This is a genomic window from Gimesia benthica, from assembly GCF_009720525.1.
Lineage (GTDB): Bacteria > Planctomycetota > Planctomycetia > Planctomycetales > Planctomycetaceae > Gimesia > Gimesia benthica.
The window spans coordinates 3,399,214-4,321,959 of sequence record NZ_CP043930.1; the positions used below are offsets into that span (position 1 = coordinate 3,399,214).

At 53.0% G+C, this 922,746-nt stretch carries 775 protein-coding genes, 8 tRNA genes, 1 other RNA gene and 6 pseudogenes (2 of these 790 cut by a window edge); 429 read left to right on the top strand and 361 right to left on the bottom strand.

Translation table 11 applies throughout. The features are described from left to right. From F1728_RS12815 to F1728_RS12825, 3 genes are all read left to right on the top strand, one after another. A protein-coding gene (locus F1728_RS12815) for a hypothetical protein (RefSeq protein WP_155364434.1) crosses the window boundary here: on the top strand, window positions 1-197 show its final stretch. It extends 496 nt beyond the left edge of the window; 197 of the gene's 693 nt are visible here — the last part of the coding sequence; its start codon lies beyond the left edge, outside the window; the stop codon is at window positions 195-197. Window positions 198-410: 213 nt separating this feature from the next. Then, window positions 411-3,128 carry a flagellar filament capping protein FliD gene (fliD, locus tag F1728_RS12820; RefSeq protein WP_155364435.1) on the top strand — a complete coding sequence of 906 codons (2,718 nt, stop codon included), beginning with the start codon at window positions 411-413 and terminating at the stop codon, window positions 3,126-3,128. A gap of 52 nt (window positions 3,129-3,180) precedes the next feature. Then, window positions 3,181-3,654: a flagellar export chaperone FliS gene (locus F1728_RS12825; protein ID WP_155364436.1), complete on the top strand. Its 474-nt coding sequence runs from the start codon at window positions 3,181-3,183 to the stop codon at window positions 3,652-3,654. A 137-nt stretch (window positions 3,655-3,791) separates the two neighbouring features. Here the strand turns inward: F1728_RS12825 and F1728_RS12830 are convergent, their stop codons facing one another. Both F1728_RS12830 and F1728_RS12835 read right to left on the bottom strand, forming a co-directional pair. Beyond that, window positions 3,792-4,112, bottom strand: a complete 321-nt coding sequence (locus F1728_RS12830) for a branched-chain amino acid aminotransferase (protein WP_155364437.1) — start codon at window positions 4,110-4,112, stop codon at window positions 3,792-3,794. A 136-nt stretch (window positions 4,113-4,248) separates the two neighbouring features. Beyond that, window positions 4,249-4,527 (bottom strand): Flp family type IVb pilin, encoded by a 279-nt coding sequence (locus F1728_RS12835; protein ID WP_145180130.1) that lies wholly within the window; start codon window positions 4,525-4,527, stop codon window positions 4,249-4,251. 483 nt (window positions 4,528-5,010) lie between these two features. Between F1728_RS12835 and F1728_RS12840 the strand changes: the two genes are divergently transcribed. Together F1728_RS12840 and F1728_RS12845 are read left to right on the top strand one after the other, a co-directional pair. Continuing rightward, a complete protein-coding gene (locus F1728_RS12840) occupies window positions 5,011-5,205 on the top strand; it encodes a hypothetical protein (protein ID WP_145180128.1) in 195 nt (64 codons plus the stop codon). Between the two features lie 239 nt (window positions 5,206-5,444). Next, window positions 5,445-5,807, top strand: coding sequence for a hypothetical protein (locus F1728_RS12845; RefSeq protein WP_155364438.1), 363 nt, complete (start codon window positions 5,445-5,447; stop codon window positions 5,805-5,807). Here the strand turns inward: F1728_RS12845 and F1728_RS12850 are convergent, their stop codons facing one another. The 6 genes from F1728_RS12850 to F1728_RS12875 all read right to left on the bottom strand — a co-directional run bounded on the left by F1728_RS12850 (window position 5,808) and on the right by F1728_RS12875 (window position 12,768). Next, on the bottom strand, window positions 5,808-6,584 hold the full coding sequence (locus tag F1728_RS12850; protein ID WP_155364439.1) for a TRASH domain-containing protein: 777 nt from the start codon (window positions 6,582-6,584) through the stop codon (window positions 5,808-5,810). It lies immediately after the preceding gene. 138 nt (window positions 6,585-6,722) lie between these two features. Continuing rightward, complete coding sequence (gene ilvE, locus F1728_RS12855; RefSeq protein WP_155364440.1) at window positions 6,723-7,580, bottom strand: branched-chain-amino-acid transaminase; 858 nt, start codon at window positions 7,578-7,580, stop codon at window positions 6,723-6,725. Between the two features lie 185 nt (window positions 7,581-7,765). Then, complete coding sequence (locus F1728_RS12860; RefSeq protein WP_197993760.1) at window positions 7,766-8,512, bottom strand: ABC transporter ATP-binding protein; 747 nt, start codon at window positions 8,510-8,512, stop codon at window positions 7,766-7,768. A 78-nt stretch (window positions 8,513-8,590) separates the two neighbouring features. Continuing rightward, a complete protein-coding gene (locus F1728_RS12865) occupies window positions 8,591-10,195 on the bottom strand; it encodes an ABC transporter permease (RefSeq protein ID WP_155364441.1) in 1,605 nt (534 codons plus the stop codon). Window positions 10,196-10,259: 64 nt separating this feature from the next. Next, complete coding sequence (gene lysS, locus F1728_RS12870; protein WP_155364442.1) at window positions 10,260-11,741, bottom strand: lysine--tRNA ligase; 1,482 nt, start codon at window positions 11,739-11,741, stop codon at window positions 10,260-10,262. Between the two features lie 208 nt (window positions 11,742-11,949). Beyond that, window positions 11,950-12,768: a Nif3-like dinuclear metal center hexameric protein gene (locus F1728_RS12875; RefSeq protein ID WP_155364443.1), complete on the bottom strand. Its 819-nt coding sequence runs from the start codon at window positions 12,766-12,768 to the stop codon at window positions 11,950-11,952. A 172-nt stretch (window positions 12,769-12,940) separates the two neighbouring features. Here F1728_RS12875 and F1728_RS12880 point away from each other — a divergent pair, with 172 nt between their 5' ends. From F1728_RS12880 to F1728_RS12900, 5 genes are all read left to right on the top strand, one after another. Further along, window positions 12,941-13,132: a hypothetical protein gene (locus tag F1728_RS12880; protein WP_145035781.1), complete on the top strand. Its 192-nt coding sequence runs from the start codon at window positions 12,941-12,943 to the stop codon at window positions 13,130-13,132. Between the two features lie 155 nt (window positions 13,133-13,287). Then, a complete protein-coding gene (locus F1728_RS31230; RefSeq protein WP_194242798.1) occupies window positions 13,288-14,202 on the top strand; it encodes a DUF1559 family PulG-like putative transporter in 915 nt (304 codons plus the stop codon). After that, entirely contained in the window at window positions 14,202-14,540 is a 339-nt protein-coding gene (locus F1728_RS12890; RefSeq protein ID WP_155364444.1) for a hypothetical protein, read from the top strand. Before F1728_RS31230 ends, F1728_RS12890 begins: the two co-directional genes overlap by 1 nt. A 19-nt stretch (window positions 14,541-14,559) precedes the next feature. Then, window positions 14,560-15,666: an NHL domain-containing protein gene (locus tag F1728_RS12895; protein WP_155364445.1), complete on the top strand. Its 1,107-nt coding sequence runs from the start codon at window positions 14,560-14,562 to the stop codon at window positions 15,664-15,666. Then, window positions 15,666-16,883, top strand: a complete 1,218-nt coding sequence (locus F1728_RS12900) for an FG-GAP repeat domain-containing protein (RefSeq protein WP_155364446.1) — start codon at window positions 15,666-15,668, stop codon at window positions 16,881-16,883. Before F1728_RS12895 ends, F1728_RS12900 begins: the two co-directional genes overlap by 1 nt. Window positions 16,884-16,890: 7 nt before the next feature. Here the strand turns inward: F1728_RS12900 and F1728_RS12905 are convergent, their stop codons facing one another. Continuing rightward, the gene (locus F1728_RS12905; protein WP_155364447.1) at window positions 16,891-18,060 is read right to left on the bottom strand and encodes a glycosyltransferase family 4 protein; all 1,170 of its coding nucleotides are present in this window, start codon (window positions 18,058-18,060) and stop codon (window positions 16,891-16,893) included. An 89-nt stretch (window positions 18,061-18,149) separates the two neighbouring features. Further along, entirely contained in the window at window positions 18,150-19,259 is a 1,110-nt protein-coding gene (locus F1728_RS12910) for an SPFH domain-containing protein (RefSeq protein WP_155364448.1), read from the bottom strand. Window positions 19,260-19,842: 583 nt separating this feature from the next. Between F1728_RS12910 and F1728_RS12915 the strand changes: the two genes are divergently transcribed. Together F1728_RS12915 and F1728_RS12920 are read left to right on the top strand one after the other, a co-directional pair. After that, window positions 19,843-20,943 (top strand): peptidylprolyl isomerase, encoded by a 1,101-nt coding sequence (locus tag F1728_RS12915; protein WP_145180102.1) that lies wholly within the window; start codon window positions 19,843-19,845, stop codon window positions 20,941-20,943. Between the two features lie 265 nt (window positions 20,944-21,208). Beyond that, the gene (locus F1728_RS12920) at window positions 21,209-22,447 is read left to right on the top strand and encodes an aminotransferase class I/II-fold pyridoxal phosphate-dependent enzyme (protein ID WP_145180100.1); all 1,239 of its coding nucleotides are present in this window, start codon (window positions 21,209-21,211) and stop codon (window positions 22,445-22,447) included. Window positions 22,448-22,489: 42 nt separating this feature from the next. On the opposite strand, the gene F1728_RS12925 is transcribed toward F1728_RS12920, so the two are convergent. Both F1728_RS12925 and F1728_RS12930 read right to left on the bottom strand, forming a co-directional pair. Beyond that, window positions 22,490-23,836, bottom strand: a complete 1,347-nt coding sequence (locus F1728_RS12925) for a right-handed parallel beta-helix repeat-containing protein (protein ID WP_155364449.1) — start codon at window positions 23,834-23,836, stop codon at window positions 22,490-22,492. A 171-nt stretch (window positions 23,837-24,007) separates the two neighbouring features. After that, window positions 24,008-25,174: a sialidase family protein gene (locus F1728_RS12930; RefSeq protein WP_155364450.1), complete on the bottom strand. Its 1,167-nt coding sequence runs from the start codon at window positions 25,172-25,174 to the stop codon at window positions 24,008-24,010. Window positions 25,175-25,880: 706 nt separating this feature from the next. Here F1728_RS12930 and F1728_RS12935 point away from each other — a divergent pair. Both F1728_RS12935 and F1728_RS12940 read left to right on the top strand, forming a co-directional pair. After that, entirely contained in the window at window positions 25,881-26,828 is a 948-nt protein-coding gene (locus tag F1728_RS12935) for a DUF1559 domain-containing protein (RefSeq protein WP_155364451.1), read from the top strand. Between the two features lie 206 nt (window positions 26,829-27,034). Continuing rightward, a complete protein-coding gene (locus F1728_RS12940; RefSeq protein WP_155364452.1) occupies window positions 27,035-27,562 on the top strand; it encodes a transthyretin-like family protein in 528 nt (175 codons plus the stop codon). A gap of 591 nt (window positions 27,563-28,153) precedes the next feature. On the opposite strand, the gene F1728_RS12945 is transcribed toward F1728_RS12940, so the two are convergent. From F1728_RS12945 to F1728_RS12975, 8 genes are all read right to left on the bottom strand, one after another. After that, window positions 28,154-28,600 (bottom strand): hypothetical protein, encoded by a 447-nt coding sequence (locus F1728_RS12945; protein WP_155364453.1) that lies wholly within the window; start codon window positions 28,598-28,600, stop codon window positions 28,154-28,156. A gap of 138 nt (window positions 28,601-28,738) precedes the next feature. Further along, window positions 28,739-29,743 (bottom strand): DUF1559 domain-containing protein, encoded by a 1,005-nt coding sequence (locus F1728_RS12950; protein WP_155364454.1) that lies wholly within the window; start codon window positions 29,741-29,743, stop codon window positions 28,739-28,741. Between the two features lie 573 nt (window positions 29,744-30,316). Then, on the bottom strand, window positions 30,317-30,775 hold the full coding sequence (locus F1728_RS12955; protein WP_155364455.1) for a carboxypeptidase-like regulatory domain-containing protein: 459 nt from the start codon (window positions 30,773-30,775) through the stop codon (window positions 30,317-30,319). A 171-nt stretch (window positions 30,776-30,946) separates the two neighbouring features. Next, window positions 30,947-31,924: a DUF1559 domain-containing protein gene (locus F1728_RS12960; RefSeq protein WP_155364456.1), complete on the bottom strand. Its 978-nt coding sequence runs from the start codon at window positions 31,922-31,924 to the stop codon at window positions 30,947-30,949. Window positions 31,925-32,264: 340 nt separating this feature from the next. Beyond that, on the bottom strand, window positions 32,265-32,675 hold the full coding sequence (locus F1728_RS32180; RefSeq protein ID WP_194242799.1) for a DUF1559 family PulG-like putative transporter: 411 nt from the start codon (window positions 32,673-32,675) through the stop codon (window positions 32,265-32,267). Beyond that, window positions 32,672-33,247 (bottom strand): DUF1559 family PulG-like putative transporter, encoded by a 576-nt coding sequence (locus tag F1728_RS32185; protein WP_194242800.1) that lies wholly within the window; start codon window positions 33,245-33,247, stop codon window positions 32,672-32,674. The genes F1728_RS32180 and F1728_RS32185 overlap by 4 nt, the downstream gene beginning before the upstream one ends. A gap of 634 nt (window positions 33,248-33,881) precedes the next feature. Continuing rightward, window positions 33,882-34,052, bottom strand: a complete 171-nt coding sequence (locus tag F1728_RS12970) for a hypothetical protein (protein WP_155364457.1) — start codon at window positions 34,050-34,052, stop codon at window positions 33,882-33,884. A gap of 47 nt (window positions 34,053-34,099) precedes the next feature. Then, window positions 34,100-35,158 carry a DUF1559 domain-containing protein gene (locus tag F1728_RS12975; protein WP_149345068.1) on the bottom strand — a complete coding sequence of 353 codons (1,059 nt, stop codon included), beginning with the start codon at window positions 35,156-35,158 and terminating at the stop codon, window positions 34,100-34,102. Between the two features lie 516 nt (window positions 35,159-35,674). Between F1728_RS12975 and hisF the strand changes: the two genes are divergently transcribed. Both hisF and F1728_RS12985 read left to right on the top strand, forming a co-directional pair. Next, window positions 35,675-36,469, top strand: coding sequence for an imidazole glycerol phosphate synthase subunit HisF (gene hisF / locus F1728_RS12980; RefSeq protein WP_155364458.1), 795 nt, complete (start codon window positions 35,675-35,677; stop codon window positions 36,467-36,469). Between the two features lie 240 nt (window positions 36,470-36,709). Beyond that, window positions 36,710-37,864, top strand: a complete 1,155-nt coding sequence (locus F1728_RS12985; protein ID WP_145035742.1) for a type IV pilus twitching motility protein PilT — start codon at window positions 36,710-36,712, stop codon at window positions 37,862-37,864. A gap of 75 nt (window positions 37,865-37,939) precedes the next feature. Here the strand turns inward: F1728_RS12985 and F1728_RS12990 are convergent, their stop codons facing one another. After that, complete coding sequence (locus F1728_RS12990; RefSeq protein WP_155364459.1) at window positions 37,940-38,866, bottom strand: SMP-30/gluconolactonase/LRE family protein; 927 nt, start codon at window positions 38,864-38,866, stop codon at window positions 37,940-37,942. Window positions 38,867-39,155: 289 nt separating this feature from the next. Between F1728_RS12990 and F1728_RS12995 the strand changes: the two genes are divergently transcribed. Both F1728_RS12995 and F1728_RS13000 read left to right on the top strand, forming a co-directional pair. Then, entirely contained in the window at window positions 39,156-42,158 is a 3,003-nt protein-coding gene (locus tag F1728_RS12995) for a PVC-type heme-binding CxxCH protein (RefSeq protein WP_155364460.1), read from the top strand. A 139-nt stretch (window positions 42,159-42,297) separates the two neighbouring features. Next, on the top strand, window positions 42,298-43,722 hold the full coding sequence (locus tag F1728_RS13000; protein ID WP_155364461.1) for a class II fumarate hydratase: 1,425 nt from the start codon (window positions 42,298-42,300) through the stop codon (window positions 43,720-43,722). Between the two features lie 4 nt (window positions 43,723-43,726). Here the strand turns inward: F1728_RS13000 and F1728_RS13005 are convergent, their stop codons facing one another. After that, window positions 43,727-44,440 (bottom strand): metallophosphoesterase family protein, encoded by a 714-nt coding sequence (locus tag F1728_RS13005; RefSeq protein ID WP_149344860.1) that lies wholly within the window; start codon window positions 44,438-44,440, stop codon window positions 43,727-43,729. Window positions 44,441-44,808: 368 nt separating this feature from the next. Here F1728_RS13005 and F1728_RS13010 point away from each other — a divergent pair, with 368 nt between their 5' ends. Together F1728_RS13010 and rdgB are read left to right on the top strand one after the other, a co-directional pair. Further along, window positions 44,809-45,879, top strand: coding sequence for a hypothetical protein (locus F1728_RS13010; protein WP_155364462.1), 1,071 nt, complete (start codon window positions 44,809-44,811; stop codon window positions 45,877-45,879). Between the two features lie 173 nt (window positions 45,880-46,052). Then, the gene (gene rdgB, locus F1728_RS13015; RefSeq protein WP_155364463.1) at window positions 46,053-46,673 is read left to right on the top strand and encodes an RdgB/HAM1 family non-canonical purine NTP pyrophosphatase; all 621 of its coding nucleotides are present in this window, start codon (window positions 46,053-46,055) and stop codon (window positions 46,671-46,673) included. Between the two features lie 43 nt (window positions 46,674-46,716). Here the strand turns inward: rdgB and F1728_RS13020 are convergent, their stop codons facing one another. The 4 genes from F1728_RS13020 to F1728_RS31640 all read right to left on the bottom strand — a co-directional run bounded on the left by F1728_RS13020 (window position 46,717) and on the right by F1728_RS31640 (window position 53,610). Next, window positions 46,717-47,376: a CvpA family protein gene (locus F1728_RS13020; RefSeq protein WP_155364464.1), complete on the bottom strand. Its 660-nt coding sequence runs from the start codon at window positions 47,374-47,376 to the stop codon at window positions 46,717-46,719. Window positions 47,377-47,451: 75 nt separating this feature from the next. Further along, window positions 47,452-49,266, bottom strand: a complete 1,815-nt coding sequence (locus F1728_RS13025; protein ID WP_228030719.1) for a GspE/PulE family protein — start codon at window positions 49,264-49,266, stop codon at window positions 47,452-47,454. Between the two features lie 487 nt (window positions 49,267-49,753). Beyond that, entirely contained in the window at window positions 49,754-52,450 is a 2,697-nt protein-coding gene (locus F1728_RS13030; protein ID WP_228030721.1) for a PVC-type heme-binding CxxCH protein, read from the bottom strand. Then, window positions 52,429-53,610 (bottom strand): SGNH/GDSL hydrolase family protein, encoded by a 1,182-nt coding sequence (locus F1728_RS31640; protein WP_228030723.1) that lies wholly within the window; start codon window positions 53,608-53,610, stop codon window positions 52,429-52,431. The genes F1728_RS13030 and F1728_RS31640 overlap by 22 nt, the downstream gene beginning before the upstream one ends. A 1,210-nt stretch (window positions 53,611-54,820) precedes the next feature. Between F1728_RS31640 and F1728_RS13035 the strand changes: the two genes are divergently transcribed. Further along, window positions 54,821-55,051, top strand: coding sequence for a hypothetical protein (locus F1728_RS13035; protein WP_155364465.1), 231 nt, complete (start codon window positions 54,821-54,823; stop codon window positions 55,049-55,051). A 294-nt stretch (window positions 55,052-55,345) separates the two neighbouring features. Here the strand turns inward: F1728_RS13035 and F1728_RS13040 are convergent, their stop codons facing one another. From F1728_RS13040 to F1728_RS13050, 3 genes are all read right to left on the bottom strand, one after another. Then, entirely contained in the window at window positions 55,346-55,582 is a 237-nt protein-coding gene (locus F1728_RS13040; RefSeq protein ID WP_155364466.1) for a hypothetical protein, read from the bottom strand. Next, entirely contained in the window at window positions 55,583-55,900 is a 318-nt protein-coding gene (locus F1728_RS13045; RefSeq protein WP_155364467.1) for a DMT family transporter, read from the bottom strand. Window positions 55,901-56,074: 174 nt separating this feature from the next. Further along, complete coding sequence (locus F1728_RS13050; protein ID WP_155364468.1) at window positions 56,075-56,614, bottom strand: hypothetical protein; 540 nt, start codon at window positions 56,612-56,614, stop codon at window positions 56,075-56,077. Window positions 56,615-57,080: 466 nt separating this feature from the next. Between F1728_RS13050 and F1728_RS13055 the strand changes: the two genes are divergently transcribed. Continuing rightward, window positions 57,081-57,542: a nuclear transport factor 2 family protein gene (locus F1728_RS13055; protein ID WP_145438359.1), complete on the top strand. Its 462-nt coding sequence runs from the start codon at window positions 57,081-57,083 to the stop codon at window positions 57,540-57,542. A gap of 11 nt (window positions 57,543-57,553) precedes the next feature. Here F1728_RS13055 and F1728_RS13060 read toward each other — a convergent pair whose 3' ends face one another. From F1728_RS13060 to F1728_RS13085, 6 genes are all read right to left on the bottom strand, one after another. Then, window positions 57,554-58,339 carry a phosphatase PAP2 family protein gene (locus F1728_RS13060; RefSeq protein ID WP_155364469.1) on the bottom strand — a complete coding sequence of 262 codons (786 nt, stop codon included), beginning with the start codon at window positions 58,337-58,339 and terminating at the stop codon, window positions 57,554-57,556. An 84-nt stretch (window positions 58,340-58,423) separates the two neighbouring features. Continuing rightward, a complete protein-coding gene (locus F1728_RS13065) occupies window positions 58,424-59,008 on the bottom strand; it encodes a sigma-70 family RNA polymerase sigma factor (protein ID WP_155364470.1) in 585 nt (194 codons plus the stop codon). A gap of 146 nt (window positions 59,009-59,154) precedes the next feature. Beyond that, window positions 59,155-59,970: an RDD family protein gene (locus F1728_RS13070; protein ID WP_155364471.1), complete on the bottom strand. Its 816-nt coding sequence runs from the start codon at window positions 59,968-59,970 to the stop codon at window positions 59,155-59,157. Between the two features lie 270 nt (window positions 59,971-60,240). After that, window positions 60,241-61,188 carry a DUF1559 family PulG-like putative transporter gene (locus F1728_RS13075; protein ID WP_155364472.1) on the bottom strand — a complete coding sequence of 316 codons (948 nt, stop codon included), beginning with the start codon at window positions 61,186-61,188 and terminating at the stop codon, window positions 60,241-60,243. A gap of 109 nt (window positions 61,189-61,297) precedes the next feature. Then, the gene (locus tag F1728_RS13080; protein WP_155364473.1) at window positions 61,298-62,020 is read right to left on the bottom strand and encodes a DUF434 domain-containing protein; all 723 of its coding nucleotides are present in this window, start codon (window positions 62,018-62,020) and stop codon (window positions 61,298-61,300) included. A 95-nt stretch (window positions 62,021-62,115) separates the two neighbouring features. Next, entirely contained in the window at window positions 62,116-62,490 is a 375-nt protein-coding gene (locus F1728_RS13085) for a hypothetical protein (protein WP_155364474.1), read from the bottom strand. A 352-nt stretch (window positions 62,491-62,842) separates the two neighbouring features. Between F1728_RS13085 and F1728_RS13090 the strand changes: the two genes are divergently transcribed. Next, on the top strand, window positions 62,843-64,177 hold the full coding sequence (locus tag F1728_RS13090; RefSeq protein WP_155364475.1) for a hypothetical protein: 1,335 nt from the start codon (window positions 62,843-62,845) through the stop codon (window positions 64,175-64,177). Here the strand turns inward: F1728_RS13090 and F1728_RS13095 are convergent. From F1728_RS13095 to F1728_RS13110, 4 genes are all read right to left on the bottom strand, one after another. Beyond that, window positions 64,160-66,448, bottom strand: a complete 2,289-nt coding sequence (locus F1728_RS13095) for an MSCRAMM family protein (RefSeq protein ID WP_155364476.1) — start codon at window positions 66,446-66,448, stop codon at window positions 64,160-64,162. The two genes, F1728_RS13090 and F1728_RS13095, sit on opposite strands and share 18 nt — an antisense overlap. 2 nt (window positions 66,449-66,450) lie before the next feature. Beyond that, window positions 66,451-67,857: a M56 family metallopeptidase gene (locus tag F1728_RS13100; protein WP_194242801.1), complete on the bottom strand. Its 1,407-nt coding sequence runs from the start codon at window positions 67,855-67,857 to the stop codon at window positions 66,451-66,453. Between the two features lie 14 nt (window positions 67,858-67,871). Then, on the bottom strand, window positions 67,872-68,234 hold the full coding sequence (locus tag F1728_RS13105) for a BlaI/MecI/CopY family transcriptional regulator (protein WP_145035689.1): 363 nt from the start codon (window positions 68,232-68,234) through the stop codon (window positions 67,872-67,874). 145 nt (window positions 68,235-68,379) lie between these two features. After that, window positions 68,380-68,985 (bottom strand): hypothetical protein, encoded by a 606-nt coding sequence (locus F1728_RS13110; protein WP_155364478.1) that lies wholly within the window; start codon window positions 68,983-68,985, stop codon window positions 68,380-68,382. A gap of 278 nt (window positions 68,986-69,263) precedes the next feature. On the opposite strand from F1728_RS13110, the gene F1728_RS13115 reads away from it, so the two are divergent. The 4 genes from F1728_RS13115 to F1728_RS13130 are packed head-to-tail and all read left to right on the top strand — an operon-like array spanning window position 69,264 to window position 75,705. Next, window positions 69,264-69,656: a BlaI/MecI/CopY family transcriptional regulator gene (locus F1728_RS13115; protein ID WP_194242802.1), complete on the top strand. Its 393-nt coding sequence runs from the start codon at window positions 69,264-69,266 to the stop codon at window positions 69,654-69,656. After that, on the top strand, window positions 69,653-71,950 hold the full coding sequence (locus F1728_RS13120) for a M56 family metallopeptidase (RefSeq protein WP_155364480.1): 2,298 nt from the start codon (window positions 69,653-69,655) through the stop codon (window positions 71,948-71,950). Before F1728_RS13115 ends, F1728_RS13120 begins: the two co-directional genes overlap by 4 nt. Window positions 71,951-71,964: 14 nt before the next feature. Continuing rightward, window positions 71,965-74,382, top strand: coding sequence for a DUF1549 and DUF1553 domain-containing protein (locus tag F1728_RS13125; protein ID WP_155364481.1), 2,418 nt, complete (start codon window positions 71,965-71,967; stop codon window positions 74,380-74,382). A 33-nt stretch (window positions 74,383-74,415) separates the two neighbouring features. Then, window positions 74,416-75,705: a DUF1501 domain-containing protein gene (locus F1728_RS13130; protein ID WP_155364482.1), complete on the top strand. Its 1,290-nt coding sequence runs from the start codon at window positions 74,416-74,418 to the stop codon at window positions 75,703-75,705. A 171-nt stretch (window positions 75,706-75,876) separates the two neighbouring features. Here F1728_RS13130 and F1728_RS13135 read toward each other — a convergent pair whose 3' ends face one another. From F1728_RS13135 to F1728_RS13150, 4 genes are all read right to left on the bottom strand, one after another. Continuing rightward, window positions 75,877-76,170: a hypothetical protein gene (locus F1728_RS13135; RefSeq protein WP_155364483.1), complete on the bottom strand. Its 294-nt coding sequence runs from the start codon at window positions 76,168-76,170 to the stop codon at window positions 75,877-75,879. An 86-nt stretch (window positions 76,171-76,256) separates the two neighbouring features. Further along, the gene (locus tag F1728_RS13140) at window positions 76,257-76,601 is read right to left on the bottom strand and encodes a hypothetical protein (RefSeq protein ID WP_155364484.1); all 345 of its coding nucleotides are present in this window, start codon (window positions 76,599-76,601) and stop codon (window positions 76,257-76,259) included. Between the two features lie 191 nt (window positions 76,602-76,792). Further along, window positions 76,793-78,403, bottom strand: coding sequence for a TROVE domain-containing protein (locus F1728_RS13145; RefSeq protein WP_155364485.1), 1,611 nt, complete (start codon window positions 78,401-78,403; stop codon window positions 76,793-76,795). A gap of 894 nt (window positions 78,404-79,297) precedes the next feature. Next, a tRNA-Cys gene (locus F1728_RS13150) sits at window positions 79,298-79,369 on the bottom strand. Between the two features lie 388 nt (window positions 79,370-79,757). Between F1728_RS13150 and F1728_RS13155 the strand changes: the two genes are divergently transcribed. The 12 genes from F1728_RS13155 (at window position 79,758) to F1728_RS13210 (ending at window position 99,715) form a co-directional block, all read left to right on the top strand. Further along, window positions 79,758-80,519 (top strand): hypothetical protein, encoded by a 762-nt coding sequence (locus F1728_RS13155; protein WP_155364486.1) that lies wholly within the window; start codon window positions 79,758-79,760, stop codon window positions 80,517-80,519. 717 nt (window positions 80,520-81,236) lie between these two features. Next, window positions 81,237-82,088, top strand: a complete 852-nt coding sequence (locus tag F1728_RS13160) for a DUF692 domain-containing protein (protein ID WP_155364487.1) — start codon at window positions 81,237-81,239, stop codon at window positions 82,086-82,088. Further along, window positions 82,066-82,611: a hypothetical protein gene (locus F1728_RS13165; RefSeq protein WP_155364488.1), complete on the top strand. Its 546-nt coding sequence runs from the start codon at window positions 82,066-82,068 to the stop codon at window positions 82,609-82,611. The genes F1728_RS13160 and F1728_RS13165 overlap by 23 nt, the downstream gene beginning before the upstream one ends. A 128-nt stretch (window positions 82,612-82,739) precedes the next feature. Beyond that, window positions 82,740-83,468: an SGNH/GDSL hydrolase family protein gene (locus tag F1728_RS13170; RefSeq protein ID WP_155364489.1), complete on the top strand. Its 729-nt coding sequence runs from the start codon at window positions 82,740-82,742 to the stop codon at window positions 83,466-83,468. 81 nt (window positions 83,469-83,549) lie between these two features. Next, window positions 83,550-85,442: a dienelactone hydrolase family protein gene (locus tag F1728_RS13175; protein WP_155364490.1), complete on the top strand. Its 1,893-nt coding sequence runs from the start codon at window positions 83,550-83,552 to the stop codon at window positions 85,440-85,442. A gap of 127 nt (window positions 85,443-85,569) precedes the next feature. Further along, on the top strand, window positions 85,570-88,374 hold the full coding sequence (locus tag F1728_RS13180) for a heparinase II/III family protein (protein WP_194242803.1): 2,805 nt from the start codon (window positions 85,570-85,572) through the stop codon (window positions 88,372-88,374). A gap of 163 nt (window positions 88,375-88,537) precedes the next feature. Beyond that, window positions 88,538-90,037: a Gfo/Idh/MocA family protein gene (locus F1728_RS13185; RefSeq protein ID WP_228030727.1), complete on the top strand. Its 1,500-nt coding sequence runs from the start codon at window positions 88,538-88,540 to the stop codon at window positions 90,035-90,037. A 78-nt stretch (window positions 90,038-90,115) separates the two neighbouring features. Further along, the gene (locus tag F1728_RS31645) at window positions 90,116-91,450 is read left to right on the top strand and encodes a 3-keto-disaccharide hydrolase (protein ID WP_228030729.1); all 1,335 of its coding nucleotides are present in this window, start codon (window positions 90,116-90,118) and stop codon (window positions 91,448-91,450) included. A gap of 41 nt (window positions 91,451-91,491) precedes the next feature. Next, window positions 91,492-93,327 (top strand): family 10 glycosylhydrolase, encoded by a 1,836-nt coding sequence (locus F1728_RS13195; protein ID WP_155367383.1) that lies wholly within the window; start codon window positions 91,492-91,494, stop codon window positions 93,325-93,327. Window positions 93,328-93,446: 119 nt separating this feature from the next. Further along, a complete protein-coding gene (locus tag F1728_RS13200; RefSeq protein ID WP_155364492.1) occupies window positions 93,447-95,108 on the top strand; it encodes a sulfatase family protein in 1,662 nt (553 codons plus the stop codon). Between the two features lie 570 nt (window positions 95,109-95,678). Next, window positions 95,679-98,288, top strand: a complete 2,610-nt coding sequence (locus tag F1728_RS13205; RefSeq protein WP_155364493.1) for a PSD1 and planctomycete cytochrome C domain-containing protein — start codon at window positions 95,679-95,681, stop codon at window positions 98,286-98,288. A gap of 2 nt (window positions 98,289-98,290) precedes the next feature. Beyond that, complete coding sequence (locus F1728_RS13210; RefSeq protein ID WP_155364494.1) at window positions 98,291-99,715, top strand: DUF1501 domain-containing protein; 1,425 nt, start codon at window positions 98,291-98,293, stop codon at window positions 99,713-99,715. Window positions 99,716-99,736: 21 nt separating this feature from the next. Here F1728_RS13210 and nrdR read toward each other — a convergent pair. The 3 genes and pseudogenes from nrdR to F1728_RS13225 all read right to left on the bottom strand — a co-directional run bounded on the left by nrdR (window position 99,737) and on the right by F1728_RS13225 (window position 102,127). After that, window positions 99,737-100,191, bottom strand: a pseudogene (gene nrdR, locus F1728_RS32580) (transcriptional regulator NrdR). Window positions 100,192-100,372: 181 nt separating this feature from the next. Further along, complete coding sequence (locus F1728_RS13220; protein WP_155364495.1) at window positions 100,373-100,555, bottom strand: hypothetical protein; 183 nt, start codon at window positions 100,553-100,555, stop codon at window positions 100,373-100,375. A gap of 18 nt (window positions 100,556-100,573) precedes the next feature. After that, window positions 100,574-102,127: a sodium:solute symporter family protein gene (locus F1728_RS13225; protein ID WP_194242804.1), complete on the bottom strand. Its 1,554-nt coding sequence runs from the start codon at window positions 102,125-102,127 to the stop codon at window positions 100,574-100,576. A 275-nt stretch (window positions 102,128-102,402) separates the two neighbouring features. Between F1728_RS13225 and F1728_RS13230 the strand changes: the two genes are divergently transcribed. Continuing rightward, window positions 102,403-102,606: a small basic protein gene (locus F1728_RS13230; RefSeq protein ID WP_145179948.1), complete on the top strand. Its 204-nt coding sequence runs from the start codon at window positions 102,403-102,405 to the stop codon at window positions 102,604-102,606. 103 nt (window positions 102,607-102,709) lie between these two features. Continuing rightward, the gene (locus F1728_RS13235; RefSeq protein ID WP_155364497.1) at window positions 102,710-104,398 is read left to right on the top strand and encodes a GH3 auxin-responsive promoter family protein; all 1,689 of its coding nucleotides are present in this window, start codon (window positions 102,710-102,712) and stop codon (window positions 104,396-104,398) included. A gap of 24 nt (window positions 104,399-104,422) precedes the next feature. On the opposite strand, the gene F1728_RS13240 is transcribed toward F1728_RS13235, so the two are convergent. Beyond that, the gene (locus F1728_RS13240) at window positions 104,423-107,944 is read right to left on the bottom strand and encodes a PVC-type heme-binding CxxCH protein (protein WP_228030731.1); all 3,522 of its coding nucleotides are present in this window, start codon (window positions 107,942-107,944) and stop codon (window positions 104,423-104,425) included. Window positions 107,945-108,180: 236 nt separating this feature from the next. Here F1728_RS13240 and F1728_RS13245 point away from each other — a divergent pair, with 236 nt between their 5' ends. Further along, entirely contained in the window at window positions 108,181-108,726 is a 546-nt protein-coding gene (locus F1728_RS13245) for a GNAT family N-acetyltransferase (RefSeq protein ID WP_155364499.1), read from the top strand. Window positions 108,727-108,729: 3 nt separating this feature from the next. Here the strand turns inward: F1728_RS13245 and F1728_RS13250 are convergent, their stop codons facing one another. Together F1728_RS13250 and F1728_RS13255 are read right to left on the bottom strand one after the other, a co-directional pair. After that, window positions 108,730-110,157, bottom strand: coding sequence for a N,N-dimethylformamidase beta subunit family domain-containing protein (locus F1728_RS13250; protein WP_155364500.1), 1,428 nt, complete (start codon window positions 110,155-110,157; stop codon window positions 108,730-108,732). Window positions 110,158-110,291: 134 nt separating this feature from the next. After that, window positions 110,292-111,458 (bottom strand): AraC family transcriptional regulator, encoded by a 1,167-nt coding sequence (locus tag F1728_RS13255; RefSeq protein WP_194242805.1) that lies wholly within the window; start codon window positions 111,456-111,458, stop codon window positions 110,292-110,294. A 307-nt stretch (window positions 111,459-111,765) separates the two neighbouring features. Between F1728_RS13255 and F1728_RS13260 the strand changes: the two genes are divergently transcribed. From F1728_RS13260 to F1728_RS13285, 6 genes are all read left to right on the top strand, one after another. Then, window positions 111,766-112,923 carry a TIGR03364 family FAD-dependent oxidoreductase gene (locus tag F1728_RS13260; RefSeq protein WP_155364502.1) on the top strand — a complete coding sequence of 386 codons (1,158 nt, stop codon included), beginning with the start codon at window positions 111,766-111,768 and terminating at the stop codon, window positions 112,921-112,923. Window positions 112,924-112,936: 13 nt separating this feature from the next. Beyond that, complete coding sequence (locus tag F1728_RS13265; RefSeq protein ID WP_155364503.1) at window positions 112,937-114,295, top strand: MFS transporter; 1,359 nt, start codon at window positions 112,937-112,939, stop codon at window positions 114,293-114,295. Next, a complete protein-coding gene (locus F1728_RS13270; RefSeq protein ID WP_155364504.1) occupies window positions 114,279-114,860 on the top strand; it encodes a phosphonate degradation HD-domain oxygenase in 582 nt (193 codons plus the stop codon). Before F1728_RS13265 ends, F1728_RS13270 begins: the two co-directional genes overlap by 17 nt. A 12-nt stretch (window positions 114,861-114,872) precedes the next feature. Further along, window positions 114,873-115,679, top strand: a complete 807-nt coding sequence (phnX, locus tag F1728_RS13275; RefSeq protein WP_228030733.1) for a phosphonoacetaldehyde hydrolase — start codon at window positions 114,873-114,875, stop codon at window positions 115,677-115,679. Then, the gene (phnW, locus tag F1728_RS13280; RefSeq protein WP_155364506.1) at window positions 115,669-116,799 is read left to right on the top strand and encodes a 2-aminoethylphosphonate--pyruvate transaminase; all 1,131 of its coding nucleotides are present in this window, start codon (window positions 115,669-115,671) and stop codon (window positions 116,797-116,799) included. Before phnX ends, phnW begins: the two co-directional genes overlap by 11 nt. Window positions 116,800-116,967: 168 nt before the next feature. After that, on the top strand, window positions 116,968-118,068 hold the full coding sequence (locus F1728_RS13285) for a zinc-binding dehydrogenase (protein WP_155364507.1): 1,101 nt from the start codon (window positions 116,968-116,970) through the stop codon (window positions 118,066-118,068). Between the two features lie 55 nt (window positions 118,069-118,123). Here the strand turns inward: F1728_RS13285 and F1728_RS13290 are convergent, their stop codons facing one another. The 3 genes from F1728_RS13290 to obgE form a co-directional block, all read right to left on the bottom strand. Continuing rightward, window positions 118,124-119,335 carry a hypothetical protein gene (locus F1728_RS13290; RefSeq protein ID WP_155364508.1) on the bottom strand — a complete coding sequence of 404 codons (1,212 nt, stop codon included), beginning with the start codon at window positions 119,333-119,335 and terminating at the stop codon, window positions 118,124-118,126. A gap of 420 nt (window positions 119,336-119,755) precedes the next feature. Further along, window positions 119,756-120,034 (bottom strand): hypothetical protein, encoded by a 279-nt coding sequence (locus tag F1728_RS13295; protein WP_155364509.1) that lies wholly within the window; start codon window positions 120,032-120,034, stop codon window positions 119,756-119,758. Window positions 120,035-120,039: 5 nt separating this feature from the next. Next, complete coding sequence (gene obgE, locus F1728_RS13300) at window positions 120,040-121,041, bottom strand: GTPase ObgE (protein ID WP_155364510.1); 1,002 nt, start codon at window positions 121,039-121,041, stop codon at window positions 120,040-120,042. A 36-nt stretch (window positions 121,042-121,077) separates the two neighbouring features. Between obgE and F1728_RS32195 the strand changes: the two genes are divergently transcribed. The 9 genes from F1728_RS32195 to F1728_RS13340 all read left to right on the top strand — a co-directional run bounded on the left by F1728_RS32195 (window position 121,078) and on the right by F1728_RS13340 (window position 134,892). Beyond that, window positions 121,078-121,212, top strand: a complete 135-nt coding sequence (locus tag F1728_RS32195; RefSeq protein WP_261344530.1) for a hypothetical protein — start codon at window positions 121,078-121,080, stop codon at window positions 121,210-121,212. A gap of 292 nt (window positions 121,213-121,504) precedes the next feature. Continuing rightward, a complete protein-coding gene (locus tag F1728_RS13305) occupies window positions 121,505-122,542 on the top strand; it encodes a KpsF/GutQ family sugar-phosphate isomerase (protein WP_155364511.1) in 1,038 nt (345 codons plus the stop codon). A gap of 68 nt (window positions 122,543-122,610) precedes the next feature. Beyond that, entirely contained in the window at window positions 122,611-125,700 is a 3,090-nt protein-coding gene (locus F1728_RS13310; RefSeq protein WP_155364512.1) for a hypothetical protein, read from the top strand. A 109-nt stretch (window positions 125,701-125,809) separates the two neighbouring features. Next, a complete protein-coding gene (locus F1728_RS13315; protein WP_155364513.1) occupies window positions 125,810-127,423 on the top strand; it encodes a DUF1570 domain-containing protein in 1,614 nt (537 codons plus the stop codon). A 283-nt stretch (window positions 127,424-127,706) separates the two neighbouring features. Then, entirely contained in the window at window positions 127,707-128,645 is a 939-nt protein-coding gene (locus F1728_RS13320; RefSeq protein WP_155364514.1) for a DUF1559 domain-containing protein, read from the top strand. Then, window positions 128,645-129,070 (top strand): carboxypeptidase-like regulatory domain-containing protein, encoded by a 426-nt coding sequence (locus tag F1728_RS13325; protein WP_155364515.1) that lies wholly within the window; start codon window positions 128,645-128,647, stop codon window positions 129,068-129,070. Before F1728_RS13320 ends, F1728_RS13325 begins: the two co-directional genes overlap by 1 nt. A 197-nt stretch (window positions 129,071-129,267) precedes the next feature. Continuing rightward, window positions 129,268-130,785: an SGNH/GDSL hydrolase family protein gene (locus tag F1728_RS13330; protein ID WP_155364516.1), complete on the top strand. Its 1,518-nt coding sequence runs from the start codon at window positions 129,268-129,270 to the stop codon at window positions 130,783-130,785. A gap of 130 nt (window positions 130,786-130,915) precedes the next feature. Beyond that, window positions 130,916-133,336: a cytochrome oxidase gene (locus F1728_RS13335; RefSeq protein WP_155364517.1), complete on the top strand. Its 2,421-nt coding sequence runs from the start codon at window positions 130,916-130,918 to the stop codon at window positions 133,334-133,336. Then, on the top strand, window positions 133,330-134,892 hold the full coding sequence (locus F1728_RS13340) for a DUF7133 domain-containing protein (RefSeq protein WP_155364518.1): 1,563 nt from the start codon (window positions 133,330-133,332) through the stop codon (window positions 134,890-134,892). The genes F1728_RS13335 and F1728_RS13340 overlap by 7 nt, the downstream gene beginning before the upstream one ends. Window positions 134,893-135,157: 265 nt before the next feature. Here F1728_RS13340 and F1728_RS13345 read toward each other — a convergent pair whose 3' ends face one another. Together F1728_RS13345 and F1728_RS13350 are read right to left on the bottom strand one after the other, a co-directional pair. Beyond that, the gene (locus F1728_RS13345) at window positions 135,158-135,691 is read right to left on the bottom strand and encodes a hypothetical protein (RefSeq protein ID WP_145035597.1); all 534 of its coding nucleotides are present in this window, start codon (window positions 135,689-135,691) and stop codon (window positions 135,158-135,160) included. 59 nt (window positions 135,692-135,750) lie between these two features. Beyond that, window positions 135,751-136,830 (bottom strand): peptidase, encoded by a 1,080-nt coding sequence (locus F1728_RS13350; protein WP_155364519.1) that lies wholly within the window; start codon window positions 136,828-136,830, stop codon window positions 135,751-135,753. A 325-nt stretch (window positions 136,831-137,155) separates the two neighbouring features. Here F1728_RS13350 and F1728_RS13355 point away from each other — a divergent pair, with 325 nt between their 5' ends. The 10 genes from F1728_RS13355 (at window position 137,156) to F1728_RS13400 (ending at window position 152,060) form a co-directional block, all read left to right on the top strand. Next, window positions 137,156-138,058: an efflux RND transporter periplasmic adaptor subunit gene (locus F1728_RS13355; RefSeq protein WP_194242806.1), complete on the top strand. Its 903-nt coding sequence runs from the start codon at window positions 137,156-137,158 to the stop codon at window positions 138,056-138,058. Between the two features lie 31 nt (window positions 138,059-138,089). Next, a complete protein-coding gene (locus tag F1728_RS13360; protein WP_155364521.1) occupies window positions 138,090-140,303 on the top strand; it encodes a site-2 protease family protein in 2,214 nt (737 codons plus the stop codon). Window positions 140,304-140,473: 170 nt separating this feature from the next. Beyond that, window positions 140,474-141,436, top strand: a complete 963-nt coding sequence (locus tag F1728_RS13365) for a D-alanine--D-alanine ligase family protein (RefSeq protein WP_155364522.1) — start codon at window positions 140,474-140,476, stop codon at window positions 141,434-141,436. A 157-nt stretch (window positions 141,437-141,593) separates the two neighbouring features. Beyond that, on the top strand, window positions 141,594-142,589 hold the full coding sequence (locus tag F1728_RS13370) for a cell division protein FtsQ/DivIB (RefSeq protein ID WP_155364523.1): 996 nt from the start codon (window positions 141,594-141,596) through the stop codon (window positions 142,587-142,589). Window positions 142,590-142,792: 203 nt separating this feature from the next. Beyond that, complete coding sequence (locus F1728_RS13375; protein WP_155364524.1) at window positions 142,793-143,524, top strand: phytanoyl-CoA dioxygenase family protein; 732 nt, start codon at window positions 142,793-142,795, stop codon at window positions 143,522-143,524. Between the two features lie 399 nt (window positions 143,525-143,923). Next, a complete protein-coding gene (gene acs / locus F1728_RS13380; RefSeq protein ID WP_155364525.1) occupies window positions 143,924-145,879 on the top strand; it encodes an acetate--CoA ligase in 1,956 nt (651 codons plus the stop codon). Window positions 145,880-146,014: 135 nt separating this feature from the next. After that, window positions 146,015-146,803 carry a nickel pincer cofactor biosynthesis protein LarB gene (gene larB / locus F1728_RS13385; RefSeq protein ID WP_145179876.1) on the top strand — a complete coding sequence of 263 codons (789 nt, stop codon included), beginning with the start codon at window positions 146,015-146,017 and terminating at the stop codon, window positions 146,801-146,803. A gap of 23 nt (window positions 146,804-146,826) precedes the next feature. After that, window positions 146,827-148,326, top strand: a complete 1,500-nt coding sequence (locus tag F1728_RS13390; RefSeq protein ID WP_155364526.1) for a PKD domain-containing protein — start codon at window positions 146,827-146,829, stop codon at window positions 148,324-148,326. 346 nt (window positions 148,327-148,672) lie between these two features. Beyond that, window positions 148,673-150,526 (top strand): glycoside hydrolase family 88 protein, encoded by a 1,854-nt coding sequence (locus F1728_RS13395; protein ID WP_155364527.1) that lies wholly within the window; start codon window positions 148,673-148,675, stop codon window positions 150,524-150,526. Between the two features lie 97 nt (window positions 150,527-150,623). Next, window positions 150,624-152,060 carry a neutral/alkaline non-lysosomal ceramidase N-terminal domain-containing protein gene (locus tag F1728_RS13400; protein WP_155364528.1) on the top strand — a complete coding sequence of 479 codons (1,437 nt, stop codon included), beginning with the start codon at window positions 150,624-150,626 and terminating at the stop codon, window positions 152,058-152,060. 10 nt (window positions 152,061-152,070) lie between these two features. Here F1728_RS13400 and F1728_RS13405 read toward each other — a convergent pair whose 3' ends face one another. Next, complete coding sequence (locus F1728_RS13405; protein WP_155364529.1) at window positions 152,071-153,033, bottom strand: PDZ domain-containing protein; 963 nt, start codon at window positions 153,031-153,033, stop codon at window positions 152,071-152,073. Window positions 153,034-153,147: 114 nt separating this feature from the next. Further along, window positions 153,148-153,924, bottom strand: a complete 777-nt coding sequence (locus tag F1728_RS13410; protein ID WP_194242807.1) for a glycerophosphodiester phosphodiesterase — start codon at window positions 153,922-153,924, stop codon at window positions 153,148-153,150. Between the two features lie 374 nt (window positions 153,925-154,298). On the opposite strand from F1728_RS13410, the gene thiS reads away from it, so the two are divergent. Then, the gene (gene thiS / locus F1728_RS13415; RefSeq protein WP_145045928.1) at window positions 154,299-154,499 is read left to right on the top strand and encodes a sulfur carrier protein ThiS; all 201 of its coding nucleotides are present in this window, start codon (window positions 154,299-154,301) and stop codon (window positions 154,497-154,499) included. Between the two features lie 5 nt (window positions 154,500-154,504). Continuing rightward, window positions 154,505-155,338: a thiazole synthase gene (locus tag F1728_RS13420; RefSeq protein ID WP_145035564.1), complete on the top strand. Its 834-nt coding sequence runs from the start codon at window positions 154,505-154,507 to the stop codon at window positions 155,336-155,338. Here the strand turns inward: F1728_RS13420 and F1728_RS13425 are convergent. Further along, a complete protein-coding gene (locus F1728_RS13425; protein WP_155364531.1) occupies window positions 155,319-156,059 on the bottom strand; it encodes a hypothetical protein in 741 nt (246 codons plus the stop codon). The two genes, F1728_RS13420 and F1728_RS13425, sit on opposite strands and share 20 nt — an antisense overlap. A gap of 153 nt (window positions 156,060-156,212) precedes the next feature. Beyond that, a complete protein-coding gene (locus F1728_RS13430; RefSeq protein WP_155364532.1) occupies window positions 156,213-156,836 on the bottom strand; it encodes a ClpP family protease in 624 nt (207 codons plus the stop codon). Window positions 156,837-157,062: 226 nt separating this feature from the next. Here F1728_RS13430 and F1728_RS13435 point away from each other — a divergent pair, with 226 nt between their 5' ends. The 3 genes from F1728_RS13435 to F1728_RS13445 all read left to right on the top strand — a co-directional run bounded on the left by F1728_RS13435 (window position 157,063) and on the right by F1728_RS13445 (window position 161,683). Beyond that, window positions 157,063-158,193 carry a DUF6807 domain-containing protein gene (locus F1728_RS13435; protein WP_155364533.1) on the top strand — a complete coding sequence of 377 codons (1,131 nt, stop codon included), beginning with the start codon at window positions 157,063-157,065 and terminating at the stop codon, window positions 158,191-158,193. Between the two features lie 334 nt (window positions 158,194-158,527). Next, window positions 158,528-160,291 carry an aspartate--tRNA ligase gene (gene aspS / locus F1728_RS13440; protein WP_155364534.1) on the top strand — a complete coding sequence of 588 codons (1,764 nt, stop codon included), beginning with the start codon at window positions 158,528-158,530 and terminating at the stop codon, window positions 160,289-160,291. A gap of 45 nt (window positions 160,292-160,336) precedes the next feature. Continuing rightward, window positions 160,337-161,683, top strand: a complete 1,347-nt coding sequence (locus F1728_RS13445) for an outer membrane protein assembly factor BamB family protein (protein ID WP_155364535.1) — start codon at window positions 160,337-160,339, stop codon at window positions 161,681-161,683. A gap of 44 nt (window positions 161,684-161,727) precedes the next feature. Here the strand turns inward: F1728_RS13445 and F1728_RS13450 are convergent, their stop codons facing one another. Next, the gene (locus F1728_RS13450; RefSeq protein ID WP_155364536.1) at window positions 161,728-162,300 is read right to left on the bottom strand and encodes a protoglobin family protein; all 573 of its coding nucleotides are present in this window, start codon (window positions 162,298-162,300) and stop codon (window positions 161,728-161,730) included. Window positions 162,301-162,436: 136 nt separating this feature from the next. Here F1728_RS13450 and F1728_RS13455 point away from each other — a divergent pair, with 136 nt between their 5' ends. Then, window positions 162,437-162,910, top strand: a complete 474-nt coding sequence (locus F1728_RS13455; protein ID WP_145438243.1) for an RrF2 family transcriptional regulator — start codon at window positions 162,437-162,439, stop codon at window positions 162,908-162,910. Between the two features lies 1 nt (window position 162,911). Here F1728_RS13455 and F1728_RS13460 read toward each other — a convergent pair whose 3' ends face one another. From F1728_RS13460 to F1728_RS13470, 3 genes are all read right to left on the bottom strand, one after another. Beyond that, complete coding sequence (locus F1728_RS13460; protein ID WP_155364537.1) at window positions 162,912-163,880, bottom strand: hypothetical protein; 969 nt, start codon at window positions 163,878-163,880, stop codon at window positions 162,912-162,914. Window positions 163,881-163,986: 106 nt separating this feature from the next. After that, the gene (locus F1728_RS13465) at window positions 163,987-164,547 is read right to left on the bottom strand and encodes a DUF3592 domain-containing protein (protein WP_155364538.1); all 561 of its coding nucleotides are present in this window, start codon (window positions 164,545-164,547) and stop codon (window positions 163,987-163,989) included. Between the two features lie 71 nt (window positions 164,548-164,618). Further along, window positions 164,619-165,413 (bottom strand): TIGR00266 family protein, encoded by a 795-nt coding sequence (locus F1728_RS13470; protein ID WP_187782129.1) that lies wholly within the window; start codon window positions 165,411-165,413, stop codon window positions 164,619-164,621. Window positions 165,414-165,681: 268 nt separating this feature from the next. Here F1728_RS13470 and F1728_RS13475 point away from each other — a divergent pair, with 268 nt between their 5' ends. From F1728_RS13475 to F1728_RS13495, 5 genes are all read left to right on the top strand, one after another. Continuing rightward, window positions 165,682-165,993: a hypothetical protein gene (locus F1728_RS13475; RefSeq protein WP_155364539.1), complete on the top strand. Its 312-nt coding sequence runs from the start codon at window positions 165,682-165,684 to the stop codon at window positions 165,991-165,993. Then, window positions 165,990-166,586 (top strand): FliM/FliN family flagellar motor switch protein, encoded by a 597-nt coding sequence (locus F1728_RS13480; protein WP_194242808.1) that lies wholly within the window; start codon window positions 165,990-165,992, stop codon window positions 166,584-166,586. Before F1728_RS13475 ends, F1728_RS13480 begins: the two co-directional genes overlap by 4 nt. A 506-nt stretch (window positions 166,587-167,092) precedes the next feature. Further along, window positions 167,093-170,056 (top strand): serine/threonine-protein kinase, encoded by a 2,964-nt coding sequence (locus tag F1728_RS13485; protein ID WP_155364541.1) that lies wholly within the window; start codon window positions 167,093-167,095, stop codon window positions 170,054-170,056. Window positions 170,057-170,193: 137 nt separating this feature from the next. Continuing rightward, window positions 170,194-172,821 carry a tetratricopeptide repeat protein gene (locus F1728_RS13490; RefSeq protein WP_155364542.1) on the top strand — a complete coding sequence of 876 codons (2,628 nt, stop codon included), beginning with the start codon at window positions 170,194-170,196 and terminating at the stop codon, window positions 172,819-172,821. Further along, complete coding sequence (locus tag F1728_RS13495; protein WP_155364543.1) at window positions 172,818-173,534, top strand: class I SAM-dependent methyltransferase; 717 nt, start codon at window positions 172,818-172,820, stop codon at window positions 173,532-173,534. Before F1728_RS13490 ends, F1728_RS13495 begins: the two co-directional genes overlap by 4 nt. Here the strand turns inward: F1728_RS13495 and F1728_RS13500 are convergent. Genes F1728_RS13500 through F1728_RS13535 form a run of 8 tightly spaced genes read right to left on the bottom strand, consistent with a single transcriptional unit; the run spans window position 173,531 to window position 181,254 of the window. Further along, complete coding sequence (locus F1728_RS13500) at window positions 173,531-174,220, bottom strand: metallophosphoesterase family protein (RefSeq protein ID WP_155364544.1); 690 nt, start codon at window positions 174,218-174,220, stop codon at window positions 173,531-173,533. The two genes, F1728_RS13495 and F1728_RS13500, sit on opposite strands and share 4 nt — an antisense overlap. A 9-nt stretch (window positions 174,221-174,229) precedes the next feature. Beyond that, entirely contained in the window at window positions 174,230-174,898 is a 669-nt protein-coding gene (locus tag F1728_RS13505) for a hypothetical protein (protein ID WP_155364545.1), read from the bottom strand. An 18-nt stretch (window positions 174,899-174,916) separates the two neighbouring features. After that, complete coding sequence (locus F1728_RS13510; protein ID WP_155364546.1) at window positions 174,917-176,029, bottom strand: DUF1559 domain-containing protein; 1,113 nt, start codon at window positions 176,027-176,029, stop codon at window positions 174,917-174,919. Next, complete coding sequence (locus tag F1728_RS13515; RefSeq protein ID WP_155364547.1) at window positions 176,019-177,212, bottom strand: DUF1559 domain-containing protein; 1,194 nt, start codon at window positions 177,210-177,212, stop codon at window positions 176,019-176,021. The genes F1728_RS13510 and F1728_RS13515 overlap by 11 nt, the downstream gene beginning before the upstream one ends. A gap of 3 nt (window positions 177,213-177,215) precedes the next feature. Then, window positions 177,216-178,346 carry a DUF1559 domain-containing protein gene (locus F1728_RS13520; protein ID WP_155364548.1) on the bottom strand — a complete coding sequence of 377 codons (1,131 nt, stop codon included), beginning with the start codon at window positions 178,344-178,346 and terminating at the stop codon, window positions 177,216-177,218. Next, window positions 178,343-179,467, bottom strand: a complete 1,125-nt coding sequence (locus tag F1728_RS13525) for a DUF1559 family PulG-like putative transporter (RefSeq protein ID WP_194242809.1) — start codon at window positions 179,465-179,467, stop codon at window positions 178,343-178,345. The genes F1728_RS13520 and F1728_RS13525 overlap by 4 nt, the downstream gene beginning before the upstream one ends. Window positions 179,468-179,471: 4 nt before the next feature. Beyond that, window positions 179,472-180,560, bottom strand: a complete 1,089-nt coding sequence (locus F1728_RS13530) for a DUF1559 domain-containing protein (RefSeq protein WP_194242810.1) — start codon at window positions 180,558-180,560, stop codon at window positions 179,472-179,474. After that, window positions 180,550-181,254, bottom strand: coding sequence for a hypothetical protein (locus F1728_RS13535; RefSeq protein ID WP_155364551.1), 705 nt, complete (start codon window positions 181,252-181,254; stop codon window positions 180,550-180,552). The genes F1728_RS13530 and F1728_RS13535 overlap by 11 nt, the downstream gene beginning before the upstream one ends. 256 nt (window positions 181,255-181,510) lie before the next feature. Here F1728_RS13535 and F1728_RS13540 point away from each other — a divergent pair, with 256 nt between their 5' ends. From F1728_RS13540 to F1728_RS13560, 5 genes are all read left to right on the top strand, one after another. Continuing rightward, the gene (locus tag F1728_RS13540; RefSeq protein WP_155367384.1) at window positions 181,511-182,884 is read left to right on the top strand and encodes an FG-GAP repeat domain-containing protein; all 1,374 of its coding nucleotides are present in this window, start codon (window positions 181,511-181,513) and stop codon (window positions 182,882-182,884) included. Further along, the gene (locus tag F1728_RS13545; RefSeq protein ID WP_155364552.1) at window positions 182,884-184,263 is read left to right on the top strand and encodes a tetratricopeptide repeat protein; all 1,380 of its coding nucleotides are present in this window, start codon (window positions 182,884-182,886) and stop codon (window positions 184,261-184,263) included. The genes F1728_RS13540 and F1728_RS13545 overlap by 1 nt, the downstream gene beginning before the upstream one ends. A 239-nt stretch (window positions 184,264-184,502) precedes the next feature. Next, window positions 184,503-185,438 carry a DUF1559 domain-containing protein gene (locus F1728_RS13550; RefSeq protein WP_155364553.1) on the top strand — a complete coding sequence of 312 codons (936 nt, stop codon included), beginning with the start codon at window positions 184,503-184,505 and terminating at the stop codon, window positions 185,436-185,438. Between the two features lie 160 nt (window positions 185,439-185,598). Next, window positions 185,599-186,009, top strand: a complete 411-nt coding sequence (locus tag F1728_RS13555) for a carboxypeptidase-like regulatory domain-containing protein (RefSeq protein ID WP_155364554.1) — start codon at window positions 185,599-185,601, stop codon at window positions 186,007-186,009. 99 nt (window positions 186,010-186,108) lie between these two features. Further along, a complete protein-coding gene (locus F1728_RS13560; RefSeq protein ID WP_155364555.1) occupies window positions 186,109-186,507 on the top strand; it encodes a hypothetical protein in 399 nt (132 codons plus the stop codon). Window positions 186,508-186,516: 9 nt separating this feature from the next. On the opposite strand, the gene F1728_RS13565 is transcribed toward F1728_RS13560, so the two are convergent. Next, a complete protein-coding gene (locus F1728_RS13565; RefSeq protein ID WP_155364556.1) occupies window positions 186,517-186,918 on the bottom strand; it encodes a hypothetical protein in 402 nt (133 codons plus the stop codon). Between the two features lie 265 nt (window positions 186,919-187,183). Between F1728_RS13565 and F1728_RS13570 the strand changes: the two genes are divergently transcribed. Next, the gene (locus tag F1728_RS13570; RefSeq protein ID WP_155364557.1) at window positions 187,184-188,767 is read left to right on the top strand and encodes a DUF4159 domain-containing protein; all 1,584 of its coding nucleotides are present in this window, start codon (window positions 187,184-187,186) and stop codon (window positions 188,765-188,767) included. 89 nt (window positions 188,768-188,856) lie between these two features. Further along, window positions 188,857-189,585: a DUF4159 domain-containing protein gene (locus tag F1728_RS13575; RefSeq protein WP_194242811.1), complete on the top strand. Its 729-nt coding sequence runs from the start codon at window positions 188,857-188,859 to the stop codon at window positions 189,583-189,585. A 78-nt stretch (window positions 189,586-189,663) separates the two neighbouring features. Here the strand turns inward: F1728_RS13575 and F1728_RS13580 are convergent, their stop codons facing one another. The 7 genes from F1728_RS13580 to F1728_RS13610 all read right to left on the bottom strand — a co-directional run bounded on the left by F1728_RS13580 (window position 189,664) and on the right by F1728_RS13610 (window position 199,187). After that, window positions 189,664-190,080, bottom strand: a complete 417-nt coding sequence (locus F1728_RS13580; protein ID WP_155364559.1) for a hypothetical protein — start codon at window positions 190,078-190,080, stop codon at window positions 189,664-189,666. An 86-nt stretch (window positions 190,081-190,166) separates the two neighbouring features. Next, window positions 190,167-191,519 (bottom strand): right-handed parallel beta-helix repeat-containing protein, encoded by a 1,353-nt coding sequence (locus tag F1728_RS13585; protein ID WP_228030736.1) that lies wholly within the window; start codon window positions 191,517-191,519, stop codon window positions 190,167-190,169. A 139-nt stretch (window positions 191,520-191,658) separates the two neighbouring features. Beyond that, window positions 191,659-194,694, bottom strand: coding sequence for a carboxypeptidase-like regulatory domain-containing protein (locus F1728_RS13590; protein ID WP_155364560.1), 3,036 nt, complete (start codon window positions 194,692-194,694; stop codon window positions 191,659-191,661). A 409-nt stretch (window positions 194,695-195,103) separates the two neighbouring features. Next, complete coding sequence (locus F1728_RS13595) at window positions 195,104-196,093, bottom strand: carboxypeptidase-like regulatory domain-containing protein (RefSeq protein WP_194242812.1); 990 nt, start codon at window positions 196,091-196,093, stop codon at window positions 195,104-195,106. 979 nt (window positions 196,094-197,072) lie between these two features. After that, window positions 197,073-197,762, bottom strand: a complete 690-nt coding sequence (locus tag F1728_RS13600; RefSeq protein ID WP_155364562.1) for a hypothetical protein — start codon at window positions 197,760-197,762, stop codon at window positions 197,073-197,075. A gap of 41 nt (window positions 197,763-197,803) precedes the next feature. Next, window positions 197,804-198,337 carry a hypothetical protein gene (locus F1728_RS13605; protein ID WP_155364563.1) on the bottom strand — a complete coding sequence of 178 codons (534 nt, stop codon included), beginning with the start codon at window positions 198,335-198,337 and terminating at the stop codon, window positions 197,804-197,806. Between the two features lie 85 nt (window positions 198,338-198,422). After that, window positions 198,423-199,187, bottom strand: coding sequence for a hypothetical protein (locus F1728_RS13610; protein WP_155364564.1), 765 nt, complete (start codon window positions 199,185-199,187; stop codon window positions 198,423-198,425). A gap of 557 nt (window positions 199,188-199,744) precedes the next feature. Here F1728_RS13610 and F1728_RS13615 point away from each other — a divergent pair. Further along, window positions 199,745-202,159, top strand: a complete 2,415-nt coding sequence (locus tag F1728_RS13615; RefSeq protein ID WP_149342859.1) for a DNA gyrase/topoisomerase IV subunit A — start codon at window positions 199,745-199,747, stop codon at window positions 202,157-202,159. Window positions 202,160-202,242: 83 nt separating this feature from the next. After that, window positions 202,243-204,174 carry a DNA gyrase/topoisomerase IV subunit B gene (locus F1728_RS13620; protein ID WP_155364565.1) on the top strand — a complete coding sequence of 644 codons (1,932 nt, stop codon included), beginning with the start codon at window positions 202,243-202,245 and terminating at the stop codon, window positions 204,172-204,174. A gap of 180 nt (window positions 204,175-204,354) precedes the next feature. On the opposite strand, the gene F1728_RS13625 is transcribed toward F1728_RS13620, so the two are convergent. After that, the gene (locus tag F1728_RS13625) at window positions 204,355-206,607 is read right to left on the bottom strand and encodes a coiled-coil domain-containing protein (RefSeq protein WP_155364566.1); all 2,253 of its coding nucleotides are present in this window, start codon (window positions 206,605-206,607) and stop codon (window positions 204,355-204,357) included. 658 nt (window positions 206,608-207,265) lie between these two features. Between F1728_RS13625 and F1728_RS13630 the strand changes: the two genes are divergently transcribed. Together F1728_RS13630 and xerD are read left to right on the top strand one after the other, a co-directional pair. After that, window positions 207,266-209,533: an ATP-dependent helicase gene (locus tag F1728_RS13630; RefSeq protein ID WP_155364567.1), complete on the top strand. Its 2,268-nt coding sequence runs from the start codon at window positions 207,266-207,268 to the stop codon at window positions 209,531-209,533. 140 nt (window positions 209,534-209,673) lie between these two features. Beyond that, on the top strand, window positions 209,674-210,624 hold the full coding sequence (gene xerD / locus F1728_RS13635; protein WP_155364568.1) for a site-specific tyrosine recombinase XerD: 951 nt from the start codon (window positions 209,674-209,676) through the stop codon (window positions 210,622-210,624). Window positions 210,625-210,635: 11 nt separating this feature from the next. On the opposite strand, the gene F1728_RS13640 is transcribed toward xerD, so the two are convergent. From F1728_RS13640 to F1728_RS13685, 10 genes are all read right to left on the bottom strand, one after another. Next, entirely contained in the window at window positions 210,636-211,577 is a 942-nt protein-coding gene (locus tag F1728_RS13640) for a DUF1559 domain-containing protein (protein ID WP_155364569.1), read from the bottom strand. A 79-nt stretch (window positions 211,578-211,656) separates the two neighbouring features. Further along, window positions 211,657-212,070 (bottom strand): hypothetical protein, encoded by a 414-nt coding sequence (locus F1728_RS13645; protein WP_155364570.1) that lies wholly within the window; start codon window positions 212,068-212,070, stop codon window positions 211,657-211,659. 12 nt (window positions 212,071-212,082) lie between these two features. After that, complete coding sequence (locus F1728_RS13650) at window positions 212,083-212,700, bottom strand: PulJ/GspJ family protein (RefSeq protein WP_155364571.1); 618 nt, start codon at window positions 212,698-212,700, stop codon at window positions 212,083-212,085. After that, window positions 212,700-213,155 carry a type IV pilus modification PilV family protein gene (locus tag F1728_RS13655; protein WP_194242813.1) on the bottom strand — a complete coding sequence of 152 codons (456 nt, stop codon included), beginning with the start codon at window positions 213,153-213,155 and terminating at the stop codon, window positions 212,700-212,702. The genes F1728_RS13650 and F1728_RS13655 overlap by 1 nt, the downstream gene beginning before the upstream one ends. A gap of 22 nt (window positions 213,156-213,177) precedes the next feature. Continuing rightward, on the bottom strand, window positions 213,178-214,290 hold the full coding sequence (locus F1728_RS13660) for a type II secretion system F family protein (RefSeq protein ID WP_155364573.1): 1,113 nt from the start codon (window positions 214,288-214,290) through the stop codon (window positions 213,178-213,180). Between the two features lie 71 nt (window positions 214,291-214,361). After that, the gene (locus tag F1728_RS13665; protein WP_155364574.1) at window positions 214,362-215,600 is read right to left on the bottom strand and encodes a type II secretion system F family protein; all 1,239 of its coding nucleotides are present in this window, start codon (window positions 215,598-215,600) and stop codon (window positions 214,362-214,364) included. Window positions 215,601-215,684: 84 nt separating this feature from the next. Then, complete coding sequence (locus F1728_RS13670; protein ID WP_145438175.1) at window positions 215,685-216,773, bottom strand: type II secretion system F family protein; 1,089 nt, start codon at window positions 216,771-216,773, stop codon at window positions 215,685-215,687. A 67-nt stretch (window positions 216,774-216,840) separates the two neighbouring features. After that, on the bottom strand, window positions 216,841-218,046 hold the full coding sequence (locus tag F1728_RS13675; protein WP_228030738.1) for a GspE/PulE family protein: 1,206 nt from the start codon (window positions 218,044-218,046) through the stop codon (window positions 216,841-216,843). An 11-nt stretch (window positions 218,047-218,057) separates the two neighbouring features. After that, window positions 218,058-218,504 (bottom strand): hypothetical protein, encoded by a 447-nt coding sequence (locus tag F1728_RS13680; protein ID WP_155364576.1) that lies wholly within the window; start codon window positions 218,502-218,504, stop codon window positions 218,058-218,060. Continuing rightward, on the bottom strand, window positions 218,497-218,994 hold the full coding sequence (locus F1728_RS13685; protein ID WP_228030740.1) for an RNA polymerase sigma factor: 498 nt from the start codon (window positions 218,992-218,994) through the stop codon (window positions 218,497-218,499). Before F1728_RS13685 ends, F1728_RS13680 begins: the two co-directional genes overlap by 8 nt. Window positions 218,995-219,458: 464 nt before the next feature. On the opposite strand from F1728_RS13685, the gene F1728_RS13690 reads away from it, so the two are divergent. From F1728_RS13690 to F1728_RS13700, 3 genes are all read left to right on the top strand, one after another. Beyond that, entirely contained in the window at window positions 219,459-219,980 is a 522-nt protein-coding gene (locus F1728_RS13690) for a shikimate kinase (RefSeq protein WP_145035460.1), read from the top strand. A 58-nt stretch (window positions 219,981-220,038) separates the two neighbouring features. After that, complete coding sequence (locus F1728_RS13695; RefSeq protein WP_155364577.1) at window positions 220,039-221,082, top strand: 3-deoxy-7-phosphoheptulonate synthase; 1,044 nt, start codon at window positions 220,039-220,041, stop codon at window positions 221,080-221,082. 176 nt (window positions 221,083-221,258) lie between these two features. Further along, window positions 221,259-221,693 carry a secondary thiamine-phosphate synthase enzyme YjbQ gene (locus tag F1728_RS13700; protein ID WP_155364578.1) on the top strand — a complete coding sequence of 145 codons (435 nt, stop codon included), beginning with the start codon at window positions 221,259-221,261 and terminating at the stop codon, window positions 221,691-221,693. A 91-nt stretch (window positions 221,694-221,784) separates the two neighbouring features. Here F1728_RS13700 and F1728_RS13705 read toward each other — a convergent pair whose 3' ends face one another. After that, window positions 221,785-224,979: a serine/threonine-protein kinase gene (locus F1728_RS13705; RefSeq protein ID WP_155364579.1), complete on the bottom strand. Its 3,195-nt coding sequence runs from the start codon at window positions 224,977-224,979 to the stop codon at window positions 221,785-221,787. A gap of 1 nt (window position 224,980) precedes the next feature. Continuing rightward, window positions 224,981-225,598: an ECF-type sigma factor gene (locus tag F1728_RS13710; protein ID WP_155364580.1), complete on the bottom strand. Its 618-nt coding sequence runs from the start codon at window positions 225,596-225,598 to the stop codon at window positions 224,981-224,983. A 307-nt stretch (window positions 225,599-225,905) separates the two neighbouring features. Here F1728_RS13710 and F1728_RS13715 point away from each other — a divergent pair, with 307 nt between their 5' ends. The 9 genes from F1728_RS13715 (at window position 225,906) to F1728_RS13755 (ending at window position 236,716) form a co-directional block, all read left to right on the top strand. Beyond that, on the top strand, window positions 225,906-227,423 hold the full coding sequence (locus F1728_RS13715) for a hypothetical protein (protein ID WP_155364581.1): 1,518 nt from the start codon (window positions 225,906-225,908) through the stop codon (window positions 227,421-227,423). A gap of 80 nt (window positions 227,424-227,503) precedes the next feature. Continuing rightward, window positions 227,504-228,127: a hypothetical protein gene (locus F1728_RS13720; protein WP_155364582.1), complete on the top strand. Its 624-nt coding sequence runs from the start codon at window positions 227,504-227,506 to the stop codon at window positions 228,125-228,127. A 520-nt stretch (window positions 228,128-228,647) separates the two neighbouring features. Continuing rightward, complete coding sequence (locus F1728_RS13725; protein ID WP_155364583.1) at window positions 228,648-228,875, top strand: hypothetical protein; 228 nt, start codon at window positions 228,648-228,650, stop codon at window positions 228,873-228,875. A gap of 224 nt (window positions 228,876-229,099) precedes the next feature. Continuing rightward, window positions 229,100-229,567, top strand: coding sequence for a DUF6314 family protein (locus tag F1728_RS13730; protein ID WP_155364584.1), 468 nt, complete (start codon window positions 229,100-229,102; stop codon window positions 229,565-229,567). A 173-nt stretch (window positions 229,568-229,740) separates the two neighbouring features. Continuing rightward, window positions 229,741-230,871, top strand: a complete 1,131-nt coding sequence (locus F1728_RS13735) for an endonuclease/exonuclease/phosphatase family protein (protein ID WP_228030742.1) — start codon at window positions 229,741-229,743, stop codon at window positions 230,869-230,871. Between the two features lie 263 nt (window positions 230,872-231,134). Continuing rightward, complete coding sequence (locus F1728_RS13740) at window positions 231,135-232,331, top strand: AI-2E family transporter (RefSeq protein ID WP_155364585.1); 1,197 nt, start codon at window positions 231,135-231,137, stop codon at window positions 232,329-232,331. Between the two features lie 262 nt (window positions 232,332-232,593). Further along, window positions 232,594-234,342, top strand: a complete 1,749-nt coding sequence (locus tag F1728_RS13745) for an Hsp70 family protein (protein WP_155364586.1) — start codon at window positions 232,594-232,596, stop codon at window positions 234,340-234,342. Beyond that, complete coding sequence (locus F1728_RS13750; RefSeq protein ID WP_155364587.1) at window positions 234,339-235,034, top strand: hypothetical protein; 696 nt, start codon at window positions 234,339-234,341, stop codon at window positions 235,032-235,034. Before F1728_RS13745 ends, F1728_RS13750 begins: the two co-directional genes overlap by 4 nt. Window positions 235,035-235,048: 14 nt before the next feature. Continuing rightward, on the top strand, window positions 235,049-236,716 hold the full coding sequence (locus tag F1728_RS13755; RefSeq protein WP_155364588.1) for a J domain-containing protein: 1,668 nt from the start codon (window positions 235,049-235,051) through the stop codon (window positions 236,714-236,716). 18 nt (window positions 236,717-236,734) lie between these two features. Here the strand turns inward: F1728_RS13755 and F1728_RS13760 are convergent, their stop codons facing one another. After that, window positions 236,735-237,235: a 3-hydroxyacyl-ACP dehydratase FabZ family protein gene (locus F1728_RS13760; protein ID WP_155364589.1), complete on the bottom strand. Its 501-nt coding sequence runs from the start codon at window positions 237,233-237,235 to the stop codon at window positions 236,735-236,737. A 223-nt stretch (window positions 237,236-237,458) separates the two neighbouring features. On the opposite strand from F1728_RS13760, the gene F1728_RS13765 reads away from it, so the two are divergent. Further along, complete coding sequence (locus tag F1728_RS13765; protein ID WP_155364590.1) at window positions 237,459-237,944, top strand: DUF4177 domain-containing protein; 486 nt, start codon at window positions 237,459-237,461, stop codon at window positions 237,942-237,944. Between the two features lie 50 nt (window positions 237,945-237,994). After that, entirely contained in the window at window positions 237,995-239,134 is a 1,140-nt protein-coding gene (locus F1728_RS13770; RefSeq protein WP_155364591.1) for an FAD-dependent oxidoreductase, read from the top strand. Between the two features lie 15 nt (window positions 239,135-239,149). On the opposite strand, the gene F1728_RS13775 is transcribed toward F1728_RS13770, so the two are convergent. After that, entirely contained in the window at window positions 239,150-240,673 is a 1,524-nt protein-coding gene (locus F1728_RS13775) for a neutral/alkaline non-lysosomal ceramidase N-terminal domain-containing protein (RefSeq protein ID WP_155364592.1), read from the bottom strand. Window positions 240,674-240,700: 27 nt separating this feature from the next. Next, entirely contained in the window at window positions 240,701-241,543 is an 843-nt protein-coding gene (locus F1728_RS13780; protein ID WP_155364593.1) for an SGNH/GDSL hydrolase family protein, read from the bottom strand. Between the two features lie 394 nt (window positions 241,544-241,937). On the opposite strand from F1728_RS13780, the gene F1728_RS13785 reads away from it, so the two are divergent. The 5 genes from F1728_RS13785 (at window position 241,938) to F1728_RS13805 (ending at window position 245,295) form a co-directional block, all read left to right on the top strand. Then, window positions 241,938-243,464, top strand: coding sequence for a BON domain-containing protein (locus tag F1728_RS13785; RefSeq protein ID WP_194242814.1), 1,527 nt, complete (start codon window positions 241,938-241,940; stop codon window positions 243,462-243,464). Window positions 243,465-243,558: 94 nt separating this feature from the next. After that, window positions 243,559-243,900, top strand: a complete 342-nt coding sequence (locus F1728_RS13790; protein ID WP_145179700.1) for a cupin domain-containing protein — start codon at window positions 243,559-243,561, stop codon at window positions 243,898-243,900. 128 nt (window positions 243,901-244,028) lie between these two features. Continuing rightward, on the top strand, window positions 244,029-244,175 hold the full coding sequence (locus F1728_RS13795) for a DUF2256 domain-containing protein (protein WP_155364595.1): 147 nt from the start codon (window positions 244,029-244,031) through the stop codon (window positions 244,173-244,175). Beyond that, window positions 244,172-244,660 carry a metallophosphoesterase family protein gene (locus F1728_RS13800; protein WP_155364596.1) on the top strand — a complete coding sequence of 163 codons (489 nt, stop codon included), beginning with the start codon at window positions 244,172-244,174 and terminating at the stop codon, window positions 244,658-244,660. Before F1728_RS13795 ends, F1728_RS13800 begins: the two co-directional genes overlap by 4 nt. Further along, the gene (locus F1728_RS13805; RefSeq protein WP_155364597.1) at window positions 244,657-245,295 is read left to right on the top strand and encodes a HEAT repeat domain-containing protein; all 639 of its coding nucleotides are present in this window, start codon (window positions 244,657-244,659) and stop codon (window positions 245,293-245,295) included. The genes F1728_RS13800 and F1728_RS13805 overlap by 4 nt, the downstream gene beginning before the upstream one ends. Before the next feature lie 71 nt (window positions 245,296-245,366). On the opposite strand, the gene F1728_RS13810 is transcribed toward F1728_RS13805, so the two are convergent. Beyond that, window positions 245,367-245,654 carry a ribonuclease toxin immunity protein CdiI gene (locus F1728_RS13810; protein ID WP_155364598.1) on the bottom strand — a complete coding sequence of 96 codons (288 nt, stop codon included), beginning with the start codon at window positions 245,652-245,654 and terminating at the stop codon, window positions 245,367-245,369. A 36-nt stretch (window positions 245,655-245,690) separates the two neighbouring features. Next, entirely contained in the window at window positions 245,691-246,770 is a 1,080-nt protein-coding gene (locus F1728_RS13815; RefSeq protein WP_155364599.1) for a formylglycine-generating enzyme family protein, read from the bottom strand. 279 nt (window positions 246,771-247,049) lie between these two features. Between F1728_RS13815 and F1728_RS13820 the strand changes: the two genes are divergently transcribed. Together F1728_RS13820 and F1728_RS13825 are read left to right on the top strand one after the other, a co-directional pair. After that, complete coding sequence (locus F1728_RS13820) at window positions 247,050-247,379, top strand: hypothetical protein (protein ID WP_155364600.1); 330 nt, start codon at window positions 247,050-247,052, stop codon at window positions 247,377-247,379. Between the two features lie 136 nt (window positions 247,380-247,515). After that, window positions 247,516-249,723: a right-handed parallel beta-helix repeat-containing protein gene (locus F1728_RS13825; protein ID WP_155364601.1), complete on the top strand. Its 2,208-nt coding sequence runs from the start codon at window positions 247,516-247,518 to the stop codon at window positions 249,721-249,723. 23 nt (window positions 249,724-249,746) lie between these two features. Here F1728_RS13825 and F1728_RS13830 read toward each other — a convergent pair whose 3' ends face one another. Beyond that, window positions 249,747-251,063 (bottom strand): glycosyltransferase family 87 protein, encoded by a 1,317-nt coding sequence (locus F1728_RS13830; protein ID WP_194242815.1) that lies wholly within the window; start codon window positions 251,061-251,063, stop codon window positions 249,747-249,749. A 543-nt stretch (window positions 251,064-251,606) separates the two neighbouring features. Between F1728_RS13830 and F1728_RS13835 the strand changes: the two genes are divergently transcribed. Further along, window positions 251,607-251,942, top strand: coding sequence for a hypothetical protein (locus F1728_RS13835; protein WP_155364603.1), 336 nt, complete (start codon window positions 251,607-251,609; stop codon window positions 251,940-251,942). Between the two features lie 144 nt (window positions 251,943-252,086). On the opposite strand, the gene F1728_RS13840 is transcribed toward F1728_RS13835, so the two are convergent. Next, a complete protein-coding gene (locus tag F1728_RS13840; protein WP_155364604.1) occupies window positions 252,087-252,371 on the bottom strand; it encodes an antibiotic biosynthesis monooxygenase family protein in 285 nt (94 codons plus the stop codon). Between the two features lie 325 nt (window positions 252,372-252,696). On the opposite strand from F1728_RS13840, the gene F1728_RS13845 reads away from it, so the two are divergent. After that, window positions 252,697-254,607: a hybrid sensor histidine kinase/response regulator gene (locus F1728_RS13845; protein ID WP_155364605.1), complete on the top strand. Its 1,911-nt coding sequence runs from the start codon at window positions 252,697-252,699 to the stop codon at window positions 254,605-254,607. 93 nt (window positions 254,608-254,700) lie between these two features. Here F1728_RS13845 and F1728_RS13850 read toward each other — a convergent pair whose 3' ends face one another. Next, a complete protein-coding gene (locus F1728_RS13850; RefSeq protein ID WP_155364606.1) occupies window positions 254,701-256,095 on the bottom strand; it encodes a DUF1501 domain-containing protein in 1,395 nt (464 codons plus the stop codon). Window positions 256,096-256,300: 205 nt separating this feature from the next. Between F1728_RS13850 and F1728_RS13855 the strand changes: the two genes are divergently transcribed. Both F1728_RS13855 and F1728_RS13860 read left to right on the top strand, forming a co-directional pair. After that, the gene (locus F1728_RS13855; protein ID WP_155364607.1) at window positions 256,301-257,761 is read left to right on the top strand and encodes a sulfatase; all 1,461 of its coding nucleotides are present in this window, start codon (window positions 256,301-256,303) and stop codon (window positions 257,759-257,761) included. Window positions 257,762-258,987: 1,226 nt separating this feature from the next. After that, window positions 258,988-259,404: a response regulator transcription factor gene (locus F1728_RS13860; RefSeq protein WP_155364608.1), complete on the top strand. Its 417-nt coding sequence runs from the start codon at window positions 258,988-258,990 to the stop codon at window positions 259,402-259,404. Between the two features lie 11 nt (window positions 259,405-259,415). On the opposite strand, the gene F1728_RS13865 is transcribed toward F1728_RS13860, so the two are convergent. After that, a complete protein-coding gene (locus F1728_RS13865; protein WP_155364609.1) occupies window positions 259,416-261,410 on the bottom strand; it encodes a DUF1573 domain-containing protein in 1,995 nt (664 codons plus the stop codon). Between the two features lie 353 nt (window positions 261,411-261,763). Continuing rightward, complete coding sequence (locus F1728_RS13870; RefSeq protein ID WP_155364610.1) at window positions 261,764-261,952, bottom strand: hypothetical protein; 189 nt, start codon at window positions 261,950-261,952, stop codon at window positions 261,764-261,766. 297 nt (window positions 261,953-262,249) lie between these two features. Here F1728_RS13870 and F1728_RS13875 point away from each other — a divergent pair, with 297 nt between their 5' ends. The 5 genes from F1728_RS13875 (at window position 262,250) to F1728_RS13895 (ending at window position 267,135) form a co-directional block, all read left to right on the top strand. Continuing rightward, on the top strand, window positions 262,250-263,419 hold the full coding sequence (locus tag F1728_RS13875; protein WP_228030744.1) for a sialidase family protein: 1,170 nt from the start codon (window positions 262,250-262,252) through the stop codon (window positions 263,417-263,419). A 188-nt stretch (window positions 263,420-263,607) separates the two neighbouring features. Next, window positions 263,608-264,093, top strand: a complete 486-nt coding sequence (locus tag F1728_RS13880; RefSeq protein ID WP_155364612.1) for a DinB family protein — start codon at window positions 263,608-263,610, stop codon at window positions 264,091-264,093. Window positions 264,094-264,400: 307 nt separating this feature from the next. Then, window positions 264,401-265,150 (top strand): SGNH/GDSL hydrolase family protein, encoded by a 750-nt coding sequence (locus F1728_RS13885; RefSeq protein ID WP_155364613.1) that lies wholly within the window; start codon window positions 264,401-264,403, stop codon window positions 265,148-265,150. 156 nt (window positions 265,151-265,306) lie between these two features. Continuing rightward, a complete protein-coding gene (locus tag F1728_RS13890; RefSeq protein ID WP_155364614.1) occupies window positions 265,307-266,908 on the top strand; it encodes an SLC5 family protein in 1,602 nt (533 codons plus the stop codon). Next, window positions 266,905-267,135 carry a hypothetical protein gene (locus tag F1728_RS13895; RefSeq protein WP_155364615.1) on the top strand — a complete coding sequence of 77 codons (231 nt, stop codon included), beginning with the start codon at window positions 266,905-266,907 and terminating at the stop codon, window positions 267,133-267,135. Before F1728_RS13890 ends, F1728_RS13895 begins: the two co-directional genes overlap by 4 nt. A gap of 363 nt (window positions 267,136-267,498) precedes the next feature. Here the strand turns inward: F1728_RS13895 and F1728_RS13900 are convergent, their stop codons facing one another. Further along, entirely contained in the window at window positions 267,499-268,569 is a 1,071-nt protein-coding gene (locus F1728_RS13900) for a hypothetical protein (RefSeq protein ID WP_155364616.1), read from the bottom strand. Window positions 268,570-268,788: 219 nt separating this feature from the next. Beyond that, a complete protein-coding gene (locus F1728_RS13905) occupies window positions 268,789-270,153 on the bottom strand; it encodes a DUF1501 domain-containing protein (protein WP_155364617.1) in 1,365 nt (454 codons plus the stop codon). 188 nt (window positions 270,154-270,341) lie between these two features. On the opposite strand from F1728_RS13905, the gene F1728_RS13910 reads away from it, so the two are divergent. Next, on the top strand, window positions 270,342-271,244 hold the full coding sequence (locus tag F1728_RS13910) for a prolyl oligopeptidase family serine peptidase (protein WP_155364618.1): 903 nt from the start codon (window positions 270,342-270,344) through the stop codon (window positions 271,242-271,244). A 164-nt stretch (window positions 271,245-271,408) separates the two neighbouring features. Then, window positions 271,409-272,332: a hypothetical protein gene (locus F1728_RS13915; RefSeq protein ID WP_155364619.1), complete on the top strand. Its 924-nt coding sequence runs from the start codon at window positions 271,409-271,411 to the stop codon at window positions 272,330-272,332. A 315-nt stretch (window positions 272,333-272,647) separates the two neighbouring features. Here the strand turns inward: F1728_RS13915 and F1728_RS32205 are convergent, their stop codons facing one another. The 5 genes from F1728_RS32205 to floA form a co-directional block, all read right to left on the bottom strand. Further along, window positions 272,648-273,052: an alginate export family protein gene (locus F1728_RS32205; RefSeq protein WP_261344553.1), complete on the bottom strand. Its 405-nt coding sequence runs from the start codon at window positions 273,050-273,052 to the stop codon at window positions 272,648-272,650. Beyond that, window positions 272,952-274,292, bottom strand: a complete 1,341-nt coding sequence (locus F1728_RS32210) for an alginate export family protein (protein WP_194242816.1) — start codon at window positions 274,290-274,292, stop codon at window positions 272,952-272,954. The genes F1728_RS32205 and F1728_RS32210 overlap by 101 nt, the downstream gene beginning before the upstream one ends. A 343-nt stretch (window positions 274,293-274,635) precedes the next feature. Continuing rightward, window positions 274,636-275,682 carry a 3-oxoacyl-ACP synthase III gene (locus F1728_RS13930; protein ID WP_155364622.1) on the bottom strand — a complete coding sequence of 349 codons (1,047 nt, stop codon included), beginning with the start codon at window positions 275,680-275,682 and terminating at the stop codon, window positions 274,636-274,638. Between the two features lie 139 nt (window positions 275,683-275,821). After that, window positions 275,822-276,079, bottom strand: a complete 258-nt coding sequence (locus F1728_RS13935) for a hypothetical protein (RefSeq protein WP_145035323.1) — start codon at window positions 276,077-276,079, stop codon at window positions 275,822-275,824. A 211-nt stretch (window positions 276,080-276,290) separates the two neighbouring features. Beyond that, window positions 276,291-277,226, bottom strand: coding sequence for a flotillin-like protein FloA (floA, locus tag F1728_RS13940; RefSeq protein ID WP_145179620.1), 936 nt, complete (start codon window positions 277,224-277,226; stop codon window positions 276,291-276,293). A gap of 311 nt (window positions 277,227-277,537) precedes the next feature. Here floA and F1728_RS13945 point away from each other — a divergent pair, with 311 nt between their 5' ends. The 9 genes from F1728_RS13945 (at window position 277,538) to hpt (ending at window position 286,618) form a co-directional block, all read left to right on the top strand. Next, complete coding sequence (locus F1728_RS13945) at window positions 277,538-278,017, top strand: RidA family protein (RefSeq protein WP_155364623.1); 480 nt, start codon at window positions 277,538-277,540, stop codon at window positions 278,015-278,017. A gap of 171 nt (window positions 278,018-278,188) precedes the next feature. Then, window positions 278,189-279,436 (top strand): FAD-dependent oxidoreductase, encoded by a 1,248-nt coding sequence (locus F1728_RS13950; protein WP_155364624.1) that lies wholly within the window; start codon window positions 278,189-278,191, stop codon window positions 279,434-279,436. Between the two features lie 19 nt (window positions 279,437-279,455). Further along, window positions 279,456-280,232: an aldo/keto reductase gene (locus F1728_RS13955; RefSeq protein ID WP_155364625.1), complete on the top strand. Its 777-nt coding sequence runs from the start codon at window positions 279,456-279,458 to the stop codon at window positions 280,230-280,232. 209 nt (window positions 280,233-280,441) lie between these two features. Beyond that, on the top strand, window positions 280,442-281,188 hold the full coding sequence (locus F1728_RS13960; protein ID WP_155364626.1) for a (Fe-S)-binding protein: 747 nt from the start codon (window positions 280,442-280,444) through the stop codon (window positions 281,186-281,188). Window position 281,189: 1 nt separating this feature from the next. Next, on the top strand, window positions 281,190-282,560 hold the full coding sequence (locus F1728_RS13965) for a LutB/LldF family L-lactate oxidation iron-sulfur protein (protein WP_145179612.1): 1,371 nt from the start codon (window positions 281,190-281,192) through the stop codon (window positions 282,558-282,560). Next, window positions 282,547-283,173, top strand: coding sequence for a LutC/YkgG family protein (locus tag F1728_RS13970; RefSeq protein ID WP_155364627.1), 627 nt, complete (start codon window positions 282,547-282,549; stop codon window positions 283,171-283,173). The genes F1728_RS13965 and F1728_RS13970 overlap by 14 nt, the downstream gene beginning before the upstream one ends. Before the next feature lie 147 nt (window positions 283,174-283,320). After that, window positions 283,321-284,997: a hypothetical protein gene (locus tag F1728_RS13975; protein WP_155364628.1), complete on the top strand. Its 1,677-nt coding sequence runs from the start codon at window positions 283,321-283,323 to the stop codon at window positions 284,995-284,997. A gap of 13 nt (window positions 284,998-285,010) precedes the next feature. Continuing rightward, on the top strand, window positions 285,011-286,081 hold the full coding sequence (truD, locus tag F1728_RS13980) for a tRNA pseudouridine(13) synthase TruD (RefSeq protein WP_155364629.1): 1,071 nt from the start codon (window positions 285,011-285,013) through the stop codon (window positions 286,079-286,081). Between the two features lie 15 nt (window positions 286,082-286,096). Next, on the top strand, window positions 286,097-286,618 hold the full coding sequence (gene hpt / locus F1728_RS13985) for a hypoxanthine phosphoribosyltransferase (protein ID WP_155364630.1): 522 nt from the start codon (window positions 286,097-286,099) through the stop codon (window positions 286,616-286,618). 24 nt (window positions 286,619-286,642) lie between these two features. On the opposite strand, the gene F1728_RS13990 is transcribed toward hpt, so the two are convergent. The 6 genes from F1728_RS13990 to F1728_RS14015 form a co-directional block, all read right to left on the bottom strand. Continuing rightward, window positions 286,643-289,132: a DNA gyrase subunit B gene (locus F1728_RS13990; RefSeq protein ID WP_155364631.1), complete on the bottom strand. Its 2,490-nt coding sequence runs from the start codon at window positions 289,130-289,132 to the stop codon at window positions 286,643-286,645. 95 nt (window positions 289,133-289,227) lie between these two features. After that, entirely contained in the window at window positions 289,228-289,587 is a 360-nt protein-coding gene (locus F1728_RS13995; protein ID WP_145035297.1) for a DUF721 domain-containing protein, read from the bottom strand. 3 nt (window positions 289,588-289,590) lie between these two features. Next, complete coding sequence (gene dnaN / locus F1728_RS14000) at window positions 289,591-290,721, bottom strand: DNA polymerase III subunit beta (RefSeq protein WP_155364632.1); 1,131 nt, start codon at window positions 290,719-290,721, stop codon at window positions 289,591-289,593. A gap of 539 nt (window positions 290,722-291,260) precedes the next feature. Further along, the gene (locus tag F1728_RS32585; protein WP_155364633.1) at window positions 291,261-291,872 is read right to left on the bottom strand and encodes a helix-turn-helix domain-containing protein; all 612 of its coding nucleotides are present in this window, start codon (window positions 291,870-291,872) and stop codon (window positions 291,261-291,263) included. Further along, a complete protein-coding gene (locus F1728_RS14010; RefSeq protein WP_155364634.1) occupies window positions 291,830-292,297 on the bottom strand; it encodes a DnaA ATPase domain-containing protein in 468 nt (155 codons plus the stop codon). Before F1728_RS14010 ends, F1728_RS32585 begins: the two co-directional genes overlap by 43 nt. Before the next feature lie 41 nt (window positions 292,298-292,338). Beyond that, the gene (locus tag F1728_RS14015) at window positions 292,339-292,914 is read right to left on the bottom strand and encodes a glycine cleavage system protein R (RefSeq protein ID WP_194242817.1); all 576 of its coding nucleotides are present in this window, start codon (window positions 292,912-292,914) and stop codon (window positions 292,339-292,341) included. Window positions 292,915-293,190: 276 nt separating this feature from the next. Between F1728_RS14015 and F1728_RS14020 the strand changes: the two genes are divergently transcribed. Then, the gene (locus tag F1728_RS14020; protein ID WP_155364636.1) at window positions 293,191-294,540 is read left to right on the top strand and encodes an AI-2E family transporter; all 1,350 of its coding nucleotides are present in this window, start codon (window positions 293,191-293,193) and stop codon (window positions 294,538-294,540) included. Here the strand turns inward: F1728_RS14020 and F1728_RS14025 are convergent. From F1728_RS14025 to F1728_RS14110, 18 genes are all read right to left on the bottom strand, one after another. After that, a complete protein-coding gene (locus F1728_RS14025; RefSeq protein WP_155364637.1) occupies window positions 294,537-295,742 on the bottom strand; it encodes a type II secretion system F family protein in 1,206 nt (401 codons plus the stop codon). The two genes, F1728_RS14020 and F1728_RS14025, sit on opposite strands and share 4 nt — an antisense overlap. Window positions 295,743-295,769: 27 nt before the next feature. Beyond that, window positions 295,770-296,843: a type IV pilus twitching motility protein PilT gene (locus F1728_RS14030; RefSeq protein WP_155364638.1), complete on the bottom strand. Its 1,074-nt coding sequence runs from the start codon at window positions 296,841-296,843 to the stop codon at window positions 295,770-295,772. Window positions 296,844-296,878: 35 nt separating this feature from the next. Further along, a complete protein-coding gene (locus F1728_RS14035) occupies window positions 296,879-298,636 on the bottom strand; it encodes a GspE/PulE family protein (protein WP_155364639.1) in 1,758 nt (585 codons plus the stop codon). A 17-nt stretch (window positions 298,637-298,653) separates the two neighbouring features. Beyond that, on the bottom strand, window positions 298,654-298,989 hold the full coding sequence (locus F1728_RS14040; RefSeq protein WP_155364640.1) for an STAS domain-containing protein: 336 nt from the start codon (window positions 298,987-298,989) through the stop codon (window positions 298,654-298,656). Between the two features lie 11 nt (window positions 298,990-299,000). Continuing rightward, window positions 299,001-300,509 carry a GGDEF domain-containing protein gene (locus F1728_RS14045; protein WP_155364641.1) on the bottom strand — a complete coding sequence of 503 codons (1,509 nt, stop codon included), beginning with the start codon at window positions 300,507-300,509 and terminating at the stop codon, window positions 299,001-299,003. A gap of 33 nt (window positions 300,510-300,542) precedes the next feature. Then, window positions 300,543-300,854 (bottom strand): response regulator, encoded by a 312-nt coding sequence (locus F1728_RS14050; RefSeq protein WP_155364642.1) that lies wholly within the window; start codon window positions 300,852-300,854, stop codon window positions 300,543-300,545. 142 nt (window positions 300,855-300,996) lie between these two features. Then, window positions 300,997-302,463, bottom strand: a complete 1,467-nt coding sequence (locus tag F1728_RS14055; RefSeq protein WP_155364643.1) for a sensor histidine kinase — start codon at window positions 302,461-302,463, stop codon at window positions 300,997-300,999. Between the two features lie 215 nt (window positions 302,464-302,678). Further along, complete coding sequence (locus tag F1728_RS14060; protein ID WP_155364644.1) at window positions 302,679-303,740, bottom strand: tetratricopeptide repeat protein; 1,062 nt, start codon at window positions 303,738-303,740, stop codon at window positions 302,679-302,681. Window positions 303,741-303,742: 2 nt separating this feature from the next. Beyond that, window positions 303,743-306,157, bottom strand: a complete 2,415-nt coding sequence (locus F1728_RS14065) for a hypothetical protein (RefSeq protein WP_155364645.1) — start codon at window positions 306,155-306,157, stop codon at window positions 303,743-303,745. Window positions 306,158-306,222: 65 nt separating this feature from the next. Beyond that, the gene (locus F1728_RS14070; RefSeq protein WP_155364646.1) at window positions 306,223-306,822 is read right to left on the bottom strand and encodes a hypothetical protein; all 600 of its coding nucleotides are present in this window, start codon (window positions 306,820-306,822) and stop codon (window positions 306,223-306,225) included. 183 nt (window positions 306,823-307,005) lie between these two features. Next, window positions 307,006-307,614 (bottom strand): type IV pilus inner membrane component PilO, encoded by a 609-nt coding sequence (pilO, locus tag F1728_RS14075; RefSeq protein ID WP_194242818.1) that lies wholly within the window; start codon window positions 307,612-307,614, stop codon window positions 307,006-307,008. Beyond that, window positions 307,607-308,341, bottom strand: coding sequence for a PilN domain-containing protein (locus F1728_RS14080; RefSeq protein WP_155364648.1), 735 nt, complete (start codon window positions 308,339-308,341; stop codon window positions 307,607-307,609). Before F1728_RS14080 ends, pilO begins: the two co-directional genes overlap by 8 nt. 101 nt (window positions 308,342-308,442) lie before the next feature. After that, a complete protein-coding gene (pilM, locus tag F1728_RS14085) occupies window positions 308,443-309,516 on the bottom strand; it encodes a pilus assembly protein PilM (RefSeq protein WP_155364649.1) in 1,074 nt (357 codons plus the stop codon). 39 nt (window positions 309,517-309,555) lie between these two features. Beyond that, on the bottom strand, window positions 309,556-310,149 hold the full coding sequence (locus F1728_RS14090; protein WP_194242819.1) for a pilus assembly FimT family protein: 594 nt from the start codon (window positions 310,147-310,149) through the stop codon (window positions 309,556-309,558). 65 nt (window positions 310,150-310,214) lie between these two features. Beyond that, on the bottom strand, window positions 310,215-312,182 hold the full coding sequence (locus F1728_RS14095) for a hypothetical protein (protein WP_155364651.1): 1,968 nt from the start codon (window positions 312,180-312,182) through the stop codon (window positions 310,215-310,217). Further along, window positions 312,166-313,080: a prepilin-type N-terminal cleavage/methylation domain-containing protein gene (locus tag F1728_RS14100; protein ID WP_155364652.1), complete on the bottom strand. Its 915-nt coding sequence runs from the start codon at window positions 313,078-313,080 to the stop codon at window positions 312,166-312,168. Before F1728_RS14100 ends, F1728_RS14095 begins: the two co-directional genes overlap by 17 nt. Next, a complete protein-coding gene (locus F1728_RS14105) occupies window positions 313,061-313,657 on the bottom strand; it encodes a type IV pilus modification PilV family protein (protein ID WP_155364653.1) in 597 nt (198 codons plus the stop codon). The genes F1728_RS14100 and F1728_RS14105 overlap by 20 nt, the downstream gene beginning before the upstream one ends. A 447-nt stretch (window positions 313,658-314,104) precedes the next feature. Then, on the bottom strand, window positions 314,105-314,932 hold the full coding sequence (locus tag F1728_RS14110) for a HEAT repeat domain-containing protein (protein ID WP_155364654.1): 828 nt from the start codon (window positions 314,930-314,932) through the stop codon (window positions 314,105-314,107). A 217-nt stretch (window positions 314,933-315,149) separates the two neighbouring features. On the opposite strand from F1728_RS14110, the gene F1728_RS14115 reads away from it, so the two are divergent. The 7 genes from F1728_RS14115 to F1728_RS14145 all read left to right on the top strand — a co-directional run bounded on the left by F1728_RS14115 (window position 315,150) and on the right by F1728_RS14145 (window position 324,084). After that, entirely contained in the window at window positions 315,150-316,373 is a 1,224-nt protein-coding gene (locus F1728_RS14115; RefSeq protein WP_155364655.1) for a protein-L-isoaspartate(D-aspartate) O-methyltransferase, read from the top strand. A gap of 294 nt (window positions 316,374-316,667) precedes the next feature. Continuing rightward, window positions 316,668-317,738: a CAF17-like 4Fe-4S cluster assembly/insertion protein YgfZ gene (gene ygfZ / locus F1728_RS14120; RefSeq protein WP_155364656.1), complete on the top strand. Its 1,071-nt coding sequence runs from the start codon at window positions 316,668-316,670 to the stop codon at window positions 317,736-317,738. Window positions 317,739-317,825: 87 nt separating this feature from the next. Then, the gene (locus F1728_RS14125; protein ID WP_155364657.1) at window positions 317,826-319,166 is read left to right on the top strand and encodes a hypothetical protein; all 1,341 of its coding nucleotides are present in this window, start codon (window positions 317,826-317,828) and stop codon (window positions 319,164-319,166) included. 153 nt (window positions 319,167-319,319) lie between these two features. Continuing rightward, complete coding sequence (locus tag F1728_RS14130; protein ID WP_155364658.1) at window positions 319,320-320,552, top strand: LL-diaminopimelate aminotransferase; 1,233 nt, start codon at window positions 319,320-319,322, stop codon at window positions 320,550-320,552. Window positions 320,553-320,811: 259 nt separating this feature from the next. After that, window positions 320,812-321,513, top strand: a complete 702-nt coding sequence (locus F1728_RS14135; protein WP_145193577.1) for an FKBP-type peptidyl-prolyl cis-trans isomerase — start codon at window positions 320,812-320,814, stop codon at window positions 321,511-321,513. A 282-nt stretch (window positions 321,514-321,795) separates the two neighbouring features. After that, entirely contained in the window at window positions 321,796-322,875 is a 1,080-nt protein-coding gene (locus tag F1728_RS14140; protein ID WP_155364659.1) for a hypothetical protein, read from the top strand. 168 nt (window positions 322,876-323,043) lie between these two features. Then, window positions 323,044-324,084 (top strand): ThiF family adenylyltransferase, encoded by a 1,041-nt coding sequence (locus F1728_RS14145; RefSeq protein ID WP_145193573.1) that lies wholly within the window; start codon window positions 323,044-323,046, stop codon window positions 324,082-324,084. Window positions 324,085-324,096: 12 nt separating this feature from the next. Here F1728_RS14145 and F1728_RS14150 read toward each other — a convergent pair whose 3' ends face one another. Then, window positions 324,097-325,641 carry an alpha/beta hydrolase-fold protein gene (locus F1728_RS14150; RefSeq protein ID WP_155364660.1) on the bottom strand — a complete coding sequence of 515 codons (1,545 nt, stop codon included), beginning with the start codon at window positions 325,639-325,641 and terminating at the stop codon, window positions 324,097-324,099. Between the two features lie 113 nt (window positions 325,642-325,754). On the opposite strand from F1728_RS14150, the gene F1728_RS14155 reads away from it, so the two are divergent. From F1728_RS14155 to F1728_RS14165, 3 genes are all read left to right on the top strand, one after another. Beyond that, complete coding sequence (locus tag F1728_RS14155) at window positions 325,755-325,988, top strand: SlyX family protein (protein WP_155364661.1); 234 nt, start codon at window positions 325,755-325,757, stop codon at window positions 325,986-325,988. A gap of 135 nt (window positions 325,989-326,123) precedes the next feature. Beyond that, entirely contained in the window at window positions 326,124-327,608 is a 1,485-nt protein-coding gene (locus tag F1728_RS14160) for a sulfatase family protein (protein WP_194242821.1), read from the top strand. A 322-nt stretch (window positions 327,609-327,930) separates the two neighbouring features. Continuing rightward, on the top strand, window positions 327,931-328,977 hold the full coding sequence (locus F1728_RS14165; RefSeq protein ID WP_145045854.1) for a fatty acid desaturase family protein: 1,047 nt from the start codon (window positions 327,931-327,933) through the stop codon (window positions 328,975-328,977). 81 nt (window positions 328,978-329,058) lie between these two features. Here F1728_RS14165 and F1728_RS14170 read toward each other — a convergent pair whose 3' ends face one another. The 3 genes from F1728_RS14170 to F1728_RS14180 all read right to left on the bottom strand — a co-directional run bounded on the left by F1728_RS14170 (window position 329,059) and on the right by F1728_RS14180 (window position 332,041). Then, window positions 329,059-330,081 (bottom strand): sugar phosphate isomerase/epimerase family protein, encoded by a 1,023-nt coding sequence (locus F1728_RS14170; RefSeq protein WP_155364663.1) that lies wholly within the window; start codon window positions 330,079-330,081, stop codon window positions 329,059-329,061. Window positions 330,082-330,312: 231 nt separating this feature from the next. Further along, on the bottom strand, window positions 330,313-331,644 hold the full coding sequence (gene ahcY, locus F1728_RS14175) for an adenosylhomocysteinase (protein WP_155364664.1): 1,332 nt from the start codon (window positions 331,642-331,644) through the stop codon (window positions 330,313-330,315). A 163-nt stretch (window positions 331,645-331,807) separates the two neighbouring features. Beyond that, window positions 331,808-332,041, bottom strand: a complete 234-nt coding sequence (locus tag F1728_RS14180; protein WP_155364665.1) for a hypothetical protein — start codon at window positions 332,039-332,041, stop codon at window positions 331,808-331,810. A 71-nt stretch (window positions 332,042-332,112) separates the two neighbouring features. Between F1728_RS14180 and metF the strand changes: the two genes are divergently transcribed. The 12 genes from metF (at window position 332,113) to F1728_RS32215 (ending at window position 339,526) form a co-directional block, all read left to right on the top strand. Then, a complete protein-coding gene (metF, locus tag F1728_RS14185; protein WP_155364666.1) occupies window positions 332,113-332,994 on the top strand; it encodes a methylenetetrahydrofolate reductase [NAD(P)H] in 882 nt (293 codons plus the stop codon). Between the two features lie 52 nt (window positions 332,995-333,046). Further along, a complete protein-coding gene (gene aroE, locus F1728_RS14190) occupies window positions 333,047-333,904 on the top strand; it encodes a shikimate dehydrogenase (RefSeq protein WP_155364667.1) in 858 nt (285 codons plus the stop codon). A gap of 273 nt (window positions 333,905-334,177) precedes the next feature. Beyond that, the gene (locus tag F1728_RS14195; protein WP_155364668.1) at window positions 334,178-334,615 is read left to right on the top strand and encodes an SMI1/KNR4 family protein; all 438 of its coding nucleotides are present in this window, start codon (window positions 334,178-334,180) and stop codon (window positions 334,613-334,615) included. Window positions 334,616-334,709: 94 nt separating this feature from the next. After that, entirely contained in the window at window positions 334,710-335,531 is an 822-nt protein-coding gene (locus tag F1728_RS14200) for an ADP-ribosylglycohydrolase family protein (protein ID WP_155364669.1), read from the top strand. Then, window positions 335,512-335,961, top strand: a complete 450-nt coding sequence (locus tag F1728_RS31250; protein ID WP_194242822.1) for a hypothetical protein — start codon at window positions 335,512-335,514, stop codon at window positions 335,959-335,961. Before F1728_RS14200 ends, F1728_RS31250 begins: the two co-directional genes overlap by 20 nt. Next, on the top strand, window positions 335,958-336,398 hold the full coding sequence (locus F1728_RS14210) for a DUF6188 family protein (protein ID WP_155364670.1): 441 nt from the start codon (window positions 335,958-335,960) through the stop codon (window positions 336,396-336,398). Before F1728_RS31250 ends, F1728_RS14210 begins: the two co-directional genes overlap by 4 nt. A gap of 44 nt (window positions 336,399-336,442) precedes the next feature. After that, window positions 336,443-336,874 carry an NUDIX hydrolase gene (locus F1728_RS14215; RefSeq protein ID WP_155364671.1) on the top strand — a complete coding sequence of 144 codons (432 nt, stop codon included), beginning with the start codon at window positions 336,443-336,445 and terminating at the stop codon, window positions 336,872-336,874. A 94-nt stretch (window positions 336,875-336,968) separates the two neighbouring features. Beyond that, window positions 336,969-337,277 (top strand): hypothetical protein, encoded by a 309-nt coding sequence (locus F1728_RS14220; protein WP_155364672.1) that lies wholly within the window; start codon window positions 336,969-336,971, stop codon window positions 337,275-337,277. Window positions 337,278-337,337: 60 nt separating this feature from the next. Continuing rightward, window positions 337,338-337,823, top strand: a complete 486-nt coding sequence (locus F1728_RS14225; RefSeq protein WP_155364673.1) for a macro domain-containing protein — start codon at window positions 337,338-337,340, stop codon at window positions 337,821-337,823. Between the two features lie 196 nt (window positions 337,824-338,019). After that, entirely contained in the window at window positions 338,020-338,256 is a 237-nt protein-coding gene (locus F1728_RS14230) for a hypothetical protein (RefSeq protein ID WP_155364674.1), read from the top strand. 90 nt (window positions 338,257-338,346) lie between these two features. Beyond that, entirely contained in the window at window positions 338,347-338,997 is a 651-nt protein-coding gene (locus F1728_RS14235) for an SIMPL domain-containing protein (protein WP_194242823.1), read from the top strand. 406 nt (window positions 338,998-339,403) lie between these two features. Beyond that, a complete protein-coding gene (locus F1728_RS32215) occupies window positions 339,404-339,526 on the top strand; it encodes a hypothetical protein (protein ID WP_261344532.1) in 123 nt (40 codons plus the stop codon). Window positions 339,527-339,641: 115 nt separating this feature from the next. Here F1728_RS32215 and scpB read toward each other — a convergent pair whose 3' ends face one another. The 4 genes from scpB to F1728_RS14255 form a co-directional block, all read right to left on the bottom strand. After that, window positions 339,642-340,406 carry an SMC-Scp complex subunit ScpB gene (gene scpB / locus F1728_RS14240; protein WP_155364676.1) on the bottom strand — a complete coding sequence of 255 codons (765 nt, stop codon included), beginning with the start codon at window positions 340,404-340,406 and terminating at the stop codon, window positions 339,642-339,644. Window positions 340,407-340,444: 38 nt separating this feature from the next. Continuing rightward, complete coding sequence (locus F1728_RS14245) at window positions 340,445-340,921, bottom strand: zf-HC2 domain-containing protein (protein WP_145193527.1); 477 nt, start codon at window positions 340,919-340,921, stop codon at window positions 340,445-340,447. Between the two features lie 158 nt (window positions 340,922-341,079). After that, entirely contained in the window at window positions 341,080-341,835 is a 756-nt protein-coding gene (locus F1728_RS14250; RefSeq protein WP_145045822.1) for a Crp/Fnr family transcriptional regulator, read from the bottom strand. 212 nt (window positions 341,836-342,047) lie between these two features. Further along, a complete protein-coding gene (locus F1728_RS14255) occupies window positions 342,048-342,731 on the bottom strand; it encodes an NAD(P)H-hydrate epimerase (protein ID WP_155364677.1) in 684 nt (227 codons plus the stop codon). Between the two features lie 208 nt (window positions 342,732-342,939). Here F1728_RS14255 and F1728_RS14260 point away from each other — a divergent pair, with 208 nt between their 5' ends. The 3 genes from F1728_RS14260 to rpsR all read left to right on the top strand — a co-directional run bounded on the left by F1728_RS14260 (window position 342,940) and on the right by rpsR (window position 344,574). Next, a complete protein-coding gene (locus F1728_RS14260) occupies window positions 342,940-343,746 on the top strand; it encodes an SDR family NAD(P)-dependent oxidoreductase (protein WP_228030747.1) in 807 nt (268 codons plus the stop codon). Window positions 343,747-343,912: 166 nt separating this feature from the next. Continuing rightward, on the top strand, window positions 343,913-344,182 hold the full coding sequence (rpsN, locus tag F1728_RS14265; protein WP_145193520.1) for a 30S ribosomal protein S14: 270 nt from the start codon (window positions 343,913-343,915) through the stop codon (window positions 344,180-344,182). Between the two features lie 110 nt (window positions 344,183-344,292). Then, window positions 344,293-344,574 carry a 30S ribosomal protein S18 gene (gene rpsR, locus F1728_RS14270; protein WP_044236819.1) on the top strand — a complete coding sequence of 94 codons (282 nt, stop codon included), beginning with the start codon at window positions 344,293-344,295 and terminating at the stop codon, window positions 344,572-344,574. 98 nt (window positions 344,575-344,672) lie between these two features. Here the strand turns inward: rpsR and F1728_RS14275 are convergent, their stop codons facing one another. The 6 genes from F1728_RS14275 to F1728_RS14300 form a co-directional block, all read right to left on the bottom strand. Next, window positions 344,673-345,173, bottom strand: a complete 501-nt coding sequence (locus tag F1728_RS14275; protein WP_145193518.1) for a 6-pyruvoyl trahydropterin synthase family protein — start codon at window positions 345,171-345,173, stop codon at window positions 344,673-344,675. A 52-nt stretch (window positions 345,174-345,225) separates the two neighbouring features. After that, complete coding sequence (locus F1728_RS14280) at window positions 345,226-346,629, bottom strand: hypothetical protein (RefSeq protein ID WP_155364678.1); 1,404 nt, start codon at window positions 346,627-346,629, stop codon at window positions 345,226-345,228. A gap of 27 nt (window positions 346,630-346,656) precedes the next feature. After that, on the bottom strand, window positions 346,657-347,142 hold the full coding sequence (gene hisI, locus F1728_RS14285; protein WP_145045806.1) for a phosphoribosyl-AMP cyclohydrolase: 486 nt from the start codon (window positions 347,140-347,142) through the stop codon (window positions 346,657-346,659). Between the two features lie 435 nt (window positions 347,143-347,577). Then, a complete protein-coding gene (locus F1728_RS14290; RefSeq protein ID WP_155364679.1) occupies window positions 347,578-348,552 on the bottom strand; it encodes a helix-turn-helix transcriptional regulator in 975 nt (324 codons plus the stop codon). 351 nt (window positions 348,553-348,903) lie between these two features. Continuing rightward, window positions 348,904-351,240, bottom strand: a complete 2,337-nt coding sequence (locus F1728_RS14295; protein WP_155364680.1) for a TolC family protein — start codon at window positions 351,238-351,240, stop codon at window positions 348,904-348,906. A gap of 193 nt (window positions 351,241-351,433) precedes the next feature. After that, window positions 351,434-351,751 carry a DUF962 domain-containing protein gene (locus F1728_RS14300; protein WP_155364681.1) on the bottom strand — a complete coding sequence of 106 codons (318 nt, stop codon included), beginning with the start codon at window positions 351,749-351,751 and terminating at the stop codon, window positions 351,434-351,436. Window positions 351,752-351,970: 219 nt separating this feature from the next. Between F1728_RS14300 and F1728_RS14305 the strand changes: the two genes are divergently transcribed. Beyond that, window positions 351,971-353,143 carry an isocitrate/isopropylmalate dehydrogenase family protein gene (locus F1728_RS14305; protein WP_145193508.1) on the top strand — a complete coding sequence of 391 codons (1,173 nt, stop codon included), beginning with the start codon at window positions 351,971-351,973 and terminating at the stop codon, window positions 353,141-353,143. 103 nt (window positions 353,144-353,246) lie between these two features. Here F1728_RS14305 and F1728_RS14310 read toward each other — a convergent pair whose 3' ends face one another. After that, a complete protein-coding gene (locus F1728_RS14310; protein WP_155364682.1) occupies window positions 353,247-353,561 on the bottom strand; it encodes a hypothetical protein in 315 nt (104 codons plus the stop codon). 502 nt (window positions 353,562-354,063) lie between these two features. Between F1728_RS14310 and F1728_RS14315 the strand changes: the two genes are divergently transcribed. Next, a complete protein-coding gene (locus F1728_RS14315) occupies window positions 354,064-355,395 on the top strand; it encodes an outer membrane protein assembly factor BamB family protein (protein ID WP_155364683.1) in 1,332 nt (443 codons plus the stop codon). Window positions 355,396-355,490: 95 nt separating this feature from the next. On the opposite strand, the gene F1728_RS14320 is transcribed toward F1728_RS14315, so the two are convergent. The 4 genes from F1728_RS14320 to F1728_RS14335 all read right to left on the bottom strand — a co-directional run bounded on the left by F1728_RS14320 (window position 355,491) and on the right by F1728_RS14335 (window position 358,041). Next, the gene (locus F1728_RS14320) at window positions 355,491-355,889 is read right to left on the bottom strand and encodes a rhodanese-like domain-containing protein (RefSeq protein WP_155364684.1); all 399 of its coding nucleotides are present in this window, start codon (window positions 355,887-355,889) and stop codon (window positions 355,491-355,493) included. Window positions 355,890-355,917: 28 nt separating this feature from the next. Beyond that, window positions 355,918-356,277: an ArsR/SmtB family transcription factor gene (locus F1728_RS14325; RefSeq protein ID WP_197996904.1), complete on the bottom strand. Its 360-nt coding sequence runs from the start codon at window positions 356,275-356,277 to the stop codon at window positions 355,918-355,920. A 98-nt stretch (window positions 356,278-356,375) separates the two neighbouring features. After that, window positions 356,376-357,527 (bottom strand): hypothetical protein, encoded by a 1,152-nt coding sequence (locus tag F1728_RS14330; protein WP_155364685.1) that lies wholly within the window; start codon window positions 357,525-357,527, stop codon window positions 356,376-356,378. After that, window positions 357,517-358,041: an RNA polymerase sigma factor gene (locus F1728_RS14335; RefSeq protein WP_155364686.1), complete on the bottom strand. Its 525-nt coding sequence runs from the start codon at window positions 358,039-358,041 to the stop codon at window positions 357,517-357,519. The genes F1728_RS14330 and F1728_RS14335 overlap by 11 nt, the downstream gene beginning before the upstream one ends. Before the next feature lie 268 nt (window positions 358,042-358,309). On the opposite strand from F1728_RS14335, the gene F1728_RS14340 reads away from it, so the two are divergent. From F1728_RS14340 to F1728_RS14350, 3 genes are all read left to right on the top strand, one after another. Further along, on the top strand, window positions 358,310-359,641 hold the full coding sequence (locus tag F1728_RS14340) for a PQQ-binding-like beta-propeller repeat protein (protein WP_155364687.1): 1,332 nt from the start codon (window positions 358,310-358,312) through the stop codon (window positions 359,639-359,641). A gap of 220 nt (window positions 359,642-359,861) precedes the next feature. Beyond that, a complete protein-coding gene (locus F1728_RS14345) occupies window positions 359,862-360,329 on the top strand; it encodes a hypothetical protein (protein WP_155364688.1) in 468 nt (155 codons plus the stop codon). Window positions 360,330-360,419: 90 nt separating this feature from the next. Beyond that, window positions 360,420-361,448: a phosphotransferase enzyme family protein gene (locus F1728_RS14350; protein ID WP_194242824.1), complete on the top strand. Its 1,029-nt coding sequence runs from the start codon at window positions 360,420-360,422 to the stop codon at window positions 361,446-361,448. Here the strand turns inward: F1728_RS14350 and F1728_RS14355 are convergent, their stop codons facing one another. After that, the gene (locus tag F1728_RS14355; protein ID WP_155364690.1) at window positions 361,449-362,132 is read right to left on the bottom strand and encodes a trimeric intracellular cation channel family protein; all 684 of its coding nucleotides are present in this window, start codon (window positions 362,130-362,132) and stop codon (window positions 361,449-361,451) included. It abuts the gene before it with no gap. 20 nt (window positions 362,133-362,152) lie between these two features. Beyond that, the gene (locus tag F1728_RS14360) at window positions 362,153-362,491 is read right to left on the bottom strand and encodes a zinc ribbon domain-containing protein YjdM (protein ID WP_155364691.1); all 339 of its coding nucleotides are present in this window, start codon (window positions 362,489-362,491) and stop codon (window positions 362,153-362,155) included. Window positions 362,492-362,793: 302 nt separating this feature from the next. Here F1728_RS14360 and F1728_RS14365 point away from each other — a divergent pair, with 302 nt between their 5' ends. Further along, window positions 362,794-364,209: a sulfatase family protein gene (locus tag F1728_RS14365; RefSeq protein WP_155364692.1), complete on the top strand. Its 1,416-nt coding sequence runs from the start codon at window positions 362,794-362,796 to the stop codon at window positions 364,207-364,209. A gap of 211 nt (window positions 364,210-364,420) precedes the next feature. Here the strand turns inward: F1728_RS14365 and F1728_RS14370 are convergent, their stop codons facing one another. Next, window positions 364,421-366,088 (bottom strand): transglutaminase-like domain-containing protein, encoded by a 1,668-nt coding sequence (locus F1728_RS14370; RefSeq protein WP_155364693.1) that lies wholly within the window; start codon window positions 366,086-366,088, stop codon window positions 364,421-364,423. 218 nt (window positions 366,089-366,306) lie between these two features. On the opposite strand from F1728_RS14370, the gene F1728_RS14375 reads away from it, so the two are divergent. From F1728_RS14375 to F1728_RS14405, 7 genes are all read left to right on the top strand, one after another. Further along, entirely contained in the window at window positions 366,307-367,341 is a 1,035-nt protein-coding gene (locus F1728_RS14375; RefSeq protein ID WP_390644241.1) for an alpha/beta hydrolase, read from the top strand. A 225-nt stretch (window positions 367,342-367,566) separates the two neighbouring features. Further along, on the top strand, window positions 367,567-368,184 hold the full coding sequence (locus F1728_RS14380; protein WP_155364695.1) for an SMI1/KNR4 family protein: 618 nt from the start codon (window positions 367,567-367,569) through the stop codon (window positions 368,182-368,184). 125 nt (window positions 368,185-368,309) lie between these two features. Beyond that, the gene (locus F1728_RS14385) at window positions 368,310-368,870 is read left to right on the top strand and encodes a hypothetical protein (protein ID WP_155364696.1); all 561 of its coding nucleotides are present in this window, start codon (window positions 368,310-368,312) and stop codon (window positions 368,868-368,870) included. Between the two features lie 91 nt (window positions 368,871-368,961). Beyond that, window positions 368,962-369,852 (top strand): hypothetical protein, encoded by an 891-nt coding sequence (locus tag F1728_RS14390; protein WP_155364697.1) that lies wholly within the window; start codon window positions 368,962-368,964, stop codon window positions 369,850-369,852. 57 nt (window positions 369,853-369,909) lie between these two features. Beyond that, the gene (locus F1728_RS14395; RefSeq protein ID WP_149342546.1) at window positions 369,910-370,254 is read left to right on the top strand and encodes a hypothetical protein; all 345 of its coding nucleotides are present in this window, start codon (window positions 369,910-369,912) and stop codon (window positions 370,252-370,254) included. 5 nt (window positions 370,255-370,259) lie between these two features. Further along, window positions 370,260-371,009: a hypothetical protein gene (locus tag F1728_RS14400; protein ID WP_155364698.1), complete on the top strand. Its 750-nt coding sequence runs from the start codon at window positions 370,260-370,262 to the stop codon at window positions 371,007-371,009. Next, window positions 371,006-371,830, top strand: a complete 825-nt coding sequence (locus F1728_RS14405) for an SUMF1/EgtB/PvdO family nonheme iron enzyme (protein ID WP_155364699.1) — start codon at window positions 371,006-371,008, stop codon at window positions 371,828-371,830. Before F1728_RS14400 ends, F1728_RS14405 begins: the two co-directional genes overlap by 4 nt. A gap of 9 nt (window positions 371,831-371,839) precedes the next feature. On the opposite strand, the gene F1728_RS14410 is transcribed toward F1728_RS14405, so the two are convergent. Then, entirely contained in the window at window positions 371,840-372,325 is a 486-nt protein-coding gene (locus tag F1728_RS14410; protein ID WP_155364700.1) for a hypothetical protein, read from the bottom strand. Window positions 372,326-372,682: 357 nt separating this feature from the next. On the opposite strand from F1728_RS14410, the gene F1728_RS14415 reads away from it, so the two are divergent. From F1728_RS14415 to F1728_RS14430, 4 genes are all read left to right on the top strand, one after another. Beyond that, window positions 372,683-373,282: an SMI1/KNR4 family protein gene (locus F1728_RS14415; RefSeq protein WP_155364701.1), complete on the top strand. Its 600-nt coding sequence runs from the start codon at window positions 372,683-372,685 to the stop codon at window positions 373,280-373,282. Between the two features lie 117 nt (window positions 373,283-373,399). Beyond that, window positions 373,400-374,266: a cyclase family protein gene (locus F1728_RS14420; protein WP_155364702.1), complete on the top strand. Its 867-nt coding sequence runs from the start codon at window positions 373,400-373,402 to the stop codon at window positions 374,264-374,266. Between the two features lie 139 nt (window positions 374,267-374,405). After that, entirely contained in the window at window positions 374,406-375,767 is a 1,362-nt protein-coding gene (locus F1728_RS14425; protein WP_155364703.1) for a sulfatase, read from the top strand. Next, entirely contained in the window at window positions 375,733-377,166 is a 1,434-nt protein-coding gene (locus tag F1728_RS14430) for an arylsulfatase (protein ID WP_155364704.1), read from the top strand. The genes F1728_RS14425 and F1728_RS14430 overlap by 35 nt, the downstream gene beginning before the upstream one ends. A 35-nt stretch (window positions 377,167-377,201) precedes the next feature. Here the strand turns inward: F1728_RS14430 and F1728_RS14435 are convergent, their stop codons facing one another. From F1728_RS14435 to F1728_RS14450, 4 genes are all read right to left on the bottom strand, one after another. Beyond that, window positions 377,202-379,673, bottom strand: coding sequence for a DUF1588 domain-containing protein (locus F1728_RS14435; protein WP_155364705.1), 2,472 nt, complete (start codon window positions 379,671-379,673; stop codon window positions 377,202-377,204). Continuing rightward, window positions 379,670-380,989: a DUF1552 domain-containing protein gene (locus F1728_RS14440; RefSeq protein WP_155364706.1), complete on the bottom strand. Its 1,320-nt coding sequence runs from the start codon at window positions 380,987-380,989 to the stop codon at window positions 379,670-379,672. The genes F1728_RS14435 and F1728_RS14440 overlap by 4 nt, the downstream gene beginning before the upstream one ends. A gap of 402 nt (window positions 380,990-381,391) precedes the next feature. Further along, window positions 381,392-382,165 carry an SdiA-regulated domain-containing protein gene (locus tag F1728_RS14445; RefSeq protein WP_155364707.1) on the bottom strand — a complete coding sequence of 258 codons (774 nt, stop codon included), beginning with the start codon at window positions 382,163-382,165 and terminating at the stop codon, window positions 381,392-381,394. A 603-nt stretch (window positions 382,166-382,768) separates the two neighbouring features. Then, window positions 382,769-383,176, bottom strand: coding sequence for a hypothetical protein (locus tag F1728_RS14450; RefSeq protein WP_155364708.1), 408 nt, complete (start codon window positions 383,174-383,176; stop codon window positions 382,769-382,771). A 335-nt stretch (window positions 383,177-383,511) separates the two neighbouring features. Between F1728_RS14450 and F1728_RS14455 the strand changes: the two genes are divergently transcribed. Both F1728_RS14455 and F1728_RS14460 read left to right on the top strand, forming a co-directional pair. Further along, window positions 383,512-384,879: a PQQ-binding-like beta-propeller repeat protein gene (locus F1728_RS14455; RefSeq protein WP_155364709.1), complete on the top strand. Its 1,368-nt coding sequence runs from the start codon at window positions 383,512-383,514 to the stop codon at window positions 384,877-384,879. Between the two features lie 341 nt (window positions 384,880-385,220). Then, complete coding sequence (locus F1728_RS14460) at window positions 385,221-386,321, top strand: hypothetical protein (RefSeq protein ID WP_155364710.1); 1,101 nt, start codon at window positions 385,221-385,223, stop codon at window positions 386,319-386,321. Between the two features lie 128 nt (window positions 386,322-386,449). On the opposite strand, the gene F1728_RS14465 is transcribed toward F1728_RS14460, so the two are convergent. After that, the gene (locus tag F1728_RS14465) at window positions 386,450-386,986 is read right to left on the bottom strand and encodes a hypothetical protein (RefSeq protein WP_155364711.1); all 537 of its coding nucleotides are present in this window, start codon (window positions 386,984-386,986) and stop codon (window positions 386,450-386,452) included. A gap of 414 nt (window positions 386,987-387,400) precedes the next feature. Between F1728_RS14465 and F1728_RS14470 the strand changes: the two genes are divergently transcribed. The 3 genes from F1728_RS14470 to F1728_RS14480 all read left to right on the top strand — a co-directional run bounded on the left by F1728_RS14470 (window position 387,401) and on the right by F1728_RS14480 (window position 390,152). Further along, window positions 387,401-388,210, top strand: a complete 810-nt coding sequence (locus F1728_RS14470; protein WP_155364712.1) for a hypothetical protein — start codon at window positions 387,401-387,403, stop codon at window positions 388,208-388,210. Window positions 388,211-388,239: 29 nt separating this feature from the next. Next, a complete protein-coding gene (locus tag F1728_RS14475; RefSeq protein WP_155364713.1) occupies window positions 388,240-388,767 on the top strand; it encodes a hypothetical protein in 528 nt (175 codons plus the stop codon). Window positions 388,768-388,937: 170 nt separating this feature from the next. Next, window positions 388,938-390,152, top strand: coding sequence for a cofactor-independent phosphoglycerate mutase (locus F1728_RS14480; RefSeq protein WP_155364714.1), 1,215 nt, complete (start codon window positions 388,938-388,940; stop codon window positions 390,150-390,152). 76 nt (window positions 390,153-390,228) lie between these two features. Here the strand turns inward: F1728_RS14480 and F1728_RS14485 are convergent, their stop codons facing one another. Continuing rightward, window positions 390,229-390,654 carry a ferritin-like domain-containing protein gene (locus tag F1728_RS14485; RefSeq protein WP_155364715.1) on the bottom strand — a complete coding sequence of 142 codons (426 nt, stop codon included), beginning with the start codon at window positions 390,652-390,654 and terminating at the stop codon, window positions 390,229-390,231. Between the two features lie 410 nt (window positions 390,655-391,064). On the opposite strand from F1728_RS14485, the gene F1728_RS14490 reads away from it, so the two are divergent. Beyond that, entirely contained in the window at window positions 391,065-391,424 is a 360-nt protein-coding gene (locus F1728_RS14490; protein WP_145193397.1) for a co-chaperone GroES, read from the top strand. Between the two features lie 37 nt (window positions 391,425-391,461). Here F1728_RS14490 and F1728_RS14495 read toward each other — a convergent pair whose 3' ends face one another. From F1728_RS14495 to eboE, 3 genes are read right to left on the bottom strand one after another with little or no spacing between them, the layout of a single operon-like run. Next, complete coding sequence (locus F1728_RS14495; protein ID WP_228030749.1) at window positions 391,462-392,397, bottom strand: XdhC family protein; 936 nt, start codon at window positions 392,395-392,397, stop codon at window positions 391,462-391,464. Further along, window positions 392,334-392,558 (bottom strand): XdhC family protein, encoded by a 225-nt coding sequence (locus F1728_RS31655; RefSeq protein ID WP_228030752.1) that lies wholly within the window; start codon window positions 392,556-392,558, stop codon window positions 392,334-392,336. Before F1728_RS31655 ends, F1728_RS14495 begins: the two co-directional genes overlap by 64 nt. 19 nt (window positions 392,559-392,577) lie before the next feature. Further along, window positions 392,578-393,744 (bottom strand): metabolite traffic protein EboE, encoded by a 1,167-nt coding sequence (gene eboE, locus F1728_RS14500; protein WP_155364716.1) that lies wholly within the window; start codon window positions 393,742-393,744, stop codon window positions 392,578-392,580. Window positions 393,745-394,092: 348 nt separating this feature from the next. Between eboE and F1728_RS14505 the strand changes: the two genes are divergently transcribed. The 6 genes from F1728_RS14505 (at window position 394,093) to F1728_RS14530 (ending at window position 401,039) form a co-directional block, all read left to right on the top strand. Further along, complete coding sequence (locus F1728_RS14505; protein WP_228030754.1) at window positions 394,093-394,692, top strand: RNA polymerase sigma factor; 600 nt, start codon at window positions 394,093-394,095, stop codon at window positions 394,690-394,692. 8 nt (window positions 394,693-394,700) lie between these two features. Continuing rightward, a complete protein-coding gene (locus F1728_RS14510; RefSeq protein ID WP_155364717.1) occupies window positions 394,701-395,222 on the top strand; it encodes an anti-sigma factor family protein in 522 nt (173 codons plus the stop codon). Continuing rightward, complete coding sequence (locus tag F1728_RS14515; protein WP_155364718.1) at window positions 395,203-396,570, top strand: hypothetical protein; 1,368 nt, start codon at window positions 395,203-395,205, stop codon at window positions 396,568-396,570. Before F1728_RS14510 ends, F1728_RS14515 begins: the two co-directional genes overlap by 20 nt. 129 nt (window positions 396,571-396,699) lie before the next feature. Continuing rightward, window positions 396,700-397,434, top strand: a complete 735-nt coding sequence (locus F1728_RS14520; protein ID WP_155364719.1) for a hypothetical protein — start codon at window positions 396,700-396,702, stop codon at window positions 397,432-397,434. A 74-nt stretch (window positions 397,435-397,508) separates the two neighbouring features. Beyond that, window positions 397,509-399,872 carry an alpha/beta hydrolase family protein gene (locus tag F1728_RS14525; protein WP_155364720.1) on the top strand — a complete coding sequence of 788 codons (2,364 nt, stop codon included), beginning with the start codon at window positions 397,509-397,511 and terminating at the stop codon, window positions 399,870-399,872. A 237-nt stretch (window positions 399,873-400,109) separates the two neighbouring features. Beyond that, window positions 400,110-401,039, top strand: a complete 930-nt coding sequence (locus tag F1728_RS14530) for a leucine-rich repeat domain-containing protein (protein ID WP_155364721.1) — start codon at window positions 400,110-400,112, stop codon at window positions 401,037-401,039. A gap of 6 nt (window positions 401,040-401,045) precedes the next feature. Here the strand turns inward: F1728_RS14530 and F1728_RS14535 are convergent, their stop codons facing one another. Genes F1728_RS14535 through F1728_RS14545 form a run of 3 tightly spaced genes read right to left on the bottom strand, consistent with a single transcriptional unit; the run spans window position 401,046 to window position 404,076 of the window. Next, entirely contained in the window at window positions 401,046-401,813 is a 768-nt protein-coding gene (locus tag F1728_RS14535; RefSeq protein ID WP_155364722.1) for an NAD-dependent epimerase/dehydratase family protein, read from the bottom strand. A gap of 37 nt (window positions 401,814-401,850) precedes the next feature. Then, the gene (locus tag F1728_RS14540) at window positions 401,851-403,185 is read right to left on the bottom strand and encodes a dipeptidase (RefSeq protein ID WP_194242825.1); all 1,335 of its coding nucleotides are present in this window, start codon (window positions 403,183-403,185) and stop codon (window positions 401,851-401,853) included. Between the two features lie 57 nt (window positions 403,186-403,242). Then, a complete protein-coding gene (locus F1728_RS14545; protein ID WP_155364724.1) occupies window positions 403,243-404,076 on the bottom strand; it encodes a Rieske 2Fe-2S domain-containing protein in 834 nt (277 codons plus the stop codon). Window positions 404,077-404,197: 121 nt separating this feature from the next. Between F1728_RS14545 and F1728_RS14550 the strand changes: the two genes are divergently transcribed. The 4 genes from F1728_RS14550 to F1728_RS14565 all read left to right on the top strand — a co-directional run bounded on the left by F1728_RS14550 (window position 404,198) and on the right by F1728_RS14565 (window position 410,636). Continuing rightward, window positions 404,198-404,740 (top strand): 5' nucleotidase, NT5C type, encoded by a 543-nt coding sequence (locus tag F1728_RS14550; protein ID WP_155364725.1) that lies wholly within the window; start codon window positions 404,198-404,200, stop codon window positions 404,738-404,740. Between the two features lie 319 nt (window positions 404,741-405,059). Then, entirely contained in the window at window positions 405,060-407,516 is a 2,457-nt protein-coding gene (locus F1728_RS14555; RefSeq protein ID WP_155364726.1) for a DUF1549 domain-containing protein, read from the top strand. 54 nt (window positions 407,517-407,570) lie between these two features. After that, window positions 407,571-408,908, top strand: coding sequence for a DUF1501 domain-containing protein (locus F1728_RS14560; protein ID WP_194242826.1), 1,338 nt, complete (start codon window positions 407,571-407,573; stop codon window positions 408,906-408,908). Between the two features lie 36 nt (window positions 408,909-408,944). Further along, window positions 408,945-410,636 carry a PPC domain-containing protein gene (locus F1728_RS14565; RefSeq protein ID WP_194242827.1) on the top strand — a complete coding sequence of 564 codons (1,692 nt, stop codon included), beginning with the start codon at window positions 408,945-408,947 and terminating at the stop codon, window positions 410,634-410,636. Between the two features lie 314 nt (window positions 410,637-410,950). Here the strand turns inward: F1728_RS14565 and F1728_RS14570 are convergent, their stop codons facing one another. Then, a complete protein-coding gene (locus tag F1728_RS14570; protein WP_228030756.1) occupies window positions 410,951-412,492 on the bottom strand; it encodes a hypothetical protein in 1,542 nt (513 codons plus the stop codon). Between the two features lie 174 nt (window positions 412,493-412,666). Further along, window positions 412,667-413,683, bottom strand: a complete 1,017-nt coding sequence (locus F1728_RS14575) for an alpha/beta hydrolase (RefSeq protein WP_155364728.1) — start codon at window positions 413,681-413,683, stop codon at window positions 412,667-412,669. A 174-nt stretch (window positions 413,684-413,857) separates the two neighbouring features. Here F1728_RS14575 and F1728_RS14580 point away from each other — a divergent pair, with 174 nt between their 5' ends. Then, window positions 413,858-414,607: a metallopeptidase gene (locus F1728_RS14580; RefSeq protein WP_194242828.1), complete on the top strand. Its 750-nt coding sequence runs from the start codon at window positions 413,858-413,860 to the stop codon at window positions 414,605-414,607. Between the two features lie 448 nt (window positions 414,608-415,055). Here F1728_RS14580 and F1728_RS14585 read toward each other — a convergent pair whose 3' ends face one another. From F1728_RS14585 to F1728_RS14595, 3 genes are all read right to left on the bottom strand, one after another. Next, a complete protein-coding gene (locus tag F1728_RS14585; protein WP_155364729.1) occupies window positions 415,056-416,366 on the bottom strand; it encodes an EDR1-related protein in 1,311 nt (436 codons plus the stop codon). A gap of 199 nt (window positions 416,367-416,565) precedes the next feature. Then, window positions 416,566-417,120: a hypothetical protein gene (locus F1728_RS14590; protein WP_228030758.1), complete on the bottom strand. Its 555-nt coding sequence runs from the start codon at window positions 417,118-417,120 to the stop codon at window positions 416,566-416,568. After that, entirely contained in the window at window positions 417,120-417,668 is a 549-nt protein-coding gene (locus F1728_RS14595) for a pyridoxamine 5'-phosphate oxidase family protein (protein WP_155367392.1), read from the bottom strand. The genes F1728_RS14590 and F1728_RS14595 overlap by 1 nt, the downstream gene beginning before the upstream one ends. A 300-nt stretch (window positions 417,669-417,968) precedes the next feature. Here F1728_RS14595 and F1728_RS14600 point away from each other — a divergent pair, with 300 nt between their 5' ends. The 3 genes from F1728_RS14600 (at window position 417,969) to F1728_RS14610 (ending at window position 424,092) form a co-directional block, all read left to right on the top strand. Further along, the gene (locus F1728_RS14600; RefSeq protein WP_145443318.1) at window positions 417,969-419,261 is read left to right on the top strand and encodes a Gfo/Idh/MocA family protein; all 1,293 of its coding nucleotides are present in this window, start codon (window positions 417,969-417,971) and stop codon (window positions 419,259-419,261) included. 75 nt (window positions 419,262-419,336) lie between these two features. After that, window positions 419,337-421,880 (top strand): family 16 glycoside hydrolase, encoded by a 2,544-nt coding sequence (locus F1728_RS14605; protein ID WP_155364730.1) that lies wholly within the window; start codon window positions 419,337-419,339, stop codon window positions 421,878-421,880. A 130-nt stretch (window positions 421,881-422,010) separates the two neighbouring features. Beyond that, window positions 422,011-424,092, top strand: a complete 2,082-nt coding sequence (locus F1728_RS14610) for an ATP-dependent helicase (RefSeq protein WP_155364731.1) — start codon at window positions 422,011-422,013, stop codon at window positions 424,090-424,092. A gap of 2 nt (window positions 424,093-424,094) precedes the next feature. Here the strand turns inward: F1728_RS14610 and F1728_RS14615 are convergent, their stop codons facing one another. Further along, on the bottom strand, window positions 424,095-425,330 hold the full coding sequence (locus F1728_RS14615; protein ID WP_155364732.1) for a THUMP domain-containing class I SAM-dependent RNA methyltransferase: 1,236 nt from the start codon (window positions 425,328-425,330) through the stop codon (window positions 424,095-424,097). Between the two features lie 134 nt (window positions 425,331-425,464). On the opposite strand from F1728_RS14615, the gene F1728_RS14620 reads away from it, so the two are divergent. From F1728_RS14620 to F1728_RS14640, 5 genes are all read left to right on the top strand, one after another. Continuing rightward, window positions 425,465-426,460, top strand: a complete 996-nt coding sequence (locus F1728_RS14620; RefSeq protein WP_155364733.1) for a TIM barrel protein — start codon at window positions 425,465-425,467, stop codon at window positions 426,458-426,460. 130 nt (window positions 426,461-426,590) lie between these two features. Further along, window positions 426,591-427,010, top strand: a complete 420-nt coding sequence (locus F1728_RS14625; protein WP_228030760.1) for a vWA domain-containing protein — start codon at window positions 426,591-426,593, stop codon at window positions 427,008-427,010. A 149-nt stretch (window positions 427,011-427,159) separates the two neighbouring features. Next, window positions 427,160-428,581: a sulfatase family protein gene (locus tag F1728_RS14630; protein ID WP_155364734.1), complete on the top strand. Its 1,422-nt coding sequence runs from the start codon at window positions 427,160-427,162 to the stop codon at window positions 428,579-428,581. Window positions 428,582-428,591: 10 nt separating this feature from the next. After that, window positions 428,592-430,214: an arylsulfatase gene (locus tag F1728_RS14635; protein WP_155364735.1), complete on the top strand. Its 1,623-nt coding sequence runs from the start codon at window positions 428,592-428,594 to the stop codon at window positions 430,212-430,214. Between the two features lie 127 nt (window positions 430,215-430,341). Continuing rightward, window positions 430,342-431,208 carry a formylglycine-generating enzyme family protein gene (locus F1728_RS14640; RefSeq protein ID WP_155364736.1) on the top strand — a complete coding sequence of 289 codons (867 nt, stop codon included), beginning with the start codon at window positions 430,342-430,344 and terminating at the stop codon, window positions 431,206-431,208. Between the two features lie 302 nt (window positions 431,209-431,510). Here the strand turns inward: F1728_RS14640 and F1728_RS14645 are convergent, their stop codons facing one another. The 3 genes from F1728_RS14645 to F1728_RS14655 all read right to left on the bottom strand — a co-directional run bounded on the left by F1728_RS14645 (window position 431,511) and on the right by F1728_RS14655 (window position 436,305). Further along, window positions 431,511-431,786: a hypothetical protein gene (locus F1728_RS14645; protein ID WP_155364737.1), complete on the bottom strand. Its 276-nt coding sequence runs from the start codon at window positions 431,784-431,786 to the stop codon at window positions 431,511-431,513. 943 nt (window positions 431,787-432,729) lie between these two features. Continuing rightward, entirely contained in the window at window positions 432,730-433,866 is a 1,137-nt protein-coding gene (locus F1728_RS14650; protein WP_155364738.1) for a hypothetical protein, read from the bottom strand. A 264-nt stretch (window positions 433,867-434,130) separates the two neighbouring features. Further along, window positions 434,131-436,305 (bottom strand): cation:dicarboxylate symporter family transporter, encoded by a 2,175-nt coding sequence (locus F1728_RS14655; RefSeq protein WP_155364739.1) that lies wholly within the window; start codon window positions 436,303-436,305, stop codon window positions 434,131-434,133. Between the two features lie 205 nt (window positions 436,306-436,510). Here F1728_RS14655 and F1728_RS14660 point away from each other — a divergent pair, with 205 nt between their 5' ends. Then, a complete protein-coding gene (locus F1728_RS14660; protein WP_155364740.1) occupies window positions 436,511-437,086 on the top strand; it encodes a class I SAM-dependent methyltransferase in 576 nt (191 codons plus the stop codon). A gap of 64 nt (window positions 437,087-437,150) precedes the next feature. Here F1728_RS14660 and carB read toward each other — a convergent pair whose 3' ends face one another. After that, complete coding sequence (gene carB / locus F1728_RS14665; protein ID WP_155364741.1) at window positions 437,151-440,405, bottom strand: carbamoyl-phosphate synthase large subunit; 3,255 nt, start codon at window positions 440,403-440,405, stop codon at window positions 437,151-437,153. 814 nt (window positions 440,406-441,219) lie between these two features. On the opposite strand from carB, the pseudogene amt (F1728_RS31660) reads away from it, so the two are divergent. Together amt (F1728_RS31660) and F1728_RS31665 are read left to right on the top strand one after the other, a co-directional pair. After that, window positions 441,220-442,802, top strand: a pseudogene (amt, locus tag F1728_RS31660) (ammonium transporter); the annotation flags it as partial. Window positions 442,803-442,877: 75 nt separating this feature from the next. Continuing rightward, window positions 442,878-443,816, top strand: coding sequence for an ATP-binding protein (locus tag F1728_RS31665; RefSeq protein ID WP_228030848.1), 939 nt, complete (start codon window positions 442,878-442,880; stop codon window positions 443,814-443,816). Here the strand turns inward: F1728_RS31665 and F1728_RS14680 are convergent, their stop codons facing one another. The 6 genes from F1728_RS14680 to F1728_RS14705 all read right to left on the bottom strand — a co-directional run bounded on the left by F1728_RS14680 (window position 443,817) and on the right by F1728_RS14705 (window position 451,048). Beyond that, window positions 443,817-444,290: a DTW domain-containing protein gene (locus F1728_RS14680; protein WP_155364744.1), complete on the bottom strand. Its 474-nt coding sequence runs from the start codon at window positions 444,288-444,290 to the stop codon at window positions 443,817-443,819. A gap of 45 nt (window positions 444,291-444,335) precedes the next feature. Further along, on the bottom strand, window positions 444,336-444,515 hold the full coding sequence (locus F1728_RS14685; RefSeq protein ID WP_145045622.1) for a hypothetical protein: 180 nt from the start codon (window positions 444,513-444,515) through the stop codon (window positions 444,336-444,338). A gap of 95 nt (window positions 444,516-444,610) precedes the next feature. After that, entirely contained in the window at window positions 444,611-446,860 is a 2,250-nt protein-coding gene (locus F1728_RS14690; protein WP_155364745.1) for a VWA domain-containing protein, read from the bottom strand. 21 nt (window positions 446,861-446,881) lie between these two features. Further along, window positions 446,882-447,787: a DUF58 domain-containing protein gene (locus F1728_RS14695; protein ID WP_155364746.1), complete on the bottom strand. Its 906-nt coding sequence runs from the start codon at window positions 447,785-447,787 to the stop codon at window positions 446,882-446,884. Then, window positions 447,744-448,814: an AAA family ATPase gene (locus tag F1728_RS14700; RefSeq protein WP_155367394.1), complete on the bottom strand. Its 1,071-nt coding sequence runs from the start codon at window positions 448,812-448,814 to the stop codon at window positions 447,744-447,746. Before F1728_RS14700 ends, F1728_RS14695 begins: the two co-directional genes overlap by 44 nt. 125 nt (window positions 448,815-448,939) lie before the next feature. Beyond that, on the bottom strand, window positions 448,940-451,048 hold the full coding sequence (locus tag F1728_RS14705; RefSeq protein WP_155364747.1) for an alpha/beta hydrolase family protein: 2,109 nt from the start codon (window positions 451,046-451,048) through the stop codon (window positions 448,940-448,942). A gap of 325 nt (window positions 451,049-451,373) precedes the next feature. Here F1728_RS14705 and F1728_RS14710 point away from each other — a divergent pair, with 325 nt between their 5' ends. The 8 genes from F1728_RS14710 to F1728_RS14745 all read left to right on the top strand — a co-directional run bounded on the left by F1728_RS14710 (window position 451,374) and on the right by F1728_RS14745 (window position 463,249). After that, window positions 451,374-452,327 (top strand): AAA family ATPase, encoded by a 954-nt coding sequence (locus F1728_RS14710; RefSeq protein WP_145193309.1) that lies wholly within the window; start codon window positions 451,374-451,376, stop codon window positions 452,325-452,327. Between the two features lie 290 nt (window positions 452,328-452,617). Next, window positions 452,618-455,143: a DUF255 domain-containing protein gene (locus F1728_RS14715; protein ID WP_194242829.1), complete on the top strand. Its 2,526-nt coding sequence runs from the start codon at window positions 452,618-452,620 to the stop codon at window positions 455,141-455,143. Window positions 455,144-455,215: 72 nt separating this feature from the next. Next, window positions 455,216-456,682 carry a pyruvate kinase gene (pyk, locus tag F1728_RS14720; protein ID WP_155364749.1) on the top strand — a complete coding sequence of 489 codons (1,467 nt, stop codon included), beginning with the start codon at window positions 455,216-455,218 and terminating at the stop codon, window positions 456,680-456,682. A gap of 29 nt (window positions 456,683-456,711) precedes the next feature. After that, a complete protein-coding gene (locus F1728_RS14725; protein WP_155364750.1) occupies window positions 456,712-458,034 on the top strand; it encodes a PQQ-binding-like beta-propeller repeat protein in 1,323 nt (440 codons plus the stop codon). A gap of 185 nt (window positions 458,035-458,219) precedes the next feature. Next, entirely contained in the window at window positions 458,220-459,290 is a 1,071-nt protein-coding gene (locus tag F1728_RS14730; protein ID WP_155364751.1) for an Ldh family oxidoreductase, read from the top strand. A gap of 45 nt (window positions 459,291-459,335) precedes the next feature. Beyond that, a complete protein-coding gene (locus tag F1728_RS14735) occupies window positions 459,336-459,974 on the top strand; it encodes a thioredoxin family protein (protein WP_155364752.1) in 639 nt (212 codons plus the stop codon). Between the two features lie 31 nt (window positions 459,975-460,005). Next, entirely contained in the window at window positions 460,006-460,953 is a 948-nt protein-coding gene (locus tag F1728_RS14740; protein WP_155364753.1) for a DNA-methyltransferase, read from the top strand. A gap of 166 nt (window positions 460,954-461,119) precedes the next feature. Further along, window positions 461,120-463,249 carry a preprotein translocase subunit SecA gene (locus F1728_RS14745; RefSeq protein WP_155364754.1) on the top strand — a complete coding sequence of 710 codons (2,130 nt, stop codon included), beginning with the start codon at window positions 461,120-461,122 and terminating at the stop codon, window positions 463,247-463,249. Window positions 463,250-463,265: 16 nt separating this feature from the next. Here the strand turns inward: F1728_RS14745 and F1728_RS14750 are convergent, their stop codons facing one another. The 5 genes from F1728_RS14750 to F1728_RS14770 form a co-directional block, all read right to left on the bottom strand. Next, entirely contained in the window at window positions 463,266-465,605 is a 2,340-nt protein-coding gene (locus F1728_RS14750) for an efflux RND transporter permease subunit (RefSeq protein WP_155364755.1), read from the bottom strand. Window positions 465,606-465,776: 171 nt separating this feature from the next. Next, window positions 465,777-466,727 (bottom strand): ABC transporter permease, encoded by a 951-nt coding sequence (locus tag F1728_RS14755; RefSeq protein ID WP_228030762.1) that lies wholly within the window; start codon window positions 466,725-466,727, stop codon window positions 465,777-465,779. Then, window positions 466,724-468,229: a sugar ABC transporter ATP-binding protein gene (locus F1728_RS14760; protein ID WP_155364756.1), complete on the bottom strand. Its 1,506-nt coding sequence runs from the start codon at window positions 468,227-468,229 to the stop codon at window positions 466,724-466,726. Before F1728_RS14760 ends, F1728_RS14755 begins: the two co-directional genes overlap by 4 nt. Before the next feature lie 3 nt (window positions 468,230-468,232). Continuing rightward, window positions 468,233-469,222, bottom strand: a complete 990-nt coding sequence (locus F1728_RS14765) for a sugar ABC transporter substrate-binding protein (protein WP_155364757.1) — start codon at window positions 469,220-469,222, stop codon at window positions 468,233-468,235. 145 nt (window positions 469,223-469,367) lie between these two features. Then, the gene (locus F1728_RS14770; protein WP_155364758.1) at window positions 469,368-471,284 is read right to left on the bottom strand and encodes a polysaccharide biosynthesis protein; all 1,917 of its coding nucleotides are present in this window, start codon (window positions 471,282-471,284) and stop codon (window positions 469,368-469,370) included. Window positions 471,285-471,647: 363 nt separating this feature from the next. Here F1728_RS14770 and F1728_RS14775 point away from each other — a divergent pair, with 363 nt between their 5' ends. The 5 genes from F1728_RS14775 to F1728_RS14790 all read left to right on the top strand — a co-directional run bounded on the left by F1728_RS14775 (window position 471,648) and on the right by F1728_RS14790 (window position 477,411). Beyond that, window positions 471,648-472,253: an anthranilate synthase component II gene (locus F1728_RS14775; RefSeq protein WP_155364759.1), complete on the top strand. Its 606-nt coding sequence runs from the start codon at window positions 471,648-471,650 to the stop codon at window positions 472,251-472,253. A gap of 22 nt (window positions 472,254-472,275) precedes the next feature. After that, window positions 472,276-473,490, top strand: a complete 1,215-nt coding sequence (locus F1728_RS14780; protein WP_155364760.1) for a molybdopterin molybdotransferase MoeA — start codon at window positions 472,276-472,278, stop codon at window positions 473,488-473,490. Window positions 473,491-473,715: 225 nt separating this feature from the next. Then, entirely contained in the window at window positions 473,716-474,831 is a 1,116-nt protein-coding gene (locus F1728_RS31255; protein ID WP_194242830.1) for an apolipoprotein N-acyltransferase, read from the top strand. 5 nt (window positions 474,832-474,836) lie between these two features. Further along, window positions 474,837-475,604, top strand: coding sequence for an apolipoprotein N-acyltransferase (lnt, locus tag F1728_RS14785; RefSeq protein WP_194242831.1), 768 nt, complete (start codon window positions 474,837-474,839; stop codon window positions 475,602-475,604). Window positions 475,605-475,890: 286 nt separating this feature from the next. Further along, the gene (locus F1728_RS14790; RefSeq protein ID WP_194242832.1) at window positions 475,891-477,411 is read left to right on the top strand and encodes a DUF4339 domain-containing protein; all 1,521 of its coding nucleotides are present in this window, start codon (window positions 475,891-475,893) and stop codon (window positions 477,409-477,411) included. A gap of 80 nt (window positions 477,412-477,491) precedes the next feature. Here the strand turns inward: F1728_RS14790 and F1728_RS14795 are convergent, their stop codons facing one another. Together F1728_RS14795 and F1728_RS14800 are read right to left on the bottom strand one after the other, a co-directional pair. Then, the gene (locus F1728_RS14795) at window positions 477,492-477,941 is read right to left on the bottom strand and encodes a hypothetical protein (RefSeq protein ID WP_155364763.1); all 450 of its coding nucleotides are present in this window, start codon (window positions 477,939-477,941) and stop codon (window positions 477,492-477,494) included. Between the two features lie 103 nt (window positions 477,942-478,044). Next, window positions 478,045-479,232: a ribonuclease D gene (locus tag F1728_RS14800; protein ID WP_145443283.1), complete on the bottom strand. Its 1,188-nt coding sequence runs from the start codon at window positions 479,230-479,232 to the stop codon at window positions 478,045-478,047. 342 nt (window positions 479,233-479,574) lie between these two features. On the opposite strand from F1728_RS14800, the gene F1728_RS31260 reads away from it, so the two are divergent. Continuing rightward, window positions 479,575-480,291, top strand: a complete 717-nt coding sequence (locus tag F1728_RS31260; protein ID WP_194242833.1) for an OmpA/MotB family protein — start codon at window positions 479,575-479,577, stop codon at window positions 480,289-480,291. Window positions 480,292-480,331: 40 nt separating this feature from the next. On the opposite strand, the gene F1728_RS14810 is transcribed toward F1728_RS31260, so the two are convergent. The 3 genes from F1728_RS14810 to eno form a co-directional block, all read right to left on the bottom strand. Then, window positions 480,332-480,664, bottom strand: coding sequence for a hypothetical protein (locus F1728_RS14810; RefSeq protein WP_145193267.1), 333 nt, complete (start codon window positions 480,662-480,664; stop codon window positions 480,332-480,334). Window positions 480,665-480,917: 253 nt separating this feature from the next. Continuing rightward, window positions 480,918-481,505 (bottom strand): FtsB/FtsL family cell division protein, encoded by a 588-nt coding sequence (locus F1728_RS14815; RefSeq protein ID WP_155364764.1) that lies wholly within the window; start codon window positions 481,503-481,505, stop codon window positions 480,918-480,920. A gap of 278 nt (window positions 481,506-481,783) precedes the next feature. After that, window positions 481,784-483,058, bottom strand: a complete 1,275-nt coding sequence (eno, locus tag F1728_RS14820; RefSeq protein ID WP_145193263.1) for a phosphopyruvate hydratase — start codon at window positions 483,056-483,058, stop codon at window positions 481,784-481,786. A gap of 483 nt (window positions 483,059-483,541) precedes the next feature. Between eno and F1728_RS14825 the strand changes: the two genes are divergently transcribed. The 7 genes from F1728_RS14825 to F1728_RS14855 all read left to right on the top strand — a co-directional run bounded on the left by F1728_RS14825 (window position 483,542) and on the right by F1728_RS14855 (window position 490,363). Further along, on the top strand, window positions 483,542-484,591 hold the full coding sequence (locus tag F1728_RS14825; RefSeq protein ID WP_228030766.1) for a phosphatidylserine decarboxylase: 1,050 nt from the start codon (window positions 483,542-483,544) through the stop codon (window positions 484,589-484,591). Next, a complete protein-coding gene (gene pssA / locus F1728_RS14830) occupies window positions 484,578-485,459 on the top strand; it encodes a CDP-diacylglycerol--serine O-phosphatidyltransferase (RefSeq protein WP_155364765.1) in 882 nt (293 codons plus the stop codon). The genes F1728_RS14825 and pssA overlap by 14 nt, the downstream gene beginning before the upstream one ends. A 54-nt stretch (window positions 485,460-485,513) precedes the next feature. Then, window positions 485,514-486,131, top strand: a complete 618-nt coding sequence (locus tag F1728_RS14835) for a riboflavin synthase (protein ID WP_145443278.1) — start codon at window positions 485,514-485,516, stop codon at window positions 486,129-486,131. After that, window positions 486,118-487,038, top strand: coding sequence for a 16S rRNA (adenine(1518)-N(6)/adenine(1519)-N(6))-dimethyltransferase RsmA (gene rsmA / locus F1728_RS14840; RefSeq protein WP_155364766.1), 921 nt, complete (start codon window positions 486,118-486,120; stop codon window positions 487,036-487,038). Before F1728_RS14835 ends, rsmA begins: the two co-directional genes overlap by 14 nt. A gap of 112 nt (window positions 487,039-487,150) precedes the next feature. After that, window positions 487,151-488,635: an IMP dehydrogenase gene (gene guaB / locus F1728_RS14845; protein ID WP_155364767.1), complete on the top strand. Its 1,485-nt coding sequence runs from the start codon at window positions 487,151-487,153 to the stop codon at window positions 488,633-488,635. Next, a complete protein-coding gene (locus tag F1728_RS14850) occupies window positions 488,574-489,806 on the top strand; it encodes a hypothetical protein (protein WP_155364768.1) in 1,233 nt (410 codons plus the stop codon). Before guaB ends, F1728_RS14850 begins: the two co-directional genes overlap by 62 nt. A 152-nt stretch (window positions 489,807-489,958) precedes the next feature. Next, a complete protein-coding gene (locus F1728_RS14855) occupies window positions 489,959-490,363 on the top strand; it encodes a hypothetical protein (RefSeq protein ID WP_145045561.1) in 405 nt (134 codons plus the stop codon). A gap of 10 nt (window positions 490,364-490,373) precedes the next feature. Here the strand turns inward: F1728_RS14855 and F1728_RS14860 are convergent, their stop codons facing one another. The 3 genes from F1728_RS14860 to F1728_RS14870 all read right to left on the bottom strand — a co-directional run bounded on the left by F1728_RS14860 (window position 490,374) and on the right by F1728_RS14870 (window position 494,040). Further along, window positions 490,374-491,495: a glycosyltransferase family 4 protein gene (locus tag F1728_RS14860; protein WP_155364769.1), complete on the bottom strand. Its 1,122-nt coding sequence runs from the start codon at window positions 491,493-491,495 to the stop codon at window positions 490,374-490,376. 3 nt (window positions 491,496-491,498) lie between these two features. Continuing rightward, on the bottom strand, window positions 491,499-492,473 hold the full coding sequence (locus tag F1728_RS14865; protein ID WP_155364770.1) for a sugar phosphate isomerase/epimerase family protein: 975 nt from the start codon (window positions 492,471-492,473) through the stop codon (window positions 491,499-491,501). A 70-nt stretch (window positions 492,474-492,543) separates the two neighbouring features. After that, the gene (locus F1728_RS14870; protein WP_155364771.1) at window positions 492,544-494,040 is read right to left on the bottom strand and encodes a hypothetical protein; all 1,497 of its coding nucleotides are present in this window, start codon (window positions 494,038-494,040) and stop codon (window positions 492,544-492,546) included. A 344-nt stretch (window positions 494,041-494,384) separates the two neighbouring features. On the opposite strand from F1728_RS14870, the gene F1728_RS14875 reads away from it, so the two are divergent. Together F1728_RS14875 and metG are read left to right on the top strand one after the other, a co-directional pair. Then, on the top strand, window positions 494,385-495,389 hold the full coding sequence (locus F1728_RS14875) for a CNNM domain-containing protein (protein WP_194242834.1): 1,005 nt from the start codon (window positions 494,385-494,387) through the stop codon (window positions 495,387-495,389). 218 nt (window positions 495,390-495,607) lie between these two features. Beyond that, window positions 495,608-497,653: a methionine--tRNA ligase gene (gene metG, locus F1728_RS14880; protein ID WP_155364773.1), complete on the top strand. Its 2,046-nt coding sequence runs from the start codon at window positions 495,608-495,610 to the stop codon at window positions 497,651-497,653. Window positions 497,654-497,718: 65 nt separating this feature from the next. Here the strand turns inward: metG and F1728_RS14885 are convergent, their stop codons facing one another. After that, window positions 497,719-498,714: a glycoside hydrolase family protein gene (locus F1728_RS14885; RefSeq protein ID WP_155364774.1), complete on the bottom strand. Its 996-nt coding sequence runs from the start codon at window positions 498,712-498,714 to the stop codon at window positions 497,719-497,721. 637 nt (window positions 498,715-499,351) lie between these two features. Between F1728_RS14885 and F1728_RS14890 the strand changes: the two genes are divergently transcribed. Both F1728_RS14890 and F1728_RS14895 read left to right on the top strand, forming a co-directional pair. After that, on the top strand, window positions 499,352-499,873 hold the full coding sequence (locus tag F1728_RS14890) for a type II secretion system protein (RefSeq protein WP_155364775.1): 522 nt from the start codon (window positions 499,352-499,354) through the stop codon (window positions 499,871-499,873). Window positions 499,874-500,095: 222 nt separating this feature from the next. Further along, window positions 500,096-501,586 (top strand): sulfatase-like hydrolase/transferase, encoded by a 1,491-nt coding sequence (locus F1728_RS14895; protein ID WP_155364776.1) that lies wholly within the window; start codon window positions 500,096-500,098, stop codon window positions 501,584-501,586. A 326-nt stretch (window positions 501,587-501,912) separates the two neighbouring features. Here F1728_RS14895 and F1728_RS14900 read toward each other — a convergent pair whose 3' ends face one another. Then, complete coding sequence (locus tag F1728_RS14900) at window positions 501,913-504,393, bottom strand: DUF1549 and DUF1553 domain-containing protein (RefSeq protein ID WP_228030769.1); 2,481 nt, start codon at window positions 504,391-504,393, stop codon at window positions 501,913-501,915. A 540-nt stretch (window positions 504,394-504,933) separates the two neighbouring features. On the opposite strand from F1728_RS14900, the gene F1728_RS14905 reads away from it, so the two are divergent. The 4 genes from F1728_RS14905 to F1728_RS14920 all read left to right on the top strand — a co-directional run bounded on the left by F1728_RS14905 (window position 504,934) and on the right by F1728_RS14920 (window position 511,254). Continuing rightward, a complete protein-coding gene (locus F1728_RS14905; RefSeq protein WP_155364778.1) occupies window positions 504,934-506,280 on the top strand; it encodes a DUF1501 domain-containing protein in 1,347 nt (448 codons plus the stop codon). Window positions 506,281-506,391: 111 nt separating this feature from the next. Further along, on the top strand, window positions 506,392-508,572 hold the full coding sequence (locus F1728_RS14910) for a COG1470 family protein (RefSeq protein ID WP_155364779.1): 2,181 nt from the start codon (window positions 506,392-506,394) through the stop codon (window positions 508,570-508,572). A gap of 68 nt (window positions 508,573-508,640) precedes the next feature. Continuing rightward, window positions 508,641-509,870: a DUF1570 domain-containing protein gene (locus F1728_RS14915; protein ID WP_155364780.1), complete on the top strand. Its 1,230-nt coding sequence runs from the start codon at window positions 508,641-508,643 to the stop codon at window positions 509,868-509,870. A gap of 136 nt (window positions 509,871-510,006) precedes the next feature. Next, window positions 510,007-511,254 carry an AI-2E family transporter gene (locus F1728_RS14920; RefSeq protein WP_155364781.1) on the top strand — a complete coding sequence of 416 codons (1,248 nt, stop codon included), beginning with the start codon at window positions 510,007-510,009 and terminating at the stop codon, window positions 511,252-511,254. Between the two features lie 47 nt (window positions 511,255-511,301). On the opposite strand, the gene F1728_RS14925 is transcribed toward F1728_RS14920, so the two are convergent. The 3 genes from F1728_RS14925 to F1728_RS14935 form a co-directional block, all read right to left on the bottom strand. Next, window positions 511,302-512,747 (bottom strand): right-handed parallel beta-helix repeat-containing protein, encoded by a 1,446-nt coding sequence (locus F1728_RS14925; protein WP_228030771.1) that lies wholly within the window; start codon window positions 512,745-512,747, stop codon window positions 511,302-511,304. A 173-nt stretch (window positions 512,748-512,920) separates the two neighbouring features. Further along, window positions 512,921-514,135 carry a ribosome small subunit-dependent GTPase A gene (rsgA, locus tag F1728_RS14930; RefSeq protein WP_228030773.1) on the bottom strand — a complete coding sequence of 405 codons (1,215 nt, stop codon included), beginning with the start codon at window positions 514,133-514,135 and terminating at the stop codon, window positions 512,921-512,923. Continuing rightward, window positions 514,110-514,616 (bottom strand): FHA domain-containing protein, encoded by a 507-nt coding sequence (locus F1728_RS14935; RefSeq protein ID WP_145193218.1) that lies wholly within the window; start codon window positions 514,614-514,616, stop codon window positions 514,110-514,112. Before F1728_RS14935 ends, rsgA begins: the two co-directional genes overlap by 26 nt. A 173-nt stretch (window positions 514,617-514,789) precedes the next feature. Between F1728_RS14935 and rnpB the strand changes: the two genes are divergently transcribed. Together rnpB and F1728_RS14945 are read left to right on the top strand one after the other, a co-directional pair. Continuing rightward, window positions 514,790-515,165, top strand: an RNA gene (gene rnpB / locus F1728_RS14940) — RNase P RNA component class A. Between the two features lie 264 nt (window positions 515,166-515,429). After that, window positions 515,430-515,879 carry a hypothetical protein gene (locus tag F1728_RS14945; RefSeq protein WP_155364783.1) on the top strand — a complete coding sequence of 150 codons (450 nt, stop codon included), beginning with the start codon at window positions 515,430-515,432 and terminating at the stop codon, window positions 515,877-515,879. A gap of 186 nt (window positions 515,880-516,065) precedes the next feature. Here F1728_RS14945 and F1728_RS14950 read toward each other — a convergent pair whose 3' ends face one another. The 5 genes from F1728_RS14950 to F1728_RS14970 form a co-directional block, all read right to left on the bottom strand. Beyond that, window positions 516,066-517,037: a DUF1559 domain-containing protein gene (locus F1728_RS14950; protein ID WP_145443263.1), complete on the bottom strand. Its 972-nt coding sequence runs from the start codon at window positions 517,035-517,037 to the stop codon at window positions 516,066-516,068. A 346-nt stretch (window positions 517,038-517,383) separates the two neighbouring features. Beyond that, window positions 517,384-517,468, bottom strand: a tRNA-Leu gene (locus F1728_RS14955). A 185-nt stretch (window positions 517,469-517,653) separates the two neighbouring features. After that, the gene (locus F1728_RS14960; RefSeq protein WP_228030776.1) at window positions 517,654-518,397 is read right to left on the bottom strand and encodes a DUF6891 domain-containing protein; all 744 of its coding nucleotides are present in this window, start codon (window positions 518,395-518,397) and stop codon (window positions 517,654-517,656) included. A 27-nt stretch (window positions 518,398-518,424) separates the two neighbouring features. Further along, the gene (locus F1728_RS14965; protein ID WP_155364785.1) at window positions 518,425-519,099 is read right to left on the bottom strand and encodes a DUF6304 family protein; all 675 of its coding nucleotides are present in this window, start codon (window positions 519,097-519,099) and stop codon (window positions 518,425-518,427) included. Then, window positions 519,096-519,353 carry a hypothetical protein gene (locus F1728_RS14970; protein ID WP_155364786.1) on the bottom strand — a complete coding sequence of 86 codons (258 nt, stop codon included), beginning with the start codon at window positions 519,351-519,353 and terminating at the stop codon, window positions 519,096-519,098. The genes F1728_RS14965 and F1728_RS14970 overlap by 4 nt, the downstream gene beginning before the upstream one ends. Before the next feature lie 269 nt (window positions 519,354-519,622). Here F1728_RS14970 and F1728_RS14975 point away from each other — a divergent pair, with 269 nt between their 5' ends. Continuing rightward, window positions 519,623-519,871: a hypothetical protein gene (locus tag F1728_RS14975; protein ID WP_155364787.1), complete on the top strand. Its 249-nt coding sequence runs from the start codon at window positions 519,623-519,625 to the stop codon at window positions 519,869-519,871. 189 nt (window positions 519,872-520,060) lie between these two features. Here the strand turns inward: F1728_RS14975 and F1728_RS14980 are convergent, their stop codons facing one another. Together F1728_RS14980 and F1728_RS14985 are read right to left on the bottom strand one after the other, a co-directional pair. Then, window positions 520,061-521,026 (bottom strand): trypsin-like serine peptidase, encoded by a 966-nt coding sequence (locus F1728_RS14980; RefSeq protein WP_155364788.1) that lies wholly within the window; start codon window positions 521,024-521,026, stop codon window positions 520,061-520,063. Window positions 521,027-521,166: 140 nt separating this feature from the next. Further along, window positions 521,167-522,642, bottom strand: a complete 1,476-nt coding sequence (locus tag F1728_RS14985; RefSeq protein WP_194242835.1) for a trypsin-like serine peptidase — start codon at window positions 522,640-522,642, stop codon at window positions 521,167-521,169. Window positions 522,643-523,180: 538 nt separating this feature from the next. On the opposite strand from F1728_RS14985, the gene F1728_RS14990 reads away from it, so the two are divergent. The 5 genes from F1728_RS14990 (at window position 523,181) to F1728_RS15010 (ending at window position 530,255) form a co-directional block, all read left to right on the top strand. Then, window positions 523,181-523,462 (top strand): hypothetical protein, encoded by a 282-nt coding sequence (locus F1728_RS14990; protein ID WP_155364790.1) that lies wholly within the window; start codon window positions 523,181-523,183, stop codon window positions 523,460-523,462. 95 nt (window positions 523,463-523,557) lie between these two features. Then, the gene (gene clcA, locus F1728_RS14995; protein ID WP_155364791.1) at window positions 523,558-524,940 is read left to right on the top strand and encodes a H(+)/Cl(-) exchange transporter ClcA; all 1,383 of its coding nucleotides are present in this window, start codon (window positions 523,558-523,560) and stop codon (window positions 524,938-524,940) included. 100 nt (window positions 524,941-525,040) lie between these two features. Continuing rightward, the gene (locus F1728_RS15000; protein ID WP_155364792.1) at window positions 525,041-527,842 is read left to right on the top strand and encodes a PAS domain S-box protein; all 2,802 of its coding nucleotides are present in this window, start codon (window positions 525,041-525,043) and stop codon (window positions 527,840-527,842) included. 135 nt (window positions 527,843-527,977) lie between these two features. Beyond that, window positions 527,978-529,030, top strand: a complete 1,053-nt coding sequence (locus F1728_RS15005) for a PA0069 family radical SAM protein (protein WP_155364793.1) — start codon at window positions 527,978-527,980, stop codon at window positions 529,028-529,030. A gap of 13 nt (window positions 529,031-529,043) precedes the next feature. Further along, a complete protein-coding gene (locus F1728_RS15010; RefSeq protein WP_194242836.1) occupies window positions 529,044-530,255 on the top strand; it encodes a leucine-rich repeat domain-containing protein in 1,212 nt (403 codons plus the stop codon). 16 nt (window positions 530,256-530,271) lie between these two features. On the opposite strand, the pseudogene F1728_RS15015 reads toward F1728_RS15010, so the two are convergent. Then, window positions 530,272-531,388: pseudogene (locus F1728_RS15015) on the bottom strand (WD40/YVTN/BNR-like repeat-containing protein). Window positions 531,389-531,438: 50 nt separating this feature from the next. Further along, on the bottom strand, window positions 531,439-531,708 hold the full coding sequence (locus tag F1728_RS15020; RefSeq protein ID WP_155364795.1) for a MoaD/ThiS family protein: 270 nt from the start codon (window positions 531,706-531,708) through the stop codon (window positions 531,439-531,441). A gap of 217 nt (window positions 531,709-531,925) precedes the next feature. On the opposite strand from F1728_RS15020, the gene F1728_RS15025 reads away from it, so the two are divergent. After that, window positions 531,926-534,403: a peroxiredoxin family protein gene (locus F1728_RS15025; RefSeq protein ID WP_155364796.1), complete on the top strand. Its 2,478-nt coding sequence runs from the start codon at window positions 531,926-531,928 to the stop codon at window positions 534,401-534,403. A 328-nt stretch (window positions 534,404-534,731) separates the two neighbouring features. On the opposite strand, the gene F1728_RS15030 is transcribed toward F1728_RS15025, so the two are convergent. Next, window positions 534,732-538,475 carry a P-loop NTPase fold protein gene (locus F1728_RS15030; protein WP_194242838.1) on the bottom strand — a complete coding sequence of 1,248 codons (3,744 nt, stop codon included), beginning with the start codon at window positions 538,473-538,475 and terminating at the stop codon, window positions 534,732-534,734. A 233-nt stretch (window positions 538,476-538,708) separates the two neighbouring features. Then, window positions 538,709-542,542 carry an AsmA family protein gene (locus tag F1728_RS15035; RefSeq protein WP_155364798.1) on the bottom strand — a complete coding sequence of 1,278 codons (3,834 nt, stop codon included), beginning with the start codon at window positions 542,540-542,542 and terminating at the stop codon, window positions 538,709-538,711. A gap of 295 nt (window positions 542,543-542,837) precedes the next feature. On the opposite strand from F1728_RS15035, the gene F1728_RS15040 reads away from it, so the two are divergent. Then, complete coding sequence (locus tag F1728_RS15040) at window positions 542,838-543,443, top strand: nitroreductase family protein (RefSeq protein WP_145045457.1); 606 nt, start codon at window positions 542,838-542,840, stop codon at window positions 543,441-543,443. A gap of 93 nt (window positions 543,444-543,536) precedes the next feature. Next, the gene (locus F1728_RS15045) at window positions 543,537-544,820 is read left to right on the top strand and encodes an Nramp family divalent metal transporter (protein WP_155364799.1); all 1,284 of its coding nucleotides are present in this window, start codon (window positions 543,537-543,539) and stop codon (window positions 544,818-544,820) included. A gap of 26 nt (window positions 544,821-544,846) precedes the next feature. On the opposite strand, the gene F1728_RS15050 is transcribed toward F1728_RS15045, so the two are convergent. The 4 genes from F1728_RS15050 to F1728_RS15065 form a co-directional block, all read right to left on the bottom strand. Further along, entirely contained in the window at window positions 544,847-546,472 is a 1,626-nt protein-coding gene (locus tag F1728_RS15050; protein ID WP_155364800.1) for a glycoside hydrolase family protein, read from the bottom strand. 157 nt (window positions 546,473-546,629) lie between these two features. After that, window positions 546,630-547,889 (bottom strand): glycosyltransferase, encoded by a 1,260-nt coding sequence (locus F1728_RS15055; RefSeq protein ID WP_155364801.1) that lies wholly within the window; start codon window positions 547,887-547,889, stop codon window positions 546,630-546,632. A 263-nt stretch (window positions 547,890-548,152) separates the two neighbouring features. Next, complete coding sequence (locus tag F1728_RS15060) at window positions 548,153-548,542, bottom strand: hypothetical protein (protein WP_155364802.1); 390 nt, start codon at window positions 548,540-548,542, stop codon at window positions 548,153-548,155. A gap of 79 nt (window positions 548,543-548,621) precedes the next feature. After that, window positions 548,622-550,106: a DUF6896 domain-containing protein gene (locus F1728_RS15065; RefSeq protein WP_155364803.1), complete on the bottom strand. Its 1,485-nt coding sequence runs from the start codon at window positions 550,104-550,106 to the stop codon at window positions 548,622-548,624. Between the two features lie 125 nt (window positions 550,107-550,231). On the opposite strand from F1728_RS15065, the gene F1728_RS15070 reads away from it, so the two are divergent. From F1728_RS15070 to F1728_RS15095, 6 genes are all read left to right on the top strand, one after another. Beyond that, window positions 550,232-551,002 carry a metallophosphoesterase family protein gene (locus F1728_RS15070; RefSeq protein ID WP_194242839.1) on the top strand — a complete coding sequence of 257 codons (771 nt, stop codon included), beginning with the start codon at window positions 550,232-550,234 and terminating at the stop codon, window positions 551,000-551,002. A 234-nt stretch (window positions 551,003-551,236) separates the two neighbouring features. Beyond that, window positions 551,237-551,647 carry a hypothetical protein gene (locus F1728_RS15075; RefSeq protein WP_155364805.1) on the top strand — a complete coding sequence of 137 codons (411 nt, stop codon included), beginning with the start codon at window positions 551,237-551,239 and terminating at the stop codon, window positions 551,645-551,647. Next, window positions 551,647-552,621, top strand: a complete 975-nt coding sequence (locus F1728_RS15080) for an ADP-ribosylglycohydrolase family protein (RefSeq protein ID WP_228030778.1) — start codon at window positions 551,647-551,649, stop codon at window positions 552,619-552,621. Before F1728_RS15075 ends, F1728_RS15080 begins: the two co-directional genes overlap by 1 nt. 255 nt (window positions 552,622-552,876) lie before the next feature. Then, complete coding sequence (locus F1728_RS15085) at window positions 552,877-553,497, top strand: hypothetical protein (RefSeq protein ID WP_155364806.1); 621 nt, start codon at window positions 552,877-552,879, stop codon at window positions 553,495-553,497. 16 nt (window positions 553,498-553,513) lie between these two features. Continuing rightward, window positions 553,514-554,179: a hypothetical protein gene (locus tag F1728_RS15090; protein WP_155364807.1), complete on the top strand. Its 666-nt coding sequence runs from the start codon at window positions 553,514-553,516 to the stop codon at window positions 554,177-554,179. A gap of 22 nt (window positions 554,180-554,201) precedes the next feature. Beyond that, window positions 554,202-554,351 carry a hypothetical protein gene (locus F1728_RS15095; protein WP_155364808.1) on the top strand — a complete coding sequence of 50 codons (150 nt, stop codon included), beginning with the start codon at window positions 554,202-554,204 and terminating at the stop codon, window positions 554,349-554,351. Between the two features lie 20 nt (window positions 554,352-554,371). On the opposite strand, the gene F1728_RS15100 is transcribed toward F1728_RS15095, so the two are convergent. Next, window positions 554,372-554,977: a hypothetical protein gene (locus F1728_RS15100; protein WP_155364809.1), complete on the bottom strand. Its 606-nt coding sequence runs from the start codon at window positions 554,975-554,977 to the stop codon at window positions 554,372-554,374. Between the two features lie 169 nt (window positions 554,978-555,146). Between F1728_RS15100 and F1728_RS15105 the strand changes: the two genes are divergently transcribed. Both F1728_RS15105 and F1728_RS15110 read left to right on the top strand, forming a co-directional pair. Beyond that, window positions 555,147-555,914, top strand: coding sequence for an HpcH/HpaI aldolase family protein (locus F1728_RS15105; RefSeq protein ID WP_155364810.1), 768 nt, complete (start codon window positions 555,147-555,149; stop codon window positions 555,912-555,914). A gap of 317 nt (window positions 555,915-556,231) precedes the next feature. Then, entirely contained in the window at window positions 556,232-556,717 is a 486-nt protein-coding gene (locus F1728_RS15110; protein ID WP_194242840.1) for a transposase, read from the top strand. A 1,066-nt stretch (window positions 556,718-557,783) separates the two neighbouring features. Here the strand turns inward: F1728_RS15110 and F1728_RS15115 are convergent. Continuing rightward, window positions 557,784-559,679: a carbon starvation CstA family protein gene (locus F1728_RS15115; RefSeq protein ID WP_155364812.1), complete on the bottom strand. Its 1,896-nt coding sequence runs from the start codon at window positions 559,677-559,679 to the stop codon at window positions 557,784-557,786. A gap of 629 nt (window positions 559,680-560,308) precedes the next feature. Between F1728_RS15115 and csrA the strand changes: the two genes are divergently transcribed. Continuing rightward, window positions 560,309-560,539, top strand: a complete 231-nt coding sequence (gene csrA / locus F1728_RS15120; RefSeq protein ID WP_145045449.1) for a carbon storage regulator CsrA — start codon at window positions 560,309-560,311, stop codon at window positions 560,537-560,539. A gap of 112 nt (window positions 560,540-560,651) precedes the next feature. On the opposite strand, the gene F1728_RS15125 is transcribed toward csrA, so the two are convergent. After that, window positions 560,652-561,338 (bottom strand): class I SAM-dependent methyltransferase, encoded by a 687-nt coding sequence (locus F1728_RS15125; RefSeq protein ID WP_155364813.1) that lies wholly within the window; start codon window positions 561,336-561,338, stop codon window positions 560,652-560,654. A gap of 101 nt (window positions 561,339-561,439) precedes the next feature. Next, window positions 561,440-563,977 carry an ATP-dependent Clp protease ATP-binding subunit gene (locus F1728_RS15130; protein WP_155364814.1) on the bottom strand — a complete coding sequence of 846 codons (2,538 nt, stop codon included), beginning with the start codon at window positions 563,975-563,977 and terminating at the stop codon, window positions 561,440-561,442. Between the two features lie 608 nt (window positions 563,978-564,585). Here F1728_RS15130 and F1728_RS15135 point away from each other — a divergent pair. From F1728_RS15135 to amt (F1728_RS15145), 3 genes are all read left to right on the top strand, one after another. Beyond that, window positions 564,586-566,148, top strand: a complete 1,563-nt coding sequence (locus tag F1728_RS15135; RefSeq protein ID WP_155364815.1) for a thiamine phosphate synthase — start codon at window positions 564,586-564,588, stop codon at window positions 566,146-566,148. A 27-nt stretch (window positions 566,149-566,175) separates the two neighbouring features. Next, window positions 566,176-567,264, top strand: coding sequence for a tRNA dihydrouridine synthase (locus F1728_RS15140; protein WP_155364816.1), 1,089 nt, complete (start codon window positions 566,176-566,178; stop codon window positions 567,262-567,264). Window positions 567,265-567,547: 283 nt separating this feature from the next. Next, entirely contained in the window at window positions 567,548-570,514 is a 2,967-nt protein-coding gene (gene amt / locus F1728_RS15145; protein ID WP_155364817.1) for an ammonium transporter, read from the top strand. A 3-nt stretch (window positions 570,515-570,517) separates the two neighbouring features. Here the strand turns inward: amt (F1728_RS15145) and F1728_RS15150 are convergent. Next, window positions 570,518-571,408 (bottom strand): annotated as a pseudogene (locus F1728_RS15150) (YifB family Mg chelatase-like AAA ATPase); the annotation flags it as partial. A gap of 61 nt (window positions 571,409-571,469) precedes the next feature. Here F1728_RS15150 and F1728_RS15155 point away from each other — a divergent pair. Continuing rightward, window positions 571,470-573,371 carry a recombinase family protein gene (locus tag F1728_RS15155; protein WP_155364818.1) on the top strand — a complete coding sequence of 634 codons (1,902 nt, stop codon included), beginning with the start codon at window positions 571,470-571,472 and terminating at the stop codon, window positions 573,369-573,371. A 159-nt stretch (window positions 573,372-573,530) separates the two neighbouring features. Here F1728_RS15155 and F1728_RS15160 read toward each other — a convergent pair whose 3' ends face one another. Then, window positions 573,531-573,839, bottom strand: coding sequence for a hypothetical protein (locus F1728_RS15160; RefSeq protein WP_155364819.1), 309 nt, complete (start codon window positions 573,837-573,839; stop codon window positions 573,531-573,533). A gap of 215 nt (window positions 573,840-574,054) precedes the next feature. Continuing rightward, on the bottom strand, window positions 574,055-576,127 hold the full coding sequence (locus tag F1728_RS15165; protein ID WP_155364820.1) for a hypothetical protein: 2,073 nt from the start codon (window positions 576,125-576,127) through the stop codon (window positions 574,055-574,057). 773 nt (window positions 576,128-576,900) lie between these two features. Between F1728_RS15165 and F1728_RS15170 the strand changes: the two genes are divergently transcribed. From F1728_RS15170 to F1728_RS15180, 3 genes are all read left to right on the top strand, one after another. After that, on the top strand, window positions 576,901-577,686 hold the full coding sequence (locus F1728_RS15170) for a hypothetical protein (RefSeq protein ID WP_155364821.1): 786 nt from the start codon (window positions 576,901-576,903) through the stop codon (window positions 577,684-577,686). Between the two features lie 41 nt (window positions 577,687-577,727). Continuing rightward, window positions 577,728-577,892: a hypothetical protein gene (locus F1728_RS15175; protein WP_155364822.1), complete on the top strand. Its 165-nt coding sequence runs from the start codon at window positions 577,728-577,730 to the stop codon at window positions 577,890-577,892. 267 nt (window positions 577,893-578,159) lie between these two features. Next, a complete protein-coding gene (locus F1728_RS15180) occupies window positions 578,160-579,056 on the top strand; it encodes a hypothetical protein (RefSeq protein ID WP_155364823.1) in 897 nt (298 codons plus the stop codon). Between the two features lie 576 nt (window positions 579,057-579,632). Here the strand turns inward: F1728_RS15180 and F1728_RS15185 are convergent. From F1728_RS15185 to F1728_RS15195, 3 genes are all read right to left on the bottom strand, one after another. Continuing rightward, window positions 579,633-580,040 (bottom strand): hypothetical protein, encoded by a 408-nt coding sequence (locus F1728_RS15185; RefSeq protein ID WP_155364824.1) that lies wholly within the window; start codon window positions 580,038-580,040, stop codon window positions 579,633-579,635. Between the two features lie 414 nt (window positions 580,041-580,454). Then, window positions 580,455-581,279, bottom strand: a complete 825-nt coding sequence (locus F1728_RS15190) for an HNH endonuclease signature motif containing protein (RefSeq protein ID WP_155364825.1) — start codon at window positions 581,277-581,279, stop codon at window positions 580,455-580,457. A gap of 18 nt (window positions 581,280-581,297) precedes the next feature. Continuing rightward, window positions 581,298-582,722: an HNH endonuclease gene (locus F1728_RS15195; protein WP_155364826.1), complete on the bottom strand. Its 1,425-nt coding sequence runs from the start codon at window positions 582,720-582,722 to the stop codon at window positions 581,298-581,300. Window positions 582,723-583,126: 404 nt separating this feature from the next. On the opposite strand from F1728_RS15195, the gene F1728_RS15200 reads away from it, so the two are divergent. Beyond that, complete coding sequence (locus F1728_RS15200) at window positions 583,127-583,819, top strand: helix-turn-helix domain-containing protein (RefSeq protein WP_155364827.1); 693 nt, start codon at window positions 583,127-583,129, stop codon at window positions 583,817-583,819. A 49-nt stretch (window positions 583,820-583,868) separates the two neighbouring features. Then, window positions 583,869-584,498, top strand: a complete 630-nt coding sequence (locus tag F1728_RS15205; RefSeq protein WP_155364828.1) for a DsbA family oxidoreductase — start codon at window positions 583,869-583,871, stop codon at window positions 584,496-584,498. 112 nt (window positions 584,499-584,610) lie between these two features. Here F1728_RS15205 and F1728_RS15210 read toward each other — a convergent pair whose 3' ends face one another. From F1728_RS15210 to F1728_RS15255, 10 genes are all read right to left on the bottom strand, one after another. Continuing rightward, window positions 584,611-585,471 carry a hypothetical protein gene (locus F1728_RS15210; RefSeq protein ID WP_155364829.1) on the bottom strand — a complete coding sequence of 287 codons (861 nt, stop codon included), beginning with the start codon at window positions 585,469-585,471 and terminating at the stop codon, window positions 584,611-584,613. Further along, window positions 585,471-586,277, bottom strand: coding sequence for a hypothetical protein (locus tag F1728_RS15215; protein ID WP_155364830.1), 807 nt, complete (start codon window positions 586,275-586,277; stop codon window positions 585,471-585,473). The genes F1728_RS15210 and F1728_RS15215 overlap by 1 nt, the downstream gene beginning before the upstream one ends. A 56-nt stretch (window positions 586,278-586,333) precedes the next feature. Next, window positions 586,334-586,993: a hypothetical protein gene (locus F1728_RS15220; RefSeq protein ID WP_155364831.1), complete on the bottom strand. Its 660-nt coding sequence runs from the start codon at window positions 586,991-586,993 to the stop codon at window positions 586,334-586,336. A gap of 121 nt (window positions 586,994-587,114) precedes the next feature. Then, window positions 587,115-588,323 carry a diadenylate cyclase gene (locus tag F1728_RS15225; protein WP_155364832.1) on the bottom strand — a complete coding sequence of 403 codons (1,209 nt, stop codon included), beginning with the start codon at window positions 588,321-588,323 and terminating at the stop codon, window positions 587,115-587,117. A gap of 64 nt (window positions 588,324-588,387) precedes the next feature. Continuing rightward, on the bottom strand, window positions 588,388-589,083 hold the full coding sequence (locus F1728_RS15230; RefSeq protein WP_155364833.1) for a M48 family metallopeptidase: 696 nt from the start codon (window positions 589,081-589,083) through the stop codon (window positions 588,388-588,390). Beyond that, on the bottom strand, window positions 589,080-592,331 hold the full coding sequence (locus F1728_RS15235) for a type I restriction endonuclease subunit R (protein WP_155364834.1): 3,252 nt from the start codon (window positions 592,329-592,331) through the stop codon (window positions 589,080-589,082). Before F1728_RS15235 ends, F1728_RS15230 begins: the two co-directional genes overlap by 4 nt. After that, on the bottom strand, window positions 592,324-593,568 hold the full coding sequence (locus F1728_RS15240) for a DUF429 domain-containing protein (RefSeq protein ID WP_155364835.1): 1,245 nt from the start codon (window positions 593,566-593,568) through the stop codon (window positions 592,324-592,326). The genes F1728_RS15235 and F1728_RS15240 overlap by 8 nt, the downstream gene beginning before the upstream one ends. Window positions 593,569-593,678: 110 nt before the next feature. After that, window positions 593,679-594,557, bottom strand: a complete 879-nt coding sequence (locus F1728_RS15245; RefSeq protein ID WP_155364836.1) for a GIY-YIG nuclease family protein — start codon at window positions 594,555-594,557, stop codon at window positions 593,679-593,681. After that, a complete protein-coding gene (locus F1728_RS15250) occupies window positions 594,550-595,872 on the bottom strand; it encodes a restriction endonuclease subunit S (protein ID WP_155364837.1) in 1,323 nt (440 codons plus the stop codon). The genes F1728_RS15245 and F1728_RS15250 overlap by 8 nt, the downstream gene beginning before the upstream one ends. Beyond that, on the bottom strand, window positions 595,865-598,432 hold the full coding sequence (locus tag F1728_RS15255) for an HsdM family class I SAM-dependent methyltransferase (protein ID WP_155364838.1): 2,568 nt from the start codon (window positions 598,430-598,432) through the stop codon (window positions 595,865-595,867). The genes F1728_RS15250 and F1728_RS15255 overlap by 8 nt, the downstream gene beginning before the upstream one ends. Window positions 598,433-598,597: 165 nt before the next feature. Here F1728_RS15255 and F1728_RS15260 point away from each other — a divergent pair, with 165 nt between their 5' ends. Next, entirely contained in the window at window positions 598,598-599,506 is a 909-nt protein-coding gene (locus F1728_RS15260; protein WP_155364839.1) for a nuclease-related domain-containing protein, read from the top strand. Between the two features lie 215 nt (window positions 599,507-599,721). Here F1728_RS15260 and F1728_RS15265 read toward each other — a convergent pair whose 3' ends face one another. The 9 genes from F1728_RS15265 to F1728_RS15305 form a co-directional block, all read right to left on the bottom strand. Next, window positions 599,722-600,426 carry an ABC transporter ATP-binding protein gene (locus tag F1728_RS15265; protein WP_155364840.1) on the bottom strand — a complete coding sequence of 235 codons (705 nt, stop codon included), beginning with the start codon at window positions 600,424-600,426 and terminating at the stop codon, window positions 599,722-599,724. Then, the gene (locus tag F1728_RS15270) at window positions 600,423-601,634 is read right to left on the bottom strand and encodes an ABC transporter permease (RefSeq protein ID WP_155364841.1); all 1,212 of its coding nucleotides are present in this window, start codon (window positions 601,632-601,634) and stop codon (window positions 600,423-600,425) included. Before F1728_RS15270 ends, F1728_RS15265 begins: the two co-directional genes overlap by 4 nt. After that, a complete protein-coding gene (locus tag F1728_RS15275; protein WP_155364842.1) occupies window positions 601,631-602,803 on the bottom strand; it encodes an efflux RND transporter periplasmic adaptor subunit in 1,173 nt (390 codons plus the stop codon). Before F1728_RS15275 ends, F1728_RS15270 begins: the two co-directional genes overlap by 4 nt. Next, entirely contained in the window at window positions 602,800-603,201 is a 402-nt protein-coding gene (locus F1728_RS15280) for a cupin domain-containing protein (protein ID WP_228030783.1), read from the bottom strand. Before F1728_RS15280 ends, F1728_RS15275 begins: the two co-directional genes overlap by 4 nt. Window positions 603,202-603,312: 111 nt before the next feature. Then, window positions 603,313-605,541 carry a nitric-oxide reductase large subunit gene (locus F1728_RS15285; RefSeq protein WP_155364843.1) on the bottom strand — a complete coding sequence of 743 codons (2,229 nt, stop codon included), beginning with the start codon at window positions 605,539-605,541 and terminating at the stop codon, window positions 603,313-603,315. Window positions 605,542-605,563: 22 nt separating this feature from the next. Then, window positions 605,564-605,989 carry a heavy metal-responsive transcriptional regulator gene (locus F1728_RS15290; RefSeq protein WP_155364844.1) on the bottom strand — a complete coding sequence of 142 codons (426 nt, stop codon included), beginning with the start codon at window positions 605,987-605,989 and terminating at the stop codon, window positions 605,564-605,566. A gap of 273 nt (window positions 605,990-606,262) precedes the next feature. Further along, complete coding sequence (locus F1728_RS31670) at window positions 606,263-607,072, bottom strand: GIY-YIG nuclease family protein (RefSeq protein ID WP_228030785.1); 810 nt, start codon at window positions 607,070-607,072, stop codon at window positions 606,263-606,265. Window positions 607,073-607,207: 135 nt separating this feature from the next. Beyond that, window positions 607,208-607,405: a cold-shock protein gene (locus F1728_RS15300; RefSeq protein ID WP_155364845.1), complete on the bottom strand. Its 198-nt coding sequence runs from the start codon at window positions 607,403-607,405 to the stop codon at window positions 607,208-607,210. Window positions 607,406-607,641: 236 nt separating this feature from the next. Continuing rightward, window positions 607,642-608,148, bottom strand: a complete 507-nt coding sequence (locus F1728_RS15305; RefSeq protein ID WP_155364846.1) for a hypothetical protein — start codon at window positions 608,146-608,148, stop codon at window positions 607,642-607,644. A gap of 711 nt (window positions 608,149-608,859) precedes the next feature. Between F1728_RS15305 and F1728_RS15310 the strand changes: the two genes are divergently transcribed. The 11 genes from F1728_RS15310 to F1728_RS15360 all read left to right on the top strand — a co-directional run bounded on the left by F1728_RS15310 (window position 608,860) and on the right by F1728_RS15360 (window position 616,052). Continuing rightward, window positions 608,860-609,492 (top strand): hypothetical protein, encoded by a 633-nt coding sequence (locus F1728_RS15310; RefSeq protein WP_155364847.1) that lies wholly within the window; start codon window positions 608,860-608,862, stop codon window positions 609,490-609,492. Window positions 609,493-609,495: 3 nt separating this feature from the next. Continuing rightward, window positions 609,496-609,972, top strand: a complete 477-nt coding sequence (locus tag F1728_RS15315; RefSeq protein ID WP_155364848.1) for an ankyrin repeat domain-containing protein — start codon at window positions 609,496-609,498, stop codon at window positions 609,970-609,972. Window positions 609,973-610,069: 97 nt separating this feature from the next. Beyond that, window positions 610,070-610,504 (top strand): hypothetical protein, encoded by a 435-nt coding sequence (locus F1728_RS15320; protein WP_155364849.1) that lies wholly within the window; start codon window positions 610,070-610,072, stop codon window positions 610,502-610,504. A gap of 89 nt (window positions 610,505-610,593) precedes the next feature. Then, on the top strand, window positions 610,594-611,076 hold the full coding sequence (locus tag F1728_RS15325) for a S1 RNA-binding domain-containing protein (protein ID WP_155364850.1): 483 nt from the start codon (window positions 610,594-610,596) through the stop codon (window positions 611,074-611,076). Window positions 611,077-611,089: 13 nt separating this feature from the next. Next, window positions 611,090-611,329 (top strand): hypothetical protein, encoded by a 240-nt coding sequence (locus F1728_RS15330; RefSeq protein WP_155364851.1) that lies wholly within the window; start codon window positions 611,090-611,092, stop codon window positions 611,327-611,329. 96 nt (window positions 611,330-611,425) lie between these two features. Next, complete coding sequence (locus tag F1728_RS15335; protein ID WP_155364852.1) at window positions 611,426-612,349, top strand: leucine-rich repeat domain-containing protein; 924 nt, start codon at window positions 611,426-611,428, stop codon at window positions 612,347-612,349. A gap of 321 nt (window positions 612,350-612,670) precedes the next feature. Next, the gene (locus F1728_RS15340) at window positions 612,671-613,168 is read left to right on the top strand and encodes a hypothetical protein (protein WP_155364853.1); all 498 of its coding nucleotides are present in this window, start codon (window positions 612,671-612,673) and stop codon (window positions 613,166-613,168) included. Window positions 613,169-613,305: 137 nt separating this feature from the next. Continuing rightward, window positions 613,306-614,007, top strand: a complete 702-nt coding sequence (locus F1728_RS15345; RefSeq protein WP_155364854.1) for a hypothetical protein — start codon at window positions 613,306-613,308, stop codon at window positions 614,005-614,007. Window positions 614,008-614,109: 102 nt separating this feature from the next. Beyond that, a complete protein-coding gene (locus F1728_RS15350) occupies window positions 614,110-614,802 on the top strand; it encodes a tetratricopeptide repeat protein (protein WP_155364855.1) in 693 nt (230 codons plus the stop codon). A 171-nt stretch (window positions 614,803-614,973) separates the two neighbouring features. Beyond that, on the top strand, window positions 614,974-615,513 hold the full coding sequence (locus F1728_RS15355) for a hypothetical protein (protein WP_155364856.1): 540 nt from the start codon (window positions 614,974-614,976) through the stop codon (window positions 615,511-615,513). Window positions 615,514-615,578: 65 nt separating this feature from the next. Next, a complete protein-coding gene (locus F1728_RS15360; RefSeq protein WP_155364857.1) occupies window positions 615,579-616,052 on the top strand; it encodes a hypothetical protein in 474 nt (157 codons plus the stop codon). 444 nt (window positions 616,053-616,496) lie between these two features. Here F1728_RS15360 and F1728_RS15365 read toward each other — a convergent pair whose 3' ends face one another. The 4 genes and pseudogenes from F1728_RS15365 to F1728_RS15380 form a co-directional block, all read right to left on the bottom strand. Continuing rightward, window positions 616,497-617,543 (bottom strand): IS3 family transposase, encoded by a 1,047-nt coding sequence (locus F1728_RS15365; protein ID WP_155364858.1) that lies wholly within the window; start codon window positions 617,541-617,543, stop codon window positions 616,497-616,499. Beyond that, window positions 617,459-617,695: pseudogene (locus tag F1728_RS15370) on the bottom strand (transposase); the annotation flags it as partial. The pseudogene F1728_RS15370 and the gene F1728_RS15365, both read right to left, overlap by 85 nt. Before the next feature lie 32 nt (window positions 617,696-617,727). Further along, window positions 617,728-618,111: a hypothetical protein gene (locus F1728_RS15375; protein ID WP_155364860.1), complete on the bottom strand. Its 384-nt coding sequence runs from the start codon at window positions 618,109-618,111 to the stop codon at window positions 617,728-617,730. 76 nt (window positions 618,112-618,187) lie between these two features. Beyond that, complete coding sequence (locus F1728_RS15380; protein WP_155364861.1) at window positions 618,188-619,099, bottom strand: hypothetical protein; 912 nt, start codon at window positions 619,097-619,099, stop codon at window positions 618,188-618,190. Between the two features lie 1,088 nt (window positions 619,100-620,187). On the opposite strand from F1728_RS15380, the gene F1728_RS15385 reads away from it, so the two are divergent. The 6 genes from F1728_RS15385 to F1728_RS15410 all read left to right on the top strand — a co-directional run bounded on the left by F1728_RS15385 (window position 620,188) and on the right by F1728_RS15410 (window position 624,303). Then, on the top strand, window positions 620,188-620,604 hold the full coding sequence (locus tag F1728_RS15385; protein ID WP_228030194.1) for a hypothetical protein: 417 nt from the start codon (window positions 620,188-620,190) through the stop codon (window positions 620,602-620,604). Window positions 620,605-620,819: 215 nt separating this feature from the next. Further along, entirely contained in the window at window positions 620,820-621,773 is a 954-nt protein-coding gene (locus tag F1728_RS15390; protein ID WP_155364862.1) for a Holliday junction DNA helicase RuvB C-terminal domain-containing protein, read from the top strand. A gap of 4 nt (window positions 621,774-621,777) precedes the next feature. Next, window positions 621,778-622,251: a hypothetical protein gene (locus F1728_RS15395; protein WP_155364863.1), complete on the top strand. Its 474-nt coding sequence runs from the start codon at window positions 621,778-621,780 to the stop codon at window positions 622,249-622,251. 139 nt (window positions 622,252-622,390) lie between these two features. Next, window positions 622,391-623,263 (top strand): tyrosine-type recombinase/integrase, encoded by an 873-nt coding sequence (locus F1728_RS15400; RefSeq protein WP_228030195.1) that lies wholly within the window; start codon window positions 622,391-622,393, stop codon window positions 623,261-623,263. Window positions 623,264-623,275: 12 nt separating this feature from the next. Beyond that, window positions 623,276-623,650, top strand: coding sequence for a hypothetical protein (locus F1728_RS15405; RefSeq protein WP_155364865.1), 375 nt, complete (start codon window positions 623,276-623,278; stop codon window positions 623,648-623,650). A gap of 107 nt (window positions 623,651-623,757) precedes the next feature. Next, window positions 623,758-624,303 (top strand): GNAT family N-acetyltransferase, encoded by a 546-nt coding sequence (locus F1728_RS15410; RefSeq protein WP_155364866.1) that lies wholly within the window; start codon window positions 623,758-623,760, stop codon window positions 624,301-624,303. A gap of 28 nt (window positions 624,304-624,331) precedes the next feature. On the opposite strand, the gene F1728_RS15415 is transcribed toward F1728_RS15410, so the two are convergent. Together F1728_RS15415 and F1728_RS15420 are read right to left on the bottom strand one after the other, a co-directional pair. Continuing rightward, on the bottom strand, window positions 624,332-624,637 hold the full coding sequence (locus tag F1728_RS15415) for a hypothetical protein (RefSeq protein ID WP_155364867.1): 306 nt from the start codon (window positions 624,635-624,637) through the stop codon (window positions 624,332-624,334). A gap of 323 nt (window positions 624,638-624,960) precedes the next feature. Next, window positions 624,961-625,518, bottom strand: a complete 558-nt coding sequence (locus tag F1728_RS15420) for a hypothetical protein (RefSeq protein ID WP_155364868.1) — start codon at window positions 625,516-625,518, stop codon at window positions 624,961-624,963. 164 nt (window positions 625,519-625,682) lie between these two features. Here F1728_RS15420 and F1728_RS15425 point away from each other — a divergent pair, with 164 nt between their 5' ends. After that, a complete protein-coding gene (locus F1728_RS15425) occupies window positions 625,683-626,483 on the top strand; it encodes a hypothetical protein (protein WP_155364869.1) in 801 nt (266 codons plus the stop codon). Between the two features lie 8 nt (window positions 626,484-626,491). Here F1728_RS15425 and F1728_RS15430 read toward each other — a convergent pair whose 3' ends face one another. From F1728_RS15430 to F1728_RS15440, 3 genes and pseudogenes are all read right to left on the bottom strand, one after another. After that, on the bottom strand, window positions 626,492-626,842 hold the full coding sequence (locus F1728_RS15430) for a hypothetical protein (RefSeq protein ID WP_155364870.1): 351 nt from the start codon (window positions 626,840-626,842) through the stop codon (window positions 626,492-626,494). 39 nt (window positions 626,843-626,881) lie between these two features. After that, window positions 626,882-628,036, bottom strand: coding sequence for an IS256 family transposase (locus F1728_RS15435; RefSeq protein ID WP_155363077.1), 1,155 nt, complete (start codon window positions 628,034-628,036; stop codon window positions 626,882-626,884). A 383-nt stretch (window positions 628,037-628,419) separates the two neighbouring features. Further along, window positions 628,420-629,076: pseudogene (locus tag F1728_RS15440) on the bottom strand (magnesium chelatase domain-containing protein); the annotation flags it as partial. Between the two features lie 387 nt (window positions 629,077-629,463). Here F1728_RS15440 and F1728_RS15445 point away from each other — a divergent pair. Together F1728_RS15445 and F1728_RS32590 are read left to right on the top strand one after the other, a co-directional pair. Next, the gene (locus F1728_RS15445; RefSeq protein ID WP_155364871.1) at window positions 629,464-629,862 is read left to right on the top strand and encodes a hypothetical protein; all 399 of its coding nucleotides are present in this window, start codon (window positions 629,464-629,466) and stop codon (window positions 629,860-629,862) included. Window positions 629,863-630,467: 605 nt separating this feature from the next. Then, window positions 630,468-630,566 carry a 50S ribosomal protein bL37 gene (locus F1728_RS32590; protein WP_002645378.1) on the top strand — a complete coding sequence of 33 codons (99 nt, stop codon included), beginning with the start codon at window positions 630,468-630,470 and terminating at the stop codon, window positions 630,564-630,566. A gap of 92 nt (window positions 630,567-630,658) precedes the next feature. Here F1728_RS32590 and F1728_RS15450 read toward each other — a convergent pair whose 3' ends face one another. From F1728_RS15450 to F1728_RS31265, 11 genes are all read right to left on the bottom strand, one after another. After that, a complete protein-coding gene (locus F1728_RS15450; protein ID WP_155364872.1) occupies window positions 630,659-631,303 on the bottom strand; it encodes an RNA polymerase sigma factor in 645 nt (214 codons plus the stop codon). 57 nt (window positions 631,304-631,360) lie between these two features. After that, window positions 631,361-632,158 carry a hypothetical protein gene (locus F1728_RS15455; protein ID WP_155364873.1) on the bottom strand — a complete coding sequence of 266 codons (798 nt, stop codon included), beginning with the start codon at window positions 632,156-632,158 and terminating at the stop codon, window positions 631,361-631,363. Next, window positions 632,155-634,143: a serine/threonine protein kinase gene (locus F1728_RS15460; RefSeq protein WP_194242386.1), complete on the bottom strand. Its 1,989-nt coding sequence runs from the start codon at window positions 634,141-634,143 to the stop codon at window positions 632,155-632,157. Before F1728_RS15460 ends, F1728_RS15455 begins: the two co-directional genes overlap by 4 nt. A gap of 108 nt (window positions 634,144-634,251) precedes the next feature. Continuing rightward, on the bottom strand, window positions 634,252-634,476 hold the full coding sequence (locus tag F1728_RS15465) for a PLDc N-terminal domain-containing protein (protein ID WP_149338776.1): 225 nt from the start codon (window positions 634,474-634,476) through the stop codon (window positions 634,252-634,254). Between the two features lie 56 nt (window positions 634,477-634,532). Then, window positions 634,533-635,201, bottom strand: coding sequence for an FHA domain-containing protein (locus F1728_RS15470; protein WP_155364875.1), 669 nt, complete (start codon window positions 635,199-635,201; stop codon window positions 634,533-634,535). Between the two features lie 217 nt (window positions 635,202-635,418). Further along, window positions 635,419-636,225 carry a hypothetical protein gene (locus tag F1728_RS15475; protein ID WP_145045424.1) on the bottom strand — a complete coding sequence of 269 codons (807 nt, stop codon included), beginning with the start codon at window positions 636,223-636,225 and terminating at the stop codon, window positions 635,419-635,421. Between the two features lie 202 nt (window positions 636,226-636,427). Next, complete coding sequence (locus tag F1728_RS15480; protein WP_155364876.1) at window positions 636,428-637,510, bottom strand: dipeptidase; 1,083 nt, start codon at window positions 637,508-637,510, stop codon at window positions 636,428-636,430. A gap of 77 nt (window positions 637,511-637,587) precedes the next feature. Beyond that, entirely contained in the window at window positions 637,588-638,073 is a 486-nt protein-coding gene (locus F1728_RS15485; RefSeq protein WP_155364877.1) for a DUF423 domain-containing protein, read from the bottom strand. A 51-nt stretch (window positions 638,074-638,124) separates the two neighbouring features. Continuing rightward, on the bottom strand, window positions 638,125-638,706 hold the full coding sequence (locus F1728_RS15490) for a DJ-1/PfpI family protein (protein WP_145192907.1): 582 nt from the start codon (window positions 638,704-638,706) through the stop codon (window positions 638,125-638,127). Window positions 638,707-638,808: 102 nt separating this feature from the next. Next, window positions 638,809-639,687 carry a sulfite exporter TauE/SafE family protein gene (locus F1728_RS15495; protein ID WP_155364878.1) on the bottom strand — a complete coding sequence of 293 codons (879 nt, stop codon included), beginning with the start codon at window positions 639,685-639,687 and terminating at the stop codon, window positions 638,809-638,811. A 12-nt stretch (window positions 639,688-639,699) separates the two neighbouring features. Further along, window positions 639,700-639,846, bottom strand: a complete 147-nt coding sequence (locus F1728_RS31265; protein WP_187781903.1) for a hypothetical protein — start codon at window positions 639,844-639,846, stop codon at window positions 639,700-639,702. Window positions 639,847-640,039: 193 nt separating this feature from the next. Between F1728_RS31265 and dprA the strand changes: the two genes are divergently transcribed. The 4 genes from dprA to F1728_RS15515 are packed head-to-tail and all read left to right on the top strand — an operon-like array spanning window position 640,040 to window position 643,484. Next, the gene (gene dprA, locus F1728_RS15500) at window positions 640,040-641,170 is read left to right on the top strand and encodes a DNA-processing protein DprA (RefSeq protein ID WP_155364879.1); all 1,131 of its coding nucleotides are present in this window, start codon (window positions 640,040-640,042) and stop codon (window positions 641,168-641,170) included. A 35-nt stretch (window positions 641,171-641,205) separates the two neighbouring features. Continuing rightward, window positions 641,206-641,877 (top strand): class I SAM-dependent methyltransferase, encoded by a 672-nt coding sequence (locus F1728_RS15505; RefSeq protein ID WP_155364880.1) that lies wholly within the window; start codon window positions 641,206-641,208, stop codon window positions 641,875-641,877. Between the two features lie 11 nt (window positions 641,878-641,888). After that, window positions 641,889-642,713, top strand: coding sequence for a ferritin-like domain-containing protein (locus tag F1728_RS15510; RefSeq protein WP_155364881.1), 825 nt, complete (start codon window positions 641,889-641,891; stop codon window positions 642,711-642,713). Window positions 642,714-642,737: 24 nt separating this feature from the next. Next, window positions 642,738-643,484, top strand: a complete 747-nt coding sequence (locus F1728_RS15515; RefSeq protein WP_155364882.1) for an HAD family hydrolase — start codon at window positions 642,738-642,740, stop codon at window positions 643,482-643,484. Between the two features lie 38 nt (window positions 643,485-643,522). On the opposite strand, the gene F1728_RS15520 is transcribed toward F1728_RS15515, so the two are convergent. After that, window positions 643,523-645,037 carry a sulfatase family protein gene (locus F1728_RS15520; protein WP_155364883.1) on the bottom strand — a complete coding sequence of 505 codons (1,515 nt, stop codon included), beginning with the start codon at window positions 645,035-645,037 and terminating at the stop codon, window positions 643,523-643,525. Window positions 645,038-645,086: 49 nt separating this feature from the next. Further along, on the bottom strand, window positions 645,087-648,212 hold the full coding sequence (locus F1728_RS15525) for a PVC-type heme-binding CxxCH protein (RefSeq protein ID WP_155364884.1): 3,126 nt from the start codon (window positions 648,210-648,212) through the stop codon (window positions 645,087-645,089). Window positions 648,213-648,622: 410 nt separating this feature from the next. On the opposite strand from F1728_RS15525, the gene F1728_RS15530 reads away from it, so the two are divergent. From F1728_RS15530 to F1728_RS15560, 7 genes are all read left to right on the top strand, one after another. Next, window positions 648,623-649,006 (top strand): LexA family protein, encoded by a 384-nt coding sequence (locus tag F1728_RS15530; protein WP_155364885.1) that lies wholly within the window; start codon window positions 648,623-648,625, stop codon window positions 649,004-649,006. Between the two features lie 170 nt (window positions 649,007-649,176). Further along, entirely contained in the window at window positions 649,177-649,776 is a 600-nt protein-coding gene (locus F1728_RS15535; protein ID WP_155364886.1) for a hypothetical protein, read from the top strand. Window positions 649,777-649,842: 66 nt separating this feature from the next. Beyond that, on the top strand, window positions 649,843-650,946 hold the full coding sequence (locus tag F1728_RS15540) for a hypothetical protein (RefSeq protein ID WP_155364887.1): 1,104 nt from the start codon (window positions 649,843-649,845) through the stop codon (window positions 650,944-650,946). A 173-nt stretch (window positions 650,947-651,119) separates the two neighbouring features. After that, window positions 651,120-652,451, top strand: coding sequence for a Gfo/Idh/MocA family protein (locus F1728_RS15545; protein WP_187781902.1), 1,332 nt, complete (start codon window positions 651,120-651,122; stop codon window positions 652,449-652,451). Window positions 652,452-652,459: 8 nt separating this feature from the next. Beyond that, window positions 652,460-652,987, top strand: a complete 528-nt coding sequence (locus F1728_RS15550) for a 2OG-Fe(II) oxygenase (RefSeq protein ID WP_155364888.1) — start codon at window positions 652,460-652,462, stop codon at window positions 652,985-652,987. A gap of 312 nt (window positions 652,988-653,299) precedes the next feature. Beyond that, complete coding sequence (locus F1728_RS15555; RefSeq protein ID WP_155364889.1) at window positions 653,300-653,674, top strand: hypothetical protein; 375 nt, start codon at window positions 653,300-653,302, stop codon at window positions 653,672-653,674. Between the two features lie 228 nt (window positions 653,675-653,902). Continuing rightward, window positions 653,903-654,562: a hypothetical protein gene (locus tag F1728_RS15560; RefSeq protein WP_155364890.1), complete on the top strand. Its 660-nt coding sequence runs from the start codon at window positions 653,903-653,905 to the stop codon at window positions 654,560-654,562. A gap of 32 nt (window positions 654,563-654,594) precedes the next feature. Here F1728_RS15560 and F1728_RS15565 read toward each other — a convergent pair whose 3' ends face one another. The 18 genes from F1728_RS15565 to F1728_RS15645 form a co-directional block, all read right to left on the bottom strand. After that, entirely contained in the window at window positions 654,595-655,278 is a 684-nt protein-coding gene (locus F1728_RS15565) for a class I SAM-dependent methyltransferase (protein WP_155364891.1), read from the bottom strand. After that, window positions 655,275-656,924 carry a glycosyltransferase gene (locus F1728_RS15570; protein WP_194242387.1) on the bottom strand — a complete coding sequence of 550 codons (1,650 nt, stop codon included), beginning with the start codon at window positions 656,922-656,924 and terminating at the stop codon, window positions 655,275-655,277. The genes F1728_RS15565 and F1728_RS15570 overlap by 4 nt, the downstream gene beginning before the upstream one ends. 37 nt (window positions 656,925-656,961) lie before the next feature. Further along, on the bottom strand, window positions 656,962-657,096 hold the full coding sequence (locus F1728_RS32220) for a hypothetical protein (protein WP_261344438.1): 135 nt from the start codon (window positions 657,094-657,096) through the stop codon (window positions 656,962-656,964). A 159-nt stretch (window positions 657,097-657,255) separates the two neighbouring features. Then, the gene (locus F1728_RS15575) at window positions 657,256-659,049 is read right to left on the bottom strand and encodes a hypothetical protein (RefSeq protein ID WP_155364893.1); all 1,794 of its coding nucleotides are present in this window, start codon (window positions 659,047-659,049) and stop codon (window positions 657,256-657,258) included. Between the two features lie 2 nt (window positions 659,050-659,051). Beyond that, window positions 659,052-661,187: a hypothetical protein gene (locus F1728_RS15580; protein WP_155364894.1), complete on the bottom strand. Its 2,136-nt coding sequence runs from the start codon at window positions 661,185-661,187 to the stop codon at window positions 659,052-659,054. Between the two features lie 8 nt (window positions 661,188-661,195). Then, on the bottom strand, window positions 661,196-664,117 hold the full coding sequence (locus F1728_RS15585) for a LamG-like jellyroll fold domain-containing protein (protein ID WP_155364895.1): 2,922 nt from the start codon (window positions 664,115-664,117) through the stop codon (window positions 661,196-661,198). A 15-nt stretch (window positions 664,118-664,132) separates the two neighbouring features. Then, window positions 664,133-664,861: a hypothetical protein gene (locus F1728_RS15590; RefSeq protein WP_155364896.1), complete on the bottom strand. Its 729-nt coding sequence runs from the start codon at window positions 664,859-664,861 to the stop codon at window positions 664,133-664,135. Beyond that, complete coding sequence (locus F1728_RS15595; protein ID WP_155364897.1) at window positions 664,858-666,810, bottom strand: hypothetical protein; 1,953 nt, start codon at window positions 666,808-666,810, stop codon at window positions 664,858-664,860. The genes F1728_RS15590 and F1728_RS15595 overlap by 4 nt, the downstream gene beginning before the upstream one ends. Window positions 666,811-667,522: 712 nt before the next feature. Further along, window positions 667,523-667,975: a hypothetical protein gene (locus F1728_RS15600; RefSeq protein WP_155364898.1), complete on the bottom strand. Its 453-nt coding sequence runs from the start codon at window positions 667,973-667,975 to the stop codon at window positions 667,523-667,525. Between the two features lie 57 nt (window positions 667,976-668,032). After that, entirely contained in the window at window positions 668,033-668,926 is an 894-nt protein-coding gene (locus F1728_RS15605; RefSeq protein ID WP_155364899.1) for a phage tail tube protein, read from the bottom strand. A 17-nt stretch (window positions 668,927-668,943) separates the two neighbouring features. Then, window positions 668,944-669,396: a phage virion morphogenesis protein gene (locus F1728_RS15610; RefSeq protein ID WP_155364900.1), complete on the bottom strand. Its 453-nt coding sequence runs from the start codon at window positions 669,394-669,396 to the stop codon at window positions 668,944-668,946. Then, a complete protein-coding gene (locus tag F1728_RS31270; RefSeq protein ID WP_194242388.1) occupies window positions 669,333-669,602 on the bottom strand; it encodes a hypothetical protein in 270 nt (89 codons plus the stop codon). Before F1728_RS31270 ends, F1728_RS15610 begins: the two co-directional genes overlap by 64 nt. Then, complete coding sequence (locus F1728_RS15615; RefSeq protein WP_155364901.1) at window positions 669,599-670,051, bottom strand: hypothetical protein; 453 nt, start codon at window positions 670,049-670,051, stop codon at window positions 669,599-669,601. Before F1728_RS15615 ends, F1728_RS31270 begins: the two co-directional genes overlap by 4 nt. Before the next feature lie 337 nt (window positions 670,052-670,388). Further along, complete coding sequence (locus F1728_RS15620) at window positions 670,389-671,051, bottom strand: hypothetical protein (RefSeq protein WP_155364902.1); 663 nt, start codon at window positions 671,049-671,051, stop codon at window positions 670,389-670,391. Window positions 671,052-671,394: 343 nt separating this feature from the next. Next, on the bottom strand, window positions 671,395-671,907 hold the full coding sequence (locus tag F1728_RS15625) for a hypothetical protein (protein ID WP_155364903.1): 513 nt from the start codon (window positions 671,905-671,907) through the stop codon (window positions 671,395-671,397). 59 nt (window positions 671,908-671,966) lie between these two features. Continuing rightward, a complete protein-coding gene (locus F1728_RS15630; RefSeq protein ID WP_155364904.1) occupies window positions 671,967-673,241 on the bottom strand; it encodes a phage major capsid protein in 1,275 nt (424 codons plus the stop codon). Window positions 673,242-673,329: 88 nt separating this feature from the next. Beyond that, entirely contained in the window at window positions 673,330-674,550 is a 1,221-nt protein-coding gene (locus tag F1728_RS15635) for a hypothetical protein (RefSeq protein ID WP_155364905.1), read from the bottom strand. Between the two features lie 1,488 nt (window positions 674,551-676,038). Further along, entirely contained in the window at window positions 676,039-677,262 is a 1,224-nt protein-coding gene (locus F1728_RS15645; protein WP_155364907.1) for an aminotransferase-like domain-containing protein, read from the bottom strand. Window positions 677,263-677,625: 363 nt separating this feature from the next. On the opposite strand from F1728_RS15645, the gene F1728_RS15650 reads away from it, so the two are divergent. Continuing rightward, window positions 677,626-679,137 (top strand): sodium:solute symporter family transporter, encoded by a 1,512-nt coding sequence (locus F1728_RS15650; protein ID WP_155367403.1) that lies wholly within the window; start codon window positions 677,626-677,628, stop codon window positions 679,135-679,137. Here F1728_RS15650 and F1728_RS15655 read toward each other — a convergent pair. Together F1728_RS15655 and F1728_RS15660 are read right to left on the bottom strand one after the other, a co-directional pair. After that, window positions 679,134-680,588 carry a phage portal protein gene (locus F1728_RS15655; RefSeq protein WP_155364908.1) on the bottom strand — a complete coding sequence of 485 codons (1,455 nt, stop codon included), beginning with the start codon at window positions 680,586-680,588 and terminating at the stop codon, window positions 679,134-679,136. The two genes, F1728_RS15650 and F1728_RS15655, sit on opposite strands and share 4 nt — an antisense overlap. 56 nt (window positions 680,589-680,644) lie before the next feature. Beyond that, entirely contained in the window at window positions 680,645-682,261 is a 1,617-nt protein-coding gene (locus tag F1728_RS15660; protein WP_155364909.1) for a hypothetical protein, read from the bottom strand. Window positions 682,262-682,648: 387 nt separating this feature from the next. On the opposite strand from F1728_RS15660, the gene F1728_RS15665 reads away from it, so the two are divergent. Next, a complete protein-coding gene (locus tag F1728_RS15665) occupies window positions 682,649-683,512 on the top strand; it encodes an alpha/beta hydrolase family protein (protein ID WP_155364910.1) in 864 nt (287 codons plus the stop codon). Between the two features lie 10 nt (window positions 683,513-683,522). Here the strand turns inward: F1728_RS15665 and asnS are convergent, their stop codons facing one another. Beyond that, window positions 683,523-684,914 (bottom strand): asparagine--tRNA ligase, encoded by a 1,392-nt coding sequence (gene asnS / locus F1728_RS15670; RefSeq protein WP_155364911.1) that lies wholly within the window; start codon window positions 684,912-684,914, stop codon window positions 683,523-683,525. Window positions 684,915-685,211: 297 nt separating this feature from the next. Here asnS and F1728_RS15675 point away from each other — a divergent pair, with 297 nt between their 5' ends. From F1728_RS15675 to F1728_RS15720, 10 genes are all read left to right on the top strand, one after another. Next, the gene (locus F1728_RS15675) at window positions 685,212-686,420 is read left to right on the top strand and encodes a type II secretion system F family protein (RefSeq protein ID WP_155364912.1); all 1,209 of its coding nucleotides are present in this window, start codon (window positions 685,212-685,214) and stop codon (window positions 686,418-686,420) included. Further along, the gene (locus F1728_RS15680; RefSeq protein WP_194242389.1) at window positions 686,420-687,688 is read left to right on the top strand and encodes a type II secretion system F family protein; all 1,269 of its coding nucleotides are present in this window, start codon (window positions 686,420-686,422) and stop codon (window positions 687,686-687,688) included. Before F1728_RS15675 ends, F1728_RS15680 begins: the two co-directional genes overlap by 1 nt. A 23-nt stretch (window positions 687,689-687,711) precedes the next feature. After that, entirely contained in the window at window positions 687,712-689,238 is a 1,527-nt protein-coding gene (locus F1728_RS15685) for a type II secretion system F family protein (RefSeq protein ID WP_155364914.1), read from the top strand. 12 nt (window positions 689,239-689,250) lie between these two features. Continuing rightward, window positions 689,251-689,691 (top strand): pilus assembly FimT family protein, encoded by a 441-nt coding sequence (locus F1728_RS15690; protein ID WP_155364915.1) that lies wholly within the window; start codon window positions 689,251-689,253, stop codon window positions 689,689-689,691. A 7-nt stretch (window positions 689,692-689,698) separates the two neighbouring features. Then, window positions 689,699-690,280, top strand: coding sequence for a PulJ/GspJ family protein (locus F1728_RS15695; protein ID WP_228030197.1), 582 nt, complete (start codon window positions 689,699-689,701; stop codon window positions 690,278-690,280). Between the two features lie 66 nt (window positions 690,281-690,346). After that, window positions 690,347-690,742, top strand: coding sequence for a hypothetical protein (locus F1728_RS15700; protein WP_155364917.1), 396 nt, complete (start codon window positions 690,347-690,349; stop codon window positions 690,740-690,742). Window positions 690,743-690,786: 44 nt separating this feature from the next. After that, window positions 690,787-691,689, top strand: a complete 903-nt coding sequence (locus F1728_RS15705) for a DUF1559 domain-containing protein (protein ID WP_155364918.1) — start codon at window positions 690,787-690,789, stop codon at window positions 691,687-691,689. A 115-nt stretch (window positions 691,690-691,804) separates the two neighbouring features. Further along, entirely contained in the window at window positions 691,805-692,725 is a 921-nt protein-coding gene (locus F1728_RS15710) for a DUF1559 domain-containing protein (protein WP_228030852.1), read from the top strand. Between the two features lie 54 nt (window positions 692,726-692,779). Next, the gene (locus F1728_RS15715; RefSeq protein WP_155364920.1) at window positions 692,780-694,594 is read left to right on the top strand and encodes a hypothetical protein; all 1,815 of its coding nucleotides are present in this window, start codon (window positions 692,780-692,782) and stop codon (window positions 694,592-694,594) included. Window positions 694,595-694,604: 10 nt separating this feature from the next. Beyond that, window positions 694,605-696,179: an ABC transporter permease gene (locus F1728_RS15720; protein WP_155364921.1), complete on the top strand. Its 1,575-nt coding sequence runs from the start codon at window positions 694,605-694,607 to the stop codon at window positions 696,177-696,179. A gap of 18 nt (window positions 696,180-696,197) precedes the next feature. Here F1728_RS15720 and F1728_RS15725 read toward each other — a convergent pair whose 3' ends face one another. After that, window positions 696,198-697,142: an alpha/beta hydrolase gene (locus F1728_RS15725; RefSeq protein WP_155364922.1), complete on the bottom strand. Its 945-nt coding sequence runs from the start codon at window positions 697,140-697,142 to the stop codon at window positions 696,198-696,200. Window positions 697,143-697,415: 273 nt separating this feature from the next. Between F1728_RS15725 and F1728_RS15730 the strand changes: the two genes are divergently transcribed. Both F1728_RS15730 and F1728_RS15735 read left to right on the top strand, forming a co-directional pair. Further along, a complete protein-coding gene (locus tag F1728_RS15730) occupies window positions 697,416-698,516 on the top strand; it encodes a protein-glutamate methylesterase/protein-glutamine glutaminase (protein WP_155364923.1) in 1,101 nt (366 codons plus the stop codon). A gap of 751 nt (window positions 698,517-699,267) precedes the next feature. After that, on the top strand, window positions 699,268-701,625 hold the full coding sequence (locus F1728_RS15735) for an ATP-binding protein (RefSeq protein ID WP_155364924.1): 2,358 nt from the start codon (window positions 699,268-699,270) through the stop codon (window positions 701,623-701,625). 1 nt (window position 701,626) lies between these two features. On the opposite strand, the gene F1728_RS15740 is transcribed toward F1728_RS15735, so the two are convergent. The 3 genes from F1728_RS15740 to F1728_RS15750 all read right to left on the bottom strand — a co-directional run bounded on the left by F1728_RS15740 (window position 701,627) and on the right by F1728_RS15750 (window position 705,168). Further along, window positions 701,627-702,601, bottom strand: a complete 975-nt coding sequence (locus F1728_RS15740) for an L-threonylcarbamoyladenylate synthase (RefSeq protein ID WP_155364925.1) — start codon at window positions 702,599-702,601, stop codon at window positions 701,627-701,629. A gap of 199 nt (window positions 702,602-702,800) precedes the next feature. Next, the gene (locus F1728_RS15745; RefSeq protein ID WP_194242391.1) at window positions 702,801-704,495 is read right to left on the bottom strand and encodes a S41 family peptidase; all 1,695 of its coding nucleotides are present in this window, start codon (window positions 704,493-704,495) and stop codon (window positions 702,801-702,803) included. A 448-nt stretch (window positions 704,496-704,943) separates the two neighbouring features. Continuing rightward, a complete protein-coding gene (locus F1728_RS15750) occupies window positions 704,944-705,168 on the bottom strand; it encodes a carbon storage regulator (protein ID WP_155364927.1) in 225 nt (74 codons plus the stop codon). 703 nt (window positions 705,169-705,871) lie between these two features. On the opposite strand from F1728_RS15750, the gene F1728_RS15755 reads away from it, so the two are divergent. Next, window positions 705,872-707,521 (top strand): hypothetical protein, encoded by a 1,650-nt coding sequence (locus F1728_RS15755; RefSeq protein ID WP_155364928.1) that lies wholly within the window; start codon window positions 705,872-705,874, stop codon window positions 707,519-707,521. Window positions 707,522-707,640: 119 nt separating this feature from the next. Then, window positions 707,641-708,474 carry a hypothetical protein gene (locus tag F1728_RS15760; protein ID WP_155364929.1) on the top strand — a complete coding sequence of 278 codons (834 nt, stop codon included), beginning with the start codon at window positions 707,641-707,643 and terminating at the stop codon, window positions 708,472-708,474. A gap of 18 nt (window positions 708,475-708,492) precedes the next feature. Here F1728_RS15760 and F1728_RS31275 read toward each other — a convergent pair whose 3' ends face one another. Both F1728_RS31275 and F1728_RS31280 read right to left on the bottom strand, forming a co-directional pair. Then, window positions 708,493-709,014, bottom strand: a complete 522-nt coding sequence (locus tag F1728_RS31275) for a class I SAM-dependent methyltransferase (protein ID WP_194242392.1) — start codon at window positions 709,012-709,014, stop codon at window positions 708,493-708,495. Window positions 709,015-709,130: 116 nt separating this feature from the next. Beyond that, entirely contained in the window at window positions 709,131-709,946 is an 816-nt protein-coding gene (locus F1728_RS31280) for a hypothetical protein (RefSeq protein WP_194242393.1), read from the bottom strand. Window positions 709,947-710,340: 394 nt separating this feature from the next. Here F1728_RS31280 and F1728_RS15770 point away from each other — a divergent pair, with 394 nt between their 5' ends. The 6 genes from F1728_RS15770 to F1728_RS15795 all read left to right on the top strand — a co-directional run bounded on the left by F1728_RS15770 (window position 710,341) and on the right by F1728_RS15795 (window position 716,616). Continuing rightward, the gene (locus F1728_RS15770; RefSeq protein ID WP_145443172.1) at window positions 710,341-710,763 is read left to right on the top strand and encodes an ExbD/TolR family protein; all 423 of its coding nucleotides are present in this window, start codon (window positions 710,341-710,343) and stop codon (window positions 710,761-710,763) included. After that, the gene (locus tag F1728_RS15775) at window positions 710,760-713,054 is read left to right on the top strand and encodes a prenyltransferase/squalene oxidase repeat-containing protein (protein ID WP_155364931.1); all 2,295 of its coding nucleotides are present in this window, start codon (window positions 710,760-710,762) and stop codon (window positions 713,052-713,054) included. The genes F1728_RS15770 and F1728_RS15775 overlap by 4 nt, the downstream gene beginning before the upstream one ends. A 102-nt stretch (window positions 713,055-713,156) precedes the next feature. Continuing rightward, window positions 713,157-714,671 carry a carboxypeptidase M32 gene (locus F1728_RS15780; protein WP_155364932.1) on the top strand — a complete coding sequence of 505 codons (1,515 nt, stop codon included), beginning with the start codon at window positions 713,157-713,159 and terminating at the stop codon, window positions 714,669-714,671. A 32-nt stretch (window positions 714,672-714,703) separates the two neighbouring features. Further along, a complete protein-coding gene (locus tag F1728_RS15785; RefSeq protein WP_145045324.1) occupies window positions 714,704-715,270 on the top strand; it encodes a TlpA family protein disulfide reductase in 567 nt (188 codons plus the stop codon). Window positions 715,271-715,330: 60 nt separating this feature from the next. After that, window positions 715,331-716,140, top strand: a complete 810-nt coding sequence (locus F1728_RS15790) for an alpha/beta fold hydrolase (RefSeq protein ID WP_155364933.1) — start codon at window positions 715,331-715,333, stop codon at window positions 716,138-716,140. Window positions 716,141-716,235: 95 nt separating this feature from the next. After that, complete coding sequence (locus F1728_RS15795; protein WP_145193965.1) at window positions 716,236-716,616, top strand: rhodanese-like domain-containing protein; 381 nt, start codon at window positions 716,236-716,238, stop codon at window positions 716,614-716,616. A 95-nt stretch (window positions 716,617-716,711) separates the two neighbouring features. Here the strand turns inward: F1728_RS15795 and F1728_RS31285 are convergent, their stop codons facing one another. The 3 genes from F1728_RS31285 to F1728_RS15805 form a co-directional block, all read right to left on the bottom strand. Then, window positions 716,712-716,873 carry a hypothetical protein gene (locus tag F1728_RS31285; RefSeq protein ID WP_187781897.1) on the bottom strand — a complete coding sequence of 54 codons (162 nt, stop codon included), beginning with the start codon at window positions 716,871-716,873 and terminating at the stop codon, window positions 716,712-716,714. Beyond that, window positions 716,854-717,726, bottom strand: coding sequence for a hypothetical protein (locus F1728_RS15800; RefSeq protein WP_155364934.1), 873 nt, complete (start codon window positions 717,724-717,726; stop codon window positions 716,854-716,856). Before F1728_RS15800 ends, F1728_RS31285 begins: the two co-directional genes overlap by 20 nt. Window positions 717,727-717,808: 82 nt before the next feature. Continuing rightward, entirely contained in the window at window positions 717,809-718,486 is a 678-nt protein-coding gene (locus F1728_RS15805) for a hypothetical protein (protein WP_145045315.1), read from the bottom strand. A 741-nt stretch (window positions 718,487-719,227) separates the two neighbouring features. On the opposite strand from F1728_RS15805, the gene F1728_RS15810 reads away from it, so the two are divergent. From F1728_RS15810 to F1728_RS15820, 3 genes are all read left to right on the top strand, one after another. Beyond that, window positions 719,228-719,878: an STAS domain-containing protein gene (locus tag F1728_RS15810; RefSeq protein WP_155364935.1), complete on the top strand. Its 651-nt coding sequence runs from the start codon at window positions 719,228-719,230 to the stop codon at window positions 719,876-719,878. 75 nt (window positions 719,879-719,953) lie between these two features. After that, on the top strand, window positions 719,954-721,195 hold the full coding sequence (locus tag F1728_RS15815; protein WP_155364936.1) for a GspE/PulE family protein: 1,242 nt from the start codon (window positions 719,954-719,956) through the stop codon (window positions 721,193-721,195). A 340-nt stretch (window positions 721,196-721,535) separates the two neighbouring features. Further along, on the top strand, window positions 721,536-722,423 hold the full coding sequence (locus F1728_RS15820; RefSeq protein WP_155364937.1) for a hypothetical protein: 888 nt from the start codon (window positions 721,536-721,538) through the stop codon (window positions 722,421-722,423). Window positions 722,424-722,443: 20 nt separating this feature from the next. Here F1728_RS15820 and F1728_RS15825 read toward each other — a convergent pair whose 3' ends face one another. The 4 genes from F1728_RS15825 to F1728_RS15840 form a co-directional block, all read right to left on the bottom strand. Then, a complete protein-coding gene (locus F1728_RS15825) occupies window positions 722,444-722,716 on the bottom strand; it encodes a hypothetical protein (protein WP_155364938.1) in 273 nt (90 codons plus the stop codon). Window positions 722,717-722,743: 27 nt separating this feature from the next. Further along, a complete protein-coding gene (locus F1728_RS15830; RefSeq protein WP_155364939.1) occupies window positions 722,744-723,502 on the bottom strand; it encodes a hypothetical protein in 759 nt (252 codons plus the stop codon). A gap of 26 nt (window positions 723,503-723,528) precedes the next feature. Beyond that, complete coding sequence (locus F1728_RS15835; protein WP_155364940.1) at window positions 723,529-724,914, bottom strand: sulfatase family protein; 1,386 nt, start codon at window positions 724,912-724,914, stop codon at window positions 723,529-723,531. Window positions 724,915-724,976: 62 nt separating this feature from the next. Beyond that, on the bottom strand, window positions 724,977-725,639 hold the full coding sequence (locus F1728_RS15840) for a transaldolase family protein (protein ID WP_155364941.1): 663 nt from the start codon (window positions 725,637-725,639) through the stop codon (window positions 724,977-724,979). A 209-nt stretch (window positions 725,640-725,848) separates the two neighbouring features. On the opposite strand from F1728_RS15840, the gene F1728_RS15845 reads away from it, so the two are divergent. Both F1728_RS15845 and F1728_RS15850 read left to right on the top strand, forming a co-directional pair. Next, complete coding sequence (locus F1728_RS15845; protein WP_155364942.1) at window positions 725,849-726,697, top strand: sugar phosphate isomerase family; 849 nt, start codon at window positions 725,849-725,851, stop codon at window positions 726,695-726,697. 34 nt (window positions 726,698-726,731) lie between these two features. Continuing rightward, a complete protein-coding gene (locus tag F1728_RS15850; RefSeq protein ID WP_155364943.1) occupies window positions 726,732-727,442 on the top strand; it encodes a PIG-L deacetylase family protein in 711 nt (236 codons plus the stop codon). Window positions 727,443-727,456: 14 nt separating this feature from the next. On the opposite strand, the gene F1728_RS15855 is transcribed toward F1728_RS15850, so the two are convergent. The 12 genes from F1728_RS15855 to F1728_RS15905 all read right to left on the bottom strand — a co-directional run bounded on the left by F1728_RS15855 (window position 727,457) and on the right by F1728_RS15905 (window position 733,761). Then, window positions 727,457-728,461, bottom strand: a complete 1,005-nt coding sequence (locus tag F1728_RS15855; RefSeq protein ID WP_228030198.1) for a GNAT family N-acetyltransferase — start codon at window positions 728,459-728,461, stop codon at window positions 727,457-727,459. A gap of 92 nt (window positions 728,462-728,553) precedes the next feature. After that, window positions 728,554-729,111 carry a ParB N-terminal domain-containing protein gene (locus F1728_RS15860; protein WP_155364945.1) on the bottom strand — a complete coding sequence of 186 codons (558 nt, stop codon included), beginning with the start codon at window positions 729,109-729,111 and terminating at the stop codon, window positions 728,554-728,556. Between the two features lie 20 nt (window positions 729,112-729,131). Next, window positions 729,132-729,392: a hypothetical protein gene (locus tag F1728_RS15865; protein WP_155364946.1), complete on the bottom strand. Its 261-nt coding sequence runs from the start codon at window positions 729,390-729,392 to the stop codon at window positions 729,132-729,134. Window positions 729,393-729,522: 130 nt separating this feature from the next. Beyond that, window positions 729,523-729,915: a hypothetical protein gene (locus tag F1728_RS15870; protein ID WP_194242394.1), complete on the bottom strand. Its 393-nt coding sequence runs from the start codon at window positions 729,913-729,915 to the stop codon at window positions 729,523-729,525. Further along, a complete protein-coding gene (locus tag F1728_RS31290) occupies window positions 729,842-730,093 on the bottom strand; it encodes a hypothetical protein (protein ID WP_194242395.1) in 252 nt (83 codons plus the stop codon). The genes F1728_RS15870 and F1728_RS31290 overlap by 74 nt, the downstream gene beginning before the upstream one ends. Further along, window positions 730,093-730,305: a hypothetical protein gene (locus tag F1728_RS15875; RefSeq protein ID WP_145045290.1), complete on the bottom strand. Its 213-nt coding sequence runs from the start codon at window positions 730,303-730,305 to the stop codon at window positions 730,093-730,095. The genes F1728_RS31290 and F1728_RS15875 overlap by 1 nt, the downstream gene beginning before the upstream one ends. 69 nt (window positions 730,306-730,374) lie before the next feature. Continuing rightward, window positions 730,375-731,220 carry a trypsin-like serine peptidase gene (locus F1728_RS15880; protein WP_155364948.1) on the bottom strand — a complete coding sequence of 282 codons (846 nt, stop codon included), beginning with the start codon at window positions 731,218-731,220 and terminating at the stop codon, window positions 730,375-730,377. After that, window positions 731,214-731,588, bottom strand: coding sequence for a hypothetical protein (locus F1728_RS15885; protein WP_145192795.1), 375 nt, complete (start codon window positions 731,586-731,588; stop codon window positions 731,214-731,216). The genes F1728_RS15880 and F1728_RS15885 overlap by 7 nt, the downstream gene beginning before the upstream one ends. Next, window positions 731,588-731,833 (bottom strand): hypothetical protein, encoded by a 246-nt coding sequence (locus F1728_RS15890; RefSeq protein ID WP_155364949.1) that lies wholly within the window; start codon window positions 731,831-731,833, stop codon window positions 731,588-731,590. The genes F1728_RS15885 and F1728_RS15890 overlap by 1 nt, the downstream gene beginning before the upstream one ends. A 190-nt stretch (window positions 731,834-732,023) precedes the next feature. Beyond that, window positions 732,024-732,377: a hypothetical protein gene (locus F1728_RS15895; protein ID WP_155364950.1), complete on the bottom strand. Its 354-nt coding sequence runs from the start codon at window positions 732,375-732,377 to the stop codon at window positions 732,024-732,026. Between the two features lie 117 nt (window positions 732,378-732,494). Continuing rightward, complete coding sequence (locus F1728_RS15900) at window positions 732,495-733,073, bottom strand: response regulator (protein WP_155364951.1); 579 nt, start codon at window positions 733,071-733,073, stop codon at window positions 732,495-732,497. Window positions 733,074-733,506: 433 nt separating this feature from the next. Continuing rightward, a complete protein-coding gene (locus tag F1728_RS15905; protein ID WP_145192789.1) occupies window positions 733,507-733,761 on the bottom strand; it encodes a hypothetical protein in 255 nt (84 codons plus the stop codon). A gap of 467 nt (window positions 733,762-734,228) precedes the next feature. Between F1728_RS15905 and F1728_RS15910 the strand changes: the two genes are divergently transcribed. The 8 genes from F1728_RS15910 to ribD all read left to right on the top strand — a co-directional run bounded on the left by F1728_RS15910 (window position 734,229) and on the right by ribD (window position 745,971). Continuing rightward, complete coding sequence (locus F1728_RS15910) at window positions 734,229-735,248, top strand: polysaccharide deacetylase family protein (RefSeq protein ID WP_155364952.1); 1,020 nt, start codon at window positions 734,229-734,231, stop codon at window positions 735,246-735,248. A gap of 25 nt (window positions 735,249-735,273) precedes the next feature. Beyond that, complete coding sequence (locus tag F1728_RS15915; RefSeq protein ID WP_228030199.1) at window positions 735,274-736,335, top strand: isochorismatase family protein; 1,062 nt, start codon at window positions 735,274-735,276, stop codon at window positions 736,333-736,335. Window positions 736,336-736,467: 132 nt separating this feature from the next. Continuing rightward, entirely contained in the window at window positions 736,468-738,210 is a 1,743-nt protein-coding gene (locus F1728_RS15920) for an Nramp family divalent metal transporter (protein ID WP_155364953.1), read from the top strand. Window positions 738,211-738,349: 139 nt separating this feature from the next. Further along, entirely contained in the window at window positions 738,350-739,705 is a 1,356-nt protein-coding gene (locus tag F1728_RS15925; protein ID WP_155364954.1) for a right-handed parallel beta-helix repeat-containing protein, read from the top strand. A 258-nt stretch (window positions 739,706-739,963) separates the two neighbouring features. Next, the gene (cysK, locus tag F1728_RS15930; protein WP_155364955.1) at window positions 739,964-740,893 is read left to right on the top strand and encodes a cysteine synthase A; all 930 of its coding nucleotides are present in this window, start codon (window positions 739,964-739,966) and stop codon (window positions 740,891-740,893) included. 259 nt (window positions 740,894-741,152) lie between these two features. Continuing rightward, entirely contained in the window at window positions 741,153-742,298 is a 1,146-nt protein-coding gene (locus F1728_RS15935; RefSeq protein WP_145045269.1) for a trans-sulfuration enzyme family protein, read from the top strand. A gap of 250 nt (window positions 742,299-742,548) precedes the next feature. Next, window positions 742,549-744,738 carry an SEC-C domain-containing protein gene (locus tag F1728_RS15940; RefSeq protein ID WP_194242396.1) on the top strand — a complete coding sequence of 730 codons (2,190 nt, stop codon included), beginning with the start codon at window positions 742,549-742,551 and terminating at the stop codon, window positions 744,736-744,738. Window positions 744,739-744,807: 69 nt separating this feature from the next. Beyond that, window positions 744,808-745,971 (top strand): bifunctional diaminohydroxyphosphoribosylaminopyrimidine deaminase/5-amino-6-(5-phosphoribosylamino)uracil reductase RibD, encoded by a 1,164-nt coding sequence (ribD, locus tag F1728_RS15945; RefSeq protein WP_155364957.1) that lies wholly within the window; start codon window positions 744,808-744,810, stop codon window positions 745,969-745,971. On the opposite strand, the gene F1728_RS15950 is transcribed toward ribD, so the two are convergent. Continuing rightward, a complete protein-coding gene (locus F1728_RS15950; RefSeq protein WP_145045263.1) occupies window positions 745,963-746,457 on the bottom strand; it encodes a hypothetical protein in 495 nt (164 codons plus the stop codon). The two genes, ribD and F1728_RS15950, sit on opposite strands and share 9 nt — an antisense overlap. Window positions 746,458-746,579: 122 nt before the next feature. After that, on the bottom strand, window positions 746,580-747,989 hold the full coding sequence (thrC, locus tag F1728_RS15955) for a threonine synthase (RefSeq protein ID WP_155364958.1): 1,410 nt from the start codon (window positions 747,987-747,989) through the stop codon (window positions 746,580-746,582). Between the two features lie 279 nt (window positions 747,990-748,268). Between thrC and F1728_RS15960 the strand changes: the two genes are divergently transcribed. Continuing rightward, the gene (locus tag F1728_RS15960) at window positions 748,269-749,459 is read left to right on the top strand and encodes a M24 family metallopeptidase (protein WP_155364959.1); all 1,191 of its coding nucleotides are present in this window, start codon (window positions 748,269-748,271) and stop codon (window positions 749,457-749,459) included. Window positions 749,460-749,484: 25 nt separating this feature from the next. Here the strand turns inward: F1728_RS15960 and F1728_RS15965 are convergent, their stop codons facing one another. Together F1728_RS15965 and F1728_RS15970 are read right to left on the bottom strand one after the other, a co-directional pair. Beyond that, window positions 749,485-749,664, bottom strand: coding sequence for a hypothetical protein (locus F1728_RS15965; RefSeq protein ID WP_145192766.1), 180 nt, complete (start codon window positions 749,662-749,664; stop codon window positions 749,485-749,487). Window positions 749,665-750,005: 341 nt separating this feature from the next. Further along, on the bottom strand, window positions 750,006-751,148 hold the full coding sequence (locus F1728_RS15970) for an HlyD family secretion protein (RefSeq protein ID WP_155364960.1): 1,143 nt from the start codon (window positions 751,146-751,148) through the stop codon (window positions 750,006-750,008). A 433-nt stretch (window positions 751,149-751,581) separates the two neighbouring features. Here F1728_RS15970 and F1728_RS15975 point away from each other — a divergent pair, with 433 nt between their 5' ends. From F1728_RS15975 to F1728_RS15990, 4 genes are all read left to right on the top strand, one after another. After that, window positions 751,582-752,289: an orotidine 5'-phosphate decarboxylase / HUMPS family protein gene (locus F1728_RS15975; RefSeq protein WP_145192762.1), complete on the top strand. Its 708-nt coding sequence runs from the start codon at window positions 751,582-751,584 to the stop codon at window positions 752,287-752,289. Between the two features lie 14 nt (window positions 752,290-752,303). Beyond that, window positions 752,304-753,326 carry a zinc-binding dehydrogenase gene (locus F1728_RS15980; protein WP_155364961.1) on the top strand — a complete coding sequence of 341 codons (1,023 nt, stop codon included), beginning with the start codon at window positions 752,304-752,306 and terminating at the stop codon, window positions 753,324-753,326. A 63-nt stretch (window positions 753,327-753,389) separates the two neighbouring features. Further along, on the top strand, window positions 753,390-754,271 hold the full coding sequence (locus F1728_RS15985) for a sugar phosphate isomerase/epimerase family protein (protein WP_155364962.1): 882 nt from the start codon (window positions 753,390-753,392) through the stop codon (window positions 754,269-754,271). Window positions 754,272-754,781: 510 nt separating this feature from the next. Next, window positions 754,782-755,939, top strand: a complete 1,158-nt coding sequence (locus F1728_RS15990; protein ID WP_194242397.1) for a HEAT repeat domain-containing protein — start codon at window positions 754,782-754,784, stop codon at window positions 755,937-755,939. A gap of 20 nt (window positions 755,940-755,959) precedes the next feature. Here the strand turns inward: F1728_RS15990 and ggt are convergent, their stop codons facing one another. Then, window positions 755,960-757,735, bottom strand: a complete 1,776-nt coding sequence (gene ggt, locus F1728_RS15995; RefSeq protein WP_155364964.1) for a gamma-glutamyltransferase — start codon at window positions 757,733-757,735, stop codon at window positions 755,960-755,962. 275 nt (window positions 757,736-758,010) lie between these two features. On the opposite strand from ggt, the gene mtaB reads away from it, so the two are divergent. From mtaB to F1728_RS16010, 3 genes are all read left to right on the top strand, one after another. Next, window positions 758,011-759,315, top strand: a complete 1,305-nt coding sequence (gene mtaB, locus F1728_RS16000) for a tRNA (N(6)-L-threonylcarbamoyladenosine(37)-C(2))-methylthiotransferase MtaB (RefSeq protein ID WP_155364965.1) — start codon at window positions 758,011-758,013, stop codon at window positions 759,313-759,315. Window positions 759,316-759,401: 86 nt separating this feature from the next. After that, the gene (locus tag F1728_RS16005) at window positions 759,402-760,076 is read left to right on the top strand and encodes a nucleoside/nucleotide kinase family protein (RefSeq protein ID WP_155364966.1); all 675 of its coding nucleotides are present in this window, start codon (window positions 759,402-759,404) and stop codon (window positions 760,074-760,076) included. A 154-nt stretch (window positions 760,077-760,230) separates the two neighbouring features. Continuing rightward, window positions 760,231-760,530 carry a hypothetical protein gene (locus F1728_RS16010; protein ID WP_155364967.1) on the top strand — a complete coding sequence of 100 codons (300 nt, stop codon included), beginning with the start codon at window positions 760,231-760,233 and terminating at the stop codon, window positions 760,528-760,530. 6 nt (window positions 760,531-760,536) lie between these two features. Here the strand turns inward: F1728_RS16010 and F1728_RS16015 are convergent, their stop codons facing one another. The 9 genes from F1728_RS16015 to trpC form a co-directional block, all read right to left on the bottom strand. Beyond that, a complete protein-coding gene (locus F1728_RS16015; RefSeq protein WP_155364968.1) occupies window positions 760,537-762,147 on the bottom strand; it encodes an NAD(P)/FAD-dependent oxidoreductase in 1,611 nt (536 codons plus the stop codon). Between the two features lie 173 nt (window positions 762,148-762,320). Continuing rightward, window positions 762,321-762,974 (bottom strand): lysophospholipid acyltransferase family protein, encoded by a 654-nt coding sequence (locus F1728_RS16020; RefSeq protein ID WP_194242398.1) that lies wholly within the window; start codon window positions 762,972-762,974, stop codon window positions 762,321-762,323. A gap of 223 nt (window positions 762,975-763,197) precedes the next feature. Continuing rightward, window positions 763,198-764,577 carry a sigma 54-interacting transcriptional regulator gene (locus tag F1728_RS16025; protein WP_155364970.1) on the bottom strand — a complete coding sequence of 460 codons (1,380 nt, stop codon included), beginning with the start codon at window positions 764,575-764,577 and terminating at the stop codon, window positions 763,198-763,200. A gap of 44 nt (window positions 764,578-764,621) precedes the next feature. Beyond that, on the bottom strand, window positions 764,622-765,728 hold the full coding sequence (locus tag F1728_RS16030; protein WP_155364971.1) for a sugar kinase: 1,107 nt from the start codon (window positions 765,726-765,728) through the stop codon (window positions 764,622-764,624). A gap of 609 nt (window positions 765,729-766,337) precedes the next feature. After that, entirely contained in the window at window positions 766,338-767,531 is a 1,194-nt protein-coding gene (locus F1728_RS16035; RefSeq protein WP_155364972.1) for a hypothetical protein, read from the bottom strand. A 125-nt stretch (window positions 767,532-767,656) separates the two neighbouring features. Next, window positions 767,657-768,688 carry a zinc-dependent alcohol dehydrogenase family protein gene (locus tag F1728_RS16040; RefSeq protein WP_155364973.1) on the bottom strand — a complete coding sequence of 344 codons (1,032 nt, stop codon included), beginning with the start codon at window positions 768,686-768,688 and terminating at the stop codon, window positions 767,657-767,659. Between the two features lie 196 nt (window positions 768,689-768,884). Further along, window positions 768,885-769,556: a type III secretion system chaperone gene (locus F1728_RS16045; protein WP_149338588.1), complete on the bottom strand. Its 672-nt coding sequence runs from the start codon at window positions 769,554-769,556 to the stop codon at window positions 768,885-768,887. 171 nt (window positions 769,557-769,727) lie between these two features. Continuing rightward, window positions 769,728-770,339 (bottom strand): phosphoesterase, encoded by a 612-nt coding sequence (locus F1728_RS16050; RefSeq protein ID WP_145045223.1) that lies wholly within the window; start codon window positions 770,337-770,339, stop codon window positions 769,728-769,730. Between the two features lie 55 nt (window positions 770,340-770,394). Beyond that, the gene (trpC, locus tag F1728_RS16055; protein ID WP_155364974.1) at window positions 770,395-771,186 is read right to left on the bottom strand and encodes an indole-3-glycerol phosphate synthase TrpC; all 792 of its coding nucleotides are present in this window, start codon (window positions 771,184-771,186) and stop codon (window positions 770,395-770,397) included. A 197-nt stretch (window positions 771,187-771,383) separates the two neighbouring features. Between trpC and F1728_RS16060 the strand changes: the two genes are divergently transcribed. The 4 genes from F1728_RS16060 (at window position 771,384) to F1728_RS16075 (ending at window position 778,048) form a co-directional block, all read left to right on the top strand. Next, the gene (locus F1728_RS16060; RefSeq protein WP_155364975.1) at window positions 771,384-772,172 is read left to right on the top strand and encodes a CPBP family intramembrane glutamic endopeptidase; all 789 of its coding nucleotides are present in this window, start codon (window positions 771,384-771,386) and stop codon (window positions 772,170-772,172) included. 208 nt (window positions 772,173-772,380) lie between these two features. Next, a complete protein-coding gene (locus tag F1728_RS16065; RefSeq protein ID WP_194242399.1) occupies window positions 772,381-773,505 on the top strand; it encodes an alpha/beta hydrolase in 1,125 nt (374 codons plus the stop codon). A 96-nt stretch (window positions 773,506-773,601) separates the two neighbouring features. Next, the gene (locus F1728_RS16070; protein WP_155364977.1) at window positions 773,602-774,363 is read left to right on the top strand and encodes a class I SAM-dependent methyltransferase; all 762 of its coding nucleotides are present in this window, start codon (window positions 773,602-773,604) and stop codon (window positions 774,361-774,363) included. 589 nt (window positions 774,364-774,952) lie between these two features. After that, entirely contained in the window at window positions 774,953-778,048 is a 3,096-nt protein-coding gene (locus F1728_RS16075; protein WP_155364978.1) for a sigma 54-interacting transcriptional regulator, read from the top strand. Between the two features lie 264 nt (window positions 778,049-778,312). On the opposite strand, the gene F1728_RS16080 is transcribed toward F1728_RS16075, so the two are convergent. Next, window positions 778,313-779,134 carry a hypothetical protein gene (locus tag F1728_RS16080; protein ID WP_155364979.1) on the bottom strand — a complete coding sequence of 274 codons (822 nt, stop codon included), beginning with the start codon at window positions 779,132-779,134 and terminating at the stop codon, window positions 778,313-778,315. A 310-nt stretch (window positions 779,135-779,444) separates the two neighbouring features. Here F1728_RS16080 and F1728_RS16085 point away from each other — a divergent pair, with 310 nt between their 5' ends. Next, window positions 779,445-780,749, top strand: coding sequence for a polysaccharide pyruvyl transferase family protein (locus tag F1728_RS16085; protein ID WP_155364980.1), 1,305 nt, complete (start codon window positions 779,445-779,447; stop codon window positions 780,747-780,749). A gap of 34 nt (window positions 780,750-780,783) precedes the next feature. Here the strand turns inward: F1728_RS16085 and F1728_RS16090 are convergent, their stop codons facing one another. Next, window positions 780,784-781,569 carry an SGNH/GDSL hydrolase family protein gene (locus F1728_RS16090; protein ID WP_155364981.1) on the bottom strand — a complete coding sequence of 262 codons (786 nt, stop codon included), beginning with the start codon at window positions 781,567-781,569 and terminating at the stop codon, window positions 780,784-780,786. 228 nt (window positions 781,570-781,797) lie between these two features. On the opposite strand from F1728_RS16090, the gene F1728_RS16095 reads away from it, so the two are divergent. Beyond that, on the top strand, window positions 781,798-783,372 hold the full coding sequence (locus F1728_RS16095; RefSeq protein WP_228030201.1) for an alkaline phosphatase D family protein: 1,575 nt from the start codon (window positions 781,798-781,800) through the stop codon (window positions 783,370-783,372). Window positions 783,373-783,377: 5 nt separating this feature from the next. Here the strand turns inward: F1728_RS16095 and F1728_RS16100 are convergent, their stop codons facing one another. After that, window positions 783,378-784,160 carry a 3-keto-disaccharide hydrolase gene (locus F1728_RS16100; protein WP_155364982.1) on the bottom strand — a complete coding sequence of 261 codons (783 nt, stop codon included), beginning with the start codon at window positions 784,158-784,160 and terminating at the stop codon, window positions 783,378-783,380. Between the two features lie 643 nt (window positions 784,161-784,803). Between F1728_RS16100 and F1728_RS16105 the strand changes: the two genes are divergently transcribed. Beyond that, on the top strand, window positions 784,804-785,823 hold the full coding sequence (locus F1728_RS16105) for a DUF1559 domain-containing protein (protein WP_149338563.1): 1,020 nt from the start codon (window positions 784,804-784,806) through the stop codon (window positions 785,821-785,823). A gap of 123 nt (window positions 785,824-785,946) precedes the next feature. Beyond that, window positions 785,947-786,357 (top strand): hypothetical protein, encoded by a 411-nt coding sequence (locus F1728_RS16110; protein WP_155364983.1) that lies wholly within the window; start codon window positions 785,947-785,949, stop codon window positions 786,355-786,357. 20 nt (window positions 786,358-786,377) lie between these two features. Here F1728_RS16110 and F1728_RS16115 read toward each other — a convergent pair whose 3' ends face one another. The 4 genes from F1728_RS16115 to ilvB form a co-directional block, all read right to left on the bottom strand. Then, window positions 786,378-787,766, bottom strand: coding sequence for a glutamate decarboxylase (locus F1728_RS16115; protein WP_155364984.1), 1,389 nt, complete (start codon window positions 787,764-787,766; stop codon window positions 786,378-786,380). A 114-nt stretch (window positions 787,767-787,880) separates the two neighbouring features. Beyond that, the gene (locus F1728_RS16120; protein WP_155364985.1) at window positions 787,881-789,314 is read right to left on the bottom strand and encodes a hypothetical protein; all 1,434 of its coding nucleotides are present in this window, start codon (window positions 789,312-789,314) and stop codon (window positions 787,881-787,883) included. Between the two features lie 98 nt (window positions 789,315-789,412). Continuing rightward, on the bottom strand, window positions 789,413-789,607 hold the full coding sequence (locus F1728_RS16125) for a hypothetical protein (RefSeq protein WP_155364986.1): 195 nt from the start codon (window positions 789,605-789,607) through the stop codon (window positions 789,413-789,415). 69 nt (window positions 789,608-789,676) lie between these two features. Next, on the bottom strand, window positions 789,677-791,458 hold the full coding sequence (ilvB, locus tag F1728_RS16130; RefSeq protein ID WP_145443124.1) for a biosynthetic-type acetolactate synthase large subunit: 1,782 nt from the start codon (window positions 791,456-791,458) through the stop codon (window positions 789,677-789,679). A 616-nt stretch (window positions 791,459-792,074) separates the two neighbouring features. Between ilvB and F1728_RS16135 the strand changes: the two genes are divergently transcribed. After that, window positions 792,075-793,451: a DUF1501 domain-containing protein gene (locus tag F1728_RS16135; protein WP_155364987.1), complete on the top strand. Its 1,377-nt coding sequence runs from the start codon at window positions 792,075-792,077 to the stop codon at window positions 793,449-793,451. 1,577 nt (window positions 793,452-795,028) lie between these two features. On the opposite strand, the gene F1728_RS16140 is transcribed toward F1728_RS16135, so the two are convergent. After that, the gene (locus F1728_RS16140; protein WP_155364988.1) at window positions 795,029-795,439 is read right to left on the bottom strand and encodes a glyoxalase superfamily protein; all 411 of its coding nucleotides are present in this window, start codon (window positions 795,437-795,439) and stop codon (window positions 795,029-795,031) included. A gap of 137 nt (window positions 795,440-795,576) precedes the next feature. Beyond that, a complete protein-coding gene (locus F1728_RS16145; RefSeq protein ID WP_155364989.1) occupies window positions 795,577-797,046 on the bottom strand; it encodes a sulfatase in 1,470 nt (489 codons plus the stop codon). 181 nt (window positions 797,047-797,227) lie between these two features. Between F1728_RS16145 and F1728_RS16150 the strand changes: the two genes are divergently transcribed. The 7 genes from F1728_RS16150 to F1728_RS16180 all read left to right on the top strand — a co-directional run bounded on the left by F1728_RS16150 (window position 797,228) and on the right by F1728_RS16180 (window position 805,191). Then, window positions 797,228-797,629 (top strand): GntR family transcriptional regulator, encoded by a 402-nt coding sequence (locus F1728_RS16150; protein ID WP_145192695.1) that lies wholly within the window; start codon window positions 797,228-797,230, stop codon window positions 797,627-797,629. Next, on the top strand, window positions 797,626-798,531 hold the full coding sequence (locus F1728_RS16155; protein WP_145443120.1) for an ABC transporter ATP-binding protein: 906 nt from the start codon (window positions 797,626-797,628) through the stop codon (window positions 798,529-798,531). Before F1728_RS16150 ends, F1728_RS16155 begins: the two co-directional genes overlap by 4 nt. 5 nt (window positions 798,532-798,536) lie before the next feature. Further along, window positions 798,537-800,204, top strand: coding sequence for a hypothetical protein (locus F1728_RS16160; RefSeq protein WP_155364990.1), 1,668 nt, complete (start codon window positions 798,537-798,539; stop codon window positions 800,202-800,204). Window positions 800,205-800,261: 57 nt separating this feature from the next. Next, window positions 800,262-801,956, top strand: coding sequence for a hypothetical protein (locus F1728_RS16165; protein WP_155364991.1), 1,695 nt, complete (start codon window positions 800,262-800,264; stop codon window positions 801,954-801,956). A 261-nt stretch (window positions 801,957-802,217) separates the two neighbouring features. Beyond that, on the top strand, window positions 802,218-803,258 hold the full coding sequence (locus F1728_RS16170) for a cytochrome-c peroxidase (RefSeq protein ID WP_155364992.1): 1,041 nt from the start codon (window positions 802,218-802,220) through the stop codon (window positions 803,256-803,258). A gap of 82 nt (window positions 803,259-803,340) precedes the next feature. After that, window positions 803,341-804,561 (top strand): YncE family protein, encoded by a 1,221-nt coding sequence (locus F1728_RS16175; RefSeq protein WP_155364993.1) that lies wholly within the window; start codon window positions 803,341-803,343, stop codon window positions 804,559-804,561. Between the two features lie 102 nt (window positions 804,562-804,663). Next, on the top strand, window positions 804,664-805,191 hold the full coding sequence (locus F1728_RS16180) for a peroxiredoxin (RefSeq protein WP_155364994.1): 528 nt from the start codon (window positions 804,664-804,666) through the stop codon (window positions 805,189-805,191). Window positions 805,192-805,498: 307 nt separating this feature from the next. On the opposite strand, the gene F1728_RS16185 is transcribed toward F1728_RS16180, so the two are convergent. Further along, the gene (locus tag F1728_RS16185) at window positions 805,499-806,245 is read right to left on the bottom strand and encodes an SDR family oxidoreductase (protein WP_155364995.1); all 747 of its coding nucleotides are present in this window, start codon (window positions 806,243-806,245) and stop codon (window positions 805,499-805,501) included. A 309-nt stretch (window positions 806,246-806,554) separates the two neighbouring features. Here F1728_RS16185 and F1728_RS16190 point away from each other — a divergent pair, with 309 nt between their 5' ends. Beyond that, a complete protein-coding gene (locus F1728_RS16190) occupies window positions 806,555-807,568 on the top strand; it encodes a ThuA domain-containing protein (protein WP_228030202.1) in 1,014 nt (337 codons plus the stop codon). Between the two features lie 48 nt (window positions 807,569-807,616). Here the strand turns inward: F1728_RS16190 and F1728_RS16195 are convergent, their stop codons facing one another. Beyond that, window positions 807,617-808,378: a TerC family protein gene (locus F1728_RS16195; RefSeq protein WP_155364996.1), complete on the bottom strand. Its 762-nt coding sequence runs from the start codon at window positions 808,376-808,378 to the stop codon at window positions 807,617-807,619. A 362-nt stretch (window positions 808,379-808,740) separates the two neighbouring features. Here F1728_RS16195 and F1728_RS16200 point away from each other — a divergent pair, with 362 nt between their 5' ends. The 3 genes from F1728_RS16200 to F1728_RS16210 all read left to right on the top strand — a co-directional run bounded on the left by F1728_RS16200 (window position 808,741) and on the right by F1728_RS16210 (window position 819,858). Beyond that, a complete protein-coding gene (locus F1728_RS16200; RefSeq protein ID WP_194242400.1) occupies window positions 808,741-817,197 on the top strand; it encodes a choice-of-anchor Q domain-containing protein in 8,457 nt (2,818 codons plus the stop codon). A 119-nt stretch (window positions 817,198-817,316) separates the two neighbouring features. Further along, complete coding sequence (locus tag F1728_RS16205; protein ID WP_155364998.1) at window positions 817,317-818,309, top strand: beta-propeller domain-containing protein; 993 nt, start codon at window positions 817,317-817,319, stop codon at window positions 818,307-818,309. Window positions 818,310-818,328: 19 nt separating this feature from the next. Beyond that, window positions 818,329-819,858 (top strand): sulfatase, encoded by a 1,530-nt coding sequence (locus F1728_RS16210; protein ID WP_155364999.1) that lies wholly within the window; start codon window positions 818,329-818,331, stop codon window positions 819,856-819,858. 307 nt (window positions 819,859-820,165) lie between these two features. Here F1728_RS16210 and F1728_RS16215 read toward each other — a convergent pair whose 3' ends face one another. Beyond that, window positions 820,166-820,525 (bottom strand): hypothetical protein, encoded by a 360-nt coding sequence (locus F1728_RS16215; RefSeq protein WP_155365000.1) that lies wholly within the window; start codon window positions 820,523-820,525, stop codon window positions 820,166-820,168. Window positions 820,526-820,624: 99 nt separating this feature from the next. Here F1728_RS16215 and F1728_RS16220 point away from each other — a divergent pair, with 99 nt between their 5' ends. Next, complete coding sequence (locus tag F1728_RS16220; protein WP_155365001.1) at window positions 820,625-821,278, top strand: hypothetical protein; 654 nt, start codon at window positions 820,625-820,627, stop codon at window positions 821,276-821,278. A gap of 166 nt (window positions 821,279-821,444) precedes the next feature. Here F1728_RS16220 and F1728_RS16225 read toward each other — a convergent pair whose 3' ends face one another. Further along, complete coding sequence (locus tag F1728_RS16225; RefSeq protein ID WP_155365002.1) at window positions 821,445-822,665, bottom strand: right-handed parallel beta-helix repeat-containing protein; 1,221 nt, start codon at window positions 822,663-822,665, stop codon at window positions 821,445-821,447. Between the two features lie 429 nt (window positions 822,666-823,094). On the opposite strand from F1728_RS16225, the gene F1728_RS16230 reads away from it, so the two are divergent. Then, window positions 823,095-823,586, top strand: coding sequence for a hypothetical protein (locus F1728_RS16230; protein WP_155365003.1), 492 nt, complete (start codon window positions 823,095-823,097; stop codon window positions 823,584-823,586). A gap of 189 nt (window positions 823,587-823,775) precedes the next feature. On the opposite strand, the gene F1728_RS16235 is transcribed toward F1728_RS16230, so the two are convergent. Both F1728_RS16235 and F1728_RS16240 read right to left on the bottom strand, forming a co-directional pair. Further along, a tRNA-Met gene (locus F1728_RS16235) sits at window positions 823,776-823,849 on the bottom strand. Between the two features lie 229 nt (window positions 823,850-824,078). Next, entirely contained in the window at window positions 824,079-825,554 is a 1,476-nt protein-coding gene (locus tag F1728_RS16240) for a sulfatase family protein (RefSeq protein ID WP_155365004.1), read from the bottom strand. Window positions 825,555-825,821: 267 nt separating this feature from the next. Here F1728_RS16240 and F1728_RS16245 point away from each other — a divergent pair, with 267 nt between their 5' ends. From F1728_RS16245 to F1728_RS16255, 3 genes are all read left to right on the top strand, one after another. Further along, entirely contained in the window at window positions 825,822-826,523 is a 702-nt protein-coding gene (locus F1728_RS16245; protein ID WP_145193957.1) for a 3-keto-disaccharide hydrolase, read from the top strand. Between the two features lie 101 nt (window positions 826,524-826,624). Next, on the top strand, window positions 826,625-827,530 hold the full coding sequence (locus tag F1728_RS16250; protein WP_228030203.1) for a DUF58 domain-containing protein: 906 nt from the start codon (window positions 826,625-826,627) through the stop codon (window positions 827,528-827,530). Window positions 827,531-827,541: 11 nt separating this feature from the next. Continuing rightward, the gene (locus F1728_RS16255; RefSeq protein ID WP_155365005.1) at window positions 827,542-827,904 is read left to right on the top strand and encodes a hypothetical protein; all 363 of its coding nucleotides are present in this window, start codon (window positions 827,542-827,544) and stop codon (window positions 827,902-827,904) included. Between the two features lie 21 nt (window positions 827,905-827,925). Here the strand turns inward: F1728_RS16255 and F1728_RS16260 are convergent, their stop codons facing one another. Both F1728_RS16260 and F1728_RS16265 read right to left on the bottom strand, forming a co-directional pair. After that, window positions 827,926-829,038 carry a hypothetical protein gene (locus tag F1728_RS16260; RefSeq protein ID WP_155365006.1) on the bottom strand — a complete coding sequence of 371 codons (1,113 nt, stop codon included), beginning with the start codon at window positions 829,036-829,038 and terminating at the stop codon, window positions 827,926-827,928. Window positions 829,039-829,118: 80 nt separating this feature from the next. Then, window positions 829,119-829,559 carry a hypothetical protein gene (locus F1728_RS16265; RefSeq protein ID WP_145443096.1) on the bottom strand — a complete coding sequence of 147 codons (441 nt, stop codon included), beginning with the start codon at window positions 829,557-829,559 and terminating at the stop codon, window positions 829,119-829,121. Between the two features lie 363 nt (window positions 829,560-829,922). Between F1728_RS16265 and F1728_RS16270 the strand changes: the two genes are divergently transcribed. After that, entirely contained in the window at window positions 829,923-831,173 is a 1,251-nt protein-coding gene (locus F1728_RS16270; protein ID WP_194242401.1) for an FG-GAP repeat domain-containing protein, read from the top strand. Window positions 831,174-831,183: 10 nt separating this feature from the next. On the opposite strand, the gene F1728_RS16275 is transcribed toward F1728_RS16270, so the two are convergent. Next, window positions 831,184-833,247, bottom strand: a complete 2,064-nt coding sequence (locus tag F1728_RS16275; protein WP_155365008.1) for an efflux RND transporter periplasmic adaptor subunit — start codon at window positions 833,245-833,247, stop codon at window positions 831,184-831,186. A 401-nt stretch (window positions 833,248-833,648) separates the two neighbouring features. Here F1728_RS16275 and F1728_RS16280 point away from each other — a divergent pair, with 401 nt between their 5' ends. Continuing rightward, window positions 833,649-836,180 (top strand): TolC family protein, encoded by a 2,532-nt coding sequence (locus F1728_RS16280; protein WP_228030204.1) that lies wholly within the window; start codon window positions 833,649-833,651, stop codon window positions 836,178-836,180. Window positions 836,181-836,492: 312 nt separating this feature from the next. Next, window positions 836,493-836,999, top strand: a complete 507-nt coding sequence (infC, locus tag F1728_RS16285) for a translation initiation factor IF-3 (RefSeq protein WP_155367408.1) — start codon at window positions 836,493-836,495, stop codon at window positions 836,997-836,999. A gap of 142 nt (window positions 837,000-837,141) precedes the next feature. Here the strand turns inward: infC and F1728_RS16290 are convergent, their stop codons facing one another. Next, window positions 837,142-838,134 (bottom strand): Gfo/Idh/MocA family protein, encoded by a 993-nt coding sequence (locus F1728_RS16290; protein WP_155365009.1) that lies wholly within the window; start codon window positions 838,132-838,134, stop codon window positions 837,142-837,144. 625 nt (window positions 838,135-838,759) lie between these two features. On the opposite strand from F1728_RS16290, the gene F1728_RS16295 reads away from it, so the two are divergent. The 15 genes from F1728_RS16295 (at window position 838,760) to lptB (ending at window position 858,235) form a co-directional block, all read left to right on the top strand. After that, window positions 838,760-839,443 (top strand): cytochrome c3 family protein, encoded by a 684-nt coding sequence (locus F1728_RS16295; RefSeq protein ID WP_155365010.1) that lies wholly within the window; start codon window positions 838,760-838,762, stop codon window positions 839,441-839,443. A gap of 11 nt (window positions 839,444-839,454) precedes the next feature. Beyond that, complete coding sequence (locus tag F1728_RS16300) at window positions 839,455-842,547, top strand: TAT-variant-translocated molybdopterin oxidoreductase (protein WP_155365011.1); 3,093 nt, start codon at window positions 839,455-839,457, stop codon at window positions 842,545-842,547. A gap of 90 nt (window positions 842,548-842,637) precedes the next feature. Continuing rightward, entirely contained in the window at window positions 842,638-844,050 is a 1,413-nt protein-coding gene (nrfD, locus tag F1728_RS16305) for an NrfD/PsrC family molybdoenzyme membrane anchor subunit (RefSeq protein WP_149338470.1), read from the top strand. A 47-nt stretch (window positions 844,051-844,097) separates the two neighbouring features. Beyond that, entirely contained in the window at window positions 844,098-845,495 is a 1,398-nt protein-coding gene (locus tag F1728_RS16310; RefSeq protein WP_155365012.1) for a quinol:electron acceptor oxidoreductase subunit ActD, read from the top strand. Between the two features lie 57 nt (window positions 845,496-845,552). Then, window positions 845,553-846,794, top strand: a complete 1,242-nt coding sequence (locus tag F1728_RS16315) for a quinol:cytochrome C oxidoreductase (RefSeq protein WP_155365013.1) — start codon at window positions 845,553-845,555, stop codon at window positions 846,792-846,794. Between the two features lie 50 nt (window positions 846,795-846,844). Further along, on the top strand, window positions 846,845-847,174 hold the full coding sequence (locus tag F1728_RS16320; protein ID WP_155365014.1) for a hypothetical protein: 330 nt from the start codon (window positions 846,845-846,847) through the stop codon (window positions 847,172-847,174). Then, window positions 847,171-848,052, top strand: a complete 882-nt coding sequence (locus F1728_RS16325) for an SCO family protein (protein WP_155365015.1) — start codon at window positions 847,171-847,173, stop codon at window positions 848,050-848,052. Before F1728_RS16320 ends, F1728_RS16325 begins: the two co-directional genes overlap by 4 nt. Before the next feature lie 75 nt (window positions 848,053-848,127). Then, a complete protein-coding gene (gene coxB / locus F1728_RS16330) occupies window positions 848,128-849,096 on the top strand; it encodes a cytochrome c oxidase subunit II (RefSeq protein ID WP_228030206.1) in 969 nt (322 codons plus the stop codon). A 111-nt stretch (window positions 849,097-849,207) separates the two neighbouring features. After that, the gene (locus tag F1728_RS16335; protein WP_155365017.1) at window positions 849,208-850,926 is read left to right on the top strand and encodes a cytochrome c oxidase subunit I; all 1,719 of its coding nucleotides are present in this window, start codon (window positions 849,208-849,210) and stop codon (window positions 850,924-850,926) included. After that, window positions 850,926-852,029, top strand: a complete 1,104-nt coding sequence (locus F1728_RS31675; protein WP_228030207.1) for a cytochrome c oxidase subunit 3 — start codon at window positions 850,926-850,928, stop codon at window positions 852,027-852,029. Before F1728_RS16335 ends, F1728_RS31675 begins: the two co-directional genes overlap by 1 nt. A gap of 82 nt (window positions 852,030-852,111) precedes the next feature. After that, window positions 852,112-852,648: a cytochrome C oxidase subunit IV family protein gene (locus tag F1728_RS16350; RefSeq protein WP_155365018.1), complete on the top strand. Its 537-nt coding sequence runs from the start codon at window positions 852,112-852,114 to the stop codon at window positions 852,646-852,648. A gap of 148 nt (window positions 852,649-852,796) precedes the next feature. Then, the gene (locus F1728_RS16355) at window positions 852,797-853,399 is read left to right on the top strand and encodes a cytochrome c oxidase subunit 3 (RefSeq protein WP_155365019.1); all 603 of its coding nucleotides are present in this window, start codon (window positions 852,797-852,799) and stop codon (window positions 853,397-853,399) included. Window positions 853,400-853,627: 228 nt separating this feature from the next. Then, complete coding sequence (gene lepB / locus F1728_RS16360; protein ID WP_155365020.1) at window positions 853,628-855,334, top strand: signal peptidase I; 1,707 nt, start codon at window positions 853,628-853,630, stop codon at window positions 855,332-855,334. 142 nt (window positions 855,335-855,476) lie between these two features. Beyond that, window positions 855,477-857,345, top strand: coding sequence for a signal peptidase I (lepB, locus tag F1728_RS16365; RefSeq protein ID WP_155365021.1), 1,869 nt, complete (start codon window positions 855,477-855,479; stop codon window positions 857,343-857,345). A 107-nt stretch (window positions 857,346-857,452) separates the two neighbouring features. Beyond that, complete coding sequence (lptB, locus tag F1728_RS16370) at window positions 857,453-858,235, top strand: LPS export ABC transporter ATP-binding protein (protein ID WP_145192600.1); 783 nt, start codon at window positions 857,453-857,455, stop codon at window positions 858,233-858,235. An 18-nt stretch (window positions 858,236-858,253) separates the two neighbouring features. On the opposite strand, the gene F1728_RS16375 is transcribed toward lptB, so the two are convergent. From F1728_RS16375 to F1728_RS16395, 5 genes are all read right to left on the bottom strand, one after another. Next, window positions 858,254-859,357 (bottom strand): beta-ketoacyl-[acyl-carrier-protein] synthase family protein, encoded by a 1,104-nt coding sequence (locus tag F1728_RS16375; RefSeq protein WP_155365022.1) that lies wholly within the window; start codon window positions 859,355-859,357, stop codon window positions 858,254-858,256. A gap of 180 nt (window positions 859,358-859,537) precedes the next feature. Then, on the bottom strand, window positions 859,538-859,744 hold the full coding sequence (locus F1728_RS16380; RefSeq protein WP_145115004.1) for a hypothetical protein: 207 nt from the start codon (window positions 859,742-859,744) through the stop codon (window positions 859,538-859,540). Between the two features lie 56 nt (window positions 859,745-859,800). Then, on the bottom strand, window positions 859,801-860,691 hold the full coding sequence (locus tag F1728_RS16385) for a DUF6677 family protein (protein ID WP_155365023.1): 891 nt from the start codon (window positions 860,689-860,691) through the stop codon (window positions 859,801-859,803). Between the two features lie 253 nt (window positions 860,692-860,944). Then, window positions 860,945-861,727 (bottom strand): SDR family NAD(P)-dependent oxidoreductase, encoded by a 783-nt coding sequence (locus tag F1728_RS16390; protein WP_155365024.1) that lies wholly within the window; start codon window positions 861,725-861,727, stop codon window positions 860,945-860,947. Between the two features lie 335 nt (window positions 861,728-862,062). Further along, a complete protein-coding gene (locus tag F1728_RS16395) occupies window positions 862,063-862,401 on the bottom strand; it encodes a HesB/IscA family protein (RefSeq protein WP_155365025.1) in 339 nt (112 codons plus the stop codon). 426 nt (window positions 862,402-862,827) lie between these two features. Between F1728_RS16395 and F1728_RS16400 the strand changes: the two genes are divergently transcribed. The 6 genes from F1728_RS16400 to F1728_RS16425 all read left to right on the top strand — a co-directional run bounded on the left by F1728_RS16400 (window position 862,828) and on the right by F1728_RS16425 (window position 867,369). Further along, on the top strand, window positions 862,828-863,847 hold the full coding sequence (locus tag F1728_RS16400; protein WP_155365026.1) for a 3'-5' exoribonuclease YhaM family protein: 1,020 nt from the start codon (window positions 862,828-862,830) through the stop codon (window positions 863,845-863,847). Between the two features lie 71 nt (window positions 863,848-863,918). Continuing rightward, complete coding sequence (gene dapF / locus F1728_RS16405; RefSeq protein WP_155365027.1) at window positions 863,919-864,758, top strand: diaminopimelate epimerase; 840 nt, start codon at window positions 863,919-863,921, stop codon at window positions 864,756-864,758. A 143-nt stretch (window positions 864,759-864,901) separates the two neighbouring features. Further along, window positions 864,902-865,345, top strand: a complete 444-nt coding sequence (locus F1728_RS16410; RefSeq protein ID WP_194242402.1) for a DUF2752 domain-containing protein — start codon at window positions 864,902-864,904, stop codon at window positions 865,343-865,345. A 91-nt stretch (window positions 865,346-865,436) separates the two neighbouring features. Continuing rightward, window positions 865,437-866,135 (top strand): hypothetical protein, encoded by a 699-nt coding sequence (locus F1728_RS16415; protein WP_155365029.1) that lies wholly within the window; start codon window positions 865,437-865,439, stop codon window positions 866,133-866,135. A 68-nt stretch (window positions 866,136-866,203) separates the two neighbouring features. Continuing rightward, window positions 866,204-866,899: a hypothetical protein gene (locus F1728_RS16420; RefSeq protein ID WP_145045058.1), complete on the top strand. Its 696-nt coding sequence runs from the start codon at window positions 866,204-866,206 to the stop codon at window positions 866,897-866,899. Between the two features lie 119 nt (window positions 866,900-867,018). Continuing rightward, a complete protein-coding gene (locus F1728_RS16425) occupies window positions 867,019-867,369 on the top strand; it encodes an amidohydrolase (protein ID WP_155365030.1) in 351 nt (116 codons plus the stop codon). 15 nt (window positions 867,370-867,384) lie between these two features. Here the strand turns inward: F1728_RS16425 and lepA are convergent, their stop codons facing one another. Beyond that, window positions 867,385-869,193: a translation elongation factor 4 gene (gene lepA / locus F1728_RS16430; protein WP_145192571.1), complete on the bottom strand. Its 1,809-nt coding sequence runs from the start codon at window positions 869,191-869,193 to the stop codon at window positions 867,385-867,387. Window positions 869,194-869,258: 65 nt separating this feature from the next. Beyond that, complete coding sequence (locus F1728_RS16435) at window positions 869,259-870,272, bottom strand: ROK family protein (RefSeq protein WP_155365031.1); 1,014 nt, start codon at window positions 870,270-870,272, stop codon at window positions 869,259-869,261. Between the two features lie 380 nt (window positions 870,273-870,652). On the opposite strand from F1728_RS16435, the gene F1728_RS16440 reads away from it, so the two are divergent. The 11 genes from F1728_RS16440 (at window position 870,653) to F1728_RS16490 (ending at window position 882,746) form a co-directional block, all read left to right on the top strand. After that, window positions 870,653-872,128, top strand: a complete 1,476-nt coding sequence (locus F1728_RS16440; protein WP_155365032.1) for a sulfatase family protein — start codon at window positions 870,653-870,655, stop codon at window positions 872,126-872,128. Between the two features lie 200 nt (window positions 872,129-872,328). Beyond that, window positions 872,329-874,011 (top strand): family 16 glycoside hydrolase, encoded by a 1,683-nt coding sequence (locus F1728_RS31295; RefSeq protein WP_194242403.1) that lies wholly within the window; start codon window positions 872,329-872,331, stop codon window positions 874,009-874,011. A gap of 467 nt (window positions 874,012-874,478) precedes the next feature. After that, window positions 874,479-875,825, top strand: coding sequence for a Na(+)-translocating NADH-quinone reductase subunit A (locus F1728_RS16450; RefSeq protein WP_155365033.1), 1,347 nt, complete (start codon window positions 874,479-874,481; stop codon window positions 875,823-875,825). A 219-nt stretch (window positions 875,826-876,044) separates the two neighbouring features. After that, window positions 876,045-877,289: an NADH:ubiquinone reductase (Na(+)-transporting) subunit B gene (locus F1728_RS16455; protein ID WP_155365034.1), complete on the top strand. Its 1,245-nt coding sequence runs from the start codon at window positions 876,045-876,047 to the stop codon at window positions 877,287-877,289. Then, on the top strand, window positions 877,279-878,082 hold the full coding sequence (locus F1728_RS16460) for a Na(+)-translocating NADH-quinone reductase subunit C (protein ID WP_155365035.1): 804 nt from the start codon (window positions 877,279-877,281) through the stop codon (window positions 878,080-878,082). The genes F1728_RS16455 and F1728_RS16460 overlap by 11 nt, the downstream gene beginning before the upstream one ends. 1 nt (window position 878,083) lies before the next feature. Further along, window positions 878,084-878,707 (top strand): NADH:ubiquinone reductase (Na(+)-transporting) subunit D, encoded by a 624-nt coding sequence (locus F1728_RS16465; protein ID WP_155365036.1) that lies wholly within the window; start codon window positions 878,084-878,086, stop codon window positions 878,705-878,707. Window position 878,708: 1 nt separating this feature from the next. Beyond that, window positions 878,709-879,320 (top strand): NADH:ubiquinone reductase (Na(+)-transporting) subunit E, encoded by a 612-nt coding sequence (nqrE, locus tag F1728_RS16470; RefSeq protein ID WP_145045036.1) that lies wholly within the window; start codon window positions 878,709-878,711, stop codon window positions 879,318-879,320. 43 nt (window positions 879,321-879,363) lie between these two features. Further along, window positions 879,364-880,587 carry an NADH:ubiquinone reductase (Na(+)-transporting) subunit F gene (gene nqrF, locus F1728_RS16475; protein ID WP_155365037.1) on the top strand — a complete coding sequence of 408 codons (1,224 nt, stop codon included), beginning with the start codon at window positions 879,364-879,366 and terminating at the stop codon, window positions 880,585-880,587. Further along, the gene (locus F1728_RS16480; RefSeq protein WP_228030208.1) at window positions 880,574-881,644 is read left to right on the top strand and encodes an FAD:protein FMN transferase; all 1,071 of its coding nucleotides are present in this window, start codon (window positions 880,574-880,576) and stop codon (window positions 881,642-881,644) included. The genes nqrF and F1728_RS16480 overlap by 14 nt, the downstream gene beginning before the upstream one ends. Window positions 881,645-881,646: 2 nt before the next feature. After that, window positions 881,647-881,898 (top strand): (Na+)-NQR maturation NqrM, encoded by a 252-nt coding sequence (locus F1728_RS16485; RefSeq protein ID WP_155365038.1) that lies wholly within the window; start codon window positions 881,647-881,649, stop codon window positions 881,896-881,898. A 209-nt stretch (window positions 881,899-882,107) separates the two neighbouring features. After that, entirely contained in the window at window positions 882,108-882,746 is a 639-nt protein-coding gene (locus tag F1728_RS16490) for an Hsp20/alpha crystallin family protein (RefSeq protein WP_155365039.1), read from the top strand. Window positions 882,747-882,751: 5 nt separating this feature from the next. Here the strand turns inward: F1728_RS16490 and F1728_RS16495 are convergent, their stop codons facing one another. The 8 genes from F1728_RS16495 to F1728_RS16530 form a co-directional block, all read right to left on the bottom strand. Then, on the bottom strand, window positions 882,752-884,131 hold the full coding sequence (locus F1728_RS16495; RefSeq protein ID WP_155365040.1) for an efflux RND transporter periplasmic adaptor subunit: 1,380 nt from the start codon (window positions 884,129-884,131) through the stop codon (window positions 882,752-882,754). A gap of 2 nt (window positions 884,132-884,133) precedes the next feature. Next, on the bottom strand, window positions 884,134-886,518 hold the full coding sequence (locus tag F1728_RS16500) for an ABC transporter permease (RefSeq protein ID WP_155365041.1): 2,385 nt from the start codon (window positions 886,516-886,518) through the stop codon (window positions 884,134-884,136). Next, entirely contained in the window at window positions 886,518-887,267 is a 750-nt protein-coding gene (locus F1728_RS16505) for an ABC transporter ATP-binding protein (RefSeq protein ID WP_155365042.1), read from the bottom strand. Before F1728_RS16505 ends, F1728_RS16500 begins: the two co-directional genes overlap by 1 nt. Window positions 887,268-887,302: 35 nt before the next feature. Beyond that, a complete protein-coding gene (locus F1728_RS16510; protein WP_155365043.1) occupies window positions 887,303-887,602 on the bottom strand; it encodes a (2Fe-2S)-binding protein in 300 nt (99 codons plus the stop codon). Window positions 887,603-887,685: 83 nt separating this feature from the next. Further along, on the bottom strand, window positions 887,686-888,552 hold the full coding sequence (locus F1728_RS16515) for a hypothetical protein (RefSeq protein ID WP_155365044.1): 867 nt from the start codon (window positions 888,550-888,552) through the stop codon (window positions 887,686-887,688). Window positions 888,553-888,587: 35 nt separating this feature from the next. Beyond that, on the bottom strand, window positions 888,588-890,657 hold the full coding sequence (locus F1728_RS16520) for a zinc ribbon domain-containing protein (RefSeq protein WP_155365045.1): 2,070 nt from the start codon (window positions 890,655-890,657) through the stop codon (window positions 888,588-888,590). A gap of 256 nt (window positions 890,658-890,913) precedes the next feature. Then, window positions 890,914-892,197 (bottom strand): DUF1501 domain-containing protein, encoded by a 1,284-nt coding sequence (locus F1728_RS16525; protein ID WP_155365046.1) that lies wholly within the window; start codon window positions 892,195-892,197, stop codon window positions 890,914-890,916. A gap of 24 nt (window positions 892,198-892,221) precedes the next feature. Next, window positions 892,222-893,844 (bottom strand): DUF1549 domain-containing protein, encoded by a 1,623-nt coding sequence (locus F1728_RS16530; RefSeq protein WP_155365047.1) that lies wholly within the window; start codon window positions 893,842-893,844, stop codon window positions 892,222-892,224. 687 nt (window positions 893,845-894,531) lie between these two features. Between F1728_RS16530 and F1728_RS16535 the strand changes: the two genes are divergently transcribed. The 35 genes from F1728_RS16535 to rplF all read left to right on the top strand — a co-directional run. After that, window positions 894,532-896,202 (top strand): sigma-70 family RNA polymerase sigma factor, encoded by a 1,671-nt coding sequence (locus F1728_RS16535; RefSeq protein ID WP_145443067.1) that lies wholly within the window; start codon window positions 894,532-894,534, stop codon window positions 896,200-896,202. A 447-nt stretch (window positions 896,203-896,649) separates the two neighbouring features. Then, window positions 896,650-896,722: transfer RNA gene (locus F1728_RS16540), tRNA-Thr, on the top strand. Window positions 896,723-896,806: 84 nt separating this feature from the next. Further along, a tRNA-Tyr gene (locus F1728_RS16545) sits at window positions 896,807-896,888 on the top strand. Window positions 896,889-896,929: 41 nt separating this feature from the next. Beyond that, a tRNA-Gly gene (locus F1728_RS16550) sits at window positions 896,930-897,000 on the top strand. Window positions 897,001-897,039: 39 nt separating this feature from the next. Then, a tRNA-Thr gene (locus F1728_RS16555) sits at window positions 897,040-897,112 on the top strand. A gap of 146 nt (window positions 897,113-897,258) precedes the next feature. Further along, the gene (tuf, locus tag F1728_RS16560; RefSeq protein WP_155365048.1) at window positions 897,259-898,455 is read left to right on the top strand and encodes an elongation factor Tu; all 1,197 of its coding nucleotides are present in this window, start codon (window positions 897,259-897,261) and stop codon (window positions 898,453-898,455) included. A 115-nt stretch (window positions 898,456-898,570) separates the two neighbouring features. After that, window positions 898,571-898,726 carry a 50S ribosomal protein L33 gene (rpmG, locus tag F1728_RS16565; protein WP_144980952.1) on the top strand — a complete coding sequence of 52 codons (156 nt, stop codon included), beginning with the start codon at window positions 898,571-898,573 and terminating at the stop codon, window positions 898,724-898,726. A gap of 89 nt (window positions 898,727-898,815) precedes the next feature. Then, window positions 898,816-898,888, top strand: a tRNA-Trp gene (locus F1728_RS16570). Window positions 898,889-899,097: 209 nt separating this feature from the next. Beyond that, a complete protein-coding gene (gene secE, locus F1728_RS16575; protein ID WP_228030209.1) occupies window positions 899,098-899,448 on the top strand; it encodes a preprotein translocase subunit SecE in 351 nt (116 codons plus the stop codon). 175 nt (window positions 899,449-899,623) lie between these two features. After that, window positions 899,624-900,208 carry a transcription termination/antitermination protein NusG gene (nusG, locus tag F1728_RS16580; RefSeq protein WP_145045005.1) on the top strand — a complete coding sequence of 195 codons (585 nt, stop codon included), beginning with the start codon at window positions 899,624-899,626 and terminating at the stop codon, window positions 900,206-900,208. Window positions 900,209-900,282: 74 nt separating this feature from the next. Next, window positions 900,283-900,708 carry a 50S ribosomal protein L11 gene (rplK, locus tag F1728_RS16585; RefSeq protein ID WP_145192507.1) on the top strand — a complete coding sequence of 142 codons (426 nt, stop codon included), beginning with the start codon at window positions 900,283-900,285 and terminating at the stop codon, window positions 900,706-900,708. Between the two features lie 80 nt (window positions 900,709-900,788). Beyond that, entirely contained in the window at window positions 900,789-901,493 is a 705-nt protein-coding gene (rplA, locus tag F1728_RS16590) for a 50S ribosomal protein L1 (protein ID WP_145192504.1), read from the top strand. 81 nt (window positions 901,494-901,574) lie between these two features. After that, window positions 901,575-902,093 carry a 50S ribosomal protein L10 gene (gene rplJ / locus F1728_RS16595; RefSeq protein WP_155365050.1) on the top strand — a complete coding sequence of 173 codons (519 nt, stop codon included), beginning with the start codon at window positions 901,575-901,577 and terminating at the stop codon, window positions 902,091-902,093. A 132-nt stretch (window positions 902,094-902,225) separates the two neighbouring features. Continuing rightward, on the top strand, window positions 902,226-902,642 hold the full coding sequence (gene rplL, locus F1728_RS16600) for a 50S ribosomal protein L7/L12 (RefSeq protein ID WP_145443066.1): 417 nt from the start codon (window positions 902,226-902,228) through the stop codon (window positions 902,640-902,642). Window positions 902,643-903,179: 537 nt separating this feature from the next. After that, window positions 903,180-906,893, top strand: coding sequence for a DNA-directed RNA polymerase subunit beta (rpoB, locus tag F1728_RS16605; RefSeq protein WP_155365051.1), 3,714 nt, complete (start codon window positions 903,180-903,182; stop codon window positions 906,891-906,893). Between the two features lie 95 nt (window positions 906,894-906,988). Continuing rightward, a complete protein-coding gene (gene rpoC, locus F1728_RS16610) occupies window positions 906,989-911,356 on the top strand; it encodes a DNA-directed RNA polymerase subunit beta' (protein ID WP_145443064.1) in 4,368 nt (1,455 codons plus the stop codon). Between the two features lie 231 nt (window positions 911,357-911,587). After that, complete coding sequence (gene rpsL, locus F1728_RS16615; protein WP_002649821.1) at window positions 911,588-911,959, top strand: 30S ribosomal protein S12; 372 nt, start codon at window positions 911,588-911,590, stop codon at window positions 911,957-911,959. A gap of 96 nt (window positions 911,960-912,055) precedes the next feature. Then, on the top strand, window positions 912,056-912,535 hold the full coding sequence (gene rpsG / locus F1728_RS16620) for a 30S ribosomal protein S7 (protein WP_145192489.1): 480 nt from the start codon (window positions 912,056-912,058) through the stop codon (window positions 912,533-912,535). A gap of 178 nt (window positions 912,536-912,713) precedes the next feature. Next, complete coding sequence (gene fusA, locus F1728_RS16625; RefSeq protein WP_155365052.1) at window positions 912,714-914,813, top strand: elongation factor G; 2,100 nt, start codon at window positions 912,714-912,716, stop codon at window positions 914,811-914,813. Between the two features lie 272 nt (window positions 914,814-915,085). Beyond that, window positions 915,086-915,418 carry a 30S ribosomal protein S10 gene (gene rpsJ / locus F1728_RS16630; RefSeq protein WP_145044987.1) on the top strand — a complete coding sequence of 111 codons (333 nt, stop codon included), beginning with the start codon at window positions 915,086-915,088 and terminating at the stop codon, window positions 915,416-915,418. A gap of 166 nt (window positions 915,419-915,584) precedes the next feature. After that, complete coding sequence (rplC, locus tag F1728_RS16635; RefSeq protein WP_145192483.1) at window positions 915,585-916,274, top strand: 50S ribosomal protein L3; 690 nt, start codon at window positions 915,585-915,587, stop codon at window positions 916,272-916,274. A gap of 51 nt (window positions 916,275-916,325) precedes the next feature. After that, window positions 916,326-916,955, top strand: a complete 630-nt coding sequence (rplD, locus tag F1728_RS16640) for a 50S ribosomal protein L4 (RefSeq protein WP_155365053.1) — start codon at window positions 916,326-916,328, stop codon at window positions 916,953-916,955. Window positions 916,956-917,008: 53 nt separating this feature from the next. Beyond that, a complete protein-coding gene (rplW, locus tag F1728_RS16645) occupies window positions 917,009-917,317 on the top strand; it encodes a 50S ribosomal protein L23 (protein ID WP_145044982.1) in 309 nt (102 codons plus the stop codon). A gap of 75 nt (window positions 917,318-917,392) precedes the next feature. Continuing rightward, a complete protein-coding gene (gene rplB, locus F1728_RS16650; protein WP_145044980.1) occupies window positions 917,393-918,250 on the top strand; it encodes a 50S ribosomal protein L2 in 858 nt (285 codons plus the stop codon). Window positions 918,251-918,311: 61 nt separating this feature from the next. Further along, window positions 918,312-918,578 (top strand): 30S ribosomal protein S19, encoded by a 267-nt coding sequence (gene rpsS / locus F1728_RS16655; protein WP_145044978.1) that lies wholly within the window; start codon window positions 918,312-918,314, stop codon window positions 918,576-918,578. 81 nt (window positions 918,579-918,659) lie between these two features. After that, complete coding sequence (gene rplV / locus F1728_RS16660; RefSeq protein WP_145192477.1) at window positions 918,660-919,004, top strand: 50S ribosomal protein L22; 345 nt, start codon at window positions 918,660-918,662, stop codon at window positions 919,002-919,004. A gap of 68 nt (window positions 919,005-919,072) precedes the next feature. Continuing rightward, complete coding sequence (gene rpsC, locus F1728_RS16665; protein WP_155365054.1) at window positions 919,073-919,774, top strand: 30S ribosomal protein S3; 702 nt, start codon at window positions 919,073-919,075, stop codon at window positions 919,772-919,774. Further along, window positions 919,713-920,132 (top strand): 50S ribosomal protein L16, encoded by a 420-nt coding sequence (gene rplP / locus F1728_RS16670; protein WP_145192471.1) that lies wholly within the window; start codon window positions 919,713-919,715, stop codon window positions 920,130-920,132. The genes rpsC and rplP overlap by 62 nt, the downstream gene beginning before the upstream one ends. A gap of 90 nt (window positions 920,133-920,222) precedes the next feature. Further along, entirely contained in the window at window positions 920,223-920,432 is a 210-nt protein-coding gene (rpmC, locus tag F1728_RS16675) for a 50S ribosomal protein L29 (protein ID WP_002649721.1), read from the top strand. 27 nt (window positions 920,433-920,459) lie between these two features. Beyond that, window positions 920,460-920,705 carry a 30S ribosomal protein S17 gene (gene rpsQ, locus F1728_RS16680; protein WP_145044969.1) on the top strand — a complete coding sequence of 82 codons (246 nt, stop codon included), beginning with the start codon at window positions 920,460-920,462 and terminating at the stop codon, window positions 920,703-920,705. Between the two features lie 94 nt (window positions 920,706-920,799). Then, the gene (gene rplN, locus F1728_RS16685) at window positions 920,800-921,168 is read left to right on the top strand and encodes a 50S ribosomal protein L14 (RefSeq protein WP_145192468.1); all 369 of its coding nucleotides are present in this window, start codon (window positions 920,800-920,802) and stop codon (window positions 921,166-921,168) included. A 1-nt stretch (window position 921,169) separates the two neighbouring features. After that, the gene (rplX, locus tag F1728_RS16690) at window positions 921,170-921,523 is read left to right on the top strand and encodes a 50S ribosomal protein L24 (protein WP_155365055.1); all 354 of its coding nucleotides are present in this window, start codon (window positions 921,170-921,172) and stop codon (window positions 921,521-921,523) included. Window positions 921,524-921,586: 63 nt separating this feature from the next. Then, window positions 921,587-922,132 (top strand): 50S ribosomal protein L5, encoded by a 546-nt coding sequence (gene rplE / locus F1728_RS16695; protein WP_197993706.1) that lies wholly within the window; start codon window positions 921,587-921,589, stop codon window positions 922,130-922,132. 80 nt (window positions 922,133-922,212) lie between these two features. Beyond that, on the top strand, window positions 922,213-922,608 hold the full coding sequence (gene rpsH, locus F1728_RS16700; protein WP_149338395.1) for a 30S ribosomal protein S8: 396 nt from the start codon (window positions 922,213-922,215) through the stop codon (window positions 922,606-922,608). Window positions 922,609-922,675: 67 nt separating this feature from the next. Beyond that, window positions 922,676-922,746, top strand: the beginning of a protein-coding gene (gene rplF, locus F1728_RS16705) for a 50S ribosomal protein L6 (protein ID WP_145044961.1). Its footprint extends 475 nt past the window's final position; only the first 71 of its 546 coding nucleotides appear in the window; its start codon is at window positions 922,676-922,678; its stop codon lies beyond the right edge, outside the window.

Consider the following 922,746-nt stretch of genomic DNA (forward strand, 5'->3'; position numbering starts at 1 on the left):
TACAACCAGCCTCATCTGAATCGGATGAACCGAAAGTGGGACAGACGGTCCGCATCGACCAGGAACATACCGCGGACACTTCGGTCGTACAACCACTGCAGATCGGGAAATGGCGCGATGAACTTTCTCAATCAGAACAGGCCATGGTGAACCGGTTCTTTAAACCTCTGGTAACACAGTTTGGTTACCCGGAATAAGCTGTGCTTTACATCGCTTCAGCATTTTCAGCCAGTACAGCCGACACAATCCCTCAACTCAACCTGAGATCAAGTTCCACAGGCTGAGATAAAACAGGCCGACTCAAGCAGCAGGTTTTAACTAACCGATAAATATTGTGAGTCTGTAGTACTCCCTGCGCGGACAGATTTTGGAAATGACGAACCTCAGTAGAATCAGATCGATTTACTAACATGTCAGGCATCAGTTCCGGTGTCGGTCTGGCAACCGGATTAAACATCAATGAGATTGTAGATGCGATCATCGGCGTGCAGAAAAATGCGCTGGTGAAGTTGTCCAGCCGTGCGCAGGCTTTCGAAGCGACGGAAGGGGGCATTAAAACCCTTGAAGCCAACCTGCTGACTCTCAAGACCGCGACTCAGAAACTGAATCTGAAAAGCACCTTCGAAACCCTGAAGGCCACCAGCTCCGATACCCAGCAGTTCAGCGTCGCTGCCAACAGTACCGCCACCGCAGCCACTTACCAGTTACAGGGGCTGCAGACCGCTACCAACCATCAGGTTATTTCCGACGGTTTTCCCGACACCGACACCACACCCATCGGCACCGCGACCACGATTACGATTTCCAACGGCGGGGAATTGAATCAGCCCAGATTGCTGGAAGAACTCAATAATGGCGCAGGAGTGCAGCGCGGCAGCATTCGGATCACTGACCGCGACGGACAAACCGAAATCGTCGATCTTTCCAAAACGCTGACCATCGACGATGTCGTAAATCAAATCAACCAGTCAGCCACATCGGTGGTTGCCAGCATCCAGAATGATCACCTGGTCATCAGCGATACCAGCTCCGGTTCGGGGACTCTGAAAATCAGTGAAGTGAGCGGCGGAAAAACAGCAGCCGACCTGGGAATTCTGAAATCCGTCGTTGGTCCCTCTTTTGACGGTGATTCTGTCTACCGCATCACCGAAGAATTCAAACTGTCACAAATCAACGACGGTAACGGTATCACAACTGTCAGCGGACTGGATGATTTTCAAATTCTCGCTTCGGACGGCAGTACCTTTGATGTCAACCTGGATACTGCCCAGTCGGTCGGCGATGTGGTCGATCTGATCAATAATCATGCTTCCAACGGTGGTAATGTTACCGCAGCCGTCTCCAATAACGGACAACTGACTCTGACCGACAACACCGGTGGGGCAGGCTCCTTCACCGTCAGTGCTCTGAATGGATCACTGGCGGCCCGGGAACTGGATATCGAAACGACGGGTACAGGCGGCGTCATCACGGGCACACTCAGCGGCGGGCTGAATTCAGTCCTGCTCAGAAATCTGAATGGGGGAGTCCAGTCCGGGGGACCGGTTTTAAATGCCGGGTCGGTATACATCGAAGATGGGGCGGGAGGAAATGCCACCATCGATTTCTCTTCCGCAAAAACGCTGGACGAGGTAATCGATCTCATCAATGGCAACGGCAGTATTCAGATTGAAGCCAGTCTGAATCAGGCGGGAACCGGTATTTCCATCAAGGATACTTCCGCCGCCTCGGGCACATCGATTGAAATTCAGGACGTCAGTGGCAACCTCGCGAGCACACTCAAAATCGACACGCTGCTGGCAGATAACAAACACACGGTCGACTCCGGCTCGCTCGACCTGCGATACGTCAATCAGAATACATCACTGGAAACCTACGGAAAAAACGGGACCGAGATCCCTTCGGGTAGTATCCGCATTATCGACCGTGATGGTACCAGCTTCGTAGTTGACCTGTCCGATACAGAGACCACTAAAACCATCGGCGATGTCCTCACGAAGATCAACGATGCCGCAGGGACCGCGGGCGCCCAGATCAATGCCCGCCTGAACGACACCGGCGACGGCTTCATCGTGGAAAGCACGGGGGGCAGCTCATTTGATGTAAAGATCGAAGAAGTTTCAGGAGGTTCGGTCGCAGCCAGCCTGGGTATTCTGGGTTCCGGAACTACCGGTGTTACCAGTCGACAGACCACGGAAATTTCCATCGAAGCAACCGACACTCTGGCAGACATCGCCGAGAAGTTCAATGCCTCTGGAGTAGCCTCCGCTACGATCATCGACGATGGAACCGCCTTTAATTCATCACGGTTGTCGATTACATCCTCACGCAGTGGTGCAGGCGGCGAGTTGATTCTGGAAAGCGACTATGATTTCGGGTTTTCGACCTCCGTCGAAGCCAAAGACGCGTTGATCCGCATCGGCAGTAACCCCCAGACATCCTTCCTGCTGACTTCATCGACCAACAGTTTCGATGATGCCATCACCGGACTGGAAATCGATCTGCTCTCGGTCGGAGACGCACCGTCCACAATCAATGTGGCCCGCGATACATCCGGTATCAAGACCACGATAAAAAGCTTTGTGAACTCCTACAACAGTTTTGTCGATGCGACTGATAGCCTGACAGGCTTTGATCCAGAGACAAACCAGCGCGGGGTTCTCAACGGGAACAGCCTGATCTTTAACATCACTTCCCGACTGGAAGGTCTGCTGACGAAAAAACTTTCCGTCAGCAACAACTCGATCAAGAGCCTGTCCGAGTTGGGGATTGTGTTCAACAGCAGCGGCAAACTGCAACTCAAAGAAAGCACGCTGGATCAGAAGCTGGCAGATGATCCCACTGCGATCACGGAATTCTTCCAACAGGAAGATCATGGCTTTGCGGTGGTGATGGATGAAGTCATCACCTCAATGACTGACCCGTTCACCGGCACATTGAAAGCACAAACAGATTCACTCCAGGCTTCTGCCCTGTCACTCAACACCCGGGTTGCGGAACTGAACGAGATTCTGGAAGCACGACGACAACGCCTGATTGAGCAGTTCACTCTGCAGGAAACGATAGTGAATCAGCTGAACTCTCAGCAAACCGCTTTGAACAGGCTTAATGCATCATCCGATAAGTAATACGAATAATTAAAAACGACTGAAGAACTAAATAACGAAGGGCCAACAGGAGATGAATGGTAATGACTACCTGGAGAATCAGGTTCTAACCGCGAAACCCCACCAGTTGCATCTGATGGTTGTAGACGGCGCACTGCGTTTTGCTCGAAAAGCCCTGGAGGCTGCAGAATCGAGACAGTATGAACAGGCTCACTTTGCCCTGGACCGCAGTCGCGATCTGGTTGCTGAACTGATCGGGGGACTCGATCCCGGTCAACAACCCGAAATGATTGAACAGCTCAAGGCGTTGTTCGTGTTCGTGTACGAAAACCTGAATCATGCCGATGTGAAACAGGAAGCCAGCTATATCAATAACGCTATCAAGGTCCTCGAAATTCACCGGAAATCCTGGTACGAGCTGATGGAACGTCTGCTGGAAAGCACACCCCAGGAGCCCCGTCAGCCACAGTCGGGTCCGATCGTGCATCCGCCGCATCAAATCGAGCAGTCAGCTCAGCCTCATCAGAGCCGCTCCTGGATCACCTGATCTCTACCGCGCATAAAAAAGCACCCTGACCAGATTCGCTGATCAGGGTGCCTGAGGTGGAGACCTCCGCCTCGATGCATGCCTGCTTCCCGTTGAGGAAACATTATCTTTGAGCAGAACTGCTGTTCCGCGATAGTTTAATTGTAGTAGCCGTTCCCTTCGCTGCGGGGCGGACGATCACAGACGATGTCATTCTCGCCGTCACAGAAGTCCGCCTGATCGCGGAAACTGCTGCCGTCCGTGCAGGCCTTATGACCATGCGCCCCTGCGACATAGAAACTCTGATTGATGCGGCCAAACGCCGAGCCGACGTCTTCCAGTTCCTGGTTAATGCCATGGGCGACTTCACTGAGCCCCACGATCATCGCCAGAACGGCGATCGTTGAGATCAGTACCAGTTCGGCAGAGACAATAAAGCCCGCCTCCTCGTTCATGAAACGGATCAGCACAGTATTCATGTTCACAGACTCCAGAGATTAAGAGATTTTGGTTTTGTTTCGGGTGACCGGATGCCTGCAGAGGTGGTGAATCCCTGCAGGCGGTCGTCTTCGGAAAAAAGCAGTTTCGGGTAGAGTTGTTTTCAGAGCGTCAGGCTTAGTAGATGTCCCACTGACCTGAGCAGAAGTCGGGGCAGTCACGGAAATTGCTGCCACTGAGTTCCCCTTTGTGACCTGAGACTTCACAGAGGTTGTAAGTCTGGTTGATGCTGGAGAAAGCGGATCCGACATCTTCCAGTTCCTGGTTGACGTTATTGGCGACTTCAGACAGTCCGACGATCATGGCCAGTACGGCGATCGAGGAAATCAGAACCAGTTCTGCAGAAACAATGAAACCGGCTTCGTCGTTGATCAGTTGGTTGAGGATGTTTTTCATAGTTGTGGTCTCCAAAGTTGTTTGATTTAAAGTTGTTTGCATCGAGTCAACGTTTCAAAGTTGATACTGGGATGTAAAGCAAGCTGAATACCAAACGTGCCGGAGCGTAAATAAATTTTTACAAACTGTTCACAGCAGTGATCACAACCTGTTGAAATATAAGGAGATAAAAATAGTCCGCCCGTTGAAATAAATCTTGCGGCACGCGGCACACGGCCTGAGCGGACTGTGGTGAAAAATCAACACGCTCTGAGGGGCGAGGAGCAGAGAGGCCTTAACCCGCTGTTATCAGGTCAGTTAGCGCGATGTTGTTTCAAAGCAACACGTGGCGAATCGGCAACAGGGACCAAAAGCAGTCGAAAAGTGTGTGTCGAAAAAGGTGAGGAGATGAAATCCCTCTTCACACAAGACCAGATTCCTGCTATGAAACGCGCCCGAATTACCTGGGGTTATTGTTTCTAATTGACTGGGAAAGGAATCCCAATGCGTAGACAATTACACCTGACAACATGTTGCCTGCTGTTGAGCGGCCTGACCTGGACAGGCTGTCAGATGGGCTCGGATGGCCCGATCACCAGCACGCTCGGCTTTCGTGATGTGCCCAAACAGAGCGAACCTCCCGTAGAAACGGCTGAGGAAATCGAAAGTCGACTGGCAAAAGAAGCCGATCAGGAATAAATCTGTAAACTGCTGAGTCTGGATGACTTCGCAGGAACTATTTTCTCCCGGAAAACATCGATCTGGGGAAAATATCAAATCTGAAGGCCTCCGACAGCCGATGACGATACAGGCTGGTATTGCGCTGAGCGTAATCTCCGGAGTCAGATAAAATCAGAATTGACTTGGACAAGGATGGAATAAGTCAAGCAATGAATGGGCTGCGATTACTGGGAGTTCTCTGTATCAGTGGACTCCTCATGAGTACACAGACGGGCTGCCAGGGTCTGGGAAACAAGGTTTTCCAGATGGACAGCAACGGGCGATCTCCATTCTTTGGACTGGAGTTTTACACCCAGAAAGACAAACATCCAGCGAAAATCCAGACTGTCTCTCAGGACCAGCCTGTGGAACTGGAACCTGCCATTCTGCAGACCAAATCGGAAGAGCCCTCTCGCTTCTCCCGGCTCCCGAAATGGCTGAACCCGATGTCCAAATCAGCGGAACAGGGTGAACGTATTCCCCTGCCCCGTACGGATCTGGAAGAAAACGAGGTCGTCCTCGAAGAACCAGCTGAAGATTCTGCCCCCACCGAACTGGGCTCATCGCTGGAAAACTTCTAATCAGCGAGACTGCGACTGCTTCCGGCGTTCTTCCGCTTTCTGCTTCGCTTCTGCGATAAAGGTCTCGGGATCGTCCTCAAACGCCTGCTTACAGCCACTGCAGCAGACATAGTAGGTCTTGCCTTTGTGGCTGACCGCAATCGTGCCGGCACCACCGGTGACGATGCACTCCGGACCACCGCTCCCCGAAGCTGCCAGTCGCGTACCGGCCCGGGTATATCCGACTTCCGCCAGTCGATAATAGAATGACTGCCCCTGGTTCCGCTGTTCAAACAGAACCAGAGTCCGTTTTTCATTCAGCTTGCGGATCGAGATCCGATAGACGGCCCCCTCTGCATCTGGCTGGGATTCAAGTACCAGTGTGTCCTTCTGCAGCGCGCCTGTATAATCGCGTTTCGTACCGTCGGGGAGGATGGTCGCCAGTTGATAGGTCTTCTGTTCTGGATCGTACGACAACAGGGCCGACTTCAGAAATTTGCCATCCTCAACTTCATATGCGATGCCTGACTGCTTCGGGTCAAATTTCCAGACCCATTCCGCCTTCTCTGACCAGGCCCCTTTCCGGGAATTGCGTTTGATCATTCCCACACCCCGCCAGCCACCAATCAACGAGTTGAACTCAGACAGAGCCTGCTTGATCTCCGGTGGGAGGGATGCGGATTTTTTCACCCCGGCTGTGGACGCGGATTTCTCTGGCTCTCCCTGCACGCTGCTGAGGGACCAGAACAACAGAGAGACACACAACAGGCCGACAACGGTCTGGCAGCATTTTCGCATCAGATCGGTTCCTGACAGGACAGACGGGTAGAAAAGTCGCTTCTTAGATGAAACACCACTCCCCGGCAATCCGACCGTAGAGAGTGGTATTTTCTTATCCTACCAGACCCGTTACCGTCTGCAAGAACCTTCTCCAGTTCAGGAGCGTGTCAGCTGTTTGAACTTTTCATTCAGATCTTTGGTGATCGGTCCTGGCTTGCCTGTCCCGATCTCGCGGCCGTCCAGCGCCACCACCGGGATGACTTCCGCTGCAGAACCGGTCAGGAAGCATTCGTCTGCGACAAAAATGTCATGCCGCGTGAAGGGGGACTGCTCGACCTTGATTCCCGATTCCTCGGCGAGTTTGATTACCGCGTTGCGGGTGATCCCTTCCAGAATGCCGGCATCCACGGGCGGCGTTTTGAGCACGCCGTTCTTGATGATGAAAATATTATCGCCGGTACACTCCGCCACTTCCCCTTTGTGATTGAGCATCAAAGCTTCGATGCAGCCGGCGTCAGTCCCTTCAATCTTGGCGAGGATATTATTCAGGTAGTTCAGCGACTTCACGCGTGAGGAAAGCGCTGCCGGATGGTTGCGGATCGTCGCTGCGGTGATGATCTTCAAACCGTCGACATACAGCTGCGGATCGTACAGGGAAATATTGTCGGCGATGATAATCACCTGCGGGTTGCTGGTACGGCGTATGTCGAGACCTAGAGAACCCGCGCCGCGTGTGATTACCAGACGCACGTAACCATCTTCAATGCCGTTGGCGGCCACAGTCTCATTGACGGCTTTGATCATCTCTTCCTTGGAGAGCGGAATCTCCAGGCGGATCGCCAGTGCGCTCTCATAGAGACGGTCGATGTGCTCCTGCATCAGGAAGACTTTTTTACCGTAAACCCGAATCCCCTCAAAGACACCGTCGCCGTAGAGCAGACCATGATCGAAGACACTGATTTTCGCCTCTTCCTTGGGAAGCAGTTTTCCGTCAATATAAACTTGGAGCGACATGTGACTCAGGTACCATTCTCAAACTGGGCCAGAACGCAGCTGGCAGGTTTTGGCGGACTTTCCATCCTGTGTGGGGAATTGGCGAAATCCATTTCAGACAGAAGCATCATACGCTGTGCGTATGCCATAGACACTACGCAGGCGACAGCGGTTCAACCCGAACAGCAGATACTGACCGTTTGTATCTAGGCTGATGCCGAGGTGGGATGAGATTTGCCCAGGACCTCGATCTGGCCTTCCGTCAGACGAACTGTTCGATGCGCCTGAGCGGCGATCGCGTTGTCGTGCGTAACCATGATAATAGTGAGCTGATCCTGCTCATTCAAGCTGGTGAGCAGGTCCATAATTTCTTTGCCGGTGCTGCTGTCCAGATTTCCCGTCGGTTCATCGGCCAGCAGGATCTGGGGCTTGGCAATCAGGGCCCGGGCAATCGCAGCCCGCTGCATTTCCCCGCCCGACATTTCCGAGGGACGGTGCTTGATCCGGTGCGAGAGACCGACCTTTTCGATGATCTCCAGCGCATCCTGTTTGAACTGTTTTTTCTGCTTCCAGTATTCCCAGGTGGAATAGCGGATCATCAGCGGCGAGAGCACATTTTCCAGCAGATTGAGCTCGGGCAGCAGATGATAAAACTGGAAAATGAAGCCGAAAACGCGGTTACGGATCTGGTCGCGGGCGTGATCGGGCAGATCGTCAATCCGCTGACCTTCGAGGTGAATTTCCCCGATATCCGGGGAATCAAGCAGACCGAACAGATGCATCAGGGTACTTTTACCGGAACCGGACTGCCCCACGATCGACAGGAACTCGGCCTTCTGCACGTCGACATCGATGCCCCGCAACACAGGCACTTTATGCTTGTCTTTCCGGTATGCTTTTTCGATGGCGATTGCTGATAACTGTGGATGAGGCATGGAAATCGTCTCGGTCATGAGTTCATACTCGATTAAAACGGATTAGTAACTCTGGTTCAGAACCTGTCGCGGGCTAAAGGGGAAGTAAACCATCGGCTATTCGTAACGCAACGACTCGACCGGATGGAAGCGGGCCGCTTTGCGGGCCGGCAGGATACTTGCCAGAACCGCGATTACCATCGCCCCGATCGCCACCCAGAAGACCATCATCGGCTCGACGTGCGTCGAAATTTCCGGGAAGTAATAGATCCGCTGATCGAAGACCTTTCTCCCGGTGAGCCACGTGATAAACCCTTCTATCTCATTGATATATTCCACAAACAGCAGCCCCACGATCACACCGACACCACTGCCCACCAGACCTAACGCCAGGCCGTAAGACAGAAAGATTGACATGATACCGTTCGAGCTGGCACCCAGCGCTTTGAGAATGCCGATATCCCGAGTCTTCTCAATCGTGATCATGAAGAAGATCGCCAGGATGCCGAAACCGGCAACGGCAATAATCAGGAACAGCAGCACATTCAGAATCGCCGATTCCACTTCTACAGCGGCCAGCAGTGGTCCCTGCTTGTCTTCCCAGGTGCGTATCCTGAACTGACTGGCAGGCAGGGCTTCTTCCAGCTTGCTGACGACCATCGCCGCATCGTCCTGGTTTTTCAGCTTGATCTGAATCGATGTAATCGACCGTTCGCCGCTCTCAGGAGAAATCATCCCGCGAGCTTCCTGCAGGTATTCCAGGTTACAGAACACCAGACTGCTGTCGTGCTCGCTCATGTCACTCTTAAACAGGTCGACCACGGTCGCATTAAAGTGTGTTGGCTCAGGTGGATGTCCGGCAGTGACGGTACTGATTTTGATATCATCACCCGGCTTGACGATCTGAAACATTTTCGTTTCGCCGGTCTCTGGATCTTCGTAAGGGAAACTCACCAGACCGTAACCAATATAAACGCGGGCCTTCAAAGGTTCGCTCGGATCCCGATCTTCTTTTTTATCGAACTGGCTGAAAGGATTGATGGCTTTCCCCTGCTGCTCCGCAAACTGGGGTGCACTGCCCTTTGGCTCAGCAGCCGCATCGAAGGGGGACTCTCCGGAATCCTGGGCAAACTTCGGTTCCGGCTCCGGCTCGAGGGGGACGGACTCCTCGAAGGAGACCTGCTCGTTGCCCTCATCTGCTTCTTCCAGTGGTGGGGGATTGTGATTCCAGCGATCGACCATCCACTGGGCCCGGGTGGTCCACTCTTTACGGTAGGCCATCGCCTCGGGAGACAGATTCCAGTCAGGTACCGTCCCCTCTTTGGTATGCATCAGGTATTTGGCCAGCGGACCGACCGTGGCTTTCGTCGCCGGGTCGATGCCGATCAGGGTGACCGGCTTACTCTGCCACTGGGAACCGTACTGCACGCTGAGCATAGCGTAAATTTCCACCGTGGCTGTCATGCCTTCGATGTCGTTACCCACCGCGCGTTGAATGCGGTCTTTAAGCTCCTGCGTGTTCTCTTCGCCATCAAGCGAGTTGGTTTCCACGATGACATCCGCCAGGATCCCCCGTAAGCGGGTTCGCATGTCGGTGCTGAAACCATCCATGACGCTGTTGACGACAATCATCGTCGCGACACCAAGCGTCATACTGATGATGCTGGCCAGCGCAATGTAGCGCGTTTTCAAATATCGCAGGCAAAGTAATGATTTATACATCGGGCCAATCCTTTGGCTGGTTCTCGCCGGCACTCAATCCGCTGGTGCCGGTCACATCCCTGGTTTACTCTTTCGGTGCCGGCTGTCCTTCGGGTCGGAGCAGCGGGAAGTAGATCACATCGCGAATGCTGTGACTGTTGGTCAACAGCATAACGAGGCGATCAATGCCTATTCCCAATCCTCCGGCCGGCGGCATACCGACTTTCAACGCCTTAATAAAATCTGTATCCATTTTCGCCATCGAGTCTTCTTCGGAAAGTCCCGACAGCTGTGTCTTAAACAGTTCTTCCTGCAGCAGGGGATCGTTGAGCTCGGTATAAGCGTTGGCCAGTTCCATACCGTGGACAAACAGCTCAAACCGCTCTGCGATCTCCGGGTTGTCCTTCTGCCGCTTGGTCAGCGGACAAATGGAAGCCGGGTAGTCGATCACGAAAACCGGACCGGTCAGATGTTCTTCGCAGGTTGCTTCAAACACTTCATTGAGCACCACATCCGGGTGCACGTTCTCTGTATCAATGCCATGCTGCTTCGCAACCGCTGCTACAGCAGCCGGATCGTGGGGATCACAGCCTGCATGCTCGCGAACCAGGTCGTGGTATTTTTTCCGTTCCCAGGGACCACTGAAGTCGATGGTCTTGTCTTCGCCCCAGGGCAGTACCATGGTATCGCTGATCGTTTTGACGGCGTCGGTGACGATGGCCTCGGTCAGATCCATCATCGTTTCATAGTTACCGTAGGCCTGGTAAATTTCGATCATGGTGAATTCGGGATTATGAGTGGCGTCAATCCCTTCATTGCGGAACACCCGCCCGATTTCATACACACGTTCTACGCCACCGACCATCAGTCGCTTGAGATGCAGCTCGAGGGCGATCCGCATGTAAAGCTCGATGTCCAGCGTATTATGATGTGTAATGAAGGGCCGTGCCGCTGCACCACCGGCAACTGCGTGCAGCACCGGTGTTTCCACTTCATGAAACTTATGACTGCGAAGTGTCTGACGGACGGAATCGATGATCTGACTCCGCTTCAGCATCTTTTCCAGCACGCCTTCGGTATAGATCAGATCGAGCGAACGCTGTCTCAGCAGCAGTTCAACGTCTTTGACACTGTGATGTTTTTCCGGAGGCTGCGCCAGCGATTTACAGAGCACCGTCAGCTCTTTAACGAACACGGAGATTTCTCCGGTCTCGGTCCGACGCAGACAGCCATCGACGCCGATCAGGTCGCCCAGGTCGAGCTGGCCCATCAGCTCCCACTGTTCTTCGCTCAGGTCACCCCGCGAGAACAGCAGCTGAATTTTTCCAGTCCAGTCTTTGATATCGTAAAACCGCAGTTTACCGGCTTTGCGCCGCAGCATGATCCGCCCGGCGATCCGCACGTCTTCGCCATCGACACCCGATTCCGCGGGAGCCTGATCGCGAGCGTCTGCAATCGGAATGTGACCGTCAAACCGCTGCCCCCAGGGATCGAGTCCCAGGGATTGAATTTTCTCTAATTTTTTGATCCGTTCTGCTTCAAAACGGTTGGTTTTCTCTTTGGACATTGAAATTAAATTACTTGGGTCTATGTAAGCGAGTTTTACTGATATCAGGACACACGCGAGCGGTTTTCCGTTCATCAAGTGTGTCAAATAAGAGAATTTATACGACAGAGAGAGGTGGGATAATGGCGAAATCTGCCGATCAGGTCAATGGCAACCCACTCCGAATATACAAACCACCACCAGGAACAACCAAAATCAAGTACTTCTGTCAGGCCGACTCTCCGTCGCAGTCCCAGCCAAGTGGATCCGATTCCACTTCACTGGCCCAGATTTTTAGATCCCCGAACTGCGCCTGCAGGAGTTCGGCCATCTGCTCCATCGCGGGACGTTCAGTGGCGTAATGCCCCGGCAGAATCAGAGCCATCCCACGGGAACGGGCCTCCAGGCAGGCATGAAACCGGGCTTCTCCTGTTAACAGCGCCTGGCATTCATGTTTGTGTGCATCTTTGAGGAACTCGGCGGCCGCACCACAGGCAATTCCCAGTCGGCTGACCCGCATCTCGGGATCTCCGACAAACTGCAGATTCTCAACCTTCAAAGCCTGTTTGATCAACTGATTGAGCTGGGCCAGCGAGAATTCGGCAGGCAAATCACCAAACCGCCCTGCTCCCTGCGCTTCTGCTGCTGGTTCCGGGCCGGGTTGTGGTCTCAGAATCCCGATCTGTTCCAGCCCCAGCAGACTGGCCAGTTGCCAGTTGATGCCCCGCTCTGCGCTGTCGTAGCAGGTATGCGGGCTGTAAACCGAGATTCGTGCCTGGATCAGATCGAGCAGCATTTTTCCCTCGACAGTCGCCGCGGTGATCTGCTGCACGGGACGAAACAGAATCGGGTGGTGGCTGACAATCAGATTCGCTCCAGTTGAAATCGCTTCGGCAGCGACATCGGGTGTGAGTGTCAGACAGGTCAGGATTTTCTCGACCTTGAAAGTGGGATCGCCCGTCAGCAATCCGACGTTATCCCAGCTTTCGCCCAGTTCTGGTGGTGCCAGATTGATCAAATAATCCTGAATGTCCGCGACGCTGGTCATGTGCTCCTGCTCCCAAACGATAGGGTAATCCCCGTTCCGAACCCGACTGCGTTCAGCAAAGTTCCATGTTTTGCTTATCAAATCTGAATTGATCAATGTATCATACAGCACTATACTTAACCAGAACCAAAGCCACGCGTTTCCATTCTGCGAATTTAAGCAAGGTTGGACTATGTCACTGCTTCATCGATTAATCGCTCTTTTCGTGATCGCCTTCGGAGCCTGTATTGTTCTGAACGGGCCTGACATTCTGGTCTACCTGATCGCTCAGGCCGCCATCTCGGGTACTTTCATCTTTATGTGCCTCAAGAAAGAGCGCGAAATCATCGCGAAACAGAACCAGACCGACGCCGGAACGGAATAATTCCCGCCCCTCGCTCTGCGTAATCCCGAAAAAATCGGTTTCCTGCGCCTGAAGTCTGCCCACAGACAAGACTTTTACGGCCCGTGTCGGTTAGAATGTGGGTGAATGTTTTGAACGATTCTCACTTTCACTCCAACCAAAAAGTAACCGAACGAATGCTGTTTCCCCAATCCCGCTCACCTTACTCACCGCAAACTTCTCAATCTGCGCTGCACGTACACAAACGCGGCTTTACTCTGATTGAACTCCTGGTCGTGATTGCCATCATCGCTGTTCTGGTGGCCCTGCTCCTGCCCGCTGTCCAGCAGGCGCGCGAAGCGGCCCGTATGGCCCAGTGTAAAAACAATCTGCGTCAGATCGTGCTGGCCTGCCATATGTACGCAGATTCCAACGGCGGTTACTGGCCCCGAGCAGCCCCCGATCAACATGTCGGCTTTGGTGGTAAAAAACGCTGGCACGGCGAACGGACAACAACAGACGCCACATCTAAATTCCAAGCACATCTCGGACCATTAGCTCCATTCCTTGAACAGAATGCAGAAATCAAAAAATGTCCCACCTTCGGGAACTTTGCTGCTCACGGAACCGTTTCCAATGCCTTCGAAGGGGGCACCGGAGGTTATGGTTATAACCAGGCTTATCTGGGAGGAACATCCTGGAAATATACTTATCCCACCTGCAATATGATCGCCACCAACATGCGGGAAATCGGTAGTCTAGCCCGCACAGTCGCCTTCGCCGACTCTGCACTGGCCCAGGGATTCCCGGATCTGCATATCATCGAATACAGTTTCATCGAACCGCCGTACTTCATTGATAACTGGACCCCGACTTTCGAAGAAGCTCCCTGGCGGCCCGATCCTTCAATTCATTTCCGACATACGGGAACCGTTGCCAACATCGGCTGGGCCGATGGCCGCGTGACCTCAGCTGTCATGTCGGGTACCGGTACCTCTGCCTACGGCGGCGATCCGAAAAAATTCCAGATCGGCTGGTTCGGTCCCATGGACAGTAACGTGCTGTTTACCAATAAAGATAAGCTGGAGGCAGACATGGGAGGCGTCCAGTAATGCGTATCCCGCGTCGCCTGTTTTCACTGCTGGCACTCTGCCTGCTCATCACCGGTTGTGCAGAAGAGCGTCCCTTTGTGCCTCAACCTTCTGCAGAGTACGTGGTCATTGTGGACCCGGCGGGGAAACCGGACAATATGCTGATGGAACAGTTCTTTAAAAAGGGAGAGCATCCTGAAGGCACTAAAGTTGTGGTCGTGGATAAACAGACTCGGCAGCAGGCCCTGATCCCGCCAGCCGAGTTGTTAAAACAGAACCCCAATGCCGGTCGGTATCTTGTTTTCAAACACGATGACCCGGAGCGTCCGTTTGATGACCTGCCGGGCGCTTCAAATTAAACATCCAGGAAACGACACCATGAAACGATTGCACCTCATTCCGCTGCTCGTGCTGTTCTGCATCGCCGCAGCACCGCTGTCTGCTCAGACCATCAAAACCATCGCCGGAACCGGCAAGCTCGGACACTCGGGCGATGGTGGCCCCGCAGTCAAAGCACAGGTGGGAGAACCTTACGGACTGACGCTTGGTCCGGACGGAGCACTCTACGTCTGTGAAATCAAAGGTCATGTCATCCGTCGCATCGACGAAGAGACAGGCAAGATCTCAACGGTCGCCGGCTCGACCAAGAAAGGCTACAGCGGAGACGGCGGCCCCGCCCTGGAAGCTGAACTGAATGAGCCCTATGAAGTGCGTTTTGACAAAGCGGGCAACATGTACTTTGTGGAAATGGTCAACAACATCGTTCGCCGCGTTGATGCAAAAACCGGAAACATCTCGACCGTCGCAGGCACAGGTGAAAAAGGTTTCTCAGGCGATGGAGGCCCTGCCACCAAAGCCACTTTCTCCCGCCCCCACTCGATCGCCCTGGATAACGATGACAACCTGTATATCTGCGACATCGGCAATCATCGCATTCGCCGCGTCGATCTGAAGACAGGCATTGTGTCCACGTTCTCCGGAACGGGAGCACGCAAGCCGACTCCCGATGGAGCACCCGTCTCAGGCACACCGCTGAATGGTCCTCGTGCACTGGACTTTTTTGCAGACGGGAAAGGCAAAGGTTCACTGTATCTCGCGTTGCGGGAAGGGAATATGGTTTACCGCATCGATCTGGACAATGGGACTTTACATCACATTGCAGGCACTGGTAAAAAAGGATATACGGGACACGGCGGACCGGCGAAAAAAGCCACGCTCTCCGGTCCCAAAGGAATTTCTGTCGCCCCCAATGGAGACATCTACCTGGCGGATACAGAGAGTCACACCATCCGCGTCATTCGTAAAAAAGATGGAACAATTGAAACCGCTGCCGGCGACGGCAAACGGGGAGATGGTCCTGATGGAGATCCCGCCAACTGCCGCATGGCGCGTCCACACGGCGTTTATGTCGGCCCTCAAGGCAATGTCTATATTGGTGACAGTGAAACTTATCGCGTTCGCAAGTTAACAACGGGAAAACAATAATGCACATGCTTCAGCCAGTCTATCGTCATTGGAATTACTTTTCTGTCGCCGCTCTGCTGGTCATGTTGACGGGCACGACCGGTCTGTCAGCCGGGGAAACCTGGCAGCGTCAGGAACTCGATGCGGCATTCCGTTCGGAAGGCTCTGCCGCGGCTGACGTCAACAAAGACGGTAAGATGGATGTCATCGCCGGTGATGTCTGGTATGAAGCCCCCGACTGGAAAATGCATGAAGTCCGCAAGCCCGGGAAATTCGTAGCGGGCGTCGGCTACAGCGACAGCTTTTGCAACTTCGCCTATGACATCAACCAGGATGGCTGGACCGACTTCATCTACGTCAGCTTTCCCGGCAAGGAGTTCTACTGGTACGAAAACCCGAAGAACAAACCCGGTCACTGGAAAGAACACCTGATCTGGCACAGCATCTGTAATGAAACCCCCAAGTTTGCCGACCTCACAGGTGATGGAAAACCTGAACTCATCTTCGGTTCACAGCCCGAAAAACAGATGGGCTACATTGAGATTCCCTCCCCTGACCAGGCGACCAAGAAGTGGGATTTCATTCCGATCAGCAAACCCGGCGACCCGATGGTCAACGGAACTTTCAAATACTACCACGGTCTGGGTGTCGGTGATTTCAACAACGATGGTCGCCAGGATGTGCTTATCCCCCACGGCTGGTGGGAAGCCCCGAAAACTCTGGGCGAAGGCCTCTGGGAATTCCATCCCTTCAATCTCACCGCGACCGGAGAAGCTCCGGAAAAGATGGCTGACCTGTACGTGCAAGACCTCGACATGGATGGCGACAACGACATCATCGGCAGCTCTGCCCATGCGTTCGGCGTCTGGTGGTTCGAAAACCTGGACGGTGGTGACTCGCCCAAGTTCAAGGCGCACCTGATCGACAAAAGCTATTCGCAGACCCACGCCATGCATTTCATCGACATGAACGGTGATGGCCAGAACGACATGGTGACCGGGAAACGCTTCTTCGCACACAACGGCAAAGATCCGGGTGGTAAGGAGCCGGTCGTAATGTACTGGTATGAGATCAAGCGTGAAAAGAACAAAGCTCCTCAGTTCATTCCGCACAAAATTGAAGCCGGAAATGACACGGGAGTCGGCACCCAGTTCTCAATGTCCGACCTGAACGGCGACGGACGGCCCGATATCGTGCTGTCCAATAAAAAGGGTGTCAACGTGCTGATTCAGAAGTAGTCGCCAACTACTTCTTTTGCTCACGATCATCGAGGACCCGCTGATAGATTTCACGCAATCGGCGGGTCATCGTCTCGTGACGGAACTGATCCGTGAATCGCTCACGTCCCGTCTGTCCGAAGCGGGCACGTTTCTCAGGATCTGCAGCCAGTTCCGTTAACGCCTGGGCCAGCGGCTCAATCGATTCTGCAGGCAACAGGTAACCGGTCTGTTCCGGAATCACGACTTCCCGCGCCCCGTCCACGTCATAAGAGACCACCGGCTTACCGGCTATCAGTCCCTGGGGCAGCACCCGCGCCAGTCCTTCCCAGACACTGGTATGCACCACGATATCCATCGCATGGATCAGTTCGGGGACCCGTTCCGGGGGAACCAGACCGGCGAAGATAAAGTTCTCGGTCAGCCCCAATTCGGCGATGCGCTGCTCGAATTCTGATCGTAAGATTCCATCCCCGACCAATAGAAACCGAACCTGCGGCTGTGCATCAACCACCTGCCGGGCTGCTTCGATCAGGTACTTGTGCCCCTTTAAATGAAACAGCCGCGCGACCTTGCCAATCACAATATGCTCGGGTTCAATTCCCAGTTCCCGCCTGACCTCTTCCGGTGGACGCAGGGGTGTGAGAAACGGTTCGACTTCCATCCCACTGTAAACGGTATCGCATAGTTCAGGGGTCGTAATGCCTGCGGCGACATACTGGTCGGTCATCGCATCACAAACGCTGATCAATCGATCGCAGCGGCGAGCCGCCCACTTCTCTGCGGCAATGTAAGCGTGATAATTTAAAGGAGACTGACCGAAATGAAAGGCGGCACCGTGAATCGTATGCACGCAGGGCAGCTTAAGATGCCAGGCGGCAGCGCGTCCCAGGATGCCCGCTTTCGAACTGTGAGTATGAACCAGGTCCGGCTGATAGTCACGCAAAGCGGCGATCATTTCCCGATAAGCCCGCCAGTCATTCAGCGGACTGATGCTGCGCAGGAGATGCGGGATGATCTGTAAGTCAAAGCCCCCCTGCTCGGCCCGGGGGATCAGTGTGCCTTCCGGACCGGTAGTCGGTCCGGTGATCAGCGAAACCTCGTCGCCATAATCCCGATACTGATCTTCCACTGTGTAAAGCGTATTCTGCTGCGCACCGCCGATGATCATTCGCGTGATAATATGTGCTACTCTCACGCGAACATCCGCCTCCGGTCTCGCGGCTCGGAATCATTCCCGTGCCTGTGGGATCTACAATACATGGCCTGCTGACTGCACCTTCTCTACTAACTGGCTGGCGGCGGTGGAGGAGGTGTGGCTGCCTGGAAGAGTGCCGCCAGCTGGGGAACCTGTCCCGCCGGTAACCAGCCCGACATGCCGGCTGACCAGACCTGGGTATTGGCGGTAATCTGCCCCTTGGCGATACCGTCCGAAATGATTTCCAGCGCAAATGGACCTTGCGACTGCCCGTTCGCAGCGATGTGCCAGGCTGCCGGCGGTGGAGGGGGTGGCGACATTGGTCCGGGGACGCCCGCTGCTCCGGGCTGCATCATCCGATTGGCCATCGCGAAGCCCATGCCCAGCCCCATACCGTCTGCAGCGCCGCCTCCGGCGGGGTTCTCAGCCGCAGAGAGCATCGCCTGCCCCATCTGGTACTGCTGGAACTGGTTCATATCGCCGATGACTCCCATGCTGGTTCTCGTATCGAGCGCCTTCTCGACACTTTCGGGCAGGGAGATATTCACGATCATCATCTGGGGCACTTCCAGCCCGTATTCATCGTCGATGCGTTCGTTGACCAGCTTTTTCAACTCGAGCGAAATTTCGGTGTATTTGGAAGCCAGATCCAGGGCCGCGTATTTTGATTCTCCCAGGAGATCAGCGAAGGAACTGATGATGATCGACCGCAGGAGCTCATTGATTTCGTTGGAATGAAACTCGGAATCGGTGCCCACCAGTTCCTTGACCAGAATCCGGGGATCGTTGGCCTTGAGCGAATAATTCCCGAATGCCCGCAGGCGGATGGGGCCGAATTCCGGATCACGCAGCATGATCGGGTTGGGAGTTCCCCACTTCAGGTCTGTGATCTGCGTCGTGTTGACGAAGTAGACTTCGGATCGAAACGGGCTGTTGAAACCATGTTTCCAGCCCTGCAGCGTTGCCAGAATCGGCAGGTTGTCTGTTGTGAGCTGGTAATGGCCAGGCTCGAAGACATCGGCTACCTGTCCACGATGGACAAACAGGGCCATCTGCCCCGGTCGTACGATCAACTCGGCTCCATTTTTGATTTCATTCTGATACCGGGGAAAACGCCAGGTCAGGGTATGCTTGGAATCATCGATCCACTCGATGATATCGACCAGCTCTCCCCGTAATTTATCCATCCAGAATCCCATATTGATCTCCCCTGTCTGTTCTCTCGCTGTTTACTTTATCTGATCGGTTGAAAGGTCAATGAGAATCGCGGGCCACGAATGTGCCGCTCAACTGATTGTACCCCTCTGTCAACTTGGCCCGCAATCAAAGAAATCGCTGACCGACTGAATATTCTCGAATCAGGCGCCTCACAGAGCAAAAATCCTGCCCGATGTTGTTCTCGCCCTGATTATGCAACTGGAATCGACTCTACCAGTGCCTGTGCAGAAAAACGCAAACCGATGACTTTTGGCTCAAAAAACAGCGATATTTCTGGTGAAAAAGGCGAAAAAACACCTGCTTTTCCGCTCCAATAAATTGCTGTTGACCTGTTTCGTTGAAAGTTTTACATTTCCGCCGCGCTCTTATGGTAGAGCTTGAGACAAGGAAGTTTCGTAAATCTTCTGACGAATCAGTATCAACGTGATTGATGACTCCGCAAACGTTTCCTCGCGATCCGCAGACCCAAAGGATCCTGGAACCCGGCCAGGAGAGCCGGTGGGGGTGAACTCAGGCAATCACATGATCCACTCGCGTCGGATACAAAAATGGAGATTTTAAGCAATGGGCGAACCAACCCCAAACCCGCATGCGACCCAGACCAAGACTAAATCAAAACGGAAAATCATCTTTTTCGCAGCCGGTACCGGACTGGTTCTTCTCGCTGGCGTCCTCTTTTTTCAGACCTTCAACGCCAAAACCGGTTCTGCCGGAGAAGACAAATCCGCTGGCAAAGTACGCCTCTCAGGTAACCAGCCCGCCGTTCGCAGCCAGCCCGTTGCGAAAGTCGGCAGTGTGGTTATCACCGAAGATGAACTGGCCCGCGAATGTATCGCCCTTTACGGTCCGGAAGTTCTGGAAAACGTAATTAACCGTGCCGTCATCGAACAGGCTTGTCAAAAAGCCGGCGTGACTGTTGAACAGGCTGAAGTCCACGCTGAAGTCGAAAAAATCGCCAAGCGTTTCAACCTGGATACCAAAACCTGGTACGACATGCTGCAGGCAGAACGGAAAATGAATCCCAGTCAGTATCGTCGCAATGTTATCTGGCCGATGCTGGCCCTGCGGAAACTGGCTGGACAGCAGACTCACCTGACACAGGCTGAAGTCCAGAAAGCCTTCGTTCGCGATTACGGCCCCCGGGTCAAAGCCCGCATGATCATGATGGACAACCTGCACCGCGCACAGAAAGTCTGGGATGACGTGAAACGGAACCCCGCCGACTTCGAACGCAAAGCCCGCGATTTCTCCATCGAACCTAACAGCCGTGCCCTGGGTGGTGCTATCCAGCCGATCCCACAGTACTCTGACAATGAAAGTCTCTGGAAAGCAGCCTTCAAACTGAAAGAAGGCGAAATCTCCGGAATCATTCAGATCGGTCCCAGCCGGTATGCCATCCTGATGTGTGAAGGTCACACCGATCCGGTCGTTACCAACATCGAGGAAGTCAAAAGCCAGCTGATCGAACAGCTGACCGAAGAACAGACTCAGGAAGCAGTTGCCCGGGTCTTCGCCAAGCTGAAAGAAGAAACCCGTGTCGACAACTACATCACCAACACCGTGACCGGTGGTGTTTCCCAGACATCGGGGACCAACTTCGGACAGAATCCGGTACAGCAGGCCATTCCCAGCCCCACACAGGGACTGAACCGTCCGACTCGCTAAGAGTGGATTCGGCCTGAATATTCTCCTGTAAGAGAACCAGTTCACCCCGGCGCGTGTCAGTCCTGCCTTACTGACACGCGTTTTTTCGTGTCCTGCTGCGTTCTGTGAAAAATTACTCATATTCCGCAGGCGCATTTTTCAGGACAATCGCGTAAAATGGCAGAGGTCAGGCCAGGGCCATCGCCTCCGGTGGAAGCGAATGGAACAGACGCCCCCTGGATGACAGTAGACAAATATTCCATGTATTACAGGTAGTGTTTTCATTATGCGTGGCGAATCCGAAGTTCCCTCTTCAGATGACGGTTTTACCATCCCGGTTGCTGAACGAGTAAAGCGTTTACCCCCATACCTTTTCGGAAAAATTAACAAGCTGAAATACCAGAAACGGGTGGCGGGAATCGATGTCATCGATCTGGGTATGGGGAACCCCACAGACCCGCCGGATCCGCTGATCGTTGAGAAAATGTCCGAAGCACTCGCTGATCCGCGGAACCACCGCTATTCAGTTGCGAACGGGATTGCCAACCTGAGAAAAGAAGTAACGGCCCGTTATTGGAAAAAATATGGTGTCCGACTCGATCCCGACTCCGAAGTCGTGACCTGTATCGGATCTAAAGAGGGCTTCAGCCACATGTGCCTGGCACTGATGGGCCCCGGGGACACTGCCATCGTGCCGTCCCCCTCGTTCCCGGTCCACGTCTATGCCGTGATGCTGGCTGCAGGCAACGTGATTGAACTCGACGTCCGCGAGCCGGATCAGTTCCTCTCGAACATCGCTTACACTTGCGAACACCTGTATCCCAAACCCAAGGTCGTTGTGGTCAACTTCCCCCACAATCCGAGCGCGACCGTCATTGAACAGGATTTCTATGTCGAGCTGGTTCGCCTGGCCCGCAAGTACTCGTTCATGGTGATCAGCGACTTCGCCTACGCCGACATCTGCTTCGACGGTTATAAGGCTCCCAGCTTCCTCGCTACTCCCGGTGCCACAGACGTCGGCGTCGAATTCACAACCATGAGTAAAGGCTTCAGCATGGCCGGCTGGCGTATCGGCTTCTGCTCAGGCAACTCGGAAATGGTGCGGGCACTTTCCACCATTAAAGGCTACTACGACTATGGCCTGTTTCAGCCGGTTCAGATTGCAGCCATCGTCGCCATGCGGCACTGTGAAGCCGCCGTCGACAGTATCGCCGCCGAGTACCAGCAGCGACGGGATGTCTTCTGTGATGGCCTGGAACGCCTGGGTTGGGAAATTGAACGTCCCAAGGCCGGTATGTTCATCTGGGCCAAGATTCCAGAACCCTGGGCACAGATGGGCTCAATCGACTTCGCCATGAAACTGCTGGACGAAGGAGGCGTCGCTGTCAGCCCCGGACGTGGATTCGGTGAAGACGGCGAAGGCTACCTGCGGATGGCCATCGTCGAGAATTCTCAGCGACTGCGACAGGCCGTCAAGCAGATCGGCAAAGTCATGAAGTCGGAAGAAATCGCCGCCAACAAGTAAACAACGGGTCGCGCACTCTGATTCCAACGGGGATCAGAGTGCTCAGGTCGCCTGACGTTGATCGTCAATCGACTTCATGAAGCCTTCAATCTTGTTGTCAGCCAGCTCAATCTTGCCTGCGTCCGGACCAATGCGAATCCCGGTCCGCTGCATTGGCTGGCGTTGTTCGCTGATCAGATTTTCTTTGATGACCAGATCTGAAGTCCGGCCCGTAATATCGATGGCCACTCCGTTCGCGGCACCGCTGTTGAGGATCTGATTTTTGACCACGGTATTCCGGTTCGCCCAGAAGTTTTTGCCGCGGGCGTCGTTGCGGAACAGAATTCCCACCTGCTTGCTGTCGGCGACAATATTCTCACGCATCACATTGTCGGTATCGTTGTGACCGATTGAGATGCCGATATCATTTCCCGTCAGTTGGTTCTTTTCGGCCAACCCGTACTTCACACCCCAGCACCAGAACAGTCCAATATGATTGTTCTCCAAGCGGTTCTTCTGAATCAGGGGGCGTTGTGAACCGGAGCCCGGGTGCACGCCCAGTCCCTCGTGATCATGACTGTGGCAGTTTTCGACTTTCACATCGTGACAGATCTGGAAGCTGATGCCGTCCCCGTTGTAGTTGCGCGCGGTGACATTACGGACTGTGTAGCGATTGCAATCCTGCAGAAAGATGCAACCCCCGTAGTTGCCGTTGAGGTTGGTATTGTTTTTCCGATTGCCGTCCAGCGTCAGATTTTCGATCACAACATCGCGGGTATATTCACTCGTCAACAAAGGGAACAGTGAAGCAACCGTCGGCTTCCCGGAAAGCCAGACATTTTTCCGCAGCCCATCATTCAACTTGAAACGATTTCCCGAGCGTGCCACGAGTGTGCGTCTTATAACGTCCTGTCCGCCGGTACTCGGATTCTTTGTCACCAGCACGACACCATCGCCTACCTGGAAACCGGCTGACTTCTCCAGTGTGATCTCCTGATCATACCAGTCCGAGTCTTCAGAAATCGCCACCGTTTCGGAAGGACCTTTGGTGATGATCGTCTCGGGGCCACTTCCCAGCAGGCGGATATGAGAAGGCAGATGCAGGGCATTACGCAATGTGAACGTACCGGGCAGGATCTGAACCGTGCCACCTCCTTTGCCGGCGATATAGTCGATGGCGGCCTGCAATGCTTTATCGCTGCTGCCTACGATGTCCCCTTTGTCGGTTCCCACAGAGATCGACAGTCGCTCGTCCCAGTTCGGTTCAAACCGTTGATCGCCATCGGTGGCCCGCGGATCGTTTACCGCTGGCTTCTGACCTGCGGCCAGCTTTCCAGTCGCAGCTGACCCCAGTCCAGTAGCGAGTGCGGCTCCGAGAAACTGACGGCGGGATACGGACGATGCAGGCATGTTGAACTCCGAAACGATAAAGGGAATTAATAAACACTCTTAAACAATCAGTCTCCCGTAAGCAGCCTGTCAGTTCAAGAGAAATTCCACCTAAATCAGGAATCGCCTGAGTGTGCTTGCGCTATCGGCCAGCTGCCTGTCACTTTCAGACAACCGGCCCACTTAGCACCGTTAGTCTTTTCCGTAAATCGCCGAGAGGGGAATCAAGGTAATCTGTGATTCTGCCAGACCATTGTTCTTTGTTCGGTCTCCGGCACAATGTCCGAGCAGCACGCCATCCTTTGTAAATTCAATCGCGGTATAGCAGTACCACCCGTTCGGATTGTCTTCCACATTCTGGACGAGTTCCCAGGTCTGCCCCTCATCCTTTGAGATCGCAATCGTCAGGGGAGTACGTTTCCCGCGCAATGCCGGTTGAATGTCCTGATGGTTGTTCCAGACCAGCAACAGATCGCCTGTGGAGGGAATACGCTCAATCGACGCGGGTGAAACGGGAGAGATGATCTGCGAGGGTTTGAGTGTGGAAAATGTTTTACCACCATCTTTCGATGTGGCCACATACTGGCTACCACCATTCGTGCGGCAGAACCCCATAACCGTTCCGTCTTTAAGCTGAACGATTCCCGGTTCCTGCATGTAAGGTTGTTTCTTGCCGGGTTGCGTCTCGACCTCAGCTGCCTGACCCCGGTGCCAGCTCTTTCCCAGGTCATCAGAATAGTAACAGAGAAAACGGGCATTGGGATTGAAGCGGTTCGAACCAGGCAGATTCTGGTGCAAGGCTAAAGGCAGTACGAGTCGACCATTCTTTAACTGAATCACCCGATCATTATTCATGACATAGTAACCGACTTCTGATACAGGAATGATTTCGGTCGCTTCACTCCAGGTAGCTCCTTCATCACGGCTGATCCGCATCACCGGTCGGAGATCATGAATGGAGTTCTTGCGCAGATAGAACAGCGCGATCGCACCATCCTGCAGACGCAACAGTGAAACAGACATAATGTTCTGCTGCGCGTCGTTCGGCATGATCGTTTCATCTTCTGCGGTCCAGGTTTTACCGCCATCAGAGGAGTAACGTCCGGCCAGGAAAGCGGAAGAGTGATCGGCGGCCCCATCGGTAAAATGGGTATAGACAAACAGGATGCGACCATCTTTGAGGGTAATGAAGTCCCCTTCACTGTTGCGGGGATTATCCTTAGCAGGAGGCAGCTGCAGCGCACGTGTGGCTTTGCCTTGCTTCACCAGCGAATCAGCTGATTGCTCAGCAGCACTCAGAAATGAGATCGGTAACAGACCTGCTATTACAAACTTCCAGATCACTGTGCGACTACTCATAGATGTCCCTGCTTTCTAATCCTTGTTTATTTTTTCGGCCAGCCATTATTCAATGTTGTTAATTTTTTACCGGCGTCTGTTTTACTATCTTCGATTGGACTCGAAGCAGATCGCCTGTTCAAGCGGAGTGCTTTTGAATTTGCAGTTTTCCAGACAAATGAATGATCGATCAATAAATGTTCAATTCTGGAGTGACTTCTGTGTTCTCAACAGATCGTACTCTGTGTTTGCTTTGAATGTTGATAATAAGTCTGTCATACGAAATGCAATCTGGTGCATGCTTAACGATGAGGAGAAAACCTCAAAAAAAACGTTGATTTATAAACGCATGTAATCACATAAGATAGCGGTCTCAATATGGAATGAACGTTTTTGAATTTTCAAAAAATTGTTGACAAATTTTGATAATGGTTTTATATGAAAATCTAGTCTATTCTATCAGGGCATTCGACCCTTCAAAGCGAGTCTATTTCTGTCGATTCTGGCAGTTAATGTGGCGTAATATATTATTCTTTACTCTTGTCTGAACTCCATAGTCGCTCTTAATTCCTGTCTGAAAATTGCGTTCGCATAGGTCGATCTCCTTTCTTTCGTATACCGCGTTGTGTGCGCTGATTTTCGCTTCACTCTGAGACTGGATGAGCTCCAGATGAGAGTAAGAGAAGTTCTATATTTCTCTTAATCCACTTAATCTCTGGAGGTGAAGATGAAACGGCTCACAAAACAAAGACGAGGTTTTACCCTGATTGAATTGCTGGTTGTGATCGCGATTATCGCAATCCTGATCGCTCTGCTACTACCAGCAGTACAACAGGCCCGCGAAGCTGCCCGGCGCTCGACCTGCAAAAATAATCTGAAGCAGATCGGCCTGGCATTACATAACTATCACGACACACACCGAACTTTCCCTCAAATGGAAGTTGAAAGCAGACGAACCGCTGCTGACGACATTCCCACCGAAAGCTATCTTGCCTGGAGCACTATGATCCTGCCCTTTATGGATCAGACTCCGCTTTATAACAAAATCAACATGGATGCTCCCTGGCGGCTGCCTACTGGTGGAAACCCATTACAGCTCGCAATCGCCAAAACAGTACTTCCGGCCTTCAACTGTCCTTCCGATCCCATGGAGGGCATCAACTCGAACATTGGTTCCTGGGGCAAGTCAAATTACCCTGCGATTCACTCACCCTGTGACATCAACCCTGCAAATGGACGAGGCCGCTGTTATTCCTCAGCCTGGAATCACCACACGGCAAAACGCCTACGTGACATCACTGACGGTGCCAGCAATACCATCTTGATTGGTGAAAGAACCACCGAAGGTCGTCATTCCGGTGCACTCTGGATTGGCGCACATTCTTATGTCCATGCAACGGCAGGAAATATTGGCAACTGGCCTTATCACACTGCGTTAATGCGTACCTGGCAAGGTGCTACAGCCACACCAACTCCTTCCACCATCTACTTGATTAATGGGATTAACCAAAACGATGGGCTGGCCTATGCATGGTCATTGAGCAGCTCACATGAAGGTGGCTGTCACTTTGTCCTCGGCGACGGCAGTGTTCGGTTTGTCAGTGAGAACACTGATGGAAATACACTGGTGTACCTGGCTGCCATCAACGATAAAAATGTACTCGGTGAGTGGTAAGCATAGACCCGAATCGCTTCGAGTAGTTAAACACTTAATTTCCCGGTTCTACCAGTCTCTGATAGAACCGGGGATTCTTTTTTTTGTGGGCCTGTTTCAAGCTTGGCGCATGATGCCGGTTCGAGATGGCCTACCTTTTAAATTGAAATGTAGACCACAGAAACAGAGTCATCAACTTAAGATCTAACTTAAACAGGAACGGTTGAATGAAACGTGTTTATGGATTGCCTTCACACATCCTTCTGACACTACTCACAGTAAGCTGTTGTGTGGGATGTGGGGGCGGAGACAAGGTAGACCTTGGCGCTGTCAGCGGGGTTGTCACCATGGATGGAGAACCACTGTCAAATGTGATCGTCGTATTTAGCCCTGAAGATGGAAATCCGTCCTCCGGGCTGACAGATTCTGAGGGCAAATACTCACTCAGCTATCTGGGCAAATCCGACGGGGCTATCATTGGAAAGCATAAAGTAAGCATCACTACGGCAGATCTTTCAATGAATGAAACAGAACTGGATTCAGGAGACGCCGATTTAGCCAATGCTGATTTATTAGATACCACAAACATCTCTAGTCCTCCTCCTGAAGATGGGGATGTGACCAAGCGACAACCACGGATCAAAGTCAAAATTATGAAAGAACCCATTCCATCGAAATATAATGCAAAATCTACACTTACAGCGGACGTACAATCAGGTGAGAATACCTTCGATTTTCAACTGGATTCCAATTAATTCTTGAGGTCTTGAGAAGACATGAGTCACTTGATTTAGAATCCTGAAATTCCTCTCACCGATCACGGCTGATTTTCTCTCCCTGGAGTTTTCTAAATGAACTCCGGGGATTTTTCTTTGGTATGAATTCACTTGTTCTCCACACGGGGAGTTCCAGCGGCAAAACTGTATTCTACGATAGACAGCAACAGTTGGATTGTTACCTACGTTGTTATCGAAAGTGATAGAGCCCCATGCTCAGGTAGCTGCGGGATCCATGGGCTTGATATTAAGCCAGTCAAGAATACGGAGCCCCAGTCCTTGCCGTCTTGATTTAATCTTATACGGTGCCGGGAATAATAAGCCCTCTGAATGTGGGATGTCTGGAACACTGAAAGTCGACGATTATCAGCAGAAGAGAACTATGGCTCCATCGATTCCGCCGAGGTTAGCCACTTAAACTGGGGAATCTGGCTACACAACAGTCCTACATCACGAGATGTATTCAACAAAAAACAGGGCAATCCCCAACGGGACTGCCCTGTTCATAGTAGGGACCAGTGCGTTTTTTTTGCAGACAGTTATTGCAGTCTGCTAAATGGGTAAGCTTTCTTATTTTTTACCCTTGATTTCAAATTTGAATGGTTCGTTGGTCTGTCCAACGGTCGCCGTGAGAGGTGACCCTTTGGGATCGTTGTAAACCTCGGGTAGTTGATTGACAGCACCCACGTCGGCTGCCATCTCTTCGCCACCAATGGGGCTGCCATCCGGCTTGACCAGGCGTGTCAGCAGGACGCGATAAGTGCCCTCGGCAACGCCATCACGTTGATCCCGGTCTTTCAGTGTAAACTGACCGGAAGCATCTGTCGCCCCGAAACCACCATTGCCTTTGGTCGTCCCTTCCGGGAAAAATGTGACCGAGACACCCTGCATGGCTTCTCCATCAACGGTAACTGTTCCGCTGACCGGGTAGACTTCCAGCGTGTTTTCGCTGCCGCCTCCACCGCAGCCCACCAGACCGAGAAATAAACAACACAAAAGTATTCGATTGTAACGCATTGACTTGAGATCCTGTCCTGTCAGTAAATCAAAAGAATGAAAGATCGGTGAAAGCAGACGTGAAGAGACAGACCACGGGCGACATCACCTCACCCGTGGTCTTGCAGTTATGCCAGCAGCGCATCGGCGCTGCAGAGATTAGAATTCCCCGATCGGGTTACCGTCAGAGATGTAAGCCAGGTTATTGCGGGTTGTGGCGTCGATGTTTTCGCTGATGAAACGAACGGCTCCATCACCCATCAGCACATGAGCACCACCGGTGTGCAGACTGCCCACGGTAGACCAGTCACCCAGACGACCAGGTCCGGTAGGACGAGCGAATGGGGGAGAGTCCCAGGAGCAGCAGGGCCACCAGTTAATTCCACGTGAGTAAGTCAGGTCGACCCCGTGGCCCACCCATTTCGCGTGACCCCAGGTCTGAGAAACACCGTTGTAGGTCCAGCGCAGAGTCTCAGCAACGGCCACAGTGTTACTCATACCGTCTTTGACATCACGAATCTGACTACAGGCGTTGATACCAAACATCCGGCGGGTCGTACGACCTTCCAGCAGCCAGTTGCTGGCGGAACTGGATGTACGAGTCGTGCTGAAATCGTAGTTCGTGTACGCGCCATACTCGCTGGAGCTACCAGGAGCGATTGCGTAGTGCGGACTGGTCGTAGAACGGTAGTGCGTGTCATTGTCATCGGAAGGACACATGAATGCAGGAATGATCTTCGAGATCACCTGATCGTTCGCATTACCGGCTGCCCCAGGCAGAAGATTACCAGGCACAGGCTTCGCGGACGGAGCCCCGGTACTGGCTGCCAGGCTGAAGTTAAACTGGTTGTAGAGGTTTGCCTGATCAATGTAAGGCAACAGCATCAACCATCCACGGTGATTCAGGCCAAATGGAGTACTGGCGGATCCTGATGTAATACTATGCGCATGCGACACAGAATAAGGAAATACCTTGTGTGCATCGTGATAGTTGTGCAGGGCCAGTCCAATCTGCTTCAGATTGTTTTTACAAGTCGAGCGACGGGCTGCTTCACGGGCCTGCTGAACGGCAGGTAACAAGAGAGCGATCAGAATTGCGATAATCGCGATGACGACCAGCAATTCGATCAGTGTGAACGCACGCCTTTTTTTGAGCTGCAGCATTTTCCACCTCCGGAAAAAAGAAAAGAAATGAGGTATAAATACGCTTAAGTGCGGGCTCAAACAGATTTTAAAATGCGCAATTGTCTAACTGATTCTGGACATGAAATAGAAGCTGAAAAGAACAATGAATCAACAATCACACAGCATGAAATTGTATGTGCCGACACTAAGAACTTAGTGAATACTGAAACAACACAAAACGAATTTATGATTAGACGATTTTAAAGTCAGAAGGGAATTACATCTCTGAAACTAGATATGAAGAGATGATTAATAATTCTTATTATGTTATTGGGGCTTTCAATATGTCAATCATTTTTCTGAGGTTCGTTAACTTTTTCGACATTTCGTTGACAGAAGTGTGAAACGCATCCCTCCGGACTCAAAGTCAACCAGCCTTACCTGCTCACGTATAGAACAACCAGTACCCCAGGCGACAACGCCTGCTGGTGAATAGGAATTATTCTCTAAAGCCATAAAAAATGGGAGGTTGGAACCAACCTCCCTGAAATTCCATGTTGATGTAAACTTGCTCCAGACCGTTCGGGACTGAAGCATTTCTGATTGCGAACTTTATTTTGATTTAATTTCGTAATCCAGAGTTGCGGAGGGCGCTTTCACCGTGGCGATGGTCAGATTCATCTCACGGTTGGGATTGGTGTACTGCTCAGGCAGCAACTGCACTGCACCTACATCGGCCGCATCTTTCCCTTCAGGAATGGGACTTCCGTCTGGCAGACCCATCATAGAGAAAGTGACAACATACTCTCCCGGTTCCACGCCAGGCTGATTGCTGCGGTGAGTCAGCGTGTACTTACCATCTTTATCAGTCACACCATACCCACCCGTTCCGGAGGTCTTCTTTCCCGGGTTGAAGATAACCGTAATGTTCGCCTTCGGCGCACCATCCAGTTTCACGGTACCTGTAACAGGAACAAGGTCATCGGGGACTTCTGAAGTGTGACCACCACAACCACTCAGTAAGCCGACAGTCATCAGCAGAACGGCAATCTGTCTATTCATTTTCAACATGCATCTTTCTTTCAATCTTGTCAGATGGGAATTCGACGTTGGTTACTCTCAGTCACATCGCTTCAGATCCTGCTCATCTAGTTTCGCCCCGGAAAGGGTGAATAAGACAGTCCTCCTTCGTCCGGTTGCGGGACGAAGGAGAACAACCAGATCTGACTCTGGAATTTATAATTAGAACTCTCCCAGAACGTTTCCGTCAGAGATATTCGCCAGATTATTACGGGTTGTCGTGTCGATGTTTTCGCTGACGAATCGAACAGCACCGTCGCCCATCAACACATGCAACCCACCCACATGGGTACTACCAGGATCGCCCCATTCACCGAGTCGGCCAGGCTGAAACTGTTGCATGGGTGGAGTTCGCCAGGTGCAGCAACGGAATTCATTAATACCCCGGCTCGACTTGAAATTCGTTCCCAGACCTACGTGCGACGCAGCGGCCCAGGACTGGCATTCACCATCATCAACATCCAGTGTGGTTTCTACGACAGCGACTGTGTTACTGGTACCATCTTTGACATCACGAACCTGACAGTTTGAGCTGATCCCGAACATGGCACGTGAGGTTTTGCCTTCCAGAGTCCAGAGATTACAGCCCCCCGTGTCGTGGGCATTCGTCACACTGAAGCCATAGCTGGTGCGTGCGGAATTGGCGACCCCAGTTCCGTAGGCCGTGCTGGCAGGAGCATACTGGGCCCCGCCATCATCAGAAGGGCAGATCAAAATAGGAATGACATTCGTACCAAGAACCGCATTCCCGCTGGCAATCGCGCCTCCACCTGCCAGAGTCCCGCCGACATCGTTTCGTGATCCTGTGGCAGCACTGAAATTGTACTGGTTATACAGGTTTGCCTGGTCCATGAAAGGCAGCAGATAAAGCCAGCCGGTATGGTTCGTGATTGTGGCTCCACCAGCGGTTGTACAAGTCCCCGGATTGGCAGTGGCATAGGGGAATACGCGATGGGTGTCATGGTAGTTGTGCAGTGCCAGACCGATCTGTTTCAGGTTGTTTTTGCAGGTTGATCTGCGGGCTGCTTCACGCGCCTGTTGTACCGCCGGCAAGAGCAGAGCAATCAGGATCGCAATGATGGCAATTACCACCAGCAGTTCAATCAAGGTAAAGCCCCGCTTGAATAATTTCTGTCGCATTGGGTGTCTCCAGTTAAAAAAAGAGAAAGGAACGAAAAAAAAACGACTAAATGAGATGACTACAATTCGGAGTCGAATTGAATAAGACAACTAAATAAACACTCGTTAGATGTTGATGTAACGATCAAAAATAAAGGAGACTTAAAAAATCTCAATTAATTACCCGTAAGGGAATCACCTTTAAATATTTAACTTTAATAATTATTGAGTTTGGGAGAATTCCCTGTCAACCAGAATTGTGGGACCCGCGTCCGAAATGCGAACACATGCAAATTGGCCTATGCATCACGACGGGCCGGATTTGAATCAATCGGCCCGTCGAAATCAGCCTAAATCACTCTTAAAATTCTCCCAGGGGATTCCCATCGGAGATATTGGCCAGATTGAGGCGCGTGTTGGTATCGATATTTTCGCTGATAAACCGAACTGCGCCATCCGCCAGCAGAACGTGCATTCCACCGGTATGAGTACTGCCCGGCTCTCCCCATTCTCCCAGGCGTCCTGGTTGAAACTGAGCATTGGGAGGAGTTCGCCAGGTACAGCAGCGGAATTCATTGATGCCCCGACTTGCTTTCAGCATGACCCCCATCCCCACATGTGAAGAGGCAGCCCAGATCTGACACTCGCCATCATCGACATCCAGGGTTGTCTCAGCAACGGCGACAGTGTTGCTGGTTCCATCTTTGATATCGCGGATTTTGCACTTCGAATTCGCACCAAACATGGTGCGGTTGGTTTTGCTTTCATTCACCCAGTAGGTACAGCTGCCCCCCAGTACTCACCAGTGGTCACACTGAACCCGTAACTGGTGCGGGCCGAGTTGGCTACGCCGGTGCCGTAATTCGTATCGGCTCCCGGGTAGGCTGAGCCGCCATCGTCAGAGGGACAAAGCAGAATCGGAATGACATTCGTTCCCAGCTGGGCATTCCCGGTAGTGATAGAGCTACCGCCGGCCAGCGTATTTGAGGTTTTGTTATGCTGCCCGGTCGCTGCACTGAAATTGAACTGGTTGTAGAGGTTTGCCTGATCCATGAAAGGGAGCAGGTAGAGCCAGCCGGTATGATTGGTGATCGTGGCATTCGGGTCTGCTGGGATACAGTTACCGGGGTTCGCGGTTGCATACGGGAAGAGCTGATGTGTGTCGTGATAGTTATGGAGAGCCAGTCCGATCTGCTTCAGATTATTTTTACACGTAGAGCGACGGGCTGCTTCACGGGCCTGCTGAACAGCGGGGAGTAACAAGGCAATTAGAATCGCAATGATGGCAATCACCACCAGAAGTTCAATCAGAGTAAAACCGCGCAAAGTTGTGCGATGTTTCATGTCGGTCTCCAGTCTCGGATCTATCAAGAAATAGTATGAAGTCGCAGCCAGACAATGATCAAGACTTTGCCTGGAGCGTCATGCAGCATAAGGTGACTCGTTTCTGGGTCGTTCAGTGCAGGCATTTCCTTTCAGCGCAGGGGAAAAGCATGCAATGCGTAGTGGAGGAATCAGTAGTCAGGGCATCAGTCCTGTGTTATGTGGAAACGACAGTTCAGGAGCGCCCCGAAGGTGGGTTATGGATGATCTTCGAATCAATAATTCACCAGTCATCTGAGATTCGAATTACTTTCAGGTTACCCTGAATGGAAAGGGAGTCAATCCCGATCAGCGCATTATCTTGCTAATTAGAATGGAATACTAATTAACGCTGACCACTGCGCGGTCGACCTGGCATGAAAAAACACCTGATCGCTGCAGACAGAAAAGTTTGTCTGCGGTTGGCGAATAGGGACGACAAGTGGAGATTGTGTGGCGAATGACATCACCAGCATGGAGGTCAGAGAGTTTGTGATGTAAAGCAGCGGGGAGAGTGAAATGATCATCTCACTCTCCCCGACAAATCGTCATAATAACTGTAGGAGCCATTCCGGAATCTGCTGCAAAACGGAAACGCTCCGCAGACCGAAGCCTGCTATTTGCCCCCCTGATCCATCTGGGCGCTGGACTCTTCAGCATTCAGTCCGGGATCAGGCTGGGTGTATTCGGCAGTCGTTTTGTCAGCACACGCTGAAAGCGACAGACAGAGACAGAACAGACTCAGGGGAATCAGATTCCAGCTGCGCTTGATTTTTTTCAGATGCATGGTTTCTCCTTTCGAAACAGGTACTCCTCGTTTTAGTCAGTTCCTGATTAAAAATCGCCGAGGGTCAATCCATCATTTCTGTGATGCAGCCGCTGATAGATGCCAAAGTGATTACCGAGATAAGCTTTGTCATTCCAGCCCCCCGGAGCACCTGGCGCGCAAGCGTTGGCGTCATTACTCCATTCACAGCCACAGTTATTCGTGGCACAGGTAGAAGCACTACGGGTGGAAACGATGTGCTGAATGTTTTCGGAAATGAACCGGACGGCTCCATCAGCCATCAGGAAATGCGCGCCGCCCGTATGCACACTGCCATACCGCCAGTTCGGGCTACCCAGACCGGGAGTGAGCTGGTTGGTCATCGGATAGATCCCCGCTCCCAGGTACCAGTCCTGGCAGCAGGCGGTATCATTCCCCGGGCTGGAAGTCTGATAGGTATTGTGTTGCACGCCCAGCCACGAGCCACCGGTCCAGACCTGGTAAGACTTCTCTCCCACAGCAATGGTGTTCGAGGTCCCATCGCTGATGGAGGCGATCTTGGTGGGGCGTGCCCGATCATAGGTGAAAAAGCCACCGGAAAGCCGGGGATCTGTACTGTCTCCGTTCTGGAAACCGCCGATGCTGCCGAAATAACTGGTGCTCGGGATTGAGCTCATATAGTTGGGCGTACTCGAAGAGTGAATACTGCGTGTCGGAGCCCGGTCGGTGTCACTGGGACAGAGCACGATACTCAAACCAGAAACGGCGTTGATCGCGGTTTTGTTGGTTCCCTCATAAATTCCAATGTTGAAATTGAGTTTGTTATACAGCGGTGCCTGATCCATGTAGGGAAGAATCAAGGCCCCCCAGGAAGCACCACTTCCCAGTTCGACAGTACCATTCCAGCCGCGAATCTGTCCCGGAGGAAAACAACCAAAGGCTTCATGATAATTATGAAGTGCCAGGCCCATCTGCTTCAGATTGTTTTTACAGGTGCTTCTGCGTGCCGCCTCGCGCGCCTGCTGGACTGCCGGTAGCAACAGGGCAATCAGGATCGCGATGATGGCAATCACCACCAGCAACTCAATCAGGGTAAAACCTCGTCTTTGCCATTGATGACGTCTCATGTCTTTGCTCCTTTTTTAGATAAAGAAAATGAAAGGACGGTCGAACAACTGAGACCTGATTGAATTCACCAGGCCCCGGCTTCGGATCGAAAGATCTCATGAAAGGAAGTCGCGGGGGCATACTGCCGCAGCGCCGAACGACAACATCAATCATCAGTACATTAATATACAAATGATTAATTAGGTTTAGTTTAGACACCGTGAACTTAGCCTGTCAATCTCTTAGTCTATACAAATTCAGACAACATTCGTTTGTATAGTATGTTTAGAAAATCTCCTGTGTTCGTGGCGTGAAACAGTGATTCCCCGAAAGCGGACGAGTGGGAAAAAGGCAGAGAATCAGCACCACCAGTAACATTGAAACGACAGTTTCGGAAAGAACTGATACTGGTGAGTCAGTGGCTTATTCGCTTCTGCAGGCTACCGAAACGGGGCACAGTCGTTTAATCTACAATGCAAAGGGAACAAAACCTGTCAGTTCCCACCTCAACTGTCTGAACCATTCCAGGTAATTTCATGCTGGCTAAACGCATTATTCCGTGTCTCGATGTGCATGCGGGACGGGTCGTCAAAGGGGTCAACTTCGTTAATCTGCAGGACGCCGGCGATCCGGTCGAGGTTGCTGCCCGCTACGAAGAACAGGGAGCCGACGAGCTGGTCTTCCTGGATATTACCGCCAGCCACGAAGAACGTGACATCATCCTGGATATCGTGCGTCGCACGTCCGAAGTCATCTTCATGCCACTCACCGTCGGTGGGGGCATCCGCACGCTGGAAGACATTCGCGCCCTGCTGAATGCGGGCTGTGATAAGGTATCCATCAATTCTTCGGCTGTGAAAAATCCGGACCTGATCCGCGAGGCGGCCCTGCGGTTCGGCAGCCAGTGTATCGTGGTGAATATCGATCCCAAGCGGGTACAGAAAGACGGAAAGGAATTCTGGGAAGTACACGTTAACGGCGGACGGGTTCCCACCGGACTGGAAGCGATCGAGTGGGCCAGACGAGTTGAAGAGCTGGGTGCGGGGGAAATCGTCCTCACATCCATGGACGCAGATGGTACGAAAGACGGCTACGATTTACCGATGACCAAGGCCGTTGCGGAAGCGGTTTCCATCCCGGTGGTCGCCAGTGGTGGTGCCGGCTGCCCTGAACACTTATATCAAATCTTAACCGAAGGGAAAGCCAGTGCAGCGCTGGCCGCCAGTATTTTCCATTATGGCACCCACCCTGTTGACGAAACCAAACACTACCTGGCCGAGCGGGGAATTCCGATCCGTTTCAAAAGCGAAGTTTCACTCACGCGGTCGTAACCGACAGCCGTTCCAGATCAACCGGTGGCCTTATCAGAGTGACAAATTTACCGGTATCACGATAAAAGGAGCTTGCATGTTCCTTGAGAGTCTTCAAAATAGTAATAGCGGCTTCTGCTGCAGCCACTGATTTTGGCCCGTTGGCCCGAAATCGTGACCACATGTCAGAACAGTCATTCCTGTCAACAATGCTGCAGGCTCTTGCAGTGAAATCGAATATGAGATTAGTGGAGTTTGTTAATGGCGACAACCGTTCCTGCGAAAGCAAAAGAGATCTCCCCGATCACCGGGCGTGCTGAAAATGAAGTTGATAAAGTCTTCCGCCAGCTGATCAAGCACGGCGGTTCCGACTTGCACATGCAGGTTGGTAAAGCGCCCATCCTGCGTGTGAAGGGTACTCTCCGCGAACTGCAGATGGATCCGATCGACCGTGATCAGATGATGGCGTTGTTTGATCCAATGATGGATGAACGCAATAAGAAAATCTTCCACGACGAAGGGGGAGCCGACTTCTCCTACGTCGTCGAGCATGAAGGCGAAGCCTGGCGTTTCCGTGTGAACCTGTTTATTCAGCTCGGCTTTCCCGGCATGGTCTCCCGTAAAATTGAACGCTCGATTCCCAACTTCGAAGGGCTGTATCTGCCCCCCGTGATGGAGTCGCTGTGTAAGTTCGACCAGGGCATGGTTCTGCTGGCCGGGGTGACGGGTAGTGGTAAAAGTACGACGATCGCCTCCATGCTGAACTGGGTCAACGACCACTACCGCAAACACATCCTGACGATCGAAGACCCGATCGAATTCGTGTATACGCAGAATAAGTGTCTGATCAACCAGCGTGAAGTCGGGATCGATGTGAAGGACTTCGAAATCGCGATGAAACACGCCGTGCGTCAGGACCCCGACATCATGCTGGTGGGGGAAATGCGTGACATGGAAACATTCTCGACAGCGATCCACGCTGCGGAAACGGGGCACCTTGTCTTTGGAACAATTCACGCATCCAACGCTCCTTCCTGCATCGGTCGTATTCTCGACCTCTTCCCGCAGGACATGCACAAAGCACTCCGCGGCTCGCTGGCCTTCAACATGCGTGCCATCGTGGCCCAGAAACTTTTGAAAACCATCGTCGATAAACCGGGTCGTGTGCCGATTGTGGAAATCATGACCTTCAACCCGACCGTGCGTAAGCTGGTACTGGAAGAGCAGGACGAAAAGCTGGCCGCCGCCATCCGGATCGGTAAAGACGAAGGGATGCAGCAGTTCAACGACAGCCTCAAAGGCTTCATCGACCGCGAGTTCATCAGTCGTGCCGACGCGTTCGAAATTTCACCGAACGTGGAAGAGCTGAAGATGACCCTCAAAGGGATCGACGTCAAAGGCGCCGCGATTCTGTAATCGCTGGCCGCATCATAAATCAGACCAGACTACAGGGTGCTGTCTCACCAGGCAGCACCCTGTGTTGTTTTGGACTCAGCGGTACTGGCCACCCGGGACTTTCATTTTCAGGCTGTAAACCTTATTGGAACAGGTCAGCAGCAAAGTCTTGCCATCCACGCCGCCGAAGCTGACGTTCGAACAGAAGACAGGCACGGGAATCAGTCCCAGCGATTTCCCCTCAGGGCTCGCCACCCAGACACCGCCCCGCCCTGACAAATACAGATTCCCCTCGGCATCGATGCTCATCCCATCGGGCGAATCCTGACGTGCGGTCTCCGGCTTGAAAAAGACCTTGCCCTCACCAACAGTGCCGTCTTCCAGAATGGGGTAGCTCCGCCACAGTTTCTCATGACTGTCGCCGACATACAAAGTCTTGCCGTCATTCGACGCGATAATTCCGTTCGGCACCGGCATCTCGGTAATGATTTTCTTCACGGCACCATCGGTAGTCCTGACGTAGACAGCGCTCGTTTTCCGGTTCTTGAAATCCGGGTCGGTAAAATAGATATTTCCATTCGGAGTCTGACAGACATCATTGGGCTGATTCCATTTCGGGTTCGCGGCAATCACGGTTGTCTCACTCGGCCCCGATTCACCAAAGCCGTAGCTCATCACATGCTGACCGTAGGCCTGCGCTCCCAGCATGTTCCCCTCGTTGGAGAGATAGGTACCATTGATGCCTTTAGTTTTATCCAGCCAGATGCTCGCCTGCCCTTCCCCGTCCAGACGGAGGATCTTGGTGTCTTTGTCCACAAACGAAGTGAAGTACCACTTCTTCCCCACGGGATCCCAGACGGGGCCCTCAAAGAAGGCTTTCGCAGCATACTCTTCCTCTAACTCGGCCCCGGGAGCCACAGTCCGGGGGACCGGGTGCGCTTCTTTCGGCTCTGCTCCAGATAGTGGGAGCGTGTCACAGACGAGCAGGCACAACAGCAGTATCGATGTAACAGATTTCAGCATGGCAGCAGGTTCCTGGTGCGAATGATTTTCAAAAAAGAACAGACCGTGATTCAACAAACAGGGAGATTCGTCGTAATGAAAGTATGACGACCGGCGTTCCCCTGTGAGAATCAGAGAATCCCCGGGGAATCACCATGGTTTACTTGATTTTGGACTGTTCTCCCCTCAGACTGATAGTCAGATTCTGAATTTCCTTTAAAAATCCCGGAATCTTCTCACCTGAACTCCTGCCCTGTTCATTCCCTGTGAATCAGGATCCGCGAAATTTGTAATCAAAGGAACGGGAACAATGAAACTGCGATTGTTCTTACTGCTCACCATCCTCGCCTCCGGTTCTCTCTACGTCGTCAGCCAGGCGGCTCCTCCGACACCGCCACCCAATAATACGGGAGGCGAATTTTTCAGCCCCGCCGACTCGCTGAAACAGTTCACCGTTCCGGACGATCTCAAACTCGAACAGGTGCTGGCGGAACCGCTAGTCAAACAGCCGATCTTCCTCAACTTTGATGAACGGGGGCGGATGTGGGTCATCAACTATCTGCAGTACCCTTACCCTGAAGGGCTGCGAATCCTCAGTAAGGATAAACATCACCGGGCCGTCTACGACAAAGTCCCCCTGCCTCCCCCGCACGGCGACAAGGGAGACGACCAGATCACCATTCACGAAGATACCGACGGTGACGGCAAGTACGACAAACATTCCGTCTTCCTCGACGATTTGAACATCGCCTCTTCGTTCGTCAAAGGACGGGGCGGCGTCTGGGTATTGAACCCGCCTTACCTGCTGTTCTATCCGGATAAAAACAACGACGATGTACCGGACGGCGATCCCGTTGTGCACCTCGAAGGTTTCGGCCTGGAAGATACCCACTCGGTCGTCAACAGTCTCCGCTGGGGACCGGACGGCTGGCTCTATTCCTCTCAGGGGAGTACCGTCTCCGGTAAAGTGAAAAAGCCGGGACAGAAAGACAGCGAAGCCATCCAGACACTCGGCCAGTTGATCTGGCGTTATCATCCCGAAAAGAAAATCTACGAGATCTTCGCGGAAGGGGGCGGCAATGCGTTCGGCGTCGAGATTGACGATAAGGGACGTCTTTACTCCGGTCATAACGGCGGTAACACACGCGGCTTCCACTACACCCAGGGAAGCTACTACCAGAAAGGGTTCGGCAAGCACGGCCCCCTCTCGAATCCTTACGCCTTCGGCTACTTTCAGGCCATGAAGCACGCCAAGGTTCCCCGCTTCACGCACAACTTCATTATCTACGAAGCCGAGACACTGCCCCAAAAGTACTGGGGGCACCTGTTTGGCATCGAACCTCTGCAGGGCCGCGTGGTAGAAAGCGCAGTCACTGCCGACGGTTCATCCTACCAGACCGAAGACCTGCAACGTCCGGTCGCGACCACAGACAAACGCTTCCGCCCCGTCGACATTAAGCTCGGCCCGGACGGTGCGATCTATTTCTGCGATATGTACGAACATCAGATTGCCCACGGACAACATTACTCGGGGCAGGTCGAAAAAGGGGATGGCCGCATTTATCGGCTGACAGCGAAAGATGCCAAGCCGCTGGCCCCGTTTGACCTGGGCAAGAAGTCGTCTCAAGAACTGATCGCGGTGCTCGATCACCCCAACCGCTGGTTCCGTCAACAGGCACTGCGGCTGTTCGGCGACCGCAAGGATGCCTCGGTGATCCCCGCCTTGAAACAGAAGCTGTTCGAAACCGACGGCCAGTCTGCGCTGGAAGCACTCTGGGCGTTGAACCTCAGTGGCGGCTTTGATGAAGCGGTCGCAGCGAAGTCACTCAAACACGCAGATCCCTTCGTCCGGGCCTGGACGATTCGCCTGCTCTGCGATGACCACCGGGTCTCTCCCGAAATCGGACAACAGTTGATCGCCCTGGCACTGACCGAGCCTCACGTTCAGGTTCGCAGTCAGCTGGCCAGTTCATCGAAACGGCTTCCAGCCGATCCGGGACTGCCGATCGCCTTTAACCTGCTCACTCGCTCTGAAGATCTGGACGACGTGCATATCCCGCTGATCCTCTGGTGGTCGCTGGAAAAACGGGTCAATGAAGACCGGGACGCCCTGCTGGCTTATTTCGCCAAACCGGAAGTCTGGCAGTCGCCACTCGTGGAGAAATACATCCTGGAGCGGATCATGCGTCGCTTCGCTGCAACCGGCTCGCGTAACGATCTATTGGTCTGTGCGAAACTGCTCGAGCTGGCTCCCGAAAAATCACACGCCGAAATCCTGATGTCCGGCTTCGAAACCGCCATGAAGGGACGTTCCACAGCCAGCTTCCCCAAAGAACTGGTCGCCGCCATGTCGAAGTACGGCGGACAGTCGATCTCCCTGGGTCTGCGACAGGGTGACAAAGAGGCCATCCAGAAAGCGCTGAAGATCGTCGCGGATTCCAAAGCAGACAACCAGAAGCGACTCGACCTGATTCAGATCTTTGGTGAAGTCAAAGTTCCTGCCTGCGTCCCCGTGCTGCTGGATATCATTTCCAACTCAAGTGACCTGCAGATGCAGATCGCTGCCATCAGTGCCCTGCAGCAGTACCCGGATGACGCCATCGGCAAAACGGTAACCGCCCTCTATCCCAGCATGTCGGACGATCTGCGGAGTGCCGCCCAGACCCTGCTTACGATTCGGAAAGCATGGGCGAAGGATTTCCTGCAGGCCATTGATGCCGGCAAGATTAATAAGACAACAGTCCCCGTCGAAACCGCCCGCAAGATGACCGTCTTTAGCGATGATGACATCAGCAATCTGATCCAGAAGCACTTCGGCTCGATCGCGGGTGCGACAACCGAACAGATGCAGCAACAGATCGCAGCGCATCAGAAGATGCTGCTCGCCAGCCAGGCAGAGCCCGATCGCTACGCCGGTGAGAAACTCTTCCAGAAGCACTGTGGTAAATGCCATAAACTGTTCGGCGATGGCGGTGAGATCGGCCCCGACTTGACGTCCTTCAAACGGGACGACGTGGGCCGCATGCTGGTCAACATTGTCAATCCGTCCAATGAAATCCGGGAAGGTTTCGAAACGTATCTGGTTGTCACTGATGACGGACGGGTAGTGAACGGCTTCCTGGCGGACCAGGACAACAATGTGATCGTCATCCGCAGTGCGGACGGCCAGAGCATCACCGTTGAACGCGACAACATCGACGAAATGCTGCCGCAGAAAAAATCGCTGATGCCCGAGGGGCTGCTCGACAAGCTCTCGGATCAGGAAATTCAGGACCTGTTCAGCTACCTCCGCAGCTCCCAGCCGCTGCCGTAAGCAAATTCCCGCCCAGGTGGCGGGGCAATTGAGAAAACGGCACAACTTGCTAAAATTGAGGCCGGTGTTCTGCTGACAGATCACCGGCTTTTTTACATGAAGACAATATTTACACTCTCTTAGTGACAGGAAACAAACCATGTCGGGGTTTCGAACCGAACGTGATTCAATGGGCGAAGTGCAGGTTCCCGCAGAAGCGTATTATGGCGCACAGACGCAGCGGGCCGTTGAGAATTTTCAGATCTCCGGGAACACATTGCCCCCCAGCCTGATCCACGCCATGGGCAAGGTCAAGCTGGCCGCCGCACATGCGAATCGCGATCTGGGAAAACTCTCAGGCACGGGCAAGAATCCCCTCAATGACGAACAGATCAAGGCCCTGGTCTCAGCTGCCACCGAAGTCTTCGAAGGCAAATACGACGATCAGTTCCCGATCGACGTCTACCAGACCGGCTCGGGAACCTCGAGTAACATGAACGTCAACGAAGTGATCAGCAACCGGGCGATTGAAATTCTGGGGGAAGACCGCTTCGCCGCAGACAAATCCGTGCATCCCAACGATCATGTGAATATGGGACAGAGCACCAACGACACTTTCCCGACCGCCATTCACGTCGCTGTCGCGACCAGTATTCACGAACAACTGATCCCCGGTCTGGAAAAGATGGCTGCCAGCCTGAAAGAAAAAGCGAAAGCCTGGGACCAGATCATCAAGATCGGACGGACTCACCTGGCAGACGCCACACCTCTGCGACTCGGTCAGGAATTTGGCGGCTTCGCCCGTCAGCTGGAACTGAGTATCGGGCGAGCCAAACGAGCTGCGGAAGCAGTCTATGAACTGCCCGTCGGTGGAACGGCGGTTGGTTCCGGAATCAACACGCACCCCGAATTCGGCAAACGGGTCAGCGAAGAACTGGCGAAGCTGACTGGAATCGCTTTCGTCGAAGCTGTCGACCACTTCGAAGGCAACGCCCAGCGCGACGGTCTGGTTGAGTGCCACGCCGAACTGAAAACCATCGCCACCACTCTGTTCAACGTCTCCAACAACATTCGCTGGCTCGGCTCGGGTCCGCGCTGCGGATTCTATGAAGTCAAGATCCCCGACCTGCAACCGGGCAGCTCCATCATGCCGGGCAAGGTTAACCCGGTTATGTGCGAAAGCATGATGCAGGCCACCACCCGCGTGATCGGCAACGACCAGACCATCACCATGTCGGGAGCCGCCGGTGGCCAGTTCCAGTTGAATATCATGATGCCCGTCATGGGCTTCACGGCTCTGGAAAGCGTGCATCTGCTGGCGAACTCCTGCAACGAATTCGTGAAGCTCTGTCTGGAAAACATGGAAGCCAACGAAGAGGCCTGCAACGCGGCCGTGGAAAACAGCCTGTCGATGGTGACCAGCCTGAATCCACATATCGGCTACGAGAAAGCGTCTGCGCTCGCCAAGGAAGCGTTCAAGTCAGGCAAGACAATTCGCGAGCTCTGCACCGAGCAGGAAATCCTGCCCGCAGAGACTCTGAATGAAGCCCTTGACCCCATGAGCATGACCGAGCCTCAGGCTTAAGTGGTCACTCTTTCTGACTTGCTTCTGCAGTCATTCGTCCATTCCGGAGAACGCTGGCGCCCAGCTCCAGTGATTCTCCGGAAAGGCCGGCTGCTTCCATCTGACGAATCGCGGCCTCGATATCATATTCCTGCCGCTTGAGAGTTACCTGCCCGTCCTCTATGATCGCATAGGAACAACGCGGGTCCCCGTCGCGAGGCTGTCCCACGCTGCCCGGGTTGATCACCTGCTTGTCTCCCAGGTCGAGATGGAACGGAAGATGGGTATGTCCCACGCAGACAAAGTTCGCATTGATTCCCTGCAGACGTGACCTCCAGCCCGCTTCGTTTTCACCCAGATATTCATCCAGGGGATCGCGGGGGGTTCCGTGTACCAGGTAGAAGGTCACCCCTTCAATTGTGATCTGCTGTGAGATCGGCAGCCGCGCCAGGTATTTCATACGTACCCGATCCAGCAGGTCCCAGTGCAGCGGGCGCGTGAAACAGGCCAGCTTTCGAAATCCGGTCGAACCCTTGGCTTCCACTCGTTGGGCGACGGCGTGATCGTGGTTCCCCCGCACACAGGCGGTCGCATGCTGCTTCACCCATTCGATGCACGGCACCGGGTCGGTGCCATAGTCCACAAGATCGCCGATACAGAGACAATAATCGAATTCTTCCTGAAGCGAAGACAGAGCCGCCCAGTTGGAATGAATGTCCGAAATCACGAGTACACGCATGTCTGCTTTCCTGCTAAGACGCCGCCACAGTGAGGCTCTGTGCCCCTTACCCTCTACCTTATCTTATTATCTTGTTTACACTTAGATTATATGTCTCTTCGAGCAGGCAGGGGAATCTTTTTCTGACTTTGTGAGTGAAATCCCGCTGATTCTCTCAAGAACCAGCCCCCTGAAAGACGAGAGAAATCAGCTCTGGACTCAATTTTGCAGAACTGCTAGACTCCCCCGCACATGTCTGAGTCATCTCAACATCTTCACGACCAAAGTCTGTAACACGGGTACCGATTCGCGCTCAGGATGCAGTGGAATCTCCGCCCGCTAGCCTTAAAATTCCAACCGGTTCGGACGCTTTCAGAAGGGATACTGATATGCGGACCACGCAACTGCTTTGCAAAAGCCTGATCATTTTACTCACCGCCATTGTCTGTTCGACAGCCATCATGCCGGAAGCGCACGCCCGGATTGAAGCTGAGAAAGGCAAGAAGTACAAGCTCACCAAACGGCACGGGCCCTGGATGATCATGGTCGCCAGCCTGCGTGATATTCCTGAGAGCAGGCGTTCCAAAGGTTTGTCCGCCCAGGAAGCAGCCGACGAACTGGTCTTCGAACTGCGTAAACGGGGCATTCCCGCTTATACCTTCAGCCAGGAAGCCGTTATTCAGCGTTTCAATACACTGGATCGTCTCGGCCGGGAAGAACGCCGCAGCTACGCTGCCCAGAGAGCAATGATCTCCGTGATCGCTGGTAACTATTCCGACAGCGAAGACGATGTCGCTCAGAAAACTCTGAAGTACATCAAGAACTTCCATCCTAAAGTCATCACCGAAAACGGCGTTTATAAAAAGACTCCCGGCCAGCCCGGACCGTTAAGCGGTGCGTTCCTCACGATCAATCCGCTGCTCTCTCCACAGGAAGTTGCGCAGCGGAAACAGGATCCACTGATCGCCAAACTGAACTCAGGTATCGAATACTCGCTGCTGAAGAATCAGGGTAAATATTCGCTGGTCGTAGCTTCGTTCTACGGAAACTCCGTCACCCAGACCGCGACTTCCCGCTTTCAAAATGCGAACGAAACTTTGAAAGTCAGCAACGCCCTGGACCGGGCTGCTGAAAATGCCTGGTCACTGGCCAAAGCATTACGTAACGCGAAAAGTTATAACTTCCCTGCGGGTGCCCCGCGGAATATCGATGCCTACGTTTTACACGAAAAGTACCGTTCCATTGTGACCGTCGGTTCGTTTGACTCTGCCGATGATCCCCGGATCAAGGAATACGCCAAACTCTTCGGCTCTAAAATGAAGCCGCACCCGGAAACCGGTGTGGAGACCATGACCGCGGAATACTTCGTGATTCCCGGCAGCACCCCCTCTGCACCTCCATCAGCTTCCTGGGTCTTCGATCCCAAACCGATGCTGATGCAGAATCCCAAGTCCCGCTAATAACACCGCGGACAATCGATTCATTCTGTTGCCTTCCCTCTGTCCGTCAGGCCTGCTAAAGTGCCAGACATCGGGAAGGCTTCTTTTTTGCGCAGAGGTTCCCAGGAACCGCAGGCAGAATGAGCCGGACAACGTTTTCTTCTTCCGTTTCAGCAGTGAAATCCAGCTCATTCATGTCTCACTACCCACGCATCGTGCTCGCCAGTCGTAACCAGAAAAAAGCAGGCGAAATCGCCGAGCTGCTTAAACCACACGGCATCGAAGTTCAGAGTGTCGCCGACTTCCCCCAGGCAAAAGAGGTCGTTGAAGACGGCCAGTCCTTCGCAGAGAACGCTGCCAAGAAAGCTTACGAGACGGCACAGGCAATCTCTGAATGGACCATCGGCGAAGACAGTGGCCTGATGATCGACGCGTTAGACGGAGCTCCCGGAATCTATTCGGCCCGCTACAGTGGTGAGAATGCGACCGACGAAAAAAACAACGCTAAAATGCTGGAGGAACTCAAAGACGTTCCCCTGCCAGAACGGACCGCCGCCTACATCTGTAACGTGGCCCTCTCCAATCCGCAGGGGGAGATCTGCCTGCAGGTCGAAGCCCGTTGTCGGGGACGAATGACGGACGAAGCACGCGGCGAGAACGGCTTCGGCTATGATCCTTATTTCGAGATCATCGAGCTGCACAAAACGTTCGGCGAGCTGGCCCCTATCGTCAAGCAACACCTCAGCCACCGTGCAAGAGCCTTTGAACGCTTCATCCCGCAGCTGGTCGACCTCTTCCACGAGCTGGATGATTAAGACCCTGCACCGTTCAGATCACGCCCAGCCCGTAAGCCTCCGGCTAGAACGAGCGATCTGCTTTGTCTTTGGAGACCGGCGGTGGCGCAACAGCCCCTGTCCCACTGGCCCGGCGTGAAGCGTAGCGAATCGGAAATGAAGGCCAGACCCGATTCTGATGATTCGGCAGCGGGTACTCGGGACCATCGAAGATGTGCCCCAGGGCACCGTTCCGCATCGATTTCTCAGACACGTACTGCGTGAAACCCAGCCACTGGCGGTCGGGGGCAACCACTCCAAACAGGTTCTGACGTTCTGGAGTAAAACCGATAAATTCTCGCGGCAATGCCGTAGTATGCAGGGCAGTCAACAGGAACGCCATCGTGATGTAACCGGTGAGTGCAGCAAAACCCCAGCGACCAATCTCGTGCACCAGGGGATGGACCTGCATGTACGCGGGCGCAATCCGTACGGTCACCTCGCGGAACAGAAAGACGAAACCGACAAACAACCCAATCAGCGCAATACTGTCCCACCGCTGCTGCCAGGCACCAGAGCCAATCACATTGCCGGACATGAACGTGGCCAGCGGTTCAAAGAAATTCATTGCCAGCAGCCCGGATAACAGCACGGAGACAAAAATGAAACCCGCTCCCCAGGCGCCTTCGCTGGCAACACACCAGGTTACAATTCCCAGAATCGCCAGCAAGAGAATATCAATCATGGTTATAAATCCAAACTGAACTGAATCGCGTTTCAACGGGTTCTCAACCCGGAATCAACCTCTGCCCGTCGAAGATCACTTCACGACACGCAGTAATTCATCAATCGAGGTAATGCCTTTGACTACCAGCCGCAGGCCTTCTTCTTTCATATACAGCATCCCGTTCTTACGGGCCTGTGCTTTCAACTGGGACATGCCGGCGTCGTCGCGAATCATATCCCGCATCCGCTCATTGAATTCCAGCAGCTCCACCACGCTGATACGTCCGAAGTAGCCCAGTCCACCGCAGGTCGGACAGACAATCTCCGGATTTTTCGGCTGACGATAAAAACTTTTCACCTTGTCCGGCGGCAGATTTGCCTTTTTCAGGAACTCCGGATTGGGCTGATACGCCTCTTTACAGTCCGGACACAGACGTCGCGCCAGACGCTGAGCCAACAGTGCCGACAGCGAACTGGCCAGCATGAACGGCTCGACTTCCAGGTCGATCAGACGGTACAAAGCAGTAAAGGTATCGTTGGCGTGAACCGTGGAGAACACCATGTGACCGGTATTCGCGGCCTGACAGGCAATCCGCGCGGTTTCGGCATCTCGAATTTCGCCGATCATGACCACGTCCGGGTCCTGACGCAGAATACTCCGCAGCGACTCGGCAAAGGTCTGGCCGGCTTTCTGGTTGATTTCAATCTGCGAAACATTCTCAATCCGGTACTCCACCGGATCTTCAATCGTAATGATATTTCGCTGGTAAGGGTCAATTTCGTGCAAAGCGGCATACAGGGTCGTCGATTTACCGGCACCGGTAGGACCACAGCAGAGGAACAGGCCGTGCGGCTGCTTGACAATTGAGCTCATCTTGTCGACGATCTGTTTCCGCAGCCCCAGTTCCGAAAGTGAAGCGATCGAGTTCGTCTGGTCCAGAATACGCAGACTCATCTTTTCGCCGTAACGGGTCCCCTGGCTGGCAAGACGAAAATCGATCTCCCGGTCCGGCATGATCGCACGGAAACTACCATCCTGGGGACGACGTTTCTCCGTGATGTCCATGGCACCAAGCACTTTGAAAATATTCAGCACCGCTTCGCCGATCGAACGGTCAAAGCCTTCGGTGGGATACATCACCCCGTCGATACGCAGGCGAACGCCGTATTCATCCTCTTTCGGCTCCAGGTGCACGTCGGTGGCGCGACGCATGATCGCATCGTGAATCAGCTCTTTCGCTGCCAGGAACCCACGCGAATTTTCCACCCGACGCGAACTGCTGGGATCGTCACCCCGCCCCGTCGCTGATTTCCCGATGAAACGGATATCGGGCCCCATCGCGGCTTCCTGTGTCTTCTTGCCCCCCACGCGGATTCCCATCCGTGCCAGGTAACGCAAAGTCAGTTTCTGAATATGATCGGGCGTCATCACCTTGCTGGAAGCGGGCACTTTGGCGTTCCGCTCATTGATATAGAACCCCAGCGGCGCCGCATAGGCGGCTGCCAGGACCAGAAAACCGACAATGAAATTCGGCATGCAGAACACCAGCAGAAATCCGAGCGCACCAGCTACCAGAATCAGCGAACTCCAGAATTCCGTGTTGCACTTCAACGCCCTGCTGTCATCGTCCACCCAGTAAGATGTTTTTGCCCACAGCAGAAACAGCAGGCAGACGAACAGCATCTTCCAGAAGTTAAAATAGAAACCCTGAGAGGAGGTCGCAGGCCCGTTGCCCCTGAAGAACCGGATCGGCACCGGGGGGTACTTTCCCACCTGCCCTGTATTCGCAGGTGTCCGCGCTGCAGAATCGTTCCCGTTATCGCCCTCGACAACGGGTTGAGCCTGCAGCTCTGCCGAGACGCATAAGACGCTCAACAGAATCAATAAATATGCCCAGAAAGATTTCACGCTGCTGCACCTCAAAACCGGGACTGATCCTGCGACAGGAAAGGCCCGAATATCTGGCCTGAAATAATGCTAAAATGAGATACGATAGGGACTTGAATTTAGTCAAAAAGTAATGCGGAAGGAACAACATTCTCCACTTTTTAACAGTGAGATCCGTTTTTTCCCTGCTTTACCGTCAGATGTGCCTGTTTTTCGCCTCCATGCAATACAAGTATATACCACACATAGTAACGGCAGTCACCCGAAAAAGAAAAGGTAAAAACAGGATGCACAGCGCCCAAATTCTACAAACTCAGACAATCAGTGGAACGATCTTTCGCTAAGCGACCCTTTCTCGCGAACGAATCGACCAGACAGCCGGTTCATCGCAATCTTCATAAAACCCGTCAATCCAATAAAAACCCCTGATCTGAAGACCCAGATCAGGGGAGAAATCATCTAATTATATTGAGCACCACAGCGGCAGAAAAGTTCCGCCTTTTCAGCCTTATCGACCGAAAATTGCGCCTTGGTGCAGGTGGAGCGTCCCTTCCCCTTCCAGGCCCACGCGGACGAATTTCGCACGCGTCCCTTCGGGCAGCTCGATGGTCCACTCGGGCTGCACTTTTTCAGCCGTCCAGACCTTCTCGAAATTCGTCCCGTCAGAAGAGATCCACACCGTCAGACCTGCGGCCCGCTCCTGCAGTCCCTTCCGATTCTTCAACCAGATCGCACGGATTTCAGAATAATCCTTCAGCCGAATCGTGACATAAGGCGACTCGGAATCCAGATCGGAATGGAACGCGAAATCAAACCGCTCCGCAGGAACGTCGGTCAGAAACAGATACGCGTCCTTGTTCCAGGTCTTGTTCCCGAACTTACCGCCAAACTTGAGAGCAGCATCGCGGGAGATCTCCTTGAAGCCGTTCTTCTTCCGCAGCTTGACCGTTTTCTGCTTCGCACTGATCCAGCCCTCCTGATCCTCTACTGCGGCGATCTGCCGCTGCCGGGAAAGATAGGCCACCAGGTCCAGAAACTCGATCGGGGCAATCGTCTTGATCAATCCTTCGGGCATCGAACTCGACTTCATCGGCTTACGCAGTTCGATGTCGTCTTTGAGAATGTCGATCTTCTTCCCCTTCGCCAGACCGAGCGAAATCATTTTCTCGTCTTCGGCCAGGATGAAGCCGGTATGCACTTCACCTTCGATCGTCACAATCGCGACTGTCTCGAAACCTTTGGAGATTTTATCATTGGGCATCAGGATCGAAGTCATCATTTCGATTTTGTTCACCCGCTGACCAATGTCGCTCAGGTCCGGACCGAACTTCTTGCCAAGGTCGCCCACCATATGACAGGCAGAGCAGACCTGCTTGAATACACCTTCGCCCCGCTCGTAATTACCGCCACTCATTTTGGCCAGTTCACGAATCGCAGCTTTACGTTTGCTTTCCGAGGCTTCCTCGGAACCGGCAATCTCCAGCGGTTTCACAGCCGCCCCACCCGGTCCGGTCATCTTTTTATAACGGTCGAGGTATTTCTTCGCGGCCGTGGATGAACCCTCCAGGAAATCGGGCTTCGATTCCGCTACTTCCCAGGCCGGCTTCAACGCATGCAGCGTGTGTTCCAGCGTGTAATCGACCCAGTAGTCCATCTCATGATTGGCAGCCTGCAGTGCCAGTTGAGTCGCTTCCACGGTTCCGAAGAAGCTCAGACCACGGACGGCTTCCAGTCGTACCCGCGGGTTCGGGTCGTTAACGGCTTTCGCCAGGTATTCTTTCAACTGCGGCTGACGATCCTTTTCATTGACCAGCGTATGAATCGCGGCAGCACGTGCCTGGTAGACATCGCTCGCCAGAATCCGATCGACCAGCTTGGTATCCACGGCCCGGAAGCTCTCCTGCAGCCACATCGCTTCGCAGAGCTGCTTCGGATCATCCACACCTTCAACCCACTTGTTCACAGCCGCCAGGACCTGGTCCCGATCCCGGTCCCACAATTCGCGACGGGCACGATAACGGGTCCTCAGTTCGTAGGCGTTCAACTGCTCCAGCAGTTCTTCAATCGACTTGTCGGCCTGTGTCACTGGCTTGAGCAGCGGTTTCTTTGTATTGACCAGACGATAAACGCGGCCATGTTTGTGATCGCGGTTGGGGTCACGCTGTGAGTACTGCATGTGACCAATCAACGCGTTACACCAGTCACCAAACCAGACCGCGCCATCAGGACCGATCTTCGGATCGACGGGACGGAAAATCATGTCGGTCGAAGACAGCAGGTCTTCCACACGTTCCCCTTCGAAACCGGAACCATCTTTCTGATCACGAAGATTGAATCGCGGCATACCATGCATGTTGATCACACAGGCGTAGATAAACTGGCCCTGCACGTCTTCAGGCAGATGGCGCGAAATCAGGAATTCGTTCCCCACCGCGGGACGCATTCCCTGGTTATCGAAGTTGGGTTCCAGCGTACGCCGCGTGTTGACTTCCAGACCGGAAAGCGGACTCGTCCAGTGCTGCTTGGCGTTGGTTCCATCACCAACCATCCCGTTACCCCACTGATCGAACACCAGGCACCACGGGTTTCCGTAGCCAGGCGTGCGGAAGTGACGGAATTTCAGCGATCGAGGATCCAACGTATAACAGCCTGCGGTGTCCTTGTTGCGGAATGCGCCGTAGGGTGTTTCCAGCGTTGTCGACAGCGAAACCCCTTCCAGCATGTGTAACAGACCGCCGTTCGAATACTCCCAGGCACCCACCGTATGGTGCGTGTCATCGGTCGCGATCCCGTCGACAATCTGCTGGACCACATCGGCCTTGTCGTCGCCATCGGTGTCTTTCAGGAACAGGATCCGCGGCTCATCAACCACCAGTACGCCGCCGTTCCAGAATTCAAATCCGGTCGGGCAGATCAGTTTGTCGTAGAACGTAATACAATTATCGGCTTTACCGTCGCCGTTGGTATCTTCAAAAATCAGCAGGCGGTCGCTGGGTCTCCCTGCACCGGGCATCCACTGCGGATAGTTCGCCATGCAGGAAACCCACAGACGGCCCTTGTTATCGAAGGCAATCTGGTTCGGATTCGCCAGTTCGGGATACTCCCGCTCGGACGCGAACAGCTCGACCTTGAACCCTTCGGGAACAGTCATCATCTCGATCGACTCTTCCGGCGTCGGATACTTCAGCTCTTTCGGCTCGCGCATTTCGCGGAAGCGTTCATCGCGGCTGCCGAACATCGTTTCGGGAATGAATACTTCACCCGTCTTCGAATCGTCCGGCTGATCGGGTACTTCGCCCCCGCAGCCATCTCCCAGATATAGCGGTCACGCACGGCGACCATCTTCCGAATCTTCTGATATTCGCCCGGGAAGGTTTCCATGTCCCAGGTACGGCGGCCCCCATAGACATACCAGCCATTCAGCATCCGGTAGTCCTGTGCGTGGAACCACGATTTGTCATTCACCCACTTGAGGATCTCATTGAACTTCGACGTCCCCATCCCCAGCGGATGCTCTGACACGAACAGGCTGCCGTCCAGCAGCTGACCAATGACCCGGTAACCCTGCTCATTCGCATGCGCTCCGTTAACCGTATACTGGTTACCCGGCTTGGCACCAAATTTGGCTTTCGTTTCCGTAAACAGATCGACGAAACGGTGACCGTCTTCTTCCGCCAGCTCTTTGATGGCAGCCGTATAAGCGGCCAGGTTCTTGTTCTCTTCTTCTCCGGAAGGCTGCAGCGGATCGCCCGTCGATTCAAAGGCAATCGGGCTGATCAGTACAAACCGCGGCTGTTTGCCATCTTTGGTGAAACGCTTGGTCTGTTCGGCGATGTAGTTCCGGTAGTTCTGCTTGAAGGCGTCCAGGCTCTCTTTCGAGTCCCCGGCGAACGACTCATTGAAACCGAAAAAACAGAAAAACGTTTCCGGTCCGAAGACTTCCAGTGGATCATCGATCGTGGTGTAGTTACTCGGACGCTGCTGAATCCCCACTTCATCCGCAGGCCAGCCGAAATTCCGGAAGATGATTTCCTTCTCGGGGTACCGGGTCTGCATCAGGGTCTCGAACTGCCCGAACAGGTTCATCCGTTCTGCCAACGAGTTTCCGACCGCCACGATGCGTTCGTTTTTCTTGAGTTCAAAAGGTTTGTCGGCCCTTACTGTCGAATGCAGATTGCACAGAATCAGAGCGGCAATTACCAGACAAAGTCGCATTCCATCTTCCTTTTCAGTTTGATTAGCTTCGTGGGGAGTGGTACCGTTTTTACTACGATACGAGGCGGGAAATCGTTTCCGATATTTCAGAAACTTTGTAGTAGAGCGAGTACGCCAGACGCGGAGCGGTGGTCGCCCGCGTCTCAACATCCAGGCGTTTTCTCCCACAATAGCGAGCCCTGCAGGGGACCGTCAATTGAGTCTCTGCCCTTGTTCTAATCTGAAACCCAGAAACGAGTTGGGGCCGATTATACTCCCCTGAACCCCCTGGTCTGTCATTCATCTCTACTAACATCCTGTAATCAAGATACTTATGTCATATATATACAAACTTAAGAAAATCGGTCGTCTCGCCGGGAACTCACTCCGGATTTTTTTGAGATAATTTTCCCGGACTCCGTCAGCCATCATGAGACAGGTCGCCTCCCACGTCCATCATCACTGGTGTGCTTTGTGCACGACTGACCATCACCTGTTTTCACTGAAAAGATTGCCCTTGATCGGTGTCTCCCGAATCATAAATTGTCGCAATTGTGCTTTGCGCGCGAGGCGGATGATGCGAGCACTGGAACACCGCCCACCAGTGACCCAGCAGCACCTGAATCGCCGTCGATTTCCCCCGGTTTTCACCGACACAAACTGAACCGGTTCCACATGTCCCGTATAATTTCAAATCATTTCGGAGCACTCTCACAGCATTTGAGAGACCGCTCACCCCCATCTCAAAGGAACTCGCAACAAACTCAAAGCTCGAATCCCCCTTGACCCCCACATGCCCTTCAACAAAATCCAACATCACTACCCCCAATAAAAATAAGCAGCAAGGCACCAGCCACACGTATCTGTACTTAAAATTTCAGTCACCCATTGCTAAACAGCGTCAAAGCAGGAAAAGAAATGAGCCGCAGGGCATTAGCCCCGGTTGAAACGAGTTTGGTATAAAACATCCGAATGAAGAAACATATTCTATGATATTCCACGAACAGAATCGGGTGAGCCCGAATGCAATTCAAGCCGAGCGCAGCGAGCAGGAGGTCACAACGTACGCCCCAGTCACAGCAACAACTCTTCATGAACAACAAACCGAACCAAGCACAGCGCATCACCAGCCAGCCACCACACAACGACCTCCTGTCGCCTGCAGCACTACCAGGTTTCATCCACTCCCCCTGGTATTCGAATTTCCCACGCACCTCTTTCGTGTTTTTCGTGTCTTTCGTGGTAGATCAACCCGGCGTCTTCCGAGAATACCAATCCCCCATTTTACAAAAAAGAAACTCACCCCCGTAGCTGAAAATCGTTAAGCTGTAGGAAAGCGCACCGCTACGCTCATCCTCAGTTTTTCACTCAGGAGAACCCCATGGTCTTTCAGGCATTCGACCCCGACGACGAGGAATCGTTCGACAAAATGCGCGATCTCTTCAGCCCGACGCAGGTAGACCAGTCCGTCCGCCAGGCACTGATGTTCTGCTGGATGATGCTCCCTGATGACAAACTCAACATCGACGAACTGGAACAGCAGTTCCGCCGCATCGTCGACCGCGCACTGCAAAACCTCCGCGAAGACGGCCAGGCGTTTGGAAGTAAATGATCTCGAAGAAAAACGAGGGCCGGCCCCGATTGAAGTTAGGCTCGCGATGGGTGCCACTGTTGGCTTGTAGTATTTAGACCGGACACCAACACCAACTGAGCGGCAAGGCGCTAGCCGCCGGTAATATTCTCCAGCGCGGATCCCAATTACCGGTGGCCAGAGCCATTCCACTCAAATTAACCGGGTAACCCCGAATGCAATTCGGGGTGAGCGCAGCGAACAGGAGGTCGCAGGGCACTCTTGCGAACATCAGAATGAACACAACACCGCAAAACCGAAAGCCAATCAGCGTTTTCAACACGATTCCAGCTCTGAAACGATTGCATCGATATCAAGGGGCATTACCCGGCCTTCTCTCTCGGCTTCCAGGGACTGCTGAATCTGCTGCTTCAGCTCGGCGTGTCTCTGCTTCAACTCCCGAAAGACCTCCAGCGCTTCTGTAACCAGGGCCCTTTCATCTTCATAATGAACGCTGGCCATTTCTTCTTCGATGAACTTGAGAATCTCTGCATGCAGGATACCAGCCGCCACTCACGAAGCCGAAAGCTTCAACCCCAGCACGCCACCCACGATCAGCACCAGACAGAGCCCGCGCCAGATCGTGACCGGTTCACCAAACAGGAAGGCGCTCAGCACCGCCGTCCCCAATGCGCCGATCCCCGTCCAGACCGCGTAACCGGTGCCCACCGGAATCGTGCGGACCGCCAGGGCCAGCAGGAACATGCTCGCCGCCATCATGCCAATGGTCAGCACGCTGGGCCATAACCTGGTGAAACCGTCCGTGTATTTCATGCCGACCGCCCAGCCGATCTCCAGCACCGCCGCCACCAAAAGAATCACCCATGCCATAACGCACCTGTCACTGCTGTGGCAGGGTCGTCCCCGCCGACGGGAAATACATGCAGGTCGTCCTGCAATGGGACTGTTCCCGGCATTATACGCCCCACATCCGCCGGGACAAGCGGCCTAATGCCCGGCTTGCTCAGGAATGATAAAGCTGAACACCGGTCATCAACCAGAGCTTTATTGATCGGCAGGAAAGAAAATTCGATCGAGACGCGTGACTAAACTTTCATCGTACCGCAGCAGAATCATCGGCCACAATCTCTCTTTTGAATCAACGTGCACCTCCGAGATATCGGCAGTCATGGCCAGATTCATCTTTTCTCGATCATGGAAAATAACAATCGCGTCGTAGCAGGGAGGCGCGAACTGGGGGAGCGTCCCAGGCAGGAACCTTTGAGACTCTTCATTTTCGCTAAGACGCGCGGACCGCACATGGGTCCACAACTGATTGGCCAGCTTTCCATCAATCTCGATCCACTGACGATTCGCCCTGAGGGGATTTTCTCTGGTGCTCATTAATATGGTTTCAATCTGAGGCTGCTTGAATTCAGAGGGCAGCGCATGAAAGCCGGCTTCCTCTTCCTCAGACTGCTCCGCCGCTGCCTTGACGGGTTCCTGGGCGGAATGCTCTCCCCAAAACAGGGCAGCAACACAAATAAATAAGATTGAGAACCCTGAAATATATCGATTCCGGTAGCGTCCATAACTCAGCAACATCGTTCCTCCTTGAGAACACGCTGTGATTTTTCTTTCATCCAGAAACCGGAGCAAGGCGAGCATTCTACGGGCGCAACAGGGTTCAGGTCCATATGAATCGATACCAGGACTGATAACCCCCTGTTTACACTTCACATCACACCGCAGCAAACCAGCAGAACAGAATCATAATCCCAATGAGCAGGACTCCACGAAAATAAACTCCACAGGAAACCCGGATTCACCCCTTGACAGAATTAGACAGACCTGTATGCTTCGATTGTTCAGACACGCGACAACTGCAAAGAAGAACCAGCCGCAATGCATTCGCCCGCTCAGGTGTCTTTGCTGATAATCGTACTAAATACGAACTAACTGGTACCAGAGTCACACGCTATCGAATGAGGTCCGCCTCGTTCTCTTTTTTTGGATATATTATACAGACCTGTCTGTTTACTACAGCTTCAACCCAACACAGGAGACACACATGACTGCCATCAAACCCCCGTTCAATTTCGCCACCGCCACCGCCAAAGTCCGTGCTGCGGAAGATGCCTGGAACAGCCGCGACCCTGAAACGGTCTCCCTGGCCTACTCCCCGGATTCCGAGTGGCGGAACCGCGATCAGTTTCTGCAGGGACGCGATCAGATCCGGGAATTCCTCGCCGGTAAATGGGAGCGGGAACTCGATTACCGGCTCGTCAAATCGCTGTGGAGCTATTCGGAAAACCGCATCGGCGTTCGCTTTCAGTACGAGTACCACGATGCAGACGGGCAATGGTTCCGCGCCTACGGAAATGAACTCTGGGAGTTTGACGAAGCTGGGCTCATGCGCCGCCGCGAAGCCAGCATCAACGATGTCCCCATCCCCGCAGACCAGCGCCGCTTTCACTGGCCCACCTCCGGTCCCCGGCCACTGATGCACGCAGGCATTCCGGATGTCGCCTGATCGATGGACAGTCAGATCTCGGAGTCGGCAGCAGCAGATTCCGAGGTCGGGCTGGCATCTTCAATCCGGTGCCGCTGCTGTAACCAACGCGCAAGGATCCAGCAGAACAGCGCCCACGCCAGACCCGCGGTCCAGCCGGCAATCACATCGGTCGGGTAATGCACGCCGAGGTAGATCCGACTGAGCCCAATCAACAGCGTCAGCAGCAGTGCCACACAAAGCACGTAAATCTTCACCCGCGTCCGCTGAATCACCGACGCCAGCAGTGCCCCCAGCGTGAGATAGATCACCGCCGAAAGCATCGAGTGGCCACTGGGGAAGCTGCTGGTATAAACATACGAGAGATGCGGCACCACATCCGGGCGGGGTCGGCTGATGAAATGCTTGAGCGCAGAACTGAGCAGCAGCCCACCGAGGGAAGCGAACAGCAATAACAGGATCACCCGTTTTTTCCCTTCGATCCAGAGATAGCCTGCCACGACCGTCGTAAAGAAGACCAGCGTCGCCACGCCCCCCAGCGCGGTCAGATCGCGGCCCATCTCCTGCGCCCAGGGTGGCCCGATGGGAACCGACGGATCATCGGCCCGTCGCATCGAACGAATCACCCACTTGTCGAATGCCTGGGTCTCCTGTTCCAGCACCTCGTCGGTGAGTTCAATGAACGCCCAGGTAGCCCCGGCCAGGATCAGAAAAAAGACCAGCACCAGCGGTTCACGACCTTTGAGCCAGTTCACCGCAAACTCGATCCATTTCAGCAGCCGCCGAGAGAACAATTTCAGCCATCCGGTTTCAGACATGATTTCAGTCTAGCAGAAAACACGGCGAAAACTCTATCCTCACTCCCCTTCAATCGACGTCAGAGGATCGATTCTCACGCTGACTCAGGCATCACCGTTGAGTCGTTTGCGTAAATTTTCGAGTCCGCGTTTGATCAGGGAGGCCACCGCCGTTTCCGAACGACCAAAGTGTTGCTCCAGATCCGCCAGCGACCAGCCTTCGATGTGCCTTAACCGCACCGCTTCCCCCTGGTCTGCAGGAATCGACGCCAGCACTTCCGCCAGCCGCACTGCATCCTCGGCCTGCATCACCCTTTGTGAGGGACTCAGAGTTTCCAGGTGAAACAGCCCCTCCAGACGCGAGCCCGCGACTTCATTACCTACGGCCCGCTTCTCTGCGCCCGCGTGTCGGCGTATCGTATCCTGAATATTCCGTTCATGGATTTTCTGCAACCAGGCAACAAACTGCGCCTCTTCTTTCCCGTCGAACTGCTGAAAGTTTCGCAGGGCCGACAGACAGGTCTGCTGCACGATATCCGAATCATCCACGCGAGCCTGCAGACGACCGTCCAGCGCCCGTTGCGTGATGAACTTCAAATAGGGCCGGTGGCGATCCAGCAATTGCCCGATCGCCTCCTGGTTGCCCTGCAGCGATTCGTTGAGAAGTCGCTGGTATTCCGAGTTGCGCATGCGCGTATCCTGAGAGAACTCGATCGGTAGACAGAATTAGAAGAGTCTCTCTCATTATGCACATCTGCACCCCGGAATAAAACTGATTCTCAACGATTTCTTAACCAGACTGAATCGGCAGCAGTCAACAGGCGACGGGCTGCCTGCTATTCACTGACCAGTCTGACCTTGGGAACGGTTTTGATCGAAGTATCACCCAGCAAATCGCCGATCCGTCTTCCTGTAACGAGCAACATGATCACCTCAGTCAGCACCACCAGAATAGCGATCGGCACGCCAATTACGAATCCGATTATCGGAATACAAAACAGGAACGGCCCGATACACAACGGAATGTTTCGCAAGATCCGCGGCCCGACCCTTGCAGGGTCGGCACTGTTATTTGACACCTGTAATCCCAGCAGCAGTTTCCCGGGGCTGGCGCCTGCCGCATCGCGGAACAGCCAGTAGCAGCACAGCATCAGGCCGATGAGAATCTGCCCCAGGATCGGAATCAACACCAGCGGCCCCAGGATCAGCGTCAGCAACGCATCGATCACATAAGCGATCGCCCGCATCAGAACCGGAGCCGTCTCGGATTCCGGCAGACCGGCAACCACTTCGGGCTGCTTCGACTCTGGCTCAGTGCTGGTCCGGGCTGGAAACGCGGTGCTCTCAACCGGCTTTTCAGCGGGGGCAGGTTTCGTTGACGCGGTCTGCTCAACAACCCGTGGTTTCTCAGATGAAGTAGGTTTGGGGGGCGTTGTTGAATCGCGAGTCGGTGTTCTGCTTTGGATCTTTGTCGCATTTTTCTTTCCAGCCGCAGACCGCCGCGTCTCTACAAAATGCTGCAGCCGCTGAATCTCCCGGGGCGTAAAGGTCCTCTGGATATCATCGGCGGCCGCAATCTTCAGGTGCTGGCAGATTTTGCGAAACTGCGATTCCGAAACGCGCAACCTCTGACATAAATCACTGGAATTCATAGAGATACCTCATTATTCAAACTGCAAAACCATGTGTCAGGCAAAGACGAAAGGGGGAATACTGACGTCAGTTGACGAACAGTGCTCAACCTCTCAAGCGTCAGCGCAGCGCAAACTTGGCGGCGGAAATTCACAATTCTGAAAAATCAGGCGAGACCAGCACCAGCGATTATCGAACAGGCATTCGTAACAGCGTTGAAACAAAAAGAGGCAGGTCTCATTAAGTTGAGACCTGCCTTTTTCTTCTCTTACTGGTTGTCTGACGTTCGCTCAAAATTCACCGATGGCTTCACCACCGTTGGGGGTACTCATCGCCTTTAACACATCCGGATCAATATTCTCCGAAACAAATCGCACCGCTCCGTCGGAGAGCAGCACATGATTGCCCCCCACCATCGACGTCTTCCTCCCCTCTCGCATCACATTGGCAGGATGATCGATATTGGTCGGATCGCCCCACGGCTTAAAACCCTCTCCCGATTCAATCGCCATGATCGTAGTCGAGGCGCCATCAGTGATGTCACGAAACCGAGTGTTCCCATTGGTCTCCAGCAATAGTTCGTTCCCGATGTAATGCGACAGCGCCAACCCGTCTGGAGAAACGGTTTCCTCAACGGAAGGATGCAGGTAGTCAGGAATGACCTGGGTGAAATGCTTGCGATTTTCCGGCGTCGTCCAGGGTTGATCCATGTCAATCCGATTGTACAACACCGCCTGATCCATAAAGGGCAGAATGAACGTCTGCCAGCTGTGGTTCGGCTTGCCTTCCACGTTGGTCGTCCCCCCCGGGGTAAACACTCCGAACGTGTCATGATAATTATGCATCGCCAGGCCGATCTGCTTCAGATGATTTTTGGATGTCGACCGCCGGGCTGCTTCGCGGGCCTGCTCAACGGCAGGTAGCAGCAGAGCCACCAGCACCATGACCACGAGAATGCCCCCGCCCCCCAGAATCGCGAGGACCAGGATCAGTGTTGTGTTGTTTTTCTTCGGGCCAGAGGAAGTGGAACTCGTCTGTTCAAAGTCGGAGCCCCCACTGCTGACTGTCTCCGCTGGCAAGAGTCCCGGTATCTGGCCCGCAGGTCGGAATTCACCCGCCTCTCCTTCTCTCACCAGATCCGACTCCTGTACTTTGCCCTGCGCCGCCAGTTCAATCAGCCGTTCCCGGGTCAAGGGGCCTGCTGTCTGGTCACCACGTTTCACATACCAGTTGGCCATGATGGTCTCTTTCTCGCTGGAGACTCTGGGACAGAGTCAGGTCAAAAACTCAGCAGTAGAAGTACGAACACCAGTCTAACAGATCCGCATCCGACCCGATACGAAAAAATCAGCAACCCGAAAGATCCACCACCCACGCTTCGGGCACCCGCTCTTCGACAGCGGTCCGCGCCAGGTTGAACCACCGCCCGGCCTGGTTGAGAATCTGGCTGTCCGCGGAAGCCACGATCTGGTCGGCGGCGCTCAGCACAGGGTCGGGGTCAGGCACGAGGTCGATCTCCCAGTTCCAGCCCCGCTCCTCACTGAGTTCCCGCAGCATCGTCTTCAGACGACCACTGTTGGAGACCGGCTGATCCAGCAACCAGCGACAACCGGCCACCTGCCACTCCGCCAGCAGTTCGCCCAGGATCTGAATCGCGGGGATCGTCTCGGCTACCTTACGATAACTGCCATGCATACTGGCCATGTCCCGAAAACAGCCATCGTGGGCCAGTAGAATGACCCCGCCCGACAGCGCCGCCTCCAGCGACGTCAACACGTTATACCCGTCAATCCACAGCTCCGCCCCCACAAGGTCCGGCGTCTCGACCTGATGCATCTGCCGCCGGTTCGCGTCTTCCTCACTACAGGCACAGCGGCCCACCGCCAGCCGTTGTCGCGCGTTCAACGCATAACGATCCCCCACCAGCTTGAGTGCAGAGACCGACGCATACCCACGGGTCAACAGCCAGTTCAGATCAGAAGTCGCCCGGCACAGATCAGGCTCCGCATCGCGCGCAAACAGCAACCGATCCTGGGGATGAGCGCCCCGATGATTCCGCCGGTCAGGCATGAACTTTCCTCCTGGCTGCTGTGATGATTAAGATTGACTGTGGTAGATTGCAAGGTGAAAGGTGACTCTGCAGGAGCTGATAATCAGGAAAAACCTCACTCTATCAGACCATCCGCCTGCATCTGTTGGTTTCGGATTTCCGCATCCTGCTCGAAGTACTCCTCCGCAAAGTAGGTTGGCAGCGGCTCTGGTTCCTCATGCAGACGTAAAATTCCTTCCTCGATCAAGGTGCCCATGATTTCGTGAATCTGCTCCCGCAGCCCCGCCGGTTCCCCCGCTTCGTACTGGGCAGCCATTTGTATCACAAAGTCATCGACCGTATGTTCGCCATCGGCAGACATGAATACCACCGCATACCAGGGTTCCATCGTGATCATCCGCGGCGCATGCTCACTGAAGCTGTCGTGTACCACCAGTTGCCCCTCCATCGTATGCCAGCACGCCTTACGGGAAAAATACTTCTCATCCATGGTCGACCTCGTTTCAGTCTGGAATCAAATCGGCTTTAAAGGAGACGCATAGAACACACGCAACCACATAGTGTATTTACGTTTATTTTTCGTCGCTTTTCAAGTAAGTACCTGCGTTTCCTCGCGAAAGCACCTCGGCCCACCGCCACCCCACTGGTTCGTCTTGACAGATTTCGGGGTCACGAGTTAGAGTGCCGCGAATCTGGTAGTAGACAATTGTCAGCAAACGCAACTGCCCACCCCGGCTGACAGCGCCCCATGCGGGCCCCGAAATTGTCGCCGCATCGAGCAGATGAGGAACGGAATCAATCGCCTCGCCCCGGGGCCGCGCTCTCGCGAAAGGAATCGAACCATGCGATATCAATTAACGCTGCCCCTGCTGACACTCCTGTTAATCCAAGGCTTTGTCCTCGCCGACGATCCTGCAGAGCAGCCGCAGGACAAGCCGATCAAACAGGCATCCTTCGCGGCACCGCCACAGGCTTTGAATCCACCAGCGAATGCCACTCCCTCCGAATTAACGATCCGGAAGGCACTCAAAAAGTCCGTTACACTGAAGGCCGAAAAGAAACCGCTGGCCGACGTGCTGCTTACGCTCTCCCGGGATCTCGGCATTAACGTTTTCGTCGATACTCGGGGCCTGAACGAAGTCGGCATAACCCCTGAGAATCTCATCACCATCGAAGTCGAAGGCATCCAGTTAAAGAGTGTGCTCAACCTGATGCTGTTGCCACTGGATCTCGCGTATACCGTCAAAGATGAAGTTCTCGTCGTTACCAGTAAGACGCGGGCCCAGGGTGAGCGCACCACACGCACCTATCCCGTCGCCGATTTAGTGATCCCCATTCCCATGACCGGTCCGGTTTCCGCTGATGAACCAATTCCGGTCGTCAACAGAAACTCGGTCGACTTCAACTCGCTGATCGAAGTCATTGAAGCCTCGGTGCAACCTGTCGATTGGGAGCGACTCGGTGGCACAGGTTCGATTCGCGCGTTTGATCCCACGATGTGCCTCGTCATCCGGCAGTCGAAAGAGGCGCACCAGGAAATCGAAACCTTACTCACAGAACTCCGCCGGCAGCGGGATTTTCACGTTTCCGTAGAAACCCGCATCCTGGAAAACCTGCCGGACAAAGCCTGGGAACGTCTGGGCTTCGATCTGGATGCCAACAGTCTGATGGCCCGCACTCAGCAGAACAAAGGTCCGCTGGGGGGAGTCCTGCTCAACGACGAAGAGGTCAAGTCGCTCCTGGAAGCAGCACAAAACCACAGCCGGACCAATCTGATCCAGCCGCCTGAAGTTGCGTTGTTAAACGGCTACACCGCCCATGTGACAGAGTATACGGCGGGAGGTAAGCCGCACCCGTTGCTGCGTCCCTTCTATCTGCAGCCGGTCATTTCCGCAGATCGTCGTGAAGTCCGCCTTAACCTGCGGGTCAGCGATCCACAGTCCGAGCCTCAGCAACTGCAGACCTATGTCACGACCGTCCCCGATGGCAAAGCCGTCCTCATCGAACTCGTCGCGCAGAAGACCAACCAGACAGGAGTCCCCGTTTCAGACAAAGTGGCCGACGCGAAAGTCTTCAAGAAGACCACCGCCGATCAGACGCGCACCTTCCTGCTGCTCCGCCCGAAAATCATCGTTCAGCAAGAAGAGGAAGAACCGGTCTCACCTCCCGCGGAATAAATTCGCTCCCGTCACCAGCCGATTGAGTCCAAACCGACGTCCTTTCCGGAAGGCAACCGGGTTCAACTCATTGTCCCCGGTCGAAACACCGCCCGACTTCAGACTGTCGTCCTGGACTTCGATCCCCACATACAGAATCCCCGGCGTTCCTTCACGCGTGATGTAGAAGAATGTGACGGTATCCAGCGGTCTGGCTTGGTTGGTCTCCGGATCGAAGCTCACCAGCAGATCCTGTTTGTTGGCCCGCCCTTCCGCCTGCAGTGCGTCGATGGAAGTCTGGCTCAAGGATTCTTTCCACCGCGACTTGGGTAACTCCCACGTGCGAAGACCGATGGGCCGCAGAACAAACTGAGTCTGCCCCTCTTCTCCCTTGATTTCGTCCCCCAGCATATCGTAACCCTGCCCGGCCGCCCATTCCTGGATTTCCTTAAACCGGTCCTCTGAAATTTCTTTCTCCCTCCAGCGCTCGGGAAGTGGCGCAGCCCGACCCGTATCGAGATCATAAAACACGAGCCCCTCCGGTGCGCTACGAATCGACTGCAGCACCCAGCCGCTCGTGCCACTCTTCGTCTTCAACAGCGCAGAGGACGGAATGGAATCAGTCGCTGCCGGAGCAGACAACGGCGGCAGGTTCACTTGATAAAATGCGGGGTCATCGGTGAGTTCCCGTCCGTGATTCTCCCACCACTCTGCCCAACGTGCGGCAACCTGGTGGAACAGAGCCGCCTTGGCCTGTTTCTGACTGGGGAAATCGTACTCATTCAGAAAAATGTGATACAGCTGCTGGTCACCAAAATTCTGACCGGTCAGCGACTCCAGGGCACCAAAGATTTCGCGGACAGGCCGACCAAATCCATACTCATTGTCTCTGTGTTTCGGCTGCAGGTCATGCTGTTGCATGAATTTGAGAGGTGCGACATCGGTTCCCCGAATCCGCAATCCCATGTCGGAACTGGGGCGAATTAACGTTTTGGGAATTCCCCGGATCAGGCCGGGAACCGCGCGTTTGTCGCCAATCCCACGCAAGATAAAACCGAGACAGCGGAGCATCATATCATCCGATGTCTGATCCAGTTCCGCGACCAGTTCCGGCACCACCTCAGGTCCCAGGGCTGCGATCTTCCACAGCTGATTGGCCCACTCATCACTGAACCGGTCCGACCCTGAGTTCATCTCCTTAAGTTCCGCCAGTAGTTTTCCAACAGATTCTTTGGGAGGCAACGCTGCCTTTTTCTCCTCGGTTTCAGCAGGTGGGGACTGTTTTCGATTATCAAACATCGCGGCGCTCATTAACTTCTGCCGTAACATCAGGTCCGGGTCAGGAACAAGTGGCTTCTCCGCCAGCTCACCGATGACAATATCACGGTGCACGGTCTGACCATCGCCGACTTTCAGATAACCCGGGGTAGAGCTCCCGTTCATCAGGTAAATGTAGTTACGTCCCGGCGCCACGTGCAGACGATAGGTTCCATCGGCCTGCACTCTGGTGCTAGTGACTGCGGCCCCGGTCATCGGTCGCGCCGGACCGTGATGGGCCACTTGCATCTTCCGTTTGTCACCATCAATGGGTTGGTCCGTCGCCGGATCTATCACTTTCCCGGTCACATAGCCACCCCGGGCCATCGGGATATCCCGCCCCGTCTGCCGCTGTCCCTCCGTCACTTTCAGGGCTTTGATCGCCAGGGGCATCCGCTCCGGTGCGACGGCCCAGATATTGTAATAATCGTTCGTCATGCGGAGTTTGTAGTTTCCGTTGGCATCCGTCCTGGTTGTGAAACCACCATGCCGGGCGATCCCTTGCGCATGAACCTCAACATCGGCCAGCGGTTCTCCCGTCACCAGATCAACCACCTGCCCTTCCACAATCGCCGGGGGATGCAATGTAACATCAACAGTTTGTGGAAGCTGTGAATACGAGCCGATCGTGATCGGATAATCTGCGTGATGTACCCGGAACAAGCATCGCGAAGCCGTGTACCCTTTTTTACTCGACGGGGACTTTGTGTTCGACTTATCTGAATTCCAGGCATTCAGGTCCTTAATGGTGTACCGCCCCTGGCTGTCGGTTTTGGCCATCAGGAATCCCGGTATCGGATACTGATCTGGCTGCAGGGTGACCACCGCATCAGCAACCGGGTTTCCGTTCTCATCGGTAATCGTACCGCTCAAGGCAGCCGTGTCTGATTTCATACGCAGAGATATTTTAGATCGGCGGTACTCTGGCCACATCGACCACATCGCCGAAGTAAAACCAGCCTTGGTGGCAACCATGGTCAGGCGGCCCCCTCACCAGGCAGCTGCACATCTTTAAATGTAAAGTGACCATTGTCGTCAATGGTTGTCTTCCCCTGGAAGACAGGCTTGGTATGCCTTTCGGGATAACGATAAAGCTTCACTGTCGCCCCCGGTTCGCCGGTTCCGGAGAGCGTCTCTTTGACGCCCTGAGCCTGCTTACTCTCCTGGACCTGTACTGCCTGTGGCTGGTCTTCAGCCTCCGTCGGCTGTTCCTGGGCGCGACTGATGCGCACCACTCCCAGGAGAACCACCATCGCGACTGCCGTCGTCAGCATGCTGCCCGCCTGCCAGCGGTTCAATCCCCTGCTGGCCCGGTTGCGACTCACGGCTTCAATTCGTTTGCGCACCTGTGATCGACGGGCCATCGCCAGGGCACTGCTCCTGTTTCGCTCTGCCACGCGTAACGCCAGCCCCGCCAGCAGACGCCCATACAATTTGTCATCCCCCAGATAGCCGGCGGCTTTTAAATCACATAGTTCATCGCAGGCGTCCGCATGCACGACGCGGGTTCTCCACATCAGCGGATGGAACCAGAGCAGAATCTGTAACAGCGTGAAAAGATGATGCCAGCGCAGGTCATTCCCCCGGCAGTGGGCGATCTCATGTGCCAAAGACGCCTGTAATTCCTGGCGTTCCGCAGCAGCGCATTGTTGCACCGGTATCAACACACCAGGTCGCCATGCCCCTACGATAAAGGGCGTCGGCACTTCCCCACTGCAACGGACATCAATCGATTTCAGATATCCCAGTTGCGCAGCAATCGCCTCAGCCTGATCCTGAATTGCGGCAGGCACCGGTATCGCACGTCGATAGAGTGCCACGAGTCTGAGCACGCCGCCCAACCAGCTCAATGTGAGCAGCGCCACACCGAGGCCCCAGATAACGCAGGCATAACCCGACAAACCAGTGGGAAACCAACTTGCTGTCCATGCCGTCTCCTGCGTCCCCGCATTCTCAAGAATAGATGCCTGCGTGGCGGCGGTGTCCTCGAGCGGCGGCCGTTCATTCAGCGGTATTAATCCTCTGTCAGAGAGTTCAACCTCCCGGGATAAGGGACCACTCAAAGGCACAGTCAACTCTATGGCAGCAGACGTTTCATTCAGATCCGGAGGTTCGACGACCTCATCCACTTCCACAACAGGGGATGCGGCAGGCAGCAGTGCCAGTTGCAGTCGGTAGGGAAGCAGACTCAAGACCGTCACGAAGATTAGACTGACCGCCATCATCCGCCAGAGTAAAATTCGCAGCCGGGGATTCCAGCGGCTGCAGGCACAGTGACAGAGCCAGGCCACCATCAGAATCAGCGTCAATCGAATCAGAATCAGCAGGGCACTATTTGATAAATCTTCACTGCTGCCCATCAACCAGTTCAAGGTGGATGACATCTTCGCCTCCCGAATCATTTTTGCTGGGGATCATCTGCCAGCCGTTTGAGTTCCAGTAACTCGTCCTGGCTCAGCTTCTCTGCGCGAATCAGATCTAGAATGAGTTTCCTGGCGGAACCTTCGCAGTAAGCATCGACAATCTGACGAATCGTCGAACGAAACGCCGCCTTGCGACGCGTGATCGCCTTATAATAGTAAGCCTTACCGACCTTGCGTCGTGAGATGTGCCCCTTCTCGACGAGGATCGCAAGGTAGGAACGCAGCGCCGGATTTTTAATCGGCTCCGGAAAAAGTTCCTGCAACTCACTTGGCTTCAGCTCACCCTGCTCCCACAGGATCTGCATCACAGCAAGTTCGCCTGGTGTAAAACGCGACATCGGACTTCCTCCTCTAATGTGCAGATAATACTGCACATTGATCAGACTGCAAGCTTTTTTTCTAGAGAATACTGAGGCAGGCCTTCAACCTGGACGTAAAGGATGCAGCATTCCCGCTTTCCACTCGTTCAGAAAAACCACGATCTCAACCAGTTGCGGGCCCCGTATCATCGGCTCGCATAAACTCCAGCAGTTCTCCCCTCGACAGTACGTAGTCGTCCGACACGGACTGACCATTGACCAGGGTAACGAGCGGACCGGCGATCAACTCATCATCCTCCAGCATGTTCCTGACAAATCCCACCGTCTTGCCCACGAGATCATCGGCGTAACGCTGATAGCTGCCACTCGGGATCAGAACTTTCACCGCCGATCGTTCGGTCGCATAGTGATGAGGATGCGGGGCGTGCTCTTCCTGCACCTGGGTCTGGTGACAATACCGGCAGCGATAGATGACATTGAAATGGTCGAACGGGAACTTGGCATTCCCATGTAGAAAGACGCGATTGTATTCCTGCAGCGCCCGCCACTTGCCACACTCTCTGCAGCGACGACCGGCCAGTGACCGGGGGCCACGTACGCCGATGTTGAGTAGCACTCCTACCAGCATGATAAGTGAGATGATCAAGAGAGGCACCGCCACAACCAGGGCAACCACAATCCAGCGAACGAAAGGGAACAGCACGCAACCGGCAATCACTGCCAGCACGCCAATCGCAGTCAGCACAAGATTCAGCCTGTCTCTGTTCATCGCCGGGAAATCCGCGTCTACTGGATGAGGAAACAAACTGAAATCTTACCACGCCCGGGAGCGGAATCAATCAGCGTGTACGCTGCCAAACAACTATCAACGTGACCGACTTCCCCTCCCTTCTGCCCTCACATCCACTCCTGATGTACGTGAGACAACCGGTTGAAAAGCCCCATAGAAAAAATCATTCAACCGGCAATTTTCTGCTTGACCTCTCATCTACAATTTGTAGTATTACACTTGTAGATTTTGTGGTAGACCTGATTGAGGAGCATTCCGTGAAACTGGGTGGACGGCAATTAGCCATTATGCGTGTGTTGTGGGATCGTGGCGAAGCCACGGTCATGGACGTTCAGGAATCACTGGATCTGGAACGGCCGCTGGCCTATTCCACCGTGGCGACAGTACTCTCTCGGATGGAACAGAAAGGGCTGGTCAGGCATCGGGCCCAGGGGCGCGTGTTCTACTATCAGCCGGCAATCACCGAAGATGGCATCGGCACTTCGCTCGTCGATGAACTCGTCGATCGCATCTTTGGTGGCAGTCCCTCTGCACTGGTCAGCCATCTGCTGGAAAGCGATCAGGTCGATCCCGATGAACTCGACCGCATTAAACGGCTGGTCTCTCAACATGAGCAAGCGAGACCCAAAAAGAAAGGGGATCGCTCATGACAGAATTCCTGACCGCCACCAACGGGCTGTTCTCGTTCCTGGTCACATACCTGATTCATTCCACCATCCTAGGCCTGCTGGTTTTACTCGCCTTCATGTACGGGCCGCGCATCAGAACGGAAACCCGCGTCACGTTCCTGAAAGTCGCCCTGCTCGGTCCCCTGCTTTCCAGCCTGATCGTCACACTCGACTACTTACCCCACTTCGGCTGGCAATGGTCGGTCACCTCTGTAACGGAAGCATCCAGCTCACCAGCCGAGACCGATCATCAGCGGGACAGGGATGACTTATTAAACTCAGCTTTGATGCCTGAATATCAGGGGAAATATGCCAGGAGCACCCGCGATAACGCGACCGCTGCCCCCTCACTCGCAGCAGTGCATGCGACAACCGAGGATTTGTCAAGCAGACAGTCCACTTCGGGTCCCGCCCATGGCTGGATCATCCGCTCGGTCTGCTGTCTCATCTTCCTGACAGCATGTATCTCGGGGGGAATTCTGATTCTGTATCAACTCCGCCAGTTGCGGCGTTTACGGTTGGAAGGACAACCTGTTACAACATCAGACACGCGATCGCTCGTGAAGCGACTGTCTCGCCAGGCGGGGCTCCGGGAACCGGTCAGTGTACTCGAATCTCAACAGATCCGCAGTCCCTTCACCGCGGGTATCATCCGCCCGTTCATTTTAATCCCGGCGCGTTTTCTCGGCTTGCTGAATGCACAGGAAAAGGCAGCCCTGCTGGCCCATGAAATCGTGCATGTCGCCCGCAGGGACAGCCTCTGGAAATTAGTGGGAGAACTGCTGTGTCGCGGCTTCTTCTTTCAACCGCTGAATCGCTGCCTGTTCCGGAAACTGGAAATCGAAATGGAGTTCGTCGCCGATGCCCACGCCGCACAACTGCTGGATGAACGCACGGGACTGGCACGCTGTCTGACAAAACTCTGTGAGTGGATCCTGACGGCTGATGCTTCACGGCGGGAACCACAGCTCAGTGTTGGAATGGCCGCCTTCCGTTCTACCCTGGGCCATCGTATTGAATGTCTGCTGGAAGACAGACCGCTCCCTCCCAGGCGGTTTATGCGAACGACAATGCTGGGATCTGTTCTGGTACTCCTGATCTTACTGGTTGCAGTCGCGCCACGTGCCGCTGCGACTCCGCGGAACCCTGTCATAGAAGAGGAACCTTCAATGAAACAATCACTGACGACCCTGGCCGTTCTCGCCAGCCTGACGCTACCCGCCGCCGCGGAAGACAAACAGTCCGAGCAGGCACGCCCCGCGGTAACCAGCACACAACCCGATGCCATTCCCGAGGGGGCTATGAATCTCAACGGAATGTTAGTCGGTCAGCTGCTGAAAAAAGATGTGGAACGGGGAACCTTCGTTGTCAAAGTGGATGCCATCCCTCGCGTCTGGAAGAACAGCAAGGCGAAGAATCCCAAGAGCCTGGTTGGCAAGAATATTGAAGTCAACGGCGTATTCGGAAAGTGGCTGGATGTGCTGCTGCTGGTCAAACCGGGTGAAACGCTGGAATTTGAAGCACGCCATGATCGCGGTACCCAACTTACGTTTCCCGGAGAACTCCTCCGCAAAGTAGCCCCCTACAAAGCGGAAGACTACCCCGTACTTCCGGAGGAGTTCCGCGGATTTCGCGGTGCTGTGACGGGCAAGGTCCTCAAAAAAGATCCCGATACCTTTGAGCTCATCGTGCAGGTCGACAAGGTAACGGACACCTGGAAAAAGAGTGAAGCCGAAAACCCCAAAAGCATTGAAGGCAAAAAAATGATGCTCGCCGGGTTCTGGCGTCGCAAAGAAGCCTACTACAAACTGAATGCAGGCGACCGCATTGAAGTCGGCCTGCAACATATCGGCCGCCAGAGTGACCATCTCTCGGTAGCCGAATTCGTCCGCAAAACCGATGAGAAACCCGACCGCGAATCTGCCCCCGATCGCGAATCGGCCCCCGATCGGGAGCAGCAGTCAGAAGAATCCAGCGGTTTTCCTGCCGGCATGCGCGGCTTTCGCGGCATCTTAATCGGAACACTCGTCAGCAAAGATGTCGAAAAAGGTGAGTTCGTCTTCACCGCGGATAAAGTCAAGCGGGTCTGGAAAAAGAACGGGGCCAAAGACACCAAAAGTTGTGAAGGTCGTCAGTTTACCGTGCAGGGTGTCTCCGGAAAGTGGCTGGATGTGCTGCTCGTACTGAAACCCGGTGATCGCCTGGAATGCGAAGCCTTCCACAACCGCGGCGACCAGCTCGACTTCCCCAGCGAACTCCTGAAAAAAATTGACTGACAGAAAGGTGCCCCATGCGTGCTTTCTTCAGTTGTTTCTCGCTACTCCTCATGGCGGTCCCTGCATTCGCAGAACAGGCCGCCACAAAAATCCTGCCCCCCGTCAGTCAGCGATTTGCACCCGCTGACTCCGGGGAGCAGCCTGATTTCCAGAAACATGTCATCCCACTGCTGGGTCGGCTGGGTTGCAATGGCCGCGCCTGTCATGGATCGTTCCAGGGACGAGGTGGATTTCAACTCTCGCTGTTTGGCTACGATTTCCAGATGGACCACGCGGCGCTCCACGGGAAAGCTGGCTCGACTGCCGGCCCCCGGATCAACGTCAAGCAACCGGAACAAAGCCTGATTCTCCGGAAAGCCATGGAGCAGGTTGACCACGAGGGAGGCGAGCGGTTTGCATCCGGTTCCTGGGAACATCATCTCTTCCAGCGCTGGATTGAAACCGGGGCTCGGGGAACGCAGACACCGCGTCAGCTGAAAGAGTTACAGATCGAACCAGCTGAAGTCATCTTCCACAAGGACTCCCGTCCCCTGCAACTACAGGTCGTCGCCGTCTGGCAGGATGGAAGTCGTGAAGACGTCACCCCGCTCTGCCGGTTTCGCTCCAACGATGATACGGTGGTCAGCGTCAGCGAAAACGGGGAATTGAAAACGGAGGGTCCGGGCGACACACATCTCATCGCCTTCTACGACAACGGCGTCGCGGCACTGCCCGTGATGCGTGCCCTCTCTGAGCAGGGTCAGAAACACACTCCCCCAAAACCCGCACGCACGAAAATTGATGAGTTTATTGAAGCCAAATTAAACAAGCTGGGAATCCAGCCTTCACCGGTCTGCACCGATGCCGAGTTTCTCCGCCGGGTGAGTATCGATCTCACAGGCACCTTGCCCGCACCGCAGGAGATTGAAGCATTTCTCGCTGATCCATCCCCCGGTAAACGCGATGACAAAATCGACGAATTACTCCAGCGTCCCGCTTACGCCGCCTGGTGGGCCAACCGGCTGTGCGATTTCACGGGCTGCAATCCCAACCAGCAGGCGGAACTTGGACAGGACCTGTCCGTGCAATGGTACACCTGGATCTTTCAGCGCCTGCAGGAAAATCTGCCCTATGATCAGCTGATCGAGCGAATCGTACTTTCCCGCAGTCGCGAAGAGGACCAGTCCTTTCTCGAATACAGCCAGAGTGTCTCGGCTTATTTTCGGGATCACGCGCCTGCCGAATTTGCGAACCGACGTACGATGCCTCATTACTGGACGCGTCGGACCATGGAAAAGCCAGAAGACAAAGCGCTCGCCTTCGCGCATAGCTTCCTCGGCATTCGCCTGCAATGTGCCCAGTGCCACAAACATCCCTTCGCCCCCTGGACACAAACCGACTTCCAGCAGTTCTCCGCGTTTTTTAAGCAGGTCGAGTTTGGTGTGCAGCCGGATGCAGAAAAAGAATACCGCGAGCTCGCCCAAAAAGTCGGATTAAACGTGCGCGGCAAACAGGGTGCCCCCATTCGCCCGGCTGTCCTCAAACACGCACAGGCAGGACGCGTGATCCCCTGGCGGGAGTTGTACATCGCCCCGCAATCCAAGCCCGCCCGCCTGAGTCTGCTGCGGAGTGGCACCGTAGAAATTTCCCCCGGCGACGACCCGCGCAGCGCCATCATGAACTGGATGAAGAATCCCGACAATCCCTGGTTTGCACGGGCCTTTGTGAACCGTGTCTGGGCCGGATATTTTCACGCGGGAATCATCGACCCGCCCGATGAACTCAACGCGGCGAACCCGCCCAGCCATCCACAGCTTCTGGACTGGTTGAGCAGCGAATTCATTGCGCATGACTATGACATGCAGTGGCTGCATCGGCAAATCGTTTCCAGCGACGCTTACCAGCGCAGCAGGACACCCAACGCCACAAACAGCGCTGACCGCCGAAACTTCAGCCGGGCCATCCCCCGACGACTGCCCGCGGAAATCGTGTACGATGGCATTAAGCAGGCCGTCGCTGCCTCGAATGAAATGGACTCCGTCAGAACGGATCTCACCCGGCGGGCAATCGGCCACCTGTCGATGCGGCTCGCAGGCACCTATGCCATGCATGTCTTCGGCAAACCGGAGCGGGCGGTCAATTGTGACTGCGAACGCGTCAACCAGCCCACGCTGCTGCAATCCATTTTCATGCAGAACGATCCCCTCGTTGAACAACGCCTCGCCGGCAGCGGATGGATTGAGGAAATCGACACCCTCGAACAGGCCGGCAATTCCCCCGATCGTGCCACACTCATTCAAACTGCCTGGTTGCGTACTGTCGGACGAAGGCCGAACCGGCAGGAAATCGAACGGGCGGAACAACACCTGGCCCAATGCACGACAACCGCAGAAGGCATCTCTGACTTACTCTGGGCCCTGCTCAACACCAAAGAATTCATGCTAAACCACTAAGCGTCTTCTGTTCTTTCGCGAAGGAATCGTTCGATGTTAAACTCGCTCACACAACTGACGCGTCGGCAAATGCTGAAAGTGGGTGTCCTGGGTTCGGGTCTCTCGCTGAGCCAGCATCTCAGACTGAATGCGGAAACAGGTCAGACAGACACACAGCGTTCCGCCATTCTGATTTTTCTGGGCGGCGGCCCTTCGCATCAGGACACCTTCGATCTCAAACCAGACGCACCGAAAGAATACCGGGGACAGTTTGACCCGATTTCCACATCCGCGTCAGGGGTTCAGATCTGTGAGCACCTGCCGCGCCTGGCCCGCCAGGCCGACCGCTATGCTGTGCTGCGGGGCATCACCCACAATCTTGCCGCCCACGGCTTAGGCACACGTTACCTGATGACCGGCAACCGCCCCACGCCAGTCGTGAAATACCCCATGTATGGCAGCGTCGTCAGCCGGGAGTTTCCCGCCGCCCACGATCTCCCTTCATTTGTTTCTATTGATCGCCCCGTCGAAGGTCCCGGCTATCTGGGACCGGAATATGGGCCGCTGTCAACCGGGGAAAAGCCACGCTACGGACAACCCTTTCGAGTGCGGGGCATCACACTCGGCGATGGCATGACCGTGGACAAATACCGTTCCCGACGAGAACTGCTTGCCGATCTGGATACGGCCTTTCAAGGCTTTGAAAAACAGGACGACACGGTCCGCGGTCTGGATCGGTTTTCGGAAAAGGCCTATCGCATCATCAGCTCTCCCCGGGCACGCAGTGCCTTTGATCTCTCCCTCGAATCCGACCGGGAAATTGATCGCTTCGGTCGCCACGACTATGGGCAAAGCGTCTTACTCACCACCCGGCTCATTGAAGCCGGTGTGCGGTTTGTGACGGTCCTGCTCGAAGGCTGGGACACGCATCAGGACAACTTCAATACCCTCGGGCGCAAACTGCTGCCGCAACTCGATCAGTCACTCGCAGCCCTCTTCGACCGCCTGGAATCCAAAGGCCTGCTCCAGTCGACGTCGATTCTGGTCACCGGGGAATTTGGCCGCACTCCTAAAATCAACGGCAATGCCGGACGCGATCATTGGGCACGCGCCATGTGCGCCCTGATGGCCGGCGGCGCAGTCCAAGGGGGACAGGTCCTGGGTGCAACCGATGACAAGGCACAAGCCCCCATCGATCAAGGCTTCACACCCGACGATCTCGCCGCCAGCTTTTTCCAAAACATAGGCATCGACCCCAAAACGGAATACAGCGCCAACGTCGGCCGACCTATCACCCTCATCCGCAACGGCGCCCCCATCCCCGGCCTGTTGTCGGGGACTTAGGGCTTGATCGAATAGCCACTCAATACTCCCGGCTGCTTCCACCCCGCTGGTTGCCACCGTTGCGGGTCAGCGATTCCGCGACAGGCCATGCGTTTTGATTTTCAGCGCAGCAATAACACGCTGGATACGCTGCGGAGATCTATGCTAACGGGAATGTCGGACCAGCGACCTTTACTCATCGCACAGCACAAACGTAATTCTGGAATGCGTATCGTCTTCGGGATTTTGCCACTCACTCACCCGCAGCAGGTATCCTGCATTTTCCAGCGCCTCAAGATCTGAGAATGGCATGCTGTCCAGTATCTCGCTTGGTAAATGCTGGCCACCCGCAGCCAGCCAGTGATATTGTCCATACGGCAGATAGCCCAGGTACTCTGTTTCATAAGTGAATTCCTGCGCCGCCTGACCGGCGAGTGCTGACTGCAGTCGCTCCAGTAAATCGAGTTGTGATCGGGTTAATTCCATAGGATGCAATCAGTCAGATTGGAACAATAGGGTTCGATCAAAGAGAAACCCATTCCGCTGTACCCATCATTCAAACGAGTAATGTGTCAGGCTGGTGGTGGAAGTTCAGAAACGATATCACTCCCTGACAGATAAAATGCAGGCAGGTCATCTCTAGTCGGTTGCCACCCCTGTTCAAGTGCTGTCAGAATGAGTTTCCGAATGATTGATGGTTTCACGGCATGAGGTACTGGTTGGTACCACCATCCACCAGATTTGACCGGGATCATATTATGAGGCTTTGCAAAACCGGACAGTAAAGTCTGCCCTGGTGATTCCATATGCTGGATAGAAATCCTAAGTTCCATGTCATCTCTATCTGGCCTGATTCGATAGCGATATTGAGTTTTCTCCACAGTAATGATGCGAGTTCCCTTTTGCCGCAAAGTCACGGTTTTCTCCATTACAATTTAGTAGTCAAATTCGTAAAAAGAACAGATAGAAAAAGTAATCAGGAATCTTCGTTTGATGCGGAATACAACAATAGACATCCTCATCATAGCTGCTATTCTCACCAGATCCCAAAACACCCCTGATCCGATTTCTCAGACAAGGGGTATCCCAGTTAAACCAAACGAGCCGATCAGACTTCGATCGACTCGACCTCGGCGACGAACCGGCCGGCGTCGTTGCCCAGGAACGACGCCACCACGTTGAACACCGCGTCATTGAAGCCGCCCATGTTCAGGATGTCGTCGCGCTCCGGGGCCTGTGACGAACCGTAAGGCTGGATGTCGATGCATACCAGCTTCGGATCCGTCACGCCCAGTCGCCGCTGGTTCTCTATGAACCGCTGCCACTCAGTCATCACGCCGGTCGAACCGTAACGGCCCTGCCGCACCCAGCTCTCGTTGTCGCTCACCAGCACGCAGCCGGCGAACGCACGCTTGCTGAGCTTCGTGTTGGCCACGTTCAGCGGGATCGAACAGTCGGTACCACCGCCGCCGTACTTCGCCAGCCGTGCCGACAGACTCAGAATCGAGTCCGACGGATCCAGGCGGGCCTGGTAAGGCCGGGTATCGAATGGAATCACCACGCTGTCCGGGTTACGTCGTAGCACAGCCGCCGCAAACAGAGCCGCAGCATCCACACACGTCATCCGACTTGTAGCACCACGACGCTGCCAACCGGTAACCGGACACTGCATCGAACCGGACGTATCCAGACCGATCACCACCGGACCTGGCAGTTCCGGCACGTTACCGCAGGCGAGCTCAGCCGCCTGGTGCAGCGCCGTCTGAATCTTGCGAGGCACTTCGGCACTCACATTCAGATAAGCCGCCAGGAACTGGTACGGAAACTGTCGCGACTGACGGATTGCCTCCGCGTCCGCCAGACGGTCCGCCACATAGTCCACCAGCGCCGCATCCTGGAATACGTCATGCCGCAGCAGCGTATTCAGGTTCATACGCAGCGCCTGTGGTCCCATCTGTCGGGCCAGCGCCTTCCAGACCAGCGGACTCTTGGCCGCATCCGCCAGCAGATCCCAACGCACGGACAGATTCTCAACGATCTCTGCCTGCGCCTGGTCAGTCTCTGCCTGACGATAAGCGATCAGCTGTCGCACCTGCCGTGGCAGATCCGCTGCGGTCGCCGGTGCCCACTTGGCAGGCTCCTTATCCGTCAGCCAGCCGAACAGCGCACGTCGCTCGTTGTCGACAGGCGTTGGTCGTGCCAGTCGCAGTACGTCGCGCAGGCTCGGATCGTGACCGATCGAAGCCGACAGCAGTCGACCCACCGAGGCCTCGTTCAGCCAGCGCTGAAACGCCCGCTGCAGACTCGATGACAGACCGGTCCGACCAAACTGACCCGAACGGATCATCTGGAACAGCGTCCGCAGTACACGGCCGTTGTCAACCACGCGATCAAACACACGGTGCATCAGCTCGGTATCCCGCGTTGACAGTGTCGCCAGCAGCGCTGCCGGCATGTCCTTCATGCAGGCCCGCTCCCGCGCATACACGGCCAGCTGTGCCAGGTAGCGGTCATCGTCCACCTGGTCAATCAGCGTCCGCAGAGTATCCAGCTGTGTCTGCGCACCGACGTAGAACACGTTGTTGAACGTGCCGGTTGCCGCCAGCTGCGCGAGCGCATGCTTCGGCTCGAATTTATAAGCGCGACCGCCGGCCTCGTTACGCGAGTCCGCACGTGGATACTGATTCTGGCGATTTGAAAATAGAGTCTTGTTGGCCATCATAGCCTCCTTTAAAAAACGGGTCCGGCGAAAGACGCATCAGTCCCCACTGACGGCAGCCGGATCCTGTAAAAAGCACTCGACGAGGTATTCGAGCAGAGTCCCACCCTGCCTCTCCGCGCGCACGCGGAGTCCAGGGTCCGGCCCAAATTTAAATATTCAGTGGGCCGGGCAGGAGTTGAACCAGCGAAACCATGTACTCCACTCCAGCAGTCGAGTGAGTCGCTTAAGAAAGACCGACGAAGTTGTGGAACGAGAAAACGTCTGATGCTCTGCCAGTTAAGCTACAGCACCCGATTCAGGATGCTGGTGGGACTCGAACCCACATCGATCAGATTAACATGTACTCCCATTCGGCAGTCGGTCCTGTTTGCATGTGACGCTATTTGCGTCTCGGCTTGTCGACGATCAAAGTTTCGGTCTCCTTGAATGCATGCGATCCGTCTGCTGACAGATCGTCTTTCGACAGTAAATACAACCGACGAAGTGGTGAACCAGAGTTTCTACGGTGCTCTACCATTGAGCTACGGCGCGACTCGCTTTGCGAATGAGCGCCGGTGGGACTCGAACCCACAACCCCCGGGTCGTAAGCCATGTACTCCAGATCGGCAGTCGGTCATGTCTTTTTTAAAACCCAACGAGGTGGAAGTCGAGATAGCCGCTCTTATCGGCCGCATGTGAGACCGACAGTGGGCACACGCCAGACCATCTCGAGGAGACGCTGTGCGCTCACCTTCCCCGGATCACTCCGGGTTGGCTACCTTAGGACCGTCTTAGTTACGATGTAATCCCGACAGGCAGTTGGATTCAACAAACCGGCCAACGAAGGAATGACACAGACATCGGTTCTTAATCAGAGAATGATGTAGTCCGCATCGGCAGTTGGCTGGTTTAAGACGCCGGTGGGAGTCGAACCCACTTAGAACTGCTTTGCAGGCAGTCGCCTGGCCATCTGGCTCCAGCGTCAGTTTTACTTAAGTACCCCGCCAGGGAATCGAACCCCGTCTAATGGTTCCGAAGACCATCGTGCATCCATCACACCCGCAAGGCAGATCAATTCGTTCACAGACAAAACACCATTCGTCTGTTGCCGATAAAAGACAGCCGTCCGCATCCACTGGTTCGCACGATTTGCACAGAACTAACTTTTTTTCTGCGATTGTAATGCCACCTCTGTCAGAATTCTGCCGGGCCTGATGAACCCACCCGTCAACTGGATCAATACAGTAGCTGCCACGCAGTGAGATTCGAAATCTGCTAAAAATTAAACTTAATGAAGTTTTATTTGAGCTGTAAACATGGAATACTCGTTGTCTAATCGACGGTTCGTGTTTTTCAATCTAAAGGTAATCTCATGAAGTTCTTTACCAGGCAACGCCCTCATGACTCCGCACAGATTGTGAAAATGCTCCATGTATTGCGGGACGCTCTTACCGCTGAACTGGGTAATGAACTGAGATCCCTGATCGTTTTTGGCGATTTGATTAAAGCAAAGCAGTTTGACGCGACACATAGTAAAGTCAATCTGATGATCGTCTTGATCCAGATTGACTGTGACTTACTGGATCGGATTGCTGACTCCATTTCTCAATTCGAAAAGCAAATTCCATTGGCGACTATGATTTTGACTCACGAAGATATCACCTCGTCCTGTGATGTCTTTCCTGTCAAATTTCATAACATCAAAGAGTATCACACACTGCTGCACGGAGAAGACGTGGTCTCGGACCTGGTCATTTCGGATGAACATTTACGTTTAAGGTGCGAACAGGAGCTGAAAAATATCATGATCCGGCTTCGTACCTTTTATCTGCACCGGCGTCAGCATCCAGAGCAGTTAGTGCAAACGCTGCTGGAAACCGCAACCGCGTTCCTGAACAATGTAAATGCCTGCCTGCTGGTCAAGACAGGTCTCGTCCCGGAAGAAGACAGTGAGGCCCTGAATGAATTTAGCGATGAATTCCACATCGATGTTGCGGTCGTCCGTAAGATTCTTGAATTTCGCACTTTGCCACAGCCACCTGCCTCTGCGGAATTAAAGCAGGTCTATAATGATTTCATGTCTCTGATTCATGAAACCACACAGGTGGTCGACCAGATGGAGGCAACGCAATGAGCAAAACAACTTCGAGCAAGTTCAGGGTAACCTGCAAGTGTGGAAAAAAATACCTCGTTCGTTCTGACCTGGAAGGCCGGAAAGTCAGATGTCGTAATTGCAACGAAGAATTAGAGCTCAAACGCCGGGTCGCAAAAAAAGAGCCAATATGGTGTCCCGTCTGTTTTTCGAAATTGGACCGAAAAGATCCCGTTTGTAAATCCTGTAACCGGAAGAATGAAGAATATGGCCCCGCGCCAAAAATACCCGAAAAAACGCCGGGCACACTCAGCCTCATCGCAGCTTCTCTCATCAATCTCTTACCACAAAATCCAGTACAGCGAAGCTGGATCATAGTTTGCTCTCTGATCGTAATCGTAATAAGTATTCTGCAAATATGGTGCAGCGGACCGGTTTTCATTCTGTTATTCTTTTGTCTGGGGGTCGGATTGGCCATCACATGTATCTGTGCACGAATGACCTCACAATTCACTACGGGCCGAGCCCTGATCGGCATCCTGACATATGAAGCAGTCGGTTTGATTCGTCTTGCGTATGGGTTTACCCACGATATGCATCGATTTGGGTTACTGGTCATGATGATGTTTTTGGGTCCGTTAATCCTGCTTTGCGTCGCTTCTATCGGATCAGGTGGTTCCGCTGACTGGTCGAGCAACTATCACAGCTGCAGCAGTTGCGGGAGCAGTTGCGGGAGCAGTTGCGGGGGAGGCTGTGGTGGTGGCGGCTGCGGAGGGTGTGGCGGTGACTGACCATCAGGAAATGATCGAAGTCCCCCTGCTGGGGATTGGCATGCGCCAGCCGCTGGCAAACTGGGTCCTGTCGCATCCACCAGAACTGGATTGCGTGGAAGTCACTGCCGAGCATTTTTTTGATTCTGGCACTGCAGTACTGACGCAACTGGCCGATCATTACCAGGTTTCCGTACACGGTCTGGGGCTTTCCCTGGGAACACCCGGACCGCTCGATGAATCCACGTTGCGCCAGTTTCAACGGGTGGCAGATCTAACCAACGCCAGGTGGATCACCGAACATATCGCGTTTACGAAGACGGACGACGTCGACCTGGGACATCTCAATCCACTGCCGATGACAGCAGGTTCTTTAACCACCCTGGCCGACCATGCGCGGGAAGTCATGGATCGCTGTCAGCGCCCGCTGCTCCTGGAGAACATCACTTCGTACCTGCGCATCCCCGGAGAGTTTACGGAACCGGAATTTCTAAATCGCTTGTGTGAGCGTGCCGGAATCGGCCTCCTGCTGGATGTCACAAACCTGTTTATCAACAGTCAGAACCATGACTTTGATCCGCTCGACTGGTTGCATGAAGTTGAGGCGGACTTCATTCGCCAGGTGCATATTGTCGGCTATTCGATCCGGGAGGGTGTCTATCACGATCGACACAGTGAACCAGTTCAAGACAACCTCTACGAGTTGCTCAAGGAAGTCGTCAGTTATGCACCAGTGGAAGCGGTCATTTTGGAACGGGATGTTGATATTCCAGCAGTCGACGAACTGGCCAGGGAATTGCAGCGGCTGGAGGCAACTTGTGAACTCGCCCGACACGGTTAGAATGCTCGCACTTCTCTTGCACAACCAGAGCCTGCGCGACCAGCTCCGGTCGTGTCCCGCGACCTTCATCACCACACAGGGACTTTCGGAAGAAGCAGCGCAGGTCATCGCCTCACTCGACTGCGATCAACTGGACCGTCAGGCAGAGGCACTGCTCAGCAAACGACGGTTTCAGGTCGCCCAACTCATTCCACAGACCTGGCACAGCCTGGGTTCCAGTGCATCAGAGCAGTTTCAAAACTATGCGGAACAGACAACGTGGCCTGAAACTCACCAGAAACACGAACGGGATGCACTGCGTTTCTGTCAATATTTACAGCAGCAGCGCATCCCCGGATATTTAAAGTCAGAGCACAACTGGCTGAACTTTCATCTGCACAAACACTGGTTCCGAATCCACTGGGTAACAGACCTCATCATCGACCAGCAGCGCTTTAGTGGAATCCAGGTTTTCAGCAGGAATCCCTCAGGAGCCCCGTTGAAACGGGTCTTCTTTCTATGGCGGGTGAATGTAGTTCCCTAGTCATCGTTCGCCCTTCGTTTCACTTCAACATAAATGCTTCTTGATAAGTCCTGCTTGACCCAAATCTGCGACTTCCTGATACTGAATAGAATGGTATTCGAATTTCATACCCATCAGGAACCAAGAACATGTCCCGACTACGCGCCTACGTCCGTCTGCTGATCGCCTGCCTCATGATTCTGTGTCTGGCTTCAGTCACACACGCACAACAAAAAAAGACTCAGAAGCAGAGCCCGAAAGCAGATCCCGACCTGCCCCGCGTGCTGATTATCGGCGACTCGATTTCCATCGGTTACACCAAACCCACCATCGAATTGCTGAAAGGGGTCGCGAACGTCGAACGCGTCAAAGCCAACTGCGGCGATACGAAACGGGGCCTCAAAAATCTCCAGCGCTGGCTGGGCAAAACTGACTGGGACGTGATCCATTTCAACTGGGGCCTGCACGACCTCTGCTATCGGCACCCCGACTCCAAAACCCAGGGACACCGTGACAAAGTCAACGGCACCATCTCGGTCCCCCTCGCACAGTACGAGAAAAATCTGGAAACACTAGTCAGTCAACTGGAGCAGACGAACGCCACGCTCATCTGGGCCACCACAACTCCGGTTCCGGAAGGCGAAGCGGGGCGCGTTGTCGGCGACGATTTGAAATACAACGAGGTCGCGAAAAAGATCATGCAGAAACACAACATCAAAATCAACGACCTGCACCAGCTCGCTTCAGACTTCGAAGCGCCCCTCTGGGCCGGACCGGGCAACGTCCACTTCAAACCCGCCGGCTCCCAAAAACTGGCACAACAGGTCGCTCGCGAAATCAAAGCCGCGTTAAAAAAGAAGCCGCAAGACAGGAACTGAACCTGCCTGTCAGCTTTGTGCGAGAGTAAGTGAACCGATCGTCGTCTAAATGACTTTTAACTTCCAAGGCGGGTCTTCCACATGAAACACGGCACATTTCTCTGGATTCTGATTCTATTCTCGTCCTCTGTTGTTTTCGGGCAGAACCCCGAGACGCTGCCCCCTTTGCAGGACGGCGCCGCGCCTCAAAATTTCGAAGCGATGTGGGCCGGTTTTGATCCGCATAAAGAACCGCTTGAAACCGAAGTTCTCAAAGAATGGGAAGAAGAGGGCGTGATGCTCAGTGTGGTGCGATTTCGCATCGGCGTCTTCAAAGGACAGACCGCGAGACTCGCAGCAATTTTTGGTTTCCCCAAAAGCGCCAGCGGAAGCAGGAAAACACTTCCGGGACTCGTACAGATTCATGGCGGCGGACAATACGCCGATCACCAGGCGTGCCTCATGAATGGCAAACGCGGGTATGCCACCGTCTCCATTGCCTGGGCAGGACGAATCAGTGCCCCGGACTACCGGGTGACTCCGGCTGAAGTGAAGCTGTTCTGGGAGGGTAAGACCGACGATCCGAACTACAAAGTAACCACCGACTGGGGCGCACTCGACGGATATCATGCCCCGGGAAAGCATCCTGGCAATGTCTTTCCCAGTGCCATGCCCGCCGCCTGGACTCTCGATGAAGTTGAGTCGCCGCGCAACAGCGGCTGGTTTCTCGCCGCGCTCGCGGCACGTCGTGCACTCACATTTCTGGAAGCGCAGCCGATGGTCGACCCCGATCGACTGGGCGTCTATGGACATTCCATGGGCGGCAAGCTCACCGTCTTGACTGCTCCCGACGCGCGTGTCAAAGCGGCTGCCCCTTCCTGTGGCGGTATCAGCGATCGATATAATCGGAGCCCGCTGTTTTGCGCGACCCTGGGTGATGATGTCAGCCTGAAGCAGATTTCCTGTCCCATCATCTTCCTCAGTCCCGCCAACGATTTTCACGGACGTCTGGGCAACCTGCCCGATGCGATCAACGAAATCCGCAGCAAGGAATGGCGCGTGACCTGCTCGCCACACCACAATCATCAGGACACGCCCGATTTTGAAGCCGCGACGATGCTGTGGATGGACCAGCATTTAAAATCAGCATTCACATTTCCTGAGACACCGAAAACGAAGCTGATTCTCAAGACCAGCGATCACATCCCCCGTTTCCAGGTACAACCAGATCATACCCGGCCCATTCTTTCGGTCGATATCTTTTATACCCAGCAGGGTAAACAAGACGAGCGTCCCGAAGATCGACTGCAGACGATGCACCGCTTCTGGCATCATGCATCGGCGACCGAAACCGACGGCACCTGGACGGCACCGCTGCCTTTGGGAAGTGTTGATCAGCCACTCTGGGTTTACGCGAATGTACGGTATTCTCTCGACAAACCCGTTTCCGGAGCAGGCTATTACTACCGGCCATATTTGACTAAGTCATTTAATCTCTCGTCACTACTGACTCAGGTTACTCCCACACAACTTCAACATGCAGGAACGCGTAACACACTTGAACCGACATTACTGATCGAAGACTTTCAAGGTGACTGGCAAAAGGAATGGTTTAATTATCGACCGGATGAATGGACGCTGATCACGCATAAACTCAACGACACAACATGGAAAGCACCACAGCAGGCGGAGCTCGCATTGAAAGTTCACGCAGCAGAATCCAATCGGCTGGTGCTCGTGATTGACGACTTCGCTGCAGAGGTTGAGCTCACAGGGGGCAGCGACTGGCAGAACATCCAGCTGAAATCAGAAGATTTTCAGAACTGGAACGGTGATCCATTACCAGGCTGGGATGGGATCCGTCAGCTGAAGATTACCCCTGCCGAAAGACTTCAGCCCGCGCGCAGAGGTAAAGGAAAATCACGAATCGTCGGCAAAAACTGGCGCGGCCCTGCACCGGAGTTCCGCGAACTACGCTGGAAAAACATCCCGTAATACCATGCAGGATCTACACCTGTGTAGACCACCATGGCGTGTTGATGGATTTGAGCTCGGGCTCGCTTCGGGATATAATTTTTTCTGCGTCTGGATCAACCAAATCTTCAGCGAGGGGGATGGTACAGTGAAAGCGTTTTATGGTGTAGTGACCGTTGTCATCATCTCCCTGATGCTTCACAGCAGGCATGAGTGCGCAGCAGAATCGTCCGGTGAATCTGTGACGAAACTCACCACTCAGGCAGCGACGTCGACGCGACAGCAAAGCCTGATCCTCGACAGCAGACAACCGGATTTCGAAACGTTTCTGATTGAAGCGCACATTGATCCCACACAACACACCGCCGGTGATCTCCAGGCGATTGCTGGTTTGACGTTTGGCCTCAAAACCCCTGAAGAGGACCCCTTCTCCAAAACGGAACAGATTCGTTTCGAGTTACGTGAAGGAGCGCACCGCGGTTTCTGGGACATCTGGATCGACGGAATCAACGAGCCACGCCGCGAACCGTCTCCTAAACTACCGGGCTGGATTGATCATCGAGAATACCAGCGTCCCTGGGAGTTCACCCCCCACCCGGGAAGCTACCAACTCCGCATTCTCTGTTCGCCCGTCAAAGAGGGAACCAGACTGCGCTTTTACTTCGAGCACATGGACCGTCCCGTTTTTGAGTTTACGAAGAAAGGCAAAGTAGTCCCCGGCTATATCGGCTTCTATGCCGTAACGGGAGGCACGACCCCGCGTCAGAATACAGCGACTTTCAGCAAATTGAATGTCAGGGAGATCCAGGATCTTGAGTCAGTCATTCACCCCGCCCCGCGGGACATTGTTCTCGATGCACTCGATCTGACACACCCATCGTTGACGAAAGTCGCTGCAGCGATCGAGCAGCAGGATCGAGCTCGCGCCGGCCAACTGCTGCTGGAACATCTGCGGACCCGGACCACACCGAAAGGCCCCGGGTTCCAGCCGGTATACTGTGGTACGAATTACCGTGAAGTTGCCGATGCCGTTCTGGAAGATCGTTATGGCACTCGCGGTCCCTTCCTCAGTTTCTCAAAGACCTATGTCGACGGAGCGGGAAACACGCAGCACTTTGTCGATCAGAACGGCACCATCCGCTGGGATTTATGCAACGGTCACCTGACGCGACATTTCCACTGGGTCTCGCTGGCAAAAACATACGCGGAAACCGGAGACAAACGTTACGTCGACCGCTTCGCACGCGAAGTCCAGGACTGGGTGGCACGGGAACCCTTTTTACATCCCCGGAATCCGGATATCGGCAAGTTAAACTGGATGGATGGGACTACGTTTGAGCCGGGATATCTCAACACCAGCAACATCGGTCGACGCTGTGAGATGACCTGGTGGCCCGCCTACGATGAATTCCGCAAATCAGCAGATTTCTCAGACGCAGCCCACTTCCACATGCTGCTGGGTTTCATCCGACAGGCGCGGCTGATCATGAACCCCAGCAGCTTCGCCGCCCATGATGACGGCGGAGCTCACATCTGCGTCGCACTCCTGCAAACCGCATTAATGCTCCCGGAACTGGCTGAGTCAAAGCGTTGGGAACAGGAGGCCGTTCGACGCTGGGAGGAAGTCCTTCGGGTACAGTTCCATGCTGACGGAAGTCACGTCAGCTTGAGTACCGGCTATAACTGGGCTTCGCTGATGGCGCTCGAGAACATGATCGCCCTTTATCGCAGAGTCGGGCGAGACGTCCCGCAGCAGTTTCTGGATACGCTCGAACTGGCGTATCGGCATCCCATCGCTCTCTCCCGCCCCGACCAGGGACAGATTGACATGAACGATGGGGGCTGGGGCATGATCGACGACCACATGCAACGCGCCCACAAGCTCTTCCCTCACCGCGACGATTTTCTCTGGATGGCGACCAGAGGCACACAGGGGCAACCGCCGGCGTATCAGTCCATCTACTTTCCCAATGCCGGACACTTTGTAATGCGGACCGGCTGGGGACCGCAACACCGCTACCTGTTCATGGATGCCGGACCGGTCGGCGCCAGTCACGGTAAAGAAGATAAGCTCAACATCTATGTGGATTACGGAGGTCATCAGTTACTGGCCAGCGGCGGACGGGGCTCATACTCCGGTGGCCCTTATGCGGCTTACACAGGATCAACACGCGGTTACAACACGCTGCTGGTCGATGGCGGTGTCCAGGCCAGAACGTATCCCAGATACGAAATCGAGGGACACCTCCCCGAAAAAAGACGCTGGCAGACCACCGATCACTTTGACTACGCAGAAGGCTTCCATACCCATGGATGGTTCGCCCCGGAGAAACGGATCGAGGGAAAACAGACGCGGCAGATCATCTTCATCAAAGGCGACAACCCTCCCACGACATCGTACTGGGTCGTGATCGATACCGTCGAACCAGCCGACCAGGGACTGCATGCATACGAGGCGCTGTTCCATTCACGTCGAAACCATGCTGGCATTGTCGACGATCAATCTAAAATGGTTCACTGCTGGGACGCTGGTGCTGCACTCCGCATCATCCCCGTGGTCACCGAAGGGCTGGACATTGCACTGATTCACGGACAGACCGAACCACACATTCAGGGCTGGCATGTCGTCGGAGATGCGCATGCCCCCATGTGGACTCCCGTCTTCAAATGGAAAGCGTCTGGAACAACGACACGCGCATGGATCCTCGTGCCGGCCGGTCCTGACCAGAAATGGTGTCTAGATCGTGTCGAACTGAAACAGGCTGACGAAGCCGCATTGATTTTTCGCTGTATCCGACCGGATGGCAGTAGCGAAATCGTCTATCGCCGCCAGGGGAATGAACCGGCGACATTCTCTGCAGAGGGAATTCAGGTTCGGGGCGATATTGGTGTTGTCTCCCTGGATTCTGCCGGCGAGATCAAACAGCGATTCGCCATAGTGCCTCAGCCGTGATATCAGCTGCCAGAATACCCGAACAGTGCTTCCCTGCACGTATTACTTGACCCAGAGGTCCGGTTGCCTGATACTGAAAGCATTCATATCGACGTTGATTTATATTCAGCATCGCCCCCGTTTTCATCCATGGTCAGCAACAGCGGACTGGCTCAACCGTAGTTTGGAGAAACGAGTAATGACGCAACCAACGGAATCAAACGTATCACGCCGTGAGTTCATCAAGACCAGCGCCACAACCGGTGCCGCCGCGAGCCTGCTGGCGGCAGCCACAAAGACCCGCGCAGCCGATGCGAACAGTCGTTTGCGGATCGGCGTGATCGGCGCGGGGAATCGCGGCTTCAATACACTCACGAAGAAACTCGTCAAACTCCGTGAGCTGGGTCACAACATCGATCTCGTTTCTGTCGCCGATGTCTACTCGGTGCATCGCCAGCGGTTTGTCGACTACATCAAGGAACAGACCGGCGTCACGCCAACCACGCACGTCGATCATCGCGAGTTGCTGGGCGATAAAGACATCGACGCCGTCGTGATTGGCACCCCCGATCACTGGCACGCCAGAATCACGCTGGATGCCCTGGCCGCTGGCAAACACGTTTATTGCGAAAAACCGATGACGCACACGGTCGAAGAGGCCGCCGAAGTCGTCGCCGCCTGGAAAGCCAGCGATCGCGTGATGCAGGTCGGCGTGCAGTCGACCAGTGCCCCTGTCTGGGACATGGCTCGCGAGAAAATCGACGCCGGCCTGCTGGGTAAGGTCGTCCAGTTCCAGACCGAGTGTGCCCGTAACGGCAAGTTCGGCATGTCGCGGCACAACCTGATCACGAAAGAAATGACGCCACAAACGGTCGACTTCCGTCGCTTCCTCGGCGTGGAGGAAGGCTTTCATCCCGACGTGCCTTTCGACCGAGAGATCTTCGGACAGTGGCGCTGCTACTGGGCCTTCGGTTATGGCATGTTCTCCGATCTGTTCGTGCATCGGGTGACCGGCATGCTGAAAGCCACGGGGCTCCGCAAGCCCGGTCGCGTGGTCGGTGGCGGCGGGATCTTTTTTGAATACGACGATCGCGAAGTCACCGACGTAGCCTCGATCATCGCCGACTTCCACGAAGGGGTACAGGGGCTGGTCAGCAGCACCATGGTCAGCGAAGAACGCAAACTGGATCACATCATCCGCGGCCACAACGGACTGCTGCTGTTCGACAAGAGCTGTTCAGGCAACAGCGGCAAGTGTTCGTTCGAATTTGTCCCCGAACGACCGCAGGTCACGCTCAACAGCGATCTCAAACCCGAGACATTCCACGTGCAAACGGATCTCGACATCGTGTCGACGCACTGCGCGAACTGGCTCGACGCCATCCGCTCGGGCAAACCCACTTCCGTCAATAACGATCCGGAACTGGGTGCCGCCGCCGTCATGCTCGTCAATCTGGCCGTACGCAGCTACCGCGAAGGTAAGGTGTTCCACGTCGACCGCGACGGACAGGTCAGCGACGGCAACAGCAGCTGGGCGGACGGCTGGGAGAAACTCTCCAAGGCCAAAGCCAAACCCCGCCACGTGCCCGGTTGGCACGCGGGCGACACCGGCAGCGTCATGTACCCGCCCGAATATCAGAAGCTCGCCGGCCCCTGGATCGATGGCAAGCCGCCGCAATCATAAAGAACATCGCCTTCAAGGCAATCGCTGACCGTTGCTGACACCCACCAGGCTTGAGTGAGAATAAAGGACGAGGAACGCATGAAGTGCAACGTACGTATCAACGCCGGAGTGAAGCTGCTGGTCCTCTGCTTTGTCTCGCTTTGTCTGCTTCACGCTCCGTTACCGGCTGCTGAAACAGAACTGTTCAACGGTCGGGATCTCACCGGCTGGGTCAACGTCAACGGAGCGCCCGACACCTGGCAGGTGCGAGACGCCGCAATCGTCTGCACGGGCGAACCCCGTTGTTTCCTGCGCACCGATCGGATGTATGAAAACTATGTACTGGAAATGGAGTGCCTGCACGTGAAACCGGGCGGCAATTCCGGTCTGTTCTTCCACGCCGATGCACTGCCGCAGATCGGGGCCCCCTATCCGCGTGCCATCGAAGCTCAGTTGCTCGACGAAGATCATGGCAGTCTGTTTGGAATCCGTGGTGCCTCGCTTGTGCCGCTGACCGACCCCGATAAGAAGGGAACCACTGCGAGAGCCCGTCCCCTCGAAAAACGCTGTCAACCTGCGGGAAACTGGAACAAATATGTTCTCACAACCAAAGACGGCACGGTGGAACTGGCCGTCAACGGGAAGGTGGTCACGCGTGCGAAACAGACGAGCCTCGTCAAAGGCTTTATCGGCCTGCAGGCGGAACACACCGAAGTGCATTTCCGCAACATCCGCATTCGCGAATTACCCTCGAGCAACCCGCCGCCGGAAAAAGTCGCTCAGGCTGACGCAGGCTTTAAGTCGCTGTTCGACGGACTCACCTTTGCCGGCTGGAACCATCGGCCGGGACACAAGGGGCACTGGGTCGCCCACGATGGCGAAATTCACTACGACGGCAAGGCCGAGTCTAAAAAACGGGCGGACCGCGACCTCTGGACGAAGGACGAATTCGCAGACTTTGTCCTGATTGTCGACTGGCGTCTGTCAGCTGAACCGGAAATGAAGCCGCACCCCATCGTGCTGTTTAACGGCGATTTCCTGATGGAGGCAGACAATCCCCGCCAACGCGTCACTCGCCCGCATCTCGATGCCGGCGACAGCGGCATTTATCTCCGCGGCAGTTCCAAAGCTCAGCTCAACGTCTGGAGCCAGGTCCTCGGTTCCGGCGAAATCAACGGCTACCGCACCGACAAGACGATGCCGCCCGAAGTCCGCCGCGCCTGCATCCCCATCAAAAACGCGGACCGTCCGCTCGGCCAGTGGAACCGCTTCGAGATCACCATGCGCGGCGATCGCGTATCAGTGGTCCTCAACGGCACCACCGTCATCGAAGGCGCACAGCTCCCGGGTATTCCGGCAAAAGGCCCCATCGCCCTCCAGCACCACAACGACCCCGTCGAGTTCCGCAATCTGTTTATCAAACCGTTGAAGTAACAGCCCCCGCATACAGGCTGTTCACAGACAGGATACCTGCTATGAGTGACAACACTTCCTGGTACCTCAGGTTCGCGCTGCTATTTAGTCTCCTCTCGACATCAGCAACATACCTGGCTGCTGCGGAACCGACGTCTGCTCAACAACAGCTGCCGCGGCCCCACTCTGAGCAGTGGCAGAACTTCAAGCAGGCGGAACGCATCACAGACCTGACTCGCTGCCTCCCGGCCGACGCACTTTCTGATCGGCGCCAGCATAACAAATGGAAAGTGTTTGAATATGAAACGGCTGACTTCTCGGGAAAATGTATTTCGGTCGGACGTGAGTCCTCGGCACCGGACCTGACCTTAAAGCTCAACAAACAAGGCTGGCACGCCGTCTATATCGGGCTGAGTTCGATCACCGATCTCGTGCGCCCTGCAAAAAATAATGTGGAGGTCAAATTCACCAGCGCCCCGGCTTACACCCGGCTGAGCAATCGACTCGACCTGGGTCCCCAACGCCGGGATGTGTTGGAAGAAGTATTTCTGGGCACCGCAGACCTGACCAATAACGACTTACAGTTCTCTACCGTGTATCACATGCCGGCGCGGATTCATTACGTCAAAACCATTTCGCTGACCGACGAGGAAGTCGCTCGGTTGATTGCCGATCGGACTCAACAGAAAACCAAAACCGCAGTCGCCACGTTTGACGGCTACACCTGGATTCACCCGTTCCGTCCTCAGAATCGCGCCGATCTCGCGGCGACATTTTCCGCTTACCGTGAAAGTGATTTCAAGACCTGGTGGTTTCAGGTGGGAGGCGCGGATCTCGTCCATCATCCGAGTCAGGTGGGAAACCTGATGGGGGCGCAGCTGGATACGTTCCCGCGGGAAGTCGATCGCGAGTATGTCGAATCGGTTCGCCATCTGCATCAGCAGGGAATTGACCCTCTGAAAGTGGCTGTGGAAGAAGCGCACCGTCAGCAGGCGGAAATCCTCATCTGCCTTCGTGCTGCCGGCTGGAAAGCGGCACCGCCGTGGGAGGAGTTCTTCATGAGTGAATTTTATGAAGCCCATCCGGAATGGCGCTGCATCGATTACGACGGAACGCCCACCATGCATCTCAGCTACGCCGCAGAGGAAGTTCAGGATCATCTGATCAAAGTCTACCGCGAAGCACTGCAGCGAGGCGCAGACGGGGCCGGCTTTCTCTTTCATCGCGGCATGCCCATGATTTTATGGGAAGAACCGTTCTGTCAGCGATTCATCAAAGAATACGGAAACGATCCCCGCCAGCTGGCCGAAGACGACCCACGCGTGCTCAAGTTACGGGCGACGATTGTCACGGAGTTCATGCGCAAAATCCGCAAGCTGCTGGATGAGGTTGCGACTCAACGCGGCACCCCCAGTCGCCGTCTTAAACTGGCCGTTTCCACTTTTTCCACCCCCGCAGACAATCGGAAGTTCGGACTGGATGTGGAGCGCTGGATTGATGAAAAACTGATCGACCAGATCGGCATCGCCTGGTTCGCGTATTATACCAGCGGGCTGAAATCCAGATCAGGAGACACGGCTTACTACGCCCGCATCACCGAGGGAACCGATGTGAAAATCTTCCCTTTCTACATCGGCTGGAAAATGGAAAGTGCGGACAGCCTGCTGAAGGCGGTCGCGCGGGACTATGAACAAGGCGCCGACGGAATCGCGGTCTGGGATCCGAACCAGTTCCTCACCTGGCAAAAAGGGCGCAGTCCTTACTGGCCGCTCGTTTCAAAACTCGGTCATCGCCAGCAAATCAGCGCCGGCTCACTCATTTTCAAACCCACTGCCATCCCCCTGACCAGACTGGGCGAAAATTATTACAGCCGCTGGTACCCGAATACCGGGTTTTAAAGACTTGCTCGCTTCTCCAGTCGCATAGCCGATTCACAGCACGATTTGCTTGACCCTGCGGTCCCGTTGGTTGATACTGAAGAAAATACAACAGACTAACATTTCTCAGAGGACTCACCATGCCGTCAGCCAACGTTGCGCTCGCTTTATCTGCCAGAACCCGCACAACGCGTTTTCTGTTTCTCTCTATAGTCTTCACGCTTACATGCTGGGTGGCCACGCTCTGCTGCACTGCATCTGCCGTCGCCGCGGAAAAATCAAACGATCCCAACATTATCTACATCCTCGCCGATGACATGGGCTATGGAGATATCAAGGCGCTCAACCCGGAATGTAAAATCGCGACCCCGCACCTGGATCAACTCGCCAAAGGGGGGATGATTTTTACCGACGCCCATTCCAGTTCCTCCGTCTGCACACCCACCCGTTACGGCGTGCTCACCGGTCGCTATAACTGGCGCTCCCGCCTGAAGAGCGGCGTGCTCTGGGGACTCTCGCGGCGGCTGATTGAACAGCATCGCATGACAGTCCCTTCCATGCTCAAGCAGCATGGCTACTATACCGCCGCAGTCGGGAAGTGGCACCTGGGCATGGACTGGACACTCAAAGACGGCGGCATCGCCACTGAGAAGTCGTATAACAAAAAAACCAATCCCGGCTGGGACGTCGATTACTCGAAACCGATTCAGAACGGCCCCAACAGTGTCGGCTTCGATTACTTCTTCGGCATCAGTGCCTCACTCGACATGCCCCCCTATGTCTATATTGAAAACAACAAGAGCCAGGGTATCCCCACTGTCACCAAGGCCTTCTTCCGGGATGGCCCTGCCCACAAAGATTTCGAAGCCATCGACGTGCTGCCCCGCATCACTGAGAAAACCGTCCAGATCATCGACGAACACGCGGCCGCTTCTAAAAAAGGGAAGCCGTTCTTCATCTACTTCCCCCTCAACGCACCACACACCCCGATCCTGCCCACACCCGAATGGCAGGGCAAGAGCGGCATCAACGAGTATTGCGATTTCGTCATGCAGGTCGATGACACCGTGGGCCAGGTGATGCAGGCACTCAAGAAGCAGGGCATCCATGAAAATACGCTCGTCATCTTCACCGCAGACAACGGCTGCTCCCCCGCAGCCAACTTCAAAGAGATGGCCGACAAAGATCATCAACCCAGCTACCGCTTCCGGGGCCACAAGGCCGACATCTACGAAGGCGGACATCGCGTCCCCTTCATTGCCAACTGGCCGGCCCGCGTCAAAGCCGGCACGCACTCCGATCAGCTGACCTGCCTGACCGATCTGATGGCCACCGCCGCGGATATCGTCGGTGCGAAACTGCCCGATAACGCAGGCGAAGACAGCGTCAGCATCCTGCCGGCACTGGAAGGCAAAGACACGCAGCCCCTCCGCGAAGCCGCCGTCCATCATTCGATTCGCGGTGCCTTCTCGATCCGGAAAGATCATTGGAAGCTCGAACTCTGTCCGGGATCGGGAGGCTGGAGTCACCCTCGGCCGGGCAAAGACGATCTCAGTCAGCTCCCCCCCATCCAGCTCTATGATCTGAATGCGGATCTGAATGAACAGAAAAATCTGCAGTCCGAATACCCCGAAGTCGTCAAAGAATTGACCGACCTGCTGCAGAGCTACGTGGACCGGGGACGCTCGACTCCGGGAGCCCCCCAGGAAAACAACGGCGACGTCGATATCTTCGAAGCAGGCAAGTCGGCTCAGAAAATGAAACGACCACAGAAAAAGAAACCGGCCAAATCCAAGTCGTGATGGTTGTAAACAAACAGCTCGCATATCATCCCACAAAATTGATGGGTGGGCCCGAATGCAATTCGGGCTGAGCGCAGCGAGCAGGAAACTGACGGTGGGGCCTCACCTGTTCAGAACACAACAGCGTTGCTGGAATCAATCCGACTCGAATCCCACTTAACGACTCTCAGATTTACTCTGACAGTTTCCTGTTGCCTGCGGCAATCCCGGATTCCATCCGGGACCACCCGGGGCTCAAAGAAGTGGGCCACAATGCTACAAGTCCAGCATTTATCTACCTTTTACAAAATGACTTACGACCAGCCGCCCCTGTCTCAGACCCCCTGCAATCCGGGAAAAAACTTGAATTCCGGCCTCGGTCGGGTTATCTTAAAAGCTTGATTTTCTCTCCGAGAAACAACAACACATTCCCCTGATAACACATTCAGCCCGTCAGGCAGTGGTGTCTGACTACCGTCCCTCCGATATCGGCGGTTCTGACGGACCGGCATTACTTTCAATCTTCTCATCAGGTCACTTTCCAGGTCGCCAACAGCCTTGGAAGTACCGCCTGTCAGGAATTGAACGCGTATGTATGGTTCTCAAGTTCCACGAGCGCTCTACGCAGGTCTCTCACTGATCAGTGCACTCACGCTGAGCGCCTGGTCTGCCAGCGCAGCACCAGCGCCCGCAGACAAACCGGCTGCCGGCGCCAAGATTGATTTTGAAAAATCGATCCGGCCGCTCTTCGTCAAACATTGTCAGGACTGTCACGGTCCCGATGCCCGCGAAGGGGGACTGCGGCTGACCAGTCGTAAAAATCTGCTGCTCCGTAACGATTCCGGCGAGCCCGCCATCATCTCGGGTAAAAGCGACCAGAGCGTGCTCATGCATCGTGTCGCGTCAAAAGACGACAGCGAACAGATGCCTCCCGCAGATGCAGGCGAGCGTCTCACCGCACAGGAAATCGCCACACTCAAACAGTGGATCGATCAGGGAGCCGACTGGCCCACCGAATCGGAAGAACCGAAACACTGGGCCTACGTGCCCCCGGTGAAACAACCACTGCCGAAAGTCAAAGGCACGCCGCGCGTCAACAACGCCATCGATGCCTTCGTGGTCAAAAAACTGCAGCAGCAGAAACCTGCGTTGCAACAGGCGCAGCTGGCCGAACCCGCCCGGCTGCTGCGTCGCGTTTCCCTGGATCTGATCGGCCTGCCTCCCACTCCGGAACAGGTGGCTGCCTTCGAAAAAGATCCTTCACCGGCCGCCTATGAAAAGTATGTCGACAGCCTGCTCAAGTCCCCCCGCTACGGCGAGAAGTGGGCCCGCCAGTGGCTCGACCTGGCCCGCTATGCGGACTCGAACGGCTTCCAGGCAGATCAGCTCCGCGAGATGTGGCTCTACCGGGACTGGGTCATCAACGCCCTCAACCGGGACATGCCCTTCAATCAGTTTACCATTCAACAGATCGCCGGCGACCTGATGCCCGACGCGAGTCTCGATCAGAAAATCGCCACCGGCTTTCATCGCTGCACCACCTGTAACGTGGAAGCGGGCGTCGATCCCGAAGAGAACCGCGTTAATCAGATCTTTGACCGGGTCAACACCACCGGCTTGGTCTGGCTCGGCACCACCTTCGAATGTGCACAATGCCACAACCACAAGTATGACCCGTTCACACAACAGGACTATTACCAGATCTTCGCTTTCTTCAATAACACACCGCTGGAAGTGAAGCAGGTAGGTAAAAGTGTGACTTTTGATGTCACCGGCCCCAAACTGATGGTGCCCCTCAGTAAAACAGCTCAACAACAGAAAGATCAACTGACCAAAGAGCGCCTGGCCCTGCAGAAGCAACTCAATCAGCGACAGAAGGAACTCGAAACCGGGTATCCAGCCTGGGAAGAAGCAACGCTTGCTCTGCTGGAAAACTCTGAAGAGGGGAGCAAGGTTCCCGACAAGATCCGCAAAATCCTGAATACGAAAACCGACAAACGGACTGCCAAACAGACCAAAGCACTGAACGCCTACCAGCGGGAACAGGATCCGGATTTCGCCGCTCTGACCGAACAGTTGAACGAGGTTCGCCAGCAGCTAAATGCTCTTGAGCCGGACACATCGCTGGTGATGGTCGAAATGGACAAGCCCCGGATGAACAACATCTTCAAGCGGGGCAACTTCCTCGACAAAGGCGCCCAGGTCAAACCGCAGACACCCGAGTCCCTGCATCCACTCCAGGCAGAAGACACGCCCAACCGGCTCGCCTTCGCGAAGTGGCTTGTCGCTCCGGAGAATCCGCTGGTCGCCCGTGTGACCGTGAATCGCTGGTGGTCGCAGTTCTTCGGACAGGGGATCGTCGCCACCCAGGAAGATTTCGGCAGTCAGGGTGATCCTCCCACGCATCCCGCACTGCTCGACTGGCTGGCCGTCGAGTTCATGGAACACAACTGGTCGATGAAACACGTGCATAAACTGATCGTGATGTCCGCCACGTATCAGCAGTCATCGAAGATCACCCCCGCACTGCTTGAAGCCGATCCCTATAACAAACTGCTGACCCGCGGACCCCGCCTGCGTCTCTCGGCGGAAACCATTCGCGACAACGCACTGGCCATCAGCGGCCTGCTCTCTACCAAAATGGGAGGGCCGCCCATCTATCCGCCGCAACCCCAGGGACTCTGGCGGCACGTGGGGCGCAATGCTCCGAAATACAATACTTCCACTGAAGAAGATCGCTTCCGCCGCGGCGTGTATGTGATCTGGCGGCGCAGTGCCCCCTACCCGAGTTTCACGAACTTTGATGCTCCCGACCGGGGTGCCTGCACGATCAATCGCTCGCGGACCAACACGCCCCTTCAGGCGCTGACCCTGCTCAATGACCCGGCGTATATTGAGATCGCCACCGGCCTGGCCCGACGACTGGCGACACACGGTATGAACGATGGCATGACCGACCGGGAACGAATCGCATACGCCTTCCGCCTTTGTGTAGCCCGTCAACCTCAGGATGTGGAAGTCGATCACCTCACAAAAGTCTTCGAACAGGAATTAAAACATTTCGAGGACCATCCCCAGGCAGCCCAGAAACTGATCTCTGCGAAAGACCGCCCCGAAGGTGTCGGTGCATCCCGCATGGCGGCCTGGCTGTATGTTGCCAACATCCTGCTCAACCTCGACGAAACAATCACCAAGGGATAATCATGAACGAGCACATGCAACAACTGTTGAATTATACCCGTCGTGAATTCTTTCAACGGGCCGGCATGGGTGTCGGAGGAGCGGCTTTAACCACACTGCTCGCCAATGACCTGCTGGGAAACATCCCCACTGCCGTAAATCCGATGGCAGCCCGCGAATCGCATTTTACGCCCAAAGCAAAGAATGTGATCTTCCTGCACATGGTCGGTGCCCCTTCGCATCTCGATTTATACGACGCGAAACCGAAACTGCAGGAACTGGACGGCGAACTCGTTCCCGACAAACTCTGGGAAGGCCTGCGACTGGCGTTCATCCGCGAACAACCCAAACTGATGGGCAGCCCGTTTGCCTATCAGCGACAGGGAGAAGCAGGCATCCCCATCTCCGAGCTGATGCCCCATCTCGGGTCGGTCTCGGATGAACTCTGCATGATCCACTCACTCAAGACCGATCATTTCAATCATGCCCCCGCACAACTCTTCTTCCAGACCGGCTTCTCCCGCTTTGGACGGCCTTCACTGGGTTCGTGGGTCAACTACGGTCTCGGTTCGGAAAACAGTAATCTCCCCGGCTTTGTCGTACTGATCACCGGCAATGTCGCCGGTGCCGGCAACAGCCTGTGGGGCAGCGGCTTTCTGCCCAGCATTTACCAGGGGGTCGAATTCCGCTCTCAGGGGGACCCGGTGCTGTTCCTCTCGAATCCCAAAGGGATGACCGGTGAGGACCGCAAGCGGATCATCGACAGTGTGAACCATTTGAATAAAGTCCAGCTGGCGGATGTCGGCGATCCCGAAATCGCTACCCGCATCAACCAGTATGAAATGGCGTATCGCATGCAGACCGCGGTGCCTGAGCTGATGGATATTTCCAACGAACCCAAACACATCCACGAACAGTACGGCACCCAGCCCGGCAAAGCGAGCTTCGCCAACAACTGTCTGCTGGCAAGACGACTGGTGGAACGAGGCGTGCGGTTCGTGCAGTTGTTCGACCAGGGCTGGGACCATCACGGTAACCTGGTCAACGGGCTCAAGAATAAATGTAAGCAGGTCGATCAACCGATCGCGGCTCTGATTAAAGACCTCAAGCAGCGAGGCCTTCTCGATGACACGCTGGTCGTCTGGGGCGCGGAGTTCGGCCGCACTCCCATGGTTCAGGGAGATCGCAAGTCACCCGGTCGCGACCATCACAAGGATGCCTATACCGTCTGGATGGCAGGCGGCGGCGTCAAACGCGGATTCGCTTACGGCAAGACCGATGACATCGGCTTCAACGTGGCCGAAAAACCGATGCACGTGAATGATTTTCACGCAACCCTGCTGCATCTGCTGGGCATGGATCACGAACGGCTGACGTTCAAATTCCAGGGACTCGACATGCGGATCACCGGTGTAGCCGGCAACGTGGTTCCCGAAATCATCGCTTAGGCACCTAGGCCTGAAGCGAGCCTAATCGTCGGTTCGCAGCATGGGCTGGATTTCGGTCACGAAATCGTTGGCGTCGGTAAAGTTCCGATAGACTGAAGCAAAACGGACGAAAGCCACCTGGTCGACGTTCTTCAATTCCGTGGAGACCCGCTCGCCGATGAACCGCGAGGGGACTTCGCGATCGAAGTTCTCATAGATTTCGGCTTCGATCTGGGCCACAATCGATTCGATCTGATCGGGACTGACCGGGCGTTTGTAGCAGGCCGTCTCAATCCCCTTGACCATTTTCATCCGATCGAAGGGGACACGAGCCCCATCTTTCTTGACGACTTTGAGGGGGATTCTTCAATCTTTTCATAGGTCGTGAAGCGTTTGCCGCAGGCCAGACATTCACGCCTGCGGCGTACACTGAAAGGTTGACTCAAGCGCGAATCAATGACTTTCGTCTCACCATCACGACAAAAAGGGCACATCATGAGCGACGCGACTCCCAGCAGGAAACAGCAACAGCCCGTCTATTCAGCCATAAAAGCTCTACGGGTCTAGTTTAAAAAATAGCAGGATCGTAACTGATTCACCAGTCAATTGTTCAGAAAACCCGAATTTTTAGCCGTTTATAAACCGTGTCCTGGGTGTGGTTTCGCAGCACAAAGCGACTTATTCGATGGGACGATCCAGAATTTCTTCGTGCGCCTGTGATTCATTCACATCGGCCCGCAGGTCATTGAGTGTCGCTTTCAGTTCCGCTTTGACGCCACTCACGACGTAAACCAGTACGACCAGAAACGCGAGCCCACTGGTCAAGAGCAAGGCAGTCCAGATACTCATCCACAGGTACATAATCGTTTCTCTCTCAGTTTAAGCCGGATTGACGGAGACATTCGGACTGGTTTCAGCATGTCGATCGGGAATCAACAGTGAAAATACGATGTATGCCACGCTCGAAAACACAAACGTCAGCAGCGTCAGGTGTGTGCCATTTAAGCTGGTCGCAAAAAGTTTGTTGATCAGAACCACGCAGGGCCCCATCGCCAACAATCCTGACAGACCTCCCAGAATCGCCGCCAGTGCGCCGGCCCGGCTGCCCCGTTTCCAGTACAAACCACCGACCACCGTGGGAATCGCCCCCGACAGATACACGGCTCCCGTGACGGCCAGATAACCCCAGAGATCGCTGCTGACTTCGTACCAGAGCCCCCAGGTCAGAAGCATCGCCCCGATCACGAAGATCGAAATCCGTGTTGTCAGAATCCGGGAACGCTGGCTCATCGGCCCGGCGATGGGAGCAATAATATCCTGGGTAATCACGCCACTCCAGCAGAGCAGATAGCTGTCGTGGGTCGACATGAAGGCGGCAATCATGCCTGCTGTCACCAGCCCTAATAAGCCGGTCGGCACCACTTTCGCCAGAAACAGAGGCATCGCAGACAGCGAGGTAATCGAGGCGTTGGTTTCCACGGCCTGATGAAATTCCTGGAACAGTTCCGGCTGGGAAGCGAAAAATGCAAACGTCCCGATCCCCCAGAACACAGGCAGGGCACGTCGTGCCAGAAAGGAGATGGAACTCAGCGAATAGAGTTTCTGAGCGACTTCCGCACTCTGACAGGAGAGCGTACGGGCCGCGCTGGTTGGCCAGAGCAGAGCGGCCGAACCGATGACAATTGCCATCTGCACGATCTGCAGCCAACCGATGGGATTCCCGTTCCCCGAGTTATTCTCAGGATGGAAGGGGTCATAATAACCGTTCTGCTCGGTAACAATCGCCGAGAGTCCGTCCCAGCCGATCGACCAGAAGACTACACCAGTCACAATTACCATGCCGGTCCCCAGGATCAGGAACTGGATCAGGTCGGTGATCACCACCGAAACCATTCCCCCCAGCACCGTATAGAACAGCACCAGCAGCAACAGCCCCGTCATGATCAGTTTGAGGTACATCTCATCCTGCAGTCCGGAAACCGCGGTCAGAAACTGCGAGCCCGCTTTAAGGAACAGCCCCATGTTCAAGACGCCCGAGACGACCATCACCGTCGCCCCGACCACCCGCACCGACTGCGAGTACCGTTGTTCGTAATATTCGGGGATCGTCATGATCGAGGATTGTCGGAGCCGATAGACAACAAAGCCGGTCAGACCTATCAACAACACCGCTCCCGCCTCCAGAAAAGCGAGATACAGGGAGGCGTACTGCTGGGTAAAGCCGAGTTCGGCCATGTACATCACGGTTACGAGACCCAGTTCGGTCCCCGTCATCGTCGCCAGGGCCAGTCGAAGCCGTAATTTGCGGCCGGCAACCAGATAATCGGAGAGGTTTCCGACGTAACGATTGGCCCACAAACCAATTACGATTGATGAGAGCAGGTAACAGACGACGATGGACCAGTCCAACAAGGTGAAATTTGTATCGTACAAAGAAATGGTCTGGTCTCCCTCGATCCCGGTTTCAGGGCGAAATTTCAGAATTTCGCGAAAAACAGCTGAAAGGTTTCATTTAGCAGCGGTTGCAATCGTTGACATTTCCTTTTACCATATGTCGCTTCGCAAATCGTCGCGGGCAAATGTCCGTTTGACCAGCATGCTGCTAGAGCGCTTCTTGCGAATAAGACACCACTATGCCAGTTTTGACGGTCAATTTCCATAGTAAATGACCGTCTTCGAAATAACATCTATTCAGAGGGGATGACACCGTGTCACTCGACAAAAGTTTGAAGAGCAAAAGCTCGCTGACCCGTGCCCGCAACGTTTTGAAGCGTGCTGAACGTATTGAGAAATTGAAGTTCGAAGACCGCTGGGCCGATGGCCAGGGCGCCTTGGGTCTGCCCAAAGTCCGCGTCGAGAAAATCTCGATCGGCAAAAAGAAGAAAAAGAAGAAAGACGACGACGAAGATTAATCGTCCGGTTCCATCTGGCAGGAGGAGAGTTCTCTCTTCAGGCAGACTCTCCTCCACGTGGACCCTTTTCTGAGCGCAGAACATTTCGTCCGGGGAGCAAGGAATGCATGCCCTGTATGTGCTACGGGCTTTCGGGGGAACCTTCGTGCGACGACGCTATCGTCGTGCCGCTCATGAATTCCTCGCCTGCACCTCTGACTGTCGCTCGGTTCAACAGGCGACGCTGCAGCGCATTCTGCAGTTAAACGCTGCCAGCGATTTGAGCCGCCAGTACAACCTGGACGGTTCCTGCACGATTGCAGAGTTTCAATCCCGCTTCCCGGTTTCCGAATACGAATTCTTTCGCCCCTACATTGAACGCGTCAAACAGGGGGAAACCGCTGCGCTGCTGGGGCCAGAGAATCGCCTGCTGATGTTTACGCTCAGCAGCGGCACCACCACCGATTCCAAGTTCATCCCGATCACCGCCCCGTTCCTCAAAGACTATCGCCAGGGCTGGCAGAACTGGGGCATTCTGACCTATGACGATTTCGCGCCGCTGAAGTATCAGAACATCGTGCAGCTCACCAGCAACTTTGACAAGTTCCGCACACCTGGTGGCACTCCCTGCGGCAATATCAGCGGCCTGGTCGCAGCGATGCAGAGTCCCGTCGTGCAGTCGATGTATACCGTCCCCGGAGACGTGTCACGCATCGACGACCCGCAACTGAAATATTACACCGCCCTGCGACTCGCACTCGCCGACCGGCATGTGGGCATGCTTACCACCGCCAACCCCAGCACCCTGCTCCACCTGGCCCAGTTTGCTGACCAGGAAAAAGAATCGCTGGTACGCGATATTGCCGAGGGACGCCTGACGGGTGCCGCTCAGATGGACCTGCAGATCCTGGGCAAACTCAAACGTCGGCTGCAGCGAAAGAACCGAGGCCGCGCGCGGGAACTGGAACAGATCATCGAACGCACCGGACACCTTTATCCCCGCGATTTTTGGCCCGGACTCTCCGTGCTCGCAGTCTGGACGGGGGGCAGCGCCGGTGCTTACCTGTCACAGCTTAAACCGTACTATGGCGATCTGCCGGTCCGCGATCATGGTCTCTCGGCCAGCGAAGGACGCATGACGATTCCGCTCGACTCAGGCACCTCGAGCGGCGTTCTGGACATCACGTCGCACTTCTTCGAGTTCGTCCCCGAAGCGGAAGACCCGTTGAAGACCTCGCACATCCTGACTGCGGATCAACTGGAAGAGGGGCAGAACTATTATATCCTGCTGACCACCCCCTCGGGTCTCTATCGTTACCATATCTGTGACGTCGTGCGTTGCACCGGCTTTTATCAGTCCACTCCCCTGCTCGCGTTCCTTCACAAAGGCGCACACATCTCGAACCTGACCGGTGAAAAGATCACCGAGTCACAGGTCGTCGACGCCGTCCGTAGCGCAACACAGCAACATGCGCTGGAACTGGGACAATTCGCGGTGATTCCACAATGGGGCGAGCCCCCCTGTTATCAGCTCTTATTCGAAGCATCACCGATGCTCACGGATGAAACGCTCACGCGACTGCTCGCCGACTTCGATCAACGTCTGCAGGAAACCAACTGTGAATACGCCGAGAAGCGTCAGTCCGGACGACTGGCACCGCCGGTCCCCTGCCCGCTCAAGCCAGGCACCTGGCAGCGTTTCGCGACTGAACGTCAGCAGAAACCGGGAGGCAGCTTCGAACAGTACAAGCATCCCTGCCTGATTCCCCAGCTCGATTACGCGAGTGAACTCATCGCCCGGTTCTCTCCCTGAGGACTTCTGATCCGGACAGCTCGCTTATTTGAAAACCGGCTGACTGCTTCGCAGGAATCCGAACAGGTCCCGCAGTTCCTGGTCACTGAGTTTATCGAGCAGACCTTCGGGCATCAGGGACTTGGGCTGCTTGATCATCTCATCGATGTTCTCCCGCTTGATGGTTACGTTCTGACCATCGGCCCCGCGGATCACGACAATCTGTTTGTCCTGATCGTAGAGGAAGCCGGAAACCACCAGACCATCGTCGGTGATCACCAGGTACGTTTCAAAACCCTCGCGAATTTCCGCACTCGGATTCACCACGTGCATCAGCATCCGCAGGGAATCGTCGCGTTTGTACTGCGTCAACTCCGGTCCCACGCGTTTGCCTTCCCCGAACAGCATGTGACACTTGGCACAGTTCTGCTGGTACAGTTCCTTACCGCGATAAACGTCGCTGCTGCCCTGCTCCAGCACGCCTGAGATACGGGCAATGCTGGCCTGCATCTGCTGGTTCGATGCGCCCTGGATCTCTTTCCAGTGCCGACCTACGAGTTCTGTGATCTGCGGATCCTGGTGAATCGTCATCTTGCGAACCAGGTCTTCAGGAATCGCCTGCGCGTCCAGCTGTCCTGCTTCCACCGCAGCCAGCAAGTCGCGAGTCCATTCCTTCCGACTGACGAGCGTACTCAACGCGACTTCGCGGACGGATTCAGAAAAGTCCGGATAGCGTTTGAGAATCACCGCCGCGATGTCCGGCTGCTGATATTTCTGCAGCGCGACCAGCAATCCGGTCTGCAAATCGCTGTTTTTGGTACTGCTCAATAAAGACTGCATCACGGGCCGGGCCTGCGGTTCCTGCAGTTCACCCAGCACTTGAATATAGTCCAGCAGCTCAGCCTGATTCTTGCCTGGTGTTTTCAACGCGTCCAGTGCCGTCTGAATCGCGGCCTGATTTCCCAGCCGCATCTGCAGCGTCGTCGATCCGCCCCCCGCATCCGCCAGAGCTTTAACCAGTGCTTCAGGCAGCCCGGCCAGCGAACGACCCTTGAACGAGTTCTCGAAGCCGGTCATCAGCAGTTGGCGTGACTTCGCATCGGGAGCCAGCTCGAACAGTTTCGCACAGGTGACCAGATCCGTTCGGCTGCCTGCGGTCGCGTAGCGACGAATCAGTCGTTCCAGCAGTGCCGACTGCACCAGGGGACGCTCCCAGAACTGTTTGTCTTTAAACAAGGCGAGTACCTGTTCACGATCGGAAACCGACTTGGATTCCAGCGCCCACCAGAGCATCAGCGGCTGATGCGGATCGTCCACGTCTGCCTCATAACGGCTCAAGGCTTCGACCAGGGGCAGACAGATATCCGCAGGCAGGCGTCGAGCGGTTGCCGCCAGCTGACCACGGACTTCCGCATTCGGTTCGTTCCGCGCGGCCTCGATCAGTTGCTCACCAATGTGACTGGAGACCACTTTGTCGTCCCCCAGCAGACGCACCGTCCAGAAGCGGACCATGGGATAAGGATGTTTCAATGTCTCTTCTGCGACGGCATCGTCAAAGCCCTGCGAGAGATTCAACGCCCAGAATGCCTCCAGGGCAAGGTGTCCGTCGTTCTCTTTGATCCATTGTTTGAGTGTAGGAATCACGGACGCATCTTTACGGTCGCCCAGCAGTCGCAGCGCAGTGCGGCGGTGCCATTCGTTGGGATGTTTGAGCAGATCCAGCAGTTCCCGCGAACTCTTTTGACTCAAGTCCTCAATCTTACGGGGCGCCGCATCCTTACCGCGGAGGCGATAGACGCGGCCCGAATTGGGATCGATCTGTCCCTGGTAGTGCTGACCATGCGCGATGAATTCTTCGTAAAAGTCAGCGATGTAAACACCTCCGTCAGGTCCCGTGTAGATCGCCACCGGACGGAATCCCAGGTCGGTACTCTTTAATGGAAAGCCCACGTCTTCAGTCTGAAAGGAAGACCCCAGTTGATTCACTTGAGTGAGGACCAGATACTGGTGCAGCGGATCGACGGAAATCAACTTCCCTTTGAAACGCTCGGGGAGCGTGTCCCCCTCGTATTTCACCAGAGCGTGACTGAAGCGGGGCGTAGCGGCATGCTTCATGAAAGGCAGCAGACCAAAGGCATACGGGTTACTCACATCGCCATACTTCCGCTCGGTCCCCTTTTCGTAATAACCTCCCTGGACATAATAGAACCCGCGGGTGCCTCCGCCGTTATGGCCGGAATAAACACGGCCGTCGGCATCGACTTCCAGCCCGAAGGCATTACCGCCCCCTTCAGCGAAAAGTTCGTAACGCCCTGTTTCGGGATGATAGCGCCAGACCCCGGGTCCCTCACAGTAAATCGATTTCGCATCCGGCTTATCAGTATTCTTCAAATGCGAAACGAGGTTACTCCCCTGCACCATGTAGAGCCAGCCGTCTGGTCCCCACTGCAGACTGTTGGGCGCCGAGTGTGTATCGGACAGACCAAAGCCCCACAGGCGAACTTCCGGATCGCCATCGGGAATGTCGTCGTTGTCTTTGTCGGGATAAAACAGGAGGTAAGGTGGATTGAGGACCCAGATCCCGCCACGCCCTTTGACAACCGACGTCGCAATATTGAGATCGCCGGCAAAGACCTTGTGTGCATCGTACTTGCCGTCACCGTTGGTATCTTCATGAATTGTAATCCGGTCGTTACCCGGGAAGTGGTTGGGAGGCGGCGGGGAGACCCGGTCGAATTCCATTCGGTAATATTTATTCCGGCTCAACACCTTGAGTCCCGCGGGATAAGGATACTGGCGATACTGTACGACCCACATCCGCCCTCGTTCATCGAAACTCATAAACAATGGCTGCCCTACCAGAGGTTCGGTGAGCAACTGATCCACGGCCACATCGTCATCGGTTTCGAAAAGTGTCATCGACTTCTCGGGGGAGAGGCGTCGCCCCGGAGAAAGTTTGGCGGAGCGTTTGAGTGTCGAGGTGGCCGGGGTGAACTCATCGAAAGCGGCCTGAGCCGGCTTCTGCTCGCGGGCAGTCAGAGCCCATTTCACATCATCGCCCGGCAGGAATTCCCATTCCCCTTTGAGCACGCATTCCAGAAAGTAACCGGCCAGGATCGGAGGTGCGCCCCGGAAACCTCCCGGGCCTGCTTCGTTATAAACGCGGACCGAGATCGTATTGTACTTCCCCAGCTTGAGCGTTCCCGGCGGAACCTTGTAGCGCTGATAACTGTCGAAGCCACTTTCGAAGTTCGGAGGGAACTTTCCAATCTGACCGATGCGCGTCCCGTTGATATAGACTTCGTGAGCATCCGCCAGTTTTTCGATGGAGAGTGTCACCGAATCCCGCCAGAGGGGACGGGCATTCATGTCGGCCCAGTTGTTGGGAACTTTGACGTAGCAGCGATACCAGGCGAACCCGTCCAGGTCTGCATATTTCCCTGCCTGCTGGTCTTCCCAGGCTCCCGGAACCTTAATCAGAGAAGTTTCTCCATTAGATTCTTCCGCCGGAAGACAATTAGTACTGTAGAGGGTTAAAGTTACGAACATTGCCCCAAAAACAGACATTTTCATCTCTATGTACTCCAAGCGGAATGTGAGCCCTTGAGAGAGCGTGGCGATATTTAAATGATATTTATTTATTTGAACAGAAGGACGAGCGACTTTCAATATCGATAAAAAACGCACCCTGTTTTTGAAATAAAAGGGAATTGCCGGATATTTCTCCGTTACAAACCGGGTGTCTGCGTAGAGAGAGTACTACACGACTGAAACAACTTGATGAACTTGCAGGAACCAGAACAGTGGAAACGACTCGGCTGATTTTACGACGGTGGTGCGAGGATGATATCGCACCTTTCGTCGAGCTCAATAAAGACCCACGCGTCATGCAGTATTATCCGTCCACGCTGACTTCCGAGCAGAGCGTGCAGATGGTGGAAGAAATCCGAAAGCACTTCGAAGAGTACGGCTTCGGCTTATGGGCCGTCGAGATTAAAGACCAGACTTCCTTCGCCGGATTCATCGGCCTGACGGTTCCCCAGTTCACCGCGTTTTTTACGCCCTGCATCGAAATTCTCTGGCGACTGGCAACCCCCTACTGGAACCAGGGATACGCTACGGAAGGCGCACACGCCGTTCTCGACTTTGGCTTTGATGAATGCAACCTGAAACAGATCGTCTCATTCACGGTCCCCTCCAACATCGCTTCCCGCCGCGTGATGGAAAAAATCGGCATGTCGTATATCGACAACTTCGATCATCCCGGACTACCCGAGAACGATCCGCTGCAGCGGCATGTGCTCTACAGTATCACCCGTTCGGAACGGGATGGACTCCTGCCGAACTAATCATCACTTAGACAACCGGTCGAGGACGTTCCTGGTGATCTGCTGGACGATTGGATCTTTCCCGCGCAGGCCGTGTGCCCAGTCGGTGCTCCCCACCGTCAGCACGGTCCCGCCGTTGGTATACATACCCAGCACTGCGGCACCGACCCGGTCTTTCTCGAAGCGATCGTACCACAGGCTGTCACCGGGAGCCCATTTCGCCGGACAGGTCGCCAGGATCTGAAAGGTCTTCGGAGTGCCATCTTTATGGGTCGGCACAGGCAGACCGTCCTGCATCACAAACTGACAGCCGTCGCATTCGTAACCGACTATCGTATCTTTGCCCCCGAATTCGTCACCCTGCTTGATCCCCGTTTTCTCAAAGATCCAGTGCTCGGGACGATGCACGCGATAGGCAGCAGAACCATCCATGAACTGACCGTGGCTCTTATGATAGCCGCCGTACAGAAAGCCCACGCCTGTCAGTTGATTTTCCGGCCGGTTGACCAGGTGATGACTCCAGAGCGTGGTCAAGGTGCTATGATCGTCCGTCGGGAAAACAGGATCCTGGTTGTACCACTGTTTCCAGCAAGTCAGGGCGCGTCCGTCATCTTCACTCCGCACCTGCCAGCAGACCGAATTTCCACTGAAGAACGCGACATTGCCTCCCTGCTTAATGTACTGCTCCAGGTGATCGCGCATCGGCGCAGACCAGTATTCATCATGGCCCACACTGAGAACCAGTTTGTAATGCTGCAAAATTTCGGGATGAAATTCCAGATCGCTGTTGGCGGCGTAGTCCAGCTGGTACCCATTCTGTTCGGCCCAGGCGATGAACGGGTATTCCCAGTTCGAAAACTGACCGGCCAGCGGACGATCAAACGAGACGCGGTGCCCCTGCAGATGATCGCGACCATGGTAGCTATACAGGCTCGAGCCTCCCCAGTTGTTGTAAGCATTGTATGTGTTGGTCGAGAGTTGAATCAGGATTTTGGTTTGAGAGCCGGGCTGCTGGGGGCGGATAATGAAAAACAGGCTCGACTCAGCCGAACGGGAATTCCGCTGAATAAATTTACCACCCCCGTCGCGTACTGCCAGACGCACACTGTAATAACCACTGGCCCAGGAATCGGGAACCGTCAGCTCAAACGCCGCCGGCCAGTGACAGCCGTTCGACGAAGCATCTTCAGGCACGGGATGAGCGGCTCCGTTCTGACGCGTCTCTTTATAAACGGTTTTGTTCTCAGCTCCCAGGCGGGTGATCTCAATCGAATACTGCGGTTCGGAACTGTTGAGGTGAAACTGAATCTTCTCGCCGGGCTGATAGCTCAACTGATTCGTATAGCCTTCGATAAAAATCGAACCGGCATCGTCTTCCGCAGCAGTTACAGGCACCGCGAGCAGAGTGGTAAAAACCAGCAGCAGCCACACACGTGAGAACGTTGAAATCATGGTGATCTTCCTCAGACAGAACAGCGGGTATAAAACAGAGTTGTTGCTCTTCTTTGATCGTACCATCGGCGGTTCCCCATCGCCATCAAACCAGTGGTCAGATTCGCAAGGAATTGCCGACCGTCCGGAAACACTCAGCGCAGCGTATGACTCGACTGTCGATATTCCCGGGGCGACATGCCCATCTCGCGACCGAACATGCGAATCATCGCTTCCTGATGCTGAAAGCCACAGCGTTCCGCGATCTGCGAAATCGTCAGGTTGGTCTCCCTCAGCAGACGGGTAATCCGGTTCAACTTTGCCTGACGGATTTCACTGGCCGGCGAGCGATGCAGGGCCTTCTGAAAACGATGTTCCAGAATGCGACGCGAGACATTCAGCCGCTGCGTGAGATCGGTGACCTGCAGGGGAAGATGTGCCTGCTGACGAATCAGCTGGATCGCCTCGCGAACCAGATCGTCATCGGCGAACAGCGTATCCGTGGAAGCCCGCTCTTCGATGGACAGAGGAGGAATCAGCACCGGCGTCCTCGGCGCGGGCTGCCCCTGGATCATCTGATCCAGCAACTGTGCCGCGGCATGACCGACGACATGCGGCCCCTGGTTGATACAGGACAACGGAACCGGCGACAGCGCCGACATCAGCGGGTCGTGTTCGATGCTGAGGATCGCCACCTGGTCCGGGATTTCCAGATGATGATTCACGCAGACCGTTGCCACTTCGCGTCCCACCTTGCTCGACCAGACCAGCAACGCCACCGGCTTGGGCAGCTCCCGCAACCATTCTTTCAGTCGATGCTGCTGCTGTTCGTAGTCCGCTTCCTTCGTCAGTTCGTAATAAGGGAAGTCATAACAGACGCCCCCCGACTCGCTGACCGCCGATTCAAAATCGTGCTGAATAGTGGGAGGGTATTTCAAATTAGGGTCGGCACCAATATAGCCAAACGAACGAAAGCCCTTGTTAAGGAAGAAGTCCGCCGCCATGCGGGCACAGGCCCGTTCGTCTGAAACGACTTTCGGAATGCGGGTTGAATGCGTTCCCAGCCAGGAGACGTTCACCGCAGGCAGACGCCGACCGATGATCGACTGACGAATTCGTGCGTCCGTCAATCGACAGATGGTGCCGTGCCCGTGCCAGGAGGCGGGAATCTGCAACTGTTCTTTGAGTCCCCGGAATTCAATCCAGAAGTCCCAGCCCCCCTGCTCGAAAGCATAGTCAGCGATGCCCTGAATGATCTGGCGGCTCCAGTCGCTGGAGGTCTGGATCAGGAGTGCGATTTTTCGACGTTCAGGAAATCTCATCTTACGACTTCTACAGCAAACAGGGATTGGCGTTACCAGCGTTCTACGAACCGACACTCTGTCAGCTAATGTTAAAGAACCCGTGAAGCCCATGTAAATATTATCAATTTAACTGCGTATATTATCATTGTATTCTGCACTCTGATCCCGATACTTGGCAATACTTAACTTTAAGTTTGGCACACTGAAGTTTGACAGTGCCTGGTGGATAGAGTTCCTGTCTGCCCGCCAGGCCGCGAGCTTCCTGACCCTCACCCGATGGGAAACTCAAGCGACTCTCTCGTTCGGGCTTCACTGATAGCAAACCATGTCGACTCAGACTTACCAGCGAAAATATGATGTCATCGTCATCGGCGGTGGCGTACTTGGTGCGTTTCATGCGTACTTTGCCATGCAGCGGGGCTGGAAAACCCTGCTCATAGAACGGGACATCTTTCCCCAGCAGGCATCCGTCCGTAATTTTGGCCTCATCATTCCCAGTGCCATGCCTCCCGGAATCTGGCGTGATCGTGCCCTGGCTTCTTCGGAAATTTACGAAGAGCTGACCCGCCAGCTAGGGATCCCCCTGCGACAGGCGGGCACACAGTACCTGGCACACACGGAAGCGGAAGCCGATTTCCTGAAACAACTGGCAGACACGCAACAGGACACTCTCTGTCCCGCGAAGTTCCTCAACGCCGAGGAGACCATCCGTTCGAGCTGCTGTCTGAATCCCGAATTCTGCACGGGCAGCCTCTTCTTCCCCCAGGATCTGCAACTCGACCCTGGCCAGTTTTTTCGCGAACTCATCAACTGGATTGCCTGTACCTCGGACTGCGATTACCTGCCGAAAACCACGGCGGTCTCGGTGCGGGAAAGGAGCAGTCACTGCCAGGTCAAAATCGCAGACGGCAGAACCTTTGATGCACAACAGGTGATTGTCTGCTCCGGCGCTGATCTGCAGACCCTGTTTCCCGAAGCATATATCGAACGCAACGTGCAGTACTGCAAGCTGCAGATGCTCAAAATCTCCAATCCGGAAAATCGCACACTGGGCACCAGCATCGCCTCGCCGATCGCACTGACCAGGTATCCGGCATTCCTGAACGCTCAGTTTTTGCAGGGTATCAACCTGGCAGGACCCGAACCCACGCTGCAGGAACATGGCATTCAGATCTGGATGACACAGAACCAGGACAACGAATTCATCCTCGGCGATTCGCATGCGTACTCGGTCGATCCCCCTCCCGAACGTATGTCGGCTGAGGTGGAAGAACTCATCATAAATTATGCGCGAAAGATGTTCGTGAAACTGGATTTTCAGGTCACAGACCGCTGGTGCGGCATTTATACTGAGGAGAAGTCTGCAGGCCTGTTCCACAAACAGCAGGGCGAGCGCATTCAGCTTCTCACCGGCATCGGCGGCAAAGGAATGACGACGGGACCAGGTCTGGCAAAAGAAAATATCGGTCAACTCTCTCTTTGAAAAGCAGCACCTGATGTCCAACAACCCCAATCGCAACTGGCAGCTCATGACTCTGACGAGCCTGTTTCTCGGCTACGTCGGATACTACATCTGCCGGTCTAACCTGGCCGTCGCCACGCCACTGCTGCTGGATGAAGAAACCGGTCTGGGCATCACTAAAATTCAGATCGGCACCGTCGCCTCGGTCGGCGTCATGCTGTATGCCTTTGGAAAAATCATTAACGGCTACCTGGCCGACTTCCTAGGCGGTCGCCAGATGTTTTTGACAGGCATGCTCTGTTCGATTCTGTTTTCCGTTTTCTTCGGGCTGGCAGGCGGGCTGACCCTGTTCATCGTCATCTGGGCCGGCAACCGATTTGTGCAGTCCATGGGCTGGGTCGCGCTGGTCAAAACCGCGTCGCGCTGGTTCCCCGTACAATGGCATGCAACGGTGATGGCCATTCTTTCGCTCTCGTTTCTGTTTGGCGATGCCTTCGCTCGTGTCTACCTGGGCAGCCTGATCATGCTCGGAGAGAAATATAGTTCACTCAGTTTTATGGCCAACTGGCGCACCGTCTTCTTTGTCGCCGCAGGGACGTTAACGGCGATCGCGGTCTTTGTTTACTTCACCCTGAAGTCGAGCCCCATCGATGTCGGCCTGGAAGAACCGGAAGCCAACCCGCTTAACGTCTTTGGTGCAGAAGGAAACCACGCGCAGCGGATTTCGATCAAAGAGGTGCTCAAGCCCCTGGTCGCCAGTCCGCTGTTCTGGCTGATCTGCGTCATGAACTTCAGCCTGACGCTGGTCCGCGAAACCTTTAATTTCTGGACACCGACTTTTTTAAATGAAGTGGCTCAGTTCGATATCGGATCGGCGGCGGTGGGCAGCATGCTGTTTCCGCTGGTAGGCGGTTGTTCGGCCCTGCTCGCCGGCATCCTCTCGGATCGACTGCGGGGCCGCCACGGTCGGGTCGTATTACCCAGCCTGATTCTGCTCGTACTCTCGCTGACCCTGCTGAGCACCGTCGATGTGACCGGCAAACCTTACCTGGCATTAACGCTGTTGTCGCTGGTCGCATTTTTCCTGATGGCTCCCTACTCCTTCCTGTCCGGCGTGATGGCCATTGACCTGGGAGGCAAACGGGGCTGTTCGACCGTGGCGGGACTCGTCGATTCCGCCGGCTACCTGGGTGCCATCCTGTCCGGACATACGGTCGGCATGATTGCCCAGTACTACGGCTGGAAGATGGCCTTCGGCGGACTGGCCGGCATCTGCTGTACCGCCATCATTGCCGGCGTCATTTACTGGATGATCCAGGAACGTGAAATGAACCTGGCGCAAACCCTGTCCGAAATCAATCCCCCGGAGGCAAACGATGTCACCCCTGGTTGAGACGCGTGAAATTCTGGATGAGATCCGTACGCTCTTCGCTGAGAAGGGCAACGACATGTATGCCGGCGAACCGGTTTCACAGACGGAACACGCTCTGCAGGCAGCCTCCGCTGCCGAGCAGGAACAGGCATCACCAGAACTGATCACCGCAACCCTGCTGCACGATGTGGGTCATCTGCTGCACAAGCACTCCGAAGACTGTGCCATACAGGGCATTGATGACCTGCATGAACGCATTGGCGCCGCCTGGCTGAAGCAGCACTTTCCGGAAGCGGTCACCGAACCCATCCGCCTGCACGTGGATGCCAAACGTTACCGTTGTGCCACCGACGAAGAATACCTGTCCCGCCTGTCCCCCGCTTCCGTTTTGAGCCTGGAACTGCAGGGCGGTCCCTTCGATGCACGCGAACAGAAACAGTTTGAAAACAATCCCTGGTGCGAGGAAGCGCTCCGCCTGCGGACCTGGGATGAAGCGGCCAAAATTCCCGGCTTGGCAACGCCGGATCTGGAATATTTTTTAACCTTTGTCCAACGGGTGCTGGAGCATCCCGTGGACCTCAACTGATTGAAAGTCAGCATGCAACCGACACAGATTAAACTAGTGATTTTTGACTGGGCCGGCACAACCATCGACCATGGCTGTTTCGCCCCGATCTCCGCTTTCATCAAAGCCTTCAAGGCCTGTGGTGTCGAGGTCACCCCGGAACAGGCACGCGGACCGATGGGCCTGCATAAACAGGATCATATCCGCAGTCTGTTCCAGCTCGACGAAATCGCCAGCCAGTGGGAAGCACTCCACCAGCGTCCCTGGTCTGAAGACGATGTGAAACAGATCTACGAAACGTTCATGCCGCTGCAGATCGAGGAAGCGAAACTCTATACCGAACTGGTCCCCGGCCTGTGTGCGTCACTCGCGCCACTCAAGGAACGGGGAATTAAAATCGGTTCCACGACCGGCTATCCGCGCGTGGTGGCCGACCCGATTCTCGTGTCCGCACGCGAGCAGGGTTACTGTCCTGACTTTTCCATGTGTGCCGACGAGGTCCCCGCAGGCCGTCCTGCTCCCTGGATGATCTACCGCAATATGGAAACGCTCGGCGTCTATCCCCCGCGCGCAGTGATCAAAGTCGGCGACACCGTGCCTGATATTGAAGCGGGCCTGAATGCAGGCACCTGGACGGTCGGTCTGACCCAGACCGGCAGCGAAGTCGGACTGAGCGTCTCCGACCTGGAGGCTCTCACTCCGGAAGAGAAACAGCAGCGCTTACAGGCTGCCGAAACCAAACTCAAAAACGCAGGCGCTCACTTTGTCATCCCGACACTCGAGGGGCTGTCCGCCATCATTGACCAGATTGAAGCAGGTAGTGTGCCCTATGGATGCTGATATTCCTTACTTACTGTTGACCCCCGGTCCCCTGACGACAACCAGAACCGTCCGCGAAGCGATGCTGGCCGACTACTCAACGTGGGATGTGGACTACAATCAGCGCGTGGTGGAAATCCGCGAACGACTCGTGCAACTGGCGACAACCGAACCCGGATATACGTCGGTCCTGATGCAGGGGAGCGGAACGTTTGCCGTCGAAGCGACCATCGGCTCGGTCATTCCCCCCGATGGGAAACTGCTGCTGATTTCCAACGGTGCCTACGGTGATCGCATTGGCCAGATCGCCGACTGCCTGAAGATGCCACGCGTCACCCTTTCCTGCCCGGAAACCGAGAGCCCCGATCTGGATCAGATCCGCCAGACCCTGGCCGACGACGCCTCGATCACGCATGTGGCGCTGGTACACTGTGAAACAACGACTGGCATGCTGAACCCGGCCCGGGAAGTGGGTCAGATCGTCGCGGACGCAGGTCGCGATTATATCCTGGATGCGATGTCCTCCTTCGGCGGCATCCCGCTGACGATGGAAGAGTTTCACATCGACTTCCTGATTTCGTCCGCCAATAAATGTATTCAGGGAGTCCCCGGATTCGGATTCGTGATTGCCCGTCAGCACAAGCTGGAACAGACGAAAGGCTATGCCCGCTCGCTGAGCCTGGATCTGTATGATCAATGGAACGAAATGGAACAGAAGGGGGGCAAATGGCGCTATACTTCCCCGACGCATGTGGTGAATGCGTTTCTGCAGGCATTGAACGAACTGGACGCTGAAGGGGGCGTCACCGCCCGGCATGCCCGCTTCGTCGAAAACCAGACGACGCTCGTCCAGGAAATGGAACAGCGGGGACTGCGCACCCTGCTGCCCCGGGAGTTGCAGTCACCCATCATCACTTCTTTCTACTATCCTGAATTCGACGGCTTCTCTTTTAACAGTTTCTACGATGAACTCAAACGCCGCCGGTATGTGATTTATCCCGGTAAAATCAGTCAGGCTGAGACGTTCCGCATCGGTAACATCGGCCATGTTTTCCCCGAGGACATGGAGCAACTGGTCGCTCAGATCGAACTGGTCCTGGCTGAAATGCAGGTTACATCTGGACAGACCACATCAGGTTAAGATCAGTTGAAAAGAAAATCGGTACACTTTCCGATTTCATGCGGGCCGTTTATAAAAAAATAACTTTTCTAATTAAGAGAGTTCTTCTCGTCTCCGGATAAATTTCAGAGCCCGTCCGAAACTGCGACCGATTCTGACGGCTTTTAGATAAACGTAATTGACAGCATTATGAGCGATCCCTGCGTCTCGATCATCCTGACAGGTGATACACCTGCCTTGCAGCGTACTGAAGTCAAACGCCCCCGGCTCCAGCCTGGCGAAGTCCTGGTTGAGATCTTGTGCTGCACGATCTGCGGCAGTGATCTGCATACCTACGAAGGCACGCGTTCCACTCCCTGCCCGACCATCCTGGGACATGAAATGGTCGGACGCGTTGTCGACCTGCATCCGGAACATCTGACCGTCGATTTTCTCAACCGGCCGGTCAACATTGGAGATCGCATCACCTGGTCGGTGGCGGTCGCCTGTCAGAAATGTGAGTACTGCCGCCGGGGATTGACCCAGAAATGCACGAGCCTGTTCAAGTACGGTCACCAGAAACTGACTGACGAGAACTACCTGAGTGGCGGCCTGGCCAGCCATTGTCACCTGGTCAAAGGAACCACGATCTTCAAAGTTCCCGCATCGCTCCCCGATCAGATTGCGAGCCCGGCCAACTGTGCCACCGCGACGGTGATGGCCGCCTTTCGGCTGGCGGGTGAAATCAAAGATCGAAGCGTTCTGATTCTGGGAGCGGGTATGCTGGGTATTACGGCAACCGCCGTGGCGAAGTCCAGAGGTGCTGCATCTGTCATCGTCTCCGACATCAACCCACAACGGGTGCAGCGTGGACTGGAATTCGGTGCGACCCATTCGATCCTCGTCAAAAAAGATCAACCGCTGCACTCAGAAGTTCATCATCTGACCCAGGGGCGGGGCGTGGACTTCGTCTTCGACATGACCGGCGTTCCCGATGTGATCGAAAGTGGTCTGGAAGCACTGGACATTGGCGGAACAATGATTCTGGTCGGCTCGGTCTATCCGGCCCGTCCGCTGCAAGTCTCCGCGGAGCAGGTTGTCCGCAGGCTGCTGAAGATCGAAGGCATTCACAATTATATCGATCTCGATCTGGCCAATGCCCTGAATTTCCTCGAACGCTACCAGCACACATATCCGTTTCAGAAACTCTGCGATCAGAGCTATTCGCTGGAAGAAGTCACACAGGCGTTCGAAGCTTCCGGCGAGCATCACTCTTACCGGGTAGCGGTTCTACCACAAAAAAAATCCTGAACGAGTTGCTTGCTTTGAGCGACACCGTTCAGGATTGATTCAAACCGGTCGGTTATCAGAAGTCGATTTCGGCGGACTGACCGAGATCGATTCCGCGTCCCGGGCTCTGTTCACGCTGATAACGGGGGTTTGCTGCTGGACGCTGAGGTCTGCTGTTGTTCGCAGGCCGCTGAGGTTGAGCAGCGTAACGTGCTGGCTGCTGCTGTGATTCCTGGTGCAGCGAGGTCCGGGGACGACGCTGGTTTTCCTGAACCAGAGCGATGCCTTCCGCAGGCTGACTGCCGGCTGCAGGACGGCCACTGAAGGGAACCCGGGAATCGATGGGCAGCGGCCGCGATCTACGGGAATTCTCTTCGGAAGCCATCTGGTCCAGAGGCAGTGCATTGTTCTGATCTGCGGCAGCAAAATCAGTTTCGTTCTGGAGTGGTCCTTCCTGATCAGGACTTTGCGACCGGATGACCAGGTCTTTGTTTTCGGTAGCAGGCTCAGGCTGATTGCTGGCCAGCTGCTGACCGGCGGGCTGATTCAGATCCGGGCTGCCGGCGATGATCCAGCTGCCCCAGTTCTGTTCCAGCTCATCCACGTTTTTGAACTGATACATTTTGGCGACGGCTTCATCCCAGCCGTTCTTATGGGCATCCTGCAGGAACATCAGGTAGCGTTTACGACCACCACGCTGCAGCAGGAAGTCTGCCAGGGAGTAACCTTCGGCATACAACGTCAGGACCTGCTGCATCTCTTCGGGGTATTCGGTCATGGAGAGCAGCTGACGCAGCGGGATGCGTTTGTTGGTGCCCATCACCTGGCGGTTCAGCAGTCGCTGACGACGTTTTTCAGATTCGTGTTCCACAATCGTCGCAGCCCCTTCATCGGCCCAGCGGGGAAGCGGACGACGGAAGTGACAGGCGAAGATGGTGTGATTGACTTCGTGAGGCAGCACGGAATCGAGGATGCGTTCCAGCGTGCCCTGGATCTGCATATCCCAGCCAAACACGTGACCACGATCGAACGAGAAGGTGGTCGCACCGCCGGCACCATAGTTACCAACTTTGACTTTAATAGGACAGGGGGCATACCATTTGGGGAGTTCGTGTCCCAGCCAGGCAATCGCGAGTTCTTTGCGATACACCTCGGCGGCCTCACCCACCTGTTTGGCAATTTCGGGAGTCGGTGCGTGGGTCACAAAATTGGGGGTTTTGTATGAGGCACCCAGCGAGAAAAAAGCAGCCAGCAATAGTACGCAACAGCGATAGAGTTGAGCTTCCATGCCCTCTAGTTCCTTTTGGTTGCAGTCGTCGGCGGGATGACGACTGACAAACTCTCGGTTGTTGGTTACGGGATAGTTTTGGGTCGATCACTCGAATTGGGGATTGAGATTTGATCGGGGGTCCTGTAACTGATATCGGTGAATTCCATTCAGACCGATGCGGTTCGTGACAGGCAGAGGATCTTATTGCAAAGAAAAGACCAATGGCAAGCTGAGTTTAGAAACCCAACAGAATGTGTCCGAGTTCGTACTCGCTAAAATGCTGTCAGAATACAGCTTACGCATTTCCCAGAAAATTCGAAACACGCTGGCACGTGCCGACGATGTTCACCAGAAATGCTTGTAGATATTGCAAATCCGTCTGACGCGCTGCGGGAAATGCAAAAATTACAATCGCCTCAGCAGGGGCAAAAATGCGGTTTAAAAGCGAAGCCGGGCGAAGACCCAGCCCGCGATAAAACCGGCCAGCATGATCAGCCCCAACTCAGTAATACGCTGCGTTTCACTGCCCGTCACATGAAAAAATGCCTGGAACATAAAGCAGAGGACCATCATCACTCCCGCCCCATACAGGCCGAACCGGACGCGAACTTCGCCCGGCGTGGGCAGATCCTCATTCGGCTGGGGAGCCCCGGTTTCCGGTTTCGATGTTTCGGTTTCGGGCTCGGGCGTTTCGGACGGGGGCTGTTCGGCAGTCACGTCTGCTAAACCTCGTCTTCCAGGTCCTGAAGTGTATTGACGATCTTTCTGACCAGTTGATCCAGGCTCTCTCCGGTGGCAGAGGAGATCTGCAACACCGGCTGTCCCAGTTCTTCAGACAGCAGCTCGGTGACCGCTTCCGCATCGGGAAGTTCACATTTGGTGACAACCACGATTTCCGGACGATCCATCAGCGTAGCATCATAGAGCCGCATTTCTTCCCGAATCTGACGGTAATTCTCGATCGGGTCGGTCTGATCCATGGGAGCTGGCTCGACCAGATGCACCAGCACCCGTGTCCGCTCGACGTGCCGCAGGAATTCGTGTCCCAGCCCGATCCCCGCGTGGGCACCTTCAATCAGCCCGGGAATATCAGCCATCACGAACTGATGATCGAAGCCGACCCGGACCAGACCCAGGTTCGGGTATTTGGTCGTAAACGGATAGTCGGCGATTTCCGGATGGGCCTTGGAGAGTCGGCTGAGCAGCGTCGATTTCCCGGCATTCGGTTTCCCGACCAGCCCGACGTCTGCAATCAGCTTTAATTCGAGGGAAATATCGCGATGTTCTCCCGGCCCCCCCTTCTCGAATTCACGGGGCGTCTGGTGAGTGGCAGTAGCAAAATGACGATTGCCACGGCCTCCTTTGCCCCCTTTAGCGACAACCACCCGGTCGCCGCTCTCTTTCATATCACGCAGCAGGTGCCCGCGTTTGGTGTCGAGCACCAGTGTCCCGGGAGGAACCATGATCACAATGTCTTCCCCGTTACGACCGGTTTTCAGACTCCCCTGACCATGACCGCCGCGTTCGGCGTTCCAGTGCTTGTGACCAATGATATTCGCCAGGCTGTTGACGTTTTCATCCGCCAGCACCACGACATCGCCCCCCTTGCCGCCATCGCCACCATTCGGGCCGCCCCGCGGAACGTGGGCCTCTCTTCGGAAACTGGCACAACCATCTCCGCCGTCTCCGGCTTTACAATAAATGTCAACGCGATCAACAAACATGGGTTTCGTCTACTACTATCAGTCAGCTAACAGGTGATGAAATCAAGGGTTACAACGCATCAGCGGCAGCCCCGCAAAGCGATCCGCCGCCTCTATCTTCCCCGGTTCGGCGTAAAAATCAATGCCGTCTCAGCTCAGGGAGCCCTCTATCTGGACACCCGAACTGGATGAGAAGATCCCGGGGGATGTGTGCGGCATCGAACCAGATATTGTAGATGTTTAAGCGGAAAATACGAGGTCCTCTGATATCAATCTGCAACAAAGCCCGTTGATCGCAGCACTTCGCCAGGGATTTTGAAATTAGCGACTGTAGTCCCGCGGAATCTTTTCATCATAAACCGCTGCAGGCTGGTCACTTACAACCCCACTACCCGAATAAAAACGGATTGACCCGTTTTTCGCAGCGCCTTATACTCCCGCTCCCCCACACATGCCCGCAAGGATGCGATAAAGGAATGGCGTGATGAGTTCCCTGCCTGCAAGGTCGGTCATTGAGTTTTCCCAGTTTGATCAATTACGAGATGCGCGCGAAATTATTTTCAGCGAAGCCGCGGCATTGCGCCAGATGGGCAGCGCGCTGGGTACCGAACTCTGTGACGCCGTCGATCTGATCCTCTCCCGACCGGGAGCCGTCATCTTGACCGGCATGGGCAAAGCGGGACTGATCGCTCAGAAAATCTGCGCCACCCTCTCGTCGACGGGAACCCGTTCCCATTTTCTGCATCCCGCGGAAGCGATTCACGGCGACCTCGGTTGCCTGCACCAGGACGACACCGTACTGGCGTTGTCCAACAGTGGAGAGACGGAAGAACTCCGTCGGCTCCTGCCGATCATTCAGAAAATGGATCTCCCCATCATTGGAATTACCGCCCGCGAGACCAGCACCCTCGGTCGTGCTTCCCGGGTGGTACTCTGCCTGGGTGATCTCAAAGAGGCGGGCCCGCATCAGCTGGCGCCCTCCACCACCACCACCGCGATGCTGGCGATGGGCGATGCCCTTTCACTGGTGATCAGTAAGGCCCGCGGTTTCACGCCGCTGCAGTTTGCCACCTTTCATCCCGGCGGCAGCCTGGGCAGACAGCTGACACAAATCAACGAAGTGATGCGCCCCCGCGCCGAAGTGCGGGTGACACAGGAATCAACGTCTATTCGCGATGCCTTCGTCCGACTGAGTTCTCCCGGCCGCCGGAGTGGTGCCGTGATCATCGTCGATGAATCCGATCGCGTTACCGGCATCTTCACAGACAGTGACCTGGCCCGTCTGCTGGAAGAGCGACGCGATGATCAGCTCGATCGCCCCATCTGCGAAGTGATGACGCTTAAGCCCACAACCATTCAGGCCGATGCTTCACTGCAGGCCGCCGTCGATCTCCTCAAGGCACGCAAGCTGAGCGAGCTGCCTGTGGTCGATCGTCAGAATCATCTGGCCGGTCTGATTGACATCACTGATGTCATCGGCTGGCAACCCGAAGCCGCCTCGGTTGATCGCCAGGCGGGATAACACCTTATCAGTTCATTTCCCTTTCGACTGTTCATCTCACTTAAGTAAGAAACGATTCCCTTTCATACATGACCGCAACCATTCGATATAACAGGAATGGATTGTTCGATCGCCTGATCGCCAACCGGACGCTGCTGACCTGGGTGACTATGCTGTCACTGACGGGGGCGTACCTGGTCTACGCGCAGGTCCTGCGGCAGGTCATTAATAGCACGGTCGTGCGGCAGGAGTTTCCCGAAGAGGTCTTTCAGTCTCCCGAATACGCGTCTGCCAATAACGAGCACGCCAAAACGTATCTGCCGGAAATCCCCTGGGCAGCCGACGCCCGCTACCAGTTCAAGGATGAAAACGTCTTCATCTACACCGAACGCTGGCAGCAGGAAGAGGAGAAACGGGCCGCCCGTCTGAAACCGTTCGCAATGCTGATGTTCGATCCCAAGAAAAAGGATTCAGAAAAGCCCTTCGCTCTGATGAGTGAGGAAGCACTGATCCGCTTCGAGCAGCCGTTCGGTATCAAACAGACCGACCCGGGTCATATGATCGCGGGCTCGCTGGAGGGCTTTGTAAAAATTACAGGACCCAACGGCCTGATCATTTACGGACGTAACTTCTTCTACGATGAATCGTCCATGAATATCTGGAGTGACAGTGAAGTCCGCTTCGCCTACGAAGAACACCGCGGTCGCGCGCGGGGTATTGAGATGAAGCTCATCCCCGCAGCCGTGAAACCCAAAGAACTCAAACCCGCGGCCGACGGGATTCGCGAAATCGTGCTGCGACGTGATGTCTACATGGAGCTGGCGCTGAAGCAGGACAAAGAGCACGAATCAAAAAACCGCAGCCGGTTCGCCAAAGTCAAAAGCGCGGGAAGCTTTACTTTCAACCTGGAAACCAACCAGGGGACATTCCATAAAGATGTCCGCGTCTACCATCCCACTGGTCCTCAGCATGCGGATACCCTGGACTGCGATCAGCTGCAGCTCCAGTTTGTCAGAAAAGAAGACCCCGATAATCCGACACCGGAGGCAGATCAGCAACCGGGCCACGCTTCCGGGAAGCTGCAGTTCCAGGAGCTCGTCGCTACAGGGGAAAATGTTGCGCTGGTCTCACAGGAAAACCAGTTCTCAGGCCGCATGACGCGTCTCTCATATAACGAAGCAACAAAAACGATCGTGCTTACCGATGAACGCTCGGTCGAAATATATCAACAGGCGTCGAAACTCGAGTGTCCCAAGATCACCATCCACCAGGATGAAGAGGGACGCGTGGAGACCGTGCTCTGTGAAGGTGCCGGCAAGGTGGATTACGTGGATCCGAGTACGGGCCAGTTAAGCGTTGCCGCCCAGTGGGCAAAGCTGATGAAGAAGTCACGTGATCCCGAGACGCAACTCGATATGGTGGAACTGGAACAGCAGTGTATCATCCGGCAGCCGGCTGAGGAATTCGCGCTGGCCGCACAGCAGATTCGTCTCTGGCTCAAAGGGGATCTGGGCGCACTGAAACAGAAAGACATGCTGCAGGAGGATCGTCAGCAGAGTGCGAATAAGACCGCTCAGAAAGTCGATCCACACAAGATGATCGCCACCCAGGACGTCGCCATCTACAGTCCCCAGCTCCGCGGTAAAACGAAGCGACTCGAAGTCTGGTTCGATGAAGCCACCGTGCCGACATCTGCTCCTAATGCCCCCGTCAGCAAATCGGTCGCGCCACAGAATTCTGCGATCCAGCCGGCGGCATTTGCCGTCGATGACACACCGGCTGGCCAGCAGGGCGGCAGGACTGCGCTGGGCCCGGAAAAGAAAGAACCTGAGCCGGTAATGGTCGTCTCCGACCTGATCAAACTACGCATGCAGAAAGACGAAGCAGGCAAAGCCGAAGTTTCTGAAGTCTGGACTGAAGGCAATGTCTCCGTCAAACAGCTGAATGAAACGCAGAAGCAGCCGATGCACATCACCGGCAACCAGATGCACATCCAGAACAAAGGCGAAAACGACCAGGTGCTGCACGTGATGGGCACTCCGGCGAAAATCAATGGCGGTGACTCCCAGATCGAAGGGGATGACATCTTCCTGTATCGACTCGCCAACCGGGCGGAAGTCCAGGGGAAAGGACTGCTGCTGCTCCCGGTCAAAGGGGGCAAGAAGTCCGCGGCCGGCCTGCTCTCGGGCGCAGATGGAATCACCCAGGAACGTGGTCTGACCGGTGAGGTCCAGGAACAGGGTAATGACCAGGAGAACCTGCTCGAAATTCACTGGGATCAGGAAATGGTCTTTGATGGCATCACCGCGAACTTCTTTGGTAAGGTTCGTACCAATATGGGCGACAATCGCCTGCGGTGCCAGGAAATGGAAGTCGTCCTCTCCGACCGGGTCTCATTCACCGAGAAACAACCCGAAGGTCAGAAACCGACGGTGCATTTCATTACCTGTCGGGACGGCGTGGAAGTAGAAAGTAACGAATACCAGGACAACCGGCTGATCGGTATCCGCCGCGCCAGCTTCTGGCAGATGAACGTGGATCAGAAAACCGGTAACGCAGAAGCCCGCGGTCCCGGCTGGCTGATTCTCTGGCGACGTGAAAATTCCAAGGAGTCCAATCCCGAATCCCGGGTCTCGCAGGCCAACCTGCCACAGAAAACAGATACCGACAGCTGGAATTACACCCGCATTGACTTCAACGGCAAGATGTCCGGCAATGTCTCGCAGCGGAGCACCACCTTCGACGATCGCGTGCAGATCACCTACGGGGGCGTCAAACGTCCGCTGGATACGATCAACCCCGATCAACTGCCTCCCAATGCAGGCTGGATGCGGAGCAACAGTCTGAAACTGATTCAACATGAAATTGAAGGACAGAAGAAGAAATTCATCTCGATGCTGGCCAAGGGGAACGCCGAACTCGAAGGCAATGCCCTGGTCAAAAATAAGAAGACACCGACCAACCAGTCGTTCATTGCCCGCGCGGATACGATCAGCTATGACGAATCCAAAGACCTCTACATGATGCGTTCGTTCGGCAACCGGAAAGCCACGATCCGCCGCTATTCGCGTACCGGCAAAACTCCCAGTGCGCCCAACCAGGCCCAGCAGATTGAATTCGCCCCCTCTTACGATCGCGTCACATTACACGGCGTAACCGGGTTACAGGGACTTCCCTGATCGGTTCCCACCTCAAATTGCCGATAAATTCCTTTTTTCCTCTGCCTGACTCGCCTAAAATCGTATTAAGAGAGCCTGTTAAACTGTCCCCTAAGGAACACCGAAGACCATGCCTGATGTGAATCGACAATCTGCTGCAATCCCTTCAGGGGAGTTTCCCCGTCAGTGCCGGCAGACTGTCTTTTCCCTGCGAACTGCGGTCAATGGGCTGCTGCTGTGTTGCGCTCTGCTTGTACTGGCCCCCGGCGCCGGATGGGCACAGAATGCTCGGGCACTGGAAGTCTACCACAAGCAGTACAATGCACTGCGGGATCAGTTCCAGGATCAACTCAAACAACTGGCAGCCAGTTGTCGGCAGAATCAGCAGCCCGAAGGCACTGAGGCCATCGCGACGCTCATCCAGGAGTGGAGCGAATTTGATCCCGACTCCTACACGCTGCCCCGCGAAGTTCAGCCAGACCTGCCGGCCAGTCTGCCTGCAGGGGAACGTATGTGGCGACTCAAATTAAAGAACCTGCAGGAAGATCAGGCCAACGATCTGTTCGTCTTCTCCCGCAAAGTGCTGTATGCCGGCTTCCCCAGTTTTGCCTACGACCTGATTCGGGAAACCGCTTACCACAATCCGGATCACCGTTCGGTCAGACAGATCCTGGGATACGTGCGGAACGGCGATGAATGGATGACGCCTTTCGAAAAGGAGATGCAGGATCACAGACAGAAATGGCATCCTCAGTTCGGCTGGCTCCCCACGACGCATATCGCCCGTTATGAACGTGGGGAACGCTATGTCAACGGACGCTGGATGTCAGCCGCCCAGGAAGCCGAGATCCGCCGCGATTTCCGCAACGCCTGGGAAATCAAAACCGAACACTTCCTGATCAAAACGAATCACAGCCTGGAAATGGGTGTGAAGCTCGCAACGGAAATGGAAGAATTCTATCGCTACTTCCATCAGACCTTCGCCGGGTTTTTCAACACTCCCGAACAGCTGCGAAGAATGTTTCAAGGCTCGCGCAATCCGTTTCGCCGCCAGAATCAACAACAGCATGTGATGCACTATTACAGCACCCGTCAGGAATACCTGCAGCGACTGCAGAAAGAGATTCCCCAGATCGCTCTCACCCACGGCATCTACCTGTTCGGCGATCGCATCTCCCACTTCTATTATAATCCGGAAGCGGAGGGAGACCTGGGAACGCTGTATCACGAAGCCACCCATCAGTTGTTCTATGAAACCGGCAACAGTCGTGGCAGCCGACAGGTCGGTGAAAAGAATCATTTCTGGGCCATCGAAGGCATCGCCTGCTACATGGAATCATTCGAGAAAAAGGGCAAGAAGTTCAAAGCCGGAAATCCCAATCATATCCGCTTCAATGCGGCCCGCTATCGGCTGCTGGAAGACCAGTATTACGTTCCCCTGGAAAAATTCGCCGCCATGGGACGCACCGCCTTTCAGGGCAGTCCGAATATCAGCCCCAACTACAGCCAGGCGTCGGGGCTCTCGCATTTCTTCATGCACGCCAACCAGGGAGAATATCGGGACGCGTTCATTCAACAGATGACGCAGCTCTACAGCGAAAACTCGCGGCTTCGCAACAACGCGCAGAGCCTTCCGGAACTGACGGGCCTCTCCTACGATGAGCTGGATCGCAAGTACCTGGCCTACTCGATGACGCTACAGAAAGCGCTCGACGAACAGGCGCTCAACCTGCAATCCCGGTAATGCTCGGCTTCCGCAGCCTTGAGTGATACCCCTCCTCTCGCCGAATCTTTCTCTGGTAACTACTGGAGAACGAGGCGTTTACCTCTCTTCTATACGAAGCCTCCGTTTGGCTTTTCCTTTCTTTTGGGCCCGTCTCAGATAAGAAATCCCTTATCCATATTGGATTTACGGCAGAATGTTCTTGCCAGGATGACTGAGTGCTGCTTAGAATAATTAATGCGCTTAAATATTAGCTTAATTTGTTACTAATCATTTCTTAATTTCTATAAGGAAATTCTGAACCATGGCACTCGAGTTCAAGAAGTATTCTAAACGAGGTTTTACCCTCATCGAGTTACTGGTGGTGATCGCAATCATCGCGATTCTGATCGCGCTGCTGTTACCTGCAGTTCAACAGGCACGCGAAGCCGCCCGTCGGTCGACCTGTAAAAACAATCTCAAACAATTGGGACTGGCGATGCACAACTACCATGATTCCCATCGGATCTTCCCACCGGGTGATGTCAATGGTGGGGGTTACAGCTGTAGTTCGCTGGGTACGCAGGAAACCCGTAATCATACAGCTTACCTCTATATCCTGCCCTTCATCGAACAGACGACGATGTACAACCAGATTAATTTCTCGATGGCGACAGGAGCTTCAGACGGTAACGGGGCATGTACTGGACCTTCCCTGGGGATTCAGACTGCAGCAACGTCGCACCCGATCGCGGTATTTCAGTGTCCTTCCGATTCTTACAATCCCGGTCCTTACTCCTACAGTTCAAACACGGCTTATGCCACAACCAGAGATTATCGCACGAGCTATAGTGTGATCTATATCGCCTACGATTCAACGATCACTTATGGCGCTGCGACGGGAGTCAACACGGCCTTCGGTCGTAACGGCGCAGCCCGCGTTCGTGACTTCAAAGATGGTATGAGTAACTCCATGCTGCTCAGCGAAACCCCGATGGAGAAGGACTCATCAATTCGTGGTCCTTTCGTTGCAGCATATGTTACCACTGGTGCCGTGATTGCAGCCCCTTATCGCAAAATCAACCAGCCGACCAGTGCCACGAATGCCCTGACTGTCTGGGGATCTCCAGGCAGCGAACATACCGGAGGCTGTCATGCACTGCTGGCAGATGGAGCTGTGCGATTTCTCAGTGAGAACATTGACATCAACCTGCTACGAGGCATTCAAACCATCAATGGCAGCGAAATTTTAGGTGAATTCTAATGCGAGGATTAATCAACCTGAAACCGAAAACCGTTTGTACTCTGGCAACATGGAGCCTGCTCCTTGCTGCAATCACTGGTTGTGGCGGAGGCGGAGCGGACACTCCGGAACTGGGAGAAGTAACTGGAACAATCACACTGGATGGCAGTCCTCTTCCTGATGCAGAAGTCGTCTTCGAACCTGCCGCAGGTGCTCCCTCTGTCGGCAAAACAGACGAAGCCGGACAATACGAGCTTGCTTACAACCAGGATGCCAACGGTGCCGTACCAGGACAGCATACCGTGCGAATTTCCAAGTTCGGAGAACCCGGCTCTCCCAATGATACGGAAAACCAGATCCCGGCGAAATTCAATGCCAACTCCAAACTGACCGCTGAAGTCAAAGCGGGTGACAATACTGTGAACTTCGATCTGGAAACCAAGTAGAGACATCCCGGTTTCCCGAAGTCGTTTCACTGCAACATCACAGGCGATGCTCCCCCCGGGGGCATCGCTTTTTTTGTGCGCCGGAAAGGATTCCCCTGCCCACATTCGTTCTGGACCCACGGTTTGTCGTCGGGTAGGATGAGGGAACTCTCTGCTTTTCTGCGTCCCTGCATCATCTGCCGCTCAAGAACACTCCGATGAACCAGACAGGCGATCCACAACCCGAACCGCGTCCCGCGCAGCCAAAGTCTCGGCACCCCGTGCTGTTTCGCACGCTGGCAGTGCTATTGGGGCTCATCTTCATCGGTCTGCTGGAAGGGGGGCTCCGCCTGGGTGGCGTTCAGCCACTGCCGCACAGCCAGGATCCTTTCATTTCATTCAGCGAAGACTCCACCCTGTTTGTCAAAAACGCTGATGGGACGACATACCAGACCTCCGCCGACCGCAGCGATTTCTTCCGTCCGCAGCAGTTCCCGGTCAACAAAGGGAAAAACACCTACCGCGTGTTCGTCCTCGGCGGATCGACTGTGCAGGGACGTCCGTATGCCGTCGAGACCTCATTTACCAACTGGTTGAAAATTAATCTGCAGGCCGCGGACCCCGCGCGGAATTTTGAAGTCGTGAACTGTGGTGGCGTCTCGTATGCCAGCTATCGCCTGGTGCCCATCCTGCGGGAAGCGTTGCGCTACGAACCCGATCTGTTCATCGTCTACAGCGGACACAATGAATTTCTGGAAGACCGTTCTTACTCCCGCCTGAAACATCAGCCCGAACTGCTGCTGCAGACCGAGAGTGCCCTGCTGGACCTGCGCCTGGCATCGGTGATTCAAAGCCTGCTTCCCGACTCACATCAGAGAACGCAGACAACGGAAAAATCAGAAAACGTGCTCGAAACCGATGTCAACGCGCTGCTCGACTTTCAGCAGGGACTGGAACAGTACCACCGCGATCCGGAACATCGCCGGGCCATCATGGCCCACTATGAATTCAACATGCGTCAGATGATTCTGCTGGCGCATCAGGCCGACGTTCCGCTGCTGCTGGTCAATCCGGTGAGCAATCTGAAAAACTGCATTCCCTTTAAAAGCGAATTTGCTTCCCGCCTCACCGCAGCTGAGCGCGATGAGGTGAATGCCCTCTGGAAGTCCGCCGACGAATGCAGCTGGGACGAGGCAGAGCAGAAAATGAGCTACTGGCAACAGGCTCTGAGTATAGACGACACACACGCCAGCCTGGTGTATAGCGTGGGAAAAACCTGTGAATACCTGAAACGGTACGACGACGCACGCAGCTGGTTCATCAAGGCCAAAGAGGAAGACATCTGCCCGCTCCGCATGCTCGAACCGATGCACGAGACTCTCTTCCGACTGGCGCAACAGTACGATGTCCCCATCATCGATGCCCGCAAATTGTTCGAACAGAAAAGTCCAGACGGTATTCCCGGCAGCGAACTGCTCGTCGATCATGTACATCCCAGTATCGAAGGCCACCAGCTGATCGCCGACGCGATCTATGAAACCATGTGCGCCCTGCAGTTCCTCTCCTCCCCTCCCGACTGGCGGACCACGCGTGACCGGTTGCGACAGGAACAACTGGAGTCACTCAACCAGGAATATTTTCTGCGTGGCGCGAAGCGACTCAGTCGTCTACAGGGCTGGGCCCGCGGCCAAAGCACGCTCGCTCCGCCCGGCACGACGCAAACCCATACAAAATGAACGTGTTCTCTGATTGCTTCCGGTCTGCCGCTGCTTTATGATCGAAGTACCTGCCTGAATTACAGTTGCGATTCGCGCATCCCATTGAGAACCGGCCCCGACTGCAGCCCACAGAGAAAGAGACCGTTCAATGAATCAACGAAGGACCTGCCTGGTGACAGGACTTTTGTGCCTGATCATGGGCCATTCCCTGCTTGCCGCTCCCGATCCGGCCCCCTTTGTTTCCGGCTTCGACCGCTTCGGACGCCATGAGGAACTTCCGAAGGGGACTGCAGGCCGACTGTTGATCAGCGAACTGAGCTGCGCCGCCTGTCATCCCACAACACAGTCTGCCCTGCAGCCCAAGGGCGGCCCCCGACTCGATGGCGTCGGCAATCGTCTGCAGCGGAAGTGGGTTACAGAATTCCTGTCCGCCCCGCATGTCACCAAGGCGGGCACCACGATGCCCGACGTCCTGCACGGTCTGCCTGCGAACGAAAAAGCATCCACCATCCAGGCCCTGACCGCGTTTCTGATGTCCCAACAGAAACCGTTTCCCACAATCAAAGCCACCGGCGCCAATCCGGTCCCCTACGAATTCTGGAACAAAGGGAATGTGGCGCGGGGCCGCGAACTCTATCACAAAATCGGCTGCGTCGCCTGTCATGAAACCGATGAAGACTACGAACCGGGTGAAACCAAATTTTCGCCCAACGACAAACTGCTGGCCCAGCTCGATCCGGAAGACATCAAAGAGCTCGGACTGGCGGCGGCTGTCCGTCCGGTGAATTCGGTTCCGCACCCGGATCTCACTGCGAAGTACACGCCACAGGCTCTGACCTTCTTCCTGCTCAATCCGGAACAGACACGTCCCGCCGGTCGCATGCCCCAGTTGAAACTCGCCGCTGTGGAAGCAGCAGACATCGCCGCCTACCTGCTCCGAAATCAGCAACCCGGGGCCGCGACAGCTGCTACCAGCAGTGACTCTGCAGAACTGATCACCGCCGGCAAGAAACAGTTCGTCGAACTCAGATGCGTGAACTGCCATCAGGTCGACCAGTTAAAACCGACGTTCTCTGCCCGGCCTCTGAACCAGTTACAGACGACCGCCGCTGCCAGCTGTTTTCACAATCCCCAACGGAAGATGCCCGCCTATCCTCTGGATGAACTCCAGCAGACGGCGATCAAAGAATCTCTCGCCGCTCTGAAGCAAAATGAAAATCCATCTGTTGCAAACCAGCTGGCCTTTCAGCTCCTGCAGTTCAACTGCTACGCCTGCCACGAGCGTGACAAACAGGGGGGTGTCGGCTTTAACCGGAAACCGTATTTTGAAACCGCAGGTCATGTCGACCTGGGTGATGAAGGTCGGATTCCCCCCACGCTGACAGGCATCGGTTTCAAGCTGCAGAAGGGTTGGCTGTCGAAGGTTCTCAAAGGCAAAGGGGATATTCGCCCACACATGCACGCCCGCATGCCGATCTTCCCTGGTAAGGAAATTGCAGCGCTACCCAATCAGTTTGAGAAAGTCGATCGTCCACAAAAGCGATCTGAAACAGACGTCTTCCCTCAACATGCGCAGCTGGCCCCCGCCGGTCGCAGCATGCTGGAGACCGGCTGTATTCAGTGTCATCCGATCCGGGGGGAAAGTATGCCGGGTGTGGTTGGTACGGACCTCGGCGAGGTCACCAGTCGCGTGCATGCCCAGTGGTTTCACGACTTCCTGCTCGATCCCGCATCTCTCAAAGAGCGCACCCGCATGCCGACCTTCTTCCCTGATGGCAAGAGCCAGAACAAGGACGTACTCAAAGGGGATGTAGAACAACAGATCGCCGCGATCTGGGCGTACCTCAAAGCGGGAGACAAACAGCCGCTACCGGAAAAGATTCTCGCCGCCAAGTCGAAGAATTACGAACTGGTGCCCGACAAAAAGCCGATCATCCTGCGAACCTTTATGGAAGAGGCAGGCACACATGCGATTGCCGTGGGCTTCCCGCAGAAAGTCCATGTTGCCTTTGACGCCGAACAGGTTCGCCCTGCCCTGGCCTGGAAAGGACGCTTCCTCGACGCACAGGGAACCTGGTTCATCCGCTTTGCCCCACCGGCAGATCCGCTGGGTGATGCACTGATGCAGTTTCCTTCAGGGCCACCGGTCGCGTTCCTCAAACAGACAGAAGAGGTCTGGCCTGAATCCAAACCGGGAACGGATTCGCTGCAGTTCCGAGGCTATCGCATCGACAAGCAGGGCGTGCCCACGTTTCTTTACCGCTACCAGGGAATCGACATCGAAGACCGCCTGGAAGCGACTGCCAGGCAGACACTGAAACGACGACTGACCATCAAAGCGGTCTCGCAACCAAAGACTGTCGGCACGCTCTGGTTCCGCGGACTGACGGGGAAGAACCTGAAAACCGTTGATCCGACCACGCGACAAAACGAAGACGGCCTGCGTGTCTCCGTTGCAGAAGCCTTCGCCAAAGCAGGTCAAGAACGAACCCGGGACAAGCTCAGCGAATGGCTGATCCCCGTGCCCCTGACAGAAGACACCACGATTGAGGTGACATACCAATGGTAAAATACATTTTCACCCTGCTCACGCTGCTCTGTCTGACCAGCGTCCTGACGGCAAACAACGCGTATGCGGAGAGTGAAGACGATTATTACCGCATCGTCTCCATCATGACCCCCAAAGCGCAGACCGAGTCGCGTTCACAGAACTGGAAGCCGGCCCCCGGTGATCTGGTGCTGGAAGTCAGCGGCATCGCGGTCCTCGACGATCAGCGTATCGCGGTCGTCATCCGCAAGGGGGAGATCTGGATTCTGGACGGCGTCTATGACGAGCCACCGAAAAACGTGACCTACAAACGGTTCGCCACCGCCCTGCATGAGCCATTGGGACTGATCTGGAAAGACGGTGCGTTCTATACGGTGCAGCGGAGCGAGCTGACGCGGATTCGCGATACCGACGGCGATGGAACCGCCGATGAATATCTGACCGTCGCCAAAGGCTGGGGCGTCACCGGGCACTACCACGAATATGCTTACGGACCGAAGCTCGATCACGAGGGCAACCTGTGGCTGACACTCAATATCGGACTGGGACTGAAAAAAGAACACAAGGCCCGGGCCGTCAAAGATCCAACGCTCGGCTTTGCCCAGGGACGCTGGCGCGGGTGGGGGATGAAAGTCACACCCGACGGAGAACTGGTTCCCGTCTGTGCCGGCATGCGTTCGCCTGCGGGGATCGGCGTGAACCGGGCCGGCGATGTGTTCTACACCGATCAACAGGGGAACTGGGTCGCCACGAATACGCTGCATCACATGCGCAAAGGGGCCTTCTTTCATCACGTGGAAGCACTCGCCTCGATGGGACTCCCGGGCTCACCCATTCAGGGTGTGAAAGAGATTCCTAACGGCCTCCCCTTCCCCGAGGCGATCAAACAAATGCCGCAACTCAAACCACCGGCGGTCTGGTTTCCTTACAAAAAAGCGGGGCAGTCCACAACCGACGTGATGCTCGATAACAGTGGCGGCAAGTTTGGCCCGTTCGACGGTCAGTTTTTTGTCGGCGAATTCACTCAGGCCGCCATCAATCGCGTCTTCCTGGAACAGGTCGACGGAGAATACCAGGGCGCCTGCTTCCCCTTCCGGGAAGGCTTCGCTTCTGCGGTCCTGCGTCTGGCACAGGGAACCGATGGCAGCGTGTTTGTCGGTCTGACCAACCGGGGCTGGAGCAGTCTCGGGACGGCGTCCTATGGTTTACAGCGTCTGGTCTGGACGGGTAAGACGCCCTTTGAGATCAAAGAGATGCGGGCGAAACCCGATGGTTTTGAGCTGGTCTTCACGCAACCCGTCGATCTGAAAACCGCGATGGATCCCCGGTCGTATCTGATGAAAAGTTACACCTACACTTACCATTCATCCTACGGCAGCGATGAGATTCTGAACCGGGAACTCCCCATTGAACAGATCACGGTCTCGGAGGATGGCACCCGGGTCCACCTCAAAGTGAACGGCCTGCGGGAGCTGTATGTGCACGAACTGGTTGCCGCTGGTGTGAAGAACAAAGCCGGTCAGTCACTGCTGCATCCACAGGCTTACTATACGCTCAATAAGATTCCGAAAAAGTAAAAGAGATCCTGGAACTACTCGTGTGCGTCGACCCTGGCAGCTTCCTGTTGCCTGCAGCAGTATGTTCTATCACGTAGGGGTAGCCCTGTGTGGCTACCCGTAGAGCGAGTCTGTCTGCGTTTGGTAGTACGAATATTTGAGAACGCTGCCTTCGTTGCCTGCATAACGGTCAAAATTCACCAGGCGGGCGGACACACAGGTACCGCCCCTACGTCTGATTCCATCACGAGAAGTGCAACCCACATTCAAAATGACAACGATCCCGCTAATTCAGAAAGCCGCGTTCGCGTAATTCCTGAATGTTGCCCGGGGCACTTTCCCAGACCCGTTCGGCGGCGTAACGCATGATGGCGATGCCTCCCATGCCGGGCGGTGCACTGAGGATCGCGGTGTGCTCTTCCTCTTCGTCGTCCAGTTGTTTATTCAGTTTGTCGACTGCTTCCTCGACGCTGTCGCTGACAATCCGCTCGGGTCCGCTGGTGTTGGAGAACTTCAGATTGGAGAAACCCGCAGTCCGCGAGAGCAGGAACGCAGCCAGGTCCGCCTCTTCCTGCTCTTCAAAGAAGTTACGAAACTCGGGCTCCATCGAATCGGGCGTGATGATCATCGCCCGCGTGATCAGGACTTCCCCTTTGCGGACCTTGACCGTCGCCCCGGGTTCGGGTGCGCCGGTCACCAGATAATAAGGAAGCTGCTGATCTCCAAACGTAAACAGGGAGAAATTCACGGGACGCTCAATCCGTACTGCAGTCCAGATTTCGAAGAAGCGCTGCTCATCGAACTCGTGAGAAAAATTCATCAGGTTCCAACCGGGGTGAAGAGATTAAAGCGAGTGTGAACTTCAGGATCAAAGTCGTGTCAGCTGACTTTCTTGAGTTTGCTGATACGGCCCGTCGAGACCCATTCGGTGACAAAAATGTTACCCGCCTGATCGAAGCAGGCATCGTGAGGATGCACGAAGCGACCGGCTTCCCACTGCTCGGGCTGCGTGCGAATCTTAAAACCATCCAGCACGCGGTTCGTCCAGTCCTGATCGTAGCCCAGGTGAGTGATTACCTGGTTCTGTTTATCGAACAGGGTCACCCGGGCATGCAGATCGGAGACCAGCATGATGTCTCCCTGGATGTCGATGTCTGCAGGGAAACTGACCGTGTTGACAAAGCCCAGGTGTTTACCATCCAGGCTGAAATACTGGAGTCGGTGATTGGCCCGGTCACAGACGGCGATCTTAGGTGTGCCATCGCGGGTGTCGAGCCACATGCCGTGCGGCGTTTTCATTTTGCCCGCTTCGGTCCCGCTGCCTCCCCAGAAAAACTCGGGCTTCCCGTCGCTCGTGTATTTGTGAATATAGTGGGAGCCGTAACCATCGCCGACATAAAATCCCCCATCGGGGGCGAAGGCAATGTTGGTGGGACTGTAGCGTTGTTTGGCGTCCTGATAATGCGCGGGCGCAGCGGGTCGTCCAATCTTCCAGACAACTTCCCCTGTGAGACTGGTTTTGGCGACGATGCCGTGCTTCACATCGGAGAGATACAGGAATTCCTCGTTGCCTTCCTTACGGACATCAATGCCGTGACCGCCGCCGTGATATTCCTTTCCGAAAGAGCGGACGAATTTCCCATCGGCGTCAAACACCACGATGGCATCCAGGGGCGTCTTCGCGCGGGAGCGATGTTTGATATAAATCAGACCGGCCTCGTCGACACAGACGCCGTGCGTCTCACCCCACTTGATGTGCTTGGGCGTTCCGCCCCACCCGTGCGTGACTTCATACTGAAACGCGTCTTCTCCGACAAGCGGCGGCTTAGTGCCTGCTTTGTCGTCAGCCCCCAGAATCGCGGGAGCAAAAAAACTGCCGGCAACCGCGGCCCCTGCGGTTTTCAAAAATGTGCGGCGGGAATCAATGTGAGTAGAACAAGCGGTGGAACGTTGAGTCATGAGCAGACGACCTGAATCGAGAAAGATTTCTGGCAAAATACGTGAGGTTCACGTAAGACAAGGAGGGCCCATCCACCTGATCTTAACGGACGGAATGCGGTCACCTCAATTGTGGATCGGAAAAAATAGGGTATTCTGACAATGTTCTCCACGCCAGGCTGCTCAGTTTACCGTCAGTCGGGCGGTCCGCCCCCGATTAAGATGGTCTTTGAGCAGTGAATGTGATATGAGACATTTCCGCCGGAAAACGTGTGTTTTCGGTGCTCTGGCTCACGTTAGCAGAATTCAAGCTCACTGCTGTCCTGATAAAAGGAAGAGAATCACCATGAACCGGTTGTGTGCCTCAATCTGTTTGTTCACCACCCTGGCTGGTCTGCAGATCGCCACGCCGCTGGCTCTGTCGGCGGATGAGCGTGCAGCGTCGGACGCACCCCTGCGCATCGACTCGGTGCTGGTGACCGTCATCGAGCAGGTCGAAGTCCCCGCGCGGGAAGTCGGGCAGTTGACCAACCTCAGAGTCCGGGAAGGCATGACCATCGAACGGGGCGCCCTGCTGGCCCAGATTGAAGACTCCGAAGCCCGGCTGCTGCTCAAGCAGGCACAACTGGAATATGAAACCGCGCGGCTCAAAGCGGAGAATGACGTCGATCTCCGGTTCGCCCGTAAATCGCATGAAGTGGCGAACGCGGAACTGCAGCGAGCCAAAGATTCAATCCAGAAATACCCGAAGAGTATCTCTAAAACCGAACTGGACCGTCTGCAGTTGACCGCAGAGAAAGCGGAGCTGGAAATCGAACAGGCAACCGAAGAGGCGAAGACCGCCCAACTGGAAGCAAAACTGAAACAGAATGCAGAAGAGATCGCGGCTTTAGCTGTGGAGAAACGGAAAGTGGTTTCCCCGATTGACGGGATGGTGGTGCAGATCATGACCCGGACCGGAGAATGGGTGCGTCCGGGTGAGACGGTGATGCGGTTACTGAAACTCGATCGTCTGCGGGCTGAAGGCTTGATCAACGTGTCACTGCTGCAGGAGCGGGATCTAAAAGACCGTCCCGTGGTGCTGCTGGTCAACCCGGGTACGAAACAAGAGCAGAAGTTCCAGGGCAAAATTTCATTCGTCAGTCCCGAGATCAATGCGGTCAATAACCAGACCCGTGTCTGGGCCGACATTGAAAACCCGGACCTCAAACTGAAACCGGGCATGCGTGCCTCGCTGATCATTCAATAAACTTCCGCGACTGAGAAGGCGGTCCTCCCTCATGTCTATCGGCGCCCAGAACTATTCGAACCAGCCACTGCATCTGCGGATGCGGGCCGACCTGCAGGTGCAGCCGCTTCAGTTTGGTGGTAAGACGTACTGGGGCATCAAGGATCCGTTTTCGCTCCAGTACTATCAGCTCAGGGACGAGGAATACTTCATCCTGAAACAGCTGGACGGCGTGGCTTCATTCGAAAGTATCCGCAGGCAGTACGAAAAAAAGTTCCTGCCTCAGAAACTGGAAGCCTCACACCTGCAGGGCTTTTTATCGCGACTGCACGAAGCGGGACTGATTCTGGCCGATGCCCTCGGCCAGGGTGAAATTCTGCTGGAACGTCAGACTCAGAAACAGCAACAGGCCCGGCGGGCCCGCTGGATGAATCCGCTGGCCATTCGCTTCCGGGGCGTTGACCCACATCGACTGCTGACCTGGCTGCAGCCGGTCGCGGCACTCTGTTTTACTCCCTGGTTTCTGCTGGCGACGCTGCTGCTGTTGCTCTCAGCGGTAACGCTCGTCTTCACACACTTCGATGCTGTAGTCGCCCAACTGCCCGAGTTCACCACCTTTTTTGAGGCGAAGAACCTGGTTCTGCTCGGGGTCAGTCTGGCGCTGGTCAAGATCCTGCACGAACTGGGTCACGCGCTCGCCTGCCGTCACTTTGGTGGGGAGTGTCGCGAAATGGGCGTCATGCTGCTGGCCTTCATCCCCTGCCTGTACGTCAACGTCAGCGATGCGTGGACGATGCCGCAGAAGTGGCACCGGATCATCGTAAGCTCGGCGGGCATCCTCGTAGAACTGATTATCTCGTCGCTCTGTGTCTTTCTCTGGTGGTTTACGTATCCCGGCCTGTTTCATTCGCTCTGCCTGAATATTGTCTTCGTCTGCTCGGTGAGCACGCTGCTACTCAACGGTAATCCGCTGCTCCGCTACGATGGCTACTACATCCTGCTGGACCTGGTCGAAGTTCCGAACCTGAGACAGCGGGCTCAGACCATTGTTTCCAACCGCGTGCATCATTTTTTCTTCGGACACAAAGCTGACACCCTGCTCCGCGAACCCCGTCGGCTGCGGCGTTTTCTGTTTGCCTACGGCGTCGCCTCGGCGATTTACCGCTGGCTGGTTGTGTTTCTGATTGTGACCGTCTGTTATTATGTACTGGAACCCTACGGCCTGGAGATCATCGCGCAGGTCCTGGGAGCCTTTGTCTTTTTGGGAATGCTGATCGTGCCCGTCAAATCCGGAATCAAGGAAATTCAGACTTACGCGAACGCAGGCCGCATCGACGGTGGTCGCTTTGTCCGGCGTGGGGCACTGGTCATCCTGATCCTGATGGGGCTGCTGCTGATTCCCTTCCCGCACCGCATCTCCGCTCCGGCGCTGATTGAACTACAGGACGCAAAGCACGTCTATGTCACGTCCCCGGGGTTTGTCGCTTCCATCGCCAGCCCTCAAACCGTGGTTGAACCGGGGGCCCTCATTGCCCGCCTGCAGAACGATCAGATCAATCTGGAAATTCTCAAGCTCAAAGGACAGATCAGCGAACAGCAGATTCGCATCACCACGCTCAAGACGCGCCAGGTCGACGATCCCGAGGCCGCCCGCGAACTGCCCACCGCCGAGGAACAGCTGACCGATCTCAAGGACCAGCTCGCACAACGGCTGACCGATCAACGTCGGCTCACCCTGACTGCCCCCGTGGGAGGGACCTTGATTCCCGCGCCGCGTACACCCGCACCTGCCGATGCAGCAGAGTTGCCTGAATGGGTCGGCTCTCCCTTCGATGCGGATAACCAGCACTGCTTTCTGAAGCGGGGGACCTGGCTCTGTTCGCTGGGAAATCCCCGGGCGCTGCAGGCCAGCCTGATTGTGGATCAGGAGGACGTCGAGTATGTGCAGGCGGGGCAGACCGTGCGAATCCTGCTCGACGAATATCCGGATCAGGTCATCACAGGCACGATCGACGACATCGCGGAGATCGACCTCGAAGATCTGCACCCCAACCTGATTCACCGGGAAGAGGTGATTACTGAAGTCGATGCCGAGGGCAAGCGGCGGCTCAGCAGCACTTCCTACCTGGTGCGGGTCAAACTGGATGTGACAGACGAACAACCCGTGATTCACGCTTCCGGACAGGCCAAAATCGTGGTTGCCCCGGAATCCCTGGGAAAAAAAACTTATCGCGGTCTGCGCAAGACCTTTCGGTTACTGCAATAAAGCACACCCCAGCACACCTTCTTTGCCTGATTTAACATTCACTATTCTGACAAGATCACCATTTGCAGATTGGTGACCAACTGCTAGAATCCCCCGAATCTTTGAAGATCTCAGAATTTCAACGTTGAAAATCCAAGCGATATTGTGGCCGGAAGCAAGGAGGCGACCCGATGAGCCATTCACCAGCACAACCCTCGACCCCTTTAAACATTGTGGTACTTGCCGGCGGGGAATCTGCCGAAAGTGACATCAGCCTGAAGAGTGGCGAGAACGTGTCGCGCGCGTTGACTGCGCGAGGACATCAGGTGGTGACGGTCGATCCTTCCCTGGTCGATCTGGAAACGTATGACTGGTCAACCTGCGACGTCGTGTTCCTGGCATTGCACGGAACCTACGGCGAAGACGGCACCATCCAGGCCACACTCGAACGCTTAGGTGTTCCGTACTCGGGTTGCGATGCTCCCACTTCCAAGCTGGCCTTCAGCAAGTCGGCCTCCAAGGAACGTTTCATTCAGCAGAATGTGAGCACGCCTTCCTACGTATTGATTCACGAATCAGACGATGCCCAGCGAATCGAACAGCATGCCCGCAGCATGGGTTATCCACTGGTGGTCAAGCCGGACGCTCAAGGGTCGAGCCTCGGGGTGACGATTGTCAAATCGCCCGAAGAACTGCCGCAGGCACTGACCCGTTGTTTTCATTATGACTCCTTCGGCATTCTGGAGTCAGCGATCGCGGGTACGGAATGGACCGTCAGCCTCGTGGATGACGATGTGCTGCCTTTGATTCAGATCGAAACGCCGCACGAATTCTTCGACTACGAAGCCAAGTATCTGGAAGACTCGACTCAGTATCACTTCGAGTTCCAGCAGCCCACGAACGTGATTCAGTCGATCATTAAAACGGGCGTCGGTGCCTGCCAGGCACTGGGAACGAGCGGCATCGTACGGGTCGATATCCTGCTGGATCGCTTTCAGCAGCCCTGGGTACTGGAAGTGAATACCATTCCCGGCTTCACCGACCATTCGCTGGTCCCCAAAGCGGCCGCTCAGGCGGGTCTCGACTTTGGCGAATTGTGCGAACGGGTCCTGCTCAGCCGCCTGGCGAAAGCCACTACCCGCCCGCAAAACTGATAAAGTTTACCCAGACGGCCTGTGCCCAGCGGGAATTATGACTTTTCTGTGGTGTGCCACAACTCGCGCTGCTTGAGATTGCGATAATGTTAATGCAGGGGACGGTGCGCTGAGGCTGCGTCGCGCGCACCAGAATGGAACACATCAATCAGAGCTCATGAGTCGCAAAGCATCTAAAAAGAAGCCGACGAAGAAAAAAGTCCCGGCTAAAAAACAGATCGCAGAGATCGAAGAAGAAGAGGACGTGCTGGACGAAGAACGGTCTGCGCTGAGCCCCGCGCGACTGGTCCGCCTGCTGTTTCGTCCTAAGGTGCTTTTGATTCTGGCGGTGGGAATTACCGTCTGGTTCTTTTCGCAGAAGCTCAAGGATCAGCTCCCCGATCTGGCAGAACAGGAACAGTACCAGATTGAAACCCGCAGTCTGTCGCTGATTCCCGCCCCTCCCCACTACGTCCCCATTGATCTGGTCGATCAGGTAATCAAGCGCAACCAGCTGCCTGAGAAGGTCTCGCTGCTCGATCGGGATCTGGTCATCAAGGTCGCAGAAGCATTCCAGAAACATCCTTGGGTAGAAAAAGTGGTCTCGGTTCGGAAGACGAGCACGGTCGAAGTCGAGCTGCAGTTCCGTAAGCCGGCAGCGATGGTGGCATTCAAACAGCGACTGTTACCCGTCGACAACGCGGGCGTCCTGCTGCCTCCGGAAGACTTTTCGGTCTCCGATGCCCGCCGCTACCCGGTGATTACCGGCGTTGAATCGGTTCCCGCCGGACCTCCTGGAAATGCCTGGGGCGATGTCACCGTCACTGGTGCTGCCCAGCTGGCCGAAGCACTTTCGCCGCACTGGAAGGAACTGGAGATCGTCGCGATCGCCGCGCCTCCCCGCCTGAGCGAAGCGAGTACGCTGGACGATCTGATCTTCCGGCTGATCACCGCAGGCGGTTCGGAGATTGTCTGGGGTCGCTCCCCCAAGAGCCAGCGGCGGGGAGAGCTCCGCGTCGATCAGAAGATCGGCAAGCTGGAAAAATACCATCGGGATTACGGCGGGTTTGATCGGCCACACGGTCCATATGAAATCGACATCCGCCACTGGCAGGAAATATCCCGCCGCCCGCTTCGCCAGCAGAGTCAGCGGCGGACTTTGATGCGCCGCTGAATCTCAGCTGACTTACAGTGTCTGGCGCTCTCTCCCCTTCTGACAGCAGCGATTCGCATATCGATCTCCCAGCGCCGGTTTCCTGTTATATTAAAGAATCTGGGAAAAAATCGTGGAAAACCGTTTTCAACTGATTAGATTGATAGGGATCTGCATCTTGCAAGCGCGCTGATTTTGACCAGGCTGCCTATGAGGAGAAAGCCATGACTGAAGACGCCATCGTTCAGGAATACCGGGAACAGGGGTTTGTGCACATTCCCGAATTCTACTCTGCCGAACAGCTGGCCCAGATCCGTGCTGCGGTCGATCGCTATAATCGGGAAGTCGTTCCCGGGGTGCCTGAGAACGATGTGGTCTTTGAAGCGGATGGCACCGCGATTCGCAACTGCTGGCGGATGCAGATCCACGATCCGTTCTTCGCAGAGCTTCCGCAGGCAGCACAGCTGCAGCCCCTGATCGCTGCCCTGGTCAACGGCACGCCCCTCTGTATGGGAGTCGAGACGTTTAACAAGCCCGCAAAAGTCGGCTCGGGTGTACCGCCGCATCAGGATAATGCCTACTTCTGCCAGGAACCACCGGACGTGCTTACGGTCTGGGTTGCCCTGGATGAGGTCACGCCGGAAAACGGTCCGGTACAATACGTGGGTGGCTCGCATCAGGCAGGACTAAAGGTACATACGCCATCAGGCGTGAAAGGGAATTCCTTCGGTCTGGCAGAAGAAGTTGATGCCGCCACAGCGACGCCGGCACTGCTGAAAGCGGGCGATGTGCTGATCCATCACTGTCAGACCATTCATTTCAGCGATCCCAATGTCAGTGATCATCCGCGGCTCGGTCTGTTGATGGTCTTTCGAGGTGAACACACACAGGATTCGCCTGAAATGAAAGCCGCTTACCAGAAGGCACGGGCCCTGATGGAGTCGCAGGCAAGCTGATCCGGCTGTATTTCCCGCTCCCGGCCTCCTGGCAGGTGTTCAAATTGTCGCCAGTGGTCGGTTCTGCGTCAAAAGAGACCGATTCGGGAAGAATTCGGGAATCTGCGTTACTTTCCGGTGATTTAAAGTGACTTCCGTACCCCGTTCTGCTTGATTTTCCCTGTTTTGACGCTTAGATAAGTGGTTACCTTTCATAATTCCGTTCTGAGAGGAAGCGATTGGCCGTTTGTTGACTTCAAAAAAACAGCACCCTAAAATCGCTAACTTAGCATTGTTTAATAATTCGACTTCAAGACACAGGGAGAGAATCGAATCTACGCTCCTGAAAATTCAGGTCGTTGATTAGCATTTTTCGGTTCTTATTTCGCTCGCCAAATAACGCAAAGGGGAATGACAACGATGAGTGACCAGGCTAACGAAAACATTGAAAGTGTTCTTCAGGAAACTCGATCATTTCCGCCGCCAGCCGAGTTCGTCGAACAGGCCAATATTTCGAGCAAAGAACAGTACGAAGAGCTCTGGAACCGGGCCAAAGACGATCCGGCCGGTTTCTGGGGCGATCTGGCTCAGGGACTCGAATGGTCTCAGCCTTATGATCAGGTCCTCGAAGGCGAGATGCCCGAGACCAAATGGTTCACGGGTGGCAAGATCAACGCTTCGGTCAACTGCATCGACCGTCACCTCGACAGCTGGCGGAAAAACAAGGCCGCTATCGTCTGGGAAGGCGAGCCGGGCGATACCCGCGTACTGCGTTACCAGGACCTGTACCGCGAAGTCTGCAAGTTCGCGAACTGCCTGAAGAAGCTGGGCGTTGAGACCGGCGACCGCGTCACCCTGTATATGCCCATGGTTCCCGAACTGGCCATCGCCATGCTGGCCTGCTCACGCATCGGGGCGACTCACTCGATCATCTTCGGCGGTTTCAGTGCCGATGCCATCGCCGACCGCAACAATGACGCCCAGGCCAAACTGGTCATCACCGCCGATGGCGGCTGGCGTCGCGGTAAAAATATTCCGCTCAAAGAAGCCGTCGACCAGAGCCTGGAAAAATCACCCAGCGTCGAAAAGGTAGTTGTCTACCGTCGTACCGGCTGTGAAGTCGATATGGTTCCCGATCGTGATTACTGGTGGCACGATCTGATGGAAGACGTCTCCGCAGAATGCGATCCGGTCGAACTCGACAGCGAACACCCGCTGTTCATCCTCTATACTTCCGGAAGTACCGGTAAGCCCAAGGGTGTGCAGCACTCCACCGGCGGTTACCTGCTGGGAACGATGATGACCTCCAAGTGGGTCTTCGACCTCAAAGAAGACGACACCTACTGGTGTACCGCCGACATCGGCTGGATCACCGGTCATAGCTACATTGTCTACGGTCCCCTGGCCAACGGAGCGACCACCGTGATGTACGAAGGGGCTCCCAACTGGCCCGATGAAGGTCGCTTCTGGGAGATCATCGAGAAGTACCAGGTCAACATCTTCTACACGGCCCCGACCGCGATTCGTGCCTTCATCAAGTGGGGCGACGAATGGCCCAACAAGTACGATCTCTCCAGCCTGCGTCTGCTGGGAACCGTGGGTGAGCCGATCAACCCCGAAGCCTGGATGTGGTACCACACCGTCATCGGACAGGAACGCTGCCCGATCGTCGATACCTGGTGGCAGACCGAAACCGGCGGCATCATGATGAGCCCGCTGCCCGGCGTGACCGCCACCAAGCCCGGCAGTTGTACGACTCCCCTGCCCGGTGTTGTGCCTGATATCGTCACCGCAGAAGGCGAAAGCCTGGGCGACAACCAGGGCGGTCTGCTCGTGATGCGTCAACCCTGGCCACACATGCTGCGAACCCTGTACGGCGACCACGAGCGGTTCAAAGACGTCTACTTCAGCACCATTGAAGGTTGTTACCTGGCCGGCGACAGTGCCCGCCGCGATGAAGACGGTTACTACTGGATCATGGGTCGTATCGACGACGTGATCAACGTTTCCGGTCACCGTCTGAGCACGATGGAAGTTGAAAGCGCCCTGGTGGCACATCCCAAAGTTGCCGAAGCAGCCGTGGTTGGTTTCCCCCATGAAATCAAAGGGGAAGGCATCTGCTGTTTCGTCACCCTGACGACAGAAGATGGCAGCGATGAGTTGAAGAACGAACTCAAGCAGCACGTGCGAACTCAGATCGGCGTGGTCGCGACACCGGATGAAATCCGCTTTGCCGCCGCTCTGCCGAAAACCCGCAGTGGTAAAATCATGCGACGTCTGCTGCGTGACATCGCCGCCGGTCGGGAAAGCACGGGCGATACCACGACGCTGGAAGACTTCAACGTCATCGCGAATCTGAAACAGAAAGAGGACTAAGACTCGCGGACTCAGGTCCCCGTTATCTATAATGTGCCCTGCGGCACAAAACCGATTTTGCAGGATGGTCGCTTTCGGCCATCCTGCTCTTTCTTTATACACTGACTTTTTTTCACTGGAAATAGAGGCACTCTGATGGCGGATGATCAACTTTCTCAACTGTTTGAACTGGTAAAACAGGGAACGCTCTCTGTGGAACAGGCGGTCGAGCAGGCGGAGAGCCAGGGACATCACAAATCGGGAATGCTCTCTTCCGCGAACATCGACCTCGATCGCAGTTCCCGCTGCGGTTATCCCGAAGTCATCTACTGCGAAGGCAAGACATCCACCGCGCTGGTTGAAATCTTCACGCTGCTGCTCGAATCAAAACAGCGCTGCCTGGGCACACGGATTTCCGAAGAGCAGGCCGAGACCGTACTCAAGCAGTTTCCACAGGCGATCTACAATCAGGTGGCGCGGACGATTCGCATCCCGGAAAAAGATGCTGCTTTCGACGAAGAGTTGACCAAAGGCAAAATCACGGTGCTGACCGCAGGCACCAGTGATCGTCCCGTCGCGGAAGAGGCAATGGAAACACTGATCTGGATGGGCTACGAGCCGGACCTGATCGTGGATGTGGGCGTCGCAGGGCCACATCGCCTGATCGAACAGTTACCCCGCATTCAGAATGTTTCGGCCATCATCGTGGCTGCCGGCATGGAAGGGGCGCTCCCCTCGGTGGTCGGTGGCTGGGTCTCCTGCCCGGTGATCGCAGTGCCGACGAGCGTCGGTTACGGCGCGAGCCTGGGCGGCCTGACGGCGCTGCTCGGCATGCTCAACAGTTGTGCCGCGAATGTGACCGTGGTTAATATCAATGCAGGCTTCAAAGCCGGTTTCATCGCCGGCCTGATCGCCGACCAGCAGCGTTCCTCCTCCGAAAGTTGACCCCATAACAAGAGACTCCCGCCATGCTGAATCTGTCCCCCCGTACTCTGCTCTGCGTTCTGCTTATCCTCATCGGCAGCGGTCTGTCAGGATCTCCAACACACGCGGCAGAAGAGCAACCGGCCCTGGATCCGATCGTGCGGGTTGTCGATCTGAACGTGGGTGAAACGACGACGGTCACGCTCAGCAATGGAGAACAGGTCAAAGTTAAACTCTGTGATCTCAAGGAGACCCGCGATCCGATTCGCAATGCAGTGCGCAGTGCTGTCGTCACCGTGGAAGTGGACGGCGATACCATCGAACTCGAATCGGGCATGTATAATCTGCCGGTAGGCATGGGCAAGGCGCAGATCGATTGTTCCATCACCAGTGGCTACAACTCCAACGGCACGCCGTCATTCTGGGGGCTCGACAAGGATGCCCGGCTCCGCCTGTGGCCGAATGGTTCGCCGCTGCTCAAACCAGGTTCATTTATTTATCCCGTCGATCAACGCTGGTTTGCGACGCGCACCTGGTACGACAATGAACCGGTAGACGGCGGCCACGAGATCCTGCCAAAAATTTACTATCACAGCGGTCTGGATATCGGTGGTGCCGAAAAACTGACGCGGGTCATCGCGGCCACCGATGCGATTGTGGTCTCTTCCGGAACGGACGTGCTGAACGGCCATGAAAAAGATACACCCGTCGCGAAGCGGTATGATGTCGTCTATCTGCTGGATGCCCGGGGCTGGTATTACCGTTACAGCCACCTGCACAAAATCAACGATCGCATCCGCCCGGGACGACTGATCAAACAGGGCGAAGAGATCGGTATCCTCGGAAAGAAAGGGGCCAGCGGCGGCTGGTCGCATCTGCACTTTGAAATCAAGAGCCGCCAACCATCGGGCAAGTGGGGCACCCAGGCAGGCTACGCATTCATCTGGGAAGCATACCGTAATCAATACCAGCCCAAACTGGTCGCGAACACCCGCCGCAAACACATGGTCCTGCCAGGTAACACGGTCACCCTGAGCGGAGTACAGTCCTACAGTGTTAATCACAGCATTGTTGATTACGAATGGATCTTCAGTGACGGCACGACCACCCGGGGCCCGGCGATCGAACGCAAATATGACTCTCCCGGCATCTATTGTGAAACGCTTAAGGTCACCGACGAAGCGGGGAACGTCGATTATGATTTCGCGGAAGTCATGGTCCTCGATCCCAAAGACCGGGAACATTACGTGCCCCGGATCCATGCGAGTTACTGGCCTTCGCTCAAGAACAGAGTAGGCGAACCGATCACTTTCAAGGTCCGGTCATTCAATAATACATTCGGCGAAGAGGTCTGGGACTTCGGTGATGGCACACCTGAAGTCCGGGTTAAATCAGACGGTAATGTGAACCCGCTGAATGAAGATGGTTACGCGATCACAAAACACACGTATCAGAAACCCGGCGATTACCTGGTGAAGGTGGAACGCAGCCGCGAGGATGATGTGAAAGCAGAGACACGCTTACATGTGCGGGTGGAACCGTAATTCGATCGCTTCAGATAGCCATGTGGGTGGTCCCGGATAAAATCCGGGATTGCCGCAGGCAACAGGAAACTGTCAGAGCACGCTGGCAATTGAGAAAACAGTCGCCGACCTCGTTTCATTTCAGCAACGAAGTGGCTCACCAAACTCGTTAGCACACACAGTCTGTTTACTGCTCGCTCCGCTCGGCACGAATTGCATTCGTGCCCACCCTTTCGCTTATCAGCAAACCAGAGCCGGCAATCGCATTCCCTGCTGGCAATTGACTCCCTGCAGATTTACAATGTGAGGGAACTGCATCAAACACGGACTCATTCCTTCAAACATACCTGCCGGGAACCTGCCTGCCATGAACGCGCACCTGCTGACCCTGTGTCTCAGCCTGTTAACCCTGATCTCCCTACCCGCTGCTGTTGTCTCTGCTGCCGATGAGAAAACGGAACCGTCGACCGTCGATTTCAAAGGCAAGGTCGCGCAACAACTGGCGTCTCTGAGGAAAGAGCAGGCACTGATTCACTCTGCTCTCGGTGTCACTCGCCGGGAAACGCCGATTCCCTGCGTGTTCTCTGCCGATGATCTGAACTTTGAAACTGACAAGACGCGCGTCCTGTTGATCGGGGGAATGGACGGTTCACAGACATCCGTTGATGCGGTGATCGATGCCGTCAACTGGTTTTATGGATCGGAAGCAGCAGCACCGCTGCGGAAACAGTTCTCACTTTCAGCAGCCCCGATTGCCAATCCGGATGGCTGGGCACTGCAACAGGGACCGAAAAATGCATCAGGCGGCGATCCGACCACAGGTTACCCGCCACAGGGCCCCGCCTATCACGATGCTCAGAAACCGGAAGTTCAATACCTGTGGCGGTGGATCGGCATGCATGCCCCGGATCTGGTGGTTGATGTCCGCGCGGGTCAGCAGCCACAGTGGTTCATCCCGAAAACCGCTCGCAAAGAAGTGCGCGGACTGCAGTCGCAGTTGTCACCCGTGCAAACCGCGAACGCAGGCTGGGAACTGGCTGCCGCTTTGAATACCGAGTCCCCATCTCTGATCGGACCGATCCCTGCCTTGGGTCTGGAGGTCTCAACTCAAGATAAGTCTGCGTTCCTCTCCACACTGCTGAAGGCGTTAAAGGAGACATCGTTTCCGGCGCCCTCTCCCGCACGTGAGGAACTGATTCAGCGTCAACAGCGGACGCCGATCCAGGTCGCTACGCAGCTCTCGAAAGTGTACGGCAACGATCTGGGTCGGCTCTCGTATCTGCCCGTGCTTTCACTCATCAGCCAGATTCGACTGGGACAACTGACGAACGATCAGAGTCGTCTGCCTCACGTCGAGAAAATCACACAGGAGTATTTGAAGAAGAACCCCCAGCCCCTCGAAAACAAAGGGGGCGGATCAGTCATCGCCGGTCACTTGCTCTTTTCCGAGCTGACCAAAGCAACCGGCAACCGGGATTACCTCAAGTACGCTCAACAGGCGGCGGACCTGGGTTTTGACGCGCAAGGCAAGATGAAAGAGTCGATGCCGCACCATGTCGAAATGAGCGATGCGGTTTTCATGTCGTGCCCGATTCTCGCGGTCGTAGGTCGGCTGACCGGGGACTCGAAATACTACGACATGGCGATGAAACACTGGCGCTTCATCCAGAAGCTGGACCAGCGACCGGACGGCATCTATCGTAATTCTCCCCTCAGCGATGCCGCCTGGGGTCGTGGAAATGGTTTCCCCGCGCTGGGACTCGCACTGGTCCTGAGCGAGTTGCCCGTGCATTCGCCGTTGCGGGAACAGTTCGTAGAGGGACATCGTCAGCACCTGGAGGCGCTCAGCAAACATCAGGATCCGACGGGCATGTGGCACCAGGTGATTGATCATCCGGAAAGCTACCGCGAAATGACGTCCACCTGCATGATTACCTTTGCCATGATTCGTGGCGTGCGGGAAGGCTGGCTGGACGAAAGCGTCTATACGCCTCTCATCGAGAAAGCCTGGGAAGGGATCAAAACCCGGGTCGCGCCGAACGGAACCCTGGTCGATGTCTGCACGGGTACCGGCAAACAGAAGAACCTCCGCGGTTATCTCGATCGCATGGCGATTCTCGGTAATGACGCTCGTGGCGGGGCGATGGCCTTCATCGTCTCTAACGAAATGGCACAGTGGCTCAATGAACGGGCCAACGCCGCTCAGCAGAAACAGGATTAAATGTTCTCTGCTGATGGTGATACTTTGAAAATCAACCTGGAATGTGCACTACAGGAATGATCAAACAAGACCTCTGAGCTCCTCGGAAAGGACTGTCATGATTTCGCGATTCTCTGTTCTGCTGTTATTTGTGCCTGCACTCGTGATGCTTTCGCTCAGTGTGACTGAAGTTTACGCGGAACAGGCGGCGCTGCGTGCCGGGGCCGCGATGATCGACATTACCCCCGAGCCCGGCGTTTCACTGGACGGCGTTATTTCCAAGAACGGCCCCGTCACAGGAGTGCATGACCGGATCTATTCCCGTGCCCTGGTCCTCGACGATGGAAACACGCGGGTTGCGATCTGCGTGAACGACCTCTGCATGGTCGAGCGGAGTTACTTCGATCGGGCCAAGCAGATCGTATTTGAGAAGACCGGACTGCCCGCGAATCGGATGCTGATGACCAGCACGCACACACATGCGGCGCCCCGCGTTCCCTATGGTCGCGCGAGCGAGCAGGACGATGTCTACTATCAGGCGCTGATCCAGAAGATGGCCGAGGCGATCATTACTGCCGAGCAGAATCTCGCACCGGCCCAGATTGCCTGGGGGTCCTTCGACGCCGGTCGCTATGCCGCGTGTCGGCGTTTCCTCGCAGAGAAAGGGAGCGTCTCGCTGAATCCGTTTGGTGTCGCGGGAGAGCAGATCAAATCGGTATCAGGGCGCAGCAAACAGATCATTCAACCCGCGGCTGACATTGATCCCCAGTGCTCGATTCTCTCCGTGCAACACGCCGACGGTACTCCGCTGGCAGTACTGGGGAACATGAGCATTCATTATTGTGGTGGTTACAGGAAGGGAGAAATCAGCGCGGATTACTTTGGTGCGTATGCGAAATATCTCGCGGAGAAACTGAAGTCGAGCGGTTCCCATCCCCCGTTTGTGGGCATGCTCTCCAACGGCACCAGCGGGAATGTGGGCGCGGTGATGAAACAGGACAAACGGAAGTATCAGCCGTTCGAATGGATTGACGAATCGGGAAAGCAGTTCGCCGAACAGACCATCAAGGTCCTGGCACAGTTGCAGTACCAGCGCAAGGTTCCGGTGGAGATGGTCGAGCGCGAAATTGAACTGGCGATCCGTAAGCCGGATGAGGAACGCCTGGCCTGGGCACAGGAGATCCTGGCGAATCCGAAACAGAAAACCTTGCATCCCTGGTCGAAGATTTACGCGACCGAAGCGGTCGAACTCAACAAGTACCCGGCGACGGAAACCATCAAGCTGCAGGCCATTCGCATCGGCGATCTGGGTATTGTCGGTCTGCCTTGTGAAGTCTTTACCGAAACCGGGCTGGCGATCAAAGCGGGCAGCCCTTTCGGTGCCACCTTCTCCATGGAACTGGCTAACGGATCGAGTGGTTATCTGCCCACACCCACACAGCATGCGTTAGGCGGTTACGAAACCTGGCCCGCCCGGAGCAGTTACCTGGAGATCGAAGCGGAGACCAAAATCCGGCAGACGGCCCTGGAGCTGCTGCGTGAGTTACACAACTGAGTTCTGACGCTTAGCGGTCGAGCCAGCTGCTGAGGGTGACGGGCAGTTTCTTGATCATCCCGTCGCGAAGCAGTTCGACTTGTACCACATCGCCGGCTGATTTCCCCCCGATCAGTTTCACGAGGGCATCGAAGTTCTCAACCGGCTTGTCGTCGAACTTGAGGATGAAGTCTCCCGAGCGGATCCCGGCCTTCTGAGCGGCCAGACCATCGGAGACTTCGCCGACCAGGCAGCCCCCCTGGTCCCGGATGCCGGTCATGTGGGTGATGCCCAGCATGGCATCACTGTCGCGGGTCTGGAACTGAGTCGCGGGGAGTGCCCGCATCAGATCTTCCAGTGCAAGATCCGGAAGAGGATGTCCTTTGATCAGATACAGCACCGGAAACTTTCGGACCCGCTTGATGAACCGCAGGCCGTCTTCGCCTCCGGTCCACTTGGAGCCCAGGGCCACATAGCGTACCTGTCCGGGCTCCACACTGCCGCCCGGTGCTGTTCTGGCGATGTCTTCAGGCGTCCAGAGTTTGACCGTGCCGCCCATTTTTTTGATTTCGCGGACGGCCCGTTTTTCCCGAATGTCGGCGTGCCGGTCGATGGCTTCTTCGGCGCGAATGGCAACCGAGGGATTCTTCGCCTTCGTGAGTTTCTCGAGTGCGTCTTCGGCAGGTCCAACCGAATTGGCTTTCCCCAGAATGTAGACCTGTTCGATCACGAGAATCGCGCGGACCGCGGCTTCGAGACTGTCCCCCTGGGTTACCTTGAGCAGTGGCGGAACAACCTGTTCGCCAAACTTAGGCAGTTCCTGGGTCGCTTTCTGGCGGGCCTGATAGTCATCGCTCTGGAGATCGAGAATGTAGTCAACGGCCTGTTGCGGCAGCGCTGCTGTTTCTTTTTCCTGTGAGTACGCAGGATAACCGGTCGTGAGCAATGACAGGGCCAGTGCTCCCGCGAACAGGGTTGCGAAACATGATTTCATCTGGTTTGTACCTCTGGAATTAAGTGCGTCTTTTCAAGGGCGACTTCATTCCATTTTCGAACAAACCAGAGTGGAAATCAATACGAGACTTTATCAGAGCACCCGGAACAGGCGTTATTCTGCCTGTTTGAGTGTTTCCATCATCAGGCCGGGGCGATCGGTGGTGATACCGGTAATCCCCATCTCTACCAGCTTTTTCGCATCTTTGACGTCGTTGATCGTCCAGACGAAGACAGGCAGGCCGGCCGCTTCCGATTTCTGAATAAAATCGGCGGTGAGGAACCCGTTATAGCCGACATCCAGGCCATCCAGGTTCGCTTCTTTGGCTTTGCGGATGTAATAGTCTGCGTTGTGTTCCCAGCGACGGGTGACCTTGTTCTGTTTGACTTTGAAGACCCAATAGGCTTTGAGCTCGGGCATTAATTGCTTGGCCTTACGCATCGTGTCGTAATCGAAACCAATCAGTGCCGTCTGGTCAGCTGCTTTGCCCGACGCTTGCAGATCGGCCTTGAGCTGCGGCAGAACTTCGGGGCCGCATTTGATTTCGATGAACAGCCGCTTGCCTGCGGGGATCGTTTTCAGGATCTGCGGGAGGGTCGGAATCCGCTCGTTGTGGTATTGAGCATTCTTCCAGGCACCGACGTCCAGGGTCTGGAGTTCTGCCAGCGTCTGTTCTGCCACATCCTTATTGCGTCCGCCGATCCGCTTGGTGGTCTTGTCGTGGAAGGCGACGATCTTACCATCGCTGGTGAGATAGATGTCGATTTCGACGGCATCCGCGTTGCGTTCCCAGGCCAGGTTCACAGAGGAGAGTGTGTTCTCCGGGGCATCAAATGAGGCACCACGGTGTCCCACAATTTCGACGGCTGAGAGGGGATTTGCGGCTGACACGAGAGTTAATCCTGCACAGAAAACGAGAAAACACACGGAACGCATCGACGACATCTGATCTGATCTCCACGAAAATAAGCAAACAGCGGTAAGGGGTTTTGATCCATCGTCAGTTATATAGAAGCATATTAACGACTTGTAAAGAAACGATGAAAACCGGAAAGTGACCGCGGGAGGCCGCCGTGGTAGCTTCTGTTCAGAAGCGAATCCCGCTGCTAAGCGAAATAACGGCTGACAGATTCGGGCCATTCCTTGACGACTGGCAGTATCACTTCTAAACTCGCTTTTTGCAAACAATCTTTGAGAAAGATCAGATTTCCCGCGATCTCTCGTTTGCTTCGTCTGATATGAAATTCTTCCAGGGAGCTGCACAGGTGCAAATTCAGGTCAACGGTGAACCCCGTGAGGTTCCCGATGCTTTTACAGTGGCTGAACTGCTGGCCCAGCTCGAACTGCAGCCCCGCTATCTGGCTGTTGAACGAAACCTGATCCTGATTCCCCGTGAAGAACATGCCAACTGTCAGCTGGAGGCCGGGGATCGTCTGGAAATCGTAACGCTGGTAGGCGGTGGATAACTATTATGGCAACAATTGGCGATACCGAATCGGCCCTGGTACTGGGCACACATCATCTGAACTCCCGACTGATCGTCGGCACGGGTAAATACACCACGTACGAACTGATGCAGGAAAGCCTGGAAATCAGCGGTTCGGAAGTGATTACCGTCGCCGTGCGTCGTGAGCGATTGATCGACGCCGACGGCCGGAATATTCTAGACTTCATCGACCTCGACAAATACACGATCCTGCCGAACACCGCCGGCTGCTTCTCTGCAGACGATGCCGTACGTGTCGCGCGGATGGGACGCGAAATTCTGCGGGGCCTCGAAAATCCGGGAGCCGACTGGGTCAAAATTGAAGTTCTGGGTGATACGAAAACCCTGCTCCCCGACCCGGTCGCCACACTCGAAGCGACGAAACAACTGGTCGACGAAGGCTTTTCGGTGCTCTGCTATTCCACCGACGATCCGATCACCGCGAAGCGTCTGAAGGACGCGGGGGCAACCTCGGTCATGCCGGCGGGCAGCCCGATCGGCAGTGGTCAGGGAATTCTGAACCCGAACAATATCCGCATCTGTCTGGAGTACCTCAAAGAGGACGACCCGGACTATCCGGTGATTGTCGATGCGGGCGTAGGAACCGCCAGCGATGTGACGATCGCCATGGAACTGGGTTGCGACGGCGTATTACTCAATACGGGTATCGCCGGCGCGCAGGACCCCGTCCGCATGGCCCGGGCCATGAAAAACGCAATTGAAGCCGGCCGCGACGCTTACCTGGCGGGACGCATTCCCCGCAAGCTCTACGCCACGGCCTCCAGTCCCGAAACCGGGATTATTGCGCCAAAGGCTTAATTTCCCTGGTCGATTGATTCTTCCCGACCGGTTTGATTTTGCGGTCCTGCTTGCGGGACTGCTCTTTCTGCCAGGGGGGCTGACGTTCGGCTGAGATCACGACCTTGATCTGATTCAAACCGGCGATTCCACCCGTCTGGCCTGAGGTGCGGACGACTTTCCAGCTGGAAGTCGCATCCATCACGCCCCCTTCACCCAGTGCGCGATTGAGTTTTGCCAGCGCGGTTGAGAGGGCTTCTTCAAACGAGCCTTTCGAAGAGACGCCGGTAAACGTTCTGCGAATCGGCTCCATTTCGTGCCCCTGGTCAAAGTGGATGACTTTGACACCCTGGTTCTTACCGTGCACGCGAACTCCTTTGACCCAGGCGGGCAGATCGGTCCAGACATCCGAGGCTTTGACTTCCGAGATGACTGTAATCGCGATGCCGGTCGGTGGTTTGGCCTTGAGATAATAATCCTGAATGCCGTCTTCGGGAGGTTTGGCATAGACGGCTCGATCGAGATGCACGTCGGTGTAACCGCCTGTAGGAACCTCACCCACCACATCCAGGATCAGCGTGGGCGGTTTGGATTTCTGCAGCTGGTGTGAGACACTCAGAATTTTCTCGACGGTAATGGCTTCAGACTTCGATTTTTTCTTGTCTGCCTGTACCAGCGAAGTGCTGGCCCAGACGCAGGCGACTGCCAGCAGAACGATTTTCAGTTGCTTCGTAGACTTCATCGGACTCCCTCCAGGTTAGAAATGGTCAAGGGAACAATCAGAGCGACTGAATTCCCTGCGACCCGCAGTCTGTTTGACGCAGGTCACGCCGCTCCTGTTCCCAGAGATCGAACAATCTCCCTTCAGCCCTGCTGTCTGCCTGCTACAGATTCGCTATCTTGCCTCGATGACCTTCCACTGGTCTTCGGTGGAAAAAGGATCGATGAGTTGTGCCAACCCTGCATCGGCCAGTTCCTGTCCGGAGACGAAGCGTCCGGGGCGCGTCCAGCGATCGAGAACGCTCTGTCGGCAACCAAACAGCTGTGCCTGGAGACGATCGAAATCGGTTTCCAGTACTTTAAAATGTCGTGCCCACTCTGCGGCTTCTTCGAGGCGAACCTCGTCTTCGCTCTGCCAGCGAATCGGATGAAACAGCAGCGTGGTGTATATGGTAACGAAGCGATGCTTACAGGCGGCAAACGGCAGGATGGCAGCGGAAGAGCATTCACCCAAAGCCACGCCAGCCACGTTAAGCTGCCTCAATCGGATCAGGCTGGCCAGTGTCAGACCGGCATAGACTGAACCACCGGGGGAGTCGAAATAAATTGTGCCCCGACTGCCACGCGGGACGTCAACCAGTCTGGCCACCAGATCGGATTCCTTGTCTCCCAGATCTCCCGAGAGTGAAATTTCCCAGTCCGGCTCTTTATCCTGAGGCACAAAACTGCGCAGTGAACGTGCTTTCTCGGGATAGGATTTCAGATTGGATTCTGTACTTGTCCGTCTTCGTTTCGTCATTGTTTCTAAAAAGTCTTCAAGCTGAGAGCCCACAAATTCAACATGTCGCAAGTTATCTAGAATAACAGATTAAAAGTGTGATTCGCAAACTGTGTTTCCCCTCAGTTCGAGAAAAAACCGCTGAAATTGCCCCTGCGACTTGGCGCAGTCACACCGTTGAGGACACAATAACTGACAGTAATTAACAAACCGTTCAGGAATGACTGTTTTTTGAGGAAATTTCGCTGTGAAAACCGTGTTAAGCATACTCTGTCTGTTTGTCGGCCTCTCGACCGCTGTGGGTGCCGCAGAAGGTACCGTCGACATCAAGAAAAATGGAAGCAAGTTCAGTGTGACCATCGATGGGAAACCGTTTGCGACCTATAACACCAGTGCTGACCTGCCTAAGCCCTTCTTCTCACCGGTCCGCGCTGCTGACGGCACCGTGATTACCCGTTCGCTCGTCGATCCCGAAGATCACCCGCACCACAAAGGGGTCTGGGTGGCCGTCGATGAAGTCAACACCGTCGACTTCTGGGCCGAGAAAGGCAAAATCAAAAACACCGGCGTGAAAATCGTCAAAGCCTCAGGTAATCCGGCTGTGATGAAAGTCACCAACGAATGGCTCGGTGAAGATAACAAGCCGATCATTACCGAAAATACCCTGATCTCGATCTACGCTAATCGTCTGATGACATACAACATCACCTTTACCGCAGGTGCAAAACCAGTTGTCTTTGAAGACACCAAAGAAGGCCTGTTCGGAATTCGTCTGCCCAACGGCATGCGGGAAAAAGAAGATGGTTCGGTCGTCAACAGCAAAGGCGTCAAAGGGACCAAAGACACCTGGGGTAAGCCCACCGAATGGATCGATTACTACGGTCCGCTGAACGGAAAAGTTTACGGCGTTACCCTGATGGATTCTCCTCAGAACTACAAGCAGTCCCGTTACCACGTACGTAACTACGGTCTGTTTACCATCAGCCCGTTCGGCGATCACGCTTATACCAACAAGAAACAGCCCGCCGACCACAAGCACCTCAAAGCGGGTGAAAAGATGAACCTGAAATACGGTCTCTACATTCACTCCGGAGATACCAGGCAGGGTCACGTGGCTGACGCTTATCAGCAGTTTCTGGACGTCACTAAAAAAAAAGCGACTAAGAAAAAAGTGACACAGCAGAAACCGGCTGCGAAACCCGCCAAGAAAGTCGCCGCCGCGCCTCAAAAGCCGGCAGCACCTGCCAAGACTGCTGAACCCCAGATGAAACCGGTTCCGGAAACGGAAGCAGTTCCTGCAAATAACTGTGAATGTCAACCCGCTCAGCAGCCGCAACCACGTCGCGGTCTGTTCGGTCGTCTGCGATTTCGCCGATAACTGCACATAACATCACCCGCCGGAGCTTTTTCCCTGTAATCGAGTCTGAATAATCGGACAATCCGGAAAAAGATACCGGCGGGGTAAGGTGTATCAGCCTGCTGTTCATTGCGGGCGGTGGTCTGCTCTAATAAGATCAGCGTCATTGATTTCAGCCCGGCGCACCAGTTGCGCGAACCCGGCCCACCCAGCGTGGATCAGAACCGGGAACGTGCATCAGACTGCCGGCCGGAACTGACTTTGTCAGCCAGTTCCCGATATATATCCGGAGCCTGCTGCTCCCCGACACAACTTTTTTTGAGAACGAACGTTTTCTAACCAAGGACTTAGTACGGTGTTACGAACACATACCTGTGGCGAACTGAGAACAGACCATGTTGGACAGACTGTGACTCTGGCGGGTTGGGTCATCCGTGGTCGCGATCATGGGGGCCTGGCCTTCATCGACCTCCGCGACCGCTACGGGGTCACCCAGATTGTGTTCAATCCGGATCGTGATGCCGAGATGCACGAGCTGGCGCGTACCCTGCGTGCCGAGGATGTGATCCAGGTCAGCGGTGAAGTCGTGCTGCGGGACGACCGCGAAAACGAGAAGCTGGCGACCGGGAAGATCGAAGTCCGGGCGCATGAACTCAAAGTACTCAACAAAAGTAAAACACCGCCATTCGAACCGGGTACGTCCGAACTGCCCAACGAAGAGTTGCGGCTCACCTACCGCTTCCTCGATCTGCGGAGCGAACGTCTGCAGCACGCGATGCTGGTACGTCATCGCCTGATGAAACTGACCCGCGACTATTTTGACAACCTGCAGTTCCTGGAAATCGAAACCCCCATCCTGGGACGCAGCACACCGGAAGGAGCCCGCGATTACCTGGTGCCCAGCCGCGTACACGAAGGTGCGTTCTACGCCCTGCCTCAGTCACCACAGATCTACAAACAGATCCTGATGATCTCAGGCTACGACCGCTACTTCCAGATCGCCCGCTGCTTCCGTGACGAAGACCTGCGTGCCGACCGTCAGCCGGAGTTCACCCAGATCGATATCGAGATGGCGTTCGTCGAACAGGAAGACATCCTGACGCTGATCGACGGACTGATGGCGACCTTCCTGAAAGAGCTGCGGGGCGAAGAAATGGCCCTGCCTCTGCCACGGTATGACTATGCCCACGTGATGGAAAAATACGGCTCGGACAAACCGGACCTCCGCTTCGGCCTGGAACTGGTCGACATCGGAGAGATCGCAAGCAACTGTGACTTCGCCGTATTCAAAAAGACCATGGAATCAGGCGGTCGCGTACGTGGCCTGAACGCCAAAGGTGCCGCCGACAACTACAGCCGCAAAGACATCGACGGTCTGACCGAGTATGTGGGCGAATACGGAGCCAAAGGCCTGGCGTTCTTCAAAGTGACTGACGAAGGTCTGCACTCCCCGATCGCCAAGTTCTTCTCGGATGAAGACAAACAGAAGATCATGGACGCCATGGGAGCCGAAGTCGGCGACCTGCTGTTCTTCGTCGCCGACCAGTGTTCGGTTACCTCCGCTGCCCTCGCGGCACTTCGCAACCGCCTGGGTAAAGAACTCAAGCTGTACGATCCGAGTGACTTCAAATGCTGCTGGGTCGTCAACTTCCCGCTGCTCAACTACAACGAAGACGAACAGCGGTGGGACGCCGAGCATCACCCGTTCTGTCAGCCTGTTGATGAAGACGTGCAGTACTTTGAAAGTGATCCTGCCAAGGTGCGTGCCCAGTCGTACGACCTGGTCATCAACGGATACGAAGCAGCCAGCGGTAGCGTCCGTGTGCACGATCAGAAAGTCCAGCAGACCGTCTTCGACCTGCTGGGGATCTCAGCTGACGAAGCGGAAGAACGTTTCGGCTTCCTGCTGCAGGCACTGCGTTACGGGGCACCACCGCACGCCGGGGCTGCTTTAGGCCTGGACCGACTGGTGATGCTGCTCTGCGGTAACGACAACATCCGCGACGTCATCGCGTTCCCCAAGACCCAGAAAGCGGCCGACCTGCTCAGCGGTGCACCTTCGGAAGTGGATCCGCACCAGCTGCGTGATCTGCGGATCAAAGTTGACATTCCCCAATAAGTCGATCCCGTGCATAATGGGGTGACTCGCATCAAGGAGAAACCCATGAAGTCAGTCACCCCGTTTCTGTTCTGTCTGGCAGGCCTGAGCCTGTGGGCGTGCAGTGAAGCGACATCCGAATCGATGACGCAGCGCGCAGACGCGGCGCAGAACTCCTCGGCAGAAACACTTCCCGAGGTGATCACGGAGATTTCGTTTAAGGACGCCCAGACCAAGGCGACTCCCCAGGTTGGTTTCTGGCCTCACTGGCTGGGCCCCAACTATGACGGCATCTCCCCAGAGACCAACTGGCGCGCCGACTGGTCCAAAGAGCCGCCGAACGTGTCCTGGCGAAAAAATGTGGGTATCGGCTACAGCTCAATTTCCGCAGCGAATGGCCGCATCTACACGATGGGGCACAAAGAGGGCAACGAAACCGTTTACTGCCTGAATGCCGACACGGGCGAAATCATCTGGCAGCAATCGTATCCCGCGGAACTGATCGACAACCTGAATGCAGGCGGTCCGGGTGCGACCCCCACCATCGATGGCGCGTTCCTGTATACCAACAGCCGCGACGGACGACTGATCTGCTTTGAAATTGAAACCGGTAAGAAAGTCTGGGAGAAAATCCTGCCGAAAGTGTATGACATGGAGATCCCCGAGTGGGGCTTTACCTGTTCGCCGCTGATCCGTGGAGATCGCCTGTATGTCGAAGCAGGACGTCTGGTCGCGCTGGAGAAACAGACGGGTAAGGAAATCTGGAAATCGAAAGCCTACATGCCGGGCTATGGCACGCCGGCCGCGTTTGAGAATGCAGGCACCCGTTACCTGGCAATTCTGAATAACGATTGCCTGTCAATCGCCCGTGAAGAGGACGGTAAAGAAGTCGCTTCGTTTGCCTGGCCTTCTCCCTTCGATACGAATTCCACCACCCCCATCATCGATGGCAAGACCATCTTTATCTCTTCCGGTTATGGCAAAGGCTGTGCGCTGCTTGACTTCGAAAATGAAACGCTGAAGTCGCGGTACACGAATCGGGATCTGAAGAACCATTTCAACAACAGTGTGCTCTACCAGGGACACTTATACGGCATGGACGGCAACTCGAACCTGGGACGCATCGTACGCCTGACCTGCATGGATCATCAGACCGGGAAAGTTAAATGGCGGGAGGCGGGCTTCGGCTGCGGTTCCCTGCTGATCGCCGCTGGCAAGCTGATTATCCTCTCGGATAAAGGGATGCTGGTGACCGCGGAAGCCACCCCCGAAGCGTTTAAGGAAATCTCCCGCTTCAAGGTGCTCGACCATCAATGCTGGACGGTCCCCGTGCTGAGTGACGGCCGACTCTATTGCCGGGACTCAGCCGGAAACCTGGCCTGTGTGGACCTGCGGAATAAGCCCACCCGCTAGATCTTTCGCGAGATGGGTGTCCTTCCGCGATATCACTACCTTCCCTACGCCTGGTAATGGCGGGTGATCAGATCGTTCTGTACCCAGAGCAGCTTATTGAACGCGACCAGGGTTTTGACTTCGGTTTCACGATCCAGATTCAGACCGAGAATCGTGCTGATCAGCGCGGTTGAGACGAATCCCATCAGTGCGTTCATCTGCACCAAAGGCACATCCAGATCTTTGCTGCCAGCCTTGGGAGTGTGGATTTTGCCGACCATGTCCAGGTATTCCACCATTTTTGCGTCGTAAGGCCGGGTGACCAGCGATTCCAGGTAGCGGGCCAGATGCTGTTTGCGAAACTGGATCATTTCGTGGTCCAGGGTCAGGGTTTCGAGGCTTTCGGGAATTTCCCCCTCATACCCGGATTGGCGTGGCACGAAATGTCGTTTTGTGCAATCATATGTGAAGAGTTGATCATATACGGCATCAACCAGGGCCGGTACCAGAGGTGCCAGAATGCCCGCCGCACCATGAACTGCCCCCAGATCGTCTTCCGTAATCCCAATGAATTCCTCGAGATACTGGAACCGGTAAGACAGATCAACTTCCAGTTTTTCTTCATCAATGTGTTTCATGCAGGTTTCCTCTGTGAAGAGACGCCTATAATAAACTGACAAGAACTCTGAATATTATCAGAATTTGATTGAAACTGAGTCTATCAGACCCGATAATAGACATCAATGTCCAATTATCAGCTATAAGGACTTTCCTATGTTTTCGCAGACTGTTGAATATGCACTTCGAGCAATTGTTCACCTGGCGGATCAGGCTCCGAACCCCTGCACCACCGAGCAAATCGCCAAGGCAACCAAGGTTCCCCAGGCGTATCTTTCGAAAGTGCTGCAAAGCTTAAGGCAGTCCAGTGTCGTGCATTCTCAGCGTGGCATCGGGGGTGGCATTTCGCTGGTAAAGCGCCCCGATGAACTCAGCCTGCTGGAAGTCGTGAACGCCGTGGATCCGATCTGCCGCATTACCACCTGCCCGCTGGGGCTGAAAGGCCACGGTGCGAATTTATGCCCGCTGCACCGCAAACTGGATGACGCCATGAAGGAAACGGAAACGGCTTTCGGCGATACCACACTGGCCGATATTCTGAATTCCTCGACCAGCAGTTATCCGCTCTGCAATGAACCGGTTGAGCGTCTGACTCAACTGGGCGGCCCCACCATCGTGCCTTCCAACTGATTCACGGTCCTCCGACCTGTTGAATCTCTCCCTGATCTGAACTCCCCTCCGCTGCGGCGGAGGAGGCCGGTTCTTCCCAGTGTACCTGCTGAATCTCTGACGTGACTCGCTTGCGCGCCAGTGCTTCCTGCTGGACTTCGCGCGCCTTCCAGCGTCCGACCAGATGCCCGGGAATCACAGCACCGGCTTTAATGATCAGATCACTATAGGGCATAAAGGGAGTCGCAGCCCCGGCGATGTAAGTCGCATACGCCGGGTAGAGGACTTCGTAGGCATCCGCTTCTCCGGAGTAGTTCTGTTCCGCTTCCAGGTAACTCAAGGCATCGCTGGTGGCGATCGCTTCGGGCCAGAGTGAGACGCCGGGGATGGCCGTCACCACAGCGTAAGTACCCTTCCATTTACGGGTACCAAAATCTTTGGAGTGTCCCCCTTCATGCAGGGCGACGGCGGGGTGATCCGAATAGAGGCTGATCGTGTTCGTGAAAGGGTTGTAATTATCACCGCCGATGATGCGACCGGGCAGGAGAGTGTAAGACAGCGCGGTTAAGGTTCCTGCAGTATACCGCCAGCCCCAGCCGACAGCCTTGTTTCTGCGGAGCCGCCTCCATTCGCCAAGCGGATCGTATTCATTGAGGCGTACCTTGACCTGATCGAGGCCGTTTTTCTCCAGGTAGTCCGCGATGGCCGCTTCCGTTTCGGGGGAGATCTTGTGATTATCGATCCGGCGATCCCAGAGCAGAACTTTCCCGGGGATGCCGACGACCCAGCCGATGCCATCAATCACGGGCCGTGGTTTGCCGCGGACAATCTGGGGCTCTTCCTCAGCGAAATCCAGTTCCGGGCTTGTGATCAGCGGCGGCTGGTAGACATAGGGAGTCGTTGCGCAGCCGGTAGCACAGGTCAGCAGCAGGCTGGCCAGAAATCCCCAAAACCGGGGGCGCAGGTTCAGCGGAGAATCAGAGAACGACATGTTCAGGATCTGCCTGGGAGAATGAAAGGGAGAGAGGAGGACGCGATATATCTCAGTCCCCGCATTCAAGCAAGACCAGATTTCCACCTGCCGCCTGAATTGCCCGTTAACCGGCAGACTCTGCCGATGTCTGCATATTTGCCCCGCCTCGAAACAGGCGTATCAGGGAACGGAACAGAATGCTGCTGGCCATCAGGATTCCCAGGCCGAGGAACAGCCAGCCAAACAGGTAAAAGAAATACGTGGTTTTGAAAACCCCGGGTTCCAGCACCGCGATCGCATGATCCGCGGGGTCGTAATAGACGGTTATGTTTTGCTTGACCGGATACTTGCGGATCGTCTCTTCCGACATGGAGCGGTCGGACGTCGAGACATCGTTCCCGAACCAGACGGTCTCCCCTTCAAAGTCTTTACCTTCCACCTGGTAGCGATAGACGACGTGGGGAGAGTAAGTCGACGAACTGGAGTTGCTGCTACGATGTGACTCGACCCGCGATTCCAGAACGACCCCTTCCACGGTCGGCCAGGTTTTGCTGGCTTTGGCGCGATCCAGCAGCGGAAGGCCCTTCTCGTAAGCTAAAATGTAACCCACGAAGATAAAAAGAAATCCGAGGAACATCACCAGCTTGCGGCCGACATTGGTCATTCGGTTATGCCTGCGATTCATGCCACCTTTCCTTTCCCCTGATTCCGTGTTTCAGTCTGCCGTGAAAGTTCCAAACGTCTGTAAAGACAGGCTCAGCTGTCACCAAACATATCACCCAGGCCTCCCAGGACAGAGCCCTCCCCGCGGGATGAACCGCCGGCGGAAGGCGCATGTGCGAGCACTCGATCTGCCAGCCGTGAGAAAGGCAGACTCTGCAGCAGCACGGTACCATGTCCCGAAAGTGTCGCCAGAAACAGGCCTTCGCCGCCGAGTACCATTGATTTCAGGTTCCCTGCTTTCTCGATGCTGTAATCGATGTCCCCCGTGAAGGCGACGATGCAACCCGTATCCACGCGGAGCGTCTCCCCCTGGAGTTTCTTTTTGATGACCGTTCCACCAGCGTGCACAAACGCCATCCCGTCACCGCTGAGTCGCTGCAGAATAAAACCTTCCCCGCCGAAAAAGCCGGAGCCCAGGCGTTTGTTAAACGCCATCGTGACTTCCGTACCCAGTGCCGCACACAGGAAGGAGTCTTTCTGACAGGTAATCGTGCCGCCGATCTTACTCATATCAATGGCGATGATCTTCCCGGGATACGGGGCGGCGAATGCGACCCGTTTCTGTCCCCGACCATCATTGGTGAAATGAGTCATGAAGAGCGATTCACCGGAAAGCATCCGTTTGCCCGCTTTAAACAGTTTACCCAGAAACCCATCGTCTGGGCGTGAACCATCGCCCATTCGGGCTTCAAAGCGAATCCCGTCTTCCATGTAATTCATGCTGCCCGCCTCGGCGACCACCGATTCCCCCGGATCGAGGATGATTTCCACAATCTGCAGGTCGGAACCAAAAATCTCGTAGTCAACTTCGTGGCATTGCATGCTGATATCCTTAAATAGTGCCAGCGTCTGGCATTATTGATGTTGAAGGGCAGGTTCAGGAACGTTGAGCGGGGCTGCGCAGATCAAATAATCTGTTCTCCGGGGCTCAAAAGGTGTCAATCTTTTCCGAATGAGCGAGGTTTGCCGATTTTGAGTGAAGAACTGAATTTTAAGTAGTCGATTGTATGATCTAAGGAATCCTGATTCCTGAAAATCATCAACGTGTCTGAGTTGATGAACAAGTTATCAATTTAAAGGACTTTGTAAAGCAGAAATGTCGGGCTTCAGCCAGGAGAATGTCGAAGCCATCTTCGCCCAGGCGGGTGAAAGCATGGCCGCGATTTCCGATTCTCTCAATCAGTGTTTCGATACCAGCTATCGAATCGAGCTGGGTGAGTCGGGCATGTGGTCTCCCGAAGAGCTGGACGACACATTTCGCGGTCCGGGCCTGGCTGTCTTGTTTCGCATCGGCGACGAGGCAATGCTGGGCCTGATCCCGGAAGGACTGCCTTTACCAGACTGGTACACGTCCCGGGAGAGTCGCAGTCTTCACGATTGCAGACGCTGTCGATGGAATGGTCCATGAACCTGATCCCGCTGGATGCAGGTGAAGCTGAAGAGTTTAGAGCTTACGCGGTTGAGAGTTTATTAAATGAAGTCATGCAGGGTGCTCCCGCCGATTGGGCAGCATTACTGCGCTTGAATGTGTTTCCGGGTGAATCGGAAACCGAAGCAGAAGAGAGTGACGGCCAGAGCCCGAGTGCTGTGATCCCTGTAATTTGGCCCCTGACGAACGTGCCAGTTGCAGAAACCGCATCCGCGGAACCCGATCCGGCGCCTGAACCGGCCGCCACTCAGTCTGCTGAGAAATCCGCGTCCTCGGCTGCTCCCGCGGCAGCGATGTCCAGTGGTCATAACCCGTTAAACCGCATCACCAAATTGCCCGTGCAGGCGATCGTGAAACTGGCATCCAAAAAAATCGAGATGAACCAGCTGCTCTCTATCTGCCCGGGCTCGCTGATCACCTTCGACAAAGCTTGCGAAGATCCCCTGGAAATGTATATCAACAACCAGGTCTACTGCCTGGGTGAAGCGGTCAAAATTGGGGAAAACTTCGGCCTCAAGATCGACAAGGTTGGCTTTCAAAAGGAATACAAAACGAAGATTATTGAATTCTGATCGCGGTATCAGACGGGCCAGCCAACTTCGCCGTTATCGGCGTCTGCTTTGAGAGTCTTCGCATTGTTCAGCGGGAGAACGTCTCAACACTGCAAGTTCTGCTGCTCCCCGTCTGCTGCGGGAACTGAGACCGCCCCCTGAGAATTTGGTTGAAAAATCGCCGAAATCTGATTTTTCTCAGAACGAATTGAGCCTCAAACACGTAAGATAGAAGCAGCTCTTATTTTTTATTCATTTCCTAACTAATACCAGTCTGAGTCTGATACGAGCTGAATCGAGTCCGAATACGACTTAAAGCGCTTAACCACATATCTTGAAACAGGTTAAGTTTATTTTGCATGAACAGACGCAATTTGTGATTGAGCAGGTGCCGTCAGAGGCGCTCTGAGCAGGCATTCTTTTCCAACAATCATTGTGAATTTGGATAACGCAGTTGCCTGGTCGGCAAAGCCTTCGATATCATCTCAAACGTTGAATTTAAGCTATTTTTAAGTGAACCTTAGATCATGAGTTCCGACTCTCAATCAGAACGATCCATGACGAGCCAGGAATCGCTGCCCGAGTTCTTCGCGCGACCGGTTCCTGAGGGGGACGGTCCGGAGACCATCATCAGTCCACTGGAACCGATCCCGGCTCCCGATGCGAATCGTCCGCAATCAGGTTCACAGGCCAACATGGCCCGCTCTTCCATCTGGAACCGCCTGTTTCCTCCCACCACGGATGATCCCGAAGTGGAAGTCGAAACAACCAGTCCGTCCGGCATGGAGCTGGAGCATTTTGTCATTCGTGAGCGCATCGGCAGGGGAGGCATGGGGGCTGTATTCCGCGCGATCGATACCCGCCTGGATCGCGTGGTGGCACTCAAGGTGCTCAGCCCCGGTCAGTCCAGGGATGCAGGTTCGGTTAAACGTTTTCAAAACGAAGCCAAAGCAGCGGCCCGGCTGGACCATGAAAATATTTCGCGCGTGTTTTACATCGGTGAAGATCAGGGTCTGAACTTCATCGCCTTCGAATACGTGAAGGGAACCAACGTCCGCGAGATCATTCAATCACGCGGAATCCTGCCGGCTGCGGAAGCGGTCAACTACGCCCTGCAGATCGCTTCAGCGCTGAAGCACATCAACAAGGCCGGCGTGGTCCACCGTGATATTAAACCATCCAACATCATCATTACGCCCGGCGGCCGCGCCAAACTGGTGGACCTCGGTCTGGCCCGTAAGGACAGCGACAACGCTTCCGCGGACCTCACCACCGCAGGCACCACGCTGGGAACCTTCGACTACATCTCGCCAGAGCAGGCCAAGGATCCCCGGAACGTGGATGTGCGGAGCGATATTTATTCGCTGGGCTGCACACTGTACCACATGCTGACCGGTGAACCTCCCTACGGCGAAGGGACCGTGTTGCAGAAGCTGCTCGATCACTCGGGCAAGAACGTTCCCGACCCGGCGACCATCAACAAACAGATTCCACGCGAACTCTCGCTCATCGTACAGAAGATGATGGCCAGTGATCCGGACGAACGGTTCCAGACTCCCGAAGAGTTGATGTATCACCTGATGCAGGTTGCCGGCCAGTTGGATCTCCGCGGCGTGAACCCCGAAGGTCTGGTCTGGACTTCCCCCACGAATTCGCGACTCAGCTTCCTGGAAAAACATGTCGGCTGGATCGCAACCGCGGCTGTGCTGTTGATCGTGGTGATCCTGCTCGACCGCTATCCATCACTCGATCCCGGTTCCGTGACGGTGACACAAAACCCGGCTCCCCAGACAGGCGACAAAGGCACGACGACAGACAACGGATCAGACGTGATCAGTCCCGAAGCCAGTCAACCTCTGCCCGAACCCGACACGCCGATGGTCGGCTCGCTGACTGAGAATTCGGCGGTCGCTTCGACGACATCAACCGACGCCGGCAAAGAGAAACAGCCGGCCGGCACCAGTTCGAACAACAAAAACAACAGTGCGGCTGACAACAGCAGCGAAACTCCACTGGCTCAGATGAATCTGGATGAACCCGGCGGTAAGGAACTGAGCGGCATTTTCGACATGCCCCTGCTCTCTTCTCCCGATTCCATCAAGGATCTGATCGAAACTGAAAAACCCGTGACGAACAAGGTCCTGCTGGAGAACAAGCCCGAGAATCAACTGGCCATGTCCAACACTCCGGAACCCAGGAAGACCATGATTCCGCTGGCGCCCGCCCCCGAGGTGAAACCCGAGACCGAACCGGATCCGTTCCCCCGGAAAGACGCGAATGAATTCCGGAAGATCGAGATTCCAGCTATCACGATCATCAATCCGGATGGAACCGCCGGCCAGGATTTCAAAACACTCGACGCCGCCTGTGCCGCTGCCGAAGATGGCAGCATCATCGAACTGGGATTCACGGGCGTCCGCAAAGAAGCCCCGATTCACATCAACAACAAACGGGTCCGCATCCGGGCTGCGAAAGACCGCAAGCCGGTTCTCCAGTTTGAATCTGTTGAAGAACCTGCAGAAGGTTATCAGACACACATGATTCACATCGCCAACGGTTCTTTAGAACTGTTTGATGTGAGCATTGTGGTCGACGTGAAAGATTTGAATACCGATTCCTGGGCCATCTTCTCGCTCAAAAATGCACACGACATTCGCCTGCATCAGGTGACGGTTACCTGTGCCAACAACACGAGTCAGCAGGTTGCCATCTTCGAAATGAATGAGCCCATCAACCAGGGCCTCGACGATGATTCCATGATGGGCAAACGCCCGGTCAAAGAATCGACGTTCATCGAAATCATCAACTCCGTACTCCGTTGCGACGGGCAGGCCTTCTCGGTTCGCGAGACAGCTCCCACCCGCCTGGAAATTACGAACTCGGCCCTGATGATTGGTCAGTCACTGATCGACCTGGTCGGCTGCAGCAACAAACCGATGGAAGGGGATCACCTGGAGCTGGTGCTGAATCACTCCACGTTTCTGCTGGGTCGCGGTCTGGCAGTGATGGACAGCGGCTCGATTCCCCGCGAACTGATTCCGCTCCATGTTTCTTCCCGCAATAATATCTTCTTCTCACGCAGCGATGCCCCATTCGTGCTGATGAAGGGGAACACCAACGAGAACGATTTCCGTCAGAAGCTGCTGACCTGGCGTGGTTCGAATAATTACTTTGACCGCTTCGAAACCTACTGGACGATTCAGTCTCAGCAGGGAACCACCGGCGCACTGTCACTCGATGCGCTGGACTGGAAAGACATCTGGGGACTCTCTTCCGATGTCAACAATCTGCAGATGCGAATCCCCTGGCTCGCCGATCGTGAGAAACTGATCAAGTCACCCTGTGCCGAGCTGCAGACCGCACAACTTCAGTTCACGCAACCCACTGATGGCAGCCCGACGATCACCGCCGTGGACCGGACCAATGCCGGTGCCGACCTGATTACTCTGCCGGAACTGCCGCGGAATACCAAAGTCCCGAAAATCGATTAAGCAGCCACTGTTCGAGGAGGTCTGCTGCAGAAAATCAGCTCTGGGAGAACTGGAGCATTCCGTATATGATGACCTGTAGAAGGAACACCTTCGCCGGTCCTCTCGTCTGATTTCCCTGTTCTAATTCGATTGAGTTCATGCCGCAGCGATCACCATATGCCACCCGCTCTGCCTATACACCGCGCAGAACCGGTGCGCTCTGCAGATGGCTCTGCGGGATCGTGCTGGTCTGTACGCTCAATAGTCTCTGCCAGGCTGAGGATCCGACGCGCACCTATTTTGAAGGACTCAGATCCCGCCACCTGTTTGGCATCGCAGAAGGCTTCTGTCTGAACGAACTGTCCCGGCAGCGTCTCTCTGATCCGGAGCGGGCCCGTTATTCCCTCGAGCTCATCCGCACGCTGGCCGCCCACGCCAGTGCTGCCACTCCCTCCGAACAACCCGAACTCTGGAAACGGGCCGAGGAGACCATTGCGCAGATCGAACGCGATTATCCCCGCTGGTCGGACCTGCCTGTGTTTCGGGCCGAGCGCGCGCGGATTACCTTCCTGCAGGCATCGCTGCTCTACTGGCAGTCACAGGCGATACCACAGAATGCATCGCTTCGCGACAGCGCCATCGACGCGCTGGATCGGGCCGTCAGTCAGCTGACACTCTCCGAACAGCAGATTCAGAAACTGCTCAACAAAGCGGGCGCCAAACAGGATTTTACAGTACTCTCGGTCGCCACGGTGCGGGACAGCCTGCTTGAGTATCAGCTGCTGATCGCACGGGCCGACATGCTGCTGGCGGGCCTGTATCACCCCGAGAGTCCCAAACGGAAAATGAGTCTCTCAGCGGCCCGGACCTGGCTGGAACCGCTGTCCCGCCGCGCGACGACTCTCAAGATCACCTGGGATAGCAGACTGGCGCTCATCGAATGCGAACGACTGGAAGGCGATGCTGACGCCGCCGAACGTGCGATTCAGGGATTGATCAAGGACCAGCACCCGCCCTATCTGGATGAGCCGGTGTTCCTCGAATCGATGCGGATTCTGCTCGCCCAGAATAAGCCCCAGCAGGCAGCCACCCAGATCATCCAGCACCGACAGAAACAGGGCCGCTACTCCAGTGAGCTCGGCTTCCTGGAAATCGATGCCCTGCTGAAACTGCACCACCTCGCCGCCGATCAGCAACAGAAGGAACTCGCCGACGAGCTCTGGCGACAGATTCAACAAAGGTCGGCACAACTCGCCGAAGCCCACCCGGGTTACTGGTCACAACGGGCGAAGCTGCTGGTCAGTCGCCAGGAGCAGATCCAGGAGTATGGCAGCCGATTGTCAGACAGTCTGCAACGCGCACAGTTGCTCTATGCGGAAGGCAAAATTCCCGAAGCGATTACCGCTTACGACAAAACCGCGAAGCAGGCGGCCGAAGAAGGCAAAACCGATCTCGCGTTCGAGCTGGGTTTCACCAGTGCCTCGCTGCAGCTCAATCAAAAAGAGTATGCGAAAGCGGCAGAGCAGTTCCAGTCGCTGGCACAACGATTCAGCGGGGTTGCGAAAGCCTCTGATGCGAGCCTGCTTTCCGCGTGGTGCCTGGGTCAGCTCTATTCGCAGAACCGCACCAAGTCGCGTCGCCTGGCTTATACCGACGCGCTGGAAAATGTCCGCAAGATGTTTTCGATGGACAAGGCCTATTACGAAGCCGGCTGGATGCTGGCCCGGCTGGAGGAGTCCCGCCTGCAGTACTCCAAGGCGCTCGTCCTCTATTCAGAAATTCCAGAGAATCATCCCAAAGCAGCCGACGCACACCTGGGTGTCGCCCGCTGTTACGAACAGATTCTGCTCAGACTCGCAGCCCTCGATAAACCGACGCGTGCCTGGCGACAGGAGGCAATGGACGTGCTGGAAAAATACCTGGCACGCTATCCCCAGGAAAGCGATGACGCCATTCTGCTGTCGCAGTCCGAAATCGCACTTCGGCTGACGCGGATCTATCTCAATGACTCGCCTCCCGAATACGACAAAGCACATCGCCTGCTGGATCTGCTCATCCACACCGCGGAGACCAAGCCGGAAGAACTGAAGCGGAACAGCGAACAATCGCCCGAGAGCGTAGCCCAGACGACCCGGGCCATCCAGGGCTGGAATCGGATTTCCAGCCAGGCACTCCGGCTGCAGATCATCGCGCTGGCCGGTCAGGGAAAACCGTCTGAAGCACGTTCGCTGGTGGCCAGCCTGGAGAACGCGGGGACGAGCGAACTGCTCTCCGTGTTGAACGGGGTTTCGCAGATTGACCTGGATCTCAGCCCGTCGGTCCGCAGGGAACTGGGCATGCTGCAACTGCAGTCGGCCGAGAAGCTGGCCAATCGTCGCGATGAACTCACGCCGCAACAGGCACGACAGCTCGACCTCTGCCTGGCGGAAGCCTATCTCGCCGTCGATCGACCGATCCGCGCCCTGGAGTATTACCAGACCCTGTTGAAACAGTCGCCCCGCGACACCGCGCTGATCAGGCAGGTCGCGCTGCTGCTCGAACGGTGTGGCACCAAGGAATGTCTGCGACAGGCGATTCCCAAATGGCGCGATCTGGAAGCAGCCGAGAAAGCGGGTACCGTCCCCTGGCTCGACGCACGCCTGCATGTAATTCGCTCCCTGTATGAATCGGGGGACACGGACGCCGCAAAAAAACTGATCGGCGTGACCCGCCTGCTCTATCCCGAACTCGGTAATGTCGATCTGAAAAAAGAGTATCGTGAACTCGAAGCACAGATTAAGAAATGACCGCTGAGAAAAAACGCAGCCTGCTGTCAGATGAAGAACTTGAATGGTCGGACGTGGCTGCGAACTGCCGCATGAATCGCGAACGCGAAATCACCGGGACCAACAGCTACACCGCCGACCTGAAACTCAATCCCCTCGAATTTCTGACAGAGAAAATCCAAACAGGACAGACCGTGCGCTGGCTGGATCTCTGCTGTGGATCGGGACGGGCCTTGATTCAGGCTTACGAACATTTCCAACAAGCGGGACTGTCCACACAGGTTCAGATTCGAGGCATCGATCTGGTAAATCTGTTTCTGCCAGCCCCTGACGCAGGGAATGCACTTCGTCTGCAGACCGCCTCCCTGCATGACTGGGATACGGACGAACGGTTCGATCTGATTACCTGCGTGCATGGTCTGCATTATGTGGGCGATAAACTTTCGCTACTGGCCCGCGCCGCGGGCTGGCTCTCTTCCGAAGGCCAGTTCCTGGCTCATCTGGATCTGGAGAATCTGCAAACCGTGGAAGGGACATGGACGACTGCAGACAAACGGGAATTTCTGAGGCGACGATTCTTTCAATACCATTTGCGGACACACCTGGTGACCTGCGCGGGACAGCAAGACATTCGCTTTCCCTGTCGTTACGCGGGTGCTTCGGATCAGGCGGGGCCCAATTTTACCGGGCAGCCGGCAGTTAATTCATTCTACCAGCTGCGGGAAACCGTTTAATCTTCCACGATTGTGTTCATGTCGAGCATCCGGTACTCTCCCGCTTCGCTGGTCTGGTGTGCAACTTCACCTGTGACATCGAGACAGGTCAGCCAGCCGCCACGACAGGCGTTGGTGTCGATGCAGATGGAATGCTGCAGATTCAGGGGGAGACCTGACTTCTGCGAGGTATGGCCACAGATTACCTGCTTTCCGGAAATGTGCGGGCGAACGTCTTCAAATTTGCGCCAGCGGAATTCATTCGTGTCCTGTTCAGTCAGTGGGAGATCCGGATCGACCATGCCATGCACGAAGATCTCATGTTCTGTCTCATAATAGTCCGGAAAACTTTCAATGAATTCCCAATGCGTCTCCAGCACGTTCTCGATGCGGGCCTCTGCGTATTCAGGATCGTAAGAGAGCAGCGTCTCTTCACCGCCGAAGTAAAGCCAGCTGCCACAGGCGATGTCATCATCACGGGCATCGAGCATGAACTCTTCGTGATTTCCCATCAGGCAGAGCAGGGGCACGCGGGTCTGCAGTTCCATCAGGAGTTCGATGCAGCCTCGCGTATCCAGGCCGCGGGAGACAATGTCGCCCAGGACGATCACCTGGTCCCTGGAAGTCGGCTGCACTTTCTCTAGCAGCAGTTCCAGCGCGGTCAGACAACCGTGAATATCACCAATGGCCAGCAGACGATCTACCACAGTCTTGTATCACCTTTCTGAATTGTTCCCGTCCTGATTTAACGATTCACAGACCGTGGGCTCCAGTGAGCCAAACCCGTGATCGCCGCCATGCTCATGAATGAATTCGTCTTCTACGAAATCCACGAAATCGACCTCATCCCCGGCGGTCTTGATCTCCAGAATGGTTCTGGTATGCGGGGCTCTCAGCAGCGTGACTTCACTGCGGGGAAAGGCATCTTCTTCAAAATCATCCAGTCGTTGATCAAACAGATAGAACCACTCACCTTCGCGGGTATGGATTAAAAAACCGGCCGCAGGCTCGTAGGATGTGACCGACCAGTACTGGTAGATATTGCGGATCGTCACCTGTTCCGCCACGCTATCCGCGGCATCCCGCTGGCGACTTTCCTGCCTGGTTTTCCAGCGCTGCAGGTCCTCGGCACGGAGTTTGAGCAGATACCAGAATCCCGCTACCAGACCCAGGCCGGCGGCACCAAGCAGTACCAGCCGATTTAGTAACAGATTTTCCTCCCCGGTCCAGCGTTCGCACACATAGAGTAGAGGCAGAACCGGAACCATGCAGAGCATCGGCAAGCCGATCAGCAGGACGACGATAAAGATGAAGTATCCCTCGAAACGGTAGTTCTCTTCCGAGCGCGGCGGATACGTATACGAGATGCGGACGATTTCAATCATGTCTGTTCTGCCTGCCTGTCACCGGTTTCCCTCCATCCATTCCTCGCAGGTCACTTCCCCACCTGCAGGCGTACTCAGCCTTTTGAGTACTTCGGGATCGATGTCATCAGAAACGAATCGCACCGATCCATCACCGAACAGCATTTGCGCCCCGGTTTTGCTGTCCACAATGAAATGGCTGCCGAAGCTGTCTGGCTGCTGATTGATCCCCCGTGCGGGATCACGATAGTTGAGAGGGCTTCCCCAGGCACGAATCCCCTCTCTGACTTCCCCTCCGAAAATGGTATTGGAAGTGCCATCGGTGATATCGCGCAGACTCATCCTGGAATTGATACCCAGCACACGGCTGTTGGCGGCGTAGTGGGCGGGCGGATAACGATCATTGTCTGCGCGAGGTACTTCCTGCTGAATAAAATCAGACATCATCCCCGGGCTCACCATCATAGGCAATCTGGTTTCGTAAGCTTTACGGTTGACTTCGTCCGTCCAGGGCTGGTGAAAATCGATCTGCTGGTACAGGTCCTGTTGATCCAGGTAAGGCAGTATTTGTGCCACCCAGCCATGCTGAGGCTGGCCCGTTTCACTGAAAGTACCTCCGTCGGGTAAATGGTCATGCGCGTCCTGGTAATGATGCAGACCCAATCCGATCTGCCTGAGATTATTTTTGGAAAACGAGCGACGGGCGGCGGTCATGCCTCCCTGATATAACAGCCTGTCTTTTCCGGTCGCCATCCACCAGAGTTGATGCGAAACGCCGATCAGACAGATGCCACTGGTTACCAGGACCAGCAGCAGTGCTACCAGTGAGAACGACCAGCGCAGTTGCCAGCTGCGGTTCTCCTCTGCGGCCGCGGTTTCCTGTTTTCCACGATAGACGCCCCGGCAGGCCAGGTGCAGTCCGGTTACGAAGAGGGCCATACAGAACAGAAACCATATCACGCCGGAAGCTGAAACGGTCAGCGTGGGCAGGGTTTGTTTCAGATAGGGAATCCAGCCGGTTGCCAGCTGAAACAGTGTCTGAACGAGAAAAGCCATTCCCGCGCACGAGACCAGAAAAAGGAACGTCACCAGTGCCATGGCAGAGAGGAAGGCGCGCTGTACTTTGGTAGATGGTTCTGATTCAGTGCTCACGCTGCCCTCCTTTCGTGTTTCCTGACGGAGATGGATTTTCCTCCAGCACTTCCCGACCGTCAGGTGTGCTCAGCGCCTTGAGCACAGCCGGATCGATGTCTTCAGAAAGGAAGCGAACACTGCCATCCGCGATTAAGACATTGGCTCCGGGTCCAAAGGGCCCTGCGAACGTTCCAGGTCCCTGGTTGATGCCCCGCGCGGGGTCGCGGATATTCAGGGGATTTCCCCAGGCTCGAATGCCCGCTTTGACTTCCCCTCCCATGATCGTATGTGATGTGCCATCCTTGATGTCGCGGATTCTCAGACCGCCATTGAGGCCCAGCAGTCGTTGATTGGCCGCGTAATGCGCCGGCCTGTAACGAGAGCGGTCAGTCTGTTGAATGTCTCCTGGTTTGAAGTCGTAGCTCAAGCCCGGATTCTCCAATACACGAAGCGGCTTTTCGAAAACCTGACGATTCTCCTCGGCCGTCCAGGGCTGATTGAAGTCGATCTGCTGGAACAGATCCGGCTGGTCCAGATAGGGTAAGATCCGCGCCACCCAGCCGTGGTGTGGATTGCCGGTGGCATCGACGGTTGCCCCTATCGGTAACTGGTCATGCTCCCCATGATAATTGTGCATTCCCAGGCCGATCTGCTTGAGGTGGCTGAGAGAAGCCCGGCGTCTCTGACCTTCGATGAAAGCAACCGGATAAAACAGGGAGAGGGGACGCTCTCTGAGTAGAGCCCTCTGATCTCCAGCAGCCATCCACCACAGCTGATGCGAGATTCCAATCAGACTGATGCCGCTGGTGATCAGAACCAGCAACAGGCTGACCAGGGTCGCCGTCCAGCGCAGTCTCCACCGCGAAACGCGCTTCGTTGACTCAATCCGCTTCACGGTGTCCGGCGTTCCTCGAAACAGTTTTCGGCCCACCAGATGGACTCCGATCAGGAACAGACTCAGGGTGCAGAGGAACCAGAGTGTCCCTGAAATTGAAAGGGTCAACGTGGGCACGACGCGCCAGAGGTAACTGATCCAGCCGAGCGTCAGTGTGTAAACTGTCTGCGGCAGAAAGAACAGTCCCAGGAAGAGAGTCAGACCGAGCAACAACAGGACGACCACCAGTCCGATCCAGAACCGCTCTACGGTAATCAACGGCTGCGGTTCTGTTTCCGTTGTGCTGGTGGCGTTGTTTTCCTGCATCGCTTAATACTCCCCCACTGGTTCACCACCGTCGGGTGTTGCCAGTGCTTTGAGGACTGCCGGATCGATGTTTTCATTGATGAAACGGACGGAGCCGTCTCCCAGTAGAAAATAGGCGCCGCCTGTCGAAGGGCTGCCGAATCCTTGAGGGTCGGCGTTGATACCACGTGTGGGATCGCGGAAGTTGGTCGGATCACCCCAGGCTTTGATTTGGGAATTCACCTCGCCTGCCAGCAGAGTGTTCGCAGTGCCGTCTCTGATCTCCTGAATCTTCGGTGCCGAATTCACATTGAATACCTGGGAATTCGCAGCATAATGTGCCGGCTTGAGGCGGTGCGCATCGTCTCGACTGAGATCGCCTGGCTGATAATCATAGTTTAACTTCGGGTTTTGCAGGACAGGTAACCTGTTCTCGAAATGCGGACGATTGTCCGTTGCAGTCCAGGGTTGCTCGAAATTGATCTGGTTATACAGGTAGGCCTGATCCAGAAAGGGCAGCAGTTGTGTGATCCAGCTGTGCTGCGGCTGGCCGGCACGATCAAAAATTCCGCCGGGAGGGAAACGGGACATCGTCTCGTGATAGTTGTGCATCGCGAGGCCCAACTGCTTGAGATGGTAGCGGGTTTCATTGCGACGGTACCTGCCCCTTCCCTTGTGAACCAGCAGCAGTCGCTCGTTTGTGGTCACCAGTTCCTGAACCGTCTGTTTCAGTCCCAGCAGCGCAAAGCTGAAACCCGCGAGACTCAGAACCAGTACCAGGAGTGAGACCGTCCAGCGTTTCTTCCAGTTTGTTGTCACGGAAGTCTGTAAATGATCAACTCGGGTAGACTGGATCCGGTGGTAGAGACCGTTCAGCAAAAGATGAGCGACGAGTGCCACCGCCAGCAGCAGACCACAACACCAGAGGAACTGCGGCACCGTAAAGGTCCAGAGGGAGAGGAACCGCCAGAGGTAAACGGCCCAACCCGTCAGGAACAGGAACCCGAGGAGCAGTGGAAACATGATTTGGAAAAATCCCAGCACGGCAATCAGGATCAGTAACAGACCCAACGTTTCCAGCCGCGTCAGACGATAGCCCCAGGTGATCTCCGTTTCTGCAACATCCCGCCCGGTTTTGTGGAAGTCATCTGTCATGGTGCCACACTCCCCTCCCCCACCGGTTCACCACCATTGGGTGTTGCAAGGGCTTTGAGGATGGCGGGATCGATGTCTTCATTGATGAAACGGACGGAGCCGTCGACCATCAAAAACTGGGCACCGCCCTGAAAGGGACCGCCAAAACCATGCGGGTCGGCGTTGATGCCCCGCGTTGGATCGCGGAAGTTGGTTGGATCACCCCAGGCCTTGAACTGCGCGTTCACTTCTCCTGCGAGCAGCGTATTCGAACTGCCGTCACTGATCTCCTGAAAACCCGGCGCCGCATTCGCATTCATGACATGCGAATTGGCCGCGTATTGCGCGGGCTGGTAGCCTGCAGAAGTCGGTTCGCCCTCGGTTCCCCCGCGGTAGGTCTCCCGCAGACCGGGATTCAGGCAGTAGTACAAGGGCTGTTGAAAAGGGCTACGGTTGGCGTCGGCTGACCAGGGCTGGTCGAGGTCGATCTGACGATAGAGCTGCTCTTCCCCCAGGAAGGGGAGCAGGTGTGTGAGCCAGCTGTGCTGGGGCTGACCGGTTTGATCGAAGGTGCCCCCTGCCGGAAAGTGCCCATAGACATCCTGGTGACTGTGCAGCGCCAGCCCGAGTTCTGCGAGTTGATCGCCGGACTGCTCACGCTTCCAGCCGCCTTGACTGTCAAACGCGAATGAGATTCGTTCCTGACTGGTGGCCAGCGCCCAGACCTGTTGCGTCAGCTCGGTCACTGCAAAGCTGCTGCCCAACAGCAGCAGCAACAACGCCAGGATGGCACAGGTCCACCGTGGTTGCCAGACTGCCGGTGAATTCTCTGACTGAAATCGCAGGCGATAGCCTCGTTTTAATAACAGATGTAGAACTGCGCCCATGAGAACGATCATGATGACACACCAGACGACCTGTGTAGGAGAACTACTTAAACTGTTCCCCACGCGCTGCAGATACAGATACCAGCCGGCCAGCAGGTGATACCCGACACGGAAGGGATAGACGACTCCCAACAGCAGCAGGAAGAAACAGTAAACCAGCAGCGCAAACAGGATCATCAGGCAGCCAGCCGCAATCAGCAGTTTGAAGCCCAGGCCGCGGGCAGGACGGGGAACGGTTTTCGTTTCGTTCGACATGGCTTTACCAGTCCTCCTGAAAACGGTCCATGTCTTCGCCGCCGTTGGGTGTCGCAAGTGCTTTAAGCACGGCCGGATCGATGTTTTCAGAAATGAAACGCACAGATCCATCTCCCAGCAAAAAATGGACACCGCCTTTGAACGGACTGCCAAAACCGCGCGGGTGGGCGTTGATTCCCAGTGCCGGATCGCGAAGATTGAGTGGATTCCCCCAGGGCTTGAAGTCGGAATGGACCTCGCCCGCCAGAATTGTATGTGATGTGCCGTCTTCGATCATCTGGTACGACAGACCGGAGTTGATACTCAGCACTCGTGCATTGGCAGCGTAATGAGAGGGCTGATATCGGCCCGACGCCGGTATGCTCTCGCGGGCTGATCTGACTCCTGGATTGCGAAAGCAGGACAGCGACACCTGAAACGGTTCGCGATTCACTTCCGCGTTCCAGGGCTGGTGAAAGTCAATCTGATTATACAAAGGGACCTGATCCAGAAAAGGAAGCAGCCGCGTCGCCCAGCTGTGATGGGGGCGTCCCGTTTGATCGAAAGAGGCTCCAAGAGGTAATTGAGAAAACGTCTCATGGTAATTGTGCAGCGCCAGGCTGATCTGTTTCAGATTATTCCTTGACTCAATACGATGGGATATTTCATTTCCGGACCACCGAATCTGAGCTTGCTCTGTTGTGACGATCCAACTGGTCTGCCGGGCGATTCCGACGACCGCAAAACCCCCGACAAACGAGAGGACCAGAAAGACGACCATGATGATCGTCCAGCGAAACCGCCAGTATGGTACTTTGCTCTTCGTACTCTGTCTGTTGAAATACCGCATCGCCGCGCGCCCCAGCATCTGAATGATGCCTGCCAGCAGGACTACCAGCACCAGCGATGTAACCAGTCCCGCTGTGGAGGGAGTCATCTGCGGAAGGATACTCTTTAAAAAACTGTACCAGCCCAGCGAGAGATAGATCATGATCTGAATCGGGAAAACCATCCCGGAGCAGATCATCATTAATGACAGCATCAGGAAGATCATGAAAACAACACCGATCTCAGTCTTTGTTGGTCCTTTCGATTTCTTTGCTTCATTTTCCATTGAGCACATCCTGAGCTTTGGTGGTGGGAAGCACCTTAATGGCCCCGTCGGTGAACAGGATCAGCTGCTGGTCGTCGCCGTAGATGGCCTGCTCGAAGGCGAGGGGCTCTGAAGGGTCTGCTTGCTTGTCGCCCGCGACATAGCCGTACCGGGCCTGCAGCGGGCCGGGCTGCAGCCAGAACTCTTTGGCGAAGGTGGTCTCGTCTGCTTTGCCGGGGAATTTGCCCTGGTGGGTGGCGACATGCATGAAAAGTGCCGACCGCAGTTCACCCAGCTTGCGACGTCGCTCGTCGAGTGTGGTCTCTGCTGCCAGGGAGGCGTCGTCCGGTTGTTTGTCTTCCACGAGTCGATACGTGCGTCCGCTCTTTTCCCAGGCACCGGGGGTCAGCAGTTCGCGTGCGCCCGAGATCATCGTCAACACGAACAGGAACATCAGCCCCCAGAGCACCGAAACTCCGAGCGCGCCCTTATAGGAGATGCGGGGCAGTTTCGGGAAATCTTTCGCCAGCAGATTCCAGCAGAGTTTGAGAATCAGGGCGCTCAGCAGCAGCACCATCAGGAAGAAGGAGATGGACTGCAGACGCAGCTGGGCGATGTCAGTCAGGTCGAGTGAGACGCTGGGCATCCCGGCCTGGACGGGTCCGGTCCAGAAAAAACTGACGCAGCCGGCGAGCAGAACAGTGCGAACCATCATGGAAATCAACTCCGCAGAAGTGCAATGAGAAAGGGTCTATTTCCATCATACATAAGTCCACATGATACGCGAGTCTATTCTTTTCACAGTCTGGCAAATTCGCGGCGGAACGCAATTTCGGGCTTGCCGGGCGCGGGACCGCCTGTTGACACTCCCCGGCGCGCGGACTAGCATTGATCCATGATTGCGACTGCAGCGCTGTGCAGTCGCGATATTAGACTCATATTATTCCTTCCGCGTTGACCTGCCCGAGCTTATGTCTGCCGTCGAGAACAGCCCTCCTCCCGAAACGAACCCAGAGCCGAACATTCCGGACCGCACGGGTTTGACGCTACTGATGCTGGTGGCCGTCATTCTGCTGCCTCTGGCGACCTGGTTTGTCTTACCCCTGGTTCCACCGCTGGGGAGTCTGCCCGAACTCTACACGGGAGGCACTTCGTATCCGGCATCCCCCCTGCACTTCGATCGTAGCGGGAGTCTGCAGACCGCGAGTGCGGAGGGTTCATCAAAAGAACTGCCTTTGATTACCAACGTGCAGATTCTCGATTTTGACGGCGACGGAAAAAACGAGATTCTCGCCTGCGATGCCGGCTATAACCGGGTGCTGCTGATCTCGATCAACGAAGAGGGAGTCCAGACGACGCGCACGCTGATTGAGGATGTCGCTGCGCCCGCGCATGCGACCGCCGTGGATATAGACGCCGACGGCGATCTGGATCTGGTGATTTCGGTGCTGGGCAACATTCAACCCGATGATGGAGTCGTGGGCAAAGTCGAGCTGTTTGAACAGACGAAAGACGGTTTTGTCAGGCATGTGATTCTGGATGACGTCCGCCGCGTTGCCGATGTGCAACCGGGCGACTTCGACCAGGATGGCGACCTCGATCTGGCGGTGGCCGTCTTCGGTTACAACCGCGGGGAAGTCCTCTGGCTGGAGAACCAGGGCAACTTTCAATTTGTGGATCATCTGCTGCATCGGGCGCCGGGGACGATTCATGTTCCCGTGGCGGACTTCGACGGGGACGGCGATCTGGATATCGCGACGATCGTCTCGCAGGAAGAAGAAGAGCTGGTGGCCTTTGAAAATCTGGGCCAGGGAAAATTTAAAACCCGGTCCCTGTGGATGACGCCCAATATGGACCTGGGCAGTGCGGGTCTGATTCACGCCGACCTCGACCAGGATGGCGATCAGGATCTGATTCTCCCCGCGGGCGACAACCTTGAAGACTTCGATGCGTACCCGCAGCCTTACCACGGATGTTACTGGTTTGAGAACACGGGCGACTGGAAGTTTAAGCAGCACCGCATCTCGAATCTGGGAGGCACGTATGCCGGGGATGTGACCGACCTGGACGGCGACGGCGACCTGGATGTTGTGCTGGTGAGTATGACGAACGACTGGTATACGCCGGGGAATGCGAGCCTGGTCTGGCTGGAAAATGACGGTCAGCAGAACTTCAAAAGCTGGCAGATCGACAGTGAGCCGATCCATCTCGTCACGGTTGCGACGGGTGACCTGAACCAGGATGGCCGGCCCGACATTGCCGCTGGTGCGTTGAATATGCGGAAACCCTTTGATCGCATCGGACAGGTTTCGGCCTGGCTGCAACGTGCGGAAGGGGGTCGCTGATGTTGTTTCGCGCGTTGATGCTGCTATTGATCATTGAAGGCGCCTGGTGCGGATATCTGTTCTACCAGCGGGCTGCACGACCGGAACCGATGCTGCCCGAAGCGCGGCTGATGGATCCTTTATTTGTAGAAGATGTCGAACCGCTGGTCACGCAGGTTCAGAAAGACAATGCGCCTTACGACTGGATGCAGCTGGGTGAAGCACTACTGGGCCAGGGATATTACAGTCATGCGGCACTCTGTTTCGAACAGGTTGCCCGGCTGATGCCCGCGAGCCGACTGGCCGAAAGCCGCATCGCATATTGCCTGGAACGGACCGGGCGAACCTCGGAGAGTACCGACAAGTACCTGAGCCTGCTGGAGACTGCAGAGGAAGGACGCGAAGGCGATCGCGAGCGGATGCAGATCCGCTATGAAATCGGTCGCAATTATCTGCGCGAGGAACAGACTGATAAAGCGGAAGCCATCTTCCGTGAGAACCTTGGTTTCCTGCCGGCCCGTTATCAGCTGGCCAAACTGTTGATCCGCTCGGACCGCATTGAGGAAGCGCTGCCTCTGATTCAGGAATCGTTACAGCGGGTGCCCCAGTCACTCAAATTCCGGGAACTGGAACTGCAGGCATATCGCAGACAAGGTGACATGGACGCGGTCAACCGGAGTGCCCTTGCACTGGCGCGGGCCCAGCACTCGGTGCCTTTGCATCCGGGTTCCGATTTCATCGAGCCCTATCGAATGCAGTATGGCATCGATCGACGGGTGGAAGAGTTCAATCAGCGGATCTCGGGAGGCACACTGGATGAGTTGGCGAGCGAACTGGAACAACTGATCGCGCTGCTCGATAACCGCCCCACAACGCATTATCCGATCTTTCTGATGCGACTGGCGGAAGTGAATCTGCAACGAAAACGTCCCGAGCAGATCGGCAAGACGATTCAGCAGTTGAACGACCTGCAGATCCACAACGCCGAGACCCTGCTCTACCAGGCGCAGTCTCTGGAGATGCAGGACGAGTGGGATCAGGCTGCAGAACTGGCTCAGCGGGCGGGGCTGCTGACCAAAGATCCGGACCTGCATCAGCAGATTGCGGACATCCTGGAACAGGCGGGGCAGGCGGAGGCAAGTATGGCAGCTCACGCACGGGCCTTGCGGCTCAAAGGGATGCTGGCTTACCGCGAGAATCAGCTCGCAGAGGCGGAAGCCCTGCTCGATCAGTCACTCTCCCTGAACCCCGCAGATCCCCAGGCATGGTATGATCGGGGTCTGATTCGGCTCGCGTTGGGAAAAACCGAGGCGGCCCGGTCTGACTTTCAAGCCTGCCTGGATCGGGAGCCCCGACACGGTCGTGCGCGGCGTCAGCTCACGCCGACCAAGAATAAATAAACGTAACCTTATTTATAATAAGACTTACGTTACTTGGATCTACCTGCGGAATGCTGAAGCGGTAAACAAGGCCCCATTCTCACGACAGGTAAATACCTCCTACAGTAAACACATTTATCTTAGGAAACACTTTCTTTCTTAACTATATTATTGAATTTCTAGAGTGAGTGTGGCTAACATAAGAGAGCGACTCAAATATTTTCAATTACATTTCTATTAAAATTTGAGGTCATGTCTTTATGAAGAGGAACAGTAGTGTGATCTGCGGCGTTCGCTGGCGTGGATTCACCTTGATCGAGCTTCTGGTTGTTATCGCCATCATTGCTATCTTAATTGCCCTTTTGCTGCCAGCTGTACAACAGGCGCGCGAAGCTGCCCGCCGCAGTACCTGTAAAAATAACCTGAAGCAGATGGGCGTTGCCTTTCACAATTACCACGACACACACCGCACCTTCCCTCCCGGCTGGATCGACGGCGATCAGACGCTGGGTGACGCATCCGAAACTGCCAACAAGAATGGTCTGGGCTGGGGCACAATGATTCTGCCTTTCATGGATCAGACTCCGCTGTATAACCTGATTGGAACTGAGACCAACGGTTTCACCATGAACTGGCACATCGGCTATACCGGTTCGACCTCCATCCCTTCCGCCAAAACCATTATTCCCGTGTATAACTGCCCGTCTGATCCGATGGGTGGCATCAATACCGACAAGGGAGGCTTTGGTAAATCCAACTATGCGACGGAACGCATCGTGATGGGCGTCAACAAGAAGCTGCAGATTCGTGATTTCCGCGACGGAACTACCAATACGATTCTGGTCGGCGAAGTAAGAACCCAGGACGAGACCGGAACAACCGGCAGCTGTGGTGGTGCCGCCTGTGATGAATTCATGGGTAAACTCTGGATCGGTGCCCGGACGGCTTCCTGGGGTTGGGAACGGGGTCTTCAGGCCGAAGACGTCTACTTCATCGGTTACAACGCACCGGATGACTTCATCAACGGTGGTGCCCGCACTGTGGCAGACCGGTTCGCTCTGTCAAGCCCTCACGTAGGCGGCGTGCATATTATGCTGGCCGACGGTTCTGTTCGTTTCCTGTCGGAAAACATCGACGTGAACACCTACGAATGGTTGAATGACGAGAGTGATGGAAACGTACTGGGCGAGTTCTAAGCACGCCTCCCTCGACGACTACTCGTCACCAATTTCGTGAAATCTACATTCTTGAGCACAACGGTTCTCAACTGAGAGCCGTTGTGCCTCTTTTGCTGCAGACCGAGAAGGACTGCAGCCATTCCCTAATTTCTCTATCTCAATCCAGAGTATTTTTAAGATGACAAAACACACGCTGCTGCTGATGTTTAGTTTGACACTTTCCCTGTTGCTGACCGCCTGTGGTGGCGCCCCCGATGACCAGCCCGAACTGGGTACGGTTTCCGGAGTGGTAACCATGGACGGCGCGCCGCTGCCGAATGCGAATGTGCGGTTCTATCCGGATGCGGGACGGGCGTCCGCTGCCAAAACGGATGACTCGGGTCATTACGAACTGATTTACATTCGCGACGAAATGGGAGCCGTTCCCGGCAAACACAGCGTCAAGATTACGACTCTTGACGAAGACGAAGACCCCTTCGGCACCCAGGGAAGTGAAACCGTTCCCGACAAATACAACAAGAAAACCACCCTGGAAGCCACCGTCGAACCCGGCAAGAACACAATCAACTTCGACCTGGAATCGAAGTAAGCGTTTTCGACTGAAGGTCGACCGTGATCTCCTGTGGATCTGAAGACAAAAGCCCGCTATCATGATGACAGCGGGCTTACTTCATTTCGGGTGCGAATTATGCAGACTCAGCTGGCTCAAAAAGCGTTTTCTCTGGAGCATCTCGTCGTACTCGGCAGAAAAATCCGCGCGGTGCTGCTGCATCCCCAGACTCTGTTACGCGGTCTGATCTATCTGCAGTGTCTGTTGACCCTGTTTCTATTCTGCCTGTTTCACGGCGGGCTGCGATTCCTGGGTCCTTATGAAACGATGCGACCTCTACTGCCTGCTCTGGATACCTGTATTTCGCTGGTTCCCATGCTGTGTGTCTGTTTTGGCTTTGCTTTTCTGATATTGTTCGGTTCGATTCAATATCCGGAGGGTCAAGCACGACTCTGCCTGATTTCTTACGCGGTCAACTTTGCTGCGGCGATCTTCTTCTGGTATTTCCTGTACGCCAGCCGAATTCCTGTGCTGTGAGTTCGCGGCTTACTCTCCGCTGTGGCCTGCGGAATCGAAGACCATCCATTTGGGAAGCGGGATGGAAGGACTGCGGGCGATGAGCAGCAGGCAGCCGATGACGATCACCAGGATCGGGATTTCGATATTGAAGGTGACGTAGCCGATCTGTCTCAGGACGGAGAGGGTGCTGGCGATGAGGAAGAAGGGGCCGATCAGGACGGAGGACTTGTCGATTCCGCTGACGGCGAAGGAGGTCAGGCCGGTGATCGCCAGGCCGAGAATCCAGATCCAGTTGAGTCCGGGCACGATGTTGAGTGTCGTCAGTAACCAGCCGGTGCCGATAGCGATGATGAGCAGCGGAATGACCAGTGTTTTGCGGTTCGAGGCGGCGATTTCAGCAGCAGGCTGGGTGACTGGCGTATTCATCATTCTGACATCCTGTTCTAAAAGGTTGAAAGTGGCTTGATATCATTCAGGCGGTGTCCCGTCTGGAATCTCACGCGGTTTCGGGAAAAAATCTGAGATTTTCAGGGAAACGGCGTTCCGCGTCGATTTGAGGCTCTATTTCAGGGAGGAAACGCACATTGACGCTCCCCCTGACTCAGAATTAGGATAGTACTTAGCATATCCGTCCTGACTTCCCCTCTTCTGCCGGACCAGCTGTCGCCAGTTACCTTTCACGTGGTTCGAATTGATGCCTGATCGCTTTACCGCTGTTCGCTTTTTTGTTCTGTTGTTGTGCGTCTGCCTGATGGCGGGGGGATCGTTGTCTGTCCCGGTTCGGGCTGCGGAACCGGTCACGCGGGACGCGGTCCTGAACTCGATCGAACAGGCGCGCCACTATTTATTGAAACAACAGCAGACCGACGGCAGCTGGCAACTCGCAGCGCGTCCGCAACAGACGCTGGTACTGACGAGCTTCACGCTGCACGCTCTGCTCCACGCTGGGATGACGCCCGAAGCACCGGAAATTCAGCGGGGGTTAAAGTGGCTCCGTCAGCAGGATCCCGTCAAGACGCATGAAATCGCCTTGATGCTGGAGACGCTGGCCACCGCGGGTGAACCGCAGGACCTCGTGTTGCTGAAGCGTTTCACGGAGAAACTGGAGTCCGGTCAATCCGAGGGTACCAACGACGGTGCCTGGAGCTTTGGGAACTCAGAGAAGAACTACGCACACTACGCCGCACTGGGTCTCTATGAAGCGGCGCAGCAGGGAGTGGCCGTGCAGTCCGCGACCTGGCAGCGGGCCCGTGAACACTGGTTAAAGCGACAGCGTGCCGATGGGGGCTGGGGTTCTCAGAACAGTCAATATAGCCGGGGTGGAATCACTGCAGCGGGAATCGCGTACCTGGTTTCGACTCAACATCAGCTCCGCGCCGCGCAGGCCGATCTGAATGCAGCAGGCAAGCCGGACTGCTGTGGTCTGCCGTTCCGCGATGAAGCAGTTGAAGCGGGTTGTCGCTGGCTGGGCGATCATTTCACGGTGACACACAATCCCAGTGCCGACCCACTGGCCGATGGTTCGGTCGGCTACCTCTATTATCTTTACTGCCTGGAACGGGTGGGTCGGCTCACAGGCCGTCGTTATTTCATCAGCAGTACCGGACAACGGCACGACTGGTATTCCGAGGGGGCTGCGTATCTGGTCGCACATCAGAATCCGATCACGGGTGCCTGGAAAGGGGCACCAGTTCTGCTGGAAGACTGTGAGATCCTGGCGACCAGTTATGCCCTGCATTTTCTCGCGCGGGGTCTGACGCCGATTCTCGTCGGTCGGCTGGAATGGGGTACGGGAACCGGAGCGGATCAGGCCGACCTTCCGGGGTCGGCACATGACACGCCGGCGGCGGCCTGGAACCTGGCACAATTTACCAGTCGTCTCAAGGGCTGGCCGAAACGATTGACGTGGCAGTCGATCGACATGCAACGAGCCGGGCCTGAGGACCTCGGACTGGCGCCGGTTGTGGTGCTCGATGTTGCGGACGCTGGTCTGTTGACCGAACCACAGACGCGTCTGTTGCGGGACTATCTGCAGCAGGGCGGATTTCTGTTTGCCGTCGGAGGCTGCCGAAGTCCTTCACCGGACCTGGCGATGCAGTCACTGGTCGCGAGGCTTTATCCCGAAGGTGAAACGCAGTTACGGAAGCTGGAAGGTTCGCACCCCGTCTATCGCAGCGAATTTCCGTTGAGTGATCGCCAGAGTGGTGCACCGCTGGTGGAACTCTGGGGGCCGAGACCGGCTGCCGAACCGCGATTATCTATGCCCCAGAAGACCTGACCTGTCTCTGGGAAAAATGGTCGCCGGTAACGCGAGCAGATCGACCTGCGCCGTTCGAGAAGTACCTCACACGTGCGCTGCAGACGGGTGTGAATGTCTGCGCCCTGACGGCGGGACGGACGTTGATCCGCGAGCTGCCGCGCACCGCATCCGAGCGGAAGCAGACCGACGCGGAGCGGATTGAACATCGGCTGCTGAACATCGCCCGCATCCGCCATTCCGGTGAATGGGATGCTGCCCCGCAGGCTCTACAGAAATTGCTGCAGGCGATGAACCAGGTGTCTGCGGTGCAGGTCGCGACGAAACCGCGACTGCTGTCATTGACCGACGAGCGACTGTTTGCCCACCCCCTGCTCTATCTGCATGGCCGATATGGATTCGCCCTCGATCAGGGTGAACAGCAGAAGCTGCGCACTTACCTCAAACAGGGGGGCGTGCTGTTTGCGGATGCCTGTTGTGGAGCAGACGAATTCGATCAGAGTTTCCGACGACTGGCCGAACAGCTGTTTCCGGGAAAACGTCTGAAGCGGATTCCCGTCGACCACGAACTCTTTTCGCGTAACACCGGATTTGAACTGCGGGAAGTTCGTTTCCGTCACCCGATTGATCTGCAGACGAAAACCAATGAGGAACGGGTGACCCGCATCGCTCCTGAAATCGAGGGGATCGAAATCGATGGTCGACTGGCGGTGCTCTACAGCAGCTACGACCTGAGCTGCGCTATCGAACACGGAGACCGCATCGCCTGCCCGGGCTATGTCGCTGAAGACGCCGTGAAACTGGGATTGAACATTGTCTGGTATTCTCTGCTACAGTGAGACACTGTGGCGTTTTAATGGTGCCAGAGGTTTGAGAAGCGGAAGCGGGGTTTGACATTTGCGTGTGGTGGCGGCATGTCATTCATGGGTGGAGTCCGTCATGAGTGAGGGCAGTCTGCGATGTCTGAACGGTAGACGTGCTTTGTCAAAGGCGGTGGTCCAGGTTTTCTCCCAGGCGGGGTCGGTGCAGTCGGCATCGATCTGATTGTCCCTGTATAAGAGGATTCCCCCCGATTTACTGCCGACGCTGTATAACACCAGATCCAGTACTCCCGAGGTTCGCTTCCAGACCAGTAAGGAGACGGCCAGTTGGACCAGATGCTTCCGACCGAGGCCGTGATCTTTGCGTTCTTCGACTTCACACCAGAGAATGACGTTCGGATCGATACCATACTTATGTTGAACTGCGAGTCTGTGTTTTTCATTGCGGGGAAGCACCGTACACAACAGCCCCGGCTTTCCCGCCGAATCGGGAAGTTCTGAGGAACGATACATCGATTGCTGCTCGATCAGCCACTGCAACAGTTCCCTTGGAGTGCAGTCAATGTTCAGGGAGAATGCGTAAATGCGGGTCAGACTGTCTATGGCTTCAACTCCACATTGCTGATGCCTTCGCGGCCCGGGTCGAAGATGTTGTTGGAGAGATGAATGCCGGTCGCTTTGCGGGCGATGCGGATGGCGTAAACGTAGCGCGGTCCCTGCTCTGTTTTGTCCGGGTGGAAGCGACCCGAATTCTGGACGATGTTTCCCTGGATGACAACGTCGGACAGAGGCGGGTTGTCTGGTTTCTGACCTTCGTCGAGCAGGATCGGATTTCCCTGACTGCCCCAGATCCAGTGGGCGTTGCCGAAGCCGAACTGGGAGATAATATTGTTCGCGATGATCGAACCGCCATCGCTGTTATCGACGCAGGCCGACTCTGATGGTGATTCCTGGCGGGCCGCGTGAGAGGCGGCGCCCGGCATCAGGCCGATACTCCAGAGATCGTTTTTGATGAACTGGTTGCCGATGATGGTGACGTTGCGGGAGCCGTGCATCGCTTTCATGCCAACGAAGCAGTTGGAGACGATATTCTGGGCGACGATGACATGGTCGGAGTGCAGGTCGATGCCCTGCGCACCGTTTTCGATTGTGTTGCCCAGGATCTGCGTACGATCGCTGGCGGTGGGCGAAGTGACGATGATGGCCGATCCCTGGTGCCAGTTTTTGACCGATTCGCGTTCCCAGGTCTCCTGGCTGGTGAGTGTCCCTTTGGTCGCGTTCTTTTTGACGAACTGGCCGAGCTGGTGTTGCTGCTGGACTGCGGGTGTGGGCAGCAGTTCGGTTTCGGTGATACGATTGCCCTGGATCAGGGTGCCTGTGCTGGCGTTGACGACGATGCCGGTGCCGTCGATGCAGTAAAAGGCGTAGCCCCAGTCGGGAGACGCGGTACGGTCGTCGACGGCGATCCGCATGTAATTCGTGATCGTGCAGTTGCGGATGGTGGCGTTGCGACAGTTGAGCAGATAGAAGACGCCGGACCGGGTGCGATGATTCAGTACCGTAACGTTGTCGAGGACCAGATCCTGACAGTCGCGCAGGTTAATGGCTTCGATGGCGGTCGTCTGTTTATCCTCCGGTCGAGTGAGAACGAGGTCACGAAACCGGACTCCCTTTCGATGTTCGACTTCGATGAACGGGGCTGCGGGGTTCGTCTGAATAATGCGTCCCGGACCAAACAGGCCGCTGCCATCACTGCGGATGACCAGTTTTTCCGAGATCTCATAATCGCCGGCGGGGAGGAAGAGCATCCGCCCCGGCTGGGCATCGAGGGCCGCCTGAATCGATTGGCCGGTGGTGACCATTGGAAAGGGCTGGTTGTTTTGTGCCCGGCTGGAGGTGGCGGAGACGAGAAGGCTGAAGCAAAGAAGCGTCGGCATGGTGAGTGAGCGCATGGGAGATCCTGTTTTTAATTCGAGCGCAGACACGGTCTGTTTCCTGCTCGCTGCGCTCGGCCCGAATTGCATTCGGGCCCACCGTGGTTTTTGAAACGATGGATTCGATTATACCTGTCATGCGCGTCGCAGGCGACGATCAGTCGTCTTTCTGTTTCAGGGCATCGACGAGTTCGTTGATTTCGGTATCGTTCAAGCGAATGGCGGTTTTCTCCAGCATTTTCCGGTAATGTTCCCGGCCGCTGGTTGAGCTGGGGAAGCCGATGTTCTGGTCTTCGTCTTGATCGTTGTTGCTCGTAACGAGAATTTTGCCGTCGGCATCCAGAATCGCCCACCAGGGAATTCCACCCGGGGCATCGTTGCGGAGTTTCTTCATGATCTCATGCGTGCCGCTCCAGCGGTGATCCAGCTTGATCCAGATATAGTCACGCTCCCAGATTTTGCGTTCGCGATCAAGGTAGAGTGAAAGCAACCGACAGGGACCACACCAGGTGGCCGTTTCCTGCACGATGACGCGTTTGTTCTGTTCCTTGGCCTGCTTGAGCGCGGTTTCGAGTAATTCTCTGGCATCGCGGGTCGGGTACGGATTGGCTTTGAGAAACTTGAGCAGCTTCTCTTTACTGACTTTGCCGTCGGCTGAGAGGTTGGCAAAGCTGATTTCTGCTTGTTGTTTGCTCTGCGCATCGAAGATGAATAGACCTGGCTGCGGTGCAGCTGATTCCAACCCCAGATTTTTCTGGATCTCCCGGGCTTTTTCGGACAGAGTGTTCGCTTCTCCCTCCTCGCTGACCAGAAGCTGGAAACTGGGCATGAGATCGCGAATTTCTTTGTCGTTATATCGCAGCGTCATGAATTGCCGCACGGCTTCTGAAGAGCGATCGCCATACAGGATCAGCAGGTACTGATTCGTGAGGCGCGCTATTTTTGCAGCGCTTGCGTAACGTTCTTCAGGTGTCCCCTTGGTGTCATAGGCGGCAGCGATGCGTTCCTCGATGGTGGGTGGGACATATGGTTTGGGGGCCGGCTGGACTTCGACTTCACCCAGGTCGACCGGCTGGCTGTCTTTCACCTTCACTTCACCGGCGGTACGCCAGGAGATATTGGCGGGATTCTTGTCCCGGCGGATGACCAGGGAGAGATTGTACTTCTGCCCGACGACCAGGTCCTTTAGCTCAAAGCGTCCCACATCATCGGTGGTCACTTTGCCCCCATACGCGGTTCGGAAGGCAGAGAAACGATCTTTGCCCAGATAGACTCTGACTCCGTATTGTAGTTCGCGGCCTTTCAAGGGTTCCCCACTGGCGCCATCAATCAGAGTGCCGAAGGCTGATCCTGAGGGTTGGAGGGGGATGGTCACGGTTTTGTCGTCCGGTCCGATCTCCACGACGCCTGTCAGTGTCTTATCCTTGTTGCGGGCATAGATGACCACCTTGTGGAGTTCACGTTCGACTTCGAACTTCCCTGCTTTGTTGGTCGTGGCCTGCATATCACGACCGGCGAGACCGTGGCGATAAATGCCGGAGATCGAAGCATCGGGTACGGGCTGGGCTGGATTGCCTGCAACGACTGTGCCGTTCAGGATGCCTTTCTCCGGACGGACGGTATGGAAATTGAATTCTTTTTCGGTCTCTGTCGTTATATCAAACTTCTCGATCTTGTTTTGTAACGGGCCGCGCAGATCGAACTTGCCGGAGCCTACGAACAGTTCGAAGTCGCCGTTTTTATCTGTCGTCGTGCGCCGAACGATCATGGGGCGCACCGATTTCCGGCTCTTCTCCGGGTTCGGCAGATAGACGTCTTTCATATTGTGGGCGGCCTGACCGTACTGGTAGGAGTAGATCGTCTGTCCCTCGACCGGCTGATTGTCTTTGCCGGTCGTGACGCAACCAAAGAGACGGGTGGCGGGGCGGAGCTTGAAATCGAGACTGGTACGGGGCTGGTCTGGCCGGAGGGCGAAGCCGGTTTGGGGCGCTGCGGCCCATTTCTCATTTCCGGCGGTCACGAGGTAAACCATGTTGGGGGCAGCTTCAATGGTATAGTGTCCCTGGTCATCGGTGGTTGTCGTGCCGCGGAAGGAATCGATCATATAGCCTTCTCCGGATGCAGAAATCGGAATGCCTGCCGCCGGGGATCCATCGGGAAGGGAGACCTTGCCTGAGAGGGGGACAAGTTTCTGCAGGCGCATGGTCAGCTTGCCTTTGTCTTTCTCCGGGTCATACATGGTGCGGAGGTGCGCGTATCCTTTCTCGCGGGGCCACATGGTAATGGGCGTCTGCTGCCAGTGCGGAATCCAGTCGAAGTTGACCGTGCCTGACTGATCGGTTTCCGCCTGAATCAGTTTATAGAAAAACGAGAGATTGACATCGCGGGGCTGACCTTCTTTTTTGAGATACCAGGGAGCGACGTTGACGCCGGGCAGCGGCTTACCGGCGGTGTCGACGACTTTGATCGACAGTGGTTGTGTGCCATCCAGGGTCAGGCGAATGGGATGGTTGGGGACCTCCGGACGTTTGGCCTGCTGATCGCCGTATTGTTCGCGCGAGAGTTCATAGGACCGGTAGTCGAGACCGTGCCCGTCGCTGAAGGCGAAGATGGTTTGAATATCGAGATCCTGAGGAATAAGGTAGGTTGCTTTACCGGTCTGATCGGCCTGTTGCGAACCCCAGCCCCGGTAATTCGCGAGCAAGGCTGTCGTAGCTCCGGGCAGGGGTTTTCCGTCACCATCCACCACTTCCAGGACCAGACGCCGCGGCGGTTTGAGCTGCAGGCGCAGTTTGTCGAGAGAGGGATCCACTTCGATGGTCTGCCAGGGGAGACGAAAATGTGCCATCTGCTGATCGGGGCCGCTTACCTGGATGGTCTGACCGCGCAAGCGAGCGGACTTGCCTTTGAAGGTGAACCGGCCCCGGGCGTCGGTCTGCGTCTCAATATTGGAGTTGTCGGAAAAGCTCTGGGCTGAAAAATCGATCAAGACCTGCGCGTTGGCGACGGGCTTGTCCTGTGCATCAACGACGGTACCCTTAATGGTCAGTTCGGTCTCCTCAGCAGGCTCCGCGGCGTGTAACACGACGGGTGCCAGCAGTGTTGATAACAGCAACAGGGAGCAGAGGAACCTGAGGGCGCGATTTTGTGAACGATTGAATGTGCAACGACTGAGCAGCGTTGAATGGACCATGGCAACAGAACTCGCGAGAGAGGAGTAGAGAATGGTTTCTCAGTTCACAATCCCCGGGTGTGCCTGAGCCCGGCTGGTGTGCTGGTCGGCGTGAGTGGTGTCACTGACCGGGGGAATCTGAGACGCTACCCGCGGTTCGTTGCCGACACTTTTGATGATAGCGAATGGGATACAGGGGTTCAAATCTTTTCTGGTGGTTTCGATTTGCTACCACGAAAAGGGCGAAAATGAACCGGTTACGATGAAACCGGTGAGCATCACTTTGTCGTACTTAGAATCCTGAAAACTGAAAGGGTGCTGTTTCCTGTTGTCTGTGACGACTACCGATTACGTGCGTGGTAACCAGGTTGATTTTTTGCTACCACGAAAAGCACGAAAGACACGAAAATGGCCTGGTGGCAGACCTGGGTCAGGGTTTGCGGTCTTGTTCTGGTGCAGGTGGTTTGGGGGTGAGTTGGACAGTTAAGGTGCCCTTGTCTTTGCTGGGCTCGTAAGCGATTCGGTGGGGGATGTATTCCCTGTTTTTGACCCAAAAGTAGATTCGCTGTTTCTGCCAGTGGGGAAGCCAGGCGAAGACAGTCGTGCCTGCGTTATCCGTGGTCTGTTCGAGCTGCCGGGTTACGTAGAACATGAGTGGCAGCGGCATGGGCAAAGGCTGGTCTGGCTTCCACACAGACTGCGGCTCAAGACCGATACCAGACAGCGGTTTGCCCTCGGCTGACTCAAGTTTGATTTTGAGGGGTTGGGCGCCTGCGAGCGTTAACCGCAGTGGATGATCGGGAAACTTCGCTGGTTTGGCACCTGGTTTGTATTTGTCTTCCAGTTTCAGACGGTAAGCTCGATAGTCGGCCCCGTAGCCATCGCGGAGGGCGACGGCATATTTCAGATCGACATCCGGGGGGATCTGAAACGTAATTTTTCCTGCACTGTCGGTCTTGCCGATCCCCCAGGTTTTCGTGAGGGCCATGATGCCCGTGAGGGCTGCGGGAACCGGTTTGCCTTTCGCGTCGACGACTTCCAGCTCGATGCGCTTCGGTGGTGTCAGCTGTAGACGGAGGTCGTTCAATTCAAGCAGTTTCGGTTCCCTTAATGAAGGGCCGGGCAGAGAGAGTTGTGCCATCCTGTTTTGCGAGTCTCTGGCCTGCAGGGTCTGTCCCTGAATGTGCCAGAGGTCGTCGGTTAACTTGAAGCGTCCCTGGGCATCGGTGGTGGTTTCGAGGTTGGGCAGGTCTAACTCGAACCAGTCACGCGACTCGATGAAGACCCTGGCCCCGGCGACGGGTTGATTCTGTTGATCGACCACGGTGCCCTGGATTGTCTGCTGGAGGGGAGTTCGCGGGTTGTCGGCGCGACTCTGTAAGGGCGCCAGCAGAGTGAGTGACAGGAGGAGTAAGTGCATTGCGAAAGGCGATCTGCCGACGCGGTTCGAGGCACGCAGAAAAACGGTAATGAGCTGAGACATGATGTGTGACGTTTTTAAAAGATGGAACGATGTTTTCATTTCGCCATTTCGGGTGTGCCTGAGCCCGGAGCGATGAGGTGCCGGTATGAGTAGTGTTTATTGGGCAGCGGTCTGGTGTGATGCTGCGGGTTGTTCATCTCCGGTCTGTGTGATGATATCGGGTAGAATGCGGGTGTGCAATTTTTTACGTCTTGTCGTGGGGAAAGTTCTGTTGTGATGATGAGGGGTGCTGTTTTGATTGATTGCCTGTGGGTCGAGACTGGAATATCGTCCGTCTCAGCTGACACATATTACCTGTGGTCAGGGCGTGTTTCATAATTCGAACGGTTCAGAGCAAAATCGTTTCAACCGGGGCTAACGCCCTGCGGCTAATTTGGCTTTTCTGTTGTTGAAGTCTTGAAAACAAAAGTAACAACACACCTTCAACCAAGGTGATTATGACATAGCTAATGCTATAGATCTCATTATCACGATGGGGAAGAGAGGAGGCTGTCTGATGTTGTTGAATCATCGTGAAGGGGACGGGGGAGTCAAGACAGAATTTTGTCCTGGTGTGGCCGGATTTTGTCCTGATTGGTCCGGGATTTTGTCCAGGTGTGTCCCGGTTCTGTCTCGAATTGCCCTGAACATTGAGGCGTTTATTCACTGTAGAGAGAAAAGCAGTGCGAGATGTTCCCGTGAAGAGAGGGTGAAAATGGAGGGTGATTCCGGTGGTGATGTGTCACTGGTGCGACGTGTTCCGGTGATCGCTGACCTGCCTCGCGCGCGAGCCAGAAGGGGAAGAGGATACGTGGTGGCGGGGTGTGGTCAAGAGCAGGTTTGCACCCCAGGTAAACAGCCAGAGCCACTGCCTGAAGTTCAGGAGTGGCTCTGGTGTCTGATGTTGACGAAATCGTTTCTGAATTGGGGTTCAGAATTACTTCTCGTAAGAAGCCTGGTTCAGCTTGGAAGGCTCTGGCGGTACATCAGGAGTTTCTTCCTGCTGTTGAGGAGCGGCTTCCGGCTGAGCTTCGACGGGGGCACCGGTGGAGTAGTAAACCGGTCCCTGTCCGTAGTAGTTATGACCTCGACAGTGTTTGCAGCCATGTCCGCGGCAGGCACGACAGTCACGTGTGTGGTACATGCTTGGATCTGGTGGCGGTGGAATCATGCCGGCCCGTGGTTGCCAGGTCGGTACACTCTGGTAGTAGAAACCGAGCTGGGTGGTATCGGTGGGCATGTAGATCTGCGGATAGTTCGCCGGTCCGGTGGGGCCGGGCTGTCCCATGTACTGGTTCGAGTAGTACCGCTGATACTGCACGGGGGTGCGTTGAATCATTTGAGCGGAAGGAGGACACCAGCCATGACCGGGTGAAGTATGACATTTTCTCAGGAAGGCCCAGCCTTCGCGTGAGTTGTAATTGCGATAGACGCCGTCCCCGTCAAAGCGGTCGGAATAGCCGGGGGGGCAGTTATAGCCGTAGCCACCACCTCGCACGTGATGACCGACCTGCTGGATCTGTCCCGCGCCGGCGGTTGTTTTCTCTTCAGCACTTGCTGTCACAGTATGGAGCATGACGCCGGTTACTGCCAGAATCGCAAGGCTTTGCACGCTTAAGATTTTCATGTGAATCTTCCTGGACCCGATAAAGGCTACTGGGTTTTAAATTACTGAACGATGCGAGAAATGGGAGTAATGCGGCTGGAGGGAACGCCCCATCCGTAGTTGTAAGTCTGACGTACGGTCGGAGCCAGAGGCACAGCCACAGGAACGCCATAGCCCTGAGCACCATACAGCTGTCCGTCGCGACCATCGAAGTAGTAAGGATCGACGGCGTATGTCATTTTGTAGTGTCCGATAGGAGCACAGCCTTTACCACCGCAGCCGGTGGGAATGAAATAACCGAATTTGCAACGGAAGAATTCGCGAAGCGATCCGCGTTTTCCGATGCCGGCTGAAGTCCGACAGTGCGGACAGTCACCACCACCCGAGTACGTAGCACCGTTCGAGTAGGAGTAGACATGGTTGTGTTTGCAACCACATTTATCATTGAGGTAGCCCACCTGCTGGATGGGAGCAGCCTGTTTCTGATTCAGTTTCAGGCCGCCAGGCTCACCTGCATGCAGGCCCTGAGCAGAGAGAACCGTCATAATGCCGGCGACTGCGACGAGCCCTGCGATTTTATAAGTTAACTTGTGCATTTTATAACTTCCTGATCGTATCTCTGAGTGAATGGCTCAGCGTGATAAACGTTTTCCGGTTGCAACAACGCTCCGTGAGAGGCCGTTATCTCACCATAGGAGGAATGAACTTGGGGAAAAATCCGAAATCTGATTTGTACTTCACGTTGACGCGGGTACCTTCGAGTTCCCAACGTTCGTGGGAACGCATACCGAAGGGAGTCCAGATCCAGCCCCCTTTAACGTTGTAGAAGTAAGGGCCATACATGGCGTTGTACTCATGCGGATAGAGCATCTCATGCGGAGAGAACGCCTGGTTGGTGATAATGGTCCGTCCCACGTAATCGGGAATCCCCGGTTTGGGACTGGGATACATGGGAGCTCCCAGCTGCGGGTATCCGGGCAGGACGTTCATACCAGCCATCGATGGCATGGGCTGAGCGGCTTTGTAATGTTTATGGTCTTTGAAGTGTCCGTGGCTGATGGGTCGTGCCTGGACAGCATTGTCGAAGGGAGCCGGTGTGGAGGTAATGATCCGCGGCTGATTGCTGACCTGCTGGATCGGACCGTATCCCGAGGAACGCCGACCGAGAGTAGGACGCTTGACGAACACTTTCTGGCTGGACTGCTGGGGAGCTGCCTGCTGTTCGTGAGCGACCTGCTTGACGTCAGCCGACTGATCCTTGGAGCGGCTGAATGTTCTTTTGAACCAGCTGACCGGATTATATTTGGACGTACTCGACTGGACTTCCTGCTGCACAACGGCATTATTGACCGCACCTGGCTCAGCAGCATGTAGTGCCGGCGCCATCAGAATAAACGCCGGTAACAGTCCTGTGAGCAGGGTTACCTTCAGACTCGTCTGAGCCATAACAATCCCTCCCTGGATTTTATTGTGGTTAATCCACCAATGAGACTGCGGCGAAGGCTCGTCGGACCTCCGTCAGTCAATTATAATGTTCAAATGTCTTGTGTCTGAACCGGTACTGGTTCCCCGTTGTGGCTGAGTCATGTCACAAAGACCGCAGCGAGCCCCGAAATAGATGAATTTTCACTTTTCAGAGTTCCGGTCAATTTTGTATGTTTCAATCGCCAGATTGCGACCCTCTCGAAAAGAAAGCCACTAGTCCAAATTTCGGCTGGCAGGAATCGTCGGAATGAGTCATTTTGTAACTACGATGACGATTCGTCCTATTTTCCCGAATTATTGTCTATTTAACGGGTTACGAGTGGCCTTATCTGTTCAATAATCGTCTTAACAGATACAATCCTCAATGTTTTCACAAACAGAAAATTCGACACATTTTTCTTAAACTACCAGCGGGAATGACCCGAATTCTGAATAATAAGCCCGCCTGAGATCGATATACTGATGGTCGTCTGCTGACCTTCAGTCAGGACGGGTAATCGAAGTTTTTGGAGAGACTCTTGGCGAAACGAAAATCAGCCAGTAACGGCGCAGAGAATGGCACCAACGGAAACGCCAGCGTTGAAACGGACCGTATTGAATATGTTCCCATCAGTGAGGTCACGCGACGTCGCTATCTGAACTACGCGATGTCAGTCATCACTTCCCGGGCGTTGCCTGATGTCCGGGACGGTCTGAAGCCGGTACAACGCCGCATTTTGTATGTCATGTACCACGACTTGCGTCTGGTGGCCAATGCGAAGCCCCGTAAGTGTGCCAAAATCTGTGGTGATACCACGGGTAACTACCATCCTCACGGTGACGCTTCCGTGTACGATGCCCTGGTCCGTCTGGCCCAGGACTTCAACCTGAGGAACCCTCTGGTCAATGGTCAGGGGAACTTCGGTTCGATTATGGGTCTGCCGGCCGCTGCTGCCCGTTATACGGAAGCCCGTCTGACCGGCATCGCAGAGCATCTGATGAATGAGCTGCGATACCAGACCGTCGAAATGCGTCCCAACTATGATGGTACCCGCAATGAGCCGGTCGTGCTGCCGGCCCGCTTCCCTAACCTGCTGGTTAACGGAGTACACGGGATTGCCGTCGGGATGGCGACGAACATTCCACCTCACAATCTGGGTGAAGTAGTCAAAGCCTGCACGCACCTGATCCATCATCCCGATGCGACCGTGGCCCAATTAATGAAATACATTAAAGGTCCCGACTTCCCGCTGGGAGGCCGGATCGTCACGGACAAACGCTCTCTCACCAATGTCTATAAGGATGGCCGCGGACCGATCAAAATCCGGGGCGAGTGGAAGATCGATACAGACAAAAAAGCCAGTTCGAAAAATGCCCAGCGGCTGATCGTTTATTCGGTACCTTATGCCGTCGAAACCGGATCTCTGCTGTCGGAAATCGGGGGTATTGTCGAATCGCGGAAGCTGCCCCAGCTGCTGGATGTCGCGGACGAAACGGACGACAAGAACGGTCTGAAGATCGTCCTGGAGATCAAGCCGGATGCCGACCCTGAAACGGTAATGGCCTTCCTGTACAAGCACACGCACCTGGAACAGAACTTCGCCGTCAACCTGACCTGCCTGGTTCCCGATGATTCAGACGTGCTGATCCCCCACCGTTGCGATCTGCGGGAGATGTTACAGTACTTCCTGGACTTCCGTTTCATTACGGTCCGCCGCCGCTTCGAATATCAGCTGGAACAGCTGGAACGCCGGATCCATATCCTGGAAGGTTTCGAAATCATCTTCAACGGGCTGGATAAAGCCCTGAAACTGATTCGTGCCAGTAACGGGAAACAGGATGCCGCTCAGAAGCTGATGGCCGAATTTCCGCTGGATGAAATCCAGACCATGGCCATTCTGGAACTGCAGCTGTACCGCATCTCGAAACTGGAAATCAATACGATTCGCGAGGAGCTGGAAGAGAAACGGGCCGAAGCGGACCGGATTCGCAAGATCCTGGCTTCCGACAAACGACTCTGGAAGGTCGTTGAAACCGAACTGAAGGAACTGGGCGAGGAATTCCCCGAGAAACGCCAGACGAAGCTGGGTTCTTCGGACGAAATTACCGAGTTCGATCCGCAGGCGTATATCGTCAAAGAAAACACGAACGTGGTGGTCACCCGCGAGGGATGGATCAAACGTGTCGGACGGCTGCAGACCAAAGGCGATACCCGAGAACTCGCCAAAACGCGTGTCCGCGAGGGAGACAGCGTGCTGGATGTCGCACCGGGAAGCACCCTGGATCATGTGGTGTTCTTCTCCAGCGATGGCGTCGCCTATACGCTGCCGATCGAGCAGGTTCCGGTCTCCTCGGGTTACGGTGAGCCGCTTTCGAAACATGCCCGCATGGGTGACGGGGCGAGCCTGGTCGCTGCGATTACGACAGACGCCCGGTTCACACCAGAAGATAAAGCGACGAAGAAAGAGCCGATTCCTACGCCGCACCTGCTGATCGTCACCGAAAAGGGGCAGATCATGCGGATTTCGTTCAGCCTGTTCCGCCAGGCATCGACGAAAGCGGGCCGTAAATTCTGTCGGCTCGGAAAAGACGACCGGGTGGTCTATGCCGGCCTGGTGGATGAGGCGGAAACGATGTTTATCGCAACCAAAGATGCCCGTGTGTTACACTGTGAGATCGAAGAAGCAGCCCTGCTCTCGAATCCCGGTAAAGGGGTTAAAGGGATCAAGCTGGAAAAAGGGGACTCCGTCATGGGTGCCCTGCAGCTCACACGACCCAGCGACTGTCTGCGGGTCATCAATACCAGTGGCAAGAAAATGACGTTCGGGCAGATGAAGTACGGCGTCACGTCTCGCGGTGGTAAAGGGGTCAAAACCAGCCAGCGGAGCGGATTCGCCGAGATCCTCTATCCGCCCATTGAAGTGGTGGACTGGGACGAGATCGAACAGGAATAAGCCTGCAGCGGGGCGATGTTCCCATCGCGAGCAGACAAACAATTCAGTTACAAGTTCATTGAGAAAAGACGACCAGTAAAATTATGGCAACGGCAGCAAAATCATCTGACGCTAAAAAATACTCCGCTGATGACATCGAAGTTCTGGAGGGGCTCGAAGCGGTCCGCAGACGGCCTTCGATGTATATCGGGGGTGTCGACATTCGCGGACTGCATCACCTGCTCTGGGAAATCGTGGACAACTCGGTCGACGAATACCTGGCCAATGAAGCGGACACGATTGTGGTCACGCTGCATAAAGATGGTGCGTCGTGCAGTGTCAAAGACAACGGTCGTGGTATTCCGGTCGACAAGCACTCCAAGACCAAGAAGTCGGCCCTGGAACTGATTCTGACGACCCTGCATGCCGGGGGGAAATTCTCGGACAAGAACTACGCCCGCAGCGGTGGTCTGCACGGCGTGGGTTCATCAGTGGTCAACGCACTGTCATCAGAGATGGTAGCGACCGTCTACCGGGACGGGCACCAGTATGTGCAGCGTTACAAGAAGGGCAAGCCGACGACACCGGTAAAGAAGGTTAAGCCATTCCGCGGGCACGGAACAGAAATCCATTTCCGCCCGGACGATAGCATTTTCCGTCGCGTACACTTCAACGCCGATACGATCCGCCAGCACCTGGAAGACATCGCCTTCATTCATGGCGGGCTGAAAATTACGTTCCGGGATGAAGTCAAAAAAGAGACACACGAACTGTCACATCCGGAAGGGATTCGTGGTTACCTGGACAAGCTGGCAACCGAACAGCAGAAGAAGCCGGTTCACGAACAGCTGTTTTACGCGGAAAAAGAAGACGAACATATTCGCGTGGAACTGGCCCTGAGATGGACCGACGCAACTGATGAGCAGATTCGCAGCTATGTGAACGGTATCCGCACCCACGCCGGGGGAACACACGAAAGCGGCCTGCGCTCGGGGATCGCCAAGGCGGTCAAGAACTACATGGACGTGCATAACATCAAGCACAAGGGCCTCCAGATTTCGACTGACGACATCCGCGAAGGCGTGCTCTGTCTGATCTCGGTGTTCCATAACGATCCAATGTTCCAGGGGCAGACCAAAGAGAAGCTGAATAACCCAGAGGTCAGCGGCTTCGTCGAAGGGATCGTCCGCCCGCTTCTGGAAACCTGGTTGAACAACAACCCTTCAATCGCCGACGCGGTTGTGGGACGCATCGTTCTGGCGGCCCGGGCCCGGATGGCCAGCCGCGATGCCCAGAAAGAAGTCAGACGCAAGACACCTTCCAACCGCAAGTCGACCCTGCCGGGCAAGCTGCTGGACTGCCGGTCCAATAAGCCGGAAGAGTCGGAACTGTTTCTGGTCGAAGGTCTGTCCGCCGGTGGTACCGCAGCGATGGGGCGTGACAGCCGCATTCAGGCCGTGCTTCCTTTACGCGGTAAGGTGCTGAATACCGAATCGCTGGCCGTCTCCAAAATTATGGGGAACCAGGAAATCAAAGACCTGGTCGAAACGCTGGGAACCGGCATCGGTGCGAACTTCGATATTCGCAATCTGCGTTACAACCGCATCATTCTCTTGATGGATGCTGACAGCGACGGTTACCACATCAGCACACTGCTGCTGACTTTCTTCTTCCGGCACATGATGGAATTGATCCGACAGGGCAAACTGTTCCTGGCTCAGCCGCCGTTGTACTGCATCAGTGTGGGGAACGAAAAATATTACGCCCAGGATGATGTGCAGAAAGAAGAGATCATCGAGTCTCTGCCGGCGAATCGTAAATACGAAATCGGCCGCTTCAAGGGTCTGGGTGAGATGACTGCGAAGGAGCTGAAAGAGACGACCCTGGATCCCAAGAAGCGGGTGCTCCTGAAAGTCGACATCGACAGCCAGCTGGATGCCGACGCAACGTTCTCCCAGCTGTTCGGTAAAGACGCCAGCCAGCGGTATGATCTGATCATGGAAGAGGCGATCGAAGCCGACGACATCGATTATTGATCGAAAGTCCGCAATCCGGTCTTGATCGCTTCGCGCCCCTGCCGATACTACTGGTCGGTCTCAAGAGGATTTGTCTTCCCGGTTCAGCAGTTGTGCATTGAGCATCGCGCACAAAAAACGGGAGGCGAACCAGATGATTCGCCTCCCGGCTTAAATTCAACTCAGTGGAAAACCGAGGGTTTATTTAACCGAAGCGGTTTTCTCAACTGGTGGTGGCAGTTCTGTCTCGTTTTTCTCCACGGTCAGATCGTTACCGATGGTCAGGGTTAACCAGCCATCGTTGGCAACAATGTCTTTGATGTGCAGATAGACGGTCCGGTTTTCCAGTTTGGCTTTAACCTGGGCGTCTTCAACGCGATCCGGAAATGCCTTTTCCATTTTGTTGCGAACCACGCCAGAGCGGGCGATCTGAGAAGCAACGCTCTTGGGCCGCTCAACAGGAGACGATTTGATGGTTCCCCGTGTAATGGAAATCTTGTTGCCTTCAACTTTGAAGCTGAGAGGCACAGTGATTTCCTGAGTCGGAACGGCGGTTTCGCCTTTCTGCTCAAATCCACAGCGTAAAATCAGGTTGAGTGTGTTATCACTGATCTTAACCCGGATCGGATCATGATCATCGAATGCCAAGATATTGGGACCTTTGTCAGGATCAACGGGTGGACGCTGCAGCTTGACCTTGCGGCCCAGAACATCGGCGATCGATTTTTCAAACTCGGTGATCAGATCCTGATCGGAGATTTTACGGCCTTCCAGGTTCATCCGAGAGAGGCTGTTGTTCATCAGCGATTCGTGCATCTGCAGGACAACGCTCTCGTCGGCAGAGATCGAGAGTGGCGGCGAGTTAGCGGCCAGTTCTCCGGTATCCATCAGACGGGTGCGGACATAAAGGTGAGTATCGGTAGAAGCATAGCTGCGGGCAGACGGGAACAGGCCGTTGTCACGCAGACGCTTGTTGAACTTCTGACCGACTTCCTCGTTGGCTTTGGTGATGCGTTCGTCAACTTCTTCATCGAAGCGGGGACGAACCCGATCGCGAACACGCTGAGCGGCGATGGCTTCAGCTTCAGGACGCAGTTCTTCGGTGCGGCGGTATGCCATTTTGCGTCCCAGGCCAGCCAGCAGCGGGATGCCATCCAGCTTGGTGGAAGCACCAACGGTGGTGTTATTGGCCTGCACATCAACCCAGGCGGGCTGTGTGGTGAACAGGTCGCCGTTGAAGTTAATTTCTTTTGCACCCCAGATCTGGTGGTGACCAGAGGTGTAAATTGTAGCCTGGCTGGTCTGACCGGAGGTTTCACTGTTGGTGACACCGTTCAGAGTCAGAGCGAACCGCAAAGTCGCATCGCTGGGTTGGAAGTCGACACCAACTTCGGTGGTCGTCGCCTGGTTTCCGGTAACATAAGCACCGAGGATACAGTCAACAACAGGACCGGTTTCACAGGTACTGTCTTTAATCAGACGGTTCATAAAGTCTTCAGCGACCATAACCCGCAGGTTGTAGTTGAAGTAGTTATTCCGCAGAGCAGTCGTCAGCGGCTCCAGACCACCTTCCAGCTCTTCACGCAGCAGAGCGTATGCTTTACGGGCTTCGAAAGCATACTTGCTGTTCTGGGTGACTTCGTATTCTTCCAGGTTTTCAACCAGGGCAGCGAGTTGTTCGCGAATCTTGCCTTTGTTGATCTGGTTTTTGCCTGGCTTGGCTTCTGCCAGGAAAGCGTTGATCGATTTTTCCAGGTCTTTGAATTGAGCACGGTTGAAGAACTTCCGCTGTTCGGCATCTTCAAGAGCTCCCCGGTTCTGGAATTTGGTTTTCAGAGCCTTGAGCAGATCCATCAGTTCGACTTCGGAATAGCTGTTTTTCAGCTCTTTCTGCAACTGGTTCAGCTGCAGGTAGTCAACCCAGCCATTTCCATTCTGCAGGGTACCCAGGTATTTTTTGAGTGCTGTAGCAGCTGCTGCAACCTGGTTCTGCTTGGCTTTCATCTGGGCTGCTTTGATCGTTCCGATGTTGACGTTCAAAGTTTTCAGAGCGGCATCAGCGATATCAACGCGACGCTGCAGGCTGCTGGCGTATTCGGCCAGGGCCGGCTGACCCTTGGCTTCGTCGATCTTCGCCTGCAGGCTCTTCAGAGTTGCCTGCTGCTGTGCAACGGGCATGTCCGATTCGTAGAGTTTTACAAGCAGGTCAGAAACCTGTGTGCTCCACTTGGCCCATTTTCCCTCGAGACCTTCGGGGGCCTCGGAAATTCCTTCAGGAACTTCGGCTGGCAAGATGCCTTGCAGTCCGACATCCGCTTTTTCTGGCTTCTTATCTTCAACAGCCAGAGTGGTTGTGACAACCAGCGCGAGGCTGGCGATACCCAGTACAGCAAAACTGACCATACCATAATAAAGCGAGCTTTTTCTGGCTGGCTTGAATTCCTTGAGAAGCATGTCTGATCGCACTCCATCGGCAAAAGGACTCGAATCACGGAGGCCACCGTTAAACGGAAACAGGGCCTGTCAGGCCCGCGTTCTCTCGTGTGGTGGTGGAAACTACCGTTGTAAAATAAATTATCGTCATTTACCGGTCGGGAGTGTGTTGAATTCCTACATCCCAACCGGCATTCAACTAATCCAGCTTCATAACCTGCAAAACCCTGTCTGGAAGCAATTTCCAGAAATAGAATGTTCCACAGATCGAAATCTGGCGTTTTTTATTGGAGCGAATTTGAGCTGAAAACTCCGAGCAAATCTCCCAGACCCTGAAATCGATAGAGTCTGAGGTTGATTCTGCTTTAACTCTGGAGAGATCCAGATCATCATTCCATCTTAGCGCAGTCTAGTAGACCCGCAAATATTGTGCAATCAACCAAAGCACCTTGAACTCACAACATTAACAAAACGTACGAAAGTTCACTATTATTTCTAAATCTGGTCTGATTTCTCAAGCCTTTTTTGCATTAGATGTCAAATTGCTCTCGAAACAGACTCTTTCTCAGTGTGAAAACCGGGAATCACTCACGGTTCGATTTGGAATTTGAGCCCCCTGCCCTTACATTGATGATTTCAGAAACGGAACCATTCAGCTTCGCTTGGAAAGGATTTTGACTTGGATTTTCAGCAGGTCCTCACACCGGAACAATACGCTGCCGTCAGCCATCACCAGGGACCACTGCTGGTACTGGCCGGACCCGGTTCGGGAAAGACGCGCGTCATTACTCACCGGATTGCCTCGCTGATCCAGGCAGGCGTGCCCGCGAATCAGATACTGGGGATTACCTTTACCAATAAAGCCTCGGATGAAATGGGCGAACGGGTCCAGCAGCTGATCCCCGGCATCCGCGTGGAAATCTCGACCTTCCATAAATTCTGCGTCCGCATTCTGAGACGCTACGGCAGAGCCGTGGGCCTCGACAGTAACTTCTCGATTTTTGATACGAGCGATCAGCAACAGCTAATTCGTTACGTGCTCAATGAACTGGACATCGACACGGTTGCCTACAATCCCTCGACGATGGCAGGCATGATCAGCCGTGCGAAGAATGACCTGATCACCGCAGAGCGATATGCGGAAGCGTTTCAGGAATCGATCGGCGATCACCTGCAGGCGGTGGCCGCACGAGTCTACCCCGTCTACCAGCGACTGCTGCTCGAATCGAACGCCGTCGACTTTGATGATCTGCTGCTACACGTTGCCAGCCTGCTCAAGGGGTCTCCCGAACTGCGGGCCACCCTCGATGAACGTTATCAATATATTCTGGTAGACGAGTACCAAGACACCAACCTGGCACAATACCAGATCGTGATGGGACTCTCACTCAACACCCGCAATCTGTGCGTCACCGGCGATCCGGATCAGTCCATCTATGGCTGGCGTGGTGCTAAGATCGAAAACATTCTGCAGTTCGAACGCGACTTCCCGGACTGCCAGACGATCCGACTCGAACAGAACTTTCGCAGTACGAAAGAAATTCTGCGCGTCGCCGACAGCCTGATTGTGCACAACCAGCGACGAAAAGCCAAAACGCTGTTCACCGAGAACCCGGAGGGAACACCGGTCGAACTGCTCACCTATAATGACGAGCGACAGGAGGCGGAAGAGATCGCCCTGCATATCCGCCGCGCCGTCGACCGGGGTGAATATGACTATACCGACTTCGCCATCTTTTACCGCGTGAACTCGCTCTCCCGCGAACTGGAACTGGCGCTGGCGCGACATAAAATTCCTTACCAGCTCGCAGGCAGTGTCGCGTTTTACGAACGGACGGAAGTCAAAGACCTGCTGGCGTACCTCAAGCTGATTAACAATCCGGATGACCGCGTGGCGTTTGGCCGGATCGTGAATAAGCCGCTGCGGGGGATCGGTAAAACCACACAAAGAAAACTCATCCGCTGGGCAGACGAAAAAGGAATCAGTCTGCTCGAAGCCGCGCACCAGGCCGCAGACTGTTCGACGCTGTCCAAGCGGGCCGCGACGATGGTTGCCCGATTCGCCAAAATGATCTCCGGATTTTCACTGGCCGACACCGGGTCTGTGGCCCAGCTGATGGAAGTGGTCATCGACAGCACACGTATGATCGACAGCTGGAAAGAGAGTCCGGATGAAGACGATCAACAGCGGATCGCCAACGTGAACGAGCTGGTCTCCACCGCCCGGAAGTACGACCAGATCTTTGGTGACGAGACGACTCTGGAGGGGTTCCTTGAAGTCAGCACCCTCGCCAGCGCCACCGATCAACTGGATGCGGAATCGGGTCAGGTGACACTGATGACGCTGCACGCCGCGAAGGGGCTGGAGTATCCGGTCGTCTTTATTATCGGCGTCGAACAGAATCTGATCCCTCACGAACGGGTGCTCCGCGAAGAGCTCCGTGATGGTCTGGAAGAGGAACGACGGCTGTTCTTTGTAGGTATCACCCGGGCCGAACAGTGTCTGTACCTGACACAGACACGCGAACGCTCTCTGCGCGGGCGTCCCTGGCGGACGATCACCAGTGACTTCCTGAAAGAGATCGATGTCGAAGTCAAAGACATGACCGATTTCCTGGGAGAGCACCGCTCGCATTTCGATGATTTCGTCGAGTCCGTTAAACGGGGTGAGGTCGACACCGAGGCACTGAAGGCGGCGACTCCCCAGAAAAAACCCCTGCTGATGACCGGGGCTGACCTGCTGAAGCAAACCCCCGAAGCAGCCGAACTCCCGCAGGGTTTCTCGGTGGGCATGCGGGTACGTCACCCGCGATACGGAGTCGGTACCGTCATGGGCATCAGCGGTTTTGCCCGCAAACGCATGGTGACAGTGCTCTTCGACGAAATGGAAGAGGGGCAGACCTTTGTCGCCGCCCATTGTCCGCTACAACCGTTGGGACTGCGCTAACCGGCCCCGCGTTCATGGCATCTGACGCATCCTTCCGATAAAGCCTCTGGTCCCCGCTGCGCCGTCTGTTAAACATGAAGTAGCAGACAGTGACATCTGCGCAGCAGCGACGTTGGACTCATCTGAAGCGAAGGACTTGCATGCCTCCCCGAAAGCGACCGCCGGCAAATTCAAAATTCCAGGTTCGCAAACCGGCCGATCCCGGCGTGCATCTGGAACCGTTCCTGAATTACCTGGAAGCCGAATGTGGAATGGCGGCCAACACCGTCTCTGCCTATCGCTCCGATATCACACAGTTTCTGGACTGGTACCGCAGTCAGCCCTCCTGCCCCTTGAGCCAGGTCGATCTGAAGTTTCTGAGCGGGTATCTGCAACACCTCAATAAACGCCGACTGGCCGCGACGACTGTTTCACGACACCTGGTGACGATCAAGCTGTTTTTCCGCTACCTCGTCCTGGAAGGAATTCTCGCGGAGAGCGTCGCCGATCTCTTGAATTCCCCCAAGCTCTGGAAGTATCTGCCGAAGGTCCTGAGCCCTGAGAAAGTCAACGAACTGTTGATGGCTCCCTGCAATGCCGATCGGTATCCGCTCCGCGACCGAGCGATTCTGGCGATGATGTATGCCACCGGCTGTCGAGTGAGTGAGATCGTGAATCTCCCGCTGGACTCTGTCAAACTGGCGGAAGGCTATGCACGCTGTGTAGGTAAAGGGAACAAGGAACGCATGGTTTCACTGAACCCCGTTGCGGTGGCGGCCGTGGAAGCCTACCTCAAGTATGAGCGTCCCGACCTCACCCGACGCAACCCGGCAGAGCAGGCGCTGTTCCTGGGTCGAGGCGGTAAACAGCTCTCCCGGATCATGGTCTGGAACATCGTCAAGAAAAACGCGGCCCGCGTCGGCTGCAGTAAAGAGGTCAGCCCGCATACGCTCCGGCACAGTTTCGCGACCCACATGATGGCCGGCGGTGCCGAGATCCGCGCGCTGCAGGAACTGCTGGGACACGCGAATATCCGTACAACCCAGATTTATACCCACGTGGATCACAGCCGCCTGAAAGCGGTACACCAGATGTATCATCCCCGCGGCTGATGCGCGGCGGGTTAAAACGCTTTTTTCATCAGCTTTCCATCCGCGCGGTTCCCCAGCTGATGCAACAGCGGCGCGTCGATACTCTCTGAAATGAACTGCACCCTGCCATCTCCAAAGCCGAAATGGGCGCCCCCCACATGATAGCTGCCGAAGCCCCCCATCTTCAGTAGTACGTCACCCTTGTTTTTCTCAGAATCAGCATCCGAATCCGGCTCCAGCCCGGGAGGTTGAGTGTACCTGTTGTCTCTCCCCGGTTTGTCCCGATTGATAGAGCTTGTATTCCGCAATGTTGCAGAGGTGCCGGATAACCACCCCAGATTGTCTTTGGTATAGAAGTGTTCGCCGACAAAAATCGTGTTAGAACTGCCGTCTGTAATCTGGTCATAACGGATGCTGCTGTTGAGAAACATCACGCCGTTATTCGCGCTGTCCAGCGGTGCTTCAGTACCGTTATAACAGGCACCGTAATTAGTCTGATACAGTTGGACGCCTTCTTCAGAACTCGCGTAAGTGTAACTGTTCATCGGGTCGGAGGGACAATGCAAAACGACCATCTGCACTTCGCGGACGTCCTTGTTGGCGGGTGCATACACGCTCTGCTTGAAGTCGATGTGCTCGAACACAGACGGCTGATCCAGATACGGCATCAGCCCCGACAGCCAGTTCATGTGATACCCCTTGGGTTCATTCTTGATGGGACCGGTATCGTTATAGACACCCGCCGGCAGCATTTCGTACGCCATCTCGTAATTCTGCAGCGCCAGGCTGATCTGGACGAGGTTGTTCTTGCAGGTAACCCGTCGCGCTGCTTCACGGGCCTGCTGAACCGCAGGCAGGAGCAGTGCGATTAAAATCGCGATAATGGCGATGACCACCAGCAGCTCAATCAAGGTGAAGCCAGGTCGTCGCCGTTCACAGGCACTGCGAAATCGGAAAGGAACTTCGTTCTTCATTTCAATTCCCCGGACTGTAGTTTCAATGATGTTTTATAAAGCATGATCTATGACATTCGATTCAAAATAAAAGTAACACTTATAATATGATTTTCCGGGTCCGGGTGACGCTGAACGTTTCGTCTTCCGGATAGCGAATGCGGGCTTCAATCGACAGCCGATCTGTTTTCTTCGCCGGCTTGAGCTGAATCACAGCAGAAGCAGCATAGCGGGTCCCCAGATCTTCCGGCCTGATTTCCCAGACCTCGCCTTTATAGTTCGGGTTTTTCAATCGCTGTTCGACGGCCCGCTCCAGTGCTGACTCAGCCAGCCATTCTGCCTGAACGCGTAGCTGCTCCCGGATGACCTGCCGACGTTGCATCAGGGCTGACTTTAATAAGGAAGCCAGCAGCATGGTGACGATCAGCAGACAAACCATCACCAGAATCAGGACCGCGCCACGACGGGTCGCCTGCCGGTTCTGGGGAGTCTGTCGATTGACTATATTCTGCATGGGTTTGACCTGTCAGTTCGTCTGGTTTGTTTCTTTTTCCGATTGCTCGAAAGAAATTTGTGTCAGCCGATAATTACGGCCAATTGTGGAGAGCACGGCAAGTTCGTGAGCCGCTCGGGGGCGACTCTCCGGCGTGTTCCCACTCTCCTTGTCCGGCAGGACCAGGGAACCGGGCTCCCGAATGCTGATGCCTGCCTGATTCAACCGCTGCTGCTGGATAAAATGTGCCTCGCTTCCTGCGGGAACATAGAACATATCTTCGTGTAGAACTTTCCCTTCCCGGCTGACTACGCGATCGATGCGGAACTCCTCGATCCGCCAGGTAATCTGTTCCCCGCCCGGCTTCAGGATAACCAGTGTTTTCGGGTTGGCCACTTTCTCCGGTTCCAGCTGCACTGATTCTGCAGCATGAATGTCATCACGGAACAGTCTTGAGAAACGCTGGAAAGAGGCCCCCAGCCAGACCGCCTCACTCGATTCCCGCTCGGCCCGCATGATGGTGTGCAGCGTGGTCATGCTGAGGCCCATCAGCACCGTCGCAATCGCCATGGCCACGACGACTTCCACCAGAGATATTCCGGGCGGAATGCCGTGCTGCCTGATCGAGATCATAAATCCACGTCGTCGCATTACTGCTTACCCTTTGGGGAGACCCAGGAAGTTAAGCGTACCGGCTGCTGGATGAGACCACGCTGATCTCGCCAGCCCAGCTGAATCTGAATTTTTTTCATCAGTGGTAGATCTTTCGTCTCCTGGATGCGAATCTTCAGGTCAGCGTCAGGGAGTTGCTTCAAGGCACTCTCCGAGAGTGCGAACTTGTCGACCGTTGCCTGCGTCATCTCCGGAAATGGCAGGGCTACGGTCCGTTCCATCAGGTTTTCCACTTCGACCAGCGCGACCTGTCTCTGCTCGGACTGTCTCTGTTCGCGATGGACCCAGTAAATCGAAGGCACCACAATCATGAAGACGGTCGTCAGCAGAACTCCCGAGACCATCATTTCAATCAATGTGAATCCCAGACGTCTACGCAGCTTTGGCCGAGTAACCGCTGAGAAATCCTGTTTCTGTCGATACTGTATTCGCACTATGCAACCCATGCCCGTGGGATTATGCCAGGTGATGAACCAGGCTGATCAATGGTAAAAACAAACCAATCACAATAATTCCAACCAGGGCTCCCAGCCCTACAATAAACGCTGGTTCCAGATATTCGCGTACCAGCATCATCCGATAATTTATCCGCCGTTCGATGCTTTTCGCGATCGCCTTCAATGCCCAGCTCAGGTTCCCCGCCCGCTGGGCTGACTGCAGCAGCCGCACCTCACTGGGTGTTAACAGACTAAAATCATGCAGGGCCGTCCAGCAGTCGTTTCCTTTGTGAACATCCTGCAGAATTGCTTCAAAGCGTTCTGCCAGCAGTCGGTTATTCGAAGTATGTGCCAGGGTCTCGAATGCCCCCATTAATGGGCGCCCCGATTCGGTCGTGACATGCAGGAACCGAAGTACATCCGGCGCCCTGCCCCGCGGATAGAGCAGGCCATAGACAAACGCAGGGCGCCAGCCGTTCTCCAGGAAGCCGCGGCGCGTCAGTATTTTCTGCATGATCCACAACAGTAAAATCGCAACCGGCAGAACATAGAAATATTCAATGACAAAATCATTGGCTTCAATAATATTCAGCGTCAGGCCCGGCAGTTCTACTTCGAAATCATGGAAGATCTTTTTGAACTTTGGGATGATCCAATAGCCGATAAATAACAGGTTCAGCGCGACAACCAGGAAGACCGCCAGAATATAAAGCAGAACGCCTGCACGGCTCCGCACCTGCTCAGTCCGTTCCGCCATGCAGACTTCCGAAGCCAGCGAAAGCGCCGAGGGCAGCGTGCCCGATTCTGCTCCTGCTTTCACCAGGAAAAACGCATTCGCTGGCAGCAGATCCGGCACCTTATCGATGGCATCCGCCAGGGGAACTCCACTGCGGAGCAAATCCACGAGACGGGAAATCTGCAGTCTCCAGCGGCCATGCACGTCTTTTTCGAAGGTCTCAAGCACGTCGATCAACGACAGCTGTTTCTCCGTAGCCACTGCCAGAATTCTCAAGAGCGCCATCTGCTGTGAATGGGTGACACGTCCCGGAAGCCAGCGTGGTCCACGCAGGAGCGGACGATTGCCCCAGCGCCACAACTGATTCAGAGAATTAAAACGGGACGGCTTATTCATCAACGGGAAGTCGCTTGTTAACAGAAATGAATCTCAGGAAAACGGATTGAAATGCAATGATGCATGACCACTCAGGACAGCATCGTCAGCAGTTTAAACAACGGAGCCAGCAGGGATAAAAACAGGAAACCCATCGTGATCGCACAGACAATGATGATCATCGGCTCCACAACAGTCGCGAAAAACGTGATCCGCACGCGGGTCTGGCCATTCAGCATATCCGCCAGTGCATTCAGAATTTCAACCGAGTAACGGGGACTGTTCTGATTCGAATTGCCTGACTGCGTCGCCAGTGTCTGCAGAAACGTGGCGGGAAATAACTTCAACGAGGTCAACGCTTCGATCTGCATCTCCCCGGAGGAGACGGATTCCGAAAATTTGCGACAGGCCTTGCGAATCTGATAGTTGTTCGAACTCTCCCCAGTCAGCTTGAGCGCTTCCAGAAACGGAACATCATTATCGACGAGCAGTGCCAGCAGGTGAGAGAAACGGGAGACGGAAATACCACTCAACAGCCCCCCCAGCAGGGGAAGTCGAAACAGGATGCGCTGCCCCAGCGCCTGGCCTCTCTCTGTACGGAACAGTGCGACAGAGCCCAGCAGTAGAAGCAGCGTACCGGGCAGATACCACCACCACTGCATTCGGATAAACACGGAGACCTCAAACATGAAATCGGTTACCCAGGGGAGCTCGATTCCAAAGTCCACGAAGATCGATTCAAACGAAGGAATGATCCAGAGCATGATCGCCAGGAACATTAACGAGGCGAAAAACATCAGAATCAGCGGATAGCAGAGGGCCATCAGTAACTGGCTTTTCATCTCGGAGAGCTGACGGGTATGTGCCACATAGTCGGCCAGAATCTCACTCATCTTGCCCGAACGGCTGCCGGCATGCACCAGGGCACAGAGCTCGCGCGGCGCCCTGGAATTGGCCAGCACCGTTTCCAGGTCATCGCCTGATTCCAGCTGGGTCGCCAGATCCTGCACCGCAGTCCGCAGACGTGTGTTCTCAATTTCATAAGAGACCGCTTCCAGCCCCGACGAGAGTGGGAGCCGGGCACGTGTCAAATCGGACAGATGATCGGTGATGAGTTCAAAATCACGGGAGGAGAGCCTGGTCGTCGCGCCGGAGGCCGGTGCTTCCCGGGCGGCAAACGCCAGTTCACCTTCCTCTTCCAGCTCGATCCGTTCAATTTTGATCCCCTGATCCTGCAGCTGGCTGGCAACTTCATCCCGGTCGGCGGCGTGAATCCGCCCCTTGATGAGCTTGCCTTCTGAATTAACGCCCTGATAGCGATACCAGTTCATTGGAGAATCATCCCGTCACTCAAATCATCATAATCATTGTGTCCAGCTGTCTGCAGCATCTGATCACTGTCTCAGTCAAGACCCTCAAGGGTTACCTAATTGTTTAAGCATGTCGGTAAACGGGAGAAATAATACCAGGCAATAACATAAAACCGTGCCACCACCGATAATCGCTCCCGTGAAGATCGGAAAGATCACGCGGAACCAGCGGGTATAGTGGGCCGCCTTCCGCCGATACATATCGGCAGCATTTTTCAGCGCGAGGCTTAATTCTCCCTCGTGATTCTTGGTCGTTAATAACCAGGTCAGTAACGGAGGCCAGCCATAGAATTTCGCCGATTCCCCCGATTCCAGCTGCGAGCGGGCATGTCGATCCGCCATCAGCTCAGCCGATTGAACCAACTGGTCATCGCCGGTCGCTTCTGCCGCCAGCACGATTGACTCGGAAAACGGGATCTGTTGCTGAATCAACAGTGCCATCAGCTCGGCGAAGTTTCCGTAACGATAATAACTGGCAATCCGCTTCACGCCGGGAATCCAGCCGATCAGCCGACTGGTGCCTTTAAAATTCAATAACTGTGAACTGCGGGTCCGCATCCAGACCAGGGCAAACACAAACAGGACCAGCGGCGGGACCAGCGCCCAGTAGATCATCGTCGATTCCAGAAAGTTCAATGCCTGCAGTGGGCGGGTCTCACCCAGACGGAAAACTTCGTACGCGGAATTGAACCGTGCCAGCATTTCAAACAGGAAGACCAGAAACAGACCATAGGCCAGGCTGAAGACAATCAAAGGATAGATCAGCGCCATGCCGATCTGTCGTCTCAGATGAAAGAGTTCCCAGGCATAGTTGGACATCTCCTCCAGTGCCACGGTCAGCTTACCCGATTTGACCCCCGCTTCTACGATCACCCGATACACGCGGGGAAAGCGTGAGCCTTCGGATTCCATCGCTTCAGCCAGCGTACTGCCCCGCTCCATCTTCACCGCCAGGTCCGAACTGATCTTTCCCAGCCGGTCGGGAAGTTCGTTGCCCATCTCCCGCAGACCCAGTTCCAGCGGAATCCCGGCCTGCACGAGTGAAATAATTTCCTCGTTCAAGGCGATCAGCTCATCCAGCTCGAAGCGGGTTTCCCGTGTCGGTAAGGCGTCGGAATCGTCTCTTGCGTTCATGTTCACACTCTCTTCAGACAGAAACGATTTCAGTCAATGTCTCCATGTCAGTGCTACCTGTGCACCCTTAAGTTTCACTCCGCGAGATGCCCAGTATACGGCGGACTTCCGCGGGACTGGTCAATCCTTCGTTTACGGCCCGCAGCGCACGATCCCACTGTGTCCGTAGTCCGGACTCAACTGCCAGCCGGTGCAACTCGGTCGCATCAGCCTGGTCCAGAATCGCCTGACCCACGGCCCCCTGATCGGGCAGCAGCATTTCGGTCAGAACCAGGCGGCCCTGATAGCCGGTCTGTCCGCAGTCTGCACAACCCGTTGCGGTTTTCCATTGTTCGACAGGCAGCCCCAGTCGATCTTCTTCCGCCTGTGATGGTTGAGCGCAACTGCAAAGTCGACGCAACAACCGTTGACTCAATATCGCCAGCAGACCACTCCGCAGCAAATACGGTTCGATTCCCATATCCGACAGGCGGCTGACCGCTTCGGTCGCGCTGCCCGCATGAAACGTGGTGATCACCAGATGCCCGGACAGCGAAGCCTGAAAGACCGTCTCGGCGGTTTCGCGATCGCGGATTTCTCCCACCATGATCACTTCCGGATCCTGCCGTAACAGGGACCGCAGACCCAGTGCCATATCAAAACCCGCTGCCGGATTGACCTGCGACTGCGCCACGGTGGGCACCACGACTTCAATCGGATCTTCCAGGGAGGCCAGACTGCGGGCGCCGCGTGACTCGCGAATGATCTCCCGCAGACAGGCGTAAATCGTCGTCGTTTTGCCGCTTCCCGCAGGACCGGTCATCAGCACCACGCCGCCGGTCTGTCGTAACAGACCTCGCATTTCGCTCAGAATCTCTTCCGGCAGATTCAGGTTTTCCAGATGTTTGTATTGTCCCGAACCGACGAATAGCCGCACGACGACCTTTTCGCCATACAGGGTCGGAAAGGTGCTGATGCGGGTCTCGACCACCTGCTCTCCATCCCGGTGAATCCGCCCTTCCTGGGGGACATCGGTTCGATAGGTGAGCAGTTGCGAGAGCACTTTGAGCCGGGCTGTGATCCGGGGTGCCAGCACCTGGGAAAAGTCAGCGACATGGTGCAGTACGCCGTCAATTCGCCAGTCCATCCGCATCCGGTTTTCGGTGGGCAGCAGATGGATGTCGCTGGCATTGATGGCCTGCGCCTGACCCAGGATTACATCGACCAGCTCCGTCACATACTCGGGATGATTTTCCGCTTTGTCAGGCAGTTGATCCTGAAACTGTTGGGACAAGGTCTCCTGCATCAATCGCCTCGAGTAAAGATCTGCTCGATCGTTCCGGCCCGTTCATTCCGAAAACGAACGACGGCGTCAACCAGTCCCCATTCGCCGGACTGTTTGAGAGTGGCCTGCACGGAATTCCAATCGGTTTGAACTTTCTTCTCTCCGGGTGTGGCGGCCGAGATTCCCAGCACACGACTCCCTTTGGAATAGAGTGCACGGGACCAGCCGGATTCCGTATCGGAGGCGACACGCAGATCGGCTCCTGAATCCCGGGTCAGAAATAACAGTGTGAATGTCAGAAACAAAGTGCAGCAGACTAGCAGCGTTTTGCGCTGCACCTTGCGATTTTCCGCATGGCGGGCAGCAGCCAGTACCCGCTGGCGATGATCGCTGTGCGCGGGGACCGCCCCCTGGCCGGCCTTGAGTATCTGCTCTTCGAGAAAATGGTGATCTTCAAATTCAAACATTGAAATCCTCACGCGCCACGGGACGCAGGTAATTATCTAATTTCTGGAGCGCATAACGGTAACGACTGGCCACGGTGTTCGGCGATTCATCCAGCACACTGGCAATCTCCGCAAACGTCATATCCTCCCAGATCTTCAGCACCACCACTTCAGACTGGTTCGTCGGCAGCCGCTTTAATGCCTGCCGAATCACCTGGGCCTGATCATTCTCTTCCACGATTTCTTCATCTCGCGACCAGAGCTGTCTGCACTGGGCGAAGATCTGCAGCGGCTTCCGCTTCTGCAGAATCCGCAGGGCTTCGTTCCGGGCCACCCGTAACAGGTAGGCCCACGGCTGCTGAGCGGTCGCCAGAATTTTGGGTCGCATGGCAATCCGTACCATGGTCGCCTGAATCGCATCCTCCGCATCGGGAGTGTTGCGGGTCACTGTCACCGCATAACGCAGCAATCGCTCCGATGTCAAATCGTACAGCGGACCCAGGCGGTCCACCCCATGATCCTGCAGATCATTGGCACAGCATCTTATCTGCGCTGCAAATTTGGCTGGCGACAGTTTATCCACGTTCCGATTCGATTCTTCTGGCGTTTGAAAACACTCAGCTTATCGCTAAAGAGCTTAACGATACTGTACTGACAGAACTGCCCGGATCTTTGACAAGTAAAATTCCTGTGAAATTCACACAAACATCTGTTCCATGCTTGTGTTACCCTTCAGGGGAAAATCACAATTTAATTCTCACCTGAATTGTCACATAGTTCCTATTAGACCTGATTTGAGATATGATTTGTTTTCCTTTTCCCTGGATTTTAAAACTTTTCCAGGCTCCGGGGAAGGAAGCGAACCGAAGTCTTTGAAATGTATACAGATACGACTTTTTATATTTTGCCATTCGTTGCCCCTGTCCGCAGGAAATCACTCTGGAGAGTGCACCTTTTTCTCCCGGGAGTGCCCGCATGACCGCCGACAGCGAACCTGTCAAAACCGGAGTCGTTCTGACAGGTATGCCGGGCTCCGGAAAATCGACGGTGGGCAGACTACTGTCTGAACAGACAGGCCTTCCCTTTCTGGATACCGACGCATTAATAGAAGCTGGCGAATCCAAACGGCTGGCCGAGATTATTGCTCAGCATTCCCCGGAAGGGTTCCGCGCGATTGAAGCGGCCTACATCCAATCGATTCAATCAGCAGGATCCGTTATTTCTACCGGAGGAAGTGTCTGTTACAGCAGTGAAGCCATGCATCATCTGGCCGGTCTTGGTACGATAGTCTGGCTGGATGTAAAGCCGGATATCCTGGAGCAGCGGTTTGTCGATGCCTTCGATCGGGGCGTGCTGATCGAACCGGGTTCCAGCCTCGCCGACCTGTATGACAGCCGGTATCCACTGTATGAACAATATGCACAATTGAAAATCGAGGCCTCGCCGCTGACGGCTGAAGAAGTCGTCTCACTGATCCGACAGCAGCTGGCCCTGTAATTGAAACTGATACAAAACTGAATCTTCTCCCCCAGTAAACGAAAACGATTTAAACACGATGCTACCCATTCAAAACGTCAACATCATCGATTCGGTTCGCCTGGTTGCTCCTCAGGAACTGAAAGAGACAATCAAACGCACTGACAAAGTGACGGAAACCGTCGGCGAATCACGGGAACAGATCAAGCATATCCTCTCGGGTGAAGATTCACGGCTGATCGTCGTTGTCGGCCCCTGCTCCATTCACGATCCCAAGGCTGCCATCGAGTATGCCAAACGCCTGAAAGAACTTTCCGAGAAAGTCAAAGACCGCATGTTCCTGGTGATGCGGGTCTACTTCGAAAAACCGCGGACGACCGTCGGCTGGAAAGGTCTGATCAACGACCCTCACATGGACGGCACCTTCGATGTTGCCTCAGGTCTCAAAATCGCCCGCCAGCTGCTGCTGCAGATCGGTGAACTGGGACTGCCGGCCGCCACTGAGATGCTGGAGCCGATCACTCCGCAGTACATCGCGGATGCAATTTCCATCGCCTCCATCGGCGCCCGCACGACCGAATCTCCGACGCACCGCCAGATGGCCAGCGGACTTTCGATGCCCGTCGGTTACAAAAACGGAACCGACGGTAGCCTGGACGTCGCGCTCAATGCGATGCTCGCCGCGCAGAGTCCCCACAGTTTCCTGGGAATCGATGCCGAAGGGCAGACCTGCGTGGTCAACACCACAGGCAACCCCTGGGGTCACCTCATCCTGCGTGGCGGTCGCTCCGGCCCGAACTACCAGCAGGAACACCTCGAAGCAGCTGCAAAGAGCCTGGAAGCCGCCGGCCTCTCTCCCCGCTTCATGGTTGACTGCAGTCACGCGAATTCCAATAAGGATTATCGCAACCAGGGCAAAGTCTGGAACGAAGTCATCGATCAACGCGTCGCCGGCAACAAAACGATCATCGGCCTGATGCTGGAAAGCAATCTGCATGCCGGCAATCAGAGCCTGCCCGAAGATCTCACTCAACTCCAGTACGGCGTCTCCGTCACAGACGAATGCATCGACTGGGACGAAACCGAACAGCTGATTCTCTCAGCACACGAGAAACTGGGCTAAGCCTTTTATCTGCATAAGCATCTCTCAAGCATGCCCCTGCTTCAGCAAACCGCTGACAGCCTCTTTCTGCTGCGCTGCACACGATTTCCACTTTAAGATTCAGAAACCGCTCCCGATTCTGTAAGATGAACCTCTCTACGACTTCAACTCTCATCAATCAATAACAGAGCGGTAATATGAAAACACTGACTAAAGAACTCTGGATGGAAATCCCCCATCGTCGGCAGATCGTTTCAATCCATAAAAACGTCGAACAACTGGTCACAGAAAGCGGCGTCCAGGACGGCCTGTGCCTGGTCAACGCCATGCACATCACCGCGTCCGTCTTCATCAACGATAACGAATCAGGCCTGCATGAAGACTACGATCGCTGGCTGGAGCAACTGGCCCCCTTCAATCCAGGCGGCGACCCCAATTCCGGCGGCTATCTGCACAACCGGACGGGCGAAGACAACGCCGATGCCCATCACAAACGCCAGATCATGGGCCGCGAAGTCGTCGTCGCCATCACCGACGGCCAGCTCCACCTGGGACCGTGGGAACACATTTTTTATTACGAGTTCGACGGCCGCAGGCGGAAACGGATTCTGGTGAAGATTATTGGGGAGTGAGTTTGAGTTAAATGCCTGGTTTCCATTGCTGAAATTCAATATGTTGCATCACTGATTTCAACCACTTTTGTGATCCACTTTGTAAGTTCGGTTAGTTTTCTGATTTATATTCCGGAAGACCTGTCCAAGGTACGTGTTCCAGCGACTCATGGAACACGACACACTCAGGCAAAGCGGATTGTAGTCTTTTCGCACCATCGGCAGTGATTTTCGTATTGTAGATTTTTAATACTCGCAAGCCTTTCATTTTTTTCAGATGAGAGATTGCAGAATCATCGATTTGCGTCTCATTGAGATCTAGAAATCGCAACCTTGGTAGCGAAACCAGGTGCCCTATTCCGGCGCTGCTAATTTCTTTACAGGAATCAAGCAGCAATTCTTGAAGTCCTAAGACTTGACCAACATGTTTTAAGCCCAGATCCGTAAGCGGGGTTTGACCTAAAACAAGCGATGTAAGCTGAGTCAGTCCCGATAAATGTTGCAGGGCATTGTCAGATACGTTCCAGCAAGCTTTCAAATGAAGTCCTTCCAGCTGCTTCAGCCTCTTTATCTTTTCAAGACCGGAAAATGATACGTCCGAATATGAAAGAACTAAGTAGCGAAGTGTTGATAAGTCACTAATTTTAGCAAGCCCGTCATCCGAGGACTTCATTTTCATCAAAACTAAACTCTCCAGACTTCGAAGTTGATTGAGTTCAGTACTATTTAGATTCATGCCATCAGTGCCTACAACGTCGATGGATTCTAAAGAGAAAGATTTCTCTTTGGGTAGATGCCTAAATTTCTGATAAGATGAACCATGTAAGCTAAATGTTCCCTTGTTATCAACGACCCATTGTGCCACTTTCTGGTCTGCGACATATGCTGGGGAAGAAGAATGGATAATGGAGCAATCAGGTAATAATTCTTGTAATCGAGCGATCTCTGTTTCACTCCAATCCGGACTGTTCAGATGGAGACTTCTGAGTGAATTCAGTTTTCCAAGTTTTTTTACGAGTTCCTGATCGTAAGGTGCATTGTGAAGTGAAAGTGATTTGAGTGACTTAAATAACTGAAGTGAATTTAGATCTTCAATAGAAATCCCTTTTCCCAGGCCGATGCTCAGAAAGTAGAGATTGGGTAGCACTGTCAGTTTCTTTAATCCCTCGCCCGCAATTCCTGTAGCGTTGATATCCAGTTCACGAAGCGAAGCTATTTTTGCTAGTGAATCGCAGGCGACATCAGTGACATCCAGATTTGAATAGAGAGTAAATGTGTGAAGATCTGGGTATTTTGATATCGAGAGAATTTCTCTGTCCGATAACTGAGCTTTGCTGAGATGAAGACGTCTTATTCCCTTTAGTTGCTCTAAAATTGCGACTGGCACTGGTGTGTTAGACACAAGTTTTTCTAAAGAAGAAACTCGTCCCAGAGCTTTCCATTCAAAATTCGATTTTATCTGATTCCAATCTATCATTATCTGACAAACAGCGATCCTCTCCTGTGGCAGTTGTTTCAGCTCACTACCAGGACCAAAAAATATATTCTCGTTAGATGTCCAAAAGACATCGGTAACTTCATTTTGAATCCCGAATTCTGCCAGTCGTTTTTGAGGGTCGGTTAATGATTGCGGTATTCTCTGGGGAGTGTGCGCAGTTGTCACATTTTCATTTTTCTCAGTTTTTTGTCCTACAGGGGAAAATACCCCCGCACTCCATGACAGACCTGAAATCCCCACTAGACAAATAAGTGATGTAAGTATCATTCTTTTACGGAAGGACAACTTCTGTTGTTCTGCTGTCTCAGAATTATTCGTTCCCTGAATGATTTCTCCAGCCACACTCCCAAATTGAGTATTTTGGTCCCCTGCAACAAAATGATTGGGAGATTTATGAGTTGCATCAAATACCTCGCCTGCCTGCTGCCCGTCGAAAAGTTTATCACTGGAAGCATCACTACCCGCATCGGAAGATAATTTATGGTGAGATGGTGACTCCACGCATCCACAAGCTTCCAGTTCATGAATCACCTGCGACATGCTCTGTTGCCTGTCCTCGGGATCTTTCGCTACCATTTTCTGGAAGACTGTATCCAGAGAAACTGGAATATCAGGATGTGTTGCTGTCAGGGAAGGAGCGATCGTTTCTCGATGAGCGAAAATTTTCTTGAGTATAGTGTCTCCGTCGTAAATCACTTTTCCCGTCAGCAAATAGTGTAATAGGCACCCCAAACTGTAAATATCACTTCGAGCGTCAGCCAGCTTACTATCCAATGCCTGCTCGGGGGCCATATAATCAATGGTCCCCATCACCATCCCCGTAGATGTGAGATCTGTTCTGGTCTTGCCGGCATCTGTAGAATCCATGCGGGCCAAACCCATATCCAGTATTTTGATCGTTCCTTTTTCGTCCAGAATCAAGTTGGCCGGTTTGATGTCTCGATGGATTATTCCTTCTCCATGAGCATATTCCAGCGCTTTGGCAGCCTGTAATACATAATTCACAGCCTGAGCAACAGGCAATTTGCCATGTTGCTTGACATGCTTAGAGAGATCGATTCCATCTACCCATTCCATAACAAGATAATGCAGGTTATCGGACTCCCCTGCGTCATGTGCTGTGACAATATTGGGATGCAATAGTTTGGCAGCGGCACGGACTTCGCGTTCAAAGCGTAAAACTGATTGACTATCTTGAGCAATCGCATCGGGGAGCGTCTTGAGAGCGACCCGTCGGTTCATACGCCGATGCTCCGCGAGATAAACCTGTCCCATCCCACCAGCACCAATCACATCCAGAACCAGATAGTCACCCAGTACCAGCCCCTTGATTGTCCCCTCACTGATTTGCCGGGCTTGATAGGCCGTCAACTTATTATGCTGGATTAGAACTTCAATCAGTTCCTGCACAGTGGTTGGTCTGTTTGTCACTGGAATCGATTTGAGGATCAGCTGCATCTCTTCTAGCGAGAGCAAGCTGGTATCGGAGATCTGCTGTATGCCCGCTTGGAATGATGATGCCCGCTTATTAAAAAACTCCTGGATCATATCCAGGTCATCTGCTAATAGCAGTTCATACTCTGCTTGCGACAATTTTTGTTTTTTGATCCAACGCCAGTGGGAATCGATGGAGAGCAGTTCAAATAATAATTCACTTCGATCAGAACGCTCTGAGTCGTCCAGATATTTCTTTATTTCGGGGGGACTCCCATGATTCCACTCATCCTCAAACTGTTCGCATACAGCATTAATACGGAGTTGCTTGTTTAAACCAGGGGCGTAGTTCTGATTCTCTTCAGGTGAAGTCACGTTAAGGCTCCACCGTTTTGCCAACCTCTTTGGCGATCTTCATATTACGTTCTATTGTACTGACAGAGACACCAAGGACTTCGGCAATTTCCTGGTGGGTATGACCTTCGAGATGAAGGCTTACGATCCTGGCCAGCTTCTCTCCCCCCGGTAACTGGGTCAGTTTATCCAGTAAACCTTTACGATCTTCTTCGAGCTGCTGAAAGAATTGCTGGCGAATATCAATGCTTTCGTTGATCCCAAATCCACAACTGGTCGCCTCCGGATTGTAGAGATCCACTTCATTTTTTACATCACCACTTCCACGCTTTTCTGTGAGTTGTCTGCGTTGTTCTCTGGCAACCCGTTTTGCCGTGATGTCAAAGAGAACACGCCAGAGATTCCCACTATCCACAACACCGGAGAATTCATTTTTGCCCACACGGCGAACGAATGTATCAATCGCTGACAATGCTACATCTTCGCCATCTCGATCGCTGGCGGGCATAGATTTTAATCTACGCTGAGCATAGCTTGAAAGCTTCTCAAAACATTGCCCCCAAATCGCATCAACGGCATCGGGATCGCCACACTGCAGGCGATCGAGCCAAAGTGTGAGTGGCATGTCATCATCGCTCATGGATATTTCTTCTGTTCAGGATGATGCGGTTGATTTGAAACAGCAATGACGACTGGAGGCTGTATTTCGTAACCTCTTAATTCTAAGCATCTTAGAAACGTTCTGCAAGAATTTTCTGTTTTTTGAAATTCAGTCTGCTCCTGGTGAAGGTTTTCCGGTGCTGAGCGCAATTTACTGAGTGAGGGGCACATGCGAAATACTTGATCTTGATTATGCAGAAGAAACGCCAGCCGCGGCTTTTTTACCCTCAAAAAAATCTTTTTTAATTACAAATCGTCTTTCATTCATCGAACATGAGGGCTATTCAATGTTGAAATCTATCTCATCCTTTCAAATCAACCGCAGAGTGATTCTGTTTGTTTTGTGTATTGCTGCAATATTCACTTCAACCAGTACGATTCAGGCACAAAAACTTGTCTTTGATCAGGGAAGTGCGGATATGATTGCCTCCGACTGGCTGGAGGACACTATCACAAAGAAATACGTTTCACCCTGGACTTCATTCACCGGGTATGCCAGCAACATTGAATTCAGATTCACTCGTAAACGAGACCTGGATGGACTGGACTACTACCACTATTACTTTCGAAATACCGGTCCAAACCTGACTACATTCTCGTTTAAACTACCGTGGAAGACAGCTGCGGGTACCACACGGGAGGAATCTGGTACATTAAAAATCAAGCCTCACAGCAACGCAAACAATATCGGGCAATTTTTCATCGGGGCTCGAGGCCAGGAACTCATACCTGAGTTGGTGATTGAGGAAACAGTAGACAGCAACAAGCCTGTGATAGAGACTGACAGTTGGTTTGATTCACCAGCAACTCCCGGGGGAAGACAGTCAGCGATCAAATTCAAGTCAATACAAGCTTTCTCAAATAAGCTCTTGCTCAACTTCGACTACGAGGGGCTGGCCAAAGGTTCTATCACCGCCTCTGTTACATTTAGAGCTGCTGGTGGGGGCAGGGTAATTGGACATGCATCTAAAACTCTGCTGCCGAAACATGTGACCGGCCGATTCACGAACGTCAGCATCCCTTACTCTATGAAGAGTTTCAACTTACCTCCCGGAACCCACTCAATCGAATTCACAGTGACTTTGACACAAAATCGAAGCAATTCAGTGTTAGGGAGATCTCAGGCTCGCTCAATGACCTGTTCGATTAAGAAAGCAGGCCCGACCGCTACTTTCGAAGATCTTGAGATTAATTCGAGTGCGATTAAAGCTTCTTTCCGGCATGCTGGATTCCAGTCCCAGCAAGCTCGACTTCGGGTACATTTCAATGATCAGAAGAAGAACATCAAGTACCCAACACTGAGCACTTCATTTAAGCCTGCACACGATCCTGGAAAATATAACCAGATGCAGGTCCAAATCCCGGGACAGCATTTTGGTTCGGGTTATCACGACCTGACGTACTACGCCACAATTGAGATCAATGGACAGGTCATCGCAAAATCTAGAACGCGAAATATGTGGTGGTGTACCGGGCAGAACCTGGGATCGCTTCGCACGAAGTCCAACAGCGTGACCATCGAGTGTCGAGACCATGGATCTGTTGATGGTGACGCAGTTGCAATCTACCGGAACGGCCAAGTTGTCAAGTCTCGTATTCTGCTCAAATGCAACAACACCTACACTCAAATTAACTTGGAAAAAGGGAACAACGTCATTTCTTTTCGCGCTCTGAATGAAGGGACGTCCAGCCCTAATACAGCCGAGTTTCGTGTTGCCGATTCCAAGGGGAACTACCTCACCCCGGCTAAAGAATGGAGTGTCTCAACAGGAAAATTAGCGAGGATCGTCGTGATCCGCGAATGAAATAAATGGAATGCCATTATCAAACACTCCCAAGTAATGCACCTCGAGTTAACTCAAACACCGATATAGGAGAATAAACAGTGACTGAAGGTGGAAAGTTAGGATGTGCAATCTCATTCATGGTTTTTGCAATCGTCCTAGGGATTATGGGCCTGTTGGATACCACTCAAACCGAATGGCACGGTGATCGATGGGTTATTGGTAAAACATATACACGCGAGCTCAGTCTGGACAAATCGGTGGGAGGACATTTTGAGATTCTCAAAGTGGAAGCTTTTTTTGAGAGAGACTCACAATCATTTCCCATTGTCAGCTTGAACAAGAAGCCCTGGGACAGTTCGATCTCTTTTACTGTGGTGAAAGTGAAGGGAGTTCCTGTAATCACTGGTCGCAAGAAAATCAAAGCTCAGTTTGCCGTGAGCGTTCCAGGTGATTCCAATCTGATTGGCCGTCGGGGAGACCTGACGATCCGTGGGGTGATGCGTTACCCATTTATGGATCTGGCTGATGCTGTAGGGCCAGGTAGCAAAAAGTATCAAGATCGTGAAGTTCCGTTTGAGAAACGAATCTCAGACATTCAAATTGTAGCAGATAAGTCAGTAGAGATTGACGGACCGAGTGGGTGGGAAAGTCTGCTTGGCCTGTTGCTACTGGGTTCCATCTTGGGTGGCTTATGCTCGCTGGGAATGCGAGCCGATGCTTGAAAATAATCAATTCGACAAAACAACTGATCAGAGAAAAGGTAACAACTTGTGCTACATGTTAATCATCCCATTCTCTGCAGAGGTGACAGCCCCCCATTTCTGTACCAGTTGTGATGAGAGTATTGGGGTCTCAGGAGTGTGCTTCTGGAAGGTGGACAAGGCCTGTCTGACGGAGGCATTCCTTACTAGGTTCCGATTGATGATATACCGTTTGACCTTCGATTGCCTTATCGTTTGACCTTCGATTGCCTTATTAGGAGTTCATCCCGATCATAAACCCCACAAATGATCAAATCACTGGTGGCGAACGTTAGATTACCAAATTTCCAGTACTACCAGTAACAACAAAAGCCAGTGTGTGACACAATGTACCTGGGGAATGCCATGCACATCAAGGCCTCCGTATTCATCAACGATAACGAATCAGGGATGTCCAAGGAATAAGAACGCTGACTGGAACAACTGTTGGAGTTTAATTAAAACGAGAGCGAACCCTGGTGAAGATAATCGGGGAGTGAGAATGCCTGAAGAGAAGCAGAAGAGTTCTGACTGCCAGTATCAGCTGGAACTTGGAGACGAGGTTGTCGCCGCTATCGTGGCCATTGGTTATGAATTTCCATGGACGTATGGGAGACTCATTAATTTCCCAGAATTTGAACGATTTCGGACATACTTTACCGATGATAATGACTGGCCAGAGGACGACGTCGACCTGGAAGCACTGTGCGGCGAGATTCACACAAGGTGATTTTGTGATCCGGGACTTGTCATCGGGTGTGGTCTATCAAGGGGTTGGCCTGAATCATGACGGGGAAGATGGAGTATGCTTCCCCTACGATGATCCTGTTTAATTTGACAGATGCTTTGTTCTACAAGACTGTCTTTTCAAGTGCGATCTGTAACAGGTACCCGACTTCCTGATCGACTCATAACCGCCACCATCCCTTGATCCAGCTGAGGATTTTATTCCCAATGCCTGCCGACCTCAACCTGTCAGAACTCTGGAGTCGTCTGTCATCGATTAATTCGCTGACATTCACGGCTCAATCCTTTGGTTCCGGTAGTGGCTGGAATGGTACGGGGGTTGGCACGGTGGAAGTTGAATCAATCGATGACCAGACGCTGCTCTTTCACGAATCTGGAAACTGGTCACCGCCGGAAGGAAAGTCTCTGCGTTTTACAAATGTCTATCGCTGGTGTGCCTATCCGGAACAGAAACAGTTGCGGCTGGAGCACTTGCGTTTTGGAAATGCGAATCCGGTGTATCTGTTTGATCTGCAACAGACCGCAGGAGATCGCTGGGATTCCATCGAACCGCATGTCTGCAGCGAAGACCTCTACTCGGCCACACTGCACTTCGAAAACGAATCGCTGCACCTGGACTGGACCGTCAAAGGAAAGACAAAGAACGAACGGATTTCCTATGTCTATGAACAGTGAATCCAACTGACCTCTGAATGGCAGTCAAATCCTTTTGGCACGCAATCTGCTTACCTTGAATCACAGATTCGCATTTCCATCTCGTATACGTCGATGTGAATCCTCGAGGGTATAACCGCTGTATCGAAATCCGAGTACGCATAATTGTCTTCCAGCAACAGGGAGATCAAAAATTGGTCCCAACCGAAACAACAAGTGAAGCGCCCTCTGGCAGCACACCGGAATCGCCCGTTCGCAAGTGGGTTTACCGGTGCGTCATCCTGTTGGCCTGTGTCGCGGTGTTAACCGCGTTGCTTCCCTTGCTGCCCGTTGACTGGTGGTGGGTCCGCATTGGTGATTTTCCCCGCGTTCAACTGCTGTTTGCTTATGTCGTCATCCTGCTGGCACTCTTCCCCTTCTGGCATAAAACTGCTGCAAAAACAGGGATATTCCTACTGACAATCAGCTGCAGCATTCAATTATTCTGGATCTTTCCCTACCTGCCTTTCGCTCCGCATGAAGTGGAGTGGGCAGAGTCTGCTGACCCGCAAACCCGTCTGCGGATTCTGACAGCGAACGTCTATCAGGAAAACCAGAATGCCGAGGCGGTGCTGTCTCTGATCGAGCAGGAGCGACCGGATATTGTCGTGCTGTGTGAAGTCAATGCGCGCTGGATTCGCGACCTGAAGCCCCTCGAAAAATCCTATGGCTGGCAGCTGAAACATCCACTCGAAAATACCTACGGTATCGCCGTGTATTCCCGGCTTCCCCTCGAGGGTGCCCGCATCCGGGCTATGATCAAGCAGGAGATCCCCTCGATCGATGCCCGCGTCAAACTTCCCTCGGGACAGATCGTACGCCTGTTTGCCGTACATCCCAATCCGCCCCGTCCTGGTGAGGATACAACCAAACGCGATGCCGAACTCGTACTGGTTGGACGCGAAGTGTGCGACAGTCCCAGCGCCATCGTGCTGGGTGATTTAAATGATGTCGGGTGGTCACGCACGACAAACCTGTTTCAGGAAGTCAGCGGCCTGCTTGATCCCCGCAAAGGACGTGGACTTTATCCGACATATGACGCCACCTCTTCAATCTGGCGTTATCCACTGGACTATCTGTTTCATTCGGATGATTTTCGCATTGTGAAACTTGGTACGCTGCCTTCTATCGGTTCCGACCATTTTCCCCTGCTGGTGGAATTAAGTCATGAATCTGAAGCCGCAGTCACCCAGGAAGGCCCGCACCTGGATGGCGGTGATCAGGAAGACGCGAGCGATGCAGTAGATTCGGCGCGACAGTTGAAAGAGACCCCTGAAGGGAGCTGAGATTTCGGTTTTCCAAGATCCAGCTGGCTCCTCAGCGTTCACGCCGCGCGTTCAGACACCATTTTCAACCGACTGCTACTGACGTGAAACGGCTTTTGCCTCATCCAGGTGCAGAAAAACGAGGCAGGGACACAGTCTCTCAAGCCGGCCTATTTTGGCATACCGTTTGCAAATCTTTGAGAAGAATACTTTTCCGAAGCTGGAGTCTTCTATTTCCTGTAAGTCAATAACCCAGCCTCCAGCGGTACCTGATAGACTGTTCCATGAAAGAACCCGCAGAACCTTCATCGACAACCGGAATGCTCAGCAGAACCATCACCACACTGGTGGTGGTCGTTATTCTGGCCGCTGCGCTGGTCATCACCTGGGAAATCATCTTAACGCTATTCCTGGCAGTAATGTTCGCCGTCTTTCTGACCTTTGCCAGTGCTGGCCTGAGCCGGGTTTTGCCGTTGCCTTACCACGGCAGTCTGTCATTACTCGTGACAACCCTGATTCTGGTTTCTGCAGGATCCATTGCCCTGTTCTTCGTGCAAATCGAGCATCAGGTGCAGGAGGCCAGTCAACAGATCGAACGCGGTACAGAGAAAATTCAGGACTGGGCTGAAGAGTACACGACGGTCAAATCCGTGATTCAGTCGACCCCGTATTTATCCCAGTCACTGTTACCTGCATCCGATTCACAAAAGAAGAAACACGATTCCAGTCCATCCGAGGAATCGAAATCCCCTGAGCAGACAGACGACTCCCCCCAAAAGAAATCCGAAAAATCACAACAGACCGATCTGAATTCACTGGCACAACCAGCGAAACAGGCGGCTTCCTTTGTCGGCCAGATGTTCCGTACGACATTTGGACTCGTAGTCAATTCGGTGTTGATTCTGTTTGTCGGTCTCTTTCTGGCGACAGCACCTGCGAGCTATCGAGACGGAGTAGTGATTCTGTTCGCACCGGAACGTCGCGAGCGGATCCGGCAAGTCATGAACCAACTGGGAGACACTCTCTGGCACTGGCTGATCGGCCGCTTCGGTTCGATGCTGGTAACCGGTCTGGGCGCCTGGCTGGTCCTGCTGCTGATCGGCGTTCCCATGGCGGGTACACTGGGGTTCCTCACTGGACTGTTGACGTTCATTCCTAATATTGGTGCCGCGATCTCCTTTATTCTGGCAATCCTCGTGGCGCTCCCACAAGGCACCACTACGGCAGCACTCGTGATCCCCGCCTATATTGGACTGCAGCTGCTGGAGAGTTACATGATCACCCCCTTGATTCAAAAGCAGCAGGTCTCGCTACCCCCGGCGCTGTTGATCTCGTTCCAGGCCATTATGGGCGTCCTGTTCGGTTTTCTGGGAGCCATCATCGCCTCTCCCTTCCTGGCAGCAGTCAAAGTCATCGTCCAGGAACTCTATGTGAAAGATTATCTGGAAGGGAACGCCGACCAGAACGGCAATGGAGTATGAGGTCAGCATCGAAGCTTACCGCGGACCTATGCTTCGTGTAACAAAATTGAAACGGGCCTGTAGAACCTCTACCACTCGAACTGTGTCAGTCCATTCAATCTATTTAACCCAACCCATTACAGAAGATTGAACCGGTCTCTTAAGTTGCCCGAATTGAGTGTGGAAACAGCCTGAACGGAAGATTACAATCTGTTAATCAGTGATCCTGTTTCCAACATCCACATGCAGCCTCCAGCACGCTATCGAGATAGATTCTTTTGCAATGACACATATGATTGGTATCGACCTGGGAACCTCCAATTCCCTGTGCGCCGTCTTTGAAGATGGTCAGCCCAGGCTCATCCCTAATGCCCTTAACTCGTTTCTGACGCCCTCCGTCATCAGTGTTTCGGAGGACAATCGCGTGCTCGTGGGCGCTGCAGCAAAGGAAATGCGGGTCACGCAACCGGAACGCTGCGCCTGGGTTTTTAAACGACTCATGGGGACCGAGCAGAGTGTGAAAATCGGCACGCATACCTTCACCGCGCCGGAGATGTCGAGCCTGGTTCTGCAGTCACTCAAACAGGATGCGGAAGCCTACCTGGGAGCCCCGGTGGAGGATGCCATCATCACGGTTCCCGCTTATTTCAACGATCATCAGCGGAATGCCACCAAGCTGGCGGGAGAGCTGGCCGGTCTGAATGTCAGGCGTATCATCAATGAACCGACGGCGGCGGCCCTCACATATGGTTTTCATGATCGAGGGGCCGACAAGCGACTGATTGTCATCGACCTCGGCGGCGGTACCTTCGATGTCACCGCGATGGAAGTCTTCGAAGGAACCCTGGAAATCATCTCCACCGCAGGCGAGAGCATGCTGGGTGGCGAAGACTTTACCGATCGCATTCTGGCCTGGACACTCAGCACACAGAAAATGCAACTGGAAGTGGCTGAAATGAAAGCCCCCCTGCTCGTCGCACGACTCAAGCAGGAATGCGAGGCTGCCAAACACGCCTTCTCGACAGCTTCGGAAGCCAGAATTCGTTTCCCTGATGCGCAAGGCGAAATTACCGAGCAGTCTCCGGTCATTACGATTTCACAGGATCAGTTCCAGAAACTGAGCGAACCATTAATCAAACGGCTCTCGCGGCCCATCGCCCGGGCCGTTCGGGATTCGCGGATTCCGCCTCAAGAATTCACAGACGTGATCCTGGTCGGCGGTGCCACCCGCATGGAGGTCGTCCGCTCGTTTGTGCGTTCCTTCTTCGAGACCGAGCCGCTCTGTTCTTATAACCCGGACGAAGTTGTGGCGCTCGGCGCCGCGGTGCAGGCAGCGTTGATCCAGGATGACCAGGCCGTCGACGACATGGTGATGACCGACATCTGTCCCTTCACGCTGGGAACGGAGGTCATCAAGGAATTTGGCCAGCGTAAGGTGGACGGCTATTTCCTGCCCGTGATTCATCGCAACACCACCATTCCGGTCTCCCGCGAAGAAGTGGTGTATACCGTCTCACCCAATCAGCGTCACGTGGCTGTCGGTGTCTACCAGGGAGAATCGCGCAAAGTCGAGGACAATCTCTTCCTGGGCAAACTGGAGGTCAAAGGGATTCCCCCCGGACCAGCGGGCAAACCCGTGCATCTAAGGTTCACCTATGACTTAAACGGCATTCTGGAAGTCGAAGCCTACGTCCCGGAAACCGGTAAGAAATCAACGCTCATACTCACTCAACACGCCCGGCTCTCCTCCAGTAAAGAGATCAAGTCGGCCGTGAAGAAGTTGCAGGCCCTCAAATTTTACCCGCGGGACGATGTACGTAATCAGCATCTGCTCTCCTTTGCGGAGCGGGTCATCGGCGAAGTCAGCCCGTATCAGCGCGAAGATCTGGAATCCATGATCGATCAGTTCGAGCATGCGATGTCTTCGGGCGATCGCGAATATTTCGACTCCGTACGTCAGAATCTGTTAACCTCCCTGGCAGCCCTGGGATTCCACTACGATGAAGAGGAAGGCCGGGAACGCGAATCATGACAACAGCGCGCGAGAGCGAACAGGACTATCTCAGCCGTCTGTTGCAGATGAACCCCCTGGGTTGTACCGAAGAAATTCTGGCACGGCGGCACCACTATCTGAATTCCCATTCGGCGGAACACCCATTCCTGGCTGATGTGGATCTGAATTTTATTGATCGCAAGCAACGGGCACGGCAAAAGTTAGAGACCATCCGCAGAAATTTCTGGCAGGTCAATGCGCAATCACTGCTGGCACAGCTCGACAAACTGGACGTCCACGAATTTCCCGAACTGGGTTTTTCCGTCAGTCGCCTGCAACAGGTCGCCCGGCTCAAAGGCGAATTCGCACGTCTGCAACAGCACCATGCCTGCTTTGAAAATTTTTACGAACAGTTCACGCAACTGGTGGTCGCACCTCCGGAAGAGGCAGAAAGGCTCCGCACTCGTAATGGGGAGTCCACCAGCATAGAGCTGGCCGATCTTGATCTGAATACACCACGCGATTACCAGCGCATCGCTGAAGTCGTTCAGAAACAATTTCCCGAACTCTATGAACTGGAAAAATACTGGTTGAATCAGGTCGCCGTTTCGGGCAGGGAACGGTCTTCTATCAATCGTACGGTTAATGTCCTGTATGCCTTGATCATCGCCTCCATCGGTCTGGTCCTGCTGCTGGCGCTGTTCTATCTTCCTGAAACTCTCACTGGCTGATTCCGGAGACTGGCATGAGCGAATCTGACGAACCACGGTGGGACCTGTTACCGGATGACCCCGAACAGTTTTTCTCTCTGTCCGGCGACTACGATGTGCGCGACCTGAAACGCAGCTACAACGCGCTGATCAAACGCTTTAAGCCGGAGAAATGCCCCGAAGAATTCCAGCGGATCCGGGCAGCTTACGAACGACTGAACGACGCGCTCCGCTATGGAGAAACGCTGAATCCGGGCAGCTTACCACCCCAGGCGCAGTTTGACTGGTCAGCCCCGCCCGCACCCGGCAACCAGGCTCAGGAGCCTTCCGATGAACAGACCATCCTGCCTCACTCAGACATCGATCACGAGGAATCGGAATCCGCACCGCTGCTTGAATTCCCCGAGCTCTACGAACGCGTCCAGCAGGAACCGCTGCCGGAGGTCTACGAGGAACTCAAGTCCCTGCCGCACAAAACCCCCTACGATTATTATGCACTCGCGCTGATTTCGGACCTGATTTCTGACGAAGAGTTTTCATTCCCGTTCTGGCTGCTGAAAGGGCTGAAAGCCCATCCGGAAGAGCCGGCCCTGTTTGAACTGCTGCACCAGTATTTTCTGACCGACCAGACCATAAAGGGGCTGGGCAAGCTGCTGGTCGAGACGGCGCGGGTCATTCGTAACGACCGTTTCTATTATCTCACGGAAAATGCCTGGGACCGTCTGCTCAGGGAAGTTCCCTTCCAGCAGTTTCGCCAGGTGCTGGAGGCCTGTGAAGCGAACCTGCTCGATCACGAAGTCGATCACATGCTGGTGTTCTACGTGCATCTGCTCAAAGCGGGTCTCTGGAAAGCGGACCCCGACTGGATCCGCATGATCCTCGCCCAGATCGACGAATACCACGAGCGGATGTCGTACTGGCTCGAACTCGAATACGAATTTCTGTTTCTGATTCGCAGCTACCGGGAACAGCGCGAGGAGTTTTTAAAAGGTGGACCGATCAGAAAACTGATCGATCAAACGATCATCGACTACTGCACCCAGAGCGAACAGGTGGCGGACCGCCGATTTCTGGAATGTCAGCAGACGCTGGTCTCTCAACGCGATGAACTGCTGAAAGAATTCGATGTGCCCAGCCGGGGTTGCCAAGATGTGATCTACCTCTGGGAGACGATCGCCGCGGACGTCTCCGAACGCATCGACACCGAATGGTCCCCCGATGATCCGGCGACGTTACCGGAACAGACGCACCGTCTGGCCGGCCAACTGTTTGCCGAAACGGAAGGCGCCGAGTATCGCAAAGCGGTGAAGATCCCCACGCTGGCTTTCGTGCTGATCTTCCTGGTCTCGATTATCATCGGTCTGCTCTTTGCGTTGAATAAATCGGACTCGATCTCCGCTATTCTGCTGATCGCAGGCTGCCTGCTGCTCTTTAACGGCGTGACGTTCATCATCAGTTACCTGGTCGCAGACGTGGTCACCCAGGAATTCTACCTCTCCTGGTGGCGACGACAGCTGTTAACCTTCTACCAGTCACACTGGTTTCCGCTCCCCTTTCTGGCGGCAGAGTTAAAGCGGCTGAACGGGACCCAGGTCGGCAAGGAAAAGTTCCGCGGCATGAGCGAAGTAGCCCACATGGTCCGCAACGATGCCGGTCTCTGGTTTTACTCCACCGCCCAGCGCCTGCTGGCGGCCTGTCGTTGAGAGGATATACTCAGTCTGCTACACCCCCACCGGACCGGTCAACACGCTCGATTCGATGTTCGTCAGCTGAAAGCGGTTCCGCATGATGATCTTTTCCCCGACAGCAATGGTCGCCCGGAAATCGAAGATCCCACTCAGCCGTTCGTTCAGATTCACTCGGATTTCCAGCTGATCCCCGGGGCGGGCGAAACCTTTGAAGCGGGCCTGTTCCACTTTGACCAGCACACCCAGGGCATACTCATTAAAATGCGGATCGTGTGTGTTATATTCCGGCATGGGATTATAACGGGCGGCGATGAGAATCCCCGCGGATTGCGTGGTCATTTCCTGCATCATCGCTCCCGGCACCACTGGCGCCCCCGGAAAGTGCCCCTGCAGAAAATACTCTTCACCTGTGACTCGTCGGAAGGTGACAATCTCACTGTCCGAAATCGACTGGATGCCATCGACCATCAGGTAAGGAGCCCGGTGGTGCAGGTAGTCTTCAACGGACGAAAATTCGTGGCGGTAGGTTTGCATACTGCGGACTTTCTGAGGAGAGGTAAGATCTTAACGTACTATTTCTACTCAGCTTGTTGATTTTGGGAAGCCCTTAATTCGTGGAGAAAAGAGGCAGGAGGGAAACGAATGTCATTGGAATGGATATCCACATCAGCAGACCAAAGTGCTTGATCACTTGTGCACATATAACTAAACTGAAACTCATAACCACATAAGAGTTTCAGATCAAAGAGGAATCCTGATGGCTATTTTTATCTGCTCCGAATGCGGACATACCGAAGAAACACCCGAAGAATATATTGGTAAAAAAGCTCGCTGCCTTAGCTGCCAGACGATGGGAACGGTCCAGGCCAAACCACCGGCCCCTCCTCGGCAGTCTCCCCAACCCGTGGTGAAGGAGTCGAGTGCCGCTCCACCTCCTCAGGATTTTGTGAAAGAGGAGACGCCTGTCCCCCAAGCACCAGCGTCTGCCTCCAGGTCAAATTCACTTACATTTGTGCTGATTGGACTGGTGGCTGCTATACTTGTCATTCAATTGCTGAGTATCCAGCTCAACATGCCTGCGTCAGTCCAGTGGGAATATAAGATTGTTTCCCCGAAAGACTCCGTCATCATTGAGGAACTCGATGACCTGGGTGAACAAGGCTGGGAAGTTGTGACAGCCAGACGCGCTTCAGGCTACAATGACTCGTACTCATATGAAATGATTTTGAAGCGGGCTAAATAGGTCGGTTTCAATCACCGGCCGATTCCTCTCTCTTTCGGAGCAGTTAATCCATGCGAATACTCATCGTCGGAGCCGGTATCGGGGGGATGACGCTGGCGGCGCTGCTCAAACAGCGGGGCTTTCATCCCACGCTCATCGAGCGCGCCCCAGATTTTGAACACGCCGGCTATATGCTGGGTCTCTGGCCCCTCGGCTATCGGGTGCTGCATGGTCTGGGTCTCTATGAGCAGTTCGCCGCCGAGACTCTCGAATGCAGACATTACGAAGTCCGCGATAATCATGGCGAACTCGTCAAGCACTGGTCGATGGCACCGATCTCGGATCGCTTTGGCCCCAACCTGAGTTGCACGCGTCCCCAGCTGATCAAGCTCCTGCATTCGGCCATCGACGATCTCGATCTCCGTTTCAATACCACCCTGGATACGCTTTACGATGACGGCGAGACGGCAACCGTTGCATTCAGCGATGGCCGGACTGAGACATTCGATCTCGTCGTCGGTGCCGACGGCATTCATTCGAAGGTGCGACAGATGATCTTCGGCGATCAACCTTATTACCACACTAACTGGGGTGGCTGGGTCTGGTGGGTCGGCCTGGATCAAGTGCCGCAGGAAACCTTCATCGAACACTGGGGTGCCGGCCGCTTCTTCGGGATCTACCCCACAACTCAAGGCGCGGGCGTTTATGCCGGCGCGCCGGTGACCGACGACTTCAGTCAGCCGGGACCGGGGCGCAATCAGAGAATTCGAGACCGGTTCGCCGGGATGGGAGAACTGGTCGAGACCTGCCTGGAGTCGCTTCCCGATGACCATTCCGATCTCTTCTTCTGGAAACTCTCCGACGTGCGAGCCAAAGAGTGGACCCGCGGCCGCGTGGTGCTGCTGGGTGATGCGGCAGCCGGCTTCCTCCCCACCGCCGGTATTGGAGCTTCAATGGCAATGGAGTCTGCAGCAGTTCTGGCCGATGAACTCTCCCGCACCAATACGCAGTTCCTGGAACATGCCCTCGCGCTGTATGTCAAACGCCGCCAGCATCGCGTGGAGAGCACCCAGAACGACTCGCGCCACCTGGCAAAGATGATGTTCATCAAATCCGCCACCGTCTCGCACATCCGCGACGTCGCCACGAAATTCTATTCCCTCGAACAACTGGCCGGTTCGATCGCGAAAGCGTTTGACGAACCAATCTGAGGGGCGGCGGATACATCACTCCCCGCGATTCACTCGGTTATTATCTTCTGCGCGGGCCTTCTTGATCGCCGTGCGTTGCTGGTCATTGTAGAAATCGGTTGTTAACGGCTTACGTTTTTCACCCGACAGGGTTTCCATCAACTGCAGCAGTTTGTCGACGATCTGCGGCTCCGCCTGAACTTCCAGGCCGGCGGTGCGGGCGGGCCAGGTGGTGTAGCCTCCCAGGTAATGCTGTTCGGGAGGCGGAATGTAACCCGCGGCGCCGTTGGCCAGCCCCATGTTGAAGGTCTGCTTGAACGGACTCTGTGCTTTGAGCTTGAGCCCGGTAATCCCGTAGACTTCGTTCGGAATCGCCGTGATCCCCAGGTCGCCGATCCGAATCACCTGCAGCACGATCTGCTCCTGTGGATGCTCGTGAATCCACTGTGCCTGTTCCGCATAAACTTCTTCTTTCGATTTCGGACGACGTTCGCCCCGCGCCTGGTTGTACTTGTCTGCCCAGGCCAACCGCTCCTTGTTCGGCAGCCGGCGCTTGATAAGCAGCGACGATTCCGCCATCTTCAACTGTGACTCGGAACTTTCGTACTCGATCTGTTGATACGCTTTCCAGGCGATGTCGGCCAGTTCGCGGGCATACTGGTCGATCGAGTAATCGGTGCGACGGGGCGCTCCATAATTCATCCACTGCAGATCACCGGAAGTTCCCTGGGACATGGCGGCCACGAACGGCTTCTCTCCTTTTGTACCGATTTTCTGTTCCAGCTCGTTACAGAACCGGCCGTAGTAATCAGACGAGAATCCACCCCGCGCGCCGAAATAGTGCATCGAGTAATTGGCCAGCAGACCAATGGGTCGTTTGCCATCCGCAGACTGAATACTGAGCAGAGACAGTTCCGTATCTGCGGGACCGGCGGGGCCGATGAAGGCGGGATTCTGATAGCCCGGATGCATGATTGCCCGGACCGTTTTGTCGCCGAAAGGATCGACACCGTACTGCTCGGGGTCATGTAACCAGCGCCGGCAGTGCGTATGCTCGGGTGCATCAATACTGGTATAGCCGACGCGTGCCGGCTCCAGGTTGGCGAATGCCTGTGCGATCCCTTGCGCCAGTTTCGGAGGCAGGAAACGCTCGTAACTGGGATCACTGCGGGTGCCCAGGCAAAAGTTCATCACACTGGGAGCAGAGTGCGTATGCGTGGAGGCGATCAGCATCCGATGAATGGGAATGCCGGTCTGTTTGCTGGCCAGCACTTTGGCCCGTTCGCAGACATCGCGGGGAATCATACAGGAATCGACGACGACGATGGCAATCGCCGCCCGGTCATTCTGCAGGACAAAACAGCGGGCTTTGAGTCGATCCAGGACTTTGTCCTGATTCTGTTCCAGAAACAACCCGTTCTGAATCGCCGGCAACGTAGGCGGCGTCACATCGACCGTGGCTGCTCCCGCGGAGAGCCCGCACTCACCGGATGTCGTCATGACAAACAGTGCCGCAAGCAGAATCAGGCTGGCTAAAACAGGTGGCATTGAAATTCGCATCGTCGGTTTCCTCTGATCCTCGGTGAATTACTGTTTTGATTCCTGCGCCGGTTTGCGGGCTCGCAGTTTGGGTGCGAGATATTTCGCGGTTTCGTCAGCGATCACATTATAACCTGCCAGGTTCGGGTGCCGGTCCGAATACCAGCCGGGCAGATGTCCCAGGATCGGATCCAGCTCATTAGCCATCACGACCACCCGGCCTCCCGAGATAAAGGGTTTGACCAGAGCCTGATATTTTTCGGGAACCTTTTCCACAGGATATCGGCGGTAGTTGAGCATGTTAAAGCCCTGTTTGAGCTCAGCAGCATACCGTGGATAAATGTCAAACACTTCCAGCCCCTCTGCTTTCGCAACGCCAAAGATCAGATCGTTGATCTCTTTGCTCACCTCTTCATTGGCGAACGGAATCACTGTCATGGGAATCAGCACCGCCTGGGGATGGTCTTTGCGCAGACGGTCCAGCAGGGCATGGAAGTCTTTGGGGAAATTCTCCGTGAAGTTTTCCCGTTTCGCCCGGTCATTCAGCCCATAGCGGATGAAGATATAATCCACGCCCGGCAGCTTGGCCGCATCCCGATCGTAGCGGCCCGAGTCAAAGAGCCGCTTGATGTATTCGCCGCTCAAGCTGGAGTTGCTTACATGACAGGCCGGCAGATCACCTTCCGCGGCCAGCAGTTGTTCAATGACCGATTCCAGATGCGGTCCTTCCGGTTTCAACCGGCGGGGAATGCTGCCCTCTGTTGTGCTGTCGCCCAGCAGCAGGATTTGAATCTTGCCCTCATGCTCAGCCCGGGCAGAAGTCACAAGCAGCAAGAGCAGGCAGCACAGTGGCAATAGAAATTTCAGGGAACGAATGCGGGGTGGGTTCATCAGTGGAGTCCTGTACGGTGGGTCATTCTGAGCGGGAAGGTAAAAAACGTTTGTCTGGTTGATTCATTATGCTCTACGGGGACGGGAAGATCAATTTACAGATCGGTGGCTCTCCGCGCAAACCGGGGGCTGAGCATCCAGATGCGACGGTGTCTCATAGAAAACACACATTTTTCTACCTGCCTGACTGCCAACACTTTGACGCAAACGCTGCCCTGCTCTGCACATCACTGGCATAGGTTTTGCGTAACTTAATTATTTACAAATGCGGGCACCTCACCCGAATCATACTCAGGTAGATTCACTTGCCTCAGATATCACCGCTGACACCGCCTGAGATATTCCTCACCAGAATCAATGAAACGAATTAACTCTCATGAAAAAGGAGGCAGCAATGGTTTTACTTACCTCTCAATGTCGAAGAACCTGGCTCTGTGTTCTGACGACGCTAGTGCTACTCTTGGGATGTATTCCTCATCGCGAGGTCCAGGCAGAGCCCGAAATGACCAACCAGACCATCAGTGACAAAATCAGTGATGAAATGCTACTCGACCCGGGTGTGGTCTCGACCAGGCTCGACATCCAGACCGAAGATGGCATCGTCACGCTCTCCGGTCAGGTCAATAACATCCTGGCCAAAGAGCGAGCAGTGCGGATTGCTGAAACCGTCAAAGGGGTTCGGGCCGTGGTCAATCGGATTGAAGTCAAACCCTCGCCGCTGCGGACGGATGACGCAATCAAAAAAGATATCAAGACAGCGCTGCGTACCGATCCAGCAACGGAAGCCCGGGAGATTGATGTCCGCGTGAATGAAGGCGCTGTAAAGCTGACGGGCAAAGTGGAATCGTATCAGGAACTGGATCTGGTTAGGAAGGTGGCCCAGGGAGTACGCGGTGTTGTTGATCTGCAGGAAGAGATTCACGTCTTTTACAAGGATGAACGTCCAGACCAGGAAATTGAAGAAGAAGTGCAGGAAACCCTCCGCTGGGATTCACAGATTAATGACCACATGATTACGGTCACCGTCGATCAGGGTCAGGTAAAGCTCGCAGGGGTCGTCGGTAGCGCTGCGGAAGTGCGGATGGCGAAAGCCGATGCCTGGGTCGCAGGCGTGGACGACGTGGATACAGAGCACCTGGAAGTTGATCCCTGGATACGTGAAGAAAAACTGCGCGGCGATAAGTTTGTGAGTAAAACAGAAGAAGAAATCAGCAGCGCAGTGCAGGATGCTTTACTGAGAGATCCGCGTGTGAAATTCTTCAACGTCGATGTCGAGGTAACAGGCCGAACAGTCACCCTGCGGGGAACGGTCGACAACCTCAAAGCCCGTCGTGCAGCCGCCCGCGATGCGAAAAATACGGTGGGCGTCAGCTATGTGGAAAATCGGCTGAAAACGAGATTCAATCAGAACCGTGAAGACTCGGCTATCGCCGCGGACGTCCGCGACGCCTTCTATCGCGATCCCTATATCGAACGTTTCGACATTACTGTCACCGTCCTGAATGACACCGCTTACCTGTATGGGAAGGTCGACTCGCAGTATGAGAAGGACCGCGCCGACGATCTGGCGTCACGGGTTCCCGGCGTCGTCGATGTCAGGAACTTCCTGAGTGTCGCGGAACAGCGGCCCTACGTTTCCGATCCCTACATTGATGATCTCTTCATCGATCAGGATGCTCTCGTACGATATGACCGCAGGTCACCTTACCAGTCGGATAAGGAAATCAAAAACGAAATTGAAGATGAACTCTGGTGGAGCCCGTTCGTCAGTTCCGAGAAGATTAAGGTCTCCGTGGACGACGGTATCGCGACACTCAAAGGGCAGGTCAGTTCCTGGAGCGAAAGAAGAGCTTCCACCGAAAATGCTTACGAAGGAGGCGCCCTGCTCGTTGATAACGAACTGGTAGTGAATAGCGACTAATTTCAGAGCCACTTTACAATACCGTTTCACTTTCAGTGAGCCGCGTCAGCATCTGGCGTGGCTCACACCCATTTCAGCAGAAAGGAATTCAGAAATGAATGATACCACTGTCAAAAAAGTAGACTCAGCCCATTCACCCGAAGGAACGATGGGACAGAAATACCTGGCTTCCGGAGTTTCGGTTTCGATGCGACTCTGGGAAGAATCACCTGGATCGGTCGACCCGCAACCGATGAGCCGGGATTATGAAGTCGTCGGATTCGTCATCAAAGGGACGGCTGAACTGGAACTGGAAGATCAGAAGCTGCTGCTCAATCCGGGCGAAAGCTGGCTGGTGCCGAAACATGCGGTTCACCGCTATCGGATCCTGGAACCGTTCGTCGCAGTCGAGGCCACAGCTCCACCGGCTCATGTGCATGATCGTGACAGTAAATAGCCTCTGTACGATAGCAGTCTGAATTCGACTGCGATGATGGCCCCGTCTGATATTTCGACTGGTCTGAACATGGGGTGCACCCTAGAATCCAGTAAGATCATCAATTCTGGAAACGGGGGCCTTTACCCATGACACACCGCAAGTCAGAGCTGCCACAAAAGCGCTGCGCCGCCTGCGGGCGGCCTTTTACCTGGCGTAAAAAGTGGGCCCGTGTCTGGGAGGAAGTCAAGTACTGCAGCACGCGCTGTCGACGTGACCGAGGACAGACAGAGTGAAAATCGGCATCCTCTCAGACTCACACAATCACCTGGAGCGGACCGAACGCGCCGTCGCGCTGCTGCAGGAAGCGGGTGCCGAGGCGCTGTTTCATTGTGGCGACCTGGCGACACCCGAAATCGTCTCTGCCTGTGCGGTGCTCCCCTTCTATTTCACCTTTGGCAATCACGACGCCGACTCTGTCCCTCAACTCGAACAAGCGGCACAGGGACAGGACATTCATTGTCTGCGCTGGGGCGGCGAAGTCAAACTGGCAAAAAGACGCATTGCCCTGGTGCACGGTCATATCAGCCGTGATCTGAAACCTCTGCTGGCTGCCGAGCCCGATTACCTGCTCACCGGCCATTCGCACCAGAATCACGACTTCCATGAAGGCACCACTCGCCGCATCAACCCCGGCGCCCTGTTCCGGGCGAAAGTCTTCACCGTCGCCACACTCGATCTGGCAACCGACGATCTGCAGTGGATCGAGGTACCCCGATGAAACCATCAAAATTCTACCTCAAATATAATCGCAGCGGACTGGGTTGCCTGCTGTTGATCATCGGTACCCCTGTGGCATTGTTTCTGTTCTGGCATCTGGCACCCTCCAGTTGGATTCTGCGACTTGAACTACAGAATCAATTGGAAAGAATGGCCTATGATACGAGTTGCTCAGCAGGCCCAGAGGCGATTCCGTTACTACAGGAATACCTGGCTCATCAAAATGCCAACACCCGATTTATCACCGTCAGTGCAACTGGTGCCTATATTGGTTCTCACCAGGAAAGCAGTCAGCCACTGATTACCGCAATTTGTAACCTGGCGCTCCATGACAAAAGCCTCAAGGTACGACTACACGCAATAAGCACACTCCGGCAGGTCTTTAATACTTCAACTGAGGTCGATCACACCGTGCTGGAACTGATGAACCACCAGAGCGAAGCCATCCGCTTTGAAGCCAGAGAGTTGCTGCTGATTCGCATTGGCCGCGGAATTGAGGTCTCAACAGAGCTTTGCACGATCCGTGAGCAGTTGAAGCCTGCACTCGAAACAGCAGAAATAGCAGACCCTGATAATTGCGCTGTGAAAAATCTCAAAACGTTTCTGGAGAAGTGTGACATGGCTCAGGAGCAGTAAGGGCAGCGTGGTTTCTATGACCTTAATCGTCAAGTCTTATCAGGAACAAAATACGCTTGATACAAATCAACCTAATCGGGAAACCGACAGACCTGAATGGTGGCCAGCTTCTGAAGCAGCTTTTCGAATTCTGCTTCTGTGATAATGACCTCTTCCTCATAGATGCAGAAACGCACACCTTCGAAAGGCTCTTCATCAAATTCCAGAGACTCAGGAAATTCACAGAAACAAACATCCAAACCATAACTGACCCGGTTCTTGAGACCATGAATTATGTCCCAGAATTCATGGTCACCGATCGCATTAAAAAATGTCTGGACAGGAAACAGCGGATCCTGTAACTGAATTCTTATAGGCATCCTCTGCTCCTATCCAGCAAATGGCAGGTAGATAACTCAGCCCCGGGGTACGCCCAGGCAGATACGAAAGCCGTCGCGGGAATCGGAATAATAATCGCTCTTGAGTCCCAGGCGGACGGCGCAGCGGGCATTGCCGGGCACGTCGTAGTAATTCCCACCCCGGCAGACCGGGCGGCGATTCTGGTCCACTAAATAAACTTCTTCATGGCCTCCCGTGGGATCGAAATGATCGAGGACGATTTCCCAGACGCCGCCACACATGTCGGCCAGTCCGAAACCGTTGCGTCCCATCTCGCCATAATGGTCGACGGGAGAGACAAACGCGAAGCCATCACTCCACGGGGCATTCGCCAGCGGCCAGATTTTGTTGCGTCCGGGTAGAAAATCGACGGCGGAGATATTCAGGCGACCTTCGCCATCCCGCAGATCATCGCCCCACCAGAAATAGTGACTCTCGGTGCTTCCCCCCCGACAGGCATATGCCCACTCGGCTTCGGTGGGCAGGCGGTACTCCAGACCTTCCGGCAGGCGGCCCGCTTTACGTTCTCGCTCGGTCAGCCATTTGCAGAACGCACGGCCGTCGTTCCAGCTCACACAGACGACCGGATAGCAGTCGCGCAGTGGAAATCCGAAACCCGGGTCACGCCAGCTTTTGCCTTTTACCGAAATCCAGGGGTGCGGCGGCGCTTTAGCCGTAATCTTCCAGTTGGGATCAAAGACCTGCGTTTCTCCATCCGGCTTCTCGGCATCGGTCACGTAGCCACTCTCTTCGACAAAGCGTTTGAACTGGCCGACGCTGACCTCGGTCCGTCCCATCCAGAAACCGTCTTTGACCTGCATCGGACGTGGCTTTTCTCCTTCGTAGGACTCGCGCACGGTGCCCGGTGTCGCACCCCCTTCAATCCCTGTTGCCCAGGCTTTTTCCTCCGGAGTACTGCCCATCATGAACTTGCCCGGCGGAATATACAGGACCTCCAGTGAAACGTCTGCTCCCAGATCAATCTGTTTTGAATTGCCCTGCGCTGGTGGATCAGCGGCGGATGATTTCGCGGGCAGAACGACATTGAAAATGACTCCAGATAACAACAGCAGACGCAGCACATTTGTGATTCTCATCAGGCGGGTTCCTTGTTAAGGTAGGCTAAGCGAGCAGGCAGGAAATCTCCGATCATTTACCATAAGGAATCGCAACCGGCAGATCAACAATATTTTTTTGGCCGATCTCCCGATTCGATGAAAGTGATGCCAATGAGTCTTCAGAAAAAACAGGATGGTTACTGGTACGGCGACGATGTGATACCCGGTTTGACAGATCCACTCTGTGTAGTACCATGAGTGGCTGTCTCATCCTGCCAGGATGATTGGTCTGTTGATGTGATCGCGACCGGAGGTTTTATGGGGTATCGAGCTTTCTATTGCTGTTATAAAACCAATGAGACACTCAGCGCGGAAGAAGCCTGTGAGATGGATCTGTCTGTCGCCGCCGATCGGATCCTGGAACTCCTGCAGGGTGACGAGGATTTCTTCGGTCTGATCGACGATCACAATACCACACTGCAATTCCTCCGCAACGGCGATACGATCTGGATGGAAATTCCGATTCCAGACAAGCAGGGAAGTTACGGAAAATACATCCCGCTCAGTGAAGTGAGCGCGCTGGTCGCTGACTTACCCACCCAGATCGATCTGAATGATTTCTCAGAAATGCAGTTTCAACCCTGGTGATCCGACAGGCTGTCTGTACCTATTCCATGGTTAATTGACGCTGGTCGGGCCGCTTCCTATATTCGAGGCAGGTCGTGCTGTGCTAACGCAGTCACGCAAACTACCTTCCCACTTGTTACCAACCTCAGGTTCCTCAATGAACGTGTTTCGATTCTTTCTCACCAGTCTGATGGTCTGTTGTCTGACTTGCCGGACGCAGGCAGATCTCAATTTGTATGTCAAAGCCGATGCTGGTCCCGGGGGCGATGGCAGTCAAGCAAAGCCGTTTCGTCAGATCGAGCAGGCACGCGATGCGATCCGCCGGTCTCGTCAGAATGGTCAGCTGAAAGTGGGAGCCGGTGCAACAGTCCATATTCAGCCCGGTGTTTATCAAATCACTAAATCGTTGGAATTCAATAAGACAGATAGCGGCACCGCCGAGGCACCGATTGTCTTTCGTGCGACTCACCAGGGCCAGACACTGATCCAGGGGGGCGTCAGTCTCGATCCCGCATCGTTTCAGCCGGTCACCGACGCTGCCATTCTAAAACGGCTGCCTGCTTCCGCCCGCGACAAAGTCCGGGTCTGTGATCTATCGTCTATCGCTGCCGGTTCGTTCGCGGAACTCAAACGTTCCTACCGGGGTGTCCCCGTCGGTCCCTGGCTGTATGTGAACGGCGCACCGATGACGCTCGCCCGCTGGCCGAATGCCGCTGCGGACCATGGTGGCTGGGCTTCCTTTTCCAAAGTCGTTGACAAAGGGCTGCCCGACCCCAAAGCCGAGGATCCGGAACAACGCAAACTGCACCCCGGTGCGTTCATCTTTGATGATCCCCGGCCCGCCCGCTGGAACCTGAAGGATGGCGTCTGGCTGCTCGGTTACTGGACTCATGACTGGAGCGACGAAGTCATCCGGATCGCCGACTATGATGCAAAGCAGAAAACAATCCGTCTGGCAGCCCCTCATAATTACGGCATCATGGGTGGCACGTGGGGATCCAAATCACGTCGCTTCTTCGCGCTTAACGTTCTGGAGGAACTGGACGCACCCGGCGAATGGTATCTCGATCGCAGGCAGAAGCAGCTTTATTTCTATCCTGAGCAAAATCAGCAAGCGACCTCGATCGTCCTGGCGACGTTGACACAGCCCCTGCTCAAACTGCAGGACACGCAGCACGTCCGCTTTGAGAACCTGAACCTGGAGTACGGTCATTCGGAAGGGGTCTCGCTGAAGAACACCACCGGCATTGAACTGGCCGGGTGTGTGGTCGCGAACCTGGCCAGTGGCGGTATCTCCGTGAATGGTAAGCAGAATACGATCCGCAGCTGCGATCTGTATCACCTGGGAACACGCGGCATCGCCTTGTATGGAGGCGACCGTAAACAGCTCACACGCGCCGACAATCGCGCGATCAATAACCACATCCATCATTACGGACTCTTCCAGCGAACCTATGCCCCGGGCATCTATGCGAATGGTTGCGGGCAGATCGTTCAGAACAACTGTATTCACGATGCCCCTCATAACGCGGTCCTGTATGGCGGTAATGAGAACCTGTTCGAACGGAATGAAATCTACCGCGTCGTCATGGAGACGGGTGACTCGGGCGCCTTTTATACCGGTCGCGACTGGACCAGCCAGGGAAACATCCTGCGACACAACTTCATCCACCACCTCGGAGGCGGCGACGCAGAGCATGTCAACACGATGGGCGTCTACCTGGATGATTGCGACAGCGGCGACAGGGTGGAAGGCAACGTGTTCTACCAGACCGGCCGGGCCATCATGATTGGCGGTGGTCGCGATAACCCCATTCTGAATAACCTGATCCTCGACTGTCCTATCGGCCTGCACGTCGATTCCCGTGGCATGACCTGGAAACAGTGGAACAATCCCAATGAACCAAGCTGGCAGCTCGAAAAGAAGGCGGAAGCAATGAACTACCAGAGCCCTCCCTGGAGCGAACGCTATCCCCACCTCGCTAAAATCATGCAGGACTCACCTCGTGAACCGCTCTATAATCCGATCCTTCGGAATGTGTTCGTGGACTGCTCAAAGGAAGTCGCACATCTGGACGGTAACGTAAAGAAGCTGCTTGACAAGTTCGACATGGAAAATAATCTCGCCGTGAATACGCGTGGCACATCACGGGGTATCGCCATGACCAACGATCTCAAAGGCTTCACCAACCTGAGCGGGACCCCTGACAAACCCATTCCACTGGGCCTGACAGAAAATTCACAAGGCAAATGGGAACTGCACCAGGATCCCTCCCTGCTGACGAAAGAGATCGGTTTTGAGCCGATTCCCTTTGACAAAATCGGGCTTTATCTGGATGACTATCGACGCAAACTGCCAGAGTAAGACCTCTCCCGATACATAAATGTTCAAGCGGTAACCGGTTCATTCTCTTGCGCCGGTTGCAGCGCGGCTTCTGCTGTTTTCTCCCGGGTCACACGAAAATGGCGACTAAGCAGAAAACCGATGATGCCGAGAAACAGAAACGTAGAGGTATGGTAAGTTCCCAGCAGCTCACTATAGAACTTGCCGATAAATGCGCGGTTCAAAATCAGCACCAGGAACACAAAAAGCCCGATGCCGACCTTGAGCGGCTTTGTAAAATGCTCCTGACTCATGGAAGAGCGGATCAGCAAATAGACACCCGGAAATATCCCCACGCAATGCTGTCCCCAGGTGACCGGCGAATATAACAGGATCAGGATCGACAGTACCGCACATTCCCAGAGAATGCGTTCATCCGAACGGTCGTCGTAATGCCTGCGGAACAGCCAGGCAATAAAAATCAGAAACACCAGCATACTCAGCGAGATGATCCGTCCTGCCGTCACCGGAGGCAGATTCAGAAAGTCCACATACAATGGCGTTTTCATCCGCCCTTCATGCTCTTTGGGGAAATGCATCAGGTAACGGGCAAGCGTGATTCGCAAAGACATATTCGCGATTGGAACCGGGCCGGCAATTCCTTTGGAAGGATCTTTTTCCTTAACACCGTGCATCACGTTAAATACCCAGTGCCGCACTGTGCGATCGTATTCGGCATACCCCAGTTTGAGCATGGGAGATAATGTAAAGCAGGCCGCTGCCAGGAAAGTCAACCCGGCCATCTTCCATTCCCGCTTGAGAATGAACCAGACCCAGAATAAGGAAGGCGTACATTTCAGCGCCATCGCGAATCCCAGAATCAAGCTCCCCTGCAGCTCCTTCTTTTCACGCCAGAGATAAACGGCCAGCCAGGCAGCAGCCACCAGTGCCAGATTCACACCGCATTCCAGCATGTCTCGAATCAGGTACCGGCTCGAGAGCAGAATCGCGACTGTGACCAACCAGAACAGTTCGTTTTTCCCCAACGGAAAATGCACTTCGCTCAAACGGTTCAAAACGCGAACGAGTACATACAGCGCTACAAAGAACAGGGGGTAGACCAGCAGGTACGCGGTCTCCATCGGAATCCATGCCAGTGTGGAATGGACGAAACCCCAGAACGGGGGATACGGGTAATTGATGTTGCGGGTATAAAGGAACTGACCAGTGGCGATGAAATGTCCCGAAGTCCAATGCAAGGGAAAATCACCGGGAGGGCGACGGGCAATTCGCAGGAACTGAATGACGGAGACAATCACAGCCAGTACGATAAACGCGGCACGCCAGATTTTGTTATGTCTGTCAAACAGATCTCTGATCAAATTCACCTCCTTGTTGAAGAATCGTCTTGCCCTGATCGAGTGATTTATATACTAATGCCCTTCCTCTCAGATAGAGGAGAAAATCGAATCTGCACAATGAGGAATTAGCCTCGTCGTTGCGATAAAAATCAGCTGACGGGTGTTCCCTATCAGGTGCAGAAATGAGCGACACTGAATATTTCCGATATTTTTAGCGCAATCAAATAAAAAGTTTGCATTAAAAATCACAGATTATAAACTGAGTGGAACATAACACCCTTCATTTATATTTCGAGTCAACATTTCTAAGAGGCAGATCATTTCAGTACATCTTTGATTCGCTCATCTCTCTGATGAGGGCATCAGTACGTCGTTCTGTCCTCGAACCTTTTCGATTCAGTGTGTACCGCTTCAAAATCACCCTCTTTTGTAGCGCATGCGCATGCAGTTTTGGAGATTCAATTCATAGCTGAGGCACGATTTAGCAGCTAAAAACGACAAACAATCCGACGACATTTCATACAGATATTCATACTTTATTCGGTTTTTTATGGAGAAATCGTCATGAAGAAGCTGGTGTCGATGTTTCATTCGTTGCTGATCGGTCCTGTTACCTTTTGTGTCGGAATGCTGGTCATTCTGTTCGCTTCTCTGATCGGAATTAACCGTCTGGTGGAGGTAGATGCCTCAGGCAGACCGCTGGTCAAGAGAAAGTGCGTGGCAGATCGGCATCCCATCACAACGGAAATGATCGAGCTCACTAAGGACCTGGGTTGGGATGAAAATCCCGCTAACCTTTCCAAGCTCAATCAACTGACCGATTTTCATAGGAGAATGGCTACCGAAACCGTCACCGAGACGGATTCGCTGTCACTCATCAAAAAAGTCGATTTCGATTAGTTTGACAGTTCTACGCACACATCATTTCATTTGCATCTCTTAGATGTACCAAATCAAATTACAGGCACTCTCTGCAGTTGAGTACTCTCAACCTGCGAGCCCGGTCCAGCTCAATCTCTCACGGGCATTCAGTGGGACCGGGGCTCAGTGTTTGTAAATTTTATGACGCGGACGATCTGACAGAATCTCTTCCTTACCCCAGTCGGTAACCGCACGAAAAGCATCGCTGTGGATAAAATCCTGGAATGCCTGTTCGTCGGACCATTCACTGGTAATCATGTAGGAAGCGTTGTCGCTCACATCCTGCCACAAGTGGGATGAGGTATGTCCCTCAGCCTGTTGCAGCGCCTGCTGAACACCGGCAAACTTCGCTTCGAACTCAGCCTGCTTACCATCAATCACCTGGTAGTTCATTCCCACTGTAATCATCGTTTCCTCCTGGTTTTGAATTGCGATTTTCTTTACATCGTATGGCAGGAGTCGTGGTACTACAACTGCGATTCAGTTGTTCCCAGAGACATCCGCACACAGCCATTCTGTGCTCTGATCAAGTTATCAGACTTCGTCTTGTAAACAGATCTTTTCTTTACAGAGACCTGAAATATAGATTCCTTTTAAAACAACTCTGACTAGAATAGCTCGTTGGATATACTTCACAAAACCTGCCAGACATTCAGGGAAGAGTTTCACTTCTGACTTCTGTCATTTCTCATTTCCTGAACTGCATCATTGCAGTCAAATAAGGGTCCGCTGAATGAGTCGCTTGAACTGGCATCAGGCCGTCTTGCAGAACATGATTGATGCCGTGATCGCTGTTGACCGTGATCAGCGAATCATGCTGCTCAACCCCGCTGCGGAACGACTGCTCGGACATGCGCTCCAGCAGATTCTGGGACAGAATTTCTTCGAAACATTTGCGTTCACAACCGCAGAATCCCGAGCTGAAATCCAAAACACTCTCGAAATGGTCCTGGTGACAGGCGAACACGCCGTAATTGCCAGCCAGGCTCCCCTCACCACAAAAGCAGGTTCCCCTCTGCAAATCAGTGGCAACATCAGTCCGATCTATGAGCATCCCGGCAGGATCATGGGAGCACTGCTGGTCCTGTACGATCCCGCCGCCGAAATGGAGCAGCACCTTTGTTCCGAAGACCTGCTCAGTTTTATTGAAAATGCGCCAATCGCAGTTGCCCTGTTCGACAATAGCATGCGCTATCTGGCTGCCAGTCGCCGCTGGATCGACGATTACAAACTCGATTGTGAAAGTCTCCTGGGCCGTTTGCATTATGAAGTCTTTCCCGAGACTCCCACTCATTGGAGAATTGCCCATCAGCAGGGGCTCTCCGGAGCAACACTCCGCGACGAAGAACTCTTCCTGCGGCATGATGGATCCGTGAAGTGGGATCGATGGATCCTCCTGCCCTGGTACGAGTCGCGAGATTCCATCGGCGGTATTATCGTCCTCACGGAAGACATCACCGACCGCAAACATCTGGAGCAGGAAAATCAGGATCTGCTCGAACAACTGGTGGCAGCACAGAAGATCGAATCCCTCGGCAGGCTCGCCGGTGGCATCGCCCACGACTTCAACAACATGCTGAGCGTAATCCAGGGCCACGTCGGACTGGCGCTGCTCGACATCGATTCGGACCACCCCATCCATCATCACCTGACAGAAATTCGCGATGCTGCAGAGCGTTCCACCGAATTGACTCAGCAACTTTTGAGCTTCAGCAGTCGCGAGGAATCCGAACCCCGGCTGATTGAACTCAATCAGTCGATTGAAGGTATGTTGCGCATATTGAAGCGCCTGATTGCTGAGGAAATCGAATTTGTCTGGGAACCGGAAGCGGACGGCTGTATCGTCAAAATGGATCCCTCCCAGATCGATCAGATCCTCGCAAACCTCTGCGTGAATGCCAGTGACGCCATTTCCGGAATTGGCACCATCACCCTGAAAACGGAGAACAGGGAATTCGATCACGAATTCTGTAAAGCACATCCGGACTACCTTCCCGGTCATTTTGTGATGCTTTCGGTATCCGATACCGGGCCCGGCATAGACCCGGCCACACAGGCTCGCATTTTTGAACCCTTCTTCACCACAAAGCCACAGGGAAAAGGAACCGGGCTCGGCCTGTCTACCGTCGCAGGAATTGTGAAACAGAACCAGGGCTTCGTCCGCGTGGAAAATCAGCCCGGCAGTGGCTCGACGTTTGAAATATTCCTCCCCTGTCGTCGCGATGGAAAACCGCTCCCTCTCCTCGAACGCGCTGTACGTGCTCCCGTCGGTACGAACGAAATGATCCTGTTGATCGATGACGAACCGATGCTCGCCAAAATCAGCCGGGAAATCCTGCTCTCGCTTGGCTATCGCGTGATCATCGCCACCAGTCCCCGGGACGCCATCCAGATGATGCTTGATTTTAAGGGAACTGTGAATCTGCTGATCACCGATGTGGTCATGCCCGAAATGAACGGCCAGGAACTTTATCACGCGTTGCAGAAACTCCAGCCGAATCTCAACGTACTGTATATGTCCGGCTACACCTTGCACATCATGGCCGAACAAGGCATCACCAGCGAAGAAAACTCCTTCCTCAAAAAACCATTCTCGCGCAACGAACTGGCCGTCAAAGTCAGACAGGTACTGCAAGGGGGCTGAGCGTAGCTGGAGTGATGTAACTCACACCGCATGCCTGAAATCAGAACAGCTTATGCAGACGCTTCGCGGCGTCAACCTCGATCTCAGCGTCATTCAGAACAGTCCAGGAATCACATTACCGGCCGTCGCGACCTGCACCACTTCGTTGGGCACACCCCGCGTAATCCGCAGTTCGCCCAGGTCGAACAGTGTGTGCATGATGCTGGTCACCAGGTCTTTCCGCTCAATCGGCTCGGTCTGCGGACCGCCGGCGTGTCGGTCTGACTGACCAATCACCTGCCCCATCTTGAGCCCGCCGCCACTCAGCATCAAAGGCGACAGGTTCCCCCAGTGATCGCGACCGCCGCGGCTGTTGAGTTTGGGAGTCCGTCCCATTTCGCCCGTGCAGACCAGCAGAATGTCATCGCTCAGGCCCCGCTCGTGCACGTCTTCCAGAAACGCAGAGACCGCGTGATCGAAGGGGACGCCCATGTAGTCCATCCCCTCAGCCACACCTGCATTGTTATTGTCCGCGTGCATATCCCACACAAAATTCGTGGTGATCGTCACGAACCCGCAACCCGCTTCGCACAGACGTCGCGCCATCAGTAGCAGTTTTCCTAATGACTGTGCGTTATCGATGTACCGCTGATAGTTCTTCCAGCGCTTGCTGATCGCTTCAGGACGAACCAGCGGCGCCGTATCGTAGCGGGCCACAACTCTTGGGTCTTCCTCTGACAAATCGAAGGCTTTGGAAACGCCCCCCAGGATCACATCAAACGCCTGTTGCTGCAACTCCGACGAAGCGGCAAACGTGTCACTCTTCTCAGCCGCCCAGCGGGCGCGATCCAGTTTCGCTAACAGCACGCGTCGATCGTCCAGGCGATTCTGCGGAATCGACAGCGTCATGTTCGACTGCATGTCTCCCCCGGCTCCGGGAACAAACGGTGCATACGCACTTCCCATCTGCCCGGGGGAATCGAATTTGCCGAACTTGGTAATCGCCGGCATCATCTTTTCATCAATAGCACGCGGATACAGCACCGCACTCGTGGGCATTCCGTTATCAGGATGATTCGCCCCCACCACACGGGAGTAAAGCGCACCCAGGTTGGCATCGAGCGTATCTTTATGCACGATCGGTTTGATGTCATGTCGACTGTCCCCCGAACGGTAAGAGCGGACAATCGACATCCGGTCGGCCTGTTGCGCCAGTTTCGGAAACGTCCCTCCGAACGTCACGCCGGGAATCTTCGTCGCCACCTCACCTGTCACGCTGTGAATGCCAGACGGCGCGGTCATCTTGGGGTCGAACGTCTCAATCTGGCTCGGACCGCCGTGCATGAACAGGAAGATCACCGACTTGTTCTTCAGCAGCGTTCCCGACCCCGCCGCCTGCGCCTGCAGCGACAGCAGACCAGGCAGGGTCAACCCACCCAGCGCCAGACCGCCCACGCGCAGGAATTCCCGCCGACCGTTTCGATGATTGTGATCACAGAATGAAAGCATGATTTTACCCGAGCCTAAGAAAATCGCCTGTTCTGAATATCGTCCAATATATCGACAAGCGTTGATGTAATCCAGACGAAAACCGGTCTGAAGCAAAATCGGGACTGTTAATCTGATCCCCGGTTTTCTTTCGGTTCCTCTGCCGGTTATGATGGGAAGGCTTCATACGTTTTGATTCTGAAAGTCTTATCGAAAGGGACCCCGGATGCGCTTGCTCCTGATGATCGCTCTTCTCTGTCTCGTCTCCACACCGCTCCAGGCGGCTCAGAAACCGAATATTCTGTTCATCGCCATCGACGATCAGAACGACTGGATCGGCTGCCTCAAAGGTCACCCCCAGATCAAGACCCCCAACATCGACAAAGTCGCCTCCCGCGGAACTCTGTTTACCAACGCCCACTGCCAGTCCCCCCTCTGTAATCCTTCGCGGACCAGCCTGATGACCGGCCTGCGACCCACGACCACCGGCATCTATGGACTGGCCCCCTGGTTCCGCAACGTCGATCGTTTCAAAGATCGCGTGTCGCTCCCCCAGTATCTGGAGCAAAACGGTTATAAAACTTACAGCACCGGCAAAATTTACCACGGCGGCTACGGTCGCAAGAAAACCGATAAAGAATTCAACGTCATCGGCCCCCCTGCCGGGGTCGGCGTGAAGCCTCCCAAAAAACTGGTCAACACCCCCAACCCGCATCCTCTCGTCGACTGGGGCACTTTCCCACACAAGGATGAAGACAAAGGCGACTGGAAGGTTGCCAGCTGGGCCGTGGATCAGTTGAACAAAAAACCGACCGAACCCTTCTTCCTCTCGGTTGGCTTCTTTCTGCCGCACGTCCCCTGCTACGCCACGCAGAAGTGGTTCGACCTCTACCCCGCGGACACTGTCCAGCTGCCTCCCGTGCTGGATGTCGACCGCAACGACACACCCCGCTTCTCCTGGTACCTGCACTGGAAACTTCCCGAGCCCCGGCTCAAGTTTCTCAAGGAAGCCAACGAGTGGCACAACCTGGTGCGGTCTTACCTCGCCTGCACCAGTTTCGTCGACAGCCAGGTCGGACGCGTCGTTGACGCACTCGAGAAAAACAACCTGGCCGAAAATACGATCATCGTGATCTGGTCCGATCACGGCTGGCACCTGGGTGAGAAACTGATCACTGGCAAGAACACGCTCTGGGAACGTTCGACCCGCGTCCCCCTCATCTTCGCCGGTCCGGGCATCACCGAAGGCGCCGTCTGCAGTAAGCCGGCCGAACTCCTGGATATCTATCCCACGCTGGTCGAACTCAGCAGCCTGCCTCCCCGTACCGACCTCGAGGGGCACTCGCTCGTCCCCCAGCTCAAGGACGCCAACACGCCCCGCAAGTGGCCCGCCATCACGTCCCATAACCGCAACAACACCACGGTCCGCACGGAAAATTATCGCTATATTCACTACGCTGACGGATCGGAAGAGTTTTATGACATGCAGCAGGATCCCGCGGAATGGAAAAATCTCATCGGCGATCCCAATTATGCAAAATTGATTGAAGAACATCGCACCTGGCTGCCCACGGTCAACGAAAAGCCCGCGCCCGGCAGCAAGCATCGCATCCTGCGGTACGAAAACGGTCAGGCAAACTGGGAAGAAGAAGACATCAAAAACGATGATCCGATTCCTGAGTTGTAAGCAGTTTTTCACAGCCGAAATTCATCCTGAATTTGTACAAATGATCGCAGACAATTTGAAACAGTTTTAACTTTCACTCATGTCCTGCCGGTTACAATTTCACTCAAAAAAATCTGCCATTTTTTTGGGCACCACCATTCAAGTTCTGTCTGAAAACTTGCCGAAGTATCCGTGTATAACAACGAACCTGGAAGTAAGTTGCCGGCGATGAACCCAAGACAGTTCGCAAGAACTGAGTAGTCGTCAGTGATGCTTATGACCAGACTAAGTGTTACCTAAACACAGGAGAAATCCTCAGGGGACTGGAAGCTTGGGCTTTCCAGTCCTCTTTTTTTATGCGCCGCCAACAGAGCCACATCACGCCACTCCTCCCTTCCACAAATCTTTCTCCTCCTGCATCCGACCAGGGAAACTTTTTCACCTGATCAAACTGAAAAGATTGAACTTGATCGACGGTTCGCAAAGCATAAAGTATTGCAATTGTGCTTCGCGCGCGAGGCGGACGATGCGTGCACTGGAACACCGCGAACCAGTGACACAGCAGCACCTGAATCGACGTCGAATTTTCCACCTTTTCACCGAAACATCCGGAACAGGTTCTGCATGTTCCGTAACATTTCAAATCATTTCGCAGCACACTCAGAGCATTTCGGAGCAAATTCAACATCAACTCACCCTCTTTCAAAGCGGAAGCACAGCACATTTCCTCTTGACCCCCTCACGCCGTTCTACAAAATGCATCCACATGACACACATTCAAATACATTGATTCAAGCGGCACGGTTTTAACCGTTGATGATGGCCATCTTATTTCCGTCGTAGGGGCGACCCTATGTGGTCGCCCGCCTGGCAGGTCACGAACCACTCACACGATTTCCCTGGCCTCTGAGAAAACTCTCAATACACCGGGTACGCCCACATGTAATTTGATCTGAGCACAGCGAGCCGGAAACGGTCAGTGTTGCGTTCAAAAAAAGAACATCACTCGAATCGAACAAGAAATTCGTTTCCTCGTCGACCCATTATCCACATCGGCACCAGTCAGGAGAGCTGAATCGACGGCAGCTGTCCGCAAAAGATCAGTGAGCGGACATCGATATACATAAACACTAACACAGTCATAGGTTCAGTCAAATCGGACAAAAACATCAGTTTACAAGTCTGAACTGAAAAGACTATAAATCCTGTCTCACAGGTTGGACTGTTAAACGGATTAAAATTCACCGATGCAACGACTGCAGAAACTGCCAGAGTATTACCAGCCGCGCGTCTATATCGTCGAGGATGACGAGGCGGTCAGGGACTCCTGCGCCATGCTGATCCAGAGCAGCGGATTGAGTGTGGAAGCCTTTTCCTCCGCCGAGGAGTTCTTGCGCAGCACCGCCGCCGATTCCTGTGGCTGCCTGCTCACCGATCTCCAGCTGACCGGCTGTAACGGACTGGATCTGTTAAAACAGATGAAGTCCGCCGGCTACCGTCTGCCCGCGATTCTGGTTTCAGGCTCCCTGGATCCAACCACCACCGGCTGCGCCGTCGAAGAAGGCGCGTTCGCAATCCTGGAGAAACCGTACCCGGTGCAATCACTGCAGGAAGCCGTGATCACCGCCATCGAAAATGATTCCCAACAGCGCACCTGTAAGTAAGCGACACAACCTCAGCGGGCAAACTCGCCCTTCACCGCAAACGCCAGCTGCCCATATTTCCCCTTGTCGTCGGTTTGCAGGTGCACCCATTCGGAAAACCGGCTCCGTTTCCCCTGCTGAATATCCGCGTCTTTCTGAACGGTCACAGTCACCTTGTACTGCCGCCCCTCTTCGACCGGTTCGATTTTCACTGATACATGCTTGCCGCTCGTTTCCGATCCTACAATCTGAAACGGCGCGTCTTTCCTGGTCGTCACCATAACAGTACCTACCGCCGCCTCTCCCTCAGTTTTGGGAATCACCAGCGGATGCGGATCGGTCGCAATCAGAGGCACCGCCTCACCGGTCACCTGCAGCTGCAACTCTCGCCGCTGCGGATCGTTCGTCTCGACGGTTACCGTATATGCATGCTGGCCTCGCTGCGAACCCAGCTTGTATTCAAACTCCAGCACCGTCGATTCGCCCGGCTGCAGCACCTGCTTTTCCACCTCCGGATAAATCTCATTCCGCGATGCCGTCAGCTTGCCCAGCCTGAGCGGCCCCTCCCCCCGGTTAGTCAGCTCAAATTGTGGATGAATCGTCGAGAACAGGTTTACGGTCCCAAAGTCGAAGGTCGCCGGTTTCACACTGACCTCCGGCGGATGGGCCAGCGTCTCTGCATCCAGGGGGGGCAGCCCGCTCTTCTCTTCCGCAGCCGCGGTTTGTGGACCTTCACTGGCATCATAGCTCAAAAAGGCAATCGCCGTCATTCCCGCAAACAGCGCCAGCATTATACTGAACGCCATCCGCACGGGCCGTTTCATCAGCCTGCCGCGGGACTCTGTCTGTTCCACCGCCGGCGTCGCCCTCGTTTCGGATTTCACCTCCAGCAACGTGTTCAGCGCCACAGCCAGCCAGTTGCATGCAACCTGGTGCTCAACTCCATAAGCACTGTCATTGACGGGAATCGTCTCCGCATCACGGGTCACCAGTACCACCTGCCAGTAGCTTCCCAGCACACCAAAGCGGGCATCAGCGTCATCGGCATGTTCCTGCACACGCACTTCGACAATCTCGTCAAACTCATACCGCCGCCGCGACCAGCTGAAAAAACCGATGTGCCCCGTGCGAACTTCCCGCCGTCGTGTATCGATGAAGATCCGATCCCACAGACCGATCGTCGCGAAAAGAAACACGCCCCCCGCCAGGCAGACCGGAACAATGGTCATTGCCAGAAACGCGAGGACGATCTGCAGCACATGGAACCCACCCACGCCCTGTTGAAAAGTCCCCCAGTACGCGGGCACATCACACAACAGTTGATACAGCAGAAACAACAGCGTCGCCACAGCCACAAGTACCACGGCATGAAACCGGTTCAAACAGTAAACCCCGGGGGACGTTTCAGACAACCCCGCGCGTTGCAGCACCTGTTGCGGATCATCCGTCGGTGGTAATGCACTCCCCTCCGCCGGAGGTTTCCCCTCCGGCCAGATTGCCGCCCGGGCCTCCTGGATCAGCTCCCGATACTGAGTCAGCTCTTTCGCATCGACCCTGGTTTCTCCCTTAGACAGATCCAGAAACTGTCCCTCTACGCAGAGCAGCACTTTACAGTGATAGCGGTCGCGGGAACGGGTTCCCAGGGCCTGACCACTTTCCACGAACAGATCCGTCACCGACGACAACGGAAACGTGAGTGACTTTCTGCCGAGCACCGAAATCCGTTTCCACCGCACCTCGCCGGCGGACAAATCGAACACCACGCTTGTGTAAGTTCCCACCCAGGCGAACGCGTACGCCAGCAGACTCATCGCAGCGAAAAAGAGCACCGTATCCTGGTAAGGCGACCAGTCGACCAGGTCTCTACTGGATTTTTTAATGAAATCCGCGGGCAGCAGCCAATCGTCGCTCAGTTGGAAAAACATCGCCCCCATGAAACCGATCACAGCCAGCGACACCAGCAGCGCGAGAGGAGAAAAATCGGTAATTCGGATTCGCTCGTTCGATTGTGAAACCTTGATCGACACAGAACTGCTCACAGACGGGAGTGCATAAAGTTGCTAAGTAACCAGCGCCCGGGCGAGAAGAAAGCAGACGTCCGAACCTGGTAACGGCTCTCTGCAGTATATCAACCCAACGGAGCCCCGCCAAAAAAGGATCACGCGAAGTCGCGCTATCTTCGTTTTCGAAAAAGAAAAATCGCAACACCCAAAAAACTCCAGAAGACACTGGGTGCCACCTGTCGGCTTGTTATTTAGACCGGACACATGGCACCCGGCAGTGCTGATCCCCCCAAAGGAATCATACCAGGAACTCCCGCATGGAATTCGGGGTGAACGCAGTGTACTGGAAACCGTCGGAGCAACGGCAGGCAAAATCTCTACCGCATCCGACTCGCCTGGTACAACTGCTTATGCCCCCGCGCTTCAAACTCCGCCACCATCTGCCGCGCCGCCGCTTCACTGAGCCCCTCAGCCATCACAAACCGGTTCCCATCATCCCCCTGCCGCCACACCGACCATTGGCCTGTGTCTAAAGCATCTCTGTTCTCTGTTTGATCGTCGTTCATTCTGGTCTTCTTAATTACAATGTTCGGTTATAGCCTGCAGCTATCTCCCAGCCCATCAGCGAGAACTTCTCTTCCACCTTTATGACACAGCAGAACCGATTCAGGATCCATTGTAATTTCCAGAGGAACTATTTTAGACTCATCATAGCCTGTCACACTTCAATTAATTTTCGTGTATTTCGTGCCTTTCGTGGTTCATCATTCCATCCATTCTCACCCTCACCTCCCGACCATGTTATAATCGAAACTGAATTCATCTACGCAAACTCATTCTCACACTCACACAAGGCACACCACATGAAGCTGCTCACTCTGGTTGTGGCGACCCTCCTTGCTCTGCCACCGCTCCACGCGGACGAACCTGCCCTTTACCCGCTCTGGGACGACACCCGGCCCCTGCCCGCCGCTGCAGATATTCCGGAACTCAAGAACGTCCGCTTTGAAGTCATCAAGAAATGGGACCAGCCCCGCGACGGCTACACCTTTCTGCACGGCGTCGGACTCTGCTGGCACAAGGGAAAACTCTACGCCTCCTTCGGACACAATAAAGGGAAAGAAAACACCGTCGGCGAAGAGGCCCAGTACCGCGTCAGCAGCGACGATGGTAAGACCTGGAGTGACCTCCAGCTGATCGACGCCGGCGACGAAGAGAACCTGGCGGTCAGTCACGGCGTCTTCCACTCACACCAGGGTAAGCTCTGGGCTTTTCAGGGCGCCTACTACAATCACATGCAGAAGATTCACACCCGCGCCTATTCGCTGGATGAAAAAACGGGCACCTGGAAAAAGCACGGTACGATCATCCAGAACGGATTCTGGCCCATGAATCAGCCAGTCCGGTTGCAGAACGGCAACTGGATCATGCCCGGCCTGACCGGCGGCCCCTACGCAGGGGATCGCGTCTTCCCCGCCGCCGTCGCCATCAGTCACGGTGACAACTTCACGAAATGGGACTACGTGCAGATCCCCGCTGCCAAAAACATCACCCGCATGTGGGGCGAATGTGCGCTCTGGCTCGATGGCCAGCGCGTGTTCAATCTCGCCCGCTACGGCGGTGGCACCCAGGCCCTGCTCGCCATCAGCGAAGACCAGGGACAGACCTGGTCCCCGTCCCGCGTGAGCAATCTGTCGATGGCCCCCTCCAAACCGGTCACCGGCGTCCTGAGTAACGGTCAACGCTACCTGGTCAGCAACAGTGCCCAAGGCATCGGCGGTCGGCGGTCCCCCCTGACCATCGCCGTCTCCCGTCCGGATGAAAACGTCTTCTCGAAAATCTACGTCATCCGGAGGTCGCTGCACCCCGATCAGCCCGGAGAATCCGCCAAACGACTGAGCCTTTCCTACCCCTGCGCCCTGGAACACAACGGCAAGCTGTATGTCGGCTACTCCAACAACGGCGGCCGCCGCGGCAACCTCAACAGCGCCGAACTCGCCGTGATTCCCATCGCAGAACTAACCACGGACTGACAGAACCTTTCGTGCATTTCGTGCATTTCGTGTCTTTCGTGGTTCTTCATTAATCAAGCATTGAATCACCCGATCAGTGTAACAAACCCGGAATATCCTCTCATTATTGACGACCCGCGTCCCGCAGACTACTTTATTAATAGTGTTAATGCTTCTCTCACCCGAAAAACCCCGGAGTGCAATACGCCATGTTCGAAAATGAAATCGCTCTCAACCAGCTGCAGATGAAACAATTCGAAACGATCATGGCCGATCTCCCGGAAGAGACGCTCTTCATGCCCGGACAGGGGCACGGCCATCCCCCCGCCTGGATCCTCGGCCACCTGGCCATCGTCGGGGAAATGGGACAGACCTTTCTCGGCGGCAAACTGACACACACTTTCTGGGTGCAGGCATTTGGCCCCGGCTCCACCGATGAAGTCCAGCCCGACGAAGGACTCAAACGAGACTCGCTGATCGCAGCCGTCCTCAGTGCCTACGAAACCCTCCGTTCGCTCGCCTCCCAGGCATCGCCCGCCGATCTCGAAAAGCCACACGGCATCGAACTCTTCGATGGCACTCCGGTCCAGACGGTCGGCCACGCGGTCGCGCTGCTCCTCACCAGCCACTTCGGCTTCCACCTCGCCCAGCTCTCCAGCTGTCGACGGGACCTCGGTCAGGGATATCTGTTCTAAATCCACAGCGAACGCAATTCCATTCTGCTCGACCTGGAATGTACGGGGACCCATGTTGAACGGTGGCCCTTGTTATCGAAACAGTGGTTACATAAAGAAAATTAGCCGCTGGGCGTTAGCCCCGGTTGAAACGACTTTGGTATTATCCCTCAGAATAATGCAACGCTACCTGCGCGAGAAATACGTTCTTTACACTTCGGAATTGCATGCCTCCCCGGCATAGTTTAGTCTGAAGGCACGCGCTGACACTCAGCTTCCCCCGCGGAGCAACATCATTCACACCGCATCCGAAACAGGGCTATCCACCATGATTCACCGCGCTGCTACCTTACTGCTGACTTGCGCACTGCTGACAGGCATGCACTGCACCACAGACAGCCTCTCTGCTGCAGAGCCGGCGACCATCGTCACCTTCGGCGATTCCACCACCGCCACCCGTGGTCCGCTGGTCGTTTATTCCATGATCCTCGCCAAGGAACTGCCGCAGCAGGGGCTTCCCGTCAAAGTGATCAATGCGGGCATCGGCGGCAACACCACGCAGAACGCCATCGCCCGGTTCGAGAAAGATGTGCTGGCTAAACAGCCCGATCTGGTCGTCATTCAGTTTGGCATCAACGATTCCGCCGTCGATGTCTGGAAAGATCCCCCCGCGAAAGCCTCGCGCGTTTCACAGAAACAGTACGAGGCCAACCTCCGTTCCCTCATCGATCAGTTGCAGCAACGTGATATCAAGGTCATTCTCATGACCTCGAATTCACTCCGCTGGATCCCGCGTATCAAAAAACTGTATGGCAAGCCGCCCTACGATCCCGATGATCCCCAGGGCTTCAACCTGTTTCTGAAAGACTACGCCCAGTCAGTCCGTGAGATCGCCCGCGAGAAACAGGTCCCGCTGGTTGACATCTACGCCGCCTTTGAAGAGTTCGACAAGCAACCCGATCAGTCGACCGACGACCTGCTGCTCGACGGCATGCATCCCAATACCGCCGGCCAGCGGAAAGTCGCCGATCTGCTGATTCCCCAGATCAAAAAAATACTCGCAGCACCGCAGAAATAATCACCCGCCGGGCTCTCTTATGAAATCCCCTGTGTTGAGTCGATTTTTTCTGCAAGACGCTGTATGGTAGAAACCACCAGGCCCCAACGCTCGTGAATGCCTGCAGTATAAACCTATCTTCTTCCCAGGCCACAATGCTACCAGGGTGAGATCCTTATGCAGACACTGTCGTTCCTCGATTACGCCGTCATCTTCGCCTATCTGATCGGAACGCTGGGGCTGGGACTCTACATCGGCTCCAAGATTAAAACCGGTTCAGATTACTTTCTCGCCGGTCGTCGCCTCCCCTGGTGGGCTATCGGCATGTCACTTGTCGCGACCGACATCGGTGCCGTCGACATCATCGGCACCGGAGGCGCTGCCTTCTCGCATGGCCTGGCTGTCGGTAACTTCGAATGGATCGGCTGCGTTCCCGCAATGATCATCGGGGCATTCGTGTTCATTCCCTTTTTCTGGCGGAGCGGCGTAACCACGATTCCCGAATACATGGAGCGGCGGTTTAACGTCTCCGTCCGTTCCGCGCTGGCCCTCTGCTGGATCATCTTCATGGCCTGCAATCTGGGCATCATGCTCCTCGCCTCTGCGAAAATGATGAGCCTGCACCTGGGCATGAGCGTTAACGCCTGCATCTATCTCACCGCGGTCCTCGTCGGCATCTATACCATCTCCGGCGGACTCGCCGCCGTGGTCTACACCGACATGATTCAGTGCATCATCATGATCGGCGGTTGCCTGCTGGTCCTGGTGATCGGCATCATCGATGTCGGCGGTATCGACGAATTTCAGGCCAAGATCAGAGAACGGGAACTCGCCCAGAAAATGGAACCCGTGGATGGCGCGGCAAGGGAACAGGCTCCTGAAACAGAAGAGGAGGACCTGCTGCACACCTCGCTGATCCTGCCCGCCGATGCAGACACCCCCTTCCCCTGGACCGGGATCTTCTTCGGCCTGGCTCTGATTCTGAGCCCCGCTTACTGGATCGGTAACCAGGCCATCGTGCAGCGTTCGTTAGGGGCGGCCAGTGAATTCGAAGCCAAGGCCGCGTATGTCTGGGGAGCCCTGCTTAAAAACCTGGTCCCCGTGGTCGTCGCGGTGCCCGGCCTGATCGCCTTTATCAAATTCCCCGAACTGACCGATGGAGACCAGGCCTTCCCCGAACTGATTTCGCATCTGCTGCCCGTCGGTCTCAAAGGGCTGTTCCTCGCCGCGTTCCTGGCGGCGCTGATGTCCAGCATCGACTCGTATCTCAACTCTGCCTCGACCATCGTCTCCAACGACTTTTACAAACGCTTTTATCGCCGGGACGCCAGCGATGTCTCCCTGCTCATGGTAGGTCGCGTGGTCACGTTTCTGCTCGTGATCTGGGCCGTCGGCTTTTCCTTCTTCCTGATGAATCGCAGCGAAGGCATCTACACCATTTTCCAGACGCTGATGGCCTTCTTCCAGGGACCCGCGTTCGCCCTGCTGATCACCGGCCTGCTCTGGAGACGGGCGACCGGCGTCGCCGCCCTGACCGGATTCCTCGTCGGCGTCTGCTTCTCGATCACTCTGTTCGCCCTGAATCAGCCCGACGTCTACACCGCCCTGGGCCTCGAGCCCCTGTTCCAGATCTCCGAACCGTTCCTCTACTTTTCGATCTGGGCGTTTGTCGTTTCATTCTCGCTGATTGTAATCATCAGCCTGTGTACCAAACCCGAGCCCAAAGAAAAAATCGACGGCCTGGTCTTCAGTCTCCAGCCCCGCAGAGGTGAAGCATGACCCCACTGCATCACATTGGAAATTTCGTCCGCGATCTTGTCGTCCAGATTCCCCTCTGGTGCGTACGGGCCCTCTTTGTCGGCACATTGATCGCCGTCCTGGTCTGGGTCCTGAGTCTCCCCCGCGAAAACACAACCCCGGAAAACGCCACCCACTGGTACCAGAACCTCAAAGTCTGGGCCGGCCTTGCATTGACGATTCAAATCGTGATCTACAGTTTGTTCTGATAGAGTCACGAACTGTGATCGAGAGGTAGGGGCGAACCCATGTGTTCGCCCGCCTGGCGGAGAACAAACTCATTCACGCTCACAAGGGATCCAGATACATCCCTAAAAAACAAGGGGTGGGCCCGAATAAAATTCGGGCCGAGCGCAGCGAGCAGGAAACTGACAGTCTTGCGTTTATTAAACCAGAAACCTGTCTTAGCACTCAGCTCAAACTTATTTAGGAACGATGAAAATCACTTTACACGTTTGAACTGTCTATTTCCTGTTGTCTTCGACAATCCCGAATTACATTCGGGACCACCCAGGGATAGCTAATCATACGTAAGGGGTCACACACGGTTTGAGAACAACACGCAACCCCGATTACTCCACACGAGCCTGTCGCCGGGAATACAACAGAAAGCTGATCAAGGGCACCACGATCAGCAGAGCCAGCACGATCAGCTTGGAAATGATCCAGTGAGAACCATCCATCAGTTTTTCAAATGCCGTCTGCTTGACGTAATAGTTTTCTTCCACCAGCAGATCTGAAACATGGTAACCGACCGGAATATCCAGGACGAAGATCGCTTCATCGATCCCCCCCTGTGATACCTCGGTGACGTTGATCTCCAGACCCAGTTTCACCAGGCCCTGCTTGTCTGGATCGTCAGCTGGTCCGTAATAATCCTTGCGCCGAATCCGTTGCGGAATCCAGAAGTCTGTGGAGGGATCCACGAGGCGATAGCTGAGTACCCGCGTTTCCACGGGGTGCGGCTCACCCGGACCAGACGTCATCTCACGTTTGTGAACGTATTCACCATGGTCCAACGAAATCCAGATATCATCGCCCGGCTTCTGCAGATGCACGCATCGCTCACCGTCAATCTCTTCGATTCCCACGACGTGGTAGTCTCCCCTCGCAAAGCACTCCGGAACGGTCGGCTCCTGTGTGAATGGCACTCCATCACGATAGAACTGGTGTCCCTCAGCCATGTGGAGATACTTGTAATAGTCTGAATGGCCAGACGAAAAGAAGAATCGCGCCGGGTAGATGGTCGCTTTTTGACTCTGCTGATCCAGGGCAACGGTCCGGTGATGCAGGAAATCGTAAACGGATGTCCGATGAAAAAGCGAACCGTCTTCCACGTTCACGCCCGTCACATCGATATACAGTTCAGGCCACCTGATGACATTGCAGATCGTGGCGTTCCCGGACAATCCAAATTCGAACTCCGGATTTGCAAAGGCACCCAACGTATACGTCAGCGAAAGCCCCTGCGAATCCCGCAGCAGCCTGTCCTTCGTATCCTGAATCCGCCGGGTGATCGAATCAATCGTGAGCGCTTCTGTCTCTCCTCTTTCATCACACCAGCCCCGACTGACGCTGCAGAGAAAAACCACCACGAAACACAGACCCCGCTTCACAAATTTCGAGCAACCACGATAAAACATTCTCTTCCGCTTCCTGTTACAGGAATCTCAAGTAGGGGCGACCCTGTGTGGTCGCCAGCCTGGCAGTACGCAAATCCAACTCACTCTCACAACGGGCAAGGCAAACATCATCGAATCAGAGGGTGGGCCCGAATAAAATTCGGGCCGAGCGCAGCGAGCAGGAGGTCTCAGCTCACGCTGACATTCCACAACAGAGCATCGAACCAATGTCTAACAAGCTCACCCCCGCAAAATCGAACCAATCGGCGTTGCCCCATGGTCAGCCAATGGAATCGGGCGGCCGATGTTCGACATGTTCTGCTTCTCCGGATCGAGGCCCAGTGCTTTACAGATCGTGGCCATCAGATCGGGAACAGTGACTGGCTGATCGGTCACTTTCATCCCATCCTCGCTGGTCTTGCCGACCACCTGTCCGCCGCGAATCCCACCACCGCCGATCACTGTCGACCAGGCTGCGGGAAAATGATCGCGACCCGTGTTCTGGTTAATCTTCGGCGTACGACCGAATTCACCCATCCACACTACCAGCGTCGAATCCAAGAGCCCCCGTTGTTCCAGGTCACTCATTAACGTTCCCCAGCCCGGGTCGAGCACTTCGCTCAGACTCTTGACGGCTTCGAAATTATCCTGATGCGTGTCCCAGCCGAACGCGTTCGAACCCTGCACCCCGTTGAGCGAAACCTCGACAAAGGGAACTCCCTGTTCGACGAGCCGCCGGGCGAGCAGACATCCCTGGCCAAACCGGTTCCGACCGTAGGCGTCCCGCAACGCGTCCGGCTCCTGGTCCAGTTGAAACGCTTCGATCGCCTTGGAACGCATCATTCGCACTGCCGCGGCATACGCACTCCGATGACTGCTGGTCGGCACTCCCGGGTGGGTTGCCTGAAAGTCGTCTTCCAGGTCTTTGAGAATCGAGAGCCGGGCATCCGCCTGCTTCCGGTTGATTCCCTGCGGCAGTTCCAGATTTTTCACTTTCAGAGCCGCATCCAGATTCATCTCATCGTTCTGCACGAAGCCCGCCCCTTCACCGACGACCAGCGGCGCATACTGGGGCCCGAGAAAACCGGGTCCGTACGCGTTGGGGCTCAACGTTTTGTTCGGGGCGATACTCACAAAGTTCGGCAGCTCGGATTCATCACGCCCCAGCTCTTTACTCAACAGCGAACCGATGGCCGGATAACTCAGCGGACCCGAGGGTAGATAACCGGTGCGTAATAAATATGTCGCCCGCGAATGATCGCCCTCTTTGGTACTCATGGAGCGAATCGGAACCAGGTGCTGCATCGCCTTCGCCAGCTGAGGCAGATGCTCCGAAATCTGAATCCCGGGGACAGAAGTGTCGATCGGTTTGAACGGACCGCCGTTCTCATGGTCCGGCTTCAGATCGAAAGTATCACACTGACTGGGCCCGCCCGACATCCAGAGCAGAATACACGAACGTTTGCGCTGCGGATTCTGCGCCGTCTCTGCTGCCAACCGTCTCATCCAGCCGGACATTCCGGTCCCCAGCACACCCAGGGCCGAGAGACGCATGAAATCGCGCCGGGAGATGCTGCCGAATCGCTGTCTGTCTTTACCTGTCATGCGCGCAACCTCTGATAATTTCGTGTTCCACTTCATTTTAGCCGTTTTTCTGAAACAAATGCGAGACTTTTCCGGTAAGAACCGGCAGCCCCCCGGTTCGTTTTTTTGTTTCGAAACACTGCCCCTGTCTGGTAAGATTCGTGAAACGGTTCTTTTTATTTATCAATTCCGCGATCAGGTCCGATTTTATGTCGATGGTTTCCAGCGTGCGAACTCTGTCTCTCTGTGCTTTACTGCTCTTAGTCCCTGTCAGCAAACCGGTTAACGCTGCTGAAAAGCCCGTGGCACTCTATCAGCAACAGAAAAATGTCGTCTACGCGGAATTGCACGGCGTGGGACTGTTGATGGATATCTTCACCCCCACCGGCAAGTCCAACGGCCTGGCGATTGTCGATGTGGTTTCCGGCGCGTATCACTCAGACCGGGGCAAACTCCGCGATCACGAGCGGGCGCAGATGTTCGACATCTTCTGTAGTCGTGGCTACACCATTTTCGCCATCCGACCTGGATCCATCGACAAATTCAACGGACCCGAAATGCTCGAGAATGTGAACCGCGGCATCCTCTGGGTCAAAGCCCATGCCGGCGAATATAAGATCGACCCGGATCGCCTGGCCCTGCTGGGTGCTTCCGCGGGTGGCCACCTCGCCTGCATGGCGGCCGTCTCCGCTGCCGAGCCCACTGCCAAAACCCGCGTCAAAGCCGTCGCCGTCTTCTTTCCCCCCACCGACCTGATGAATTACGGCGGTCTGAAACTCGACATCACCGGCAGCGATCGCCTCTCGCAAGCCATCCGCCAACTGATCACCCCCAAAGGAGCGGAGACCATCGACGAACAGAAGCTGGACGAGCTCCGCACCTCGTTCTCCCCCGCCCGCCTGGTTCAGCCCGGCCTGCCTCCGTTCCTGCTGATTCACGGCACCGCCGACTTCACCGTTCCCATCCAACAGTCACGCACCATGGTCGCAGCACTGGAAAAAGCGAACGTCCCCGTCACGCTGATCGTCAAACAGGGAGGCGGCCACCCCTGGCCCACCATCCACGAAGAAGTCGCCAAAATGGCCGACTGGATTGACGGGCAGTTGCAGTAATTATTTCCAATATTTGAAGGGAACCTTTTCTGCAGAATGATTGTCATAAAAAAACGTCGATATGATTTCAACCAATTATATTTTTAGGACGTTCATCTTGTTGAGAGATGTCTAACTGAATTGTGTCATTGATCACGTATATCAGACCTAACCAGGATAATTAGATGAGTATTTTACACAATGCAATTCAAGCAATGGAGTGTGGAATTGAAGACTACGGAGTAGGTACTGATTCCCGCCTTAAGTCAGCTATTAGAAATGTACATGCCGGTGTTTTGCTACTTTTCAAAGAAAAATTATCTCGGTTATCCCCTGAAGGAACTGACGATGTATTACTTAAACAACATGTCCGACCAGCATTTGATGGAAACAAGATAATTTGGAAAGGTCGAGGCAAAAAAACCGTTGACTTCCAATCCATCAAAAATCGATTTAAAGATTTAAATATTCTCGTTGACTGGACTAATTTTGATTCTATCAACTCGATCAGGAATGAAATCGAACATTACTATACAACTGCAAACAAGCATACTATCGAAGAAGCAATTGTAAAGTCATTTGTTCTTGCTTCAGATTTTTTAGAGAAACATTTAGGCCTTGATGCAAAGTCTCACTTTTCACAGGACACATGGAATGTTTTTATTGAAGTCAAAGCTGTTTATGACAAAGAGAAGGAGAGATGTATTCACTCACATGCTAATCTTGAAACATCATCTAATTTCATTTGTGAATTTGTAGATACCTTTTCTTGTGACAACTGCGGTTCAGATCTGATATGCATTACTGAATATAGCTCAGGAGAATGTCGAGCATGTAGTAAATCTTGGAATCGTGAAGATTTGATTGTCAGAATTGCTGAGAAAGGCTCATGGATCACAAGCACAATTGGTGATGAAAATGATCCTACAGTTATCAATTGTCCAAATTGCGGAGAGTTTGCTTTTTCTACCGATGAGATGATTTGTGGATGCTGTGGTGATAGTCAACAACCGGACTGCGAACGTTGTGGTACAAGAATTCCTGTAGAAGAATTAGATGGTTCTCAATATTGTGGATATTGCAACTATCAAATGTCCAAATATGAATAAATAGAACGAGCTGAGCGCAGCGAGCAGGAAACTGACTGTGTTGCCTTCATTCGAGAACACGTCTGTCTTTGCTCTTCTCTCATCACAAACTAAAATCGCAATGAGCAATATCACTTCGCGCGTTTGACCTGTCAGTTTCCTGTTGCCTGCGGCAATCCCGAATTACATTCGGGACCACCCGGAGATTGCTCGTTTGAAATAAAAATATTCCATCTGGAAACAGTTTTGTGTGCCATCTGTCGTCTTGCCCGACAGTGTGAGATACGGGCATCTACCAACCACCCGGCGGAATGCTGAGCTGATCTCGTTACGGAATCAGAACCGCAGCGTCGTCTGCACGTAGAACTGAGTTGCGGTATTCCGTGGCGGAATGTTGGTCCCGACGAAGTCGCCATACCAGAACCAGGAGTAGCCGGCCTGAATATTGAAGTTCGGGTTGAACTTGTAGATGGCGATCAGGTCAAGTTCCTGTCCGATGTCGCGGCTGCCTCCCAGCGTTCCCACCGGGGCACCGGCGACGTTATACAGGTAGTCGTTGCTGGTGGCCTTTTCGAACCAGTGGAACGCACTGACCAGGCTTACCTTCTTCGCCGGCTTCGCATTCAGTTGCAGACTCCAGTCAAACAGGTTCTGACCGGACAGGTTGTCGATGATCCCCCCAGTAGGCGTGGCCGAGCGGGTAGAGCGTGTTGAACGTATTGTTCGTGCTTCCGTTGGGATCGTGGTTCCCTGAACCGTAGTAGAACAGACCACTCAAACGGGGCTGCCAGGGAACCGTGGTCCAGGTGTGACCCAGTACGGCGGTCCAGAACCCTGCCGATACACGCTTGCTGTCATCATTCCCGAACTGATAAGCACCTTCGGTTTCAAAGTCCCAGATGCGGGTAACCTGGCAGCATTCGTTCTGAACTTCCCAGGAGTTTTTATAACGTCCCCCCAGGGTATGACGTGAACCATCGGGACGGTTCGGCGTGTTGGTTTCATCACGCAGCCAGAGATAATACAGGTCGATCAGCTCAGGACCTGCGTCCAGAAATGTCATGTAGATACCGCTGAACGTCACCGAGGTATCCGGCTTATCCCGGCCGTTATCATAACGGGAAAGCGGTCGATTACCGGCTGCTGCGTTAACGGGGTTGGTGATGAAGGCATCGAAGTGTACCGAATCGGTATGGTGAAAGTATTTGAAGCCTTCAAAGTTCCGGCGGGTATTCGACCAGTCCAGTGGTGAGATCAGGTGCTGTGAACCGTACAACATTTCCTGTCGACCATAGCGGAACCAGCCAGGCGCCCCATCCCATTCATGCAGTTTGACATCAACAAACGCGTTCTGCACATTCCAGCGGTTAATATCAATCGGCGTAGGAGGCAGATCGTTATCGAAGATCGAAGCATCAATGCCTTCAAAATAGACGCGGACAAAATCGCTGATATGCAGATCGAAATACTGACGCCAGCGCCACAGATTATAATCGGTATTGATGGGTCCGCCGGGACGCAGTCGGTTTTGTTCGTGCATCCAGCGGTGCCGTAGTTCGCCACCCACCGACAGAGTGTAAGGCGAACATTCATCGCCCAGCGGCATCTCCTTCAACCGCTCTCCCAACAGCCAGGGATGGTTGGGATTACTGAGGTAGCTGCCAAACGTATTGTCGTAGAACAGAGGCTTATACGGATCGGCGGGCGGTTTTACCGGTGAGGGATCGTCGAAGATGATCTGGTCTTCCGACTCCTCAGTTTCATTCAGGGTCTCCGGTTGCGGATTCTGTTCTGACTCAATTGGGTCTGCGCCAGGCTGAAACACTTCCGCGACGGGTGTCAGTTGAGCCTCTTCACCTGCAGTCTCAGACTGTGCTGCAGGCGCGGGGGGAACAATGGATCCCAGATTTTCCGCTTTGAGTTCGGCAGCCGTCAAAGAGGAGAGTACACAACCAACTGATAAGAGAGAGCGTAAACGCATCTGGCGGATCCTGTCTGTGACATCCCTGAAAGTGACTGAGAGCGCGCTGAATAAAAACCAGCCCCGGAAGAACTTCATGTACCGCGAGCTTCGATCTTGTACGTCAAGACCGGTAGCTGACTTAGCTACTGGCAAACATCGGAACATATCAGGTAATCCAGACATGCCGAGCGTTCCGATTTTCAGTAATAACCGGAACTTAGTGTCCAAACGGACTCAGGGCAGGCACGATCCCCCGGAACGGTAAATCACCAAAAATCCCGCCAGGCAATACAACCGCTACAGACAACCGGGATTCCGGATTCGGAAAGAAGACTGAATTATTCGCGCGGAGACGCGAGTCTTACCACTGGACACCCAGCATGAGAGAATTCAGACCACTGCCGATTCCCAGCAGGGCAATTTTGGCGTCGTCCTGCAGAATCTGATCCTGAATCCCGAGCGCCCATGCCATGGGGAGGGCTGCGGCTCCAGTGTTACCCAGCCGTTCAACAGTCGGGTAATCCAAAGCGGGATCGAGGCCCAGCTTGTCCAGCAGCAGTTTCCGGTGGGCTTTACCGACCTGATGTGTGAACACCTGGTTCACATCCTCGTTTTCCCAACCCAGCGTGGTTTTGGTCGCTTCCCAGGTCGGAATCGCCAGGTTAACTCCTGCTACCAGCAGGGATTCGGAATCGGTCTGCATCCGCGGACGGTGATCGCCGTGCTTCTGGGCTTCGACACCCCCGGCACAGAGCTCGTGGCTGGACGTGTCAGTCTGGAAACTCCCCCCCAGCAGACGATGACCGGTTTTACTTAACTTACGGTCACAAAGCAGGATCGCTGCAGAACCACTGCCAATCGTCAGGGAGGCGAAATGATTTTTGATTGATTTGCGGGTCAACGTGCTGTCTTCCAGCAGATCATCGATGGTCCCTTCCACCAGATCGCGTCCGACTTCGGTTCCCACCACAATCCCGGCACGAATCTGACCCATTTCGATCATATTGGCCAGGAAAACCATACCGTTTAACAGACCCAGGCAGGCATTACTGACGTCCAGAACGAGGGAGCTCTGGGGAAGTTGTGTGGCATGATGCACACCACTGGCGGTCGCCGGTTCCAGCTGATCGCGACAGACGGAGCCATGAATCAGGCCGCCGATATGTTTGCGGTCGAATCCACTTTCGTCGAGCATTTGATTTACGGTCTGCGCACTGATCGAACCGGGGAGCGTTCCGGGATCAAAAAAGCGGCGTTCCTGGATACCCGTCATCAGCTCAAGTCGGCCTGCAGGCAGACCTAATCGATCGTAAACCGGGGCCAGACGCGCTTCGAGTTCATCCGAAGTGACAACGTGGGGGGGAAGCGTACAACTGACAGCTTCGACGCAGACATGCTCATAACGCATAGGAGGTAAAATATTCCCATCTCATCAGATCATAACAAACACGGTACGCTGCGCGGCGGGACTGGGCCAATGCGCGCAACGCGAACCGTCCTATTGAATTGAATCTGGGAACTAAACTCAACCTAAGCGCTGGTAATTCTCAAACCTGAGCAGCACTTTCCTGGCGCGGTGAAGAATTCAGAGTCTTTTCGAGAGCGGTAATTTCTTCCAGCTTCTCGGTCCGGCTACGGACGTATTCAGGTGTGGGATCTTCCACTCGCAGCTTTTCCGCACTTTTAACGTAGCGCAAACCTGACAAAAGGAGGTCCAGTTGTTTTTCCGTAATATTGATATTTGCGATTTCTGCCATAGGTAAACAAAAACTCTCTCGAGGTGATCCGGAGAATTCAGTCCACAACAACCTCCTGCTGCTGTTACTGACACCATATTAGTCAATCACCAGACTAAATTTCAACCAGTTTTTACAAAAACACATCCTGTCTGGCTGCTTTAATTCATCGACCTCTCAATCAAGTCCGCTTTGAAACCATTTCTGGTGCTGTTGAATCCCTTACAGCCGGACTGATTGTATTGATCGACAACGTCTTATTTACTGATCATTACATCAGTCAAACTGCCCGTAAATTACCATGTGAGAAGGCTTCGGCCATCGCCAGAGGTACTTCTGCTTCCGCCAGGACGACTTTCGCCTGGTTTTCCTGAGTTCGGGCTACCATCTCCTGTTCGGAGGCAACCGCCTCAGCACGGCGTTCTTCTGCCCGGGCCTGGGCAATTCGTACGTCCGCTTCTGCCTGGTCTGCCCGCAGGCGGGCGCCAATATTCTCGCCCACATCAATGTCGGCGATATCAATTGAAACAATCGAAAACGCAGTCTGGGAATCCAGGCCCCGGTCCAGCACGTTGCGGGCAATCACGGACGGATTCGCCAGAACTTCTTTATGACTTTCACAGGAACCGATGGCGGAGACGATCCCCTCGCCGACACGAGCGATAACCGTATCTTCCGTAGCGCCTCCCACCAGCTGGTTCAGGTTGGTTCGCACCGTGACGCGAGCACGGGCTTTCAGCTGAATGCCGTCTTTCGCGACGCCATCCAGAGTCGGCCGACCACTCTTCTTTGGATCGGGACAGTCGATGACTTTGGGATCCACGCTGGTTTCCACCGCGCTGATGATGTTTCGTCCTGCCAGGTCGATCGCACAGGCGGTATCCCAGTCGAGTTCGATCCGGGCCCGGTGTGCAACAATCAGGGCATGCACCACACGATGCACATTGCCCCCCGCCAGGTAATGGGCTTCATAGGACTGCGTGGGAATATCTGTCAGCCCCGCCTGGACCGCCATGATTTTGGTGTCCACGATCACCGAAGGTTTTACCTTCCGGAGCGACATGAAGACCAGAGCTAACGGGCCGATCTTCGCACGGGAAAAGAAGGCCTGGATCCAGAGCTTGAAATACCGGGCGAACAACGCCAGAAAGACGATGCCCAGGATGATACAAAATCCCCCGAGCAGAAATCCCGCGATTTGCCAAAGATTATCCATAGTCTGCTTAACTCCCTGCAAGTAGTTGATTTCGAGAGGTCTCTCTCCCGCGTATCATAACGGTCTGATAGTCAGTTCCGAAAGGATTTTTGCACGCTTTTTCTATTTTTCCACACCTACCCGTATTGGATACGGAATTGGACTTCTCCCGGATCATTCTGTTTTTGAAAAGAGTTTTCGTCGGGCGATTGGAAATCAGCAGGGCTCGTTTTATTCTGGAATGGAGTCGGCACCCCTCGCCCGCCCGGGAATCGGCTGCCTGAAATGACACTTTCCGATCGAATCGAACTTTTTAAACACAGGAACCGAAAATGAGCATCGAGGCAAAAATTCAGGAACTGAATCTGGAACTCCCTGAAGCCCCCAAACCAGGTGGAATCTATAACCCCGTCGTCCAGGTGGAAGACATGCTGTATATCTCCGGTCATGGCCCCGTCAAAACGGATGGCTCTATGCACAAAGGACGGGTTGGTGAAGAAATCACCGAAGAACAGGGTGTTGAAGCAGCCCGCGCTGTTGGTCTGACCATGCTGGCGACCCTCAAACAGTACCTGGGTGACCTGAATCGCATCGATCGCTTCGTCAAAGTGCTCGGCATGGTCAATGCCGCCCCCGATTTCAAACATCATCCGCAGGTCATCAACGGCTTCAGCGATCTGATGGTGCAGATTTTCGGCGAAAATGGTCGCGCCGCCCGCAGTGCCGTCGGCATGGGTTCACTGCCCGGAAATATCTCTGTCGAAGTCGAAGCCATCGTGCTGCTCAAGAAAGAAGCCCGGCCCTCCATCTAATCTGGATGCTCCGAACGCTCCTTTTTCTCTGAAACTGATATTCTGAACACGCATTTTACCCCGATTCACCTTCCCGAATCGGGGTAAAATGATTAAAAACAGCTTCAACTCCGTTCAAATTGACGTTTTACGGGAAGGGACACCTTCTCACTGTGAGAAAGGATTCTCATCGTGCCTGCGGCAGATCTGATTATCTTCGGAGGAGGCATTGCCGGCCTCTGGACCCTGAGCGAAGCCACGCGGCGGGGATACCGGTGTCTTCTGCTCGAAGCCTTCGAACTGGGCAGCGGCCAGACCATTGCCTCCCAGGGCATCATTCACGGCGGATTGAAATACACGCTGCAGGGCATGATGACCGGATCCGCACGCGGAATTCGCGAGATGCCACTGATCTGGCGGAAATCCCTCACCGGCGAACAGACCCCCGATCTCTCGCAGACCGAAGTCCGCTCACCCCACTGTTATCTCTGGCGAACCGAATCCCTCTCCTCACGGCTGGGAATGTTCGGTGCCAAAATGGGTCTCCGCGTCGCACCTCGAAGTCTGACCGCTGACGAAACACCATCGGTCCTCGCCGGCTGCCCCGGTTCCATCGGCGTCATGGAAGAACAGGTGATCTCCCCCTTCAGCCTGATCAGCAATCTGGCACAAACGCACGCCGACCAGATTTTTAAATATGATCCCGCACAGCTGACCTTTCAAACAGACACACACGGAAACATCACCGCAATTCAACTGCAGACCACCGAGGGCGATCCACTTACGATCAACCCTCGTTCTGTTCTGCTGACTGCCGGCAGCGGTAACGAATCGCTTCGCACCCAGGCACGCCCGGATGCCGTTTCTCAGACCGCCCCCTTCATGCAACGACGCCCCCTGCACATGGTTCTCGTGCGGGGTAAACTGCCACCGTTCAACGGGCACTGTGTCGACGGCGCTAAAACGCGGGTGACGATCACTTCGGATACCGACTCTCAGGGACGCACGGTCTGGCAACTGGGAGGACAAATCGCCGAACAGGGCGTAGGTCAGTCACGACAGGAACTCGTCGCTCACGCTGCCCGGGAGCTAAAGGCTGTCATGCCCGGGATCAACGTCGCTGGCCTGGAATGGACTTCGTACCAGGTTGATCGCGCCGAAGGAGCCACGAAGTCAGGCCTGCGACCCGAAACACCTCAACTGGTTGTTGAAGGGAATCTGATCACCGCCTGGCCTACCAAACTGGCTTTGGCACCACAGCTGGCAGAAGATGTGTTCGACTGCCTCAAGAAACAGGGAATCTCGCCTGCGTCTGGCGAGAACTCCGATCTCACGGCACTCCAGAAATTAGCCCGCCCCACAGTCGCGCTGCCTCCCTGGGAGACAGCATCGGAGTGGCTGACGCTGGAAGAGAACGACGCACGTAACACCGCCGCCTGAAGCAGAAAGACTTATCCGCATGCAATATCGTCCCCTGGGAAATACGGGTGCTTCCATCAGTGCTCTTGGCTTTGGTGCGTTCAAAATCGGCCGCAATCAGCAGATCAAATACAGTCAGGCTTACGACCTGCCCGCTGACGACACCACCGAAACGCTACTCAACTCGATTCTCGATCTGGGTATCAATCACATCGATACGGCACCCGCGTATGGCATCAGCGAGGAACGTATCGGCCGCTTTCTGTCACACCGCCGCGCTGAGTTTCTGCTGTCGACCAAAATCGGTGAGACCTTCGAAAACGGACAATCAAACTACGACTATTCTCGCGCGAGTCTGACCGCCAGCCTGGAACGGAGTCTGCAACGCCTCAAGACCGATGTGCTCGACATGGTCCTGATTCACTCCAACGGAGACGATCAGAAAATTCTTAACGAGAGCGATGCCGTCGAGGTCCTGCAGTCGTTTCAACAGGCGGGCAAGATTCGCTGGATCGGTCTCTCAGGAAAAACCGTGGCAGGTGGCACTGCAGCTCTGAAGTGGGCTGATCTCTTGATGGTCGAATATCACCTCGAAGATCCTTCCCACGCAGAACTGATTCAACGTGCTGCGGACCAGGGTGTCGGCATTCTGGTCAAAAAAGGGCTCGCTTCCGGACATCTCCCCCCCGCGGAAGCGATTGCGTTTGTTCTGGAAAATCCGGGAGTCAGTAATCTCGTTGTGGGTGGCTTGAATCTCGCACACATCAAAAATAACTGGCAAACCGCGGGTGCGGTTTCTCTGCGACCAGCTGCGTAAGTACGCTTAATCCTCTATGAAAAGGGGACGCGGGAATTACGCAGGAAGATTTAATATTGCGCGATTCCTTGGCTTCTGATTGCATTGACCGTGATTTCTCGCTGAACGTCCGCATTCTCAACTCGTGGTCGGCTTGGCATTCATGACCCGGAGGGCTATAAAAGAGATTGTATTGAGAACCCTTCGAAACCCCTGATGAGTTTCCTGCCATGCCGCCCAAAGTTGGCCTGTTTATCCCCTGTTATGTTGATCAGCTGTTCCCGCAGGTGGGGATTGCCACTCTGAAAATCCTCGAGCATTTCGGGGTCGAAGTCGACTATCCCGAAAGCCAGACCTGCTGCGGTCAACCGATGGCCAACACCGGCTGTACGAATGAAGTCGGACCGCTGGCAAAACGCTTCGTCGAGATTTTCAAAGCATACGACGCCGTCGTCTGCCCCTCGGGAAGTTGTGTCTCGATGGTCACGCATCACTACGACGAATATTTCCAGAACGATGCCGACTACGAAAACCTCAAAGGTAAAACCTATGAGTTCACAGACTACCTGACCACCGCACTGGGAGTAAAACAGTTCGCGGGTCGCTTCCCTCACAAGGTCGGCCTGCATCAGAGCTGTCACGGTTTAAGAGAACTCCGCCTGGCCAGTTCCAGCGAAATCGTGGGCGAACCCTTTGGAAACGCCCGGGCTCTGCTCGAAAGCATCGAAGGGGTCGAAATCACGCAGCTGCAGCGGCCCGACGAATGCTGCGGCTTCGGGGGAACGTTCTCCGTGGCGGAAGAAGCGGTCTCCTGCATGATGGGCGAAGACCGCGTCCACGATCACGAGCAGGCGGGCACCGAAGTCCTCACCGCTTTGGATATGTCCTGCCTGATGCATCTGAATGGCATCATCCGTCGGCAGAAGAAACCGATCCGGGTGATGCACATCTCCGAAATTTTTGCTGAGTGTTTATAACATGCCTTCACATCCCCAATTAGCAGCAGAATTCATCGAGAACAAAGACCGTGCGCACTGGCATGATCAGTCGCTCTGGTTCGTTCGCTCCAAGCGGGACAAAGCCGTCAACCAGCTCCCCGAATGGGAACTGCTCCGCGAACAGGCTTCACAGATCAAACAGCACACGGTTTCCGATCTGCCAAACCTGCTCGAAGAATTCGAACGCAACGCGACTGCCCGCGGCGTGCACGTCCATTGGGCCCGTAACGCGACCGAGCATAACGAAATCGTCCATGGCATTCTGAAACAGCACAACGTGAGCCGCGTAGTCAAAAGTAAGTCGATGCTCACCGAAGAATGTCATCTCAACCCTTACCTCGAACGGCATGGAATTGAGATCATCGACACCGACCTCGGCGAACGCATCGTCCAGATGCAGAACATGCCTCCCAGTCACATCGTCATGCCCGCGATTCACATCAAGAAGGAAGAGATCGGCGAGCTGTTCCACGAAAAACTGGGCACCGAAAAAGGGGCCACCGATCCCCAGTACCTGACCGAAGCCGCCCGCCAGCATCTCCGGCAGAAGTTCATCCAGGCCGAAGCAGGTATTACCGGGGTCAACTTCGCGATCGCGGAGACCGGCGGATTTGTTGTCTGCACGAATGAAGGTAACGCCGACCTCGGAACCTCGCTCAATAAATTGCACATCGCCTGCATGGGCATCGAAAAACTGATTCCCCGTGCCGGCGATCTGAGCGTCTTCCTCCGGCTGCTGGCCCGCTCGGCGACCGGACAGCCGATTACCACCTATTCCTCGCACTTCCATGGACCGGCCCCCGGACAGGAAATGCACATTGTTCTCCTGGACAATGGTCGCAGTGAAATATCCGGCAGCGATGAATTCCGTCGCTCGCTGAACTGCATTCGCTGTGCCGCCTGTATGAATACCTGCCCCGTCTACCGACGCAGTGGCGGATACAGTTACAGCAATACGGTTCCCGGACCCATCGGTTCGATACTCGGACCGGCCCGTGATCCAAAGGAGAACTCTTCGCTGCCCTTCGCCTGCAGTCTGTGTGGATCCTGCACCGACGTCTGTCCGGTCAAAATCGATCTGCATCATCAACTGCTCACCTGGCGGAAAGAAATTCGCATCAAGGGCTTTCTCCCCTTCTCCAAACGGATCTCCATGAAAATGATGTCCTGGATGATGCAGGCACCGAAGCTCTATAAACTGTCCGGTAAGCTGGCACGCTGGATCGTACCAAAACTACCCCGCTTCCTGCTGTATAATCGCCTGAACGACTGGGGAAAACAGCGGGAGCTGCCCGAATTCCCCAAACAGAGTTTCCGGGAATGGATGAAAGAGAATCATGACAAAAAGTAAAGACGACATTCTCAGCAAGCTCCGGAAGCAGTCGGTCCCTCCCGTCGAACTCCCCAACCTGGAAGCTCCCGAACTCAAACAGCGGTGGATTCAGTATCCCGATCCGACGGCGCAGTTCACCGAGGTTCTTTCCGGCGTTGGTGGGATCTGCCTGGAGGTCAAAGACGTTGCCGAAGCGACTCAGAAACTCGCAGAAATGCCTGCGTTCACCGATGCCAAAAAAGTCTGTTCGCAGATCTCCGAATGCGGCAATCCGAATGTTTCGATCCCCGAAATCACCGACCCCCACGATTTCGAAGACATCGATTTTGCCATTCTTCCCGGCGAATTCGCTGTCGCAGAAAACGGTGCCGTCTGGATTACCAACGACGGCGGACCAGCGCGTGTGCTCTACTTTCTCGCACAGCACGTCGCCCTGCTCGTGCCTGCTTCCGCAGTGATCAACAACATGGCCGAAGCTTACGAACGACTCGCTTTTGCGGAGAACAGCTTTGGAACCTTCATGTCCGGCCCATCCAAAACGGCCGACATCGAACAGTCACTGGTGATCGGAGCCCATGGCGCACGCTCCCTGATCGTCTTCCTCGTCGAAGACGCATTTCAGACGAACTGACGGGAAATTCCAAAAATCTTGTAACCCGTTTCCGCTCAGACAGGTACACTGATACAGACGCTCCGGTTCTCGCTTGAGCTCCAGTTCGTCACGTATTCTCATTGTCATCTATCCGTCGATTCTTCTTTGATATGAAGGGGTTCCTCAGTGCAGACATTGTCGAGAACTTCACTCTTTCAACGCGTGACTCTGACCCTCTCCTTTCTGGCCATCAGCACCCTGGCCCTGGCGCAACCCAAATCGGACGAACCCCGCAAAGACAAGATCGACTGGAACCAGCCCATCGCCGTGGCCTCGATCGCCAGCATCGACCGGGTCCTGGATGACGTCGACTATATGTTCTCCACCATCGACAAACCCGAGTATCCCGCGATGATCAAAGGCTTCCTGGCCCAGTATCGCAACCTGGAGGGCATCGATAAAACCAGACCACTGGGCGCCTTTGTCTTTCTGAAAGAAGGCATCTCGCCACAACCCGAAGTCGTCGGCTTTATCCCCATCAAAGACCTGGATGCTCTGAAAACGACACTCGAAGAAGTCGGCATTTTCCTCAACCCGGTTCCCGATCAGGAGAACCGTTACACGGTCGCCCTGCCACAATTCTCCCTGCACCTGAAAATGGCCCATGACTACGCCTTCGTGCAGATCAAAAGCGAAGCCCTCGACCGCGACTTTTACAACCCCGACGAATTCACCAAACCGCTGGCAGAAAAGTACGACATCGCAGCATCTCTGCTGCTGAAGAATGTTCCCGAGCCAATGCGAATGATGGCTGTCGACCTGGCCAGTGCCCGCATCGACGATCAACTGCAGAAGAAAGAGAGCGAAACGGACCTCCAGTTCGAAAGCCGCAAAGCCACAACCATGATGATCTTCAAGCAGTTCCAGACAATTGCCAAAGAGGGCGCCGCGTTGACCTTTGGTTACGAACTCTCCCGGGAGAAAAAACAGATCCTGCTGCATTTCGGTATCGATGCCAAACCGGGAACCGATTTAACAAAACAGCTGGAAGCACTCTCTCAGAAAGCCAGCCAGTACTCCTACCTGAATGCCACCGACTCCGATGTGCTGGGATACACGATCGTTCCCCTGCACAAAGACATTGAACAGAAGATGCTGCTCGACGTCATCGAACAGTCGAAATCCAATGTGCCTCCCGTGTTTTTCGGCAGCGAAGCCAACCCGGGACCAGCTGCAAAAGTCTTCAAGTCGGCAGAATCAACGGTCAAGTCCGGTAAACTCGATGCCCACATTAAACTGGTTCAGAACGGCGACGAGAAACTGGCATTGATTGGCGCTTTGAAACTCCAGGAGGCGGCTTCGTTCCGCGAAGGCCTGCAGGAATTCTTCGATCTGATCTCCCAGGCAGAAGATACCAAAGGCATCAAAGCCAATGTGGCGGAGGTCGAAGGTGTCGTCATTCATCAGATCTCTCCCGATAACGTGAAAAACAACGCCCGGGATATCTTCGGGGAAAACCCCGTCATTTTCCTCGGCTGCAGTGATACAGAGTGCTGGGTCGCGATGGGCGAACCATCGAGCCTGGAACTGCTCTCCGCCTCGATCTCCGCAGCAGCCAAACAGGGTAAACAGACAAAACCCGGCTCCCCCTTCCTGTTCTCTTTGAAGTTCGCCTCGATTCTCCCCCTGGCCAGTCAGAAGAATAAGGATCCGGAATTTGTGGAATCCGCGAAAGTCGCCTTCGCTACCGGTGGCGATCTGGTAACCTTTTCTCCTAAAATCACCGCCAGTCAGTTCAGCCTGAACCTCGAACTGGGTGAAGGGTTCATTCGGCTGTTTTCCCTCGCGATAGCCAATAGATAGTAGAATTCCCCGTATGTCTGAGTCCGAAATCGAAACACTCCCTTTTCTGACACCAGACTTACCGGGGATCGGCGGCCAGCTGAAACAGACCCCCGAGGACTTCGTCGTCGACGAAATTCCCGTCTACGAACCCACGGGAGCCGGCGAACACCTGTTCCTCTGGATTGAGAAACGGGACGTCTCCGCCCCCTACCTGGTGAAGAACCTGGCCCGCATACTGCAGATCAATCCACGCGATATCGGCGTCGCCGGACTCAAAGACCGCTTTGCAGTCACACGTCAATATGTGTCTGTCCCCGCCGAGTGTGAACCGCTGGTTGAAACCTTCGAATTCACCGGTATCCAGATTCTCAAAGCAACCCGACACGAGAACAAACTCAAAACCGGGCACCTCAAAGGGAATCGCTTCTCGATTATCGTCCGCGATACGGAAGACGACGCCTTCGACAAAGCGCAAGCGATTCAGGAACAGATCGCCCAGACCGGTTTTCCGAATTACTACGGTGCCCAGCGGATGGGTCACGACAACGAGACCTTCGACATGGGGCTCAAACTGCTCCAGGGAAAGCGGGTCCCGGGAAAATACATGCGAAATAAAGCCCTCAAGCGGCTGGCTCTCTCGGCTGTGCAATCGGCGCTGTTCAATCGCGCGCTCGCCAACCGGATTCTCGCCGGTCAGCAGCAGAGCGTTCAAATGGGAGATGTCATGCAGGTCTGTGCGTCGGGGGGACTGTTCGTCGTTGAAGATGTCACCGCCGAACAGCAACGATTCGATCAGGGAGAAACCATGATTACCGGCCCCCTGTTCGGTCCAAAAATGAAACAGCCGACTCAGGAAACATCCGCACAGGAACAGCAGGTCCTAAACGACTTTGGACTGGAGCCCGATCTGTTTAACCGCTATAAAAAACTGACCGCGGGAACCAGGCGCCCCTACCTGATCCGGCCGGAAGCACTCCAGCTGGAACCAACTGAGAATGGGGTACGCTTCGAGTTCACGCTCCCCTCCGGCGTGTATGCGACCATGCTGCTCAGGGAGTTCATGAAAACGGAACTCGCCGGGGATACGACCGAGACAAGTTAACGAAAGGATGTCGCTGTGAAAGTTCTTATCGACCAGAACGAAATCAACTCACGGGTAATCGCGCTCGGACGCGAACTGGCCCAGGAATACCAGGGCCGCCCCTTAACGATTATCGGCATCCTCGCCGGCAGCCTGGTTCTGCTGGCAGACCTGATTCGTGCCATCGATGTACCGCATCAGGTCGGACTGCTCCAGGCATCCAGCTATCGCGGCAAATCAACCAAACCTGGTGAGCTATTCGTCAATCTGGATTATCTGCCCGACCTCAGCGAACGTGATGTCCTGCTGGTCGACGATATTTTCGATACCGGGAAAACCATGCAGAAGGTCATGGCACAGATCAGCGAACAGGAACCACGCTCACTGAAAACCGCAGTCCTGCTCTGGAAAGAGGAAGCCACTGAAGTCGATTTCGGACCGGACTATCACTGCTTCAAAATTCCCGATCACTTCGTCGTCGGCTATGGTCTGGACTTCAACAACGAGTATCGGCACCTTCCGTTCATTGCTTCCCTGGAAGGCTCCGATCTCGTCTGATTCGCCAGCTGAAGACCTCGATGATTAAATATCGAGGTTCTTCACATCCAAAGCATGCTTCTCGATGAACTCGCGGCGGGGTTCCACCACGTCACCCATCAGGACGCGGAAGATCTCATCGGCGGCAGCGGCATCTTCCATACCGACCTGCAACAGAACCCGGTTCTCGGGATCCATGCTGGTGTCCCACAACTCTTCTGAGTTCATTTCGCCCAGTCCTTTGAAGCGGGTCAGTTTCAGGCCTTTTTCACCCAGATCACGCAGCGAGGGAAGCAGCTGACGCAGACTGCTGAGCTTGACGTTGCTGTTGCCGCTGTGAATCGTAAACGGGAAGATCGGCTCCCCGTTCCGGTTGCCGGGCGAATAGAAATCCTTCAATGCGATACCGTAACCCTTGAGCTGTTTCAGGTACTCATTGATCGAGCGGATCTCGTGAATGTCCGTGACCTGCAACCCATCATCTTTGCCGAAGTCTTCTTCATCCTCTTCGGAATCGGATGAGGAATCACCGTTTTCATCGGCAATCCGCAGTTCTTCGCCCCGCTTCTGTTCTTCCTCTTTCAGGAATTCTTTCATATCATCCTGCGAAGTGAACCAGAACTGTTCCTTACCCAGAAAGATTCGGTATTGAGGCAGCAGTCCCTCGTCAGTGGCGTGATTCTGAGCCAGGAATTTCAGGTCAATCCCGCGGCGGTCCAGTGTTCCCAATGGCTCTTCGAGTTCGCCCACCAGCTTGACCAGCTTATCGAGCATTTCCGTTTCGAATACGGTGCCGTCTTCACAGGTCAGGTTCGCATCGCCCAGAGCCAGTTCTACCAGCTCGTTCATCATCTCTTCCTGGGTCTGTACGTAGCGCCGTTTTTTACCCTGTTCGACGCGGTACAACGGAGGCTGAGCAACATAGACACAGCCATGGTTCACCAGTTCCCGCATGTGGCGGAAGAAGAAGGTCAGCAGCAGCGTACGAATGTGGCTACCGTCGACGTCGGCGTCGGTCATCAGAATGATCTTACCGTAACGACGTTTGGTCACATCATCAAACTCAGCTCCCGGGGGAACACCCACGGCTTTGAAGATGTTGGAAATTTCCGCGTTATCCAGCACTTTGACCAGCTGGGCTTTTTCCACGTTCAGGATCTTACCACGCAGCGGGAGAATCGCCTGAATGTTCGAATCGCGACCGGTATCCGCAGAACCACCGGCCGAATCCCCTTCGACCAGGTACAGTTCGGTGATGTCCAGCTCACGACTGCGGCAGTCGCGAAGTTTTTCAGGCAGGCCGCCGGTCGTCAGCGCACCTTTACGCCGTACCATTTCGCGGGCCTTCTTGGCGGCTTCGCGGGCTTCTGCTGCCAGCAGACCTTTCTGAGCGATCTTCTTGGCAACCGAGGGGTTCTCTTCGAAGAACTTCATCAGCTTCTCGTTGACAACCGTCTGCACAATCCCTTCGACTTCGCTGTTACCCAGCTTGGTTTTGGTCTGCCCTTCGAACTGGGGATCGGGCACACGCACGGTAATCACTGCGGTCAACCCTTCGCGGAAGTCATCACCACTGGGTGTGAAGTCCTTGAACAGGTTGGCTTTCTTACCGTACGCGTTGATCGAACGGGTCAGAGCACCACGGAAACCGGAGAAGTGCGTTCCCCCTTCGATGTTGAAAATGTTGTTGGCAAAGCAGCGGACATTTTCGGTAGAGCCATCGTTGTGCTGGACAGAGATGTCGACCTGCACCCCTTCCATCTCTCCCTGGATCGAAATGATTTCCTCATAGAGCACATTCTCCGTCCGGTTCAGATAGCGGACGAATTCGACCAGCCCGTCTTCGTAGTGGAATTCATCCGTCTGTCCCGAACGTTCGTCGATGATCCGGATTTTCACACCCGCATTCAGAAACGCCAGTTCCTGGAGTCGCTTGGTCAGCGTGTCGTAGATGAACTTCGTATCGGGGAAGATCGTACCATCGGGTTTGAAGGTAATCTTCGTTCCGCTCTTTTCGGTTTTGGCCAGCTTCTGCAGCGGTGTTTTCACGAGCCCTGCAGCGAAGTCCATGGTCCAGACGTGACCTTCCCGGCGGACTTCCGCTTCGAGCCATTCACTGAGCGCATTCACCGCGGTAATCCCGACGCCGTGCAGACCACCGGTTCCGGTTTTATAACCCCCTTCGCGGTCGAACTTACCCCCGGCGTGAATTTCGGTCAGCACTACTTCCAGAGCCGGCCGGTTGTTCATATCGGGCATTGCCCCGACGGGAATTCCTCGACCATCGTCGCTGCAGCTCACGCTGCCATCCGCGTTGATTTTAACATTGATCACGGAGGCGTAACCGTTCACACATTCGTCGATGGAGTTATCCACGATTTCATAAACCAGGTGATGCAGACCCCGCAGCGTGGTATCGCCGATGTACATCGCGGGGCGGGTGCGAATCCCTTCTACACCTTCCAGGGCTCGAATATTCGATTCATCATAGCCCGCTTTTTTCAGATCTGCCTGACTCTCTTGTTGATCGCTCACTCTAATTTCACTCCCGTGAATTCCTGAATCGTTACCCGTTAGGATAACGATCGCTGATTAGTGACGGACGGCAAACAGAAATTTCCCATTCCATTTTACCCCTGCCTGCTGTCCTGATTTGTTTTCGATTTCAATCGGAACCGCATGTCGCGGACATTCTGTTTTCCATACTCTTTCTGCAGCTTCTGCAGCAGCGACATCTTGTGAAACGAATTCAACTCATTCAACAGAGCTGAATTGTCGACACCGATCTGCACGATCCGGTTCTTGATCCCCAGGATCGTGGTCTGGCTGGCAATCTTTTCGCCGGCCACCTGTTGCCAGGCCTGTTTCAGTCGCTGATCTCCCTGAACCCGAGCCAGCCCTTTCATCGCAATCAGTTCCGAGAGCACCTGGGAGACAGGTGTCGCGGCCGGAATCGCGCGGCAGGTCTTGAATTCGTATTTCTCTGACATGAATTACCGTGCCTGTGAGAGGGGCATGATCACGTAGGTGTAACCATCGTCGGTCTTGAGGACGGCAGCGCTGTCGGAATCGATCAGCTGCAGCTGGATATGAGCGGCGGAATCCAGAGCTTTGAGGAAGTCTGCCAGGTAGCGGACGTCAAAGGTGATGACGATTTCCTCGCCTTCAAAGGGAATCGGGATTTCAACCTTCGATTCCCCCACAGAGGCAGCCACACTCTTCAGCGTTAACAGGCCACTGTTGAAGATAAAATCAACGCCCCGGGTTTCCACGTCGGTCACAATCTGAGCCTGACGGACGGCACCGAAGAAGGTTCCGACTTCCAGGTCGATACTGTGAGTCGCTTCTGGTGGAATGACATCCCGATACTTGGGAAAGCGGCCTTCTACCAGGCGAGCAAAAATTGTCGAACGACCACTTTTGACGATCACGTCATTGGCCCGAATCGCAATCTGGATGTTGCCTTCATCGCCGGTCAGGCTCTTTTCGATCAGCGTCATCGCCTTGGCAGGGATCACGGGCCGATTGTTTTCATACGCCTCTGATCCCTGATAGGAACAGGCGGATTCTACCATCGCCAGACGACGTCCATCGGTCGCCGCCAGCGTCAGCTTATCCCCTTCCACGTCGAACAGTACGCCACCCAATGCATAGCGGGTGCTTTCCGGATCGGTCGCGAATACGGTCCGCCGGATCATTTCCCGGAAGGACTGCATGGGAATTTCGAAGTAATTTGATTCTTTGAATGTTTCTACTGCGGGAAATTCAGAAGGATCGTGGACTGACAGACGGAATTCGCTCTTGCCTGAGGAAATCAGAATAAAGTCCTGTTCGGTTTCCTCGTCCTTCTTCAGTTCGATCTCGACCGAATCGGTTGTGGATTCTTTCAGGATCGAGACCAGCTCGTGAACCGACAGCAGGATCTCTCCGGGAATCGTGACATCCACTTCATCGAAGTCGTAACGGATGCTGACTTCGAGATCGGTTCCACTCAAGGTTGCCTTGCCGTCTCCTGCTTCGAGTTTGGCGCACTTCAGGATCTCCTTGGGAGTGCGTGAACTGATGACGCTTCCAATGATCTGGAAACCGGACAACAGGGCCGATCGTGAACAACTGAGCTTCATGTGTGAGTCAACTTTGTATTAGATTTTTGATGGGTAAATTGTGCTGCCCCGCATGTCTTCTGGAACTCATTCTGGCAGCGATAAGATATCGATTTTCTGATGTCTGTATTTTATGTGATTCAAAGCATTTTCACAATCATCGGAGAGACGCGAATCTCGACATGCCAGGGGTTTTTCAGAACCCTTTTTCTCTAAAAATTAATTAATTTATTATTAGTATTATCTAGGCGAGGTAGATTCTGTTAAGAAGTGAGGAGATATCGATATAAGGTGTTACTATGAAACATCTTATATCGGTTGTCGACGAGGCTTTGTATGTCGATAACCTGTCAATGGAATGTGGCGCTGCAGGGGAGGCAATGATGAGAGTCAGCAGGGGGTGTGGAGGCTACTTTTCAGCGCGTTCAGAACCCGAAAATGGCTCCACATTTCTCAACCGGAAATCAACATGTTATGCACAAAATGGCCACCAGCAACCGGGAGAATTCGAGATGGAATCCTTTATCTGACCGGTCGGGTCTCTGTGATTTCACTCTCTGCTATAACAGGTATACTCCCAGTTGTTGCTTAATGCGAGAAATCTGCTGACGTAATCCAGGTGATTTTTCGAGATCGGTCTGAATTTGACGACAGGCATGAATAACCGTGCTGTGGTTCTTCCGATTGAAGTAATTTGCGATTTTGGCTAAAGATTCATCGGTCAGTTCCCGGGAGAGAAACATCGCACACTGCCGCGGCAGAACATACTGTTGTGACCGGTTGGCAGAACGGATTTCGGCCAGGGTTGTTTTAAATTCCCGGCAGACCGCGCGCGTGATTTTCGCGGTACTTGTGCGGGGAGGTTCGAGGTTGCCCTGCAGATACTGTTTCACGAAGCGACTATCCAGGGGCTGACGATTGATCCGACTGACGGTTTGCAGCTGTTTCAGCACCGCAAACAGCTCACGCGGCGAGAGGTCTTTCTTTTGTGCGATCAGCGTCAGCTCTTTTTTCGGCAGGGGAATTGCTTCCACCTCGGCCCAGAATTCCAGTAATTCCTGTCGGCTCTGAAATTCCAGAGGCGGAATCGCCGCACAGATCCCGCCATGAAAGCGATTGGTCAGCTTTTTCAGAAACAAGGCCAGTTCCCCGGGCGGCTTCGTCGCAGACACGATGATCCGCCCCCCTGGCCCAGAATGTCATCGAGAGTAGACAGCAGCTCCTGCTGCGTGTGAGAGCGGTTTTCCAGGCTATGCACGTCTTCCAGGATCAGCAGATCGAGTCCCCGCAGCCCTTTCTGAAAGTCGGTAATTTGCTGGTTTGATGACGCCAGGGCAAAGCGGGCGGCAAATTCGCTCGCGGTCAGGAGTTCCCATTCTGCCCCGGGATGCAAGGCGAGATACTCGGGCAACAGATGATGAATCAGGGCTGATTTGCCGCATCCGGAGGGGCCATACAGGTAAATCAGCTGGGGATCCGGCGTCTCAAGAGAGTGCAGTAACTCGGAGACAGCCGTGCTGGCATACTGATATTCTTTCAATATCTTGAAAGGTGTCTCGAATGACTGCTGCTGAGATGGACCGGATTTTGACATCATCCCAAATCTTTTTCTCAGTAATGTCCCGCAATCGGGGAGTATTACAGCTTAAACATACGCGTCTGGCTCTGTGAACTGATGATGGCCGAATCCGATTCGCTGATGAAATCGACTGACACATCAAAGTCACTGCAAATGTTCTCCATCACGGACTGCAGCTCGAGGATGTCGAGCGATTTGGGTACCGCCACCTTGATCATCATCTCAAATGTCTGCCCATCGGAGGAACTGGTGGCAGACAGGTCAATGATGTCCACGCCATCCTGTCCCAGCTGGGATGAGATGCGTCTGAGAATCCCGGGACGGTTGGTTCCCGCGATGGCCAGCAGGTACTTGATGCAGTCTTCCGGAGGCAGCATGGAAGGCACGTCTACATCCGGGTCTTTAATGGAAACATCCACATTGAACGCGTTACAGATTCCCTCAATGTGTTCCTGGATCAGGGTTGGATCGCGCTCTTCAGGGAAATCGGCGGCAATCACGATGTTGAAAAAGTTCTGGATCACTGCAATGCTGGCTTCATGCAGGTTTGCGCCCAGTTCATCCATGGCGGTTGTGACCGCGGCCATGATGCCTACGCGGTTCGCAGATAAAAGTGAGATAATGTAACGTTTCATACCAGACTCCGGTTCTGTCGAGATAGACAAACTGATCTCGATGCGCATCGTTCCTGAATCGAGAGGGAATCGCTATTGTAGCGAATGGGGGTTCAAAATTGCGATAAGGAAACGAAAATAATCTGAAAGTCTGTCCCAGTCCTTTCCCGTCAGACTGAGGAGGCTTTTGTACTATCATTCGTGCTTGCATTGCTGTAAGTTGTTATCTGCCAACAGCTCAGATCGGGTAACCGATCGTGGCTTTTTCTGCGATCTATTCAATATGGGAACTGGTTTATGGTTCGCCTTGTTTCACTCAGCATCATTTTCTGCCTGATCCTGTTCCTGGGAGTGACCTTCTTCAAGGTAATCATGCCGTTCCTGCTGCCCCTTTTTCTGGCAGCCGTGGTCGCCATGGTCAGTCAGCCCCTGCTCCAGTATTTCATCAAACGGGTCCGGGGCCACGTCCGGATCGCCGCAGGCATCACAACCACGCTGATCATTTCCGCAATCTTTGTTCCTCTTTGTGTGGGGATTTTCCTGGGTTCCCTGCAGCTGTTTACCACGGTGGTGAATGCGCTGGATGAAGCCAACTGGAACAAAACCGTGCAGTCGGTCCGCGAAAAAGTGGAGGTCAGTAACGTCAAACTGCATCAGTTTGTGGAATGGTCCAACGAATACCTGGGAAAAGAGGAAGCTCCAGAAGAAGGAACGAACAACCAGGAACAGTCGAAAGTCGCTGATGATTTCGTCCGGAAGAATCTGCAGGCGACTCTGGTTCCGATCGCCAAGCGTTCGCTCGGTTTCGCCGCTTCGACCGTGGGGATGCTGGGGACCATCTTCTCCGCAGTGATCGCGTGGATCATGTTTGTGATTGCCCTGTATTACTTTCTGGCCGATGGATACGTGCTCGTCGAATCGACGCAGTCCCTGATTCCCGTACACCTGGATTACCAGCGGCAGTTGATCGATAAGTTCCAGAAAGTCGTGCGGGCCGTGGTTCTGGGAACTTTCCTGGCGGCCATTGGTCAGGGACTGATGACTGCGATCGCCTTATACATAGTCGGCTTCGAGCATTTCTTCATTCTTCTGATCCTCGCCACGATCACGTCGATGGTTCCCCTGATGGGATCCTGGATTATCTGGGGGCCCTGTGCCGGCTGGTTGATGTACCAGGGAGACTGGGGGGCTGCGATCTTCCTGACCCTGTTCGGGACGCTGGTGGTCGGCACGTTGGACAACGTCATCCGTACCTATGTTCTGCAGAGTGACGCGAAACTGCATCCCCTGCTCGCCTTCGTCAGTGTGCTGGGCGGACTGCAGATGATGGGACTCTGGGGTGTGTTCATCGGCCCGATCGTCGCTTCCTGTCTGCACGCACTGGTACAGATCTTCAATGCCGAGCTTCGTGCTTTCTCCAAGGAGAAATTCAACAGCAATAACCTGCTCGACCTGGTTCCTGAAGAGGAAAAAGCAAAACAGGAAGATGAGCAGCAGTCAGGACCCAAAGCAGAGACAGAGACTACCAGGGCAGATGCACCTGTGGAGGGCCCGTCGCCAGAGACGGAAACAAAAGCAGAGTCTCCCGAGTCACCGGAATCCCCGCCAGAGCAGAAGCAGGAGAAGAAATCGCCTGAGTCGGATTAGTGGCTGGTACTCAGCGTGAAGATCGGCAACAGCATCGAGAGTGCAATAAAACCGATGATCGAGCCCATGCAGACCACCATCAACGGTTCGACCAGGGTCGTGGCGGACTTGATGGCAATTTTGACATCCCGATCAAAGTAGTCGCTCAGCTTATTGAGCACCATTCCCAGTCGGCCCGTCGATTCGCCGGAAGCGATCATCTGCTGCATCGTGGGGGGAAATAATGATTTGCCTTCCAGTGCCTCGTGAATCTGTTTTCCGGTCGTAACCTGCTCACTGATCTCCATCCAGCTCTGTTTGAAATAGACATTGTCGGATACACCAGCGCTCAGTTCGATGGCTTCCAGCATGGGAACTCCCGCGTTAACCGTTGTGGCCAACGTACGGATACTGCGGCTGATGGCCAGTTTTTTCAGCATCGAGCCAAAGACCGGCATCCGAATCAGACACCAGTCGAACGTCGCTTTGCCCCAGGCCTGATTCCGCATATAGAAGAAAAAGCCGATCACAGCCGCCAGAAACAGCAGTAGCAGATACCAGTAAGAGGTGATGGCCGTCGAGACGAAAATCATCATTTTCGTCGGTGTGGGGACCGCAGCACCACGGGCTGCGAACATGGGCATCAGCTTGGGAAAGACGTATGTCAGCAGGAAAATACAGATGCCGATACACATCACCAGCATCACGGCCGGGTAGATCAAAGCCCCTTTCACCTGCTGAATGGTTTCCTGTTCTTCTTCAGCCTGCTGTGCGATGCGGTTCAGCATCTGCGGCATCGTACCGCTGGCCTCGCTGGCTTTGATGAGGTTCACATAGGTTTTATCGAACAACCGTGGAAATTCACTCAGCGCGCTGGAGAGGTCGCTTCCCGCTTCAACGTCTTTCTGAATGCAGGCCAGAATCTCGGCGAGTGTTTCGTTTTCAATCTGCTTCGCAATTCCTTCCAGGGCTGTGGCCACGGGCACTCCCGCGTCGACCATAATCGCCATCTGGTTGGTGAAATAGATCACGTCCTTTCGAGAGACCCGTTTTTTACGGGTTGCTGCCAGCCCCTTGGATGACTTTTCATCCGCCTCTTCCAGGGAGAGCAGATACAGACCTTCCTGGCGCAGCTTGGCAACCGCCTCTTCCCTGGTCTCTGCGACCAGTTCACCGGACTGATTCTGTCCTGTCGTGTTGCGTGCGATATATTTGAATTGCATGGTTCTGCCTGTCCCTCATCGATCCTGTTAAGCCAGTAATCCATGAGAATATTCTTTGCCCGACGCTTCGCCCTTCAATTCCTGCAGGTGTTCGTCCACGGTTTCCGCGTCGACTTTACCGTTTAACAGCAGTTCTTTGAGAGCCTGTTCCATCGTCTGCATACCCAGGCGACGGTTCGTCGAAATAATGCCTGGAATCAGATGGGTCGTCGATTCGCGAATACTGGTTTGAATTGCCCGATTCGTCAGCATGATTTCCACAGCAGCCACACGGCCGTTGGACATCGCCGCTGGTAATAAGCGTTGGGTAATGACAGCCCTTAACGATTCCGCCAGATGGCTGCGGACCTGGGATTGTTCTTCCGGTGGAAAGACTTCGACCAGTCGATCGACAACTCCCGCTGCGCTGGAAACATGCAGTGAAGCGAGTACCAGGTGACCGGTCTCCGCAGCCTGCAGGGCAACCCGAATGGTATCCAGATCCCGCAATTCCCCGATCAGAATCACATCCGGATCCTGCCGCAGGATATGTCTCAGCCCCGAGGTGAACCCGGGACAGTCTTCGCCGATCTCCCTTTGTTCGATCAGTGATTTCCCGTGCTGGAACTGGTATTCAATCGGATCTTCCAGGGTGATGATATGTTTTGAATCCCGCTGATTAATAGCTTCGACCATGGCCGCCAGCGTGGTGGACTTACCGGAACCGGTCTGCCCGGTCACCAGGATCAGCCCGGTTTTGAGCCGCGTCAGTTCTTCTACGACAGGGGGCAGCTCCAAACTGCTCAACGCACAGACTTCATTGGAAAATCGACGGATGGCAGCCGCCAGAGAACCGCGCTGCACATGGATATTGAAACGGAAACGCCCCAGCCGCGGAATCGTGATCGCGAAATCGACGTCCTTCTGCTTTTCGAGAATTTCTTTCTGTTGCACCTTCATCACCTGGTCGCACAGATCACGAATCGTTTCGGGATCCAGCGGTTCCAGGGCGGTGGTGCGCAGCTGACCGTCGATACGGAACATGGGCGGTGCGTCGGTTACCAGCAGGATATCCGAAGCATCACTGTCCACAGCCGCGTGTAACAGATCGTTCATTTCCATCGGGCGTTACTCTCTATCTCTTCAGCGTGATGCCGTTATGAATGGGAACGGATCAGCGCGGGTTTTTGGGGAATCCAGCCGTCATCACTGACTTTGATGGCTTCTTCCACTGTCGTCAGTCCTTCCTGGGCTTTACGCAGAGCGTCATACCGCAGGGGGATCATGCCATTGTTCTGTGCATATTCTTTGACTGCTGCCACCGTAGGATTGGATGAGATGATTTCCCGCAGATGATCATCAACGGTCAGAATCTCATGCACGCCGATTCGGCCGGAAAATCCGGTATTGCGGCACCGCTTGCAGCCTTTGTTCTTATAAAATTCGTTCGCTTCCAGGCCGACCCGTTCTACCGCCAGTTGCATCGCCTTGGGCAGTTCATACGGTGTTTTGCATTTCGGACACAATTTACGACAGAGTCGCTGCGCCAGTGCCATGTTGACGGCTGCCGCAATCAGGTAATCGTCAACGCCCATGTTAATCAGACGGGTAATCGCGGAAATCGCATCATTGGTGTGCAGCGTACTGAAGACGAGGTGCCCGGTCAGGGCTGCCTGGATGGCGATCTTACCGGTTTCCTGGTCGCGGATTTCGCCCACCATCACCACATCCGGGTCCTGTCGCAGCAGACTCCGCAGGATCGTGGCGAATGACAGACCGATTTTTTCATTCACCTGGAACTGATTGATAATCGGCAGCTGATATTCGATCGGGTCTTCGACCGTACAGACATTTTTCTCAATCGAGCTGACGGCATTCAGAGCCGCGTACAGGGTGGTACTCTTACCACTACCGGTAGGCCCGGTCACCAGAATGATGCCGTTCGGTTTTTCCAGCTGTTCGGTGAAGTTTTCCAGAACTTCGGAACTGAAGCCCAGCTGTTCGAGTGAAACATTGACGCTGCGGTTATCCAGAATACGAATCACGACCTTTTCACCGCTCGGCATGGGAAGCGTACTCACACGCAGGTCGATTGGACGTCCTTCCATCAGGACGTGAATTCGTCCATCCTGTGGCAGACGACGTTCGCTGATGTCGAGGCTCGCCATGATCTTGATACGCGAAGAAACCGCAGGCGCCAGATGCACGGGCGGCTCAAGTGCCTGGTGCAGCACTCCATCCACGCGATAACGCACCCGCAACTGCTGTTCGTTGGGTTCGATGTGAATATCGCTGGCCCCCTCGCGGACCGCATTGTAGATAATGTAATTGACCAGTTTGATGATCGGACTCTGGCCGGCAAACTCGACGTCGAAGCCGATGTCGTCGATCGATTCTTCAATCAGTTCGACATTGGTGCCGTTCGCATCATCGATGATGTCGTCGATCACGAACACGTTCGTGTTCGGCATGTAGGTCTGCACCATCCGGCGGATTTCGCGGGCGCTGGCAGCGACAATCTGGATTTCTGACTTGGTCAGGTCGCGGAGCTGGTCGACCAGGAAGACGTTCGTCGGTTCCGCTACCGCAACAGTCAACACGTTGCGGACTTTGAACAGGGGCAGCACCGTATGCTTTTCCACAAATTCACGTGGCAGAACATCGAAGATTTTCGAGTCGAACATGCGGCTGTCGAGCTGCACGTAGGGAATGCGATATTCCAGAGCAAGGCATTCCAGCACCTGCTCTTCGGTGCAATATTCGTTGTTGACCAGCAGCTCACCCAGCAGTTGACTGCCATCTCCCTGAGACTGTTCCTCCAGCGCGGACTCCAGCTGTTCTGCGGTGACATACTCTTTGAAGATGAGCAGATCACCGAGCCGCATTTTCGGTTGTAAGAGGGAATTGGTATTCATGACTGGTTCTTAAATCTTTATTGAAAGCTGGAAACCGCTTCGATCACCGAATCGAAAATATCGATTCGCTGGTCGAGTCGCGTCATTTCCAGAATTTTCTTGCCAGGTTCTTCCAGGCCGCTGATCTTGAGGTTCCCTCCGTGTTCCCGGGTCATATCCTGCAGATCGAGTAAGGCCGTCAGGCCTGCACTGTCCAGAAGATCGCTGCGATCCATCTGCAGGACAACCTGGTAATGCTGTTCGTTAATCGCGTCTGACAGCGCATGGACGAAATCTCCGGACGTGTCATCCGTCAGTTCATCCGGTGTATGGGCCACCAGAACATTGCCAAAAACTTCCGTTGTGATCTGCATGTCTGACTCGCTTATGTACCCGGTTTCCTGGTGGCGTTCGTATCCAGGCCGACCACCTGATTTCGTCCGCCTTCCTTCGCCTTGTAGAGATATTCATCAGCCACCCGCACCAGTTCTTTCGTGGTTGTCGCAGGGTGCCGAAATTCTGTAACGCCAAAGCTGGCAGTAACTTGCAGTTGCTGTCCTTCGAACAGAATCGGGCAGTTTTCCAGGGTCTCACGTAAATCTTCCGCGATCTGACGTGCCTGGGAATATTCGTGATCCAGCAGGACGCCAATGAATTCTTCACCACCGTAGCGTGCCAGTACGGCATTATCGGGCATCACGGTTTTCCAGATGCGGGCGACCTCTTTCAGTACGAAGTCACCGGCCTGGTGCCCGTAGGTATCGTTGAAGGATTTGAAGTGATCGATGTCGCTCATGATGATGCTGAGGCTCGTGGACTGCGCTTCTGCGCCCTTCACCAGTTCATGCAGTTTTTCCTGGAAGGTCGCATGGTTATACAGTCCGGTCAGACCATCGCGGCTGGCCATCTCTTCAATGCGTTTGAACAACTGTGAATTCTTGATGCCCAACGCGTAGATATTGGAAAGAATGTAAATCAGGCGGCCAATAGTGGGAGAATCCACGTCGATTTTATCGATGATCAACAACCCGATCAGTTCTGAACCCACGGTCAGCGGTGCAATCGCATCCGGCATCTGTGGATCGTCTTCGATGATCCTCTTAAGACGGTAATCCTGGTCGGCATCGTTTCGCATTACGATCTGACGATGTTCGATCACCCAGGCGGCTACGCCATGATTGGCTGCAGGCCGGTAGTCCAGTCGGTCGCGGGCTCGCGCGGGCAGTGCATTTTTCAGTGCCCGTGATTTTGAATCCCAGAGATATACCTGACATGATTCACATTGCAGCGAAGCTTTGGCCGTGCTGATCACGGTCGGAATCAAAGATTCGTTGGATTGATTGGTAGAGATCCGACGACCGATGTCCTGCAGCGTCAGCAGGAGCAGTGGATAATTCACGCCACTCTCGACACTTGTGTTCTCTTTCTGCTCGCTGACTGGTTTGTCATTGATTTCTGTAATTCCCGATTTCGAAGCATCGGCAGCTGCCTGTTTCTGAGTCTGGTAAAGCTGACGGACCAGTTCGTCATTCTGGTCGTGCATCTGAGACAGTTTGTGACGCAGTTTGCCCATGTAGAGATCGATCAGCAGTACCAGTCCGACAAGCACGCTAGCGCACATAATGCTCGCTGGGTAGGTACTTCTGACTTCTTCCAGGTCCGGGCGAAAGAAAATTTCGGCGAAGCAGGAACTGATGGAGAGTACTGTAATAGTCCAGTAACAGACCCGAGGTGAAGAGACCGCCGCCAGAACAGTCGGAGGTGCCAGTAGCAGCAACGGAGCCACCCCCAGGGGCCAGTGCATGTAGGCACCCAGGAAGACCGCCAGTGGACACAGGCAGACTACCAGCAGGGAGTAAGACCAGAACTGGATGGCAGTGTAATAATTTCGCATGAGATAAAGTTTCAATAAACTGAATTTGAGCGACTAACCAATCGTGTCCGGTGCCGTTTGCAGAGACTCCTGGACCTGTGTTAACAATTTCTTGGGGCTGAAGGGTTTCACCATAACATTGGTAATTTTCAGATTCTGCATATATTCATCGTGATCGAATTCGAAACCTTTCCCTGTCAGTAACGTAAGCGGGATTGATCGGGTTGCTTCAAATTCGCGAATTTTTTCGCAGAGTTCCAGACCATTCATCCGGGGCATCTGCAAATCGGTAATAATCATCTCGGGAGCACGTTCCTGAACCTGTTCCCAACAGGCATAGCCATCCGGAAAGCTGACGACTTCCAGGCCCGCTTTTTGAGTTTCATACTGACCGCACGCACAATGTGCGAATCGTCGTCACAAACATAAACCAGATGACTCATTGCAGTGTTCCTTGGGTTCTTTCCATCTGTCGAACCGCGCCAGGGCGGGTCACGAACGCTTTCAGTTATACGGTTACCGGCGATGCCAGTTGTTTTTTCTTCTTCTGTTCTTTATGTCCCAGCGGAATGGTGACCGTGAAACAGGTTCCTTTATTGACGACCGACTGCACCGAAATGGAGCCATTATGGACGTTGGTCACAATGAAGTGAACCAGAGCCAGACCCAGTCCCGTACCGGCCGCAGAGCGGTTGTTCTCGGGTACCCGATAGAACCGATCAAAAATGTGAGGCAGCGAGTTTTCTGGAATTCCCATCCCGGTATCCCGGACTTCGATGACTGCCGTATTGTCTTCCATTCTGCTCCGCAGGCGGACTTCGTGTCCGTGCGGCGTGTATTTTACTGCATTTGACAGCAGGTTGATGATTGCCTGACCCAGCATGTCTTTATCGACATGTACGGGCAGATAGAGCTCGCTCAGTTCGGAGGTAAACGTAATGTCTTTTTCACCGGCATTGGGCGAAATGACATCAGCGGCCGATTTGAGAATGTCATTCAGCTCACAGTCGTGCCGCTTGATTTCTACGACACCACTTTCAATGCGGGCCAGATTCAGCATGCTGTTGACCAGTCGAGTCAGACGGTCAATCTGTTCGTTGATAAAGCCATAGAGTTCTTCGGCTTCATCTTCTTCGCAGTCACCGTCCAGCAGCATCTCGATATAAGCCTTGATCCCGGCCATCGGTGTTTTCAGCTCGTGAGCGACGGACGACACAAACTCGGCGTGCCGTTCCTTCTCATTATTTTCTTCGCCGATGTTTTCCACCACGATCACGGTTCCCAGCAGCGCCTGACTTTCATCGAACAGGTTCGTGGCGATGGCGCGGTAATGGGACTGGAAGTCGAGTCCCGTTAACTGGAACTCGCTGCGGCGGCTTAACGTGGCATCTTTGCGTTCAATGGTTTTAGTGAGCAGGCTGGCGATCTCGCGAATCACCACATCGCTGCTGAGGGCCTTATTGAGTGCGAGGCCGGATTCACTGGTGTTCAGCGTGCGGTCCGCTTCCGGAATCACGAACTTCGATGCGGCCTGGTTCGAAAACTCCAGCGTGTGTTGTGCGTCGAAGACGAGTACCCCGGTCTCCAGATGATCCAGCACCGATTCCATCAGGGCCTCTTTCTTCGAGAGGGCATTCAGACGGGCTTTCAACATCGTCTTAACCTGTGTGGTCGATACGAGTTCGGTATCGGACTCTTCAATTTTCTGAATGGCTTCCGCGAACAGGTTTCCGAAGAAGTTCTTCTGCTTCAGTTCCGGACGCAGTAATTCGGGATTCCGCAGACAGGCACTGATCTGATCGCGGTCTTTCTGCAGGGATTTCACCAGCCAGGCCCAACCGACGAGTGAAGCCACCAGCGAGGCGGCCAGCGCCAGCATGGGAGAAGCTAACTGGCTGGTTACCAGGAGGTTATCTACACAACTCATGAAGAGCAGCAGTACCACCAGAACCCAGTATTTGCCATAACTTTTCATTGCCGAACACCTTCTCAGCAGAGTGACGATACTGCTGAAAATGAAATACCCTGTTTCGAATCCAGATTGGAGTACTACAGAGCGCACTCCACCAATTAAGAAGTGATCTTAAATCACCACTCTAAATCTAGGTTACGAAATCGGGGTTGTCCAATTTCTGGAGCGAGTTTGCGCTGGGCAAATGAATCTTGCGCAAAAATACGCAGTTCAGGTGATTACCTTACCGCCGTCTGTTGCGCAGGAAGCAGGGCCGCGACCTCTAACAGCGTGGGATCAGCGGGCCATTTTTTACGGGCTGTAGCGATAATGGCTTTCGCGTCAGTTGTCTGGCCCCGGTTGATTGCGCATAACCCGCGCAATACCTCTACGTGGAGTAACTGGTGCTGGTGGGCAGCAGATATTTCATCGAACAGTTGTTGCGCCTTTTCCAGATCTCCCAGCCGCAGCGCCGTGTCGCCAAACGCGATTTTTTCTGAAAGTGACAGCAGTTCCCGGTCTGCTTCCTGGCAGATGGAGAACTGTTCAAAAGCTTCCTGGTACTTCCCGGCGTGATACAGACAGCGGGCGCGGTGTTTTCTCCAGACGTGGTTTTCGGGCAGATGATTGATCACCATCGCATAATATATGCTGGCTTCGGACCACTGCTGATTGACCTCACAGACGCGACCCAGGGCGATGGGCAGTCGTTTGCTGCCCGGCGTCTTATGCAGCGCCCGTAACAGAACTTCATGAGCCTCATCGGTGCGGCTGGTCTGCTCCAGAAAAGCCGCCAGTTTCAACGAGTAGTTTTCTTCATGCGGTTTCAACGCGATGGCACGCTTCAGGCAGGCGATCCCTTCCTGTGTCTGGCCAGCCTGAAAAAACAGGGTTCCGATGGCACTCTGTTTGGCGGCGTCTTGAGGGCTCGCAGCGCGAATCGCCCGAAGCGACTGCAGAAACTGTTTCCGGTCCCCCATGTCGTAGGAGAGCTGGGCCTCAATTTCAAACGTCCCGATATGCCCGGGATCTATTTCCCGTGCCGAGGCGAGCAGCGACCGGGCCTGCTGCAGTTCTCCCTGGGAATAATGCTGTAATGCCTGATCTACGAGTTGATTCGCCCGTTCATTGAAGGGGGATGTCCGCTCGGTTCGTGAGGAAGTCTCTGAGGTCTGTGGTGTGGTTTCCTCTTGCAGCGCCTCACCCGACATCTGCGTCAGCGTGGAAATCGGCACCGCCTGACAGCCGCAACAGATCAGCCAGACCAACGCACAGGCGATGCAACTGAGATTCCGCAGCATGCTCAGGGCACCTCCTCCACAATCGGAGCCGGCATCTCGGGACCAGACAGTGGAGGCAGTCCGATCATCTGGCGATTACGGTTGATCAGTGCATCTTCGATGTACTTCTTCAACTGAATTGCTTCGGTGTTGTTCTTATCCAGGCGGACGGCAATTTTGATGTGCTCTTTGGCTTTAGGCAGATTTCCAATCCGCAGGTATTTCTTGGCCAGCTTGATATGCATCTGGACAATCCGTACCTGGTTGATCGGCAGGAAGCTCTTCTTGAAGTTATCAATCCGTTCTGCACCCTCGTATCTCTCGGCCTGACCTTCAGCATTGGCCTCTTCAGGATGTACGATTCGCGGTGTGATCAGCACGATCAGCTCGGAACGGGTCGTAATTTCCCGCTGCTGGCGAAACGCATTGCCGATCACGGGAATCGCACCTAAGAATGGAACCTGATTTTTGGTATCGGAGACGCGTTCTTCAATCAGTCCCCCGATGACAACCGTATTCCCGTCGCGGACCATGACGTTCGTAGTGACTTCGGTGGTCTTCAGGTCGGGCAGATTCGTCGAGGAGTTAATGGTCGCCGAACTGCGTTCCGGGTGAATTTCCATCCGAATCTGACCATCGGGAGTAATAAAGGGTCGCAGGTTAAGCACGATACCGGAATCCAGGAAGTTCACGTTCTGAATCGAAGTATTGCCGTTCTGGGTCACTGTGGAATAACTGATGCGATCACCGATAATCAGTTCTGCTTTCTGTTTGTTCAAAGCCCGCAGCTGAGGCGAGGCGATCAGGTTGGTTTCCGTGATGTCTTCCAGTGCTTCGATAAAACCGCTGATGTCGCCGTGCAGGAACCCGTATTTGAGTCCTGCCAGGTCAGCCACAAACTGTCCGGTTGGTGGGACGATCGACGAACTACCCGACCCTGGGAAACCACTGGCAGCGTTCAATGTCTGACCGTTACCATCGACAAGCAGGCTCTTGTTATTCCCACTGAGCATGGCGAAGTTCACACCAAACCGCATGTCATCATTCAGCGTGACGTTCAGAATCATCGCTTCAATGACCACCTGCAGGGGAGGTACGTCCATTTTTTCGAGCAGACGATCTACCTCTTCCAGGATTTCAGGGTAATCGCGAACCAGAATGGAATCGTTCTGAGCGAACGAGTCACCGCCGGCACTCGTTTCATCGGGAGAAATCCCGACTTCGCTGGGTGTGGTCAGTGAGACGATCCCCACGTTTTCCGTCAGGATCGGCGTGATCAGCTGCTGTAATTCCTTGGCACTGATGTAAAACGGGGTATAGAGCTTGGTGACGACTTTCCGGCTCGACTTCTTTTTCTGTTCCAGCTCAGCCTGGGTCATCACATAGATAAACTCCCCTTCTTTCTCTGAAGTCAACTCGCGCGAACGCAGGATGGCATCCAGGGCCTGCAGCGGCGTGACATTCTTGAGGTTCGCTGTGATCGTCCCCGAAACGCTCTGCCCGGCCAGGATATTCATGCCCGAGAGTTCCCCCAGCATGTCCAGAACCTGCATGATCTCCGCATCCTGGATCTGCAGGGAGAAAGTTTCCCCGGCTCCCTTATCGGGGCTGACTTTCAGGACCGGCTCTTTTTTCGCTTTGGAATCGGCAGGGGCGCTGGTTTCACTGGCGGCGGGAGCCGGCGGTGCTGTGGCCTGTGGTGCAGGCGTTTTCGGCTGTGCAGCTGCGTCAGCCTTGCCTTGCATCCCATCCAGTTTTCGTTCGAGATCGCGCAATTGATTCATCTGCTGCATCTGTTGCAGGAGCTTGGTCGCCTGTTCCAGACGATCCGTATTCTGAGCCAGTTCCATTTTGGACTGCTGCTGGACTTCCAACTGCAGATTGGTCAGTCGATCGACCTGACGGGTCAGGCTGGCAAGCCGCATTTCCATTTTCTTCTCAGTGGGATCCACGCGCTCAGCTTGTACTTCCTCAGCCAGGTGAAACTGGATCGCGCGGGAACGCTGCGGTGTTGACGGAGTATCGACAGGCTGCTCCAGTGTGGGATCGACAAGTGTCCGCGTCTGTACGGTTCGTGATGTGGTCGCTGCAGTCTTGACTTCCGGCGTGACATACTGTGGCACCGGTGTCGCCTGCACGGTACGGGCCACGGTTTTAATTTCAGGCTGCCGATCAGGTTGTGCTGTCTCAACGACGCGCTGCGCAGGCGCGGGCTGAGGGGCCGGCGTAGAAGCAGCTGTTTCATCTGAAACCTCAAGCAGAGGCTCTCTATTCGTGGGAGCCTGTTGCTGCGGTGCCGCACTGCGCGCAGTGCGAGCATGGTGAGGTGAGATAAACAGGGACTCTGGTGTCTTGACGTCGGTCATGGCTGCGATTAACAGCAGCGAGAGACCTGTCAGCATTGCCCAGAAAGCCGGTATAAAATATTGTCGTTTCATGTTTCGACCATCATCCGTGATCGTTCGAATCAGTTGAGAATCAGCCTGTGATGCGAACCGTCTGATTATTCAAATTTAATAAATGCGGAAGGATCGTTTTGAATTTTTAATTCAAATGTCTGATCGCCCTGTCGCAAAATCACACTCCGGTCTGCGACCTGTTCCAGAACGTAGGTCACATTGTCATACTGGAATGGTTTACCTTCGTAATACAGTTTTTTGTTGATCATCGCCGCCTTGCGAAATTTACCGATGATCGTAGTCGTCAGGACGATCTCGTCGGGCAGTGCCTTGATTTCCGGTTCCTGCTTCTCCATCTGAACCTGTTTGGGTTCGGTTTCGGGCGGCTCTTCGGCAAACAGAATGGGGGGCGAGAACTGGTCTCGATTCACCTCAAAAGGATTGCGTTGAATCGCTCCCATCTGCACGGACTGCACCAGCGGATCTGTGTGCATCAGGGAATCAAACTGTTCCCAGGAGTGAAGCGTGGTTTCTTTGGGATCGAGTTGGGTGAAACTCATCTCCGTCTCGACCGGAGGCCGTTGTGGAATCGGTGCCGGACTCACTTTCGCAGGCGTCAATTCTGGGGCTGATGTGCTCCGCATGGCGCGATAGAGAGGCGGAATCCAGAAGTACAGACCGACCAGCAGTAACAGCCCTAACATCAGGGTTTTCTGCCAGCTGACTTTCAAATCGTGTACTAATTGTTGGCTGAACGATTTCACGTGTAGTTCACCACATCTGGAATAGATGACTGCAAGAAGGGAAACGGATCTAAATTCGGTTCATAAGCGAGAACGCCTGTTTTCGAAGTTCACCTCAGGGATAGCTTGAAGGGGAGTGTCTCTTTATCTTTTATCGGTTGAAAGAAAGGACCGGCTGACCCTATTTTCCTTAAAATCGGAAAAATCGCTCTCTGTGTCGCGTAATACGTAAACTGACAGTTCGACGGTTCCTTTGACAAGTCCCGTATTTTTCCCGTTTTGACTCGTGAGCATCAGATTGGAGACGGTAAACAGCCGACGATCGGTATCCAGACCATTCAGAAACTGGATCAACCCCTTGTAAGGTCCGCTCACATTGACGGTGAAAGGCTGCCTCAGATAGGTCGCATATGTCACAGGCTCACCAGGGTTCAGAGAAGAAACCGTCAGCGAGGAACTATTTGCCAGCTGTGCCACCCGCTGCAGAACCCGGTGCGTATCTTTATCTGTCGGGATGTGTTTTTTCATGCGAGTGATAAAGGCCTCGCGCTGCTGCAGCTGCTTTTGCAGCTGTTCCAGTTGTTCAACCTTGGTGGGGATCGCGCGGATCTCTTCCTGGATGGAAGCGATCTGCTTGTTGAGCTGCTGTTTGCTCTTGAGCCCCGGCAGGTAAATCACAAAAGTAAACAAGGCGACCACTACCGCCAGGCTGATGATGGTAATCAGGCTGTCGCGACGTAATTTTTCATTCATGGCCATAACCTCCTGTCGGGGGGTGATCCAGACCGGCGGTCAACCGGTGATCGAGTGGGGGAAGAAACATGCCTGGTGCTTTCACCACGATGCGCAGACGGAACTGCCGCATCGGTTCTCCTTCGAACATCGTCTCGTTGGATTGAATCAGATCGATGGCTTTAAACACGCCCAGTCGATCCAGGTTAGACATATAACCGGAGATCGAAAGATGGTCGGGGGCGATCCCCTGCACCAGCAGCACCAGTTGTTCGTCCGTCCGGTGCTGTTTCAGCTTTTCGAGATCCAGCTTTTCAGGAACCACGTTCTCTGGTGTTTTTTTCAGTTTGACGTTCGCCGGCTTCTCTTTACTCGCCACTTTTTCAAACAGGAATTGAAATTCGTTTAACGAGACATATTCAGGCAGAGAGTGGCTCGTGATTGCCAGGAGCTGTGCCGGTGATTCATCCAGCAGCAACCCGGCCAGCAGATCGGCCCGCACGTCGGCAAGCTCAATCTGCTGTGTCAGCTGTGCAGGGTCCTGCAATTGCTCATGCATCTGCTGGATGTGCTTTTCCAGCGTCTCCTTTTTCGTCTGCAGTTCGTGCTGAATTTCCCGCTGTCGCACGGTGCTTAAGGTCACCAGCGTGAGGAAGATGACGACAATCGAACGACGCCAGATCCGGTTCCGGTGTCGTCGTCGCACTTCGCGATAACTGGCAGGTAAAAAATCAATTTCAGGTATCATGATCTCGCCCTTAACGGGTTGCTGACAAATCCGGCTCTCGGATTCGCTGGTAGCTATCTTGTTGGTATATGGTTTGTCTCAGATGTTTTCTGAGACATGTGTTATTTGTCGGAACTTTCTTTCATGGCCAGTCCCATGGCGGTACTCCATCTGCCAGGTCGTTCCAGAATCGAGGTGGAAGTCGGCCAGCTCTTCAAGCGTTCGAACGGGTTTCCCATCCGGCAGTCCGTATTCAGTCGCTCTGAAAGAAAGTCGATCAGCCACGGACTCGACTCGTTGCCTGTAACGATCAGCTGGTCCAGTTTCTTCCCGCGGAAAGTCACTTTGTAATATCGCAGGCAGTTCTCCACTTCTGTGCTGATCGATTCCAGCAGAGAGCGGATCGAATCAATCACCGACCGGTGCAGCTCATCACTGGCATCCAGCGTCGGAGAATTGGTCACAATCTTTCGCAGGCGAATCGCCTCGGTCAGTGGCAGATCCAGGTTGTCAGCCACGGCCCGGTCCAGGTGATTACTCCCCTGCATAATATATTTCAGAAACAGTACGTTCTGCTGATCGGCGAAAATCACGGTGGTGGCGGCGTCACCAAAATTCAGATAACAGCTCACCGAGTTCAGTTGCAGCTCATGTTTCTCATCATGAAAACAACGCAGCGTGGCCGATGGCTCAACGTCAATCGCCTCTGCAGTCAGCCCCGCCTGTTCCAGCAGATTCAAATGCCGCTCCAGAATTCCGTTATGACAGGCCAGCAGGATCACTTCCTGCTTGGTGTTCGATTCCTGCCGTACCTGTCCTGCAGGCAGATGACGGATTTCCGCTTCCGCAACCGGGTAAGGCAGACGTTCTTCCGCCTCCCAGGCGACCACTTTCGCGATTTCTTCGGTCGGCAGTTGAGGCAGTCTCACGTTTTGAATGAACAGTTCCTGCGAACCCAGGCAACTGATCACACGGCGGCCTTTGAAATGGTGGTCAACCAGGATCCGCCGCAGTTCAGCGGCGATCTTTGTGTCGCGTTCATCGGCAGTGAGTCGGTCATCCAGGTCGAACTGCTCCTGGGCAATGGCATGCACGACCCGATTCTGTTTCGGGCCGGTCAACTGCACCAGCGTGGCCGAACTGGGGCCCAGCTGCAAACCGATGGGTGTATATTGTGAACGAGGTAAGGAAATCATGTTGATTGATTCTGTCTATTATCAGGTATTTCTATAGTTTCAGTTGGTCTGTATTTCATCTGCCCACGCCTGGCCTGTAATCCAGGAGACCGTAATCGGGATGGAAAAGGTGGTCCCGTTGCGGGTCGTGGAGATGACAATCATGGTATCTTCGCTGCGTCCCGGCCCGGTGCCTCCCATCGCTTCAAAAGCCAGGTCGCGTACTTCGGTGTCAGAGGTCTTCAGATAGATCTGGCTGATGACGACCCGATCGGGCAGGTTCAAAGTATCTTTCTGTACGGATTGAATGTATTTCGTTTTGTCCGCGGATGACCCCGCCAGGCTGTTCTCAGGCACAGGTGCGGTACCTGCCCCGCTGTGTACGATTTCGTATGTCTGCGTATTGAGATCGAATTCCACCGTGTATTCGGTGTTGAACTGAATGGCATGATTCCGGGCCAGCCGCAGGTCAGCCACCAGCATCCGCGCTGTGGTCTCCAGGGAGTGTGATGTACTCGAGTCAATGGAAAGCAGGGAGACCGAAGCGAGGATCGAAATCAGTACGACCACAATCAACACTTCAACCAGCGTAAACCCCGAACGTCCACATTGATTCTGCAAAGTGTGCAGGCTCCGCGGTCGGGTGCACTGCATGCTGCAAGCCCCTCTGCTGTGTTGCCAGGTTGTTTGGTGTCGGTTGTTAATCATGATTCTGTCGTTTAGTTTGTTTCGTTCCAGTCAATCAGTGACCAGCGATAACCGGCGAGTTCCGGGTTGGCATCGCCGCCGTCGTAGGGTTGAAATAGCGGAGGCTCCCAGCGATATTCCCGTGCGACCAGGTTTTGGATCTGCAGCGTTGGTTCGAGGCTGATTCCGTAGGTCTGGTAGTAACTGTCCCACCCGGCAAAGTTACCCGGGTACTCCAGCCATTCACTGAAACCGATGTCGCTCATTCCCAGAATACGTCTCAGATAATTCGTATAATTCCAGTTGCTGAGCCGGTCGTTCCAGAGAGAGCTGTAAAGCACCCATTCGTTGATCCGGTTGAAATCAAAAGTTTCTGCACAGACCGGTCCACGGATTTGAATCAAGTTGCGTTTGTGTCGTTCAATGCGATAAGAGGTAGGGGTGGACTGTTCTATTTCTCCCCGAACCGTTAACTGCTGCTGACCGTGATCAAAGCCAACGATGGGATACCAGCTGCCCGTCGTGCCCGTGTTCCCTGTACCCGTTGTTTCCAGCCAGATCGCATAGTCACCGTTCGATGTCAGGCTGCTGAGAATTTTGTATTCCTGCAACTGAATCGTGCTGTAAGGTTGACCTTGAGGAGCTGCAGTTGCCGTACCACTCAGACTGATATTGAGAGTGGAAGGATAGCTGAGCGAGCCGCCGCCCCCTTTCACGCTACCCTGACTGACGGTAGCACCTTCGATGGTGGTCTGCGTCTCACGTCCGAACTCAATATTCTGGGCGACCACGCTGGGTAACTGGGGCCAGAGTTGAGAATCCGTCACGATGGCGTCCCCACTATCGTCTTTCCAGTTGAAGGCGGTCAGGTGGATCTGTTTGCCATAAAAATAGATTTTCCCCGTACAGACCAGCGTTCCCTGAATGGTCACGCGGTCATACACGCTTAGATTTCCCGAGCGATAATAGATACCCAGGGGGTTGTCGGCCGTCGGTTTCAAAGTCCGGTTATACAGAGTCGAACCCAACCTTTCGGCCTGATATAGAGGACCGCCTTCATACAGTCGGTAAGAGGAGAAAGCGGCATAATCGGTGCTGGGAATGGTCAATCGCTCGGCAGTCGTTGCCCAGCTCACTTTCAGGTCAGACAGATCATCGCGGACCGCGTAATTCGGGTAGTTATAAAAAGTGATATTCCCTGCAATCGGGTGGGGCGTGGAGATCCGGGCATCCGACAGGCTGGTCGCACCCTCGGGAAATGCAACAAACCGGTTCCCCACATCCTGCAGATAGGTATCCCGGACCGTTGACCCCCAGGCCGGATCGTTGAACATGTTATATTGGTCATAGATCCAGATGTTCCCGTCGAAGCGAGTGGCCGGATCGAAGTTGAGTGACGTGTAACCCTGCTCTGCGAACAGCACATAATCAGTGACACGATCGAAGTCGCCGTCATTGTTGATCTGGTCAGAAGCCACCGCAGAGTCGCCCGGCAGAATCGTCCGTCCCTGAAGTCGCGGTACCAGCCGAACCCGGGCTGTAATCTCGTGTTCTGATTTCATGTTGGAATCGGCGGCTGAAGTCCAGGTCCCCCGCGAAGAGACATTGAGTTCGAGTACCGAACTGAGCGAATTACCGACGGCTGCGAAAGAAACCGCATAACTGCAATCGCCATCCGCGTCCGCTTGAAATGGTCGCTCGTACTGATCGCTGACGCCTTGCCAGTCAAGTGAATTCAGTCGGTTAAGAGCATCTGAAATGCCGGCCCGTGCTGCATTTCGTGCCAGATCGCGACGTGATCCATTAGCGGAGATTTGAGTCTGTACGCTTTGTGTCTGAATGAATGAGTATGTTAAGACCAGCGACATGCTCAAGGCGAACATCACCAGGATCAGCGAAACTCCAGATCGCGGTGCGCACTTTGAGCGGTCATGGCAGTGCTGATGCACCGAGCCATGTTGTCGCAGGCAGGCCTTCAGGAGTTTATGGTGTGTACGCATACAACCTCGAACTGGATCCAAAAAACGGTAATGCGGTTTCCGAATTGATGTCGGTTAACGTGTTCTGTTCTGCGGTCTCAAACTGGATTTCATAATTCACGGTCACCTGACGCAGCCCGCTGGTCGCACTCACAGTGCCCTGCGGCCAGGAAAGATTCATCCAGGCACTCGTACCAGGAGTCGTAGCCTGCAGACTTGCATCATCGGGGGTACGGGTAATCGTGAAAATCAGATTCGACGCCGTTGGTCCCCACGGGCTTCCCGAGAGCAGGTACTGACTGTTCTTCAGCCGCTTGCTCAGAAGCGCCTTCTCCGCCTGGCTGGACTGGATCGCTGTGCGGATCGTGTTGTCGAATGCGGAACTGTTAAAGTCGATCTCCGCCGAAGAATCGGGCAACGCGATTTCGACAAACTGATGCGCGTCTGCGGGATCCGAAGTGTAAATCAAAATTTCGTTCATCCGGGGCAGCCGGTTTAAGGTTCCATTCTGGCTGATCCCCCCGTTACGTCCGCCGGACCAGACCACCAGAATGTCCGGGACATCAATGTAATTCCAGGCGCGGGTCACGACTGCCAGCCCCACTTCGGGAGCCTGGCCATTCACCTGGTAAATGCCAGCCTGCGAGATCATCATCCGCATCCGGTCGAAGGACGCGTTGATTTCGGCCTGAGAATCTTCTATTCCCTGCGTGTGTCTCCAGGCGGACTGCGTGGCGGTGACGATTCCCGCAAGTGCCATGACCAGAATTGCCGAGATCGACATGGCCATCAGCAGTTCCACCAGAGTAAAACCTCGCGCGCGTAAAGTAGTGCCTGCGCAGCAGCAAACGCAGTCCGAATGGCGGCCACTCGCACGGCGTGTTTTGTTCTCGCGTTGATCAGGGTGATAGTGGTACATAGCTGAAAATACGTGTGGTTTCCTTAATGGTCTGTCTGGGAGCACCGGCCTGCATCGCCAGTTTGATGGTGACTGTCACGCGACGATAATCGGTGTCGCTGGTTGTTACTTCCCATTCCGAACTGCTGTTCAGGCGAATTTTTTCCACGGTGACTTCGCGCGTGAGTCGCTGTAAAAAATCGCTGTCGGGTTTCAGTAGTGTGGGACGGGCAATCGGGTAGGTGCTCAGAACGGTCAGTGGCTCACTGCCCAGTGCATAACCGGTCTTATTCTCCGGCGGCGTGGAGGACCATTTGTGATAGTCATCCAGATCATTGAATTGACTGCGGTTTCCGGTCGCGGTGGGACGGGAATCACTGGAGGTCGGGAACCGAACGGCTGACATCTCTTCCAGCAGTTGATCTGCCAGGCCTGCGCCGATATTGGAATTCAGGGTCGAGTAGCTGGCACCCAGAGAAGCACCTATGGCAGAGAACAGAGCAGTACCGGCAATCGCTGTGATGGTCACAGAGACTAACGATTCTACAAGTGTGATTCCGGTGCGGCGAGATCGCTGCAACCTGTGTCTGGTTGCCATGACCTTTTTCCATAACAGTCCGCCTGAGGGTGCCGATCGAATTTGCCGTTCGTTCTTTCACAAAGCAGCAAAGGCGACCTGGATATCCAGCACCATCCAGACAGATGGTTTAAGATAAAAAGCGCGGCAAGGTCCCCTCAAAGCTCCCAGCTTTCCTTGCCGCGCTGTAGATCCTCGCTTCGGTGAAGAAGCGGAGGAAAATGATGTTCGTATGTTGGCGAGAGGATTGTTGCCCCCTCTCTGCCAGTAAAAGTAGGTCAGCTTTCCCGGGAGTCAAACAGAATTAAAAAAGATCTCTGAAAATCCTCAGCGTCGGGGCAGTTTTCGTGAAGATCCCCGCTTTGCGAAATACTACAACTGCGGGAACCGCTACAACCGGCGCGCGAGACAGACCGGGAGCGTTGTTGAAAGCTTAAAAGTCAGCAGAAAGACTGGCCGCCGACGCGCCTATTTTTGCGCCTGTTCAATCTGGTCACGTGAAGCGACCGCTGCTTCGCGGAGATCGTCGCTGGTATTCTGGTTGTCAATCAGCGATTGAAGTTCGGTCAACGAAGCTTTCGCGGGCTGACCCATCTGGCCCAGAACCTTAATAGCCGCCAGCTGGACGTCGCTGTTCTCATCATTCAAAGCCGCCTGGATGGCCTCTACCTGCGCGGTCGAATGTTCTTCCAGGTTTCCCAGCGAATAGACGGCCGTCAGTCTTGTATTGGGATCGCTGTGTTGGGTCAGCTCGATCAGCACCGGAATTGCCTTGTCGCGGTGTTTGGGAAAATGCGTCAGGGTTGAGGCGGCATTGACCTGCGTGAACGGGGATTCATCCGACAGGACTTCCACCAGTGCAGGGGCCGCCGCTTCCGCATCAGGTCCCAGGCTCGCCAGATACATGCTGGCCAGTTCACGTGCTCCCGGATCGGTATGGGAAAGCCCTTCGGTCAATGTGGGAACGGCCGTCTTACCGAAGGCGGCCAGCTTTTTATCGGCAGCTTGCCATTCATCGGGATCGGGTTCGGTACGGATCGCGAGCAGTTTTTCGAAAGCCTCTTTGACCTCGGCCTGAGGATCGACGGGTTCACTGACACTGACGGTCTTCAATTCATCTGTGTCCGGCTCGGGCACGGTTTCTTCGGTGCCCTCCGATTCCTCGCTGACAGCCGCTTGAGCCGTCTCAGCTTTCGAGGAAGCATCACCACTACTACAGCCCTGCAATCCAGGCAGGCACCACAGACATCCAATACTCAGTACAACGAAAAACGGTCGCATGTTCCGGGAGTCCATTCACTTAAGAATCCTGAAAAGTTTATCACACCGCCGAATGATAGCGGATTCTGGTGATTGTGTGGATAGAAATCAGAAAATCATAAACCAATCTGTCTAATCCCGCTTTGAAATCAAAAATCGCCATTAACTTGAAATACCCCAAACTGCTATAATTTCATCACTATCATACAAATAAACACCATTTAAACCTCTCCGCTGACCAGAGGAAGATTTCATGCAGCGATTGAATAAAAATGTGCTCAGTCTGCTTTTCCTGACCGCTCTGCTGGGGCTCTGCCAGCCCGCGTTTTCACAAAACAACGAATATTTCCGCAACCTGCGTAACGAGATGGTCACGCGTTACATTGAAGGCGAGGGCATTAAAAACCAGCGCGTGCTCTCATCCATGCGTCAGGTGCCCCGCCACGAGTTTGTCAGTTCGAATCTCAAACATCTGGCCTACCAGGATCTGGCGCTCCCCATCGGCTACAAACAGACGATTTCCCCCCCTTATATCGTCGCCTACATGACCGAAACCATCGATCCTCAGCCGACCGACAAGGTGCTCGAAATTGGTACCGGCAGCGGATTCCAGGCAGCCGTCCTCTCTGGACTGGTCAAGGATGTCTACACGATTGAAATTGTCGAGGGTCTCGGTAAGAAGGCCGCGGTCCGATTGAAACAACTCGGTTACGATAACGTACACACCCGGATTGGCGACGGTTATCTCGGCTGGCCGGAAGAGGCACCCTTCGACAAGATCATCGTGACCTGCTCACCGGAAAAAGTTCCCCAGCCGCTGATCGATCAGCTTAAAGAGGGGGGCACACTGCTGATTCCCCTCGGTGAACGGTATCAGCAGGTGTTTCATCTGTTCCAGAAAGAAAAGGGACAGCTCAAACACAAACGCCTGATTCCCACCCTGTTCGTCCCCATGACGGGACGCTCGGAAGACAATCGGGAAGTCAAACCGGATCCCCTGCATCCGGAAATCGTTAACGGTACGTTTGAAGTTGATGCCAACCAGGATCAGAAAGTCGATAACTGGCACTATCAGCGCCGCGTCTCACGTATGACGGAAGAGGCACCCGAAGGCAAATCCTATCTGCAGTTTGAAAATGACGTCCGCGATCAGCTTTCACAGATTCTGCAGGGGATGGCGATCGACGGCTCCAAAATCAAGAGTCTCGAAATCAGCATGCAGGTCGGTTACCTGAATACGGCACAGGGAACCAAGGCTTATCAAAAGCCCGGACTGATCATTCATTTTTATGATAAGATCCGTCGCAATATCGGGCAGGCCTACCTCGGACCCTGGATTGGCAGCCGCGACTGGCACCAGGTAAAAAAGACCATCAACGTGCCACCTCAGGCCCGCGAAGCCGTGATTCAATTGGGTTTGAACGGAGGCACGGGAACACTTAAGGTCGACGATCTCAAAATTGAAAAGATCGACTGAAGCCGGCTTCGGATTTCAGATTCACCTGTTTTCTCAGCATCGATCAAGATCCGCGCACATCAGCCGAGATGCGTCGATTCGCCATCGTTCCGTTTAAAAACGGGCTGCACACCTTGGAAAACAGCGTCTGAGAATTAAAATGGAAACAGGCGGGTATTTACTTTAGAGAACCCGCCCGAATCAATCAACGACGTTCAACATAGACAATCCGAGTGTCAAGCAGCGCCGGTTTCCATATGACAGAGGTCAATTGGGGTGACAGCGCGCTACTCTCCATCACGATGGGATAATCAGATGCCCTTAAATCATTTTCAGCTCGTCCAGGAAGCAGCAGGTGCTCATTTTCCCGATAAGGACCACGCGTATCCTTACCCGGCACATTACGGAGATCCCCAACAGGAGTACCAGGCCGGACATGAGTCAGCGGTGCTCTTTGATTTAAGTGATCGCGAGCAGGTCGAACTCAAGGGGGCCGACCGTCAAAAGTTTCTGCACAATTTCTGTACCAATGATATCAAGAGCCTCCCCGTAGACCAGGGTTGTGAAGCCTTTGTCACCAACGTACAGAGTCGTATCCTGGGGTACATCACGGTATTCAATCAGGGGGATTCACTCTGGCTGGATCTCGCGCCCGGTCAAAGTGCGGCTCTCACCGAACACCTGGACCGTTACATTATTATGGAAGACGTTGAACAGATCGTCCGTTCGCCGGAATTTGGCTGTCTCTATCTCACCGGTCCCGAGGCAGGTCACATCATGAGTAAACTCGACATCGCAGCACTCGCAGTGAATCAGCAGCAGCGGGTGACCGACAGTGAAGCCGAGCTCACTGTGCGCCGCATCGACTGGTTCGGTCAGCCCGGGTATCTCTGTTGTCTGCTCCACGAAAAAATCGTCGCGTTCTGGCAGCAGCTGATTGAAGCCGGTGCAAAGCCCGCCGGTCAGGAAGCATTCGAGGCGCTGCGAATTGAAAGTTGCTTCCCCCTCTCTGGTATCGATCTGACCGATGAAAACCTGGCACAGGAAGCGGGACGTAGCAGCCAGGCCATCTCTTTCAAGAAAGGTTGCTACCTGGGACAGGAACCGATCGCGCGCATCGATGCACTGGGGCACGTCAACCAGGAACTGAGAATCATTGCCCTTGAGGGCGACGAGTTACCCGCTCCCGGAACTCCGGTTATGGCGACAGTGAAAGACAATCAGAAAGAAGTCGGCAAGATTACTTCTGCTGCGAAATCTTACGGCAAGTATCCCGTCGTGGCACTGGCGATTATTCGCAAAGAAGCTTATGAGCCGGGAACCAAAGTGGAAGTCGTCATGGAAGAACAGGCTCTGGAAGGTACGGTGCTCTGCTCGATGGAATAGCCGTCCATTCTCTCTGATTGCCCTTTTCCCGGCGCGGTATATTCACCGACAGTCGCTATAATCAGTCAAAAAACGGTGAATTATTCCATGTCTCGTGAGACGCTCCAGCTTCGATTACTCAAAACCAACCTGGCCTTCTTCGCACTGGTGCTGTTGGGCACGACCTGGCAGCTCTGGACACCACAGACGCGCTTTCCCCAGATTCCACTGTTCGAGTGGGTTTCCGCGCTCCCCGCAGGCATCGACTGGTTGACGTTGACGATCATGCTGACCACCGCGGGGTGTCTGCTCTTGTTTTCTGTAGTGCCCCTCTGTCTGCGCAAGCCGGCTCCGGAGCCCGGCGTGAACTGGCAGCGGATTTGTGGCCTGTTGTTTCTCGTTGCGTATGTGGTTTCAGTGCTCTTCGATCAGCATCGCCTGCAGCCCTGGACCTACCAGTTCGCACTGGGCCTGTTGCTGCTGACGTCGCTCACTCCGGGCCGGGCGATTCGGTTGCTGCGCCTGTTCGTGATCAGCATCTACGTCTATTCGGCACTCTCCAAATGCGACGCCAGTTTTGTACAGACGCTCGGTCGTCAGCTCGCCGAGGGGCTGTTTTCGTCTATCGGAATCTCGACGGCCTTCTGGTCTCCGAAAGCGCTGGGCTGGATTGCCGCGACGTTTCCCGTGGGAGAGCTGCTGGTCGCCGCCGGTCTGTTTTTCTGTCGTACCCGAAAGCCGGCGCTCGTCGCAGCCATCGGGATGCACGTCTGTCTGATGCTGGCGATCGGTCCCTGGGGTTTGAATCATTATCAGGGTGTGTTGATCTGGAACGTTTATTTCATCATCCAGGATCTGCTGCTGTTCACGCGGAACCCGACCCTGGATCGTCCCCGCGCCGTCAAAGACGATGCACAGCTCCAGGCAGAGCGGCTGGCCCCTGCGCGCGTGCCAGGTATAGAACGCGTTCCCCTGCTGCTGGTCTGGTTCGCCATCCTGGCACCGCTGTTAGAACCGACTGGCTACTTTGATCACTGGCCCGCCTGGGGACTGTATGCCAGTCGTCACGACCGTGTGGTTCTGCTGATCGATGAAGAGGCCCGCGCGGAACTCCCGGCTGCCCTGCAGCCGTTTGTCGATCCGCCCCAGCCTTTGAGCACCTGGTGCCGGGTTCGGGTAGAACGCTGGTCGCTGGCAGAACTCGGTGCGCCCCTTTATCCGCAGGCCCGCTTTCAGTTGGGGGTCGCCATTGGAGTGGGGCGCATGCTGGACCAGCAGGCACCCGCAGCGGAGGGAACACCACGCATTCGGATTCTGTTCGAAGGCGCAGCAGATCGCTGGACGGGCAAACGTAAAGTCAGTGAATACACAGGCTTAAAAGAGATCGATGCCCAGAGAGATCGTTTCTGGTTGAATACCCTGCCCCGCCCGGTCGCACTGGCGGACTGAGAGAACCTTTTGCAAGAAACAGGGTCTATCCGGAGTGCCTCGGTTGCAATTCGGGCAAATTCAAAATACAACGGCGTTTCTAAATTTAAAACCAGCTTGTATCAAGCTTAATACCAGATTCACTTGGACCATTTGAACATTTGAGGCGTAAACATGGCTTTGATTAACGATCACTACCTGAAGCTCAAGGCGGGTTATCTCTTTCCGGAAATCGGACGTCGCGTCAATAAATTCTGCGAAGAAAACCCGGATGCAGCCGTGATCAAGCTGGGCATCGGCGATGTGACCGAACCCCTGCCCGCCGCCATTCGTGAAGCCATGCATAAAGCCGTTGACGAAATGGGTGACCCCACAACATTCCACGGCTACGGTCCCGAGCAGGGTTACGGCTTCCTGCGGGAAGCGATTGCCAAAAATGATTTTCACTCTCGGGGCATCGATGTCGCTGCAGATGAGATTTTCGTCTCCGACGGTTCCAAGTGTGATACCGGGAACATCCTCGACATCTTCGGTGCCGACAATAAGGTCGCGGTGACGGACCCCGTCTATCCCGTCTATGTCGATACCAACGTGATGACCGGCCGCACCGGAGCCGCTGATGAGAGCGGACGCTATGCAGGCCTGACCTATCTGCCCGTGACGGCAGAAAACGACTTCGTGGCAGAACTGCCCGCATCTCCTGTCGATCTGATCTACCTCTGCTATCCCAACAATCCGACCGGAACCGTCGCCACCCGCGAAACGCTCAAGAAGTGGGTCGATTACGCGAAAGAAAACGGCTCGATCATTCTGTTCGATGCTGCCTATGAAGCATTCATTACCGATCCGGAAATTCCACACTCGATTTATGAAATCGAAGGCGCTCGGGATGTCGCGATCGAATTCCGCAGCTTCAGTAAGAACGCCGGCTTCACTGGAACCCGTTGTGCGTTCACCGTCGTCCCGAAGTCATTGAAAGGGAAAACATCGACCGGAGAAACTGCCGATATTCATCCGCTCTGGAACCGCCGACATTGCACGAAATTCAACGGCGTTTCTTACATCATCCAGCGGGGTGCGGAAGCAGCTTACTCTGATGCTGGTAAAGAGCAGATCCAGGGACTGATTTCCTTCTATCTCGAGAATGCACGTTTGTTACGTGAAGGTCTGGAAGCGGTGGGCATCTCAGTCTATGGTGGCGTCAACGCACCTTATGTCTGGCTCAAGACCCCCGGCGATTCAACCAGCTGGGACTTTTTCGATGAACTGCTCCAGAAAGCACACCTCGTCGGAACGCCGGGCAGCGGCTTTGGTGCCTCCGGGGAAGGTTACTTCCGGTTAAGTGCTTTCAACAGCCGGGATAATATCAACGAAGCGGTGACCCGTTTCCAGAAAGTCGTGAGCTAGACTCCTGGATTGATTTGAACGGAGAAGTACGAGAGAAACCCCTGTTTTTCAGGTCGAGGATGCTTTATTGTAGACACTTCCGGGGCGCCTCTCCTATAATTGAGAATCTGATTTCGTCCAAGTTCCTCTCTGCGAGAGGACACCATGCAATACACCCCTGCTAATTCCGGGCGCATTTCGCGAGTGTCCGGAATCTCGCCGACCCGTATGGTCTCTCCTGTAAATCTTCGTTTTCACTATTCACCGAAAGGTTTTACTCATGTCAAAATGGCATCTTACTGCCTGTCTCTGTATTGCGTTCTTCGGATGCGCGTCTCTGGCGCAAGCTCAAAATGAAAAATCCCAGCTGAAAGATCAGAAGCAGAAAGTCAGCTACGGTATTGGATACAATCTCGGTCAGAATCTCATGCGGGATAACCTGGATCTGGATCCCCAGGTTCTGGCAAAAGGCATCATGGATGCCATGACCAAACAGAAACCACAGATGACCGAAGACGAAATTCGGGCGACCCTGCTCGCATTCCAGCAGCAGCTGCAGAAAGACGCTCAGACTAAAATGCAGAAAGAAGCCGAGGCAAACGTTGCCAAAGGCAAGAAATTCCTGGCAGACAACGCCAAGAAAGAAGGCGTCAAAACCACCAAGAGTGGTCTGCAGTATAAGGTCATCAAATCCGGTTCAGGGAAAACTCCTAAATTGACCGATGAAGTGACGACTCACTATCGGGGCACCCTGATCGACGGCACCGAGTTCGACAGCTCCTACAAACGGAAGCAGCCAGCAACATTCCCCGTCAACCGGGTGATCGGTGGCTGGACCGAAGCACTGCAGCTGATGAAAGAAGGCGACAAATGGCAGCTCTTCATCCCCAGTGATCTAGCCTACGGCGAGCGGGGATCAGGACCTGATATCGGACCCAACGAAGTCCTCATCTTCGACATCGAACTGCTGAAAGTGAACTAAGCTGATTCGCTAGTTGCACAAACAGTGTGTATGAAATATCAAACCGGCGTCTTTTCGAAGGCGTCGGTTTTTTTACGTCTGATGTGAATGACCTGATGTCTGGCTGTAACGATTTTTCAGGTCCTGTGGATTGTGGATTGCCCAATTCCGTCGAACTGATGTTTTTATACATATCCAGTTTCACAGATGTTGTTTTTTGTGAGCTAGAGTTCACGGTGACTGAAACCATTAGTCTCAATCTACCGCCATTCTACGCCAACAGAAAACAGGGCCAAATCAGATATGAACTCGCAACAGCATCAGTTACTGGAGGAGTCACAAGCGACTTATTCACAGCCAACCTGCTCCGAATGTGGTACGCACGAACCCTGGGGACTCTCTTCCTGGTGTCCGAAATGCGGCTATTATCCTGCGTTAGGCAAATGCGTCGGCCAGCCGGATCTGCCGGCAGGCGCCGAGGAAAAACCTCAGCCGCAGACCATCTGGGAGTTGATTCCCGAATGGGCCTGGGTCCTGGGACTGGGAGTCATCGGTTCGATCGGACTGAGTATCGCAGGGCGGTTTCTCACCCAGAACCCGGCAGAACTCTGCCTGTGGACACTGACCCAGGCGAGCGCAGGAGCGCTGATGTTCCTGATCGGTCAATTTATCGCCTATCTATATGCGGTTTCCAAATCAGCGGAATTCGGGATCTTGAGTATCGTTCTGAACCCGTTCAAAATCTGGCGACCCACCATCAGCCGGTTCCCCGAAGGAGCCTGGAAACTCGACATAGCGGTCTGGGGACTGACACTGACCGTCGGGGCTTTTGCGATTGTAGGTGGATTTGAATTCGATTCCCTGTTTGATGACTGGGGAGTGCGTAAGACCGCCAACGTGAACCTCGTTTCTTCCATCGTCGATCAGGCGAAAGAACATGAAGGTGACGGTGCCGACAACCTCGAAGATGCTCTGAATGACTTCGCTGGTGGAACCGAAGAAGAAGGCAAGGAAATGATTCCCGAAGAAGAGGGAACCACAGGACAACTGCCCGAGTTCGACTGTCTGCTGGTCGGTTACACGACCCTGCCTGACGGACGGATCGATTCCGTTCTGCTGGCGTCCTCGTTTAATAAAAAACTGACCTATGCCGGGAAGCTCAACGCGACCGACATTCCAGCAGACGTACTGGAAGAATGGCAGCAGCGACTGCCCAAACTGGAGCAGTTCGCACCGTTCGTCAAAGTCAAAACCAAGGGGCCGACCACCTGGATCAAACCGAAGATCACCGTCAACATCGCCTCCAAGGGTTGGGCTGAAACCGACCAGCAGTTGATCAAACCACAGTTTGTGTCACTGCTGCAGGAGATCAGTGTCGACTAGGCACCGTGTTGGAACATTGTAGAATGCAGAAACGAACCCCGCTGCGAAGGTAGCGGGGTTCGTTGTTTTACCACCGGAGGATTGCCGCCGCCCCTGTTTTCCCCGGCGGGGAATGCTAGAATAAGGACTCAGGAAATACTTCATTCAGCATACGGGCAGTCAGCAAGCATGAAACCGGAATTGGAACGTTACAGTCGTCAGGTCCTCTTTTCTGAACTGGGTGAAGCGGGGCAGACGAACCTGATGCAGGGCCGCGTCTTACTCTGTGGATGTGGAGCGCTGGGAACCGTACTCGCGGAAACACTGGTTCGCGCAGGCGTGGGACAGATCAAAATTGTCGACCGCGATTTCGTCGAGATCAGCAACCTGCAGCGGCAGGTTCTGTTTGATGAGTCGGACGTCGCAGCCAAACTGCCCAAGGCAATCGCAGCTGCTGAAAAACTGAAGAAGATCAACAGTACCGTCAATATCGAGCCGATTGTCGCCGACATCGACCATACCAATATCCTGTCCCTCGCCAAAGACGTCGACCTGATCCTGGACGGCACCGATAACTTCGAAGTCCGGTATCTGATCAATGATGTCTCACTGGAACTGGGCATCCCCTGGATCTACTGCGGCTGTATCGGCAGTACCGGTCAGACAATGACCATTCTGCCCGGCAAGACCGCCTGCCTGCGTTGTCTGATCGATACCGCTCCCGAACCGGGCAGCACCGAAACCTGCGACACCGCGGGAATTCTGGGACCCACGGTCAATGTGATCGCTTCCCTGGAAGCCGTCGATGCCATCAAGCTGCTCGCCGGGAAAGAAGATCTCATCAAACCGGTACTCACCGTGGTCGATATCTGGGAGGGCTCCTATCGACAGATGAGCGTCGCGGACCTCAGAGAAAAATCGGGCTGCAAAGCCTGTCACCAGGGAGAACGCGTCTGGTTGAAAGGGGAACAGGGTTCACGTACCACGCGGCTCTGTGGTCGTAACGCGGTACAGGTCGCTCCCGCCGATAAAGGTAAGATTGTCTTTGAAGATCTTGCAGAAAAACTGAAGCATTCCGGTGAAGTCGACTTCAATCCTTATCTGCTGCGATTGAATCTGAAAAACCCCGACTACGAAATCAGTCTGTTCCGCGACGGACGCGCGATCATTAAAGGGACCGACGATCCCGCGGTCGCTAAAACGGTCTATGCCCGTTACATCGGCAGCTGACCGAAGCCCGGTTTACCGGGACTCTGTTTTCAGCGCGGACTCGATCTCTGCCCGATGCGCCAGGAATGTCTGCACCATCTCGCGGCGGATACGCATTACCAGTTCCCGGGTCATCAGCGTGGAGTGATCTTTGCCCGGATGAATTTCTACGACCGACTGCGCGTCAACTTGCTGGTTCAGTTTATCCAGCGAAAGCTTGAGCAGCACCGTGGCTCCCGTCAGGTAAAATGTATCTTCCTCACCCATGAAGACGTGGATTTTACCCGCCAGTTGCGGGCCCAGATTCTCCCAGTTCTCCTCGAGAATCAAGCGAATGTCATACGCTTTCCAGGTTTCGGCAACCCGGGGATCGATCTTGCCCGTCTCCCGGTCATACAGTTTCAGTGGCCTGCCGTCAGCGCCACGTGGGGAAAAGACGGCTTCAAAGCTTCTTAGCTGACCGCCGTAACCGAGCACCTGTTCCATTTTCGCGAATGGTTCAAACCAGAGGATCGGTTTCCCGCCGCGACGCCCCAATGGCCGTGGTCGGCCATTCGCATCACGATAGACGTTGCTGTCCGTTTCATAGATATTGATCAACTGAAAGTCGCGAAAATCGACCGGGTCGGGAGCGGTACTCCAGGTTCCGCCAAACTGATCAGGATAAGTAATCTGCAACCACAGCGAAGACCAGCCTCCCGAGGAATGACCGGTGAGGAACCGCGCCCGTGGATGTGGGATCGCCCGGAAAGACTTTTCCAGTGCAGGCAGGAACTCGGTCGTGAAGGCTTTGCCGACTGGACCATTGGTGGCCGAATCGGCAAACACGTGATGGCCCCACTGGCACTGGGGATTCAACTGCACCCGCAGAAACTCAACCCCCTGCTCATTCTGTTCGGTAATCGGTTCATTCCGGATTCCCCGCATGTGATCGCCGCCAAACCCGGGGATGGAATAGATGACGGGATATTTCCGCTGCGGCTGGCGGTAATAACTTTGTGGCAGTAACACCGAGGCTTCCAGAAATGTCTCGCGACCATGAAACCTGGAAAGCAGTTCAGAACGCACCTGGATCTGTTTACTCCAGCGGGTTTCGGGAAACGGTTTCGCGGGTACCAGTGAATCGATGGTTAACAACGGCGGCTGAGTTGAGACCACGGAGGGCACACGGAGAACCTGGCTATAGCCGTTGCCCGGGCCGGTGCCGATCTTCGGTTCTCCTGCATTGAAACGTGCGACAGCCTGCACCTGATAACCGTTCAGATTCATGTCCGCATACGGGTCTGGATAAGAGAGCAGACCGGGAGTCTCGGCAGAAAATTCAAGCCGCTCGCCCGGCTTCCAGTTGGTAACATCCCGCGCCACGAAGGACTCCGGATTAAACCACGAAGGACCCAGCCGGGGTTCACGCCCGGAGCGGGTGAAGAACAGATAGACGCGGCCCGTAAACGGCTGTGGATGCACGCCCTCCGTAAACTGGACCTCAAACCGCTGCTGAGCTGCCTCTGCCGGTAAGGCCTGAAACAGAGTAAGCAGAAGGGACAACATCAGCAAGCGAAGTCGAAATACGGGAATCATGATGAATCTGACCTGAGCCTGTTTCAAAGTGGACCGTGCGCGAATAAAATCTCCCTACATCATAACCGGCTGTCCCCCGCTGAAAAGCCGCTTTCCCGAAAGATCAAAGTCCCATGAGTGAATCAGCTTCTCCCCTGGAAGAAGTCTCTTCCCGCCTGAACCAGATTGAATCAGTGCTGATGCACCTGCAGCACGATGTTGAGCAATTGAACACGGCGATCCTGCATCAGAATGATGTGCTGGACAAACTGAGTCGATCCATGAAGTTACTGGATAACCGCATCGGGACGCTCGAAGATGAGGACGAAGGTCGGGATCCCCTCCAGGAGAAGCCGCCGCATTATTGATGCAGCGATGGTCGACAGATCTTCTGAAATCGGTTGTTGCCAGGCAGGCGACTTGCAAAACAGAATCGAATGCGGCATGCTGAAAGTGCTCAACCTGGCAGCGTTTTTCTGTTTTCATCCCGGAAGGTTCTGCTCATGTCACGCTTCTGTATTACTTCTGTCATGCATTGTCTGATCGCTGTGGTCGCGCTGGTAAGTTCCGGTTTCCTGCAGGCGGCCGAACAGAAACGCCCCAACGTCGTGATCATCATGACCGACAACCATGGGGAATGGACGCTGGGCTGCTACGGTAACAAGGACATCAAAACGCCGCACATTGATCAGCTGGCTCAGGAAGGCACACTGTTTACCAGGGCTTTCGCCAACAACGCGGTCTGTTCGCCTACGCGGGCAACCTTCCTTACCGGACTGATGCCGTGTCAGCATGGCGTGCACTGTTATCTCAGGCCACGCATCCAGACCGGTCCCGATTCCTACAACACGCTGGAGGAATTTCAGACCATTCCCCAGATCCTGCACGATGCCGGCTATGTCTGTGGACTCTCGGGCAAATGGCATCTGGGCGACAACCTCTATCCTCAGGAAGGTTTTTCCTACTGGATCACCAAGCCGCACGGCGCGAGTTCGGGATTCTATGATCAGGAAGTGATCGAAGACGAAAAGATTCACAAAGAACCGACCTACCTGACCGATCTCTGGACGCAGCACGGTATCAAGTTCATCAAACAGAATCAGGATAAACCCTTCTTCCTGTTCCTGGCGTATAACGGTCCCTATGGACTGGGTTCCGCGATGAAGGAGCCGATTAAAAACCGTTTCAAGGAAGAGTACGAACAGCTGACCTTCCCCTCCTTCCCGCGGGAAAAAGCGCAGCCCTGGAACTTCAACTACGGAGACTGGATCGGAGACCTGGGCATCATTCGCAAATATGCAGCGGAAGTCTCAGGCGTGGATGATGGTGTCGGGCAAATCATGCAGACACTCAAAGAGCTTGGTCTCCGTGAAAATACGCTGGTTATTTTCACAGCCGACCAGGGGCTGTCCGGCGGCCATAGTGGCTACTGGGGCATGGGCGATCACACCCGCCCCTTAACGGCCTTTGACTGGACGCTGACAATTCCACTGATTTTCTCTCAGCCAGGTCAGATCGTGGAGGGAGCCCGGCAGAATATGATGGTCGCCAATTACGATGTATATCCGACTCTGCTCAACTACCTCGGTCTCGCGGATAAAATTCCGGCCAAGCCAGCCCGCCCCGGACGCAATTTTGCACCCGTACTCAAGGGGAAACAGATTCCCTGGAAGGAAGAAGTCTTCTACGAATTCGAAAACGTGCGGGCCGTTCGGACACCAGAGTGGAAGTTTATTGAACGCTATCATGAATCGCCCAACGAACTCTATCACCTGACCCGGGATTCAAAAGAGCACAACAACCTGATCGATGACGCCCAGTACAAGCAGAAAAAAGACGAGCTGAAACAGGAGCTCGATCAGTTTTTTGCCCGCTATGCCGATCCTAAGTGGGATATCTGGAATGGCGGTCAGTCTAAAACTGTACTGATGACACAAAAACTCTTCCCCAAGACCTATCTCTACCTGCCAGAACCGAAAAAGAAGTGAACGCCGGAATACTTTTCTGGTCCGATTTGCAAAATTTTTCTGGTCAGCGCCTGGGGCAACTGCTATAAATTGTCTAATCGATACAATTTATCAATGTTATCCAGGTTGTGCCTTTTGTCTGGTGATTCTTTTATGCAACACGTTCTTTCGCGACATATCCTTAATGTGTCGGAAAGATAAGCAGGCTGGGTAAAAACTGCTGCAGCTCCTGATTATCTGGTCTAAAAGTTGCAACTCACTTGATGTGGCACAAGCTCAACTTTCCGATACGTATTTAAACGAACCGTTTTGAAAGTCTGAGCACAACCAGGAGGTACGTGCGATGTCAGTGACTCTTTTCACTGCTAAAGAGATCGAAGATCTCGAAACAAAATCGACAACTCCCCGTTTTTCACACTCACTGTTCGGATCCATCGCGATCATGGCGCTGGCATTCCAATGGCCCTCCCCTGCCTGGTACTTTCAGGTCGGCTGGACGATCATTGCTGCCTACAGCATGTTCTGCTGGTCGAGCTGTTTTCATGAAACATCTCACCAGGGAATCTGTGGTAAAACCTGGGTCAGCGTCTGGCTGGGCCGCGCGATCGGCACCGGACTGTTAGTCTCTTATACCGCTTATCGCGAAGCCCATATCCGTCATCACGCTTATCTGAATAAGCCCGGTGACTGGGAATTGTGGCCGTATTCCGATCCTACAACGTCTCTGACATTCCGACGTATCTTCTGCTGGCTGGAATTCCCCTTCGGGTTCTTCACGTCACCTTTCGTCTACAGTCGGCTCTGTTTCAGCAAAAATACCCCGGTTAAAAACCCCAAGGTCATTCGCACCATGCGTCTGGAATACGCGGCGATGGCTGTGTTCTGGGCTGCCGTCCTGGGAACCATTGCCTGGTTCTCGCTCTGGCGTCCGTTCATCGTCGCCTGGGTCATTCCTCACTGGGTGGCCAGTGTGATTCAGACTTTCCGCAAATTTACCGAGCACCTGGGAATGAAGAGTTACGATCCGCTGCTCGGCACCCGGACCGTGATTGGCAATGGTCTGATCACCCGGATCTGCACTTACATTAACTTTGACATCTTCGTTCACGGGCCACATCACCGGCATCCCAAGATTGCCCACAACAAGCTGGTTGAAAAAATGGACAACTATCAGCAGGACAATCCCGACACGAAGTACCCGGTATTTACGACCTACATGTCAGCCATCAAGCATACCCTCCCCGCCCTCTGGAAACCGGGCGTCGGTATGAACGTGGGAGCTCCCGCACCGAAGAAAGAAAAATGGCTGGGCGCAGACAACTTTGTCACCGATGTCGCACGCGAGATTCTCTCCGACCGCGATGTCTCCAAAGTACACCGCGCATCGTAGTCATCACGAAATCGAAAACGCCCCAGCTGTCATCAGGACACTGGGGCGTTTTTTTATGTAGACAGACTGTCCGGATTCCGCTTATCTGCGGAACAGACGCCGACGGAACATGCGACGACGCTGCGGTACATAGTACCCTTCCTGCCCACAGCAGGGATCAGCAGTTTCCTCGGGAGTCAGCTCTTCGCGAACTTTGAGCAGCAGCTTCTTGCTGGCTTTGATGCCCGCGTATTCATCGAGTTTCTTGCCTTCGTACTCGATGCCCACGTAACCGTGATAGCCGGCGTCCAGAACGATCTTCATCATCTTCACATAGTCGGTGTTGATCTCGTTGCCATCTTTGTCAAAGTCATGCGTTTTGGCGCTGACGGCTTTGGCATAAGGCATCAGTTCTTTGACGCCTTTGTAGCGATCATACTGCTCGCCGGTTTTACGATCGAGTACGAAGTTACCGAAGTCGGGCAGCGTGCCACATTCGGGCATGTTGACCATCTTCATCACACCGGCCAGCCAGGCACCGTTAGACGACAACCCGCCGTGGTTTTCCACCAGAACGTTGATGCCGTACTTTTTGGCGAATTCCGTCAGACGACTCAGGCCATCTGCGGCCAGCTTCTGCTGTTCTTCGTAGCTGCCATTACTGCGGGCATTCACACGGATGGAGTGACAGCCCAGTGTCTTGGCAGCGGTGACCCACTTGTGATGATTTTCAATTGCCTGGGTCCGTTTCTTGGCATCGGGATCACCCAGTGCCCCTTCCCCGTCGATCATGATCAGCACGTTCTTAACGCCGACATCGGCGGCACGCTGATTCATTTCCGCCAGGTATTTCTTGTCTTCGGCTTTATCTTTGAAGAACTGGTTCACGTACTCGACCGCGTTGATGCCGAATTCTTCTTTGGTGACTTTGGCAAAATCGAGGTTGTCCAGTTTGCCCCCGCGCAGAGCCCGGTGCAGCGACCATTGGGCCAGGGAGATCTTATACAGAGGCTGGTTCAATGCGGTGTTGGCCAGCAGGGAACCGGCCCAGCCGGAGACGGCCAGTCCGGTTGAAAAGGCGGCGGTCTGTTTTAGAAAGTCACGGCGCGATGAGGCTTGTGTCATGGGAGAATCTTTCTCTATTGGTGTAATCGAAAAAACAGCATGCAGAGCACATCCCGTCTCAGGAATGAAAGCGGAACGGTCCGGCAGTGATCCCTCAACGCCAGACCGTTCCCGGATTATAGAAACTGGCTTCTGATGTGACAATCAGACTTTGACGCGGCGCATAAAAAGACCTCCGAATCACTGTCGCAGCGATTCGGAGGTCCTGATTCAATTAAAGCCGAGGGACTCTTAGTAGCGGTAGTAGTCCGGCTTGTAGGGGCCTTCTACTGGAATTCCCAGATACTCGGCCTGTGCGTCTGTGAGTTTGGACAGTTTCACGCCCAGTTTCTCCAGGTGCAGACGGGCGACTTCTTCGTCCAGCTGCTTAGGCAGCATGTAGACTCCGATTTCGTACTGGTCTTCGTTGTTCCAGAGTTCGATCTGGCCGATTACCTGGTTGGTGAAGCTGTTGGACATCACGAACGAAGGGTGGCCGGTGGCACAACCCAGGTTGACCAGACGACCTTCGGCCAGCACGATGATCGCTTTGCCGTCGGGGTAGACGAACTTGTCGACCTGTGGCTTGATTTCGATCTGCTCGATATCGCTGCGGTTCTTCAGGTAGGCGACCTGGATTTCAGAGTCGAAGTGACCGATGTTGCAGACGATGGCTTCGTTCTTCATCTGGTCCATGTGATCGCCCCGAATGACGTCGCAGCAACCGGTGGAGGTCACAAAGATGTCGCCGCGGCTGGCAGCATCTTCCATGGTGGTAACTTCGTAACCTTCCATGGCAGCCTGCAGAGCACAGATCGGATCGATTTCGGTGATCAGCACGCGGGCGCCCAGACCTTTCATCGCGTCGGCACAGCCTTTACCCACATCACCGTAACCACAGACAACAACGACCTTGCCGGCGATCATGATGTCGGTGGCCCGTTTGATGCCGTCAGCCAGCGATTCCCGGCAACCGTAGAGGTTGTCGAACTTGCTCTTGGTGACAGAGTCATTGACGTTGATGGCGGGAACACCCAGTTTGCCCTGCTCGAACATCTGGTGCAGGCGGTGTACGCCGGTCGTGGTCTCTTCGGTCAGACCTTTGATCTCCTTCAGCAGCTCGGGATACCTTTCATGGACCATCACGGTCAGGTCGCCGCCATCGTCGAGGATCATGTTCAGACCTTCGCCGTTGGGCCAGAACAGAGTCTGCTCGATACACCAGTCGAATTCTTCTTCGCTCATCCCTTTCCAGGCGAAGACGGGAACACCGGTGGCAGCGATCGCTGCAGCAGCGTGATCCTGGGTGGAGAAAATGTTACAGCTGGACCAGCGGACTTCAGCGCCCAGTGCGGTCAGAGTTTCGATCAGCACAGCGGTCTGAATGGTCATGTGCAGACAGCCGGCGATCCGGGCTCCTTTCAGAGGCTGATCTTTACCGTACTTTTCCCGCAGTGCCATCAAACCTGGCATTTCCGTTTCTGCCAGCTCGATTTCCTTGCGACCCCAGGCAGCGAGTTTCTGGAATTCTGCTTCGCTGTAATCCTTCACTTTATACGGCAACGGGTTGGTTTCGGTGGACATTCTCAATCCTTGTTGATTCAGTTGGAAAAGGGGAAATTTGATTCATCTTCAAGCGGAAACCGACTTGAAACGTGTTATTATAGTTGCTTTACTTAAGCAGACCAATTAATTGACGATGAATCTCCGCGGGTTTCATCGATTTCGATCAGAGCCTCAACTCTGTTCAGAAGTAGGCCACTTCTGGTTGAGATTCCTCTAATCCCCATCTCAGGTTCGCGATCACCGCCTGCTGTTCAGCAGGCCGCTGGTTCAGCACTGTCTGCGCAGGTGGCTGGTTCAGAAGTTGGCAAACAGGCAGGTAAACCGCCTCTGCACTCACTGCAAGATAGGTAAATCCAGCCGGACTGGCAATAGAGAATGCAGTATTGTTGACCGGCAAAACACATAATTTATACACTACGCGAGCCGTAACTTTGTGATATAAACTCGTACCGAGTTCGCCTCACCCCTTCGAGACAAGAAAAGATAATGCGAATCAGCGAAATTTATCGTTCGGGAACCTTTGGTCTCTCTGTAGAAATTTTCCCTCCCAAAAATGAAAGTGGCGATGCAGAGTTGTTTCGTACACTGGAGGAACTGGTTCGTTACAAACCTGCTTTCGTCTCCTGTACTTATGGCGCGGGCGGATCCACCAGCAAGCGAACCATCGAACTCTGCAATACCATTCAGAAAGACCTGCACTCGACCGCGACGGCCCACTTCACCTGTGTTGGTTCCACCCGGGAGCAACTGGTTGACTGGCTGAAGGAAGCCAGCGAGGCAGGCATCGGTAACATCATGGCGCTCCGTGGGGATCCACCCAAGGGGGAAGAAACGTTCATTCCCGCAGACGGCGGTCTGAAGTATGCCAGTGAACTCGTCACCCTCATTCGTGAGAATTTCCCCGAGATGGGCATTGGTGTCGCCGGCTATCCCGAAGTGCACCCTGAGGCACTGACTCCGCAGGCTGACCTGGAAAACCTCAAACGTAAAGTGGATGCGGGCGCGGACGCGATCTACACCCAGCTCTTCTTCAACAACCAGCACTTCTATCGCTTCCGGGAACGTTGTGCCCAGGCAGGCATTGACCGTCCAATCATCCCCGGCATCATGCCGATTACCGAATACCGGCGGATCCAGCGGATCATGTCGATGTGCAGTTCCGAGTTCCCTGCAGAGCTCGTGGGCCGACTGGAGGCCGCTCAGGATGACCTCGAAGCTCAGTTTGAGATCGGCGTGGAATACGCCATCGCGCAGTGCCAGGAGTTAATCGATGCAGGTGTTCCGGGCATGCACTTCTACGTGTTGAACCGTTCGCAGGCCTGCAAGCGGATCTTTGATGCCCTAGGCTGGCACGAATCCGAAGCCTGAACGGAGCCCTTTTTCTTCGCGACCCACAGACACAACAGGGAGAAAGCACGACATGAATCAGCCGCTCAACTTCAAACAGGAACTGACGTGTGTGTTCGGACAACCGGTCGCAGAGAACCCCACGCAGTGTATGATGGAAGCAGCCTACAATGCCTGTGGTCTGGAATGGCGGTACCTGACAATTGAAGTGGCTCCCGAAAATCTGGCCCAGGCCGTTGGCGGTCTGCGGGCGATGGGCTTCCGCGGCGCGAATCTGACGATCCCGCATAAAGTCGAAGTCATCCAGTACCTCGACGGCATCAGCGATGCCGCCGCGATGATGGGGGCCGTGAACTGTATCGTCCGCAAAGACGATCAGCTCCTGGGCGAGAACACCGACGGCAAAGGTTTCGTGCAGTCATTAAAAGAAGTGACGGACCCGGCCGGTAAAAAGATCGTGATGTTTGGTGCCGGCGGCGCGGCGCGCGCGATCGGCGTGGAAACCGCCCTCGCAGGAGCAGCCGAAATCACGATCGTCAACCGCAGTACCGAGCGCGGCGAAGCGCTCGCGCAGCTGCTGCAGGAAAAGACCGGCGTTCCCGCCACCTTCACGAAATGGGACGGCGACTATACCCTCGCGGACGATGTGGACGTGGTCATCAACGCCACTTCGATCGGTCTCTTTCCCGATGTGGACGCCGTCTTCCCGCTCGACTTCGCTTCTCTCAAATCGAACATGATTGTCTCGGACGTGATTCCTAATCCTCCTGAGACCCACCTGCTCCGCGAAGCCGCCAAAGCCGGCTGCACTACACTCGACGGACTGGGCATGCTCGTCAACCAGGGCGTGATCGGTTTCCAGCTCTGGACCGGCGTGGACCCTGACCCCCAGGTGATGCGCGCCGCCCTCGAAGAAGTCTTCGGCGTCTGAAGAAAACGCACGCTGGGGTTTAACGGGAACGAATCCCCCCAAATCCCGGGTGAGCCCGAATGCCATTCGGGCCGAGCGCAGCGAGCAGGAAATCACAGCTCACGTGTTCAACCCAGAGCCATTGACCCTGTCTGCTCCAAATGGAGTGAGGCTAATCTGCTCAACAGGCAACATTCACCCTGATAAAGAAATTCTTGAGCTTCGGTTTCACAGTCGATACCCTAAACTGTCTATTCAGAGAGCCTTCAGTTCTTGGATCGAGAGGACCGTTGCATGTCATGGAAAGAACAGATTCTGAAGTTATGTAGCGCTGCAGAATTCTTCCCCGGTGTCAAACGGCACGAGATTCAGCAGGCGGAAGCAGAACTGGGCGTTGCACTGCCTGAAGACCTGGCGAGCCTGCTATTGGAATCGAATGGCGTCGAAGGCGAATACGGTCTGGGGCTGATCTGGCAGCTGGAACGCATCGTCCAGGAAAACCAGGCCTTTCGTGAGAATCCGGACTTTCCCGAACTGTATATGCCCTTCGATCATCTGCTGTTCTTTGCCGACGCCGGGAATGGAGATCAGTTCGCTTTTCCGATTCAGGCCGGAGCCATCCGCAGGCCTGATGTATTTGTGTGGAACCACGAAGAAGACAGTCGAACCTGTTGTGCTCCCTCACTGTCGAAGTACCTGGAACGCTGGCTCACTGGAGAGCTGCTGTTGTGAGGGCTGCCAGTCGTCATTTAAATCAAGAGGATTCTATGATCTGCCTTGAGATGAATAACAAATTCCGTTGCCCTGTCGCAGTGAGGCTTCCGTAATGTGGGGCGCAATTGCCGGTGATGTGATCGGTTCTTACTTCGAGTATGTGCCTACGAAGTCGACACAGTTCTATCTGTTTCGCGAAGAGTCGACATTCACCGACGATACAGTGATCACAGCCGCGGTTGCGGACTGGCTGTTACATGACTCGGATCTGGTCAGCACGCTGCAGCGGTATGTCAGACGCTATCCCGATGCCGGCTACGGACACACGTTTCTGACCTGGGCTCAGTTGCGACAGCGCATGCCCTACCAGAGTTGGGGGAACGGTTCTGCCATGCGGGTCAGCCCGGTGGCTTATGCTGCTGAAACAATGGCCGACTGTCTCTACCTGGCAAAAAAGTCAGCCGAGGTGACCCACAACCATCAGCAGGGAATTTATGGTGCTCAGGCCACAGCAGCCTCCGTCTTTCTGGCACGTACGGGAAAGTCGAAAGCAGAGATTCAGGACTTTGTCGAGCATGAATTTCAGTACGATCTGCAGAGAACGCTGGAAGAGATTCGCCCCCATTATGTATTCGATGTCTCCTGCCAGGGCTCGGTACCAGAGTCGATCATCGCTTTTCTGGAATCGACCGATTTCGAATCGGCCATCCGCAACGCGATCTCACTGGGCGGCGATGCCGATACCATGGCCTGTATCGCCGGTGCGATCGCCGAACCCTTTTATGGCGGCGTGCCTGCAGAAATTTCGCAACAGGTTTTGCCACTGCTGGACGACCGATTACGAACGACCGTGCAGACGTTTCATGATCGCTTTGTCACCGGCGGTCTCCAAAACTCAGATAGAAATCAAAACGATGCAACTGAATCTGACTGAAGATGAGGCACTGGTACTCTTCGAACTGCTCTCCCGATTCTCGGAAGATTCGATTTTAGGAATTGCCGATCAGGCGGAGCAGCGTGTGCTCTGGAACCTTCAGGCAATATTGGAACAGGTGTTGCTTGAGCTATTCCAGGAAAACTATCAACAACAACTGGCGACTGCCCGTGATTGGCTTCGCGATGACGCCGGACTCACAAATGCGGATCAAGAACAGCAAAAAGGGCGACTGGCACTCTGGCTGGAACCGAATCAGATCCGGTTCCTCGCGAATGAGTGGCGTAAGATCCCCCCGAATGCGCCCGAAACGGTTCGAAAAAAATGGGGCGAAGTGGCCTTTCGTTCGATGGCCGCCTTACATCAAGCCGGAATTGAGTATGAACCAGAGACCCCTCAGAGCGGGGAGGCGTATCAGGTAGATCAATGAAAACGCTCAGCTATAGCGGACGCGACCTGCTGCTGCCACTCGCCGGTGATACGTTGATTGCATTTCAGGAGACCGGACTGACGGGGCTCGTCTTCGCAGACGAAGAAGCCGTGAGGTCACTGATTGAGTTCGAGGACGAACTGCAAATCACGGATATCGACGGCTCGCGCACCCTGCGGGGGACAAAGCCGGGAGCCGGGTTCTGGCGCTCGGATCTGGAACGCCTCGACTACCTGCTCGGTTACCGGCTGACGTCAGCAGTTGCCCGGAATGATGGTTGTTTGACATTGGAGTTTGAAACCGGGGTCCGTCTGGAAGTACAATCAACGACCGGTTATGAAGCCTGGCATTTTCAGTGTCCGCTGTCACAGACTTCAACGAAGCAACATCCCATTTCCGTATACGGAGATCACGGAAAACTGATTATTTCGTCCTGATTGTCAACACTGACCATCATCCTTGAATTAGACATACTCCAGGCATGCAGATCCGTAACAAAGTCATCATCTCCGTAGTTCATCAGGGGCAGGTTCTGCTGGCGGAAGGCTATGATCCGCACCGCGAGTTTCTGTTCTATATTCCCGTGGGTGGTGGCGTGGAGTTCGGCGAGACCCTGGAAGCAGCCGCGAAACGGGAACTATTTGAAGAACTGGGCGTCACAGCGCACGCGCTGCAGTTCCTCGGTTTTTATGAATCCCACTTTGAATATCAAGGGATTCCGGAACATGAAATCATGTTCCATTATCTCTGCTCGATCGACGATTCAGTGCGCGATGCACTGCCGGAAACCGGAACGGAATCGGATGGCGTCCCTTTCAAAGTATTGTGGTTTTCGCGGGACGAACTGGCGACGGTCAAACAGCAACTGGTGCCGCCCGGGATTTATGAACCGCTCCAATCTCAGTTGCAGTAGAGACTTACAGATTCAAACGGGGACAGCCGACTACTTCGCTCTGGATGAGTCGGAAACTGTGCGGTAACATGATTGAAAAAAGGGAAGCCCTTCGATGAAACGGTTTGACCTGTATCCTACATTAATTAACTGGATGGCGATCTGCCTGGCTCTACTGTTCAGCTTATACATCGAGTACAAAATTTATGGTGTTCCGTTCGCGCTGATCTGGATGCTGTTTATTCTCGGCGGCGAATGGTATCGCGTCTCCCGGATCGTAAACCAGCTGGCTCCCGAAGTGACCGTAAACCAGATTCAAAAATACTATTCCGGCGACGATGCACGCAGATCACTTCCCTGGCGCGACCAGGTTCGGGGAATTAATCAGGAAACAGGCACAAAAAATGAGCCTGAGTGTGTCTGATTGACAGGAGGGAGATGTCATCCCCTCTTGTAACAGACACCTTTGGAGCTGGTCGAATCGATGAATGTGGAAATTGTCAGCGGGAATATTCTTGAGCAACCTGTGGAAGTGATCGTCAACAGCTGGAACCGCAATGTGATTCCCTGGTGGCTGTTATTACCTCAAGGTGTTTCCGGTGCGATCAAGAAACAGGGAGGAACGACGCCGTTTAAAGAGGTTGCGAAACAGGGTGCGATCCCCCTGGGAGAAGCCCGGCTGACATCCGCAGGACGTCTACCTTATCGCGGTATCATCCACGTCGCCGGGATCAACCTGCTCTGGTTCGCGACCGAGTACTCGGTTACGCAGTCCGTCATCAACGCGATGAAGCTGGTCGACGAATATGAGTTCCAGAGCGTCGCCTTTCCCCTCATCGGTTCAGGGTCCGGAAATCGGGGCAAAGACTGGTCGCTCGGCGTTATGCAACGTGCCCTGGCGAAGATCGACAGTCCCGCGCAGGTCAGAATTGTCAAATATGAATCGTATTCGAGTCCCGCATCGACCTGAGTACTTAGTCTGTTTTTTGCGGAGAACTGTGAACCGGAGAAAGTGATCGCTGAATGCACGTTTCAGACGAATGCAGCGGGTGAGTATGATTTCCATTCACAGAAAAAACTTGATTCCAGAAACAACAGCCCGACATAATTAAACCAGCTAACACAGTTACTAAATTTCGACTCGCTGGCAAGCCTGAGGTCCTCTGATGAAATCGTTTTCCATTTCACGTAAACAATACTGGGTGTTTCTGGTCGTCTTTTCCCTGTGTGCCCTGCTCGGAGTCGTCAGCCTGGTGATAGCCGAGCTCTATCTGCCAAACAATCCAGGGGGCATGGCCGGACGCGTTGCCATATATCGTTCTCTGGGGTTGGGCACACTGACCTGGGCGGGTATCGCAGCCTGGTCTGCCGGGGCGCTCTGGATATCTCGCTCATCACGGTAAGATTAAACAGGTGGTCCCCCGGGCGGGACCCCTAGTCTTCGTATGTAACAGAAATGGATGTCATCAGAAAACGAAATCGGGAATAGATTCATGTATTCAAACGCACCAGAAATGTCATCGGGGATTAAAGTTTATGGTTCAGCAGTTCTGCATGCAGTTCCTGATACCGCGTCGATTACCGCGGGGATAACGCGAATCGAATCAGAACCGAAAGAGGCCTTCGCAGCCGCCCGGACAGGTGCCCAGGCAGTCCGCCAATATCTCAAAACGTGCGAAATCAGTGAAGTGGGGACCTCACGGATCAATTTAGAGGAAGAATGGAGACACGAGGGTGGGATCCCTCGCTTCATCGGCTACCAAGCGAAATTGAGTTATAACATCATTGTGAGAGAGATTGATCGTCTGGAAGAGATCATTGTCGGCCTGATGGATGCGGGAGCGAATAAACTCGGTTCGGTGTCGTTTGAGACGACTCGCTTAAAAGAATTGAGGCGAGAGGCCCGTATTCGTGCAGTACAGGCGGCCCGATCGAAAGCGGAGGTTTATGCAAGTGCAGCCGGTCTCAACGTTGGCGAAGTGGTGGCGATAGAAGACGTCAACCCGGATATACTCGAAAACGGGAGCAGCATGCATGTCAGACGCGTCCTCAACATTGAAGATGCAGGAGACGTGGGTGCGGTCGACCCCGGAGCCATCTCCGTGGGAGCCGCCGTTTATATTCTCTTTCATCTGCAACCGTAATCGAACTGGCAGTCCTGTCGCGAGTACGCAGCTAGGCATATTGGCCCTTGTATCCATTCCTGCGGAATCTGTTTTTCGTTGAAACAATTTGTGCAGAATGAGAGCCTTGCTTTAAATTTCCCTGGGACGATGACACGATTTTTAAGCGTTATCTCGACTCTCGTATCGACCAGCGCGGCAATGACGGGCTTTTTCAAAGTGAAACGCTCATCAGATATGACCAATACATTGATGATGACTGGAATGTCCTTGTCCTAGCAGATATCCCGGACTTAAAAGAGAATAGAAGGCCAAAGAATAAGATCCTCGATTCAACCCTTGCTTCAACGGAGCTGGAAACGGGCAGAGTCATTTTTTTCACAATTATGACGGCGCATTCTGGCATTTCTTTACGAACGATGAGCAAATGATTGATTCCATGCTTCGCAGCCAGAAAACCAATGCAGATCTGTACCTGCGATATGTTCAATATCAAAACGACTATCCGAATCCGGGTGCCTATCGTGATGACGATCCACCTCGAGTCTGACAATAGGAGACATCGGAATTCGTGCGAACGGATTGGCGGGTCAATGCACTTGCAGTTAAACACCTGCCCGGGCTATTTGAACGAACAATCAAAGCGAAGTATTCAACAACCGGATTTATTTGTGATTCAGCGATTCACTGTAAGGCAGTTCTTCGATGTTCCCCAGGCCGAAGACCTGCAGGAAGCGGCTGGTTGTGATGTATTTGACTTCGGCTTTCTTGTCTTCGTTGCGCTCAATGGAGATCAGTTCGCGACGGATCAACTGACGCAGGATGCCGGCCGCCTTGTCTTTGCCGGCGGCGATGATCTCGTCCTTGGTGATCGGCTGGCGATAAGCGACCAGCGCGAGGACTTCCAGCGCGTCCTGGGTCAGTTTGACCTCCTTAGGGCCGAAACCATACACGCGGTTGCGGATGCGTTCGAAGTCGTGACGGAGAATCAGGCGATAGCCCCCCTCCTCCATGCGGATTTCGTACGGGCGGGCCTCGTCGTTGTACTGGCGGTTCAGATCGTCGAGCAGATCGTCGACGTAAGATGTCGAGTACTCGTCGTTCAGCAGTGAGCAGAGTTTCTTCGTGGTCAGTGGTTTGCCGCCGACAAACAGCGCGGCTTCGATGATAGCACGCGGGGGAATCCGGGTTTCCCGTTTGGTGGCTGTCTGAGAACTGGTTTTGACGGCAGCCGCTGCAGCAGGCTCGTCTGTCTCAGGTTCCTCGGGGAGTTCCAGGTCCCGTTCGACGGCTTCCAGCGCTTCGAGCGTCCGTTCGTAGTCGGCGTCGATTTCTTCATCGACCTGACCTGATGACGAAAAGGCGGCCAGAAAGTCATCTTCGCTGGAAAGTCGATCGTCGTCGGCTGGGGTTTCTTCTTCCTGGGACATTCCCTCAATCCTTTCAGGGAACCGGAGAAATCAGTCAGTTACTGATTTAAGGTCAAGACAAACGCATCCCACTCGGACTCTTCCTGTAGCGGACCGATGTGGGCAGTGGCGTTATTGTGCATGTTTATGCGAAGTTGATCAACCTTTTTCTGGCAGCCGGGACAATGGGCCAGATGTTCCTTCATTTTACTGGTTGTTTCGGCGTCGAGCTTGTGAGCGACGAACGCTTCCGCATGGTTCAGCGCTTCATCACAGTACAGTCCACCCGGGCACTTCTTACCGACCTTCTTCGCGACCTGTTCGGTTGGCGGTTCTGCAGAGCCTGAGAACGAGTTCAGACCAAAAAAGCCGACCAGCCCGACGGCCAGACAGGCGGTGAGAATCTCGGCCCCGGTGATCATGTGGCTGACTTTACGTCGCTTCTTCATCACGGTGACAAATTGTTCCAGGTCGCCCGGCGCACAGGCCTTCCATTCAGATTCTGATTCGGTTTCGGATGTAAGTTGTGTATTCATTTTTTAAACCTCCTACTGTCAAAGTAGGATTTGTACCAGTTCTCGAGCGGGGTGATACCCTGTGTTCATTATCGTAGTCTGCTCTGGTGTGATCTGTGAGATAGCTTACACTTCCTGCACATTTCTGATGAGCACATCTGGGGATGGACAATCTAAGTTCAGGCTTCCGCTCCTCTTAAGACAAATTCTCCCGACTGATCCGGTTTGGACTGAAAGGCGGGGGTGAGTTTGAAATCAATCGAATGAGCCAGATAGCGGGCCTTTCTGAGGATGATATGTCGTTTCTGGATATCGATACTGCGTTCGTCCTGCAGTTCGCCCAGCAGGACAGTCACGGTTTCACGTGTGCTGCCGATAATACTCGCCAGTTCCTGGTGCGAGAGTTTGATATTGATCAGGACGCCTTCGGGGGTAAACCGGCCGTATTTTTCCGCCAGTTCCAGCAGCAGGTGCGTCAGCCGGTCGCGGTTGGAACGAAACAGCAGGGATTTGAGCCGCTGTTCCACCCGTTGTCGTCGGAGTCCCATCAGCTTGGTCACGCCCAGTGAGACTTCGGGATGCTGGTGCATCAGATCCTGAATCACGACTCCGGGAATGCGGAGAATGGTCGATTTCAGCATGGCTTCGGCATACTCTTCACGTTCGCCGCCGCCGAGGATCGCCAGTTCCCCAAACAGCTCACCCGGCTCGATCAGTGCCAGCAGAGCCTGTTTGCCTTCCCCCGTGATGTGGTAGAGCTTGATTCTGCCGTTGAGCAGCAGGTAGACCGAGTCGCTGGTTTCGGTCGGGAGATAAACCATGTTTCCCCGCGCGAACTGCTTGACGGACGCATTCCGTTCGACCTGGGCGATTTGATCTTCGCTCAGTCGTTCGAAGAGGTCACAGTTCTTGAGAAACCAGAAGTTTTTGTCCATGGACCTAAATCTCATCCCTGCGTTTTGACGCAGGTACCGGTAGCAGTAGTCAACGGTCAGTCAAACAGGCCCACTCACTCGGGTTATCGGGCAAACTATAATATATCGGGTTTAAGGCAGATTTGAGAACCCCCGTTTTTGCGAATCGGCTGTTTTTTCCATTTTGTCGGCTGATGACAGCTGGGAAGTGAGAGCCGCTGATCAGCCAGAAACTACTGTTTTTGCAGGAGTTCCGTGATGATCTGTCGCGGTGCACCGATCCCCAGCACATGTACGGTGCCCGTATATTGCTGCGACTTCGGTTCTGCGAAACCTTGCTTTTCAGCCACCATGGTCGCTGTTTGCGATGCGACAATGCATTCTCCCAAAGTCTGTCCCGTGTCACAGTCGAGGCCCGAGGGGAGATCGATGGCCAGGATGTTGGCGGGGGCATCGTTCATCATCCGGATCGCAGTGGCAAAAGGTTCGCGAACCTCTCCCTGCACGCCGGTCCCCAACAGGGCGTCGACGATCCACTCGGCTGAATCGAGGAACGCACGAAATCGTTCCGGATCCTGCAGATCGGGGTCGGCTTGAATCGAGAGACCCATCCGCGAAGCGACCTGGTAATTCGTGGCGGCATCACCGGTGAGCTGTTCGGGATCGGTGAGCAGATAGAGTTCGACGGGGATACCGGCGTTTTCCAGGTGACGGGCGATGACGAAGCCATCCCCGCCGTTATTCCCCTTACCCGCACAGATTTTGATGGGACCCTGGGCTTTGAGCGAGACGAGTAACTCGAACACGCCGCGGCCGGCATTCTCCATCAGGGCAATTCCGGGGAGCCCGAATTCTTCAATCGTACGCTGGTCGACGCTGCGAACTTCTTCCCGGCTGAGTCGTTCGATCGGTGACATTTTGCTCCTCATTTGGTCAAAAAACCGCTTTGACTTCAATTTGAAACGGCGAAAAATCGATCAAAGCGGGGGTATAAACAGTGGTTACGGGGTTTTCACCAGACACAAATTCAATTACGATTCCCCCTGACGCGGGCAGCACTTCTTCCCGGCCTCTTTTCAAATGGAAAATCTAAGTCTCCAACAGGATACTTCTGGAGAGTCAGCTGTGATAGACGAATATTCTGATCGATGGGCTCTGATTACGGGTGCTTCATCCGGAATCGGCCTTGAATTTGCGCACCGGCTGGCCGCACGGGGAATGCATCTGGTGCTGACGGCACGTCGTCAGGAGCAGTTGGAAGAGCTGGCAGCCGACCTGCTGACCCGGCATGGAACCAAAACAGAAGTCGTCGTGCTGGACCTTTCCGAACCGGAGGCACCCCGGAAACTCTATGATGAGATCAACGCACGTGGTGTGCAGATCGAACTGCTGATCAACAACGCCGGTTTCAGCGTGGTTTCGGATATTGCCTCGACCGACCGGGAACGGGTAATGCAGATGGTGCAGCTGAATATGGGCGCATTGACCGATCTGACTTACCTCTATCTGCCCGAAATGATGGAACGGGGACACGGCGGAATCATCAATATCGCTTCGGTCGCCGCGTTTCAGCCGGTGGCCTACATGTCCGCCTATGCTGCCAGCAAAAGTTACGTACTGCACTTCACCGAGGGACTCTGGGCGGAAGCCCGCGACAAAGGGGTGACAGTGACTGCACTCTGCCCCGGAACGACGCAGACGGAGTTCTTCGATGTGGCCGGCGTGGAAGGCTGGCTGAAGAAGCATCGCTATCAGACCGTCGATCAGGTGGTCAAGACCGGCCTCAAAGCCCTGGAAAAGAAACGCCAGTATATGGTTTCCGGCTGGGGCAATTACCTGCTCTCACTGCTGGTCCGCATCGCGACCCGCCGCACGGTGGTGGTCGAATCGATGAAATATTTCCGCCCGCAGCCTCAGAAAGAGAAAAAATAGAGCGCGCATGAACATGTGTGTCAACCGGGGGCTGTAAAGAATTTCGGAATGATTGCTTTTTTTAGCTCATTTCAGAGCAAAAACAGTCCGGCAAGTTGACGATCTGGCGGGAGACTCAGTATAACAGTCGTTCCTATTTTTGGAATTTGTCGAAGAAGGTATATAAATGGCATCCAAATCGAAGATTGAAAAACAGAAGAGAATTTACGCTCTGGTAGAAAAGCATGCTGAAAAGCGGGCTGAGCTGATTGCCAAAGGGGACTACGAAGGCCTTGCCAAACTGCCTCGTAACTCCAGCCGCACCCGTATGCGTCGTCTCTGTCAGCTGACAGGTCGTCCTCGTGGTAACTACCGTAAGTTCCAGATTTCGCGTATCGCTCTGCGGGATATGGCTTTAGATGGCCTGATCCCCGGCATGAAAAAATCCAGCTGGTAAGCGAACCGGCCGCACTGTGTGAGTCGCGGCCCCTGCCAGCAAACTGAAATCAGCGTCGCCCCGGTTTCGGGTGTCCTATGTCCTACGACGCATGAAAAAGGAATAACACTATGTCAGTCGGTTTATCCCGTAAAGAGATTGTCAAACGTCGGAAAAAACGAGCTCGTCTGAAAAAGAAGCTCAAATGCCGGTTCTGCCCGGATGGTAACATTCCACGTCCCGTGTATGTCGATTACAAGGATCTGAGAACCCTGCGTTCTCTCCTGGATCGCGAAGGACGTATCCTGCCCCGTCGTCGGACAGGGACTTCTGCCCTGTACCAGCGAGCTGTCCGTAAGGCAGTTTTGCGGGCACGCTTCATCGGTCTGCTGCCTTACGTTGCAGAAGACTAAGCGACTGAAGAGAAGAGACAAACGAAAAAGCTCTGGACTGATCTGGTCCAGAGCTTTTTTAATGCGCGTTGTGAAGACAATGACTTCTGTGTGGTCGCTTACCAGTGAAACCCGGTGGGAAACGAATCGGTTTCGAAGGCATCGAGCAGGCCGGCGTCCGTTTTGTCTTTCTGATCCAGGGTTGCTTCGGCACAGGACTCTTCGGTTTCCCAGATCACGACTTTGACGGCCTGTACTCCCAGGTCGTTGAGCAGATTCGGACAGACTTCGTCCAGCAGGTAGCGGGCCATGTTTTCTGCGGTCGGATTGTACGGCAGTACGAAGTATTTGGTCGGTTCGACCATGCGGATTGCGTTCAGGCCGTTTTCGTCTTCGATGTTGAGCAGGAAGCCGTGATCCCAGTTTTCGTCGATCCAGCCTTTCAGCAGCGCCTTGAGTTGCGCAAAGTCGATAATCCGACCCACGGCGTCCGTTTCCGGGCCGGTGACGTAAAAATCAGCGATGTAATTATGGCCGTGAAAGAACTGGCATTTTCCTTCGTGGCGAAACAGACGGTGTCCGGCGTTAAACTTGACCCGTCGCATAATTGTCATACCCATGTGACTCACTCAACCTCTCAACTGGGGTTTGCTGAACGATTCTGAAATTCGGTTAACTGTTTAACAGGGACTGCATGCCCTGCGTCATAATAGCGTCTATCCCGGGATCGCAGAAAGCGACGCTGACTTCATATCCGCCGGCGGGGTACTCTTCGGCAACCGGGATGTACCATGGTCCCCCATCCCCGTAAGCGGCTGTGGCGATGAATTCATCCGGCTGGATTTTCTGGGCTCGCAGCTGGTATTCAATGAAACTCTCGGCGGGCAGGTGCAGCGTTTTGATATCGTTGACCTGCAGTGAACTCAGGGTGATCGGGATCTGCTTCTCAATCCGTTGCAGCCAGGCCAGCATGTAGGAAGGACGGTTGCGATTCACAACGCTGTTACTTTTGTTGGAAATCGTCTTCGTTAACTCTTCTACGCTGAAACTGCTCCGCACGGGAGGTAAAATGTCATGAGTTTTCCAGGTCAGTTTGCCGACCGGCTCAGGTTTGAGCCCTTTTTCGGAAGCGACGATGCCGTCGTAAATCCGTCGAGCCAGAATAGCCCGCATCGGCTTGGAGCCGTCATTGTACTTGCCGGCGGAAATGTTTCCGGAACAGCCGGTGAAGTAAATGTGCGTGCAACCCGGTTCTTCCTGCTGACGCTGTTTACGGGCCATGCCGGTAAAGTCGCTGCTCACGCGGCCGTCGCCGTAATAGCTCATCGGATGGGTCGCATAGTAGTGACAGGAGACCAGCTTTTTGTCTTTGTTGTAGAAGGCGACTGTTTTCAGGAAGGGGTCGATGGTGCCTTCCGTCATGCTCCGCAGGCGTTCGTCCCGGCAGCTGCTGCCCCGCATACTGATGATCTTACCTTCCTTGTCGCGGTTGATCCGGCGGTTGGAAGCGACCTTGTCTACCCTTCCCTGACTGTGCGCGATATGCGTGAACGGCTCAGCCTTCGTAATCGCTGCAGAGACCGCTTTGCGGCCCTTGTCCAGGCATTCGTTGTAGAAATCCAGCTCGACGATATGCGGCAGATCTCCCTGTTCCAGAACAATCTGTTCGGCGTTCAGACAGGCGAAAGGAGCATTGTGCTGGTGCACGCATTGCACGGCCACGCGATCAATGCTCGTTCCCGCGGCTTCGGCTAAAGCCTGCCGCCAGTTGATGTGAGCATCGTTGAGCAAGCCGGTCCAGTCGACCGCGCAGACCACAATCGGCTTGCCCGCACCCAGCAGTACATAGCCGATCGCTTCCAGTGAATCATCGTAGCCGACGACCGGTTTAATCCAGCCACCACAGAGGGAATGCCCTTTGGGAGGCGACACATCGAACCGGAAGGGGGCGATGTGCAGATTCGGATTGTTGGCTGTTTCGCTCTGGTTGGCAAAAGCCCACTCTTCGAGCGAATAAGCAGATCCCGCAGCCGCCAGCGAAGCAGCCAGGAAATCACGTCGACTGAAATGACTCATAATACACCTGTCGTGACTAAAACCGATTTACAGTTTGGTTGGATTGGGAGCGTCTCCATAAACCTCTTTCGGATCGAAAACCTTTTCGGTTTCCGTAAATTCGAGCGCCAGGCCTTTCTCTTTGCCTTCTTCACCAACGGGCACACGGCGATAGAAACAGGAGCGATAACCAACGTGACAGCTGGCCCCGCCTCCCATGACATCGACACGCAGCCAGACCGTATCCTGATCGTCGTCGATCAGCAGTTCTTTGACTTTCTGGACCAGCCCGCTGGTAGCACCTTTGTGCCAGAGCACCTGTCGGCTGCGGCTCCAGTAGACGGCTTCACCCAATTCAATGGTCTTCTTGAGTGCTTCCTCATTCATGTAGGCATGCATCAGCAATTCACCTGAGGTGTAGTCGGTGGTGACAACCGGAATCAAACCGTCCTGGTCAAACTTGGGGGCCAGTTCGTTTCCTTCTTCTACCTGCTCGACTGAAGTCCTTCCAGCGAATTGAATTCCATCTGACATGATTTGTCTTTCCTCACTTCAATACGATCTTGATATATGACTCTGGAGAGTTTCTCTCCACTAGAGACGATTGTTTCCGGGTGGGCAGGTCTTCCAGCGGATGCGGTTGCGCATCGTTCTCTTCGGGAAATCAGCGCTCCTGATGATATCATACGCAATGCGATCAGCGAGACACATCGTCTCAGGCGCTGTTCAAGCGGAAAACGAGAGATTTCCTGCCTGCGGGTACGGTTTCTTAACCGAAATAGTAAACCCAATGATGGGGCAGGTCAGCAGTTTCAGCCGGGATTTTAAGAGGTTTCGCAGAATAATCGACGCGAAGCCGGCGAATAGTATACATGCGCAATCTGACACTTTGAATCAGGGGCTGAGTAAAGGGGTTTGTTTTGTCTGATGACCCTGTTTCCTGACCCCGGGTTCGCTGATTTTCAAACCTCATTTACTGTAAATCTGTGCGATCTTGGAGGCCTGCTGCTGAATCAGATCGCGAAACGCCCGCGGCGTGACCACTTCTGCCTGATCGCCAAAGCTCAGGACCCAGCCGACGAGTTCTTCCAGCGTGTCGACCCGGGCCCGGAATTCAATCATCCCCCCCTTCAGCTTCCTGATCTCCTGGGAAGGATCCCACATGATCTGGGACACCTTCTGAGCCAGTGTGCTCTGAAAGCGGATCGTCACCGACACGCGTTTTCCATTCCCTCGAATCGGGTCCCACGAATTGCCCAGGTAGCGGTCCAGTTTGAAGCGGGAGGGGCGACTGAAGGTTTCATCCAGGATTTCGGATTTAACAATGCTCAGAACGGGAAACGCTTTGATCCCACGGTCTACGGATGAGCGTCCCACCGTGTACCATTGTCGGTTGGCGTACAGAATATGATAGGGGCTGAGCATCGTAGAGAGTGGTTTCTTCTCCCCGGGAACAGCGTATTGAATGCGGATATTCTTTCGCGAGATGGCAGCCTGAAACAGATTCTTGTGGTGACTGGCACTTAACTCACTCGGATTCACCGGGGTGCCCCAGACAGAAATGGTCTGAGCTGCATCGATGACGTTTTCGCGAAGTGTGTCGGGCAGACTGTTCAGGACCTTGGCGGAAGCGGAGCGGGCAAACTGGTCAAAGGGGAGGCCGACTGTGGTCTGGTCGAGATCCTGGCACAGCACAAAGAGTGCCAGTGCTTCTTCAAAGGTGAGGTCCTTGAAGGGAACGATGGTTCTCCAGGGAAGTGAGTACCCCTGTTTCTCCTCGTCGAAGAGCACATAGATACCCGATTCCTGCAGCGTTCTCAGGTCGCGGAATACAGTCCTGCGGCTGACTTCACATTCGCTCGCAAGTTGTGCGGAATTAAAAACTCGTCCCGATTGTAGCAGCGCAATCAGCTTCAGGAGACGATGGATTCGTCCTGCCACCATTGACTATCTTTTCAATGCTTTTCCACAGGCCTGGTCAGTGGCGGGTTTTCAAACCCGAAACTTGAGTTGCAGCTCCAGCACGTCTCTGCAGCAAGAGCCAGAAACGGTAGAGACCTCAACTATGGAAAACAACAATCGATGGAGATGGGCATCGACACAACGATTCACAAATGAAAGTTAAGCGGCTGCAGGAATTTCACTCACTTGTGACGCTCAAACCTAACATCCGCTGCTCGCAAAGGATACAGAAAATCAAACACGACCATAAAAAACAGGGACGCCCCTCCTGTTAGTCGGTGAAAGCGGTATGACCTGAATAAAGCGACCGCTCAATCGTTTAAAGTTCTACTGTTAGAAACTGTCGGCAGACCGAAATTCCAGATCGAGGTTGTCTTCCGGATTGGCAATCGGCAGTTCTGCCTGTGAACTCGGGATTTCTTCCTGAGGAACAGGCAACTGATCCAGGGTTCCGCCAATCGGTGTCACATACAGGTCGCTCTGGGGTTGATCCGATTCCAGTGCCACTTTCACCGCCCGATCGACCGAGGTCGGGGCGAGCGGGTTGGTGCCGCCCTGCCCGTTGAGCTGGATGCGTGCCTCAGGCTGTGGAGGTGGTGTGACCGGCGGTGCATATTCAGGTGACATGCCCGGTTCCGGAACAGGCTGGAATTCAGGTGTCATTCCTTCCTGCTCGGAAGAGTAAGTTCCTTCCTGGGCCGGTGGAGGCATCACGCCCACTTCGCCCACATAACCATCGGCCACGAAGGGAGCCGGCTTATGCTGCAGTTTGTGAGCTTCGATACCGTGGGTACGAGCCCAGGCTTTCCGCAGTGCCTGCTGATAGGCGATCGGATTCCATTCGCCTTCCATCAGGTGAATGTTGTTGTGTTTGAGTAAGGTTCCCTTCCACTTGTGGAGGTTCTTGATCGCGATGTTGTAAGCCACCAGCGAACGGTAGTATTCGGTTTCTGCCTGTGCCAGACTGGACTGAGCACGCAGCAGGGTATCCAGAGTCGTGGTACCCGCCTGGACTTCCGCGTCGAACAGTTCCACACGTCTGCGGGCAGCACGCCAGCGGTTGAAGTTGGACTGAGCGGTCGCATAGTTTTTGGTCAGGTCCTGGAAGGTGATCGCGAGCTCCTGGCTCACATCCATTTCCTGTGCCTGCAGGATCGCCCGGGCTTTCGACAGACGGAATTCGAGATTCTCGACCTGAGCATGTGCCGAACGGAAACCGAGGGGCATGCTGAATTCCCAGCCGAGGGTCCAGCTGTCCTGGTCATTATCCATCATGGTTCCATAGGCACTGTGCAGCCCCTGACCTGTGATACCATCTGTATTCTTCTGACTCAGCAGACGATCGCCGAAGCCGTTAACCTGGTAACTGGAAACGAAGTCGAACCGGGGTTTGGTCAGGCTGGTTGCCGCCAGAGCCTGCAGTTCGAGACTCTTGATATTCCATTTCTGTTTGCGAAGTTCAACGCGGTGTACCAGAGCTTCTGTGAGACACATGCTCCAGTCTGGCGAGAACTCTGCTGCAATGGGATCATCGATGGGTCGGATAATTTTACCATCATTAACGGGCAGACCGACCAGTCGACGGAAACGGCTTTCAGCAGTGTAGATATCACTGCGGGTTGCCTGGACGAGTGCCTGGGTTTCAAACAGACGGTCTTTAGCCTGGGCTTCATCAGCCGGCTTGAAGTTACGTGTACCACCAGCTTCCAGCTTGGCATGTGCTTCACGCCAGCTGCGTAAGGCGGAGTTACGGGCGACGACCTGTGTATCGTACAGACGGTAAGCCAGGTACAGCTGCCAGTAGCTTTCTTCAATATCAGAGATCAGGTTGCGCACGTTGCGTTCAAAGTCAGCGAGTGCCTGGTCATTGTTGATCCGGGCAATCACGACCCCCTGGCTTACCCCGGTAATCCCGGAGAAGCTGGTTCCGATCGGACCGGCGATGCGGGTGTATTCGACCCCGGCTCCCGCCAGCATAGGTTGACGATAAGACAGCCCGAGGTTCCCGGCATAGTTCGAGGGGAACAACTGGCTGGAGGCATTACTGCCGGTGTAATTCCAGTTATGATTGATGGCGAACTGACCACCGTTGGCGAAGTTCTTGGAGAGCCCGGACTGAAACTGACCGGTTTCCTGAACCAGCGTTCCTCCGGGGACGCCACCAAAGAAGGGACTGTTCTGAACCTGTTCGGAACGACCCCACAACATATTCGCGGTGAATGTGGTATCGAAGGCGGATAACGCTGCTTCCACACCACGGGCACCACCGAGCAGCACGTTGGTCTCCTGGATTGCCGGGTCGAAAATCGAAGGCGTTCCGTCCGGATTATTCAGCAATGAGTTGCCGTTCGTTCCCAATGCGCCGGAAACACGAATCACCTCACTGTTCGCGAGCCCCAGGTGGACGGCGTCCATCAGAGGCAAGTCCCAGATCTGATCCTGAGAGCGATCGACCAGCGTCCGCGGCTTACCCGAGAAGGTAATTTCCTCGGGTGTTTCTTCGTAAACTGCGGGATATTCTATCTTTGTGGCGACGTCTTCATAGTATTGAAGCTCTTTGTCACCCAGATAGTGCAGATCGGTATCCGTTCCCAGACCATGACAACCCATTATTTGAGTGGTCATCATGCATCCACAGAGAATCAGGCGTAAATTCCGGCGTAGGTTCATGTATCCATCCTTAAAGACATGAACGTCAATTATGGTCACAAAGCGTTTTATTGAAACAACTTATAATTCATAATCGAAGTAGCGTTCAGGGAGAATCTGCTACCTGAAACAGTCTGCCCCACTGGTTACGAACACACGGGAGCGCAAGGCAGACGGCACAAGTGGCAAAATCACTACATTCGGTATCGGCGCTTTAATCGTTACAACTTGACTTTTTTGACGGTTGGTCAAAATTCTGTTGAGATTGGGTCTGTGGACCGAACTCCCTGAAGGGGATTCCCAGTAATTTTTTGAGCAGAATGAGTTCGCCGGCGTCATTCTGCTCAATGGCATGCCCCAGAAACTGCAGCACATACCCCGCTACGAACGCGGACCAGGCATAAATCCACTCTCCTGCGATGCCGAATCCGATGAGACCCCCGAATGTGAGAGGCACCCCGATCAGGTGCAGGATCTGATTGGCGCGGTTCTGGTGTCGAAGCAGGTAATTATGAAGAAAACGCTGGATCATCGGGGTGCTCGGATTGAGTTGAAAACCGGGGGACGGCTCTCTCGTATAGTTGAAAAGCGATATCTGATTTGCTACGGTCACTGCTTATCTGTGAATGATTTCATCAGTATCAACCAGTCAGGCCTCTGGTTTCAAGAGTCATGAGGCCCCTCGCCTTGTTATTGGTGCAATTGAGATCCCGGTCACATTCCCTTTTTGTCAGAAGTATTAGAGGAAACGATGTATAAAGTCACATTAATCCCGGGCGATGGTGTTGGTCCCGAAATCGCCGAGGCTACCAGAAAATGTGTTGATGCGACAGGAGTCAAAATCGACTGGGATGTTCAGGAATGTGGAATCGAAGTCATTGAAGCCGAGGGCGGTGTTCCCGATCGGGTCATGGAATCGATCCGGGCGAACAAAATTGCCCTCAAAGCACCAATCACCACCCCGATTGGAAAAGGTTTCCGCAGTGTCAACGTGTTCCTGCGTCAGGAACTCGGACTGTATGCCTGCATCCGTCCCTGTAAAACCTACAAAGGGGTTCGGACTTATTTCGCTGATTCCAACGTCGACCTGGTCGTCGTTCGCGAAAACACCGAAGACCTCTACGCTGGCGTTGAATTCCAGGCGGGCGAAGAAAAGACCGCTGAGCTGATCAAGACGATCAACGAGTTCGCGACCGGTAAGAAGATCAACACACCTCTCGATGAGACCGGCGTCAGCATCAAGCCGATGTCTTACCAGGGAACCCGTGATATCTGTAACTACGCGTTCAAATACGCCGTCGACAACAAACGCAAAGCAGTCACCTCGATCTGCAAAGCCAACATCATGAAGTTCACCGATGGTCTGTGGTACGATGAAACCCGGGCTGTCGCGAAAGCCTATGGTGCGAAGTTCGAATGGGAAGACCTGGCAGAAGGCGTCGAACCAGATGCCAAGCTGGCTGGTAACGTTCCCGATTGTGGCGGCAGCATTGAATACAATGAGCGTCTGATCGACAACATGTGCATGCAGCTGGTTCAGAAGCCCGAACTGTACGACGTGCTCGTTACTTCCAACCTCTACGGCGACATTCTGAGTGACCTCTGTGCCGGTCTGGTCGGTGGTCTGGGCGTCGCTCCCGGTTCCAACATCGGTACCGAAGCTGCCATCTTCGAAGCAACCCACGGTTCCGCTCCGAAGTACAAAGGCCAGAACAAGGTCAACCCGGTCGCCCTGATCCTCTCCGGTAAAATGATGCTGGACTACCTGGGTGAGCACGAAGCAGCCGCCAAACTGGATCAGGCTGTTGCTGATGTCATCGAAGAAGGTAAAGACGTCACCTACGACCTCAAGCCTGACCGCAACGATCCGACCGCCGTCGGTACTCAGGAAATGGCAGAAGCCATCTGCCGTAAGATGCAGTAATCTCTGAGAACCATTCGACAAAGAATTCAACGATGCAGAGCAGCCAGTTTGCTCTGCATCGTTTTTTTATTTGTGGTGTGCGACATTGTCGCCACTTCAACATTTACTGTTGGGGAAAGATCTGAACCAGGTGATAGTCGTCTACCTCGCGGAGTTCGAGGGTCAGGTTGCCAGCCGTATCAAATCGTCGGCGGAACACGCAGGTGCCATGCTGGAATTCATCTTCCTGAATCAGATTCCCATCGCGATCGTGCCGGGTACAGTAACCATGCTGTCTCCCCTGGGCATCAAAGCGACCTCGCCAGACTTCACCGGTCGTCTGATCCACTTTCATGACCGGCGCATCCCCTTTTAAACCAGGTACCACTGCCACAGATAATACGGTCAGCAGTAGTACGAACAGGACGTTGAAGTTCACGGAATGGCTCCTCTGGGCGCTCCTGTATCCCTGGCTTGACCATCAATGGGCGCACTGTCAGGCTGGATCGGGAGAGATCTACAGGTAAGGCAGGAAATCAGTTGACGCTGGTTTCAAATGAACCAGCTGGAGCGCGGGGTGACTTTGGTGGGTGCTGCTTTTTTTCATAAAGCAGTGGAATAATCGCAGAAATCGGAGAGACGTCAATCGTCTCTCCGGAGATTGGGCGGCTTTTTTGTAAAAATGTTAAGAAATTCGAATTATCTGTCTACAATTCATAAGCTGGTCAGAGTCATTGCCGTTTCCGAGCTCGAAAAGACCGACTTGGACAGTGACATAGTGTGCAGTTTTGGTGGGTTAATTTAGATGACCTTGGTCTCGTTTAAGCCATTGCTACCGGCCTGCACATAATGGGTGAGAACTTGCAGACCTGATCAGTTTGACAGACATGTTTATTTGCCTTGAGACGAGACCCGCTATCATGAAATTCAGGACGACGACTATGAGACCGCTGCTGTTTGTTTTGTTTGTATTGTCATTACCCCTCAGTCTGTCCGCGCAGGAAAAGTGGCCCGGTTTTCTGGGAGCGGGGGCTTCTCCCCTCAAGGCGGAGACCATTCCCACGCAGTGGTCGGTGGAAAAGAATGTCGCCTGGAAAGCAGGGATCCCCGGCTATGGACAGTCGAGCCCGGTGATCTGGGGCGACCAGGTGTATGTCACTTCGGTCGAAGGGCCAGACAAGGAGCAGCTGCACGTCGTCTGTTATTCGCTGAAGTCCGGCAAACAGCTTTGGGATCACATTCAGCCTTCAACCTATCCCGAGAAGAACAGTGTCTACATCAGCCGGGCCGCACCGACACCCGTACTCGATAAGAACGGCATCTACGCTTACTTCGAAAGTGGCGACATCGTGGCCCTCTCGCATGCTGGCGAATTGAAGTGGGCGGCCTCGCTGACTAAACGTTACGGGGCACCCAAAAACAAGTTCGGTCTGTCCGCGTCACCCGTGCAGTGGCAGGATCGTGTGATTGTACTCATCGACGACGAAGGTCCGTCTTACATCACCGCGGTCAGCAAAGCGGATGGCAGTGAGCTCTGGAAGAACGATCGTAAGAGTCGCGTCAGCTGGAGTTCGCCGATGATCGTCCCAGTGGGTGAGGCACAGCAGGTGGTCTGCAGTTCTGCCGGTTCCATCGACGGCTACGATCCGAAGACAGGCAAACAGCTTTGGATCTACGACGAAGTGGGCGGCAATAACAAGACCAGCCCGATTCCCGCAGGCAACGGCGAATTCCTGATCGGCGCTTCACCGGGTCGGGAGGGCGAGAACAACGAACTGGCGAAAAAATCGAACGGTCTGTTTGTGGTCAAACAGCAGGGCGCTGCATGGGAGCCTCAATTCGCGTGGACCAATGCCAGCCCGACGCCCTCCTGGGGAACGCCCATCGTCTACCAGGGGAATGCCTACTGGGTGAACCGGGTCGGCGTAGTTTACTGTCTGAATGCCAGGACCGGAGAGTCGGTCTATACCAGCCGGATTAAAGAGTCCTGCTGGGCGACGCCAGTCGGGATCGGCGATCGTGTCTACTTCTTCGGCAAGAACGGCGTGACGACCGTTTTGAAAGCGGGTAATGAATTCGAAGTCCTCGCCGAGAATGAACTCTGGACCGAAGACAATCCACCGGTCAACAACGTTCCCACCGCCGAGGAAACTTCAGCCGAACGCCGCCAGGGCGTTGCCATGTTCTCGCGACCAACTCTCTACGGTGCGGCGATTGTCAACGGCTACCTGGTTCTCAGAACCGGTAGTCAGCTGTATTGCATTAAGCCTTAGGCAGAAAAGCTGTTTCAGGAATAACAAAAAGGGGCAGGAACCGGTAACATTGGTCCCTGCCCCTGATCCATTTTATAAATGGATCGTACGGTTGCCTATTTGGCTTTCTTAAAGCCGGCATCGATCAGGTCATCATAACCGGGCTCGAGTGGCCGTACGTCGTACCCGTGCTTCAAGAGAACATCAGCCGCTTTGCAGGATCGGAAACCGGCTGCACAATGCGTGTAGATAATGTGTTTCTTGGAAAGCTTCATATTCAATGCTTTGGGGGTGATTCCATTGCTCAGCGTACTGAGAGGTAGAAAAGTCGCACCGGAGATGTGGCCGTTATCCCACTCAGATTTTTCGCGGACATCCACCAGGACGGCTTTTTTGTTGTTCAGATTCTTTTTGACCGTGTCCAGCGAATCTTCAGTGGGATCTGCCCCATTTCCAACACTCACCAACAATAAAGTGCAGGCCAGCGACAGTAAACACGACTTACAGAGATTCATCTTAAACAAACTCCTTCGAAATTGATGATTAAACAAAAGGGATTTTCAGCCTCTGCCGGGCTCGTTCCCGGCGCTGTTTATCCGCCTTCAACTGGGCAGGCGAACGTTTGATAACGGGTTCTTCACGGCCGAGTAATTTCAGCATGTCCCCCACCAGCCTGGGGCGTGAAAGGTAGTAGCACCGCAGAGCTCCTTCCTGGGCAAAGTCCACGAGCTTCGCATTTCGCAACACGCACAGATGCTGTGAAAGGTTCGCCTGTCGCACAGGCAATAACTCTTCCATGTCGGTGACGCACTTAGGGCCGGCCAGCAGTTCCTGCAGAATCGAGAGCCGGGTGGGATGCGAAAACGCCTTCAGTGTCTCCGCCGCAGTTTCCGTTTCCATCATGAGTGATTCAGTTCAAATTGGTTATGGATATTCGAATGTTCGAATATTATAATATTGGATCTCAGACTGGACAACCTCCATTTTCCCTGTTTGTGGTTTCACTCACCAGCGGCGTCCCGTTTGCGTGCCTGGGCTGCTGCCCGGATGGCGGCGCGGTTGGCATACGTCAAGCGGACTTCTTTCAGGGTCTGTTTCTCAGACGAAGTTAACGACTGAACTTCCAGCGTCACGGTCTTTTCTGGTGGATGTCCCATGCGGGTCATTAGTTCCACAAGGTCTTCCTCAAAGCGTTTCTGCCATTTCTCGCCGTAAGTCTCTTTGCTGAAGTCGATCATCTTTTCCGCGGGAATACCGTCCAGCGCAATCAGCCTGTACCACTGGTCGTTTACCTGGACCTCCGGCTGCGAGTCCTCCCAGCGGACCGCCGCGAAGGGGGAACGCTTCGGATAATCTTGACCGTTGCCAGAGTCCCCGTTCTTCGCCTGGTAGATAATGAAGAACACCAGCAGCATGAGGGCGAGAAACAGCACCAGGCCGACAAACAACTGAACCGGCGAGGCGCACGGAGCCGGCGGAATCTTTCCCGGAAAGGGGAGGTTCGGCAGTGCGATCTGCCCGTTGATGCCCTCGTCCGTGGTTTCCTGCTCAAGGCTGGCGCGCAGTTTCTGTAATTCTTCCCGCCGCGGGATGAGCTGTGTGCGTACAACGCGTTTATTCATCAGATAAACCGAGCCATATACGGCCAGCAGAAAGCCTTCCAGCAGCACAAAGAAAATGAGTGCATACAGCCAGCCTCCCCCTCGCGACTGCCAGGAGACCTGTGCGAAGAAAGCCGTGATGGAGAGCGTGGGCGGCAGCAGGTACCACCAGAAGATATTCTTGAGCAGCCAGATCTGTTGTTCCACTTCAGCCAGGGAACGCTGCACGCACTGTTGCAGTAATGGTTCCGTTGTCTGCTCAGACTCGGGCTGGTGACGTTTGCGGTAGAGCAGCATGAACCCGGCGATCCACAGGAACACCGGCACACTCAGATACCATGTCCAGGGGAGATCCAGCATAAAGCCCATCACGAACCAGACAGGAATCATGATGACCGCGACCCCGACTTCACCAAAATCGCGATAGGAAATCATCGTGTTGAACTGACGCTGATCGCGCTGCACTTCTTCACGGAGCAGGTCCGCGTCAATGACAACCCGCGTCTGCGCGGAGTGCGCCTGCCAGGCTTGCTGGAATTCATCAGGAGCCATCGCTTTCCCCTTTCATCAGTTCGTTCAATGCCTGCCTGGCCCGATTCAGTTTCACGCCAACATAGTTTTCGGAAATCCCCAAGACGTCGGCCATCTCGCGATAACTCAACTCTTCCAGATAAAGCAGTACCAGGGCGGCATCGGTTTTCGGCAACTGGTGAATTGCCTGATAGAGCTGTTCGACCAGATCGCGCTGCTGTGCCGTGGCGGCGCTGTCGGCCTCTTCGGCGGTCAGCATCTGCACTTCCAGTAACGGTTTCTGTCGGACCCGCCAGGGTGCTTCCTTTCTGCGCCAGTTCATCGCCGTGTGTAATGCCACGCGATAGAACCAGGTGGCCGGGCTCGACTTCTGTTCGAACTGCGGCAGTGACTTCCAAGCCTGAAGCAATATTTCCTGGGCCAGATCCTGAGTCTCTTCCGTCGTCAGGGTGTAGGCGCGTGCCACTTTCCAGACTGACGCACCATGCGCGTCGAGCCAGTCCGTAAACAGCGATTCCTGTGATTGGTCTTGCACGCGAACACCCCTTTCCACAGGTATTAGTACCCGCTGCGGACGCCGACTTACAGAAAAAAGGTGTCGTATGCAGATTTCTCAGAAAATAATCGATCGTTCAGCTCGGTAACAATCGATCTGGTTTCTATTCGCACCCATAAAACGTTACAGAAAAATTCATGAATCGGGACCTGTAAACCCTGCTGCCGTCTACATAGAATTGACGCTAAGCGTTCCTCTCGAGAAGCGACTCAATTCCACCAGCGAAAGACCAGGAAACGAATAGATTATGCTACGTTTGAAACGTCCTTTGTGGACAGCCACGTTATTGACGACCACCTTGCTAATCATCTCCGCCTCCACGCACGCCGCCGACTGGCCGCAGTGGCAGGGACCCAACCGCGACTCCATTTCCGCCGAGACCGGACTCCGCTCCACGTTCCCCGAAGACTTCAAGCCTGTGTGGTCCTTTAAGGACTGTGGCATCGGTTACTCCGCTCCTGCTGTAGTCGATAACATTGCCTACCTCCTGGGTGCCGACAAACAGGAGAACGGTGACTACGTCGAATTTGTGCTGGCACTGGATCCCAGCGGCAAGCAACTCTGGAAACAGGAAGTCGCCCATTACAAGGAAGGCATCATGCTGACCAAATGGGGTCACGGTCCGCGGAGTACGCCCTCCATCGCCGATGGCCGCCTGTTTGGACTCGGCGCCAACGGCGATCTGTTCGCCCTGGATCAGAAAACCGGCAAACTGCTCTGGAAAGCGAATCTCCGTGAAACCTACGGCAGCATGCTCAGTGGCGCGCGGGGCAAACCTGAGAATACCTGGGGGTACTGTGAGTCTCCCCTGGTGGACGGCAACCATGTCATCTGCACACCCGGCGGTGAGCAGGGCGCGGTCGTTGCCCTCGAAGCGGCGACCGGCAATCTGGTCTGGCAGTCCAAAGAACTGACCGACCCCTGTAGTTACTCCTCGACCGTGATCGCTGACTTTGGTGGTGTGAAACAATACGTCGTGCTGACCGCCAAACAGCTGGCGAGTGTTCGCGCTTCTGATGGCAAACTGCTCTGGACGGCGGAAGTACCCGTGAATGAAGTTGCCGTGATTCCCACGCCCATCGTGACCGGGAACCGGGTCTACACGACCTGCGATTACGACGCCGGCTGCGGACTCGTCGAAGTCAACAAAGAAGGCGATCAGTTTACGGCCAAGGTGCTCTACAAAAACAAGACTATGAGCAACCACCACGGCGGCGTTGTGCTGATCGACGGCAAGATATACGGCTGGACCGGTAAAACCACTTCACGTGGCCGCTGGGTTTGTCAGGATCTGGAAACAGGAGAAAGCGTCTGGATGGAAGGCCGCGCCGCTCCCGCGGGTGCCGTGATGGCCGCGGCTGGGCACCTCTATTGTTTTACGCAGGACGACGGCGTACTGGTCTGCATTGAAGCCACCCCGAAAGGATTCAAAGAAACGGGCCGCTTCACGATTCCGGAACGCACAGAAAAACAGAGCATCCTCGGGAAAGTCTGGGCCCGGCCCGTGATCTCCAACGGACGGCTCTATCTCCGAGATCAGGATCTGCTGTTCTGCTATGATATCAAACAGGACACCTGATCTCTGTTGAAGCAGGAACGACGAAATTAAAAAGTGGTCAGCGCTTCATAAACAGACGCTGACCACTTTTCTTTGAAAGACGTCGCAAAAAAGTACTGGCCGACCTGCCTCGTTCGGTTTAAATTGAGGAGCTACATCATTTTTTAGACAAAATGGTGACAGCTAGTGACTCTAACAAGATGAAGTCACGGCTTTCTTTCTATCGGTTCCAAGAGATGAAATGAAACAGTTCGCTCTCCCACCGAAACGCAGACGCGTCCTGCTGGTCTGTCTGGCAGGTCTCTTACTGGCGGTGTGCGCGTATTGTTTTACCGGTGAGGAACCTCGTCCCCTGACAGCCGAGGAGCAACAGCTGGTGGGGGAATGGAGTGATGGCAATTCTGGGATCACGCGCGGTTTCCATGCAGATCGGACCATTTCCACGTCGAATCGTCAGTACGTCGGACGCTGGCACATTGAGGACGGGAAATTAAAAGTCGTTGCCTGGGAACTGTTTGAACTGCCGCGTTCGCTCAGTCTTTCCAGCATCCGGTTATCGTGGAACAGTCTGCAGCGTCATTTTGAGGAGGAGAAATACTCCTGGCAGATTGATTTCCTGGACGACGGCCGAACGATGACGCTGAACCATCCCGTCGACGAGCAACATCCGGACGGGAAATGGCTGTGGACGAAGCAGATGGACCGTTGAATTTCTGATCCACTCTTCCAGAACCCGAGGCAGGCCCGTATAGTCGTGCTGCGTTTGGAAACTTTCCGGGGTTTATTTCAGGAGCCGTTCGTGGATCCCAATCATTTGCTGGTAGACGATTCGCTGCCTTATTATAACGCGCTGAGTCAGTGTATTGATCACTGGGGACTGGTGCCTGAGAAGACAGAATTAGTCCGCGATGGGGTGAACCACATCTTTGCCACCGAGTTCGTTAACGGTGCACCGGTCATTATCCGGATCAGTGATGGCAATCTCCGGGAACGGGGCGAAGTGCTGGGCGAACTGCTCTGGTTGGAGCATCTGATCTCTCATGGATGTACGGTTACGACGCCGATCCCTTCGCGTGGCGGGGAACTGCTGGAATCGATTGAAGTCGATGCAGGTACGATGCATGTCTGCTGCTTTGAGCGTTTCGGGGGCCGACAACTCGACCCGGCGACCGACGCCCAGTGGAATGAGGAACTCTTTCTCAAACTGGGACGGGAGATTGGTCGCATCCATCGGGCTTCGGATGAATTACAGCTCCCGGCCGACCAGGATCGTCTCTCGTGGCATGAAATCAGGCTCGGACAGTTTCCAGATCCGCTGCCCGACTATTTTCACCCCGAGGTCGTCGAAGCGATGCGCGGGTATTACGATGACTGGCGGAGCCGCTCTACCCCTGCAGGACCCTATGGACTGGTGCACCGGGATCTGCATGCGGGAAATTTTCTGGTCGAGAACGGTGACGTGCAGATCATCGATTTCGATCTGGGTTGTTACGGCTGGCGGACCATGGATTTAGCCGTCCTGCTCTTCATTTACTATTATTATCCCAGCCTCCGAGTGCCTGGCGCGACGCCAGAGCTGGCCGGCCATGTGCTGGCCAAACTGGTAGAGGGCTACCGCGAGGAATTTACGCTCGACCGCGATCAGCTGGCAACGGTCGCCGACATGATGATGTTGAATACGATCAACAACTATTTTCTCATGCTACCCGACCCGGAACACTGGCAGGCCGCGATGGGCAACCCGCGCATCACAGTCATGGAGAGCCTGACCTGGATCGAGCAGCTCTGGCTGGACAACCGGAAACTTCAGATCGAACTCGAGCTGTGATTAATGGGCAGGCGGGCTGTCAGAATCCTGCTTCGAATGCACGGCATTCTCTTTCGATTGAATGGTCAGCCACAGGGGGACGTGCAGGTCCCAGTGGATCACGGCGCTCCGCAGACTCATGATCAGGGCAGAGCAGCCGACGCCGATCAGGACGGCATGTTGGGGCAGCCAGGTGACCAGCGCGACAAACAGGATGCAGCCCAGGGTGACGGGAATCGCGTAAATTTCCCGCCGCATTAACAGCGTGGGCTGTCCCGCGAGGACGTCACGCAGCAGGCCACCACCGATTGCGGTCAACACGCCCAGCAGGATCGGCGCGAGCGGCATGCCGAACTCAACCCAGATGACTTTCTGAGCTGCCTGGATCGCAAACATCGAGACCCCCAATGCGTCGAGATAAAGCATGGTTTTGAAGATCTCTTTGCGCGTCATATGCCGGTTCATGAGAAACGCCAGAAAGCTGGCGCCCAGCGCAACCCAGATGTAATTCAGATCCGCGGCCCAGAAGACCGGTACCCCCAGGATTACATCACGAATGGTGCCGCCGCCGATCGCGGTGATCAACCCCAGCACACAGGCACCAAAGAAATCGACGCCGCGCGGCGAGACTGCCAGCACACCCGTTACCGCAAAGGCAACCGTGCCAATCATTCCGAGGAGGTATTGTAAGTCTGCAACGCTCATGGTGAACCTGCTGACGCGGGTCAGGCCTTCTTGACGAATTCGGATTTCAGTCCCATTGAACCGATCCCGGGAATTTTGCAGTCGATGTCGTGATCCCCTTCGACCAGGCGGATGTTCTTGACCTTCGTTCCCACCTTGACGACCGACGAAGAGCCCTTCACTTTAAGGTCTTTAATGACGGTGACGGAATCCCCATTTTGCAGGATGTTCCCGTTAGCGTCCCGCACGACGGGGCCGGTGGAGGTTTCGGTCGCACCCGCCGGATTCCATTCGTGGCCGCATGACGGACAAACCAGCAGGCCTCTGTCTTCGTAGGTATATTCTCCATCACATTCCGGGCAATTCGGTAACTCGCTCATGTTCTCGTATCCTGCAGTCTGTCTGATTGGTCTATCAGCACCGCAACTCCACCCGGTGCTTAATCACATTAGAATAGCGAGAGACTGGTACAGAGAACAGGAAGAGGCGCGGAAAGCCAACTGGAAAAAGCAGCTCTTAACAACCTTTAATATTCTTCACTGGTTCTTTTCCAGTGTCATTCGCATCATTTGCGTTGCAATCAGCCTCGGCTCTGGCAGATAATTGAAAACTTCCATTCCTATACCATGAGACCGGTCGTGTCGGGAATTCGAACACGACAACATTGCTAAGGACGCTCACCATGCTGGCTCGTATTTCCGTTTTTCTGTTACTCTGTTTTGTGATGATCCCCGGTCGGGTTCAGGCTGAAACTAAGCAGCCGAACATTTTGTTTATCCTGACCGACCAGTGGCGGGCACAGTCCCTGGGCTACGCGGGCAACGAGCAGGTCAAGACGCCGAATATCGATGCGTTGGCCCGACAGAGTGTCAATTTTCAGAACGCGGTTTCCGGCTGTCCGGTCTGCTGTCCCTTCCGAGGTTCGCTGATGACCGGCCAGCGTCCGTTGACGCATGGCGTGTTTCTGAACGATGTGCAACTGCCTGCGAAAGCGGTGACGATCGCCGAGGTGCTGGACAACGCCGGTTATGAGACCGGTTTCATCGGGAAGTGGCATCTGGATGGTCGCGGCCGCTCAGCGTTCACGCCGCCGGAACGTCGACAGGGCTTTGAGTTCTGGCGGGCTCTGGAATGCACGCACAACTACAACCGTTCGTTTTACTACGGCGACTCTCCGCAACGACAGACCTGGGAAGGTTACGACGCGTTTGCCCAGACGCGCGTGGCCCGGCAGTTCATTCGGGACCAGTCCCAGAAAGGGCAACCGTTTCTGCTGGTGATGTCGTACGGCTCGCCACATAATCCGTATCACACCGCACCGCCGGAATACCAGAGCATGTATGAACCGGAGAAGATCAAAGTGCGTCCCAATGTACCCAAAGATCAGCAGGCAACTGCGCAAAAAGAACTCGCCGGCTACTTTGCTCATTGTTCGGCACTGGATGATTGTGTCAGCGATTTAATGGCGACGCTCAAAGAGACCGGCATTGATCAAAACACGATCGTTGTCTTCACCTCTGATCACGGCGACATGCTGCGGTCGCACGGGCAGATCCGTAAGCAGAAACCGTGGGACGAATCGCTGCGGGTGCCGATGCTGTTCCGGTTGAATGGCGTAGAGCACGCGCAAGGTCGCACCGTCGATTCCCCCATCAATTCCGAAGACCTGATGCCCACGCTGTTGGGACTCTGTCAAGTTTCGATTCCCGACACCGTGGAAGGACTGGATTATAGCGGCTACCTGCGTGGCGGGAAAAATCCTTCAGACGGGGCGACGGTCATCACCTGCCCTTCCCCTTTTGGTGAATGGCAGCGGAGCCGGGGCGGAAAGGAATACCGCGGCTTGAGAACGACCCGCTACACGTACGTCCGCGATCTCAGTGGACCCTGGTTATTGTACGACAACGAGGCAGACCCGTATCAGCTGAAAAATCTGTGCAATGATCCGGAAGCAGCCCCGATCCAGGCAAAACTCGATGCGCTGCTCAACAAAAAACTGGCCGCCCAGCATGATGAGTTTTTGCAGGGGAGTCAGTACATCGAAAAATTCGGTTACCAGGTGGACCCGAAAACCGGGACGGTGCCTTATACGAATTGAACCGCGAAATGCAGGCCTGTCGGGTGGCACTGTTGGCTTGCCGCCAGTGAATTGATGAAACTACCACGAAAAACACGAAAGTCACGAAAAGGGGGAGAGCCCTGAAACCCTGAAGTATTAGGGGCAGCTCCTTCTTCCAATAGATACAGTCCTGACGAGACAGAAGGATTTTCGTGTATTCAGTGCCTTTCGTGGTTCTTTATTAAAATACTCACTCAACCACTTTCCACTCCAGCTGCACAGCCAGACCTTGACTGTTGACTGGTAGTTGAGGTGATAATTTCATCTCGAAGTGATTGTTCTTGTTTTGCATGTGTGCCAGTGCGCGGGGGGCGAACTGGAACAGTAATTCGGAGTTCAGCTTCGCGACTGACGCTGCCGGGTCGTCGCCATTCGTGTTTTCGCAGCGAAGATAGAACCCATAGACTGCAGTGGGGTGTTGCTTGATCCAGGCATCGAGGGAAACCGTAAGTTTCTCTACTTTGAGAGTCGTCTCCAGCGGAGTCCAGGAAGTCCCGTTCGAGGAGACGGAGATTGTGGGAGCCGACTGACCTGGTGCGAGTTTGAGTTCCAGCGCCCCTTTCAGCAGCACATAGGGCCAGGTGAAGTGCCAGTCCCGCTGGTGGGGATGCGGCTGTTTCAATGACTCCAGCTTTGTAATGCTGCGTTTCAGAGTACCGTTCCCCGCGACGGGGGGCTGTTCCTCGTTCGGCATGTTGCGTCGATGAATATATTCCGCAGCGATGTAGTCAAACTCGAGGCGGTCACCGGGTTCCAGAGTGGGAGCCAGATTCGAATCCCGAATCGCCGGTTTGCGTTCGGAAGGCTGGTTATCAGCGGTCGTTGTGTAGAGCCGGGCGATTGCCTGCGAGGGACTGCCGATCGGATCCAGGGGCGTTTTTGTAATCAGTTCGGGGTGCTGTGCCAGTTCCTCAACACTCGCGATCACTCCCTGATCATTGCGATAAAAGACTTCATGATCGGGATCGAACATGTGCCACTTACCGTCATAGAAGGCTTCCGCAACAACGTGTCCTGAGAGCCCCCAGGTCCGACTTCGCACACCTGCTTTGCGGGCCAGGACCGCGAAGTTCGAGGCACAGTCATCACAGAAGCCGTACCCGTAAACATTGAGAAACTTCACGGGGTCGTGCACTTCATCTCCCGGTTCTGCCGGATAGAAGTGATACCGCCAGTCGACCAGGAATTTCCAGATCGCCAGTGATTTCTCTTCGTCCGTCATCCCCGGTTTGAGAATGCTGGCGAGCATCGCCTGCTGGCTGGAGAGATCGGGGGCCCCCTGGCGCTTCCAGTTCAGCTGGATGCTTTGCTGCGGATCCCGGTTTTCCCAGACCAGCTTGACGGGTTGCACGCGTTTGCCGGAGATATCAGGAAATGAGATCAGCGAGTCGGCATCGGTCAGTACGAATTGCGCTGACTGTTCGGTATAAGTTTCCGGGCAGACCAGTTCATATTTGCGTCCATTGGTGCGGGGATCGGAAGAATCGCTGGCGGAAAAATAGAGCGTGGTCGGCGTCCAGTGACTGTAGTGCCCTTTCCCTGTTTCGCGGATCAGCTTATGCAGCGCGTGGGGATGCGGCAGGGGTTGGCCATCTTCCAGCAGGATGCAGGTGGATCTGGATTTACTGTCAGCTTCATGCGGAATTTTGAGGCGGGCCACGTAGCCGACACCGGTCTCATGTGTCATCGCCGCGGGCGTAATCAGTTCGCGAACCTGCCCGGTTTTCGTTAGCGAGCGGATTTCGGGACGAACGGTTTTCACGGTCTGAGTGTCTGAATCACCCCACACCGGCGAGAACGGGATGTTGCATGTGAGCAAGAGGCTCGCCAGGTAGAAGTATGCTGGTTGTGGTTTCATATTGAACTCTGCAAGAGAAAACAGGGTACACGAGTGCGGGCAACACGCAGATATTATACCCCTGCCTGTTGCTGACGCTTGCCATTTCCAGCGAAAAAACTGAAAGTGGACAATAGATCGAGAAGGCTCATATCTAAGTCATCGCTTTCAATTTAATAATCCTCCTGCAATCAATGGAATCAAAAATGTTCAATCAATCCAGGCTGTCAGCGCGTTTCATGGGGCATTCCTTCGCTTTCGCTATGGTCGGGCTGGCCACTTCGTTTTTGTCTGCAGCTGATAAATATACCGAGCAACCTGGAACGAAAGGGAACGGCAGCTATGTTGTCGGGCCCAACTACAAGATCGATCCGAGACTCACTGATCGGGGCAATCCCAAGGGGAAACGCTTCGAGTTCGAGATGCCCCTGGCGGAGAGCAAGATCTTTCCCGGCACCGACGAGACGCTCGACCCGAAAAAAGAGGTGCGAAAAACCCGCAAGATCTTTGTCTATGTTCCCGCAGCCTACAAAGATGGAACCAAGGCACCGATTCTGGTCATGCAGGACGGACCGAGCCGGATGGACCTGGTCTGCAATGCCCTGGACAATCTGACGATCTCGAAAGATCCGGCACAGCGGCTGCCGGCGTTTATTGTGATTGCGGTCCAGAACGGCGGTAACGACGGCAAAGGAAGCGAACGCGGTCTGGAGTACGATACGATGTCCGACCGTTACGCCCGGTTTATCAATGACGAAGTCCTGCCGGCCGTGCTGAAGAACAAACAGATCCGTGCCGCGTATCCGCACATCGCGTTTACCGAGAATCCCTGGGGGAAGGCCACGATGGGCTGCAGTTCCGGCGGTGCGGCTGCGTTGACGATGGGCTGGTTCCGACCCGATCTGTTCCGCCGCCTGATTACCTATTCCGGTACCTTCGTCGATCAGCAGGACGACGACGCACCCCAGGAAGCAGAGTACCCCCTGGGTGCGTGGGAATATCATTCGAGCATGAAGCTGATTGAAAACAGCGATCCCAAGCCTCTGCGGATCTTCACGCATGTGGCAGAAAACGATCTCCGGGCCGACGATCCGGAAGAGACGTACCACAACTGGGTGATGGCCAATGAACGGACGGCCGAGGCCCTCAAGGCCAAGGGTTACGATTATCGATACGTCTTCAGCAAGGGGACCCGGCACTGCGACCGCAAGGTCTTCGAACAGACGCTGGCCGACACCCTGCTCTGGATGTGGCAAGGATATAACGGCGAGTGATATTTAAAGAACCACGAAAAAACAGCGGATAGAATAGAAAAAGGGTAGCCTCGAATGTAATTCGGGGCGAGCGCAGCGAGCAGGAAACTGTCAGTGCAACAGACCGAATCAGCAACAGGAAACCGGTCCGCTTGAAGCAGGGGACGGACCCATGTGTCCGCCCGCCTGGCGATACATGAGTTGCTTTGACATCTGATGGCACCCGCAGAAGAAATGGGAAACAAAATGACCAAACACAAAGATTTCAAATTTATGGCGGAATCCGAAATTGTAATTCCTGCGATCGATGAGAAAATCATTCAAAGGAATGAAACGTTTTTAAGTCATTATAATGAAAAAGTAATCAGGTTTCCTGAGGAACTGGCAGCCTGTTTTCTAAAACATCATGGCGGTATTCCCGAGAAGCAGTGTTTCAGAATGCCGGAAGGCTCGGTGAGAATGATTTGCCGCTTCTGCACGCTGCTGGATTATGATGAGATTCCAGTGCCAGAAGTGATGACATGGAGATCAACGGAAAGTGATATCAGATATGATTATAGTCTGGATTTTCTGATGAATGCGGATCCATATTCAAGTCGCTTATATCAAAGCAGAGGGGTGTTAGTTCCTTTTGCCGTCATTGACACCGAGGGGCATAATGCACGCTCCATGCATGATATGGACTTAATTTGTCTGGATTATCAAGAATCAGCAGAACCATCCGTTGTTACCTGGAGCTTCGAAGAGTCGTGGGCAAGTCCAGAAGAAACCGTCAAAGTTGCAGATTCTTTCGCAGGGCTTCTCGAAATGCTCTTTGAGCGCCCCGCTGATTTTCCCTGCACGAATGAATGCGAATACTTTTAGATCTCGTTCTGGATACCCGGTTGCAGGGTCAAGCAGGAAACTGGCTGAGAAACAGTCTGTTGTAGTGAGAGTAAACCGATAGGGCGCTTGTCCTTCCGCAACCTTGATATGCGAGAAAGCAGCCTATGAAGCCGAAGTTTTATAAATTTGACGATCACTTCGAGGGTGTGGGCGTGGTGCCGCAACACCAGAAGATGGGCGCCGACTATGATTATGATGCGCCGGATTCCGTACACCAGCTGCCCTTCGATGAGTTACCCGACTTCGCGCCCAACTTCAATACGGTTCTGCTGGCTGACCGGGCGATCGTTACGGATCTGATCAGTTCTGCACCAATCCGGAACTGCGGCTGGCTGATCAGCGGGAAGTTCAAGTCGATCCTGGAGACGTTCAAACTGCCACTGCACCAGTTTTACCCGGTTCCGGTCGACCATCGTGGTACGGAGCTTCCTGATTACTGGTGGCTGCAGTTGCCGCAACCCCCGGTGAGCATTCCACCCGAAGCAGCCTATGCCGAGGCGGAAGATCTGATTCTCAGCTGTGAAACTTTACATGACGTCGCCCTGTTCAGTCTCTATCGCCCGCCCCGTTTTATGGGGTATTACGTGCGTCAAGATCTGAAAGCAGCGATCGAAGAAGCCGGAATCACGGGCTATAGACTCAGTACGCCCCGCCTGTTTCGTTAGGGGCATCTTTGTGTTGAATATTACGATTGCACCAGATAGGGGGCTGGGTCAATGGTATATCGCATGATTGATTACTATCTGGTGACTTTCCATGAGCAATTCTGATATAAAACCTTTTGAAGAACGTAATCAGACAGATCAGGCACGCCGTAAACTCAAAGGTCTGGCGAAGTCGTCAGGCATGGATCTCGAATTGATCACCGCCCTGGCCAACTTCACCTGGGATTATGACAAGGTCACCCCCAGAGACGGAAATGGTTGGATCAACAAAACGCCCCTCAACCCAGCCGCCAGGAAACAGCTCCGCCTGATCGCTGACACTGTTCATTTAACGCCGAATTTCACACTGGAATATGACCAGGCAGCCAAAGACCTGATCCGGACGCATGCCAAGCTATCATCCGAAATTGTGTGGACCAATTTCTACCCGGCGGTTGCCAACAAAAATTATGGTCGCGTTTCCGAGTTCGCCTCCTGGTATTACCTGCGCGGACTCAACAAATCTCGAATGAAATCGCTGGACTGGAAGACCAAACCTGTGGGGATGGTCGAAATTGCACGTGAACTATTCCTGAAATTCTTTCGCGGAGGAAGCATCGAACGAGATAATCTGGATTATCTATGGTGCGATTTAACCCTCCCACTGGAGTACAGTTATCCCAAAACGTCAAAGGTTACTCCCTGGCTGGAGCCATTATTGTCTGCTATCGAAGGTCTACCACCTCATTCCGGTTTGAAAGATCTGCTTGCCTGCTGTAAGGGCCTGGTGGGTGGAGACAAATTTTTTAAGCAAGAAGTCCTGCAGGCTCTAAGTTACGCCGATGTACTCCAAGTCAACGACCTGTCAGTAACCGCGATGTTCATCGCTGATCGGCGGGACGAATTGAGTTCGCATTATTATTCGAACGAATGGTCCTTTCCACTCCGATTCTGGTCGACCAACGGTGGTAACGTGAATCGTGAAGCTGTGCCTGAGACGTAAGTATCGTGTTAACCTGTCTGAGAAAGCTAACAATTCCGTATTGAAAGGAGCGCTGCCATGAATAAAAAACTGGAATATCTCTCCGTTCTGGCTGGCTTAATGATTTTGCTGGTCGGCGCAGGAGCTGCGTACTATTCTGATCGAGCGTCGTCAGAACATACGGTCATTTATCGGGGTGGCGTCAGCTCGATTCAGTGGCAGAAAGGCCTGGATAATGTCACAGGGTTTTCCAGTGCCAGGAAACGGGATCTATCAAAACCGCTAAAACCGATTGGCCGGGTGGTCGTGTTCGAGGACTGGGTGGAATTCAAACGAATCGACAGCCTGGATGCACCGCTGCTGATTCCCCGCGAACGGATTATTAACCTGGAACTGGTGCCGGACAACGCTCCGCCGCAATAATCAGAATGGTAGCGCTCAAAGAAACCAAAGAGGCAGGCAACCTCATGCGACAGCTCACACTGGGTCTCAATGTCTTCGTGGCGGTGTTCTTTGTGGGGTTCCTGATCTACACTTTTGTGGGGCAGCAGCACCTGGAAGGGCTGGCGCGTCAGTTCGTGACGGAAAAGACGATTGCCTACTCCCTGCCTCTGGTTGATGCGGTGGAAGAGGGCATGCGTTCGCCGCTGATCAAAAAACTGTTGAACGACGATCAGGAAACCGCCATCAATCAGCAGATCCAGGAATACCGCAACAATCCTGCTGCTTATATTGCCGATCTGACGCGTCAGAAAAAACTGCCGCCGGCTCCGCAGCGATTGAATCCCCTGTTACGGAAAGTCAGCGAGACCAAGGAGAAGATCCGGACGTATTACGATCAGACGCTGGCAGCACTGATTGCCGACCTGCGGATCTTTGCGTTTTCGAATCTGTGTGCCGCCCTGATTGCTTTGGGGCTGATCTGCTGGTCTCCCGGTAAAATCAGGCAGTCCGTGGTCTGGTTTTCCTTTCTGATCTTTGCTGCGGTATTATATTGTTCGTATCTGTATGTCGATGGACTTTCCTTCTTTCGGATCCTGCTTGGTGTGCACCTGGGCTGGACCTATCCGTTACTTCTATGTGTGGCTGTAGTCGGTCTGTTTCTGGAATACCCGCTTCGTCGACGGACAGGTGAAAATCAGAACGCAGACGCGGTGAGCAACGGCGGGACTTCATGACCATTCATCGCGAAACATGGAACAGACTCACCAACTCAGAGCGGGTTGATCTGGCTCTCGCGGTGCGCAGATCACTGCCTGTTCCCTTTGCTTTTTCGGGCATCAGAACCTTTCAATACGGGGCTCAGGAAAATTCGCTGGCGGTTTTCAATTATGACAATTCCGAATTCGTACTCATTCCGGGAGACACGGTTCGGCTCGGCTATGAGTGGGAACGCCCCTTTCCGCTCACAGTAGAACAGGCGGAACTATGGGAAATAGCACTGGAAGAATTCGAGACGCCGATGTCCTTCGATGACTACCTCGAAGAAATCATGACGCCGCCTCGTGACGTTTCCCTGGATGCGTTTCTGCTGGAAACAAAAATAAAACGACTGGTAGATCAGAAGCTCAAAGGCGCTGCTGTTGATGAGTCTGCAGCATTTCCACATCATGCCAGAGCGCGAGCCCAACTGGCATCCCAGGGCCTCAGATTGCCGACCTCGGATGAATGGGAATATGCCTGCGGCGCGGGTGTGAGAACCCTCTATCGCTGGGGAGAGGATGCCCCGATGGACTGGAGCCCTTCAGAAGACCGGGGCTGGCTGCAAAGCGGACCCAATGCCTTTGGTCTCACCATCGCGAATAATCCCTGGCAGTGGGAAGCGATTCACGAGCCTGGCTTCCGCAGAGGCGGCGATGGTGGCGGGATGAGCTGTGGAGGCGGAATGCCTTATATGCTTGAGTGGCTGCTGCTGGCGACAGCGTACATCGACAAGGAGGACTTTGACCGTCCGGTTCTGGGTGATGACGTACGTCGGGCGCTGACGGTAGAACTGTAGAAGCATCTGTCAGATCACGATGGGGTTAAACACGATCTCTACCAGGACCTGTCCGCTGGCGAACAGGATTACCAGGTTCGCCAGCAGCGTGGTACCCTGGAAGCGGCGGTCCCGGATGTCTGCGCTCAATAAAAATGTCGCAACGAGAAAGACCACGAAAGAACAGCCGACAAATAACAACAAAAGTAGAACGGTGACATAATTGCTCCCGTACTGTCCCTGTAAGAGTAACAGCAGCCAGACTCCCGCGTAAGCGCCCCAGAGCATGACCGCCGGTTCGGCGCGGCGGATGGTAACCCATTGATAGAGCAGGACCGGTACTCCCAGCGGAAGTGCTGAAAAGACGATTCGCAGCAGGTAGTCATGGGCGTTGTAAGACGACACCATGATGTAGCCCATCACCCAGTATGAGAGGGCAAACAGAACCCCCAGGCTCACCACTCCTGAGAGCTGGTGAAGACGACTGGGTTTGACGGGGGGAGTCTCTGTTGACATCTCAGTGTTCCTGTCTGCAGACCTTGAGTACTTCATTGTAACGTATCAGGGGGCTCGTAACCTCAAGGTGAGCATTGCCTTCAATCACTTTGCCGGGAATCTCAGCGAAATTCGCTGGTCGTATTTCGAAAGTCATCTTTCAAAAGCAGGGATCTGTGCTTCCGTTAGCGGCGGATTCACTGTGGGAAATAAAATGTCACCCAAAGAAATATCCATGCCGATAATTTCGATCCTGCTGGAGTGAATGTTAGAATAGGCGGAGCAGCAAATTGTTTATACCCGTTCCCTCATGCGCATGCCACTGGTTTTCTTTACCAGAGACATGTGAAATCGCATTACGTTCTCCGAGGTCACACCATGACCGAAACCGAAATCCAGGAACTGGAAACCGCGACCGGCTGTATTTTGCCGGCCGCTTATCGAGAGCTGTTGCTAAATTATCCGCAACGGTTGTTAGACCTGGCGGAGACACTCGGCGTCGAAGAACTGGAGCTGCTCACTCATAACCAACAATCGCTGATCCGGATGAATGTGGACCAGGCAGAGTACGTGCACATGTTTTTTCCACCCCACTATTTCGTCATCGGCGAAAATGGGAATGGAGACGTGTACGCGATCGATACCTGGTCCCCTGCCACTCCCGTCTATATGGGCGGCCCACATCACGGCGAATATCCCGAGGATGCAGCAGGGAACCCCCTGCCCGACGCAGACAGCCTGCAGGAGTACGTTGAGTACGTCGTCTTTCTCTACGAGGATGCAATTCAGTACGAGAGTGAGCTGGATGACACAAGGGTCTATCAACCACCTGGAAAGCTGATGGAGACACTTAGTGTCTGCCTGAGTCTTTTGCTCGCGCCGGTCATGCTGCTGTTACTGTTGTTCTCTATGATCATCGCAGTCCCGTACTTTCTACTGCTGGAATTATGGGATAAGCTGAGACCTGTCCGGAAATGAGCTGTTGCCGATACGTTTCGGGTTGCGCGATTTGATAATAGTGCTTGTGCGGTGCGGGGTCATTCCGGACAATCGGGGAGTCGAATCCACTCTGATCTGAAACGGGAAACCACACACATGAGAATCTCCTGCCCTGGTCATCTCTATCCGCTGGTGATCTTGTTTTATCTGCCCCTGTGTCTCTCTGGTTGCGGGCAGAAGCCGGTTGCTTCAGAGGCAGACGCGGTGACAGCAATCACTCTGACGCAGGCGTATGAGGTGCTGCAGCAGAAGAAGTTCGTCGATCTGACGCATGCCTTTGAGCCGGGGATTCCGCACTGGCCCGGCTTTCCCAATGAAACGGTGAAGACCATCTACTGGTATGACAAACAGCCCGACACGCTGGGAACCGGATTCTTCGCGCAGCTGTATTGTCACGTTGGACAGTGGGGGACGCACGCTGATCCTCCCGCGCACTTTATCAAAGGGGGCCGCACGCTGGATCAGATCGAGGTCAAAGAAATGATCTTGCCGCTGGTGTTGTTTGACGTTCATCAGGCGGTGAAACAGAATCCTGATTATACGATTACGATGGACGATGTCCGCCAGTGGGAAGCGAAGCATGGACCAGTCCCCAAAAACGCATTTGCCGTGATGCGGACCGACTGGTCGCAGCGCTGGCCTGATGACGCCGCCATGCACAACAGAGACAAGGCCGGCATCGCCCACTATCCGGGTTGGAGCCGGGAGGTGTTGCAGTATCTCTACGAAGAGCGCGGCATCACCGCTTCGGGGCATGAAACCACCGACACCGATCCCGGCGTCGCCACCTCGCAGGACGATTATTTCCTGGAGACCTACATCCTGAGCCAGAACCATTATCAGATTGAGCTGTTAACAAACCTGGATCAACTGCCCGAAGCGGGGGCCCTGGCGGTGGTCACCTTCCCCAAACCCAAAGGAGGCTCAGGCTTCCCGGCACGCGTGTTTGCGATTCTACCCTGAGAGTGGCAGTAAACCATGTCAGATGCAGCCCTGCCGCTCTGTCACGGTTTTAAGTTGTGATTGATGAGGGGCTGCCGCTATAGTGAAGAGCACGGATATTGAATTCACTCCCTGCTGTTTCGTTGGAATCTAAGACGTCATGCGCTCCCCTCTTATGTTTCTGTTGATCGCGGTCTGCTGTGTGTTGACCTGCCTGGTTTCTCAGGCTGCCGAGCAACAACCGCCGAATATTGTATTAATCCTGGCTGACGATCTCGGTTACGGTGACCTGGCCTGTTATGGAAACAAACAGGTCCAGACGCCCCACATCGATCGCCTGGCTGCGGGTGGCTTGATGTTTACCGACTTCCATTCCGCCGGCGCCATGTGTACGCCGACCCGGGCTGCGATGCTCACCGGGCAGTATCAACAGCGATTTGGTACCGAGTTTGAAGGCGCCCTCTCAGGCAAAGCAGACCGCGACATCGGTCTCCCCCATCAGGCACTGACGATGGCCGAGCTGCTGAAACAGCGGGGTTACGCGACCGCCTGTTTCGGGAAGTGGCACCTGGGCTATCAGCCTCCCTGGCTGCCCACCAGTCAGGGTTTTGATGTGTTTCGCGGTCTGGCCTCGGGAGACGGCGATCATCACACGCACGTCGATCGTTCGGGCAATGAGGACTGGTGGCACAACAATGCGATCCAGATGGAAAAAGGTTACACTGCCGACCTGTTGAGCAGGTATAGCGTGGAGTTTATCAAAGCCAATCGCGAGCGGCCCTTCTTCCTCTATGTGCCTCATCTGGCGATTCATTTTCCCTGGCAGGGGCCGAACGATCCGCCGCATCGGCAAGCGGGACAGTCTTACCATGCGGATAAATGGGGTATCATTCCCGAGCCGGGAAATGTCAGTCCTCATACGCGGGCAATGATTGAATCGCTGGACCAGAGTGTGGGACAGATTCTCTCCACACTTCAACGTCTGCAACTGGAAAAGAACACGCTCGTCATTTTCTCTTCGGATAATGGCGGCTATCTCAACTATGGAAAACAGTTTCAGCACATCTCCAGCAACGGTCCCCTCCGCGGTCAGAAGGGGACGTTGTACGAAGGCGGGCATCGCGTGCCCTGTCTGATGTCCTGGCCGGGCACCATTCGCCCTGGCGTCACGGATCAGACCGCGCACTCCATTGATCTGCTCCCCACCTTCGCCAGCATCGCGGGGATACCAGAGGCGGATTACCAGACTGACGGCGTCGATCTCGCACCGCTCTGGCAGGGAGGACAGAAGCTGGCCGACCGTAGTCTGTTCTGGCGGATGGGAAATCGCAGCGCGGTGCGCAGTGGGAAGTGGAAGCTGTGCGTCACCAATCAGCGCCGCGAACTGTTCAATCTGGAAAACGATCTCGGCGAACAGCAGAACCAGGCAGCGGTGCATCCGGAAATTGTTAACAAACTGAACCAGGCTTTGAAGGGATGGGAAGCGGATGTCGATACGAGCGCTCAGAAACTTAAACACTGATATCAGCGGCGGACTGCGATTCCCGTTTGCCTCTGTAATATTCTGGCTGATAGTCTGTCTGCTCAGTGTGCCGACTGCGGTACAGGCCGCAGAGAAGCAGCGTCCGAATATCATTTTCATCATGGCCGATGATCTGGGGTATGGTGATTTGGGTTGCTACGGGCAGAAACTGATTCAGACGCCGCACATCGATCAGCTGGCCGCCCAGGGGATGCGGTTCACACAGGCTTACGCGGGCGCCTCAGTTTGCACGGCTTCACGGGCCGTCTTGATGACCGGGCTGCACAACGGTCATACGCCCGCGCGGGATAACATCCCCCACTACCCGACTTACCTGCAGGCGGACGATGTGACTGTTGCCGAAGTGTTACAGCAGTCGGGGTACCGCTGTGGCGGCGTGGGAAAATGGTCGCTCGGCGATGCAGGCACGGTCGGGCGGGCTACGAACCAGGGATTCGATATGTGGTTCGGCTACCTGAACCAGGATCACGCGCATTATTATTTCACCGAGTACCTGGACGACAACGAAGGTCGCCTGGAGCTGACGGGGAACCGTGAATCGCGTCAGCAATACAGTCACGATCTGCTGACCGATCGTGCCCTGAAATTCATTCGTGCCTCGGCTGCGGAACCCTTCTTCCTGTATGCCGCTTACACCGTGCCTCACTTTTCCGCGAAAGCGGAAGACCCGCACGGGCTGGCAGTCCCTTCGACCGAACCTTACTCCGACCGGGACTGGGATGCCAAATCGAAAAAATATGCCGCGATGGTCCATCGACTGGATCGCGATGTCGGACGAATCATGCGCCTCTTGAATGAGCTCCAGCTGCGCGAGCGGACGCTGATTATCTTCACCAGCGATAATGGCGGACATAAAGGTGTCCCCGCGCGATTTAAGACAAATGGACCGTTACGGGGTTTTAAACGGGATCTCACCGAGGGAGGCATCCGCGTGCCTCTGATTGCCCGCTGGCCCGGCGTCGTTCCTGCAGACACCGTTAACGAAGAAGTCATTGCCTTCCAGGATATGTTGCCCACATTTGCGGAACTGGCGGGCACCCCGGTTCCTCAGGACCTCGACGGCATTTCCCTCGTGCAGACGCTTCAGGGAAAATCGCTGCCTGAGAAACATGAATATCTTTACTGGGATTACGGCCACTGCCGAGCCCGCTACGATCAGGCAGTGCGCTGGAAGCACTGGAAAGGAATTCGCCACGGCCAGCAGGGCACGATTGCGATCTATGATTTGAATCAGGATCTGGGAGAGACCACAGACGTCGCGAAACAACATCCCGAGGTCGTTCAGCGGATCGCACAGATCATGGAGACCGCTGCGGTCCCCAGCGAACGATATCCCATCGGCACCCGCTACCGGGGCAAAGCTCTGTGGCAGCCTTGATGGTAATGATCCTGTTTTCTGAATGCGATACCGGCTCAGTCAGATTCCACCAGCGCGGCGTCGTTGCGGGTGCGGTAGAGAAAGGCGTCTGATGTCAGCAGGGAGACGATGAGTGCATTCATGCTGCCGCCGTTCTCTTTGTAGGCGCGATGGGCTGCCTGCAGCACCGGGGCATCGTTCAACGTTTCGTTGCGTCCCATCCAGAAGCGGAATGCATGGCGGACAAAGACCTGCTCAGCCCGCTCGCTGGCCGCGATCTTTTCGATGAGCTCGAGCGCGTTGGCGACTTCACCATCGAGTTTGGGATCGCCGGAGTCGATGATTGCGCCGGTGGTGTCGACCGGTTTTTCGAGTTCGGTCTCGCGATACAGGCCGGCATGGTTATACATCTCGAAGGGCAGACCCAGCGGATCCATTTTCTTGTGGCAGGTCCAGCAGTATTCCTCGCGAGTCACCCGCATCCGTTCGCGGAGTGTTTTATCCGGTTCATCGGGCAGCATGGCATCGACGGTGATCGGCACATCGGGAATACCGCCACCCAGTAGCCGTTCTCGAATCCAGCGGCCGCGACGAATGGCGTGATTGTCCATCGCATCGGAATGTGAGACCAGCCAGCTGGGATGCGTCAGGATGCCCAGACGCTGATCTTCCGGGATTTTTGCCAGGATTCGCTCCGGTTCCATCGAACCTCTACCAAAACTGCGACGACTGACGCGGGCGAAGATCTCCGGTCCTGTGAGCTTCGTCGGTGTGACTTTATGGTTGACCTGCGCGGCTTTTCTCTTGTCGGCCTTGCTGGGTTCCTTTCCGGTTTTGGCCGCTTCTTTTGCAGCCTGCTCCTGCGCCGCTTTGCGGGCGGCGATCTCTTCCTTGCGGGTTCGTCTCTCACCAAAATAGATTTCATCTGCTTTGGTCGCGACGACCTGGTTGGTTGTCAACAGACGCTGGAAGACATCGCGATCGTCTTTCAAGATCAGTTCGATCAGGCGATCTGTACTGGCCGTCGAATCGAACATGGCCCGATAATGGGCCTGACCCCGGTTGCTCACTCCTGTATCTGCGAGTGCTTTAGCATCCTTACAGATGTAACCGCCCAGATCGTAGTCAAAGTAATCGCGAAAGAAACGCAGGACTCGCGGCTTGCGGATAGTGTCGTCCGCCAGCATTCGTTCGACTTCGCGTTTCACATCTGCGCGGGTTCGCATGCGACCTTCAACGATCGCGGCACGCAGTTCTGCGTCTGGTTTGATGTAGCGCAAGGCATGATTCACCGCCAGTCCCAGTTCCCAGTCCTGCAGCATCACGCGGCCATACTGATCGGGTTGACCGGCGGCGGCCAGTTCGGGGCGGAAGAGGGCATCGCGATCGAGAAACAAAGCTGACAACCCCAGGATGACGCCGTCTTTCTTACCGAGTTTATCGATCGACTGTTTCACGATGGTCAAGTACTGATTTGACTCTTTCGGAGTCGGCGGGCGGAACGTCAGCATTTCGAACAGATAACTGATGGCGGACTGCAGACTGGCATCGGTTGTCCCATCCTGCTCCATCAAATCATAAACGGGTGTCAGCGGTCGCATGACTTTCGTGCTGTAAACGAGACTCGTCGGCAGCCCGCGAATATCCCCTTTCCATTTTTCCATGACGGGACGCGGATCATCGCTGATCTGGTACGGCTTGGCGATGCTCAACGGACCGTACGCCATGTACCGCAAAATATCCGCCGCCATACTCAGGATCTGTGTCGCTTCCGCACTGTTGACCGTGTAGAAGTCGGGATAGTTTTCCAGTCCGTGTGTGCGAGCTGACGACAGAATGGCGGGGACGCTCTTGACTGCGGTCGCATACGCCACCGTTCCGCCCTGCCATTTGATAATGCGATCGACTCCGAAATAGAGTTTCAGTTCGCCGCCGTGATTGGTGGGAACGACATCACCGTGCGTCCGCAGTCCCGGCTTGTTCGGATCGTATTCGGGCTCTTTGTTGATCAGTTCATTCAGACGCGTCATGTGCTCTTGAGGCGTTAATCGCCAGAGTCGTGCCGGGGACGCGGTCGGGACGAGTTTGATGTTTTCCGGCAGAGGACCGAAGAGTAGCTCATGGTCGACATAGTTGGCTTTGTTCGGATCCAGGTGATCGTGGAAGCCCCCTTTGTCGCGCATCGCTTTTGTCAGTTCGCCGACAATCCAGTCCGAGAACTGCAGCCGTTCGATGACTTTTGGCTGAGTCATGTCCCGCGGCGGCATCTCTTTCAGCGTGACCTGTGCCCAGACACTGCGCCAGGTCGCCGCGTTGACTTCATCTACGGGACCGAGATCGTGCAGCGAAAGGTTTCCTTCCGGGTCGGTCGCGCCATGACAGTCGACACAGTGGGTTTTCAGAAAGGTTTTCGCAAAACTCTGATAGTCTTTGGAAACCTTCTGCCCGGGCGTGTACGTCTCGCCGTGAGTGACAGCGAGCAGACTTAACAAAACTGTGAGAGCGGCGACGAGACGAAACCCGATCATGCCAGCAGTTCCTGCAGCGGGCCGGAACCGGAATCGAACTTGCGGGCCAGCTTCTCATTCATGTTGAAGTGCTCACAGGGAACGCCGGCGGCTTCCAGCAGTGTTGCATACAGCGAGTTGATCGGCCGTTTGCCGTCCAGCTGGGTGAAGCAGCCCGTCTTGAAGGCACCGTCGAAATTGCCCAGCAGCATCACCGGCCAGTTGGCACCACTGGTGTGCTGCTTGTCGGCGTTGTTGCTGGTGTAGACGATGAGTGTGTGATCCATCATCGTGCCGCTCCCTTCGGGGATCGACTCGAGGGCTTCGATGATCCGCACCAGCATGCGGCTGTTGTATTGACGGATCTTAATCCAGATCGGATTGCCCGGCTGTTCCATGTGACCCAGGTTGTGGCCCTGCTGTTCAATGCCCAGCCCTTTCCAGGCACCAAAGATCTCGCCGCGGCCCGAGCCGATGGTCAGCGTATTGGTGATGCCAGACGTGAGGGAGGAAATGCCCAGATCCAGCAGCACATCGTGCCAGTCGGTTTCGTGCTCAGGGCTGGTATAACGACCGTCGACTTTGGGTGCAAATTTGCTCAAGTGACCGGCAACCGAATCGAGACGATCCCGCAGACCGTTGACTTCTTTGAAGCCGTCGACGAACTGACCGTAGCGCTGCTGGTCGGCGGTGGGCAGAGCATTGCCTTTCGCGGCGGCCAGCTGTTCGATCTGATTAAAGATATTGGAACGGGCTTCGTGCTGACGTCGAATGTCGCCGGTAGAGATGCCGCCATACAGCATCTGATACAGGTGGTTCGGATTGGAGTGCATGAAGATCGGCTGACCGGCGCCACTGGCTGAGAGCGTTGCGATGGTCGGCTTGGTCCGCATGTTCTCGATGGAGTCCATGCCGATACAGAGATGCGGCAGCAGTGTCTGCGGCAGAATTTTGCTCAACTCGTAATCGATGGTCGACGCACTCGGCGGTACGCCGTCACTACCGCGGTAGCCGCCCAGCGCGCCGAAGAAGGCGCTGTGCGACGGACTGGTGTGAATGCCGTGCAGACCGTTGATGATATGCAAACGATCTTTATATGGTTCCAGCGGGCTGATCGGTTCGGGGAGTTTGACCTTCGCCAGTGAGCCGCTGCGTTTCATCCCTTCGGGAATGCAGGTCGCCGGATCGAAACCCTGGTTCTGCATGAAGAAGACAATCCGCTTGGGAGTGTCTTTACTGGTCGGCATGGCGAGCAGACGTTCGGGCAGGAGGGGAAGTCCGAAGGCGGCACCGGCACCGGCGGCCAGGGTTTGCATCATTTGTCTACGATTGAGCATAGTCGATCTTTCAGAAAACAATACGGTGGTTCAACTGTGATCTCGACGCGTCGCGGGAGTGAGGCTCTCCATCTCTTCGAGCAGCGAAACGCGTTTTCACGGATCAGTAGGTCGTGGCAGGCAGTCTGGAATAGTATCGGCTGGTTGCGTGAGACGTGTTGAATCGGAAACGTCTTACGCATCAACGATATTTTAACTGATTTTCGTGCGACTTCAAGCTTTATCCGGAGGAGAGCCGGTCTGAGCCACCTTAAGTATCTCACCAGAATGAATTCTATAACTTCAACATATAAAACAGGTTACAAGGCCCATGAAATGCTCGGGTTGGGATCTCTCATATCGCCCTGGTTTTTGTCAGGCTTGATTCAGGCTCGAAGTAAACAGGATCTGACTTGCGCGACTTCAATCCACAATCCGGAACCGGGCCAGTTCTGCGTCTTGATCACAGACGATGTAGAGATACTTTGACTCGCGATCCAGGGTGACTCCCTCGGCTTTACGAATCGTTTTTCCTGCAGCCTCGAAGGGGAAACGCTGGGTGACCCTGCCGTTGTGCCGATCGTAAATGAAGACCTGTCCGGCCTGGTCGCTTACAATCCAGCAGAGATCACGCACGCGGTCGTAACAGATGCCCGAGAAATCGATGGCTTCTGCATCGAGTTCCTCGTCGACAAATCCCCGGCTCTTGTCCAGGTGATCGACGGTGACGATGCGCTGCAGATCATCGCTGACGGCGATCAGCAGTCCCGGATCGGCTTCCTTGAGCAGCAGGATTTCGGAACGTACAGGGTCATGGGTAATGCCTTCCAGTCCATTGTTGTCGGACTCTCCGAAACAAAGGGAGACGGCAGCGAAGCCCTGCATGTCCTTCAACCGGCGGTCTGCGATTTCCTTTCCCGTGGCGGGATCGTACTTCAGGATCTTGCCGGCATCTTCGTCGACGACCAGGATATGCCCCCGGGAATCAAAGGTGATACCCTCGAGGCCTTTGTTGTCCACCTCCCGCGTCGAGAGGATCTGACCGTTGGTGTCAAGCTGAAAGAGTTTCCTCGATTGATCACAGACGGTCCAGAGCGTCCCTTCCGGATCGATGGTGAGCCCCGATGGTTCGCGGAGTCCGAGTGCTTTGTTTTTGATCGAACAGAATGTCTCGAATTGCAGCGAAGCAATGGACATGGATGAGTCTTTCTGTGTAGGGATGAAAAAGGCTTTTTGAGTCCTGGTCAGCAGGTGTAAGCAGGCTGTACTCTCAGTGGATGGAATCGAGTAAGAAATATGAGCAGAAGGAAGTCTGGTATTGCCTTGTTTCTTTCTTAGATATAAAAATGAGATTCACAGTGTCATTTCATATGAGTTAGAGTCAAACCATGAAATACTTTTCGTTAACGATCGTGATATTTTTAATATGCAGTTGTACTGTCTGGGATGTGACTGTCCATCCAAATGAGAGATGGAAAAAAGGTGCAGTGCTGATCAAGATGAAAAACGGCGAATATCATTTAGGGCACATGTATAATCACAAATGTAAGCTGGACGATTTTCTGGTCGGCAGTAAAAAATTTAAGTCATTAAAGGAAGTCACAGCATACACCAGCAAATTATCGACGACGTATATCGAGTATGGGAATGATGGAGTCGATGATTCAGAACATCGACTTGTGCCGCTAACTCAAACGGAAATTGAAACAGTTCAAAGCTCGCATCCCTACAGACCTTCCAATTAAGAGTAGATTCCAGGCCTGTCACTTTGATTAAAAGACTCCGAGTCTTTTTGTCCCCTTAAGGTTCGAGTTCCAGTTCATCTTCGCGCTCCAGTGCTTCACCCCAGATGTTGATTTCGCTTTCAAATCGACCAGGGTCGGTCGCCTCGATTTTAATCGCCATGGGGATAAAGCTGCGCCCTCGATATTCGGGTACAGCTGCATAATGCTGCACATTGCCGGACTCAACCAGCGGCGCAATGATATTCATGTCGGTACTGTATTTGATTTCCGCGATTCCCACCGGAACGTAAACGATATTCCGAGGATCTTCAGGACCGCCGAATTCGGGCGGCATCAGGTACAGCACTTCGAGTTCTCCTGCTTCAACCAGAGCCAGCGCTTTTTCCAGCGAATCAACATGGGAGAAATCAGGACCGTGTGCTGGCGGTCCGGGGGCTTTGGGTTTTCGTTTCCAGAACAACATCAGCTTTTTACTCCCCTGGAATTTGAGCTAACTCTATGACAGTTCACGAGTGACAGGCAGGAATTCTTTCCGTCTCAAGCTATCAGTTATCCAACTGAACAGCAAAGGAGTATTTCAGTTTGAAGCCGATTTGCTGATATGCTCATCCAGATGTCCATCCGGAAGCATCCGCATTATTACTCTATTAAGTCCCTGACAGCGATTTTGTTCTCACAGAGAATTGCTATTTCTTTCTCGTTGGTAGCCTCTACACTATCTGTATGTCAGATATTTTCTCATATGGTTCTCAATGATCCATAACCGCTGTTTGTGTTATGGATGTCAGGAAGAGTTTTATGCATTTTACTTCTCAACTTACCGTGCTGTTCTTCGTGCTGGCCGTGGGGCAAGCCTGCCTGGCTGAAAACTATCCTCAGTTCCGCGGTGCGAATTCCAATGCGGTCTCTGCGAAACCGCTGCCCGTTAACTGGTCGGATGCTGCGGGAGAACAAACCAATATTCGCTGGAAGAAGCCGCTTGAGGGTGAAGGCTGGTCTCAGCCGATTGTCTGGGAGAACCGCGTTTACATGACGGCTGCGGTGCCTGCGAATCCCGCTAAGAAAAACATTGCCCGGCCGGAATCCAATCGAGGTGGCTACGGCCGCGATCGTAACGATCTGGTCAACGTGCTGTATCAATACCAGGTTGTCTGTCTGGATGCTGCCACTGGCGAGCAAATCTGGAAGAAGACGGTGAAAGAAGGCAAGCCGCCGATGCCGCGGCACAGCACCAACACCTATGCCACGGAAACGCCGGTCACAGACGGAAAACGGATTTACGCGTACTTCGGCATGAACGGCGTGTATTGTCTCGACCTGAAAGGGGACGTGTTGTGGCAGAAAGACCTGGGTGTGTATGAGATGCGGGCCGGTTGGGGCACGTCGAGCTCGCCGGTGCTGTTCGAAGATCGGCTGTTCATTCAGGTTGATAACCAGGAGCAATCCTTCCTCGTCGCCCTGGATACGAAAACCGGAGATGAAATCTGGAAGGTCAATCGCGATGAAAAGTCGCAATACAGCAGCCCCATGATCTGGAAGAATTCATTGCGGAATGAACTGATCGTGGGAGGCACGGTCTATCGCTCCTATGATCCGGCGACTGGAAAGTTGCTCTGGACGCTGGATATGAATAAAGGGCGTTCGTCGGCGACCCCCGTTGCTGTTGGCGATCGTTTGTTCGTTGGTAACGAATTTCGCAATCGGGGCGGCGATGATGACGGAGGCGGGCGGCTCTACTCGATCAAACCGGGGGGCACGGGTGATATTACTCCGCCGGGAGACGGCAGGCAGGGAGAGTTCGTGGAGTGGCGGATGGACGGCTCGGGCATTCAAATGGCGTCGCCGACTTATTTGGCTGGCAACCTGTATTTCTTCGAACGCCGCCGGGGCATCATTCGTTGTGTCGATCTCGAAACGGGACGTCTGGAATACGAGAGCCGCGTCCCGGGTGCCCGCGCGTTCTGGGCGTCTCCCTGGACCGACGGCAAACACCTGTTCGCGCTGGATTCCAATGGCAACACGCATGTCATCGCAGCTGGTGACGAACTGCAGGTGGTGGCCGTGAATAAGCTCGACCAGCAAGCCTGGGGCACCCCCGCGATTGCCGACGGCAGCATTTTTATCCGCACGGTCGACAACCTGTATCGGATTGATGCGGGTCGGTGAATCGGGGAGACTGGTCGCTTGCTGCAAACCAGCGGAGAATCGTGTCGTGCTCGATTCTCTTTCCATTGATGTGAATTCGCCGCGTCTGTTCAGCTTAAAATGGATTTCCAGTGGCGCTCTGTTTCTTACCACGCAAAATCTGGCCGGGCAAGTAGAAAACATTCGCCGTCTCTGATAAAATCCGGGCCACGTGCGGAATGAATAGCGCTATCAGTCGGGTCTTTAGACTGTGTCCAGTTTTACTGTAGCGTCTCCAGGGCCATTTGGACCGAGTATATTAGCTCGTGCACGCAATGGTTAACTGTGACGCGCTCTAGAATATCAACAGGAAAGTACGAGCGGTGAATATAGCTCACGCGATTTTTGGCTTCTGGTTCACCTATGTCGTCGGCGTCTGGATTTGCTGGGGGCTGTACGGCTCCCGGTTTGGTAGAGCCACCGGGGCGTTGCAGGGCAACAACTGGATGGCCGCCATCGGAGTCGGCATCTCCTACCTGCTGGTAGCCTGGCTGCTGGTGCGGTACGTCGCCTTGCCGATTTTGAAACAGAAAGGCATCGACGACGGAGATTTCACACCAAAAGGGAACCGGATCGGACGGATCGCCGGGCTGTTCGTCGCCAGTGGCGCGGTGACTCTTTCCTATGCTTTGAAGTACTGTCCCAGCGGACACGGCCAGGTGATGCCGCTCGTGTTCTGCGGGGTTCCACTGGTGAGTATCCTCTACGCGCTCATCACGAAGCCGCCGACCAAGGAGAGTTGGCCGGTGAAATACAAGGCGCTCTTCGCGATCGGTTTCGTTCTGCTGCTGGTCTTCGGCTGGCACATGATCGGTCTGAAAGAAATCGCCGCCACAGGGCATCATGGGTCCGCGGCGCCGAACCAGGCCTGGAAAATCGCAACCGCCTGGACGGTCCTCAGTTGGGGACTTTACGTCGCTCTGATCCATTCCGGCAGCGTGGCGATGAAAGGCCAGAACAAGTTGTGCAAGAGCCTGCGAGCACTCACGCACGTTGGCGAAGGCTACTTCCTGGTTGCCGTGGTGGCCCTGGGAATCTATGTGCTGTTTCTGAGCGGTGCGCCGGTCAGCGAACAGTTTTCTGTGGACGGATGTGTGAAAGCCCTTATCGCGGGGCTGTTCGGCGTCGGCGGTAACCTGTGTATCATTCTGGCGATCAACCGCCTGGGGCCCACCGGACCGCTGACTGTTCCTCCGCTGGTCTTCTCGGGAACGCCCGCCGTCAACACGCTCGTCTTTCTGATGCCGATTTTCTCCGCCAACAACTGGTCGGCCCCGGAAGGTTTCCCACTCGGCCAATTGATCACGACGATTCTGATCGGAGCCTGCGGCGTGGTTCTGGTGACCCGCTTCAAGCCCAATCCCCCCGCCCCCGCTGCTGCCGCGGCAACACCAGCGGCCGTCCCCGCAACGGAATCGCATTAGATCTCCGTTGCGCTGTGGATCAGGGTTTCCGGAACTGTGTTTTGAAATTGCGCGCGTTCGTGAATTCGTTTTGCTGGAGATCATGGAAGAATAAAAGGTGTCAGGAACCGTATTCTGCCCCTTTTCTGTCAGCGGTCGATCGGAGCGGTGGGTTTCTCTGCCGGTGGACTGATGAGGATGGCTACGTAGGGCATCCCTTGTTCCACCTGAATCTCTTTGACTGCCAAGATCGCGCGGCTGCCCGGTTCATCCGTCAGTGAAGCGGTCGCGAATGCACCGCCGGGACTCCACCCGCTAAGGTGTACCTTGATGCGGCCCTCGGCCCGCTCAGGAATATCCGCGCCCACGGGACAATACAATATATCGTCCAGTTTCCGACCATCCCAGATGTGCGTTGATCCAAAGGGGGAAAGGTCCAGAGGCACCCACCCGGTCACGGCGGTGAACCTGGTCTGCCCGCGTTTCTTGAGATTTTCCGCAATCCAAGACTCGACAACGGGTCGATCCTTAGCGCGATCCTCCGGGGCTGCGGGCATGATGATCTTGACATACACCTGATTGGATTCTGGTTGGGCAACTTGCTTTGGTGTCTGCTCCTCCGCTTTGACTGCGCAGGGAACCAGAGTCAGCGTGCTGACGATCATAGTCATTAATTGCCGAGTCACAATGTCCCCCTTGTGTGATGCCTTCTGTGGACGAACTTGTTTATAGAATGACCATTGTAATACCTGCAGATTGCAAATCTGTCAGTCTGTCGCGCAGTCTTTCAATAGGAGTAAATTCAATGGTAACTATTGGTTGCTTGGATTACACGTTTTATTTCGCGCGCTATGGATAGAAAAATGTGTCAGGAACCATAAAATGGCACGCCATGGAAGAGGAACGAAACTTAAAAATGGTATCGGTCCATTCGTGGGACTCTGGTCAAATCTAATTCTGAACCGTTGAGTTCGCCTCCCAAATAATTCCCCCACAAAAATCCGCACCCTCCCCAAAAACGGGTGGAGAGATCTGGATGATCTGATACGATAGAGAGACTGATTCTCGCCTCGCTTGTTCCCACCACAGGAGTCTTCCCTATGTCCGCTGCGAACCTGCCGCACCCTTTGTCTGAATCGCTCTCCCGCCGTGATCTGTTGAAACTGGGAGCCGCCGCCCTGGCGGGGACCGCGGGACTCAACTGGTTGAATCCGGGACAGGCTGCCGCCGGAACGAAACGACCGCAGGTCGCTGCCATTTATACGCAGTGCTTTTATCTGTCGCACGCCTATCACATTCTGCATCCGTTCCTGGGGCCTTACCTGTTTAACGGCAAACTGCTGGAGCCGCAGTGCGATGTGATTTCCTTCTACGGCGATCAGTTTACCGACCGCGATCTCTCCCGCGGCATCGCGAAGCAGTTCGGCATTCCCATTTACAAAACGATCCCTGAAGCACTCTGTAACGGCGGCGATGAACTGGCGGTCGACGCCGTTCTGTCGATTGGCGAGCACGGCGACTATCCCGATACGAAGTACGGGCAGACCAAGTATCCCCGCAAGCGGTTCTTCGATGCGATCGTCAAGGTCATGGAACAGTCCGACCGCTTTGTGCCGGTCTTCAGCGACAAGCATTTTTCCTACCGCTGGGACTGGGCCCGCGAAATGTATGACACCTCGCGGAAGCACGGCTTCCCGATGATGGTCGGCAGTTCGGTGCCCCTCGCGGAGCGGACGATTCCGCTGGAGCTGCCTTACGGCACTGAGATCGAAGACGCCGTCTCCATTCATGGCGGGCCGATCGAGAAGTACGATATCCACGGCTTGGAAGTGCTGCAGTCGATGGTCGAGTTCCGCAAAGGGGGCGAGACCGGCATTTCGAGCGTGCAGTTCCTCAAGGGGATGACCTGATCAAAGCGGGTAAGGAGGGCCGCTGGTCGATGAAGCTGGCCGAAGCCGCGATGCAGGCTGAGCTGGGCGATACGAAGCGGGGGTTGTTCGATCCGATCGGCAGTGAGGGGACGCGCGAACCGCACGGGATTCTGCTCGAGTACAAAGACGGCTTCCGGGCCACGATGCTGCGGATTGGCTCCAACGGGGTTCGCTGGAACTTCGCCTGTTCGATCAAAGGGGAGCCGGCCCCGAAGGCGACGACTTTCTTCCCCGGTCCCTGGGGCAACCGTAATCTGTTCCGCGCCTTCTCGCACGCGATTCAGTATCTGTTTGTGAACAAGGAAGAACCGTACCCCTGTGAGCGGACGTTGTTGATGACGGGGGCCCTGGACGCCGCCATGCATTCCTGCTTTGAAAAGGGGTACGCCAAGATCAAAACGCCGGAACTCGAATTTTCCTATAAACCGAAGGACTTCAACCAGTTCCGCGAAATGGGGAAATCGTGGGAGGTCATCACGGCGGAGATGGAACCTTACAAGGATTTCGTCGTATCGGACCCTGCTCCGAAGGAGTAGGAAGCTAAAGAAAATCGTCATTCTGTCACAGGCACGTCTGATAGGAGTGGGTTCAGAAATTCGTGGCGTGGGTACCTTGCGGGCGGGCTGGAAATTCAGGATATTGAGGACCAGACAGGTCTATTTTGACTCCTTTTTCTATCCCGCCTGAGAGTAAGTGTCCCAAAAACATGAAATATGTGCTCGTAATTCCCGATGGCTGTGCGGATGAACCGCAGGACGCATTAGGGGGCAAGACCCCGTTGCAGGCTGCCTTTCTGCCGCATATGGATGAAGTTGTTTCCGCAGGTATTCTGGGCCGGACCGACACGGTGCCGGCGTCGATGCCGTCGGGCAGCGATGTGGGGACGATGAGCCTGTTCGGCTACGATCCGCTGGTCTTTCATACGGGACGGGCCCCGCTGGAAGCGGCCGCCCAGGGAATCGAGCTGGGTCCGCACGACTGGGCCATCCGCTGCAATTTCGTGACGATCGACAAAGGGAACATGGCCAGCTTCACCGCATCTCAGCTGCCCAACGAGGTCGGTGCGGAGCTGATCGGCCTGTTACAGGAAGCGACCGCCGACGATCCGCAGTGGGAGTTTCACCAGGGGGTGAGCTACCGGAACCTGCTCGTCTACCGGGCCAAAGACGCCGACGATCAGCCCTTCGATGAAGGGACGACGACCATTCCGCCCCACGATCTGACCGATCAACCGGTGGGTCAGGATTTACCCTCGGGCAAGGGGAGCGACCTGCTGCTGGAGCTGATGGAGCGCAGCAAGAAACTGTTCAAAAAATGCAAAGCGAATCAGAAGCGGTCCGACGGCAATCCGCCGGCGACGCAGATCTGGCTCTGGGGCCAGGGAAGCCGCCCGGCTTTGACGCCGTTCCAGGAACAGTTCGGCAAGAGCGGCGCGGTGATTACCGCCGTCGACCTGTTACGTGGTCTGGGACGCCTGCTGGGCTGGGATGTGATTGAAGTCGAAGGGGCCACCGGCTACACCGACACCGATTACGCCGCCAAGGGACGTGCCGCGATTGAGACCCTGCAGAATACGGACTTCGTTGTGGTGCATGTGGAAGCAACCGACGAAGCATCCCACGAAGGGGAAGTGCATGAGAAGATCAAGGCTTTGGAAAATATCGACCAGCACATTGTCGGGCCGGTGCACGAATATCTGCGGGAACAGGGCGACTATCGCATCCTGGTTTGCCCCGATCATCCGACGTTCCTCAGAACGAAAACGCACAGCCACGGGTATGTGCCCTTCGGCATTTGTGGAACCAGGGTGCGTCCCGATCAGTCCAACAAGTATGACGAAGTCAGCGCCGGTGCCAGCAACCTGCTGCTGCCCAAAGGTCATCAGCTGATGCCGTTTTTCTTTGGGACCCTGACCAACTGAGAGTCGACACAAAAAAACAGACCCGCCCGCAGTAATGCGGACGGGTCTGAATCTTGAGGCTCTGTCAGAGTCTGGCTTAGAGTGGCCAGTCCATGAGGATGCGTTCGACTTCTTCCGCGTGACCGCTTTCATCGCGGACCATGTCTTCCAGTTGAACGGCCATGCCTTTATCGCCGAGTTCTTCGGCTTCTTTTGCCCGTTGGGTGTAGCCGGCGGTCGCTTCTTTTTCGGCAGCGAGGACTGCTTCGAGCATTTCGCGGTTGGTTTGCGCTGCTTTGACCTTGCCGGCGACGGTGGTCGGTTCGCCACCCAGGGCGACGATTTTATTCGCCAGGTACTGTGCGTGTGCCAGTTCATCGGGGACTTCGGCCAGGTAGAACTGAGTCAGTTGCGGACGGTAAGGTCCGGTGGCCTTGGCGGCATAGGTGGTGTATTGGATGATGGCGGCCAGTTCGCTCGCCAGATCTTCATTCAGTTTCTCAATCATTGTCTGTTTATCCATGTCGGTCTCCTGAATATTAGTACGGGAAATTGTGAATACAGCTCCCAGAGTGTGAATCAGAGCGACTGCTACTTTCTTTATAGATGTACATTTTACATTATCAACCGGCGATGCAACAGGGACTCGGAAATTCGAGTGGTGACTTCACCCGGATGGCGGAGCTCAGTCACAGATATCGGAGGGATGTGCGTGTGAGAAAGGGAGTTCGGGCGCGGATTTCTTTCCCGCTTACAGGCAAATCGTGTGTGTCCCGGGGCGGACACCTGATTTTCGGGGTTCTTTTCGGGGTGCAGATGGCCTATGATTAGAGGGCTGTCTGTGTTGCGATCTGGGGCAGAACTGCTTATTTTCGTAAATCTTCAGCGCCACAGGCGTTTGTGAATTTTTGATTTTTAGACTGGGAGATATGAGTGTCAGACTGGGTTGAACCACTGGGAATGCGAATTCTCATCCGCAAAGATGAAAGTCGTCAGACGACCAAAGGGGGGATTGTGCTCCCCGACAAAGCGGAAATTCCAAACATCACCGGCCGGGTGGTGGAGATCAGCGTGCAGATTGCGCGGGACGATGATTTCCCGATCAAGAAGTACGACAAGGTCCTGTTTAACCCCAGTGAAGCGATCCCCGTCGATTTCGAACCGGACAACGTGCTCTACGTGGTGCCCATCGAAGATGTGGTGGCTGTCTTCCGTCGCGGCGATGCCAAAACCAACGAAATCCTCGAGGCCGAAGAGCAGGAATTCGAAGATCCCGACGACTGGGAAGAGTAACCGGCTGTTGTGATCATACCGGCTTGAAGTTGAAGCTTCAGGCCGGATCGGGAGTTTTCAGTTCTTCCACCAGGCTGGTCCGCTGATAGGCTGCGGGCACTTCATCCAGGTTGCGCCAGGCGACCAGTTCCGCGACGATGCTGAGCGCAATTTCGGGGACCGTCTGTGAGCCGATGTCGAAGCCCAGCGGTGCGTGGACGCGGGCGAGGGCTTCGCGGGGCGTGCCCATGCGGATCAGGTCTTCGAAGATCAGTTTGACTTTGCGGCGGCTTCCGATCATGCCGATATAGCGGGCGGGTGACTGCGCCACGTAACCCAGGGCCTCTTCATCGTGGTTGTGTCCCCGTGTCACGATGATGATGAAGGTATCCCGACTGATGGGGAGGTCGGCCAGTGTGGTGTCGAAGGTGCCGACGATGAGCTGTTTCGCGGAGGGGAAACGTTCGGCGTTGCAGTATTCCTGGCGATCATCGACGGCGATGATTTCGAAATCGACATCGCTGGCCAGTTCGGCGACTTTCTGTCCCACATGACCACAGCCGATGACGATGAGCTGGCAGGTCTGGTGAAAGGTCAGATAGGCGATGCCCGCGTTGACGTACGGGCGGGGCCGATTCTGGATCGGTTTGAGGCCGGCCTGCAGTTGTGCGGGGGGCTGGGGATTGCCCCGCGAAGCGACGATCTCAGCATCCGCGTTGATCAGGAAGCGATCGGTTGCGGCAATGCCTTCGGCGGATTCGGGGTTGAGGACAATCGCTTCGGTACAGCCCTGGTCTGCGTCGAGTTGCTGCAGCATCGTGCGGAAGTATTGTAAGTCATCAGTATTGCGTACCGGATCGACGAGCACTTTCATGCGTCCGCCACAGATCAGGCCGTCATCCCAGCCGTAATCGTTGTCGAGCTGGAAAGTCATGATTTCCGGGGCATCCGAGTCGAGTACGCGGAGTGCACGGCGTTTGACTTCGGCTTCCACACAACCGCCCCGAGCGTTCCTACCTGGGAACCATCGCTGAAAATCAGCATGGCGGCCCCGGGCTTTTGCGGGGTTGAGCCCCGGGTTTCTACCAGGCAGGTGTAGCAGACGGGTTTCTGCTGCTGGACGGCCTGTTCGAGTTCGAGTAATAGCTCACGCATGATAGTTGACTTCAGTTGATTAAAGCGAATCAATCAGTTTGCGGGCGGCCTGCAGTTCGCGCGTCAATCCGTCGACCAGTGATGGTTTCTGATCGCCGGGCAGGACTTCCCAGGTATAGGTTTCCACTTCGAGGTGCGGCGCGTAGTCGAGTTCCTTGACCGTGGCCAGTGCCTGTCTCAGTTCGCGGTGTGTGGTTCCCAGCGGGCCCAGGGTCTGCGCGTCGACGGGCACGTGGAAGTGCACCCGCAGGCGTTCGGTCTCCTGCAGACGGGGATGCGGATCGAGCAGGAAGTCCCGGTCGAGGTCGGGGATGCGGTACAGGTCGCCGTTCTTGAGGTTGCCGATGGTCTGGTGCAGGTAGCGGGGCTCGGCGTAGTCTGCGAGCTGCGTGCGACCTGCTTCGTTATTCCAGGGATCGACGAGTTCGATGGCGTTGGAAATATGAATTTTGTTGATGCGGATTTCCGCGTGGGTGATCTGCCGGATCGAACCGGGGATGTCTTCGAATTCGACCGCCTGGTGACAGATATCATAGCAGGCCCCTATGAATTCGCGGACCACGCCCAGCAGCTGTTTGTCGGCGGCCCGTTCGTAGAGCCGTTCGAAATAGACGATCAGCTCGTGGGTGAATTCAATCACGCAGAACGGTTCGGGTTCGATGGCCAGGCGAATGGTGCGTCCGGTTTCGTCCTGCAGCTGTTTCAGAAAGACGGCCGTCTCAATCAGCTGGTCGACGCATTGCTGACTGAAGTCGCGGGGATGCTCGAAGCCTTTGAAGCCCAGGGGGACCGTGGAGATGCTGCCTTCGACTCCCTCGGGCAGCAGTGCCGCCAGGACGCGGGCGCAGCCTTTGGTGTATTCCAGCCGTTCGGGCTCTGTCCAGTCGGGGAGGTAGACATTCTCTTTGACGCGTTCGCTGTGAAAATTGCCGTAGGGGAACGCATTGAGCGTGTAGCAGGTCAGGTTGCGCTGCTGCAGCTGTTCGGCGAAGCGGTCGATGCCTTCTGGCTCTGAGAGGATTTCCTCAATCACCGGTTGTGCCAGCCAGAGACCGGCGGCCAGTGGTGATCCCAGCTGCTCTTGAATCGGCAGGGTAAATTCATCGAGTTTCTGCAGAATCTCCGCGGTTGTCAGGCCGGGATGCACGTTCGTGCAATAACTCAAAGGGAGCGAATTTAACGTCATGGACCGTCCTCGGCGGGTTCAGGGGACTGGCAGGAGGCGAGAAACCAGGTCAGAAAATCAGTCGGAAAACACTATCTTATCATAACCAGGCCACTGTGGGCGACTACCTGCTAAAATAAATTACGGCAGGGAATGCGGTTCCGAAATGCAATTTTCATTCGGGAACAGCTTGTGTTCACTGCCGGGTTTAGCGACGATAACCGTTAGAATCGTGCAGCGAAACAGTTAAAAAGCGGGTTTCTCCCAAACTCTGAGAGAAACTTTGTGTTACGCTGTGTGTTTAATACACGTGGGGCAACTGGCCTCATAGAGGGGAGCCTGAAGTCAGCTGTGGTTACTACTGAGATCATGAATTCACCATACTTACGGGACCCTGACGTACAGCTGATGCTGCGCGCCAAGGCCGGCGATGAAGGTGCGTTCACTGAGCTGGTAGCAGCATACCAGGACCGCATCGTCGGCATATTTTGCCATTTGCTGGGCAATCAGGAGGCAGCAGAAGATCTGGCGCAGGAAGTGTTTCTGCGGATCTATCGATCACGCGACAAGTATGAGCCGAAGGCGAAATTTTCGACCTGGCTGTTTCGCATCGCCAACAATCTGGCCAGCAACTCCCGCCGCAACAAGGGACGCCGCAGAGAGGTGGCCCTCAATCCCCAGGATTCCGGCCCGCTGGGAATGCGTCCGGAAGAGCAGCTGTTAATGGAAAAATCCGGGATGATGCCCTCGCGTCAAATCGGACTCAAAGAGACCCAGGCGGTGGTCCGCCAGGCACTGGAAACATTGAACGAACGACAACAGATGGCAGTGCTGTTACACAAATTTGAAGGGATGAGTTACGCCGACATCGGGGCCGCGATGAAGCTGTCCGAGGCGGCGGTGAAATCATTACTGTCACGTGCCCGCGAAAACTTACGGGTGCAACTGGAAAAACATATCAACGGTTGAGACGTGCGATGAGCAAAGACATCACAGAACAGGAACTCGAGAAACTGGTAGCTTACCTCGATGGCGAGGTCAGCGAGCAGGAAGCGATCGAAGTCGAGCAGGCGCTCTCGAACGATGAGTCCACTCGTGCGCGCGTCGATGGGCTGGAGCGCGCCTGGGAAATGCTGGATCGTCTGCCGATCTCCAGGGCGTCTGAAGAATTCACCGACAAAACCCTCTCGAGCATCCGCACCGTTCAACTGGAAGTCCAGGCCGCTGAGGATCAGCAGCCATCCGGTTTCGGCATGACGAAAAAGACACGGGCACAACTCCGCAAAGCCGCGATCTCGGCCGGCTGGATCGCGGGGCTGGCCTGTTCGATTTTCCTGGGATATCTGATTACCAATCAGTGGGTGCCGGACGAATCCGATCCGCTGATCAGGGAGCTCTCGTTTATTGAGAATCTGGACACTTACTCGGAAGTGCAGAGTCTGGAATTCCTGGAAGAACTTAAAAAGTCGGGGACCTTCGATGAAACCGCGCAGCAGTAAACCGCAGGCAGGCAGCACCGTCACCGCCCGTTCCGGAGTTGACTCGGGAACAGGTCTGCTGACGATGCGCGCCGGCGGACTGGCGCTGGCCCTGCTCTGCGCAGGGATGCTGCTGCTGGGGGCGGCGGGATCGGAAGAGACGGAGCAGGACAATCGCAAAAAAATCGAGTCGATGTCTCCTGCAGAACGCGCGCAGCTCAAACGCAACTACGAGAAGTTCCAGAAACTGTCTCCCGAGGAAAAAGCCCGCTACCGCAAAATTCATGAAGCCATCAAGGATCGCCCCGAGCTCAACCGCGTGATGCGGTGTTACGAGGACTGGGTCCGTACCCTCTCTCCCTGGGAACAGGAAGACCTGCGGAAAGCGGAGACCCCGGAAGAACGCATGGCCCTTATCCGCAAGTTCCGCGCGGAGCATCAGAACAGCTCGCGCTGGCAACGCTATCGCAATTATTTTGAAGTCGTCAAGATCCTGAAAATCGACAGCCGGGATCCGGTGATGCGGGCCCTGTTCCGTATTCAGCCCCCTTCCCCCGAGCTGTTCGCAGAGATGATCAGCACTCTCGAAAAGAGTCTGCCGGTACCGGTGAAATATCCGAAATCCAAAACAGAGTTAACGGAATTTCAACGTTCGCTGGCCGTGCTCCAGACCGCGACACAGGTCAAACGTCAGGAGAAGGGAAAAGCAGAAGAACTTGACGCTGACTGGCCTGGAGAGGAAGTCGTCACAAAGGTGTTCGCGCTCTTCGAGGAAAATCAGTATCGCCCCATACGGGATTCCGGTGACATGCGGGGTGGCCCCGACAACCGCCGCGGGGACCTGTTCAATGGCCCCGACCTGAAAATGATTCGACCGGATCGCCAGCGGAGTGTGGTAAAATTTGTACTGGCAAAAGGCCTGTTGAACCAGTGGATCATGACAGTTCGCGATGAACTGGATCAGCTGACGGTGCCGGAAGATCAGTTGCAGAAGTTCTTCGAAACATTAAGCAGTAAAGACAAAGACGAGCTGCTCAAGCATCCTCCTGAAGAACTTCAGGAACGGCTGAAATTCATGTACCTCAGGGATCATATGACGAAGGATGTCCGCCGGAGCCTGAGTGAGAATACCCGGGAGACAATGCAGGTCATCACCAGGATGGCTGCTGGCGCAGATCCGGGCCGCGTGATCGAAGGCCCATTCCGTCAACGCAATGGCGGAACGCGCGGCGGTCGCTTTCTGAATCCCAATGGTCGCCGACCGAATGGTCCCGGCGGGCGGGGAGAGCGCAATCGGGAGGATGAGCCGGAGGACCGGAAACCGGGAGCCGAGCGTCCACGTCCCCGCGATCGCCAGCCTGATGCTTGAAAAACGGCTGCTGATCCTGTCTGATAGATTCTGAAACTGAATCAGGATTTTCGAACTCATCCGGTACGTCTGGTGCATTTCTGGTGCTGACCTTCTGCCGGAGACTTTCACAGAGACAGGAGTATTTTCATGTTGCGTTCCCTCCTTATCACCAGCCTGGCTTGTGGGCTGCTGCCGATTTTCGGCGCGTGCCTGACCGCGGTCGAGGCCAAAGAGCCGGCTCCACTGAAGACATTTGAGAAAGATCAGATCCCGCAGAGCATACAGGGGCTGCCTTTACTGTTTCACGAGAACTTCCAGTCGGGCAGTTCCGATCACTGGCTGCCTACAGACGACAAAGCCTGGAAGATGATCAAGCAGGGGGACAACCATGTCTTCAGCCTGTTCAAGAAACGCAGCAAGTTCGAACCGCCGGTCCGTTCGCCTTACAACCGGGCACTGCTGAAAGGCATCAAGGTCAGCGATTTCGTCTTTGACGTCAAGCTGCAGTCGACCATTCCCGATTACGGACACCGGGACCTCTGCCTGTTCTTCGATTACCAGGACGATGCCCATTTCTATTACGTGCATCTCGGTAAGAAGACCGACGACCACGCCAACCAGATCTTCATTGTCAACGACAAGCCCCGCACCAAGATCTCAACCAAAACGACGCCGGGGACCGACTGGGACGACGAATGGCATCACGCCCGCATCGTCCGCGATACCAAAACGGGTTCGATCAAAGTCTATTTCGACAACATGGAAGAACCAGTGATGACAGCGACCGACAAGACCTTCCTGACCGGACAGGTGGGCATCGGTTCGTTCGACGATACCGGCAACTTTGATGAAATCCTGCTGTTCGGCAACAAAGCGAAGTAGGCACTTATTCCAGGCAGCGACGGTTCATTAACGCGGACCGACGCTGCCTTTCCTTTTTTCGATCAGGTGTCCCGATGAGATTCCCGTCCTCCCTGCTGGCTCTGTTATTGCTCGTTCCGTTTCCGTCCTTCGTGACTGCGCAGACACTGAACCTGCCCGATCCCCTGCCGGGAACGGCGCCGCTGAAACTGAGCATACCCCTCGACGAGCACATGGTGGCGGGCATCGATGCCTACGCACTGCGGGCACTGGCGGAGTCGCCTCAGCTGCGTCCACAAAAATGGAACTACGATTTCGCCAGTCATGCGGCGTTCATCGAAAGCATCAAAGACAATCGTGCGCGGTTCAAGAAAATTATCGGTGCCGTTGATCCGCGTGTGAGTGGTCCCGGTTTTGAACTGCTGAGCACAACCGAAAAAGCATCAGTCATCGCCGAATGTCCTGAGTTCAAAGTACACGCCGTGCACTGGCGGGTTCTGGACGGGATGACCGCAGCCGGGCTGCTGCTGCAACCCACGGGAGACATTCAGGCCCGCGTGGTCGCACTCCCTGATGCGGACTGGACGCCGGAGATGTTTGTCGGACTGAAACCGGGTGTTCCGAAGTCGGCTCAGATTCCGCTGGCACTGGCGGCACGCGGCATTCAGGTCGTAATTCCGACTTTAATCAGTCGCGATGCCGAACATTCCGGTCACTCTGAGGTCTTTTTTACCAACCAGCCGCATCGTGAGTTTATTTACCGTATGGCGTTCGAAATGGGACGGCATGTGATCGGTTATGAAGTGCAGAAGGTGCTGGCAGCCGTCGATCAGTTTGAGCGGCTCGACAAACAGGAAGGCCGCATCTTACCTGTCGGTGTGGTTGGAGTGGGTGAAGGTGGTCTACTGGCGCTGTTCAGCGGGGCTGCTGACTATCGGATTCAATCAACGTGGGTGGCCGGCTATTTTCAGCAGCGGGAACAGGTCTGGCAGGAGCCCATTTATCGTAATGTCTGGAGCCAGCTGACCGAATTCGGCGATGCGGAAATCGCGGCGATGATTGCGCCACGGTCCTGCGTGATCGAGGCATGTGCGGTGCCGGTTGTGAAAGGACCTCCTGCTCCCCAAAAGGGGCAGCGGGCTTCTGCGGCTCCCGGTGTGATTGAGATTGGGAAACCAGAGTCTGTGAAAGCCGAATTTGAGCGGGCACTTCCCGTGTTCGAACAGCTGGGACTGCAACGTAACCTGTCGCTGGTCTTCTCAGTTGAGGGAACCGGATCGGCTGGCTCGGGGAAAGCGCTGGCTGATTTTCTGTTCGGCTTACGCATCCGGCAGAACAGGAAGATGATTCCCCCCGTCGTATTGAAGCCGACAACTGACGCTATTCAGGTCGACGCCGCAGCCCGGCAGGAGCAGCAGTTCAATGAAATGAATGAATTCACACAGGAGTTACTTAATCGCTCGGCCCGTTATCGGGACGCAGAGTGGCAGCCGGGTAAATATACGTCGGTCGCGCTGTGGGAAAAGGATGCTGACCGACTGCGAAACGAAGTCTATGACGAACTGATCGGTCGCCTGCCGTCACCTGAGCAGGCGGTTCCGCTGAATGTGAAAACCCGCAAGGTGCTGGAAGAGGACCAGTATGTGGGTTACGAAGTGATGCTGGATGTGCAGCCTGACATCGTGGCGGGCGGGATTCTGTTGATTCCCCGTGATCTCAAGCCGGGTGAACGACGGCCTGTGGTCGTCTGTCAGCACGGACTGGAAGGGACGCCTATGGACACCATCCAGGCGGAAGACCGGGCGTATGCCGCATACAAAAACTTCAGCGCGCAATTAGTGAAACGGGGGCTCATTGTCTATGCCCCGCAGAACCCGTATAAAGGCCGCGATCGGTTTCGAACACTACAGCGGAAATCGAACCCGCTGCAGCGGTCGCTTTACAGCTACATCATTCCCCAGCACGAACGAACGCTGGAGTGGCTCAGTGCGCTGCCGTTTGTGGATGAGCAGCGGATCGGATTTTACGGCCTGTCTTACGGGGGGAAGACCGCAGTGCGTGTGCCCCCCTTTGTGAAGCAGTACGTCTTCTCGATCTGTTCGGGAGACTTCAATGAATGGGTCCGCAAAAATGCCGACAGCGCGCATCGCTATAGTTACGTGTTTCATGGCGAGTATGAAATCTTCGAGTGGAACATGGGGCACGTGGCGAATTACGCGGAGCTCTCGTACCTGATGGCGCCGCGTCCGTTCATGGTGGAGCGGGGACACAATGACGGAGTCGCCCCCGATGAATGGGTGGCCGCCGAATACGCGAAGGTCAGACGGTTCTATACGCAGATGGGTATCGGCGATCGAACGGAAATTGAATACTTCGATGGCCCGCATACCATCAATGGTCAGGGTACATTTGATTTCATTTTCCGTCATCTGGACTGGAAACAGATGCCCTCAAAGTGATTTTGTCGCCTGATACGGGGGGATTCCACAGGAAAAAAATCGTTCGTTCACATGCGAAATTACAGAATTATGTGTATATTATACTTGGTACCAAATCCGGGTGAATGAGGCGATGTGTACGGATGGGGCGTGCTCGGGTGTATATAATCTCCCCGGTTTGAGCACAAAACTGAGTCGATCCCCAGCCGCTTCACGTTGATCAGAGTCAGACTTTTCAATTCCAAACAGGCCTAAACAATGAGCAAAGCTGCCACTGGTTCAGAGGAAGAAGTTCCCCAGGAATCAACTCTGGAAACAGATATCAAAGCCCTCAAGGAAATCAGTGCGAACCTGAAGATGGACTACAACGGGAATATCTCCCAGGTCTCCTTTTCCGGTTCCAAACTCGTCGACAACGGGCTGGTTTACCTCGGTCGGCTAAATAAACTGCGAAAGCTGGATCTCTCGGGATCGAAGGTGACCGACGAAGGGATGTCGCATCTCAAGTCACTCAAGAGCCTGCGGGAAGTTTCCCTGCACGGTATCCCCGTTACGGATACCGGACTTGCGGAATTCAAAAAGCTGACCAACCTGGAAGTGCTCAACCTGTCGCGAACCAAGATCACCGACGCGGGTCTGAAGCACCTCAAAGGTCTGGACAGTCTGAAGGAGCTCTACCTGACCGGTCTGGAAATCTCGGGCGATGGACTGACTCATCTGTCTGATCTGAAAAGCCTGGAGACACTGGGTCTTTCTGAAACCCAGATTACAGATGAAGGGCTGGCTCATATCAAAGGTCTGAAAAAGCTCCGCGTACTCTTGCTGCGGGACACGCAGATTTCCGATGAGGGCCTCAAGCAGATCAAGAGCCTCACCCGTCTGCAGCGACTCTGGCTGCGCAACACGCAGATCACCGATGAGGGAATGAAGTATCTGGCCAAGATGAAAGACATGGAATGGCTGGAGCTCAACGATACCGAAATCGGCAACGCGGGGATTGCAGAAATCAAAGTGCTGGAAAACATCATTGATATGAATCTGCGTAACACCAGCGTGACCGATAAATGCATTACCTCGCTGAAGAAGCTGAAAGATCTGGGCACCCTCTACATCGATGGTACCGAGATCACCGAAGAGGGCATCGCCAAGCTAGAGAAGGCACTTCCTTATTGTCGTATTGAGCAGTAAACCTGCTCAGGCGTAATTAGATTCTTCCGGAATCGGCTGGTCTTCGCTGCCCATCTGGTAGCCGAGCTCTTCCGGGATCAGCGTTGGTCGATAGCCAAGCAGTTGTTCGGCTTTGCTGAGATCCCAGCGGCGCTGTTTGCTTTCGCCGACAATGGTGATGACTTCACAGCCTGCGATGGGGGCGGTCACCGCTTTCTGATACGCCTGCAGGAGATCCGGAAACGGCACCCATTGTGGCCGCAGCGGATGCGTTTTCCAGAGCGGATGATCCAGGTCGATCGGCTTGGGAATCCGCAGGCAGACGATGGACATGCCGTGCTGCTGCGCGTAGTGCGCACACATCACTTCACCCAGTTGCTTCGTCAGGGCATACGAACCAACGGGCCGCGGCGCTGCATCTGAGGGGACCCACTCTGGTGCCTGATAGCCGAGTACCGTCATGATGGTGCTGGTAAAGATGAAGCGTTTGACACCCGCATCGCGGGCCGCTTCGAGCAGGTTGAAGGACCCTTTGAGATTGACGTCAAAGCGCCGGTTGTTTAATTCATCCCCTTCCATGGGGCCTTCGTCCGCCTGTTTGGCCAGATGCACGACGGCGTCGATCCCCTGCATGGCGGCCCGGGTCTGCGCAGGATCAGTGATGTCCAGCGGGATAGAGCGGGCGTCGTCCGGATTCGGGTGGATGTCACCCAGGACCAGTTCGTCATCCGTCTGCCAGTGCTGGCTGAAATAGCGTCCCACGTAGCCGGCAGCGCCGGTGATTAAAATGCGCATGGCGTGTTCTTTGTTTCAGAGAGGAGCTTCGTTCATTTCAGGAAAGTGATTCGCGACAGACCCTGAGCATGTTACCGCCGATGATCTTCTGAATGTCTTCGTCGGAATAACCCCGCTGTACCAGGCCGACGGTAAACAGAGGCCAGTTGGTCCAGGAGACGCTGGTGCTCATTTCAGAAGTCGTGCGGAAGCTGTCGGGCGGCCACAGGCTCCGCCAGGGTGTCCGCGAACGGGGGGCCCGGGGAACCTTTTTGTTTTCCAGGGTACTGTTGCGGGATGTGTAAGCGACATCGGTGCCGATGGCGATATGGTCGATGCCGAATTTCTTCACCACGTAATCAATGTGATCGATGAGCCGGCTGATATCGCCGCTGCCTCCCAGGTAACGGGGGATACAGCAGATACCGATCAGGCCGTTGGTTTCGACGATGGCTTTGATCACGTTGTCCGGTTTGCTACGGATATGGTGATGCAGGCTGGCACAGGTGGAGTGGCTGGCCACCATCGGTTTTTCGGAAACCTGTGCTGTCTCCAGGCTGGTCTGCCAGCCGGAGTGAGCCACGTCGGGGATGATACCGAGCTGGTTCATTTCCCTGACGACTTCGCGACCGAAGTCGCTGAGTCCCGCGTTGGCCGGTTCGGCACAGCCATCACCGAGCATGTTCCTGCGGTTGTAAGTCATGTGCATCATGCGGATGCCTAACTGGAAGAAGATCCGCATGTATTTCATTTCGTCGGTCGTCGTTTCCCACTGCTGTGTGAGAGGAACGCCGTTGCCGGTGAGGTACAGGCAGTGCCGTCCCTCTTTCTGAGCCTGTTCGATATCATCGGGAGTGACGGCCTTGGGAACGAAATCGGCGAGCATGTCGGTCGTATAGGTGAACCGTGCGAGTCGCTTGATGAGTCGCATGGGGTCCTGCCCTTCCTCGCCGGCATTCTGAAAGATACAGGTCACGCCGGCGGCATCGAAGGCTTCTTTGAATTCGCGCTGTTCGGCGGGATCGGTGACGCAGCGGGTCATCGACATGTCCTCGCGGAGGTCCTGCAGTTCCGCGGTCGAAGCGTGGTCGTTGATGGCTGCGGCGAGTTTATCACCATCGATGGCGGCCCGGGGAGCGAAGCCGTAGGAATCGAAGACGAGCGAGTTCGCGTGCAGTTCGAGACCGTGTTCGAGTTCTTTCTGGGTTGGCTTGAGAATATCGAGGGCGACCTGGCGGGCGTGCAGAATCTTTTCGTTGCGGATGGGCTGTTGTGTTTTGCCGGTTTTGGCTGCGGTCTGTTCTGCGGCGGAGAGGGAGGCCGCTGCAGCGCTGAGGCCGGTGGCAGCCAGTGAAGAACCCAGGAACGAACGGCGGTTGATGGGATTACTCATGATGATGTCCGTGATGTGAGGTTGGCAGGTTGGGGTGAGGTCTAAATGAGTCGGATATTATTTCTGATCGCAGCCACAGCCACCACTGGAGCAGCCTGAAGCAGCAGGTGCTTCGTCTACGGGGTGAAAAACAATCCGCCAGGGATAGCGGGCATTCAGCTCCTGCGCCAGAATTTCCAGGGCCGGCAGGCGGCTGCCCAGATAATACAGGACGACTGTCTGCTGATCAAACAGTTGTTCGCAATCGATGATTTCCGCAGGCATGCCCCGTTCCTGAATCAACTGCTGACAGTCGCGGAAGACCTGGGTGTTGACGTCTCCCTGTCCGGGCAACTGTTCCTGATCGAGGGGAGTGAACTCGCGCAAGATCGTTCCCGCGGGGGTTTTGTTTTTGTCTGGTTGAGTGAAGGACGAAAGAATCTCGCCGACTTCCTCGCCGCGACTGGTCTGCAGGATGACGCGATCGCGGTGGTGATAGTTCGTCTCCGCATCAGCGGCAAAGTGGTCGACCCAGCCCATGACGCTGTAGCGGACCAGGAACAGGTTAAGTGCTTCTGCTTCAGTAAACGCGTCTCCATTGATCAGCAGCAGATCGGCTTCCTGTTTCAGTTCAAAGCGGGTGAGCGGAAATTCGGGGAAATCCAGACACTCGCCGCTGGCTACATCGAACGTCCAGTCATGCAGGGGGCAGTTGACTTCGGTGCCGCAGCCTTCGCCTTCAATCAGCGTTGCACCCTGATGCGGACAGGCATTGTCAATCGCGTAAAAGGTTCCCGGCTGTTCCGGTTCGGCGACATGAAAGACGGCGATCTCGGTGCCGTGGAGTGTATATAGTTTTCGGCTGCCGGGCTTGATCTCGGAAACATCGCCCAGCGGAATCCAGTTAGTCATCAGTATTTAATCCTGGTTAAAAAAGACTTCCACAATGGTTGTCAGTTCCAGTTTATTATATGCTCGATGGGTAATCCTACTGTTTTATAATCAAAGTTACTGAGTGGAGCGAAAAAACAGCATGGCTGTACGACATATCTTACTGGACATGGATGGCGTGATCGCCGATTTCATGGGCGCGATCCTCGAACTGCACGGTCAACGCGAACTGGCAGACAAGTGGCCGGACGGGGAAGCCGACTACGCGGGTGTGCTGGGCATGACCAAAGACGAATTCTGGAAACCGGTCGACGGACTGGGGGGCCGCTTCTGGGCCGGGTTCCCGCCTTATCCCTGGTTGAATGAATTGCTGACACTGCTTAGAGAGACCGCGCCGTTTACTATCAGCACCTCACCCAGTCGCAGCGCTGCCTGTGCGTCAGCCAAGGTGGAATGGCTCAGAGAGCACTTCCAGGAACCGTTGTATATGGACTTCATGATCGGGACTCAGAAGTACCTGCTCGCGAAACCAGATGTCGTGTTGATTGATGACCAGCACAAAAATATCGATAAATTCCGGGAGCATGGCGGACAGGCGATTCTGTTTCCGCAGCCCTGGAATTCGAATTTTGCGATCACAGATCGGATCGGATACGTCAGATCGGAGCTGGAAAAGCTGGTTTAAGCAGTACAACAGCCATTTTTGCCGCCAGACAGGTATACATACGGTTCATTTTTTGGGATAAGGGGTAGTTTTTGCAGCTCAGGGAAGGTATCCTAAGTGGTGTTTCATAAATAAAGTTGTTAAATGAAAGTTGACGAATAGGAAATATAAGAGACAATATATATTAGTTGGCGCCCAAACTATCGATACCGCAGTGCTTGCCGGGTTGCTGAATAATTATCTGACGTCTTGAAGACGACCTGCCCGACTTTCCCCCGCAGCGCTACTAACGCCAAACCTCACAGCGTATCCTTCCTTTGATTTGGGATAGAAAGACGAGATGAAATCTCTACTCTATCATATTCTCGGCTGCCTGATTCTGCTCTCCGCTCTTTCCGCGCAAGCAGCGCCCCCGGCAGAATCAAAGGTCAGCGTTTATCCGGATAAAGTTGAACTGAATGGACCCCGTTCCCGTCAGCAACTGATCGTGACCCGTCAGCAGGACAAGAGTTTTGTCGACCTGACCCGCGATGTGCAGTTTCAATCTCAGCAACCCGCCGTTGTGCAGGTTGACGCCCAGGGCGTAATCAAGCCCCTGGCGAATGGAACCGCAACGGTCACCGTCATTGATGGTGCGCAGAAGATTAACATTCCGGTTCAGGTGAAAGACTTTGACCGCCAGGCCCTGCTCGATTTCGAGCGGGACATCCATCCCCTGTTTTCCCGCTTCGGCTGTAATGGCGGTTCCTGTCATGGGAAGCAGCGTGGTCAGGGGGGATTCCAGCTGTCGATGTTCGCCTTCGATCCCGATTACGATTACAACGCCCTGGTTAAGGAATCGCGAGGACGACGTGCTTCGCCGCTGGCACCCGAACAAAGCCTGGTACTGCTGAAAGGCGCCGGTAAGGTTCCTCACGGCGGTGGTAAAAAACTGCCCGCCGAGGGTCAGTATTATGAATTGCTCGAACGCTGGATTTCCGAAGGGGCAACCCGCGAAGTCAAAGGGACTCCCGAACTCGTCAAGATTTCCGCAGAACCGACCGAACGGATCATGCTGCCGAAAACAAAGCAGCAGATGGTCGTCACCGCACATTACAGCGATGGCTCGACACGGGACATCACTGACCTCGCCGAGTTCATGTCCAGCGAAAGCGTTTACGTTTCCGTAGACGAACACGGCCTGGTCACTGCCGGCTCACTGATGGGTGAAGCCTCGATCATCGCCCGCTACATGGGCAAATTCGCATCGTTGAGCGTGACGATTCCTTCCGACCACAAAGTTGCCGACGAATACTATGCCAAGCTGCCCCGCAATAACTTTATTGACGGGCTGGTGTGGGACAAACTGCAGAAGTACGGTCTGAAACCGTCTGATCCCATTGATGACGCGACCTATCTGCGTCGGGTTTCACTGGACATCATTGGTCGTACGCCGACCGCGGAAGAAGCACGGGCCTTCCTGCAGGATCCTTCTCCCAACAAGCGGGAGCGACTGGTCGATTATCTGCTGGAACAGCCTGAGTTCGGCGATCACTGGGCCAACAAATGGGCCGATTTATTGCGTCCCAATCCGTATCATGTGGGTATCAAGACCGTCCTGAATTACGATGCCTGGATTCGCGAGTCGTTTCACCAGAACAAACCCCTCGATCAGTTCACACATGAATTGCTGACCGCCAAGGGTGGAACCTGGCACAACGGCGCGGTAACCATGTTCCGCGATCGCCGCAAACCCGAAGAGCTCACCACGATTGTCAGTCAGCTCTTCCTGGGAATTCGACTGAGCTGTGCCCAGTGTCATCACCACCCCAACGAAGTCTGGGGGCAGGAAGATTTCTACAGCTTTGCAGCCTACTTCGCTAAAATCGGCCGTAAAGGCCGCGGGATCTCGGCTCCGATTTCGGGATCCGAGGAGATGGTTTTCACATCCAACTCCGGTAGCGTACGTCATCCGTTGACTAACGAAGTCCTGCCGCCGCGTCCCCTGTTTGGCGAAGTGCCTGAGCTTAAAGAAAATCAGGATCCACGCGAAATTCTGGCAGACTGGATTATCTCGCCTCAGAATCATTTCTTCGCCGAAGTGAATGCCAACCGCGTCTGGGCCGATCTGATGGGCCGGGGGATTGTCGAGCCGATTGACGATTTCCGCGAAAGTAATCCTCCCTCGAACAAGCCGCTGATCAAAGCCCTGGGCCAGAAGTTCCGGGAACAGAAATTTGATCTGAAACAATACATCAAGACGATCGTGCTGTCGCACGTTTACAGTCTGAGTGCGATTCCCAATGAAACCAACGTGGGTGACACCCGCAACTACTCGCGTCATTACCGTCAGCGTCTGCGGGCCGAAGTTCTGCTGGACAGCGTGAGCGAAATGATCGGCGTGCCCGATACATTTTCAGCGATGCCCAAGGATTCAACGGCTAAACAGATCTGGACGCATCGTGTGAGTTCGGTCTTCCTCGATTCGTTTGGTCGCCCCGACCCGAACCAGGATCCGCCGTGCGAACGGACGACCGATACCACGGTGGTGCAGGTGCTGCACATGATGAACTCTCGCGATCTGTATTCCCGCATTCAGTCCAAGAATGCGAACAGTGCGAAGTGGGCCGAAAGTAAAATGACACCCGATCAGATTATGGAAGAACTGTATCTGACGGCTTATTCAAGATATCCAACCATCGAAGAAAAACGACTGGGGCGCTCCCTGTTTGAAGAGGAAGGCGTCAGCCGACAGCAGGTGATTGAAGACCTGATGTGGGCCCTGCTCAATACGCCGGAATACCTCTTCAAAAACTGACGTCCCTGCTCCACCAGGAAACATTGTTTGACATCTACTCGAACAGGATCAGAAATGATGAACGTTTCAAAGAACTGCAATGGAATCACACGACGAAATTGTCTGCAGCTGGGTCTGGGTGCCATGACCGGCCTCGGGCTGACCGATCTGCTGCGTCTGCAGGCGCAGGCTAAAGGAACCGATGCACCCCAGCGTAAAGCGACCGCCAAGAGCGTGATCCTGATCTGGATGGACGGCGGTCCTTCGCATTACGAAACATTCGACCCCAAACCGGAAGCACCGGTTGAAATCCGGGGTGAGTTCAACCCGATTCCCACCAAGGTGCCCGGGGTCCAGTTCTCACAGCACATGAAGCGGCTGGCGTCGATCTTCGATAAATGCTCGGTGATCCGCTCGATCCGTCACAACCAGGGGAACCACGGTGCCGGCAACCACTACATGATGACCGGTGCCCCACCACGAATTCCTGTAGGCTGTGGTGCCTTCGTGAGCTTCCATCCCAGCATGGGTTCGGTCGTCGCACACGAAAAGCCGACCACCAACAATCTGCCCGCTTACTTCACCATGCCCAGCATGTCGCGTTCAGGCGGACCTAACTTCCTGGGAGCCAAGTACGCTCCGTTCGTGATGTCGGACAACCCGAATTCGTCCAACTTCCGCGTACGTGACCTGGCACTGCCCAGCGGTCTGACCGATGCCCGCTACAAAACCCGCCGCGATCTGCGAGAACAGGTCGACCAGCTGAAGCGGATCCGGGACGAAGTCGCCGGCGATCCGGTACTGAACCTGGATGAATACTACGAACAGGGTTACAACCTGGTGGCCTCCACCGAAGCGCAGACCGCGTTTGAGATCGATCGCGAGCCTGCCGAACTGCGTGATAAATATGGGCGAACCTCGTTCGGTCAACGTGCCCTGCTGGCCCGTCGTCTGACGGAAGCCGGCGTGCCTTTCATTACGCTGTATGAAGGGGGCTGGGACAATCACGGCAGTCTGTTCAAGACGTTCAACGACCGGATGCCTTCCTTTGAAAACACGATCGCCACGCTGATCGAAGACCTCGATGAGCGGGGGCTGCTGGACACGACCATGGTACTGGCACTGGGTGAATTCGGCCGTACGCCGAAAATCAATCCGGGCGGCGGTCGCGACCACTGGTCGAACGCGATGTCGGTGCTGATGGCCGGCGGTGGAACACCGGGCGGACTGGCACTGGGTGCCACCGACAAGGCCGGTTACTCCGCAGTCGAACGTGTGCTCTCTCCGGAAAACTTTGTCTCCACCGTTTACACCAAGATGGGTATCGATCCCGACAAGGTGCTCTACACGCCGGAAGGTCGTCCGTCGCACCTCGTCAGCGATCCGACACCGATTCCGGAACTGTTCGCTTAATCCGAGCCCGCACTTCGACTGAGAATGAGTTTACCAATGTCCTGCCACGCCCCGATTCTGTCCGCCGTTCTCGCTTGTTCGTTGGTATTCAGTCTGGGGACGAGCGTCGTTGCGGCTCCTCCCAGCGTGAACTACCTGACTCCTGCGGGAGGCCAGGTCGGACAGAAGGTCGAAGTCAGCGTCGACAAGACACTGGGGACACATCCGGTTTCGGTCTGGACATCGCAGCCGGGTCTCAAAATCGAGATCCCCGAGAAGCCGGCCAAGGGAAAAGAGAAACAGTTCACGGTCGAAATCACTGCTGAAGGCAAACCGGGTCTGTACTGGCTCCGCTTTCATAATGCAGAAGGGGCCTCTGAGATTCGACCGTTCCTGGTCGGGACGCTGCCCGAAGTGACAGGCGCGGAACCGAATGAGGACCTGGAGCACGCGCAAAAAATTGAACAACCTGCGGTGACGGTTAACGGCGTCCTGGCCAAGGCGGGTGATGTCGACATCTACCAGGTCAAGCTGAAGCAGGGGCAGACGCTGGTCGCGTCACAGGTCGCCAACGAACAACTGGGTTCTCCCATGGATGGCGTCTTGCAGTTGCTCAATCACCGGGGAACGGTGCTGAAGCAGATGGACGATACCCTGTGGTTCGATCCCCGGATTGTCTATACCGCTCCCGAAGAGGGCACATATTATATCCGCACGTTCGCGTTTCCCGCTGATCCGAACAGTACGATCCGCTTTGCGGGAGCCGCCTCGTACATTTATCGACTGACGCTGACTACGGGGCCGTTCGTCGATCACAGTCTGCCCCTGGCCTGGCATCCCTCAACGGCACAGCCGGTTACGTTGGATGGCTGGAATCTGTCTGACAAGCTCAAGACATTGATGCCTGCGGTTTCCGATTTGAGCCAGGACGCGCTGCTGAGCGCTCCGGAACTGGGAAACAACCTGACGATTCCCCTCAGTACCACACCCGTGGTGCTGGAGACGAAAGAGACGCAGTCCGAGGCAGGTCAGCAACTGACGGTACCTGCCACGGTAACGGGGAAAGTGGCCGCTGCGCAGGAGATTGACGTTTATCGCTTCACTGCGAAAAAGGGCGAAAAGCTCACCATCAAAGTTGATTCACACAAGCTGGGCTACCCGCTTGATCCGTATGTGAAGCTGTTCGATGCGAAGGGCAAGCTGCTCAAAGAGATCGACGATCCCCGGCGGAATTTCTTCGACGCTGCACTGGACTATACGATTCCCGCGGACGGCGAATACCGGCTGCAGGTGACCGATCGTTTCGAGCATGGCGGTTTCCGCTATGTGTACCTGCTTTCGATTCTGCCAACGGAGGCAGACTTCTCGCTGCAGGCTGCCAACGAGCAGTACACGTTGACCGCAGGCGACAAGCCGCTGGAGATCGACGTGACCATCGACCGCCAGAGCCCCCGTTTCAGCGACGACATCGAAGTCAGCATCGCGGGGCTGCCCGAAGGTGTGACCTGCGAACCGGTCGTCTCCCAGGTCAAGGACAAGGGGGGCAAGTCGGTCAAGCTGAAGCTGGAAGCGAAGAAGGACGTCACGTTTCAGGGCCCGCTGGTGATCCAGGGGACGAGCGTCAAAGACAAAGCCAGGCAGCACACTGCGACCGCGGTCATCAAAGGGATCAGCCCCAAACGCAACACAGACCGCCCGAAGCCTGATCTCGAACTGCCTTACCTGTGGCTGACGATTAAGAAGAAGTAAGGCGGTTTCACGATAACCCAGCCCGAAATGAGTTGGCGTCAGCAGCGCAGTGGTGTTCTGATCTTGCATGATCCCACCGACAGTTTCCTGCTCGCTGCGCTCGGCCCGAATTACATTCGGGCCCACCCATTCTTTCATGGTGAATTTGAACCGTAGGGGTGGTACCTGCGTGTCCGCCCGCCTGGTTGTGCTCGATCACAGACAACCCGTGGTGGGGATCTTTTGAAACGTGCGTAAAACAAAACCAGATCACGCCGTTCCTGCGGGTAGCCACACAGGGCTACCCCTACCTCTGGTGAAGTGAGATTCAAGAATTACTTCAGCTGCTGGATCAGTTCGTGGGCTTTGGCTTCGAAGATGGCCTGCCATTCGGGGGCGAAGAGGCAGTCGCTGTCTTCCTGGGCGTTGCCGACGTTCTTCAGCTGATCCGCGGTGGGGGCGTAGTAATTATAGCCGTTGGTGTAGCCGGCGACGAATGTGTTTTCAAACGGTGACTTCTGCTTGATGTTGAGACCAATGTTGACCGTCAGTTCGGCGGGGAAGGTGATCATGCGGAAGTCGCCCAGCTTGAAGGCAACCACTTCCACGTCGATGGTTTTGCCTGCGGCCTGGTTGCGGGTCTGGTGCTTGGTGAGCAGACGCAGATTCGCTTTGTTGCGGGTCATCTTTTCCATCTTGTAGATGTTGTTGATGTAGCGTTCCATATTGGCGCGGTTCTCGGCGTCCAGCTTTTTCAGGCCATCGCGTCCCAGCTTCTGTTCCAGCATATAACGGTGCGAATAGTAGGACGGATTTTCTTCATACAGCTTGTACTTCACAATCAGCGGCAGAAATGTTTTGAGGTTGAGGCTGGTTCCCTGCAGGGAGTTGAGCAGCTGCTCCTGTTCCTGCTTGAGTTCCGCGATCCGTTTTTCATTGTTGGAACGTGGGAGTGTCAGAGTTTCGTTGATGACTTTGAGGCCGCTGTCGTCGGTGCATTGAATTTTGCGGATCGCCTTCAGGGCACTCAACGCGAGCATGTTCCCCAGAACTTCGGCGTCGCGGGGATTGTCGACGTCTTTGTACTGCACCGGGTTGATGTCGCCGCCACATCCCTGCACGAACAGGGCGATGGTATCTTTACTGAGGTTGTCTTCGATGACCTGTGAAGCCAGCCCGCTCATGTCAGCGGTGTTCCCCTTGTTGGGTACGCCCTGGATGGGGTGACAGGCGAAGTTATACACGACGGCTACGGTTTCGCCATCCAGTGTGTCGAGCTTGAGAATGCCGATCTCCGGATCGATGGGGCCGATGCCGGCCACTTCCTCATCCGGGGGGAGCGAATAGGCGTGACGCACGTCGGCTTCTTTACCGTTCTTCAGAAACAGTCGACGGTTTTCCATGACGCGGTCTTCGTGACCGGTGCCGACCCCGACTTTGACGGGCACCAGTTTCTTCGCAGCTTCTTTAATCGCCTGGACTGTTCGCTGTTCGACGTCGTTACAGACGATGCCGTGACAGTGGCTGGCGTTGATCATGATGTTCTGCGGCTTGATTTTGAGATCTTTTTCGATCTGCCCTCTGACATTGTCGAGGTACTCGTTGGTGATCGAACCGATTTCGCCGATGGCGACCGCATCCACCGTGACGATGGCGGCGGTGTTGTCTCCCTCTTTGATGACCAGGGCCTTCACATACAGTGGATCATTTACCAGGGGCACATCGCGGTTCGTAATATCCACCTTGGCGGCTCCCGCCATCAACTCGGCGGCAGATATCATCCCGGGGAAACAGGCCATAACCAGCAGTAGCAAGTATGCGATCAGCAGGCGGCGCGGTAAGTGATGACAGTGGGAAGCATTCCGGAGCTGGTTCATAAGAGGCCTCAGGGTTTCAAGTTGCAAGGTCACAGATTTGCATGGGCACGTAAGTTAATATTCTTTAAATACTCAAGAGCTTCAGTTTAACCGGTGTAGTGGCCCGCTTTCATCCGTTGTTTGCAAAAAAAACAGAGAAATCTCAACTCGGGTTGTGGAAGCTTTAAGACCAACTCAGTGATTGGTTACTGCCGGAAACAGTTCGCGGGTGAAATCGTCGTAGGCGTCCCTGAGTCTGAGGCGTGCTTCATACATCAGCCCGTTATGGCTGCCCCGCTCGATGGTGACCAGCTGCTTGGGAATCCCGGTCTCCGAGGAAGCCGGTGCGGCGTCGAACAGTTTTTTACCGAGCTTGTAGGGGACGATTTCGTCTTCGGTGCCATGGATGACCAGCAGCGGGCAGACGATGTTCGGGATGACCGCCTGGCTGGGATACTGATCCCAGAGCAGCCAGGAGACAGGCACCCAGGGATAGTGGTGCGAGGCCGCATCGACCATGGAGCTGAAGGTAGAACGCAGAATCAGTCCGGCCGGTGGCGTATGCTGTTCGCAGAGTTCGCTGGCAAGTAATGTGGCGACGCCGCCTCCCAGCGATTCTCCCATGAGGATGATCCGCCCCGGGTCGACCTTGCGTTCGCGGACCGCGTATTTCCAGAAAGCGCGGGCATCGTTGAGCAGTCCGGTTTGCGAGGGACTGCCCGGGTTTTCGGCGTAGCCTCGATAGTCAAAGGCGAAGACGTGCAGGTTCAGGCTGGCCAGCAGACGGCAGGTTTCCACGCGATGCAGGCGGTTGCCTCCATTGCCGTGCAGCAGGATTACCACGGGGCGGCCTTTGGCCAGTTCCGCATCGCACTCCCCCTGGTCGGTACAGGCGACCTGTCCCGCGAGATAGTGCCAGCCTTTGAGGTCCAGGCCGTCGTTGGTCGTGGTGGTGATTTCATGGATAATGCCGTATGGGGCAGCGGTCTGATCTGTCGAAAGTTCGGGGACGCGGGTCGGCTGATAAATGAGTCGCCGCTGCGCGAGCATGAGTACCAGCATTGCGATGACATAAAAGGCGAGCACACGTGAGACATAATAAACGAGCATCTGTTTTCCGTTTTGCGGTTTATCCAGCAGTCCGCCGGGCAGCGACTGCCGCCAGGAGCGCGGAGGTTTCGGGGTCGATTCGGTCTGGGTTTCAAGATTCATGACAGGGCAACTCAAAGACGTTTCAGGAAGTGGACGCGTCTGAACTCATTTTAGACGTTCGTCTGTGGGATGCCAGTGGGAAAACCGGAAATCGGATTGCGTTTCGTTCCTGCTGTGGAGCCATTAAAATCGAAACCTCTGTGAATTCCTGCATTTAGACAAAAGGGCCCTCTGATGCGGCATTGTCAAACTTTCTCGCGGACGGTTGCTGGCTGGCTGACATTGATTGTGGTGACTGTCGGTTGGAGCCTGGTATGTTCGCCGTTACCGGCAGACTCCCCTGCTCCGTCGTTTGATCCGGTGGAACGGGAAGTGGAAGGTTGGCAGGTGGACGTCGATCCTGCGCTGTTTTCTGAGCCGCATGCGCAGGTGGGAGCGCAGGCACTCGCGGCGCTGGGGAACCATTTGCAGCGGGTGAAGTTCATCGTGCCTGCGGAACGGGTCAAGCAGTTACAGGAGGTGCGGATCTGGTTGGAGCTGAAGCATCCGCAACTGGATCGCATGCAGTACCATCCCAACCGGGCCTGGCTCGTCGCAAACGGACATGATCCGCGGTTGGCGAAGCACGTGCATATTCCGGTGGCCGCACAGTTGTTCGCCCGGAACATGTGGGCTCAGCATCCGTATGTAGTCCTGCATGAGCTGGCACACGCCTATCACGATCAGGTCTTGAGTTTCGATCAGCCCGAGGTAATTGCGGTTTACGATGCTGCGAAAGAAGGCGGCCTGTATGAAAAGGTACTGTCACACACCGGGCAGACGGTGCAGCACTACGGGATGAACAACCACAAGGAGTATTTCGCCGAGTCAACCGAGGCGTATTTCGGCGTGAACGATTTTTATCCGTTCGTCCGCGCGGAACTGAAGACACACGACCCGCGGATGTTTGCGCTGCTGGAAAAGATCTGGGGTCCGGTACCGTGAATGGGTGGGGGACCTTTTAAACACATTCAAGCGAATCAGGGGGGTGGGCTCGAATAAAATTCGGGCCGAGCGCAGCGAGCAGGAAACTGACTGTGTGATCGCTGGATGTGGAATGAAACGGTGATACAGGAATCGACAGAGGTCGGTGAACGCTTTCCGGATTCTGCGCGTGCTCTGACAGTTTCCTGTTGTCTGTGACAACCCCGAATTGCATTCGGGGCTACCCGGTCTTTTTAATTTCGAACGGTGCATAGCAAAGTCGTTTCAACCGGGGCTAATGTCCTGCGACTAATTTGGCTTGCCGGCAGTCTACGTGAATAAAAACTGGGGCGACTGTTTTGTGCAGGATTGCTTTCTCTAAGACCTCTTGCTCGCTGCGCTCGGCTCGAATTGTATTCGAGCCCACCCGGTGGAGGGGGGAGAGCTTTGGGGGGGCTCCTCTGAAGTATTATTCTGATTCGGTGGGGGGAGTCTCTGTCTCTGGTTCTTTCGTGCCGTACCAGGGTTTGTTGTCGATGGTCAGGTAGCGGGCGGTGATCGGAGAGCCGGTGGGGGTCAGTGGTTCGACGCGGCGGTGCATCACATCGACAATCAGACGCCGGCCGTCTTTGAGGTGCAGTTCGTTCCAGGCATGTCCGGCGTGGCGGGTGGCGTCTCCGTAGTTGCCGCGCACGAGGGCGACATCGAGGCCTGCTTCATCGGCGAGGACCTTGAAGAGCAGCGCCCGATGTCGACAGACGCCGGCGCCGCAGAGCTGGGTCACTTCGCCGATCAGGACGCCCTGGTTGGCGTACTCGTCTGTCAGCAGGACGACCGCTGCCATGGTGGCTCGGTTCTGCTGATCCAGCGACATGCTCTGGTCAATGTACTGGGCGAGCTTCAGCGCCCGTTTCTCCGGCGGCAGCGACATGACCTCCTGGGAGCGGGCGAACTCCAGATGTTTCTGGAGAGAGGGATCCCGCTGACGGTCGACGATGATCAGCTCCCGACGGGAGCGGGTCTGTCCCCGGGGATCGACCTGCATGCCTCGACCGCCGTCAATGTAGCCGTCCAGGATTTTGAGCTGGGGAGCGATGTAATGTTGCGTGTGATAATCGCGGGCTGCCTGTTGCTGTTCGGTTTTGAGGATGGGCCGCAGTTCGGCGGCACTCTGATAGCCGCGGAGTATCAGGTCCAGATACAGATCGGTGCTGCGGGGGTTCGCCTGATGCAGTTCTACCGCGAGCAGATTGGTGCCGGCCTTGAGGCTGTCTGCCGGGATTGTGAAGCGTTGATAGAGTCGCTCCAGCACGCCTCCCAGGGCATTGACGGCGGTGGTCTGTGGAGTGACCTGTCCGGCGGGCAGATTGTTGCGGGCGATCTCGGTGCCATTGAGGTAGACGACGACGCCGTCATCGCTGCGGATCAACAGGACCAGCTGGCGGAGGCCGGAGTCGGCGGGAACCGTAAAGGTGTGCCGGAAGTAGGCGGTGATTTGTCGGTGCTGCGGATCGGTGCCCGCGCCTGCGGGTGTGTTGATTCCCGGTTCACCAAAGCCGAGCGGTGCGGGGCCGGACGACCAGGGCTGGTCATCGAAGGTCGACAACATCCAGTCGGCCCGGGGCGGAGTGGCGGCGTCGTAATATTTCCAGATGCTGGCCTTGCCGGAAGGGATCAGCGTGACTTCCGCACGCACGGGCAGCGCCTGCAGGCAGAGGCTGACCAGGAACAGCAGGCCGGTAAAGGGAAGGCGGATGTGTGGTGTGGTTAAGAATTTCAAGCAGCTTTACTCCGGGTGGTCGATGTTTACTTATAGGGTTCGGGGGCGGAGTGACATGGTCTGAGTGAATGTTTATCGGGCCGCGGAGCCGCGGTCAAGATGATTCATGTGTAATTCATATTGGGGAGCATTTATGGAGTGGCAACCGTGTGAGAAACCGGGGCTGCGCTCGGCCCGAATTGCATTCGGGCCACCCCGTTTATTGTTCTATCAGAGAGTAGACGGCAAAGATGCGATTGGGGCCTGGTTCGCAGTCTTTGAAAACGTCTGCGGACAAGAGGGTATATGCTTCCTCGAAGGTTTGCAGCAGGCAGTGGCGATTGACGGGGACGATTTCTGCCATGTGGTTACAGGAGAGGCAGGAGCATTCCGGGACAGGACTCTGGTAGAAGGTGACGATATCAAAACCTTCCAACTGTTTTGCTGAGGGGATCTGGACATCGGTGTGCAGAGAGTCCTCTGGCAGGACGGGTTGCCAGTGACCTGTTTCATGGTACTCCTGCTCAAAGACTTCGTAATAGAACAGCTTGGTTCCCGTCAGATCGAGGCCCGCTTCCTCTGCCAGATCGCGGAGGACTGCGGGGGAATTGAAGAGCCAGAAGCCGTTGTGTTTCCAGAATTCAGTGTAGTCTGCGAAGTCGTCGGAGATGCAGTTGCTGAGCGCGTAAATGTCCTCGACCTGATCGTTGGCGAGCCAACTGGTCTCTGTCGCGACGCGCTTGGCTAGGTAGCCGGCGGGAACCATGCCGAGCATTACTGGTCTTTCAGGATGTGGGTGGGAATGCCGTCCAGGCTTTGCTGGTTTTTGTCGTGCCAGTATTTTTGCACGCCTTCCGGTCCCTGTTTGGTGGCCCAGGTGGTGAGCTGTTCTCGTTCCTCGACATAATCGTAGAAGGGGACACCCATGCCGCAGGAGGTCTGGACCAGATCGACCTGCATATCGAAGACCTGGCGGGCGCCGGGGTTCGGGGGGAAGTGGGCGGCGAGTTCCGTCCAGTCGCTGTCATACGGATGGACCACGCGGGCCTGTCCGTAGAGCCGAAGGATCAAAGGTTTGCCGGTGAAGGCACAGAACATGATGGTCATACGGCCGTCCTGCTGAATGTGGGCCGAGGTTTCGTTGCCGCTGCCGGTCATGTTGAGCCAGATCACGCGGTTGGGGCCCAGGACGCGGAACGAGTCCATCCCTTTGGGGGAGACATTGATGCGGCTGTCGGCGGTGGCAGTGCCGACGAAGAACAGCCGCTGGTCGTTGATGAAGTCGATCAGTTTTTCGGAGAGTTCGTTAAAACGTTGTCCCATGGTTCGTCTTTCACAGGGAAAAGGAGATAGCAGTCGTCGGGCGGGAGCATCATAGCAGAGGGACAATTCGAGGGCAAAATCGGTTCGGCGGGAGGAGGAACGAATCAAGGTATTTATAAGTTTCCTTAAGTTTGGAAAGCGTCAAATCTGCACAAAATGGGGCCAATTTCAGAGACGCACGCCGCCGGGACCATTACAATAAATGAAACAGCATCCCGCCTGTTTCCATCCTTTGGTACTCTCACAGAGACGACATACCCGAACTCAGCCTGTTCTCAGATGGCTTTTGAGGAGAAACCGATGACGAATTCCAGTGCGCTTAATCGTCGTGACTTTATTAAAACCGCTGCGGCCGCCAGCACGGTCTTTTCTGCCCCCCTGATCATTCCCGGCACCGCGTTGGGCCTGAATGGCACCGTTGCTCCCAGTGAGCGAATCATCCTGGGGGGGATTGGCATTCGTCGACGGGGTGGCTACGTGCTGAGCCACATGCTCGAACAGCCCGATGTGCAGTTTGTGGCGATCGCCGATGTGCGTGCAGATCAGCGGAAGACCGTAAAGGAAATGGCCGACAAAGCCAACGGCGATCAGAAATGCGAAACCTATCGCGATTTTCGCGAGCTGCTCGCGCGGGATGACATTGACGCCGTGCTGATTGCCACGGGGGACCGCTGGCACGCGACCGCTTCAATGATGGCTGCAGAAGCGGGGAAAGACGTGTATTCCGAGAAGCCGTGTGCGATTTCGATCGAACTGGCCCGCAAGCTGCAGCAGACGATTCAGCGTACCGGCCGTGTATTTCAGGCGGGGACGCAGCGGCGGAATGTGTCGAACTTCGCGCACGCGGCGCACCTGGCGCAGTCGGGTCAGCTGGGGAAGATTCATACCGTACACGCTTCGATCTACCAGTTGATCGATCGTCACGACTGGCTGCCTGCCGAACCCGAACCCGATCCGGAAGTAGTCGACTGGAACATGTGGCTCGGCCCGGCACCGTGGCGTCCTTATAACCATGCCTATGTGGATGGTGCCTGGCGCGGTCATTACGATTTCGATTCCGGGGCCAAGCTGCTTGACTGGGGCGCGCACACGCTGGATATCTGCCAGTGGGCGCTGGAAGCGGATGACACGATGCCCGTGACCTATGAACCGATGGATGTGCCCAACGACAATGTGATCGAGTGCGTCTACGAAAACGGCGTGAAGCTGGTCATGCGGCGGAATGGCTGGATGGGTCTGGGGACCTGTCCGGTCCGTTTCGAAGGGGAAGAAGGCTGGGTCGAAACTGGCGACTCGGGACAGACGGCGGTTTCCTCGAACCGGTTGCGGGCCTCCCTGCCCTCGCCGAGTGCGATTCCGGGAACGTCGCCCAAGTTCCATGTGCGTGATTTCTTTAACTGTGTGAAAACCCGTTCGCAGCCAGCTGCGAATGAAGACGTGATGGCCCGTTCGCACATCGCCTGCCACGCGGCGGCGATTGCCTGGAAGCTGGGTCGCAAACTGCAGTTCGACCCGGTCAAAGAAGAATTCGTGAATGACGATGAAGCGAACCGCATGCGGAGCCGCGCCATGCGGGAGCCGTGGACCGTTTAGTCTACGCCGCTGACCGTCGTCATCCGTTTTCCTGAATCAGCTTTAACTACTTCAGCACCTGAGGGATCCTCACTCATGTTCTCGTTCAGATTCTGTCTGCTCACAATTCTTTCTATCAGTCTGTTCTCTTCAGCCAACCTGGTGTCCGCCGCGGACCAATCCGATTCGGAAGCAACCCGGCTGGTCAACGTTCTTAATTCCGATGCTTCCACTTACGACAAAGCGATGGCCTGTCGCCGACTGGCGGCGATTGGCGATGCGAAGGCGGTGCCTGCGATTGCCAAATATCTCGGTGATGAAAAACTGGCGACCTACGCCCGTTCGGCTCTGGAGAATATCCCGGCTGACGCTGCCGACCAGGCTCTGGAAGCGGCTCTCAAGACGGTCAAAGGGGACCAGCTGGTAGGGGTGATCAATTCACTGGCAAAACGGAGAGACAAAGGGGCGACCGCTGAACTGGCGAAACTGCTGGCGAATGATAATCCGAAAGTCGCGATCGCGGCAGCGCATGCCCTGGGGGCGATTGGTACAAGCGATGCGGCGGCTGCGTTGAAACAATCACTGGGAACCGACCGGGGTGCGGTGAAGCAGGAAGTCGCGTTTGCCCTGTTGATGTGTGCCCGTTCGCTGGCTGACAGCAACAAGGGGGAGGCAGTCGAGCTGACGGAAGTGGTGTTGCAGGCGGATCTGCCGGAGAACGTCAACCTGGCGGCGACGCAGCGGGCGATCGTGCTGCTGGGCAAGGATGGCTTCGACCTGTTAGCGAAAACAGTCAAAGCCGACGACCTGGCGCGATTCCGGGCTGGTCTGCAGGCAGCACGTAAGATGGGACCGGAAGCGTCGTCGACGTTAGTGGCCGTCTATCCGGAGCTGTCTGACGAGCGGAAGGGACTCGTGATTGCCGCGCTGAGTCAGTCTAAAAATGCGGGTGCCCTGCCTTTGATTCAGCAGGCGCTGAAAAGTGAGAGTGAAACATTACAACTACAGGCGGTTCTCTCGCTGGGTGAGCTGGTGTCTGTGTTGAAGGCTGACGAACAGCTGCAGGTGCTCGGTGCTTTGTTTGGAAAACTCAAGCAGAATCCTTCTGCTCTGACCGAGGCGACTGCAGATACGATTGGGAAAATGAACGGCAGTCAAACGGCTGACAAAGTGCAGTCCGCGATTGAAGAGAGTACCCGGAAGCTGGTCGAGAGTGAGGCACTCTCTCAGCAACTGGCGGGACTACAACTGGCCGGTGATTGTCGGCTGAGTTCGTTGACTCCCGCTGTCTATCAGCTGGTGGGTCACTCGAATCCGGAAGTCAAACAGGCCGCTATCCAGGCACTGGGTGGGACGACGTCTTCGGACGATCTGCCGAAGCTGATTGCGTTGGCGGTGAAGAATCCCGGTGATGTTGCGATCAGCGATGCCCTTAAAGCGGCCTGTGCCCGGCTGCCACTCGAAGAGACAGCCCAGACGCTGGCACAGGCGATGGACGGGGCGTCGATAGAACAACAGCAGCTGATCCTGAATCAGCTGGCGGCCATTGGCGGCGAGACCGCTTTGAAAACAATGGTGGCGGCAGCTCGTTCGAATGAAGATGCCTTACAGAACACAGCGACCGACCTGCTGGGCAAATGGGTGACGATTGATGTCGCGCCGCCGCTGCTCGATCTGGCGCAGTCGCTGGAGAATCGCAAATATAAAATCCGTGCACTGCGGGGATACATCCGGGTGGCCCGGCAGTTGAATATGACGCCGGCCGAACGGCTGGAAGTCTGTCGTAACACGCTCGCGAATGCGGAGCGGAACGATGAGAAGAAGCTCGTGTTTGAAGTGCTGCGGCGTTATCCGACTCCCGAAGCGGTCAACTTCACCATCAATCTGCTCAAGGAGAAAGATCTGAACGTTGCCGCGTCCGCGACGATTGTTTCGTGGGCCGAACGGGGAACGCCGATCGAGAACACACTGCTGCGAGATGCGTTACAGCAGGTGATCACAACGACAGACAACGCGGGTCTCAAACAGCGGGCGGAACAGCAGCTGGAACGCATCAGTGCCCAGGCGGCGCAGGAAGAGCAGGCACTCGGGTTTCAGCCGCTGTACGATGGGAAAACATTTAACGGCTGGCATGGAAACAGGGAGATCTTCCGGATTGAAGATGGTGAGATCGTCGCCGGCAGCCTGACGGAGAAGGTCAAGCAGAACGAGTTTCTGCGTTCCGATAAAGAGTACGAAGACTTCGAACTGATGCTGGAATTCAAGCTGCTGGGCGAGAAGACCAACGCGGGTGTGCAGATTCGTACTGCAGAGATTCCCGACGATCACGAAGTCAGTGGTTTCCAGGCAGACCTGGGGACCGGGTACTGGGGGTGTCTGTATGACGAATCCCGTCGACGGAAAATTCTGGCCGGTCCGCCCAAAGAGATTCGCGATCTGCCCGTCCGGATGAATGACTGGAATACATATCGGATTCGCTGCCAGGGGCCGCGGATTCAGCTCTGGATCAACGGGGTGCAGACGGTCGATTATGTCGAACAAGACCCGCAGATTCCGCTGAAGGGAATCATCGCACTGCAGATTCATGGGAACCTGGTGAACCAGGTGCACTATCGGAATGTGCGTTTGCGTGAGCTGTAAACGAGCCTGAACGCAGGGAAAAACGGTCGTTCTGCACAATTTTGGCGGCCGCCCCTTGCGATCATCGTCTGTGCCGCGAAAATAGGGTTGAGTTTCGTTTTATACTTCGTTCGACCCCGATGAGGCACGGATGTCAGAGATTCCGCAACACATTGAAGACCTGTTCGCGCAGCTGAACCCCCAGCAACGGGCGGCGGCCTGTCACGATAGCGGTTCGCTGTTGATCATCGCCGGTGCGGGAACGGGAAAGACGACCACGCTTTCACACCGGGTGGCCTGGCTGATTTCGCAGGGCATCGATCCGAGCCGGATTCTGTTGCTGACCTTCTCCCGCAGAGCCGCGAATGAGATGGTCCGCCGCGTCGATGCACTGCTGCGGGCGATGGGCGACAGTCGCGAACACGCCGCCTCTGCCCGGTCGCGGAGCATCTGGGGAGGCACGTTCCACTCCACGGCGGCGCGTCTGCTGAGACGCTACGGTCAGTCGATCGGTCTGCCGGATGACTTTACGATCATCGATCGCAGCGACGCCGAAGACCTGATGAGTTCACTACGAAGTGAACTCGAACTGGGAAACAATGTGGCCAAGTTTCCCCGTAAAGGGACGCTGGTCGAAATCTACAGCCGCTGTGTGAATACCTGCCTCAAGCTGGAGCCGGTACTCGAACGGTATTACCCCTGGTGTCTGGAGCATGTAGAGGCACTCAAGCAGCTGTTTCAGGCGTTCGTTGATCGCAAGGAGCAGCAGAACATTCTCGACTATGACGATCTGCTCCTTTTCTGGCACGCGCTCTCCTCCGATCCCGCGGGAGGCAAACTGCTGCGAGGTCAGTTCGAAGCGGTGCTGGTCGACGAGTACCAGGACACAAACGTGCTGCAGTCGGGCATCCTGAAAAATCTCTGTCCCGATGGAGCAGGTCTGACGGTCGTGGGCGACGACGCCCAGTCGATCTATTCCTTCCGGGCGGCAACGGTGCGGAACATCCTCGATTTTCCCGAAGAGTATCCGGGGACGACGGTGGTTACGCTGGAAGAGAACTACCGCAGCACGCAGCCGATCCTGGCGGCGACGAATCAGATCATCGACGAAGCGCATGAGCGCTACGAGAAGAAACTCTGGTCGTCGAAGATTGCCGGCGAGCCACCGATTCTGGTGGACTGCAGCGACAATAACGAGCAGGCCGACTTCGTGGTGACGCAGGTACTCGAACACCTGGAGGCGGGCATTCCCCTGAATCAGCAGGCGGTGCTGTTCCGGGCTTCGCATCACAGTCTCGCGCTGGAAGTCGAACTGGCCCGGCGGAACATTGCGTATCACAAGTACGGCGGATTGAAGTTCATTGAAACGGCACACGTCAAAGACCTGATGGCGTATCTGCGACTGGCGGAGAACCCCCGCGATGCGGTTTCCGGTCTGCGGGTGCTGACATTGCTGCCGGGCATCGGTCAGAAGAAGGCACAGCAGCTGCTCAACCTGCTGGCGGAATCCGGGTTTCGCTTTGATGCCTGGTCGGAATTCAAACCACCGGCGGCGACGGTCGAGCACTGGCCTTTATTCATTCGGCTGATGAAGAACCTGTCATCGCCGCAGTCCGAGAAAAAAGGGATCTCATCCGAAGTACACCAGGTGCGGACCTTTTACAGTCCCCTGCTCGATCAGCAGTACGACAACGGGCCGGCCCGCCAGCGCGATCTGGAACAGCTGGAGCAGGTCGCCAGCCGGTTCAGCAGCCGGATGAGTTTCCTGGAAGAGATCACCCTCGATCCACCCAGTTCGACGCAGGACATTGCCAACGACAGCAGTAAGACGGACGACGACTTCCTGGTACTGAGTACGATTCATTCCTCGAAAGGACTCGAGTGGGACGCGGTCTATGTGCTGCAGGCGGCGGACGGCAGCATTCCTTCCGAGATGTCGCTGGAGAGCAATGATGAGATCGACGAGGAACGCCGGCTGTTCTACGTGGCGCTCACGCGGGCGAAGAACTGGCTTTATGTCTGTTTTCCACATCGGCAGTATTTCCAGAACCGGCGCTGGAACCAGGCACACAGTTACGCGCAGCTGACGCGGTTCATTTCTTCAAAGACGCTCCCCCTGTTTCAGCGGCGGCCTGCGTTTAACGCCGAGGATCTGGATACGCCCGAAGAGGCGCAGATCGAAACGACGGCCGAGGACATTCGCAAGAACATCCGTAATATGTGGTCCAGCTGACTTCAGTCGGCGGAGTCGGTTGTGTCGTCAGCCGGGGTGTCGGCGTCTGTTTCCGATGTAGACTCTGAATCCGCATTCGTCGCGTCGTCCCAGGGTGATCTTTTGCGTGGCGGGGGTGGCCCGGGAAACTGGTAGTAGGTGCATTCGATGCGACCGTTATACAGCTTGCGGCGACGGGCTTTGCGGTCGAAGATGCGTTCGAAACCGGGATGCGAGGTGAGCACGTAGATCGACCAGGTATCCAGGGGCGCGAAGACCTCTTTCATCTGGCGATAGATGACCTCGGCCTCTTCCTTCTCGCCGAGTCGTTCACCGTAAGGGGGGTTGGTGATGATGCAGCCGTACTTGCGGGGCGTGCTGAATTCGGCGACCGGCTGATCCTGAAAATGGACGAGCTCATCGACACCCGCTTCGCGAGCGTGGTAGCGGGCCATGCGGATCATGCCGGGATCAATGTCGTAACCCTGCAGACGGAATGAGAGAGCGTCGAGGTCCTGCAGGTCGCGGGCTTCTTCGCGGGCCTGTTCCCAGAGTTCGGCGGGAATTTTGTGCCACTCTTCCGCGACGAAGCTGCGGTTGAGACCGGGGGCGGTGTTGGTGCCGATGAGGGCGGCTTCGATGGGAATCGTACCCGAACCACAACAGGGATCGACCAGGGCGCGTTCGTTGTTCCAGTAGCTGAGCTGAATCAGACCGGCGGCAAGAGTCTCTTTGAGCTGGGCACCGGCGGTGAGTTTACGATAGCCGCGCTTGTGCAGACCGGGGCCTGTAGTATCGATGCAGAGCGTAGCGCGATCTTTGAGGATCGAGACGCTGACCGAGTACATGGGACCGTCTTCGGGGAACCAGTCTTTGATGTAATGATCCTTGAGACGCTCGGCGATCGCTTTCTTGACCATCTTCTGCGAGTTTTTGGCGCTGTTGATTTTGGAGCGGACCGCGGTGGCCCGCACGGGAAAGCGCGCGGAGGGGGGCAGCCAGCGTTCCCATTCCAGGTCGCGGGTTTCGTCAAAGAGATCGTCGAAGTCGAGAGCCGTAAATTCGCCGAGGCAGATCAGGATGCGGTCGGCACTGCGGAGCCAGAGATTGCAGCGGCAGATCGCTGCTTTATCCGCCTGGAACATGACGCGACCGTTTTCGACGGTCTGGTCTTCGTAGCCCAGCTGCTTCAGTTCGCGGGCGACGACGGCTTCGAGGCCAAAGGTGGACGTGGCGATCAGGGTGAGCGGCTCAGACATGCGGACAGTGGTTCTTTTGGGATTACAGTAAAACGGTCAATACCGGTAGAAAATGGGTCGAACGGTGATCATACTCTATATAAAGATCTCCCTCGAATTCTACCCGACAACTGATCATAAAGAAGGTTTTCAACATGCGGAATACTCCCCACCCTCATAATCGGCTTCCCCGACGGGATTTTCTGAAACAGGCGTCTCTCTCGGCTCTGGCGGGCACCATGCTGGCCGGCGGCGCAAGCGAATCCGCGTCTGTGCAGGCGGGAGAGACAAAAAAAGAGAAGTCAGCGGGCGGCTATCAACTGGGGGCGTTCACGAAGAGCTTTCAGGACATGCCGATTCCCGAGGTGTGTAAAGCGTTCAAGTCGATCGGCCTGGACGGACTCGATCTGACCGTGCGCCCCAAGGGGCACATCCTGCCCGAGAATGCCGAGCAGGAACTGCCGCAGGCATGTACTGCGGCGAAAGAGGCGGGTGTGAAGATCCTGTTTCTGACGACGATGATTGAAGAGCCCGACAAAAACGCCGAACGGATTCTGGCGACTGCGCAGGAACAGGGCATCGACCGGATCAAGATCGGCTATTACCGCTACAAGCCGTTCGGCACGCTGGCCCAGCAGCTGAAAGAGACAACGAAAAAAATCGGCAACGTTGCGAAGCTGTGTCAGAAGTATGAGATTCTGCCCTGCGTGCACGTGCACTCGAATGCGTTTCTGCCTTCACATGGAACGCAGCTGTATCAGCTGATCCAGGATTACTCGCCGCAGGAAGTCGGGGCGTACGTGGATATGCTGCACATGGTCAAAGAGGGGAGTGGCGATGGCTGGCGGCAGGGCCTCGATCTGCTGGCTCCCTGGATCTCATTGTGTGCGGTGAAGAACTTTGCCTGGGAACGGGGTGAAGGCCGCGATAAGAAAGGCCATCAGAAATGGGAAGTCAAAACGGTTCCCGTGGCGGACGGCATTTCACCGATTCCTGAATACGTGGATGTACTGCGGAAGCTGGGTTACGAAGGGATCTTCTCGCTGCACAGTGAGTACAAGGGCCGGCACAGCTGGAAAGAGTTGAGCACGCAGGAATGCCTGGCCCAGACGGCCGTCGATGCGAAGTATTTCCGTTCGTTGTGGTCGTAAGGTTTGAACCACGAATTGCGCGGAATTGATGACTACCACGAAAAGCACGAAAGACACGAAAACAAAAAACAGGGGGCTGTTATCTTTTACAGAGTAAACAGGATGATTCGTGGATTGATGGAGAGAAAAGATGGATCATTCAATGCAGAAAAGTAGAGAAGATTTTGAATACTGGCTTGCATCGATGGATGACTTTCTCGAAATGTTTATGTCAGAATTTCCAGAAGAAGAACAACGTCTTCTAGATTATTCCCCTGAATCGTTAGATGTAGTCGAGAAATGGATCCTCTCAAATTATGAGGATACCAGGGCAGCACTTGTAAAATCTGAAAGTCAACGCGTGAATAATGCTGCATGCTATGTTGGCGAAGCATTTCGAAAGTCGCATGGGGGCAAGTGGAGCATTCGTCTGGATGATCCAAAAATTGCATTTTATGCACTTCCAGTTCTAACCGATGGAAAGAAAACGGAATGTCCGTTATCTCTAGTGACGGCCTCAGCCGATCGCAGGACGGGAACTTATTTAAGAATGGTACTGGAAAACTATTAACCTATAGAACTCAAGTAATCTACTGAAATCTGTCAGGCAAGATTATTCCATCAACTGAGCGGCAAGGCGCTAGCCGCCGGTTGTGTGTGACAGGGCTGTTGATAATACCGGTGGCTAGCGCCATTCCGCTCAGGATGGGGTACCTGTTTATGGTTCGGACAATCTTTGCTGCTCTGACCTGTCTGGTCGTCTGTCTGACTGCATTGTCTGCTGATGCAGCGATACATCCCAATGTGATTCTGATCATGTGCGATGATCTGGGCTGGGGAGATACCGGCTTCAACGGGAATAAGATCATCAAAACGCCGCACCTGGATGCGATGGCGCGGGACGGGATGATTCTCAAGCGGTTTTACGCGGCGGCTCCGGTGTGCAGTCCGACGCGGGGGAGCTGTCTCACGGGACGGAACCCGTTCCGCTACGGGATCGTGCATGCGAATACCGGTCATATGAAACCGGGTGAGCAGACACTGGCGGAGTCGCTGCAAGCGGCCGGCTATCGTACGGGGCATTTCGGCAAATGGCATCTGGGAACGTTGTCGAAAACGGTTCGCGATTCGAATCGGGGCGGCCCCCAGAATACGGAACACTATGCGCCCCCCTGGGAAAACGGATTTGAAGTCTGCTTCTCGACCGAAGCGAAAGTGCCCACCTGGGATCCGATGCGAAAACCAAAAGGGAAAGCGCCCTCGAAGGGTTGGGCCGCGCTCACGGAAGAGAGTCCGAGTCAGCCGTATGGGACCCACTATTGGAACGAAGCGGGCGAGATCGTGAAGGACAATCTCAGCGGCGATGATTCGCGCGTGATTATGGACCGCGTGATCCCCTTCGTCAAACAGAGTGTGAAAGATCACAAACCGTTTTTCTGCGTGATCTGGTTTCATACGCCGCATCTGCCGGTGGTTGCGGGTCCCCGTTATCGGGCCATGTACCCCGACGCTGATCTCTACCACGCGAACTACTATGGCAGCATCACCGCCATGGATGAGCAGGTGGGACGGCTCAGGGCTGAATTGAAATCGTCTTCACTTTCAGATCATACGCTGATCTGGTTCTGCTCGGACAATGGGCCGGAAGGGAATGCGAGTGCCCCTGGATCATCGGGACCGTTCCGGGGTCGCAAACGCGATCTGACCGAAGGGGGCATCCGGGTGCCGGCGCTGGTGGTCTGGCCCGCAAAAATCGAGGCGGGGACCGAAACCAGTTTTCCGATGGTCACCAGCGATTATCTGCAGACGATTTACTCTGCAGTCGGGCTGGTGCCTTATGGCAAGTGGCCGCTGGACGGGATCAATCTGCTGCGAATTATTGAGCAGAAGCAGCAGGAACGGGGCTGGCCGATTGGCTTTCAGTTTCAAAACAACGCGGCCTGGATGACGCATCGCTATAAGCTGTTACGCACGGGGAAAGGGGCCAAAGAAAAATATCAGTTGTTTGATTTGCTGGCAGACCCGGGCGAGACGACTGACGTTTCGCAGGACCACCCCGACCTGGTGAAACAGTATCAACGCGACCTGGATACCTGGATCAAATCGTGTGAAAACAGCAGCCAGGGAAACGATTACAAATAGAAAGCCTGACATGAAACTCTGGAACGCGCTCGTTTGTCTTAGTGGTCTGCTGTGGTGGCATGTGCCTGTGGTGGAGGCGGCGCAAGCCGAGCGACCGAATATCATTTTGATCATGGTCGACGATATGGGTTTCTCCGATCTCGGCTGTTACGGCAGCGAGATTGAAACGCCGAACATTGATGCCCTGGCAGCGGGGGGCGTGCGGTTCTCGCAGTTTTATAATTCGGGACGCTGCTGTCCGACACGGGCGACGTTGATGACGGGACTGCATCCGCATCAGACAGGAATTGGCTGGATGACGAATCCGCCGAATCAGACGCGGGGCTATTCCAAACCGCCGGCTTACCAGGGGTATCTGAATCGTCAATGTGTGACTTTAGGTGAAGTGCTGGGGACAGCCGGCTATGCGACTTACATGGCGGGGAAATGGCACCTGGGTTTTAATGACCAGGATCGCTGGCCATTGCAACGGGGGTTCGAAAAATATTTCGGTTGTGTTTCGGGGGCGACGCGGTATTTCCATCCGGTGGCGCCGCGGGGGATGACCTTCGGCAACCAGGATATCGAGAATCCGGAGAGCACGACGGATCGTCCGTTTTATACGACCGACGCTTTCACCGATTACGCGATTCGTTTTCTCAAGGAACATCAGGAAAACGCAAAACAGAAAACGGATCCGTACTTTCTGTACCTGGCCTATACGGCGCCGCACTGGCCGCTACAGGCGCATGAGGAGGAGATCAAAAAGTATCGGGGTAAATACCGGATCGGCTGGGATGAACTCCGTCAGCGCCGGCTGACGAAACAGAAACAGCTGGGGCTGATTTCTGCGGAGACGAAGCTTTCGCCCCGTGATGCAGAGGTGCCGGCCTGGGAGACGTTGAAGCCTGAGAAGCAGGACGAGATGGATCTGAAGATGGCGATTTATGCGGCGATGATCGATCGGATCGATCAGAACATCGGCAAGCTGGTGGACTGGCTCAAGGCGCATGATCAGCTGGAGAATACGCTGATTCTGTTCCTCGCAGACAACGGAGGTTGTGCAGAAGGGGGTGTGCTTGGTCGGGGTGAGTTTCGGGATGTCGAGAAACGGAATCTGGAGCACAGCAACAGTTACGGGAAAGCGTGGGCGAATGCGTCGAACACGCCTTTCCGGTTGTATAAGCATTTCGCGCATGAGGGGGGAACGTCGACGCCGTTCCTGATGCACTGGCCGGCGCAGATTCAGCCGCGCGCCGAGTGGTACACGAGCCCGGCCCAGCTGATTGACGTGATGCCGACGTTGCTCGATGTGGCCGGGGCTGACTATCCGGAAACGTTCGCCGGCAACAAAATTCATACGCTGGATGGTATTTCACTGCGTCCGGCGCTGACGGGAAAGCCGCTGGAACGGGGGCGACCGATCTTCATCGAGCACGAGAGTAACGCGTTCGTGCGTTCCGGTGACTGGAAGCTGGTGGGACGGGGTGTATCGCCATTCAAGGGGTATCAGCCACAGAAGTGGGAGCTGTACGATGTGAAGGCAGATCGTACGGAGCTGAATGACCTGGCGGAACGGAGGCGCGCGGTGGTGGATGATCTGAAGTCACAGTGGGAGGCGTGGGCGAAACGTGTGGGGGTTTATCCGAAGTGAGATGGACCGCGAAACGTCTGGTGGCACGGATTATTTGCTACCACGGTCGGCACGAAAAGCACGAAAGAAATACAGTAGTGTGTTGAATCAAATTAAACTACTGGTGATGAGTGGAGAATAACCTCTGATGGATCTGACGGAATATTTGGAATTGGATGAAGCAGGACAGAGTGAAATTTGTGCTCAGATCGAGAAAGAAAATCCCAGATTCCGGTTTCTGGGTCTGGGGAAGCAGGGAGACCTGCTTCCCACTTTTCAACACATCGATTCTCAGATCGAAGTGAAGTTCATACCATCGGGCCGTTACGTCATGGGATTCAGCCCGGAAGAAGAGGCCCAATTTAAAAAACTGGCTCCGGAGATAGACCTGGATCCTGACTGCATGCGTCCCACTCATGAGGAGTCTGTCCGCTCCCTGTTCATTTCCGTTTATCCCGTTCTTCCTCGGCATTATAAGAGCGTCACAGGTTCTGAATATCCTGATGCGAAGTATGCACATGGAAATCCCGTTAATCTGAAATATGAAGAAACGGAAGTATTTCTGCACAGTATTGGTGCCAGATTACCCACGGAAGTGGAATGGGAATACTGTTGCAGAGGAGGCACTCAATCGTTGTTTTATTTTGGGGATGAAGTACCAGCCCCAGAATTGCTGGAACAGTATGTTTCAGAAGAATTTGATAAAGAGATTGATTTTAAAGCCAATCAATTTGGTCTGTATGGACTCTTTACGGGAGAGTGGTGCTCGGATGATTTTGCAGCTAATTATAGTCCTGAAACCGTTCCTGAAAGAGGAATGAAAGTCTTCAGGTCAGAGGGTTCGGCTCGCTGGCCGTGGCAATATCCACAGGAGTGGATATTTTGTATTTCTGCTTTTCGTTCCAGCTCCCCCAAGGAAAATTTCTTCAAGGAAGAATTACTTGGAAAACCAAAATCAGTATCGATTATCAGGTCACATTCATTTCGAACGGTCTGGGCAGTGAATGGTTTTTGATCTGCATTGTGTGGCGGTGACGGCAATTGGCTTGAAAATAATGAACCACGGTCGGCACGAAAAACACTTAAGAAATTTCGTGTTGGCGCTGGTTATGTGATTGGATGCTGGTCAGTTAATGCTGATTTCTTTTCGGCGATAACACGGTACGGTTCCTGCTTGCTGCGCTTGGTCTGAATATTATTCTGACTTACCCCTGGTTCTTTCTCCTGAGCGGCAAGGCGCTAGCCGCCGGTAATTTTTGCGACGTTGGATATAGTACCGGTGGCTAGCGCCTTTCCGCTCACTTGTGTTGGTTTTATTCAGGGTAAGAGTGCTGCGATTACGCCGCCGATGAGTGCCATGACTGGTGCGACGAAAAAGAAGAGACAAAGTGGGAGGAGTAACGGCGTGCCACATGCTGCGGTGCCGGGAGGTAAAGTGGCTGTGTAGGCTGAGAACTGGTAGACGAAATAGAATCCGGCCAGCACGGGAAGTGTGGCACCGGCAGCCGCGCCGATGAGAGATCGCCGTAAGTGGTTCAGGTCCTGGTCTGGCAGGTCAGGTGTGTCGGGGTCTTGAGGGGCTGGTTGATGCATCGTCTGCTCACACCTCTGAGGAGGTTGGATGTGGTCCAGGTGCATAATATCATAAAGTTGTATCGTTGCCTGGACTTTTCGTGAGATTGCGGGGTGGGAGGCTGCGAAATGCTGTGCTTCCATGAATTTATATCTACCACGGACGGCACTTAAAACATGAAAGAGTTTCAGTAGGTCGCTGGTTTTGTGGTTGGATGCTGATCAGTGCAGTGTCTGATATTCAGCTGGGTGTGGCTGGTGCCGATGTTTTATAATTCGTGGAGATGAGCTGTTTTGATCGCGGGGGCTGTGGTCTCCTGCACGTTGCGCTTGGCCCGGATTTAGTTCGGGTTTACCCCTGTATTTTTTCTGAGCGGAATGGCGCTAGCCACCGGTGTTATCTGCAGCGTCGCTAAAAATTACCGGCGGCTAGCGCCTTGCCGCTCACGGTGTGTGGGTGTTTTGTTTTATCAAGCGGGTAGGCGTATGGGGCCGCCCCTCGTGTTGTGTGTGGCTGGAGGGATGTTTGATGTTTTGGAATCATCGTGAATGGCACGGGGAGGTCAAGACAGAATTTTGTCCTGATGTGACCGGATTTTGTCCTGGTCTGGCCCGGGATTTGTCCCGATGTGGCCTGATTTTGTCTCGTTTGGGATACCTGTTTCTGGGGAACCGGTTCTCAGAAAACAGGTGGATCTATACTGAAAAACGACGGAGATTCAGGTGCTGCTGTGTCAGTGGTGGGCTGTGTTTCGGTGCTCATAGACCCGTCTCGCGCGCGAGCCAGGGGGGAAAGATAGGGATCGGCGGGAGGGAATCAAGTTCAGTTTGTGTCGTGGATGTGGGGCAGTGGTGCGGGGATATTCAGGTGGGAAATGGATCAGGGGAATGAGGATTTGGAACCACGAAAAGCACGAAAGACACGAAAATACTGGAGCGTTGGGATGTGGAATGTGATTCGAGTCTATTTGATTAACAGGGGAAACTGGCTGGCGGGGACCAGGCGGTCTTCGTATTGGACGAAGGCTTTGCCGCGGATCTGGTCGACGATGCGTTCGCCAGGTTTCAACTCGAGTGATTTGATTTCGAACAGATTTGTATCGAGAGGCTGGTTGAGTTTTGATTCGACCAGTTTGAAGTTCTGGCGATGATAAGGGTCTGCCCGACGGCCGCGGTCCTGTTTAAAATGGGCGATGTCGACTTCCTGGGGCAGGTAAATGCCATCGACGTTTTTGTAGAGAATGGTGCGTTTATGGATGACTCTGGAGCCGAGAAGTTCTTCGTAGCGGGTGACGTTCCATCCCGCCTGGGAGTCATAAGTCGTCATCTTGTAACGGGGAATTCCATCGGGATTGCTGGGTGTGTACTTTAGTTTGAACTGATACTGTTTCTGACCGTCCTCGCCCTGGAGTTCGGTGATGGAAAGTTGACGGTCGTATTTCTGTTGCAGTTCTTCACCATGTTCGCCCCGGAGTACGGAGAGGTAGATCTGAGGGTTTCTGACGGAAGTATAAGCTTCGCCGCCGAACAGATCGCGAGGATCGAAGAAGTGACTATTGTCTTCAGATTCAAATCGAAATTTGCGGAAGAGAACACGTCCAGCCCGGGTCTGCTTCAAGAGATGATTGGGGAAGCCTTTGACGGAGGCGAAGCGTTCTTCAGAGAGTTCGTACAAGTCCGTGCCGATGACAATTCGCTGATTGTTGGTGGGGCTGTCGATTTTGACAGGTTCCGGCGTTCCGAACTGGTTGAACTCGTTGGGTTTTTCGGTTTTGTTAAAGTTGACTCGCAGGCGGTCCTGGATTTCATCCAGCCAGAAGGTGTACTGCCCCTGAATGGTGCGCCAGGTACGGCCGCCGGTAGTGCTGCGGGGATTTTCAAAATTGGATTCGTCCCTGAACTGGTATGCTCCCTGCCAGGTGTGGATGGCGTCGAGATTTTTGGTGAGTTCCTCTGCGAGGAGTTGCAGCGCGTGTTCGGTTTCCGCGGGATTGAGTTCGCGCTTTGCTACGGGGGTTGGGTCGGGGTCGGTAGCGGTACTCAAAGTTGGGGAGGTCAGACAGAACAGGAGTGTGAGGCTGAGGATCAGACGAACGGACATGGCTGGTTCCTGACGGATCGATTGAACAATGACGGATCAATTCATGTGTGTACAGTATAGCAGGGAAAGGGGGACGTGTGGGGGGAAATCTGGGAAGGAACCATGGAGGGCGAGAAATTTTATGAACCACGAAAAGCACGAAAAATTTCTGAGCGGAATGGCACTCGCCACCCGTGTTATCTGCAGCGTCGCCAAAAATTACCGGCGGCTAGGGCCTTGCCGCTCAGAGGAGGTGATGGAGTAGTGGCGATGCTGATTCTGGATTCAGTCTACCCATTGCAGGACGTTGCGGATGATGGACCAGCGGGGTTCGGCGTCTTTAATATCTTTGCCGAGGATCCAGTAGTTGTAGAGTTCATCGAAGACGCCTTCCTTCTTTTTGAGTTCGAGCCAGACTTCCATGAATTCTTCGAATTCGATGTCGTGGGCGCCCAGGTAATACATGGGGACCTTCACATTTTTCTTGAGGGGGTTGATGACGGAGAACTCGGGATAGAGGAGCGTCCAGGCGGCACCGGCTTCGGCGCTGGTGACCAGCAGGTCAGCGCCGTCGGCTTTTTCTTCGAAGAAGTCTTCCTCGGAATTGATGGAGACGAAGCTGGCGTTGGGGAAGAATGTGTGTGCTTTTTCGTCAAAGAAGCTGTTGGCGACCACGGCGATTTTGAGGTCGGGGGAATGCCGGAGTTTCTCGAATTCGAGGAACTCGACTTTGCGGTAGTCGTGCAGGACCATGGCGAGGGTGACGTCCATGTAAGAATCGGCGACGGGGAAGGCGGTCGCCCGTTCGATGGTGCCTTCCAGTCCGGACATGGCGAGGTCGAAGTGGTCTGCATTCAACTGTTTGACGAGGGTCTGGGGTGTGAAAGGAACGAACTCGATATCGACGCCGAGGTCGAGGGCCAGGCGATGGGCCATGTCGATGTCGAAGCCGACGAGTTCGCCACGATCGTTGAAGTAGGAAAACGGCAGCCGTTTAGCGTCGAAGCCGAGCCGGATCTTGCCACGTTTGCGGATGCGGTCGATACGCGTTTCGCCGGGCTGGATCGGGTCCGGGTTGGGAGCCGATGCTTTGAGGATGGTTTCCTTGACGCCGGGGAAGAGCAACTGGCGGTCGGCGATCATCGCTTTGGACTGGTAAAGGTTTTTGAATGTATATTCGAGGACGGTATGAATGCTGGCGATGACAATGCCTGCCATGACCAGCGAGAGCGTTGTGTAGACGAAAAAGCGTTTCCACTGCACCTTGAGTGTGCCCGAGAGCGAAGCTGCTGTGAGGATTGCGAAGGAAAAGAGGTAGACCGAACGCAGCGCATCGCCCAGGCGGGTGGTATAGACGCCGACCGCGAGGTAGAGCTGGAAGATGTCGTGCGGGATATGCATCAGGTCGAGCAGCCAGGGGATGGTGACCGCGGGCTTAGCGAAGGAGCCGGCCATGCCCAGGGCGAGAAACTTGGGGTACTGATCGGGCATCAGGCTGGAGCCATAGAACCAGGCGGAAAAGGGAATGAAGATCAGACCGACGATACGTCCCAGGTCGGGAAAGGGAAAGACGAGGGGAATCAACACGTCGGGCGAACCGCCGGTTTCATCTTTTTCCAGCTTATAGCGTTCGAGGATTTCCCGCGCCGATTCCACAATGATGGGGAGGACGGCGAAGGTACTGCTGAGGACGAAGGCTGCGATGACGGCCGGCTGGGAGACGCGGAGGGCATCCCAGTAGCGGACCGGGGTGCAGATGGAGATCAGCATGGGAAGAATGCCGACGGTCAGAATCAGCGTGGCGACGGTGTAGGTAATCAGGTAAGCCTGCAGCAGGCCGAACTTTTCAAAGGGGAGCGTACCGACGGCGTAAGCGACGATCGCGAAGACTCCGAAGGGGGAGAGATGCACGACGAAGCGGTTGAGTTTCATCAACGCATTCACGGCGACGGACAGCGGTGCGAGGAGCTGTTCGCGTTTGGGAAGTGTGCTCAAGGCGATGCCGACACCAATCGAGAAGAGGACCACGGCGGGGACGGCGTTATTGGCCAGCGAGAAGAACGGGTTCGCCGGGATAAACAGATCGTACAGACTTTCAGTCTGGGGGCCTTCGATGATACTGGTACTGAAGAAGGCGCCTTTCTGCCAGAAGGGAAAGGAGAGCGACATCAGGCAGACCGTGAACAGGCCGATGCACCAGAGGATGAGCATCAGGCTGACGACGGTAAGGGCCATGTGCCTGGTCTGACGGATGGAAATCCGTCCGAGGTTGAGGATCAGGGAGAGCGTGATATAGGGGAGCACGGTCATCTGCAGGAGACCGATGAAGATCTCGCCGACCGTTTTCAGGGGCGCACACAGTTCGCCAAAGAACAAACCACAGGAGATCCCCAGCACCAGACTCGTGAGAATCCAGGTGGTGAGTCCCGGTTTGAAATGGGGGTGAGCGCCTTTTTCCATACGCCAGATCCTTGCCCGCTGAGGTATCAGTGCCGAAAAAATCAAATCTACATCACAGGAAACCCAGGACGGGCCATGGAGAAATCCAGGTCGGATGTGTATGTTTCCACAGAAGATACAGTAATCTGGAGTGTGAATCCAGACCTGCGAATGTTAAGGTTTCTTAACACAAAATCGTTCTTAACTCCAGACCTGTTGTACCTGTATGCCATTCTCCCTTACCTATCATAGTCGGCAGTTCCAGTTTGAAACTGCGGCGGAATTATTTTCTCCCCAGAATCTGGATCGGGGAACGGAAGCGATGCTCTCGACGGTGACGTTTGCACCAGGAGAGCGGGTGCTGGATTTGGGATGCGGCTGGGGCGTGGTGGGAATTCTGGCGGCTTCGATTGTGGGGTCGGAGAATGTGGTGATGACGGACATCGATGCCCGGGCGATTAAAGTGGCTCGACAGAACGCTGAACGGAACCAGGTTGCGGGGGTGACGATTCTGCAGAGCGATGGATTACAGGATCACCGGGAGACCGACTTCGACTGGATTCTTTCTAACCCGCCTTACCATGAGGATTTTGCGGTCGCCAAGCAGTTTATCATGAAGGGATTCAACCGGCTGAAGGTCGGCGGACGGATGGTGATGGTCACACGGCGACGGCTGTGGTACCAGAAGAAGCTGACGAGCATTTTCGGAGGGACCGAAGTGCACGAGATTGACGGCTACTTTGTGTTTCACGCGGAGAAGCGACGCGACACGTATGCCAAACGTAAGAAGCGGAACCGCTGAGGTATTGATCAGACAAGGCTGTGCTCCTCACAGAAATGAGGAGCACAGCGACTTGAGATTGCGTTTAGAGATCGGCCATCCAGTCCTGCAGGGCACGGACCTGGGGAGTGGCATCTTCGGCGAGTGCTTCGAGGGCTTTGACAACCGCGAGGCAGCCCGGGATCGTGGTGACACAGGTCACGCCATACGAAACCGATGCCGAGCGGATTTTGCCTTCGTCCGTCCGCGAGCCTTTGCCACTGGGCGTGTTGAAGATGAACTGGACTTCCTGGTTGGCCATCATGTCCAGCAGGTTGGGACGACCTTCTTTGAGCTTCTTGACGGTCGAGACTTCGAGGCCTGCTTCGCGGAGAACGCGGGCGGTGCCGGAGGTCGAGACGATCTTGAAACCGAGGTCGATCAACCGTCGTGCGGGATCGATGATCATGTCTTTGTAGAGGTCAGCCATGCTGATGAAGACGGTGCCTTCAGAAGGCAGGCTGGTATTTGCTGCGAGCTGGCTCTTGGCGAAGGCCATCGCGAAGCCATCCGAGATTCCCATGACTTCCCCGGTGGACCGCATTTCGGGGCCGAGGATGATGTCGACGCCCAGGAAGCGGGAGAAGGGGAAGACACTCTCTTTGACCGAGGTGTGTTTGGGTTTCGGTTCTTTGGTCACGTTCTGTTCCAGCAGCGAGACGCCCGCCATGACCTTGGCGGCGATTTTGGGCAGTGGAAGCCCGGTGGCCTTGGAGACGAACGGCGACGTCCGGCTGGCACGCGGGTTGACCTCGAGGATGTAGACGATGTAATCGTCTTCGGTCTTCTTCACCGCGAACTGGATATTCATCAGGCCTTTGACCTTGAGTTCGCGAGCGAGGGCGTGTGTGGCCCGTTTGATTTCGTCGATGACGGAATCGGGGAGCGAGTGAGGTGGCAGGACACAGGCCGAGTCACCGGAGTGCACACCGGCTTCTTCGATGTGTTCCATCACGCCACCGACCAGCGTGGTGATGCCGTCGGAGATGGCGTCGACATCGACTTCGATCGCGTCTTCGAGGAACTGATCGACGAGGACCGGATGGTCGGGAGAGGCATTGACCGCTTCGTTCATGTAGCGGACCAGCGATTCTTCATCGTAGCAGATTTCCATGGCCCGGCCGCCGAGCACGTAGCTGGGGCGAACCAGAATCGGATAGCTGATTTTGCGGGCGACGTTGCGGGCGCTCTCGATATTCGTGGCGATACCGTTCGGAGGCTGATGCAGTTCGAGCTTCTCGAGAATTGCCTGGAAGCGTTCACGGTCTTCGGCTGCATCGATCATTTCGGGGCTGGTACCGATGATGTTGATGCCTGCGGCTTCGAGTCCCCGGGCGAGGTTGAGCGGAGTCTGTCCGCCGAACTGCACGATGACGCCATCCGGCTGCATACGATCGCAGATGTTGAGCACATCCTCGGTGGTCAGCGGTTCGAAGAACAGATGGTCGGAGGTGTCATAGTCGGTCGAGACCGTTTCGGGATTCGAGTTGACCATGATACTTTCGATGCCCAGTTCCTGCAGGGCGAACGAAGCCTGGCAGCAGCAGTAATCGAATTCAATCCCCTGCCCGATGCGGTTGGGGCCGCCGCCGAGAATCATGATGCGGCGTTTGTGATCGGGATTGCCCGGCGTTTCGTTTTCATCTTCGTAGGTCGAGTAGAAGTACGGTGTGTAGGCTTCGAACTCGGCAGCACAGGTATCGACCTGTTTGAAGGTGGCTTCGATACCCAGGCTTTTGCGGTACTGGCGGACATCCATTTCGGTGGAGTCGAGCCAGAAGGCAAGCTGCTTGTCGGAGTAGCCGTGCTGCTTGGCCTGTTTCATGAAGGCATAGTCCAGGTCTTCCAGACGGGAGACGGCGCGGATCTTGTCTTCGAATTCCACGAGCTGACGGATGTGGTTCAGGAACCAGGGATCGATGTCGCTGAGCTCGTGGACTTCTTCGACGCTCATGCCGGATTTGAATGCGTACCGCAGGTAGAACAGCCGCTCGTCGTTGGGAATCGACAGCTTGGACTGAATCAGGTCCCGCGCGGGTTGCTTGGGGGTGCCCCAGAGATCCTTGTTACCGCCACCCAGCCCGAAGTGACCGATTTCCAGGCCGCGGAGTGCTTTCTGCAGCGATTCTTTGAAGGTACGGCCGATGGACATGGTTTCGCCTACCGATTTCATCTGCACGGTGAGGACCGGGTCGGCATCGGGGAATTTTTCGAATGTCCAGCGAGGGATCTTGGTGACGACGTAATCGATGGTTGGCTCGAAGCAGGCAAGCGTTTCCCGGGTGATGTCGTTACGGATTTCATCGAGGCGATAACCGACGGCCAGCTTGGCTGCGATTTTGGCAATCGGGAAGCCGGTCGCTTTGGAGGCGAGTGCACTGGAGCGGCTGACGCGGGGGTTCATTTCGATGATCGTCATGCGGCCCGTATCGGGATTGATGGCGAACTGCACGTTGGAACCGCCGGTTTCGACGCCGATCTCGCGGATACAGGCGATGGTCGCATCGCGCATCCGCTGGTATTCCTTGTCGGTCAGCGTCTGAGCGGGGGCGACGGTGATCGAGTCGCCGGTGTGCACACCCATCGGATCGAAGTTTTCGATCGAGCAGATGATGACGACGTTGTCGGCCTGGTCCCGCATGACCTCCATCTCGTACTCTTTCCAGCCGAGGATGGATTCTTCCAGCAGAACTTCGTTCACGGGGGAGAGAGCCAGACCGCTGCGGACTTTCTCTACGAACTCTTCACGGTTGTAAGCCACCCCACCGCCGGTACCACCGAGTGTGTAACTGGCGCGGATGATGATCGGCAGGCCGATATCTTTGACCGCGGCATTGGCTTCTTCCATGTTGTGGACCACGGCACTGCGGGGGCAGTCGAGGCCGATTTTGGTCATGGCTTCTTTGAACTGATCGCGGCTTTCCGCTTTGGCGATGACCTCTTCGCGAGCACCGATGAGTTCCACGCCCAGCTGATCAAGGATTCCGCGGCGGGCGAGGTCCATGGCTGCGTTCAGGCCGGTCTGTCCCCCCAGTGTGGGGAGCAGTGCGTCCGGCTTTTCGATTTCGATTACTTTCTGGATGTACTGCCAGGTAATCGGTTCGATGTAGGTGCGGTGAGCGGTTTCCGGGTCCGTCATGATGGTTGCGGGGTTGGAGTTAACCAGCACCACTTCATAACCATCTTCGCGGAGGGCCTTACAGGCCTGCGTTCCCGAATAGTCAAATTCACATGCCTGCCCGATGACAATCGGACCGGAGCCAATAATCAAAATCTTCTTAATGTCGTCGCGTCTAGGCACTTTTTTAGATCACTTTCAACAGCAAATGTACATTATCATGCGAATGTCGTAGCGAATTTCTGCGCAAATCTTCCCAACGTTAACAAGCACACCAAAATAATCAAGCAAGGCAGACCAGAAAGTGACAGAACGCGCTTTGAAACGTGGTTCCGTTGTGGCGAGGACAGCAGGCGACTTGAATCGGCAGTTCTTTCAGTCGGTGAAGGGATACGGTCAACGAACTCTATTTTAGCGGAGCTGGATTGGCTGAGTTCACAAGAGACAGACACAACGAACAGCAGCTTACAACAGTGGTGTGGCTCGAATTTTCAGTGGCGTTGATTGAGGTAAGTGGTAACAGTCGAATAATTTTCGGGTTGAGTGCCGGATAAAGTGTATCTCTGGGTCTGGATTGTTGTAGTGGTTGTGCTGATTGCGTTGCGGGAGGCAGGATGTGCGTAAGTCTTTAAAAGAGAACATTTTGGATTTGCAACTCCGATAACCGCTCGATTTTCGTCCAGATAGACAAATTGATTCCTTCACCTCCTTTCAGATACAGGGAATTACCGCACACCAGTTTTCGAAATGTGAAGCTTCTCAAAATGTGTTGCTTTAACGCCACATGTTGCGGGAACGGGACATAAACTTGATTTGACAGCAGATCTATTCGGTCGAGTTCTCTCGCCTCTGCTCTCTGATCAAACTGATGACGGCCTGTGGAAAGGTGAAAGAAACTCCCATCGAATACGTACTGACTTGAGAATGAACGACTATGGATCTCCATCAGCAAATTGACATTATCTGGATTCTGCTCTGCAGTATCTTTGTCCTGTTTATGCAGGCGGGATTCTGTTGTCTGGAATCGGGACTCTCCCGCTCGAAAAACAGTATTCACGTGGCGATTAAAAATATCGTCGACGTGAGTCTGGTGGGTGTGCTGTACTGGATTTTCGGTTTTGGTCTGATGTTTGGTACCACGACCGGCGGCCTGATTGGAACTTCACACTTCCCGTTTATCAATCCGGGAACGAATATCTTCCTGTCGGCGTTCTTTCTGTTTCAGTTGATGCTTTGTGCGACTGCAGCCACGATTGCTTCGGGAGCCTCTGCGGAACGGATGCGGTTTACCGCCTACCTGATTCTGGCGGTGGTCCTGGGGGCATCATTTATCCCGTATTCGGTCACTGGGCCTGGACGAGTCACTTTGCCGGTAAAACACCCGGCTGGCTGGAGTCTCTGGGGTTCCGGGATTTCAGTGGATCGACGGTCGTGCATTCGATCGGTGCCTGGGCGGCACTGGCTTCGATCATGATTATCGGACCGCGGACCGGTCGCTTTGACCAGGACCAGGAAAAGACAACACGCAAATTCAAAGGTCATAATCTGACGCTGGCGACGACCGGGGTGTTTATCCTCTGGATCGGCTGGTTTGGATTCAACGGCGGTAGTGAATTCGGATTCACGGCGCACGTCCCTCAGATTCTGATCAACACGTTCCTTGCATCGGCCTGCGGGGCGATCACCCTGCTCCTCTGGCAGTTCTACCAGCGGAAACAGATTGAAATTGAAAACATTTTGAACGGCCTGCTGGCGGCCCTGGTTGCCAGTAGTGCCAGCTGTGATGTTGTGTCTCCCATTGCGGCTGTGATCATTGGGATTGTCGCAGCGATCGTCATGGAAGCCGGCAGCTGGTTTCTGGAATGGCGTCGACTGGACGATACGATTGGTGTGATTCCCGTACATGGTTTTGCCGGCGTCTGGGGAACTCTGGCGGTGGCGCTGTTCATACCTGCGGAACTCTTAACTCGTTCGCGGCTGGAGCTGTTCTGTGTGCAGCTGCTGGGCTGTACGATCTGCTTTATCTGGTGCTTCTCTTTCTGCTGGGTGACCCTGCGGGTTGTCAGTAAGTTCATGCGACTGCGTGTGACGGCCGAAGAAGAAGAGATCGGTCTGAACATGGCAGAGCACGGAGCGACCACCGAGATGTACGATCTGCTCAATTCCATGGAACGGCATATCCAGGGAGATTCGGCACCGATTGAAGATCTGGACGAACACAGCGACGTCGGTTTAATTGCCCGTCAATATAACCGAGTGACCCAGGTACGGGACCAGGCCTTGAAGGAACTGGAGGTCCGCACAGACAAGCTGGAGCAGGCCCGCAGCGCGCTGGAGGTGCAGGCAGCAAGTCTGCGTCAGGCTTCGCTGGATGCGGAAGCGGCTTCCCGCGCGAAGAGTGAATTCCTGGCGAACATGAGTCACGAAATCCGTACGCCGATGACGGCGGTGCTGGGTTACACTGATGTTTTGATGGAAGAGAGCTGGGGACGCCCGGGCAGCATCAAGTTAATTGAAGTCATCAAACGCAACGGAAATTATCTGCTGGATCTGATTAACGATATTCTGGATCTCTCGAAAATCGAATCGGGAAGTCTGAATATCGAAAAGATTCCCTTCTCGCTGATCGAAAAACTGCAGGAAGTAGAGTCGCTGATGCAGGTGCGAGCCCAGCTGCAGGAAATCAGCTTTAAACTGACATTTGCAGGCAAAATTCCTAAACACATCCAGAGTGATCCCACTCGACTCAAACAGATTCTGATCAACCTCATCGGAAACGCGATCAAGTTTACTCCCGATGGGGGTCGGGTCTCGGTGGAAACATCGTGCCTGAACCCGGACTCGCCTGAGCCGTTACTGCAGTTCAAAATCATCGATACAGGTATCGGAATGAACGCGGAACAGGTTGCAGGATTGTACCAGCCTTTCGTCCAGGCCGATTCCTCCACGACTCGGAAGTTCGGAGGAACCGGACTGGGGCTGGCCATCAGTAAGCGACTGGCAAAAATGCTGGGCGGTGATCTGACCTGCCAAAGCACTCCCGATGTCGGCACGACTTTCACATTACAGATTCAGATTGGCGAATCAGAGTCTCTGGAATATTACAATGATCCCCAGGACGCGCTCGAAGCAGCTGCACACAAGCCGGCTCCCGTGATCGCGAAACCGGTGCAGGCAGCGAACCGAAGCTGTTCTGTGCTGCTGGCTGAAGATGGAGAAGATAATCAGCGGCTGATTTCCATGCTCCTCAGAAAAGAGGGTGCAGAAGTCAAGCTGGCTGAGAACGGGGAAATTGCGGTTCGCTATGCGATGCATGCACTCGAACAGGGACAGCCCTTCGATGTGATTCTGATGGACATGTCGATGCCGGTACTGGACGGATACGGTGCGACCCAAAAACTGCGAGAACAGGGATACAAGCTACCCATTATTGCTTTAACGGCTCACGCCATGAGTGGGGACCGTGAAAAGTGTATCGCAGCGGGCTGTACCGATTATGCCACCAAACCCGTCAATCGGGAGAAGCTTCGCGAGATCATCGAAACCTATCAGTCACTGACGGATTTTTCGGAGCCGGTAGAGCTCCCCTGCTGATCAGGTGGGTTCGTTCTGAACCAGTCGATCGTGATTGAGTTTCAGAAAATCATCAGCCCAGTAATACTCATCAAGCAGACCGGTCGTGTCATAACCCATCAGATGGTAGGCGATAAAAATCGCTTCAATCGTGGCGAGCCCTGCGCCTGGATCATCAAACTGTTTCGAAACCCGTGGATACGCGGTCTCCCAGACAGGCAGACTGCGAACGGGTAGTTCCTGATAATCGCCTTCCATTTTTTCCGCCAGCCGCCAGGTACCATCCAGCACCAGTAGCCCTCGGTCGGCATCGTCTCTGCTGATTTCCGGTCCTTCCATACCGAGGCGGACGTAGGTCGTCAGTTTTTCCGGTTCCTTGCGGGGAAATTTCCAGAAAATGAAATCGTCACGTTTGCGCAGCGGCTGTACCGAGCATTTACTTTTACGCTCTTTGGGATGGACAACAATGATCGTAGGGGTTTGGGCGGCGGACACGTTTTCGGATTTCAGTTGACGAGATGTTCTATTCAGTCAGCGGGCTCAGTTGCCTTCCTGAACTTTTTTGATGATTTCTTCCTGGTCGGCGATTTCTTTTTCCAGCGAGGCGACTTCCTGGGGGTCGTCCATCTGTGCCTTGGCGCCGGTCAACCGCTGACGCAGTTTCTGGATTTTCTGGCGAGCGACGTCGATCTGTTTCTTCTGTTTTTTATTCAAGCCCATGCTGTAAACGCTTTCTCTTGTTGCAGGTGACAAAAGGGAACCGGGGCGGTGAGTATATCACAAACCTGATCGGGAGAACATAGCCCCCGAACGTCTCAACTCTGAAAAAACAGGCTCAGACAGGCCAGACACATGACTGCCAGAAAAGTCAGCGCCCCCACGGAGAAGCGCCAGAGGAGCAACTGCTCGACCACGATCAGGGCCAGCACGGTCAGTAACAGGTTTTCGGCGAGCCCTCTCTGTGTGGTTCGTTCCGCGGGCAACTCCGCGGCCAGGGGGGCGAAGCTGTCTGGCCTGCGAAAATAATGCGGGGGGATTACCTGGGGGCCGATGTGGGCCAGGTCGCTTTCCAGTGGGGAGACATTCACTGCGAACAGCATTTTTTCAGCAGAAGCCACTCCCCAGTCCAGCTCGTAAATCCCGGAGAGCTGTGTCTGATCGAAGGTGATCATGCGAGATTCCGCATTCCGGTCGAGGATACTTCTTAACGGATACTCTGCCTGGTTGGGCGCCTGCATGCGGGGCGTCAATGCGAGCTGATCTTCCCGGGCCAGAATTTCCAGGGGTTGCCCGACCAGCGATTCACGGCGACTCCACTTCCCCGTCGCGACATCCAGTACGAATTCATTCATCATCGGGGGGAAGCTGGGCCAGACCGCCCAACTGCCCCAGCGACGGTCGAGTGACGTGGTGATCAGCAGGATCTTGCCCCGACCGAGCGTGCTCTCAATTACGGCGGGGTCGCCTGTGTCAAAATTCAGCACGAGTCGCGTATTCGAATTTGCCGGTACTTCGGTCTGGACGTATTCATAAATCTGGGTTGTTTCCAGACCGGCATCCGGATTCCCTTTGAAGATCTCAATCACGGGATGCTGGTACTGCAGCGGGTCGAATTCAAAGATCTTTGATTTCTGTTTCGCATCACCCTGGCGATCCAGCAGCTTGACATTCATCAGGCCGGAGCCGGATTGAAACAGGGTCTGGTTGTAGTTGTTCGCATCGACCTGCGCACCCAGGCTGACGATCAGACCACCACCGCGTTTGACATACCCTTTGAGCAGGTCGCGCTCATGGTCGGTAAACAGTGCGACATCGCTGATCACGACTGCGTCGTAGAGTTCGAGTTCGGTGTTGGCCAACTCCCCTTCACTGATCACCTGGGGCTTGATGGCTCCCTGCCAGGGTTGTTCCCGCAACGAGGGGGACAGCGCCAGCTCGAGGAAGTCGGTCGCCCGTCCCATGGCTTCGCCCGACTGTCTGCCGTTAACGAGCAGGACATTGATCTCTTTCTTGACCGGCATGACTCTCCAGCGACGGTTATCCAGGGGAAGCTGATCTTCGCCGATGCGGACTTCCAGTCGATGATCGCCGACCCGGGTAAACTTGTGAGTAAATTCGGCCTGCGTGTCGGTATTCGCGGGGAACGAAACCTGCTTCTGGTTCACCAACTGACCGTCGACATACAACTGCAGATTCACTGCCTCTCGATTCAGGGGACTGAAATTGTGCAGAGTCACGCCCAGGCGGACCGGTTGATTCAAAGTGGCGAAGACGGACGGGCTGCTGAAATCGACAATTGCCAGGTTGGGTTCATCCGCCTGTCCCACATCTTTGAGGACCAAAGTCGCTTTTTTCGAGATCGCTTCCAGCAGCGAGAGCACCCTCGCATCACCGGCTTCCCCTTCGAGGGGCGCCCAGCTTTTCGCCTGGAAATCGCTGATCACGATCACCTCTTTCTGAGCGAGTTCCTGCGCCTGGTTCAGAAACTCCAGCGCACTTTGCAGTGCCTGAGTGACGTCGCCGTATTCTTCAGTGGGTTGCAGACGACTGATTTCATCGAGTACGTAAGCCTGCTGCCGGGAGGGGCGGGAAATGAGGGTCTGGGGGGAAACGCTTGATATCTGAATCAACTGAAACGCATCGCCGGTATTCGAATCAGAAACCAGCGTCTCAGCCAGCTCTTTGGCAGAGGCGAATTTTTCCCGGCCGTCGTTCTGCCAGCGCATGCTGAAAGAAGTGTCGATCACCAGGATTCGATGTACGGGAGCCGCGGTTTCGAAGAACGCGCCTTTGACCGACCAGTAAGGCCGCGAAAAGGCGACCGCGAGCAGCAGCAGGATCAGACAGCGAACCAGCAGAATCAGCAGCTGTTCGAAACGGACCCGCCGCGAATATTTTTTCGTCGCCGCCAGCAGAAATTTCATCGCCGCCCATTCGGTCTCGATGAACTTCCGCTTGTGCAGCAGATGGATCAGCACCGGAACCCCTGCTGCCAGTAATCCCATCAGCAGCCAGGGACTGGCGAATCCGAATGCCAACAGGGGCTGCATCAAAGTCTGGGACATGAAATGAATCTTGCTGAATCCTTAAGAACCGACGCGGGACTGACGATGCGACAGGAATGCGGACAGGGCGACATCCAGCGACTGATCGGTGCGGATCAGGCTGTAATCGAGTTTCAGATCGCGACAGCCACGCTGAACGGTTTTGAGAAACTTTTCGAACTCTTCCTGGTAGGCTTTCTTCAAAGCCCGGGGTTCGACCATCTGTTCGGGCAGATTTTCCAGGCCATGAAACAGCACCGGTTCCTGGAAGGGGAAGTCCTGTTCCGCGGGATCGATCACCTGCAGCAGACTGACATCGTGTTTGCGATGCCGGAAATGTTTCAGGCCCAGCAGCACTGATTCAATGTCATCGAACAGATCGCTGATGATGATAATCAGGCTGCGGCGGTTGATGCGTTCGGCCAGTTCGTGGAAGACCTTGCCCAGGCCGGATTCACCGGCGACAGTTGTGTTTTCGAGCGTGTAATAAATCTGTTTCAGATGTGTCGGCTGACTGGCGGGTCGGAGGAAATCATTTACCTTGTCGCTGACGGTACACAATCCCGCAGCGTCCTGTTGTTTGATCACGACGTATGCCAGGGCTGCAGCGACCAGCCGACCATACTCCCACTTGGACAGAGCCGCATCCGCGGACTTGTAGCGCATCGATTCGCTGCAGTCGAGCAGCAGGTAGCAGGTGAAGTTGGTCTCGGCTTCAAACTGTTTCAGATAATAGCGGTCCGACTTGGCGTAGACTTTCCAGTCGACGTAACGCAGGTCATCCCCCACCGCGTATTCCCGGTGCTGCGCAAACTCGGCGGAGAAGCCGTGAAAGGGGCTCTTGTGGGACCCCGAAACATAGCCTTCCACAATCTGACGCGCCGCCAGGTCCAGATTCTGAACTTTAGCGAGCGTCTGCGGATCTAAATACTTGTGGTAATCGTCCATCCAGTTTTTCCTGCGAGGAATCGACGGGGATGAGTTCAATCAGGCGATCGACGATTTTATCGGGAGACATCCCGTCGGCTTCCGCATTGAAATTGGTGATGATACGATGCCGGAGTACCGGATGTGCAACCGCACGCACATCGTCGGTGCTCACATACAGTCTACCATGCAGAATCGCCCGGGCTTTGGCACCCAGGACCAGGTTCTGACTGGCGCGGGGGCCGGCACCCCAGCTGACATATTCGCGAATGAAATCGGGAATGTCTGCCGCCCGGGCATCATCGGTGGCAATGATACGCGTCATGCGGGCGAACTGCATTGCATACCGGATCACATGATCGGCTACGGGAACGCGACGGACCAGCGACTGAAAAGAAAGCAGCTCATCCAGTTCGAGAATTTTTTTAATCGCGTAAGATTCATCCGAGGTTGTCTGCCTGACGATGGCAAACTCTTCTTCTTCGGTGGGATACTCGACCTTGATTTCAAACATGAACCGGTCGAGCTGTGCTTCAGGCAGCGGATAGGTGCCTTCCTGTTCGATCGGGTTTTGTGTCGCGAGCACAAAAAACGGAACCGGCAGTTTGTGTTTACGTCCCCCCGCGGTGACCTGATGCTCCTGCATCGCTTCCAGCAGGGCTGCCTGCGTTTTGGGAGGCGTACGGTTGATCTCGTCAGCGAGAACCACGTTGGCAAACACGGGGCCTGCCAGGAATTTGAAATCGCGGTTGCCGGTGATTTTGTCTTCCTGAATCACGTCGGTCCCGGTGATGTCGGCGGGCATCAGGTCGGGTGTGAACTGCACGCGGTTGAACGAGAGGTTCAGTGTGTCAGCCAGGGTGTGGACGATGAGTGTCTTAGCCAGCCCCGGAACTCCTACCAGCAGACAATGTCCGCCTGCCAGCAGCGAGATCATCAACTCCTCGACGACCTTGTGCTGGCCAATCACGACGTGGTTCACTTCCTTTAGAAGTCGTTCGTAGGCCTGGTGTAATTTTTCGACGGCTTCCAGATCGGAAGCTTCCATCGGAGGATCGCTGCTCACAGTGTTGTCAGTTTCCTGTATCGGAGAAAGAAATGACGCCCGCCTGAATACGTACCTCTATTGTGGCGGGCACTCAGGTGAAGATGCAAGGCTGTTTAGCCGTCTTCTCAGCTGTCAGCACCTTTTGCTCCCCAGGGAGCGATCTGCGTCAAACCTTTATTGCGCTTGAGGTCAGCATAGCATTCCGGCAGATCGAAGCTCGTCAATACATTCGGCACCAGCGTCGATAAGGGCCAGTGATAATGCTCCGTTTCGGCGACATCACTGAAGGATGTCAGGGCATTTTTCAGTGTGACCTGCTTGACGTGAGGTGAAAACAGGGCAGCGAAGGTCGCCGGCAGAGCGCCCCAGCCCCGACCAATCAGATGTACGTCGGTATGCCCGTTGGCAGCGAGCCAGTCGAGGACACGCAGGGCGTCAAACGTTTTCTGGCCGAGATAGGGATCGTCCAGCATCACAGAGTGAGCAGCGTAGAAGTAGTCGCTACCGTAAGGCGTGAAGAAGGAATTCGGGTTGGTGGTATCGGGCAGCGATTCCCCGATTCCCCGTACATCGCAGGTGTAGAGCACGCGTTCTTTATCCTGACTGGCGGTCTTCAGCAGCGGTTCTTCCTTGAGTTCAGCATCGGCCGAGACGTGCGAGAGGTAGAGCGTCGCTTTTTTGCTGGCATTCTGAGGCGGTCGCGAATAGAGGCGCTCGTCGGAGACCCGATACACGACAGCCTGGATTCCCGGTTCCGTTTCGACCGCGTAAGTGATCGCATACCTCGCGGGATAACCTTTGCCGCCGCGATTGCGCAGAATGCGGTAATCGGGAGTGCCCTCGATGTGCTTCAGTCTGAGTGTTTCCGCGACAGCGGACTGCAGGGCGGCACCCGATTTGGTTTTACGCTGCTTTGCCAGTTCCCGCGAGCGCTCGGCAGTGAATTCATGAATGGGTTTCGAGCCGAGATCGGCGACAGAGCCTTTGGGGGTGCACCAGAGTGTCTCATCTTTTTCGATAGTCAGCTTGGGCTCTTTGTCTTCATCCGAAATGCCGGTGGCTTTGTTGAACCATTCATACATGGCTTCCCGGTTTTCCTGTGAGTAGCCGTGATAAGTTGGACCGACGAAATGCGAGACATTGTCTTCATGGCCCAGCAGTTTGTAGAGCCGTTTGAGTCGCAGGTAGGCTTCGCGTGCCCCGCGGACATCAAAATAATCCCGCTCTTTACTGAGGATCCGCACCGGGTTGGGTGCCTGGGCTGCCAGGAAGTCCGCATGATCCAGTTCCAGCGCCAGCACTTTCGGCGGACACTGTTCGGTATCTGCAGGAAGTTCATTCTCCATGTTGCGGCGGAAAGTGGTCACGAAGCAGCTGGGAGCCGCCATCGTCCACCGTGGTTCTACACCACACAACCAGGTGGTCATCGTTCCGCCACCCGAGTTTCCGGTCACACCGACCTGCTTGGGGTCGACCTCTTTGCGTGTCAGCAGATAATCCAGGGCACGCACGCCATCCCAGGCACGCCACATCGAGAGATTTTCACCGACGAGAAACTGCTGATTACCACCGTGCAGATGCTCACGGACGCCGACGCCGATTGTGGATTTCAGATCATCGCCGCTGTACTGTATACGTTCGCCCTGTCCGATGGGATCGTAAATCAGAACGACATATCCTTTGCGGGCCAGCCCCTGGGAGAAGGACTGGTAGGCGGTTTCCGCTTTGCCGTTGTGGGAGTGTCCACAGGTTCCGACGACGCCGGGCACAGGTTTGGTGATACCCTTGGGGATGTAAAGATTCGCCGTCACCAGAAATCCGGGGCGACTTTCGAAAATGATGTTTTCAATTGTGTAGGTATCGCGATCGGTGGTTTTCGTGACCTTCGCATTCAGCGGAGTCCGCTCTGGTTCGGGCCCGAATGCTTCGCGAATTCGTTTCTGGACCGATTCCACGTAGGCTTCCGCGTCGGCTTTGGTCTTCAAAGCGTCCAGCCGTGCGATGGTTTTGGCTTCCTGTTCCCGAACGCGGTCCACAAAGTATTCCTGGACCATGCGGGGAAAGCGATTCAGGGCCGGGCGGCTCTGGTCTGCTGAGGCGGGGGCTGCTGCCAGTTCCTGGATGACCAGATTTTCGAGCAGGCTCAAGCCGGTGACTGTGACACATCCTGTTTGCAGAAAATTTCGTCGTGAGAGAGAGAACGTGTCGTCCGTCGACGGTTTTGAGGCCGGCATAATATTATTAATCCTTTAAAACAATGAATGCAGATACGATGATTCGATGAATCTGGCAATCGAGCTGAACAAAGTTGAACAGCTCCTCCGTTCATTGCTGTTTGTTAACAAAATTTGTTTTTCTTTACAATCGGCTTCTCTATAATGAATCTGACTCCGGGAGTTGTACAGAAAATTTTTAATGGTTTTTTAGAATTCCCCTCCCTGCGGGATGCGGTTGGACTATCGGTTGAAAACCGCTCGGGAATTCAGTAAAGCTGAACATATAAAAACGTATGTGCTCTCCGTTGCTACCGCAGCTTTGCCTATCAGAAATGGATCTTTAATGGAAGTTCGCTCCCAGCAGGAAACTGCCAGTCTGGTTAAGACGCTTCACGATAACATCTCCAGTGTGCTCATTGGAAAACCAGAAGTGGTTCAACTGGCAATCGTCACCCTGCTCGCGGAGGGCCATGTTTTGATTGAAGATGCACCCGGCGTGGGTAAAACCTCGCTGGCCAAGGCAATTGCCAAAAGTCTCGACTGCGACTACAAACGCGTGCAATTCACGCCGGACATGCTGCCTTCGGATATTCTGGGTTCGAATGTCTTCCTCCCCAGTCTGGGCGAATTCGAATTTCGCAAAGGTCCCATCTTTACCAATGTGCTGCTGGCCGATGAAATCAACCGCACGCCTCCCCGTACACAAAGTGCGTTGCTCGAAGCGATGAACGAGGGGCAGGTCAGTGTGGAAGGGCAGACGATTACCCTGGATCCTCCGTTTTTTGTACTGGCCACGCAGAACCCGTTCGAATTTGAAGGCACCTATCCCCTGCCCGAAAACCAGCTCGACCGATTCATGATGTGTATCGAGATCGGTTATCCCGAACGTGCCATCGAGCGGGAAGTACTGATCCAGCACCGGAATGGCGAACCGGTCAACACGCTGGATTCCGTTGTCTCGCTGAAGCAGTTACGCGAGATGCAGGAAGCCGTACGGAATGTCCGCGTCGATGATGCACTGACGGACTATATTCTGGAAATTGTCGAAGTCACACGCAATCATCCGGAACTGACGCTGGGAGTCAGTACCCGCGGTGCGATCACGTTTTCCCAGGCGGCCCAGAGTCTTGCCTTTACGGAAGGACGGGACTATGTCATTCCGGATGACATTAAGAAGTTAGCAGTTCCCGTTTTAGCGCATCGTGTGATCACCCGCTCGCTGGTCCGCGAAAGTCAGCGGACACGCGCCACGGAAATTATCCGTCAGATTCTGCAGAAGGTGTCGGTTCCCAATTAAAAGTTAAAATAGGTGATCCTGATATCCTGATGAACCGCCTGAACGTATCGATTTTTGGACGTTCTGCTATTATTAAATAGTCGTCTGCCGTCGGATTGGATAAGATACGTGTACCCCACCATCCGAACAACCGACTTTCGAAGAAACGATTGCAGCCCCCTTATAACAACAGGGCACCGAATCTTCTGCCTGCCCCTGGAGGAATAAAAATGGATTGGAACCCTACATCATTGAGGCGGTACGCCCTGATTCTCTGTCTGCTCGTCATCAGCACATCCGGGAGCCCTCGCATGTTATCTGCCAGCGAAGAGAAGCCGCAGGAACCAAAACAGGAAGCGAAGTCTGCACCCCAGGAAAAGCAGTTTACGAACCGGCTGGCCAAAGAGACCAGCCCTTACCTGTTGCTGCATCAGCACAACCCGGTGGACTGGTATCCCTGGGGGCCCGAAGCCTTCGAAAAGGCGAAGCAGGAAAACAAGGTGATCTTCCTCTCGGTCGGCTACAGCAGCTGTTACTGGTGCCACGTGATGGAGCGGCTCGTTTTTGAAGATCCCAAAATCGCGAAATACATGAACGAGAACTTTGTGAATATCAAAGTCGATCGTGAAGAACGCCCCGACATCGATGATATCTACATGACATCACTCTCTGTCTATTTTCATCTCATCGGTGCCCCTTCCGGCGGAGGCTGGCCGCTGTCGATGTTCCTCACCCCCGATCGTGAACCTTTTGCCGGTGGCACTTATTTTCCACCCACCGATCAGGGAGGCCAGATGAGTTTCCCCCGCGTGCTGCAGAAAGTGAATCAGCTCTGGGGAGATAACAAAGAACAGGTCCAGCAGAGCGCGACAATCATCGCTAAAGAAGTCGCCCGCCTGCAGAAGGAAGAAGGAGCTAAGGAAGCGATTCCCCTGGAAAACCGGCTGGTCATCGCGGGGGTTCGTTCAATCAATGCCAGTTACGATTCCGAATATGGCGGGATCGATTTTTCGGAAGTGACTCCCAACGCTCCCAAGTTTCCCACGTCTTCGAAACTGGTTCTGCTGCAGTACGATATTCAGGCAGCCGAACAGAACCCGACGGCAGCGGAATCGGCGAAGGTGCTGTATCACACACTGGACGCGATGGCCAACGGCGGGATTTACGATCACCTCGGCGGCGGATTTCATCGCTACAGTACCGATCGCTACTGGCACGTACCCCACTTCGAAAAAATGCTCTATGATAACGGTCAGCTGGCCGGTCTCTATGCCCGCGCTTTCGAGCAGACGGGTAAGCCGCAGTACAAACAGGTCTCTGAAGGGATCGTCGATTTCGTGCTGCGTGAGCTGACCGATCCGCAGGGCGGTTTTTATTCCGCTCTGGATGCAGAGACGGATGGCGTCGAAGGCGAACACTATGCCTGGTCGCAGGAAGAACTGAAAACCATTCTGGGAGATGACTACCCGCTCTTCGCCGAATTTTACGGATTGAATGAGCCCGTCCGCTTCGATCATGGCTATGTGCTGCACCGCGTCACCACGCTGGAGAAGCTCGCCGAAAAACACAACACTGGTGCAGACGAACTGGCTTCACAGTTGGCCGTGTCGCGTCAGAAATTACACGCCGTTCGTCAACAGCGCAAGCCGCTGCTCAAGGATGATAAAATCCTGACCAGCTGGAATGGTCTGATGATTGAAGGCATGGCGACCGCAGGTCGTGTGTTGAAACGACCCGATTATACCGCCGCTGCAGAAAAAGCAGCGCAGTTCATTCTCGATCAGATGCGCGATAAAGAGGGACACCTCTATCGCAGCTACCGTGGTGGCGAAGCCCGTCTCAACGCTTACCTGGATGATTATGCATTTTTCACACAGGGACTGCTGGCATTGCACCAGGCAACCGGCAAACAGCAGTGGCTGGACGAAGCCCGCAAGTTGACCGATCTGCAGATTACTCTCTTCTGGGATCAGAAAGAGCACGGCTTCTTTTTCACCACCCACGACCATGAGCAACTGATTGCCCGCACGAAAAACGCATACGATGCTGCCATCCCTTCCGGCAACAGCATCAGTGCCCGTAACCTGATTCAGCTTTCCGAGCTGACAGGGGAAGCCCGCTATCGCCAGCACGCCGATGAGACACTGCAGCTGTTTGGTCGAGTGATTAAACGCTACCCGAATCGCTGTGCCCAGCTCGTCCAGGCGGTAGGAGAATATCTGCAGACACCCGCTGATCAGAAGCAGTCTGCAGTTTCCCTTTCGACAGGCGTATTCGAAGAGCTCGTAGAAGCACCGGATCAACTGGTCTCGGTCAATCCGGGGCTCGAACTGCTGGCTGCAGCCGGACTGGGACAGACCGGACAGCAGAAAAAACTGGTGAAAGCCAACGCCTATCTCTCGGTCGACAAACTGCCCGCTGGCAAGAAGTGCAAGGTGGCGATTGTGCTGACCATCGAGGATGGCTGGCACATCAATCAGAATCCATCCAGCCCCGATTTCCTGGTACCAACGACCTTCAGTATCAAGTCGGCCCAGAACATCAAACTGACCGACATCAAATATCCGGCTGGTCATAAATTCGAAGTGGCAGGCTTCGACGAACCGCTGCTGGTCTACGAAAAGCAGGCCATCATTCGGGGAACGCTGGAAATTCCTCCCTCTGCAGCCGGGAAAGAGGAAGCACTTGAACTGAATATCAAATATCAGGCCTGTAACGATCAGACCTGTATCCGACCGACGACGGTCAGCCTCAAAGGCAAGTTCAAGGTTGCCGCTTCCGGAGAAACTGTCCGGCAGGTAAATCAGAAATGGTTTAAAACCGAATCAGGCAACTGAAAAACTTCTGCTCCAGCAAATCAAAGCGCAGCGAATGATTTGCTTAAAATAGATTCACGCTAAAGGTTCACGATGAACGCGGCCCAATACCAGGAACACCCACTCGTAAAAACCAAGATCATCGCTACCGTTGGTCCCGCTTCCTGTTCGCGCGAAATGCTGCAGAAGCTGATCATCGCGGGCGTGGATCTGTTTCGGTTGAACTTCGCGCACGGCAAGCATGAATGGCTGGCCGAAATCGTTACGAATATCCACGAACTGTCCGAAGAGATGGCCCGCCCCATCGGAATTCTGGGCGATCTGTCCGGCCCCAAAATTCGGCTGGGGGTCTTACCCGGTGACGAAATCAACTGTCGGCAGGACATGAAGTTTCGGTTCATTCAAGGAATTGAGACCGACAATTCCCAGGAACTGACCTGCACCTATGAGTCGCTGATCAGCGATCTGCGGGTCGGCGATCCGGTACTGCTGGCAGACGGAATGGTCGCCATGCGGGTCACCGAGAAATCGGAAGATAATGAATACGTCGAGTGCGTGGTTGAGCGGGAAGGCGTCATTCGCAGTAAGCAGGGAGTCAACCTGCCCGGCGTCCAGCTCAGCACTCCCTGTCTCACGGAGAAAGATCTGGAAGACCTTGCCTGGGCCGTGCAGCATGGACTCGATTATATCGGGCTCAGTTTCGTGCGTTCCGCGGATGACATCAAACAGCTCTACGACGAGATCGAAAAACTGAATCCGATTGAGGCGCCGCACGTTGTCGCCAAGATTGAAAAGATCGAAGCGGTCAGCGATATCGAACAGATCCTCAAACTGACCGATGCAGTCATGGTGGCCCGCGGGGACCTCGGCGTCGAAGTCGACATCGAACGGGTGCCCATCATTCAGAAGCGGATCATCCATCTCTGCAACCAGTATCGTGTCCCGGTAATCACCGCGACGCAGATGCTGGACAGCATGCAGTTCAACACATTTCCGACCCGCGCCGAGGCCAGCGATGTCGCGAATGCAGTGCTGGACGGCAGCGACGCGGTCATGCTGTCTGGGGAGACAGCGGTCGGCGTCAGTCCGCTGGCGGCCGTCGAAATGATGAGCCGCATTGTCCGCGAAGCAGCGCGGATTCTCTCATCGAACCTGCATTCGGAAGAGACCACCAGTAACCGTCGCCTGTATGCCCGCGAAGTGACGGAAGCGGTTACACTCGGAGCCGGGATGACAGCAGAGAAGCTGGACGCAGACCTGATGGTAACCTGTACCCACGAAGGCAAAACCGCGATGGCTCTGTCCAAACAGCGGCGGACAGTGCCTACTGTGGCGCTCACCGATCGCCCGGCTACGGCTCGCCGGATGACACTCTACTGGGGAGTGACTTCACTCCTGACCGACGTGGTCGATAAGTCTCCCCAGAAAATTCTGAAGTACATCGTGAACTATGGAAAGAAGCATGGCTTTCTGTCATCAGGCAGTCAGATCGTCCTGATCTCCGGTACCGACTGGAGTTCATTGGGGCATGACATGCTTCTGGTTCACGAAGTGAAATAACGCTGAACCCCGAAACCTGTGAGGCTCTGATGTATCCGAAACTGTCGCTCACGCTGATGTTACTCTGGACGATTCTGCTGCCTCAAACCGGTTTCAGTGATGACTGGCCCCAATGGGGTGGACCGCAGCACGACCTGGTCTGGCGCGAAAAAGGCATTGTCAAAGAATTGCCAACCAAAGGCCAACTGCCCCGGGTCTGGTCGACTCCCATCGGTGAAGGCTACTCCGGGCCCGCGGTCGCGGAAGTCGATTCCCGCTGGTGTGTCTTCGTGACCGATCGGATTTATAAACAACGGGTTGGCTTCGAACGCGTGCACTGCCTGGATGCAGTGACGGGAAAACTGATCTGGGGCTACGAATACCCGGCAGAATACACAGTCAGCTACCCCGCCGGTCCCCGTTCCACTCCCGTCATCAATGACGGTCGCGTTTATACCCTGGGTGCCCAGGGGCACTTCTTCTGCTTCGATGCCAAAACGGGGAAAGTGCTCTGGAGCAAAAACTTCGTCGAAGACTACGGCACGAAGCTTCCAAACTGGGGTATGGTCGCCTCTCCGCTGGTGGACGGTGATCAGCTGATTACGCTGGTGGGTGGCCAACAGAATGCGCTGGTGGTCAGCTTTGATAAAAAGACAGGTAAAGAACTCTGGCGATCGCTCAATGATCCGGCCGTCGGTTATGCACCGCCGGTCATCTTTGAGTTCGGAGAAAAGCGGGAATTGATCGTCTGGCATCCGACGGCGGTCTCGGCCCTCGAGCCGGAAACCGGCAAGGTGATCTGGCAGGTTCCCTACGGTGTGAAGTACGGTCTGACGATCGCGACGCCCCGCAAAGTGGGTAACCGGTTGTTCGTTGCCAGCTTTTATAACGGGCCGCGGATGATCGAAGTCTCCGGCGATGGCAGCTCAGCGAAAATCGTCTGGGCCGGGAAGAGCGACAGCGAGATCAACACCGACGGCCTGCATCCGATCATGATGACGCCGGTCTTCGACGGGAAGAACATCTACGGCGTAGGCAGCTACGGAGAGCTCCGCGGTCTGGATGCGAGCAACGGCCAGCGGTTATGGGAAACATTAGCTGCGACCGGTAAGGGGCGCTGGTGGAATGCCTTCATCATTCCACACGAAGATCGTTATTTTCTGCACAACGAACAGGGCGATCTGATCATCGCGAATCTGTCGCCGAAAGGGTACGAAGAGTTGAGCCGGGCGAAGCTGATTGAACCGACCCGTCGCGTCCAGCGGCGGATGACAATCTGGTCGCATCCGGCTTTCGCACTGAAAAGCGTGTTTGCCCGGAATGATAAGGAAATTATCCGCGTCGATCTTTCGGCTCCGTCTGCTGGTAATTAGTTTAAGCTGTTCAGGCTGAACGACTTGCTGAATCAGTTAGAATCGAGAAAAGATTTTCGCGGGAAGGCCTGAGAGAGTCGTATCCGGCCCGGTTTGGCGTTAATCTGGTAGATGTTTCATCTGATGCCTGCTCGGAACAGTAATCAGATGTGGCTAACCCACGCCCCGAATTGAGAGTCACAATTATGCCTTCGGATCATTTTGCCCCGGCTCAGGATCGATCCCAGGAAGTTCTGCTTCCGCTGGAACCTTTAAAGGAATTACTGGTCAAGCTGTTTGTGCGGATGGGCATGTTTCAGGTGGAGGCGGAGATTGCCGCCGACCGCCTGGTCGAAGCGGACCTGCGTGGCATCCACTCGCATGGGAGCCGCACTGCAGAACGTTACCTGGACGCGATGGACATGGGCGACATCGATCCCCGCGCACAGATCCTGACCGTCAAAGAGAGCCCCGCGATTGCCGTGATGGATGGCAGCAAAGCGATGGGACACGTCGCTGCAACTCGCGCCATGGAACTGGCGATTAAAAAAGCGGGTGAGGTCGGGACGGGAACCGTGACGGTCTATAACAGTCACCACTTCGGAGCCGCCGCCGTCTATGTGATGATGGCGGTGAAGGCCGGCATGATTGCGTACTGCACGACGAACACGGGGCGGGCGACTGTCGCCGCTCATGGAAGTACGCAGGCAGGCACGGCCAATAATGCAATCGCCTGGGGTGTTCCCAACCCGCAAGGCGCTCCTTTCGTTCTGGATATGGCGTGTGCCAAGACCTCCTGGGGCAAACTGGAAACGCAGGCCATGTACGGCCTACCCGTCCCCGCTGGTTACGGTCTGGACAGTGAAGGGAATGAAACCACTGACGCTGCTGCTGTGAAAACACTGCTTCCCGCCTCGGGGCCCCGCGGTTACGGACTGGCTTTGATCAGTTCCATCCTGACCGGCGCGCTGACGGGAGGCAAGATGTCGATCAACAAGACCAAAGCACCGGAGATTGAGGGTTCCGAACATTTCTTCTATGTGATCGATCTGAAACAGTTCGTGGAAGAAGATCGCTTCCATGCCGAACTGGCATCCGCGACAGAGGCCCTGCATCAACTGACGCCCGTGCGGGCAGAGGATCCGGTGCGTCTGCCGGGTGAACTTGAATGGGAACAGACACAATGCGCACTGCAGGAAGGGATTTCGGTTCATAAAGATCATGCGGAGCAGTTAAAAGAACTCGCCCAGCGCATCAAGTATGACGTTCCCTGGTAAACGCGCTGTCTCGAATCATCAGTTTAAAAAGAAGGTCTGATTATCATGCCGACTTCATATCGAATCAGAACACTGCTCGCTCTGGCTGTCTGCAGCCTGGTCTGCCTGACGGTACCCGTTCAGGCGGGAAAGTATAACCCGGTTCTGGATGTAGGCGATCAGGCACCGACCTGGGAGAAGCTCCCGGCGACCGATGGGAAATCGTATGCCAGCGATTCCTTCAAAGATAAGGATGTGCTCGTCATTGCGTTTACCTGTAACAGCTGCCCTTACGCCGTCGATTATGAAACGCGTCTCAATCAGCTGGCAGAGAAGTATCAGGGGAAAGATTCCAGGGTGGGAGTCATCGCCGTGAACGTTAATCTGATTCCCGCTGACAGCCCGGAGAAGATGAAAGAACGGGCTCAGAAGCAGGGCTTCGTGTTCCCTTACCTGTTCGACAAGTCACAGCAGATTGGTCAGGCTTTCGGTGCTACGCGTACCCCCGAGTTTTTTGTGCTCAACAAAGACCGCAAGGTGGTCTACATGGGTGCCATGGATGATTCGACCGACGCCAGCAAGGTCAAACAGAATTACGTTCAACAGGCAATCGAGGCGGCTTTGCAGGGAAAGCAGCCGGAAACGACCGAAACGATTGCCATCGGCTGTAATGTGCGCTATAAACGCATTCGCAGAAATAAATAACACTCTTCCCGCAGCCGACACAGCCACGCTTATGACCAGTTTCAATCAGATACAGATTCAGGATTGCATCGCCGGGATGCAGGCACTGCCCGACGCATGCGTTGACCTGGCCTTTGCCGATCCGCCGTTCAATATCGGTTATGAATACGATGAGTACGAAGACCGCCTGGAGAGCGAACAGTATCTCGACTGGTGTGAGAACTGGCTCAAGGAAGTGGTGCGGCTGCTTAAACCGGATGGAACCTTCTGGCTGGCCATCGGTGATGAATACGCGGCAGAGTTAAAAGTCATGATGCAGCGGACGCTGGGGCTGACCTGTCGCAGCTGGGTGATCTGGTATTACACCTTCGGCGTGAACTGCAAGAACAAGTTCAGCCGTTCGCACGCCCACCTGTTTCATATGGTCAAAGATCCGAAGCAGTTCACGTTCAACGCCGACGATCCGGCAATTCGCGTTCCCTCTGCCCGACAGCTGGTCTACGGCGACAAACGTGCGAATCCCAAGGGACGCCTCCCCGACGATACCTGGATCCTGCGTCCCCAGGACATTCCCGAGAGCTTCCAGGCGGATGAAGATACATGGTACTTCCCCCGCATCAACGGGACGTTTAAAGAACGCCAGGGCTGGCACGGGTGCCAGATGCCCGAGCAGCTGCTGGGCCGAATTATCCGGGCCTGTTCTAATCCGGAAGAGGTCGTACTCGATCCCTTTACGGGGAGCGGCACCACACTGGCGGTTGCTAAAAAACTGAATCGCCAGTATCTCGGCTTTGAGCTCTCTGCGGAATACGGTGCCCGCGCACAGCAGCGACTGGCGGACATTGAGGTCGGTCAGCCCCTGGATGGTCAGGAAAATCCGTTGACCAGTGCGCCTTCCACCAAGAACGGAAAACGGCTCGCAGAGCGCGACTCCGACACCCCTGCGCCGCGGAGCAAGTCGAAGGGCAAATCCAGTCCCCGGCAGAAAAAACTGCTCTGAGTGATGCACTCTGATTGATCCCTTTCGGCTCCCCCTGCGCGCACCGCGGACCGACGTTCGAGCCGTGTTGCTTTTCCGCTCCCCCCCTGCCTACCGCTGGCATGCGATTCGCGTTTCTTCTTCCTCGCGTCCTAAATCAGCTGAAAACAGGCATTTGAGGCCTGTGATGTTGATTGAAAGCGACAGACGTTTCCAGGAAACGTTGCCCAAAGTCAACAATCGACCTCGCTTACTCGTACGAAGAGACGAGGCCGGTAAAAAGGATCGAATCGGCCCTGCTGGTCGGTTAGAATGTAGCGGTTCCATCGTTTATTACTCTGGACAGGGATTCGGGATTCAACGTGGTGAATATCATCAGCTCGCTCACAGATCGGTTTCGCGGCATGCTCCCCAGCGGGGGGCCGAAGTACCCGCGCGCTGGTGGGCCCTGGTGGAACAGATTCAGACGCTCCAGGCTGAATACGCGAGCCGCTCAGAAGCGGATTTGTTCGACGAGTGGAACGCACTGCGTTATCGTGTGCAGAGTGGTGAGTCACTGACGGACCTGCTGCCGGAAGCGTTTGCGATCATCAGCGAGCAGATGCAGCGGCATCTGGGGATGACTCCCTACCCGGTGCAGTACCTCGGCGCGATCGCCATGCACGAAGGCGCGATTGCGGAAATGCAGACCGGTGAGGGCAAGACGCTGACCGCGGCATTGACTCTGTGTCTGAACGCCCTGCCCGAACTGGGAATGCACATCGCAACGGCGAACGACTATCTGGCTGAACGCGATGCCCGCTGGCTGAGCCCGATCTATCACTCACTGGGGATGACCGTCGGAACGGTTACGGCAACTTCTTCCATGAGCGAACGTCGCGCTGCCTATGAATGCGATATCACCTACGGTACCGCGCGGGAGTTCGGCTTTGATTACCTGCGGGACCTGCTCAATTCACCAGAACTCAAAACATCCACGAGCCCACGACGTCAGCAATTGTTTGGACAGGAACAGACAGGCGAAGATCAGGGGCTGCTCAATCCTCGGTCTCCCTACATGGTGCTGATTGACGAAGCGGACAGCATCCTGATTGATGAAGCCCGAACGCCGCTGATCATCGGACAGGCTGATGCGCTGGAGGCCTCGCTGTCAGAGGTCTGCCAGTGGAGTGCAACCGCGGTTGCCCGGCTTGCCGAAAGCGAACATTATCTCGACCATGGTCCGCAAAAGGGTATGGAACTCACTGAAGCTGGACGACGGGTGATTCGAGAACTGCTGCTCCAGCCGGAAGCACCTCAATCGCTCGATCCGGGAACGGCTTATCTTTCATCCGAACGGGCCCTCAAAGTTCAGAGCTACTTCCAGAACGGCAGAGACTATGTTGTGCGGGAAGGAAAAGTCGCGATCGTCGATGAATTCACCGGGCGGATTTCGGAAGGTCGGATGTGGCAGAACGGCATTCACCAGGCGATTGAAGCCAGGGAGGGGGTTGAGATTACCTCACCCACCAGAGTCGGTGCCCAGACCACGGTCCAGGAACTGTTTGCCCGCTATACCCGCATGGCAGGCATGACGGGGACGGCTGCTTCTGCACGGAGTGAGTTCAAAAAAGTGTTCGGCACTCCCGTGATCACGATTCCCACCAATCGACCCGGCCGCCGCGAACAACTCCCCGAGCGGGTCTTTCTGACGGCAGAGGAAAAATGGACCGCGATTGTCGAAGAGACCGCAGTGCTGCACGCACAGGGACGACCGGTGTTGATTGGTACGCGGTCGGTCAATCTTTCAAAACAGCTCTCCGAACGCCTGGAAGCAGCCGGTCTGGATCATGAAGTTCTGCATGCATTAAATCATGAGAACGAAGCGACCATCATCGAACGGGCAGGACAGTCAGGTAAGATTACGGTTGCTACGAATATGGCGGGCCGGGGAACCGATATTCTGCTCAGCGACGATGTCGTTGCACAGGGGGGGCTGCATGTGATCTGTGCGGAGCTGCACGAATCATCGCGCATCGATCGTCAGTTGACCGGTCGTGCCGCTCGTCAGGGCGATCCCGGCAGTGCGCGGGTCTACCTTTCACTCGAAGATGAGATCCTGACCAGCGGACTGGGAGCTGAGCAGGCAGCAGCCCTGCGGGCAGACTATCAGCGCTCCGGACGGAATCTGCAGTCGGCAGTCCGTTATTTCTATCAGGCACAACAGCGGGTTGAGAAACGCCACGAACGCCAGCGCGTCGAACTGGTGAACCGGATCAGTGCACGACGTCAGATGCTGCAGCAGATGGGTCAGCATGCGAACTTGAACGCACACTGACGCGTGTCAGCTGAGCTTATTCTGTAGAAAGCTTGGAGTGCGTGAGTCCAATCGTCTCGGGCAGTCCGGCTTTCGTAAACTGCAGATGCCGAGCAAAGGGCTGCATCAGCATGGCCGGCAGGAATAACAGGTCGCCGATCAACGCTGTGGTCAGCAGAGTCAGCATCATCCAGGCGAAGCGTTGCGTTGGAATGAAGCTGCTGAAGCCGAAGACCAGCAGACCCAGACCACAGATCATGGTGGTGTGAATCATGGCTCGTCCACAGTGTTTCAAGGCAGCGTGGACCGCTTCTTCACAGCTGCGATCCAGCTGTTTCTCCCGGCGGAACCAGGAGAGGAAGTGCAGTGTGTCGTCGATGGCGATCCCCAGTGCGACACTGGCGGTCATAATCGAACCGATGTCGAGCGGAATATCCATCCAGCCCATGATGCCGAAGACGACCACGATGGGGAAGACGTTCGGTAACATGCTGAGCAGACCCGTCCACAGATTTCTCTGGACGATGACAATCACCAGCGCGACCAGGCCGAAGGCGGTCATGAAGCTCCAGGTCAGGTCCTGCATAATCAGCTGCTGAACGGTATGAATCAGCGGCATGATCCCCGTGTAGTATGCGGTAAGGTGCACGTCCTGCTCGCGGTATTTTTCCAGTTCCGGCTGGAGCGTGGATTTCAGTTTATTGAGTGCAGCCCCGTAATCGACCTGTGCGAGAGCAGGTACGCGGGCACTGATCCGCCATGATTCTTCACCATCCACATCCGAGAGGTAAACAGATTCCAGAATGGCTTCACGGTTTTCTTTGAGTTTCTTATTGGTGACGACCTTGCGAAAAATCGATTCGAAACCGTTGTGTTCGACCGGATTGGGTCCGAAGGTCGCTGCCGACATGGTGCCGGTATAACCGTCGATGTTTTTAATCGTCTTCTCGATGTCATCAATAATTCGCAGACGCTGCAGGAAGGTTTTCTTGCAGTCTTTATCAAACTGAATGACGACTTCAACGGGAATCAGCGGTCCCATGCGATCTTCATTGAAGCGATAGTCTTTCAGAACCTGGCTACCGGGTGGGAACAGGGACGGAATATCGACGGAGGAACGGGTATATATCAGACCATAAGCGGAGACGGCCATCAGCATTACTGATGTCAGGAAGACGGGCAGCGAATACCGCTGCAGCCAGTGAGTGAAACCATTCAGGAAGCGGGACAGACGGGTTAACGTCCGTGGCATATGAGCGGGTTGCTCTGCCTGGTTGGCTTTCAGAATCCGTTGCGGTGGCCAGAGCTGCATGGCTCCGGGGAGAATCAGTAACAGGACACCCAGTGTGATCAACAGACCGATGGAGGCGATCAAGCCAAACAAGGCAATGGGCGAGATCTGGCTGACCATCAAGGATCCCAGGCCGATGGCAGTGGTGATCGCTGCCAGCAGACAGGGCAACCAGCCTTGTGCAAAACTGCGGCGGACGGCTTCTTCCGCTTCTGTTTTCGTTTTCGCCTGAGCCGTACAGAGTTCGTCGTAGTAATAGTTGACCAGGTGCACGCCGGCAGAGATCGTGAGGACAAATACCAGTGAAGGAGTAATAATCAGGACGGCATCCAGCGACGCGCCTGAGTAGTAGACCATTGCGAGAACCAGTCCCTGCCCGAACAGACCTGCCAGCAGGATGGTTCCGGTGAGCATCCAGGAACGGATACAGAACCAGCACAACAGGGTCGCGAGGATAGCAGACAATGCGCCGAAGACATTCACACTGTGAATACTGGCGCGGTCGATGGCGACTCCGTCCACAGGAGGACCGGTGAGATAAAATTCTTCGCGCGGCAGTCCGCAGACATCTTGCGCGACTTTCAATACATGGTCGATGGCTTGTGTTCGTAATTCGTTGCCACGGTAGGTGAGAATGATTACCGCACAACTGTCTTTCAGGTTTTTACCGACCAGAACCCCCTGCAGTCGTTCCAGCGCTTCGTCGCGGGGCAACTTGAGCGGGGGAGACGTTAATGAGCCGACGGTTCCCGCACCGGTGACAATTCGATCGAAGATCTCCTCGTGGGTTTCACCGAAGTCGGTCTTGCCGGGGCCTTCGATTCGCTTTTCGAATTCGGTCAGTCGGGGATCATCGACGGTACAGCCGGGCCAACTGATCAGAATCAGATCGTTGCTTTCGAAGTCTTTCATGAACCGGTCATAGTTCTTGCGTGACTGCATGTAAGGCGGCGCCCATTTTTCGGGGGCGATACTCATGCTTTCAACGCTCTGATGCGCACCGTAAATCAGGAAGGGCGCAGCTAGAACCAGGAAAATGACGGTGATGATATAACGACGGATATAGCGAGGTTTTTCAGAAGTCATGAGTCGGTCTCTTTACGAGGGGCTTAACAAGATCAACCGGCACGTGGACATAAACAGCCCATACGTACACAGGAAGTCTAGCTCACGACTTCGTGTCCGTCAGAAAAATGACAAACTTTTTGCAGGCTCATTCCTTTGCGTAATCGTTGCAATCGGCACAGTGCTGTCTGATTATCGGTTTCGTCTCACATCCAGGTAGACGGCAACCAATATCACTGCGCCCTTCACGATGTATTGCAGAGAGTAATGGACTCCTGCCTGATTCAGACCTTTATCGAGTATCCCGATAATAACAGCCCCCAGTATTGTACCAAACATGGTACCCCGTCCGCCAGTAAAACTTGTGCCTCCGACCACAACTGCGGCAATTGCAGTTAACTCAAACATTTCCCCTGAACCGGGTTCCGCCGAATAAAGTTGTGAAGTATGAATCATGCCCGCGACTCCCGCCATCAGGGAACAGAGTAGATACACAGTGATTTCTACCCGTACAGTTGGTATTCCTGTGTAGAGGGCCGCTTCGCGATTTCCGCCCAGCGCGTAGACATGCTGGCCGAAACGGGTCCGATGCAGCAGCAGGGCCATCAATAAAAACAGCGAGAGCATGATCACCACGGGGTACGGCACGACATCGAACAGTCGCCCGTTGCCAATCGCGAGGAACCAGGTCTGTTCGTCTTTGATGGGCATCGGTAATCCGCTGTTGAAACGCAGCGCACACCCGCGGGCGATGAGCATGGAGGCCAGTGTGATGATAAATGGCGGCATGGCGGTTTTCGCAGCCGCGATCCCGTGAAAGATGCCAAACAGAGACGCGACCCCCAGTCCCGCGAAGATGGCTGTCAGTAACATGAATGGATCTTGTGTGTCTCCCGAGAGTGCGGTGAGACAGTAGACGGTGGTCGTACCGACGAGCGCCACCATTGCGCCGACTGACAGATCGATGCCGCCTACCAGAATGACCAGCGTCATTCCCAGAGCGAGGATCGTGTTGACGGATATCTGTTGAGTCAGGTTCAACATATTTTCCGGCGTCAGGAAGCTGGGGACCCAGATGCGGAACAGCAGCAGGAGGATAATGATGGCTGCCAGCAGGGGAACCATTTGTTTCACGACTTTCACGCGCTGCTACCTCCCGTTAATTGATGCATCACTTCTTCCGCGGTGACCGACTCTGCCGGTGAGACGCCCGTCAGGCGGCCTGCGCGGAACGTCCCGATCTGGTGTGAGATATTCATGACTTCATCCAGGTCCGAAGAGATCAGGATCAATGCCATCCCCTGGCTGACCAGTTCTCCGATAATTCGATACAGGTCTTCCCGCGCGCCAACATCGATGCCGCGCGTCGGTTCGTCGAGAATCAGAATTTTTGGTGGATGTTCCATCCAGCGTCCGACGAGCACTTTCTGCTGATTGCCTCCCGAAAGATCGCGGACCGGTTGTTCGGCATCGGAGAGTCTGACGCCGAACCGCGAAACGGTCCGTTCGACTATTTTGTCTCGTGTTTTGTAATTAAAGTCGCAGCCGCAAATCCATTCTTTCAGCCAGGGGAGCGTGATATTGAAAGCCACACTCTGCTCGACGATCAATCCCTGCTGTTTGCGATCTTCAGGAACCAGCACCAGCCCCTGTCTTAGAGCATCGCGGGGACTGCGGATCCGGACCGGTTTCTCGTCGATCTGAATCGTGCCTTTATCGATCCGGTCGATGCCGAACAGGGCCCGGGCGAGTTCGGTGCGTCCGGCTCCCACCAGTCCTGCCAGTCCCAGAACCTCGCCGTAACGGACTTCAAATGAAACGTCTTTCACATTCGCGTTACTCAAATCACTCACGCGCAATGCGACCGCGCCGGGACGATGAGGGGGCCGCGGAAAATGATCCTTAATATCTCGACCGACCATCCAGCGGATCAGCGTCTGGGGATTGACCTCACTGGCGGGAGCGGTGCCGACCGTCTTCCCATCACGCAGGACGGTGATCCGATCAGAAAGTCGCATGATCTCTTCCATGCGATGTGAAATATAGACGATGCCAACCCCCTGTTCGCGCAGGTGACGGAGTGTCTGGAACAGTGCTTCGACTTCCAGTTCGGAGAGGGACGACGTCGGTTCGTCGAGTACCAGTACGCGTGCTTCCTGAGACAGTGCCCGCGCGATCTCCACCAGTTGCTGATGCGCGGTGCTGAGTGTCGAGACGGTAGCGGTGACGTCGCGGAGTTCGGTGAGTCCGAGCTGCTGAATCAAAGTTTGTGCCCGACGGTTCATTTCCCGTTTTCGTAGCCAGCCCAAGGCGCTGGGTTCGCGGCCGAGGAAGATATTTTCTGCCACGGTGAGATTGGGGGCGAGCGAGAGTTCCTGGTGAATCAGCCGAATCTGATAACGGTCGGCGGCAGAGACATTGGGCAGTGTAATCGGTTCGTCTTCCGACCAGAGAGTGCCTGCATCGGGTTGGTAGATGCCTCCGAGAATTTTGATCAGCGTACTTTTACCGGCACCGTTCTCGCCCAGCAGCGTATGGATTTCTCCTGCCTGAATCTCCAGGTTGACCTGATCCAGGGCGGTGACGTTCCCGAAGCGCTTGGTGATGCCTTCCAGTCGAAGTAGAGACGTTAAGGTGGCAGCCATCTATCAGTCTGCCTCCAGGTGCTGCTCCGCATTCTCAGCTGTGATCAGTTCGACGCGGACTTTCACGTCTTTCTCAACCGGTTCTCCATTGAGATGGGCGAGCATTTTCTCCGCTGCGATCTTGCCGATCTCTTTGGGGAACTGAGCCGAAGTCGAATGCAGCTTTCCGGCCTGGATCGCTTTGATCCCCGCCTGCGAACCATCGACGGTGACGATGGTCACGTCGTCCAGCTTGTTAGCTGAGTCGAGAGCCGATATCACACCCAGGGCATTCGGATCATTGATGGCGAAGACCGCGTTCAGATCGGGATAGCGGCCGATGAGGTCACGCATCACGGGGCGGGCTCCTTCGGTCGTTCCTTTGGCTTCCTGGACGTCGAGGATCTCCATCTCGGGATATTTCTGCAGCGTCTCTTTAAAACCGGCGACCCGGTCGATGCAGGCTTTATTGACCGAGAGGTGCAATACGACCAGTTTCGCTTTGGGGTTCACTTTGGCCAGGGCCTCGGCAGCGAGTTGTCCCGCGCGGACATTATCGGAAGCGACGGTGCAGACAATCAGTTCTTCATCCGATTCCTTAACCGGGGCATCGACGATGATGATGGGCACGTTTTTACGCTGCGCTTCCAGCAGTGATCCCTTGAGGCCTTCCCAGTTGACCGGATTGACAAAGATGCCGGCGACGTCTTTGAGAATCAGATCGGAGAGATCGTTTTTCTGTTTCAGTGAATTGAACTGCGCGTCGAGGATGATCAGCTCATCGCCGTGCGCAGCGAGTTCTTTCTGCAGTCCATTGCCCAGATCGACGAAGAAGGGATTGTTCAATGTCTGAAAAGAAGCACCAAACAGTCGACCCGGAGGGGCAGTGTTGCCCTCTGTCTGCGCGGGGTCGGAACCAGTTCCAGGAGCGGAACTGTCATTACAGCCGCTGAGAAGTGGCACGAAGAGCAGCAACAGTGAAGACGAGATCAGAAACCGTAGCGCCTTGTTCATAATCTACCTGCGTTTTCATGGTGTAAGAAACGGGCCCATAAAACGACTCTCTGTATTACTATTAAGTAACAGATTCAGGCAGGGATGAAAAGGTACTGCAGGGAATCGGCGGCTGATCGCAGCTGCAGTGGATCACAGTCCGACTTTAAGCAGCGCGGCGGAGAGGTGTCTCAGCAGGTTGAGAAATGCTGGACTGAAATTCGGGGAGGATCCGCTGAATTTCTGCGAGGATCACCGGAGAAGGTTGTTCGGTGATCGCTTCCAGTCGCGCGAACGAGTCATGGATGAACTGTTCGCTGACCGAGACTTTTTCGGCGACCATGATTTTGGGATGCCGGGTTGGCAGATGTTTTTCGCCGTCAACGTGCAGTTCTTCATAGAGCTTCTCGCCGGGCCGCAGACCGGTGAACTGGATTTCGATATCTTCACCCACCTTAAGGCCGGAGAGTTGAACCAGGTCGGTTGCGAGATCAACGATCCGCACGGGTTCACCCATGTCGAGAACGAAAATTTCCCCGCCCCGCCCCATCGCACCAGCCTGAATCACCAGCTGCGAGGCTTCGGGAATCGTCATGAAGTAACGCTGCATCCGTTCGTCGGTAACCGTCACCGGGCCGCCGTTCTGGATCTGCTGTGTGAAGATCGGCACCACACTGCCGGCGGAACCCAGAACGTTGCCGAAGCGAACCGTCACAAAGTGACAGCGGGAATGAGCGGCGAGCGACTGCACATACAACTCGGCAATCCGCTTGTTGGCGCCCATGACGTTGGTCGGGTTGACGGCTTTGTCCGAGGAAATCATCACGAACGAGCCGACGTTGAATTCTTCTGCCAGGTCGGCGAGGTGTTTGGTAGCCAGCGCGATGTTCTTGACCGCTTCGCCCGGGTTGCCCTCCATCAGAGGGACGTGTTTGTAGGCAGCGGCGTGGAACAGAATGTCGGGCTGGTATTCCCGCATGACGGCGCGAATGCGTTTAGAATCGTTGATGTCGGCGATCACGACGTCGAAGCGACCCGCGTATCCCAGTTTGATCAGTTCCCGTTCGAGGTAGAACTGGCTGTTCTCGGACCGGTCGACCAGGATCAGTCTGCGGGGAGAGAACTGCAGGAGCTGACGACAGATTTCCGAACCGATGCTGCCGGCACTGCCGGTGACCATGAGTACGCGGTCATCCATCCAGTCGCGAATGTTCTGCATATCGAGCTGTACGGGCTCACGCCCCAGCAGGTCTTCAATACAGACGGGCCGTGGTTTCATCTCCACTTTACCCGAGAGCAACTGCTGATAACTGGGAAGTACCTGAACCGAAATGTCGGCCGAGTTGCCGGCTTCCATTAACTGGCGGACCGTCTTGCCCGGAATCTCATCGGCCGGTAGCAGGACTTCCGAGACGCCGTAGTCTTCTGCGAGGACGCACATCTGGGCGAGCGAACCGAGCACCGGGACTCCGTTGATGCGAGTACCGATCCGACTGGAATAGTCGTCCAGGAAACCGACGACTCGCAGGCAGGAATTTTTATCGCGTTCGATCATCCGCAGGAGCGCGGCGCCGGCTTCATTGGCACCGATAATGAATGTAGGTTTGCAATTCCCCTGCTGGCGAAATTTGCGGCCACTGTCGCGAACCATGCGAATCCCGGCACAGATGCCACAGACCACCAGGATCGTGGAGCCCCAGTCAATCAGAAAGACGGAACGGGGCAGCATGACTTTGGGAAAGAAGAGGTAATCGACCAGTGCCAGTCCGATTGAGCTGATGGTGACTGCTTTGGCCAGGTTGACTACATCGCGGGTAGTGATGTAGCGACTGCGGATTTTATAAACGCCGCTCCCCCAGAAGGTGAGCGTTTTCAGACCAACGGCCCAGAGGACTGTTGCGCGAAACATGCGAAAGCCGTTTTCTCCCAGTACGCCATCGACGTTGAGAGAGCCTTCATAGCGCAGCCAGAACGCCAGATAGTAGATCACGCAGAATATAGGTAGAAAGACAACCATCCAGAACAGCTGCCGCCGTGAGATGGTGAAGCGTTTCAACCAGTTTGATATCGGCCTGGAGTCCAACCTTAACCCCTGTAATTACAGGTTTCCGCCGGTTTAATGCGAGCGAAATGTGTACATTTAAGCATTTGTGATCCGGATCCTTCCGGAAAGGCAGGGATTCATAACAATTATTGCCATTTCTGGTCAACACCAATATTCTTAAGAACAAACCAGTTAATACGTTGTCTTATCAGTCAGAGATGACAGGCGCCACTGGTTGATTTGCCGATGGATGTACGTGTGACGGTCAGTCGGAATCGGCGGCTCGGGATCGGTTGCTGGAAGCAGGAAATCCTCCGGGCCAGTCGCTTTTCCGCCGTCCGTTGTCTATGATTTGTTATTCCCAATACACATTACTTAACTTGATCTGCTGCAGGGTGACACGTGATTTTCGTTCTCGATAACTATGATTCCTTTACCTATAACCTTGTTCAACGGTTTGGGGAAATTGATCCGACACTTCAGATTGAAGTGGCCCGGAACGATCAGACTTCGATTGAGGAGATCGAGCGGTTAGCCCCCGAGAAAATCATCATCTCTCCCGGTCCCTGTACTCCGGGTGAAGCAGGTCTTTCGAAAGAGATCATCGCGCATTTCGCGGGGAAAGTTCCGATTCTGGGGGTCTGCCTGGGACATCAGTGCATCGCAGAAGTCTTTGGTGCGAAAGTGGTTCGTGCTCAGCGACTGATGCACGGCAAAGTCTCTGAGGTATATCATGACGGCAAAGGCGTGTTTCAGAACCTGCCTTCCCCGTTTCAGGCGACACGCTATCACAGCCTGATCGTTCCCGAGGAAACCTGCCCTGAGGATCTGGAAGTTTGTGCCTGGGTCGAAGAGGAGGGACAGCCGAAAGAAGTCATGGGGCTCCGGCATTGGAAATTTGCGGTCCATGGCGTGCAGTTCCATCCGGAAAGTTTTCTGACGCATGAAGGAATCACGCTGCTGAAAAATTTCCTGCAGTTGCCCGCGGAAGAACTCACCAGCGCTTGAACCAGAGAGGGAGGCATTCCTAATGCTGTCTGTCCAGGAAGCATTCAATCAGATTCTCAAAACAGTCCGACCCACGACTCCCCAACGTTGCTCATTGTTTGAAGCCACGCATGGTGTGCTGGCGGAAGATGCCGTCAGTGATGTCAATATTCCCCCGTTCGATAAGGCACTGATGGATGGCTTTGCCGTTCGCAGCTGCGACGTGCCTGAGGGAACCGGGACCCTGCAGATTCAGGAAGTCATCTACGCGGGTTCGGTGCCCAGTCAGTCCCTGGAGGCGGGACAGACGTCACAGATCATGACCGGCGCTCCACTGCCGGAAGGTGCGGACGCTGTGATTCAGATCGAGCATTGTGAGATCAACGAATCCGAGCAGACGGTGCGGATTAAAACGACGCCCGTCGAACCGGGTAAGAATATGCTTTACCGGTCTTCGGTGCTGGAAGAAGGGGCGACCGTGGTCAAAGCGGGTGCGTATCTTCGCGCCCAGGAGATCGGCGCGCTGGCCGAAACCGGCAGTCCCCAGATTCCGGTTCGGATGCGGCCCTCCGTGGCGATTCTGGCGACCGGTGATGAACTTGTGCCGCCGGAAGAGCGTCCCCAGGCGGGACAGATTCGTAATTCGAATGAAGTCATGCTGCATTCCCAGATCCTGCAGGCCGATGCCCGACCTGTACCGCTGGGAATCGCCCGCGACGAACGCGACCAGCTACGCGAGAAAATCCGGGAAGGTCTCAAGAGCGACTTTTTGCTGCTCTCCGGCGGTGTTTCTGCCGGGGAACTGGACCTGGTCCCCTCGGAGTTGGATGCAGCCGGCGTGAAACAGGTATTTCACAAGGTGAATCTGAAGCCGGGCAAGCCGCTCTGGTTTGGGCTTCTGGAGCGTGAGACTGGTTCGCCCTGCTACATTTTCGGTCTGCCCGGGAACCCGGTGAGTAGTATGGTCTGCTTCGAACTTTTTGTACGCTCCGCGTTGCGACAGTTCCTCGGTGATCCCCATCCGATGCCCCGGAAATTGAGAGCACGGCTGACGGCGGACTTTCAGTCGCGAGGGGATCGCCCCACTTATCAACCTGCTCGCGTCGAGTGGTCAGAAGGGGTGGCGTTCGTAACTCCATTGAAATCAATGGGTTCTGCGGATTTGCATGCAACAGTGGCCGCGAATGCAGTCGCGCTGTTCTCTACGGGCAATCAGCTGTATCAGAGCGGGTTCTTAATTGACACATTTTTATGGTAGTAGAGTGAGTTTCTCCCCTGATTGATCTACTCCTGAAAGCCTGATTTCAGTAAAAAACACCAGAATCAGACATAAAAATGGGGTCCGCTGACTGGATTGGCCCCATTGAGAAGCGTTGAAGCGACGTAAGAAGAATGACCGGTTTCCGTGGGACAGGATGTTTCACGTTCAGGAAATCGCTCAGTCAGCGTTTCTCTGCGAGATCGAAAACCAAGGATGGAACTCATGACCTCGACCACAATCTCTACCGAACCAAATCCCTCTGATCTTCCCGAAATGGAACCACAGTCCGTGTCTGATGCTCAATCCTCCCAACCTGAATCCACCCCCGATCATGCCCTGGGGCAGGATATTCAGCGGATCATCAATACCGCGCGGACTTCGCCTGCTCCCACCTGGGGAGCCTGGACGTTGTCGGGGTTGACGGCGGTGCTGATGTGGGCCAGCTTCACTCCCGTTGACTTCGGACCGCTGGGCTGGGTCTGCCTGATTCCGCTACTGTTGCTGGTTCGCATTCCCCGCGCAACCAGATTGATGTATACCGCCACCCTTTGCGGCGGCCTGCTGTTTACGATTCCTACACTGCAGTGGATGCGTCTCGGTGATCCCAGTATGTATATCGCCTGGATCGCACTCGCGTGTTACTTCGCATTGTACTTTCCGACCTTCGTTTTTCTGAGCCGCATTTCCGTGCATCGGTTCCGTATTCCGTTGCCACTGGCCGCACCCGTGATGTGGGTTGGTCTGGAATACATGCGGGCTTACCTGTTGACCGGGTTCTCCTGGTATTACATTGGTCACACGCAATACCGGTGGACCGAGCTGATTCAGATCAGCGATATTACGGGAGCCTACGGTGTGAGCTTTGTGGTGGTGATGCTGGCCGCCTGTTTTACCGATCTGCTGCCGATGTCACTGATGAAGCGGCTACAACTCTTTCCGACCAATCTGACACCCGAAGAACAGAACCTGGATCAGATTGGTCGCAAGCAGCTGATTCAGACCGCGGTCTGTCTGGCCCTGTTTCTGTCGGTACTGGGATATGGCTATGTGCGACGCGGGCAGGCTGAGTTTAAAGATGGTCCCCGTATCGCGCTGATTCAGGGTAATTTTCCGAGTTCCCTCAAACACGATCAGAATCAATGGCGGTCGATCTACCTGAAACATCTGGTGTTAATGGGAGCCGCAGTGCGTCATCAGCCCGATCTGGTGGTCTGGCCGGAGACGATGTTCCGCTGGCCGCTGGTGGATCGCAACGGAAAAACCAACGAACAGTTGCAGGCGATCGCGCCGGAAATTCCGCTGAAGAGATGGAGCGAAACTTCAGTTCAAAAACTTTGACGAATATGAGCCAGGAAGCGAACGCTGCACTGGTGATTGGACTCGACACGGTCTCTGCCGGTGACAAGCGTGTGGAGCAGTATAATTCCGCAGCCTTTGTGCGACCTGATGTCGGGATTACTTCCCGCTATGACAAGATTCACCGGGTCCCGTTCGGTGAGTATACACCCTTACGCGACACCCTGCCTTTCCTGCAGGTCCTCACTCCTTTAGGGGCCTCTTTCGGAATTGAACCCGGGAAGCATGCGGCAAACTTTGAATACCGGGACTGGAACTTCGCTCCGGTGATCTGTTTCGAAGATACCGTTCCCCAACTGGTTCGCTCGGTCATGAATCAGTCAGCGACGGTAGAGTCACCCTCGGCCCCGATCGACTGCCTGGTCAACCTGACCAATGACGGCTGGTTCCATGGCTCCAGTGAGCTGGATCAGCACCTGATTACCGCTTCGTTCCGCTGCGTAGAGAACCGGACACCGATGGTGCGTGCCGTGAATACAGGGATCTCGGCTGTCATCGATGGTGACGGCATGATTGTTGAGCCTGATGTCTTCATTGATGGTGATAATCAGGGTCGAAAATCGTTTGTGAATCCGAAGACCGGGCGGTGGAACAAATCGATGAATGCGGTTGTCATCGATACGGTTCCCCTGGATAACCGGACCAGCCTGTATACGAAATACGGCGACTGGTTTGCGGGCTTCTGCTGCTTTAGTGCCCTGTTTGTCTTCTTTATGGGGTTGTTGCTGCGAAAGCAGAAAACTGCTGCTGCCTGAAGCAGTTGCGTCTGACACCTGGCATGTCTGAGCGTCCGCTGACCGCGGGAGGGGCCAATCGTAACGATTCCGGCAGCGGGTGGCCGAAACGCCTCACTTCCAGGTGGTGGAACTGCGCGCCCCCCTTTGTTTTTGTCGGTTTTTCGAAAAAACAAGGCGAAAATCGTAGATTTGCGCCCTACCCTGCGCATTAAAATAGGCAACTAGAGCACGGGCCTTGTGCGCGCAGTTCCAGAGACTCAGGCACAAATTCACTTTAGATCTGTCACAGATTGTTAGATAAAAAATGGCACAGGACAGCTGGTATTACAGGCAGTCAGAAGAAACAACATCTGGTCCCATCTCTTTCGAAGAGCTGTTTTCCATGGCTCATGAAGGAAAGCTGACGCCACAAATGGAGGTCAGAGTCGGTGAGGGCGGGAACTGGTTCTCCGCAGCAGACATTGGAGGGTTGTTTGACTCAAGCGAGTCAGAGGAGACCGAACTCTCTCTGGACGATTTTTCGATCGTGGACTCTTCGTTTGGGATGGAGGAGAATACGAATCTGCCCTCAATGGAAGGTTTCTCAATCGTCGAAGAGGAAGATAAACTTTCTTCTGAGCTCGAATCTCAGCTCCCCCGCTTTGCCACTTTGGAAGCCGTGCGGAGCAAGCATCAGAAAGTGCAGTGGTACTGCCGGGTACTGAATCATGAACTCGGGCCGATGTCAGCCGATGATCTGATGCAGATGCTGTTCGATGGCGAACTGGCACCGAACGATGAGGTGAAGTCATCTGCAGAACCGGAGTGGGTTCCCGCGCGAACGGTGGTCTTCTTGAGTTCATCGGGAAGTGACCTGGACGTTATTGATGCGGAAGATATGGACGCAGACCAGATCGTACCGACTTCCGGCGAAACGGAGACCGAAGAGGCAGAAGCGGATGTTTCTGAATCATCCAGGAAAAAGAAAAGCAAGAAAAAGCAAGCAAAAGAAGAAGAGAAGAAAGCAGCAGAGCCACCCAAGCCACCGATCCTGAAGATGCGGTCCCGTCAGAAATGGTACTGCAAACTGGGAGGCATGGGTTACGGTCCAATCGAAGCACACAAAATCAAAATGTGGGCGGAGCAGCAGCGTGTCGAACCCACCGATTTGCTCAAGCTGGGCAGAAAAGGGGAGTGGTTTGAAGCCTGGCAGATTGAAGCGCTGCAGTTGAAAAAGCCCGAGCCAAAGAAAGAGGAAGCAGCAGCTCCCGCGGAAACGGAGAGCGCTGATGCGACGCCCACAGCGGCAACTCCCGCTGCCGCTGTTCCACCGCCGGCCAGTAGTCCTGCTGCCTCTCCTGCTCCGATGGCAGCGACTCCTCCCCCGTCCCGTCCCGCCAAGCCGCAGATTAAAGTCGCCCGTTCCAATCCATTCGAGGCGCTGGGGCCCATGATGGATCCCAAAATTCTGGGAGGTGTAGGCGGAGCGATCGTATTGGCTGCAATTCTGTACTTCGTCCCACTGGGAGACCTGTTTGCCCCCGGCGGAGATGCTGAACTGGCCAAGTTCAAAGCGATCCACCAGGAATTTCTGGCACTGCAACAGAAGCAGGCCAGCGATGCCGAGTGGTCCAGTTTCAAGAACAAGGTCAAATCAGAGATGGATCCCCTGATCAAAGAGCTCGAAACGAGTGCCGGTTCTGATCGCCCTCAGCTCCAGCAGATGCTCTGGGCGGGTCGCGATTATCTGCCCGGGATGCTGGACAATGCGCGGACCGAACCAAGTCCCGACCAGGAAAAATTTGAGAAGCATCTCAAAGAGGCAGAACGCATTATTAATGAGTGAGTTTGATGATCTGGAGTCCTTCCCGGTCTCCGAATCCGTCGGCTTCTAAGCAGTGCTTTACCGGCGGAAGGACGTGTAATTTACACGTCCGGTTGCGGTGGCGTCTTTTTGAGCCAGATCAGCATGCGGGCCGGCGAGGGATCTTCTCTGAGAAGTCCTTCCACCTGGATGAATTGATTCTTTCGGATGCGATAGGCGAACGATCGTGGCTGGGGCTGCCGTTTTCCTTTGTTCGGACCGGCGGTCACTTCCAGATCAAAATAAACGAAGACGTTGACATCTTCCATCCGCTGTAAGCGGAATTGCGCCTGGTGCTCGTGGATCAGTTTGCCATTCAGGTCAAATACCCGCACGATGGATTTCTTGCCGATGATTTCCTGTTCCACCTGCAGGGGAGACCCATTGCCGGCCTGATCATTGCGGACCCATTTTCCCGCGACAGCCTGATAGTCATCTTCCGGCGCGGGTTCCGCTCCCAGGAGGGGCGAAGCCAGCATGAGTATGAGGGGCAGTATGCGAAGGAGTATCATCGGCATTCCTGACTCTGTTCCTGGTAGAATGAAACGATCCACCGGCAGAGTGAGGATATCACCGGTACAACGTGGCGATTGTACAGGTTGGGGCTGATTGTGCCTAGCTGAGTCTTTCGAAATGCAGCGGATGATCCGATTCCGGATCGGCGACACGCATGGAGATCTTGCCGTCCAGGACGTCAGTGAGCAGATCACCGCAGACTTCCGCTCGCCAGCCTGTCATCAGGCGAGGCCTGTCGTCGCTCTGCTCTCCATACACATGATAGCGGACCAGGTGCCTTAAATCGGATGTCGTTCCCACCAGCGTCTGGGAAACATTCATCTCGGCACAACGGTTCGCCAGGGCAATACCCAGCAGTTTACCGATCACCTGCTCATCCTGATTCTGCTGCGTATTGGGATTTTCCTCCAATTGCGGAAGCTGGTCATTGGGAAGCTGCAGGGCTTTCTCAATTCGTTGAATGACCTGGGGAGCAAGCTTGAACATGTTCTTGCGATTGAGATCGCGGGTGGCGGTCAGGTCCTGTGGTGTCTTGGGTTTGCGTTTGGCCAGTTCGATTAACAGGTCGTCGCGGAGAATCCGACGGACCGGCTGGTTCTTGTCCTGGCCAACTTCATCGCGCCAGTCAAAGAGTTCGCGGACGATGGCCAGTTCGCGCGGCTTCAGTTTGTGCAACCCGGAAACGCGGCGCCAGTTTTCGCGGTGAAATTCGGAATCGACTTCATCGATCATCCGTTGAAATTCCGCCTGGGCCCACTCCAGACGGCCCAGGTCCGTTAATTCTTTTTCCTGGATCTTCCAGATGCGCAGTACGTACTTGACGTCGTCGAGAGCGTATTTGATCTGCTGGTCAGTGAGTGGTCTGCGGCGCCAGTCCGTGCGGGTCTCTTTACTGCCCGCTTTTTCTCCCAGCACGCGGGCGACCAGTGCGGTATAGGAGATGGGAAAGCTCCGCGAGCGGAGCCCTTCGGCGATTTGCAGGTCGATCAGCTTTTGTGGTTTCTTGCCGGAGAAGTGGCGGCAGAAACGAACCTCTTCGCGTCCGCCGTGCACGACCACCGTGGTGGAATCGTCGGTCATGATATCCCACCAGGGAGTCAGATCATCCACTTCGTAGGGATCGACGGCGACCGTGCGTCCTTCGAAGGAAAACTGCAGCAGGGAAAGTTCAGGGCGATAAGTGAATTCGGAAACGAATTCCGTATCGAATGCAACGATGCCCGCATCCTGAATCTGATCACAGAGTGCGACCAATTCCGACTGCTGCACAATGAGGGGGCTCGACATTCCTTGACCACTTCCTTTTCTTTTTCCAGAAATTCCCGGATTTCTCTGGCGCTGATGTTCTGATCGGTTGCTGCTTACTTAACTCCTAATGTTGTAGATATTTATTGTGTTCGTCAATGATCTAAGGGGCATTTTGTTCGAGGGAGGGGATTTGCAGAACCCCGCCGGAGCTGAGGGGGAGGCCCTGTAAACCCGCTGAACAGGGCCAGTTTGAGAAAAATCCGCCAAGTTTCACGGCGCCGCATGACGATTCTGGTGGTAAGCGGCGCTGGAATTCCGCGGGAGCAGCAGATTCTGCCGAATCTCCTTATTTCTTCATTCACTAAGCAGGAGCAGACAGTCATGGAAGACGATGGTCCACCGGGAGTCCCCGAATGGGTGGTGACTTACGGTGACATGATGTCGCTGCTGCTGACGTTCTTCATCATGCTGGTTTCACTGAGTGAAATCGTGAATGATGAGAAATACCGGTCGATTCTGGAGTCGATTCAGTCTTACACGGGTTATCGTACCGGCCCCATTTCACCTCCGGGAAAATATTTCCCGATGAACTCGATGATCGAACAGATGAGTATGCTGGGGGCGTTTACCGACAGTAAGGCGCGGGGACGCGGGGGGATCAAGACGAAGGCCCTCGAAGGCAAAGATGTGCGTATCTTCCGCTTCCGGGAAGGTGTGCCGGTTCCCGTCGGGAAGACCCTGTATTATGGTCAGACCCAGGTAGAACTTGACGAGGAAGGTAAAACGAAGCTGGACGAGATGATACCGGAGCTGGCGGGCAAACCGAACAAAATCGAGCTACGGGCTCATACGTCGGTGAAACCTTTGCCTCAGGACGGCCACTACAATGACAAACTGGTACTGACTTACCAGCGAGGGCGAGAGGCTATGCTCTACCTGATCCAGAAAGGAGTCGAGGCCAAACGGATTCGCATTACTGCTGCCGCCGATTACGAGCCTCCCCTGCAGACCGGGGATGAGAAAACGCAGCAGATGGACCGTCTGGATGTGCTGCTGCTGGACGCGTTTGTGGATGACTACGTCGGCCCCCGCAAATAGTGCGGAGGTCGAGAGAATCTGAACGCGTGATTGAGTGAGCTTATTCGCCCAGCATCTGATCAGCGACCCGTTGCAGATTGCGCGAGGAGCGATCCTGCATTTTCAGGATGTGAGGTGCAGCGGCTTCTTCGTGTGACTGATCGATACGGGTAATGATCCCGGGTGCCAGTGGCACATACATGGATGAAACACGGGCCTTCATGCTGTTTTCTTCTGCTTCGTGCATTTCCTGATCCTTATTCTGCATTTCATCGAGAACGATGGGATTCCAGGTCGCTTTTCTTTGATCGGCTGAAACGTAGTGCATCCGCGCCCAGCGTCTCAGTCTGAATTCCGTTAACAGAGAAGTCCTGGCTTGCTTATCTGTATCCATTCTGTGATGCCCTTCAGGGTTGAAACGTCATGAAATAACTACTAATCAGATCGTCGCGGCTTCGGGATTGTCCGAACTGAATTTGATTTCTGCTGCCGGCTTTCAGCGAGATAGAATGACAGAGAAGCTATTCCAGAAAAAATCCGAACAACGTGGTTCCTGGGAAGAAAGGCTAGGATCACAAAAACGAGATCAGGTGTTGCAGGCGGGGCGTTTGCTGCATTCGTGTTATTCCTTACAGTCGGAACCGGGGTCAGTCCTCATCAGCTTCCGATTCCGAGACGCGGTATCGAGAGAGGAACAGCGACACAAAGTCTTTAGTGGAACGGGTTACGTGCTCCAGCTGATGGGACTGTGATTCATGCAGAAACGTAAAGGACAGCAGTACGATCACCCCGGCGGTCAGCAATAGAGAGGATCGCACCTTGTGATTTTCACTGACCATGCTCAACATGGGTACGTACCAGGCGCGACTGGTGACCGGGATTCTCTGACGCGGATTCCATTGAGGCAGATCCAGGGCCAGATCGGGATCGACGGCAATGCGCTCTTCACCCGGTCGAACGGCATCAAAGTCGACCCGCGCGACTTCAGAGCGAAACTCAGGATCATGTTCCAGCGAATGGGCGATCTGTTTCAGGTATTCAACCTGATTTTCCAGCGTCACCAGCTGGACCTGGTTCGAGAGATACTCATTCCGTAGCTCAAGGTAGGCCAGGTACCGCGGCGAAAGGACAACCGCAGCGAACAGGCTCGCGGCGAGGAATAACAGCAGCCAGAATGTCAGCGAGATCATCCAGCCGATCCCGGTTTCTTCGTTCTGGTGCTGTCTGTGAGTCACGATGTTGATGGCCGATACAAAAGGGACACGATCTCTGCAGACGTCGGGCGCAGAGCTACCTCATCAAGATCGACAGGGTTGCACAGGTTTCTCCAGACCCTGTTAAGCTGTGGCGATTGGCGCAGCTGTGTCTATGGTGCCGGTTGGCTTGTGCTCAGCAGAAATGCAATGAGACGGGGCGGCGAATCGCATCCTTCAACTCATGTCCGCACAAAAAAACTCCCCGCGGAAACATGTTCCGGGGGGAGTTGTTAGTCTCAGAGTTGAGTGGAATCAATTCAGGAGATGGTACCGCCGAAGGTGGCTTCCTCTCCCAGAATCTCTTCGATTCGCAGCAGCTGGTTGTATTTGCAGATCCGGTCGGTCCGGCTGGCGGAACCGGTTTTGATCTGACCAGTGCAGAGAGCAACCGCGAGGTCGGCGATGGTGGTGTCTTCGGTTTCGCCGGAACGGTGGCTCATGACGGCGGTGTAACCGTTGCGTCCTGCCAGTTGAACTGCTTCGATGGTTTCGGACAGGGTGCCGATCTGGTTGACTTTCACCAGGATGCTGTTGGCAACCCCTTCATCGATTCCCCGCTGCAGACGTTTGGGGTTGGTCACGAACAGGTCGTCGCCGACCAGCTGGACTTTGTCGCCGATCCGTTCGGTGAGTGCTTTCCAGCCTTCCCAGTCGTCTTCTGCCAGACCATCTTCGATAGAGCAGATCGGGTACTTTTCAACCCATGAGGCGAGGAAGTCGACCATGCCTGCGGAATCGAATTCGCGACCTTCGACGGTGTAGATACCGGTTTCTGTGTTGTAGAATTCGGTAGAAGCGGCGTCGAGGGCGATTTTGACCTGATCGCCGGCTTTGTAACCTGCTTTTTCGATCGCGGTCAGAATGACGTCGATGGCGTCTTCACTGTTGGGCAGATCGGGAGCGAATCCCCCTTCGTCGCCGACGGCGGTGCTCAGACCTTTGGAGGAAAGCACTTTCTTCAGCGAGTGGAAGATTTCGGTTCCGCAACGCAGGGAGTCGCTGAAGTTGTCAAAGCCCAGGGGCATAACCATGAATTCCTGCAGGTCGATACCGTTGCTGGCGTGCTCACCACCGTTGATGATGTTCATCATCGGGGCGGGGAGACGGTTGGCGCCAACGCCACCCAGGTAACGGAACAGGGGCAGATCGGAAGAGGCAGCTGCTGCATGTGCGGCGGCCAGCGAACAGGCCAGAATGGCGTTCGCACCCAGGCGTGATTTATTTTCGGTGCCATCCAGGTCGAGCATGACACGGTCGATCAGCAGCTGATCGCAGACATTCAGGTCAACCAGTACGTCGGCAATTTCGGTGTTCACATTCTGAACGGCCTGCTGGACCCCTTTGCCCAGGAAGCGGTCTTTTTTATCGGCGTCGCGCAGTTCACAGGCTTCGTGCATCCCTGTGCTGGCACCGCTGGGAACAGCGGCTCGGCCTACAACTCCATTTTCCAGCTCGATATCCACTTCCACAGTGGGATTCCCGCGACTGTCAAGAATTTCACGGGCATGAACGGAACTAATGGCAATACTCATCGGTTTTGTTTCCTCTAAAAGTTCGACAGGATGAACTCGATCTGTTGATTTCGCAACACATCAACATAGTTTGATATTATTTGGCGTAAAGCAGCATATTTTTAGCAGAAAGCCGGGGTAACCTCAAACGATTGCGTTTAGATTAAATGAATCTTTACCCGACCTGCGGATACCAGCCTGTCCGGAATATGCTCAAACTCTGACCAGGCTTACAGATGCAACGTGACTTCGCTGCCCGACCAGTGAATCGCAGGCAGACCCGGATCCGGCCAGAAGTATCAAACAGAGACGCTGCACGGATTTTTTCGATTCGACCCGTTGCCCGTGAAGAAAACAGATTAAAAATAGTGATGAACGAGGGCGTATCTCGTCAGCCAGCCGCGATCCTGTTAAACTGGGACGTTCTATAGCAGGGACCAGTCCGGTCTCTGAAACCGTTCCCGAAATGATCAGCAGCACGCAACCACCGAAATTCAAGACCTTATGAGTTCAACTTCATCAGACGTTAATCCACCTGCCACCGGACAACCTTATTCCCGACGGGAAGTCCAGCCCATGGATCCGCAACTGACGACCATTCAGCCGGGTGGGGGAATTATTATCAACCTGGAAATGCTCTGGGGCCGCTGGCGGCGATTCTGGTTGAAGACGTTTCGCCCCGGTTACGTGAAGAAAATGGAGAGCACACGGAAGGGGGACTTCAATCCCTGTCCGCATGATGTGCTCGATCCCCGCGACCTCAAATATCATGAGAACCAGGGAGGCTACTACTGGGAGGAAGCGGACGATCCCTTTGCGTATCGCAGCCGACTCCCCTTTGCCCGCGAAGGGCTGGCCGAACTGTTCGTTCTCTCAACCCTGTTTTTCGGCGGTGCCGCCCTGCTCTCCGGGGTGATTTTGTCCGGCGTGGTTACCGGGGTGCTCAGCTACATCGGCTGGTTGCTGGTGCTTACGCTGGTGTTGTTCGGGATGGAGATCGTCTGGTTCTTCCGGAATCCCCAGCGGACGATCCCTGCCGGTGAGGGAGTGATTGTTTCGCCCGCGGACGGGACCTTCGATACGATTGAAGAGATCGCGCATCACGAATATATCGGCGGCCCGGCGATCGAGATCGGCATTTTCCTATCGATTTTCAATGTCCATATCAACCGGATGCCGGTTGCCGGTAAGATTATCAAACTTGCGTATCGACCCGGAAAATGTCTGAACGCACTGCGACCGGAGTCCACGCGGTTAAACGAGCGACTGGAAGTCTATCTGCAGATGCCCGAGCCGACCAACCGACCGATGCTGGTACAGCAGATTACCGGTGCAATTGCGCGGCGGATAGTCTGTCGCCTGAAGCCGGGCGATGAATTAACCAAGGGGGCGCAGTTCGGTATGATTAAGCTGGGTTCCCGGACCGTGATTGTGTTCCCCCAGGAAGAAGGACTGGAAATCCTGGCGAAGCCGGGTGACAAGTTGAAAGCCGGTTCGACCATTCTCGCGAAATATGCAGAGTCCCCCACTGAGGCCTCCAATGAAGAAGCGTAAACTGATTGCCGTCCTGCCGACATTGTTGACGCTGGGTAATGCCGCCTGTGGTTTTGGCGCGATTACCTATGCGGCCAAGGTCGGTCCGGAATACATGGGGCACGTGACCAGCGGGGGGCTGACCCGCATGCTGGGAACTGCACCGGGGATCTATAACTCTTTTGAAAATCAACACCTGTTTATCGCGGCGGTGCTGATCTTTGTGGCGATGCTGTTCGACGCACTGGACGGCAGTGCCGCCCGCTGGACGAATCAGACCTCGGAATTTGGTGCGCAGCTCGACAGTCTGTGCGATGCGATCAGTTTCGGAGTGGCCCCGGCGTTTCTGATGCTGCAGATGATTCAGTTTCGTACCCAGATCTATCATCCGCGCCTGCTATGGGTGATCGCGCTGCTGTTTGCGGTCTGTACCATTTTGAGGCTGGCACGCTTCAATGTGGAAACGGATGAAGATGATTCACACGAAGGGTTCAGCGGTCTCCCCTCACCGGCGGCAGCCGGCGTCGTGGCTTCCTTTCCAATCGCGATGCGCGGCCTTTACAAGCTGGCAGAGACGAAAAATGGATCGATGCAGTCCCTGTCGGAGTGGTTAATTACCGGCATCGGTTGGGCACTGCCGCTGATCACGCTGGCGGTCGCTGCACTGATGGTCTCGCGCCTGCATTATCCGCATGTGTTTAACCAGTTGTTCACTGGCCAGCGGAGCCGCCGGCATGTGATTCAGCTCGTGTTTTCTCTGGCCCTGATCTTCCTGGTGCAGGAGCTGGCGGTCCCGGTCCTGTTCTGTTATTTCGCGTTTTCGTCCCCAATTCGGGCTTTTTGGGAAGAAGTTATCTCTGGACGACTATACAAATCCAGAGAAATTTGAGAAACTGATTCGTTTAATTCCCCTGTTTTTAGAACGCCGAAGGTACTGTCGCCGATGTTTACGGGACTGGTCGAGGGGCAGGGTACCGTTCAACTTCTCGAAAAGAACGGCTCCTCCATCGATTTGACGCTGAAGATTCCGGAACTCATTTTACATGAGGCCCAGATCGGTGATAGTGTGGCCATCAATGGCTGCTGCCTGACGGTGGTGGAGATCGCCGCGAACTCTCTGAAGTTCCAGGCGGGCGCGGAAACCCTGGCGAAGACCAACCTCGGGCTGTTAACCGTGGGCGATGCCGTGAATCTGGAACGCCCGCTGGCAGCAAACGGACGGCTGGGTGGTCACTTCGTTCAAGGTCATGTGGACGGCGTGGGTTCGATCAAATCGATCGACCGGGACGGCGAATGGATCACGATGTGGTTCGAAGTTCCGGAAGCACTGGCTTTGCAGATGGTCCCCAAGGGATCGGTCACCGTGGATGGCATCAGCCTGACCATAGTGGGCTGCGAAGCATCCTCCTTCAGTATCGCGCTGATTCCACATACACTGGAAGTGACGACGCTGGGGCAGAAGCAGGTGGGCAGTATTGTGAATATTGAAACCGATATTCTCGGGAAGTACGTGTCAAAGCTGGTTCCCTTAACACTTGATGGTATCAATGAAAGAAGATGAAAGGCAGACTCGATCTTATTTAATGCGGCTCTTTGAGCGGCATGGCTTTAACCCGCGCTCTGATCTGGGCCAGAACTTTCTGATCGATCTGAATATCATCGAGTACGTCGTTGAACAGGGACACATTAAACCCACTGACATCGTGCTGGAAGTGGGAACCGGAACCGGGGGCATGACCACGTTCATGGCCCAGCGAGCCCGGCATGTGATCTCCGTCGAGTACGATCGCAACATGTATACCCTGGCCAGCGAGGCCACGCAGAAGTACGACAATATCACTCTGCTGAACTGCGACGCGCTCAAGAACAAAAACCGGCTCAACCCCATCGTGCTGGAAGAGATTGACCAGCAGCTCAAAGCGAACCCGGGCAGTCACCTGAAGCTGGTGGCTAACCTGCCTTATAACGTGGCTACGCCCATTATTTCGAATCTGGTTGCCTCGGATCTCCCCTGGAATCGGATGGTGGTTACGATTCAGTACGAGCTGGGTTTGAAAATGTCGTGTAAGCCCGCGACTTCAAATTACGGGGCGCTGTCGGTCTGGTTACAGTCGCAGTGCTTCGTCAAGCTGCTCAAAAAAGTGGGCCCCACCGTTTTCTGGCCCCGGCCCAAGGTCGATTCGGCAATTGTCCAGCTGACGCCGAATCCGCCTCTGAAACAGAAGATCGATGACCGGGTCTTCTTTCAGGATTTCCTGCGGCGCGTCTTCCAGCATCGGCGGAAACTGATGCGGAGCACATTGGTGGGAATGTACAGTAAACAGTTGAGTAAAGCGGAAGTGGACGCACTTCTGGAGGCGCACGGTTACGAGCGGGAGAAAACCCGGGCGGAAGAACTGACGGTGCCTGAGATGATCGAACTGGCGAATGCGTTCCAGAAACAGATCACGCGAAACGCAAACATTTGAAACAGATTGCCCCGTCGGCGGGTAATTTGCCTACAATGTTTCAAAAAAATATATCATCGATTTCGAACACAAAACAGAAAATACATTAAAGAGACCCGTAAGGAGAGGCCCAATGCAAGACCGCATTATCTGTCAGGGAATTACTTTCGACGATGTTCTGCTGCAACCAGCTTACAGCGAAGTCATGCCTTCGGAAGTCAGTGTTGCCAGCCAGCTTACCCGAAATATTCCTCTCAATGTTCCGATTATCAGCAGTCCCATGGACACCGTGACTGAAAGCGATATGGCGATCGGCATGGCCCAGGAAGGGGGCATTGGGGTCATCCACAAAAACATGACGCCGGAACAGCAGGCAATGCAGGTGGACCTGGTAAAACGGAGCGAACACGGTGTGATTGTGGATCCGGTCACGCTGCCTCCCGAAGTTACAGTGGCGGAAGCTGCCGAAATAATGAAGCGGAGAAACATCGGTGGGGTCCCTGTGACGCAAAATGGGAAGCTTGTGGGGATTTTGACGAGCCGTGACCTGCGGTTTCTCGATTCTCCCGACACCCAGATATCTGAAGTCATGACGAAAGAAAAACTTGTGACGGCTGCGGAAGATACAACGCTTGAAGTGGCTCAGCGGATATTATTGGAAAATAAGGTCGAGAAACTTCTGCTGGTTGACGAAAATTATCAACTGAAGGGGCTGATTACGATCAAAGACATCGACAAGACGATGCAGTTCCCGCTGGCCTCCAAAGATTCACGGGGGCGGCTGCGAGTTGGAGCTGCGGTGGGTGTCCGAGATTATGATCGTGCCGCTTTACTGATTGAAAAAGGGGTGGATCTCCTGGTTGTTGACAGTGCCCACGGCCATTCCGGCAATGTGGTCCAGACCGTGAGAGAAATCAAAAAGCGATGGGACATCGATGTGGTTGCCGGTAATGTGGCGACCGAACAGGGTGCCCGAGACCTGGCGGATGCGGGAGCGGACGCGGTTAAGGTCGGCATCGGTCCTGGCTCAATCTGTACAACGCGAATTATCTCAGGCGTTGGTGTGCCGCAGTTAACTGCGATTTCCAATGCTGCCAAGGCACTGGAAGGAACAGGTATTCCGGTCATCGCCGATGGGGGAATTCGTTACAGTGGTGACATTGCCAAAGCTCTGGCAGCCGGCGCTCATACGGTAATGTTAGGAGGTTTGCTCGCCGGTCTGGACGAAAGTCCGGGTGAATTGATTCTTTACCAGGGACGCAGTTTCAAGCGTTACCGTGGCATGGGATCGATGGGGGCAATGGTCAAAGGCAGTAGCGAACGCTACCGTCAAAGTTCAGTTACACAAGACGGAAAGGATTCCGCCAAGAAACTGGTACCAGAGGGAGTAGAGGGACGCGTACCTTACAAAGGTCCGCTGCAGAATCTGCTCTATCAACTTGTAGGTGGACTACGGGCTGGTATGGGTTATTTAGGAGTCCATTCTGTCGCGGAAATGCGAACCGAAGCCAAATTCATTCAGGTTTCAGCCGCAACGGTCAGGGAGAACCATCCGCATGATATTGCAGTCACTCAGGAAGCACCGAATTACACAGCCGAACATTCACCCATGGAATAGTTCGGGTAAGCGATATCTGCTGAGCCTGGCCCTGGTTCTGGGGCTCTCGCCATTTACGATGGTCGAGGAAGCGTCTGCCGAGCAGGACCCCTTCCTCGGACAGAATCCTGTGCCTGCCAGCACGTGGGAAGAGCTGAAAAGCCGTTCTCCGGAACAGCGCTGGGAGACCCTGTCGCGCGACAGTAAACGTGAGCTGAAAAAACAGGAACGCAAAGAACGCCGCGAACAACGTAAGCAGGGCAAAAGCGACGAACCGGAACAGACACCGGCCTTCCGTCCGATCCCGGACGACATGCCTGTGGCACCTGCGCCCGCCGCGGTTCAGGCTACTCCCACGGGAGTTAATCCTTTCGCGTCTGCCGGTCCCAGTACCCCTGTCAGCCCGGCACCTGCCGTCGAGCCGTTTAAAACCATTGGCCTGGAAGAGAACCCCTCAGCATCCCAGGCTCAGAATGTACAATACAAGAGTGTGACACCCGGTCCGGCAGCCACACCGTCAAAGCAGATGGTACCTGTCTTTCCGGAAGCGGATGACGACAGCGGCAATTTTATCATGACCCAGAAGAGCTACGACGGACTGGGCGATGACATTCCCAATGTGGATGGATTGCCTGCCGCACCGGAAGATCTGGAAGACGAAACACCGCACCTGTTGAAACGCATCTCCAACATCAAGCCGTTCTTCGACTACGAGCCTGATCCCGAGATCGCCAAGAACGAACCCTGCCGGAACCTGTGTCCCCGCCCCGATGGCAAACCCTGTAAAGCCCCGGATGAAGAAGGGGGCGCGATTCTGGAGTGCCCGCGGGAATTCAAACTGAGCAATGCTCCTTACCCGGGCCGGAACTTCTCGGAAAGTATCTACACCTGGGAAGCTTCGAACGTAAACTACAATCCTTTGTACTTCGAGGATCCCAACCTGGAACGTTACGGTCTTTCCCGTCGCGATCTCGTGCAGCCCTTTGTTTCCATGGGACGGTTTACCGGTCAGCTGATCGCGTTGCCTTACCAGATGAGCATCGACCCGCTTCGCAAGCGTATGTATCCCCTAGGATTCTATCGACCGGGCGAGCCGAATACTCCCAAACGGATCAACGGTGTTCCCTGGAATACCAAAGCCGCCATCACAGAGGGACTTACAGCAACCGGTCTGATCTTTATCCTGCCGTAAGCTGAAGCAGAGTTCCTCGAGGACGCGTCGGCGGTTGCCGAAGCAGCAGCAATTCGATATTCTCTAAACACATCCTGACTCAATCGGTCAGGATGTGTTTTTGTTTTATCTATGCTTCGAGCTGTTCTGTTTCAGAGAGTGAACTTCGTCCCATGTCCCGCGATTCTTTGAACCACGTTTCTTCCGCCTCCCATGATCTGGCGGATGATATTGTCCGCCGCGTCGCCAATGTTGTTGGTGAAGCCGAAGCAGCCACCAAGCCTCTGGAACTGGATCCATATCGCAGTCAGCTGTTCGAACTGTTTGTGATGGCTGACGCCGCAGGCTTCGTCGCCGAAGATGCGGAAATCGATCTCACGGCTGACAACCTTTGTCGTGAACTGGCAGCTCTGTGGGGGCTGACGGAGGTGACCCAGGATGCGATGGCCGCCCAGTCGAAGATTCCTCCGGAACAGCTGGGAAAACTGCGGGCACTCTGGTCCGTATTGCGGCTCTGGATGGAATGGGACTACGCCTGGAAACGTTGGGAAGAGTTTCATCCCCGTCAGGGCAGCTAAGCGCCCGGACTCAGTCACAGAGTTCCTGCCAGCAGGCCTCCATGTTGCGGCTGGCCCGTTCGCTGGTAAAGCGTTCTTCTGCTCGCTGTCGCGCGTGCTGCGCGATGCTTTGACTTAGACTCTGGTCATGCAGTAAGCGCTGTATCGCTGTGGCGAGTGCCGTTGCCTCGCCGGGAGGTACCAGCAGTGCAGAGCGTTCGTGGTCAACGATTTCACAAGTCCCACCTACGTCTGTTGCGACCAGAGGCAGACCGCTGGCGATCGCTTCCAGCAGGACGCGTCCCAGTGGTTCCTGTTTGGCCGGATGGACGAGCAGATCCACTTCGTTCATCAGACAGGGGATGTCATCACGGTATCCCAGCCGGTGCAGGCGACCTGCCAGACCGGGTTGTGCAAATGTAGTATCCAGGGCATGGTCGAAATCGATGCTTTCCTGTTTCTGTGAATGCCGTTCTCCAACCAGGACAAAATGTGTCTGCTGATCCCCCTGCTCTGCCAGCAGTCGGGCCGCTTCTGCCAGAACATCTTGTCCCTTACGTAAGCCGATCTGGCCGATAGTCAGGCAGAGACGCGTGTCGGTTGGGAGACCCAGTTCCTGTTTCAGTGCGCCCGTGGCAGGCTGAGGTTGAAATCGTTCGCAGTCGACGCCGTTATAGCAGACGCTGACAGTCTCCGCATTCAGGCCCCGGGCGATATGAAAATCACGGGTGGCGTGGGAGACCGCAAACAGCCTGCGGTTCCGGTTGAGATCCCGGATGGCAGCGCGACTCAGTTTGATGATGTCCCGCAAATGCCCCGAGCAGGGAACCGGCAACTGTTCTGCGAAGGCTCCCGTCAGTCGCGCCATGGACAGGCTGTTGGCGTGCAGCAGATCGAAGTGCTGCGCCTGTAACACAGGGAGTAACTGTTCCAGCACCGCTTCCCGCGGCAGTCTCAGTCCCTGTTCGTCATGAAACTGGACTGGATGACAGGGGATGTCGAGCGATGTCAGGCGCTGCAGCAGGGGACTGTCGGCAAGACAGAAGGCGGTGAATTCAAATGACCGGCCATGCAACTGTTGGAGCATGGCCAGCATGGAATGTTCGCCTCCGTTCAGAGAACCGAACTCAAACAGGAGTGCGATCTGTTTCACGTCTCATTCTACTTTCGGAAGCTGATCGAGTTGCGCCTTGAGAACGGCTTCCCGTGTTTTCCGCAGGCCGGTTTTCGCGACTTCCAGCGGGTCCTGTTCCCAGTACTCGCGGTTAAACAGTTCCAGCGAGAGCACGCCCCGGAAGCCGGCCTGGTGAATCATGCGGAAGATGTCGGTGAGCGGTGCCACGCCGTCGCCGGGATAAACGCGGTGTGCGTCGTTGATGGTTTCGCGTGGAGGATCGGCGGGGTAGTCATTCACATGGAAGACCTGAATGGCTGAGCCGCTGAGCAGCCCCAGTCCGGCGAAATCGGAGCCCCCTTTGTAGATGTGATACACGTCCGGGAGCAGACAGGCTTTGGGGTGGCCGCTTTCAATGGCGACAAACATCGATTCCCCCAGTCGCGAGAGGGACTCGGAGAAGCCCCAGACCTCGACCTGCGGAACGACCTGCATCTGATCGCCCAGTTCGAGCAGGGCGCGATACCGTTTGGCTGCTGCGAACAGGTCCAGATCCGATTGTTTGGTGGCGCCAACCGGAGGCGCAGCCATGCGGATGCCGCCGATCTGCTGGAGTGTGTCCATATCCCGTTTGGCCTGTTCGAGCCCTGCTTTGCGCTGCGCGTCATCATCGACGATCCACTGGGCGAAGCCGATAGCGCTCTCGACCGTCAGGCCGGCATCTTCAATCCGTTTGCGGAGATCCTTGAGTGAACCCCCTTCTTTTACATACTGATCGATGTCCCGCAGCCAGGGCTCGATGGCATCGTAGCCGGCACTGGAAGTGAGGTTGATCTGCTCGACGATCCCCAGTTTCTGACCGCGGACGGTGCTGGTATTAAAGCAGTAGGCGAACGGTTCAGCCGCAGATCGCTGGCGCTCCGTTTTCCCGGCGAGGGCGGGTGTGGAGGAAAGACCAGCGGCCAGCAGACCGCCTGTGGCAGCCAGCATTTCACGTCGATTGAGGTTGGTTTGCATGGGGGTGGTTCCGGTGGGATCGTTGTCAGGAAAGTTTATCCCTTAAAACTACCGGACGGGGGGACCATTTTCAACCTGTTCCCATGCCACGATCAAAGGCTTCCAGATCCCGCTGGAAGAGGCTCATCACTTTATGCAGCGTTTCCCGGTTGATTTTCCAGCTGGGATTATCAACCGTATAGCGATTGCAGTGATCGACGAGCAGTCGATACAGGAACTTAAACAGGTGCCGGGGGACCCGTAACTGGGCGAACTGTGCAATGAGTTCCTGTTCCGAGATGGACTCATCAAACATGTCACGAATGGAAATATCCGTTTTGTGATCTGCCGTGCAGGCCCGGATGCGGTCGCTGGCGACGTCGTACAGCGATTCGCCGGTCCAGTCCAGTGAGGTGATCAGGTTCTGCTTATCCAGCCGCGAGCGCTCGTAGAATTCTTTCTCTTCACGCTGCAGGTAGTAGACCACGTCTGAGGGGAGCAGCAGTTTGAAGGCGACTCCCGGATGTTTGAGCAGTTTGTTATCGAACATCGGCCAGAGCAGATCCCGCATGCGTTCTGCAGAGCCGTTGACCAGGTGAGGTTCGTCGACCCGGTCCACCAGGATCACGATATTTTCGAATCCCATTTTTTTGAGGATCGTCTGAAACTTGGTGAGCAGTTCGTAGCGGTCATCGCTGCGATCCCGGCAGGGAATCGGTTGACCGGCGAGTTCTCTGCGTTCGATGCGCGAGAGGATTTTACGCAGGGCATTCGACAGATGATCAAAGACCCGCACCTCGCGTGAAACCCGCCAGGATTTCCACATCAGTGTGAGTTGTTTCCAGAGCCAGGGAGTCCAGCCGGCAAACATGATCAGCCAGATCCACCACTTCTGGAAGTCCTTCCAGTTGCCGAGGTAGAAGACCAGGGCGACCGTCACGATGGTCACCAGGAAGCCGAGGCCACGTTCCCATTCGGTTTTCCAGTAACTGAATTTCAAACGTTTGCGGAGCCGGTTCCAGCGCTGGACGGCCGGCATATCCAGACTGTGATCATAAAAGGCAGCCAGCAGCAGCAGATCCCGTTTTTCCAGATGGGTCAGGCTGTTGATCTGCGCCTTGGTCACCGAGCGGATATTGTTCTCTTCCGTATTGTCGGGCTCGATCATTTCGCCGATCAGCTGGGTCACCCCCAGCGAGAGGATGGCATCCATGTGGTCCCAGAGTCGCCAGTGGGAGAGCAGTCGTTCGGGGCGACGATTGCGGCCCGAGTACCGCTCGCGGAAGCAGTCCAGGAACGGATTGAAGTCATCGTACTCAATGACGAAGACGCGGTTTTCCGGATGCTGGGCATTGTGTTTCTGCAGCTGTTCGATCATCTGCATCCGGATGGCGGTTTTCCCTGCTCCCTTTTCGCCGAACACAACCGAAGTGGAAGGGTTGGCGGGATTGGAAAATATTTTATCCCAGACCGGGTGGTGAGTGCCGTTCAGACAGAATTCCTTGAAAACGTGATCGCTCTGGGCGTCTTCCTGACCGAAGGGGTTTTCCTTGATCCCGTGGTGATCTAAAAATTGCTGAACTTTCATCGGATCTTACTTATCTGAAGTGAACGTGCTTAAATTCCTGATTCCAAGCGACTTAGGTAACACCGCCCTGTTGGGAACATCGAGAAAGCATGCTGTCCGGCCCGCCACTGTGCTACTCTGTCAAAATGAGCAGACTGGGCAATCGTGTTGTTACTAAAACATAGGTCATAGATCAGGAAAATGTAAGTCATCGGCGTGGGTCCGCCGGAAAATAGTGATTGATTTTCAGTTAGGAATTCATAGCACCTCTTGCAAGATGAGACGTGTTTCAAGAGAATCCAGTTTTATGATGTCTCCAGGGGGAGTACGTCGTTTCTGTTTTGTGTTGAAGGTTGATACCTAAGTTGAACTGGCTTCCCATTCTCGGCGCGTTGGCATTGTTTGCGATCGGCCTCCGCCTGTCAGCCCTGTTCAGTGGATCCGAGACCGGCTTCTACCGCGTCAGTTTCCTGCGTCTGAATATCGATGCCAACGAAGGCGATCCGATTGCCCAGCGGCTCTGCTGGTTTGCTCAGAACCCCAGCTACTTTGTCGCGACGACACTCATTGGCAATAACCTGGCGAATGACCTCGTAACCATTGCGATCTCGATGGGCATTGCTGCGGTTTTTCAGGAGTCCGGCGGCAGGGCAGAGATTGTGACGACGATTCTCTTTACGCCGCTCATCTTCATTTTCGGGGAGCTGGTGCCTAAGAACCTGTATTACCGGGCGCCGACCATGCTGCTTAGACGCTACTGTCGGTGGTTCGATTTCTTTTACCGTGCGTTCTGGCTCGTCAGCGTTCCCCTGGTAGCGATCACTCGGCTGCTGGAACAGTTTTCACCGGATCGTAATAAACCCGCGCAGCTGGTGCTGGGACGACAGCGGCTGGTGAAGGTACTCGAAGAGGGGCACCTGGAGGGGATTTTAGGCAATGCACAGAAACAGCTGGTACGGGGTATGTTCAATACCGCAGCCCAGTCGGTGCGGAAGGTCATGATTCCCCAGGCAGAGATCAAGGGAGTCACCCGGAGCACCGATACCGCAGACATTATTCAGATGGCACAGCAGAACCAGATTTCCTTCATTCCGATTCGCGCTGCGCATCAGAGTGAGTGGACCTCTTATATCAAGCTGGTGGATCTGATAACGTCGCCCTCGCCGATCATTCCAGCCGTCTATAATATGCCGCGACTTCAGATCGATTACAGCATGCTTGAGGCGTTGTATGTAATGCGGAATTCCTCCTCCGCATTTGGTGCAATCTATAAAGATAATATGCAGATCGGCATCGTCAGCCAGCTGGATCTGGTGCGGGCCCTCTGTTCTTCGAATGGTCCTCTGCTGATGACTGGTTCGACGTTCTAAACCGTGTGGGGCAGGCCCAAAATGAGTGGATTGCGGGATTGTGCCCGGCGCCGTACAATCGACGCCCTCTGAGAGAACAGGCCCTCTGCCGGTACAGAATTCCACGTTTTCGGGTGATGCGCGGCTGTTTCAGCTGAACCCCGCGAGGGATCGGGTGTCTGTTCTGATTACAGTAAGTGAATTTTGTCTGATTTCCATTAACCTCAGTCGGGAATATTATGCCACAACGTCGCATCCTGGTCACCGCGGCCCTGCCTTACGCCAATGGTGACATTCATATTGGCCACCTCGTGGAATACATCCAGACCGATATCTGGGTGCGATTTCAAAAGCTGCGCGGCCATGAATGTCGATTCTTCTGCGCCGATGATACGCATGGCACCGCAATTATGATTCGCGCCCGCCAGGAAGGCCGCTCGGAAGAAGCATTGATTGCTGATGTCCGCGAGAAACATATTGCCGACTTCACTGGTTTCAATATTGAGTTCGATAATTACGGCAGTACGAACAGCGAACAGAACCGCAAGGTCTGTCATCAAATCTGGTCGTCATTGCGCGAAGCCGGACTGGTTCACGAAAAGGAAGTCACGCAGCTGTTCGACGTGCAAGAGAATACATTCCTGGCAGACCGCTTTGTGAAGGGAACCTGTCCCAAGTGTAAGGCGACCGACCAGTACGGCGATAACTGTGACAAGTGCGGCAGTACCTACACGCCCGCCGATCTGATCGATCCGGTCAGTACATTGTCCAACACGACACCGGAACTGCGGACCGCCAGCCATCTGTTCGTGCGTATTGAAGACCTGCACGGCTTTCTCGATGAATGGACGCAGTCAGGCCATCATCTACAGTCTGAAGTGGCCAATTATCTCAAAGGTCATTTTCTGGGTGATCCGCTGCGGGACTGGGATATCTCCCGCCCTGCCCCTTATTTCGGTTTTGAAATTCCGGACAGCCCGGGCAATTTCTGGTACGTCTGGTTCGACGCGCCCATCGGTTACATCGCCTCCACACTCGAATGGTGTGAGAACAATAACGAAGACTTCGATAAGTGGTGGAAAAATCCGGAAACCGAAGTGCACCACTTCATCGGCAAAGATATCACCTACTTCCATACACTCTTCTGGCCGGCAATGCTTAAGACATCGGGTTTCAATCTGCCCGAGAAGGTACACATTCACGGGTTCCTGACTGTGGATGGCGAGAAAATGTCCAAATCCAAGGGGACCTTCGTCAAAGCCGCCACGTATCTGAATCACCTCGACCCTGCCTGCCTGCGTTATTATTACGCTTCGAAGCTGGGGTCGAGACTGGATGATCTCGATCTGAACCTCGACGAATTCGTACAGAAAGTGAATTCGGATCTGGTCGGGAAGGTCGTCAACCTGGCGAGCCGGAGTGCAAAGTTCGTCGCCCAGACTGGACTCTCCTCTGCTTACCCGGATGACGAGGGGCTGTTCGAATATGGTGCCAGTCGCAGCGAAGCCATCGCGACGGCCTACGAGAACTGCGATTATAACGGCGCGATGAGAGAGATCCTCGCGCTGGCAGACCGGGCCAACAAATACGTTGAAGATCAGAAGCCATGGGAACTGCGGAAAGACGAAGATCGTCAGCAGGAACTGCAGGACATCTGCACGATTGCCCTGAACCTGTTCCGGCAGATTGTGGTGTATCTGACTCCCGTACTGCCCCGCCTGTCAGGTCAGACGGGCGAATTACTGAATGATCCCATTACCAGCTGGGACCAGGCTCAGACGCCGCTGACAGGGACCTCTGTCAGTAAGTTCCAGCATATGTTTAAACGAATTGAAGAAAAACAGGTAGACGCTATGACTGAAGAAGCAAAGGAAGATGCGGTAGCCGCCGAGAGTGAAGTTGCGGCCTCGCAGTGGAACGACAGTGGGGATGCCCTGGAAGCGGAACCGATGTCGGAAGAGTGCACGATCGATGATTTCGTGAAAGTCGATCTGCGTGTGGCTCGCATCGTGGAAGCCAACTCGGTTCCTGAAGCGAACAAGCTGCTGCAGCTGACACTCAGCCTGGGTGGCGATGAACGCCGGAATGTATTTGCCGGTATCAAAGCAGCCTACGAGCCGGAAGAGCTGATCGGTCGGCTGGTGATCTGCTGTGCGAATCTGAAGCCGCGTAAAATGCGGTTCGGAACCAGCGAAGGAATGGTGCTGGCTTCAGGGCCTGGTGGAAAGGACGTCTTTCTGCTGTCTCCCGATGAAGGCGCCGTACCCGGACAGCGCGTGCACTGATTTAAAAAACGAACGAAGTCGATTCAGGCCAGCCGGATGTTCTCCGGGTGGCCTGTTTTGTTGAATCAGTCCGCCGATGGTTTCAGTGCGGGATGTCCCAAAAGCCCGTAGCGTTTCCCTGTCTGAGAAACGGTCCAGAAAAAGGCTTTGATGGTCCCTTCTCTGACAACGGGAGTAATGTGCCCGCTGTAGACGATGTTGGGCGGTTGTTCTTCAGGGAGCAGGTACCGCTGTTCTTTGTCGAACTCGTGAAAGGGACCTTCCGGGTTATGGGACGCCAGATGTGCGACTTGCGCACCTCCCTGGTAGAAGTGTTCGATCACAAACAGGTGGTATTCGCCGTTGAGCAGTGCGGCGCCCGTGAGTTCTTGGGCCCGGACCCCTTCCGGCTTGATGGAGATTACGACCGGTTTCGACCAGGAATCTTCCTTGAGTGGATGCGATGACTGTGAATGGAGGATCTGATATCCCTGCGAACTGGCTGTCCGAAAGTAGAGATGCAGATGATTGTCGGAGGCATCGCTGATCAGGGCGGCGTCGTCATCTTCGCCGGGAAGGTCCGCGATGGGATGTGTCGTTTTTTGCCAGGGAAGTTGCTCGGGGTCCGGATGCGAACAGGCCAGGCCGATACTGCGCTCAGTAAAATGACTGGTGCGACGGGCACTGTAGGGGCAGTAGATGAGTCCATTGTGAAAAGTCGCGGAGGCAGGACTGGCGACACCAAAGCGATCAAAGCGGCCGGCTTTCGTTCCTTTGGGGATTGCGACGCCGTGATAGGTCCAGTTCTGAAGATTCGGGCTGGAGAATAAATGAATCTCCGTATTATAGGTATTCGGATGGTGCTGGCTGGTGAGCGGGACGACGTCGGCCAGCAGATAATACTTCTTCTTAGCGGGATGCCAGACGATCGTGTGCTCGCGGAGACTGGCTTCTCCGACTTTCGATTCTTTATCTAACGCGATCTGATACGTCTGAGAACGATCACAGCAGACCAGAGAGTCCGCTCGGACTGTGGCGGGACAGAGCAGAAGCAGGACCAGAAAACTCCATCGACCAGTCATTGCAAACCCGCCTTCCGCCTGAAGTAGTTTTGTGAGAGAGGACACTACTTTTATTCTCTCGCGGACGGGAGGGGAATTCAAGCTGAGATTTCCCACCGGGAAGCGATGGGAGTTGTTTAGTAAGCCCGTTGATTGCGGTACATCCAGTCAGAGAGACTGTAAAAAAGCTCTCGGATGGACCTCTGCTTGCTACGAATCAGATCTGGAAAAATCCTTAAAACCGGTCCGGCTTGCCAGGCAGGACAGCTTTGCTCTGGATCAATTGGCCGGGAATCATCCACTGATTCTGGCGCTTTTTAGTTGATTTCGTGGGAGAACTCATTCGCAAACCTCTCTAATCGTTGTATTCGATACAGGGGGGCCGGTATACGCAGAGATTCTCCTGAAATTAAATTGACTCCTTTGGGAAGCAACATAGATTTTGGTGGCCAGTCAGTCGGCGCCCCTTCTGAACAGGGCCATGTAAGTAAGAATCGGTTATGAAGTTTCACATTGCTCAGGTGATACGGAACTGGTTCTGAATGCATCCGGGAATTCATTTGTTTCCTGAGTTAAGCTGGTTACCCGGATACAAACCAATTTGTAACTAACATCAGGCGATGTGACAGGCACATTCGTTTAATCTCGGAGAAGGGCAATGATTAAAACTACACGAAAACAACCAAGACGAGCAGGTTTTACCCTCGTCGAAGTGCTGATTGTGGTCGTGATCCTCGGGATCCTGGCTGCGACAGTACTGCCACAATTTACCTCATCCAATGATGACGCTCGCGAGTCGGTTCTAGTTCAGGACCTGCAGACTCTGCGAAGTCAGATTCAGTTGTACAAATTCCAGCACGAAGGAAAATTCCCTGCGGACGGTTCAACCGACCCCAATGTTTTCCGTGATTCGCTGCTGCTGTCCAGCGACAAAGATGGCACTACGGGTGCTGTCGGTACCAAACCACTGGGACCTTACCTCATCGGCAGTCTGCCTCCGAACCCCTTCACCGGTGGTCGGGGTGTCATGATCGTAACCGATGTTGCAGGAACCACTCCTGATGAAACCGCGAAAGACGGTACTGAAACGGTCGGCTGGATCTACAATCCTGCTACCGGTCAGATCAAAGGGAACAACGCTGGTACAGCCGCTAACGGCACCAGCCTGGATGCACTGTAATCCGCCGCTGATTACAGCACACGATACATTCTTTAGGCAAGAGTGAACCGAAGATGCCCCTGGTATGAACCTTCATGCCAGGGGCTCTTTTCGTTGAATGACACGAATGGAGTTGCTTTTCGAATCGGGATGTTTTTAAGTAGTACTGAAGCACATGCCCACGAATATCCCTGTGCTGTCTTGAATGGAAGACGGCGCATCGATCCGGAAAGGTTACTCCTCATGTCGTTCCTGAAGCTCTCGTTGACGTTCCTGCTGGCCCTGTTCCTGTCTCCTCTCTTTCTCTCTGCCCAGGAGGCGCCTTCCTCTGCAGTGCCCGGACGGCCGAATATCATGGTCGTGCTCTGCGATGATCTGGGGTATGGTGACCTGGCCTGTTACGGTCATCCGGTGATTCAAAGTCCCCACCTCGACCGGTTCGCGAGAGAGGGATTGAAGCTGACGAGCTGCTACGCCGCCCATCCCAACTGTTCTCCCTCCCGTACGGGACTGATGACGGGCCGGACCCCGTTTCGCGTGGGTGTGTATAACTGGATTCCCATGTATTCTCCCATGCATGTCCGCAAGCAGGAGATTACCATTGCGACCCTGCTCCGTCAGTCAGGTTATGCCACCTGTCATGTCGGCAAATGGCACTTGAACGGGATGTTCAATCTGGTGGGGCAGCCTCAACCGTCAGATCATGGTTTCGATCACTGGTTCGCGACCCAGAACAACGCCCTGCCCACGCATGAGAATCCGTTTAACTTCGTACGAAACGCGAAGCCGGTCGGGAAACTGGAAGGTTATGCATCACAGCTGGTTGCCGACGAAGCGGAGGACTGGCTGGTCAATCTCAGGGATAAGGCAAAACCGTTCTTCATGTTCGTCTGTTTTCATGAACCACACGAACCCATTGCGAGTGCAGAACGGTTCCGCAAATTGTATACCGCACCAGAGGGCTCGACTCTGCCCGCCCATCATGGGAACGTGACGCAGATGGACGATGCCTTTGGTCGTATCCTGAAAACACTCGAGGATCAGAAACTTCGCGAGAACACACTGATCATTTTCACCAGTGACAACGGTCCGGCGATCACCGGTCGTCATCCGCATGGATCCGCAGGACCTTTGCGGGATAAGAAAGGTTATACCTACGAAGGTGGGATTCGTGTGCCGGGTATTATTCAGTGGTCCGGTCATGTGAAAGCCGGAACCACCAGCGATGTGCCGATCTGTGGTGTCGATATCCTGCCGACCCTGTGTGAGGTCGCGAAGATCCCCGCTCCCACCGATCGTGTGCTGGACGGCACGAGTATCCTGCCGCTGTTCGAGGGGCAGGCATTGCAGCGCAAGCGTCCTTTGTACTGGCAGTTCAACCGGTCGCGTAACGAACCCAAGGTGGCCATTCGCGATGGTGAATGGAAGTTGCTGGCGCGACTCGATGTGCCAACTCCAAAACCTTCGGGCAGTATCACCGCAGAGGAGATTAAAGACCTGAAGCGGGCACAGCTGACCGGGTTTGAGTTGTATCATATCGCCAGCGATATCGGGGAGACCACTGATCGTTCCGAAAGCGAACGCGAGATCTTCGAAAAGATGAAGCGGCAGATGCAGGAGATTTACGCCGAGGTCCAGGCAGAAGCACCGATCTGGCCGGCCTGGCAACAGGTGGGTTATGAAGGCAAAATCATCCGGGAGTATTACCAGCAGCAGAAGCAGGGACAGAAATAACTGGCTGTCGGGGGCTTTACTTTCAGGATGGAAGGTGAATTCAATCGGACGAGAGAGCTTAATTAAAGGGTGGTCCCGGATGTAATCCGGGATTGCCGCAGGCAACAGGAGGTTGAGGGGTGAGCATGGTCGGGTGCTTTTCGTACCTCAAGCTGAGTTCAGTTCAGCGTCGGTATGTCGGTTCTTTGTAGAAAGTAGTAACTAAGACCTCCTGCTCGCTGCGCTCGGCCCGAATTACATTCGGTCCCACCCACAATGAAAAAACAGCCCGTCTCAAATGAGTGAGACGGGCTGTTTTGTTTTGAGTTTAACACGGTTCACCGGGATCAATGGTTGAACAGGAACTCGCGGCTGTTACTGATGGCCCAGAGAACGTCCTGGTAGCCTTCCCGTTTGTTGGGGGCGGCTTTGACGATCTGATCGCAGTTGGCCAGTTCTTCTTTGGTGGGGTAACGACTGAAGGCGACCAGATACATTTCTGTAAAGACATCCTTATCGGGGGCCTTTTCTTTCAACAGCTGCTCAATGCGACCAGACTTGGCGGACAGCTTTGTATTAATCAGCTGACCGTTGGCCACCTGCAGCACCTGGGCCAGGTTGGGCTGGCTGGTGCGTTCGCACTCACAGGTGATGACCCGCTTGGGACGTCCCAGCGTATCCAGAAAGTAAGAGTCGTAGTTGGGATCGGGCAGCTCAATGGCCCGGGTTCCCTGGGGAACGCCGCGGAAGCGTTCCTGCGAACCGGTAATGTCATCCAGAGCATCCAGCAGGACTTCGGCTGAGAGCCGCTTCACATTGTAATGTGTGTAGAACCGTGTCTTGGCCACGTTTTCGGGGAGCGGATTTGAAGAGAGCTGATAAGCGCGGGAGTTCATGATGACCCGCATCAGTTCTTTCAGATCGTAGCCCGAATTAACAAAGTGATCGGCCAGTGCGTTGAGCAGTTCCGGGTTGGAAGCCGGATTGGTTTCCCGCATGTCGTCGATCGGTTCCACGAAGCCGGTTCCCATGTAGTAGGACCAGAAGCGGTTGACAATATTTTTCGAGAACAGGCGGTTTTCCGGGGACGTGATCCAGGTGGCCAGCGGACGACGGAAATCACGAACCGTTTTCGTGTCGATCGGCTCACCCATCAACGGAGTCGGTTCCATTGTCTTACGGGTTCGCGGATGCCGGATTGAACCGCTGTTCTTGACTTTGATGATCGTGTCCTGTCCCAGGGCACCGAATTCAACGCTCCCTTTGTTGCCGACGCGGGTGAAGAAGGCAGCCAGACTGTAGTAATCTTTCTGGCTGTAAACTTCGAAGGGATGGTGGTGACACTTGGCACACTGCAGACGGACTCCCAGAAAGATCTGCGAAGTGGCTTCGGCGAGGTCTTCGGGATTGGTTGCGATTTTGAAATAGTTGGCCGGCCCATTCTGATAAATGGATCCCTGGGCCGTAATGATCTCGTTTACGAATTTGTCGACCGGTTTGTTTTCCCGCAGCGACTGACGGACCCAGTTGGAGAAGGCCCACATGCCACCATCGCCGATCTTGTTACGGTTGATACGCAGCAGGTCGCCCCATTTCATGCCCCAATAGGCACTCCAGGCTTCGACATACACATCCCGTTCGGGATCGCCGGTCAGACCCAGCAGTTCGTCGATCAGGTAGCTGCGCTTGTTGGGGTCTTTCGATTCCAGGAACGACTTGACCTTTTCGGGGCTGGGGAGAGTTCCGATGGTATCAAGGAAGGCGCGACGAATGAAAACTTCATCCGAGCAGAGGGGCGAAGCCTCGAGCCCCAGTTCTTCGTAACGCTGTTTAATCTGTTCGTCGATAAAGTTATTGGGTTTGAATTCAGCCAGGTTGACCTTTTCTTTGTAAGGAGAGATCACGGTCGAAATTTTTGCCTGGCCCATGAAGCGGACCATGACCGCGGTCTGACCCGGTCCCTGGATTTCAATTTTGCCCCGTGGTGTGACGGTGGCGATGTTTTCAATCAGACTGTCGTATTGTGCCAGAGCGGTTACGTCCTGTTTGGAACCGTCACTGTATTCAGCGACGACGCGGAGCTGCTGAATGTCTCCCTGCTTGTAGCGACGGGACATCGGCGTCAGTTCCATGCCGACCACTGTCGGTTCCTTATCGTCGATTTCGGTGACAGCTTCGGCGATCCACTCTTTCAGGATCCGGTATTCGTAGGAGTCCTTCGCGAAGCGGCGTCCCCCGCCGTGTGCCATACCCATCGAGGCTTTCTGCAGAATCAGACTCTGTTCGGGCTGTAAAATCGAGACGCGACGCTGACGGTCGTCGCGGGCAATTGCGGGGTAGTCCTGTTCCGGTGCATAACCGAAGAGCGATAATTTAAAGCCCCCCTTACCGAACTGAGACGCATGACAGCCACCCAGGCTGCAGCCCCCCTTGTTGAGGACCGGTACCACATCTTTCACGAAGCTGACGTTCTTGCCGTTCTTCCGCGAATTAACGACGACTTCGATGACGCGCTGCTCTTTGCCCTGTGTGACCTGGATCTGACCTTTTCCTGTCTGGAGCGGCCGGACAAGTCCTTCCGCATTCACTTCCAGTACTTCAGGGGTCAGACTTTTATAGCTGGCTTCATGAGTCAGATCGCCGACGATTTTTTTGTCTTCCAGCACCGAGACCTGGATCTGGAAATAATCCAGCAGACCGGAGAGTTCGATCTGTTCCGGGGAAACCTGCAGAGCCGTTTCAGCGGCGCGGGATGTATTCAGGGCGCAGATTCCCAACAGAAATGTGGTAACCATGAGTGTGCGGTGAAACATCATTTTATTCTTCACGTGAGTCTTCCAGTTCATCATGAGATCAACTCGCTTTTGCTTGCAGTCATCCATTAGAAAATCGGTCAAACTATCTAACAGGAATCGAAGGCATCAGCAGTCGTCAGTGCGGAGCACAGGCGGGTCTGGCAGGTTGAGTGTGGTGTCAGGTGGGAATATCGTGGCTTAACATAAGAAGCCATTTATACTTAAATATACTAAAAAATAGAGAAATTGCAAAAAAAACCTCTGAATTTTAGTACGATTTCCAAGTTGGCGGGAGCGTGGTGGCGTGACTTAGTGTTCAGTGCGAAACGGGACAATACCTGTTGCTTCTTCTATTTTATCGCTATAATTTAAGCCAATCAAGGAGTGAAATTTCGCAAAGGGAATTTCTGACTTATAAAAATCAGACCGCGAAACCGATTTTATATTTGCCTACCTTACATAAACGGTTACAATTATATTAGTTAACTTCCCAAATTGTTAACGCCAACAACCAATTTTCCCTCCTAACCTTATCCCCTGATCTTCAGGGTCCTGCCACAAAAGGAGTTTCTGATGCTGAAGCTTTTCCCCGAGAAGGTTTCTAACTGTGAAACCGGAAGCCGTCGTCAATTTCTGCTGGAAGTTGGTGCGCTGAGTGCTTTTGGTATCTCGCTGGATTCCGTGCTGCGTGGTCAGGCTCATGCTTCCCAGGGTGAGTCTGGTGCACTGGCAGATCCTTCAAACGACACCAACTGTATTCTGATCTGGACGCGTGGCGGTACCAGTCACCACGATACGTTCGATCCCAAACCAAACGCCTCCGCCGATGTGCGTGGCGATTTTTCTGCCATCAGCACCGCACTGCCCGGCATTCAATTCACAGAGAAAGTGCCTCTGTTCGCGAAGCACGCGAAAGAGTTCTCGATCATGCGGAACCTGAACCCACAGAACGGGGCACACTCAACCGCTGATGCCTTCATGCTGTCAGGGCATAAGTTCAACCCTTCCGTGACCTATCCCTGCTACGGGGCGGTCATTGCGAAAACCAAGGGCTTCAAAACCAACATTCCGCCGCATATTCAGCTGGGGAACAACGTCGACCGGCGTTTCAACGGCGGCCTGGGTGGCTACCTGGGTATTCAGTACAACCCGTTTGAAATCCCCGGCGATCCCAACGCGAAGAACTTCACCGTGCGGGATATTTCTCCTCCGTCCGGGATCTCCATTGATCGGATGAAGCGTCGTCAGCAGGCTCTGTCTGCCATCGACACGCTGCAGCGTCAGGCGGATCAGAACCAGAATACATTTGAAGCTTCTGATGCTCACTATCAGAACGCTTTCAGCATGATCACCTCGGCTGATACGCAGAAAGCGTTTGACCTCAGCCAGGAATCGGACAAAACCCGCGACGAGTACGGGCGTCATAACCTGGGACAGAGCTGTCTGCTGGCCCGTCGCCTGATCGAAGCCGGTTCCCGCTTTGTGACCGTCAGCAGCGGTGGCTGGGACACGCACACCAACAACTTCAAAGGCCTGGAACGGCTGCTGCCCCCCTTCGACCAGGGCGTCACCTCACTGGTGCTCGACCTGAAACAGCGGGGCATGCTGGATAATACACTCGTTGTCTGGCTGACTGACTTCGGTCGGACCCCGGTGATTAACTCCGCCGCCGGTCGTGACCACTGGTCAACGGCTTCAACCATGATGATGATCGGTGCCGGCACTCCTTCCGGTCAGGTGATTGGTGCCACCGACGACACCGGTTCGCGTCCGGTCGGAAACGAATACTATCCGGCAGACGTTGCCGCGACCATTTACTCAAAACTGGGTGTGAAACTCGATCATTACTTTGTCTCTCCCGAGGATGGGCGTCCGCTGATTGTCTGCGAAGGACAACCCATTCCGGAACTGATGGGGTAATCTCGGTACTCCTTCCTCACAGATTGAACAGAGATCGCCCCTGTGGATATCGAGTCCAAAGGGGCATCCCTGTTTTCAGGCTCTCCATTGCGTTTATTCAGGATCAAGGTCATGCGCTGTTTCGTTTTTTCTTTAATGACTTTCAGTCTGTTCGTCTCTGCCCTGCCCCGGTTGCAGGCCGCTGATGCAAAGAAAGACGCTCCCTCCAAAATCGGTTTCCGTCAGCTGGTCGCATTCAAACCAGCCGCGGTTCAGCAGGGAGATAAACGAAAGATTCAGCTCCATTCCAGCTATACCCTGGATAACACGCACTCGGTCTTTTTCGATAAACCCGGCATCAAGATGATCTTTGCCGAGCCCAAACCGAAGGACGCGCCACGCCGTGGTCGGGGGTCGGTAGGAACGCCTTTCGCATTTGACGTTGAGGTTCCCCAGGATCAGCCCGCACGGGTTTACGAGTGCCGCGTCGCCACCGATCAGGCGGTCTCCAGCGTGACGCATCTGCTGGTCACTCCCTATCCGGTCATCGAAGAAGAGGAAAAGAAAGAAAATAATTCCTTCGACACGGCTCAGGAAGTGACGGTCCCCTCGACGGTCTGTGGACTGGTAGAAAAATCAGAAGATCTGGACTGCTACAAGTTCAAAGGGAAAAAAGGCCAGGAGATCACCATCCAGGTCTATGCCCAGCGGGTCACTGAAGCGATTCACACGATGCAGACCTCGAACGTTTACCTGATGGACTCGATCCTGACCCTGTATGGACCTCAGAAACAGATCGTCGCGCAGAACGACAACTATTACAAATCCGACTCACTGATCACGTACAAGCTGCCCGCGGATGGCGAGTACGTGTTTGAGATTCGCGATGCCCGCTATGTGGGTACTCCCAAATACGCTTACTGCATTGAAGTCAGTGACACTCCGTTCGTGAACTTCACTTACCCGCTGGCTGTACAGAAAGGGAAAACACAAGACGTCGAGTTGCACGGCTTTGCCCTCAAGGGAAATACGAAAGCGACCTTCTCCGGTGCTGATGCACAAGAGACTGGCTGGGCACAACGGACCTTCACGACTCCTGCCGGGAAAACGAATGCTGTCTGGACCCTGGTCAGCGAGAATCCTCAGGCAGCAGCTCCGAATACCAATACCTCGCTGGAAACTGCATTTCCGCTGACTCTGCCGATGGGCGTCAGCGGCCGGTTGACCGAAGAGGGACAGACGCACTTTTATTCTTTCAAAGCGAAGAAGGGTCAGTACTACTCCTTCGATCTGATGGCCAATCGAATTGACCTGCCTTTGGACTGTGTGATGGAAGTGGTCGACAATAAATCGAAGCCACAGCGGATCTACGTTAACGGAGGCGCGAATTCTGAAGCCGACGACGGCCTCTCGACGAAAGACGCCAATTTCTACTTCCAGGCACCTGCGGACGGTGAGTACTACGTGACCGTTCGCGACCTGCACGACCGGGGTGGCGAACGGTTTGCCTATCACCTCTCGGCAGAACTGAGTGGCCCCGAGTTCGAAGTGCATGGCGAATATTATTATGCCCAGATCGCTCCCGGGACCAACATGATGTGGTTTGCCCGTGTGAAGCGGCTCAACGGTTTTGACGGACCGATTGAGATGAATATCGAGGGTCTGCCGGAAGGGGTCACTTTCGAACCGGTCACCCTGCCCTCTGGCGTGAATGACTGCGGTCTGATTCTCAAGGCATCCAAAGATGCCCCGATCAATGCCGCGCTGGTGAAGATTTCCGGTAAAGCCAAAGTGCCCGGACCGGATGGCAAAGAGATTGAAATCGTCCGCGAAGGACGTATCACCGCGGAAATTCAGTCACGTGGTGGCGGACAGGCCCGCTGGCCGATCAACACCTCAATCGTGGGTGTGACCAAGCCTCTCGACCTGCTGGAAGTCACTGCAACGCCGACTGAAATCACACTCAAACCGGGTGAATCAGCCGAGATCAAAGTCAAAATCAAACGCAGTGATGCGTATAAAGATCCCGTGACTCTGGCGACCGCCTTCGAGTATTTCAATTCCAAGTTTGGTCTGCAACTGCCGCCCGGAGTGAGCCTCTCCAAGAAGAGCAAGACGCGTCTGGCAGGGAAGACGCTGGAAGGAACGCTGATTATTGAAGCGTCCGACAAAGCAAAACCGATCAAACGCTTTCCGTTTGCAGCGATGGCCCGCGTGGGGATTACCTTCTCCATCACGACCAACTATGCATCCAACGTGATTTATCTGACGATCACGGATCCGGAAGGAAAAGACAAGCTGGCGAAGAAATAGGGATCGACTTCGGTACCTCTCCCCTCTATTCTGGAAGTAACGTTCACTTCTGCGTAGAAAGTTCATGCATGATCTGGAGAGATTACCGTTCCGATGCCCTCATCCGACAGGCTGCAACCACTGTGTGTACTCTGCTCGTGGTGCTCTGCAGTTGTCTGGCGTTGCCCGAGCCTCTCTCCGCGCAGACCAGCGTGCGTCCCCCATCTTCAGAGGAGACGGCACCGCCGTTGTATGAGTTTACTTTTCTGGATGAGCAGAAACAGGGACAGACACTGAAAGGGGCGCTGATTGTCGAGGCACGCGATGGTGGCGTGGTGATGCAGACCCGCGACGGTCGGCTGCTGACCGCGACTCCCGAGCAGCTGAAAGCGAAACGTCGCCTGGAGGAACCGTTCACGCCTCTGGGGAAAGCAGAGCTCACAGAACAACTGACTCGCGAATTTGGACCGGGTTTCGAGGTTACCCAGACGAAGCATTTCACAATCTGCAGTCAGGCGGGGAAGCGGTATTCCCAGTGGTGTGGTTACCTGTTTGAACGGCTTTATAAAGTGCTGCACAATTACTGGGACAGCAAGGAGCTTCCGCTACATGAACCGGAAGTTCCTCTGATCGCGGTGATCTTCAAAGACCGCGCGGCTTTTGAAGCGTATGCGAGTCAGATTCTGGGCGAAGGGGCGGCTGGGACACACGGCTTTTATTCGATCCAGTCAAACCGGATGGTGCTTTACGATCTGACCGCGGCACCCGGAGAGCGGCCCGCTTTTACCGATGCTGACATTATTCGAAAACTGCGCAAGTCGCCGTTCAACATTGCGACCGTGATCCACGAGTGCACACATCAGATCGCCTTTAATGTCGGGTTGCACACGCGGTTCGCTGATAATCCGCTCTGGTTGACCGAAGGGATGGCCACCTACTTTGAAACTCCCGATCTGGGAAACAAGACCGGCTGGCGGACGGTAGGACGACCGAATCCCTGGCGGATCAGGCAGTTTGTCGATTATGCCCGCTCGCGGCGTAAACCCGATTCCCTGCAGACGCTGATCGCCTCAGATCAGCGATTTCAGGATGCGGAATCGGTATTGGATACGTATGCGGAGGCCTGGGCGTTTTCCTACTTCCTGATCAAGACGCATCGGAAGCAGTACGAAGAGTACCTGCGTCTGATCGCTGCGCGGAAGCCGTTGATCTGGGCGACTCCTGAGGAACGTCTGCAGGTATTTCAGTCCGTGTTCGGCGATGATCTGGATCGCCTCAATCAGGAATTCCTGAATTACATGCGACAAATAAGTCGCTGATACCGCTTTTTCTCTTTGCAACGTCATGGTTTATGAGTATGGTGCGCATACCATCGGGGAAACTGCGTACGGCCTCAGTACGTTGTTTCCCGGAGCTACAGGAACTCAATGCACCACTCCGTAAAGGGCTTCCGCCATGTCGTCGAATTCTCTGCAACCTTCGGATGAGCAGGCCAAAGTGATCACGGGCTGTCTGATGTTGCTGTCAGTCATTGCCCTGGCCTTTGTGTTTTATATTACCAAGGCCGTGTTGATCCCGTTTGTGATTGCGATTTTCATCGTGACCATTGTGACGCCGATTGTCGACCTGCTGGTCCTGAAGTGGAAAATGCCGCATATTGTCGCGATCTCCGCGACGCTGCTGCTGGTGCTTTCAGTTGGTTTTCTGCTCATTATGGTACTGATCTACTCGACTCAGCAGGTGATTGCGAAAGCAGAGACGCAGTACAGCGAGAAGCTGGGGATCTTTATCGGTTCTACATTCGATACGGCGAAGGAACTCGGTGAGCCGAAACCGGAAGAATCCAAGGAGTCCAGCGAGGATACGGCAGCCGAAGCGGAACCTGCGGTGGCAGAACGTCCATCTACTGCCGAAGCCCCGACAGCTCCCGTGACACCCACGGCTCCTGTCGGTTCTGCGGTCAGAGAGGCACCGGTCGAAGCCCAGAAGCCCCCTGCCGGCTGGTTTGAGAAAATGGGTGTGGATCTGAATAAGTTACAGAAAATGACCACGGACTACATGAAACAGTTCCTGAAGGAGGTTGCCTTCAGCACTATGCAGACGGCGCTCAGTTTTACGACGACTTCTTTCTTTGTGGCGATCTTTGTGATCTTCCTGCTGGCGGGCCGTGATCCACAGGCTGTCGTCAAGAATAAGCTCTATTTCGAGATCGAACAGAAAATCCGCAGTTATATTACTACCAAGCTGATCATCTCGCTGGTGACGGGGATCCTGGTGGGAGTGACGCTCTCGCTGTTCGGACTGGAACTGGCGCTGGTGTTCGCGATATTGACCTTCCTGCTGAACTTCATTCCTTCGGTGGGATCACTGATCGCGACTTTACTGCCGATTCCCGTGGCGGTGGCGCAGTTCTCTGACAGTCCCTGGACGATTGCCGGTGTGATTCTGATTCCCGGCGGGATTCAGATGGCAATCGGTAACGGCATTGAACCCAAGATCATGGGCGAAGGTCTGCAGCTGCATCCCGTGACCGTCCTGCTGGCTTTGTCCTTCTGGACGCTGCTCTGGGGCCCCATCGGAGCGATTCTGGCCGTGCCGATCACTGCCGGGATTCGTATCGTACTGATGCGGTTCGAATCGGGGCAGACCGCAGGGAACCTGCTCGCCGGAATCTTGCCCGGCGAGTCGACGACGGTCGCGTGAGCGATCGGTTCCCGATAGAAGTCAGATCGTATCCATTGCTGCCGTGCTTAATACACGGTCATCGTGTTGGAGACTTCCGTGCCCGGTCCGACGTCGATGTCGCCTGAGACGAGGTTATCGGTGATCTGAATTTCCTGGCCACCTGAAACGCGAATCGCGAAGTTCTTTTCGCCTTCGGTAATCAGGCAGTCGGAGACGCGGGACTGTTTCACATTCTGCAGCAGGATGCCCCCATTCTGACAGCGACGGATGGTGCAGTTGGTGATATTCATTCGCGCGCAGTTTTCGAGGATCAGTCCGGCGGGAACGTCCCGGGTTGCGAGAATGTTTAACGCGTTGAGTGTGCAGTCGGTACAGTCTTTGAAGACGTTTGCATCTTTCGTCTTGGCACGGTAATCGGGGTTGCGGTCCATGAGGTTGGAGCCAAGGACGATGTGGGCACAGTCTTCGACCAGCAGGTTATGTTCGTAGGCCTGCCAGAGTGTGTTGCCGGTGATGGTGATGCCCCGGGCATGCTGCAGATGAATGTTGGTGGCGACATCGCTCATGGAGTTGTCCGCGATCGCGAAGTTACCGACCTTGCGGGGATCTTCAGGGCCGTTGCCGATGAAGCGAACGTTCGCGGAGTTGGGGGCGTTGTTCGTGTGCTGAATGGTGCAGCCGAAGATCGCGCCTTCCCGCAGTGAACCTTGCGAAATGTCGAACAGGATGTTGGCGGTGGGCGGTGTTTTTTCGCCCATGTTGCCTTCAATGTCGCAGTTACCGATCTGGATATTACGGATTTCACTTTCGCGAACGACGATCCCGCCCTGCTTATTATAGCTGATGTGTGAATCGGAAATGTTGACCTGGTGCAGGTTCAGCTTTTCGAGGTAGATGCCGACCCCTTCGTTTTCGTAGAGGTGGCAGTCGTCGATGGCGACGTTCCGGTTGCGTTCGGTCAGGTGAATGCCGTGCAGCGCCTTGCGGACGACCAGCCGGGTGATCGTGATCTGCATGGTTTTGATTGCCTGGACGCCGATCGCTTCCGGATGTTTGCCGACGATCTCGATGCCGTCAACCATGGGGCTGCGTTCCTTTTCCCAGACGACGGGCTGAAATGTTTTAGGACTTGCGGTGCCATTGTGGGTGCCGATGAACTTGAATGCGGGACCGGCGCCTTCCATCAGGATCGTGGCGGTGCCGTCACCCGAAATGGAGGTCGGACCGACTTTGGTCAGATCAATCACGATGGGCTTCGTCAGCCGATACTGTCCGCGGGGAAAGCGGAGTGAACCGACCGAAGCATTGACCATCTGCTGGAGGGCGGTGGTATCGTCGGTCTGGCCGTCTCCTTTCGCACCGTAGTCCAGGACGGTTTTCATACCGGTTGTGGGAGCTTTGGCCGCCGGTTCCTGGCTCAACAGCTGGCTGGAATCGGTGGCGGGTAACAGGAAGAGTCCCGAGAGGACGAACAGGGCCAGGCAGATGGTAACGCAGGTTCTGAGTTTCATGGTGACGGCTTTCAATGCGGGATCGATACAGGCAGGAGGTCGAGATCGCGCGGACGCGAATAGATCGTTAATGAACCTAATAAAGGCCCCATCGAGTCTAAGCAACTCGTGGGAGAGGATCAACTGCGGGGCTTAAGAAAATGCAGCCTGGCCTGTCGAGAAGAGATCACGTGCTACTGGTGGTAAACGGGTCGGGGGTCGTCCCCGGCGATGATTTTAAGATAGCTCTGATAGCGTTGGCGGGAGATGAAGTCGTTGTGGACCGCGCGTTTGATGCCGCAGTTGTCTTCGTGGGTGTGCGAGCAGTCGGGAAAGCGACACTGGGGCACGAAGGCGTGGAATTCGCGGAAGAAGCCTTCGACTTCTTCGGGGCTCACATCCCAGAGCTGGAGCTGACGAATGCCGGGAGTGTCGACGACCCAGCCTCCGGTGGCGATTTCCAGGAGGACTGCAGAGCGCGTCGTGTGTTTCCCTTTTCGGTTCTCCTGGCTGATCTCGGCGGTCTCCAGTGAGAGGCGGCTGTCGATCTGATTGAGCAGCGAAGACTTGCCGACCCCACTCTGCCCGGAGAAGACGGATTGTTTCCCTTTCAGCAGGGAGCGGAGTCGCGGAATGCCGGTACCTGAGACCACGCTGGTTAAGACGATGTCATAACCCAGCTGCGCGTAGACGCCGATCAGCGGCTGCAGTTCAATGGGATCGACCAGGTCGATTTTATTGATGCAGATGATGGAGTGGATGTTTCCTTTTTCGGAGCTGATCAGAAAGCGGTCGATGAGTGAGGGCTTGAGCGGGGGATCATCGGCGGAGACGACGATCACGGCCTGGTCGATGTTGCTGACCAGGATGTGTTCGCGACGTTTACTGCCCCGCGAGAGGTACGAGCGACGGGGCTCGACCCGTTCGATGACGGCCTGGTACTCATCCCCTTCGGGGCGAATCAAAACATGGTCGCCGGCGACAACGGCATTGCGGTCATCGCGGGACATGGTTCGCACCAGGCGTCGCACGGTGCATTCATAACGGTTGCCGTCTGCGGTCTGGACGACGGAGTTGAGGCCCTGGGCGCGAATCACTCGTCCGGGCAGGCAGTTGGACTCATCGATGTCGATGACAATCTCGGTGCCGTCCTCCGTCTCCTGTTCGACTCCCATGACGGTGCGGTGGCGGGTTAAATCCCCTTTGCCGGTCAGACGCTCGCTGGCATCCATGTACTGCGAGTCGACTTGTTCGTCCACCTGGTGGCTGGAGAGTTTGTTTTTCCGGACCTTCTTCTGACGATTCTTTTTGAAAGCGACCCGGATCTTTTTGCCTTTTTTCTTCGCCACTACGGTTTCGGCTCCCGCGCCGTCTGAAATACGTTCATGATGCGTCTTCCTGATCGTCATCCGGGTCGGTCAGGAATTTGAGTCCCAGTTCGTCGTCGGTCATTTTAGATTCGTCATCCGGAAGTTCGATCTTTTTGGGTGCCCGGGCCGGCGGGGCCATGGGTCGTTCCGGACGGCGCTCCGGTTTGACCAGCCCTGCTTTTTCCATCAGGCTCATTTCGAACGGATTCTCTTCTTCCGGCGGCGGTTCATCGGACTGCGGAGTATAGTTGATTTCGTATTCATGCTTAGCGATCGCAACTTTGTCGCCGGGCAGGAGCCACTTCATGTCGCAGCGCTGGCCGTTGACTTTGATGCCGTTACGGCTGTTCATATCGCGGATACGCCAGTAGCCGTTAATGAATTCGAGCTGGCAATGATGCGAAGAGACATTGGGGAACTGCAGCGTGATGTCGCATTTGCTGCGGCGGCCCACGAGCAGAACTTCAGAAAGCAACGGGATGGGATCGCCCCCTCCACAGGGGTTGAGTTCACCTAACATAACGTATACCTGGTACCTCTATTAGCTGTTAATTACCAGAATTTCATGTATTGCCCGCTCGATATTAATCTATACCGCTGGCCACACATTATAAAGTCAATCTCTTTAGAAAAGTCAGAAATTGGGGATAGTTCAAGGGTTCCACTTACTTTATACTGGTCTGTTTGATAGCGGGAGCCGGCCAGGTGGTCGCTGCGAATCTTCGGATTCGGGGAGGAAAGTCCGGGCTCCACAGGGCACGGTGGTGGGTAACTCCCACCGTCCGCGAGGACAGGGAAAGTGCAACAGAAAGCAAACCGCCGGTCCGGTTCGCCGGTCCGGTAAGGGTGAAACGGTGCGGTAAGAGCGCACCAGCAGACCGGGTGACCGGTCTGGCTAGGTAAACCCCACCGGGTGCAAGACCAAGCAGAGAGCAGTCCCGGTTCGCCGGGACCTGGATCGGCCCGATCCGGTACGACTCTCGGGTAGGTCGCGCGAGGCAGCAGGCAACTGCTGTCCCAGATAAATGGCCACTCACGACATAACCCGGCTTACAGGCCGACTCCCGCTATCTTTCTCTCTCCGGGCCGGCGCCATCAATATCACATGCATTGCAAATCAACGTGTTGTCAAAAAGATTGTAATATGTTCCAAATTATGCAATAATGACACACATGGGTGTTGTTCAAATGATGTGTGAATAGTTCATAAGTCTATATGGATAAATGATATAAGATTAATCGATAATTGATTGGCACGGCGAGTGCATTAGTATTCTTTCATCAACAAAAAGTTAGCCACTTTTAAAACAACCCAACATTAAAGGAGATAATGATGAAAAAATTCGCAATCGCATTTGCTGCACTGGCCGCTTTGACTTTCGTAAGTAATGTCACTTTTGCTGCAGAACCTTTCTGTGGTACCAGCAGCTATTACAACTCGAAGTACAACAATAATACTCGTTACGATTACACTGCCAGCCGGTATGACCGGAGGTATAATGACTCGTACTATCGAGCCAATGATCGGGATTACCTGGATCGTTACCGGACAACTGCTCCGTACAATTCATCGCTGACTGACCGGCTCAACAGCCTGTACAGCACCTATTCGAACCGGCCTCTGTTTAACGACGTCAACTACCGAAGTCGTACGAACTATAACACGTTCAAAGCCAATCTGAATAACTATGATCACTATGACCGGTATGACTGTGGTACTTACGATCCGGATCTGTATAACCTGAATCGTCTGAGTAACAGCGACTGGCGTTACCGTCGCTAAGCGACTGCGGCGGGAATGAAACAGGTAAACCAAACCAGCACGCCCCTGATCGGGATCTTCCCGGTCAGGGGTTCTTCTGTTGATAGATGACACTACGAAAAAAACGACTGCAGTCGGAACAGTAATGTTCCACTGCAGTCGTTCGAGTTTCAGCGATTCAAGTATCAGGCGGAGATCAGCCCGGGATTAGAATTCTCCCAGAACCTGACCATCTGACATATAGGCCAGACGCTGACGTGTGGTGGCATCCAGGTTTTCGCTGATGAACCGTACGGCACCATCGGCCATGAGGATATGCATCCCGCCTACGTGAGTACTACCGGGCGAACCCCATTCGCCCAGGCGTCCGAAGATGGGAGTGCGGGCATAGGGAGTACTGTCCCAGCCACAGCATTTCCAGTAGTTGATGTAGAGGTTGGGCGGTGTAGCGAAATCGATACCCAGGCCCACGTGTTGTGCGGTGGCCCACGAGTTGGTTACGCCGTCAACCACTTCCAGGGTTGTCTCCACGACGGCTGCCGTGTTACTGGTCCCATCTTTGACATCGCGAATCCGGCAGGCCGAGTTCGTACCGAACATGGTACGGGTGGTTTTTGAAATGCTGACCCAGGTCGGGCAGGAGTTTGCTTCGTTCACAACGAAGTCATAGCTGGTCCGTGCGGTATTTGCGACACCGGAGCCATAAGTCGTATCTGCAGCACCATAGAAACGCTGACCGTCGTCGGACGGGCAGAGCAGTGGTTGCAGGATGGTGGTAGTGAGAGCCGCGTTTCCGCTGGTAATGGCGCCGCCACCTGCCAGGGTACCGCTGCCGGTGTTTCTTTGACCGGTGGCTGCACTGAAGTTGAACTGGTTATACAGGGGAGCCTGTTCGAGGTAAGGCAGCAGGTAGAGCCAGCCTTTGTGGTTGGTCACATTGCTGAAGCCACACTGACCCGGGTTGGAGGTCGCGTAGGGAAATACCGAGAATGTTTCATTGTAGTTGTGCAGTGCCAGGCCAATCTGTTTCAGATTGTTTTTGCAGGAACTGCGGCGGGCTGCTTCACGTGCCTGTTGTACAGCTGGCAGCAACAGGGCAATCAGAATGGCGATGATGGCAATCACCACCAGTAGTTCAATCAGGGTGAACCCTTTACGTCGAAAGGTCGGGTTGGGCACAGCGATCTCCTCAAAACAGGGATGAGCAAAAACGAAAATAAAAGAATGCTTCATATATGAAGCAATCGGTGTGCCAGAGTCAGAAGCCTGGTCTGTCAGTTAAGAAGGCATGTGGCTCTATAATCAATGCTAAAATCAGCTTAGGTATTTTTCGTTCGGAGCGGGTCGAAACGACACTGGTCAGTGCAAGCTCTAAAAACAGGAGGCTGTTCTCGGTAATGCCGTTTTTTAAGGCAGAGTTGGTGATGACTGTACGTCAGCAGGGGTGAAGTTCTCTTGAGGCTGATGGGGAGGCGGGAAATGAAAAAAGGACTTACGACAACGTCGTAAGTCCTTTAAATCAAGGTGCCCAAGAGAGGATTCGAACCTCCACGTCCTTTACGGACACTAGAACCTGAATCTAGCGCGTCTGCCAGTTCCGCCACTTGGGCCTGTGGTGTATCCCTTGTGATTGTATCGACTTATGTCGAAGGAATCTCAAGGAAAATGGGGCTGAAAATCTCAGCCTCACAGGGAAGCAGGTATGTTATAGAGTTTCGGCTGCTTTTTCCAGTCAACGGGACGCGAAAAATCCGATAAGAGGGCGTGGAAAATATCGGAATCTGACAAAATTGATTCAGCTGTCAAAATCAACGGACCTGCAAGCCGGGTTGCGTTTCTGCCAGACTATATCGGTAACGCGAATGCGTTCGTTGAAAGTTCCGTCCCATTTGACCTTCAGACCAGCCTGCTCCAGTTCCTGCCGGATGATTTTGCCGATTTCCGGTCCTCTGGACTCTTCGTCCTCTGCTTTGACTGGCCCAAACGCCAGATAAAGATCATCCCCGTCAACCACCCGTTCCAGATCCTGATTGTGATAAAAGCAGTAACCGATGACGCTAGTGGGCTGGGGATGCTCCTTGAGAGTATCTTCGAAGATTTCGTAACCGTCGGACTGTGTGTTGCCGGCGTTCTGCAGGGCGATGATGCCCCGCTCGTTCAGTTTTGCGAAGACCTGATCCAGCTTGTCACAGTCGGTGACCTTGGGCCAGGTTTTCTGTGTCTGCATCCATGCTTTGATCCGCTTATCGATGGCGGCGGAGACCTGGTCTGCGTCCAGGTTGGAATCGTAGTAGATTTCATCGCAGATGATGCGCATCAGGTCAGCCTTGTCATAAAAGCCGGCACGGACCAGCCAGTCGATCTCGCCAAGCACGCTTTGATCCTGCAGTGCGGAGGGTTCGTGCGCCGACGGTTCTGCCGGAACAGGCTGAGTCGGCTCTACTGTCGCTTGCGGTGGGACTTTGGTATTGGCGTTCTCACCACAACCGATGGGCAGGCAGGTGAGTAGAAGCAGTGTTTTCCACTTTCGGTTCATCATTGGTGTTTCGTTTCGCTGTTCGGCGTCCTAACCACGATATCCCGTGCCAGGGACCCGGCGTTCAAATTCGTCACACAACCAGGTTTCCTGAACCTGGCGTTCAAAATGGTCATGTACGGGCCAGAAGTCCTCTTTCGATTTCACCTGCAGGTATTCCTGTTTAAGGTTTTTAAAACACATCATGCACCCGAATACCCCATTTCCCAGGGGACTGTAGTCTGAATACAAGCAATTAAAACAACTCTGGATAAAGGCTCCATCCGGTAGTTGCTTCTGAATTTCCAGAAGTACATCTTCCATATCGCTCGGCTTTGCGGAAGAGGCATATTTGAGAGAGTCATACTCAAGAGTAATCTGGAATCCCTCTCGATCTATGCCTCCGCGTTCGTTTTGCTTTCCCAACTCAAAATGAACTAAAAGATCAACGTTAGATAATTTATTTCGCTCATTCACCAATACTGGAATTGTGAAATCAAAATTGCAGTCGATCAGACAGTCATGATGAAGTCGAAAACGATCTGGCAGCCCTGTGGTTTGTACCGGTTCCAGATCATCAAACATCTTTCCCACGAATTCCCAGCCGTCCATCTTGATGTGGATGTCTGAACCATCGTTGGTCATAGTTCCGACAATCGAGCCTTCCCGGTCTGTGTATCGAAAGGGATGCTGTTCCAGCGTCGGTTTTTCTGTCGGGGGATTCACTTCTGATTCTTTCTCAACAGGTACTGCAGGAAGGAGCCGATGCCGGCGAACTTATATTCGGGGTCGACGTATTTTTCGATGACGTAGAACATGAAGTAATACAGGCGGGCGGAAGACCAGACGATAAGCAGGAGCAGTGCCGCGATCTGCCAGGAACGGGTTTCGAAGAGAATCAGTCCCGCGGCGAAAAGCAGGATCATCAGGAACAGGAATCCCTTGAGGTAGATCAGTTGTCGGCTTTTGAGGTCGGCCATGGAAAATGAAAACTAGAACAAATCCGCTATGAATGGCATAGAAAGATTGATCGCACTCAATGAAACAGAATCACATAAGACGGAATAGAAAACAGCGTGACGTATTTTCACATATCCATTAGACTTAATTCAAGTGCATTATTTTCTGGTTGTTTTTGGAGAGCAGCATGCGATTCTTGATGTTGTTGTTAACGGGATACCTGTTTGTGGTGTAGTTCCTTGCAATTCTGTTCGTGATAAATGCTTCCGTGGACTGGTATGATTTCAGTATGATCAAACCACAGCTTACCGACGAACAACGACAGGCACTCGATCAGCACCATGGGCTGCTGCAGGTCGACGAAGAAGGAAGAAAGTACATTCTGATGTCGATGGAAGTTTATCGGGAACTGATGGGAGTGGGGACTGATGCAGAACTCCAATCTTCCTTAAAGGCCTTAGAGACAGGCCTGGCTGATATTGAAGCTGGCCGCACCCGTCCTTTCCGTGATGTTCTGGCTGAACTTGACAGCGAATGAGTTACCGGGTTGAGCTTTCTCGTCAGGCCGAAACGGACATCAGGGCGACCTATGCTTATATCCGTGAGCACGGACCCGCTAACCCGAGTGCTTGCTGCGCTCGGCCCGAATTGCATTCGGGCTTACCCGCTGAGGATCGCTCTCGATTTAAAGAGACGATGTGCGCGTTTAGTGTCTGTCTGGAACCTATCAAAGCAGCTGGTTCAACCGGTCTGCGATGAGAGTGGAGGGGACGGCGTAGTTGGCGACCGAAAAGGTTCCGGTAAAATGAATGCCGACGACTTCCCCGGTCGATAAATTGACGACGGGCGAGCCGGAGCTGCCTTCGAGTGTGGAACAGTCGTGCGTGAGCTGTGACTCTTCCACCGTTTTCACTTTGCCCGGGGAGAGGCGTTTGACGCCAAAGATGCCCTGGAACAATTCTGTAATCGCTGGCCAGTTCTGCTCGCCGCTGGTTCCTCGCGGGTAGCCGATGGCGGCGACATCCGTACCTGGAGCGACGTCTGCTGCCAGTTGGAGTGGTGTGGCGGGGTTGTGTACTCCCATGGTGTTGATCTGTTGTACCTGGAAAAATGCCAGGTCAGGATCATCTCCCGGTTCGATATAGAGTACGTCCACGAGTTCAAACTCTTCTTCGAGTGGCGAGTGGTGTTCTTCGCGAAAGTCAACGTGTGCACTCATCAGCTTTAACTGCCGGTTCTTGCGAAAGCGAAAGCCTATGTTCGACTTCCGGGCGAATTCGATTGCGACGTGCCTGTTCGTTACCATGATCTCCGGTGCGACCAGCCAGCCGGTTCCGACCCAGGCCAGACTGTCGTGATTTTTGACTTCAATTCTACCGGTAGAGGCAATCGCCCGTTCGAGGTTCTCTTTCGCCTGGCTCAACTTCTGCTTCCAGATTTCAGAGAGAGGAACCTGATAGCTTCCGTTCTGCACAAACAGGGCCGGGCGAATGAATTCCTGCAGAGCCGTTCCCCCTTCGATGACATCCAGGTCGACGACTTGCATGTCTGTGATCACGGCGCTGATTTTGTCAAAGGTTAAAACCTGCGAGAACCGCAAGTCGGGTCTGACAGGCAGGCTTCCTGTACGGAGTTTGCCCAGTGTTTCCCGGGCGAGTGCTTCATCGTTGCGGAGAACGTCGAGATAAGGCATGTGCGTATTCCCATTGATAATGCCCGTTACCACAGTCTGCGATCAGCTGTATCGACAGAGAACATGATCCGGACACTGAGAGACCTGGCGGGCAACCTCACTCCCAGCATCCGGACAGTTCAATTCAGGTAGCACATTGCTTATTTGCCGGCCTTATAGGCGCTGGCACCTGCGGCGACACCGGCGAGAAAGACGCCTGCGAGAACCGGCAGGGCTTCAGTTTCCGGCTGAATGGTAGCGAAATATCGCTGCTGGTCGGGGTCAGTGACATCGAACAGGCCGTGCACGCCTCGATATAACGATTCAATACAGTTGGCATTCTCAACGTGTACTTTAATGCCACCCGAAACAGTGCCGACCGGTGTGGCGAGTCCGACGCCTCCACTACCATTGAAGCTGAATCCTTCCACAGAAAGTCCGACGCCGAAATCTCCTCTGCCAACCGGAGTAAAGACGGTGCCTCCTCCGCTGATACGGAAGCCTTCCATGCTGAGTGTGAAGTCTGTTGTGGTGAGAGTATTCGGGCCGGCGGCGGCCATGTTTTCTTTACTCGTCACGTGACCCCAGTGAGCGGCTGCTGCACCGGCGGCAACCCCAGCGGCAGCGACGAGCACCGGTACGACTTCCTGGTCGCAAGTGGCACTGAGGTTCGAGAATGATTTCTGCAGCGTCAGGATGTCATCATAGAACCCGGGTGTGCCCCCTGGACATTGAAATGCATTATTCATGCGTTGCAATTCGACTTCACTGACTTCTTCATCTCCGGCCAGGACCGCTTTGACATAACTGGCGACGCGTCCCCGGTTGAGCCAGAGTACGGCTGCGTCATCCAGCAGGGCTTCATGGCTCTGCAGTCCCATTTCAGCCGCGACATCGGAATGATTTGTGACGAGGTCATGCACAATCGCTGAGAGCAGAATGCCTTCATTGAGGATCTTTGTTTCCCCATTGATAAACTGGGGGCCACCTGCGTGATGCAGGGCAAATGGGCTGAAGTCGATCCCTCCCAGAACCGGAGAGCCGGATGATCCGGGTTCGGTATCACTGGTATACCAGACCAGTGTCTCACTGAGTTTGGCGAGTTCATTTTCGAAGCCGCTGAACTCTTTTTTCCGTCCGCCGGGATGCTGAATGACGACCGGGAAGTGCGTATTAATGTCACCCGGTTGGGGAGGTGTGGCTTTGGAGATATCGAAAAAGCCATAATCCTGCTCGGCGTTTCCGGCCAGTTTCAGAATCGTATAATCGAGGGCAGCATTGGTGACCAGCATTTCTTCGATGTCAAATGCGCGGGGGACGAGCGGGTTTCCATTGATGTCGTCTTCATACTGAAATTGTACCCGTGAATCTTCGGCGGTATGTGCATTGGAGATGACGTGATTATTGGTGATCACAAAACCGCCATTGACAATCCAGCCGGTTCCCAGCCCGGAGGGAGTAATGATGCGGGCAACGGCACGGCTAACTTGGGTTCCTCGCTGGAACCAGGCGATGGGCACTTTGTTATCGAATTGTCCGGCGGTTTTTTCCAGCCCTTCCACACTGAGGGCTTCTCTACCATTTTTGAATTTCTTGCGATCGGGAGCTGGTAGTTTGATACTTTTTTGAACTGTCATTTGAGTTTCCCCTGAAAAGCAGACATGAAAAAAGAGAATTTCCATCTCAACAGAGACGCTGCAAGATGTGTTAGACGACAATCAAGAAATTCCGATTTGCTACATGGGTTTGAACATTCATGTGTGTTCAACATGGAGCAGACGTTAACGAATACAGAAATGAATCAGGTCAGGTCCTGATGTTGGCCTGACAGATCAGAGTCGATTGAATGCTGGATTCACGGTTTGAACTTCCGTGCGAGTATTTGTGCCAACGTCATCCTGGGGCATTACTGAAACCGCAAATCCGACGGAAAACTGATCAATGGGAATTGTTTATTATTGAAGAATTAAAAAGGGACCCACGCTGGAAGACCAAAGTTGATTTCAAACTGGTGCGCGGGGACTGCTGTTGCAGCTCAAAAGAAGAGGTGGCTTCAGACATGAATGGATTCATGTCGCCGTGGTCTGTTACACTGCTTGAGAGTTGTGGTACCCGAAATCGGGTGCCGCTGGCTTGCTCATCGACGCCGCTCACCTCCAGTAACGGATGAAAACCATGGCCGGGGCCCCGATGCCTGTTTCCAAGCTGCTGACGATTTTCGCGGTGGGACTGCTGGCGGCTGCGGTGTGGCATATCGTACTTGTGGCCGGGCAGATCCGGCTGGAAATCCTTCCGGCGTTGAGCTGCGGACTGCTGGTCGGGTTGTTGATTGCAGCAGGGGGCGTTCTGAGGAAGCATCCCTGGTGGGGACTGGGTCTGGGAGCCGTTGCCTGTTATCTGCTGACGCTGGGATACGTGGTCTTCGTGAAGGGGATTCCCCTGGAATGGTTCTATTAAATCAGGGCTGGCTGGTGTACCATTGGGCCTCGAAAACTGCTATCTTACCCGTGTTGCGTATCTAGTGAGAAATGATTTTCACGAAAGCCTGAGGAATGGATGTAAACAAGGTGGAAGCCAGGCTGCGTCGGCACCTGGAGCTCAAACAAGCGATGTGGATTTATCTGCTGGCGCTGATCATTGGACTGGGCGTCGGTACGCTGGGGGCGGCCTTTCATTATTGTGTCGAACAGTCCATTCAGATCTATCAACTGATCGTGGAATTCCTCTCCGGTTATTCACTGCTGACAGTGCTTGTGGCAGCAGTCGTGGGTGCCGTGATGGTCGCCCTCTCGGCCGTACTCGTCCGCAAGTATGCACCAGAGACTGCGGGGAGTGGTATCCAGGAAATTGAAGGCGTGATGGGGGAGCTGATGATGCTCCGCTGGAGGAGCGTGTTGCCGGTGAAGTTTATCGGCGGCGTGCTTTCGATGGGCGCGGGACTGGTCTTGGGACGGGAAGGTCCCACGATTCACCTGGGGGGCTGCATTGGTCAGATTGTAGCAGAGCGGGCGCGTTCGGATAATCATACTTTGAATACGCTGCTGGCTGCAGGCGCCACCGCGGGATTAAGCGTGGCATTCAGCGCGCCGCTGGGAGCGATCCTGTTCATGATCGAAGAGGTACGTCACCGGTTCCAGTACAGCTTCGTGGCCCTGCATGCAGTGATCATTGCGAGTATCACTGCGAACCTGATTAACGACCAGGTGTTTGGTACCCTGCCCCAGTTACCGGCTCAGCTGCAGGCCTCGCTGCCTAAAATGGTGCCGCCGGAAAATATGCTGCTCACCTTTGTATTGACCCTGTTGCTGGGCGCGCTGATTGGTGCGCTGGGAGCGGGCTTCAATACGGTGCTACTGAAATGTCTGCATACAGCCGATCGCTTGAGTGCCAAAACGATGCTGTTGATCGCGGCTTCTGTGGGTGCGGTTGTGGGGGCTCTGATGGTCAGCGCACCGGATTATGTTGGCGGTGGTGAAGCGCTGGTGAAAGAGATCTTTGTCGAATCGCCTGTGCTCGGCGTGCTGATGGCACTGCTGGTGGTGCGGGCGGTGATGACCTTTCTGAGTTATTCCATGGGTGTGCCGGGGGGAATCTTCGCTCCCATGCTGGCCCTGGGGGCACTTTTGGGAACGAGTTTCGGATCACTGGCGAATCAACTGATTCCCCAGGTCGAATTGCAGGCGGCTGCGTTTGCGGTCGCCGCGATGGGGGCTTTGTTTGCTGCGACCGTGCGGGCACCGCTGACGGGAATCGTATTGGTTGCTGAAATGACTGCCAGCTTCCAGTTACTGCCGGCGATGATCGTCACCTGCATGACGGCCAGTATTGTTGCCCAGTCCCTGGGAAGTCGTCCCGTGTATGACCTGCTGCTGGAGCGGACGCTCCAGCGCCGCGGGTTACCACCTGAGACAGATGATACAGAAGAGTCCGCTTGAGTATGTGCTTTCACGCGTGTTCAACGGAATAATTGAAAAACGGATTGGTAAAGCGCAAGCGTTTATGAGCTGGCTTTTCCTGAAAGGATGATAGGGAAACATGTCACACGCTAAGACGTCGGAACTTCTGAATGAAGTGACCCGCCTCCGCCGCCGTGTCGGAGAACTGGAGCAGGAGCATCGCAGGATTGATTCTGCAGAAAAACCTGTTACCAGGGGGCCCGTGGGGGGCGCCTCGTATCAGACAGGTCGGGATCATTCGTTGCTCGACGCGCTACCTTGTGCCGTCTGTGAATGCGACCTTTCGGGGGAAATCCTGTTTGCGAACACCACTTTTGCAGAGTTGCATGGGTATCCGCAGGTCGAACTCAAAGGCAGGCATTATGCTGACCTGATTGCGGATCATCAGGATCATGATGCCTCTCGTCAACTACTCGAGCAATTAGCTGATGGACAGCTTTCGTCTCACTGTCAGGAGACGGTTCATCGTCGTCAGGACGGCAAAAGGATTCCGGTAGAGGTTAAGTGGCGCAGTCAGAGAGATGGTTCAGGCGCGGTTTCCGGGCTGCTGGCTGTCACAACAGAACGTCGCACGGATAAGTCCAGTCGGGGGCAGGAAGCAGACCTGGCCGGTCAGTATTTCAATCTGGTCCGTGAAATGATATTGGTCGTCGATGCTGATGAAAAAGTATCACTGATCAATCAGCAGGGTTGTCGGCTCATGGGTGGCGAAGAGGCCGAGATTCTAGGCAAGAACTGGTTCGATAATTTTCTACCCGCTGATAACCGGGAGGAAGTCCGTATTTTTTTTCACCAGTTTATGGAACAGGGGGCGGTTCAACCCGTCGAGTATTATGAAAACGATGTGTTGACAGTTGACGGAACGGTAAAACGGATCGCCTGGCACTTTTCGATTTTGCAGGATGAGTCAGGAACGAATATTGGGACTCTCAATGTGGCCGTGGATATTACGGAACGGTTGGAAGAACAGCAGACGCTGCGCGAAAGCAGACAGATATTCCACCAGATTTCTGAGCATGTGCATGAGATGCTCTGGGTGAGTTCAGCTGACTTGCGAAAAATATTTTATGTCAGCCCGAAATATGAGGAGTTCTGGGGACAGCCCTGTCAGAGTATCTACGACGATCCCACTATTTGGATCGAACGGATTCATCCCGACGATCTGGAATCCCTGATGGAGAGTATGAACCAGAAAATTCAAGGTGATTTTTCCAGTACGCATTTTCCCCAGTTCCGGGTCGTGCACCCGGATGGGAGTTTCCGCTGGCTGGAAGCTCGCTCCTTTCCCGTCTACAACGAACAGCATCAAGTGACCCGCATGGTCGGGATTGTTGAGGATATTACTCAGCGGAAGCAGGATGAAGCTGCGATTCTCAAAGAGAACGAACTGCTGGAAGAGCGTGTCCGTCAACGAACAACCCAGCTCGCACGTAAGACGGCTCAGTTGAAAGCATTATTTCAGGGGCTGCCCGACCAGGTACTGGTAATCAACCACGAGGGAGAGATCGTTAACTTTAATGGCAGACATCGGGAGTATCTATTTTCCAACAGGGATCTGTCGTCAGGTAGTAAGCTCAAGGAACTGCTTCTCGAAGAAATCAGGTTGCCGTTTACCGAAGCGATTCAACGGGTGCAGGCAGACAGGAAACGGGCGTCGTTTGAATATCCACTGACGGTAGACGGTCAGCAGCGCTGGTGTCGGGCCCGGGTGCAGCCTTACCTGCAGGATGAGATTCTGATCATAGTTGAAGATATCAGCGAACAGAAAATGTCTGAAATCGAACTCAACAAGACGCATGATAAACTGTCCGAAGCACAACGACTTGCGCATATCGGTAGTTGGGAATGGGACGTTGCGGACGACTCTCTCTGGTGGTCGGAGGAAGTCTTCCGGATTTTTGATCTTCCTTCGGACACATTTCGACCCACTTATCCGTCCTTTCTCGAGACAATCCATCCGGAGGATCGGGGACTGTTGGAACGAGTTGTGGAGCAGTCGATTTTAAATGACCTGCCCTACAGTATCGAACATCGGATCATCCGTCCTGACGGGGAAGTGCGTTATGTACACGAACGGGGCGCCGTGAAAAAAGATACCAGGGGCAACGTCATCAGCATGCATGGGACCGTGCAGGACATTACGGAACGGCAAATGGCCTCCAGCAAGATGCAGGAATACCGTGACATTCTGGCGCATGCTTCGCGGCTGGCGATCATGGGCGAACTGACGGCAGGCATTTCACACGAACTCAATCAACCGCTGACGGCAATGGCGAATTACAGTTCGGCCATGAAAACACGGATGGAGCAGGGGCAGGATGTTTCGGATCTGGTGCAGCGGATCGAAGCCCTCTCACATCGCTCAGGGAATATTGTCCGCCGATTGAAGTCGATGGCCGAAAAGCGACCACAGGAACTGATGCGGTTTAACATTCTGGACAGTATCCGCAGTACGCTACAGTTGATTGAATATGAATTGCGCCAGAAAAAGATCGATGTGCAGATGGCCGGCGAATCCCGAATGTCGGTGGTCTATGCGGACCGCGTGCAGATTGAGCAGGTGCTTTCCAACCTGTTTATAAATGCGATGGACGCGATGTCCGAGATGCCTGTATCACGCAGGTTGACAATTGAAGTTGCGCCGGCTGGCGAATTCATGGTGCGGGTCACCGTCTCTGATAACGGTCCCGGAGTGCCTGACGATTTTGTCGGGCAGCTGTTTACGCCATTCACGACCAGTAAACAGGGCGGACTGGGAATCGGCCTGTCGCTCAGTCGCTCGCTGGTGGAGGCTTCGGGGGGCAAAATCTGTTACAGCCCGAAGTCGGACAGCGGTGCGTCGTTCGACGTGTTTCTACCCTGTCGTAAGATGGATGAGTGAGCGGAAGCAGTCGTAACTTTACGGAGCTAAACGTCGTCAATTTTGCATCTTTGAAAAAGATCCTTCCCTCCTGCCAGTGAATTGCCTATAAACAAAGTGTCAGGTGTTTTGTTTATTTGTTGATTCGAGCGAGTCATGCGGCACGGTTCTCACATCAATCCCCCCAACCGGTTTGAGTCGAAGTATGCCGAACCGGATCTGGAACAGCTGGAATGGGATGACGAATATCTCTCCCGGCCCCGGAGGATTGAATACCTGGACGATCATTCCAAGTCGATCGTAACCGAGAACGATTCGCCCGATCTCAACTTTCGCTTTAGCATCAATCCATATCGGGGTTGTGCGCATGGTTGCAGTTACTGTTACGCACGGCCCTTTCATGAATACCTGGGGTACAACGCGGGGCTGGACTTTGAAACGAAGATCATGGTCAAGCGGGATGCGCCAAAGCTGTTTCGGGACTTTCTGAGCCGCAGCGACTGGCAGCCCGAGCTGATTGCTTTTTCCGGCATCACGGACTGCTATCAGCCCGCGGAACGCGAGTTCCAGCTGACGCGACAATGTCTGGAAGTCGCGTCGGAAGCGAATCAACCGGTGGGGATCGTCACGAAGAATGCGCTCGTCGTGCGCGATCTGGATATTCTGCAATCGATGGCGCAGCGGTCGCTGGTGAATGTCAGCCTGTCGATCACGACGCTCGATCCGGAGCTGGCCCGCGAGATGGAACCCCGTACCAGTATTCCAGCGGCCCGCTTGCGGGCGATTCGCGAGCTCTCCGCGGCGGGAGTGCCGACGAAGGTGATGGTCTCGCCGATTATTGCCGGTTTGAACGATCATGAAATCCCTGCGATTCTGCAAGCGGCGAAAGAGGCGGGCGCGCGCTCGGCCAGTTATATCATGCTCCGCCTGCCGCTGACGGTGGAGCCGGTGTTCCTGGAATGGCTGGAGCGGACGCAACCCACGCGGAAGGAGCGGGTCATCAGCCGGATCCGACAGACGCGGGACGGGAAGCTCAACAGCGCCGAGTTCGGCACGCGGATTCGTGGCACCGGTGAGATCTCTGAGCAGATTGGCAATCTGTTTCAGGTCTTCGCGCGCAAGCATGGTCTGGATGAGCGGTTGCCGCCGTTGGACTTTACGCAGTTCCGTCCGCCGACAACGGGCAAAGGACAACAGTGGTTGTTTTGAGGGAGCCTCTGCAATGACCCAACCCGAACCCAACCAGAAGCGCGTGAGCCGCCTGCGTTGGGTCTGGCGTGGAATCGGGCTGGTGGTTGTGGCGGGTCTGGTGCTGTTTGTCGTGCCTGGGATTCGGCACAGCCGGGCAATTCAACAGTTGAAATCGAATCCGAAAATTACGATCGAATCGGAGCCGAATTGGGTATTGGGCCAGTTGCCTTATGCCTGTCAGAACTGGGTTCAGGGGAATGTGAGCCAAGAGGTTTGGAACTCATTGCAGCGGCCCTTCGAAATCAACTGCAGTCAACAGGCACTCAGTGACTCCGACCTGGCTGCCATCGGTCGTATGACGAATCTGAAATTTATCGATTTGAGTGACGCTACGTTCTCTGAGAAGGGTTTTTCTCAACTGGCGGGTCTGCACAAATTGAGGGCACTGGTCCTGAACGGATCGAGTATCAATGATGCGGGGCTGTCGCATCTCGAAGGGTTCGCAGAGCTGGAGACTCTCGTGCTGGGGAACACCGCGATCAGTGATCGTGGTCTGCAGCATCTTCAGAACCTGCGCCGACTGGAGTTTTTAGATTTACATGAGACCGCAATCAGTGATGCCGGCCTGATAAATCTGAAGCGGCTTGACAACCTGCAGCGCATTACATTGTTTCGGACTCAAGTCAGCGATCAAGGGTTGATCCATCTTGCGGGGCTGAAGCAACTGTCGGGGCTCTATCTGACGGGCACTCAAGTGACGGATGCGGGACTGGCCCATCTGCGAGAGTTAACCAATCTGTATGAGCTTGGCCTGAACGAGACCCGAATCACAGATGCAGGACTGAGACATCTGGCCGGTCTGAAGGCACTGCGAATCCTGGATCTTAATCAGACTCAGATCAGTGATGCAGGGCTGCAGGAACTGGAAGAGCTCACAAAGCTGGAATTTCTTTTCCTGGGGGGAACACAGGCCGGGAATGCAGGGTTAGAAATTATCTCGAAACTTCCTCAGTTGCAGATCCTGGTAATGTCTGAGACGCCAGTGACTGATGACGACCTGGTTCAATTAGAGACTCTCAAGAATCTCACGCGGCTCAATCTGAATCAGACCGGGATCACGGATGCAGGTCTGGTGCATCTGGAGGGCCTGACCAGACTGAGTTCACTTTATACGGAGAACACCCGAGTCACCTCCGCGGGCCTGGCCCGGTTGCGTAAGAAGTTGCCGAAACTTACTGATTGAGTTTCGCTATGGCTGATTACGCTTTGGCGAACCTTACGCAGTAGATGGGGGGGGAGGTTGCTGGAGATGGTTTGCCAGGAGTCGCCGCCGTCTTCTGAGATCCAGAGGTTACCGGTGGTGCTGCCTACGGCGAGGACGTCGCCGCTGTCATCCACGTCCAGGGCGTGGCGGTAGACGATATCGTAACTCTTACCTGTTGGCAGGCCTTTGGTGAGGACCTGTGAGGTCTGGCCGCCGTCCGTGGTGCGGGCGATGACGAACTTGCCTCCGACGGGAACGCGGTTCTCGTCTTTGACCGCGGGAACGAACCAGGCAGTATCGGGACGCTGCGGATGGACAGCGACCGCGAAACCGAACTTCGAAGGCTGGATGCCCTCGATGGCGTGCCAGGATTGAATGCCGTCCGTGGTGCGAAACACGCCGTTATGATGTTGAACCCAACAGGTGTCCGGTCGCGAGGGGGACTGCACCATGCGGTGCGGGTCCTGCACGTTGGGATTATCGGCCTGTTCGGGGGGCATGTAATCGGCGAACATGCCGGTGGTCTGACAGTTCCAGGTGGTGCCGTCGTCCTGGGTCACCCAGACGCCACCACAGGAGATGGCGACTGCGACCTGCTGACTGTTCTTCGGATGCACGCAAATGGAGTGAATGCCGGGATCGTCTTTGCCGCCGCCGAACCATTGCATCCGCTCGGGAGCATTCCACAATGATTCGACCAGCTGCCAGCTGGTGCCGGCATCGTCGGAGCGGAACAGTCCGCCGGGAATGGTGCCGCACCAGAGGCGGTCGGGCTGATCGCGGCCCCCGGTTTCCAGCGACCAGATTTCATTCAGGCTGGCGGGCTTCGGTTCTCCGTTGGCGGTAAACGGGTCTGCCCCTTTAACGGCGCCCTCCGGATAAGCGGGAGGTGTGAGTTCTTCCCAGATCGCTCCCTGGTCGCTGCTGCGGTGCAGTTTTACGCCGAAGTGTCCGTGGTTCAAAGCGGCATAGGTCATCCCGTTACGGGGATTATGCAGCGACATCGAGACGTGGGCACCTTCGAAATCGTGTCGACCGATAGACCATCGCCCAGAGTGTCGTTTGAGATGAAACAGACCTTTGCGTGTGGCGACGTGCAGTCGAGCGCTCATGCCGACACCTTTCTTTTGTGAATTCAGAGAGCCGAGAATTGAGGTTTAAATTAACCGCCGGAGAGTGCCTGCATCACGTAAAGTTCACTGTCTGTCGAGACGGCATCGCTGAGATGAACCCGGTCGACGATGGTTTTGCCGTCGATAAAAATCACCATATGCTGCCGCAGCCGATTCTGGTCGTCGAGAACGTAACCCCTTAGCTGCTGTTGATTTTCAAACACCTGGTCCAGTGCTTCACGTACGGAAGTACCGGAGACCTCCGCTGCAGCGCAGGCCAGGTGGCGTTCCAGGTTGGGGGTAAAACAGACTCGAGCCATAACCCGGGTATGCTAATCTGAACATTAATTTCAGGCAAGCAGAAATCCTGTGTGAAACGATGATATCAGTCAAAGTGCATCTTTCCGGCAATTGTCCGCCGATTCTGTCGGGGAGGATCGACATTCCGAAACCGGCGGGGGTAAAATGGCGTAACGTGCGCGGTTTTCGCCGCGATGGAATCATAGCTTCAATCATTCCAACAACTGAGTGCTAATCATGAGTATGACCCTCCCCGCATCCCTGCAGCGTTGCTTCCTCTCCCTGACCACAGCCGCCGGCCTGCTCTGTTTCTCTGCCGGACCCGTGTTGAGTGCCGACAAGACCGAGGCGACAAAAGAGAAGTCAGCCGAAGCCGAGTCGACCGCCAAGGACTCTGCTGAGTCGGACGACGTGCTGGCGGGCCATTCGTATCATGGTGAAGTCTTCAACGAGGGACCGCGGCGGGCTGCTTACCTGATGGGAGGCACGGGCGATGTGCACTTCGACGTGACAGTCAAGAATCCGGAAGCACAGAAGTTCCTGGACCAGGGGCTGGGACAGCTGCACGGGTTCTGGTACCTGGAAGCCGAGCGTTCCTTCCGGCATGCGGCCAATCTCGACAAAGACTGCGCGATGGCCTTCTGGGGCGCTGCGATGTGCAACCTGAAAAACGAGAAGCGGGCCAAGGGGTTCATCGAAGAAGCAAACAAACGGCTCGACAAGATCACGCCGCGCGAGAAGAAATATATCAAAGCGCTGGAAGACTACATCAATGCCGACAAGAAAAAGAGCAAGGAGCGCAATGAAGCATATACCAAAGCGCTGGAAGACCTGATCATCGAATATCCCGATGACCTGGAAGCCAAGGCGTTCCTGGCGGTGCACCTGTATCAATCGCGGTCTGCCAGCACGAGCTATGTGGCGGCGGAAGCATTGCTGCAGGACATTTTCGCTAAGAACCCGATGCACCCTGCCCACCACTATCGAATTCATCTATGGGATCATCGCAAGCCGGAGATGGCGTTGACCTCGGCAGCGAACTGCGGTCAGTCCTCCCCCGGAATCGCCCACATGTGGCACATGCCCGGTCACATTTATTCGCGGCTCAAACGCTACCAGGATGCGGTCTGGCAGCAGGAAGCTTCGGCTCGTGTGGACCACGCCCACATGATGCGGGATGCGGTCATGCCGGACCAGATTCACAACTATGCCCACAACAACGAATGGCTGATCCGCAACCTGATTTTCATTGGTCGCGTGCACGATGCTGTGGATCTGGCGAAGAATATGATCTCACTGCCTCAGCACCCTAAATACAACACACTCAAAAAACGGGGGAGTGCCAAGTACGGACGCATGCGTCTGCTGCAGGTGCTGCGCACCTACGAACTGTGGGACGATATTATTGCACTCAGCCAGACACCTTACCTGGAGCCGACCGAAGAGGAAGACGAACAGCTGAATCGCCTGCGTTACCTGGGACTGGCTTATTTCCAGAGTGGTCGCGCTTCCGAGGGGGAGCAGGTGATCGCACAACTGCAGAAACGGTTAGAGACTCTGGAGACTGAGAAAACCAAAGCGGAGGCCGACGCAGAGCAGAAAGTAAAGAATCCCGAGAAAGCCGACGACAAGCAGACGGACGAAAAGTCTGACCCCAAAACAGACGAGAAAAAAGACGCAAAAAAAGACGAGAAGGCCGATTCCAAAAAGAAAGCCGCCCCGACCGAGAAGGACATCAAAGCGGCGAAAGAAAAAGCGGGTAAGCCGTTTGTGGCCCGCATCAAGAAAGTACAGAAACACATCGATGCCCTGCAGGGGCACCAGGCGATCGCAGCGGGTGACTTCAAGAAAGGACACGAGCTGCTGAAGAAAGCCGGTGGTGCCGACGACGTTTACCTGATTGTCGTTCAATGGAAATCAGGCGATGCGGAAAAAGCAGAGAAGGCCCTGCGGAAGCTGATCGGTTCGCATAAGAACGAAGTGCAGCCCCAGGCGACTCTGGTCGAACTGCTCTGGCAGTCCGGCAAGAAGGAAGAGGCGAAGAAAGAGTTTGACAAGCTGAGAAAGCTGTCTGCCACCATCGACCTGGATGTGCCCCTCTTCACTCGACTGGCGCCGGTCGCCGAGGCTGCCGGTTATGCTGGAGACTGGCGGATTGAAAACAAACTGGCCAGCGATGTCGGCGATCGCCCCGATCTGAAAACCCTGGGACCGTTCCGCTGGGAACCCTCCCCTGCCCCGACCTGGCAGCTCAAAGATGCGAAAGGCCAGCTCCGCAGTTCCGATGAGTTCAAGGGCAAGCCGCATGTGTTGATCTTTTATCTCGGTTACAGCTGTCTGCACTGTGCGCAGCAGTTGCAGGCTTTCGCTCCGATGGTCAAGGAGTTCGAGCAGGCCGGTTTCCCGCTGATGGCGATCAGCACTGACGACCAGGAAGGTCTGAAGACGTCCATCAAGAATTACGACAAAGGGGATTTGCCGATCCCGCTGTTTTCAAACAGCAAGCTGGATGTGTTTAAGTCGTTCCATGTCTACGACGATTTCGAAAAGCAGCCCCTGCACGGTACTTTCATTATCGATGCGAAAGGGAACGTCGTCTGGCAGGATATCAGCTACGAACCGTTTATGGATCCCGAGTTCGTATTGAAAGAAGCAAAACGCCTGCTGCCGCAGCACGGTGGTAAAGAAGAGCTGAGTGCCGTTTCCGGGAAGTGATGGAGCGTCAGTGATCTGAGCGGCAAAGCGCTGGCTGCCGGTAATTTATAACTGCGTTGTATATGTCACTGGGCGCTAATTTACGTAAATTTATGAGATTTGTTTGAATCACCAAATAGTAGTTACAGAAATCAATGTCAAGCGGCTTACCTGGTTCTCGGGTAGTATGAGATCAAGACAGGCATATTTGCCGCAGAGTGTCATTCTCGTGTTCTCTCATTTGTTACAGTATGTGGGGGGAAAAGAAAGACTAACCTGGCAACGGTTACCAGAATTTAGAGGTGAATTGATATTTGAGGCAGAGGGAATTAATTATAAATTTTTGTGATCATTCTTCACTAGAGTTTTCTTCTTCAACTTCAGTACTCTTATCTGAATTTTTCAAATCGGGATTTCGTTCAATACCAAAATATGACGCAATAGATGTAATAGTATCCCTGACGCCAGACTCATCAGACTCATCAACATAATCTTGCAAACGGTTAGTAAAATCCTGCACCTCGTATTCAGCACTAACCTTCTTCAGAAAGTCATTATTCTGGGCAGCAAAATGTTCCAACCAAGTCAGTCCTTTGTCTTTTTTCTTCTTCTTTATAATTGGTGTAAACAAAAAGGATAGAACCTGGTCAGTTGAAGCAAGAGCCTCTGCGTCATTTATTTCCTCACCATACATAGTGAAAAATTCATCACAGATCTCTCCATCTGCTTGAATTGCTATTCTAATAATTCGATCTCTTAGAACTTTTCGGGTTCCAGTTTCTTCAAGGCATTCTAAAATGTCTGTCCATTTATTTTGCATCCATTCTGGTGGTAATTTATCCCCATTGATTATTAGTGATACATGATCTTGAATTGCATCCGAAAAATTGTTGGACAGACTAGGTGCAACTCCTCTTTCAAAAAGAGTGATAACTAATGAGCAACAAGCATATTCATTTCGAAAGTCAGTTTTCCAAGCCTCTTCGCTCATTTCTCGCAATCCTTGTCTACACCAATTCACAAAGACCGGCACTTCATTACTTGCTTCAATTACTATGTCCAGATAAAGAAAAACATCCTTTGTATCAAATCCAGCACCAGAATTTATTATCAACTCACAGAAGTCTTCATTACTAACAAGTATTTTTAGTATGTTTCTAAACCGATTATTATCAGATTCATCATTCAGTTCTGACCTAAGTCTTTTCCAATTTTTCATAACGAAATCTGATGTAAATACAATTTCAGAATCATCAGACTCTGCTAATATCTTGAGCATCCCAAGTTTCAATAAATGAAATTTATCTTCCGTTTCAAATTCATAGTCACCTACAAGTTCTGAAATCAAATTAAAACGTTCAGACACTTCATAATAATTGGAAATAAACGAGTCAACTGGCGATGAAATAACATTCATCAGCATCTTAAAACCTGAGTCCGAGTTTCCTATTGAAGGTGATTTGGGAAGTTCTGGATTTACTAATTGCGAACACAAAATTATTGTTGCTTGTGCTGATTCATTATCCTCGTTTTTGGCATTGTGAAAATGATGATACAAATGGCCTGATTGAAAGATAGCTTGTAAAATAGTCAGAGCATCTTCGTCATTAAGAGTGTGCATCTGAAGCAGACCCGCTAGTAGGTTGGACACCTCGTCAATTGGTGCATTTTTATCTGCCTCAAGTCGTTGTTGGATCGCGGTATATATCGCTTGCCAAGAAGAAAATATTGCACTTTGATAAGTTATTTTAAAAGCAATGACATGAGAGTCTGAAAACTTACCAGATGAAATCGATGAAACTAAAGAGTTTGAAATCGAATCAAAATTTCCACTTGCCTTAAACCTAGATCTATATGGAATTAAAGTATTTGTTTTTTCAATTTCAGGACATACTTTGACCCATTCTTCTCCTTCAAAAGGAAGGGTTATCTTCTTCGGAATTATTTTATTGTGATTGAGTAACTCTACAGTTCTTAAAAATTTAGATAATGAATCAACTATTAACTTCGAATCTAAACGATCATCTTTCTGAGGTTCAAGCTTTGCAAATTCATTCAAAACTTTCGGAAGAATCTTCTTTGAAAATAGCTCATCATCCACCAAATTTAAGAGGGCACATATTCCATCTGGTTCTGTTTCTGTAATAGGTGACCATCTTCTCATTATTTTTGAAGCGAATTCAAGATATTTAATTATTTCTGCGCGTTCAGGACCAGCGAAATTGTCTAATAAACCAGATGATTTTAACTGTAAAGCAATGGTTGCAAGTCCTGCTGGCTCCTCTTCATACCATTTCGTTGAAGCAAGTATTTCAAGTACTGACCAAAATCCAGTGCCATGACGTTTTTCCAAGTCAACGAGATTTTTTGTGGTTGTGTCTTTAAGGGCGTTCGTGATCAATTCTGCAAGTAATATTTCTAGGCCTTTGATAGCTCTTACATTAAATGCAAGTCCTGCCAGACTACTTTTTAGTTCGTCGCCCAATAACCTCAAGTCATCATCTGATGGATATACGTCTCTCCGCATTTTATCTATTAAAGCTTGTTCCTTTTTTCGAGATAAAACATAGTAAGCAACATGTCCTATTGGAAATTCATGTTGCCATTGACGATGAATCGCGCCTATTTGATTAACATACAGTTTGAGCTCTCTTGGTGTCGGCGGATCACCATTTCGAGCTCTGCAATGATCGAAGACTCGATAGATTATATGTTGATCTTCAATGTGATTTGGAAGAGCACGCTCGACAAGCTTAAATAGAAAAGACTTCCAATCTGACAAAACAGGTGGAGCAACATGAAATCGGATTTGAAAGCTCTTATCAAGAAAAGATTCAGTAGTCCTTGTTACTTCACTCTTTCCATTTGACTCTAAAGAATTTGTACTCAGAGATGCAGAATCTATTTTGTTTGAAAGTTCATGTTCCTCCGGATGATTCCATAATCGACGCATTCGAATTGGATCATACGGTACAATTACCCATAGATATTTAAACCATTTCTCAAAGTCGTGGTTCCTATCATGAAGAAAGGTTTGAAGAGTTCCCCAAATCCCTAATGCTGTTTCGGCGTCAACACGGTCTAGATTATCTAAAACAAGCAATAGTCTTCGAGAATCATTTGAAAGAGATTCATTCATGAGATCTCTGAAGTACTCATCAAACTCTAAAGATGTTGGATCGGGTGTTTCGATTGTCTCTGTCTTTGTTTCATTGACTGTATGCTGAACCAGAAAAGCACCATTTGAAAATTCATCATCTTCTTCATCTTGAGATTCCGATTCATGAGATCTTATGCTGGAGTTGCCATTACGATAGCAATATCTAAACCGCCAAAGAGAAGCAATGAGTAGCAAAATGCCAATGCAAAAGAACCAATTCGGAGGCAAAAACCATTCTAACGAAACACCTTTACTCAGGCCCTCAAAGATAAAAGCTAAAGCAATAGGAACTAAGAAAACAGTGAGTGTTTGAACTTTATATCGAAGCCATAGCCAACGATAAAATAAAACTCCAAAGGGAGAGAGGGACAACAAAGAACCAAGAAAAAAAAACCAATTCACTGATAATAGCCAACCCAACGATACACCTTGGCGAAACCCTCCTGCTAAGAATGCCGTCCCTATGGGAACAAGTAATAGCGAAATCGCCATTGCCTTACCGAGTTTGGTAGGTTTGGGTATCATTTTAGTTGTTGTTGTTTTTCTTCGGTTTGCTAACTCCTCAAGCTTCCTTTTCCAAATTATTTTGTTTGCCCAGCCGTATTCAGTTAATGAAGTCGCAACAGTTTCGAGAAATGTTCGTCTTAAAGGGTCTCCCTCATGGGCCCAGGCATCGAATAAGACAACCGTGTAGTTTTCGTTACCTTTGAATCTATCTGTTATAAACTGAACAACGGTAGATTTCCCAGATCCCCAGCCTCCCTCGAGGCCAATTGCTTTCCCTCCCATCTCTGATGATTCAATCATGTTAGAAATGGCATCAGCAACTCTTCTGTGAGGCCCAACGTCATCTGGTGAGGCGAAAGCATCAATCGAGGAAGGAAGGTCGTTAAGAAGATGAGTTTTGCAGACTGTACTGGGTTCCCCGTCCATTATTTCCATCCAACATAAGTATACTTGTAAGGGCGTAATCTAGTTGTAGCTATGTATGCATTAGTTTAGTCGATAAAACCAAAGAATCAAACTTTGAAAAGAGTACTAATGTCATAACTTATGATGGAAGTGTGTGTATATTGCTCAAGGTACCCGCGATGCTTGGAAATAGTTCTAGCATTGTAAGTTAGTTAGTAAAATACCCTATGTGAGAAAAAGTCTGTATCTCACTATTACTGTTTGCGTTTGAGCTTTTCGAGGCGGCGTTCTTCGCGGCGTTTTTCGCGTTCTTTGCGATGCTCCTCGCGTTCCTTCTGGATGCGTTCCATTTCTTCAGGGGTCCGCTCGGGGAACAGGCTCTGAATCTGGGAACCAATGCCGCCTCCCAGCACGGCGTCGAGGGCGTTCACGCCCATCTGTTTGGCGTAATTACCCACCGAGCTCATGTCGACCTTGGGTTTTTTGAGCGTGCCGCCGATGGGTAGTTTGAGCGGACGGCTGAGCAGCGCCTTGATCAGCGGCTTGTCGCTGTCCTGGGGCAGCATGTTTGTGAAACCCACTTCGGCAATGAGGTCGAGTGATTCATCGAGGCCCACCGAACCGGTCGTGGTAATCGTGATGCCCTTCATGTTGACCTGGAACGGGCTGTGATAAACGCGGCCGTCAATCATATGGTATTGCACGGTCTGATTGTTGACCTGCATGAAGATCGCATCGGGGCCGATCAGGCGGCCGTCACGATTGATGTTGATCATCGCCAGGACCTGATCAATCTTTCCCGCGAGAGCATCGAACAAGGGGCCCGGTCCCACCTTGGCTGACTGGATGGACATCGCACCGCGGGCTTCACCCAGCGCCGGTTGGTCAAGCGGAATAATGGCGTAGTCCTGGCTCAGTGAGAACTGTCCCTGAATACTGGTGCTGTTGGCGATCATCGGCGCCACAAAACGCAGCGAGTTACGGGTCATTTCGGGAGTGAACTGAAAGCGGTCAATCACTTCCCCCTTACCAAAGACAAGGGCCGCCGGTTTGACGTCCAGTCGAATGATGGGGGCCACCCGCAGTCGACCGCCGCTGACCTGCAGGTCGATGGGGGTAATATGAATCTGGCCATCTTTGATGCGGGCTTCGATGGTCGTCTTGCCACTGGTCAGGCCGCGAATGTTGGCCTGTTCCCAGCCGATACCCGCTTCGCCGGTCAGATCCTGGTAACGGGTCGTCGGTACGAACAGGGGCCGCGTGTTGGGATACAGTGGTCGGGGCTGAATATTGTCGAGGGCCACCGCTTCCACTTGTTCCGACTGCGGCGAGCCGAGCGGGCCATTCAAGTTAAAGGGACGTGTCTCTCTCCCGACAATCTGCACATCGGGGCCAAGTTTGCTGCGCAACAGGGGAGTCAGATTTTCCCAGTCGTAGGTCACTTCACCCGCCAGGCGGATGTTGCGGCTGGTACTCCAGTTGTCGATTTTGCCTTTCGCTGTCAGATCGAGCATCTCAGAGTGAATCAACATCTGATTGACTGCGACAGTGTCTTCCTGCAGATTCTGACGGGTGTCCCCTTCGATGCGGATCTCCGGCTCCTGCCAGCTGATCACCCAGCCCGGGTTGCGCTGGCTGGCAATCGGTTCTTTTGTGACCCGCGTATCGGGGCGACGGGGCGCTTCGATGGCGAAGTCCTTGATGGTCGTCCGCCAGTTCGCCATCCGGCCCTGATCATTGACGATCACGTTGGCCTGCCCCTGGATGTTTCCATAATATTTTTGTCCCGGCGGTTCTGCGGGATTCTGGAACCAGCTGGTCATCTGGTGCAGGTCGCCATTGAAGGCGAGTTTCCCGTCGAGCGAGGGAGTGCTGACTTCAGCGTGGGGCAGTTGTACTTCAATCCCTTCGCCATTGACGGCAACCGCCTCACTCCGCCAGGCCAGTGTGGCGAGTTTCAATGTCTTGTGTTTGCCATCCCAGCTGCCGGCTGTTTTGAGTTCGGCCCGCGGCTCATCGATCCAGAGGGAAGGAGACGCGATATGCAGATTGGTCAGGTCGAGGGTTGTGTTTTCGTGTGCCACGTACTCGTCACCAATCGAGATTGCCGAGGAGAACTGTACATTGCCTCCCAGCTCCAGGTCCTGGCTCCCCAGGGGACGTACACGATCGGCCCAGGACGCGATTTTACCCCGTAACTGGACCTGGAACGGAAGCACCTGCTGTTTCTGATCTGCTTCCGCCTGTCGTTCGATGGTTGTCGGTGCTTTGAGTTTCGCCTGGAAAGAATCTTCGCCGGCGAGCAGCGTGACGATAAAACGTTCGACGTGCAGCTGCTTCTCATCGGTTGTACCGGCGCCATCGATGGTGAGTTCGAGCTTGGGCTCGCTCCAGCCGCGGCGATCGGGGGCCGCCAGCTGCAGGTTTTGAAATGTCAGGTAAGACTGAGTTTTCCAGTTCTCGTTCTCGATCTGAAAATCGACCTCCCCTTTAAGTTTCCCCTTGAGGGCCACAGCCTGCAGATCGACAAACTGCTCCAGGTGCTGTGAGAGCAAATCGAGGTCCGCTTCGAGCTGAATCTTGAGGTCCCGTGCATTACCGCTGCCGCTGAGCTTAAGGAAGTCCGAGGCACAGCGGAGCGATTCTATTTCGAACTGTTCCGCTTCGCGGCGGACCCGCATCAGCAGTTCGATCGGCTGCTGCCAGCGGATTTCGCGTCCCTGGTTCACGCCGGTCAGATCGGAAGTTTTCAGAGCAACGAGCCAGGTCTGGTCTGCTGCCTCTTCGGGTTTATGCGGATTATAGTTGGAGAGTTCGAAGTTGACGTTCCCCGATGTGATTCGCATTCCCGGTTTCAGGTGCACGGTTTCCGGCAGCTGGCGGGCCGCCTCGGCCAGGTCGAGATCGCCGGTCAGCTTGAGGCGGGATGACAACAGACCGGCCAGCCGTTCGCGGCGATCCTCGTGCTGCAGGTCCTTCAGATTGATTTTGCCCTGCAACGCCAGTTTCCCCAGCTGTGATTCTGTCTCGGCCTGTTTAAAGTAGAGCACGCCATCGGCGGCCATCAGGTCCAGGTTCCCTTTCGCATAGTCGGTCGAGATTTCGTCGTTACCGATCAGCTCAGGGGCGCTGAAGACGAAGGGGGCCGCTTCCCAGTTCCCTTTGACGGTGAACCGGGGGGCCTCTTTTGTGCCCGACCATTTGACTTCCATCTCGGAATTGGAAATGCCGTCAATGTAAGCGCCCGGGGAGAAGGCCTGCACCATCGGCGTTATTTGTTTGAGGTCGAAAAATCGTGATTTGAATTTGAGTGAACCGGAGCGGGAGGCATCGGGCTGGTCTGCATTGACCACACTGGCGGTAAAGGCGATTTCCGCAGGTTTGCTGCTGCCCGCATTCTCGGCTAGTTTCTCCTGCCAGTTTCCTTCCACGAGTACCGGTTCGGTTCGCGGACCGGGACGGGTCACCGTAATGTTCATGCCGGCCAGGTAGGGAGTTTCCTCCTCTTTTGCCTGCTGGTCTGTGTTGACGACAAACAGATTCAAATCGGTCAGGTTCAGTTTCAGCGATTGACGCAGACCCGTTTTCGGCGGTTCCTCTTTACCCGGTTCCCCTTCCGGATGTTCCTCAGTCCCTTTATTGATGACTGCCGTGATGAAGTCCCGGTTGGCGATTCCCTGGCTGTTGACGTAAGTAAAGGAATCCACGCCGGTCACGTTCACGTCGCCGACCTGCTTGCGGTCCTTCGCCAGTTCCCAGAGCGTTTTCTGAGTCTGGATCTGTTTGATGCGGACGACGGGGCGTCCTTCAAAGTCTTCCAGCACGATATTCTGAAAGGAGACCGGCTGCCCCCAGCCAAGTGTGACGTCACCCGTTTTGATATCCGCGGGATAGCGTTTGAGAACGAGGGGCAGAATCGAATCTTTGAGCGCGGTACGCGAGATGATCTGTGGTGCAAACCAGGTGAGAATACCGACGATGACCAGCAGAATCAGAAAGGTGCGTCCGAAGGAGCGTTTCTTTTGTTCCGGTGGAGTATCGGCACTGTTTTTTGTTGCGGCGGTCTGTTTTTTATCTGACTGGGACATTGTCCGATCCTGTGATTAATTCCGTTGTGCAGGTGCCCCCGGGGACGGGGGTTGACCTTCTCATCCGTGCCTGAAGTCCGGTAGCCCTTAGTAACTACTATAGGGGTCTGTTCAGCGGGCGACAATGTGTGTTCAGAGAAGAATCCTGGCGGAGACGCCTGAAAAGGCTGAAAAAACAGCTGATTTCCTGCCTCCGGTTTTGGCAGAGAGTGTTCATCCTCGCTGAGACTGCCTATGATAGTAAGTGCCTGGCGCATTGTGAATTACCCGAACCCGTCAAGAGAAGCGAAAGATAATGGACACCTTAAAGGCAATAGAGGAAAGACGTTCTGTCAAAGCATACGATCCCGAACATCGCATGACCGATGAGGAAATCGAAAAGCTCCTCTCCTATACCATGCTTTCCCCGACCGCCTTCAATATTCAGCACTGGCGGTTTCTCGTGGTCAAAGACCCGGAACTGAGACAGAAGCTGCGGGACGCTTCCTGGAACCAGTCGCAGGTGACCGATGCGTCGTTGCTGGTCGTGATCTGTGCGGATATGAAGGCCTGGGAAAAAGAGCCGGACCGCTACTGGAAAAACGCCCCCGAACCGGTGCAGAAAGCACTGGTGCCGATGATTCTAAACTATTACAAGGACAACATCGAAGCCGAGCGGGACGAAGCCATGCGCTCCTGCGGAATGGCCGCCCAGACGATGATGCTGGTCGCCAAGGAGATGGGTTACGACACCTGTCCGATGGACGGTTTCGACTTTGATAAAGTGGCTGAACTGATCAATCTTCCCGAGGACCACCTGATCTCAATGTTCGTGGTTGTGGGGAAGGCTCTGCGACCCGCCAATGAACGAGCTGGGCAGCTAACATTAGACGAGGTCGTAATTTACGATCGATTTGCATAATTGCAACCGGTAAGACCTTAATTTGAGGATCAGGTTTGTTAAGATACGGCCTGATGAATTTCTTTCGGTTATTTAGAAAATACGGTGACTCCCATGAGCGAACAGCCTCCATCGAATCTGATCAAGCGCATTCTCGGCAGCCTGGGCCCGGCGATTATTACCGCCTCGGTGGTACTGGGGCCGGGCAGTATTCTGTCGGCTTCCAAGATCGGTCATACATACGCCTATCAGATGAACTGGGTGCTGGTGATTGCGGTCATCATGATGATTGCGATGACCGCGCTGTCGGCGCGACTGGGGATTCAACTGGACGGAACGATCTGTGATGAGCTGGCGAAGCGGGCGGGACGCCCGGTGGCCGCTGCAACGGGGATCATTCTGTTTCTGATCGCCGCCTGTTTTCAGTTCAGCAATAACCTGGGAGTACTCGCCGCGGTCGAACCCTTTATGGGTTCGAGCAACGCTGACATCCTGATCATTATCGCCATGAATATCTTCATCATTCTGGCACTGTATGGTTTCAAGCATCTGTATGCGATGATCGAAAACCTGATGAAGCTCCTGGTGGGGATCATGATCATCGCCTTCGCGATTAACCTGCTGATGGCGAAGCCCGACTGGGGTGCAGCGATCGCCGGGTTCATTCCTTCCCTGCCCGAATTCGATACAAGCAAAGTGAAATTCAGCGAAGTCATGACGCCTGTCGTGGCGCTGTATGCAACCACGTTCTCCGTAGCCGGAGCCTTCTATCAGTCGTACCTGGTGCGGCAGAAAGGCTGGACCCGTTATAACCTCAAACAGGGATTGATCGACTCGACTGTCGGGATCTGTGTGCTGGGACTGATCACGATGATGGTGCTGATCACCGCCGCCAAGGTGCTGTATCAGAATCCCGATGTGAAAACACTGGGGTCCGTCGCGGATGTCGCCAAGAGTCTGGAACCCGGGTTCGGAACTTTCGGCGTGATCATTTTCTCGCTGGGGATTTTCGCCGGTGCTTTCAGTTCCTTCCTGGTGAACGCGATGATCGGCGGTTCGGTCCTGTCGGATGGCCTGGGCAAAGGTGGCTACATCGATGAGAAGTGGCCCAAGCTGTGTACCGTCGGTGCGTTGATGATGGGGATGGTCGTCGCCATTTACACCAAGACCATGGGACAGAGTCCCGTGGGGCTGATTATCTTCGCCCAGTCGCTGACCGTGCTGGGCATTCCGATGCTGGCGATCGCCATGCTCTGGCTGGCGACCCGTTCCGACATGACGGGCGAAAACGCGATTCCCTTCTGGATGAAGTTCCTGGGCTTTATCGGCCTGATCACTTCGCTCCTGCTTGCAGGACGCACCGCCTACAGTCTGTATGAGAAAATGTTCGGCGGTTAACGGAAACATCGTGTAAAGCTGATTGCTTACTGCAAAAGCATTCCCGGTTCTTCACCGTTGGTTCTCCAGCCGGTGGTCAGGTGATCGTCGGTCTGGGTAGGTGATTTGATGTGATGCACTTCGAGATCGGAGACGTGCAATGACGCTGTTTCCACGTAGAAGCCCAGCATGCCGCTGCTGAAGTTTGCATCGGCCAGGGAGAGGATCACGTTCCCATTGATACTGAGTTCGTGGTAACTGCCGAACGAGATCATCTGCACTTCGACATCCTGCGGTTCACTGGCCCGCCAGAAACCGTCCTGCAGCGATTCGAACTGCATCATGTGCTCTCCCGATCTGAGCGGTCCCGTTTTCCAGGCGCGGAACTGGCCGATCCCTTTCATCAGGTCCAGTGAGAGGTAATAACCGTCGTGCGTTTCGGGATCGATCCGGCACAGCAGTCCGCATTTGCCGGCCCCCTTCATCGTCAGACGACACCGCATGCGAAAGCAGTTGATTTCCTCGTCGAACACAAATCCCTGGAAGCCGGCCTGGCTGATCAGCTCGAGGGAATCGTCGAGCATGCAGAAGTAGGATTGCTCGCGGGCTCCCTTCAACGTGTGCAGGCAGCGGGAATCGAGGGTATCGACAATGCGTTCGATGATGCCTTCGTAGGTCTGGACTTTTAACTGTCCGTTACTCCGGCGTATAAGTCGCTTGGGCGGGGGCAGGATGTTGTTCGTCATCCGGTCGTGAGGATCGCGGACATAAAAGTTCCAGAGCAGGAGCCCCTTGTCGTCCCGACAGATGCGGCCGGCGTAGTTCCCCTTGGCGAGCAGCACGTTGTCGTAATAGTTGCGCCAGGGTTGCTCCGGATCCGTGGTGTGCCAGTAGCGGATCTTGGCGTCTTCCCGCAGACTGCCGACGAGGTAGTAGTCGCCGTCGATGCGGAACAGATTGGGAACTTCGATGTCGTCATACATCATCGGCGCGTGCAGCGGCGGCAGTGCGCGGAAATGGTTGGGCTTATATTCTTCCATCAGACCGACACAGCCCCTGCGGACCAGCGGGCCTTCGTTGGTGCGTGCCGCCATCAACAGCCAGCCGCGGTCTTCCTCGTGAAAATAGAAGGGATCGCGGAAGCTGACCCAGTTGCGTTCTTCGTCTACCGAGGCTTCGTAGTATTCGGCATCCGGCTCCAGCGGAAAGCTGCTGTTGAGATCCTGCTTCGACTTTATATTGTTGGAAACCGAACAGACCAGCTTCGCTCGCGTCTGCTTGACGATTTCCGGATCGTCGTGGCCGCGCTGATCTTCCCAGTGTACGTCCGCCTTTCGCCAGTGGAACAGGTCTTCGCTGTGTGCGAGTCCGATGCGTTGTTTTTTTCCCTGGTCGCGGCGGGAGACGCCGGTATAAAACATCCGCCAGTGCCCTGGCTGATGCGGATCGGGCGTGACGTGCATCGTCCAGAGCATCAGGTCGTCCCAGCCTCCGGGATCGCCGATGAACAGTGCGTTATCGACGCGACGCCAGTTGAGTCCGTTATCGCTGATCGCATGCGCGATGAAGTCGTGGTTAGGCAGCACGAGGTGAAACAGATGATAGAGGCCTTCATGGTAGACGACATCGACGTCGCCGATACTTTTGCGGCTCCAGGCGGATTCAGAAAACATAGCAGGTCTTTACATCGGGTGACGGGTGCGCAAGGCAGCCTGAGATGGGAATGTGATCATTCAGTCTGCTCTATCTTACTCGCTGTCGACGCGCAGGATCAAGCAGGTGTTCCTGATTGAGACCTGGTTCACTGCACCGAAAAACGGAACATCTGTTTTAAATCGAAACGTGTTCCAGCTCGTGCAGTGAGGCATTCGCTTCGGGATGCCGATACGGTTCATAATGCATGATTTGCACATTAAACGGATCGGGCACATGATACAGCACGCCGCGCCAGTCGATGGTGCGGGTCCGCATGGCTGCCAGTAACGCAGCCGCGAAAATGTAGACCGTGATTCCCAGGTAGCCCAGCGTGCGCAGCGGTTGACGCTGAAAATGTTCGCCGCGAGCTTTGACCGTCTTGTGAACCAGCAGACTGATGCGGAAGATCGCCACTGCGACACAGCCATTCGCGAAGAGCAATACTCCCGCGGAGCTCGCTGCTGCCGTCAGATCACCCTGCAGCATAAAGAGCACACTGAGAACCAGCAACGCGGTCTGCGCGACAGCCGTCATCAATCCCAGGCCGGCGACGAGCCACCAGTGCGGATGATAATAGCGGGCATTCACCAGCTGGCGGGTCATGTAGCGGAAACAGGAATCAAAGGAGATCGATTCCCGGTTGACCATCGTCGTGGCAGGCACGAAAGCCACTCTGCGGCCCAGTTGATCTGCGATGACTTTCAGTCCTGTGTCATCCCAGAGCATGCGGGAGAAGGAATTCGTCAATTGCGGATGAGTGAAGATCTCCCGGCTGAGCGCGATTGAACCTCCCCAGGGAATGTCCAGAGCCACCATCTGCATCATGGCTGCGGTGTTCCAGGCATGGCGGACCATGGTTCCCGGGTTGGCATGCCGCGGCGCATACCAGCGGATGCCCGAAGCGACTCCGACTTCGGGATCCTGCAGAGGAGAGACCAGTTCGCGGAGCCAGCTGCGATGAGGAATGACATCCGCGTCGAGCCAGGCAAGGACTTCGACGTCGTGATCCACTTCCCGGATGGCCTGTACCAGCGAGGCGTTCTTCAGGCCGCAGCCCCCATTGGAAACTTCGCGGATGCTGACGTCGCAATGCGGATGCTCGTGTTCTGCCAGGTATTGGGTCACAAAAGCGAAAGCAGGATCATCAATGTGATCCACGACGATTTTCACCTGGTACGCAGGGTAATCCTGGTTCAGCAAACCATGCAGGCAGTCGGCCAGAAACGGATCATTGCCCCGCAGAGACAAGACGACCGCAGCCGACGGTGTGTAACTGGAATTAGATTTCTGAGCGAGGTGTGCCTGGTACAGGCGAGCGACCCGCTGGCCCCAGTAAAGATTGAGCAGGGCAAAGCAAAGCAGACAGAAAACACTGATAGTCGCCAGTTCCAACATGAGATTCGCTCCCGGATTAAGGAAAATGCTCCGTCAATCCGCCGAATCGCATACCTCCTGCCTGGGCGGCAAATATCTTCTATATTGTCTATCCTACTGAAATTGCCTGCTTGATCAACAAAATTCTGAAAATCGAGTTGGGCAGGGAGAGAAAGGAGCCCCCGATTCCCATTGGAACGGTCGTGCCGGGGAGACGGCTGGGAAGCGGACCTGCTTAGCCGGTTTCGGAACATCAGATGGCTATTAAATATACAGCCACAACATCAGTCTGCCTGCGACTCGGCCGGTTCTGCCTGGGGTGCGTCAGTCTGACTGTCCACGACAGGCTGTCGCACTTCACCGGCGACACTGACGGTTCCATGATCGACGATGACTTCCTGTCCGGGTTCCAGCATCCCATACGATTTGCCGTTCACCGAGAGCGCTTCGTTTTCGATGCGGACCTTCACGTCGCCGCACGTAAATTCGTATGTCGCTTCATCCCCGAACGTGGCTTCCGTCGTGGTGGTCATCGTATCTCCCGGGCGGATGATGACATGATGCGAGCCCAGGTCTTCCTCCCGTTCCGCGTTAACGCTGAAGTTCACGGTACAGCCAGCGCTGGAAACCAGCAGGCACAGACAGACAATCAATAAATGACGGTGAAGCTTCATGGGCGGGTCCGCGATGTTTCAGGGGGGAGTTAAAGTCTGATTCAGATTAGCAGAATGGCACTAGCGAAGCAAAACGATTCTATTCCGCATCGGGAGGGATGATGTCACGCAGCGGCAGCACGCGGTCGCGCCATTGATCCATTTCGAATTTGACATACCAGGGAGTCTGTAGCAGCATGGCTTCGACGACAGTAATGTGCTCATCACTTTCGAATTGTAAGGGATTGACGCGTTCCCAGTTTTCGACGTCCGCTTTCGATTCGAGATTCCAGATTATTTTCAAAGCGGCGCGGCTCTCTGATGTCGCTTCCTGATCGGTGGACTCTTTCAAAATCTGGAGCAGTTCGCGCTGGCACCAAGGCTGGCCTATGATTGCGAGAATCGCGGCTGCTGTTTCACGATTGTGAGGGATACTGGAGCGGAGTGCCTCGCGGAACAGCGGCAGTGCCAAATGAGGCTGAAATTCGAGGGCGATCGCTGCCGCTTCTCCCAGAGCATATTTTGGAACGTGATTCAAGAATTCGATTGTTCTATCGAACTCATACTCTTGTCGTAACAGGAACTCCAGGCATTGCGCCCATTTTTGTGGACGCGGAAACTCATCGGCACTGCCCATGAAACTGACCCGTTGCAGGACTTCTGACACCAGGGGACACCAGCGGGTGTCGCCGGTCGCGACGATTAAATCCAGGCCAGTATCGAGGGTGCTGAAGTTGTTTGATTTCAGCGCCCGTTTCAAAAAGTCATCCAGGTCCGGGCTCTGGTTCTCCTGCAGCGCCTGCAAGGCCAGACTCTGATTTTCGTTCTGCTCGAATTCATTCGCCAGAAAGCGTTTGCGGGCGGAAATGATCTGCCGGGCTTTCGCTGTCACTGCAGGTGGAATTTCTCCAGAGTTCAGCAGTTGTTCTACCAATGGCCAGTCGCCAATCACCGCGGCCAGACGCAGCATGGTCTCTGGCTCCGCGTGTTTCTCTGTCAGACTTTCCAACAGGGGGAGGATCTTCCCGATCTCAAACGAGAGGCGTGAGGCATGATGTTCGGAGTTTTCCTCCAGAAATCCCTGCTCCTGCAGTTCCTCAAACGCGAACTGGACGGTTTCAATGGAGGCATGCAGTGCGAGCACGCGTGCTTCACAGAGCTCGGGCTGTCGCAGTGACTTTAAAAATCCCTGATAAAAAAACAGGCCAATCCAGTCGGCGGTTTTGTCATAAAAATCGACATCGATCTCTACGCCCGTTTGTTGATGAGTAAGGCTACAGCCACAGCCGTGTAAATAATATTCCCATTCGGGCAAGCCGGACACTGGTCCGCGATTTATGCCTTCCGGATGGGCATCATAGCCTTGTTTGGCCAGATTCAACTGGTCGACTCCCAGGTTCTGCTGCACGATCTGTGAAACGAACTCCTGTCGTGGACGGTGTCGGATCAGTGAGAACAGCGTCCAGCTGGCCCAGGGAGTGAGAGGCCAGGGTCGGTCGAGCCACTCTTTGATGAAATCGTCCAACGGAACGTCAACCTCAGAAGCTGCCTGGAGTCGTTGAATGATTTCCGGTGCGTATTGCATGCTATGAATGATGTCTGAAAGGGAGCAGGGATGGGGATCAATGAGCCACCGAACCTGAATCGGCTGTGCGTTGTCTGCTCGATATGAAAATTATAGATTTTTCCGCAACAGTTCTCAAAGAAATTATGTATCTCAACGCAGGCAGCGGCAGGAGCGGCTTCTATGAAGAACGTCTGCCGATTCATCATGCGCGGGTTGATGCGCTGCCTGTGGGACTGGATGCTGTCGTTGTCACCGCCGATCTGCAGGGCCGCGAGCGATTTCAGGAATCGCCCGGCGGTCCGCCGCGTCTGCTGGGAGAAGCACTCCCCCTGCGCCTGGTTCAGGAAGTTCTGCCCGAGGTCGGAATTCACGATCCTTCCCGTGTTGCGGTCTGGCTGGCGGGGGACTTCTATACGGTCCCCGCGCTCGACAAACGGGGTGGCACCGGCGATGTGAGCGCCGTCTGGCGGGCCTTTGGCGATGAATTTGCCTGGGTGGCGGGCGTGGCCGGCAACCATGATACCTATGGCGAAAACAGTAAGGCCCGACCCCGCTTTCCCGCCCATCTGCATTACCTGGATGGTGATTTCGTTGAACTCGATGGACTCCACATCGGAGGAATCGGCGGGATCATCGGCAATCCGGAACGCCATCAGCGACGCAGTGAAGAAGATTACCTGTTTGCCCTGGAACTGTTGCTGGAAGAACGGATCGACATCCTGCTGCTGCACGACGGCCCCCGTGGCCTGAATGCCCGGCAGCAGGGATCAGCCCGCGTGCGCGACCTGTTGAGTACGCGTCGCAGTCCACTGGTCGTCCGCGGGCATGCCCACTGGGATCAACCGTTGATCGAATATGAAAACGGAACCCAGGTACTTAACGTCGATGCGCGAACCGTCATTCTCACGCATTGAGTTCCCCTTTACGCTTATGGCTGGTTTAATCCGTCCCTGGTCCCGGTTAAGCATGCTGACACGCTGATGTGATATTTTCATGTAATCTAAGGAAAGCCCGTCCGTCACGCGATTACGCACTTGACCGTCCGCTGTCAGGGCTCCATTCTAAACAGTGTGCCCCTTAATCGGCGTCAACTAACTTCACAGGCTGCCAATGAAGTTGACCTGTTCAATGTCCGGGAATACCCACTCATGGATGATGCCCAGCTACTGGAAGCCTTTGAAGCCTGCACCCTGCCCTCCGAGGAGTGGACGCACCGGGCGCATGTCCGGGTGGCTTATCTCTACGCCAGGCGCTTTCCCTACCCGGAAGCACTGCTCCGCATGCGGGCCGGCATCAAAGCTTACAATAAAGCCACAAATACTCCCGAGGAACTGGAGCGAGGCTACCACGAGACCATCACGGTCGCCTTCATGCGGCTGGTCTGTCACGCCCTCCAGGAAGAGGGGCCGTTCGAGTCGTCAGACGAATTCTGCAACACCTGTGCCCGCATGCTGAAGAAAGGGGTACTGCTCGACTACTACTCCAAAGAGCGGCTGATCTCACTGGAAGCGAAGCACAATTTCGTCGAACCCGATCTGCAGTCGTTACCGGAGGTCTGATGCACTATGATGATCCACATCCATCCTGTAGTACACAATACGAGGAACACAACATGGAAGACCGGAGTCGAGGCACGCTGATCGGGCTGGCCGTAGGTGATGCGCTGGGGGCGGCGGTGGAGTTCCAGTCGCCGGGCAGCTTTCCGCCGGTGACCGGGTATCGCGGGGGTGGACCGCATCCAATCGAACCGGGTGCCTGGACCGACGACACCAGCATGGCACTCGCACTGGCCGACAGTATCGCGGACGTCGGCTGGGATCTGAACGACCAGGCCGAGCGTTACGTGCAATGGTGGAAGACGGGCCGCTACTCGGTCAACGGCCGCTGTTTTGATATCGGGATGACGGTCCGCCGGGCACTGGGGGAATTTTCCGTCAATGGGAATGCACTCACGTCGGGTGACTCGCATGAATATGCCAGTGGCAATGGTTCGATCATGCGACTGGCGCCGGTGCCCATGCGATATGCGGAGCTATTCGAATCGGATCTGGCTGAGTTCTCCCGGCTGGCGGAAGAGTCGAGCCTGCCTACGCACCCCAGTGAGCAGTGCCGCGATGCCTGTCGCTACCTGGCCTGTGTGCTGGCAGCGATGATCCGGGGAGAACCGCGGGAAACGGTGCTCGCTGCCGACTGGCAGCCACTGCAGCAGTTAAACGCGATCAAACCTTTGCATCCACTGGTACAGGAGATCGCAGATGGCAGCTTTCGTCGCAGACAGCCGCCGGAGATCGAAGGATCGGGCTGGGTGATTCGCAGCCTGGAAGCCGCCCTCTGGGCGTTTCACGACGCCGACTCGTTTGAGGAAGCAGTGCTGAAGGCCGTGAACCTGGGAGACGACGCCGACACGACCGGCGCGGTCTGCGGTCAACTGGCGGGGGCCTGCTGGGGAGAGTCGAATATTCCCTCCTCTCTGCGTGCCGGCCTGGTTCGTCGGGACATGCTGGAACTGGTGCTGACGAAGCTGCTGGATTAGGTAATGTGTATTTAAATATATTTACCGTGGTCAAGGTTGTGCAGGTACTCTTGTTTTCAGGATTTCAACAACAGAAAAGCCAAATTAGCCGCAGGGCGTTAGCCCCGGTTGAAACGACTTTTGGTATATGCCATTCGAATTAAGTAACGCTACCTGGCCAGCATGCCAGCCAACAAAATCTTTACTTCTACCCCCGCAACTGCCATGATGGCGTTTGTAATTCTCAACCCTTTTCTTTTTGCGTGAGTAAGCCCGATGACCACTGACCCGGAATCAACGCCCGATGTTCTCTCTTTCTGGTTCTGGTTTGAAAATAACCTGCATCGCTTTGAACATCTGGAAGACCAGCAGGAAGTACTGCTGCCGGAACTGGGCGAACAACTGCAGGAGGTCGACGAAGGTCTGACCTACGAAATTTCCATGCCCGATGAGGAGGGCGTGCGCGATCTGGTCATCAGTGCCGACGGAGTGAAAGAGGCATTTCCTGCAGTGATGCTGTTGATCGACAGTGCCCCCGATCTGCCCGGCTGGACCTTCACGCCCTTTCGACAACGGATGGATCTAGCGGGTTGTGCCCTGCAGTTCGGCGAGCAGGAACTGACGCCGGACGACTTCTACTTCTGGCTGCAGACCGAAGACGGTGCCATCGATCTGATCGTGTATGTCCCCGGTCTGACCGAGGAAAACCGGGAAGCCATGATGGGCGCCAGCTTCGTTCTGCTGGACATGACCCTCGGCGAATTCGACGTGACGCTGAAGATCCGTTATATCGATTTTCAACCCCTGCCCGAGAACCCGGAAGCCGAAGACCTGCAGCCCCTCTCCGCACTGCCGGACGAGTTCGATGCACTGTTTGATGCTTTGAATCCAGAGTGAGGCGCGGGAGATCCAGATGTATCGAAAAGTATTTCCGCGGTGCGAGGTAGAAGGGTCACTGGAGCCTGTTGATTTCAGTCATGGAGGACTTGATCAGCGCATCCCCCGAAAATGTGATGAATGTGATAACCTGTTTGAAGGGGAATGTGTTCGGGCGATAGATCAGGTAGAGGACTACCTCTCTCTAGACTATGGCCCCTGCCGTAAACCGGGGCTTTGCAATCCAGTCCTCGTTGAAGATCGATTTATCAAATGTAAGGTTTATGTTCCGGAGAAGTGCAGTGACTGTGACTTTCTGCGATATCACCAGATCTCTGGCTTTCGCTGTCATGAAGATGACCAGATCTGGGGACGCTATGGGAAGACACTGGACTGGGGCCACTGGTCACCCGACCTGCCGAACATCGGTCTGGAGTCCAGGAAAGAGGTGTCGATGGAACTGATGCAGGCGGTCAAAGACGAACTGGAGGTAGCTGCGATTCGCGAAGCGCGGGATGCCTACCAGGAGTTGAAAAAAAAATGCAACGCTACGGTGATGACGAGACAGAAGTATGACGCAGGCGGAATTGATTTCGTTTCTGGAGGGGCTGGGAGCCGATGTTATCGTACGCAGGTTTGGTCCCCAGGAGACAACGCCAGATTCCGTCTGTGCTTATTTTTTCCCAGTACCAGAGCCCTTTGACGGAATTCGCGCATGGGAAGAAATGCTGATATTGAATGAGTATGAGGATGGATGGGCCATCAATTATGGACAATATCCGCGTACGAGAGCGCTACAGGACGAGGAACTGAAGTCGCTGCTGACTGAGTGGGTGCGCGAACGGGACTATCGGCTGTTTGCGGATTATGAGTGAGGGAAATGAAGATCAGGAATTCAATCTTTATTATTTTGATCAGGAACATATCCTTTTCCCTCTGCGACCAGCTTTCGTGCCAGTTCGTAATCCCAGCCAGCGACATCACGCCGATGGGGCCCCTCGTGCCAGGAATCAAAGGTAACGGTCTGACCGAAGGACTCGATCAATGCGACTAGTGCTTCGGTTCCACCGAATGGGATCGCCCAGGGATCGTAGAACAGCTCGCCCTGTGTGGCTGATTTGCAAGTGAGATCAATCAGGGCATATTCCCCATTAAATAAGGAATCGATCAGGGACTCATAATCCCAGTTCCCAGGCAGTACAAACATATTGTCTGTCCAACGGTTTTCTGGCTCCGTCAAGTCCCAGAGTTTTTGAAAGGTGATGCCTTCCGCGCTATCTGGATCAATATGATCGTCGAACCAGATAATGGCTTTTTCGTCAAGGAAGTCGATCCAGTTGGGCTCATTTGCGGGATCATACTGCCCTGCTTTCTCAGCCGTATCCCATGACTTGAGAATCTTGTCTTTTTCGGCTTTGAGAGCGAAGAAAAGACGCTGCAGCGCATTAAACCGTTCAGATGCAGTAATCTCAAACTCAAGATAAAAAGTGGAGTCTAACATGCGCCGAATTCTTCCTTCAGGGATGATTCAAATCTAATCTAAGTCTCTGGACCTATGACCATTTTGTCAAATCTCCGACATTTTCTTTACATCCAGTTACCCGCCCGGCATGATGGAGTGTGTGTCTTTCGAATGATCACTCTATTCCTGCAGTTGAGGAAACGCGGTTATGCTGGTGAAGAAACTGAAAGAGAAACTGGTTCGGGGCGAGACCGTGTATGGGTCGCTGTTTCAGCATGCGGTGGTACCGGCGATGGTCGAGTCGATCCCCGACAACTCGCTCGATTTTGTGATCGTCACGCCCGAGCATACCACCCTCGACCTCGCGGAGTTTCTGCCGCTGCGATATGCCCTGCAGTCCAAAGGCATTGTCTGCCTGGCCCGCACGCACAGTCGCGACGCTGCAGATGTGGCCCGCGTCTGTGATACGTTTGACGGCGTGGTGGTACCTTATGTCGAAACATACGAAGAGGCACAGCAGTTGGCGGCAGCGGCCGTTTATCGACCGTTGAAAGGGATTGTGCTGGACAAGGCCCTGAAAGAGGGGAAGTTCATCAATCAGAAGACGGCCGACTACATCGAGAAAAAGAACGAGAACACGCTGTTCATACCGATGATTGAATCGGTGCCCGGCATCGAGAACCTGGAACAGATCTGTTCGATACCCGGCGTGCACGCGGTCTTCGTCGGTCCCGGCGATCTGACGACCAACATGGGCATCCCCGGCGAGTATGACAACCCGGAACTCATCGCCGCGATCCAGAAAGTGATCGACGTCTCGAACGCACAGCACGTCGCCGCAGGCTGCTGGTTCGGAACCACCCAGCAGGCCCTGCGTACAATCCGCCAGGGCGCCCGACTGGTCGTGTACGCCAACGACGGTCTGATGCTGACGCACGCGATGCAGAGCGCGTTCGGGGAACTGCGCAAAGGGTGATCGCTGTTTGGGCTTGGCGTGCATGTGAGCGGAATGGCGCTAGGTAGCGGTAATATATACAACGCGGCTAAAAATTACCGGCAGCTAGCGCTTTGCCGCTCAGTTGAATTGCTGGGTTTTGATTTAAACGAATGATCTATGAAACAAGAATACTGAATGATCCGGGTAGACTGGATTGTTCGATGAAGAGGTTTTGTTTGTTAAAAGACGAACCTACCGTGAGCGGAATGGCGCTAGCCACCGGTAATATATACAACGCGGCTAAAAATTACCGGCAGCTAGCGCTTTGCCGCTCAGTTTGATGGATGATTTATTTTATGATCGAACCATTCACCTATTTCATTACCTGGACCACTTATGGAACGTGGTTGCCGGGAGATCGACGTGGATGGCGTAAAACGAACAACGGTAATCAACCACCACAACTGTTGCTTGAGCAATGGAGCCGGAATCAGATGCAGCAACGACCGGTTTTATTGAATCAGATCCAGCGAAACAAAGTCGAAACAGTGTGCCATGAACATGCAGAAATCCGAGGATGGTTCATTCATGCAATCAGTGTCCGCTCGAATCATGTTCATATTGCCGTGACCGCGGATTCAGAGCCGAAAATCGTTCGTGATCAATTCAAAGCCAACGCAACCCGCGTGCTGCGTCTGGACCCCGATCCGGTCTCGAATCAGAAAATCTGGTCGCGCGGAGGCGATACGGAGTTGATCGACGGTGGTGAAGAGAGTCTGGAACGTGTTGTGCTTTATATTACAGAGGCACAGGATCGGAAAGACCGTGACCATTTTCAGTAGGGGGACACGACCACTGCCGATGAAGATTCTTGCCGCATACTCGAACCAGGAATAGGCAAACCTACTGTGAGCGGAATGGCGTTCGCCACCGGTGATATATACAACGCGGTTAAAAATTACCGGCGGCTAGCGCCTTGCCGCTCAGTTGGATTGTTGGGTTTTGATTTAAACGGATGATTTAAGAAACAAGAATTCTGAACGATCGGGGTAGACTGGATAGTTCGATGAAGAAGTTTTTGTTTTTTTAAAGACGACCCTACCGTGAGCGGAATGGCGTTCGCCACTGGTGATCTATGCAGCGCGGCTAAAGCTGACCGGCAGCTAGCGCTTTCCCGCTCAGCTTTTTGTGCTGGCTGATGTGCAGCTTTTCCTGTTGGTGCCGATCTGTAGGATGGGTGCGCGCTCCTCTTGTATCAAGTGGGAAGTATCTTGACCAGCGTCGGTGGTGGGGGGGCGTGTTACCGGTGCTGTTTTTTCTCTCAGTCAATTCCTGGGAACGTTCGTCATGTGGAATCGGGATTATTTCGATCGGCACGCAGGCGTCAAGCAGAATTCGGGGAGTGAAATGATTGTGAATTACTTTGAGTTCACCGCGATTGTGCTCCGAAGTGCTCTGAGTATGCTCCGAAATGAGTTGAAAATGTACGAGACAGATCGAACCTGTGCCGTTTGTTTCGGTGAAAAACGCCAAAAATCGACGGCGATTCAGGTGCTGCTGCGTGACTTGTGTCGCGTGTTCCAGTGCACGCATCGTCCGCCTCGCGCGCGAAGCACAATTGCGACACTTTACGATTCGGGAAGTGCGAATCAAGGCCAGTCTGTTCAGGAAAGTGCAGGCAAAGTTCAGTGGAGAAACTTAAGCGATGAGGATTTGTGGAGCGGGCGACGGACTCTCCAGAGAGAGTGTGAGATGCGATTTTTTGTTACGTTGATTCGATCACTGTCGGACGAGCCGACAGTGGCACCTCCTGCGTGGTTCAAATTACGTGCGTGCTCACCCGGGAAAGTAATTAACCGACGGGCGGAGCACCCGTCGGTTAAGCGGTTTGTGCTGTGCTGGTTATGCTCAGTTCGATCCGCCGGCGGAGGTTGTGGCGACTGCGGGGCGGATTGTGGAGAGTTCCGGCAGCTGTTCTTCGAGGTGCCCCTTGGACTTGGACCAGACGAGCAGGCCTTCGATCATCATCCAGACCTGGAGGCCGATGACAGCGACGCCGAAGAGGAACAGGTGCTGTTTTTCCGGGTTAAAGAACCAGCCGGTTTCGCCGTTGAACATGTTCCAGAGCATAGCCCAGGCGGGCATGATCAGCATGACGATCATGGGGACCAGGGCGAAGATGATAGGTTTGTTGCGACGACGGAGGTAGAAGACGATGACCATGAAGGCCAGGCCGGCAAGCAGCTGGTTGGTGGCACCGAAGAGGGGCCAGAGAATCAGGCCGCCACTACCGGGACCTGCCGTGGCGCTGGCGGGCATCATGGCGACCATGCCACCCAGGGCGACCGCCAGTCCGGTAGCCGCATATTTATTGGTGAGCGGTTTGATGTGCACGGTCGCCGCGAGTTCCTGGATGACGTATCGCTGCAGACGCGTGGCGGTGTCGAGAGTGGTGGCAGCGAAACTGGCCACGAGAACGGCGATGATGCTGATACCGAGTTTCATTGGGATGCCGATGGCACCCAGGAAGTTGGCACCGCCGTGAATGAAGGCACCGATTTTGTCTTTCAGGCCGAACGCGCCCCAGCCTTTGCTGGCGTCGTAACGGGTTTCCCAGGCAGCCAGTCCGGCCAGCTGGGTGTCGGTCCCTGTGGCAAGCGTGGGTTGATAGCTGTAGGCAGCTCCTTCTCCGACGCGGGTGAAATCTCCCATGCCCACGCCGGCACAGCAGGCGAGGATCACGATGACGGCCAGGCCCCCTTCGAGGAGCATGGCACCGTAGCCGACGTACTGGGCGTCCATTTCGGATTCGACCTGTTTACTGCTGGTACCGCTGCTGACCAGGCAGTGGAAACCACTGCAGGCACCGCAGGCGATGGTAATAAACAGGAAGGGCCAGATGGGTGGTGCATCGGCGGGGATGTTCGTGGCAACCGCGGGAGCAGACCCGACGAGGTCTGCTTTTCCGGTGGCACCGGCGACCAGGGCTCCGATGAGCAGCAGTCCCAGTGCGAGAACCAACTGGTGGCTGTTGATGAAATCGCGCGGCTGGAGCAGCAGCCAGACCGGCATGACCGAGGCGACGGCACAGTAAGCCAGCAGGACGAAGGTCCAGAGGATGACTGCGTTGGGAAACGGTCCCATGTCGGGGATGCCGAACAGTGTGGCGATATTGATGGGCCAGTAGTAGGCACCCATGTAGATCGAAGCGTAAACAATGACCAGCGCGACGAGCGAGGGGATGAGCAGTTCTGCATTCTGTTTATAGACCATCAGGCCGATGACGATTGCGATGGGCATCGTAATCCAGACGGGGATGACCGTCTCTGGATAGAGCGAGAAGATGATCGCAATCACCAGTCCGAAGATGGCAAGCACCACGGTCAAAGCGAGCAGCAGGATCAACAGGAACAGGATACGGGTGCGGGGGGCAATCAGTCTGCCGGCCACTTCACCGACGGTTTGACCCCGGTTGCGCAGCGACACGATCAGCGCGCCAAAGTCGTGGACGGCGCCGACGAAAATAGATCCGAAGAGCACCCAGAGGAGTGCAGGCAGCCAGCCCCAGAAGACGGCGATCGCGGGACCAACGATGGGTCCGGTGCCGGCGATGCTGGTGAAGTGGTGACCGAAGATGACTTCTTTTTTAGTAGGAACGAAGTCGATATCGTCACGCAGCTGTTTACTGGGAACTTCCGCATCTGCGTCGACGTTAAAGATTTTCTGGGAGAGCCACTTACCATAGGTGTGGTAAGCGATGATGTAACCGATAAAGGCTCCCGCAGCAATCAACAGTGTGGCCATTGGTCATTTACTCCAGCGTTTGTCCCGAAAGTGGGGGTCAGGACCGGATTTGATCCGGAAGGTCTGCTTAATCAGAGGGTGAAACACGAGGCAGGTTCTGATTTTCGCCGCAGTAAATCAAGGTGGGATGCGATGTGCGTCAAATCAGAGCGCTACCTACAAGGTTATACATCTGCAGGGGAATTGGCAATTCAGATTAGCCCCTCGAGGTCCTGTTTATGTCCCTATGTGTGCAAAAATTCATCATCAATGACCAGTCGGGCGTCAAAATCGTTACAGGTGGTACGGTTGGGCTATTCGGCAGAGGGGCATGCATCTTTTCTTAATGTGCTCATTTATCCTATCTTAAAAGGAATCTTCTGTGTGGAAAGGTCGATGTAGTTAGTACCCCCGCGGAACTCATTACTCAGATGCAGGGATGTGGGTCATTGCCGGATCGGGAGTTTTGTGCAGGAACCGCACGGTTCTCCAAGATGGAGTCCCTTCCGACCGGACTGAATTGTTTTTACTTACTTACGAAATGACAACAGGTGACAAGCTTTTAGTCAAATCGATAAGAGGTTTGTCGCCTCTTCAGATATCACCTCATTGGCCCAGAAAAAATAAGATCTACGGAAGGAGTTACTACGATGCTTGTATTGTCGAGACAACGCGACGAGAGCATCATCATCGGTGACAATATTGTCATTACTATTGTCGATATCCGGGGTGATAAAGTACGGTTAGGAATCCAGGCCCCTACAGAAATTCCAGTACACCGTCAGGAAGTGTATGATGCGATTCAGCGTGAAAACGCGATGAAAGAAGCGGAAGCGCAGCGTACCCCATCTCAGTCGCCATCCAAAAATGCCAGCGAGTGATCGACTTTGAACAAAGACGTTCGCCAGGCGGATCAGGGATTGATTTCAATTAAAGACTAATTGAAAACGCCACAGGGGAAAGACTGATACGAAGTCAGTCTTTCCCCTGTTTTTATGTTTGCGCGAGTCGATGCGAGACGGTCCAGTGCCGATCGGAAGTCAGCTGTGCTGCTTCAGGGGGCAGGCCGCAGGTCTGTAGCAGATCTCGAATTTCTGAGAGGGTGAGCGCGGCGTGCAGGGAGTCGGTCAGCATCTGACGCTGGTGCGGTGTGTCATTCGCGGCGTACTGTCTGACGAGTGATTCGAGATCGTCCAGCGAGTGGGGCCGGGCGAGATCGCGGAGAAACAGGAAGCCACCCGGTTTGATCACGCGCAGCATTTCCTGCAGGATGGGCAACGGATCCGCGATGTGATGAATCAGGCTGTTGGCGATGACGCCGTCCATCGAGCAGTCCGGGCAGGGCAGCTGTCTGGCGTCAGCGAGTTCCAGTGAGATGCGGTCTGAGAGTTGAACGCTGCGCAGGTTTTCTGCGGCGACTTTCAGCATTTCGGTAGCGAGGTCGGCAGCGATGATCTGAATCTGCGCGCTACGCTGACAGATTTCGATGGGGATCAGCGCGGTCCCGGTGCCGGGATCGAGCAGTGTGAGCGTCTGAGAGCTATCCAATTCTGAACCCGCGATGAGCGCGAGGACTTCATTCGCGAAGCGTCGATTGACTTCGCGATTGTCCATCGTATTGTAGCCGAGTGCCTCTTCGCGGGTGTCCATGACTTCGGGTTCGAGTTGACGGGGAAGCATGGTCCTGCTCCTTCCGGTTGAATACAGATACAAAAAGAGCCCTCACCACGATAGTGAGGGCTCTGTAAGTTTTATCTCAAGCGATAATCAGAGAGGGAAGTTTAGCCTTCGCCTTCTGGAGAACCACCTTCGCTGGAACCGACGGTTGCCAGTTCTTCAGTTTCGGCCTCGTAGGAACCTTCGAACTCGAGCCGTTTTTCATCGGCGACTTCGCCGACTTTGACGAGCACCTTGTTCTTCCCTTCAAAGGCACCCCGCAGCAGTTCTTCTGCCAGCGGATCTTCGATGTAGCGTTCGACAGAGCGACGCAGCGGACGAGCACCGTAGTCGAGCTCGCCCCCTTCGGAGCCTTTGTCGATGATGAATTCGCGGGTTTCGTCGGTGAGTTCCAGGATAACGCCCTGTTCCTTGAGACGTTTGCGAACCTTGGCCAGTTCGATGTCGACGATCTGCTTGAGTTCTTCGCGGGTCAGTTTCCGGAAGACGACGACTTCGTCGAGACGTCCCAGGAATTCGGGTTTGAACTCTTTCTGCAGGTCGTGCATCAGATTTCGTTTCATCGCATCGTAGCTGGTGTCATCGTCGGCTTTACGGAACCCGAAGGCATCCCCGTGAGCCATACCCTGAGCACCGGCGTTGGTGGTCATGATAAGAACGACGTTTTTGAAGTCGACCTTGCGACCGAAGCTGTCGGTCAGGTGGCCTTCTTCCATGATCTGCAGGAGCATATTGAAGACGTCGGGGTGTGCTTTTTCGATTTCGTCAAGCAACACAACTGCATAAGGACGACGTCGAATCTTTTCGGTCAGCTGCCCCCCTTCTTCGAAACCGACATATCCCGGAGGAGCACCGATCAGACGGCTGACGTTGTGCTTCTCCATGTATTCACTCATGTCGATCTGAATCAGAGCGTTTTCGTCGCCGAACATGAACTCAGCCAGCGTTTTGGCCAGCAGGGTTTTACCAACCCCGGTCGGACCGGAGAAGAGGAAGGCCCCCATCGGTCGTTTGGGATCTTTCAGACCACTGCGGCTGCGGCGGACGGCCTTGGAAACCTGCTTGATGGCTTCGTCCTGGCTGATAACGCGTCTGTGCAGTTCGTCTTCCATGTTGAGCAGACGCACGGTGTCTTCACTGGAGAGCCGGGTCAGTGGAACGCCGGTAATCTTGGCGACCACTTCTGCAACGACTTCCGCATCGACGACACCGTCGACTTCTTTGGATTTTTCACGCCATTCCTGGGTGAGGGTCTCTTTCCGTTTCTTCAGCTTGTCAGCCTGATCACGCAGATTGGCTGCCAGTTCGAAGTCCTGGTTAGCGACCGCTTCTTCCTTGGACTGGTTGAGGCGTTCTGATTCTTCTTCGAGTTCTTTGAGATCGGGAGGCCGCACCATTGATTTCAGACGGATCCGGGCACCCGCTTCGTCGATCACGTCGATCGCCTTGTCGGGCAGACAGCGACCGGTGATGTAACGCGAAGAGAGCTCGACGGCTTTTTCGAGCGCGTCGTCGGTAATCTGTACCTTATGATGCTCTTCGTAGCGTTCCCGCAGACCACGCAGAATTTCTACGGTCTGTTCGTCTGTAGGAGGCTCGACCATCACGTTCTGGAAGCGACGTTCCAGGGCGCTGTCTTTCTCGATGTATTTACGGTATTCGTCCAGGGTGGTAGCACCGATACACTGCAGTTCGCCACGGCTCAGAGCAGGTTTCAGTACGTTAGAAGCGTCAATTGCTCCTTCAGCTCCACCAGCGCCAACGAGGGTGTGCAACTCGTCGATGAACAGAATCGTGTTCTTGGCACGACGGACTTCGTTCATGACGGCTTTGATGCGTTCTTCGAACTGACCGCGGTACTTGGTGCCGGCGACCATCATGGCGAGGTCGAGTACAACGATGCGACGATCGCGGAGCAGGTCCGGAACTTCGCCGTCGACGACCATCTGGGCGAACCCTTCGACGATCGCGGTTTTACCAACGCCTGCTTCACCCAGCAGGACGGGGTTGTTTTTCTGACGACGGCAGAGGATCTGGATGACGCGTTCGATTTCTTTGGAACGGCCGATGACCGGATCGAGCTTCTTCTGCTTGGCCAGTTCGGTCAAATCGCGACCAAAGCTGTCCAGAGCGGGAGTCTTGCTCTTGCCGGCTTTCTGGCTGCCGGTACCGGGAGTCCGTTCGCCAGCCTCGCCTCCTTCCAGGCCGTGACCCAGCAGGTTGAGAACTTCTTCGCGGACTTCTTCCAGTTTCAGACCCAGGTTCATCAGGACCTGAGCGGCGACGCCGTCCTGTTCACGCAGCAGGCCGAGCAGCAGGTGCTCTGTACCTACGTAGTTGTGATTCAGGTTGCGGGCCTCTTCCATCGCGTATTCGATGACTTTCTTGGCGCGGGGCGTCTGGGGGAGTTTGCCCATGGTGACCATGTCTGGTCCGGACTGGACAATCTTCTCAACTTCCAGACGGATCTTGCGCAGATCCACATCCAGATTTTTCAATACATTGGCTGCGACTCCTGAGCCTTCCTTGACTAAACCCAGAAGGATATGTTCGGTCCCGATATATTCGTGATTGAACCGCTGGGCCTCCTGATTGGCCAGCTGCATCACTTTTCGAGCTCGATCTGTAAACCGCTCGTACATAACTCGTTTCTCCTATGGCCCAGTACCATTGCGGGCGCTGTTGGATGAACACTGACTCCCCTGACTGGAAACCGGCGGGTTCAGTCGCAGGGAGCATTTCTCCCAAACTATAATGCTAATTCGATTGTTTCTTGTCTTTTAAAATTCAAAAACGCTGTTTATTTAACCCGAACGGCGTTAAACAACAAACAACGCACTGAATGGATTCGTTGCTGACAGTGATTCAGGAAAGGTTCCCTGAGAATAATACGTCACTCACAAAAAAACGTCGAGGAATTTCCCCAAACTACTGTCAGTTCATCATAGGAAGTAACTGAATAATCACAACTTACTAAAATAAGCTGTCTATCTTAACACGTCGACTTTCAGCGGGTGTCACATTGGAAATACCCCCTCTCTTCCCTGATGAGGGTTAACGGAGTTTTTCATCGTACGAAACCTGCAAAATCCGCAAATTCGACAGGTCCGGTAAAGTTAATTCTAGTACCCATACCCAAATGTAGCAAGATAAGCATTCAATCGGTTAAGCTAAATAAGTTACGATTGCCTGTCGGGACGTCTTTCGAAGCCTACTTACCTCTCCCGTTTTGAGAAAATACCTGAGACCGATGCAACATTTACTTACCGCCGGCGCACAGCGTGCCCTGGCGCTGGCAGAACTGATCGCCAATAATTCAAATGATCAGGTAACGAATCCCCGGCATCTGCTGGCGGCTCTGGCACATGAAGAGTCCCGGGCTGCCGAGATTCTGCAGTCGCATGGAATTGTGCAAAACCTGATACTGCAGGAATTTGAACTGACTCTGCCGGACTCAGAGGCCGAATCCGATCTGTTCGAGACAGAAGTTCCTCTGGAACTCTCCCAGGCCCTGTATCGGTTTCCTCAGTTAAAGGACGTTCTCAATCGAGCGCTGGAACAGGCCAGTCAGACCAGTCTGCCGGTCGAAATCGGCAGCGAGCATCTGTTGTGGGGCGTCTTGAAGACCGAAGGACCTCACACGGATTGGCTGGTGAATCAGGGGGCCATTTCTTCGGATTCGCTGGCAGCCTCATTTCAGGGCGAACATCAGCAGGCAGGCGATCCGATCGATGTCGATTTCGCTTTTCGCACGGTTCCCGCGACTGTCAGCGATCAGACGAATACTTTCCGCACCATCGATGCCGCTGCGAATCGTCTGCGGGAAGGACTGCGGGTGGTGGAAGACTTTCTGCGGTTTACGCTGGACGATGCGCATCTGACGCGATTACTGAAAACCACCCGGCATCAGTTGACTGAAGCGCTGCAGTTCATTGGCCAGGACTCCCTGATTGCCAGCCGCGACACGCTCAATGATGTGGGAACCGCCATCAGTTCGACTTCCGAGTTTGACCGCTCTTCCCTGGAACATCTGGTTCAGGCCAACCTCAAGCGGGTGCAGGAAGCCGCACGGACGCTGGAAGAGTTCGGGAAACTGATCTCCGTAGAGGCAGCCGCTATCTTTAAACAGATGCGGTACTCACTCTATACTCTGGAAAAGAGCGTGCTGACCTGTGTCTCGAGCCAACACCGGCTTGAGGACTGTCAACTCTATCTGCTGGCGACAGAATCGATGTGTCATCATGGTTGCGGACCTGCAATTCGTGAGGCTGTCGCAGCCGGTGTCTGCATCGTGCAGATCCGCGAAAAAGAAATGTCAGATCGTCAACTGCTCGAACATGGCAGGCGGGCCCGGGAATGGACGCGGGAAGCAGGAGCCATTCTGATCATGAATGACCGTCCGGATCTTGCGGTTGCGATAGACGCTGATGGCGTGCATGTGGGACAGGACGAACTGCCAGTGCGTGAGGTCAGACAGATCGTCGGCTCCCGTCGGCTGATTGGCGTCTCGACGCATAATATCGAACAGGCACGACAGGCTGTGTTGGACGGAGCCGACTACATCGGTGTCGGCCCCACCTTTACCACGGCTACGAAACAATTTGCCGAAGAAGAGTATGCGGGACTGGATTTCGTAAAGCAGGTTGCTGCCGAGATCACCCTGCCCTGGTTTGCGATCGGCGGTATCAACGCAGAGAACCTTCCGGAAGTTCTGCAGGCCGGAGCGACGCGTGTTGCCGTCAGTGGTGTGATCTGCAGACATGAGCAGCCGGGTCAGATCACGCGAGAATTATTAGACCAGTTTACCCGTTGATTATTCTGTGAAAGTACAAAGCTGAAGATGACGTCTCAAACGAAAATAAAACCGGTCAGCCTGGGGCCTTACCAGCTCAAATCACCCCTGTGTCAGGCGGCATTGAGTGGCTACAGCGATTATCCGATGCGGGTGATTGCAGCGCGACTGGGAGCGGCTTATACACTCTGTGAAGTGATGATTGACCGTTTGATTAATCAGACACGTCAGGGGAAACAGCTCTCGATGATGTACTGTCATCCGGATGAATATCCGGTGGGCGGACAGTTGATGGGTTCCGAACCGGAAGAGTTCGGTCCTGCTGCACAGAAACTCGTCGACGCCGGCTTTCATGTGATTGATATCAACTTTGGCTGCCCGGTGAAAAAAGTAATGAGCCGCTGTCGGGGTGGCTATCATCTGGGACAGCCTGAAGTGGCGCTGGAGATTATTTCCCGTGTCCGAGATACCGTTCCCGACTCGATTCCGGTGACGCTCAAAATGAGACGTGGCATCGATGACAGTTCTGAATCGGAAGAAAACTTCTTTCGTATCTTTGAAGGTGCCTATGCGCGGGGACTGGCGGCGATTACCGTGCATGGCCGCACGGTCGAACAAAAATATGTCGGCTCCAGCAAGTGGGAATTTCTCAGACAGGTCAAGCAACAGGCGGGCGACAGAATTGTGGTGGGCAGTGGCGACCTCTTCTCTCCCCAGGCCTGCCTGGACATGCTCCGTGTGACTGGAGTAGACGGCGTTTCGATTGCTCGGGGGGCCATCGGGAATCCCTGGATATTTCAACAGGCCGAACGACTGCTGCGGGGGGAATCGATCACGCCTCCCGATGTCCATGAACAGCGGACCGTGATCGCAGAGCATTTTGCACTCGCCCGTGAATTCTACGGCGAGAAAAAAGTCTGCAACACGATGCGCAAGTTTGGCATCTTCTATTCGGAACTGCATCCGCAGCGCAAAGCAGTCCGCGATGCGTTTATCGCCGTCAAAACTTCAGACCAATGGCTGAACGTTCTGAAGCAATGGTATCAAAACAATGCGGCGGGTTGCTTTCCCCCGGTCGAAGCGCCGAACCCGCTCTCGCTGGAGGCGGTTGCTGCAGCCAGCGGTGAGGCACACTGATCCAGAACATGCTGCCAGGATGCTTTCCGCAGCGACCTTTCGCGAATGATTTCTTTCCGGTTGTGCAGGAAATTCTGCCTGGGGCGAAGGGGGCGATTTTATGGATTGAACGCGGATGTCTGACAAATCGGATTGCCGGGTCGAAATATGAGGTGTTCCCCTTAGAATTCTTTTGACTGTCTCTGAAGTGGATCTAGATTTTAACAATTCTATTTCCCTCATATGACAATCATTTTGTGCTTCGAAATGATTGTGGTTGCATGACTTGAAGGCCCCTCATTCAATGTCTTACGAGTTAACCACGAATACGATCTGGGTATTAATCTGTACCAGCTTGGTATTTTTGATGCAGGCAGGCTTCTGTTGCCTGGAATCAGGACTGTCACGTTCGAAAAACAGTATTAATGTCGCGACCAAGAATGTCGTCGATTTCTTTATCGGATCATTGCTGTTCTGGCTCTTCGGTTACGGACTCATGTTTGGCGAGTCCTATCAGGGACTGATTGGAACGACCGGTTTCGCTTTTGCCGACAACAGCGCCACTCACTGGGCCACCGTCGTCTTTCTATTCCAGCTTGTGTTCTGCAGTACCGCGATGACGATCTCTTCGGGCGCAGTCGCAGAGCGTATGCGGTTTCGCTCCTATGTAATCCTGGCTTGTGCCATTGGTGCGGTTGCCTATCCTGTGTTCGGTCACTGGGCCTGGGCGCGGGATGCCGCAGGTGCCCCGGCAGGCTGGCTGGGAAAGCTGGGCTTCATGGACTTTGCCGGTTCCAGTGTCGTGCATTCCGTCGGAGCCTGGTCTGCGCTGGCAGCAGTGTTGATCCTGGGACCACGCACGGGGCGCTTTGGTGCGGGCGCTGATAAATCCCGCTTTTCAGCAAGTAACCTGCCCCTGGCGGCACTTGGATTTTTGATTCTGTGGTTTGGCTGGTTTGGTTTTAACGGTGGGAGCACGCTGGCATTAAACGGACAGGTTCCGTTTATCATATTAAATACGATTCTGGCCGGGATCGCAGGGGGCGTCTTTGCACTCCTCTGGGAAATGTTTTCGTCTAAGCAGATTTCGGTAGAGAATATCTTTAATGGATCACTGGCAGGGCTGGTGGCTGTGACGGCGGGTTGTAACGTTATTTCCTATCCCAGCGCGATTCTGATTGGCTTGATCGCCGGTGCGGTCATGCTGGGAGCAACGTATCTGCTCGAAAAATGCATGCGCGTGGATGATGTTGTGGGAGCGATTCCCGTGCATGGATTCGCGGGTGTCTGGGGGACCCTGGCTGTCGCCCTCTTTGCTGAAATGGAGCACGTACCGCATGGTATCACACGCATGCACCTCTTGGGAATTCAAGCCCTGGGTGCGGCTGTCTGCTTCGTCTGGAGCTTTGGTTTTATCTGGGCTTGTATGTGGACGCTGAATCGCTTTCTACCGATCCGGGTTTCCGCGGGTGACGAAAAAATTGGTCTCAACGTGGCAGAACATGGTGCTTCTACCGAACTGCACAGTCTGCTGGAAACAATGATTGCCCACGAAAAGGGGGACAACTCCTCCCGGGCCGAGGTCGACGATTTTACCGAAGCCGGGATTGTGGGATATCAATACAACCGTGTGCTGGACGCCCAGGAAGTCCTGTTATCGGATGTAAAAGACCGAGAGCTGCGTTACCGCTCGATCATGGACAACGTGATGGATGCCATCATCACCATCAACCTGGAAGGCAGAATCGAAGAATTCAACCTGGGAGCGGAGCACCTGTTTGGCTATCTGAATCACGAGGTGATCGGGCAGAACATCAACCTGTTGATTCCGCCCCTGCACCAGAATCTACAGCACAAATACTCCGAAGGAGACTTGAACCCACAACTGGTCCGTGCGATCGGTTCCCGGCAGGAGATTGTGGCCCAGCGACAGGATGGGTCAACGTTCCCCGCCGAACTGGCGGTGAGTTCGGTTGTTCTGGCGGACCGGGAAATCTTCACCGGAATTATCCAAGACATCAGCGAACGCAAAGAATACGAACGCTCATTGAACGAAGCACGGAAACGGGCCGAGGCTGCCAGTGATGCCAAGAGTGAATTCCTGGCCAATATGAGTCATGAAATCCGCACGCCGATGACAGCCATTCTGGGTTTCACTGATATTCTGCTGGGCAATCTGAAAGAGAAAGAAGACATTGAGGCAGCTCACATTGTCAAACGCAATGGTGAGTATCTGATCGGCGTGATCAATGACATTCTGGACCTGTCCAAGATCGAAGCCCGCAAGATCGAACTCGAGCAGGTACGGGTCAATACACAAGAGATCGTGCGAGACATCGCCGCTCTGATGCAGGTTAAGGCTGACTTGAAGCAACTCAAGCTGAAGATTGAATTTGAGAATCCGATTCCGGAAACAATCGTCACCGATCCGACACGACTGCGTCAGGTGCTGATCAATCTGCTGGGGAATGCGATCAAATTCACCGAGACCGGCTACGTAAAACTCCGCATCCAGACTATCAACCTGGAAGACTCCTGTGCGCAACTCCGATTCGACGTGATTGATTCGGGCATCGGCATCTCGGAAGCGGCACTCTCCCAGATTTATCAACCGTTCACACAGGCCGACAACTCAACCACCAGGAAATATGGCGGCACCGGTCTGGGGTTGGCCATTTCCAAACGCCTGGTCGAAATGCTGGGCGGACAGATTCAGGTCTCGAGTAAAGTCGGCGTGGGAAGTACCTTCACAATCACGGTCAACACCGGCTCTCTCGAAGGGGTGCGGCTGTTGCAGTTGGATGAAAGTTCTTTCCGCAAAGCTGCAGAGGAACAGAAACAGGAGCATCCCATTGAGTCTGGTCGTAGTGTTTCCTCCCGGCGTGTACTGATCGTGGAAGACGGCCTCGACAATCAGCGACTGATCTCGTTTCTGCTGAAGAAAGAGGGCATGAAAGTCGAACTGGCTGATAATGGAAAGCTCGGGGCCGAACAGGCACTGGCTGCCCAGGAAGCCGGGCACCCCTATGATTTCGTGCTGATGGATATGCAGATGCCGGTCATGGATGGTTACACGGCCACCCGCAAGCTCAGAGAGGCGGGCTACAAGCGTCCGATTATTGCCCTGACGGCCCACGCGATGAAAAACGATATGGAAAAATGTCTGAACGCGGGCTGTGATGCTTATGCAACCAAGCCGGTCAATAAACAGAAGCTGCTGGAGACCATCTCGCACCTGGCCGCGCCGCAGACATCAGAACAGGCAGACTAAGTTTCACGACCAGAACTGGCGATCCAGGGTGCGGTAGTTGATTGCTTCGCTGACATGGGCTGCGGTAATCTGATCGCTCTGGTCGAGATCTGCAATCGTGCGGCTGATGCGCAAAATCTTATCGTGCGCCCGGGCAGACAGCCCCATCTCCTCCATCGCAGTTTTCAACAGGCCCTCAGCGTCCGAGGCCAGCTGGCTATGTTTCCTCAACTGGCGGGGCGTCATCCGTCCGTTATGCGACGTCTTTTCATTTGCGAAGCGGCGCGCCTGAATCTCGCGGGCCGCCGACACCTGCTCGCGCATGGTCTGACTGTTGGTGCCTGAAGTCTGGTTTGACAGTTCGCGAAAGGGAACCGGGGGAACTTCGATATGAATATCGATTCGATCCAGCAGCGGTCCACTGATTTTGGAAAGATAGCGTTCGATCTGCATCGGATTACAGGAACATTTTCGTCTCGGATCAGACAGGTAGCCGCAGGGGCAGGGATTCATCGCGGAGATCAGCATCACGTTCGCAGGAAACGTAACGCTGCCGATCGCACGGGAGATGGTGACTTCCCCACCCTCTAAAGGCTGTCGTAACACTTCCAGGGTACGGCGATTGAATTCGGGTAACTCGTCCAGAAACAACAGCCCGTTATGCGCCAGACTGATTTCACCTGGTGCGGGCGTGGAGCCACCTCCCACCAGGCCGGCTTCGCTGATGGTGTGGTGGGGCGTGCGGAACTGCCGCAACATCACCAGCGACTGGTCTCGCGAGAGCCGCCCCATCGCGCTGTAGATCCGCGTCGTTTCCAGGCTCTCTTCCTGGGAAAGTCGCGGCAGAATTGTACTGATCCGCGAAGCAAGTAGTGTCTTACCGGTCCCGGGTGAACCGATCATTAGCAGGTGGTGACAAAATTCCCTTTAACGGATATAATCTATTGATTACTCTTTGATTACAGGGGTTTATGATATGGCTAAAAGAAAAACTGCTTATTCTTACGTTCGTTTTTCACGTCCGGAACAGCTTAAAGGCGACAGCTTAAGAAGACAGAAAGAAGCTTCCCAAAATTGGTGTAAGCAGAACGGATATTATTTAGATGAGAGCCTGAAACTGACAGATAAAGGTATATCAGCCTTCCGTGGGGACAATGCAGTAAAAGGCAAACTTGGGGCATTTGTCGATGCAATTCAATCAGGCAGGGTCAAAAGAGGTTCTGTTCTAATCGTGGAAAGTTTAGACCGTATTTCAAGGCAGGCAGCTTCTGAAGCTTTTGTTCAATTGATGTCGATTCTTGACAAAGGTATCACGATCATTACCCTTCAGCCAGAAGAGGTGCTCACTAAAAAAGATATGGAAGAAACTACAAAAATTCTTTCTGTCATTTTGGTAATGACTAGGGCTTATGAAGAGTCTTCTACTAAATCAAAACGTATTAAGGATGCTTGGGAAAACAAAAGAAGGAAACTTAAGGATGGTGTGAAAATTTCAGGTAGAGTTCCGGGATGGATCGAAAAAACAGGTGACAGTTTTGTTCTTAATGAACATGCCGAAACAGTTAAACGAATTGTAAAAATGTATCTTGCAGGTCATGGACCTACTGCAATTGTCAAAGCTCTAAACGAAGATAATGTTCCTACACTCGGTAGAGGCAAACAGCGGGCTAAATTCTGGAGACAATCAAGCATAAATAAAATCTTACATTCACCTGCTCTGATTGGCGAGTTTACGCCTCATTATGGGAAAAGTAGCCAAGATCAAAGTAAACGTGTAGCTGCTGGTGATCCAATATCTGATTACTATCCTGCAATTATTAGTGAGACTGACTATTACAAAATCAAAAAACGGTTTGACGATCAAAGAACTTCTTTAGCTGGTAGAGTAGGTTCTAGTGATGGAAGAATTACAAACCTGTTTAAAGGAATGATTTATGATCGAAGAGACAAAAGCTCAATGATCATTGTACACAAAGGAACTAAGTCTTCAGGCAGGCAAATTGTTAGCAGCAGGGCAACTACAGATAAAAAAGTAGATTATATAGCTTTCCCTTATGAAGTACTCGAAGAGGCAATTCTGAGATTGGTCAATCAAATTACTGCTACTGATATTTTACCACAAGAAACAACAGACTTTCACGACAAACTAGAAGTTGCTCAACTGAAGAAAGTTAAGCTTGAAGAGAAATTGAAAAAGATTGAAAATCAAATTGTTATAGAAGATGATATTGAACCTTTCTTGCCGCTCATAAATAAGTTCCATGTACAAATAAAAGAAGCTAAGGAAGAAGTAGAAGGATTAGAAATTAAAGCTCATTCATTACTTCCTAGTTCTGATGAATGCAGATCAATCGTTGAACTCATGAAATCTGGAGAAAATGAAATTGATTACAGACGACGTTTTAGGAATGTCTTCCTAAGCATTGCTGAAAGAGTTGACGTTTTGCCAATAAAAGATGGTCACTGGAGGCAGGCAGTTATAACGGTGACATTTCAAAACGGAACACAAAGAACTATCGTAGCTGTTTGCCATAGAGCCAAGTTGATTATTTGTGGTGCTATGAATGAAAGAATTGTTCCTGATGAAAAAGGAGATGTATTTTTTGAATCTTTTAAGGAGATAGAAGACAACTTTAAAGCCGTTAAAGTTAGGTCTGTAGACCAGACAAAAAAGAATCTGGTGAAGATGTTCAAGAATTATTATGAAGGGTTCAATGCATTAGAAGATCCATTTATTTACCCTCTGAAAGAACAACCACCAGCTAAAGATCCAGATCTTTATATTGATGGCGTGAAGCCATCAAAGAAAATAACAAGTAAGAAACGAGCATTGAAAGGAAGAAAGAAACCAATAATTAGAGCAGTTAAGAGCAAATAGAATAGAAGACTTTCTAAAATTTATGGTTTTAAGTTGACCGGGGCTGCTAGTAATCATAAGTCCCTTTAATTCACTCCGCACAGATGCCCTTTATTATGACTGAAGGCTTCCAGACAGTTTTCTATGCATCATCATAATCTCATTTCAACCATGCCCCCCTCACACTTCGATCACATTATCAAATGCACCAGTCACAGGTTTTTCTTTTTGCCGTTTTAAGACTGATTTCCTCTTTATATTTCTTATCACCTTGTGTTTGTACTGCACGCAAAATAAATCTGCATCCTCTTCTGTTTCGAAAATACAATTGATTTTAAATGGCAAACAGCTTTCTTTCACCAGAGCAACTTCTGGTGCTACCCGTTCGATTGTTTCAACGCTTTCTATGTCATCTTTGAAGGAATGCTCCCAAGGAATTACCTGCCCTTTGCTAACCCTCAGTATGTTGATCTTTGTTTTCTCATTCATGTATTAATCCTCTTTTGTGATATTTGTTCCTCTCTTTCTTTTCTTCCCTCACTCGCTCCGCTCCTTCGGAAAGTATGCACCAGCAAAGCTGGCACATAAATTGCCTTCTACCCCTACGGGATTTCCTCTTTTTATCCCACCAGACGCACCGTCCCCGATTCCATCTTTATAAAATGGTATAAACTGCTGTTTCAGATGGGACTTGAATAATCAAATCAGGGAGGGGGACGGTTTAAGAGATCGTTTTGCCTGACTTCTTCAAAAACAGACAAGTCATCTACACCCTCAGTGTTATGTTTATATTGATGAGAGGGTGCAGCAGAACTGAAGTCAGTTTTGATATTGCAGGAAACCAACTCAGGTACATCTGCCTCTACTGTAGATTTCTCTGTGAAAATATTCTTGAAAAAGAAAGGCAATTTCATCGGCTGCGGAGCAGTCGATATCATTTCGAAGTGCTTCTTTGAAGCCTGAGAAATATTGGCCTCTTGCTTCCATTGTTTTTCAAATGGATGATATTTACCCAATTTGTAGCAGTAACTTTTGTTACGTGTTTTGATGTAATCACAAATTAAAATCCCAAGACCATGTAATAAATCCCTGACGTATCGAAATCTATGTGAGTTCCACGCTGTCTCAACTTGCTCAGTTTCAAACAAACAGGTCCACATTTCCTCAGCTCGATCCTCTGGAATCCCGCCATCCCCATGCTTTGATGTTTTGCGGCACTCTTCCATCAACTCAAAGTACTGGGCAATTTCACGAACTGATACTTTTGCATTCCTTTTATAAACTCTTCCATCTCCAGTAACAGCAAGAGTTGTAGGATCGATTCTTAGCCCCTGATGGCTTTCGTGTTTTGCTACATGATTTGTTTGGAATTTCTTCTCTGCCCATTCATATGCACCTGATCTTTCAGGATCAAATTTGAAGGACTTACCCGAACCACATTTGCCAGCGTCAAATGTTCTGGAAATGAAATTCACGATCCCTCGAATTCTGGCTGGTCTCTTATGGTTTACCCATTCACCTGAATAAAGATCGTAGTCCCTGATAAAATCTGTAGCTTCGTCTGCTGTTGGAGGGCGTTTCAGGATATTTGCCAGAATAAAACAGGAGTGTAGCTGCCTTTTTTTGGCGTCTGGCTCGTTTCTTAATTCATCTATTTTACATTGATGTCTTTCTGCAAGCTTGAGTTCGCCCATGTCAATCTGCAGCCTTACAGAGGGCTTTCTGGCAGCCTGAGATACGGTATCTGGTATGACTGCATGCCTGACAGGTTTTGATGTTGAGGTAATGCGATTGGGCGTATGAATCAGGCTGATGGATTTTCGCTTTGGCTGATTCGAAAGTGAGGCATATTTTCTAATCTCATGCAGTGAAGCCTTCTTGCTGACTGAATATTTCCGATTATACGCCTTGTAGAATTCTGAAATGCTAGGACGCCAGTAGTAGTTCCTTTTTTTCTTGATCGTGGTTACATCGAGCGAGTCACGGAATGCAAATCGATTACAGGTGTTTGCAGCCATCTCATCGATTTCGTCAGCAGTAAACCAGACATCATTGATCTTATATTGCTTGGCGTAGGTATAGGCTCTCTCTTTTCCCAGCCTACCTGCATCGGTAAGGAAGCTCTTGTGAGGATGGAGTGGCAACAAACACAGATGATCTTTGGCTGATCCAAATACTTCTATTTCTTTCCCAGTGATTGCAAATATTCGCTCTTTAAAATTATCAGCGACATCAGTCACCATATTTATGGGGATTTGTTTTAGCCCCTTATGGAAAACGAAGTATTTTGTAGAACCATTTATCCGATTTGTCTGCTGAAAAAAGTGATAATCATTCAGCTTAGATAATTCATCGTGGACAACTTCGCAAAGCTTAATGAATTGCTCAGGATCTTCGTCTGAATGACGGTCTAGGTCTGGGGCAAAGAAGGGCAGCGATTTAGATTCTGCCCCTTTGACAATCCCGTATAGCCGCTCGCCACTGATGTGTTTCTTCAAGGGACATAATACGTCCAGTGGATTTTTTACTCGTGGATTGTCCAGAGAAATGGAATTGGTGAATTCTAAATGATCTGGCAAATATCGGGGTCGATAAGTTCTTTTGAATGCATAATGTTTCAGCTCACCTGCCTCATTCGTGGCTAAATACTTTTGGTGGTTGCTACCAGCGGGGAAAAACAGCTTACGTTCGATGAAGCTGTATATTTTTGAATATTCTGATTGTGTCTTATATCTCTTTTGCAATTTATGAACCGTTAATTCTCTGAGTCTGACCACCAGACCACGTTATTGTTTTTCTCTATTTAATATAGTGTCGTTCCATTCATTTTTGGCTTGAAAAACTAGGATAATTTTCGGTCCAGACTTCCATAATTACCGATCATACATTCCGATTACCTCAAATCTCATTCTCAGTCTGCTATAGAAGCATTTAAGCCACGAACAGAATTTCTTTTATCAAATCTCTGAAATAATTCGGGCTAATAACACTATATTAATATGTGTGTAGACCGTGCACTTTTTTGAGCTGCCTCCAGTTTCGCAATTTCTGGGGGCAGCTCTTTTTATTTCTGGACGTAAAAAAAGCCCCACTGATCCCAAAGATCAATAGAGCTTCATCTTCTTCCGTAATTCAAAAGCAGGGCAGCATTATACCCAAATTCAACAAGTAACGTAATACGTGTTTGAATGTTTTTGGGAGCTGATTTTTCGGGCAGAGGTGGGTCTTTAGTTTTGGCGATGCGAAGGATTCATGCCCCACATTGGTCAGTTGATGAGTGGTTAGATTTTGGACAACAAGCAGCCTGTTCCATTTTTGGGCAGGCTATTTTTATTCCCGCCACGGTGCATCCAAATATTTTTTTCGAACTATATGCGTAGAGGTTAACGCCCGTTGTGCTAGATGAAAACATTGCCAGATTTGGGAAATCTCCGTTTACTTCCATTGAACTCTGGGGAAGTGTTCTTCAGACAATTGTTAAACCACTGCCTGCAAAAACATCCGTTTTTTTGGGAGGCAGTAAACACAAAGAAAAAAGGAAGTTAGAGAGATGGTAGCAAAATCAAAGAGAAGATCTGTTATAGATCATGCAAATTATTACGGAAACATCGATGTAAGAGAAGGCTTGCCTAAGGGCTATTGCCATATACGACAAAAGGAAGGAATCAAGCTTACTCATTGGGCTGAGAAATTGAATATTGAATATGTCCCAGCTATGGATGGCTTCATCAGATCAGGCAGAATTTGCAGACCTGATCTCAACGGCATTGTGATTGCTTCCAGATCAAAGCAGAGACTGATTCGAGCCATTGAAGCTAGAAAGCGACAGAAAGCAGAAGCAGCCAGACAGAAAGAATTACTGAATGAACGAAAAATAAATTCTTGTTTGGATGAATTAACAAGTCTGTTTCCACAGATTGATAGAGAGACTTTTAAGCAAGCTGTTTATCAGATCGACTATCGAAAAGGTTTAACCAGCAGACAATTAGAATTCATGCAAGAGAAGGTTACAGAGTGGGAAGCTTTTAAAAATCATGCTTTGGAACTTTTAAAACAGCTTGCTAATAAAAGAAATGAAAAAGCAGATAAAACTTGGCATGTTGAATTTACCCAAAGACAAGGAAAAAACCTGTTAGTTCTTTTTCATAATGAAAGTAATCCCGATATTGATGCCTCTGATTTCTTCCCCGTTATAACTGATGACTGTTGTTGTTGGGATGTACGATTTGATGTTGCCTCTTGTGTTCCTTATGGATCAAAAAGATATCGAAAAAAACATTGTAGAATAGAACTAAATACAACGATTGATGAACTTGCAAATTTTTATAACAGCTAATGGGATTCAAGTACTTAGAGAATCCAACCAGAAACGCACAAATGCACCCAACAATCACCGTAACCACAACCAGCTCCGTCTACTTCCTGACCGCAGATGAATACCTCATAGCCACTGAGAACGGCTTTTTGGATCGTTTGGACGCTGAAGTAATTGTGTCAGTTGAAGAAGAACTGAAAGTGGATTGGCGGAAGATTGGGTTTTGAGAGGCAGTAACAAGTGCTCACATGAACCCTGTCGTTGAGCGATCACCGCTTAACCAGCTCACACTCTTCAATAAGCCTGCTCCATATCTCTGGGGCAGGCTTATTTTCCATAGTGCACCCATCAAAATAATTTTAAACCACTAATATAGAAGGACTTAACCGCTTCTGGCAAACCAAAAAGCTTGACGATTTTTGGCCATCCAACTTTACTTCCCTAGCATTTGATTTTTTTTCAGTGACAAAATTCTTTTATGGGAGAGTAATCCAATGAGAACAGAGACCGAAACCATTAGCCAGCCATTAAGCAGTTATCAAACTAAGCTGCAATTAATACGTGATAGGGTGAGGGGAGTCGCCCAGCACTATTATACTGCTGCCTATCTGGTTGGTAGATCAGGAACCTCCAAGACATACACCGTCCGAGAAGAGCTTGAAAATCTTGGCGTACCACATGTGATTCGCAATGCACGTATGACGCCTATGGGGTTGTTCGATTTTTTGAATGAACATCCAGAACATATTATCGTGCTGGACGATATCGCATCGCTCTTTAATCAATCTGCCGCTCTGCAAATCCTGATGGCTGCCTTGGATGGAGATCCCGACACTGCCCGCAAAGTAACGTACAAGAGCAAGGATAAATCTATGTCATTCAATTTTTCTGGCGGCATCGTTGCGATCAGCAATGTTCCGCTAAGGCATGATCCCCTTGCTAAAGCGGTAGCCAGCAGAGTTGTACAGATAGAACACGAACCGACAGACGAAGAGATCGCTGCTTTTATGCTATTTCTAGCTGCAAAAGGGTATAAGGATCTTTCAGAAAACCAGTGTACTGAAGTTGTAGATTTCGTCATCACAGAGACAAGACAGTACGACCAACGACTGGATTTGAGGCATTTGCGGAAAGCCTTTGAAGATCGCCGTCAGTGGGAGCATGGTAAATCCATCACTTGCTGGAAGGATCTAGTACGCACCAGTCTGCAAAAGCTGATGGTTGGAACGAAACACATTCCATCCAAAGCAGAAGAAATTGAAATGCAAGTCACTCGCATTAAAGAAGTTATAGAGAAATACCCGAATGATCGAGAACGGCAGATCAAAGAGTCAAAAATGAAAAGATCGACGTTTTACCAGCGATTACGGGAAGTGAAAGCTTCAATCTGAAAATCTGGATTTCCAAAAATCCAGAAATCCAGCTAGGAGGCAATTGGTATGAACTGGACGGAAATTGTGTTCTGCGGGGAGCTGTGTTTTTCACAGCATCCCCCAGAACTTCTTGTGGTCTCATTAATAATCACACTTCAGCGGTTAATAATTGTGTCCTTGGATGGCCATGAGTGTTAATAATCTGAGTTGAGGCTGTTGGATTGTCCCTGAAGGGCGTTATTAACGATTAATAGCCGTTATTACTGGTTGGAGGTTGTTCTTGGTTTATGTTCTATCAGGGTAGAGGATTGGGCTGATTTGGTGCAGTAGTGTGGTAGTGATGTGGTAGAGGGGCCAGATCTCTCTGGAGCTGGATTTAAATGAAAGAAAAATCCTTGGTGGGTCCTTCAGATTATTTTCTGGTGGGAATGTAAATGGAATCTGAAATATTTCGATATTGATTTTGTTCTAGTTTCTCAATTGCGTAATTCCCACTCTTCACTTCATTTTTTATCATAATGGATTTCGGAGAGCCATTTACAATCCTTGAACTGAAGAGAATACACTTCCATATAATAATGGGAAATTAGAAAGCTATGAGATAAATAACTTGTATAGTCCATAGAGAAGGAGAATTGGAATCGACATCCCTCCCACCATCATGCCCCATAGCATACCTTGCACAGAGTGAGCAGTAATAGTACTCACCAAAGAATCGCCATCACAGCAAGAGTCTTCATTGTACGAACCCCAGTCACACCAGAAGCACGTTGCATAAATAGCCACAACAATACCCACTGCTAATTCAATCGGCATTGCATCACTGACAATTTTATTACCAAAAATTATAGTGTGCCACATTTCGAAGATGACGTTCTTAATCCAACCCGCAAGACCGAAACCGATGAGAAACAGCATAAAAGTGCTCATCCAAATAGAGTCTTTGGGATCTTCGGCACTCATTTCAACAACATTGTTTTCTTCTGGTTGATTTATGGCCATTTTTCTCTAATCTAATTAGCAAAAAACAACTTGAATGCACCAACTATAACACCAATACCTAATGTCCAAGTCAATAAACATCCTGCCAAAGTAAAGCTCATTAAAAACAGACCGTTTGCGATTGTGCAAAACCTACCTTTTGGCGTTCGAACCCAACGAATCTTCTTGGCCATTACGAAATCCCCGCTTTCATTCCACTAAGTCACGATGTGACTAAAATAAATTCATCTCAATCAATGGTATTGCTACTTAGATTTTTTTTACTATGCCTACAAGTATAAAAAATAGGAAACGTTTTCGTTCTACCTCATAGAATCCCGATGGGTTAATGTATTCTAATTGACGAAGAATCAAACTACCAAACCGCCGTCCATCATCTTCCACATTAGAACTGTTCGGGGAAAGAATTATTTATCACTTGTGTTCCCAAGGCTTTCCTTCGAAAAAACTCCTTTCAGAACTCTGGCATTTATGAATACGTGGTTTTCGTTTTGTGAAAACCATATCCCGCAAATCAAAGAATTCATCTTCTGTTTGGGGAGCGAAGATAACATCTGGATCATCAAACTGATTATCAAAAGAATTGCAAGCAGAGCAGGCGAGTACCATATTTGAATAATCTTCCAGCCACTCCACAGGGATTCCAAGCCGTTTTCCAACAGTAGTTGGAATTACATGATCGACTTGGAGTAAAAGCCAATGTTCATAGGAATCGAATAAATCCATCCCACAATAGGCACATGAAGACAGCCCCGTAAGACGCCGAAGAGTCAACCCGTAACCACGTCTTGAATTGTCGCCAGATCGTTTCCCCAAAAAACGACGCCCTTGATCGGGGTATTTTAAGAATGGGAGTTCAACTTCACTTTGTGGTTCAGTTAGAGAAACTACCACTGGATGTTCAGAGATCTTTTCAGATTGATTTGAAGTATCTGGTTTGCAATGCCCACATGAAGCTAACTCTCCATCGACTGTGCCTGTCGCCCACTCATTGAGTTCATTTACATCGTTTGAGCATACCTTTAGATAGCTCTTGGTTGTCCAGTTTGATCGTTTGGAAGAAGAAATATGACTACAGGACGAACGATGTAAAAAAAGATTATTGGGAGACGGTGGATTCTGGGCATTTACAACATATCCACTGGGATTCGCATTGATCCATCGCAGGTAGCTTTCATCGTCGTTGATTATGAAGATCATGAAATACCTCTCCCAGCCGATGACAGGTAATGTCAACATTATCTGTCTTGATAAAATTCAATCTTGTATCTGGAACTCATTCCAACGTCGTTCTAAGGCCTGTTGGTTTGGTTCTATTATTTCTGCTTGGGGGGCAAGAAGAGTTTTCCCATTGAGATTCCCATATTCGGTGTTAGAAATTGACGCTGAGATATGTACTGTCAAAGAATCGGGTTCGATTCCAACGAGATTACGATCAAATAACTTATGAATGTCGGCACGAAGCAAAAGTCCGTTTGATGGATCATTTGAGCCAGTATTACAATAGGGGTCAATGTGGGCGGCTTCTAGAGCTTCTATTGCATTGCATCCAGTTATTGCACACTTTCCTTCATACATCTGAATAAGCTCATCTCTGAATACTCCCTGCCCAAGTCTCTGCGTGACTACCCGCAATACTCGTTCAAGCTCAATTTGAGATTCAGGTAAAACTACACTAGAACTGTATTCGCTTCCCCCCTTGGCAGCCTTCTGAATTTCCTGATACTGGTCTTCTGTTACTTTCTTGGTCCAGCTCAATCCCTTGATTGAAAGGTCTGAAAGTCGAACTGGATTGTTATACAGAGTAGATTTCTCAACTAAATATGTTTTTTGGGCTTTAGGATACGCTATTAAATCCTCGTCATTTGGTTTTTCCTGACCAACAATTTCGAACTGACCGTAAGCAAGACCGTCTCTGGAGAGAATAATAATGTCTGCATTTTTTGTATCTGTATGTCGATAACGACCATTCTCTTTTGAAAATACTTCACCCTTCAGATAGTTCTTGAAATCCTCAGTCGTTTCAAAACCATGTTCGGATTTATCAGCATTCGGAAATATTCGAATTTCTCTTTCTTGTGGCTTCCTATTCTTGTCATCTGCTGTTTTTAGCTCCTTGACAATCTTGTCGAAGGACTCTTTATCGATCTGGAAGAAAGCCTTCTGGATTTCATAAGCAGGAACTGAAAGGCTACTCAGCCACGGAATGCCATTAGCCTGATAATACTGCCATTCTTCGACATCAATCCGTTGTGCATATCGCATATCTCCCTGAGCTTCAGGTCGCCGCCATTCGTCGTCATAGTCTTCGTAGAAGACAGGAGCGTCTGTATAATGAATAATGCCTGAATCGAATTCATGTGAGCTTCTCGCAGTTAGATAATCTGCGACTGTAGAGACATGTGCATCGGATGTAGCAGGTTTTCTTGGCTTACAGATCCTGCCAAAAGCAAAAAAACCGTTGGGGGTATGTTTCTTCGGAAGATAAGCCACGAACCAGTCGCCCTCATTGATTTCAGGTAATCTTTTCCAGTTTGAAGTAGTGGCTGCCTTCTGTCTCCCACCTTGAAATTCGTTTCCTGACTCGTCTTTATATTGATACTGCATCATCCATAGATTGTGCTCAATGCCGTAAATCATGCATTCTTTGGAATCGAAATTGACACACCAGTATTGAGTCATAGTTGCCACTCTATAATTAAAAAACTTGATCAGGAAGCTACTTTCGCCCTTAACTGATACCGCTTAGATCTTAGACGATGGAATAAACGCAAAGAATTGAATTACTGATCAATTCTTCCATGTGTCAGTGTCCATTTTTACCCGAAGGTTATTGCAGTCTGTAAAGAGAATTTGCTCCAGCCATGATTACGTCAGTTTTTGCTTGGATATGGGCTGTTGGTCTCTGGTTGCAAATAATCTCATAATTAAAGCTATATTTAATCCCCAAAGTATCAAGGGGTAGAGATTTGTTCAATGGTTTGAATTCCGTTGATTGAAGGGGAATTGAAATGGATTTTCCCCAGTGGCACTCACCTTGCTTAAATGGATAGATACGAACTATTTCATCTAACAAGGAGACTGTTATGCCCAATGAACTCAAAAGTGCTTTCCGTTGCCTGCTAAAATTTGTAGTACATGAAGTTGTCAGTGAATTGCAAAATATAGAATGCCCAACAGATCATAAGAATTCAGACCAAGTCTTGGAGACAGATGACCGCTTATTGTTGCGTTCGAGTGAAATGGCAGAACGTCTATCAATTTCAGAGAGGCATCTTCACAGGATGACAGTGGAAAGGGGACTCCCCTGTATTCGGATCGGTCAGTCAGTCCGCTTCAGAGTCGAGGCTGTTAATGAGTGGTTGCTAGAAGCCGAATCAACTGAGGGGTCAAAACAGCAGGTATCCGTAAAAAAGAAAAACATAAAAACCAAGCAACCAAAGATCCCCCAAAAGTCACAACAAAAGAAAGTGAAAAAACAGACGGCTACAAAACCCAAAATACCAGCGAAAGTATCTAAACAGAAGAAAGTGCCAATGAAGAAGAGTGGTTCCCAAAGAACCAACCCCGAACCAGAACAGGAGCGAACAAATCCATTCAGGTTACTGTTGAAAGAGATCGGTGTTGATCGGGATGAATTTGGACCACTTACAAATGGAGAATTAATGCAGATTGCCGAAGTCGATCTACCGACATTTCATGGTTGGATGTATTTAGGGAAGGGGATGCCAGAAGAAGCATTGGAGAAGTTGCGGAAACATTTTTCAAAGACAATCTGAGCTGGATAAGATAATCAATTTGATTTGAATAGAAAATAAGTGAGATTAAATGGAAGTATCAGTCGCTGTGATCTCAGATGTAATCTGCCCTTGGTGCTATATCGGCAAGCGGCGACTTGAGAAAGCAATTGCTGCCTTGGGAGATAAACATGATGTTCAAGTTCGATGGCATCCGTTCCAGCTCAACCCCCAAATGCCGAAAGAGGGGATCAGCCGAAAGGAATATCGCTCCAGAAAGTTTGGTAGCTGGGAACGGTCAATGGAACTGGATGCTAAAGTGGTCGCTGTTGGTGAAGCTGAAGGAATTCAATTCGCCTTTGACAAAATTGGTCGAACACCAAACACTGTTGATGCCCACCGACTCATCTGTCTTGCCGATCAGCATGGCTGTCAGGATGCCGTCGTTGAGGCACTATTCCGAGCTTATTTCACTGAAGGCAGGGATATTGGTAAGCGTGAGGCACTGATTGATGTGGGTTCTGAAACAGGTTTGGATCGACAGGCTGCGGAATCCATGTTGGACAGTGATGAAGGACTGGATGTGATTTCAAATGCCAGAGAAATGTCGAATCAGTATGGAGTTGATGGAGTTCCTTTCTTTATCATCAACCAGAAATTGACTTTGGCTGGGGCACAGAATTCAGAGGTTTTTGTTGAGGTATTTCAGAATGCCCGATAACAACTCCAGACCGACATAACTGCTTTTCGTTTGCAGCAAGAATAAATGGAGAAGCCTGACAGCAGAGAAGATGCCGATCATTAGAATGAATATTTCCAATTACGCTAGGAAATCAAGTTCCATTATTCTTAATCGATCTTGAAACAAAATCTCCCTGCAATCTAGTCCCGATAGCTTCCCCCATCATGTTCCAGTAAAGCCGTTGAGGTGTTTTATTTGTTTTTATTGAAGTGCCTGAGACGAAATGGGCTTGATTGTAGCCTGTGTCGTAACGATCCTGATAAGCCTCATTATGCATCAATGGAACAATACTTCTCACGAATTTAACAATGTATTCAACGGACATACTTCTTTTAATTGAATAGTCTTTTCGATATTTTTTGATAGCCGTTCCTAAACAATTCACGATTATATCAGCGTCACTATCTCTTTCGGTACAGAGTCGATGATAAAGCCCTAATTGAGCACACAATTGACGGGGAATCGATTTGGGAAACCATTCTGGTTTCTCTTTCACTTTGGACACTTCAACTAAAAATTTTTTGCCAGTATCTCTGATATCTTGTCTAAGATATTTTCTATTACCCTTTAAATCTCCTAACAGGTATCCCAAGACACCAAAACAAGTCTGCACACCATAAATCAACCATAAATCACTTTCTGGATTGTGATCTTTTAATCTCCTGAAGAAATTTGGGGAGAATTTAAATTTGTCATTCGTTCTTTTTGCATTGTAAACATTAAATCTACAGCTACTTTCTGCTTCAAGTAACGTGGGTAGCTGCTGTGTTAGCACCTCTATTTCCAGATTCTGAATCAGCAACCAATTAAGGGTCGCCATAAGTGGTTTAGCAACAAGATTCGGAAATACTCCATGTCGCAAATCAAATGGATGTAACTGGCTATCAAGCCCTTCGCAGATCGTTCCTACTTTCATAGGTAGAGATTCAGCGACAAGATAAAGTGTTTTCATTAATCAAGTTCCCAGCTTACAGATAACGATCGATCTTGACTGTTGATAGCCACTTCACAAAACTCAATATCTGACAGTAAGTCTTTCTTAAATGGACGACTTGGATTGGGATGTAATATACTAAACACGTTTGGTGGCTCGACTCCAAGACCGCAAAGTAATAGACCTGAGATAGAACTACGGGCAAATCCTATTTCAGTAGTTTTCTCTGGTCTGAGAAATACAGCAGAATATAGGCTGGTACTTTGATAAACTTCTCCAGCATTTCCTCCTGTATTTTCATCCATTTGCCAAGCAATTCTACCCTCGCCTGTTAATAGCTCTTCTACATGATCCTTATTCATGCAAATTGAAGAAGCCCAAATATGAAACGTACCAATTGCAAGAATTGTTGGGTGATTCATACCACTACATTGTATTGCCTTCCCCTTGCAAGCTGACCATACCGAGTTATTGAGAGACGAATAGTTTCTTGCTCTCTGTTCAGGGATTAACGGAAGATTGGTTTCTTCAATCACTTTCTGTATGGAAATACATGTCACTTCAACATAAAAAACATGACCATCCTTAGAACATCTGAAATCTGGTTGTTTGCCTGATTCATTTAAATTTTCGTTAGGAGTAACGGTTACTCCCTGAAGCTGGAGTAACCGTCGGACTCTTGCTTCACACATTGCAGCTTCGTCATTATTTTTTGTAAATAATATATCCCAGTTTGCTAAATGTTGGGGATCAAATTGAGACAACCACTCTCGATGCTCACCAATTAATTTACGCCAATGTGGATTACTGAGGGGGAACTGCATTAAGACAAAGCCTCAAGGTGTTGATAAACCGTCGGAGATACCATGAAATTGTTAATTTACATAAACTCAACCGCTGTATGATCTATTTTAGCGACTTGCCAACGATGAGTTTCGTTATCTCCAACAGTCTTTACGGAAAACCATACAGAGTCAGCCTGCTTAAATATTTCAATATCATGAAGACCATAATCAACATCCAAAGTCACCCAACGTTTTGAAGGTAGCTCAATGTCTTGCACGTTAAATGGATAATCATCCGAGTAGATTACATCTGGACCGTGATGGAATTCTATCAATGGCGAATGCAGTAATTCATCATGTGGCAGATCGTTTCTAAGTCGTATCTTACATGAATATAGAACGTTCCCTTTTTTCCACCCATCAATAAAAATGACCGTATCAGATGGATCGTTGCCTCGATTTTTCCACATTTCCCAACCATCAACTGCAAATCTAATAGAATGGTCATCTGCGAGAATGGTAGGAAAATAATTCTGGTGCAATTCGGAAAAAGCAAACTGTTCTGCTACCAGTTTCCAATCCAAGAGAATTTCTTTGGAAAATTGAGATGGATCGCTGTCAATCAATTTGGCACATGTCTGACATAGCCAAATACCGTTTTGGGCTGAAGAACGGTATTCTTTACCGCAAAAAGCATCATATCGTGGACCGCCTACTGAAGCGGCAGTAATATGGGCTGCCACACCCACATTCAAGGATTTGTCCTCTGTTGAATGTGGTCCACTCGTCATCTTACGGCAAGATGGATTGGAGCAATGATATCCAACCCTCTTCGCAAGTACGTCTTTTATTCGCTGACTAAAGTTGTCACGCATTTTAAAGAAACTCTAATTTAGCATCGCATTTTTCATCACCATTATTACTTTCAAAATGAAGCGTTATTTCTCCATCAGAACTAACTTTTATTGGTCTCCCTCCCCAATGATAAGCTGATAGAGCAGCTGTAGATCTTGCACCACTCTGCCCGTTAGCATTCGGATGAGATTCTATAATGGCTCCAAAAGCGAGTATTTGACGATTATCAAAAATAACTGCTCCATCGATACTAGCGAGCTCAGTAAGCAATCGTTTATTTCCAAGTGCTTTTGTCGATTCTCCTATTCCAATGTCTCTAACACTGTCAGCAATAAATGAATTTCCTTGCTCTGATCCAGACGAAAGAATACATTCTTTGTTGACAATCTTTTCAATCACTTTCGATTCTGGATCATGTACCAATAATGCTCCATGTCGCTTGAAACTTAGATCAAAAGCAATTTCATAGAGAGTAGCTCCTGCATTATAGCTTTTAACACATTTTGTAATTGTATTCTTGAATGTGTTTTGGTCGTATATTGTCCATATACCTTTGCGTCTTGAAGCAATCATCCCCCAATAATTCATGAAAATCCAATCGCCAGACGATGTCAAATGCACAGAATACTCTTTGTGTTTTAGGACGCTGTGAAAAGGATTTAAGAATTCTGGTAAATACTTATAGGACTGAGAATTCTTTATTTCATCCCATCGAATCTCTTCATAACCAATAATTTTCATACATGGGTCTACTCGAAAGTACGTAAATGGTGAAGTACCAAGTTGGTCCAAGAGTTTTTGGTGTCTATCTAGGTCGATACGAATACCATTTTCATTCTGATCTACATCAATGATCATATTCAATGTCACACGCTGGTTTTCGTATGTCCTTCGTGATAACGCATGAAGATAGAATAATATATCATCCCATTTAACTTCAGAAGAATTATACCCCAGCCACTCAAGCACAAACTGTTCCTGAATAAACTCCCGAACAAGTAGATTTTTTGCATGTTTTGTCGATTTCACATAAGATGTAATCTTGCGATTCATTGATCCCAAGAGTTGATTCAAATTTGGTGTATTGTATATCAGATTATAAAAAGGGTATTCTTCCCCATCGATGCTTAAAGAAAATGAAAATGGACCACAGTCAGCTTGATACCAATTAGGAACAAGATTTATACAGTCGCTTGCTATGTTTCTGTATTTATGCTGATCAGAAGTCATTTATTTTAACTCACAATCCAGTAAACAAGAACAAATATAGTTATCGCTGACAGGAAACACCTCCTCACAAACTCATTCCAGCACCATTCACTCGCAGCCACTGTTTCCGCTCCAGATAATCTGGCAAAATCTTATCAACCTCATTCCAAAATGCTTCCGTATGATTGGCATGAATCAAGTGTGCTAGCTCATGAACCACGATGTAATCAATGATCGTGAGTGGTGCCATAATGCATTTCCAGTGGAAATTCAGCATGCCTTCTGTGGTGCAGGATGCCCAACGATGTTGGAGTTCCTGAACTTTGATGCCTTTGGGGGTGACTCCCATCTGGGAAGCGAAATATTCCACCCGCTCAATGATTTTCTGGAGCGACTTTTCACGATAGAACTCTTTGAATACTTCGTGAGTATCTTCCTGTCGATCTTCCAAGCCAGAACGCAAACAGAGATAACCCTGCTTGAGCATCAATGGCTGCAACTGATCTTCCACGATTTTCAATCGATAAGAACGCCCTAAATACAGGAAGCCTTCACCATTCACGAATTCCCGCTCGACTCGTGTGGCGTTCAGATCACACCACTCAGCTAGATTTTTGTAGATCCAGACCAGCTTGTTTTCAATCAGTGATTCGACTTCTGCATCAGACAACTTCTTCGGAGCAAGTACGGATACTTCACCATCCCGCTCAATATAAATACTGGCGGTTTTCCGATCACTGCGGGAAACTGAATATGAAACATCTTTGTATTGTTTTTTCATGACACAATATCCCGATGACGAACTTTTGCCAGTGATGTAATCTCCGTCACGATCTGATCAGTATTTTCTATAATCGGATCAATGCCCGTAAACAACATCAAATCAGAAAGCCTTCCTTTCAGTTTTTCGACTTCATATGCATTATTCCAAAAATTGATGATATTGATGGTTTGCTGGAACTCTTCTATCACATCACCAATGAGCTGTTTTAACTGCTGGTCATATTCTGCTGGTATTGTATTTTCAAATGCCAGTTGTGCGATCAAGTCATAGAAGGGGGCTTCTGTGGCACTGATCCCTTCGATATCGTCTTTCCGTCCCTTTTCTGCTTCGTCCCGAATAACTGACAGGTCAAAACAGAGTTGATCCCAATCATCCTTATGTTTTTGAATCAACGTCTCCAGCTTCTCACTGAGCTTGGTATAGAATGCGGGATCTTCCTCAAATCGAATTTTGCAGTGCTTACGAATGGCATGTTCCATTTCGCTGGCTTTTGCCTTGGGTGATGTGTTCTTTTCCAGCTCTTCGATGAAGTTAGAAGAAAACAGTTCGACTGGTTTGATCTTGGGATTGATACCAAGACTGATGAGATGTTCGTTGATCAGTTTTCGAACCTTTTCACCAGCTCCAGCAATATTAAGGGAATCATCTTTATAACGCTGTTTCACTTTAGCCAGCAAATAACCAAATCGTTTGACAGGGATCTTGTATTCATTTGCGGCAGAGTGGGGCAGCACGATATCCATACTTTGCAGGAACTTTTTCAGGTAGACTTCAAAGGTCGCCCTGAGCTTCACATCCTTCAGTTTTTCAATGGCCAATTCCAATATATCGAAATTCTTCTGGGTATCATTTATGGACTGCCTGACGAATGGCTCGATCTCATCAATGCCATTATCTGTAAACAGATGAATCAGCCGTTGGTAACGGCTTTCCAAAATAGGAATTTCTGTTGTGATGTTCTTCAGTGAGTTTTCAACATCATCTCGATCATCGCCAGAATAGATGGATAACGCTTCCTTGAGATGGTTTGCTAACCCCACGTAATCAACAATATAACCCCGATTCTTCCCCTTACGAACTCGATTCACTCGGGCAATCGTTTGGAGCAGATTATGTTCCTTGACTATTTTGTCGATGTACATGACCTGTTCGACTGGTGCGTCAAATCCTGTCAGCAGCATATCGCAGACAATCAGGAAACTGACTCCAGTAAGTTCTTTGGATGGATCGTCATAATTGAAATCCCGTTTGAAATTCTCAACAGCCTTGATTTCTCTGGAATATTTACGGGCATGAGTGATAACGGCTTTTTCATTAGTGCCATCTGAAGAAACGACCACTGCTGATTTCAGGAAAGCAATTTTATTGATCAACTCCTGATCTGGCTCAGTTTCTGCCTGACGCTTTTCCAGTTCCTCAGTAAGTGCCTTATCGATGTAGGTCTTGTAGTGAATTGCCGCCATCTTAGAATTACAGACAACCTGAGCTTTGAATCCATTAGGCAGGATGTTGTCGATATAGTGCTTGACCAAATCCTTGGAAATGGCCTCAATTCGCTTTTCTGCTTCAAAGATATCGCCAGTGGCACCATACTTCTTTTTGATGGCTAGTATTTCTTCATCAGTTCGATGTGCAAACAGATCTTCGAATTTTGTATCAAATTCATGCTTTTCATTCAGGGCAGTGTCAGCGGTTTTCCCTTCATATAGAATCTGGACGGTCGCACCATCATCCACGGCGTCCTGTAAACGGTATTTGTCGATATAGCCGCCAAACCGCTCCCACGTCTTCTTAGTATGCCGATCCGTGATCAAAGGTGTTCCCGTAAAAGCCAGCCGTGTGGCATTGGGAAGGGCAGAGAATAGATTGTCACCAATGTCGCCCCCCTGACTACGGTGGGCTTCATCGATCATACAGACAATACGGTCGGAATCATTCACCACTTCCATCGTGGCAAATTCTTGTACGGTCTCCTGTCCCCCTAATGCATCTTCCAGATAGCCAGCGAGTTCTTCTTTATGCTCCTGAAATTTATGGATCATCACCATGTTCAGATTCGAACTGGAAGTCGCTAGTTTCGTCTTTAAATCTTCGCTGCTTTTTATGACGGTGACCTTTTCACCAGTCAGGTTTGCTGTTTCGCTTAGCTGCTCTTCCAGACTGGTTCGGTCATTGATCATGCAGATTTTATAATCTTTCAGATCATCACAGGAGCGGATCTTTCGGATAGCGAACACCATCGTGAGAGATTTCCCTGAGCCTTGTGTGTGCCAGACAACCCCAGATCGTTCCATCGCCGTCGAGCCGTCCCGCATCCGTTCGATGATTTTCAGCATGGCTCTGTATTGCTGGTAGCGGCAGACGACTTTGATCAGTTTCTTTTCGGACACCATGAAAATGATGCAGTTGCGGATGACATCCAGCAGGATTTCTGGAGCCAACAATCCCTGAATCAATACTTCCTGCTGCCGTTCTTTTCCTAACGGGGGAGTGTAATCTCGATATTTTTTGGGATAGATGTCTTTCCAGTTATAAAAATAATCTTCTGAGGAAGTGATCGTTCCCAGTTTGGCTTCATCACCATCTGAGGCAATTAGCAGTTGATTGGTGTAGAACAGTCGTGGTTCGCCCTCTTTGAGACCTGCTTCATGTGTCTCTTCCCGCTGGTCACTGTAGCGATGAAGTTGCTTGATGGCTTCATGCATTGGATTGGCAGTAAAGGCATTGGCGTCCTTACATTCAATCACAACCAATGGCAGTCCGTTGACAAACAGAACGATATCAGGGCGAATATGTCCTTTCCCTTTACTGGGGGTATCAACACGGAACTGATTGATTGCCAGAAAGTGATTTCGTAGGGGATGGTCAAAATCGATCAATTTGACTTCAGGGTTTTGTTCTCCAGTCAGCTCGTTCTCATCGACCGTCGGCTTCCATTCACCATCCCTGAGTAAGAAATGGAGCAAATTCTGATTCTTCTCCAGCAGGTTATTTCCAGAAGGATTAAGCACTTCTTCATACAGGTCATCCAGTTGCTGATCCGTCAGCCATTCCAGTCCCTCACTGGTTGTGTTAAGGGCTTTGACGCTCTGTTTGAAGATCTCTCCTAATGTGACTTCCCGAAAACTGGTACGGTGGCTGAGTGTCGGATCAGTGGGGATCGAATTACCTTGATCGATTATCTGCCAGCCTAAAGCAACCAGTTGATCCAAAAATGGTTTTTCAACGTAGGAGTATTCAGACATTAATTGAATTCCTACTTTTAGACTTCACTTTAATTCTATTACAGTCTGGCATCCAGATTTGCCCACCATCTCCTTCGGAGCCAAATGGTTTCGTTAAACCACATCGATGAAGAGCGGCAACAAGTGCCGCAGCCGCAGCATCTACTGAATCATGATCTTTTAATAAATCACAGTTTAAATCAGGGATAAATTTCTGTAACAAATCAATTCTAGCCATTCTCCCTTCTGGCTTCGTTTTCTTAGGCGGAGTCCCTTTATTTCCGAGTAAATGCCAAAGAAATGTGAACACACCATGAGGATGTGTTTCAATTTTTTTAATTTTGGGGTATTCAGAAAATAAGATAATAGAACGAGCAATCCACCTACTGGCACCTTCGAATTTCATAACTGTATTTTGAGTAGTCCAAAATAATCCAACACCTTCTCTGAACAATCTTCTTTCACATTCACGAATCCCACTGCATGCATTTTTATCCCATCCTTTAGAAATATTTGAGAGTAATCGTGGGCCATTGGTGTCACAGGGGCCATCTATACATACAAGACTAGACTTAACCGATTTTACGTGGTCCCACAAATCATCATTCTTATGGTGATGAAACAGTGGATTCTCAGGAAGTGTGAATGTCCCATTAGAAATTCGAATAGAAAAACTGGGCATTTTCTTCTTGCCGATTGTCATTTTGGAAGCCCAACTCGCCGCTGTCGGATCTACACCTGTAACCACATCATTTATTTCTTTTGGTACAGAGAATCGAAGTTCAAGACTTTCATCAGATGAAGATGATGGAGTAATTGAATGATGAGGCTCATTTTTCTTGCTAGGATGCTCCAAGACTTTTTTCACAGTTGCTTGACCTTGAAGAAATGATTCTTGTGAGTCATAAGACAGTATTTCTGGATCTAGTGGGGATTCCTCATAGATTTCTATTGTCTCAAGTTGGCAAAACATACGGTTGGTGAGCATCCCATAAATAGGCAAGACATTAGAAGGAGTATTTTGCCGCTTAGGCTTATCAGCAACCGTAGCAGTACCATGAAGAATGAGCCTTCCAGTTTCTGACGTACAGAGACCCACTTTTTGTCCTTTAGTTGAACCTGACATTGGAGGAGTTTTATGATTATTTAATAAAAGAAATGCCTCTTTATCATCCTCTACCAATCCTGAAAGGAACGAAATTTCTTCACGTGGATCTGGATAGTCTTCATTCTCTGTAAATCGATAAATCCAATCCATTTTGGTTCCTTATCTAACATAACAATGTCAGTAAATTAGCTGTTCAGTTCTAGTGTTATATAGCGAGACCTTTTGTCCTGCTCACAAATCGGATTACCAGCACAGGAGTCTCACTCATCATCCGCCTCTTTGACAATGGATGCTTCTTGGATTTCTTTTAATGTCGTTCCCTCTTTTGTTTTCCATGCCGTGCGACCATTTGTAGGTCCTCCAGTGATCACGGCTCCTGCTTTGGAAGGGGCAGAGAAAACCTGATTCTGAGTAAAGACATAATGTTGTCCTTGGTAGACGACGATCCCCTGATCAATTAAATCCTTGCGAATGGAAAGATAATGCTGGTTCAAAGAGGGAGTCGCTTCTACCACCATTTGAGATCCCTGCATTACAACAAAACCTTTTGCATCTTCGTAGCCCTTTGCCGCCACTCCTTTTGCCTTGATATAAAGGAGATCTCTTGGTTTCACGCTGGTTTCTGTTTTTTCAAAAACGCTCAGTCCCAGTAGTGGGAAGACATTGAGAATATCAAGCAGGAAGCTTTCCACATCCGCAATTTCTGCTTCTGATAATGAAGGCGGGAGAGACGTTTGGGTATTATCTAATTTGCATTGCTTGGCATCTCCAGCCAGTTCCAATAATCGGGATTCCAAGTGCTTCACATGGGCTTTATTCAAGCTGCTGTCTTTTGTGACGAAAAACACAGCCCAGTCCCAAAAGTCTTTCTTACTATAGTGGCTGTCCAGTCGTGCTTTAACGGGATCACCTTCGCCAATGTAGACTGTGGGTAGGCTGCTCTCTTCCGATGCACCGACCAGAATGTAAACTCCTGTTTTTAGGAATTCATCTCGATTCGCTGCCTGTTTGTAATTCGTGCGTCGAAAGACAATGCCCACACCAGTCCAGTTCGACTTTTCCACAACACGTAAGCCGTCTGGATCACCATCCGGGACGAATATTTTAATCGAAAATGGGCGTTGGTGTTGTTCAAGCATTGGTTAATTCTTCCTCAACTTCATCTACTTTGACTCGGACTTTTCCTGTGAGCAGGTCTTGCATGAGACCAGATTTCAATGTTCGAAGCTTAGTAGCGTTAGCCTCTTCGAGCGAAAGTTGTTTTTGAAATACCTCAACTCTATGACCAATTTCTTTCTGCTCCTCCAATGATGGAAAAGCAATGGGAATCCTTCTTACATCACCCAGATTAATGCCTTGGACTGCAACCCCAAGAGTGTGAACTGCAATAAACCTCTGTGGCTCAGGCATCTCCAAATAGCCACGAATGAATCGTGCATCTCCGCATACGACTCCAATTCGAGCAGTATCTTGAGTAATATTTGCTCCATCGAGTGAAGCAGGGACAAATGCCATCCGACCAACCGTCCCACGAATCGTGAATAGTAAGTCTCCGGCAGTTGTCTTAGACCGTTTGTATTGACTGTCAATTTCCGGTGAAGTCAAAAGTAAATCATCCAACTGAACCTCGCCATTCTTGATATCCTTGACTTTTATGACAGGTATTCCCCCCTGATGGCCATAACCGGGCATAAGTATTCCATAAACAATCGGACGAGATTGAGAAATTGTGTCATTCAGTATCCCTGCCTCCCACTCCTTCGGAATCCATCCCAATGGCGATTCCTTATACAGATGGGGGACTTCTTCATATGAAGGGCGGAGTTTGCCGTCTTTGTCCACACCTCTTGTGAACAGATCATGCATCATCCCCTGTTTGATCGCTTTGTATTTTTCGATCAACGCCTCAGTTTTCTCAATCAGATTATCAACCGTCGTAAGAATACGGGCAATCTTTTTTTGTTGGGGAAGGGGAGGTAGTGATATCGTAAACTCACGCAGGTCTGCTTGGAAAAGATGGGGGACACCGAGTCCTGCCTTCTTTTCAGCGATAAGTTGCTGGAACTCATCACCATTAACTAAGTGATAGAGAAACTCTGGGTAAAGCCCTCCCTTTGTTCGCACGACCGCTGTGGAACCGTTGACCGTTGTTGGACGTGGCAAGCGGCGAACAAAGTTGCTAGTGCCGAGTGTCGAACCATCTTTAACGATCAGAACATCGTCCAGTCGAAGCTGAATTTCAGGGGATTCGTCGTATCGCCATTTTGAGATGTAGTTGACGTTAAAGAAGTCAATTTGATGCCCCTTAAGGTTGGGAGTTGCAAGAAAAATATAACCATCGTCAACATATTCATCTGCTGTCAATCCCTTCCAACCCAAACGAGCCTTGACTGTGGTGTAATCTCCAAGGCGTACCTTATCCCAGCATTTCGGTGAAACAGAGGATTCACTCATAACCCAACTCCACCAAGAACTGATTCAACTTTTCGGCTTCTTTATCACGTTGAGCTAAAATCTCCTTGGCTGTCACAGCATACTTATTGTGTAAATTCTCCACAGCAGCAATCAAAGATCGCTGGTAGACACGAATGTAGCTATCAAATTCTTCGTGCAGTAATCGATCAAAGCGTTCCAGAATCAACGTCTGAGCTTCTTCTTTGGAGATCTTTTCACGGGCGGCTTCAATCAGTTCATCTTTTTTCTTTTCCGACTGACGAATGTTGGCTTTCAGAGATTTGAGTTCTTTATCGAGAGCATTGTGTTGCTCCAGACGCTGGTCAATCTCTTCAATCTGCTGATTGAACTCCTGAACCTGAGCTTCATTGGACTTCACTTCATCTTTTTTCGTTTTGATCTCAGAGGCAGCAACTCCACTGCTTTCCATCCGTTTGAGATCCTGCTTGGCAGCTTTGATATTCTTCTTTAATTCCCGAACATCACCGCCCAGAGTTTTCTTTTGTTCTTTGAGCTTCTTAACCACTGATTTTGGTAGGATTCCATTTTCCGATTCGTCTGAATCGTCGCTTTCATTTTCTTCGTCATCGGCTGCATCTGCCGCCGCAAACAGTCCTACCAGTTCGGCAATACGGGCTTGATCTTCCTCAATCTGCGACAGAACTTCTGGGAACTGGGATTGCAGAATATCAGCTTCTGGAATCAGTTCTGGTCCCCAACCACTAGCGGCTACTGATTTAAAATCGGCTTCCAGACGGTTCATATAGTCCGCAAACGCTCCACGAATTTTATAAACGTCTAGAATTCCCTGAGACTTTAATGCCTTGCTGATGGTTTCCAGAAACTCCCGCCTGAGTTCAAAAACGTTACCTGTTTGAGGCAGGGCTTCGATCTGTGGTAGATGCTTTTTCCACCAGCGTTTGATTGCCTGATGAAATTTCTCATGTTTTGATTGAACGCAAGGGGCTTCTTCGATGATTGATTTAATCGAGTCTTTGGATTCCACAGCAGGGACAAAATCAAGATAGTCCTGATCCCGATCACAAAACAGTTGCTCTCTCAGCCCTTCATAGTTGTCAAAATAATGTGAGAGAGAGGCAACTTCAGTTTTAGGGATACCACCATTCAAGTGGGCACGCACATCATGTGGTTCTGGGGGAGGGCTGTTATCCACATAACGACGGATATTCAGATTGAACTCTTCTGATTCTAATTCTGAAACAGGGACATTGCGGGCATATTTATTGACATCCAGATTTCCACGGTAAACGTGAGTGATCTTTTCAATGTCTTCTGGACGGAGGGAGTTCTGATTTTTACCTTCCTTATATTCCCGATCTGCATTGATAAACAACACACTTTTACGTTTGGCAGCATCCTGTTTATTGATGACCAGCACACAGGCAGGAATTCCTGTTCCGTAAAACAGACCCGCAGGAAGACCAATGACAGCTTCCAGAATACCATCTTTGATAAAGCGTTTGCGACATGCTTTCTCTTCACCCCCACGAAACAAAACGCCGTGTGGCATGACCACCGCCATCCGACCATCAGATTTCAGACTGGCAACCATGTGTTGCACAAACATCAAATCCGCTTTTTTACCACTCTCAGGCATGAAGGTATGGAAACGTTCTTTGAACTTCATGTCAGTCTGAGAATAGTTTTGCGAAAAAGGGGGGTTAGCTATCACACGACTGTATCGTTTTAATTCTCCCCCATCACCAATATGCTGAGGGTCTTTGATGGTATCCCCCTGACGAATATCAGCAGAAATAATGCCATGCAGGATCATGTTCATCTTACAGATGGACCATGTACCGCCATTATCCTCCTGACCACTCAGAGCAAGGTCACGGGGATCACCGCCAGTTTCCCTTACATACTGATGAGCTTGGATTAGCATCCCACCAGATCCAACTGTGGGATCGTAAATTTCCATTCCCTGTTTTGGTTCAATGATCTGAACCATCAGACGGACAACCTCAGCAGGGGTGTAGAATTCGCCCCCTTTTTTACCAGCAGAGTCAGCAAAATATTTGATGAGGTATTCGTATGCCGCCCCCATCAGGTCAGGGAACTCAAAGTCATCATTAGAGAGGGGTAGTTGTTCAAAGTGCTGGATGAACTCAATCAGAGTACTGTCAGCCATCGTTTTCTGACCAACCTTGCGATTGAAGTTAATCCCTTTCAGCACATCTTGCAGCGTATTGGGATTGGCGTCTTCAATGGCATGCAGAGCTTTGTTCAAACCAGAGCCTACAGACTTTTTCAAGTGCTGGATTTTGTTCCAACGAGCTTCTGGGGGGACAAAGAAGCTCTTGTAAACAGCGGGATTATTAAGCTGCTTTTCAATCAGTTCAGGCTTTAATCCCTTCTTCTGGTATTCCGCTTCCATCTGGGCACGGTCATGTTCGAATTGATCCGACAACCGTTTAAGGAACAGCATCCCGAAAATGAACTCTTTATATTCGGAGGCATCCATTTTCCCCCGCAGAATATCACAGGCCGTAAACAGCATGTGCTCCAGCCGTGCTAAAGTCAGTTTTTGTTTGGACATAAGTGGTGGGTCTCTGGTTGATAATTCTTAAATAAATTGTGGCTACAATTTGTTTCCAGAGTACCATAGGATGGAGATTTGTTCAATAATTGGACCTGCGTCGATTTAGACGGTTTGAAAGGTCGTTTTTTGCACTTGGGTCTAGCAGGAAAGTAGTCAAAACGGATGTGGTCGAACTTATTTTCAGTCTTTATTCCCATACTCCTGATGTTTTGCGGCATGGGTGTGACAGTCGCCATTGCTTACATCTGGAAACGAAAACAAGATCTGAAACAACGACAATCACCGCTGACACAGGATTTGATGCGTCCCCCCGGATACTCACTCCGATTAAAAGTAAATGAGCAAAGTGATGAAGTCACCATTTTGTTTATTTTTATGTTGATAACTCCGCTCTTGCTTTATTCGCTTCATCTGAGTCAATCGTATTTCGGTCAGATTCCTGAATCACTTCCCCGCACGATAATCATGCTGGTCATCGGTCTGGGTACCATTACCTTACTGGGACGACGCTTGAGTAAAGTTTTAAATGAAAGGAAAAACAATTCGCTGGGTTTTCAGGGCGAGATGTTTACAGGTGAAGAGCTTAATCAATTGATGCTTTACGGCTGCCGTGTATTTCATGACATCCAAATTGATTATGGAAACATTGACCATGTTGTCGTCAGCCCCAGCGGAGTTTTTTCGATCAATACAAAGATGCGATCAAAGGCCAAAGAAGGAAAGGGTAAAGCAGAAGTAATCGTCGATCACCAGAATAATGTATTACGCTTTTCTGATCGTTCAGAAAAGATCGATGTCGATCAGTTAGAAACCGAAGGAAGGTGGCTGTCAAAATATTTGACTTCGTCAGTGGGCATGCAGATTCCTGTGCGACCAGTTCTTGCTCTTCCGGGCTGGTTTGTAAAACAAAATAATCGCCGAGGTTCATTTTCTGTCATCAATCCCAAAAACTCCAAATGGTTCTTTATGAATGATCAAGTCGAATTGACTTCTAAAGAAATCCTGCAAGTTGCTCATCAGCTGGGGCAGTTATGTCGTGATGTTGAACCAGTATTTCGTGATAAGAAATAATGAAGATGCCTCGTAATATCATCACCTGTCAGTAAGACATACAACCTGATTTAGTTCAGTGAGTCTCATATGTCAAAGAAGAAATCCACAGCAAGCATAAATACCAATGGCAATCCAAAATACCAACCGATGCCAGATCCCTCACCTAAAGAATTCTAGCTACTTAAATTAGATATAGCAGAGAATGGTTTGCAATAGTCTGATCCTTGTTCCGCTTACTTTGGTGAGGATAATCGACCATCTTCCATTTCATACTGCGTATCAAACACATCCAATGAACGATGATCGTGTGTTACGACAATTACTCCGGCCTGCTGGTCATGAGCGACTTGGGCGAAGAGTTCCATCACTTGCCGTCCACGGTGACTATCAAGAGCAGCGGTCGGTTCATCGGCAAGGATTACGCTGGGGCGATTCGCCAGTGCCCGTGCGACGGCGACTCGCTGCTGTTGCCCGCCCGACAGCATTGAAGGAAGGTTCTTCGCCCGGTCGGCAACACCGAGATAATCAAGTAGTTCCATCGAGCGTTTGGACGCAGCACGTCGAGATTCCCCATTAAGTTCCATCGCAATCTGCACATTTTCAGCGGCAGATAGAAAAGGAATGAGATTCGACTTCTGGAAAATAAATCCGATATGCTGTCGCCTAAATGTTCTCAGGTTCGTTTTTGCCTCTGCTCCGTCGAGGACCAGTTGCCCCCGAATGATGACTCGTCCTGATGAGGGGGGATTGATGAGTCCAACAGCCGTGAGGAATGTTGATTTCCCTGACCCGCTGGGACCAAGCAGAGCCACAACCTCACCCTGTCGAACTTTCATCGTAGCGTCTTTCATTGCCACAACTTCCGTATTGCCGCTGCCGTAGACCTTCGTCAACAGTTCGGTTTCGATGGCAAATAAAGCGTTCTGATTTGTGATCATGACAGAGCCTCATTGGGAGAGACTCGCATTGCTTTCCAGATCCCCAGAATACTCGAAGCGATTGAAATCCCCAGTACGATAACGGCAAGCTGTAATACATCTTCGTTGGTGATGATGACTCGACGAGGAAAGAGTGGAAAGACTCTTTGGCCCAGTAGATAGGCAATTCCGAAGCCGATTCCACCGAGCAATAACGCCTGTTGCAGAATCAGTCCAAGAATGACTCTATTGGGTGCTCCGATCAGTTTGAGTAGGGCAATCGAGTGAATCTTGTCGAGCGTCAGCGTGTACAAGATCAGTGCCATGATGATCGCAGCGATAATCGTCAAAAGGACTCGAAATAAGCCAATCTGCCGTTTGATCTTTTCAACAGAACCCCGTAATAGCAGTTCCCGCTGACCATCCTGCGTGTACACTGAGACATCACTCCATCCCCCAATGATTTGCACGACTTCTTTTGCGTTGGCCCCCGGACTGAGCGTGACCATCACTGCACTCAATTGAGGACGGGCCACGGCGGGAAGTTCTCCGGTTGGTCGTCCAGCATTGTCGAGCAAAGCTGGTTGTTTCATGGCGGCTTCAAACTCTTCGCCACGTGATTCACGGGACGCACGTTCGAGGCGAACCGCTTCGCCGGGAATGTCAAACTGAATTGCCTGAGCATCCTGTACGGTCACAAAAGCAATTCCATCGCCATTTGAACTGATGAGATTCTTCGTGGTGCCGACGACATGATACGTTTCTTTCCCGAGTTCGATCCGGCTGCCAACTGGAATTCTCAGAGATTCATCGGCGATCATCTCGAAGTGATTCTGAGAAAGATGCCTTCCTGCCGTGAGTGGCAACCACTCTCCTTTGTCCACGGGCCAACTCAGTCCCATGACGGCGATTCGGAGCGGCTTACCTGCTCGCTCCCGCTGAACCGTATGGTACACAAATTCACGGGCCACTCGGACGCCGGGAACCGCCTGCACTCGATGGACAAGATTTGGCGGCACACGGGAGATCTCAGCAAACGGTCCTCTGGTACTCTTCTGAACAACCCACAGATCCGCCCCCACTCGGTCGATCAGCAACGTGGCATCTTCAATCACGCCTCGGTATATGCCCCCCATCCCCATGACGATCATGAGCAGTAGTCCAATACCTACTGTCGTTAAGGCGAAGCGACCGACATTGTGGCGAATGTCCTTGAGAGCAAGCATCATCGAACTTGGACCCTCCGCCCTTCGGTAAGGGGTGTCACGTCAGTCGGCACCAGCAAAACTACATCACGCTCCGACAGCCCTGATTGCACTTCGACAACCTCTCGCCCATGCACACCGAGTGTCAACGCTTTCCAGCGGGCATTCCCGTCCTCATTTACAAAGACTCCTTCGATATTGTCACGACGATGGAGAGCGATCAACGGTATTGTTAAGGCATTGTTTTGTCGGTGAGTTTCGATGTAGACTTCGGCCCGTTGACCGATGGCCCAATTCTCAGGTAACTCGGAGACTTGAACATCCACAACAAGCTCCCGAGTCTCTCGATCCGCCTGTCTGCTAAGCCGAATCACGGTTCCGGGGAAGTTTTGCTCCGGTTGGGAGCGGAACACAATGCGTGCGGGCTGATCGACGCTCAGCTTCGACATCTCAGTTTCATCGACCCATGCGGAAATCCACAGGACGTCTGTGGAAATTAGCGTCAAGACCGCACTGCCGGGAACAGCAATATCACCCGCCTCTCTCTGACGCTCTACAACTAGCCCAGCGAATGGAGCTTTAATCAGCGTGTCCGCCAGCCGTGCCCGGTGATATTCGAGTGTTTTCTCGGCGGCGAGCAGACTTTTCTGCCCCTCGGTAATGGCGGCTTCAGCCCGTGTCATATCCGCCGTCGCCACCGCCAGCGATTCAACGGCTCGATCCACATCATCCTGTGTCGTAACGTTCTTTACTTTGAGTGACTGCACACGATCATGATGCCTCTGTGACTGCTCTAGCACCGCAATCGTTCTTTTCTTGTCAGCCAAGAGCCTTCCAAGTGCGGCATTCGCCGCTTCCACGTTCGCTAAAGCAATCTCAACCTGTTGCTGGAGTTCTTCGTCATCGAGCCGTACAAGCAACTTTCCTCGCTCGACCTTGTCCCCCTGATCCACGAGGACTTCACCGATCCGCCCGGCTATCTTTGGGCTGATCGTCGTGGAGACCCGAGCCTCAAGCGTTCCGGTTCCCATGACCTCCGACACAACAGTTTTGCGAGTAGGAGAGATCCCTTGAACGCTCATCGGTGCAAATTTTATCTGGTAGACGATACCGCCCATAATGATTGCTAGGACGGGCCAGCGTCCCAGCTTCCATAACCAGCCAAGTTTCAAACCTGCATTCTGTTCACTCATGAATTACCGTCTGCCGATTTCCGTAATATTGTTAGCAGGAAGGAAGAATCTGCGACGGCTTCAAGCTTGTGTGGTTCTCCTGCCGCCAGATAGAGCATGTCACCCGCCCGCAGCTTTTTTGGCTCTCCCATTGTTGTGAACGTTATGTCTCCTTCCAGACAATGCACGATAATTTCGCCGGGGGCTTTGTGTTCTGACAAGATTTTGCCTGCCGGAAGGATCATACGAATCATTTCGATGTGTGGTGTCTGGAAGAGCGTCTTGGTTCTGGACGCCACCAATTGGTCCGTCAGAGGCCGTACATCAATTACTTCACCCGGTTGTGCGTGGGGAATGGCCATAAATACCTCTATTTTTCTAGTTTGGTGATGAGAGATGGGCAGTTTGGATTCCGCCATTCTTGACTTTGTGAAGCTTCGACAGCACGTTTTGCTTTGGAAACCCCAGCGATTTTCCACCGCAGGAGCCAAAGCCCCAATCAGGAACAGAAGTTTCCAGAGAATATTCGGTCATGAGTTTTCAACCTTCTTGAACGAGTGCCCCGTTTTAAGCCCTGCCACGAAAAGGACAAGAGCTACGGCTCCAAAGAAGAACACTGTGTCACCCGGTACTCGCATCCACCTCAAGGTTTGCATTAGATCGGTTTGCATGAATTCGCTGCTCCGGGCAAACCAATAGCTGTGTTCTACGGAAGCTTTTGTTTGTAGAAGTCCGACAGGCAACAGGCTCAGAACACACATCGCCATCAAACCACCGTTCAATGACCAGAATGAGAACCGCAGCAAGCCATCCTTCCATTCCTTGCCGGGGATCAAGACTCGTAAGCAAATGAGCATAAGTCCGATACCCAACATCCCATACACCCCGAATAAGGCCGCATGACCGTGTAGTGGTGTCGTGTTAAGCCCCTGCATGTAGTACAGGGCAATTGGCGGATTAATCATAAAGCCGAAGAGTCCCGCTCCGACCATATTCCAGAAGGCGACTGCAACAAAGAAATAGATTGGCCACTTATACCGTTGTACCCACGGTGATGTTCTGGAACGTCGCAGGTCCTCGGTAGCATCGAATCCAATCAAGACCAATGGGACAACTTCTAAAGCACTAAAGACCGATCCCCAAACAAGTGCGACGGTCGGAGTACCCGAAAAGTAAAGATGATGACAGGTGCCGATGATTCCACCTGAAAGAAAGATCGTGGCCGACAAGAGAGCCGCTGCGGCGGCGATACCCGGTCGAATCAGATTGAGACGCATGAAAATAAAGGCTATGACCGTGGTAGCGAAGACCTCAAAGAACCCTTCCACCCACAGGTGAACCACCCACCATCGCCAATATTCGACCATCGACAGGTGAGAATGTTGTCCCCACGTCAAACCTGCACCATAGAACAATGCAATAGCTCCAGTGGCGACCGCCAAGAGAGCGACCAGTTGTTTTGTATCGCCAGTTTTGCGTAAGGCGGGAAGCAGCACACGGATCATCAGAATCAGCCAGAGCAGTAATCCAACCATCAGGGCGATCTGCCAGACCCGCCCCAGATCGACATACTCGTAACCTTGATGACCAAAGTAGAACGAAACCGTATCGGTCATCTTGTTCTGGATGCTCAACCATTCACCCGTGAGCGATCCGACCACGACCAGTAATAATGCCCCAAATAATACGTTGACACCAAGTCGTTGAAACCTTGGTTCTTCACCGCTGACGAGCGGGCCGATGAATAGCCCTGCCGCCAACCAAGCGGTAGCGATCCAGAACAGCCCCATCTGAACATGCCATGTTCGGGACACGCTGTAAGGTAGCCATTCGGAAAGCGGAAAACCGTAGAAACCGTCACCTTCCACACCGTAGTGTGCCGTCACAACCCCGAGAAGCATTTGTACGAGGATCAGGGCTGAAACGACCCAAAAATATTTGATTGTGGCTTTTTGAGATGCAGTGGCTTCCCAGAGTGCGAGTGGATCATTTTCTGGAGGAGTTGGCTCCTCTTCCTCATTTCGCTTCGAGGCATACCACCATGCCATCGCTGAGATTCCTGCCAGCAGCATGATGATGCTTACGCCGGTCCAGACAACCGTGTCGCCGGTAGGCCGGTTGCCTATCAGTGGTTCGTGGGGCCAGTTGCTGGTATATGTACTGATGTCATTAGGGCGGTCGGTCGAGGCGGCCCACGCCGTCCAGAAAAAGAAAGCCGACAACTTGCGGAGTCGATCCGGGTCAGAAACCGCTCCCGCAGGAATAGCATAGTCAGTGTTCCCTTCCGAGAAGACTTCGGTGTAATGGGCAAGATTGGACTCGAACGCCTCGACTCGAATGGGATCAATCGTGACCGTGCCGGTAGATGGATCGTACGTGTTCGTGTGCAGTAGTTTGGTCAGACGAGCAACAAGTTGAGCCTTTTGTTCGCTGTCGAGTTTTTCGAACTCGATGTTGTGATCAGCTTTCGCCCAACGGTCAAGAATAAAAACGGCTTCCCGATGTAGCCAGTCCGCAGTCCAGTCGGGAGCAACATAGCTACCGTGCCCCCAGATCGACCCGACTTCCATGCCTCCCATTGATTGCCAGACATTCTGCCCGGCAGTGATCTCGCCACTACCAATGAATGTCTGGCCGTCCGTCATCACAATTTTCTCAGGGATAGGTGGCATCTCCTGATAGATACGAGTGCCAATCCACCCAAGGACAAGAAATGACAATACCATCACAGCCACAAACGCCATCCACAATCGTTTCATCTGTTACTCACCTTATGAATAGTTAGTCACAAGCCTTCTTGTTTTTCCGAGGCTCATCGAGTCCCAGCCATAGTGGGCATTCATCTACAGTATTTCGGCCTTCACACTGGTTTATGATTTTTTTCAGCGACCGCTTCATCTTCTGGAGCAATCGAATCTTGTCTTCAATATTTGCGATTTTCTTTTCGGCTCGCTGTCGAACATGGACGCACTTCGTATTCACGTCGAACCACAGTCCAAGGAGTTCTTTGATCTCAGCAAGTGTGAATCCAAGTTCCTTGGCATTTCGAATGAACAGTAAGCGAGACACCACCGACTCGTCATACTGGCGGAATCCCGATGGACGACGCTCCGGTTCGGCTAACAATCCTTGCCGCTCGTAGTAGCGAATCGTTTCGACCCCGACTTCTGATCGTTTTGCAACCTCACCGATTTTTAATGCACTCACTAGTGACACTCCTCATTCGGATACTGATTATACACTCTGTACCATACTACAGAGTCAAGTGTCAGATGGCGATATTATTTACCGGAAGATCAAGATGCTGCACAATTTGGAAAGAGTATAATCATGGAAATCTCTCCGTATGTATCACTCGGATCTCAAAGTCGAAGGAAGCGAAACCAGAACGCAGTCAAGTGGAATGAGAGCACCACGTTTATTGTTGGTCAGATATTATTTGAAATTACAAAAGAGAGTATTTTCTGTTCGAAAAAAGTCTCACTTCACAGACTTAATTAGTGCTTCTTTTGCCTTGCGTGACATCGCCTTAATTTCCAGTTCACGCTTTAAAGCCATACTTCGTGTGGCTTGGATTTCATGGTACACCATGCTGACTGGAAGACGGCTACGGGTATAGCGTGAAGCTGTACCTGCATTGTGCTGCTCACACCTTCGTTTCAAATCAGTCGTAATACCTGTGTACAAGGAATCATCAGCACATCTGAGAATATAGACAAACCAGTCTGTGGGATTGTCCGCTGCATCATCTTCTTTCAGGTCTGATTCAGCTATTTCTATTTTCCTCGATTCCACCATCCTCCGAAACACATCTTCTGGTCTGCCATATCCATCTGATTTTGTCTCAGTAATAGATGACAACAGAAAATCATTCAGCTTAAAACCCACTTCATGTGGTGACATCTGACATTCAATCAGCAAGCTCTGGGCACATAACACCAACTGATTCATCGAGCTGGTCACAGAACGATTTAAGGATTTCGCAAATTGAACCGTTTTAAATTCAGGAACTATAAATTTTCTAAATGCCCATTGATTGGCGTCATCGGCTGTGAAATCCCTGATACAGTTCATTGTTTTTTCAGCAAACCGTTTTTGATTTGTAACACCTTTAGCTGGCATCACGCACGAATACAGTGATTTTGTATTACTCAGTAAAATGTACTGACGACGATTTACTGGAAAAATGTGACACGACCAGTCAGCAAAAGGGTTCTGGTGTAAGGGAAGGGCGTCTAATGTGCCAGCTTTGATTTTCTGATTGAGCTTTTGGGAGAGGCGGAAGATCATGGTGGTTCGCCAAAATTAAGATTATGTTTGAAGAACTGGAGTTGGAGGTGTAATCGACTCGCAGAGCAAGGACAATATCAATAAAAAAAGCCGACGAATCTCGTCGGCTTTATATCTTTCGAAATGTCTTGGTGATTAGATCACATTGACATTTTCCGCTCTTGGTCCCTTTGGTCCTTGTCCCTTGTCGAAAGACACTTGTTGTCCTTCTCGGAGTTGGTCGTAACTCACCCCTTCAAGGTTCGAACTGTGGAAAAAAATGTCCTCACCGTTCCCCAAGTCGATAAACCCAAATCCTTTGTCCGTCAGTTTTTTGATCGTACCTTCTGCCATCTTCAATCCGATTCATAAAAAATAGTCTTTGAGGTGTCACCTGACACAACAGGTTCAGGCTGTTCAACCTCAGGGACGAGTCTAACCAGAAACATGGACAAAGCCAAGGAAACGACCACCACGAATAGGAATTGATGGCTGGGATTCTTTGTACGGATCACCAAGCAGGGCTACAAAAGCGAAGAGGTACCTCATTTCGAACGATGAAATGGTATCACCGTCACTGCATCTAAACTTCATCTTCCGATAATTGATTCATCAATAGGTCCATAAACACGATCTAGGAGATGCTGTAGAATTTGATGGCGAAAAGACTGACAGTCTTCATAATTATTACGCCACGCACTCCCTCTAAAAAATATCGTACGCCCATCACATGCATGCACAGGTGATGGCACATCGAGTACGTGCGATTTTCCTCGGTCAACCAGCACTACAGCTATGCATTGACGAGCCAGTTCTGCAATTGTCATTTCGTCTTCTTGTGAATAGTTTTGGAGCTGGATTTCTTCGAGAATCCGTACTAACGAATACATCACATAACTTGCATTGGAATGATATTTTGAGAGCCCCTTATTAAACCAATTAGCCAGAGGCGAGGAATCTATCAATTTCCACTGAGCATCCCTATATTCAATCAAGAGCTTTAACTTTTGATTAATCTCTTCAATAACCTCTTCTGCCATTCGTTTTTGTTGTTTAGACTCACGCAAGTATCGTAGGTTGTTCTTTACGGAATTCACTAGTTTTCCTCGGTGAGGCTAAGTCCTAAGCAAGTTTAAAAAATAACATCTAGATTCTATAGGAAGTAGTTTTTAAATATCATTTTCCTAAATCATCAAATCTCAAGCGAAACCATTTCTCTTAGCTTAATGTTAAATCTACACCACAGGCCATATCTGTCAAAGTTGGTGACAAGCAGTCAGGGCATTCAATAACCGACATTTTCTCTCCCATTGCTACAACCGAAGATAAAATCACCAAGGATGATTGTGATTGCGAGAACCGAGAAGATACGCATGACGATAGCCCCTATTTATTGTAAAGCATACCCAACAAGAGATATTTCATAACTGCAATTGACGCAGAAAGTAGGAGCGATAAGTATTTATTTGTTACCAAAAGCCATATGTGCACATTCTGTTCTCGGTTAAAGCGAAGTTCAAGCTAAATGTTGAATAATAGAGAAACTCTCAGAATGATTTGCAAAATGGTCTTTTTTTGTATTTGCTTTTTCTTGTGATAGGCATCTGTGTTTTGGCTCTATATTTATCCTCTCAGGATAATTCATAATATTTCACTGTGCCTCCCTCATCATCTGCCTGCACTTCGCAGTCCCCTTTGCATTCTGCGATGATCCCGATCCCATCTGGCAGCTCCGCAAACTCCCCAGCGTCCACTCAGTCACTTCCACTCCAATCAACTCCAAACCCGAACAGATCATTATCCATCTATTGAGCTGGCACTTTGTTTCCAAAGAGGATTTTGCTGCTGACCTATCAGCTTCATCAGATGGCAAATTATCAGAAGAAGAAACCGATGAGCAATATCTTGAATTCTTGGATGATGTCGAAGCGATTCAGAAAGAGCAGAGACAGATGCTGCGATTCTTGATCAAGCACCACAAGGTTCGATCAGTCCATATGGAAGGGCTGACAGAGAAGAATCTGAATGCATTCAACAGTTTTGTAAAAACGCTTCGGGAATTCGAAGTGCCAGATGGTGATGGTGCTTTTGATCTGTTTCTCCGAGAGCAATATCGAAGAGATTTGATGCAACTGGGAGCGGCAGCTCAGTTGAAGATCTCAAATGAACTGAAATATGTTTTGCCTCTGGAGAATGCTGAGGCTTTTGAAGCAGCTAATCCTGTTGGAAAAGATGGTTCGATTCACCTTGATAAAATTGCAGAAGAGAGACGGGAAGATGAGATGCTCAAGATCTTATTGAAGGGGCAGGGGATCAAGGTGATCTTGTTGGGCGGCGGGCATGATCTGACGGATAATTTGAAGCGGATGGAGGTGGATGCAGTTCTGTATGTTCGGGTGAGTACGAAGGCGTATCTGATGGTTGTGAATAACAGGAATTAAAGAATGTCGACAGATCCATTTAATGCAGTGGAATTAAAAAAGCCTGATGCTCTTGAGATTATAGAAGCACTGGATGACATTAATATCAGAGATGATTACGGGGCGACTCTGCTGCATTCAGCCATTGCTTACGACAACACCCCAGTTGGACTGGAACTGATTAGAAGGGGTCTTGACGTTAATGCCAAAACCAAGAAAGGTCTGACTCCTCTGCATTTTTGTGCGATTTATCAGAATCTGGAATTAACCAGAGCAATATTAGAGAATGGTGGGGATCTCTCAATCGCAGACAAAAATGGAAATACCCCCTTGCTGGATGCTGTTGGAAATCCCAAACGAACATACGATCTCTTAAAACTGTTTGCTGAATACTCTAATCCAGAAATTGCCTCCCAGAAAAATAACTATGGAATTTCACCACTAGAGTTAGCAAAAAATATGGGCGATGAAGCAGCTGTCGGTATCATTTCAACTGCTTAATACAGATTACATCTCTGAACATCGTAATCTGCATAATACATCAAACAGATTCCCAATTTAGAATAGCTCATCCACGAAAAGCATCCATATGAGATTCATGAATTCAATTCTTTTGGGTAGCGGTGTGGGAATTGCGATCATATTCATTCCCATTTTCTTTCTTACCAGTGGGTTTGAAAATGCCTCTTACTCAGAAATCCTCTTTAGCTTTATTTCGGCAGTCTTAACTGGAATGACTAGTGTATTAATTGCAACAATTATTTTGCCATCAGAGTTCTCATTTAAGACGTTTATGATGGGCGTAATTGCCTTACCAGTGGGATCATTCATCTATGCGATGATTGTTGGTTTTCTTTTCTTTATAGGCCATCGTTTTTTCGGATCTCCCATGAGGAATATAAGCTTGTTATTGGAAGCCAAAAACGCTGCATTTCTCACAACCTTAGTTTATGGCCATGTCTTTTTCCCATTGTCTTTGATCGCAACCAGTATCGTGCAGTGGTTAATCAGTTTAAAATCGATTCGCTGTTAGAGATTATTGGCAGTTTGGATCAGATCAATAAATAATATTCCAGCCAGAGAATTGACGTGACGTATACACCGATTAATTTCCGAAATGACATGATCCGTGAGATCGAAAAGGGATATGATCCAGTTCGAGTAGCTCAAGTTGCTTTTGTTATTATTCAAGAGTTAGGAGCCAAAATATCTACGGAGTTTCATAACGAAATATTGGGCATAGCGGTGATGGAAGAAGGACCTCAGTTTAAAATGACTGAGGCTCAGTTAAGAGAATACTTGGATAGAATGGTAGGGTTGTTGAGTAATCATGACAAAAGTTGGATTGAAGTAATCAATACACTTAAAGTGGGAGACATCTTAAAAGTCACTGTCACAAAGCATAGACATTTTGGTTTCTTCGTTGATGTTCCTGACACAAAATATGAAGGCCTTGTCGAAATCATGCACATTAAGGATGAAAAAGGAGTGTCACCTATTGATTTTCCAGCGATTGGCTCCGAGATCGAAGCTATCGTTCTTGGTTTTCGAGAACATAATCATCAAATTGTGTTAAGCATAAAACCAAGTGATTTGTCAAAATAACTGGGGCAAATTCATGGCAATTTACGTAACCATATACAAGATCTCTGAGACTGATTCATTTGCCGTTTATGAATATGGCCCAAATGAAGATCGTGTAGGCCAGATACAAATCAATAAAGAAACTGGTGATATTGAAATACTCTCTAATGTCCCCGGTGATGAAAAAATGTTTTATGCACTGCGTGCAAAGAGAAGGCTTTATATGCATTGGCAAAATAGAGAATTTCCAGACAAGACATGCTTTGCTGCCTGATGAAGGTGCATTGAAAATAGGGCAATGGTGCTGATCTTGTATAGTTAAATGAATTGAAACAGCTCAATATCACCAAGTAAATGAGATTGCAGAGCAATGACCGAAGAAGAAATCATCAAGCGATTAGAGCAGGAGCGAGTCAGCTGTTTTCCAGTTAAGGAAGATGGGTCGCTTTTTATCACGATGCAAGGATCTGAAAAGAGTTCAGACGCAATAGCAAATATCTGCAAACAGATTTGTAAATTGGAGCGTATATCAAAGCTCGATTTTAGTAACACTGCATTGCGGGGATCTGGACTGCAAGAACTACAGGGATTACCAAATGTAAAGTATATTGATCTTTCTCGGACAATGATTGCTGGTCTCGATTATAAATATTTGAAATCGTTTCCAAAGCTAGAAGAACTACATTGTTCTCCTATAAGTCGTATTGATGAGGCAATGGTATATATTGGGCAGAACAAGGGGATCAAAAATCTGGGTCTCTTCCAAGTGCGAATAAGTGATATGGGGTTTGAAGCACTTTACGATTTAAAGCATTTGGAAAAAATCGATATTACTGGAGCACCAATCTCTAAGGGATTCAACACTCTTCTTAATTTTAAGAATCTGAGAGAACTAACCATTTCAGAAACACAGGCGGATGATAGCACACTTGAAATGATTGGTCATCTCCTGAACATGGAAGAACTCTTTTTCAACCACACACTTGTCACAAATGAAGGTTTTGATTTTCTCGGTGACTTGAAAAATCTAACGACACTCGGATTCTCAGGGCAGCGGGTTACGAAGGACGGGGTTAAGCAATTGGTGACGGGAGAGGTTGCATCTTCTTTGACGCTTTTTCCACGCTTAGACTACATCCATTTCTGCGATATTCCCTTTGATAGTGAATCGGTCAAAATACTCGCCACTTTAAAAAAAGTCGGCCACATGAATTTTGATAAAAGTTGTCCAATGAGTGATAGCGACAAAATCTTTTTGAAGAACTCACTTCCCAATTGTGATATTTGGTTTTAAAAGTGGAATACTTGTTCTTCCGACACTAAAATTGCGGTTAAAATCGCACCGAGCTAACATGCCTCACCTATAAGTGGCTTAGCAAGCCCACTTCGGCCATTTCCATTCAGACGCTGGTGGGCACTCCTCGTCCATTCATGCCATAAACTCGACTCGTCACCACAACTTGGTACCACCTTGCTAGAACCACAGATCTTGGAAAAATGGTTACAACAAAGGCACGACAGGCAGTGGGATTCAGAAGAATTTCTCCTAGAATATTAGCTTCTAAAATCAATCCTAGTGAGTAACGCACCACAAGATCTTATAAGAAGAGACCTGATGAGTTTTGATGACTTGATTGAAGCAATTTATGCCCGTGATAAGTATGACGACTTTGGAAATCTTGCCAAAACGATTTACACAGACGATCCTGATAAATTTTATACAGATTTCTTCGATAAAGTCAGACAATTCGTCGAGGAAGGCGGCAATATAAATCAATCACGCCCCCCAATGGGTTGGTCATTAATGCATATTGCCTGTGAAAAAAGAGACGTGCGATTAATTAAAGGGATTCTGAATATTGATAGATCATTACTTAATACACTTGCCGATTGTAACTATCCTCCCATATTTCAGGCATTAGATGCTGATATAGATGGTCCCATACAAACTGGGAAAGAAATTACGCTTGAAACCACAAAAGCAATGCTTGAACTGGGGGCAGATTCTGATGTCAAGTATAAAACTTATGAGTCATTGAGAGACTTTGCAAAGAGTTACGGGAAAATAGCCGTTTATAAGTTCGATCATACTATTCAGCCACTTCTCCAATAGGATACCGCTCATTTACAAGTTATTCTGTCATGCATTTTTGAGTCCTGTTAAACAGGGAGTTGATCGAGACTGATACCTCTAAGATGAATGTAACTGCATTCAAATTGAAAAATTGTTAATACTGGAGAAGAATTAAATTGCCCAGTTTATTTATCACCAGCTCGCCTGCATACGGTCAGTGTCAGGGAATCGTCCTATCTACGCACAGTTCTAAAACTGATCCAGCATGCGGTTATGTAAATGGAAATGTAAATGAAAAAGTTAGATGGCAATTTAACTCTGATTTTACGGAGGGATTTAAACCTCCAAGCCTAAAGAGGCAAGCAGAAGAAAATGCATTCGATATATTTTGGTATAAACTCTCAGGTACAGTTAAAAATGTTGAAAATTGTTGCGTAATTACTGAATCGATCAACCAATCAGTCTCTTTTTTTGCTGTCGTCTTAGATGTAGTGCCTCAATCCATTTTTTATACCGCAGTATTCCAATATCACATATGGCTTAGTGGTTACCTCGACGTAGAATTCGATGGTTTTATGGGGAATTTTAATCGGGAACTTGTTGTCGCTGCTAAAAACAGAGCTTTCAAATCAGGCGACCCCATTCGCTTTTGCATAGAATCAAATCCCGAGAAGTACGGGATAGCAATTCTGGAGTCTGAAATTTCAGATACTAAATGGAATGCATCATTATATTTAGTTGATGCAGACATAAGCCTGCTCAAAGGAAGGCGGCTCATTACCAAGAAGATCGGTGGCTTTGAAAGAGAACGCTCAGGCGAAAATATACGTTCTTCATTTGAAGCAGACTTTGCAGTTGTTGACCAAATCAAATCATAGTGACGCTTGTGAAATCAGATTATATAACTAGAACATTGCTCTTTAATGATCCCACCCCGACACTAGACCAGAGAGAATCTAACAAGCTGACGGATTTGATCAATGCTAAATGAAACAGAACTACGGGGACAACTTGAAGCAATAAATCAAAGGATCGCTACTAAGCCAGATGATCCTGAATTGGGTGATCTGCTGATTGAGCGAGCACATATATACGACCGTCTGAAAGATGATGTAGCTTCTGTAAAAGACTACTTTGCGGCGTTAGATGTCACTCGTGATCAAGATAAGATTGTCCATATCAATTCTATGATTTCGTTGGCATTGCTAAGTCATGATAAGAAAGAAGAAGCGTTATGGTGGGCTATGTCTGCTGTTGACCGAGATCCTAATGGTGAAGAGGCTAACTATGTTTTGGGTATGAATTTGGCTATTAGCGAGTTCCACAACATGGCAGTGGAATCTTTCAAAAAAACATTAGATATCAACCCTGAACATCAAGAGGCATTTTTAGCATGGGGCGTGAATGTTAGTAAAAATTTGAAACGATTAGCGGAAGGCAGAGAAATACTGACTGCCTACACTAAAAAATATCCAACAGATGCTAAAGGCCTATTTGAATTGGCATTTGCAACATATATGTCTTCTGTGGGGCCTGATTTTGCTGTCCATCTTTTCAAGGCAAAAGAATTGTTTGAAAAAACTCTGACACTCGAATGTTCAGAAAGACTAGTTCGTAGAATCAGAGACCTTTCAGAAGAAATCGATATATTAATAGCAAGTAATAATTTATAGAACTTGAAGCATAAAGAACATCAATGTCACAAACATCCAAGATTATCATCGGCATGAGAACAGGCCGATGCGGAACGCTTTCGCTGGCGGAAATTCTAAACGCTCAACTGAATACGAATATCAATCATGAAGAAGCTCTCTGGTTATCACTAGATAAGACAAGACTGAAAAATGGAAGATCTTAGAACACTGGTACTGGATACCTTATATGATCGTATTCGAAATGAACGTTCTAATTGCTTTGCTGTTAATGAAGCTGGAATGGAGTTAATAAAACGTGACAATGACGTTCTGCCAATCATTGAATCCATTCTGTCTGAGATCGTAGAGCCAGCTTTAAAGTGTCATGATAAGCAGAAAGACATTGATCTTGCACAAAAATTGCGTGTGGATATTAAATTTGTTAGTACGTCTCCGTTTAGTGGCTTAGCGTATGTTTTAGGTGCTTATTGGATAATCAGTACAAAATCAAACCAACTTGAGCATGCTTTTCAGTTTATGAATCAATGCAATAACGAGCTACTGGCTGAGGCGATAAAGATCATCCCCATATTTTTTATGATAGTAGAGGGTAATTATAATTTTGGAATCGAGCCGCCCACTTCATTACTTAATTTTGTCAAGGAAAAAGAAATCCATGAAAGTGCTCGTGTCCGTGAGGCTGCCGCTCGTGCCCTCCCAAGAATTGATCTCCCCCCCATGCCATATTAAATATCGGCACATCCCGCCCCTTAATTCTAAGATTACTAGGGCAGGTCTAAATAGGATAAAATGAGATGGAGCCTCTCGAATTTTATGTTCTTTGTGAATCAAGATCCACAGAGCTTGCCAAACGCTTTTTGGACACTTTTCTTCCGTTTAGAATTCCCGTAGCTGAGGATTTCCCATTCCCCCAGTATGAGGACGATTCTAAAGCAATATTCCAAACTCCAGAAGAACTTATGAAGTGTTTAGAAGAAAACAAAGATGAAGGCTATTCATTTTATTGGAATTCTCAATGTGAGAGTGGACCAGATCAAGCAATGCTTTTCTACACTGAAGACGGAGCAATGATTGTAGGACTATCTGGTGTAAACTTAGCCCCTGCTGATACCCTTAAAAAAATATCCAAGCAAGTCGAGGGACGATATGGTTATTTTACAATAGAAAGTTGTCCGCCAAATACACGTGACGAATTCATTGAAATCTGCCGTGAATCTACACTGACCAATCTCTTTGATGGTCGGATTCGCAATAAAACACTTTCATGAAATCCGCAATGGCTCACCTATAAGTGGCCTTAGTAATGTCAAGCCTCACTTTTTCTCCAATATCAGATCGATTAACCAACATCCTCTAACGTGTAATACATCTTTCTGGCAATGCTGGATGATTGCTTCTTCCCCACAACCTGCACTCATCAACGCTTCCCGTAATTCTGGCATACACTCATAAGACTGATTCTTATAAATAGACATTGCCAAGTTAATTACCTCTGGTGTTCGCCACGATGGATCAAAAGCCAACTCACGAAATGGATTCCTAAAAATATCCCTTAAGATATCACATTGATATTTCTGCTCAGTCTGATCTGCTAAATCGGATTCTATGCCTATATTGCGTGAGTATTGTGTTGCAGCAAATAAAGCGTAATAGCTGGAATTTAAGGCAGCCTCGTGCGATAGCCCAGGACTGGCGGACTCCCGAAGAGTGAATTATGCGGCCAGTTGTTGAGCGTATATTCTCTCGAACTGGTCGGGACATTGATAGTTTAATGTTTGATGTAAACGTTTTGAATTGTAGAACGTCTCAATGTAGCGGAACACGCTCAGGCGTGCTTCTGTGAGATCGGCATACTTCTCATGTTTGGTCCACTCGTGTTTGAGTGACCAGAAAAATCGTTCCATCACGGCGTTATCGTAACAGCATCCGGTTCGGCTCATGGAGCATGTGATCCCGAGTGTCTTCAACGTCGTTTGATAGAGGTCGCTGGTGTACTGGCAGCCCCGATCACTATGGTGCAGCAACCGCTGGGTCTCGGGCCGCCGGGATTCGATAGCGTTTTTCAGAGCGGTACTGACCAGAGGTGTAGCGAGACTGTCCGCCATAGACCAGCCGACAACTTTGCGGCTGAAGAGATCCAGGACGACAGCCAGATAAACCCAGCCATTTTGAGTTGGCAGGTAGGTGATGTCGGTGACCCACTTTCGATTCGGAGCGTCCGCAGAAAAGTCCTGATTCAAGAGATTCGCTGCGGGACGTTTATCCGGATCGACGACAGTCGTGGTCGGTTTAAACTTTTTGGAAACCTTGCTTTTCAAGCCGATTTCACGCATCGCCAAGGCGACCGTGTTGCGGCAAGCCGTTTCTAAATTGTCATCCGCCTGCATGGCTTCAGCGATTTTATAACTGCCATAAATCTCGTTTGATTGCTCGTGAATTTCTTGTACCGTCTTGCGAATGCGTTCGCTACGCTGGGCCCGCGGACTGGGTACGGCTTTCAGCCATTTGTAAAAACCGCTTTTCGATACGCCGAGAACACGACACATGACAATTACCGGAAACAAGTCGCGATGTTGTTTGATCCAGGCGTACTTCACTGCGACTCCTTCGCAAAGAACGCCGTTGCTTTTTTTAACAACGCTCTTTCCATTTCGGCTTCGCGAAGCTGCTTCCGCAGCCGTCTGTTCTCTTCCTGAAGCTGTTGAAATGTGGCGTCTTCGCCGCACGCCTGGGGTTCGGGAGCGTACTTCTCGTACCATCCTCGCAGGCTGCTGGCACTCACGCCAACGGCTTGTGCAGCACGGTTGAATGAATAACCTTCAACGGCAACAAGATTGACCGCATCCCGCTTGAATTCTTCCGTAAACGATCGCCGGTGCTGTTTCCCTGACACTTTGAACTCCTTGCTCATGATTTCCTCCTAAGAAGATTCTGAAGTATTCTTCAGGAGTCCGCCAGTCCTGGGCTATCGCACTCGATCCCTTTTCGTGCGAGTACAAAACAGACGGATTGCTTTGCACAACCACGTGCATGTGCAATCTCCTCATATGGAAACGCTGGTGGATGAACCCAATCAAACATATATGCGTTTCCTCTGGTTATTCGGCGAACAGACTCTTCCGCTTCTCCATCTGCATACTGTTCTGCAAGTGTGATGGCGTCTTTGGCTTCATCGATCACAAGATGCTGAACTCGTCGGCAGCATCCTACCGCAAATAACCTTAACTTTCTCTTACTCGCATTGGTGCGAATATATTTCAGAAGTGCTGATGGATCATTGCAGTTAAGCCAATCACTTTCATTCTTTAACTGTTCAAGGTCTGACATGGAAATAACCCGTTCACTCGATTTATGAAATGTCTCAGTTGTTTAGCTGCGATCAAAGATTCTATCGGGATGAGTATTAAATGATATTTGCATCTACAGCAAAAAGAGCTTTCTCTGTTGATAAATAAAGAATGTGGGATCGCCCGAAGGCATTAAAATCTTTAATAACCTTACCGTTCTCTGTTACAGGTTTCAGCTTTTTAAGTCGTTTAGTAGGAAGGTAGACCTTGAACAGGTCTTTTCTGTTATTATAGCCTCCTGCGAAAAGCACATTTTCATTTGAAACTGCAAAGGCATGTGAACCAGCAACAGGGATATTTCGCCAGATCCCTGTAACTTTATGGTCTACAAGTTGGACGACGGGAAAATCGGTGTAGTAGTACAACCATGTTTCATGGTTTGAGCAGACATTGAGTGCATAACAATCGTCGATAGGGGCTGCTCCTGTGCAAACAGAATGAAAATCAAAAACCTGTTTTCCATTATGGTCGAGACAGACAAGACCACTTCGCCCCAATTCACTATCTCCGAAGACACCTTCGTCGAAATAACTAATCCAAATCTTTGAGTCTTTCGTCACCTGTACGTCTTCAATCCCATCACCAGCAGGGAAGGATCGAACAGATTCTCCATAAGCTCCAAACACATGGGCATTGTGATCTTTATCCCCCGAAGATCGGCCTCGAACTAAAAGCCATTCTTGGTCGCTAATCGGTTGGACAGAGTGAAAGTTCTCTAATGTCAGAGCAAGATCGACAGAGAACCAGTCTTCTCCCTCGCAGTAATGGATGCGATAGTCATTGGGAGTATCTGATTTATTCTTTGCAAAACTAGCACCAGCAGAGTTTTCTCGTCGGTAATCTGGCAGTTTACCAAGAGAGAGAATGATCGGGTTGAGTTGAGGACCAACCGTTACTGTTATAAGGTTTCTGTCTCCTAACACAGTTTCATAATCGACAAGGTGGCGAGCGATGATATTATCAGGCATATGTGTCATTTTTCTGGGCTACATCCACAACTTTTCCAGCTTCGTGTAAACGTTCATTCAGTTATTTATAACCGCTGGTAAGAGTTACCAATTTCATTTATCAACAAATAAGAACTGGTACAGTTCTAAAGTCTGTCTCCAATCAATTGTTTACATTGGGGATGGTGCAATGAATCTCAAATCCCTCCCACTTTATCCTGCTTTGAATCAAATCATCCAATCATTTCTGATGATCCTGATCTACATACTGTACAGTATATTCTCTTCCAACCCAACCGATCTAAGGCAATCTGCGATCCCCTCTGATCGTCCCTCCCAATGTCGAACCGTCCTCGGTCCCCACCGATCACTCCATCCCATCCTGCCGTGATCAGTTATCAGATTTCAGCCCTTAACTCTTGGGATTTCACCAAGGAAATAAATATTTTTGTGGGGCAAACAAGTCAGAATTCCAGAATTCTGGATTTCCAAGAATCTGATTTCTGGATCGGAAAACAGGACATATTGCATTAAGTCTCATCAGAGCTGCACCTTCCGCCAATTGCAGCCCCAACTCTCATTATCTCATTCGCACCTTCTATCAATGCAAACGCACGATTTTGCAAATCTGAGGAAATGCTCTTCTGATTTGTGTAATTCGCTGTGAGTGTAATCTTCAGCTCGCCTGTGGGTTCTTATCTGAAAGCTGGCTGGAGAACGATCCGATGTGTTTCTGACGCCCCCAGTACAAATGAATTAATTGCCCTAACTGAAGTTGCGGGACCAATCCATCAGGGGGTGTGTTCACTATTACTCACGATTTACTGAGCCGTTGTTTTGCGGCTCATCTGATACTGAAACTCCCCACCAACGTTAGGGGATCTCAAGATTGATAGCCACGCAGAGTTGGTCTCACATGGCACTTTTAAACCTTATTTGTGAAGGAGATTTTATGCCTCGTTTGTCGTTTCAATTCTTTACTGAAACACCCCGTTCTACATCACCAGCAATCTCTACTTTCTGTAGTCAGATTTCAGTAGACCATTCGGTCTACATTCCTGTTGAGCGTCACTCAGATTCGTTCTTTCAGAGAAATACTCTAGTCCGAAATGGAAAGCGAGCAAGAGAAGGGAAACGCAAAGCACGGAAGCACTGTAGTTGTCAATTGGATTGATCCAATTAACTGCTTTGTACCTTTTATTGACAAAACAACATCACTCATAAAAGGAATTCAATCCATGAATAACAAAGCTATCAACAAACTCTTCAGTCTCGGACAAGTCGTCGCCACTCCCTCAGCCTTGAGCTTGCTGGACGAACACCAGAAGACTCCAGCCGAATTCCTAAGCCGTCATCAGTCAGGTGACTGGGGCGAACTGTGCAAAGAAGACCAGCAAGCTAATGACTCTGCTCTGAAACATGGCGACAGAATTTTCTCCGCCTACAAAATTGATGATGCCAAGATCTGGATCATCACAGAGGCAGATCGTTCATCAACTTGCATTTTGCTTCCAGAGGAATACTGAAATATCGATTTCAATTTCCTCGGAAATCCAAAAGCAAAATACATGAAAACAAATTTGGATTTTTAGAAATAGAAAAACTTTTTTGAAAAACTTTAAATTCGCTCCTCTCAGGAGGGACTCCAGAGAATACAAGATACCTCTTCTTAAAAAAATACGCACCACTTTTTTTCGTCAGGCTCACAGGGTTTTTCAACAGCAACAGAAAGGCAACCAGCATGAACGATCTTAGCGACATTCGCCCTACCAGTATCAGTCACGTCGTAGGACAAGAGCACGTAAAAAGCGTCGTGACAGTTGCCCTTGATTTTGCTCACCAAGAGCATAAAAAGTTTGACCATTCCATGATGTTAGGCGGTGCAGGACTCGGAAAGACAGCTCTCAGTCAAATTATCGCACAGGAGATGGCGACTGAATTTATTGAGCTATTGGGGCAGTCGATTAATACGGTCGCAGATTTGAATGCGGTTCTTCTGTCAGCAAAAGATCGTTCGATTGTCTTTATTGATGAAGCTCATGAATTATCAAAATCCCTTCAAACAACTTTGTACCTTGCGTTGGATCAAAGAAAGATCTTAGTCCACGGAGGAACCAACAAAGCACCTATTAGCATCCCGATTGCTGATTTCACATTATTGTTGGCAACCACAGACGAATATCTATTGCTCCAGCCGCTTAGAGACCGCATGAAGCTCGTCCTGCGATTTGAGTATTACTCAACCGATGAACTAACACTCATCCTCAAGCAGCGTGTTACGGGTTTGAAATGGAACGTAGAAGACTCCGTTCTTCATGAGATCGCTGTAAAAGGCAAGGGGACTCCGAGGCTGGCATTACGCCTACTGGAATCAGCTCACCGTGTTTCCAGATCTCAAGGTGAGAATGTCATTACCCAAGACCATCTCCAGCGTGCCTGTGACTTAGAGCAGATAGACGAGTTAGGGTTAGGACCCACAGAGCAGAAATACCTTAAGATCATCTCGTCTGGTCCAACACGCCTAAATGTAATTTCCTCAACTCTGGGATTGCCTACACGCACAGTCAGTGAAGTAACTGAACCCTATTTGATACGTGCTGGTTTAATCGCCAAGGACGATCAGGGGAGACGCACTATTACCTCAAAAGGGCAATCGCACCTGTCAAATAAGTGTCATATTCAAGAACAGAATTAGTCAAATGAGCGAAAATAAACCATCAAAAAGTATCGTGTCCGTGAGCGAAATGGCACGCATGGTTGGACTCAGCCGTCAGCGTTTTCACCAACTGCGTGGGACCACTTTTCCTGAGCCTGATTACGATCCTAAAACCAAGCGACCTTACTACAACGCAGAAAAGCAACAGGTCTGTCTTGATGTCAGGCAACGCAATTGTGGAATCGATGGTAAACCGATTTTGTTTTATGCCAGACGGAATGATGTAGGCGTCGTTCGGAAACCACATAAGAAGAAAACGGTCAAAACACCAAACAGCAAGTTCGATCAAATTGCTGATGCTATCAAAGCCTTGGGGATGAAAACCGACTCTGGAAAAGTCGGCGAAGTGATCAACAATTTGTTCCCTAATGGGATCGAGAACTCAGATGAAGCCGAAGTGATCCGCTCTGTATTTCTTCAACTGAAGCAGTCAGAGAATGATAACGCAGGAGATTGATGTAAAAAACTGGGAAGATAATGTCGTCAAATAAGAGTCATTATCTCCTGAGTTTCGAGTAATAAGTGTCAAATTCTAGTCCAATTGTTGGAGTTAAAGCGTGAAGAATTCATCCGATAATGTTTTTGAAAACATCTCTGTGAAAAAAGACGAAGCCGATCTGTTCTGTCAGTTTCTGGATGCCAACGATTTCTCTGAGCTGACACGAAAAGCGTTCACACAAGATATCCGCAAGTTCGCAAAATGGTTCTCCGTATCTAATCAGGAACCATTTTCCATCAGTCGGGTGACAGTTCGTGATGTAACCGACTTTCGGAAATATCTGAGGGAAGAGAAGGGGCAGGCAGTTTCTACAGTCAATCGGGCACTGGTAACCATCAGACGGTTCTTTGGCTGGTTGGTCGAACAAAATCATCTTTCAACTAATGTAGCCAAGCAAGTCAAAGAACTCAGAAACCAGCAGTTGGCCCCCAAGGGATTAGAGAAATCAGAAGTCCGAAAGTTGTTGCGTGAAATTGAACTCAGGGGTGACATACGGGCAAATGCCATTTTCTCACTTTTACTTTATACGGGATGCAGAGTCAGTGACGTTGTCAATCTGGAGCTGCCAGATTTAATGATCAGCGAACGATCAGGATCTGTTGTCTTTCGATACGGAAAGGGAAACAAACAGCGGTCTCTGCCTCTCTCTCTACCTGCTCGGAAGGCATTGCAGGCATATCTTGATTCACGACCGCCTGTGAGCAGTCAGTCTGTATTCATCGGGGAAAGGGGGCCGCTCACAGATAAGGGAATCAGATCATTGTGTGATAAGTATGGGGCGATCATCGGCGTGAAGATCTATCCTCATTTGCTCCGTCACACAATGGCACATCAGTATTTAGATGACAGCGACAATGACTTGGTTGGTTTGGCTCAGATTCTGGGGCATGAGAACCTCAACACGACTGCACTTTATACGCAACGAAGTCAGAATCAGCTTTCTGATTCAATTGACAAACTAAACTATTAAAGGAGTACAAACATGATCGAGCTACAAGCAAATAGAGTGGGGTCACACGCACCACGCTGGGTAATAAAATCCAACAAAGATCTCTTCTGGAATGGGGGCGGATGGACCCCTTACCAGAAAGACGCCTTACTTTTCCATGAGTTGAGTGAAGCTCAGGAAGTAATTTCTGAGCTGCTGGATGCACTTTTAGATGCGATGACCACTTGGACGTACAAAGCCACAATTGAAATCGAAGTGAAAGGAGTTGAAAAACCAACGTTGTGGTCGCTCCGTAAACATCTAGAAGAGCACCATAGTGTTTCATCCGATCTAAACGTTGATGGTCCCAAATCGACTTTGATATTTCCCAAAGTGAATTGGGACAACCTGAAAGAGATCAGAACTTAGGGCTGAATGCTCCTTCTTGTCCTGTCTGTTGATGTGTTGTTTCTCGTATCGCAGTTTGACCATAACCTCATTTTTTTATCAAAACGAATTTTTGTTGTAGGCATCAAATGAGACTCTTTGTTACTCCCCAGATCTCTGTTACCGAATTTCTATCAACCGATGGAGATGCAATCATCCAACACCTTGCTGATCGGGAAATATGTGACCGCACAATTGGCATTCCGTTTCCCTATGGAGCTAACGAATGGGACGAAACGATGGTCATAGCAGTCGAATGGGCAATGGAATTCCGTGGTGAGCCTCTCCACCTCGCTATTCGTGATGGCAACGATTATCTAATCGGAGTCGTCGTTTTTGCTGATGTGATTATAGGTCACAAGGCAGAGGTTGGATTTTGGCTTGGGAAGCCATATTGGGGACAAGGTATCATGTCCAAAGTGATGCCTGTTGTCTGCCGCTATGCCATAAACTGCTGGTATCTAGCAAGAATTGAGGCGTCGGTCTTTGATGGAAATGCTCCATCACAGCGTGTACTGGAAAAATGTGGCTTTGAATATGAAGGGATGGCCAGAAAATATTTCTTCAAGGACGACCAGTTCATTGACTCGCTACAATACGCACTGCTGAATGATGTGTCGCAAGTGCCATTTTAGGGGATGGATGATGAAAGTCACTCAACACTCACTCCTCATCCCTAAAAACCGATTCTGTACTGGATCTGAATATCACTGCCAAAATAGCAACCACAAAAGTCAATGAGATCATGTAGAAAATCTGGTCTTCTTTTCTGCCGATGATCAGTCCGATCACGGAAGTGATTAAGGATAGAACCAGAACAAAGGGCAGCAGGAAGACGAGATATAGAATCATCCCGTAATAGTAGATCATCCAGACACTACCAAACACAAAGACTAGAAAAACGATCTTGAGCCACAATGGAACTTCGAGTTCCTCTTGATCTTCAGTTGGCTCTTCCAGCTCTCCCATGATCGTGTCCCCATTGATTATGAAATGATCGAAATAGAATCGTTCATAATCATGAAGAGTACAGGGGAGATAATGGGGGATGTGATGAGATTGATTGAGTTGTACTTAGGGGGCGGACTTGATAGCTAGGTGGTAGAAGGAGGGGAACGGATTGGGGTAATCTGGCTGCCAGAAGAACTTGGAAGTCAATGCTATTCAACCGCCTAAAATGCCTCTATTTAAAGCGATTCTCCCCAGTAATTCAGAGTTTCTTTGGCTAATTCGTGTCCTTGTCTGGCATCTTTGCGGTTATAGAAGCAGAGGCGAGTAAACAAGGTGTAAATTCAGCAATTGTTCCAGCGTTCCATTCTTGTTGGATATCTAGAAATATAATCTTGCTTACAGATTTCAAATTCGTCTTGAGTCCATTCGTAGTCATGTGTTGATAATAGTGCTAATACTTTTTGAGCGTATCTCTTCATTTCGACAGTATTTTCGAAGGCAAGACTGTGCTCTATTTCTCTACTGTCACCAATCAGAAGAATAGGTACTACTTTTTGTGTGGTAAAAGTTGATATTACTCCTGAAGTAGTCTCATCAAACTCATTACAAAATGCTTCATATATTGTGTTTTGGTTAAAAACACCGTCGGGTGACATCCCAATAAGTACATTAAACACGCCTACTCGATGTTCATTTACAAGGATGCTGTGATAGCAGAGTTTTGGGTGAAATATAACAGAGCCGATAGGAAGCTGTTCTATTTCTTTTATCTTAGAACTTTCCATACGGATCATCCAACAGAACTTTCGCATGTTGTCTTCTCCGACTTTCGTCGGAACAAAGATACCAAATCCGGGAGGTAGATCCTTGATTATTCTGGGATCAAATCTTTCATTCATTGAATTTTCTTTCTTTGCCAGCAGCACTGTAAGTGGCTAATTTACGTAAAAATAAATTAGTTCAGAAATGGCTCAGCGAGATCATATCGAACATTTGATTAATGTCCATATAATTACTTTCCCCTGTTCACTGCAAGCCCCCAAAATCGTGTGGAGCCCTCAATATGACTGTAGAGAAACAGACAAAAGAAAAGAAGAAAACGAAAGAGCAAGAAGACGATTCACCAAGCCCATACTGGTTACTTCTTGCTGCGATTCTTGTTATTGCTGTTCTCATAATCTTCTGGTATTCAGTCACAAAGCTAATCTGCAAACCGGAACAACAAGGTCAGTTTGGTGATATGTTCGGGGCAGCAAATACACTTTTTTCAGGGCTGGCATTTGCAGGAATCATTTACACAATTTGGTTACAGAGGACTGAATTGAAATTGCAACGTCATGAACTTCAAGAAACAAAAGAAGAGTTAAAGCTTTCAAGAATGGCACATGTGAAAACCAGCGAAATAATGGACGCTCAACTTGATATTTTGAAGAATACATCCAAACTAGAAAATGCAAGGTATAGAAAGGAAGTCTTGCCATTCTTTGTTTTAAGGTATAGCGACAACAATAACAGAAAAGAACAAGAAGGATATTTAAAACTTCGAATTGAACTTAAAAATGTAGGTCAAAAAATAAACGAAATATTCCTTGTCCAACTAAGAGATGACCTGCCCCCCGGAAACCCAGACCAAGAGTTAAAACACATTGGCGAACAAACTGACTTCACTATGACTGCTTTATGCCCTGCTAACGAAGAAGACTCAGTGGAATATTTTGACATGAGCTTTAGCACTATGGATGGTATTTTATGGAAGACCAAATTGACATTTTTTGTAGTCAATCATGAAGTGAGATCATTTATATTTGGAAATCCAACTGAAGTAGCAGAACGTAAGAAGATACCCAAAAAGACTGCCGAATAAAGAATGGTCTATTGTGGATACTCATCAAATTTCCATTCACCACCGTCTGGCATCTCCCAAAAAGCTGGATCATCCAGTATCCCATATTTAGGGTTTTTTATATTTGACAGGCGAGCAATGGTGGTATTCAGTTTCTGTGTTAGTTCTATAAATCCACGATATTTAAGGGGTATTTCAGACTCTAATTGCTCATCAGTTAACCAATACTCAGATATTAGGTGAGCATCTCTAGTACCATGTGCTTTTATAGGATAATCAGTTTCTATTTCATATATATGATATACACCTTCACTACTAGGAATCCCTGCTAGACATTGCCAGACTTTAGGGGCTAAACAAATAGATAAAGCAACAAACATTCTGTAAATTTCCGGGGCCTTCGGTCTCTGTGATCAGCATTAAATTGTCAGGTATCTCATGCCGGTTTCCCAGTCGTCGCTGAGTTCCACCAGGACCGCGGTCACCAGCCTCAGCAACGACTCCTCATTGGGAAACAGTCCCGCTACGCGGGTACGCCGTTTTAATTCCTTATTCTGCCGTTCGAGCATGTTTGTGGTTCGCATCCGCTTGCGATGACCGGCAGGGATGGTAAATACGGTCAGTCCTTCCAGGATGTTTTCTTCCGCCCAACTCGCCAGTTTCGGAGCTGTTTTTTCATGAGTGGAAACGAACCGTTTCAGTTCATTCAGCGCATCATCCAGGTCTCTGGCATTAAAGATATTGCGTAATTCATCGCTCACCTGTTTGCGCAAATGAACCTTGGGAACGTATTGCATCGCGTTTTGCATCAAATGAAACTGGCAACGCTGCCAGGGCGTGCCAGCGAGCATGTTCTGTCGTGCCGCTTTCAGGCCTTCGTGTGCATCACTGACGATCAGCTTCACGCCATGCAGTCCGCGCTGGTTGAGTGAACCCAGGAATTCACGCCAATGGACTTCGGCTTCGGAGAGCGACACAGACACTCCGAGTACGCTCCGATGACCGCTGGCCAGGACGCCGATCGCAATCAGCACGGCACAGTCCCGCACGCTGCCTTCCACGCGAACTTTTTCATAGCGGGCGTCGAGGATCAGGTATTCCACCTGCCCCAGCGGTCGATTACGCCACGTTTCCAGCTCTTCGTCGAGCAGTTTCGCTGCCCGACTGACCTGTGTACTGGTGACATCAAATCCACAGAGTTCGGTGGTGATTTTGGCGACCTTACGGGTAGAGACGCCTTGAACATACATTTCAGCGATTGCCAGCTTCAGTGCGCGTTCACTCCGTTCGCCGCGTTCCAGTGCAGAGGGATAAAAGTCGCCATCGCGTGTCTGGGGCACTTGCAGTTCCAGCTTTCCGAGGCGACTTTGAAATGATTTTGGCTTGAAACCGTTGGCATAAGAACGGCGTGTTACGCTGCGTTGATACGGTTCGGCACCGAGGTATTCGGAACGTTCCAGCTTCATCGCTTCGTTGAACAGGATCTGGAGTGCTTGCGACATTTCATCGAATCCATGATCGGCCAGGAGCTGGACAGCGTCGAGAATGTTGTTAGATTGTTGTTGGTGGGCCATGGTTGGAGTTCCTTTTCTGTTGTGGAAAACATTAAAAAGAAACCGATCTGGCCCACCCTTTCAAGGGCTCGCCGGAGTGGTGCTTGTTATTTTCGCTACGCTCAAATAACAAGCACCACTCCGGCACACAGGTAATTTACAGAAGAGATGTTACAGTAACAACAAATACGTGGTATTTCTGGTTCCTGATAAGCCTTTGTTTCTGGATCTGGTACTCTAGGAACTATTACACCTTCTCTCCAAGATGAACTCTTAGCAATAGCTTTGAGATGTGGAATAGAAGACAAGTGATACCAGAATTTTGACATAATTTTCCTCAAATCGATCTAGTGTTAAAAAGTTCTACTTTTGCTTTTCCATTAATAGGAATATTGACACCACCTAAGCAGATGATGCATGCCGGCGGCAGCGACGGTGATGGCGCGTTTGGCGTATTCCTGTCCTTTCACATCGCTGTAGTCGATGTCGTAATGGCCGTGTTCTTCAAGGGCATTTTCCCAGCTGAACTCGACCGGTTCGATGGGCAGTGTTCCCGTATAAAAGCCAACCGCTTCGGCCAGTGTGCCGACCGCGTAGACATCCAGACCATCGACGACCGCTGCTTCATCGGCATTCTCGACAGGGACGAGCAGTCCCTGCTTTCCCTGCTCACGGGCGGAGAGTGCCATCGACAGAGCACCCCGAATGGGGCGAATTGTACCATCCAGCGCCAGTTCTCCCACGGCGGCGTAGTCTTCGAATCGGTCTGAAGAGAGTTGTCCGCTGGCAGTTAACAATCCGAGGGCGATCGGTAAATCAAAGGAAGCGGCGTCTTTGGGGAGGTCGGCCGGGGAGAGGTTGATCACAATCCGGTCGATCGGACGATTGTATCCGCTGTTGACCAGAGCCCGTTCGATCCGGTGGGTGCTCTCTTTGACGGCTGCTTCCGCCAGCCCGACCAGAATGGTCTTGGGCAGCGCGCCGGGCGAGATATCGACTTCGACTTCCACCGGTCTGGCATCGATGCCAAACAGGGAATAGGTATAAAGCTTGGCCAGCATATACGGTCTCTGTCATCAACGGGAATTACGTTTATTATGTCCAGTGTTCAATTGATTCAGGCTATGCTACCGGAAAACGGAACACCAGTCCATATATTCGCTGCTTTTTAAACAATCTAATCTGATGGATATTGCAAACACAGCAATGATTACGAACAGTGTGTAGTAATCTGAGTAAACATCACTCTTAAAGAGGTATTCAGTTTTTCTTAATTAAAAATGGTTGTCGGGAAGTAAAACAAATTTGACTTCTTCAGAAACCTGACGATAATGAATTTAGTGCTAGTTGCACGAATGCACTCCGGGAGGAGTGTAGAAACATTTTACTGATCCCTAATCGGGTTCAAATTCTAAACTCTCCTGATTGGAGAAGAGAGGATTCCTACAATGGAACCTATTGATTTGCGCGCGCTTTCTGCGCCCCTCGAAGCATTACGCCCACGTTTAGAAGAGGCATATCAACATCTTGATAAGAAATGGTGTGAGATCAGCGAGTGCCTTAAGTCACTACCAATTCCGGGTAATGTGTCGGTTATTATTCCAAGTGATGACCACCATCCCGAAGACTACCTGACCCTCGAATGGGGAAAATTTAAGGGCAAAAAACGGATTTATTTCTCCTATCACAATTTCAATCCAAGCCCTTACGGAGACTATGAGGTAACGACCATTCCTTATGAGGAGTGGAGCGGTGAGCAGCGAATAGCAATGTTAGAACATGTTCCAAGTCTGTTTGCCGCTGCTGCTGAGGAAACAGAAAAATTCATCAAACGCGCCCATAGATAGGAGACCCCCAGTATGAGTTCTCCTAAATTCCCATCATGGGTTGCGTCATTTGTCTGCGTTGCTCCATATTTAATATTGTTGATTTATGTGGCATCCACATTTTTTGGTGTGGAATTAGCTAGTGCGAATATGTTCTGCTTGATATTGCTTTGCAGACAAATCTCTGCGGGAGTATTAAATGTTCCACCTTTGCTGGTAATTATTCGCAGACCTAAAACGAGCGAATAGTGTTGAACCCGGTCCTTATTTCCTGTGACGATTGGGACCGGGTTTTATTAGTGTAGTCTTCACTCCCTTCCAAATGAATAGTATTTCCAGCCTAGTAAGGGGGAGTGAGTTTAGTTTCTGCTGAGTATATTTGGTGCTCCTGAGTTAGTGTCTATGTGTATATATTCGCAGGCTGGTATGCGACTGATTTCGGGTTAAAAAACGGGTCAAAACCGGAGGATTTCGGTAAAGCGTCTCTGATTTTCAGTGGAATGGCTTTTTTTCATCCGATACTTTGACTAGAATACCCGACCCGTTACGAAAGAGATTCTGCAGACCTCATCAGTAATTGTGTGGTCTTAATTCATATAATTTGAAGACCATCGAAGGATAATGTCATGGCTAAAACACAGCGTAAACTGAAAAAAGCAAACCACGGTCGCCGTCCTGCCAGTGCCAAAGCACGCAAGGCGAAACGGAAGCACATCAAGTTCTAAGTTGATGTCGCAGCGTTAGTTGCGGACCCGAGAAACATGAAAACCTCGTCCGGGATGTTCGGATGAGGTTTTTTTGCTGCGCCCAGCGAGATTCAATTCAGCCCCAGACCCTGCAGGTCGGCATCGAGAATCTGGGCGGTTTTGATGGCATCCTTCAGCTTGCCGACCACAAAATGCTTATGATTGGCAACCGCCTGCTCGGTAATCTGCAGCGTGGCAGCGACTTCTTTATTCGCTCTGCCCGAGACGAACAACTGCTCCATGCACTCCAGTCGCTCGAATTCGCCATTCTGGATCCAGCACTGAATCAGATCTGACAGGCTTTCACAGATGACCTGCTCCTCTTTGCTTTTACGCTCTTTGCTCCGTGCCAGACTGGAAGCCACACGGGTCCGTCCTGCCGGTTCCCGGTAGCTTTCCCGCTCACCGTTTTCGTGGGGGAACAGGGGGATCGTCGGGCGTCGTCCCTGTTTTCGCAGCAGGTCTGTCAGCTTATGCGAGGCGATGGCGAACAGAAACGATTCCAGTGGCGTATTCGCATCGTAGTTAGGAATGCTGATCAGAAAGCCCATGAAGGTTTCCTGGACGACATCTTCGCTGCTGGCACGATTCCGCAGGCGTCTGTCGACAAATGCCAGCAGCCGACCTTCAAAACGCGCGATCAGCTCGGCCCAGGCGCCAGAGTCGCCTTGTCTGATTTGTGACACGAGGAGTTGATCGGCTTCGTCAATCGGCATGAGAGCTTCGTCGGTTTCCGCAGGAATGAAGAGAGTTCAGTCAGCCTGGATTGTAGCCTATTGATGCGAGGCTCTCAAATACACGGTCGTTCCCAGGCAGAGCAGCGTCACAAATGCGAATGCGCCCCCCAGCCAGATCACCCGTTGATTTCCCGCCTGCAGCTTCCATTTCGTATAAAACGTCTGCTTCACAGAGGGGGAGAGTTCGACTTCCACATAAGCACGGTACATATCCTGCTTAAATGATTCACCGGATTTCAAGACATCACCAAAGTCATGCTCAATCGTCTGGTAATAGCTCCGCCGCATGGCGACCTGTCTGACCAGTTCCGGGCTGAGCGTTCTGGCATCCGACGAGTACTGTGGATGCTCAGCGCTAAGTGTTTCTTCGAATTTCACACGTGCTCTTCCCAGTGCATCCTGAAATGCTTCGGCCGGAGTGGCAAACAGTCCTGATTGAAAAACCTGCTTCATGCCTCCTGAACCTTCCTGACTGGAACTGATCCACTCGGGCAGCGGTTCCGCTTTCTTAGGCTGGTCAGCCTTGGGGGCGTCATGCGGCTTTGGTGCAACTAAAGGCAGTTCGGGCAGCGGAATCGATGACTCCTCTACCAGTGTATCAGGTGCTTTGACGGCAACTGCTGTTGTCCCCTGTACCACAGTCGCTTGTGAATTACTTTCCATGCTGACGTAAGACACGGCCAGCACAGCGGGAATAAATGCCACGAGGCAAACGCCCACAATCGCAAGGAAACGGGCTTTGTATTTCACCATCAGGAAACTCAGAACTGCAACGATTACGGCAATGGAAATCAGAGCCATAAAACTCATGGATACACTGTCTTGGGGACTCATGCCTGTACCTCCTGCATTTCAATCGCTCGCTCATCGGGATGGATCCAGGAAGCAGACAACTGGACGACACTGGAAATAATCGCGGCCCAGGTCAGACCCATTACAACCGGGAAGGCCCAGATGGCTGTGATGACGTAAGCCACGAAAACCGTCAGCAGGACAGAACGGACTCTGAATTTTCGCGGGCGGAAGGCATCAGCGTGCCACCACCAGCGACGGAAACAGAACAGCAACCCGAAGAACACGACGTAGGAAATCAACGTAGGTTGTCCATTCGGCAGCACCAGGGAATAAGGTCCAATCACGTTGAACAGGGGTTTTAATCCCAGATACATTCCTCGAGAATCGGGCAGGTCGGTCAGTAACAGTTCGGTCTGCAACAGATAGATCAGTGAGCCGACGACGACGCCCGCACCCAGCCAGATAATCCGACGCGTACTCTGATCGAACGACTTACCTTCCGTGAGCTTGGCTACCAGTAACGCACCCCAGGCAGCGATCAATGTGCCGAAAGTAAGCAGTCCAAAGGGGGCCAGATCGGTGCCGCTCCAGAAACCGTTGGCGATACGTCCATCGGTGAAGCAGACCACGCCGGCCGCGATGACCAGTGTGCAGACGACTGCTTTGACGATGGAATTGCAGATATCGTATGTTCGAGCGCGCCGGGACACAGAACGGGGCGTCAGCGGCGTCAGGTTTCTGGAAAAACGCGGTTTACGACGGTGCTGTTCGCGGACCCGACAGCGTTCTGCTTCTGCCTTCTGCTGTTCCCGCTCGCGGATGATCTGTGTCTCCTGCAGAACCTGTTCGCGATAAGCTTGGGCTTCGGCCTGATTCTGCTGTGCGGGCTGTTTATCCCAGAGATCGCTGATCGGAGGAGGACCTTTCACGATGGCGCTAAACAGTCCGGAGAAGAGCATTCGACTTGAACCCGCGGTGAGCAGAAGTCCGCCACAAAAAGCACAGATCAAAATTCCCGACGCGAAGAGCGGCGCACCGGCGAAAACCCCCACCACGGCCATGAGCAGTCCAAAAGCGAGCATCACGATCAGCAGAATGGCCGGCAGTAACAGCAGGCTGTATGCCCAGTGTTTGTCTGATTGCGCTATGTTAGAATCCGTGCCTCTGGAAGGCTGCCCATTGACTGCTTCGTATTCGAAAGAGTCATTGGGAATTTCCGTAACAGTGTCGCGTTGGAACAGAGCCCGCTCGAATTCGCGTTTGAATTGTTTGATGTCAGAAATTCGCTGCTGTGGATCTTTTTCCAGAGCCCGTCCCACAACGGCTCTCAGGTGAGCCGGCAGACGACTGAGGTCCGGCTTCTCAGAGAGATGTTTCATCAGAATCTCTGCCGTCGATTCCCCGTCGAAGGGAACGACGCCGGTCACCATCTCGTAAACCAGGACACCGGCCGCATAGACATCGACTTCCTTGCCGTAACGCCCTCGTGCGACTTCAGGCGCCATGTAGTGTACTGTGCCCACGCTCTGCGTATTTGCACTGCGGCGACTGTGGGTAATAAACTTGGACAGACCCACGTCACCGACTTTGATGATCTCGCCATCTCGAAAAACGTTGGATGGTTTCAAATCCCGGTGTACGAGACCGCGGCTGTGTAGATACGACAGGCCTTCAGAAATTCCGGAGAGCCAGTACCGGACCTGCTCCATCGGCATCCCGTCGGGATACTGTTGCAGTGCCTTGTCCAGTCCCTGGCCCGAGACGTACTCCATCACCACCCAGTGATCGCCGTCCCGGTCCGTTTTGACATCAAAGATGGTGACCAGGTTGGGATGTTTGAGATTCAGGCACTGTGTGACTCCCCGCAGTTCGACGTCCATGTTCTGCTGCAGCAGTTTTAAGGCGACCTCTTTACCGGAATCGGTCAGGGCGTAGTACACCTCACCAAATCCGCCCCGATCGATGGCGCGTTTGATCGTAAATCCTTCAAGAGGCTTTGATTCTGGTGCGAAGGTGAATTTCATGGCCGCTTCCATCCGTTAAACAACGTTGTTGTCGTACGGTACTGTTTCTAGTGACTCTGTTTGAATAACGTTCACAGAGTCATTCTGGTTCATAGTTTTTCGTAAGTTTTACTGCCCCGTCTGCTTAATTCGTTCCGGTCGACGCACAATGTAGTACAGCAAGGCTCCCAGTGCCTGCAGGAGAATAATCACAACGGCCCAGATAATTTTATCATTTCCCTCTGAGGGTTCGTATTTCAGGCAGTCAATCAGCATCCAGATCCAGAACACAAAATAAAGGACCGTAAAGGCCAGTGAGAATAAAAATAGAATGAGACTTATGATTGAGAACATGATGCCGATTTCCATAGTACAAACTGTGTTGTTACGCGAGACAACCCCGAAGCAGATTAAACAATAACCTCCCAGCGAAAGCGAAGTTCAGGACCACTCACCAGGCAACCCGGGGTTAAAACGGCTCCCTGTGAGGCAGGCTTTTCATTCACATAGATCTCCTGTCGCGAACGACAGAGGACCTGGTCTCCCTGGCGGTAAATCACGACAGATCCCGGCCAGTTCTTACAGACAATATGATTTTCTCCGGTAGCGCCCAGCAGGCAGTTGTCGGCCATCAGTACGATTCCATCCAGCCGTTGCTGAGGCTGATGGAAACTGGTGAACTCCAGACAGGCAGATGTGCTGAGTGCGGTTGGCTGGGTAAATGACAGGATGGTGTCCTGGTTCAGTTTAAGCGTCGCCCGGTCCGACAGCAAGACTCGATCATTGACGGGTCGTTCCTGGCAGAGCACTGGGGCATGGGCTTCCAGATAGTAACTTTCTCCGGAACGGGTAATCGTTGCGTGGTGTCGCGACAGGTTCGACAGTAAGGCCAGATCAGCCCATTCAGAACGTAGTGGGCTGCTGGAACCTGGTTTCCCCGGGCCCCCGATTCGCAGGGTCTCCTGCAGATAAACCAGCCAGGTGCCGACTCCGTCAATCCACAGCAGGTAATTCGTACCCGCATCAGTGGGGGCAGCAGACTGCCGGTCGTCTCTGGATGTGGGAGAAAAGAAGCCCAATGAAATTCCCCTGGGAAAACGCGGATGTGTCAGGAACCGGCGGTCCGGTTACCCTCTCATTTTAACGGATTAGAAAACGAATTGTGCGAAAGAATCCTGTTTTTACTGCGGTATTGACTGTTTTTCAAACCAGGCAACGGTGGCAGGCAGCCTTGTTTCACAACAAATCCTGCCTGCCACCCCCTCGCGCCTATGGTTCGCTACGATCACACAGCGATTATTGTGCAACGACCTTGTCGCCGGACTTCAGTTTGAAGTATTCATCCATCTGCTTTACGACATCCCGTTTCTCTTCGACTTTAGTGTCGACGGGAATCAGACCGGTGAACTTGCCTTCGGCGTCCAGCAGCTTCTCTTTGACGTCCAGCTGCTTATTCAGATCGCGGATCAGACCTTTTGCTCGCGTGAGCTGTGAGTTGTCGATCTGCAGATTGCTGACCGTTTCAGCAGCCTGAACTGATTTGAGACGTGCTTCCAGCTGTTCGATCTGTACTTCCAGGTCCATCTTGGAAGACAGCATGTTTTCCAGCTTTTCGCGATTGGCATCCAGTGCTTTTTCGCGGGCTTTCAAAATCTGCTGGTTGCGTTTCAGGGTCTCGGAAGCGACCTTAAAACGATCAAACCGTTGTGCCAGGTCATTGCGAATGTCATCCTTGGAATAAGTCCGACTTGCATAAACGAACTCTGTATCGTTCGATTCCAGGTCAGACCGCAGCGTGAACATGGCCTCTTTCTGCTGTTTCATCGCCAGCTCTGAGTCATGCATTTCCTGTTGCAGGGTTTCTACATCTACCTGCTGCTCAGCGATCACGTGCATGCAACGCCGGATATCCGGGACCAGGTCTTCTACCATCTTACGGGCACGTTCGACTTCAAAATCGACGGGAACTTCCGATTTCACAGCTTCCCGTACCGAATTGCCGGCCGTCTTCATGTAACTCACAACATCACGGCCAAAGACGAAGGTTCCCAGCGTGGCCAGCACTGCAGCACCTATCAAGATTTTCTTGCCAAAAAATAACATTGTCCAGACTCCCTCACTCCAAGATATGTTCGATTCGGAACAGTAGGCCAAACCGATCGGCCACGTTACAAAGAGTGATTCGCTGGAGAAAATCGATTATTGACCGTTTTTCAAAAGTTTTGACGCGATAAAATAAAAACGCCGTATCTCTCTACAGTATCGAGGGATACGGCGTCTTGTTTTGTTCGATCAATGTCGAAATTTAGCCGGCTGGCAGTGCCTTCAGGAAGAAATCGATAAAGTTCTGCGACATAATGCCTTTGATGTCAGCCTCGCTATAGCCCCGCTTTTCCAGGATACTCGCGTACATCTCAAGGTCCGCAATCGTATCCAGATCGTGCGGCGTCTGTTCTTTACCAAAACCACCGTCAAGGTCGGTTCCCATCCCGCAATGCTTCGCATTACCCGCCAGCTGGCAGATGTGATCGGTGTGGTTGGCGATATCTTCGATGGAAGTCGTTTTGGGATCAGAAACGCCGATCGTCCAGCCCGGTTTGATCATCCAGTTATCGAACGCACAGCCAATGACGGCCCCGCGTTCGATCAGGGCTTTGATCTGCTCATCGGTCAGCTGGCGATCCGCATCCACCAGCGCACGGCAGTTGTGATGGCTGGCCAGCACAGGCCCCTGGAAAATCTCCAGAGCTTCCCAGAAGGACTGATCAGCCAGGTGGGTTACATCCAGTAACATGCCGACCCGATCCATCTCTTTCAGCAGGGCAGGGCCTTCCTCTTTGAGACCACCGGTGCTGCCCGTTCCGTAGCAGTACGGACCAGGCCCATAATGCGCGGGGCCCAGAATTCGCAGGCCAGCATTAAACCAGTGCTCGATCTGACCGGGTGAGAGAATCGGCGGAGCCCCTTCCATGCTCAGAATGAACCCGATGGGAATCGTGCTGCCTTCTTCGCGAGCGGCTGCCTCGTTGGCTTCCCACTCCTCGACGTGACTCTTCAGGGTCTTACTGTCCGGAATTTCCCGCAGAACCCCCTTCTCCACCATGGCCCGGTAATAGGCCAACTGTCCCATGGCGACCCCATAGGCGGCTTCGCGGGACTGATAATGTGTCAGTGCTGCATCCTTGCGATGCAGGCGGGGGAGCAGCGTGGAGATGGTCATTCCCACGCCTCCTTTGCGAAGTGCATGCCAGGAAACGGTGGCTTCGCCGGGAATAATATTTTCGAACTGCCGTTCAAATTTACGAATTTCGCTGACCGGCAGTTCCAGGTCACGGTTCCATTCGCAGGCGTTCCAGGCCATATCAAGGTGGGCGTCAAAAATCAGCATGAATGTTCTATCCTGAATGTAGGTAGGGATGACCGGGTTCGGTCATCATGATAAGTCAGAGCCACGCAGGGGCGGCTTCAGGTCGAGGCAGGAGTCTCAGGGCCTTCTGTTTCAATTGTGGAGCCACCGCCACAGGCACAGACGCCTGCCGCGAGTGAAAACCAGCCCACAATCAACAGCGTGCCCCCGATGGGCGCGATCGCTCCCCAGAAAGTTTGACCGCTTAAGGTTAAAACGTAAAGACTGCCGGAGAAAAAAATGATTCCCAGCAGAAAACACCAGCCGGCAATGTTGAGCAGCTTCTGTTTTCGCGAAGTCACACCTGCAAAACCAACGGCCAGCAGCGCCAGTGAATGGTACATCTGGTACTGTGCGCCGGTTTTGAAGTCGTTCAGGTATTTCTGGGCAGCGGGCACTTCGACGCCGGTCACCGTTTTTAGCTGGCCCGCATATTTTTCTGCAAAGTAACCATCGATTCCATGCGCAGCAAAGGCACCCAGAATGACGGCCAGTCCACCCAGGGCCGCGCCAATTGTCGACCAGTTGAGAGAGCAGCAGGACATCAGTTTGTCTCCAGAATTATTTAGTAGGATCGCCTGTTCGGCTGACGAACATTAGAGTTCGATTTTTGTTCCCAGTACCTTCAGGAAAGCAGCCAGCCACTGCGGATGGGCAGGCCAGGCAGGTGATGACACCAGGTTCCCATCCACGTGCACGCCATCAATGGCTGTTTCCACATAAGTTCCACCCGCCAGATTCACTTCAGGTCCGCAGGCAGGATACGCAGTACAGCTGCGATCTTTGAGCACTCCTGCTGCTGCCAGCAGTTGCAGTCCATGACAGACGGCGGCCACCGGTTTGCCGGCTTCGAAGAAGCTGCGCGTGATTTCAAGTACGCGCTCATTGAGTCGAATGTATTCGGGAGCCCGTCCGCCGGGAATCAAGAGACCGGTGTAATCATCGGGATTGACCTCTGAGAAAGTCGCATTCAGGGTGAAGTTGTGCCCCCGTTTTTCGGAATACGTCTGATCCCCTTCGAAGTCGTGGATCGAAGTCCGGATGATGTCACCCGCTTTTTTATCCGGACAGACAACGTCGACCTGGTAACCGACCATAGTCAGCGCCTGGAAAGGCACCATGATTTCGTAGTCCTCGACATAATCGCCGGCTAAAAACAGAATTGATTTTGCTGCCATGAATGCGTCTCCCTCTTAAAAAACAGATCAGTGCCTGCGAACAGGAATGTACCTTTCCTGTCTGAGGGGCTCTGATGCTGTGAGATCAGGTTCGAATCGATTTCAGCTGACCAGCAGATAGATCAGCCGTATTCCAATCATAAGAGCCACCGAAAGTAATAACCAGCCAAACTGCTGTCTCAACTGCAGGCCTTTGAGACGGGAGTTCAGGTCCGAGCCCAGTCGAGCACCGATGGTCCCCCCCAGCAGGAGAGCGATTACAATTTCGATACTGACATTGCCGTGCAGGGCATGGGCAATCGTCGATTGAAAAGCCACAATCCAGACAATCACCAGGCTGCAGGTGATGGCGCGATGTGTGGGAATTCCCAGACCAAAAATCAGCATGGGCAGCAGCAGGATTCCCCCACTGATGCCCAGCAGGCCCGAAATCAGTCCGAGCGCCAGCCCAAACCAGGCGATCACCGGAATGGAAAGCGTCCCCTCGAACAGGTTGGGGAAAGTCGCTACCGGCGGGATGAGAAAGCGGTTTTTGAAAATCGCGTCCTTCAATTCTGAGTCCGGTCGACGTGCGCTTCTCAGGGAAATGACGGCCAGTGTCAGCAGCATCAGAAAATAGACAACCAGCACCACCAGGTCCGCTACGATGATCGGCTGTCCGTTCAGCTGGATCTTGGCGGAATTCTTTGCTTTTTCCAGAATGCTGGTCCCGGCGATTACGCCGAGGAACAGTCCTCCCGTGATGACCAGGGGAAAAGCAAGGTCCCGGATTTTGATCTTCCGAGCAAGCAGAGAGGTGGTCGCCGGTCCCAGAATCTGGCAGGCACTGGAGCCGACAGCCAGTTCCATGGGGACACCCAGGACGATATTCAGAATCGGGACGAGCAGAAAACCGCCCCCGACACCGAACATGCCTGCCAGGAAGCCGATCGCGCCCCCGGCCAGCGAAATCAGCAGAAAATCAAACAATCCCACGCTCATTTTCGCACCGCCTCAAATCTGGTAGTCGGGGAAAATGTAGTCGTCATCAGAGTTATTGTTCGAGCGATCTTGCCATTGATTGAAAATCCAGTTCACGATCACTCCCCATAACACGGGGATAATGATGCAGGCGATGATAAAAAAAATCTTATCCAGCATGTACCTGGCCTTCCTGGAAGTTCAAAACGATGTGCTTCGTGTTTAGAGGCAAACAGCGGTTGCTGTCAAGTGTCAGACTCCCCTTCCCTGAGATTGAGCATTGATCTTAGTTGTTTTTTCATGACTTTTATGGGAACATGTACGCACGTTACTATAAATGTCTCTGCCTGTTCTCATCGAGTGTGATCCGCATATGCCAGCCGAATCCTCTGAATCAGACCAGTTACTGCTGGATCAGATCCAGCTTAATCTGATTCAGGGAGTCGGACCGCGCATCCGGCGTTCCCTGCTGGACCAGTTTGGAACACCGAGTCAAATCTTAAATGCCCCTCGACAGGATCTGCTGAACGTGCCGGGGATTGGCGAGAAACTGGCCAACGCCATCATCTATCGTACTGCCAAATCGACGGCTGAAGAAGAACTGCAGCGCTGTCGCGCCGCAGGATACCAGCTGCTGTTTGAGGAGTCCGATGATTACCCATCCCTCTTAAGGGAGATGCCCGATCCCCCTGCCCTGCTCTACTGCAAAGGAGAGATCCTGCCCGAAGACGAACTGGCGGTTGCGATTGTCGGTTCACGAAAGTGTACGCATTACGGGTTGCAGCAGGCCGAAAAAATGGCAGCCGCCCTGGCTCGTGCTGGTGTGACAGTAGTGAGTGGACTGGCACGGGGCATCGATCAGGCCGCTCATCGGGGCGCTCTCAAAGCCGGAGGCCGAACGATCGCCGTAATGGCAACCGGGCTCTCCCATATTTATCCTCCCGAGCATCGCGAACTATCCGAGCAGGTCTCCGCTCAGGGGGCCCTGGTGACGGAGTTCCCCCTCGACCAGGCTCCCGTGGCCGGACTGTTTCCACAGCGTAACCGGATTATCAGCGGACTGTCGATGGGCGTGCTGTTGATTGAAGCGGGGCGTAAAAGTGGCGCCCTGCATACAGCCCGCCATGCTTACGAACAGGGGCGAGACGTATTCGCCGTTCCGGGACGAATAGATCACCCGGCGAGTGCCGGCTGTCATGATCTGATTCGCGATGGCGCCATGCTTGTTCGCAGCGTAGATGATGTACTGGAAGGCTTGAGTCCCGCTAAAACTCCGGTGAAGGTCTCAGAAAACCGTGAAGTGCATACGCCGCGCGAACTCTCTCTGAGCGATTTTGAACGGGATGTGCTGAATTTGGTCACACTCGAGCCACAGCATTTGAATGAAATCGTGCAATCCAGTAATCTCGACTCGTCCCGCATTCTTTCCACCTTGACGGTTCTGGAAATGCGGAAGGTCGTTAAACGTCTGCCGGGTGGTTTTCTTGTCAGAGCCACCGGCTGATCCGAACTCTGTCTTTGCTGCGATTGTTATCCTCTATGAATCTGGACTCTGCAGATACCGCCCCCGGGCAGGCGGTCTACACGAGAAAAATGCTTTCCATCTACGATATCTGGGTTCTGGGAATTTCCAACTCCCTGATCTGGAAATGTCGCACTAAACAGATTCTGAACTGGATGAATCAGAGCCTGACTGCCAATCACCTCGATGTCGGCGTGGGCACCGGTTATTATCTGGAGCATTGCACCTTTCCGAGCTCTGAAGTCCGCCTGGGACTTCTGGATTTGAATCCCAACAGTCTGGCGGCCGCTGCCAGTCGGAGCGCACGCTACCAGCCGGAAGTCTATCAGGCCGATGTACTGGCTCCCCTGCCTCAGCAGTCACGCCCTTTCGATTCAGTCAGTCTGAATTATCTGCTGCACTGTCTACCCGGCGATCTGACATCAAAAGCAAAGCTGTTCGATCATCTGGGTCCCTGGTTAAACCCGGGCGCCATCTTCTCTGGAGCTACGATTTTGAGCCAGGGAGTCCCGCGTGGCTTTTCGGCCCGGCGTCTGATGAATTTTTATAACCGGAAAAAGATCTTCACAAATACGTCGGACAGTCTGGATGAGTTACAATCCCAACTCGCAAGTCGCTATACTGACGTGGAAGTGAAAGTGACTGGCTGTGTTGCCCTCTTTCGCGCCCGCACACCTTCACCAGATTAACGATCATCGACATGGAAATACGCGCCTTCGCCGAACGGGTTCTCTTGAGTGAGTCTCTGGAAGAGAAACTGCTTCCCGCCCCTGAAGTACTGACTGACGAACATCCAGGAGATCCTTTGCGTATTCAGGAACCAGGACGACCTGCTAACCTGAAGTTCGCTCCCCCGCGAACCGCCCCCGGTATGCCGAAACCCTCTGCTCTGATGGAACAGGACAAGCGGGCCCTGGCACATCACATCATGGCGAATCATGAACTGCAGGCCCTGGAAGTAATGGCCTATATTCTGTGCGCCTTCCCCGATGCCCCGGCAGAGTTTCGCCAGGGAATGTGTAACATCATGGCAGATGAGCAAAGACACACTCGCATGCATAAGGAACGTGCCTCCGTGCTGGGGCTGGAGTTCGGCAGCCTGCCCGTGAATTGCTACATCTGGAAAAAAGCACTGAGTTACGAAAGTCTGCTGGATTATCTCGCCGGTCTGCCACTCACGTTCGAAGGTCGTAACCTGGATCATACCCTGGAATTCGAACAGTATTTTCTCGATGCCGGCGACCAACGGAGTGCCGCGTTGATGAAGGTCGTCTATCGCGATGAGATTCAGCACGTCGCCTTTGGCCTGCACTGGCTGCGACACTTAAAACCCGACCACCTTTCTGACTGGGAGACCTACGAACAACATCTGCACTGGCCGGTACGAGCTGCCCTGTCGGTCGGCGATACCTTCAATCGTGAGGGACGCAAGGAAACGGGAATGACTGACGAATTTATTGAGCAACTCTATCAGGCCGCTCAGACTGATCAGCCACCGAATCAGAAGCCTAAGAAACTGGATTAGACTCACAAAACAGGAAAACCGAGCATGCCGCCACGATGCAAACCAGTCTGGGACAAAGTGATCTTTGTAGACTGGCATGGCGTGCTGTCCTGTGATCCCTTCTGGCTCTCTATCCTCCATAACAGCGACCATCCCCTGCACTCCCAACTGACGGACGCAGCCGAAGTCCTGTTTCAAGACGAGACACTGATCCATGACTGGATGCGGGGAGATGTTTCTGCGGACCAAGTTTTAGACAGATTAGATGTCAAACTGGATGATTCATTTCCCCCTGACTATCTGAGTCGCAAGCTGTTAGAGGACTGTGAGTTGATGCAGGTCAATCAGCGGCTGGTTCAGATTTTGAGTGAGATCCGGCAGCAGGGAATTGGAATCGTTCTGGCGACCGACAATATGGACTGTTTTCAGGAGGCACTTCTAGACGCAAACGCGCAGAGACCGTTAACAACTCAATCCGTGGAAGGGGCAACGGTCTCGTTCCGTCACGCTGCTCAGTTGTTTGATGAGGTGCTCTGTTCCTGCAGCCAACGTGTGCTGAAACGAGAAAACCCAGAACGGTTTTACGGCAGCTGGCTGAGCGCGCACGCGCTTGATTACAGGGACACCTTGCTGCTGGATGACCTCGAGGTGAACTGCAGTGCCTTTCATAGAGCAGGGGGGAATGCAATCCAAATCACCGATCAGTTATCTGATAGCGATTTGTCTTTGTTAAAGACTCAAATTCAAAACTGGAGCCATGAGCATTGCCAGAGCTCACTCAGACAATGCTGAATCAAAGTAGAGACATTTAGATGAAAACAGCAGGCTTTCTATTTCGCCGGCTTCTGATTTCGTTTTTTGCGTTTCTTTTCCAGGCTCGGGTGTTTCGGACCACCGCCCAGGTAGGGATGTTTTTCCAGTTCGTCTCCCTGTCCCAGTTCGCGGGGATCATGAGTGGCAACCAGCTTTTGATGCAGTTCCTTCGCGAGCCTGGCTTTGATCATCTGATACATGGGATCCTGGGCCACGTTCTGTAGCTGGTCGGGATCATTCCGCAGATCGTATAATTCTTCTGCAGGCAACTTGCCGAAGGCCAGTTCATACAGTCGGCGATGTTCCGCATCCTTATCTTTATGGGTAACCATATAGGTCTTGGTCGGGCCATTATCACAATCCCCGTACCAGGTGCCCGGAATGGCTGCTTTGGTGTAGTTGGGTGTACCCACGGGCCAGCGATCAGGCCGGTAATTGTGGATGTAAAGAAAATCGTCCGTCCGAATCGCACGGCAGGGGTAGCCTCCCATGTCAGGTTCTTCCTGTGAGGGAACGTGTCGCTCCTTGCCAAAGAAGATTTCATCGCGGTCAGCTACGATGCGTCCCGAGCCGGGCGCATCCAGAACAGGCATCAGACTCTTGCCGGTGACGTCCTGGGGAATTTCGACACCGGCGGCTTCGTAGAATGTGGGGGCGAGGTCAATCAGACTGACGAAGTCTGTCACACTCCGATTGGGCTGAATGTGAGAAGGCCAGCGCGCCGCCAGGGGAACGCGGGTACCGGTATCATACAGGCAGCTCTTGCCCCGGGGAAAAGGCATACCGTGGTCGCCGGTCATGAAGATGATAGTATTGTCCAGTTCGCCTTTTTCTTCCAGCAGTTTCAGGGCGTCTCCCACGAGCTGGTCGAATCGCTGGACTTCAAAGTAATAGTCGGCGACGTCGCTACGGACTTCCTGTGCGTCAGGGAAGCAGGCGGGCAGTTTGATTTTGCTCAAATCCATGCCACTTTCTACACCCGATCCTGGGGCGTACGGGCGGTGGGGATCGCTGCTGCCTAACCAGAAACAGAAGGGCTCATCGCCGTCCCGCTGGTTGAGGAAGTCCTGAAAGTTTTTGAATCGTTTTCCAGCCAGTTCGCGAGAGCGGGTTTCGGTACGCCCCGGTCCCCAGGCTTTACCCGTGTGTCCTACAGTGTAACCGTGTGATTTCAGTATCTCCGGATAGGTCGTGAGACGATCCGGAAAGATACAGTGCAGGTTCGCTCCCGCATCGAGTTGCCAGTGATATTTACCGGTCAGAATGGCACCACGGGAAGGCGTGCAGGAAGGGGACGAGACATAAGCATTCTGAAACAGAACCCCTTCGCGGGCGAGCCGGTCGAAGGTTGGAGTTTTAACCACGGGGTCGCCATAAGCGCCGGCATGAGGCCAGCCCCAGTCGTCGGCAATCGCAAACAGAATATTAGGGCGTTTTGATTTTTCTGCAGACTGAGCTGCGGAAGTAGGAATCAGATTAGATGCCAGCGTCAGACAGAACAGCAGACGCAGCCAGATAGAACCATTAAACATAGCGCACCTTTAACGGTAAGGAATTCAGAAAACGTTTCTGAGTTCCACTTTACTTACGGTTCTGGAGGTAAGCAAGTAAATCCCGGATTTCCTGTGGGGTCAGGCGCTGTTCGAGGCCCTTGGGCATGATGGATGTTGGTGATTCCTTCATGACTTCGATTTCATCGCGGGCGATGCGCACTTCCGAGAGGTCAGCAGTGCGCAGGTAAACGGTGTCCGTCGATTCGCGGCTGATGACGCCGGTATAAATTCGACCGGAATCCGTGACGACCAGGTAAGAACGATACCCGCGGGCAAAGCTGGCGCTGGGGAGCGCGATTGCTTCCAGCAGGTCAGTCCCGGTACGGATGGCACCGATACGCGTCAGGTCGGGGCCAACTTTCCCCCCCTGATCCTCGACAGCATGACAGCCGGAGCAGGCCGCTTTCTTGCCAAAGAAGATTTTTCGGCCTTCCTCGATCTGTCCCTGAGTCAACAGCGGCTTCAGTGATTCCAGATGTGCTTTCTGCTGAGCGAGGTCGACCCCCAGTTTTTTCAGCAGGGGATCTGCTGCTTTCTGGACCGGTTCCGGATACTTCTTGAGCAGACTGGCCAACTCATCTGCAGAGAGGTTCGTGGCCGCAGATGAAGCATTCAATGCTTTGATCAGTGCCAGCCCAACCGGTTCAGCGTTATTTTTGGTGTAGGCTCTTAACAGCACGGGCAAGGCAAGAGGACCGGGGGCATCGAGCTGTTTTGATAATTGAATCAGTTGACCTTCAGATAATGGCAGACCGGCCAGGGCCCGGGCTGCCGCCAGTCGATCCAGAGGCGGATATTCTTCGCTCATGCGTGCAATCAGAAAATCGAAGGGTTCAGCCTCGACAGATTTCAATTGAGAACCGGTTGCCGACAATGCTTCAATTCTGAGTGTGGCTGGCTGCTGAGTGTCGAGTGCCAGTGATGTTAGCAAACCACTTAACTCTGGCAGATCATTAGTTTGTGCAATCCGAATCACCAGGATCTGCAGTTCTGAGTCTTGGGATTTCAGCGTCGATTCCAATGCCTGTCGCCAGGCTACGGGGAACTCTTTCAACGCGGATCGTTGAATTACTTCCAGCAGGATACTCTTTGCGGAATGTGAGGTGTTTGGATTCGTTAATGCCTGGGCAATCAAAGTCTGGACTTCCGGGTCAGCGGCTTGTGCGATCAGGAAGCCTCGCAGGACGGCGGCCCGTTCTGCACTCAGGGACTCTTCACTCAGCCAGGTTTTCAGCAGGCTCAGTGTTTCACCGGCCCAGCCTTCATGTTCGCCAATAATGGTCAACGCTTCTTTCTGCAGCGACGGATCGTCGGTGTCGAGCAGGGGGGTAACCAGTTCGCGTGTCAGGTTGCCTGAGTTCATCTGGTCCAGGGTGATCAAGGCCGCGCGACGAACAGCCGGGCTTGAGTCACTCAGGCCCGCCAAAATCAGATTACGTTGATCAATGCGGATCAGTGCGTAAATCAGGGCGTGTTCCAGCGTACGATCAGGAGCCCCTTTGATCGCCTGGAAAAGCGACTCGACAACGGTTTTCAGTTCTGCGTTGGAGATCGTATCGCCCCGTTGTCCCGCTTCACAGATGCGTCCCAGGGCGGTAGCCGCATTTCGTTGAATTGCCGGATTCTCAGATTTCAGGAGCTGAGTCAACTGGGAAACGGAACTCACATCCCGCAGTGTGCCGAGACTCTTGGCCGCCGTCATCTGCACGGAAGCCGAGGAATTCAGACCGTGCTGAATCGCGGTTCGTGCTTTATCGGTGCCAATGCGTGTCAGTGTCCAGACTGCGTTGCGTTTACTGGTATCGTTGTAGAAAGAGCCTGCGGGAGCGGCGACAACTTTGGACAACATTGGAACGGCATGATCGCCGGCTTTGGCCAGTTCATCGATGGCCTTTCGTTGCACGAATGGACGTGAGTCATTCAGGAGTTGAATTTTTCGTTCGGGAGAAAAGGAGTTCCAGTCGAGCGCCAGTCCGTAGGGATCCTGTACCGGCGGAGTACCCGATTTTCGAATGCGGTAGATGGCGCCATGGATATCTGGTTTCGAGATCTGCGACTGCGGACAGCCGATGCGGAACCAGCCCCCGGTATTAATCACCAGCAGACTGCCATCCGCGTCTTCGATGACATCGGTGGGATGGAAATCGGGGTCATCAGAGACGAGAAAGTCTTCCTCTTTCGTTTCAAAGCTGGCACCATTGCGTACCAGTTGCGTACGAATCACTTTATGAGTGTTGAAGATGGACGTGAAGATGTTTCCCTGGTAATCAGGGCCGAACTGAGGCGAACGATAACGCAGCATCCCCGAAACTGCGACATGTCCAAAGCGGGTGATCGGGCCCAAGAGGTCCCCCGTGCGTTTGAACTCAGCCACACAGTCTTCAAAGTGCGGATATACGCCCCCTTCCAGCCAGTGAACCAGACAGTCGACACGCGGACGTGTGAGTAGAATATTGACAGAACCGATCATTTCCCCTTCCGGTGTGAAGTCAATTTCCACCGGGTTATCCATACCACCGCCGCAGTGGACTTCAATATCAGAGCCATCAGGATTGCAGGAGAAGATTCGGGCAGCCAGTCCTTTGCTGGTGACTTTTCCCGACTTGTCTTTGAATTCGTGACCATGGCGGCCATCACACCAGTAGAGTCGTCCTTCCGGTCCGCGAAAGCAGCCATGAATACTGGCGGCGTTTCCGGAGAAGCCAAACGAATCGACGATGATCTTGCGCTCATCGGCAACGCCATCGTCGTCATGGTCGGTGAGTTTCCAGATATTAGGCGGGCTGGCGACATACAGTGATCCATCATGCCAGAGCGCACCCATGGGCAGCGTCAGCTTATCAGCAAAGACGGTGCTCTTGTCAAAACGTCCGTCGCCGTCCAGGTCTTCCAGCATGCGGATCATGCTTTTAGGTTCTTTGATCAACTGAGGAGCCCGCGTATTTTCACCGGAACTCTCAGCAATGAACAGTCGACCGCGATCGTCGAAGCCCGCCATCATCGGATATTTGGTGAGTTCACTGTTGGTGACGCGCTCGATTGTGAAGCCTGCGGGCACGCGAGGCATTTCTTCGGCGTGAGTGACTGCATTGAGGGACAACACAATCAGAGACAGACAACTTAGAACGGAAATGCGAGTCAGTTGAATGGTCACGGCTGGCACCTTAGTAGAGGCAGGAATGAAACGGTCGCACTCTGTTATTTAAGACATCAGAGTAAGAAGAATTGATATTGTAAACAAAGTAAAGAATGTTCACAAACAGGAAATCCAAGTTTTCCTGATTTCTCCGTTTGTGAGAACGCGTGATTTTTTGAGTCCGCATTGCAACATTTCTCATGTCCCCTTTGGATCAGAAGTTCGTACGCGAAAAAAATAAAAAATAGTGATCTTTTCTGAGCGAAAATCGGCGGGAAAGTTCGCCGGAAATCGTCAATCGTCGGCAGACAGCGGGATCTGACGTTTCCCTGTTATGAGCCCTCCTCTGAAAAAATTAGATCGCTTTTTTACCGCTATAATTCCTCACGTAACGCACATCCAATCACCTCAAAACGGGAGACAGACACATGGAATCAGCAGGAGTAATTGCACGTCAGAAACTGACTGAGAAACAGCACGCGATCTATTCCTTCATTAAACAGGAAATCACCGAACATCGACTCTCACCCACTGTGCGCGAAATTGCGGATCGCTTCGGTATTCGCTCCTCCAATGGCGTGATGTGTCACCTGCGTGCCTTGGAACGGAAGGGCTGGATCAAACGGGATTACTACCTCTCTCGCGGCATCACGCTGGTGGCAGAACCCGTCACGCAGTTTCTCACACTGACGCCCGGTGAAGCAGGGTGCCTGGGTGATGTCTATGTGGGTTGTGTGGGAGTCGAAGATCGCAGTGTGACTCTCGAGTTCATCGCTCCCGACACGATGGGAGAGGTTCAGAAAGATCTCTGAGGCATACGGTCAGTCAACTAAGTCAACGTGAATGAATAAAACAGGACTTGAGACCTTTGATTATGGATAAGGCAGGAATGAAACACGAAACGGATAAGAATGATCATGCTTTCCCACTTCATTGCATTGATGAACAGAGGGCGGCAGTAACAGGTCAGGATCATGCTTCTATGTCGCAGGTAGATTTTCCCACTCAACTGCAACAGAGTTTCGCAAACCTGGTTCTGATTGAGGATGAGTACGATGGTCTGTCGTCTATCGAGGCGACCACCGATGTGCAGCATTGCCGTGATTTACTGAATGATCAGGAGCGGCAGATCAATCAACTTATGCGAAAGCTGAATCAGGAAAAGTCTCGGCTCAAGCGTCTGCAGGGGGATCTGGAGGAGGCCGAGGTCTGTCTGTCGATGGCACAGTCCTATGAAGCAGCATTGGCTGGCTGGAGAGAATCACTCAATGCGTTTGATGCACTCCAACGCGAGTCTCTGAATCAGCAGCACAGTTTCTCACTGGCCGAGCAAGCCTGGGAAGACCTGCAGCATGTCGAGCAGCAGGCTCTGAGGGAACTCGAATCCGCGACGACCTATGAAACGATTCATACTCCTTACGGTTCAACGACGGTTCCCAGGCAGGAAGGCATGCTGCCTGATGAAATCTCAATCGAACTGCTGGGCGATTATCTACCTGTCTCAATCGAGACAGACGGTGCCCGTCTTTCTCTGGAACAGTGCGCTGACGGGACGGCGACTTACACGGTGCACTGCTCCTGATTGAATCACGATGCTGATCACGGCTGCTCATTTTCAATAACCTCTTTCTGCAGGGAGAATACGTTTATGAATCAATACCAGAGCCAACCAGACTATGTTTCGAACACATATCGTACCATCAGCGGACAACTGGCTGAGTGGGGCATCGAGTTCAGCCCCGATCGCGTTGCTGATCTGACCCCGGAGCAACGAAGTCATCTACAAGCCTGGATCAACACTGGTGTCGACGCCGACGAGGATTGTCAGGCTGAGTTCGCTTCGTTGCCCGATTTCATGGAAAGCGAATTGCTGGAAATGAGGGGAATCCTGGCTTCAGTACCACGGGAAACGATTATCGAGCAGGGCATCATTGCCTGCGAGTCGCAGACCCCGATTGTGGAGAACCCTTATCTGTTTGATACCACGGGTTGGCATCTCTGGCGTCAGGCTTATTGTCGCTGGCACCATGGTGAGTCTCTGGATTTCTCAGATGAAGCGTTGCCATCCGTTACTGATCAAGGGCAATCCAAAAGTGAAATTGATGTAGAGAGCTTGATTCGATTGGCACCAGAACTGGTCAAGGTGGAACGTTCATTAAGTCAATTGCGCCGCAAAGTCAGACAGGCCAAATCGCTACGCAAGCAGTTGCTCACACAGTTGTCGCATTCACTTGAAACGATCTCTCAAGAAGTGGATCTTGAGCAAATGCAGCTTTCATCCGCTGTTTCAGATCGCGAGCAGACAAGATCCGTCCCGAAGCCTGTCAGGGGCTGGACTGAGGGTGAGACAGAGGTCGTCCGTATTCCTGTGACCGGACCAGAGACGAATCGGATCGAAATCCTGTTGACGCAGAATTCAGCGGGGGACTGGCGTTCTGGTTCTCGCTGGTCAGTTGAAACCGATGCTCGAATCGGAAAGCGTTTGAGTGGTGGTGTGTCCCTCGATCAAAGTTCGCAGTCTTTCCCCTCACAAACAGCAGCTCTTCTCAATGCAGTACTGGTTCTTAGTCGTGGTCTGATCGGAAATGCCGAGATCGAGGGGCAGGTAGTCGACTATCTGAATCTGCTGGAAGAGTCACCCGGACAGATCGCAGTTTGCGGAAAATGTGGAAACCACTGGTTGCAAGACGACCTGGATGCACAGGAGATCTGTCCGGATTGCCAGCCAGTGATTGATTCAGCACAGAACTGAGACTGCTATAGAAATTCTGTGAGCCCTTTGATTTGTCTTGCGATGCGTGATCGATCTTGCGATAGTTTAAGTAAGTTAATTAAACGCATTTCCAGCAGGATGGCCATATTCTTCAGAGGGGGAAGCCTACAGTGCAAGATAAATCCAGCCAAACAGACAAGACACATTCTACCATGAACCGCAGACGATTCCTGGCAACCTCTGCGTCTGCGGCTGCCGCCATCGGTTTTGGTGCCCCTGCCATCGTTCGTGGGACCAATTTGAATGAAAAACTGAATATCGCCATCATTGGATCCGGGGGCAGGGGGGGCAGCAATCTGCGCAATGTATCCTCTGAAAACATTACCGTGCTGTGTGATGTCAATGAACAGAATCTGTTTCGAGCCTCACAGAGCCACCCCAAGGCGAAGAAGTTCAAAGATTTTCGGGAAGTCTACGATCATCCCGATCAGTTTGACGCAGTCGTGGTCAGCACGTGCGAGCATACCCATGCTTTCGCAACGCTGCCGGCCCTGCAGATGAAAAAACATGTCTATTGTGAGAAGCCATTGACACACAGTGTCTGGGAAGCGCGCGTGATCCGGGATGCGGCGCGTGAAGCAGGTGTGGCGACACAAATGGGTACTCAGATTCATGCCGGTGAGAACTATCGGCGTGTGGTCGAGTTAATTGAGACCGGAGCCATTGGTCCTGTTCAGGAAGCGCATGTCTGGGTTTCCCGAGCCTGGGGCTGGCATCCGTCAGAAGAAGCTGCCCGGGCTGCGAAAGATCTCGTCTATTCCGAAAAACGTCCCAGTCACAGCGATGAGATTCCGAAGGGGTTGGACTGGGATCTCTGGTTGGGCCCCGCTCCGGAGCGGCCGTTCAACAATATCTATTTCCCCGGTCCCAAATGGTATCGCTGGTGGGATTTTGGGAACGGGACCATGTCCGACCTGGGCAGCCACTGGATCGATCTACCCTTCTGGGCTTTGAAACTCGATTACCCGTTGACCATTGAAGCCGCTGGTCCACCCATCCAGAAAGAGATCGCACCTGCATCTATGCAGGCGGTTTACGAGTATGGGCAGCGTGGAGATCTGCCACCCGTCACCGTAGGCTGGTACCAGGGAACCAATAAGCCCAAACTCTGGGAAGAGGGGAAAATTCCCCAATGGGGAAACGGGGTTCTCTTTGTTGGCGAAAAAGGGATGTTGCTGTCTGACTACAGCAAACACGTTCTGCTGCCAGAGAATGAGTATGCCGACTTTAAACCGCCCGAACCCTACATCCCCAAGTCACTGGGTCATCATGCTGAGTGGATTCATGCCTGTAAAACCGGCGCCCCCACAACCTGCAATTTCGAATATGCAGGTCTGCTGACCGAGGCAAATCATCTGGGGAATGTCGCTTACCGCACGGGGAAAAAGCTGCATTGGGATACACAGACCATGCGTGCCACGAACGCTCCGGAATCAGATCAGTACATCCGTCGCGAATATCGCAAGGGGTGGAAGCTGATTTAGGTCTCATTATGAAACAACCAGTAACAATGCTCGATCAGGAGATCTTCTGGATCGAGCATTTTTTTTCGGCAACAGAGTGCCAGGACTATATCAATTATAGTGAATACCTCGGCTATGAAACCGCAGACGTTGATGTCTATGGTGTCAGAAAGCAGATGGATCAGATTCGTACCAATGAGCGGGCGGATATCGAATCCCAGAAGACTGCTGACGATCTGTGGGAAAAACTCCAGCAGTACACATTACCAGAATCAGACCTGGGAACTGCCGTGGGTTTGAGTCCTTTCATTCGTTTCTACAGATACAGCGGGCCTCAAAAATTTAACATGCATAAGGACGGCACAAAGCAGCTTCCGGGATGTGAATCCCATTTTACTTTTCTGATCTATCTCAATACGGTTGAGCAGGGAGGAGAAACGGTATTTCGAAAAAATGATATTCGTGCCAAACCACAGGCAGGTTGCGGTTTATTATTTGCCACAAGTTGTGGCACTCCGGGACACCAGTGGCTGGAGAAGAAACCAAGTACGTCCTGAGATCGGATCTGCTTTATCATGTGTGACTGGCTGTCATTTAAATTTGAGACTGACCAATTCATTTGAATTAGACAGCACATGTAAATGAGTCTCTGTCAATCTGGTAGAAAGGGCTGTTTCATGTTTGGCTGGTTCCGTTCAAAGCCGACTTGTCCAGTTACTGCAGAGGAGAAATCCTGGATTGAAGGACGCTTTATCTGGCTCATTGACGAGTTTGGTATGTAACGTCTGACGAAAGGGACTTTCATTTTACCCACTGCTGAATTTTTTCCTGATGATTATGATCTCGCACATGGAAGTATTCGCAGCCTGATGAATCGAGTCGCAGAGTATATGGACGTCGATCCCGTTGACTTACGATTGAGATTCTACGAAGAAGCCCGACCCGAGTTCGAAGGGATGATGGCAGAGGGATCTGCTGGTCTGTACGGCAAGGTAGGAAATAAGCATGAGATCTGGCTCGAATTGAATACTCTGGAAGACCCTCTCAGGGCTGTCGCAACACTCGCACACGAAATCGGGCATGTGCTCCTGCTGGGAGAGCGACGGATTTCACCTGATGAAGAAGATCACGAAATGCTGACGGATCTGATCACGGTTTATATGGGAATGGGGCTCTTTCCTGCCAATATGGTCATGCAGGAAAACTACTGGGATGATGGTCCTGTCTCGGGCTGGAGTATGTAACGTCAGGGATATTTGAGTATGAACATGTTCGGATATACATTTGCCTTATATGCGATCGCACGAGGAGAAGTCTCTCCCAAATGGTTATCTCAGCTACGCTTGGATGTGCGAACGGCGTGTAAACAAGGCATGCATTACATCAATGAAACCGGAGATTGCAGCTGTCCATTCGTAACTCCCAGGTAGGACTTTTTTTCTCTGCATCAGCGATTCCAATCGCTGTCTGATTTGCTATTCTTTGGAACTGTAGACACTCTGATCGAATCAGAGTTACTTTTCAGCATGCCAGTTCACGGGTCAGATGCGATGCCTGCACCAACGGAAACTCTCTGGGGATTACCAGTCAAGTTGCAATCTCTGATCCAGGCCGAACTCAACGAAAAAGAGCGGATTTCGTGGGTCGGTACCCCGGACCCTAAACGCTTTGGTATGCGTGCCTGGCCGATGGTGCTGTTTGGGATTCCCTGGACTGCATTTGCTTTGTTCTGGATCGCGGGAGCGTCCGGTTTTAAAATTCCAGACTTCAACAAAGGGTTTGATTTCTTTCCATTATTTGGAATTCCCTTTGTGTTGATTGGGCTTGGGATGCTTACTTCACCTGTCTGGATGATGAAGAAAGCCAGGAATACAGCCTACGTGCTCACCACGGATCGCGCCATCATCTTTGAAAAAAAACTGGCTACTGCAATTCGATCTTTCGAACCGGAGCAACTCCGTAACCTGCGACGTACACAATGGGACGACGGTGCAGGAGATCTGATTTTTGAGCGTCAGGTCGCAGTCGACAATAACCAACAGCGGCAACAGACCGACATTGGTTTTTTGGCGATTCCAGATGTGAAAAAAGTAGAGACATTGGTACGTGAGCTTGCTGAGTCTTCACTATGATATTTCCGTCTGAAATCTGGAAATATTAGTATCTAAAGTAAAACCTGGCTGTGCTTTCTCACGGCCAAGACAATCCCACCTTTCACCATCGCGGCTTGCTTGTCATCTATCAGTTCCACGCCCTCTGTATTTGAAGTGTGGATAATTTCCCCGAACTGAGAGAACAGCCCTTTGAACTCCGACAGGCGACAGTCAAACACACTGTCCGCCGGCTTGTTTCCGGAGAAGTCCGTCCGGATCTGCAGCACGAACGTGCCTCCCGGCTTCAGGAATTCAAACAGCTTGCCGGTTTCTTCGTCGATGTCGATCCCCATGCGGGAAATGCCGCTCAGCTCGTAGTGATACCAGCTCATTCCCCGCACGAAAATCAGGTCGAAGTACCCGTGATCGAAGAACACCCCCAGATCCAGGGCGTTGGCGGCGATGAATGTCGCACCAGAACCCCTCTCCTTCGCCGCCTCGATGCCTTTCTCGGAAAAGTCGACGCCGTACACGTCCATCCCGAACGAGGCCAGCAGAGCGGAATGGTGGCCTTCACCACACCCCAGTTCTAACACCCGGTCTCCGGGAGTCAACCCGAACCGGAACACGATGCTTTCCTGCAGCCATCGCGTCACTTTGTCCGTGTCGTACTTCCAGCCGTTGCCTGATCCATATTTATGGTCATAGAATGACGAATTGCGGGTTCTGCTGTGATTGATCTCGTTTGGCATCATTTCCCCTTCAGGACTTCAAGTTGTTTATCATTTCGATGTTTGGCTAAACCACCGATAGAGTGATCCGGTCCCAGCTTCTGCCGTTCAATACTCTCAACGGTCCACTGCTTGATCTGTTCGCGGAAGTCCGATCCGTGCCCGCTGGTCACCTGGTCGTTTGAGAGCGACGGATTGTGGAGTCTTCTCAGCGCGACTACATCGCTCAGGGCTGCCACTCTGAATCCTGCCAGAATCGCCCGCTCATAGAACTCACTGTCAGCCCCTGCCTTCCAGGGAGCCATGCCGTTGCAACTTTCGTAGACAGACTTGCTGATCAGAGCTGTTGAATTGACGATATTCCCCGAAGGACTGCCGAACCGCACGATCCCCGAGTAATGATAGGGCTTCATCGAGAGTGCGTTCTTCATTCTTCGGTTGCCATCGTCGTAAGTGACAAACTGTTCCATCGCACCGCCGACAATCTGGTAGCCGCGACCGATGGCCTGAAAACTCTTATAGAACCGCATGGGGAGTGAGATGTCGTCTGAGTCCTGGTTCGCAAAGTAACCGTGTTCCAGGTGGTCGAACAGGCGGTTTAGCGTGACGTATGGCCCCACGGGGCCGTCGGCGTTTTTATAAAGCCTGACGTTACCCAGTCGGGAGTATTCCCAGCCGACAGGGTCCGACTCCATCCCGTCGTTGATTAAGTGGATTGTTGTCTCGGCAAAGTTCTGATTGAGAACCGACTTGATCGAGTCTTCCAGGTAGTGATAGTTCGGCTGGTTGTATGGCAGGATCACATCACAAGAGAATGTCTCCCGTTGTTTTTTCGGTTCGATATTCGCGGTGATTGTGGGGATCAGTTTCGGGGGAGCCTGCCTCTGAAGACCAGATCTCGCATTGCTCTCTGATCTAGCTCCGGTTCGGGACTCGAAGAAATGCCGAGCGACTTTCATAACTTCGGAAACACCAGCGACAGCAGACCAGGTGAGTGGCTTGCTGGGGGTGCTGTCGATGTGCTTTTGAAAATCAAAGCCTGCCTTTTTCAGGGCCTCGTATCGGCTCACCTGCTGGCGGTCACCGTGATCGCCGTGATAAAGGTGTCGCACCACTCCGGGAACGCTGTCGATTTTGAGCCCGCTTGTCTCCCAACGTCGCATCATCACGCTGTCACCGCCGCCGAGAATATTCTCTTCGTGGAATCCGTCCTTCCCAAGGATGGACCGCCGAAACGCCACCGCACCGCCCGGCATTCCCGGCCTGCCTTTCAATGATCTTGCGAAACTCGGGTAAGACTTTTCGACACTCCCTGTCTCGGTTTCATATTCGACCGAATCGAAGCATTGAACGACATCGGCGGTCTGCAGTCTCCGAAGTGTGTCGAGAAACCAGTTGCGGTTCCGAAAGATCAGGTCGGCATCGACCACCGCTACCGCATCGACCGACTCCGGTAGTTGCTCGATTGCGATATTCAACAGCCGTTCTTTCTGCCAGATGAAACGCGCGGATTCGTCGCCGCTGATCTTGATCGAATCGTCAAACAGAAACTCACCATCAAACGACAGCTCGCAGAACTGCACCGGAACGTTGATCGATTCACGGAAGCGACTCGCATTATCCGCCACTCTGGGATCGGATAGAGGATTGAAGTAGCAAGTGATAACCACGAGGTTCTGAACCTGCTGTCGCCTGACTTCAGCTCTCTCAGGGCGTTGCGGCCGCTGCGGCTCCGGAGCAGGGCGAGCAGGTACTGGCGGTGGTGCGTTCCCTTCCCATACCGGGCAGCTGTTGCTCTGCGGTTTTGCGAAATCGGTACAGTTCGACCCGTGCGTCAGGCATCGCTGCCCGCTCCGCCTGGGACAATTATTACAAGCGAAGATTCGCTCGCTGAATTGTGCCGCCGCTACTTCACTGTTATCAAATCGCCGAAACTGATTCAGGGCATGTAGGATGCCCGCGTCTTGTTGCATCGTCTGGGGTTTCTTTTTCAAAATGTATTTAGTAAACAGACTCTCGTGTCGGCTCGCCGTTCATGTCGAGCCAGAACTCTCGATTTTCAATCTCGGTCACAACATAGCCGCCACCTCTGACCCACGACGCCACGCCGAACGAGCCCGCCGCGACGTGCTGAAAAACATTGGCAGTCGCCTGATTGATAATACCATGGTCGTTCTTATGATCCGCGTGCGACTGCCCCGTGTGAAGGTGTCCCCAAACACCGTAGTAGCCCCACGTTTCGCCGTCGGCGTTGAGACCGTTTGTGTCGAACCCGGCGGGATCGTAGCCGTTCACATCGAAGCCGTATTGATTGTAACCGTGCTGGTTGTACCTGATTTCGTATGGGAGCCCTGTGGCCGGGTTTACTAACGATTCACCAACAACGGTGCCGGAGTCATCCCGATCAAAGGGGCCGTCTAACAGGTAGGTGTAATTCCCATAGGGACCGTAGTATCCGTCGTAAATGCTGCCGCGACCCCACCCGAAACCATCCCAGTAGCTGCCTCCAAAGTAACCGAAGGGGCCGCCGCCATAGCCACCGTAATAACCGTAGCCACCACCGGGGTAGTATCCCCAGCCGTAGCCCCAAAAACCGGCGGCGTACCCGAACCCGTAACCGTACCACATCTGGTCGCGGGTCATCGGACGCGAAGCCTGTGTTATCTGCACCGAGTGAGTGCCGGGGAGAATCCGATAGTCGTACTCAATCAGGTCCTGTTGCGTGATCGGCGGGATCTCTGGGACACCTCCCAGCAGGTTTACCGGCGGCGTGCCTACGGTGACCACTCGCTGCCAGTGGAGCGGAGGAACGCGAATTCCTGCCAGATCGCCGACAAACTCGATAATGAATCGGCCTGTCAGCGGCCCCGGCGTGTGGATCGCGACGTTATCATCTCCCACCCAGGGTAGAGCCTCAAGGGCCGCCTTGATATCACTGCCATCTGTCGTGATGATGAACGGCCCGACCGTGTTGCCGTAGCCGTCTGTGATCGAGAAAGCGTACTCGTGGCCGAACACCCCCGAGAAGTCGAGCAGAAACTTATGATTCCAGTCGGGGCTGGCCGGGTCGACGTACTCCAGCAGTTCGACTGATACGACTCCTTCCTGAAACGTCTGATTCGTGACCGCCTCTTTGGTCAGGAAGATCACACTCGGCGACGGGTCCTGCTCAGCAGGTGTGATCATCGCGAGCAGATTTTTCGTGGGGTCCTCATCATCAGGTTTCCCCTTAGTCTTCTCACCGGTGTGATACTTATAGATGCCCGATGCGTTCCACGCTGGTGCTTGACTCTGGCTGACCTGAGCATCAGGGAGCTTCAGGTGCCCCTTCGGGTCGCCGATCAGACGCTGCAGCACACCTCTGCCGAACAGATTTTCATAGAGATCCAGCATCGCGTCCGACAGGTCGGACTTCTCCGGCCTGATGTACCTGCCGTGAATCTTCGACATGTCGGTCAACTCTCCCTCGAAGCGGCAGAGGCAGGGAGGGAACGTCAGTCGCCCCTGGTATCCTTTTGGAATCACCTTCGGTCCAGTGAATGCGTAATTCCGTCTTGCTGTGACATACCGCGCTTCGCCGCTGCTCTGACCAGGGACGTATCCGCCGACAGGTAGCCGTACTTCCAGCACGAAATGATCGGCGTTGAAGGTTCGTACCCCGACAATCTCGACCAGACTGTGGTCCGGGATGATCAGATCAATGTCGTCGCGGCGGTCGTCCTTCTCTTCGTAGTCATCGCCGACGTTCAGGCAGGTAAACCATAGACCCGGTGACTCCTTTGCTGAATTCCACATTGTTAGGCCTCCGGGTTGACTTGCTGGGTTTTGTCGATTTTCTGGCCACGCTCTTTGATCATCTCTTTCAGGGCGTTTCTACGCTGCCGCTCGTCAAAGCTCGGCACGACTGGATTCACTTCTGAGTTACGGGAAACCGTCGTCGTCATGCCGCCTGTTGTGTTACGCGAGATTGTCACCTGGTGAATCGCTCCATCGAGATTGATTTTCTTGAGCCCGGCATACACACCGGATCCGGATCCCTTGGTGATGATTCGCAGATTTTCAACGTCGATCACGGCGAGTGCCTGTTTCTCAAGCTCTTCGGTTTTGACATTGTCAACGACCTCGACGAACGAATAGGTCGGAACGCCGTTCCGATCCTTGATCGTATAACGGGCCTGATATGCCTGTACGATCTCGTTTTTCACGATCAACTTTGTGTCGGTTCCAATGGGCACCTTCCTCGGTTGATCCTTCAGATTGCCAGGGAGCTTCGCGGGAGTCGTGCGGTGCTTTTTGTCGAGTTCTTCTCTGTATTCAAACCGGGCTGGTTCGCCGACAGTGTTTTTCAGTGGGGTGGCCAGTTGGATGTACAGTTCTGCGAAGTAGGGTAGCGATTCCTTATCGGACTTCTTCTTCCCGACTTTGATCACTGTCGGAATCATGCGATACATCGGCTCGCTAAACTGAATGATCCCCAGATCCGGTACGATCTCGAACTTGCCGCCGTCGACACTCTGGATCGGATTTGACGGGTCGTCGGTGTTGCTGACTTTGTTTGTGTTGTAATAAAAACCAGCCATCTCGGCAGGCTTGCGAATCAGCTTCCCGGTATAGGAATCAACGGTCAGTTCCGCCCGTGTCTTAAAGCAGGGGAGCACTTGCTCGAACTCTTCGAGCCTGTAGTCGCCGAGCTTTCCGGTGCGGGGATCTTTTTTCTGTGGTCCCGGGATAACTGGCTCCGACTTCAGGAACAGTTCTCGCTTGGCTTCTTCATATTTTATGAGCAGATCGTCATACTTCTTGTCGCCTGGTCTCAGACCCTCATTGACTTTTTCGGCTAATTCGACACCGATTTTGTCGTATTTCTTGCGAAGGAATTCATCTTCCTTCGTGCCGAGTGGATAACTCAGACGGAATGACCGATAGACAGTCTGTTGCGCCAAGCTGTACTGTTCTTTCTTTTTGCGGTACTCGTCTTTATCAACGGGTACACCGTCAGCCTTCTGATCTTCAATATCCTGATAGCTGGCAAGAATGCCATCGAACACCCCCGGCTCTGTGAGACGCCAGTCAGGTTGCTTTGTGTCTTTGTTTTTTGGGACATAGCTCAGGTGGTAGACTGGACGCCACATCCCGTCGATATCCAGTCCAACTGCTTCCAGCGACCAGATCGTTTCGTGCATCGTGATACCACCGACAACAGTCACAGAGTTTGAGACCTCCGGCAGATCAGCTTCAAAGCCACCCGACAGCAGATCATCCGTCGACAGCAGTGCCCCCTCGCCGTATTTCTCGATCGATACCGTGTCGTCCCACTTCAGGCAGACACGAAAACCCAGTGACGTGACGAGATCATTCAGAGCCTGTGCCGGTGGAATACGGTCCCAGTGGACTTCGGGGCGTATTTTTTTGCGGTACTTGAGCTTTTTATTGTCCTCCAGCTGGTCGAGAGCCTTGGTGTTGTATTTCTTCTCTCCCATCGCTTCGAGGCACATTTCTGCAAGCTGACGGACTGTCCGCTCTTTGCGGATCTCGATCACACCATTTTTCTTCATGTTCCAGTGGCCGGAGAAACTACCGAACTTCCACTTCCAGCGGCGGTCAAATACTGGGATCGTCCATATCTCCGAAGATCCAGAACGGCGGAAATTCGCTCGGTCGGGGCGGCACCCTTGAATCAGAATTTGCGTGGTTTTCGTCGAACGGTTTCCCAGTGAATTGACCTCGACAGATTGAGCCTCAAATTGAAACAGCAGATACCCATCCGGTTCGATGGGTGTGTAATCTGGGTCGGATGGGTCCAGTGTCTGCGGTGCCATCTGTATCTGACAGATATCGGGCGTAATACCATGAGAGCGGGAATAACTCGCACTCACAATTTGCTTGATGCCCGGATAGTAAACCGAGCCGACCCCTTCGTGAATTTCACTCATGACGCCCCTTATGTTGTTGTACTAAAGGTCAGCTTGAAGTCCTTGCCCATGTGCAGAGTGCTCATGTCACCACAGTTGTGCAGTTGGATGACTGGACTGGTGATACAACCGGATTCATCGAAGACTTCCGAATCGTCGCTATACTTGTTGATCACAGTGACGTCCTTCGGACGGGCATCCTGATCGAAGACCAGCACCGCATCCCCTGACAAGTTGACCGCTGCGAGTGTGCCGGTGGAGTTGTAATTCACCATCCCCGCAAGAATATTAAGTACCGAGTGTGCTCCGTCATGAATGGTGGTAGTGCCGGCGGTCTGCTGGAATGTTGTGGTTTCCGAGTTGATGTCGAGCACACCACCCGTTTTGGTGATGTTCGTGACGGTCACCCCGGCCCCGAGATATACCGTCGTATCGTCGGTCGCGTCGTCGAAGAACGCCTGGCGTAATGTGGCGACTGTAGAGACTTCTGTCGGGTAGTAGGCGACTCCCAACTCCCCGCGGTTGACGTTGATCACGTTGCTGGGGTGTGTCCCCATGAGAAGAATCGGCGGGGTGTTGCCGTCCGGGCTATCACCGGAGTTGGTGATCAGAACAGTTGATTGAACCGAACCGAGATCGATCTTGATTCGCTCCGAGCCGTCCCCCTCTTTTTCACCGATAAACAGTTCTGTTGCACCGACCTTGAGATAAGTCTCACGGTATTCAAAGTAAGAACTCCCGGTGCCACCGTCGGTGTTGATCCGTGGGAGCCCGATGGTACCGGTGTAGGTCTGTTCGATGTGCAGTTCTGTCAAAGTGACGGCTGATTGATCCAGTCCGTACAGAATATCGACGTCGCTGTCTGCAATGTAGGGCGTATCGCTGTTGACGGGCACTGTGTTCGTGCTCCAGTTGGCAGCAACGTCCCAGCAGTTCGGGCCAGAGTTCGGAGTTGTGGTCGACTGTGAGAGTGGAGTGACGGTTGTTTCTAAGGTTCCCGTCGGGGCGGTAACCCCCTTCGTGGTCTCCGAGACCGATATCACCAGACTTGACGTGTCGATCTGCAGCGACTCGACGTTCGTCAGGGCCAGCGTTCCGATGAATTCAACGACCAGCGCGGTTCCCGGCCAGTCGCCGCCTGTCACACTGACGTTTCCTGAACCGATGGTCGAGATGGATTCAAGCAGAGCCTCAGCTTCAGCTGCTGTTGCGTCGTATGGAATGTCGACTCCGACTCCCTGGTAACTCACATTCACACTTCCAGAAGTAGGAGAACCCGTTAGAGCGAGTGTCTGCACTTCATTGCTGCCGTCTGATGGGAACGGGTAATCTTCACCCGAACCGCTTGCGTAAATTGTTCGCGATTCCGAGAGAGTGAGGGCATCGTTAAAAATGCCCACACTATCGATGTACCCTGAAAGCTGCTGAACCGACTGTGTCAAAACAGAGAGGTAACGTATTGAACTTGCCGCAGCTGCGCCGACAGTGAGACCGGTTGCACTCTCAAGAGCTCCCCCGTTGATTCCGATGCTTAAGGTGGTGTTGTCAGGGTCCCAGATCGCGGTGACGAGATTCCAGGTGTTAAGAGCCAACGTTCCTGTAGTGGTCTTTGTGTGGAACCCACCAGACTTGAGTACATCAAACTTCACATATCCGCTGGGTTCCATCGTTAAGGAGAAGTCATAATTAGAATCTAAAGTTGACGGATAGCTCGAACCGTCGTTTTTGGTTGAGTGCTTGATCACAAGAACAGACCTCGAACCGAGTGAGGACGGTTTCACCCAACAAGTGATTGTGAACGGCTCATCTTCATCAAACTTCCCAACTGTCGAATCGTGGACAGTGTAGGCATAAGATCCACCTTGAATGCATTTTTCGTCGATCCCGCCAGTGATATGGAACGACGAAGAGGAAGTGGAGTAGCTTGCTGTTGCACCCCTTAGAACTGAAGCAGCTATCTCATCAGAGAACGGGTAGTAGTTATTCCCGCTCACAACGGAATCTTCGTTGAAAGTCCAGAAGTAGACCGTCTTGTCTTCCAGGTTGCTGCCACCGGCCGTTGTCTCCGTCACGGTCCCGGTAACCCCGGTCAGGCTGGAAGAATCCACTTCAAGCAGTGCGACATCTGCATATCCGAGATTGTCCTGAAACGTCACGGTAACGTCGGTTCCCGGAAGTGCCCCACCTGAACAAGAGACCGACCCTGTCGGGATGGTTCCCAGTGCTTCGAGAGCGGTTTCAATCGTAGCGGCACTCGCGTTGTAGGCGATGTTGCCCGTCCACTGCCCACCGTACCCAAGCCGGAAAGTCCCACCCGTAGGGTTGTTTGGGCTGGTGATTGTCTGGACTTCATTGACTCCACCGGTCAGACCAGATACGTCAATGGTCATGATCGAGACGTTCGTCCCGGCCAGCGTCCCGATGAATTCCACGGTCCACGGTCCACCTGCTGAACCGGTCACTGTGAAGTCTCCAGAGCTGTAACTTGCCAGCCCTTCGAGCGCTGACTCAACAGTCGCCGCCGATGCGTTGTAAGCGATAGGGGTTGTGGTTTCGTCGTTGAAGGTCAGGGTGAAAGTACCCCCCGTCGCTGCGGTTCCCCCGAGTGTGATGACCTGTTTTTCATTGTTACCTGATCCGATCGAAGTGGTGACGGCGAACGGCTTACCAGCTGTTCTCGATGTGAGATTAATAGTTCCGTCTTCCTCGTCGTTGGCATCGGCCCCGACTGAGGCGGTGATCTCCGTGAATTCAGGGATTGTCGAGGCGTTCCAGGCTGCCATCAACTCAGTTACCACGGCGGACTGTGTGGTTCCTGTGAGCGTCACGGATAGCGTTTTGTGGCCGATGGTGAAAGTAACTGTCTGCCCCGCTTCAATGTCCGTGGGTATAGCGACCGTGTCGATTTGAGCCACAGCGGGGGCGCCGCCGATCCAAATTGGTGAAGCCATATAATCATTCCTTTGTTATGGTGCTGCCGGGAATGGCTGGTTGCGTTCGAATGTGTAATTCCAGAAGATTGGGTACTCGATTGTGTTGTTGTTAATGCGTCGCGGGTTCCCCTGACGGATGACACGGCGGTCCAGCTTTTCGAAGTCTGCAAGATGTGCCAGTGGTGAGTCAGGTGTCGGATATCGCAGCAGGCCGACGCGTCGCCCGCTCTGCTGAATCGTGACGACGCTCGTCTCTGTGAGTTGCTGCTTCTGAAATCGTCCCGTGATCGTCGCCAGATGCGCAAACGTTGGTCCACCGGTTCCGGTGGTCGAGAGCTGCGATTCGTAGTCCAGGATGTAGGGGTCGCCGTTCACGCCGACTGACGTGTCGTAGAGGTATGCAGCCTCCAGCACGATCTGATACTGACGACGGTTCACCAGTTCCCCTGGGGCCGCTCCTCGCTCGAAGCTCGGCGGTTTCACGACGCGAACACCGTAGAGTGTCTGATCGCTTTGAATGTTGAGAACTTTCGTCGCCCCGGACTGCCAGAGGATGTTTCCGTTCTGTCTCGCGTAAGCATTCGACAGTGCCGCCTGCTTCGTGAGCAGGTCAGCTAGCGAGTCACCCTGCAGAATACCGGCGATCGTTAAAGTAATGCTCTCACCGTAGACGAAGCCGGACGGGTTCTCCAAGCCGCGTTTCGCGACGTCAACGGTCACTTCGTATTCAGCGTGGGAGTAGTTGTTGTACGTGAAGATCATGGACTATAGTACCCCCGCATCAACTCACTGTTATTGACCGCTTCCTTTAGTCGTTCGTTACTTCCATATACTGCGTCGAGTAATCCCAGCAGGGCTTGTTCGACTCCAACTCCGGATTGTGTGACCTGATCGGTAGCATTCCCTATTTTTTGTTGTGGATTCTGCTCTTTTCCTTGAGCTTCTTGGCTAAGTGAATTGTCAAGAAAGAATGATGCTGCAGCAGTGGCCGCGCCGCTTGTTCGCAGGAGTCGATGAAGCTCGCTACCTGTAATACTGTCCGAGCTAGTGTACTCTCCCACAACGTCTTTAAAGTGACCGAAAACACTTTTAGACTCAGGAATATTATCGACCCGGTTTTGCTCAACCTGTTTTTGACGACGATCATCATCAACCTGCTGTTGGGCTGCGATCTGCTCCTGATTCAGCTCCTTCAGGCGGTTCGATCCGACCAGCAGGTCATCTTCGACCTGTCTCTGTTCCCGGACGACCCGCTGTTTCTGTGCTTCCGCTTCCTGTTTCTGCTTCCGTGCTTCGGCTTCGGCCTGCTGAGAATCGCGGAACCCGTCGCCGAGACCAGCGGCAACGGCAACTGATCCGGCGGCGATCCCCTGCTGGGCACGGTAGTCGCGGACAATGTCCGAACCGAATCCGGGTGTCCTCTCCAGGAAGCGGATATCACGATCGGAGAGTTGTTCCCCCGCCTGTCTGCGGCGGTTAATATCTTTCAGGCGTTCCTGCTTGTAGCCGCTCAGCTCGGCGAACCGCTGATGCACCGATTTCTGGGCATCCTCCGCTGCCTTGATCGCATCCTTGCTCGCCCTAACCTGATCTTCGGCGACTTTCTTCTGGTCCATCAGAACGGAAAGCCGCTGCCGGTCTGCGTCGATCAAGTATCGGTTCGCCTCTTCGAGTTGCCGGGCGACTCGGAGCTGACCCTCTGTTGAAGCAAATCCATCATTTGCTATGTGCTCCTTTTCCGCTTCGCGGAATTCGAGCAACTCCTGCTCAGCGGCTTTAACCTCACGCAGTGCTTCGATGCGTGTCCGCTCTGCTGAATCGAGCGGGTTGTTGTTGTTTTGGGCGAGTTCGTAGTTGATCCGGTCCTGCAGTGCTGCCGTGGCGCGTGCCGACGAGCGATAACCAGCCTCTTGAGCGGCCCGCTCGGTAAACAGGTCCCGCTGCAGCTCTTTTCGCTGTTTCGCTTCCTCCGCTTTATGGAGATCCTCGGCAGATTTCGCCGCACTGTCGGCGGCGTTCTTCCAGCCGATCACAGCCCCGGTGAGCGTCTCTGTTTTTTCACTGGCCCCGAATAGGCCAGAGATCAATGTCTTCAGCCCCTCGTGTAGTGCAAGACCAGCTGCGACAACAGCAGTGGCCGTTGCTGTGGCCCCGGCGACTGCACCGAGAGAGAGCCCACCGCCCCCGGCGATCTTTGCCCCGAGTGCACCGCCGACCTCAGACGCAATCTTACCGCCAGCGCCGCGAGTTCCTACGGCACCGCCGGCAACACCACCAGTGACGGCAGCCGCACCTTGTGTCGCAGCGACACGGGTATTGCTCGCAGAGAGTAGGGCGTTTGCTGTTGCCTGTGCTCGTGTCGCTTCATTAAGCGAGGTCAGAGCCTCGCGGCCTTTCCAGACCAGCTCGGTGAATCCTTTCAGTGCTTTGTAGCCCGCTTCAACTTTCTGGAAGCCTTGCTCAAATTTCTTGAAATTCTCATCGCTCATCAGACCCAGATTCGCCAGGCCTTCCGTGAGGTCCATCACTCCCTGCAGAGCAGCGAGGCCCGCTTCAGTTGCTTTTTGTTGTGATTCAAGCTGTTTTTTGTGTGCTGCTTTCAGTTTTTCAGAAGCCTTGGCTTCGTTTTCCAGGCATTTCTCACGTTTGTCCGACTCCTTTTTTGTCTTATCAGTCTTCGCGTCTTCCAGGCTCTCCCAGATCCTTTTCATTCTTTTGGTGATTTTTCGGAGCTGACTGACAACCTTTTTATTCGTTTTCTGATTTTCTTCAAGGCTTTCCTCTCCCAGGCGACTAATTGAGTTCAAGAGTTCATTATTAAACTGTTCTCTTTTTTTCAGTTCTTTCTCCGAGATTTTAACGCGAATATCTGCGGCAGCCTTTGCCGCCTTAATTGCCGCTGTTTCTATCTCTTCGAAAGTTTTAATCATTTTCCCGGCAACACTCTTGTTCTTAGGATTTGCGACCAGGCTTAATTGAATAACAACATTTCGTTGTGCTTCGGCTGCTTTAATCATTGTGATCTGTTAGCTCCCATCAGCGCGACCAATTCTTCAAATCTCTTTTTCTCGCTAGACTGATCAACGGTCCTTTGGATTAATCGGGCGTTCCTGCGGACAATTGGATCATCTGGAAATGCTCCGACAGCTTTACATTCGAGATAATGCAAGTATGCCTGAATGTTTCTGTGGGTTAATGTATTCTGTTTCTCTGGTGTTCCCTTCGGACAGCCAGAAGGAGTTTTGCAGAGTGGCAGATGCTTTTGATGCCTGAGATTTGGCCTTCCATCTGCCCTGCCATTATGTGTTTCAACTTTTCCATAACCTTCAGTGCCAGGTGTGTCGTTGTAGGCATATTTCAAGCAGTGGATACAGTCGCGCACTGCAAACTGCGGGTAGAGTAAAATCAACTCTACCCCTGCGATCAGTTTTTTGCCTGTTTCGCCGTTTTATTACCCGATCCATCCGACTCACCAGATAACAGTTCGTCAAAATTCAGGTCGGACTCGTCATTTAACTCCTCTTGAGACCCATCTACATCATCGTCGCTACCATCAAAGCAGGTCACGATATTGAATAGACGGTCTTTCAGTGGTTTTTTAATTCGTTTTAGGTTTTGAGCGTTGATTGGAAGTGGGGAGCCCTGGTGATCCTGCAGGTCCCACTCAATAAGCTGTCGCATTAAAGTCTGATCTACAATTTCACCTTGCGCTTTCGCCGATTTTTCGAAATAATTGTGCATCAACGCCCGTACCGATTCCGGAAGTACGGGACGATATTGAAACCGTACGGTTTCGTGAACGTTTTTTATCTCTTTGATCAATCCGTTTTCTGTATAACCATCTGGAATATAGGCCCTGGCCTGTGATGTAGACATTTCGTGTTTTTCCTTTTCTCAGATCAAGAATTGCATGAAATCAATGATGTGCCGAGTTCACGCATGTGCGTTGGTAACAATGAGACTGGGAGTGCTGCCTGCTTTGCGAACCATGCCTTCCAGAGGCAATCGAGTAACCTGCGCCTTAGTGGTTCCGGGAGTTTTTGAGGGATACTGAATCGTACCGAACGTAAACGTCAGGATGTTGCTCGTGATTTCGGTGTTCGTAAATACCAGTGATCCACCCGCGCCGGTGAGATCCTGTTTTATTAAGTCCAGGTTATCCGTACTCCAGGGGTGATTAGTTGAAAGCGTGATGACTCGATCCAGAAGAGGGAGGTCCACTCGCGTGAGATTATTCTCAAATCGTTCTGTATCCAACTGGTTTTCAATCGTGAGGCTGAATTCACTAAACTCGCGAGTAGTGCTTTGCAAGGTAAGGACACCGTCTTCAAAGCGATATGGACTTTCGGTCGGTGTCGCTAACGTCGGAAAAGTGCCTGCATTTCCTTCTGTTTCTGTTTCGGCTTCGATGTCGAGCTCGATAAAGACCATCTGCCCTGACGAGCCGGTAAATGTCGCGCGAGCAATTCTACATCCTGAGTATGTGTAAACTTTTTCGTCTCGATCGACCATCATGTAGAATTCCGGAAGTGAATCTTCCAGGCCGAATTCATTTGAACTCTCATCACCACCTAAGATCAGCGGTAGCAATGTGTCGAGAGCTAACCGGCTCGCAGCCAGTTTGATAGAGCCGCTACAGCGTTTCTGACCCAGTCTGGTTCGTTCAGCGAGATGCTCGGTCGTACCAGTCGTGCCTCCTGTTTCGTCGATCGTCTGCGTTTCAATGAGCGATTCTGAATCAATAATTTCGATGGGGATTGAACTAGTGTCGAAAGGAAGGGCAGAGTCGATCGCCACACGCGTAAAAGTTCCGATTCCTAAAGTCATGGATTGTTTCCTTATTATTAAATAGCGTCTATCACAGTCATTATGTGGTCTCGCAGTTTTTCGGCCGCGGAATCCTGTAAGTCCTCAGAAATACCAATAAAAGGACGAGCAGGAATTGTTCCAGTTCCGTATTGGTGGAAGGCTGCGTAAAACACACTGGTTCCTAACAATGTTGAATCCTGTGTCACAGTTTCAATATGTCCTGAGCTGTTTGAGATGACGCTCTGCATCAGCTTCCCGGTATCGATCAGAGGACGCGTGCCTGGGTTATGCCCGGGAGGTCTGGGATGTTTAGGAGGTGCCCAGGCAATTCCACCAGAGGATTGACTGTCTAAGAAACCCTCACCCAGAGCACTTGCAAGATCATCATTCCACTTACTCAGGATGTCCGAAGCTTGAGGTTCCGCTAGTCTTTGGACGACTCCATTGAGGAATTCTCTGAGTTCGCTGGTTGTAATTGTTTCAGGCATCGTGAATGGTCCTTGATTTTTTTAATATTGAACCCTGCCAGGCTTTGCACATCGCTGCTTGAGAAGTGATTCCGATTCGTACTGATCTGATCGGCATAGAGTTCGACTGCCTCTGAAACATTGCTGGTTTTAAAACGCAGGCCACCAAAGACATTCGTGCTGACTTTGATAAATTCTGCTGCTTTCACTTCAATTTCATAACTCATTCGCGTGTCTCCCAACTGATAAACCACAGAGTAATTCCTGCATGAAATTCTCCCGCTTCGAACCAGCTGGGGTCGACCACCAGCCCGGGAGCGACATAACTGTTTACGATTGTGTCGACGCCTGCCAGACGAGGTGTGCGAAACTGTTTCAGAATGGCTTCATACCAACTCAGGTACTTGTTTCGATTGGCTGTCTGATTCTGGTTGTCTGTATCAACGATATAGATTCCTACCTGGTATTCGATCTGATCCCTCAAATTTGTACCTTGTGAAGGATTATGCCTGGGTGTTCCAGCTACAATCAGAATCGCAGGAAAATCGGTAACCAGAAAATTTCGAGTCGAAGGAACTTTTTGGATATGCACATGGTCATTGGCGATGTCAGTCAGATTTAGATTCTGTATTTCTGACCGGACTGTCGTGAGGATACTTTCAATAATCGCAGTCATTTCGCCCTCCGGCAGATACATCGCCAATGTGTTCGTAGACGGACACGGGTGACTGACATCACGCTGTAGACTACGCTATTCTGATCGGTGATCGTGTCCCCGGTTTCAATCTCTGCCCCATTCAATAACACGTTGGGGATATTCCAGACGATCCCCTCATGAGCAGAAGTCACCAGGCCTTTGGCTACGTCATTCCGAGTAAGATCTCTCATCCAGGCATGAGAGACTGTGGCCGAAGTAATCGAGTCATTATTCACTCCACGCCTGGTTGTTAGAGTGATCGGTTCTGTGCACGGAACTTTAAGGTAGAGCAAGTCCATTTGCTGGATAGACACCATCAGAGCACCACCTTCCGGTATCGCGAGAGGGATCCTTTGATGGAATCCAACAAACTGGCTTCAGCTTCAGATCCAGAAAGGGTGTAGCTGAAATCCTCGATGGACTCTGAATGAATACGCCCTGCATGATTGCGTGATTCCAACATCGCAGTGACCAGCCTGTTTGTTGCAAACTGGATATCCGCTGGCACGGTTTCCCATCCTGCGATATAAACGACTTTGATATTTCCTTTTCCTATTCCAGGAGAACTGGCAAGTTGTCCTCTTTGAGTCCTTTGAGGACGATTCCAGTCTGTACCCAGTCGGTAGAGAATTCCGCTGTCACTCACTTCTGTTGCTGAAGCATTATTCTTTCTTAGAACATAATCCGTCCCTGGTACCAGCAAACTGGATTCTGGAAAGGCATCTGTACCATCTCCGTAATACCCCTTGGGATCTATATAAACTGATGTAACAGACTGTACCGGACTCTGGTTCAGAACCAGGACTGGGGTTCCGGTCCCGCTGTAATACTCGGTATAACTTGCCTGTTCAATTTCCCGCTGCAGGTAGCCTTTGACCAATTCCTCTGACTGAGAAATCAGCAGGTCTATCACAGAGTCCAACGATGAATCACTGATTCCCTGCAATGTTTTAATTGTGGTCTTAGTCGTCCAGGTCATACTTCACAGCCTTCTGTGGGTCTACTGAGAGTATTTGCTTATCAATTTCAATTTGGTGTGGAAGGATGAAAAAACAGTTCATTCCTCTTTCGCCGTTTTAGTTGTCGATGAAGTGTGAGATGTCAGTTTGGTCTCATTTCTATTTTGGAAGAACGCCTGAGCGAACTCATATGATTTTCTGACATAGTGTGTTGCATCAAATCCATGATGCGTCGTTGCACACATCTGTATGAAAATCTGCTCTGCCAGACTGTCTATTTGAGTGTCTCTGACAGATTGCCTGGTACTGCGCGCCATGGAGATCTCTCCTTAAAGAAAAATGACGAAACTGGTATGAAGAGAATCAGGCAATTGCAGAATCCCTGATTTCATTCACGTATCCGGCTCCCTGCAGAATGTAAAAGCCCGTTCCAAGCTGTGCATTACTTCCGACATCTGTAACATCGAACGAAACGAAAGTGAAACCGTTATCTGTGTCCAGATCGGAGGCCTGGACTTCGATGGCGATTAACGACTCATTTTCTGCACTATCAATGGTCGCTGAGTCATAACTGGCGTCTGCTGCTTGCTCGACCAGACTGAACTGGCCGATGGCGTCGATGTCAGTCGCACCGACTTTGTGCCGGATGCGTGTGAAATTCAGGGCTTTCGAATTACCGGAAGAGGCCGCATCATGTTGTTGCGCTGATATAACCGGGTCATCGCCGGCAGTTCCGATTGAAGCCAGCATGACAAAAACGCAACGTTCATAGTTTTTAAGATTCACCCGATCTCCCGTATTGACAGCCGTAGAAAGGTCAACCGGCATGAAGGCGGGGATGATGTCATGCGATTCTAAGAATTCCTGATTGAACATTTAATTAAATCCTTTTATCTAAGGTAGAAAATTATGAATGTGCAGTGTGGAAGGCCGGATTAAGCTCGCGTAGCCAGAGTGACAAAGCTGGACTGCGTTGCGGTCCCTTTGTAGGGAGTCAATGGCTGAGTTTCCCAGGGTTTGCCATCAATACGCATAATAAACCTCAGTGCCAGCTGGTCAGTCAGGAACTCGACGTGCATCGATTCTGCCTGTTCGATGCCTCCTTTGCTGATGGTGATGTAATCATCAAGACTGGCGAGCATGATGTCTCCTTCGGTACCGAGCGTCTCATTAAACTCAGTGGGAATCACGGGCCGTCCCATTAAGGTCGCGTAAGATGCCTCTGACAGACCGGAAGGCGGCATATAAACTAACTGGCCTCCAGCGGTAGAAACTCCCAGGCTCATTTGATGAAGTTGCGGTTCAGTGTCCTGATTGATGAACCAGGCAGAATTTTTGCGAGAGGAAGCCCGCATTCTGCTCCACATATGCAGGATGTTCTCAGCGACGATACTGTTCGCTGCCTGTCCTGACTCTTTGGGAACCGTCACCCGGGCAGATGATTGCATGATTCCGAGTGGTTTTCCAACTCCGTTTCCGTTGAAGATGGATTCCCCGAGCATGAATTCCATTTCTTCAGTCACTTTTTTATTGACATACGCTTCGAGTGCCAGGCCGTTATCGTTGATAAGCTCTTCCGTAAGATAAACAAGAACAGCCAGCTTATTGAGTTTTAATGTCGTCTCACCGAGCTTGGGAGCCGCACCCGTGAGGGGATCTCCCTCTCCAACCCAGTAGGCACGCAGACCACCAGCGCGCGAACCATCGGATCGACTGGATTCTGGATCCGTTGGAAAGGTCATATTATTACCGGCTACCTGGTAGTGGTCGGTGCGACTGAAAATGTCGTTCTGGTAGATGTGGGTCAAAATCTCCTGATGAAATTCAGGTAAGATTGCGATTCCACCATCCGCTCCAACAACTTCCGACATTCCCTGGATCGCTTTGCACTTACCCCAGGAGTTCTTTGTTTTTGAGATCAGCTCGCTTCGATCTTTGAAACCGCAGCGAATAAATTCTCCGAAAGATTTAAATTCGGAATAAGGTTGATATCCGCTGGGAAAAGTACGCATTGATTTGATACGTTGTTGCTTTACATTTTTCGAGCTGGTGGAGTTTTCTTCCTCCTGTTCCCAATAGCTGGTCAATCTGCCCTGTGCATCATGTCGAAGGCCACTGATATCGGGGGCGTTTAACTGATCGACACTTTTGGTGAGACTTTCGATGTTGGAAGAGAGGGACTTTACTTTTTCCTCAAGAGTATCAGACATATGAATGTCCTTTCTAATAGAACGAAGGGTGAAGATGGTGGTTTACAGAAAGCAGCGACTGCGATTTCGCATAAATGAGACTGTCAAACTACTTTTTCTGAGCAGGTAGTAGATCGCAGATCTTTTGTTGAAGCACCGCTAGTGATTTCGAAAGTGACTCAACATGCTCTTCAAGTTTCTGATTACTGATGCTGACTGGTGCGTCATTTTGTAACTGGATTTCCTTCAGGATTTTCTCCATCAACTGACGCTGATCGCTTGAACCTCTCAGTGTTTTGTAATTCTGAAGTTGAGGTGATCCCATACTATTTGCGAATCTGTTTAGTTGTGTCTCCTTAACCAAAAGTGGAAACTCTGAGTGGAGTGGGCTTTTCATTGAATCAGGACTCTGAGGAGTGTGCTCAGAGTCACTCTGGGAAGGGAGATGCTTATATATTTTCTGATAAAGTTGGTTCAGATCATTCTGTTCGTCTTGAAGTGCCTGAAGAAAAGGTTTCAGACGTTGTTGAATTCGTTCGTTTTCCAGAATTGCTTCTGTAGAACTCACCTGATCTGTTAACTGACTGATCGAGTCTGAAATGAATCGAAGCAGTTGAGCGCCTAATGGTATCCGCTGGTTTTTGTCTTTAACCTCTATTTCCGCTTCACAGGTTTCATTAGATGCAGACTTAAATGAGATGCTCTGTGCTTCTTTTGGAGAATCGGAAAGTGGTGGATGATGAGCCTGTTGAGAGGCAGTCGATTTAATGGATCGACTGATTTCGACATTCGTCTTATTCGCAGCAGACCAACCTGGAATTGAGATCTGGTCAGCAGGTAAAACTGCCTGAAGTGACTTCAAGAGCGGTGCGGTGATTTTCCGGCCTTCAATAGTCCCTCGATCAAGTGTTCGAGCGATCGCATCGGGGTTAACTCCCAGTGCCCCCCAGGACCACTCGATCAATTCCCATTCTTCGAGAATAATCCCCGAACCTGCATTTGATGTCTTTCTAATAGCAGACTTGATGGGCAGGGCCCGCACAGAAGTTGCTCTCACCAGGCCTTCTGCGATCAGGTGGAATATCTGTAAAGATTCCAGACACTTGTCAGTAAAAAATGAAGTGGCTGTAATTTCGTGATCTGATACATGCAGAGCGAGTTTGCCGTCGGGCTGCTGACATTTGGCAATCGGGCGTGTGAGTTCTCCCAGACCATGTTCCCAAAGAACGACTGGGTTGTTGCGATAATTTTCGAGATGAACACCTCGAGGTACGATTACGTCACCTTCTCGGTCTTCGCGTGGAGTGTTGATGACAGCTCGCGCCGACATCAGTCGTACGTCTACGACTGGTTGAGTATGACAAAGGAGTGAGAGGTCAGACGACTGATCAGCGAAACTGCAGAAGGAACCGAATTTCTGTGTTCGGTCTTTAAGAATCGTCTGTAAAGAATTGTCCGCTTTTGAATTATTCACAGTTTGCCCCGTTGAGTAGAACTATTTATTTGCGACAGGGCAGTGTTTTAAGATTCGGCTCCGCGGGGTCAATAAGATTCGATTCGGTTTTTTCTTTTTTTATACCAAGTCAGTTGGTGAATGATCAGTGCCTGGTTTGGCCTGCGCCGTGTGCAGGAATCGATAGGCGAACGAGATGCATGGCATTCGAAGAGTCTCTCTGGCAGCAAGATCATTATGACTCTGAACTCTTTCAATACTTTAAGAGAATTCAGAGTAGTCGTCTTGAATCTGAGAGTGTTGAATAAGATGGCTCAATCTGCAAACTAATCGGACTGAATAGCAGAGAGCCGGATGAAAGACTCAGCTTAATCGGGGCTGACGCACCTGATAAAGCGAGGGAGTTACGGAGCGATCAAGCTGCACGTTTATGGGATTCAGAGTTGTCAGAGACTCCAACTGTATCAGCTGAGGTGTCCTCTTGTGTCTCCGAGGCAATTCGATTTGAATAAATACGGTCAATAAAATCTGGAAATTGATTCCATGCGCCGGGGGCCTGATTCCAGATCATAGCGATTTTACTGAAGAATGTCATTTCGTATCTGGCAATCACCAGGCTCTGGATCGTGTCATTGGGATCCAGGTCAGAAGCCGTCCATTGTCGAGAACAGAGGTCATAGGCAGGTTCGCCATCTCGACCATTAGAAGGAATATCATACAGGATCGCCAGCTCATTAGAGGCATTCAATTTAGCCGGAAAGCAGCGACAGGTTTGAGGGCGATTTTGGTAGATTCTGCAGCGGCCCAGCCCTTTGGGATGCTCATCATCAGGAAGGCATTCCATCAGAAATCGGCATTTTGTAGTTCCGGGGAATGAACTGCTGGGGATGTGTTTCAGGCAAATCACGAAAGGGGTTTCAGGATCGTCCTCAAACAGAAAATGAGGTGCCAGGTTACGTGAGATGAGTCCTTCGGTGTCTTCCCAGCGACAGGCGAAATCCCAGAAATTCAAGTTCTGGCGATGAGTGAAATGATGGATGTCTGCACCGGATATCGGAACTGCAAAAGAGCGACAACAACCAGAATGGCAGGAATCACAAATGCCCATTCGTTTTCTAACTTACCAAGAAGGAGCTGGCGAAATTGAATAACGACACAAGACGCATGTCTTTGAACTGAAAATAACGCTATCGCTATAATCGGCGTAATCAGCAAACTCGCTTGAGTTTATTCCTGATTCAGTACTCTTTGGAAAAAAAACTGACTAAAAAATACTGCGTAACTGCTATCAGGAAAAAGACTTAACGGCGTTGGACAGCCGCTGCATGCCTTCCCGGATTCCTTCCGGGTTTTGAACACCAAACGTTAACCGCATGTGATTTTTTGTGGGGCCAGCTGTTCATCGGGCGGGAGACCTTGGTCAACAGCATAAAATAATTCGCCGGGAACATACATTACTTTCTCTGTATGTACAGCGCGTTCGAAGAGAGGACTTTGGAACCCGGTTTCAATTGACTCGGGCAGGGTCATCCAGACGTAGAGTCCCCCATTTGGATGTACCCAATGAACACCAGGAATATCTGAAAAATATTCATCGGCGGCTTCCAGCATGCAGTCTCGTTTTTCGCGATACACATTTCGGAGGGTTGCAACGTGGTCGTAGTATAAATGATCGCTCATCACGCGAGTTAAAATATGCTGACTCAGATTCGTAGATCCAAAGTCATCATTTCCTTTCTTGTCGCGTATGGCAGCGCAAACTTCAAGCGGGGCAACCCCAAAGCCCACTCTTAAACCGGGGGAAAAACTTTTGGAAAAAGTTTGTGTGAGAATGACATTATCGCCGGAAGGATCGAAGCTACGTATACTCGGTGTTACGGGGCCGTCATAACAGAGTTCACGATAGGCGAGGTCTTCCAGGATGAAGATACGTTGTGACTTTGACCACTTGCGTGCGATGTCGACAATCTGCTGTCGCCGATCAATCGACAGGGAGAGACCGGAAGGATTTTCATAATCGCTTACTACGTAGATCATCTTGACTTTTGCCAGATCCCCCTGGGACTCCAGCATGTCGAGCGTTGATTCGAGTGAGTCCATTCGCATACCGAATTCATCTGTTTCGACAGATACGATGCGCGCTCCCAGTCCTTGGAGTACACCCAGAAAGACAAAATAGGTAGGAGCTGCAACCAGGCAGATGTCACCGGGATCGAGCAATATCTCACCGACCAGAGACAGATACTGCTGTGAGCCTGTGGTGGCAATGATATTATCCAAAGTGATTCCCAGCTCGTCAGCTGGTTTTTGTTCCAGATTAGATATATGGGACAGCAGCAATGTTCTTAAAGCGACTGATCCAGCCGTCGTTCCATACTGTAATGCTTCCAGTCCCATTTTGGGGGTGGTGAACAGGCTCTCCAGGGCCTGCCTGGTGGATTCTATCGGGAGGCTACTCTGGTCGACCAGGCCTGCTGCCAGAGACAGAACCCCCGGATTTTCTACACCCTGCTGCATGAGAAAACTGATGGGTAAATCGTGGCTCCAGGTTCTTTTTTTACTGAAACTGATATTACTGCGCGTGGACATGGTGCATGGCCTCTGGGAAATGGAACTTGCTTTTACCCGCAAATAAAGTTTGAATCAGCACATCGGTATAGAATTCAGCATAATCTTGATCCTCCTGATTTACCATGAACTTTGAGGTGACTGAATTGAAATCAGGGTTCATTGTCAGCATACTGAAATATAAATTTGCCTGAAGACAGGTCTGCTGCAGCTCACTCCACCCATGATACTTAATTCGTATTCAGAGCAGGAAACCACATCTTGAAATTGTTTATTTCCATTGCGACTCTGTCCATCGTCTTTTCTCTGAATACTCCACTTTCGGCAGCAGAATCAGCTGCTGAGCCCTTGCCTATAAACACGGGTCTGCATCCGGTCGACTGGATGATCATAGCCGTTTACGCAATTCTCACGATATTTCTGGGCTGGTACTTCAGTCGAGGGCAGGAAGATACTTCTGAATATTTTGTGGGCAGCGGTCAGATGAATCCGTTTCTGATCGGTGTTTCTCTCTTTGCCACACTCCTGAGTACAATCACTTATCTCTCTACTCCAGGAGAAATTCTGGGAAAAGGGCCCGTCTATCTGGTCAAAGACCTGGCAATGCCTTTCATTTTCATCATTGTTGGTTATGTGATGTTGCCGGTATATATGAAAAGTCGGGTTACCAGTGCATACGAACTTCTGGAAGAAAAACTGGGGCTCGGTATTCGTATGCTGGGAGCAGTCATGTTCCTGGGCTTGCGATTAATCTGGATGTCGTTGCTGGTCTATTTGACAGCAAAAGCGATCACGACAATGTTGAATGTCGGAGAGGAGTGGATTCCCTATATCGTTCTGGGTACAGGGTTGGTGGCCATTATTTATACCTCCCTGGGGGGCTTACGTGCTGTGGTCATCACCGATTTAATCCAGACGATTCTATTGTTTGGTGGAGCCTTGCTGGTGATTGCCACCATTACTTACCACCTGGGGGGCTTCAGCTGGTTTCCTACGCAGTGGGACTCTAACTGGGATACACAGCCATTTTTCAGTACTGATCCGGCGACACGCGTGACATATGTCGGCACATTTTTGTCTATTCTGATCTGGTATGTCGCTACCATGTGTGGAGACCAGGTTTCCGTGCAGCGATTCATGTCGACCCGGGATGCAGTAGCAGCACGACGATCTCTGGCTATCCAACTGACCGTTTCAGTGGTTGTGTCATTGACGCTGGCGATGGTTGGTTTTGCGTTGCTGGGGTATTTCAATGCGTTTCCGAGTGAAATTCCTGCCGGTATGGAGCTCAAAAAAGACGCGGATAAATTTTTCCCGCATTACATTGCAAATCATCTTCCTGTTGGAATCTCAGGGTGTGTAGTTTCAGCGATGTTTGCAGCAGCCATGTCCAGCATCGATTCCGGCGTGAACTCCATCACAGCAGTCGTAATGACAGACTTTTTGGATCGATTTGGTTTCAAGCCTAAAACAGAACGGGGTCATGTTTTATCAGCACGTCTGCTGGCCTTGGGAATTGGAGTCATCGTGGTTCTGTCCAGTTCATTGATGGGAAGTATTCCAGGAAACATCACTGCTGTGACGAATAAAACCGCGAACTTATTGACCACCCCTATTTTCTGCCTCTTCTTTTTTGCTCTTTTTATCCCTTTTTCCAAGCCCGCCGGCGTACTGGTCGGGGCAGTATTGGGAACGACGACTGCCGTGTTGATTGCTTTTTCAGGACCTATTTTTATCGAAAATTACACCTCTGATATGCCTGATCCGATCAGTTTTCAATGGATTGCACCGGCCGCGGTTTCAGTAAATATCGCCAGCGGTTGCCTGGTCAGTTATCTCATCGCCAGTGCACAACAAAAGAAGTCGGGAGTAAAACGGGATCTGACTTCCGATTAATTTGCCCCATTCATCAATGTGGGATCAGCACGCAGGTGTAACGCATCCATCAGGCTTTTTCCCGGTGGTAGACTGGGGGCCGTAGTATGATCTTCTGTTTGTGATTCAGAGTGAACAGGTTGCTTTCGGTCGGCGCTGACAATTTGGTCCCCCCCATTTTCTGGACCAAGAGGCGGTAGCCCACGAATCGCCCGCAATTCGTCTACTTTGATAATCTGGGCTCGAATATCTGTCGCCAGACGCTTTTCCAGCAGATCTGGATCATCAATTTGGGTCGCTTCGATTTCAATGGTCAGGTTCCTCCCGAACTGAGGGGCGAGATGCTCCGTATCATCTTCTGCCAGTAAATCCAGAATGGGTTGAACAGTCAGAGAAATGAACTGCTTTAAACTGGCGTAAAAAGCGGCATAACTTCCACCATCTGAGATTCCTGCAGCAATTCCAGGGACCCCATGTAAAGCCAGAATCGCATCTCTAAATTCGACGAATGAAGCGTTGTAGTCCATCTCCCGGGGAGTGGCCGTAAGTGAGACGACTTGCTCACCGGTTGTAAAGATCGCCTTGCCTGTATTTTCAGTACCCCCATATTTTTGATCAAACATCGCGGCTGCGGCTTCAAGTTCTTCTCTGGTTGGGCGCATATCCTTTCCGCAGGTGACGACAATTGATGGATCGGCTCCATTATTCATCTGAGCCCAACGAGCTGCATCGATCTGATTGGCTGAGTCGATCCAGCGGGCACCCGCGCTGACAGGAGATTGTCCGTCGTCCTGGTAAAGTGGATGGGGCCATCGCGTGATCTGTAGCTGTGAGAGTGGGATGACTTTTCCCAATACCTGCTGCAGTAGATGGTGTGAACTGGAGTAACTTGAAAAGTAGTCAAGATCATAGCGCGACGAAGGTGTCTGTATCCTATAGCCGCCTTCAGGCATATCTGTTGAAGGGGCAACTGGCGACGCGATCGCGGTGGGAATTACATAACGGTGGACAGTCTTCCCAAACTGATTGGGCACATTCCAGACGATACTTGTCCCAGTCAGTTGGAGTTGTAAGACACGCTCATAGCGGAAGGCTGCACCCGATTGAGTGGGATTGGGGTGTTTGAGAATCTGGCAAAGCGCATGATCGTTCGACAGAGGAATGGACGCACCGGCTTCACCGGCATACAAGCTTCGTGTAAGTCCATATCCAGCGTCCATTCTCAGGTGGCGTCGGAACAATTTTTGATTGGAATTATTTACAGTGTCATCGTAGACAGCCACCGAAGCTTGCATAGCCTGCAGGCAAATTGCCCGAATTGCAACAAACGTCCAACCAGTGAACTGTTCTGACTCCTCTCGATGGTCACTGTGCCATCTGCCTGGTTGGCCAGTCCCGAGTGCGGTTCGCAGTGCGACTGCGAACCGGTTTGATTTGAATCGTGCGGCAAGCTGTTTGAAGGGGTTCCACATGTTTTACTATCCTTAGATTGATAAAGGAGTATATTTCATTTTGTCTGCTGAATTTATCAGGCAACAATCAGTCTTCGCCGGGATTGATCACGTAGCGCACAGAGACAGTAGACGACTGCATCAGCCCGATCGGGAGAACGTCCCAATGTCTCCCTCAACGTTTTGCCCTGATAGTTTTCGTCAGACCCTCGCCGTCCTTTGGGGGTGATATAAAATTTTTCACCGTCATGCCCGGAGTATATTTTCTGAGGTGCTATCAGTTCTGCCCGCAGGCGTTCATTATCAGGCAAAGCGAATGGTATCATGCGGAAGTCCCCCGCCGGGTCAAGGCGTCTTGCAGCCTCTCCGTAGAGTTCGGCCCGTTTGTTGGCATATTTTTGAGTATCGATATCACTTGCTGAATTACTGTGAATTTCGATCACATGTACGTTTCGATTTTTTAGAGGATCACCGACTGCGTTCCCATAACCCCCTCCCCAGTCGATGGCCAACGGAACAATTCCCTGTTCTAGATCAACTCCGTATGTCATTGCGGTTTCGATTACCCACTCGAGCGTCTGCTGTGTATCTGCGAACTGGCATTCATGGATGGCTCGGATACCGTACCTGCCACCGACGGCAAGGACTGAGGTATCTCCAAATCGGGAAGCGGCGACATCCAGTCCAAAACCCTCAACTGGAATAATCTGATTCAACAGATGAATTGCAGACTTGTGTTGGTTTTCCGTAGCACGTCGCCAGAGATGATGCCAGCGTGTCCAGAATGAGACAGGTTCTACCAGCCAGTCTGAGAGAATGACCTGTTTCTCAGGATCCTGATCCGGAAACTTGCCTAGTGCATATACATTACGAATGAGTGGATCCGGATCGTTTAATAAGGATATAAATTCGTCGTAGCACGTCTGTCCGGGAATACGGGGCTTACATTGTTCGAAGTCTTTGGTTTCAATCGACGTACCATGCGAATAGAACCTGCTTCCGATTTTGATACCACCCAAGGGGGCGACTGGTTGTTCCAGGCAGGTCTCTTTCACATTTGTGCATTCCCAGCCACTGACGGTGATACAGCGTGTTTTACCATATTGGTCCACAATAGTTTGGGTGCGATCTGGTTCTATACTCGGAAAGGCATCTCGAAATGATCCCGAAAGTGTGGATGGATTGGAGAGAGCCAGAAATTTTTTTGCCTGAGTGTTGGCTAGTTTATATTTGTCTTCGAGATTCGGGGCCGTTGCCTCATCAAACCAGAAAAGAACATGTGGCGAGTGTGCGCCTCTGAAACCTTCAATATGCTTAGGGTTAGCCAGGGAAATAGAATGCTGTTGATGATCATAAATTCCCGAAGTCAACAATTTCCCTGGTGGCTTTACCGTCATCCGTCTCCACCATTTATCGACTTCCCCGTAGGCAATTTTCTGAGCCATCCTGAGTGAGTCTCGCGTAATTACAATTTTGGCATCGTCCCAGATATGAAAGTAAGTGCAACAGGCAATTCCTGCAGCAGCTCCCTTACCACAACCGGTGTTACCTTTGACGAATACGCGGCGAATAGTGGGATCGAATAGAGACTCCAGAATGTCCCATTGCCATTCATCCAGTTGGACACCAGGCCATTGTATTTCAACGTAGTGGCGAATCTGACCTGTTCGGGCTTGTTCAATGGCGGAATCCAAATTGGTGTCATCACCATTCTGTGTACGTTTTCTATGTTGCTGCTCGCAGGCTGCAAACTGATTCTGCTCAGAAGAATTCAACCCGTCACCAATTATTTTCAGGTAAAATGTAAGAAAGAGACGTGGTGGGAAACTGATTCTTTTTCATTCAGCCAGTATCACAGCGATGAAAGCTCTCTGGAGAACAGCATATTGACCCACGAATTATTTTCGTAAATCCTTGCGATCTGCGGGGGTAAGTCAAGATAATCAAACAACACGTGAATAAAGTGAACAGCTGAAGTTTTACCTTATTCTTTTAAGGTTTAATGCAACTTCGCTTAGAGTGAAACAAGTGGAATTCACCTCAACCTCAAATGGGTATGAATTGCCTGAGGAAACCAACATATGAAAATCTTATTCGCTACCTTAGTACTCTTTTCACTAGTTATGCCTGCGCAGTCAGTTGCTCAGGCGGAAGAAGAAGTCAAAATAATTCCGGACGTCGTTTATGGGCATAAATTTGGAATGGCACTGACATTCGATGTGTTCCAACCCGAGAAGCCGAACGGCGCTGGCGTACTTTTCATGGTTAGTGGCGGATGGTATTCGCGCTGGACGGAGCCTCAAAATATGTTGTCGTGGTTTAAGCCATTATTAGATAGCGGTTTTACAGTATTTTGTGTCAGGCATGGCAGCAGCCCTAAATTCAAAATCCCGGAAGTGGTCGAGGATGTGAGAAGAAGTGTGCGGTTCATTCGTCTGCATGCGAAAGAATACGGTGTGGATCCCAACCGACTGGGGGTTTGGGGTGGAAGTGCCGGAGGGCATTTATCACTGATACTTGGGACGACATCGGATCAGGGGGAACCGGACGCAAAAGATAAGGTGTTACAACAGAGTGATCGCGTGGCTGCAGTTGCTGCCTATTATCCTCCTACTGACTTGCGTGAGTTCGTTGAAGAAACATCTCCCTATTACCAGCGGTTTCCTGCACTACAGTTTGACAAGGAACTCGCTGATGATTTCTCCCCGCTTCTGCAAGTCACTCCCGATGATTCGCCGACTCTGTTGATTCATGGTGACCAGGACAAACTGGTTCCCATCAGCCATAGTGAAAACATCATGCAGCAGTTTAAGGAGAAAAACGTCCCGGCTGAGTTACTGGTTATTGAAAAGGCGGCTCATGGTTTTAAAGGGGATGATCAGACGCGCGCCAGCCAGGCTGTCGTTGAGTGGTTCCAAAAACATCTACAGGGGCAGTCTAAATGATTTTGCCGGATCAGAATTCCGCGTTTTTAGGAGTTCTGGGGAAGGGGATACAGTCACGGATATTTGTCATTGAGGTCAGTAGCTGAATCAAACGCTCAAACCCGAGTCCGAAGCCTGAATGAGGGACTGTACCGTACTTCCGTAAGTCGGTGTACCACCAGTAGTCTTCGGGGTTTAGATCACCTTCCCGCATACGATCAATGAGAACATCGTAGCGTTCTTCGCGCTGACTTCCTCCGATTATCTCACCAACACCTGGAACAAGTACGTCCATAGCACAGACGGTTTTACCATCGTCATTGCAACGCATGTAGAAGGGTTTGATCGTTCGGGGGTAATTGTAAACGATGACGGGTTGTTTAAAGTGTTCCTCAGTTAAGTATCGTTCATGTTCGGACTGCATATCACTGCCCCAGTCGATGGGGAAGTCAAACTGCTTTCCGCAGGATTTGAGAATCTCGATGGCTTCGGTATAAGAGAGCCGAATGAATTCGTTTTCGGTAATGTTGTGCAGTTTTTCTAATGTAGTCTGATCGATACGCTGGTTGAAAAACTCCATGTCTTCAGGACAGTTCTGCAGAACATCCCCAATGACAGTTCTGACAAAACTTTCTGCGAGTGCCATGTTGTCTTCAAGATCATAGAAGGGCATTTCAGGCTCAATCATCCAGAATTCAGCGAGATGACGGGATGTATTTGAATTCTCTGCACGGAATGTTGGGCCGAAGGTATAACACTCACCGAGTGAGGTGGCAAAAATTTCTGCTTCCAGTTGACCGCTGACTGTCAGAGAAGCTGGTTTACCGAAAAAATCCTGAGAAAAGTCGATTTCGGTCTGAACTTGCGCCAGACGTTCCAGGTTGAGTGTAGTGACCTGAAACATTTCGCCTGCTCCCTCGCAGTCACTGGTGGTAATAATCGGAGTCTGAATATAGACAAACCCTCTGGACTGAAAGAAGCGATGAATTGCATATGCAGCTTCATTGCGGACGCGGGTAATGGCTCCAAAGGTATTGGTGCGGGGACGCAGGTGGGCAATTTCTCTGAGAAACTCGAAGCTGTGTCGTTTCTTCTGGAGAGGGTAACTTTCAGCGTCTGCAGTTCCATATAGAATAAACGATTCAGCATGCAGCTCTATTCGCTGATTCTTACCCGGTGATTCATTCACTATTCCAGTGACTGCGATACTGGAACCGGTGGTGACATCTTTGATCAACGTTTCATAGTCTGGAACGCTTTGATCGATGACGATTTGTAAATTAGACATGCAGCTGCCATCATTGAGCTCAACAAAGGAAAAGCCACTCTTCGAATCTCGGCGTGTGCGGACCCACCCGGATACCTTGATTGTTTCGCCGGGCTGGGATGTATGCAGTGCTGCTTTAATTTTGGTACGAATCATGTGGAGGTCTTTCCGTAATACAAGCCTGTGAGCTGGCTGTCATCCTGATCGATATTTAATAACTCCAGTGCGGTCTGGAAGTTATTCCTCTTTGTAATCTGCGGTCTTCAATCTGTAAACTGTAATCGAGCCGGGTACTTGCTCTCGTAAATCAGAATTATAGTTTTATGGGGGGGCCCAGAGACTCTGGTGACAGAAAATGGTGTATTTTCGATGTTTATAGACAAAATCCTTTAGAGACAGGGTCATCAGAGGGAAATAGGTCCGAGGTAGTACTGACATTTCAGATGATTTGTTTTGATCACATCTGGCGGTCTGCGCTGGCGGGTCGGACCATTTCAGCCTAGAATGGACACAGGAACACATGTTGTCGTGGTGGCCGGTGAGATAACAACATTCATGATGAACTCGAAACAACCCAAATCCCAGAGCGTATCAGCTGAAAGTTTAGCTGATCTCAATGATGAGTTGGCTGCGATGGTCCGTACTGGGATTCCGTTAGATGAAGGGCTCAGAAATGCCGCAAAATATTTGAAAGCGGATTCGCAGAACTTCATCAGGCATCTGCTGCAAAAAATTGAGGAAGGAGCTTCTCTGGATGAGGCTGTCCAGTCCGAAGCGATCCAGTTACCGTCTACCTACGTCGCGCTCATCAAATCAGGAATCAAAATGGGGCGTTTGCCGGAAGCGCTGACATCCTTTGCTTCATTTGCTCGCGCCAGGATGGATTTGCGGCGCGAACTCGGATCAGCATTGATCTATCCAGTGATAATTTTGATTATCGCCTTTATGCTTTCGCTGTTTGTCTGTTTCATTATTTTTCCAGAACTGGTCACCGCGAATGAGATATTTCAGCTCAAAAATACTTTAGTGATGAACACGCTCATGAGCCTGTTCGGATTTTACCAGAACTGGTTCATACTGATTCCAGCGGTATTTCTGGTCTTGCTTTTCAGCTGGAAATTCAGTCGGCATTCATTCATGTTGTCTCGAGAAGTCAATCAGTCTGGTTTGAAATCTCTGGCAGCCAACATTGCATATGGGTGGGTCCCCGGCTATCGCAGGTTGGTGCTCGATATGAACTATTCCACTTTTGCGGAAATGGCCGGAGTTTTGCTTTCATATCATATTCCTTTATCTGATTCACTCGTACTCGCAGCAGAATGTACAGGCAATTCGAAAATGATCAATCAGGTCCGTGCAGTGGCGGAAAAACTTGAACAGGGTGAGGGAATTAAAGGCAGTATTCAGTCTGCAGCAGAATTACCTGGATATATTCAATCCATGTTGATGAATCCCGCACATCAAAATCGCCTGCCGGATATCATGTCCGAAATTGCCCGTGTTTATCAGACGCGCGTATTAAACCGTATTGAATGGATCAAAAACATCGTCCCTGTGGGATTAGTCGTATTAGTCGCAGGTGGTATTACAGTCTGTTATGCACTGCTAGTATTTTTACCCTTCGTCGAGATTTTGAAAATGCTGGGAAGTCCTTCGGTCTAATGAAAAAGTATTCCTATCTCTGTATTAATTCTGATGGTCAGGAAGTCAGCGGCTTTGTAAATGCACGCAGTGATGAGTCTGCCCGTATCAAGCTGATGGAGCAGGGACTGAAAGTTGTTCGAGTTGATTTGATCGAGTCAAGTCAGACTTCAGAGTCAGAATTCAGCGATGGTGATGCTGTTGATATTATTGAATTTGAGGGAGAGTCATTAGAGGACTACGGTAAAGCTGTTTGGGACGTTAGCACTGATTATCTAGACTCGATCCGAAACAAAAAACAGCCTCAAATAGAGGGGTTGCCATTGTCCGCCAGTTTACGAACACTGGCGGAAGAATCGCCATCAAGCAACCTGGCACAAACTTTTCAGAAGATGGCATTAGACCTGGAGCAGGGGAGATCTCAAGAAGATACCTTCCAACGGCATTTGCAATCGGTACCACAAAACCTTGCGACCTTGATTCATGTCTCCGCTGGTACAGAAAAACTAGAGTCTGTGATTGAAGATTATATTGCCAGCGAGAGACAGCGCAGACAGGCAAGGCATAAATTGCTGACATCTTTTTTCTATTCAATCGTATTAATTCTTGGTTCTTTGATTTTGTTCTACTTTCTGATGACGATCATCGTTGGGAATTTCAAATCACTTTTTGAAGACTTCGGCACTGAGCTTCCCAGGCTGACAGTTCTGATGATCAGTTTCGCTGATCTGTTAACAAAGCACGGATTCAAGATTGCGCTCATTATTATTGGCGGGATGTTACTAATCTGGTTCAGTTTTGATTTTCTGAAGAAGCGTGCCTTGAGACGCCGGCTACTGAATCAAATACCCGTGTTTGGTTCTATTTTGAGTAATACTTCGATCTCTCAATTCTGCCGCATGCTGGCTGGCCTGATTGATGCCAGGGTGAAATTACCCGAAGCACTCATGTTGGCGGCTCAGATGACGCGTGATCCAAACCTGATCGCGGGGTGTGAAGTTCTGATTAAACGGACCAATGCGGGGTTCAGCCTGATGGAATCCGCTCAAAGTTCTCCACATTTTACGAAAAGTTTTATTCATATATTTCGCTGGCAGGACCACCCACAGGTCTTCGTTGAGTCTTTGCGTGCCAGCAGTAACATCTATCAGACCAAAGCAGATTTGAAAACAGGCACACTGATATTCATCCTGCAGCCTGTGCTGATATCTGGAATGTTGTTTTTATTGGGCATTCCGATCGTGGCAGTCTATTTACCAATGATCAAATTATTAAATGATCTCTCATAGTCCATTTTGAAAGTTTGACGACCGTGGAATTTCTGGGCGTGATATTCAGTCTGGCTTTCTTTGTCTATTTCCCAATAGCAGGAATTACATCGGTCATGCTTGCGCGGCGCGTGCAGGATTTTGGTCATCAGGGAGTCAATCAGCTGATCAAGGTCTGCTGGAAAGCGTTTACTCTGTTCATGCTGGCTCTATGTGTGATATTTCTTCTGCTTAATATTATTGCTGTGGTAACCAATCAAGTAACTATTCTCGGAACTGCCCTGGTCGCTCTGCCAACAATCTTGATTTATATCTTCACAATCTATCTGGAATGGCAGTGCTTACAGTTACTGCGTTCTATCAATCAGGAAGATGAGTACAGTCTCTCAGAAGTTATGCAAAACCGCTTGCATATTATCCGGACTGGAGGTTGGATTTTGCTGGGTTTACCTCTATTGATCTTCATTCCAGTATTAATTTACATCATTCCTTTTTTTATCCTGATGATTGCTGTCTTCTGCTGTGTGTTAAATATCCTGTCATTAAACAAGCGGTCTCGGGAAACAGAACTGCTCTGGCTGATGACGTTTTGCGTTGAGAAGAATATTCCCCTGGCGGCAGAAATCGATCGTTATTCTCAAACGAAGAAAGGCAGATACCGGGACCGATTGTTAAGGTTCAGCAGCAGATTGCATTCCGGTGAGTCCCTTTCCGAGGCACTGGCAGAAAATTCAGGTTTGCTACCCCAGTCAGCAATTGTGGCATTAAATATCGGTGAGAAGACTAACAATCCGGGGATTGCTTTACGGGATTCGGCGGTCAGAGCGACAAGAAAACTCGGTACCAGTTCTGATAAATCGAATTTTGCAAATCTGATTCTATACCTCACAATCATTCTTTCGCTGCAGTTTATTATCACAGGGTTTATCATGTACTGGATTGTTCCGAAGTTCAAAAAGATCTTCCTGGATTTCGGTTTTGAATTACCATCAATTACACAGTCACTCATGACTGCCAGCGATGTGATCTTCTCATACTTCTATCTGTTCTTTCCAATATTCTCATTGCCACTGGTAGTACTGGCAATTTTACATTTTGGTAATTACTTCGGTTGGTCGAACCTCAATATTCCATTTATTACGGGCTGGTTTCCCCGTCTGAATACCCCCCAATGTTTACGACAAATTGCGCAAACCGTGGTGATCGAGAGGCCTCCTCTTCTCGCCCTGGATTCTATTGGTAATTATCACCTCTGGTCTGATGTAAGAGTGCAGACGCAGTCAGCTGCGCAACGAGTTCGTCAGGGTAATGATTTCTGGGAATCGTTACGTGAGGCGAAAGTTCTCTCCAGTGCAGAGGCAGGTCTTTGTATGACTGCTGAAAAAGTGGGTAATCTTCCCTCAGTATTGCGTTCCCTGGCTGATACGATTGAGCAGCGCAGATTTCGCAGAATCAGATACTTCACAGAAATCTGTAAACCGGTTCTGGTTTGTACTCTCGCGGTACTGGTCGGTTACTTTGTCATAGCTCTGTTTATGCCTTTAGTTTATCTGTTGTTCCAAATTTCCTGAGTCATAGTTCAAATGAGAATTCGCAATAAAAATCATCCAGAACGAAAGGTCCTCTTAAATCATCGAGGTGGATTTACCCTCTTTGAAGCCTTTATTTCAATGATTCTGGTGGGGGCAACGATGGCAGTGGCACTTCCCGCGTTTAAGGCTATTGGCCAGCAGAGGAAAGACATCGATCAAAGGTATCTGGTTGTCACAGCTGTCGGAAATCTGTCTGAACGAATTCGTGCAGAAAGTTCCGGGAAGGACTTGAGTCAGGAGCGTCTCAATCACTATCAGTCAGCGCTGATTGGGGAGTTAGATCTCAATGATCCTCAAGTAGAACTCTCTTTAGTCAACACAGATGATGAGGAAGTATCTGGAGTCCGTCAGGTTGCTATCAAAGTCTCCTGGAGAAATATCTACGGGGAAAATGTTGATCCTGTTACGCTGACCCTCTGGTTATATGAATGAATGTTTCATGATCATATCAGACAAAAGAAGAATACAACGACGTTCTTATACGAAGATACGACAGGGATATTCGTTGATCGAAATGCTGGCAGTAATGTCGGCGATGTCAATTCTGTTCACTGCCGCGGTGACCACTCTGGCATTCCTGATGCGAGTGGAGATGAAGGGAACAGAACGCCTTGAGAATAAACTGGTGCTTCAAAAGATCGCGCACAAGTTCAGAGAAGATGTATCTACAGCTCAGAACGCAGAGATATCCAAACAGAATAGCCAGCAAATACTTAAGCTGGCACTGCGCCAAAACACATCTATCACTTATTTGACAAATTCCCCGGGTGAAGGAATTCGTCGCGAATATCACAGGGAAGGTAAACTTGTCTCACAGGATGAATATTTACTCCCGCTGGCAGGTGTTACTTTTCAGACAGAAATATTCAATCAGCAGGAACTGGTTTCTATGGAGCTGAATATTCCAGATAAGACAGGACATGAGAATAAAACTCTGCAAGCTTATTTCCAGTTGTTCCGGTGTGAAGCACAGTTGAATCGAGTCGGCCAGATTCAGAAACAGTCAGAGCAGACAGAGTGAAGCATGAACTCATATCGAAAAACGACAAATCGGTATTTGAATAGCGTTAGAGCACAGAAGACACATGTGCGGCGTGGATCTTTTGTGCTCATTCCCATGCTGTGTCTGATTCTGGCGTTAGCAGTCGTGGGGCAAATATTGCAACAGAGTCAAGTCGAGGCCAAGCAGCTCAAGCAGCAACAATACCTGCTTCAAGCTTCCTCATTGGGAGATGCTGCTGCTCAGAGAGCTGTCAGAAGATTGATTCAAAATACAGACTACGATGGCGAAACCTGGAAAGTAGAGATCGAGTCGATGGGAAAAGTTAATTCAGGTGAAGTCGTCATTAAAGTAAAGAAAAACAGACAAATGGAAGACTCACATATCATCACAACAGAGGCGAGTTATCCCGCTGATGATATTTACCGCGTGCGTGTCATCAGAGAATGGCCAATTACTGTTAAGAGTCAAAACTCAGAATAATAATACTCTACCCCCGCAGGAAAGTCTGATTTAAAGGGAAGATCATGCCACATTTAGATTTGTTGCCTAAGCTGAAGCTCACGCATAAAAAGAGTGGTTTCACCTTAATTGAGTTGCTGGTCGTGATTGCCATTATCGCAATTCTCATCGCATTACTCTTGCCAGCTGTGCAGCAGGCAAGAGAGGCGGCCCATCGTGCGTCCTGTAAAAATAATCTGATGCAGATCAATATCGCAATTCAGAATTATGAGATGGCGCATAACGTACTGCCTTCCGGGACAATCAATCCTACGGGGCCTGTGCGAAGTGAATCAAAGGGTTATCACGTCAGTTGGATCCTTCAGATTCTACCGTATCTCGACGAACGAGTTGCATTCAATAAGTTCAATTTTAAAGAGAGTGTTTATGCCCCGGTGAATAAGCAGGTTGCCGAGTATCAGATTCCGTTGCTCAGTTGCCCTTCGAACCCTTCTCCGGGAAATACCTATGCAGGGATGCAGAATGACATCGAAGCACCAATCGATGTGAATAATAATGGAGTTCTGTTTCTCAACAGCAGCGTGCGGTACGACGAAATTCTGGATGGGTCTTCAAAAACAATCTTTGTTGGTGAATTCGCTGGCGGTAATCAACGAGGCTGGGTCTCAGGAACACGTTCCACATTGAGGAATGCTGGCACCAGTATTAACGCCAAAGGGTTGAACTACTATCCTGGTAAAGCTCAGTTCGATGCACGAACTTCAGAAGGTGAGTCTACTGAGGCAGCTGGGGAATCGAAGGCAGCCGAAAACCCACTTAGTGTTGGTGGTTTCTCCAGTTATCATACAGGGGGCGCTCAGTTTGGACTGGGAGACGGAAGTGTTCGTTTCCTTAGTGAAAACATCGACGAGACCGTCTATCAGGCATTGGCCAACCGACATGATGGTCAATTGCTTCCGGAGTTTTAAGTCAGCTGAATCAAGGTGATGAAAGTTTTTTCTTTGACGGGCATTTCCTGCTAATGGGTTCTTATTGATGATCTCTCTACCAGTTAAGAAATCACACTCTGCAGGCTTTGTATTGATGGAGCTGTGGTGTGTGATTGCTGTCATCGCGATACTGATTGCGCTCCTGCTTCCTGCAGTTCAGTCAGCTCGCGAAGCGGCACGAGCGACAACCTGTAAAAATAATCTGATGCAACTCGGAATTGCATTGCAGAATTATCAGATGGCACATCTGGTGCTTCCCTCAGGGACGGTTAATTCCCAAGGGCCCATTTTGAATCAGCCACAAGGCTATCATGTTGGTTGGGTGATTCAGATACTTCCTTTACTGGACGAGCGGGTGGCGTTCCAGCGTTATGATTTTGCGAAAGGTGTTTATGACCCGGTCAATTCAGAAATTGCGAACCATAGACTGACCTGTTTTGTGTGTCCTTCCAGTTATCTGGGGGGATATAATTATGCCGGCTGTCAGAATGACGTTGAGGCCCCGATTGACTCAGATAATCAGGGAGTCTTTTTTTTGAACAGTAGCATTCGCGAAAAGGATCTGAAAGATGGGCGTGCCTACACCATTTATGTAGGTGAAACGGCCGATGGTGGTTTTTTAAGCTGGACTTCGGGGACATCCTCTACGCTGCGTAATATGGGCACCAAAATTAATCAGTCCCTGAAATCTCGTATCTCATCACGAGTGGCATTTCCCTATGGTGATTCACGTGAGTATCAGTTCCAAAATGATCCGATGTCCGATAGTTACTTCGATGAATATGAAGAGATGACGACAGACGGCAATTCGGATGGAATACGTGAAACGGAAGAACTGACCGCGGAGGAACGCAAATCTTTGCTTCGTGTGGGAGGCTTTTCAAGTTTCCATGCTGAGGGAGCGCACTTTAGCATGGGAGATACATCCGTGCGTTATATCAGCCAGAAAACCGATTACGAAATTTTAAAACGTCTGGCCAATCGCCAGGATGGAAATCTGGTTGGGGAGTATTAGATTTCCAGTATGAAGGCGCGAATTATTAAATTCAGATTCAGATGGAAGAACATTATGGTCCTTCCTCTGCTCTTGATTACGTCACGGGCTTTCGCACTGGAAATACATGAAATTCGCTGGTCATTCCAGGACCGTCCTGTAGCGTATCATTTTAACCCTGTTACTTTTCTGATTGAAAATAATCAGGAATCTCCGTTTGAAGGCGAGCTGCGCTTTCAGCCGGAGTCATTTCGGGGACAGCCGATCGGCTTGGCGATCTCAACTTCGGTTTACATTGCCCCCCATGATACGAAATGGGTGCAGCTCTATCCCTACTTTTCAGAATCGAATGCCAACTGGACAGCAACCTGGCAAGAGGGAGAAAAGCAGAATTCAAAATCATTTCTCGCGCCTGTACCTGTCAAGACAAAGGCGATCGTACAGCTTATCAGTGCTGGAAGCCTGGAACGGGGACTACCTGGGATTAAGCAGTACCCGGAAGAAATATTTCCTCCACTGACTGATGCGGTAGATTCTCTGGAAACCGTTGTATTAGACCATGTCCCCAGGTGGGATAAAGCACGCAGAACGGCTTTTATACAATGGATCTATCTGGGGGGAACGCTTCATTTATTTCAAAATACGCAAGGCGAAGATCAAGTATTTCCAGAAACCTTTTCTCCCTTAAATCAGAGCTCGTCTTTGATCAGATACGGGCAAGGTAGAATTATTCGACATCCACAAAAAATCAACCAGCTTTCGTCGAACGATATTAATACATTGGTTCAGAGTACACGGAAAAAATCTGAGAATTTATCAGATCAAGCAGATATATTAACTGAAGCATATTACTTCGATTCAGATAGTGGATACTACCCGCACGCAGATATATTTTATTACCAGATGAGTGATGAAGAAATCCTGACTACCCTGACAGAAATGAGTAAACCGCATCGAATCTGGTATCTCAATTTTTTTCTCGCGTTTTTGTATTTACTTGTGGTGGGGCCGGGATATTACTTTGCAACCAGACTGTCCCGAAGAATTCACCAATATTATTTATGGTATTTTCTGGGCATTGTGATTTTCAGTCTGATTTTCTATGTGAGTGGAAAATATAGTTCGAATCAGAACTCCCAGGTTCACTCCCTTATGCTGGCTTCAGTAATGCCAGATCAGGATATGATTCAGAGTGAATGGTCCAGTCTGGGAATGGTGACAGGAGGCACTTACGAGATTACACACGAAGGCGAGGAACATCTCTATGCAGCCTGTAATGAATTCTCTCGGGTCAATGGGGTCTGTAAGAGTGGATCGCAGGGAATGATGCACCTCGAAATCCCTCCCAATTCTTCACAAGGTTATTTACATAAATTCAGAACCAGTAAAACGGGATTTGCCGTCTCAGTTGAATCCGTACTAAAAAACGAATCAGGCCTGGAAGCGCTCGCACTGAGAATCGATGATAAGTTTCCGACAAGAATCATACAGATTTACTTTCTGGCTGGTTCGAAGTTATATGAACTCAAACAGGAACAGGATCGCCTGGTTTTTCGTGGCAGATCGCTGGATGTCGCCTCTGTGTTATATTCTTCTCCCCAGTATCAATCTGGCGCCTGGGCAACTTTCAGTTTGACTGGGACCTTCAAACTGAAAGAGAGAGAGGTAGATGATTCGCTTGACCAGTTGTTTCCTGTTCTATTAAGCCGTGTGACAGGATTTTCAGGAGATCAATATCTCAATGTGCAACGAGCCGTCGAGAGTACCGGGAAGCTGCTGGTTCTAGGTGAAACGCCGGAAACCCTCTTTTTAAAATCTCCGCAAGTAACGAAAAAAAAAGGTCATGTTCTATATTCTCTCGATGTTCCGTTGAACGAACAGTTCGACTGAAAGAGGCTCTATGTTTCGCGGATCTTTGATCTTCACCAATTTTGCACTCAAGAAAGATGTACAACTCAGGAAAATACATCTATTTCGATTTGCGAGCATTGGTCTCGTATTTATCCTTTTTTTTTCTTCGTGGCTCAGCAGTGCACGCATTGGTTCTCCGGGGCTTGATTTTTTTACAAAAATTGTCTGGCTCAATTTCTGGCTCGTGACTCTTGCTGGAATTGGGATTTTTTCTACCGCGATTACTGAAGAAAAAGAAGAAGAAACACTTCCCTTGCTCAAGCTGGCTGGCATTAGTTCTCTGGGATTACTCCTGGGAAAATCGACTGTCAGAGCAGTCCGTATCATTTTACTGATCCTGGCACAGTTGCCGTTTCTGATTCTGGCCGTCGCACTGGGAGGAATTACCCCCCTTCAGATATTTGCAACACTTTTGGCGATGGTGGCATATGTCATACTGATTTCAAATCTGGCACTACTTTGTTCTGTATATGCCAGACGTTCGGGGACTGCGATTGCCCTCGTAATGATCCTGCTTTTTTTTCTGTTCGTGCTACCAATACTGCTTTCAGAAACGTTTGCAGATCTGCAATCTCGTGGATTGATTGATTCTCAGGGGTTTATCGCTCAAGGGGTTGAGTTGATTCATCACCTGAGTCAGCAGATTTCCGTTATTGAACGTTTTCAAACAATACTGCAGGTGGGATTTAAAGAGTCGGTTCTCAGCATGCAGGTTGTAAGTAATATTATGATAGGTGTTGTCGCTTTTTTTGCTGCCTGGGCCTGTTTTGAACCCTGGTCCCTTCGTACTGATGCAGGAAGGGTTAGCAATCCAAAGCCAAGTCTGAAAACGCGTCTTCGTAACAGTCGTCCCGGGCAGATGGCATTTGTGTGGAAAGAGTTTCAGTTTAATTCTGGAGGCAAGCAGGCATTTATTCTCAAACTGGTTATCTATCCTCTACTGGTTGTGCTCATCACAGCGGGAGGGATGTTTCTGGATGGTTTTTCTTCCGTATCATTTATCTCGTCATACAGTTGGCGAGGAATGATGAGTACATCGCTGTTGTTACTTAGTGCAGGGTTTATAGTCGAAAGTACTCTATACGTTTCGCAGATGTTTCGAGATGAGCATAGACAAAAGATGCTGCCATTAATGCTTTTACTTCCACATTCTCTCTCGAGGATTATTTATGAAAAAACTGTGGGGCTAAGTCTGGCACTCATTCCAGTTGCCAGTGGGATCCTTCTGATTGTAATACTGGCACCTGACAGTCTACTGGAAATGGTTGACATCAGCTGGCAGATTTACATCCCACTGATCATGGTCCAATATGTCGTCTTTTTACATCTGCTGGCTTACTATTCCCTGGTAGTGCGCTGGGGCGCGCTGGCGATTGCAATTGGTAGCTTGATCCTACTGCAGGCCTGTCTGACACCGTTTTTGCAGATAATGTATTTTTTCTTTCATTTCTCAATCGGCGCAAACGGTATTATCATGCCAGCGTTTTATCTGAGTCTGATCAGTTGTGTTGTCTTGCAGTTCCTGATTTCAGGTAAACTGCGTCAGATCGCAGCAGAGGAGTAAAAACTAGTTGGCCATTGGTCAATTGCGAGTAAAAACCTGCTTTAGATGATGACCAGCCAACTGTACGGCTTCATACGCACGGTCGAAGACATCAGAACGCCGGAAAAATCCATGGATCATATCTTCAAAATTGATATGGGTCACATCGACTCCCGAGGTCTGCATTTGTTCGACGTACTGTACCACTTCTGTGTAGAGAGGATCGTATCCCGCAGTAATCACCAGGGCCTCGGGAAGTCCCGTCAACTCTTTACAACGCAATGGAGAAGCATAGATTTCTCGACCCGATGATTCGTCTGGCAGATATTGGTCCCAAAACCACTGCATTGCTTTTCTGGTCAGGAAATAATTTGTCGCATATTTATGATAGGACTCAGTTTCAAAGAAATAATTCGTTACTGGATAAACCAGCATCTGGTAATTTAAGCTGATGTTCTCTGCTTCCCTGGCTTTGAGGGCCACCGCTGTGGCGAGATTCCCGCCGGCACTATCACCTCCAATCGCAATTCGACTACGATCGAGATGTAAAGTATCTGCCTGATCTGTAATCCAATGTGTCGCTGTAAAAGCATCCTGAAAGGGAATAGGGTACGGGTATTCCGGAGCCATCCGGTAATCAACAGAGATCACTTTACAACCAGCGTTTCCAGCCAGATCCTGGCATAGACCGTCGTAGGCATCGAGGGTTCCCATGACCCAGCCCCCGCCGTGAAAATATATCAGTGCGGGCCACTTGTCGGGGGGAGTAGCATCAGAGGTAATTGCAGGAGTATATATCCGAGCTTCGATCCGGGAGTCATCGACGGGAATAAAAATACTTTCAATCTGAGCAGCTGGTAAATGGGGTTCAGGTGATGGAGTTAATGTTGAGCGTATGAACTCCGGAGTCATTTCTTCAAACGGAGGTAAATCTATCTGAGCAATTTCATCTAGGTAACGTGCAACCTGGGGATGGACTGGCATTAGATCTTCCTGAAATTGATGGCAGTTAGAGGCGGTGCAACTCAATAAATGCTATATATAGTCAGAATATAGTGCGGACTGATTATAGCGAATAGGCCGATTGGGCTGCCATGGATTGCTGAATAGATAAAAAAATAAAAGCCCCTTTCCAAAGGTGAGTTTGTTTGTGACCTATTGTTATTACAGAGAAGCCCGTATCTATATCTAATTCTCCTCAATGCAGCAGGCTCATGCTCTCGCTGATATCCGCTGTACCAACAGGTAAGTCTAGTTATGTCCCCACAACCGATTCGTGTTTTAATCGTAGATGATTCAGCTGTCATTCGCGGCCTGATTTCCAAGTCTCTTGAGCAAGAGCCCGAAATCATCGTTGCTGGTACTGCGATGAACGGGGAACGGGCTTTGAGTTGGATGCGTACGAATCCTGTGGATGTCGTGATCCTCGATGTTGAGATGCCTGTCATGGATGGATTGACGGCATTACAGAGAATTCAGTGTGACTTTCCGGATGTTCCTGTGATCATGGCCAGTGGTCTGACCAGTCAGGGGGCGAAAACTACGGTCAAAGCGCTTTCACTGGGCGCTGTAGGATGTGTTGCAAAACCGCAGACGGCAAGTGCAGCGGAAAGTATTCGAGTACTCTCTCGCGAATTGGTCATGATGATCAAGGCGGTAGCTGGCAAACGCAGTTCCACAACTCAGACTGTCACTCCTTCTTCTTCTGTGCGAACCGAGGCCCCTGCTGCTTCTCCCGCTTCAACACCGTTGTTTAAGAGAAATATCAAGTTTTACAAGCAACCAGAGGTGCTCGTGATTGGGACCAGCACTGGTGGGCCTAAGGCTCTGGCTGAATTAATGCCACAGATACCAGTTGATTTCCCGATGCCGATTCTGATCGTACAGCACATGCCTCCCGGGTTTACAGAAATTCTGGCTTCTCACATTCAGAAGGATAGCGGGCGAATCACTGTAGAAGCAAAGCACGATCAACCATTGGAGTCGAATAAGACATACGTTGCCCCTGGAGGCAGTCATATGCTTATAGGTGAAAAGAATGGTCAGAAAGTAACTTTGATCAATCAGGCGCCTCCAGAGCATTTCTGTCGTCCCTCAGTCAATCCTTTATTCCGAACAGCTGCAGAACACTATGGAAGTGCCACACTGGCTGTGATGCTGACAGGTATGGGTGAAGATGGAATCGAGGGAAGTCACGAGGTTGCTCGTGTCGGCGGGACAATCATCGCTCAGGACGAAGCTTCCAGTGTTGTCTGGGGTATGCCTGCCGCTGTCGTCATGGCAGGACTGGCAGACAAGGTATTGCCCCTCTCAGAGATTGCCGCAGAAATCAAATCTCACTGCCTGGTCCGTGCCTGAGCTGAGCCTGATTGAAAGGCTTCCAGCCACCTGGTGAAATATCGCCATAATCGGTATCTTTGCGACGATCCGTCCATCGTGGAGAATCACTTTAACAGTCGATTTTCAAATATGGTTGCGGATTTGATCAGGTAGGTTTCGATAACTAAAAATGACCTGATATAGGCTATAACCAACTTTAGTGCTAGCCGGTTATTATCAGATTCACGACTAGTTTACCAACCATGAGACAGCATCCCTGATCTTATCTGATTACTGATGAAACAGGTAGCGGTCTGGTTCTCAGAATTCACTCTTGCCGAACTGAACCAGCTGTAACTTGATCGTTGCAGATTTCATTTTTAATTCAGATTTTGTTGATCGCCAGTATCGTTCACCCCCCTCTGAACGGTGCTGGCGTTTTTTATTGATTGGTTCATCTCTTCTATATTGCACTTCAGTTTGAATGGCTCGCTTTGCTCAAAGCTGACTGACTTGTCTGGTAGAAACCTGTTGCGCCTCCCTATAACTGTCATCCTCGTTGAATTCCTCACTCTCCGAATCCTCTGACTCACATTCTTACAATCTCTTGAGTAATAGTGTTTCTTTGATGACCGGTTTTTATTTAGAAGATACATTTTTAAGGAGGTGAATGCCCCAGTTTCAGGGCGGTGAATCTACTCTTCTCCGGTAATGACCACAGGCAGCTGACGCAACAGCGCTTCATCTGCAGCTTCTCCATCGAAAACTGAACCAGCGCTGTCTGAATCTAATGCACACTTATAAGCCATTAACTCGGGTCTCTGCCAAGCTGCGAAAGTGGTCAATCTCTGATCGCCTCAAGTGCGCGTTTGGACTACTGGTGCTGGTTCAGGTAGTCAGTGGAGCCGTGACTCTATATCAGCTATCCAACATCAATCATGACATTTCTCAACTGGTGACCGTAGAAGAGCCTCTCGAAGCTTCAATTCTGGAGATGGAAATCGAAGCAGGCAAGATGGCGCGGGCGGTGCTCGACTATGTCCGTGATAGAGACAAAGAGCATCTAGAGAAACTGATCCTTGCCAGGGACCACTTTCAGGAGAATTACCGTCGCTATCAGAAACTGGCACTATCCGATCTGGGGTCGGATCTAAACAGGCGGATCGAATCAGATTATGCGGAATACAATCGCATGTCCGCTGAACTTGTAAGGCTGGTAGACAAACGGGATGCATCCTTGCACGTCTTCGTAAATTATGTCAAGCAGATCGATCAATTAATTGGAAAAGAGCACAGAGAGGCGGATCGGATTCCCTCTGAAGCAGAGCTGATAAAAGCAGATGCATCTCATAACATGGAGAAGTATCTCAATATTACGTTTGGCTCAATTGAAGAATATATCGTTCAGCGAAATCAGAATTTGCTGATGAGGATCTTTGATGCAGAACGTAAATTCCGGATGTTCGAAGCACAATATCTGCTCTCAATCTCCAACCAGTTGGAATTACAGCGAATGAACGAAATTGATTCGCTGTTTGAAAAGGCAACGACATATGGCAATCAGATCGTAAATGTAACAGATGATATTGATCACCAGTTGGCAGGTTATGAACAGAAGCTGGAGACGATCAATGAGTTGTTGCACAATCAGATCCATCCGCTGATTCACGCAAATACTGTTAAAGCAACTTATCACGCAGATGCTTCTATCCACTCAGCGATACTCGTCATCAGCATCCTCGCGTTTATTGGGACAATTTTTGCCTTATTCTCAGTATGGATAATTTCTCGAGGAATTGTATCTCCCATCTTAGAGCTCTCCCGAAGTGCGGAAAAAATCGCAGCAGGTGACGTGGACCATCGCATCCAAGTGGAATCACAAGATGAAGTCGGACGTCTGGCCAATACCTTTAATCACATGGTAGAAGATCTGGTCATTGCACAACAGGAAGCAGAGAACGCCAGTAAGATTAAGACCGCATTCCTCGCAAATATGAGTCATGAGATTCGGACTCCCATGACAGCTATTTTGGGATTTGCAGAGATAATGCGGCAGCGTAATCAGGATTCGGAGACATTACGTCATCTAGATACCATTAAAAAGAATGGCGAGTACCTGTTGGAATTGATAAATGACATTCTGGATGTTTCCAAAATTGAAGCAGATAAACTGGACGTCGAAGCAATCGAGTGTTCATTGACAGAGCTGGTGGATGATGTCAAAACTCTGATGGAAATCCGGGCCATCGACAAAGGACTTGATCTGAACATTCAAGTGGAAGGTCAGGTTCCCAACTGGATTGAAAGTGATCCGGTTCGACTACGACAGATTCTGATTAATCTCTTAAGTAACGCCATTAAATTCACCAGAGAAGGCAGTGTTCAGCTGGTACTGAGAGCGGTCGCCCTTGATTCAAACGAGCAAGGCCTGCAATTCGATGTAATAGATACGGGCATCGGGATGACAGAGACTCAGCTCTCGCGGTTGTTTCAACCTTTTGTGCAGGCAGACTGTTCAACCACTCGTAAATTCGGAGGGACGGGACTCGGATTGACGATCTGTAAACGACTGACTTATATTCTGGGGGGCGAAATTTCGGTGTCGAGCGAATACGGTAAGGGAACCATATTTACTGTGACAATAAAGGCCGGAAATCTACAGTCTGAAGAATATGTAGATCAGACTACATTCGCACGTCAGGGAAAACAGAACGTTCTCAGTCAGCCAGGATCAGCAGGCAGCGAAAGCTATCGAATTTTAGTCGCTGAAGACGGACCGGATAATCAGAGGTTGATTCGCTATTTTCTGCAAAAGGCTGGCCATGAAGTGACCCTGGCTGAAAATGGCCTCATTGCAGTCAGGCTTGCGCAGGAAGCACTAGAAAGAGGAAATGCATTTGATGTGATCCTGATGGATATGCAGATGCCCGAACTGGATGGTTACGGGGCGACGAAGCAGCTCAGGGCGTCTGGTTATCGACTTCCAATTATTGCTTTAACGGCCCATTCCATGTCTGGATCTCGGGAAGAATGCCTTGCAGCAGGTTGTGACAGTTTTGCTACGAAACCGATACAGTTGGAGCAATTGTCTTCAATCATGCGTGAGTGTGTAACTAACTCTCAGGAACAGGCTCAGTTGAATCTATAGTTCAGTATGCGGCCCGTTCCAGCCGATTATTGATTGTCCTGCCCAGTCCTCTCTCAGGCAATCTTAGTGCAACTATGCATTCGACTCCGGATTGATCCAGGTTTCTTAAGGCCGTAAAAAGATTTGCGGCTGCCATTTTTAAATCTCCCGTGGGAGATAAGATTTCCTGAGCAGCAAATTCTCGTCCAGCAAGAATTGTCTCAGAAAGTGGATAGAGGCTTAGGACGCCAATCGTCTCGATATCGGGAATTTGATCTAACTGGTCAATCAGATGCAACCGGGTTCCAGGGGCGTAATGGCGAGGAAGCATTCCCGGGCTGACCTGAGATTTTGTCTCTGCATAATCTTCGATTCTGGCAAGCCTCACTATTCCTGCACAGGCTTCGATGTCTTCCAGTGAAATTCCCCCAGGACGCAAAAGTACTATAGAATCCTCATTGCATTGGATGACAGTCGACTCAACGCCAACCTGGCAGGGGCCACCTTCCAAAATCATGGGAATTTCATCACCCAGTTGTTCTGCTACATGTTGAGCCTGAGTCGGGCTGAGACATCCAAACTTATTAGCGCTTGGAGCTGCAATCGGCAGGCCCGCGGCGTTGAGCAGTTCTCGAGCCACAGGATGTGCGGGGATGCGAATTGCGACGGAATCCAGACCTGAAGTGACCAGATCAGGGATTACAGACTGTTTCGGTAAGACCAGGGTTAAAGGTCCGGGCCAGAACCTCTCGGCGAGTCTTTGTGCTTGAGGCGATAAACCTGTGGTAAATTCAGCAAGTGAATCGATCTCTGCGACATGAACGATCAGGGGATCAAAATGAGGCCTTTGTTTGACTTCGAAAATTCGGGCGACGGCGTTCGGGTCTAGCGCATTCGCCCCGAGTCCATAGACGGTCTCTGTCGCGAAAGCGACCAGTTCACCGTTTCGGATCAGTTCTGCAGCTGCAGAAACATCCTGCGTGATTCTACATTTCATGACGAGAGTATATGCAGTTTTACTGCCTGGTTAAATTCGCGGTTGATAGGGGATTAATAGAAAAAGACCCTCGGATCATACTGTTCTCGACAGCCGGGGCAACCGAAACAGCCTGGGGCTGTCTGTCGATTCGAGTATTAAACGAGAGTCTGTATTTTATCAGGATAAAGTCCCAACGTGATTCATTACCCGCTTGAATTTATCCTGAAAACTGAAATCGTTGTGGACTGGCCTGACGATCTGCTGGAATATTGTTTACGAGTTCACCAGGACGCTGGCTCATAATGGTATTGATGCCAGCTCGTAAGTCCTGGTCAACGGGACCAATATTCTGCAGTTCTCGTTCAGACATGTTGACTGGGATATCGGGGGTCACACCCGCTCCTGCCATTTCTCTACCAGTTGGAGAGTAAAATTTCGCAGTCGTCAGCCAGAAAGTGCCGGAAACGGACTGCAGGGGGAAGTGAGTCTGAACTGTTCCCTTCCCATAAGTCTTTCGACCGACAATCAATCCGCGGCGGTTTTCCTGGACTGCTGCTGCAAAGATTTCACTGGCACTGGCACTGTCGCCATCAACCAGGACAACCAGAGGCATCTTCCAGGTCTGATCATGAGTTGCTGTTTCAACAGTGTTGTCACTCTGGTATCTACCACGAGTCGAAACAATTTTCCCACTGGGCACGAAGCGGTTGGAGACACTGATCGCCTCAGTCAATAATCCTCCCGGGTTGCCCCGCAGGTCAAAAATCAGTGATTGCATACCCTGCTGGTGCAGTTTCCACAACGCCTGGTCCAGTTCCTGAGAAGTCCCTTCGCCGAATTTCTCCAGGCGGATCAAACCGATTTTCTGTTGGGAATCTACCATTTTTACTTCACTGATATTGGTGATACGAATCGCCTGACGCTTCAGGTTGACCCGAGCCGTTCGGCTTTCACGACGGACTTCCAGAGCGACGCTCGAACCTGCAGGACCGGTGATCAGATTGGCGACTTCGTCCAGGGAAAGACCGGCGAGACGTCTCTGGTTGACACCGACGATAACATCACCACGCTGGAGTCCAGCCTGTGCTGCAGAGCCGCCATTCAAGGTTCGGAGGATAACTGCTCCGTCATCATGGGTTTTCAGTTGTACGCCAACACCGACAATATTATTTCCTCCCGCGTTAACACGTGGACCAGATGTAGTGGGAGTAAACTCAAACCGCGAGTGCTTATCCAGGGCTTCCAGTGAGCCGTACGCAAATTCGTAAATGACTCCTGTAGCTGGCATCTGTAACTGGCTCCCTGCGATATCTGCAGCCTGACGCAGTACAGTTACTGCATCCTGAGCAGATCGTGCAGGATTTTGAACCATCAGCTGTTGCCAGCGATTCTGGGCCATGCGGATCTGGTCCGGAGAAGCAGACACGCGATTGGTCCTCAGGAAGTTCTGATTTTCAACAGCGAAGATCAGGTTCTGTAACGATTTTTTAGTACGCACATCATAAGAAGGAGGTTGAACATGACGTGAGTCGATCATTCGGTTTACTTCCAGATAGAAGGAGTAAGCCCGTTGGGGATCCAGAGTCTGTAACGTCCCTACAACTGACTGGCTGTTATAGCGTTGCGAAATCTTTGCTCTCAGTTCCTGGTTTGGATCCAGTGGGACCTGTTCAGGAAACCGGGTGTCGTATCGTTCCCGGTCATATTGAGGGAGCGATTTCTGCTGTAATTCTCGAATCAGTTCCCGTAATCGCTGGCTATCATAATCAGACTGAAACGAGTCGCGTGTTCGGCGATCTGGAACAGAATAATTTTGTTCGGGATACTGGTCACGCATCCGGTTTCGAGTTCGGTCATTGAGGTATTCCTCTCCCGAAAGCAACTGTTTTAATCTGACATCATAATCATCCATGCTCAATTCATTGGAGACTGGACGAAATCTCCGATGTCGTTGAGCAGGTTGATAGTCTGAGTCTGATCGATGACGCGGAATAGGCGCGAAATCTGAATTTGAAGGGCTTCGATAGCGGTAATCCTCTTCATGATCAAGAGACAGGTCGTAATTACTGCGATAATCGTTCCCCTGGTATGGAGTGTATTCTGCGGCGTGAGAGAAGGTAGCACATCCTGACAGAAAAACTGCTGTCAGCAGAATTACCATTCCCCAGACCACAAGCCGAGCGGAATTAACAGTTTCAGTTTGATTATATTTGCATTGTGATCGATTCATGATCCCCTCCGATTTCAGTCGTCTGGCGACTTTGAAGCCCGGCCTATCAACTTCCTCTATGATGGCTTAACGGAATAAAAATATGAAAATTAACAGCTCACCTAATGTGTGCCGTTCCACTCTTGCCTTTTCAGGCACATTGAGCATTTAAACCCTGGTTGACATTTTCTGAATTCATGGCACTCAGGTGCTCTGGTGAATTCTCGGTCTCCAGTAATTCACCCCGAATGACGCGAACGTTCCCGGGAGCTTCAATTCCGATTTTGATTGCCCCTTTGCCGGTCTTCAAAATCTTGATGACAATGTCTTCACCAATCTGAATTACTTCATCTCGTTTTCTGGTTAATACCAACATCGAAATTCTCCTGTTCTGATGAAACATCATGTAGATACAAAGATCAGAATGATGTCATGTTGTTGATTTAAAGTGGCTGGTTATACTCTTTAGCATTCAGCGTGCCAATCAATAGTGCGACATGTTTATATGTTTGTAACGCGCTGAAATATAGCGGTTTATCGAATGTGATAAAAAACATGCTTCAATAATACTGACTGTGTGCCAGTGTAATATTGACAACAACAGAATATACGGTCCCAAAGTTACAAAGGATCAAACTATGGAGCGTCCATTTTATGATTACATGAAACTGGTTTTGCAAGCCTCTATATTCAGCAAACAGGACGCAGGTGGGAGACTTTGCGTTGTTTTCCCAGTCTTACAGTTGGGCTGGCATGAGAGATGATGGTGAGCCATTTTTGATAACAGTCAGAAGACGGGGAACTAAACGCTGGTGGACTCAAAGCATGGTCTTGACGTAATTTCCAAAACCAGTAAACTTCGCCGCCTGATCAGTCTGGTTCAGTCGTCGAGGCCGAAATGAAAATTTCAGGCTACCTCTCATCAGCAGTTCGTCCTATCTGGAGTTAAGCTGCCAATCTGAACGGGCCCACTGGGTTCAGATGTTGTCATCGGTGAAACTGACTGAGTCTGATCAAGCGATTGTCATGGAAGGCACATGTTTACCAAGCCAAAGAATTCACGAGAAAGGATTGTGTGAATGTATTCCCGCTACCACCACACTACTAATCACCACAAGAAACGTAAGGACATGTTGTCTTTTGGACCTCGCGTTCTGTTAATGCTGGTCCTCTCCGGTTTCGTCGTAACCGGTTCTTATTCGAGTGCATTTGCACAATCACCGAATGACGACAACAGCAAGCTGGTCAATGACCTGCTCCGCTTGCTGGAAAAATCTGAACTCGCAACTCGAGATCGAGAGTACAAGCCGTCTGGTCTCGATATGCCTCCTGCTCCGCAACTGAATCTCTCTCGTGTGAACATCAATGAAGTCAGAGATACTCTGAATCAGTTTGCGAGAGATTCTTCAGATCTGGCCATACAACTGAACCGTGTGATGTATCAGGTGCCAGGAGTAAGAGAATATGTTGCCGATGTTTTGAAAGTACGGGCACGTGCTTCCATTCTGGCAGATCGCGTTCGTCGGACAAATGATTTAAACCAGATTGCAGCTGAATATGGTGAGATCGATCAACTCTGGAGGGTTGTCTCCCTGCAACTGGATCAGGTACGTGGCCTGGATCGTCAGTCGCGTAATCTGATTGCCAGTATGAATGCTGCCGAACGAAAACTGGGCGACCTGCTACAGACTGGACCACAGCTCAAACGGACAGATCTCCTGCGTCAGACCTCTGCTTTGAGTAATGCACTCGCCATCTTGATTCAAGATGTAGAGTTCGAGCTGTCTCGCGAACCGCAACGCCTCGAACTGGTAAGGCAGGGGCAGGAAATTGAACAGAGAATGATCCAGGTCACAAATCTAATCATTGATCGGCAGAGCTATGATTCCATCAAGCGGGAATATCTGGCATTCCGCGATGCGTGGAATACCTATGCCACTCGCCTGCGTTCGTACAATGATCGCATAATAAGTCGTGGTATTCAGCGAGTCATACAACAGGATCGTTCGATTCAGGAACTGCTCTGGTTACCACAGGATGGTGCCAATCTCCAGGAAGTAGCGCACTTGACAGAAGCGCTGAAACGCGATGTGGACGAATTCTATCGTCGTGCTACTCTGCGTTTGCTGATTAGCTTGCCTCCTGCTAATTATCTGGCTACTTCGGATGAATTCTATGGTACTGTTGAGAATCTGATCGACACAGTCAATCATAATGAATCGACGGCGAATCTGATTACTTCTTTCCAGTACATTGAGTCTTCCTGGAAAGATTTCTCCGCAATGTTCCATACTGTCGAAAGTCCTGCCGCGTTGCAGTTGCTTGATAAGGTGGATAACTCAATCAATGCTCTGAGGGTAGCACTGAGAATTGAAGCACCTTCCGACAGTATTGATATGGCCAAACTGGTTGTTGCTCTGGAAACCCAGAGTACTCAGTTGTCGCTCATCGCTGAGCAGTGGCTGGCAACCGAGTCTCCCTCTTTCAGGCAGGCAACACAGAATTCCATTCGAAATTTTTCAAACACGGCACATGAACTGCATCGCATCGTACTGATGCAGCCCGTTTCCATGAATCTGGTTCGATCCAAAAGTAACGAACTGTTCGAAAAATGGTTTCAGGTGCATGAGAAAATTTCGCGTTGCGAAACTCATGAAAAATATCAGTTGCAGGAAACAGCTGTCCGTATCACTCAGATGCTGATGGATCTGCGATATGCAACTAAATAAACTGAAGTAAGAGTTATGAATTTCAAAGCAGGGCCCTCATTCCATGGGGGCTCTGTTCTTGCGCATTGAAAGTTGCAGAATGGCATATAAGCAGGAATCCAGATGAGAGGGCTCGATCGATGAATTCGCCTCCCACACCAGAGGAACATCCCAGCGGTTCGCCCGGAAGTCAGGATGAAACTGACTGGGTAGACTCGATCGTTGCGTTCTTTGAAGCAATGCAGCGGTTCTTTCGGATTCGAGTTCTGGCTCTGCATCGTGATCGGAAAGATCGAATTGAAACACGGAGTACGGCATTGCTTCCCCTGGCAGGATTTACGCTGGGGTTGATAGTCATTGTATTGCTTGCTCTGCTACAGTTTCTCTGGCCACTGGAAGTTGCCGTACTACTGGTTGCTTCACTGGAGTTATTGTTTTTACGAACCTTTGTGCCAGAATCAATTCCCCAGTGTCGAGAACTTTTGAGTCAGCGTGGGAATTCTGGTTCAGCTGGTAATCTTTTCGTATTGACGATTGTGTTCATGCTGCTCCGTGTCAGCTTGTTTTATCAGCTCTATGCCGAATCCGAGTCGTTGCTTCCACCTTCGATTCTGATTCTGATCTCCATTTCACTGGGGACCTGGATTATTCCGTTTTCCATCAGTGTCGTGCAGGCTCAGGATGAAACCGCTCGGTGGGTGAACCCCAGATATCCGCTTTCTTTGAAACAGCTGGCTTATGGAAGCTGTTTTCTGATTGTTGTGATTATGGCTGGGAGTTGGTTTGCGTTGCGTGATCTGGCGCCAGCCCTGGTCGTATCCGGGCTGGTGATTTATTGGGTGATGCGAAAACTGGAAGATCATGATGCAACTGTGACCGACGTGCATCTGGAAGGACTGGCTTCATTGTTCCAGATTCTTTTTTTGCTTGCGAGTACGATCGATTTTTCATTTCTGAAAACGGTTTCTGAGTGACTTGGCAATCGATTGGAGTCAGGCACGTCGTCTGAATTCGGCCCGCATTAAGCCATGTGCAAACTGCGTCTGCTGAATGACTCGAAAACCATGCGCTTCCAAGAGCGGTGTGGGATCGATCAGGGCGGGGGCCTGAATGTTTGAGACCACTTTAAAGAAAAGATACATGGTTTTCAGCCAGAGAGTTGCACGTAGTTGTTGGAGCCTGCTACCTGCTACCTGAAAGTCTGCATATAACCAGATCGCATCATTGCAGCAGGAATCAGCGATTCTGGTAATGCTCTGACTAAGTGTCGGTTCGTTAAAGACATCGAGAAAGAAGTTCGTTACGACCAGATTATAGTGATCTTCTGGCATGTTTTCTTTGGAGAGATCACATTTATAAAAGCGAACGCGTGGTCGTGCCTCGGGAAACTGTTTGTTTATGCGAGCTTGAGCTAAATCCAGCATGACTTGACTGGAATCGATGTAATGCACTTGAGGGCAGTTTGTCTGTTTCAGGAATTCCAGGAGAAACCGGCCATCACCCTCACCGATCATTGCTACTTTTTCAACGTGGGATAACTCTGTTAAATACACGGTACGGCAAAGTTGCATCTGATTTCTAAATACAATCTTCTCCAATCGCTCAAAGTAGGGAGCGACCCGATTGAAATTCATGATACAATACTCAGGATTAACCAGGGAGTTAGTAGTGCCAGATCTGCTAAAACTGGTTTTAAGCGTAAACTGACAGTTCCGCGATCCAGTCCGATCAAGAGTAACGTGCTTAAGAGCAGGGATAGTTCGAACGCTGGTATCTGTTGCTTCCACATCATTAATACAGAAATGACTGACTGAAGAATGAGAAAGACAAACAGTAGATAATGAAACTGCTGTAGCCGTGCAGGACTGCTGGTAAAAAAGGTTACTTCCCGGGCGTCTAAATCGGAAGTAAACTCCCAGCGGGAGATGGCAAGGCAGTTCAAAGTGCAGATAGCAAAAAAACTGAAGCCGGTCCAGAATTGGTAAGGAGCCCAGGCTGGTTGTTGGACAACAATAAAAAAATGGGTTGCGATGGAAAAAAACATTCCAACCAGAAATTCTCTCGGCAGTAAACTTCTTGCCAGATGAGGGAAACAAAAGCAACTCGCGAAATACAATGCCAGTACTGATAACAGGCAAAAGCCCCACTTCAATTCTGTCGAGTTAATTGCCACCAGCAGGAAACAAACGGAAAACGTGGCTATAAGTAACCAGAGTCCAAGTAAAAGTATGAAATGCTGAGAGGTAAACCGGTGGCGCGGAGTATTTCTAATGCTCCCAGGGGTTCTCAGCGTGTCCAGCAGTCGATCTCCGGAATAGGCCAGCCAGGTGACACTAAATAATATGTAGTAGTGGGCTGGAATGACGGAGCAATTGTATATGCGAGAGAAGCACCAGAGCCAGGTAATGGCAACCAGGGGGGCATCCAGACTGAGGGAATTGATCAATAATAACGCCTTCTTGGGTAGATGGCGGATAGAACCAGTCAGAGATAATGTGTTTTGCCCCTCATATGTGAGCTCATCGGGGTGTGAGAATCTGTCCAGACTGGTTATTATTTTACTTAACATGTTACCTGAAAGTGATTTCTGGAAAACGTCGCTCCCATCTCGAGCAGTTCCTGTAAAAAATGACACGGAAACAGGAATAGGGGTATTAGAGTCAATCAAAACAGATGACCCAAGTGGTAGTATGTATTGAAGAATCAGAAGCTCTCTGAAAATTCACCTGTTGAAACAAATATAACTCTTCGCATAAAGTATTAAAGACCATATCCGTCTGAATTCCGGGGCGAGAATCCCTGTTTTCAGGGATCACACAGCTTCGAACAGGAACCTGAAGATGCCGCTAAAAACGGGGACCGTTGAAGAGCCCAAGCTCGATTTGACCCCCATGATTGACATTGTATTTTTGCTGATCATCTTCTTCATGGTCGGTACACAGTTCACTGAAATGGAGCGTCAGTATGACATTCAACTCCCTACAGTGACTGATGCGAAGCCACTGACCAACCTTCCGGATGATATCATAGTCAATGTAAGCCAGAATGGTGAAGTCACACTTCAGGGAGAAAAGAAGACGCTGACAGAACTGGAGACAGCCTTGAAAGAGGCCGTCAAGAATTTTCCTGGACAGTCTGTAGTCATCAGAGGGGATTCAACGGGGCCTTACCAGAATGTGATGAATGTTCTGGATGTCTGTCATCGAGTTAACATCCGGTCTGTCTCCTTAGCGAATAGATTGAGTGACGAATCCTCAAAATGAACGATCGACTGCATAACCTCATCGAAAGAATTCTGTCAGGACGTGCCATCACGTTTGAGCAGATTCTGTGGGGGATCCTTATCCTGGCAGCGTTATTTGCATCCATCCATCTGCTCTCAATGCTGGTGACGCGCTGGGGAGACAGTAATGCATCATCCAAGGCACTCTTGTTTTCGATAATCGTGCATTTGTCATTGTCCCTGGGGGTCGTCACGCTCTGGCCTGAACAGGCCCCCCAGTCCCTGAGTAAAGCAGAGTTGGCTGAGGAACGTGAGCGAAAAGAAAAAGATCAGCAGAAATTCACTCTTCAGGCTGAAAGTACGGAGACCAATAAAAACAAGGAGCCCGGGAACACTCCTGTCTGGGATCAGTTACAACAGCCTGAGAAACAGGAATTATCCCGTATCGAACTCACACGTCCCGAATTTGATCCTTTGATGGCACCACCTGAGAAAGAACTTCCCCAGGAAATCTCGGAAATGCCGATGCCTGATCTGATCTCGGAGGCCGATTTACCGATCACACCCGCCCGGGTAGAGCGAGAGAGCGTCAGCCAAAAGAAAATTCAGGCAGTCGCCCCCTTGGAGATCACTGACACAACAGCGGAATCCCGGGCAGAGGTCTCGGTACCTTCGACCTCCCGCGAACGGAGTAGAATGATCCGGATTGGTCAGACGAATCAGGATGTGAAACGTCAATCAGCGCCCGGGGCCGTAGATCGAATTCAGCCATCGTTCAGCAGCGAAAAACAGACGCTGGCCTTGAATTCGCAAGTTGATCCGCAATCGAAACTGGAACGGAATGCCAAAGATTCCATGGTTTCCCGCAGGACTGGACCTGCTCCGTCCAATCTGAAGATTGAACCAACGGGAGTAGAAACTGACTCAGCAAGTCAGACACAGGCGAATTCTGCACCGACCGAGCCAAGGTTTTCTCGTCGAAGAACCCGATCTACCCGTTCTGTATCGCAGGGGACTGTTAAACGCTCTTCACCTCAGGCTACAGCGGGTAAGGAAAACCCTGACGCACAGCGATTGATGGCTGAACGCAGTTCGTTGCCGCTGACAATTAACAGGCCGGGTTTACAACCGGATGCAATGCGTCCCAGTTTTGATGCGGTTTCAAATCGTACCAAAGCAAATATTCCTGCGACTTATCGATTGAGAAATCTTTCGAAACGCAAGGAAATCGCTCAACGCTTTGGTGGAACGGAAGAATCAGAACGTGCGGTGGAAGCGAGTTTGAAATGGCTGGCGACACATCAGGAACCAGCCGGATTCTGGGATGCAGATCGATTTGGCGCAGGTAAAGTGCGTATCGACGAACAGGGAATTGACCGTCGTAATGCAGGGATACAGGCCGATTCAGGGCTGACTGCACTCGCGATTCTGGCTTTTCTCGGGGCGGGCTACACCCAGGAAGAGGGAGATTATTCAGATAACCTCAAACGTGCGATTAGCTGGATGGTCGAGAATCAGCGGTCGAATGGTTTTCTGGGTGGAGAAGCGACACACTATGCACGCATGTATTCGCATGCGATGGCGACCTATGCTCTGGCCGAAGCTTATGGATTACAGTCGGATCCGCGGTCAAACCCTCAGCTGCGCGAAGCCGTGGGGCGGGCCGTTGCCTATATCGTAGAAAATCAGAACCCCTATGATGGAGGATGGCGCTATGTCAAAGGACAGAAAAGTGACATGAGCATGTTTGGCTGGCAACTGATGGCGCTCAAGAGTGCTGAAATTGCCGGTATCCCTATCCCTTCTGATACCAAACGGCTGATGGTGAAATTTTTAAAGGAACGCAGTCTCGGTAAGAATAATGGGTTGGCAACCTATCGATTAATGGAGCCTGCCACTCCGCCAACATCGGCGATGACTGCAGAATCCTTATTTTGCAAACAGATGCTGGGAATCAGGAGAGATAACCCAGCCTGTCGAGAAGCAATTCAGTTTATTTCAGATCGCCCTCCACGCCTCTCAGAATACAATCTGTACTATTGGTACTACGGCACTCTGGCGATGTATCAATACGGGGGAGCACCCTGGCGGGACTGGAATGAGGACTTACGAGATCTATTGATTTCAGAGCAGGTCACACGTGGAGAAAATGCAGGTAGCTGGGATCCACGCCCCCCTGGGGACCATATGGTGGACGGCTTTATTCCACGACCATCAGCACACTCTGTCTGGAAGTGTACTATCGATTTTTGCCTCTGTATCAGATGGGAGGCCGCTACGATGATGAACCATCTCAGGAATGAATTCGAATTTCCGAATGGCAGTGGTTGATTTCTATACCTGCATCTCTCATACAATGTGGTTAGGATCCCTGATCTTTTAGCGTGTGCTTTATGCACGCTTATCGGAAAAATCTACTAGAAAGACATCTCCATGAATGCTTCCCAGAAAGCATACGATCAATTAATCGCACGTCTCAAACAAGCGGCCCTGCTGAGTTCCTGTTCTGCAATTCTGGAATGGGATGAACAGACATATCTACCGGCAGATGGTGCGAGTCATCGAGCAGATCAGCTTTCCATGATGGCAGGAATGGTTCATCAGGAGGCTACCAGTCCGGAAACCGGGGACTTGCTGAACGAACTGGAAAGTGCTTCGGAGTGGGAAGAAGATTCGGTAGAGCAGGCCAACATTCGTGAGGCTCGACATGAATATGACCGAATGACAAAACTCCCCCGTCAACTTGTAGAAGAGTTGTCTCGGGTAGCGACTCTTTCACATCATGCGTGGGTAAAAGCCCGCAAGGAAAATCAGTTCAATGATTTCCTGCCCTGGCTCGAAAAGATGATTGGTCTCAAACGCGAACAGGCTGCCGCGCTCGGATCTGAAGGGCAGACTGCTTACGATGCTTTGTTGGACGAGTACGAACCCGGTGCGACTTCAGAAATGATCGAGCAGGCCTTTACCCCGTTGCGTAATGAACTGGTCAAACTTGTCTCTGCGATTAAAGAATCCGGAATTGTCCCCGATGTCTCCCTCCTGACCAGAAAATATCCTGTTGCAAAGCAGCGAGAGTTCAGTCTCTCCGCTGCTGAAAAGATTGGATTTGATTTTAATGCCGGCAGACTTGATATCGCGGCTCATCCTTTCTGCAGTGGAATTGGCCCGGGGGATTGCCGCCTGACGACACGCTATGATGAACACCACTTTCCGGGTGCTTTTTTTGGAACGTTGCACGAAGCAGGTCACGGTATTTATGAGCAGGGGTTACTCAAGGAATGCTTTGGCACTCCCGCCGGCAGTTCAACCTCATTGGGTATCCATGAATCTCAATCGCGGATGTGGGAGAACCTGGTGGGGAGAAGCCGTCCTTTTTGGAATTGTTTCTATCAGTCTGCACAACAGCAGTTCCCAGAAGCCTTGGCAGATGTTGCCCAGGATCACTTTTATCGGGCGATCAATGACGTACGTCCTTCGTATATTCGAGTAGAGGCAGATGAGGTGACCTACAATCTGCACATCATGCTGCGTTTCGAACTTGAGCAGGCGCTCATATCCGGAGACCTGCAACCTGCCGATGTTGAGGCAGCCTGGAATGAGAAATTTACGAGTTACTTTGGTATTACACCGGACACGCCTGCGAATGGCTGCCTGCAGGATGTGCACTGGAGTGCTGGTCTGATTGGTTACTTCCCGACATACGCCCTCGGAAACATGTATGCAGCTCACTTTTTCAATGCTGCAGACAGTGAACTGGGAGGCCTGGACAACCTCATTGCGCAGGGAGAATTCAGCCCGCTCAAGGAATGGTTGAATCAAAACATTCATCAGCATGGGAAACGCTATCGAGCGAATCGGTTACTGGAAGTGGTTACGGGAGAAACCCTTTCACACGTTCCGCTTGTCGATCAGTTGTATCGCAAATATGGCGAGCTCTACAACCTCTAAAATATCAAAGTAAAACGGCAGAGAGCAGGTATATGTCCAATTCCAGCGCTAAAAAAGATTTCCTGATTGCCCTGGCTCTGGTTGTCACCGGAGCTGTCATTTTTTCTTCCTGGTTCGCATTCCGTTTGCCGGAGTCAACCTTACCCGAAGGAGGAATGGCCCAGCTGAAGGTGGGAACCGAGGCCCCTCCCATTCAAGCAGCAGGCTGGGTGAATGGTGACCCTCATCAGGACGACTACCTCAAGGGGAAAGTGATTGTCGTTGATGCATGGGCGACCTGGTGTGGTCCCTGTCGAATGGCAGCACCGCATCTGGTGGAGGTGCATGAGAAATTCAAAGATCAAAATGTGGCGTTTGTCGGATTAACCTCCGATGGTGAAGATCTGCTTCCCGTAATTCAGGAGTGGCTGGACGAAACGGGAATCACGTGGCCCAATGGATACGGGGCAATCGATTCTCTGCTTGCATTCAAGGCAGAATTTATCCCACAGGTCTGGGTGATCGGTACGGACGGAAAAGTGGTCTGGAATGTTGACTCGGAGAGAACTGAATCTCTGGAAGAGGGAATCGCACGCGCTTTAAAACTGGCGCAACAGTGATGAATACGCCTCCCAGTCACGCGGGCTGATCGCTGAATCACCTCCAGGAAGGACAACAAAATGAGCCAGCAGAAGCTAGAGCAAAACGTAAATGGGATTCGCATGCAGGTTAGTATCGCCGGGGAAGGGCCCCCTCTGCTGCTGGTGCATGGATTTCCGTTAAGTCATCGAATGTGGCAGGCTCAGATTGCACATTTCCAGCAGCAGTATACTGTTATCGCTCCTGATCTGAGAGGTTTCGGCGGATCAGATGTCACGGTCGGAACCGTGAGTATGAAACAACACGCTGAAGATCTGAAGGAACTACTTGCGCAACTGGAAGTCGATGAGCCTGTGAATTTCTGTGGCCTTTCCATGGGAGGGTATATTGCCTGGGAGTTCTGGAGGCACTATCCGGAAAAACTGAAAACATTGATTCTCTGCGATACACGTTCCGATGTAGATACCGAAGAGGGGGTCAGCAATCGGTTAAAAATGGTCGATCTGGTGTTACGCCATGGCCCCGAAGCTGTCGCTTCAGCAATGATCCCTAATCTGTTGAGTAAGACATCACGAGACTTGTACCCGGAGATTGCACAGGATCTGATTGCAGAAATCGAAGCAGCAGATCCTGAAGGGATTGCTGCCAGCCAGCGAGGCATGGCGGAGCGTGATGATTTTCTGGGTGTACTTGATCAGATCCAGATTCCCGCATTACTCATCGTTGGCAGTGATGATGTCCTGACACCTCCGGATATCATGCAGGAAATGGCTGTAAGGCTCCCAGAGGCCAGCTGTCGTGAAATTCCTCGAGTGGGGCATATGGCCCCTCTGGAAGCGGCAGAAGAGGTCAATCAGGCGATGGAAGAATTCTTAGCTGTTGCCAGGTAGACTTCGATGTTGAGACATGCGATTATCTAGAAGTCTTCATGGCTGAGAGCCGGGATGGTCAGATTTGTTTTACTCAGAATATAAAGGGACCCACAATGGGTAAAAATCATTCTCAACGTTTTCTGGATATCGTGAATGATGCGAAATCAAGAGTGACCGAATGCACCGTGCAAGATGTGCAGACACGTAAGCAAGCGGGCGATGAGTTTCACCTCATTGATGTACGTGAAGATCATGAATTTCAGGCAGCACGCATTCCCGGCGCTATTCATCTCGGGAAGGGGATCATCGAACGCGATATCGAGCGGGCATTCCCTGATACCTCTACCACATTGATTTTGTACTGTGGTGGCGGCTTTCGCTCTGCTCTGGCTGCAGATAATCTGCAAAAGATGGGATACACTCAAGTGATCTCAATGGACGGTGGGTTCAGCGGATGGAAGAATGCTGGATATGAGATCGAGGCAGGTTCATAAAGAGAGTAGAAACCAGCATTGAAATAAAACAGAGCCCGTCACCAGTAAAGGTGACGGGCTCTGAATCTATACTGGTTTATGACTGGCTGCTGCCGTTAACCCAGCTCCCAGTTATAAGCGGAGAGCTGCATGAGCAGGAAAATAATTCCTGTCACTAAAGCGGCAAGGGAGACGAACAGTAAGCCGACATAAATGTTCGGGCCACCTGATTCTGCAGTGGCTGCTTTTCCTTTAGACTTAGAGCTTCGAGTTGACATGATCACCTTTCTCAATCACACCGTTCTTGGCGGCGTCTATCACAGTCCCGACTGCTGTATCAGGATCAACATATACTAATTCAATTTTACCCAGGTACTTGGGACGATTACCATTTTCCTTATTACCAAATCGATAGACATACAGTTGATGGCCTTTGCTGAGTCCGTCATCACTGCCTAGCGAAACTTCTACAAATCTGGTTCCGTTCCGTTTGTCTTTCTTGGTATTGATAATAACACCCTCGACAGCTGGAGGTGGCGCCTGCATGCCTGCAATCGCGGGGTCATTTGGATCAATGCCCAGGTTGGAGACAATTTTATTCAGATAATTCAGTTCTTCGAGAACCTTGTTATGTTTGGCAGTCAGAGTTTTTTCCTGAATACTCTTGGTGAAAATCGTATCTTCCAGGCTCTTGATGTTAGCCCGCAGGTCATTGATTGTGTCATGCAGGGTTTTGTTAACTACGCGCTGGCGATCTGATTCCTGACGACGAAAGTTCGCTTCTTCACCCGTAGTTTCAGCCTGGGCTACCGAAGTGTCTCTTTCAGCACGCACAGTCTCCAACTGATTCTGATAGGATTTATTCTGTGCTTTCAGAGCATCATTGGCGGCTTTAGCCGTTTGCGCCTGACTCAGGGCATCATTCATCTTCTGAGTCATTTCCGTTTTGTAATTGCTGTACTCGGACTCTAGCTCGTTCATGTTTTTCTGCATGCTGGCTACATTGTCCTTGAGCTTCAGGCTTTCGTTACGCCAGTTCGTCTGTGCTGTAAAGACTGCTCCGGCGAAACCCATAAAGCAGACGCTGAGGACAACTTGAACGACGACCAGTACCTTGCCGACAAACGACATCTAATCGCTCCTGATATTGATAAAAATTGAAGTTTGTATCTGGTGAAATCTGAAACCAGTCTGAGACTGAATTCAGAGGGATTTATTTTTGAGTAAGCTCTTTGTTGTCAGATCCCTTGACTGCGTTTTCCAGCAGCGTTTTCTGTCTCTGGAGCCGATGTACTTTTCCTTCGATTCTTGCGATGTAATCACGCAGTGTTTTCTGCTGTTCCTGGGTCAGGTATTTCTCATTGCGGATTTCATCGATCTGATCCTGAAGCCGGAAGACGTCTGCACGTCGCTCAGCAGCTTCCTGGTTTATTTCCAGGGTCTGCTGGCTGATCTTGATACCTTCATTGGCCAACTGGGTGATCTGTGTATCCAGCGCCGCGATCTGCTGCTGCAGTTCTGCTGCTTTAGTATCCATGGCCTGTCGATCAACCTGATTGATTTGTTCCCAGTTCTGGATAGCTTTCTCCATGGGAGCAATCGGTTTGGTGATCTCTGAGAGTTGTTCGTTTTGTTGTTGGATCTGGTGTTTCTGAGCAGCGACGATCACTTTTGCCAGCACGGGGGAGGAGGAAATCTGCTCACCACCTCTTCTGGTTTTGACAGTCCAGGTCGGATTTTCACCGGGCTGATATTCAAACAGGTAGTTTGTCAGCTTATCTTTTTCCTGAAGCCAGTTAGGGCCACCTACAGCGGAGGCCGCGGCAAATCCCATAAAGGCGATACTGGATACCAGTACCAGGACCAACAGGATTTTACTGAAACGAGTCATGGGGTTTTCCTGAGTCTATTTTGAAAGACTTCAATCTGTTCGGGTAGAGATCGCTCTCTTACTTAATATTATTATGTGCTAAGTTTTCGGCCGAATCTATCCACTTTATTCCTGGAAGAAAATAAGTTGGAAAATTCTCCGGAGTGGCCCTTACAGATGTGTCTTTGGAGCCTGTCAGATCCTGCTGAGTTGAAGCTTTTGATACTAACGAGAGCTTGTGCGCAAAAACAACCTATTTTGTCAAATCGGTTGTTTCCCTATTATAAATACGCTCAAAAAGCAGAGTCAAACTGAAATTCAGCTAACCATCTGGCATTTAACTGTTTGACCTTTCTAACTTGGTTGGCAGACATAATCGCTACCTTCGGAAAACTTGACATAACAGCAACCTGTCAGCATATACTAAGTGCTTATGACCTTAGAGATTCCGAATGGCAGGCGACGGTTTCCTTCCAGCGCTCGAGATTCCGCATGCCATGTGATCGCAGGTGCACTGAAATGTGCTGGTCGTATAAAGATGATTATCCAAATCTGTTAACTTGTAGTGAAGCAAAGTCGTTTCTCTGAAAATACTTAGTAAATCACGTAGTTTGGTCCAAATTGCAATAGGTAAAATCAGGGCACAATGGTATTTTGAAAGTAAGACGACCATTACTTCAAACTAAGCAATCAATGTGGAAGCATTGAGCTGATACTGGGCCCTCCGATACCAGACGTATCGTAAACAATGGAGATTGGTTCATGGCTACCGAAGAAGTTCCCTATCATATCACTGCCGTCAATGACCATCTCAAGGTGCAATTGTTACCGGAATTGAACGAATCCGCTTGGGATGAGCTGGAATCTCTCGGCGACACATTGCTGACGGAAGTCAAAAATCAGCAGTCCCCCAGCGTCATCATTGATCTGACCAGGTTGGATTTTATTAATAGTTCTCTGGTGGCAATCGTGATCCAGGTCTGGAAGCTGGTCGATGAGCAGGGGGGGAAAACCGCCATCCTGAATACCAGTGAAATGGTTGAAGAGGTTTTAAATATCTCTGGTCTCAAGAAGGTGTGGTTCATCACCGCTTCCGAAGAGGAGGCAGTCGCGCATCTGAGCCAGGCTGTTAAACAAGAACGAATCGAGCGGCGCCGTACATTTTCAATGCCGATACTGCTGGGCATTGTCGCAGTGCTTTCCGCTGTGGCCTGTTTTGCGTTATACATCAGCGACACCCTGACCCTGGATCCGAAAATCGCGTTAGGGGCCACGATCTCCTTTTCTCTGGCAGGATTGCTTCTGGGTGCAACCGCACTCAAAGATCGTCGAAAGAATTTGCGGATTCTCGGGGTGGTTGTCTTGATCAGCAGTCTGGTTCTGGGAGGACTTGGCCTCTTTAAACTGATTTAACGAGCTGGATTATCAGCCATTCCCAGTCACATTTCTCTCACCGAAGCTTATTGTTAGGACAGAAAGAGTCGAGTCATGTCAGATACTCCTGCGAATACCGAGAACAAAACTGAAGGGCGGCAACAGGCACTCCAGGCCGAGCTGCGGGAACTGATTGACGTAGTAGGGCCCGGCCCGCTGGTTGACTTACTGATGGAGCGTGCTTTTCAACTCCAGGCGACCGACATTCATTTAGATCCGCTCGAAGATGGATTAAGGCTTCGATTAAGGGTCGACGGGATGTTGCACGATATCATCCAGCTTCCCAAGGAAGCGGCGGCATCCGTGATTTCCCGTCTCAAGCTGGCTGCCAATATGGATATTACAGAACGGCGGCTGGCCCAGGACGGACACATTAATAACCAGACTCTGCAGAACCGTCGCGATATTCGTGTCGGTTCTGGTCCCACCATCCACGGGGAGCGGCTGGTGCTACGGCTCATGCCGGATCACAAACGTTTTACACATTTTAACGAACTCGGTCTCAGTGAAGCTCAGACTTCTGAAATCACCAAATATTGTACAGCTCCGTATGGGATGATTCTGAGTGTCGGACCGGTCGGTTCCGGAAAAAGCACATCCATTTACAGTTGCCTGGATTATCTTAACCAGCCGGAAATGAGCCTGGCGACGATTGAAGATCCGGTCGAACGACGTATTGAAGGGGTGAACCAGATTCAGATAGATCCCAAAATCGGGTTCAGTTTTGCCGAGGCGCTCCGTGGAGTTTTGCGTCAGGATCCGAATGTGATCATGGTGGGAGAAATTCGAGATTCCGAGACTGCACATATTGCTGTGCGGGCAGGGCTGACGGGGATTCGTGTCCTCTCGACTTTGCATTCCAACGACGCCGTGGCGGCGATCGATGTTTTCCGAGAATTCGGGATTCCTTCCATGTTCATCACTGACAGTTTGCAGGGAATTATTTCTCAAAGACTTGTTCGTTGCATCTGCGAGAAATGTCGGGCTCCCTACCAGCCGGACTCAGGAGCATGTGAATATCTGGGGGTCAATTCAGATCAGCTGGCCGAATCCAAAATCGCAATGGGAGCGGGCTGTGATCATTGTTTCCAGACGGGGTACCTGGGTCGAACGGGGATCTTTGAAACTCTGGGAGTGCGTGGAGAACTGAGGGAAGCGATCCTGAGGGGGGCGACACAGACTGAAATCTTGCGACTTGCATCCGAGAATGGCATGACGACGATGGAAGAATCTGGAAAAGCCAAGGTTCTGGAAGGGATTACCACGGTCCAGGAACTGCACCGGGTCCTCGTTTGAAACGGTGATTTCAGGCTCGACCAGATAGCAGATCGATGAGCTCACGCTCTGTCTGTACACTATTTCGTTGCGGGCTTGTCGGTCTCGCGACTGTCAGCGAAGGTGGAGTTCTGCAGAAAAAATCATTCAAATCTAGTAGTTCTACTATATAATTTGACGTAGAGAGTCTCAGTGAAAAGTTAGCTGAGACGGGCCGTCTGCATATAATATCATCGAATCATGCAAGACAGAGCCCATGAACATTAGAAATACTCAGCCGTCTGACAATCTGCTAACCCGTGAGAGTCAGACTGGTTTTTCCCATTCGGCGACGTCGTCCATGTCGAACCAGATCCGGTCCATGAAATCACCAGTGAAGGATACAGCTCTAGTCAATCAACTCAGAGAGCGGTCATCATCCGCCGCAGAAGATCAGGTTTCGGAAGAGGAAGAACCGGTCCTGTCCGTCAAGGAAAAGATTTTTGTCTGGCTCGCCAGCTTCATGGCAACGGGTTACCTGTTTTCTCTCCTGTTACACTCAACGATTTTAACCGTCATGGCAATTGTGATTGTGGGCGGGATGCAGGGCAACGATCATCTCTCTACTGTAGTCACTCTGGACGATGAAGATCAATTTGCATTTAACGGTCCTCTGGATACGCGTGTTGAGGAAGAGGCTGGAGGCAAAACGACTGAGTTCGATGTAATGCAGCCCGTCAAGACGCTGACCGGTGAGGCGGAAGAAGCCTTGAAAGAAATGGAAGCGGATGTTTCCCTGCATCTGGGGAAAGGGGATGGTGATACTGATGGGGACGGCTCAGGCAGCGGTGGAGGTGAATTCAAATTCAAACCGATGGGTAATGCCGTCACGGCGGGGAGCTTTACTGCCTGGACCGTACCCAAAGACCCTGATCTGAATGAAGATTATCTGATCATCATCCAGGTTAAGTTGCCAACCAGTTATAAGTCGACGCGGTATCGTGCTTCAGACCTGATGGGGTTGGTGCTGGGGACAGACAGTCATCGGCAGGCTATCCCCTGGGATGTGCGCTGGCCCAATTCGACGTTCACTTCCACGGCTACAGGCGATATCCGCCCGGTGGATAAAGGGGACTATCTGCCACTAAAGAAACGGGTGGCTCAGCTGATTGTCAAAGTTCCTGGTTCCAAAATACCTGCGACACGCGACACGATCAGAATTCAGTCCAAAGTTCTCAAAGAAAAGCAGACTCTGGAAATCGAATTTTAATCGGGTGAGTCAGGCGAGATTTAGTCGGCCATCCCTTTGACGCAGTCCAGCCAGCCTCTTTCGTAGATCTCACCCAGACCGGCCCAGTGTGCGGGTGGCTCGCTCAGATTGCCTTTACATGAGGGGCAGGGAAGGTCTGGTTGTTTTGGGAATACAGGGCTCACGGATGTGTCACTGGAGATCCACAGTGCATCGCATTCATCACAAAGGATCACGAGGTCCAACTGACTGCTACAGATTCTGAGTCCCAGAGTCCCCTGTTCGCAAGCGGGGCAGATTCCGGTGTAGTACATTATCGCGTGATCCTGTTTCACAAGTCGTTACATGGGAAATGCTGTAATTACACTGGAGCCTTCCAGTACGAGTCGGATCTTATTGGCAGGGGGTTTTCCCATCCTGTTTCCTATCTGGCCACCGACGTATCCAACCGGACGTTGCATGTCGACTGTGTAAACAGTGCGTTGCCCCTCCTGCTTTTTTTGTACGGTTCTGCCTCCCTGTAATGCTTTCAGGTAAGCTTCATCGATCAATGCCAGGACTTTCGCCTGTTCGCCCTCTCCTGCAAAGACACCGTGTTTGCCAGGGCGGCGAGGCTGGTCGGTTGCGTGACGCATGACATGCTTCAGGCGATGTTTTTCCTGGCTGCCAGGACCATAGGTCAATCCTGCCGTAGATTCCCAGACTTGATTTCCGGACTTCTGTAGCTGTCCAAGTTCAGGACGCGATTCTTTTGAGTCGCTGCTGGAGCCCGGAGGAGGACGATTCGAACTGGCTGGAGTCCGCACCGTCTTTCTAGCGGGAGCAGCAGCTTTTCCTGAGGAAGTGGTCTGTGACTCTGGAAGTTCTCGATCGCTTGCAGTTTGACGCAGGAGTTCTGCATCGATTTTGGTCGGCTGTGAATCCTGATCTGATCCATCTGTCGCGACAGACACAGAATGGTTGCTTCCGGGGACTTCTGGCTGTTTCCCCCGCTGCTGTTGCTGGAGTATCAGATAGATCACCAGAAAAACAGCGACAGAGATGACCCAGGCAGGTGACTTGCGCCTACCTGGGGTATGTCGGTCAGATGGTTGTTGCATCTTGAGTGTCCATTCCAGAATCGAAATCAGTCAGTCAGGGATTGTAGATAGTTCTCATAGATCTGCTTGAGTTGTTCGACCTTCTCTGGATACTGTTTGGCCAGATTCTTTTTTTCACCGATATCCTGGGAGAGATTTATCAGGAAGAGCTGGTCTTCCTTGCTTAAGGGAGCCTGATTGCTAGTGTCTCGGGGATGGCCCAGCAGTTTCCAGTCACCTTCGCGGATGGCCCAGCTTTTGCCAATCTGCCAGTAGAAATTGTCGTGTGGACTGGGAGCTTCTGCCGATTCGATTACAGCTTTCAGGCTTTTTCCATCCAGTTTGTGTCTGGGGAGTGGGGCACCGGTCAGGTCAGCAATTGTTGGCAACCAGTCACAGCCAGTCGCCAGTTGAGAACGAACTTCTCCTTCCGCAATCGTACCCGGCCAGGAAATCATGGCAGGGACCCGGATGCCTCCTTCGAACAGGCTGAATTTGGCTCCTCGATACGGGCCCGCATTTCCGCCCCCTCCGAATGTACGCTCTTCAGTAGAATGTCCATGATCGGATTGAAAAATAACAATCGTGTTTTCACGCAAGCCGGTTTCTTTCAGAGTCTGTAACACCTCGCCGATGCAGTCGTCCATGGTGGAAACGAAGGCCGCGTACTTATCACGGGGGGATTCGAGGTGTGCGTATTTTTTACGCCATTTGTCTTTCCCCTGTAACGGGTAGTGGGGCACATTGATGGCCCAGTACAGAAAGAACGGTTTCTCGTGAGGTTCTTTGATGAAATTCTGACATTGTTTGACCATCAGATCGGGAAAGAATTCACCGTCGTGCCAGACCTCTTTGCCGTTAGCCCAGAGATCATGTCGGTTCGGACCATTCCAGTAGAAGAAGTGAGAATAATTGTCGATACAGCCACCCATGTGCCCGAATGAACGGTCAAAGCCCTGTCCGTTGGGCATGGTTTCGGGTGTATATCCCAGGTGCCATTTACCGACATGGGCCGTCTGGTATCCCGCCTGCCGCATCATTTCTGCAATTGTCACCTGTTCCGGCGGCATACCACTCTTGCCATGATGTGAAGAGACATTTCCTGGAACGCCGGCGCGTCGTGGGAATCGGCCGGTCAGCATACCTGCCCGGGAGGGAGAACAGACAGGGGCCGAGGCATAGAACTGGGTGAAGCGAATTCCCTGATTGGCAATAGAATCCATGTGGGGAGTGATCAGGTCCTTGGAGCCATAGCAGTTTACATCAATTGATCCCTGGTCATCGGTAAAGATGAGGATGACATTCGGCTTTTGTGACTTTGGCTCGGCAGCCGATGCACTTTCAATGAGCAGACTGAAGTTGGCAGCCGACAGGCAAACCAGAAACAGCCACAGGCGATTGGGTTTTGCTGTGTCTATCTTCGCTGAGCGCATGGGAAATCCTGGTCTATTTAGAAACTTGGAATTGATCTGTTAACAAGATAACGATTGAAGAGTTATTCGTGGGGAGTCTCATCCCAGGCATTCTGAAAGACTTTTTCGCCGTGGACCGTATAGGGATTTTGCATGCTGTCCTGATAGACGCCAAGCCCTGCGGTGACGCAGTGAGCGCCGGCAATGGCGACGTCGGCAATCTGTCGACCATTGCGGATTGCAGCTGCAATGATTTCTGATTCGTACTCGTGACGCTCCAGCATTTCAGCTACTTCCATGATAAAGGTGGTTGCAGAGTCACCATAGGTTTCTTTCCAACCCATAAAGGGGCTGATAAAAGAAGCTCCGGCCCGGGCTGCATGCCAGGCCTGTGCCACGGAAAAGATCAGGGTGGCGTTCGTTCGAATGTTCTGGCTGGTCAATTCACGAATCGCTTTGAATCCCCCCTCACTGGCTCCCACTTTAATTACGAAGTTGGGGGACATCTGCGCCAGCTTAGCGCCTTCTTTGACAATCTGTTCCCAGTCAGTGATATGTGGATTGACTTCGACGCTGACTGGTTTGTCAGTGCCGGCAAAGAGCTCTGCGATTTCTTCGATCACCTTTAAAAACGGCTTACCCGAACTTTTGATATGTTTGGGGTTGGTTGTCAGCCCATCCAGATCCCAGTATTCGAGTCCGTGTCTGATCTCCTCTGTGATGGCGCTGTCCAGAAACAATTTCATTGTGAATTCCTCGGGGGTAGATAAAATGACTAAAACTGCAATTGTGTTTGATATAAATTGAAAGTTGTCGCATGGAAGCATCTCTCAAGAATGTCTGTTATTATAAAGTGATCAGATTCCATTATTCCATGCTGCGTTTTTGGATTCTGCCAGAAACCATACCTTCGTAACAACCCAAGTGAACCTCGAGTTAAAGAACCTTCCCCATCATGTCCACACAATTTCCTGATTACCTGCAGGTTACTCCTGATGAGATCGCCCAGGGAACAAATGTTAAATTCTCCGTGGTCAAGGATATGCCTGCCGTAGCTGAGCATATGGCCCATGCGATGCTGAATGTGATTGAGCGGGCCCGGGAAGCAGGGCGTCAACCGACATTGATTGTACCCGTTGGTCCCGTTGATCAGTATCCTGTACTGGCTGAGATGATCAATCAGCGGCAGTATTCCATTCAAGATGTGATGCTGATCAACATGGATGAATATCTGACCGATGATGATCAGTGGGTCGACATCACACACCCCCTGAGCTTTCGCGGTTATATGAATCGGAAGTTTTATGATCTGGTGAACCCTGAACTCGCGCCACTGCCCGAGAATCGTATCTGTCCGGATCCAAATGATGTGGCTGCCATTCAGCGGGTTATTGACCAGCGGGGCGGTGTGGATGCCTGTTTTGGTGGAATCGGAATCAATGGCCACATGGCTTTCAACGAACCTCCGGAACCGGGTGAAGAGATTTCTGCTGAAGCTTTTGCTGCCTATCCCACACGGAATCTGAATCTGACACGAGAGACGAGAACCATCAATTCAGTTACCGTGGGGGGCGAGATTTCAATTATTCCCTGGCGTGCCGTCACGGTCGGGATGAAAGAAATTCTAGCGGCCCGGGAACTGCACTTTTACTGCAACCGTCTCTGGCAGAGTTCGGTCGTCCGCCGTGTTTTACATGGGCCCGTTACCAGTGCCTGCCCTGCTTCGCTGCTGAGAACGCACTCGGATGTATCATTGACGGTCGCGGAGTATGTGTCAGAGTTGCCTGACATCCGTTTGCGATAAATATCTCACGTATTCATAGATTGAGTTGTTTCAGATGAAGATTGATTTTGATCAGGAACGTATTCTGGCCGTGGTGGCGCATCCTGACGATGCAGAACTGCTCTGTGCTGGCACTCTGGCACGGGCCAATCAGGAGGGGGCCGCAGTTGGTATCTGTGTCATGTGTCAGGGCGATAAAGGTCAGCCTGATCCTCCTGTTGAGAATCTGACAGAAGTACGTCAGGATGAAATGCGAGCGGCTGCGGAGTTGATTGGGGCAGAGCTGTTTTTCGGAGGCAGTCCGGATGGGGCTCTATTCGACAGTCTGGAACAACGTCGTCAACTGACTGAAATAATCCGCCAGTTTACACCAACCCTGGTGCTTGCTCATTCACAGAGTGACTATCATGCAGATCATCGAGCTGCTTCTGTGATTGCCGAGGCAGCGACCTGGTTCAGTGCATCAGCGGGAAACAAAACCGAGTCTCCTGCTTTAATGCAACCACCAGTTCTCTGGTGGATGGATACTGTGAATATGTCTCAGTTTGATCCTCATTTTTATATCGATGTCAGTTCTTTTGTTGAAACCAAGGTCGCGATGTTGAATTGTCATCAAAGTCAGCTACAGCGAGGCAAAGATGCCAGCTTTTCACCTTTGCAAGACCTCATGTTGCAGCAGTGCGTTGCCCGCGGCGCACAGTCCGGTGTGGCGTCTGCGGAAGCGTTTCGCAGTCATACGGCCTGGAAACGCTGTGTTGCCTGGTGAGTTTTTGTACCTGATTAAATCAGGCCAAATCGCAGTGCGTCTCGCTGTCGAGAAGGACCAATGTACTGAAAGCTGGCGGTCAACCGGCCACGACTGGAAGCGACGATTTGTTTTCGCTGTTTTTCAAAACCAGCCTGCCTCTGAACAGTGGATGGTTTCCGGGTCATTTTCCACAAGGGAGAACGGGCGCGGTGGCGGATCATGGCGGGATGGCCGGTGACACTCGTGTAACGGTGCTTGCAACTGTAGAGCGATGCCACATACTCACTCAATGCATTTCCGATGCCCACTCCCTGATAGTCCGGTAGACAGACCGTGCGGTGCTCCCGATAGGAAGGAGATTTCGGGTGTGGAAAATACATTACAGCTGTGAAGGCAGCTGGTTGTTCTTCAACAAGTGCCACAAAACAATTGGCAGCCTGGTGAAGGGAAGCGTCTAAATAGTGATGTTTGCGGAACAGGTGCCACGCATCTCGATGCACGTTAACAATTCTAAGGGAGATTGAGGGCCGTGGTTGCCTTTCGCACCTCCATTGGAAATCATCCAGTGCCGGCTGGTAAATCCAGTCAGGATTCAGCCAGTCGATAATATCATAATGGCAGGCCACCGCGACCAGCTGTTGATCACGGCGACGAACTGTTTTGGCAATCGCACAGCTGCCGGTACGGGCGACCATACGATCGACGACGGAAGTGAATTCATCGATTACGACCAGTTCGGAGAGTTCCGCCAGGGCCCGAGCCATTCTGACACGAAATTGCTCTCCGTTGGATAACACATGATACGGACGAAGCCAGCCGGGGGGAGATGAGAATCCAACTGATGAGAGCAGGCTGGTGATTTCTTTGATACCCATTGCTTGCGGGAAGGCATCGATGATGCACTTCTCGCTGGGCCAGACAAAATCATCGACGAACTGATCTTGAAACAGTTCCCTGGCGATGGTCGTCTTGCCACACCCAGAGGGGCCTACGATCAGACCGATGTTCCAGGGACGCTCGGAAAGTGGAAGTTCCACAGACCACTGTTCACGACTTCGAGTTTCTGCTGCGAGTCCGAACATCCCTTCCAGTTGCATTACACGCGGAGTTCGAACAATAGGCGATTCCCTTATGAGATCCAGGCGCGACATTGATAACCTGCTGATTTCAGATATTCCAGAAGTGTGAGTTGCTCCGCTTCAGCTTGGCAGTCAACCAGGACTGAGAAGCGTTCGGTGAGCAGTTCGGTTTCATCGATTCCGGATTCCTGGTCAGGTAATTCTGGGGATGAGGATTTCAGATTCTGAAGCAACCCCTGCAGGTCTTCTGATTCTGTTGTAATTGACCCAAGCAGTGCATTGAGTGCGGATTGATCAGTCTCCGCCAGACTGGTAATCGAGTCAAACGTCGCCAGAACCTGATCTGCTTCCGAGGCTGTCAGATCTGAAATCAGGCAGGGGATCTTTGTATCTTCGGCGATATTGGCCCGCAGATGACCGTCGATCAATTCGTATTTCCCGTCACCACAATCCCGAACCAGGCAGGCTGCTGCAAATCCAATCTCATTTAAGATGGTTCGCAGCGCTGTTTCCTGAGCTGCGGGATGGTTTCGCCAGTTTCGGGAGTTAGGGATCAATTGGGAGGCTTTAATTCGCCTGAAACTTTTTATGCGATCTTTGATTTCCATGGGCCGGGTCTTTAGTCGGGTTACAGGCAATCCAGACAGCGATTAGAATCGTTTCGCTGTCGAATCTGATCTTTGTGATAGTCAGCTTTAAAAATGGGGCCGCCACAACGGGCACAGAATGAGATAAGTTCGTGTTTGACCAGCACCGCATTGACGACCAGTTCCGGGTATTCCGCTTGCGCGATTTTTGCCGCCAGCACATGAGTTTGTGCTTCCCGATCCAGGCGTTTCACCGAGTGTCCATTTTTTTCTCGTGCCAGATAAACAGTAAAGTGAGGCATAAGTGGTACCTTTTCCTTTCTGAATGAAGATGATTCCGAGACAGTCCATACCGATTATTTTAGACTTGGCTCGTTTTTTGTCTTGGGGTGCATTCAGTCAGGAGTGTTGATTGGGAACTACCGCGAAAAGTTACTCTACCAGTTCCAGATTGAAGAGCGTGTCCTGATCGGCAGGGATAACGATCTCATCTGTCGTGGGTGGTTTTTGTCGTAACGCATCCGCGATCAAGTAACCGCCGACCGGCACGCCGATTCCGGTTGCCAGCAGTCCAGCTCCCACAGCCAGCCTGGCGAGTGTTCCAGCCGCATTGCCTGTTGGGGGAAGATATTGATGTGTGACGCTGCTGTAATCTCCGATGTGCATGTCTTCGCCCTCAGGACGATTGTTATCTACAATTTCTTTGCCCAGCAGTTTTTCCCGGGTGGACATCACCAGGGAGTCGACGCTGTCAAAGCGTCTCGATGTCTGTCTCAGGTTTTCCGCTCGTTCCCCCACTTTCACGCCCCACCACATCTGCGCCATTTTCTCCTTCCAGCTTGTCGGCTGCGTGGTTTCGTTTGTCATTAAATTCGCTCCAGGAATCCATGAGCTCGCCGAACGTTCCATTCTGGAACGCCCGGTCGAGCTCATTGTTTTCGTTAATCAGGCGATCATGAAACAGTGTTGTTTGCCTGATGAGTTCTTCCAGTGGGTCGGTCATCAGCTGGCCTGCGACGGACCTGCGGGAGTGACTTTACTGGCGACTTCACGAATACCGACCGCTTCATCGAGCGTCACCATCCGTTTATTTTCCAGGTAATCGTAATCCACGATTTTCTGCACCGTCACAAAGTTATTCTGCGCTACGGTTCCAGTCTGCATGAGTTGCGTCAGCATGTGATTGGCAACATTGTCGGATAAATCCACAGCCATCTCCTTTTCTCCTTTTTCCTGAATGGGAAGTTCTACTTCTAAAATATCGCCGTCCGGCATGAATTCGCCTCACTTGTTAACGGCCTTGAAACGTAATTTGATTGGTTGACCGAGTTGATATCTCTGTTCCTGTTTGACCGATCCGTCTGCACCGATGAGTTGAACGGGAATCTGAGTCTGTTTTAGTTGAGTGATCTGTTGTTTTAGTCTGGTAATCTCGGACTCCAGTGCAGCAAACTGTTCGTTGTGATTGATTTCTGGTTGTTGCGGTGGTGAAGCGGGATCTGATTTCCGATTCACAGGTGATTTGCAATGGGGGAGTCTTCCATACAGATTGATAAGTCTATCTCGAATCAGCATGCTGTCCGTGTAGATGGTGTGAGTCTGGTCATGCCCTTTAATGATGCCTACGATCTGTCCATTGACAAGAATAGGACCTCCGGAATCTCCTTTTGCGACCAGTCTGGAAAAGCAATGCCCGCGGCGCGTTACCCGGATGCGGGCTCGCAGGGTTTTGAGGTTGTAAACTCCGTTTGAGTATCCGTAAGCGATAGCCTCCATTCCATCTATCGGTTGAGTGTCCGAAAGTATGAAACAGTGTGACGCGGGAATTCTTTGGGTTTCCAGGATGGCATAGTCAATCTCCTCTTCATATCGCTTGAAAACGACCCGGGCTTCCCACCACGTTCCACCATAGCCGACATGAATGGTTCGTGCCTGAATGACATTGTGCGCGGCAGTAATGTAAACGGAGCAGTCCGCGATATTTCCTACGAATGCGCAGGCGCCGGTTCCGATGAGCTGGCGACAGCCTTGGGGAGTGCAGTTTGTCTCTGTTGTTCTGACAGCGAGTGCCTGAGCGTGCAGGCAGGATGTAGACAACATGACGAGCAGGAAGAGGATAAATCTCACCATTGGAGGTACCTGTTAAAAAACAAGAGAAAGTAGTGCCAGGGGTTGAGTGGAACTTTACCTGGCGCCCAGTGAAAGGCGGCGACTCCGAACAGCCTGACGCGACGGTAATAAATGTTTGCCATAAACTTGCCGAGATCGCAGCGGCGCAGATTACGATACAGGGCCGCATCAGCGCGTGCCCGGTCTCGTTTACAACTTCCCAACTGGTAGGCGTAATCGTGCCAGTGGCAGGCGGGTCGGAGATCAACGCCTCCCCACTGGTCTGGAGAATAATTACAGCCGTTCGAGACAAAGTCAGCAGGAGGTGTCGGGCCTTCCATCTGTTTTGTCAGTGATTCAGGCAGATCTGAGAGATGAATCTCGGGCATTAGTGCTCCCCAAATACGCGGTCTTCCATGCGGCTGATCCGTCGTTCGTGTGAATTGACCATTTCTATTAACAGCTCTTTATTCGCATCTAGCTTTTCGTCGATCTGTATCAACTGGTGACTGTGTTCGATGAGTGTCTTAGCGGTCCAGGTGATTGCTCCTACTCCCCCTGCCACTATGGGAGAAAACACACAAGCGATGACCCAGGCAGGAATGAACAGTCCTTTTTGAGGTTGTATGGGCATTTGTCTCTCTAAGATTCAAAAGTCAGTGAATGGGGTAATTGTCAAAGAGAGAGTATCATCCGGATCGGCGTGGTGCAGACAAGCTTGATCTGCATAAAAAAAGCACCTGTTGTTGCTCAGAACAACAGGTGCGGATCGTTCACGTTATGGAAGAAGAATGGCGGTCGATAATGCAGGCGGACCAATACGGTCAGCTGTCGTTAGTTTTTCGTTTCAGTGGGAATTCGCTGACAGAAAGTTGCTCTTGTTTCACCGATTGCAGTCTGTGCCAGCCTTCTGTAACCAGAGTATCCCTCTGTCGGGCTTCGTCTGGATCCAACTCTCGTTTATCGAAAGGCCCTTCTATGGTGACAGGAGTAAATTGCTCATCGACGATAAACTGTGCGAGAGCGGGATTACAGCGGATGTGATACTCTGGTTGCTCTTGAAGTTCTGCTTCTTGAACTTCGCCGATAATATAGCGCAGATAGAGCCCGCTGTCCTCGATATTCTCGACTTCTTCACCACAAACTATGCAGAGATAACCCTGGTCGCATCTGGCCATGATGTTGACTTACACATTGATTAAATAAAACGGAGAAAGAACATTCAGTAACCACCGACTGGCTGCTGACACTTCTGTTTTATTGTAAGTGGGCTTCGTGTGCTGAGTGAAGAGTGGTCAGGATGTTTTGAGATATTCTTTCAGGTTGGCGATTTCTTCCAGAAGTACTTCTAAGAATTCAGAGGCGGCTTCTTTATTGTCAGTCGCCATGATATCTCTTACCGACTGCCTGATTTTTTGAGTGGGCGAATAGAGGTCGAGAGTCACTTCAGTATTGGAAGAATGAATGACATTCAGTGACATGTCATTCAGCTCCTGCTTAAGCTCATCCTGGTCCAGAGGTTTGAACATGATCCGCGAGAATCCCAGTTCCTTGGCCAGTTTGATCCGTTGCAGATTTCGATCCTGGGCATTGTTCTCGGGACGTACTGCGGTCATCAGGATAAATTGTGGTGCAGGGACGACACCATGGTCAGAGTAACGTTCCAGCTGTAGGGCTTTCTGAAACAGGTCGACACCATCCATGCCGCTCATCACAAGGTCTGTCAGAACGACATGAATCTCATTATCAGATTGTAGTAATTTAATCGCTTCAAAAGCGGATGAAGCCATCACCGCTGTGAAGCCAATTTTCTCTACCAGCCGCGCATAATAATGACAAGAGTATCCAATATCATCGACAACAAGAACTTTCATCGACCTGCCTGAACGGTTGGGAGAATGAAAAATGTTTCATCTGTCAATCGACAAAAACAGAGGAGCATTTTTCCTGTGAACAAAATATGAATGAAATTTAATATTTATATAGAAATCAAAAGTTTGAATCGTCATTTTAAGGTTTTTCCCTGCATGAGAATTACCGAATTACCACTCACGGGTCTAAGAAACCCCCTGATTTTACGGTAAACTGCTATAAATGCGTCACGATCTTATTCATCGAACCTGTATGTCTGACTAAATCAAAAAATTCTACATTGAGGTCCTGAATTATGTTGATAAATTGACACACAACTCCACTCTGACAAATTCAGATTTGCCGTCAGTTGGGATTCTTAATCGGAGTGTTTTGTCGCAATTGGTTCCCGTAAAGGTATTGAGTGTGGTGTCTGGAGCGAACAGATTTGCTCAATTACGATTCACGCTGTTTCTGACTGATCCAGAAGTCGTGCGCATCAACGATCACGTTACTGCCGAATTTGAAGTAGGGAATTCCGGATTCTTTCAGAAGTTCTTTGAAATTCTTCTCCGTCATCCCGAACAGCTGCGCCCAGATTCTACTGCTGAACTTGCCAGTTTGCGGAAAGGCTCCAGGCGATTGCGCGAGGTTGTTTACGAGGTCGAAAGCGAACCGATCAGATTCAATGTACTTGTTTGATTCCGTCATGAGATCAAAGCCTGACATTATTTATCGCGTTATATTCCTGGCAATGACATAGTTGATGGCGCATATCTCTCACGCAGAGAATGGCAAGCACGTAAAGCGAAAGAGTGAGTGAAAGCGAGGATGCTGCGATCAAATACGCATCTAAGAGATCACGCGATAAAATTAGCGACACCTACAGCGGTCGCTCCGCGGCTGCCCCCAGGCAGAAATGGAAGTGTGGATTTACCACTCTCAGACAATGAAAACATTGTATCAGTGGTTCCTGTACAAAGCAATATACAGTGTTGGTTTTTTGGGGAATTATATCACACAGATTAGTATGGAAAATGCCTGAAAACAGGGGTGAAACGGCTGTGGGAATCTGCCCGTTGCAATAAGGTCAGAATTCCAGATGAAACATGGGCTAACTCTTATATAATCGGTCTGAACCAGCTTGAATTGACTGTTCCCGATTGGATGAGCTCACTATGTTGCACCCGGAATTTCTGAATTCGCTTTCGCGTCGTGCCTTCTTTTCTGCTTCTCTTGCAGCGGTGTCCTGCAGTCGACTTTCTTCTCTGCAGGCGCGACTCAACAAGGCTCCCAAGGCACAAATTGCGATCACGTTTGATCTCGAAATGAGTCGCATGTATCCCAGCAGAGAGATGCTGGAGTGGGATTACCAGAAAGGAAATCTGAATCAGGAAACAAAAGACTATTCGCTGAAAGCAGCTCAGATTGCTACCGAGCTGGGAGGGAAAGTCCATTATTTCTGTGTCGGACGCGTACTGGAACAGAAGGATGTGCAGTGGATAAAACAGATTTCAGAGCTAGGACACCCGATTGGCAATCATACCTATGACCATGTAAACGTCTGGGCAACGGAACCTGCTAAAACGCAATTTCGCTTTTCTCGATCTCCCTGGCTGTTGGGAGGCAAAACTGCAGCCGAGGTAATACAGCACAACGTTCGGATAACGACCGAAGCGATGCAGCAACGGTTGAATATCAAGCCGGACGGCTTTCGAACACCCGGCGGTGCCAGTGCCGGGCTCGATCAACGGGAAGATTTGCAGAAGCTGCTGCAGTCAGAAGGATTTCAATGGGTCAGTTCTAAATATCCCCGTCACAAATATAGTGAGCCGGGGACTGAGCCCCAGCAGGAAATATTTGATTCTATTCTGGAAGCACAACGGTCTGCGCAGCCTTATGTCTATCCAACGGGGCTCGTCGAAATACCCATGAGCCCGATCAGTGATGTAGGGGCCTTCCGAACAAGCCGCTGGAAGCGAAAGTACTTTTTGAAATCAGTCGAGTTGTGTGTGCAACAGGCGATTGAACAGAAATTTGTTTTTGATTTTCTATGTCATCCTTCCATCATGTATGTTGAAGACCCCGATTTCGAAACGGTGAAGCTGATCTGCAAACTGGTGCAGCAGGCGGGAGACCAGGCAGAAATTGTGGGACTGAGTGAAATTGCCGGGCGCTACCGGGAAAAGCAACACTGAGGTTATTACAAGGAGTCATTCTGATATGAAGTTTCTATCCCTCATGGCTTTGAGCCTTATCAGTCACAGCCTGGTAATACGCCCGGTGTGGGCTGGTGACGAGCCACGTATATATCAAAACACATTGCAGCCGATCAAAAATGCAAAACCCTTGCTCGCGGATCATCCCGAATTCGTACAGCCCATCGAAGAGTTACGACGATTTGAATCTCCACTGCTGGTCGATGATGCCGATGCAGATCTGTCGGTCCGCGCGTGGCGATTTTCTTATAATGCCCGGGGAATTATCGAAATGCCGAATCGTATTTCGATTCAGAAGACCGCAGTGATCATGGTTCATCCCTGGGGGATTGATGACGGTCAGGGGTGGCAGACACCAGAACCAGCGGGCGCCGCGGATTTCTGTACTCCCGAAAAGAATCATTTAGCAGGTCGGCACACGCGGGAAGTGATAGATCCCTTTCTGAAGCGAATGCGAAAGCAGAATGCGCTGATCATGTACAGCCTGATTGGAAAAGTCGATCCGATCCGAAAAAAGTTGTATCGCACATTCGATTACAATCCAACATCAGAGGAACGCGCACAGGCACGGAAGGATCTGGCACAACAATTGAAAAGTCTGCCTTATCGGGGGAAACCGTTGCCAGCGCAAATAACGCTCTCGCAGGAACAGCCTGTGATTGATTACTTCAAGCAGTTTTCCGGTTTGAGTGCCGGCGATCACTTTAACGGCAAGGGGTTCTGGGATGTGCCGGTGCCTGTTACTGCCGACATTACGGTCCACGATGATGATGTGCTGATCTTCGACCGGGAAGGCTATGCACCCCTGAAGGAATTTTTAAAGAAGCAGGGGATCCGCCATGTGCTGTTAACCGGTTATGCGACAGACATGTGTTTCTGTAAAACGACTGCCGGCTACGAAAATTTATCAGAAGACTTCAATGTCTTTCTGGTAGGTGATGCGACGCTGGCGACCTTCCCGGCGAATTCTTCACCTCGCTATGCAACTAATGCCCACATTTCATTTGCCTCTCTGAATCATCTGATAACGCAGGTCTCCTGGATCAAACCGATCAACTCTGATTGAGAGAATGCGAGATCTGTTTTCTGGAATCTCTGAATCTGATCGAAGTTCTCAGCGAGAGTGGCAGTCTGATCGGGTTCATTTTAGAATGATCTGCTTCTGAATTTCGCTCGCCATTCAAGAAAGACGCTCTACATGTCAGACGATAGTGCCGTTGTTGATGAAGAACTGGTTCCCGATGATGTCATCCCACACCAGTCCCTGCCCCCGTTGAAGTATCGCGATCTGCCTGCCGCGATTTCCTGGAAAAAGATGATTGGTCCCAGCATCATGCTGGCTGGCTTGTCATTGGGGTCCGGCGAGTTTGTACTCTGGCCTTATATCACTTACAAAACGGGCTTCATATTTTTCTGGGCCTGTCTGCTGGGAGTGATGACACAGTTTTTTATGAATATGGAAATCGAACGCTGGACGCTGGTGACCGGCGAAAGTGCGATTACCGGGTTTTGTCGATTGAACAAAAACTGGGCCTGGATCATGCTGATGTTGAATATTGTCCCGTGGGCGTGGCCCGGTTGGGCCACGGGAGCGGGAACCATGCTGAGCTGGACATTTCTGGGGCCGGAGACAATTGCTACAGCCCAACTAGATCCTGCACCAGCGCAATTCGATCTGTCGAAAGTCTCTGAGAAGGCGAGTTATTCTTCGGATTCAGGCACGCTTCAGTGGCGCGGACCCATGAGTGAACCGGAACGTGACAAATTAAGTCTGGCTTTTCAACAGAATGAGATTCCGGATCAGTCGGCGCTAATTTTTCAGAAGATTCAGCAGGGAACGGATCTCAATTACGAGGCGAAGTATAGCGCGTTTTTGGGGATTGCGGGACTGTTGCTGGTGGGGGTTGTCCTGACCACCGGACCTGTGGTTTACAATACGGTAGAAAAGATTCAGATCTTTCTGGTGGGCATGATTTTCGTGATCGCCGTCATCCTGGGGATCTATCTCATCCAGCCTTATGCAGTGACCGCCATGCTGGAAGGAGCCATCAGTATCGGCAAAATGCCTGACGCTTCCAGCGGTCTGGGAACGATGGCACTGCTGGGGGCATTGGCTTTCGCGGGTGCCGGGGGAACGATGAACCTGGGGCAGAGCAACTTTATCAAAGACAAAGGCTATGGAATGGGGAAGTACATTGGCCGCATTACGAGTCCGATTACCGGACAGGAAGAGGCGGTCAGTGAAGTCGGCTATCATTTCAAGCATACGCCGGAAAATCAGGAACGCTGGAAACAGTGGTGGCGAGCAGCCAATATCGAACATTTTTTCAGTTTCTTTTTGACTTGTCTGGCCTGCCTCGTGTTGCTGTCTCTGATATCGTATTCCCTGTTTTATGAAGCCAATGGCCAGCTTCGGGAGGGCATGGATAAGTTTGGTGAAGGACTGAATTTTATCTGGGGCCAGGCGATGCTTCTGGAAGCAAAATTAGGGAACACGTTCAAGCTGCTGTTTCTGTTGATGGGGGTGGCGATTCTGCTGACTACGGAGTTGGGGGTGCTGGATGCGACGGCCCGCATCTCTGCGGACATTCTTAAAGTCAATTATTTGCGGGAAAACGAGCATTGGTCTCTGAGCAAACTCTACTATTTCTTCTTGTGGGGAGAAATTCTTTTAGGCTCAGCGATCCTGCTCTATGGATCGATTAATCCGCATTTCAGTCAGCCTTTGTTTTTGATTAAAACTTCCGCTGCCATGAATGGCGGCGTGATGTTCCTGTATTCGATGATCCTGTTGTACATGAATTCGAAAATTCTGAGTCGCAGTATCAGCACCAGCCCGCTAAGATTTGTCACAATGGTCTGGGCTGCCGCCTTTTTTGGTTATTTCAGTCTACAGGCATTTCAGATGCAGATCATTCCTTACTTCTTCCCGCACAGTTGACCCCTGAATTCCTCACGTAACACCCACCATTGATTTCGGATTCCTGTTCATGTCAGATCATGTTAAATCTTGTGCCCCTTTTCTGTTGATGAGATTTCCCTGTTTCGCTTTACTCTGCACTTCGATCATCGCTGGAGTTGTGAGCGGTTCCGATATTCAGGCTGCCACTTACTATGTCAATAACCAAACGGGCAGCGATGAGTACGATGGGCTTTCAGAGAAAACCGCTGTGGCAACGATTGCCCGGGCGATCTCGCTTTCCAAAACCAGCGACCGAATCGAACTGGCGAATACAGGCACCGTCTACCGGGAATCGATGCTGTTTCGCAAGCTGGGCGGGACTCCTGATCGACCGTTTTTGATCGAGGGAAATGGAGCGGTTATTTCAGGTCTTGTGTCACTCTCCGCGGAACAATGGAAATCGACGGGAGAGGGAGTCTACGTCTTACAACTGGATAAGACTCCGTACGGAAATCCGTTTCTGGTATCAGCAGGGAAACGTCTGCCTGCTGCCAGAAATCGAGAAGCTCTGAAAGAGGGGGAGCATTACTGGGATCGAGAGTCTCACAGGATCTATCTATATTGCGCAGCAGGAAAGCGACCTGTCGACTATAAACTGGAAGCGACGTTGCAGGTCAGTGGATTGACTCTGACCAGTGCCAGCTACATTTCCTGCCAGAACCTGATCGCGGAACATTTTACGAACGATGGGTTCAATATTCATGGAGACTGTCGCGGCATTAGACTGGAGAATGTAGTCGCGCGACACAACGGCGATGATGGTATTTCCATTCATGAAGCGGGGGGGCTTATTGTTCAGAACGCTTATGTCCATGACAACTTCTATGGTATTCAGGATGTCAACGCGTCCCGTTCCGTTTATAACGGTGTGCTGGCAGAAAAGAATCAGGTGGGTGTCAGTCTGGTGGGTGGTTACCATTCACTGGTCGACTGTCAGGTCCGCAACAATACACAAAAAGAAATTGATATCGCCGGCGCGGTGCCGCGCCACCTGATTGGTGGAGAACAGAATCTTCTGGCCCGGACGATTCTATTTGCTCAGAATGTGTCCGTGTTTGGAGAGGGAAGCGCGGCGGGGCTCAGTGTCCGTAATGGTGCTCATGCGATTGTTGAGCATACCGTGATCACAGGTACCAGAACTGGCGTATCCATAGATGCGCAAAGCCATGGTCATCTGACTCTGACGGCGGTTAGCAAATGTGACACGATTCTGGATCTGCGGACTAAAGACTGTTTCCTGGATTATAATCTGTATGGCGTCGGTCGGTTCCGCTGGATGGAAACTGATTACAGTGCCGATCAGTGGGCGGAGTATCAGGCCGCTTCGCAACAGGATCAGCACTCCCGAATCGAGCAAATATCAGTCTCAGCAGACGGGCTGGTCAGCACCCCTGGAGAAGCATTGCTTTATTCAGATCGGAAGCAGACCGTCGGACCAACGGCACCGTTCACGCTTTCATTTTCACAGGATTAGCCACATTCCAGATGTAAGGCGATCCGCTGACGCCTGATCTGCAGGCGTACTTGCCTGTATTTGTCCCCAATTAGCTATTTGGAAGGGGTTGAGATAGGGATTGCCTCATTTTCAGCGATCTTACATAATACAGGCGAGCTGACGAGGATTGTCAAATTCAAGTTCCTTAACTGTTTACGCCAAAACTGGCAATCTTTCAGTCACAGGTCCGTATTTGAACATACATCTGGAAGTTCCACTCATTGAAAGAGCGTTAATATGCCCATTTATCAAGATAACTCTGAAACAATCGGTCGGACCCCTCTGGTTAAGATCAACCATTTGACGGAAGGGTTGAAGGCGACAATCCTGGCCAAAGTTGAAGGTCGAAATCCGGCGTACAGTGTTAAGTGTCGCATCGGTGCGAACATGATCTGGGATGCGGAAAAGAGCGGAAAACTGAAGCCTGGAATGCAGGTGGTGGAGCCGACCAGTGGTAACACCGGCATCGCGCTTTCCTTCGTCTGTGCGGCCCGCGGTTACAAGTTAACCCTGACCATGCCAGATTCGATGTCCGTAGAACGACGTCTGATGTTGAAAGGCTTCGGTGCCAACCTGGTACTGACACCCGGGGCTGACGGTATGAAAGGCGCGATCCAGAAAGCAGAAGAACTGGCTGCCAGCCCGGAATTCTTCATGCCACAACAGTTCGAAAACCCGGCAAATCCGGAAATTCACTTCAAAACCACCGGTCCTGAAATTCTGAAGGATACCGAGGGCAAAGTCGATTACATTGTCGCTGGGGTGGGGACCGGTGGAACAATCACGGGTATTTCACGGTTTCTGAAGACGGATCAGGGGCTCGATGTGAAATCGGTGGCAGTCGAGCCGACGAGCAGTCCAGTTCTGTCAGGTGGTGAGCCAGGAAAACATAAGATTCAGGGGATCGGAGCCGGGTTTATTCCCGGTAACTGCGATACCTCATTGATCGATGAAGTGATCCAGGTTACCGACGATGAAGCCTTCGAAATGGCTGGTCTGATCGCCAAAAAAGAAGGGATCACCTGCGGCATCAGTTGTGGTGCAGCGATGCATGCTGCCCTGGAGATTGCCAAACGCCCCGAAGCAGAAGGTAAAACCATTGTTGTGATTCTGCCCGATTCGGGTGAGCGTTACCTGTCGACGCCCTTATTTGATGAGGCGCGTTAATCTACGGACCAGGTGGCAAGTGGTTGTCAGACCATGGGTTCGCGGATCGTTCAAGTTACATGAACCCTGTACAGATCAATTCGTGCGCAGTTGGAGTGCCTGTTGAGTGGCAGCCAGCGGTTCAGGTCTGTATTCTTCACTAATCCTGCTACAGCTAGAACCTGGGTCAGTATCTGGTGTCTAGCGGACAGAACCTGTAGTTTCGGGTCATCGTGCGGGACCTTTTACTTCGACAAATCATGATATTGGATGGTTAGCTATGCGTTTTGAAACAAAGTGTGTTCATACCGGAGTCGACAAGGACAGTACCTTTAACAGCTGTACAACTCCGATCTATACTTCCTCGACTTTCTACTGGGACAGCCTGGAGAGTCACAAAGGATTCGATTACACACGTAGCGGAAACCCGACGCGAAGTGCGATGGAAGAGAACATCGCTGCTCTGGAGGGGGGCGTCAGCTGTCGCGCTACTGCCACCGGTATGGCTGCCATCACACTGGCCCTGCATCTGTTTAAACCCGGCGATCACATCATCGCCGGCGATGACATTTACGGTGGTACCTACCGCCTGTTCGCAGACGTCTTCACCAAATGGGGAATTAAATTCTCCTTCGTCAAGATGGGTGACATTGAAAACGTCCGTGCAGCCATCACTCCGGAAACCAAGGCAATCTGGATCGAGACACCCAGCAATCCGCTGTTGAATCTGGTCGACATCCAGGCTGTAACGAAAGTAGCAGCCGAGACAGGCTCGGGCATCATTACAATCGCCGATAATACTTTCTGCTCTCCTTATCTGCAGCGGCCCATTGAATATGGAGTCGACATTGTTCTGCACTCGACGACGAAGTATTTGAACGGCCATTCCGATGTGGTGGGAGGCTGTGTGATTTCGCGGACAGATGAGCTGGCTGAGCGGGTCGCATATATTTCCAATGCACTGGGACTGGGATGTTCTCCCTTCGATGCCTGGCTGGTGTTGCGCGGGGTTAAGACCCTGGGAGCACGTATGGAGGCGCATCAGCGGGGAGCGATGGCTCTGGCACAGATGCTGGAAGCGCATCCCAAAGTGGAACGCGTCTATTATCCGGGACTGGAATCGCACCCGCATCATGAGCTGGCTAAGCGTCAGCAGAGTGGCTTTGGCGGGATGCTGAGTTTCGATGTTAAAGACGGGCGTCCGGTTGCCGAAAAAGTGATGCTGAACTCCAAGCTGTTTCTGCTGGCTGAATCACTGGGTGGCGTCGAATCTCTCATCGAATATCCGGAGAGCATGAGCCACGCTTCCATGACTGAAGCGGCACGCCGTGAGGCGGGGATCACTGAAAAGACCGTTCGTGTATCTGTAGGGATTGAAAACCCGGACGATCTGGTGGCAGATTTGAAGCAGGCTTTGGACAGCTGATAATCACTCATTCTTGCTCGAACTGGTATCAGGAGGCAGACATCTCTGCGCCCCTGTGAGAGTCTGCATTTTCTTAGAGAAGTGTATCGACAGCGCGTGTCATGCGCGTTTCTGATATGATATGATGACCTGCTGAATTCTGATGGTCATTCAGCAGACACTCTACTTCGAACCTGTATCAGTACGCTGTTTTCCGAGAGAGCTGCCCGTCCGCCAAATACCCATCCTGGAAACCAAGAAGGCCGAGGTTATGAGTATTGATCCCTATGATCCCTGTCCCTGCAACAGCGGGAAAAAATATAAGTTTTGCTGTCACTCGATCGGAGACGAGGTCAGCAAAATATCGCATCTGCATGAGACTCATCAGACGGCGACAGCATTGCAACTTCTGGATCGCCTGAAGAAGAAATATCCCGAACAACCTTTGAGCTATATTACTGAAGCTCAGATCCTGATGGCTGAGCGACGTTTTGAAGACGCGCTGGTTCCATTGAATGAATGCCTGGAGCGAGAACCGGATCATCCCGCCGCCCATTCTCTGCTGGCGACTTCTTCATTTCTGGCACATGGATACAAGCAGTCCCAAAAAACCATTTATACGGCGTTTCAGAAGTGTGCCGCCGTCGATGTCAGTCTGGCGACTCCTCTGGCGATCAGTATTGCGATTGCCCTGCAGATGCGCGGCTATTACCTGGCGGCCCGGGAGCATTTCGCTCTGGCGATGCGGGTGGCCTCACAGGAATATCAGCAGAACCTGTTTATGAATCTGCTGGAGTTTGACGGGGATGATCAAATCCCGTATCAGTTCCGGGGAGTGCATGTCCTGGAACGCTGTCCCCTCGAAGAGAGCGAACAGCAGACCACTTTTGAGAAAGCACAGCGCCTGGCGAATCTCGGATGTTATCGTTCCGCTGCAGGTCTGTTTAAACAACTGGCAGAAGCGACCGGGCTGGTCATCCTCTGGAAAAACGCAGCCTTCTGTTATGCCTGGGCGACAGATGAAGTCAAGGCCGCCGAGCTGTTTCATCAGGCTGCGAAACTGGAATCGGAATTTGCTGAAGCTGTTGAGCTGGAAACACTGGCACAGCTGCTAGATCTGAATAACACGGCTGAAGTTGTTAATTCGATCGAAAAGATTTACGAAGTCGAATCACTTGCGAAATTCCTGGGCCTGCTGGATCAGCACCCGCAGGTTTTAAGAGGCAACGTTCCTCCACCACAGGATCAGGAGGAGACGACTCCTGTTGCGTATTATCAAATTCTCAACACCGAACTTAATGCCGAATCCCGCGGCGAAGCGATCACTCTCGAAAATGTCCCCACGGTAATTGGTGATATTGATGTCTTTGATGCAGATCGCCAGTTGGGTCATAAGGCGAACATTCGATTGTATGCCTACGAGGGTGATCAACTGACACAAGCGGAAGAGATTTTCGCAGACGCTCTCGGGAAAGACGGCAAAACTGAGTGTGGTCTGCAGGAACTGGAGCCGGAATGTGAAGATACGGGGACTCCGCTATCACCTGTGCCTACTGAGCAGTGGCCTCTCTTTTTCCGCTGGAGCTTCCCTCAGAAAATGCCCATTCTCAAACGACGGGAACTGGAAGCGGAGCAGTGGAAAGTGCTGCTTTCCAAGACGTGGCCGGAAACTCCCCTGGCAGGACTGGACGGGAAAACGCCTGTTGAAGCGGCGAAGGATGAGAGTCTCAAAGTATCGCTAACCGCGGCCGTGTACGTTCTGGACGCACAGACGCTTTCTCTGGGCCATTTCCTGGACTTCGCAGAGCTGTCTCCCGCGCTGGAAGTTTCCGAGCTGCCTGCGCTGGAGATTGACGAGTCGTCGCAGTTCAATACGTGTTCCTCAATGACACAGAACCGGATTCCGGTTAAGGAATTGAGTGATCGGCAATTGATGTATATCTTCAATCGGGCTTTATTAATTCGGCATCCCCGTTTTCTGTATGACGTGTTGATCGAAGTTCTCAGCAGGGATGAATGCAAAAAAGAAGTCGACCTGGATCGCGTCTACACTACGCTGACAGAGATCTGTCATAAGAAGAATCAGCGTGCAGAGATGCTGTCCTGGATTCACAAAGGTCAGGAAAACGCGCAGGCGAGTCAGGCGTTTGAGAATGAACTCCAGTGGAAGATGCGTGAGTTGTCTTTCCGGCTGGAAGACACTTCGGATCCAGGGCTCTCTGATTTCATGAAAGAGATCTGGGACAAATATGGGAAAAAGATGCCTCAGATCAGAGAGTACCTGAAGGCATTCGCGCAGGCCTTTGATCTGGATCTTCCCTGGATGAAAGAATCGTCACTGTTGGATACCGGTGATCTGGCGGGCAATGTTTCCAGCGAAGGGATCTGGGCACCTGGTGAAGCGACTCCCGAGGCGGATTCCGGTTCGGGATCGAAGCTCTGGCTGCCGGGGCAATCGTAATCATCCGGAGTTGATTCTGCGGGGCAGGATCAACTCAATGCTGTCACCTGAAGTAAAGTGATTTAGGCCGTGGATCCGATCAGTCAGTTTTCCAGCCCTGAAGCTGTCATGCAGCGTGCCCTGGAGCTGGCCCGCCTGGGGCAAGGTTTTGTAGAACCCAACCCCGCTGTGGGCTCGGTGATCGTAGATCATCGGCTACAGCTTCTGGGAGAAGGCTATCATCAAAAGTGTGGTGGTCCCCATGCAGAGATCCACGCGCTTCAAATGGCAGAAGAAAAGGCCCGTGGGGCGACTGTTTATGTGACCCTGGAACCCTGCTGCCATCAGGGGAAGACCGGCCCCTGTTCCCAGGCATTGATACAGGCGGGTGTGAAAAAAGTTGTGATTGCGATGCGTGATCCTGCACCGCATGTGGACGGTGGTGGAATCGCTGATCTCAAAGCAGCCGGGATTGAAGTCGAAGTCGGACTTTTAGAAGAAGAAGCACAGAGACTTGTGAGGCCTTTTGTGAAGCGAGTAACACAGGGGTTGCCCTGGATACATGCCAAATGGGCCATGACGCTCGACGGAAAGATTGCCAGCCGTACAGGGCATTCGCAGTGGATCTCCAACAGCAGGTCACGTGCAATCGTGCATGAGCTGCGGGGGCGTATGGATGCAATCATGGTGGGGCATCAAACGGCACTGTCGGACGATCCCCTGCTCACTGCGCGACCTGCAGGAAAGAGTACACTCACGCGAATTGTCGTTGATTCTCAGGCGACGCTGTCCTGTAAGTCCAAGCTGGTTCGTACCATTTCTGAGGCTCCCGTGCTGGTGGTGGCTCATCCATCTGCGCCGGCGGAAAATATACAACGGCTGGAACAGGCCGGTGTCGAAGTGTGTCTGATAGCAGGTGACACTGATTCAACCCGCCCTGACCTCACATTATTTATGAGGGAGCTGGGGCGTAGAGAGATGACAAACGTGCTGATCGAAGGGGGCGGTGGGTTGCTGGGCTCTGGTTTCGATGCAGGGCTGATTGACGAGGTGCACGTATTCCTCGCTCCGAAGCTTGTTGGTGGAGCGGCCGCGATCACACCCATGGCGGGAATCGGCCTTGAGCAGATTCCCTCTTTTGAAAACATCACCGAACTGGAAGTGCAGCAGTTGGAGTCCGATCTTTACTTGCACGGACGGGTGGTGTATCAGGCTTCAGAGTGTGAAGGTTCTGTGGAACCAAAATCAGTTTAGCGAACGTGAGAGCGTATCCAGCAGGGTACGCAGTTCCGGACGTTGTCTGATCACACCGACCAGGGCGTATTTGCTCAGGTTGCTGCCATACATCTGGCGGTTCAAGGTGGGGCGTACTTCGTCTTTGAAGTAGCGATCCTGGCGGAAGCGGATCGCGGCATAGCAGACTGCCATAGCCACCAGGCCCAGCCCCAGATCCAGATACCAGCCATCCCAGCTCAGTTCCATTTGGCGATGGATGAGAACGCAGGCCCAGAACCAGGTCAATAGCGCGATCCAGACCGGACGGGCGACCAGGGCATTGAGCCGTTCGTTGGCGTGTACCAGATGCCCGTAGAATTCGGGACTGGCCATCTCATCCAGTGGACGCTCTTTCTGGAAATTTTCACAGACCAGTTCACCATGATTCCGTGAAACAATCACTGACTCTCCTTCCTCGGGTAGAAAGTCAGCCAAGTATTCCAATTCCTCAAAGGGTGTGCTCATTCCTTTTCCCTTATCTTAATTCTCACCGGTTAAAGTATCGCTTTGTTTATGAAGCTGAAACACACTGATGTGCATTAAGATTTCGTTTCAATTACAGGAAACTTCCAGCGCGTTGGTAATGATTAGAAAGATCGAATCACATTTATTATTTTATCTAAATCATTCTCGACGACAATAGGTCCGTTCGAAAAAGGCGTTTTGTTTACGCCATGATTCATCAGTTTTTCATCCAGATGTTCATCAGTCGCAGAATGGTATGCTACGGTCGCGTTGGGATCTTTCAGCTGATGCCCGGTCAGAATGCAGACGACGCGATCGCCGGCGGCAATGACGCCTTCTTCTCTAAGGAGTCGGGCTCCAGCGACGCTTGCTGCACTGGCAGGTTCGCAGCCGAGACCACCAGCGCCGACTTGAGCTTTGGCATCCAGTATCTCCTGATCACTGACTTCACGCACGATGCCGTCACAGACATCGAGGGCACGGAGTGATTTAGAGAAATTGACGGGACGATTGATTTCGATCGCACTGGCCAGAGTGGAAGCCCGGCGATTTTCCTGATCCATCTTCGTGAAGAAATCGGAAGAGCGATCGCGGTCATAGCGACCTCCGTTCCAGCGGAGCCCCTCTTTTTCATAGAGCTGATACAGAGTGTTGGCGCCCTGGGCGTTGATGATCGCCAGACGCGGAATCCGATCGATCAGGCCGAGTGCCTTGAGTTCCATGAACGCTTTGCCGAATGCGCTGGAGTTCCCCAGGTTTCCGCCGGGAACAACGATCCAGTCCGGCACCTGCCAGTCGAGTCCTTCCAGGACGCGATACATGATCGATTTCTGACCTTCGAGACGGAAGGGATTGACGCTGTTGCAGAGGTAGATGCCTTCGGTCTGACAGACTTCACGCACGCGTGCGAGAGCATCGTCGAAGTCTCCCTGGATCTGAATCGTTTTCGCACCATAATCCAGTGCCTGTGACAGTTTGCCAAAGGCGATTTTTCCACTGCCGACGAAAACGACAACTTTGAATTTCTGAGCGACACTGGCATAGACGGCCAGTGAGGCGCTGGTGTTTCCGGTAGAAGCACAGGCGGCGACTTTTGCGCCGACCATAGTCGCATGGGTAGACGCGGCTGTCATGCCGTTATCTTTAAAGCTGCCGGAAGGGTTCAGTCCTTCATACTGCAGGAACAAGCCATCATCGTTGACACCAACATAGCGAGCGACAGGCTGAGAGGTTTTGAGCATCGTCTGGCCTTCGCCAATCGTGACGATCTGTTCGTCGCTGGCAAAGGGGAGCAGTTCGCGGAACCGCCAGACACCACTGAAATCGAGTGGTCGATTGCGATGACTCCAGCGTTTTTCGAAATCACGTAATGACTGAGGCAGCGGCACCTGGTCCCACTGATAAGTGACATCAAGCAGCTCGCCACATTTGGGGCAACCGGTTAATACCTCATCCAGAGAATAGGTGGCCTCACAATCAGGTGAAATACACTTCTGGAATGCAAGTTCAGTCGATACAGTGGAAATCGTAATTTCTCCTCAGTCTCAGATAAAAAAAAGAAATGCCTGATTTGTTGCAATTTAGATCGGGGAATCTCAAAACCGGCGTTTATTGTCCAGACCACTACGAGGATACGCAACAGAAAGCACCGGCAAACAGAGGGTTTTTCCCGGAAGTTCGTTCAGTTTGAGGAATGCTGCTGCGGATCTCTTCTTGAAATAATATTTCTAAGGTCTTACATTGATTTGGGTAACGGCAAATATGTTCCGTATCTACCACTCGCTTACTCTGAATCAGCAGGCATTGAGACGATGTTCGATCTTTCCCGGGTACAGGCTGCGTTAGACCAGTTTCAGCTGGACGGCTGGCTATTTTACGATTTCCGTGGCAGTAACGTGCTAGCCCTGCGGATCCTGGATATTCCTGAAGCAGCCATCGGCTCTCGTCGCTTTTTTTACTTTGTTCCCCGAGTGGGGACACCCCTGAAACTGGTCCACCGGATTGAATCGGGAGCACTCGATCATCTGCCGGGAGACAAGGTTGTTTACCTCAAGTGGCAGGAGCTGGAAGCGGGCCTTGCGTCGATTCTGAAAGGAACCAGTCAGGTTGCGATGGAGTATTCACCGCGCAATGCCAATCCTTACATTTCCCGCGTGGATGCTGGAACGGTGGAACTGGTACGCGAATCGGTCGACTCCATTGTGCCTTCTGGAGATCTGGTGCAACTGTTTGAAGCGGTCTGGGGTCAGGAGCAATGGGAACTGCATCAGCGTGCGGGCGTCAGTACCGACCAGGCGTTTGAGGTCGCCTGGTCATTCATCGCCCGTCAGATTCGCGAGCAGGGGAGTGTCGAAGAGCAGGCCGTCTGTGATGTGATCATGGCACACTTTGAAGAGACGGGTCTGACGACTTATCATCCTCCGATTGTGGCGCGTGAAGCACACAGTGGGAATCCACATTATGAAACTGGTACCGGCACAGATACGGCGATTCGTGAAGGGGATTTTGTACTGATTGACCTGTGGGCCAAGTGCGATGTCCCCCGCGGTGTTTACAGTGACATGACCCGTGTTGGCTTTGCAGGAACTGAAGTCCCGGAAGCGTACTCGAAGATCTTTCAGATCGTGGCGGAAGCACGTGATGCCGGCATTACCAGAGTGGAAGAAGCTTTTGCTTCCGGTAAGCCAATTCAAGGTTGGGAAGTGGATCAGGCCTGTCGCGATGTCATCGAATCAGCGGGGTATGGCGAGTACTTCGTGCACCGCACTGGTCACAGCATTGGACAGGAGACCCACGGGAATGGTGCCAACATGGACAACCTGGAAACCCATGAGGAACGGCTCATCCTGCCTCAGACCTGCTTTTCGATCGAGCCGGGAATCTACCTACCCGAGTTCGGGGTACGCAGTGAGATCAATGTCTTTGTAGATGAAGCCTGCAAAGTCCATGTTACAGCCGGGGAGCGCCAGACAGAGATTCTTCCGATATTGAAGGAATACTGAGTCAGACGCACCGGAAGATTCAGAGTTACTCCTGGTCAATGCGGAGCATTTCATCCAGGATGACAGGGTGCCAGAGATCGTCGCGCTGCGATACTTCGGTGTAGTTCTTTCGTGCCCAGGTGCGCAGCTTAATCTCCTCAATCGCATCGACTGATAACTGATCTGTCTGATGTGCTGAAAAAGGAATGGTAGCTGAATTACCCAACGGTCTTCTCCTCACTACAAATGGTTTGAGAATGAAACTCGGCGAACCAGCTTCCTGCAGCCGCACGACCCGATTTGTTAAAGAACGTACCTGAAAATCTCTCACGGAAAAGGGGGCGCCTGTGGTGGATTCCCAAGCATGTGAGAGAGAAAAGATCAGGCTCCAGTGAAAAGTTACTCCTGACAAGAATCACTGGAATGGACAAATATTGTAGTCTTTTTGTCTGGATTGCAAGCCGAAATTCACTCAACTGAAGCTCATCTGACGCAAGGCATGGCTTTACCTGAGGTTAGGATTTCACTGCATCTGGAATGAAATTCCTATTCTGCGGCCTGGGTCGATTATTTCTCCAGAGAGATGTCGACGGTTGTTCCCATGGGCAGTTCTGGCCAGAGTGGACCTGCCGGCTCGACATGTACCAGAATCAGACTTTCGTTGGATCCCGTTTTGCGGACGGCCTGCTCTGAGATTTTCCGAACAACGCCCTTCCCCTTGAGATCTCCCGAGAAAAGAATTTTGACCTGAGTCCCTTCTTCAAACAGGCTGATCTTGCGAGAGGGGACTTCAACCAGCAGATAGGGATGGTCTTTATCGAACAGTTCTACGATAGGAGCCCCCTTCTGGATGGTATCACCGACTTCTTTTTCAAGCATGCCGACGGTGCCGTAGCGACCAGCTCTGAGCTGCAGGTCTTCGCGTTGGGTTTCGAGTTGTTTCAGCTCGTTTTTCACCTGTTCGAGTCGATTCTTGATCACTTCGACTCCCATCGCCAGGCGAATCTGCTGAGGAAGTTTTCTTTGCAGGGCTTTCAATTCGGCCATCTGTTCTTCACAGAGTTTGACGCGCGCTGCAAACACTTCGGCCGAGTTACGAGCCGATTCCTGTCGCAGCATGGCGGTGATCCGATTCTCATCAGGAAGACGACTTTCATAAACCAGTGAGCGAAATACTTCTTCGTTCGAGCCACTGCTGGAGATCGAATCGTAATCCTGCAGGAAGTCCTGCCAGGCCAGATTGGTAATCTGATGAATGTACTGCTCTTTGAGGTACTGAGATGATTTGAGTTTGGCCTGGAAGACTTCGGACTCGATTTCTTTATTGCGTAACGCCAGTTCAACTTCAGTTTTTGCCTTGGACTGTTCCAGCTCTGCTTCCAGAGCCGCTAACTGCTGTTGTTTGACCTGCCAGGTTTTTTCGAGCGAGCGATCAAAGAGTGTTACAACAATATCCTCGCTGTCTACTGTCTGTCCTTCTGTGACATGCATTTTCTGAATCACCGCATCGGTTCGCGCAGTGACGATCGTTTTCGGGGCTTGAAGCGAGCCGACGTAACTGTCAACGCGGAGTCCTCTGACCCATTGAGCGCAACTGACGCCCCCGACCAGTGCAATCATTAATATGACCAGCGCCCGGAAACCGAGCGAGGAGTGATGTTCGTTCAGATGGTGCTGCACCTGATAGTCATCGATAGTTTCAGCAGGCATTTCTGGCTGTCCTGTCAATCATCCAGAGTCAAACAGTTTTCCTTTGCGTACAGAGCACGCCATTAATCGAATCGGAATCCGGAAGATCAGAATTTACCTCAAAACCGTCAAATTCCACACTGCCGGGCTGATGGGTGTTAAACTTTAACGTTTACGAAGACTTCCAGTGGGATGTGCGGAGATCACCTAAAATAGAAGTGTACGTAATACCATGTTTGTTCTGGGGCCTGTGGTTTGGATTTGGGGAGCGTTCTGGAGAGCAGGTCAGCCCGGAATAAGAGGCTCTGTTCCGGATCGGAGCCTCAGCAGTCGCATTTCTGAAATCCTTTGGTTAGGATGAAATCGAGTCTAGTTTGAAGTGATTTACAGAGATGAACAGATCATCTTTTTTTAAGACGCTTACCGCTACAGACACAGAAAGTGAAATGAATTTATGAAGCCGATCGTACAGATTTCACTGGATCTGACCAATATTGAAGAGGCGCTCGAAACGGCAGCGATGGCGATGCGGGCAGGAGTGGACTGGCTGGAAGCCGGCACTCCTCTGATTCTGGCAGAGGGTTTGAACTGTGTCAGGGAGTTGCGAAAAGCATTTCCGGAAACTCCGATCGTGGCGGATCTCAAGACCATGGATGGTGGTTACCTGGAAGCGGAAATGATGGCCAAGGCAGGTGCGACGCACGTTGTTGTTATGTCACGGGCACATGAAGAAACGATTCACTGCGTGGTCAAAGCGGGGAAAGATCATGGCGTCGAAGTCATGGGAGATAATCTTGCAGATGACATGGTTTCCGCCGCGAAAAAACTGGAAGACCTGGGATGCGACTATGTGATTCATCATGTCGGCTATGATGAACGTCGGGGAATCGCTGCCCGTGGCGAGCGGATGCCCAGTCCCCTGGATCAATTAAAAGAAGTCGTCGAAGCTGTCAGCATTCCCGTGCAGGCTGTGGGTGGGCTTTCGCTCGAACAGGCGATTCGCACTCCCGAGTATGGGGCACCACTGGTCGTACTGGGAGCACCGCTGACCATTGATGCCGATTCCTTTAAGACCGCCAGTGGAGATCTGGAAGATTCACTGCGGCTGATTTGTGAAAAAGTACACGCTTACGGCGATGTTGCGATTGGAGGTCAGAAATGAGTCAGGTGGAATCAATGCAGACGGCAGTCGTGAATTATGCTCCCGAGGCAGACTCGGTCGAATTACAGGAGATTCCGGTTCCCGAGATTGGACCGGATGAGGTGCTGTTGGAAGTGGCTGCCGTGGGGGTCTGTGGCAGTGACCTGCATCAATGGACGGCAGACCATAGTTGGCCGGTCAACTATCCCGTTGTACTCGGGCATGAATTTGCCGGTACTATTTCCAGAACGGGTGAACTGGTTCGTAACTGGTCGATCGGCGATCGCGTCGTCAGTGAAACAGCGGCCATCATCGATCCCGACAATCCGCTCTCTCGCGAGGGACGCTACAATCTGGATCCGACTCGAAAAGGCTTCGGCTACGGTGTGAATGGCGCCATGACCAGTTTCGTCCGGGTGCCGGCGCGTTGTCTGCATCATGTGCCTGACAGTCTGCCTCTGGAAAAAGCGGCTCTCACGGAACCCTGCTGCGTGGCCTTTAATGCAGTCGTCATGAATGGCGATATACAACCGGGGGATCGGGTCGTTGTGTTTGGGCCGGGGCCCATTGGTTTGCTGTGTGCTGCGATGGCTCGCCTGCAGGGAGCAGAAGTTGCAGTTGTTGGTCTGGAACGGGATCAGGGCCGTCTGGAAATCGCTGCTCGCGAGTATGGTTGTGAACCGATCATTGCCGGTCTGGATGAGTGGAGCGTGGCGGTAGATGGTCTTGGCGTGAATGGTGTAGTCGATGCTGCCGGCGTGTCAGTGACATTGAAGAAGTCACTGGAGATCGTTCGTCCTGGGGGCTGGATCAGTAAGGTGGGCTGGGGGCCGCAACCTCTGGGCTTCTCGCTGGATCCCCTCGTACAGAAGAATATTCGCCTGCAAGGCAGTTTCAGCCATAACTGGCCGATCTGGGAGCGGGTGATTCGGTTATTGACGACCGAGCAATTGAACATCGATCCGATTATCGGTGGTACCTGGTCTCTGAGTGACTGGCATACTGCTTTCGAGACAATGCACTCTGGCGAGATCGTCAAAGCGGTTCTCACGCCCTGATGCTGAGCACCCTGCTAAAGTAAAACATTTCCTGCAACGTTGAATATCAAACTGGAACATTCGATGCCCAAACTAGCCGCGTTTCCTAAAGCCTTTATGGACGAACTGTGCCTGTCCGGTGAAATGACACTCCAGCAGTGGATTGAACTGGCAGCGACACTCGATATTGATGGACTTGAATTCTATGCCGGCTTCCTGGAGATGAAAGATCAGAATTTCTGGCCGGAAGCCAAAAAGATGGCAACGGATCAGGGACTGGAAATTCCCATGATGTGCTGTTCGCCGGACTTTACTCATCCTGATGAAGCATTTCGTAAAGAACAGATCGAGCATGAAAAATTCTGGATGGAAATGACGGCTGCATTGGGGGGAAAATATTGTCGAGTCCTATCCGGGCAGAGACGCCCCGAAGTCTCCCGGGAAGAGGGCATTCAGTATACGGTCTCTTCAATCGAAGCCTGTCTGCCGCTGGCGGAGAAGCTCGGGCTCACCCTGATCATTGAGAATCATTACAAAGACAATTACTGGGACTACCCGGAATTTGCTCAGATGGCGGATGTCTTCTGCGATCTGATGTCCCGGATTGATTCTCCCCACTTCGGGGTCAACTATGATCCGAGCAATACGATTCTGGCGGGAGAGGATCCACTGGAGCTCCTGGCACGGATCAAGGAGCGGGTCGTCACGATGCACGCCAGCGATCGTTATCTGATTGAAGGGACCATTGAGGACCTGCGCAAAGAAGAAAACAGCCTGGGATATGCCAGTCGTCTCAGCCACGGTGTGATCGGCAAGGGGCTGAATGATTACGACGAGATCTTCTCACAATTAAAAGAAGTTGGATTCGACAGCTGGATCAGCATCGAAGATGGCGTCAACGGGATGGAAGAACTCCAGGAAAGTGTGGCATTTCTGCGGGCCAAAATGGCTCAATATTGGGGATAATACCCGGTTTATTAATAATTGGCGAAGATTTGGGGGAATAGAGAGGCAAACGGCTGTTGCACATACGTCCAATTTGGAGTATGGTGTATACATCTGACACGAGATGCGTCATGCGCTGTGTTAATACGTCTATATTTATTACACATTTTTGTGTCACTCCCTCCTGTGCGTGAAGTACAATTGATCATTCAGTAATTGTCACACGTACTTAGCAGGCACCTTCCTCATCAACAGAACCGATACGCCATGCTGGTTACAACTCAGAAAACAACTTTACTGGTATTACTTCTTACAGGGACACTGTGCTTCAGTGGCTGCGGCAGTTCCAATTCGCCTGAGCAGCGGCGCGTGAGCTCCAATCCATTTGCGCCTGCGAATAATAAGAGCACTTCCTCGTCAAGTACCCGATCCGTGCAACAGTCGCCTCCAAGGTCAACATCGAGTAACGCGTTGACGAGCGATGAGAGAAATGGGACGCAGGTAACAAGCTCAAAGTCAGAAACGAAAACGATGCAACCGGGAACGCAGTCACCCGCTTCCGGAACGGGCTCTTCCCAGGTTGATCTCATCACAGAGACCAGTAAGTACACACTCGATGCACAGAATCCGGGAGTCGCTGTGATCGTGCGCGGCATTAGTGATAACATGCCCGAAGCGATGCCCTTGATTATACAAACGCTTGCTCCGGTTGTGGGAAATCAGCAGCTTGGGAGTGCGAAACCAATTCAGCTCGAACAACACCTGATTGATAAGCAACTGGTTTTGATTATGCGGCCAGCTCCTGCAGATCTGTTTGCATTTGCTCAGAAGTTGAAATGTGGCGCGATCAAAGAGATCGACATTCAAAAACGAATCATCACTGTCGATACAGAATTACCTCAACTGAAGGTACTCGCCCAGAACGTCCAGTCCGGTAATGCTGGGATGAATTCAGACTTCAAAGTTTCTGCGAATTCTGAGTCGCTGAAAAACATGCAAGCCACCGGGAATGTACCGACGATTGGTAGCGCGCCTGAGAAAACCGTAATTCCCAAAAGTGATGTCGGCACGGACCGCGATTTAAAACCCAGGCCAGGCGAAGAGACAATCGACTGGGCGCTGCGTGTGATTGCGGGGACCAGTTCGTTCGCCCATGACACTGCCTGTAAAAAACTGGCCAAAATGGATCCTGATCCCCAGGACCTGCAGCGAGTTTCGTCAATTCTCGCCGCAACTCTGCCTCTGGCCAAGGAAGGTTTCCGGATGCCCGAGCATGTGAATGCGATGGCAGTCTGGTACACGGATGGCGCCACACGCGAATTCGCTGAACTGCTGGAAAAAGAAAAAGATTTTCTAGTCCGGGAGAAAATTATCAAACTGCTGCCGAACATTCATTCGCAGACCATGGCTGAAGTCCTTGTGGGCCGACTGTCCGACCGGGAAGACCGGAGAGATGCTCGAAGAGCCCTGCAGATCATGGGTGAAATCGCCGAAAAGCCGGTGCTTCAACTGTTGAATGATCCCGATTCTTCACTGCGCATCGAGGCCTGTAATATCCTGCAGTCGATTGGAACTGCAGAAGCAATTGCTGCTTTGCAGGAGCGTGCAGAAACCGAAGAGAATGATGTGGTGAAAGAGCAGTTGCTGCGTACCCAGGCTAAGATCGAAAAGAAATTAGCCGGTAAGTAATCCGCCTTTTCTAGAGGTCTTTAATACCCGGCAGCAGCACCGTGTTTTCGTGGGTCACTGTGTCCGCGCAGGCCATCAGGTTGACGGGAAACGGCCTGTGAGGCGGCCAGACTGGAACTCTTTTTCGTTGAGTGTCCAAACCGTTTGAGCTTTTCACCCGCCTGACCAAACAGCTCAGGCTCCAGAAGGAGATCTTCGGGAACCCATTGATGGTGGATGCGTGGCGCATCAACGGCTTGAGTCGGCGTCATACCGAACACGATCATGTTCAACAGCACTTGCAGTGTGCTGGAGATGATGCGCGGGCCACCGGAGGCACCAGCGGAAAAGACCGCTTTTCCATCTTTGACGGCGATCGTGGGGGACATGCTGGAAAGCGGTTTCTTGCCGGGTTCGATTTCGTTGGCTTTTCCCTGAATCAAACCAAAGGCATTCGGTTTGCCGGAGATGGCAGCGAAGTCGTCCATCTCATTGTTCATGACGATTCCGTATTTGGGAATGACGACATAACTGCCGAAAGTCAGGTTGATCGTTTCCGTGCAGGCGACTGCATTTCCCTGGGCATCCATCACCGAGAAATGGCTGGTTCCTCCATCCTGGGGAGGAACGTAGCGGCCGTAATCCTTCATGGATTTTGTCTGCTGCGGATCAATACGACGAGCCAGTTCGCTGGCATAAGTGCCGCTGGTCAGCCGGTCGATGGGGACGGGGACAAAGTCGGCATCACCCAGGTACTCTGCTCGATCAGCAAAAGCATGTTTCATGACTTCCGTCAGCAGGTGAATTTCCTCCGGGGAGTGATACTTCAGTTTCCCGAAGGGATGTTTTAGTGTCTGTTGTTCGAGTGCTTTGATCATATTGAAGGATTCGATGATGGCGATCCCTCCGCTCGACGGAGGGGGCATCGTCAGAATCTGATAGCCATCGAAGTTGGTCGACAGTGGTTTGCGAATAATGGGTTGGGTTGCTTTCAGGTCTTCCAGCGTCAGGATTCCGCCGGCCGATTTACCGCAGGCGGCAACCATCGCTTCAGCGACAGCGCCTCGATAAAAGCCGTCACGCCCGTATTCGGCGATGAGTTCCAGAGTTTTCAATTGCGGACTGAAAAAACGGGCATCTTCTTTCCAGGGCTTGCCGTGATTCAGGTAGTCATCGACCAGCGTCTTAAATTCATCCGGATTGAGGGTTCCATTTTTGATGCGGGCCAGCATGCCTTTCTGGACCGAACGCATATGTTCGTTGATTGGAACCCCACGTCGGGCCAGTTGAATCGCGGGGAGCATTACTGTTTTCAGATCCAGAGTGCCGTATTCTTTGACAGCATAACTCAATCCGGCGACAGTGCAGGGGACTGCCACTGCCAGTGGTCCCTGGCGGCTGGCCAGCTGACGCTGCTTGTCGGTTCCTGGCAGCATGGCGTACATATCGGGCGTGGCAGCTGCGGGAGCCCGTTCTCTGTAGTCGATCACGGTTGCCTTTTGATCTTTGGCATTCCAGATCACCATGAAACCGCCGCCCCCCAGACCGCAGCTGGCCGGGCGGAGAACTGTCAGAGCAAAAGATGTGGCCACAGCAGCGTCGACGACGTTGCCACCTGCTTTGAGAATGGCGAGCCCGGCGGCACTCGCCAGGGGATGATCGGCGGCGACTACTGCCTGTTCATATACTTTTTCGTCGGTAGGGGCAGCAGGTTCCGCTGCGCGACCCGCTTGAGGGCTGAAGAGGATTAAACTGGAGATTAAGATGCACAACACGTTATTTAATAGTGGTTTACACTTAATAAGTTTCAACAGCATGTTCTGCCCTCGGGGTCTAATCTGGGATGCAAAAATGTGTCAATCAGGAGAGACAAACTTCTATTGCCGCTCGAAGTCTGTCAGATCTCTGATTATACTATGCGACCAGTGTTGAATGATTTCCAGAGTGAAAGCCGGAAAATCTTTCCAGATGTGCAGCTACCCTGTTTTCCTGTTGAAACCCGTTTTCCGCTTCCTCAGATGATTCTGTTCCCGGCTATCTGACACCGCATCGACATCCGCAACAAACCGTTAACAAACACAGTCGCAATACCATGACACTCACCAGACTCGAAACGCCTCCAGCAGAGAAGACATGCCAACTCGTTACGCTGGGCTGTAAAGTAAATCAGTATGAGACCCAACTCGTAAAAGAGGCGCTGGAGAAGAACGGTTATCGCGAAGCAGGCGAAAATGAAACAGCCGACCTGTGTGTCGTGAATACCTGCACCGTCACCGCGACGGGGGACTCGAAGGGGCGCAAGCTGATTCGTCAGCTATCAAAAAATAATCCCGGCACCAAGATTCTTGTGATGGGCTGCTATGCCACCCGGGATCCGAAGACTGTTTCCGAATTGCCGGGTGTATTTGAAGTCGTTACGGATAAACGCGAGCTTCCCGATATCCTGGAACGTCACGGGATTGTCGACATGCCGACAGGCATCTCCGAGTTTGAAGGTCGCAAACGGGCTTATGTGAAGGTACAGGATGGTTGTATCCTGCGGTGTACGTATTGCATCATTCCCCAGGTACGTCCGGGACTGCAGAGTCGTTCCCCGGAGGATATCGAAGAGGAAGTCCGGCGGCTGGTCGGAAACGGTTTCAAGGAAATTGTGCTGACGGGAATTCACGTCGGTCACTTTGGTGTGGATACGACGCGAGGCAAATCGGGTAAGGCGCCCTTCCGACTCTGGCATCTGTTTCGCAAGCTGGACCAGATTCCCGGCGACTGGCGGATGCGGCTTTCGAGTGTTGAGGCTGCTGAAATCCACGATGATTTTATTTCTGCAGCCGCTGACTGTGAACACCTCTGTCCCCAGTTTCATCCTTCACTGCAGAGTGGTTCCGATACCGTTCTGAGACGTATGAAACGCCGCTACTACGTGAGTCGGTTTCTGGAAAAACTGCAGATGATGCGGGAACGACTGAATCATCCTTCTTTCACGACTGATGTGATTGTCGGCTTTCCCGGCGAAACCGATGAAGAATTTGCAGAAACACTGCGCGCCTGTGAAGACGCTGAGTTCATGAAGATTCACGTCTTTCCTTTCAGTGCCCGCAAAGGGACGCCTGCTGCCACCTATGAGGATCAGGTCACTGCCGAAGTGCGGCAGGAACGTTGCCAGCAACTCGCGGAACTGGAACGGGATTTAGCACAAAAATTTTATCGCACGCTCATTGATCAGGAACTGGAAGTTCTGGTAGAACGTGAATGCGAAGAGCGTCCCGGCTGGGTGCGAGGTACCGATCGCTGGTATGCCCCTGTGGTTTGCCCGGGCTCCAGTGCGGATCTTGGTAAGTTTGTGATCGCCCGTGGTACTCAGGATCACCGTGAGTACCTCGAAGCTGATCGCATCTGATTCATTGTGACAGACAGAGCTTTGTTGCTGCAGTCATACTGGCTGGTAATAACCCTGTCCGATCCGATTGAAAAGAAAGAAGTTGAGTGGCCGTATTAATTGCGATTGAAGGCATCGATGGTTCGGGAAAAGGGACTCAGGCCGCACGTCTGCATGAAAAGTGTCAGGCAGAGGGCATCAACTCGAGTCTGATTGGTTTTCCACGATACTCTGAGACCCTGTTCGGTAAATCGATTGGCGATTTTCTGAACGGCCGTTTCGGAGCATTAGATGCAGTCCATCCTTTCCTGGCATCATTGCTATATGCTGGTGACCGCTTTGAATCACGCGGGTTTATCCAGAAGACGATAGAGGACAGCGAGGTAGTCATCTTTGATCGCTACATTCCATCCAATATTGCCCACCAGGGGGCCAAACTTTCCGGGGATGAACGCATCGAATTTATTTACTGGATTGAGCAGATTGAATACGTGATTTACCAGATGCCTCGTCTGGATCAGGCAATCCTGCTGGATCTGCCTGCCGATTATGCACAGAAAATGGTGGCAGAAAAGCAGGCGCGGTCCTATACCGATCAGGTCACTGATCTGCATGAGTCGGATCAATCCTACCTGGCCCAGGTCCGAGATGTTTATCTTCAACTCGCAGAAGTGAACGAGCACTGGGACAAAATCGAATGTCTGCAGGAAGGCCAGCAGCGTTCCATTGACGACATTGGCACTGAAATCTGGTCGCATCTGACACGTCTGCTGGCACGGTAATGCCTGCTTCAGCGGTTTGTTCAGCGCCTGCATGAACAGCAGCGTTGATTGATTCAATCTTAATCAAAGCTGAACTTAAAATACTCTTGACCCTTTCCTGACTCAGCCTGTCTAATATCAGTATTCTTTGATCTTTGGAAGGGAGATGGGAATTGTGAAGCGCGACCTGAGCCAACTCACCTTGCGGGAGATGTTTTCCGATACGGAACGTCTGACTGCAGAACTCGCAGATCATCTGGAGCAGGGATTTCTCCCGAAAAATCAGCAATTAATCCGTATGGTTCGTGTGCTACCGGAAGGCGTGGAAAAACGTCGGGTAGAAGATATCAGTGTGCGTAACCAGGCTGCTGATTTGCTGAAGAGCGACCAATTTACCCAGGAGCTGTTCACAAAACTGGATGAATACCTGGAAGCCATCGAAAATTCGATTGAAGGGATTATCGACGGGAACTGAAACACTTCAGTTGACGGGCGCGGTGAGAGGCGAGAACTCCTCAACCAGTTTGCGGGCACTCAATAAACCATCGACGGCGGCTGAGACGATGCCCCCTGCATAGCCGGCCCCCTCTCCTACGGGATAGAGTCCTTTGAATCCTGGTGCCTGACAGGTGTCGCGATCGCGGTCAATGCGAATGGGCGAACTGCCGCGCATCTCGGGGCCAACCAGCACTGCATTCTTCAGAAACAGACCGCGCCATTTTTTATCCATTACAGGCAGTCCGTTCTCAATCTGGTTAAGCACCAGCGGAGGCAGCACCTGATGCAGGTCGGTGGGGACAACGCCGCGACGATAGGTACCCGCGTATTCAAAGCTGGCATCAGTCTGTTTGTGATTGAGAAAATCTTCAGCGCGCTGAATCGGACAGTAGTAGTTTTGCTGTCCAATCTGATAAGCGGCCGCTTCATACTTTCGCTGCAGTTCGACGCCAGCCAGGGGATGTTCGCTACCGAACTCCTCCGGATAAATCGTGGTCATGATCCCGCTGTTGGCAAACCCGGTGTCATGCCGTGAGTTGCTCATGCCGTTGGTACAGAACATACCCGGTTCCGAAACACTGGGCATCACAATTCCCCCGGCGCACATACAGAAGGTATACAGATCACGTTTGCCTTTCGTGATCATGGTATAGTCGGCCGCGCCCAGGAGAGACAGATATTCGTCTCGACCGTACTTGTGCTCATTGACCTGTTCCTGTGGCTGTTCGATGCGCAGGCCCAGTTGAAACGCTTTACGGAACAGGGGAACGCCCAGGTCATAGAGCATCTGGTATGTGTCGCGGGCACTGTGACCGATGCCGAGAATCACCTGTCCGGTTTTGATGTACCCGGAAGAAGTCATGATGCCCTGCACCTGACCATCCTTGACGTCAATGTCTTCCAGACGACATTCAAAACGGAACTCGCCTCCCAGGGCGTCAATCTTGCGGCGGAAGTTTCGACAGATCATGGGAAGCTTGTTGCTGCCCAGGTGGGGGCGATGTTCGTAGACAATCGAGGGCCGCGCACCACACTCGACAAACCGCTCCAGAACCCATTGCACGTCTGGTCCCGTCAAACGGCAGGTCAGCTTGCCATCACTGAAACAGCCCGCGCCTCCTTCACCGAAGAGGTAGTTGTTTTCGTGATGGAAGTCGGCTCCCTTATCGAATCGCCTGATTTCGGGGACGCGCTCTTTCACGGGAAACCCGCGTTCAATGATCAGCGGTCGATATCCCTTACACGCCAGATAGTACCCCGCCAAGAGTCCTGCCGGACCTGAGCCGACGACGACAGGTCGCTCTTCCAGGGGAGTCGATCCATTCTCCGGGTCGAAAAAGGCACTTTCAGTAAATGACTGGACGGAAAGATCTTCGCGGAGGTGTTTCAGCAGGCTTGCTTCGTCGGCGACATTGACCTCGGCAGAATACACAAAGCACAGGTCATGGCGCGAGCGGGCATCCAGACTCTTTCTCAGAATCCGAAAACTCTGCAGGTCATCGTCGCCGACTCCCAGTTTCAGAGCCAGCTCGTGAGCCAGTTCTTCCTCGGGAATCTCGACGGGGAGACGAATGTTGGTAACTTTGAGTGACATAGATCAATAACCGAAATCGAATGGGCGCGTTATGCGACTTGATATCGCCCGACTTGAGATCGCCCGGAGCAATTCGACATGTTATACCGCTGGGGTGAGCGAATGCAATTTTGTCACTTTGAAACCGGCAGAAAAGGGCAAAAAACTTTGCCCAGCTTCTCATTATACCTGGTTCAGGCAGCTTTCTTCAGGGGCGTGGATTCGTCTGCCAGGGAGACCTTTTCTGTTTGCACCAGCTTAGACTTGCGCTCGAGATCATCCATTTTTTCCTGCACGAGTTCTGTATAGTATTTCAGTTCCTCGCGGGACAGGTTTTCCGGGATGTAGATCGGGTGTCCGATCATGTAGTAGACTGTACTGAATGGTTTAGGGATCAAGATATTGGTCCAGCTGCCCTTTAATTCCCAGTACCGGGAAGCTGTGAATGCGGTGGGAACCACTGGTCGTCCGGAATGAGATGCCAGGAAAACAATCCCTGCTTTCATTTTATGATGTGGTCCGCGGGGGCCGTCGGGGGTGATGACGATATGGTTTCCTTCTGCCTCTGTGAGTAACTTCTTGATTGCAGAGGCACCGCCCCGTGAAGTCGATCCTCGAATGACACCCATCCTTGCCGCTTTGAGCATGGCTTTGATCGTATCTGCATCCCGATGCTGGCTGATTAAGGCGACCGACTGATGACCACGGGCTCCAAAAAGAGGTGGAATGACTGAATCGTGCCAGACGCTGTACAGGAAACGTTCCGACCCCGTATCAGCAAAGGGGCAGCGTTCCAGGCTGTCGTCAACAAAATCCAAACGCGTTGTTTTGAAAATCAGACGTAACATAAGGACGACCAGATTATTAACGAGACTCAATAGAGCCGGACTCTTGATTTTCAATCGAATTCTCCTGCAGGATCTTGACCAGACGGGTAGTGGCTGAGCGAATTGTAATGATGTTCGCATCTGCGCAAATCCCAATTTCTGCAGGAGGCGTGATTTCTGAATGGCTGGTAGCCACTTTACGCAGATTGCCTGTTTTTAAGCCAATTTCGCGTCGGACAGGAGCTCAAGCGTCAGGATCGAGGGGGATTCCGAGTGCTTCGATGCGTCGGTACAGTTTTGCCCTGGTCAAACCGAGCAAGCGGGCCGCATCCGTACGGTTGTGTTTTGTCTGCTCGAGTGCCTGTTGGATCTGATCTTTCTCTACTTCCTGCAGAGTCTGTTCCAGCGGTTTGATGAGAGGGGGCAGGGCCGGTCCCAGTGAGCGGGCATCCATCCCCGTCAACAGGCGCAGGGGAAGTGAGTCCCGGGTGATCAGGGTTTCCGACGTCGACTGAAAGGCTGACTGAATTACCTGTGCCAGCTCGTCCAGGTTGGCAGGCCAGAAGTAGTCGTGGAACAGTGAAAGTACTCCCGGTGCAAATCCACTGACCTGTTTCTGCTGGTAGCGATTTTCATTCTCCAGAAAATGCTGCGCCAACAGATCGAGGTCTTCTCTCCGTTCCCGGAGGGCAGGTACTTGAATCTGCAGTGTGCTGATCAGAAAGAAAAACTCGGGGAGCAGTTGTTCCTGTTCGAAAAGTTCAATCAGGGGTGAGGAACAGGCTGTCATCAGCCGGACCGTCTGTGCCTGGGATTTCGTCTGAAAGTTCTCAAGGATGATTTCCTGGATATCGCGCGAGAGATGATTGACTTCATCCAGGAAAAGCACCCCCGGTTCGAGTGGCATGGATTCATCCAGATCCTTTTCGAAGACTTTCTTAACGGTCTGCTTCAGTTCGCGGGGAGGCAGCTTTTTGCAGTTTAACGGAACAAAGATTTTACGGCGCTGCTCACTTTCAAAGTGCAGGGCACGGGCCAGATGTTCTTTACCGGTTCCGACTTCTCCCTGGAAATGAACGGGCTCTCTGGTATGAGATGCGAGTTCGAGTTGTCGCAGCACGCGCTGCATGGCGGGATTTCTGGCTATGACCGTGGAAAAGCGAAAGCGATTTCGGAGCGAGAGGCGCAGCGCGGCCAGTTCAGCATGCAGCTGTTGGGAGGCAGTTGCAGAGCGGAGTTTGTGAGGTTCATCAATGGGATCGATTGTACCCAGTACCAGGCGGGTTCGGTTCTGATCATCCAGCAGCGGAGTGTAGCGAATAACGCAGGGAATGGTTTTGCCACTGCGGGTCAGCAGGTAACGGGGTACTTCACTCCGCGTCCCTTCAAACACTTCGGGAGGGGGGCAGAGCAGATTACAGACGGACTCACACTCTTCTGGATCTGTGTCGACTGCATAATCACAGGTCTGTCCCAGTATTTCTTCTGCTGGCCACTCTACAATGCGCTCACAGCCCTGATTGAAGAACAGGATGACCCGAGCCGCGTCGATCAGAAACAGAGGAGTCTGGAGCGCATTCAGGCGAGTCTCCAGACGTGTACGGCGTCCCGAACTGCGGTTCATGCTGTCCGCCTCCTCTGTAACCTTCTAGTTTATAAATCAGGCCCTTAACGCTGTACGCGTCCCGATCCACCGCCGCGCATTAAGGCTTCAATTTCTGATCGTGTCGAATAGTTAAAATCACCTTGAATACTGTGTTTCAGGCAACTCGCGGCGACTGCATAGCGAATGGCGGTTTCCGGTGCAGACAGTTCAGGTGTGTTCAACGCAAAGATCAGGGCACCCGCGAATGAATCGCCGGCTCCGACGCGATCGACAATATTTCGGATCTCATAGCTGGAATAATTTCCCTCTTTGTCACAGGGAGCAAACTCAGCCCGCTGTTGACTTTGATCGTAGAGCATGGCTCCCCAGTTATTGTGGCTGGCAGAGATACTTTCCCGCAGAGTAATCGCGACCTGTTTGACATTGGGGTATTGAGTCGTGATCTCTTTCGCGACGGCGATATAACCTTCGATGTTGAGTGAGCCGGATTCCACATCGGTTTCAGGAGCCCTGATCCCCAGTGAGAGATCTGCGTCTTCTTCATTCGCGATGATCACATCGATCAAGGGAGCCAGCGACTGCATAGTGGTCCTGGCCAGTTCAGCCGGGGCCACACCTGGTTTCCAGTTCCAGAGTTTTTTGCGAAAGTTGAGGTCACAGGAGACGGTGATGTTCCGTTTGCGGGCTTCCTGTAAGGCTCTCTCGGTGAGACGAGCTGCTGATTCACTGATGGCGGGTGTAATTCCAGTGATATGAAACCAGGTTGCTCCTTCAAAGACCCGATCCCAGTTAAATGTTTCTTCTGTAGCCTGGGCAATGGAGCTGAATTCACGATCATAGGTGACAGTGCCTCCACGCTGGTTGGCTCCCGTTTCCACAAAGTAGATCCCGAACCGCCCTTGAGACGTCCGGTGGATCAGGCTGGAATCGACGCCCAGTTTCTGCATCTCCTGTACGAGGGCATCCGTAATTGGATTGTCCGGGGAGGCGGTGGCAAAAGCAGATGTACCTCCCTGGAAAGCGACGGAGATGGCGACATTCAGTTCACCGCCACCAAAGGTTGATTCCAGAAGGCCGGGGATGGACTGCCTGACCCGCAAATGATTTTGAGGCGCCAACCTCAACATGACCTCACCTAAAGTAACGACTCGCACGGCGCACCTTTGCATTTATTTATAATATTCTGACGGGGGAAAATACACGTCGTTCAGCTTACCCTGCCTGATCAAATCATTCCAGCTTGGCATAAGAAACGAAGCGTGTTGGTGGCGAATCGATTATGGGGAGCATCTGAGGAGAATCCCTGAAATGACGTCTGAGGACGAAAGATGATTCTTGATTTATTCTTGAAAATATGCCATGGTGTGCCAAACAGTTGTCACACCCCTGATTTAGAATCATTTCATGAATCAGACTTGATCAATACACAGAATACAGGTGGCGGCAGTTTCGTCTAGCCCGTTCAGGGACAGAGATGGAGATGGACGGGGTTGCCTGCATGGAACTGCCGCCCCGCTGTTTTTGTGCAAGTTTGTCCCCTCTTTAAAGCGTCAAAACATCTGGACAAAAATCCCTTTGTATCCGCGACTCCTGATTCATAAGGAGGCTTTCACCTGATCTGGGCAATTATTTGATCTCAGCTGCATCGTTCGTTTTGACATCCTCACCGGGCAAAAATAGATTGCTCCTTTGTGTCAGATGTTGAACCCTGGAAAGCGAGCAAATGGAGCCAAAGGAAACGGAAGTGGTCTGCCCGGACTGCGACCAGAAAATTGAATTCAAATATGGAATGAACGAAACGGGCAGGCTGACATCAATGGAATTTCAGTCACGACGTCTGGGTTGTTCTGTCGAGTGTCCTCACTGTGGCCATGTCTTTGTCTACAAAGTTGACTCTGACGACAATTAAACAGACATCTTAATCGTCTGTTATCCCCCTGAATATTCAGCATCATCTTCACGCTGAAGATTAACGACCCAATCAGACAACAATAGCAGGCGATGAGCATGCCACGATGCGACCGCTGTCTGTGTCTCGTCAGCGGCTGCGCCAAGCAGACTTGGATCAGTAACCTGATACAGACAAAGGCAGTCAACGCGGAAGAGATGGCAACAACGACCGCCAGTCCCAGGTAGCCGGCATGCAGAGTGGCCATCGTGCCTGTCATGGAAGGCTGATGGATTTCGAGCAGCAAGATCAATGTCTGCCACTTCAGTCGGAACACCGCCAGCGCAGGAAATCCGGCCAGAGTTAACAGCAGCAGTACCGCAGCGATGCCTGCCAGACGCTGATCGGCAAACAGCCCCCTCAATTGTTCTGGGGTGCGAATCTTCGTGCCCTGCTGTGCCAGTGCATCAATCAGAAATGCCAGACCGGCCAGAGTGAGGTAGGAGAACAAGAGCTCCGGTGCATATTCCTGGATCGCCTGCAGAATCGAGCCTGACTCCGGATTCTCTGAGGCATGTCTCCACCTCCAGCAGACAGCAGACAGCAGGGCCAGAAAGACGCCTGTGGTCTGGATGAGAAGCAGATCGAATAGACCTCGTATTATTTTTTCGACGAGCAGGAGCCCGGATGAGACAGTCAGTGTGATCAGGGCGCAATAATAAAAAATCTGTTCCAGCAAGGCAGACTCGACAACGCCGATTTGTGAACCGATCAAGATCAGAAAACTGAGGCCCGCGGTGAGGGGGATCAGTAAGGTTGTGGTGGAAATCCAGCAGGGAATTTCGGCTCTGAGTTCCTGTTGTCGAAAGTGAATAGGAATGGCTCCCATGCGGAAGACGCAACCGAGTAACGTCAACAGGATTCCCAGTGCTGGCAGTGAGTGATTGCCTGATGCGCCTGGTCTGGGAGAGATTGTATTCAGGTAGCTATGGATGTCTGTGAGCCGCGTGGAGTCAACCACTGCGATTAACAGAAGGATGCCCGAGAGCAGTATCAGCGTTAAAGGCAACGATGATTTCAGCATCAACCGCGCAGTCAGAGGGCGATTGAGCTGAGGTATTTGCGCGAGTGTCAAACCGCTGTTGCACAGCAGAATGAGCTCAAACCCAAGTGCCAAAAAAAGAAGATCATTGAGCATGGGAACTGAGATCAATCATGTCGAGTGCTTCCATCGGCGGCAGGCATTGTGAGCAGAACTTTTCCAGAAGTCCCCTGACGTTCTGCTTCACCGACGGCTTCTACGATTTGATCCAGAGGATAGCGGGCACTGATTTCGGTGGACAGGACCCCCTGTCGGATCAATCCGGTCAATTTTGAGACGAGTCTGATCTTAGCGGGGAGCGAAAGACTCTCCATATGTCGTGCGAGCCAGAATCCTTCAATACTGGCGCCCGTACGAATCAGGTCACGCGAGAAGAAGTTTAACGGCGCGTCGTCCAGTGAGCCGAAGACAATCAGCCGGGAACGTTCACCCAGAACTTTGACCAGTGCTGAAGCGGTTTTGCCTCCCACTGGATCAATGGCATAACGGAGAGTCTGTTTCCCGGTCAGTTTTCTGATCTGGTCTATCAGAATCCGCTCATCATCGTGTGCCGCATTAAACACAATGACATGTTGCGCTCCCAGTGCTTTTAATTCCGCAGCCTGTTCCTGGCGACGAACCACGTTGAGTGTCTTGAATCCTTCAAGCTGACCGAGTCGAATGATCATTCTACCGACTGCGGATGCGGCTGCCGTCTGGATCAGCCATTCTCCTGCAGGAATCTTGAGTACCTGTTTGACCAGGACATAGGCGGTGGCCGGATTGACAAAAAAAGTCGCCGCCTGGTCAATAGTCAGTTTCCCGGAGACAGGAATCACAAACTGACTGGAAAGGGCCACTTTGTCCGCCCAGTTTCCTGTCTGGCGATTCAGGACAACGACCCGCTTGCCTTTGAGGATACTTCCCCCTAAGCCACCGCCGCTGGCCTCTACGATGCCGACTCCTTCAAAGCCCGGCACAGCGGGCAGGGCAGGGCGCGTGGAATAGCCGCCTCTGATGTTGAGCAGGTCAGAGGGATTGACGGGACTGGCCAGCATGCGGACCAGTACTTCTCCCGCTCGGGCAACCGGTTCTTCCGACTCACAGACTTTGAGGACGTCAGCCGGTTCTCCAAATTGCTCAAAGCGAATCACGCGCATGGACTGTTCTTTCACTATCAGAAAATATCACTGCAGAGAAAGTTTAACAGGTCGAACTCAATCCGATCAAGCAGTGTCGCAGTGCGCGATCAGAAATCGGTCCGAACAAAAACAATCCTTGTCACGGACAGTGTGACAAGGATTGCTGCGGATCTTCAAAATTGGATCAACCTGAATGACAGCTGATGCAGAATGATTAGTTCTGACGGGTTGCGTTGAATTTAGAAACCCCTGAAGCCGACTGAGTAGGCTGTGCGGCGGGTTTCTGTGCGGTACCCTGTGGTTCTGGTGTACTGGAACGCTTCCAGTTGTCAGTTGACCAGTGAGGATAGTACTGCACGACGCTGCTGCCCAGGTCGCTCAGAATTTCGTGGAATTTTTTGGTGGTCATGTGCTGGTTGGGGATCACCCGCTGCAGAACAAACCGACGGTTGCTGGAGATATAAGCAAAGAATTTGCCGTTGCCCATGCGGTCGTTGTCAGACAGCAGACGCAACATGGCGGTCCGGGGAACATCGGCAGCACTGCGGGGCAGCGGATCCAGCCAGGCCATGACCCAGACCCATTCACCATTTTCACTCAGAACAGCAGACATGGAGAGTTCCCATTCTTCTTTGTTCTGATTGGCTTTGAACTGAAAGTCGTAGCGTTTCTTGGTTTTGGTAACTTGCAGACCCATGGCTTTCAGCAGGTTGCCCAGCTGATCTTCTGAGATCTGGCCGGGTAGCTTTTCTCCGCTGGCTTTCTCAGCGGGTGCACTAGAGGCAGCAGGCTGCTGCGCGTGAGCACCCACTCCCAGAATTGCCATGGCCGATAACACAGCCAGAAAACAACCCACGACGATCCATCCGCGTAACGTGATTTTCATTTTGAAGACACTCCTTTGTCACTTCATTGCTCTTGTGTTTACGCTTGTCTACCTGCGTTCCATCTGCAGGCTGACCGGCGACTGTCTGGCGTTGCCTGAGACAGTCAGGGATGATTTCGTCATCCCTGGGTCGGAAGCATGGCTCTCAGCGGCAGATTCTGCCGAATTGAGTTAATTTAGATCAAATAAGCCTTTGAGGCAGATCTGTGACCATGTTTCGAACTGATCTAACTCTTGTAACAGTTTTTCCGGTGAGTCAAACCCTGTCTCTATAATCGACTCTTCACGGGGTAGAACTTTGGGCAACTCCAGGTCAAAAATGTGAACTATTCCCAAGTGGACCTTTCCGACCTCGGTTTCGTCGTCATTAATCAGTCCGACACAGCGTTCCGTAAAGGCGGTATCCATGGAGACTTCTTCGTCCAGTTCCCGCTGCATCCCCTCGCGGTAGGTGGAACCGGCTTTGGCGTCGTCTTCCAGTGAAATATGCCCCCCGATGCCAATTGACCGCTTGCTGTGCAGACGCGATTCGCCCCCTTTGGAGCCACGGGTATAGTAGAAGATCTTCCCTTCGTGCCGGAAAATACAGTAGGGAATCAGCTGTTTGAAGCTGGGATCTTCTTCAACCGTGTCGCGGGGGCGAAAGCTGATGTAGTTCGGGTCGAAGAGGGTTTTCATATACGGTTCGACCTGATCGTTGAATCCCTGAAAATGACCGACCTCGTGGAAAAGGAGTGTGGGGACGACCATGACGTGTTCCACTTGTTGTTCGGTATCTGACATCGCTGATCCTTCTATGCTATGTGAACAGGTTGACGTTGATTGAAAATTCGATGCGTCAGGAAGCTGAGCGCCCCAGCAGTTCGCAGACTTTGTCGCCGATTTCCGGCGAACGCATGAGTGTTTCGCCTACCAGAATGCCTTGCACGCCGGCCTCCTGCAGTCGCAGGACGTCTTCGCGGTTCCGAATACCACTCTCACTGATCAGCAGGCAGTCTTCCGGCAGACGGGGGCTGAGTTCAATGGAGTGATCCAGGCTGGTGACGAATGTTTTCAGGTTGCGGTTGTTGATCCCCAGCATGGGTGGGTTGAGTTTCAGGACCCGATCGAGGTTGTTGGGTTCATAGATTTCGACCAGAGCCTGCATGCCCAGTTCCAAGGCATAGCCATACAGATCATGCAACTGCGTATCATCCAGGCACTCGGCGATCAAGAGGACGCAATCCGCGCCCGCGACGCGCGCTTCCAGGATCTGGTAGCGATCGATGATGAACTCTTTTCGCATGACGGGAATCGCGACGGCAGCACGAACCGCCTTGAGGTAATCGAGGTGCCCCTGGAAATAGTTCTCGTCGGTCAAGACACTCAAACAGGCAGCTCCGAACCGTTCATAGGTCTGTGCAATTTCAACCGGATGAAAATCATCCCGAATGATTCCGGCAGAGGGAGAGGCTTTTTTTACCTCAGCGATCATTCCCACAGGGCCGTGGTTTCGCAGAGATGCGACAAAATCACGTATGGGAGGCGCCGTCGACAGCTGATCGACCAGCGCTGCAGCAGGCACGCGAACTTTGGCCTGGCTGACTTCGCCCTGTTTGTGTTGAATGATTTCTTCGAGAATGTTACTCACGGATTTATCTGGCTACCTTCGGTTGCAGGGGCACTGATTGTCGATTCTGTCTCCGTAGCATAACTCCCCGGACGCCGAAGTACCACAGAGTCGATGAAAGCGATCGTGATTCCACTTGTAATTCCGATCGGGGATCACCACGATGGTCTCATAACTCCCCTGATGTCATTGAATTCCAGCGAACCAGGAGCTCCCCGTTGGTTCCCATCGTGTTACAATTTTTACTTTTGCTGCTGACCCTGGTGAGCATCCGTAATTGGTTTCTCATTATTAAAGCGCAAAGTCTGACGCCGGTGTTCGAGTTGAATCCCGAGCGGACCACATCCGAGTTGTCGCCGCCTGTTCTGCTGGCGTTGCTCTGGATTTGCTATCAGGTGGTTGCATCGCTGAATCCACCACCGCCTGCGCCGCTGGAGCTGAACCAGATCATCCAGTCCTGTTTGATTTTACTCGCGCTGACAGGGATCCTGCTGCTGATTCTGACGATGGTCAGTTGGAAGTCGTTGGGGCAACTCGGATTTCGGCTGGATCAGATCCCTACGCAGCTGCGGGACGGTGCACTCGGGTTTCTGCTGGCCCCGCTGCCCGTGATTCTGCTGCTGGTGGCCACACATCCTTTCCGTTCGGAGGAAACACTGCACCCACTGTTACAGTTATTGCGGTCCGCTCCGGGTGTGGTCGCGATTGGCTGGGTTTTTCTATCGGCGATCGTGGTGGCCCCCCTGTTTGAAGAACTCCTCTATCGTGTACTGTTACAAAGCTGGCTGGAGGGCTTTCTGACTCCGTTGCGGGCGATCATCGTCAGCTCACTGATTTTCAGCCTGGTGCATGGGTTTCCGGACTCGATCCCTCTGTTTCCGCTCGCGTTTCTGCTGGGGACGCTCTATTACTACCGGCGAAGCTACATAGCCAATGTGTTCATGCATGCGCTGTTTAATGCGATCAATTTCGCCCTTGCTCTGGCCGGTGACGAAATGCCAGGTTAAGGAGATTTGAGCCGAATTGAGGGCAGTTATGTGGACAGGTGTTTTGGGGTTCACCTGATTGAGGAAATTCGCTAAGCTTCCCGCCTCTCTCTCAAACCTCCCTTCCCTTTCGGAGATCTCCGAAATGAAAACCCCACTACTCCGTTCCGGAGCTTGTTTCTGTCTATGCGCTTGTCTTTGTCTCTCCTGTGCGACCATGAAATCCAAAATGGATCTGGTTTACACAGGCAAAGTGACCGGTGCGCTCTCACAACAGCTGGTAGACTCGTATGCAGAGTCTCTCAAAGATCCGGTTGCGGCCCGGCAGACCGATGAATACACCAACTGGAAAGTTCTGTATGCGACGAACCGGTCCCAGGAACGGAATCCCGAAGGAAAGATCGGCTACGCCAATGAATTTGACCGGAGTCTGCAGTATGGATCCAGTGAGGTGCAGATCTCACGTAAGAATCGCAGCGATCTGAAATCAAAAGTGATCCAGACCATCTGGCAGGGATCGCCGGCACCGGATGGACAGGTTGAGATCAACAGTCTCTCCGCGGTTCCCGAGGTGAACTTCTTTGAGGAATTGAACACGCTGATTGCTAAGTCTCCTCAGAAAGATGTGCTGTTGTTCGTACACGGGTTTAATGTCAATTTCCCCAGCGCAGTGCAGCGGGCAGCACAAATTGCTAATGAACTGCCCTTTAATGGAGCAGTGGTCTGTTACAGCTGGCCTTCGCAGGGTGGCGTCGAGAAGTATCTGCTGGATGGTCAGGTTGCCCAGGCCAGTGTGGAGCCGATGGCACAGTTCCTGGAAACAATGGTGAAATCAGTCCCCCAGGGTACAAAAATCAATATTGTGGTGCACAGCATGGGGAACCGTGTTGTGATGCGGGCCATGAATCGCCTGCCCGATAATTTTGCGGAAACCAAGCCCTTCCAGAATGTAGTGCTGGCGGCACCCGATGTGGGCGTGAGCGAATTCCGGAAGCTGGCACCCGCGATCATTGAACAGTCTGGGCGTGTCACCCTCTATTCCGGGTCGGGGGATGTGGCGCTGGTGGCTTCAGAAGCAGTCAACCAGGAACGCAGGGCGGGTGACTCCCGCGAGCCTTTAATTATGGAAGGCGTCGAGACCATTGATGTGTCCGCGGTCGACACCAGTTTCATGAGCCATTCTTATTATGGCAGTAATCGGGCCGTCTTAAGCGATCTGTTTGCAGTGTTGAAGCAGAACAGTTCCGCAACCCAGCGCAAATGGCTGGTCTCTCGGGAATTTCAGGGGCACCAGTACTGGGCATTTGACAAAGAACCCCCGGAAATCAGAAAAGTCAGGTCCGCCAGTCTGTGACAGGGCCGGGTTCAGGTATAATCGGCAGTGTCAGCTTCATCACTATTTATGAAGCTCTCTACGACACACAAACTGCTGAGTGCCGGAGCCTGTATCATGAAAGACAGCACGAGTCGCTTCTCTGATCGCGTTGAAAACTATGTTAAATACCGACCGAGTTACCCGGAAGCGGTTCTGGACTGCTTGAAGACACACTGCGGGCTGACGTCCGAATCTCTGATTGCCGACATCGGATCTGGCACCGGGATTTCCTCTCAACTTTTCCTGGAGCACCATAATACCGTTTATGGTGTTGAGCCGAATGCCGAGATGCGGTCGGCGGCGGAACGACTGCTCGGGGCTTATCAGAACTTTCACAGTATCAACGGAACGGCTGAAGAGACCGGTCTGCCGACAGGAAAGTTTGATATTGTCGTCGCAGGCCAGGCCTTTCACTGGTTTGACCAGTCACGTGCCAGGCAGGAGTTCCAGCGGATTCTGAAGCCGGGAGGCTGGGGAGCTCTGATCTGGAATGAACGCAGAACTGATACAACGCCCTTTCTGCGGGCATATGAATCTTTGCTGCTCGAATACGCCACCGATTACCAGGATGTGAATCACACCCGAATTACGGATGAAGATTTCGCCCTCTTTTTTGCTCCGGACTCATTCCGCAAATTTACATTTCAGAATGAACAGATCTTCGATCTGCCTGCGTTGACCGGGCGAGTGCTCTCGTCGTCTTACTGTCCCAATCATGGAGATGCCGGGTACGACGAAATGCTGCATCAGCTGAATGTAATCTTCGAAGCTCATCAGACAGCGGGCAGGGTGCGGTTTGAATACGATACTAATGTGTATCTGGGGCAGTTTGCCTGATCGGGAACATAAACGCCGATGGGAGTGTTGCGCGGCGCATAAAGAAAGCCCTTAAGAAGGCGGTGAATTGTGGACGGGATATCGTAGATTATACACTTCACAGAAACTGATGAGCTTGCTGGGTCAGAACTCGCAAATCAGGGGGACCTTCTGGATAATGTCCGTCCAGACCAGATTCCTTCTTAAGGGCCAGGCTGGGTTCAGAAAGCTGAAGGCAAAACCGGGTTCAGAAGAACCAGAAACTCCGTTTCACGGTTGCCGAACAACTTTCTGATAGTCTACTAATGCAGATGACATGCCAAAAGTGTGTTGCAATCGGGGAAAGTCGAAAATACCCTCAAGAAAGTGAGAAAACTGGAGTAAATTCTTGGATGACGCTTCATTTTTGTCTATTTTGAGTGGGATGAGTGATTGTAGAACCTCTATTTTATCAGGTTTCGACACCCAGACTTGAAATATCGGCGCCGAAATGCTCTATTGTTGACAGCAGATTTCATTCAGCGCCGAACTTTTCGGCGCTATAAACTGGTTCGACACATGTATCGACATTGATGTCTAGCCGGCGCACCCTTGTTGGAAATCGCTCAAAATGAAAAAGCATGGATTCAAAGAACGCGCGATTCTCTTCACCGGCGGCATTCTGGCTGTCGTATATAGTGTGATCGTATTAGGCTTCGTTACAACCAGCCCAGACCTGCGTCTGCGGGCGATGCTGGATAGCGTCCAGTCTGAGTCTGGAGAAGAGGGGCCTGACGGGATCGAAATCAAGGCGACTCCCAGCATCAAGAAGGAAGGGGCCTTTTCACCTCCGAAACCGGGTGACATTCTCACGAAGATCGGCGAGTATCCGATTCGGACGTTCCTCGATTTCTCTCAGGTTCTCAGCAAGCTGCGCGACATGAAGCTCCCCCCCGGCGGCCATCTTCGTCCGCAGGCCGATCCCACGGAACATGATGTGCCCTACATGGTGGAAATGGAGGGGAACCGGTTTATCAATGTCGAGTTTTACAGCCGCACTGATAACGCCGATGGTCCACCGACCTATACACTGAAGTCGGCGTGGGTTCAGATTCAGGCGATTCCCTCGGGTGATGTCGCGATCTCATTGCTCTGGTTTTCGTTGGAGCTGATCATTCTGGCAATCGGGGCTTTTGCGTACTGGATGCGGCCCTTCGACCGGACTACACGAATCTTCTTTGTGATGGGGATCATCACCCTCGTCGCCTTTATCGGTGGTTATAACTGGTGGATTATCGCCGGTGCCCTGGCGCTGAATATTCCGTTTGTCCTGGCGGCCGTTCTGGTACCTGCGATTACGCTCCACTTCTTTATTACGTATCCAAGATCCATTCCCTGGTTGGCCCAATATCCCATTGGTCTGCTGCGTGCCATTTATTCCGTGCCCGTCGCGACCTGTACCCTGATCCTGGCCTGTCTGATTTATCTACGTCTGACTTCACACATCAGCGATGGTTCCGTGGAACTGGCTAATCAGGATTATTCCCCGCTCGTGTTTCAGGTGGTTTCGGTCCTGCGCTGGGCTGTTTACAGTTATATCAGTGTGGCTGGTATCTATTATCTGATGACGCTAGGCGCGCTGCTCAATAATTACTTCAAGAGCCAGAATCCCTATGAGCGGAATCAGCTGAAGTGGATTGCCTGGGCAGGGTTGATCTCGATTATTCCCGTGGGGTACTCGCTTTATCTGGCGGAATTTAACCGGACCCAGTTCGCCCTGGGGGGGGCTGGGATTCCGATGTTCCTGGCCAGTGTCTCCTTCATGGCTGCGTTTGTTGTGGGCATCATTCGCTACCGGTTGATGCTGATCGATCAGATCATCAGCCGCGGGATGTTGTTCTATGTCGTCAGTGCCGGTATCTCGATTCTGTATGCAACCGTGATTTCACTGGGATCGCTCTATGGTACGCAGCTGAATCGCACGCCGAGTACCAATCAGGCGATCTCTGTCTTTCTGGTGATGCTGTTTGCAATCTCACTGTTGCTCTGGTCGCGTGACCGTGTGCAGCGGCTCATCGACCGGCGTTTCTTCCGCCAGAAATACCAGCTTGATAAAGCGCTGAAGCGTATGAATCGCGCCGTCGGTCGCCTGGGGGATCAGCGTTCGATCGCCGACCGCATGCTCACCTCCTGCCGCGAAGTGCTCCAGGTTAAAAGTGCAGCCATTTACCTGTTGAATCCAGAGCGAACGCAGTTTGATCTGTTGACCGGATTTCACATTGAAAATTCACCATCGACGGTTCCCTGTAATCCGGAACTGCTGGAAGTTCTTGAAGGAGAGCTTGCCTTCCAGCGGGTGGCGACAGGCTTATTGAAAGAGGCATCCCCCGCTCAACAACTGCTGCGGCTGTTAGGATTCGACTTCATCTACAATCTCGAGTTGGATGGAGAGTTTGCCGGTTTCGTGGCACTGGGCCAGCGAACTGCCGGCAGTGCCTATTCTGCGGAGGACCTGACGTTCCTGAACGCCATGGGGCAGATCACCAGCATCGCCCTGCACAGTACCAAGATTCATCAGGACCTCAGGCGTCTCAATGAAGAGATGCGGATCAAGGTGGAAAAGATCGACGATCAACGGCGGCTGGTCTCTGTGTTGCAGTCCGAGTTAACCAGTTCGCAGGAAATTGCCGAGCGGAGTGAACCGCATGATGTGCAGCGGGGGTTAATCAAGGGGAACAGTCCGGCGATCCGGCAGGTGATGGAAACCGTGCGTAAGGTCGCCAATTCGGAATCGACGGTTCTGATTCGCGGCGAGAGCGGAACCGGGAAAGAACTCCTCGCCCAAGCGGTTCACGAAAACAGTTCGCGTCACGAGAAGCCTCTGGTGCGGGTGAACTGTGCGGCGTTGTCGCCCAGTCTGCTGGAAAGTGAACTGTTCGGCCATGTGAAAGGCGCATTTACCGGCGCACATGAAGACCGAGTCGGCCGATTTGAAATGGCGAATGGGGGAACTCTGTTCCTCGATGAAATCGGAGATATTTCACTCGATACCCAGGTCAAGCTGCTGCGGGTTCTGCAGGAGCGTGCCTTCGAACGGGTGGGAGGATCAGAAACACTGCACGTGGATGTGCGGCTGATTACCGCGACGCACCAGAACCTCGAACAGCGAATTACCGAGGGACTGTTCCGCGAGGATTTGTACTATCGTCTGAATGTGATCAGCATTACTCTGCCTCCGCTTCGCGAACGGCGGGATGACATTTTCGAACTGGCATTCTACTTCCTGAAACGCACCGCTCATCGTCTGGGAAAACGCATTTCGCACATCGATCCCGATGCCATCGAGGCGCTGGAGCGTGCTGACTGGCCGGGTAATATCAGACAACTGGAGAACGTGATTGAGCGCGCGGTCGTGCTGGCTGAAGAAGAAGTCATCACTTTGAAAGATCTGCCCGCAGATCTTGTCAGTGGGAACAGGCGGATGCCGGTGCGGGTTCTCGAAACCAAACAGGTCCGGACTGAGCCATCGAGACGTATCCCGTTATCTGATGTGGAGGTGATCTCTTTCCCGGGCACAGAGAACCAGGCGGATCGTCAGCTTTCCGAGCCGGAACAACTCAAGCAGGCGCTGGCGGAATGTGATGGCAATAAAGCCCAGGCTGCCCGCATGCTGGGGATGCCTCGCAGCACGTATTACAGCAAGCTGAAAAAATACGGTATTGGCTGATTTCGGCTCCGCCTGTATCACACTCTTCTCTCAAGCAACAGTTGTTGTACTTTCACGCGTCAATGAAAGGTAGGGGCTTCCGCGAAGATCTCTTCGAAGATCATCTCCCGTTGAAAGGGGCCGTTTTGATAATCGATCTTTACCCCTTCTCGCTCATTAAACTGTCCGGAAGGGAAACAGTACATTACATCTTCGAGCATGAACTTTGCACAGGGTTCGTTGTCGCCCCGCTTCATCAGTGACAGTCCGATCTCGTCTTCCTCTTTAAAGACCAGAATGGCGCCGATGGCCAGCGCTGAGCAGGTGATCTCTGAGAATGTGGTGCGCTGTCGCCGAGATTTTGATAGGTGGTGTTTCAATCAGCCAGTCGATCTCATCATCGCGGATCTCTCTATCGCCTCCCAGTGCAGGCTGAAACTCAGGGGGGCTGACCTCCGTCTGCCAGATTGTTTTCCAGATTTCCTCTTTGATTTGTCCCCGGATGCCAGGTCCCAGATACCCTATCATTTTCTTCGACCAGAACATGAGTGGCAGGGGGAGCGCGAGGCCGTTGTTGGGCGGGTCTTCCAGTAGAGGCAGCAGACGTGATGTCAGTCGCCCCTCTGGCAGAGACTCGCGGAAGAGCATGACCGAAGTCAGGTAAACTTCATGGCCATCGGTGACCTGGTAGGGAACCGGGTAGGAAAAACTGTCCTTCCGCTCGTCGGTAATCCGGTTCGCCAGAGCATCCAGGGCGGCATCACCCGTATGTGTTCCCTTTAATGCGAAGATGCGGTTGGAAATTTCCAGCAGGTGGTTCGGGTTGTCCCCAAAGTAGTCTTCCGGAGAGTAAATGTAGGAAGCACGCAGGTTATGCTGGCCCCGTTCAAAGATCATGGAATTTGCCTGGACCAGACTCCCCCAGACGGGTTTTCCTTGCTTGAGCAGATTTTCGTAGGCCTCTTTCGCAGTATCCGCCAGAAAGGATTCTGCGGTCTTGAACACGCGGGGGTCAGGCTTTTCAGCGACCATCATCCTGCTCAAACGCCACCAGTACAGCAGTCTGGCACTTTGTTTCAGAAATCTGGAAGGTTCAATTTCAAACACACTCAGTTCTCCCGCTTCAATCTGGAGTGCGCTCCTGTTGGAATTAAATCAACATACCGTGCAACAGAATTATCATCAACAGTTCAGTGGTGTTTGTCTGGATTCCAGTTGCTGCCGAGATGGGCAAATTCATAACCAGTCAATTTTTTATGTATTTGCATAACAGACAGTTCCGGAACCACAAAAAAAGAAACTTAAATAATCGGGAGCCGATTTTATCTGCTCTAGACAGCAGTTAAGATGAAGAGTTGAGTCTGATTGACAGCCTCATAAACGACTTTGTACTGACTCGCCCGGAGGAAACTCACCCGTGACTTTTGCTGATTTAATCTCTCGTCGAAGCCTGCTGATCCTGCTGGCAACACTCCCTCTGTTTTCTCTTTCCGCACTGGAAGCTGGTGAGGATGATTCAAAACAGAAAACCATTTTCATGCGATCCGGCTGGCAGACGGTCAACATCGGGGACATTGGACATACGCCGGGAACTCTGCGTTACCTGGAAGAGTATCTACCTGACGTGAAAGTCAATCTTTGGTTGCATCGGACCACCGATGAAGTCACCGCGATGCTCAAACAGCGGTTTCCCAAGGTGAATATCGTGCAGGGGAAAATGAATGCACGCGGTAAAGCCAATAATCCTGAGATGCAGAAAGCCTTCGATGAGAGCGACCTGTTTCTCTACAACTCCGGCATGCACTTCAACCAGTTCTGGCCACCGCCGATTTACATCATTGAAGCCTGCACTGCGACCAATAAACCGCTGGTGTTGTATGGACAGTCATTCGATGGCTTTGCACCGGAAGATGAAGCGAAGATGAGCGAACTGCTTTCCCGGGCGGCTGCGATTTACACCCGTGACGTGGAATCGTTTTATTACCTGCGGAAGATCGGCGTGACGTCACCTTCCCTCGCCTTCGGTCCGGATGGCTGCTTTGGTATCGATGTTCGTGATGACAAAAAAGCGAATGCCTGGCTCAATGCCCACGATTTGAAACCGAAAGAATTCATCACCATCACGCTTCGCAGTAATACACCTAAGCTGAAAGCGACAAAGGGGACCGTGATGAACCCGACCCAGCCGACGAAGGAAGACATCGCACAGAACGAACTCTGGACGAAAAAACTGCGGACGGTCATCACCGACTGGGTTCGCACAACGAAGAAAAAAGTGCTGCTGGCACCTGAAGTGGATAAGGAAATCATCCATGCCCAGAAGATGATTCTCGATCAGCTTCCCGAAGATGTGAAGCCTTACGTCGTCAACCGCGATCCGTTCTGGAACGTGGATGAAGCCGCTTCTGTGTATGCCCAGGCGATCGCCGTTGTCTCCATGGAGCCGCATTCCTGCATCATCGCGTTGTCGATGGGAACGCCGGTCATGCATCTGGCGAGTGCCCGTCACGGTCTCAAACGCTGGATGTTCCGCGATATTGGACTGTCGGAATGGCTGTTCGATATCGACAATGAACCCGCTTCACAGATTACCCGGGCCCTGTTGAAAATTGATGCCAAGCCGGCGCTGTCCCAGTCCAAGGTGGACCGGGCCATGCACACGGTGAATACACGATCGAAGGAAATGATGGGGGAGATCAAAGAGATCCTGGATCAGCAATAGGTCACCTGGATCCCTTTGGGCCCGGCTGGATTGCTTAATCCTGTTTCGGTTTGAGTTGCTGTTCGATGACCCGGGCCACCTCTTTCCCCTGTGCGGTGGCACCGGCGGTATTGAAGTGCACGTTGCCCGGTTTGGTCCACCACTGGGCATGCTGTGGCTTTGTGAAAGCATACAGGTCATCGACGGCAATTTCGGGATAGTCCTTGAGGACCTTCAATGCGATCTGGTTGTACTTCGCTGCATCACCGGCGATCCGCCCCGGCTCTCCTTCGGGCACGGGCGTAGTCGTTGCGAAAATCAGTTTGGCTTTGGGGGCCAGTTGTTTGAGGTAAGCGATGATAGCCCGCAGGTTCTTTTCGTAGTCAGCGGGGGAAATCGCCTGGGTGCCGTTCACCCGATCCAGCTTTTTGCCATTCATGTACTTCAGGTCGTGCAGCCCGACGTTGAAGTGAATCACGTCCCAGTCAAATTTCCAAGGATCGTTGAGGTCGTCTTTTTGCATGGTGGCGTGCATCGTTTTCATCTTCTGAATAAACGAAGAGGAATCGCCGCCGTTGCAGTACAGACGGTAGACGTTGGCTTTGCCTTTGAGAGCCTCGCGAGTGGCATCGGTATAAGCGATGGAAATGGAATCTCCATAGAGCAGTACGTTCGGCAGTTGAGGATTGTTTTTGACGTACTGGAACGCGGGTCGCTTATTGAAGCGAGGAGAGCGAACCAGTTTCTGCCAGGCTTTTTTGGCATCCTGTTCGGCCAGGGCCGACTGTGAGAAGGTGGTCAGGTAGAGCAGTAGCAGCGGAATCAGTTTGAGCGTTTTCATAGTGTGTTTCTCGATATAGAAGATTCATGGGAGTCGATCGATTGTGACTTCCATTGTGCAGAAAGACGCTCAGAGACGGCAAGTTGATTCTGAACTGTTTTTCCAAAAACAACGGGTGAATGCGGAATAAGGTAATTCTGTACTGTTTTGAGTTGGGACCGGCGCGATTAAGCAATAGAATATATTTTCCTCTCACATCCAGAACTGTTCTTCAAGGGAGTGCTCAACATGAGATTCTACTGTCTGTGCTGTCTGTTATTTGTTTTCGGTTGTGAACAATCCAAACCTACGACACCGGCGCCGGTGGTCGAGCAGGGGGAAGCGGCTCCGATTCCCGATGAACAGCAGGCAGGCGATCAGCATGCCGAAGCGCACAAGGGAGAACCGCTGGCCGGGATGGGCGTTATGGTGGGAGAACTCACTCCAGACAGCGCACTGGTGCAGGTGCGTCTGACAGAGACTGATAAGCTGGTTGACAGGGATGTGAAAGGGACGTCGGGTGTGGTCCGCTTTACCCTGCAACCCGTCGCTGCTAAAGGGGGAGCGGAAATCAAAGACAATCCCCAGACAGTTGAAGCGGTCGCCGATCATGATTTTATCGCCCGGGCTGCTTTTACCGGACTGGCTCCCGGAACGAAATACGAATGTAAAACAGAGATTGGCAAGACTGCCGAACATCTGCATGCTGGACCGACGGCCCACTTTGAAACATTGCCCGGTCCGACCCTGGCAGAACCAGTGAAGTTCGTGGTAGTGACCGGCATGAACTATGCCAAATTTCATGGCGATGACCGAATCGATAAAAAGCAGCATCTGATCGAGAACAATACCAATCTTCCGCAGCCGTATTCCGGTCCCGATAAACACCTGGGATATCCCGCACTGGAGACGATTCTGAAGCTCAAACCGCTGTTCTTCGTCGGCACCGGGGATAACGTTTACTACGATACCCCCGATAATCCACGTGCGAAAACGATTCCCGAAATGCGACAGAAGTGGCACGAGCAGTTCATTCAACCCCGTTATCGCGATCTGTTCGCGGAGGTTCCGACTTACTGGGAGATTGACGACCACGATTACCGCATTGACGATGGCGACAATACCGGCGATCATCACCCGACTCCTCAGGAAGGGCGGGACATGATGCTCGAACAACTGCCGGTGGCTCCTATGGGGGATAAAGATGCGAAGACGTATCGTACGCATCGGGTGAGCAAGGATCTGCAAATCTGGCTGCCGGAAAACCGGATGTACCGCAGCCCGAATGCGATGGAAGATGGTCCGGAAAAATCGATCTGGGGCAAGGAGCAGAGAGCCTGGTTGCAGAAGACGCTCAAAGAGAGCGACGCGACTTATAAACTTCTGATTTCACCCACGCCGATGATCGGTCCTGATGATCTCCGTAAAACCGACAACCATTGTGATATTGGCGGCTTTCGTCATGAGCGGGATGATTTCTTCAAGTGGCTCAAGGAGAACGGCCTGGATCAGCAGAATTTCTTCATCGTCTGTGGCGATCGGCACTGGCAGTATCATTCGGTTGATCCCAGTGGTTTCGAAGAGTTTTCCTCGGGGGCTCTGGTCGATGCGAACTCACGACTGGGCCGCAAGCCCGGCGATCCAAAGTCGACCGATGCCAAGGGGGAAATCAAGCAGCCTTACTATCAGGATCCGCGGTCGGGCGGATTTCTGGAGGTGAAGGTCACGCCCGCCGGCAAAGAGCAGCCGGCGACGCTTTCCTTTCTGTTTCATGACGAGAAAGGAAAGCTGCTCTACCAGCATGACGTTCCACCGAAGAAGTAGCCACGTTACTCCTGGAAGTTCGTATCGGCGGTTTTCAGGTCCAGTGGTTTGATCCAGACGTTTCGGAAACGAACGTCGTGTCCTTCGCACTGCAGCTTGATTCCGCCCGGTCGGTCAGTGATGCCGAAGCCGTTGTCATTGCCACCGTCCAGGCCGGAATTCGCACCGCCCCAGACTTTGTCGATCGTGACATTCTCGTGTACTTTCTTGCCATTGAAGTAGACCGTGACCAGCGGCTTCTCAACCAGCTTGCCATCTTTGAAGCGAGCGGCTCGAAAGGTGACGTCATAAGCGTTCCATTTGCCGGTACCATTGTAAGCATGGTAGGGAGACTCGGTTTTGTTGATTACGGCTCCCATTCCATGTTTGGTTTTATCGCCGTCCAGAATCTGGATTTCATAGCGATTCTGCAGATAGACGCCGCTGTTGCCGCCTGGTTTCATCACCAGAAATTCGACATGCAGACGGAAGTCGCCGTATTTCTGTTTGGTGACAATATCCGCTGCGCCGAATTTTCCCCCAGCTGCAGCCGGATCATCTGACTGGATTGCCGTACCCTTGTCGATCGGGTCTTCGACGACTTTCCATTTGATGGGGAGCGAGGAACCGAAGCGAGGGCCTTTCCAGTAAGTCCACTTCTGGTCCAGCATTTCGCGACTGCCATCCAGCAGGATTTCTGCATCGGCAGGAGCCGGGGCGGAGACCCCCACATCTGCCTGGGCGGTAGATACTGTAAGAGGTATGGTCAAAAACATAGACAGACAAATGACCAGATAAGTGTAGCGCATAGTGGTTCCCTTTTATGACAGTCGTGTGGATTATGCTTGATATTTCGGTAGCAGGGGACAGGTTTTCTCAATGATGTTTCAAGCCGATTTTGTATCAGAGTGCCGTTTTACTGCGCAAAGAGTGATTGATACGATCTATTTTCTGAGCAGAATATTTAAAAAATATTAATAAAAGAGACACTCTTCCTGTCTCCTGCGGGTTAGATTCATAGTGAGCGATCCGCGAGGGGAAATCAAATCTAAAGAGTGATTTCTCAATCGATTTCGACTTGTAAAAAACAGAGTGATCCGAAGTGTCTTCTGCACAGTCAGCCGGATGACCTCATAGTTCGATATCTAATTTCGAGCAGGAAGTCGGCACTTGAAATGTTTGGCATAGAATTCGCTTTCTTTACGTGTCAATAGTTTGTTGATTATCATGGCAGAGTGTTTATGTTAGTTACAGGAGCTTCGTCGATCGTCTACAAAACGACTGACACAGGTTTGAGTGCTGATGTCCTTCCACAGCTACCTCACAATTGAGTTGAGAAACTCGTGTGATCCTGCCCATGAGTCCTGCCTCATCTGTTTTTGATGCTTAATGAAAGAACTGTCCTCTAAGTCTTTGTAGTTATATCTCCATTTATTTCTAAAGGAAACTTTTATGTTTTGCAGGCACAATGTACGCAAACGTGGTTTCACACTGATCGAGTTATTGGTCGTGATTGCCATTATTGCTATCTTAATCGCGCTTCTTCTGCCCGCTGTTCAGCAGGCACGTGAAGCAGCACGTCGCAGTACGTGTAAGAATAACTTGAAGCAGCTCGGTCTGGCGTTGCACAACTACCATGATGCCTACCTGCGCTTCCCCATTGGTGAGCAGAGCCCTTACTACCGCCCGAACTGGCGTGTGCCTCTGCTGCCCTTCCTGGATCAGGCTCCCGCTTACAATCAGATGAACTTTGAAGTGAGTACCACTGTCGGTGGCTTCGCTTCGCAGAACAGTGGTGGATCATACGGTTATGGTTCTGGCGCTGGTTCCAACGAAGTGCTGAAGACCTTACGCGTTCCTGTCTACAACTGCCCTTCCAGTCCTCATGGAAACAATGCTAACGATAGTGCGAACGTGAAGAACAACTACGACCTGGGACAGACCATGGACTACGTCGGGATCGCCGGTGCGACACCGGATCCCTCTGGTACAACCAGCACCTGTTCTGCATCTGGAGCCGGTTATGGAAACGGCACGTTCTGTAATAACGGTCTGCTGGCTCCTAATGAAAGCTTCCGCATCCGTGACATTAAGGATGGAACCTCCAACACAGTCATCGTCGGCGAACAGTCTGGTCAGGTCAACAACCAGGACAGCCGTTCGAACTACTATGGCGGCTGGAGCGGTATCGGCCCTTCCTCTAAAGTGACTTCCTGGTCGAACGGTTCCAACGTCTGGGGATCGGGAACGACGACCGTCATGTATTCTGTGAACAGTTTCTGGAATACCAGTGCCGGCAGTGAAGCGTATCGGACCTATGGTGCGAACACGATTCTGGGCTCTTATCATACCGGCGGTACACACGTGCTGCTGGCTGATGGTGCTGTCCGTTTTGTTTCGGATAACCTCGATTTCGGAACCCTGGCAAATCTCTGTTCCAAGAAGGATGGCCAGGTACTGGGCGAATTCTAGTCAACCGTTCAGGAAGATTTGAATGTTGACCCGCGATACAATTCGAAAGCCCCCGGTCATCCGGATCGGGGGCTTTCCTCTTGCTGACCTAAACTGATTTATATAACAGGATCAATTGAAATTATGTTACAGCGATTTGAGATGCCGAACGCGTTCCTGGCTGTCATGCTGCTGACCGTCGTGACCACTCTGGCTGGATGTGGTGGCGCGGAAGAAGGTAAGAAAAAAGCCGAAGTCACAATTACCATTACCCACAACGGTTCCCCCGTAACTGAGGGAGACGTGCGGTTGATGATGTCCGGTAAAGGCGAAGGTGCTATGGGCACCCTGAACGAATCCGGGCAGGTCGAACTGCAGGAAGTCGTGCTGGGAAATTATTCTGTCTCAGTGACTCCCCCCGAAGGAACTCCGGATAACCCGATTCCTAAAAAAGAGTATCCGAACATTCCCAAACAGTATCGGACTCTGCAGGAAAGTCCTCTCAAGGCTGAGGTCAAAGCTGGTACGAATGAATTTACGTTCGATCTGAAATAGTAGTTACAACTCGCGATGGCTCAGTGATGGAAACTGGAACCACCGGCTTGCGGTTCATGATCCGGACGCTGAGCAAAGTAGTCGATGGCATGCTGCAGATCACCCAGCAGCATGTCCGCCATGTCGCGGGTGAAACCTTCTTTGCAGACGCATCGCAGTACCGCCAGATCTTCCCGATTCTTCGGGAAGGTATAGGCGGGAACCAGCCAGCCTCGTTCGCGAACTTTGTCGGATATGTCAAACACGCTGAAGTTCGCTTTTTCGTTTGTGGTGAACGCGAACACGGGGATGTCGCTTCCGTCGGAAATCAGATCGAACGGTCCCAGCTGCGCGATGCCCGCTGAGAGGTACATCGCCACGTCCTGCGATGTCTGGTGAATCTCGCGATAACCTTCGTGGCCCAGACGCAGGAAGTTGAAATACTGCGCCACCACCTGGTTGCCGGGACGGGAAAAGTTCAGCGCAAAGTTGGGCAGGTCTCCGCCCAGGTAGTTACAGTGAAAGATCAGTTCCTCGGGCAGTTCCTCTCGGCTGCGCCACAACACCCAGCCAACACCCGGATATACCAGGCCGAACTTATGCCCGGATGTATTGATCGATTTCACCAGCGGCAGGCGGAAGTCCCATTCCAGATCGGGTTGCAGAAACGGTGCGACGAATCCGCCGGAAGCTGCATCGACGTGAATCGGTACCTCCCAGCCGGTTTCGGCGTTGAGTCTGGTGAGCGCGTCGTTGACCTCTTTGACGTTTTCGTATCGACCGTCAAAGGTACTCCCCATGATAACCACTACGCCGATAGTGTTTTCGTCGACCAGCTTGACCGCTTCCTCCGCGGTCAGGCAGTAACGATCCCCTTCCATGGGAACGAAACGGGGTTCGATTTCCCAGTACCGACAGAATTTTTCCCAGCAGACCTGCACGTTGATGCCCATCACCATGTTCGGTTTATCTGCGGGCTTGCCCTGGGCTTCGCGGCGTTTACGCCAGTTCCATTTCAGCGCCATGCCACCCAGCATCGCCGCTTCACTGGAACCGATGGTCGAGCAGCCGATCGAGTTTTCCTCTGAAGGAGAATTCCATAACTGGGCCAGCATGTTGGTACAGCGGAGTTCGATTTCCGCAGTCTGCGGATACTCGTCTTTGTCGATCATGTTCTTATCGAACGTTTCAGACATCAACTGCCGGGCTTCGTCTTCCATCCAGGTCGTAACGAACGTCGCCAGGTTCAGTCGCGAGTTGCCGTCCAGAATCAGTTCGTCGCGAATCAGGTTGTAAGCGACTTTGGGAGGCAGGCCGTCCTGGGGCATCTGGTATTTGGGAACCGGTTCCCGAATGTAGCGGCCGCCGTAAGCGGGCGTGATGACTGAGTCGAGATCGTCTTCGTTAGGATTTTTCTGGCCGTGCAGCATGAGCAGTTCCCTCCTGGATGTTCAACCGGTGAAAGAGCGGGTTACTGCTATCCTACTGAATGACTCGAGGAATAAAATATCGATCGAGTGACCGATCGGTTTTTCTCTCAAATTTTATGTATTACAACCCACGGCGCACTGTCCGATGATGTCCAGCTTATCGTCATTCAGGTAACAGTAGCGATTGACCCAGACGCCGTCCGGGCTGATATCAGTCGCAGCCTGCATCCGCTCGCGAAAATCTTCCGTAGGTCCGTAACCGTGCGCGAGCGCATAAATCGGCATCGGTCGCGCCAGCTTGCGGGCTGCCAGGATTTTTCGCTCTTGAGCCAGCGGTCCGGAGAGATGCGGTTCATCAGGGCCGGGGTAATAGACTTCAGAAAGTCGTTCCGGCGGATCCGCATCGGTGATATCCAGGAATTTGAATAACGCGCGAACCAGTAGTGTTTCCGAGAGCCCTGGGTTCGCTGCCAGCAGTTGATCGCCGTAGGATCTGAGAATCATCGACCAGTGCATGCCATACAGTTTGACGCTGACCGAATTACAGTATTTCGCTGCCAGCGAATAGTTCATCCCCGAAATGATCGACCAGGGAGGCGGAAACGCGCTGGGCGCGAGTTCGACGTTCGGCTTGCCGGCGTCATCCATCGTTTTGCGAAAGCCCGCCAACAGTTCTTTGGAGAGCTGCGCCTTGAGCAGCAGCATCGCGGACGCCCCGGGGAAATGATCGTTGAGCCAGACCGTGAAGTTCGCGGCCTGATTTTCTTCGGCGAGCCAGTTATCCAGGTCGAAGTTCGTCAGCCCACCGTTGAGCTTCTGATACAAAGCCAGCGAGTCTTCCCGTATCTGTTCGAAGTGGTAGCCGAGTCGGTCGGCCGCCCGTCGGGCATGGTCGCTGAAATCGAAGAATGCCGAATCCAGGAAGTAAGGCGGATACTCGGGCCAGTCGAAGCGAATGCCGTCGATGTCCGGGTAATGCTGTAACAGATCGCGAATCAGTGCATGCTGGTATTCGATGATGTGCGGGCTCGCCAGGCTTCCGTTATTCGCGACGCGTTTCCGCGGGAGCGAACCATCGGGCAGGCGGGGAATATCTTCTTCGACCGGGCCTCCAAACTGCACACGATACCCGGGCGGGATCGCAGCCTGCACCTGGAAATAGACTTCCAGGCCACGGTCATGGGCCGCTTCAATGAAGTGGGCTACCACCTGACCTTCGCGATGTGTCAGTTCATCGGCACTCGCGGGTTGATAGCGCAAGTCTGCATAGAGCCTTTCATCGGGTACGAAACTCGGGGAGGTTCGCACCCACAGCTCCCGCTTCCCTTCCCAGAGGGGACGGTCCAGCAGACGGACCTGGCCGGCTCCCGCATCCGCAGGGGGCTCGCGGACTCCAGTCTGTACGTCGGCCAGTTGCATGACGTAAGGCGAGGTGGAGACGGCAGTCACCCCTGCCCGCTGCATGAGATTGTCGAGCACATTTTCGACTCCCTCGTACTGCAGATACTCCGGTAAGACGGTCACGCCGATTTGTCTCTGCTGACTCATGATTCCCTCGTAAAGAAGCAGAATGGACTATCAGAGTCCTTTATCTTATCGGCCCGTCAGATTTTTTCTCCAGCCCACAGGGGGGATTTTTTTACACTTTATTGAGGCCCGGGCAGCTTCTCGCAGAAAGCGACCAGGATAAACGTCGCGATGGGGCCCAGTAACAGCGAGATCAGAAACCAGGCCAGCCCGCTCCGGTTTTTACCCTGAGCGAGTCCGGCGTTGATCAATGACAGCGTTCCCCAGCCCACAAGATAGCCGGGTTCCTGACCCAGTGGCGCAGCAATCAGCATTGACGTTACTCCTGTTCAATACCGGGTTTGTTTCAATCCGTTTCCTGCGCCAGGTCAGGTGACCGTCGATTACTCAGTGATGATGTCGTTCACGGTTCCACCGCTGGGAATCATCGGCAGCACGTGTTCCTGATAAGTACAGATCACGTCCAGCAGATAAGGCTCGTCTGAAGCCAGCATCTCCGCCAGGGCAGCCGGGTACTCGGCTTTGGAGCGAACCTGTTTCGCTTTCAGGCCGAAACCTTTTGCGATCGAAACGAAGTCGGGATATGTGACTTCCCCATGATCACCGGAACCTTTGCCCTCCCATTCAGGATGGTGCACGGGACCCAGGTAAGTATGAGCACGACGACCTTCCATGAAGCGGTCTTCCCACTGCACCACCATGCCCAGGTGCTGGTTGTTCAACAGCAGGATTTTCACCGGCAGATTTTCAGTGTGGAGTGTTGCCATTTCCTGGACATTCATCAGCATCGAACCGTCGCCATCAATGTCAACCACCAGCGAATCAGGGAACTGGGCCTGAACGCCCATCGCTGCGGGCAGACCGAAGCCCATCGTTCCCAGTCCGGAACTGCTGAGCCAGTGACGGGGCTTGTTGAACTTGTAGAACTGGGCAGCCCACATCTGGTGCTGACCAACGCCTACGGTGATGTAAGGATCTTTGTCTTTGGTCTGCTGCCAGAGTTCGTGAATCGCATACTGCTGCGACATCACATCACCCAACTCGGGATACTTGAGCGGGTACTTTTCTTTCCATTCTTTGACCTGGGCCAGCCAGTTATCAACCTGGGGCAGGTCATCGTCGGTAATCGCTTCGTTCAATGCAGCCAGAACGTGTTTCAGATCCGCATTGATTGGAATGTGCGCTTCCTTGTTTTTCTGCAGCTCAGACGGGTCGATGTCCACGTGCACAATCTTACCATGCTTGGCGAACTCTTCGAGCTTACCAGTCACGCGGTCGTCAAACCGCACGCCGAATGCCAGCAGCAGGTCGGCTTCGTTGACGGCATAGTTCGCATACACGGTGCCGTGCATCCCCAGCATGTCCAGACTCAGGGGATCGTCACCGGGGAATACGCCCAGTCCCATTACGGTCGTGGTTACGGGAATGTTGGTCTTACGGGCGAACTTCACGAGTTCTTCAGAAGCGTCGGAAATGATGGCACCGCCACCGACGTATAAAATAGGTTTCTTGGAACGCTTGATCGCTGCCAGAATCTGTTTGATCTGTTCGGGAGCCGCTTTCCGCAACTCGGGACGATAACCGGGCAGATAGGTTTCGGGATCGTAATCCGGCTCGGCATCGAGTGTGGCCAGCTGACAGTCTTTGGGGAAGTCGATCAGCACGGGACCCGGACGGCCGGTGTTCGCAATGAAGAAGGCTTCCTTCACGATGCGGGCAACGTCTTTCACGTCGGTAACCATGTAGGTGTGTTTGGTGATGGCGCGGGAAATTTCAACCATCGGCGTTTCCTGGAACGCGTCGCTACCGATGACAGCCTGCGGTACCTGACCGGTAATCGCCACCATCGGAATACTGTCCAGCTTGGCATCCGCCAGGGCCGTTACCAGGTTGGTTGCACCCGGACCACTGGTCGCCATACAGACGCCCACTTCACCCGTTGTACGGGCAATCCCCTGGGCTGCGAAACCACCACCCTGTTCGTGACGGGGCAGCAGGGTGCGGATGTCGTCTTTGTATTTCATCAAAGCCTGATGCAGAGGCATGCTGCAACCGCCGGGGTAGGCGAAGATCGTCTTGACGCCCTGCCGCACCAATGCCTGAACCAGAATCTCAGCGCCATTGATGGTAGTCGTTTTCGTCTCTTTTTCGTTGGCAGTGGCCACTGTTTCACCCTTCTTTTCGATGATCTTTAAAACTCTGAAATTCTATCTGACTGATCTCAGATCCCCCGTCGGTTTCAGTCGGGGAACCTGCTCGATCAGCGTTCGCTGTCACCATAACAGACAAACCTGTAGACGCACCTCGTACGCCTGATGTTCGGTTTGGGAAAATCAAAGACTGATTTCGTTCTCAATTCTATCTACTCCGGGGGACAATAACGAGTCATTTCCTGCTCAGAATCCGATTTTCGTCCAGAGACATTCGCATTAATCAGCCTCTGCTAACGGGTTACAAAACCTGTTTCGATTATTCAGGTTAAGTCGCTCCTGACCACTTCCACGCGATCCCGACAGAGAAAATCAAAAGTCTCCAAAATATGGATGGCTATAAGTTAATAAATTTCATTGATTTACGTCCAATTGAACGACGAAATCGCAGATCAGTCCCATTCCGGCTGGGAAAAGTTTGGAACAGTGGATTCATTTTGGTACGATATATAAGCAGGTGTTTAAGTGAATCTCTGCTGCTGCCCGACCACCGTGAATGTGGACTCTGCAGCAGAGACCTTGAGTCAGACACCTGAATTTCCCACCAACACAGCCAGCCGAGGTAATCACAATGAACCGTCCCGCGACACCGCTTCAGGCGCTCCAGTCTCGACGTTCTTTTCTCCAGGCCGGATTCCTGACACTCGGCGGATTGAGTCTGGCTGACCTGTTGCGCCTCCGCGCCGCCAGTGCAGCACCCCATAAGTCGACCCCCGATACCTCGGTGATTCTCATCTGGCTGCAGGGCGGACCCAGCCATATGGAAACCTATGACCTCAAGCCTAACGCTCCGGTGGAATACCGGGGGGAGTTCAATCCGATTCACACCAATGTGCCGGGTATGGATATCTGCGAGCATCTTCCCCTGCACGCGAAAGTCGCGGATCGCTTTACCGTAATCCGATCGATCTCCCACGGTTTTGCCAACCACGCCGGCGGAGCAGGGCGGTTCCTCTCCGGCCGCGATCCGCTGCGGCCCCTTGATCCCATCTCGCAGTTTCCGACCATCGGTCCCATCGTCTCCCGCATGCGCGAACATGTGAATAACGGTCTGCCCAACTACATCGGGAATCAACCCCGCGTCTATGGTGGCGGCAGCGCCTACCTGGGCGAGGCTGCCCTCCCCTTCGTCGTGGGCGCCGATCCGAACCTGGACAACTTCCAGGTCCCCAACATCACGATGGACGATAAGCTCAAAGAACGTCTCGATGATCGTATGACGTTGCTGACCTCCTTCGACCAGATGCGCCGCGATATCGATCAGAACGGTTCGCTCGCTTCGATCGACAAGTTCAACAGCAAAGCCTTGAACATGCTCACCAGCGACAAGGCCCGCAACGCGTTTGATATGTCGCAGGAGAGCGACGCCACCCGCGAAAAATACGGACGTCACAAATGGGGACAGCGCGCCCTGCTGGCCCGCCGTCTGGTCGAAGCGGGTTGCAGCTTCGTCACCATGCAGATGCAGAACCCCGGCGTCCAGGGTTGTGCCGGCAACTGGGATATTCACGCTGTTAACGGTCACCTCTACGACGACCTCCGTGGTCGCCTCCCCATTTTCGACCGTGCCGTCTCCGCGCTGGTGGAAGATATCTACGATCGCGGGCTGGATGAAAAAGTGATGGTCATCGTGTCCGGCGAGTTCGGTCGCACCCCCCGCATCAATCCTCAGAAGGGAACCCGTTCCAAAATCATGCAGCCCGGCCGCGATCACTGGCCCGGCGCCATGTCGGTCCTCGTCTCCGGCGGTGGCATGAAAATGGGACAGGTCATCGGTTCGACCACCGCCAACGGTGCCTACGCCAAAGACAACAAGCTCGATCCCAACGATCTGCTCGCGACCATGTATCGTTTCCTGGGCATCGACCACCACCACGCCTTCCTCGATCACAGCGGCCGTCCCATGCCCATCCTTCCCAAAGGATCCCCCATCCCCGAACTCAGCTGACCTGTTGAGAGGACGACCATCACCAGCGGTGAAAGCGGCGCATCCCCTCGTCAGTCTACCTACCTTAAGCGGAATGGCGCTAGCCACCGGTAAATGGATGGGCCCGAATAAAATTCGGGCCGTCCAACGCGAGCAGGAAACTGACGGTGTAACACTTCGATTGTCGTCATCACTTATCCACCTCCTGTATCGATCGGGGGCCACAGCAATCCACACCTGCAGATCTCCCCACTGAACGTCCTCCACTCCCACCTGAACGAACTCCCCTTGATCGCCCTCCGCCGAAACGTATCTTGTTCCCATCTGGCTCGCGCGCGAAGACGTTGAACCGGGTACGGTTTCTGGAAAAACAGTGAGCCAGCCACACCTGCTTTTCAGCTGATCTCCACTGGAACAAGACAAACATGTTCGCGGTGTTCCCTGCAATCTGTGCATGACACACCAGGACAAAACCCGGCCAGACCAGGACAGAATTCGGGACAGACCAGGACAAAATCTGGGCACACCAGGACAAAATTCTGTCCTGCCCCCTTCGTCCCGTTTCATAAAATGAGTGCGTATCATGACAATCTTCCGAGTAAATATATTACGCAACAGATACCACCTGGCGACCCGCCACCTGATTCAACATCCAAGGGGAATCAGGTCACACTCACCAACCCTGAGCGGCAAGGCGCCAGCCGCCGGTAAATTTATCTGCCGTCAACCCAGCTACCGGTGGCTAGCGCCATTCCGCTCACTAAAAAAACGGGTGGTCGCGGATGCAATCCGTGATTGCCACCGGCAACAGGAGGTTACAGAACAATCAATCAATTAATAACCAGTCCCCCAACCCGAGAGTCGTAGGAGCGAACCCATGTGCCTGCCCGCCTGACGACATCCCACCAGCTTCAACACCCAAGGGAAATCAAATCACGCCCACCAATCCTGAGCGGCAAGTCGCTAGCTGCCGGTAAATCGATCTACCGTCAACCCAGTTACCGGTGGCTAGCGCCATTCCGCTCACTAAAAAAACAGGGTGAGCCCGAATAAAATTCGGGCCGAGTGCAGCGAGCAGGAAACGGTAAGTGTTGCGTCCCTGGGAAGTCAGCGCTTCCGTTTCGTGAAACGGCGTCTGTATGATTCCAGCCCAAAAGACAAACGGTCCATTCTAAGAAAACGAAACGACCACCCCTAGCTGAATATCGCGAACCGGTAAACAGAACTCAATGGGCACAGGCCGCATGGTTGATAATGTTCCGCGTTACCGCTGACGAACTCCTCCCTGCTCACATAAAAACAGGGTGGTCGCGGATGCAATCCGTGATTGCCGCAGGCAACAGGAGGTCGCAGAACAACCAATCAATTAATAACCAGGCCCCCAACCCGTGAGTTGTAGGGGCAAACCCATGTGTTCGCCCGCCTGGCGACATACCACCAGCTTCAACGTCCAAGGGAAATCAGATCACGCCCCCCAACCCTGAGCGGCAAAGCGCTAGCTGCCGGTAAATCTATCTGCCGTCAACCCAGCTACCGGTGGCAAGCGCCATTCCGCTCATAAAACCCGTGGAAAAACCAACAGCACCACTCGAGCCCCTTCATCCTTCTGTCCTCTGAGAACAGAACACCAGCAGGTTGCCGAACGGATCATAGAGATTCAGATCCGTGTTCCTCCCCTGGTGGCGTGGATCCACGGGGATCGGCTTCGGATAATCCGCTTGCTTAGAGATCAGGTAGTCACAAAATTTCTGTAATCCCAGAACGGGAATATTCACCTCAGTAGTCGGTGCATCTGCCAGCGCATGTCCGTTGAGATGCAGGATGGATTCACCCAGATGGATCTGCAGATACAGCGGTGCTGTCGGAGAGAACCGCGACTCCCAGTCCACCTCGAAGCCCAGATAATCGATGTAGAATGCCTTCGCTTTCACTTCATCAAACATCCGCAACACCGGAATCGAAGACCTGATCTCGAAGCCGTACTCAGATTCTGTCTTTGAGTGACTCATGATAAGTTACCTCAATCGGCGTATGTGATTTAGACGCACAAATCAACTGAGCGGAATGACGCTAGCCATCGGTAGCAGGGTTGATAACGTTCCGAGTTACCGGCGGCTAGCGCCTCGCCGCTCAGGTAAAATAGCACTCAATCCTTCCCATCCGCTTTCCGCGGGAACTGCACCTCCAGCAACTGCACTGCTTTTTCAAACTCCCCCTGATCCGACGGGTGATCGATGATGTTCGTGTTCTCCTCCGGATCGCTGTCGTGATCATACAGCTCCCGTGCGATCACTTTACCCGATTTGAAATCACGCCATTCGGTGTAACGATAGCGGGGCGTACGCACCGATACACCCATGTTCTCGGGTTGCTTTTTGTAATAGGCGGGGCGTGGGTGCTGTGTGTAAGCAGCCGGCTTCACGGTCTTTTCAGGATCTTCCAGCACCGGCACCAGGCTCTTGCCTTCCAGCTTCTCGGGAGCAGGCAGGTGACAAAGCTCGACCAACGTGGGATACATGTCAAGCAGTTCCACCAGTGCATCGGAAGACTCGCCCGCCGTCTGCATGTGCGGCACCGAAATCAGCAGCGGCACACGCGCATCGTTTTCGAAGTTCGAGGTCTTACACCACAGTCCATGTTCGCCCAGGTGAAAACCATGGTCGGACCAGAAAACGATAATCGTATTGTCACTCAACCCTGAACGATCCAGTTCATCCAGCATCTTACCCACCTGCGCGTCGAGAAAACTGATTCCCGCCAGGTAGCCGGACCGGATCTCAATGATCTGCTCCCGCGTCAGTTCCCCTTTCGCGGCCCGCATCAGTTCGCGGCTGTCGTGTAAAGCGATCTGGGGAACGTTTTGAGGAGGCTTGGAATTGCGGGCCGGTTTCACGGGACTCTCTTTGTAGAGGTCCCAGTATTTTTTGGGAGGATTGAAAGGCAGATGCGGTTTCCAGAACCCGACCGCCAGAAAGAACGGCTGCTGTTTCTGTTCGAAGCCTTTCAGTGCTTTCACCGCGAGGTCACCAATCCGTCCGTCGAAGTACGCCGAGTCGGGAACGTCCCGTCGCTCGGTCCGCGGTGCAGTCGCGAGATTCATCGGCAGCTCTCGGTTATTATTGAGCTGCGGCTGATCGTCATCGTGACGCGCGTAATGCAAAACGGCAGGCACACTCCAGGAAGCGGGATCGCCTTCGATTTTCTGGCGCCAGTTGTGATACACCTTGCCGATGTTCTGCGTGAAATAGCCGTTCTGTTTAAACAGCTGGGGCAGTGCGACGATCTTCGGATCGGCTTCGCGAAAGTGTTTCGGCAGATTCCAGATTTCCAGGCTGTCCGGTCGGCGGCCCGTCATCAGGGAGGCTCGCGAAGGATTGCATAACGCCTGCTGGCAGTACGCCTGTTTGAACAAAACGCCCCGGCTCGCCAGCCTGTCGAGGTTCGGCGTCTTCACCAGCGGATGACCGTAGCAGGCCAGGTCGCACCGCAGGTCGTCAGCGGCGATGAACAGCACGTTCGGTTTGTCGGCGGCGAACAGCGAGGGGGACACAACAGGGCAGAGGAGCAGCAACAGCGCGAGCACCAGCAGTCGAGGGCGTCTGCCTGAAATATGCATGGAACAACTTTCTATAAGAGATGCAGGGAGAAAAGGTTACGCTCCTTTATTCTGCAGACTCATCAGGGGGGATGCAACACTGGATCGCCGCGCCCGGCAGTTCGTCCGTATTTCTGAAAAAGTGATTGACATTTGATTTTAACTGTATTACTGTGTTGATACAGTACTCAGGAGTGAAACAATGCAGATTCAACTCTCAGAAGCGGACGGCACCCCGTATTACCAGCAGGTGGTAAACCAGGTCAAATTCCTGGTGGCCTCGGGGCGTTTGCAGCCGCACGATCAACTCCCTTCGGTGCGCGGGCTCGCACAACAGTTGACGATCACTCCCAATACCGTGGCCCGCGCCTATCGTGAGCTGGAAGCCGAAGGAGTTGTGATCTCCCGACGCGGTTCCGGCGTTTACATTTCCAGTGGCGTTTCTCCCCTCTCGAGTAAAGAAAAACGCCGTATTCTCAACGAACGCATGGATGCCCTGCTGACCGAATCGCGTCAGCTGGGCGTGGATGAAGAGACCCTGCTGAAGCTGCTGCGGGAGCGCAGCCGTAAGTTTGATGCACACCCCCAAGAGGTCGAACCATGAGCACGCATGTCATTGAAATCGAAAATCTGAGCCGCCGCTTCGGTAAGAAGCAGGCCCTGGCCAACGTCTGTCTCTCCGTTCCCGAAGGAGCCGTCTTCGGTCTCGTGGGCGAGAACGGCGCCGGCAAAACCACACTGTTGAAACACATTCTCGGCTTCCTCAAACCGCAGTCCGGCACCGTACGGGTCTTCGGTCTCGATCCGGTCGCCGATCCGCCGGGCGTGTTGAGTCGCATCGGACATCTCTCGGAAACCCGCGACCTGCCCCCCTGGATGACGATTCGCGAACTGTTTGAATTCACGCGGGCCTTTTATCCCAAGTGGGATCCGGTCTACGCCGAAGAGCTGCGGATGATGTTCGAACTCACAATGACACAGAAAGTTTCCACGCTTTCCCGTGGTCAGCTGGCCCGCGCCGGGCTTCTGCTGGCGCTCGCTCATCGTCCTCCGCTGCTGGTGCTGGACGAACCATCGTCGGGCCTCGATCCTCTGGTTCGCAAAGACATCCTGGACGCCATCATCCGCACGGTCGTCGATGAAGGTCGCACCGTATTGTTTTCTTCGCACCTGCTGGACGAAGTGCAGCGCGTTTCGGATCAGGTCGCCATTCTCGACCAGGGCCAGCTGCTGCTCACCAGCCCGCTGGATGAAGTCCTGGTCTCGCATTATCGACTGACGGTCAGCTTCGCCGAGCCGCAGCCCTTCTTCCCGCAACTGACGGGCGCCTTGACCTGGACCGGTTCCGGCAAGGAATGGGACATCATCTGCAACGGCCAGCGGCAGGAACTGGAAGCCGCCTTAAAAGACCTGGACGCCGAAATCCTGGCCCAGACGGCACCCACCCTGGAAGAAATCTTCGTAGCCCGCATGAAATCAGCCGCCCGGAGTTCGTTTAAGGACTGAGTGTAATGTCATCAGCCTTTGTCATGACAACTCGACTCATCTGGAAGCGTGCCTGGCCACTGGCGCTGTTTTGCGTGGCCTTGTTCGTGCTGGGCCCCTACGTGATTTTAAAAGTACAGGAAATGATGGCGGCCCCGGGGGGCTGTGGTAACGCCGGTGTCTTCGAATTTGGCTTCCTCTTCGGCTATTATATGTTCCAGTCCAGCCTCGCTTTTCTGGGTGTTTCTGTTGGCGTGACGACAGGCTTCCAGAAGTATTTTCTCAGGCTACCCATCCCCTCTCGTACCATCGCCAGCGGAATGATGTTCACCGTGGTGACGCTCTTTCTCTCAATGCAACTGGCAACGAATGGTTTTTACCGCCTGCTCTTCTTCGACCAGAACTGGCTGTCCGATTACTGGCCGCTCACGGGAACCCTGTTGTTTCTCGTGACGCTCACACTGGTCGGGTATGCTGTTTTCTGGTTGCTGCAGGCTCCCAGTCTGACGCGATTAGGTGCCTCTGTCAGCTTCATCGCCGGGATGCTGGTCTGGTTCGTTTCCCGGTTTTATCCCCATGGATTCAGCGGAGAGGTCGTTCCCTGGGCTCGGGTGACTCCGGGAGAAGGGGCGGCCATGCTTGGCGTCTCGCTGGGCGCCTGGTACCTGGGAACCGTTGCCTTCGCACAGATCCGTTCCGGTACGGCACTTCCCAGTCCCACCTGGGAACGTATGAAACAAGGGTGGAAAACACTGGCGGTGGGGGCAAGCTCTGAGAGAGAAAATGATCCCCATACGCAAACCGCGATCGCCACACTGAAGGAGACGCACTGGCGGGACTCCTGTCGTAGTAGTGTGCTCATCGGATTCGGCCTGGCCGGGGTGACATTCTGCTGCAATCTGGCTGCCTTTCTCATCTGGTCAGACCCCGATGAATTTCTGGGACCCTTTACCTATCTGCCTGCGTTGTTCCTGACCGGCCTGTCCCTGCAGATTGCCGTTGCCACGCTGATGTTCAACCCCGGGACCTCTCTCAGCCCCAAAGGGAATCGGCAGATGAAGGACTATTGGGCTACTGTCCCTCTGTCTGATCGGGAACTTGCGGCAGCGTTGATGCAGAACATTCTCAAGTCCGGGATGCTGATGCTGCTGGCGATTGTTGCAATCGGTCTGGGAGGGAGTTATCTCCTGTATGCCCTCATACACGGGCAGGGTGTGATCAGTTCAGACTGGCAGTTTCTGGTCGAGCATCAGCTGTTTACGGCTGCGATTTATCAGATCGGCATCATGCTGTTATTTTACTTCTCGACGATAATGAATTTCACTGCATTCTGCTGGTTCCCTCGCCCCTGCGTTGGCTGGAGGATCCTGTTCTCACTTCCTGCTCTCCTGATTCTGTCTCTCACGATAAGTGAATTTCTACCTGGCTTCCGGGCGCCTCTGTTGCTGTTGAATGCCTGCCTGCTCTGTGGGTTAGCAGTCCTCGCCTTTCTGCACGCGTATCGCTCTGACTTGATCGGCAGAAAGACCATCTGGCTCTCAGTCTTATTCTACCCGGTGATCAGCATCACGTTCTGGAACTTCTGGAAAACCGATCTGTTGATTGACCGCGTTTTATTTTCCGCCTTAATGATCTTCACCGTACTCCCATTCGCGACGATCCCCCTAGCGGTCTCGTGGAATCGGCATCGGTGATGTGGGCTGCTCTAAATTGTAGTTGTGTTTTCGTAACTTGAAATCTGAGGTGTGGTGATGACAACCGCCTTGTATGTAACGACGAAACAGTTCTGTAAACGGGCCTGGTTTGGGGCGCTGCTTGCGGTCGGTACCCTGATCCTGGGCCCTTTGGCATTCGTGCTGCTCACGCGGATGCAGGGACTGAACCTGGAATACATGGAGCATGATCTCACAGGCTACCACTTCGCCTATCTCGGGCTCTCCTGGGTCGGCTTCCTCGGTGTCTGCCTGCATGCACAGTCGGGCTGCCAGAAGCTCTGTCTCACGCTCCCCGTCAGCTCGAAAGCCATCGCCAGCTGGATGATGTTCACGATGGTCGGACTGGTCGTGCTGTTACAACTGCTGACCAGCGGTGCCTATCGCATGCTGTTTTTTGACGAACACTGGCTGTCCGACTACTGGCCGCTGCTCGGCCCCTTACTGTTTATCGTCTCGTTGATCCTGGTTGGACACTGCCTGTTCTGGATGATGCACGCCCCCAGCTTTACCCACCTGGGAGTGGGAGCCGCGGTGATTGTGGGCATGTTTTACTGGTTCATCAGCCGCTACTATCCAGCAGGCTTCCACGCAAAACTGATTCCCTGGAGCCGGGTCTCGCTGGGCGAATTCGTCACGCTGCAAATCGTCTGCATTACAGCCTGGTATCAGGGCACGCGGTCCTTCGCCTTGTACCGTGCGGGGATCGCTGTTCCCAGCCCTGCGTGGGAACGCATGCTGCTCTTGTGGAACGCACTGTTGACCGGGGCAATTCCCGATCAGCCGCTGGTCCCCCTTTCACGCAGCGATACACTCGCGAAACTCCACTGGCGGGATTCCTGTCATCGGGCCGTCATCTTCACCGGACTTCTGTTCGGCTGCATGGAGCTGGGGGTCACGCTGGCCATCGGTGCGCAGCATCGTATGGATCCCGCAGATATCCTGGACGCCGCCCAGGGTTGCCTGATGATCACGCTGATGACCAGTCTGATCTCGTCCATCCTTGTCGCCTTCATGCTGGGGGATGGCATCTGTAACCCGGGACGCGCGGAGATGCGACGCTACCTGGCGATCGCGCCTTTGAAAGATACCGAACTGATCCGACGACTGTTTCGCAATCTGATCAAAACCTGTCTCTGCACGCTGGCGATTATCTTCGGTGCGCTGCTGCTCAGCCTGACGATCAACTCGCTGCTCTGGGGACCAGTCCTTGCGAAACAGCTCGGCCGACTGCTTATTAACGAAAAAGAATATCTGGCGCAGATACTGCTGGCGTTTTCCGGGTTCTGGCTGCTCGCCGGGAATGCGGTCTCTGTGCTCTGGACGGGACGCACCTGGTTCATCAACACTTCCATCGGCGTCGTGTTCGGCGGACTCATCTTTTATATCGTCACAATTAATCTGCTCGAAACGATCTTCCGCGATTTCATGCTGTCGCGGTTTATTGTCGTCGCCATGTTAATGCTCGTGTATGCGTTGATCATGGGAGGCACCCTGATCGCCTACACCGGTGCCCTGTATCAGGGATTGATTTCAAAACGCAAAACTCTCTGCTGCGGCCTGCTGTTCGCGCTGGGAGTCACGACGATCGTGGTGGGGATTCTGCAGACTGCTTCCTTGTATCAGGGCCGGCCGCAGTGGTTTTTCTTTTTCCTGTACTCGGCTGTGCTGGCACTGCTGCTGGCACCGATCGCCACGATTCCGCTGGCCCTTCGCTGGAACCGCCACCGGTAAGCTCAGGGACAATAAGCAATTACGGCTGATGCCTTCGGTCGTAAATCCTGTGAAAATCTCACTTTCAATTCAATTCAGCGTCGATAGTGACTTGCAGTCCTGTGCGCAGCGACTAAAAATATGGAATTGAGGTAACTTTTCTGTTCCGGGACCACCATTTTCATAGCGTTCCCGTCGTGAATTGTGTGCACACATTCACTGCAACAACAGTTATCCGCCCGATACAGCTTTTTTAAGTCGTCCACGTAGTGAGGTGAGATAATGGCGCTGGAAAAACAACGTAAATTCGTGCGAACCCTGATCGCAGGCGGAGCGGCCGCTCTGCTGATCCACGTCGGTATCGTCGCTGCGCAGGCGGAGGATTTTGTGATTGAAGTTCCCGCCGGTCTGCCCCCGGTTCCCTTCCCCGCAGACAACCCGCCGACCCCGGAAAAAATTGCCCTCGGCAAGCAGCTTTATTTCGACAAACGCCTTTCGCGTGACAACACCATCTCCTGTGCCAGCTGTCACGACCCCGGCAAGGGTTACAGCAACGCCGATCAGTTTGCGACCGGCTTCAAAGGCCAGAAGGGGGGCCGCAACTCCCCCACGGTGATTAACGCCGCCTATAACAACTTCCACTTCTGGGACGGACGTGCCGGCTCCCTGGAAGAGCAGGCCCTGGGACCGATCGCTAACCCCATCGAAATGAACCTGACACTCCCGGAAGCCGTCGACCGGATCAATAAGATCCCCGGCTATAAATCACAGTTCCAGAAGATCTTCGGCTCCGATGCGACCGAAGAAAACATCGCCAGGGCCATTGCCTCTTACGAGCGGACCATTCTCTGCGGCGATGCACCTTACGACCGTTTCAAAGCCGGCGACAAGAAAGCCCTTTCGCCCGAAGCCCAGCGGGGCATGGGACTCTTTTTTGGTCGGGCGGCCTGCAGTTCCTGTCACTCCGGTCCCAACTTTACTGACAACGCGTTTCACAACATCGGCGTGGGTATGGATGCGGACAAACCGGATGAAGGACGCAAGACCATCAGCAATCTCGGCGGCGACACCGGCAGCTTCAAAACACCGACGCTGCGGGACATTGCCAAGTCCGGACCCTACATGCACGACGGTAGTATGAAGACTTTGAAAGAAGTCGTGGAACACTATAATAAAGGCGGTGTTCCCAACGAATTTCTCGACGAAGAGATTTTCAAGCTGAATTTAACACCGCAGGAAGTGGATGATCTGGTGACCTTCATGAAGGAAGGCCTGACCAGTTCGAATTATCCTGAGCATAAGATGCCCGAGTTACCCAAGTAAGATCGCGGCGGACATTTCGCGTCACAGGATGAGTTTTTGGAAAACTAATTGAAAATCCCCTTTTCAAAGGAAGATGAACACCATGCAGTGGAATTTACAACAAGTCTTGAAACTCAGCGCGTACTGCCTGACCGCAGTTTGCCTGACACTCGGAAGTTCTCATCTGATCGCCGATGAAAAAGGTGATAAGAAAGGCGACGAAAAAGCCGCCGAGAAGAAAGAAGAGCCCAAGAAAGAGGCTCCTAAAAAAGAAGAGCCCAAAAAGGAAGAGAAAAAAGAAGCTCCCAAGAAGGAAGAACCCAAAAAGGAAGAGCCTAAGAAAGAGGAGCCCAAAAAAGAAGAACCTAAAAAGCCGGCCGTGACCGTCAAAACCCTGGTCACCAACCTGGAAAGCCCCAGCGGGATCGCCATCCAGGAAGGCACCGGACACGTCTTCGTTGCCAGCCGCTACGGTGTTTACCGTTACGACCCCAAAGGCAAAACCGTTGATCTCGAAATCGACGCTTACCCGACCGATGTCTACGGCAAAGGTCCCAAGTACAACATCGGACCCCTGGGCCTGACCTTCATGAGCAAGGACATGCTGGTCGTCGGTGACGGCAGCCGTCCCGATGGTGAAGAACTCGTTCGCATCTACAAAATCGGCGACAAGCCACTGGCCAAGTGGGTTAAAGAAGACACCGCAGCCCAGACTCTGGGACCGATCAAAGCCGGCGACAAGTCTGCTAAAGGCGAAGGTAACTTCTACGGCGTCGCTTTCGGCGACGGAGCGATCTTCGTGACCTGTAACGGCGACGACACCAAAGGCTGGGTTGCCAAGTCGGTTGTCAAAGACGGCAAAGCCGGTCCGCTGGAACCCAGCATCGAAACCAAAACCGCAACTAACGTTGATGCTCCCGCAGCCATCACTTTCACACTCGACGGCAAAGAACTGGTCGTCGGTCAGATGGGTGAAGTCAACGTCGCCGGCGATTCGCTGCTGACCTTCTACGACCCCAAAACCGGTAAGCTGACCAAGAGCCTGAAGACCGGCCTGAGCGACATCGCCGGCCTGGCTTACAGCCCCAAAACCAAGAAACTGTACGCCACCGATTTCTCCTGGGTCGACGCTGCCAAAGGCGGTCTGTTCGAATTGAAAATCGAAGGCGACAAAGTGACTGCCGAGCAGATTGTCACTCTCGACAAGCCCGCAGCCATCGCCTTCGACAAGGAAGGCAACCTGTATCTGAGCACCTTTGGAACTCAGGGAAAAGATCCGGAAAAATCTCCCGGTTCACTTTCCGTGATCAAAGCTGGTCTCTAAAACTGACGCTCATGACACGGGTTGATCCTGCAGGCAGGCAGCCCGTGTCTTGTATTTTAAAAACATTTCGATTCACCGTTTTTTGAAGGTAAGACAAGAATAATGACAGCTCAAGTAATGCAGCCCGCTCCCGATTTCGCACTGCAGGGTTACGATCGCACATCCGATTCTTTCAAGGATTACAAACTGGAAGATTTCAAAGGCAAATGGGTTTGCCTGTTCTTCTATCCCCTGGACTTCACGTTCGTTTGCCCGACTGAGTTGGTTGCATTCAACGATGCCCTCGGTCAGTTCGAAGAACGGAACTGCCAGGTGCTGACCGCCAGTACCGACAGCAAGTACTCCCACAAAGGCTGGTGCGACGCTGATCCCCAGCTGGCCGACCTCAAGTACCCCATGCTCGCTGACGGAACTCACAAGCTCTCCAGCGACTACGGCGTTCTGAAAGAAGAACTCGGTATCTCACTGCGTGGTATCTTCCTGATCGATCCGGAAGGCGTCTGCCAGTGGCTGGCCATCCACCCGCTGAGCGTCGGGCGTAACGTCGACGAAGTACTGCGTGTACTCGACGCACTCCAGACAGGCGAAAACGTTCCCTGTAACTGGAAAAAAGGCGAAAAGACTCTCTAAGTCTTTCCCCGCTGCAAAGCATTCAAAGCAGGAGCTTCCCGCATGGGACTCCTGCTTTTTTTACGCGCGGTAGGAGGGTGGTGTCGGGAGTGAGTACCATCAAAGGCAAACGTTCTAAAGAGATCTATCCCACCCAGGCTATTCAACTCCGACCTTTATAGAAAATTAGCCGCAGGGCGTTAGCCCTGCGGCTAATGGTGTTTTCTGTTTCGGTTGCCTGATAGTCATCCTAGAAAAAATGTAATCACAGACCGACACTCCGCGGATGTCTGCTACTTCAGTTCCTGGGCCAGCCCGACGAGAAATCCTACCTCCCGCCGGCAATTTCAATGAAGCTGCCGGTGGTATAAGTAGATTCGTCAGACAGCAGCCACAGAATCGCAAACGCGACCTCCTCCGTCGTCCCGCCCCGTTTGAGGGGGACCTGTGCTTTGACCCGTTCGATGCGGTTCGGTTCGCCGCCGCTGGCGTGCATCGCGGTGTCGATAAAGCCGGGCCGGACCGCATTCACGCGAATGCCGGCGTCTGCGACTTCTTTGGAGAGACCAAGCGTCAGTGAGTCGACGGCTCCTTTGGACGCAGCGTAGTCTACGTATTCAAACGGGGATCCTGCACGGGAAGCCAGCGAGGAGACATTCACAATCGCGCCCCCCTGACCGCCGTGATGAGTCGACATTCTGCGAATCGCAGCCCGACAGCAGAGGAAGCTGCCGAACACGTTGGTATCGAAAATCCGCTTCCAGCGATCGTAAGTCATCTCCTCGAACTTCATCTGCTGTTCGAGGATGCCGGCGTTGTTCACGAGCGCTGTGACGGGCCCCAGCTTTTCGTCGGTGGTCTGGAACAGCCGTTCGACTTCGTCTTCGTTCGAGACATCGGCCTGGACGGCAATCGCGGTGCCCCCCGCATTGCGAATCCGACAGACAACGGAGTCCGCGGAGGTTTCGTTTGTCCGGTAGTTCACACAAACCGCATAGCCGCGCTGGGCCGCCAGCACGGCTGTCGCCGCGCCGATTCCCTGTCCGCCGCCAGTAATGATAGCAACCTGTTTCATGACAGAGCACTTTCTATGAAACACGAAGTGAAATTGGAAATGGATCTCTGATGACTATTATAGGCGACTCATGTAAATGAAACAGCCCCGCCTGAAAACCGGTCTCCTGAAGCTCGTTATCCAGACCATGATTGCCGCCAATTCCGGAATCAACGACTGTTTTTTAGTGACTTGGATCGGTGCGACTGGTACTGTAAAGGCATCGGTTCCGGGACTCTGATTCGGGGGCCGGCATTATTCTCATTCCAGATTCAGAGGAGAACTCCGTCGATGTGCGCGCCGTCATTGTCAAAATATAGTCTCTTGCTTATGTGCTGTTTCTGCCTGTTTTCCTGTGCCGCAGGGGAGCCGGCCAGTCAGGCGCAGGCCGAGCAGACAGAAACCCAGGACCAGGGCGATAAGCTGTCGGTGCTGCTGATCGACGGGCAGAATAATCATAACTGGCGGGAGACGACGCCGGTGCTGAAAAAGATTCTGGAGAACTCGGGCAAATTCACCGTAGAAGTTTCCACCACGCCGCCGGGCGTTCCCCGTCCACCGCGGAAGCCGGCTAATAAGAAACTGACGGAAGAACAGGAAAAACAGTTCGAGGAATACAAGAAAGCCTGGGAAGCCGAACTCGCCCGACTGCAGAAAGAGAACCCGGCACTCTGGAAGCAGTGGCGTCCCGATTTCAAAAAGTACGATGTCGTCATCAGTAACTATAACGGCGAGAACTGGCCCAAAGAAGTGCAGCAGGCGTTCGACGAGTACGTCACAAACGGCGGCGGCTTCGTGTCGTACCACGCGGCCGACAATGCATTTCCCGAGTGGGACGCTTACAACAAAATGATCGCCGTCGGCGGTTGGGCCGGTCGCGATGAAAAATCTGGTCCGATGCTGCGTCTGCGGGACGGCAAATGGGAACAGGATACCACCGCCGGTCGGGGGGGCACGCACGGCACTCGGATTCCGGTTGTGGTCAAGGTTCGCGAAGCAGAGCATCCGATTGTGAAAGGCCTGCCCCTGGAATGGATGCACCCCGCCGACGAAGTTTACGGCAAACTCCGCGGTCCGGCTGAGAATGTCCAGGTGCTGGCGACTGCCTATTCCGAACCCAGCGAACGGGGAACCGGCGAGCACGAACCGATCATGATGGTCATCGATTACGGCAAAGGACGCGTCTTCCACACCACCCTCGGTCACGATACGACCGCCCTGCAGGGGACCGGTTTTCAGATCACCCTGCAGCGGGGTGCCGAATGGGCGGCGACCGGCGACGTCACGCAGGCCGTTCCCGAAGTCGACTGGAAAGACAACGAACCCACCGTGCAGACTCCCTGATCACAGGCATCAGCGCGACAGTGATCGATCAGTAGAGGGTGAAGTCAGTCAGCTGGCGTCACCCTCTTCCAGTTTCTTATGCAGGTGCACCGGTTCGGCGTGAGCTTTCCGCATCCGCAGGTTGAGCATTTCTACCGTGACGGAGAAGGCCATCGCGAAATAGATGTAGCCTTTGGGAACGTGGACCTCGAAGCCTTCGACCATCAGTGTTACGCCGACCATGATCAGAAAGGAAAGCGCCAGGATCTTGATGGTCGGGTGCCGATCTACGAACTCGCCAATTGATTTCGCAGCCAGCAGCATCACGCCGACCGAGAGAATGATCGCAATTGCCATGATCGAGATGTGGTCGGCCAGTCCGACCGCGGTGATCACCGAGTCCAGCGAAAAGACGATGTCCAGAATGCCGATCTGCACCAGGACCGAACCGAAGGTCGCCGTCGCGGTGGATGAAGCCTTTTCGTGTGCCGTCGGTCCTTCCAGGCTGTTGTGAATTTCATGCGTCGCTTTGGCCAGCAGGAACAGGCCGCCGCCAATCAGGATCAGGTCGCGTCCTGAAAAATCGTAGCCGAACAACGAGAACCAGGGTTCGGTCAGCCCCATCACCCAGGAGATCGAGAACAGCAGCACCAGGCGGGCGATCATCGCCAGGCTCAAACCCAGTTTGCGTGCCAGGTCGCGTTCTTTCTCGGGGAGCCGTCCCACCAGGATCGAGATGAAAATAATGTTGTCGATGCCGAGTACGATTTCCAGGCTGGCGAGGGTTGCTAATGCGATCCAGGCCTCAGGACTGGCGATCCATTCAAACATAGTGGCTCCTGTCAGGTTGTAAGGTGTGCAGTGGGACCCGGATTATACACATCGTGCCGGTTCTGAAAAGCACAGCAACGGCTGGCAAAGCGCGCGGGATCAAGGAAATGCGGCGGAATCGAATGGGAATCAGAAAAATGGTATGGCTCTGCTTCTGCTGTGTAGAAACTCCCCCGACAGACCGCGGAGAAGAGCACAAAGTTCAGGGGTCAGCCTCAGTCAGAGATTCAAAATAGATAAAACAGTATAATTGATGTTTATTTGTTGTATGTTCTTTTATAAATGAGTAGTATACGCTAGTGTATATACTTAATGACCATATATAGCCCCTCTCTGGGGGATCTAACCGGATAATGCGCAACATGTTTCAATTAAAATGGTTATCTTCGCTGCAAAAGCAGCTGAAGTCGTCTCTTTCCACCAATATTCGTTCCCGTCGCAGTCGTCACCGGGGTTCCTGTACCCCCGTCAGAACGGGTGCCCTGTACCAGCAGACCGCTGAGAATCTGGAAGACCGTACACTTCTGACCGCCTTTACCGTAATGAACGCCAACGATTCTGGCACAGGCAGCCTGCGGTCAGCGATCGAAGCCGCGAATGCGAATTCGGGAGCGGATACCATTTCGTTTGACGCCGCTCTGGCGGGCCAGACGATCATCCTCACCGATGAGTTGCTGGTTACCGATGATCTGACCATTACCGGCCTGGGAGCCAGTCAGCTCACGCTGGATGGGGATAATAACAGTCGGGTCTTTCAGATTGATGATAGTTCCGGTTCAGGGATCATCACAGTTGAGATCACCGGGCTGACGCTGACGAACGGGTATTCCACTGATAATGGGGGAGCCATCCTGAGTTCCGAAAACCTGATCGTTGAAGATTGTGTCTTTACGGGGAACACGGCCGACAAGGGCGGGGCGATTTATGATGATGCCAGTTCTTTAAGCGTTCGCGGCAGTCTGTTTTCCGGGAATATCGCAGCGACAAGTGATGGCGGCGCAATCTACCATAGTGAAACGTTTCCCTATCCGAGTGACGAAGAACGGATGCTTATCGAAAACAGTCAGTTCACCACGAATTATTCCAAATTTTCTGGAGGGGCCGTTCTGCTGCGCGACGGGATCGGCATCATCGACGGCTGTCTGTTCACACAAAATACCGCTGATTTTCCCGGAGGCGCAATTCGAAATATCTTTGGCAGCCTGACTGTCACTGACAGTAGTTTTGTCAGGAATGCGACGGATTTCAGCGGGGCTGCTATTTCCAACGGAGGTGAGTTGGAGGTTCAACGGTCGACCTTTGAAGGAAATACTGCTGAAGTGAACGGCGGGGCCATCTACAGCCAGGGCGCTGATGAGGTCACCATCCTGAACAGCACATTTTCCGGAAACAGCAGTGTGTTTGATGGAGGGGGGATTTTCGTTCTCGGCAACAAACCCGTTTCTGTCATCAACAGTACCATTGTTGATAATGAGTCTGGTCGGGGAGGCGGAATCTATCTGTTTGGAACCGATCCGACCATGATCGCGAATACAATCATTGCCGGTAATCGAGCCAGTAACGATCCTCAGGTGTATGGCAGTTTCACCGGTACTGCCAACGTCATCCAGGCGAGTTTTGATGGCCTGCTGGATCCTGTTCTGAAAGACAATGGCGGCCCCACAAAAACGCATGCGCTGCTGCCCGACAGTATTGCCATTAACGCGGGCGATAATTCGGTCGCCACAGATGCCGGGCTGACGACAGATCAGCGGGGGACCGGTTTCGAAAGAGTCATTGATGGTCTGGTTGATATTGGGGCTTTTGAAGCCACAGTCACGGGACCAGACAGCCTGATTGTCGACACCACTTCCGATGTGGACGATGGTGATTATTCCGTCGGTCAGTTGTCACTCCGCGAGGCGATTCTGCTGGCGAATGCAAATTCCGGCGCAGATACGATTACCTTCGCTGCCGCCCTGGCCGGTCAATCAATCATCCTGACCGGTGAATTGCTGATCTCCGACGACCTGACTATCACCGGCCTGGGAGCCGACCAGCTGACACTGGACGGAAATTACAACAGCCGGATTTTCAGGGTCGATAACGGGAATCAGTTCACCCGCATCATGGTTGAAATTGAGGGCCTGACTCTGACGAATGGAAATTCGATCGAAACAGGGGCGACGCCCAATGGTTATGGCGGTGCGATCATGAGCTTCGAAGACCTGACTGTGAAAAACAGTGTTATTAAAGGCAATCACGCCCGACTGGGCGGCGGTGGCATCTACAGCAGTTATGCGTCCCTGACGATCGAAAACAGCCTGATCACAGAGAATACGGCAGAAATGCATGGGGGGGCTGGGGTTTATTACTTGCTATCCGGTGGCATGGGCCTGTCTATCAGTGAGAGTACATTCTCATTCAACGCGACAGATCGCAGAGGTGGAGCCGTATTTTTTAATTCAGGTGTCGCGTCTATCCGGAACAGCACGTTCACGGAAAATTATGCCGGCGATGGTGGGGCAGGCGTCTATAATAATACCGGTTCAATGACAATTGAATCATCGACAGTCGCGAAAAATATTTCGGGATATAACGGTGGCGGGCTTTACAATTCAGGCGAGCTTTTCGTCTCAAACAGCACCATCTCTGAGAATAGTGCGCTGCATGTGGGCGCGGGGATTTACTCATTCACGTCGGCTCATCTGGAAGTCACCAGCAGCACGATTGTCCTGAATTATGGCAGATCCAGTTTATCTCAAGGTGGCGGTATTTATGGCAGCAACACCACTGCCGTTTCGATAACTAACAGCATCGTCGCGGCGAATAAGGCTGCCAGTAATCCCCAGATCGCAGGCCTCTATACCAGTCCCTACAACATTGTTACCGATGGTCTTTCCGGCCTGCTTGATCCGGTCCTGCGGGACAATGGCGGGACCACGAAAACCCATGCCCTGCTGCCCGGCAGTGCCGCCGTTGATGCCGGTCGCAATCTGTATGCTACGGATGCAGGACTCTCGACCGACCAGCGAGGAACCGGTTATCTTCGAATTGCAAACGCAAAGATAGACATCGGCGCCTTCGAGACTCAGGTAGCCAGTCTGATCGTTGATAACAGCTCTGATATTGATGACGGTGATTATACGCTCGGTCAGTTGTCACTCCGCGAAGCGATTGAATTGGCGAATTTGAATCCCGTGGTCAATTCGATTTCCTTTGCTGCCTCCCTGTCGGGACAAGCGATTGTGTTGTCTGAAGAGCTGATGATTACCGATCATCTCGTCTTGAGCGGTCCGGGAGCCGATCAGCTCACGCTGGATGGCAATGGCACCAGTCGGATCTTTAACATCGACAACGGGGATCCGGATATCAGTCTCACTGTAGAAATTGAAGGGCTGACGCTCACAAATGGAGATTCGAGTGAGACGGGAGCAATGCCGGATGGTTTTGGCGGTGCCATTCTGAGTTTCGAAGACCTGACAATCAAAAACAGTATTCTCCAGGGGAATCACGCTCGGCTGGGGGGCGGGGGCATCTACAGCAGCAACGCGTCCCTGACGATCGAAAACAGCCAGTTCATAGAGAATACAGCAGGTCAGCAGGGGGGAGGGATCTATTACACGCAAGTCAGCGGAACCGGACTGTCTGTCGACCAGAGTACTTTTTCTACCAACTCCGCCGATCTTGAAGGGGGAGGCATCTATGTCAGACGGGGGGATGCCTCGATTCAGAACAGTACGTTCACAGATAATTCGGCCGGTGTAGGCGGGGGAGCCGTTCTGAACGGGCTCCGGGGGACAACGACCATCAATGCCTCCACGTTTTATAAAAATAGATCCGACTACAATGGGGGCGCTCTTTACAATTCAGGCGAGCTCTTCGTCTCTAACAGTACGCTTTCTGAGAACAGCGCCCGCGAACTGGGCGGGGGCATCTATTCCTTTACCTCGGCTCAGCTGGAAGTCATTAACAGTACCATCGTCGCCAACCAGGCGACGTCCGACATCTCTCGAGGCGGTGGCATCTATGGGAGCAATACAACTCCTGTTTCCATATCCAACACCATCATTGCAGCCAATACGGCGGCCAATAATCCCCAGATCGCCAGCCTTTTTACAGATACCTTCAACATTGTTACCGATAGTCTTGCCGGACTGATTGATCCGGTCCTGCGCGACAATGGTGGGTTCACAAAAACGCATGCCCTGCTGCCCGGCAGTGCTGCCATCAATGCCGGCAGTAATGCAGCAGCGATGAATGCAGGACTCTCAATGGATCAGCGGGGCACCGGTTACAGCAGAATCCTTGAGGGGACTGTGGACATTGGCGCCGTCGAAACCCAGCTCCCTTATTTCATGGTGGACGTCACTTCTGATGTTGATGATGGCGACTATTCCGACGGGCATCTCTCCCTGCGGGAAGCTGTCAAACTGGCGAATAATTCCCCAGTCACAAATCTGATTGTTTTTGACTCCTCACTGGCCGGCCAGACAATTCTGCTCCACAGCGAGCTGGTGATCTCGGATCACCTGACCATCACCGGCCTGGGGGCAGACCAGCTTACCCTGGACGGCAATCACAACAACCGGATCTTTCTGATCGATGATGGCGATCTTGAGACCACGATCTCGATCGAAATCGATGGGCTGTCCCTGGTCAACGGCAGCACTTACAGTACCGGTGGTGCCATTCTGAGTTTCGAAGATCTGATCCTTAAAAACAGTACCCTGAAAGGCAATCATGCCGAACTGGGGGGCGGCGGCATCTACAGCAGTCATGCGTCCCTGACGATTGAAAACAGCCTGATTACCGAAAATTCCGCAACCGCGCAAGCGGGAGGTGGAGTGCTGTATTTTCAACCTGGCGATAACGGTTTAACGATCAATCAGAGTACCTTTTCTCACAATACCTCAGGGGGTGACGGGGGAGCTGTCTATTTTGATGAAGGCGTTGCGTCAATTCGCAACAGCACCTTCACCGAAAACCAGGCAGAAGGGGAAGGGGGAGCGGTCCAGAATGGATTTGCTGGCTCGATGACCATTGAATCCTCCACCTTCAATCAGAATCGAGCAGAAGATAAAGGCGGCGCTCTCTCAAACCTGAATGAACTTTACCTGAGGAACAGCACCCTCTCTGAGAATAGTGCCGACTATATCGGCGGTGGAATTTACACATATCGCCATACGACTCTGGCGATCGTCAACAGCACCATCGTTCTGAATCACGGGACATCTGACAGATCCTACGGGGGAGGCATCTATTCTACATCCCCGAACACCATCCAACTTTCAAACAGCATCGTCGCGGGCAATACTGCAGTGAATGATCAGCAGGTCAAAGCTGATATTGCCGGTAGCTCGAATATTATTTCTGACAGCATTGCCGGACTGATCGACCCGGTCCTGCGAGACAATGACGGCTTCACAAAGACTCATGCATTACTGAGTAACAGCGCTGCGCTCGATGCCGGCGATAATACGGCAGCGACAGCTGCAGGGCTCACGACAGATCAACGTGGAACAGGCTTTGCCAGAATCCTCAATGGCACGGTAGACGTGGGAGCCTTTGAAGCAGCTGTAGCACACTTTCTCGTGGACACCACATCAGATGTCGACGATGGCGATTACTCTGCCGGTCAACTGTCACTGCGGGAGGCGATCAAGCTGGCCAATGCTGCTCCCTCGGCGGACATCATCTCCTTCGATGCCTCACTGACCGGACAGACAATTGTCGTGACTGCTGAACTGGTCATCTCCGATGATCTGACGATCATCGGACTGGGCGCAGATCAACTGACCATCAGCGGTGGCGGCACCAGTCGGATCTTAAACATTACAGATCACGACAGCTCCCATGCGCTCTCTGTCGAAATCAGTGGCCTGACCTTCACGAATGCCTATGCCACGTATGGTGCAGCGATTCTGAATTATGAAACCCTTTTACTGAAGGAAACCATACTGACGGAGAATACGGCCACCCAGTCTGGGGCAGGGATCTATTCATCCCAGGGAAACGTTTTGATGACCGATTCCAGCCTGACCTCAAACCACGCCGACAGGGGGGCAGGCATCTATAGTATCAGCGGGATTCTGACGTTGAATCACTCCACGATTTCAGGAAATGTCTCGACCAGGGAGGGGGCCGGAATCTATTACACTAATTTTGGTGGGGCAGAAACGACCCCGTCGGTCATCATTGAGTCTACCTTTACCGGAAATCGCTCTTCTGGCTCCGGTGGGGGCCTTTATAATTCGCGTGGTATTTTCAATGTGATCGACAGTACGTTTTCCAGCAATGAAGCGGTTTTCGGCGGCGGGATTTACAGTACCACCAATACCGATGTTGGGAGTGTGTCAGTTGTCGGCAGCACATTCTCGGGAAATATTCAGGTGGAATCCGGCGGGGGCATCTACAACTCGGGAGCTGTCCTCTCCATTGAGGATTCATTCTTTAGTGGAAACGCGGCTGTGGGAGAAAATTCGACGGGCCTGGGTGGCGGTATTTATAGCGTCAATGGACCTCTAACGGTCACCCGCACGGAATTTTCCGGTAATACAGCCACACTTGGTGGAGGGATCTATTCCGGGCTCGATGGTAGCCTGTCGGTTACCGATTCGCTCTTTCTACAGAATCAAGGACGATCAGGGGGCGGAATTCTTAACACGCGAGCTGCGATGACCATTCTTGGTTCCCGCTTTATCGAAAATCAGGCTTTGACGGATCCGGAATATGCGTATCTGTCCTCAGAAGGAGGTGCCGTTTATCACTCTCCAGCACCAGGAACAGAAGCAGGAGAACAGGACGCGTTTATCACTGACAGCGAGTTCACGGACAACTTTTCCGACACCACAGGCGGAGCCGTGAAACTCTACACAGGCTATATGACCATCGCAGACAGTGTCTTCGTCGGAAACAGAAGTGATCTGACAGGAGGTGCCGTAGACAGTTTGCTGGGGCACCTGACAGTCCGGCAAAGTGCGTTTTCAGGAAATACGTCAGACACAAATGGGGGAGCCATCAGCAGTACTGGGCCCCTGTTGCTCAGCGAAAGTACCATCGCTGAGAATAGCACAAAGTATTATGGCGGGGGAGTCTACCTCTGGGGGCAGGGAACGGCGACAATTGAAAACACGACTCTTTCTGGTAATCGGTCATTATCACGGGGCGGTGGCTTATATTCCACCAGCGATCAGCCTTTGACGCTGATTAACACCACGATTACCGGTAATTCGTCGGGTCGCGGTGGTGGTGTTGCCAGCAACTCTGCGACACCCCTGGTGATCAACACCATTATTGCTGGAAATTCAGCAAGTCAGAATTCGCAGATCGACGGCACTTATACGGGCGGTAATAACATTATCCAGGACAGTATCGCAGGCCTGCTGGACCCGGTGTTGAGAGACAATGGCGGCTCGACTCTAACACATGCATTGTTGCTTGGAAGTGCCGCCATCAATGCGGGCAATAATACCGCAGTGAATGATGCTGGTCTCATGACGGATCAGCGCGGCACTGGTTTTTCTCGGATTCAGGATGGAACGGTCGACATCGGGGCCTACGAAGTTCAGATCGATCATACCCAGGTCGACTTCCGTATTGTCAGTTCAAAAACCTCAACCGGATCCAATGGTGAAGTCGACTCTCTCCCCGAAAGCAGGGAATGGATTGACGAATGGGGCGGCTACTGGCTGGAAATCTGGATCAGCACACCGGCTCCCTCAGATCGTGACATCCGGTCGATCACAATCGATTTCAGTTACAACACTGCCATCACGACTGCCACTGCAATCGAATATGGCGCCGCCTTTTCTACGAATCAGACCGGCACCCTCAATGATCAGACAGGACGGGTTGAAAGTCTGTCTGCCGAGACCAGTCTTTCTGATGTGGGCTATGATCGCCCTGTCCTGTTTGCCCGCATCCGTTTTGAGCCAACGGTTGATGATGCCGTCAATCTGGATCGGGATGGCCAGAGCCTGAATCCGCAGGGTACTGCATACTCTATTGAGAACCTGGAAATTCTGGATGCCGTGGGGGCCGTCAGGGACGATCAACTCATCCTGGGGGCCCAGGCACAGATCTTCGCCAACCCGTTCGACCTGAATGACGACGACAAGATCAACTACCGAGATCTGATTCTCTTTGCCAGTGTCTATCAGCACATACCCAGCCAGTCAAATTCGGAAAATGCCTGGTTCTCCGACTACAACCAGGATAATGCAGTAAACTACCGCGATCTGATTCAGTTCGCTGTGAACTATGGAAAACATAAGTCGGGATCGACTCCGGTGCATTACCTGGCAAATTATCCCGACATCTGGAATCAACTTATAATGGTTGATGCTCAACAGTCACCTCAAGAAACCGCAGCCAGGGTTAAGCAGTCTGAGGCCGAGACGGTTCTGGAATCGACGATTGCCGAGATCAGCCCACAACTGACGACACAGCAGCAGCAAACGCTCTCAGAGATCGACATCAAAGTCGTTGACCTTTCGGATGAGACGCTGGGCCGCGCCGCTGCCGGTACGATTTACATCGACGTCAACGCCGCCGGCTATGGCTGGTTCATTGATACGACTCCCGCAGAGCACAGCGAGTTCTCTCAAGTCAGCGATCTGACCCTGATTGCACTCCCCGACAGTGAAGCCGCCGGGCTGATCGATCTCCGCACCGTGATCCTGCATGAACTCAGCCACCTGTTGGGTTATGAGCATAACACCAACGGTCTGATGCAGGAAACGCTGTCTCCCGGCGTTCGCTACCTACCGGACTGGGAATCCGCCACAGATGAGTTCTTCGGCGCACTGACCGACGAAACAGCCCCCGAAATTTTCTAAAGATCGTTTCCTTTGAATTCCGGGGCCACTTCTGTGGAATGAATCGCCTGCGGGCCTGGTTTGCGTTAGAATCAGGGTTCACCTTTGGCCGTTTATTTATCCCGAGGAGTTCAAAACCCATGCAGCTACGGAACCGCGCTCACTCCGAACCTGGCATCGCTTTCTCTCAAATCAACCGCTTCTGGCTGCTACTGCTGATGGTAGTCTGTTGTTTCACGGGAAGCATCCCCGTGGACGCCGGCGAGGAAGATTCCATCCGGCATTCATTTCTGGGAGTGGGCAAGGCAAACCGGGCGGTCATTATTGGAGAGGACGGGGCCGTAGAATGGAAGTTCGACATGCCCGCCAGCGATGGCTGGGTCCTGCCCAACGGCAATGTGTTGCTGGCCCTGTATGGGACCAAGGAGTTTCCCCATGGCGGCGTCGTTGAAGTCGACCGGAAAACAAAACAGATCCTGTTTCAGTACCAGGGGCAGCAGAAAGAAATCAGTACGGTACAACCTTTAGCCGACGGCACTTTCCTCGTCGCTGAACTCGGGCCCGAGCCGCGGGCCATTGTTATCAATCGCCAGGGAAAGATCGTAAAGACGACGCCCCTGCAGTGCCAGAAGAATAATACCCATATGCAGACCCGCATGCTGCGTGTCCTGCCCAACGGCCATTACATCGCCCCGCATCTGCTGGACTTTGCCGTCAAAGAATATGACCCGGAAAGCGGTGCAGTGCTGCAGGTCATCGCGACCGACGATCGGGGCCGCGAGAAACGTGACTGGCCATTCACCGCGATCCGCCTTAAGAATGGCAACACGCTCATTGCCTGCACGAACGGGAACCGCATCATTGAAACCAATCCCCAGGGCAAAATTATCTGGAGTGTAACGAATGCCGATCTGGGAGAAAATCTGTTTTACGATGCCTGTGGTGCCCAGCGATTACCCAACGGAAATACCGTGATTGCCAGCTATCGCGCCAAAGGGGACCAGGTCAAATTGTTCGAAGTGACTCCGGACAAAAAAGTAGTCTGGCGTTATACGGGCATGAAATCCGGCTTTCATCACTTTCAGATCCTGACGACCAACGGCAAACCGGTTAAAGAGAATACCTGGAAATAATCACGAAGGGAGACGGAAGATGAATTCGCTGCGCCGCGTGCATTTCATCTTGATGACATGCTTGATTCTTCTGCTGAGCGGGAGTGCCTCAGCTGCCGAACGTCCCAATGTGCTGCTGATTCTCGTCGATGACCTGAAACCCGCGCTGGGCTGTTACGGCGATCCGATCGCCCGGACTCCTAACATCGATGCCCTTGCCGCTCGCGGCATGCGCTTCGAGCGGGCCTACTGTAACCAGGCTGTCTGCGCACCCTCGCGGTTCACCCTCATGCTCGGCGCACATTCCACATCGACCGGCTTATACGGACTGGGCAGTCAGTTGCGCGAAATCGTTCCCGACGCCGTCACCCTCCCGCAATACTTCGCGCAGCACGGCGGTTACCGCACCGAATCGCTGGGCAAAGTCTTTCACATCGGGCACGGCAACCACGGAGATCCCGCTTCTTTCAGCGTGCCGCATTTCCATGACAAGGTGATCGAATACCTCGACCCCGCCAGCACCCAGGGGGGAAAGCTCACCCGCGAAGAAGCCTACTTCACCAATCAGCACCTCGATCGCATTAAATCGCTCCCCCGCGGCGCCGCGTTCGAAGCACCGGATGTGGCGGACATTAAATACGCCGACGGCCGCGTCGCCGCCGAAACGGTCAAACGACTCCAGGCCGCCCACAATCGACGCAAGCAGGAGGAGACGCCGTTCTTCATCGTCGCCGGCTTTGCCCGTCCGCATCTGCCCTTCAGCGCACCAAAGAAATACTGGGACCTCTACGATCCGTCCGAACTGCCACTACCCGAAAATGAAGAACTCCCCGCGAACGCCCCGAAAGTGGCCGGCAAGCGGGGCGGCGAGATTACGAATTACAGCCCCGTGCCGACCGAAAGAAATGCCAGGTTCAGTGAAGACCTCAAGCGTCAACTGATTCACGGCTATTACGCCAGCACCAGTTTCGTCGACGCGCAGATCGGCAAGGTACTCGACGAACTCAAACGCCTGGGACTTGCCGAGAACACGATCGTCGTCTTGTGGGGCGATCACGGTTTTCATCTGGGCGATTTGGGGATCTGGACCAAGCACACGAACTACGAACAGGCCAACCGCATCCCGATTCTCATCGCAGCTCCTGGAGTCACACAGCCCGACTCCGCCACACAGCAGCTCGCCGAAAGCGTGGACCTCTTTCCCACACTGGCCGAGCTCGCCGGCCTCCCGGCCCCCAAGGTGCCCCAGCCCCTCGACGGCGTCAGCCTGGTCCCGGTCCTGAAGAACCCCCAGGCCCGCGTGAGGAACCACGCTTATCACGCCTATCCCAAACAGAAACTGGGCCGCGCGATCCGCACCGAACGTTATCGACTGGTAGAGTGGAAGCCTTACAGGAATTCCAATGCCCCCGCCGAGTATGAACTCTACGACTACCAGACCGACCCGTTAGAAACACGCAACCTGGCCCGGAAACAACCGGCGGTAGTAGAGTCACTCAAACAGATCCTCGCCAACTACCCCGAGCCACTCCCACGCAACGCCCAACCTGCGAAGAAGACTGTGCAGTAGTTCAAGGGGGATAAAATGCTGCCTGGGGTGGCAATAAAACCTTCTAAATGGAACGAGGAACTGTTTTTTCGACAGTAAACTGTATCTGGTCTGTGATAAATTCAGATTACAAAGGTTCAATTCTTCTGGCAGCTTACTCATTGGTGGAGTGTATTATCGGAGGGCTTGGATGAAAATTGCTGGATACTCATTTGAATTATTGTAGCATGATTCAAAGCGGGGCAGTTGTTCCTGGCTAATGGATTTCTCCAATCTGGTAGTGAGGGGAGAGATGATCGAGAATAAAGCTGTAGAAAAAAGCAGACGCTTACCTCACAGGAACATGAAGATTCTCGTCCCGACGATTCTCGTGGGGCTGATCCTGCTGGTTCAATTTCGTAGAGAGATTTACGTCTTCATAATGGTCAACTGTGGAGGCCTCTACCTTAATATCAATGCCACGCCTCATGTACTCAAAGTTCAACGCACGCTGCTGGATGAAGAGCTCCAGGCGGCAAAGACTCAGGAAGAAGAGATCGCTATTCTGCGCAGGAATCTCCAGCACAAATACTCCTGGGTTCGGAATCATGCGCTCCAGTATATCAAACGCCACAGTGACCGACTGAGCCAGCCTCTCTTTCTGGACCTGTTGACTATCCTTGAACAAGACTTCGGTGGACCACCGCATAGTGCATTTTTTCTGCTCGTTGATGCAGTAGAGGTTCCAGACAAGGCCCCGCAGAGAATCCTGGATCTGGCACGCACTGGTGAACCGGAATGGCGTCGCATGGATGCATTGACTTTAATGCGAATACACAGGTCGTCATTCGATAATTCCGAATTAGTGAAAGTGTCTATCGAGCAAGCCTCAGAGAGTGAAAATATTCTTGTAAGAGAACAAGCGCTGTCCCTGTTGAAGTCGTTGAACCGGGAAAAGCTAATTCCCCGGGAGGCGATTCTCACATTGATCGATTCCAGGTTTGAAGAATCGCAGAGCGTCGGCCTGCAGTTGCTCGCTAAAGTCGATCCCTCTCTGACGATTGAAATGGCAAATAAGTATTTGAAAAACTCCAAGCCAGAACTTCAGGCAGTTGCTCTGAATTTCCTTGGTGAACTTGATCCACAGCAGGCCAGGGAGGTGGCGAGACGCAAATTGAATTCTGCCTATACGCAGGTTCGTGTCCAGGGGTTTCTAACGTTGCAAAAGCTGAAAGAGCCTGTTGATGAAAACCTGCGGTCCCAAATTGTGGAGGCCCTGATTGAAGAGATTCAGTCAACACGATTTGTCGGGCACGAGCGGATGAGTCGACTTTGGCTCCTGCACGAAGTTGATGCAGGTCGTGCAATCGCTGTCGCAGAATCAATGATGGCAGCAAAACAACTGGGGACGCTACCGGAAAACTTCCTCAGAACAGTTCAGACCGGTCAGTCGGAAAAGTAGAGCTAAATATGCTTGGTCAACAGCTTTCATTTCTCTGAAATAATTTTTGTGAAATGCCGCTGAGCTCCACCCCACGCGATCTGAAACGGTTGCAGAAAAACATCTGGGCAGGTCAGTGAAACTATTGATCAAGCAGCGTCAATTAATCCTCGATGTGAAAGCAAGATCAATCCATAGGCGCTTCTTTGAGACGGGCCCCGGCATCCTTCACAGGACTCCCTGTCTGAAGCGAGAAATCACCACCACGAACGTTCTTGAACTTCGGGTCCTGGCCATACGATCCGCCGGTTTCCTGTGTGGGCAACCTTACCAGTTGGCGTGTGCGCTCGGGGCGGTCCTGGCAGTACCACCAGTTGTCTGCGAACTTGAATGTTTCCGGGGCGGTCTGGGAGCCAATGTTGACGACTTCACCGACTTCGTTCGAGCGCAGCACAATCAGGTTGTTGGTGAAACGGCCCTTGCGCGAAGGGACGAATGAGCTCTGATTGTTTTCCTGCAGGATTCGCAAAACCCATTTGGTCGGTCGATAAATGGTATTGTGATGCACGTGAGCTCCGTCCACGCCGACAAAGGCAATCGCCGCCATCGAACCAATGAACGTGCAGTCCGAGACGGTGATATCACGGGCTTCAAATCCTGCAGGCTCAGGACGAAAGAATTCCAACCCGGTGCTGCCCCCAATGTTAATCGACCGGCCCCCCGCATGGTCAAAGCGACAACGGCTCACGGTGATATCACGACTGCCCCCTTTCATCTGCACCCCGTTTCCGAAGATCTTGTCTCCTTCAAGAAACGTGCACCCGGAAACCGTTCCCCGCTGACAACCCACCATATCGATGCCGGAGCCTTTTTGTCCCCAGCGTTTCACCGTGCAGTTCTGGATCTGGAAATCAGCCAGGCCCGACAGCTTGATCCCATCCTGGTTACCGTTCGAGCCGATATTCTGGACGGTCAGGTTACTCAGCACAATGTGCTGGGCCGGTTTGTCTTTGGAGCCGCCATCGTCAATGTTCAAACCATTGCCGCGGGCTCCCTGCAGAATGAGATTACGCAGCTCTACATGCGCTGGTTGAATGAGATGCAGGCAGGTGTTCCCGCCCGCGATCACCGGAGGCTGACGAGCGTCTGCTGCCGCAATCACGATTGGCTGCTTCGCCGTACCCTGTAACCTGTGGAAACTCAAGCCACCTCGATATTGACCTGGAGCGAGGAGAATTGTGCTCCCCGGTTTCGCGTTAGCGACAGCGCTGCGCAATTCATCATCGTCCGTCACACGGACTTCAATGCCACCTGCTGTTGCAGATACAGAGTGCATTGGGACGACTGCCAGTAAAGCCATCAGGAAGTAAGGGACCAGAGTCAGTTCAGCAGACTTCAATCGATTCATGGCGGCCTCATGATTGGTCGGCGAGATCGTTTGTGAATTGAAATTGCCAGACTGGAAATTCTCCAGAGGGCAATGCAACAGACAGGTTTATGTCGATCTGAGTATAAGCTGGCGTAACATGTTGTCAAACAAATTGTCTGTAGCGCTCAGAGCCGTGCCAACTTTGCAATATGATCCTGAGAAAATAGCCCCATGAAGTGATCAGCACAAAAGCCAGAGAGTAACTGATGTGGGAATGTATTTAGTTTGATTGCAAACCGATTCTGTTCAATTTAGGCTGAAGCATAGCTGCGTACATTTTTTAGAGCCGGAGGAATCCTTTTGATCGAATTCAGTTGTCCCCACTGTTCACACAAGATTAAAGCTCAAATGAACGCTACCGGAATTCAGATTAAATGCCCACGTTGCAAGGCAAATATTGCGGTGCCGATGCCAGAGAGATCGGAGCCGATCTTTGAAGAAGATAATCTTATCGAAGATCCGAAGCAGCCCGGCAGGTCGGAGTTCTGGGTGAAGTTCCTGGTCGTGGTTGGTCTGCTGCTGTTCATACTGATTGCGCCACGACTGGTACCTCGCAATTCCGGTAATATCAACCGCCATGAAGTTTCTCAGGAGCAGTCGAGGCAACTCAATGAAGAGATTCAGCAAAATAAATCTCGCCCAGATATGAAATTCATAAAGAAGTGGATGGTTCCGGGGGACTTTGTTACCTCTGCGGAACTCTGGGAAAAGAATGGACAATACAATCTGGTACACAGCATGAGCGATGGAAGTAAATGGACTCAGCGTGTCGCTAAAAAAAGTGAAAGACTGATTCCTGATCAGAATGACTATCCGGGGGAGTACTACATTATCAACCAGAACGGTGACCTGGAATCGTGGGATCGGGATGGGAAAATCAGTACTTCAACAGGTTTGTAATCAACCTCCAATCATTTTTTTACTGGTCCCGAAATGGAGATTCGCTTCTACAAAAACTCCCGGACTTGTCGGTTCGGAGGGATGGAGCCGTTGAGTCAGCTATGTTGCGGAGTCATTTTTCTAAATGATTCACCAGCGCAAAAGAAAACCCCGATGCGGCGACAATGTCACTGCATCGGGGTATCTAAGTGGCGGGGACAGGATTCGAACCTGCGACCTCGAGGTTATGAGCCTCGCGAGCTACCGGGCTGCTCCACCCCGCGTTATGGGTCCTGTGAAGGACTGAAATTGCTTATTTGAGAGCAGATGAACAGACTGACTTCGCTGGTTTTCAACGGCGTCTGTCCAGTTATAAGCCCTAACTACAGTAACGGAATATCGTTACCGAGTCAGGGCATTATAGACACATCGTCTGCTGACGTCGAGTAACTTTGTTCATTTTCACAAAAATCGATGGGAAGTCCGTGAAAATCACCGGTTTTGGCCCGGAAATTACTCGTATTCCCACTTCAATACCCAGGGATCTTTCGTCTTTTCCTGCCAGGCTTTCAGCTTTTTCTGCAGTTTGTCCAGGGTTTCCTGGTGCTCCGGCTCGAAGGCCAGGTTCTTGCCTTCGTAGGGATCGGCTACCAGGTCGTACAGTTCATGGCGGGGGCGGTTCAGGTAAGCGTAGACCGTCCGCTGCCCGTACATCTTGTCACCCCGCTTGAGCACACCCTGCCACGTGGGGGACCGATATAAATCGGAGGCGAACGGGTAGGGCAGTTCGTGCGCGATGTTGAAGATGTACTTGTACTTGCCGCTGATGATGACCCGCATCGGGTAATACATCGTGATCTCATGGAACGTGTGTGAAGCGTAATGTTCGTCGAAGTCGGGCGCATGTTCCTTGTTCAATGCACTGCGGAACGAACGGCCGTGGAATTGGTAAGGCACGGGTTTGCCGCGACCTTGGGTCCGCTTGCCGTTGTTTTCGGTAGGACGGATCGGGGGAACAGGTTTTGGGGTGACTTCACAGTAATCCAGAATCGTCGGGACGAGGTCGGCCCAGGTGACGAGGGCGTCGGTGGTGATGCCCTGTTTTTTCTGCGTCGGATCCCGCACGATCAGCGGCAGGTTCATACCGGGTTGATAGAGGTTCGTTTTCGCGCCGGGGAACGGAGGTCCGTTATCGCTGAGGAACATGACCAGCGTGTCTTCCCAGTGGCCGGTCTCTTTGAGCGTATCGATCAGCGAGACCACGCCCTGGTCGAGACGGGAAATCGCCTGGTAGTATTCGGCCAGTTCCTCTTTGACTTCCTGATGATTGGGCAGCCACGGTGGCACGACAATCTGTTCGGGCTTGTATTTGATCGGCGTCACGCCGGGGTAGTGATCGGGATCGTCATTAAAGTTGGAGTAACCATCGGGGCCGCCGCCACGGTGGGGATCGCTGCTGCAGTAGTAGAGGAAGAAGGGACGATCATCGTCTTCGGTGATCCACTCTTTCGCGTTAGCCGCCATCTTTGCGGAGTTGCGATTTCCCTGGATGCCTTGGTTGCGATACTCCTGGAAATGATAAACGTATTCGGGAGCCAGATGATATTTTCCGATTGAGCAGGTCCGGTAGCCGGCTTCTTCCAGGATGATGGGCAGCGATTTCACCGTAGTATAAGTGCTGAAGTGGTTGTAGCTGTGAGCGTGTCCGTAATGGCCGGTCGCGTGGTTATACAGACCTGTCATGATCACGGAGCGACTGGCGGAACAACTGGCGGTCGTGCAGTGGGCCCGGGTGAAGCGGGTACCCGATTCGGCCAGCATATCAATGCCCGGCGTTTTGATGACTTTATTACCGTAACAGCCGGCCTGAAAACCCTGGTCGTCGACCACGATTACAAGCACGTTTTTCTGTTGCGGAGCAGCGGACGCTGGTGTGATTGAAGCACAGACCAGCAGCAGGCAGAGCATTGCGTAAAGACAGCGATTCATGATGTTCTTTCTTCTGAGAGCGGGAAAGGCGGGAATCGGATGATTGATGTCTGGTTAGAATTCCATTCATTCTAATGGCGGTGCAGACCAATCGCAAATCGACAATTGTCCCCGCAGGGAGTTTATGCGAATGCAGTGAAATCGGGGAGGACTGGCTTGCGAGCGGGGAAGTTCCTTTCGATAATTAAGAAATTCACGACTCATACCACCGGTCCTGTTTCCATGCAGGACTCCCCCCTGGTTAACAACAGAATGAAGGTTACGACTATGATTACCTGGAAACGCACCACATTGCTGCTGGCTCTGCTGCTGGCCGTGACTTCGCTCAACCTGGCGGAAGCCGAAGAAGCTAAACTGAATCAGCCCCCGGAAGGTTTCAAGCAACTCTTCAACGGCAAAGACCTGACCGGCTGGAAAGGCCTGGTGGGCAACCCCAAAACACGGGCCAAGATGAGCCCTGAAGAACTGGCCGAAGCTCAGAAAAAAGCTGACGAGAGCATGAACGAGCACTGGAAGGTCGTGGATGGCATCATCGTCTTTGACGGTAAAGGTCAGAGCCTGTGCACCGCCAAAGATTACGGCGACTTTGAAATGCTGGTCGACTGGAAGATCAAGAAAGACGGCGACAGCGGTATCTATCTGCGTGGTTCGCCACAGGTGCAGATCTGGGATCCGGCTGTGAAAGCCGCAGGCGGCGTCGGTTCCGGCGGACTCTACAACAACAAAAAGAACCCCAGCAAACCACTGCTGACCGCCGATAATCCTGTGGGTGAATGGAACACGTTCCGCATTAAAATGGTCGGCGAAAAAGTCAGCGTCTGGCTCAACGGCAAACTGGTCGTCGACGACACTCCGCTGGAAAACTACTGGGAGCGGGACAAGCCGATCTACGAAACCGGTCAGATCGAGTTGCAGAACCACGGCAACACACTTTATTTCCGCAATGTGTTTATCAAAGAACTGGATTAGTGATCTGAGAGATCAATCCTGATACCATGGGAAAGCGCAGGGAGCATGCTCTCTGTGCTTTCTGTCTTACTGCGGATTACTTTCTTACGAAACTTCACGATATGCTGTCAAAGGACGCGCCACTTTCAGACCCCACCGCGCTGGCCCGGTTTGGCAAACTCGATGTTGTCACCCGGCTCGTCGTGGAAGGTTTCATGATGGGACAGCACAAGAGTCCTTTCAAAGGAGCCAGTGTTGAATTCGTGGAGCATCGGCAGTATTACCCGGGCGACGAAATCCGTCATATCGACTGGCGGGCCTACGGCAAGACCGGGAAGTATTACGTTAAGGAGTTCGAGGAAGAGACCAACCTCCGCTGTTACCTGCTGCTCGACTGTTCGGGCAGCATGGCTTATGCCGGCAAGACGCTCAGCAAGTTCGACTATGCGAAACAACTGGCGGCAGCGCTGGGTTACCTGCTGCTCAGTCAACGCGACGCGGTGGGGTTGATCACCTTCGACAGCAAACGCCGCGACTTCATTCAGCCTTCAGCCAATCCGAAGAATTTCGGTCAGATGCTGGAGATCCTGGAGAATGCCAAACCGCGACACGAAACCGCGATCTCGACCGTCCTGTCCGAAGTGCAGCCGCTGATCAAACGCCGCAGTCTGGTCGTGTTGATCTCCGACTGTTTCGATGAACCCGAGGCACTGACGACCACCCTCAAACAACTCCGCCACGATCGGCATGAAGTGCTGCTGTTCCAGGTCGTGGCACCGGAGGAGGAAGAGTTCCCCTTCAGCAAGCCGACCCAGTTCCGTAGCCTCGAGTTGCGGGGACATCATCAACTGGTCGACCCGCACCAGCTGCGGGCTCGCTACCTGGAGCAGTATCAGGAATTCTGTGCGACACTGGCCCGGCAGTGCGGCTCGGTGCACGTGGATTATCTCAAGTTTCGCACGACCGACCCCTATCATCTGGCGCTGGGGGCATTCCTCAATCAGCGCACCCGCCCCGGACGCAAGTAGACGAGTATTGTATGGCTGGTGAAAAAATTCCGATCAACCGCACCCTCGTAGGCATTATCGCTCTGGCCTGTCTGGGAGTCGCCGGCTACCTCTACTGGTTCGCCGAACAGGACCTGTTTGCGCAACAGGATATTGTCACGGGGGCCTTCATGCGGGTGGGATTGCTGATGCTGGCCTTCTGGCTGGCACTACCGACCAGGAATCGTGATGCGGCCTGGGCGAATGTGCCACCGTGGCTGTTCGTGGCGGTAGCGGTGACAATCGTCTTATTCGCGACCAGGCCCAAAGTCGCGATCCCCCTGGTGCTGTTCTTCGGCATCATCGGTTTTGTACTCAGGCCCCGTAATAAAAAAAGACGTCCTCCGCGGTATTAAACACGCGGAGGACATGCTGATTTAATTCGGGCTTTGAGCTCGACTGATCGGCTGAACCTGCAGGTCGCTGGACAGCTTGCGTGGTGCCTGACCGCTGGTCTGCGAGACCGGATCGATCGGCTGTGGTCGCTGCAGACGACGACGCAGTGCTTCGGGATTCTCTCGCTGTTTACCGTCGATGTAGACCCGGGCTGCTACTTTGAGCAACTGCGGACGACGGATGGGCAGGACCCCTTCCAGGTTACCCGCCAGGCGTTCGACCCAGCCGGGCTGGCGTTCCATGGCCAGCGTCATCATGTGCAGGAAGATGGAAACTTCCTTGAAGTTGCGGTCCAGAATCGCATTACTGACCGGGGCCAGAATTTTGGCGGCAACTTCCACTGTTTGTGAAGGAAACGAAACATACATCGTCACCTGATGTGAGATGGAATCCCGCTTTTCATCCTTACCCGGATAATATTCGGTCTGCAGATGGAGCAGGGCTCGGGCTGAGATCGGTTTGGCAAGCAACGGACTTTTATAGACTCCCGAGCAGACTACGATCGACTCGGCAGGGGTCTGATAAATGACATCCAGTGTACCCACTGTGCCGTCGCCGGCATCGACTTCATATGAATACGGACCGGTCTGCCACATCTTGAATTCGGAAAGCTGCATCTGTCGCCAGATGCTCACGACCACATCGGGGTGGGCGATGAAATACGCGTACGCCGAGTGGTTCACATCCAGGTGGATCTTGGGCAGCGTGCGAAACATGCTGATGTCTTTCAGCACGTATTCGGCATTTGTACGGTTGGCGGGCGTCATCTTATCCAGGGGCAGGCTGGCCAGGCAGGCTTTCCGGGCACTGCGGGTCGAGGATCCCTTGGCTAATTCTTGAATCAGTTCTTCTTCGCTGGGAATGGGCAGAGGTTCGTCCTGTCTGCGGTTTTCCCGTTCGAATTCAGTCAGCTGCCGATCATCGTCCTTTAACAGATATTGATCGGCAGCTGACTTCGTCAGGGCCGGGCTCTGGCCATCGCGTTGGTTGGCGGGTGTATCCTGGGCGGAGACAAATGCAGCAGGAACTGTGATGCTGGTTGTTACGGTCAGTACCAGAATCGTCAGTCGCTGTATGAATTGTGTCTTGTCCATTTTGATCATAGTGTGACCTGTCTCTTTCCGCTGTCCGCTGATTATGGGTCTGGTTTTGCGCTGGATTCAGACTGAACATGTCAGTCAACGGGCGCACTTGCGGCGGGGGCTAGCTCGGGGCCATCCTCTGCCACGGGCGTGCTGTCGATTCCATTGGGGTAGGGATCGGGGGGCACAAACGTGGCTGGCTCAGGAAGAGGGACCAGGTCATCGACCGATTCGTCACTGATGTCCTGCTGAGGACGGCTATATTCCGTGCGGGCCTCGGCAGAGTAGTAGTATTCCGGTCGGCAGTCAGAGCAGCATTTGCACCACCAGCGGTTGAATCGCGAGCGACACCAGTCTGGCTTGCCGATACGAGTCAGGTCCCAGGTGGGACGATAGAATCGATCCGCATACAGCTGCGTGTCACTGACATCATCGATCATGTTGTAATAGAGATTGCTGGCCCTGAAACACTGACAACCTGAGCAAAACAGGATTGGCTGTGCCAGGACGATGCAGACAAATGCTGCGCGCATTCGTGGTATCCTCCCCCCCATTTAAGCGTGACCATCCATGGTCACCACCATTCTGATGAAGCTGTTCATCAGTCGTACAATCGCCTGTACCTAAAGATGATCGGCTGGGGCAGACGCGAAACTTTATCGATTATTCGGAATGGTCCGGTTATCGCGGTATTGCAGGTGTGCCTCTATCAGAGACCGCCTGGTGGGGCAGAAAACACTGTATTAGTAGAGGAAAATGCAACAAAACCGAGCAGTTTTTCCGGAGAACTCCTTGCCATACGAAGCAATCTTGAGATTTGAGTCCGCAGGCAGGATACTGGAGAGAGGATGCACCTTACTGACGCAGTTCAACCGGGATCAAAAGGGAGAATGTACATGTACACGCTGATGAGAAAACGCGCGAACGTGATCTGTCTGCTGGGCTTCTGGCTTCTGGGGCATCCATTGCAGGCGGAGGAGCCGGACCGTGGCACTCCCTGGCAGATCCATATCATAGATGACTCTTCCCGCGGTGCAGACGGTGTGAAACTCTATGATATAGACGGCGACGGTCTGTTGGACCTGACCACCGGCTGGGAAGAGGGGGGCATCACCCGTATCTACCGCAATCCGGGACCTGATAAGGTGAAAGCGACCTGGCCTGCGTTGACCGTTGGTAAAACACCCCAGGTGGAAGACGCTGCCTGGATCGATCTCGAGCACAAAGGCACCTGCCGGGCGGTCGTCAGTTGTAGTGAAGGGAAAACGCGGTCCGTCTTCGTGCATTGGACGCCTGAAGATAAACCGTTTGAAAACACCTGGGAGCAGGCTGTGATCCCCGCCTCGAAAGATCGCATGATGTGGATGTTCGCTATCCCCGCGAAACTCAGCCAGGATGCAAGCGGAGGGGAAGTTCTGGTGGCAGCCGGTAAAGGACCGGGGGCCGAGATTGGCTGGTTTGAATGTACCGGCGAACCGCGGGATCTGTCGTCCTATCAATGGCATCCACTTGCCCCAGCTGGCTGGATCATGTCTCTCTATGCCGTCGACATGGACGGCGATGGTGACCAGGACCTGTTAACCACGGATCGCAAAGGGAAGCACCGCGGATGCCGCTGGCTCGAGAATCCAGGTTCCGACAGTTCTAAAGGGAAGCCGTGGCAAAATCACTGGGTCGGCGGTCAGGATCGCGAAGTGATGTTTGCCCATCTGGCGGATCTCGACCAGGATGGCCTGCAGGATATTCTGGTGGTTTCGCGGGCTCCCGATGAAGTGCACTGGTACCGTCGCCTGGATCAGAGTGGTCTGAAATGGGATCACCGCGTTATTCCTTATCCCCAAAACACGGGAGGTGGAAAGGGAGTTGCCGTAGGAGATCTGGACAGGGATGGTCAACTGGACCTGGTCCTCAGTTGTGAACATGCCGCGCCACCCAGGTCCGGGATGTTCTGGCTCCGCGGTACTCGCGACGGAGATCAGTTCAACTGGGAGCCACGGGAAATCAGCGGTCCCCAAGGAATCAAGTATGACCGCATCGAACTGCTGGACCTTGATGCCGACGGCGATCTGGATGTGCTCTGCTGCGAAGAACGCCACAAGAAACGCGGGCTCGGTTTGTTCTGGTATGAAAACCCGGGTCAGAAATAAGGAACACTGTTCAGAACAGGAAGAATTCCCGTTGAACGGTTTCCCATAACCGTCTGAGCCAGACATAGCCCAGCGAACGTTGGCCACAATCGATCTGAGGAAGTACTGATGCCCCCGGACGCAGCCCTTTCATCGATTCACGATCCAGTTTGACCGTGATCTGCACGGCGGGGGTTCCTTCCTGGTCAGGTTCCGCAGTGGCTGCGATCGATTGAATGGTGCCGGTATAAGTCTGGTCCGGATCTGTCAATAATAAGAAGCAGACATTGAGGGGCGTCTCACTTCGACGTTGCGCTTCCAGAACGTGTCCCACTTCAGAGTCGGGTACCTGCATTTTCAGTTCCCAGGGGCCGGCCAGGCGAGCTACGGTGAGCAGACGTTGTCCCCGCTGGACCGGGCGGGCCAATAGTTTCTCCTGCAGATCCCACGTAAGGACTTCTCCCGCGATAGGGCTTTTGAGCAGCAGGGCATCCTGTTGATTCTTCAGCAGGGTCCGCTGTTCGGTCAGACTTTTGAGTCGTTCGTTGAGTTCTTCCTGTTCCGCAGTCAGCCGGTTGGCGCGTTGCAGGGCATCGGCGTCGGTCGGATTGAGTTCGAGGCGTGCCGCCTGAATTACGGCGAGACGTTTCTGGACCGTCTGGATCTCGCCCCGCACGCGACTGGATTCGAGTTCCAATTCCGAGTCACGCAGCGTGAGCAGTGTCTGATCTTGAGTGACTTCGTCTCCCTGTTGAACAAGGATCTGGTCGACGATGCCATCAGCGGTCGCGAAGATGTTCTGTTGATCGACGGGTTGTAGAGTGCCGGTTCCTTCTATCGTGAAGTCAGCAGGGATCAGGATCAGCAGGGCCGCGATCACGGCCAGTACCACCCCGGCAGTCGCCAGTTTCCGCCAGGTCAATTGTCGTTTGCGGACAGGTGAATGCGACCAGAATTTAAGTACGGGAAAGAAAGGAAAGCTTTCATACTGTAGCGCATTATAGAGGGCCGTTCCCCCGTGCCGCGCTACCGCCAGAGAACGATCAAGAAAAGTCTGTCCGGCACTTGCTTCGTGAAACTGCTCGACAACGATCGCGCCAATCGTCTGTTCCGCGGGACTGCTCTGGTCATGCAGTCGGGTATTATTAACCGGTTCTGTTGATTCCTGGGTGATGTGTTTCAACGGGAAAATCATCAGCGAACGGGAGGCCGCCAGGTCAAGATAGGCGTGCAGCGGTTCGGTGATCTGCGGGGGATAGTTCTGATCCGCTTCCCAGTTCCAGTAAGGTCGATTCAAAGCCTGAATACGATTGACGAGTGTTTCCAGTCGCTGTACCGATTCGGAACGGCGTTCAATACTCTCAACTCCACTGGCGGCCAGCAGGCGATAGGCAGAACCGCTCCGTTGCAGTACCGAGACCCGGTCACAGTTGATGAGCAGCCGCCCTTCATTGGCAATGATGTAGGCCGTCTGTTGCGTATCCAGGTGCAGATGCACGTGTTCGGAGAATCGTTCGAACTCTTCCCAGAGCGTTTCCAGTTCCTGGAGTTTGAGCAACTGTTGATGCTGACAGAAGTCTTCTGAGATTTCACACAGCGCGCTGATGAACCGCAGGTAACCTTCCTGCGCCTCGTAAGAGCGGGGCGCGGCATGGATGATTTCCAGGATTCCGATGCTGGCAACCGAATCACGCATGATGCGGACGGGACAGAGAATCAGATTTTCTGAGAGGGGATTCTTTCCCTGGTGTTCTGCCGACAATCCGGTTCCGGCAGCGATACTGGCAGGTTCGTTCTCAAGCAGGACTTCGTTGAGCAGCATCCGGTGTCGATGGACCTGCTCCTGGCTGAGGCCCAGAATCGGATCGGTTTCGGGATTCAGCCCCTGTTGTTCAATGAGTTCGAAGTCCCTGTGCGAATCCGGAATCCAGAGCAGGGCGCCTCGCGCGCTGAGACCCTGGATGGCCCGCTCCACCAGTTCGGAATAGAACCGCTGACTCGAAATCTCGGTACGTGAGATTTGCGCCAGCCCCATTACGAGCTCTTCGATCTCCTGCCAGACATTTTCGATGGAAGAGGATTCGTCAGTTGTCATCAGTTTGTCGAGTCAAAGGTTTCAGGTTGCCGCTGATACCAGCAGGCAGGGGACGCCAGTAAAGGTCCCTGTTTCCTACATCCTAACACGGCTGCTTCGCCAGCGTGGGGATCGAGCAAGAAAAAGCAGACAGCGCTGCCAAAGTATTTGGTGTACAACTTTAAATCATTGCGCAGCTTCGCTGATCGATGCAGGCTGCTGGGCTCTGGAACATTCACATAGTGTGCAAATAGGGTGAATGTGTGACATGAGCTGATTGGGGCGAGTCTTTCGGTTGTCCGATTATATGGAATATTCTGAATATGACGAAAATTCGCTTTGGGTCGGCCCGGTTTCGAGCCGATGAGAGGAGAGAGTGTAAAGCTTTTTGGTACGTGGTCCAGACTGACCAGGGTTATTCAATGAACCATTTCCTGACAAGATTGATGCTTCTGCTGGCGGTAGCTCCTACGCTACTGGGGCCAGGCTGCAGCAGTTTCATGAACAAGTCGATTCAAGACGAGTTTGTGGACAGTGAGGAAGTGTACCAGCAGGTCGCTCACGAAATTGAGTATCCCAACGTGGATTCCATTGATGAAGGCGACACGATCGGCACAATGGCGCCTTCGAGTGTCGCCAGCTCTGCAACCCCCGATTACTGGGATCTTTCGTTGCAGGAAGCAGTCCGGATGGCACTGGAGAGTTCCAAGGTGCTGGGTGATGTCGGTGGTGTTTCATTAAATACGCCGGCTGCAGTGACCACGAAATACGATCCTGCCATTACCGAGTCGGACCCGCGATATGGCGTGCCTGCGGCACTAAGCGCCTATGATGCCACGCTGTCAGCGAGTACGTTTTTTGAGAAGAATGACAAGGCGTTGAACAACGTCTTCTTCGGCGGTGGTACTCGTCTGTTGCGACAGGATGCAATGGTGATCCAGGCGCAGCTGACCAAGCGTGCCATGACCGGTACTGAATTTACCCTGCGGGACTACATCGACTACGATGCTAATAACTCGCCCGGTAACCAGTTCCCCCACGCCTACCAGAACAATATCGAAATGGAATTCCGTCATCCGCTGTTGCGGGGAGGCGGAATCGATTTCAACCAGCTGGCCGGACCGAGTAACACGCCGGGAGTGATCAATGGTGTGATCATCGCCCGCATGAATACTGACATCAGTCTTGGCGAATTCGAGATTGCCGTTCGTAACCTGGTGAGCGACGTTGAGAACGCTTACTGGGATTTGTATTTCGGGTATCGTGATCTCGATGCGAAAATCATGGCCCGCGATTCCGCACTGGAAACCTGGCGGCGGATTCATGCGTTGTATGAAAATGGACGTCGTGGCGGCGAAGCCGAAAAAGAAGCGCAGGCCCGCGAACAGTATTTCCGCTATCAGGCCGAAGTGGAAAATGCACTCAGCGGTCGACTGCTGAATGGCACGCATACCAACAACGGCAGCCAGGGCGGAACCTTTCAGAGCAATCATGGTGTGTATGTTGCGGAACGACGCCTGCGGAAGCTGATGGGCATTCCGATCAATGACGGTCGACTGATTCGTCCAGCGGATGAACCATCGCTGGCTCGTGTTGATTTCGACTGGGAAGAGACCCTGGTGGAATCGCTGGACCGTCGCCCCGAAATTCGTCGTCAACGCTGGGCGATCAAAAAATACGAACTGGAACTGCAGGCCAACGAAAACTTCCTGCTGCCCGAACTCGACCTGATTGGCCGGTATCGCTGGCGTGGCTTTGGTAAGAACTTCCTGGCCGAAGGTTCCAATCCCGGACCTTACGAAGGTGCTTTGAATACCCTGTTTGACGGGAATCTGCAGGAATGGCAGCTGGGTCTGGAATTCTCTGTACCCCTGGGACGTCGGCAGGCGCATGCAGCCATGCGAAACGCAGAACTGCAGCTGGCACGCAGCCGGGCGATCCTGCATGAACAGGAACGAACTGTGGTGCAGAGTCTGAGTAACGCCATCGCCGATGTCGATCGTGCGTATGCCGTAATGCAGACATCCTTCAACCGTCGTCATGCTGCCCGACAGGAAGTGGCTGCAGTGCAGGCGGCTTATGAATCAGACAATGCGACCCTGGACCTGCTGCTGGAAGCACAGCGTCGTCAGGCGGAAGCAGACAGCAGTTACTACCGTTCGCTGGTCGAGTATGCCCTCGCGATTAAGAACGTGCAGTTTGAGAAAGGCTCGCTGCTGTCATATAACAACATTTTCCTGGCTGAAGGGGGCTGGCCTCAGAAAGCCTACATGGATGCTGCAGAGCGGGATCGTCTGAAAGGGCGTGTCCGGAACATCGCGGCAGCACCACTCTATACGGATGAGATTTCGCGGGGTGTTTATCCTCAGCTGCTGACCCCGGGCGAAGCACCACCCGAGCCGGTAGCTCCTGCTGCGGAAGCGATGCCTCAGACACCAGCACCGCCGGTACCCGGCGTGAAGAGTGAATCTGCGGCAGCACCCGTGAATGAAAAAATTCAGTCGATCGATTTCAGCGAACCAGCGGAATCCGCGGCTGCCATCCAGAATCTGCAGGGAACTCAACCGGGTCCCGGTGGCACTCCTTTCATTCCTCCGGCACCCACTCAACGTGAAGCATCTGCGACACTGAAGGCTGCCTTCCTGGGAACGGAAGCTGATTCGTCCGCTGTGACGCTTCCGCTGTCGGAACCGGCTCCTCAGCCGGGAGCGAACTTTAACTCCTCGCCAGGTGTCGAGTTCGAACCGAGCCTGCGAGCAGCCCGACAGCACCAGATTCCGGAATTCCCGGTACGTGGCCGTGCGGGAGAACAGGATCCCTTTAAAAATTACCGGAACTCTGGCCCCCGCTGGGAACCCGTGGCGATTCCCGCTGAGCAACAGCGGAATTTGAGGGATTTTTCGGGCGAAGTAAAGCGATTTCCCCTGAAAGAGGCAGATTCATCAGACAGATGAACAGACTCTGTTCGACGGAAATACCGCTGAAACTGAGGGGGGAACCGGTTCAAAGTTCAGTCCCAGTGAAGCGATTTCGGATAAAATAGTGTATCAATGTTACTTGCCACTTTTTGCCAATTGATATAACTTAAGATGTAACAGTATATTTTTGCCAGAATGTATAACTGGAATCTGGTATGCGGCAAAGGCATCTCCTGCAGAGATGTTCTTTTTTCATATCAGTAGTCAGAGAGTGTGTTTCCCGACTTTTGAAAGTACTAAGCGGGACACAAAACTAATTTCTTGATTCGATACAAGGAGAAACAAGCAATCGAAACAACGCAGAGACTTAATGACCAGATCCGGATCAGTCCGGTGCGGGTCATTGATCAAGACGGGGAACAACTCGGAGTGATCCCCACAGCGGAAGCATTGAAGTTAGCGATGGAGGCCAACCTGGATCTGGTGGAAGTGGCCTCAGACGCAAAGCCCCCCGTCTGTCGTATCATGGACTACGGGAAGCTGAAGTACGAGCGTAAAAAGAAGACCAGCAAAAACACCAAGCAGCATCAGGTGCATCTGAAAGAAATCCGGATGCGTCCGAAAATCGGCAAACATGACATTGAGTTCAAGCTGAAAAGCGCCCGGAAGTTTCTGGAGCAGAAAGACAAGGTCAAATTCAATATCATGTTCCGTGGTCGTGAAAACGCGCACCATGAACTCGGCCGAACCATCCTCGGAGAAATCCAGGAACAGCTTTCCGATCTGGCAAAAGTGGAGCAGGCTCCCTCAATGGCCAGCGGTCGGAATATGATCATGGTGCTGGCTCCCAGGTAGAACTGTCTGGCAGACCGTACTTCTCCGGTAAAATTCGAACCTCGACCTCCCCATGGCTGATCGTGCGCGCCCTGTACGCAACCTGCCTGAATCTGCAGGCAGGCTGGTTGCTCTCGGAATGCAGCTTGGCGAAGCTCGAAAATCAGGGTTTTACCCAGGCGCCGCTGCGGTTGCTCTCAATAATCGCCTCGATCACTTTCATGTTGGCGACAGCATCGGTAAGTGGCGTGGGCACCGCGGTGTTGTTGAGGATGGCCAGCGAGAACAGATCGCCCTGGATACTGTATTGATTGCACAGATCCAGTTTGACCTCGGCGATATCAGCGCCGGTCTGGTGCCAGACACGACAGGGGCGGTCGATCGGCGCATTGAAGGGAATTTCAATCTCCACCCGTCCCTGTGTGCCATGAATCTGCACCCGCTGATAGGGATTGAGCTGTGTCGAGCAGGTGAAGGTGGAGGTTCCTCTGCCGAAGTCTAGCGTGGCCGAAGCCAGGCGATCGGTCCCCAGCTCACTGTCGTATTCGACGATTCCTGAGACGCGCTGCGGTTCCTCGCCAAAGATAAATCGTGAGAGTGAGATGGGATAGCAGCCGATGTCCATCAGGCCGCCACCACCGATTTCGCTCTGGTTACGAATGTTCTGCGGATCGTCATTGAAGTAAGAGAAAAATGACTGAATCGTACGCAGTTCCCCGATTGTGCCGTCTGTCACCAGCTTCCTGGCCAACTGCCACTGGGGGTGGTGGCGATACATGAAGGCTTCCATCACTTTCAGCTCGGGATGCGCTGCGGCGCAGTCAACCAGTTGCTGGCCCTCGCTGGAGGAGAGCCCGATTGGCTTTTCACACAACACATGTTTGCCTGCTTCGATGGCCTTGATGGACCAGGGGACATGCAGATGGTTGGGCAGGGGATTGTAGATCGCATCAATGTCCTGATCGGCCAGCAGTTCTTCGTAAGAACCGTACGCACGGGGGATTCCCAGCTCGGCGGCAGTCTGCTCAGCCTGGTCGAGCGTGCGGGAAGCGATCGCGCTGATCTCACAATGTTCTCCCTGCTGCATGGCGGGGATGACCTGTATGGTGCCGATTTTTGCGGTGCTTAAAATGCCCCAGCGAATGCGATTGCTCATAGACGAAGCCGCCTCTGTCCAAGTGTGAGTGGATATGATGTGTTCGAGTTGCTGAATCTGTATTCATCATGCAGCATTGCCGGCGGAGTGTAAAGGCACTGGAGATGCAGCGGAATCGAATGCCTGGTGAGCAGGATCTCTTCATTGAAATTCTTGGGGAGGAAAACACCGTAAACAGATGCTGTGGTCGGGTTCCGTCTACTGTGTGATGCGTTCACTGTTGACGGAATTTTCTGATTCTCGACAATGAGACTGTCATCTGTCCGGGCCGCGAGAACGGGGGGTGCCGTGCAAATTGGACTAAAAAGTCCTTTATTGGGGCTCGTGCTGCAATTTTGCGGGGTTCATGGCTGTCTGGCTTAGCATGCAGCAGCGGGGGCTTGTCCCCAATAATGAGAATTTTAAATCCGGCGACTCCCGACTCCAAGAAACTTTCCTTTACCTGACGCTGAATGGATTGCTTACATCTCCCCTTGCATCTATTGTGCGAAAATAGATGGGGTATCATCTCTCCAAACCGGTTGAAAAGTCCGCCGCGACCATCGATTGACTCATCAATCTCCAAGACACGTTCTGTCTGTTTCAGGTTGGTCCGGCTCGAAAGGTCTTGTCAGGTATAGCAAAAATGGATCGTTTTCTGTTTCCAAAATGGACAAATACGATTGTACCAGTGCTGGGTGCGCTGGGGGCGATTGGTGTCCTGTATGTCGTTGGTATGGTTGCATTTGGGGCGAGTCCGGAGACGACGGACGTCGGTTATCAGCCCGAGCAGCCACTCCCCTTCAGTCATGCTCTGCACGCAGGCAAGTTGAAGCTGGACTGCCGCTACTGTCATAACACAGTTGAAGTTGCCGGCCACGCTGCTGTGCCTCCTACCGCGACCTGTCTGAACTGCCACTCTGGTGCAGACGCCAACGGGGTAGTCAACACTGTTGCTATTCACTCGACCAGCCCCAAGCTGGCTCCCATCCGGGAAAGCCAGGCGACCGGGAAGTCGATGCAGTGGCGTCGTGTGCATGACCTGCCGGACTATGTGTACTTCAACCATAGTGCTCACGTTCGTCGTGGTGTGAGCTGTGTTTCCTGCCATGGTCGCGTTGACAAAATGGACAAGGTCACACAGGTTAAGCCGTTGAGCATGGGCTGGTGTCTGGAGTGTCATCGGCACCCTGAACCGAATCTGCGTCCACCTGAGCTGGTAACGAAGCTCGACTGGAAACCCGAAGGGGATCCGGAAGAAGTGGGTGCGAAGATTCGGAAAGAATTGAATTTGAATCCTTCTACTAATTGTTCTACGTGTCACCGCTAAGGGGTTCGGTTGTGGATAAAAAGTATTGGCGAAGTCTGGGTGAGTTGCATTCCACACCGGAATTTGAAGAGATATTGCATCGCGAGTTTCCCGTGGCCGCTTCGGAGTATCCGGAAGGTGTTTCGCGGCGTCGCTGGATGCAGATCATGGGTGCATCCGTTGCTCTGGCCAGTGTGTCGGGGTGTCGCTGGGAAGATGAGAAGATTTCACCGAGCGTGTCTCGTCCCGAGGGGATGATTCCCGGTGAGCCTCAGAAATATGCGACCTTTGTTGAACTGGGCGGGCAGGCCCAAAGTCTGCTGGTCACCAGCTACGACGGGCGTCCGATCAAAGTTGAAGGGAATCCCGATTCGGCTCAGAACCGTGGTTCTTCCACGGCACAGGCGCAGTCAGAAACTCTGTCTCTGTACGATCCCGATCGTGCGGTCGGCGTGATTGAGCGTCAGGACGGAAATCGCTATGTCCGTGACTGGCAGGCGTTTCTGGCATATTCAGATAAAGTGCTGGGTCAGGCACGCGAGAACGGTGGAGCCAGGCTGCGAGTGCTCGCCGATCTCAGTACTTCTGTAACCCGAAAGGGATTGCAGGACAAATTCGCAGCCATGTATCCCCAGGCGCGCTGGTTCGATTACGGAGCCGGTAACCGGGATAATGCTTACGCCGGTTCCCGTCTGGCATTCGGCGAAGTTGTTCGTCCTCACTTCGATCTGAAGAAAGCGAACATCATTGTCTGCTTGGATGAAGATCTGCTGTCAGAGCATCCCGCCGGTATGCTGCACACTCGCGAGTGGGCCGCCCGTCGGGATCCCGCCGCTGGTCCGATGAACCGTCTCTACGTGGTTGAAAGCCGTTACACCACAACCGGTGTGGCTGCCGACCATCGTCTGCCGACTCGTTCGGTCGATCTGGGGGCGTTTCTGTCGAAGCTGGAATCTCAGGTTCAGGCACGTGTCGATGGGAAGAAGCCGGAAGCAGCCAGCGAAGAATACGCTGACAAAGTTCTCGCTGCGATGGCTGAAGACCTGGTGGCCAATCAGGGTTCCAGCCTGGTCGCGATCGGCGAGAATCAGCCTGCTGAATTGCACGCCCGCGTCCATAAGCTGAATGAGCAGCTGGGCAATGTTGGCGAGACGGTCAAATACACGCAGGAGCCGCTGGCAACGGAACTTCCTTCTGTTGAAGCACTGCGGACGCTGACGGAAGAAATGCAGTCTGGTGCCGTCGAAACCCTGGTCATTCTGGGTGGAAACCCCGCTTACAATGCTCCTGGCGACATCGATTTTGTCTCTGCTCTCTCCAAGGTGCCGAATGCGATTCACCTGGGTGAGTACGAAGACGAAACTTCACTGCTCTGTCACTGGCACCTGCCAAAGACACATCCGTTCGAACAGTGGGGTGATTCCCGGGCCTACGACGGAACTCTGTGCGTAGGTCAGCCGCTGATTGAGCCTCTGCACGACGGAAAATCAGAAGTCGAGCTGCTGGCAATTCTGTGCGGCGACAAACATCCGGTCGCTCTGGATCTGGTGAAAGAAGCCGTCAAAGGTTCGCTGGATTCCATGGCGGTTAACGCCTCCTGGCGTCGCTCGGTGCACGATGGTTTCGTGAAAGGTACATCGCTGCCCGCAGTCTCGCCCAAAGTGAAAGACCTGCCCGCTGCCAAGGCTGTTGAAACTTCCGACGAAGATCTGGAACTGGTTTTCTATCTCAGCCCGAAACTGTATGACGGTCGTTTCGCCAACAGTGGCTGGTTGCAGGAAACTCCCGACAGCCTGAGCAAGATTACCTGGGACAACGCAGCCCTGATTGCTCCGAAGACCGCCGATGACCTGGGTGTCAAATTCGGTTCTGTCGTCAAGCTGATCCTGGATGGAAAGTCTCTGGAGCTGCCCGTTTACGTGATGCCCGGTCAGGCTCCGAATTCGGTTGCCGTCGCTCTGGGCTACGGTCGTACCGCCGCCGGTCTGGTTGGCGGAGACGTCGCTCGCGATGTGAAACCCGTTGGTGAGAACGTCGCTGCCCTGCAGGCTAAGGGAGCGATGAACTTCAAGACCGGTCTGAAAGTCGAAGACACCGGCAAGGAGTACGAGCTCGCCGTCACCCAGGATCACCATGCCATCGACACCGTCGGCGGCAACGAAGTGCTGGGCCGCGTTGGTCAGCTGGTCCGGGAAGGTACCCTGGGCGAGTGGGAAAAATATCCCGACTTCGCCGAACATCGGACACACCATCCGCCGCTCAAGTCACCCTGGGAAGAACTGTCTTACGACGGTCACGCCTGGGGGATGTCGATCGACCTCTCCAAGTGTGTAGGCTGTAATGCGTGTACCGTCGCCTGTCAGGCAGAGAACAACGTTCCGGTCGTTGGTCGCGAGCAGGTCATCAACAGCCGTGAAATGCACTGGATGCGAATCGATCGTTACTTCACCGGTGACGACGTCAACAATCCCGGCGTAGCAACTCAGCCGATGCTCTGTCAGCAGTGCGAACTGGCACCCTGTGAGCAGGTTTGTCCGGTCGCTGCTACCGTGCACACCGACGAAGGTCTGAACGACATGGTTTACAACCGCTGTGTCGGTACCCGTTACTGTGCGAACAACTGTCCTTATAAAGTACGTCGCTTCAACTACTTCAACTTCAACAAAGTTTACGAAGAGCCACGCGGCAAGCTGCAGGCCCTGGTACTGAATCCGGAAGTCACGGTGCGTCATCGTGGTGTGATGGAGAAATGTACTTACTGTGTGCAGCGAATCAAGGCCGTTCAGATCGAAGCCAAGAACGAACAGCGGCCGATCAAGGATGGCGAAATCGTGACTGCCTGCCAGCAGGCCTGTTCTGCCAAGGCGATTGAGTTTGGCGACCTGAATAACGAAAACAGCCGCGTTGCCAAGGCCCATGCAAATCCGCGGACCTACACGGCACTCTCGGAACTGAATATCAAACCTCGTACTTCTTACATGGCCCGGATTTCGAATCCGCATCCATCACTGGCACCTCCGGTTCCAGAACCTCATGGTCACGGTCATGGCGAGCAGCATGCTGAAGCCGACGGTCACGGCGATCATAAGCATTATGAGAAGCACGAAAAGAGTGAGAAACATTAAGAGTGGAGCAGGGCGGTAGAAACTCTCTGCCGCTGTGTGACAAAACGAATTACCAATCCGTTTGATTTTATAAAGTAAAGAACTGGAACTATGGCTTCAGTAGCATCCGAGCCAATTGACACAACAACGGAAGTTCCCGGCAAACGTACTCCGCTCGTCACCGGTGCACATGATTACGGAACCATCACGGATGCCGTCTGTCGGCTGGCCGAATGTAAGGCTCCCCTCAGCTGGTACGTGGCACTGGCTGCTTCCGCCGCGCTGATGGGTATGCTGTTTGGTCTGGTGGGGTACCTGATCATCACTGGTGTTGGTGTCTGGGGTAACCGCAGTCCGGTCTTCTGGGGCTGGCCGATCGTGAACTTCGTGTTCTGGGTTGGTATCGGTCACGCGGGTACCCTGATTTCCGCGATTCTGTTCCTGTTCCGACAGGACTGGCGTACCGGGATCAACCGCGCTGCCGAAGCGATGACGATTTTCGCTGTGGTCTGTGCGGGGCTGTTCCCCGGGATTCACATCGGTCGTGTCTGGCTGGCTTACTGGCTCTTCCCGATTCCCAACCAGATGTCTATGTGGCCAAACTTCCGCAGCCCGTTGCTGTGGGACGTGTTCGCCGTTTCTACTTACGCGACCGTATCACTGTTGTTCTGGTACATGGGGATGATCCCCGACCTGGCCACCCTGCGTGACCGAGCCAAGAATAAAATTGCTCAGTTCGGTTACGGACTGTTCTCACTGGGCTGGAACGGTTCTTCCCGTCACTGGCACCGCTACGAGCGGGCTTACCTGCTCCTGGCTGCCCTCGCAACTCCGCTGGTGCTCAGTGTGCATACCATCGTGAGTTTCGACTTTGCCGTTTCACAGCTCCCCGGTTGGCATACCACGATCTTCCCGCCTTACTTCGTCGCGGGTGCGGTCTTCAGTGGTTTCGCCATGGTGCTGACGCTGATGATTCCCGTGCGATCCATCTGCGGTATCAAAGACCTGTTGACCGACCGTCACCTGGAAAACATGACCAAGGTGATCATCGCCACCGGAACCATGGTCGGTTATGCCTACGCTATGGAATTCTTCATCGCCTGGTACGGCGGTAACCGCTATGAAACATTCGCCTTCATCAACCGTGCGTTCGGTCCCTATGCCTGGGCTTACTGGATCATGGTATCCTGTAACGTAATCAGCCCGCAGCTGTTCTGGATCAAGAAGATTCGCACAACGCCGTGGATGATTTTTGTGGTCTGTATTTTTGTGAATATCGGTATGTGGTTCGAACGTTTCGTGATTACCGTCACCTCGCTGAGCCGCGACTTCCTGCCTTCCAGCTGGGGTTACTTCAAACCGACTATTGTTGACGTGTTAATGTTGATCGGAAGTTTCGGTCTGTTCATGACGCTGTTCCTGCTCTTCTGTAAATTCCTTCCGATGGTAGCGATGGCAGAAGTCAAAAGTGTTTATCATGAACCCCACGGTCATGGCGATTATCAGCCAGAGATCAAAGACTAGAGGCAATCAGAACGACTGTCAGACTGTATTTTAATACGGTATAAAACATGAGTATGAATAAAGAAATTATGGCGACCACGATCGAACATCCAGCTGAGAACAAAGTAGAACCCGAACTCCTGGGGTTGCTGGCCGAGTTCAATGATCCGGAATCCCTGATGGAAGCATCCCGGAAGGTGCGCGATGCCGGCTACAATCGCTGGGATACCCATACCCCGTTCCCGGTTCACGGGATCGATGAAGCCATGGGCATCAAATACACGATTCTGCCCTGGATTGTGGCTGCCTGCGGTCTGACCGGCGGTACCATCGCGATCAGTATGCAGTACTGGATGAACGCCGTCGATTACCCGTTCCTGATCAGTGGTAAGCCGCTCTTCAGTATTCCGGCCTGTATTCCGATCATGTTCGAACTCTCGGTTCTGCTGGCTGCCTTTGGTGCATTCTTCGGCATGCTCGGTCTGAACCAGTTGCCTAAACTGTACAACCCGATTTTCAAATCGGATGCTTTCCGTCGTGCAACCAACGACCGCTTCTTTCTGAGTATGGATGCCAGCGATCCCAAGTTCTCCGAAATCGATACCGGGGAATTCGTGAAGTCGCTCAATCCAAACCATGTGGAAGAGTTCTGGTCGGATGTCGAATCACCAAAACTGCCACGGAACCTGAAACTGGGCCTGAGCCTGTTCGGCGTCCTGATGCTGATGCCGATCGCCCTGGTTGCCTACAAGCGGTCGACTGTGACCGATAATCCGCGGATCCATATCATTCCCGACATGGACTTCCAGCCTTATCTTAAGGCACAGAATACCACTACAATCTTCGGCGACGGACGTGAAATGCGTCCGCATATCCCCGGTACGATTCCCCGTGGTCAGTATAAAGATGACAACATTCCCTTCTACTATGGTCTGAAAGTTCTGCCGGAAGATCAGGATGTGATTACGATCGCCGCCCAGGACGAAGCGAAAGCCGATGAAAAGAAACCGGCTGAAGCAAAACCAGCAGAAGGTGCCAACGCTGATGCCCAGGCGGCAGCAGAAGACAAACTGGCTAGTCTGCCCTGGGTCACCGAGTTTCCGATGCCCGTCACCGATAAGATGATGGCTCGGGGTAAAGAACGCTACCGGATTTACTGTTCTGTCTGTCACGGTCTGGGTGGGGAAGGTGATGGTCTGGTCACCCTGCGAGCCATGGATCTGCAGCAGGGAACCTGGGTACGCCCGGCTTCCTACCATACCGACAACGTTCGTAAGCAGCCTGTGGGACGCCTGTTCCACACGATCACCAACGGTGTTCGCAAGATGCCTGCCTATGGGCCGCAGATTCCGCCGGAAGATCGCTGGGCGATTGTGCTCTATCTGAAGGCCCTGCAGAAGAGCCATCAGGTCGACGCAGATACCCTGACAAATGATGAAAAACGAAAACTTCGGGACACCAAATAACAGGTTTCCTCTATAATTCACTGTTGAATATTATCTCGTTGTAAAACAAGAAACGTTATGCAAACCTCACACGACGCTGACAAAAAGATTACTGTGCAAACCCTGGATGAACTGGGGCCGCTTCCATTGAAGATCGCTCTGGGCTGCTCTGTCCTGCTGCCGGTAGCGTTCGTACTGGGGCTGGTCTTCAATCACGGTTGGGATCTGTTTGCCTTCTCTTACCTGCAGAGCACATTCTTTTGCCTGAGTATTTCGCTGGGCGCGCTGTTCTTCGTGATGATTCAGCAGCTGACCCGTGCCGGCTGGAGTGTAGTCCTGCGGCGTATTTCGGAATTTCTCTCCCTGGGTGTGATTCCGATGGCTGTCCTCGTACTGCCGATCGTGCTGCTGTCCCTGACAGGCAACGATACGCTCTACAAGTGGGCCAGCGCGGAGAATGTAGCTCAAGATACTCTGCTGCAGCATAAAGCGCCTTACCTGAATAACGGCTTCTTTGCGATTCGCTACGTGATTTACTTCGCTTCCTGGATCTTTCTGGCCCGGTTCTTTCTGAATAAATCGCTGGCACAGGATGAGTCTGGTGACCCGGAACTGACGCTGCTCATGGAGCGTCGCAGTGGTCCCGCAATCCTGCTGTATGCGTTCACGCTGACCTTTGCCGCCTTCGACTTCATCATGTCGCTGGATGCTCACTGGTTCAGTACGATCTTCGGCGTCTACTACTTCGCCGCTGGCCTGGTCGGATTCTTCAGTGTGCTGGCCATCAGCCTGGTCTTCCTGCGGAGCAAAGGGTTACTCAAAGAGCCCGTAACCGTCGAGCACCTGCACGATGTTGGTAAGCTGCTGTTTGCCTTCAACTGCTTCTGGGCCTACATCGCGATTTCCCAGTATCTGTTGATCTGGTATGCAAATATTCCTGAAGAAACCACCTTCTTCCTGCCCCGTCAGACAAATGGCTGGGGAACAGTATCGCTGATGCTGGTCATTGGACACTTTGCGATTCCTTTTGTCTTCTTCATGTCACGCTGGATGAAGCGAAACCCCAAGACTCTCTGTTTCTGGGCCGTTTACCTGCTGATCATGAACTGGGTTGATATCTTCTGGCTCGTGATGCCTAACCTGGCCTTTGATGGCATGGATCCGGCAGTCTCGTTCCCGATGATCCTGATCAACGTCTGTTGTACAATTGGAGTCGGCGGAATCTTTGTGGCGACCATTCTGAAGCTGTCAGCTGGCAAGTCGATTATGCCGGTCCGTGACCCGCGTCTGGAAGAATCGCTCGAGTTTCATAACATTTAAACATAGCCTGGTTACTCAGATCAGCCACTTTTAGGATAAGAGATAAAATTATGTCGAGTCATAAAGCAGCCTATGATGACCTCGATACGACGATGATCGCATTTGTCGGCGTCGTTGGAACCATCATTACATTTTTCCTGGTGTTCGCGATTGCCGCTTTGAGCTACTCGTTTGAGAAATCAGAAACGGAAGTCAAAGTGATCGAGGTACCGGAGGTGACTTCGGACAGCGTTCTGGCAAACCAGGCGGCAGCGTTGTCGGAATATCGCTGGATTGATCAGGATAAGAATATTGCAGCCGTGCCCATTGATCGGGCTATGGAGTTCGTGGTTCAGGAGGAACAAGAGAAACAAAAGAAAAACAAAAACAAATCGCCATGAAACCCTTGCACACATCCATCCTGATCCTCTTTCTCTGGGGACTGAATGTCCTGCCAGTACAGGCGGACCGGATGGAAAAAGCTCCTAAAAGTATCGAGAAACTGGACGTCATTGAGCACCTGGATACTCAATTACCCCTGGATCTCAAATTTCAGGATAGTTCCGGGAAACCGGTAACCCTGGGCGACTACTTTAAAAAAGACCGTCCGGTTATTCTCTCGCTGAATTATTCCAACTGTCCCATGTTGTGTTCTCTGCAACTGACGGCACTGGTTCGGGGACTGAAGGAGCTGGAGTGGTCTGCGGATGAGCAATATGATTTTGTTTCGGTGAGTATCGATCCCAAAGAGACTTACCAGAGAGCCAACCTGACCAAACAGAAATACTTTAAAGAATACGATCGTGCGGGAACTGCCGGAGGCTGGCATTTTCTGTGCGGTCGGCAAGAGTCCATCGATAAATTAGCGGATGCGATGGGAGTCCAATATCAGTATGTGGCGGAACGCCAGGAATATGCCCATCCGGCGGTCCTGCTGGTCTGCACTCCCGATGGACGCGTTTCCCGTTACTTATACGGAATTAATTTTCCGAAACAGACCCTGAAACTGGCGCTGGTGGAAGCGTCAGAAGGTAAAATCGGTTCCACCGTTGATCGTTTTTTACTGTTCTGTTTTCACTACGATGCAGACAGTGGTCGGTATGCTCCGACCGCACGGAATATCATGAAAATCGGCGGCTTTGCCACCGTCTTTATTCTGACTGTCGTTCTGATTCCCTACTGGAGGGGACGTAAGGGCAGACAGGCACTGGAGACAGGCGATGCTCTGACTCATGAAATTCCACAGGAGACGAGGCATTTCTCAGCTCCCGAAAATTAGCGATATTGTGATTTAATCAGTTCTGGTTAATACCTGAAATTATTTAACACTCAACAGTTGATTGTGTGAATGCAGATGAAACTATTCATCCCTAACATGTTAGCAAACGCCGATGCCGGGTTCTGGTTCCCGCCGCAAGGTTCAACAGTGGCAGAACACAGCGATTCTGTCTACTTCTTCATTCTGTATGTCTGTACGTTTTTCTTCGTACTGATTGTCAGTCTGATGGTGCTGTTTATGGTCAAATACCGCCATCGACCTGGTGTCGAAGCCGAAAAGACCAGCACACACAATCTGACGCTGGAACTTTCCTGGTCCGTGATCCCGACACTGCTCACCATTGTGATGTTCTGGGTCGGCTTTACTGGCTACATCGATATGCGGACGCCTCCCAGCGATTCTTACGATATCAACGTGATTGCCAAGAAGTGGTCCTGGGCCTTCCAGTATCCTAATGGCTGGATCGAAAGCGAACTGCACATTCCCAAAGGGGAAAACGTCACGCTGACCATGGCTTCCGACGACGTGATTCACAGTCTGTGGGTTCCCGCCTTCCGGACTAAAATGGACGTCGTTCCCGGACGTTACACCCAGGAATGGTTCAAAGCCACGCGTGCCGGAGAGTACCCGCTGATGTGTGCTGAATACTGTGGTCAGAAACACTCTAACATGATTAGCAAGGTCGTGGTACACGAAACCCGCGGCGACTTCGACAAGTGGCTGCAGCAGGCATCTGACATTCATAAAAACAAATCACCTGTCGAAGCGGGTGAATATTTCTACAAAAGTCGTGGTTGTATCCAGTGTCATTCGCTGGACGGCACACCCAAAAACGGACCGACCTTCAAAGGTCTGTTTGGTAGTGAACGTAAGTTTGCAGACGGAAGTACCGGGGTGGCTGATAAGAATTACATCCGTCAGTCCATTCTGGAACCCCAGTCCCAGGTGGTGGCCGGATTCCGACCGATTATGCCGACCTTTAAAGGTCAGCTGACCGATCAGGACATTACGGCGATTATCGCCTTTATCGAAGCTCAGAAGTAAAACGGGCGACTGACGTCGCTGATAAAATAAATCAAAGTGAGAACCTGGTTCTCGATTGTGTTTCCGGATCGCCGATCCGACATTATTTGAAATCATTCAGGAGGCTGGAAGATGGCAACTGTAGTTGACTCCTCCGATCCAAAATCAAATTTCCCGATTCAATACCGTGAATTGAATTACCTGAACTGTTCCAGTGGCTGGAAGAGCTGGTTTTTCACACTCGATCATAAACGCATTGGTATCATGTACCTGATTGGGGTGACCTGCTCATTCTTCCTGGGGGGCCTGTTCGCAGTTCTGCTGCGTACGGAGTTGCTCTCACCTGACCGAGTTTTGATGGGACCCGATTCCTACAACCAGATGTTTACCCTCCACGGGGCGATCATGACCTTCCTGGTGATCATCCCCGGGGTTCCGGCGGCGATCGGGAATATCATCCTGCCGGTGATGCTGGGGGCCAAAGATGTGGCCTTCCCCCGCATGAACCTGGGCAGCTTTTACCTCTGGATGTTCGGGGCCGCCTTCTTCCTGGCAGCGATCGTGCTGGGTGGACTGGATACCGGCTGGACCTTCTACACACCTTACAGTGTCACCACCAGCACCGCGGTGATCACGGCCCTGCTGGGGGTCTTCATTCTGGGTTTCAGTTCGATCTTTACCGGGCTGAACTTCATCGTGACGATTCACACGATGCGTCCTCCCGGAATGACCTGGTTCAAAATGCCCCTGTTCCTCTGGGCTCTGTATGCAACCGCACTGATTCAGATTCTGGCAACTCCCGTTCTGGGGATCACCGGTCTGTTGCTGATCGTCGAACGGGCCTTCCACATCGGGATCTTCGATCCGGCACTCGGGGGTGACCCTGTGTTGTTTCAGCACTTCTTCTGGTTCTATTCGCACCCTGCCGTGTACGTGATGATTCTGCCGGCCATGGGTGTGGTCAGTGAAGTGATCGCCGTCCACAGCCGCAAGCACATCTTCGGATATCGGTTCATCGCTTACAGTAGTATCGCGATCGCCATGTTCGGCTTCCTGGTCTGGGGACACCATATGTTTGTCTCTGGTCAGTCCCGCGTCGTAGCTGTGATCTTCAGTGCGATTACCTTCAGTGTGTCGATTCCCTCGGCGATCAAGGTCTTCAACTGGCTGACTACGATGTATAAAGGTTCGATTCGCTTTACCACCGCGATGTGCTACGGTCTGGCGTTTATCTTTATCTTCTCCATCGGTGGTCTGACCGGGCTCTTCCTGGCAACACTCGCCACCGACGTCCACCTGCACGATACCTACTTCGTGGTGGCTCACTTCCACTACGTGATGATGGGGTCTTCGCTGGTCGGTCTGTTCGCCGCAGTTCACCACTGGTGGCCTAAAATCAGCGGTAAGATGTTCAGCGAGTTCTGGGGACGGATTGCCTGTCTGGGGGTCTTCCTGGGCTTCAACCTGACCTTTTTCCCACAGTTCCTGCTGGGGACCCGGGGTATGCCCCGCCGGTACTATACTTACCTGGAAGAATTCCAGGGTCTGCACATTATGTCCACCTGTGGTGCCTACCTGCTGGGACTGAGTTCGGCCCTGATGGCTGGTGTCCTGATTTACTCGGTATACCGTGGCAAGAAAGCACCTGCGAATCCCTGGGGAGGAGCTTCCCTGGAATGGCAGTGCTCTTCACCACCACCACATAATAACTTCGATCATCCTCCCCTGGCCGGCGATCCCTACATCATGGAATCGGTGGTTTACAACGAGGAAATCGGAGGATACGTTCCCGTTGAATGTCAGGGGGATAACAAGCAATCTGTGACCGCATCAGGAGATAAAGAAGCTTAATGAATACCGCGGCCACCACCACAACAGACGAACATTCAGACGCCCATGATCATGAGCACCATGATCCCCGGCTGGCGCATCACTTCGACTCTCATCAGCAGCAGTTTGATACCGGTAAACTGGGTATCTGGCTGTTCCTGGTCACCGAAGTGCTGTTCTTCAGCGGTCTGTTCGGCTTCTACGCCGTCTATCGTTCACTGCACCCTGAAGTCTTTGTCTATGCCAGCCAGTTCCTTGATACGACCCTCGGGGCAGCTAATACCATCGTACTGCTCTTCAGCAGTCTGACCATGGCCTGGGGCGTTCGTTGTGCCCAGTTGGGACAGACACGCGGATTGCTGACCTGTCTGGTGATTACCCTGGGTTGTGCAGCGATCTTCCTGGGTGTCAAATCCTTTGAATACACCGAGAAAGCACACCATGGTCTGCTCTGGGCCGGTGCTTATGTCAGCCCGGAACACCACGGTGAAGAGCATGTCGATCCGGAAAAGGCTCCCGGAGCCGCAGCGGCAGCTGCCCTCGAAGCCGAAGCCATCGAAGCTGAAAAAGAGGAAGCACACGCTGAAGAAAGTCACAACGAAGGTGACACGCTCTTCGAAAAAACCAAGGCCACACTGTCTTACATGACCCTCGTTCTCTGGGTGGTTATCGTACTCTCTGGTGTTGCCTTCGGAGCACTCATTAAAAATCCGAATAAGAAAAACCTGGCGACCATCGCCGGTTGTTTCCTGGTCTCTGCAGTCGGAATGCAGATCGGTGCTTATGCCAGTATCGGCTATCATGCCTTCGGTCATCATGAAGAGCCCACCAAACAGGAAATCCAGATGGCAGAAACTGCTCCCATTGAATATGCCGAGCAGACTGAGAAAGTGCCTGAGCCCAAACTGGCCGGTACCTTCTTCAGTGTTTACTTCTGCATGACTGGCCTGCACGCTATCCATATTATCGGTGGTATGATTGCCATCAGCTGGTTGATTGTGCGGACGGTCAACGGTGCCTTCACAACTTACTATTTTGGTGCAGTCGATTTCGTCGGTCTGTACTGGCACCTGGTTGACCTCATCTGGATCTACCTGTTCCCGCTGTTGTACCTGATCAACTAGCGTCATTGATATTCCAAGTAATTCCTCAAGGAGTGGTTCGCCACTTCGAAGTGAAACAGATAAAGAGACGAAAGAATTCATCATGTCAGATCATGTTGAAAGTGATGCTCACGCAGAAGATGCTCAGAGCTGCCACGTACACATCGTTCCGGTGAAAGTGCTGGTCGGTGTGTTCCTGGCCCTGGTGTTTCTGACCATCGTGACCGTGGAAGCCGCCAAGTACGATACCGGCAGCCTGGATGTGATTGTCTCCATGGCGATCGCCACCGCGAAAGCCTCCCTGGTGGTTTTTATCTTCATGCACCTCTGGTACGACAAACCATTGAACCGCATCACCTTCTTCTTCTCGATCTGTTTTGCGGCCTTCTTCCTCTGTATGATCCTCCTCGATTCGCATGCTTACGATAATTACGTCAGGGGATTCCAGGAAGATAACGCACCTGTGGAAGCACAGGCACCCGCTGCACCCGCGCCCGCTGCCCCGGCTGGTGAGCAGGCCGCACCAGCGGCAGCCCCTGAAGCAGCCGAAAAAAAGGCCGCTCCCGAGGCGAAGGCTGAGAAAGCTCCTGAAGCAGAGTCGAAGCCGGCTCCTGAAAAACCAGCCGCTGATAAGAAGTAATCTTGAATTTGCCCGGGCTGTGACAGAAAATAGAACTGAGCCACAGGAGGCTCAGTTCTGATATTCCACGTTTCGTTTTTCGCTTTCAGTGCGATGGCAGGTCAGCATGCCTACTTACCGGAGCCGCTCAATTCGTGATCGTTGCGCGATGTTGTTCACATCCCGCGACCGACTCAGTCAGCGGGATTTCGGGCTGGCCATCTTCCTCTTCAGCATCGCGGTTCTGTTCGTCGGAGGACTGCTGGCCTACGTGGTTGTTAGAACCAGCATGGCTCAGACATCCCAGCCCATCAACCTGGTAATCCCTCCAATTCTCTGGTTGAGCACAGCGCTGCTGATCCTGGGCAGTATCACCATTCACCGCTCACTGTATTACGTCCGGCTGGAAAAGCAGCAGCAGTTCCGCAATTGCCTGAACCTCACCTTCCTGCTCGGCGGTGCTTTCTTTGTGATCCAGACCTTGGGACTGATGAACGTCTTAAGCCAGCACGGCGAACTGCTGCTCTCACTTGACCCGGCTCAGGATTCGTATCGCTACCTCAGCAGCTACGGCATGCTGTTCGCCTTTGTGCTGCTGCATGCGGTGCATTTCATCGTGGCCTTTTGTGTACTCGGTTATGTAATTTACAAAGCCTATCTCTACGAGTACGACCATGAGTATCACTGGGGCGTCCACGCCTGCTCGGTTGTCTGGCATTTCCTGGGAGTGATCTGGATCTGCATGCTGCTGCTGTTCTGCTTTGTGGGCTAAGTGGTTTCAATTCCATGTTTTAAAGTCAGATCAGAGCTGCAATGCTCGTCTCATTGGCTGCTGGTGATCATCACCGTTGTTTCTACGAAAGAAATGCAGCGATCTGTGCAGGGAGACAGTGAACCGCTATTTCCAGAGCCCTGCAGGATCTATTAAAATGAGACCCCTGATTACCGCTGGCTGAATCCCGGGTTCAGCTGAATTCACTGTCTTCTGTTGTAAGTTGCGATGCACCAATCATCCCTTCAAACCGATTCCCGCACAGAAGAAGTTCCCGAGCGAACCAGTCTGATGCGGATGGTGGTGGAGTCTGTGGTCGCACTCGCAATCGCGGTGATTCTCTTTCGGACCTTCGAGGCGGAAGGTTATATGATCTCAACGGGCTCGATGGCCCCGTCACTGTTGGGTTATCACAAACAGGTGACCTGTCCCCGCTGTGATTATTCGTTTACTTATGGAGTCGCTTACGACGAATCGGTTTCCGCGAACCGTTTCCAGGGAGCCTCTGGAGAGGCTGATGTCAACGCGGGTGTGGGCGAATACGCAACCTGTCCCAACTGCAATACGAATTCCATCGATCTGACCCATGTGCCCCGCAACGAAGGGGATCAACTGCTGGTCTTCAAACACGCCTACTATCTCAAACCACCCCGCCGCTGGGAGGTCGTCGTGTTTCAGAATCCGATCAAACCCACCCAGGCTTATGTCAAACGGGTTGTGGGGCTGCCCGGAGAAAAGGTGCAGGTCAAGCAGGGGGATCTCTATATCAACGGTGAGATACAGCGGAAAGAGTTGAAAACGCAACGCGCGGTGCGGCAGCTTGTATATGACAATCGCTATCAACCCCAGGATGACGACTTTTTCCAGCCCCGTTTCATTCCCGTGGAACAGGAAGACGAGGCAGGCGGGCAGAGCAACCAATGGTCGCCTCGCGAACGCGGCTTTGTACATACCGCCGATCAGGACAATCCCCTCGCGGAATCACACTGGTCGTGGGTGAAATATCAGCACTGGATCCGACAGGGGGGGCACCACGAAACAAGCGTCCCACTGGAAGCCTGGCCCGCAGAAGTGGATCCGCCGGAACCGGTAATCGGGGCGGTGCACTACGATGAACAGAAACAGCAGCTCACCTGTCATGGGGCACTCTCCCCCGATGACTGCCAGCGGTGGTTAAATCAGTCTGAGGATGAAGAGTTCCGCTACGCGCTGGCACTGTTGTATGAGAAATCGCATGTGGCTCCGGTCGTCGATGATTACGCTTACAATTCGGGCGTGGAGAATCAGAAAGCGATTCCAGTGCATGACTTTATGTTTGAGTGCCAGCTGCAGGTCTCCGGGAGGGAAGGGGCCTTCGCAATCGAAATGCAGAACGGACAGCATCAGTTTCGTACGCTGATCGACTTCGCCCAGCAGCAGGTGTCACTCTGGGTCGACGACCAGCAGCAGCCACTCCGCAGCGAACCCCTGCATGACGCGTTCCGTTCCGGCCCCGTGCGGCTCGAGATGTCTGTCATGGATCGCCAGGTTCTGTGTGCCGTCGATGGAAAGCTGCTCTATCAGCCGCTGCTCTTCTCCGAGAGTACCACTCCGCGGAAGGAGATCCGCGAACCGGTTCGCTTTGGCTGTCAGGGGGCACGAGTCCAGGTGGCGGATCTGAAGTTATTTCGCGATATTCACTACACCCGCGGCAAGGGATTACACGGCGTAGAGGAGCCCTACGAGCTCGACGAACGCAGCTATTTCGTACTGGGAGATAACAGCCCGGTATCGCTGGACAGCCGCAGCTGGGCGGACGGCAAAGTGGATCGCAAGTACCTGCTGGGTAAGCCTTTTCTGGTACATCTCCCCTCCCGGCAGGGGGAAGTCAAATTCGGGAATCATATCGGACACATCCGCATTCCAGATTTCTCCCGGATTCGCTATATTCACTGATCAGGGGTTGCTTTTCTTTATGATCATTTTTCGTCTCATTTGAAGAAAAACGCCCATAAACCAGCGCGAACGGCGAATAATGGGAACGGGCGAACAAAGCTGGTTCCGCTTTCGCATGCGATAAATTGACAGGTTGGCATTGATGACCAAAAAAATCGAGAAATCAAAGCTGAAAACGTTTCTGGCAGAACGGGCTGAGAAAAAACAGGCTGAGTCCGAAACGCCTCGTTCCCGCCATAATGAAGTCCGCGATACGATCGAATCGATCATCATTGCTCTGGTGTTCGCTTTTGTGTTCCGGGCTTATTCGGCAGAGGCGTTCGTCATTCCCACCGGTTCCATGGCTCCCACACTCTACGGTCGGCACAAAGAACTGACCTGTCCTTCATGTGGCGTCAAATATGCCGTTGGTGCCAGCGATGAACTGATTGAAAAGACAGAGTATTACCGCCCCGATTTAAAAGTGACCGGCGCGCTCTGTCCCAACTGCCGCTACTATGCTGACCTGCGGGAAGCGATGCCGTTTACCGGGGATCGGATTATCGTCAATAAATTCCCCTTTGAGTTCGGCGATCCTGATCGCTGGGATGTGATTGTCTTCAAGTATCCGGAGGCGTCGCAAACCAATTACATCAAACGCCTGGTCGGACTGCCTGGCGAGGAAATCCAGATTTCCCGCGGCGATGTCTACGCTCGTAAAAGCGATCAGGAACCGTTTCAGATTCTCCGCAAAGACAACCTGGAAAAACAGCTGACGGTTCAGCAACTGGTCTATGATGATGATTATCCACCCCGCGAAATTCTGCAGTATGGCTGGCCCGAACGCTGGTCTCCCATGCAGCAGGTAGCCGCCGGCGAGACGAAGTTCCAGGGGCTGAGCAAGTCCAACTGGGTGATCGATCAGGAATCACGGGCCTATCAGTATCAGGGTGAATCCCTCAAGCAGGCTGACGCCAAACTGGAATGGCTGCGCTACCAGCATGTGGTGCCGCAGACATCAGAGTGGGCTCTGCTCCAGGAAAACCCGGAACTGTTTCAGCAGTCGATCTTGTCCTCTCCTCCCCGACCCCGGCTGATCAGTGATTTTACAGCCTACAACAGCTACACCGGGGGGACCACCGAGGGATATTACATCTACGACGCTGCCTTCTGGGTCGGTGATCTCACACTCAGTTTCGATGTAGAGATCGAGAACGCCGAAGGAGAACTGTTTGTGGAACTGATGCGCGGCGATCGACATTACCGCGTCAAGTTTGACGTAAAGACCGGCAAAGCGACCCTCTACTACGTGGAAGATTATCCCAACCCCGAACCGGTAGAGACCGAATTAACGACCGTCGAAACCTCATTGCAGGGAGCGGGCGCCCATCAAATCATGTTTGCGAACGTCGATCAGCGGCTCTGTCTCTGGATCGACGGGGATCTGGTAGAACTGCAGGGCAAAACCGAATACAAGCCGACAGCGACGCACGATCCGCGGGAAGGCGACCTGGCACCAGCGGGAATCGCGGGCCGGGGGCTCAATTTCAACGTCTCTCATCTGCTGCTGCAACGGGACATCTACTACCGTGCGGACGAGTATTATCAGAAGCTGGAAATTCCCGGCGAGCATAAACATCTCTGGGAACTGCTCTACGATCCGGCTGCCTGGAGTCGTGAGTATGAAGATCATCACCAGAAAGTCACGTTTGCACAGATGTCTGATGAAGAGTTCTTCGTGCTCGGCGATAACTCGGCCCGCAGTGCCGACAGTCGCCTGTGGGGCAATGATCGGGGGGCAGAACGTCGTCACGCCGTCCCGCGTACAGCCCTGGTCGGGAAAGCCTTCATGATTTACTGGCCGCATGGAATTCCGTTTATGAATGATGGTCGCGGCTATTCACCCGATGTGGGACCACTCAAGAGGTTTTTCTATCATCAGACGGCTCCCGGATCTTATCCCAAGGACCCCTATGCCAAGCTGTCATTCCCATTTTACCCCAATTTTTCCCGCATGAAACGCATTCGCTGAAGCCGGGGAATTCCGCTGAAAATCACTATTCAGCCAGATCCCCGAATGTAGTAAAATCCGCGTTCGTTAGTTTTCGAGTTGCAGTTTCGTCAAGGAGGACGGCTACGATGCCATTGCTGGAATGCGTCGGTCTGGTCAAGGATTATCCGGGTAAACGGGCCGTCGACGGCGTCGATTTTTTCGTGGAACGGGGTGAAATCGTCGGTTTGCTGGGACCCAACGGGGCTGGTAAGACGACCACCTTCCGCATGGCCTGCGGAATGGTTGCTCCCACGAAAGGCCGTGTCTACCTGGAAGATACCGATGTCACTACCTGGCCCATGTACAAACGGGCGCGAAAAGGCATGGGGTACCTGCCTCAGGATGAGAGTGTGTTTGTCAAACTCTCGATTGAAGACAACATCTACGCTATCCTGGAGTTCCTCGACCTGAATCGCCGTCAGCGACGTGAGACCGTCGATCGACTGCTGGACCAGTTCGGACTGACCGCCAAGCGGAAGCAGATTGCTTCGACCCTCTCCGGTGGGGAACGTCGGCGTCTGGAAATTGCCCGCTGCCTGGCCAGCTCTCCGGAATTGATTCTGCTGGACGAACCATTCACCGGGATTGACCCGGTTACGATTCATGATATTCAGGATATCATTGCCGACCTGCGTGACAGTGGGATCTCGATTCTGTTGACGGACCACCGTGAACGTGAGACGCTGACCATTACGGACCGCAGCTATATCATCAGTGCGGGACAGGTACTCGTCAGTGGGGACGCGGAAACCGTGCTCAGCGACGAATCAGCCCAGGCGCTGTACTTCGGTAAGCGGTTCGACAAGGGCTCGATCATCGAAGGTCGCGAAGCCTTTGGAACTCGCGGATTTGAACGAGACGCTGCCTGAGAGCCTCTCAGAGAGGCTTCAGGCTTCTTCGTGATAGCGACCCGGCTGCCAGCGGATGGCGGCACGACCGATGCACATGGCGTCTGTCAGGCGATCCATACAGATTCCGGCGGCGGGTAACAGAATCAGGTCGCCGGGAGCGGCCGGTTCATATCCGTTCTGGCTGACAACCTGCTCCAGACGGGCCAGGATCGTGGGGATTGTCGACGAGATGGAATTGCCGTAGTTGGGCAGATTATTCAGGAAGTCGGCTTCGATCGGTACCTGCTTGGCGGCTGCAATCATCGCTTTGAGCAGCTTGCCACTGGGCTGATGCGGGGCAATCAGGATCCGGCCGGGTTCGTCGGCAACTTCGTGATATGATTTCAGGCAGGCATTCAACATGAAATCAACGCCATTCAGGAATACCGATTCCCCGTCCATGTGCATCACAAGCTTGTGCTCGGGCTGACCACGGAAATCGAACATGTCGCCTTGTTCGGTCCAGAACAGAGGGACCTCGGGTTTACGGCGTTCTTCAGGAATGATTTCGACAGCGGTCTCTACGTGCAGCAGTTCGTGTCCCGGTCCACGCCAGAGGGTGGTGCCGGTGGCGCCGGCGGAAACAATGCCGCAGAATGCTTTGTCAGACGAATCGTGCCAGTGCTCGGGAGTTTCGACCGTGAGCAGCGGAATATGTACCCGTTCGGGGAGTTCCTGCAGCAGTTGTGCGGCCCGGTTCAGGAGTTGCACAAAGCCCACGCAGCCATAATTGAAGGGGATGAAGCGTTCTGTGGGAACACCCAGCTTTTCGGAAAGCTGATCGCAGAGCTGACGGGCTGACTGGTTATTGGTGTGTGAATGACAGAGCAGAATGGCCGGACAGTCGTTCCAGTCAAAGCCGACGCGGAACTGGAGTTTCTCCGCAATCGCGACCGCAATGTCCAGTGGACAGAGATCGGGCTGCAGCAGGCGGCGTGTCTCGATGCCCGTAGAACGGCTAATGGCTTTCACGCTGGAAAACCCGGCCGTTACGCCCTGGTGAGAAAGGGTGTAGACACTTTCATTATCCAGTAATTCAAACAGATCCGCGTGGTCTGCCAGATCTACAATATCTGTAAGTGCTAGTCCATTAATCTGCATAAAGTAATCCCAACCTAACTATTGCAGAAAGGGAATCCATAACCCCGCAATCGTCTGAGTATGCTCAACAATAGTTGAAAGTGCAATTGTATCTGTAGAATTGAAGATGTTTTTTTAAGAAGTCGAAATCGCTTTTTGGCGGGTCAACCTGACTTGATATGTCACTCAGTGCCAGAGTGTTCACAGATTCCAGGAAAGCACTGCCAGCAACGTCATCAAGGCCCCCATGATGATGATTGCTGTAAAGAAAAAACGTATCGAACGTTTAATGATAATTTCAGGAATCTCGTAACGGGTCGCATTATAAACCAGACTGATCACCGCCAACAGGGGAATCAGGTAAACTATCGCATTAACCTGGTTCGCGAACAGAAGTGAAACAGACATGTCGATGTGCCTTTTCTGGTTTATGTCAAAATGGGCAAAATGATGTAAATGAGAGTTTATGTTGTTGCGGGTGAAGGCTCTTTGTCAGAGGATGGCTTTTCTTCCTCCTCGTCTCCCCGGCCGTAAGCGGGGCCTTCAAACGCATCCCAGATCGCCAGCAGGTTCAGGAGACCCGCGATCCAGGTAAACACGACGGCAAACTCATACCGTTTTCCCAGCTCTTTATTGATGTCATCCAGCTCACTTTCACTGAGGGGCATCTCGAACCAGTTCAGGAAAGGTCGTGGAATGCTCCCTTCAATATGTCCGGTGTCGGTCCGCTGTCCCCCCTCTTTGCGGATGACCGCACATTCAAGGGCTCTGCGCTGATTCCCACCCAGAGGCAGCCCGATTCCGATCGGATCCGCCAGTTCCAGGGGTTCAATTGGTTTTCCATCCAGGGTGCCCTCAAAGGCACCTCTGACCTCAGGTCCGAACTCACCATCGATGGATTTCAGCCGGATGGTACCCTCCAGCGCACCGCTGATGGTTTTTCCGTCATTGCCTCGATCCAGCAGCGTTCCCTTGAAAGAAGCTTCCAGCGGCAGATCCATCTGGTAAGGCTGCGACTGAAAATAGCCTGCATCCAGATCGTTGCGGGCCAGGTTGCCTGGCGCCGCCTGTTTATGGAACCGGGAGTTCTGTACCAGTGCGGGCAGTGCCGGCAGACCGACGCCAACCTGGGCAAAGTAACCCAGATTCCGCTTCCCCTGCCAGGACTGATAATAGACCGTTTTCCAGTCGCCCAGTGCCATTCCGCAGAAGAACGTGCTCAGAATACAGAAGCAGTAAATCGCTCCTTTGAAGGTGCGGCCCTGGTAAAAGTGACCTGCTCCTGGAATCAGGAACCCGAGCACTGCAGCGACAGCCGGATTTTTTAATTCAATTTGATTTTGACTGTCAGCCATTCTGGGGTCCTCAGGCAGTTCCCTGGTCAAATCTGGGTTCGGGCAATTCGTTTCCGGATAGAGAATCTTAGTCTTATCTGGAGGAAATCAGAAGAGCGCTCTGAATGCATCCTCGTCTTGATTCTGTCTCAGGCGGGACTTTGTAGTGTATCTGATCCGGATAAACAGGACCAGAGCAACCTCAAGTCATTATTTTTAAATGAGTTGAGGCATCTGGTCCTGGCTGGGTTCTGGCCCGGAATCCCTGCCGGATTTACTGTGCTCCCTCGGCCCGATTGGACCACCATGGCAGGCTGATTCCACCATCAATCGTGGTGGTACCGCCGGTCATGTAATCGGCATCGGGACTGGAGAGGAAGGTCACCAGTTTGCCGACTTCATTCGGGGTTCCCAGTCGCTTCCAGGGGATGTTTTCCGCACCTGCCTGCAACTGCTCATCAGTAAAGAACTTCCGCTCACCGGGAGTATCAATCCAGCCGGGATGAACGGTATTCACACGGATGCGATGCTGCGCGAATTCGATGGCAGCGGTACGTGCCATGTGGTCGATGGCGGCTTTCGCCATGTTGTAAGCGGCTGAGGTCGGAATCGCGATGACCGCATGCGGAGAACTGATGACGACAATGGAGCCACCTGAGCCCTGTTTGGTCATCTGGGCGGCAGCCGCCCGTACGCCGAAGAAGGCACCCCACATGGTCACATCGATGGTTCGTTTGAAACCTTCCATATCGGCTTCCAGGATCAGTTCCCGATCGCTGTAGGCAGAGTTGGAAACGAACAGATCGAGGCTGCCAAACTCTTCAACAGTCTTCGCCACAGCGGCTTCGACCGAGGCCTGATCAGAGACATCAGCCTGGACAGTGATGGCTTTCACGCCGTAAGAGCGGGCTTCTTCAGCTGCTTCTTCGGCTTCTTCGGGATGGGAGCGATAATTGATCGCCACATTGGCGCCTGCTTTGGCCATTTCAATCGCACATCCTCGACCGATGCCCCGAGAGGAGCCCGTCACGAGCGCATTTCGCCCTTCCAGTTTCATTGTGATCTTTTCCTTCGTGTTGATTGTCTCTAACAGGATAATGATGCCGGTAATCTGTATCAGCAGCACCGACAGTCTGAGTTATAGCGACCGGGGACTCCGGTGGGAAGCCGCAGACCGGCTCTGAGAATGCCCCCGTAAATGGTGATTTTCGGGAGCCTTTCACCGGTATTCGCTTAACCGGTGAATGCGAGCCGCAGGTTGCTGTACTATCAATGTAAACGAGCGGCGTCCCAAAACAAAGAAAACCGAGGAGCAATCTCTGCTCCTCGGCTAAATCTTTATCTGGATTACTCTGGATTGAGGGGGGGGGTAAGCCCCGACTAGAGACTCAATCAGGCAGAGAAGCTGCTGCCGCATCCGCAGGATTTGACAGCATTGGGGTTATCGAAAGTGAAACCGCGTTTGTCGAGGCCCTCGTAGTAGTCTACGGTGGTACCGTCGAGGAACAGGCTGCTCTTCTTGTCGACAACGACTTTCACGCCATGTTGTTCGGAAATGGTATCGTTTTCTTCGTTGTATTCAGTTGGTTCAACGAATTTAAAGTCGTACGAGAAACCACTGCAACCACCGGAAACGATCCCGATACGTAAGAGAGAATCTTCACTGTAATTGGAATTCTCTTTGAAACGCTTCAGTTCGTTGGAAGCATTTTCAGTAATTGTGACAGCCATGGAAAATAATCTCCAATTGAAAAAAGTCTGGTTGCTTGACCCGCGCATTGAGTTAATCGGCAAAAACAGGTCAAAAATCTGAAATTCACCACGGGTAGGAGCGAGCCTGTTTGCCGTTATTGAGCTCCTGTTATTATAGCAGGGTTTCAATCTTTTCCGATATGCATTTTGCTCAGATCTGATCAAACAGGCGAGATTCGTCTCAGATATATTTATCGCAAAGCGGGACTCCTTTCAAGTGCTGAAATTAAAGGGTTTTGAGCGTCCAGGCCAGACGCTGGTAGCGAGACTCTTATTCGTATATGTAGAGCAATAAGTCTGGTATTGCGTGGGGAACACTGAACATCCTCTTTTGCACTTACGACACTTCAGCGCTAAAATGTGAAGAGAAATTATCTTCTGAAACACATACTGAGGGCAGACGATATGAACACCGCGCGAGAAGTCATGCTGCTGAGTGAAATGGAACCCGGACAGATGGCGGACAGTTTTGTCCTGCTCGTCTCCCGACAGCGTTCCAACACGCGGGACGGGAAACCTTATTTTCGGGTCCAGTTCCGCGATAATGCGACAGTGGCCACCGCGATGATCTGGAGCGACACTCCCTGGTTTGAAGATTGTGAAAACAACTGGAGCGAGGGGGAGTTCTACAAAGTTCGAGCTCGCTACGAAGAAAGTAAGTACGGTCCGCAACTGGACATTGACCGCATTCGTCCCGTGAATGATGAAGACGCCGAGGATGGATTCGACCCCGGCCTGTATTTCAAACGCTCCCGTTTTTCCAGCGACGAGATGTTTGTAGAACTGACGGACATTGCCCGCGAACAGATTACCGAGGAACCCTTGCGCGATCTGGTGCTGGACATCCTGGATGAATATGCAGACCAGATCAAAGTGATCGCTGCGGCCAGCAGAAATCATCATGCGTTCACCGGCGGTTTTCTGGAACATGTGCTGTCAGTCACTCGGACCGCCTGTTATCTGGCCGACAAATACAGCGACTATTACCGGGAGATGCAACCGCCGCTAAACAAATCTCTGGTGGTATCAGGGGCCATCCTGCACGACATCGGCAAGCTGAACGAACTCGATTACAAACCGCACGCCTCCAGCTACACACCAGCGGGACGATTGATCGGCCATATCCTGCTGGGCCGCGATCTCGTACGGGAGCACGCCCGAAAATTTGAGGAACTCAGTCCCGAGACTCTGCTGCGACTGGAACATATGATTGTCTCGCATCAGAATCTGCCTGAATGGGGCTCGCCTGTCGCCCCGCATACCCCGGAAGCACTGCTGGTGCACTATGCAGATGATGTAGACGCCAAGTTCCACATGATGGCCACCACGCTGGAAAATATCCTGCCCGGAAACGAAGATGCGTTTTCCGGACGCGATAATGCCTTACGGCGGAGTATCTTTCTGGGGCTGAAAACGCCAGAATAATAAAGAATTCATTCCAGGGCTGAGGGGAGTTACCCGGAGCCTGTTTAAGATCAGAGAAAAGAAAAGCGACGATGAAATTTACCAAGATGCACGGAGCCGGCAACGACTACGTCTATGTCAACTGTTTTGAAGAGTCCCTCCCTGAAGACATTGCCAGCCTGGCGATGGCGGTCAGTGACCGGCACAAAGGCATCGGATCGGACGGACTGATTCTGATCTGTCCGTCGGAAAAAGCGGATGCCCGCATGCGGATGTTTAATGCAGATGGCAGCGAGTCGGAAATGTGCGGGAACGGCGTGCGTTGTGTCGCGAAATACGTCTACGATCATGGGATCGCGAAACAGCAGACCTTGAAGATCGAAACCGGGGCCGGTGTACTGCATCTGGACCTGGAACTGGCGGGAAGCCGCGTCAGCCAGGTGCGGGTCAACATGGGGCATCCTATTCTCAAAAGCGCCGAGATTCCGACGCAGCTCCCCGGCGATCCCCCGGTTGACGCCGATCTGGATCTGGGTGATCAGAGCCTGAAAGTGACCTGTGTATCCATGGGAAACCCGCACTGTATTACCTTCGTTGACGAGCTCAACGATCACTGGGTGCATGGGATCGGACCGAAAGTAGAAGTACATCCGATGTTCCCCAATCGGGTCAACGCGGAATTCATCGAAGTCGTCTCGCCCTCCGAACTGAAGATGCGCGTCTGGGAGCGTGGTTCCGGCGAAACCCAGGCTTGCGGCACCGGAGCCTGTGCTTCTGCGGTGGCGGGCGTCTTGACGGGGCGGTCCGAACGAAATGTGCTTATCCACTTGCCTGGTGGTGATTTACGGCTCGAGTGGGCCGAGGCGGGAGAAGTCTATATGACCGGTCCGGCTGTCGAAGTCTACGAGGGAGTCTGGACGGGGCCTCAATAAATGGTAGCCTGTCAGGAGCAGATAGACATTTTCCGGATCTGGTCTTGCAGTAAAATAATAGAACTGATAAACCTCGGCTTCTCTCATTCTCAATAATGAATTTCAATTCCAAACCCACTGCCAGAACATCAGACAATCGGCTGTTGTCGGCGCTGCGTGAATTACATCCGGGCATGCCCATTGGATGGAAACTGCGGCTGCTGTTGATTTGCTGGAGTCTGTTTCTGATCGGCGGGTTTTGGGTTGCGATTCGAATTCAGCCGGATCCGCGAGGCTTCGGTTCACATCAACAACTCGGTTTTGCACCCTGCGTCATCAGAAATCAATTCTCAATTCCCTGTCCCAGTTGTGGGATGACAACTTCCTTTTCACATTTTGTTCGAGGTCAGTTAAGTCAGTCTGCCCAGGCCAATACGTCCGGGTTGATTCTGGCACTGGTCTGTCTGGCTATGATTCCCTGGTCCTGGATCAGCGTGTATCACAGACGGCTCTGGCTGATCTCCAATCCTGAACTCTGTCTGCTCTGGCTGATCTGTGGTCTGACTGCGATCACCGTGATGGAGTGGGCTTTCAGGATGACATTTTAATACTTGCGCGGCGTCAGCGCGCGTGAGAACCCGCCTTTCAAATCAAATCAATCACAACAAATCTTAGCGGTTCATGCCAAGGATGGCTGAAATGATGCGACTGAAACAACAGATCGAAAGCAGACTCTCCACTCCCCGACGCTATTGCGTCGTGGTGATGCTGGCGCTGGTCTGTCTGGAGGCCAGCGGATGTTCTCTGGGCGTAATGGCCGGAAAATTATTCTTTGGAGATCCCCTGGTCACCTGCGAATTTACCAGGCGGACCAACATCGATCTGTCGGAAGAACATAAAAAGGTCCTGGTGATCTGTTCGACTCCCGAATCAATCCGTTCTGATTATCCGTCCCTGAATTACGATCTGCTGGAACAGATTACTTATGATCTGAAACGAAGGGAGATAGTGGTTCAGGATACCGGCGAAGTCGCGACCTGGCTCGATGACAATGGCGGCGTCTGGAACAATGTGGATGAGTTGGCGGAAAACTTCGAGGTCGATTACATCATTCACGTCGACATCGACGAATTCGATTACCGCGAGCCCAACAGCCCGAACCTGCTACGCGGAAAAGCATACGGTACCGTCTCTGCCTACGAAGTGCAGGATGTCGACGGGTATCGCCGGGCACTGTCTGTCTTCGAGACCAACTACACCTCAGAGTTTCCGAGCCATATGCCGGTCTCGATTGAACAGGAATCTCCCAAAGTCTTCAGAAAGAAATACCTTGATCGCATCGCCGATCAGATTGGTCGCTTCTTCTATAACTACCATTCCAGTGAAGAAATTTACTGATCGTCACTTTCAGCCTGGTACAGGACAGCAGACCAGAACATCAATTCGGAGTTGTGAAGGATCACACGATGAACAGTTTTTCGTTGAAACAACGTATTCATAAACGGTTTTTACAGACAGTCAGCAAGCTGGCACTGGTGCTGATATTGTGTACGACGCTGTCGGGCTGCAACTATTTCATCCTGCTGGGTTACCTGATCGGGGGGCCGCCCTCGATTGAGCCGGACTTCGATGCCCAGACTTCAAAGTCACTGACCGACAAGGATGTAACCGTCGCCATCGTCTGTTATGCACCTTTGGAATTGCAGTACAACTTTGACGGCATTCACAACGACCTGGCGAAGTACACCACCTTCCAGCTGCATCAGCATGGAGTGAAGATGGTCAATCCGGATCGGATTCGTGCCTGGATGGATGAGAACCCGGACTGGGACAAGCCGGAAGAAATCGGCGAAGCCTTCGATGTGACATACGTGATTCATATCGAACTGCATAAATACAGCCTCTACGAAGAAAACAGTTCTGACCTCTACCGTGGTCGCGCCGAAGGGATGGTCACGGTCTATGAAATGGATGAAAACGGCGAAGGCGATAAACTCTACAGCAAAGAGATCACGTCCTTCTATCCGCTCAGGGCTCCGCGGGCGACCTCGGAAGTCACGTTCTCCAAGTTCAAGAAAGAGTACCTCTCGCGACTCAGCGATGAAATCGGCCGCCTGTTCTACGAGTACTACCGCGGCGACGACTTCACCCACGCCATCTGATTCGAGCTGAGCCAACTCTTGCATGTCTGCTTCTGAAGCGTTACTTTCAGAGCGATGAAGTGCGGGGCCATCGAGGTGCCCGCCGGTGAAAGACGTTGAGTTTCAATCAGAGTGACGTCATGTCGATCAGCAAACAGGAACTGGTAGAGCGCAGTCAGGTGATCCTGGCACATGCCTGGATGGTGCGAACGTTTATCAAGCACTGCGATGAAGTAGACGATTACCCGGAGCTCATGGGAATCACGCGGGCTGTCTTTGATGCTTCGCGGGCACTGGAAACCCGCGTGGATGATCCGGACTCCTATCTCAAGATGCTCCGTAAAAAAATCGGTCGGCTCCGCAAAGCCACTGATCAGTTTGCGCTGGATGCGCCGGAAGCATCACTGCACACCAACTTCGAGCAGGCCGTGATCTCGATGAAAGGCTGCACCCAGGCGCTCGAAGCATTACTGGCAGACGTCGAAGAGTAATTCCGCTCGAGTCGGTTACTCTTCTTTGGTCGCATCCAGTACCGCGAGGAATGCCTTCTGGGGAATCTCGACCTGGCCGAACTGCTTGAGGCGTTTCTTGCCCTCTTTCTGTTTTTCCCACAGCTTGCGCTTACGGGTGATGTCACCACCGTAACATTTGGCGGTCACATTTTTGCGGAGGGCTTTGATCGTCTCGCGAGCGATGATCTTTCCACCAATCGCGGCTTGAATCGGGATTTCAAACTGATGCTTGGAGATCTCCTCTTTGAGCCGCTTCGCCAGACCGCGTCCACGACGCTCGGACTGTGAGCGGTGCACGATCGTAGAGAGGGCATCGACGCGTTCCCCTTTGACGAGGATGTCCATCTTGACCAGGTCGGCTGCTCGGTAGCCGATGATATCGTAGTCCATCGTACCGTAACCCTTAGTCGCGCTTTTCAGGCGGTCGTACATGTCGTAGACGATTTCCGCCAGCGGCAGTTCGTAAACCAGCTGTGCCCGGTTAGTTCCCAGGTACTCGGTATTCTTGTAGATCCCGCGCCTGTCGGAACAGAGCTGCATGATGGTGCCGATGTTCTCTGCAGGGAGGATGAAATTCACCAGCGCGATCGGTTCGCGAAATTCTTCGATGCGGCTTGCATCGGGAACGTCCTGCGGGTTATCGAGGTGTAAAACTTCGCCGCTGCGCTCCAGGATTTCGTAAGTTACGTTGGGCGCGGTCTGCAACAGGTCGATATTGAATTCCTGTTCCAGACGCTGCTGAATGATTTCCATGTGCAGCATGCCCAGGAAGCCGCAACGGAAGCCGAAGCCCAGAGCGTCACTGGTTTCTGGTACGAAACTGAAACTTGCGTCGTTGAGGCTCAGCTTCTGCAGCTCTTCACGCAACTTTTCAAAGTCGGTGGCTTCGATGGGATACATCCCGCAGAACACCATCTGTTGTGGAGTCTGGTAGCCGGGCAGGGGGGCAGCCGGCAGCTTTTTGGGGTCGGCGATAGTATCCCCCACGTGAACCTGGCTGAGTTCTTTCGCACCACTGACCAGGTAACCTACCTGTCCGGGCCCCAGCGACTTGACGGCTTTCATGTGCGGAGTGAACTGGCCGATCTCGATAATGTCCAGCTTGGTACCGCCTCTCATCAGGACGACCGTCTGGCCTTTTTCTACCGTTCCCTGGACCACACGGACATAGGTAACGACGCCGCGGTAATGATCGTACTTGCTGTCGAAGACCAGTGCCTGCAGTGGCGCACTGGGATCCCCACTCGGAGGGGGGATGCGTTCGACGATGGCATCGAGCACATCTTCAATGCCGATCCCGCTCTTGGCACTGACTTTGAGTGCTTCTTCGGGGTCGAGGCCAACGACCGATTCAACTTCTTCCAGCACTTCGTCGATACGAGTCACGGGCAGGTCGATTTTATTGACGACCGGAATGATTGACAGGTCGGCGTTGATGCAGGCGTAGGCGTTTGCGACGGTCTGGGCCTGCACACCCTGAAAGGCGTCCACGAGCAGCAGCGCGCCTTCACAGGCAGCCAGGCTGCGGGAGACTTCGTAATGGAAGTCGACGTGACCGGGGGTGTCGATCAGGTTCAGCTCGTATGTTTCACCTTTGTATTTGTGGTGAATAACCACCGTGCGGGCTTTGACCGTAATTCCGCGTTCCTGTTCAATCTGCAGGTCATCCAGAATCTGGTTTTTGAATTCCCGTTCCGTGATGGCGCCGGTTTTCAGGAGCAGCTGGTCAGCCAGCGTACTTTTCCCGTGGTCAATATGTGCTACGATCGAAAAGTTTCGAATCAGACGGGGCTCAGTTGCCATAAAGGTTTCTCGGTTTCCTGTCGTTCAGACCGCCCGGTGTTTAGTGTACCGGGCACGTTTTAATTTTATTCTGCTTTGAGGCAGGCCAGTCGCGCACAGCCGGCGACGCCAATGTAACCGGCGTCTGCTCCGAGTTCTGCATAGTCGATGATCGTGTTCTCGTAGGGAACCGAGAACGCGCGTTGTTGGACCTCTTCCCGGATGCGCTGCAGGAAACGGTCTCCCTGGGCAGTACCCTTGCCTCCGAATGTCACCGCACCGCCGAACAGAACCATGTCCGGATCAATGGTGTGCATCAGGTTTGTCGTACCGACTCCCAGGCAGCGGGCGGATTCCATAATCAGCTCTGTTGCCAGTTCGTCGTTTTGTTCTCCGGCCTCGGAGATCAGCAGAGGAGTCAGTTCCTGGCCCTGCTGCAGCATGTCATTCAGGACGGACTCACGACCGGCGTCCAGCTGTTCCTGACAGCGCTTCACCAGGGACGTGCCACCCGCGTAAGCTTCGAGTGTACCATATTGTCCTGAATCACATAACCGTCCGTCATCCATCTGGATTACGATGTGTCCGCATTCGCCTCCGTGTGAGTGACGACCTTCGATGATCATTTCATCTATAATAATACCACATCCAATGCCCGTGCCCAGTGTCCAGAACACCAGACTATGAGCCTCGCGGGCACCGCCGATCCAGTATTCTCCATAGGCGGCCGCGTTCGCATCGTTCTGGTAGATCGTCTGTTTGCCGCCGTAATGATCACAGACGGTCTGTCGGATCGGAAAACCTTTCCAGGTCGGAAGATTCGGCGGATCAACCAGTTTGCCCCCGGGAATATCCATCGTGCCGGGAGTGGCGATACCGATGGCTTTGATGTCGTCCATCGTCAGCCGACAGTCAGCCAGGGCATCGTCGATGGCCTGATAGATGTTCTTCAGGCCCGCCTCAACGCCTGAAGGGACATCGGTGCTCGTTTTACAGAAGGCAAGTGTCTGGCCAGCATCATCAACGATACCGACCTTGACGTTCGTACCACCGATATCAATGCCGACAAAATAAGGTTCTTGAGGCTTTGTCGGATTCATGTTGCCTGGGGTTCCTCTGTTTTTCTCTGGAATTCTGGAACGACTCTCAAACGTGCCCCGAATGAGGCTGGGGCACGTCTCAATCATTGCCTTGAAGACGTAAGTTGATTGTGGCAGGGGAAAACAGCAATCGACGTCAGTTCAGAGGGAGGTCCGGATACACGTGAGAAGTATAGCCGAGCAGGCAGGGGGGATGCAATCATCAGCACGGCAATTCAGGCTCCCGAACCCGGCATTTCAGGTATGAGAGCGTTCTCAGAAGAACTTTGCAGAAAATCAGTACCGGTCCGGGAAAGAACCTTGGCGCCCTGTCTGATTTGGGACAGGATGAAATATCGATTCGCTTACCTGCCTCCCCGATTCAACCCCGAGGTCATGATATGCTACGCCGCTTTGTCTGCTCCGCTTTGCTCCTGCTTTGTGGATTCTGTTTCTCCAGTACCCTTGTCAGCCTGCACGCCGCTGAAAAAGCAGCGCGGCCGAATATCGTACTCTGCATGACTGACGACCAGGGCTGGGGCGAAACTTCCTTTAACGGACACCCTGTAATCAAGACGCCGCACCTGGATGATATGGCTGCCTCTGGTCTGCGGCTGGACCGCTTTTATGCAGCAGCGCCCGTCTGTTCGCCTACTCGAGGCAGTTTTTTGACCGGACGACACCCGAACCGCTTCGCCTGCTTCAGCTGGGGACATACCTTACGTCCGCAGGAAGTCACAGTCGCTGAGGCGGTCAAGTCAGCCGGTTACACAACCGGCCACTTCGGGAAATGGCACCTCGGTTCGGTGCAGGCTAACAGTCCTGTCTCTCCGGGGAACAGCGGCTTTGACAAATGGGTTTCGAGTCCAAACTTCTATGAAAACGATCCTTACATGAGCCATAACGGAATGGTCGAGCAGCTCAAGGGAGAAAGTTCCCGCGTCACCGTCGATGCGGCGCTCGACTTCATGAAGGGGGCTCAGAAAAAAGAACAGCCCTTCCTGGCGGTCATCTGGTTTGGTAATCCGCATCTGCCCCACGAGGCGGTGGACGAACTCAAAGCCCTGTATCCCAATCAGGATCCTGCTTTCCAGAACTATTTTGGTGAAATCAGCGGCGTCGACCGCGCGATGGGACATCTCAGAAGGCAGCTCCGCGATCTGGGACTCGCGGAAAATACACTGCTCTGGTTCACCAGTGATAACGGTCCCCGACCTCCCCAGTTCAAAAAAGACGGCCCCCGCTCTCAGGCGACCGGCGGTCTGGCCGGTTATAAAGGGAACCTCTGGGAAGGGGGCATTCGCGTGCCGTCCCTGATCGAGTGGCCAGCGGTTATTAAGAAACCGGAAACTTCAGACATGCCCTGCGGCACCATCGACATCTATCCGACAGTGCTTGCTGTGACCGGTGCGAAGGTCTCACATCAGCCCACGCTGGATGGCGAAAGCCTGCTGCCCCTCATCGAAGGACACAAAATGTCCCGCAACAAACCGATGGGTTTCTGGACCTATCCCACGAAGGGGCATCCTAAACGCAGCACGGATATTCTACTGGCGCTGCAGAAACAGCAGTCTCCCGGAAAACCCAATCCACCCGGACCGGTTCCCGATGCCGATGCAGGCAGCCTGAAAGCACAGTATTCCCAGGAAGAACTCCCGGGTTCCGCTGCACTGATCGACGGCGATTTTAAAGTCCTGAAAATGGAAAACAAAAAGGGAACGCCGAAATTCACCCTGTATAACCTCAAACAGGATCCGTCCGAACAGCATGATCTGTCGAAACAGGATCCACAGCGGTTCAAGAAGATGAAAGCCGCCCTGGAAGGCTGGCAGCATTCGGTGGTCGATAGCCTGAATGGCAAAGATTACGCCGATTGAGTTGCGTCACCTTGCGGAGGAAACGCTGAAAATTCCGACTCCCAGCCGCCGTGCGATTGCATTTGGTATGCTGGGTTGACCATAATCGATTTTATAAACATTCATAAGGAAATCGAAGGCGGCACCGTCTGTGCAGACGCAGTCGCTTTACCTGCCTGTTTCCGTATCAGCTTACCTGTCATCCACGATAGAGGAACATTATGAACTCTGGACTTTTTAAACGTCTTTTCTGTCAGGCCTGTTGCGCTCTGCTGCTGTTGACAGTTGCCCTGGGCAGCTCCGTCTCCGCTGAAGATGCCAAGAAGGTACTCAAAGCCGGGATTATCGGCCTGGATACCTCGCATGCGATTGCCTTCACCAAGATGCTGAATACTGGCAACCCGGAAGGGGATCTGGCCGGCTGTCGGATCGTCGCCGCTTATCCCAAGGGAAGCCCGGACATTGAATCCAGTGTCTCTCGCGTTCCCGGCTACACGAAGCAGGTGAAAGAAATGGGCGTGGAAATCGTCGATTCCATTCCCGCACTGCTGGAGAAAGTCGATGTGGTCTTCCTCGAAACAAACGATGGTCGTCCGCACCTTGAACAGGCGCTGCCAGTTCTCCAGTCAGGCAAGCCGGTCTTCATCGACAAGCCGATTGCTGCCTCGCTGACCGATGCCGTCGCTCTGTTCGAACTCTCCAAAAAATACAATACTCCCATGTTCTCATCTTCATCACTGCGGTTTGCCAAGGGCGCACAGCGTCTGCGGAACGGCGAAGAGGGAAAGATCATGAAGGCCAGCACCCACAGCCCCTGTTCGCTGGAAAGCACTCATCCCGACCTGTACTGGTACGGGATCCACGGTGTCGAAACTCTGTTTACCGTGATGGGACCTGGTTGTGAGTCTGTCACCCGTACAGTCAGCAATGCTGATCGGGATGAAGTCGCCGGCAAATGGGCCGGTGGTCGTGAAGGGCATTTCGCTGGTGTCCGCAAAGGAACCCCTAAAGGTTATGGCGGAACCGCAGTCGGTAAAAACGGTGAAGTCGCCGTGGGTGGTTACGACGGTTACAAGCCGCTGCTGGTGGAGATCGTGAAGTTCTTCCGTACCGGCAAGGCGCCTGTGAGCCCTGAAGAGACGCTGGAAATCTACGCATTCATGGAAGCTGCTGACGAAAGTAAACGGCAGGGGGGCAAAGAAGTCACCCTGGCAAGCGTCATGGAAAAAGCTGAGAAGCAGGCTGCGAAGAAGCTGTCCAAGCTCGATGTGGCTGACTCCGGTGCTTCAGAATCAGATAACGAGCTGACTGCATCTGAAAAAGCAGAAGGCTGGAAACTGCTGTTCAACGGCGAGAACTACAAAGGCTGGATGTGCAGCAACGGAAAGAAGATCGCTGCTCCGATTGAAAACGGCGCACTGGTGCCTTACAAGTCGGGTGGTTACCTGATCGTCTACAACAAAGAATTTGGTGATTTCAAATTCAAGTGTGATGTCAAAATGCCTGAAGAGTGCAACTCCGGAATCTTTTTCCGCGTGGGTGATCTGAAGAATCCCGTGCAGACCGGCTTCGAAGCGCAGGTCTTAAGTGGCGACGGCACCGGCATGCACGATTTCGGGGCGATCTATGACCTCGTTGCTCCTGCAAAGAATCTGGCCAGTGCACCTGGCGAATGGACTCATTTTGAGATTACCTGTAAAGGACCGCACATCAGCGTCGCCGTGAATGGAGAAGTGGTTGCCAAGCTGAATGCAGATGAATGGACTGAGCCAGGCAAGCGTCTGGATGGTTCTGCGCACAAGTTCAAGGCGGCCGTCAAAGACTTCCCGCGGAAAGGTTATATCGGTTTTCAGGACCACGGACACAAAGTCTGGTATAAGAATGTAAAGTTGCTGGAACTGTAAGCCGAAACTAAACTCTAAACCATCAAAGTAAAATCCCGCCACCTGAGAGCGTGTTGTTCTCAGGTGGTTTTTTTTTGAGTAATCAAAAGCGTTGAAATCGGATTGAGACATCAGGAAACAGGCTGGGAGATTCTGCTGAAAAGACCTGATGCGCGGTGCAATTGGAGACATAACGCGTCGGTTCTCAGCATTGAGAATCGCGGAAAGGGTGCTGAATGAACTACGAATCGAGCTTTTCTGATACAGAATGGAAAATGATCCAATTTGTTCCCTGCTTTCACTACAAAACGGGGGGATCTGTGTAAAATAGCCGCGAATTATTGGGCACTAGAGATCTTGCGCCTATAAAACCAGCAAGCACATTGCAGAAATGCCCTTAATCGGATTTGTACAGCATTCAGGTGGTGATTGATACCACATCAGGCGAGTCAGTCAGAAACACTCGTTGCATTCAGGTTCATAATTCAATGATTACAATTAAAAAAGGGCTGGATCTGCCCATCGCAGGTGAGCCTTCCGCTTTGATCGAAAACGGGCCACAAGTTCGATCAGTTGCTTTAATCGGCCCGGACTACATCGGTATGAAACCGACGCTGGCTGTTGAAGTCGGTGATACCGTTAAAAAAGGTCAGTTGCTGTTCAGCGACAAAAAGATCGAAGGCGTCATCTACACCGCTCCCGCCGCCGGGAAAGTGACTGAAATCAACCGCGGTGCAAAACGCGTTTTTCAATCCCTGGTGATTGAACTCGCCGGCGAAGAAGAGGAGACCTTCACCTCATACGAAGAAGGTCAGCTCGCCAGTCTGACTCGCGAACAGGTCACCGAGAACCTGCTGCAGTCCGGGCTCTGGACCAGTCTGCGGACCCGTCCTTACAGCAAAGTGCCTTCACCCGAATCGACACCGCATTCGATTTTTGTGACCGCCATCGACACCAGCCCTCTCGCTCCTCCACCGGAAGTGGTCTTGAGTGAAGAGCCCCGGGCATTCTCACAGGGTCTGCAGGTCCTGAAGGCATTGACCGAAGGTAAGCTCTATCTCTGTAAAGCACCGGGAACCAATCTGCCAGGCTGCGATCTGGATTTTGTGACGGTCGAAGAATTTGGCGGCCCGCACCCCGCAGGTCTGCCTGGCACACACATTCATTACCTCGATCCGGTCAGCGATAAGAAAACCGTCTGGTACATCAACTACCAGGACGTGATCGCGATTGGCAAACTCTTTAGCACCGGTCAGCTTTACAACGAACGCGTGATTTCCATCGCGGGTCCTGTGGTTAAGAATCCGAAACTTGTAAAAACCATCATGGGAGCCAGTCTGGTTGACCTGACAGACGGCAACCTCGAAGAAGGCGTTGATCGGGTGATTTCCGGTTCCGCTCTCGCCGGCCGAAAAGCCGAAGGCCCCTTTGCTTACCTGGGCCGCTATGCATTGCAGGTTACCGCGCTCAAAGAGGGAACACACCGTGACTTCCTGGGCTGGATGGGCCCCGGATTCAATAAGTTCTCGGTCGTGCCTGTATTTGCTTCTTCCTGGACCGGTAAAGGCAAGAAAGTGCCTTTCACTACATCCACCGAAGGCAGTAAGCGAGCCATGATTCCTATCGGCACTTATGAAAAAGTGATGCCGCTGGATATCCTGCCGACCTTCCTGTTGCGGGCACTGATTACGGAAGATACCGAACAGGCAAAACTGCTGGGATGCCTGGAACTGGATGAAGAAGATCTGTCGTTGTGCACGTTTGTCTGCCCGGGCAAATACAATTACGGATCACTGCTGCGAGACAATTTGACCAAAATTGAAATCGAGGGCTGATACAGTGGTGGCCCGGGAAGGGCTTTGACTGTGAAACTCGCCAAGCCTTCACTGAGTGTGATTGTAAGCCGGATAACTCAATTTGTTTTGAAAGATGTCAGCCTGACTGATCGCTCTGAAACGTCTTCGTTTCGGCTCGCAGTCAGAGACAGTCAAAGTTGCTGATGGCCCGCCTGAGCCTGATTCAGGGGCTGTCAAACAGGAAAGATAAACCTCGAAATGAAGCCGTTACGAAATCTTCTTGATAAGATGCACCCCCTCTTCGATAAAGGGGGTAAGTTCGAGAAGCTTTACCCACTTTACGAAGCGCAGGATACCTTCCTGTATACGCCGGGTGAAGTGACCAGTGAAGCCTCTCATGTGCGCGATTCCATCGACTTGAAGCGCATGATGAGTATGGTCATTGTGGCTCTGTTGCCCTGTGTGTTTATGGCACTTTATAACACCGGGTTCCAGGCCAATGCGGCAATGAGCACCATGGGCATCGAATCGGTACCGGGCTGGCGGGGCGCGATCATGTCCTCACTGGGCGTGGTTCCCGATGCGAACAGCCTGCTCTCCAACCTGGTGCATGGAGCACTCTACTTCCTGCCCGTTTATATCGTCTGTATGGCGGTAGGGGGGGCCTGGGAAGGTCTGTTCTGTATCGTGCGGCGTCACGAAATCAATGAAGGCTTCCTGGTGACCGGGATGCTGTTCCCGTTAACGCTGCCTCCCACGATTCCCCTCTGGCAGGTAGCACTGGGCATCAGCTTCGGTGTGGTCGTCGGTAAGGAAATCTTCGGTGGTACAGGTAAAAATTTCCTTAACCCCGCTTTAACGGCGCGTGCGTTTCTATACTTTGCCTATCCGGCACAGATCGTGGGTGACACTGTCTGGACCGCCGTTGATGGTTTCAGTGGTGCTACTTCATTAGGGCAGATGGCCACCGCTGCTCCCGAAGTCGGCATGAAAGCAGTCACCAACCCTATCTCTGAGGGAGGCCTTGGTATCTCCTGGTCGCAGGCGTTCCTGGGAACCATTCAGGGGTCTATGGGTGAAACTTCAACTCTGGCCTGTCTCCTGGGAGCGATCTTCCTGATCCTGATCGGCGTCGGTTCCTGGCGCGTGATGGCGGGTGTGCTTGCCGGATCGATGGGCTTAGCGACACTGCTCTGGATGATTGGCAGCAATACCAACGCGATGTTCGCCATGCCTCCGCAGTGGCACCTGGTTGTCGGTGGTCTGGCCTTCGGTCTGGTCTTCATGGCGACCGACCCGGTCTCCGCAGCGATGACCGACACCGGACGCTGGTTATATGGAATTTTGATTGGGGGAATGACAATCCTGATTCGGGTGGTCAATCCTGCGTATCCAGAGGGGATCATGCTGGCGATTCTGTTCGGCAACGTCTTCGCTCCTCTGATTGATTATTACGTGGTTCAAGCAAACATTAAAAGAAGGTTGGCGCGAAATGTCGCGTGATTCAATAGGTTTCACATTTATCGTATCGGCCACGTTGTGTGTGGTCTGCTCGATTCTGGTTTCCGGGGCTGCGGTCGGATTGCGCAGCAAGCAGGAACTGAATAAAGAGATCGAACGTAAAAAGAACATCCTCTCCGTGGCGGGCCTGATCCAACCAGGTGACGACGCGAAGAACGTCATGAAGATTTATGACGAGCGGGTTGAGGGGATTATCGTTGATCTCGACTCAGGTAAAGTCGTAACCGACGACAAGGAACTGTTCCCCAATCCTGCGGAATACGACCAGAAGGCGGCAATCGACAATCCCAAACTGAGCTCGGCAATCGAGCCCAGCAAGGACATCGCCGGGATCAAACGTCGCGAAAACTATTCCTGGGTTTACCTGATCAAGGATGAGAATGGTCAGCTGACTCAGTATGTTCTGCCCGTCCGCGGCAAAGGTCTCTGGTCAACCATGTGGGGCTTCCTGGCTCTGCAGACCGACCTGACCACCGTGCAGGGTTTGACCTTCTACGAACAGGGGGAAACACCCGGGCTGGGGGGTGAAGTCGATAACCCCAAGTGGAAGGCACAGTGGAAAGGCAAAGAAGTCTACAACAAAGACTTCCAGCCTGATATCGAAGTCATTAAGGGGACCGTCAATCCGGAGTCCCCTAATGCGGAACATGAAGTGGACGGCCTCTCGGGAGCCACCATTACCTCTCGCGGCGTAACCCACCTGCTGGATTTCTGGCTGGGTGATCTAGGATTTAAGCCTTATCTCGAACAGGTTCGGGAAAAGGAGGGAAAGTAATATGAATTCACGGCAAAAAGAGGTTCTGACCGGACCGATTTTTAATAACAACCCGATTGCGTTGCAGATCCTTGGAATCTGTTCCGCTCTGGCGGTAACAACCAAGATGGAGACCGCACTCGTGATGAGTATTGCGGTAACCCTGGTGACCGCCTGCTCGAACGCCGCAGTCGCTTCGATCCGTCTGCAGATTCCCGGCAGTATCCGCATTATTGTGCAGATGACGATCATCGCCTCACTGGTGATTCTGGTCGATCAGTTCCTCAAGGCCTTCGCCTTCGGAATCAGCAAGCAGCTGTCCGTGTTCGTGGGACTGATTATTACCAACTGTATCGTGATGGGGCGTGCCGAGGGGTTCGCGATGAAAAACGAGCCTGGCATCAGCTTCCTGGACGGTATCGGAAACGGACTGGGTTACAGTGCCATTTTGATGCTGGTGGCCTTCTTCCGTGAGTTATTCGGTTCGGGGAGCCTGTTTGGAATCCCTCTGATGAAACTGACCCGGGAAGGCGGCTGGTACGAAGCCAACGGCCTGATGTTATTACCTCCCAGTGCATTCTTTATTATTGGCTTCGCAATCTGGGCTCTGAGAGTCTGGAAAACCGATCAGGTGGAGGAAGCATAACATGTTAGAGCATTATCTGAGCCTGTTTATTAAGTGTCTGTTCGTCGAAAACCTGGCACTGGCCTTCTTCCTGGGAATGTGTACCTTTCTGGCCGTTTCCAAAAATGTGAAGACTGCCTTCGGTCTGGGGATCGCTGTAGTCGTCATTCAGACGATTACCGTTCCCGTCAATAACATCATCTATCAGCACCTGTTGAAGAAGGGGGCACTGGCCTGGGCCGGCTATCCCAATGTCGACCTGACCTTCGTCGGTCTGATCTGTTACATCGGCGTGATTGCCGCGATGGTACAGATCCTGGAAATGACCCTCGACCGGTTCGTTCCGGCTCTCTATAACTCGCTGGGGATCTTCCTGCCACTGATTACCGTGAACTGCGCGATTCTGGGGGGAACCCTGTTTATGGTGGAACGCGACTACAACTTCCCCGAAAGTTGCGTCTTCGGTTTCGGTTCCGGTGTCGGCTGGGCACTGGCGATTCTGGCGCTGGCAGGTGTGCGGGAGAAAATGAAATACAGTGACGTCCCGCCGGGATTACGCGGTCTGGGCATCACCTTTATTACCGTTGGACTGATGGCGATGGCCTTCATGGCTTTCTCCGGTATCCAGCTCTGAGACTTAACATTTTCCTAATTTATTGAGCGGTTGAAGTTTAATCATGGGTATAGAAATTCTGTTAGGCGTGGTGATGTTCACGGGCATTGTGTTGGCCCTGGTCGCCATCATTCTGGTCGCGAAATCAAAACTGGTTGCCTCCGGTAACGTCACAATTACTGTGAACGAGCAGAAGAAAATCGAAGTTCCCGTGGGCGGGAAGCTGCTGGGCGCCCTCGCCGAGAATCAGATTTTCGTCTCATCTGCCTGTGGTGGTGGGGGAACCTGTGCTCAATGTGAGGTTCGCGTGCTCCAGGGCGGCGGCGATATCCTGCCGACCGAACGCTCTCACTTTAACAACCGCGAAGTCCGCGAAGGCTGCCGCCTTTCATGTCAGGTGCCGGTCAAAACCGATATGGACATCGAAGTACCACCCGAAGTCTTCGAAACCAAGAAATGGCAGTGTAAGGTTAAGTCCAACGACAACGTGGCGACCTTCATTAAAGAGCTCGTTCTGGAACTGCCTGTCGGCGAAGACGTAAACTTCAAGCCGGGTGGATACATTCAGATCGAAGCTCCGCCGCACCATATCAAATACAGCGAATTCGACATTCCTGATGAATATAAAGAAGACTGGGACAAGTTCGATCTCTGGCGGTTTGAGTCCAAAGTCGAAGAGCCGGTCATCCGTGCTTACTCGATGGCCAACTATCCAGGTGAAAAAGGCATCATCATGCTTAACGTGCGTGTGGCTTCACCTCCGCCACGTGCACCGGATGGCACTCCTCCCGGGAAGATGTCCTCCTACATCTTCAATCTGAAACCGGGTGATGAAGTTACTATCTCCGGTCCTTACGGTGAGTTCTTCATCCAGGAAACCGATGCGGAAATGATCTACATCGGTGGTGGTGCCGGTATGGCTCCCCTGCGATCTCACATCTACGAGCTCTTCAAAGAACGCAAAACCAACCGGAAGGTCTCTTACTGGTACGGTGCCCGCAGTATGCGTGAAATGTTCTACGAAGATGAATTCCGGGCGATCGAAGAGGACTTCCCGAACTTCAAGATGCACATCGCGCTTTCAGATCCGATGCCGGAAGATAATTGGACCGGTCTGCAGGGCTTCATCCACCAGGTGCTGCTGGACGAATACCTGAGTAAGCATCCTGCTCCCGAAGATTGTGAGTACTACATCTGTGGTCCGCCAATGATGTTGTCTGCCGTACGTAACATGCTGGATGATCTGGGAGTTGAACCTGAGAACGTCCGGTACGATGACTTCGGTTAACAGACAATCCGCGTGGTTCTGGACGCTCGGACTGCTGCTGTGTTGCCTGCAGGTCACGGGATGCCGGAATGATGAATCAGGCTCCGATTCTGCTGCATTACAGAAGCAGCAGATCGAGGGGCCGACGATGGGAACGACCTATCACATTACGGTCTGTTCCCCTGCAGCAGAACAGGTTGATACCGGGCAGCTGAAACAGGATATCGATCAGCTGCTCGTGGAAATCAACCAGGAGATGTCGACCTACATCAAGGATTCGGAACTGTCCCTGTTCAACCAGGCGGAACCCAATCAATGGTTACCTGTCGCACCTGCCGTGGTCAAAGTTGTCTCAGCCGGTCTCAAGTTGAGTGAAGACAGCGACGGGGCCTTCGATATGACCGTCGGCCCACTGGTCAACCTGTGGCACTTCGGTCCGGATCCCGGCAAGAAGACGCTGCCTGCAGACGAGAAGATAGAAGCGGCCCGCAAGAAGGTGGGTTATCATCATATCCAGGTGCAGGAGTCACCTGCGGCACTGAAGAAACTGATTCCCGACGTGTACGTCGATCTGTCGGCTATTGCAAAAGGCTACGGTGTTGATGCAGTTGCCGAACTCATCGAGTCACGCGGTATCGAAAATTACCTGGTGGAAATCGGTGGCGAGATGCGGGCCCGGGGCGTCAATCAGCGTGGCGAAGCCTGGAAGGTCGGCATCGAAAAACCGGTGAGTGAAACCCGGGTGGTGCAGAAGATTGTACCACTGTCCAATCTGTCGATGGCGACATCGGGCAATTATCGTAATTTTTTTGAGGTGGATGGCGTCAGCTATTCACACACCATTGATCCCCGTACCGGGCGACCTGCGACTCATGGGCTCGCTTCGGTGACCGTGGTGGGGGAAACCTGCATGAATTGCGACGCGATCGCGACATGCCTGATGGTATTAGGCCCCGATGAGGGGTATAATTGGGTACAAGAGCGGGACATCGCCGCTTATTTCATCGTGAAAACAGACGCCGGTTTTACAGAACGCTTCTCGCCTGCCTGGCAGAAGCAGTTCGGTGAGGAGCAGTAATTATGTCAACAGTCCTGTTTGCTCTGGCAATCTTTGCCCTGGCCTTCGCGGGGATGGCCGTTGGTGTGATCTTCAGCAACCGGTGTATCAAAGGCTCGTGTGGCGGTCTGAACAACATCGAAGGAGCCGAAGGCTGCTCCCAGTGCGGTGGTTGCTCAGTCGGCGACAAGATGAAAGAACACGACCACGCGACGGCCGCCGACTCCTGTACTGTCGAGGAAGAAGACACCAGTCTGACCTCCGGCGCGAAATAGTCTGACCGCTTCAATCGGCTTACTATCGTCAGTCAATGACAGCTCCCGCATGAAATCCGCCGGTAATTTTCAAGATTTTTACTGGCAGTTCGAATCAGATGTGAGACAATACAGTCAAAAGTGGATTCCACCCGCAGGGGAAGCGCTTTTGTGGAACATCACATTTGAAATGAGCGCGACGTCAGTCGCACTCGGAAGAGGAGTTTAGCATGTCATCTGCCGATCAACCGGGACAGCCTGATCCCGTTTATATTCATACCGTGGAAGCATCCACGGAACAGAACCAGGCAGAACAGGCCGGCTCTACCTATTCAGAATCAACGCAGACCGAATCCAGCCAGTCGGAGTCGGAGGAATCAACCGAAGGCAAGCGATCTGACTCTACGGGCATTCCGAATTCCATCGAACGGCTGCGCACCGAATTCGATAAGCTGCTGGGTGTGGCTGTCGAACAGGGAGAACGGGCCCTGGATCGACTGGGCCTGTTTGGTAACGACCCTGTCTGGGTTCCCCGTGTCGATCTGATGGAACTGGACGAGCAGGTTCAGGTCTATATTGATCTGCCCGGTGTGACTGCCGAGGAAATCAATATCACACTGGCCGGCAATATGCTGACCGTGACTGGTACCCGCAGCACCGGAACGACAACCACCGCCGGTCAGACCGTGCGGATGAGTGAGCGTCCTTCCGGTCAATTCCGTCGTTCGGTACCCATGCCTGTTGCCGTCGATCCGGATAAGGTCTCCGCCTCCGTGCAAAACGGAATTCTGAGTATCCAACTGGATAAAGCTTCGACAGAAAAGCCGCGGCAGATTCCGATCAACAGTGCATCTGGCACCAGCTTCTAAACAGGTCAGTCAGCCGGGGACCGCTCCAGGTTCTTAATCAGGTGCGGTTCCACAGACTGTCCCGAAGTCAGATTCATGCTGGGGGCGACGATCAGTCGATCACCGGCTTTAATTCCCGTTTTGATCTCCGCTTCAAAATCATTCATCACCCCCGGTTCAACATCGACGAGCACCGTACGGTTATTACGAACCACGTAGGCCTGCCACTGACCTGATCCGTTGCGAAACAGTGTCGAGCGGGAAACCTTGACCACATCCGGTTTGATGTCCGTATAGATTTTAACCCGCACCCGAAAGTCGGTGCCCAGAGTCCGCTGCTGCTGTTGCAGCTGTTTGAAGATGTTGCGGTCAAAGCCGATGATGACCTTCACACGCTGCTGTTCGACGCCCAGCGAAGAGATCTTGGTAAAGCCCTTCGGGTAGATCCGTTTGACCTTCCCCTGCACGGGATCAGGGCCGATGGCGGGACCTTCGATATCGACGGGCGAACCGACGTGGATGTTGCCCACGTATTGAGAGAGGACATCGGCTTCGACTTCGAGATTATCCAACTGACCGAGCTCAAGCAGGATTTCGCCGGCGGGCAGCGTACGCTCGTTGGAGAAGTGTTTCGCCAGCACGGTTCCATCGATGGGGCTCCGCATCGTGGCCCGATTGCGGTCGCGCTGTAACTGCTCGAGCTGAGACTCTGCTTCTTTCTTCTCTTCCTGCAGGACTGCTTCGGAGAGGACTTTCTTCTCTTTGTATTTCTGAATCGAGATTTTGCCAATCTGCATCGCACTTTGAATGGCCTGCAGGGCCCGCCAGGTGAGAATGTCTTTCTGGTAATCGATTTCACTCTGTTTTTTGAACAGGTCTGCTTCACTGAGTTCACTGGCCGACAGTGCGTTCTTTTGAAACAGCTGATACTTGCGATCGTACTCGTCCCGCGCGTAAGTCCATTTGGCTTTACTGGCATCCTGCTGTTTGCTGGCGGCTTCGACGGTGAGATTCATCGATTTGAGGAACTCATCGAACTGGTCGAGCGAGTTGTCTTCCAGGCGATTGTCGGACTGTTCGATGATTTTGCGGGCATACTGTTCCACGCGGTAGCGGGCTTTCGCGACTTCGGCATCCAGGTCGGACGTATCCATCTCCGCGATGACCTGTCCCTGGGTGACCTTTTCATCTTCCTGCACGGTGATGGGCATCACCCGCCCGTTGAGCGGCATGGCGATGCGATAGATGCGAGGCAGGCTGGTCTTGGCACGTTCTTCGATGAACGCCTTGACGGTACCGGTTTCCGCAGCTGTGACATCCACGGGCTGTGGCGCTTCGCTGAAAAGATAATACAACCCCAGCACCGCCAGCAGGCCGACTGTGATCAGGATGGATTTTCGGGACATGGTTATTCCTTTACATTCAACGCCTGGAGCCAGTCCATTTTCTGAATGGTTTTCTGGACCGGCCAGTGTGAGATCAGTGTAAACAGGATGCCCAGGACGACCGTCATCACCCAGCTCAGCATGTAGATGGTAAATGGCATGCGGAACAGTTCGGTATCGTAGGCGATGTTAATGCCTTTGGAAGCCCAGTAACCGGCGGGCAGACCCAGCAGGATGCCGGGCAGATTAACAGAGAAACTTTCGCGGAGGAAGATCGAGCCGACCTCGCCGGGAGTGTATCCCAGTACCCGCAGCGTGGCGATTTCCTGTTGACGTTCGGAAAGCGAAATCAGCGACGCATTGAGAATGCTGCCGAAAAAGATCAGGCAGGAGAAGACGATCACCACGACAATCATCACGATCATCTGGTCGATGAGGACTTCCTGCAGTTTGTCTTTCTGATCGCGGATGGAATTCACCGTCTGAATCGCCGGGACCTGTTTCAGTTGTCGATAGATTTTCCGCGTCACTTCCGGTCGGGGATTCGTTTTGAGCTGCACACTGGTCAGCGAATCGGCTTCGCCCATCAAACGGTTCAGGTAATGGAAGTCAGCGTAAACGGTCAGCCCCAGGTAACTGTCGATGATTTTCATGACGGGGACCTGGCGGGGAATGCGATCGCCGGAGACGGGAACCATGCGAATCGAGTCTCCCGCCTGGATGTGCAGAATGTCGGCCAGTTTGCGTGTGACCAGTAAACCGGTGGGGGGCACTTCAACCCGGTTCCCCTCGGTATCGCGGGGAATGGTCAGTCGCGCGTCTCGCAGAATGCCGGTGATACCGGTTTTCTTTTCGTGGATGCCGTTCTGCAGGGTACAGCCGACCTGGAACAGCGGTTCTGCATAATCGACTCCCTGGATCTGTTGGGCTTCGAAGTACGCGGAGTAGTCGTGGTCGTCTTTGAAAGTCAGGTCGATGTCACTGAGCAGCAGCTTATCGTATTGAAAGTTGAGTAGTGCGAAGGCAGAGTCGTACATGGAAAAGGTAACCAGCAGCAGCATCGCCCCGACCGTTGCGGAGAGTAATCCGCCAATGGTGCGGGTTCGATTCCGGAAGATGTCGCGCAGCACCATCTGCCAGCGAAAGTCGAGTGCCTGCCAGAAGACGTGAATCCGCTCCAATGGAATCCGCCGGGCCCGTAGCGGCGGTTTGGCCCGCATCGCTTCCGCCGGTGAGAGACGTACGACAGTGCGGACCCCTCGGAATGTTCCCAGCACCGCAAAGAAGACGCTGATCAGCATGCCCAGCAGAATCACGCGGGGATACATCTGATTGGTCAGCGAGGGGAATTCAAAAAAGTTGCGATACTGCGCCGTCATCGCTCCGGCCAGGGAATAGCCCAGCAGGGTTCCCAGGATGCCTCCGGCCACCCCGATCAGCAGACCAAACTGAATGAAGTGCCGAAACATCTCCTGATTGGAATAGCCCAGGGCTTTGAGGGTTCCGACCACGGTTCGCTGCTGTTCGGCCATCCGTGACATGAGCAGATTCAAAGCCAGGGCCGCGACAATCAAAAAGATGGTGGGCAGGATGGTGGCACTGATTTTGAGTCCGTCGATCTCATTTTTCAGGAACCAGTGCGAGGACTGCTGCGAGAGCGGGGTCGTGGAAAAGACGCCGTAGTCTTCCAGTTCGAGTTCCAGCTGATCCAGAATCTGGCGGACACGGGTAGGGCTCTGGTACTGCGGAGCGAGATGTCCCAGGATCTGGTTGGCGGCTCCTTCAAAACCGAAGACATCTTCTGCATAGTCATGTTTCAGATAGAACACGCCATAACTTTCCGGCTCCGGCACGAGCCCGCCAGGACCGATCAGATAGACGAATTCCGAGCTGATGGCGGTGCCGACGATCAGCAGATCCTGAAGTCGGTTGTTGAGAATCAACTGAATGTGATCGCCGGGCCGCAGGTTATGCGCACGGGCGAAAGCATCGTTGACGATGACCTCTTCCTGTCGCTGATCGGTGAAGTAACTGCCCTGCTTGATGACGATGCTGTTGATCGGTGCGTTTTCATGTTCGGGCAGAGAGACCGCTTTTCCGGAAAGTGGTTTTTCGACGTCTTCGAGTGAGGCGGTGACTTCAAAGACAATACGCGGCAGGACATTGGTTACGCCCGGCGTTTGTGCGAGCGCCTCAAGGTCACCCAGGGGGACCTTCTTGAGTTCGATCGAGAAGTCAGCCATGTGACAGAGCCGGTAATAGTTCTGTCGGGAATACTCGAGATTGTCGTAGGTCGAAAACATGGCGATGAAACAGCCGATACCAACCGCGATGATACTGATGATGGCGATCAGAACCCCGCGGGCTGCCAGCAGTTCTCGCAGTAATTTCCGGTGCAGCACTTTCATTACCAGGTAACCTGCTCAGCGGAAATGGGATGCGGATTCGGTCGGGCCTCTGCGATGGTGCCTGAGCCGATGCGGACCACGCGGCGGGCCATTTGTCCGATGGCCGAGTTATGGGTGATGATCACAACGGTCTTGCCCAACTCACGATTCAGGTCGGCCAGGACCCCCAGAATTTTGCGTCCGGTGGTTAAGTCGAGGGCTCCCGTCGGTTCATCGCAGAGCAACAGCTCCGGCTGTTTGACCAGGGCCCGCGCGATGGCGACCCGTTGCTGTTCGCCCCCCGAAAGCTGTGCTGGGAAATGCTCGGCGCGGTCTGAGAGTCCCACCAGCTCCAGCGCTTCATCGGGGGACATAGGGTTAGCGCTGATGTCGGCGGCGACAATGACATTCTCCCGCGCAGTCAATGTTGGCACCAGGTTGTAGAACTGAAATACGAAGCCGATGTTTTCACGACGATAACGCGTGAGCTGCTGCTCGTTAAAGCGGGAGACATTCTGTTCCTGAAAGTAGACTTCGCCCTCAGTCGGCGTGTCGATGCCTCCCACGATATTCAGCAGGGTGCTCTTCCCCGAACCAGACGGGCCGACAATGACCAGAAACTCCCGCGCATAAATCTCCAGGTCCACATGGTGCAGCACCGGTACTTTCACATCGCCCGTCGTGTACGTCTTCGAAATCGATTGCAGCGAGAGCAGGACTTCCTGTTCTGCGGCAGAAGCGGGAACTGAATTCATTTCAGAAGCGGGCATGACTGTGATCTCGGAACAGGTAAGAATTCAAGAGGTCATCTGGCAGGGGGCGTCCCTTTGCCACTCTGGATGTACTGATCCCGCTGCTCGGCGTACTCTTCAGCGGTGATGCTGTCTTCTTCCAGATCTGTGATCTTCCCGGAATCTTCGGCGGCCGCTTTTTCGTATTCGGCGAAATAGCGTTTCAGGTAAGGGACACACCAGCCACAACCCGTGCCTGCCCCGCCGCATTCACTCAATTGACTGGCCCGACGGGGGCGATGAATGCGAAGATGGTTGATGATTTTGCGTTTACTGATATGAAAACAGTAACAGACTTTGTCGTCGAGTTTCACGTTCAGAGCTAACTTTGGTTAAGCCCGCTGACGGGCAGACTGGTTCGCGACAAGGCGAACTTGATTTACGGCGCGGGAGGACTTCAGGAGCCTTCCGCTCTCTCAATGTGAATCTTATTTGATTTGACAGAGAATGTCAGTGCCGCTTCACTCAATATTTGCGTCAGCAGGCGGGAGAGGTTTGTGTTCTTCTGCGAGAACGAGACCGGAGTTTCGAGTAACCGCGGATCGTTTTTGACGTTGTCGGCAATCAGAAATTTGGTGTCGAGCATCTCTTCGATTTGCGAGATCAGTGTGCTCAGCGGTATTTCTTCGGACTGACGAAACTCGAGGATCGGGATTTGCAGGGCGACCGTTACGTCGGTCGCGGGAACCGCTGGTTCGTCCTGGGGATCCGGTTTACGTGCCACCAGCGGCGGGATCTGTTTCGGTTTGACGGCGTTCAGGGTCTGATGTGCAAACTGATCTGGCGCTGGTACTGCTGGAATATCAGGAGCTGCTGGCCCCGGTGCACCGGGCTCAGGTTCCGCAGCGAGTTCGGGGAGCAGTGGCTGATCTGCCTCTGGTTCCTGGTTATCGTCTGCTTTGACACTTGCATCGATTTCAGGTTGAGGGATCGTCGGTGATTCATCGAACAGAATCATCAGCAGGATCGCCAGCCCTCCTGTGCCGGCCACGATCCAGGACAGCAATACGGGACTGGCTGCCAGATATTTGAGACCCTGTCGAATTGAAGTCAGTGCGGCTGTGGTTTTCAGAGCCAGTGGTGAAGGGCCCTGGGGGACGGGCTCTGATTCAACGGGGGAAAGTGTGAGCGTTCCTTCTTCCGCAGCCGTGATTTGCAGCGGTTGTTCACAGTCGGGACAGTGGAAGCGGGTGCCAGCGGTCTGTCTGCCGCGCATGCGGAGCGCAGCACGACAGTGTGGACAATGAAAGGTGGTGACATCCATGGGCAATCACCCCGACTACGAATCCGATAGGAAACTTATGGCTTCGGTGGAAACGCGAAGATCGTCAGGTTGTTGTTCTTCGCATAGGGTTTACTGGTGATCGTGGCAGTTTTTTTACCTTCATCAATCACCAGGCATAACTGATCCTGATCTTTCACATTGAAAATCGCCTGAATGGCATCCAGTCCGGAAACCATTCCGAGGTTCATGGTCTGGGGCATGTTTTTTGTATAACCGACCAGCTTGAGGGCTTCCCCATCGAGTTCGATATTGGTTTTGGTTTCTTCGCCGATATATGCAAAGGCTTCCTGCAGTGGAGTACGACGGAAGTCGACATCAACCTTCATCTTCAGACGGTCGACCACCTTATCCGGCAGTTTGGGACCGGTAGGCCGTGGTTTGACTTCGACGTCGAAGTTGGTTCGCGTCGATTCATCCCAGGCGAGCAGGCTGGCGAGTGCCAGGTTGGGGGCGGCCCGTTCGGGCAGACTGCTGACAAGCTGTGCGTAGCGCTCGCCCGTTTTTTCGTTGTTGGCCATACTGAAGGCTTTGAGCATGGCAGGATAGCGACCGATTACTTTCCGGCTGCCGACGGTACCCGGATTCATTTTGCGGACCCCTTCGAGCATGTCGTGGGGCAGCTGATCAAGTTTGCTCTTGAGATTATTCGCCAACTGTGGGGGACGGATCATCGTGGTATTACGGAAAGTGAATTCCGAATAGAAGTCATCGGGGTTCAGATGCATGCTCCAGGAGATGGTTTCCACGTCATCCCCGACCCAGTCCAGAAACTCATTGAGGAAGGGGTGTGCTTTTTCGGGGACGAGGACATCCCGCTGACGGCGGACTTCATCGGGATCGAAGACCAGTGTCAGATGACGGTCCCGGTCAGACTGTTTCAGGATCGATTCAATGCCCGGGGAAGTGCTGCTTTCAAACTCGCGGGCATCTGCCATCTCGGCGGCGCGATCTGCACCCGGAGGACCAATCACGTAAGTGTTTTCGTCGACGATCATGTACGAATTCTTGCCTCCCGAATAAACGGGAAAGCTGTAGTCATCCAGACGCTGTCCATCAAACTGGGCGATCAGTGCCGAGCGTTTGATGGGTTCGACAGGGCGAATGACTGCTGCATATTCGGGCGGGGCACCGGGGGAGCCCAGGATCAGACAGATGGTAAGTTCCTTGATCTGTGCCGGTTCCAGCATGCAGATGTCTTTGATTTTCTGTTCGGCCCAGATTCCCAGCGGCCCGAGGCAGGCACGGAATTCTTCTCCCTGCGAACCAGGTTCCCAGAGGGCAGCGGGGTGCATGTGAATCAGCACACGGGTGCCTGCGGGGACGTAGAGTAGTCGAATCGGCTCGCCGGATGTCGGGCTGGCCGCGACTTCCTGTTTCTGGCTGACAGCGGGAGTGACGGGAGCCGCAGGCGTGGCATTGTTCGTCTGTGGTTGTACGGGGGCCGCCGGTTTAGCGGTCATGGATTGCTCAACCTGTGGCCAGGCGAAGTAACCGCCGATGCCCACGACCAGGAGTAAGCCAATTACCGAAAGGATGGTGATGTTACGACGCTTGGCGTTTTTGCGGCGCAACTCACGCATGCGGGCAACGCCGGCATTCTCAGATGATTCGACGGCAATGTTCGGGAAGCCACCACTGCCGGCACCTGTATCAATTTGTGGTGTTCCTGTGGATGAAGAGGCCGAACTTGAGGTGTCAATCTGCGGAAACTGATTCTGTGGTTGAGGCGGTGGTGTGGGAGCCACGGGTGCAACTGGCTCGATCGGTTCATCGGGAACCCATTTAGCGGAGGTGCCGACGACGGGAGCCTTGGGTTGCGCGAGATCTATTTTGACTTCTTCAATTTCCGCAGAAGAAGGCGGAGGTGTTATTTCTTCAGGTCGTTGTTGGACGGGAGGGGGCGTCGGCTCCGTGGAAGTAGCTGCAGACGAAGAGCCGGAACTCTGGACCGCCGCCGTTTCGGGCAGCTGCAGGACAAATGCGTGCTTGCAGTTCGGACAACGGGCTTTTTTGCCGAGCAGACTTTTATCGCGGAGTTTGAGCTTTTTTTTGCATTGCGGACAAGGAACAGCGATGCTGGTCATGAATCGGCCTGTAAATTCGTATTTGCGTAAAGTAAATCTGAATAAGGGTTAAGGGTGTGCCATAACGCCGCAGAGGGAGCAGCTCTCTCCTTTATCATACGTTTTGTCACGGAGTGCTGCCAAGTCTTTTTGAAGCTTGTTTTCGATTAACCCGGGTTTCTTAAATTGCGGACTAGGATCGCCATCCTGTCACGGGAAGGGGCAGGAAAATACGGTTACAGCCGAAGATACTGATTGAGGAGCCTCAGGTTGAGGCTCAGCCGAACAAGCCTTTGATCACAGCGCCGCCATCGACGAGGCGGACGGGACGTCCAATGGGGGTGTGCAGTTCCATGTCGGCGTTGATGCCCATCGCTTTGCACATGGACTGGAAGAGGTCTTCGACCTGTACCGGATTGTCGGTGATCTCCTGGCCGTTCTCATCGGTTTTACCGATAGCCTGTCCTCCTTTAATGCCGGCACCCGCCATCAGGAGATTGAAATTACGAACCCAGTGATCGCGTCCGGGAGCAGGGGGGCGGGCATTAATTTTCGGGGTCCGACCGAATTCTCCCATACAGAGGACGAGTGTTTTTTCCAAAAGGCCCCGCGACTTGAGGTCGGTGAGGAGCTGAGACAGCCCCTGGTCGACATCAGCCGCACGGCGCTCCATGTTGCGGAAAATGCTGCTGTGCATGTCCCAGCCGTTACTGCGGACTTCCACAAAGGGGACGCCGGCTTCCACCAGTCTGCGGGCGACCAGCAGTCCCTGCCCCAGTTGATTTTTACCGTAAGCAGTCTGCATGTCTTCGGATTCCCCATCGAACTCAAACGCCTTGAGGCGGGGGGAAGTCATCATCAGGCTCGCTTTCTGATAGAGCTTACTCTGCTCCTGCACGAGCGCTTCGGCACCAGCCTGGGCGAAATCACGTTCCTGCTGGCTGAGCAAAGCGAGCCGTCGCCGCTGGCGGGCAGCGGAGGCATCGCTAGTGACGTTATCGGGCAGCTGACCGGGACGGTCGATGATGAATGGAGCAACCTGCACACCCAGAAAGCCGGAGCTCAGCGTCTGTCCGATGCTGACGAAATTGGGGATATCGGAATTCGGATCTCCCAGTTCACGGGCGACGACGGAGCCGAAGTGCGGGAACTTCTCAATGCCCAGCATGCGATGTCCTGTATGCAGATGATAAGTGCCCCGTTCGTGGGCTGCTTCTTTACCGGTCATCGAGCGAATGAGGGCGACGTCATTCATGACGGATGCGATCTTGGGCCAGTAGTGGGCGATTTCGATCCCCGGGGTCTGCGTCTGGATTTTCTTTGTCTCGCCTCCATTGGGAGATCCTGGTTTGGGGTCCCAGGTTTCCAGCTGACTGGGGGCACCTGCCAGCCAGAGTAGAATGCAGGCGCGGCCCTGCTTTTTCATTTCGGCAGCATTGAGCTGAATCTGACTGAGCAACGGTGAGCCGGCGACACCGAGGGCGGCGGCCTGCAGAAAATTCCGACGGGTGAACTGCCCGCGGCGATTTAAATTCAGATGGAGGAGCGCATCAGATTGCATGGGGGGATTCCCGTGTTTGAGCTGTCAGCGTTTGGTACGAAATTCGGTGCAGTTAACGAGAACCCAGAGCAGGTCTTCTACCGCTTCGTCCCGTTTTTCGGAGCTTTGCAGGTAGCTGACGTTGCGCTGAAGTTCATCCGGCGTAGGATTACGGGCCAGCACATTCAGATAAAGTGACTGCACCAGTTCCTCGTTCGATGTGATACCCAGTAACTTCTGTTTGAGTTCACTCTGTGATAAAGCCTGCTGGAGTTCGCGCTGATTCATGAGCAGTAGAGCCTGCTGAATCGAGCCTTCCAGGGTGCTTTGGGGCAGAGAGGGATTCACGTCGAAGACGGTGTCGATCTCTTTCCGTAACTGGGGATTTTCGCCGATCACATGCGAGACCGAATTGGCGACCACATCCGGTCGCAGCCGGGAGGGACGGATGGCCGTAAAGAGTTCGGAGGGGGAGTCCATGGTCCGCATTTCCCGCTGATAGACCTGGGAATTCATGATCAGCCGAAAGACCCACTTCGGATCAAAGTCCTTGTAGCGGAAGTTCGCCGCGATACGATTGACGATCGGCTTGTGAACGACATCGCCGTCCGGTCCCAGGCTGTCTACGTCGTAAAAGCCATCGCCAATCAGCTCACTCCAGATACGGTTCACGTAAGCGCGGGCGAACCAGTAGTTCTGGGGATTGTAAGCGAGGTAAGCGGCAATCGAGACGCGACGGGCATCGGACTTCATGTTCTCATAAGGTTTTTCACCGAGCAGAAAACGAGGTTTAACGACGGTGCTGACGGTGGGGTCCTCCTGGGAGGGCATCTTGTAGGTGTAGGGGTGAAAGAAAGCGGCGAGTTCGTGGAACTGAATTCGTTTCCAGTTGTCGAAGGGATGATCGTGACATTCAGCGCACTGAATGCTGATGCCCATGAAGATGCGGGCCGTTTCGGAAGCCAGCTCGGTCGATTTGTTTTCGCAGGCGAGGACGAAGTTGTTGGGCCCGTAATCCTGACCGTAATCGTTCTTTTTCTTCTTGTTTCGTTCGGGAGTCGCTGAAATCAGCATGACCGTGATGTAATCCCAGGGGGCGCCTTTACGGAATTGTTCTGCGAGCCAGTCTTCGAGCGCCTCGGGATTAACCCGCCGCTTGTTGGCTTCACTTTCGTAGAAAATGACCGAGGTCCAGTAGCGGGCCCATTTTCGCGCGTATGCTTCTGTTTCAAGCAATTCATCAATGTAGTCAGACCGTTTATTTGAATTCTGATCAGCAACGAACGTTTTGATTTTTTCGGCGGAGGGCAAGGTGCCAGTCAGGTCCAGTGAGGCACGACGGATAAAGGTTTCATCGTCGATCAGCGGTGCCGCCTGGGAAATAGTGTCTCCCAACTCCAATGCGAGTGCTTTGTCGAGGTCCTGGGAGCTGAAGCTCACGCGACTCCCCTGCCGAAGTGTGGGCATGTTCTGCCGAATGTAGCCGAGCAGCTGCATCTTCTGTTCCTGGGTTTTCAGGGGAGGCAGATTCAGCGGGGGGAGCTTCTTCTTGGTGTTCTTGCGTGGTGCTGCTGAAGAAGTTGTCAAAAGCGTCAAACAAATCAATAGGACCAGAGTGATCCATTGACGAGGACGCTTGTGGAGAGAACTGGGACCACGCTGTAACATAAGATTACCCGCTATTCAGAGAGAATATGTTGAAGTTTCCAAGGGAGATACTTCAAATGCAGAACGCACGAAATACGTACTTATAGACAGGGATACTGGTTTCGGCCTAATTCAGGCTCAAAAACAGCCGAAATCAGCTCCTTTCATCGTATCTGTCAATTACCAAAGGTAAATAGATCTTGATGGATTCACTGCAACTGTTGGTGAGAAATTTATTCATATCGGTTCGATTGTATACTCAAAGGGTTTTGAGGGTTTTCTGGTGTGTGGTAGTGTACAATGTGGTTGACAACGTGTGAATTCATATGTATACTATTTTTAGAGGCAGGGTGTCGACTTTGAAATGTGAGATATTTCACACATTTTTGTAATTTCGGGGAGCCCCTGGGAGTGCAAATCCTATTGTTTTTAAGGAGTAAGGGGCTCTCAACAGTATGGAGGTAAATTACGCGCCACTTTTGTAAGCGCATGATAATAAACAGGATACGGTTTGCTATGCATGGTGGGTTCGGGTTTATCAGGCAATCTGCAGGTGAATTCCAACTTTCTTTGGCTAAAATAATTTATGTGTGAACTTTTTACTCTCAAATTCGTCTTTTCATACGTAGAAGAGATGAAAACCCGGAGACAACATTGTGACGGACACGCTGGGTTTCCCGGAACATTCATAAAAGAGGGTGGGGAATAATGATCAGTTCAAAATATAACAATCCGGCCATGAAGCAGCTGGCAGATCAACAGGTGAAGTATGCACCTCACGAAGTCAAGCTGGCGCAGATGGACCGTGCAGAAGCTCTGCTCACAGAGATTGATCTGGAGCAGGAGTATCAGTACCCGGAAATCTGCAAACAGATCACCACATATCGCTCCGAGATCTACCCGGACCTGATGATCAACGGCAGCGACGTCATGCATGATGTGCGGTGCTTCATAGAGGACCTGTCCGAGAGCGCTGAGATTGACGTCGAAGACGTGGAAGAAGACGTTTTCACCGTTCAGGATCTGAGTAAGAAGTTCAACATTTCTACCAAGACTGTCGACCGTTGGCGCGATAAAGGGCTGGTCAGCCGCCGCTTCCGGTTTAATGGTCGGATGCGTGTCGGATTTCTGAAATCGTCCGTGGATCGTTATCTGCAAAACAATAAAGGCCACGTCGCCCGCAGCATGAATTTCAGTCAGTTGAGTGACGAAGATCGCGAAGAAATTTTACGCCGCGCCAGACGACTCGCCCGGTATGGGGGCTGCCCCGCCGAGATCAGTCGTCGTATCGCACGGCACATGAATCGTTCACCAGAAACGATTCGCTATACCCTGAAAAATTTTGATCGGGAGAATCCAGAATTGGCGATATTTCCGAACGCACCCGAAAAGATCACGGATCAGCAGAAACGTGATATCTACAACAGCTTCCGACGGGGCATTCCCGTAGATAAGCTGGCGCGGCGTTACTGCCGGACCAAGGCCAGCATCTATCGGATTATCTCCGAAGCTCGGGCAGCACGCCTGCATGCCCAGACCATTGATTATATGCACAGCGACGAATTCGATCAGTCCGGTGCGGAAAAGGTCATTCTGGGACCGGCTCCGGAAGTTGATAAGTCGAATGAGAAAGTACGTACGCCTCCCGGGCTGCCTCCGTATCTGGCCAGCCTGTATTCCATTCCGCTGCTCACGCGGGAAGAAGAGGCTTATTACTTCAGAAAATTGAACTTCCTGAAATACAAGGCGGCACAGATTCAGGAAAAACTGGATCCGAATCGTCCCAAAGCCAGGGACATGGATCAGATTGAGAAGCTGCTCGATGAGAGCACTGACGTGAAGAACTTCCTTATCCGCAGTAACCTGCGACTGGTGGTTTCGATTGCCAAGCGGCACATTCGTCCGGGCGGCAACTTCTTCGAAATGGTCAGTGACGGCAACATGTCTCTGATTCGTGCCATCGAGAAATTTGATTATACCAAAGGTAATAAATTCTCGACCTACGCCAGCTGGGCAATTATGAAAAACTACGCCCGGTCAATCCCGGCGGAATACAAGGTCCTCGACCGGTTCCGTACGGGGAACGACGAACTGTTCTTTCAGTCGACTGATGAACGGGAAAGTCAGTACCGGGAAGAGTTGATCAATCAGAAGCAACATGCGGTCATCATGAGTATTCTGGACCAGCTGGATGGTCGGGAAAAAGACATTCTGATCTATCGTTATGGTTTGAATGCCCGCAATGAACCTCAGACACTTGAACAGGTAGGCGATCGCTTCGGAGTCACGAAAGAACGGATTCGTCAATTGGAATCCCGTGCTCTGAAAAAACTGCGACGGATTACCCAGGTGGAACGGGTGGAAATCCCGGGAATATAAAAGCAGGCTCATCAGCTCCGGTTTACTGGAACTGTTAGTGAGTTCTCCCCTTGAGCAGGCGTGATTCTGTGAAATCATGCCTGCTTTTTGTATGCGCTGTGAACCTGTGCGCCGGTTTTCTGTCTGGATTGCAGGCGTTTCGAGCTTTGTTCATTGAACTTGAAGGGGCAAGTCAGTAGGCTGTGAAACCCATGGACGAAGCGGCGTTTTCTGCCGATCTGAAAACAGATTCCAATGAGTTGGAAAATCTTAGACCGCATAGGCATAGAGCATTAAGAAAAGATAACAATTTTTTCTAATCAGCCTGTCGTTGTCACTTGCAAGCAGGTCCCTGATTGCTATATTGAGCTGCTTACTGAGTTTCGGCGGGGAAAGTACCTCTTTAGCCAGGCGAGTTGTTCAGGTTCATGAGGCTTGAAGCCTGCTAGTTTAGTCTCAGTTTGACAGGCTAGCGTAGCTCAATCGGCAGAGCATCGGTTTTGTAAACCGAAGGTTGTGGGTTCGATTCCCACCGCTAGCTCTTTTAGTTGCGATTTGAGGCAGTTTTATTATTTAAATTGTTGCCAGATTACAACTTGTGACTTCCAGCTTCGGCTGGTTGGGAGGGGGAATTCCCGAGCGGCCAAAGGGGCCAGACTGTAAATCTGGTGGCTACGCCTTCGCAGGTTCGAATCCTGCTTCCCCCATTCAAAAGAATTGGAAGTGACTGAGTCACGTAAAATTAGACGCGGGTGTAGCTCAATGGTAGAGCCCCAGCCTTCCAAGCTGGTCGTGAGGGTTCGATTCCCTTCACCCGCTTTTGAATAGAAACGCGTTTCGGTTTAATTCTCAAAAATTGCTGCTGTGGCTCAGTTGGTAGAGCGCGTCCTTGGTAAGGACGAGGTCATGGGTTCAAGTCCCATCAGCAGCTTTTTGATTATCGTTAAATGTGGTTCTCAGGAGGTGTGTGCCTCTTGCGTGCGAGGGGTGACTCCTGTTTTTACCTCGCTAATTGTTTTGTTGGTTTTATTGTTCAGGTCCTCGAGTGCGGGCCTGAAAAAGGGGTTTTAAAGAGAGATGGCTAAGGAAGTCTTTGAGCGAACAAAGCCGCACGTAAACGTTGGTACGATTGGACACATCGACCATGGTAAGACCACTCTGACTGCGTCACTGCTCGCAGTCCAGGCTCATAAGGGTCTTGCTGAACTCAAGAGTTATGCTGATGTTGCGAAGGGCGGAACCGTTCGTGACGAAACCAAGACTGTGACGATCGCTGTGAGTCACGTGGAATATGAAAGCGAAACTCGCCACTACGCTCATATTGACTGTCCCGGTCACGCGGATTACATCAAGAACATGATCACCGGTGCTGCCCAGATGGATGGTGCGATCCTGGTTGTGTCTGCTGCTGATGGTCCCATGCCCCAGACTCGTGAGCACATCCTGCTGGCCCGTCAGGTTGACGTGCCTGCTCTGGTTGTCTTCCTCAACAAGTGTGACCTGGTTGATGACGAAGAACTGCTCGAGCTGGTTGAAATGGAAATCCGTGAGCTGCTGACCAAGTACGGTTTCCCAGGCGATGACATTACCATCGTTCGTGGTAACGCCAAAGGTGCTCTGGATAACCCTGGCGACGAAAAATACAACGCCTGCATTGGCGAGCTGATGGATGCTCTCGACTCTGACATTCCTGCTCCAGAGCGTGAAGCAGACAAGCCATTCCTGATGGCGATCGAAGACGTGTTCTCTATCGCTGGTCGTGGTACCGTGGTTACCGGTCGTATTGAAGCTGGTAAAATCAACGTTGGTGACAAGGTTGAAATCGTCGGTCTGCGTGACACTCAGGAAACAACCTGTACCGGTGTTGAAATGTTCCAGAAGACTCTGGATCAGGGTCTGGCTGGTGACAACGTTGGTATCCTGCTGCGTGGTACCAAGAAGGAAGACGTCGAGCGTGGTCAGGTTCTGGCTGCTCCCGGTTCCATTCCTCCGCACACCAAGTTCGAAGGTCAGGTATACGTGCTGAGCAAAGAAGAAGGTGGTCGTCATACTCCGTTCTTCAACGGGTATCGTCCGCAGTTCTACTTCCGTACTACTGACGTAACCGGTTCAACCACGCTGCTGGGTGGCGCAGAAATGTGTATGCCTGGTGATAACGTTGAAGTTGAAGTTGAACTCGGTAAGCCAATCGCTATGTCCGAAGGTAGCCGTTTCGCGATTCGCGAAGGTGGTCGTACCGTCGGTTCTGGTGTGGTTACCAAGATCGTCGAGTAGTCGAACGATCGCTTCGGTTTGAAGATAAGTGGTGTCCACCCTGTTTTGGCAGGGTGGACATCTTCAAGTTACAGTTGATTTGTGAAATTGATGTCCGTGGGGACTGAGGGCTGTTATGGCACGTGAATATGTTTGGTTAGAGTGTACTGAGACTGGTATGAGAAACTATCGGGTCAGTAAGGAGACTCGCGGCACTGAGCGGCTTTCATTGATGAAATACTGCCCCAAGCTGCGGCGTCACACATTGCACAAAGAGTCGCGCAAGAAATAAGGCTTGCTGACCGGGATTTTGTGAGCTGGTGTGCGTTGTTTCGAGTTACTTCCGGTGGTCAAATCTGTTTGGTCAGTTCAATGTTGTGGACGGGTGTAGCTCAATTGGCAGAGCACTGGATTCCAAATCCAGCGGTTGGGGGTTCAAGTCCCTCCGCCCGTGTTTATTAAAGTTTTACTGTTGATGTCGGCGCTGACTGATTGAGTTCGGTCGAGTGTTGGCTCAGGAAAACAGGTTTGCGGTTCCAGTGGTTCACACCATAGGTATCTGGTAGTTAGTAAGTCGGTCTCATGGCTAAATCCAAATCGGAACAAGCATTTTCTGCCACTCTGGTTAGTGGTGGTTTGTATAAAAGGAATCAGGGGCGCCTGGTGCGTCAGTTAACTGCGATCGGCCTGGTGGCCGTGGCGATTTTTGGCGCCTATTCGCTGTATAACGTGTTGCCCCTGGGGATGTCTGCAGGGCTGCAGAAAGGGATTGCGGTCGGAGTGGTCGTAGTTTCCGCATGGTTGGCATATCGTCTGGTGAATTTTCCCCGGTTTGCTGACTTCCTGATTTCGGTGGAAGCCGAGGTAAGCAAAGTGACTTGGGCAACCAAGGAGCAGCTGTGGCGTTCAACGACAGTCGTGATTGTGGTCATGTTTCTGCTGGCGTTTCTGCTACTGGCATTCGATCTGTTCTGGCAGGCCCTCTTCCAGTTGATCGGCTTTCTCAGGATTTGAAGCAGGACGTGGCCGGCATTCAGCGAATAACAGAGATTTTTTGATCTCTGCTTCTTGAATAAAATGGTCTTCCTGCTCATTATGGGCGATTCCGGTTTTGGCGGTCTCTTTGTTTGTCGCATTCGAATAAAATCAGGGCTTTTGTTGTCGTCGAGGGTCTGATTGAAGGTGTCTCATGAGTAATGATTCGGGTTCTGAACCAACCTCTGAAAATTCAGAGGGATCAGAAAAGCGGCAGTGGTACGTACTGAAGGTACAAAGCAACCGCGAAAAATCGATTCGTGATGCCCTGCTGCGGGGAATTAAGCGGGACGGCCTGGAAGAGTACTTTGGGGAAATTATCATCCCCACGGAAAAAGTTGTTGAAACAAAAGGTGGTAAGAAACGCGTTTATGAACGCAAGCTCTACCCTGGTTATCTGATGATCCAGGTAGAGTTGAATGATGACAGCTGGTATCTGGTGCGGTCAACGAATGGCGTTGGTGACTTTACCGGGGCCGCTGGTCAGCCGATTCCGATGCAGGAGCATGAAATTTCCCGCATGCTGGGGCGTGAAGAGACCAAGGAAGAAACACCTGTCAAAATCAAGCTGGATTTCCAGACAGGCGATGTTGTCAAAATTAAAGATGGTGCGTTTGAAGGCTTTGAAGGCACAATTGATGCCATTGACGAAGCCAGTGGTAAAGTGACGGTCCTGATAGAGATCTTCAGCCGTCCGACACCTTCAGAGCTGGAATACTGGCAAATTGAAAAAGTGTGACGGGTCACCCGGCTCGGCATTGAAAAGATATATTTGATTCACCTGTTTATAAAGTGTTTTGAAAGTCGGTCAAAATGGCTAAGCAGCTTGTTACAGAAGTAAAAGTTCAGATTCCCGGTGGTCAGGCTACCCCGGCTCCTCCAGTTGGTACAGCCCTCGGTCCACATGGTGTCAACATTGGCCAGTTTGTGCAGCAGTTCAACGAGCGTACCAAGGATATGGCAGGAACGACTATTCCTGTTGTGATCAGTATCTTTAACGATCGTTCTTTCGACTTTGTCCTGAAGAGCCCGCCGGCTGCAGTTCTGCTCAAGCAGGCTGCTCAGGTGGCTAAAGGGGCAGGGAATCCTAAGAAGAACAAGGTCGGCAAAGTGACCGTTGATCAGCTGAAGGAAATCGCCAAGACCAAGTTCGAAGACCTGAATGCACCGAACATCGATCAGGCTGCCAAGATTATTGCCGGAACTGCCCGCAGCATGGGCATTGAAGTCGAAAAATAATCTGAAACGGGCAGCAGGCTGCCCTCAAGTACTATCAGATTTCATCAATACAAACAGCACGTTTACCGGATAAAAGAGTCATGGGAAAACAATCCAAGCGGACAAAGCATTACAATGAAAAGCTGTCAGGCCTCGGCACTGTCAGTCTGGAAGAAGCTGTAGGGGCGCTGAAATCGCTGGATAGCGATCTGCCAGCTGCTATCAAGCCGGTCAAAATGGACCAGACTGTAGAACTGGCTGTGCGTCTGGGTGTCGATCCCCGCCAGGCAGACCAGCTGGTGCGTGGTTCGATCATTCTTCCACACGGGATTGGTAAGGCACAGCGGGTTGTTGTATTCGCCCAGGGCGCCAATCTGGAAGCTGCCGAAGCCGCTGGTGCAGATGCCGCTGGTGGTAAAGATCTGGCTGACAAGATTAAAGGTGGCTGGCTCGACTTTGACGTCGCGATCGCAACTCCCGATATGATGGGTGTGGTTGGTCCACTCGGTCGTGTGCTTGGTCCACGCGGTCTGATGCCTTCGCCTCGTGCTGGTACGGTTACCCAGGATGTGGAAACTGCAGTCAAAGATTACAAGGCTGGTAAAGTCGAATTTCGTGTCGACGCTGGTGGAAACGTGCATTGCCGGGTTGGCAAAATGTCGTTTGAACCAACTCAGTTAATCGAAAATATCCAGGCGATGCTGAAGTATCTGGACAGCTTGCGTCCTTCTTCAGTCAAAGGTGCTTATGTGAGAAACGTCGCCGTTTCGGCAACCATGAGCCCGGGGATTTCTGTTGCCCTGTAGTGGGGAGCGTCGAATCCTGACAGATTTTATATAACATCACATATTGCTGTTTTCGGCGTTTAACAAGCTGGAAGAGATCCAATGAGTAAATTTGTAAAAGAAATGATCATCTCGGAGATTGAATCCCAGATCGGCGATGTCCGCGACTTCGTCGTGATAGATTCTGCAAAAGTGGATGCGATTACTGATAACAGTTTTCGTATCAAGCTGCAGGAAAAGGGGCTCACTGCTCTGACAGTCAAGAACTCACTCGCTCGACGGGCATTTGCCAATAAAGGCATTGAAGGGTTGGAAGAGGTTCTTAAGGGGCCTTCAACTCTGGTCTGGGGTGGTGAAGATATCGTTGAGCTCTCTAAAGAGATGAGCAAATGGGCCAAGGAAATCCAGGAGCTCGACATCAAGGGTGGTCTGACAGAGGGAACCTCGCTGTCCACTGATGATGTGACCAAGCTGAGCAAGAGCCCGGGTCGTGTGGAACTGATCGCAGACATTGTCGGTCGAATCCTCGGACCTGGTTCACAGCTTGCAGGTGCAATCAAAGGGCCCGGTGGAACCGTGGTCGGGCAGATCAAGTCGATCGCCGAAGGCGAAGAAGGATAGACGGCCGGTCTGTCTCTCCCTGAGGCGGATATTCATAAATTTGTAGCAACGACCGTAGTGACGTAGCGGCGTTGATTTGATTTACACTATTGAGAGATTTTTTTTACGCATTCGTGCGAAAGGAAAGAGAAGATGGCGACAGCCGAAGCAACAACTGAATTTGGTGAAGAAACCAAAGAACTGGGCGACAAAATTGCTGGTTTGACTCTGCTCCAGGCTAAAGAACTGGCTGATTACCTCGAAGAAGTTCATGGAATCAAAGCTGCAGCCGGTGGCGCCGTAATGATGGCTGGCCCTGCTGGTGGTGGAGACGGTGGCGGTGAAGCTGCTGAAGAAAAGACTGAATTCGACGTCATTCTGACCGGATTCGGTGACAACAAGATTCCTGTCATTAAAGTCGTTCGTGGCGCCACAGGCCTCGGTCTGAAGGAAGCCAAAGAACTGGTAGAAGGTGCTCCTAAACCACTGAAAGAAGGTGTCTCCAAGGAAGATGCTGAAGCTCTGGTTAAGGAAGTCGAAGAAGCAGGCGGTACTGCTGAAGTTAAGTAAATCGTCGCTGAGAAAAAAGCCATCTGGATTTAACCTGTGCTGAAGCTTGCTTTGGCACAGGTTAGTCTTGTGTTACTATGTACATTTATATGGTTTTTTTCTGCGTGCAATTGAAGTGTGGTGTTTAACAGTCTAGAATAAGTGCCTGCAGGTTGCGCTGCGATAGTATGTCGTTGCGCGAGCTAGCTTTTTTGTTTATTGTTATTCAGGACTACTTCACTTGGTTGCATGTCCTTGTTGCTGATAGATTTGTTTCCTTTAGTTATCTGCTTCGATCAGTCATCGTGTCAGTCCCATATGGTCTAAGCAATCGACTCATTGTACTCTCTTTTGAATAGCAAAGTAGTATTGAGCGATTTACCAGGCTTTAATTTCGTCGAGCGATTCGCTTTTCATGCAGCAGTCGGGGCTGTATTCTCTCGAGGTACGCGCTGCGGTTCCTCGCTATCCATGGCAAGTGCTCCTTTTCAGCCGCGTGAGCGGTCTGCGCGGAGTAATTCCACATCTGGCACCAGGTAAGTAGAAAAGATCATCTTAATGCCGATTCCAGCACAGCGAACGATTCCTACTCAAACTGTTAAGAATTTTGGTACCATTGAGCATAGTTTTGAATTGTCTGATCTGACACAGATTCAGACGGATTCCTATGCAAACTTCCTTCAGGCCGATAAGTCTCCCCGTGAGCGCAAGAGCCAGGGCCTGGAAGAAATCCTTCGTGAAGTCTTCCCGATTGAGAGTTATCAGGGACAGTACCAGTTGGAATACGTGAAGTATGAACTGGGAAAACCTCGTTACACTCCGACCGAGTGCCGTCAGCTGCGTCTGACCTACGGACGTCCTTTCCGCGTCTGGTTGCGTCTGGTGAAAGAGCAGCCGATCGAAGAAGAAGTTTACCTGGGTGATCTGCCTGTCATGATCGGTGGTGGTGAATTCATCATCAATGGTGCCGAGCGTGCGATCGTCAGCCAGCTGCACCGTTCTCCCGGTGTTGACTTCGTACTCAGCTCAGAGCCTGGTGAGAAGAAAGAATATTCCTGCCGCGTGATTCCAGAGCGTGGAAGCTGGATCGAGCTGGTGGTCGGTAAGAAAGACACACTGGGTGTGCGGATCGACCAGAGTGGTAAGTTCTCTGCGATGACTCTGCTGCGGGCGATGTCGAAAGATTACTCTTCTGACACCGACCTGGTGAAGCTGTTCTATGAAACCAAATCAGAAAAGATCAACAAAGATGCAGCCGAAAAGCTGGTCGGTAAGATCGTTGCTGAAGATGTGATTTATCCTGCCGGTCATGATCGGTGTGGTGAGATCATTCTGGACTGCTGTGGCACCATTACTGAAGAGCTGGCCGAAGAGATTACAGAATCATCTCTGAAAACGGTTGAAGTCGTCGATGAAGTCAATGACCTGCTGGTCCTGCAGAGCATTGCCGAAGATCCGACTGTCACTCACGAAGAGGCCCTGCTGCGAATCTATTCTCGTCTGCGTCCAGGTAACCCTCCTCAGCTGGAGCGTGCGATTGACCTGTTCAAAGAAAAATTCTTTGACGTCAACCGTTACCGTCTGGGCCGTGTCGGTCGTTTCCGTATCAACCGGAAATTTAAGCAGGATGTGCCTGACACCGAAATGACACTGCGTCCGGAAGACTTCATCAACTCAATCCGCTATCTCGTCCGTCTGCGGGTCGGTGATTCTTCTGCGTATGTCGATGACATCGACAACCTGGGTAACCGTCGTCTGCGAACCATCGATGAGCTGGCTTCGGATGAAATCCGGAAAGGGTTCCTGAAGCTGCGTCGAACCGTGCAGGAGCGTATGACTCAGAAGGACGTGGAAGAAATGTCTCCACGGACCCTGATCAATCCCAAGAGTGTTTCCGCTGCGATCGATTTCTTCTTCGGTCGAAGTGAACTCTCGCAGGTGGTTGACCAGACGAACCCGCTGTCCATGCTGACTCACGAGCGACGTTTGAGTGCATTGGGACCTGGTGGTTTGAACCGGAAGCGTGCCGGCTTCGAAGTGCGTGACGTTCATATTTCTCACTACGGTCGTATCTGTCCGATTGAGACTCCTGAAGGTACCAACATTGGTCTGATCTCCAGTTTGAGTATCTTCTCAAAGGTAGATGATTACGGCTTTCTTGTGACACCTTACCGTTACGTGAAAGATGGTAAGCTGACCGACGAAGTGCACTGGATGCGGGCTGATGAAGAAGCAGAAGTGCACGTGGCTCCCGCCGATACTCCCGTGGAAAAAGGTCGCTTCACCGAAGACCGCGTGATGGCCCGTTTCCGGGATGACGTGGTCTGGATTGCCGCCAGTGCCGTAGATTACATCGACGTTGACCCCGCACAGATGGTGGGGATTTCCGCTGGTCTGATTCCGTTCCTCGAACACGACGACGCGAACCGGGCACTCATGGGTTCTAACATGCAACGGCAGGCTGTGCCTCTGTTGATTGCCGAGCCTCCCCTGGTGGGAACCGGCATGGAAGCAGCTGTCGCACAGAACTCAGGGATGGTCGTCCGGGCTGAGAAAGCCGGTAAGGTGACCTATGTGGACGGAAACCGTGTGGAAGTAGACGGCAAGAAATATCGTCTGCGAAAATACGAAGGCCTCAACGAGCGGACCTGTCTGAACCAGACTCCCTGTGTGAGTGTGGGTGACCAGGTTAAGAAAGGTCAGATTCTCTGTGACAGTGCTGCGACTGCAGACGGGCTGCTCTCTCTGGGGCGGAACGTGCTGGTCGGGTTCATGTCATGGGATGGATACAACTTCGAGGACGCGATCATTCTTTCTGAGCGTCTGGTGAAAGAAGATGTCTACACCTCGATTCACATCGATGAATTCGATGTGGAAATTCGTGAAACCAAGCTGGGTCGTGAAGAGTTCACTCGCGACATTCCCAACGTCAGTGAAAAGGCACTGCGTCACATCGGAGAAGACGGGATTATCAAAGTTGGTACCCGCGTCCGCCAGGGTGATATCCTAGTTGGTAAAGTCTCTCCGAAAGCCAAGGCTGAACTGACACCGGAAGAAAAACTGCTGCACGCGATCTTCGGTCGTGCGGGTGAGGACGTGAAGAACGAATCACTCGAAGCTTCCAGTGGTGTCGAAGGGATCGTGATTCACACCGAGAAATTTGCCCGTCGGATGAGTCTGACTGACTACGAACGGAAGCAGTACGACGAAGATCTGAAGAAGGTCGAAGAAGAAGGATACGAACAGGTGGCCGCTGAATTCCGCGAATTTCTCAAGGAATTCGAGTCTGCTCTGGGACAGCCTCTGGTTGACGATGATGGTCGTAAGATTCGTGAAATTACAGAAGACAAGTTCGTCTCTCAGTATGCTCACGACTTCCTGTCACACCTGGATAACCTGGATATTCGCAGCCCGCAGAAGAAAGCCGACTGCCGTGCTGTGATCGAAAATCTGTGGTCCAATGTCGAAGATGTGATCGATACCTGCGACCAGAAGGTTAACAGCATGAAGCGTGGCGAAGAACTGCCAAACGGCGTGCTGCAGATGGTCAAAGTCTACGTGGCATCCAAGCGTCAGATTTCCGTGGGTGACAAGATGGCTGGTCGTCACGGTAACAAAGGGGTGATCTCCAAGGTTCTGCCGATCGAAGATATGCCTTTCACCGAAGACGGAACTCCGATCGACATCATGCTGAACCCCCTGGGGGTTCCGAGTCGTATGAACGTGGGACAGATTCTGGAGACCCACCTGGGTTGGGCTGCCGAGAAGCACGGCTTCCGTGCTGTCTGTCCGGTATTCGATGGTGCTCTGGAAACTTCGATTCAGGAATACCTGGATACCGCTGGTCTGCCTGCTGACGGGAAGGCCCAGTTGTACGATGGTCGTACGGGTGAAGCTTACGAGCAGAAAACCACCGTCGGTCAGATTTACATGCTGAAACTGCACCACCTGGTGGATGACAAAGTGCATGCCCGTTCTACCGGTCCTTACTCTCTGATTACGCAGCAGCCTCTGGGTGGTAAAGCCCGCTTCGGTGGTCAGCGATTCGGGGAAATGGAAGTCTGGGCTCTGGAAGCTTACGGAGCAGCTTATATTCTGCAGGAACTGCTCACTGTTAAGAGTGACGATGTGGAAGGCCGGACCAAGATTTATGAATCGATGGTCAATGGAGAAAACACACTCGAAGCCGGAACGCCCGCCAGCTTCGACGTGCTTAACAACGAAATTCGTGGACTTGGTTTGAATCTACAACTGGAAAAGAACCCTACCTGATGCGTACTCAGTGATGAGACGTGTTGCCCGGGTGAAGTTTCTTTTCATGATCAAACTCTGATCATACATAGTTCAGAAAATAAGGAGCGTGCACAGTGAGTGTTGCACAAACAGCTTACGAGCGAATTAACGATTACGGTTCCGTGAAAATCGGCCTGGCCAGTCCACACGATATTCGAAGTTGGTCCTTCGGAGAAGTCAAGAAGCCGGAAACGATTAACTATCGAACCTACCGTCCCGAACGGGATGGTCTGTTCTGCGAACGGATTTTCGGGCCGGAAAAAGACTGGGAATGTGCCTGCGGTAAATACCGGGGGATGAAGTACAAGGGCATGATCTGCGACCGTTGTGGTGTTAAAGTGACCCACAGTCGTGTGCGTAGAAAGCGTATGGGACACATCGAGCTGGCAGCACCGATCGTGCATATCTGGTTCTTCAAGTCCATGCCCAGCCGCCTGGGTGCTCTGCTGAATATGAAGACCACCGCCCTGGAAAAAGTGATTTACTTCCAGGATTACGTGGTAACTGATCCGGGCGACACCCCGCTGGAAATGTGCCAGACGATGACCGAAGAGGAAGCCCGGCAGAATCAGGCCAAGTATGGCCCAGGTTCCTTCGAAATCGAAATGGGTGCCGAAGCGATCAAAAAGCTGCTGATGAGCCTGAACCTGGTTGAACTCTCCGAACAGCTCCGCAAGGATCTGTTTGAAACCAACAGCCAGCAGAAACGCAAAGACTACATCAAACGTCTGAAGATTGTGGAATCGCTGCGTGACAGTGACAACCGTCCTGAGTGGATGGTGCTGGAAGTGATTCCCGTGATTCCTCCGGATCTGCGTCCGCTGGTGCTGCTGGATTCCGGCAACTTCGCCACCAGTGACCTGAACGACCTGTATCGCCGCATTATCAACCGGAACAACCGGTTGAAGAAGCTGGTCGATCTCAACGCACCGGAAGTGATCGTGCGTAACGAAAAGCGTATGTTGCAGCAGTCGGTCGACGCTCTGTTCGACAACAACCGCTGTAAGCGTCCCGTGCTTGGTTCTTCCAACCGTCCACTGAAATCTTTGACCGACATGATCAAAGGTAAGCAGGGACGTTTCCGTGAAAACCTGCTGGGTAAACGTGTTGACTACTCTGCCCGTAGTGTGATTGTAGTGGGGCCGGAACTGAAACTGCATCAGTGTGGTCTGCCCAAGAAGATCGCACTCGAACTGTTCCAGCCGTTCATTATCCGTCGTCTGAAAGACAGCGGGCACGCCGATACAATCAAGTCTGCCAAGCGGATGCTGGAACGTAAAGACGAGGACGTGTGGGACATCCTGGATGAAGTCATTCAGAACCATCCGGTGCTGTTGAACCGTGCTCCCACGCTGCACCGTATGGGGATTCAGGCCTTCGAGCCGATTCTGGTGGAAGGAAACGCGATCCGCGTCCATCCGCTGGTTTGTGGTGGATTCAACGCTGACTTTGACGGCGACCAGATGGCGGTTCACCTGCCTCTGTCCATCGAAGCTCAGGTAGAAGCCACAACCCTGATGCTGTCAACCAACAACATCTTCAGTCCTTCCGACGGGGCACCGATCATTCGTCCTTCTCAGGATATCGTGATGGGTTGCTACTACCTGACGCTCAAGAAAACAGAGCGGGTCGGAGAAGGAATGGTCTTCTCCAATGTGGGTGAAGTGCACGCCGCCTTCCAGCAGAAGAAGCTGGATCGCCATGCCATCATCAAGGTCCGGATGCCATCCGACAAACGGATCAAAGGGGAAGGGGCCGACGACTTCAAGATGGGCGGTCTGATTGAAACGACCACTGGTCGTGTGATCTTCAACGACATTCTGCCCAAGAAGATGGCTTACTACAACCTGACGATGAAGGGGCGTGACCTTTCGAACGTGATTTCCGACTGTTATCTGGAGCTGGGACGTCGCGAAACGATCAACCTGCTCGACAAGATGAAGGAAACCGGTTTCCGGGAATCAACGCTCAGTGGTCTGTCATTCGCAACCAGCGACCTGAAAACCGCGCCGAATAAGGCAAAGGTAATCGGGGATTCGGAAAAGACCGTACTGCAGAAAAACAAGCTGTACGATCGTGGTCTGATTACCGCTGAAGAGCGTTACAACCAGGTTCTCGATACCTGGACTCACGCTCGTGAGCAGATTACCGAATCGATGATGCACGAGCTGGAAAACGACTATCGTGAAAACGGGAAGTATGTGAACCCGATCTATCTGATGTCGAACTCTGGTGCTCGTGGTGGTATCGAACAGATGCGTCAGCTCGGTGGTATGCGTGGTCTGATGGCCAAGCCGAGTGGTGAGATCATCGAAACGCCGATTAAGGCGAACTTCCGTGAAGGTCTGACCGTACTGGAATACTTCAGTTCGACCCACGGTGCCCGTAAAGGTCTGGCTGACACCGCTCTGAAAACAGCGGACTCAGGTTACCTGACACGTAAGCTGGCAGACATCTGTCAGAACGTGGTTGTCACCGAGCACGACTGTGGTACGACCCAGGGTATGACCCGTGGTGTGGTTTACCGTGGTGAAAAGGTCGAAATGAGTCTGACCGATGCGATCCGTGGTCGCGTCAGCCGGACGAACATCGTCGATCCGATTACCGACGAAGTGATCGTGCGTGAAAACGAGATGATCACCGTGGACATCGCCCGTCGGATTGAAAACATGGGGCTGGAAAAGATCCAGGTACGCAGCCCGATGACCTGCGAATCTTCGCTGGGGATCTGTCGTCTGTGTTACGGGATGGACCTTTCCACCGGTTCGCTGGTCGAAGAAGGTCTGGCCGTGGGGATCATTGCTGCCCAGAGTGTGGGTGAGCCTGGTACTCAGCTGACGATGCGTACGTTCCACATTGGTGGTACCGCTTCCCGTGAAGTGGAAGAAAGCGAAATTCGCACCCGTCGTGCTGGTAAAGTTACATTTGCCCGTATCCGGACCGTGGTCAACAACGAAGGTATGAGCGTTGTATTGACCCGAAACGGTGAAGTTGTGGTCAACGATGTGAAAGGCCGTGAGCTCGAACGTTACACCATTCCCAACGGTGCAACCCTGCGTGTTGCTGAAGGGGATGAGGTTGCTGAAGGCCAGGTTATCTGTCAGTGGGACCCGCACTCGATTTCGATCCTGGCGGAAGTGGGCGGTCGCGTCCGCTTCGAAGAGTGTGTGGAAGGCAAGACCATCCGCACCGACAAAGACCCCAGTGGTCACATTCGCCGTTCGATCATCGAGCACAAAGGGGAACTGCATCCGCAGATCATCATCGAAGATGGTACCGGCAAGATTCTGGACTTCTACTACCTGCCTGAAAAAGCAAGTATCGAAGTGGAAGAAGGTCAGCAGATCACCGCTGGTACGGTGGTCGCGAAGAACCCCCGTGAATCTTCCGGTACGCAGGACATCACCGGTGGTCTGCCGCGTGTGACCGAACTGTTCGAAGCCCGTCGTCCGAAGGATCCTTCGGTTCTCGCGGAAATCGACGGTGAAGTCGAGTTCGTGCCTGAGAAGAAACGTGGTAAGCGAATCGTGATTGTCCGCGGGGAAGACGGCACTGAAGTTGAGCATGTCATTCCTCACGGTAAGCACCTGCTGGTACACGCCGGCGACCTGGTGAAGGCGGGAGACGCACTGGTGCGTGGTCCGCTGGTTCCACACGACATTCTGCGTGTGAGTGGTACCGAGGCCGTTCAGCAGTACCTGCTGCATGAAATTCAGAACGTGTATCGTGCACAGCGTGTGACGATTGACGATAAGCATCTGGAAATCATTATTTCCCGGATGTTGAGTAAGGTGCTGGTAGAAGATGTGGGTGATACCAATCTGCTGCCGGGCATCGTGCTGGATAAGCTGGCCTTCCAGAAGATCAACGAAGAAACCAGTGCCTGCGTGAAGGTCGTCGATTCCGGCGATACTGACTTCCAGCCAGGCGACCTGGTACCTCTGGCGACGATCGAAGAAGTGAATGCCCAGGTAGAACTGGCCGGTCAGGGACCTGCCAGCTTCTCCAAACCGCGTCCGGCTTCGGCCAGCTCGCAGTTGCTGGGGATTACCAAGGCTTCGGTTCAGAGTGAAAGTTTCATCTCTGCAGCCAGCTTCCAGGAAACTACCAAGGTGCTCACCGAAGCGGCTCTGGCCGGTCGGGTCGACTACCTGGTTGGTCTGAAGGAAAACGTGATTCTGGGGCACCTGGTTCCTGCTGGTACCGGGTTCTATCAGCACCAGACTGCCGAAGTTCGGATTCGTCCCGAGGCTCTGGAAGAGCTGAAAGCCGAGAAAGAGCGGATTCTGGCAGCACGGATGAGTCTGTTGAACGAAGTTCAGCCCGACAAGCCGGTCCCACTGGGCGGTGGACAGGATTCGGAAGAGTATGGACAGGGGGGCTCTGATTCTTCCCTGGACAGCACCCCGCCGAGCCCCAGTCCGAACCCTTTTGACGAGTAGAGGAATAAAGGAAGCGTATCTGGTCTGCGAGCAGAATTCACTTTGTCTCAGATCCCGAATTGGGTGATTCGTGAGACTTGACGGATGCCTGCAGGCTGGATACATTGTCCCGTTCCTAACTCTGGCAACAGGGAATTAATTGCATATAATAGTGGCCATTTGTTACAATGGCTGCCTGTAAATAGAAGTTATTATTGAAGTTCAAGCATTGAACGAAGATGGGTTATCTCGATGCCAACAATTAATCAATTGATTCGTAAGCCAAGAAAGAAGCAGATCTCTAAGAGTAAGACTCCACTGCTGGAAGGTTGCCCTCAGAAGCGTGGGGTTTGTCTGCAGGTCAAGACTGTGACCCCGAAGAAGCCGAACTCCGCTCTGCGTAAAGTTGCCCGTGTTCGTCTTTCGAACGGCAAGGAACTGACGGCTTACATTCCCGGTGAAGGTCATAACCTGCAGGAGCACTCGATCGTGCTGGTGCGTGGTGGTCGTGTTCGCGACCTTCCTGGTGTACGTTACAAAGTGATTCGTGGCGTTCTGGATACCCTGGGCGTCAATGATCGTCGTCAGGCACGTAGCCGTTACGGAACCAAGCGTCCCAAATAGTCGCCTGGTTTATCAAGCATATAAAATTCACACAGTTTGATTACATTCATCAGTGCCCCGTGAGGCGCTGAGGCAAATGTCAGAGGAAAAGATGGAATGAGCAAGAAGTTTACAGCCAGTGCGACTCAGCTGAAGCCAGATCCGCGGTTCAATTCACTGCTGGCTTCCAAGTTTGTTAACTGTCTGATGCATGATGGCAAAAAGAGCATTGCTCAAAACGTGTTCTACTCAGCTCTGGATCGCATCAAAGAGCGTATTCCCGATGTTGAGCCGATCGAAGTTTTCACACAGGCTGTCGAAAATGTTAAGCCCAGTGTTGAAGTTCGTTCGAAGCGTGTTGGTGGTGCTACTTACCAGGTGCCGACCCCTGTGAATCCCAAGCGTCAGCAGACTCTGGCGATTCGCTGGATTCTGGCTGCGATTCGCGGCAAGAAAGGTCGTCCGATGGAAGTTCGTCTGGCTGACGAAATTCTGTCTGCACACAAAAAAGAAGGTACTGCCATCACTACCCGTGAGAATATTCATCGTATGGCTGAAGCGAACAAGGCATTTGCTCACTTCGCCTTCTCGCGCTAAGGCAAAGTAAAGATCAATTAGACGCACTGGCGATGGTGATAAACCATTGCCTGCTGCGTCTTTTTTTTTGTAGATTGAAAAGTCTAAAGCCAGCTGGCCGGTTGAAGTCCAATGGAGGATTCGCGGCAGTTGGGTTTTGTTTTTGTGATTCAATTTCAGTTGGAATGGCAGGACCAGAATGTCAACTTCAATAGATCAGATCAGAAACATCGGGATTATCGCTCATATTGACGCCGGTAAGACGACGACTACCGAGCGGATTCTCTACTACGCCAAGTTCCTGCACCGCCCGGGCGGGGTGGATGAAGGTACGACTGCAACCGACTTCGACGAGGAGGAAGCGAAGCGGGGAATCACGATTTATTCTGCGGCGATTACCTGTAAGTGGAACGGGCACACGATCAATATTATCGACACTCCCGGGCACGTCGACTTCACGGCTGAAGTCGAGCGCAGTCTGCGCGTACTCGATGGTGCGGTCGTGGTCTTCAGTGCGATGGAAGGGGTTGAGGCGCAGAGTGAAACGGTCTGGCGGCAGGCGGATAAATACAATGTGCCCCGTATCTGTTTCATTAACAAGATGGACCGTATCGGCGCCAGCTTCGAGCGGACGTTTGAAGAGATTCAAAAACGCTTGCGGGGCAATCCCGTGGCGTTGCAGATTCCCATTGGTGAAGGCACAACATCAACCGGTGATTCCTTCAGTGGCGTGATTGATCTGATTAAAATGCAGGCCCTGTTTTATGACCAGGAGTCGATGGGGGATCAGTTCGAAGTGCAGGAGATTCCGGAAGCCTATCTGGAAAAGGCACAGGAATGGCGTGCCAAATTACTGGAGTCGGTAGCTGAGCTGGATGAAGCGGTTCTGGAGCAGTATTACGAGACTGAAGACATTGCAGAGGATGTCATTGTCAGGTTGCTCCGTGAGGCGACTCTCAAGGGTGATCTGCAGCCGACTTTCTGTGGTTCCTCTCTGAATTATATCGGTGTCCAGCCTGTGTTGGATGGTGTGACGAGCTTTCTGCCCAGTCCGCTGGATCGGCCGCCGGTTGAGGGGATTAATCCGCAGCCCAAAAAGCGGGGCGGCGAGGCGGGTGGTCACGAAACGCGCGGTCCAAGTGTGGATGAGCCGATGTGTGGGCTGGTCTTTAAGATTCAGGCGGACAAGCATGGCGATTTGTGTTTCATGCGGGTTTACTCGGGGCAGTTGAAGAGTGGCAGTCGTCTGTTGAATCCGCGGACCGGTAAGAAAGAGCTGGTCAGTCAGTTGTGGCGTGTGCAGGCCGGGGCGCGTGAGAAGGTTGAGACGGACAGTATTGATGCCGGCGATATCATCGGAGTGATCGGACCGAAAGAGGCTGTGACTGGTGATACGTTGTGTGAAATTCAGCATCCGATTTTGCTGGAAACCATTTCGTTTCCAGAGACAGTGATCTCAATGGCGGTCGAGCCGGAATCGAGTGCGGACCGGAAGAAGCTTGAGGATACACTGCAGAAGTTGTCTCGTCAGGATCCCACGTTCAAGGCTGTGGCTAACGAGGAAACGGGGCAGACTATTGTTTCCGGGATGGGCGAATTGCACCTGGAAGTGTTGCGGAACCGGATGCAGAAAGAGTTCAACTTGAGTGTGCGGGTGCATAAGCCGCGCGTGAGTTATCGAGAAACTGTTACCGCCGCTGTCGAGAAAGAGGTTGAGTTCAATCGTCCTTCAGCCAACGGGAATATGTATTTCAAAGTCAAGCTGCGGCTGGAGCCCTTCAAGGGGGATAAGCCGATTTCCATCAAGAGTCAGCTGAAGCCGAATGAGTTGAACCCGGAGTTAGAAAAAGAGTTGATGGAAACTCTGCGGTTAGGTGTCGACGGGGGAGGCCAGGTTGGGTTTCCTTTGATGAATGTGCAGTTTGTGGTATTGGATGCACAGTCGCGAGAAGGTGAGACCAGCGATGTGGCGGTCGAGGCGGCAACGTCCGAAGCGTTGCATGGTTGCATTATGGATGCGAAGATTCAGTTGCTAGAGCCAATCATGAAAATGGAAGTGGTGACACCTGATGAATTTCGTGGAAACATCCAGGCAGATCTCAGTTCGCGGAATGCTAACGTGCTCAACAGCGAATGGCGCGGAGATTTGTGTGTGATGGAGGTCGAGGCGCCTTTGTCGCAATTGTTTGGCTATTCTACCCAGATTCGCAGTCTCTCGCAGGGGCGGGCATCGTTTTCGATGGAGCCTTTGAAGTATGCGGCGGCTCCGCAAAGCGTTTTAAAAGAGATGATTGGATAATTTTTAAAATTTTGAGACGTGGCAGCCTTGGTATCCAGGGTGTGAATGTGTAACTTGTCACGTCTACGATTTTGAAAGTTGCCTGGCAGGTTTCAAATGAACAGTGGCTGGGTCGCTGATTGAGCTGGAGTGTCGGAATTTCAAAAAAAGCATTTTCTGCTTTGTTGGGGTTGTTGACAACCGGTGAGGCTCTCAGTAATATTGCTCGCTTCCCTGTGCGAGAAAATTGTCTAAACAGGGTCTGAGTCATATTTTAATGAAGGAATTTATTGGTGGCCGTTGCGAGTCAAGAGCGAATTAGAATTCGCATGGAAGCTTATGATCACTCCGTGTTGGATCAGTCGGCAGCAGATATTGTTGATACGGCGAAGCGAACCGGTGCGATTGTGCATGGCCCCATTCCTCTGCCGACGCGGGTTGAGCGATATACGGTCCTGAAAGGACCTCACATCGACAAGAAATCTCGTGAGCAGTTTGAAATTCGGACTCATAAGCGTTTGGTTGATATTTTGTCTCCAACCGGTAAGACGATTGATGCTTTGAATAAATTGTCTCTGCCTGCTGGGGTTGATATTAAAATTAAGGCGTCCGCTGGCGGAAACTAGTTCTTTTAAAGTTTTCGTTATGATGCTCGCAGGTCTGGTGTTGCGCCGGGTCTGCTTGATTGGTTAGGGATCCGGCGATTCGATCGCTGGTGGTGCTATGCTTCTTGCTTTCGCCTGCGGGCGGATTTCGTAGAAGCTCTGTTCCCGTTGTTTAAGGGTGATGAGTATGCCTGTCGGTCTGCTGGGTAAAAAGGTCGGAATGACCCAAGTTTACGACGATGGAGTCCTGGTTCCTGTTACGGTGATTCAGGCTGGCCCCTGCCATGTGTTGCAGGTGCGCACGTTAGACACCGATGGCTACGAAGCGGTTCAGGTCGGTTTTGAAGATAAGCCTCGTCGTCTCTCTGCTCGCAGTGAGCGTGGTCATGTTGCCGCCCTGGACAGTAAGCGTCAGAAGAAACGTACAGAAGCGGGTGTGGCCGTTGCCGACAAGGCGGGTTGTGAGCCCAAGCGTTTTATTAAAGAGTTTCGCGTTGATGGTGAAGATCATGGCTGCGAAGTGGGTAACGAGCTTACCGTTTCGCTGTTCAATGAAGTAAGTCACATTGACGTGATTGGAACCAGCAAGGGTCGTGGTTTTGCCGGGGTTATGAAGCGTCATAACTTCTCCGGACAGCGTGCGACACACGGTGTGAAACGTGTGCACCGCCATGGTGGTTCGATTGGTATGAGTGCAGATCCTTCTCGTGTTCTTAAGGGGACACGGATGGGTGGTCGGTATGGTGGTAAGCAGATTACTGTCAGACACTTGAAAGTTGTCCGCGTTGACGAAGAGAATGGTGTGCTTCTGGTGAGAGGTGCAGTCCCCGGTCCTAACGGTGGTGATCTCGTCATTCGTCATACTAACAAATATTGATTCGGGTGTTTGAAGTAGTTACCTGATTCTGCCTTAATAAATGGTGTCGAAATGATTTCAGTTGCAATTCAAGATAAAGCTGGCAAAGAAGTGGGCAAGTATGAGTTCGAGTCCACCGAACTGGCCAGTGGTATCAACCGCCAGTTGCTCCACGATGTGGTTGTGATGTACCAGGCGAATAAGCGGATTGGTTCTGCAAAGTCCAAAAGCCGCGGTATGGTGGCTGGTAGTACCAGAAAACTGTATCGTCAGAAGGGTACTGGTCGGGCTCGTGCTGGTGCGGTCCGGACTCCTGTTCGTCGGGGCGGTGGTCACACTTTTGCCAAGTCTCCGAAAGACTGGAGCTACCGTCTTCCCAAGAAGGCTGTCAAGCTCGCAACCCGGATGGCGATTCTAAGTAAGTTTGAAGATGAGCAGGTAACACTGCTGGATGAGCTGGCTCTTGAAGTGCCAAAAACAAAAGAAGTCGCCGGCGTGCTGAAGGCACTCGGTCTGACCGGCACCAGTTGTCTGTTGACGGTTGAAGGTCACGATCCTGTTGTCTGGAAGTCTGCCCGCAATATTGCCGGGGTTCAGGTTTCTCCCGCCAGTGATCTGAATGCATACGATGTTCTGCATAAGCGGCAGATGGTGCTGACCAAGTCAGCCCTGGATGCATTGCTCGGTCGGAATGAAGGTTAATTTGACGAAGTGCCTGGTTTAAAAGTCCAGTCTGGATATTGAGGTTAACAGTTATGTCAGATGGTTCAAAAAAAGGCGTTCAGCTGGAACCGTATCAGGTCGTCATCCGGCCGTTGGTGACAGAAAAAGGGACTCATCAGTCTGAGTCTTACAATACATACACGTTTGTCGTTGATAAGTCGGCGACAAAAACGGATATCAAAAAAGCGGTATCTGATTTATGGAATGTGCGTGTGGTTTCCGTGCGAACCCAGAACCGGGGCGGAAAGCCGCGTCGCCATCGATATAAAGTTGGTTATACAAAATCCTGGAAGAAGGCAATTGTCGAACTGCACGAGGATGATCGTATTTCATTCTTCTAAGCCGCAGGTTGAGTTGCATCGAAGACAAATTGTGAACCGGTTTTTGAAACCAGCAGATCATTGAGGAAATAAATTATGGGAATCCGATTCTACAAGCCAACGACACCAGGTCGGCGTGGTGCATCGGTGAGCGATTTCGCAGCGATCACAGATCGTAAGAAGGCTCCTGAGAAATCCCTGCTCGTACGATACAAGAAAAAAGGTGGACGAAACAACCAGGGTGTGATCACCGCACGGCATCGTGGCGGCGGACACAAGCGGATGTATCGTCTGATCGACTTCCGTCGGAATAAAGATGGTGTTCCAGCCAAGGTTAACGGGATTGAATACGATCCCAACCGTTCGGCCCGGATCGCGCTGCTGCACTATGTTGATGGTGAAAAGCGTTACATCCTGGCACCTGAAGGTTTGACTGCTGGTGATACCGTAGTAAGTGGCGAAAAGGTTGAGCCGAATGTCGGCAACTGTATGCCTCTGGCAAACATTCCGCTGGGCTCGATGGTACACAATGTTGAAATGCAGCCAGGTCGTGGCGGACAGCTGTGCCGGAGTGCCGGTACAGGTGCTGTTCTGAACGCTCGCGAAGATAACTGGGCTCAGATCACTCTGCCTTCCGGCGAAGTGCGTCGTGTTCCCAGTTCCTGTCGGGCAACGATCGGTGAAATTGGTAACTCTGAGCATACAAAAGTTGTACTGGGTAAAGCTGGTCGTAAACGCTGGATGGGGCGTCGTCCTCACGTGCGTGGTACCTGTATGAACCCTGTTGCACACCCGATGGGTGGTGGTGAAGGTCGTAATTCCGGGGGTCGTCATCCCTGTAGTCCGACTGGTAAGCTTGCGAAAGGTGGAAAGACCCGCAAGAAGAAAAAAGCTTCATCAAAGGCTATCATTCGGCGGCGTAAGTCTCGTCGTTATGGCCAGCTGAAACTCTGACGTAGTGTGTTGAACTGAATAAAAAATAACTATCTGTTTTCGATAATTGAGGACAAGTTTTATGGGTCGCTCTCTGAAAAAAGGGCCTTATGTTGACGTTAAACTTCTGAAGAAGATTGAGAAGTTGAACGAATCGGGAAAAAAGACGCCGATCAAGACATGGGCTCGGGCTTCAACTATTGCTCCGGAATTTGTAGGTCACACTTTCCTGGTGCATAACGGGCGCGCTCACTTAAACGTGTATGTCACCGAAGAAATGGTGGGTCACAAGCTGGGAGAATTCTCCCTGACCCGCAACTTCCGCGGCCATACCGTTAAGAAGAAATAAACTGTTTGTGTTGGTGGTGATTACGGCCTGACAGGCCGATAACCGATAGAAATTAAGCAATAGTGAAGTGGAGTAATTGTCATGGGGCAAGTTCGAGCAATGCATCGATTTGCACGAATCTCAGCAACTAAGGTGCGTCCTTTTGCAGACATGGTTCGGGGAATGACTGCTTCGGAAGGTCTGGATTCTTTGAAATACATTCCGAACCGGGGTGCCCGTTTCCTGGAAAAGGTTATCAAGAGTGCGATGGCCAATGCTGAAGACAAAGGTGCCCGCAATGTGGAAGGCCTGAAGATCACCGAAGCACGCGTTGATGGCGGTCCGATGTTTAAACGGATTCAGCCCCGTGCCCGCGGTATGGCTTACACGATTCGTCGCCGGATGTCTCACATTCATGTTTCGATTGATGCTCCCGAATTGCCTTAGGTAATCGGATCACTGTTGCCAGACACTTATTATTCTCAACCAGAAATACTTAAAGGATAACCTGTATCATGGGGCAAAAAGTTCGACCAACCGGATTTCGAGTCGGAGTCGTTGAAGACTGGAGAAGTCGTTGGTATGCCTCCAAGAAAGATTTTGGGGCATTGCTGGTTGAAGATCAGAAGGTACGTAAATTTATTCAAACCAAATATAAGTTTGCCGGCATCCCGAAAGTGGAGATCGAAAGAACTCGCGATCAGGTAGTGGTGCACTTATTTACGGCCCGTCCCGGGATCATCATTGGTCGTAAGGGACAGGAAGTAGACCGGTTGAAAGCCGAACTGGAAGATCTCACCGGTCGTCGGATGGAATTGAAGATTATTGAAGTCGACAATGCACTGCAGAGTGCAGCGTTGGTAGCGGAAGATATCGCACAGCAGCTTTCCAAGCGTGGTAGCTTCCGAAGAACTATTAAGCGTGCCCTGGACCAGGTAATGGAAACGGGCGTTCATGGAATTAAGATCGAGCTTTCCGGTCGTCTGGGTGGAGCGGAGATGTCACGGCGCGAAAAAGCCAGCCGTGGTTCAATCCCCCTGTCGACTCTGCAGCGTCACGTTGACTACGGATTCCGCGAGGCACACACCACCTTCGGAGTCATCGGAGTGAAAGTTTGGATTGACCTTGGTGATTATTCAGATGAGGAGAATCGCGATGGCGTTAATGCCAAAGCGGGTCAAGCACCGCAAAAGCCAAAGAGGACGCATAAAAGGTAATGCGACACGTGGTAACACTGTTGCCTTTGGTGAATGGGGCTTACAATCTCTGGACCCGGGGCATATCACAGCTCAAACCATCGAAGCGTGCCGAATTGCAGCCACACAATATGTTCGAGGTGAAGGTAAGCTCTATATCCGGATCTTCCCGCAGAAGTCGGTAACATCCCGTCCTCTGGAAACCCGTATGGGTAAGGGTAAAGGGGAACCGGATCACTGGGTTGCCGTCGTCAAGCCAGGTACGGTTCTGTTCGAACTGGCAGGTGTCTCGCACGAGGCAGCAAAACGCTGTTTCGCTCGTGTGGCACACAAGTTACCAGTTAACGTCCGGCTGGTAGAACGTCGTCCGTCCGTCTAGGGCTGTCGACCAGATAACTGATTTTTTAAAACACTTTAGTCCTGTCTGCATCTTACAGCGAGACTGATAAACAATCATTGGGTTTGACTGATGACCAAAGCAAGTGAATTACGCGAGATGAATGATGAGCAATTGTCATTTGCTCTGCAGGAAACACAGAAAGAGCTGTTTCAGTTGCGCTTCCAGGCGGCAACGGAGCGGCTCGATGCACCGAGTAACATTAAGCGGCTCAGACGGGAAATTGCCCGGATTCAGACAATCCGTCGTGAACGCGAATTAAGTCAGCAGAATAATGCTTAATCAGGCTCGTTAGGGTAAGTAGAAGAAATGCGAAAAAAACTGACAGGCTTAGTGGCCAGTGCCAAAATGGACAAAACGTTGCGGGTTGAAATTCAGCGACGATACCGTCATCCGTTGTACGGGAAAACCGTTCGCGGTCGGACAGTCTGCCACGTGCACGATGAACAGAATGAAGCACAGGAAGGGGATACGGTAGAAATTATCGAAAGCCGTCCCCGTTCCAAGACAAAGCGTTGGGATTTAATCCGAGTTGTAGAGAAGAAACAGGACTGAAGTCGCTTCTGACCGGCTACAGGTTCGGTTTAGTTAATAGTACAAAGATCAGGATATTCCTCATCTTTTTGGTTGATAAGGAACAGGCAAAGCCATGATTCAGATGCAAACCGATCTGGATGTATGTGATAACTCCGGAGCCAAAGTCGCGCGGTGCATTAAAGTGCTGGGTGGTACAGGCCGTCGGACTGCTGAAGTCGGCGATGTGATTGTCGTAAGTATCCAGAAGACACTGGCTGGCAGTAACATTAAAAAAGGCCAGGTACTGCGGGGCGTAATAGTACGCACCAAGTATCCCTGCCGCCGCGATGATGGCAGCTATGTGAAGTTCGATCGGAATGCCATCGTGCTGATCGACGGTGATGGGAACCCTCGTGGGACCCGTATCTTCGGCGCTGTAGCACGTGAACTCCGCGAACGCCGTTATCTGAAAATTATTAGCCTGGCAAACGAGGTGGTCTGAGATGAAGATACGACGTGGCGATTCAGTGATTGTGGTCACCGGAGCCGATGCAGGCGATACTCCCCGGCGTGTATTGTCGGTCGTCGATGGCGGTAAAAAGCTGACAGTAGAAAATGTAAACCGTGCCCTGAAGCACGTGAAACGCGGACATCCCAAGAGCCCTCAGGGGGGACGTCTGGAAATTGAGATGCCGATCGATGCTTCCAACGTCAAGTTTTACTGCGAAGCCTGCAGTAAAGGGACCCGCATCGGATATCGTTACACCGCTGATGGCAGCAAAGAACGGTTCTGCAAATCGTGCGATGCCTCACTGGGAACGATCAGTCCAGCGAATGCAAAATACCAGAAACAGTAATCAGCATCAGTAGTTTTCAGTAAGGAAGACTGTTCCGAAGTTCGGCCGGTCTGAAACAGAAACATGGCAATACCAACATTATTAAAACAATATCGTGAAGAGATTGTTCCCGTCCTGAAGGAAAAACTGGGACGCACCAACGTGCACTCACTGCCTCAGATTGAAAAGGTCGTGATCAGCATGGGGATTGGTGCTGCCAACCAGGACCGGAAGCGTCTGACTGAAGCAGCTGACCATCTGACAATTCTGGCAGGCCAGAAATCGCAGATCACCCGGGCCCGTAAGTCTGTGGCTGGTTTCAAACTGCGTGAAGGTCAGGAAATCGGCTGTCGCGTGACCCTGCGTGGCACCCGGATGTACGAATTTCTGGAACGTCTGATCTCCCTGGCTCTGCCGCGTGTACGCGACTTCCGGGGTGTGAATCCCAAAGCGTTTGACGGTGCAGGCAATTACAGCCTGGGCCTCAACGAACAGGTCGTGTTCCTGGAAATCGATCCCGATTCCGTGCATCATGCCCAGGGGATGAATATTACTATCGTGACAACTGCCAAGGATAACGACGAAGGCCGGCTGTTGCTGACCGAGCTCGGTATGCCTTTCCGCAAGTAATCGCGTTACAAAGATTTCTATAAGATACAAAACAATTTTTTTGGTAGATCGTCGGAGATTAAAGTGAGGGTAGCCAGCTAATGATGACAGACCCCATTGCAGACATGCTGACACGAATTCGTAATGCACTGCAGATTGAACGGCCGTTTGTAGATATTCCTGCTTCCAAAATCAAGACCGCCATCGCTGGCGCCTTGCAGCGGGAAGGTTACATCTGGGACTATGAAGTCATTGAAGACACTCCACAGAACGTGCTGCGTGTCAATTTGAAATATGGTCCCAACGGGGAACGCGTCATTCAGCGAATCGTCCGTGAAAGTAAACCCGGACGTCGCCACTACCAGGACCTGCGGTCCATGCCGGAAGTCCTGCAGGGTCTGGGTGTCAGCATCCTGTCTACCAGCAAGGGCGTGCTGAGCAATCGTGAAGCGAAAAAAGAAGGTGTGGGCGGCGAGCTGCTGTGCACCATCTGGTAATCCAAACGTGCCGCAAGGCTGGCCGATCTGTATCTGCCACGATTTAATTTAACTGGAAATTGAAGTTATGTCTCGAATCGGTAAAAAACCAGTTGCCGTTCCCACCGGAGTCGAAATTAAGGTGGATGGCGGAACCAT

Bases quoted from the DNA above. Each gene is read 5' to 3' on its own strand.
- F1728_RS14165 (WP_145045854.1), top strand. From the start codon at position 327,931: ATGTCAGTGACTCTTTTCACTGCTAAAGAGATCGAAGATCTCGAAACA.
- F1728_RS15475 (WP_145045424.1), bottom strand. From the start codon at position 636,225: ATGTTATTTTTTGGCAAGAAAATCTTGATAGGTGCTGCAGTGCTGGCC.
- F1728_RS15410 (WP_155364866.1), top strand. From the start codon at position 623,758: ATGAGACTCTTTGTTACTCCCCAGATCTCTGTTACCGAATTTCTATCA.
- F1728_RS14235 (WP_194242823.1), top strand. From the start codon at position 338,347: ATGTATTCAAACGCACCAGAAATGTCATCGGGGATTAAAGTTTATGGT.
- F1728_RS12915 (WP_145180102.1), top strand. From the start codon at position 19,843: ATGGGCGAACCAACCCCAAACCCGCATGCGACCCAGACCAAGACTAAA.
- rpsQ (WP_145044969.1), top strand. From the start codon at position 920,460: ATGCGAAAAAAACTGACAGGCTTAGTGGCCAGTGCCAAAATGGACAAA.
- F1728_RS15445 (WP_155364871.1), top strand. From the start codon at position 629,464: ATGGAACCTATTGATTTGCGCGCGCTTTCTGCGCCCCTCGAAGCATTA.
- F1728_RS16320 (WP_155365014.1), top strand. From the start codon at position 846,845: ATGTCGAGTCATAAAGCAGCCTATGATGACCTCGATACGACGATGATC.
- F1728_RS15935 (WP_145045269.1), top strand. From the start codon at position 741,153: ATGCGTTTTGAAACAAAGTGTGTTCATACCGGAGTCGACAAGGACAGT.
- F1728_RS16440 (WP_155365032.1), top strand. From the start codon at position 870,653: ATGCTACGCCGCTTTGTCTGCTCCGCTTTGCTCCTGCTTTGTGGATTC.
- rpmC (WP_002649721.1), top strand. From the start codon at position 920,223: ATGACCAAAGCAAGTGAATTACGCGAGATGAATGATGAGCAATTGTCA.
- F1728_RS14020 (WP_155364636.1), top strand. From the start codon at position 293,191: ATGGTTCGCCTTGTTTCACTCAGCATCATTTTCTGCCTGATCCTGTTC.
- F1728_RS14970 (WP_155364786.1), bottom strand. From the start codon at position 519,353: ATGGCCGACCTCAAAAGCCGACAACTGATCTACCTCAAGGGATTCCTG.
- F1728_RS14535 (WP_155364722.1), bottom strand. From the start codon at position 401,813: ATGCGCATTTTAATCACCGGCGCTGCCGGCTACGTGGGACGCTATTTC.
- F1728_RS16355 (WP_155365019.1), top strand. From the start codon at position 852,797: ATGTTGTTCACATCCCGCGACCGACTCAGTCAGCGGGATTTCGGGCTG.
- F1728_RS15950 (WP_145045263.1), bottom strand. From the start codon at position 746,457: ATGAGCACACCCTTTGAGGAATTGGAATACTTGGCTGACTTTCTACCC.
- F1728_RS15065 (WP_155364803.1), bottom strand. From the start codon at position 550,106: ATGCAATACGCACCGGAAATCATTCAACGACTCCAGGCAGCTTCTGAG.
- F1728_RS13545 (WP_155364552.1), top strand. From the start codon at position 182,884: ATGTTGTTTCGCGCGTTGATGCTGCTATTGATCATTGAAGGCGCCTGG.
- F1728_RS16525 (WP_155365046.1), bottom strand. From the start codon at position 892,197: ATGCAATCTGATGCGCTCCTCCATCTGAATTTAAATCGCCGCGGGCAG.
- rpsG (WP_145192489.1), top strand. From the start codon at position 912,056: ATGAGCAAGAAGTTTACAGCCAGTGCGACTCAGCTGAAGCCAGATCCG.
- F1728_RS15620 (WP_155364902.1), bottom strand. From the start codon at position 671,051: ATGACCTGGACGACTAAGACCACAATTAAAACATTGCAGGGAATCAGT.
- F1728_RS12910 (WP_155364448.1), bottom strand. From the start codon at position 19,259: ATGGGATTCTGGATGGATAAATTACGGGGAGAGCTGGTCGATATCATC.
- F1728_RS13610 (WP_155364564.1), bottom strand. From the start codon at position 199,187: ATGGCTCAGACGAGTCTGAAGGTAACCCTGCTCACAGGACTGTTACCG.
- rplW (WP_145044982.1), top strand. From the start codon at position 917,009: ATGTCAGATGGTTCAAAAAAAGGCGTTCAGCTGGAACCGTATCAGGTC.
- F1728_RS14640 (WP_155364736.1), top strand. From the start codon at position 430,342: ATGGATCTGACGGAATATTTGGAATTGGATGAAGCAGGACAGAGTGAA.
- F1728_RS14370 (WP_155364693.1), bottom strand. From the start codon at position 366,088: ATGAAACCACAACCAGCATACTTCTACCTGGCGAGCCTCTTGCTCACA.
- F1728_RS15270 (WP_155364841.1), bottom strand. From the start codon at position 601,634: ATGATGCTTGCTCTCAAGGACATTCGCCACAATGTCGGTCGCTTCGCC.
- F1728_RS13665 (WP_155364574.1), bottom strand. From the start codon at position 215,600: ATGAACTGGTATCGCTATCAGGGCGTTAATTCAGAAGGCAAGCTCATC.
- F1728_RS15900 (WP_155364951.1), bottom strand. From the start codon at position 733,073: ATGAAAGTTCTTGTTGTCGATGATATTGGATACTCTTGTCATTATTAT.
- F1728_RS14825 (WP_228030766.1), top strand. From the start codon at position 483,542: ATGAGTTCAACTTCATCAGACGTTAATCCACCTGCCACCGGACAACCT.
- F1728_RS13995 (WP_145035297.1), bottom strand. From the start codon at position 289,587: ATGTCAGAGAAATACGAATTCAAGACCTGCCGCGCGATTCCGGCCGCG.
- F1728_RS13065 (WP_155364470.1), bottom strand. From the start codon at position 59,008: ATGCGCAACTCGGAATACCAGCGACTTCTCAACGAATCGCTGCAGGGC.
- F1728_RS16020 (WP_194242398.1), bottom strand. From the start codon at position 762,974: ATGTTACGTCTGATTTTCAAAACAACGCGTTTGGATTTTGTTGACGAC.
- F1728_RS15720 (WP_155364921.1), top strand. From the start codon at position 694,605: ATGTTTCGCGGATCTTTGATCTTCACCAATTTTGCACTCAAGAAAGAT.
- F1728_RS13495 (WP_155364543.1), top strand. From the start codon at position 172,818: ATGACCGCTGAGAAAAAACGCAGCCTGCTGTCAGATGAAGAACTTGAA.
- F1728_RS13155 (WP_155364486.1), top strand. From the start codon at position 79,758: ATGAAGTTCTTTACCAGGCAACGCCCTCATGACTCCGCACAGATTGTG.
- F1728_RS12900 (WP_155364446.1), top strand. From the start codon at position 15,666: ATGCACATGCTTCAGCCAGTCTATCGTCATTGGAATTACTTTTCTGTC.
- F1728_RS15710 (WP_228030852.1), top strand. From the start codon at position 691,805: ATGGAGCTGTGGTGTGTGATTGCTGTCATCGCGATACTGATTGCGCTC.
- F1728_RS13060 (WP_155364469.1), bottom strand. From the start codon at position 58,339: ATGTCTGAAACCGGATGGCTGAAATTGTTCTCTCGGCGGCTGCTGAAA.
- F1728_RS13095 (WP_155364476.1), bottom strand. From the start codon at position 66,448: ATGGTTGCCACCAAGGCTGGTTTTACTTCGGCGATGTGGTCGATGTGG.
- F1728_RS13905 (WP_155364617.1), bottom strand. From the start codon at position 270,153: ATGACAGGTAAAGACAGACAGCGATTCGGCAGCATCTCCCGGCGCGAT.
- F1728_RS13660 (WP_155364573.1), bottom strand. From the start codon at position 214,290: ATGAATAAGCCGTCCCGTTTTAATTCTCTGAATCAGTTGTGGCGCTGG.
- F1728_RS16090 (WP_155364981.1), bottom strand. From the start codon at position 781,569: ATGAAAACGCTCAAACTGATTCCGCTGCTACTGCTCTACCTGACCACC.
- F1728_RS13780 (WP_155364593.1), bottom strand. From the start codon at position 241,543: ATGAACCCACCCCGCATTCGTTCCCTGAAATTTCTATTGCCACTGTGC.
- F1728_RS14515 (WP_155364718.1), top strand. From the start codon at position 395,203: ATGAAACCGCGCAGCAGTAAACCGCAGGCAGGCAGCACCGTCACCGCC.
- F1728_RS15590 (WP_155364896.1), bottom strand. From the start codon at position 664,861: ATGATCTTCACGTACAACAACTACTCCCACGCTGAATACGAAGTGACC.
- F1728_RS12890 (WP_155364444.1), top strand. From the start codon at position 14,202: ATGCGTATCCCGCGTCGCCTGTTTTCACTGCTGGCACTCTGCCTGCTC.
- F1728_RS16095 (WP_228030201.1), top strand. From the start codon at position 781,798: ATGAGATTCTACTGTCTGTGCTGTCTGTTATTTGTTTTCGGTTGTGAA.
- F1728_RS16270 (WP_194242401.1), top strand. From the start codon at position 829,923: ATGTACACGCTGATGAGAAAACGCGCGAACGTGATCTGTCTGCTGGGC.
- F1728_RS14975 (WP_155364787.1), top strand. From the start codon at position 519,623: ATGATCAAACCACAGCTTACCGACGAACAACGACAGGCACTCGATCAG.
- F1728_RS14690 (WP_155364745.1), bottom strand. From the start codon at position 446,860: ATGTCCCAGACTTTGATGCAGCCCCTGTTGGCATTCGGATTCGCCAGT.
- F1728_RS14295 (WP_155364680.1), bottom strand. From the start codon at position 351,240: ATGAACCTACGCCGGAATTTACGCCTGATTCTCTGTGGATGCATGATG.
- F1728_RS14355 (WP_155364690.1), bottom strand. From the start codon at position 362,132: ATGAGCGTTGCAGACTTACAATACCTCCTCGGAATGATTGGCACGGTT.
- F1728_RS13605 (WP_155364563.1), bottom strand. From the start codon at position 198,337: ATGCACAAGTTAACTTATAAAATCGCAGGGCTCGTCGCAGTCGCCGGC.
- F1728_RS31290 (WP_194242395.1), bottom strand. From the start codon at position 730,093: ATGACCGACCCACTGGAAGAACTCATCAGGCAAACAACACTGTTTCAT.
- F1728_RS15350 (WP_155364855.1), top strand. From the start codon at position 614,110: ATGCTAAATGAAACAGAACTACGGGGACAACTTGAAGCAATAAATCAA.
- F1728_RS15565 (WP_155364891.1), bottom strand. From the start codon at position 655,278: ATGATGCCAAACGAGATCAATCACAGCAGAACCCGCAATTCGTCATTC.
- F1728_RS13145 (WP_155364485.1), bottom strand. From the start codon at position 78,403: ATGGCCAACAAGACTCTATTTTCAAATCGCCAGAATCAGTATCCACGT.
- F1728_RS14980 (WP_155364788.1), bottom strand. From the start codon at position 521,026: ATGCCTTATCTCGACGTTCTCCGCAACGATGAAGCACTCGCCCGGGAA.
- F1728_RS12995 (WP_155364460.1), top strand. From the start codon at position 39,156: ATGAAACTGCGATTGTTCTTACTGCTCACCATCCTCGCCTCCGGTTCT.
- rplJ (WP_155365050.1), top strand. From the start codon at position 901,575: ATGAGTAAATTTGTAAAAGAAATGATCATCTCGGAGATTGAATCCCAG.
- nusG (WP_145045005.1), top strand. From the start codon at position 899,624: ATGAGTAATGATTCGGGTTCTGAACCAACCTCTGAAAATTCAGAGGGA.
- F1728_RS13070 (WP_155364471.1), bottom strand. From the start codon at position 59,970: ATGAATTCCAGTGATTTATGTCAGAGGTTGCGCGTTTCGGAATCGCAG.
- F1728_RS15230 (WP_155364833.1), bottom strand. From the start codon at position 589,083: ATGAAAAAACAATACAAAGATGTTTCATATTCAGTTTCCCGCAGTGAT.
- F1728_RS16450 (WP_155365033.1), top strand. From the start codon at position 874,479: ATGATTACAATTAAAAAAGGGCTGGATCTGCCCATCGCAGGTGAGCCT.
- F1728_RS14545 (WP_155364724.1), bottom strand. From the start codon at position 404,076: ATGACTAACTGGATTCCGCTGGGCGATGTTTCCGAGATCAAGCCCGGC.
- F1728_RS15225 (WP_155364832.1), bottom strand. From the start codon at position 588,323: ATGACTTCTGATCAGCATAAATACAGAAACATAGCAAGCGACTGTATA.
- F1728_RS13700 (WP_155364578.1), top strand. From the start codon at position 221,259: ATGAAAACACTGACTAAAGAACTCTGGATGGAAATCCCCCATCGTCGG.
- F1728_RS16140 (WP_155364988.1), bottom strand. From the start codon at position 795,439: ATGAGTCACTCAAAGACAGAATCTGAGTACGGCTTCGAGATCAGGTCT.
- F1728_RS15515 (WP_155364882.1), top strand. From the start codon at position 642,738: ATGCCGCCACGATGCAAACCAGTCTGGGACAAAGTGATCTTTGTAGAC.
- F1728_RS13420 (WP_145035564.1), top strand. From the start codon at position 154,505: ATGGCAACAATTGGCGATACCGAATCGGCCCTGGTACTGGGCACACAT.
- F1728_RS13075 (WP_155364472.1), bottom strand. From the start codon at position 61,188: ATGGCCAACTGGTATGTGAAACGTGGTGACCAGACAGCAGGCCCCTTG.
- F1728_RS15760 (WP_155364929.1), top strand. From the start codon at position 707,641: ATGAATTCGCCTCCCACACCAGAGGAACATCCCAGCGGTTCGCCCGGA.
- rpmG (WP_144980952.1), top strand. From the start codon at position 898,571: ATGGCACGTGAATATGTTTGGTTAGAGTGTACTGAGACTGGTATGAGA.
- F1728_RS15465 (WP_149338776.1), bottom strand. From the start codon at position 634,476: ATGTTCTCAATCATAAGTCTCATTCTATTTTTATTCTCACTGGCCTTT.
- F1728_RS12840 (WP_145180128.1), top strand. From the start codon at position 5,011: ATGCGTAGACAATTACACCTGACAACATGTTGCCTGCTGTTGAGCGGC.
- F1728_RS14635 (WP_155364735.1), top strand. From the start codon at position 428,592: ATGAAACTCTGGAACGCGCTCGTTTGTCTTAGTGGTCTGCTGTGGTGG.
- F1728_RS16530 (WP_155365047.1), bottom strand. From the start codon at position 893,844: ATGTTACAGCGTGGTCCCAGTTCTCTCCACAAGCGTCCTCGTCAATGG.
- hisI (WP_145045806.1), bottom strand. From the start codon at position 347,142: ATGTCAGATGGAATTCAATTCGCTGGAAGGACTTCAGTCGAGCAGGTA.
- F1728_RS16465 (WP_155365036.1), top strand. From the start codon at position 878,084: ATGAATTCACGGCAAAAAGAGGTTCTGACCGGACCGATTTTTAATAAC.
- lepB (WP_155365021.1), top strand. From the start codon at position 855,477: ATGACCAAAAAAATCGAGAAATCAAAGCTGAAAACGTTTCTGGCAGAA.
- F1728_RS15260 (WP_155364839.1), top strand. From the start codon at position 598,598: ATGTGGTCGAACTTATTTTCAGTCTTTATTCCCATACTCCTGATGTTT.
- F1728_RS15275 (WP_155364842.1), bottom strand. From the start codon at position 602,803: ATGAGTGAACAGAATGCAGGTTTGAAACTTGGCTGGTTATGGAAGCTG.
- F1728_RS14100 (WP_155364652.1), bottom strand. From the start codon at position 313,080: ATGTACCACTATCACCCTGATCAACGCGAGAACAAAACACGCCGTGCG.
- F1728_RS15090 (WP_155364807.1), top strand. From the start codon at position 553,514: ATGTATCGAAAAGTATTTCCGCGGTGCGAGGTAGAAGGGTCACTGGAG.
- F1728_RS14135 (WP_145193577.1), top strand. From the start codon at position 320,812: ATGTCAAAATGGCATCTTACTGCCTGTCTCTGTATTGCGTTCTTCGGA.
- F1728_RS14550 (WP_155364725.1), top strand. From the start codon at position 404,198: ATGGCTGTACGACATATCTTACTGGACATGGATGGCGTGATCGCCGAT.
- F1728_RS15240 (WP_155364835.1), bottom strand. From the start codon at position 593,568: ATGGATTGGATTTATCGATTTACAGAGAATGAAGACTATCCAGATCCA.
- F1728_RS15025 (WP_155364796.1), top strand. From the start codon at position 531,926: ATGAGTATGACCCTCCCCGCATCCCTGCAGCGTTGCTTCCTCTCCCTG.
- F1728_RS13560 (WP_155364555.1), top strand. From the start codon at position 186,109: ATGCAGACTCAGCTGGCTCAAAAAGCGTTTTCTCTGGAGCATCTCGTC.
- F1728_RS15550 (WP_155364888.1), top strand. From the start codon at position 652,460: ATGAAACAACCAGTAACAATGCTCGATCAGGAGATCTTCTGGATCGAG.
- F1728_RS15555 (WP_155364889.1), top strand. From the start codon at position 653,300: ATGAATCGAGTCGCAGAGTATATGGACGTCGATCCCGTTGACTTACGA.
- F1728_RS13010 (WP_155364462.1), top strand. From the start codon at position 44,809: ATGCGGACCACGCAACTGCTTTGCAAAAGCCTGATCATTTTACTCACC.
- F1728_RS13860 (WP_155364608.1), top strand. From the start codon at position 258,988: ATGCAACGACTGCAGAAACTGCCAGAGTATTACCAGCCGCGCGTCTAT.
- F1728_RS16110 (WP_155364983.1), top strand. From the start codon at position 785,947: ATGTTACAGCGATTTGAGATGCCGAACGCGTTCCTGGCTGTCATGCTG.
- F1728_RS13645 (WP_155364570.1), bottom strand. From the start codon at position 212,070: ATGCAGAATATAGTCAATCGACAGACTCCCCAGAACCGGCAGGCGACC.
- F1728_RS13460 (WP_155364537.1), bottom strand. From the start codon at position 163,880: ATGTCGTTCTCTGATTCTCCGCTGAACCTGCGCCCCCGGTTTTGGGGA.
- F1728_RS15205 (WP_155364828.1), top strand. From the start codon at position 583,869: ATGGAAGTATCAGTCGCTGTGATCTCAGATGTAATCTGCCCTTGGTGC.
- F1728_RS14765 (WP_155364757.1), bottom strand. From the start codon at position 469,222: ATGAACAAGGCGCTACGGTTTCTGATCTCGTCTTCACTGTTGCTGCTC.
- F1728_RS15650 (WP_155367403.1), top strand. From the start codon at position 677,626: ATGATCATAGCCGTTTACGCAATTCTCACGATATTTCTGGGCTGGTAC.
- F1728_RS14600 (WP_145443318.1), top strand. From the start codon at position 417,969: ATGACGAATTCCAGTGCGCTTAATCGTCGTGACTTTATTAAAACCGCT.
- F1728_RS15195 (WP_155364826.1), bottom strand. From the start codon at position 582,722: ATGACTCAATACTGGTGTGTCAATTTCGATTCCAAAGAATGCATGATT.
- F1728_RS15735 (WP_155364924.1), top strand. From the start codon at position 699,268: ATGCACACTTATAAGCCATTAACTCGGGTCTCTGCCAAGCTGCGAAAG.
- F1728_RS14390 (WP_155364697.1), top strand. From the start codon at position 368,962: ATGAGCAATTCTGATATAAAACCTTTTGAAGAACGTAATCAGACAGAT.
- rpsL (WP_002649821.1), top strand. From the start codon at position 911,588: ATGCCAACAATTAATCAATTGATTCGTAAGCCAAGAAAGAAGCAGATC.
- F1728_RS16260 (WP_155365006.1), bottom strand. From the start codon at position 829,038: ATGGACAAGACACAATTCATACAGCGACTGACGATTCTGGTACTGACC.
- metF (WP_155364666.1), top strand. From the start codon at position 332,113: ATGCGAATCAGCGAAATTTATCGTTCGGGAACCTTTGGTCTCTCTGTA.
- F1728_RS31670 (WP_228030785.1), bottom strand. From the start codon at position 607,072: ATGATCTTCCGCCTCTCCCAAAAGCTCAATCAGAAAATCAAAGCTGGC.
- F1728_RS14395 (WP_149342546.1), top strand. From the start codon at position 369,910: ATGAATAAAAAACTGGAATATCTCTCCGTTCTGGCTGGCTTAATGATT.
- F1728_RS14385 (WP_155364696.1), top strand. From the start codon at position 368,310: ATGAAGCCGAAGTTTTATAAATTTGACGATCACTTCGAGGGTGTGGGC.
- F1728_RS14575 (WP_155364728.1), bottom strand. From the start codon at position 413,683: ATGAATCTTGAAACCCAGACCGAATCGACCCCGAAACCTCCGCGCTCC.
- F1728_RS15840 (WP_155364941.1), bottom strand. From the start codon at position 725,639: ATGAAATTGTTTCTGGACAGCGCCATCACAGAGGAGATCAGACACGGA.
- F1728_RS13875 (WP_228030744.1), top strand. From the start codon at position 262,250: ATGAAGCTGCTCACTCTGGTTGTGGCGACCCTCCTTGCTCTGCCACCG.
- F1728_RS31295 (WP_194242403.1), top strand. From the start codon at position 872,329: ATGAACTCTGGACTTTTTAAACGTCTTTTCTGTCAGGCCTGTTGCGCT.
- F1728_RS14400 (WP_155364698.1), top strand. From the start codon at position 370,260: ATGGTAGCGCTCAAAGAAACCAAAGAGGCAGGCAACCTCATGCGACAG.
- F1728_RS13765 (WP_155364590.1), top strand. From the start codon at position 237,459: ATGGCTATTTTTATCTGCTCCGAATGCGGACATACCGAAGAAACACCC.
- F1728_RS15795 (WP_145193965.1), top strand. From the start codon at position 716,236: ATGGGTAAAAATCATTCTCAACGTTTTCTGGATATCGTGAATGATGCG.
- rpsS (WP_145044978.1), top strand. From the start codon at position 918,312: ATGGGTCGCTCTCTGAAAAAAGGGCCTTATGTTGACGTTAAACTTCTG.
- F1728_RS13835 (WP_155364603.1), top strand. From the start codon at position 251,607: ATGAAGAAGCTGGTGTCGATGTTTCATTCGTTGCTGATCGGTCCTGTT.
- F1728_RS16535 (WP_145443067.1), top strand. From the start codon at position 894,532: ATGATCAGTTCAAAATATAACAATCCGGCCATGAAGCAGCTGGCAGAT.
- F1728_RS16185 (WP_155364995.1), bottom strand. From the start codon at position 806,245: ATGAAACAGGTTGCTATCATTACTGGCGGCGGACAGGGAATCGGCGCG.
- F1728_RS14855 (WP_145045561.1), top strand. From the start codon at position 489,959: ATGTCCCGCGATTCTTTGAACCACGTTTCTTCCGCCTCCCATGATCTG.
- F1728_RS15680 (WP_194242389.1), top strand. From the start codon at position 686,420: ATGAAAAAGTATTCCTATCTCTGTATTAATTCTGATGGTCAGGAAGTC.
- coxB (WP_228030206.1), top strand. From the start codon at position 848,128: ATGAAACTATTCATCCCTAACATGTTAGCAAACGCCGATGCCGGGTTC.
- F1728_RS14045 (WP_155364641.1), bottom strand. From the start codon at position 300,509: ATGCGAAATTATTACACTGCCATCCAGTTCTGGTCTTACTCCCTGCTG.
- rsmA (WP_155364766.1), top strand. From the start codon at position 486,118: ATGAAAGAAGATGAAAGGCAGACTCGATCTTATTTAATGCGGCTCTTT.
- F1728_RS14210 (WP_155364670.1), top strand. From the start codon at position 335,958: ATGAAAACGCTCAGCTATAGCGGACGCGACCTGCTGCTGCCACTCGCC.
- F1728_RS16075 (WP_155364978.1), top strand. From the start codon at position 774,953: ATGAAAAAGCATGGATTCAAAGAACGCGCGATTCTCTTCACCGGCGGC.
- F1728_RS15780 (WP_155364932.1), top strand. From the start codon at position 713,157: ATGAATGCTTCCCAGAAAGCATACGATCAATTAATCGCACGTCTCAAA.
- F1728_RS15175 (WP_155364822.1), top strand. From the start codon at position 577,728: ATGCACCCAACAATCACCGTAACCACAACCAGCTCCGTCTACTTCCTG.
- F1728_RS15330 (WP_155364851.1), top strand. From the start codon at position 611,090: ATGGCAATTTACGTAACCATATACAAGATCTCTGAGACTGATTCATTT.
- F1728_RS13000 (WP_155364461.1), top strand. From the start codon at position 42,298: ATGTCGGGGTTTCGAACCGAACGTGATTCAATGGGCGAAGTGCAGGTT.
- F1728_RS14435 (WP_155364705.1), bottom strand. From the start codon at position 379,673: ATGATCGGGTTTCGTCTCGTCGCCGCTCTCACAGTTTTGTTAAGTCTG.
- F1728_RS14360 (WP_155364691.1), bottom strand. From the start codon at position 362,491: ATGAGCGAGTTACCGAATTGCCCGGAATGTGATGGAGAATATACCTAC.
- F1728_RS13430 (WP_155364532.1), bottom strand. From the start codon at position 156,836: ATGACGAAACGAAGACGGACAAGTACAGAATCCAATCTGAAATCCTAT.
- F1728_RS12970 (WP_155364457.1), bottom strand. From the start codon at position 34,052: ATGCATCTGAAAAAAATCAAGCGCAGCTGGAATCTGATTCCCCTGAGT.
- F1728_RS14620 (WP_155364733.1), top strand. From the start codon at position 425,465: ATGCGGAATACTCCCCACCCTCATAATCGGCTTCCCCGACGGGATTTT.
- F1728_RS13085 (WP_155364474.1), bottom strand. From the start codon at position 62,490: ATGGATGAGAAGTATTTTTCCCGTAAGGCGTGCTGGCATACGATGGAG.
- F1728_RS14810 (WP_145193267.1), bottom strand. From the start codon at position 480,664: ATGGATACAGATAAGCAAGCCAGGACTTCTCTGTTAACGGAATTCAGA.
- F1728_RS14530 (WP_155364721.1), top strand. From the start codon at position 400,110: ATGAGCAAAGCTGCCACTGGTTCAGAGGAAGAAGTTCCCCAGGAATCA.
- F1728_RS15920 (WP_155364953.1), top strand. From the start codon at position 736,468: ATGTCAGACGATAGTGCCGTTGTTGATGAAGAACTGGTTCCCGATGAT.
- F1728_RS14590 (WP_228030758.1), bottom strand. From the start codon at position 417,120: ATGCTCGGCATGGTTCCCGCCGGCTACCTAGCCAAGCGCGTCGCGACA.
- F1728_RS15095 (WP_155364808.1), top strand. From the start codon at position 554,202: ATGCTGATATTGAATGAGTATGAGGATGGATGGGCCATCAATTATGGA.
- rpsR (WP_044236819.1), top strand. From the start codon at position 344,293: ATGTCAGTCGGTTTATCCCGTAAAGAGATTGTCAAACGTCGGAAAAAA.
- F1728_RS13250 (WP_155364500.1), bottom strand. From the start codon at position 110,157: ATGATTTCAACGTTCTCACGTGTGTGGCTGCTGCTGGTTTTTACCACT.
- F1728_RS15390 (WP_155364862.1), top strand. From the start codon at position 620,820: ATGAACGATCTTAGCGACATTCGCCCTACCAGTATCAGTCACGTCGTA.
- F1728_RS15505 (WP_155364880.1), top strand. From the start codon at position 641,206: ATGAATCTGGACTCTGCAGATACCGCCCCCGGGCAGGCGGTCTACACG.
- F1728_RS14985 (WP_194242835.1), bottom strand. From the start codon at position 522,642: ATGACAGTTCAAAAAAGTATCAAACTACCAGCTCCCGATCGCAAGAAA.
- lnt (WP_194242831.1), top strand. From the start codon at position 474,837: ATGAGCCAGGAAGCGAACGCTGCACTGGTGATTGGACTCGACACGGTC.
- F1728_RS13805 (WP_155364597.1), top strand. From the start codon at position 244,657: ATGAAACCATCAAAATTCTACCTCAAATATAATCGCAGCGGACTGGGT.
- F1728_RS15520 (WP_155364883.1), bottom strand. From the start codon at position 645,037: ATGTTTAATGGTTCTATCTGGCTGCGTCTGCTGTTCTGTCTGACGCTG.
- F1728_RS13100 (WP_194242801.1), bottom strand. From the start codon at position 67,857: ATGTCATCCACCTTGAACTGGTTGATGGGCAGCAGTGAAGATTTATCA.
- ggt (WP_155364964.1), bottom strand. From the start codon at position 757,735: ATGCTGTTGAAACTTATTAAGTGTAAACCACTATTAAATAACGTGTTG.
- F1728_RS13840 (WP_155364604.1), bottom strand. From the start codon at position 252,371: ATGATTACAGTGGGAATGAACTACCAGGTGATTGATGGTAAGCAGGCT.
- F1728_RS12975 (WP_149345068.1), bottom strand. From the start codon at position 35,158: ATGAGACGTCATCAATGGCAAAGACGAGGTTTTACCCTGATTGAGTTG.
- F1728_RS15485 (WP_155364877.1), bottom strand. From the start codon at position 638,073: ATGTCCTGCTGCTCTCTCAACTGGTCGACAATTGGCGCGGCCCTGGGT.
- F1728_RS15055 (WP_155364801.1), bottom strand. From the start codon at position 547,889: ATGTTGGAACTGGCGACTATCAGTGTTTTCTGTCTGCTTTGCTTTGCC.
- F1728_RS16520 (WP_155365045.1), bottom strand. From the start codon at position 890,657: ATGACCAGCATCGCTGTTCCTTGTCCGCAATGCAAAAAAAAGCTCAAA.
- F1728_RS15140 (WP_155364816.1), top strand. From the start codon at position 566,176: ATGACGTCTCAAACGAAAATAAAACCGGTCAGCCTGGGGCCTTACCAG.
- F1728_RS15035 (WP_155364798.1), bottom strand. From the start codon at position 542,542: ATGTCCCAGTCAGATAAAAAACAGACCGCCGCAACAAAAAACAGTGCC.
- F1728_RS16240 (WP_155365004.1), bottom strand. From the start codon at position 825,554: ATGAATCGCTGTCTTTACGCAATGCTCTGCCTGCTGCTGGTCTGTGCT.
- F1728_RS14835 (WP_145443278.1), top strand. From the start codon at position 485,514: ATGTTTACGGGACTGGTCGAGGGGCAGGGTACCGTTCAACTTCTCGAA.
- F1728_RS13900 (WP_155364616.1), bottom strand. From the start codon at position 268,569: ATGTTTTATCGTGGTTGCTCGAAATTTGTGAAGCGGGGTCTGTGTTTC.
- F1728_RS13205 (WP_155364493.1), top strand. From the start codon at position 95,679: ATGTATGGTTCTCAAGTTCCACGAGCGCTCTACGCAGGTCTCTCACTG.
- rplA (WP_145192504.1), top strand. From the start codon at position 900,789: ATGGGAAAACAATCCAAGCGGACAAAGCATTACAATGAAAAGCTGTCA.
- F1728_RS15075 (WP_155364805.1), top strand. From the start codon at position 551,237: ATGGATGATGCCCAGCTACTGGAAGCCTTTGAAGCCTGCACCCTGCCC.
- dprA (WP_155364879.1), top strand. From the start codon at position 640,040: ATGCCAGCCGAATCCTCTGAATCAGACCAGTTACTGCTGGATCAGATC.
- F1728_RS13525 (WP_194242809.1), bottom strand. From the start codon at position 179,467: ATGTCGAACGAAACGAAAACCGTTCCCCGTCCTGCCCGCGGCCTGGGC.
- F1728_RS14320 (WP_155364684.1), bottom strand. From the start codon at position 355,889: ATGAATCTCTGTAAGTCGTGTTTACTGTCGCTGGCCTGCACTTTATTG.
- F1728_RS14280 (WP_155364678.1), bottom strand. From the start codon at position 346,629: ATGAGTCATTTCAGTCGACGTGATTTCCTGGCTGCTTCGCTGGCGGCT.
- F1728_RS16335 (WP_155365017.1), top strand. From the start codon at position 849,208: ATGGCAACTGTAGTTGACTCCTCCGATCCAAAATCAAATTTCCCGATT.
- F1728_RS16290 (WP_155365009.1), bottom strand. From the start codon at position 838,134: ATGAGCAATCGCATTCGCTGGGGCATTTTAAGCACCGCAAAAATCGGC.
- csrA (WP_145045449.1), top strand. From the start codon at position 560,309: ATGCTTGTATTGTCGAGACAACGCGACGAGAGCATCATCATCGGTGAC.
- F1728_RS13730 (WP_155364584.1), top strand. From the start codon at position 229,100: ATGCCTGCCGACCTCAACCTGTCAGAACTCTGGAGTCGTCTGTCATCG.
- rsgA (WP_228030773.1), bottom strand. From the start codon at position 514,135: ATGACGATCAGGAAGACGCATCATGAACGTATTTCAGACGGCGCGGGA.
- F1728_RS14555 (WP_155364726.1), top strand. From the start codon at position 405,060: ATGAAATCTCTACTCTATCATATTCTCGGCTGCCTGATTCTGCTCTCC.
- F1728_RS14935 (WP_145193218.1), bottom strand. From the start codon at position 514,616: ATGTTAGGTGAACTCAACCCCTGTGGAGGGGGCGATCCCATCCCGTTG.
- larB (WP_145179876.1), top strand. From the start codon at position 146,015: ATGGCGGATGATCAACTTTCTCAACTGTTTGAACTGGTAAAACAGGGA.
- F1728_RS13285 (WP_155364507.1), top strand. From the start codon at position 116,968: ATGAGCGATCCCTGCGTCTCGATCATCCTGACAGGTGATACACCTGCC.
- F1728_RS15880 (WP_155364948.1), bottom strand. From the start codon at position 731,220: ATGGTGAGATTTATCCTCTTCCTGCTCGTCATGTTGTCTACATCCTGC.
- F1728_RS13035 (WP_155364465.1), top strand. From the start codon at position 54,821: ATGGTCTTTCAGGCATTCGACCCCGACGACGAGGAATCGTTCGACAAA.
- F1728_RS14570 (WP_228030756.1), bottom strand. From the start codon at position 412,492: ATGAACCAGCTCCGGAATGCTTCCCACTGTCATCACTTACCGCGCCGC.
- F1728_RS16415 (WP_155365029.1), top strand. From the start codon at position 865,437: ATGATGCGACTGAAACAACAGATCGAAAGCAGACTCTCCACTCCCCGA.
- F1728_RS14140 (WP_155364659.1), top strand. From the start codon at position 321,796: ATGAACTCGCAACAGCATCAGTTACTGGAGGAGTCACAAGCGACTTAT.
- F1728_RS13235 (WP_155364497.1), top strand. From the start codon at position 102,710: ATGCATGCCCTGTATGTGCTACGGGCTTTCGGGGGAACCTTCGTGCGA.
- F1728_RS15510 (WP_155364881.1), top strand. From the start codon at position 641,889: ATGGAAATACGCGCCTTCGCCGAACGGGTTCTCTTGAGTGAGTCTCTG.
- F1728_RS15395 (WP_155364863.1), top strand. From the start codon at position 621,778: ATGAGCGAAAATAAACCATCAAAAAGTATCGTGTCCGTGAGCGAAATG.
- F1728_RS16505 (WP_155365042.1), bottom strand. From the start codon at position 887,267: ATGCCCGCTTCTGAAATGAATTCAGTTCCCGCTTCTGCCGCAGAACAG.
- F1728_RS16310 (WP_155365012.1), top strand. From the start codon at position 844,098: ATGAGTATGAATAAAGAAATTATGGCGACCACGATCGAACATCCAGCT.
- F1728_RS14300 (WP_155364681.1), bottom strand. From the start codon at position 351,751: ATGATCCAGCGTTTTCTTCATAATTACCTGCTTCGACACCAGAACCGC.
- F1728_RS15135 (WP_155364815.1), top strand. From the start codon at position 564,586: ATGCAACATTTACTTACCGCCGGCGCACAGCGTGCCCTGGCGCTGGCA.
- F1728_RS12830 (WP_155364437.1), bottom strand. From the start codon at position 4,112: ATGAATACTGTGCTGATCCGTTTCATGAACGAGGAGGCGGGCTTTATT.
- F1728_RS13540 (WP_155367384.1), top strand. From the start codon at position 181,511: ATGTCTGCCGTCGAGAACAGCCCTCCTCCCGAAACGAACCCAGAGCCG.
- F1728_RS13355 (WP_194242806.1), top strand. From the start codon at position 137,156: ATGAACCGGTTGTGTGCCTCAATCTGTTTGTTCACCACCCTGGCTGGT.
- F1728_RS14365 (WP_155364692.1), top strand. From the start codon at position 362,794: ATGCTGGCTCGTATTTCCGTTTTTCTGTTACTCTGTTTTGTGATGATC.
- F1728_RS15190 (WP_155364825.1), bottom strand. From the start codon at position 581,279: ATGTTGACATTACCTGTCATCGGCTGGGAGAGGTATTTCATGATCTTC.
- F1728_RS15595 (WP_155364897.1), bottom strand. From the start codon at position 666,810: ATGAAAAGGATCTGGGAGAGCCTGGAAGACGCGAAGACTGATAAGACA.
- F1728_RS13550 (WP_155364553.1), top strand. From the start codon at position 184,503: ATGAAGAGGAACAGTAGTGTGATCTGCGGCGTTCGCTGGCGTGGATTC.
- rplK (WP_145192507.1), top strand. From the start codon at position 900,283: ATGGCTAAGCAGCTTGTTACAGAAGTAAAAGTTCAGATTCCCGGTGGT.
- F1728_RS16315 (WP_155365013.1), top strand. From the start codon at position 845,553: ATGCAAACCTCACACGACGCTGACAAAAAGATTACTGTGCAAACCCTG.
- F1728_RS14305 (WP_145193508.1), top strand. From the start codon at position 351,971: ATGTATAAAGTCACATTAATCCCGGGCGATGGTGTTGGTCCCGAAATC.
- F1728_RS14630 (WP_155364734.1), top strand. From the start codon at position 427,160: ATGGTTCGGACAATCTTTGCTGCTCTGACCTGTCTGGTCGTCTGTCTG.
- F1728_RS14725 (WP_155364750.1), top strand. From the start codon at position 456,712: ATGTATCCGAAACTGTCGCTCACGCTGATGTTACTCTGGACGATTCTG.
- F1728_RS15740 (WP_155364925.1), bottom strand. From the start codon at position 702,601: ATGAAATGTAGAATCACGCAGGATGTTTCTGCAGCTGCAGAACTGATC.
- F1728_RS15705 (WP_155364918.1), top strand. From the start codon at position 690,787: ATGCCACATTTAGATTTGTTGCCTAAGCTGAAGCTCACGCATAAAAAG.
- F1728_RS13790 (WP_145179700.1), top strand. From the start codon at position 243,559: ATGAATGATACCACTGTCAAAAAAGTAGACTCAGCCCATTCACCCGAA.
- F1728_RS14915 (WP_155364780.1), top strand. From the start codon at position 508,641: ATGATCTGGAGAGATTACCGTTCCGATGCCCTCATCCGACAGGCTGCA.
- F1728_RS13005 (WP_149344860.1), bottom strand. From the start codon at position 44,440: ATGCGTGTACTCGTGATTTCGGACATTCATTCCAACTGGGCGGCTCTG.
- F1728_RS16015 (WP_155364968.1), bottom strand. From the start codon at position 762,147: ATGTCACTCAAAGTTACCAACATTCGTCTCCCCGTCGAGATTCCCGAG.
- F1728_RS13170 (WP_155364489.1), top strand. From the start codon at position 82,740: ATGTCCCGACTACGCGCCTACGTCCGTCTGCTGATCGCCTGCCTCATG.
- F1728_RS15315 (WP_155364848.1), top strand. From the start codon at position 609,496: ATGTCGACAGATCCATTTAATGCAGTGGAATTAAAAAAGCCTGATGCT.
- F1728_RS13855 (WP_155364607.1), top strand. From the start codon at position 256,301: ATGCGCTTGCTCCTGATGATCGCTCTTCTCTGTCTCGTCTCCACACCG.
- F1728_RS13340 (WP_155364518.1), top strand. From the start codon at position 133,330: ATGGTAAAATACATTTTCACCCTGCTCACGCTGCTCTGTCTGACCAGC.
- F1728_RS13795 (WP_155364595.1), top strand. From the start codon at position 244,029: ATGACACACCGCAAGTCAGAGCTGCCACAAAAGCGCTGCGCCGCCTGC.
- F1728_RS15460 (WP_194242386.1), bottom strand. From the start codon at position 634,143: ATGAAATTCACCTTCGCACCAGAATCAAAGCCTCTTGAAGGATTTACG.
- F1728_RS16265 (WP_145443096.1), bottom strand. From the start codon at position 829,559: ATGCGCGCAGCATTTGTCTGCATCGTCCTGGCACAGCCAATCCTGTTT.
- F1728_RS13050 (WP_155364468.1), bottom strand. From the start codon at position 56,614: ATGTTGCTGAGTTATGGACGCTACCGGAATCGATATATTTCAGGGTTC.
- F1728_RS32220 (WP_261344438.1), bottom strand. From the start codon at position 657,096: ATGCCTGACGCACGGGTCGAACTGTACCGATTTCGCAAAACCGCAGAG.
- F1728_RS12880 (WP_145035781.1), top strand. From the start codon at position 12,941: ATGTCACTGCTTCATCGATTAATCGCTCTTTTCGTGATCGCCTTCGGA.
- F1728_RS12860 (WP_197993760.1), bottom strand. From the start codon at position 8,512: ATGACCGAGACGATTTCCATGCCTCATCCACAGTTATCAGCAATCGCC.
- F1728_RS16040 (WP_155364973.1), bottom strand. From the start codon at position 768,688: ATGCGCGTGATTCGCTTTGAGCAATTTGGAGAACCGGCTGACGTCCTC.
- F1728_RS15960 (WP_155364959.1), top strand. From the start codon at position 748,269: ATGTTCGATCTTTCCCGGGTACAGGCTGCGTTAGACCAGTTTCAGCTG.
- F1728_RS14660 (WP_155364740.1), top strand. From the start codon at position 436,511: ATGCCATTCTCCCTTACCTATCATAGTCGGCAGTTCCAGTTTGAAACT.
- F1728_RS13135 (WP_155364483.1), bottom strand. From the start codon at position 76,170: ATGGAATTAACCCGATCACAACTCGATTTACTGGAGCGACTGCAGTCA.
- F1728_RS13785 (WP_194242814.1), top strand. From the start codon at position 241,938: ATGGTTTTACTTACCTCTCAATGTCGAAGAACCTGGCTCTGTGTTCTG.
- F1728_RS14090 (WP_194242819.1), bottom strand. From the start codon at position 310,149: ATGCAGTGCACCCGACCGCGGAGCCTGCACACTTTGCAGAATCAATGT.
- F1728_RS15185 (WP_155364824.1), bottom strand. From the start codon at position 580,040: ATGGCCATAAATCAACCAGAAGAAAACAATGTTGTTGAAATGAGTGCC.
- F1728_RS13090 (WP_155364475.1), top strand. From the start codon at position 62,843: ATGCGATATCAATTAACGCTGCCCCTGCTGACACTCCTGTTAATCCAA.
- F1728_RS13530 (WP_194242810.1), bottom strand. From the start codon at position 180,560: ATGGAAAATGAAGCAAAGAAATCGAAAGGACCAACAAAGACTGAGATC.
- F1728_RS14525 (WP_155364720.1), top strand. From the start codon at position 397,509: ATGAGATTCCCGTCCTCCCTGCTGGCTCTGTTATTGCTCGTTCCGTTT.
- F1728_RS31675 (WP_228030207.1), top strand. From the start codon at position 850,926: ATGAATACCGCGGCCACCACCACAACAGACGAACATTCAGACGCCCAT.
- F1728_RS15845 (WP_155364942.1), top strand. From the start codon at position 725,849: ATGTCCACACAATTTCCTGATTACCTGCAGGTTACTCCTGATGAGATC.
- F1728_RS32210 (WP_194242816.1), bottom strand. From the start codon at position 274,292: ATGCGTTTACGCTCTCTCTTATCAGTTGGTTGTGTACTCTCCTCTTTG.
- F1728_RS13965 (WP_145179612.1), top strand. From the start codon at position 281,190: ATGCCTTCACATCCCCAATTAGCAGCAGAATTCATCGAGAACAAAGAC.
- F1728_RS15280 (WP_228030783.1), bottom strand. From the start codon at position 603,201: ATGGCGGAATCCAAACTGCCCATCTCTCATCACCAAACTAGAAAAATA.
- F1728_RS13585 (WP_228030736.1), bottom strand. From the start codon at position 191,519: ATGCGCTCACTCACCATGCCGACGCTTCTTTGCTTCAGCCTTCTCGTC.
- F1728_RS13850 (WP_155364606.1), bottom strand. From the start codon at position 256,095: ATGCTTTCATTCTGTGATCACAATCATCGAAACGGTCGGCGGGAATTC.
- lysS (WP_155364442.1), bottom strand. From the start codon at position 11,741: ATGTCCAAAGAGAAAACCAACCGTTTTGAAGCAGAACGGATCAAAAAA.
- F1728_RS14910 (WP_155364779.1), top strand. From the start codon at position 506,392: ATGCGCTGTTTCGTTTTTTCTTTAATGACTTTCAGTCTGTTCGTCTCT.
- hisF (WP_155364458.1), top strand. From the start codon at position 35,675: ATGCTGGCTAAACGCATTATTCCGTGTCTCGATGTGCATGCGGGACGG.
- F1728_RS13395 (WP_155364527.1), top strand. From the start codon at position 148,673: ATGAACGCGCACCTGCTGACCCTGTGTCTCAGCCTGTTAACCCTGATC.
- F1728_RS31265 (WP_187781903.1), bottom strand. From the start codon at position 639,846: ATGCTGGATAAGATTTTTTTTATCATCGCCTGCATCATTATCCCCGTG.
- F1728_RS13360 (WP_155364521.1), top strand. From the start codon at position 138,090: ATGTCTATCGGCGCCCAGAACTATTCGAACCAGCCACTGCATCTGCGG.
- F1728_RS15455 (WP_155364873.1), bottom strand. From the start codon at position 632,158: ATGAGTCCCCAAGACAGTGTATCCATGAGTTTTATGGCTCTGATTTCC.
- F1728_RS16155 (WP_145443120.1), top strand. From the start codon at position 797,626: ATGAGCACGCATGTCATTGAAATCGAAAATCTGAGCCGCCGCTTCGGT.
- F1728_RS15815 (WP_155364936.1), top strand. From the start codon at position 719,954: ATGTCAGATACTCCTGCGAATACCGAGAACAAAACTGAAGGGCGGCAA.
- F1728_RS15045 (WP_155364799.1), top strand. From the start codon at position 543,537: ATGAGCGAACAGCCTCCATCGAATCTGATCAAGCGCATTCTCGGCAGC.
- F1728_RS14960 (WP_228030776.1), bottom strand. From the start codon at position 518,397: ATGATGAACCGAAAGTGGAAAACACTGCTTCTACTCACCTGCCTGCCC.
- F1728_RS16325 (WP_155365015.1), top strand. From the start codon at position 847,171: ATGAAACCCTTGCACACATCCATCCTGATCCTCTTTCTCTGGGGACTG.
- ahcY (WP_155364664.1), bottom strand. From the start codon at position 331,644: ATGTCCACCGAAACCAACCCGTTGCCGTATAAAGTGAAGGATTACAGC.
- F1728_RS15540 (WP_155364887.1), top strand. From the start codon at position 649,843: ATGAATCAATACCAGAGCCAACCAGACTATGTTTCGAACACATATCGT.
- F1728_RS15895 (WP_155364950.1), bottom strand. From the start codon at position 732,377: ATGGCCAGATGCGACCAGGGTTATCTCTGCATAGTTTGTGGTGAAGAA.
- lepA (WP_145192571.1), bottom strand. From the start codon at position 869,193: ATGGCAACTGAGCCCCGTCTGATTCGAAACTTTTCGATCGTAGCACAT.
- F1728_RS14035 (WP_155364639.1), bottom strand. From the start codon at position 298,636: ATGAATACCAATTCCCTCTTACAACCGAAAATGCGGCTCGGTGATCTG.
- F1728_RS15835 (WP_155364940.1), bottom strand. From the start codon at position 724,914: ATGCGCTCAGCGAAGATAGACACAGCAAAACCCAATCGCCTGTGGCTG.
- F1728_RS16460 (WP_155365035.1), top strand. From the start codon at position 877,279: ATGTCGCGTGATTCAATAGGTTTCACATTTATCGTATCGGCCACGTTG.
- F1728_RS14340 (WP_155364687.1), top strand. From the start codon at position 358,310: ATGCTACGTTTGAAACGTCCTTTGTGGACAGCCACGTTATTGACGACC.
- F1728_RS13890 (WP_155364614.1), top strand. From the start codon at position 265,307: ATGCAGACACTGTCGTTCCTCGATTACGCCGTCATCTTCGCCTATCTG.
- eno (WP_145193263.1), bottom strand. From the start codon at position 483,058: ATGAGTATTGCCATTAGTTCCGTTCATGCCCGTGAAATTCTTGACAGT.
- F1728_RS16395 (WP_155365025.1), bottom strand. From the start codon at position 862,401: ATGGCTGTCACAATTACTGAAAATGCTTCCAACGAACTGAAGCGTTTC.
- F1728_RS14885 (WP_155364774.1), bottom strand. From the start codon at position 498,714: ATGACTGGTCGATGGAGTTTTCTGGTCCTGCTTCTGCTCTGTCCCGCC.
- nqrF (WP_155365037.1), top strand. From the start codon at position 879,364: ATGGGTATAGAAATTCTGTTAGGCGTGGTGATGTTCACGGGCATTGTG.
- F1728_RS15970 (WP_155364960.1), bottom strand. From the start codon at position 751,148: ATGCCTGCTGAAACTATCGATGACTATCAGGTGCAGCACCATCTGAAC.
- eboE (WP_155364716.1), bottom strand. From the start codon at position 393,744: ATGACGTTAAATTCGCTCCCTTTGAGTTATTGCACGAACGTGCATCCC.
- F1728_RS16295 (WP_155365010.1), top strand. From the start codon at position 838,760: ATGGATCGTTTTCTGTTTCCAAAATGGACAAATACGATTGTACCAGTG.
- F1728_RS12960 (WP_155364456.1), bottom strand. From the start codon at position 31,924: ATGCGACAGAAATTATTCAAGCGGGGCTTTACCTTGATTGAACTGCTG.
- F1728_RS15985 (WP_155364962.1), top strand. From the start codon at position 753,390: ATGCCCAAACTAGCCGCGTTTCCTAAAGCCTTTATGGACGAACTGTGC.
- F1728_RS14155 (WP_155364661.1), top strand. From the start codon at position 325,755: ATGAGTGAATCAGCTTCTCCCCTGGAAGAAGTCTCTTCCCGCCTGAAC.
- F1728_RS14030 (WP_155364638.1), bottom strand. From the start codon at position 296,843: ATGGAAATGAACGATCTGTTACACGCGGCTGTGGACAGTGATGCTTCG.
- F1728_RS13110 (WP_155364478.1), bottom strand. From the start codon at position 68,985: ATGAACAGAGACAGGCTGAATCTTGTGCTGACTGCGATTGGCGTGCTG.
- F1728_RS13755 (WP_155364588.1), top strand. From the start codon at position 235,049: ATGAGCGAATCTGACGAACCACGGTGGGACCTGTTACCGGATGACCCC.
- F1728_RS13695 (WP_155364577.1), top strand. From the start codon at position 220,039: ATGCTACCCATTCAAAACGTCAACATCATCGATTCGGTTCGCCTGGTT.
- F1728_RS15535 (WP_155364886.1), top strand. From the start codon at position 649,177: ATGTCGCAGGTAGATTTTCCCACTCAACTGCAACAGAGTTTCGCAAAC.
- F1728_RS13725 (WP_155364583.1), top strand. From the start codon at position 228,648: ATGCCTGAAGAGAAGCAGAAGAGTTCTGACTGCCAGTATCAGCTGGAA.
- F1728_RS16190 (WP_228030202.1), top strand. From the start codon at position 806,555: ATGTGCTGTTTCTGCCTGTTTTCCTGTGCCGCAGGGGAGCCGGCCAGT.
- F1728_RS15160 (WP_155364819.1), bottom strand. From the start codon at position 573,839: ATGAATGAGAAAACAAAGATCAACATACTGAGGGTTAGCAAAGGGCAG.
- F1728_RS13580 (WP_155364559.1), bottom strand. From the start codon at position 190,080: ATGTATCGTTCCTCAGAACTTCCCGATTCGGCGGGAAAGCCGGGGCTG.
- F1728_RS14890 (WP_155364775.1), top strand. From the start codon at position 499,352: ATGATTAAAACTACACGAAAACAACCAAGACGAGCAGGTTTTACCCTC.
- rplE (WP_197993706.1), top strand. From the start codon at position 921,587: ATGGCAATACCAACATTATTAAAACAATATCGTGAAGAGATTGTTCCC.
- xerD (WP_155364568.1), top strand. From the start codon at position 209,674: ATGCCTCCCCGAAAGCGACCGCCGGCAAATTCAAAATTCCAGGTTCGC.
- F1728_RS15610 (WP_155364900.1), bottom strand. From the start codon at position 669,396: ATGCCTGAAACAATTACAACCAGCGAACTCAGAGAATTCCTCAATGGA.
- F1728_RS15910 (WP_155364952.1), top strand. From the start codon at position 734,229: ATGTTGCACCCGGAATTTCTGAATTCGCTTTCGCGTCGTGCCTTCTTT.
- F1728_RS13910 (WP_155364618.1), top strand. From the start codon at position 270,342: ATGTCGATGGTTTCCAGCGTGCGAACTCTGTCTCTCTGTGCTTTACTG.
- F1728_RS15105 (WP_155364810.1), top strand. From the start codon at position 555,147: ATGCTGGTGAAGAAACTGAAAGAGAAACTGGTTCGGGGCGAGACCGTG.
- F1728_RS15080 (WP_228030778.1), top strand. From the start codon at position 551,647: ATGCACTATGATGATCCACATCCATCCTGTAGTACACAATACGAGGAA.
- F1728_RS13320 (WP_155364514.1), top strand. From the start codon at position 127,707: ATGGCACTCGAGTTCAAGAAGTATTCTAAACGAGGTTTTACCCTCATC.
- F1728_RS16135 (WP_155364987.1), top strand. From the start codon at position 792,075: ATGAACCGTCCCGCGACACCGCTTCAGGCGCTCCAGTCTCGACGTTCT.
- F1728_RS14170 (WP_155364663.1), bottom strand. From the start codon at position 330,081: ATGACACAAGCCTCATCGCGCCGTGACTTTCTAAAACAGACCGCCGCC.
- F1728_RS15770 (WP_145443172.1), top strand. From the start codon at position 710,341: ATGCCGCTAAAAACGGGGACCGTTGAAGAGCCCAAGCTCGATTTGACC.
- F1728_RS14440 (WP_155364706.1), bottom strand. From the start codon at position 380,989: ATGCTCAATCGTAGACAAATGATGCAAACCCTGGCCGCCGGTGCCGGT.
- F1728_RS14110 (WP_155364654.1), bottom strand. From the start codon at position 314,932: ATGGACTCCCGGAACATGCGACCGTTTTTCGTTGTACTGAGTATTGGA.
- F1728_RS14925 (WP_228030771.1), bottom strand. From the start codon at position 512,747: ATGAAACTCAGAACCTGCGTTACCATCTGCCTGGCCCTGTTCGTCCTC.
- F1728_RS14505 (WP_228030754.1), top strand. From the start codon at position 394,093: ATGAATTCACCATACTTACGGGACCCTGACGTACAGCTGATGCTGCGC.
- ilvE (WP_155364440.1), bottom strand. From the start codon at position 7,580: ATGTCGCTCCAAGTTTATATTGACGGAAAACTGCTTCCCAAGGAAGAG.
- rdgB (WP_155364463.1), top strand. From the start codon at position 46,053: ATGTCTCACTACCCACGCATCGTGCTCGCCAGTCGTAACCAGAAAAAA.
- F1728_RS15580 (WP_155364894.1), bottom strand. From the start codon at position 661,187: ATGAGTGAAATTCACGAAGGGGTCGGCTCGGTTTACTATCCGGGCATC.
- tuf (WP_155365048.1), top strand. From the start codon at position 897,259: ATGGCTAAGGAAGTCTTTGAGCGAACAAAGCCGCACGTAAACGTTGGT.
- F1728_RS14795 (WP_155364763.1), bottom strand. From the start codon at position 477,941: ATGATACTCCTTCGCATACTGCCCCTCATACTCATGCTGGCTTCGCCC.
- F1728_RS15825 (WP_155364938.1), bottom strand. From the start codon at position 722,716: ATGTACTACACCGGAATCTGCCCCGCTTGCGAACAGGGGACTCTGGGA.
- phnX (WP_228030733.1), top strand. From the start codon at position 114,873: ATGCAACCGACACAGATTAAACTAGTGATTTTTGACTGGGCCGGCACA.
- F1728_RS15325 (WP_155364850.1), top strand. From the start codon at position 610,594: ATGATCCGTGAGATCGAAAAGGGATATGATCCAGTTCGAGTAGCTCAA.
- F1728_RS14025 (WP_155364637.1), bottom strand. From the start codon at position 295,742: ATGCAATTCAAATATATCGCACGCAACACGACAGGACAGAATCAGTCC.
- F1728_RS15155 (WP_155364818.1), top strand. From the start codon at position 571,470: ATGGCTAAAAGAAAAACTGCTTATTCTTACGTTCGTTTTTCACGTCCG.
- F1728_RS15975 (WP_145192762.1), top strand. From the start codon at position 751,582: ATGAAGCCGATCGTACAGATTTCACTGGATCTGACCAATATTGAAGAG.
- F1728_RS32590 (WP_002645378.1), top strand. From the start codon at position 630,468: ATGGCTAAAACACAGCGTAAACTGAAAAAAGCAAACCACGGTCGCCGT.
- F1728_RS14520 (WP_155364719.1), top strand. From the start codon at position 396,700: ATGTTGCGTTCCCTCCTTATCACCAGCCTGGCTTGTGGGCTGCTGCCG.
- F1728_RS16275 (WP_155365008.1), bottom strand. From the start codon at position 833,247: ATGACAACTGACGAATCCTCTTCCATCGAAAATGTCTGGCAGGAGATC.
- F1728_RS13240 (WP_228030731.1), bottom strand. From the start codon at position 107,944: ATGTCTGTTTTTGGGGCAATGTTCGTAACTTTAACCCTCTACAGTACT.
- F1728_RS13760 (WP_155364589.1), bottom strand. From the start codon at position 237,235: ATGCAAACCTACCGCCACGAATTTTCGTCCGTTGAAGACTACCTGCAC.
- F1728_RS14325 (WP_197996904.1), bottom strand. From the start codon at position 356,277: ATGATGGAAACGGAAACTGCGGCGGAGACACTGAAGGCGTTTTCGCAT.
- F1728_RS13020 (WP_155364464.1), bottom strand. From the start codon at position 47,376: ATGATTGATATTCTCTTGCTGGCGATTCTGGGAATTGTAACCTGGTGT.
- F1728_RS12935 (WP_155364451.1), top strand. From the start codon at position 25,881: ATGAAACGGCTCACAAAACAAAGACGAGGTTTTACCCTGATTGAATTG.
- F1728_RS16035 (WP_155364972.1), bottom strand. From the start codon at position 767,531: ATGCTGAAATCATCGTTGCCTTTAACGCTGATACTGCTCTCGGGCATC.
- F1728_RS14410 (WP_155364700.1), bottom strand. From the start codon at position 372,325: ATGTCAACAGAGACTCCCCCCGTCAAACCCAGTCGTCTTCACCAGCTC.
- F1728_RS15250 (WP_155364837.1), bottom strand. From the start codon at position 595,872: ATGAGTGAATCCTCTGTTTCACCGAAATGCTGGGATAAGGTACGCCTT.
- F1728_RS14255 (WP_155364677.1), bottom strand. From the start codon at position 342,731: ATGTCACCGATCGAACGACTCAGCCGGGAAGAAGTTCGCAGCGTCGAC.
- F1728_RS15820 (WP_155364937.1), top strand. From the start codon at position 721,536: ATGAAATCACCAGTGAAGGATACAGCTCTAGTCAATCAACTCAGAGAG.
- F1728_RS15630 (WP_155364904.1), bottom strand. From the start codon at position 673,241: ATGTCTGATACTCTTGAGGAAAAAGTAAAGTCCCTCTCTTCCAACATC.
- F1728_RS14740 (WP_155364753.1), top strand. From the start codon at position 460,006: ATGACCAGTTTCAATCAGATACAGATTCAGGATTGCATCGCCGGGATG.
- F1728_RS13930 (WP_155364622.1), bottom strand. From the start codon at position 275,682: ATGCGTTATGAGCATGTCTGCGTCGAAGCTGTCAGTTGTACGCTTCCC.
- F1728_RS12920 (WP_145180100.1), top strand. From the start codon at position 21,209: ATGCGTGGCGAATCCGAAGTTCCCTCTTCAGATGACGGTTTTACCATC.
- F1728_RS13105 (WP_145035689.1), bottom strand. From the start codon at position 68,234: ATGTCGCGTTTTACACCAGGCGAACTTGCTGTGATGCAGATCCTGTGG.
- F1728_RS13845 (WP_155364605.1), top strand. From the start codon at position 252,697: ATGAGTCGCTTGAACTGGCATCAGGCCGTCTTGCAGAACATGATTGAT.
- F1728_RS31260 (WP_194242833.1), top strand. From the start codon at position 479,575: ATGGAAGACGATGGTCCACCGGGAGTCCCCGAATGGGTGGTGACTTAC.
- F1728_RS15865 (WP_155364946.1), bottom strand. From the start codon at position 729,392: ATGCCTCACTTTACTGTTTATCTGGCACGAGAAAAAAATGGACACTCG.
- F1728_RS14425 (WP_155364703.1), top strand. From the start codon at position 374,406: ATGCGCTCCCCTCTTATGTTTCTGTTGATCGCGGTCTGCTGTGTGTTG.
- F1728_RS15635 (WP_155364905.1), bottom strand. From the start codon at position 674,550: ATGTCGGCGCGAGCTGTCATCAACACTCCACGCGAAGACCGAGAAGGT.
- F1728_RS15860 (WP_155364945.1), bottom strand. From the start codon at position 729,111: ATGGAAATCAAAGATCGCATAAAAAGTTTCAGGCGAATTAAAGCCTCC.
- F1728_RS16220 (WP_155365001.1), top strand. From the start codon at position 820,625: ATGGATGCATTGACTTTAATGCGAATACACAGGTCGTCATTCGATAAT.
- F1728_RS15420 (WP_155364868.1), bottom strand. From the start codon at position 625,518: ATGAATGAAAGATTTGATCCCAGAATAATCAAGGATCTACCTCCCGGA.
- F1728_RS14450 (WP_155364708.1), bottom strand. From the start codon at position 383,176: ATGTTGTTCTGGAAACGAAAACCCAAAGCCCCCGGACCGCCAGCACAC.
- F1728_RS16400 (WP_155365026.1), top strand. From the start codon at position 862,828: ATGAACACCGCGCGAGAAGTCATGCTGCTGAGTGAAATGGAACCCGGA.
- F1728_RS14850 (WP_155364768.1), top strand. From the start codon at position 488,574: ATGATATTGCAGTCACTCAGGAAGCACCGAATTACACAGCCGAACATT.
- F1728_RS15020 (WP_155364795.1), bottom strand. From the start codon at position 531,708: ATGGCTCGAGTCTGTTTTACCCCCAACCTGGAACGCCACCTGGCCTGC.
- F1728_RS13740 (WP_155364585.1), top strand. From the start codon at position 231,135: ATGAAAGAACCCGCAGAACCTTCATCGACAACCGGAATGCTCAGCAGA.
- F1728_RS15415 (WP_155364867.1), bottom strand. From the start codon at position 624,637: ATGGGAGAGCTGGAAGAGCCAACTGAAGATCAAGAGGAACTCGAAGTT.
- F1728_RS13255 (WP_194242805.1), bottom strand. From the start codon at position 111,458: ATGAGATTTCCTGAACGTCGAAAAATCGCACTCCTGATCCAGACCTCC.
- F1728_RS13400 (WP_155364528.1), top strand. From the start codon at position 150,624: ATGATTTCGCGATTCTCTGTTCTGCTGTTATTTGTGCCTGCACTCGTG.
- F1728_RS15110 (WP_194242840.1), top strand. From the start codon at position 556,232: ATGATCGAACCATTCACCTATTTCATTACCTGGACCACTTATGGAACG.
- F1728_RS14245 (WP_145193527.1), bottom strand. From the start codon at position 340,921: ATGAATACACAACTTACATCCGAAACCGAATCAGAATCTGAATGGAAG.
- pyk (WP_155364749.1), top strand. From the start codon at position 455,216: ATGAACGCGGCCCAATACCAGGAACACCCACTCGTAAAAACCAAGATC.
- F1728_RS32195 (WP_261344530.1), top strand. From the start codon at position 121,078: ATGAAATCAAGGGTTACAACGCATCAGCGGCAGCCCCGCAAAGCGATC.
- F1728_RS12895 (WP_155364445.1), top strand. From the start codon at position 14,560: ATGAAACGATTGCACCTCATTCCGCTGCTCGTGCTGTTCTGCATCGCC.
- F1728_RS16165 (WP_155364991.1), top strand. From the start codon at position 800,262: ATGACAACCGCCTTGTATGTAACGACGAAACAGTTCTGTAAACGGGCC.
- F1728_RS13350 (WP_155364519.1), bottom strand. From the start codon at position 136,830: ATGACTCAACGTTCCACCGCTTGTTCTACTCACATTGATTCCCGCCGC.
- F1728_RS13220 (WP_155364495.1), bottom strand. From the start codon at position 100,555: ATGTACCTGTGGATGAGTATCTGGACTGCCTTGCTCTTGACCAGTGGG.
- F1728_RS15320 (WP_155364849.1), top strand. From the start codon at position 610,070: ATGAATTCAATTCTTTTGGGTAGCGGTGTGGGAATTGCGATCATATTC.
- F1728_RS14015 (WP_194242817.1), bottom strand. From the start codon at position 292,914: ATGAAACGTTACATTATCTCACTTTTATCTGCGAACCGCGTAGGCATC.
- F1728_RS14780 (WP_155364760.1), top strand. From the start codon at position 472,276: ATGCTGTCTGTCCAGGAAGCATTCAATCAGATTCTCAAAACAGTCCGA.
- F1728_RS15715 (WP_155364920.1), top strand. From the start codon at position 692,780: ATGGTCCTTCCTCTGCTCTTGATTACGTCACGGGCTTTCGCACTGGAA.
- F1728_RS15380 (WP_155364861.1), bottom strand. From the start codon at position 619,099: ATGCCTGATAATATCATCGCTCGCCACCTTGTCGATTATGAAACTGTG.
- F1728_RS16420 (WP_145045058.1), top strand. From the start codon at position 866,204: ATGAACAGTTTTTCGTTGAAACAACGTATTCATAAACGGTTTTTACAG.
- F1728_RS14580 (WP_194242828.1), top strand. From the start codon at position 413,858: ATGCGGCATTGTCAAACTTTCTCGCGGACGGTTGCTGGCTGGCTGACA.
- F1728_RS13425 (WP_155364531.1), bottom strand. From the start codon at position 156,059: ATGAAGTCTACGAAGCAACTGAAAATCGTTCTGCTGGCAGTCGCCTGC.
- F1728_RS16490 (WP_155365039.1), top strand. From the start codon at position 882,108: ATGTCATCTGCCGATCAACCGGGACAGCCTGATCCCGTTTATATTCAT.
- F1728_RS15000 (WP_155364792.1), top strand. From the start codon at position 525,041: ATGTCACACGCTAAGACGTCGGAACTTCTGAATGAAGTGACCCGCCTC.
- F1728_RS16070 (WP_155364977.1), top strand. From the start codon at position 773,602: ATGAAAGACAGCACGAGTCGCTTCTCTGATCGCGTTGAAAACTATGTT.
- F1728_RS16515 (WP_155365044.1), bottom strand. From the start codon at position 888,552: ATGGATGTCACCACCTTTCATTGTCCACACTGTCGTGCTGCGCTCCGC.
- rplC (WP_145192483.1), top strand. From the start codon at position 915,585: ATGCCTGTCGGTCTGCTGGGTAAAAAGGTCGGAATGACCCAAGTTTAC.
- F1728_RS13535 (WP_155364551.1), bottom strand. From the start codon at position 181,254: ATGATGGTTCGCACTGTTCTGCTCGCCGGCTGCGTCAGTTTTTTCTGG.
- F1728_RS14510 (WP_155364717.1), top strand. From the start codon at position 394,701: ATGAGCAAAGACATCACAGAACAGGAACTCGAGAAACTGGTAGCTTAC.
- F1728_RS14150 (WP_155364660.1), bottom strand. From the start codon at position 325,641: ATGATTCCCGTATTTCGACTTCGCTTGCTGATGTTGTCCCTTCTGCTT.
- F1728_RS15010 (WP_194242836.1), top strand. From the start codon at position 529,044: ATGACCCAACCCGAACCCAACCAGAAGCGCGTGAGCCGCCTGCGTTGG.
- F1728_RS13125 (WP_155364481.1), top strand. From the start codon at position 71,965: ATGCGTGCTTTCTTCAGTTGTTTCTCGCTACTCCTCATGGCGGTCCCT.
- F1728_RS16350 (WP_155365018.1), top strand. From the start codon at position 852,112: ATGTCAGATCATGTTGAAAGTGATGCTCACGCAGAAGATGCTCAGAGC.
- F1728_RS13465 (WP_155364538.1), bottom strand. From the start codon at position 164,547: ATGAATCGCAGGCATAACCGAATGACCAATGTCGGCCGCAAGCTGGTG.
- F1728_RS15655 (WP_155364908.1), bottom strand. From the start codon at position 680,588: ATGTGGAACCCCTTCAAACAGCTTGCCGCACGATTCAAATCAAACCGG.
- F1728_RS14160 (WP_194242821.1), top strand. From the start codon at position 326,124: ATGTCACGCTTCTGTATTACTTCTGTCATGCATTGTCTGATCGCTGTG.
- F1728_RS15755 (WP_155364928.1), top strand. From the start codon at position 705,872: ATGTATTCCCGCTACCACCACACTACTAATCACCACAAGAAACGTAAG.
- F1728_RS14650 (WP_155364738.1), bottom strand. From the start codon at position 433,866: ATGTCCGTTCGTCTGATCCTCAGCCTCACACTCCTGTTCTGTCTGACC.
- F1728_RS15070 (WP_194242839.1), top strand. From the start codon at position 550,232: ATGTATCTCAACGCAGGCAGCGGCAGGAGCGGCTTCTATGAAGAACGT.
- guaB (WP_155364767.1), top strand. From the start codon at position 487,151: ATGCAAGACCGCATTATCTGTCAGGGAATTACTTTCGACGATGTTCTG.
- F1728_RS31255 (WP_194242830.1), top strand. From the start codon at position 473,716: ATGACCTCGACCACAATCTCTACCGAACCAAATCCCTCTGATCTTCCC.
- F1728_RS15875 (WP_145045290.1), bottom strand. From the start codon at position 730,305: ATGGCTGTGGATTTATCCGACAATGTTGCCAATCACATGCTGACGCAA.
- F1728_RS13600 (WP_155364562.1), bottom strand. From the start codon at position 197,762: ATGAAAATCTTAAGCGTGCAAAGCCTTGCGATTCTGGCAGTAACCGGC.
- F1728_RS15170 (WP_155364821.1), top strand. From the start codon at position 576,901: ATGGTAGCAAAATCAAAGAGAAGATCTGTTATAGATCATGCAAATTAT.
- F1728_RS14040 (WP_155364640.1), bottom strand. From the start codon at position 298,989: ATGCAGATCACAACGGAAGTTTTTGGCAATGTTCTGGTGGCCCATACA.
- F1728_RS15265 (WP_155364840.1), bottom strand. From the start codon at position 600,426: ATGATCACAAATCAGAACGCTTTATTTGCCATCGAAACCGAACTGTTG.
- F1728_RS16495 (WP_155365040.1), bottom strand. From the start codon at position 884,131: ATGTCCCGAAAATCCATCCTGATCACAGTCGGCCTGCTGGCGGTGCTG.
- F1728_RS15480 (WP_155364876.1), bottom strand. From the start codon at position 637,510: ATGCTGATTTTTGACGCCCACCTTGATATGGCCTGGAACGCCTGCGAA.
- F1728_RS13055 (WP_145438359.1), top strand. From the start codon at position 57,081: ATGACTGCCATCAAACCCCCGTTCAATTTCGCCACCGCCACCGCCAAA.
- F1728_RS15750 (WP_155364927.1), bottom strand. From the start codon at position 705,168: ATGTTGGTATTAACCAGAAAACGAGATGAAGTAATTCAGATTGGTGAA.
- F1728_RS14730 (WP_155364751.1), top strand. From the start codon at position 458,220: ATGCCTTCGGATCATTTTGCCCCGGCTCAGGATCGATCCCAGGAAGTT.
- F1728_RS16390 (WP_155365024.1), bottom strand. From the start codon at position 861,727: ATGAAACTGGAAGGGCGAAATGCGCTCGTGACGGGCTCCTCTCGGGGC.
- F1728_RS13290 (WP_155364508.1), bottom strand. From the start codon at position 119,335: ATGGAAGCTCAACTCTATCGCTGTTGCGTACTATTGCTGGCTGCTTTT.
- F1728_RS14745 (WP_155364754.1), top strand. From the start codon at position 461,120: ATGTTGATTGAAAGCGACAGACGTTTCCAGGAAACGTTGCCCAAAGTC.
- F1728_RS15905 (WP_145192789.1), bottom strand. From the start codon at position 733,761: ATGACGGAATCAAACAAGTACATTGAATCTGATCGGTTCGCTTTCGAC.
- F1728_RS14145 (WP_145193573.1), top strand. From the start codon at position 323,044: ATGAAACCGGAATTGGAACGTTACAGTCGTCAGGTCCTCTTTTCTGAA.
- F1728_RS13390 (WP_155364526.1), top strand. From the start codon at position 146,827: ATGCTGAATCTGTCCCCCCGTACTCTGCTCTGCGTTCTGCTTATCCTC.
- F1728_RS14220 (WP_155364672.1), top strand. From the start codon at position 336,969: ATGAAACGGTTTGACCTGTATCCTACATTAATTAACTGGATGGCGATC.
- F1728_RS14480 (WP_155364714.1), top strand. From the start codon at position 388,938: ATGAAATATGTGCTCGTAATTCCCGATGGCTGTGCGGATGAACCGCAG.
- F1728_RS12940 (WP_155364452.1), top strand. From the start codon at position 27,035: ATGAAACGTGTTTATGGATTGCCTTCACACATCCTTCTGACACTACTC.
- F1728_RS14920 (WP_155364781.1), top strand. From the start codon at position 510,007: ATGTCGTCGAATTCTCTGCAACCTTCGGATGAGCAGGCCAAAGTGATC.
- rplL (WP_145443066.1), top strand. From the start codon at position 902,226: ATGGCGACAGCCGAAGCAACAACTGAATTTGGTGAAGAAACCAAAGAA.
- F1728_RS13520 (WP_155364548.1), bottom strand. From the start codon at position 178,346: ATGACAGATGACTTCCACAAAACCGGGCGGGATGTTGCAGAAACGGAG.
- F1728_RS13045 (WP_155364467.1), bottom strand. From the start codon at position 55,900: ATGGCATGGGTGATTCTTTTGGTGGCGGCGGTGCTGGAGATCGGCTGG.
- F1728_RS31655 (WP_228030752.1), bottom strand. From the start codon at position 392,558: ATGCGTGAGCTATTACTCGAACTCGAACAGGCCGTCCAGCAGCAGAAA.
- F1728_RS14415 (WP_155364701.1), top strand. From the start codon at position 372,683: ATGACCGAAACCGAAATCCAGGAACTGGAAACCGCGACCGGCTGTATT.
- F1728_RS16225 (WP_155365002.1), bottom strand. From the start codon at position 822,665: ATGAATCGATTGAAGTCTGCTGAACTGACTCTGGTCCCTTACTTCCTG.
- F1728_RS13960 (WP_155364626.1), top strand. From the start codon at position 280,442: ATGCCGCCCAAAGTTGGCCTGTTTATCCCCTGTTATGTTGATCAGCTG.
- F1728_RS13310 (WP_155364512.1), top strand. From the start codon at position 122,611: ATGACCGCAACCATTCGATATAACAGGAATGGATTGTTCGATCGCCTG.
- F1728_RS13475 (WP_155364539.1), top strand. From the start codon at position 165,682: ATGTCGGGCTTCAGCCAGGAGAATGTCGAAGCCATCTTCGCCCAGGCG.
- F1728_RS13595 (WP_194242812.1), bottom strand. From the start codon at position 196,093: ATGCACTTACTCCTCCTGTCACTCACTCTGCTGGCGCCCTTACAGAGT.
- F1728_RS15435 (WP_155363077.1), bottom strand. From the start codon at position 628,036: ATGGCCCACCAACAACAATCTAACAACATTCTCGACGCTGTCCAGCTC.
- F1728_RS13620 (WP_155364565.1), top strand. From the start codon at position 202,243: ATGGCAACGGCAGCAAAATCATCTGACGCTAAAAAATACTCCGCTGAT.
- F1728_RS16375 (WP_155365022.1), bottom strand. From the start codon at position 859,357: ATGCAGATTAATGGACTAGCACTTACAGATATTGTAGATCTGGCAGAC.
- F1728_RS16435 (WP_155365031.1), bottom strand. From the start codon at position 870,272: ATGAATCCGACAAAGCCTCAAGAACCTTATTTTGTCGGCATTGATATC.
- F1728_RS15600 (WP_155364898.1), bottom strand. From the start codon at position 667,975: ATGTCTACATCACAGGCCAGGGCCTATATTCCAGATGGTTATACAGAA.
- F1728_RS16195 (WP_155364996.1), bottom strand. From the start codon at position 808,378: ATGTTTGAATGGATCGCCAGTCCTGAGGCCTGGATCGCATTAGCAACC.
- F1728_RS14380 (WP_155364695.1), top strand. From the start codon at position 367,567: ATGACCAAACACAAAGATTTCAAATTTATGGCGGAATCCGAAATTGTA.
- F1728_RS15850 (WP_155364943.1), top strand. From the start codon at position 726,732: ATGAAGATTGATTTTGATCAGGAACGTATTCTGGCCGTGGTGGCGCAT.
- F1728_RS13080 (WP_155364473.1), bottom strand. From the start codon at position 62,020: ATGCCTGACCGGCGGAATCATCGGGGCGCTCATCCCCAGGATCGGTTG.
- F1728_RS15385 (WP_228030194.1), top strand. From the start codon at position 620,188: ATGGAAAGCGAGCAAGAGAAGGGAAACGCAAAGCACGGAAGCACTGTA.
- F1728_RS31285 (WP_187781897.1), bottom strand. From the start codon at position 716,873: ATGTCAACTCGAAGCTCTAAGTCTAAAGGAAAAGCAGCCACTGCAGAA.
- F1728_RS15365 (WP_155364858.1), bottom strand. From the start codon at position 617,543: ATGGTACGAGAAGTACGCTCCCGAACCCCAGGCGTGCGGCGAAGACGC.
- F1728_RS14230 (WP_155364674.1), top strand. From the start codon at position 338,020: ATGAAATCGTTTTCCATTTCACGTAAACAATACTGGGTGTTTCTGGTC.
- F1728_RS15180 (WP_155364823.1), top strand. From the start codon at position 578,160: ATGAGAACAGAGACCGAAACCATTAGCCAGCCATTAAGCAGTTATCAA.
- F1728_RS15040 (WP_145045457.1), top strand. From the start codon at position 542,838: ATGGACACCTTAAAGGCAATAGAGGAAAGACGTTCTGTCAAAGCATAC.
- F1728_RS13330 (WP_155364516.1), top strand. From the start codon at position 129,268: ATGAACCAGACAGGCGATCCACAACCCGAACCGCGTCCCGCGCAGCCA.
- F1728_RS15360 (WP_155364857.1), top strand. From the start codon at position 615,579: ATGGAGCCTCTCGAATTTTATGTTCTTTGTGAATCAAGATCCACAGAG.
- F1728_RS13745 (WP_155364586.1), top strand. From the start codon at position 232,594: ATGACACATATGATTGGTATCGACCTGGGAACCTCCAATTCCCTGTGC.
- F1728_RS15050 (WP_155364800.1), bottom strand. From the start codon at position 546,472: ATGTTTTCTGAATCCGCCTGGAGCCGCAAAAGTATCGGCGACGTCGAT.
- F1728_RS13260 (WP_155364502.1), top strand. From the start codon at position 111,766: ATGTCGACTCAGACTTACCAGCGAAAATATGATGTCATCGTCATCGGC.
- F1728_RS32215 (WP_261344532.1), top strand. From the start codon at position 339,404: ATGATTGATTCCATGCTTCGCAGCCAGAAAACCAATGCAGATCTGTAC.
- F1728_RS15830 (WP_155364939.1), bottom strand. From the start codon at position 723,502: ATGCAACAACCATCTGACCGACATACCCCAGGTAGGCGCAAGTCACCT.
- F1728_RS14070 (WP_155364646.1), bottom strand. From the start codon at position 306,822: ATGTTAGGGCTGTTACTGCTGGTCGGTCTGTACTTCTGGATTCCGCCT.
- F1728_RS12985 (WP_145035742.1), top strand. From the start codon at position 36,710: ATGGCGACAACCGTTCCTGCGAAAGCAAAAGAGATCTCCCCGATCACC.
- F1728_RS15805 (WP_145045315.1), bottom strand. From the start codon at position 718,486: ATGACTCGTTTCAGTAAAATCCTGTTGGTCCTGGTACTGGTATCCAGT.
- F1728_RS14330 (WP_155364685.1), bottom strand. From the start codon at position 357,527: ATGGCTCCTGATGAATTCCAGCAAGCCTGGCAGGCGCACTCCGCGCAG.
- F1728_RS14475 (WP_155364713.1), top strand. From the start codon at position 388,240: ATGAAGCTGGCCGAAGCCGCGATGCAGGCTGAGCTGGGCGATACGAAG.
- F1728_RS15235 (WP_155364834.1), bottom strand. From the start codon at position 592,331: ATGTCTGAATACTCCTACGTTGAAAAACCATTTTTGGATCAACTGGTT.
- F1728_RS15725 (WP_155364922.1), bottom strand. From the start codon at position 697,142: ATGCCAGTCCATCCCCAGGTTGCACGTTACCTAGATGAAATTGCTCAG.
- dapF (WP_155365027.1), top strand. From the start codon at position 863,919: ATGAAATTTACCAAGATGCACGGAGCCGGCAACGACTACGTCTATGTC.
- F1728_RS16485 (WP_155365038.1), top strand. From the start codon at position 881,647: ATGTCAACAGTCCTGTTTGCTCTGGCAATCTTTGCCCTGGCCTTCGCG.
- F1728_RS15355 (WP_155364856.1), top strand. From the start codon at position 614,974: ATGGAAGATCTTAGAACACTGGTACTGGATACCTTATATGATCGTATT.
- F1728_RS13450 (WP_155364536.1), bottom strand. From the start codon at position 162,300: ATGAAACACATTGATGAAGAAAAACTGGAAGTTGATCTGTCTTACCGG.
- F1728_RS13555 (WP_155364554.1), top strand. From the start codon at position 185,599: ATGACAAAACACACGCTGCTGCTGATGTTTAGTTTGACACTTTCCCTG.
- amt (WP_155364817.1), top strand. From the start codon at position 567,548: ATGTCTTACGAGTTAACCACGAATACGATCTGGGTATTAATCTGTACC.
- F1728_RS13970 (WP_155364627.1), top strand. From the start codon at position 282,547: ATGACAAAAAGTAAAGACGACATTCTCAGCAAGCTCCGGAAGCAGTCG.
- asnS (WP_155364911.1), bottom strand. From the start codon at position 684,914: ATGATTCGTACCAAAATTAAAGCAGCACTGCATACATCCCAGCCCGGC.
- rpoB (WP_155365051.1), top strand. From the start codon at position 903,180: ATGCCGATTCCAGCACAGCGAACGATTCCTACTCAAACTGTTAAGAAT.
- F1728_RS15615 (WP_155364901.1), bottom strand. From the start codon at position 670,051: ATGACTGCGATTATTGAAAGTATCCTCACGACAGTCCGGTCAGAAATA.
- F1728_RS13365 (WP_155364522.1), top strand. From the start codon at position 140,474: ATGAGCCATTCACCAGCACAACCCTCGACCCCTTTAAACATTGTGGTA.
- F1728_RS13200 (WP_155364492.1), top strand. From the start codon at position 93,447: ATGCCGTCAGCCAACGTTGCGCTCGCTTTATCTGCCAGAACCCGCACA.
- rpsH (WP_149338395.1), top strand. From the start codon at position 922,213: ATGATGACAGACCCCATTGCAGACATGCTGACACGAATTCGTAATGCA.
- F1728_RS14905 (WP_155364778.1), top strand. From the start codon at position 504,934: ATGCTGAAGCTTTTCCCCGAGAAGGTTTCTAACTGTGAAACCGGAAGC.
- F1728_RS13130 (WP_155364482.1), top strand. From the start codon at position 74,416: ATGTTAAACTCGCTCACACAACTGACGCGTCGGCAAATGCTGAAAGTG.
- rplP (WP_145192471.1), top strand. From the start codon at position 919,713: ATGGCGTTAATGCCAAAGCGGGTCAAGCACCGCAAAAGCCAAAGAGGA.
- F1728_RS13570 (WP_155364557.1), top strand. From the start codon at position 187,184: ATGCCTGATCGCTTTACCGCTGTTCGCTTTTTTGTTCTGTTGTTGTGC.
- F1728_RS13210 (WP_155364494.1), top strand. From the start codon at position 98,291: ATGAACGAGCACATGCAACAACTGTTGAATTATACCCGTCGTGAATTC.
- pssA (WP_155364765.1), top strand. From the start codon at position 484,578: ATGAAGAAGCGTAAACTGATTGCCGTCCTGCCGACATTGTTGACGCTG.
- F1728_RS13650 (WP_155364571.1), bottom strand. From the start codon at position 212,700: ATGCGACGACGTGGATTTATGATCTCGATCAGGCAGCACGGCATTCCG.
- F1728_RS14485 (WP_155364715.1), bottom strand. From the start codon at position 390,654: ATGGATAAACAGACAATGATTGAGAAACTGAATGAAGATCTGGCGAGC.
- F1728_RS15495 (WP_155364878.1), bottom strand. From the start codon at position 639,687: ATGAGCGTGGGATTGTTTGATTTTCTGCTGATTTCGCTGGCCGGGGGC.
- F1728_RS15255 (WP_155364838.1), bottom strand. From the start codon at position 598,432: ATGTCCAAACAAAAACTGACTTTAGCACGGCTGGAGCACATGCTGTTT.
- F1728_RS14700 (WP_155367394.1), bottom strand. From the start codon at position 448,814: ATGGAAGCTTCCGATCTGGAAGCCGTCGAAAAATTACACCAGGCCTAC.
- F1728_RS15665 (WP_155364910.1), top strand. From the start codon at position 682,649: ATGAAAATCTTATTCGCTACCTTAGTACTCTTTTCACTAGTTATGCCT.
- F1728_RS14405 (WP_155364699.1), top strand. From the start codon at position 371,006: ATGACCATTCATCGCGAAACATGGAACAGACTCACCAACTCAGAGCGG.
- F1728_RS16150 (WP_145192695.1), top strand. From the start codon at position 797,228: ATGCAGATTCAACTCTCAGAAGCGGACGGCACCCCGTATTACCAGCAG.
- F1728_RS13710 (WP_155364580.1), bottom strand. From the start codon at position 225,598: ATGAGCGATGATGACATGCCACTCACACTTTGGCTCGATCGCCTGCAG.
- F1728_RS14290 (WP_155364679.1), bottom strand. From the start codon at position 348,552: ATGGTGGCAGGACGAATCCATCGTCTCCTGAAGCTGATTGCGCTGCTA.
- F1728_RS15060 (WP_155364802.1), bottom strand. From the start codon at position 548,542: ATGAAGCTTCACCGTCATTTATTGATTGTCTGTCTGTGCCTGCTGGTT.
- F1728_RS15085 (WP_155364806.1), top strand. From the start codon at position 552,877: ATGACCACTGACCCGGAATCAACGCCCGATGTTCTCTCTTTCTGGTTC.
- F1728_RS14715 (WP_194242829.1), top strand. From the start codon at position 452,618: ATGTTATCTGCCAGCGAAGAGAAGCCGCAGGAACCAAAACAGGAAGCG.
- F1728_RS13680 (WP_155364576.1), bottom strand. From the start codon at position 218,504: ATGTTTGAATTTGAAGATCACCATTTTCTCGAAGAGCAGATACTCAAG.
- F1728_RS13825 (WP_155364601.1), top strand. From the start codon at position 247,516: ATGAACGTGTTTCGATTCTTTCTCACCAGTCTGATGGTCTGTTGTCTG.
- fliD (WP_155364435.1), top strand. From the start codon at position 411: ATGTCAGGCATCAGTTCCGGTGTCGGTCTGGCAACCGGATTAAACATC.
- F1728_RS15375 (WP_155364860.1), bottom strand. From the start codon at position 618,111: ATGTCAGACCTTGAACAGTTAAAGAATGAAAGTGATTGGCTTAACTGC.
- F1728_RS13810 (WP_155364598.1), bottom strand. From the start codon at position 245,654: ATGCCTATAAGAATTCAGTTACAGGATCCGCTGTTTCCTGTCCAGACA.
- F1728_RS14130 (WP_155364658.1), top strand. From the start codon at position 319,320: ATGGCTTTGATTAACGATCACTACCTGAAGCTCAAGGCGGGTTATCTC.
- F1728_RS13175 (WP_155364490.1), top strand. From the start codon at position 83,550: ATGAAACACGGCACATTTCTCTGGATTCTGATTCTATTCTCGTCCTCT.
- F1728_RS16280 (WP_228030204.1), top strand. From the start codon at position 833,649: ATGAACCATTTCCTGACAAGATTGATGCTTCTGCTGGCGGTAGCTCCT.
- F1728_RS16025 (WP_155364970.1), bottom strand. From the start codon at position 764,577: ATGAACCGCAGTTCGGGACGCCGTACACGTCTGGAGACTCGCCTGAAT.
- F1728_RS13775 (WP_155364592.1), bottom strand. From the start codon at position 240,673: ATGCGAATTTCAATGCCACCTGTTTTAGCCAGCCTGATTCTGCTTGCG.
- truD (WP_155364629.1), top strand. From the start codon at position 285,011: ATGTCTGAGTCCGAAATCGAAACACTCCCTTTTCTGACACCAGACTTA.
- F1728_RS16045 (WP_149338588.1), bottom strand. From the start codon at position 769,556: ATGAAAATCACGTTACGCGGATGGATCGTCGTGGGTTGTTTTCTGGCT.
- F1728_RS13670 (WP_145438175.1), bottom strand. From the start codon at position 216,773: ATGAACGCAAGAGACGATTCCGACGCCTTACCGACACGGGAAACCCGC.
- F1728_RS13265 (WP_155364503.1), top strand. From the start codon at position 112,937: ATGTCCAACAACCCCAATCGCAACTGGCAGCTCATGACTCTGACGAGC.
- F1728_RS15605 (WP_155364899.1), bottom strand. From the start codon at position 668,926: ATGACTTTAGGAATCGGAACTTTTACGCGTGTGGCGATCGACTCTGCC.
- F1728_RS14990 (WP_155364790.1), top strand. From the start codon at position 523,181: ATGGCCGGGGCCCCGATGCCTGTTTCCAAGCTGCTGACGATTTTCGCG.
- F1728_RS16210 (WP_155364999.1), top strand. From the start codon at position 818,329: ATGAATTCGCTGCGCCGCGTGCATTTCATCTTGATGACATGCTTGATT.
- rpsC (WP_155365054.1), top strand. From the start codon at position 919,073: ATGGGGCAAAAAGTTCGACCAACCGGATTTCGAGTCGGAGTCGTTGAA.
- F1728_RS14065 (WP_155364645.1), bottom strand. From the start codon at position 306,157: ATGAAACGACAATATTTTATACCGGCTTTCTGGGCAATGCTGACAGGT.
- clcA (WP_155364791.1), top strand. From the start codon at position 523,558: ATGGATGTAAACAAGGTGGAAGCCAGGCTGCGTCGGCACCTGGAGCTC.
- F1728_RS16205 (WP_155364998.1), top strand. From the start codon at position 817,317: ATGCAGCTACGGAACCGCGCTCACTCCGAACCTGGCATCGCTTTCTCT.
- floA (WP_145179620.1), bottom strand. From the start codon at position 277,226: ATGGATAATCTTTGGCAAATCGCGGGATTTCTGCTCGGGGGATTTTGT.
- F1728_RS15585 (WP_155364895.1), bottom strand. From the start codon at position 664,117: ATGGCTTCACCAATTTGGATCGGCGGCGCCCCCGCTGTGGCTCAAATC.
- F1728_RS12845 (WP_155364438.1), top strand. From the start codon at position 5,445: ATGAGTACACAGACGGGCTGCCAGGGTCTGGGAAACAAGGTTTTCCAG.
- lepB (WP_155365020.1), top strand. From the start codon at position 853,628: ATGCACCAATCATCCCTTCAAACCGATTCCCGCACAGAAGAAGTTCCC.
- F1728_RS16455 (WP_155365034.1), top strand. From the start codon at position 876,045: ATGAAGCCGTTACGAAATCTTCTTGATAAGATGCACCCCCTCTTCGAT.
- F1728_RS15890 (WP_155364949.1), bottom strand. From the start codon at position 731,833: ATGCCCATACAACCTCAAAAAGGACTGTTCATTCCTGCCTGGGTCATC.
- F1728_RS13565 (WP_155364556.1), bottom strand. From the start codon at position 186,918: ATGATGAATACGCCAGTCACCCAGCCTGCTGCTGAAATCGCCGCCTCG.
- F1728_RS13030 (WP_228030721.1), bottom strand. From the start codon at position 52,450: ATGCGCGAGCCGAAAGAGCTGAAGTATCCGACGCCGGAAGAGTCGATC.
- F1728_RS14080 (WP_155364648.1), bottom strand. From the start codon at position 308,341: ATGATACCTGAAATTGATTTTTTACCTGCCAGTTATCGCGAAGTGCGA.
- F1728_RS13625 (WP_155364566.1), bottom strand. From the start codon at position 206,607: ATGCTTCTCAAGGAATTCAAGCCAGCCAGAAAAAGCTCGCTTTATTAT.
- F1728_RS14695 (WP_155364746.1), bottom strand. From the start codon at position 447,787: ATGGACGATTACCACAAGTATTTAGATCCGCAGACGCTCGCTAAAGTT.
- rpsN (WP_145193520.1), top strand. From the start codon at position 343,913: ATGGCATCCAAATCGAAGATTGAAAAACAGAAGAGAATTTACGCTCTG.
- F1728_RS13590 (WP_155364560.1), bottom strand. From the start codon at position 194,694: ATGGTCCATTCAACGCTGCTCAGTCGTTGCACATTCAATCGTTCACAA.
- rplX (WP_155365055.1), top strand. From the start codon at position 921,170: ATGAAGATACGACGTGGCGATTCAGTGATTGTGGTCACCGGAGCCGAT.
- F1728_RS16245 (WP_145193957.1), top strand. From the start codon at position 825,822: ATGATTACCTGGAAACGCACCACATTGCTGCTGGCTCTGCTGCTGGCC.
- F1728_RS15575 (WP_155364893.1), bottom strand. From the start codon at position 659,049: ATGTGGAATTCAGCAAAGGAGTCACCGGGTCTATGGTTTACCTGCCTG.
- F1728_RS15115 (WP_155364812.1), bottom strand. From the start codon at position 559,679: ATGGCCACACTGTTGATTGCTGCGGGAGCCTTTATCGGTTACATCATC.
- F1728_RS15125 (WP_155364813.1), bottom strand. From the start codon at position 561,338: ATGCTTCCCCGTCAACTCGAACCCGAAGTCATGGACACCCGCGAAGAG.
- F1728_RS15530 (WP_155364885.1), top strand. From the start codon at position 648,623: ATGGAATCAGCAGGAGTAATTGCACGTCAGAAACTGACTGAGAAACAG.
- F1728_RS15130 (WP_155364814.1), bottom strand. From the start codon at position 563,977: ATGTACGAGCGGTTTACAGATCGAGCTCGAAAAGTGATGCAGCTGGCC.
- F1728_RS14455 (WP_155364709.1), top strand. From the start codon at position 383,512: ATGCATTTTACTTCTCAACTTACCGTGCTGTTCTTCGTGCTGGCCGTG.
- fusA (WP_155365052.1), top strand. From the start codon at position 912,714: ATGTCAACTTCAATAGATCAGATCAGAAACATCGGGATTATCGCTCAT.
- F1728_RS16230 (WP_155365003.1), top strand. From the start codon at position 823,095: ATGCCAGAGAGATCGGAGCCGATCTTTGAAGAAGATAATCTTATCGAA.
- F1728_RS14420 (WP_155364702.1), top strand. From the start codon at position 373,400: ATGAGAATCTCCTGCCCTGGTCATCTCTATCCGCTGGTGATCTTGTTT.
- F1728_RS14560 (WP_194242826.1), top strand. From the start codon at position 407,571: ATGATGAACGTTTCAAAGAACTGCAATGGAATCACACGACGAAATTGT.
- nqrE (WP_145045036.1), top strand. From the start codon at position 878,709: ATGTTAGAGCATTATCTGAGCCTGTTTATTAAGTGTCTGTTCGTCGAA.
- F1728_RS13485 (WP_155364541.1), top strand. From the start codon at position 167,093: ATGAGTTCCGACTCTCAATCAGAACGATCCATGACGAGCCAGGAATCG.
- metG (WP_155364773.1), top strand. From the start codon at position 495,608: ATGCCACAACGTCGCATCCTGGTCACCGCGGCCCTGCCTTACGCCAAT.
- F1728_RS14115 (WP_155364655.1), top strand. From the start codon at position 315,150: ATGCAGCGATTGAATAAAAATGTGCTCAGTCTGCTTTTCCTGACCGCT.
- F1728_RS14430 (WP_155364704.1), top strand. From the start codon at position 375,733: ATGTCGATACGAGCGCTCAGAAACTTAAACACTGATATCAGCGGCGGA.
- F1728_RS13750 (WP_155364587.1), top strand. From the start codon at position 234,339: ATGACAACAGCGCGCGAGAGCGAACAGGACTATCTCAGCCGTCTGTTG.
- F1728_RS16200 (WP_194242400.1), top strand. From the start codon at position 808,741: ATGTTTCAATTAAAATGGTTATCTTCGCTGCAAAAGCAGCTGAAGTCG.
- F1728_RS14250 (WP_145045822.1), bottom strand. From the start codon at position 341,835: ATGGACAAAAACTTCTGGTTTCTCAAGAACTGTGACCTCTTCGAACGA.
- F1728_RS13305 (WP_155364511.1), top strand. From the start codon at position 121,505: ATGAGTTCCCTGCCTGCAAGGTCGGTCATTGAGTTTTCCCAGTTTGAT.
- F1728_RS15200 (WP_155364827.1), top strand. From the start codon at position 583,127: ATGCCCAATGAACTCAAAAGTGCTTTCCGTTGCCTGCTAAAATTTGTA.
- F1728_RS15545 (WP_187781902.1), top strand. From the start codon at position 651,120: ATGAACCGCAGACGATTCCTGGCAACCTCTGCGTCTGCGGCTGCCGCC.
- F1728_RS13640 (WP_155364569.1), bottom strand. From the start codon at position 211,577: ATGAAGAACGAAGTTCCTTTCCGATTTCGCAGTGCCTGTGAACGGCGA.
- nrfD (WP_149338470.1), top strand. From the start codon at position 842,638: ATGGCTTCAGTAGCATCCGAGCCAATTGACACAACAACGGAAGTTCCC.
- acs (WP_155364525.1), top strand. From the start codon at position 143,924: ATGAGTGACCAGGCTAACGAAAACATTGAAAGTGTTCTTCAGGAAACT.
- F1728_RS13505 (WP_155364545.1), bottom strand. From the start codon at position 174,898: ATGATTGAAATCGTCCGCATCTCGTATACGTATCCGCCGCGCTCGGAA.
- F1728_RS13120 (WP_155364480.1), top strand. From the start codon at position 69,653: ATGACAGAATTCCTGACCGCCACCAACGGGCTGTTCTCGTTCCTGGTC.
- F1728_RS14625 (WP_228030760.1), top strand. From the start codon at position 426,591: ATGGATCATTCAATGCAGAAAAGTAGAGAAGATTTTGAATACTGGCTT.
- F1728_RS15810 (WP_155364935.1), top strand. From the start codon at position 719,228: ATGGCTACCGAAGAAGTTCCCTATCATATCACTGCCGTCAATGACCAT.
- F1728_RS13490 (WP_155364542.1), top strand. From the start codon at position 170,194: ATGCCGCAGCGATCACCATATGCCACCCGCTCTGCCTATACACCGCGC.
- F1728_RS16215 (WP_155365000.1), bottom strand. From the start codon at position 820,525: ATGCGGTGGTCCACCGAAGTCTTGTTCAAGGATAGTCAACAGGTCCAG.
- F1728_RS14655 (WP_155364739.1), bottom strand. From the start codon at position 436,305: ATGGAAAAAGGCGCTCACCCCCATTTCAAACCGGGACTCACCACCTGG.
- F1728_RS13335 (WP_155364517.1), top strand. From the start codon at position 130,916: ATGAATCAACGAAGGACCTGCCTGGTGACAGGACTTTTGTGCCTGATC.
- F1728_RS15940 (WP_194242396.1), top strand. From the start codon at position 742,549: ATGAGTATTGATCCCTATGATCCCTGTCCCTGCAACAGCGGGAAAAAA.
- F1728_RS16170 (WP_155364992.1), top strand. From the start codon at position 802,218: ATGGCGCTGGAAAAACAACGTAAATTCGTGCGAACCCTGATCGCAGGC.
- F1728_RS13405 (WP_155364529.1), bottom strand. From the start codon at position 153,033: ATGAAATCATGTTTCGCAACCCTGTTCGCGGGAGCACTGGCCCTGTCA.
- F1728_RS14315 (WP_155364683.1), top strand. From the start codon at position 354,064: ATGAGACCGCTGCTGTTTGTTTTGTTTGTATTGTCATTACCCCTCAGT.
- F1728_RS16100 (WP_155364982.1), bottom strand. From the start codon at position 784,160: ATGCGCTACACTTATCTGGTCATTTGTCTGTCTATGTTTTTGACCATA.
- F1728_RS15285 (WP_155364843.1), bottom strand. From the start codon at position 605,541: ATGAAACGATTGTGGATGGCGTTTGTGGCTGTGATGGTATTGTCATTT.
- F1728_RS15790 (WP_155364933.1), top strand. From the start codon at position 715,331: ATGAGCCAGCAGAAGCTAGAGCAAAACGTAAATGGGATTCGCATGCAG.
- F1728_RS16105 (WP_149338563.1), top strand. From the start codon at position 784,804: ATGTTTTGCAGGCACAATGTACGCAAACGTGGTTTCACACTGATCGAG.
- F1728_RS32185 (WP_194242800.1), bottom strand. From the start codon at position 33,247: ATGAAACATCGCACAACTTTGCGCGGTTTTACTCTGATTGAACTTCTG.
- F1728_RS15450 (WP_155364872.1), bottom strand. From the start codon at position 631,303: ATGCCGATTGACGAAGCCGATCAACTCCTCGTGTCACAAATCAGACAA.
- F1728_RS14750 (WP_155364755.1), bottom strand. From the start codon at position 465,605: ATGACTTCTGAAAAACCTCGCTATATCCGTCGTTATATCATCACCGTC.
- F1728_RS16120 (WP_155364985.1), bottom strand. From the start codon at position 789,314: ATGAGTCAGCAGAGACAAATCGGCGTGACCGTCTTACCGGAGTATCTG.
- F1728_RS15210 (WP_155364829.1), bottom strand. From the start codon at position 585,471: ATGAAAACACTTTATCTTGTCGCTGAATCTCTACCTATGAAAGTAGGA.
- rplN (WP_145192468.1), top strand. From the start codon at position 920,800: ATGATTCAGATGCAAACCGATCTGGATGTATGTGATAACTCCGGAGCC.
- F1728_RS13195 (WP_155367383.1), top strand. From the start codon at position 91,492: ATGAGTGACAACACTTCCTGGTACCTCAGGTTCGCGCTGCTATTTAGT.
- F1728_RS12825 (WP_155364436.1), top strand. From the start codon at position 3,181: ATGAATGGTAATGACTACCTGGAGAATCAGGTTCTAACCGCGAAACCC.
- F1728_RS15425 (WP_155364869.1), top strand. From the start codon at position 625,683: ATGACTGTAGAGAAACAGACAAAAGAAAAGAAGAAAACGAAAGAGCAA.
- F1728_RS14790 (WP_194242832.1), top strand. From the start codon at position 475,891: ATGGCACAGGACAGCTGGTATTACAGGCAGTCAGAAGAAACAACATCT.
- F1728_RS16255 (WP_155365005.1), top strand. From the start codon at position 827,542: ATGGCTGGTGAAAAAATTCCGATCAACCGCACCCTCGTAGGCATTATC.
- F1728_RS13895 (WP_155364615.1), top strand. From the start codon at position 266,905: ATGACCCCACTGCATCACATTGGAAATTTCGTCCGCGATCTTGTCGTC.
- F1728_RS14945 (WP_155364783.1), top strand. From the start codon at position 515,430: ATGAAAAAATTCGCAATCGCATTTGCTGCACTGGCCGCTTTGACTTTC.
- F1728_RS14470 (WP_155364712.1), top strand. From the start codon at position 387,401: ATGTCCGCTGCGAACCTGCCGCACCCTTTGTCTGAATCGCTCTCCCGC.
- F1728_RS16380 (WP_145115004.1), bottom strand. From the start codon at position 859,744: ATGTCTGTTTCACTTCTGTTCGCGAACCAGGTTAATGCGATAGTTTAC.
- F1728_RS16065 (WP_194242399.1), top strand. From the start codon at position 772,381: ATGGATCTGGTTTACACAGGCAAAGTGACCGGTGCGCTCTCACAACAG.
- F1728_RS15785 (WP_145045324.1), top strand. From the start codon at position 714,704: ATGTCCAATTCCAGCGCTAAAAAAGATTTCCTGATTGCCCTGGCTCTG.
- F1728_RS14105 (WP_155364653.1), bottom strand. From the start codon at position 313,657: ATGGCAACCAGACACAGGTTGCAGCGATCTCGCCGCACCGGAATCACA.
- F1728_RS13315 (WP_155364513.1), top strand. From the start codon at position 125,810: ATGCCTGATGTGAATCGACAATCTGCTGCAATCCCTTCAGGGGAGTTT.
- F1728_RS15030 (WP_194242838.1), bottom strand. From the start codon at position 538,475: ATGGACGGGGAACCCAGTACAGTCTGCAAAACTCATCTTCTTAACGAC.
- F1728_RS14870 (WP_155364771.1), bottom strand. From the start codon at position 494,040: ATGAAAGTTCAGCAATTTTTAGATCACCACGGGATCAAGGAAAACCCC.
- F1728_RS15300 (WP_155364845.1), bottom strand. From the start codon at position 607,405: ATGGCAGAAGGTACGATCAAAAAACTGACGGACAAAGGATTTGGGTTT.
- F1728_RS15730 (WP_155364923.1), top strand. From the start codon at position 697,416: ATGTCCCCACAACCGATTCGTGTTTTAATCGTAGATGATTCAGCTGTC.
- F1728_RS16115 (WP_155364984.1), bottom strand. From the start codon at position 787,766: ATGCTGCACGGCCAGAAAAATCCTAACGAAGACGATCTCGACTCAGTC.
- F1728_RS14800 (WP_145443283.1), bottom strand. From the start codon at position 479,232: ATGTCGAGCCCCCTCATTGTGCAGCAGTCGGAATTGGTCGCACTCTGT.
- F1728_RS12925 (WP_155364449.1), bottom strand. From the start codon at position 23,836: ATGCCTGCATCGTCCGTATCCCGCCGTCAGTTTCTCGGAGCCGCACTC.
- F1728_RS14565 (WP_194242827.1), top strand. From the start codon at position 408,945: ATGTCCTGCCACGCCCCGATTCTGTCCGCCGTTCTCGCTTGTTCGTTG.
- F1728_RS14610 (WP_155364731.1), top strand. From the start codon at position 422,011: ATGTCAGAGATTCCGCAACACATTGAAGACCTGTTCGCGCAGCTGAAC.
- F1728_RS12875 (WP_155364443.1), bottom strand. From the start codon at position 12,768: ATGACCAGCGTCGCGGACATTCAGGATTATTTGATCAATCTGGCACCA.
- F1728_RS13325 (WP_155364515.1), top strand. From the start codon at position 128,645: ATGCGAGGATTAATCAACCTGAAACCGAAAACCGTTTGTACTCTGGCA.
- cysK (WP_155364955.1), top strand. From the start codon at position 739,964: ATGCCCATTTATCAAGATAACTCTGAAACAATCGGTCGGACCCCTCTG.
- F1728_RS31275 (WP_194242392.1), bottom strand. From the start codon at position 709,014: ATGATCGGTGAGGGTGATGGCCGGTTTCTCCTGGAATTCCTGAAACAG.
- F1728_RS14095 (WP_155364651.1), bottom strand. From the start codon at position 312,182: ATGCGTACACACCATAAACTCCTGAAGGCCTGCCTGCGACAACATGGC.
- F1728_RS15885 (WP_145192795.1), bottom strand. From the start codon at position 731,588: ATGCCCGAGATTCATCTCTCAGATCTGCCTGAATCACTGACAAAACAG.
- F1728_RS12955 (WP_155364455.1), bottom strand. From the start codon at position 30,775: ATGTTGAAAATGAATAGACAGATTGCCGTTCTGCTGATGACTGTCGGC.
- F1728_RS14685 (WP_145045622.1), bottom strand. From the start codon at position 444,515: ATGGGCTTGAATAAAAAACAGAAGAAACAGATCGACGTCGCTCGCCAG.
- F1728_RS16125 (WP_155364986.1), bottom strand. From the start codon at position 789,607: ATGCTGATTGCTGCGCCACTGGGTCAGGAACCCGGCTATCTTGTGGGC.
- F1728_RS12930 (WP_155364450.1), bottom strand. From the start codon at position 25,174: ATGAGTAGTCGCACAGTGATCTGGAAGTTTGTAATAGCAGGTCTGTTA.
- F1728_RS15005 (WP_155364793.1), top strand. From the start codon at position 527,978: ATGCGGCACGGTTCTCACATCAATCCCCCCAACCGGTTTGAGTCGAAG.
- F1728_RS13690 (WP_145035460.1), top strand. From the start codon at position 219,459: ATGACCGCCGACAGCGAACCTGTCAAAACCGGAGTCGTTCTGACAGGT.
- rplB (WP_145044980.1), top strand. From the start codon at position 917,393: ATGGGAATCCGATTCTACAAGCCAACGACACCAGGTCGGCGTGGTGCA.
- F1728_RS31645 (WP_228030729.1), top strand. From the start codon at position 90,116: ATGAAGTGCAACGTACGTATCAACGCCGGAGTGAAGCTGCTGGTCCTC.
- F1728_RS13715 (WP_155364581.1), top strand. From the start codon at position 225,906: ATGTTGAAATCTATCTCATCCTTTCAAATCAACCGCAGAGTGATTCTG.
- F1728_RS16030 (WP_155364971.1), bottom strand. From the start codon at position 765,728: ATGCAAAGGTGCGCCGTGCGAGTCGTTACTTTAGGTGAGGTCATGTTG.
- F1728_RS14275 (WP_145193518.1), bottom strand. From the start codon at position 345,173: ATGGGTATGACAATTATGCGACGGGTCAAGTTTAACGCCGGACACCGT.
- F1728_RS12850 (WP_155364439.1), bottom strand. From the start codon at position 6,584: ATGCGAAAATGCTGCCAGACCGTTGTCGGCCTGTTGTGTGTCTCTCTG.
- F1728_RS16175 (WP_155364993.1), top strand. From the start codon at position 803,341: ATGCAGTGGAATTTACAACAAGTCTTGAAACTCAGCGCGTACTGCCTG.
- phnW (WP_155364506.1), top strand. From the start codon at position 115,669: ATGGATGCTGATATTCCTTACTTACTGTTGACCCCCGGTCCCCTGACG.
- F1728_RS14010 (WP_155364634.1), bottom strand. From the start codon at position 292,297: ATGATGTCAAAATCCGGTCCATCTCAGCAGCAGTCATTCGAGACACCT.
- F1728_RS13945 (WP_155364623.1), top strand. From the start codon at position 277,538: ATGAGCATCGAGGCAAAAATTCAGGAACTGAATCTGGAACTCCCTGAA.
- lptB (WP_145192600.1), top strand. From the start codon at position 857,453: ATGCCATTGCTGGAATGCGTCGGTCTGGTCAAGGATTATCCGGGTAAA.
- rplV (WP_145192477.1), top strand. From the start codon at position 918,660: ATGGGGCAAGTTCGAGCAATGCATCGATTTGCACGAATCTCAGCAACT.
- F1728_RS12945 (WP_155364453.1), bottom strand. From the start codon at position 28,600: ATGCGTTACAATCGAATACTTTTGTGTTGTTTATTTCTCGGTCTGGTG.
- F1728_RS15645 (WP_155364907.1), bottom strand. From the start codon at position 677,262: ATGTCCACGCGCAGTAATATCAGTTTCAGTAAAAAAAGAACCTGGAGC.
- F1728_RS13455 (WP_145438243.1), top strand. From the start codon at position 162,437: ATGTTTTCGCAGACTGTTGAATATGCACTTCGAGCAATTGTTCACCTG.
- F1728_RS15405 (WP_155364865.1), top strand. From the start codon at position 623,276: ATGATCGAGCTACAAGCAAATAGAGTGGGGTCACACGCACCACGCTGG.
- F1728_RS31270 (WP_194242388.1), bottom strand. From the start codon at position 669,602: ATGAGTTATGAAATTGAAGTGAAAGCAGCAGAATTTATCAAAGTCAGC.
- F1728_RS16500 (WP_155365041.1), bottom strand. From the start codon at position 886,518: ATGAAAGTGCTGCACCGGAAATTACTGCGAGAACTGCTGGCAGCCCGC.
- F1728_RS14865 (WP_155364770.1), bottom strand. From the start codon at position 492,473: ATGCAAACCAACCTCAATCGACGTGAAATGCTGGCTGCCACAGGCGGT.
- F1728_RS15690 (WP_155364915.1), top strand. From the start codon at position 689,251: ATGAGAATTCGCAATAAAAATCATCCAGAACGAAAGGTCCTCTTAAAT.
- F1728_RS16425 (WP_155365030.1), top strand. From the start codon at position 867,019: ATGTCGATCAGCAAACAGGAACTGGTAGAGCGCAGTCAGGTGATCCTG.
- F1728_RS15340 (WP_155364853.1), top strand. From the start codon at position 612,671: ATGAGTTTTGATGACTTGATTGAAGCAATTTATGCCCGTGATAAGTAT.
- F1728_RS15430 (WP_155364870.1), bottom strand. From the start codon at position 626,842: ATGTTTGTTGCTTTATCTATTTGTTTAGCCCCTAAAGTCTGGCAATGT.
- F1728_RS14225 (WP_155364673.1), top strand. From the start codon at position 337,338: ATGAATGTGGAAATTGTCAGCGGGAATATTCTTGAGCAACCTGTGGAA.
- F1728_RS13375 (WP_155364524.1), top strand. From the start codon at position 142,793: ATGACTGAAGACGCCATCGTTCAGGAATACCGGGAACAGGGGTTTGTG.
- F1728_RS31640 (WP_228030723.1), bottom strand. From the start codon at position 53,610: ATGTTGAGACGCGGGCGACCACCGCTCCGCGTCTGGCGTACTCGCTCT.
- F1728_RS13370 (WP_155364523.1), top strand. From the start codon at position 141,594: ATGAGTCGCAAAGCATCTAAAAAGAAGCCGACGAAGAAAAAAGTCCCG.
- F1728_RS14760 (WP_155364756.1), bottom strand. From the start codon at position 468,229: ATGGCTGCCACCTTAACGTCTCTACTTCGACTGGAAGGCATCACCAAG.
- F1728_RS15775 (WP_155364931.1), top strand. From the start codon at position 710,760: ATGAACGATCGACTGCATAACCTCATCGAAAGAATTCTGTCAGGACGT.
- F1728_RS31665 (WP_228030848.1), top strand. From the start codon at position 442,878: ATGCAGGTGCGAGCCCAGCTGCAGGAAATCAGCTTTAAACTGACATTT.
- F1728_RS12865 (WP_155364441.1), bottom strand. From the start codon at position 10,195: ATGTATAAATCATTACTTTGCCTGCGATATTTGAAAACGCGCTACATT.
- dnaN (WP_155364632.1), bottom strand. From the start codon at position 290,721: ATGAAGCTCAGTTGTTCACGATCGGCCCTGTTGTCCGGTTTCCAGATC.
- F1728_RS14540 (WP_194242825.1), bottom strand. From the start codon at position 403,185: ATGAGTAATCCCATCAACCGCCGTTCGTTCCTGGGTTCTTCACTGGCT.
- F1728_RS13915 (WP_155364619.1), top strand. From the start codon at position 271,409: ATGAGTATTTTACACAATGCAATTCAAGCAATGGAGTGTGGAATTGAA.
- F1728_RS15745 (WP_194242391.1), bottom strand. From the start codon at position 704,495: ATGGATGATTATGATGTCAGATTAAAACAGTTGCTTTCGGGAGAGGAA.
- mtaB (WP_155364965.1), top strand. From the start codon at position 758,011: ATGACACTCACCAGACTCGAAACGCCTCCAGCAGAGAAGACATGCCAA.
- F1728_RS15980 (WP_155364961.1), top strand. From the start codon at position 752,304: ATGCAGACGGCAGTCGTGAATTATGCTCCCGAGGCAGACTCGGTCGAA.
- F1728_RS31230 (WP_194242798.1), top strand. From the start codon at position 13,288: ATGCTGTTTCCCCAATCCCGCTCACCTTACTCACCGCAAACTTCTCAA.
- F1728_RS14055 (WP_155364643.1), bottom strand. From the start codon at position 302,463: ATGAAAAGTTATGGCAAATACTGGGTTCTGGTGGTACTGCTGCTCTTC.
- F1728_RS16145 (WP_155364989.1), bottom strand. From the start codon at position 797,046: ATGCATATTTCAGGCAGACGCCCTCGACTGCTGGTGCTCGCGCTGTTG.
- F1728_RS15915 (WP_228030199.1), top strand. From the start codon at position 735,274: ATGAAGTTTCTATCCCTCATGGCTTTGAGCCTTATCAGTCACAGCCTG.
- F1728_RS13820 (WP_155364600.1), top strand. From the start codon at position 247,050: ATGGGGTATCGAGCTTTCTATTGCTGTTATAAAACCAATGAGACACTC.
- F1728_RS31250 (WP_194242822.1), top strand. From the start codon at position 335,512: ATGCAACTGAATCTGACTGAAGATGAGGCACTGGTACTCTTCGAACTG.
- F1728_RS14125 (WP_155364657.1), top strand. From the start codon at position 317,826: ATGTCTCGTGAGACGCTCCAGCTTCGATTACTCAAAACCAACCTGGCC.
- F1728_RS13480 (WP_194242808.1), top strand. From the start codon at position 165,990: ATGAACCTGATCCCGCTGGATGCAGGTGAAGCTGAAGAGTTTAGAGCT.
- pilM (WP_155364649.1), bottom strand. From the start codon at position 309,516: ATGATTTCCTTACCTCGTTCACAATATACACCCATCGGTTTGCAGCTG.
- F1728_RS15800 (WP_155364934.1), bottom strand. From the start codon at position 717,726: ATGTCGTTTGTCGGCAAGGTACTGGTCGTCGTTCAAGTTGTCCTCAGC.
- F1728_RS16180 (WP_155364994.1), top strand. From the start codon at position 804,664: ATGACAGCTCAAGTAATGCAGCCCGCTCCCGATTTCGCACTGCAGGGT.
- F1728_RS14445 (WP_155364707.1), bottom strand. From the start codon at position 382,165: ATGTCCATTGCTTCGCTGCAATTCGAGACATTCTGTTCGATCAAAAAC.
- F1728_RS16250 (WP_228030203.1), top strand. From the start codon at position 826,625: ATGCTGTCAAAGGACGCGCCACTTTCAGACCCCACCGCGCTGGCCCGG.
- F1728_RS12950 (WP_155364454.1), bottom strand. From the start codon at position 29,743: ATGCTGCAGCTCAAAAAAAGGCGTGCGTTCACACTGATCGAATTGCTG.
- F1728_RS13345 (WP_145035597.1), bottom strand. From the start codon at position 135,691: ATGAATTTTTCTCACGAGTTCGATGAGCAGCGCTTCTTCGAAATCTGG.
- F1728_RS14200 (WP_155364669.1), top strand. From the start codon at position 334,710: ATGTGGGGCGCAATTGCCGGTGATGTGATCGGTTCTTACTTCGAGTAT.
- F1728_RS12835 (WP_145180130.1), bottom strand. From the start codon at position 4,527: ATGAAAAACATCCTCAACCAACTGATCAACGACGAAGCCGGTTTCATT.
- F1728_RS14595 (WP_155367392.1), bottom strand. From the start codon at position 417,668: ATGGGACAACGTTTTAACGAACTCTCCGAAAAACTGATCGACTTCATC.
- F1728_RS13885 (WP_155364613.1), top strand. From the start codon at position 264,401: ATGATTCACCGCGCTGCTACCTTACTGCTGACTTGCGCACTGCTGACA.
- F1728_RS14895 (WP_155364776.1), top strand. From the start codon at position 500,096: ATGTCGTTCCTGAAGCTCTCGTTGACGTTCCTGCTGGCCCTGTTCCTG.
- F1728_RS14710 (WP_145193309.1), top strand. From the start codon at position 451,374: ATGGAAGTTCGCTCCCAGCAGGAAACTGCCAGTCTGGTTAAGACGCTT.
- F1728_RS13880 (WP_155364612.1), top strand. From the start codon at position 263,608: ATGTTCGAAAATGAAATCGCTCTCAACCAGCTGCAGATGAAACAATTC.
- pilO (WP_194242818.1), bottom strand. From the start codon at position 307,614: ATGAATGAAAAATTACGTCGCGACAGCCTGATTACCATCATCAGCCTG.
- F1728_RS14060 (WP_155364644.1), bottom strand. From the start codon at position 303,740: ATGCTGCGGAATCTCAGTTGCATCGCCTGTGCGTTGGTCTGGCTGATC.
- F1728_RS15100 (WP_155364809.1), bottom strand. From the start codon at position 554,977: ATGTTAGACTCCACTTTTTATCTTGAGTTTGAGATTACTGCATCTGAA.
- aroE (WP_155364667.1), top strand. From the start codon at position 333,047: ATGAATCAGCCGCTCAACTTCAAACAGGAACTGACGTGTGTGTTCGGA.
- F1728_RS15490 (WP_145192907.1), bottom strand. From the start codon at position 638,706: ATGGCAGCAAAATCAATTCTGTTTTTAGCCGGCGATTATGTCGAGGAC.
- F1728_RS13770 (WP_155364591.1), top strand. From the start codon at position 237,995: ATGCGAATACTCATCGTCGGAGCCGGTATCGGGGGGATGACGCTGGCG.
- F1728_RS14705 (WP_155364747.1), bottom strand. From the start codon at position 451,048: ATGCCGGCCTCAAAACCGTCGACGGACGACACGTTCTCTCTCTCACGA.
- F1728_RS16050 (WP_145045223.1), bottom strand. From the start codon at position 770,339: ATGTCAGATACCGAACAACAAGTGGAACACGTCATGGTCGTCCCCACA.
- F1728_RS14345 (WP_155364688.1), top strand. From the start codon at position 359,862: ATGAAACAGTTCGCTCTCCCACCGAAACGCAGACGCGTCCTGCTGGTC.
- F1728_RS12990 (WP_155364459.1), bottom strand. From the start codon at position 38,866: ATGCTGAAATCTGTTACATCGATACTGCTGTTGTGCCTGCTCGTCTGT.
- F1728_RS13870 (WP_155364610.1), bottom strand. From the start codon at position 261,952: ATGAACGACGATCAAACAGAGAACAGAGATGCTTTAGACACAGGCCAA.
- F1728_RS13815 (WP_155364599.1), bottom strand. From the start codon at position 246,770: ATGAGAATCACAAATGTGCTGCGTCTGCTGTTGTTATCTGGAGTCATT.
- F1728_RS15215 (WP_155364830.1), bottom strand. From the start codon at position 586,277: ATGCAGTTCCCCCTCAGTAATCCACATTGGCGTAAATTAATTGGTGAG.
- F1728_RS14215 (WP_155364671.1), top strand. From the start codon at position 336,443: ATGCAGATCCGTAACAAAGTCATCATCTCCGTAGTTCATCAGGGGCAG.
- ygfZ (WP_155364656.1), top strand. From the start codon at position 316,668: ATGCCCTTAAATCATTTTCAGCTCGTCCAGGAAGCAGCAGGTGCTCAT.
- F1728_RS13515 (WP_155364547.1), bottom strand. From the start codon at position 177,212: ATGCAGGAAAACAACGCCACCAGCACAACGGAAACAGAACCGCAGCCG.
- F1728_RS15870 (WP_194242394.1), bottom strand. From the start codon at position 729,915: ATGGCGCAGATGTGGTGGGGCGTGAAAGTGGGGGAACGAGCGGAAAAC.
- rplD (WP_155365053.1), top strand. From the start codon at position 916,326: ATGATTTCAGTTGCAATTCAAGATAAAGCTGGCAAAGAAGTGGGCAAG.
- F1728_RS13955 (WP_155364625.1), top strand. From the start codon at position 279,456: ATGCAATATCGTCCCCTGGGAAATACGGGTGCTTCCATCAGTGCTCTT.
- obgE (WP_155364510.1), bottom strand. From the start codon at position 121,041: ATGTTTGTTGATCGCGTTGACATTTATTGTAAAGCCGGAGACGGCGGA.
- F1728_RS14195 (WP_155364668.1), top strand. From the start codon at position 334,178: ATGTCATGGAAAGAACAGATTCTGAAGTTATGTAGCGCTGCAGAATTC.
- F1728_RS15990 (WP_194242397.1), top strand. From the start codon at position 754,782: ATGCAACCGGGAACGCAGTCACCCGCTTCCGGAACGGGCTCTTCCCAG.
- F1728_RS13445 (WP_155364535.1), top strand. From the start codon at position 160,337: ATGAAGTCAGTCACCCCGTTTCTGTTCTGTCTGGCAGGCCTGAGCCTG.
- F1728_RS16160 (WP_155364990.1), top strand. From the start codon at position 798,537: ATGTCATCAGCCTTTGTCATGACAACTCGACTCATCTGGAAGCGTGCC.
- F1728_RS15245 (WP_155364836.1), bottom strand. From the start codon at position 594,557: ATGCTTGAACAACACCAACGCCCATTTTCGATTAAAATATTCGTCCCG.
- F1728_RS14615 (WP_155364732.1), bottom strand. From the start codon at position 425,330: ATGTCTGAGCCGCTCACCCTGATCGCCACGTCCACCTTTGGCCTCGAA.
- scpB (WP_155364676.1), bottom strand. From the start codon at position 340,406: ATGTCCCAGGAAGAAGAAACCCCAGCCGACGACGATCGACTTTCCAGC.
- F1728_RS14645 (WP_155364737.1), bottom strand. From the start codon at position 431,786: ATGCATCAACCAGCCCCTCAAGACCCCGACACACCTGACCTGCCAGAC.
- F1728_RS14735 (WP_155364752.1), top strand. From the start codon at position 459,336: ATGCCGACTTCATATCGAATCAGAACACTGCTCGCTCTGGCTGTCTGC.
- F1728_RS15695 (WP_228030197.1), top strand. From the start codon at position 689,699: ATGATCATATCAGACAAAAGAAGAATACAACGACGTTCTTATACGAAG.
- F1728_RS14375 (WP_390644241.1), top strand. From the start codon at position 366,307: ATGGGGCATTCCTTCGCTTTCGCTATGGTCGGGCTGGCCACTTCGTTT.
- F1728_RS16385 (WP_155365023.1), bottom strand. From the start codon at position 860,691: ATGGCTGACAGTCAAAATCAAATTGAATTAAAAAATCCGGCTGTCGCT.
- F1728_RS15335 (WP_155364852.1), top strand. From the start codon at position 611,426: ATGACCGAAGAAGAAATCATCAAGCGATTAGAGCAGGAGCGAGTCAGC.
- F1728_RS15625 (WP_155364903.1), bottom strand. From the start codon at position 671,907: ATGTTCAATCAGGAATTCTTAGAATCGCATGACATCATCCCCGCCTTC.
- F1728_RS16480 (WP_228030208.1), top strand. From the start codon at position 880,574: ATGACTTCGGTTAACAGACAATCCGCGTGGTTCTGGACGCTCGGACTG.
- F1728_RS14605 (WP_155364730.1), top strand. From the start codon at position 419,337: ATGTTCTCGTTCAGATTCTGTCTGCTCACAATTCTTTCTATCAGTCTG.
- F1728_RS13270 (WP_155364504.1), top strand. From the start codon at position 114,279: ATGTCACCCCTGGTTGAGACGCGTGAAATTCTGGATGAGATCCGTACG.